At 53.5% G+C, this 922,746-nt stretch carries 816 protein-coding genes, 14 tRNA genes, 9 rRNA genes, 2 other RNA genes, 12 pseudogenes, 1 CRISPR repeat array and 1 riboswitch (1 of these 855 only partly in view); of the genes and pseudogenes, 515 read left to right on the plus strand and 338 right to left on the minus strand.

The genetic code is table 11. The features are described 5' to 3' along the window. Positions 1–100: 100 nt before the first annotated feature. The 4 genes from dnaA (at position 101) to gyrB (ending at position 6,395) form a co-directional block, all read left to right on the plus strand. Positions 101–1,567 carry a chromosomal replication initiator protein DnaA gene (gene dnaA / locus J4377_RS00005; protein ID WP_038479938.1) on the plus strand — a complete coding sequence of 489 codons (1,467 nt, stop codon included), beginning with the start codon at positions 101–103 and terminating at the stop codon, positions 1,565–1,567. A 55-nt stretch (positions 1,568–1,622) separates the two neighbouring features. Beyond that, positions 1,623–2,726 (plus strand): DNA polymerase III subunit beta, encoded by a 1,104-nt coding sequence (gene dnaN / locus J4377_RS00010; RefSeq protein ID WP_009723350.1) that lies wholly within the window; start codon positions 1,623–1,625, stop codon positions 2,724–2,726. 105 nt (positions 2,727–2,831) lie between these two features. After that, on the plus strand, positions 2,832–3,935 hold the full coding sequence (recF, locus tag J4377_RS00015) for a DNA replication/repair protein RecF (RefSeq protein ID WP_253486354.1): 1,104 nt from the start codon (positions 2,832–2,834) through the stop codon (positions 3,933–3,935). A gap of 39 nt (positions 3,936–3,974) precedes the next feature. Further along, positions 3,975–6,395, plus strand: a complete 2,421-nt coding sequence (gene gyrB, locus J4377_RS00020) for a DNA topoisomerase (ATP-hydrolyzing) subunit B (protein ID WP_038479945.1) — start codon at positions 3,975–3,977, stop codon at positions 6,393–6,395. Between the two features lie 156 nt (positions 6,396–6,551). Here the strand turns inward: gyrB and gmhB are convergent, their stop codons facing one another. The 4 genes from gmhB to glyQ form a co-directional block, all read right to left on the minus strand. Next, entirely contained in the window at positions 6,552–7,130 is a 579-nt protein-coding gene (gmhB, locus tag J4377_RS00025; RefSeq protein WP_120385993.1) for a D-glycero-beta-D-manno-heptose 1,7-bisphosphate 7-phosphatase, read from the minus strand. A 9-nt stretch (positions 7,131–7,139) separates the two neighbouring features. Then, entirely contained in the window at positions 7,140–7,937 is a 798-nt protein-coding gene (locus J4377_RS00030) for a hypothetical protein (protein ID WP_038479951.1), read from the minus strand. A 241-nt stretch (positions 7,938–8,178) separates the two neighbouring features. Next, the gene (glyS, locus tag J4377_RS00035; RefSeq protein WP_253486355.1) at positions 8,179–10,245 is read right to left on the minus strand and encodes a glycine--tRNA ligase subunit beta; all 2,067 of its coding nucleotides are present in this window, start codon (positions 10,243–10,245) and stop codon (positions 8,179–8,181) included. Beyond that, positions 10,245–11,204 carry a glycine--tRNA ligase subunit alpha gene (gene glyQ / locus J4377_RS00040; RefSeq protein ID WP_120385992.1) on the minus strand — a complete coding sequence of 320 codons (960 nt, stop codon included), beginning with the start codon at positions 11,202–11,204 and terminating at the stop codon, positions 10,245–10,247. The genes glyS and glyQ overlap by 1 nt, the downstream gene beginning before the upstream one ends. 110 nt (positions 11,205–11,314) lie before the next feature. On the opposite strand from glyQ, the gene rfaD reads away from it, so the two are divergent. Together rfaD and waaF are read left to right on the plus strand one after the other, a co-directional pair. Then, positions 11,315–12,271 (plus strand): ADP-glyceromanno-heptose 6-epimerase, encoded by a 957-nt coding sequence (gene rfaD, locus J4377_RS00045; RefSeq protein WP_038479957.1) that lies wholly within the window; start codon positions 11,315–11,317, stop codon positions 12,269–12,271. Beyond that, positions 12,264–13,310 (plus strand): lipopolysaccharide heptosyltransferase II, encoded by a 1,047-nt coding sequence (gene waaF, locus J4377_RS00050; RefSeq protein ID WP_120385991.1) that lies wholly within the window; start codon positions 12,264–12,266, stop codon positions 13,308–13,310. The genes rfaD and waaF overlap by 8 nt, the downstream gene beginning before the upstream one ends. Here the strand turns inward: waaF and J4377_RS00055 are convergent. Beyond that, positions 13,300–14,952 carry a sulfatase-like hydrolase/transferase gene (locus J4377_RS00055; protein ID WP_038479963.1) on the minus strand — a complete coding sequence of 551 codons (1,653 nt, stop codon included), beginning with the start codon at positions 14,950–14,952 and terminating at the stop codon, positions 13,300–13,302. The genes waaF and J4377_RS00055 overlap by 11 nt on opposite strands. A gap of 135 nt (positions 14,953–15,087) precedes the next feature. Beyond that, positions 15,088–15,840, minus strand: a complete 753-nt coding sequence (locus tag J4377_RS00060) for a glycosyltransferase family 2 protein (RefSeq protein WP_038479964.1) — start codon at positions 15,838–15,840, stop codon at positions 15,088–15,090. Positions 15,841–15,917: 77 nt separating this feature from the next. Between J4377_RS00060 and J4377_RS00065 the strand changes: the two genes are divergently transcribed. Continuing rightward, on the plus strand, positions 15,918–16,949 hold the full coding sequence (locus J4377_RS00065; RefSeq protein WP_120385989.1) for a glycosyltransferase family 4 protein: 1,032 nt from the start codon (positions 15,918–15,920) through the stop codon (positions 16,947–16,949). Further along, the gene (locus J4377_RS00070; RefSeq protein ID WP_120385988.1) at positions 16,946–17,860 is read left to right on the plus strand and encodes a glycosyltransferase family 9 protein; all 915 of its coding nucleotides are present in this window, start codon (positions 16,946–16,948) and stop codon (positions 17,858–17,860) included. Before J4377_RS00065 ends, J4377_RS00070 begins: the two co-directional genes overlap by 4 nt. Positions 17,861–17,863: 3 nt before the next feature. Here J4377_RS00070 and J4377_RS00075 read toward each other — a convergent pair whose 3' ends face one another. Continuing rightward, positions 17,864–18,607, minus strand: coding sequence for a 3-deoxy-D-manno-octulosonic acid kinase (locus J4377_RS00075; protein WP_120385987.1), 744 nt, complete (start codon positions 18,605–18,607; stop codon positions 17,864–17,866). Here J4377_RS00075 and J4377_RS00080 point away from each other — a divergent pair. From J4377_RS00080 to waaA, 3 genes are read left to right on the plus strand one after another with little or no spacing between them, the layout of a single operon-like run. Further along, positions 18,606–19,703 carry a glycosyltransferase family 9 protein gene (locus tag J4377_RS00080; RefSeq protein ID WP_253486356.1) on the plus strand — a complete coding sequence of 366 codons (1,098 nt, stop codon included), beginning with the start codon at positions 18,606–18,608 and terminating at the stop codon, positions 19,701–19,703. The genes J4377_RS00075 and J4377_RS00080 overlap by 2 nt on opposite strands. Then, on the plus strand, positions 19,693–21,123 hold the full coding sequence (hldE, locus tag J4377_RS00085) for a bifunctional D-glycero-beta-D-manno-heptose-7-phosphate kinase/D-glycero-beta-D-manno-heptose 1-phosphate adenylyltransferase HldE (protein WP_038479978.1): 1,431 nt from the start codon (positions 19,693–19,695) through the stop codon (positions 21,121–21,123). The genes J4377_RS00080 and hldE overlap by 11 nt, the downstream gene beginning before the upstream one ends. Further along, positions 21,123–22,412, plus strand: a complete 1,290-nt coding sequence (gene waaA / locus J4377_RS00090; RefSeq protein ID WP_253486357.1) for a lipid IV(A) 3-deoxy-D-manno-octulosonic acid transferase — start codon at positions 21,123–21,125, stop codon at positions 22,410–22,412. The genes hldE and waaA overlap by 1 nt, the downstream gene beginning before the upstream one ends. Here waaA and rpiA read toward each other — a convergent pair. Beyond that, a complete protein-coding gene (rpiA, locus tag J4377_RS00095) occupies positions 22,404–23,078 on the minus strand; it encodes a ribose-5-phosphate isomerase RpiA (RefSeq protein ID WP_038479984.1) in 675 nt (224 codons plus the stop codon). The genes waaA and rpiA overlap by 9 nt on opposite strands. A 160-nt stretch (positions 23,079–23,238) precedes the next feature. Between rpiA and ilvA the strand changes: the two genes are divergently transcribed. Then, the gene (ilvA, locus tag J4377_RS00100; protein WP_253486358.1) at positions 23,239–24,753 is read left to right on the plus strand and encodes a threonine ammonia-lyase, biosynthetic; all 1,515 of its coding nucleotides are present in this window, start codon (positions 23,239–23,241) and stop codon (positions 24,751–24,753) included. A 412-nt stretch (positions 24,754–25,165) separates the two neighbouring features. On the opposite strand, the gene J4377_RS00105 is transcribed toward ilvA, so the two are convergent. The 3 genes from J4377_RS00105 to J4377_RS00115 form a co-directional block, all read right to left on the minus strand. Continuing rightward, positions 25,166–25,801, minus strand: a complete 636-nt coding sequence (locus tag J4377_RS00105; RefSeq protein WP_253486359.1) for a 5-formyltetrahydrofolate cyclo-ligase — start codon at positions 25,799–25,801, stop codon at positions 25,166–25,168. Positions 25,802–25,835: 34 nt separating this feature from the next. Continuing rightward, a non-coding RNA gene (gene ssrS / locus J4377_RS00110) (6S RNA) lies at positions 25,836–26,018 on the minus strand. 51 nt (positions 26,019–26,069) lie between these two features. Continuing rightward, the gene (locus J4377_RS00115) at positions 26,070–26,378 is read right to left on the minus strand and encodes a cell division protein ZapA (protein WP_009723371.1); all 309 of its coding nucleotides are present in this window, start codon (positions 26,376–26,378) and stop codon (positions 26,070–26,072) included. A gap of 206 nt (positions 26,379–26,584) precedes the next feature. On the opposite strand from J4377_RS00115, the gene J4377_RS00120 reads away from it, so the two are divergent. The 4 genes from J4377_RS00120 (at position 26,585) to J4377_RS00135 (ending at position 31,125) form a co-directional block, all read left to right on the plus strand. Further along, complete coding sequence (locus J4377_RS00120; RefSeq protein WP_038479993.1) at positions 26,585–27,163, plus strand: UPF0149 family protein; 579 nt, start codon at positions 26,585–26,587, stop codon at positions 27,161–27,163. Between the two features lie 14 nt (positions 27,164–27,177). Continuing rightward, complete coding sequence (gene pepP / locus J4377_RS00125; RefSeq protein ID WP_253486360.1) at positions 27,178–28,518, plus strand: Xaa-Pro aminopeptidase; 1,341 nt, start codon at positions 27,178–27,180, stop codon at positions 28,516–28,518. Between the two features lie 86 nt (positions 28,519–28,604). Next, positions 28,605–29,843, plus strand: coding sequence for a 2-octaprenyl-6-methoxyphenyl hydroxylase (gene ubiH, locus J4377_RS00130; protein WP_095603325.1), 1,239 nt, complete (start codon positions 28,605–28,607; stop codon positions 29,841–29,843). 25 nt (positions 29,844–29,868) lie between these two features. Further along, entirely contained in the window at positions 29,869–31,125 is a 1,257-nt protein-coding gene (locus J4377_RS00135) for a UbiH/UbiF/VisC/COQ6 family ubiquinone biosynthesis hydroxylase (RefSeq protein WP_198348713.1), read from the plus strand. Here J4377_RS00135 and J4377_RS00140 read toward each other — a convergent pair. The 3 genes from J4377_RS00140 to gpmI all read right to left on the minus strand — a co-directional run bounded on the left by J4377_RS00140 (position 31,122) and on the right by gpmI (position 35,215). Then, positions 31,122–32,423, minus strand: coding sequence for a S41 family peptidase (locus tag J4377_RS00140; RefSeq protein WP_120385981.1), 1,302 nt, complete (start codon positions 32,421–32,423; stop codon positions 31,122–31,124). The genes J4377_RS00135 and J4377_RS00140 overlap by 4 nt on opposite strands. A gap of 87 nt (positions 32,424–32,510) precedes the next feature. Next, on the minus strand, positions 32,511–33,647 hold the full coding sequence (locus J4377_RS00145; protein ID WP_198348712.1) for a murein hydrolase activator EnvC: 1,137 nt from the start codon (positions 33,645–33,647) through the stop codon (positions 32,511–32,513). Between the two features lie 5 nt (positions 33,648–33,652). Then, positions 33,653–35,215, minus strand: a complete 1,563-nt coding sequence (gene gpmI / locus J4377_RS00150; RefSeq protein WP_198348711.1) for a 2,3-bisphosphoglycerate-independent phosphoglycerate mutase — start codon at positions 35,213–35,215, stop codon at positions 33,653–33,655. A gap of 251 nt (positions 35,216–35,466) precedes the next feature. On the opposite strand from gpmI, the gene J4377_RS00155 reads away from it, so the two are divergent. From J4377_RS00155 to ruvX, 7 genes and pseudogenes are all read left to right on the plus strand, one after another. After that, positions 35,467–35,889 (plus strand): rhodanese-like domain-containing protein, encoded by a 423-nt coding sequence (locus J4377_RS00155; RefSeq protein WP_089040097.1) that lies wholly within the window; start codon positions 35,467–35,469, stop codon positions 35,887–35,889. A gap of 70 nt (positions 35,890–35,959) precedes the next feature. Then, positions 35,960–36,469, plus strand: coding sequence for a protein-export chaperone SecB (secB, locus tag J4377_RS00160; RefSeq protein ID WP_083000211.1), 510 nt, complete (start codon positions 35,960–35,962; stop codon positions 36,467–36,469). A 2-nt stretch (positions 36,470–36,471) separates the two neighbouring features. Further along, positions 36,472–37,227 (plus strand): 16S rRNA (uracil(1498)-N(3))-methyltransferase, encoded by a 756-nt coding sequence (locus J4377_RS00165; protein WP_198348710.1) that lies wholly within the window; start codon positions 36,472–36,474, stop codon positions 37,225–37,227. 269 nt (positions 37,228–37,496) lie between these two features. Then, a pseudogene (locus J4377_RS00170) lies at positions 37,497–38,200 on the plus strand (S1 RNA-binding domain-containing protein). Between the two features lie 76 nt (positions 38,201–38,276). Beyond that, positions 38,277–39,233, plus strand: a complete 957-nt coding sequence (gene gshB, locus J4377_RS00175) for a glutathione synthase (protein ID WP_095603320.1) — start codon at positions 38,277–38,279, stop codon at positions 39,231–39,233. A gap of 73 nt (positions 39,234–39,306) precedes the next feature. Further along, entirely contained in the window at positions 39,307–39,864 is a 558-nt protein-coding gene (locus J4377_RS00180) for a YqgE/AlgH family protein (protein WP_120385978.1), read from the plus strand. A 12-nt stretch (positions 39,865–39,876) separates the two neighbouring features. After that, positions 39,877–40,332 (plus strand): Holliday junction resolvase RuvX, encoded by a 456-nt coding sequence (ruvX, locus tag J4377_RS00185; protein ID WP_038480028.1) that lies wholly within the window; start codon positions 39,877–39,879, stop codon positions 40,330–40,332. 15 nt (positions 40,333–40,347) lie between these two features. On the opposite strand, the gene pyrB is transcribed toward ruvX, so the two are convergent. Next, positions 40,348–41,373, minus strand: coding sequence for an aspartate carbamoyltransferase (gene pyrB, locus J4377_RS00190; protein ID WP_038480031.1), 1,026 nt, complete (start codon positions 41,371–41,373; stop codon positions 40,348–40,350). 684 nt (positions 41,374–42,057) lie between these two features. Between pyrB and J4377_RS00195 the strand changes: the two genes are divergently transcribed. From J4377_RS00195 to J4377_RS00215, 5 genes are all read left to right on the plus strand, one after another. Beyond that, positions 42,058–43,592: ribosomal RNA gene (locus tag J4377_RS00195) — 16S ribosomal RNA — on the plus strand. Between the two features lie 319 nt (positions 43,593–43,911). Continuing rightward, positions 43,912–46,804, plus strand: a 23S ribosomal RNA gene (locus J4377_RS00200). 118 nt (positions 46,805–46,922) lie between these two features. Beyond that, positions 46,923–47,038 (plus strand): 5S ribosomal RNA (gene rrf, locus J4377_RS00205). Together the 16S, 23S and 5S rRNA genes form the textbook arrangement of a ribosomal RNA operon. 791 nt (positions 47,039–47,829) lie before the next feature. Continuing rightward, a complete protein-coding gene (locus J4377_RS00210) occupies positions 47,830–49,365 on the plus strand; it encodes a class I SAM-dependent methyltransferase (protein WP_253486361.1) in 1,536 nt (511 codons plus the stop codon). Positions 49,366–49,493: 128 nt separating this feature from the next. Beyond that, positions 49,494–50,837: a deoxyguanosinetriphosphate triphosphohydrolase gene (locus tag J4377_RS00215; RefSeq protein ID WP_038480037.1), complete on the plus strand. Its 1,344-nt coding sequence runs from the start codon at positions 49,494–49,496 to the stop codon at positions 50,835–50,837. Positions 50,838–50,841: 4 nt separating this feature from the next. Here J4377_RS00215 and J4377_RS00220 read toward each other — a convergent pair whose 3' ends face one another. The 3 genes from J4377_RS00220 to J4377_RS00230 are packed head-to-tail and all read right to left on the minus strand — an operon-like array spanning position 50,842 to position 52,884. Next, positions 50,842–51,750 (minus strand): nuclease-related domain-containing protein, encoded by a 909-nt coding sequence (locus tag J4377_RS00220; RefSeq protein WP_120385977.1) that lies wholly within the window; start codon positions 51,748–51,750, stop codon positions 50,842–50,844. 58 nt (positions 51,751–51,808) lie between these two features. Continuing rightward, positions 51,809–52,183: a translation initiation factor Sui1 gene (locus J4377_RS00225; protein WP_253486362.1), complete on the minus strand. Its 375-nt coding sequence runs from the start codon at positions 52,181–52,183 to the stop codon at positions 51,809–51,811. Between the two features lie 2 nt (positions 52,184–52,185). Beyond that, the gene (locus J4377_RS00230) at positions 52,186–52,884 is read right to left on the minus strand and encodes an HAD family phosphatase (protein WP_038480045.1); all 699 of its coding nucleotides are present in this window, start codon (positions 52,882–52,884) and stop codon (positions 52,186–52,188) included. A 249-nt stretch (positions 52,885–53,133) separates the two neighbouring features. Here J4377_RS00230 and J4377_RS00235 point away from each other — a divergent pair, with 249 nt between their 5' ends. Continuing rightward, entirely contained in the window at positions 53,134–53,457 is a 324-nt protein-coding gene (locus tag J4377_RS00235) for a hypothetical protein (RefSeq protein WP_253486363.1), read from the plus strand. Between the two features lie 5 nt (positions 53,458–53,462). Here J4377_RS00235 and J4377_RS00240 read toward each other — a convergent pair whose 3' ends face one another. The 7 genes from J4377_RS00240 to tkt all read right to left on the minus strand — a co-directional run bounded on the left by J4377_RS00240 (position 53,463) and on the right by tkt (position 60,464). Beyond that, positions 53,463–53,804, minus strand: coding sequence for a hypothetical protein (locus J4377_RS00240; RefSeq protein ID WP_253486364.1), 342 nt, complete (start codon positions 53,802–53,804; stop codon positions 53,463–53,465). Positions 53,805–53,926: 122 nt separating this feature from the next. Beyond that, positions 53,927–54,991 (minus strand): class II fructose-bisphosphate aldolase, encoded by a 1,065-nt coding sequence (gene fba, locus J4377_RS00245; RefSeq protein ID WP_038480053.1) that lies wholly within the window; start codon positions 54,989–54,991, stop codon positions 53,927–53,929. A gap of 64 nt (positions 54,992–55,055) precedes the next feature. After that, positions 55,056–56,225 (minus strand): phosphoglycerate kinase, encoded by a 1,170-nt coding sequence (locus tag J4377_RS00250; protein ID WP_198350211.1) that lies wholly within the window; start codon positions 56,223–56,225, stop codon positions 55,056–55,058. A gap of 47 nt (positions 56,226–56,272) precedes the next feature. Next, the gene (locus J4377_RS00255; protein WP_253486365.1) at positions 56,273–57,316 is read right to left on the minus strand and encodes a type I glyceraldehyde-3-phosphate dehydrogenase; all 1,044 of its coding nucleotides are present in this window, start codon (positions 57,314–57,316) and stop codon (positions 56,273–56,275) included. Positions 57,317–57,376: 60 nt separating this feature from the next. Further along, positions 57,377–58,096, minus strand: a complete 720-nt coding sequence (locus J4377_RS00260; RefSeq protein ID WP_038480059.1) for an LrgB family protein — start codon at positions 58,094–58,096, stop codon at positions 57,377–57,379. Further along, entirely contained in the window at positions 58,086–58,439 is a 354-nt protein-coding gene (locus tag J4377_RS00265; protein WP_253486366.1) for a CidA/LrgA family protein, read from the minus strand. The genes J4377_RS00260 and J4377_RS00265 overlap by 11 nt, the downstream gene beginning before the upstream one ends. 33 nt (positions 58,440–58,472) lie before the next feature. Further along, positions 58,473–60,464 (minus strand): transketolase, encoded by a 1,992-nt coding sequence (gene tkt / locus J4377_RS00270; RefSeq protein WP_038480065.1) that lies wholly within the window; start codon positions 60,462–60,464, stop codon positions 58,473–58,475. A gap of 247 nt (positions 60,465–60,711) precedes the next feature. On the opposite strand from tkt, the gene metK reads away from it, so the two are divergent. Continuing rightward, on the plus strand, positions 60,712–61,932 hold the full coding sequence (metK, locus tag J4377_RS00275) for a methionine adenosyltransferase (RefSeq protein ID WP_038480068.1): 1,221 nt from the start codon (positions 60,712–60,714) through the stop codon (positions 61,930–61,932). 138 nt (positions 61,933–62,070) lie between these two features. After that, a complete protein-coding gene (gene ligB, locus J4377_RS00280) occupies positions 62,071–63,756 on the plus strand; it encodes an NAD-dependent DNA ligase LigB (RefSeq protein ID WP_253486367.1) in 1,686 nt (561 codons plus the stop codon). A 5-nt stretch (positions 63,757–63,761) separates the two neighbouring features. Here the strand turns inward: ligB and J4377_RS00285 are convergent, their stop codons facing one another. Next, the gene (locus J4377_RS00285) at positions 63,762–64,700 is read right to left on the minus strand and encodes an AEC family transporter (protein WP_253486368.1); all 939 of its coding nucleotides are present in this window, start codon (positions 64,698–64,700) and stop codon (positions 63,762–63,764) included. A 187-nt stretch (positions 64,701–64,887) separates the two neighbouring features. On the opposite strand from J4377_RS00285, the gene metF reads away from it, so the two are divergent. Further along, the gene (metF, locus tag J4377_RS00290) at positions 64,888–65,730 is read left to right on the plus strand and encodes a methylenetetrahydrofolate reductase [NAD(P)H] (RefSeq protein ID WP_038480077.1); all 843 of its coding nucleotides are present in this window, start codon (positions 64,888–64,890) and stop codon (positions 65,728–65,730) included. A 118-nt stretch (positions 65,731–65,848) separates the two neighbouring features. Here the strand turns inward: metF and J4377_RS00295 are convergent, their stop codons facing one another. The 4 genes from J4377_RS00295 to prlC form a co-directional block, all read right to left on the minus strand. Next, complete coding sequence (locus J4377_RS00295) at positions 65,849–68,047, minus strand: TRAP transporter fused permease subunit (protein WP_253486369.1); 2,199 nt, start codon at positions 68,045–68,047, stop codon at positions 65,849–65,851. A 97-nt stretch (positions 68,048–68,144) separates the two neighbouring features. After that, positions 68,145–69,125 carry a TAXI family TRAP transporter solute-binding subunit gene (locus tag J4377_RS00300; RefSeq protein WP_038480083.1) on the minus strand — a complete coding sequence of 327 codons (981 nt, stop codon included), beginning with the start codon at positions 69,123–69,125 and terminating at the stop codon, positions 68,145–68,147. 348 nt (positions 69,126–69,473) lie between these two features. Beyond that, a complete protein-coding gene (locus J4377_RS00305) occupies positions 69,474–69,725 on the minus strand; it encodes a YheV family putative zinc ribbon protein (protein ID WP_253486370.1) in 252 nt (83 codons plus the stop codon). A gap of 62 nt (positions 69,726–69,787) precedes the next feature. Further along, on the minus strand, positions 69,788–71,836 hold the full coding sequence (gene prlC / locus J4377_RS00310) for an oligopeptidase A (RefSeq protein WP_253486371.1): 2,049 nt from the start codon (positions 71,834–71,836) through the stop codon (positions 69,788–69,790). A gap of 221 nt (positions 71,837–72,057) precedes the next feature. Here prlC and J4377_RS00315 point away from each other — a divergent pair, with 221 nt between their 5' ends. The 3 genes from J4377_RS00315 to J4377_RS00325 all read left to right on the plus strand — a co-directional run bounded on the left by J4377_RS00315 (position 72,058) and on the right by J4377_RS00325 (position 74,762). After that, the gene (locus J4377_RS00315) at positions 72,058–73,398 is read left to right on the plus strand and encodes a sodium-dependent transporter (protein WP_038480092.1); all 1,341 of its coding nucleotides are present in this window, start codon (positions 72,058–72,060) and stop codon (positions 73,396–73,398) included. Between the two features lie 44 nt (positions 73,399–73,442). Then, the gene (locus J4377_RS00320; RefSeq protein ID WP_038480096.1) at positions 73,443–73,979 is read left to right on the plus strand and encodes a gamma carbonic anhydrase family protein; all 537 of its coding nucleotides are present in this window, start codon (positions 73,443–73,445) and stop codon (positions 73,977–73,979) included. 111 nt (positions 73,980–74,090) lie between these two features. Next, the gene (locus J4377_RS00325) at positions 74,091–74,762 is read left to right on the plus strand and encodes a metal-dependent hydrolase (protein ID WP_038480099.1); all 672 of its coding nucleotides are present in this window, start codon (positions 74,091–74,093) and stop codon (positions 74,760–74,762) included. Here the strand turns inward: J4377_RS00325 and J4377_RS00330 are convergent. From J4377_RS00330 to J4377_RS00340, 3 genes are read right to left on the minus strand one after another with little or no spacing between them, the layout of a single operon-like run. Next, positions 74,738–76,120, minus strand: a complete 1,383-nt coding sequence (locus tag J4377_RS00330) for a sigma-54 dependent transcriptional regulator (protein ID WP_038480102.1) — start codon at positions 76,118–76,120, stop codon at positions 74,738–74,740. The genes J4377_RS00325 and J4377_RS00330 overlap by 25 nt on opposite strands. Next, positions 76,113–78,032: an ATP-binding protein gene (locus tag J4377_RS00335; RefSeq protein ID WP_038480105.1), complete on the minus strand. Its 1,920-nt coding sequence runs from the start codon at positions 78,030–78,032 to the stop codon at positions 76,113–76,115. Before J4377_RS00335 ends, J4377_RS00330 begins: the two co-directional genes overlap by 8 nt. Then, the gene (locus J4377_RS00340; protein WP_009724995.1) at positions 78,029–78,802 is read right to left on the minus strand and encodes a GntR family transcriptional regulator; all 774 of its coding nucleotides are present in this window, start codon (positions 78,800–78,802) and stop codon (positions 78,029–78,031) included. The genes J4377_RS00335 and J4377_RS00340 overlap by 4 nt, the downstream gene beginning before the upstream one ends. A 309-nt stretch (positions 78,803–79,111) precedes the next feature. On the opposite strand from J4377_RS00340, the gene lldD reads away from it, so the two are divergent. The 4 genes from lldD (at position 79,112) to rrf (J4377_RS00360) (ending at position 85,865) form a co-directional block, all read left to right on the plus strand. Next, positions 79,112–80,266 (plus strand): FMN-dependent L-lactate dehydrogenase LldD, encoded by a 1,155-nt coding sequence (gene lldD / locus J4377_RS00345; RefSeq protein WP_253486372.1) that lies wholly within the window; start codon positions 79,112–79,114, stop codon positions 80,264–80,266. A gap of 608 nt (positions 80,267–80,874) precedes the next feature. Next, a 16S ribosomal RNA gene (locus J4377_RS00350) occupies positions 80,875–82,409 on the plus strand. A 319-nt stretch (positions 82,410–82,728) separates the two neighbouring features. Then, positions 82,729–85,621, plus strand: a 23S ribosomal RNA gene (locus J4377_RS00355). Between the two features lie 128 nt (positions 85,622–85,749). Continuing rightward, a 5S ribosomal RNA gene (gene rrf / locus J4377_RS00360) occupies positions 85,750–85,865 on the plus strand. A gap of 223 nt (positions 85,866–86,088) precedes the next feature. On the opposite strand, the gene J4377_RS00365 is transcribed toward rrf (J4377_RS00360), so the two are convergent. The 4 genes from J4377_RS00365 to flgA form a co-directional block, all read right to left on the minus strand. Beyond that, positions 86,089–86,844, minus strand: a complete 756-nt coding sequence (locus tag J4377_RS00365) for an SDR family NAD(P)-dependent oxidoreductase (protein ID WP_009724008.1) — start codon at positions 86,842–86,844, stop codon at positions 86,089–86,091. 78 nt (positions 86,845–86,922) lie between these two features. Next, positions 86,923–87,372 carry a flagella synthesis protein FlgN gene (locus tag J4377_RS00370; protein WP_038480115.1) on the minus strand — a complete coding sequence of 150 codons (450 nt, stop codon included), beginning with the start codon at positions 87,370–87,372 and terminating at the stop codon, positions 86,923–86,925. A 10-nt stretch (positions 87,373–87,382) separates the two neighbouring features. After that, a complete protein-coding gene (gene flgM / locus J4377_RS00375) occupies positions 87,383–87,649 on the minus strand; it encodes a flagellar biosynthesis anti-sigma factor FlgM (protein WP_038480118.1) in 267 nt (88 codons plus the stop codon). An 85-nt stretch (positions 87,650–87,734) separates the two neighbouring features. Continuing rightward, the gene (gene flgA, locus J4377_RS00380; protein WP_051626404.1) at positions 87,735–88,451 is read right to left on the minus strand and encodes a flagellar basal body P-ring formation chaperone FlgA; all 717 of its coding nucleotides are present in this window, start codon (positions 88,449–88,451) and stop codon (positions 87,735–87,737) included. A 194-nt stretch (positions 88,452–88,645) separates the two neighbouring features. On the opposite strand from flgA, the gene flgB reads away from it, so the two are divergent. From flgB to flgL, 11 genes are all read left to right on the plus strand, one after another. Continuing rightward, complete coding sequence (flgB, locus tag J4377_RS00385; RefSeq protein ID WP_038480121.1) at positions 88,646–89,077, plus strand: flagellar basal body rod protein FlgB; 432 nt, start codon at positions 88,646–88,648, stop codon at positions 89,075–89,077. Between the two features lie 24 nt (positions 89,078–89,101). After that, positions 89,102–89,512, plus strand: coding sequence for a flagellar basal body rod protein FlgC (gene flgC, locus J4377_RS00390; protein WP_038480124.1), 411 nt, complete (start codon positions 89,102–89,104; stop codon positions 89,510–89,512). 2 nt (positions 89,513–89,514) lie between these two features. Then, positions 89,515–90,210: a flagellar hook assembly protein FlgD gene (locus J4377_RS00395; RefSeq protein ID WP_038480127.1), complete on the plus strand. Its 696-nt coding sequence runs from the start codon at positions 89,515–89,517 to the stop codon at positions 90,208–90,210. 34 nt (positions 90,211–90,244) lie between these two features. Then, positions 90,245–91,534: a flagellar hook protein FlgE gene (gene flgE / locus J4377_RS00400; RefSeq protein WP_253486373.1), complete on the plus strand. Its 1,290-nt coding sequence runs from the start codon at positions 90,245–90,247 to the stop codon at positions 91,532–91,534. Positions 91,535–91,576: 42 nt separating this feature from the next. After that, the gene (gene flgF / locus J4377_RS00405; RefSeq protein ID WP_038480133.1) at positions 91,577–92,335 is read left to right on the plus strand and encodes a flagellar basal-body rod protein FlgF; all 759 of its coding nucleotides are present in this window, start codon (positions 91,577–91,579) and stop codon (positions 92,333–92,335) included. A gap of 30 nt (positions 92,336–92,365) precedes the next feature. Continuing rightward, positions 92,366–93,148 carry a flagellar basal-body rod protein FlgG gene (gene flgG / locus J4377_RS00410; protein WP_038480136.1) on the plus strand — a complete coding sequence of 261 codons (783 nt, stop codon included), beginning with the start codon at positions 92,366–92,368 and terminating at the stop codon, positions 93,146–93,148. A gap of 51 nt (positions 93,149–93,199) precedes the next feature. After that, the gene (locus J4377_RS00415; protein ID WP_253486374.1) at positions 93,200–93,889 is read left to right on the plus strand and encodes a flagellar basal body L-ring protein FlgH; all 690 of its coding nucleotides are present in this window, start codon (positions 93,200–93,202) and stop codon (positions 93,887–93,889) included. A 39-nt stretch (positions 93,890–93,928) separates the two neighbouring features. Continuing rightward, positions 93,929–95,071 (plus strand): flagellar basal body P-ring protein FlgI, encoded by a 1,143-nt coding sequence (locus tag J4377_RS00420; protein WP_301271694.1) that lies wholly within the window; start codon positions 93,929–93,931, stop codon positions 95,069–95,071. After that, on the plus strand, positions 95,072–96,130 hold the full coding sequence (gene flgJ, locus J4377_RS00425) for a flagellar assembly peptidoglycan hydrolase FlgJ (protein WP_253486375.1): 1,059 nt from the start codon (positions 95,072–95,074) through the stop codon (positions 96,128–96,130). Positions 96,131–96,192: 62 nt separating this feature from the next. Further along, positions 96,193–97,851 (plus strand): flagellar hook-associated protein FlgK, encoded by a 1,659-nt coding sequence (gene flgK / locus J4377_RS00430; RefSeq protein ID WP_038480144.1) that lies wholly within the window; start codon positions 96,193–96,195, stop codon positions 97,849–97,851. A 15-nt stretch (positions 97,852–97,866) separates the two neighbouring features. Continuing rightward, on the plus strand, positions 97,867–99,120 hold the full coding sequence (flgL, locus tag J4377_RS00435) for a flagellar hook-associated protein FlgL (RefSeq protein WP_083000298.1): 1,254 nt from the start codon (positions 97,867–97,869) through the stop codon (positions 99,118–99,120). 101 nt (positions 99,121–99,221) lie between these two features. Here the strand turns inward: flgL and fliR are convergent, their stop codons facing one another. From fliR to fliF, 13 genes are all read right to left on the minus strand, one after another. Then, positions 99,222–100,013 (minus strand): flagellar biosynthetic protein FliR, encoded by a 792-nt coding sequence (gene fliR, locus J4377_RS00440; protein WP_120385965.1) that lies wholly within the window; start codon positions 100,011–100,013, stop codon positions 99,222–99,224. Between the two features lie 4 nt (positions 100,014–100,017). Next, positions 100,018–100,287 carry a flagellar biosynthesis protein FliQ gene (fliQ, locus tag J4377_RS00445; RefSeq protein WP_038480153.1) on the minus strand — a complete coding sequence of 90 codons (270 nt, stop codon included), beginning with the start codon at positions 100,285–100,287 and terminating at the stop codon, positions 100,018–100,020. Positions 100,288–100,315: 28 nt separating this feature from the next. Next, positions 100,316–101,083: a flagellar type III secretion system pore protein FliP gene (gene fliP / locus J4377_RS00450; protein WP_038480156.1), complete on the minus strand. Its 768-nt coding sequence runs from the start codon at positions 101,081–101,083 to the stop codon at positions 100,316–100,318. A gap of 8 nt (positions 101,084–101,091) precedes the next feature. Further along, positions 101,092–101,544 carry a flagellar biosynthetic protein FliO gene (gene fliO / locus J4377_RS00455; RefSeq protein ID WP_120385964.1) on the minus strand — a complete coding sequence of 151 codons (453 nt, stop codon included), beginning with the start codon at positions 101,542–101,544 and terminating at the stop codon, positions 101,092–101,094. After that, the gene (fliN, locus tag J4377_RS00460; RefSeq protein WP_038480160.1) at positions 101,541–102,059 is read right to left on the minus strand and encodes a flagellar motor switch protein FliN; all 519 of its coding nucleotides are present in this window, start codon (positions 102,057–102,059) and stop codon (positions 101,541–101,543) included. Before fliN ends, fliO begins: the two co-directional genes overlap by 4 nt. Continuing rightward, positions 102,056–103,111 carry a flagellar motor switch protein FliM gene (gene fliM, locus J4377_RS00465; protein ID WP_038480163.1) on the minus strand — a complete coding sequence of 352 codons (1,056 nt, stop codon included), beginning with the start codon at positions 103,109–103,111 and terminating at the stop codon, positions 102,056–102,058. Before fliM ends, fliN begins: the two co-directional genes overlap by 4 nt. Positions 103,112–103,131: 20 nt before the next feature. Continuing rightward, complete coding sequence (gene fliL, locus J4377_RS00470; protein ID WP_038480166.1) at positions 103,132–103,608, minus strand: flagellar basal body-associated protein FliL; 477 nt, start codon at positions 103,606–103,608, stop codon at positions 103,132–103,134. A gap of 168 nt (positions 103,609–103,776) precedes the next feature. Beyond that, positions 103,777–106,341, minus strand: coding sequence for a flagellar hook-length control protein FliK (locus J4377_RS00475; RefSeq protein ID WP_253486376.1), 2,565 nt, complete (start codon positions 106,339–106,341; stop codon positions 103,777–103,779). 23 nt (positions 106,342–106,364) lie between these two features. Next, positions 106,365–106,817, minus strand: a complete 453-nt coding sequence (gene fliJ, locus J4377_RS00480) for a flagellar export protein FliJ (protein WP_038480169.1) — start codon at positions 106,815–106,817, stop codon at positions 106,365–106,367. A 2-nt stretch (positions 106,818–106,819) separates the two neighbouring features. Further along, positions 106,820–108,208, minus strand: coding sequence for a flagellar protein export ATPase FliI (fliI, locus tag J4377_RS00485; protein ID WP_038480172.1), 1,389 nt, complete (start codon positions 108,206–108,208; stop codon positions 106,820–106,822). Positions 108,209–108,248: 40 nt separating this feature from the next. Beyond that, complete coding sequence (gene fliH, locus J4377_RS00490; RefSeq protein WP_038486457.1) at positions 108,249–109,019, minus strand: flagellar assembly protein FliH; 771 nt, start codon at positions 109,017–109,019, stop codon at positions 108,249–108,251. Then, entirely contained in the window at positions 109,012–110,019 is a 1,008-nt protein-coding gene (fliG, locus tag J4377_RS00495) for a flagellar motor switch protein FliG (RefSeq protein WP_038480175.1), read from the minus strand. The genes fliH and fliG overlap by 8 nt, the downstream gene beginning before the upstream one ends. After that, a complete protein-coding gene (gene fliF / locus J4377_RS00500) occupies positions 110,012–111,775 on the minus strand; it encodes a flagellar basal-body MS-ring/collar protein FliF (protein ID WP_253486377.1) in 1,764 nt (587 codons plus the stop codon). The genes fliG and fliF overlap by 8 nt, the downstream gene beginning before the upstream one ends. A 257-nt stretch (positions 111,776–112,032) precedes the next feature. Here fliF and fliE point away from each other — a divergent pair, with 257 nt between their 5' ends. Continuing rightward, positions 112,033–112,359, plus strand: coding sequence for a flagellar hook-basal body complex protein FliE (gene fliE, locus J4377_RS00505; RefSeq protein ID WP_009723980.1), 327 nt, complete (start codon positions 112,033–112,035; stop codon positions 112,357–112,359). A gap of 131 nt (positions 112,360–112,490) precedes the next feature. Here the strand turns inward: fliE and J4377_RS00510 are convergent, their stop codons facing one another. Continuing rightward, on the minus strand, positions 112,491–112,874 hold the full coding sequence (locus tag J4377_RS00510) for a flagellar protein FlaG (protein WP_253486378.1): 384 nt from the start codon (positions 112,872–112,874) through the stop codon (positions 112,491–112,493). A gap of 230 nt (positions 112,875–113,104) precedes the next feature. Here J4377_RS00510 and J4377_RS00515 point away from each other — a divergent pair, with 230 nt between their 5' ends. The 27 genes from J4377_RS00515 (at position 113,105) to J4377_RS00645 (ending at position 142,675) form a co-directional block, all read left to right on the plus strand. After that, positions 113,105–114,796, plus strand: coding sequence for an HD domain-containing phosphohydrolase (locus J4377_RS00515; RefSeq protein WP_253486379.1), 1,692 nt, complete (start codon positions 113,105–113,107; stop codon positions 114,794–114,796). 196 nt (positions 114,797–114,992) lie between these two features. Beyond that, positions 114,993–115,409 carry a flagellar export chaperone FliS gene (gene fliS / locus J4377_RS00520; RefSeq protein WP_038480185.1) on the plus strand — a complete coding sequence of 139 codons (417 nt, stop codon included), beginning with the start codon at positions 114,993–114,995 and terminating at the stop codon, positions 115,407–115,409. 8 nt (positions 115,410–115,417) lie between these two features. After that, positions 115,418–115,825 carry a flagellar protein FliT gene (gene fliT, locus J4377_RS00525; RefSeq protein WP_253486380.1) on the plus strand — a complete coding sequence of 136 codons (408 nt, stop codon included), beginning with the start codon at positions 115,418–115,420 and terminating at the stop codon, positions 115,823–115,825. Next, positions 115,822–117,051, plus strand: a complete 1,230-nt coding sequence (locus tag J4377_RS00530; RefSeq protein WP_120385961.1) for a flagellar hook-length control protein FliK — start codon at positions 115,822–115,824, stop codon at positions 117,049–117,051. Before fliT ends, J4377_RS00530 begins: the two co-directional genes overlap by 4 nt. Then, on the plus strand, positions 117,035–117,328 hold the full coding sequence (locus J4377_RS00535) for an EscU/YscU/HrcU family type III secretion system export apparatus switch protein (protein WP_089040063.1): 294 nt from the start codon (positions 117,035–117,037) through the stop codon (positions 117,326–117,328). Before J4377_RS00530 ends, J4377_RS00535 begins: the two co-directional genes overlap by 17 nt. Before the next feature lie 103 nt (positions 117,329–117,431). Beyond that, positions 117,432–117,764 carry a flagellar transcriptional regulator FlhD gene (flhD, locus tag J4377_RS00540; RefSeq protein WP_009723972.1) on the plus strand — a complete coding sequence of 111 codons (333 nt, stop codon included), beginning with the start codon at positions 117,432–117,434 and terminating at the stop codon, positions 117,762–117,764. After that, entirely contained in the window at positions 117,761–118,285 is a 525-nt protein-coding gene (gene flhC / locus J4377_RS00545; RefSeq protein WP_038480200.1) for a flagellar transcriptional regulator FlhC, read from the plus strand. Before flhD ends, flhC begins: the two co-directional genes overlap by 4 nt. A 227-nt stretch (positions 118,286–118,512) precedes the next feature. Beyond that, entirely contained in the window at positions 118,513–119,382 is an 870-nt protein-coding gene (gene motA / locus J4377_RS00550) for a flagellar motor stator protein MotA (protein WP_038480203.1), read from the plus strand. Then, the gene (motB, locus tag J4377_RS00555; protein WP_038480205.1) at positions 119,379–120,299 is read left to right on the plus strand and encodes a flagellar motor protein MotB; all 921 of its coding nucleotides are present in this window, start codon (positions 119,379–119,381) and stop codon (positions 120,297–120,299) included. The genes motA and motB overlap by 4 nt, the downstream gene beginning before the upstream one ends. A 43-nt stretch (positions 120,300–120,342) precedes the next feature. Further along, positions 120,343–122,451 (plus strand): chemotaxis protein CheA, encoded by a 2,109-nt coding sequence (cheA, locus tag J4377_RS00560; RefSeq protein ID WP_253486381.1) that lies wholly within the window; start codon positions 120,343–120,345, stop codon positions 122,449–122,451. Then, the gene (gene cheW, locus J4377_RS00565; protein ID WP_038480211.1) at positions 122,448–122,948 is read left to right on the plus strand and encodes a chemotaxis protein CheW; all 501 of its coding nucleotides are present in this window, start codon (positions 122,448–122,450) and stop codon (positions 122,946–122,948) included. Before cheA ends, cheW begins: the two co-directional genes overlap by 4 nt. Positions 122,949–123,050: 102 nt before the next feature. Next, the gene (locus J4377_RS00570) at positions 123,051–124,376 is read left to right on the plus strand and encodes a methyl-accepting chemotaxis protein (protein WP_253486382.1); all 1,326 of its coding nucleotides are present in this window, start codon (positions 123,051–123,053) and stop codon (positions 124,374–124,376) included. Positions 124,377–124,434: 58 nt separating this feature from the next. Then, the gene (locus tag J4377_RS00575; protein WP_253486383.1) at positions 124,435–126,597 is read left to right on the plus strand and encodes a PAS domain-containing methyl-accepting chemotaxis protein; all 2,163 of its coding nucleotides are present in this window, start codon (positions 124,435–124,437) and stop codon (positions 126,595–126,597) included. Beyond that, entirely contained in the window at positions 126,594–127,466 is an 873-nt protein-coding gene (locus J4377_RS00580) for a CheR family methyltransferase (RefSeq protein WP_038480220.1), read from the plus strand. The genes J4377_RS00575 and J4377_RS00580 overlap by 4 nt, the downstream gene beginning before the upstream one ends. 88 nt (positions 127,467–127,554) lie before the next feature. Beyond that, complete coding sequence (locus tag J4377_RS00585) at positions 127,555–128,616, plus strand: chemotaxis response regulator protein-glutamate methylesterase (RefSeq protein WP_038480223.1); 1,062 nt, start codon at positions 127,555–127,557, stop codon at positions 128,614–128,616. A gap of 36 nt (positions 128,617–128,652) precedes the next feature. Continuing rightward, a complete protein-coding gene (locus tag J4377_RS00590) occupies positions 128,653–130,350 on the plus strand; it encodes a methyl-accepting chemotaxis protein (RefSeq protein ID WP_038480226.1) in 1,698 nt (565 codons plus the stop codon). Positions 130,351–130,459: 109 nt separating this feature from the next. Further along, positions 130,460–130,849, plus strand: coding sequence for a chemotaxis response regulator CheY (gene cheY / locus J4377_RS00595; RefSeq protein WP_009097747.1), 390 nt, complete (start codon positions 130,460–130,462; stop codon positions 130,847–130,849). Positions 130,850–130,891: 42 nt separating this feature from the next. After that, complete coding sequence (cheZ, locus tag J4377_RS00600; RefSeq protein WP_038480231.1) at positions 130,892–131,587, plus strand: protein phosphatase CheZ; 696 nt, start codon at positions 130,892–130,894, stop codon at positions 131,585–131,587. Positions 131,588–131,704: 117 nt separating this feature from the next. Beyond that, on the plus strand, positions 131,705–132,871 hold the full coding sequence (flhB, locus tag J4377_RS00605; protein WP_038480234.1) for a flagellar biosynthesis protein FlhB: 1,167 nt from the start codon (positions 131,705–131,707) through the stop codon (positions 132,869–132,871). Then, positions 132,868–134,952 (plus strand): flagellar biosynthesis protein FlhA, encoded by a 2,085-nt coding sequence (flhA, locus tag J4377_RS00610; protein ID WP_253486384.1) that lies wholly within the window; start codon positions 132,868–132,870, stop codon positions 134,950–134,952. The genes flhB and flhA overlap by 4 nt, the downstream gene beginning before the upstream one ends. 52 nt (positions 134,953–135,004) lie before the next feature. Beyond that, complete coding sequence (gene flhF / locus J4377_RS00615; RefSeq protein WP_253486385.1) at positions 135,005–137,215, plus strand: flagellar biosynthesis protein FlhF; 2,211 nt, start codon at positions 135,005–135,007, stop codon at positions 137,213–137,215. Further along, positions 137,212–137,790, plus strand: coding sequence for a hypothetical protein (locus tag J4377_RS00620; RefSeq protein ID WP_038480244.1), 579 nt, complete (start codon positions 137,212–137,214; stop codon positions 137,788–137,790). The genes flhF and J4377_RS00620 overlap by 4 nt, the downstream gene beginning before the upstream one ends. Positions 137,791–137,924: 134 nt before the next feature. Next, on the plus strand, positions 137,925–138,353 hold the full coding sequence (locus tag J4377_RS00625; protein ID WP_232482871.1) for a flagellar protein FlhE: 429 nt from the start codon (positions 137,925–137,927) through the stop codon (positions 138,351–138,353). A gap of 26 nt (positions 138,354–138,379) precedes the next feature. Then, positions 138,380–139,081, plus strand: coding sequence for an RNA polymerase sigma factor FliA (locus tag J4377_RS00630; RefSeq protein ID WP_038480247.1), 702 nt, complete (start codon positions 138,380–138,382; stop codon positions 139,079–139,081). A 39-nt stretch (positions 139,082–139,120) separates the two neighbouring features. After that, entirely contained in the window at positions 139,121–139,936 is an 816-nt protein-coding gene (locus J4377_RS00635) for a motility protein A (protein ID WP_038480250.1), read from the plus strand. Between the two features lie 4 nt (positions 139,937–139,940). After that, positions 139,941–140,612 carry an OmpA family protein gene (locus tag J4377_RS00640; protein WP_038480253.1) on the plus strand — a complete coding sequence of 224 codons (672 nt, stop codon included), beginning with the start codon at positions 139,941–139,943 and terminating at the stop codon, positions 140,610–140,612. A 23-nt stretch (positions 140,613–140,635) separates the two neighbouring features. Next, positions 140,636–142,675 carry a sensor domain-containing diguanylate cyclase gene (locus J4377_RS00645; RefSeq protein ID WP_198349560.1) on the plus strand — a complete coding sequence of 680 codons (2,040 nt, stop codon included), beginning with the start codon at positions 140,636–140,638 and terminating at the stop codon, positions 142,673–142,675. A 9-nt stretch (positions 142,676–142,684) separates the two neighbouring features. Here the strand turns inward: J4377_RS00645 and J4377_RS00650 are convergent, their stop codons facing one another. Continuing rightward, positions 142,685–143,242: a hypothetical protein gene (locus tag J4377_RS00650; protein ID WP_038486463.1), complete on the minus strand. Its 558-nt coding sequence runs from the start codon at positions 143,240–143,242 to the stop codon at positions 142,685–142,687. 208 nt (positions 143,243–143,450) lie between these two features. Between J4377_RS00650 and J4377_RS00655 the strand changes: the two genes are divergently transcribed. Then, the gene (locus tag J4377_RS00655; RefSeq protein ID WP_120385953.1) at positions 143,451–145,562 is read left to right on the plus strand and encodes an adenosylcobalamin-dependent ribonucleoside-diphosphate reductase; all 2,112 of its coding nucleotides are present in this window, start codon (positions 143,451–143,453) and stop codon (positions 145,560–145,562) included. 59 nt (positions 145,563–145,621) lie between these two features. Then, entirely contained in the window at positions 145,622–146,416 is a 795-nt protein-coding gene (locus J4377_RS00660) for a hypothetical protein (protein ID WP_038480263.1), read from the plus strand. A 127-nt stretch (positions 146,417–146,543) separates the two neighbouring features. Here J4377_RS00660 and J4377_RS00665 read toward each other — a convergent pair whose 3' ends face one another. Both J4377_RS00665 and uvrA (J4377_RS00670) read right to left on the minus strand, forming a co-directional pair. Then, positions 146,544–147,284 (minus strand): Crp/Fnr family transcriptional regulator, encoded by a 741-nt coding sequence (locus tag J4377_RS00665; protein ID WP_038480266.1) that lies wholly within the window; start codon positions 147,282–147,284, stop codon positions 146,544–146,546. A gap of 187 nt (positions 147,285–147,471) precedes the next feature. Next, positions 147,472–150,321, minus strand: a complete 2,850-nt coding sequence (gene uvrA, locus J4377_RS00670; protein ID WP_038480269.1) for an excinuclease ABC subunit UvrA — start codon at positions 150,319–150,321, stop codon at positions 147,472–147,474. A 171-nt stretch (positions 150,322–150,492) separates the two neighbouring features. On the opposite strand from uvrA (J4377_RS00670), the gene J4377_RS00675 reads away from it, so the two are divergent. The 4 genes and pseudogenes from J4377_RS00675 (at position 150,493) to J4377_RS00690 (ending at position 154,380) form a co-directional block, all read left to right on the plus strand. Then, the gene (locus tag J4377_RS00675) at positions 150,493–151,872 is read left to right on the plus strand and encodes an MFS transporter (protein ID WP_038486465.1); all 1,380 of its coding nucleotides are present in this window, start codon (positions 150,493–150,495) and stop codon (positions 151,870–151,872) included. 169 nt (positions 151,873–152,041) lie between these two features. Then, positions 152,042–152,701 carry a single-stranded DNA-binding protein gene (locus J4377_RS00680; RefSeq protein ID WP_120385950.1) on the plus strand — a complete coding sequence of 220 codons (660 nt, stop codon included), beginning with the start codon at positions 152,042–152,044 and terminating at the stop codon, positions 152,699–152,701. A 58-nt stretch (positions 152,702–152,759) separates the two neighbouring features. Beyond that, the gene (locus J4377_RS00685; protein ID WP_038480276.1) at positions 152,760–153,650 is read left to right on the plus strand and encodes a sugar nucleotide-binding protein; all 891 of its coding nucleotides are present in this window, start codon (positions 152,760–152,762) and stop codon (positions 153,648–153,650) included. Beyond that, a pseudogene (locus tag J4377_RS00690) lies at positions 153,647–154,380 on the plus strand (lysophospholipid acyltransferase family protein). Before J4377_RS00685 ends, J4377_RS00690 begins: the two are co-directional and overlap by 4 nt. Positions 154,381–154,466: 86 nt before the next feature. Here the strand turns inward: J4377_RS00690 and fabB (J4377_RS00695) are convergent. Beyond that, complete coding sequence (fabB, locus tag J4377_RS00695) at positions 154,467–155,684, minus strand: beta-ketoacyl-ACP synthase I (RefSeq protein ID WP_038480282.1); 1,218 nt, start codon at positions 155,682–155,684, stop codon at positions 154,467–154,469. 12 nt (positions 155,685–155,696) lie between these two features. Beyond that, positions 155,697–156,212: a 3-hydroxyacyl-[acyl-carrier-protein] dehydratase FabA gene (fabA, locus tag J4377_RS00700; RefSeq protein ID WP_038480285.1), complete on the minus strand. Its 516-nt coding sequence runs from the start codon at positions 156,210–156,212 to the stop codon at positions 155,697–155,699. Positions 156,213–156,488: 276 nt separating this feature from the next. On the opposite strand from fabA (J4377_RS00700), the gene J4377_RS00705 reads away from it, so the two are divergent. Then, complete coding sequence (locus J4377_RS00705; protein WP_253486386.1) at positions 156,489–158,330, plus strand: bifunctional diguanylate cyclase/phosphodiesterase; 1,842 nt, start codon at positions 156,489–156,491, stop codon at positions 158,328–158,330. Between the two features lie 28 nt (positions 158,331–158,358). Here J4377_RS00705 and J4377_RS00710 read toward each other — a convergent pair whose 3' ends face one another. Both J4377_RS00710 and J4377_RS00715 read right to left on the minus strand, forming a co-directional pair. Then, entirely contained in the window at positions 158,359–158,877 is a 519-nt protein-coding gene (locus J4377_RS00710) for a DUF2878 family protein (protein ID WP_253486387.1), read from the minus strand. After that, positions 158,878–160,065 (minus strand): cyclopropane-fatty-acyl-phospholipid synthase family protein, encoded by a 1,188-nt coding sequence (locus J4377_RS00715; RefSeq protein ID WP_253486388.1) that lies wholly within the window; start codon positions 160,063–160,065, stop codon positions 158,878–158,880. It abuts the gene before it with no gap. On the opposite strand from J4377_RS00715, the gene J4377_RS00720 reads away from it, so the two are divergent. Continuing rightward, complete coding sequence (locus J4377_RS00720; RefSeq protein WP_253486389.1) at positions 160,057–163,116, plus strand: efflux RND transporter permease subunit; 3,060 nt, start codon at positions 160,057–160,059, stop codon at positions 163,114–163,116. The genes J4377_RS00715 and J4377_RS00720 overlap by 9 nt on opposite strands. A 167-nt stretch (positions 163,117–163,283) precedes the next feature. On the opposite strand, the gene rsd is transcribed toward J4377_RS00720, so the two are convergent. The 6 genes and pseudogenes from rsd to J4377_RS00750 form a co-directional block, all read right to left on the minus strand. Then, positions 163,284–163,772, minus strand: coding sequence for a sigma D regulator (gene rsd, locus J4377_RS00725; RefSeq protein WP_038486042.1), 489 nt, complete (start codon positions 163,770–163,772; stop codon positions 163,284–163,286). Positions 163,773–163,953: 181 nt separating this feature from the next. Beyond that, positions 163,954–164,451 (minus strand): disulfide bond formation protein B, encoded by a 498-nt coding sequence (locus J4377_RS00730; RefSeq protein ID WP_038486044.1) that lies wholly within the window; start codon positions 164,449–164,451, stop codon positions 163,954–163,956. After that, on the minus strand, positions 164,448–166,088 hold the full coding sequence (gene gshA / locus J4377_RS00735) for a glutamate--cysteine ligase (protein WP_253485741.1): 1,641 nt from the start codon (positions 166,086–166,088) through the stop codon (positions 164,448–164,450). The genes J4377_RS00730 and gshA overlap by 4 nt, the downstream gene beginning before the upstream one ends. Positions 166,089–166,230: 142 nt before the next feature. Next, positions 166,231–168,606 (minus strand): Tex family protein, encoded by a 2,376-nt coding sequence (locus J4377_RS00740; protein ID WP_253485743.1) that lies wholly within the window; start codon positions 168,604–168,606, stop codon positions 166,231–166,233. Positions 168,607–169,290: 684 nt separating this feature from the next. Next, entirely contained in the window at positions 169,291–169,788 is a 498-nt protein-coding gene (msrB, locus tag J4377_RS00745; protein WP_038486050.1) for a peptide-methionine (R)-S-oxide reductase MsrB, read from the minus strand. 140 nt (positions 169,789–169,928) lie between these two features. Further along, a pseudogene (locus J4377_RS00750) lies at positions 169,929–170,093 on the minus strand (phosphoenolpyruvate carboxykinase (ATP)); the annotation flags it as partial. A 155-nt stretch (positions 170,094–170,248) separates the two neighbouring features. Here J4377_RS00750 and J4377_RS00755 point away from each other — a divergent pair. The 9 genes and pseudogenes from J4377_RS00755 to J4377_RS00795 all read left to right on the plus strand — a co-directional run bounded on the left by J4377_RS00755 (position 170,249) and on the right by J4377_RS00795 (position 176,176). Then, positions 170,249–170,443, plus strand: a complete 195-nt coding sequence (locus tag J4377_RS00755; RefSeq protein ID WP_253486390.1) for a hypothetical protein — start codon at positions 170,249–170,251, stop codon at positions 170,441–170,443. Continuing rightward, positions 170,431–170,718: a hypothetical protein gene (locus J4377_RS00760; RefSeq protein WP_253486391.1), complete on the plus strand. Its 288-nt coding sequence runs from the start codon at positions 170,431–170,433 to the stop codon at positions 170,716–170,718. Before J4377_RS00755 ends, J4377_RS00760 begins: the two co-directional genes overlap by 13 nt. After that, a complete protein-coding gene (locus J4377_RS00765) occupies positions 170,715–171,293 on the plus strand; it encodes a hypothetical protein (protein WP_038480244.1) in 579 nt (192 codons plus the stop codon). The genes J4377_RS00760 and J4377_RS00765 overlap by 4 nt, the downstream gene beginning before the upstream one ends. Before the next feature lie 134 nt (positions 171,294–171,427). Then, entirely contained in the window at positions 171,428–171,856 is a 429-nt protein-coding gene (locus J4377_RS00770; RefSeq protein WP_232482871.1) for a flagellar protein FlhE, read from the plus strand. A gap of 26 nt (positions 171,857–171,882) precedes the next feature. Beyond that, positions 171,883–172,584, plus strand: coding sequence for an RNA polymerase sigma factor FliA (locus J4377_RS00775; RefSeq protein WP_038480247.1), 702 nt, complete (start codon positions 171,883–171,885; stop codon positions 172,582–172,584). A gap of 39 nt (positions 172,585–172,623) precedes the next feature. Then, complete coding sequence (locus J4377_RS00780; protein ID WP_038480250.1) at positions 172,624–173,439, plus strand: motility protein A; 816 nt, start codon at positions 172,624–172,626, stop codon at positions 173,437–173,439. Positions 173,440–173,443: 4 nt separating this feature from the next. Continuing rightward, positions 173,444–174,114, plus strand: a pseudogene (locus J4377_RS00785) (flagellar motor protein MotB). A gap of 23 nt (positions 174,115–174,137) precedes the next feature. Then, positions 174,138–174,971 (plus strand): GAF domain-containing protein, encoded by an 834-nt coding sequence (locus J4377_RS00790; RefSeq protein WP_253486392.1) that lies wholly within the window; start codon positions 174,138–174,140, stop codon positions 174,969–174,971. Further along, positions 174,929–176,176: a sensor domain-containing diguanylate cyclase gene (locus J4377_RS00795; RefSeq protein WP_253486393.1), complete on the plus strand. Its 1,248-nt coding sequence runs from the start codon at positions 174,929–174,931 to the stop codon at positions 176,174–176,176. The genes J4377_RS00790 and J4377_RS00795 overlap by 43 nt, the downstream gene beginning before the upstream one ends. 9 nt (positions 176,177–176,185) lie before the next feature. Here J4377_RS00795 and J4377_RS00800 read toward each other — a convergent pair whose 3' ends face one another. Beyond that, positions 176,186–176,743, minus strand: coding sequence for a hypothetical protein (locus tag J4377_RS00800; RefSeq protein ID WP_038486463.1), 558 nt, complete (start codon positions 176,741–176,743; stop codon positions 176,186–176,188). Positions 176,744–176,951: 208 nt separating this feature from the next. Here J4377_RS00800 and J4377_RS00805 point away from each other — a divergent pair, with 208 nt between their 5' ends. Then, positions 176,952–179,063, plus strand: coding sequence for an adenosylcobalamin-dependent ribonucleoside-diphosphate reductase (locus J4377_RS00805; protein ID WP_120385953.1), 2,112 nt, complete (start codon positions 176,952–176,954; stop codon positions 179,061–179,063). A 59-nt stretch (positions 179,064–179,122) separates the two neighbouring features. Next, positions 179,123–179,917 (plus strand): hypothetical protein, encoded by a 795-nt coding sequence (locus J4377_RS00810; RefSeq protein ID WP_038480263.1) that lies wholly within the window; start codon positions 179,123–179,125, stop codon positions 179,915–179,917. Between the two features lie 127 nt (positions 179,918–180,044). Here J4377_RS00810 and J4377_RS00815 read toward each other — a convergent pair whose 3' ends face one another. Then, a complete protein-coding gene (locus J4377_RS00815) occupies positions 180,045–180,785 on the minus strand; it encodes a Crp/Fnr family transcriptional regulator (RefSeq protein WP_038480266.1) in 741 nt (246 codons plus the stop codon). Positions 180,786–180,971: 186 nt separating this feature from the next. Beyond that, positions 180,972–183,820, minus strand: a pseudogene (gene uvrA, locus J4377_RS00820) (excinuclease ABC subunit UvrA). Positions 183,821–183,991: 171 nt separating this feature from the next. On the opposite strand from uvrA (J4377_RS00820), the gene J4377_RS00825 reads away from it, so the two are divergent. The 4 genes from J4377_RS00825 to J4377_RS00840 all read left to right on the plus strand — a co-directional run bounded on the left by J4377_RS00825 (position 183,992) and on the right by J4377_RS00840 (position 187,880). Further along, complete coding sequence (locus J4377_RS00825; protein ID WP_038486465.1) at positions 183,992–185,371, plus strand: MFS transporter; 1,380 nt, start codon at positions 183,992–183,994, stop codon at positions 185,369–185,371. 169 nt (positions 185,372–185,540) lie between these two features. After that, the gene (locus J4377_RS00830) at positions 185,541–186,200 is read left to right on the plus strand and encodes a single-stranded DNA-binding protein (protein ID WP_120385950.1); all 660 of its coding nucleotides are present in this window, start codon (positions 185,541–185,543) and stop codon (positions 186,198–186,200) included. A gap of 58 nt (positions 186,201–186,258) precedes the next feature. Beyond that, on the plus strand, positions 186,259–187,149 hold the full coding sequence (locus tag J4377_RS00835) for a sugar nucleotide-binding protein (RefSeq protein WP_038480276.1): 891 nt from the start codon (positions 186,259–186,261) through the stop codon (positions 187,147–187,149). After that, positions 187,146–187,880, plus strand: a complete 735-nt coding sequence (locus tag J4377_RS00840; RefSeq protein ID WP_095604353.1) for a 1-acyl-sn-glycerol-3-phosphate acyltransferase — start codon at positions 187,146–187,148, stop codon at positions 187,878–187,880. Before J4377_RS00835 ends, J4377_RS00840 begins: the two co-directional genes overlap by 4 nt. 86 nt (positions 187,881–187,966) lie before the next feature. Here the strand turns inward: J4377_RS00840 and fabB (J4377_RS00845) are convergent, their stop codons facing one another. Further along, complete coding sequence (fabB, locus tag J4377_RS00845; RefSeq protein ID WP_038480282.1) at positions 187,967–189,184, minus strand: beta-ketoacyl-ACP synthase I; 1,218 nt, start codon at positions 189,182–189,184, stop codon at positions 187,967–187,969. 12 nt (positions 189,185–189,196) lie between these two features. Continuing rightward, complete coding sequence (fabA, locus tag J4377_RS00850) at positions 189,197–189,712, minus strand: 3-hydroxyacyl-[acyl-carrier-protein] dehydratase FabA (RefSeq protein WP_038480285.1); 516 nt, start codon at positions 189,710–189,712, stop codon at positions 189,197–189,199. A gap of 276 nt (positions 189,713–189,988) precedes the next feature. On the opposite strand from fabA (J4377_RS00850), the gene J4377_RS00855 reads away from it, so the two are divergent. Further along, a complete protein-coding gene (locus tag J4377_RS00855; RefSeq protein WP_253486386.1) occupies positions 189,989–191,830 on the plus strand; it encodes a bifunctional diguanylate cyclase/phosphodiesterase in 1,842 nt (613 codons plus the stop codon). Positions 191,831–191,858: 28 nt separating this feature from the next. Here J4377_RS00855 and J4377_RS00860 read toward each other — a convergent pair whose 3' ends face one another. The 9 genes from J4377_RS00860 to J4377_RS00900 all read right to left on the minus strand — a co-directional run bounded on the left by J4377_RS00860 (position 191,859) and on the right by J4377_RS00900 (position 200,818). Beyond that, positions 191,859–192,377: a DUF2878 family protein gene (locus J4377_RS00860; RefSeq protein ID WP_253486387.1), complete on the minus strand. Its 519-nt coding sequence runs from the start codon at positions 192,375–192,377 to the stop codon at positions 191,859–191,861. Beyond that, on the minus strand, positions 192,378–193,646 hold the full coding sequence (locus J4377_RS00865) for a cyclopropane-fatty-acyl-phospholipid synthase family protein (RefSeq protein ID WP_253486394.1): 1,269 nt from the start codon (positions 193,644–193,646) through the stop codon (positions 192,378–192,380). Continuing rightward, a complete protein-coding gene (locus J4377_RS00870; RefSeq protein ID WP_038480296.1) occupies positions 193,643–194,407 on the minus strand; it encodes a DUF1365 domain-containing protein in 765 nt (254 codons plus the stop codon). Before J4377_RS00870 ends, J4377_RS00865 begins: the two co-directional genes overlap by 4 nt. After that, complete coding sequence (locus J4377_RS00875) at positions 194,404–195,759, minus strand: NAD(P)/FAD-dependent oxidoreductase (protein WP_253486395.1); 1,356 nt, start codon at positions 195,757–195,759, stop codon at positions 194,404–194,406. Before J4377_RS00875 ends, J4377_RS00870 begins: the two co-directional genes overlap by 4 nt. Next, on the minus strand, positions 195,756–196,541 hold the full coding sequence (locus tag J4377_RS00880; RefSeq protein ID WP_253486396.1) for an SDR family oxidoreductase: 786 nt from the start codon (positions 196,539–196,541) through the stop codon (positions 195,756–195,758). Before J4377_RS00880 ends, J4377_RS00875 begins: the two co-directional genes overlap by 4 nt. A 58-nt stretch (positions 196,542–196,599) precedes the next feature. After that, the gene (locus J4377_RS00885; protein WP_253486397.1) at positions 196,600–197,031 is read right to left on the minus strand and encodes a nuclear transport factor 2 family protein; all 432 of its coding nucleotides are present in this window, start codon (positions 197,029–197,031) and stop codon (positions 196,600–196,602) included. 124 nt (positions 197,032–197,155) lie between these two features. Next, complete coding sequence (phrB, locus tag J4377_RS00890; protein WP_253486398.1) at positions 197,156–198,568, minus strand: deoxyribodipyrimidine photo-lyase; 1,413 nt, start codon at positions 198,566–198,568, stop codon at positions 197,156–197,158. Between the two features lie 43 nt (positions 198,569–198,611). Continuing rightward, the gene (locus J4377_RS00895; protein ID WP_253486399.1) at positions 198,612–199,532 is read right to left on the minus strand and encodes a MerR family transcriptional regulator; all 921 of its coding nucleotides are present in this window, start codon (positions 199,530–199,532) and stop codon (positions 198,612–198,614) included. Between the two features lie 221 nt (positions 199,533–199,753). Continuing rightward, positions 199,754–200,818 carry an NAD(P)/FAD-dependent oxidoreductase gene (locus J4377_RS00900; protein ID WP_038480313.1) on the minus strand — a complete coding sequence of 355 codons (1,065 nt, stop codon included), beginning with the start codon at positions 200,816–200,818 and terminating at the stop codon, positions 199,754–199,756. A 176-nt stretch (positions 200,819–200,994) separates the two neighbouring features. Here J4377_RS00900 and J4377_RS00905 point away from each other — a divergent pair, with 176 nt between their 5' ends. Next, positions 200,995–201,897, plus strand: a complete 903-nt coding sequence (locus J4377_RS00905; RefSeq protein WP_038480314.1) for a TIGR01777 family oxidoreductase — start codon at positions 200,995–200,997, stop codon at positions 201,895–201,897. Between the two features lie 10 nt (positions 201,898–201,907). Here J4377_RS00905 and rapA read toward each other — a convergent pair whose 3' ends face one another. Both rapA and J4377_RS00915 read right to left on the minus strand, forming a co-directional pair. Next, positions 201,908–204,853, minus strand: a complete 2,946-nt coding sequence (rapA, locus tag J4377_RS00910) for an RNA polymerase-associated protein RapA (protein WP_038480317.1) — start codon at positions 204,851–204,853, stop codon at positions 201,908–201,910. Between the two features lie 114 nt (positions 204,854–204,967). Then, positions 204,968–205,771 carry a TlpA disulfide reductase family protein gene (locus tag J4377_RS00915; protein ID WP_253486400.1) on the minus strand — a complete coding sequence of 268 codons (804 nt, stop codon included), beginning with the start codon at positions 205,769–205,771 and terminating at the stop codon, positions 204,968–204,970. A 66-nt stretch (positions 205,772–205,837) separates the two neighbouring features. Between J4377_RS00915 and J4377_RS00920 the strand changes: the two genes are divergently transcribed. Both J4377_RS00920 and J4377_RS00925 read left to right on the plus strand, forming a co-directional pair. Continuing rightward, positions 205,838–206,083: a hypothetical protein gene (locus tag J4377_RS00920; RefSeq protein WP_253486401.1), complete on the plus strand. Its 246-nt coding sequence runs from the start codon at positions 205,838–205,840 to the stop codon at positions 206,081–206,083. Between the two features lie 97 nt (positions 206,084–206,180). Beyond that, positions 206,181–207,389 (plus strand): ABC transporter substrate-binding protein, encoded by a 1,209-nt coding sequence (locus J4377_RS00925; RefSeq protein ID WP_253486402.1) that lies wholly within the window; start codon positions 206,181–206,183, stop codon positions 207,387–207,389. A 94-nt stretch (positions 207,390–207,483) separates the two neighbouring features. On the opposite strand, the gene J4377_RS00930 is transcribed toward J4377_RS00925, so the two are convergent. From J4377_RS00930 to typA, 6 genes are all read right to left on the minus strand, one after another. Then, positions 207,484–208,809 (minus strand): branched-chain amino acid ABC transporter permease, encoded by a 1,326-nt coding sequence (locus tag J4377_RS00930; RefSeq protein WP_253486403.1) that lies wholly within the window; start codon positions 208,807–208,809, stop codon positions 207,484–207,486. Beyond that, positions 208,809–209,813 (minus strand): branched-chain amino acid ABC transporter permease, encoded by a 1,005-nt coding sequence (locus J4377_RS00935; protein WP_253486404.1) that lies wholly within the window; start codon positions 209,811–209,813, stop codon positions 208,809–208,811. The genes J4377_RS00930 and J4377_RS00935 overlap by 1 nt, the downstream gene beginning before the upstream one ends. A 16-nt stretch (positions 209,814–209,829) precedes the next feature. Then, entirely contained in the window at positions 209,830–210,558 is a 729-nt protein-coding gene (locus tag J4377_RS00940) for an ABC transporter ATP-binding protein (RefSeq protein ID WP_030074224.1), read from the minus strand. 85 nt (positions 210,559–210,643) lie between these two features. Further along, positions 210,644–211,414: an ABC transporter ATP-binding protein gene (locus tag J4377_RS00945; RefSeq protein ID WP_253486405.1), complete on the minus strand. Its 771-nt coding sequence runs from the start codon at positions 211,412–211,414 to the stop codon at positions 210,644–210,646. Between the two features lie 53 nt (positions 211,415–211,467). Continuing rightward, on the minus strand, positions 211,468–212,901 hold the full coding sequence (locus tag J4377_RS00950; protein WP_095604366.1) for a sodium-dependent transporter: 1,434 nt from the start codon (positions 212,899–212,901) through the stop codon (positions 211,468–211,470). Positions 212,902–213,209: 308 nt separating this feature from the next. Then, on the minus strand, positions 213,210–215,036 hold the full coding sequence (gene typA, locus J4377_RS00955) for a translational GTPase TypA (protein WP_038480345.1): 1,827 nt from the start codon (positions 215,034–215,036) through the stop codon (positions 213,210–213,212). 163 nt (positions 215,037–215,199) lie between these two features. On the opposite strand from typA, the gene J4377_RS00960 reads away from it, so the two are divergent. The 49 genes from J4377_RS00960 (at position 215,200) to yegQ (ending at position 252,709) form a co-directional block, all read left to right on the plus strand. Further along, on the plus strand, positions 215,200–216,183 hold the full coding sequence (locus J4377_RS00960) for a biotin--[acetyl-CoA-carboxylase] ligase (RefSeq protein WP_038480348.1): 984 nt from the start codon (positions 215,200–215,202) through the stop codon (positions 216,181–216,183). Continuing rightward, positions 216,180–217,019 (plus strand): type III pantothenate kinase, encoded by an 840-nt coding sequence (locus tag J4377_RS00965; protein ID WP_038480351.1) that lies wholly within the window; start codon positions 216,180–216,182, stop codon positions 217,017–217,019. The genes J4377_RS00960 and J4377_RS00965 overlap by 4 nt, the downstream gene beginning before the upstream one ends. 138 nt (positions 217,020–217,157) lie before the next feature. After that, positions 217,158–217,241: transfer RNA gene (locus J4377_RS00970), tRNA-Tyr, on the plus strand. A gap of 105 nt (positions 217,242–217,346) precedes the next feature. Then, positions 217,347–217,420 (plus strand) — tRNA-Gly (locus J4377_RS00975). A gap of 14 nt (positions 217,421–217,434) precedes the next feature. Next, a tRNA-Thr gene (locus tag J4377_RS00980) sits at positions 217,435–217,509 on the plus strand. A gap of 141 nt (positions 217,510–217,650) precedes the next feature. Further along, positions 217,651–217,726, plus strand: a tRNA-Trp gene (locus tag J4377_RS00985). 73 nt (positions 217,727–217,799) lie between these two features. Further along, on the plus strand, positions 217,800–218,183 hold the full coding sequence (gene secE, locus J4377_RS00990; RefSeq protein WP_030074218.1) for a preprotein translocase subunit SecE: 384 nt from the start codon (positions 217,800–217,802) through the stop codon (positions 218,181–218,183). Between the two features lie 8 nt (positions 218,184–218,191). Then, a complete protein-coding gene (nusG, locus tag J4377_RS00995; protein WP_038480355.1) occupies positions 218,192–218,725 on the plus strand; it encodes a transcription termination/antitermination protein NusG in 534 nt (177 codons plus the stop codon). Positions 218,726–218,848: 123 nt separating this feature from the next. Beyond that, a complete protein-coding gene (gene rplK / locus J4377_RS01000; protein WP_009098963.1) occupies positions 218,849–219,280 on the plus strand; it encodes a 50S ribosomal protein L11 in 432 nt (143 codons plus the stop codon). A gap of 2 nt (positions 219,281–219,282) precedes the next feature. After that, positions 219,283–219,975, plus strand: a complete 693-nt coding sequence (gene rplA / locus J4377_RS01005) for a 50S ribosomal protein L1 (protein ID WP_095604369.1) — start codon at positions 219,283–219,285, stop codon at positions 219,973–219,975. Positions 219,976–220,273: 298 nt separating this feature from the next. Beyond that, complete coding sequence (gene rplJ / locus J4377_RS01010) at positions 220,274–220,777, plus strand: 50S ribosomal protein L10 (RefSeq protein WP_009723910.1); 504 nt, start codon at positions 220,274–220,276, stop codon at positions 220,775–220,777. A gap of 112 nt (positions 220,778–220,889) precedes the next feature. Further along, complete coding sequence (gene rplL / locus J4377_RS01015) at positions 220,890–221,261, plus strand: 50S ribosomal protein L7/L12 (protein ID WP_038480362.1); 372 nt, start codon at positions 220,890–220,892, stop codon at positions 221,259–221,261. A 351-nt stretch (positions 221,262–221,612) separates the two neighbouring features. Next, a complete protein-coding gene (gene rpoB, locus J4377_RS01020; protein ID WP_038480365.1) occupies positions 221,613–225,689 on the plus strand; it encodes a DNA-directed RNA polymerase subunit beta in 4,077 nt (1,358 codons plus the stop codon). Between the two features lie 10 nt (positions 225,690–225,699). Next, complete coding sequence (gene rpoC, locus J4377_RS01025) at positions 225,700–229,914, plus strand: DNA-directed RNA polymerase subunit beta' (protein ID WP_095604371.1); 4,215 nt, start codon at positions 225,700–225,702, stop codon at positions 229,912–229,914. A gap of 198 nt (positions 229,915–230,112) precedes the next feature. Next, positions 230,113–230,487 (plus strand): 30S ribosomal protein S12, encoded by a 375-nt coding sequence (gene rpsL / locus J4377_RS01030; protein WP_009098973.1) that lies wholly within the window; start codon positions 230,113–230,115, stop codon positions 230,485–230,487. Between the two features lie 141 nt (positions 230,488–230,628). Further along, positions 230,629–231,099 (plus strand): 30S ribosomal protein S7, encoded by a 471-nt coding sequence (gene rpsG, locus J4377_RS01035; RefSeq protein WP_009098975.1) that lies wholly within the window; start codon positions 230,629–230,631, stop codon positions 231,097–231,099. A 167-nt stretch (positions 231,100–231,266) separates the two neighbouring features. Then, a complete protein-coding gene (fusA, locus tag J4377_RS01040; RefSeq protein ID WP_253486406.1) occupies positions 231,267–233,390 on the plus strand; it encodes an elongation factor G in 2,124 nt (707 codons plus the stop codon). Positions 233,391–233,419: 29 nt separating this feature from the next. Then, positions 233,420–234,613, plus strand: coding sequence for an elongation factor Tu (gene tuf, locus J4377_RS01045; RefSeq protein WP_206048526.1), 1,194 nt, complete (start codon positions 233,420–233,422; stop codon positions 234,611–234,613). A gap of 161 nt (positions 234,614–234,774) precedes the next feature. Then, positions 234,775–235,086, plus strand: a complete 312-nt coding sequence (gene rpsJ, locus J4377_RS01050) for a 30S ribosomal protein S10 (RefSeq protein WP_009098983.1) — start codon at positions 234,775–234,777, stop codon at positions 235,084–235,086. 150 nt (positions 235,087–235,236) lie between these two features. Beyond that, positions 235,237–235,875 (plus strand): 50S ribosomal protein L3, encoded by a 639-nt coding sequence (gene rplC, locus J4377_RS01055; protein WP_009723904.1) that lies wholly within the window; start codon positions 235,237–235,239, stop codon positions 235,873–235,875. Positions 235,876–235,890: 15 nt separating this feature from the next. Further along, positions 235,891–236,496 (plus strand): 50S ribosomal protein L4, encoded by a 606-nt coding sequence (rplD, locus tag J4377_RS01060; protein ID WP_253486407.1) that lies wholly within the window; start codon positions 235,891–235,893, stop codon positions 236,494–236,496. Then, a complete protein-coding gene (gene rplW, locus J4377_RS01065; RefSeq protein ID WP_009723902.1) occupies positions 236,493–236,789 on the plus strand; it encodes a 50S ribosomal protein L23 in 297 nt (98 codons plus the stop codon). The genes rplD and rplW overlap by 4 nt, the downstream gene beginning before the upstream one ends. 17 nt (positions 236,790–236,806) lie before the next feature. Beyond that, positions 236,807–237,637: a 50S ribosomal protein L2 gene (rplB, locus tag J4377_RS01070; protein ID WP_009723901.1), complete on the plus strand. Its 831-nt coding sequence runs from the start codon at positions 236,807–236,809 to the stop codon at positions 237,635–237,637. A 33-nt stretch (positions 237,638–237,670) separates the two neighbouring features. Further along, positions 237,671–237,946: a 30S ribosomal protein S19 gene (gene rpsS / locus J4377_RS01075; RefSeq protein ID WP_009098993.1), complete on the plus strand. Its 276-nt coding sequence runs from the start codon at positions 237,671–237,673 to the stop codon at positions 237,944–237,946. 18 nt (positions 237,947–237,964) lie between these two features. Then, positions 237,965–238,297 carry a 50S ribosomal protein L22 gene (rplV, locus tag J4377_RS01080; RefSeq protein WP_038480386.1) on the plus strand — a complete coding sequence of 111 codons (333 nt, stop codon included), beginning with the start codon at positions 237,965–237,967 and terminating at the stop codon, positions 238,295–238,297. Positions 238,298–238,308: 11 nt separating this feature from the next. Further along, positions 238,309–239,013, plus strand: coding sequence for a 30S ribosomal protein S3 (rpsC, locus tag J4377_RS01085; RefSeq protein WP_038480389.1), 705 nt, complete (start codon positions 238,309–238,311; stop codon positions 239,011–239,013). Positions 239,014–239,028: 15 nt separating this feature from the next. After that, entirely contained in the window at positions 239,029–239,442 is a 414-nt protein-coding gene (gene rplP / locus J4377_RS01090; protein WP_007112000.1) for a 50S ribosomal protein L16, read from the plus strand. Beyond that, entirely contained in the window at positions 239,442–239,633 is a 192-nt protein-coding gene (gene rpmC, locus J4377_RS01095) for a 50S ribosomal protein L29 (RefSeq protein WP_009723898.1), read from the plus strand. Before rplP ends, rpmC begins: the two co-directional genes overlap by 1 nt. 1 nt (position 239,634) lies before the next feature. Next, positions 239,635–239,895: a 30S ribosomal protein S17 gene (gene rpsQ, locus J4377_RS01100; protein ID WP_009723897.1), complete on the plus strand. Its 261-nt coding sequence runs from the start codon at positions 239,635–239,637 to the stop codon at positions 239,893–239,895. Between the two features lie 50 nt (positions 239,896–239,945). Continuing rightward, on the plus strand, positions 239,946–240,317 hold the full coding sequence (gene rplN, locus J4377_RS01105) for a 50S ribosomal protein L14 (protein ID WP_009723896.1): 372 nt from the start codon (positions 239,946–239,948) through the stop codon (positions 240,315–240,317). 14 nt (positions 240,318–240,331) lie between these two features. Beyond that, positions 240,332–240,646: a 50S ribosomal protein L24 gene (gene rplX, locus J4377_RS01110; protein WP_009723895.1), complete on the plus strand. Its 315-nt coding sequence runs from the start codon at positions 240,332–240,334 to the stop codon at positions 240,644–240,646. Between the two features lie 18 nt (positions 240,647–240,664). Next, complete coding sequence (rplE, locus tag J4377_RS01115; protein ID WP_009723894.1) at positions 240,665–241,204, plus strand: 50S ribosomal protein L5; 540 nt, start codon at positions 240,665–240,667, stop codon at positions 241,202–241,204. Positions 241,205–241,214: 10 nt separating this feature from the next. Beyond that, entirely contained in the window at positions 241,215–241,520 is a 306-nt protein-coding gene (gene rpsN, locus J4377_RS01120; protein ID WP_009723893.1) for a 30S ribosomal protein S14, read from the plus strand. Positions 241,521–241,552: 32 nt separating this feature from the next. After that, positions 241,553–241,945: a 30S ribosomal protein S8 gene (gene rpsH, locus J4377_RS01125; protein ID WP_009723892.1), complete on the plus strand. Its 393-nt coding sequence runs from the start codon at positions 241,553–241,555 to the stop codon at positions 241,943–241,945. A 9-nt stretch (positions 241,946–241,954) separates the two neighbouring features. Further along, positions 241,955–242,485, plus strand: a complete 531-nt coding sequence (gene rplF, locus J4377_RS01130; protein ID WP_038480399.1) for a 50S ribosomal protein L6 — start codon at positions 241,955–241,957, stop codon at positions 242,483–242,485. Between the two features lie 9 nt (positions 242,486–242,494). Continuing rightward, a complete protein-coding gene (gene rplR / locus J4377_RS01135) occupies positions 242,495–242,845 on the plus strand; it encodes a 50S ribosomal protein L18 (protein ID WP_009723890.1) in 351 nt (116 codons plus the stop codon). Positions 242,846–242,856: 11 nt separating this feature from the next. Next, positions 242,857–243,357, plus strand: a complete 501-nt coding sequence (gene rpsE / locus J4377_RS01140; RefSeq protein WP_009723889.1) for a 30S ribosomal protein S5 — start codon at positions 242,857–242,859, stop codon at positions 243,355–243,357. Positions 243,358–243,363: 6 nt separating this feature from the next. Then, positions 243,364–243,546, plus strand: a complete 183-nt coding sequence (gene rpmD, locus J4377_RS01145) for a 50S ribosomal protein L30 (RefSeq protein ID WP_009723888.1) — start codon at positions 243,364–243,366, stop codon at positions 243,544–243,546. A gap of 3 nt (positions 243,547–243,549) precedes the next feature. Further along, on the plus strand, positions 243,550–243,984 hold the full coding sequence (gene rplO, locus J4377_RS01150; RefSeq protein ID WP_038480402.1) for a 50S ribosomal protein L15: 435 nt from the start codon (positions 243,550–243,552) through the stop codon (positions 243,982–243,984). Then, the gene (secY, locus tag J4377_RS01155; RefSeq protein WP_038480406.1) at positions 243,985–245,316 is read left to right on the plus strand and encodes a preprotein translocase subunit SecY; all 1,332 of its coding nucleotides are present in this window, start codon (positions 243,985–243,987) and stop codon (positions 245,314–245,316) included. It begins immediately after the preceding gene. Between the two features lie 28 nt (positions 245,317–245,344). Beyond that, the gene (rpmJ, locus tag J4377_RS01160; RefSeq protein WP_009099023.1) at positions 245,345–245,458 is read left to right on the plus strand and encodes a 50S ribosomal protein L36; all 114 of its coding nucleotides are present in this window, start codon (positions 245,345–245,347) and stop codon (positions 245,456–245,458) included. Positions 245,459–245,581: 123 nt separating this feature from the next. Beyond that, complete coding sequence (gene rpsM, locus J4377_RS01165) at positions 245,582–245,938, plus strand: 30S ribosomal protein S13 (protein ID WP_009723884.1); 357 nt, start codon at positions 245,582–245,584, stop codon at positions 245,936–245,938. Positions 245,939–245,990: 52 nt separating this feature from the next. Next, on the plus strand, positions 245,991–246,377 hold the full coding sequence (gene rpsK, locus J4377_RS01170; protein ID WP_009723883.1) for a 30S ribosomal protein S11: 387 nt from the start codon (positions 245,991–245,993) through the stop codon (positions 246,375–246,377). 12 nt (positions 246,378–246,389) lie between these two features. Then, on the plus strand, positions 246,390–247,010 hold the full coding sequence (gene rpsD, locus J4377_RS01175; protein WP_009723882.1) for a 30S ribosomal protein S4: 621 nt from the start codon (positions 246,390–246,392) through the stop codon (positions 247,008–247,010). Positions 247,011–247,135: 125 nt separating this feature from the next. Beyond that, positions 247,136–248,131, plus strand: coding sequence for a DNA-directed RNA polymerase subunit alpha (gene rpoA, locus J4377_RS01180; RefSeq protein WP_009723881.1), 996 nt, complete (start codon positions 247,136–247,138; stop codon positions 248,129–248,131). 39 nt (positions 248,132–248,170) lie between these two features. Next, entirely contained in the window at positions 248,171–248,557 is a 387-nt protein-coding gene (rplQ, locus tag J4377_RS01185; protein ID WP_009723880.1) for a 50S ribosomal protein L17, read from the plus strand. Between the two features lie 206 nt (positions 248,558–248,763). Beyond that, positions 248,764–250,188, plus strand: coding sequence for a serine hydrolase (locus J4377_RS01190; RefSeq protein ID WP_253486408.1), 1,425 nt, complete (start codon positions 248,764–248,766; stop codon positions 250,186–250,188). A gap of 103 nt (positions 250,189–250,291) precedes the next feature. Then, on the plus strand, positions 250,292–251,167 hold the full coding sequence (locus J4377_RS01195; protein WP_253486409.1) for a DMT family transporter: 876 nt from the start codon (positions 250,292–250,294) through the stop codon (positions 251,165–251,167). A gap of 171 nt (positions 251,168–251,338) precedes the next feature. Continuing rightward, on the plus strand, positions 251,339–252,709 hold the full coding sequence (yegQ, locus tag J4377_RS01200; protein WP_253486410.1) for a tRNA 5-hydroxyuridine modification protein YegQ: 1,371 nt from the start codon (positions 251,339–251,341) through the stop codon (positions 252,707–252,709). On the opposite strand, the gene J4377_RS01205 is transcribed toward yegQ, so the two are convergent. The 6 genes from J4377_RS01205 to J4377_RS01230 all read right to left on the minus strand — a co-directional run bounded on the left by J4377_RS01205 (position 252,702) and on the right by J4377_RS01230 (position 256,860). Beyond that, positions 252,702–253,439, minus strand: a complete 738-nt coding sequence (locus J4377_RS01205; RefSeq protein WP_253486411.1) for a class III extradiol ring-cleavage dioxygenase — start codon at positions 253,437–253,439, stop codon at positions 252,702–252,704. The two genes, yegQ and J4377_RS01205, sit on opposite strands and share 8 nt — an antisense overlap. Positions 253,440–253,510: 71 nt before the next feature. Then, the gene (locus J4377_RS01210) at positions 253,511–253,918 is read right to left on the minus strand and encodes a DoxX family protein (RefSeq protein ID WP_095604374.1); all 408 of its coding nucleotides are present in this window, start codon (positions 253,916–253,918) and stop codon (positions 253,511–253,513) included. 91 nt (positions 253,919–254,009) lie between these two features. After that, positions 254,010–254,930 (minus strand): LysR family transcriptional regulator, encoded by a 921-nt coding sequence (locus tag J4377_RS01215; protein ID WP_038480425.1) that lies wholly within the window; start codon positions 254,928–254,930, stop codon positions 254,010–254,012. Beyond that, positions 254,927–255,541 (minus strand): thiamine phosphate synthase, encoded by a 615-nt coding sequence (thiE, locus tag J4377_RS01220; RefSeq protein WP_038480426.1) that lies wholly within the window; start codon positions 255,539–255,541, stop codon positions 254,927–254,929. Before thiE ends, J4377_RS01215 begins: the two co-directional genes overlap by 4 nt. Then, on the minus strand, positions 255,531–256,340 hold the full coding sequence (gene thiM, locus J4377_RS01225) for a hydroxyethylthiazole kinase (RefSeq protein ID WP_038480428.1): 810 nt from the start codon (positions 256,338–256,340) through the stop codon (positions 255,531–255,533). The genes thiE and thiM overlap by 11 nt, the downstream gene beginning before the upstream one ends. 24 nt (positions 256,341–256,364) lie before the next feature. Next, a riboswitch (TPP riboswitch) is annotated at positions 256,365–256,460 on the minus strand. Positions 256,461–256,515: 55 nt separating this feature from the next. After that, positions 256,516–256,860: a hypothetical protein gene (locus tag J4377_RS01230; RefSeq protein WP_253486412.1), complete on the minus strand. Its 345-nt coding sequence runs from the start codon at positions 256,858–256,860 to the stop codon at positions 256,516–256,518. Between the two features lie 244 nt (positions 256,861–257,104). On the opposite strand from J4377_RS01230, the gene gloA (J4377_RS01235) reads away from it, so the two are divergent. Both gloA (J4377_RS01235) and J4377_RS01240 read left to right on the plus strand, forming a co-directional pair. After that, positions 257,105–257,638, plus strand: a complete 534-nt coding sequence (gene gloA / locus J4377_RS01235; protein ID WP_231658160.1) for a lactoylglutathione lyase — start codon at positions 257,105–257,107, stop codon at positions 257,636–257,638. 1 nt (position 257,639) lies between these two features. Next, positions 257,640–258,004 (plus strand): annotated as a pseudogene (locus J4377_RS01240) (DUF6164 family protein). A 21-nt stretch (positions 258,005–258,025) separates the two neighbouring features. Here the strand turns inward: J4377_RS01240 and J4377_RS01245 are convergent. The 5 genes from J4377_RS01245 to J4377_RS01265 form a co-directional block, all read right to left on the minus strand. Then, entirely contained in the window at positions 258,026–258,718 is a 693-nt protein-coding gene (locus J4377_RS01245) for a cupin domain-containing protein (RefSeq protein WP_120385929.1), read from the minus strand. A gap of 136 nt (positions 258,719–258,854) precedes the next feature. Next, a complete protein-coding gene (locus J4377_RS01250; protein WP_253486413.1) occupies positions 258,855–259,904 on the minus strand; it encodes a metal ABC transporter solute-binding protein, Zn/Mn family in 1,050 nt (349 codons plus the stop codon). Positions 259,905–259,932: 28 nt separating this feature from the next. After that, positions 259,933–260,823: a metal ABC transporter permease gene (locus J4377_RS01255; RefSeq protein WP_009723865.1), complete on the minus strand. Its 891-nt coding sequence runs from the start codon at positions 260,821–260,823 to the stop codon at positions 259,933–259,935. After that, positions 260,807–261,541, minus strand: coding sequence for a metal ABC transporter ATP-binding protein (locus tag J4377_RS01260; RefSeq protein WP_038486467.1), 735 nt, complete (start codon positions 261,539–261,541; stop codon positions 260,807–260,809). The genes J4377_RS01255 and J4377_RS01260 overlap by 17 nt, the downstream gene beginning before the upstream one ends. Positions 261,542–261,838: 297 nt before the next feature. Further along, complete coding sequence (locus tag J4377_RS01265) at positions 261,839–262,501, minus strand: hypothetical protein (protein ID WP_038480446.1); 663 nt, start codon at positions 262,499–262,501, stop codon at positions 261,839–261,841. Between the two features lie 154 nt (positions 262,502–262,655). Between J4377_RS01265 and cas1f the strand changes: the two genes are divergently transcribed. From cas1f to J4377_RS01300, 7 genes are all read left to right on the plus strand, one after another. After that, positions 262,656–263,639 (plus strand): type I-F CRISPR-associated endonuclease Cas1f, encoded by a 984-nt coding sequence (gene cas1f, locus J4377_RS01270; protein ID WP_198349554.1) that lies wholly within the window; start codon positions 262,656–262,658, stop codon positions 263,637–263,639. Next, entirely contained in the window at positions 263,639–266,983 is a 3,345-nt protein-coding gene (cas3f, locus tag J4377_RS01275; protein WP_253486414.1) for a type I-F CRISPR-associated helicase Cas3f, read from the plus strand. Before cas1f ends, cas3f begins: the two co-directional genes overlap by 1 nt. Positions 266,984–267,207: 224 nt before the next feature. After that, a complete protein-coding gene (gene csy1 / locus J4377_RS01280) occupies positions 267,208–268,584 on the plus strand; it encodes a type I-F CRISPR-associated protein Csy1 (protein WP_038480455.1) in 1,377 nt (458 codons plus the stop codon). After that, positions 268,577–269,545: a type I-F CRISPR-associated protein Csy2 gene (gene csy2, locus J4377_RS01285; RefSeq protein ID WP_253486415.1), complete on the plus strand. Its 969-nt coding sequence runs from the start codon at positions 268,577–268,579 to the stop codon at positions 269,543–269,545. The genes csy1 and csy2 overlap by 8 nt, the downstream gene beginning before the upstream one ends. Positions 269,546–269,560: 15 nt before the next feature. Beyond that, complete coding sequence (gene csy3, locus J4377_RS01290; protein ID WP_038480461.1) at positions 269,561–270,586, plus strand: type I-F CRISPR-associated protein Csy3; 1,026 nt, start codon at positions 269,561–269,563, stop codon at positions 270,584–270,586. 3 nt (positions 270,587–270,589) lie between these two features. After that, positions 270,590–271,159 carry a type I-F CRISPR-associated endoribonuclease Cas6/Csy4 gene (gene cas6f / locus J4377_RS01295; RefSeq protein WP_038480464.1) on the plus strand — a complete coding sequence of 190 codons (570 nt, stop codon included), beginning with the start codon at positions 270,590–270,592 and terminating at the stop codon, positions 271,157–271,159. A gap of 129 nt (positions 271,160–271,288) precedes the next feature. Then, positions 271,289–275,518: direct repeats of the CRISPR family, unit length 28 nt; unit sequence GTGCGCTGCCGCCCAGGCAGCTCAGAAA. Positions 275,519–276,025: 507 nt separating this feature from the next. After that, positions 276,026–276,832, plus strand: a complete 807-nt coding sequence (locus tag J4377_RS01300; protein WP_253486416.1) for a mechanosensitive ion channel family protein — start codon at positions 276,026–276,028, stop codon at positions 276,830–276,832. Between the two features lie 70 nt (positions 276,833–276,902). Here J4377_RS01300 and J4377_RS01305 read toward each other — a convergent pair whose 3' ends face one another. Continuing rightward, positions 276,903–277,211: a hypothetical protein gene (locus J4377_RS01305; RefSeq protein ID WP_038480470.1), complete on the minus strand. Its 309-nt coding sequence runs from the start codon at positions 277,209–277,211 to the stop codon at positions 276,903–276,905. A 104-nt stretch (positions 277,212–277,315) separates the two neighbouring features. Continuing rightward, entirely contained in the window at positions 277,316–278,266 is a 951-nt protein-coding gene (locus J4377_RS01310) for an esterase family protein (protein WP_253486417.1), read from the minus strand. 117 nt (positions 278,267–278,383) lie between these two features. On the opposite strand from J4377_RS01310, the gene J4377_RS01315 reads away from it, so the two are divergent. After that, on the plus strand, positions 278,384–279,409 hold the full coding sequence (locus tag J4377_RS01315; RefSeq protein WP_038480474.1) for an acyltransferase family protein: 1,026 nt from the start codon (positions 278,384–278,386) through the stop codon (positions 279,407–279,409). Positions 279,410–279,439: 30 nt separating this feature from the next. Here J4377_RS01315 and J4377_RS01320 read toward each other — a convergent pair whose 3' ends face one another. Continuing rightward, positions 279,440–280,063, minus strand: a complete 624-nt coding sequence (locus tag J4377_RS01320; RefSeq protein ID WP_253486418.1) for a hypothetical protein — start codon at positions 280,061–280,063, stop codon at positions 279,440–279,442. 471 nt (positions 280,064–280,534) lie between these two features. Between J4377_RS01320 and glnA the strand changes: the two genes are divergently transcribed. From glnA to glnG, 3 genes are all read left to right on the plus strand, one after another. Further along, entirely contained in the window at positions 280,535–281,941 is a 1,407-nt protein-coding gene (glnA, locus tag J4377_RS01325; protein ID WP_038480480.1) for a glutamate--ammonia ligase, read from the plus strand. Positions 281,942–282,300: 359 nt separating this feature from the next. Further along, positions 282,301–283,359, plus strand: a complete 1,059-nt coding sequence (glnL, locus tag J4377_RS01330; protein ID WP_038480483.1) for a nitrogen regulation protein NR(II) — start codon at positions 282,301–282,303, stop codon at positions 283,357–283,359. After that, positions 283,356–284,786, plus strand: a complete 1,431-nt coding sequence (gene glnG / locus J4377_RS01335) for a nitrogen regulation protein NR(I) (protein WP_038480486.1) — start codon at positions 283,356–283,358, stop codon at positions 284,784–284,786. Before glnL ends, glnG begins: the two co-directional genes overlap by 4 nt. A gap of 79 nt (positions 284,787–284,865) precedes the next feature. Here glnG and J4377_RS01340 read toward each other — a convergent pair whose 3' ends face one another. The 6 genes from J4377_RS01340 to J4377_RS01365 all read right to left on the minus strand — a co-directional run bounded on the left by J4377_RS01340 (position 284,866) and on the right by J4377_RS01365 (position 289,425). Then, complete coding sequence (locus J4377_RS01340) at positions 284,866–285,714, minus strand: ChaN family lipoprotein (protein WP_095604393.1); 849 nt, start codon at positions 285,712–285,714, stop codon at positions 284,866–284,868. Between the two features lie 12 nt (positions 285,715–285,726). Next, complete coding sequence (locus tag J4377_RS01345; protein ID WP_120385915.1) at positions 285,727–285,903, minus strand: DUF6435 family protein; 177 nt, start codon at positions 285,901–285,903, stop codon at positions 285,727–285,729. Positions 285,904–286,113: 210 nt separating this feature from the next. Beyond that, positions 286,114–286,626 carry a YqiA/YcfP family alpha/beta fold hydrolase gene (locus tag J4377_RS01350; protein WP_084183770.1) on the minus strand — a complete coding sequence of 171 codons (513 nt, stop codon included), beginning with the start codon at positions 286,624–286,626 and terminating at the stop codon, positions 286,114–286,116. Positions 286,627–286,631: 5 nt separating this feature from the next. After that, complete coding sequence (locus J4377_RS01355) at positions 286,632–286,766, minus strand: entericidin A/B family lipoprotein (RefSeq protein WP_253486419.1); 135 nt, start codon at positions 286,764–286,766, stop codon at positions 286,632–286,634. 945 nt (positions 286,767–287,711) lie between these two features. Then, the gene (locus tag J4377_RS01360; RefSeq protein WP_038480499.1) at positions 287,712–288,251 is read right to left on the minus strand and encodes a phosphatase PAP2 family protein; all 540 of its coding nucleotides are present in this window, start codon (positions 288,249–288,251) and stop codon (positions 287,712–287,714) included. Beyond that, positions 288,214–289,425, minus strand: a complete 1,212-nt coding sequence (locus tag J4377_RS01365) for a glycosyltransferase family 1 protein (RefSeq protein WP_198349548.1) — start codon at positions 289,423–289,425, stop codon at positions 288,214–288,216. The genes J4377_RS01360 and J4377_RS01365 overlap by 38 nt, the downstream gene beginning before the upstream one ends. Before the next feature lie 473 nt (positions 289,426–289,898). On the opposite strand from J4377_RS01365, the gene J4377_RS01370 reads away from it, so the two are divergent. Next, positions 289,899–290,900, plus strand: coding sequence for a porin (locus tag J4377_RS01370; RefSeq protein WP_038480504.1), 1,002 nt, complete (start codon positions 289,899–289,901; stop codon positions 290,898–290,900). 151 nt (positions 290,901–291,051) lie between these two features. Here the strand turns inward: J4377_RS01370 and J4377_RS01375 are convergent, their stop codons facing one another. From J4377_RS01375 to ugpB, 6 genes are all read right to left on the minus strand, one after another. Continuing rightward, entirely contained in the window at positions 291,052–291,192 is a 141-nt protein-coding gene (locus J4377_RS01375; protein ID WP_167457096.1) for a hypothetical protein, read from the minus strand. A gap of 173 nt (positions 291,193–291,365) precedes the next feature. After that, positions 291,366–291,734, minus strand: coding sequence for a DUF1428 domain-containing protein (locus tag J4377_RS01380; protein ID WP_253486420.1), 369 nt, complete (start codon positions 291,732–291,734; stop codon positions 291,366–291,368). 216 nt (positions 291,735–291,950) lie between these two features. After that, positions 291,951–293,003 (minus strand): sn-glycerol-3-phosphate import ATP-binding protein UgpC, encoded by a 1,053-nt coding sequence (locus J4377_RS01385; RefSeq protein WP_253486421.1) that lies wholly within the window; start codon positions 293,001–293,003, stop codon positions 291,951–291,953. A gap of 1 nt (position 293,004) precedes the next feature. Further along, on the minus strand, positions 293,005–293,847 hold the full coding sequence (gene ugpE, locus J4377_RS01390; RefSeq protein WP_253486422.1) for a sn-glycerol-3-phosphate ABC transporter permease UgpE: 843 nt from the start codon (positions 293,845–293,847) through the stop codon (positions 293,005–293,007). A 31-nt stretch (positions 293,848–293,878) separates the two neighbouring features. Next, on the minus strand, positions 293,879–294,763 hold the full coding sequence (gene ugpA, locus J4377_RS01395; protein WP_038480514.1) for a sn-glycerol-3-phosphate ABC transporter permease UgpA: 885 nt from the start codon (positions 294,761–294,763) through the stop codon (positions 293,879–293,881). A 90-nt stretch (positions 294,764–294,853) separates the two neighbouring features. Next, positions 294,854–296,179 carry a sn-glycerol-3-phosphate ABC transporter substrate-binding protein UgpB gene (gene ugpB, locus J4377_RS01400; RefSeq protein WP_038480516.1) on the minus strand — a complete coding sequence of 442 codons (1,326 nt, stop codon included), beginning with the start codon at positions 296,177–296,179 and terminating at the stop codon, positions 294,854–294,856. Between the two features lie 201 nt (positions 296,180–296,380). Here ugpB and argE point away from each other — a divergent pair, with 201 nt between their 5' ends. Continuing rightward, the gene (argE, locus tag J4377_RS01405) at positions 296,381–297,550 is read left to right on the plus strand and encodes an acetylornithine deacetylase (protein ID WP_253486423.1); all 1,170 of its coding nucleotides are present in this window, start codon (positions 296,381–296,383) and stop codon (positions 297,548–297,550) included. Between the two features lie 44 nt (positions 297,551–297,594). Here the strand turns inward: argE and J4377_RS01410 are convergent, their stop codons facing one another. Continuing rightward, on the minus strand, positions 297,595–298,464 hold the full coding sequence (locus tag J4377_RS01410; protein WP_198349542.1) for a LysR family transcriptional regulator: 870 nt from the start codon (positions 298,462–298,464) through the stop codon (positions 297,595–297,597). 158 nt (positions 298,465–298,622) lie between these two features. Between J4377_RS01410 and J4377_RS01415 the strand changes: the two genes are divergently transcribed. Further along, a complete protein-coding gene (locus J4377_RS01415; protein ID WP_198349541.1) occupies positions 298,623–299,795 on the plus strand; it encodes a multidrug effflux MFS transporter in 1,173 nt (390 codons plus the stop codon). 81 nt (positions 299,796–299,876) lie between these two features. On the opposite strand, the gene J4377_RS01420 is transcribed toward J4377_RS01415, so the two are convergent. Beyond that, entirely contained in the window at positions 299,877–300,188 is a 312-nt protein-coding gene (locus J4377_RS01420) for a hypothetical protein (RefSeq protein WP_030074158.1), read from the minus strand. A gap of 154 nt (positions 300,189–300,342) precedes the next feature. Between J4377_RS01420 and J4377_RS01425 the strand changes: the two genes are divergently transcribed. Both J4377_RS01425 and J4377_RS01430 read left to right on the plus strand, forming a co-directional pair. Further along, on the plus strand, positions 300,343–300,816 hold the full coding sequence (locus tag J4377_RS01425; protein WP_038480525.1) for a YchJ family protein: 474 nt from the start codon (positions 300,343–300,345) through the stop codon (positions 300,814–300,816). Further along, positions 300,809–301,108, plus strand: a complete 300-nt coding sequence (locus J4377_RS01430) for a GIY-YIG nuclease family protein (RefSeq protein ID WP_038480528.1) — start codon at positions 300,809–300,811, stop codon at positions 301,106–301,108. The genes J4377_RS01425 and J4377_RS01430 overlap by 8 nt, the downstream gene beginning before the upstream one ends. A 26-nt stretch (positions 301,109–301,134) precedes the next feature. Here the strand turns inward: J4377_RS01430 and J4377_RS01435 are convergent, their stop codons facing one another. The 7 genes from J4377_RS01435 to J4377_RS01465 form a co-directional block, all read right to left on the minus strand. Beyond that, the gene (locus J4377_RS01435) at positions 301,135–301,539 is read right to left on the minus strand and encodes a universal stress protein (protein WP_038480531.1); all 405 of its coding nucleotides are present in this window, start codon (positions 301,537–301,539) and stop codon (positions 301,135–301,137) included. Positions 301,540–301,624: 85 nt separating this feature from the next. Beyond that, positions 301,625–303,103, minus strand: a complete 1,479-nt coding sequence (nhaC, locus tag J4377_RS01440; RefSeq protein WP_253486424.1) for a Na+/H+ antiporter NhaC — start codon at positions 303,101–303,103, stop codon at positions 301,625–301,627. A 62-nt stretch (positions 303,104–303,165) separates the two neighbouring features. Continuing rightward, positions 303,166–304,353, minus strand: a complete 1,188-nt coding sequence (locus J4377_RS01445; RefSeq protein WP_253486425.1) for an acetyl-CoA C-acyltransferase — start codon at positions 304,351–304,353, stop codon at positions 303,166–303,168. Then, entirely contained in the window at positions 304,350–305,633 is a 1,284-nt protein-coding gene (locus J4377_RS01450; protein WP_253486426.1) for an ArgE/DapE family deacylase, read from the minus strand. The genes J4377_RS01445 and J4377_RS01450 overlap by 4 nt, the downstream gene beginning before the upstream one ends. Continuing rightward, a complete protein-coding gene (locus J4377_RS01455; RefSeq protein WP_231658188.1) occupies positions 305,633–306,286 on the minus strand; it encodes a 3-oxoacid CoA-transferase subunit B in 654 nt (217 codons plus the stop codon). Before J4377_RS01455 ends, J4377_RS01450 begins: the two co-directional genes overlap by 1 nt. Continuing rightward, positions 306,276–306,977 carry a CoA transferase subunit A gene (locus J4377_RS01460; protein ID WP_038480546.1) on the minus strand — a complete coding sequence of 234 codons (702 nt, stop codon included), beginning with the start codon at positions 306,975–306,977 and terminating at the stop codon, positions 306,276–306,278. Before J4377_RS01460 ends, J4377_RS01455 begins: the two co-directional genes overlap by 11 nt. Beyond that, positions 306,974–308,341: an aspartate aminotransferase family protein gene (locus J4377_RS01465; RefSeq protein ID WP_253486427.1), complete on the minus strand. Its 1,368-nt coding sequence runs from the start codon at positions 308,339–308,341 to the stop codon at positions 306,974–306,976. Before J4377_RS01465 ends, J4377_RS01460 begins: the two co-directional genes overlap by 4 nt. A 110-nt stretch (positions 308,342–308,451) precedes the next feature. Here J4377_RS01465 and J4377_RS01470 point away from each other — a divergent pair, with 110 nt between their 5' ends. The 5 genes from J4377_RS01470 to J4377_RS01490 all read left to right on the plus strand — a co-directional run bounded on the left by J4377_RS01470 (position 308,452) and on the right by J4377_RS01490 (position 314,811). Further along, a complete protein-coding gene (locus J4377_RS01470) occupies positions 308,452–309,357 on the plus strand; it encodes a LysR family transcriptional regulator (RefSeq protein WP_253486428.1) in 906 nt (301 codons plus the stop codon). 202 nt (positions 309,358–309,559) lie between these two features. Beyond that, complete coding sequence (locus tag J4377_RS01475) at positions 309,560–309,907, plus strand: hypothetical protein (RefSeq protein WP_038480555.1); 348 nt, start codon at positions 309,560–309,562, stop codon at positions 309,905–309,907. Between the two features lie 32 nt (positions 309,908–309,939). Next, positions 309,940–311,697 carry a VRR-NUC domain-containing protein gene (locus J4377_RS01480; RefSeq protein WP_253486429.1) on the plus strand — a complete coding sequence of 586 codons (1,758 nt, stop codon included), beginning with the start codon at positions 309,940–309,942 and terminating at the stop codon, positions 311,695–311,697. Further along, positions 311,694–314,012: an ATP-dependent DNA helicase gene (locus J4377_RS01485; RefSeq protein WP_253486430.1), complete on the plus strand. Its 2,319-nt coding sequence runs from the start codon at positions 311,694–311,696 to the stop codon at positions 314,010–314,012. The genes J4377_RS01480 and J4377_RS01485 overlap by 4 nt, the downstream gene beginning before the upstream one ends. Positions 314,013–314,028: 16 nt before the next feature. Continuing rightward, on the plus strand, positions 314,029–314,811 hold the full coding sequence (locus tag J4377_RS01490) for a sulfite exporter TauE/SafE family protein (RefSeq protein WP_253486431.1): 783 nt from the start codon (positions 314,029–314,031) through the stop codon (positions 314,809–314,811). 65 nt (positions 314,812–314,876) lie between these two features. Here the strand turns inward: J4377_RS01490 and J4377_RS01495 are convergent. Together J4377_RS01495 and ispB are read right to left on the minus strand one after the other, a co-directional pair. Next, a tRNA-Pro gene (locus J4377_RS01495) sits at positions 314,877–314,953 on the minus strand. Between the two features lie 122 nt (positions 314,954–315,075). Further along, positions 315,076–316,080, minus strand: coding sequence for an octaprenyl diphosphate synthase (ispB, locus tag J4377_RS01500; protein WP_253486432.1), 1,005 nt, complete (start codon positions 316,078–316,080; stop codon positions 315,076–315,078). 285 nt (positions 316,081–316,365) lie between these two features. Here ispB and rplU point away from each other — a divergent pair, with 285 nt between their 5' ends. The 4 genes from rplU (at position 316,366) to proB (ending at position 319,522) form a co-directional block, all read left to right on the plus strand. Then, positions 316,366–316,677, plus strand: coding sequence for a 50S ribosomal protein L21 (gene rplU / locus J4377_RS01505; protein WP_009723801.1), 312 nt, complete (start codon positions 316,366–316,368; stop codon positions 316,675–316,677). A 30-nt stretch (positions 316,678–316,707) separates the two neighbouring features. Further along, on the plus strand, positions 316,708–316,965 hold the full coding sequence (gene rpmA, locus J4377_RS01510) for a 50S ribosomal protein L27 (RefSeq protein ID WP_009097313.1): 258 nt from the start codon (positions 316,708–316,710) through the stop codon (positions 316,963–316,965). A gap of 141 nt (positions 316,966–317,106) precedes the next feature. Beyond that, entirely contained in the window at positions 317,107–318,300 is a 1,194-nt protein-coding gene (cgtA, locus tag J4377_RS01515) for an Obg family GTPase CgtA (RefSeq protein ID WP_038480572.1), read from the plus strand. Between the two features lie 61 nt (positions 318,301–318,361). Further along, positions 318,362–319,522 (plus strand): glutamate 5-kinase, encoded by a 1,161-nt coding sequence (gene proB, locus J4377_RS01520; RefSeq protein WP_253488091.1) that lies wholly within the window; start codon positions 318,362–318,364, stop codon positions 319,520–319,522. A 12-nt stretch (positions 319,523–319,534) separates the two neighbouring features. Here the strand turns inward: proB and J4377_RS01525 are convergent, their stop codons facing one another. Both J4377_RS01525 and J4377_RS01530 read right to left on the minus strand, forming a co-directional pair. After that, positions 319,535–320,536, minus strand: coding sequence for a DUF1853 family protein (locus tag J4377_RS01525; RefSeq protein WP_253486433.1), 1,002 nt, complete (start codon positions 320,534–320,536; stop codon positions 319,535–319,537). A 206-nt stretch (positions 320,537–320,742) separates the two neighbouring features. After that, the gene (locus J4377_RS01530; protein WP_038480578.1) at positions 320,743–321,219 is read right to left on the minus strand and encodes a PepSY domain-containing protein; all 477 of its coding nucleotides are present in this window, start codon (positions 321,217–321,219) and stop codon (positions 320,743–320,745) included. 151 nt (positions 321,220–321,370) lie between these two features. Between J4377_RS01530 and J4377_RS01535 the strand changes: the two genes are divergently transcribed. From J4377_RS01535 to J4377_RS01585, 11 genes are all read left to right on the plus strand, one after another. Further along, entirely contained in the window at positions 321,371–321,763 is a 393-nt protein-coding gene (locus J4377_RS01535) for a PepSY domain-containing protein (RefSeq protein WP_370687193.1), read from the plus strand. Between the two features lie 11 nt (positions 321,764–321,774). Further along, on the plus strand, positions 321,775–322,449 hold the full coding sequence (locus J4377_RS01540; RefSeq protein ID WP_038480583.1) for a response regulator transcription factor: 675 nt from the start codon (positions 321,775–321,777) through the stop codon (positions 322,447–322,449). Then, positions 322,446–323,810 (plus strand): sensor histidine kinase, encoded by a 1,365-nt coding sequence (locus tag J4377_RS01545; protein WP_095604412.1) that lies wholly within the window; start codon positions 322,446–322,448, stop codon positions 323,808–323,810. The genes J4377_RS01540 and J4377_RS01545 overlap by 4 nt, the downstream gene beginning before the upstream one ends. A gap of 33 nt (positions 323,811–323,843) precedes the next feature. Continuing rightward, on the plus strand, positions 323,844–325,763 hold the full coding sequence (locus J4377_RS01550; RefSeq protein ID WP_253486434.1) for an alkaline phosphatase D family protein: 1,920 nt from the start codon (positions 323,844–323,846) through the stop codon (positions 325,761–325,763). Positions 325,764–325,908: 145 nt separating this feature from the next. Further along, complete coding sequence (locus tag J4377_RS01555; protein WP_038480592.1) at positions 325,909–327,669, plus strand: bifunctional diguanylate cyclase/phosphodiesterase; 1,761 nt, start codon at positions 325,909–325,911, stop codon at positions 327,667–327,669. Between the two features lie 123 nt (positions 327,670–327,792). Beyond that, the gene (gene phnD / locus J4377_RS01560; protein WP_253486435.1) at positions 327,793–328,770 is read left to right on the plus strand and encodes a phosphate/phosphite/phosphonate ABC transporter substrate-binding protein; all 978 of its coding nucleotides are present in this window, start codon (positions 327,793–327,795) and stop codon (positions 328,768–328,770) included. 91 nt (positions 328,771–328,861) lie between these two features. Next, the gene (gene phnC / locus J4377_RS01565) at positions 328,862–329,731 is read left to right on the plus strand and encodes a phosphonate ABC transporter ATP-binding protein (protein ID WP_253486436.1); all 870 of its coding nucleotides are present in this window, start codon (positions 328,862–328,864) and stop codon (positions 329,729–329,731) included. Next, positions 329,728–330,555, plus strand: a complete 828-nt coding sequence (gene phnE, locus J4377_RS01570) for a phosphonate ABC transporter, permease protein PhnE (protein ID WP_095604415.1) — start codon at positions 329,728–329,730, stop codon at positions 330,553–330,555. Before phnC ends, phnE (J4377_RS01570) begins: the two co-directional genes overlap by 4 nt. Before the next feature lie 31 nt (positions 330,556–330,586). Continuing rightward, positions 330,587–331,402: a phosphonate ABC transporter, permease protein PhnE gene (phnE, locus tag J4377_RS01575; RefSeq protein WP_253486437.1), complete on the plus strand. Its 816-nt coding sequence runs from the start codon at positions 330,587–330,589 to the stop codon at positions 331,400–331,402. Between the two features lie 24 nt (positions 331,403–331,426). Continuing rightward, positions 331,427–332,056 carry a histidine phosphatase family protein gene (locus J4377_RS01580; RefSeq protein WP_095604417.1) on the plus strand — a complete coding sequence of 210 codons (630 nt, stop codon included), beginning with the start codon at positions 331,427–331,429 and terminating at the stop codon, positions 332,054–332,056. 99 nt (positions 332,057–332,155) lie between these two features. Further along, positions 332,156–332,635: a C40 family peptidase gene (locus J4377_RS01585; protein WP_038480610.1), complete on the plus strand. Its 480-nt coding sequence runs from the start codon at positions 332,156–332,158 to the stop codon at positions 332,633–332,635. A gap of 51 nt (positions 332,636–332,686) precedes the next feature. On the opposite strand, the gene J4377_RS01590 is transcribed toward J4377_RS01585, so the two are convergent. Further along, entirely contained in the window at positions 332,687–333,220 is a 534-nt protein-coding gene (locus tag J4377_RS01590; protein ID WP_370687194.1) for a putative metalloprotease CJM1_0395 family protein, read from the minus strand. Between the two features lie 198 nt (positions 333,221–333,418). On the opposite strand from J4377_RS01590, the gene J4377_RS01595 reads away from it, so the two are divergent. The 5 genes from J4377_RS01595 to J4377_RS01615 all read left to right on the plus strand — a co-directional run bounded on the left by J4377_RS01595 (position 333,419) and on the right by J4377_RS01615 (position 338,275). Further along, a complete protein-coding gene (locus tag J4377_RS01595; protein ID WP_084183648.1) occupies positions 333,419–333,646 on the plus strand; it encodes a DUF2835 family protein in 228 nt (75 codons plus the stop codon). An 8-nt stretch (positions 333,647–333,654) separates the two neighbouring features. Beyond that, on the plus strand, positions 333,655–334,038 hold the full coding sequence (locus J4377_RS01600; protein ID WP_038480615.1) for a hypothetical protein: 384 nt from the start codon (positions 333,655–333,657) through the stop codon (positions 334,036–334,038). Between the two features lie 142 nt (positions 334,039–334,180). Further along, complete coding sequence (locus J4377_RS01605) at positions 334,181–334,759, plus strand: antibiotic biosynthesis monooxygenase (RefSeq protein ID WP_253486438.1); 579 nt, start codon at positions 334,181–334,183, stop codon at positions 334,757–334,759. A gap of 232 nt (positions 334,760–334,991) precedes the next feature. Continuing rightward, positions 334,992–335,663, plus strand: a complete 672-nt coding sequence (locus J4377_RS01610; protein ID WP_038480620.1) for a glutathione S-transferase — start codon at positions 334,992–334,994, stop codon at positions 335,661–335,663. Between the two features lie 86 nt (positions 335,664–335,749). Continuing rightward, entirely contained in the window at positions 335,750–338,275 is a 2,526-nt protein-coding gene (locus J4377_RS01615) for an EAL domain-containing protein (RefSeq protein ID WP_253486439.1), read from the plus strand. Positions 338,276–338,334: 59 nt separating this feature from the next. On the opposite strand, the gene nhaD is transcribed toward J4377_RS01615, so the two are convergent. Beyond that, entirely contained in the window at positions 338,335–339,813 is a 1,479-nt protein-coding gene (nhaD, locus tag J4377_RS01620; RefSeq protein ID WP_120385889.1) for a sodium:proton antiporter NhaD, read from the minus strand. Positions 339,814–340,254: 441 nt separating this feature from the next. Here nhaD and J4377_RS01625 point away from each other — a divergent pair, with 441 nt between their 5' ends. Together J4377_RS01625 and J4377_RS01630 are read left to right on the plus strand one after the other, a co-directional pair. Next, positions 340,255–341,232 (plus strand): TAXI family TRAP transporter solute-binding subunit, encoded by a 978-nt coding sequence (locus J4377_RS01625; RefSeq protein ID WP_253486440.1) that lies wholly within the window; start codon positions 340,255–340,257, stop codon positions 341,230–341,232. 87 nt (positions 341,233–341,319) lie between these two features. After that, the gene (locus J4377_RS01630) at positions 341,320–343,122 is read left to right on the plus strand and encodes a TRAP transporter fused permease subunit (RefSeq protein ID WP_253486441.1); all 1,803 of its coding nucleotides are present in this window, start codon (positions 341,320–341,322) and stop codon (positions 343,120–343,122) included. Here the strand turns inward: J4377_RS01630 and J4377_RS01635 are convergent. The 3 genes from J4377_RS01635 to J4377_RS01645 all read right to left on the minus strand — a co-directional run bounded on the left by J4377_RS01635 (position 343,084) and on the right by J4377_RS01645 (position 345,713). After that, a complete protein-coding gene (locus tag J4377_RS01635; RefSeq protein ID WP_198349521.1) occupies positions 343,084–343,677 on the minus strand; it encodes a hypothetical protein in 594 nt (197 codons plus the stop codon). The two genes, J4377_RS01630 and J4377_RS01635, sit on opposite strands and share 39 nt — an antisense overlap. Before the next feature lie 10 nt (positions 343,678–343,687). Next, positions 343,688–344,644 (minus strand): calcium/sodium antiporter, encoded by a 957-nt coding sequence (locus J4377_RS01640; protein WP_038480638.1) that lies wholly within the window; start codon positions 344,642–344,644, stop codon positions 343,688–343,690. 100 nt (positions 344,645–344,744) lie between these two features. Then, entirely contained in the window at positions 344,745–345,713 is a 969-nt protein-coding gene (locus tag J4377_RS01645) for a LysR family transcriptional regulator (protein ID WP_095604427.1), read from the minus strand. A 228-nt stretch (positions 345,714–345,941) separates the two neighbouring features. On the opposite strand from J4377_RS01645, the gene ggt reads away from it, so the two are divergent. The 4 genes from ggt (at position 345,942) to J4377_RS01665 (ending at position 352,320) form a co-directional block, all read left to right on the plus strand. Continuing rightward, positions 345,942–347,681: a gamma-glutamyltransferase gene (gene ggt / locus J4377_RS01650; protein ID WP_051626409.1), complete on the plus strand. Its 1,740-nt coding sequence runs from the start codon at positions 345,942–345,944 to the stop codon at positions 347,679–347,681. A 259-nt stretch (positions 347,682–347,940) separates the two neighbouring features. Further along, positions 347,941–348,882 (plus strand): sodium-dependent bicarbonate transport family permease, encoded by a 942-nt coding sequence (locus J4377_RS01655; protein WP_038480643.1) that lies wholly within the window; start codon positions 347,941–347,943, stop codon positions 348,880–348,882. Positions 348,883–349,366: 484 nt separating this feature from the next. Then, complete coding sequence (gene nhaC / locus J4377_RS01660) at positions 349,367–350,899, plus strand: Na+/H+ antiporter NhaC (RefSeq protein WP_038480646.1); 1,533 nt, start codon at positions 349,367–349,369, stop codon at positions 350,897–350,899. A 158-nt stretch (positions 350,900–351,057) separates the two neighbouring features. Then, the gene (locus tag J4377_RS01665) at positions 351,058–352,320 is read left to right on the plus strand and encodes an FAD-binding oxidoreductase (RefSeq protein WP_038480649.1); all 1,263 of its coding nucleotides are present in this window, start codon (positions 351,058–351,060) and stop codon (positions 352,318–352,320) included. A gap of 83 nt (positions 352,321–352,403) precedes the next feature. On the opposite strand, the gene J4377_RS01670 is transcribed toward J4377_RS01665, so the two are convergent. From J4377_RS01670 to smpB, 3 genes are all read right to left on the minus strand, one after another. Further along, the gene (locus J4377_RS01670) at positions 352,404–353,735 is read right to left on the minus strand and encodes a TonB-dependent receptor (protein ID WP_198349518.1); all 1,332 of its coding nucleotides are present in this window, start codon (positions 353,733–353,735) and stop codon (positions 352,404–352,406) included. A 225-nt stretch (positions 353,736–353,960) separates the two neighbouring features. Next, positions 353,961–354,339, minus strand: a transfer-messenger RNA (tmRNA) gene (gene ssrA / locus J4377_RS01675). A gap of 45 nt (positions 354,340–354,384) precedes the next feature. Then, positions 354,385–354,876, minus strand: coding sequence for an SsrA-binding protein SmpB (gene smpB / locus J4377_RS01680; RefSeq protein WP_009723766.1), 492 nt, complete (start codon positions 354,874–354,876; stop codon positions 354,385–354,387). A gap of 126 nt (positions 354,877–355,002) precedes the next feature. On the opposite strand from smpB, the gene J4377_RS01685 reads away from it, so the two are divergent. Next, complete coding sequence (locus J4377_RS01685) at positions 355,003–355,437, plus strand: type II toxin-antitoxin system RatA family toxin (protein WP_038480655.1); 435 nt, start codon at positions 355,003–355,005, stop codon at positions 355,435–355,437. After that, positions 355,427–355,738: an RnfH family protein gene (locus J4377_RS01690; RefSeq protein WP_038480658.1), complete on the plus strand. Its 312-nt coding sequence runs from the start codon at positions 355,427–355,429 to the stop codon at positions 355,736–355,738. Before J4377_RS01685 ends, J4377_RS01690 begins: the two co-directional genes overlap by 11 nt. A 22-nt stretch (positions 355,739–355,760) precedes the next feature. Here J4377_RS01690 and J4377_RS01695 read toward each other — a convergent pair whose 3' ends face one another. Then, positions 355,761–356,210 carry an outer membrane protein assembly factor BamE gene (locus J4377_RS01695; protein ID WP_038480662.1) on the minus strand — a complete coding sequence of 150 codons (450 nt, stop codon included), beginning with the start codon at positions 356,208–356,210 and terminating at the stop codon, positions 355,761–355,763. 72 nt (positions 356,211–356,282) lie between these two features. Between J4377_RS01695 and fur the strand changes: the two genes are divergently transcribed. Then, positions 356,283–356,735 carry a ferric iron uptake transcriptional regulator gene (fur, locus tag J4377_RS01700; RefSeq protein WP_009723762.1) on the plus strand — a complete coding sequence of 151 codons (453 nt, stop codon included), beginning with the start codon at positions 356,283–356,285 and terminating at the stop codon, positions 356,733–356,735. Between the two features lie 111 nt (positions 356,736–356,846). Here the strand turns inward: fur and recN are convergent, their stop codons facing one another. After that, the gene (gene recN, locus J4377_RS01705) at positions 356,847–358,520 is read right to left on the minus strand and encodes a DNA repair protein RecN (protein WP_038480665.1); all 1,674 of its coding nucleotides are present in this window, start codon (positions 358,518–358,520) and stop codon (positions 356,847–356,849) included. Between the two features lie 201 nt (positions 358,521–358,721). On the opposite strand from recN, the gene grpE reads away from it, so the two are divergent. The 6 genes from grpE (at position 358,722) to dapB (ending at position 365,170) form a co-directional block, all read left to right on the plus strand. Next, positions 358,722–359,351, plus strand: coding sequence for a nucleotide exchange factor GrpE (gene grpE / locus J4377_RS01710; protein ID WP_038480668.1), 630 nt, complete (start codon positions 358,722–358,724; stop codon positions 359,349–359,351). 170 nt (positions 359,352–359,521) lie between these two features. Continuing rightward, positions 359,522–361,456 carry a molecular chaperone DnaK gene (gene dnaK / locus J4377_RS01715; RefSeq protein WP_038480671.1) on the plus strand — a complete coding sequence of 645 codons (1,935 nt, stop codon included), beginning with the start codon at positions 359,522–359,524 and terminating at the stop codon, positions 361,454–361,456. 110 nt (positions 361,457–361,566) lie between these two features. After that, positions 361,567–362,721, plus strand: a complete 1,155-nt coding sequence (gene dnaJ / locus J4377_RS01720) for a molecular chaperone DnaJ (protein WP_009723758.1) — start codon at positions 361,567–361,569, stop codon at positions 362,719–362,721. 201 nt (positions 362,722–362,922) lie between these two features. Further along, the gene (locus tag J4377_RS01725; RefSeq protein ID WP_198349517.1) at positions 362,923–363,825 is read left to right on the plus strand and encodes a DMT family transporter; all 903 of its coding nucleotides are present in this window, start codon (positions 362,923–362,925) and stop codon (positions 363,823–363,825) included. A 117-nt stretch (positions 363,826–363,942) separates the two neighbouring features. After that, positions 363,943–364,224: a DUF2218 domain-containing protein gene (locus tag J4377_RS01730; RefSeq protein WP_038480678.1), complete on the plus strand. Its 282-nt coding sequence runs from the start codon at positions 363,943–363,945 to the stop codon at positions 364,222–364,224. Positions 364,225–364,363: 139 nt separating this feature from the next. Further along, positions 364,364–365,170, plus strand: coding sequence for a 4-hydroxy-tetrahydrodipicolinate reductase (dapB, locus tag J4377_RS01735; protein WP_038480681.1), 807 nt, complete (start codon positions 364,364–364,366; stop codon positions 365,168–365,170). 135 nt (positions 365,171–365,305) lie between these two features. Here the strand turns inward: dapB and guaD are convergent, their stop codons facing one another. The 4 genes from guaD to J4377_RS01755 all read right to left on the minus strand — a co-directional run bounded on the left by guaD (position 365,306) and on the right by J4377_RS01755 (position 372,035). After that, the gene (gene guaD / locus J4377_RS01740) at positions 365,306–366,655 is read right to left on the minus strand and encodes a guanine deaminase (RefSeq protein ID WP_120385881.1); all 1,350 of its coding nucleotides are present in this window, start codon (positions 366,653–366,655) and stop codon (positions 365,306–365,308) included. Between the two features lie 35 nt (positions 366,656–366,690). Continuing rightward, positions 366,691–369,102 carry a xanthine dehydrogenase molybdopterin binding subunit gene (xdhB, locus tag J4377_RS01745; protein ID WP_231658224.1) on the minus strand — a complete coding sequence of 804 codons (2,412 nt, stop codon included), beginning with the start codon at positions 369,100–369,102 and terminating at the stop codon, positions 366,691–366,693. Then, on the minus strand, positions 369,086–370,570 hold the full coding sequence (xdhA, locus tag J4377_RS01750) for a xanthine dehydrogenase small subunit (protein WP_253486443.1): 1,485 nt from the start codon (positions 370,568–370,570) through the stop codon (positions 369,086–369,088). The genes xdhB and xdhA overlap by 17 nt, the downstream gene beginning before the upstream one ends. A gap of 106 nt (positions 370,571–370,676) precedes the next feature. Further along, a complete protein-coding gene (locus J4377_RS01755; RefSeq protein WP_083000706.1) occupies positions 370,677–372,035 on the minus strand; it encodes an NCS2 family permease in 1,359 nt (452 codons plus the stop codon). 578 nt (positions 372,036–372,613) lie between these two features. On the opposite strand from J4377_RS01755, the gene carA reads away from it, so the two are divergent. The 3 genes from carA to greA all read left to right on the plus strand — a co-directional run bounded on the left by carA (position 372,614) and on the right by greA (position 377,535). Beyond that, on the plus strand, positions 372,614–373,759 hold the full coding sequence (gene carA / locus J4377_RS01760) for a glutamine-hydrolyzing carbamoyl-phosphate synthase small subunit (RefSeq protein WP_253488094.1): 1,146 nt from the start codon (positions 372,614–372,616) through the stop codon (positions 373,757–373,759). 72 nt (positions 373,760–373,831) lie between these two features. Then, on the plus strand, positions 373,832–377,062 hold the full coding sequence (gene carB, locus J4377_RS01765) for a carbamoyl-phosphate synthase large subunit (protein ID WP_231658227.1): 3,231 nt from the start codon (positions 373,832–373,834) through the stop codon (positions 377,060–377,062). Then, positions 377,059–377,535 (plus strand): transcription elongation factor GreA, encoded by a 477-nt coding sequence (greA, locus tag J4377_RS01770; protein WP_009723748.1) that lies wholly within the window; start codon positions 377,059–377,061, stop codon positions 377,533–377,535. The genes carB and greA overlap by 4 nt, the downstream gene beginning before the upstream one ends. Positions 377,536–377,659: 124 nt before the next feature. On the opposite strand, the gene yhbY is transcribed toward greA, so the two are convergent. After that, complete coding sequence (gene yhbY, locus J4377_RS01775) at positions 377,660–377,986, minus strand: ribosome assembly RNA-binding protein YhbY (RefSeq protein WP_038480694.1); 327 nt, start codon at positions 377,984–377,986, stop codon at positions 377,660–377,662. A gap of 114 nt (positions 377,987–378,100) precedes the next feature. Here yhbY and rlmE point away from each other — a divergent pair, with 114 nt between their 5' ends. From rlmE to J4377_RS01855, 16 genes are all read left to right on the plus strand, one after another. Further along, positions 378,101–378,748, plus strand: a complete 648-nt coding sequence (rlmE, locus tag J4377_RS01780; RefSeq protein ID WP_038480697.1) for a 23S rRNA (uridine(2552)-2'-O)-methyltransferase RlmE — start codon at positions 378,101–378,103, stop codon at positions 378,746–378,748. A 244-nt stretch (positions 378,749–378,992) separates the two neighbouring features. Next, positions 378,993–381,002: an ATP-dependent zinc metalloprotease FtsH gene (ftsH, locus tag J4377_RS01785; protein ID WP_038480700.1), complete on the plus strand. Its 2,010-nt coding sequence runs from the start codon at positions 378,993–378,995 to the stop codon at positions 381,000–381,002. Positions 381,003–381,109: 107 nt separating this feature from the next. Continuing rightward, positions 381,110–382,027, plus strand: coding sequence for a dihydropteroate synthase (gene folP / locus J4377_RS01790; protein WP_253486445.1), 918 nt, complete (start codon positions 381,110–381,112; stop codon positions 382,025–382,027). Further along, complete coding sequence (glmM, locus tag J4377_RS01795) at positions 382,024–383,373, plus strand: phosphoglucosamine mutase (protein ID WP_038480703.1); 1,350 nt, start codon at positions 382,024–382,026, stop codon at positions 383,371–383,373. The genes folP and glmM overlap by 4 nt, the downstream gene beginning before the upstream one ends. A 125-nt stretch (positions 383,374–383,498) precedes the next feature. After that, entirely contained in the window at positions 383,499–384,248 is a 750-nt protein-coding gene (gene tpiA, locus J4377_RS01800) for a triose-phosphate isomerase (protein WP_095604440.1), read from the plus strand. Positions 384,249–384,252: 4 nt separating this feature from the next. Beyond that, on the plus strand, positions 384,253–384,612 hold the full coding sequence (gene secG, locus J4377_RS01805) for a preprotein translocase subunit SecG (protein WP_009723741.1): 360 nt from the start codon (positions 384,253–384,255) through the stop codon (positions 384,610–384,612). Positions 384,613–384,646: 34 nt separating this feature from the next. Continuing rightward, positions 384,647–384,733: transfer RNA gene (locus J4377_RS01810), tRNA-Leu, on the plus strand. A 164-nt stretch (positions 384,734–384,897) separates the two neighbouring features. Beyond that, positions 384,898–384,974 (plus strand) — tRNA-Met (locus tag J4377_RS01815). A 295-nt stretch (positions 384,975–385,269) separates the two neighbouring features. Beyond that, positions 385,270–385,731: a ribosome maturation factor RimP gene (rimP, locus tag J4377_RS01820; protein ID WP_030074116.1), complete on the plus strand. Its 462-nt coding sequence runs from the start codon at positions 385,270–385,272 to the stop codon at positions 385,729–385,731. Positions 385,732–385,801: 70 nt separating this feature from the next. Further along, complete coding sequence (nusA, locus tag J4377_RS01825; protein ID WP_009723738.1) at positions 385,802–387,316, plus strand: transcription termination factor NusA; 1,515 nt, start codon at positions 385,802–385,804, stop codon at positions 387,314–387,316. A gap of 26 nt (positions 387,317–387,342) precedes the next feature. Then, positions 387,343–389,886, plus strand: coding sequence for a translation initiation factor IF-2 (gene infB, locus J4377_RS01830; protein ID WP_038480711.1), 2,544 nt, complete (start codon positions 387,343–387,345; stop codon positions 389,884–389,886). Between the two features lie 17 nt (positions 389,887–389,903). Further along, the gene (rbfA, locus tag J4377_RS01835; RefSeq protein ID WP_038480714.1) at positions 389,904–390,320 is read left to right on the plus strand and encodes a 30S ribosome-binding factor RbfA; all 417 of its coding nucleotides are present in this window, start codon (positions 389,904–389,906) and stop codon (positions 390,318–390,320) included. Next, positions 390,320–391,240, plus strand: a complete 921-nt coding sequence (gene truB, locus J4377_RS01840; protein ID WP_253486446.1) for a tRNA pseudouridine(55) synthase TruB — start codon at positions 390,320–390,322, stop codon at positions 391,238–391,240. Before rbfA ends, truB begins: the two co-directional genes overlap by 1 nt. 119 nt (positions 391,241–391,359) lie before the next feature. Further along, positions 391,360–391,629, plus strand: a complete 270-nt coding sequence (gene rpsO, locus J4377_RS01845) for a 30S ribosomal protein S15 (protein ID WP_009723734.1) — start codon at positions 391,360–391,362, stop codon at positions 391,627–391,629. A 137-nt stretch (positions 391,630–391,766) separates the two neighbouring features. Further along, the gene (gene pnp / locus J4377_RS01850) at positions 391,767–393,929 is read left to right on the plus strand and encodes a polyribonucleotide nucleotidyltransferase (protein ID WP_038480720.1); all 2,163 of its coding nucleotides are present in this window, start codon (positions 391,767–391,769) and stop codon (positions 393,927–393,929) included. An 88-nt stretch (positions 393,930–394,017) separates the two neighbouring features. Further along, the gene (locus J4377_RS01855; RefSeq protein ID WP_038480722.1) at positions 394,018–395,187 is read left to right on the plus strand and encodes an MFS transporter; all 1,170 of its coding nucleotides are present in this window, start codon (positions 394,018–394,020) and stop codon (positions 395,185–395,187) included. An 86-nt stretch (positions 395,188–395,273) separates the two neighbouring features. Here J4377_RS01855 and J4377_RS01860 read toward each other — a convergent pair whose 3' ends face one another. The 11 genes from J4377_RS01860 to dksA form a co-directional block, all read right to left on the minus strand. Beyond that, positions 395,274–396,452, minus strand: coding sequence for an acetyl-CoA C-acetyltransferase (locus J4377_RS01860; protein WP_030074109.1), 1,179 nt, complete (start codon positions 396,450–396,452; stop codon positions 395,274–395,276). Positions 396,453–396,660: 208 nt separating this feature from the next. Next, positions 396,661–397,041, minus strand: a complete 381-nt coding sequence (gene panD / locus J4377_RS01865; protein WP_038480729.1) for an aspartate 1-decarboxylase — start codon at positions 397,039–397,041, stop codon at positions 396,661–396,663. A gap of 26 nt (positions 397,042–397,067) precedes the next feature. Next, on the minus strand, positions 397,068–397,937 hold the full coding sequence (gene panC, locus J4377_RS01870; RefSeq protein ID WP_198349513.1) for a pantoate--beta-alanine ligase: 870 nt from the start codon (positions 397,935–397,937) through the stop codon (positions 397,068–397,070). Between the two features lie 29 nt (positions 397,938–397,966). Then, complete coding sequence (gene panB, locus J4377_RS01875; protein WP_095604443.1) at positions 397,967–398,758, minus strand: 3-methyl-2-oxobutanoate hydroxymethyltransferase; 792 nt, start codon at positions 398,756–398,758, stop codon at positions 397,967–397,969. Positions 398,759–398,893: 135 nt separating this feature from the next. Next, positions 398,894–399,415 (minus strand): 2-amino-4-hydroxy-6-hydroxymethyldihydropteridine diphosphokinase, encoded by a 522-nt coding sequence (folK, locus tag J4377_RS01880; protein ID WP_038480739.1) that lies wholly within the window; start codon positions 399,413–399,415, stop codon positions 398,894–398,896. A 7-nt stretch (positions 399,416–399,422) separates the two neighbouring features. Continuing rightward, positions 399,423–400,808 (minus strand): polynucleotide adenylyltransferase PcnB, encoded by a 1,386-nt coding sequence (gene pcnB / locus J4377_RS01885; protein ID WP_038480742.1) that lies wholly within the window; start codon positions 400,806–400,808, stop codon positions 399,423–399,425. Positions 400,809–401,699: 891 nt separating this feature from the next. Further along, positions 401,700–403,085: a sigma-54 dependent transcriptional regulator gene (locus J4377_RS01890; protein WP_038480746.1), complete on the minus strand. Its 1,386-nt coding sequence runs from the start codon at positions 403,083–403,085 to the stop codon at positions 401,700–401,702. Then, the gene (locus J4377_RS01895; protein WP_038480749.1) at positions 403,063–406,008 is read right to left on the minus strand and encodes an ATP-binding protein; all 2,946 of its coding nucleotides are present in this window, start codon (positions 406,006–406,008) and stop codon (positions 403,063–403,065) included. Before J4377_RS01895 ends, J4377_RS01890 begins: the two co-directional genes overlap by 23 nt. Beyond that, the gene (locus tag J4377_RS01900; RefSeq protein WP_009723722.1) at positions 405,998–406,174 is read right to left on the minus strand and encodes a hypothetical protein; all 177 of its coding nucleotides are present in this window, start codon (positions 406,172–406,174) and stop codon (positions 405,998–406,000) included. Before J4377_RS01900 ends, J4377_RS01895 begins: the two co-directional genes overlap by 11 nt. 1 nt (position 406,175) lies before the next feature. Continuing rightward, positions 406,176–407,075 carry a tRNA glutamyl-Q(34) synthetase GluQRS gene (gluQRS, locus tag J4377_RS01905; protein ID WP_038480752.1) on the minus strand — a complete coding sequence of 300 codons (900 nt, stop codon included), beginning with the start codon at positions 407,073–407,075 and terminating at the stop codon, positions 406,176–406,178. Positions 407,076–407,236: 161 nt separating this feature from the next. Then, positions 407,237–407,674, minus strand: a complete 438-nt coding sequence (gene dksA / locus J4377_RS01910) for an RNA polymerase-binding protein DksA (RefSeq protein ID WP_009723720.1) — start codon at positions 407,672–407,674, stop codon at positions 407,237–407,239. A gap of 186 nt (positions 407,675–407,860) precedes the next feature. Here dksA and J4377_RS01915 point away from each other — a divergent pair, with 186 nt between their 5' ends. Beyond that, entirely contained in the window at positions 407,861–409,021 is a 1,161-nt protein-coding gene (locus tag J4377_RS01915; protein ID WP_253486448.1) for an aminotransferase class I/II-fold pyridoxal phosphate-dependent enzyme, read from the plus strand. Then, positions 409,018–409,746: a DNA/RNA nuclease SfsA gene (sfsA, locus tag J4377_RS01920; protein ID WP_253486450.1), complete on the plus strand. Its 729-nt coding sequence runs from the start codon at positions 409,018–409,020 to the stop codon at positions 409,744–409,746. Before J4377_RS01915 ends, sfsA begins: the two co-directional genes overlap by 4 nt. On the opposite strand, the gene J4377_RS01925 is transcribed toward sfsA, so the two are convergent. From J4377_RS01925 to J4377_RS01960, 7 genes are all read right to left on the minus strand, one after another. Further along, positions 409,743–410,204, minus strand: coding sequence for a DUF4426 domain-containing protein (locus tag J4377_RS01925; protein WP_253486452.1), 462 nt, complete (start codon positions 410,202–410,204; stop codon positions 409,743–409,745). The two genes, sfsA and J4377_RS01925, sit on opposite strands and share 4 nt — an antisense overlap. Before the next feature lie 48 nt (positions 410,205–410,252). Next, positions 410,253–410,846 (minus strand): methionine biosynthesis protein MetW, encoded by a 594-nt coding sequence (gene metW / locus J4377_RS01930; RefSeq protein WP_038480763.1) that lies wholly within the window; start codon positions 410,844–410,846, stop codon positions 410,253–410,255. Then, positions 410,846–412,042, minus strand: a complete 1,197-nt coding sequence (locus J4377_RS01935) for a homoserine O-acetyltransferase (RefSeq protein WP_253486454.1) — start codon at positions 412,040–412,042, stop codon at positions 410,846–410,848. The genes metW and J4377_RS01935 overlap by 1 nt, the downstream gene beginning before the upstream one ends. A gap of 64 nt (positions 412,043–412,106) precedes the next feature. Then, positions 412,107–412,700: a YggT family protein gene (locus J4377_RS01940; protein ID WP_038480769.1), complete on the minus strand. Its 594-nt coding sequence runs from the start codon at positions 412,698–412,700 to the stop codon at positions 412,107–412,109. 29 nt (positions 412,701–412,729) lie between these two features. After that, entirely contained in the window at positions 412,730–413,554 is an 825-nt protein-coding gene (gene proC, locus J4377_RS01945) for a pyrroline-5-carboxylate reductase (protein WP_120385867.1), read from the minus strand. An 80-nt stretch (positions 413,555–413,634) separates the two neighbouring features. Beyond that, on the minus strand, positions 413,635–414,351 hold the full coding sequence (locus J4377_RS01950) for a YggS family pyridoxal phosphate-dependent enzyme (RefSeq protein WP_120385866.1): 717 nt from the start codon (positions 414,349–414,351) through the stop codon (positions 413,635–413,637). Between the two features lie 177 nt (positions 414,352–414,528). Beyond that, positions 414,529–415,671, minus strand: coding sequence for an anhydro-N-acetylmuramic acid kinase (locus J4377_RS01960; protein ID WP_253486456.1), 1,143 nt, complete (start codon positions 415,669–415,671; stop codon positions 414,529–414,531). Positions 415,672–415,787: 116 nt separating this feature from the next. Between J4377_RS01960 and tyrS the strand changes: the two genes are divergently transcribed. The 7 genes from tyrS (at position 415,788) to J4377_RS01995 (ending at position 423,444) form a co-directional block, all read left to right on the plus strand. Further along, the gene (gene tyrS, locus J4377_RS01965; RefSeq protein WP_253486458.1) at positions 415,788–416,987 is read left to right on the plus strand and encodes a tyrosine--tRNA ligase; all 1,200 of its coding nucleotides are present in this window, start codon (positions 415,788–415,790) and stop codon (positions 416,985–416,987) included. A gap of 575 nt (positions 416,988–417,562) precedes the next feature. Further along, positions 417,563–419,097: ribosomal RNA gene (locus tag J4377_RS01970) — 16S ribosomal RNA — on the plus strand. Between the two features lie 87 nt (positions 419,098–419,184). Continuing rightward, positions 419,185–419,261, plus strand: a tRNA-Ile gene (locus J4377_RS01975). A gap of 110 nt (positions 419,262–419,371) precedes the next feature. Beyond that, positions 419,372–419,447: transfer RNA gene (locus tag J4377_RS01980), tRNA-Ala, on the plus strand. A 227-nt stretch (positions 419,448–419,674) separates the two neighbouring features. Continuing rightward, positions 419,675–422,567 (plus strand): 23S ribosomal RNA (locus tag J4377_RS01985). 128 nt (positions 422,568–422,695) lie between these two features. Further along, a 5S ribosomal RNA gene (rrf, locus tag J4377_RS01990) occupies positions 422,696–422,811 on the plus strand. A gap of 444 nt (positions 422,812–423,255) precedes the next feature. Next, positions 423,256–423,444: a hypothetical protein gene (locus tag J4377_RS01995; RefSeq protein ID WP_120385864.1), complete on the plus strand. Its 189-nt coding sequence runs from the start codon at positions 423,256–423,258 to the stop codon at positions 423,442–423,444. Positions 423,445–423,558: 114 nt separating this feature from the next. On the opposite strand, the gene J4377_RS02000 is transcribed toward J4377_RS01995, so the two are convergent. Next, on the minus strand, positions 423,559–424,404 hold the full coding sequence (locus J4377_RS02000) for a Tim44 domain-containing protein (protein ID WP_253486460.1): 846 nt from the start codon (positions 424,402–424,404) through the stop codon (positions 423,559–423,561). Between the two features lie 144 nt (positions 424,405–424,548). Here J4377_RS02000 and J4377_RS02005 point away from each other — a divergent pair, with 144 nt between their 5' ends. After that, positions 424,549–425,124, plus strand: coding sequence for an isochorismatase family protein (locus J4377_RS02005; protein WP_120385862.1), 576 nt, complete (start codon positions 424,549–424,551; stop codon positions 425,122–425,124). Between the two features lie 9 nt (positions 425,125–425,133). Here J4377_RS02005 and yaaA read toward each other — a convergent pair whose 3' ends face one another. Both yaaA and J4377_RS02015 read right to left on the minus strand, forming a co-directional pair. Beyond that, positions 425,134–425,916, minus strand: coding sequence for a peroxide stress protein YaaA (gene yaaA, locus J4377_RS02010; RefSeq protein ID WP_198350097.1), 783 nt, complete (start codon positions 425,914–425,916; stop codon positions 425,134–425,136). A 104-nt stretch (positions 425,917–426,020) separates the two neighbouring features. Continuing rightward, complete coding sequence (locus J4377_RS02015; protein WP_120385861.1) at positions 426,021–427,052, minus strand: NADP(H)-dependent aldo-keto reductase; 1,032 nt, start codon at positions 427,050–427,052, stop codon at positions 426,021–426,023. Between the two features lie 251 nt (positions 427,053–427,303). Here J4377_RS02015 and J4377_RS02020 point away from each other — a divergent pair, with 251 nt between their 5' ends. Both J4377_RS02020 and J4377_RS02025 read left to right on the plus strand, forming a co-directional pair. Further along, a complete protein-coding gene (locus tag J4377_RS02020; protein ID WP_038480797.1) occupies positions 427,304–427,798 on the plus strand; it encodes a tetratricopeptide repeat protein in 495 nt (164 codons plus the stop codon). 48 nt (positions 427,799–427,846) lie between these two features. After that, entirely contained in the window at positions 427,847–428,359 is a 513-nt protein-coding gene (locus J4377_RS02025) for a hypothetical protein (RefSeq protein WP_253486462.1), read from the plus strand. Positions 428,360–428,451: 92 nt separating this feature from the next. On the opposite strand, the gene J4377_RS02030 is transcribed toward J4377_RS02025, so the two are convergent. The 5 genes from J4377_RS02030 to J4377_RS02050 all read right to left on the minus strand — a co-directional run bounded on the left by J4377_RS02030 (position 428,452) and on the right by J4377_RS02050 (position 431,227). Further along, entirely contained in the window at positions 428,452–429,003 is a 552-nt protein-coding gene (locus tag J4377_RS02030) for a TIGR00730 family Rossman fold protein (RefSeq protein WP_038480803.1), read from the minus strand. A 69-nt stretch (positions 429,004–429,072) separates the two neighbouring features. Next, a complete protein-coding gene (locus tag J4377_RS02035) occupies positions 429,073–429,594 on the minus strand; it encodes a DUF501 domain-containing protein (RefSeq protein WP_038480806.1) in 522 nt (173 codons plus the stop codon). A gap of 15 nt (positions 429,595–429,609) precedes the next feature. Further along, positions 429,610–429,909 (minus strand): hypothetical protein, encoded by a 300-nt coding sequence (locus tag J4377_RS02040; protein WP_038480809.1) that lies wholly within the window; start codon positions 429,907–429,909, stop codon positions 429,610–429,612. A gap of 39 nt (positions 429,910–429,948) precedes the next feature. Continuing rightward, the gene (locus J4377_RS02045; protein ID WP_038480812.1) at positions 429,949–430,356 is read right to left on the minus strand and encodes a thioesterase family protein; all 408 of its coding nucleotides are present in this window, start codon (positions 430,354–430,356) and stop codon (positions 429,949–429,951) included. Positions 430,357–430,420: 64 nt separating this feature from the next. Beyond that, the gene (locus J4377_RS02050) at positions 430,421–431,227 is read right to left on the minus strand and encodes a hypothetical protein (RefSeq protein ID WP_038480815.1); all 807 of its coding nucleotides are present in this window, start codon (positions 431,225–431,227) and stop codon (positions 430,421–430,423) included. 232 nt (positions 431,228–431,459) lie between these two features. On the opposite strand from J4377_RS02050, the gene J4377_RS02055 reads away from it, so the two are divergent. After that, positions 431,460–431,702, plus strand: a complete 243-nt coding sequence (locus J4377_RS02055; RefSeq protein ID WP_231658327.1) for a hypothetical protein — start codon at positions 431,460–431,462, stop codon at positions 431,700–431,702. A gap of 32 nt (positions 431,703–431,734) precedes the next feature. Here J4377_RS02055 and J4377_RS02060 read toward each other — a convergent pair whose 3' ends face one another. Beyond that, complete coding sequence (locus J4377_RS02060) at positions 431,735–432,166, minus strand: hypothetical protein (protein WP_038480817.1); 432 nt, start codon at positions 432,164–432,166, stop codon at positions 431,735–431,737. A 39-nt stretch (positions 432,167–432,205) separates the two neighbouring features. Between J4377_RS02060 and J4377_RS02065 the strand changes: the two genes are divergently transcribed. Further along, positions 432,206–433,369: a MalY/PatB family protein gene (locus J4377_RS02065; RefSeq protein ID WP_038480820.1), complete on the plus strand. Its 1,164-nt coding sequence runs from the start codon at positions 432,206–432,208 to the stop codon at positions 433,367–433,369. An 11-nt stretch (positions 433,370–433,380) separates the two neighbouring features. Here the strand turns inward: J4377_RS02065 and J4377_RS02070 are convergent, their stop codons facing one another. Further along, complete coding sequence (locus J4377_RS02070) at positions 433,381–434,325, minus strand: tetratricopeptide repeat protein (protein ID WP_198350095.1); 945 nt, start codon at positions 434,323–434,325, stop codon at positions 433,381–433,383. Between the two features lie 363 nt (positions 434,326–434,688). Here J4377_RS02070 and J4377_RS02075 point away from each other — a divergent pair, with 363 nt between their 5' ends. The 7 genes from J4377_RS02075 (at position 434,689) to J4377_RS02105 (ending at position 444,121) form a co-directional block, all read left to right on the plus strand. Then, entirely contained in the window at positions 434,689–435,834 is a 1,146-nt protein-coding gene (locus J4377_RS02075) for a GlxA family transcriptional regulator (protein WP_038480826.1), read from the plus strand. Between the two features lie 218 nt (positions 435,835–436,052). Then, complete coding sequence (locus J4377_RS02080) at positions 436,053–437,030, plus strand: dipeptidase (RefSeq protein ID WP_038480829.1); 978 nt, start codon at positions 436,053–436,055, stop codon at positions 437,028–437,030. An 81-nt stretch (positions 437,031–437,111) separates the two neighbouring features. Then, complete coding sequence (locus J4377_RS02085) at positions 437,112–437,657, plus strand: DUF5943 domain-containing protein (protein WP_038486488.1); 546 nt, start codon at positions 437,112–437,114, stop codon at positions 437,655–437,657. A gap of 24 nt (positions 437,658–437,681) precedes the next feature. Next, a complete protein-coding gene (gene dgcA / locus J4377_RS02090) occupies positions 437,682–439,754 on the plus strand; it encodes a dimethylglycine demethylation protein DgcA (protein WP_253486464.1) in 2,073 nt (690 codons plus the stop codon). A gap of 200 nt (positions 439,755–439,954) precedes the next feature. Further along, positions 439,955–441,985, plus strand: a complete 2,031-nt coding sequence (locus J4377_RS02095; RefSeq protein WP_253486465.1) for a (Fe-S)-binding protein — start codon at positions 439,955–439,957, stop codon at positions 441,983–441,985. Next, positions 441,982–443,289 carry an electron transfer flavoprotein subunit alpha/FixB family protein gene (locus tag J4377_RS02100; protein WP_231658322.1) on the plus strand — a complete coding sequence of 436 codons (1,308 nt, stop codon included), beginning with the start codon at positions 441,982–441,984 and terminating at the stop codon, positions 443,287–443,289. Before J4377_RS02095 ends, J4377_RS02100 begins: the two co-directional genes overlap by 4 nt. Then, the gene (locus tag J4377_RS02105) at positions 443,279–444,121 is read left to right on the plus strand and encodes an electron transfer flavoprotein subunit beta (RefSeq protein ID WP_253486467.1); all 843 of its coding nucleotides are present in this window, start codon (positions 443,279–443,281) and stop codon (positions 444,119–444,121) included. Before J4377_RS02100 ends, J4377_RS02105 begins: the two co-directional genes overlap by 11 nt. A 157-nt stretch (positions 444,122–444,278) precedes the next feature. Here the strand turns inward: J4377_RS02105 and J4377_RS02110 are convergent, their stop codons facing one another. Further along, positions 444,279–445,166 (minus strand): DMT family transporter, encoded by an 888-nt coding sequence (locus J4377_RS02110; protein WP_038480844.1) that lies wholly within the window; start codon positions 445,164–445,166, stop codon positions 444,279–444,281. A 67-nt stretch (positions 445,167–445,233) separates the two neighbouring features. Continuing rightward, positions 445,234–446,814 carry a BCCT family transporter gene (locus J4377_RS02115; RefSeq protein ID WP_120385853.1) on the minus strand — a complete coding sequence of 527 codons (1,581 nt, stop codon included), beginning with the start codon at positions 446,812–446,814 and terminating at the stop codon, positions 445,234–445,236. A gap of 244 nt (positions 446,815–447,058) precedes the next feature. On the opposite strand from J4377_RS02115, the gene fdhA reads away from it, so the two are divergent. The 3 genes from fdhA (at position 447,059) to fdhF (ending at position 452,986) form a co-directional block, all read left to right on the plus strand. Beyond that, entirely contained in the window at positions 447,059–448,252 is a 1,194-nt protein-coding gene (fdhA, locus tag J4377_RS02120) for a formaldehyde dehydrogenase, glutathione-independent (protein ID WP_009724036.1), read from the plus strand. A gap of 169 nt (positions 448,253–448,421) precedes the next feature. After that, positions 448,422–450,140 (plus strand): NADH-ubiquinone oxidoreductase-F iron-sulfur binding region domain-containing protein, encoded by a 1,719-nt coding sequence (locus J4377_RS02125; protein WP_253486469.1) that lies wholly within the window; start codon positions 448,422–448,424, stop codon positions 450,138–450,140. Positions 450,141–450,151: 11 nt separating this feature from the next. Then, positions 450,152–452,986, plus strand: coding sequence for a formate dehydrogenase subunit alpha (fdhF, locus tag J4377_RS02130; protein WP_253486470.1), 2,835 nt, complete (start codon positions 450,152–450,154; stop codon positions 452,984–452,986). Positions 452,987–453,050: 64 nt separating this feature from the next. Here the strand turns inward: fdhF and J4377_RS02135 are convergent, their stop codons facing one another. Further along, entirely contained in the window at positions 453,051–454,337 is a 1,287-nt protein-coding gene (locus tag J4377_RS02135; RefSeq protein WP_253486472.1) for an aromatic ring-hydroxylating dioxygenase subunit alpha, read from the minus strand. Positions 454,338–454,700: 363 nt separating this feature from the next. Between J4377_RS02135 and J4377_RS02140 the strand changes: the two genes are divergently transcribed. The 22 genes from J4377_RS02140 to J4377_RS02245 all read left to right on the plus strand — a co-directional run bounded on the left by J4377_RS02140 (position 454,701) and on the right by J4377_RS02245 (position 478,223). Beyond that, on the plus strand, positions 454,701–455,807 hold the full coding sequence (locus J4377_RS02140; RefSeq protein ID WP_120387294.1) for a hybrid-cluster NAD(P)-dependent oxidoreductase: 1,107 nt from the start codon (positions 454,701–454,703) through the stop codon (positions 455,805–455,807). A 321-nt stretch (positions 455,808–456,128) separates the two neighbouring features. After that, positions 456,129–457,442, plus strand: coding sequence for a serine hydroxymethyltransferase (gene glyA, locus J4377_RS02145; RefSeq protein ID WP_253486474.1), 1,314 nt, complete (start codon positions 456,129–456,131; stop codon positions 457,440–457,442). Between the two features lie 12 nt (positions 457,443–457,454). After that, positions 457,455–458,705: a sarcosine oxidase subunit beta family protein gene (locus tag J4377_RS02150; protein ID WP_083000851.1), complete on the plus strand. Its 1,251-nt coding sequence runs from the start codon at positions 457,455–457,457 to the stop codon at positions 458,703–458,705. A gap of 25 nt (positions 458,706–458,730) precedes the next feature. Beyond that, a complete protein-coding gene (locus J4377_RS02155) occupies positions 458,731–459,072 on the plus strand; it encodes a sarcosine oxidase subunit delta (RefSeq protein WP_038480866.1) in 342 nt (113 codons plus the stop codon). Further along, on the plus strand, positions 459,069–462,119 hold the full coding sequence (locus J4377_RS02160) for a sarcosine oxidase subunit alpha family protein (protein WP_253486476.1): 3,051 nt from the start codon (positions 459,069–459,071) through the stop codon (positions 462,117–462,119). Before J4377_RS02155 ends, J4377_RS02160 begins: the two co-directional genes overlap by 4 nt. Next, entirely contained in the window at positions 462,112–462,747 is a 636-nt protein-coding gene (locus J4377_RS02165; protein WP_089039310.1) for a sarcosine oxidase subunit gamma, read from the plus strand. The genes J4377_RS02160 and J4377_RS02165 overlap by 8 nt, the downstream gene beginning before the upstream one ends. A gap of 62 nt (positions 462,748–462,809) precedes the next feature. Beyond that, positions 462,810–463,676 carry a formyltetrahydrofolate deformylase gene (gene purU, locus J4377_RS02170; protein ID WP_253486478.1) on the plus strand — a complete coding sequence of 289 codons (867 nt, stop codon included), beginning with the start codon at positions 462,810–462,812 and terminating at the stop codon, positions 463,674–463,676. 281 nt (positions 463,677–463,957) lie between these two features. Continuing rightward, positions 463,958–465,340, plus strand: a complete 1,383-nt coding sequence (locus tag J4377_RS02175; protein ID WP_253486480.1) for an L-serine ammonia-lyase — start codon at positions 463,958–463,960, stop codon at positions 465,338–465,340. 250 nt (positions 465,341–465,590) lie between these two features. Next, the gene (locus tag J4377_RS02180; protein ID WP_120385846.1) at positions 465,591–466,208 is read left to right on the plus strand and encodes a rhodanese-like domain-containing protein; all 618 of its coding nucleotides are present in this window, start codon (positions 465,591–465,593) and stop codon (positions 466,206–466,208) included. A gap of 52 nt (positions 466,209–466,260) precedes the next feature. Continuing rightward, entirely contained in the window at positions 466,261–466,716 is a 456-nt protein-coding gene (locus tag J4377_RS02185) for a hypothetical protein (protein ID WP_120385845.1), read from the plus strand. A 280-nt stretch (positions 466,717–466,996) separates the two neighbouring features. Continuing rightward, a complete protein-coding gene (locus J4377_RS02190) occupies positions 466,997–467,929 on the plus strand; it encodes a LysR family transcriptional regulator (RefSeq protein WP_038480881.1) in 933 nt (310 codons plus the stop codon). A gap of 221 nt (positions 467,930–468,150) precedes the next feature. Continuing rightward, positions 468,151–469,617, plus strand: coding sequence for a 2-hydroxymuconic semialdehyde dehydrogenase (locus tag J4377_RS02195; RefSeq protein ID WP_038480883.1), 1,467 nt, complete (start codon positions 468,151–468,153; stop codon positions 469,615–469,617). Positions 469,618–469,631: 14 nt separating this feature from the next. Further along, positions 469,632–470,444 carry a 2-keto-4-pentenoate hydratase gene (locus tag J4377_RS02200; protein ID WP_301271690.1) on the plus strand — a complete coding sequence of 271 codons (813 nt, stop codon included), beginning with the start codon at positions 469,632–469,634 and terminating at the stop codon, positions 470,442–470,444. 11 nt (positions 470,445–470,455) lie between these two features. Next, a complete protein-coding gene (locus J4377_RS02205) occupies positions 470,456–471,397 on the plus strand; it encodes an acetaldehyde dehydrogenase (acetylating) (RefSeq protein WP_038480889.1) in 942 nt (313 codons plus the stop codon). 11 nt (positions 471,398–471,408) lie between these two features. Next, entirely contained in the window at positions 471,409–472,431 is a 1,023-nt protein-coding gene (gene dmpG / locus J4377_RS02210; RefSeq protein ID WP_253488096.1) for a 4-hydroxy-2-oxovalerate aldolase, read from the plus strand. Further along, positions 472,428–473,195: a 2-keto-4-pentenoate hydratase gene (locus tag J4377_RS02215; protein WP_253486484.1), complete on the plus strand. Its 768-nt coding sequence runs from the start codon at positions 472,428–472,430 to the stop codon at positions 473,193–473,195. The genes dmpG and J4377_RS02215 overlap by 4 nt, the downstream gene beginning before the upstream one ends. A gap of 21 nt (positions 473,196–473,216) precedes the next feature. Then, on the plus strand, positions 473,217–473,639 hold the full coding sequence (locus tag J4377_RS02220) for a RidA family protein (RefSeq protein ID WP_253486486.1): 423 nt from the start codon (positions 473,217–473,219) through the stop codon (positions 473,637–473,639). Positions 473,640–473,649: 10 nt separating this feature from the next. Next, positions 473,650–474,222, plus strand: coding sequence for a 3-hydroxyanthranilate 3,4-dioxygenase (locus J4377_RS02225; RefSeq protein ID WP_038480902.1), 573 nt, complete (start codon positions 473,650–473,652; stop codon positions 474,220–474,222). Then, complete coding sequence (locus J4377_RS02230; protein ID WP_120385840.1) at positions 474,219–475,205, plus strand: amidohydrolase family protein; 987 nt, start codon at positions 474,219–474,221, stop codon at positions 475,203–475,205. The genes J4377_RS02225 and J4377_RS02230 overlap by 4 nt, the downstream gene beginning before the upstream one ends. 172 nt (positions 475,206–475,377) lie before the next feature. Further along, positions 475,378–476,364, plus strand: a complete 987-nt coding sequence (locus J4377_RS02235; protein ID WP_253486488.1) for a TRAP transporter substrate-binding protein — start codon at positions 475,378–475,380, stop codon at positions 476,362–476,364. Positions 476,365–476,418: 54 nt separating this feature from the next. After that, entirely contained in the window at positions 476,419–476,967 is a 549-nt protein-coding gene (locus J4377_RS02240) for a TRAP transporter small permease (RefSeq protein WP_253486490.1), read from the plus strand. Further along, complete coding sequence (locus J4377_RS02245; protein WP_253486492.1) at positions 476,964–478,223, plus strand: TRAP transporter large permease; 1,260 nt, start codon at positions 476,964–476,966, stop codon at positions 478,221–478,223. The genes J4377_RS02240 and J4377_RS02245 overlap by 4 nt, the downstream gene beginning before the upstream one ends. A gap of 300 nt (positions 478,224–478,523) precedes the next feature. Here J4377_RS02245 and J4377_RS02250 read toward each other — a convergent pair whose 3' ends face one another. From J4377_RS02250 to J4377_RS02260, 3 genes are all read right to left on the minus strand, one after another. Next, positions 478,524–479,549: a porin gene (locus J4377_RS02250; protein ID WP_038480918.1), complete on the minus strand. Its 1,026-nt coding sequence runs from the start codon at positions 479,547–479,549 to the stop codon at positions 478,524–478,526. A gap of 91 nt (positions 479,550–479,640) precedes the next feature. Further along, positions 479,641–481,332: a hypothetical protein gene (locus J4377_RS02255; RefSeq protein WP_253486494.1), complete on the minus strand. Its 1,692-nt coding sequence runs from the start codon at positions 481,330–481,332 to the stop codon at positions 479,641–479,643. A 404-nt stretch (positions 481,333–481,736) separates the two neighbouring features. Then, positions 481,737–482,204 carry an Lrp/AsnC family transcriptional regulator gene (locus J4377_RS02260; protein WP_038480924.1) on the minus strand — a complete coding sequence of 156 codons (468 nt, stop codon included), beginning with the start codon at positions 482,202–482,204 and terminating at the stop codon, positions 481,737–481,739. Positions 482,205–482,336: 132 nt separating this feature from the next. Between J4377_RS02260 and kynU the strand changes: the two genes are divergently transcribed. The 3 genes from kynU to J4377_RS02275 all read left to right on the plus strand — a co-directional run bounded on the left by kynU (position 482,337) and on the right by J4377_RS02275 (position 485,779). Beyond that, the gene (kynU, locus tag J4377_RS02265) at positions 482,337–483,569 is read left to right on the plus strand and encodes a kynureninase (protein ID WP_231658294.1); all 1,233 of its coding nucleotides are present in this window, start codon (positions 482,337–482,339) and stop codon (positions 483,567–483,569) included. Between the two features lie 157 nt (positions 483,570–483,726). After that, a complete protein-coding gene (locus J4377_RS02270) occupies positions 483,727–484,365 on the plus strand; it encodes an alpha/beta hydrolase (RefSeq protein WP_253486496.1) in 639 nt (212 codons plus the stop codon). A 31-nt stretch (positions 484,366–484,396) separates the two neighbouring features. Beyond that, the gene (locus J4377_RS02275; protein WP_038480934.1) at positions 484,397–485,779 is read left to right on the plus strand and encodes a sodium-dependent transporter; all 1,383 of its coding nucleotides are present in this window, start codon (positions 484,397–484,399) and stop codon (positions 485,777–485,779) included. Positions 485,780–485,896: 117 nt separating this feature from the next. Here the strand turns inward: J4377_RS02275 and J4377_RS02280 are convergent. Then, a pseudogene (locus J4377_RS02280) lies at positions 485,897–486,082 on the minus strand (transposase); the annotation flags it as partial. A gap of 48 nt (positions 486,083–486,130) precedes the next feature. Here J4377_RS02280 and J4377_RS02285 point away from each other — a divergent pair. Continuing rightward, a pseudogene (locus J4377_RS02285) lies at positions 486,131–486,318 on the plus strand (ISL3 family transposase); the annotation flags it as partial. A gap of 107 nt (positions 486,319–486,425) precedes the next feature. Here J4377_RS02285 and J4377_RS02290 read toward each other — a convergent pair. Further along, positions 486,426–487,256 carry an IclR family transcriptional regulator gene (locus J4377_RS02290; RefSeq protein WP_095604643.1) on the minus strand — a complete coding sequence of 277 codons (831 nt, stop codon included), beginning with the start codon at positions 487,254–487,256 and terminating at the stop codon, positions 486,426–486,428. A 182-nt stretch (positions 487,257–487,438) separates the two neighbouring features. Between J4377_RS02290 and xsc (J4377_RS02295) the strand changes: the two genes are divergently transcribed. From xsc (J4377_RS02295) to J4377_RS02305, 3 genes are all read left to right on the plus strand, one after another. Then, positions 487,439–489,256, plus strand: coding sequence for a sulfoacetaldehyde acetyltransferase (gene xsc / locus J4377_RS02295; protein WP_253486498.1), 1,818 nt, complete (start codon positions 487,439–487,441; stop codon positions 489,254–489,256). 81 nt (positions 489,257–489,337) lie between these two features. After that, complete coding sequence (gene pta, locus J4377_RS02300; RefSeq protein WP_095604716.1) at positions 489,338–490,372, plus strand: phosphate acetyltransferase; 1,035 nt, start codon at positions 489,338–489,340, stop codon at positions 490,370–490,372. A gap of 3 nt (positions 490,373–490,375) precedes the next feature. After that, complete coding sequence (locus tag J4377_RS02305; RefSeq protein ID WP_253486500.1) at positions 490,376–491,125, plus strand: TSUP family transporter; 750 nt, start codon at positions 490,376–490,378, stop codon at positions 491,123–491,125. Between the two features lie 66 nt (positions 491,126–491,191). On the opposite strand, the gene J4377_RS02310 is transcribed toward J4377_RS02305, so the two are convergent. The 5 genes from J4377_RS02310 to J4377_RS02330 all read right to left on the minus strand — a co-directional run bounded on the left by J4377_RS02310 (position 491,192) and on the right by J4377_RS02330 (position 496,453). Then, the gene (locus tag J4377_RS02310; protein WP_095604714.1) at positions 491,192–492,754 is read right to left on the minus strand and encodes a sodium:alanine symporter family protein; all 1,563 of its coding nucleotides are present in this window, start codon (positions 492,752–492,754) and stop codon (positions 491,192–491,194) included. 225 nt (positions 492,755–492,979) lie between these two features. Next, positions 492,980–493,345, minus strand: a complete 366-nt coding sequence (locus J4377_RS02315; RefSeq protein ID WP_095604713.1) for a Lin0512 family protein — start codon at positions 493,343–493,345, stop codon at positions 492,980–492,982. Further along, positions 493,338–493,691 (minus strand): Lin0512 family protein, encoded by a 354-nt coding sequence (locus tag J4377_RS02320; RefSeq protein WP_095604712.1) that lies wholly within the window; start codon positions 493,689–493,691, stop codon positions 493,338–493,340. The genes J4377_RS02315 and J4377_RS02320 overlap by 8 nt, the downstream gene beginning before the upstream one ends. A gap of 51 nt (positions 493,692–493,742) precedes the next feature. Continuing rightward, on the minus strand, positions 493,743–495,476 hold the full coding sequence (locus tag J4377_RS02325) for a cobalamin biosynthesis protein CobT (RefSeq protein ID WP_253486502.1): 1,734 nt from the start codon (positions 495,474–495,476) through the stop codon (positions 493,743–493,745). Beyond that, the gene (locus J4377_RS02330) at positions 495,473–496,453 is read right to left on the minus strand and encodes a MoxR family ATPase (protein ID WP_095604710.1); all 981 of its coding nucleotides are present in this window, start codon (positions 496,451–496,453) and stop codon (positions 495,473–495,475) included. The genes J4377_RS02325 and J4377_RS02330 overlap by 4 nt, the downstream gene beginning before the upstream one ends. Before the next feature lie 204 nt (positions 496,454–496,657). Between J4377_RS02330 and xsc (J4377_RS02335) the strand changes: the two genes are divergently transcribed. The 4 genes from xsc (J4377_RS02335) to J4377_RS02350 all read left to right on the plus strand — a co-directional run bounded on the left by xsc (J4377_RS02335) (position 496,658) and on the right by J4377_RS02350 (position 501,824). Next, a complete protein-coding gene (gene xsc / locus J4377_RS02335) occupies positions 496,658–498,475 on the plus strand; it encodes a sulfoacetaldehyde acetyltransferase (RefSeq protein ID WP_253486498.1) in 1,818 nt (605 codons plus the stop codon). A 185-nt stretch (positions 498,476–498,660) separates the two neighbouring features. After that, the gene (gene thiO, locus J4377_RS02340) at positions 498,661–499,794 is read left to right on the plus strand and encodes a glycine oxidase ThiO (protein ID WP_253486503.1); all 1,134 of its coding nucleotides are present in this window, start codon (positions 498,661–498,663) and stop codon (positions 499,792–499,794) included. A gap of 154 nt (positions 499,795–499,948) precedes the next feature. After that, positions 499,949–500,341, plus strand: coding sequence for a nuclear transport factor 2 family protein (locus J4377_RS02345; RefSeq protein ID WP_253486505.1), 393 nt, complete (start codon positions 499,949–499,951; stop codon positions 500,339–500,341). Between the two features lie 46 nt (positions 500,342–500,387). Next, positions 500,388–501,824 (plus strand): FAD-binding oxidoreductase, encoded by a 1,437-nt coding sequence (locus J4377_RS02350; RefSeq protein ID WP_253486507.1) that lies wholly within the window; start codon positions 500,388–500,390, stop codon positions 501,822–501,824. Positions 501,825–502,281: 457 nt separating this feature from the next. Here the strand turns inward: J4377_RS02350 and J4377_RS02355 are convergent, their stop codons facing one another. After that, positions 502,282–503,754, minus strand: coding sequence for a PLP-dependent aminotransferase family protein (locus tag J4377_RS02355; protein WP_253486509.1), 1,473 nt, complete (start codon positions 503,752–503,754; stop codon positions 502,282–502,284). A 370-nt stretch (positions 503,755–504,124) separates the two neighbouring features. Here J4377_RS02355 and J4377_RS02360 point away from each other — a divergent pair, with 370 nt between their 5' ends. The 7 genes from J4377_RS02360 to J4377_RS02390 all read left to right on the plus strand — a co-directional run bounded on the left by J4377_RS02360 (position 504,125) and on the right by J4377_RS02390 (position 511,108). After that, entirely contained in the window at positions 504,125–505,123 is a 999-nt protein-coding gene (locus tag J4377_RS02360) for a TRAP transporter substrate-binding protein (protein WP_253486511.1), read from the plus strand. A gap of 89 nt (positions 505,124–505,212) precedes the next feature. Further along, entirely contained in the window at positions 505,213–505,761 is a 549-nt protein-coding gene (locus tag J4377_RS02365; RefSeq protein WP_253486513.1) for a TRAP transporter small permease, read from the plus strand. Positions 505,762–505,779: 18 nt separating this feature from the next. Then, complete coding sequence (locus J4377_RS02370) at positions 505,780–507,120, plus strand: TRAP transporter large permease (protein ID WP_253486515.1); 1,341 nt, start codon at positions 505,780–505,782, stop codon at positions 507,118–507,120. Positions 507,121–507,160: 40 nt separating this feature from the next. Next, positions 507,161–507,649: a universal stress protein gene (locus tag J4377_RS02375; RefSeq protein ID WP_253486517.1), complete on the plus strand. Its 489-nt coding sequence runs from the start codon at positions 507,161–507,163 to the stop codon at positions 507,647–507,649. A gap of 1,364 nt (positions 507,650–509,013) precedes the next feature. Continuing rightward, the gene (locus tag J4377_RS02380; protein WP_253486519.1) at positions 509,014–510,081 is read left to right on the plus strand and encodes a YeiH family protein; all 1,068 of its coding nucleotides are present in this window, start codon (positions 509,014–509,016) and stop codon (positions 510,079–510,081) included. Beyond that, a complete protein-coding gene (gene thiS / locus J4377_RS02385) occupies positions 510,081–510,281 on the plus strand; it encodes a sulfur carrier protein ThiS (protein WP_095602810.1) in 201 nt (66 codons plus the stop codon). Before J4377_RS02380 ends, thiS begins: the two co-directional genes overlap by 1 nt. A 23-nt stretch (positions 510,282–510,304) precedes the next feature. Next, a complete protein-coding gene (locus J4377_RS02390; RefSeq protein WP_253486521.1) occupies positions 510,305–511,108 on the plus strand; it encodes a thiazole synthase in 804 nt (267 codons plus the stop codon). Between the two features lie 112 nt (positions 511,109–511,220). Here the strand turns inward: J4377_RS02390 and J4377_RS02395 are convergent, their stop codons facing one another. Further along, the gene (locus tag J4377_RS02395; protein ID WP_253486523.1) at positions 511,221–511,340 is read right to left on the minus strand and encodes an Arm DNA-binding domain-containing protein; all 120 of its coding nucleotides are present in this window, start codon (positions 511,338–511,340) and stop codon (positions 511,221–511,223) included. 181 nt (positions 511,341–511,521) lie between these two features. Between J4377_RS02395 and J4377_RS02400 the strand changes: the two are divergent. Then, positions 511,522–511,740: pseudogene (locus J4377_RS02400) on the plus strand (helix-turn-helix domain-containing protein). Between the two features lie 153 nt (positions 511,741–511,893). Here the strand turns inward: J4377_RS02400 and J4377_RS02405 are convergent. Continuing rightward, positions 511,894–511,970: transfer RNA gene (locus J4377_RS02405), tRNA-Met, on the minus strand. Between the two features lie 276 nt (positions 511,971–512,246). On the opposite strand from J4377_RS02405, the gene phbB reads away from it, so the two are divergent. Next, positions 512,247–512,993: an acetoacetyl-CoA reductase gene (gene phbB, locus J4377_RS02410; protein ID WP_038480937.1), complete on the plus strand. Its 747-nt coding sequence runs from the start codon at positions 512,247–512,249 to the stop codon at positions 512,991–512,993. 121 nt (positions 512,994–513,114) lie between these two features. Here the strand turns inward: phbB and J4377_RS02415 are convergent, their stop codons facing one another. After that, positions 513,115–515,922: a DUF349 domain-containing protein gene (locus J4377_RS02415; protein ID WP_253486525.1), complete on the minus strand. Its 2,808-nt coding sequence runs from the start codon at positions 515,920–515,922 to the stop codon at positions 513,115–513,117. A gap of 183 nt (positions 515,923–516,105) precedes the next feature. Between J4377_RS02415 and minC the strand changes: the two genes are divergently transcribed. The 4 genes from minC to sbcB all read left to right on the plus strand — a co-directional run bounded on the left by minC (position 516,106) and on the right by sbcB (position 519,736). Beyond that, positions 516,106–516,855 (plus strand): septum site-determining protein MinC, encoded by a 750-nt coding sequence (gene minC, locus J4377_RS02420; RefSeq protein WP_038480943.1) that lies wholly within the window; start codon positions 516,106–516,108, stop codon positions 516,853–516,855. A gap of 157 nt (positions 516,856–517,012) precedes the next feature. Continuing rightward, complete coding sequence (gene minD / locus J4377_RS02425; RefSeq protein WP_009724070.1) at positions 517,013–517,831, plus strand: septum site-determining protein MinD; 819 nt, start codon at positions 517,013–517,015, stop codon at positions 517,829–517,831. Further along, positions 517,828–518,079 carry a cell division topological specificity factor MinE gene (gene minE, locus J4377_RS02430; RefSeq protein WP_038480946.1) on the plus strand — a complete coding sequence of 84 codons (252 nt, stop codon included), beginning with the start codon at positions 517,828–517,830 and terminating at the stop codon, positions 518,077–518,079. The genes minD and minE overlap by 4 nt, the downstream gene beginning before the upstream one ends. 163 nt (positions 518,080–518,242) lie before the next feature. Continuing rightward, complete coding sequence (gene sbcB, locus J4377_RS02435) at positions 518,243–519,736, plus strand: exodeoxyribonuclease I (protein ID WP_095602807.1); 1,494 nt, start codon at positions 518,243–518,245, stop codon at positions 519,734–519,736. Positions 519,737–519,774: 38 nt separating this feature from the next. Here sbcB and J4377_RS02440 read toward each other — a convergent pair whose 3' ends face one another. Both J4377_RS02440 and J4377_RS02445 read right to left on the minus strand, forming a co-directional pair. Continuing rightward, positions 519,775–522,621 (minus strand): insulinase family protein, encoded by a 2,847-nt coding sequence (locus tag J4377_RS02440; protein WP_231658290.1) that lies wholly within the window; start codon positions 522,619–522,621, stop codon positions 519,775–519,777. Positions 522,622–522,629: 8 nt separating this feature from the next. Then, entirely contained in the window at positions 522,630–523,307 is a 678-nt protein-coding gene (locus tag J4377_RS02445) for an SOS response-associated peptidase (RefSeq protein WP_038480955.1), read from the minus strand. 188 nt (positions 523,308–523,495) lie between these two features. Between J4377_RS02445 and J4377_RS02450 the strand changes: the two genes are divergently transcribed. Together J4377_RS02450 and J4377_RS02455 are read left to right on the plus strand one after the other, a co-directional pair. Next, the gene (locus J4377_RS02450) at positions 523,496–524,110 is read left to right on the plus strand and encodes a TetR/AcrR family transcriptional regulator (protein WP_038480958.1); all 615 of its coding nucleotides are present in this window, start codon (positions 523,496–523,498) and stop codon (positions 524,108–524,110) included. 14 nt (positions 524,111–524,124) lie between these two features. Continuing rightward, complete coding sequence (locus tag J4377_RS02455) at positions 524,125–524,769, plus strand: 1-acyl-sn-glycerol-3-phosphate acyltransferase (RefSeq protein WP_232482760.1); 645 nt, start codon at positions 524,125–524,127, stop codon at positions 524,767–524,769. Between the two features lie 20 nt (positions 524,770–524,789). Here the strand turns inward: J4377_RS02455 and J4377_RS02460 are convergent, their stop codons facing one another. Next, entirely contained in the window at positions 524,790–526,067 is a 1,278-nt protein-coding gene (locus tag J4377_RS02460; RefSeq protein ID WP_038480964.1) for an HlyC/CorC family transporter, read from the minus strand. A 118-nt stretch (positions 526,068–526,185) separates the two neighbouring features. Beyond that, complete coding sequence (locus tag J4377_RS02465; RefSeq protein WP_038480965.1) at positions 526,186–526,983, minus strand: inner membrane protein YpjD; 798 nt, start codon at positions 526,981–526,983, stop codon at positions 526,186–526,188. Between the two features lie 246 nt (positions 526,984–527,229). On the opposite strand from J4377_RS02465, the gene ffh reads away from it, so the two are divergent. The 13 genes from ffh to J4377_RS02530 all read left to right on the plus strand — a co-directional run bounded on the left by ffh (position 527,230) and on the right by J4377_RS02530 (position 541,285). Continuing rightward, positions 527,230–528,648 (plus strand): signal recognition particle protein, encoded by a 1,419-nt coding sequence (gene ffh, locus J4377_RS02470; RefSeq protein ID WP_009724080.1) that lies wholly within the window; start codon positions 527,230–527,232, stop codon positions 528,646–528,648. Positions 528,649–528,938: 290 nt separating this feature from the next. After that, positions 528,939–529,187, plus strand: a complete 249-nt coding sequence (rpsP, locus tag J4377_RS02475; RefSeq protein ID WP_009724081.1) for a 30S ribosomal protein S16 — start codon at positions 528,939–528,941, stop codon at positions 529,185–529,187. A 73-nt stretch (positions 529,188–529,260) separates the two neighbouring features. After that, positions 529,261–529,806, plus strand: a complete 546-nt coding sequence (gene rimM, locus J4377_RS02480) for a ribosome maturation factor RimM (RefSeq protein ID WP_038480970.1) — start codon at positions 529,261–529,263, stop codon at positions 529,804–529,806. A 101-nt stretch (positions 529,807–529,907) separates the two neighbouring features. Further along, positions 529,908–530,669 (plus strand): tRNA (guanosine(37)-N1)-methyltransferase TrmD, encoded by a 762-nt coding sequence (gene trmD / locus J4377_RS02485; protein ID WP_253488098.1) that lies wholly within the window; start codon positions 529,908–529,910, stop codon positions 530,667–530,669. A gap of 202 nt (positions 530,670–530,871) precedes the next feature. Further along, positions 530,872–531,228, plus strand: a complete 357-nt coding sequence (gene rplS / locus J4377_RS02490) for a 50S ribosomal protein L19 (protein WP_009724084.1) — start codon at positions 530,872–530,874, stop codon at positions 531,226–531,228. A gap of 126 nt (positions 531,229–531,354) precedes the next feature. Then, the gene (gene xerD, locus J4377_RS02495; RefSeq protein ID WP_038480973.1) at positions 531,355–532,236 is read left to right on the plus strand and encodes a site-specific tyrosine recombinase XerD; all 882 of its coding nucleotides are present in this window, start codon (positions 531,355–531,357) and stop codon (positions 532,234–532,236) included. After that, the gene (locus J4377_RS02500; RefSeq protein ID WP_038480976.1) at positions 532,211–533,002 is read left to right on the plus strand and encodes a DsbC family protein; all 792 of its coding nucleotides are present in this window, start codon (positions 532,211–532,213) and stop codon (positions 533,000–533,002) included. Before xerD ends, J4377_RS02500 begins: the two co-directional genes overlap by 26 nt. 86 nt (positions 533,003–533,088) lie before the next feature. Next, entirely contained in the window at positions 533,089–534,405 is a 1,317-nt protein-coding gene (locus tag J4377_RS02505) for a homoserine dehydrogenase (RefSeq protein WP_038486493.1), read from the plus strand. Between the two features lie 3 nt (positions 534,406–534,408). Further along, complete coding sequence (gene thrC / locus J4377_RS02510; RefSeq protein WP_038480979.1) at positions 534,409–535,797, plus strand: threonine synthase; 1,389 nt, start codon at positions 534,409–534,411, stop codon at positions 535,795–535,797. A gap of 6 nt (positions 535,798–535,803) precedes the next feature. After that, complete coding sequence (locus tag J4377_RS02515; RefSeq protein ID WP_120385827.1) at positions 535,804–537,603, plus strand: DHH family phosphoesterase; 1,800 nt, start codon at positions 535,804–535,806, stop codon at positions 537,601–537,603. A 73-nt stretch (positions 537,604–537,676) separates the two neighbouring features. Further along, positions 537,677–538,909, plus strand: a complete 1,233-nt coding sequence (locus J4377_RS02520; RefSeq protein WP_253486527.1) for a glycosyltransferase — start codon at positions 537,677–537,679, stop codon at positions 538,907–538,909. A 123-nt stretch (positions 538,910–539,032) separates the two neighbouring features. Next, positions 539,033–539,647 carry a YitT family protein gene (locus J4377_RS02525; protein WP_038480987.1) on the plus strand — a complete coding sequence of 205 codons (615 nt, stop codon included), beginning with the start codon at positions 539,033–539,035 and terminating at the stop codon, positions 539,645–539,647. Positions 539,648–539,818: 171 nt separating this feature from the next. Further along, positions 539,819–541,285 carry a cytochrome P450 gene (locus tag J4377_RS02530; RefSeq protein WP_253486529.1) on the plus strand — a complete coding sequence of 489 codons (1,467 nt, stop codon included), beginning with the start codon at positions 539,819–539,821 and terminating at the stop codon, positions 541,283–541,285. 80 nt (positions 541,286–541,365) lie between these two features. Here J4377_RS02530 and J4377_RS02535 read toward each other — a convergent pair whose 3' ends face one another. Further along, entirely contained in the window at positions 541,366–543,912 is a 2,547-nt protein-coding gene (locus tag J4377_RS02535; protein ID WP_253486531.1) for a heavy metal translocating P-type ATPase, read from the minus strand. After that, positions 543,879–544,322: a MerR family DNA-binding protein gene (locus tag J4377_RS02540; RefSeq protein WP_038486497.1), complete on the minus strand. Its 444-nt coding sequence runs from the start codon at positions 544,320–544,322 to the stop codon at positions 543,879–543,881. Before J4377_RS02540 ends, J4377_RS02535 begins: the two co-directional genes overlap by 34 nt. Before the next feature lie 274 nt (positions 544,323–544,596). Here J4377_RS02540 and J4377_RS02545 point away from each other — a divergent pair, with 274 nt between their 5' ends. The 3 genes from J4377_RS02545 to lysS all read left to right on the plus strand — a co-directional run bounded on the left by J4377_RS02545 (position 544,597) and on the right by lysS (position 548,970). After that, a complete protein-coding gene (locus J4377_RS02545; protein WP_038480993.1) occupies positions 544,597–545,943 on the plus strand; it encodes an OmpP1/FadL family transporter in 1,347 nt (448 codons plus the stop codon). A gap of 234 nt (positions 545,944–546,177) precedes the next feature. Then, positions 546,178–547,276, plus strand: a protein-coding gene (prfB, locus tag J4377_RS02550; protein ID WP_174412712.1) for a peptide chain release factor 2 whose coding sequence is annotated in 2 segments (ribosomal slippage) — positions 546,178–546,252 and positions 546,254–547,276 — 1,098 coding nt in all. Because the reading frame shifts where the segments join, the coding sequence is not laid out codon by codon here. 179 nt (positions 547,277–547,455) lie between these two features. After that, entirely contained in the window at positions 547,456–548,970 is a 1,515-nt protein-coding gene (lysS, locus tag J4377_RS02555; RefSeq protein WP_038481011.1) for a lysine--tRNA ligase, read from the plus strand. Between the two features lie 12 nt (positions 548,971–548,982). Here the strand turns inward: lysS and J4377_RS02560 are convergent, their stop codons facing one another. The 7 genes from J4377_RS02560 to J4377_RS02590 form a co-directional block, all read right to left on the minus strand. Continuing rightward, complete coding sequence (locus tag J4377_RS02560) at positions 548,983–550,170, minus strand: glutathionylspermidine synthase family protein (protein ID WP_253486532.1); 1,188 nt, start codon at positions 550,168–550,170, stop codon at positions 548,983–548,985. Positions 550,171–550,232: 62 nt separating this feature from the next. After that, positions 550,233–550,838: a DUF1190 domain-containing protein gene (locus J4377_RS02565; protein ID WP_120385822.1), complete on the minus strand. Its 606-nt coding sequence runs from the start codon at positions 550,836–550,838 to the stop codon at positions 550,233–550,235. Positions 550,839–550,850: 12 nt separating this feature from the next. After that, positions 550,851–551,273: a DUF350 domain-containing protein gene (locus J4377_RS02570; RefSeq protein WP_009724104.1), complete on the minus strand. Its 423-nt coding sequence runs from the start codon at positions 551,271–551,273 to the stop codon at positions 550,851–550,853. A gap of 95 nt (positions 551,274–551,368) precedes the next feature. Further along, a complete protein-coding gene (locus J4377_RS02575) occupies positions 551,369–552,112 on the minus strand; it encodes a DUF2491 family protein (RefSeq protein ID WP_038481022.1) in 744 nt (247 codons plus the stop codon). Between the two features lie 30 nt (positions 552,113–552,142). Then, positions 552,143–553,189: an ion channel gene (locus tag J4377_RS02580; protein WP_253486534.1), complete on the minus strand. Its 1,047-nt coding sequence runs from the start codon at positions 553,187–553,189 to the stop codon at positions 552,143–552,145. 46 nt (positions 553,190–553,235) lie between these two features. Next, positions 553,236–553,931 (minus strand): PspA/IM30 family protein, encoded by a 696-nt coding sequence (locus J4377_RS02585; RefSeq protein ID WP_038481028.1) that lies wholly within the window; start codon positions 553,929–553,931, stop codon positions 553,236–553,238. A gap of 121 nt (positions 553,932–554,052) precedes the next feature. Further along, on the minus strand, positions 554,053–554,460 hold the full coding sequence (locus J4377_RS02590; protein ID WP_038481032.1) for a DUF2170 family protein: 408 nt from the start codon (positions 554,458–554,460) through the stop codon (positions 554,053–554,055). A 193-nt stretch (positions 554,461–554,653) separates the two neighbouring features. Here J4377_RS02590 and J4377_RS02595 point away from each other — a divergent pair, with 193 nt between their 5' ends. The 5 genes from J4377_RS02595 to J4377_RS02615 all read left to right on the plus strand — a co-directional run bounded on the left by J4377_RS02595 (position 554,654) and on the right by J4377_RS02615 (position 558,208). Beyond that, positions 554,654–555,040, plus strand: coding sequence for a hypothetical protein (locus J4377_RS02595; RefSeq protein WP_038481035.1), 387 nt, complete (start codon positions 554,654–554,656; stop codon positions 555,038–555,040). 88 nt (positions 555,041–555,128) lie between these two features. Further along, positions 555,129–556,532 carry an MFS transporter gene (locus J4377_RS02600; RefSeq protein WP_231658278.1) on the plus strand — a complete coding sequence of 468 codons (1,404 nt, stop codon included), beginning with the start codon at positions 555,129–555,131 and terminating at the stop codon, positions 556,530–556,532. Between the two features lie 43 nt (positions 556,533–556,575). After that, positions 556,576–556,884 (plus strand): BolA family transcriptional regulator, encoded by a 309-nt coding sequence (locus tag J4377_RS02605; RefSeq protein ID WP_038481041.1) that lies wholly within the window; start codon positions 556,576–556,578, stop codon positions 556,882–556,884. Beyond that, positions 556,881–557,738 carry a hypothetical protein gene (locus J4377_RS02610; RefSeq protein WP_038481044.1) on the plus strand — a complete coding sequence of 286 codons (858 nt, stop codon included), beginning with the start codon at positions 556,881–556,883 and terminating at the stop codon, positions 557,736–557,738. The genes J4377_RS02605 and J4377_RS02610 overlap by 4 nt, the downstream gene beginning before the upstream one ends. Beyond that, positions 557,735–558,208, plus strand: coding sequence for a GNAT family N-acetyltransferase (locus J4377_RS02615; protein WP_038481048.1), 474 nt, complete (start codon positions 557,735–557,737; stop codon positions 558,206–558,208). Before J4377_RS02610 ends, J4377_RS02615 begins: the two co-directional genes overlap by 4 nt. On the opposite strand, the gene zapB is transcribed toward J4377_RS02615, so the two are convergent. Then, entirely contained in the window at positions 558,205–558,399 is a 195-nt protein-coding gene (zapB, locus tag J4377_RS02620; RefSeq protein ID WP_038481051.1) for a cell division protein ZapB, read from the minus strand. The two genes, J4377_RS02615 and zapB, sit on opposite strands and share 4 nt — an antisense overlap. A 107-nt stretch (positions 558,400–558,506) precedes the next feature. Then, positions 558,507–559,133: a 16S rRNA (guanine(966)-N(2))-methyltransferase RsmD gene (gene rsmD / locus J4377_RS02625; RefSeq protein ID WP_038481054.1), complete on the minus strand. Its 627-nt coding sequence runs from the start codon at positions 559,131–559,133 to the stop codon at positions 558,507–558,509. Positions 559,134–559,223: 90 nt separating this feature from the next. Here rsmD and ftsY point away from each other — a divergent pair, with 90 nt between their 5' ends. From ftsY to rpoH, 4 genes are all read left to right on the plus strand, one after another. Next, complete coding sequence (gene ftsY, locus J4377_RS02630; RefSeq protein WP_253486536.1) at positions 559,224–560,579, plus strand: signal recognition particle-docking protein FtsY; 1,356 nt, start codon at positions 559,224–559,226, stop codon at positions 560,577–560,579. After that, positions 560,576–561,244: a cell division ATP-binding protein FtsE gene (gene ftsE / locus J4377_RS02635; protein ID WP_038481059.1), complete on the plus strand. Its 669-nt coding sequence runs from the start codon at positions 560,576–560,578 to the stop codon at positions 561,242–561,244. Before ftsY ends, ftsE begins: the two co-directional genes overlap by 4 nt. After that, positions 561,241–562,281, plus strand: a complete 1,041-nt coding sequence (gene ftsX / locus J4377_RS02640) for a permease-like cell division protein FtsX (protein WP_095602790.1) — start codon at positions 561,241–561,243, stop codon at positions 562,279–562,281. Before ftsE ends, ftsX begins: the two co-directional genes overlap by 4 nt. A gap of 153 nt (positions 562,282–562,434) precedes the next feature. Further along, complete coding sequence (rpoH, locus tag J4377_RS02645) at positions 562,435–563,301, plus strand: RNA polymerase sigma factor RpoH (RefSeq protein WP_038481065.1); 867 nt, start codon at positions 562,435–562,437, stop codon at positions 563,299–563,301. Between the two features lie 94 nt (positions 563,302–563,395). Here the strand turns inward: rpoH and slmA are convergent, their stop codons facing one another. The 5 genes from slmA to coaBC form a co-directional block, all read right to left on the minus strand. Further along, complete coding sequence (slmA, locus tag J4377_RS02650) at positions 563,396–564,004, minus strand: nucleoid occlusion factor SlmA (protein WP_095602789.1); 609 nt, start codon at positions 564,002–564,004, stop codon at positions 563,396–563,398. A gap of 21 nt (positions 564,005–564,025) precedes the next feature. Then, a complete protein-coding gene (gene argB, locus J4377_RS02655; protein ID WP_009724121.1) occupies positions 564,026–564,925 on the minus strand; it encodes an acetylglutamate kinase in 900 nt (299 codons plus the stop codon). 167 nt (positions 564,926–565,092) lie between these two features. Beyond that, on the minus strand, positions 565,093–566,475 hold the full coding sequence (locus J4377_RS02660) for a phosphomannomutase/phosphoglucomutase (RefSeq protein WP_253486538.1): 1,383 nt from the start codon (positions 566,473–566,475) through the stop codon (positions 565,093–565,095). Between the two features lie 36 nt (positions 566,476–566,511). Beyond that, positions 566,512–566,973, minus strand: coding sequence for a dUTP diphosphatase (dut, locus tag J4377_RS02665; protein ID WP_038481077.1), 462 nt, complete (start codon positions 566,971–566,973; stop codon positions 566,512–566,514). Beyond that, positions 566,970–568,286, minus strand: a complete 1,317-nt coding sequence (gene coaBC, locus J4377_RS02670; protein WP_253486540.1) for a bifunctional phosphopantothenoylcysteine decarboxylase/phosphopantothenate--cysteine ligase CoaBC — start codon at positions 568,284–568,286, stop codon at positions 566,970–566,972. The genes dut and coaBC overlap by 4 nt, the downstream gene beginning before the upstream one ends. 153 nt (positions 568,287–568,439) lie before the next feature. Between coaBC and radC the strand changes: the two genes are divergently transcribed. From radC to ald, 7 genes are all read left to right on the plus strand, one after another. Then, complete coding sequence (radC, locus tag J4377_RS02675) at positions 568,440–569,114, plus strand: DNA repair protein RadC (protein WP_038481081.1); 675 nt, start codon at positions 568,440–568,442, stop codon at positions 569,112–569,114. Between the two features lie 250 nt (positions 569,115–569,364). Then, complete coding sequence (gene rpmB, locus J4377_RS02680) at positions 569,365–569,601, plus strand: 50S ribosomal protein L28 (protein WP_038481085.1); 237 nt, start codon at positions 569,365–569,367, stop codon at positions 569,599–569,601. 25 nt (positions 569,602–569,626) lie between these two features. Then, complete coding sequence (rpmG, locus tag J4377_RS02685) at positions 569,627–569,782, plus strand: 50S ribosomal protein L33 (RefSeq protein ID WP_009098622.1); 156 nt, start codon at positions 569,627–569,629, stop codon at positions 569,780–569,782. A 186-nt stretch (positions 569,783–569,968) separates the two neighbouring features. After that, positions 569,969–570,796, plus strand: coding sequence for a bifunctional DNA-formamidopyrimidine glycosylase/DNA-(apurinic or apyrimidinic site) lyase (mutM, locus tag J4377_RS02690; protein WP_253486543.1), 828 nt, complete (start codon positions 569,969–569,971; stop codon positions 570,794–570,796). A gap of 81 nt (positions 570,797–570,877) precedes the next feature. Further along, entirely contained in the window at positions 570,878–572,068 is a 1,191-nt protein-coding gene (locus tag J4377_RS02695) for a class I SAM-dependent rRNA methyltransferase (protein ID WP_038481093.1), read from the plus strand. Between the two features lie 73 nt (positions 572,069–572,141). Then, on the plus strand, positions 572,142–572,576 hold the full coding sequence (locus J4377_RS02700; RefSeq protein ID WP_231658271.1) for a thioesterase family protein: 435 nt from the start codon (positions 572,142–572,144) through the stop codon (positions 572,574–572,576). A 305-nt stretch (positions 572,577–572,881) separates the two neighbouring features. Next, complete coding sequence (gene ald, locus J4377_RS02705) at positions 572,882–573,997, plus strand: alanine dehydrogenase (RefSeq protein WP_038481099.1); 1,116 nt, start codon at positions 572,882–572,884, stop codon at positions 573,995–573,997. Positions 573,998–574,063: 66 nt separating this feature from the next. Here ald and J4377_RS02710 read toward each other — a convergent pair whose 3' ends face one another. Further along, positions 574,064–574,312: a SlyX family protein gene (locus tag J4377_RS02710; protein WP_038481102.1), complete on the minus strand. Its 249-nt coding sequence runs from the start codon at positions 574,310–574,312 to the stop codon at positions 574,064–574,066. A gap of 110 nt (positions 574,313–574,422) precedes the next feature. Between J4377_RS02710 and J4377_RS18820 the strand changes: the two genes are divergently transcribed. Beyond that, a complete protein-coding gene (locus tag J4377_RS18820) occupies positions 574,423–574,965 on the plus strand; it encodes a cold-shock protein (protein ID WP_038481105.1) in 543 nt (180 codons plus the stop codon). A gap of 84 nt (positions 574,966–575,049) precedes the next feature. Here the strand turns inward: J4377_RS18820 and J4377_RS02720 are convergent, their stop codons facing one another. The 7 genes from J4377_RS02720 to map form a co-directional block, all read right to left on the minus strand. Further along, positions 575,050–575,439 carry a hypothetical protein gene (locus tag J4377_RS02720; RefSeq protein ID WP_038481108.1) on the minus strand — a complete coding sequence of 130 codons (390 nt, stop codon included), beginning with the start codon at positions 575,437–575,439 and terminating at the stop codon, positions 575,050–575,052. Next, on the minus strand, positions 575,436–576,608 hold the full coding sequence (gene dapE, locus J4377_RS02725) for a succinyl-diaminopimelate desuccinylase (protein ID WP_253486545.1): 1,173 nt from the start codon (positions 576,606–576,608) through the stop codon (positions 575,436–575,438). Before dapE ends, J4377_RS02720 begins: the two co-directional genes overlap by 4 nt. Then, entirely contained in the window at positions 576,595–577,620 is a 1,026-nt protein-coding gene (gene dapD / locus J4377_RS02730; protein ID WP_038481114.1) for a 2,3,4,5-tetrahydropyridine-2,6-dicarboxylate N-succinyltransferase, read from the minus strand. The genes dapE and dapD overlap by 14 nt, the downstream gene beginning before the upstream one ends. Positions 577,621–577,677: 57 nt before the next feature. After that, positions 577,678–578,025, minus strand: a complete 348-nt coding sequence (locus tag J4377_RS02735; RefSeq protein WP_038481117.1) for a Spx/MgsR family RNA polymerase-binding regulatory protein — start codon at positions 578,023–578,025, stop codon at positions 577,678–577,680. 28 nt (positions 578,026–578,053) lie between these two features. Beyond that, positions 578,054–579,250 carry a succinyldiaminopimelate transaminase gene (dapC, locus tag J4377_RS02740; protein ID WP_253486547.1) on the minus strand — a complete coding sequence of 399 codons (1,197 nt, stop codon included), beginning with the start codon at positions 579,248–579,250 and terminating at the stop codon, positions 578,054–578,056. A gap of 127 nt (positions 579,251–579,377) precedes the next feature. Beyond that, a complete protein-coding gene (locus tag J4377_RS02745) occupies positions 579,378–582,053 on the minus strand; it encodes a [protein-PII] uridylyltransferase (RefSeq protein WP_038481123.1) in 2,676 nt (891 codons plus the stop codon). Next, the gene (gene map, locus J4377_RS02750; protein ID WP_038481127.1) at positions 582,053–582,844 is read right to left on the minus strand and encodes a type I methionyl aminopeptidase; all 792 of its coding nucleotides are present in this window, start codon (positions 582,842–582,844) and stop codon (positions 582,053–582,055) included. The genes J4377_RS02745 and map overlap by 1 nt, the downstream gene beginning before the upstream one ends. Positions 582,845–583,178: 334 nt before the next feature. Between map and rpsB the strand changes: the two genes are divergently transcribed. The 18 genes from rpsB (at position 583,179) to tilS (ending at position 604,026) form a co-directional block, all read left to right on the plus strand. Next, entirely contained in the window at positions 583,179–583,928 is a 750-nt protein-coding gene (rpsB, locus tag J4377_RS02755; RefSeq protein ID WP_038481130.1) for a 30S ribosomal protein S2, read from the plus strand. A 218-nt stretch (positions 583,929–584,146) separates the two neighbouring features. Next, positions 584,147–585,016 carry a translation elongation factor Ts gene (tsf, locus tag J4377_RS02760; protein WP_038481144.1) on the plus strand — a complete coding sequence of 290 codons (870 nt, stop codon included), beginning with the start codon at positions 584,147–584,149 and terminating at the stop codon, positions 585,014–585,016. A gap of 122 nt (positions 585,017–585,138) precedes the next feature. Then, a complete protein-coding gene (gene pyrH, locus J4377_RS02765; protein ID WP_038481158.1) occupies positions 585,139–585,912 on the plus strand; it encodes a UMP kinase in 774 nt (257 codons plus the stop codon). A 4-nt stretch (positions 585,913–585,916) separates the two neighbouring features. Further along, positions 585,917–586,474 (plus strand): ribosome recycling factor, encoded by a 558-nt coding sequence (gene frr / locus J4377_RS02770; protein WP_038481172.1) that lies wholly within the window; start codon positions 585,917–585,919, stop codon positions 586,472–586,474. A 106-nt stretch (positions 586,475–586,580) separates the two neighbouring features. Then, positions 586,581–587,366 carry a polyprenyl diphosphate synthase gene (uppS, locus tag J4377_RS02775; RefSeq protein WP_038481184.1) on the plus strand — a complete coding sequence of 262 codons (786 nt, stop codon included), beginning with the start codon at positions 586,581–586,583 and terminating at the stop codon, positions 587,364–587,366. Further along, a complete protein-coding gene (locus tag J4377_RS02780) occupies positions 587,359–588,180 on the plus strand; it encodes a phosphatidate cytidylyltransferase (RefSeq protein WP_038481186.1) in 822 nt (273 codons plus the stop codon). The genes uppS and J4377_RS02780 overlap by 8 nt, the downstream gene beginning before the upstream one ends. Continuing rightward, the gene (gene ispC, locus J4377_RS02785; RefSeq protein ID WP_231658268.1) at positions 588,177–589,361 is read left to right on the plus strand and encodes a 1-deoxy-D-xylulose-5-phosphate reductoisomerase; all 1,185 of its coding nucleotides are present in this window, start codon (positions 588,177–588,179) and stop codon (positions 589,359–589,361) included. Before J4377_RS02780 ends, ispC begins: the two co-directional genes overlap by 4 nt. Before the next feature lie 55 nt (positions 589,362–589,416). Beyond that, complete coding sequence (rseP, locus tag J4377_RS02790) at positions 589,417–590,775, plus strand: RIP metalloprotease RseP (protein ID WP_038481192.1); 1,359 nt, start codon at positions 589,417–589,419, stop codon at positions 590,773–590,775. Between the two features lie 100 nt (positions 590,776–590,875). After that, a complete protein-coding gene (bamA, locus tag J4377_RS02795) occupies positions 590,876–593,227 on the plus strand; it encodes an outer membrane protein assembly factor BamA (RefSeq protein WP_370687195.1) in 2,352 nt (783 codons plus the stop codon). A gap of 47 nt (positions 593,228–593,274) precedes the next feature. Then, on the plus strand, positions 593,275–593,781 hold the full coding sequence (locus tag J4377_RS02800) for an OmpH family outer membrane protein (protein ID WP_038481196.1): 507 nt from the start codon (positions 593,275–593,277) through the stop codon (positions 593,779–593,781). A 52-nt stretch (positions 593,782–593,833) separates the two neighbouring features. Further along, complete coding sequence (gene lpxD / locus J4377_RS02805) at positions 593,834–594,871, plus strand: UDP-3-O-(3-hydroxymyristoyl)glucosamine N-acyltransferase (RefSeq protein WP_038486502.1); 1,038 nt, start codon at positions 593,834–593,836, stop codon at positions 594,869–594,871. Positions 594,872–595,008: 137 nt separating this feature from the next. Next, positions 595,009–595,452 carry a 3-hydroxyacyl-ACP dehydratase FabZ gene (gene fabZ / locus J4377_RS02810; RefSeq protein WP_038481200.1) on the plus strand — a complete coding sequence of 148 codons (444 nt, stop codon included), beginning with the start codon at positions 595,009–595,011 and terminating at the stop codon, positions 595,450–595,452. After that, positions 595,449–596,216, plus strand: coding sequence for an acyl-ACP--UDP-N-acetylglucosamine O-acyltransferase (gene lpxA / locus J4377_RS02815; protein ID WP_253486567.1), 768 nt, complete (start codon positions 595,449–595,451; stop codon positions 596,214–596,216). Before fabZ ends, lpxA begins: the two co-directional genes overlap by 4 nt. 61 nt (positions 596,217–596,277) lie before the next feature. Then, positions 596,278–597,477 (plus strand): lipid-A-disaccharide synthase, encoded by a 1,200-nt coding sequence (gene lpxB / locus J4377_RS02820; protein WP_198348705.1) that lies wholly within the window; start codon positions 596,278–596,280, stop codon positions 597,475–597,477. Continuing rightward, positions 597,467–598,084 carry a ribonuclease HII gene (gene rnhB / locus J4377_RS02825; RefSeq protein ID WP_120385801.1) on the plus strand — a complete coding sequence of 206 codons (618 nt, stop codon included), beginning with the start codon at positions 597,467–597,469 and terminating at the stop codon, positions 598,082–598,084. Before lpxB ends, rnhB begins: the two co-directional genes overlap by 11 nt. Positions 598,085–598,122: 38 nt before the next feature. Beyond that, entirely contained in the window at positions 598,123–601,626 is a 3,504-nt protein-coding gene (gene dnaE / locus J4377_RS02830) for a DNA polymerase III subunit alpha (protein WP_120385800.1), read from the plus strand. Positions 601,627–601,799: 173 nt separating this feature from the next. After that, complete coding sequence (locus J4377_RS02835) at positions 601,800–602,756, plus strand: acetyl-CoA carboxylase carboxyltransferase subunit alpha (protein WP_038486504.1); 957 nt, start codon at positions 601,800–601,802, stop codon at positions 602,754–602,756. Beyond that, positions 602,737–604,026, plus strand: a complete 1,290-nt coding sequence (gene tilS, locus J4377_RS02840; protein ID WP_253486569.1) for a tRNA lysidine(34) synthetase TilS — start codon at positions 602,737–602,739, stop codon at positions 604,024–604,026. The genes J4377_RS02835 and tilS overlap by 20 nt, the downstream gene beginning before the upstream one ends. On the opposite strand, the gene ppx is transcribed toward tilS, so the two are convergent. Next, positions 604,010–605,542: an exopolyphosphatase gene (ppx, locus tag J4377_RS02845; protein ID WP_253486572.1), complete on the minus strand. Its 1,533-nt coding sequence runs from the start codon at positions 605,540–605,542 to the stop codon at positions 604,010–604,012. The two genes, tilS and ppx, sit on opposite strands and share 17 nt — an antisense overlap. Before the next feature lie 466 nt (positions 605,543–606,008). Between ppx and rho the strand changes: the two genes are divergently transcribed. From rho to J4377_RS02880, 8 genes are all read left to right on the plus strand, one after another. Further along, complete coding sequence (gene rho, locus J4377_RS02850) at positions 606,009–607,268, plus strand: transcription termination factor Rho (protein ID WP_038481222.1); 1,260 nt, start codon at positions 606,009–606,011, stop codon at positions 607,266–607,268. 69 nt (positions 607,269–607,337) lie between these two features. Beyond that, complete coding sequence (gene ubiD, locus J4377_RS02855; RefSeq protein WP_253486580.1) at positions 607,338–608,831, plus strand: 4-hydroxy-3-polyprenylbenzoate decarboxylase; 1,494 nt, start codon at positions 607,338–607,340, stop codon at positions 608,829–608,831. A gap of 42 nt (positions 608,832–608,873) precedes the next feature. Continuing rightward, on the plus strand, positions 608,874–609,653 hold the full coding sequence (locus J4377_RS02860) for an NAD(P)H-flavin reductase (protein ID WP_231658262.1): 780 nt from the start codon (positions 608,874–608,876) through the stop codon (positions 609,651–609,653). 67 nt (positions 609,654–609,720) lie between these two features. Continuing rightward, positions 609,721–609,849: a hypothetical protein gene (locus J4377_RS18825; RefSeq protein ID WP_264177150.1), complete on the plus strand. Its 129-nt coding sequence runs from the start codon at positions 609,721–609,723 to the stop codon at positions 609,847–609,849. A 376-nt stretch (positions 609,850–610,225) separates the two neighbouring features. Then, entirely contained in the window at positions 610,226–610,402 is a 177-nt protein-coding gene (locus J4377_RS02865) for a hypothetical protein (RefSeq protein ID WP_167457095.1), read from the plus strand. Positions 610,403–610,405: 3 nt separating this feature from the next. After that, positions 610,406–611,485 carry a 3-deoxy-7-phosphoheptulonate synthase gene (locus J4377_RS02870; protein WP_253486588.1) on the plus strand — a complete coding sequence of 360 codons (1,080 nt, stop codon included), beginning with the start codon at positions 610,406–610,408 and terminating at the stop codon, positions 611,483–611,485. Positions 611,486–611,574: 89 nt separating this feature from the next. Continuing rightward, positions 611,575–612,087, plus strand: coding sequence for a DUF3087 family protein (locus tag J4377_RS02875; protein WP_253486590.1), 513 nt, complete (start codon positions 611,575–611,577; stop codon positions 612,085–612,087). Positions 612,088–612,212: 125 nt separating this feature from the next. Beyond that, positions 612,213–612,953: an MliC family protein gene (locus J4377_RS02880; protein ID WP_253486598.1), complete on the plus strand. Its 741-nt coding sequence runs from the start codon at positions 612,213–612,215 to the stop codon at positions 612,951–612,953. 30 nt (positions 612,954–612,983) lie between these two features. Here J4377_RS02880 and J4377_RS02885 read toward each other — a convergent pair whose 3' ends face one another. Then, entirely contained in the window at positions 612,984–614,054 is a 1,071-nt protein-coding gene (locus tag J4377_RS02885; RefSeq protein ID WP_253486607.1) for a metal-dependent hydrolase, read from the minus strand. Between the two features lie 76 nt (positions 614,055–614,130). On the opposite strand from J4377_RS02885, the gene J4377_RS02890 reads away from it, so the two are divergent. Genes J4377_RS02890 through J4377_RS02900 form a run of 3 tightly spaced genes read left to right on the plus strand, consistent with a single transcriptional unit; the run spans position 614,131 to position 615,516 of the window. Beyond that, complete coding sequence (locus J4377_RS02890) at positions 614,131–614,580, plus strand: DUF411 domain-containing protein (RefSeq protein WP_253486609.1); 450 nt, start codon at positions 614,131–614,133, stop codon at positions 614,578–614,580. Between the two features lie 18 nt (positions 614,581–614,598). After that, positions 614,599–615,039, plus strand: a complete 441-nt coding sequence (gloA, locus tag J4377_RS02895; protein WP_231658258.1) for a lactoylglutathione lyase — start codon at positions 614,599–614,601, stop codon at positions 615,037–615,039. 45 nt (positions 615,040–615,084) lie between these two features. Continuing rightward, positions 615,085–615,516 carry an META domain-containing protein gene (locus J4377_RS02900; protein ID WP_176472070.1) on the plus strand — a complete coding sequence of 144 codons (432 nt, stop codon included), beginning with the start codon at positions 615,085–615,087 and terminating at the stop codon, positions 615,514–615,516. A gap of 29 nt (positions 615,517–615,545) precedes the next feature. On the opposite strand, the gene J4377_RS02905 is transcribed toward J4377_RS02900, so the two are convergent. From J4377_RS02905 to J4377_RS02985, 17 genes are all read right to left on the minus strand, one after another. Continuing rightward, positions 615,546–616,721 carry an FAD-dependent oxidoreductase gene (locus J4377_RS02905; RefSeq protein WP_253486611.1) on the minus strand — a complete coding sequence of 392 codons (1,176 nt, stop codon included), beginning with the start codon at positions 616,719–616,721 and terminating at the stop codon, positions 615,546–615,548. Further along, a complete protein-coding gene (locus J4377_RS02910; protein ID WP_253486613.1) occupies positions 616,718–618,862 on the minus strand; it encodes an FAD-dependent oxidoreductase in 2,145 nt (714 codons plus the stop codon). The genes J4377_RS02905 and J4377_RS02910 overlap by 4 nt, the downstream gene beginning before the upstream one ends. Before the next feature lie 76 nt (positions 618,863–618,938). Next, positions 618,939–619,571, minus strand: a complete 633-nt coding sequence (locus J4377_RS02915; protein ID WP_095602759.1) for a TIGR04282 family arsenosugar biosynthesis glycosyltransferase — start codon at positions 619,569–619,571, stop codon at positions 618,939–618,941. Next, complete coding sequence (locus tag J4377_RS02920) at positions 619,561–620,289, minus strand: TIGR04283 family arsenosugar biosynthesis glycosyltransferase (protein ID WP_253488100.1); 729 nt, start codon at positions 620,287–620,289, stop codon at positions 619,561–619,563. The genes J4377_RS02915 and J4377_RS02920 overlap by 11 nt, the downstream gene beginning before the upstream one ends. Then, positions 620,255–620,890: an ATP-binding cassette domain-containing protein gene (locus J4377_RS02925; protein WP_253486620.1), complete on the minus strand. Its 636-nt coding sequence runs from the start codon at positions 620,888–620,890 to the stop codon at positions 620,255–620,257. The genes J4377_RS02920 and J4377_RS02925 overlap by 35 nt, the downstream gene beginning before the upstream one ends. Next, positions 620,887–622,569: an ABC transporter permease gene (locus J4377_RS02930; RefSeq protein WP_253486630.1), complete on the minus strand. Its 1,683-nt coding sequence runs from the start codon at positions 622,567–622,569 to the stop codon at positions 620,887–620,889. Before J4377_RS02930 ends, J4377_RS02925 begins: the two co-directional genes overlap by 4 nt. Further along, positions 622,570–623,787, minus strand: coding sequence for an ABC transporter substrate-binding protein (locus J4377_RS02935; protein WP_253486632.1), 1,218 nt, complete (start codon positions 623,785–623,787; stop codon positions 622,570–622,572). A 24-nt stretch (positions 623,788–623,811) separates the two neighbouring features. After that, positions 623,812–624,846: a phosphotransferase family protein gene (locus J4377_RS02940; protein WP_253486640.1), complete on the minus strand. Its 1,035-nt coding sequence runs from the start codon at positions 624,844–624,846 to the stop codon at positions 623,812–623,814. Positions 624,847–625,036: 190 nt separating this feature from the next. Then, positions 625,037–627,883: a valine--tRNA ligase gene (locus J4377_RS02945; RefSeq protein ID WP_253486646.1), complete on the minus strand. Its 2,847-nt coding sequence runs from the start codon at positions 627,881–627,883 to the stop codon at positions 625,037–625,039. 92 nt (positions 627,884–627,975) lie between these two features. Continuing rightward, positions 627,976–629,292 carry an HlyD family type I secretion periplasmic adaptor subunit gene (locus J4377_RS02950; protein WP_253486649.1) on the minus strand — a complete coding sequence of 439 codons (1,317 nt, stop codon included), beginning with the start codon at positions 629,290–629,292 and terminating at the stop codon, positions 627,976–627,978. Then, positions 629,289–631,427 carry a type I secretion system permease/ATPase gene (locus J4377_RS02955; protein ID WP_253486651.1) on the minus strand — a complete coding sequence of 713 codons (2,139 nt, stop codon included), beginning with the start codon at positions 631,425–631,427 and terminating at the stop codon, positions 629,289–629,291. The genes J4377_RS02950 and J4377_RS02955 overlap by 4 nt, the downstream gene beginning before the upstream one ends. Beyond that, positions 631,414–632,868 carry a TolC family protein gene (locus tag J4377_RS02960; protein WP_038481276.1) on the minus strand — a complete coding sequence of 485 codons (1,455 nt, stop codon included), beginning with the start codon at positions 632,866–632,868 and terminating at the stop codon, positions 631,414–631,416. Before J4377_RS02960 ends, J4377_RS02955 begins: the two co-directional genes overlap by 14 nt. Positions 632,869–632,904: 36 nt before the next feature. Continuing rightward, positions 632,905–633,684 carry a SapC family protein gene (locus tag J4377_RS02965; protein ID WP_038481279.1) on the minus strand — a complete coding sequence of 260 codons (780 nt, stop codon included), beginning with the start codon at positions 633,682–633,684 and terminating at the stop codon, positions 632,905–632,907. A 58-nt stretch (positions 633,685–633,742) separates the two neighbouring features. Next, positions 633,743–634,954 carry an MFS transporter gene (locus tag J4377_RS02970; RefSeq protein WP_051626415.1) on the minus strand — a complete coding sequence of 404 codons (1,212 nt, stop codon included), beginning with the start codon at positions 634,952–634,954 and terminating at the stop codon, positions 633,743–633,745. Between the two features lie 81 nt (positions 634,955–635,035). Further along, positions 635,036–635,467: a DNA polymerase III subunit chi gene (locus J4377_RS02975; protein ID WP_038481282.1), complete on the minus strand. Its 432-nt coding sequence runs from the start codon at positions 635,465–635,467 to the stop codon at positions 635,036–635,038. Between the two features lie 102 nt (positions 635,468–635,569). Next, the gene (locus J4377_RS02980; RefSeq protein WP_253486652.1) at positions 635,570–636,691 is read right to left on the minus strand and encodes a branched-chain amino acid aminotransferase; all 1,122 of its coding nucleotides are present in this window, start codon (positions 636,689–636,691) and stop codon (positions 635,570–635,572) included. Between the two features lie 152 nt (positions 636,692–636,843). Then, the gene (locus tag J4377_RS02985; RefSeq protein WP_095602748.1) at positions 636,844–638,364 is read right to left on the minus strand and encodes a leucyl aminopeptidase; all 1,521 of its coding nucleotides are present in this window, start codon (positions 638,362–638,364) and stop codon (positions 636,844–636,846) included. Between the two features lie 162 nt (positions 638,365–638,526). On the opposite strand from J4377_RS02985, the gene lptF reads away from it, so the two are divergent. The 5 genes from lptF to bfr all read left to right on the plus strand — a co-directional run bounded on the left by lptF (position 638,527) and on the right by bfr (position 642,214). Continuing rightward, positions 638,527–639,606: an LPS export ABC transporter permease LptF gene (lptF, locus tag J4377_RS02990; RefSeq protein WP_084183657.1), complete on the plus strand. Its 1,080-nt coding sequence runs from the start codon at positions 638,527–638,529 to the stop codon at positions 639,604–639,606. A gap of 15 nt (positions 639,607–639,621) precedes the next feature. Then, positions 639,622–640,686, plus strand: a complete 1,065-nt coding sequence (lptG, locus tag J4377_RS02995) for an LPS export ABC transporter permease LptG (RefSeq protein WP_038481292.1) — start codon at positions 639,622–639,624, stop codon at positions 640,684–640,686. Positions 640,687–640,804: 118 nt separating this feature from the next. Beyond that, entirely contained in the window at positions 640,805–641,209 is a 405-nt protein-coding gene (locus J4377_RS03000) for an RDD family protein (protein WP_231658335.1), read from the plus strand. A 158-nt stretch (positions 641,210–641,367) separates the two neighbouring features. Then, positions 641,368–641,574 (plus strand): (2Fe-2S)-binding protein, encoded by a 207-nt coding sequence (locus J4377_RS03005; protein WP_083001105.1) that lies wholly within the window; start codon positions 641,368–641,370, stop codon positions 641,572–641,574. Positions 641,575–641,728: 154 nt separating this feature from the next. After that, entirely contained in the window at positions 641,729–642,214 is a 486-nt protein-coding gene (gene bfr / locus J4377_RS03010; RefSeq protein ID WP_009724215.1) for a bacterioferritin, read from the plus strand. A 94-nt stretch (positions 642,215–642,308) separates the two neighbouring features. On the opposite strand, the gene J4377_RS03015 is transcribed toward bfr, so the two are convergent. From J4377_RS03015 to J4377_RS03050, 8 genes are all read right to left on the minus strand, one after another. Then, positions 642,309–644,072: an ABC transporter permease subunit gene (locus J4377_RS03015; protein ID WP_253486655.1), complete on the minus strand. Its 1,764-nt coding sequence runs from the start codon at positions 644,070–644,072 to the stop codon at positions 642,309–642,311. 13 nt (positions 644,073–644,085) lie between these two features. After that, positions 644,086–645,600, minus strand: a complete 1,515-nt coding sequence (locus J4377_RS03020; RefSeq protein WP_253486659.1) for an ABC transporter substrate-binding protein — start codon at positions 645,598–645,600, stop codon at positions 644,086–644,088. A gap of 75 nt (positions 645,601–645,675) precedes the next feature. Further along, a complete protein-coding gene (locus J4377_RS03025; RefSeq protein ID WP_253486662.1) occupies positions 645,676–646,530 on the minus strand; it encodes an ABC transporter ATP-binding protein in 855 nt (284 codons plus the stop codon). Then, positions 646,531–647,343, minus strand: coding sequence for an ABC transporter ATP-binding protein (locus J4377_RS03030; RefSeq protein WP_231658237.1), 813 nt, complete (start codon positions 647,341–647,343; stop codon positions 646,531–646,533). It lies immediately after the preceding gene. 233 nt (positions 647,344–647,576) lie between these two features. Further along, on the minus strand, positions 647,577–649,058 hold the full coding sequence (locus J4377_RS03035; RefSeq protein ID WP_038481311.1) for a carbon starvation protein A: 1,482 nt from the start codon (positions 649,056–649,058) through the stop codon (positions 647,577–647,579). A 246-nt stretch (positions 649,059–649,304) separates the two neighbouring features. After that, positions 649,305–649,838, minus strand: coding sequence for a superoxide dismutase [Cu-Zn] SodC (gene sodC / locus J4377_RS03040; protein ID WP_253486664.1), 534 nt, complete (start codon positions 649,836–649,838; stop codon positions 649,305–649,307). A gap of 168 nt (positions 649,839–650,006) precedes the next feature. Next, positions 650,007–650,855, minus strand: a complete 849-nt coding sequence (locus tag J4377_RS03045; protein WP_253486667.1) for an alpha/beta fold hydrolase — start codon at positions 650,853–650,855, stop codon at positions 650,007–650,009. A 7-nt stretch (positions 650,856–650,862) separates the two neighbouring features. Further along, positions 650,863–651,984, minus strand: coding sequence for a hypothetical protein (locus J4377_RS03050; RefSeq protein WP_253486670.1), 1,122 nt, complete (start codon positions 651,982–651,984; stop codon positions 650,863–650,865). Positions 651,985–652,339: 355 nt separating this feature from the next. On the opposite strand from J4377_RS03050, the gene J4377_RS03055 reads away from it, so the two are divergent. The 8 genes from J4377_RS03055 to J4377_RS03090 all read left to right on the plus strand — a co-directional run bounded on the left by J4377_RS03055 (position 652,340) and on the right by J4377_RS03090 (position 661,395). Continuing rightward, entirely contained in the window at positions 652,340–653,407 is a 1,068-nt protein-coding gene (locus J4377_RS03055; RefSeq protein WP_253486672.1) for a transferrin-binding protein-like solute binding protein, read from the plus strand. Between the two features lie 94 nt (positions 653,408–653,501). Beyond that, complete coding sequence (locus J4377_RS03060) at positions 653,502–654,824, plus strand: surface lipoprotein assembly modifier (protein WP_253486674.1); 1,323 nt, start codon at positions 653,502–653,504, stop codon at positions 654,822–654,824. 168 nt (positions 654,825–654,992) lie between these two features. Beyond that, a complete protein-coding gene (locus J4377_RS03065) occupies positions 654,993–655,763 on the plus strand; it encodes a pseudouridine synthase (RefSeq protein ID WP_253486676.1) in 771 nt (256 codons plus the stop codon). 56 nt (positions 655,764–655,819) lie between these two features. Continuing rightward, positions 655,820–656,629, plus strand: a complete 810-nt coding sequence (gene tcdA, locus J4377_RS03070; RefSeq protein ID WP_253486678.1) for a tRNA cyclic N6-threonylcarbamoyladenosine(37) synthase TcdA — start codon at positions 655,820–655,822, stop codon at positions 656,627–656,629. A gap of 11 nt (positions 656,630–656,640) precedes the next feature. Continuing rightward, the gene (locus tag J4377_RS03075; RefSeq protein WP_253486681.1) at positions 656,641–656,862 is read left to right on the plus strand and encodes a DUF1653 domain-containing protein; all 222 of its coding nucleotides are present in this window, start codon (positions 656,641–656,643) and stop codon (positions 656,860–656,862) included. Positions 656,863–657,081: 219 nt separating this feature from the next. Further along, positions 657,082–657,510: a TIGR01244 family sulfur transferase gene (locus tag J4377_RS03080; RefSeq protein ID WP_038481326.1), complete on the plus strand. Its 429-nt coding sequence runs from the start codon at positions 657,082–657,084 to the stop codon at positions 657,508–657,510. Positions 657,511–657,563: 53 nt separating this feature from the next. Beyond that, the gene (locus J4377_RS03085) at positions 657,564–659,306 is read left to right on the plus strand and encodes a SulP family inorganic anion transporter (protein WP_253486688.1); all 1,743 of its coding nucleotides are present in this window, start codon (positions 657,564–657,566) and stop codon (positions 659,304–659,306) included. 79 nt (positions 659,307–659,385) lie between these two features. Continuing rightward, positions 659,386–661,395, plus strand: coding sequence for an ATP-dependent DNA helicase RecQ (locus tag J4377_RS03090; RefSeq protein ID WP_253486690.1), 2,010 nt, complete (start codon positions 659,386–659,388; stop codon positions 661,393–661,395). 4 nt (positions 661,396–661,399) lie between these two features. On the opposite strand, the gene zigA is transcribed toward J4377_RS03090, so the two are convergent. The 4 genes from zigA to J4377_RS03110 form a co-directional block, all read right to left on the minus strand. Beyond that, positions 661,400–662,626: a zinc metallochaperone GTPase ZigA gene (gene zigA / locus J4377_RS03095; RefSeq protein WP_038481335.1), complete on the minus strand. Its 1,227-nt coding sequence runs from the start codon at positions 662,624–662,626 to the stop codon at positions 661,400–661,402. Between the two features lie 126 nt (positions 662,627–662,752). Further along, positions 662,753–663,028: a TIGR03643 family protein gene (locus J4377_RS03100; protein ID WP_038481338.1), complete on the minus strand. Its 276-nt coding sequence runs from the start codon at positions 663,026–663,028 to the stop codon at positions 662,753–662,755. Positions 663,029–663,149: 121 nt separating this feature from the next. Beyond that, positions 663,150–663,764, minus strand: a complete 615-nt coding sequence (locus J4377_RS03105; protein WP_198348639.1) for a class I SAM-dependent methyltransferase — start codon at positions 663,762–663,764, stop codon at positions 663,150–663,152. 72 nt (positions 663,765–663,836) lie between these two features. Further along, a complete protein-coding gene (locus J4377_RS03110; RefSeq protein WP_193085630.1) occupies positions 663,837–664,781 on the minus strand; it encodes a helix-turn-helix domain-containing protein in 945 nt (314 codons plus the stop codon). Positions 664,782–665,050: 269 nt separating this feature from the next. Between J4377_RS03110 and J4377_RS03115 the strand changes: the two genes are divergently transcribed. The 5 genes from J4377_RS03115 to J4377_RS03135 all read left to right on the plus strand — a co-directional run bounded on the left by J4377_RS03115 (position 665,051) and on the right by J4377_RS03135 (position 671,794). Next, complete coding sequence (locus tag J4377_RS03115; protein WP_038481347.1) at positions 665,051–666,466, plus strand: ethanolamine ammonia-lyase subunit EutB; 1,416 nt, start codon at positions 665,051–665,053, stop codon at positions 666,464–666,466. After that, entirely contained in the window at positions 666,459–667,301 is an 843-nt protein-coding gene (gene eutC / locus J4377_RS03120) for an ethanolamine ammonia-lyase subunit EutC (RefSeq protein ID WP_120385771.1), read from the plus strand. Before J4377_RS03115 ends, eutC begins: the two co-directional genes overlap by 8 nt. 214 nt (positions 667,302–667,515) lie before the next feature. After that, positions 667,516–668,949: an ethanolamine permease gene (gene eat / locus J4377_RS03125; RefSeq protein ID WP_038481353.1), complete on the plus strand. Its 1,434-nt coding sequence runs from the start codon at positions 667,516–667,518 to the stop codon at positions 668,947–668,949. 186 nt (positions 668,950–669,135) lie between these two features. Then, the gene (gene aceK / locus J4377_RS03130) at positions 669,136–670,902 is read left to right on the plus strand and encodes a bifunctional isocitrate dehydrogenase kinase/phosphatase (protein WP_038481356.1); all 1,767 of its coding nucleotides are present in this window, start codon (positions 669,136–669,138) and stop codon (positions 670,900–670,902) included. 178 nt (positions 670,903–671,080) lie between these two features. Then, positions 671,081–671,794, plus strand: a complete 714-nt coding sequence (locus tag J4377_RS03135; protein WP_038481359.1) for an NAD-dependent deacylase — start codon at positions 671,081–671,083, stop codon at positions 671,792–671,794. A gap of 5 nt (positions 671,795–671,799) precedes the next feature. On the opposite strand, the gene bioA is transcribed toward J4377_RS03135, so the two are convergent. From bioA to bioB, 6 genes are read right to left on the minus strand one after another with little or no spacing between them, the layout of a single operon-like run. Beyond that, the gene (gene bioA, locus J4377_RS03140) at positions 671,800–673,071 is read right to left on the minus strand and encodes an adenosylmethionine--8-amino-7-oxononanoate transaminase (RefSeq protein WP_253486692.1); all 1,272 of its coding nucleotides are present in this window, start codon (positions 673,069–673,071) and stop codon (positions 671,800–671,802) included. After that, positions 673,068–673,793 carry a dethiobiotin synthase gene (gene bioD / locus J4377_RS03145; protein WP_198348637.1) on the minus strand — a complete coding sequence of 242 codons (726 nt, stop codon included), beginning with the start codon at positions 673,791–673,793 and terminating at the stop codon, positions 673,068–673,070. The genes bioA and bioD overlap by 4 nt, the downstream gene beginning before the upstream one ends. Then, entirely contained in the window at positions 673,790–674,569 is a 780-nt protein-coding gene (bioC, locus tag J4377_RS03150) for a malonyl-ACP O-methyltransferase BioC (protein ID WP_253486697.1), read from the minus strand. Before bioC ends, bioD begins: the two co-directional genes overlap by 4 nt. Further along, positions 674,560–675,297: an alpha/beta fold hydrolase gene (locus tag J4377_RS03155; RefSeq protein ID WP_253486699.1), complete on the minus strand. Its 738-nt coding sequence runs from the start codon at positions 675,295–675,297 to the stop codon at positions 674,560–674,562. The genes bioC and J4377_RS03155 overlap by 10 nt, the downstream gene beginning before the upstream one ends. Then, complete coding sequence (gene bioF / locus J4377_RS03160) at positions 675,285–676,433, minus strand: 8-amino-7-oxononanoate synthase (protein ID WP_253486706.1); 1,149 nt, start codon at positions 676,431–676,433, stop codon at positions 675,285–675,287. The genes J4377_RS03155 and bioF overlap by 13 nt, the downstream gene beginning before the upstream one ends. Beyond that, complete coding sequence (gene bioB / locus J4377_RS03165; RefSeq protein ID WP_253486731.1) at positions 676,426–677,502, minus strand: biotin synthase BioB; 1,077 nt, start codon at positions 677,500–677,502, stop codon at positions 676,426–676,428. The genes bioF and bioB overlap by 8 nt, the downstream gene beginning before the upstream one ends. A gap of 210 nt (positions 677,503–677,712) precedes the next feature. On the opposite strand from bioB, the gene J4377_RS03170 reads away from it, so the two are divergent. Then, positions 677,713–678,486 carry a tRNA-uridine aminocarboxypropyltransferase gene (locus J4377_RS03170; RefSeq protein ID WP_038481381.1) on the plus strand — a complete coding sequence of 258 codons (774 nt, stop codon included), beginning with the start codon at positions 677,713–677,715 and terminating at the stop codon, positions 678,484–678,486. Here the strand turns inward: J4377_RS03170 and J4377_RS03175 are convergent, their stop codons facing one another. The 7 genes from J4377_RS03175 to def form a co-directional block, all read right to left on the minus strand. Then, the gene (locus J4377_RS03175) at positions 678,487–679,740 is read right to left on the minus strand and encodes a TraB/GumN family protein (protein WP_253486733.1); all 1,254 of its coding nucleotides are present in this window, start codon (positions 679,738–679,740) and stop codon (positions 678,487–678,489) included. 39 nt (positions 679,741–679,779) lie between these two features. Continuing rightward, positions 679,780–681,228, minus strand: coding sequence for a TrkH family potassium uptake protein (locus J4377_RS03180; protein WP_120385760.1), 1,449 nt, complete (start codon positions 681,226–681,228; stop codon positions 679,780–679,782). A gap of 63 nt (positions 681,229–681,291) precedes the next feature. Continuing rightward, positions 681,292–682,665, minus strand: a complete 1,374-nt coding sequence (gene trkA, locus J4377_RS03185) for a Trk system potassium transporter TrkA (RefSeq protein ID WP_038481390.1) — start codon at positions 682,663–682,665, stop codon at positions 681,292–681,294. 113 nt (positions 682,666–682,778) lie between these two features. Next, on the minus strand, positions 682,779–682,985 hold the full coding sequence (locus tag J4377_RS03190) for a dodecin (protein ID WP_038481393.1): 207 nt from the start codon (positions 682,983–682,985) through the stop codon (positions 682,779–682,781). Between the two features lie 49 nt (positions 682,986–683,034). Next, positions 683,035–684,369, minus strand: a complete 1,335-nt coding sequence (gene rsmB / locus J4377_RS03195; protein WP_038481396.1) for a 16S rRNA (cytosine(967)-C(5))-methyltransferase RsmB — start codon at positions 684,367–684,369, stop codon at positions 683,035–683,037. Then, positions 684,366–685,352, minus strand: a complete 987-nt coding sequence (gene fmt, locus J4377_RS03200; RefSeq protein ID WP_253486735.1) for a methionyl-tRNA formyltransferase — start codon at positions 685,350–685,352, stop codon at positions 684,366–684,368. The genes rsmB and fmt overlap by 4 nt, the downstream gene beginning before the upstream one ends. Positions 685,353–685,506: 154 nt before the next feature. After that, the gene (gene def, locus J4377_RS03205) at positions 685,507–686,019 is read right to left on the minus strand and encodes a peptide deformylase (RefSeq protein ID WP_038481402.1); all 513 of its coding nucleotides are present in this window, start codon (positions 686,017–686,019) and stop codon (positions 685,507–685,509) included. Positions 686,020–686,265: 246 nt separating this feature from the next. On the opposite strand from def, the gene J4377_RS03210 reads away from it, so the two are divergent. The 5 genes from J4377_RS03210 to aroE all read left to right on the plus strand — a co-directional run bounded on the left by J4377_RS03210 (position 686,266) and on the right by aroE (position 690,691). After that, positions 686,266–687,060: a peptidoglycan-binding protein gene (locus J4377_RS03210; protein ID WP_253486736.1), complete on the plus strand. Its 795-nt coding sequence runs from the start codon at positions 686,266–686,268 to the stop codon at positions 687,058–687,060. 27 nt (positions 687,061–687,087) lie between these two features. Next, the gene (gene dprA / locus J4377_RS03215; protein WP_253486738.1) at positions 687,088–688,209 is read left to right on the plus strand and encodes a DNA-processing protein DprA; all 1,122 of its coding nucleotides are present in this window, start codon (positions 687,088–687,090) and stop codon (positions 688,207–688,209) included. Positions 688,210–688,290: 81 nt separating this feature from the next. Beyond that, positions 688,291–688,848, plus strand: coding sequence for an L-threonylcarbamoyladenylate synthase (locus J4377_RS03220; protein ID WP_038481410.1), 558 nt, complete (start codon positions 688,291–688,293; stop codon positions 688,846–688,848). Between the two features lie 73 nt (positions 688,849–688,921). Beyond that, positions 688,922–689,854 carry an oxygen-dependent coproporphyrinogen oxidase gene (hemF, locus tag J4377_RS03225; protein WP_253486740.1) on the plus strand — a complete coding sequence of 311 codons (933 nt, stop codon included), beginning with the start codon at positions 688,922–688,924 and terminating at the stop codon, positions 689,852–689,854. Between the two features lie 9 nt (positions 689,855–689,863). Next, positions 689,864–690,691, plus strand: coding sequence for a shikimate dehydrogenase (aroE, locus tag J4377_RS03230; RefSeq protein ID WP_253486742.1), 828 nt, complete (start codon positions 689,864–689,866; stop codon positions 690,689–690,691). 81 nt (positions 690,692–690,772) lie between these two features. Here the strand turns inward: aroE and J4377_RS03235 are convergent, their stop codons facing one another. After that, entirely contained in the window at positions 690,773–691,030 is a 258-nt protein-coding gene (locus J4377_RS03235; RefSeq protein WP_038481419.1) for a hypothetical protein, read from the minus strand. A 22-nt stretch (positions 691,031–691,052) separates the two neighbouring features. Beyond that, entirely contained in the window at positions 691,053–691,856 is an 804-nt protein-coding gene (locus tag J4377_RS03240; RefSeq protein ID WP_198348628.1) for a M48 family metallopeptidase, read from the minus strand. Between the two features lie 97 nt (positions 691,857–691,953). Between J4377_RS03240 and J4377_RS03245 the strand changes: the two genes are divergently transcribed. Then, positions 691,954–692,832 (plus strand): ATP-binding protein, encoded by an 879-nt coding sequence (locus tag J4377_RS03245; protein ID WP_038481426.1) that lies wholly within the window; start codon positions 691,954–691,956, stop codon positions 692,830–692,832. Here J4377_RS03245 and J4377_RS03250 read toward each other — a convergent pair. From J4377_RS03250 to trmJ, 16 genes are all read right to left on the minus strand, one after another. Then, on the minus strand, positions 692,829–693,443 hold the full coding sequence (locus J4377_RS03250; protein WP_253486744.1) for a hypothetical protein: 615 nt from the start codon (positions 693,441–693,443) through the stop codon (positions 692,829–692,831). The genes J4377_RS03245 and J4377_RS03250 overlap by 4 nt on opposite strands. 282 nt (positions 693,444–693,725) lie before the next feature. Further along, a complete protein-coding gene (locus tag J4377_RS03255; protein ID WP_231658611.1) occupies positions 693,726–694,913 on the minus strand; it encodes an IS110 family transposase in 1,188 nt (395 codons plus the stop codon). A gap of 267 nt (positions 694,914–695,180) precedes the next feature. Next, positions 695,181–696,584: a ribosome biogenesis GTPase Der gene (gene der / locus J4377_RS03260; RefSeq protein WP_038481432.1), complete on the minus strand. Its 1,404-nt coding sequence runs from the start codon at positions 696,582–696,584 to the stop codon at positions 695,181–695,183. Continuing rightward, a complete protein-coding gene (gene bamB, locus J4377_RS03265; protein ID WP_038481435.1) occupies positions 696,581–697,765 on the minus strand; it encodes an outer membrane protein assembly factor BamB in 1,185 nt (394 codons plus the stop codon). Before bamB ends, der begins: the two co-directional genes overlap by 4 nt. Beyond that, a complete protein-coding gene (locus tag J4377_RS03270) occupies positions 697,762–698,421 on the minus strand; it encodes a tetratricopeptide repeat protein (RefSeq protein WP_253486746.1) in 660 nt (219 codons plus the stop codon). Before J4377_RS03270 ends, bamB begins: the two co-directional genes overlap by 4 nt. 77 nt (positions 698,422–698,498) lie before the next feature. Further along, positions 698,499–699,794 (minus strand): histidine--tRNA ligase, encoded by a 1,296-nt coding sequence (hisS, locus tag J4377_RS03275; RefSeq protein WP_038481442.1) that lies wholly within the window; start codon positions 699,792–699,794, stop codon positions 698,499–698,501. A gap of 86 nt (positions 699,795–699,880) precedes the next feature. After that, a complete protein-coding gene (gene ispG, locus J4377_RS03280; RefSeq protein ID WP_030069523.1) occupies positions 699,881–700,996 on the minus strand; it encodes a flavodoxin-dependent (E)-4-hydroxy-3-methylbut-2-enyl-diphosphate synthase in 1,116 nt (371 codons plus the stop codon). Between the two features lie 8 nt (positions 700,997–701,004). Further along, the gene (locus J4377_RS03285; protein ID WP_253486748.1) at positions 701,005–702,003 is read right to left on the minus strand and encodes a RodZ domain-containing protein; all 999 of its coding nucleotides are present in this window, start codon (positions 702,001–702,003) and stop codon (positions 701,005–701,007) included. Positions 702,004–702,042: 39 nt separating this feature from the next. Next, complete coding sequence (gene pilW, locus J4377_RS03290; RefSeq protein WP_253486756.1) at positions 702,043–702,777, minus strand: type IV pilus biogenesis/stability protein PilW; 735 nt, start codon at positions 702,775–702,777, stop codon at positions 702,043–702,045. Positions 702,778–702,907: 130 nt separating this feature from the next. Next, positions 702,908–704,092: a 23S rRNA (adenine(2503)-C(2))-methyltransferase RlmN gene (gene rlmN, locus J4377_RS03295; RefSeq protein ID WP_038481455.1), complete on the minus strand. Its 1,185-nt coding sequence runs from the start codon at positions 704,090–704,092 to the stop codon at positions 702,908–702,910. 85 nt (positions 704,093–704,177) lie between these two features. Next, the gene (gene ndk / locus J4377_RS03300) at positions 704,178–704,603 is read right to left on the minus strand and encodes a nucleoside-diphosphate kinase (protein WP_038481458.1); all 426 of its coding nucleotides are present in this window, start codon (positions 704,601–704,603) and stop codon (positions 704,178–704,180) included. A 165-nt stretch (positions 704,604–704,768) separates the two neighbouring features. Further along, entirely contained in the window at positions 704,769–705,095 is a 327-nt protein-coding gene (locus J4377_RS03305) for an iron-sulfur cluster assembly accessory protein (protein WP_038481461.1), read from the minus strand. 56 nt (positions 705,096–705,151) lie between these two features. Next, the gene (locus J4377_RS03310; RefSeq protein ID WP_370687196.1) at positions 705,152–706,324 is read right to left on the minus strand and encodes an aminotransferase class V-fold PLP-dependent enzyme; all 1,173 of its coding nucleotides are present in this window, start codon (positions 706,322–706,324) and stop codon (positions 705,152–705,154) included. A 25-nt stretch (positions 706,325–706,349) separates the two neighbouring features. Further along, a complete protein-coding gene (iscR, locus tag J4377_RS03315; protein WP_038481467.1) occupies positions 706,350–706,817 on the minus strand; it encodes a Fe-S cluster assembly transcriptional regulator IscR in 468 nt (155 codons plus the stop codon). A gap of 76 nt (positions 706,818–706,893) precedes the next feature. Continuing rightward, a complete protein-coding gene (gene cysE / locus J4377_RS03320) occupies positions 706,894–707,847 on the minus strand; it encodes a serine O-acetyltransferase (RefSeq protein WP_198348623.1) in 954 nt (317 codons plus the stop codon). 158 nt (positions 707,848–708,005) lie between these two features. After that, a complete protein-coding gene (gene trmJ / locus J4377_RS03325) occupies positions 708,006–708,749 on the minus strand; it encodes a tRNA (cytosine(32)/uridine(32)-2'-O)-methyltransferase TrmJ (RefSeq protein WP_253486758.1) in 744 nt (247 codons plus the stop codon). A 142-nt stretch (positions 708,750–708,891) separates the two neighbouring features. Here trmJ and J4377_RS03330 point away from each other — a divergent pair, with 142 nt between their 5' ends. Beyond that, positions 708,892–709,686 carry an inositol monophosphatase family protein gene (locus J4377_RS03330; protein ID WP_253486760.1) on the plus strand — a complete coding sequence of 265 codons (795 nt, stop codon included), beginning with the start codon at positions 708,892–708,894 and terminating at the stop codon, positions 709,684–709,686. Between the two features lie 126 nt (positions 709,687–709,812). On the opposite strand, the gene secF is transcribed toward J4377_RS03330, so the two are convergent. The 5 genes from secF to queA form a co-directional block, all read right to left on the minus strand. Next, a complete protein-coding gene (gene secF / locus J4377_RS03335) occupies positions 709,813–710,739 on the minus strand; it encodes a protein translocase subunit SecF (RefSeq protein ID WP_038481479.1) in 927 nt (308 codons plus the stop codon). Between the two features lie 78 nt (positions 710,740–710,817). Further along, the gene (gene secD / locus J4377_RS03340) at positions 710,818–712,671 is read right to left on the minus strand and encodes a protein translocase subunit SecD (RefSeq protein ID WP_038481482.1); all 1,854 of its coding nucleotides are present in this window, start codon (positions 712,669–712,671) and stop codon (positions 710,818–710,820) included. A gap of 135 nt (positions 712,672–712,806) precedes the next feature. Continuing rightward, positions 712,807–713,133, minus strand: a complete 327-nt coding sequence (yajC, locus tag J4377_RS03345; RefSeq protein ID WP_038481485.1) for a preprotein translocase subunit YajC — start codon at positions 713,131–713,133, stop codon at positions 712,807–712,809. 71 nt (positions 713,134–713,204) lie between these two features. Next, positions 713,205–714,341 (minus strand): tRNA guanosine(34) transglycosylase Tgt, encoded by a 1,137-nt coding sequence (gene tgt, locus J4377_RS03350; protein ID WP_167457094.1) that lies wholly within the window; start codon positions 714,339–714,341, stop codon positions 713,205–713,207. 46 nt (positions 714,342–714,387) lie between these two features. Beyond that, positions 714,388–715,419 (minus strand): tRNA preQ1(34) S-adenosylmethionine ribosyltransferase-isomerase QueA, encoded by a 1,032-nt coding sequence (gene queA / locus J4377_RS03355; protein WP_038481492.1) that lies wholly within the window; start codon positions 715,417–715,419, stop codon positions 714,388–714,390. Between the two features lie 113 nt (positions 715,420–715,532). Here queA and J4377_RS03360 point away from each other — a divergent pair. Beyond that, positions 715,533–715,619 (plus strand) — tRNA-Leu (locus tag J4377_RS03360). A 576-nt stretch (positions 715,620–716,195) separates the two neighbouring features. Further along, positions 716,196–717,236, plus strand: coding sequence for a hypothetical protein (locus J4377_RS03365; protein ID WP_253486762.1), 1,041 nt, complete (start codon positions 716,196–716,198; stop codon positions 717,234–717,236). Between the two features lie 924 nt (positions 717,237–718,160). Here the strand turns inward: J4377_RS03365 and J4377_RS03370 are convergent. After that, the gene (locus J4377_RS03370) at positions 718,161–719,144 is read right to left on the minus strand and encodes an MBL fold metallo-hydrolase (RefSeq protein WP_253486764.1); all 984 of its coding nucleotides are present in this window, start codon (positions 719,142–719,144) and stop codon (positions 718,161–718,163) included. A 109-nt stretch (positions 719,145–719,253) separates the two neighbouring features. Here J4377_RS03370 and J4377_RS03375 point away from each other — a divergent pair, with 109 nt between their 5' ends. From J4377_RS03375 to J4377_RS03425, 11 genes and pseudogenes are all read left to right on the plus strand, one after another. Continuing rightward, entirely contained in the window at positions 719,254–720,177 is a 924-nt protein-coding gene (locus tag J4377_RS03375) for a LysR family transcriptional regulator (protein WP_253486766.1), read from the plus strand. Positions 720,178–720,578: 401 nt separating this feature from the next. Further along, a complete protein-coding gene (locus J4377_RS03380) occupies positions 720,579–727,034 on the plus strand; it encodes a calcium-binding protein (RefSeq protein WP_253486768.1) in 6,456 nt (2,151 codons plus the stop codon). A 196-nt stretch (positions 727,035–727,230) separates the two neighbouring features. Beyond that, positions 727,231–727,998, plus strand: coding sequence for an AraC family transcriptional regulator (locus J4377_RS03385; RefSeq protein ID WP_038481501.1), 768 nt, complete (start codon positions 727,231–727,233; stop codon positions 727,996–727,998). A gap of 130 nt (positions 727,999–728,128) precedes the next feature. Continuing rightward, positions 728,129–728,485 carry a RidA family protein gene (locus tag J4377_RS03390; RefSeq protein ID WP_095602695.1) on the plus strand — a complete coding sequence of 119 codons (357 nt, stop codon included), beginning with the start codon at positions 728,129–728,131 and terminating at the stop codon, positions 728,483–728,485. A 1-nt stretch (position 728,486) separates the two neighbouring features. Then, complete coding sequence (locus J4377_RS03395) at positions 728,487–729,422, plus strand: ornithine cyclodeaminase family protein (protein WP_095602694.1); 936 nt, start codon at positions 728,487–728,489, stop codon at positions 729,420–729,422. Positions 729,423–729,577: 155 nt separating this feature from the next. Further along, positions 729,578–730,651, plus strand: a complete 1,074-nt coding sequence (gene dctP / locus J4377_RS03400) for a TRAP transporter substrate-binding protein DctP (RefSeq protein ID WP_038481511.1) — start codon at positions 729,578–729,580, stop codon at positions 730,649–730,651. 57 nt (positions 730,652–730,708) lie between these two features. Continuing rightward, positions 730,709–731,254, plus strand: coding sequence for a TRAP transporter small permease (locus J4377_RS03405; RefSeq protein WP_038481514.1), 546 nt, complete (start codon positions 730,709–730,711; stop codon positions 731,252–731,254). Between the two features lie 65 nt (positions 731,255–731,319). Beyond that, positions 731,320–732,523, plus strand: a pseudogene (locus J4377_RS03410) (TRAP transporter large permease). Positions 732,524–732,541: 18 nt separating this feature from the next. Beyond that, positions 732,542–733,591, plus strand: a complete 1,050-nt coding sequence (locus tag J4377_RS03415; protein ID WP_253486770.1) for a histone deacetylase family protein — start codon at positions 732,542–732,544, stop codon at positions 733,589–733,591. Positions 733,592–733,601: 10 nt separating this feature from the next. Then, positions 733,602–734,708 (plus strand): class II histone deacetylase, encoded by a 1,107-nt coding sequence (locus J4377_RS03420; protein ID WP_253486772.1) that lies wholly within the window; start codon positions 733,602–733,604, stop codon positions 734,706–734,708. Next, positions 734,705–735,661, plus strand: a complete 957-nt coding sequence (locus J4377_RS03425; protein ID WP_038481525.1) for a branched-chain amino acid transaminase — start codon at positions 734,705–734,707, stop codon at positions 735,659–735,661. Before J4377_RS03420 ends, J4377_RS03425 begins: the two co-directional genes overlap by 4 nt. Before the next feature lie 47 nt (positions 735,662–735,708). Here the strand turns inward: J4377_RS03425 and J4377_RS03430 are convergent, their stop codons facing one another. From J4377_RS03430 to J4377_RS03455, 6 genes are all read right to left on the minus strand, one after another. Beyond that, the gene (locus tag J4377_RS03430) at positions 735,709–736,818 is read right to left on the minus strand and encodes a histidinol-phosphate transaminase (protein ID WP_120385738.1); all 1,110 of its coding nucleotides are present in this window, start codon (positions 736,816–736,818) and stop codon (positions 735,709–735,711) included. Positions 736,819–736,843: 25 nt separating this feature from the next. After that, positions 736,844–738,226: an FAD-binding oxidoreductase gene (locus J4377_RS03435; RefSeq protein ID WP_253486773.1), complete on the minus strand. Its 1,383-nt coding sequence runs from the start codon at positions 738,224–738,226 to the stop codon at positions 736,844–736,846. A 35-nt stretch (positions 738,227–738,261) separates the two neighbouring features. Beyond that, positions 738,262–739,917, minus strand: coding sequence for an ABC transporter ATP-binding protein (locus J4377_RS03440; RefSeq protein WP_253486775.1), 1,656 nt, complete (start codon positions 739,915–739,917; stop codon positions 738,262–738,264). A 9-nt stretch (positions 739,918–739,926) separates the two neighbouring features. After that, the gene (locus tag J4377_RS03445) at positions 739,927–740,760 is read right to left on the minus strand and encodes an ABC transporter permease (protein ID WP_038481537.1); all 834 of its coding nucleotides are present in this window, start codon (positions 740,758–740,760) and stop codon (positions 739,927–739,929) included. Continuing rightward, positions 740,757–741,734, minus strand: coding sequence for an ABC transporter permease (locus tag J4377_RS03450; RefSeq protein WP_198348613.1), 978 nt, complete (start codon positions 741,732–741,734; stop codon positions 740,757–740,759). The genes J4377_RS03445 and J4377_RS03450 overlap by 4 nt, the downstream gene beginning before the upstream one ends. Positions 741,735–741,810: 76 nt before the next feature. Then, complete coding sequence (locus tag J4377_RS03455; protein ID WP_253486777.1) at positions 741,811–743,367, minus strand: ABC transporter substrate-binding protein; 1,557 nt, start codon at positions 743,365–743,367, stop codon at positions 741,811–741,813. A 248-nt stretch (positions 743,368–743,615) separates the two neighbouring features. Between J4377_RS03455 and J4377_RS03460 the strand changes: the two genes are divergently transcribed. The 12 genes and pseudogenes from J4377_RS03460 (at position 743,616) to J4377_RS03515 (ending at position 754,328) form a co-directional block, all read left to right on the plus strand. Beyond that, positions 743,616–744,290, plus strand: a complete 675-nt coding sequence (locus J4377_RS03460; protein ID WP_038481546.1) for a GntR family transcriptional regulator — start codon at positions 743,616–743,618, stop codon at positions 744,288–744,290. Between the two features lie 181 nt (positions 744,291–744,471). Then, a complete protein-coding gene (locus J4377_RS03465) occupies positions 744,472–748,137 on the plus strand; it encodes an ATP-binding protein (protein WP_253486779.1) in 3,666 nt (1,221 codons plus the stop codon). Next, positions 748,134–748,763, plus strand: coding sequence for a hypothetical protein (locus J4377_RS03470; RefSeq protein WP_038481552.1), 630 nt, complete (start codon positions 748,134–748,136; stop codon positions 748,761–748,763). Before J4377_RS03465 ends, J4377_RS03470 begins: the two co-directional genes overlap by 4 nt. Next, positions 748,760–749,989 (plus strand): hypothetical protein, encoded by a 1,230-nt coding sequence (locus J4377_RS03475; protein ID WP_253486787.1) that lies wholly within the window; start codon positions 748,760–748,762, stop codon positions 749,987–749,989. The genes J4377_RS03470 and J4377_RS03475 overlap by 4 nt, the downstream gene beginning before the upstream one ends. Then, positions 749,986–750,852 carry a hypothetical protein gene (locus J4377_RS03480; protein ID WP_253486789.1) on the plus strand — a complete coding sequence of 289 codons (867 nt, stop codon included), beginning with the start codon at positions 749,986–749,988 and terminating at the stop codon, positions 750,850–750,852. Before J4377_RS03475 ends, J4377_RS03480 begins: the two co-directional genes overlap by 4 nt. A gap of 289 nt (positions 750,853–751,141) precedes the next feature. Then, positions 751,142–751,603, plus strand: a complete 462-nt coding sequence (locus J4377_RS03485; RefSeq protein WP_253486791.1) for a hypothetical protein — start codon at positions 751,142–751,144, stop codon at positions 751,601–751,603. A gap of 78 nt (positions 751,604–751,681) precedes the next feature. Further along, positions 751,682–751,954: a CopG family ribbon-helix-helix protein gene (locus tag J4377_RS03490; protein ID WP_253486800.1), complete on the plus strand. Its 273-nt coding sequence runs from the start codon at positions 751,682–751,684 to the stop codon at positions 751,952–751,954. Then, positions 751,951–752,232: a type II toxin-antitoxin system RelE/ParE family toxin gene (locus J4377_RS03495; protein WP_095602676.1), complete on the plus strand. Its 282-nt coding sequence runs from the start codon at positions 751,951–751,953 to the stop codon at positions 752,230–752,232. Before J4377_RS03490 ends, J4377_RS03495 begins: the two co-directional genes overlap by 4 nt. 152 nt (positions 752,233–752,384) lie before the next feature. Continuing rightward, positions 752,385–752,568, plus strand: a pseudogene (locus J4377_RS03500) (type II toxin-antitoxin system YoeB family toxin). Positions 752,569–752,677: 109 nt separating this feature from the next. Then, positions 752,678–752,956: a type II toxin-antitoxin system RelE/ParE family toxin gene (locus J4377_RS03505; protein WP_253486802.1), complete on the plus strand. Its 279-nt coding sequence runs from the start codon at positions 752,678–752,680 to the stop codon at positions 752,954–752,956. After that, complete coding sequence (locus J4377_RS03510; protein ID WP_009722157.1) at positions 752,956–753,249, plus strand: HigA family addiction module antitoxin; 294 nt, start codon at positions 752,956–752,958, stop codon at positions 753,247–753,249. Before J4377_RS03505 ends, J4377_RS03510 begins: the two co-directional genes overlap by 1 nt. A gap of 116 nt (positions 753,250–753,365) precedes the next feature. Beyond that, positions 753,366–754,328 (plus strand): ribonuclease Z, encoded by a 963-nt coding sequence (locus J4377_RS03515; RefSeq protein WP_253486804.1) that lies wholly within the window; start codon positions 753,366–753,368, stop codon positions 754,326–754,328. Between the two features lie 16 nt (positions 754,329–754,344). On the opposite strand, the gene J4377_RS03520 is transcribed toward J4377_RS03515, so the two are convergent. The 4 genes from J4377_RS03520 to J4377_RS03535 form a co-directional block, all read right to left on the minus strand. Then, on the minus strand, positions 754,345–754,599 hold the full coding sequence (locus J4377_RS03520) for a Txe/YoeB family addiction module toxin (RefSeq protein ID WP_193061540.1): 255 nt from the start codon (positions 754,597–754,599) through the stop codon (positions 754,345–754,347). Then, on the minus strand, positions 754,596–754,847 hold the full coding sequence (locus J4377_RS03525) for a type II toxin-antitoxin system Phd/YefM family antitoxin (RefSeq protein WP_198348603.1): 252 nt from the start codon (positions 754,845–754,847) through the stop codon (positions 754,596–754,598). Before J4377_RS03525 ends, J4377_RS03520 begins: the two co-directional genes overlap by 4 nt. A 146-nt stretch (positions 754,848–754,993) precedes the next feature. After that, positions 754,994–756,190 (minus strand): homoserine O-acetyltransferase, encoded by a 1,197-nt coding sequence (locus J4377_RS03530; RefSeq protein ID WP_253486806.1) that lies wholly within the window; start codon positions 756,188–756,190, stop codon positions 754,994–754,996. Between the two features lie 77 nt (positions 756,191–756,267). Then, a complete protein-coding gene (locus J4377_RS03535) occupies positions 756,268–757,440 on the minus strand; it encodes a UbiH/UbiF/VisC/COQ6 family ubiquinone biosynthesis hydroxylase (protein ID WP_095602671.1) in 1,173 nt (390 codons plus the stop codon). Positions 757,441–757,555: 115 nt separating this feature from the next. Here J4377_RS03535 and J4377_RS03540 point away from each other — a divergent pair, with 115 nt between their 5' ends. The 5 genes from J4377_RS03540 to J4377_RS03560 all read left to right on the plus strand — a co-directional run bounded on the left by J4377_RS03540 (position 757,556) and on the right by J4377_RS03560 (position 762,305). Further along, positions 757,556–758,404, plus strand: a complete 849-nt coding sequence (locus J4377_RS03540; RefSeq protein ID WP_253486808.1) for an NAD-dependent protein deacetylase — start codon at positions 757,556–757,558, stop codon at positions 758,402–758,404. A gap of 47 nt (positions 758,405–758,451) precedes the next feature. Beyond that, entirely contained in the window at positions 758,452–759,927 is a 1,476-nt protein-coding gene (locus tag J4377_RS03545; RefSeq protein ID WP_253486810.1) for a YdiU family protein, read from the plus strand. 103 nt (positions 759,928–760,030) lie between these two features. After that, positions 760,031–761,077 carry a DNA polymerase IV gene (dinB, locus tag J4377_RS03550; protein WP_253486818.1) on the plus strand — a complete coding sequence of 349 codons (1,047 nt, stop codon included), beginning with the start codon at positions 760,031–760,033 and terminating at the stop codon, positions 761,075–761,077. 139 nt (positions 761,078–761,216) lie between these two features. After that, positions 761,217–762,038: an alpha/beta fold hydrolase gene (locus J4377_RS03555; protein ID WP_193084741.1), complete on the plus strand. Its 822-nt coding sequence runs from the start codon at positions 761,217–761,219 to the stop codon at positions 762,036–762,038. An 18-nt stretch (positions 762,039–762,056) separates the two neighbouring features. Continuing rightward, complete coding sequence (locus J4377_RS03560) at positions 762,057–762,305, plus strand: YkoF family thiamine/hydroxymethylpyrimidine-binding protein (RefSeq protein WP_038481590.1); 249 nt, start codon at positions 762,057–762,059, stop codon at positions 762,303–762,305. 182 nt (positions 762,306–762,487) lie between these two features. On the opposite strand, the gene gabT is transcribed toward J4377_RS03560, so the two are convergent. The 5 genes from gabT to csiR all read right to left on the minus strand — a co-directional run bounded on the left by gabT (position 762,488) and on the right by csiR (position 768,223). After that, entirely contained in the window at positions 762,488–763,762 is a 1,275-nt protein-coding gene (gene gabT, locus J4377_RS03565) for a 4-aminobutyrate--2-oxoglutarate transaminase (RefSeq protein ID WP_253486820.1), read from the minus strand. A gap of 227 nt (positions 763,763–763,989) precedes the next feature. Then, positions 763,990–764,793, minus strand: a complete 804-nt coding sequence (locus J4377_RS03570) for an EAL domain-containing protein (RefSeq protein WP_198348598.1) — start codon at positions 764,791–764,793, stop codon at positions 763,990–763,992. Between the two features lie 241 nt (positions 764,794–765,034). After that, complete coding sequence (locus J4377_RS03575; RefSeq protein ID WP_038481597.1) at positions 765,035–766,249, minus strand: CaiB/BaiF CoA-transferase family protein; 1,215 nt, start codon at positions 766,247–766,249, stop codon at positions 765,035–765,037. 22 nt (positions 766,250–766,271) lie between these two features. Next, complete coding sequence (locus J4377_RS03580) at positions 766,272–767,450, minus strand: acyl-CoA dehydrogenase (protein WP_038481600.1); 1,179 nt, start codon at positions 767,448–767,450, stop codon at positions 766,272–766,274. An 83-nt stretch (positions 767,451–767,533) separates the two neighbouring features. Continuing rightward, complete coding sequence (gene csiR, locus J4377_RS03585; RefSeq protein WP_038481603.1) at positions 767,534–768,223, minus strand: DNA-binding transcriptional regulator CsiR; 690 nt, start codon at positions 768,221–768,223, stop codon at positions 767,534–767,536. A gap of 262 nt (positions 768,224–768,485) precedes the next feature. Here csiR and J4377_RS03590 point away from each other — a divergent pair, with 262 nt between their 5' ends. Genes J4377_RS03590 through J4377_RS03600 form a run of 3 tightly spaced genes read left to right on the plus strand, consistent with a single transcriptional unit; the run spans position 768,486 to position 772,049 of the window. Further along, positions 768,486–769,445 (plus strand): TAXI family TRAP transporter solute-binding subunit, encoded by a 960-nt coding sequence (locus tag J4377_RS03590; RefSeq protein WP_038481605.1) that lies wholly within the window; start codon positions 768,486–768,488, stop codon positions 769,443–769,445. 45 nt (positions 769,446–769,490) lie between these two features. Then, positions 769,491–770,003, plus strand: a complete 513-nt coding sequence (locus J4377_RS03595; RefSeq protein WP_038481607.1) for a DUF1850 domain-containing protein — start codon at positions 769,491–769,493, stop codon at positions 770,001–770,003. Between the two features lie 33 nt (positions 770,004–770,036). After that, positions 770,037–772,049, plus strand: a complete 2,013-nt coding sequence (locus J4377_RS03600; protein ID WP_253486822.1) for a TRAP transporter permease — start codon at positions 770,037–770,039, stop codon at positions 772,047–772,049. Positions 772,050–772,128: 79 nt separating this feature from the next. Here the strand turns inward: J4377_RS03600 and J4377_RS03605 are convergent, their stop codons facing one another. Continuing rightward, entirely contained in the window at positions 772,129–774,657 is a 2,529-nt protein-coding gene (locus tag J4377_RS03605) for a penicillin-binding protein 1A (RefSeq protein ID WP_038481613.1), read from the minus strand. Positions 774,658–774,850: 193 nt separating this feature from the next. Between J4377_RS03605 and pilM the strand changes: the two genes are divergently transcribed. From pilM to eno, 12 genes are all read left to right on the plus strand, one after another. After that, the gene (pilM, locus tag J4377_RS03610) at positions 774,851–775,912 is read left to right on the plus strand and encodes a type IV pilus assembly protein PilM (RefSeq protein ID WP_253486831.1); all 1,062 of its coding nucleotides are present in this window, start codon (positions 774,851–774,853) and stop codon (positions 775,910–775,912) included. Next, positions 775,909–776,478 carry a PilN domain-containing protein gene (locus tag J4377_RS03615; RefSeq protein ID WP_253486833.1) on the plus strand — a complete coding sequence of 190 codons (570 nt, stop codon included), beginning with the start codon at positions 775,909–775,911 and terminating at the stop codon, positions 776,476–776,478. Before pilM ends, J4377_RS03615 begins: the two co-directional genes overlap by 4 nt. Continuing rightward, positions 776,475–777,101 carry a type 4a pilus biogenesis protein PilO gene (locus tag J4377_RS03620; RefSeq protein ID WP_253486835.1) on the plus strand — a complete coding sequence of 209 codons (627 nt, stop codon included), beginning with the start codon at positions 776,475–776,477 and terminating at the stop codon, positions 777,099–777,101. Before J4377_RS03615 ends, J4377_RS03620 begins: the two co-directional genes overlap by 4 nt. Next, on the plus strand, positions 777,098–777,619 hold the full coding sequence (locus J4377_RS03625) for a pilus assembly protein PilP (RefSeq protein WP_120385701.1): 522 nt from the start codon (positions 777,098–777,100) through the stop codon (positions 777,617–777,619). Before J4377_RS03620 ends, J4377_RS03625 begins: the two co-directional genes overlap by 4 nt. A 34-nt stretch (positions 777,620–777,653) precedes the next feature. After that, positions 777,654–779,699: a type IV pilus secretin PilQ gene (gene pilQ / locus J4377_RS03630; protein ID WP_253486837.1), complete on the plus strand. Its 2,046-nt coding sequence runs from the start codon at positions 777,654–777,656 to the stop codon at positions 779,697–779,699. Further along, positions 779,699–780,265 carry a shikimate kinase AroK gene (gene aroK, locus J4377_RS03635; RefSeq protein WP_038481630.1) on the plus strand — a complete coding sequence of 189 codons (567 nt, stop codon included), beginning with the start codon at positions 779,699–779,701 and terminating at the stop codon, positions 780,263–780,265. Before pilQ ends, aroK begins: the two co-directional genes overlap by 1 nt. Continuing rightward, complete coding sequence (gene aroB / locus J4377_RS03640; protein ID WP_095602658.1) at positions 780,262–781,368, plus strand: 3-dehydroquinate synthase; 1,107 nt, start codon at positions 780,262–780,264, stop codon at positions 781,366–781,368. Before aroK ends, aroB begins: the two co-directional genes overlap by 4 nt. Before the next feature lie 560 nt (positions 781,369–781,928). Further along, positions 781,929–786,386, plus strand: a complete 4,458-nt coding sequence (gltB, locus tag J4377_RS03645) for a glutamate synthase large subunit (RefSeq protein ID WP_253486839.1) — start codon at positions 781,929–781,931, stop codon at positions 786,384–786,386. A gap of 33 nt (positions 786,387–786,419) precedes the next feature. Then, entirely contained in the window at positions 786,420–787,838 is a 1,419-nt protein-coding gene (locus J4377_RS03650; RefSeq protein WP_253486847.1) for an FAD-dependent oxidoreductase, read from the plus strand. Between the two features lie 138 nt (positions 787,839–787,976). Then, entirely contained in the window at positions 787,977–789,632 is a 1,656-nt protein-coding gene (locus tag J4377_RS03655) for a CTP synthase (protein ID WP_038481645.1), read from the plus strand. A gap of 17 nt (positions 789,633–789,649) precedes the next feature. Beyond that, on the plus strand, positions 789,650–790,519 hold the full coding sequence (gene kdsA, locus J4377_RS03660; protein WP_038481648.1) for a 3-deoxy-8-phosphooctulonate synthase: 870 nt from the start codon (positions 789,650–789,652) through the stop codon (positions 790,517–790,519). A gap of 70 nt (positions 790,520–790,589) precedes the next feature. Continuing rightward, positions 790,590–791,879 (plus strand): phosphopyruvate hydratase, encoded by a 1,290-nt coding sequence (gene eno, locus J4377_RS03665; protein ID WP_253486849.1) that lies wholly within the window; start codon positions 790,590–790,592, stop codon positions 791,877–791,879. A 445-nt stretch (positions 791,880–792,324) separates the two neighbouring features. Here the strand turns inward: eno and fdxA are convergent, their stop codons facing one another. Both fdxA and mutS read right to left on the minus strand, forming a co-directional pair. After that, entirely contained in the window at positions 792,325–792,648 is a 324-nt protein-coding gene (fdxA, locus tag J4377_RS03670) for a ferredoxin FdxA (protein ID WP_009722190.1), read from the minus strand. A gap of 155 nt (positions 792,649–792,803) precedes the next feature. Next, positions 792,804–795,371, minus strand: coding sequence for a DNA mismatch repair protein MutS (gene mutS, locus J4377_RS03675; RefSeq protein WP_253486851.1), 2,568 nt, complete (start codon positions 795,369–795,371; stop codon positions 792,804–792,806). 187 nt (positions 795,372–795,558) lie between these two features. Between mutS and J4377_RS03680 the strand changes: the two genes are divergently transcribed. The 9 genes from J4377_RS03680 to J4377_RS03720 all read left to right on the plus strand — a co-directional run bounded on the left by J4377_RS03680 (position 795,559) and on the right by J4377_RS03720 (position 802,722). Continuing rightward, positions 795,559–796,092, plus strand: a complete 534-nt coding sequence (locus J4377_RS03680; protein WP_198348588.1) for a CinA family protein — start codon at positions 795,559–795,561, stop codon at positions 796,090–796,092. 89 nt (positions 796,093–796,181) lie between these two features. Continuing rightward, positions 796,182–797,243, plus strand: a complete 1,062-nt coding sequence (recA, locus tag J4377_RS03685) for a recombinase RecA (RefSeq protein WP_038481661.1) — start codon at positions 796,182–796,184, stop codon at positions 797,241–797,243. Between the two features lie 42 nt (positions 797,244–797,285). Further along, positions 797,286–797,747 carry a regulatory protein RecX gene (locus J4377_RS03690; RefSeq protein WP_038481672.1) on the plus strand — a complete coding sequence of 154 codons (462 nt, stop codon included), beginning with the start codon at positions 797,286–797,288 and terminating at the stop codon, positions 797,745–797,747. Between the two features lie 169 nt (positions 797,748–797,916). Continuing rightward, positions 797,917–800,526 (plus strand): alanine--tRNA ligase, encoded by a 2,610-nt coding sequence (alaS, locus tag J4377_RS03695; protein ID WP_038481675.1) that lies wholly within the window; start codon positions 797,917–797,919, stop codon positions 800,524–800,526. A gap of 97 nt (positions 800,527–800,623) precedes the next feature. After that, on the plus strand, positions 800,624–801,874 hold the full coding sequence (locus J4377_RS03700; protein WP_083001390.1) for an aspartate kinase: 1,251 nt from the start codon (positions 800,624–800,626) through the stop codon (positions 801,872–801,874). A 192-nt stretch (positions 801,875–802,066) separates the two neighbouring features. After that, complete coding sequence (gene csrA / locus J4377_RS03705) at positions 802,067–802,255, plus strand: carbon storage regulator CsrA (RefSeq protein WP_009722197.1); 189 nt, start codon at positions 802,067–802,069, stop codon at positions 802,253–802,255. A gap of 124 nt (positions 802,256–802,379) precedes the next feature. After that, positions 802,380–802,472 (plus strand) — tRNA-Ser (locus J4377_RS03710). A gap of 29 nt (positions 802,473–802,501) precedes the next feature. Beyond that, a tRNA-Arg gene (locus tag J4377_RS03715) sits at positions 802,502–802,578 on the plus strand. 67 nt (positions 802,579–802,645) lie between these two features. Then, a tRNA-Arg gene (locus J4377_RS03720) sits at positions 802,646–802,722 on the plus strand. 153 nt (positions 802,723–802,875) lie between these two features. Here J4377_RS03720 and J4377_RS03725 read toward each other — a convergent pair. Further along, positions 802,876–803,874 carry a tRNA-dihydrouridine synthase gene (locus J4377_RS03725; protein WP_231657289.1) on the minus strand — a complete coding sequence of 333 codons (999 nt, stop codon included), beginning with the start codon at positions 803,872–803,874 and terminating at the stop codon, positions 802,876–802,878. A gap of 127 nt (positions 803,875–804,001) precedes the next feature. Between J4377_RS03725 and J4377_RS03730 the strand changes: the two genes are divergently transcribed. From J4377_RS03730 to J4377_RS03740, 3 genes are all read left to right on the plus strand, one after another. Beyond that, positions 804,002–804,259 carry an OadG family protein gene (locus J4377_RS03730; RefSeq protein ID WP_089039064.1) on the plus strand — a complete coding sequence of 86 codons (258 nt, stop codon included), beginning with the start codon at positions 804,002–804,004 and terminating at the stop codon, positions 804,257–804,259. A gap of 93 nt (positions 804,260–804,352) precedes the next feature. Continuing rightward, positions 804,353–806,167 (plus strand): sodium-extruding oxaloacetate decarboxylase subunit alpha, encoded by a 1,815-nt coding sequence (oadA, locus tag J4377_RS03735; RefSeq protein WP_253486853.1) that lies wholly within the window; start codon positions 804,353–804,355, stop codon positions 806,165–806,167. A gap of 12 nt (positions 806,168–806,179) precedes the next feature. After that, positions 806,180–807,502, plus strand: coding sequence for a sodium ion-translocating decarboxylase subunit beta (locus tag J4377_RS03740; protein WP_089039062.1), 1,323 nt, complete (start codon positions 806,180–806,182; stop codon positions 807,500–807,502). A 117-nt stretch (positions 807,503–807,619) separates the two neighbouring features. Here J4377_RS03740 and J4377_RS03745 read toward each other — a convergent pair whose 3' ends face one another. Both J4377_RS03745 and J4377_RS03750 read right to left on the minus strand, forming a co-directional pair. Then, a complete protein-coding gene (locus J4377_RS03745) occupies positions 807,620–808,246 on the minus strand; it encodes a YigZ family protein (protein WP_038481693.1) in 627 nt (208 codons plus the stop codon). A gap of 27 nt (positions 808,247–808,273) precedes the next feature. Then, positions 808,274–808,672, minus strand: a complete 399-nt coding sequence (locus J4377_RS03750) for a peptidase (protein WP_038481696.1) — start codon at positions 808,670–808,672, stop codon at positions 808,274–808,276. 260 nt (positions 808,673–808,932) lie between these two features. Here J4377_RS03750 and ccmA point away from each other — a divergent pair, with 260 nt between their 5' ends. The 13 genes from ccmA to J4377_RS03815 all read left to right on the plus strand — a co-directional run bounded on the left by ccmA (position 808,933) and on the right by J4377_RS03815 (position 824,885). Then, positions 808,933–809,553: a cytochrome c biogenesis heme-transporting ATPase CcmA gene (gene ccmA, locus J4377_RS03755; protein WP_038481699.1), complete on the plus strand. Its 621-nt coding sequence runs from the start codon at positions 808,933–808,935 to the stop codon at positions 809,551–809,553. 48 nt (positions 809,554–809,601) lie between these two features. Beyond that, on the plus strand, positions 809,602–810,300 hold the full coding sequence (gene ccmB, locus J4377_RS03760) for a heme exporter protein CcmB (RefSeq protein ID WP_172422509.1): 699 nt from the start codon (positions 809,602–809,604) through the stop codon (positions 810,298–810,300). Positions 810,301–810,314: 14 nt separating this feature from the next. Continuing rightward, positions 810,315–811,055, plus strand: coding sequence for a heme ABC transporter permease (locus J4377_RS03765; RefSeq protein WP_038481706.1), 741 nt, complete (start codon positions 810,315–810,317; stop codon positions 811,053–811,055). Further along, positions 811,055–811,288, plus strand: a complete 234-nt coding sequence (ccmD, locus tag J4377_RS03770; protein ID WP_198348585.1) for a heme exporter protein CcmD — start codon at positions 811,055–811,057, stop codon at positions 811,286–811,288. The genes J4377_RS03765 and ccmD overlap by 1 nt, the downstream gene beginning before the upstream one ends. Further along, on the plus strand, positions 811,278–811,787 hold the full coding sequence (gene ccmE, locus J4377_RS03775) for a cytochrome c maturation protein CcmE (RefSeq protein ID WP_038481712.1): 510 nt from the start codon (positions 811,278–811,280) through the stop codon (positions 811,785–811,787). Before ccmD ends, ccmE begins: the two co-directional genes overlap by 11 nt. A 52-nt stretch (positions 811,788–811,839) precedes the next feature. Next, positions 811,840–813,858 (plus strand): heme lyase CcmF/NrfE family subunit, encoded by a 2,019-nt coding sequence (locus tag J4377_RS03780; RefSeq protein WP_301271691.1) that lies wholly within the window; start codon positions 811,840–811,842, stop codon positions 813,856–813,858. Continuing rightward, entirely contained in the window at positions 813,855–814,382 is a 528-nt protein-coding gene (locus J4377_RS03785; protein ID WP_038481718.1) for a DsbE family thiol:disulfide interchange protein, read from the plus strand. Before J4377_RS03780 ends, J4377_RS03785 begins: the two co-directional genes overlap by 4 nt. After that, positions 814,373–814,843, plus strand: a complete 471-nt coding sequence (locus J4377_RS03790; RefSeq protein ID WP_038481721.1) for a cytochrome c-type biogenesis protein — start codon at positions 814,373–814,375, stop codon at positions 814,841–814,843. The genes J4377_RS03785 and J4377_RS03790 overlap by 10 nt, the downstream gene beginning before the upstream one ends. Next, complete coding sequence (ccmI, locus tag J4377_RS03795; RefSeq protein WP_198348584.1) at positions 814,840–816,087, plus strand: c-type cytochrome biogenesis protein CcmI; 1,248 nt, start codon at positions 814,840–814,842, stop codon at positions 816,085–816,087. The genes J4377_RS03790 and ccmI overlap by 4 nt, the downstream gene beginning before the upstream one ends. Before the next feature lie 33 nt (positions 816,088–816,120). Next, complete coding sequence (gene smc, locus J4377_RS03800) at positions 816,121–819,612, plus strand: chromosome segregation protein SMC (protein WP_253486855.1); 3,492 nt, start codon at positions 816,121–816,123, stop codon at positions 819,610–819,612. A 931-nt stretch (positions 819,613–820,543) separates the two neighbouring features. After that, on the plus strand, positions 820,544–822,463 hold the full coding sequence (gene zipA, locus J4377_RS03805; protein WP_095602639.1) for a cell division protein ZipA: 1,920 nt from the start codon (positions 820,544–820,546) through the stop codon (positions 822,461–822,463). An 89-nt stretch (positions 822,464–822,552) separates the two neighbouring features. Further along, positions 822,553–824,616 carry an NAD-dependent DNA ligase LigA gene (gene ligA, locus J4377_RS03810; RefSeq protein ID WP_038481733.1) on the plus strand — a complete coding sequence of 688 codons (2,064 nt, stop codon included), beginning with the start codon at positions 822,553–822,555 and terminating at the stop codon, positions 824,614–824,616. Next, positions 824,613–824,885: a YheU family protein gene (locus tag J4377_RS03815; RefSeq protein WP_038481736.1), complete on the plus strand. Its 273-nt coding sequence runs from the start codon at positions 824,613–824,615 to the stop codon at positions 824,883–824,885. Before ligA ends, J4377_RS03815 begins: the two co-directional genes overlap by 4 nt. Here the strand turns inward: J4377_RS03815 and mnmC are convergent. After that, entirely contained in the window at positions 824,879–826,891 is a 2,013-nt protein-coding gene (gene mnmC, locus J4377_RS03820) for a bifunctional tRNA (5-methylaminomethyl-2-thiouridine)(34)-methyltransferase MnmD/FAD-dependent 5-carboxymethylaminomethyl-2-thiouridine(34) oxidoreductase MnmC (RefSeq protein ID WP_253486857.1), read from the minus strand. The two genes, J4377_RS03815 and mnmC, sit on opposite strands and share 7 nt — an antisense overlap. A gap of 171 nt (positions 826,892–827,062) precedes the next feature. Beyond that, positions 827,063–827,362, minus strand: a complete 300-nt coding sequence (locus J4377_RS03825; protein ID WP_038481742.1) for a YciI family protein — start codon at positions 827,360–827,362, stop codon at positions 827,063–827,065. 164 nt (positions 827,363–827,526) lie between these two features. Here J4377_RS03825 and J4377_RS03830 point away from each other — a divergent pair, with 164 nt between their 5' ends. The 4 genes from J4377_RS03830 to J4377_RS03845 all read left to right on the plus strand — a co-directional run bounded on the left by J4377_RS03830 (position 827,527) and on the right by J4377_RS03845 (position 832,001). Continuing rightward, positions 827,527–828,474, plus strand: a complete 948-nt coding sequence (locus J4377_RS03830; protein ID WP_253486865.1) for a PHP domain-containing protein — start codon at positions 827,527–827,529, stop codon at positions 828,472–828,474. A 63-nt stretch (positions 828,475–828,537) separates the two neighbouring features. Further along, positions 828,538–829,161, plus strand: a complete 624-nt coding sequence (locus J4377_RS03835) for an L-threonylcarbamoyladenylate synthase (RefSeq protein WP_038481748.1) — start codon at positions 828,538–828,540, stop codon at positions 829,159–829,161. A gap of 272 nt (positions 829,162–829,433) precedes the next feature. After that, complete coding sequence (locus J4377_RS03840) at positions 829,434–830,210, plus strand: 5'-nucleotidase, lipoprotein e(P4) family (protein WP_198348580.1); 777 nt, start codon at positions 829,434–829,436, stop codon at positions 830,208–830,210. Between the two features lie 366 nt (positions 830,211–830,576). Beyond that, positions 830,577–832,001 carry an esterase-like activity of phytase family protein gene (locus J4377_RS03845; RefSeq protein WP_253486867.1) on the plus strand — a complete coding sequence of 475 codons (1,425 nt, stop codon included), beginning with the start codon at positions 830,577–830,579 and terminating at the stop codon, positions 831,999–832,001. A 75-nt stretch (positions 832,002–832,076) separates the two neighbouring features. Here the strand turns inward: J4377_RS03845 and J4377_RS03850 are convergent, their stop codons facing one another. Beyond that, positions 832,077–832,994 (minus strand): ion transporter, encoded by a 918-nt coding sequence (locus J4377_RS03850; protein WP_231657294.1) that lies wholly within the window; start codon positions 832,992–832,994, stop codon positions 832,077–832,079. 29 nt (positions 832,995–833,023) lie between these two features. Next, entirely contained in the window at positions 833,024–833,932 is a 909-nt protein-coding gene (locus tag J4377_RS03855; RefSeq protein WP_253486869.1) for a CYTH domain-containing protein, read from the minus strand. Between the two features lie 135 nt (positions 833,933–834,067). Between J4377_RS03855 and J4377_RS03860 the strand changes: the two genes are divergently transcribed. The 9 genes from J4377_RS03860 (at position 834,068) to J4377_RS03900 (ending at position 842,211) form a co-directional block, all read left to right on the plus strand. Then, entirely contained in the window at positions 834,068–834,748 is a 681-nt protein-coding gene (locus J4377_RS03860; protein ID WP_038481762.1) for a TIGR00153 family protein, read from the plus strand. A gap of 9 nt (positions 834,749–834,757) precedes the next feature. Then, positions 834,758–836,023 (plus strand): inorganic phosphate transporter, encoded by a 1,266-nt coding sequence (locus J4377_RS03865; protein ID WP_038481765.1) that lies wholly within the window; start codon positions 834,758–834,760, stop codon positions 836,021–836,023. Between the two features lie 146 nt (positions 836,024–836,169). Then, on the plus strand, positions 836,170–837,483 hold the full coding sequence (gene argA, locus J4377_RS03870; RefSeq protein WP_038481768.1) for an amino-acid N-acetyltransferase: 1,314 nt from the start codon (positions 836,170–836,172) through the stop codon (positions 837,481–837,483). Positions 837,484–837,737: 254 nt separating this feature from the next. Next, positions 837,738–838,475 carry a glutamine ABC transporter substrate-binding protein GlnH gene (glnH, locus tag J4377_RS03875; RefSeq protein WP_038481771.1) on the plus strand — a complete coding sequence of 246 codons (738 nt, stop codon included), beginning with the start codon at positions 837,738–837,740 and terminating at the stop codon, positions 838,473–838,475. A gap of 67 nt (positions 838,476–838,542) precedes the next feature. Beyond that, positions 838,543–839,199 carry a glutamine ABC transporter permease GlnP gene (gene glnP, locus J4377_RS03880; protein WP_095602626.1) on the plus strand — a complete coding sequence of 219 codons (657 nt, stop codon included), beginning with the start codon at positions 838,543–838,545 and terminating at the stop codon, positions 839,197–839,199. Then, positions 839,196–839,924, plus strand: a complete 729-nt coding sequence (glnQ, locus tag J4377_RS03885) for a glutamine ABC transporter ATP-binding protein GlnQ (RefSeq protein ID WP_253486878.1) — start codon at positions 839,196–839,198, stop codon at positions 839,922–839,924. Before glnP ends, glnQ begins: the two co-directional genes overlap by 4 nt. After that, complete coding sequence (locus J4377_RS03890; protein WP_198348577.1) at positions 839,917–840,948, plus strand: C45 family peptidase; 1,032 nt, start codon at positions 839,917–839,919, stop codon at positions 840,946–840,948. The genes glnQ and J4377_RS03890 overlap by 8 nt, the downstream gene beginning before the upstream one ends. Continuing rightward, positions 840,920–841,873 (plus strand): MurR/RpiR family transcriptional regulator, encoded by a 954-nt coding sequence (locus J4377_RS03895; protein ID WP_253486880.1) that lies wholly within the window; start codon positions 840,920–840,922, stop codon positions 841,871–841,873. The genes J4377_RS03890 and J4377_RS03895 overlap by 29 nt, the downstream gene beginning before the upstream one ends. Before the next feature lie 179 nt (positions 841,874–842,052). Continuing rightward, complete coding sequence (locus J4377_RS03900; RefSeq protein WP_167457092.1) at positions 842,053–842,211, plus strand: hypothetical protein; 159 nt, start codon at positions 842,053–842,055, stop codon at positions 842,209–842,211. Positions 842,212–842,243: 32 nt separating this feature from the next. Here the strand turns inward: J4377_RS03900 and xseA are convergent, their stop codons facing one another. After that, a complete protein-coding gene (gene xseA / locus J4377_RS03905; protein ID WP_253486889.1) occupies positions 842,244–843,584 on the minus strand; it encodes an exodeoxyribonuclease VII large subunit in 1,341 nt (446 codons plus the stop codon). 175 nt (positions 843,585–843,759) lie between these two features. Between xseA and guaB the strand changes: the two genes are divergently transcribed. Both guaB and guaA read left to right on the plus strand, forming a co-directional pair. Then, a complete protein-coding gene (gene guaB / locus J4377_RS03910; protein WP_253486891.1) occupies positions 843,760–845,229 on the plus strand; it encodes an IMP dehydrogenase in 1,470 nt (489 codons plus the stop codon). A gap of 96 nt (positions 845,230–845,325) precedes the next feature. Further along, entirely contained in the window at positions 845,326–846,903 is a 1,578-nt protein-coding gene (gene guaA, locus J4377_RS03915; protein WP_009722237.1) for a glutamine-hydrolyzing GMP synthase, read from the plus strand. Positions 846,904–846,976: 73 nt separating this feature from the next. Here the strand turns inward: guaA and J4377_RS03920 are convergent. Further along, a pseudogene (locus J4377_RS03920) lies at positions 846,977–847,120 on the minus strand (IS3 family transposase); the annotation flags it as partial. A 325-nt stretch (positions 847,121–847,445) separates the two neighbouring features. Between J4377_RS03920 and J4377_RS03925 the strand changes: the two are divergent. The 3 genes from J4377_RS03925 to J4377_RS18880 are packed head-to-tail and all read left to right on the plus strand — an operon-like array spanning position 847,446 to position 851,190. Beyond that, complete coding sequence (locus tag J4377_RS03925) at positions 847,446–849,596, plus strand: ATP-binding protein (RefSeq protein ID WP_253486893.1); 2,151 nt, start codon at positions 847,446–847,448, stop codon at positions 849,594–849,596. Further along, the gene (locus J4377_RS03930; protein ID WP_253486895.1) at positions 849,593–850,978 is read left to right on the plus strand and encodes a hypothetical protein; all 1,386 of its coding nucleotides are present in this window, start codon (positions 849,593–849,595) and stop codon (positions 850,976–850,978) included. The genes J4377_RS03925 and J4377_RS03930 overlap by 4 nt, the downstream gene beginning before the upstream one ends. Positions 850,979–850,998: 20 nt before the next feature. Further along, complete coding sequence (locus J4377_RS18880) at positions 850,999–851,190, plus strand: very short patch repair endonuclease (RefSeq protein ID WP_228631835.1); 192 nt, start codon at positions 850,999–851,001, stop codon at positions 851,188–851,190. A gap of 223 nt (positions 851,191–851,413) precedes the next feature. On the opposite strand, the gene J4377_RS03935 is transcribed toward J4377_RS18880, so the two are convergent. Beyond that, positions 851,414–852,568 (minus strand): restriction endonuclease, encoded by a 1,155-nt coding sequence (locus J4377_RS03935; protein WP_253486897.1) that lies wholly within the window; start codon positions 852,566–852,568, stop codon positions 851,414–851,416. Next, on the minus strand, positions 852,569–853,552 hold the full coding sequence (locus tag J4377_RS03940) for a DNA cytosine methyltransferase (RefSeq protein ID WP_253486899.1): 984 nt from the start codon (positions 853,550–853,552) through the stop codon (positions 852,569–852,571). Positions 853,553–853,702: 150 nt separating this feature from the next. On the opposite strand from J4377_RS03940, the gene J4377_RS03945 reads away from it, so the two are divergent. Next, positions 853,703–854,755 carry a DUF808 domain-containing protein gene (locus J4377_RS03945; protein WP_253486902.1) on the plus strand — a complete coding sequence of 351 codons (1,053 nt, stop codon included), beginning with the start codon at positions 853,703–853,705 and terminating at the stop codon, positions 854,753–854,755. A 269-nt stretch (positions 854,756–855,024) separates the two neighbouring features. Here the strand turns inward: J4377_RS03945 and J4377_RS03950 are convergent, their stop codons facing one another. Then, positions 855,025–855,816, minus strand: a complete 792-nt coding sequence (locus J4377_RS03950; RefSeq protein ID WP_253486904.1) for a helix-turn-helix transcriptional regulator — start codon at positions 855,814–855,816, stop codon at positions 855,025–855,027. Positions 855,817–855,923: 107 nt separating this feature from the next. On the opposite strand from J4377_RS03950, the gene J4377_RS03955 reads away from it, so the two are divergent. Together J4377_RS03955 and rhuM are read left to right on the plus strand one after the other, a co-directional pair. Continuing rightward, positions 855,924–856,733, plus strand: a complete 810-nt coding sequence (locus J4377_RS03955) for a sulfite exporter TauE/SafE family protein (RefSeq protein ID WP_253486905.1) — start codon at positions 855,924–855,926, stop codon at positions 856,731–856,733. 214 nt (positions 856,734–856,947) lie between these two features. Beyond that, positions 856,948–857,931, plus strand: coding sequence for a virulence protein RhuM/Fic/DOC family protein (rhuM, locus tag J4377_RS03960; RefSeq protein WP_253486913.1), 984 nt, complete (start codon positions 856,948–856,950; stop codon positions 857,929–857,931). A gap of 37 nt (positions 857,932–857,968) precedes the next feature. Here the strand turns inward: rhuM and J4377_RS03965 are convergent, their stop codons facing one another. After that, positions 857,969–858,265: a DUF1330 domain-containing protein gene (locus J4377_RS03965; RefSeq protein WP_038481820.1), complete on the minus strand. Its 297-nt coding sequence runs from the start codon at positions 858,263–858,265 to the stop codon at positions 857,969–857,971. Positions 858,266–858,488: 223 nt separating this feature from the next. Between J4377_RS03965 and J4377_RS03970 the strand changes: the two genes are divergently transcribed. The 3 genes from J4377_RS03970 to J4377_RS03980 all read left to right on the plus strand — a co-directional run bounded on the left by J4377_RS03970 (position 858,489) and on the right by J4377_RS03980 (position 862,038). Continuing rightward, positions 858,489–859,688, plus strand: coding sequence for a multidrug effflux MFS transporter (locus J4377_RS03970; RefSeq protein WP_253486915.1), 1,200 nt, complete (start codon positions 858,489–858,491; stop codon positions 859,686–859,688). 96 nt (positions 859,689–859,784) lie between these two features. Continuing rightward, a complete protein-coding gene (locus tag J4377_RS03975; protein ID WP_253486917.1) occupies positions 859,785–860,576 on the plus strand; it encodes a PhzF family phenazine biosynthesis protein in 792 nt (263 codons plus the stop codon). Between the two features lie 310 nt (positions 860,577–860,886). Further along, positions 860,887–862,038 carry an MFS transporter gene (locus J4377_RS03980; protein ID WP_253486920.1) on the plus strand — a complete coding sequence of 384 codons (1,152 nt, stop codon included), beginning with the start codon at positions 860,887–860,889 and terminating at the stop codon, positions 862,036–862,038. Between the two features lie 71 nt (positions 862,039–862,109). On the opposite strand, the gene J4377_RS03985 is transcribed toward J4377_RS03980, so the two are convergent. Then, entirely contained in the window at positions 862,110–863,291 is a 1,182-nt protein-coding gene (locus tag J4377_RS03985; RefSeq protein WP_120385653.1) for an AAA family ATPase, read from the minus strand. 27 nt (positions 863,292–863,318) lie between these two features. Then, the gene (locus tag J4377_RS03990) at positions 863,319–863,954 is read right to left on the minus strand and encodes a TetR/AcrR family transcriptional regulator (protein WP_253486922.1); all 636 of its coding nucleotides are present in this window, start codon (positions 863,952–863,954) and stop codon (positions 863,319–863,321) included. Between the two features lie 180 nt (positions 863,955–864,134). Between J4377_RS03990 and J4377_RS03995 the strand changes: the two genes are divergently transcribed. Next, positions 864,135–865,646: an MFS transporter gene (locus J4377_RS03995; RefSeq protein WP_253486924.1), complete on the plus strand. Its 1,512-nt coding sequence runs from the start codon at positions 864,135–864,137 to the stop codon at positions 865,644–865,646. 79 nt (positions 865,647–865,725) lie between these two features. Here the strand turns inward: J4377_RS03995 and J4377_RS04000 are convergent, their stop codons facing one another. After that, complete coding sequence (locus J4377_RS04000; RefSeq protein ID WP_120385650.1) at positions 865,726–866,253, minus strand: hypothetical protein; 528 nt, start codon at positions 866,251–866,253, stop codon at positions 865,726–865,728. 51 nt (positions 866,254–866,304) lie between these two features. Next, positions 866,305–866,748, minus strand: a complete 444-nt coding sequence (locus J4377_RS04005; protein ID WP_038481832.1) for a helix-turn-helix domain-containing protein — start codon at positions 866,746–866,748, stop codon at positions 866,305–866,307. 73 nt (positions 866,749–866,821) lie between these two features. On the opposite strand from J4377_RS04005, the gene J4377_RS04010 reads away from it, so the two are divergent. Next, complete coding sequence (locus tag J4377_RS04010; RefSeq protein WP_253486926.1) at positions 866,822–867,850, plus strand: SO_0444 family Cu/Zn efflux transporter; 1,029 nt, start codon at positions 866,822–866,824, stop codon at positions 867,848–867,850. Between the two features lie 33 nt (positions 867,851–867,883). Further along, complete coding sequence (locus J4377_RS04015) at positions 867,884–868,636, plus strand: potassium channel family protein (protein ID WP_038481838.1); 753 nt, start codon at positions 867,884–867,886, stop codon at positions 868,634–868,636. An 83-nt stretch (positions 868,637–868,719) separates the two neighbouring features. Here the strand turns inward: J4377_RS04015 and J4377_RS04020 are convergent, their stop codons facing one another. The 5 genes from J4377_RS04020 to J4377_RS04040 all read right to left on the minus strand — a co-directional run bounded on the left by J4377_RS04020 (position 868,720) and on the right by J4377_RS04040 (position 873,463). Further along, positions 868,720–869,460 (minus strand): hypothetical protein, encoded by a 741-nt coding sequence (locus tag J4377_RS04020; protein ID WP_198348563.1) that lies wholly within the window; start codon positions 869,458–869,460, stop codon positions 868,720–868,722. A gap of 78 nt (positions 869,461–869,538) precedes the next feature. Beyond that, positions 869,539–870,156, minus strand: coding sequence for a protein-methionine-sulfoxide reductase heme-binding subunit MsrQ (msrQ, locus tag J4377_RS04025; RefSeq protein WP_253486930.1), 618 nt, complete (start codon positions 870,154–870,156; stop codon positions 869,539–869,541). Beyond that, positions 870,156–871,172, minus strand: a complete 1,017-nt coding sequence (gene msrP / locus J4377_RS04030; RefSeq protein ID WP_095602608.1) for a protein-methionine-sulfoxide reductase catalytic subunit MsrP — start codon at positions 871,170–871,172, stop codon at positions 870,156–870,158. The genes msrQ and msrP overlap by 1 nt, the downstream gene beginning before the upstream one ends. An 86-nt stretch (positions 871,173–871,258) precedes the next feature. Further along, positions 871,259–872,758 (minus strand): sensor histidine kinase KdpD, encoded by a 1,500-nt coding sequence (locus J4377_RS04035; protein WP_253486932.1) that lies wholly within the window; start codon positions 872,756–872,758, stop codon positions 871,259–871,261. A 3-nt stretch (positions 872,759–872,761) separates the two neighbouring features. Beyond that, complete coding sequence (locus tag J4377_RS04040) at positions 872,762–873,463, minus strand: response regulator transcription factor (protein WP_038481852.1); 702 nt, start codon at positions 873,461–873,463, stop codon at positions 872,762–872,764. 255 nt (positions 873,464–873,718) lie between these two features. Between J4377_RS04040 and J4377_RS04045 the strand changes: the two genes are divergently transcribed. Genes J4377_RS04045 through J4377_RS04055 form a run of 3 tightly spaced genes read left to right on the plus strand, consistent with a single transcriptional unit; the run spans position 873,719 to position 876,319 of the window. Beyond that, a complete protein-coding gene (locus J4377_RS04045) occupies positions 873,719–874,693 on the plus strand; it encodes a DUF2157 domain-containing protein (protein ID WP_253486933.1) in 975 nt (324 codons plus the stop codon). After that, positions 874,690–875,784, plus strand: a complete 1,095-nt coding sequence (locus J4377_RS04050; protein ID WP_253486935.1) for a DUF4401 domain-containing protein — start codon at positions 874,690–874,692, stop codon at positions 875,782–875,784. Before J4377_RS04045 ends, J4377_RS04050 begins: the two co-directional genes overlap by 4 nt. Further along, positions 875,774–876,319 carry a GDYXXLXY domain-containing protein gene (locus J4377_RS04055; RefSeq protein WP_253486937.1) on the plus strand — a complete coding sequence of 182 codons (546 nt, stop codon included), beginning with the start codon at positions 875,774–875,776 and terminating at the stop codon, positions 876,317–876,319. Before J4377_RS04050 ends, J4377_RS04055 begins: the two co-directional genes overlap by 11 nt. An 8-nt stretch (positions 876,320–876,327) precedes the next feature. On the opposite strand, the gene J4377_RS04060 is transcribed toward J4377_RS04055, so the two are convergent. Then, complete coding sequence (locus tag J4377_RS04060) at positions 876,328–877,239, minus strand: LysR substrate-binding domain-containing protein (protein ID WP_253486939.1); 912 nt, start codon at positions 877,237–877,239, stop codon at positions 876,328–876,330. Positions 877,240–877,395: 156 nt separating this feature from the next. On the opposite strand from J4377_RS04060, the gene ycaC reads away from it, so the two are divergent. Next, positions 877,396–878,025 carry an isochorismate family cysteine hydrolase YcaC gene (gene ycaC, locus J4377_RS04065; protein ID WP_253486941.1) on the plus strand — a complete coding sequence of 210 codons (630 nt, stop codon included), beginning with the start codon at positions 877,396–877,398 and terminating at the stop codon, positions 878,023–878,025. 193 nt (positions 878,026–878,218) lie between these two features. Then, entirely contained in the window at positions 878,219–879,166 is a 948-nt protein-coding gene (locus tag J4377_RS04070; protein WP_253486942.1) for a pirin family protein, read from the plus strand. 89 nt (positions 879,167–879,255) lie between these two features. Here the strand turns inward: J4377_RS04070 and J4377_RS04075 are convergent, their stop codons facing one another. Then, entirely contained in the window at positions 879,256–880,137 is an 882-nt protein-coding gene (locus J4377_RS04075) for a pirin family protein (protein ID WP_253486944.1), read from the minus strand. 248 nt (positions 880,138–880,385) lie between these two features. On the opposite strand from J4377_RS04075, the gene J4377_RS04080 reads away from it, so the two are divergent. Then, a complete protein-coding gene (locus J4377_RS04080) occupies positions 880,386–882,116 on the plus strand; it encodes a mechanosensitive ion channel family protein (protein ID WP_253486946.1) in 1,731 nt (576 codons plus the stop codon). A gap of 93 nt (positions 882,117–882,209) precedes the next feature. On the opposite strand, the gene J4377_RS04085 is transcribed toward J4377_RS04080, so the two are convergent. Then, the gene (locus J4377_RS04085; protein ID WP_253486947.1) at positions 882,210–882,995 is read right to left on the minus strand and encodes a glutamate racemase; all 786 of its coding nucleotides are present in this window, start codon (positions 882,993–882,995) and stop codon (positions 882,210–882,212) included. 430 nt (positions 882,996–883,425) lie between these two features. Beyond that, entirely contained in the window at positions 883,426–886,599 is a 3,174-nt protein-coding gene (locus tag J4377_RS04090) for an acyl-[ACP]--phospholipid O-acyltransferase (protein WP_253486949.1), read from the minus strand. Positions 886,600–886,733: 134 nt separating this feature from the next. Between J4377_RS04090 and J4377_RS04095 the strand changes: the two genes are divergently transcribed. Together J4377_RS04095 and J4377_RS04100 are read left to right on the plus strand one after the other, a co-directional pair. Next, positions 886,734–887,492 (plus strand): helix-turn-helix transcriptional regulator, encoded by a 759-nt coding sequence (locus J4377_RS04095; protein ID WP_253486950.1) that lies wholly within the window; start codon positions 886,734–886,736, stop codon positions 887,490–887,492. Between the two features lie 42 nt (positions 887,493–887,534). Further along, entirely contained in the window at positions 887,535–888,398 is an 864-nt protein-coding gene (locus J4377_RS04100; protein ID WP_253486951.1) for a putative RNA methyltransferase, read from the plus strand. A gap of 158 nt (positions 888,399–888,556) precedes the next feature. On the opposite strand, the gene J4377_RS04105 is transcribed toward J4377_RS04100, so the two are convergent. Beyond that, entirely contained in the window at positions 888,557–888,763 is a 207-nt protein-coding gene (locus tag J4377_RS04105) for a cold-shock protein (protein ID WP_009722287.1), read from the minus strand. A 362-nt stretch (positions 888,764–889,125) separates the two neighbouring features. On the opposite strand from J4377_RS04105, the gene J4377_RS04110 reads away from it, so the two are divergent. After that, on the plus strand, positions 889,126–889,599 hold the full coding sequence (locus J4377_RS04110) for a nucleoside deaminase (RefSeq protein ID WP_038481887.1): 474 nt from the start codon (positions 889,126–889,128) through the stop codon (positions 889,597–889,599). 151 nt (positions 889,600–889,750) lie between these two features. Here J4377_RS04110 and J4377_RS04115 read toward each other — a convergent pair whose 3' ends face one another. After that, positions 889,751–889,924, minus strand: coding sequence for a YqaE/Pmp3 family membrane protein (locus J4377_RS04115; RefSeq protein ID WP_038481890.1), 174 nt, complete (start codon positions 889,922–889,924; stop codon positions 889,751–889,753). Positions 889,925–890,246: 322 nt separating this feature from the next. Here J4377_RS04115 and J4377_RS04120 point away from each other — a divergent pair, with 322 nt between their 5' ends. After that, positions 890,247–892,295 (plus strand): TonB-dependent receptor, encoded by a 2,049-nt coding sequence (locus J4377_RS04120; protein ID WP_253486953.1) that lies wholly within the window; start codon positions 890,247–890,249, stop codon positions 892,293–892,295. Positions 892,296–892,369: 74 nt separating this feature from the next. On the opposite strand, the gene J4377_RS04125 is transcribed toward J4377_RS04120, so the two are convergent. The 3 genes from J4377_RS04125 to J4377_RS04135 form a co-directional block, all read right to left on the minus strand. Next, positions 892,370–894,847: a glucose/quinate/shikimate family membrane-bound PQQ-dependent dehydrogenase gene (locus tag J4377_RS04125; protein ID WP_253486955.1), complete on the minus strand. Its 2,478-nt coding sequence runs from the start codon at positions 894,845–894,847 to the stop codon at positions 892,370–892,372. 274 nt (positions 894,848–895,121) lie between these two features. Further along, positions 895,122–896,126 (minus strand): NADP-dependent oxidoreductase, encoded by a 1,005-nt coding sequence (locus tag J4377_RS04130; RefSeq protein WP_253486956.1) that lies wholly within the window; start codon positions 896,124–896,126, stop codon positions 895,122–895,124. A 194-nt stretch (positions 896,127–896,320) separates the two neighbouring features. Further along, positions 896,321–896,701 (minus strand): septal ring lytic transglycosylase RlpA family protein, encoded by a 381-nt coding sequence (locus J4377_RS04135; RefSeq protein WP_009722293.1) that lies wholly within the window; start codon positions 896,699–896,701, stop codon positions 896,321–896,323. Positions 896,702–897,016: 315 nt separating this feature from the next. Here J4377_RS04135 and J4377_RS04140 point away from each other — a divergent pair, with 315 nt between their 5' ends. Then, on the plus strand, positions 897,017–898,456 hold the full coding sequence (locus tag J4377_RS04140) for a hypothetical protein (RefSeq protein ID WP_038481901.1): 1,440 nt from the start codon (positions 897,017–897,019) through the stop codon (positions 898,454–898,456). A gap of 114 nt (positions 898,457–898,570) precedes the next feature. Beyond that, positions 898,571–899,344, plus strand: coding sequence for a DUF3298 domain-containing protein (locus tag J4377_RS04145; protein WP_038481904.1), 774 nt, complete (start codon positions 898,571–898,573; stop codon positions 899,342–899,344). 4 nt (positions 899,345–899,348) lie between these two features. Here J4377_RS04145 and J4377_RS04150 read toward each other — a convergent pair whose 3' ends face one another. After that, positions 899,349–900,227: a DMT family transporter gene (locus tag J4377_RS04150; protein ID WP_198348548.1), complete on the minus strand. Its 879-nt coding sequence runs from the start codon at positions 900,225–900,227 to the stop codon at positions 899,349–899,351. Between the two features lie 102 nt (positions 900,228–900,329). Between J4377_RS04150 and J4377_RS04155 the strand changes: the two genes are divergently transcribed. The 3 genes from J4377_RS04155 (at position 900,330) to J4377_RS04165 (ending at position 902,073) form a co-directional block, all read left to right on the plus strand. Continuing rightward, complete coding sequence (locus J4377_RS04155) at positions 900,330–901,202, plus strand: LysR substrate-binding domain-containing protein (RefSeq protein ID WP_253486958.1); 873 nt, start codon at positions 900,330–900,332, stop codon at positions 901,200–901,202. Between the two features lie 37 nt (positions 901,203–901,239). After that, positions 901,240–901,434: a 4-oxalocrotonate tautomerase family protein gene (locus J4377_RS04160; RefSeq protein WP_253486959.1), complete on the plus strand. Its 195-nt coding sequence runs from the start codon at positions 901,240–901,242 to the stop codon at positions 901,432–901,434. Between the two features lie 81 nt (positions 901,435–901,515). Then, complete coding sequence (locus J4377_RS04165) at positions 901,516–902,073, plus strand: cytochrome b (protein WP_253486961.1); 558 nt, start codon at positions 901,516–901,518, stop codon at positions 902,071–902,073. A 22-nt stretch (positions 902,074–902,095) separates the two neighbouring features. Here the strand turns inward: J4377_RS04165 and J4377_RS04170 are convergent, their stop codons facing one another. Beyond that, complete coding sequence (locus J4377_RS04170) at positions 902,096–903,889, minus strand: diguanylate cyclase (protein WP_253486963.1); 1,794 nt, start codon at positions 903,887–903,889, stop codon at positions 902,096–902,098. Between the two features lie 141 nt (positions 903,890–904,030). Then, positions 904,031–904,897, minus strand: a complete 867-nt coding sequence (locus tag J4377_RS04175) for a LysR family transcriptional regulator ArgP (protein ID WP_253486965.1) — start codon at positions 904,895–904,897, stop codon at positions 904,031–904,033. A gap of 173 nt (positions 904,898–905,070) precedes the next feature. On the opposite strand from J4377_RS04175, the gene J4377_RS04180 reads away from it, so the two are divergent. The 4 genes from J4377_RS04180 (at position 905,071) to J4377_RS04195 (ending at position 910,041) form a co-directional block, all read left to right on the plus strand. Next, positions 905,071–906,351 carry an imelysin family protein gene (locus J4377_RS04180; protein WP_253486967.1) on the plus strand — a complete coding sequence of 427 codons (1,281 nt, stop codon included), beginning with the start codon at positions 905,071–905,073 and terminating at the stop codon, positions 906,349–906,351. A gap of 77 nt (positions 906,352–906,428) precedes the next feature. Further along, entirely contained in the window at positions 906,429–907,868 is a 1,440-nt protein-coding gene (locus J4377_RS04185; protein WP_253486975.1) for a di-heme oxidoredictase family protein, read from the plus strand. A 49-nt stretch (positions 907,869–907,917) separates the two neighbouring features. After that, positions 907,918–908,949 (plus strand): imelysin family protein, encoded by a 1,032-nt coding sequence (locus J4377_RS04190; protein ID WP_253486977.1) that lies wholly within the window; start codon positions 907,918–907,920, stop codon positions 908,947–908,949. A gap of 3 nt (positions 908,950–908,952) precedes the next feature. Further along, on the plus strand, positions 908,953–910,041 hold the full coding sequence (locus J4377_RS04195; RefSeq protein ID WP_038481928.1) for a DUF1513 domain-containing protein: 1,089 nt from the start codon (positions 908,953–908,955) through the stop codon (positions 910,039–910,041). Between the two features lie 83 nt (positions 910,042–910,124). Here J4377_RS04195 and J4377_RS04200 read toward each other — a convergent pair whose 3' ends face one another. The 3 genes from J4377_RS04200 to J4377_RS04210 all read right to left on the minus strand — a co-directional run bounded on the left by J4377_RS04200 (position 910,125) and on the right by J4377_RS04210 (position 913,109). Beyond that, positions 910,125–910,892, minus strand: a complete 768-nt coding sequence (locus J4377_RS04200) for an ABC transporter ATP-binding protein (protein ID WP_038481931.1) — start codon at positions 910,890–910,892, stop codon at positions 910,125–910,127. A gap of 280 nt (positions 910,893–911,172) precedes the next feature. Next, positions 911,173–911,970 (minus strand): inositol monophosphatase family protein, encoded by a 798-nt coding sequence (locus tag J4377_RS04205; protein ID WP_253486979.1) that lies wholly within the window; start codon positions 911,968–911,970, stop codon positions 911,173–911,175. A gap of 206 nt (positions 911,971–912,176) precedes the next feature. After that, positions 912,177–913,109: a siderophore-interacting protein gene (locus J4377_RS04210; RefSeq protein WP_253486987.1), complete on the minus strand. Its 933-nt coding sequence runs from the start codon at positions 913,107–913,109 to the stop codon at positions 912,177–912,179. A 174-nt stretch (positions 913,110–913,283) separates the two neighbouring features. Between J4377_RS04210 and fhuB the strand changes: the two genes are divergently transcribed. The 4 genes from fhuB (at position 913,284) to J4377_RS04230 (ending at position 917,451) form a co-directional block, all read left to right on the plus strand. Next, positions 913,284–915,284 carry a Fe(3+)-hydroxamate ABC transporter permease FhuB gene (gene fhuB, locus J4377_RS04215; RefSeq protein ID WP_253486989.1) on the plus strand — a complete coding sequence of 667 codons (2,001 nt, stop codon included), beginning with the start codon at positions 913,284–913,286 and terminating at the stop codon, positions 915,282–915,284. Then, positions 915,281–916,060 carry a siderophore-iron reductase FhuF gene (gene fhuF, locus J4377_RS04220; RefSeq protein ID WP_038481942.1) on the plus strand — a complete coding sequence of 260 codons (780 nt, stop codon included), beginning with the start codon at positions 915,281–915,283 and terminating at the stop codon, positions 916,058–916,060. The genes fhuB and fhuF overlap by 4 nt, the downstream gene beginning before the upstream one ends. 253 nt (positions 916,061–916,313) lie before the next feature. After that, positions 916,314–916,520 (plus strand): ATP-binding cassette domain-containing protein, encoded by a 207-nt coding sequence (locus J4377_RS18885; RefSeq protein WP_370687197.1) that lies wholly within the window; start codon positions 916,314–916,316, stop codon positions 916,518–916,520. Positions 916,521–916,839: 319 nt separating this feature from the next. After that, positions 916,840–917,451: a LysE/ArgO family amino acid transporter gene (locus J4377_RS04230; RefSeq protein WP_038481947.1), complete on the plus strand. Its 612-nt coding sequence runs from the start codon at positions 916,840–916,842 to the stop codon at positions 917,449–917,451. Between the two features lie 16 nt (positions 917,452–917,467). Here J4377_RS04230 and ltaE read toward each other — a convergent pair whose 3' ends face one another. Then, complete coding sequence (ltaE, locus tag J4377_RS04235; protein WP_120385615.1) at positions 917,468–918,475, minus strand: low-specificity L-threonine aldolase; 1,008 nt, start codon at positions 918,473–918,475, stop codon at positions 917,468–917,470. 130 nt (positions 918,476–918,605) lie between these two features. Here ltaE and J4377_RS04240 point away from each other — a divergent pair, with 130 nt between their 5' ends. Both J4377_RS04240 and speG read left to right on the plus strand, forming a co-directional pair. After that, on the plus strand, positions 918,606–919,820 hold the full coding sequence (locus tag J4377_RS04240; RefSeq protein WP_253486991.1) for an FAD-binding oxidoreductase: 1,215 nt from the start codon (positions 918,606–918,608) through the stop codon (positions 919,818–919,820). An 87-nt stretch (positions 919,821–919,907) separates the two neighbouring features. Continuing rightward, entirely contained in the window at positions 919,908–920,429 is a 522-nt protein-coding gene (gene speG / locus J4377_RS04245) for a spermidine N1-acetyltransferase (RefSeq protein ID WP_253486993.1), read from the plus strand. Between the two features lie 117 nt (positions 920,430–920,546). Here speG and J4377_RS18830 read toward each other — a convergent pair whose 3' ends face one another. After that, positions 920,547–920,669: a hypothetical protein gene (locus J4377_RS18830; protein WP_267900575.1), complete on the minus strand. Its 123-nt coding sequence runs from the start codon at positions 920,667–920,669 to the stop codon at positions 920,547–920,549. Between the two features lie 605 nt (positions 920,670–921,274). On the opposite strand from J4377_RS18830, the gene J4377_RS04250 reads away from it, so the two are divergent. Together J4377_RS04250 and J4377_RS04255 are read left to right on the plus strand one after the other, a co-directional pair. Further along, the gene (locus tag J4377_RS04250; protein WP_253487001.1) at positions 921,275–922,102 is read left to right on the plus strand and encodes an alpha/beta fold hydrolase; all 828 of its coding nucleotides are present in this window, start codon (positions 921,275–921,277) and stop codon (positions 922,100–922,102) included. Between the two features lie 34 nt (positions 922,103–922,136). Beyond that, positions 922,137–922,746 carry the 5' portion of a metallophosphoesterase gene (locus J4377_RS04255; protein ID WP_253487003.1) on the plus strand. The gene runs 155 nt beyond the window's last position, so the window shows 610 of its 765 coding nt (coding positions 1–610); it begins with the start codon at positions 922,137–922,139; its stop codon lies off the right edge, out of view.

The raw sequence follows: 922,746 nt of genomic DNA on the forward strand, positions 1-922,746 counted from the left end.
GAATAGTTGTCCACAGGGCAAAAAGAGGCGTTAGTGCGTGTGGATAACCGTCTCGTTGGGCGCTACAATGGTCGGCCGTTTTCAACCGATGGTGAGATGAGTGTCACTCGCGCTTTGGCAACAGTGCCTGGACTACCTGCAGGACGAACTGAATTCACAGCAGTTCAATACCTGGATACGTCCGCTGCAGGCAGAAGAAGGAGAGACCAATGAGCTGCGCTTGTTGGCGCCGAATCGCTTTGTGCGCGACTGGGTGAGTGATAAGTATTCAAAGCGTATCAGCGAGCTGATGCGAGAACTTGCGCCATCCAAGCCTCCCAAAGTCAGTTTGACGGTAGGTAGCCGCCGTGTGGCTGCTCCTGCCCCGCAGCCAAGAGATTTGGGTAATCCGGTCTCAGCATCTCCCTCAAGGCAAGCATCGCCTGCGGTTCATACGCCGCCAAGGGGAGACCTTGCTGATGAGCGAGAAATTGATCAACTGCGTGAAGAGTCACCGAATCGGCGAGGAAATGAGCGCCAGGTACAGGTTGAAGGCAGCCTAAAACATGGTAGTGGTCTTAATCCTAATTTTACCTTCGATACCTTTGTTGAAGGTAAATCGAACCAGCTCGCTCGTGCGGCATCTCGTCAGGTATCTGAAAACCCTGGCGGTGCCTATAACCCGCTGTTTTTATACGGTGGCGTTGGTTTAGGTAAAACACACTTGATGCACGCTGTCGGTAACGCCCTGGCTGGCCGCCGTGAAAATGCCCGTGTGGTGTATCTACACTCTGAACGCTTTGTCGCGGATATGGTGAAAGCACTGCAGTTAAATGCGATTAACGACTTCAAGCGCTTTTATCGCAGCGTTGATGCGTTACTTATTGATGATATTCAGTTTTTTGCTGGAAAAGAACGTTCCCAGGAAGAGTTCTTCCATACCTTTAATGCATTATTAGAGGGTGGGCAGCAAATGATACTTACCTCTGACCGCTACCCAAAAGAGATTAGTGGTGTGGAGGAGCGTCTGAAATCGCGCTTTGGCTGGGGGCTGACAGTGGCTATTGAGCCGCCAGAGCTTGAAACCCGCGTAGCAATATTAATGAAAAAAGCAGATCAGGCGAAAGTTGATCTCCCACACGACGCTGCCTTCTTTATTGCTCAGAAGATTCGCTCAAACGTCCGCGAGCTTGAAGGTGCGCTGAAAAAGGTGATTGCAGATTCGCATTTCATGGGGAAAACCATTACCCAGGACTTTATTCGCGAATCGCTTAAAGACCTGTTAGCGCTTCAAGATAAGCAGGTAGGGGTTGATAATATTCAGCGAACGGTTGCCGAATATTACAAAATTAAAGTTGCCGATCTGCTTTCTAAACGCCGCTCTCGTTCCGTTGCGCGGCCGAGGCAAGTTGCTATGGCGCTAGCTAAAGAGCTGACAAATCACAGCTTGCCGGAAATAGGCGATGCCTTTGGTGGCCGTGATCACACGACCGTCTTGCACGCTTGTCGTAAGGTAAAAGCGCTGCAAGAGGAAAATGCGGATATTCGTGAAGATTACAAGAATCTTCTTCGCCTGCTAACTAGTTAACCGTTATCGTTTGGGCCTGCATAGCGGGCCTTTCAGGATAGAAACCGGAGTACCGATGAAATTTACTATTTCCCGAGAGGCGTTGCTTCGCCCGCTGACTCTGGTGGCGGGCGTAGTCGAACGGCGCCAAACGCTACCAGTACTTTCTAATGTACTGATCCAAGTAGAAGGGGATCAGGTAGCATTAACCGGTACCGACCTAGAAGTAGAGCTAGTAGGCCGTACCGTGGCGAGCCAAGTTGATCAAGAGGGTGCTGCCACGGTTCCTGCTCGTAAGCTAATGGATATCTGTAAATCGTTGCCTGATCAATCTGAGATTCAGTTGGCGGTAGAAGAGGGGCGTGCCGTACTGCGCAGTGGTCGTTCGCGCTTTACGCTTTCGACGCTGCCCGTTGCAGAGTTTCCAAATATTGAAGATGCTGATGGTAGTCAGGAGCTTAGTGTGCCCAGAGGGACATTGAAGCACCTGATTGAGTCAACGTCTTTTGCAATGGCCCAGCAGGATGTTCGCTATTATCTGAACGGCATGCTGCTCGAAATTCAAAGTAATTTGTTGCGCACCGTTGCCACTGATGGGCACCGCTTAGCTATGTGCTCACGGCCTATCGATATTGTGGTTGACCAAGCGCAAAAGCTAATCGTACCGCGGAAAGGTATCCTAGAGCTCTCTCGCTTGTTGGACGATAGTGATGAGCCGGTAAGTCTTACCTTGGGCTCAACCCATGTTCGCGCTCATACAGGCGACTTTACGTTTACCTCTAAGCTGATTGACGGCAAATTCCCTGACTACGAGCGTGTAGTGCCGCGCAATGGCGATAAAGTATTAATCGCTGAGCGTGCTGAATTGCGTCAGGTGCTTTCACGTACTGCTATTCTCTCGAATGAGAAATATCGTGGTGTGCGGCTGTACCTTGAGGAAAACAATCTTAAAGTAATGGCTAATAATCCTGAACAGGAAGAAGCCGAAGAGAATGTGGCCGTTGAGTATAATGGCGGAGCCATGGAAGTTGGCTTTAACGTAGGTTACTTAGTAGACGTGCTTTCGGTACTGGATGAGGATCGAGTGCAGATGACGCTGGCAGATCCCAACAGCAGTGCGCTGTTAGAAGAACCTGGCGGCGGTGATGCGCTTTATGTTGTTATGCCGATGCGGCTATAGCCCGCAATAGCTGGCTAATGAGGGCGGCGCTTCTGATGGCAGAAGCGCCGTTTTCGCGTTTTAAAGGATGGCAGGTTTTATGGTCTTATTTACTGGCAGTCGTTAATGAGTGTGTCTCGGTTAAATCTTCAGGGGCTGCGTAATTTAGCGCCAGTTGAGATGTACCCTGCATCCCGTATTAATGTGATATACGGCGTTAACGGCAGTGGTAAAACAAGCCTGCTGGAAGGTATTCATATCTTAGGAATGGGGCGCTCTTTCCGGACTCGCCAGCTTAAACATGCTATACAGTCTGAGGCGCCCTATATGACGCTCTACGGCCGTTTGGCAGGAGACCCTGAGGTTACGCTTGGTGTGAGAAGAATGCGCGCACAGCGCGAGCTAGAGTTGCGTTTGCGTGGAGAGAAAGGCGTCCGCTTGGCCGAACTGGTTGAAGCTATGCCGTTGCAGCTAATAAATCCAGATGCCTTTCGCCTTCTTGAAGGATCGCCCGCAGGTCGCAGAGAGTTTTTGGATTGGGGAGTGTTTCACGTGAAACACTCCTTTCTCGACGCATGGAAGCGAACGCGTCGCGCGGTGAAACATCGGAATGCGCTCCTTAGGCGTGGTAGAATAGTCCCAAGCGAAATAGCGGTATGGGAGCATGAGTTAGCTACCTGGGGGGAGCAGATGGATGCACTCAGGCAAGCATGGTTCAACGAGTTCTTGCCGGTATTCGATGAAACCTTAAAGGAGCTGATCTCTCTACCCGATTTAACGCTGCGTTATGTAAGAGGCTGGGATAAGCAGCGCGTACTTGCGGAGGTTTTGCAGGATAGTCGTCAAGCGGATCAGCAAATGGGCTTTACCCAGCAGGGGCCGCAACGAGCAGACTTGCGAATCAGATTAAACAAGCAGCCTGCTGTTGAAGTCCTTTCCAGAGGCCAGCAAAAGCTGGTGGTTAGTGCATTAAAGCTTGCCCAGGGGCGGCTTCTGGAAAGTACCACACAACGACACTGCATCTACTTAATCGACGATTTACCAGCGGAGCTAGATAGCACGCACCGAGGTCGGTTTTGCAATTTACTTGAAAAGATGCAATGTCAGGCATTTATTACAAGCGTCGAACCCTCCGCGCTTCGTGGTATATGGGAACCCTCAACAGATGTCGGGATGTTTCACGTGAAACAGTCCAGTCAAGGGTTAAGCCAATTACTGCCGGACGGGTAGGCGACACGGAACGAGACAGACTTCACGACGGAGTGGTCAATGAGCGAGCAGGCTTACGATTCATCAAGCATTAAGGTGCTCAAAGGGCTAGACGCAGTGCGCAAGCGCCCAGGCATGTATATCGGCGATACCGACGACGGCACCGGGCTGCACCATATGGTTTTCGAGCTGGTGGATAACTCCATCGATGAAGCTCTGGCAGGTCACTGTAGTGAAATTCGTGTGGTTATCCACCCGGATGAATCAGTAACGGTAAGTGATAATGGCCGTGGTGTTCCCACTGAGCTGCATGAAGGCGAAGGCGTCTCAGCCGCAGAAGTTATCATGACAGTGCTGCACGCTGGCGGTAAGTTTGATGATAATTCATACAAAGTGTCAGGCGGTCTACACGGTGTAGGGGTGTCGGTTGTTAACGCGCTTTCGGAAGAACTGCGGCTAACCATCTGGCGTCAAGGGGAAGTGTTTGAGCAGGTCTATCATCACGGTGTACCTCAAGCGCCACTAGGTGTTGTCGGTAAAACGGAAAAAAGTGGCACTCGTGTACATTTTCGTCCATCACCGAATACCTTTGCGAATATCGAATTTCACTACGATATTCTCGCCAAGCGCCTACGTGAACTTTCATTCTTGAACTCAGGCGTTGCTATCCGTTTAATGGATGAGCGTAGCGGCAAAGAGGAGCTATTTCATTATGAAGGTGGTTTGAAGGCATTTGTCGATCACCTGAATAAAAATAAAACAGTTCTGAATCCCGTCTTTCATTTCAATGCAGTGCGAGAAGATGGCGTTGAAGTAGAAGTGGCGATGCAGTGGAGCGAGGCCTTCACTGAAAACATTTTTTGCTACACCAATAATATTCCTCAGCGAGATGGTGGAACCCACTTAGCGGGTTTTCGTGCCGCGCTTACGCGAACGCTTAACCACTATATCGAAGCTCAGGGGCTACTGAAAAAATCCAAGGTCAATACGTCGGGCGACGATGCTCGTGAAGGCTTGACCGCTATTATCTCTGTTAAAGTTCCCGACCCTAAATTCTCGTCTCAAACCAAAGACAAGCTGGTTTCCAGCGAAGTTAAAACGGCTGTTGAGCAGGAAATGGGGCGGCTATTTGCTGATTACCTGATCGAAAAGCCTAACGAAGCTAAATCGATCGTTAACAAGATGCTAGACGCTGCACGGGCGCGAGAAGCCGCTCGTAAAGCACGGGATATGACTCGCCGTAAGGGTGCACTCGATATCGCTGGGCTACCTGGAAAGCTTGCTGACTGCCAAGAGAAAGATCCAAGCCAATCCGAACTATATCTGGTGGAGGGTGACTCGGCTGGTGGCAGCGCTAAACAGGGGCGTGACCGTCGTACCCAGGCAATTTTGCCGCTGAAAGGCAAGATACTAAACGTCGAAAAAGCGCGCTTCGATAAGATGCTGTCATCAGCAGAAGTCGGAACGCTGATTACAGCGTTAGGCTGTGGTATTGGTCGCGAAGAGTTTAATCCCGATAAGCTACGTTACCATTCAGTCATTATTATGACGGATGCCGACGTTGACGGTTCGCACATTCGCACGTTACTGCTAACGTTCTTTTTCCGTCAGATGCCTGAATTGATTGAGCGTGGTCACATCTTTATTGCTCAGCCCCCTCTTTATAAAATTAAGCGGGGTAAGCAAGAGCTCTACCTGAAAGATGAACAGGCAATGACCGACTACCTGACCACCACTGCATTAGATGGGGCTGGGTTATATGTCAATGCTGATGCGCCTGGTATCGCTGGTTCGCAGCTAGAAGCATTGGTTACTCAATACCGAAATGTGATGAAGCGGATTGACCGCCTTGCGCGGGTATATCCTATCGCAGTGCTCAAGCAAGCTGTACATGCAACGGCGCTTCAAGGCGAAGTTAGTCTTAAAGACCGTGTCACCATGGAAAATTGGATTGCTGAGCTACAGAAAGCAATGGATGACATGGTGGCCTATGAAGGCGGACCGCGTTACCAGTTCTATCTGCATGAAGATAGCGAGCGCGGTTTGCACTTGCCAGCGGTGTCTTTGATTGCCCACGGCGTTACAACTGAGTATGTGTGGGGACTGGACTTCTTTGAGAGTACTGATTATCGAGCCATTACGGGCCTCGGTGAGACGTTGAACGGGTTGCTTGAAGAAGGTGCTTACATTGCCCGTGGTGAGCGTCAGAAGCCAGTCACACACTTCTCTGAAGTGCTGGCTTGGTTGATGCAAGAGGGGCAGCGTGGGCTCTCTTTCCAGCGCTATAAAGGACTGGGGGAAATGAACCCCGATCAGCTGTGGGAAACCACCATGGATCCCGACAGCCGTCGTATGCTGCGAGTAACCATTGAAGATGCGGTTGCTGCCGATATGATGTTCAACACGTTAATGGGGGATGAAGTTGAGCCTCGCCGTGATTTTATCGAGACGAATGCGCTAGTTGCTAATCTTGATGTCTGATGTGTTTATCAGCGTGTGTTTCACGTGAAACAGTGCGATAGGCACTAATAAACTCAGTCAAATGAAAAATAAAACGCCGCGCCTAATTAAATGGGAGCGGCGTTTTTTTGCGTGTCTAGAGTAGAGAGAGGAAGGGGACGGAAGAAAGAAACCCCATTACTGCTGTTGGCATAGCCAATCTGCAAATGCAGCTAGATCTGGATAAACAAGCGTATTTTCAAGATTAGTATGACTGGCTAGCGTTTTCTCTCCTTTACCTGTTCTGACCAACACTGGACGACATCCTACTGATTCACCCGCTTTGAGATCTCGTAGGCTGTCACCGACCATCCAACTGCCGGTGAGGCTATCCATTCCTAATTGCTGCTGAATTTGCAAAAGTAATCCTGGCAAGGGTTTTCGACAAGCGCATTGATCATCGGGGCCGTGAGGGCAGTAAGCAATATGGGCAATACGTCCACCTTTCGCTTCAACCAGTGCTATTAAGCGATCATGCATTGAATGGAGCGTTGCCTCATCGTAATAGCCCCGTGCAATACCCGACTGATTGGTAGCTATTGCCACGGTATATCCTGCCTTGTTTAGTTGTGCAATAGCATCGATCGCTGAAGGGTAGGGGACCCACTCTTCTAGTGATTTAATATAAGCATCAGAATCGTGATTGATAACACCGTCACGATCAAGAATGACTAGGCAGGCTGCAAGGAGCCTTGATGAGTCTGAAGTAATGGACATAGCGTCCTTCTATTGGCTACGTAGCTGTTGGTCAAGAATGGACAGTGCATTAAGGGTGACTGCAATTTTCTTTCCATCACTACCTAAACGATGAAAGGGGATACGACCTAAGCGCTTAAAACGTGAGAGCGTGCTAATGAAGCGTTCTTGAACCTTTGGTTGCGACTGTCTCAATCCGTCAAGTAGGGCTGGCGTTAAACGCTCAATATGAGGGGCATGAGTGCTTAGTTTGCCATAGAGAGAGAAGATAAAGCAGTGCCAATCGCGGACCATGCAGTTTGTTAGCTCATGATAGGTGCCCGGATCGGTCTCAAAATCGATAAAGACAATACCCTCTTTACTGACCAATATATTTCGGGCAAAGGCTTCGCTTAAGTAACACTGTTTTGCGTGAACATCATTCAGCGCCTGAGTGCTCATCTGAAGGTAGTGATCAATTTCATTGACACTTTCGGCAGTCAGTAATTTATCTAGCAGCGTTTGAGAAGGCTCTTCTGTGTCACTTACATCAGCAAGAAGTAGTGCTTGGGGGGTTTCAGCTAATATAGTCGGGACTGCTATTCCTGCCTTTGAGAGAGATTTAATTCGAGCGGCTTCTAAGGCAACGCTTTGTTCACCCCCTAAGTTAGGGACTGGTTTAAGTGCTTCGATACTTAGCCACTTAGCTAATAGGGTAAGCGGCAGATAGGCAAGACGTGAATTTCTCTTCGTCGCCTTTTTTAGCCATACTCTTTGTGTGTTAAGCGTATAAGGCGCAATGTTAGTCTGTTGCTGAGGGAGAGTATCAAGCAAAAATAAGTCATACATAGGCCGTTTCCATGGCGATAAAAGCAAGTTATGACCATCGACCTTTTACAAGGAAATGGCGTTGTGATTACGCTTCTAATTTTACCTTGGTGTTTCACGTGAAACAATTAGTCGGCATAACTCCGAGTTTAGTCTGGAGAAAAGAGGTAATACAAATTTGAAAAGCAAAAAAGCCCGGCTTTCGAGCAGCCGGGCTTTCTGTTGCGATTTGAACTGAGTGAACCGATAGCGGCACAGTGTCTTATTGTGGCAGCTGGGAAATATCCGCCACTTCAAGGAACAGCGCTTGCAGACTGGCAAGCAGTGCCAAGCGGTTATGACGGACAGCGTCGTCATCGGCCATGACCATTACCTGATCGAAGAAAGCATCGACAGGTTCACGTAGTGTTGCCAATGCATCTAGTGCCTGCTGGTAGTCACCTGCTGAAAATAACGGAGCTACTTGCTGTTGGCTGGCCGTTACTGCATTGAATAGCGTCTTCTCAGCTTCTTCCTGCAGCAGGCTCTGATCAACCTGGGTACTACCGTTGTGTTCCTGCTTGCTCAGAATATTAGAAACCCGCTTGTTCGCGGCAGCCAAAGCAGCGGCTTCTTCCCGCTGAGCAAAGGCCTTAACGGCACGTAAGCGACGAGCAAAATCCAGCGGTTTGGTTACTGGGCGAGCGCGTACGGCCAAGTACATTTCAGCACTAATACCTTCTTCTTGGCCCCAGGCGCGGAAGCGGTCCAGCATGTAGGTCAATACGTCTTCCACCAAGCCTTCCGCCTTAGGCAGGCCTTGGTGCTGTTCTGCGGCTACGCTGAGTAGCTCGCGAAGATCTAAATTAAGCTGACCTTTGACCAGGATGTTAAGTACACCAATAGAGGCACGGCGTAGAGCAAATGGATCCTTTGCGCCGGTTGGGCGCTGGCCAATACCAAAGATGCCAACAAGGGTATCTAGACGGTCAGCCAATGCTAGCGCTTGGCCTGCAAGACTTTGTGGAATGTCGTCACTGGCAAAGCGAGGCAGGTACTGCTCTTCTAATGCCTGAGCAACCTCAGCTGGCTCACCATCCTGTTCGGCATAATAGCGGCCCATAATGCCCTGCAGTTCTGGGAACTCGAGCACCATCTCGGTGACCAAGTCGCACTTGGCCAGTGCCACTGCGCGCTGGGCGTGGCTCACATCTGCATTAATATGCTCGGCAATATACGTTGCTATCGCTGTGCTACGACGTGCTTTGTCAGCCAACGTACCTAACTGTTGTTGGAATACCACGCTTTCCAACTGAGGAATACGTGATGCGAGCGTACGCTTCCGGTCAGTTTCGTAGAAGAAGGCCGCATCGGCCAGGCGTGGGCGAATGACTTTTTCATTGCCGGAAATCACCTGTTGCGGATCAGCGCTGTCGATGTTCGAAATAGTAATGAACAGCGGTTTCAGCTTGCCTTGGTCATCCAGCAGGTGGAAGTACTTTTGGTTAGCCTTCATGGACGAGATTAAGCACTCGGCGGGCACTTCCAGAAAGCGTTCATCGAAGCTGCCGGTTAATGCGACTGGCCATTCGACCAGGCCGCTGACTTCTACCAACAACTCTTCGTCGATAACGGCATTGGCTTCTTGAACCTCAGCTTCAGCTAATACCTGTTCACGAATGCGTTCGCGGCGCCGTTGGCGATCGGCTAGGACGTAGGCATTTTCCAGTGCGGCTAGGTAGTCATCGGCATGCTCAAGCAGTATGGCATCTGGCGCATGGAAGCGGTGGCCAAAGGTGGTACGGCTAGCCTGAAGGCCAAGCGCTTCTGCGGCAATGACGTCGCTGCCATACAGGGCAACTAGCCAGTGAACTGGGCGGGAGAACTCAACGCGTGACGAACCCCAGCGCATATTCTTAGGTACCGGTAGCGATTGTAGCGTTTTGCGAACCATCTCTGGCAGCAGCGCCTGTACAGTCTCGCCTTGCTGCTGTTCGCGGAAACCAAGCCAAGTACCTTTATCGGTTTCTAGGTGAATCAGCTCATCAACGCTGACGCCGCAAGAACGCGCGAAACCTTCGGCTGCTTTGGTGGGCACGCCGTCCTTGAATGCAGCGGCTAGGGCAGGGCCTCGACGCTCAACCTCACGGTCAGGCTGTTTGTCTGCAAGCCCGGTAACCTGTACTGCTAAACGTCGCGGGGTTGCGTAAGCGGCGATGCTTTGAAAGGAAATCTTGGCTTCTTGCAGGCCTTTTTCGATGCCAGCAGCAAATGCATCGGAAAGTGTATCTAGCGCAGCGGGGGGAAGCTCTTCGGCACCTAGTTCTAATAGAAGCGTATCAACAGCCATTATGCGTCTCCCTGGTCGGCTAGTAGTTCGCGGCGTAGGGCTTCGGGCGCCATCGGGAATCCTTCTGCTTTACGAGACTCAAAATAGGCAGTGGCGACATCCCGCGCCATGGTGCGAACGCGCAGAATAAAGCGCTGACGTTCGGTCACGGAAATCGCATGACGAGCATCTAACAGGTTAAACGTATGGGATGCTTTCAGAACCTGCTCATAGGCAGGCAGCGGCAGGTTGGCTACCAGGAGCTTACTGCACTCTTTTTCCTGGTGGTCAAAGGCGGCAAATAGCTGATCAACGTCAGCATGCTCAAAGTTATACGCCGACTGCTCGCGTTCATTTTGAAGATAAACATCGCCGTAGCTGACCTTGCTACCGTCGGGGGCGATGGCCCATACCAGGTCATATACGCTATCGACGTTTTGCAGGTACATGGCGATACGCTCAAGCCCGTAGGTGAGCTCACCAGTAACGGGATAGCATTCAATGCCGCCTGCCTGCTGGAAATAAGTAAACTGAGTGACTTCCATGCCGTTGAGCCACACTTCCCAACCAAGGCCCCAGGCACCTAGGGTAGGGGATTCCCAGTTATCTTCCACGAAGCGCACGTCATGAACGAGAGGATCGAGCCCCAGGCGCTTTAAAGAACCTAAATAGAGATCCTGCAGATTGCTGGGCGATGGCTTCATTACCACCTGAAACTGGTAATAGTGTTGTAGGCGGTTAGGGTTTTCACCGTAGCGGCCGTCTGTTGGGCGGCGGGAAGGCTGCACATAGGCCGCGTTCCAGGTTTCTGGACCAATTGCCCGTAGGAAAGTGGCAGGGTGGAAGGTGCCCGCGCCGACTTCCATATCGAGAGGTTGGAGAATGACACAGCCCTGTTCTGCCCAGTATTGCTGCAGAGCAAGGATCAAGCCTTGAAATGTCGACACATCGGGTGTCGATTGGTTTGTCGAGACACTCATCGCGGAAAGCACCGTTGGCCATGAATTCATAGGCCGTCAAGTATACAATCACAGAGAGATGGGTTATAGGCACGTTAGCCAACAGAGCTGCTTTTGGTAAGGAGAACGAGATGATCGTTGTAACAGGCGGGGCTGGTTTTATAGGTGCCAATATTGTCAAAGCGCTGAACGCTCGTGGCCGCGATGATGTGATGGTGGTTGATGACCTGCGTGACGGCACTAAGTTCGTCAATTTAGCTGACTGCACGTTGGCTGATTATCTGGATAAAGATGATTTTCTAGCGCGGATTAAGGCGGCATTGCGAGGTGAGTCGGTCGATTTGCCGACCATCGATGCTATTTTCCATGAGGGTGCGTGCTCCGATACGACGGAGTGGGATGGGCACTACATGATGGAGAATAACTTCGAGTACTCAAAAGTGCTGCTTAACTACTGTGAAGCGTTAGGCATTCCATTTCTATACGCATCATCGGCGGCTACTTACGGCGGTAGTGAGGTATTTAAAGAGGCGCCTGAGCACGAAAAACCGCTCAACGTCTATGGCTACTCTAAGTTATTGTTTGATCAGCACGTGCGCTCTCGCTGGGATGAGTTGACGACACAAGTGGTTGGCTTTCGCTATTTCAATGTTTATGGCCCCCGTGAACAGCATAAGGGCAAGATGGCGAGTGTTGCCTACCATAACCATTTACAAATTCGAAATGGGGAAACGTTAAAGCTGTTTGGGGCTTACGGCGGTTATGAGGCGGGAATGCAGAGTCGCGACTTTGTTTTCGTTGGCGATGTGGTCGACGTCAATCTGTGGTTTTTAGATAACCCTCATGCGTCCGGTATTTTTAATTTGGGCACCGGACGGGCAGAACCATTCAAGGCCATTGGCGAGGCTGTAATCGACTTTTATGGTCAGGGTGAAATTGACTACATACCTTTCCCTGAAGAACTAAAAGGCCGCTATCAAAGTTACACTCGTGCAGATATCAGCAATCTGCGTGCCTCTGGTTGCGATGTTGAGTTCAAAACCGTTGCCCAGGGTGTGAAAGCCTACTTGGAGTGGCTAAATGGCTAATTCTGCCAAGCGCATATTGGTGGTCGGCCCTTCGTGGGTCGGCGACATGGTGATGGCGCAAAGCCTGTTTATGACCTTGAAAGACCGTAACCCAGGGGCAACCCTTGGGGTGGTCGCTCCGGCATGGTCACAGCCTATTTTGGAACGTATGCCTGAGGTAGACGAGGTGCTTCCATTGGCAGTGGGGCATGGTGAATTTGGCCTTGCCAGCCGCCGTGAGCTGGCTGCCCGTCTACGAGGACGCTTTGATCGTGCCATTGTTCTGCCGCGCTCATGGAAAGCGGCGCTGGTGCCTTTTATGGCGCGTATTCCCGAGCGTATCGGCTTTTTGGGTGAACACCGTTACGGCTTATTGAAAGAGCGCCGCAAGCTGGATAAGCAGGTGTTGGATCAAACGGTTAAGCGGTTTGTTTCTCTGGGTCTGCCGCTGGAAGAAGCCATACAAGGCGAGTTTGAGATTCCGACGCCGCGTTTAACGATTGACCGAAATAACTTGGTCAATTTACGCCTTACTCACGCGCTATCGTCGCGTCCAGCTATTGGTATGATGCCCGGAGCGGAGTACGGGCCCGCTAAGCAGTGGCCGTTAGGCTATTTCCATGCGTTAGCAGTGCGACTGGTTAAGGATGGGTTTGAGGTGCGTGTGTTTGGTGGGCCGAAAGATCATGCCGCCGGAGATAGCATTGTGAAAGGGTTGCCCCATGCGCATAACTTATGCGGCAAAACCCAATTGGCGGATGCGGTAGATCTATTGGCAGACTGTCGTCAGGTGGTCACCAACGATTCAGGCTTAATGCACGTTGCCGCCGCGGTAGGCGTACGCATTCACGCTCTGTACGGTTCTTCATCTCCTGCTTACACACCACCCCTAACCGACAATGCTGTCATTCACTATCTGGCGCTTTCCTGCTCACCTTGCTTTAAACGTACCTGCCCGCTGGGGCATACCAACTGTCTGAATGATTTAGGCGTGGAGCAAGTGTACCGAGCGATGAGTGTCGATAGTCAGCGCGCTAACGGCGCTAACGTTAGCGCATAATCTCGACTTCATCAGCCTGATCAGCAGGCGTTTCTATGACTTGTTGGTCGGCGCTTTCTTGAGGTTCGCGCCGTTGAGGGGTCAGTCCTTCCCAAAGACGGTGCTGTAATGCGGTCTCTTCCCGGAGCCGCTCGTTAAGCACCTCAAGCCCATGCGTTTCAACCAGCGTTGGTTGACTGCTAAGTAGAGATGCCCCAAGCCCTGCACGGTTATCGTTAAGCGGTAGGCCCATCGCGTCCAAAATAGTCGGGAATACGTCTAACATTGTCGCCCCCCGATGCACTGTCAGCGGTGAGATACCTTCGCCCAGCATGATCAGCGTATTGTCTCGATCTAGTGTTGTCAGTTGATCCCAAACCGACACTCGCATCGTTAGGTGGTCGCTGAGAACGACAACCAATGTATTTTCGAGCAAGCCTTCTTGTTCAAGACGCTCAATAAGGTCACGCGCCTGACTTGCTGAACATTTCACCGAATATAAGATATCTTGGCCATCGAATTCACCCTGACGGTCTAGGCATGTCTGGGAGGGAAAACCGTTAGGGGCGTGGCCAGCAATGCTTAGATTAACCACTGCCCATGGGCCGTCATCCTCTTCACTCAAACGACGAATCTCATCCACAGTAAAATCGTAAAGTGTGTCATCGTATAGACCCCAGCTATTTATGTATTCTGGGTCATTGAGTTGCGCTGAAAGCTCTTCCTTTCCCTTTACCGTATTAAACTGATGGCCGCGATAGAAAAGTCCTTTACCGGCAAACTGAGCACTAGCTCCACCCAAGTAGCTAAGCCGATAGCCTTGAGCCGCTAACACATCACCCAGGCAATCGACGCCGGGAACTACTTTGGAAATCGGCTCGAACTGACTGTCGTGCAAAAGTCCCGCAGGCATCAGCGGCACGCCACACTGGCTAGCAATCATGCCTGCCATGGTCCAGCCGGTGTTTTCCATTTGCTGGATACCTTCAAAGACCAGCCCGCGTTCGCCTAACGCGGTTAAGTCAGCGTAAGCATCACCAAATAGTTCATTGCTATACGTACGCTCAATGCTTTCCAGATACATCACCAGAAGGTTAGGCGCATTGGTTTGATCTTCCGTGGGCGGCGGCACGTAACGGCGATCTAGCCAAGCACCATCGTCCGTTACAATGGCTGCGCTGCGCTGCCCTAAACCGTAGAGCATTGGATTTGCTGCTAATAAGAGAAGTGCAACGAAGCGTTCAGTTAGCCGCCATCGCTGATCATGCCGCGTGATCCAGGTAACGGATGCCAGCACTGCGATTACGCTCATTGTGTAAATAACGGCAGTGATCATTTTTCCAGCACCGCCATGTTCGGCCATGCCCGCTTGAAGATGGAAAAATACCGCACCTAAATCAACATTGCCAAAGCTGTCAGCCAAGTAGATATAAATGCCTAGCAAGCTGAGCGGCACCAGCGACCAAGGCCACACCGGGCGGTAGCGGGCGTTTAGCGGTGCTCCCCAGCGTAACTTGATGCCGAAGCCTACCCACACGGCGGCTGTGAAAAATAGTGTCCACCAAGGTAGCCGAGTAAGCACGGTGAGGGCATAGCCAAGACAGATGCCGATCACGAGCAGTGGCAACCATGGAGTAAGTTTGAGTGACCTTAGTGCTGGCATGCGTCTCCCGAAACGAGTGTTGATAGAGTAAAGAAATACGGACGCATATTGATCACAGGATCAGGTGAGAGACTGCCCGGTAGTAGAGATATCTTTAGTGATATCAACACGTCGTGATAGAAAATTTACAACGTATTATAGGCGGTTATTAACATTATTTTTGGCATATTTCCAAAAAACACCGTTTGCATTAGCCACAGATATAGTGAGCCCTCGCCAGCCATCCAGTATGCCGAGGCGAAAAAAATAAGTGCGTATAAATGCAAAAAGTGCCTTGAGAAATATGAGTGAAAAAGGGTGGTGCTTGAGTTTTTTTGATGATGCGCGAAGATCTGAATAGCGATTTATTTTATCAAGGAACTGGGAGAGATCGTTAATGGCAAGGTGTTCAATTTTTCCATTAAGCGGAGAAACTTCTGTATTTTTTTCTAAGTTTACTGACTCATGAACAGCGGCATCATTAAAATTACACGTGTTACGATTAAACAGTCGAACTAACCAGTCATTTCCCCAGCCAGAGTGATGAACGGGTTTACCCAGCATCCAGTTTTCGCGCAATATTTTACCAGCCTGTTGAGGTGTTGCAGTGGCGACCCAGTCATTAATTGCAGCGTTGAGCTCTTTTGTCGGCGCTTCATCAGCATCTATTGATAAGATCCAGTCATATTTTGCTAACGACACGGCAGCACGTTTGGTAGGGCCAAAGCCTAAAAATTCACCATGGTGTAATGTTGTATTGGAGTAGGCTTGTACAATGCTACATGTTTCGTCTGTGGAGCCGTTGTCATATACCACGACATCGTCATAGCACGTCAAGGCGTCTAGTGTTCGGCTAAGTGTCGCGGCCGCATTGCGAGTAATGATAACGACGCTCACATCCATAGACATTTATTCAAACCCTGCTCTGGTGGTTGGTAGATACAGTACTATACCAGGGTGATGGCAACGATTTGTATGAGGGCAATTTGCATATTATTCACGTTAACCTTGCCAAAGGTTTTCGCGGTGGAGAACGCCAGACAGCGCTGCTAATTCAAGCCTTGCAACGGCATGTAGGTCAGCAAACGCTGGTATGCAGAAAAGATTCTCCATTGCGTAATGAGCTTCAATGCATTGAGAACTTAAGGTTCGTGGATGCTAACCAGCAGATGGCTGGGCATAGGCAAGCCGGCCGTGCATCGGTGGTGCATGCTCATGAAGCTAAAGCGGTACACTGGGCGTGGTTGCATAAGCGTATATACGGTACACCCTATGTGGTGACTCGCCGAGTGGATACACCCATTAAAGATAAATGGGTGAATCGACTGTTCTATCGTGATGCAGATCGTTGTGTCGCTATTTCATCGATTATTCGACAACAGCTATCACACTGGAATAAGAATGAAGTATTGACGATTCCGAGTGCGATGACGGGATTTACCGCGGACGCTCAAGTCGCTGCTCGCTTTCGCGCTAGCTACCCAGGTCGCTTTATTGTCGGTCATATTGGTGCGCTAGTTGATCGTCACAAAGGTCAGCGGACACTGCTTGAGGCTGCAGCACGATTACAGCATAGCTATCCTGAAGTGCTGTGCGTTTTTTTTGGCCGAGGTGAAGACGAGGATGAGCTTCGCTTGGAAAGCAGTCACTTAAAAAATGTTGTATGGGCTGGCTTTAAGCCTAATATTGGTGATTTTATTCCAGCGCTGGATCTGTTTGTTTTTCCATCTCGCAATGAGGGGCTAGGATCAGTTCTTTTAGATGTTATGGATGCAAACGTGCCTATTGTTGCTAGTAATGTTGGCGGCATTCCTGATTTAATTAAGCATGGTGAAACAGGTTTTTTAGTAACACCAGGAAATAGTGAAGAAGTCGAGGGCTGGATAATAAAGCTAGCAAAAAACAAACAGATGAGAGAGTCTGCTGTTGAGAATGCACGCCTTCTTTTAGAACTTTATAGTAAAGAAAAAATGGCTGAAAGTTATCTCGATGTCTATAAGGAAATTGTTTTTAAATGAACGACTTTTTAAAAGTTAAATGCATCGCTATATTTTTACATAATAGGCCTTTTTTTGGTGCATATGTAGTTCATATTCCTTTTTTAGTCGCTGTTAAGGAAAGGTATCCAAATGCTAAATTGGTGGGTATCTCTAAAAGTTCAGGGGCAGATTTCCTAGTTGAAGCAGGTTTTTTAAACGAGCTTGAAGTGATTGACGGCTTTAGCACCACTAGCTTAAATAAAAAATATAATTTCGATATTGGTTTTAACTTGCGTCCTTCTAGTGTTGGGACTTCTCTGCAAATGTTAAAGCTGCGAATTCCTTATAGAGTAGGATTTAAAAAATTTGGAACGTTTTATACGCACTCGGTACCTCTTGATGTAACTACCTACAGGGCAGACCTTTTCTTGTCCCTTCTAGGGATATCATCAGCATTAGATATTGCTCCCTGTTTGAAAAAGCACATTGAGTCTGATGGAGTATTAAATAATAAAATTGTACTTGCTCCTGGTGCTGGGGGCGAAGAAAAAAAATGGTCGCTTGCTAATTATATTCAGCTAGCAAGAAAGATTTCTGAGTTAAGACCAGAAAAAATTGTTTTTCTTACAGGACCAAAAGAAGAAGAGGAAAAGAAAATCCTTGAGCAAGAAGGGTTTTCTGTTATTCATAGCCCTGATGTAAATACTCTTTTTAGGTTGGTAAATGGTTGCAAACTATTTGTTAGCAACGATTGTGGTCCATCGCATGTCGCTCATATAATGGGGGTTAATCAAGCTGTTGTTTTTAAAGAATATTTACCTGAATGGTTTCTTGAGAGAGATAACAGTGGTTACGTTTCATCACAAACAGACCTTTCATCAATTACTCCTGACGAGCTAATAAACTGCGTATCGAAAATCCTCGCGTGTGATGTTGGCGCTGAAAAATAAAGGTTAACGGTTATAACCTTTTAATATGGTGGGCAGCACACTATGGCAATGGAATTTTTTTAGCGACCTTGCTAGGCGGTTTATATTGTGTTCCTGCCACTTGCCTGGTGGCCGTAGGCGGCAGCGGTCCAGATCAATCAACCAGGGTTCACCATGGGGGGCAATCAAGATATTGCGCGCATTTAGATCAACATGATCAAGGCCTGCTTGATGGAAGCGCTTGATCATTGCGCCAACGCGCTGAAGTAACGCCTCATCTGCTCCCCCTGCCGCCAATAAGCTAGCCAGCGCCTGAGCGCCTGGAATCCTAACGGTGATGAGCGCGGCTTCATACGTAGGGCCGTAACGCATAACACAGCAGGCAACGGGGCGTGGCACTGGCAGTCCCTGGTCATACAGCGCAGCGTTTAAGCGCAACTCGCGAAACGCACGGGTGCGTTCTTCACCCAGCCACAGATAGCGTTTCTCGCTTAGCTTGGCGATCAATCCACCGCGGCGATAAGGGCGCAATACCCACTGCTCTGAATCACTGGCCTTTAAGAAAAAACTGCTACCCCTTCCTGGTGCTTCCCCGACGATTAAATTACGCTCACGCCAATAGGCCTGATGGAATAGATCAGGATGAAGTGGGTGTGACTGCCCTTGAGATCCATGTTGCGACAGTTGGTGTGACGTGGCAGCGTCACTTAAACTGTCTACATCATGTAAAATCAGCCAATTTCTTTGCCGGAGTGCCGCTAAGCGCATGAAGCCCTCTCTGCCTGCTCAACCTAACCATATTGCCATTTTGCGCCTCTCCGCGTTGGGAGATGTGTGCAATCTTGTGCCCACGGTGCGTGCGTTGCAGCGCCAATGGCCGCACGCTCGCATTACCTGGATAATCGGCAAGGGGGAGCACAGTTTACTGGCGGGGCTTTCTGGGGTCGAGTTTGTTGTCTATGACAAGTCCACCGGTCTTGCGGGCATGCGCGCCCTGTGGAAAGAGCTTTCCGATACTCGCTTTGATGTACTGCTGCACATGCAGCAAGCGATACGCGCCAGCGTGCTTTCGCTTGGCCTCAAGGCCAATGTACGAGTGGGCTATGATAAGTCGCGCGCCAAAGACGCTCAGCACTGGTTTACACAGCATCAGCTTGCGCCGCATCCTAACGCCCATGTGTTGGAGTCGTTTATGGACTTCGCTCGCTTGCTCGGCGTAGAAGATGATCGATTGGAGTGGAATCTGGCCGTACCACCGCTGGCCTATGAAGAAGCCCGAGGGGTCAGTGGCGATACGCCATATCTGGTCATTAATCCTTGCAGCAACGCACGGCTGCGCAATTTCCGCAATTGGTCAGTGGAAGGCTATGCCAGCGTGATTGAACATGCCTGGGTACACCATGGTCTGAAGAGCGTGTTGACCGGTGGGGGGAGTTCATTAGAGCGAGAAATCGGCGATCAAATTGAGGCGCTATGTCAACCGGATAGCGTCATTAATGCTATCGGCGGTACATCGCTCAAAGGAGTGCTGGCGTTGATTGACAATGCCCGTGTGGTCATTGCCCCCGACACGGGGCCGGCGCATATGGGGAATGCCATGGGTACGCCCACGCTTGGCCTCTATGCGACCACCAATCCCCAGCGTGCCGCGCCTTATTGTTGGCGGGATTTTGCGGTCAATGCTTATCCCGAAGCGGTTCGCACGTATCTGAATAAATCCGTCGATGAGGTTAGCTGGGGACAGCGAGTACGCCATGCGGATGCCATGGATTTGATCAAAGCCGACGACGTGATTGCTAAGCTAGACGCGCTGCTGGCGTATACCGCAGTGCCGCCAACAACAGGACCTTTGGATGAGAGTTGATTTAACCGCCCTGGAACATGCCCGCGTATTGGTGGTGGGGGATGTGATGCTCGACCGCTACTGGCATGGTGGCACGTCGCGTATTTCACCCGAAGCGCCGGTGCCGGTGGTGCGTGTCGAAGATGCTGATGATCGTCCCGGTGGCGCGGCGAATGTGGCACTGAATGTGGCCTCTCTAGGCGGCCACGTTTCCCTGGCAGGTGTGGTGGGAGAGGATGAGAACGCCGAGCTGCTGACGTCACGTTTGGTATCTTCGAATGTGAGTACTTACTTTCAACAAAGCCCAGAGATACCAACGATTACCAAGCTGCGTGTGATGAGTCGTAATCAACAGCTACTGCGGCTGGATTTTGAGCAGCGCCTCGATGGTGTCGATACCACTGCTCTGCTGGAGCAGGTCGAAAAAGCGCTGCCTGATTGCGATGTGATGATTCTTTCTGACTACGGTAAAGGAACGCTTAACCAGGTTGAGACGCTGATTCAGATGGCGCGTGCTTTCGGCAAGCGAGTGCTGGTCGACCCGAAAGGCCAAGATTTTAGTAAGTATCGTGGGGCCAGTTTAATTACGCCTAATTTAACCGAGTTTGAAGCGGTGGTTGGTCACTGTGCCAATGACGATGTTCTGGCCCAGCGCGGAGAAGCGTTGCGCGCTGAGCTTGAGTTAGAAGCGCTGCTGATCACTCGCAGTGAAAAAGGTATGACGCTTATTCGTGAAGGCCAAGCACCGCTCCATTTGCCCACCCGAGCCCAGGAAGTGTTCGACGTAACCGGCGCAGGCGATACCGTGATTGGCCTGATGGGGCTCGCGCTGGCATCAGGCCATGCATTGCCAGAAGCGATGATGCTGGCCAACTTGGGGGCGGGCTTGGTGGTAGCCAAACCGGGAACGGCGACGCTCTCGATAGCCGAGCTCTACACCGCGCTACACGGCGACAAGCTGGCTGAGTTCGGGGTGATTGACCAAGTCCCGCTGGTCGACGCCGTGCGTGCAGCCCAGCTGCGTGGCGAACGCGTGGTGATGACCAATGGCTGCTTTGATATTCTTCATGCAGGACACGTGGCCTACTTGGAACAAGCCAAACGCTTGGGGGATCGCCTCATCGTTGCGGTAAATGATGATGCCTCTATTGGCCGTTTGAAAGGCCCTAAACGGCCAATCAATCCGCTTAATCGCCGCATGCAAGTACTGGCTGGATTAGGCGCTGTCGATTGGGTCGTGCCATTTAGTGACGATACTCCCCAAGCGCTAATTGAAGCCGTTTTGCCGGATATTTTGGTGAAAGGTGGCGATTACCGCCCTGAAGATATTGCAGGAGGGGAGGCCGTTATCGCCAACGGCGGCGATGTAAAAGTACTTGGCTTTGAAGATGGCGTATCGACCACCGCAATGATTAGCTCCATCCTGGATCGCGAGGGCTAATGGCGTCGCCGATTTGGCCTCGGCTTGTTTATTCAGCGGTGCTCTATATATTGTCGCCGCTTATTGGCTGGCGCATCTGGCGTGAGCAAGTACTTACTTACTCGCGCTTGCAGCGGCTTGGTATGCGTTTGGGTAAGCTTCCCCCTGGGCCGCGAATTTGGTTGCACTGTGCCTCGGTGGGGGAAGTGCGCGCTGCCCGCCCGCTAATAGAGGGTTTGCTGGCGCGTTACCCTCAGCACAGCCTGTTGTTGACCACAATGACCGCGACGGGTGCTCAGCAGGTTCAAGCACTCATCGGTGAGCAAACCGCGCCAGATCAAGTAAGGCTTGCTCACTGCTTTCTTCCTTTGGATTTTCCGGGCGCGGCCAAGCGTTTTATTACCCGCGTGCAGCCCACTCTTGCCATTCTGTTTGAAACCGAACTGTGGCCCAACCTACTGCACGCTTGCCACCAACAAGCAGTACCTGTCGCAGTCGTCAACGGGCGGCTATCGCCACGAGCCTTTGCACGCTATCAGCGCTTGCGTTCGTTAATGGCGAGTGCATTAGCTAACGTCACATGGCTGGCTGCTAAATCTGCCCAAGATGCCGAGCGCTTTCAGGCACTGGGTTGCCGCGCAGCAGTAACTCAGGTCGTTGGATCGTTAAAATTTGAGATGCCCTCTCAGGTAAAGGCTCTGAAAGAGAGTGAGTACTTACTTCAATCTTGGGGCGCGCGCCCAGTGTGGGTGGCAGGTTCCACCCGCGACGGGGAAGAAGCACTGCTCTTGGAGGCTCACCGTCAGCTATTGAAGCGCTTTCCAACAGCGTTATTGGTATTGGTGCCGCGACACCCGCAGCGTTTTGACGAAGTGGCCAAGCTGTGTTCCCAAGGCGGCTGGGCACTCAGCCGTCGCAGCCAGCAGCAGGCCGTGACGCCACAAACGCAGGTTTACCTGGGGGATACGCTAGGTGAGCTGGCAACGCTGTATGCAGCAGGGCATGTGGCCTATGTTGGCGGTAGTTTGGTACCGTTGGGCGGCCACAACGTACTGGAGCCTGCTGCGTTGGGTAAGCCAGTGCTCTGCGGCCCTTCACTTGACAACTTTAGCGATGTGGCTGAGCCGCTGTTAGCGGCAGGCGCGTTAAGCGTTGTGGAAACACCCGAAGCCTTAGCCGACGCGCTGGCCGAGCGGCTGGCAACGCCATCATTTGCTCTGCAAATTGGGCAGGCTGGGCGAGAGGTGATTGAAGCCCATAGAGGCGCATTGGCGCGCACGCTCGATGGGCTTGGTCAGTGGCTAACGTAACGCGGTTCGTTCTACGCCGTCCGTTTTACCTAACAGCAGTACATCGGCACCGCGCTGGGCGAATAAACCGTTCGTGACGACGCCTACAATGGCATTAATACGCGCTTCCATGGATGCTGGGTCGTCGATCATAAAGTCAAAACAGTCGATAATTTGATTGCCATTATCGGTGACTACTCCTTGCCGATAGACGGGGTCAGCACCTAGCTTGACCAGCTCTCGAGCGACGTAGGAGCGTGCCATCGGAATAACTTCTACCGGTAGCGGGAAGTTGCCAAGTTGGTTCACGTATTTCGAACCATCGGCAATGCAAATAAATCGCTTGGCGCAGGCGGCGACGATTTTTTCCCGGGTTAGCGCTGCGCCACCCCCTTTAATCATTTGTAAGTTAGCGTTTACTTCGTCTGCACCGTCGATGTAAAAAGGCACATCGCCAACATTGTTCAGCTCGAATATCTCAATACCTAGCGCCTGTAGACGCTTAGCACTGGCTTCTGAGCTGGCAACGGCACCTTTGAAACGATCTCTTAGCGGGCCTAAACGATCAATAAACAGGTTCGCTGTTGAACCTGTGCCAATACCTAGCACGGTATCTTTTTCGAGATGAGGCTCAATCTCTTTAACTGCAGCATCCGCTACGGCCGCTTTCAATTCATCTTGGGTCATCATATTTTCCTGCGTCAGGGTTAGGCAGTGTTCTCTAGTATAACGGCCTTAGCGCCCACTGCCGATGGAAACGCCGCTAGACGACGCTAGGCGTAATCTGCTACCAATAAAGGCTTTGCTCTCTCCCGTCAGGGTCACGTTATTTTTTTGGGATTCCCGCATGCTCGAAGCAACCGTCAAAAAGATCCTCCAAGCCCGCGTTTATGAAGCCGCTTGTGAGACCCCTATTTCACCCGCTCCCTTTTTGTCGCGTCGTTTCAATAACCAAATTTTGATTAAGCGCGAAGATCTTCAGCCAGTGTTTTCTTTCAAGATTCGTGGTGCTTACAACAAAATGGCCCAGCTAACGGAAGAGCAGAAGGCCAAGGGCGTGATTGCGGCATCGGCGGGCAATCATGCCCAGGGTCTGGCTATGGCAGCCAAGTTGATGGGTGTGAAAGCGGTTATTGTGATGCCGCGTATTACGCCCGATATTAAGGTTCAGGCAGTACGTGCCCGCGGTGCTAAGGTTATTTTGAAAGGTGATGCATTTGCTGCTGCTGCTGAGCATGCTCAAGAATTGATTAGAGAGCATGGCTATACCTATATTCCGCCGTTTGATGATATCGATGTGGTCGCAGGTCAGGGCACCATTGGTGTTGAAATTCTGCGCCAGCACAGCGGCCGTCTAGACGCTATTTTTATTCCTGTCGGTGGCGGCGGCTTAATTGCAGGCGTCGCAGCGTATGTGAAATATCTGCGCCCAGATATCAAAATCATTGCCGTAGAAGCCGAAGACAGTGCCTGTTTAAAAGCCGCGCTAGAAGCCGGGGAGCGGGTCGTGCTGGATCAAGTTGGCGTGTTCGCGGAAGGTGTCGCCGTCGCGCAAATCGGTGAAGTGCCTTTTTCTCTGGTACGTGACTTAATCGACGACGTTATCACGGTGAATACCGATGAGATGTGCGCAGCGGTGAAGGATATCTTTGAAGATACTCGTGCCGTCGCAGAAACGTCAGGGGCGCTTTCGCTAGCTGGCTTGAAGAAATATGTGCAGCAAACCGGTGCTGAAGGCGAGACGTTGATATGTATTAACTCTGGCGCGAATACCAATTTTGATCGTTTGCAACATATTGCGGAACGCACCGAGCTGGGTGAGCAGCGTGAAGCGATTTTGGCGGTGACCATTGCGGAAAACCCAGGCAGTTTTAAAAAGTTTTGCCGCACGCTGGGTAAGCGCATGGTCACCGAGTTCAGCTATCGCTATGCAGATAATAGCGAGGCTCATATCTTTGTGGGTGTTCAAGTTAAACCGGGTGGGGAAGACCGCCAGGCGGTGATTGATAAGCTTCGTGAAGCTGGCTATCAGGTTGAAGACTTGACCGACAATGAGCTGGCAAAACTTCATATCCGCCATCTTAGCGGTGGTCGGCCTAGCGAGCGCTTTGAAGAAGAGCTCTACCGCTTTGAGTTCCCGGAGCGCCCTGGTGCGCTCATGAACTTTTTAACCCAGCTACCCCATGATTGGAATATTTCACTGTTCCACTACCGAAATCATGGTGCTGCCTACGGTCGTGTATTGGTCGGTATGCAAGTACCGAGCAGTGATCAAACCCATGTCGCAGAGTACTTAGATGCGATTGGTTACCGTTATTGGTGGGAGAGTGATAACCCAGCATATCGGCTCTTCATGGCGTAAATAATTGTAAGTGATCACTAACCCCGAGGTGCAGAGCTGTTAAGAAAAGTGAACTTTTGAAAACGTTTAATGATGCGTTAAAAATTGCACTGAAAGCAGTTGTCAGTCCTCCCCTATAGCCCTATAGTCGTGGGCGAAATTAATGAGGTGTGTCATCTTTTTAGAAACATTGTCTAGATGACACATTAAGGACATTTGGCAACCGTGAAAGACGTTGGAGATGAGGCATGCGGCGTAAAAAGCCTGATATGGTGATGGCGCTAACAGTGGTGTTTTTACTTGGGGTACTCGCCACCGGATACGCGCAAGCGCTATCGGGGAGTTAACTTACTAAGTTGATCACAGCACTTTCAGCGTAAACGCTGCGCCAAACTAGTCGAGGTTGATATTTAAAACGGGCTGATCTTAATGATCAGCCCGTTTTAGTTGGACGAATAATCCTTATGTCACTAGCTATCACGTCCAACGGAATATCCCAAGGTTCGATGGGTAGCGCATCCACCTGTTGGCAGGCATGAGCTACGCCTATGAGTGTCGGTACTGGCCCTTGGCGGCGGCGCATAAAAGCGAGGCTACGATCATAGAAACCACCTCCCATGCCCATGCGATTTGCTTGCTTATCAAACCCTACCAGCGGAACAATAAGCGTATCTAGCGCCCAAGCCGGCAGGCGATTGCGCTTATCGGCGGCAAATCGTGAGCAGGGCTCTGCGATGCCAAAACGATTTTTAACCATGGGGGTGGATTCGCGGTAGGCAACAAACCAAAGGCTATTAGTCGATAATGGGCGCAATACCGGTAAGTAAATGCTTACTTTTCGCTGACGAAGCCAAGGTATTAATGGTGTCGGGTCTATCTCGCCGTTAACCGGTAAATAAAGGCTAATGCGTTTCGCGCGACGGATTTCAGGTAGCCCTTTAAGGCGCTGGCAAAGAGCGGCAGCGGCTTGTTTTTGCTGATCTAGTGAAAGGATACGGCGTCTGCGTCTAAGCTCACGGCGAAGCGCAATTTTATCGCCTGATGAACTGCGGTCAGCAGTATCGTTCATAACGAGCTACTCATGACGAGCTAACCAAAACTAAGTGTTCCCCAGAATGCCGCTGTCGTTCTGGCCCTGAACCTACTGGTTCAGGTGGGTGGCCGCAGCCAAACCGTCAGGCTTTCCGACGCACGGACGTGCACACGGGTTTGGCTAGCATTTGGCCCCCTGGGTACTTCGCATAGGCTCGAGGGACTATAACGACTGGCGTACACCCCAGAGAACATCTCTATCCTAACAGAGCCAGTGATAATGCCAAAGAGCCGACAGCAGGTTCTTACGGTTCTTTTTGTTGGCGTGTATCTGCTAGTGCCCGTTCAAGGCGGTCGTTTAGGCGGCTAAGGTTTGCTTCGCTCGCGCGGTGCTCATCCATAATCTCAAGCAATTCATGGGTGATATTCAGGGCTGCCATCACTGCAACCCGTTCACTGCCAAGGGCGTTGCTTTGGGCGTGAATACCATTCATCGCGCGATCTAAATAGCGAGCAGCACGTTCAAGCTTAGCTTCTTCGCCAGTGTCGCAAGCAATCATGTAGCTGCGACCCAGTAGGGTGATTTCTTTGGTTGGCCGCTTCGCGTTACTCATCAAAAACTCCAGCACAGGTCATTTTGTTGACCAATGCGTTAACATCGCTGCATAGGAAGGATAGTTGGCATTCACTATAAGAGAGCCGCTTATGTGGGGTCAACGCACAGGCGCGCGCGCCGTAAGATTCCTTCTGCGGTTTAACACCCTTTTAGACATGTTGTTACGACGACTTCATTCCCCATTTTGTATAGCGAGCAATGCCCATGTCCCTAATCAATGAACGCCAGGATTTTTCTGACGTCGCGGATGTTTTTCTTCTGCATGGAAGTATGCAGTCGCCCGCGTTTTTGGATGGCCGCCTAAGTGGTCTATTAGCGCTACGTGACGTGACGGCTGAAGCATGGCTAGAAGAAGTATGCCTAAGCTTAGGTGTCGAGCAGCCGCGAGATCCTGCTAGCGCTGAACGCTTACTAGGTTGGCGGCGTCAAACGCTGGAGGCATTGAGCGCCAGCGATTTGAATTACACACCGCTGCTACCCGATGAGCTTTTTTCACTCGCCGAGCAAGCCCAGGGGCTAAAAGAGTGGACGCTGGGTTTTATGGAAGTTGTTGAGGACGTAGCTGATGAGGCGCTACGCGAACGCTGGTCTAAGACGCTTCAAGAGGCCATCGATGATCTCGCAGGACTCGTACAGATCGAAACCGATATCGAGGATAGTCCTGAAAACGAAAATGATCTATTTGCGCTGACGGAACACGCGCGTATGGCGGCAATGCTGCTCTACACCGAGCAGCACCCAGGAATGCCCCAGGTTGAGCAGACCGACGCCCCCGTTCATTAATACAGGAGTTATCTATGTTGCCTGAGTTACTGCCTCGCCCCGCCGCTATTGCGCCGGCAGAATACCGCCAGCGCCGAGAAGCGCTCATCGCCCAGCTGCCTGCCAATGCTGCGCTAGTGGTGCCAAGCGCTGCCTTGGTAACGCGCTCTCACGATAGCGAATACGCGTTCCGCCAGCAGAGTGATTTTTACTACTTAACCGGCATTCAAGAGCCCGATGCGTTGCTTGTAGTGCTGCCTGGGCGCGAGGCAGGCCAAAGCGTGGTGTTTTGCCAAGACCGCGACGCCACTATGGAAACCTGGACAGGTAGACGACTAGGAGCCCAGGGCGTTGAGGCTCAGCATGGCATTGATCAAGCGTTTGAAAATGCTCAGCGGGAAGAGCTGTTACCAGGTCTATTGGCAGGCCGCGAACTGCTCTACCTGCCATTAGATAATCCCGAGGCGCTGAGTATTGCAGAAGAGGCGTTGGCCTTCGCTCAAGCTGGTCTACGCCGAGGTAAGCCAGCATTGAAAGGATGGTTGGATAGCCGCCCGCTTATTCATGAGATGCGCCTTATTAAAAGCCCTGCTGAAATTTCCTTAATGCGCCATGCGGCCGCTATTTCAGCAAAGGCGCATACGCGTGCGATGCGTGTCTGCCGTCCAGGGTTAAGCGAGTATCAGTTGCAGGCAGAGTTAGAGCACGAATTCGTTTGGCAAGGTGCTAGCGGGCCTGCGTATAGCACCATTGTTGGTGGTGGCGTTAACGCTTGCGTGCTGCACTATATTGAGAACAGCGATACGTTGCAGGCCGATACACTTGTGCTGATTGACGCAGGGGCCGAGTTCGACCTCTACGCTGGGGATATTACCCGTACGTTCCCGGTTAATGGTCGGTTCAATGACGCTCAGCGGGCGCTTTATCAAGTGGTGCTAGATGCGCAAGAGCGTGCAGTGCACGCCGTCAAGCCGGGAGCCACGCTGGCGGATATTCACCAAGGGGTCGTGAGGGATTTAACCACTGGACTGATCAGTCTCGGGTTGTTAGAGAGCGATGTACAGGCGTGCATTGACGATGAGAGCTATCGGCGCTTCTACCTGCACTCTACGTCCCATTGGTTGGGGCTAGACGTACACGATGTAGGAACTTATCGGTTGGATGAAGAGACACCGCGCCTGCTAACCGAAGGCATGGTCGTCACGATTGAGCCTGGTTTATATATTCCCTGCGATGATGATATTCCTGCCGCTTACCGCGGAATTGGAATTCGTATTGAAGATGACGTCGTGGTGACCCGCGATGGGCATGAAGTACTTACGTCAGCCGTGCCAAAGCGAATTGCTGATATAGAGCAATTAATGGTTAATAAATAAGCAGTAAAATTCTATTGATATTTGTTTATGTAATTTACATTACGAAATTACATTTGCTGGGTTTGGTTTATCCGTAGGAGATGGCAATGCATAAGACTCAGCAGGTAAGACAGCAGCAAGCAGCTACGCTCACCCACGATATCGTTATTGTGGGAGGCGGGTTGGTCGGTGCCAGCTTGGGCTGTGCGTTAGCGCCGTTGATTGAGCGCTACGGCTGGCGTGTGGCAATTGTTGAAGCGGCAGCCTTACCTGAAAACGCTGAGAAGTCAGCGTGGCAGCCAAGCTTTGATGCTAGGGCCAGTGCTATCGCTGAGGGCTCTGCCCAACGCTTTCGCCAACTGGGTGTTTGGGAAGCGATGCGCAGTGAAGCTACCCCGATCAAGCGCATTCATATCAGTGAGCGGGGTCGCTTAGGTGCCACGAGGCTTAGTGCTCAGGAGCTGGGAGTGTCGGCATTGGGGCATGTCATTCCTAATGCTTGGATGGGGCGCGTGCTGCATCACCATCTTCAGCAACTGCCGATTGAGTGGCACTGCCCTGCAACGGTGGCGCAACTCACGCCACAAGCTAACGGCCACCGCCTGGTGCTTTCCGATGGCAGTGAACTAACGGCAGCGCTGACAATTCTCGCTGATGGCGGGCGATCTGGGCTGAAAGAGCAGTTGGGCATCAGTAGTCGCCACCGCTCTTACGAGCAAACAGCCGTCATTGCCCATGTCGGTATTAGTCAGCCCCACGAGGGGGTTGCCTATGAGCGCTTTACAACAGAAGGGCCAATCGCACTGCTGCCACTGCCTGGCCAAGCGATGGAGCTGGTCTGGACGCATGCCAGCGGCACAGAGCAGGCGCGACTAGCGCTCTCCGATTCGGCGTTTTTACGCCAGCTACAAGCTGCCTTTGGTGATCGAGTCGGGCGTTTTACTCGGGTGGGGCAGCGTTTCAGCTACCCACTTTCGCTGATTACCGCGGAAGAGCCAGTTCGACCTGGGTTGGCGGTGTTGGGAAATGCTGCCCATGCGCTTCACCCGGTAGCGGGTCAGGGGTTCAACTTGGCACTGCGCTCAGTGATGGATCTGGTCGAAGCGCTAGCGCAGGGCGCTCAGAACCAACGTACTCTTGGTGATATGGACATGCTACTCGCCTTTGAGCAGCGTCGTGCGCAAGACCGTGCCAATGTCATCCGGTTTAGCGATGGGTTAGTGCGTCTATTTGGCTATTCGCTGCCCCTACTGCCGCATGCCCGAGCAGCTGGCCTGGTGGGGCTTAATTTAGTGGGCCCGCTTCGCCGCAGCTTGGCACGCAGAGCAATGGGTCTGGAGCGCTGATGCAACAAGCAGCTAAGGGAACGTTATGAAAACGCAAACAGCGGCAATAGATGTGCCGGTTGAACGTTTTGACGCGGTGATCGTAGGCGCCGGAATGGTCGGCACGGCGCTAGCAGGGCTGCTGGCTAACGCTGGGATGCAAGTGGCGTTGGTAGAAACCAAAGCAGCACCACTGCGCTTAGATGCCTTTGGTGACCATCCGCCTGCCCCCAGGGTGAGTGCACTGACGCCGGTTTCTCAGCGGCTGCTCTCACATTTGAAGGCGTGGCCCGCGATGGCTGCTACTAGGATAACGCCTTACCGTTATATGCAGGTGTGGGATGCAGAAGGCAGCGGTAGCATCCATTTTTCCGCCGATGAAGCAGGTGCGCCCGTACTTGGACATATTGTTGAAAACGATGTGACATTGGCCGCGTTAAATGAGCAGGTGCTAGCGCTGCCTTCAGTTAGCACTTTCTTTGGAGTGGGCGTGGAGGCTTTGCAAACCTCGGATAACGGGCGCTGGTTAGTGCTGGATGACGGCCGACAACTGAATACGCCATTATTAATTGCTGCAGATGGTGCACGCTCCACCATGCGTGAATTGGCAGGGATATCGGTGGCTGAAGAGTCTATGCAGCAAGAGGCCGTTGTCACCACCGTAAGGTGTGAAAAGTCCCATGGCGACACGGCTCGCCAGGCTTTTATCGCTGGCCATCCACTGGCTTTTTTGCCGTTAACAGTGAGCGGTGATGATCGCTACTGTTCGATTGTCTGGTCGACCACCCCTGAGCATGCACATCAACTTACATCGCTCTCTAGTGATGCGTTGGGGCAGGCGCTAAGTGAAGCCTTTGACTACCGTTTAGGCCAGGTGAGTGCCGTCGATACAGCCTATCGGTTTCCGCTGATTCAGCGCCACGCAGCTCACTACGTACAGCCTAATTTTGCCTTGGTGGGCGATGCGGCCCATAGCATTCACCCGCTAGCGGGGCAGGGCGTTAACCTAGGATTTATGGATGCGGCAGTGCTGGCTGAGGAAGTGATTAATGCATGGCAGCGAGGAGCCCCCTGGGGGGCGCTGACCACGCTGAGTCGCTACGAGCGGCGTAGGCGCTTCGATAACAGCGCCATGCTAGGGCTGATGAAAGGGTTTAAAGTGCTTTTCGGTAGCCAGGTGCCTGCATTGACGCTGGCGCGCAATATGGGAATGAGTGGTATGAACCAGTTGGTGCCGATAAAACGACTGGTGATGCGGCAGGCAATCGGAGAGCGAGGACGCCTGCCGCAGTCGTGTCGTTAACGGCGCCGACGATCCACCACGTTCAATGCTTTGAGTAAGTTCAGTGCTTCACTGAGCTGATAGTCCTCGCGTAGGCGCTGAGACATTTCAGCCCGCTCCCGGGGCATTGCGTCTTGGCCGCTTAGATGACCATCAAGATCAGCTTCGCGGATTCGACGTTGCCCCTCAGCTATTTCCAGCCGGCCGCGCACCACTTCCACATCAGGCTCGATACCTTGTGCTTGGATTGAGCGCCCATTGGGGGTGTAGTAAAGCGCGGTTGTCAGCTTAAGACCTTCACCATTGCCAAGCGGCATGATCTGCTGCACGGAGCCTTTTCCAAAGCTTTCGGTACCCATTATCACCCCGCGGCGCTGGTCTTGAAGCGCCCCTGCGACAATTTCAGCAGCCGAGGCGCTACCACTGTTGATCAGTACAACGAGCGGCACATCACCAGCGGGTGTCTCTGGCGATGCCGAAAACGACATTTCGGTGTCAGAAAGTCGTCCTTCGGTGTACACAATCAGTCCTTCATCCAGGAACAGGTCGGCAACGCCAACGGCGGCCTGCAAAACGCCACCTGGGTTATTGCGTAAATCGAGAATGAGTCCCTCAAGTGGCTGCTCTCGGGCCATACGTTCTAACGATCTGCGTGCCTGCTCTGGGGTGCGCGACTGAAACTGGCTAATTCGCAAGTAGCCATAGCCTGGCTCCAGCACTTCATGCTTAACGCTTTCATTGCGAATCACTTCGCGCGTTAGTGTGAACTCACGCGGAGACTCTTCACCCGCCCGCAAGACGGAAATACGCAGTTGGCTACCCGGTTCGCCACGCATCAGGTTAACCGCCTCTTGAAGCGATAAGCTGTCGGTTGGCGTTCCATCGATAGCCACAATCACATCACGGGATAACAGGCCCGCTCGTGAAGCCGGTGTGTCATCGATGGGGGTAATAACTATTAGCTGCCCGTTTTCTGTGCCTACTTCAATACCAATACCGCCAAACTCACCTTGGGTGGATTCGCGCAGGCTTCGGTACTCTTCTTCATCTAAATAGGCTGAATGGGGATCTAGTTCGCTGAGCATGCCTCGCATGGCATTACGCAATAACGTGCGGTCGTCAACCTCTTCGACATAGCCACGTTTAATGCGCTCAAACACCTCAGCAAAGGTCTGGATCTCTTCAAGCGGTAGGTCATCAGCAACGCTATTTGCAGACTGAGCCACTAAGGGGAGAGGAGCAGTCAGCAGTACAAGCGGGAGCAGGGTAGCCAAAAAGCGCTTGGCAGGGGCCGATACCTTGGTAACAGATAGCGTCATGCGGACTCCGCTAGGCGAAAGGCAGCGCCAGAAGGCGCTGCATAAGTTGAGACATGATTGTTAATTCATAGGGGGCAGCTTATCCCGTCAGCGGCGTGCAATCCAACGTTGTGGATTAATTGGTTCACCGCTACGCCGCACTTCGAAGTAAAGCGCGGGGTTGGTCTGCCCGCCGCTGTTGCCGACACGTCCAATTTCAGTGTCACGGCTTACTTGTTGGCCGGGCCGCGCACTAAATTGTTGCAAGTGAGCATAGAGCGTCATGATCTGGTCACCGTGATCAATAATCAGCAGGTTGCCAAAGCCACGCATCCAGTCGGCGAATACCACGCGGCCTGTATGAACGGCTGTAACTGCACTGCCCGAATCTGCTCGGATCACAATACCGTTATAGTGCACGCCGTCTCTACGCTGGAAGGTTGCCGTAATGGCTCCTTGAACGGGCCAGGGTAAATCGCCCTGCGTGCGGGTGATATGTGTGGTCGGTGTTGGCTCGGCTAAACGAGCTAGCTCCGCTTGTATCGCCCTTAGCTGCTGCTCGGCCTGCTCACGGCTTTGATTTAGATCGGCTAAGCGGTCCTCTTCGCTGCCATAGCGATCATCCAGGGTCGCTACGACGCCACGCCGTTCCTCGGTTCGCTGAGCGAGTATCGCGCTTTGCTCTTCTAGCTCGTCGGCTAATGCATCAAGGCGCGTTTGACGCTCGCTGAGCGCTTGCTCGGTATCTGCCAGTGCGTTGTCGAGGCGGCTTATATCCGTAAGGCGTTGCTGACGCGCCTGAGTCAGGCGATTTAGATACGCCTGCATTCGATCCAGCTCGGCAGGATCGCTTTGGTTAAGGAGCAGTTTTAACTGGGGTGTTGGCCCCAGTCGATAAAGGGCTGCCAGCTGTTGGCTCAGCGCAGCGTATTGTGCTTCACGCTCCCCTTCCAAGCGCTCTCGGTGCTGGCGAAGTTGGGTCGTTTCGTCGGCCAGTTGACGGCGCTCGGCCTGAAGTTGATCCAGGCGCTGGTGAGTCTCGGCAAGCTCCGTTTCCACATGGCGCAGCTCACGCTCGGCGCTATCCCGCGCTTGCCCGGTCGCACTGAGGCGCTGGGCAGCCGCTTCGATCTCCTGGCCAATCGCATCCAACTGTTGGCGCGCGGCATTTTCATTTGGCTGGGCTAAACTTGCTGGCGCATAACCTAACGCCAGCATGAGCGCGACAGCTAACGTCCATCGCATCAGCATCAATCAAAATGAATCAGTGGGTTACCTGTCATTGCTTCGGGCTGAGCCTGGTTCATCATGGTTAACAGCGTCGGCGCTAAATCGCACAGTCGTCCATCTTCCAGCCGTCCATTCTGCTCTCCCACGTAAATCAACGGTACCGTAAAGGTAGTGTGGGCTGTTTGCGGCGCGCCTGTTTCTGGATGCACCATCTGTTCGGCATTGCCATGGTCAGCTGTGATCAGGCAAGCACCACCAGCACGCTCAATGGCCTCTACTACCCGGCCAACGCAAGTATCAACGGTTTCAATCGCTTTTACTGCGGCGTTGAAGTCACCGGTATGGCCAACCATGTCGCCATTGGCATAATTGCACACTATTAAGTCAAAGCGACCACTGTCGATAGCGTTCACCAGCTTATCGGTGATCTCAAAGGCGCTCATCTCGGGTTTTTCGTCGTAGGTTTTAACGTCACGAGGGGAGGGCACTAAAATGCGCTCTTCGCCTGCGTACTCGGCTTCATTACCGCCGGAGAAGAAAAAGGTGACGTGGGGATACTTTTCTGTTTCTGCAATACGTAGCTGAGTTAGGCCTCGTTTAGCAACCACTTCACCCAGGGTGTCGGTGAGATCAGATGGGGGAAAGGCCGCTGGTGCTGGAATGTTGGCGGCGTACTGGGTCATCGTGACTAAACCGTCGCCAGCCAGCGTAGGGCGTACACGCCGCTCAAAGCCGTTAAACTCAGCTTCAGTGATTGCACGCGTTAATTCGCGGGCGCGGTCGGAGCGAAAATTAAGGAAAATAGCTGCATCGCCGTCTTGGAGCGTAATGGCGGTGCCATTCAGCGGAATACTGCTAGAAGCGACAAATTCGTCGGTTTCGCCGCGCTGGTAAGCGTCGCGCAGGGCGGTTTCAGCGCTGGAAGTAATAAAGTCAGCGTGACCATCGGTCAGCAAGCGGTAGGCTTGCTCAACCCGCTCCCAGCGGTTATCACGGTCCATTGCATAAAAGCGGCCAATGACTGATGCAACAAAGCCATTGTCGGCACCTACCAGCTCTGCCAAACGTGCATTAGCACGCTCGATCGAGCGGAGCGCACTTTGCGGCGGCATATCGCGTCCGTCTAAAAACGCATGGATAAAAATGCGCTGAGCGCCGCGTCGGGCAGCAAGCTCGGCCATGGCAATAAAGTGGTCTTCGTGGCTGTGCACGCCGCCGGGAGAAAGCAGCCCAAGCAAGTGGACAGCACGGCCATTGGCAACGGCCTCGTCGATGGGCTTGGTCAGCACCTCGTTGGTGTCTAGGTCGCCGTCTTCAATTGCTTTGGTGATGCGGGTGAAGTCCTGGTAGACAATGCGTCCGGCACCAATATTCATATGGCCTACTTCAGAATTACCCATCTGCCCGTCAGGCAGACCCACATGGCGACCATCAGTGTGCACAAAGGCATGCGGGCGGTTGGCCCACAGTTTGTCCATGTTGGGCGTATTAGCTGCGGCCACTGCGTTGTGGGCGCTATCGGGATTGTGGCCGTAGCCATCTAAAATGATTAGCGCCACGGGGCGCGGTGCAGTTGTAGCCATGAAAACCTCGTTATGTTGGTCAGCCAAGCGACATGAGGTGCTGTTTGAAACGTTGGTGAAGGTTGCTCAAACAGTTTTCAGACAACACCTTATAATCAGGGTCGCGACAGGCGCGCGCATGGGGCATCATAACGCAGGCAGCCGTTGGGCGTCATGGCCTGCGCGGTATGCCGTGTGACGTGTATACTTGTTGCGTTTCTGGAGGCGGCTAGGCCGCTTTTTTCTGCATAGACCAAGAGATTGTGTTCACGATGATCGATCAGCTGTTCGAATTCGTAATGAACCACCCCCTACTTGTCGGGGCGTTTTTGCTGGTATTAATAGCATGGGTGGCGTACGAAGCGCGCAGCGCCGCCACGCATGCTGTGACCTCTACCCAGGCGACTCAGCTTATTAACCGTGAAGACGCGGTGGTGCTGGATATCCGTGAAAGCAAAGACTTTAAAGCAGGACATATTGCAGGTGCACGCAATATTCCTCAAAGCAACCTCGACAGCCGCATGAATGAACTGGAGAAAGTGAAAAGCCAGCCGATCATCGTGGTATGTAAGCATGGCCAGAGCTCTGGTGCTGCCCAGGCAAAACTTGCTAAGGCAGGTTTTGAACGTGTCAATAAGTTAAGAGGTGGCATGGTGCAGTGGCAGGCCGATGGTCTTCCGGTGGTAAAAAAGTAATTAAGTAGAAAGTATTTAACCGTGCGCTGTCGCGCAATTTTTTAGCAGATGAACAATTAGGAGTATCCCAATGGCGGAAGATAACAACACCCCGCAGGCAGGCGCCGCAGAAGGCGAAAAGCCTCAGCTGAAGTTCTCTTTACAGCGTATCTATGTGAAAGATATTTCCTTTGAAGCGCCGAACTCACCTTCAGTATTCAAGCAGGCATTTAAGCCTAAGGTGAATCTGGATCTGAACACCACTAGCCAGAAAATAGCCGACGACCAGTACGAAGTGGTTGTAAAGGTGACTGCCCAGGTTAACGATAGCGAAACCGGCACTACGTCGTTCCTTGCAGAAGTAGAGCAAGCCGGCCTGTTCCGTATTGCTGGAATTGAAGGGGCTCAGCTGGAACAAACTCTGGGTGCATTCTGCCCCAACTTGCTGTTCCCTTATGCCCGTGAGTGCGTTGACAACCTAGTCAACCGTGGTGGTTTCCCGCCGCTAATGCTGGCGCCGGTGAATTTTGAAGCCATGTATGCTCAGCGCAAGCAGCGTGAAGCGCAGCAGGCTCAGCAAGCAGCCGAGAATACTCACTAAGTATGCATGCTGCTGACTGGGTTGCCTTACACGGCAAAATGCCCCGCCTTTATGTGCCCGCTGAGTTTGCAGTGGGCGCAACCATCACTCTGCCTGACGGCCCAGCGCGGCATGTGACGCGGGTGCTACGGTTGGGCGAAAGTGCACCGCTGATGCTGTTTGATGGCAACGGCCAAGAGGCTGGCGTGCGCTTAGCCGATGTTGGTCGCAAGCAAACGACAGTGATCATCGAGGCTGTCTGGCCGGGTAGTGGCGAATCGCCGTTAGCGGTGCACCTTGGCCAAGCGATCTCGAAAGGCGACCGGATGGATTATGCCATTCAAAAAGCCGTTGAGCTGGGCGTTGCAGCGATTACCCCGCTCTACACAGAGCGGGGTGATGTGCGTCTCAAGGGCGATCGTGAAGAGAAAAAACTGGCTCACTGGCAGGCGGTTGCGGCTAGCGCTTGTGAACAGAGTGGGCGAGCGGTTGTCCCCCCCGTCTATCCACCAAAAGCGCTGGATGATTGGCTGGCCGAGCGGCAAGAGCCGTTACGCTTGATGCTTCACCTAGCGACGGGCAATGTATTTTCGCAACAGCCATGCCCCGCTTCAGTAGCGCTCTTAATCGGCCCAGAGGGTGGCTTAAGTGCTGCGGATATTAATGCGGCCACTGTCGGTGGTTTTACACCGCTGACGCTCGGCCCAAGAGTATTGCGTACTGAAACGGCACCTGTTGTTGCGTTAACGTTGCTACAGCACCACTTCGGTGATGTGTAAGTACTCACTTTTTAGTGCTCACTTCTCTGTACCCACTTGTAAGAGCTCATTTTTAAATATTTATTCTTAAGAGCCTATTCTTAAGGAATATTTTAGGGGCTTATTTTTTAACGGTGCGCGTAAGTAAGTGCTTACTAGCTGGGCTGATGCCCTGTTGAGTGGTGTCAGTCGCTGCTTATGCGCTGTCGAATTTACGTATACCGGCTGCACTTTGCCTTGCGTGCGCAAGGCACCATAATGAAGGTCTACTTTCTGTAAGGACGGTACCCATGGTCCGTGAGTCTCACTCTTCTCCCCGTTCCGCAAGCGACGCCGCTGCTCAGCTGGGTGACGTAGCCTATTTGACCGTGACGGCGGTCAATAGCACAGGGGCGTTTCTGCAATGGGGGCAGCCCAAAGATGTACTGCTGCCTTATAGCGAGCAGCGCTTTCGTCCCGATCCCGGTAAGCGGGTACTGGTAATGCTGTATAGCGATGACCAAGGGCGACCTGTGGCTACCATGCGCCTGGATCGTTTTTTGACAGACGATGCTTGGGCGCTGGAAAAAGGTGATGAAGTGGCTGTGGTAGTGGCCGATCGCACCGACCTTGGAATGAAGGTAGTGGTTAATCACCGCTATTGGGGGTTGATCTATCAAGATGATATTACCCAGCCGCTGCGCCGCGGGCAGTCGCTGAAAGGCTATGTAAAGCAGCGCCGCGAAGATGGTCGTGTCGACATTTGCCTGCTCCCCCCGGTGTGGCTCGCTTAGATGTAGTGGGTGATAAAGTATTGCAGGCGCTACGTGAAAGTGGTGGTTATCTAGCGTTGGGTGATAAAAGCTCCGCGCATGATATTAAGACGCGATTAGGTGTTAGCAAGAGTGCTTATAAGCAGGCCATCGGGCGACTTTATAAGCAGCAGTTAATTACCCTAGAGCCAGGTGCTATCCGGCTTGTACCGGGCGCGTTAACGGACGGGCAAGACGAGTAGTCCCTAGCGACGGTTGGAGCTGTGCAGGCAGTGCGGCATACTGCTTACCTTTTGTTCATGTATGGATGTTACCCCGATGAGCCAATCAACGTTGCATCTCGGTGTGGTGATGGATCCCATCAGCGACATCGCTTACAAGAAAGATACCACCATGGCCATGCTGTGGGCGGCGCAAGAGCGCGGCTACACACTGCATTATATGGAGCAAGAAGATCTTTTCTTGAACGCAGGACAGGCTTATGCACGTATGCGCCCATTAACGGTGCATCGCGATCCTAACCATTGGTACGACCTCGGCGAAGCGGCTCAGCGCCCACTGGTGGAGTTGGATATTGTGCTAATGCGCAAAGACCCGCCTGTCGATGCCGACTTTACCAATGCGGTCCATCTGCTGGGGTTTGCCGAGCGGGAAGGCGTTCTGGTAGTTAATCCAACCGCTGCGTTGTTGCAGTGTAATGAAAAATTATTTGCCCAGCAGTTTCCCCAGTGCTGTGCGCCCACTATTGTCGCCAGTCGTGATGACGTCCTGCGTGCTTTCCACGCGGAACATGGTGATGTGATTTTCAAACCCCTTGATGGCATGGGCGGTACTGGGATTTTTCATATTGGCCCTGATGGCCGCAACATTGGTGCGGTCATTGAGCAATTAACCCTGCACGGCCAGCGGCAAATTATGGCGCAACGCTACCTAGCCGAAATCAAAGATGGCGACACGCGTATCTTATTGGTTGACGGTGAACCCGTGCCCTACGGGCTGGCGCGTATTCCCTCGGCGGGTGAAACTCGGGGTAACCTCGCCGCTGGCGGGCGCGGTGTCAGCCGTGAATTGACTGAGCGTGACCACTGGTTGATTCAGCAGGTGCAACCCATGATTCGTGAAAAAGGGCTGATGTTTGTTGGTTTAGATGTGATTGGTGACTACATCACTGAAATTAACGTCACCAGTCCTACCTGTGTACGTGAAATTGATGATCAGCGCGGCACGGACATTGCCGGAATGCTGCTGGATGCTATTGAACGTCGCCTTAACTAACCGATGCCGTTGAACGTTCTATTCGCCTAATAACGCGAGGCTCGTTGAGTATTCAGCGAGCCGTAGGAGACGCATGCAAAGCTTTAAGCATCATTTTTTGATGGCTATGCCTCACTTGGATGACCCTAATTTTGCCGGTAGCCTGGTCTACCTTTGCGACCATGATCACAATGGTTGCATGGGGGTCATCGCCAATCGTCCACTTGAAATTACCCTCGATGCCCTCTTTGAGCAGCTGTCGCTGGGAGGCGATGATAGCCCGCACCGTAATGCACCGGTCTATTATGGCGGCCCTATGCATAAGGATCGTGGCTTTATTCTGCATATCGGTGATAGCCAAGAGTGGGACTCCAGTGTTCAGGTAGAAGACGGTATCGCGCTTACCACCTCGATGGATATTCTTCAGGCGCTTGCCGACGATACCGGCCCCGAAGATTTTCTGGTGTGCCTAGGCTGCGCTGGTTGGGACGTTGGGCAATTAGAAGACGAGCTAAAAGAGAATGCGTGGCTGACGGTCGAAGGCCAAGGCAGCGTACTGTTTAACACCCCTCCCGCCGAGCGTCTAACCGCTGCCGCTGGCATACTGGGCGTTGATCTAAACCTGATGACCCGCGACGCGGGCCATGCATGATGGTTAAGTTTTATGGCTGATCGTGGGCAACGGCTAATACTCGCATTTGATTTTGGTACTCGGCGTATTGGCGTCGCGGTAGGCAATGAGTTGCTTAATAGCGCACGCGAGCTAACGCCTCTAACCGCTCGAGACGGCATTCCTGACTGGAACGTTGTTACACGGTTAGTAGAGGAGTGGCAGCCTGACTTGTTTGTGGTTGGCCTGCCGCTGAATATGGATGGTACTGAGTCTGCGATGAGCGCGCGGTCACGCAAGTTCGGTAATCGCCTGCACGGGCGCTATGGCAAGCCCTGTGAAATGGTTGATGAGCGTGGCTCTACTCGCGAAGCGAAGCAGATCGCTCATGCGGCAGGTCATCGTGGTAACTATCGAGAAGAAAGTGTCGATGGCATCGCTGCTGTGCTTATTCTAGAAGGTTGGTTTGCCCACCAAGAAGGACTTCCTGGTGGGCGGATCGCTCATTAAACCTGATGTAATGACTTAACGGTCTAGAGTGCCGGTTTGAGATGGCACAAACCAGCGCACGGGTCTCAGGTCTTTCTCAATCAGCTCATCTACCTTTAATAGCGTGGCAAAAATGGCCATCCGCATGGGTATCCCGTTGTCAGTTTGGCGGAAAATCGCCAAACGCGGATCACCGTTAAGGTTCACGTTTAGGTCATTGGCGCCAGGGCGGCTATCTCGGGGTAGTGGGTGCATGACAATCGTACTTTGGCTGCAGCGCTGATCCAGAAAGTCGCGATTAACCATAAAGTCGTCGGAAAGCCCCTGAAAGCTCTCGTTCATTTCATCAGTAAAACGCTCTTTCTGGATGCGTGTGGTGTAAACCACGTCCAGATCTGAGAAGTCGCTGGCCAGTGAGTCACGTTGTTCGACGCGGTGCCCACGAGACGTCACAAGGTCAATCAGCGCGGTCGGCATTTCCAGGCCCGGTGGAGATACCAAGGTAATGCGTAGCGGATCATAGAGAGACAGCAGCTTGATCAGCGAATGCACGGTGCGACCATATTTCAAATCACCGGTCAGCAGAATATGTGCGCCGCTGAGTGATTTACCTAATCGCTGAAACTCTTTATCAATCGTATAAAGATCAAGCAGTGCTTGGCTTGGGTGTTCACCAGGGCCATCCCCACCGTTAATTACCGGCACATTGGTGGCAGCGGCGAACTCTGCTACCGATCCTTGATCTGGATGGCGCATAACAATCGCATCGCAATAGCCACTCATTACTCGACTAGTATCGTAAAGCGATTCACCCTTGGCCATAGAAGAGAAAGTAAAGCCGGTGGTGTCACACACACTTCCCCCCAGACGGCAAAACGCAGCATTAAAGCTCACGCGTGTGCGTGTACTCGCTTCAAAGAACAAATTACCAAGCACAGCACCTTCCAGCACCCGAGTAACTTGGCGGCGACTGGCGATGGGTTCCATACGCGCCGCAACGCGTAGCAGGTGGTCAACGCTTTCGCGCTGTAATGAATCGACAGTTAATAGGTGCTGGCTCATCACGGACCTCAAAGTGAAGTGGGCGTTGGGTGCTATAAAGCTTGAGTAAGTGTAACCGTCAATGGAGTGCCGTCGAAGCGCTTTCAAACACAAAACGGTTTGCCTTAAAACTTTTTTGCATTTATCTATAAATAGCTCTTGCCAAGACGGCAGCGAATCCGTAAAGTACGCATCCGCTGCCGGGGACGCACAGCGTTACCAGCGGTGAATGAAGGTGAAAACCTTCGGTTTGTCAGAGAGTTAGAAGAACTCATCAGCAATATACTGCGATGTCTTCCAACGCTTTTTGAAACGAGCCGCGCCAGAAAGCAACGTTATCTCGCTTTCTTCGCTCACTCGCTTCACTCACTCAAAACAGTGATTGACAAACACTAGGAAATGCGTAGAATACGCCTTCCTCGCTGAGGCAAGCCAGTTCATCGGCTAGCCAGTTACTTCTTCGGAAGTTCAGCAGTGAAAACAGCTCTTTAACAATTTGATCAGGTAATTCATGTGGGCGCTTGCCGATGAGGGTGATAAATCACCAAATATCAAGGCAAGCGGTCATGAGAACGACAGTTTTTAAACGTAAGTTTTTAAACAATAGTTGAATGAATTCGTTTGAACCTTGAGCCAAGTTTGATGCGCTTTTGTTGTTCGTAAACATCACGTTTTCGAGTGACGAGTAAGCATCACAATGATTTTAAACTGAAGAGTTTGATCATGGCTCAGATTGAACGCTGGCGGCAGGCCTAACACATGCAAGTCGAGCGGTAACAGGGGTAGCTTGCTACCCGCTGACGAGCGGCGGACGGGTGAGTAATGCATAGGAATCTGCCCGATAGTGGGGGATAACCTGGGGAAACCCAGGCTAATACCGCATACGTCCTACGGGAGAAAGGGGGCTCCGGCTCCCGCTATTGGATGAGCCTATGTCGGATTAGCTAGTTGGTGAGGTAATGGCTCACCAAGGCAACGATCCGTAGCTGGTCTGAGAGGATGATCAGCCACATCGGGACTGAGACACGGCCCGAACTCCTACGGGAGGCAGCAGTGGGGAATATTGGACAATGGGCGAAAGCCTGATCCAGCCATGCCGCGTGTGTGAAGAAGGCCCTCGGGTTGTAAAGCACTTTCAGCGAGGAAGAACGCCTAGTGGTTAATACCCATTAGGAAAGACATCACTCGCAGAAGAAGCACCGGCTAACTCCGTGCCAGCAGCCGCGGTAATACGGAGGGTGCAAGCGTTAATCGGAATTACTGGGCGTAAAGCGCGCGTAGGTGGCTTGATAAGCCGGTTGTGAAAGCCCCGGGCTCAACCTGGGAACGGCATCCGGAACTGTCAAGCTAGAGTGCAGGAGAGGAAGGTAGAATTCCCGGTGTAGCGGTGAAATGCGTAGAGATCGGGAGGAATACCAGTGGCGAAGGCGGCCTTCTGGACTGACACTGACACTGAGGTGCGAAAGCGTGGGTAGCAAACAGGATTAGATACCCTGGTAGTCCACGCCGTAAACGATGTCGACCAGCCGTTGGGTGCCTAGCGCACTTTGTGGCGAAGTTAACGCGATAAGTCGACCGCCTGGGGAGTACGGCCGCAAGGTTAAAACTCAAATGAATTGACGGGGGCCCGCACAAGCGGTGGAGCATGTGGTTTAATTCGATGCAACGCGAAGAACCTTACCTACTCTTGACATCCTGCGAACTTGTGAGAGATCACTTGGTGCCTTCGGGAACGCAGAGACAGGTGCTGCATGGCTGTCGTCAGCTCGTGTTGTGAAATGTTGGGTTAAGTCCCGTAACGAGCGCAACCCTTGTCCTTATTTGCCAGCGGGTAATGCCGGGAACTCTAAGGAGACTGCCGGTGACAAACCGGAGGAAGGTGGGGACGACGTCAAGTCATCATGGCCCTTACGAGTAGGGCTACACACGTGCTACAATGGCCGGTACAAAGGGTTGCGAGCTCGCGAGAGTCAGCTAATCCCGAAAAGCCGGTCTCAGTCCGGATCGGAGTCTGCAACTCGACTCCGTGAAGTCGGAATCGCTAGTAATCGTGAATCAGAATGTCACGGTGAATACGTTCCCGGGCCTTGTACACACCGCCCGTCACACCATGGGAGTGGACTGCACCAGAAGTGGTTAGCTTAACCTTCGGGAAAGCGATCACCACGGTGTGGTTCATGACTGGGGTGAAGTCGTAACAAGGTAGCCGTAGGGGAACCTGCGGCTGGATCACCTCCTTAAACGATGCATCATCCCTCGCGGTAAGCGCTCACAATGAATTACCTGATCAGAATGCTGTTGATACGCAGTGATAAGCGTTTTCTTTATGTTGAAGAAAGAGAAAAGACCTTTTTGAAGATCTTCTTTAAAGACCTTTCTTTTTCTTTTAACGTGAAAAAAGCACTCGCTTATCACTGCGCATAGCAGTCGCTCTTTAACAATGTATATCATGCTGACATAAACGTTTTAAAACGTTTATACGTAATTGTTTTGTGATACGTCTCAAGCGTATCCGGCAATCGTTATCATTGCGAGATACCAGACTCCTTCGGGTTATAGGGTCAAGCAATGAAGCGCACACGGTGGATGCCTAGGCAGCCAGAGGCGATGAAAGACGTGGAAGCCTGCGATAAGGCTCGGCGAGGTGGCAAACAACCTGTGACCCGGGCATTTCTGAATGGGGAAACCCACTCATCATAAGATGAGTATCTTGCGCTGAATATATAGGCGTAAGAGGCGAACCAGGGGAACTGAAACATCTAAGTACCCTGAGGAAAAGAAATCAACCGAGATTCCCCTAGTAGCGGCGAGCGAACGGGGACCAGCCCTTAAGCATGTGACTGATTAGGCGAATGCGCTGGGAAGCGCGGCCATAGTGGGTGATAGCCCCGTAGTCGAAAATCTGATCATGTGAAATCGAGTAGGTCGGGGCACGAGAAACCTTGACTGAAGACGGGGGGACCATCCTCCAAGGCTAAATACTCCTGGCTGACCGATAGTGAACCAGTACCGTGAGGGAAAGGCGAAAAGAACCCCGGAGAGGGGAGTGAAATAGATCCTGAAACCGTGTGCGTACAAGCAGTAGGAGCAGACTTGTTCTGTGACTGCGTACCTTTTGTATAATGGGTCAGCGACTTATATTCAGTGGCGAGGTTAACCGTTTAGGGGAGCCGTAGGGAAACCGAGTCTTAACTGGGCGACACAGTCGCTGGATATAGACCCGAAACCGAGCGATCTATCCATGAGCAGGGTGAAGGTTGAGTAACATCAACTGGAGGCCCGAACCAGGATCTGTTGAAAAAGATTTGGATGACTTGTGGATCGGAGTGAAAGGCTAATCAAGCTCGGAGATAGCTGGTTCTCCTCGAAAGCTATTTAGGTAGCGCCTCACGTATCACCGCCGGGGGTAGAGCACTGTTTCGGCTAGGGGGTCATCCCGACTTACCAACCCGAGGCAAACTCCGAATACCGGTGAGTGCAAGCGTGGGAGACACACGGCGGGTGCTAACGTCCGTCGTGAAAAGGGAAACAACCCAGACCGTCAGCTAAGGTCCCGAAATCCTGGTTAAGTGGGAAACGATGTGGGAAGGCTCAGACAGCTAGGAGGTTGGCTTAGAAGCAGCCATCCTTTAAAGAAAGCGTAATAGCTCACTAGTCGAGTCGGCCTGCGCGGAAGATGTAACGGGGCTAAACCAGGTACCGAAGCTACGGGTTCACACTATGTGTGAGCGGTAGAGGAGCGTCGTGTAAGCCGATGAAGGTGAATTGAGAAGTTCGCTGGAGGTATCACGAGTGCGAATGCTGACATGAGTAACGATAAAGGGAGTGAAAAACTCCCTCGCCGGAAGACCAAGGGTTTCTGTTCGACGCTAATCGGAGCAGAGTGAGTCGGCCCCTAAGGCGAGGCCGAAAGGCGTAGTCGATGGGAAACAGGTCAATATTCCTGTACCGGACATGATTGCGATGGGGGGACGGAGAAGGCTAGGTGAGCCAGGCGTTGGTTGTCCTGGTGAAAGTGAGTAGGCTGGTATCTTAGGTAAATCCGGGATGCCTTAAGGCCGAGACACGAAACGAACTGACTACGGTCAGGAAGTCATTGATGCCACGCTCCCAGGAAAAGCCTCTAAGCTTCAGATCATGTGCGACCGTACCCCAAACCGACACAGGTGGTCAGGGTGAGAATCCCAAGGCGCTTGAGAGAACTCGGGTGAAGGAACTAGGCAAAATGGTGCCGTAACTTCGGGAGAAGGCACGCCGGCGTAGGGTGACGAGACTTGCTCTCTAAGCCCGAACCGGTCGAAGATACCAGGTGGCTGCAACTGTTTAGTAAAAACACAGCACTCTGCTAACGCGCAAGCGGACGTATAGGGTGTGACGCCTGCCCGGTGCCGGAAGGTTAAATGATGGTGTTAGGATTCGTCCGAAGCTCTTGATTGAAGCCCCGGTAAACGGCGGCCGTAACTATAACGGTCCTAAGGTAGCGAAATTCCTTGTCGGGTAAGTTCCGACCTGCACGAATGGCGTAATGATGGCCACGCTGTCTCCACCCGAGACTCAGTGAAATTGAAATCGCCGTGAAGATGCGGTGTACCCGCGGCTAGACGGAAAGACCCCGTGAACCTTTACTATAGCTTCACACTGGACGCTGATGTTGCCTGTGTAGGATAGCTGGGAGGCTTTGAATCTCGGACGCCAGTTCGAGGGGAGCCAACCTTGAAATACCAGCCTGGCATCATTGGCGTTCTCACTCAGGTCCGTTATCCGGATCGAGGACAGTGTGTGGTGGGTAGTTTGACTGGGGCGGTCTCCTCCCAAAGAGTAACGGAGGAGCACGAAGGTACCCTCAGCACGGTCGGACATCGTGCAGTGAGTGCAAGAGCATAAGGGTGCTTGACTGCGAGACAGACACGTCGAGCAGGTGCGAAAGCAGGTTCTAGTGATCCGGTGGTTCTGTATGGAAGGGCCATCGCTCAACGGATAAAAGGTACTCCGGGGATAACAGGCTGATACCGCCCAAGAGTTCACATCGACGGCGGTGTTTGGCACCTCGATGTCGGCTCATCACATCCTGGGGCTGAAGTCGGTCCCAAGGGTATGGCTGTTCGCCATTTAAAGTGGTACGCGAGCTGGGTTTAGAACGTCGTGAGACAGTTCGGTCCCTATCTGCCGTGGGCGTTGGATGTTTGAGAAGGGCTGCTCCTAGTACGAGAGGACCGGAGTGGACGCACCTCTGGTGTTCCGGTTGTCACGCCAGTGGCATTGCCGGGTAGCTATGTGCGGACGGGATAACCGCTGAAAGCATCTAAGCGGGAAGCCCCCTTCAAGATGAGACATCCCTGAGGCCTAGAGCCTCCTGAAGGGCCCAGCGAGACCAGCTGGTTGATAGGCACGGTGTGGAAGCGCTGCAAGGTGTTGAGCTAACGTGTACTAATGGCCCGTGAGGCTTGACCCTATAACACCCAAGGGGTCTGGTCGTAATGATAATGAAAACCGGATACGCGCTTCCTGTCAGCGACAGGAAACGAGAGACGCCACAAAACACGCCAGCATGATATGCATTAAAAGTTACGCCTGACGACCATAGCACGCGTGAACCACCTGATCCCATGCCGAACTCAGAAGTGAAACCGCTTAGCGCCGATGGTAGTGTGGGGTCTCCCCATGCGAGAGTAGGTCATCGTCAGGCACTTATTGAGAAACCCCGGCCATTTGGTCGGGGTTTTGCTTTTTAGGGGTCTCCCCTGGAGAGTAGCGGAGCGCCGCCCGGATCATCGTCAGGCACTTATTGAGAAACCCCGGCCATTTGGTCGGGGTTTTGCTTTTTAGGGGTCTCCCCTGGAGAGTAGCGGAACGCCGCCCGGATCATCGTCAGGCACTTATTTAACAAGAAACCCAGCCCATCGGCTGGGTTTTTTGTTTGCGTGGAAGAAAAAAGCACTCCCTAGCCCCTATCACAAAGCGGCTACCTCCCGAAGCGTGCGCCGCACGTCATTCCCGAGCCACCGCACCGTCATTCCCGAGTGGGGTTATCGGGAATCCACCTTGACCTTGGACTGCAGCAGCCCGAAACTTCAGCCAACATGGATTCCCGCCAAGGGCCTGCGGGAATGACGAGGCGGTACGGAGGGCTGAGTGGCGTCATCGTCAGGTACTTATTAAACAAAGAATCCAGCCCATTGGCTGGATTTTGTGTGTGTGAAAGAAAGCTACTTAGCAGGCAGCAAAAAACGTTTGCGAACTTATTCAATTATATAGCTAGTGATTGCGTAACAATCCTTCAAACTTCCCGCTACCTCTTCAGTAGACCCAATGGAGCAAATACTTCACTATCAAGACTCTAACAACAGCGTTTGTCTCCAGAGTATAGGTTATGGGTAGAAGAGCGATATTCGTATTTTCTATCTGTTACTCAAGCTCTGGTGGTAGGTGACTTCGCTTAAAAACTGAATAATACGCCATCGCTTAGGAGCAGGTGTTATGTCGGATTGGACGTCTGGATACGTAGCGGATATTAGTTATACTTATGGATATTACGCTGAACTCAATCCTTTGCGAATTGCGCTAGGATTTATCAACGCCGGTATTCGGCCGCCAAACGTTACCAATGCCTGTGAACTGGGATTTGGCCAGGGCATTAGCACTAACATTCATGCGGCTGCCTCACAAATAAATTGGTACGGAACTGATTTTAACCCCCATCAAGCGGCATTCGCTCAGGAGTTATCATCTATAAGTGGTGCTAACGCAAAGCTATATGACGATGCGTTTGATGAATTTTGCCAGCGTGACGACTTGCCTGAGTTCGACTATATCGGCCTTCACGGCATATGGAGTTGGATTTCGGATGAAAACCGCGCTGTGATCGTTGATTTTATCCGGAGAAAATTGAAAGTGGGAGGTGTGTTATATATCAGCTATAACACTCAGCCTGGTTGGGCAGCGATGGTACCAATGCGTGACTTGCTAGCAGAGTATGCTGATACCATGAGCGCGCAAGGAGTAGGCACCATTTCACGTATCGATGATGCCATTGCGTTTGCTGAGAAGCTGGTGGCTGTGAATCCAGAATACTGTAATGCTAACCCCCAGATTAAGAATCGCTTAGCGAAAATTAAACAAGATAATAAAAATTACGTAGCCCATGAATACTTTAACCGCGATTGGGAGCCGATGGCATTTGCTAAAATGGCACGCTGGCTAGAGCCTGCAAAGATGGATTGGGCTTGCAGTGCGCGATATGCAGATGCCATTGAAAGTATTCAGTTAACCAATGAGCAACAGGCATTAATTAATAACATTCCTAACCCGCTATTTCGCCAGTCGGTGCGTGATTTTTGTGAGAACCGTCAGTTTCGTACCGATTACTGGGTAAAAGGGGCGCGTCGTTTAAGTGGGCTTGATAAAGATGAAATGCTAGATGGTCTTCGCGTGATTATGGGAGTGCCACGTAAAGATGTGCAGCTAAAAATCGCAGGGCGACTGGGTAGCTTTGACTTGCCTAGCAATATTTATACGCCGCTGCTAGATGCGCTTTCATCCTATCAACCGGTATTTGTATCCGAACTTTGGCAGGTTGCAAAAGAGCATGGAGTGGGGCGTCCTGCATTGAACAGTGCAATTGCCATACTGGCATCAAAGGGTATTATTTTGCCTGCCCAGTCCGACGATGATATTTCTAAAGTAACGCCCAAGACTGGTCGACTAAATCGTTTTTTAATGAGCCAGTCAAGAAGCACGACTGAGTTGAGTTATCTCGCAAGCCCGGTGACAGGTGGTGGCTTTGCCGTCTCGCTCTTCCATCAGTTTTTCCTGCTTGCCACGTTAGAGGGCGGTGATGACGCTAAAACGTTAGCTACTTTTGCATGGCGTATTTTGGCGTCTCAAAACAAATGCCTGCTTAAAGAGGGCAAGCCAATTTCGGATGAGAATGAGAATTTGGCTGAGCTTGAGCGTCAGGCTGGTGATTTTCTAGACGAGCGGTTGCCCCTCTACCGAGCGTTAAAAATTATCTGATCAGTGGGGCGTGTCACTGCCATATAACATGTGTGTAGCGACGGTTGCTGCTGCACGCATGTCTTGAGGTTGAAGGCGGTTATCTTGCTTGGATTTATGTCAAAATGTTGCTCTCACGGAGGAACGCTATGACACAGATGCAATGGGACCAGTTATTATCCCCTCAACGCCTTCACGATAAACGCCCTGGTGGTGTGCGTGAAGCAACCCATGAAATCGGGCGAAGTCCTTTTCATAAAGATCATGATCGTATCGTTTTTTCGGGCTCCTTCCGGCGTTTGGGTCGGAAAACGCAAGTGCATCCACTGACTGAAAATGATCATATCCATACACGCTTGACCCATTCACTGGAAGTCGGCTGCGTTGGTCGCTCGCTAGGTATGATTGTGGGCGAGTTACTAAAAGATCGCCTGCCTAGTTGGATCACACCCGCTGACTTAGGGGTGATCGTCCAGACAGCGTGCTTAGGGCATGATATTGGCAACCCCCCTTTTGGTCATGCCGGTGAATATGCAATTCGTGATTGGTTTCGGCGTGCTCAAGATAGTGGCTTGCTAGATGGCTTGTCTGATGCAGAGCGTGATGACTTACTGACCTACGAAGGCAACGCCCAGGGCTTCCGTGTTATTACCCAAATTGAGTACAACCAGTTTAATGGTGGTATGCGGTTATCTGCCGCTACGTTAGGTACTCTGCTTAAATACCCCTGGACGGTACGCTACAGCGGGCGTGCTGGTAAATTCGGTTGTTACCAGTCTGAACAGGCGCTGTTAAAAGAAGTGGCTGATGCTGTCGGTCTTCTTCCCAAAGGAGATCAGCGTTGGTGTCGTCATCCGCTTGCCTGGCTTGTCGAAGCGGCTGATGATATCTGCTATGCCCTGCTTGATTTAGAAGATGGTTTAGAGATGGGGATTCTTCGCTATGAGGAAGTAGTCGAGATACTGCGCCAGATCGCGGGTGAATTCCCTCCAGAATACGCTGAGATGGAGAGGCGGAAAGTATCTCAGCGGCGTCGAATTGCCTTACTGCGCGGTGCCGCTATGGAACGCGCGGTGAATGATGTGGGGGCGGTTTTTGTGCAGCATGAGCAAGCGTTGCTCAGCGGAACGTTAGGCCAGGATTTATTAGAGCTGTGTCATCCTGATCTGGGGTGGGGCGTTCAAGCGGCAAAGCAGTTAGCTCGTGAGCGTATTTTTCAAAATGAGCGCAAAGCCAAACTTGAAATTGGTGCCTATACAACGCTGGGGATTTTATTAGAAGCATTTATTGGTGCTGCTAATGAACTACATCACACTGGGCATAGCTCATTCAAGCACCAGCGGGTGCTGGCGTTGATTGGTGAAAATACGCCATTGCCGTCCTGGACGCTCTACGATAGCTATCGGCGCATGCTGGATTTTATTGGTGGAATGACCGATCACTATGCTGTCGATCTTGCACAAGAAATGGGAGGGCGCTTGCGAGGTAATTAACCTTCTATACGGAGGGTTGACGCAGGTGTTTGAGCTCCATAAGGCGTGCACGCTCAATGAGTATATGAATCACTTTATCGTGAATGGCATCGCTCATCTGGCCGGGGGTGAGCTCGGTTAGTTGACGTGATAGCTGCTCACCGCTAACGACTAATATATCGGGGGCAGCTTCGCTAGTATCAACGTCCCAACCCGGCAAAACCAATACACCTTTTACCGGCACAGGAACACCGCAACGGCGCTCAAGCCATTGAGTCAGCCAACTAACGCCCTGACGTGTTTTATGCAGAGGGCGGCGTTCTTGCCAGTGAGGAAAACGTAGCCGCTCACGCTCAACAGCTACGCTATTAAGCTCTTTACCATCGCTACCAATCGCTAATGCTCGTGCACGTGTTTCTACCACGAAGACGCCATGTGGTGTGACAACGACATGGTCAATAGTAAAGCTATCGGTGGGTACGTCGTGAAACACATAATAGGGGTGGGCTTCTGGCCTCACCATGCGTTCCAGCTCTTGGCCTACGGCTAATTCGCAAGCTAAACCGAGTTTAAGACGGTGAATACGCTGATAATCGCGAACAAGTAACAGTGAAAAAGCCAGCACTAACAGGGTGCTAAGTAAGCCATATAATGCCCACTCCACCCAGTCTTGCTTTTCCACAAACAGCATACGGCCCATGCCATACACAAGCGGGGCAAGACTAATAATGGGACCGAGCGCACCGTTTAAAAACAAGCTAGAAAAAGCTTGGTCAAGGCGATGCCGCAGAGCTTGACCGGGTTCACGCAAGGGAGCATTAAAGGGAGACTGAACGCGTGCATCGTGAAGGCTACGCAGCGCCAAGACAATGCCGCCCATGGCCGCCATGGGAAACAGGAAAATGAGTGGTAGCAGGTATTCTAACCAATTCATTGCAGTGCCTTGCCCTTTAGTGCTTTGCCTCAAGACAGAGCGCTATCACAGAGGTGTGTCAGCCACCTGCTAATTTAACTTGGTAGCCTAATGATGTTAATGCTTGCTGTAGCGTTTCCCGATGATCGCCTTGAATTTCGATAATGCCATCCTTTACAGCACCACCGGTGCCACAGCGTTTCTTCAATGTCTTAGCAAGCGTTTTCAACTCCGCATTGGAAAGCGGTATACCGCTAATGGTGGTGACCCCTTTTCCCTTGCGACCACTGGTTTCGCGTCGGATTCGCACAATTCCGTCTAAATCAGCAATGCGCGCTTGCTCGCTGGTATCTGCGCAGCGGCAGTGGTCGATAGGCTCGCGGCAGCTTGGGCAAGTTTTGCCTTGCTCTGTTGAATACACAAGGCCACCAAGCTGATCACGTAATGAAACCATACTTATTTCTCTATTGAATGTTGAGGCATTGGCATCTGCCACTTTTCATGAGTAAGGCGCTCAACGACTGCAGGTAGCTGATACATGTTGCTGATCATAATAGCGCCTTCAGGCGTAGTTTCAGCGTCCGGGTAACGATTCAAGTGGATGACGGTCATGCCAGCTTGTAGAGCTGCCCTTATGCCAACGAGTGCATCATCGATGGCGATACAATCACTTGCTGAAAAACCCATGATACTAGCTGCATGAAGGTGAAGACAGGGCTCTGGTTTCCAACAGTTAGCGGTATAACCGCTGAACAAACGCTTACCAAAGTAGGTGGCTAGGCCGGTTGCTTGTAAAGCAGTATGAATTTTGCTTTCTGGGCCATTAGATACAACCGCACTCGGGTAATTATTCAGTACCTCAAGGGATTCATGGACGCCAGGAATTGCCTTTAGCTCGCTTGTTAAACGATTAGCTAAGCTGGTTCGCATGGTGTGCTCCATGCTAGCTAATTGATCTTCATCGACATTCCCGTAACGCTGCTGTAACTCTGCCACAATCCGTCGAAAACGGGCACCTCGAAACTCGCCGAGATAATCGGTGGATTTAAAGGGTAAGCCTACCGAATTTAGACCGATAGCCATTTCTTCAGCCAGAAGTGGCTCGCTATCGACGAGGGTGCCATCACAGTCAAACAGCAAAAGTGGAAGCGGCATTGTCATTCCTTGCAGCGTCTTTTGCGCTGCCCGTATTAGTTTAAGCCGACCATGCTGCTATTGAACGAGATTTTTAGCTCTTTGTGAACACTGTTTGATAATTTTTTATAGTTTTATATCAAGCTGCCCAAGGAAAAGACTAAGTGATAGCCTCATTGCTGGGGGCAGGAAGGGCCTTTTAGAGCAACAGCACTGATGCGTGGCCATGTTTAGACTAAGCTTTGATAACCACAAAAAAGGAGAGCTTCGATGCGATTTACACCTTGGGTGTTTTCAATTGTTTTCTGTACATCCCTACTGATGGCAGAGCAAGCGCAAGCCGAAACGTCAGATTCAGATAATACGCGGCATGACACATTAGACGATGCGGCATTAGAGGAGAAATATGGTATCAAGGCAGGAGCACTTCAGCGAGATGAGTCTACTTCCAACGACGCTGAGGAAACCAGCGGCGATGAAAGTAATCATGCTGATAGTGAAGAAGATACAGAGGGAGGCACGGGAGGTACTGGTAGTGCCGAGGATGCAATCGAAAGCGGTGAGGGTGAACAGAGCAACAACGATAATGAGTAGTGCTTTTAGCGTGTTAGGCGTCGCGAATTAGCGCTACTACGGCGATGGTAGGGTTTCATGGTCTTTTGGCTGGTGACCCACCAAGGAGCGTAGTGACCGTTCATAGCGCTCAATAACGTTTTTTGTATAACAAGGCCAGCCTCAATGCTGGCCTCCATTTTTTCGGTCACCATACGCTGGTTTTCGCGCATCATGGAAGGACTGAAAAATGGCTGTGTTTGCCACATCTGTTGACGCATAGCGATGGTGGACAGTGATGAGCTCCACAGTTCAAACGCCATAAACCCCGCTTTCCACATATCAAACATGGCCAACGGCGTCGTCGATGTTGTAGAAGAGTGCTTCATAGGGGAGCTACCTGCTGAGAGGATAATTAGTTACGACTCCTCTAGTATTAGCCTATATATGCTGCATTGCAATAAAATAAGGCGACCAATCGGCCGCCTTAAGGGAGCATGTGAAGAGAACGTTACTTCACTTTAGGAGCTAGCTCGCCGCGCTCGTAGCGCTGGAACATTACTTCTAAGTTGACGGGTTTAATTTTGCTCGCATTACCAGCAGTGCCGAAAGCTTCATAGCGTGCAATACACAGGTCGCGCATGGCGGTCACGGTTTCTTTAAGGAATTTACGCGGGTCGAACTCGGAAGGATTCTGGGCCATAAAGCGGCGGACTGCACCCGTAGAGGCAAGACGTAAATCGGTGTCGATGTTTACTTTACGAACACCGTGTTTAATGCCTTCGATGATCTCTTCGACCGGTACACCATACGTTTCCGGAATTTGACCGCCATACTGGTTAATCACTTCCAGCCACTCTTGTGGCACGGATGATGAGCCATGCATTACCAAATGCGTGTCGGGAATGCGCGCATGGATCTCTTTAATGCGTTGGATCGACAGGGTGTCGCCAGTGGGTGGCTTGGTAAATTTATAAGCCCCGTGGCTGGTACCAATGGCGATAGCCAGCGCATCTACGTGGGTTGCTTTGACAAACTCAGCGGCTTCTTCAGGGTCGGTGAGCATCTGTTCCATGTCCAGCTTGCCCTCGGCACCAATGCCGTCTTCCTCGCCAGCCATACCCGTCTCTAAGCTGCCTAGGCAGCCTAGCTCGCCTTCAACGGAGACACCGCAAGCATGCGCCATTTCTACTGCACGACGAGTGACATCGACGTTGTAGTCATAGTCCATCGGTGTTTTGCCGTCTTCACCTAAAGAGCCGTCCATCATTACCGAGGAGAAGCCGAGTTGAATAGAACGCTGGCAAACAGCAGGGCTAGTACCGTGGTCCTGATGCATCACGACTGGAATGTGCGGGAATTCTTCAACTGCTGCCAAGATCAGGTGGCGCAGGAAGGGGGCACCGGCATATTTCCGCGCGCCAGCAGAAGCTTGCACGATAACCGGAGAGTCAGTGGCGTCAGCAGCTTCCATGATGGCGCGCATCTGCTCAAGGTTATTAACGTTGAATGCTGGAATGCCGTAGCCATATTCGGCTGCGTGGTCGAGCATTTGGCGCATGCTGATCAAAGCCATGGGATCACCTTAGTTGGGTTGTATGTATGTACAAAGGCAGTGAGCGTGCCATTTGTTTAAAGATTTAACCGCGCTGAGCGGCAGCCTCGAGTGCGGCGACGGCAGGCAACTGCTTGCCTTCAACGTACTCAAGAAATGCGCCACCGCCAGTAGAGATATAGGAAACGCGGTCAGCAATGGCATATTTATCAATCGCTGCTAACGTATCACCGCCCCCAGCAATTGAGAAAGCACTGCTGTCGGCAATCGCCTGAGAAAGCACTTCGGTTCCTTTACCAAACTGATCAATTTCAAATACACCAACAGGGCCGTTCCACAAAATAGTGCCTGCATTTTTCAGTAAGCTGGCTAAGTGGCTAGCGGTGTCGGGACCGATATCCAGAATCATTTCGTTATCAGCGACCTGATCAACTGGCTTGACGACAGCTTCTGCGGAATCAGAAAACTCAGTGGCAACGACGACATCCGTCGGTAATGGTATGGCTACTTTCTCCATGAGTGCTTTTGCTTGGCCAATTAAATCTGCCTCAAAGAGCGATTTGCCAACATTATAGCCTGCTGCAGCGATAAACGTGTTGGCGATACCACCGCCAACAATCAGTTGGTCGCATTTGTCTGAAAGGGCGGTTAGCACGTCTAACTTGGTGGATACTTTAGAGCCGCCTACAATCGCTGTCATAGGCCGCGCCGGGTTTGCCAATGCTTTTTCAAGCGCATCAAGCTCTTGCGCAAGCAGCGGTCCTGCACACGCCTGTGGAGCAAAGCGAGCCACGCCGTGAGTAGAAGCCTGCGCGCGATGAGCCGTACCGAAGGCATCCATTACAAAAACGTCGCATAACGCTGCGTATTGTTTGGAAAGCTGTTCGTCGTCTTTCTTCTCACCGTTGTTAAAGCGCACGTTTTCTAGCAGCACAACATCGCCGTTAGCCAATGTTGGCGCTGTATCGAGATAATCGCTAATTAGCGTTACGGGGCGGCTAAGCAACTCGCCTAAGCGCTCTGCGACGGGAGCGAGTGAAAATTCTTCAGCAGGCTCTCCTTCAGTCGGGCGGCCTAAGTGACTCATTAGCATCACTTTCGCACCTGCTTGAGCTGCTGCCTGAATAGTCGGCAGCGCTGCGCGAAGACGGGCGTCACTGGAAACACGGCCATGTTTGATCGGTACGTTAAGGTCTTCACGAATCAGCACGCGCTGCCCTTCCAGGGGCAGATCGGTCATTTTTTGCACGTTCATGTGAGCGGTTTCCTCGTGTTCAAGCAGATGAAAAGACATGATGCAGCCTAGCGAGCGTTGCTTTTGGAAAGCGATGCCAGCCGTTGGGTGATATCCAGCATACGATTGGCAAAGCCCCATTCATTATCAAACCAACACAGCAGCTTAATTAAGCGTGTCCCTGCGACCCGTGTTTGCGTGGCGTCTAGGATGCCAGAGCGTGGATCATGATTAAAATCTATCGATGCCATGGGGGCTTCGGTATAGCCTAATACGCCAGCTAAGCGCTGCTGACTGGCGGATCGTAGTAAGTCGTTAACGTGTTCGGCGCTCGTATCACGACGCACAGTCAATGCGGCATCCATGGCAGAGACATTAATGGTTGGTACGCGTACGTGCAGGCATTCAAAACGACCGGACAGACTTGGCATCAAGCGGCTGATCCCGACGGCTAACCCAGTGTCCACGGGGACAATTGACTGCATAGCCGAGCGTGTCAGGCGCAGATCCGTTTGATGATAAGCATCAATGACGGGCTGGTCGTTCATGGCCGAGTGGATGGTGGTGGTAACGCCGTGTTCAAGCCCTAGTGCTTCGTCCAGTACGGTGAGTAACGGGACAAGGCAGTTGGTGGTGCATGAGGCTGCTGAGAGAACGCGGTGGGAGAGTGTGAGTTCATGTTCGTTAATGCCCCACACAATCGTCTTATCCACATCGCTTTCGGCGGGTTGAGAAAACAGCAGTCTCTTGGCGCCAGCGGCTAAATGCTGCTCCGCTGTCGCACGATCCTTGAAACTACCAGAGCATTCCAGCACTAAATCAATGTCTAGTGCTGCCCAGGGCAGAGCCTGCGGATCACGCTCGCAAAGAACGTGTATGCGCTGGCCATTGATAAGCAGGCATTCACCGTCATTGTCTACTTCGCCAGGGAAACGACCATGGGTCGTATCATAGCGAGTAAGGTAGGTAATCGTCGCAAGATCAGATAGCTCATTGATGGCAACCACTTCAATTTCTGGGTGGTTGCGCTCAACCAACGCTCTTAACACGCATTGGCCAATGCGTCCGTAACCATTAATGGCAATTCGATATGTCGAGTTTGCATTAGCCATGTCGCGAAGCGGCTCTCAAAAAAATTGCTCAATGATAGCGTATTTCAACTGAGTTTGTTTTCAGCTGACCGTGCCGATCAGCCGCCAAGCGAGTGGCAGCAACAGGGCGGTAAAAATACCGGTTAAACTCATGCCTAACGAGGCAAACGCGCCAGCCGTTGGACTCAGTTCAAATGCTCGCACAGTGCCAATGGCATGGCCATTGAGACCCAGTGCGAAACCAATAATGCGTTCATCGTTAATTTTTAGCAGCCGGGCAACGACACTCACGAAGGGAATAGTAACTACTCCTGTCACTAGCAGCGCCCCCATTAGTAACGCTACGTTGCCGCCGAGCTGTTCAGTAATACCGATGGCGATTGGCGCGGTGACTGATTTGGCGGCGAGTGACGCCAAAATAGTGGGGCTAGCCCCCATTAGCCAAGCAATGCCGATTGCGTAGCAGGCCGCTAGTGCGGCGGCGATCGGTAAACAAAGTGTCAGCGGTTGCCAAAGTTCACGAATGCGCGGCAGCTGTTGATAGAGTGGCATGCCTAAGGCAACGGTCGCCGGCCCTAACAAAATGGTGAGCCATGAGGCCCCTTGTTGGTAAATCGAATAAGGCAGCCCTATCGCGACGAGTGCCGCTGCTAATAGCAACGCAGCGATTAAAATAGCGGGTAGCCAAGAAGGGTTACGCAAGCGCTTAAAGAGCAAGTTACCGAGCAAATAGGCTGCAAGCGTAAGTCCTACAGCAAACAGCGGTGTGGCTGTTAGAGTGGACAGCATATCAGTGGGCATCTGATCGCCCAATTAGCCGTTGTAATAACCATAACGTGGTAATCACGCTTAATAACGTCCCTAGCAATAGCGCAATGATTATGGCGAACCACTGACCCGCGAGTTCATCCAGAATAAAGAACACGCCAACGACGCCTGGCATAATCAACATGGCCAGAAGCGCGATTAACGGTTGTGCTGCGGCCGCTAAACTTGAAGGCACGCGCCCTAAGACACCAAGGGTGGCACATAGCAACAGCATGCCCACAACCCCTGAAGAAAAAGGCAAACCGGAGAAGTGGATGACCACTTCCCCAATTAACCAATAGTTAATTAGCCATAGCAGACCATTTAGCGCGGGCATGGCAGAACCCGCGCTAGATCAGCCTGCATGGCGTTAGCCCAGTAGCTCATTGGCCTGTTTAACAATATTTTCAACCGTAAAGCCGAAATGTTTGAACAGTTCGCCCGCAGGTGCAGATTCACCGTAGGTGGTCATACCGATAACAAGACCATCCAGGCCAACATACTTGTACCAGTAGTCGGCATGGCCCGCTTCGATCGCAATCCGTTTGGTGACTGCTTTGGGCAGTACACTTTCACGGTATTCCGCGTCCTGGCCATTAAAACGGTAGGTTGACGGCATGGAGACCACGCGCACCGCTTTACCTTGCTGCTCTAGTTCTGCTGCGGCGTCCATGGCAAGCGATACTTCAGAGCCGGTAGCAATCAAAATCAGCTCGGGCGTACCGTCGCTGTCTTTCAAAATGTAACCACCACGCTGAATGGCCGCTAGTTGCGCCTTGGTGCGCTGCTGATGAGGCAGATTCTGGCGCGAGAGTACCAACGCGGTGGGGCCGGAGTGGCGTTTCACCGCTGCATCCCAGGAAGCCGCTGTTTCAACCGCGTCACAGGGGCGCCATGTGTTCAGGTTAGGCGTTGTGCGCAGGCTGGTCAGCTGCTCAATCGGCTGGTGGGTGGGACCATCTTCGCCCAGACCAATAGAGTCATGGGTAAATACATAAATGGCCTGTTGGCCCATCAGCGCGGCCATCCGCACGGCGTTACGCATGTATTCCATGAAAATCAGGAAGGTCGCGCCATACGGAACGAAACCACCGTGGAGGGCGATACCATTCATCACCGCGCCCATGCCGAACTCACGTACCCCGTAGTGCAGGTAATTGCCGCTAGCGTCTTCCGGAGTGATGGCTTTGGCGCCCTTCCAGAAGGTCAAGTTAGATGGCGCAAGATCAGCGCTACCACCGAGCAGCTCAGGCATTTGCGGGCCGATAACATTCAACGCTTCAAAAGAGGCCTTGCGAGAGGCAATGCTTTCACCTTTCTCTTGAGCCTGCTCAATGAGCGCGGCGGTTGAAAGCTCTGCCGGTAGCTGCGCCTTCATGCGGCGCTCAAACTCTTTGGCTTCGGCTGGGAATGCTTCGGCATAACGGGCGAAGCGGGCATCCCACTCCTGCTGGCGGGTTTTGCCAGCGTTACGGGCATCCCAAGCAGAATAAACGGGCTCGGGGATATGGAACGGTGCGTGTTCCCAGCCGAGTTGCTTACGGGCGAGAGCCACTTCGTCGTCACCTAAGGGTGCGCCGTGTGCCTCTTCTTTACCCTGTTTGTTAGGTGCGCCAAAGCCAATGATTGTTTTGCAGATAATCAGGCTAGGCTTATCGTCGTGGCTCTTGGCTAATTCAATAGCCGCTTTGATCTCTTCCGGCTTATGACCGTCGACGTTCGGCACCACGTGCCAGCCGTACGCTTCAAAGCGCTTAGCGGTGTCGTCGGTAAACCAGCCTTCAACCTCGCCATCAATAGAGATGCCGTTGTCGTCATACAGGGCAATCAGCTTGCCAAGCTGCTGAGTACCTGCCAGCGATGCGGCTTCATGGGAGATGCCTTCCATTAAGCAGCCGTCACCTAGGAAGCACCAAGTATGGTGATCAACAATGTTGTGGCCAGGGCGATTAAACTGCGCGGCCAGCGTTTTTTCAGCAATCGCAAAACCAACGGCGTTGGCGAACCCTTGGCCCAGCGGGCCGGTGGTGGTCTCGATGCCTGGGGCGTAGCCAAATTCCGGGTGGCCAGCCGTGGGCGAATGCAGCTGGCGGAAGTTCTGCAGCTGTTCCAGGCTTAATTCATAGCCGCTGAGGTGCAGCAGCGAATAAAGCAGCATTGAGCCGTGGCCATTAGACAACACGAACCGGTCGCGATCAGCCCACTTGGGATCTTCGGGGTTGTGCTTGAGGTAGTCATTCCACAGCACCTCGGCGATATCAGCCATGCCCATAGGCGCGCCAGGGTGGCCAGATTTGGCCTTCTGAACAGCATCCATGGAAAGGGCGCGAATGGCATTGGCCAGCTCAAAACGGGACGGCATGGGGGTGCTCCTCGCCTGAAAACGGAAATAATAAAGGCGCTATTGTCGCTGACTTCCCCGGCGGCGGCAAATTCTGGAGCCACGTTCTGGGAAGAACCCCCAACAGCGTGTAGACTCTGCCTCCCGAAGTGGTAGCGAAAATTGTCGTGCCGCTTCTATATATGGGCAGGGAACTGAACTTCCTGCCATGATTTCCTGCTGATGCTGCGGTCACTCTGCAGCCGTCATACAGAGGGTCGAGAGCGCGATGAGCGAATATTCCCTGTTTACCTCCGAGTCTGTCTCCGAAGGGCATCCTGATAAGATTGCCGACCAGATTTCCGACGCGGTACTAGATGCCATTATCGCCCGAGATAAACAGGCCCGCGTTGCCTGTGAAACCATGGTGAAGACAGGCGTTGCCATTATTGCTGGTGAGATCACCACGTCTGCGTGGGTTGATCTGGAAGCGCTGGTACGTGATGTGATTACCGATATTGGCTACACCTCATCTCGCGTGGGCTTTGATGGCGCAACCTGTGGGGTGATCAACCTGATCGGCAAACAAAGCGTTGATATCGCTCAAGGCGTCGACCGCACGAAACCTGAAGATCAGGGTGCTGGCGATCAGGGGTTGATGTTTGGCTACGCGACTAACGAAACCGACTCGTTTATGCCGGCGCCAATTCACTACTCGCACCGTTTGGTTGAGCGTCAGGCGGAGCTGCGTAAAAACGGCCTGCTGCCGTGGCTACGCCCGGATGCCAAAAGTCAGGTAACGTTCCGTTATAACGCGGAAGGCAAGCCCTGTGGTGTCGATGCTATCGTATTGTCTACTCAGCACGACCCGGAAATCGGCCAAGACGACCTGCGCAAAATGGTTAAGCGCGAAATCGTCGAACAGGTGATTCCCGCTGAGTGGCTGGATGAGCATACCCAGTACCACATTAATCCGACCGGCCAGTTTGTTATTGGTGGCCCGGTGGGCGATTGTGGCTTAACAGGGCGTAAAATTATCGTCGATACGTACGGCGGTATGGCGCGGCATGGTGGTGGAGCCTTCTCTGGCAAAGACCCGTCTAAAGTTGACCGCAGCGCCGCTTATGCTGGCCGTTACGTGGCTAAAAACGTCGTTGCCGCAGGCTTGGCTGATAAGTGCGAAATCCAGGTTTCCTACGCTATCGGCGTTGCCGAGCCGACGTCGGTTTCCATCGATACCTTCGGCACCGGTAAAATCGACGATGTTAAAATTGTCGAGCTAGTGCGTGAGCACTTTGATCTGCGCCCTTACGCGATTACCAAAATGCTCGACCTGCTACACCCGATGTACCGCCTCACGTCTGCTTATGGTCACTTTGGACGTGAGCCGTTTGAGCATAGCTACAGCTGGGTAGACGACAAAGGCCAAGTGCATACAGAAACCTTTACCGCCTTCCCGTGGGAAAAAACCGATAAAGCCGACACTCTGCGCCAGGCTGCCGGTTTGTAAACCAAGCAACGCCTGTCGTAAGAGAGAACGCCCCTATGGCCTACGCCAAGGGGCGTTTTTGTTGTGCGTTGAACGGGATGATAAGCCTTACGCTAAGATTACTTTATGGATAAGGGAGGTAAGAGGGAGAGGTGAAGCATGAGAAAGTGGCGTGCAGCAGGCTGGAAGTGGTTACTGGTTGCTTGGTTGATGAGTGTCACCTTATCCGCACAGGCCAACGTGTGCCCTGATTGGCCCCGTGAACGGCTGGCGCAAGAGAGCCAAACACTGGCAGAGCATATTGCTCGATGGGACAGTGCCTATCACGATCAGGGCGAGTCACTGATTGATGATGAGCTTTACGATCAAGCGGTCGCTCGGCTAGCAAACTGGCAAGCCTGCCTGGGGGAAGTGGCTCGGCAACGGCCGCTAACCAGAGTCACCCGTAGCGCTGGCACGCTAGATCATCCCGTGGCGCAAACGGGCTTGAATAAGGCCGATGATGACGGTGTGCGACGCTTTATGAGCCGCCGAGATGATCTTTGGATCCAGCCTAAGGTCGATGGTGTTGCGATAACGCTACGCTACGAAGAGGGCGTGTTGGTCGAAGCGGTTAGCCGCGGTGACGGTGAACGCGGGCAGAACTGGACGGTTCGTGTACAGCAACTCCCCGCCGTGCCAAATAGGCTACCAACGCCGCTCTCAGCCGTATTCCAGGGCGAACTCTACTGGATATTAAATGATCATATTCAGTCGCAGAGTCCCGCCTCTGGCGCGCGAGGTGCTGTTGCCGGGGCCATGGCTCAGGCATCACCTTCGCGGCAAACCCGTGAGCGTATCGGGCTGTTTATCTGGGATTGGCCAGAAGGGCCGAGAGAGATGAATGAAAGGCTTGGCCAACTGACCGCGTTAGGCTTTGATACCGCCGATTACACCCACCCTATCAATGCCCAGCATGACGCCGCCAACTGGCGCGATACGTGGTTTAACGGCCCATTGCCGTTCGCCACCGATGGAGTGGTACTGAAACAGTCCGAGCGCCCTGGGGGGCAACGCTGGTCATCATCGCCGCCGGAATGGGCCGTTGCGTGGAAGTACCCCGCTCAGCAGGCGTTAGCTCAGGTGCGTGGTGTCGAGTTTCGCGTTGGTCGAACAGGGCGCGTGACGCCGCTGTTGTGGCTTTACCCAGTCACGCTAGAAGGACGGCGTATTAGTCGTGTGTCGCTGGGATCCCTGGAGCGCTGGGAAGCATGGGACGTGCGCCCGGGTGATCATATCGCGATAACATTGGCGGGTCTCACTATTCCCCAGGCAACAGAAGTCGTTTGGCAAACCCAGGAGCGAGCGGCCCTTGGCGTGCCCTCGCCAGAGCGCTATCACCTGTTAAGTTGCTTTACGCTTACCACGGACTGCGACGCGCAGTTGCTGGCGCGGCTTAGCTTCTTAAGCGATCAGTTAAACATGCAGGGCGTGGGAGAGGGCACCTGGAAAGCGCTTATGGAGGCAGGTGTTGTGACCGAACTGCTAGGCTGGCTGGCAGCAACGCCGGCACAGCTTCAGCGGGCACATGGCGTGGGAAGCGTTCGTTCAGCAGCGCTTGTCGCTCAGTTCCAGGCCGCACAGGCGGCCTCCTATGTTCAGTGGTTAGCGGCGTTAGGGATACCACCAAGTGGCAGCGCCCAGCTAGGGGATTGGGATACGTTAGCAGGTTACACACACTCAGATTGGCAAGCCGAACCCGGCGTTGGACCCGTGCGTGCTGACGCGCTGGTGGCATTTTTCAGCCATCCAGACGTGCAGCGGATGGCCGCTCAGCTAAAGCTGGCGGGGGTTGAAGGCTTTTAACCCAATCAGAGGCCTAGCCCGGTAAGTTGCAGCATGAGGTGGAGATAGAGAGGAATTAGTAATGGCGCTAATAGCGTGGTGGTAAGCACCGCTAATGCTCCTTTTTGCGGTTGAATCCCTAGCTCCATCGCGACTACCACCACATTAGAGGCCATGGGTACGACGCCTAACAGTAACAACGCCATACCGAGTTCTGGTGCAAGCGGGCCCAAGGCTTGAAGTAATAAAACGGCGACTAGCATCACCAGCGGCCAAAGTAGGTAACGTAAGCCCACGCAGGTGGCAACAAAGCGGGAGTCCCAAGCATCAAGCGTCACCTGGCTAAGGGTCATGCCAATAATCATCATACCTAGCAGGGTGTAGGTGGCGGGGAAAACGTCAAGCGAGTTCATCAGTGCGCTGGGAAGTGTCACGTTAAGTGCATTCAGCAGCAGCGCAGACAAAAACGCGTAGACCAGCGGCAGTCGAGCAATTTTGATCAGACTTTGGCGCATGGAAAAGTGGCCGCGGGCACTTAAGTAAAAGCCCACCGTAAACTCGTATAGATTAATCCCTAACATGCAGAAGAGATAAAGCGTGACACCTTCTGGCGGCAGTAAAATTAGCGCCATGGGCAGGCCAAAGTAACCGGTATTGCCAGTGCCAGAAGAGAACGCTAACAGCGCCCCTTCCTGTGCTCCAAAGCGGTGCTGGGTAAACCAGCGTACGGCCAGCGCCATGGTACTTACCAAGATGAATAGCGCCAGTGTTAATAGCAGATACTCCGCCGTAGGGCCGCCGTTCATCAGTGCACGGAAAATGGTCAGTGGTGCGATCAGATAAACCAGTAATGTGGCAATGGGGCGCGGGTCGATTTTTAAGCGCTGTGCGGCAATCCATCCCAAGCCTACAAACCCCAATAACATCAACAGTGGCCCCATTAGGGCACTTGGCGCTAAATCCATTTCTGCATCCTAGTCGTTAGATGATGACGCTGTTGGTTAAATAGCTCTATGTAACTCAGTAGTTGTGTAAATAGCTAACATGAGCCGAATTAAAGGCCGACTGTGGAATCTTTCATTAGCTCCAGTGCGGCGGAAAGAGGAGAATAACCTAAATTATCACGATGTTAACGCTTTGCGAGGAAGTCCCATGAGTAGTCAAGAGCACCCGTTAGGTATTAGCTTTGAATTCTTTCCGCCCAATACCGATGCGGGAAGAGAGAAGTTAATGCACGTGCGCGATGAACTGGCCGCTCGACATCCGCGCTTTTTCTCGGTCACTTATGGTGCCGGTGGTTCCACTCAAGCGCGCACACGCGATATTGTGCGCACCGTTAGCCAGAGCGGCATTACGACCGCGCCACACCTTTCCTGCATTGGCAGTGAAAAAGCGCAATTGCGCGACCTGCTAGCGCAGTATCGTGAAGAGGGTGTCGACAGCTTAGTGGCGCTACGTGGCGACATGCCATCGGGCATGGGAAGCATTGGTGAGTTGCGCTACGCCAATGAACTGGTCGAGTTTATCCGAGCGGAAACCGGTGACCATTTTGATATTGCGGTGGCCGCCTATCCTGAATCTCATCCACAGGCACCCAATCTCGATAAGGATGTGGAAAACTTTGCCCGTAAAATGAAGGCTGGCGCCAACATGGCCATCACCCAGTACTTTTTTACCGCGGATGCCTACTTCCATTTTGTTGAAAAAGCTCGGGCATTAGGTGTCGAGCAGCCGATTATTCCTGGCATTATGCCGATTACTAACTACACCAAATTGGCGCGTTTTTCAGACGCCTGTGGCGCAGAAATTCCCCGCTGGATTCGCAAGCAGTTGGAAGCTTATGGTGATGATAGTGACGCTATTGCCGCTTTTGGCACCGATGTTGTTAGCCGTTTGTGTGAGCGCTTACTCGATGGCGGTGCACCTGGTCTACACTTCTACACGCTTAATCAGGCAGCACCCGTACTGAAAATTGTTGATAACCTGAGAGGCTAGTGCGCTCTTAAAGAACCTAGCTTAGTGATCAATAAGAACGCCCGCTCGATAGCATTCGAGCGGGCGTTTTCGTTGGGCGGTTAACGGCTAGTGGTTAAGTGAATAGTCGATTGCGCCGTCATGTGGTGCTGGGTGTCGCCTTATTGCCATGCTGCTTACGCTGCATAACGAACAGCGCTGCGCCAATGGCCAGGCCAGCAATATCGCTGTAAATGCCGCCGTAAATCATAAACAGCGCACCGACCAGCATAACCACACGCTGTAAGGTGTTTACCGGCCCAAAGAACCATGCTTGCACCATGCCTGAAAGCAAGATGATCCCCAGTGTGGCGGTCACCCCGACACGAAGTATCTGCATCGCGGAGCCTTCCATCAGCATGGCTGGGCTGTAGAAGAACATAAACGGCACGATAAACGCAGCAAGACCAATTTTGAACGAAGCGACCGATGTGCCCATGGGGTTATCCCCAGAAATACCGGCGGCGGCGTAAGATGCTAACGCCACTGGCGGCGTAATGGCCGACACGACCGCGAAGTAGAACACAAAGAAGTGTGCTACGAGCGGCTCGATACCGATATTGATCAAGCCAGGTGCCACCACCGATGCTGCTACCGCGTAGGCTGCCGTCGTAGGCATGCCCATGCCGAGCAGGATACTGATCAGCATGGCAAAAACTAATGCCAATAGCTGGCTAACCCCGGCAAGGCCTAACAGCAGTGAAGAGAAGCGCGCGCCGACGCCCGTCAGTGATATAACGCCAACAATAAGGCCCGCGCAAGCACACACCGCGATGATCTGAATCGACATTATGCCCGCTAGTTGGAGGGCTCTCAAAATAGCCCGAATACCCATTTTATTGGGTGAGATCCAACTAACAACTGCCGCTGACGCGGTGGCTAGCGTGCCAGCACGAATGACGGAGTAGCCCATAAAGAGAGCGACAATAAGAATAATAATTGGCGCGAATAGATAGACTTGTTTAGCCAGCTTGGAGAATAGCGGGATTTCATCTTTACGCATGCCACGCATGCCTTTACGCGCCGCTTCAAAATCCACCATAAAGTAGATAGATGCGAAGTAAAGAATGGCTGGAATGACCGCCGCAATCGCAATTTCTGTATAAGGAATGCCGGTGACTTCCGCCATGATAAAGGCGCCCGCCCCCATGATGGGCGGCATGATCTGACCACCAGTAGACGCCGCTGCTTCAATGGCACCAGCACTGCGCGCCGGATAGCCGACTTTTTTCATCAGCGGGATGGTAAGCGAGCCAGTCGATACCACATTACCCGCTGATGTGCCGTTGATCATGCCCATTAAGCCGGAAGCAAAAATAGATACTTTCGCCGGGCCGCCACGGGCACGGCCAGCGGCTGCGAACGCAAAGTTGACGAAGTAATCGCCTACTTTGGAGGCCTGTAAAAACGCCGCGAAAATAATAAACAAAATGATATAAGTCGATGACACCGCGGTCGTTGGGCCAAGGATGCCCGCATCGGTATAGACCTGACTGAAGAAGCGCTGTACGGACAAGCCTGGGTAGCCTAGGAAGCCTGGTAGATGCTGGCCAGCAAAGACATAGACCAAGAAAACCGCTGAAATAACCACCAGTGCTAAACCAGCCACGCGACGAGTAAGCTCAAGAATCAGCAGTGAGCCCGCAATGGCCGCCCAAGAAATGCCGGGAGGAGCAAACGAGGTGCCTGTCGACATGCGCATATTGGTATTAAAGGCCATTAGCAAGTAAGCAGCGCTGGCGATGGCGCACACCATCAGAACGAGATCGGCGGGATTAAAGCGGTGGCGTGCCTGACGATAGAACCACGAGAGAGCAATAGCTGCAGCTGTGGTGGCTATCAGTGGGTAGCCGTAATGCAGTGTCTCAATACTGGGATCGATGCGCATGGCACCGCCATTGAGTGTTTGCTGCATCAGAACGACCTGTACAAGTGCATAGATCGCAGGCGCTAGGAGCGCATAGCTGGCCCATTTGAGCCATGCAGGGGAGGCTTGCTGATCATCTTCTGCAAAGCGAGCACCGGCAAACAGCCCGTACCCTAAAATTAGCGCACCGGCAATGTGTACAATGCGAAACGACCAGGTTTCCATCGGATACACATTGAGCGAAAACAGGTGGAAGCTTGAATAGCCAATGGCCAGTGCGGCAAACAAAAAGAACTGCCAGCCAACAAACACACGGCGGTTGGACTCGACAACCTCTTCATCGACACCCTCGGCAATTGACTCGGGTATCGATGAAGCAGTTTGGGCGTCATCCTTGAGGCCGTTGTGGTCTTGATCGGTATTGTGACTCATCAGAGGTCACCCTCACAGCAAAAGCAAAAAAGAGGCGGTAGCGAACGCTGCCCCGCCCGGCCAGCGGAAAACAGGGCAGCGTGAAGAGGGGCTTGGCTTAGTTGATCATGTCATCATCGATGTCGTAGCCATTCTCTTCGTACCAGCGTGCGGCGCCCGGATGGAAGGGCAGCACATTGTTGTGGACGATGTTTTCTGGAATGGTGGTTTCAGCGCTGCGGTGCACTGAGCGCATACGGTCATTGTTTTCCATCGTGGCTTTGGTGACTTCATAGATAAAGTCTTCCGGCAGGTCACAGCCCGCAATGGCGAAGTTCCACATAGACACAGCGCGTGCGTCTTCTTCCAGTGTGGTGTAAGTGCTTGCTGGGATAGTGAATTCAGCAACCGGGAAGGCGTCCAGGACGGTGGCCATCTCTTCTTCGGTAAACTCAATGATGTTCACATCGGTCTGTACTTCGAGTTGGCTAACGGCCGGAATCGGAATACCCGCTGCAAACGCGATCACATCCAGCAGGCCATCCTGCAGTTGACCACCTAAGTCAGACCAGCCGCCATTACGACGATCAAACTCAACGCCCAGCGTTTCGAGGATAGCGGGGAAGTAAGTGTCTGATGTAGAAGCTGCTGGGCCGAAGCCAATGCGCGCGCCATCAGGAATGTCTGAGATGGATTCAATGCCTGAGCTTGAAAGAGCGGCAATAGAGAAGGGTGTTTCATACATCGGGAACAGCGCGCATACATTGTCCATTGCCAAGCCAGGCGCTAGTGGACTTTCACCGTTAACAGCGTCTGACGCTGGGCCCATCGTCGTCAGACCAAAGGCCATATCGCCGCTATGTACGAGCGCTAGATTTTGAGTCGGGCCGCCGGTGACTTCACCGCCACCTGAAACATCCAGCTCATCAGCAATAAAGTTAGCCCAGCCTGAGCCATAAACGAAGTAGGTGCCGCCCTGACTTGCGGTACCGACAGTGAAGTTATCGGGCCATTCTGAGCGGTCTGCTTGGGCAGTGCCTGCTGCTAGAAGGGCACTACTGGCAAGAAAGGCGACGGTTTTAGGCATCATATTGCGCATGGCGAGATTTCCTAAGCTGTTATTGGGATTATCGTCTGGCGTGCTGGCACAGCCAGTGGCTTGAACGTTAAGCAATTTGTATACAGCGATAGTCATGCCAATAGGCGGGCTGATTATTAAAATCAGCTACTTAAAGTTTTCTTATTCAACTTTGGTTGAGACTAAAAAAGCGTTAAGTGTCTGGGGTTTCGCACACCATAGGTTAGTTGGTGTGTGGTTTTTCGCACACTTTTGTGAGTGAGGAGTGAGGAGTGAGGAGTGAGGAGTGAGGAGTTGGTGGTATGGTATGCCCCCAACGTAGTGGAGGCTTAAATTGAAAGCGGTAGCATAAATGCTGGGAATAGGCGGTTAACGTTTAGGTTTACTGGGGTCGAGAATGCGTACTGGCTGTACATCCTGCGTTTTTTGCTCTTCGCGTACTTGGTTAACGCGGGTAGTCAGCTCTGGTGCTATCTCATCTTCAATCGGCAACTGCTCGAAAAAATCGCAGTTAACGCATTCCCGGTAGCGAATGTTGTTTTGCTCCCAGGCGCGAATCCGGTCCATGGCCGCGCAGCGTGGGCAGGTTACCCCAGCAATAAAGCGTTTCACACTCGACATAACAAGCTCCAAGGGTGCGGTAACAAGACAGATACCGCACCCGGTGATAGTGAAAATAAACCTCAGGCTGCGCGGATACCGCTATGGCGTAATAGTGGCTCTACGCTTGGTTCGCGGCCTCGGAAAGCGCGAAATAGCTCGGCGGCATCCCTCGCGCCGCCTGGTTCCAGGATTTCCTGGCGGAAGCGTTGGCCAGTGTTAGAGTCAAAAATCCCGGCTTCTTCGAACGCGCTCCAAGCATCGGCAGAGAGTACTTCCGCCCACTTATAACTGTAATAGCCTGCTGCATAGCCGCCCGCAAAAATATGGCTAAAGCTATTCTGGAAGCGGTTAAAGTCAACCGTCGGCACGACGGATGTGTGGCTACGTACGTCGTTCAATAGCGTTTGAACGTCGCTGGCGCTAGGCGCTTCCAATTCATGGTGCAGGCGTAAGTCGAATAATGAAAACTCTATTTGGCGCACCATCCCCATTGCTGACTGAAAGTTCTTGGCAGCCTGTAAACGCCCTAGCAGGTCAGCGGGCAGAGGCTCGCCAGTATCGACGTGCTTGGCAATCAAGTCTAACCCTTCGCGTTCCCAGCAGTAGTTCTCCATGAATTGGCTGGGCAGTTCAACCGCATCCCAAGCAACACCGTTAATGCCAGAGATATCGGCGATGTCTTGTTTGGTCAGCATGTGATGCAAGCCGTGGCCGAACTCATGAAATAGCGTGGTGACTTCATCATGGGTTAGCAGAGCGGGTTTATCGCCCACTGGGGCGGTGAAGTTGCAGGTCAGAAACGCCACTGGCAGTTGTAGGCCATTTTCAGTTTGACGACGTACTCGGCAATCGGCCATCCACGCTCCGCCACGCTTGTTTTCGCGAGCGTACAAATCCAAATAGAAACCGGCGATCGGCTTACCTTGTTCGGTAATGCGGAAATATTGAACATCGTTGTGATAGCTAGGCGCATCAGGCGCTGCTTCCACGCGAACACCGTAAAGACGTTCTACTACCTGGAACAGCCCATCTACCACCTGTGGCGCAGGGAAGTAAGGACGAAGCTGCTCTTGTGAGATGGAGTGACGTGCCTCGCGCAGCTTTTCGCTGGCATAGGACACATCCCACGGCTCAAGCGTTTCAAGCCCTAGTTCCTCACGGGCATAGTCGCTGAGCTCCGCGACTTCTTCCTTGGCCTGGGGAACGGCGCGGCGAGCTAGGTCATTCAAAAACTCAAGCACCTGTTCGGGAGAGTCGGCCATCTTAGTGGTGAGCGAGTAATCGGCGTAGGTATTAAAGCCAAGCAGGTGGGCGAGCTCTTGGCGGAGCGCCAAAATCTCTTCAAGAACGGGAGCGTTATCGAACTTACCTGTGTCTGGGCCTTGATCGGAAGCACGCGTGACAAACGCGGTGTATACCTCTCGCCGCAACTCTCGGTTGTCGGCATAACTGATAATGGGGAAAAAGCTCGGGAAATCGAGGGTGATGCGGTACCCATCGACGCCTTTTGCCTGGGCGGTTGCTTTTAGCGTATCAAGCGCGCTTTCCGGCACGCCGGTGAGTTCATCAAGATGACCAATATCCTTATGCCAAGCTTGGGTAGCATCGAGCACGTTGTTTGAAAACTGATTGGATAGGCTGGAGAGACGCGCTTGAATCTCGCCGTAGCGAGCCTTTTTGTCAGCAGGTAAATCAACCCCAGCTAAGCGGAAATCACGTAAAGCGTTTTCTACTGTGCGCTGCTGAGCAGGCGTTAGCGTTGCCCATTCATCACCCTGCTTAAGCGCTTGCCAGCCATTAAAGAGACCTTCGTGTTGTCCCATCCAGGTGCTAAACGCCGAGAGTTTTTCCAAACATGCTTGATAAGCTTCCCGCAGCTCGGCTGTGTTCATCGTGCCGTTGAGATGAGAGATGGGCGACCACGCTTGGGTAAGCCGGTCATTAACAGCCTCTAGCGGCGCAGCAAAGTTATCCCAACGGGGTGGCGCTGTAGCGGCCTGTTGAGCGAGTCGGTCGATGACTTCTCGGCTTTCATTCAGCAGCGTTTCTACCGCAGGCACGACGTGTTCGGCGCGAATGTCAGCGAAAGGGGGAAGCTCGTGCGGCTCTAGCAACGGATTGCGGGACATAGGCACCTCGTAGGCATTAATTTTTAACTCGCAACGTTTTTAATACGTTAGGGGCGCATAAAAACGCAATAATAATGACACAGTGCGGGCGGTGAGGCCGTGTTTCAATGTTTGGGCTGAATACTGTGGCTTGAACCAGGGTTTGGCCTGGGCGTAAGCGCCTGCTAGGCTTGCCGCCTTTTAGTGTTGCCAACTAGTGCCACCAATGGCAGGAGCAAGTGATGAGTGAAACGCTGGAGCGCTGGGGGTCAAAGCGGGCCTTTATCTTAGCGGTAACGGGAGCTGCAGTTGGGCTGGGTAATATTTGGCGTTTCCCGTACGTTGCAGGCGAGAACGGTGGTGCGGCATTTTTATTGATCTATGTGGCGTTTGTACTGCTGTTAGGTATCCCCGTAATGATGGCCGAGATTTTAATTGGTCGGGCAGGGCGTCGTGGGCCAATGCAAGCGCTAAGTAAGCTGGCCGTTGAAGCAGGTGCTTCTCGACACTGGCGCTGGTTAGGGTTATTTGGTGCATTCACCGTCTTCTGTATTTTATCGTTTTACTCGGTGGTGTCAGGTTGGTCGATTGAGTTTTTAGTCGCTTCAATTAACGGCAATTTCGATGGTGCAAGCGCAGCAGAAATAGGTGCGGGTTTCGATGCATTTCTGGCAAACCCAGGCCTGTTGATTTTTAACCACTCGTTGTTCCTATTTATGACCATGACGGTGGTGGCAGCGGGCGTTGCCAAAGGCCTAGAGAGGTTGAACAACCTATTAATGCCGCTGCTGTACGGTTTATTGTTGCTACTGGCTGGTTATGCCACAACCACTGACGGATTTGGTACAGCCCTTTCATGGCTGTTTTTACCGTCGTTTGGCGATGTAACGGCCTCAGTGGTGTTGCACGCCATGGGGCATGCGTTTTTTACCCTGGCAGTAGGGGCCTGCGCGCTAATGGCTTACGGGGCTTACATGCCTGATGAGCAGAGCCTACCGAAAGCTGCGTTTGCAGTTGCAATGCTCGACATCAGCGTTGCCTTGTTAGCAGGGATTGCGATCTTTTCGGTGGTATTTGCCCAAGGTATGGACCCCGCTGACGGCCCAGGGTTGATGTTTGTGACGCTGCCTATTGCTTTTTCTGAGCTGCCTTGGGGAGCGTTTTGGTTAAGTGTGTTCTTTCTGTTGCTCTTATTGGCTACCTGGACCTCAGCGATTAACCTCGCTGAACCCATGGTGGCGACGTTGCAAGGGCTTGGATGGCGGCGCAGTGTGTCAACGGCCGTCGTAGCGCTGAGTGTATGGCTGTTGGGGCTGCTTTCGGCGTTTTCGTTTTCTACTCTCGCCGACTTCAGGCCGTTGTTCGGACGCAATGTGTTTGAGCTAGTCAGTAGTATTCCGCCTGATATTTTCCTGCCTTTGGGCGGGCTGTTAATTGCTATCTTTGCGGCCTGGGTGATGCCCCGTATGCAGGTTGTACAAGCATTGGGTGTTGGGGAGAGTGGCTATGTACTCTGGCGTAATATTGTACGCTGGGTGTCGATTCCGCTGACGTTTATTGTATTGCTAGGCGGGTTGCTATAGTCCTTGAATATTTGAATCCAATAGCGTTTAAGCAGGAGTGTGCAATGAGCAATGCCCTACGACCCTTTCAAGGTATTTCGCCTCGCCTTGGCGAGCGGGTTTATATCGACCCTGCTAGCGTGGTGATTGGTGATGTGGAGCTGGGCGATGACTGTTCGGTGTGGCCGATGACGGTGATTCGGGGTGATATGCATCGGATTCGCATTGGCGCTCGCACTAGCGTGCAGGATGGCAGCGTGCTGCATATTACCCATGCCAGCGATTTCAATCCTGACGGCTTTCCACTGACGATTGGTGATGATGTCACCATTGGCCATAAAGCGATTTTGCATGGCTGTACGCTGGGTAGTCGCATTTTGGTGGGTATGGGGGCGATTGTGATGGATGGGGCGATTGTCGAGGATGAGGTAATTATTGCTGCTGGCGCGGTAGTCACGCCAGGCAAACGTTTGGAAAGTGGCCATGTATACGCTGGAAACCCGGCGAAAGCATTGCGTCCACTTAAAGATAAAGAGCGCGCTTTCTTTCCTTACACGGCAGGTAACTACGTTAAGTTAAAAGATCAGTTCCTCGCTCAGTAAATTTTCTAATACAGGTGCTAAGCAGTTGGCCTAACACTCTTTTTTCTTAAATAGTCATGTTGCGGCAGCCAAAAGTCTGGTAATTTATCCAGTTTTCCAGGATGCCGCGCTATGGCGAATTTTCGCACGCACATTACGGTAGCAGCAGCAGGCGGCGTGCTAATGGCTTATGTCGGCTGGCAGGCTGAGTGGTGGCCAGCGACTCAGGCGCTATTAATTATTGCCCTGGTAGCCTTTGGCGGTATTTTGCCTGACATTGATGCAGACCGTTCCCGCTCTATCCGTCTGATTTTTAATCTTTTATCGGTTCCTTCGCTGGTGCTTGGTGTGTTGTTGTTGCAGCCCTGGTTAACACCAGGTTTGTTGCTAGTGGCGTGTGGTGGCATTTACGTTAGCGTGCGTTATTTTGCGGCGGTGGTGTTCTCACGGCTAACGGTTCATCGAGGTATTTGGCACTCATTGATGGCGGCTGTGCTGTGCGCGCTGATGACTGCCGCGTTTAGTTTTCACTTGCTGGCACAGCCAGCTTGGCTGGCCTGGTGCCATAGTGCAGCGGTACTGCTAGGATTTATCATTCACTTGAGCCTGGACGAGCTTTTCAGCGTGGACCTAGAAGGTGCGCGGTTAAAACGCTCTTTTGGAACCGCGCTAAAGCTGGGCGATGGTCGTCGCCCACTCTCGAACGTCTTTATGCTGATTGCGCTATTTACCTTGGTGCCTTGGGTGCCGCCGTGGGACGTGTTGATTGAGTTGTTTCATCAAGGGTCGCTGCTATGGCGATAATCGTCAGCGCTTAAACTGTGTTTTTTGAGTTTGTCGTAGAAGGTTTTGCGGGGTATTCCCAGATGACGGCATACGTCGGTTACGCGCCCATGATGTCGGGACAGGGATTGGCTAATCAGGCTCTTTTCAAATAGCTCTACTTGGCGCGGCAACGTTGGCTCTTCGGTGTCGGCGTTGGCCCCTTCCAGTAGCGCATCCAGGCGGTAGTCAAAGGCTGCTCCCAGTAACACATAACGCTCTGCAAGGTTACGCAGCTCGCGAACATTACCAGGCCAGTCGTGGGCCAGCAGGGCGGCTATCGAATGGCTATCCAGGGTAGGGGCTTCTAAGCCACTGCGGTTGGCAGCGACCACGGCGAAATGCTGGAACAGCAACGGAATGTCCTCACGCCGTTCGCGTAGCGCGGGCAGTGGCAGGGTAACCACGTTGAGTCGATAGTAGAGGTCTTCGCGAAAGCTCCCCTCTTCGGCAGCGACTTTGAGATCCACTTTGGTGGCCGCAATCACTCGTATATTGAGTGGCACCGTCTCGTTGGCCCCTAGGCGCTCGACGCTACGCTCTTGCAATACGCGCAACAGCTTCACCTGAAGTGCCAATGGCATTGATTCGATCTCATCCAGGAACACGGTGCCACCATTGGCATGCTCAAACTTACCAATTCGCCGTTCTACAGCGCCGGTAAAGGCGCCTTTCTCATGGCCAAACAGTTCTGACTCTATGGTGTTTTCTGGTACTGCGCCGCAGTTGATCGCCATAAACGGGCTATTGCGCCGGGCGCTACGTTCATGAATGGCGCGGGCGACAAGGTCTTTTCCGGTGCCGGTTTCGCCAAATAGCAGCACATCAGCCTCTACTTGGCTGATGCGCTGAATCATTGCCGCCAGACGAGAAATCACGGGTGTGCGGCCCACAAGGCGTGGCCCAAGAGCTGCCTGCTGAACCTCAAGCTCGGCTTTTAAGCGTAAATTTTCCAGGCTCAGCTGGCGCTTTTCGATTCCTCGCCTCACGACATCAAGTAGCTGATCCCCAGCAAAAGGCTTTTCCAGAAAGTCCCAGGCACCTGCACGCATCGCCTCCACCGCGGTTGAGATGTCACCGTGGCCAGTGATTAAGATAATTGGCAGTGTGGCATCGCGGCTGTGTAATTCATGTAATAGCGCCATACCGTCCATTCCAGGCATGCGAATATCACTCACGATTACGCCGGGAAAGTTTGCTGGTAGTGCCTCAAGCGCTTGTTCTGCAGACTCAAAACAGTGAGGCGTGTAGCCAGCGAGTTCGAGTGTTTGGCTGGCGGTGATACGCAGGTGTGGTTCGTCGTCGATCACCATGACCGGCAGCGTCGACGGCTCATGCATGGTTGTTACTCTCCTTGACTGAGTATGGCGGCAGTACGTTAGGTGTTGCTGAACAGGGTAGCGTAATGATGAAGCGCGCCCCGCCAGTGGGCTGATTTGCTACCTGCAGCTTGCCGCCCAGATCCTCCATAATACGTGAGGAAATCGAAAGTCCTAGCCCTAATCCGCTACCGGGTGCTTTGGTGGTGAAGAAGGGTTCGAAAATTTGGCCCAAGTGGTTTTCCGCAACACCTGGGCCATTATCGGCAACGCTGATCATCACTTGCTGTTGTGCGATTTCGACACTTAGCGTCAGCATGGGTGATGCTACCTCTTTCATGGCCTGTAATGCGTTACTGATCAGATTCACCAGTACTTGCTCCAGGCGGACTAAATCACCCTCAACCCAAAGCGTTTCCTCGGGCCATTGTTGGACTACCTCGATGCCATCATCTCGTAAGCGGCTGTGAAATAAACGCAGGGCGTACTCAATACAGGCTTGCACAGAGATTGTTTCCTGGCGCTCGCTACTCTTACGAGAGAACTGGCGCAACTGAGCACTAATATCGGCCATGCGCTGGGTAAGCTCGACAATTTGCGCTAGGTTGGCATCCGCTTTATCTACCCGCGCCAGTTCAATAAACCGCCGGCCATTTTCAGCGTAGGCACGAATAGCTGCTAATGGCTGATTTAACTCGTGATTAATACCGGCAGCCAATTGACCCAATACCGCAAGCTTTGCTGCCTGGATCAGCTCATCTTGGGTTTGGCGTAGATTAGCTTCTGCTCGCCGCCGCTCTTCTATTTCACCAGAAAGCCGCTGATTACTGGCGACTAAATCACGTGTTCTTCGTTCTACGCTAACCTCTAGTTCATCGCGTACCCTGGCTAAGGTTTGTCGTTCGCGCTCTGCAAATGCTTCGCGCTCTCGGCGTAAACGCATGCGTTGCCAACCAATGCCGCCGCCCAGGGCTATCACGCCATATAAGCCTCCCGCCATCAGCGCCGCAATCCACTGGGCGTTCACCACGGGAGTGAGTGGTTTTAAAATATGCATTTGCCAGCCAAACTCTGGGATGGGGCGCGTAAGGCTTAAATAGTGCCCACCGCTTAGTGGGCCGCTAGCAAAGCTAACGAGATAGCTATCGGACCCGTAAGGGGCTTCAAGCTCAATGCCGGAGGGCGTTAAAGGCTCCATTGCATAGCGTCGGGTTGCCCGTAGGGTGTCAAGTTGGTCGTCGGTGAGAGGATGGAGGGCATTCATGCGCAGCTCAGGGTGGCTGGCCATGAAAATAATATTGTCGCTGTCGGTGACAAACAGCTCAGCGTCCTGTTCCGCCCAGCCCTCTTCAACATCGTCGAGCAGCACTTTGACGACGATAACGCCGTCGGGTTTTGCATCGGGCGAGGTGTCATCAAGCCACACTGGTGCAGAAAAGTAGTAACCACGCTCAAGCGACTGTACGCCTAAACCAAAGAAACGCCCCTGCCCTCCGGTAATGGCGTCGGTGTAATAGCTGCGAAACGCATAGTTTTGACCAATGAATGTATTGGGGCGGTGCCAGTTGCTGGCAGCGATGGTATCGGCGTTACGGTTAAGCAAATAGACATCAGAGACCCCAGAGGTAAAGCGAAAACGGTCAAGCAGCAAGTTGAGCGGCATGGGGTCTTGGCTGTCTGGAGAGTCTAAAAAACGTTGTACGCCTTCCCTGGTCGCCAGCATTTGTGGCAAATAATCATAGCGCAGCAGGTAACCGTTTAAGTTGGCGGCAGAAAGCCGCAGCTCGTTTTCGGCATCGTCTTGTAAGTTTGATAGCGCCTGCTCGCGGGCTAGTTGAGCGGCTTGCCACATGCATAGCATGAGCCCTAGCGGAATCGCGATCAGCCAGAGTAGTCGCCAGCGATGGTCTGAAAGGCGAGGTAAGCGACTCATGCGGGTGTGCTACTGGTACCTTGGGCACGACGCAGTGCTCGCTGGGCGCGGGTTTCCGCTCTGGCCATCTCGAGAAGACCTTCCTCAACGTACACTAGGTGCTCGTGCGCTCGGCTACGTGCATCTTCAGCACGGCCTTCTAAAATCGCATCTAGTAGGGCGCGGTGCTGCTTCATTAACTGCGAGCGCGAGTCGGGCTTTGCAAAAAGATGGGCGAGGTTATCAACGATGCTCTGCTCTAATAAATGGAAAATGCCTCGAATAGTGTGAAGTAACAGTACGTTATGAGCGGCTTCTGCAATAGCGAGGTGGAAGGCGGCATCCAGCTTTGCTTCTTGGGCGGGGTTGGCGCCCACAAACCCACCGTCAAGTTCTTCAAAGCGCTGGATTAATACGGCTTTGTCCGCTGGCGTTGAACGTAGCGCGGCGTAATAAGCTGAAATACCTTCCATCGCATCGCGGAATTCAAGCAAATCCAAATGAAATTCGTTGTGCCGGGAAAGCATCTCCAACAAAGGGTCGGTGTAGCCGCTGTTTAGCGTTTCATTCACGAAGGTACCACCCCCTTGGCGGCTGGTAAGCAGGCCTCGTGCAGCAAGTTTTTGAATGGCTTCACGTAGAGAGGGACGCGACACGCCAAAACGTTCAGCAAGCTCTCTTTCTGGGGGCAAGCGCTGGCCAGGCTTGAGGCTACCTTCAAGAATCATTGCCTCAAGGCGCTCGGTAATCACATCAGCCAAGCGCTGCTGGCGGAGCGGTGGATAAGTCATTAGTGCAGGTCCTCATAATTGGTAAGACCAATAGTAGGGGCTTTAATGGTTTGTCTCAACAGTAAAAGGCTAGCAAATTGGTGACTATTAGCACCGCTTGTTTGGTTTATAACTAAAGTATATGACCAAAATACGCCATGGTGAGCGATGCGCGTTTGACACGACTGCGACGTCTCATTACTGTTAGTGCTAATTTTTTTGTAAATTGGTAAAACCAATTTTATCTAGGGCGTTTAACACTGACGCTTCGATGACCGTTTATAGATAGTACTTATCGATAGTGCATCTATTTGTTGCATAGGGCCTGCCATGATCATTTCATCACCGACGGACTACCGCCTAGCTGCCAAGCGTCGTATCCCACCGTTTCTGTTTCACTATGCTGATGGCGGGTCATACGCAGAGCATACGTTGCGGCACAATGTTGAAGATCTAGCGGGTATCGCGTTGCGGCAACGGGTGTTGAAGGATATGTCGTCGCTATCGCTGGAAACCGAGCTGTTTGGTGAAAAGATGGCAATGCCTCTTGCCTTGGCGCCGGTGGGGCTAACAGGCATGTACGCTAGGCGTGGTGAAGTCCAGGCAGCACGGGCAGCGACCAAGAAAGGCATACCGTTTACGTTATCGACGGTCTCCGTATGCCCAATTGCAGAAGTGGCAGCGGCAGTGGAGCGGCCCATCTGGTTTCAGCTTTATGTATTGAAGGATCGGGGCTTTATGAAGCACGTGCTTGAGCGTGCTAAGGCGGCAGGGGTTAAAACATTAGTCTTCACCGTTGATATGCCTGTGCCTGGAGCGCGTTATCGCGATGCTCATTCAGGCATGAGCGGCAAAAGCGGGCCTATGAAACGTATGCTTCAGGCTGCGTTGCATCCTCTTTGGGCTTGGGATGTCGGTGTGCATGGTCGCCCGCATGATCTAGGCAATGTGTCTGATTATCGTGGTCAGCCGACGGAGCTTGAAGATTATATTGCCTGGCTTGGCGATAACTTTGATCCCTCTATTTCCTGGAAAGATCTGGATTGGATTCGTGAGCAGTGGGATGGCCCAATGGTTATTAAGGGCATACTGGATGCTGAAGATGCCCGTGATGCAGTCCGCTTCGGGGCTGATGGCATTGTGGTTTCAAACCACGGTGGCCGTCAGTTGGATGGCGTGCCTTCTACCGCGCGTGCCCTGCCTGCTATTGCCGATGCAGTTAAGGGCGATCTGGCCATCCTGGCTGATTCTGGTGTGCGTAATGGGTTGGATGTAGTAAGGATGATTGCCATGGGCGCAGATACAGCATTGATTGGTCGCGCCTTTATCTATGCGCTTGCAGCAGCAGGTGAGGCGGGAGTTGCTAACCTGCTTGAGCTTTTCGAAAAAGAGATGAAGGTGGCGATGACGCTCACCGGTGCGCGAACGATTGCTGATCTCAGCACCGAGTCATTAGTGCCTGGCGCGATTCCTGCGCTTAAATAGAGAGGACGCTGCTGCTGGCATTGGGGTAATAGACGAATGTTGAAGTTTTTTTACAAAAGCCCTTGCCAAGACGGCAGCGAATCCGTAAAGTACGCATCCGCTGCCGGGGACGCACAGCGTTACCAGCGGTGAATGAAGGTGAAAACCTTCGGTTTGTCAGAGAGTTAGAAGAACTCATCAGCAATATACTGCGATGTCTTCCAACGCTTTTTGAAACGAGCCGCGCCAGAAAGCAACGTTATCTCGCTTTCTTCGCTCACTCGCTTCACTCACTCAAAACAGTGATTGACAAACACTAGGAAATGCGTAGAATACGCCTTCCTCGCTGAGGCAAGCCAGTTCATCGGCTAGCCAGTTACTCCTTCGGAAGTTCAGCAGTGAAAACAGCTCTTTAACAATTTGATCAGGTAATTCATGTGGGCGCTTGCCGATGAGGGTGATAAATCACCAAATATCAAGGCAAGCGGTCATGAGAACGACAGTTTTTAAACGTAAGTTTTTAAACAATAGTTGAATGAATTCGTTTGAACCTTGAGCCAAGTTTGATGCGCTTTTGTTGTTCGTAAACATCACGTTTTCGAGTGACGAGTAAGCATCACAATGATTTTAAACTGAAGAGTTTGATCATGGCTCAGATTGAACGCTGGCGGCAGGCCTAACACATGCAAGTCGAGCGGTAACAGGGGTAGCTTGCTACCCGCTGACGAGCGGCGGACGGGTGAGTAATGCATAGGAATCTGCCCGATAGTGGGGGATAACCTGGGGAAACCCAGGCTAATACCGCATACGTCCTACGGGAGAAAGGGGGCTCCGGCTCCCGCTATTGGATGAGCCTATGTCGGATTAGCTAGTTGGTGAGGTAATGGCTCACCAAGGCAACGATCCGTAGCTGGTCTGAGAGGATGATCAGCCACATCGGGACTGAGACACGGCCCGAACTCCTACGGGAGGCAGCAGTGGGGAATATTGGACAATGGGCGAAAGCCTGATCCAGCCATGCCGCGTGTGTGAAGAAGGCCCTCGGGTTGTAAAGCACTTTCAGCGAGGAAGAACGCCTAGTGGTTAATACCCATTAGGAAAGACATCACTCGCAGAAGAAGCACCGGCTAACTCCGTGCCAGCAGCCGCGGTAATACGGAGGGTGCAAGCGTTAATCGGAATTACTGGGCGTAAAGCGCGCGTAGGTGGCTTGATAAGCCGGTTGTGAAAGCCCCGGGCTCAACCTGGGAACGGCATCCGGAACTGTCAAGCTAGAGTGCAGGAGAGGAAGGTAGAATTCCCGGTGTAGCGGTGAAATGCGTAGAGATCGGGAGGAATACCAGTGGCGAAGGCGGCCTTCTGGACTGACACTGACACTGAGGTGCGAAAGCGTGGGTAGCAAACAGGATTAGATACCCTGGTAGTCCACGCCGTAAACGATGTCGACCAGCCGTTGGGTGCCTAGCGCACTTTGTGGCGAAGTTAACGCGATAAGTCGACCGCCTGGGGAGTACGGCCGCAAGGTTAAAACTCAAATGAATTGACGGGGGCCCGCACAAGCGGTGGAGCATGTGGTTTAATTCGATGCAACGCGAAGAACCTTACCTACTCTTGACATCCTGCGAACTTGTGAGAGATCACTTGGTGCCTTCGGGAACGCAGAGACAGGTGCTGCATGGCTGTCGTCAGCTCGTGTTGTGAAATGTTGGGTTAAGTCCCGTAACGAGCGCAACCCTTGTCCTTATTTGCCAGCGGGTAATGCCGGGAACTCTAAGGAGACTGCCGGTGACAAACCGGAGGAAGGTGGGGACGACGTCAAGTCATCATGGCCCTTACGAGTAGGGCTACACACGTGCTACAATGGCCGGTACAAAGGGTTGCGAGCTCGCGAGAGTCAGCTAATCCCGAAAAGCCGGTCTCAGTCCGGATCGGAGTCTGCAACTCGACTCCGTGAAGTCGGAATCGCTAGTAATCGTGAATCAGAATGTCACGGTGAATACGTTCCCGGGCCTTGTACACACCGCCCGTCACACCATGGGAGTGGACTGCACCAGAAGTGGTTAGCTTAACCTTCGGGAAAGCGATCACCACGGTGTGGTTCATGACTGGGGTGAAGTCGTAACAAGGTAGCCGTAGGGGAACCTGCGGCTGGATCACCTCCTTAAACGATGCATCATCCCTCGCGGTAAGCGCTCACAATGAATTACCTGATCAGAATGCTGTTGATACGCAGTGATAAGCGTTTTCTTTATGTTGAAGAAAGAGAAAAGACCTTTTTGAAGATCTTCTTTAAAGACCTTTCTTTTTCTTTTAACGTGAAAAAAGCACTCGCTTATCACTGCGCATAGCAGTCGCTCTTTAACAATGTATATCATGCTGACATAAACGTTTTAAAACGTTTATACGTAATTGTTTTGTGATACGTCTCAAGCGTATCCGGCAATCGTTATCATTGCGAGATACCAGACTCCTTCGGGTTATAGGGTCAAGCAATGAAGCGCACACGGTGGATGCCTAGGCAGCCAGAGGCGATGAAAGACGTGGAAGCCTGCGATAAGGCTCGGCGAGGTGGCAAACAACCTGTGACCCGGGCATTTCTGAATGGGGAAACCCACTCATCATAAGATGAGTATCTTGCGCTGAATATATAGGCGTAAGAGGCGAACCAGGGGAACTGAAACATCTAAGTACCCTGAGGAAAAGAAATCAACCGAGATTCCCCTAGTAGCGGCGAGCGAACGGGGACCAGCCCTTAAGCATGTGACTGATTAGGCGAATGCGCTGGGAAGCGCGGCCATAGTGGGTGATAGCCCCGTAGTCGAAAATCTGATCATGTGAAATCGAGTAGGTCGGGGCACGAGAAACCTTGACTGAAGACGGGGGGACCATCCTCCAAGGCTAAATACTCCTGGCTGACCGATAGTGAACCAGTACCGTGAGGGAAAGGCGAAAAGAACCCCGGAGAGGGGAGTGAAATAGATCCTGAAACCGTGTGCGTACAAGCAGTAGGAGCAGACTTGTTCTGTGACTGCGTACCTTTTGTATAATGGGTCAGCGACTTATATTCAGTGGCGAGGTTAACCGTTTAGGGGAGCCGTAGGGAAACCGAGTCTTAACTGGGCGACACAGTCGCTGGATATAGACCCGAAACCGAGCGATCTATCCATGAGCAGGGTGAAGGTTGAGTAACATCAACTGGAGGCCCGAACCAGGATCTGTTGAAAAAGATTTGGATGACTTGTGGATCGGAGTGAAAGGCTAATCAAGCTCGGAGATAGCTGGTTCTCCTCGAAAGCTATTTAGGTAGCGCCTCACGTATCACCGCCGGGGGTAGAGCACTGTTTCGGCTAGGGGGTCATCCCGACTTACCAACCCGAGGCAAACTCCGAATACCGGTGAGTGCAAGCGTGGGAGACACACGGCGGGTGCTAACGTCCGTCGTGAAAAGGGAAACAACCCAGACCGTCAGCTAAGGTCCCGAAATCCTGGTTAAGTGGGAAACGATGTGGGAAGGCTCAGACAGCTAGGAGGTTGGCTTAGAAGCAGCCATCCTTTAAAGAAAGCGTAATAGCTCACTAGTCGAGTCGGCCTGCGCGGAAGATGTAACGGGGCTAAACCAGGTACCGAAGCTACGGGTTCACACTATGTGTGAGCGGTAGAGGAGCGTCGTGTAAGCCAATGAAGGTGGATTGAGAAGTCTGCTGGAGGTATCACGAGTGCGAATGCTGACATGAGTAACGATAAAGGGAGTGAAAAACTCCCTCGCCGGAAGACCAAGGGTTTCTGTTCGACGCTAATCGGAGCAGAGTGAGTCGGCCCCTAAGGCGAGGCCGAAAGGCGTAGTCGATGGGAAACAGGTCAATATTCCTGTACCGGACATGATTGCGATGGGGGGACGGAGAAGGCTAGGTGAGCCAGGCGTTGGTTGTCCTGGTGAAAGTGAGTAGGCTGGTATCTTAGGTAAATCCGGGATGCCTTAAGGCCGAGACACGAAACGAACTGACTACGGTCAGGAAGTCATTGATGCCACGCTTCCAGGAAAAGCCTCTAAGCTTCAGATCATGTGCGACCGTACCCCAAACCGACACAGGTGGTCAGGGTGAGAATCCCAAGGCGCTTGAGAGAACTCGGGTGAAGGAACTAGGCAAAATGGTGCCGTAACTTCGGGAGAAGGCACGCCGGCGTAGGGTGACGAGACTTGCTCTCTAAGCCCGAACCGGTCGAAGATACCAGGTGGCTGCAACTGTTTAGTAAAAACACAGCACTCTGCTAACGCGCAAGCGGACGTATAGGGTGTGACGCCTGCCCGGTGCCGGAAGGTTAAATGATGGTGTTAGGATTCGTCCGAAGCTCTTGATTGAAGCCCCGGTAAACGGCGGCCGTAACTATAACGGTCCTAAGGTAGCGAAATTCCTTGTCGGGTAAGTTCCGACCTGCACGAATGGCGTAATGATGGCCACGCTGTCTCCACCCGAGACTCAGTGAAATTGAAATCGCCGTGAAGATGCGGTGTACCCGCGGCTAGACGGAAAGACCCCGTGAACCTTTACTATAGCTTCACACTGGACGCTGATGTTGCCTGTGTAGGATAGCTGGGAGGCTTTGAATCTCGGACGCCAGTTCGAGGGGAGCCAACCTTGAAATACCAGCCTGGCATCATTGGCGTTCTCACTCAGGTCCGTTATCCGGATCGAGGACAGTGTGTGGTGGGTAGTTTGACTGGGGCGGTCTCCTCCCAAAGAGTAACGGAGGAGCACGAAGGTACCCTCAGCACGGTCGGACATCGTGCAGTGAGTGCAAGAGCATAAGGGTGCTTGACTGCGAGACAGACACGTCGAGCAGGTGCGAAAGCAGGTTCTAGTGATCCGGTGGTTCTGTATGGAAGGGCCATCGCTCAACGGATAAAAGGTACTCCGGGGATAACAGGCTGATACCGCCCAAGAGTTCACATCGACGGCGGTGTTTGGCACCTCGATGTCGGCTCATCACATCCTGGGGCTGAAGTCGGTCCCAAGGGTATGGCTGTTCGCCATTTAAAGTGGTACGCGAGCTGGGTTTAGAACGTCGTGAGACAGTTCGGTCCCTATCTGCCGTGGGCGTTGGATGTTTGAGAAGGGCTGCTCCTAGTACGAGAGGACCGGAGTGGACGCACCTCTGGTGTTCCGGTTGTCACGCCAGTGGCATTGCCGGGTAGCTATGTGCGGACGGGATAACCGCTGAAAGCATCTAAGCGGGAAGCCCCCTTCAAGATGAGACATCCCTGAGGCCTAGAGCCTCCTGAAGGGCCCAGCGAGACCAGCTGGTTGATAGGCACGGTGTGGAAGCGCTGCAAGGCGTTGAGCTAACGTGTACTAATGGCCCGTGAGGCTTGACCCTATAACACCCAAGGGGTCTGGTCGTAGTGATAATGAAAACCGGATACGCGCTTCCTGTCAGTAACAGGAGACGAGAGACGACACAAAACATCAGTGACATGTTCAGCATGATATGCATTAAAAGTTACGCCTGACGACCATAGCACGCGTGAACCACCTGATCCCATGCCGAACTCAGAAGTGAAACCGCTTAGCGCCGATGGTAGTGTGGGGTCTCCCCATGCGAGAGTAGGTCATCGTCAGGCACTTATTGAGAAACCCCGGCCATTTGGTCGGGGTTTTGCTTTTTAGGGGTCTCCCCTGGACCCCGTTTGTCGGGAACAAACGGGAACCGCTTTAGCGGGCCCGAAGGGCGAGTCTCAGGATGAGACGAGTAGAGTAGCGGAGCGCCGCCCGGATCATCGTCAGGCACTTATACTAAAAATCCCCCAGGGCTTGCGCCCTGGGGGATTTTTTTTTGCCTAACATTTACCATTCGATAGGCTTGCCAGCCCAATCCCAGAAGCTGCCGGTATCTTCGGGGGTGCGTTGAGACATTACTTTCAATAATTGTTCAGCGACGAAATCAGGTGTAAATAGCTTTTCGCTGGGCACACGAGCCTGGAAAGGTTTCGACAGCGATGTATCTGTGGTGCCTGGGTGCAGGCACAACACAATAGACTGCTTGTTCAGTCGTTTGAGTTCGATGGAGATGGTCTTCATTAACATGTTGTGCGCTGCTTTACTGGCACGGTAGCTGTACCAGCCGCCATGCCCATTATCGCCAATAGATCCAACGCGTGCCGATAAGCTGGCGATGGTAACCGGGTGCTTGCCCTGCAACGATGATTTAAGTGCGCTAATCAATAGGGCAGGTGTGGCTGCATTAACATGCATAACATGAGCGAATGATGCTTCATCTAACTGCTCTAAGCGTTTCTCAGGCTGCACATTACGCGCATCATCATGTAGCGTACCAATAGCATTGAATAGCAGGTGTACCGGGCGACCGTTTAACTGTTGGCAAAGAGTCTCACGGCCTGATTGTGTGGTGATATCGACGTTCACCACCTCAACGGGTGCGCCTTGAAAAGATGGGTCTTGAGAAGCAATAGGTGAACGGCTTACGGCAACGACATTACCCACATGGGTATCGGCAAGCAGCCTCTTAATAATAGCGTTACCTATGCCGCCATTGGCACCGATGACAACAGCGGTAAAGTTTTCTGGAAGGTGGGAAAGCATTCTTCGGCTCCAATTGTGAATATCATTGTTCACATTGAAGCTTCTTGTACAGGTTTTGTCTATGAATGTGCGGAAATACTAGGCAGATGCGTTAAAGCGACCTGGTTGGGCATTGTTGCGCCCATTTGGCTTATAGAGGGTTTTTTCAGCAATTTGGCGAATGTAATCCAGCATTTCCTGGTTATGCTTCATTCTAAGCGATAGCATTTGCCCAGTTAATTCGTTCATGCGTGATACGCGCTCGCTTTTTTCGAGCAAGTTTTCCCAGGTAAGCAAACAGTCTGCATCGTTAGCTGCTTGTTTGGCGCCAAGAGCACCTTCTGCATAGCCAAGCTTTGTTTGCACGCTTCGGCGCAGTGTTTCGATGCGTTCTAGCTCAACTAACAGCGCCTGTTTTTTCAGGGCTAAGGCAGAGAGGGCGTCACCGTCAATGCTGCCTTTAGTGAGCTGTGCTTGTTCATCTGAGAGCAGCAGTACTAATTCATCAAGGCGTTGCAATTGATCTGAGAGCAGTCGTGAAAGACCCATAATAGTTCGCTTATAAATCTTTTAAATTAGCAATTAAGCCATCAGCAATGCGATCCGCGCGAATCTCTAGCTTCCCTTCACGAATAGCTTCGCGAATTTCCTCAACTTTTGCCGTATCGATATCGTGTGAGCTATCCGTATGCGTTTGGCTAAGTTGCGTTGCTGAGCGTGTCGCGCTGTCTGCTTCGGCTGGCTTATTGCCGCCTATTTTCTGTGCTTCATCACGCTGCTGCGCCTGATTAGAACGTAGCAACGGATTAATGTTATCGATTTTCACGTTGTTTGCCTCATCGTCAACGTTGGTGCGGCATGCGCTGTATTACCTATTATCGGCCTGGGTAGTAAGGACTTTAGGCATTAGATTAAAAATCTATCATCAATGTTCCTTGGCCAATGACGCGTGCGGTAACTAGCTCCCGCGTATCAAAGCGCACACGAATACGCTCGCCTTGTGCACCATCAGACAAGGCCTCTCCTTCGCGTGACACTCGGAAACCAGTGCCCTCTGCTATGACAGTGACGCGCTGCCCTCGTTTCACCACTTGAGGCGCTTGAAGATAGTGGGACTGGAAAGTACTGCCGCTTCGAATAGGACGCTGCGCGATCATACCGATAATATCGTCTTGGTCGGTAAGTGCTTGGGCGGCTAGATCCCCAAGATTGCCTTCTCGTGATGTCAGCATATCACTCGTGATGAGCGTGCCCCTATCAATATCCTGCCCAGCCACGGCGTAACTACCAATGATATCAATTTGCGCTTGGATATACCGAACTTGACGACGATTTTCGCCACAGCGCACGCCGACTGAAATTCGCCCAATAGGGGATTGATTAGCATTCGGGAAAAAGGGTTCGGGTGCAATGCACTCAGGTAAATGTGCAGAAGGAGGTGAGATATCAATCATCACCTCCTGCCCAAGCGATTGAGATTCTTGATAAAGGAACTGCTGAACGGTATCCATCAGCAGTTGGTTATTCGCATGCGCGTGAAATGAAAAGCCAAGGCTGAGCAGTGATAGGCAGAGTATTTGCTTAAGAGTTGCCAGATAGGGTCGCGTTGGGCGCAGCGGGTGTGGCATGGGAAAGTCGCTCAATCGAAGGGAAGCAGATGGTAATCATCAACCGTGCAGTGTAGTGCAAAAGTACCCTGTGCATCATATGAAATGCTGGTGTAAACGGCAGCTGTTCCATGCTTTAGGCTGACGATGCGAAGCATATTATTCATCATCAATAATATCCGCTTTAATTTGCCTCTCAGCGAACGAGGATTGGCATGATTGATCAGCTTGAATCTGCCTTTAACTATCACCAGCAGGCACTGGGCTTGCGTCAAGCGCGTCATGACGTGCTGGCAGCCAATATTGCCAATGCCGATACGCCTAACTATAAAGCGCGCGATCTCGATTTTGCCAGTGAGTTAAAGAAGGCCGTTGCGGGCAGCCAGCCACAGCAGCAGCAAAATGGCGCATTGCCGCTCGCACGAACCTCAGAACGTCATCTGCAAGGTGAAGGCCCTGCATGGCGGGGTGTAGGCAGTGCAGAGCTGCTTTATCGCATCCCCGATCAGCCCAGCTTGGATGGCAACACGGTCGATATGGATCGTGAGCGGACACAGTTTGCAGACAATGCTGTTCGTTACCAAGCCGCACTAACCATCATGAATCGCCGAATTCAGGGCCTGAAAAACGCGATGCAGCCGGAATAACCGAGCGGTAGGAGAAAGTAATCTATGTCGATGTTTTCAGCCTTTGATATTGCTAGTTCTGCCATGAGCGCCCAGGCGCAGCGTATGAATGTTACCGCTAGCAATATGGCCAATGCCGACAGCATTGCAGGCCCTGATGGAGAGACCTATCGGGCCAAACAAGTGATGTTTGAAACCCAAGCGCACAATAATCGATATGGCGTCGGTGGTGTACGTGTCACTGAGGTAGTTGAAGACGACGCTCCGCTACGTCTGCAATACATGCCAAACCATCCTGCTGCGGATGAAGAAGGCTATGTCGCCAAGCCCAATGTTGAACCCGTGCATGAAATGGTCAACATGATCTCGGCGTCGCGTTCCTATCAAGCCAACGTAGAAGTGTTCAACACAACGAAGCAGATGATGGTGCAGACGCTATCACTGGGTGAGGGTTAATTATGAGTACAATCGACCCGGCAACACTTTCGGCAATTAATGGCGGCGGCAGTGCTTCCCAGTTAAAGCAGAGCGCGTCAGATGAGTTGCGTAGCAGTTTTCTAACGCTACTGATTACTCAGCTACAGAATCAAGATCCGCTGAATCCGATGGAAAATGCGGAAATGACCTCCCAGATTGCACAAATTAATACGGTAAGTGGGATTGAAGAGCTGAACACCACTTTGCAAAGCATTACTAGCCAAATGGATGCCAACCAAGCACTGCAAGCAAGTGGCTTGATTGGCCAAGGTGTGATGGTGCCTGGCAACAAGGTCATGCTAGAGCAGGATAGTGAAGGAAAACCCTACACGACACCGTTTGGTATTGAGCTTGCTAAACCCGCCGACCAGCTTACCGCGGTGATTGTTGGCCAAGGTGGCGAAGTGATTAGACGCTATAACTTAGGTGCGGTAGAAGCTGGTGTGCAGTCTTTCCAGTGGGACGGTAAAAACGAACAGGGCGAAGCCGCTGCCAGTGGCCGTTATACGGTTCAGCTAGAGGCTCAAGATGCTGAGGGTGAAACACTAGACTCAACCGCATTGAATTATGCGGTTGTTAATAGTGTGACCCCTAACGATGGTAGTGGAAATATTCAGCTGGATTTAGGGGCTGTTTACGGACAGGTTCAGTTGAATCAGATCAAACAAATTCTTTGATTTAGACGCCTAAATCACTCTCTAGGAGAATGTAATGAGCTTTTCTCAAGCTTTAAGTGGTTTAAATGCACAGTCTGAAAACTTAAAAATTCTAGGCAACAATATTGCCAACTCACAAACTGTGGGGTTTAAAAGTTCGGGTGCTATTTTTGCTGATGTTTTTGCTGGAGCAAACAGCCAAGTAGGCCTTGGTGTTAAAGTAGCTAATGTTCGTCAAGATTTTACTGCTGGTGATTTAGAGTCTACTGGACGTACGTTGGACCTTGCTGTGGCGGGCGAAGGCTTCTACCGCGTTGAGCAGTCAAGTGGAGAAGCCGCCTACACACGTAACGGCCAGTTTAGTCAAGATAATGAAGGTTTCCTGGTTAACTCTTCAGGCCAACGTCTCACAGGCTATGGGCTTTCTGATATCAATGATCCGTTTTCGGAAGTCATTGCTGGCGGCGCGCCTCAGGCATTGCGTATTCCCGCAGATGATATTCCTGCCCAAGAAACTGGGCGTACCACGGCTACTTATAATTTAGACGCTAGTGTTGTTGCCACCGAAAATAAACAAACGGCAGTGCTTTATGATCAGTTTGGTACTACTGATCCGGCCAATGAAGTAGAAGTGGAATATCACTTCTCTAATAGTTTTACGGTTTACGACTCTCTGGGTAATGCTCGAAATGTCTCCACGTATTATACCAAAACCGGGGATAATACATGGAATGTTCAAGTCGCTAGGGATGGTGTTAAGTTAGATGATAGCAATAATGACTTTACATTAACGTTTGACGCTAATGGCAATCTTGAAAGAGATGCCAATAACAATATTATTGGTGTTGGTGGCGGTGAGGAAGTCAACTTTACTTTCCCTGCCGACGATCTGGGCGGAGCTGAAGAATTAGATTTTACTTTCAATTTAGTGGGTACTACTCAGTTTAACAACACATCGATCCAGAACACATTGACGCAAGATGGTTACTCTTCAGGTAGCTTGGCGGGCTTAGAAATTACTCGCGATGGCAGAGTTATCCGTATCTTTACGAACGAACAGCGTCGCGATGCTGGCCAAGTAGTGTTGGCCAACTTTGCAAACGAAGAAGGTCTTCAGCCGATTGGTGATAATGCTTGGCGTGAAACCAATGCCTCTGGCGTTGGCATCATTGGAACAGCGGGCACTGGCGTTTTCGGCACCATTGAGTCGGGCGTGCTTGAAAACTCTAACGTTGATCTGGCGAAGCAACTGGTTGACACGATTGTTTCCCAGAGAGCCTACCAAGCGAACTCAACGTCTATCAGCACCCAGGACGAGCTCCTGCAGACCATTATTAACCTGTAGTCACTCGTGATAATGGCGTGATGCTGCGCTAAGGAGTCAGTTGTGGATCGTATGCTATACACCGCCATGAGCGGCGCCAAACACACAATGGACCAGCAGGCAGTGGTTAGCAATAACCTGTCGAATGTGTCTACCGCAGGCTTTCGCGCTCAGTTGCAAGCTGCGCGTTCAGTCCCGGTAGAGGGCGCTGGGCTACTCGACACGCGGGTATCGGCGGTGACGACCACCCCAGGCACCGATTTTTCGCAGGGCCCTATTGAACGTACGGGTCGAACCCTCGATATCGCGATGCAGGATGATGCCTGGATGGCGGTGCTTGGCGAGGACGGCAATGAGGCGTACACCCGCCGGGGTGACCTGCAGTTGGATAGTGATGGCGTACTGCTTAGTGTTGGGCGCCCGGTAATGGGGGAAGGTGGCCCCATTGCCTTGCCCCAAGGCGCGCAAGTATCCATTGGTGCGGACGGCACCATCAGTGCTATTCCCCAGGGTGAGGGGCCTGCGGCACTGGTTGATGTCGGCCGCATCAAGCTAGTCACGCCCGATGAACAGGCGTTGACGCGCGGTGAAGATGGCCTGTTTCGCGGGCCTGTGAATGAGGAAGGCGTCGCCGCCGTGCTTCCCGGTGATGAAGATGCCCGAATTGTCAGTGGTGCACTAGAGGGCAGTAACGTCAGTGCCGTAGATGCCATGGTGTCTATGATTGATGTTGCCCGCCGTTACGACATGCAAATGAAAATGCTCAGCACGGCGGACGAGAATGCTCAGCGCGCTAACAGCATTTTATCTATTCAGGGCTGATAGCAGCCACTCAGCCAAGGGAACACGCTTATGATTAAGTCCTTGTGGACGGCCAAGACGGGACTGGAGTCTCAGCAAACCAAACTAGATGTTATTTCCAATAACCTAGCGAACGTGAGCACAAACGGGTTTAAACGTTCCCGTCCTGTGTTTGAAGATCTGCTCTATCAAAATATGCGCCAGCCCGGAGCGCAAAATAATATTCAGGATCGCCTGCCTTCTGGCATGCAAATAGGTACCGGTGTGCGTGCGGTGGCGACTGAACGCCTGCATACCCAAGGCGGTCTTGAAGAAACCAGTAACTCCCGCGATCTGGCGATCAGTGGAGAAGGCTTTTTCCAAGTGTTATTGCCTGATGGCACCGTTGGCTACACCCGCGACGGCAGCTTTCAGCTCAATGAAAACGGCCAAATGGTGACCGCCAATGGTTACCCATTAGAGCCTGCCATTTTTGTTCCTGCTAACGCGCTGTCGGTCACGATTGGTGAAGATGGTACGGTCAGCGTACGCCAACCTGGTATCGCTCAAGATGCCGATATTGGCCAGATCAATGTGGCATCGTTTATTAATCCAGCAGGCCTGGAGAGCGTTGGCGGTAACTTGTACTTGGAAACCGGTGCCTCGGGCGCGCCCAACCAAAATGTCCCCGGTAATAACGGTGCTGGCAGGTTATTCCAAGGCTATGTAGAAACCTCAAACGTGAATGTGGTTGAGGAGATGGTCAATATGATTCAAACCCAACGCGCCTACGAAATTAATAGTAAGGCGGTATCGACCAGCGACGAAATGTTAGCGCGCTTGAGTCAGCTCTAACGTTATTGATGAATAGGGCTTACTAAATCGGGCTTACTAACAGGTCGCATTATGTTGGATTTACACGCTGCTTCACGTCGTTTTTTGTTAGTTGGCCTTGCGCTGTTTATTTTATTTGCGGCTGGTTGCGCGCAAATTCCGCGAGCCTCGGTGGTGGGTGAGCAAGAGCAAATTACGATTGTGGATCGACCGCCGCCGATCGCTAATGGCTCCATTTATCAAGCGCGCCGCGGTTATCAGCCGCTATTTGAAGATCGTCGCCCACGATCCATTGGCGATATTTTGACCATTGTGCTTGATGAAGAGGTGAGTGCTAGCAAGAACGCCCGTTCTAATGCGGATCGTTCGGGTAATGCCAACCTAGAGCTTGCGCAACTGCCCGATGCGTTGGATACATTGGCCGAGTATGGTTTCGATGTGTCGGGAGCGAGTGACTTTGCGGGTGGAGGCGGATCTCAGGCCAATAATACCTTCACGGGCACCATCACCGTATCGGTATTAGAAGTGATGAATAACGGCAACTTGCGGGTACGCGGCGAAAAGCAGATCGCGATTAACCAGGGAACAGAATTCATTCGTTTCTCTGGGGTGGTTAACCCACGCACAATTACCGCGCAAAACACCGTGCCTTCAACCCAAGTGGCAGACGCAAGAATTGAGTATGTGGGTGATGGCTATATCAATGAGGCTCAGCACATGGGCTGGTTACAGCGTTTTTTCTTAAATGTATCGCCGTTTTAAGTTAGTCACTCGGCCCGCTAACAGAGACCTATCATGGCTATGCAGTTAAACCGTTATCGTGGTGTTAAGCACTGGCTACGTTGTGTCGCTATGTTCACGGCACTCTTTGCCGTTAGTTGTGTACTGGCAATGCCTGCCGCAGCGGAACGGGTGCGTGAACTATCAAGCTTTGCCGGGGTGCGCGATAACCAGTTGGTTGGCTACGGCTTGGTCGTGGGGCTGGATAGCACCGGCGACCAAACCACCCAGGCGCCGTTTACCAGCCAAAGCTTGACGAACATGCTCTCTCAGTTAGGCGTTACGGTGCCGGCAGGTACTAACTTACAGCTGCGCAACGTTGCTGCGGTCATGGTCACCGCTGACTTACCGCCGTTCTCACGCCCAGGTCAGCGCTTGGATATCGTGGTGTCTTCGATTGCCAACGCTCGCAGCTTACGTGGCGGAACGCTATTAATGACCCCACTGAAAGGTGCCGATGGTGATACCTATGCCATCGCACAGGGCAATATGCTAGTGGGTGGCGCAGGTGCTCAATCAGGCGGCAGCAGTGTCCAGATCAATCAGCAAGCATCCGGCCGCATTCCTAATGGGGCGTTGGTTGAGCGGGAAGTGCCGCTAAATCTTGGCGGTAACGGCGGACGATTAGAGTTACAGCTTAATGAGTCAGATTTTGGCACGGTACAACGCATGGTAACGGCCATTAATAACGAATTTGGCCAGTCGGTAGCGTATGCGCGCAATGGGCGGGTGATCGCACTTGATGGCCCGATGGATGAAAACGCCCGGGTTAACTTTATGGCACGTGTAGAAAATGTGCAGGTGACACCCATGGAGGCGCCCGCGCGGGTCGTACTCAATGCGCGGACGGGGTCCGTCGTCATGAATAGCGCTGTCACCCTACGCCAAGCAGCCGTTGCCCACGGCAACCTCTCTATCATGATTGATACCCAGTTTGGGGTTAGTCAGCCAGCTCCCTTTGGTGAAGGTGAAACGGTGGTTGTGCCCAATACGGATATTGAAATTGAGCAGCAGGAAGCATTTCTACAAATCGTAGAAGGTGCCCAATTGAATGAAGTGGTCAATGCACTCAATGCCTTGGGAGCCACACCGCAAGATTTAATGTCGATTCTTGAAGCGTTGAAGGCCTCCGGATCGCTTCGCGCAGAGCTTGAGGTTATTTAAATGAGCATTGGCGATATGACCAGCCAATTCGCGCTGGACATGAACGGCTTTCAGCGCTTACAGCACAACGCTCGAGTGGATCCTGATGCCGGTGTGCACGGCGCTGCGCAGCAGTTTGAAGCCCTGTTTGTGCAGATGATGATGAAAAGCATGCGCGATGCTACTCCTTCTTCAGGTCTGTTGAGCAGTTCGACAACCGATACTTACCAGCAGATGCTGGATCAGCAGTGGTCGCAAGTGATCTCGTCTAAAGGTATGGGATTGGCGGATATGCTGGTGGAACAGCTGCAGCGCCAAGGGGCGGTCAATCATAAGTCAGATAGCGCTGACCAAGAGCTGCAAGCGCTGATTGCGGGCATACCACGTGGTACCCCAAGGGTGTTGGATGAGCCACTGCAGCCGAATCGCGGTGGTTATGCGCCAGCATCGGGTAATGGGCGGTTCTTAGCTGAACTAGACGCGATTAGCCAACAGCCAGCCGCTGAAAGCAATGCCAGCATGGCATCGACAGCTGCCTCCTCCGTTACGCCCACTTCCGCCGCGACACCTGCCAGTTTTAGCCAGGCACCAGATCACGTTCAGCGCTTCTTAACGACGTTAGCGGCTCCAGCCCAGGCTGCTAGTGATGCCACCGGTGTGCCAGCTGAGCTTATTTTGGCACAAGCAGCGTTGGAAACAGGCTGGGGACGCCATGAAATTGCCACGCAACACGGCGGCAATAGCCACAACTTGTTTGGTATTAAGGCGGGCAGTCACTGGCAGGGCAAGACGACCGATATCGTCACCCATGAGTATATTGATGGCCGTCGTACCCAGGTCGTGGACTCTTTCCGCGTCTATGACTCGTTTGAGCATGCGTTCACCGACTATGCCAATTTGATCGGCAACAATCCGCGCTACGCGGGCGTCGTGCAGGCCGCTGATGCGCAACAAGCCGCCCATGAACTACAGCGGGGCGGTTATGCGACGGACCCACACTATGCCAATAAACTAGTTGCCGTCATGAATACCATGGGGCCGATCGCAACGGGGCGCGATTTTCTCGCAGATTCCCGTTAACGTGTGATTCAAGTTTTTCTGCGCACTGCCGATAGACATCTTATCGGCCTAAGGAATTGACCATGAGCATGTTTTCAATCGGCTTAAGCGGCCTTAATGCGGCGCAGAATGCCCTCAGCACCACCAGTAACAATATCAGTAACGTTTATACGCCTGGGTATAATCGTGAGCTGGCTCAGCTTGGCCAAGGGTCTGTGGGAGGCGGCGTTAAGATCAACAGTATCGAGCGCCAGTTTAATACGTATGTCTCGAGCCAGCTTAACAGCGCCAAGACCCAATCAAGCGCACTGGCGACTTACCACAACCAAGTCACCCAAATTGATAACTTGCTTGCGGATCGAGAAGCGGGCTTGTCGCCGTTAATGCAGTCGTTTTTCTCCTCTTTGGAAGATTTGGCCAGTGCGCCAGCGGATCCTGCTGCTCGCCAAGGCGTTGTTGGCTCGGCCAATACACTCAGCGCCCAATTCCGTTCTTTTGACGGTTATCTGCAAGATATGCAGAGCAATATTAATAGCCAAGTCAAAGATGAAGTTATTCAGATAAATAACACGACTGAACAAATTGCCGGCCTGAATCGCGAAATTGCGCTTGCCCGTGCACGTAGCGGCGAAGCGCCCAATAGCCTGTTGAACCAGCGCGATCATTTGATTTCTGAGCTCAATGAACGCATGGATATACGCCTAAATATACAGGATGGGAAAAGCTACAACCTCAGTTTGCCGAATGGTCAGCCGTTAGTAACGGGGACCAGCGCGTTTAAGCTTGAAGCTGTGCAATCAGACGCTGATCCACAGCGTACCGTGGTGGCTTATCGTGATGGTGGAGGTGGCGTAACTCAGTTGGGAGAGTCAGCGATTAAAGGTGGCGCCCTGGGTGGTCTGATGACATTCCGTTCAGAAACGCTGGATAAAACTCAGAACCAAATTGGCCAGCTGGCGGTTTCTCTTTCAGTGGCGTTTAACGAGCAGCACAAGCAGGGTGTCGATCTGGATGGCGAGCAAGGTGGCGATTTTTTTGCCGTGCGTGCTCCCCAAACGTTTAGCCATGAGAAGAACAGTGGCACAGCCGTCATTGAGTCTGCCGAGTTTGATATCGACACGATTGACCAGCTGCGCGCGACGGATTACACCGTTCGCTTTGAAGATGGTGCTCCAACCGTTACGCGTAACGATAACGGAGCAACAGTAGATGATGTTGACTGGGACGCGGGAACGGGTGCGCTAACGTTTGGTGGCGTAGCACTTACGATTAGCGGCACGCCTAACAATGGTGACCGTTTTGAAGTGCAGCCGGTGCGCCGGGGCGCAAGTGACATGGATGTCACCATCAAAGAGCTAGACCGTATCGCTGCTGGTACACCAGTGAATCCTGAAGACGACCCTGCCGACTGGGTAGCGACGGGTGCAGGTGATAACCGCAATGCTTTGGCATTACAGGACTTACAGCAAAAAGCCATCGTGGGAGGTAGTGCATCGGTGAGCGGCGCATATGGCGTCATTGTCAGCGATGTGGGTAACCGTACCAATATTACCCAGGTGAATTTAGATGCTCGACAAGGGTTAACTGATCAATTGAAAGCAGTGCAGCAATCTGAGTCAGGCGTCAATCTTGATGAAGAAGCGGCTAACTTGATTCGCTATCAGCAGTATTACCAAGCGAATGCGCGCGTGATTGATACCGCGGGTGCCATTATGGACACCATCTTGAATCTACGGAACTAATAAGGAGCTTAGGCGATGCGTATTAGTACGGTCACCATGTTTGAGCAGAGCACGGCTTCTATTAACCGTCAGCAAAGTGACTTTTTGAAAGTTAGTCAGCAAATTGCCAGTGGCCGTCGCGTGGTTAATCCTTCCGATGATCCGCAGGCAGCATCACGCGCTGTCGGCGTTGATCAATCCAGAGCGATGAACCAGCAGTTTTCAGACTCTCGGGTTTCGGCACGAAATTCACTGTCGCAAACTGAGAGCATTCTTAACAGTGTCAGTGATGCCGTTACTAGTGCTAAAACGCTGTTGATTCAAGCCTCTAGCGATACGCTAAGCGATGTGGATCGTGAGTCCATTGCCAGTGATCTAAAAGGCATTTACGAAACGATGCTGGGGCAGGCGAATGCCACTGATGGCAATGGCCGCTACTTATTCGGCGGCTATAAAGATAACGCCCCGCCGTTTGTTAAATCGGCAGACGGCAATGTGGAATATAACGGTGATAACAGTTCACGCCTGCAACGTGTCGATGCCTCGCGTTTGATGCCCGTTGCTGAAAATGGCGCCACGATTTTTCAGGGCGTCCCCAGCGGTGCTGGCTATATCGCTGAAGCCAATGCAGGAAACCAGGGGGGCGTTACCTTCAACGGTCCTCAGCTTACGGATGTTAACGATCCAGGCTATGGCGACAGCTACCGTGTCGTGTTCAGTGAAGATGCAGCGCTGGATAGCGGCATCAGCTATCAAGTGCAACGTTTTAGCGACGGCGCCTGGCAGGAAGACGCTGCTGATTTGGTGGCTAGTGGTGAATATGTCGGCGACGGTCAGCAACTTAGTTTTGGTGGGATTAATGTCACACTTACCGGCAGCGCCGAGCCTGATGATGAAATCCTGATTGCCCAGGCGGGCAGTGAGCAGCGTGGTGCGGATCTGTTTCGCACCATGGAAGCAGCAATTAGCGTACTAGAAACGCCTGCCCAAAGCACCGCGGAAAAAGCGGCGTTGCGCAATACGCTGAATACGTCGATGCGTGATCTTGATAATGCGCTCGATAACGTGCTGACCGTTCGTGCTTCTGCGGGTGCTCGGCTGAATGAGCTGGATGTGATTGATGCGGTAGGCAGCAACCGAAAGCTTAACTATGAGCAAACCCTGTCTGACTTGGTCGATTTGGATTACGCCGAAGCGATTTCTGAATATAGTCTGCGGCAAGTAGGCCTTCAGGCGGCTCAGAAAGCATTCGTCGATATTAGAGGCATGTCGTTGTTCGACTATATGTAAAACGGCCACTCTTTAGTAACTCATGAGGTCGCATTAAAAAAGGCCCCAACCTCTAGCGGTAAGCTTAGGGTTGGGGCCTTTTTGCTGGTGCGCTTTGAACATTAGCCTAACGGCGCCATGGTCTCGATCAAGCTCTGCATAAATGCCAGGCCCTGGCTAAAGAGCTGTTGTAAAAAGCGGCCGATATCTGTCATTAACACCATCAACAGGATAAGCCCAACGGTTAATGAGGCGGGGAAGCCGATATTGAATACCGTCAGCTGTGGCGCTGAGCGGTTGAGAATGCCGAGCGCTAAGTTAATGATCAACAGTGAACCGACCAGCGGTAGCGCAAGCAGCATACCTGAAGCAAAAATAGTTCCCGCATAGCGCGCCAGCAGCTCAAATGCATTCGGGTTTAAGGCGCCAATGCCGATGGGTAGCGTTTCAAAACTCATTATCAATGTTTCTAACACCATCAGGTGGCCATTCATGGCAAGAAACATCAACAGCGTAATCATATAAAGGATACGCGATAGCACCATGATATTGGTGCCGCTCGACATATCGAAAAAGCTGGCAAACGCCAAGCCCATCTGCAAGCCGATAAACTCCCCGGCAGCCTGAACCACGGCGAAAATAATATGCATGACTAAGCCAATAGCAACGCCTATCAGCAACTGCTCAATCATGATACCTACGCTTGCCCACGACACGATGGGAACATCAGGCATGGCAGGCAATATAGGGGCAATGACAATAGCAATGATAGCTGCCAGCGCCACCTTGGCCTGATTCGGAACGCTGGAATGGCCCCATAGAGGCGAGGCCGCCATAAAGGCAGTAATACGTGCAAATGGCCAAAAGAAAGCCACTAACCACGCCTGTAGCTGGGCGAACGTCACCTCCACCATAGCGTTACATCACCATGCTGGGAATATTGGAGAAGAGGCGATGCGTGAAATCGGTGATCAAACCAATTAGCCAGGGCCCGGCAAGTACCAGGACGGCAAAGACGGCTAATATTTTGGGAATGAAGGTCAGTGTCATTTCATTTATTTGGGTCGCTGCCTGGAACAAGCTAATGATAAGGCCGGTGAAAAGGGCAGCCAGCAGCATAGGGCCAGCAAGAAAAAGCGTTACCCGCATGCCTTGGTAAGCAATGCTCATCACCATTTCTGGGGTCATGGATACTCCTGGTCGCTGAACGCGACGCTCAAATCATGTAAAAGCTTTCTGCTAGCGAGCCAATAATCAACTGCCAGCCATCAACCAATACAAACAGCATGAGCTTAAAGGGCAGTGAAATCGTGATCGGTGGCACCATCATCATGCCGAGTGCCATCAGTGTGCTTGCAACCACTAAGTCGATAATCAGAAAGGGAATAAAAATAGTAAAACCAATCTGAAATGCAGTTTTGAGCTCACTGGTGACAAAGGCAGGCAGTAAGACCCGCATAGGCAGCTCTTCGGGGCCTTGCATCGGACCTACATCTGCTAAACGAACAAACAGGGCTAAATCAGGCTCGCGGGTTTGGGCGAGCATGAATTCACGAAACGGTTGCTGAGCGCGCAGTAAGAACTCTTCAAAATTGATCGTTTCATTAGTGAGCGGCATCCAAGCGGTGTCGTACACTTGGTTTAAAACAGGCGACATAATAAAAAACGTCAAGAAAAGCGCGATACCCAATAAAACCTGGTTTGGTGGTGTTGCCTGGGTACCCATGGCTGTTCTAAGCAAGCTAAGTACAATAATGATGCGCGTAAAACTGGTCATCATGAGTAGCATGGCTGGCAAAAAAGCCAGAGAGCTTAAAAATAGCAGCGTTTGTAACGACAGCGACCACTGCTGACCACCATTATCCAAAGGCTGAGAAACCAGCCCAGGAAGCTGCTGTGCATGAGCAGGTAGAACAAATAAGCAGCAGACGATCGTGGCAAGTATTAGCCACCAACGCCGCCCATAAGGCCAAGCGAAGTGCATCTCGAATCTCATGGTGTGTGGTTTGAATCAGAGGCGGTAGGGGGCTGGTGATCGTGCTTGCTCCGGCTGGTGGCAATTGCCTGGGCTAAACGCTGAGAAAAACGCGAAGGAGCCTCGGCGGGCGACGCAGTGGAGCGATCCGTCGGCGCAGGGCGTTCATGCAGTTTCGTTATTCGCCCATTGCTAACGCCGACGACCAGCCAAGTGTCCTCAATCTCAACCACGACAATACGCTCGCGATTGCCTACCGCGGTGTTGCCCACAATTTTTAAGTGGGCACCATGATGATGACGGGCGGTTTGCCAGCGTTTCAGCACCGCTGTGCACAGCAGAATAATGGCTATGACCAGAGCGAGTGCCGCTGCTGTTTTGCCGAGTGCTGCCATGCCTATTAAGGCATCACCGCTGCCGCTTATGGCATCAAGTGAGGAGCTTGATGAAGAAGAGGAAGCGACGCTCATCGGTTGAGTTTATGAATGCGCTCAGAGGGGGTAATAATCTCTGTGATGCGAATGCCGTATTTATCATCCACCACAACCACTTCCCCTTGGGCGATTAAATAGCCATTGATCAAAATATCCATGGGCTCGCCAGCGAGACCTTCCAACTCAATCACCGACCCCTGGGCAAGTTCAAGCAGTTGCTTGATGGTCAGCTTGGTACGGCCTAACTCCACCGTCAGCTTGACCGGGATATCCATGATCATTTCCAAGTCGCGAGACTCGGCATGGCCACTTTCAGCGCTTAACGGACGAAATACTTCATCGCTTGCTGGTTTAGCAACAGGCGCTTCTGGCTCAGCTTCGCTGCTTGAGGCATCTGCTTCCTCAGCGGCTTCTTGCTCGGCCATGGCCGCTGCCCATGGGTCTTCTTCACCTGCGGCATCGGCACTTGAACTGGGTTCTTCTTGCTCAGACATGGCGTCCGCCCAATCATCATCAGAGACCTTTTGATCGGGTTTATTTGGATCAGTCATGCTTTGGGTTCCTTGGCTTTCTGTCGCGTTGAACCTTTAATAAAGTCCTTGGACGATAGGTTATTCATAGCGGCATGGTCGATCATACGTAGCACGCGTAATGCACGTTGCTGCTGTTGGCTCCCGTACTCGCACTCCATCACCGGGACACCGTCGACACGAGCGGTGATCGTATTGGGAATATCCATGGGCAATACATCGCCCTTTTTAAGCCCCATTACGTGGGCAATGCGGCTGGGTATTTGGGCAAATTCAGCGACTAACTCAACTTCTGATTGGCGAAGTTCGTTCGCCATGCGCCGTGACCATGTGCCATCGTGGTCATGGTTGCTGTCATTAATCGGGTTGGCGAGCAAATCCCTAAGCGGTTCAATCATGGCGTAGGGCATGCAAATCTGGAAGTTGCTCGACAGGTTGCCCACTTCAATATTGAACTTGGTGTTCACCACAATCTCGTTGGGCGAGTTGGTGATGTTGGCAAATTTGGATTGCACTTCGGAGCGTAAAAAAAACACTTCTAGCGGATAAACAACCTTCCACGCCTCTTGGTAGGCATCAATGGCCAAGTTGAGCAGGCGTTGGATAATACGCTGCTCGGTATTGGTGAATTCACGGCCATCCGATTTCGTCACGAAACGACCATCGCCACCAAACAGGTTATCCACCACCATAAACACCAGGTTAGGTGGAAAGACCACCAGGGCCGATCCGCGCAGCGGCTTCATTGATACAAGGTTCAAGTTAGTGGGTACTGGAACATTGCGCGAAAAGTCGCTAAAGCTCTGGTAACGCACCGACTCAACGGTGATATCGGCACTGCGCCGTATCAAGTTGAATAGACCATTGCGGAAGTAGCGTGCAAAACGCTCATTAATAAAGTCTAACGCGTGCAAGCGCTCACGAATCACTCGATGCTGTGTCGCGGGATCGTAGGGGCGAACGCGAACTTCCTCTTGTGTGGACGATGACGGAGCAGCAGGCTCATCATCTCCACTGACGCCCTTTAGTAAGGCATCAATTTCTTCCTGGGACAGTAGATCGTCCTGTGACATGAACGGCTCCAGTTCCCGGGTTATTGCACAATGAATTCGGTAAACAGCACTTCCCGTAAGTCGAGGGGAGGCTGGTTTTCAGTAAGCGGGACACTCAAGCGGTTGATGATTGCTTGGGCCAGCGCTTCTTTCCCTTCGGTGGACGTTAATTCATTAGCCTGTTTGCCTGATAATAAAATCAGCAAGCGGCTACGCACCTGGGGCATGTGTTCTTCAATAATCGCCTTACTTTGCTCGTTGCCAACCCGAAGCGTAATGCCGGTATAAAGCAAGCGAGAGCCATAACGATCATCTGCCAGATTGACAGTAAACGGGTCAATACGTGTGAAAACAGGTGGTACATGCTCAACTTCTTGCTGTACTTCGTCGTTTCCAGCATTGCCGCCGCGCTGATCCAGTACTAAATAAATAGCTGCCGCGGCACCTGCCGACGAAAGCAGTACCAATACAATCATTATCCAAAGCAGTTTTTTAGATCCGCCGCTTGCTTCTGCCATTTGCTGTTCCCATAAATTTCACCCGTAACACTAGCCAAGCATTATGCCTAACGCTGTTACAGGTGATGAAATGAACAAGCTCATTGGATGAGCCTATCTTTTGGTTTAGTTAAGTGATGCTGTGAGTCTCAGTGTCGTCACACTCAACGCTAACTCCTGAATTAAGCATTAAGCATAGAGATCTACACGGCCATCTTGGCTGCCTTGGACATCCACCTCAGTAGGTGAAGGGCCACTATCGTTACCTAACTCACCGCCTCGATTGCCAGCTGCTTTTCCTGGCGTTTGCTGGGCAAAAGCCTGCTCGTTCGGGTTCTGCTGTTCGCCCACAGAGGTTTCGCCTAATGAAATACCCTGTTCAGCAAGTGCTTCACGCAGTTGAGGAATGGCTTGCTCAATAGCCTGACGAACAGGTGCGTGTGACGATAAAAAGTGTGCTTGTGTGCCCTGTTCGGTCACCTTGAGCGTGATCGATAATGGCCCTAGCTCAGCAGGGTGAAGCTGCATTTTAACCTGGTGCTCACCGCCACGCTGAGCAAACTGAATTAACTGCTGCCCTAACTGGGAAGGCCAAGCGGGACTGTTAAGCGGCGTGTTTAAGGTCGCTGTCGCTGGGCTGTTGGGCATTGCTTGGCTTTGTGATGTCAGCGATGCAGGTAACACCTGCTCACTGCCTTTGCTCGCGCCACTGGTGACACTCGCCGTCTCTGCCTCAGCGAATAGGCTGGCCACCGCGTCAGCATTCACCGCTGGCGCTAGTGCAGTATTGAGCGGAGACAGCGCATGCATGCCTGGCTGCATGCTCGTAAACGGTTGGGCAGGAATGGTTTCCAGCGATGCCGCAAGTGTCGGGGTGTTAACAGGCGTGGTAGCCGCTTCTGCTGGCAACGCCTTAACGCTTGATGGGGTTGGGCGCGGGGCGTTGGTGACGCCAACTGCTTGCTGTGCTGTGGCTGCTAGGGCACTGGGTAGTGAGGAGCCAACCGCTGACTGAGCCAGCTCACCCGTATTGTTGGGTAGCGTTGTGGCTGAACTAGTGGCCGAACTATTGGCAGGCAACGGCGGCATGACTAATGCAGCAGCGTTGGTTGACGCTTGTGTCATTGCTTGTGATGTTTCTGCAACGACGCGCTCGCCTGCTTGGGCTACCTGCCCATCTCGCGGAACAACGCTAGCGGGAGTGCCTTGCAGCGTGGCGGCGGTGCCATTAGCAGTTACAGGCGGCAATAAGGTTGCTGAGCCAGCGCTGGGTGCCGATGAAAGACCCTGTGGCGATCCACTGGTTGGCGTGGAAAGCGCTGGCTGTGCCGTTGTTTGCGTTGCCGTTGCTTGTATCGTCGGCTGCGGTGTTAAGGCCACTCTTTCGCCGGTTAACGCTACCTGCCCATCTTGCGGAGCAGCGCTAGCGGGAGTGCCTTGCAATGTAGCAGCGGTGCTATTAGCAGTTACAGGCGGCAATAAGGTTGCTGAGACAGCGTTGGGTGTCGGTGAAAGACCCTGTGGCGATCCACTGGTTGGCGTGGAAAGCGCTGGCTGTGCAGTTGCTGGTGTCGTTGTCCTTGGTGCTTCAACTGCGGCTCTTTCGCCCGTTTGGGCTACCTGCCCGCCACGTGGAGCAGCGCCAGTGGGGGCATCTTGTAGCGTGACGGTGGTGCTATTGGCAATTAACGGCGGCAACACGGATGCTGAGCCAGCGCTGGGTGCCGATGAAAGACCCTGTGGCGATCCATTGGTTGGCGTGGAAAGCGCTGACTGTGCCGTTGCTTGCGGCGCCATTGGTTGTGATGCTGTTGCTTGTGTCGTTGTCCGTGATGTTTCTGCAACGACTCTTTCGCCTGTTTGGGCTACCTGAACGTCACGTGGAGCAGCGCTAGCGGGAGTAACTTGCAATGTAGCGGCTTGGTCGTTAGCAGGCGGCACTGCAGATGAAACGGCGCTATTGGTGTCCATTGCAGTAGTTGCTTGTGCTGTCGCAGGCTGATTGGCGGTCAGTGCTTGAGTGTGTTCTTGGCCTTGTGACCGTGCTAGTGGAGTAGGCTCCGTGGCTAACACGTGATCAGACAGCGCCGCAGGCATCGCGAGGGTTGTGCGATCAAGGAAAGAAGTGGCGGCAGTTAATGTGTTGGCAGACGCAAGCTGGTCGGGTGACGTCTGGGTCGTCGCCTTGCTTAAGCCTGTTGCTGCTGAGGGCGTCGCAGGGTTAGTAGGCTGTGCATTGGAACCCGCAGCGTTGGTTGCGGTTGGCGGCGTAGAATATGACGCGATGAGGGCTAAGCGCGACGCGACTTCTTCGATAGTAACCCGCGTGGTTGTCTGGGTCGTCTCAGTGCCTTCGCTAGCAGGCGACGAAGAAGCCTGTTCTGGTGTCCGGACTTGTTCTTGCGCTGCTGATGCCATTTCTAGCGTTTGAGCCGGCGCAACGCTATCGGCACCAGAAGAGAAGATGTCGGCAGTTTGCCCCTGAGCGCTTACGGTGGCGACTATGTTCGACAGTGTTTCCTCATCCAGCTCACTATCAAATGATGCTAGTTGTTTAACGATATCGCTCAGTGGAACTGTGGGTGTGTTTTCTGCCGGGGTGTCAGTGAGGGTGCGGGCCTGATAGCTTGCAGCCTGCGTAAACGCCTGGAGAAACATGCCTTGCGTCGCACGAGGAGAGCCTGGGGCTGCAGAAGAGCTTGATGACGAGTTAGCTCCCTGGCCCTGCATTGATAGCAATAGCTCAATAGTCATAAATACAGCTCCTCGGCGCGACGCTAATGCGCCTTATCATTCGGCTGGCGGGCTAAACGGTTAGTCACAAAGTCATCGCTCGATTTTTGCTCATGACGTTCTTGGCGGCGATGCTCTTCAGATAAGCGTCGTGATGTCAGCGTATCGTAGGAGGAAAGCTTACGCTGTTCCTGTTGCCAATGCTGTTGACTTTGCTGCACACGTTTTTGCTGGGCCACAAGCGCTTGCCGTGCCCGGCTGAGGGCGGCATCCAGCGACGCCAGGAATTGCTGATAGTTGTACATGGTGGCAGGATCGATGCCGTCGCGCATTGCCTTCTGTAAACGCTCGGCATACTCCGCCCGATAGCGGTTAAGCGACTGAAGCTGCGCTTCTGTTTGTTGCTGTGTTTGTCGTTCTTCTGCCAATAATTTCCCGGCTTTATCCCGCGCATCACGGGCTAAGCCTGTCAGCATGTCGAGCTGTGAATGACTCATCGCTAACCTCCCACTACCGCGTGCAGAGCTTGGCGTGATGCTTCAAGCGTTGCACACTCATCAATGTTTTGCTGAAGAAACCGTTCCAATGACGGAAAGCGGTTCACCGCCTCGTCCAGCCTTGGATCGTGCCCTGGGCTATAAGCCCCTACGCTGATCAAGTCACGATTGCGCTGATAGCGTGAAAAGAGTTGTTTAAAGGTGCGGGCTTCTTGAAGCTGTTCAGGAGAGCTAATGGCGGTCATCGCACGACTGATCGAGGCTTCAATATCAATCGCTGGATAGTGGCCTGCTTCGGCTAGCGTGCGAGAGAGCACGATATGACCATCAAGAATTGCCCTGGCTGAGTCGGCAATAGGATCCTGCTGGTCATCGCCTTCGGTCAGCACCGTATAAAAAGCGGTGATTGAACCGCCGCCGCGCTCAGCGTTTCCAGCACGCTCGACAAGCCCGGGTAGCTTAGCGAACACCGAGGGTGGATAACCCTTGGTGGCGGGCGGCTCGCCAATCGCGAGCGCAATTTCACGCTGTGCCATGGCGTAGCGGGTCAGCGAATCCATAATCAGCAGAACGTTGCGCCCCGCATCGCGAAACCCTTCGGCCAGCCGCGTCGCGTAAGCGGCCCCTTGTAAGCGCTGGAGTGGTGAAGTATCCGCGGGCGCCGCTACGACCACAGCACGCCTGCGGCCCTCAGGCCCCAGGATATTGTCGATGAAGTCCTGTACTTCACGGCCACGCTCGCCGATAAGTCCCACCACGATGACATCCGCCTGGGTATAGCGCGCCATCATGCCTAGCAGCACGGATTTACCTACCCCTGAGCCCGCAAAGAGCCCCATACGCTGCCCACGGCCAACGCTCAGTAATGCGTTGATGGCGCGGATGCCAACGTCAATCTGGGCATCAATAGGCGCTCGGGAAAGAGGGTTAAGCGGCGTCGCATTAAGGGTTGCGCGAGGCGTATCCTCAAAGCTTTCACGGTCATCTAGCGGGTTGCCATTGCCATCGAGCACTCTCCCCAGCAGGTCATCGCCAATCGGAAAACGTCGGGCGCTGTGGCCGCTGCCATCACTAAGTGGAGAGACTCTGGCCCCCGGCATAAGGCCAGAAATTTCTTCTAGCGGCATAAGAAACAGCTTGTCGCCAGAAAAACCAACCACTTCTGCTTCCGCATGTTTGTCGCTATCGTTCAACCGCCCATCTGCACCCGGTAATTCAATGCGGCAAGCACTCCCCACCGCTACGCGTAACCCAACTACCTCAATGACCATGCCCGTGGCTCGTATCACGCGGCCACTGGTACGGTAGTGAGGCAACTGGCTGACGCGCTGCGTTGTACGGCGCAGTGCTTTGCGCCAGCGGTAAAGGTGGGGGCAAGTTGCCTCGCTCATTGCATTACCTGTTTCATCAACGTGTGCATTTACCTTTGTATTAACGAGTAGAAGAGGGGGAATCACTGTTGTGATGGCGTTTGCGTAACTGAGCAACAACTGACTGCCAGCGGCTTTCAAACGTGGCGTCCAGCTCTCCTTGGGCACTGGTGATCCGGCACCCGCCACGTGCGAGCTGATCATCTGGCTGAAGCGACCAACTGGCTGCTTGTAGCTCGCTACCGAGATGCTCTTTAACTAGTGCATGGTCCTGCGGATTAAGCCAAAGACGTTGCTGGCCTACGAGCGGTGGCTCGGTATGGAGCAATTCACGAACGATCTCAAGAATTTGCTCAGGGCTCTCTTGCAGTGCGTCTGCAGCTAATTGCTTGCCGGTTGCCAGGGCAAGCTCGGCGAGGTCGTGTGCCACCGTCTCATCAATACGTTCTAGCGCATCAGAAAACTGTTTTGCCAGCGACCGTAGGGGCGCCACAGTTTTACGTATGTGTTGCTCTAGCTCTGTCTCTGCCTGGGCGCGCCCTTCACTAAGGCCTTGTTCAAGACCTTCTTGATGGCCTCGGGCTAAGCCATCCTGATAACCCGTTTTCTCGGCTTCCTGGCGAATGCGTTCGTAAAGTGCCTGGCGTTCCTGCTCTTCACGTTGGCGCGCCTGCTCGGCTGCTTTCTTGGCTGCCTCTACTTTGCGTTGTTGGGCGGAAGGCGTTGGTATGCCGCCCGGTTGTGAGCCTGTTGTCTGTTCAGCCAACTCGTCCATCTGCCAGCGCCGCCAACTGCCGTGACGGTCAAATTCAGGCGTTTTGGCGTTAGACATACTCATCGTCCCCGCCTGCTAAGACGATCTCACCGGAATCAGCCAAGCGGCGCACCACCTGCAAAATAGCTTTCTGTTCGGTTTCTACCTGTGAAACGCGAATAGGACCTCGGGCTTCCATATCTTCGCGAACAAGATCCGCTGCCCGCTGCGACATATTGCGTAGGAACTTGTCGACCAATGCTTCCTGGGCACCCTTGAGGGCCACCACCAAGGAGTTGGTTTCGACTTCTTGAAGCACCATCTGAATGGCACGGTTGTCCAGGTCGAGTAGGTTCTCGAACAGGAACATTTCGTCGATAATTTTTTGCGCCAAGTCTTCGCTGTGGGAGCGAACCGTTTCGATGGCTACTTCTTCCTGAGAGGAGTTCATCAGGTTGAGAATCTCGGCCGCCGTTCTGACGCCACCCATCTTGCTGCGCTTGAGATTTTGGCCATCCAGCATGCTGGTCAGCACTTCTGTTAGCTCTTGCAGTGCGGCTGGCTGAACGCCGCTGAAGGTTGCGATACGTAATACCACATCGTTACGCAGCTTCTCTTCAAACAGCTCAAGAATATCGGCCGCTTGGTGCCGGTCCAGATGAACCAGAATAGTGGCAATAATCTGCGGATGTTCGTCACGAATCAGCTCAGACACCATGGAGGCCTCCATGAGATTCAGCGCATCAATGCCTGAGTTGCCTCCCGTGGTCTCAAGAATATCTTCAATAAGGCTAGTGGCTCGTTCGCTCCCCAGCGCTTTGGTGAGTACCGAGCGAATATGCTCACTAGAGTTGAGGTTCAACGCCACAAACTCTTCGGTTTCTTTATGGAAGGCTTCCAGCACTGCTTTCATGTCTTCGTGTGAGACTTGATGCAAGCGGGCCATTTCCAGACTGATGTCTTGTACTTCGCTGGCGCTAAGGTACTTGAAAACCTCCGCCGCGCTATCCTCGTCCAGCGCAAGCAAGAGAATGGCGCTTTTGCGTGCACCGGTCATCTCGGCAATCGGGCTACTCATGAGTGTTCATCCAGCTGCGGATAATCATTGCGACCATACGGGGGTCTTCCTGGGCCATTTCACGCAGGTCGTTAAGATTGTGTTCGTACAGCGAGGTTTTGCGCCGCCGTTTGGGCTTGCTGCTGTAGGTATCCTCGTTCTCACCAGACGCAGATGCCTCGTTCTCTTGCTCATCTTCTTCGCTTTCGCCTCCAACGCTGGCGCTAAACGTACTGCCAGGTATGGCGGCAGCCATCACAGGTGGCTGGGTATAGCGCTTGATCAGTGGCCGTAGGATCAGCAAATAGAGCAATAGCGTTGCCAGGGCGACAAGCAGATAGCGGCCCAAGGTTGAGGCAATCGACAGGGTCTCCGGCTGTTGCCACCAAACGACGTCAGACGCGCTGTCATCGACACTGGCGAACGGCGTATTGACGACTTCTATCTGATCGCCACGCGCTTGCGAAAAGCCCATGGCCTGTTGAACCAAACGCTCCAACTGAGCAACCTCTTCTGGGCTTAGCGCAACTTGCTCTGCTTCGCCCTCGTCATTAATAACCTGACGGAAGTTCACGACAACCGCTGCCGATAGGCGCTCTACCTGGCCAAGGCGGTGCTGAATGTGCTCAATGCTGCGGTCAACTTCATAGTTCACCACATCATCTTGACGCAGGTTCTGTAAGGCATTTTCAGGTACTTCTGCATCCTCTTCATCAGCGTCGGGCTGATTGATAGGTGATGGTGCTACACCGGGAGGGGTGTTACTTAATGCCCCTGGAATACCTGTCGCCAGAGGATCTTCACCATCGTACGACAGGCTAAGCTGACGGCTGCGAACCGCGGACTCATTGGGGGCCTGGTTGGGGGCATAGCGCTCTGAGGTCTGCTCACGGCGAGAAAAGTCGATCTGCGCCGCTACCTGTGCACGTACGTTGTCATTGCCAAGAATGGGAGACAGGATATTTTCGATACGACGCTGATAGGAGCGTTCGACTTCTGCAATGTAAGCCAGCTGAGAGCCATCCAGGTCGTTTCCTTGTGACGCTGTAGACGAAAGCAGGCGACCATTCTGATCCACAATGGTGACGTCTTCCGGTGCCAGTTCAGGGACACTGCTGGATACCATATGGACGATGGCGCTGACTTGCCCCTCGCCCAGAACACGCCCAGGCAGCATCGTCAGTACCACCGATGCTTTGGCGGGCTCACGATCACGAATAAAGACCGACGGCTTGGCCATCGAAAGATGAACGCGAACCTTATCGACGGGGCCCAGTGATTCAATGGAGCGAGACAGCTCACCTTCAAGGCCACGTTGAAAGTTAACTTGTTCAGCAAACTGGCTGATACCAAAGGCTTGATTCTCCATCAGCTCAAAGCCCAGGTTACCGCCACGGGGGAGCCCTTGCTCAGCAAGTTGTAACCTTAGCGTGTGTACCTGATCGCTTGGGATTAACAGCGCTTGACCGCCCTCGCTGAACTGATAGGGAACGCCGCGGCTGTCAAGCTCCGCAATGATACGTCCACCATCGGCTTCATTCAGGTTGCTATACAGAACCCGATACTCAGGGCTGCTGGCCCACATGAAAAGCGCAGCAATAATCGCAATAGAAGCTGCAGCAGCGACTAACAGCACAACCAACGGGTTGCTACGCAGCTGTTTTAACGTGCGCTGAGCCGTCGTGGGGCTTTTGGTGTCATTGTCTGCCGTTCCGCTGCGGGGTGCATGTTGTGTCGTACTATTCTGACGGCCTGCCGTAGCACCAGTTTCGCTCATGCGTGCCCCCACGAGGACAGGCAAAACTGATGACGGCTCAGGCGCATCACCAAAGAAGGCATAGGCTAATATCCGTCAATCGCGGTTATCCGCTAAAAAGATGAAGCGGTATTGTGATGGACGCCATTATCCTGTGGCAGGTCGAGCATAAATGAACGAACAGGTTGGCTTTTAAGGCGTATTTGTACGTATGAGTGTTCTGCTACCAGTGATAGGCTTTTGGTATTACTTCACCTTCCTTCGGATGAGGCGTGCTTATGAGTTCACCTGCCATACAATCAGCGCTGCAACAAATGCAAGGTTTAGCGACCCAGGCAGCCCAGCCTATCAAGGGTGAGCATATTGCCACGGCGGTGGGTCAGGGCAGTTTTGGTAGTGAGTTGCAGGCGTCTATTCAGCGTATCAATCGCTTACAGCAGGCTGCTAACACAAAGGCGACGGCTTTTCAGGCAGGCGAACCGAACGTTGAACTGAGTGATGTGATGGTCGACATGCAGAAGGCGAGCGTTGCTTTTCAGATGGGGCTTCAAGTGCGTAATCGCTTGGTAACGGCTTATCGCGACGTAATGAATATGCAGGTGTAGAGAGCGTTTGTGCGTTGGCGTCGAAAAAAGCTAGTAACAAGCGCTAATGACAACGGTGGGTAATTGATTAGCGGGTGGCGTAAGCAAGAGAGATCACTGGCTATAGCGAAGTAACCTCTCCTATCGCTCAATCAGGCTTCTAGAGAAATAATTCGCCCTTGTAATTCTTCCAGCCGCTCTGCGACGAGCAACACCTCTTCGGCGGGTATTTGGCGAATAACATCACCGGTTTCGCGGTCGATGACTTTCGTGATGACGCGCCCCGATTGCTCACTCAGTGCAAATTCCAATCCACGCGGTCGAAGTGTTTCGTTGATCCGCTGTATAGGCGCCGCAAGTGACTCTTTGCTTACGCTGCGGAGTTCAGGCTGCTCTCCGACAACGCCTGTGATGCCAGGTGCTGGCTGTGACGATGTTTTTGGATTGGTTGATTGGTAGTCGCTTAGTTGGTAGTTGGTTGATTGATAGGGAGTTGTTGCTATCGAGATTAGCTCATCAATTAACAAGGGGCCCATAGACGGAATCCTTTAGAAAAAAGCCACGCGGCGTGGTGGCAACAAGGTGGTAAGGCCGTCGAATCGTAGCTATAGGCCTCTTCACTACTATCGGCCGGGGAGCTACAAACTTTATTTTTGCATAGCGTAGGACTGTGATCGTTATAACGACAGCCCAAAAGCTTCTGATATGCTCTGTCGCCTTTTTGTGGGTGTGACGTAATAACAACGTGGTAGCGAGCGAGACGAGAATGTCAGTCCAACAAGATGAATATGAAAGAGTTACCAGTCCAACGGCCGTAAGCTCTCTTTTAAATACCATGATCGAGGGTGGAGGGGTGTCGCTTTGCCTGGCCTCCGCTGATGCACACCCAGAACCTATCGTGTTAATGGAGCAGTACGCTGGCAAGACGCTAGTGATGGACTTATCCTCGGTCGATCATTTGTTAAACCGCTTACAGCAAGGTGAGTCATTTTTTCTGCGCGGCCACTCCCAGGGCAAAGTGGTGCGCACGCCGTTTCTGTCGTTAACCGAAACCCGCCATGCAGGGGGGCGCTTTTTATGTTGTAGCGACTACCCCGCGACCCTGGAAGTGCTCCAGCGCCGCGAATCGTTTCGCGCTGAGCTGCGTTTAGGCATGGTCGTGCCCGCTTCAATATGTGGCGAAAGTGGTGACGGGGTTTACGGGGAGCTACGCGACCTTTCCCAAGATGGTTGCCAGATAGAGTTGCCGCTGACCGCCAGTGGCGTGTTGGCCGACGCTGACCTGCCATTAACGCTTGCCTTTACATTCCCAGATGGCACTTATTTTGAAGTGCAGGGTGTTCCGCGCCATCAAAAAACCGATCCTGAACGGCACCTATTGCGCGTAGGCTTCCGTTTTACGAATTGCGCTGCCGAGCAAGAGCGACAAATTTGGTATTTTGTCTGTGAAATCGAGCGTGAAGCCGCCCGTTATAAAAAAGAAGTGCAGGATGATCGTCAGCCATCGCCGCTATTCGAGCATTCTGGCAAACGTACGGCAGGGAGTGAACATGTCGGGCGGCGTGATATTCGCCGCTATGCAACACCAATGGCGCGGCGCTTAGTGAAAATTGCGGCTTATCTGGATGCCCAACTGCTGCTTTTACAGCAAGGCAGCGACATAGATTCTCGCCAGCTATCACGTAATGCAGACCGTCTTTTGTTGCTCCATGAAGAAGACCGTGAAGCGCTGCTGTTTGCGACGCGCTGCTTGTCGCCAGAGCCGCTGCTTGTTCGCCATGGCATTGCAGTAGCCGTGCATTTGCTCGATTTGGTGGGGGCAAATATGCCCCGTGATGTGCGCAAAGCAATTGTAGCGAGTGGTTTGGTGCATGATCTTGGTAAGGCGCTTGTTCCGCAAATACTGTTTAAGGCGCCACAATTCGAGGCCACTCATCGCCAAGCCATGAGTGAGCATGTGGCGTTGCTATTAGATCGTCTTCAGCACTGCCAGTGGCTTTCTGCTGCCGTTGCCCAAGCGGTGATTGGCGGTATTAATGAACGGCTGGATGGTAGTGGCTATCCTGATGGTTTAACTGGCAATGATATTAACGAGCTAGCGAAAGCGAGCGCTGTGGTCGATGTGGTAGAAGCGATGCGACGTGATCGCGCTGACCGACCCGCTAAAACGGCGCAGCAAATATATCGTCATTTGCTGAGCCGCCCTCACCAATTTGATCCCCGCTGGACCAAGCGCTATATCGAACATTTCAAACCGCTGCCGGTGGGGTCACTTGCGTATTTTTCCAGTGAACAGATGGCTTGGATTGTTCGCCTTGACGAGCTGGGTGCGCCGGCTGAAGTGGCGTTGACTCGTCAGGCAGAGGCGCCCATGCGCGAGACGTGGGGCAATACGCTGCGTGGCGACGTTCTAGAAAGGTTGGGTAAGCCAACACGTGAAGTGGCGGTGTCTACGTAGCTGTTTGCTGCTTGGCAAAGAGAACGAAATTTTCTGAGCGAAAAGTAAGGTAAACATTAAAGTCTATTAGTCAGGCGCCGATAATAGTTGTAACCGAGTCAATAAGCTCGATTTTGGACGCGAAACAGCTAACGAGAAACAGCGCTAGTCGTTGATTGTGTGGCTGTTGTTCACATTAATAAAGGAGAGCCCGCTTATGACATACTCCCGCGGTGGCGCCGCTTATGGCCGAGGTGCCAATGCCTACGCCCGCGTTGGCGTGGAAAGCGGCGTTATGTCAGCTGATCCTCATCAGCTTATTGTAATGCTGTTTGATGGTGCTCAGGCGGCCATCCGTGCGGCGCGTATTCATATGCAGGCAGGTCACACGGCTGAAAAGGGGAAGTCGATTTCCAAAGCCTTGGATATTATTAACAATGGCTTAGCGGCTGCGCTGGATCAAGAGAAGGGCGGCGATATTGCTGAGCGTCTTGCTTCTCTTTATGACTACATTTCCCGCTTATTGTTAGCCGCAAATCTTCGAAATGATGAAGACAGCCTTAACCAAGCAGAACGTTTGCTTGAAGACATCGCCTCTGCATGGCGTGAAATCGGTCAACAGCAAAGTGCGTGAGGCAAAGCATGTCGGCTTCTGAAACTGCTCGTGAAAATGCCCAGCAAGCGCTCATTGATGCGTACGCCAAGCTACTCACCTGTGTGACAAAAATGCACGAGCTCGCGCATGCGGAGCAGTGGGCAGAGCTTATCGAGCAGCGAACTCACTATGTGATGTCAGTTGAAGCGTTGCGTCAGCGCGATGAACAGACCGTGCTTGATGATGATGGCCGGAAGCGAAAAACAGAGTTGCTGGAGAGCATTCTTGAGCATGATGTTGAAATTCGTCGTCGTTTGTTGGCTCGGCGAGATGAGCTAGGCAAACTGATAGGTGTTTCTCAACGTCAGCGAAGTCTGCATCGTGCTTATGCGCCTCAGCAAGGTGATGCGGCGCTTTTCGATATCGGTAGCGATCAGGAGAAGGGGGCTTCGTGAGTGGCATTACGCCACTTATCGATACGCTCATGCACCAAGTGCTTGGGCGTAAGGGCGAGCTGTCCCAACGTCCTCTTAACGCGCCTGTGCAACCAGTGCCGCCGGGTGAGGGGCCGCGCGCACTGCAAGGCGATTCAAGCTTGGATGGGCGCCCGCTATCATCGCCACTCGATGATCTTAGGCGTCTTTCCTCCTCGCTTGATGGGCAACGGCTGCCCGCTGCGAAGGGAGAGGCAGCCAGCACACCGCTAGGCTCGACGCAAACACACTTTAGCCCAGCGGCACGCACCATCGCCGATGTATTGCTGCGCTTTCCCGCACCACCCGCGATGATACGCCCGCAGGCGCCATTGATGGGATTGGAGGAAACGCCCTCTGCTGCGGCACTAGCGAGTCGGTTAGAAAGCAGCGTTCGGGATAGCGGACTGTTTTACGAATCTCATTTAAAGCGATGGTTTCAAGGAGAGTCTTCCCGACAACAATTGCTGCGAGAGCCGCAGATGCAGCCAGGCCCACGACCTCTACTGCCTGTCAGTCTGGCCACGTTTGTAATGCCTCCTTTTGCGGCAAATGCCACATTGGGTGCGAGTAATACAAACGTTGCCATATTGCCGAATTCGCTGCTGATACCTGTGGCAAGTGACCAAGCTGGTTTGATCCGCCCAGCCGCGCTTATGCCAATGGATAATACGCTGCCAGCAGGCGCGCAGCGTGAAAGTGTGCCTGCCAATGTCTCTGCGAGCGCTTCCGCCAGTATTGATATGGCAAGCGCGCGAGCCATGGAAGAGAGTTCGCTAGTGCGTGGTGGCCGTGAGATTGTGCATGAAAGTTTGCAGAGCCTGGTGCGTCAACAGCTCGATATGCTCGTGATGCCTGTTATTCGCTGGGAAGGTGATGTGTGGGCCGGTATTTTTATGGCATTAGTCATCCATATGCCCACCCGGGAAGGTGAGCGCGAAAGTGCCCAGCAAGAAGCAGAGGGTGATGGTGTCTGGCAGTCAGATATGCAGCTCGACGTGCCTAATCTGGGAGCGTTCAGTGTAGCACTCAGACTTTACCAATCAGTGTTAAGCATTGATCTGACCACGGATACGGCGTCGACTTACCAGTCTCTAGAGCTGGGGAGCGAGCGTTTGGAAAAACGTCTGCGGGCGTTAGATTTTCGCAGTGTTCAGGTGAAAGCCCACTATGCCACCTTGGAGAGTCATGATGGCGACATCGGGTGAGCATCGTCGTCAAGCCGTCGCGCTAGCCTATCAAGATAAAGATCAGGCACCGAGAGTGATCGCAAAAGGTTACGGCGAGTTGGCGGAGCGGATTATGGCGGAGGCTCAGCGCCAAGGCATTTATGTGCATGATGCACCTGAGCTTGTGGCACTGCTGATGCAGTTAGATCTCGATGCCGAGGTTCCTGCAAGTTTATATCAGGTGATTGCAGAGCTTCTCGTGTGGGTATTTGAGTTATCCGAAGAAGGGTTAATTCCTCGTCAAGAGCGTTGGTAGCCAATACAAACGTTGTATGTAACCATGACAGAGGAATGTTAAAAACCTTTAAGGCGTCGGTATAAAGTCATAATGAAACGCCCATGTCGTTCGATGGAACACTATGAGTCAAACAAGCTTTCTCGATGAAATTCAAGAAATTAATTTAGCGTATTTACTTCTCGCGCAGCGCCTATTGGTCGAAGACCGTGAGGCAGCGATGTTTCGCTTAAAAGTAGACAGCGAGCTTGCCGACCTGCTGGTGTCTCTAAATGCTCGGCAGTTGACGAAACTGGCACGCAATAATCAGCTGATATGCAGGCTAAGCCAAACGAGCGTCCATCAACTGCGCAAAATTACCCAGAATCCTCGGGATCAAGGGCTTTCAGGGTTGCATGCCTCATTGTTGTCGGCCTGCGAAGAATTTGAGGTGTTACCAGTAGGAGAATCAGAGTGAGCCAGAAGAGCTTGGTTGATGAAATGCACCAAGTACAACTGGCCATAGAGCTGATTGAGTTAGGTGCACGTTTACAAGTATTAGAGACCGAAACAGACCTAAGTCGCACGCGCTTGATTAAGTTGTACAAAGAAGTGCGGGGGATGTCGCCGCCTAAGGGAATGTTGCCTTTTTCAGCGGACTGGTTCGTAACCTGGCTGCCAAATGTGCATTCGTCGCTGTTTTATAACATTTACAACAGCATACAGAAAAATACCTGCTGTGAGCGTATCGATGCCTTTGTCAAAGCTTACCGCCTGTATGAAGAGCAGATAAACCTTGAAAACGTTGAACCGGTGCTGGGGCTTACCCGGGCGTGGACACTGGTACGGTTTTTTGAAAGTGACTTGCTGCAGCTCAACATGTGTACGCGTTGTGAAGGGCACTTTGTCGCGCATGCGCATAGCCCCGCTCATGATTATGTTTGCGGTATTTGCCAGCCTCCCTCGCGAGCTGGCAAAACGCGCAAGGCGCGGCTTTAAAAGATAAAAAACGGCCACGCCCACAGCGGGTAAGCATATAACCAATAACGTGCGTCTTTAACGCATAGATAGCACCAAAAGGGGTGGGTACTTTTTCATTAGAACTGCCTACGCCTGCGTATGCTATGGCTAAGAAACGCGTGGAGCGGGACTTTTCTGTGTCTTCTTTTTGAGACGCGGAAATAGCGTTCCCTTGAAATAAAACTGATACCGCAAGGACACTGCTTGTGCTGATTCCTCTGGGTTATTTGGTCGTACTGCTATCTGTCTTTGGCGGTTATGTGATGGCAGGTGGTAGCTTGGGACCCCTGTATCAACCCCTGGAGCTGCTGATTATTGGCGGTGCAGGCGTTGGTGCTTTTATTGCTGCAAATAACGGCAAAGCGATTAAAGCCACGTTTAAAATACTTCCCAGGCTCAAACGAACCAAAAAATATAATAAAGCACTGTATATGGAGTTAATGGCGCTGCAATACAAGATCCTCTCTAAAGTGCGCCGCGAGGGGATGTTGGGCATTGAGCGTGACATTGACAACCCCCAGGAAAGCCCCCTGTTTCAAGAGCATCCCACGGTGCTTGCAGACCCTCATATTATGGATTTCTTAACCGATTATCTGCGGTTAATGGTGAGCGGTGGCATGGAACCGATGGAAATCGATGAGTTAATGCTTCACGAAATCGAAGTATTTGAGCAGGAAGCCCATATTCCCATCGATGCGATTGCCAAAGTAGGTGATGCAATGCCTGCGTTCGGTATCGTAGCGGCGGTAATGGGGGTTATTAAAGCACTGACCTACGCAGATGCCAGTCCTGAACAAATGGGACAAATGATTGCCATGGCATTGGTGGGTACCTTCTTGGGGATTTTAATGGGCTATGGATTTATTAGTCCTATCGCTAGCTATGCCGAACGGCAAGCCAAAGAAGCAGAGAAAATGCTCCAGTGTATCCGTGTCACGCTGTTGGCCAGCCTGCATGGTTATGCTCCCCAGTTAGCCGTTGAATTTGGTCGGAAGGCATTACACAGCACCGAGCGCCCCAGCTTCGCAGAGCTTGAAGAGTATGTTCGCGACGCTAAAAAGGGCGGTAATGCATGAGTAAGGGGGGCGATAAGCGTCCGATTGTTATTCGGCGCAAAAAAGTGGTGCATGCCCACCATGGCGGTGCGTGGAAGATTGCCCTTGCCGACTTCATGACAGCTTTGATGGCGCTGTTTCTGGTCATGTGGATTTTAAGTGTTTCCGACGATGAAACCCGCCGCAGTGTTGCGGAGTACTTCAGTACGCCATTAATAACGGCAATGACCAGTGGTGACCGATCAGGAAGCACTCAGGTGATTCCAGGTGGTGGCCCAGATCCTACCCACAGCGATGGCGAACGTGCCCGAATCGATGTGCTTCAACATAGCCGCCCTAGTGCTCAGGAGAGGCGTTTCTTCAACGACTTGCAAGAGCGCATTGAGCGAGCCATTGAACAAGACCCCGAGCTGCGCCACCTACGCAGCCAAATGCGCTTTGATTTAACCCGCGAAGGGTTACGTATTCAGTTGCTCGATACGGAGCAGCGGCCCATGTTTGAGTTAGGCCGCGATCAAGTAGCTCCTTACATGCGCAGCCTGTTACGTACGATGGCACCGCTACTCAACGAATTGCCCAATGATTTAAGTATCAGCGGCCACACTGACAGCGTGCCCTATGCAGGCGGTTATCGAGGTTACAGTAACTGGGAGCTGTCCAATGATCGAGCAAATGCCTCTCGGCGTGAATTAGTTGCCGGCGGGCTTGATCCAGATCAACTGCTGCGCGTATCGGGCTTTGCCGATCGTGTCAGGTTGCCTGACACTGCGCCGACAGACCCGATTAATCGTCGCATTGAGCTCGTTGTCTTATTGCCAGAAATCGCAGAAGCGATTCGTAATCCAGGCGTTATGGGGCTTGATAGCCCATTACCTGATGAAGATGCGCTTTTAGAGGCGCTGCCACAAAGCGTGCCTCAGAGCGATGAAAGCGAATGAGCAGGGCTTATCACAACACAAAGACGTTTATGTGGAGCGGTGCATGGATATAGCGGATTTTTTTGACACCTTTTTTGAAGAGGCCGAAGAGCTGCTGGCCGATATGGAGCAGCATCTGCTGGAACTGGATGTCGATGATCCGGATAGCGAACAGCTAAACGCTATCTTCCGCGCCGCCCACTCCATAAAAGGCGGCGCCGGTACCTTCGGCTTCAGCGTGCTGCAGAAAACCACGCACATCTTTGAAAACTTGTTAGATCACGCACGCAAAGGTGAGCTGACATTGCGAGCTGACCTCGTTGATACTTTTTTAGAGGCAAAAGACATCATGCATGAGCAACTCGATGCCTATCGCAACGAGGAAGAGCCCAACCAAGAAGCCTACGAGCGAATTTGCCAGACACTGCAGCAGATCGCACTAGAAGAAATTGGCCAGACGTTGGATGCACCTGCGGTCCCCGCGCCAACGATTGAAAAGAAAACATCAGCCAGCGCCGAGGCTGCTGAACCCTCCTCGCTAAGCGAGCGCCATCTGTTGGTTGCGCTACTGAATGTTAGCGAAAAAGATCGCACGTTGCTGGTAGAAGAGCTGGAGCAACTGGGTGATGTCCAGTCCCACTCGGGTGATGAAAAACGTTACGAAGTAACGCTAACAGGTGACGTTAGTGCTGACGATATTGAAGCAGTGATGTGCTTCATTATTGAGCCTGAGCAGATTGAAATTAGCGTGGTAGCGGTTGAAAAAAACGAAGAGGCTAGTGTTAGCCCTGAGTTAGACGCGCCAGTAGCCGTGCCTACTGATGTTGTTGAGCCTACTAATAGTGCTAAGCCTGCGACGCCAGCGGTGGCTAAACCTGCTGATAGAGCACCTTCGCCAGAGAAGCCAGCGAAATCCGCCCCTAAAAAAGCGGCCGCAGAGTCAGCCTCAATCCGTGTGTCGGTAGATAAAGTCGACCAAATCATCAATTTGGTTGGCGAGCTGATTATTACCCAGTCGATGCTAGACCAAACGGTCAGCGACCTTGGCGATCAATCCGTTGGCAATAGCTCGCTACAAAATGGCATGAGTCTGCTACAGCGTAACGCGCGGGATCTTCAAGAAGCGGTGATGTCGATCCGCATGATTCCGATGGAGTTTGTGTTTAGCCGATTCCCACGTGTAGTGCGTGATACCGCCGGTAAGTTGGGCAAAGAAATTGAGCTTATCACCGAAGGCAAGTCCACCGAGCTGGATAAAAGTCTGGTTGAGCGCATTACCGATCCGTTAACGCACCTAGTACGTAATAGCTTGGATCACGGCATCGAAATGCCGGATGAGCGCGAAGCGGTAGGTAAGCCCCGAGTTGGCAAGTTGGTGTTATCGGCACGCCACCAGGGCGGCAATATTCTGATTGAAGTGCGTGATGATGGCGCGGGCATGGATCGTGATCGGTTGTTGGCTAAGGCGCGTGAAAATGGTTTGAACGTTTCCGACAACATGTCTGATGAGGAGGTTTTTCAGCTGATTTTTGCGCCGGGTTTCTCCACGGCAAAAGAAGTCACAGATGTTTCTGGCCGCGGTGTCGGAATGGATGTGGTAAAGCGGAATATTCAAGGCATGGGTGGCCGGGTTGAAATCCAATCCAAGAAGGGTGAAGGCACCAACACGCGCATCGTGTTGCCGCTGACACTTGCCATCCTTGACGGCATGTCGATCAAAGTGGGCGGCGAAACCTTTATTTTGCCGCTTTCCACGGTACTTGAGTCGTTGCAGCCTGCCAAAGGCGATATGTATGCCATGGCGGGTGATGATGTGGTGCTTAAAGTGCGCGATGAGTACCTGCCGGTCATCGCGATCCATGAAGTGTTGGATGTGGAAAATGCCATTACCGACCCGACCAAAAGTATTGCCGTAATCGTGCAGGGGGAGGGGCGTCGTTATGCCATGTTGGTCGATGAGCTGATTGGCCAGCAACAGGTGGTTGTAAAGAACTTAGAAGATAATTACCGCAAAGTGCCGGGCGTTTCGGCGGCGACCATCCTTGGTGACGGTAGCGTCGCGCTAATTCTAGATATTACAGGTTTACACCGGTTAAGCCGTGCCAAGAAAGAAGCCGGAAAACAGGTGAATTATCCCCATCTCTCTTATTACCAGGAGGCCGAGCCGTCATGAGCCAGGCAAACAATGGAGCGGTGTTGTCCGCCGCAGAAGCCGATAATCGCGAATTTTTGGTGTTCTCTTTGGGAGAAGAAGAGTATGCCATTGATATCCTGAAGGTTCAGGAAATACGCGGCTATGAAAACGTCACGCGTATTGCCAATGCCCCTGATTTTATTAAAGGGGTGACCAATCTACGCGGCGTCATTGTGCCTATTGTCGATCTGCGCATTAAATTTCACCTAGACAGTGTGGAGTACGGTGGCCAAACCGTTGTCATCGTGGTCAATGTCGCCGACCGCGTCGTTGGTATTGTCGTGGACGGCGTTTCCGATGTCATGACACTAACACCCGAGCAAATAAAACCAGCGCCTGAGTTTGGTGTAACGCTCTCCTCCGATTTCTTAAGCGGATTAGGCAGTCTTGAAGACCGCATGCTGGTGTTAGTTGATATCGATAAGCTGCTGACCAGCGAAGAAATGGCTTTAGTCGATAGCACCAGCAGCCGCTAATCCCTTTGTGACTGGGCACAGGGAGAGTGCCTTCTTAAGCCAAAAAAACAGCCCTCTCTGGTGCTACGGATAGCATCGGCCACTACGGTTGTATTTGGAGTAATGCGTGTGACACCGCTACTGCGTCAAATGATGAGCAATATGACCGTGCGCCTTAGTTGGGGGCTGGTATTAGCCACTTTTTCAATGTTGGTGGTGGTGGCCTGCGGTATAGGTCTTTATGCACTCCACCACGGTGCCGCTATTGTGCAGGCATCGAGTGATTTGCAGGCGCAGCAAGCGGCGTTCAGTGAGTTTGCGACACGCATTCGCTGGATGCTGATTGGCGTGGTCATTATGACCGGCGTAACGGTCGCGGTGGTGGTGTGGGGAGTGACTGTTAATGTGTTGCGTCCCCTGGATCGTCTGGTCGGTTACTTTGAGAAAATGGCTCAGGGCGATCTAAGCCAGCAAATTACCTCGCCTGGTAATAATGAAATTGGCAGGTTGTACACAGCGATGGCGCACATGCAGTCTTCACTGTCTGAAACCGTTGGTGTGGTACGCCAAAGCGGCGCGTCAATTTTTGAGCGCTCTCAGCATATTGCCAGTGGCAATAACGACCTCTCCTCACGTACTGAACAGCAGGCCTCTTCGCTAGAAGAGACGGCCTCGAGCATGGAGCAGTTAGCCTCTACCGTTGGGCACAACGCAGACAATGCACTACAAGCCAGTCAGCTCGCCAATGAGGTAACGCTAACCGCCAGACGCAGCGGCGAAGAAGTTGCCAATATTGTTGAAACCATGCAGGACATTAGCGCGAGTTCCCACCAAGTTGCCGACATTATTACGGTGATCGATAACATTGCTTTTCAAACCAATATTCTCGCCTTAAACGCGTCGGTAGAAGCCGCCCGTGCTGGCGAGCATGGCAAAGGGTTTGCCGTTGTTGCGCAGGAAGTTCGCAGTCTCGCTAGCCGCAGTGCTAATGCTGCTAAAGAAATTCGTACGCTGATCGATGCATCGCTTGGCAAAGTGGATGCGGGTACCCAGCGGGTGAATCACGCGGGAAAAACCATGCAGGATCTTGTCGCCGCGGTGCAGCGTGTTAACGATATTATGGATGAGATTGCGGCTGCCTCTGAAGAGCAAAGCAATGGTATTGGGCAAGTTAATCAAGCGGTTGCCCAAATGGATCAGGTTGTTCAGCAAAATGCCCAGCTGGTTCAACAGGCAGCACGTAGCGCCAACGAATTAGAAAGCGAAGCGGCACGCCTTAGAGAAGCGGTTGAGCGCTTCCATGTGACGCCTGCCCTGGCTGAGGGGAAACAGGAATCTGGTTATGCCATGCGGCCCCGCGCTCTTCAGCAAGTACCTGCCGCCCAAACTCCAGCGGCCAAAAAAATACCCGCTCGCAACATGGCAGTCGATGAGTGGGAAGCATTTTAAGCCTTGCGGTTTAGGCTCATTACTTCCTCGGCTTCAATACTAAAAATAAGGTATGCGGATGCGTAATAACCAGCCAGTCACTCAGCGTGAAGTTGAACTTCAGAGTGATGATTTCCTTGTTTCGCGCACGGATCTTAAAGGGCGTATTACCTATGTAAACCCAGCGTTTATCCAGATAAGTGGTTTCCAGCAAGAAGAGCTGGTAGGTGCGCCCCATAACTTGATACGGCACCCGGATATGCCGCCAGCGGCGTTTGAAAACCTGTGGCAGACCGTGAAAAGCGGTGAAACATGGCGAGGGCTGGTTAAAAACCGTTGTAAGAATGGCGACCACTACTGGGTTAGTGCCAGCGTAACGCCGATTATTGAAGACGACCACGTCGTTGGCTATGCCTCTGTCAGGGTGCAGGCAACCCGAGAGGCGATTGCCCAAGCGGAACAGGCCTACGCTGAAATACGTGAAGGCCGTAACAAACAGCTCTATTTAGACAAGGGGCGGTTGCGTAAGAAAGGCCTAACTCAACGCTTAAAACGGATACGACTAGATACTCTGCGCGCTAAATTGATTGGCATGATTGTCGTTGCTGGCGCGCTGCTGCTGGTGAGTGGTGGCCTTGGGCTGTATGGCCTTAACGTCGCAGGAGAGCGGCTAGCGACGCTTAATAATGATGGCCTGCAAGACGTTATTCGCTTACAGCAAATAGACCAGACCATCGCGCAAACGCGCCAGGCCATGATTGAACCAGAGCGTATGGAGCTGATTCAGCAGCGCTTTGAGATGGGGGACATGATTGCCAATAGCGCGGCGACGATTGAGTCCGCTTGGCAGCAATACTACTCCCGTGATGTCAACACGACAGCGCTTGCCACTTCCTTCAACGCTCAGCTGCAAACCTTTTTAGACAATGGCATGTTCCAGGCGGAAACCGTCTTGCAAGCAGAAGACACGTATCAAGTGTTCACCGGCTTGGACGCGGTCATCAGTGTAATGAATAACGAAGGGCGCGAACTCTCGTCGATGGTGAACCAGCTCATCGCCGAAAAACAGGCTGACGCCGAGGTGATGGCTGCCGATGCTGAGCAAGGTCAAGCCAGCATGCTAAGCGCTCAAGCCGCTGTGCTAGGTGTTGGCGTACTGGCGCTTATCCTGCTTGGGGTGATGACGTTACGTTCCATTGTTCGGCCGCTAAAAAGCGCGTCTCGCTTTACCTTGCAAATCGCGGGTGGAAACCTAGCGGCTAAAGTGCCTCCCCATCAGCGTGATGAAGTTGGGATGCTGATGGAATCGCTGAACACTATGCGGAAAAGTTTGAGCAGCATTATTAGCGATGTAAAAGGCGGTATTAATGTGGTTACACCTGCTGCTCGGGATATTGCCAACGGTAATGAGGCTTTATCGTCTCGTACCGAGCAACAGGCAGCATCGCTACAGCAAACCGCATCCAGCATGGAAGAAATGACCACGACCGTGCGTCAAAACAGCGATAACGCTCAAGAAGCGCGTCGTCTTGCCGATAACAATGCTAAGCAAGTGACCCAAACCGGAGAGCTCATGTCGCAGTTGGTCGAGAATATGCAGCGAATTACCCAAAGCTCGCAAAAAATGACTGACATTATCAATGTGATTGACTCGATTGCTTTCCAAACCAATATCTTGGCGCTCAACGCATCGGTAGAAGCTGCCAGGGCCGGGGAGCATGGTCGTGGGTTTGCGGTGGTTGCTGAAGAAGTGCGTAAGCTGGCAGGAAGAAGCGCAAGCGCCTCTCAAGAGATTCGTGTGCTGATTGATGGTTCTAATCAAGAAGTCAATGTGGGGGCTGGGCTGGTCAAAAAAGCCGAAGTAGCGATTAGTGAGGTTGCCGATGCGGCGCGCAATGTTACCCAGATCATGCATGATATTTCGTCAGCGTCAGCAGAACAGAGTCATGGTATCGCGGAGGTGAACCAAGCCGTTGCCGAAATGGATCAAGCGACACAGCAGAATGCCGTTCGTGTCCAGGAAACAGCACGTGCCGCCGTGGCATTAGAGCAGCAAGCGGGCTTATTAGCCCTGTCTGTTGAGGCGTTTCGTTTGAACCATCAGAACTCGCCAACAACAGCGCTTAGTACAGCCCCTACTGCCTATCGATCGCGAGCTCAGCTCCCAGATAGCCCAACTAAACCGCCTTCGTCGCCAACCACACGGCAGCTGGCCGCAGTAGAGGAGTGGGAAGAATTTTGATCGACCAACGCGAGCGGGGAGTTGATGTCGGCCAGTGGGCATCGGGAGGGCAGATCGAACGTGATCTTGTGCTAACCGATGCCGACTTTGCGCGTATACGGGAATTGATTTACCAGCGCGCCGGAATAGTGCTGGCTGAGCATAAGCGTGAAATGGTCTACAGCCGCTTAGCCAAGCGATTGCGTCACCATGGTATTACACGTTTTACCGACTATCTGTCTCGGTTGGAGCGTCAGCCGGACGCTAAAGAGTGGGAGGCGTTTACCAATGCCTTAACCACCAATCTCACCGCTTTTTTTCGTGAGGCGCATCACTTTCCGCTATTAGCTGAGCACATTAAGAAACAGCAAAGTCCCGTGACTATCTGGTGCTCAGCGGCGTCCACCGGGGAAGAGCCCTACTCGATAGCAATGACGCTGTTAGAAACACTGGGGCCAAAAGCTACCCAGGCCAAAGTCATTGCCACTGATATTGACACCGACGCACTAAGCAAAGCGCGTGCCGGTATTTACCCGCTTGAACAGGTGCGTAAGTTAGAGGAAGGGCGGGTTAAGCGGTTTTTCCAGAAAGGCACCGGTAGTCATGCAGGTTTGGCACGCGTAAGGCCAGAAGTATCATCGTTGGTGGAGTTTTTGCCGCTTAATTTGCTGGCGCCCCAGTGGTCGGTAAAAGGCCCTTTCGATGCCGTTTTTTGTCGCAATATAATGATTTATTTCGATAAAGATACCCAGGCTAAGATTCTAAAACGGTTTGCTCCGCTAATGAAGCCAGACGCGTTACTGTTTGCGGGACACTCGGAAAATTTTTCGTATATCAGCGATGCATTCAAGCTGCGTGGGCAAACGGTTTATACCCTCGCAAAAAAATAAATCGGTTACGTGCGTTAACTCCTTTGGGCAATCGCCTTAGCGGAGTGGGTTGGCACACAGGTGGCTACCGTAATAAAGGAGGCGTGCTTTGAGCGCAGCCAAAATCAAAGTGTTGTGCGTTGATGACTCGGCGCTGATTCGTGATTTGTTAACGGAAATAATCAACTCTCAGCCGGATATGGAAGTCGTCGCCGTCGCGCCAGACCCCATTGCTGCGAGGGATCTGATCAAACAACACAATCCTGATGTGCTGACACTGGACGTAGAAATGCCGCGGATGGATGGTCTTGATTTTCTTGAACGGTTAATGCGGCTTCGCCCTATGCCGGTACTCATGGTGTCATCACTGACCCAGAGCGGCTCAGAGATTACTCTGCGTGCGTTAGAGTTAGGCGCATTGGATTTTGTGGCTAAGCCCAGCTTGGGTATTCGCAGCGGCATGATGGAGTATGCAACTGAAATTACCGATAAGCTTCGCGCCGCGGCCCGCTCGCGTCCTCGCCAAGCTCGCCATAAAAATGCGCCGCCACCGACACAGCTAAAAGCACCCATGGTGTCGAGTGAAAAGCTGATTATCATTGGTGCTTCTACAGGCGGCACAGAAGCGATCCGGTCAGTGCTCGAACCACTGCCGGCGAATGCGCCAGCCATCTTGATTACCCAGCACATGCCCGGTGGTTTCACCCGCTCTTTCGCCGAGCGGCTAGATCGGCTGTGCCGAATTAGCGTAAAAGAAGCCACCGATGGCGAGCGTGTCTTGCCAGGCCATGCCTACATTGCCCCAGGCGACCAGCACCTAGAGCTTGTCCGCAGTGGTGCTAACTATGTCGTGCGCTTAAATGATGGCCCGCCGGTCAACCGTCATCGTCCCTCTGTTGATGTGCTGTTTCACTCTGCTTCCAAGCATGCGGGTAAAAACGCCATTGGGGTGATTTTGACCGGCATGGGTAAGGATGGCGCTGTAGGCCTTCTTGAGATGCGGGAAGCTGGGGCGGCCACCATTGCGCAAAATGAAGAAAGCTGTGTGGTGTTTGGTATGCCAAGAGAAGCCATCGCCGTCGGGGGAGCAGTAGAAGTGGTTGCTTTAGATGATATTCCATCGCGGTTGATGGCCTTAATTGCCGCTTCAGGGCGTGCTCAGCGGGTATAACACCCCATTGCGCATAAATAAAAAAAGGGGACAAAAATGACACGCTCACTGCGTCATATCAGTATTCACTCTGCCGTTATTGCCGCGTTGGCTAGCTTTGTCATGCTGATAGTGGTGTTAGCTGGTATCAGTTTTATGGCAGATCGTAATGCTCAGGCCAACCTGTCAACCTATAGCCTCATCAGTAATAGTCAGCTCAACGAGATTAATCGCGCTGACTCATTGCTCAACCAGGCAATGCTGGCCATGGAAACGGCATCCAACTTTTTAATGGTCGGTCAAACACGCCAATCCAATGCCCAGGTCGACATTGCTCTGGATCGAATTGCGCGTGCCGAAGAGCGTTTTGAAAGCTTCGCTGCGTCGCCACGCGCGGGGCAAGGTGAGGCATTGGGCGAGGCATTGATAGAAGACTTCCGCACAGTACTGGCCTTGGTCAAACAGCAGCATGCGACGTTCGAAACCATGGACATCAGTACCTTCAATCAGCTTCGGGGTGAACTGGTTGAGCCATTGAACAGCTTAGCCAATAGTGCGACGGCTTTCGTGCAGTATGGTTTTCAGCGGGTAGATAGCATTCGTGGCGATGCTGATGCGCAAGGCGATATGTTTATGTTAGTCAATGCGCTTGCCGTGGCAATTGCGCTATTGGTGACAGTGTTCATCTATATAGCATTACGCCGTACGGTCATCGCGCCGTTGAATGATGCCGTAAGACGGTTGGACAAAATATCTCAGGCTGACCTAACGGAATCCGTTCCCGCATCAGGCAAAAATGAAGTGGGGCGTCTTTTTTCAGCGATGGGCACGATGCAGCAAAACCTGACGGCGATCGTGACACGTGTTCGAGAAGGCAGTAGTGAAATCCATCACGGCACTCGAGAGATAGCGAGTGGCAATGCGGATCTGTCATCACGCACTGAGCAGCAGGCTGCTTCGATCGAAGAAACGGCCGCCAGCATGGAACAAATGACGGCAACGGTTAAGCAAAATGCCGACAATGCGCGTCAGGCAAGCACGCTGGCCGCAGATGCCTCTACCACTGCCGAGCAAGGTGGCCAAGTGGTTGAGCAGGTAGTGCAGACCATGCACGGTATTTCTACCAGTTCCCAAAAAGTGGCAGATATCACCAGTGTGATCGACTCTATCGCCTTTCAAACCAATATTTTGGCACTCAATGCCTCGGTAGAGGCGGCTCGCGCTGGCGAGCAAGGGCGTGGTTTTGCCGTTGTGGCAGGCGAGGTTCGCAACTTAGCTAGCCGCAGTGCCGATGCGGCAAAAGAGATCAAAACACTGATAGATGCCTCTGTTGCACAAATCAAGCAAGGCTCTACGCTGGTAGAACAAGCGGGCACCACTATGTCCGACGTGGTGACGGCTGTCCGTCGGGTGACCGATATTATGGATGAGATTTCTGCAGCGTCTCAGGAACAGAGCGATGGCATTGAGCAGGTAAGCCAAGCGGTAGGGCAGATGGATGAAGTGACCCAGCAGAATGCGGCACTGGTTCAGGAAGCCTCCGCGGCGGCTATGTCGCTTGAAGAGCAAGCAAATAAGTTAGAAGAGGCGGTGGCTGTCTTTGCTTTGTTAACCAGCCAAGCGGGAGTGCAGCGTCAAGCACTGCCAGCGAGTAGCCAAGTAAACGTGCCTGCTGCCAGGCCGCAGGCAGCCACTGCGCCCCGCACTCGCCGAACCCCAGAGCCCAGCCACCACGACGAGTGGGAAGCGTTCTAGGTTTTAATAGCCGTTTTAAGAACGGTTTTAAGGACGGTTTTAAGAACTGCTTTAAGGACTGTTTTTAAGCATCGTTATTTTAGAAATAATTTGATTGAGAGGATGACCAATGGCCGATAAGAACATGAGTTTCCTGGTAGTGGACGACTTTCCCACCATGCGTCGGATCGTTCGCAGCTTGTTGAAAGAGCTAGGTTTTACCAATGTTGATGAAGCAGAAGATGGTCAGGACGCGCTGAATAAGCTGCGTGCGGGTAACTTCGAATTCGTTGTATCTGATTGGAATATGCCTAATCTGGACGGCTTAGAAATGCTTAAAGAGATCCGCCAGGATGAAGCACTGAAAGGGCTACCCGTATTGATGGTGACCGCGGAAGCCAAAAAAGAGAACATCATCGCGGCCGCCCAAGCGGGCGCTAACGGCTACGTCGTCAAGCCGTTTACAGCAGCCACACTCGAAGAAAAGCTAAACAAAATCTTCGATAAGATGGGTAAATGAAGCGGCTGTGCCTGAGTGCTCGGTTAACGAGGAGACAACACGATGAGTCAGCATGAGCAGGATAGCGCTACCCAGCTATCTGAGGAAGCCGCTGAAGACCTGATCTTTCGCATCGGCAAACTTACCCGTATGTTACGCGACAACATGCGAGAGCTGGGTCTGGACAAAGAGATCGAGAAAGCAGCGGAAGCAATTCCTGACGCGCGTGACCGGTTGCATTACGTCGCTACCATGACTGAGCAGGCAGCTGAGCGTGCATTAAACGCTATTGATCGCGCCCAGCCATTGCAAGACCAACTCTCTGACCGTGCTGAAGCGCTCGATAAGCGCTGGGCCGAGTGGTTTGAAGCGCCCCAAGAGTTGGATGATGCCAAAGCCTTGGTAAAAGAGACACGCACCTATCTAAGTGATGTGCCAACCATTGCTGCAGCGACAAATAAAGAACTGCTCGATATTATGATGGCCCAGGATTTTCAAGATCTTACCGGCCAGGTCATCAAGAAGATGATGGATGTCATCCGAGAAATTGAGCATCAGTTGGTGCAAGTGCTGATCGATAACGTGCCGGGTGCCCATGTCCGTGAGTCGATGCAGCGTAAGGCAGAAGACCAATGGAAAAATGACAACGCACGTCGTAATGAAGAGCTGTTGAATGGTCCTCAGGTGAAGGACAATGCGCCTGACATCGTTACTGGTCAGGATCAGGTCGACGACTTATTGGACGAATTAGGCTTTTAATGCGTTGTTATTAAGACATTGTGAAAGGCAGTATCTGGCACTATAGGCATTTGTTCAGCCGTCCCTCGGGGCGGCTGAATTTATGATAAGCCACGCAATATACCGCCGGATGGCCGCATGGCAGATAACGACAGCGATCAGGAAAAGACGGAAGAGGCCACACCCCGACGCTTAGACAAAGCCCGGGAAGAAGGCCAAGTACCCCGGTCTCGAGAACTGGCGACCTTTTTGCTGCTACTAGGCGGTGTGATCGGGCTGTGGAGCATGGGGCAAATGCTCTATGACCAGTTGGGCATGGTGATGGAGCAGGCCTTCTTATTCGAGCGCCGTCATGCCATGGAAAGTACCCCGATGCTGGTCAATGCGCTGGATCTGGGGCAGCGCACACTATTTGCAATGCTGCCGCTGTTCTTACTGTTGACGGTGATCGCCCTGGTCGCACCCGCATTACTAGGGGGATGGCTAGTCTCAGCAAAATCAATGCAGCCCAAACTGTCAAAGCTAAACCCAATAAAAGGGTTGCAGCGTATTTTTTCGTCGCAGGCATTGATTGAATTAACCAAAGCGATTGCCAAATCAATCCTGGTCGGTGGCATTGCAGCGGCGTTTCTGTACGCCAACCTTGGTAAGTTTATGGGGCTAATGAATCAGCCCATTCAGCAAGCATTGGCAAGCGCATTGAATATGTCAGCGCTAGCCGCTGGTCTGATCGTTTTATCGCTAGTGGTGGTTATCTTAATTGATGTGCCTTTTCAGCTTTGGAGTAATGCGAAAAAGCTGCGTATGAGCAAGGAAGAGGTTAAGCGAGAGCATAAAGAGTCGGAAGGCGACCCCCACGTCAAGGGGCGTATTCGCCAGCAGCAGCAAGCAATGGCCAGAGGGCGGATGATGAGTAAAGTGCCTGACGCCGACGTCATTATCACCAACCCAACCCACTATGCGGTAGCCCTGGCGTACAAGGAAGGTAGCATGGGCGCCCCGCGGCTAGTAGCCAAAGGGGCCGATGCAGTGGCCGCACGTATCCGCGAAATAGGCCTGGAAGCCGGTGTGCCGCGATTGGAGGCCGCTCCCTTGGCGCGCGCCCTGTATCATCACGTGGATTTAGACGCTGAAGTACCTGCGGAACTGTATACCGCAGTGGCTGAAGTGATGGCCTGGGCTTACCGCTTGAAGCAGGTCGCACAACAAGGAGGCGAGGTGCCCCCAACCCCAGACAATTTATCGGTCCCTCCCGAAATGGAACGTTCCAATCGAGATGCCGGTGGCAGTGAGGCGCAATCATGAAAGGCTTAACCCAATTGATCAATCAGCGCGATTGGATGGGCGATGTGCGCATGAAGCTGCTCGCAGGGCCGCTGCTGATTTTGATGATCTTGGGCATGATGATTCTGCCCTTGCCGCCCTTCGCGCTCGATTTGCTGTTCACGTTCAATATCGCACTGGCCATCATGGTGCTGCTGGTCAGCATGTTTGCGGAAAAGCCACTCGATTTTGCCGCTTTCCCCGCGGTGCTGTTGTTTACCACGCTATTACGGCTATCGCTTAATGTGGCCTCGACCCGTGTTGTACTGATGGAAGGCCACCAAGGCGGGGATGCGGCCGGTAAAGTCATCGAAGCGTTTGGTACCTTCCTGGTCGGCGGTAATTTTGCCGTTGGTCTGGTGGTCTTTTTGATCCTGGTGATCATCAACTTCATGGTTATTACCAAGGGGGCTGGGCGTATTGCCGAAGTGGGCGCTCGCTTTATGCTAGATGCCATGCCTGGCAAACAGATGGCGATTGATGCGGACCTGAACGCAGGCCTGATTGGTGAAGAGGACGCTAAAAAGCGGCGTGCTGAAGTCGCCCAGGAAGCAGATTTTTATGGCTCTATGGATGGTGCGAGCAAGTTTGTGCGTGGTGATGCCATGGCTGGCTTGGTCATCATGGTGGTCAATATCATCGGTGGGTTATTGATCGGTATGATGCAGCACGATATGGGTTTTGCTGATGCCGCTCGTACGTATACCTTGCTAACTATTGGCGATGGTCTTGTGGCCCAGATCCCTGCGCTGGTGATTTCAACCGCCGCCGGTGTCACTGTATCGCGCGTCAACACTGACCAGGATGTTGGTCAGCAAATGATCAGCCAGCTATTTATTAACCCTCAGGTCATGATCCTCTCTGCGATGGTGATGGGGCTGCTGGGCATGGTGCCTGGGATGCCAAACCTGGTATTTCTTATTTTTACAGCCCTACTGGCGGGCTTGGCGTGGTATTTGATTCGCCAAAAAGAGCAGGCGTTGGTAAAAGAGGAAATCTCAGCAGCGCCACTGCCCCAGCAAGAGTCACCGGAAGCCAGTTGGGAAGATGTGCAACTGGTTGATACGCTGGGGCTTGAGGTGGGGCATCGGCTTATTCCCCTAGTGGACTCCCGCCAGAAAGGGGAGCTGCTGGCTAGGATCAAAAGTGTGCGCAAGAAGTTTGCCCAAGAGGTGGGGTTCTTACCGCCCGTGGTGCATATACGCGATAACCTGGAACTGCCGCCGAATACCTACGTACTCTCTATGAAGGGGGCTGAAATTGGTCGTGCGGATGCACAGCCGGGCAAATGGCTGGCAATCGACCCAGGTCAGGTATCAGGCGAATTGCAGGGAACGCCCACCCAAGATCCGGCCTTTGGTTTGCCCGCCATCTGGATCGATGCCAATCAGCGTGAACACGCCCAGGTATACGGCTATACCGTGGTGGATGCCAGTACGGTCATTGCTACTCACTTAAACCACCTGCTGCATCGCCACTCGCCAGAAATGCTGGGGCGGCAAGAAGTGCAAAAGCTGCTCGATAAGCTGGGCGAGGATCAAAAGTCGCTAGTCGAAGAGGTGGTGCCGAAAGCCATTTCACTCACCGTACTGCAGCGTATTTTGCAGAATCTGCTCGATGAAGATGTCTCGATACGCGATATGCGCACGGTGCTGGATACTCTGGCAGAACATGCTGGGCAGCAAAAAGATGCTAATGAACTGACCGCACTGGTGCGCATTGCCTTGGGTCGAGCGATTACCCAGCAGTGGTTTGCCGGCCAGGAAACGCTCAACGTGATGGGACTCGATACCCAGTTAGAGCAAGTGCTTATGCAGGCCATGAATGGTAACGGTGCGATGGAGCCCGGGCTTGCTGATACGCTCATGACGCAGGCACAAGAGGCCCTGGAGCGCCATGAAGGTAGCGGTGAAGCACCGGTGCTGGTCGTACAACATTCGCTGCGTGCTGTTCTATCACGTTTCTTACGTCGGCGCGTGCGTCATTTGGTGGTGATGTCTCAAGCAGAAATACCGGATGACCGTACGTTACGAGTCACTACGGTAGTCGGAGGGCGAGGATGAGACTGACGCAGGACATCCGTTCCAAGCCATCAAGAAGAGGCGCAGGTAAAGCATGAGCGTGAGACGATTTGTTGGAGCAAACAGCCGCGATGTGATGCGCCAAGTGCGCGAAACATTAGGTGATGACGCTTTAATTGTCGCCAATCGCCGTACCGAGGGTGGGGTTGAAATATTGGCGATGGCGGATGAAGCGGTCGATCATTTTGAACCTTCCCCTACGTCGCCACCTCCACCTACCCCAGCTCCCCAAATCGCCTTTTCAGCGCAAGATTCAGATCCGCTGCAGGCAATGAGTGAACGCTTGCTGCGCGAGATGCAAGAGATGCGGGAGCTGCTGTCCCAGCGGCAGCCAACTGCCGATGCGCCCGTCTCTGCCACCACTGACGACCCTATCTTTCGTTTGCGCCAGCACCTGCTTAGCGTTGGTTTCAGCGAGGAGCTAAGCAACGAGGTGCTGGCGGCGCTGCCGACGTCATTGGCTCAGCCGGATGCCGATAGCGCGCTTGCGATGGAGTGGCTTCGTGGGCAGCTAATGGCGCGGTTACCCGTACTGAAAGAAGAAACCGGCTTTTTCGATCAAGCAGGAATTGTCGCGCTGGTGGGGCCAACAGGGGTGGGGAAAACCACCACCACTGCGAAACTAGCAGCACGTTTCGTGATGCGCCACGGTACGCGCCCTGTGGCCCTTGTCACCACTGATAGCTTTCGTATTGGTGCCCACGAACAGCTACGAATTTATGCCCGCCTGCTTGATACCCCCATGTATGCCTTAGACGCCGAGCAACCGATTGATGAGCTGGTCGGACGATTGCAGGGTAAACAGTGGGTGATTATCGACACCGTCGGTATGAGTCAGCGTGACCAGCGTGTGATTGAGCAAATTGCCCATTTGCAGGGTGGGCAAGCGTCCGTCCGCTTAGTGCTGCTGTTGAATGCAGCTAGCCAGCCTGAAACATTGGAAGAGGTCGTGTTGCGCTATCGCCAAGCCGCACGGGCGGCTGGCGCTGAGTTAGATGATTGCATTATTACCAAGCAGGACGAAGCTGGCCGGTTAGCCCCCGTGCTAGATATTGTCATACGCCATGGCTTGCGGGTGTTATTTGGTTCGTACGGGCAACGTGTTCCAGAAGATATGGCGGTTGCGGACCCTGCTGCGCTGATCGATCAAGCGCTTAATACCCCATTGGGAAGAGTGCGTGAAGGGCGATCTTCGCCCTCCGCTTCGCAGCCTCACTCGGTGAGTCTGCCGCGCTGGTCGCGAGACGTGCTGGGGCAAGGGCGCCGCCTCAGCTCTGTGCTGACGCGGCTGCGTGAAAGGATTATTGGGTTTTCAGCGTTAGAGTCGGTATGGGATATCGCCTCTTTACCGGGCGTGGTGCAAGACAGACGCTTGGATGCACTACTGGCTAGCGAGCCCTGCGCGGATAAGGGGCTGGGCATGGCATGGTCTCCCCGCCGTAATGAGCGAGGCTGTGACTGGTCGATGCCCGATCTTGGGCTAGACGCCGATGGCGGTTGGCTAGCGCTAACCAGCCTACAGCACCGTCAGCCCGCAGGCTGGCAATCACGGCTGCTGCGCCAGGGCGAAACGCTGGGGGCCGCCGTACATCTGCTCCCCGTATTTCCCGACCCCGCCACGTTAGCGTGGCTAGAAGCCCAACACTTGACCTGGATCACGCTAGTAGCTGCCACTCAGCGGGTATACTGTCAGGGCGAGCGTTATGTCCTGCGCCAGCTGTTCACAGATAGCCCGCTCACAGATCACACTGATCTGCGTTTTCGTGGGCAAACAGTGCAGCTGTGGCATACCCATATTGCTGTAGAGGACGCCGCTGGTACACCGCTGTTGGCATGGGTTGGTGAAGTTCGCGATCCAGAAAATGGCAAACGCATCGCGCGCCGCTACTGGTTAACGCCTGCCCGATTAGGTGCAGATGTGCGTTCGCTTCTGGTTATCCAACTGCAAAGCGAAGGGGTGTCTAGCCTAACCAAACGCGCTTGGCAGCAGTTGAAAGATGCGGATGATGGCGAAGTAAGCACGGAGGTTCGCTTATTGATGGCCAGCGGTATCGCCGCAGCAGCGGGACACTTAGATATCGCCAATGATGACGCTGCGATAGCACTGCGTTCCGATTTGCTAAGGTTATTGGGCACCACGCGTAAGCGGCGCGACACGGCGATGCTAGATGCGCTTGTTCACGCGTTTATGGCCCGTGACGCCATTCGTCAACTCAGCAGCGTTAGCCGTGAGGGGCTGGTATGAGTGCCCAGGATCAGGCAGCGGGCCTGCGCAAGTGGGCAGATTTACAGCGCCAGCAGCGCCAAGCAGAGTCAGTTGAAAGTGACCCCACGGGAGACGAACTTACGGCTGAGTCACTGACCGCTATGACCGACTCTTTGACGGTGCCGCCAACTGCTGCCCAAACGCAAACCACTGCACCGCCCTCGGTGCCGCAAAAGCCGCTTATCGTGATCGGTATGCCTAACGGTGGCGATCAGCAGGTGGCAAGAGTAAAAGGGCGCCTAGCCCAATGGTCTGTGCTGGGGCGACGTTGGGCTGGCGACCCGGATGATTGGGATATTCACATCGTCAATGCGGATGCCGCTAATCTTGGCCAACTGAAAGAGCGCTTTCCGCGTTGGGCGCTATGGATTAATAGCGATGCCGATGCTTTCGCACAGATGTATCGCTCGCTTCGGCAAGTGCAGGAGAACGGTGGCCCTAGGCAGCTGTTAGCACTGCACGAGCCAAACTTGCCGCGCAGAGGTCTGCTCGATAACCTGCGCGAAGCAGCCAGCTATTACTTGGATATAGAGCTTTTACTGCTGGCGCGATGACGCTAGCCTGACGCCATGTGGCCGTGCTTTAACAGTGGCTATCAAGCGCCCCTATAAGGAATAACAATGTCTATTCTCGCTGGTTTCAAGAAGCGTTATTACAACACGATAGTTACGCACATAGTTTTAACATAATGGACTATTTTGAGATCGCTAGCTTCAAGGTTGATAACTTCAAAACCGTGTTGATGGTGGCGCTAAGCGCCATCACCATGAGTGTTTATGCCGCTACGGGCAGTTGGAGTAGTGAGGTGCCTAGCGTACTGGTCGCGATGAGTGACCGAGCTGTCAGCAGCCAGCCCATTCAACCACCGGCAGGGGCGCAGGTAGAGCATGCTGCGATAGAGCGTATTCATTGGCGTTTTCAAATGCCGGTTAATGCGCCGGTTAATGCGTGGCTATGCCACCCTGAGCAGTGTGTTCCTTTGACTGCTATGCGAGGTTCAACCACTGCGTTAGCCGGTAAACAGGTCAGTGGGCCGCTGTACTTTCGTTTTGCGTTGACGCCGGGCCAGCGCCCGGTACGGGTGCAGGAACTACAAGTGATTGTGAATTACCAGTGAACAGAGTTCAGCCGTGAGGCACGAGGATGTATACAGCACAAGGCAGGATTAAACAGAGCGAGCTGTTAACCCAATACATGCCACTGGTAAGACGTCAGGCCTTAACGCTGCAGGTAAGACTACCCGCAAGTATTGAGTTGGATGATCTTATTCAAGCCGGCATGGTGGGCTTATTAGAGGCACTAGGGCGTTTTGATGCGACCCAGGGGGCAACGTTCGCCACGTTTGCAAGTCAGCGTATTCGCGGTGCCATGATGGATGAGCTGCGAACACGTGACTGGTTGCCGCGTAGTGTACGCCGCTCTGCCAGAGCTGTGGATGATGCGGTGCGTCGTCTTGAGCAGCAGTTAGGGCGCCCGCCGGAAGAGGGTGAAATCGCGCGTGACCTGGATATGCCGCTTAGTGAGTATCAGCAATTGCTCAACGATACGAACAGTGGCCAGTTGTTGCCCTTTGAAGAGCTGGTGGCCGAAGGGGCCGAGTCTGCGAAAGAGGAAGCCACTAACCTGCCCTTCGAACAGTTGTTAGATAAACAGCAGCGTCAGTCGTTAATTGATGCGATCGATGCCTTACCTGAACGTGAAAAACTACTGATGGCGTTGTATTACCAAGAAGAGCTGAACCTTAAAGAAGTCGGGGCGGTGCTGGGTGTGACTGAATCCCGTGTCTCCCAGCTTCACAGCCAAGCGATTAGCAGGCTTCGCGCTCGCTTATATGACACCACCTAACGCTACTATCAATCACGAATAACCGGCGAGGAGCCGTTGATGAACCCATCTACGCTGATCGGTATTTTTGCCAGCATGCTTTTGCTGGTAAGCGTGCTGTTTTTTACTGCAGAGTCGCCAGAAAGCTTTATCAACTTGCCGGGGCTAGCCATTGTGGTGACGGGCACCTTGGCGGCTACCTTTATTAGTTATCCGCTGAAAGAAGTGCTACGCGTGGTGCGCCTGGTGGGGTTGGTGTTTCGGCGTGAAAACACCTATGTGCGAGATGATATCAACGAACTGGTTTCCATGGCACGGCTGTGGTTCAAAGGCGATGTCAGGGCGGTTGAGAAGGAGCTAGAGCATACCCGTAACCCCTTTTTGCGCACCGGGATTCAACTGGTGATTGCTAACACGAAAGAGGACGAAATTTTCGATATGCTGCGCTGGCGAATCGCACGATTAAAGGCGCGGGAGCATGCTGAGGCGCAGATATTTCGTACCATGGCCACCTATGCGCCCGCGTTTGGCATGATTGGCACCTTGGTGGGGCTGGTCAATATGCTGGAAGTGATGGATGCAGGTGACCTTGACGTTATTGGCCCGCGCATGGCGGTGGCTCTGCTGACAACGTTCTACGGTATTCTGCTCGCCAACCTGGTGTTCAAACCGATTGCCGTCAAGCTAGAGCGGCGCACGGAAGAGCGACTTATCACCATGAACATGGTGCTGGAGGGCATTTCGCTAATTACTAAACGGCGGCTGCCTTCTTTTATTGAAGAAACGCTCAACTCCTTTGTGGCTAATTATCATGACGAGATCCGTGATGCCTCTGTAAAACCGCGGCCAACAGTTAGTTCTGCGGCAAAAGGATAGCGCTATGCTAGATCGTGATTCACGGCACGCACTGGAATTGCCCACTGTGTCAGGGGAGGGCGATGAAGGTTGGCTAACGAGCTATTTAGACGTATTAACGCTGTTAATCACGCTGTTTGTCTTACTGCTTGCATTGACCCCGCCGGGGGGAGGGGAAGCCTTTGATCGCGATAGAATGCGTTCTGCAAGTGCTATCACCTCGCTTCCGTTGGCCAGCTTAGCAACCGGTATTCATCCACGTCACAGCGGGCTAAAGCCGCGAATGACGGAGCTTAATATCCCAGGGGTTAGTGTCTCTCAAGGTGAAGAAGGTGTTACGCTGCGTATCGACGACAGCTTGCTTTTCCCTAGCGGTGACGCCGTACTAACGCCCCAGGGGCAAGATGTGTTAGAAAGCCTTCTGGCAGTGTTAGCATCCTTTGAGGGTCAAATTTCAGTAGAAGGGCATACGGATAATGTTCCCATTGCTACCTCTCGCTTCCCCTCAAATTGGGATCTCTCGGTAGGGCGCGCCATTGCGGTGGTCCGGCATCTTGAGCGCCAGGGAGTTGCTATTTCACGTATGCGGGCAGTCGGTTACGCCGATACCCAACCCATGGAAAGTAACGCAACACCGGAAGGTAGATCTGCCAACCGGCGCGTTGAACTGTTGCTAAGGCAGCAGACTGAGGGGTAAAGAGATTTCTTGAGGCCATCTCTGTGTTGAAGCATCACTCGCTACTACAGTCGTTCGGTGCATTACTGGTGCTCGATGCTGACTGCCGGCGCATACAGGCGTTTAGTAGCAACTTTGTTGAATTGCTGAGAATAAGCCTTCGTGAGGGGTGTCTCCCAACGCTCTCCAGCGTTCTAGGCAAGCGCTTAAGCCAGCGCGTACGCTACGAGCTACAAGGTCAGCAGCGTTTGCCGGGGCCGCTCACCTTTAAGTGTCCCGCTCGATCAAACCGTTTCCAGTTACATGCTTACCGTGCCGGTGCGCATGTGTTAGTTGAGATAGAGCCCCTTCATACCCTCGGTAAGCAGCGTCTACTTGGCACGGTGAACGAACGCCTGATGCGTTTAGCGGAAGCGACACATCAAGAAGAACTGCTTGATTATCTGGTGATAGCCGTTCAAGAATTAACTGGGCATGACCGGGTATCTGTATGCCATTTCGATAGTGATTGGCATGGGTTAATCGTGGCCGAGTCGTTAGCTAAGGGGCGCGTTCAGCCCGATACCGAGTTGCCGGTAGTTCGTTTACCTGCCTTGTTAGGGCAACGCTTTCCCGCCAAGGACTTCCCTATCGCACTACGGCGCGCCTATGAGCGCCATCCGGTGCGGCTGATCCAGGATGTCGCAGCACCCTGTGAGCACTTACTGCCGACGAGTGTGGCGGTAGATGTAAGTGATTGCTTCTTGCGCGCTCCGGCCCCTGAGCGGCAACAGTACTTACAACGACTTGGCGTACGCGGTGCACTAAGCGTGGCGATGCAGGGAGATACCGGCCTTTGGGGGCTGCTATTCTGCCACTCGGCAGCGGCTTACCCTGTAGCGCCGCCCGTACGAGATGCGGTACGTACCTTGGTGCAAATGGCTACGCAGCGGCTGTTACTGCTGAGAGCTCGCCAAGAAGCGCGCTATTTGCAGCGTGTACAAGATAGCCTGGTGCTTTCAAGCAATAATCGCTTAAAGCCTCAGGGGCCTTATCAGCTGTTTACGGAGCATGCCGAGACATGGAAGTCGCTCTTCCGTGCCAATGGCGTTGTGTTATGGGTGAAAGGCAGTATCTATCAATCAGGCAATACGCCCAAGCCAGAAACGATCAGCCAGTTGGTCACACGAATTGAAAAAGCCCATATCCATAGTGGGCCATGGTGTACCCAAGAGACAGCCAAAGAGCCGCTAACGTCCTCTTTAGACATGTTAGAGCAGAGTGGTGTGCTCGCCGTGCCGCTGCCTACTAACCCTGTTCAGCGCGGCTGGCTGATGTTTTTTCGCCCTGAACAAGTGGAGACGCTCTATTGGGCGATGCAGCCCTCTTCTGCATCACTACCGCCTATGATGATGTCGCCTTCTGACGCGTGGTGCGAGGAGGTCACAGGAAAAAGCGAAGCCTGGCAACGGGTTGAGCGGCTAGCCGCGATTGATCTGGGGGAAGATTTGACGCTGGCCATTTCGGCTTATGAGATCAGCACGCTCAATATGCACCTGGAGCGCGAGCGTAAAGCGCTGGCAGAAGCGAATCAACGGTTAGAACAGTTGGCACATTTTGACCCACTTACCCAGGTGTGGAACCGCTACCGCATCGAGCAGGCTATTGATGCAGAGCTGGTAGCAGCAAAACGCTATGGGGCGGCTTTCGCGCTGTTGTTATTTGACGTCGACTATTTTAAACAGATCAATGACACCCTCGGCCATAGCGTGGGCGATGATGTGCTGATTTCGCTAGCACGCATGGTGGAAAGCTCACTGCGGGGCTGTGATCATTTGGGGCGCTGGGGAGGGGAAGAGTTTGTGGTATTGGCGACCCACTCCAGTATGGAGGCCGCAGAAGGGCTTGCTGAACGCTTGCGTGGTTTAGTGGCAACGCTACAGGTGAAGGGCTTGGGCCAAGCGATAACGGTCAGCATTGGTGTCGCAGTATGGCAGCCCGATGATAGCTGCAAAACCATTATCGCCCGGGCCGATGCTGCGATGTACCGAGCTAAACGTAATGGGCGTAACCGCGTTGAAATCGCCGAAAAAAGCGTGCAGTGATACGCGGCATCATTGGTCGTCGGCGCGGCCGCATAAGCGCTGTATTCTCGCTATGGCGTCATCAGCACCATCAAGACTAAAGGTCATATACCAAGGCTCACTATCTTGTTGATCGAAACCGATAAACAGCTGTTCTCCTTGGCTCATTTGCGCCATTAATGTTTGCAGGTCGCTCAGGTAGAAGTGCGCATAAAACCCATCATCGCCTCGCTCGGTAATAAACTCGGCCATGGTATCGATGATCGGTGTGTCATCCACTCGGATCCTGGTAGGCACTAAGTTAACCGCGCGACTTTCGCCTTGTTGCTCAGCCAACGTGACCCGCATTTCCAGCCACGGTAAGTCGCAAACACCCTGAGTCGCGTTCAAACTCAAGGTGGCATCCGAATAGCTATGGGTTTCCACAGCACGAAAGTGTTGCTCACTGCCTAATGTTAGCGCCATTGACTGCCAATGATTGTGTGATTGCGCGGCATCAATATTGAACGTTGCTGCCATGCTAGGCAGCGCAGTGCTGGAAAGTATGGCGCTGAAGGTCGCTAACGCAAAAGGCTTTAAAGTAGGCATAAGGGTGGCATCGCACAAGAAAAACATTAGCCTATCGTTTGTTGACGATAAGCAAAAGGTAACGCGCTGATTTTTCTATATGTAGTAGTCTTTAACAAGAAAAATGCCGCATATAGTGTAAAGTCAAGTCTATACTTCATAACCGCAGAACGTATAATCGCACCGTTTTGAGCGCTAATTTCACCCCGTTGTGAAGGAGTTTCGCGACATGAGCACCGCAGCAAAGGCTATGAAGACTTCGAATGACGTCCCACTACAGGTTCCCTCAAAAGATATCTGGGATGCTAAATATCGATTAAAAGATCGCCATAGCCAACCTGTTGACCAGGATGTGGGTGCTACCTTCGAGCGTGTCGCACGAGCGTTAGCGGCGGTTGAAGGTGACAATGCTAACGAATGGCTGCCAAAATTCCGCTGGGCGTTAGAAAACGGCGCTATTCCTGCCGGACGAATCCTTTCCAATGCGGGCGCTGAAGCCTACAAACCTGCGGTCAGCCTGATTAACTGCACAGTTTCGCGCACTATTCGTGATTCTATGCGCGATATTCTCGACTCCGTCGTTGATGCTGGCATGACGTTGAAGTCTGGCGCCGGTATTGGCTACGACTTTTCGACGCTGCGCCATAAGGGAGCGTTTGTGTTTGGCGCTGGTGCTGGCACTAACGGGCCGCTGGCGTTTATGGATATCTACGACAAGATGTGTTTCACCGTGGCATCCGCAGGTGGTCGCCGAGGTGCTCAGATGGGCACCTTCGACGTTGGTCATCCTGATGTTCGTGAGTTTATTCAAGCTAAGCGAGAAGCCGGTCGTCTGCGCCAGTTCAACCTTAGCCTGTTGATTACCGACGAATTTATGGAAGCCGTGAAGCACAACGCCGACTGGCCGCTGGCGTTTCCATTGCACCCTGGTGAAAAAGACGATGTAAAAGCGGGCGATTTGATTTATCGCGACTGGCCCGTCATTGAAGAGGGCTATACGGTCGATGATGAAGGCCGCGTGGCTTGCCGTGTTGTTGAAGTCATTAAAGCGCGCGAGCTGTGGGACACCATTATGTCCTCGACCTATGACTACGCTGAACCTGGGTTTATTCTGATTGATCAAGTCAATCGCATGAACAACAACTGGTTCTGCGAAGATATCCGGGCGACCAACCCGTGTGGTGAGCAGCCGCTGCCGCCAGAAGGTGCTTGTCTGCTGGGATCGGTCAACTTGACCAAGTTTGTGATTGAGCCGTTTAGCGACAAGCCACGCTTTGATTGGGAACGCTATCGCAAGGTGGTAGCGATCTTCACTCGCATGCTCGATAACGTAGTGGAAATTGCTGGCTTGCCACTGCCGCAGCAACAGCGTGAGATTGAAGCCAAGCGCCGCCACGGCATGGGCTTTTTGGGGCTTGGTTCAACGATGACCATGCTTAAAATTCCCTATGGCTCTCAAGCGTCGCTGGCCTTTACCGAAGAAGTTAGCCGCCACCTCGCGCTGGAAGGCTGGAAGCAAGCGCTAGAGCTGTCTAAAGAGAAAGGCATGGCGCCTGTGCTTGAGCAAGAGCATACGATTACACCGAAAATGATGCGTGAGCGCCCCCAACTCGCTGCCGATGGTTATGAAGTGGGTGATAAAGTACCAGGACGTATTCTACATGCCCGCTATAGCCAGTATATGGCGAAAGTGGCTGAGCTCGATCCTGAGTTGGTCACACAGTTGGCGGAACATGGTGCACGGTTCACCCACCATAGCTCTATTGCGCCCACTGGCACGATTTCGCTGTCGATGGGTAATAACGCCTCCAACGGCATTGAACCCTCATTCTCGCACCGTTATTTCCGCAATATCATTCAATCGGGTAAGAAAACCAAAGAACAGGTTGAAGTTGTCTCGTTCGAGTTAGCCGCTTATCGTCACTTTATTGCCGCCGATGCGGTGGAAAGCGATTTACCCGACTACTTTATTACCGCAGACTCCGTGTCGCCTGAGCAGCATGTGGCCGTGCAGGCGGCCGCTCAGCAGTGGATCGACTCGGCAATCTCTAAAACGGTTAACGTGCCGACAGAGTTCCCGTTTGAGAAATTCCAGGATCTCTACCTACAGGCGTATGAGAGCCGCCTTAAAGGCTGCACTACATTCCGCTTCAACCCAGAAGCGTTTCAGGGCGTTCTGGTACGTGAAGATGATTTAAAAAACACCACCTACGTGTTTGAGCTGGAAAATGGCGAGACCTTAGAACTGGCCGGCGATGAAACGGTGGTCTACGACGGTGAAGAGCATAACGCCGCCAACCTGTTTGATGCCTTAAAAGAGGGCACCTACGGCAAATGGTAAGGGCGGGCTACGCCTTGCTACGAACATCGCCCGACACCCTTTGCTAAGTGGAGAACACCATGGCTGTAGAAATTACCTCAAAAATCGTTGGTTACCGTATCAAGCAGCAGGAGCAGGCAGCGCCTGCCCCTGAACTTCCGGAAGAAGACCCGCTGACGGTCAGGATTCCCTCGCGCCCAGAAGGAACGCTAGAAGCGGTATCCGAAAAGATCTCTTATGTGGGGGCGGAAGGTCGCAAAAAAGTCTATCTGCTGGTCTCTTTTATGCCCGTGGAAGGCGTGGTGGGTGGCCGACGTGTGGTCATTGAGCGCCCGGTTGAGTTCTTTTTCCCATCAGGACAGCTTTCCAGCGAGCACCAATGGATTACGGCGACGATGCGTAGCCTTTCCCTTGCTGCGCGCGGGGGATATGTCACCCAGGCAGTGGCTGACCTGCGTAAAGTGGCGTGGGATAAAGGGTTAGTGCGCTGTGGTATGAACCGTTGGAACAAGCCAATGTTCCACGATTCCGAAGTGGCGGCGATTGCCTGGTCGATCCAGCAGATTCTTTATCGGCGCGGGTTCTTGGACCAGGATGGTAACCAAGTACCGGTAGAAATGTTGGTAGAGCGTTATGCGCACCGCATGCAGCATGGCCATGCTTGGCAACCACCGGTCGACGAGCCAGAGACCAGCTCAGCGGTTAGCGCTGTGGAGCCGATTGGCGGTGCCGCTGAGCAAGAAAACGTCGTAAAAAAGCCTGAAGGCAGTGGCCCGGCAACCGTGGGTAACTGTCCTGAGTGTCGCGGTGAGCTTATTATGATGGATGGCTGCCCAACCTGCTATGCAGGCTGCGGCTGGTCTAAGTGCGGCTAAGCCAGACAAACCCACTAGAACGCTAACCAACAACGCCGCGTGGTCTAGAGAGCCACGCGGCGTTGCTTATTTTAAGGATAGAAAAGCTTAAGAACGAATAATCTGCCGTTGATTCAGGCGTTAGGGCTCAGGCGCTAACAAGTAGCGGCCTGACGTTATCGGTTAAATAGCAGTCGTCGAATTCCCCTTCGGTAGCCAACGCCTTTAAATCGGGAATAGTGACGTTATGGCGGTCACGGAACACCAAGCCATCTTCACTCAATGCGCTAAAGGTTCGGCTCACATGAACCGGGCTCAAACCTAGAATATCGGCTAGCTGTTCTTGAGAAAGTGGCAAACGGAACTGTTCGCTGATGTCATGATTAGTCTGGCGTAAGCGTAGGTACATTTCATGGAGGAAGTGGGCCATTTTTTGCCTAGCACTACGCCGCGCTAAGTTGACCAGCCGTTCCGTTAGTAGCGCCTGATGGCGACTGCCAATGGCAAACATCACCGAGGTCAGCGTTAGTGACTGACGAAATAGCTCTAGCATGCGCTTATGGGGAAAATGGCAGACCACGCCGTCAGTAATCATGCGCACGTTTTCCAGCCGCCTGGAAAACGCAAACTCTCGCAAACCGATAATATCGCCAGGCAAAAATACTTCCAGAATTTGCCGATCGCCGTTTTCTAAATGTCGATAGGAGTAAGCCCAGCCACTGCGCAAGGTGCAAAACTCATTCGCGGGGGCGTCAATTTCCCACAGCAGTGACCCTGCTTTGATATCGGTAGGACTCTCTTCCAACTCGATTAATAGCGCTTTTTCTGCTTCAGTTAGTGAGCAGTAGTGACTGAAGTGGCTAATAATGCAGCTTTTATCCTGATCCACAGCTTCCTTCTCCTAAAAAGGTTAGCAACGATTAACAGGCCGCGTTGTTGATCAATATAAACGTTAATCAATATAAACAGGGCCGTCCTATGTTGCTTGGTCTTTTCTGCTCTCTTGTCGTCCTTGGGGAGGGGCAGGCATATCGCTGTCATTTTCCAGGGGGGAGTTACCCACCCTGGAAGTGGCGCTAGGCGGTTTTTTTGGCACGATTACCACGTTTTAACAACGGTGCCAGGAAATGCCCTGTATGGGAAACGCTCTGCTTGGCAATCTGTTCTGGTGTTCCTTCGGCAATAATTTGTCCACCGCCAGAGCCACCTTCTGGGCCAAGATCAATAATCCAGTCAGCCGTTTTGATCACATCCAGGTTGTGCTCGATCACCACAATGGTATTGCCGTGATCACGTAAGCGGTGGAGTACCGTGAGTAGCTGGCGGATATCCTCAAAATGCAGGCCAGTGGTGGGCTCATCCAATATATAAAGCGTTTTCCCCGTGTCACGCTTGGCTAGCTCGCGGGCCAGTTTGACACGCTGCGCTTCACCGCCAGAAAGGGTTGTGGCACTTTGCCCTAGGCGGATATAGGAGAGGCCTACATCCAACAGGGTTTGCAAACGACGAGCGATAGCAGGCACTGGGCTGAAGAACTCCAGGGCGTCCTCTACCGTCATGGCCAGCACTTCGTGAATCGTTTTGCCTTTATAGTGGATATCCAACGTTTCGCGGTTGTAGCGTTTGCCTTTACACACATCGCAGGGCACATAAATATCTGGCAGGAAGTGCATCTCTACCTTGATCATGCCTTCGCCCTGGCACGCTTCGCAGCGGCCGCCTTTAACGTTAAAGCTGAACCGGCCTGGCTTGTAGCCTCGCGAACGCGCTTCCTGAGTGCCCGCAAACAGCTCACGAATCGGGGTGAAAATACCGGTATAGGTAGCTGGGTTTGAGCGCGGCGTACGACCGATAGGACTCTGGTCAATATCGATCACTTTATCGAGCTGATCAAGCCCCTCTACCTTCTCATAGGGAGCCGGGGTCAAGGTAGTGGCGCGGTTAAGCTCGCGGGCCGCGATCGGCATCAGGGTGCCGTTGATCAGCGTCGACTTGCCCGAGCCGGAAACCCCCGTGACGGCAATAAACAGCCCCAGTGGCAGGCTGAGCGTGACGTTTTGCAGGTTATTGCCCGTAGCGCCGCGCACCACCAACTGCTTTTCCGGATTGCCGGGAATGCGGTAGGGGGGCACAGCGATTTCCCGCGTTCCCGACAAGTACTGGCCGGTCAGCGAATTGGGGTTGTCCATCACGTCTTGAGGCGTGCCCTGAGCGACAATTTCGCCACCATGGACACCTGCACCAGGACCGATGTCGAGTACATGGTCCGCAGCGCGAATGGCGTCTTCGTCGTGCTCAACCACGATCACGGTGTTGCCCAGGTCGCGTAGGCGCTCTAGGGTTTTCAACAGACGGTCGTTATCCCGCTGGTGCAGGCCGATGGAGGGCTCGTCCAGAATGTACATCACGCCCACCAGCCCCGCGCCAATTTGGCTGGCGAGACGGATACGCTGGGCTTCGCCCCCCGAGAGCGTGTCAGCACTGCGCTCCAGGTTCAGGTAGTCGAGCCCTACGTTAACCAAAAACTCTAGCCGGGCATGAATTTCGTTAACGATCTTATCGGCAATCTCGCCTTTGCGGCCCGGTAGGGAAAGCTCGGCAAAGTAGCGCCATGCCTCACCGATAGGTAAGTGCACAATATCGGCAATGTTATGGTCATCGACAAACACATGGCGTGACTCTTTGCGCAGCCGCGAGCCGCCACAAGTGGCGCAGGGCTGCACGGCGATATACTTGGCCAGATCGTCACGCACCATATTGGATTCGGTTTCCCGATAGCGGCGCTGCATGTTGGGTAGTACGCCTTCAAAGGCATGCTCGCGCGTTACCTTGCGGCCACGGTCTCCCACATACACAAAAGGAATCTGTTCGCTGCCACTGCCATTTAAAATAATCTCACGCTCATGGCTTGCCAGCTCAATCCATGGCGTTTCAAGCTCAAACTGATAATGTTTAGCCAGCGCCTGCAGTTGGGTAAAGTAATAAATGTTGCGCCGATCCCAACCTTTAATCACGCCTTCCGCTAGCGATAGTTCTGGGTGGCTAATCAACTTGTCGGGGTCAAAATATTGCTGAACGCCTAAGCCATCACAGGTGGGGCAAGCTCCCGCCGGGTTGTTGAACGAAAACATTCGCGGCTCAAGCTCAGAAAGCGAATAGCCACACACCGGGCAGGCAAAGCGTGCTGAAAAGGCAAGGTCTTCCTGATCACCATCCATAAAGTGGATCATCGCCGTGCCGTCGGCGAGATTAATTGCGGTTTCAAACGATTCTGCTAGACGTTGGGCAATATCATCGCGCACCTTAAAACGGTCAACCACCACGCTGATATCGTGTTTCTTGCGCTTGTCGAGCGGGGCAATATCGTCAAGTTCTAGCACTTGACCATCAATCTGTACCCGAACGAAGCCTTGAGCCCGCAGTTCTGCCAGCAGTTGCAGGTGCTCCCCTTTACGACCTTTCACCACCGGTGCAAGCAGCATCAATTTGGTGCCTTCGGCCAGGTTCATGACTTGGTCGACCATTTGGGAAATGGTTTGTGCTTCCAGTTCCTCGCCGTGCTCTGGACAACGTGGTGTGCCTGCCCGGGCGAACAGTAGACGCAGGTAATCGTAAATCTCGGTAATCGTGCCGACGGTAGAGCGGGGGTTGTGGGACGTGGATTTCTGCTCAATAGAGATCGCAGGCGAAAGCCCTTCGATGTGATCCACATCGGGCTTTTCCATCATCGAAAGGAACTGACGCGCATAGGTGGAAAGCGACTCCACATAGCGGCGTTGCCCCTCAGCGTAGAGCGTATCGAACGCCAGCGATGACTTACCTGAGCCGGAAAGACCGGTAATGACGATAAGTTTGTCGCGGGGCAGCTCCACATCGATCTGCTTGAGGTTGTGGGTGCGTGCACCCCTGACCAGAATGCTGTCCATCAACACCTCGAATCGCGTGGCAAAAGTGTAATTATACGTTTGCTGTACCCCTCCCGGCAAAGCTCCATATTGATATGGGGTCAGCGCTTGGCGTTTCCAGCGTGGATACAAAGCGCTAGAATGGACGGTTATCTCGGGCTGTTCAGCCCCTTTATTGACCACAAGGGTATTATGCGCAAGGTTTCCGCACTGCTGCTGGCCACTGAACGCCGTGCAATCAGCGGCTTAGCCGGGCTTTATGCGTCTCGTATGCTGGGGTTGTTTATGGTGCTGCCGGTGTTGGCGCTTTACGCTGACACCTTAAGTGGCGCTACCCCATTGTTAATTGGTGTCGCATTAGGTGTCTATGGACTAACTCAGGCAACGCTACAGATCCCCTTTGGGCTGCTGTCAGACCGTATTGGTCGTAAGCGCGTTATTGCCATGGGCTTACTGATTTTTGCCGTAGGAAGCGTGGTCGCTGCTATGGCAGACTCCATTGGCGGGGTTATTTTGGGTCGCGCGCTGCAAGGCTGTGGTGCCGTTGCTGCAGCGATTATGGCGCTACTGGCCGACCAAACCCGTGAGCAGGTGCGGACGGCGGCGATGGCCACGATTGGGCTCTCCATTGGCGTGTCGTTTGCGATTGCCATGGTTCTTGGCCCCTGGCTGGCGGCTTGGGCGGGCCTAGCGGGCGTTTTTTGGTTTACGGCGCTGTTAACGCTCGTCGGTTTAGTGGTGCTTTGGCGATGGGTGCCGCCCGCACCACGCCGTTTGCGCCACCGCGATGTGGGGATGGATCGCCAGCAGTTTAAAAGTGTTATTACGCGCCCCGATTTATGGCGGCTAGATCTGTCGATTTTTTCGCTGCATCTGGTGTTAATGGCGATTTTTGTTGCTGTTCCTTTCCGTCTATTAAATGCAGGCGTCGCGATTGAGTATCACGGGCTGGCTTATCTAGCGATTATGGCGCTGTCGTTTATTGCTATGGTGCCGCTGGTGATCGTGGCCGAGAAATACCAGCGCATGAAATTAATATGCTTGCTGGCAATCGGCGCCATTGTCATTAGCTTGGGCAGCCTGGGGCTGCCATTCTCCCAAGAGAGCTGGCTGTTCGCATGGCTATTTGTTTTTTTTACAGGATTTAACTTGCTCGAAGCCACGCTGCCATCAATGCTCAGTAAGTTGGCGCCCGCGGGTGCTAAAGGCACCGCGATGGGGGTGTACTCTACCAGCCAGTTTTTGGGTGCTTTTTTAGGAGGCACGCTGGGTGGCTTGTTGTCGAATCTATGGGGGCTTGATGCGGTGTTCTTCGGCTGTGCAGGGCTAGCGCTGCTGTGGTGGCTGGCGATGTGGCGTATGCCGTCACCACCGCCTCTCTCCAGTGAAGTCGTGGCACTACACGATACGCAGCCTGATGCATTAAATCTGTTGATGGAACATCTTGCTGATGTCGTGGGCGTGGAAGATGTAATGGTGGTGCCGGAGGAGCGCTTGATGTACCTGAAAGTGAATCGCAAAGAACTCGATCAAGCAGCGCTGACGAGATTGTTATCACCACCTAAGACGTAACGACCATCTCTGATCATTTGTACAGCAAGCGTTTACACCTCCAGGTTTAAACACATAGCGAAGCTTTTACACACATTTGCTGCATGGCATTCAGGCCTGTCAGCCGTATCAGTGATACCCTTGAGGGCACTGGTATTGATATATGACCGATTATTGAAAGGAGCGACCTATGGCGCGCGGTATTAACAAAGTCATCTTGATTGGTAACCTGGGCCAAGACCCTGAAGTACGCTTTACGCCCTCAGGAACGGCGGTAGCAAACCTGAATTTGGCGACGTCTGACACCTGGATGGACCGCCAAAGCGGACAGCGCCAAGAGCGTACCGAGTGGCACCGCATTGTGTTGTTCAATAAAACCGCTGAGATTGCCCAGCAGTACCTGAAAAAGGGCTCTAAGGTATACATTGAAGGTCGCCTACAAACCCGTAAGTGGCAAGACCAAAACGGTCAAGATCGCTACAGCACGGAAATTGTGGCCAACGATATGCAGATGCTAGATAGCCGTGGCGGCGATTTCCAGGGTGGCGGAGCCCCTCAAGGTGGTTACGCACAAAATAACCCTGCGCAAGGTGCGCCGGCTCAGCAGCAACCCGCACCGCAGCACTCAGCTCCTCAGCATGCGGCCCCTCAGGGTCATCAGGGTGGCGGTATGCCACAGCAGGGTGGTTACCCTCCCCAGGGCGGTGCTCCTCAAGGTAACTATGGCGGCGCGCCCCAGCCTGCTCGCGGGCCACAGCAAAACCAGCCAGCCCCGGCTAATCAAAACAGCAATTATGGGGCCCCCGATCCAGGCAACTTCGATGATTTTGACGACGAAATTCCGTTCTGACCGCCTGAACTGAATAGTTCGCCACATTCCTGGGGTTAGGTGAGAGGGAGGTTCTGTCTTGAAGCTGCTGATACTAGATGCGGGGCACTGCTTAAGTTTGGCATTAGCCCGAGAAGCCAGTCGTCGAACGGATACTGAGCTTGTTATTGAGCAGGGTACTACGATTACCTCCGCTCAACTCCAGGCGATAACACCTGATGCGGTGATTATTCCCCCATTAGCGCACCCGCTCAGTATGGCACCTGCCGATGTAATGGCACACGCTGATGCCGTTGATGTCTGCGTCGATGCATGCCAAGCACAAGGCATTGCGTTGGTGTGGTGTGTTTCAGACCAGCTTTACGAAGACGGTTTTGAAATCCCCATCGATGAACATGTGGTGCCTGCTCCCAGGGATGAGAGCCTGCGCCGCTTAGTGCAAGCGGGCGATCGTATTCGTGCTGAGTATCACCGACATCTCATTGTTCGCTTAGGCCCCTTGTTTGCGCTGGAAGGCAGCCATGCGTGGCTAAACGAAATAATCGACAGCTTGATGATTGGACAGTCTGCTCGCGCCGCTGAGGATGTCATTTTTTGCCCTACGTCTGCCGATGCTGTCGCCATGGCGTTGATAGGCATGCTGCAGCAGCAAGTCTGTGGGGCCGATGCTTGGGGGGCTTACCACTTAGCGGGCACCGAGCCTGTCAGTGCGTTTACATTTACCTCAATGGTTCGCACCCAACTGGCAACCCATCTGGAAGGTCGCGGCGAAAGTGTCGCCCTTGGCGAAGTACAAGCACTTAATCATCACCATGATGCCAAGCTGCGGCGAGTCCTTAATTGCCGCCGTGTTCTTGATGTGTTTGGTGTTCACCAGAAGCCATGGCGGCTGGAGGTAGGACGAATGCTGGATGCGTGGTGTTTGAGGCGGGAACAACAGCAGGGCGAAGGGACAGGAGAGTTGGCTTGATCAATCTGGTTCGCAGCTTGGTTTTTTATGTGGGATATTTTTCTGCCATGCTGTTGATTGGCGTTCTTTTTTGCCGATTGCACCGTTTTTGCCGTTGGCTGCCCGTTATCGTTTGCTAAACCTCTATAACCATTTTTTGATGGCGTGGTTCAAAGTTGCGTGTGGCGTGCGATACGACATTCAGGGGCGAGAAAATATTCCGGCGGGCCCCTGTGTGATCCAGGCCAACCACCAATGTGAGTGGGAAACGGTATTTCTGCAGGTGATGAAGCCGCCCGTTTGCACGGTATTAAAGCAGGAGTTATTGCGACTGCCTATTTTTGGTTGGGGATTACGTCTGTTGCGGCCGATTAGTCTGGATCGCTCGAAGCCTGCCCGCGCTATGAAGCAGGTGTTGACGCAGGGTGTCGCGCGACTGGGAACGGGGCTTTCAGTGCTTATTTTTCCAGAGGGAACGCGTGTCGACCCAGGGGTTCGAAAGCGCTACAACAAGAGTGGTAGCGTGGTGGCCTGCCGAGCAGGTGTGCCGGTGCTACCAGTGGCACATAATGCTGGTGAGCGCTGGCCTGGTCGCCATTGGGTAAAGCGCCCCGGCGTGCTTCGGGTTCGTATTGGTGCGCCTATAGAAACTGCAGGCCGTACACCCGATGAGGTACTGGTGGATGTTGAAGCCTGGATTGAAGGGCAGTTGCAAGAGATTTCAGAGGTGCCTCGGCCAACTTCTCGTTAAGTTAAGCAACCTTTAGATGAACATAAAAACGGCGCCTTAAGGCGCCGTTTTTATAGCGTATTGCACATGCACTGCATGACTAGGAATTAGCCATTAAAGCGCTGAAAAACCAAGCAAGCGTTAGTGCCGCCAAACCCAAAGCTGTTGGAGAGCACTCGGTCGATGGTAACGCCATCACGTCGCTCTCTAACGATGTCAAACCCATCTGCCTGCTCATCAAGATTCTCGATATTAGCTGAGGCAGCGACGAAGTCATTTTGCATCATTAGCAGCGAATAAATTGCTTCTTGAACGCCGGTTGCGCCTAACGAGTGGCCGGTAAGCGACTTGGTTGAGCTCATAGCAGGTGTGGTATTGCCAAATACCTCACGGATCGCCTTCAGCTCAGCCACATCGCCCACCGGTGTAGACGTGCCGTGGGTGTTAATATAATCAATATCACCCTTAACCGTCGCCATGGCCTGACGCATGCAACGCGTCGCACCTTCCCCGGAAGGGGCAACCATATCGTGGCCGTCGGAGGTGGCGCCGTAGCCAACCAATTCGCCGTATATCTTGGCGCCACGGGCTTTAGCATGCTCCAGCTCTTCAAGCACTAACATGCCACCGCCACCAGCAATGACAAACCCATCGCGAGCTTGATCATAAGGGCGAGAGGCTTTCTCTGGCGTATCGTTGTAATGAGTTGAAAGGGCACCCATCGCATCAAATAAGCAAGAAAGGGTCCAGTGCTCTTCTTCGCCACCACCGGCAAACACGATATCCTGCTTACCAAGCTGGATTTGTTCCATCGCACTACCAATGCAGTGAGCAGACGTCGCGCAGGCGGAGGAGATAGAAAAATTAACGCCTTTTATCTTAAATGGCGTTGCCAAGCATGCTGACACGGTGCTGCCCATCGTGCGGGTAACACGGTATGGCCCTACACGGCGTAGGCCTTTTTCGCGCATGACATCGGCTGCTTCTACCTGATTTGCACTGGATGCCCCGCCAGACCCGGCTATAAGCCCAGTCCGTTCGTTGGACACCTGCTCTTCAGAGAGCCCCGAATCCTCAATGGCTTGTGCCATAGATACATAGGCATACGCTGCCGCGTCGCCCATAAATCGGCGAAGTTTGCGGTCAATGAGAGAATCAAGGTCGATGTCGACGCTACCCGCGACATGGCTACGGAAGCCGCGTTCGGCGTACTCTTCCTTAAAACGAATACCGCTGCGCCCGTTTTTGAGCGCGTCTAAGACCTGTTGCTGGTCGTTGCCTAAGCACGATACGATGCCAAGGCCGGTGACTACCACTCGTCGCATGGGAGCCTCCTGTCAGAAATTCGCAGTGGAGGTGAATAGGCCAACGCGCAAATCATTAGCCTGGTATATATCGCGTCCGTCGACGGACACAGTGCCGTCGGCGATGCCTAGAATAAGTCGGCGGGTAATAATGCGCTTCACATTAATGTGATACGTTACTTTTTTCGCGTCGGGTAGAATCTGGCCGCTGAATTTAACGTCGCCACAGCCCAGTGCACGTCCACGACCTGGGTGGCCAAGCCAACCCAGGTAGAAACCCACAAGCTGCCACATGGCATCTAGCCCCAAACAGCCTGGCATGACTGGGTCACCGGGGAAGTGACAATCAAAAAACCACAGGTCCGGAGTGATGTCCAGTTCGGCAATTAGCTCGCCTTTACCATGCACACCACCTTCTTCGTGAATGTGCATGATGCGATCGAGCATCAGCATGTTGGGTGCCGGAAGCTGTGCGTTTCCTGGGCCAAATAGCTCGCCGCGCGAGCAGGCCAGTAGTTCTTCGCGATCAAAGGAATGTTGCTTGGTCACTGAATCGTTCCGAGTATCAAGATGGTAGTTGGGTCTAGTCTACTTCCCGAAACCTCTGAATGCACGTTGTTGGGCACTTATCGTGTTTTCTCTACAGCTTTTTACCTGTCAGCCGATAGAGGTTGTTAGTATTTCGTTATTTCAAATACGCGATTCTGCACAATAAACGCCCTATTGACGTAATATGGTGTATCCATGTTTTTTTGTTAAGCGGCATGATGCCAGATCTGTAACCCATGCCCTATTTGGCTCATTTATAGGACACACTAAACCGCCATGTGGCTGTCTGTTTCTCTTAATCGTCCGCTGGTGTGGGTGGCGCTAATAGCGCTGCCCGCTTGTGTGTGGGTGCCTGACTCGGCGTTACGTATGGTGGCGGCCAGCTTGGTTGCATTTGGCATGTGGGATGCTTGGAACCAAATACGCCAACAACATTTACGGCTACGTCTTTCGCAAGATGCAATAGGGTTGGCGAGTGACGCCATTGTCATCAGCGATGTGCATAATCGCGTCTTGACGGTCAATCCCGCCTTTACTCAAATTACCGGCTTCGAAAGCCAGGAAATGATTGGCCGTAAGCTAGAGACGTTGGCGGCTCAGCGTCACGATAAAGCGTTTTATCAGACGTTTTGGAGCACGTTAAAGGCGACTGGCCGTTGGGAGGGCGAGATGTGGAATCGCCGCAAGCACGGTGATGAGTACCCTGAGTGGCTAAAGGTCCGTGCGGTTACCGACAAGCGTGGCAAAATTACTCACTTTATCAGCCTCTTTACCGATATTTCCTCCCAAAAAGCACGCGAGCGTGATCTGCGCCGAATTGGTTATGAAGACCCGCTAACGGGATTGCCAAACCGGCGGCGCTTACACGATCTGATGTCCTCTCGGCTGCGCCATCTGCGAGCAGGTGAAAGTTTGGATATGGCGTTGATTGATATTGATGGGCTCAAATCGGTGAATGACAGCTTAGGGGTCGAGCAGGGGGATCGTTTGTTAGCGCGCTTTGCCCAACGATTAACGGGTTATATGGCTGGCAGCGCAGTGGGTAGGCTGGGAGGTGATGAATTTATGGTGATTCGCACGACCACCTTTGATGACCATGATCAGTGGGTAGCGACCCTGCGTGAGCACATGAGCCGACCATTCGAAATAAAAGATCAATCGCTACGTCTGGGGTTAACGATTGGTAGCTGTCGTGCCCCTGAAGATGGCAGTGATTCCGGCGTGCTTTTTCAGCGGCTAGAGTCTGCCTTATATAGTGCCAAACGCTTAGGGCGTAATCTCAGCCAGCGGTTTCGCCCCGCGCTGGATAAACAAGATAATCCCCAGCTTGCTCTGGTGAGCGATTTGCGGGCCGCGTTGATATCCGGTGATCAGCTGGAGCTGCATTACCAAACGCAGCATCATCCAGGAACTGGCGATTTAGTGGGTATGGAAGCGCTGCTGCGCTGGCGTCACCCTGAGGATGGCATGATCTCTCCGGGCGATTTTATACCGCTTGCTGAACGTCATGGATTGATGGCCGAACTCGGTAGTTGGGTGATCGAAAAAGCCTGTGCCCAGCAGGCGCACTGGCAATACAGCGGTATGCCGAAAGTGACGGTATGGGTCAATATTTCTGCGCTGCAGCTTTTTCAGGGAGACCTAGAAACTCAGCTGTCTAGTTGTTTAGAACGCTACCAACTAAAAACGTCGCAAATTGGCTTGGAATTGACAGAATCTGTTTTGCTGGACGAGCGTGCCGGGGATATGGGGCCTCGCCTGCAGGCGCTGCGTAACCAAGGCTATGCGATTGCAATCGATGATTTTGGTACTGGCTATTCATCGCTTGGTTATTTGAAGCGATTGCCGGTAGATAAAATTAAGCTAGATCGTGCGTTTATTCGTGAACTGCCTCATGATCAAGCAGATGCCGCTATTGTCACGGCTGTGTTGGCGATGGCAGAGGGGATGGGACTGGAAGTGGTCGCCGAAGGCGTAGAAACTCAAGCGCAATGTCAGTTTCTGATTAACGCCGGTTGTACGTTAGTGCAAGGGTTCTATTTTGCTAGGCCCTTACCTGCTGCGGAGCTTGAGCAACGTTGGGTGCCGCGCATACTGGCTGAATCAATGCCTTCGTAAATGCTAAACGCCATGCTAGAAGCAAGTATTAATGAACGCCAGAAGCAGCGACTTTGTAGTTAGCGTAACGACTGATACACAAACACAGCACTGCCCAAATAATGGCCTGTGCCGGCAGTAACCAGGGGGCTAAGCTAACGCCGGTGAGCGTTGCGCCGCCAACATAGGACAGTGGCCCGCTGACCGCACCGCAAACCGCCGCAATCATTGGGTATTGCCACAGCCAAGCAAGCGAGTGAAATACTAGTGTTGCAAACAGCGGCCACAACATCCAAAGCCACAGTGGCAGTAAACCAGCCACCAAGGTGTGTTCACCGAAGTCGAAACCTCCTGCCAAATGAAGGCCTCCATCCAACGCTAACCCCAATAGCGCAAACGCACCAATGAAACGCCATTCGCCGGGCTTGGCGCAGCGCCAGAAATGCCAGCCTAGCAGCGCACTTCCCATAATGGCAGCTACCCATGACCCCCCTAGAACGCACAGCAGCCAGCCCACTTCGAAGCGTAGTGCGTTGAACAGCAAGCTTTGCCAGCGTGGGCTAGCCATTTATAGTGCGCCCGTTAACGGCTCGGGTTTGGCGGCTGGTTTCGCCAGCAACAAGTGGCACGTACCAATAGAGCGCTCAATAAAGCCCCCCTCGCAGTAGCACAAATAGTAACGCCACATGCGAATAAACCGTTCGTCGTACCCTTGTTGCCTTATCTGCTCTAGGCTGGTTTCAAAGCGATGGCGCCACTCGCGTAGAGTGCGGGCATAGTGCTGGCCAATTTCATCAAGCGCGACTACGTTCAGTGAGGTTTTGCGCATCACACTGGTTAGCATGGCGTGATGAGACGGCAAAAAACCACCGGGGAAAATATAGCGCTTAATAAAGTCCATATCCCGCTTGGCTTCTTCAAACCGTTGGTCTCGGATAGTGATGGCTTGCAGCATAGCCTGGCCATCGTCGGTCAGCAGGCTGTCGACCTTTTCAAGGTAGGTGTTCAAATACTGGTGGCCGACGGCTTCAATCATCTCAACAGAAATAAGTCGATCGTAGTGACCTGTCAGCTCACGATAATCCTGCTTTAACAGAGTGATTTTATCGTCGAGCCCCTCTTCTTTAATGCGACGGGCGGTATGGGCGTACTGCTCTTCAGAAATGGTGGTGGTAGTGACATGGCAGCCACGAGTTTTGGCGGCGTGTATTGCAAGACCACCCCAGCCAGTACCAATTTCTAGCAAGTGATGTTCTGGGCGTACATCTAGCTTTTCGAGCATGATATCGAGTTTGTAGGTAGACGCTTCTTCCAGGCTGGCTTCTGGATAAGGGAAAACAGCGCTCGAGTACATCCAGTGGCGTTGATCAAGAAACGTGGCAAAAAGGTCATTGCCAATATCGTAGTGTGCCGAGATATTACGCTTTGAACCGGAAAGGCTATTACGTTGGAAGCGATAGGCAGCGCCAAGCAGCCAGCGGGCGAAACGAGCGCTTCCGTTTTCCATTTTACCGTTTACGTGATCCAAATTGGCCGCAAACAAACGCACCAAGGCCACTAAGTCATCAGCATCCCAGTCGCCATCCATATAGGATTCAGCTGCGCCCACTGTGCCACCAAACGCGAGCCTTTTCCAGGCGCGGGAGTGACGAATCACGACGGTCACTTGAAGTGGCCCTTCTTGACCCAGGTGGTGACACTGGTTGCCTTCAATTAAGGTAATACGGCCACCCTGGAAGGCATCTAATTGAGTCATCAGGCGAGGCTTCAACCAGCGAGTGAAACCCTGGTTGGCCTGCTGCTGGCGGGTACAACTGCCTGGCAGATGATTCCCAAGGAAGCCAATCCAGACGTCACTATCCCGATTATTTACGTCTCGCTTTCGCTGGAAGGCGTTAGCCCGGAAGATGGTGAGCGCCTGCTAGTTCGCCCAATGGAGCAGGAGCTGCGTGGAATCGAAGGGCTGCGCAAATTTACCGCCCAGTCTAGCGAAGGTCATGGGTCGGTAACGCTGGAGTTTGATCCTGGCTTTGATCCGGATACAGCGCTTTCTGATGTACGCGAACGCGTGGATATCGCCCGCAGTAGCTTACCGGATGAAGCGGACGAGCCTCGGGTCATGGAGGTTAACGTCTCTGAGTTTCCAGTGTTGAGCATCGGCCTTTCCGGCGAGTTGGATACTCGAGAACGGGTAACCATTGCGCGTCGCTTAAAAGAGGAAATAGAGGGCATTGCCGACGTTCTAGAGGTCGATATTGCTGGCGACCGCGAGGACTTACTCGAAATTGTCGTTGATCCACTGGTACTGGAAAGTTACGGCGTTGATTTTGATACGCTGTTTAATCAAATCTCACGCAATAATCGCCTAGTTGCTGCGGGCAGCTTGGATACCGGCGCCGGACGGCTAGCACTAAAAGTACCGGGCATTATCGAATCGTTAAACGATGTCATGGACATGCCGGTGAAAGTTGACGGCGACCAGGTGGTTACGTTTGGCGATGTTGCGTGGATTTTACCGACCTACAAAGATCCCGAAGGATTTGCCCGCATCGACGGCCAACCTGCGGTAGTGCTGGAAATTTCCAAGCGCGCTGGGGCAAATATCATCGCCACCATTGACGCCGTCAAAGAGCGCTTTGCCCAGGCAGGCGACCTGCTGCCGGAACAGCTGCGTATTACCACGATTTTGGACGAGTCGGTTACCGTTCAAAACATGCTCTCTGAGCTGTTAAATAACGTGCTCACCGCAGTGGTGCTGGTATTAATTGTTGTCGTAGCCGTGATGGGTTGGCGCATGGCGCTGCTGGTGGGCCTGACCATACCCGGCGCGTTTTTAACCGGCATTCTACTGGTTTGGGCATTTGGTTTTACGCTCAACATTGTGGTGTTATTTGCGCTGATCTTAGTGGCTGGCATGCTAGTGGATGGTGCGATTGTAGTCAGCGAGCTCGCTGACCGAAACCTGCACGAGGGGCAGTCTCCCCACCAGGCTTGGCTGAATGCCGCAACACGCATGAGCTGGCCGGTTATTGCCTCTACCGCGACAACGCTTGCGGTATTTATACCGCTGCTGTTTTGGCCAGGCGTGGTAGGCCAGTTTATGAAGTACCTGCCTGCCACCGTCATCTTGTGCCTTCTTGCGTCGCTAGCCATGGCTCTGGTGTTTTTGCCTACCCTGGGGCGATTGTTTACCCGCACATCCCATACAGCAACTGCGGGTGCTGGCCCGGTCGACGAAAGCACGTCGCTTGGGCGCGCCTATCGCCGCGTACTCGGACGTTTACTGCAGCATCCCACCTGGGTGCTCGTGTTTGCGGTGCTGTTAATTGGGTTGATTTATACCGGCTATGCTCGTTTTAATCATGGCGTTGATTTCTTCCCCAGCGTAGAGCCGGACAGCGCGCAAGTGCTGGTACGTGCCCGAGGCGATTTTTCCGCTGAAGAAACCGACACCATCCTGAAGCGGGTGGAAAGCCGGCTGGGCAGCATGGGAGAAGTCGAAGCCCTTTATGCACGCTCTTTTGCGGTGCCTAACCAGCAAATGGGCAATGATGTGATCGGGATGTTGCAGTTTCAGTTTGTCGACTGGTACCAGCGCCGCCCTGCCCGCACGATTTTGGCTGACATGGCCAAGCGCACTCAAGATCTACCGGGGATAACGCTAGAGTTTCGCGAGCAGGAGATGGGGCCTGGCGGCGGCAAACCTATTGTGCTCGAAATCAGCGCCACAGATCCAGACATCGCAAACGCCGGCGTTGACCAGATTACGGCACTAATGCACGAGCTAGGCGGCTTTACCGACATCCAGGATAATCGCAGCCTGCCCGGGGTCGAATGGCAGGTAAAAGTTAACCGTGAAGCCGCTGCCCGCATGAGCACCGATATCACCACCATTGGTAGTGCTGTACAGCTACTGACCACTGGCCTTCAAGTGGCCAACTACCGTCCCCCCACCGTTACTGATGAGGTGGATATTCGCGTGCGCTTACCGGAACACTGGCGCACGCTCAACCAGCTTGAACGACTGACGATCAACACCCCACGAGGCCAAGTGCCTATTGCTCACTTTGTAGACATTACGCCCGCCCCCAAAGTAGGCACCCTGAATCGTATTGATGGACGCCGTGCGATTACCGTTGAGGCAGATTTAGCACCAGGCTATTTAGCGGACGAGCGATTGCGAGCGCTACTAGATGCAGGCCAAAGCCAACTTGACGATAGTTTGATGGTTAATGTGGCGGGTGAACAAGAAGATCAGCAGGAATCCATGCAGTTCTTGATCAGCGCTTTCTTGATCGCGATTGGGCTAATGGCACTGATTCTGGTGACACAGTTCAATAGCTACTATCAAGCAGCGCTAGTGCTATCGGCCATTGTGTTCTCCACTGCGGGCGTTTTGATGGGGCTGCTCATTACTGGCCAAGCGTTTGGTATTGTCATGGTGGGCATGGGCATTATCGCCCTGGCAGGTATTGTCGTTAACAATAATATCGTTTTGATCGACACTTACAACGAGTTGCGCGGCCAAGGCATGCCCCCAACCGAAGCGGCACTAGAAGCAGGCACCCTGCGCTTACGCCCAGTGCTTCTCACCGCCATTACCACCGTGCTGGGGTTAATGCCGATGGTGCTGGGAATCAACGTTAATCTTTTTGCACCCGCGCTAGGGTTTGACGCCCCTTCCGCCCAATGGTGGACACAAATGTCCAGCGCGATTGCAGGTGGCTTAACCTTTGCCACTGCCCTAACGCTCTTGCTAACGCCTTGCATGTTAGTAATAGGCGGCAAGGTGAGGCGTGAGAAGTAATAGGTGAGGTGTGAGACTGCATAGCAGGGGCGGCTGGGGCACCGTTCGCGGGTGCCTCATTTGCTCGTGCCTCGCAAGATTCGTTACGCCGCGCTACAAAACATACTGAACTCACAGGGGTTGTAGCGCGTGGTAAGCGAAGCGCACCCGCGGGGCAGCGAAAAGCGCTACGCTGGTGACTTCATCTGCTGTGGGCTGTGGGCGGCGTGCAGGCGGGCGATTAGCTGGTCTTCAAGGGCAAAGCGCTCTGCCAACCCTTTCGCTAAGCGGTCAATCCAGGCGGGCAAACGCACTAGATTCTGCTGACAGCGTACCGGTGAGGCGAAGTCTTCATCGAATTCCAGCACCATGGCCGTTGACAATTCTAAGCGCTCAAGAAGCTTTGCCGCGATTTGTAATGCACTCTCATCGTCGAATGCCTTCGCTTCCTCAGCAAGCTGGGGGTAAATCTCGAAGTGCCCAGCGCTGATGTAGTCCATCAACAACTCACTAAAGGTGTCAATGCGCGCTTTACTAATCGCCTCTAATTCGGCGTCACAAGCTTCTTTCAGCTCAATGAAGCTGACTAACAGCGAGCGGCGCTGATCAAGCCAGCGATCAATCAAACTGTGCACGCCCCCCCAGCGCTCCAGGGCATTTTTGCAATCTTCGAGCATGGGGCTTTCTCCTTACAGATAGCCGTCTTCAACTGAGCTAGACTCGCGCGTCCGTGGACACCTGTCAATCCTAGCGGGTACGGTTTACTTAATTAAATGAGGCCAATCAATTAACGTAAACCATACCACTTATTTAACTCTTTTTTACAGACCATGTTTTTACAGACCATGTTTTTAAAGACTATGTTTTTAAAGACCACAGAATACGCAGAGGCGCAATCGCGAGCAATAAAAAGCCGATCAAGGTCCATGCAGGCAGCGACAGGCCTAAGAACATGAAATCGATGTCAGCACACTCACCAGAGCCGGTAAGCACCATGGCAACCACTTCTTGCATCGGCAAGATATCCATCATGTACTCAAGGCCTGGGCCACAGGTTGGCACTTCGTCAGCGGGCAAGCCTTGAAGCCATACATGCCTTCCGGCAACAAAAGCACCGGTACCTACTGCGGCTAAGCTCAGCAAACCGTAGATAGCTTTGCCTACTTTGCCACTTGGGTTATGAAGTGCAGCGATACCTAGCACCAGCCCTGCGGCAATCACCGCGACCCGCTGAAAAATACACAACGGGCAGGGTTCCAACCCCATAATATGCTCAAGCCCCAAGGCTACCGCCATCATCAAAACACAAAAGGCGAAGCCCGCTAACGCGATAGGGCGAACTGCTAATGATGTCATTGACCATCCTCTGGTGAAATAGCAGACAGCGCTCTGGACTCACGCGCTTTGGCAAAGTAAGTGCTTAGGAACTCACTAAAGCTCTCTTGATCGGCTTCTTCAATATCGTGCTGTTGTTGGTGCGAGGTCTCGATCAACTGAGCAAGCAGTGCTTCACGAGAACGTAGCATGGGCGTGGACTTAAGCTTGTCGGCTTGCTCTTGAGCCAATTGCAACAGCGTATCGCTGAGCGAGCCATTACCAGCTTCCAGGCGCGCCAGTAGTTGCGCTGAGGGAGTTAGAGAAGGATCTTTCAGCCGCGGCGATAGCTCAGCGAGTGCCGACGCATGAGGAGTACTCTCTTCTACAGCATCCAATAGGCGTGCCACTTCAGCCATTTCCGCAAAAATCTGCTCGCCCCACTCCTTCACAGTCGTCGTTTTGCCGTTATGGATCAGCTTCAGCGCTGGGTCACGCCCACGCTCAACGACGAAACGGCGATTGTCGTCTAAGCGGTCGCACTCTTCGTCTGAAATCCACGGGCTATCGCTTAATAGACACCACATTAAGAAGGTATCAACAAAACGCATCTGAGCCTCGGTGACACCTAGCGGGTCGAATGGATTAAGATCCAAACAGCGTACTTCGATGTACTCCACCCCACGCGCTTCCAGGGCTTGACTGGGCGTTTCGTTGTGCTTGGCGACTCGTTTAGGGCGAATATCGCTGTAGTATTCGTTTTCAATCTGCAAAATATTGGCGTTTAACTGCTGCCACTCGTCGCCGTTCTTCACGCCCAGCTTTTCGTAGTCTGGCCACGGAGTGGAAATAGCGTGCCGTAGCGTGTTGACGTAGTTGGACAACGAGTTAAAGCAGATTTTAAGCTGCGACTGCACTTTATTCTGATAGCCCAAATCCGACATACGTAGCGTGGTCGCATAGGGGGCGTAATAGGTGTCGTCGCTCAGCGACTGCAGTTTTTCAGGCACTGTACCAGTTGGCAGGAAGCTTTTGTCGATGGCGGGTGATGCGCCAAATAGGTAGAGCAGCAGCCAGCTATGACGACGAAAATGCCGAATCATGCCGAAATAACGCGTAGAGCGATAATCGTTAAAAGGAATATTGGTGGCTTTTTCAAGCTCACGCAGGGCATGCCACATATCATCGGGTAGCGATACGTTGTAATGCACCCCGGCGATAGCCTGCATAATACGCCCGTAGCGCACATCCAACCCTTTACGATAGACATGCTTCATGGTGCCCACATTGGAGCTGCCGTAGTCGGCAATCGGTACGCTATCGTTACCGGAAAGCCGGGACGGCATGCTGCCTGGCCAAATCCACTCATTTTCCAAGTGGTGATAGGTAAACGTGTGCAGGTCTGATAAAAATGCCAACGCCTCTTTTGGCTCTGAATACACCGGTGTGATGTACTCCAATAGCGCTTCGGAGTAGTCAGTGGTGATATGCGGGTGGGTTAGTTTTGAACCCAACGCGTAAGGGTGCGGCGTTTGAGCAATATGGCCATTGGCGTCAACGCGCAGGCCCTCTTTTTCCACCCCGCGACGCAGGCGACCTAGACGCCCTAAACGCGCGCTAGGGAGCAAACGCTCAACCTGGGCGGTCAGTGTGGATGGCACAGTGAGAGGTTCAGACAAGGTGAACACTCCTTGTTAGTAAGGCCTGCTTAAAGCAGGCCTTGTTGAAATCAGCTGGCATCGCCATGCGGTTTATCACGTTTTTTTACCGAGAATAGACAGCAGGATATGGCGGCAACCATTAAATATTCAAGACGCGCGACTATTTGCCCTGCTTTGCTTTAAGCAGTGCTGCGCCGAGCGCGCCCATTGGTGCCGCTGCTTCGCTGGACTTTCCTCCCTGGCGTTGACCACGACCATTCTGTCCAGAACTAGCCGACCGCTGGCTACGTGCAGGCTTACGAGACTCGTCGTTAGTGGAGTTTGCAGCGGCTTGCGCCTGTTCTGGCTCATCATCCAAACGCATTGAAAGCCCTACCCGCTTGCGGGGGATATCCACGCTCATCACCTTAACGGTAACGATATCGCCTGCTTTGACTACACTGCGGGGGTCATCGATAAAGCGGTCAGAGAGCGCTGAAATATGCACGAGCCCGTCTTGATGAACGCCAATATCTACAAAGGCACCGAAGTGGGTCACGTTGGTGACGGTACCTTCCAGCACCATGCCCAGCTTCAGGTCTTTGAGTGTTTCGACGCCTTCACGGAATTCAGCCGCCTTAAACTCAGGGCGCGGGTCGCGTCCTGGCTTATCCAGCTCTTTGAGAATATCGCTGACGGTAGGAACACCAAAACGCTCATCAGCGAAGTCAGCGGGCTTCAGTGCTTTTAGCGTTGCACTATCACCAATCAGGCCTTTTATATCTCGACTATTCTGCTTGGCAATACGCTCTACCAGCGTATAAGCCTCTGGGTGAACAGCACTGGCATCCAGCGGATTTTCGGCGTTGCTAATGCGTAAAAAACCAGCACACTGCTCAAACGTCTTTGGTCCAAGGCGGCTAACTTCTAACAGCTCTTTACGGCTCTTGAAGGCACCTTGAACGTTGCGTTGGGCAACAATATTTTCAGCAATGGCAGCACTTAGCCCAGCAACACGTGAAAGCAATGCGCTAGATGCCGTATTGAGATCCACACCGACGGCGTTAACGCAGTCTTCTATCACGACTTCTAGACTACGTGACAGCTGCACCTGGGAGACATCGTGCTGATACTGACCAACACCGATAGATTTCGGCTCGATTTTCACCAGCTCTGCAAGCGGGTCTTGCAGGCGGCGAGCAATAGAGACAGCACCGCGCACAGTGACATCAAGATCCGGCAGCTCGCGGGAAGCGTATTCCGACGCGGAGTAAACCGACGCACCAGCCTCAGACACCATGACTTTACTTAAACGATGCTCGGGTGCTAACGCCTTCAGCAGATCACCTGCCAGCTTGTCGGTTTCACGACTGGCGGTGCCATTGCCAACGGCAACGAGTTGAACGCCGTGCTGTTTAACCAGCTTAGCGAGCACATTGAGCGATTCGTCCCAGCGATTCTGCGGCGCATGGGGGTAAATCGTCGCTTGGTCGATAAATTGACCGGTAGCATCCACCACCGCAACCTTGCAGCCGGTTCTTAGACCCGGGTCAATCGCGAGAGTCACTTTTTGCCCTGCAGGCGCTGCCAGCAAAAGGTCTTTCAGGTTGGCGGCAAACACCTCGATAGCAGTCAACTCTGCCTGCTCGCGCAGGCGACCCAACAACTCGGTTTCAAGCGCGGTATAGAGCTTCACACGCCACGTCCAACGCACTACTTCGCTCAACCATTTGTCGGCGGGGCGGCCTTCATCGCTAATACCCACTTGTTTGGCAATAGCGACCTGGGCCGGATGAATTGGCGCGTCCTCTTCGCCAGGCAGACGAATCGCCAGACTTAGAATGCCTTCGTTGCGACCACGGAACATAGCCAGCGCACGGTGAGATGGCACCTTGGCAAGTTTCTCGTCATGTTCGAAGTAGTCAGAGAACTTTGCGCCCTCCTGCTGCTTGCCATCTAGCACGCGGGCACTTAGTTCGCCCTCTTGCCATAACCGTTCACGCAATCGGCCAATAAGTTCAGGGTCTTCGGCGAAGCGTTCCATGAGAATTTGCTTAGCACCATCAAGGGCGGCTTTGGCATCTTCAATGGCTGGAATATCGCCTTCTGCAGGGCGCAGGTACTGCGCTGCTTCGCTTTCGGGATTAAGCTGCGGATTGGCCAACAGGGCATCAGCCAGTGGCTCTAGGCCCGCTTCACGGGCAATTTGAGCTTTCGTGCGGCGCTTTTTCTTAAACGGTAGGTATAAGTCTTCTAGGCGCTGCTTCGTCTCAGCTGCCTGAATCGTTGCTTTTAGCGTGGCATCCAGCTTGCCTTGCTCATCGATAGCCGCTAGTACGGCTTCACGGCGCTCTTCCAGCTCGCGCAAATAGCGCAGGCGCTCATCCAGTTGGCGCAGCTGAATATCATCGAGGGCACCCGTTACCTCTTTACGATAACGAGCAATAAACGGCACGGTAGCGCCACCATCCAGAAGCTCTACCGTTGCGGAGACCTGTTCAGGCCGTACGTTTAGCTCAGTGGCTAAGCGTGAAATAATGCGTTGTTTGACATCCATAACGTGCAACTAACTCATGCAGCATTCGAGGTGCCGACAAGGTACCACAATCGCACGATGCTGGCATGAATTGGCCACGATGGGGAAGCTGCCCTCGCGGGTGCGCTTCGCTTACCACGCGCTACAACACCACTGAGTTCAATGGCTGCATCCCTGTAGCGCGGTGTAACGAGTCTTGCGAGGGACGAGCAAACGAGGCACCCGCGACACTCCATGGGCACATGATCAACTCCAGCACCGCTTCGCACTACCCTCGCGGGTGCGCTTCGCTTACCACGCGCTACAATCCCACTGAGCTCAATGTTTGCGTCCCTGTAGCGCGGTGTAACGAGTCTTGCGAGGGACGAGCAAGCGAGGCACCCGCGACACTCCATGGGCACATGATCAACTCCAGCCTTCGCACTACCCTCGCGGGTGCGCTTCGCTTACCACGCGCTACAATCCCACTGAGCTCAATGTTTGCGTCCCTGTAGCGCGGTGTAACGAGTCTTGCGAGGGACGAGCAAGCGAGGCACCCGCGACACTCCATGGGCACATGATCAACTCCAGCCTTCGCACTACCCTCGCGGGTGCGCTTCGCTTACCACGCGCTACAATCCCACTGAGCTCAATGGTTGCATCCCTGTAGCGCGGTGTAACGAGTCTTGCGAGGGACGAGCAAACGAGGCACCCGCGGATAGTGTTTTATGCAGGCACAAACCGCAGTGCTACACCGTTGTTGCACCAGCGCAAGCCGGTAGGCTCTGGACCATCACCAAAGACATGACCTTGATGACCGCCGCAGCGCGCGCAGTGATATTCTGTGCGTGGCCACACCAGTTTGAAATCCAACTTGCTTAACAAATGGCCCTCAACATGCTCGAAAAAACTGGGCCAACCGGTGCCAGAGTCATACTTCATCGCGCTGGTGAAAAGTACAAGATCGCACCCAGCACAGCGGTACTCACCTTCCCCAACCTCTCCGTCCAGTGGGCTTGAAAAGGCGCGCTCAGTTCCCTCTTCGCGGAGCACGTAAAAGGCTTCATCAGTCAGGCGTTCACGCCATTCGTCTTCGCTTAATTCAAGCTTTTCAAGGCCAGGAGCTGCTTTAAGGTCTAATCGCGGAAAGCCAAACGAGACGCCAGGAAGAACACCTGCCAATCCCGTTAGCCCCGCAAGACCCAAAAAGTGACGACGCTTCATTTGCGCACCCCTTTAACACGTCAAGGACATAGACACAAAAACGGGACGGCGCCTTAGCACCGTCCCGTTTTGACTACTTGACTGCCTAAACGTTCGATTAGTTATTCAAACGTTTGACAACCTTTACCCTATCGTACATATCAGGTTAACTGCGGACCTGCCTTGATAATTGCCTCGTTAACACCTTCAAACTTCTTAAAGTTATCAACGAATTTGGTGGCAAGATCTTGCAGGTGACGATCGTAGGCATCTTGGTCAGCCCACGTTTCGCGAGGATTGAGCAGGCTAGAGTCGACACCCGGCACTACGTTAGCGTGGCTAGAAGCCCAACACTTGACCTGGATCACGCTAGTAGCTGCCACTCAGCGGGATACTGTCAGGGCGAGCGTTATGTCCTGCGCCAGCTGTCACAGATAGCCCGCTCACAGATCACACTGATCTGCGTTTTCGTGGGCAAACAGTGCAGCTGTGGCATACCCATATTGCTGTAGAGGACGCCGCTGGTACACCGCTGTTGGCATGGGTTGGTGAAGTTCGCGATCCAGAAAATGGCAAACGCATCGCGCGCCGCTACTGGTTAACGCCTGCCCGATTAGGTGCAGATGTGCGTTCGCTTCTGGTTATCCAACTGCAAAGCGAAGGGTGTCTAGCCTAACCAAACGCGCTTGGCAGCAGTTGAAAGATGCGGATGATGGCGAAGTAAGCACGGAGGTTCGCTTATTGATGGCCAGCGGTATCGCCGCAGCAGCGGGACACTTAGATATCGCCAATGATGACGCTGCGATAGCACTGCGTTCCGATTTGCTAAGGTTATTGGGCACCACGCGTAAGCGGCGCGACACGGCGATGCTAGATGCGCTTGTTCACGCGTTTATGGCCCGTGACGCCATTCGTCAACTCAGCAGCGTTAGCCGTGAGGGGCTGGTATGAGTGCCCAGGATCAGGCAGCGGGCCTGCGCAAGTGGGCAGATTTACAGCGCCAGCAGCGCCAAGCAGAGTCAGTTGAAAGTGACCCCACGGGAGACGAACTTACGGCTGAGTCACTGACCGCTATGACCGACTCTTTGACGGTGCCGCCAACTGCTGCCCAAACGCAAACCACTGCACCGCCCTCGGTGCCGCAAAAGCCGCTTATCGTGATCGGTATGCCTAACGGTGGCGATCAGCAGGTGGCAAGAGTAAAAGGGCGCCTAGCCCAATGGTCTGTGCTGGGGCGACGTTGGGCTGGCGACCCGGATGATTGGGATATTCACATCGTCAATGCGGATGCCGCTAATCTTGGCCAACTGAAAGAGCGCTTTCCGCGTTGGGCGCTATGGATTAATAGCGATGCCGATGCTTTCGCACAGATGTATCGCTCGCTTCGGCAAGTGCAGGAGAACGGTGGCCCTAGGCAGCTGTTAGCACTGCACGAGCCAAACTTGCCGCGCAGAGGTCTGCTCGATAACCTGCGCGAAGCAGCCAGCTATTACTTGGATATAGAGCTTTTACTGCTGGCGCGATGACGCTAGCCTGACGCCATGTGGCCGTGCTTTAACAGTGGCTATCAAGCGCCCCTATAAGGAATAACAATGTCTATTCTCGCTGGTTTCAAGAAGCGTTATTACAACACGATAGTTACGCACATAGTTTTAACATAATGGACTATTTTGAGATCGCTAGCTTCAAGGTTGATAACTTCAAAACCGTGTTGATGGTGGCGCTAAGCGCCATCACCATGAGTGTTTATGCCGCTACGGGCAGTTGGAGTAGTGAGGTGCCTAGCGTACTGGTCGCGATGAGTGACCGAGCTGTCAGCAGCCAGCCCATTCAACCACCGGCAGGGGCGCAGGTAGAGCATGCTGCGATAGAGCGTATTCATTGGCGTTTTCAAATGCCGGTTAATGCGCCGGTTAATGCGTGGCTATGCCACCCTGAGCAGTGTGTTCCTTTGACTGCTATGCGAGGTTCAACCACTGCGTTAGCCGGTAAACAGGTCAGTGGGCCGCTGTACTTTCGTTTTGCGTTGACGCCGGGCCAGCGCCCGGTACGGGTGCAGGAACTACAAGTGATTGTGAATTACCAGTGAACAGAGTTCAGCCGTGAGGCACGAGGATGTATACAGCACAAGGCAGGATTAAACAGAGCGAGCTGTTAACCCAATACATGCCACTGGTAAGACGTCAGGCCTTAACGCTGCAGGTAAGACTACCCGCAAGTATTGAGTTGGATGATCTTATTCAAGCCGGCATGGTGGGCTTATTAGAGGCACTAGGGCGTTTTGATGCGACCCAGGGGGCAACGTTCGCCACGTTTGCAAGTCAGCGTATTCGCGGTGCCATGATGGATGAGCTGCGAACACGTGACTGGTTGCCGCGTAGTGTACGCCGCTCTGCCAGAGCTGTGGATGATGCGGTGCGTCGTCTTGAGCAGCAGTTAGGGCGCCCGCCGGAAGAGGGTGAAATCGCGCGTGACCTGGATATGCCGCTTAGTGAGTATCAGCAATTGCTCAACGATACGAACAGTGGCCAGTTGTTGCCCTTTGAAGAGCTGGTGGCCGAAGGGGCCGAGTCTGCGAAAGAGGAAGCCACTAACCTGCCCTTCGAACAGTTGTTAGATAAACAGCAGCGTCAGTCGTTAATTGATGCGATCGATGCCTTACCTGAACGTGAAAAACTACTGATGGCGTTGTATTACCAAGAAGAGCTGAACCTTAAAGAAGTCGGGGCGGTGCTGGGTGTGACTGAATCCCGTGTCTCCCAGCTTCACAGCCAAGCGATTAGCAGGCTTCGCGCTCGCTTATATGACACCACCTAACGCTACTATCAATCACGAATAACCGGCGAGGAGCCGTTGATGAACCCATCTACGCTGATCGGTATTTTTGCCAGCATGCTTTTGCTGGTAAGCGTGCTGTTTTTTACTGCAGAGTCGCCAGAAAGCTTTATCAACTTGCCGGGGCTAGCCATTGTGGTGACGGGCACCTTGGCGGCTACCTTTATTAGTTATCCGCTGAAAGAAGTGCTACGCGTGGTGCGCCTGGTGGGGTTGGTGTTTCGGCGTGAAAACACCTATGTGCGAGATGATATCAACGAACTGGTTTCCATGGCACGGCTGTGGTTCAAAGGCGATGTCAGGGCGGTTGAGAAGGAGCTAGAGCATACCCGTAACCCCTTTTTGCGCACCGGGATTCAACTGGTGATTGCTAACACGAAAGAGGACGAAATTTTCGATATGCTGCGCTGGCGAATCGCACGATTAAAGGCGCGGGAGCATGCTGAGGCGCAGATATTTCGTACCATGGCCACCTATGCGCCCGCGTTTGGCATGATTGGCACCTTGGTGGGGCTGGTCAATATGCTGGAAGTGATGGATGCAGGTGACCTTGACGTTATTGGCCCGCGCATGGCGGTGGCTCTGCTGACAACGTTCTACGGTATTCTGCTCGCCAACCTGGTGTTCAAACCGATTGCCGTCAAGCTAGAGCGGCGCACGGAAGAGCGACTTATCACCATGAACATGGTGCTGGAGGGCATTTCGCTAATTACTAAACGGCGGCTGCCTTCTTTTATTGAAGAAACGCTCAACTCCTTTGTGGCTAATTATCATGACGAGATCCGTGATGCCTCTGTAAAACCGCGGCCAACAGTTAGTTCTGCGGCAAAAGGATAGCGCTATGCTAGATCGTGATTCACGGCACGCACTGGAATTGCCCACTGTGTCAGGGGAGGGCGATGAAGGTTGGCTAACGAGCTATTTAGACGTATTAACGCTGTTAATCACGCTGTTTGTCTTACTGCTTGCATTGACCCCGCCGGGGGAGGGGAAGCCTTTGATCGCGATAGAATGCGTTCTGCAAGTGCTATCACCTCGCTTCCGTTGGCCAGCTTAGCAACCGGTATTCATCCACGTCACAGCGGGCTAAAGCCGCGAATGACGGAGCTTAATATCCCAGGGGTTAGTGTCTCTCAAGGTGAAGAAGGTGTTACGCTGCGTATCGACGACAGCTTGCTTTTCCCTAGCGGTGACGCCGTACTAACGCCCCAGGGGCAAGATGTGTTAGAAAGCCTTCTGGCAGTGTTAGCATCCTTTGAGGGTCAAATTTCAGTAGAAGGGCATACGGATAATGTTCCCATTGCTACCTCTCGCTTCCCCTCAAATTGGGATCTCTCGGTAGGGCGCGCCATTGCGGTGGTCCGGCATCTTGAGCGCCAGGGAGTTGCTATTTCACGTATGCGGGCAGTCGGTTACGCCGATACCCAACCCATGGAAAGTAACGCAACACCGGAAGGTAGATCTGCCAACCGGCGCGTTGAACTGTTGCTAAGGCAGCAGACTGAGGGGTAAAGAGATTTCTTGAGGCCATCTCTGTGTTGAAGCATCACTCGCTACTACAGTCGTTCGGTGCATTACTGGTGCTCGATGCTGACTGCCGGCGCATACAGGCGTTTAGTAGCAACTTTGTTGAATTGCTGAGAATAAGCCTTCGTGAGGGGTGTCTCCCAACGCTCTCCAGCGTTCTAGGCAAGCGCTTAAGCCAGCGCGTACGCTACGAGCTACAAGGTCAGCAGCGTTTGCCGGGGCCGCTCACCTTTAAGTGTCCCGCTCGATCAAACCGTTTCCAGTTACATGCTTACCGTGCCGGTGCGCATGTGTTAGTTGAGATAGAGCCCCTTCATACCCTCGGTAAGCAGCGTCTACTTGGCACGGTGAACGAACGCCTGATGCGTTTAGCGGAAGCGACACATCAAGAAGAACTGCTTGATTATCTGGTGATAGCCGTTCAAGAATTAACTGGGCATGACCGGGTATCTGTATGCCATTTCGATAGTGATTGGCATGGGTTAATCGTGGCCGAGTCGTTAGCTAAGGGGCGCGTTCAGCCCGATACCGAGTTGCCGGTAGTTCGTTTACCTGCCTTGTTAGGGCAACGCTTTCCCGCCAAGGACTTCCCTATCGCACTACGGCGCGCCTATGAGCGCCATCCGGTGCGGCTGATCCAGGATGTCGCAGCACCCTGTGAGCACTTACTGCCGACGAGTGTGGCGGTAGATGTAAGTGATTGCTTCTTGCGCGCTCCGGCCCCTGAGCGGCAACAGTACTTACAACGACTTGGCGTACGCGGTGCACTAAGCGTGGCGATGCAGGGAGATACCGGCCTTTGGGGCTGCTATTCTGCCACTCGGCAGCGGCTTACCCTGTAGCGCCGCCCGTACGAGATGCGGTACGTACCTTGGTGCAAATGGCTACGCAGCGGCTGTTACTGCTGAGAGCTCGCCAAGAAGCGCGCTATTTGCAGCGTGTACAAGATAGCCTGGTGCTTTCAAGCAATAATCGCTTAAAGCCTCAGGGGCCTTATCAGCTGTTTACGGAGCATGCCGAGACATGGAAGTCGCTCTTCCGTGCCAATGGCGTTGTGTTATGGGTGAAAGGCAGTATCTATCAATCAGGCAATACGCCCAAGCCAGAAACGATCAGCCAGTTGGTCACACGAATTGAAAAAGCCCATATCCATAGTGGGCCATGGTGTACCCAAGAGACAGCCAAAGAGCCGCTAACGTCCTCTTTAGACATGTTAGAGCAGAGTGGTGTGCTCGCCGTGCCGCTGCCTACTAACCCTGTTCAGCGCGGCTGGCTGATGTTTTTTCGCCCTGAACAAGTGGAGACGCTCTATTGGGCGATGCAGCCCTCTTCTGCATCACTACCGCCTATGATGATGTCGCCTTCTGACGCGTGGTGCGAGGAGGTCACAGGAAAAAGCGAAGCCTGGCAACGGGTTGAGCGGCTAGCCGCGATTGATCTGGGGGAAGATTTGACGCTGGCCATTTCGGCTTATGAGATCAGCACGCTCAATATGCACCTGGAGCGCGAGCGTAAAGCGCTGGCAGAAGCGAATCAACGGTTAGAACAGTTGGCACATTTTGACCCACTTACCCAGGTGTGGAACCGCTACCGCATCGAGCAGGCTATTGATGCAGAGCTGGTAGCAGCAAAACGCTATGGGGCGGCTTTCGCGCTGTTGTTATTTGACGTCGACTATTTTAAACAGATCAATGACACCCTCGGCCATAGCGTGGGCGATGATGTGCTGATTTCGCTAGCACGCATGGTGGAAAGCTCACTGCGGGGCTGTGATCATTTGGGGCGCTGGGGAGGGGAAGAGTTTGTGGTATTGGCGACCCACTCCAGTATGGAGGCCGCAGAAGGGCTTGCTGAACGCTTGCGTGGTTTAGTGGCAACGCTACAGGTGAAGGGCTTGGGCCAAGCGATAACGGTCAGCATTGGTGTCGCAGTATGGCAGCCCGATGATAGCTGCAAAACCATTATCGCCCGGGCCGATGCTGCGATGTACCGAGCTAAACGTAATGGGCGTAACCGCGTTGAAATCGCCGAAAAAAGCGTGCAGTGATACGCGGCATCATTGGTCGTCGGCGCGGCCGCATAAGCGCTGTATTCTCGCTATGGCGTCATCAGCACCATCAAGACTAAAGGTCATATACCAAGGCTCACTATCTTGTTGATCGAAACCGATAAACAGCTGTTCTCCTTGGCTCATTTGCGCCATTAATGTTTGCAGGTCGCTCAGGTAGAAGTGCGCATAAAACCCATCATCGCCTCGCTCGGTAATAAACTCGGCCATGGTATCGATGATCGGTGTGTCATCCACTCGGATCCTGGTAGGCACTAAGTTAACCGCGCGACTTTCGCCTTGTTGCTCAGCCAACGTGACCCGCATTTCCAGCCACGGTAAGTCGCAAACACCCTGAGTCGCGTTCAAACTCAAGGTGGCATCCGAATAGCTATGGGTTTCCACAGCACGAAAGTGTTGCTCACTGCCTAATGTTAGCGCCATTGACTGCCAATGATTGTGTGATTGCGCGGCATCAATATTGAACGTTGCTGCCATGCTAGGCAGCGCAGTGCTGGAAAGTATGGCGCTGAAGGTCGCTAACGCAAAAGGCTTTAAAGTAGGCATAAGGGTGGCATCGCACAAGAAAAACATTAGCCTATCGTTTGTTGACGATAAGCAAAAGGTAACGCGCTGATTTTTCTATATGTAGTAGTCTTTAACAAGAAAAATGCCGCATATAGTGTAAAGTCAAGTCTATACTTCATAACCGCAGAACGTATAATCGCACCGTTTTGAGCGCTAATTTCACCCCGTTGTGAAGGAGTTTCGCGACATGAGCACCGCAGCAAAGGCTATGAAGACTTCGAATGACGTCCCACTACAGGTTCCCTCAAAAGATATCTGGGATGCTAAATATCGATTAAAAGATCGCCATAGCCAACCTGTTGACCAGGATGTGGGTGCTACCTTCGAGCGTGTCGCACGAGCGTTAGCGGCGGTTGAAGGTGACAATGCTAACGAATGGCTGCCAAAATTCCGCTGGGCGTTAGAAAACGGCGCTATTCCTGCCGGACGAATCCTTTCCAATGCGGGCGCTGAAGCCTACAAACCTGCGGTCAGCCTGATTAACTGCACAGTTTCGCGCACTATTCGTGATTCTATGCGCGATATTCTCGACTCCGTCGTTGATGCTGGCATGACGTTGAAGTCTGGCGCCGGTATTGGCTACGACTTTTCGACGCTGCGCCATAAGGGAGCGTTTGTGTTTGGCGCTGGTGCTGGCACTAACGGGCCGCTGGCGTTTATGGATATCTACGACAAGATGTGTTTCACCGTGGCATCCGCAGGTGGTCGCCGAGGTGCTCAGATGGGCACCTTCGACGTTGGTCATCCTGATGTTCGTGAGTTTATTCAAGCTAAGCGAGAAGCCGGTCGTCTGCGCCAGTTCAACCTTAGCCTGTTGATTACCGACGAATTTATGGAAGCCGTGAAGCACAACGCCGACTGGCCGCTGGCGTTTCCATTGCACCCTGGTGAAAAAGACGATGTAAAAGCGGGCGATTTGATTTATCGCGACTGGCCCGTCATTGAAGAGGGCTATACGGTCGATGATGAAGGCCGCGTGGCTTGCCGTGTTGTTGAAGTCATTAAAGCGCGCGAGCTGTGGGACACCATTATGTCCTCGACCTATGACTACGCTGAACCTGGGTTTATTCTGATTGATCAAGTCAATCGCATGAACAACAACTGGTTCTGCGAAGATATCCGGGCGACCAACCCGTGTGGTGAGCAGCCGCTGCCGCCAGAAGGTGCTTGTCTGCTGGGATCGGTCAACTTGACCAAGTTTGTGATTGAGCCGTTTAGCGACAAGCCACGCTTTGATTGGGAACGCTATCGCAAGGTGGTAGCGATCTTCACTCGCATGCTCGATAACGTAGTGGAAATTGCTGGCTTGCCACTGCCGCAGCAACAGCGTGAGATTGAAGCCAAGCGCCGCCACGGCATGGGCTTTTTGGGGCTTGGTTCAACGATGACCATGCTTAAAATTCCCTATGGCTCTCAAGCGTCGCTGGCCTTTACCGAAGAAGTTAGCCGCCACCTCGCGCTGGAAGGCTGGAAGCAAGCGCTAGAGCTGTCTAAAGAGAAAGGCATGGCGCCTGTGCTTGAGCAAGAGCATACGATTACACCGAAAATGATGCGTGAGCGCCCCCAACTCGCTGCCGATGGTTATGAAGTGGGTGATAAAGTACCAGGACGTATTCTACATGCCCGCTATAGCCAGTATATGGCGAAAGTGGCTGAGCTCGATCCTGAGTTGGTCACACAGTTGGCGGAACATGGTGCACGGTTCACCCACCATAGCTCTATTGCGCCCACTGGCACGATTTCGCTGTCGATGGGTAATAACGCCTCCAACGGCATTGAACCCTCATTCTCGCACCGTTATTTCCGCAATATCATTCAATCGGGTAAGAAAACCAAAGAACAGGTTGAAGTTGTCTCGTTCGAGTTAGCCGCTTATCGTCACTTTATTGCCGCCGATGCGGTGGAAAGCGATTTACCCGACTACTTTATTACCGCAGACTCCGTGTCGCCTGAGCAGCATGTGGCCGTGCAGGCGGCCGCTCAGCAGTGGATCGACTCGGCAATCTCTAAAACGGTTAACGTGCCGACAGAGTTCCCGTTTGAGAAATTCCAGGATCTCTACCTACAGGCGTATGAGAGCCGCCTTAAAGGCTGCACTACATTCCGCTTCAACCCAGAAGCGTTTCAGGGCGTTCTGGTACGTGAAGATGATTTAAAAAACACCACCTACGTGTTTGAGCTGGAAAATGGCGAGACCTTAGAACTGGCCGGCGATGAAACGGTGGTCTACGACGGTGAAGAGCATAACGCCGCCAACCTGTTTGATGCCTTAAAAGAGGGCACCTACGGCAAATGGTAAGGGCGGGCTACGCCTTGCTACGAACATCGCCCGACACCCTTTGCTAAGTGGAGAACACCATGGCTGTAGAAATTACCTCAAAAATCGTTGGTTACCGTATCAAGCAGCAGGAGCAGGCAGCGCCTGCCCCTGAACTTCCGGAAGAAGACCCGCTGACGGTCAGGATTCCCTCGCGCCCAGAAGGAACGCTAGAAGCGGTATCCGAAAAGATCTCTTATGTGGGGGCGGAAGGTCGCAAAAAAGTCTATCTGCTGGTCTCTTTTATGCCCGTGGAAGGCGTGGTGGGTGGCCGACGTGTGGTCATTGAGCGCCCGGTTGAGTTCTTTTTCCCATCAGGACAGCTTTCCAGCGAGCACCAATGGATTACGGCGACGATGCGTAGCCTTTCCCTTGCTGCGCGCGGGGGATATGTCACCCAGGCAGTGGCTGACCTGCGTAAAGTGGCGTGGGATAAAGGGTTAGTGCGCTGTGGTATGAACCGTTGGAACAAGCCAATGTTCCACGATTCCGAAGTGGCGGCGATTGCCTGGTCGATCCAGCAGATTCTTTATCGGCGCGGGTTCTTGGACCAGGATGGTAACCAAGTACCGGTAGAAATGTTGGTAGAGCGTTATGCGCACCGCATGCAGCATGGCCATGCTTGGCAACCACCGGTCGACGAGCCAGAGACCAGCTCAGCGGTTAGCGCTGTGGAGCCGATTGGCGGTGCCGCTGAGCAAGAAAACGTCGTAAAAAAGCCTGAAGGCAGTGGCCCGGCAACCGTGGGTAACTGTCCTGAGTGTCGCGGTGAGCTTATTATGATGGATGGCTGCCCAACCTGCTATGCAGGCTGCGGCTGGTCTAAGTGCGGCTAAGCCAGACAAACCCACTAGAACGCTAACCAACAACGCCGCGTGGTCTAGAGAGCCACGCGGCGTTGCTTATTTTAAGGATAGAAAAGCTTAAGAACGAATAATCTGCCGTTGATTCAGGCGTTAGGGCTCAGGCGCTAACAAGTAGCGGCCTGACGTTATCGGTTAAATAGCAGTCGTCGAATTCCCCTTCGGTAGCCAACGCCTTTAAATCGGGAATAGTGACGTTATGGCGGTCACGGAACACCAAGCCATCTTCACTCAATGCGCTAAAGGTTCGGCTCACATGAACCGGGCTCAAACCTAGAATATCGGCTAGCTGTTCTTGAGAAAGTGGCAAACGGAACTGTTCGCTGATGTCATGATTAGTCTGGCGTAAGCGTAGGTACATTTCATGGAGGAAGTGGGCCATTTTTTGCCTAGCACTACGCCGCGCTAAGTTGACCAGCCGTTCCGTTAGTAGCGCCTGATGGCGACTGCCAATGGCAAACATCACCGAGGTCAGCGTTAGTGACTGACGAAATAGCTCTAGCATGCGCTTATGGGGAAAATGGCAGACCACGCCGTCAGTAATCATGCGCACGTTTTCCAGCCGCCTGGAAAACGCAAACTCTCGCAAACCGATAATATCGCCAGGCAAAAATACTTCCAGAATTTGCCGATCGCCGTTTTCTAAATGTCGATAGGAGTAAGCCCAGCCACTGCGCAAGGTGCAAAACTCATTCGCGGGGGCGTCAATTTCCCACAGCAGTGACCCTGCTTTGATATCGGTAGGACTCTCTTCCAACTCGATTAATAGCGCTTTTTCTGCTTCAGTTAGTGAGCAGTAGTGACTGAAGTGGCTAATAATGCAGCTTTTATCCTGATCCACAGCTTCCTTCTCCTAAAAAGGTTAGCAACGATTAACAGGCCGCGTTGTTGATCAATATAAACGTTAATCAATATAAACAGGGCCGTCCTATGTTGCTTGGTCTTTTCTGCTCTCTTGTCGTCCTTGGGGAGGGGCAGGCATATCGCTGTCATTTTCCAGGGGGAGTTACCCACCCTGGAAGTGGCGCTAGGCGGTTTTTTTGGCACGATTACCACGTTTTAACAACGGTGCCAGGAAATGCCCTGTATGGGAAACGCTCTGCTTGGCAATCTGTTCTGGTGTTCCTTCGGCAATAATTTGTCCACCGCCAGAGCCACCTTCTGGGCCAAGATCAATAATCCAGTCAGCCGTTTTGATCACATCCAGGTTGTGCTCGATCACCACAATGGTATTGCCGTGATCACGTAAGCGGTGGAGTACCGTGAGTAGCTGGCGGATATCCTCAAAATGCAGGCCAGTGGTGGGCTCATCCAATATATAAAGCGTTTTCCCCGTGTCACGCTTGGCTAGCTCGCGGGCCAGTTTGACACGCTGCGCTTCACCGCCAGAAAGGGTTGTGGCACTTTGCCCTAGGCGGATATAGGAGAGGCCTACATCCAACAGGGTTTGCAAACGACGAGCGATAGCAGGCACTGGGCTGAAGAACTCCAGGGCGTCCTCTACCGTCATGGCCAGCACTTCGTGAATCGTTTTGCCTTTATAGTGGATATCCAACGTTTCGCGGTTGTAGCGTTTGCCTTTACACACATCGCAGGGCACATAAATATCTGGCAGGAAGTGCATCTCTACCTTGATCATGCCTTCGCCCTGGCACGCTTCGCAGCGGCCGCCTTTAACGTTAAAGCTGAACCGGCCTGGCTTGTAGCCTCGCGAACGCGCTTCCTGAGTGCCCGCAAACAGCTCACGAATCGGGGTGAAAATACCGGTATAGGTAGCTGGGTTTGAGCGCGGCGTACGACCGATAGGACTCTGGTCAATATCGATCACTTTATCGAGCTGATCAAGCCCCTCTACCTTCTCATAGGGAGCCGGGGTCAAGGTAGTGGCGCGGTTAAGCTCGCGGGCCGCGATCGGCATCAGGGTGCCGTTGATCAGCGTCGACTTGCCCGAGCCGGAAACCCCCGTGACGGCAATAAACAGCCCCAGTGGCAGGCTGAGCGTGACGTTTTGCAGGTTATTGCCCGTAGCGCCGCGCACCACCAACTGCTTTTCCGGATTGCCGGGAATGCGGTAGGGGGGCACAGCGATTTCCCGCGTTCCCGACAAGTACTGGCCGGTCAGCGAATTGGGGTTGTCCATCACGTCTTGAGGCGTGCCCTGAGCGACAATTTCGCCACCATGGACACCTGCACCAGGACCGATGTCGAGTACATGGTCCGCAGCGCGAATGGCGTCTTCGTCGTGCTCAACCACGATCACGGTGTTGCCCAGGTCGCGTAGGCGCTCTAGGGTTTTCAACAGACGGTCGTTATCCCGCTGGTGCAGGCCGATGGAGGGCTCGTCCAGAATGTACATCACGCCCACCAGCCCCGCGCCAATTTGGCTGGCGAGACGGATACGCTGGGCTTCGCCCCCCGAGAGCGTGTCAGCACTGCGCTCCAGGTTCAGGTAGTCGAGCCCTACGTTAACCAAAAACTCTAGCCGGGCATGAATTTCGTTAACGATCTTATCGGCAATCTCGCCTTTGCGGCCCGGTAGGGAAAGCTCGGCAAAGTAGCGCCATGCCTCACCGATAGGTAAGTGCACAATATCGGCAATGTTATGGTCATCGACAAACACATGGCGTGACTCTTTGCGCAGCCGCGAGCCGCCACAAGTGGCGCAGGGCTGCACGGCGATATACTTGGCCAGATCGTCACGCACCATATTGGATTCGGTTTCCCGATAGCGGCGCTGCATGTTGGGTAGTACGCCTTCAAAGGCATGCTCGCGCGTTACCTTGCGGCCACGGTCTCCCACATACACAAAAGGAATCTGTTCGCTGCCACTGCCATTTAAAATAATCTCACGCTCATGGCTTGCCAGCTCAATCCATGGCGTTTCAAGCTCAAACTGATAATGTTTAGCCAGCGCCTGCAGTTGGGTAAAGTAATAAATGTTGCGCCGATCCCAACCTTTAATCACGCCTTCCGCTAGCGATAGTTCTGGGTGGCTAATCAACTTGTCGGGGTCAAAATATTGCTGAACGCCTAAGCCATCACAGGTGGGGCAAGCTCCCGCCGGGTTGTTGAACGAAAACATTCGCGGCTCAAGCTCAGAAAGCGAATAGCCACACACCGGGCAGGCAAAGCGTGCTGAAAAGGCAAGGTCTTCCTGATCACCATCCATAAAGTGGATCATCGCCGTGCCGTCGGCGAGATTAATTGCGGTTTCAAACGATTCTGCTAGACGTTGGGCAATATCATCGCGCACCTTAAAACGGTCAACCACCACGCTGATATCGTGTTTCTTGCGCTTGTCGAGCGGGGCAATATCGTCAAGTTCTAGCACTTGACCATCAATCTGTACCCGAACGAAGCCTTGAGCCCGCAGTTCTGCCAGCAGTTGCAGGTGCTCCCCTTTACGACCTTTCACCACCGGTGCAAGCAGCATCAATTTGGTGCCTTCGGCCAGGTTCATGACTTGGTCGACCATTTGGGAAATGGTTTGTGCTTCCAGTTCCTCGCCGTGCTCTGGACAACGTGGTGTGCCTGCCCGGGCGAACAGTAGACGCAGGTAATCGTAAATCTCGGTAATCGTGCCGACGGTAGGAGGGGGTTGTGGGACGTGGATTTCTGCTCAATAGAGATCGCAGGCGAAAGCCCTTCGATGTGATCCACATCGGGCTTTTCCATCATCGAAAGGAACTGACGCGCATAGGTGGAAAGCGACTCCACATAGCGGCGTTGCCCCTCAGCGTAGAGCGTATCGAACGCCAGCGATGACTTACCTGAGCCGGAAAGACCGGTAATGACGATAAGTTTGTCGCGGGGCAGCTCCACATCGATCTGCTTGAGGTTGTGGGTGCGTGCACCCCTGACCAGAATGCTGTCCATCAACACCTCGAATCGCGTGGCAAAAGTGTAATTATACGTTTGCTGTACCCCTCCCGGCAAAGCTCCATATTGATATGGGGTCAGCGCTTGGCGTTTCCAGCGTGGATACAAAGCGCTAGAATGGACGGTTATCTCGGGCTGTTCAGCCCCTTTATTGACCACAAGGGTATTATGCGCAAGGTTTCCGCACTGCTGCTGGCCACTGAACGCCGTGCAATCAGCGGCTTAGCCGGGCTTTATGCGTCTCGTATGCTGGGGTTGTTTATGGTGCTGCCGGTGTTGGCGCTTTACGCTGACACCTTAAGTGGCGCTACCCCATTGTTAATTGGTGTCGCATTAGGTGTCTATGGACTAACTCAGGCAACGCTACAGATCCCCTTTGGGCTGCTGTCAGACCGTATTGGTCGTAAGCGCGTTATTGCCATGGGCTTACTGATTTTTGCCGTAGGAAGCGTGGTCGCTGCTATGGCAGACTCCATTGGCGGGGTTATTTTGGGTCGCGCGCTGCAAGGCTGTGGTGCCGTTGCTGCAGCGATTATGGCGCTACTGGCCGACCAAACCCGTGAGCAGGTGCGGACGGCGGCGATGGCCACGATTGGGCTCTCCATTGGCGTGTCGTTTGCGATTGCCATGGTTCTTGGCCCCTGGCTGGCGGCTTGGGCGGGCCTAGCGGGCGTTTTTTGGTTTACGGCGCTGTTAACGCTCGTCGGTTTAGTGGTGCTTTGGCGATGGGTGCCGCCCGCACCACGCCGTTTGCGCCACCGCGATGTGGGGATGGATCGCCAGCAGTTTAAAAGTGTTATTACGCGCCCCGATTTATGGCGGCTAGATCTGTCGATTTTTTCGCTGCATCTGGTGTTAATGGCGATTTTTGTTGCTGTTCCTTTCCGTCTATTAAATGCAGGCGTCGCGATTGAGTATCACGGGCTGGCTTATCTAGCGATTATGGCGCTGTCGTTTATTGCTATGGTGCCGCTGGTGATCGTGGCCGAGAAATACCAGCGCATGAAATTAATATGCTTGCTGGCAATCGGCGCCATTGTCATTAGCTTGGGCAGCCTGGGGCTGCCATTCTCCCAAGAGAGCTGGCTGTTCGCATGGCTATTTGTTTTTTTTACAGGATTTAACTTGCTCGAAGCCACGCTGCCATCAATGCTCAGTAAGTTGGCGCCCGCGGGTGCTAAAGGCACCGCGATGGGGGTGTACTCTACCAGCCAGTTTTTGGGTGCTTTTTTAGGAGGCACGCTGGGTGGCTTGTTGTCGAATCTATGGGGGCTTGATGCGGTGTTCTTCGGCTGTGCAGGGCTAGCGCTGCTGTGGTGGCTGGCGATGTGGCGTATGCCGTCACCACCGCCTCTCTCCAGTGAAGTCGTGGCACTACACGATACGCAGCCTGATGCATTAAATCTGTTGATGGAACATCTTGCTGATGTCGTGGGCGTGGAAGATGTAATGGTGGTGCCGGAGGAGCGCTTGATGTACCTGAAAGTGAATCGCAAAGAACTCGATCAAGCAGCGCTGACGAGATTGTTATCACCACCTAAGACGTAACGACCATCTCTGATCATTTGTACAGCAAGCGTTTACACCTCCAGGTTTAAACACATAGCGAAGCTTTTACACACATTTGCTGCATGGCATTCAGGCCTGTCAGCCGTATCAGTGATACCCTTGAGGGCACTGGTATTGATATATGACCGATTATTGAAAGGAGCGACCTATGGCGCGCGGTATTAACAAAGTCATCTTGATTGGTAACCTGGGCCAAGACCCTGAAGTACGCTTTACGCCCTCAGGAACGGCGGTAGCAAACCTGAATTTGGCGACGTCTGACACCTGGATGGACCGCCAAAGCGGACAGCGCCAAGAGCGTACCGAGTGGCACCGCATTGTGTTGTTCAATAAAACCGCTGAGATTGCCCAGCAGTACCTGAAAAAGGGCTCTAAGGTATACATTGAAGGTCGCCTACAAACCCGTAAGTGGCAAGACCAAAACGGTCAAGATCGCTACAGCACGGAAATTGTGGCCAACGATATGCAGATGCTAGATAGCCGTGGCGGCGATTTCCAGGGTGGCGGAGCCCCTCAAGGTGGTTACGCACAAAATAACCCTGCGCAAGGTGCGCCGGCTCAGCAGCAACCCGCACCGCAGCACTCAGCTCCTCAGCATGCGGCCCCTCAGGGTCATCAGGGTGGCGGTATGCCACAGCAGGGTGGTTACCCTCCCCAGGGCGGTGCTCCTCAAGGTAACTATGGCGGCGCGCCCCAGCCTGCTCGCGGGCCACAGCAAAACCAGCCAGCCCCGGCTAATCAAAACAGCAATTATGGGGCCCCCGATCCAGGCAACTTCGATGATTTTGACGACGAAATTCCGTTCTGACCGCCTGAACTGAATAGTTCGCCACATTCCTGGGGTTAGGTGAGAGGGAGGTTCTGTCTTGAAGCTGCTGATACTAGATGCGGGGCACTGCTTAAGTTTGGCATTAGCCCGAGAAGCCAGTCGTCGAACGGATACTGAGCTTGTTATTGAGCAGGGTACTACGATTACCTCCGCTCAACTCCAGGCGATAACACCTGATGCGGTGATTATTCCCCCATTAGCGCACCCGCTCAGTATGGCACCTGCCGATGTAATGGCACACGCTGATGCCGTTGATGTCTGCGTCGATGCATGCCAAGCACAAGGCATTGCGTTGGTGTGGTGTGTTTCAGACCAGCTTTACGAAGACGGTTTTGAAATCCCCATCGATGAACATGTGGTGCCTGCTCCCAGGGATGAGAGCCTGCGCCGCTTAGTGCAAGCGGGCGATCGTATTCGTGCTGAGTATCACCGACATCTCATTGTTCGCTTAGGCCCCTTGTTTGCGCTGGAAGGCAGCCATGCGTGGCTAAACGAAATAATCGACAGCTTGATGATTGGACAGTCTGCTCGCGCCGCTGAGGATGTCATTTTTTGCCCTACGTCTGCCGATGCTGTCGCCATGGCGTTGATAGGCATGCTGCAGCAGCAAGTCTGTGGGGCCGATGCTTGGGGGGCTTACCACTTAGCGGGCACCGAGCCTGTCAGTGCGTTTACATTTACCTCAATGGTTCGCACCCAACTGGCAACCCATCTGGAAGGTCGCGGCGAAAGTGTCGCCCTTGGCGAAGTACAAGCACTTAATCATCACCATGATGCCAAGCTGCGGCGAGTCCTTAATTGCCGCCGTGTTCTTGATGTGTTTGGTGTTCACCAGAAGCCATGGCGGCTGGAGGTAGGACGAATGCTGGATGCGTGGTGTTTGAGGCGGGAACAACAGCAGGGCGAAGGGACAGGAGAGTTGGCTTGATCAATCTGGTTCGCAGCTTGGTTTTTTATGTGGGATATTTTTCTGCCATGCTGTTGATTGGCGTTCTTTTTTTGCCGATTGCACCGTTTTTGCCGTTGGCTGCCCGTTATCGTTTGCTAAACCTCTATAACCATTTTTTGATGGCGTGGTTCAAAGTTGCGTGTGGCGTGCGATACGACATTCAGGGGCGAGAAAATATTCCGGCGGGCCCCTGTGTGATCCAGGCCAACCACCAATGTGAGTGGGAAACGGTATTTCTGCAGGTGATGAAGCCGCCCGTTTGCACGGTATTAAAGCAGGAGTTATTGCGACTGCCTATTTTTGGTTGGGGATTACGTCTGTTGCGGCCGATTAGTCTGGATCGCTCGAAGCCTGCCCGCGCTATGAAGCAGGTGTTGACGCAGGGTGTCGCGCGACTGGGAACGGGGCTTTCAGTGCTTATTTTTCCAGAGGGAACGCGTGTCGACCCAGGGGTTCGAAAGCGCTACAACAAGAGTGGTAGCGTGGTGGCCTGCCGAGCAGGTGTGCCGGTGCTACCAGTGGCACATAATGCTGGTGAGCGCTGGCCTGGTCGCCATTGGGTAAAGCGCCCCGGCGTGCTTCGGGTTCGTATTGGTGCGCCTATAGAAACTGCAGGCCGTACACCCGATGAGGTACTGGTGGATGTTGAAGCCTGGATTGAAGGGCAGTTGCAAGAGATTTCAGAGGTGCCTCGGCCAACTTCTCGTTAAGTTAAGCAACCTTTAGATGAACATAAAAACGGCGCCTTAAGGCGCCGTTTTTATAGCGTATTGCACATGCACTGCATGACTAGGAATTAGCCATTAAAGCGCTGAAAAACCAAGCAAGCGTTAGTGCCGCCAAACCCAAAGCTGTTGGAGAGCACTCGGTCGATGGTAACGCCATCACGTCGCTCTCTAACGATGTCAAACCCATCTGCCTGCTCATCAAGATTCTCGATATTAGCTGAGGCAGCGACGAAGTCATTTTGCATCATTAGCAGCGAATAAATTGCTTCTTGAACGCCGGTTGCGCCTAACGAGTGGCCGGTAAGCGACTTGGTTGAGCTCATAGCAGGTGTGGTATTGCCAAATACCTCACGGATCGCCTTCAGCTCAGCCACATCGCCCACCGGTGTAGACGTGCCGTGGGTGTTAATATAATCAATATCACCCTTAACCGTCGCCATGGCCTGACGCATGCAACGCGTCGCACCTTCCCCGGAAGGGGCAACCATATCGTGGCCGTCGGAGGTGGCGCCGTAGCCAACCAATTCGCCGTATATCTTGGCGCCACGGGCTTTAGCATGCTCCAGCTCTTCAAGCACTAACATGCCACCGCCACCAGCAATGACAAACCCATCGCGAGCTTGATCATAAGGGCGAGAGGCTTTCTCTGGCGTATCGTTGTAATGAGTTGAAAGGGCACCCATCGCATCAAATAAGCAAGAAAGGGTCCAGTGCTCTTCTTCGCCACCACCGGCAAACACGATATCCTGCTTACCAAGCTGGATTTGTTCCATCGCACTACCAATGCAGTGAGCAGACGTCGCGCAGGCGGAGGAGATAGAAAAATTAACGCCTTTTATCTTAAATGGCGTTGCCAAGCATGCTGACACGGTGCTGCCCATCGTGCGGGTAACACGGTATGGCCCTACACGGCGTAGGCCTTTTTCGCGCATGACATCGGCTGCTTCTACCTGATTTGCACTGGATGCCCCGCCAGACCCGGCTATAAGCCCAGTCCGTTCGTTGGACACCTGCTCTTCAGAGAGCCCCGAATCCTCAATGGCTTGTGCCATAGATACATAGGCATACGCTGCCGCGTCGCCCATAAATCGGCGAAGTTTGCGGTCAATGAGAGAATCAAGGTCGATGTCGACGCTACCCGCGACATGGCTACGGAAGCCGCGTTCGGCGTACTCTTCCTTAAAACGAATACCGCTGCGCCCGTTTTTGAGCGCGTCTAAGACCTGTTGCTGGTCGTTGCCTAAGCACGATACGATGCCAAGGCCGGTGACTACCACTCGTCGCATGGGAGCCTCCTGTCAGAAATTCGCAGTGGAGGTGAATAGGCCAACGCGCAAATCATTAGCCTGGTATATATCGCGTCCGTCGACGGACACAGTGCCGTCGGCGATGCCTAGAATAAGTCGGCGGGTAATAATGCGCTTCACATTAATGTGATACGTTACTTTTTTCGCGTCGGGTAGAATCTGGCCGCTGAATTTAACGTCGCCACAGCCCAGTGCACGTCCACGACCTGGGTGGCCAAGCCAACCCAGGTAGAAACCCACAAGCTGCCACATGGCATCTAGCCCCAAACAGCCTGGCATGACTGGGTCACCGGGGAAGTGACAATCAAAAAACCACAGGTCCGGAGTGATGTCCAGTTCGGCAATTAGCTCGCCTTTACCATGCACACCACCTTCTTCGTGAATGTGCATGATGCGATCGAGCATCAGCATGTTGGGTGCCGGAAGCTGTGCGTTTCCTGGGCCAAATAGCTCGCCGCGCGAGCAGGCCAGTAGTTCTTCGCGATCAAAGGAATGTTGCTTGGTCACTGAATCGTTCCGAGTATCAAGATGGTAGTTGGGTCTAGTCTACTTCCCGAAACCTCTGAATGCACGTTGTTGGGCACTTATCGTGTTTTCTCTACAGCTTTTTACCTGTCAGCCGATAGAGGTTGTTAGTATTTCGTTATTTCAAATACGCGATTCTGCACAATAAACGCCCTATTGACGTAATATGGTGTATCCATGTTTTTTTGTTAAGCGGCATGATGCCAGATCTGTAACCCATGCCCTATTTGGCTCATTTATAGGACACACTAAACCGCCATGTGGCTGTCTGTTTCTCTTAATCGTCCGCTGGTGTGGGTGGCGCTAATAGCGCTGCCCGCTTGTGTGTGGGTGCCTGACTCGGCGTTACGTATGGTGGCGGCCAGCTTGGTTGCATTTGGCATGTGGGATGCTTGGAACCAAATACGCCAACAACATTTACGGCTACGTCTTTCGCAAGATGCAATAGGGTTGGCGAGTGACGCCATTGTCATCAGCGATGTGCATAATCGCGTCTTGACGGTCAATCCCGCCTTTACTCAAATTACCGGCTTCGAAAGCCAGGAAATGATTGGCCGTAAGCTAGAGACGTTGGCGGCTCAGCGTCACGATAAAGCGTTTTATCAGACGTTTTGGAGCACGTTAAAGGCGACTGGCCGTTGGGAGGGCGAGATGTGGAATCGCCGCAAGCACGGTGATGAGTACCCTGAGTGGCTAAAGGTCCGTGCGGTTACCGACAAGCGTGGCAAAATTACTCACTTTATCAGCCTCTTTACCGATATTTCCTCCCAAAAAGCACGCGAGCGTGATCTGCGCCGAATTGGTTATGAAGACCCGCTAACGGGATTGCCAAACCGGCGGCGCTTACACGATCTGATGTCCTCTCGGCTGCGCCATCTGCGAGCAGGTGAAAGTTTGGATATGGCGTTGATTGATATTGATGGGCTCAAATCGGTGAATGACAGCTTAGGGGTCGAGCAGGGGGATCGTTTGTTAGCGCGCTTTGCCCAACGATTAACGGGTTATATGGCTGGCAGCGCAGTGGGTAGGCTGGGAGGTGATGAATTTATGGTGATTCGCACGACCACCTTTGATGACCATGATCAGTGGGTAGCGACCCTGCGTGAGCACATGAGCCGACCATTCGAAATAAAAGATCAATCGCTACGTCTGGGGTTAACGATTGGTAGCTGTCGTGCCCCTGAAGATGGCAGTGATTCCGGCGTGCTTTTTCAGCGGCTAGAGTCTGCCTTATATAGTGCCAAACGCTTAGGGCGTAATCTCAGCCAGCGGTTTCGCCCCGCGCTGGATAAACAAGATAATCCCCAGCTTGCTCTGGTGAGCGATTTGCGGGCCGCGTTGATATCCGGTGATCAGCTGGAGCTGCATTACCAAACGCAGCATCATCCAGGAACTGGCGATTTAGTGGGTATGGAAGCGCTGCTGCGCTGGCGTCACCCTGAGGATGGCATGATCTCTCCGGGCGATTTTATACCGCTTGCTGAACGTCATGGATTGATGGCCGAACTCGGTAGTTGGGTGATCGAAAAAGCCTGTGCCCAGCAGGCGCACTGGCAATACAGCGGTATGCCGAAAGTGACGGTATGGGTCAATATTTCTGCGCTGCAGCTTTTTCAGGGAGACCTAGAAACTCAGCTGTCTAGTTGTTTAGAACGCTACCAACTAAAAACGTCGCAAATTGGCTTGGAATTGACAGAATCTGTTTTGCTGGACGAGCGTGCCGGGGATATGGGGCCTCGCCTGCAGGCGCTGCGTAACCAAGGCTATGCGATTGCAATCGATGATTTTGGTACTGGCTATTCATCGCTTGGTTATTTGAAGCGATTGCCGGTAGATAAAATTAAGCTAGATCGTGCGTTTATTCGTGAACTGCCTCATGATCAAGCAGATGCCGCTATTGTCACGGCTGTGTTGGCGATGGCAGAGGGGATGGGACTGGAAGTGGTCGCCGAAGGCGTAGAAACTCAAGCGCAATGTCAGTTTCTGATTAACGCCGGTTGTACGTTAGTGCAAGGGTTCTATTTTGCTAGGCCCTTACCTGCTGCGGAGCTTGAGCAACGTTGGGTGCCGCGCATACTGGCTGAATCAATGCCTTCGTAAATGCTAAACGCCATGCTAGAAGCAAGTATTAATGAACGCCAGAAGCAGCGACTTTGTAGTTAGCGTAACGACTGATACACAAACACAGCACTGCCCAAATAATGGCCTGTGCCGGCAGTAACCAGGGGGCTAAGCTAACGCCGGTGAGCGTTGCGCCGCCAACATAGGACAGTGGCCCGCTGACCGCACCGCAAACCGCCGCAATCATTGGGTATTGCCACAGCCAAGCAAGCGAGTGAAATACTAGTGTTGCAAACAGCGGCCACAACATCCAAAGCCACAGTGGCAGTAAACCAGCCACCAAGGTGTGTTCACCGAAGTCGAAACCTCCTGCCAAATGAAGGCCTCCATCCAACGCTAACCCCAATAGCGCAAACGCACCAATGAAACGCCATTCGCCGGGCTTGGCGCAGCGCCAGAAATGCCAGCCTAGCAGCGCACTTCCCATAATGGCAGCTACCCATGACCCCCCTAGAACGCACAGCAGCCAGCCCACTTCGAAGCGTAGTGCGTTGAACAGCAAGCTTTGCCAGCGTGGGCTAGCCATTTATAGTGCGCCCGTTAACGGCTCGGGTTTGGCGGCTGGTTTCGCCAGCAACAAGTGGCACGTACCAATAGAGCGCTCAATAAAGCCCCCCTCGCAGTAGCACAAATAGTAACGCCACATGCGAATAAACCGTTCGTCGTACCCTTGTTGCCTTATCTGCTCTAGGCTGGTTTCAAAGCGATGGCGCCACTCGCGTAGAGTGCGGGCATAGTGCTGGCCAATTTCATCAAGCGCGACTACGTTCAGTGAGGTTTTGCGCATCACACTGGTTAGCATGGCGTGATGAGACGGCAAAAAACCACCGGGGAAAATATAGCGCTTAATAAAGTCCATATCCCGCTTGGCTTCTTCAAACCGTTGGTCTCGGATAGTGATGGCTTGCAGCATAGCCTGGCCATCGTCGGTCAGCAGGCTGTCGACCTTTTCAAGGTAGGTGTTCAAATACTGGTGGCCGACGGCTTCAATCATCTCAACAGAAATAAGTCGATCGTAGTGACCTGTCAGCTCACGATAATCCTGCTTTAACAGAGTGATTTTATCGTCGAGCCCCTCTTCTTTAATGCGACGGGCGGTATGGGCGTACTGCTCTTCAGAAATGGTGGTGGTAGTGACATGGCAGCCACGAGTTTTGGCGGCGTGTATTGCAAGACCACCCCAGCCAGTACCAATTTCTAGCAAGTGATGTTCTGGGCGTACATCTAGCTTTTCGAGCATGATATCGAGTTTGTAGGTAGACGCTTCTTCCAGGCTGGCTTCTGGATAAGGGAAAACAGCGCTCGAGTACATCCAGTGGCGTTGATCAAGAAACGTGGCAAAAAGGTCATTGCCAATATCGTAGTGTGCCGAGATATTACGCTTTGAACCGGAAAGGCTATTACGTTGGAAGCGATAGGCAGCGCCAAGCAGCCAGCGGGCGAAACGAGCGCTTCCGTTTTCCATTTTACCGTTTACGTGATCCAAATTGGCCGCAAACAAACGCACCAAGGCCACTAAGTCATCAGCATCCCAGTCGCCATCCATATAGGATTCAGCTGCGCCCACTGTGCCACCAAACGCGAGCCTTTTCCAGGCGCGGGAGTGACGAATCACGACGGTCACTTGAAGTGGCCCTTCTTGACCCAGGTGGTGACACTGGTTGCCTTCAATTAAGGTAATACGGCCACCCTGGAAGGCATCTAATTGAGTCATCAGGCGAGGCTTCAACCAGCGAGTGAAACGATCCTGGTTAACTGGTTGTATGTCAGGGGGCGTAGAACGCAGGGTTGTCATTTTGAAGTTTCCTTGCGCTTAGGGTGGTTATAAACGGGGATGCGCTTCAGCCAGAGGCGAAACGCTTCAAAATGAATTCCCGCCACTGTTTTCAGGCTCATCCAGGGCTGACGTGCAAGCGTTGCTAATAGAACGCCGCGTGTCGCTGGCGCAGCCTCTAACGTAAGCGTGGCGTCGAAATGACGCTGCCCGCTTTGCCAGTTTTCCATGTGCAGATAGAGCTGATCGCCGGGTGCATTGAGCTTCCAACGGTAGGTCATTTCCATGGGGTTAAACGGCGATACATGCATGGCTTTGTCAAAGCTTGCATGATGGCTATGACGAGCAGGGTCGATCCGACAGGCATAGCAGGTACGCTCTTTCCAGGGCATATTAGTGACTTCACCAACGACAGCCGCCAGCCTGCCAAGATGGTCATAGGCGTAGTACATCGAAACAGGATTGAAGACAGTGCCAAAGGTGCGTAATTGGGTCAGTACGTAAATCTTGCCACTGGGGGCACTACCCAACTGACGAACTAGCTCCTCGCGTACCGCTGTACGCAATGGCTTATCAATAGGACCGAGATAATCTTCGCGACGAAAGCGTGCTAGTGCTGGCCTTCGGGCGCTAAAGCAAGGCACATTGTCAAACAGGGTCGGCAACTCATCCAAGTCGAGCCACGCCATCCAAACGCGGTAACTGAAAGCGTGCTCCTTAGGAGTGAAGCGACGATGGCGCAAGGTGCCGCGGTAAATACGCGAGCGAGGCGCGGTAATCATCCGAGACCCTCCCCAACGCTGTTAGTGGGCATAAGGTCATGAGCCGGGAGTGCTGTGGGCGTTGTTGGCGGCGCAGCGGCTTCATCACAACCTAGTGCTTGGGCAACCCGCAGCGCGCTCCATACCCCATCTTCGTGAAAACCATTGCGCCAGTAAGCGCCGCAGAAGTGAGTACGCCGAGCAACCGAGGATATCTCGTCATGACGAATTTGCGCTGCCTGTCCTGCCAGTGTGAATTGGGGGTGGGCATAGGTATAACGTCCGAGCACTTTCGCAGGGTCAATGCTGTTTGAGTCGTTAAGCGTGACGCAAAAAGTAGTCTCGGCCTCTTTCAATCGCTGCAAAATATTCATGTTGTAGGTAACAGACACCCGCTCGTCTGCTCCTCTGCCATCTAAGCGGTAGTTCCAGCTAGCCCAGGCGCGCTGCCGCCGGGGCAGCAGCGAGGTATCGGTATGCAGCACTACCTCGTTATCTTGATAAGGCATGGCGGCAAGAATGTCTTGCTCAGCGGGTGTCGGGTCGCCGAGCATCGCTAGTGCCTGATCGGCGTGGCAAGCCAGCACGACATGATCAAAGCGTTGTGTGCCTTGTGCCGTGGTGATCATTACGCCGGTGGCGTTTCGCTCAATGCGCGTTACAGGCGTATTCAGATGAATGCGCGCTGCGTATGGCGCTGTCATGCTGGGAATATAGCGTTTCGAGCCGCCAACTAAGGTGTGCCATTGAGGGCGGTGGTTAACTGACAGCAAGCCGTGATTGCGGAAAAAACGGACGAAGAACGTCAGTGGAAAGGCGCGTAGATCGCCAATGCTCGCTGACCAAATAGCGGCTCCCATGGGCAGCAGATAACGTCGCTGAAAAGCTTCACCGTAGCCATGCTGGTCAAGGTATTGGCCTAGCGTTGTGTTGCTAGGAAGGCGCTTGGCCTCTAAGTCAGCCGTCGCTTGTTTGTTAAAGCGCAAGATGTCGCGTAACAGACGATAAAAAGCGGGGCTAAGCAAGTTGCGCCGCTGGGCAAACAGCGAGCCTAGCGTATGGCCGTTATATTCAAAATCAACATCGGTTTCATGCACCGAAAAACTCATTTCGGTGGCTTGGCTAGGCACTTCGAGCGTTTCTAGTAAGCGTTGGAAATGGGGATAGGTCCAGTCATTGAAAACAATAAAGCCCGTGTCGATAGCGTAGGACTTCCCCCCGACCTCCACGTCCATCGTGGCCGTGTGCCCGCCAAGACGCCCGTCTGCTTCAAACAGAGTGACTTCATGCTGGGAGGATAAGTACCAACCCGCTGCCATGCCGCTAATACCGCTGCCGATAATTGCGATACGCTGTGAAGCTATGTCACTCATCGTTGCTCCTCTTGACGTCTTGTCATGCGTAGGCCGATATGACGACGCAGCGCAGGCGGTAAAATTCCTAAACATTTCACGAGATAGGTGAAGCGACGTGGAAAGTGAATATCCAACTTTCCTTTGACAAGACCGGCAATGATGGCATCGGCCGCTTGTTCCGCGGTGACTTGCATGGGCATTGGAAAATCATTGCGATCGGTCAAGGGGGTTTTAACAAAGCCTGGGTGAATGACGCTGACATCAATGCCTTCTTGATCGAGGTCGAGACGTAATGACTCCAAAAAGTAACTGATAGCCGCTTTTGAGGCGCCATAGGCTTCGGCTCTGGGCAGCGGTAAATAGGCAGATGCGCTAGAGGTGGCGGCTAGGCGAGCAGGTTTACCCTCTTTGCGAGCAGCTCTTAGTAATGGCAGGGCTGCTTCCACGCCATACAGGGTACCAAACAGGTTTGGGGTGAAAACCCGCTCAATCAGCGCCATATCAAAATGCTGCGCGTCTAGATATTCGCAGGTGCCTGCATTGAATAAGGCAATATCCAGTGCGCCCAGCCATGTGCTGATCTGTTCACCCGCTGCAATCACTGCTTGGTGGTCGCTGATATCAACGGGGAGCGAATAAGCATTGGGATGACCGTCACATAAATCATCGAGCGCCTCTTGGTTTCGAGCACTAAGCACAACATGGTGACCTTGGGCGATGAGCTTTGTGGCAAGCGCTTCACCAATGCCTGACGTAGCACCTGTGAGCCAAATGCGTTGGGGCGTTTTCCATGTGCTCATCATGCTCTCCTGTAATGGCCTGTTAGCATGCAACCTGTATGCAAATAAACGGCATATATCAGCGAATGCGCCGTTTTAACCAACGTATAACACGTCCCATGACTGGTAAGTGTTCATACAACATGGCGCCTGCATCGAAATAGTCGCGGTGCTTTGAAACCCGACCATCCTCTGCAAATGTTAGGGCACTGCATCCCGCGACACTGATCAGTTTTCCCTGGGCTAGTCGGGGATGAACGAACTCCAATGTCCACGTTACAAATGCTTGATTAACCACCTGTTGTTGCGTGTGATAAGTAAATTGGCAACGTTCAACATTTTCGTACATGGTGGCGAAATAGCGCTCTAGCGCCGACCGTCCTTCAATGTGATGTAGCGGATCGTTGAAGACAACTTCCTCAGTATATACCTCGTATAGTTTTTCTGTACAGGTATTGTCTAGTTTATTAAAAAAGGCGCAGAAGTTCGCCAAAGCTTGATCGTTAGGCATCACGCAGTCCTGTGGTGGTTAAGAAAAATAAGCAAGCGATGAAGCGAGGAGCCGTCAGTGGGTCGATTTGCATCGCCTTAACTTTGCATCGCCTTAACATAGGCGATGCAAAAGAGGGGGGCTGTTATTTAGAAAGCGCTTTAAAAGCATCCAGGGCACGCTGGCGCGCTGCTTTATGGTCAACGATAGGGGCTGGGTAATCCGTCGGGTTCAGCATGTCCTGGGGCGGCGCATGACGAGCTTTTTTAGGCAGCGGTTTTAACTCGGGTAGCCAATGGGCAATAAATTCACCCTCTGGATCAAAGCGCGTTGACTGGGTAGTGGGGTTAAAAATACGAAAATAGGGCGCTGCATCCGTGCCTGTTGATGCCGCCCACTGCCAACCGCCATTATTGGCGCAAAACTCACCGTCGATTAAATGGCGCATAAAAAATGCCTCACCGCGCCGCCAGTCAATCAGCAAGTGCTTACTTAAAAACATCGCGGTGATCATGCGCAGGCGGTTGTGCATCCAGCCCGTAGTCACTAGCTGGCGCATGGCCGCATCGACAATCGGATAGCCGGTACGGCCCTCACACCACGCTTGAAAGCCTTTGTCATCGTCACGCCAGCGGAGCTGCTTGGTGTGCTCTTGAAAAGGTTGGTGACGGCAAACTTGGGGAAAGCCTACCGCTACGTGCTGATAAAATTCACGCCAAATAAGCTCATTTACCCAGGTGGTCAGCCCCGCATCACCATCGGCCAGGTGGCCATCATTTTCGCTCATCACGGCTTGAAGGCATTGGCGGTAGGAGATCATGCCCAGCGCCAGATAGGGCGAAAGTTCGCTGGTGCCGCGAACGTTTGGAAAGTCTCGCTGCTGGTTATAGTGCCGTCCACGAAAGCGTAAAAAACGTTCGAGATTGTCACTAGCCGCCTCTTCTCCAGCAGGCCATAGGCGTTTATCAACGGGGTCGTTATCCAGCGATGGAAGTGCGGGCAGTGGATCGCTATCGATCTCTAGCGGAGATTGCACGCCTGGTGTGTCACGTAAGGCAAGTTGCTGTGCAGTCACCTGCTTGTGCCAAGCTTTCGAAAACGGTGTAAATACGCCGTAATAATCGCCTTTTCCGGTCAACAAACTGCCAGGGGCGAAGGCTACGGCATCATGGTGACCCTGCGCGGCGATCCCTGCTTGTTTAAAAGCATCAAGCACCGACTGATCGCGGTGTTGCTCGTTCAGCGCATATTCATAGTTAAAGTGGAGTTGAGTAATTTGGTGCTCGTGGGCGATATCGAGCAATACCTGAGCCGCTTCGTTATAGTGATCAATATCACGATGCAAAAGTGGAATATTAAGCCCGTTAAGCGACGCTTTGATCGCCGCAACACTGCGTGTCCAGAAATCGAGTTTAGTCGCCCCGTGGCCATGTGTTTGCCATTGAGCCACGCTGCGTAAGAAAACGGCCACCACAGGGCCGTTGGCAGCTGCAGCGGCAAGCGCGGAGTTATCGTGAATGCGTAAGTCGCTACGCAGCCAAACGAGCTGCAGATTCATGCGATATCCTTATCATCGGTAACGTTAAATAGCATCCGATATCTCAGAGAATTCCCGATTCGCGCAACAAGGGGCGAAGTCGTGAAATGGCTTGCGGCAGGTCGTCGCCTAACATCTGCACCGGACCGTCACGCAGCTCATTTTCTCTTAATCGTGCCACTTCCCCACACACCCCAATAGGAACATTTAACGCTTCTGCGGCCTGGGGAAGTGCGCGACCAATGTAGTCGTCGCTTTCTCGCTGGCCGCTGGAAAGCAGTACCATCGATGAGTGCAATCGGGATACGGCTTGAGGAAGATCCTCTAGCGCTAATGAACGGTCAAACAGTTGTACGCGGTAGCCTTGTTCGCTGGCCATTAGCGCACACATTAAAACCCATAGCGGGCCAGGGTCATCAGGCATCGCACTTAGCAGGATTAACGGGCCGCGCGTTGCCTGATTGGCATAGTGCAGGCGAATGCCTACCTGGCTACGCAGAAAGGCTTCAAGGGTGCGGCGCACAAGGTCATCGGGCTGGCTGGCCCATTTGGCTTCCAGCGTAAGAATAACGGGCTGCCAGAGCTCATTAATCGCGACGCTTAATGGATATAGCGCCAGACTCTGGTGGTACAGCGCTTCCAGCTTGGGAAGGTCGACCGCTTCTATGGTGGACTGCAACAACTGCCGTTGACTTGCCCAGTCGCCAGTATTCGGCGATGGTGTTTCTACCGTCTCAGGTTGATCAAGTAAGTCAATCACTTGGCTCACTGGAACGCCGCGGTTTAGCCATTGTAAAATGCGTTCAATGCGAGTGATATCGTCTTGCGCGTATAGACGATGGCCCTTGGGGGTGCGTTGTGGACGAATTAAACCGTAGCGACGCTCCCAGGCACGAAGAGTGACCGAGTTCACACCCGTCAAGCGGGAAACTTCCCTAATCGGATAAAGCGGGGTATCGGGTGGGTGGGTCGCCTTGATGCTCATGGGCGCCATTGCCTCTTGGTTGCCTGCAAATAAGCGTGCAGGGATCTGTCAATAATTGTCGTGGCGATGCTTCAGCGCCTGACCGGCGGTTTGGCCACATAATCGGGTCGTTATTAATCGTATAGATAGCTAAACGCTATTATAGCCACCTTTGTACAACTTGTGGCTTCTGGGTACAACCTTTCCTGTAGGTGTGGAAAAGTTAAGTTTAGTTTCTAATTTCAGACCGACCGGCCTAATAGGGCCTGGCCCAGCTCATCACCTGATAACCAGGCATCCTCGACACGACTACCTTTAAAGCTATCACCACAGAGTGCTAGGCCACTTGTACTGTATAAGTATGTCTGATGACCTGCCTGTGCTGGCTGAGCATAGCGCCAGCGGTGCGCACCGAGTTCAATGACATTCGGTAGCTCTACATCATCGGGCAGCAGCGATACAAATGCTGCGAGCAATTGTTGGGCGACACTTTCACTGCCACTCTCAATATGTACATCGCTCCAATCCAACTGAGCAAGCAAGCTTATACTTTCCGGCTGATGTTCACGGCCAGGCTTGGTGTGATTGCGTGACGCTAGACGAAGCACCGGATGCTGTGTGTGAACGGTGTGCCACGCTGATGCTACCTTCGCCATGGGGGGTAATGGCTCCTCGAAAATAACCCAACCTGCCCAGCATCCACGCTGGGGCTTTGCCTCACAGGCAGCCGCCAGTGTCGGTTCCCACTCTGCTAATAATGCCTTGGCCTGGGGCGGCGGGGCAGTGATAACCACCACGTCAAAAGGCCCGTGTATTGAGCCGCGGGTATCGTGGAGCTGCCAGCCCGCAGCCGTCTTATCAAACGTTGTAATGTGGGTTTCAAGCGTAATGGAGGCATTAGGTAATGCGTTAAGTGTATCGGCTAGATGACGGGTGACGGCACTCATACGGGGCGCGCCGGTATAACGTAGCTGATCGTCATTGTGTGTTTGCCAGCCGGATGCACTAGCCTGATAACGAGCTGTGGGCCAACTGGCGACACAACCAGCGGCTTGCCACTCGGCTACTTTATTGGCGAATCGTTGATTGCGTACAGTGAACGCTTGAGCACCTAGGTCCAGCGTCGCTGAGGGACGTCGCTTGCTGGACATACGGCCGCCAGGGCCGCGCGCTTTATCAAACAACGCCACCTTAACTCCCTGAGTGGCAAGTTGCTGCCCACAGGCAAGGCCAGACAGACCTGCACCGATAATTGCCACTGAGTGAGCGTCGGAAAGTGTTAAAGACTCAGGCAATGATTCAAGCATAGGAACTCGCAACGGCTAATGAAATGTGCAATGGTCAGCATGTAGCATTTGTGTATAGATATCGTACAATAAAATATTATGCAATGATCATTTAGCTGACGGCTATTCCCAGCTTTGCAGTTCAGCGTCGACGCGGGCATACGCTAGCCATCTTAACCAACCATAGGAGTGACACCATGCGGGTATTAATCACCGGAGGTAGCGGCTTTGTTGGTCAGCGGCTCTGCCAACAACTTCTCACCCAAGGGCATGATGTGCAGGTGGTTTCCCGGGCCCCGTATCAGGTGCGTGGTAGGTTGCCAAAAGCCTGCGATATTCGTGATAGCGCTCAGGCATTTATGGACACCCCTCCGGAGGTGTTGGTGAACCTTGCCGGTGAATCGATTGCTGCAAAGCGCTGGAGTAATAGCCAAAAAGAGACACTAATTCGCTCTCGTATCGACAGTACGCAGCAACTGATTACGCTTTGTGAACAGCTCGAAGCCAACGGGCAAGCGTTACCCAGCGTGATGATTAGCGGCTCTGCGATGGGCTATTACGGCGATCAAGGCGACAAGGTGGTGGATGAAACAACGCCGCCAAACGATGAGTTTGCTCATCAGCTTTGTGCGCAGTGGGAAGCAGCGGCAAAACCGATTGAGGCGATGGGCGTTCGCTTAGCGATACTGCGTATTGGTTTAGTGCTTGAGGCAGGGGGCGGTACGCTGCAGAAGATGCTGCCACCCTTTAAGCTCGGACTTGGGGGGCGTTTTGGAAGCGGCGCACAGTTTATGCCCTGGATTCATCGTGATGATCTTGTGGCAGCGATTATGTTTCTGATGAACGAATCAACGCTTTCAGGCGCGTTTAATGGCAGTGCGCCGCACCCAGTGACGAATGCTGAGTTCACGAAAACGCTGGCTAAGCAGCTTCACCGGCCGGCGATTTTCCCCGTGCCCGCTTTTGTACTGAAAGCGGGCTTCGGAGAAATGTCGCAGCTGTTGCTGACCGGGGCCGATATGCGCCCTGCACGCCTTACCGAGGCTGGATTTACCTTTCAGTACCCGACCCTTGATAAGGCGTTAGAGGCGATTCTTTAGTCTTTCCGCGTTAGGCGTTGGGGTCGACGGTGATTATCACTCGCACGGAATCAAGCCGTAAGCGAGTGTTTTCTATCGCGTCGCTGAGCGCTTGGCGCTCTTGCTTCAGCGCCTCAAGCTCTTCACTACGAACAGCTGGGTTGTGCTCTGCCAGGGCGGTCAAGCGGGCTAGTTCTGCATCTAACTGAGCTCGCATGCGTGTTTCAGCGCTTTCCACGATGCTGGGCAGTTCACGTTCGGCTTCACCTTCCCCCTGAATGAGGAGCGTACGCAGCTGGTCATGGCGGCTTTTGATCAAATCTCGTGCCAGTGATTTGTTCACTTTCTGTAGATTCTTGCCAAGACCAGTGAAGGAGATCTTACTGGTTAGGTTTGCGCCTGATTCATCAAGCAGGACGCGCACTGCCGTAGGCGGTAGGAAGCGGTTGAGGTGCAGCGATTTAGGTGCAGGGCATTGGGTGCGGAACACCAGTTCAGCCATTAAACGGCCGCTGGGAATGGCTGGGTGGCGTAATAGCGCCAACGCAGTGTTCCCCATCGTGCCATCTAGAATGCGCTCCATCATTTCGCGCAGCAGCGGGTGTTCCCAAGAGAGTCGCTGAATATCGTCTCGTGCAAGCGCTAGCGAACGGCTGTAAGTGGCCGAAAAGCCCTCTTCACCTTTCACTAGCCCGGGGAGCCCATCCAACATGTGCTGGCTAGGCTGCAAATAAAGCAAGCCATTGCCAATCTCTTGACTGTCTACACCAAAAATATCCAGGGCGCGCTCTACAAAGCGCGGCAGCGCTGGGTCTTCATCCAGCTCACGCACTGCATCAATTACCTGCTGAGCACGGGCAGGGCGGCAGGCGTTTAGTTCTAGCAGTCGGTTACGACCTGCGTCCCGCTCAGCCAATTTGGCGGTGAACATTTCACGGGTTTCATCGATGATCTCATTGAGCATTTCATCATCGAGTAACGCATCGGCCAGAGCATCGCCAAACGCATCAAAGAGGTCGCTGCCAATGCCGTGAGGCGCGCTAAAAGCATCCATGCCTTCGTGGTACCAGCGCAGCAGGCGCTCGCCTGGGCTGCCAGTGAAGGTGGGGGCATGGAGTTCAATTGCGTGGCGCTGCCCTATCCGATCGAGGCGGCCGATACGCTGCTCCAACTGGTCGGGATGCTGTGGCATATCAAACATCACCAAGTGGCGGCAGAACTGAAAGTTGCGGCCTTCTGAGCCAATTTCAGAGCACACCAGCACTTGGCAGCCGTCTTCTTCATCGGCAAATGCCGCTGCGGCCCGGTCACGCTCCACCAGCGATAGCCCTTCGTGGAACACCGGTGCGTGATAGCCGCCTAGGACGCGCAGCCCTTCGGCAAGTCCTTCAGCGGTTTCTCTGTGGTGAGCAATAATCAGCACTTTGTCGTTGGCAAAGCCGCTATCGCTATCGTCGCTAAGTTTTTCCAGCAGCCAGTTTACTCGTGGGTCGATATGCCACCAGGATTCGGTGTTAAGTGGGTCGTTGCTGAGCTCACGGTACATCGTGTCTGGATAGATCAATACGTCCGGGTGATCCATGCCCGTTTCAATCAGCAACTCATCCAGGTAGTCCTCATCGCGTTCCAAGCGACGTAGCACGCGACGATAGGCCGATGGGAGTTCCAACTGAGCTAGGTGCAGGCGACGTTCCGGGAACCCGCCCACATGACGGCGGCTGTTGCGGAACATGACGCGCCCGGTACCGTGACGATCAAGTAGAGCATCGCGTAACTGGGCGCGAGCAGCATTCTGCTGTTCGGTGCTTGCTTCAGGGTTGCATAACGTTGCTAGCAGCGCCTGACTATCGCGGTCGTCCGCGACATTATCGACCCGTTCACGTGCCTCGGAGGTATTGGGTAGCTCATCCAAGGCATCAATGGCTTGAGCGACAGCAATGTAATGATGCTCTTCGTCTTTAAAGCGTTCGATATCGTGGTAACGCTCGGCATCTAGCAAGCGCAGGCGAGCAAAATGGCTCTCCACCCCCATCTGCTCTGGCGTAGCCGTCAGCAGCAATAAGCCAGGAATATCAGCAGCAAGCTGTTCGACGCACTGATAGCCTGGACCGCTGCCATCAGGGCTCCAGTCGAGGTGATGGGCTTCATCGACGATCAGCAGGTCAAAGTGGCTCGCTAGGGCCTGTTCTTGACGATGTGTGTTGGCGAATAGCCAACCTTGGCTGGCCAGTACTATTTGGGCGCTTTCAAATGGGTTAGCGCTACCGTGGGCGAGACTTTGCTGCTCATCTAGCAAGCTGACCTTGAGTGAGAAACGGCGTAAAAGCTCTACTAGCCATTGGTGGGTAAGGCTGTCAGGCACCAAAATTAATGCGCGTTCTACTCGGCCAGCCAGGAGGAGGCGGTGCAGAACCAACCCAGCCTCGATCGTTTTACCCAGCCCAACCTCGTCCGCAAGCAAGACACGTGGCGCATGGCGGCCTGCCACTTCATCAGCGATATAAAGCTGGTGGGGAATCAGGTCGATACGAGGCCCAGCAAAGCCCAGGGCGCTGTGCTGCTCGATGCGCTGATAGTGGTGTAGCGTGCGAAAGCGCAGATCAAACCAATCATTGCGATCAACCTGGCCAGTCAGCAGCCGGTCGCGCGCCTGATCAAACTGCATGGTATCGGCAAGCTTTGCCTCGGATAGCTCACGAGGATTACCGTCGCTATCTTCGCCAATATAAGTGATTAAGCCGCTGGTCTCTTTGCTATCGTCTACGATCATCTGCCAGCCATCAGCAGAAATCACGCGGTCGCCACCGCCGAACATGACGCGAGTTAAGGGGGCTTGGCGAGTGTTGTACGTACGGGTTTCCTGGCTGGCACTGAACAAAATGGTAACGCTACGGGCGTCGCAGTTAAGCACGGTGCCGAGTCCAAGCTCAGCCTCGCCGTCGCTAATCCAACGCTGGCCGGGAGAAAAATCGCTCATGATGCCTCGAGGAAGTCTACAGAAACAGGTTGTACGCCACCGGGGCAGGTTTCCGGTGGCAACAGGGCGGGGGATTCTAACGCAAAGCGGCGGGGGGATTAAGGTCTATCGTGGTCAATCTTTTAACCAGCGTTCCAGCTGGGCTCGGGTTAACTCGCCAACGTGGACATCCAACGTGTTGCCCTGGCGATCAAAAAGTACCGTGGTGGGCAGGCCTGGCGCTTGAAATTGCGCCATTAGCGTTTGGCTTGGGTCACGCAGTGCGTAGCGAAAATCCAGTGCTTGCTCGTCTAGATAGCGCACTATCGGCAGTAAGTCTTCGCCTTGGTTCGCGACTACCACACTGACACCTTCACGCTTGGCTGCTTCTTCAAGCAGCGGCATCTCCCGCAGGCAGGGTGGGCACCAGGTCGCCCATAGATTAACGATAATGAGATCACCGCTTTCGGCCAGAGAAGGTAGATGCACTGCGTTGCCGTCCACATCGTCTAAAGTCACCTCCGGCAACGCGTCAATAGCAAATTCATTGCCTAAGGGGGCAAGCGTTACCAAGACTAGCCACAAGCTTGCCGTGCCAACCAACATGGCAAGGCCGCCGATGAGCGACAGCAGCCGCTCGCGCAGTGCCCAGGCTGTCCAAACTAACCCCGCGATTAGGCCACCCAGCGCATTGTAACCGGGCTGCCATAGCTTGAACGCCTCAAGCGGTTCTGAGCTGTAGCTTTCCCAGTTGAGCACGACAAAAACAATCCGGGCCGCCAGTAGCCATACCACCAATAGCCCGTTGAACCAGCGTCCATGCTGAGAAGACGTTAATCCCAACAGATAGCGGCTAGCCAATAACAGTAGTAGCGCGCAACCTAGGGCGTAGAGCCTAGGGGTGGAGATCAGCAGTGGTCCAATGGCAATCGCATTCATGATTTTTCCGTTAAGCAGGTACACTGGTGAACCATACCACGCACGTTAAACATTACGGAGATGTCTATGCCACAACCCGCTTTCGACATACTGCGGGCGCTGGCCATTGGGTCGCAGGCGCTGGGTTTAATGCTGATTATTACGTTGGAAACCGTAATGGGCGATGCTGCGCGCCCCTGGCAAGGGGGTGTGCTGGTTGTCATGGTCGCGTCGGCGCTTACGATTGCGCTGGTGCGACTGTACCAAAATAAGCGTTACCAAAAACAGATGGCTGAGCGTCGCCAAAATGCTGATGAAGAGGAGGAACGTTAGAAAGCGTTGCTTGTGTTTTTGGCGTTACGGTTCCAGATTAAGAGAAGTCCCGCGCTGGACAGTCGGGGCACTTAATATACTGGGAGCGACCAATAATATGATTAATAAGCGCACATTAGCCACCGCCGTTGCGGCCTCATCACTCGCTTTAGCGGGCATGGCCCAGGCGGAGGTCAAAGTTGGCTTCTTGGGCGGCTTTACCGGGGGAATTGAAAGCCTGACGCCACCCATTTTTGCAGGTGCTCAGCTTGCCGTTGCGCAGATAAATGAGCAGGGCGGTATCTTGGGTGGGCAAACATTGGAAATGCCTTCAGGGGATACCACCTGCTCGGATGCATCGGCTGCGTCTAACGCCGCAGATCGTATGGTGAACTCTGAGCAAGTCACCGCGATTGTCGGCGCTTTATGTACTGGGGCGACGATTGCTGCTGCTAATAACGCAGCAATTCCAGGCGGTGTGTTGATGGTCTCACCCGCGTCAACGGCGCCCGCCGTTTCTGAGTTGGATGATAACGACTTGGTTTTCCGTACCGTGCCATCGGATGCCTTCCAGGGCGAAATGCTTGCTAAGCTACTGCTTGATAAAGGTATCGACTTTGTCGCGGTGACCTACGTTAACAACGACTATGGCCGTGGCTTATCGGATGCCTTCAGTGGCGCCTTTGAAGCGGGCGGTGGCGAAATAGCCGAAAACCTCGCACATGAAGATAACCGTGCCGACTACCGCTCTGAGCTTGGTTCGCTGTCTTCGAGTGGCGCAGACACGCTGGTCGTGCTGGCCTATGCCGATACCTCCGGCCAGACGGTACTGCGCCAAGCCTACGAAAGCGGCATGTTCACCCAATATGTGGGCGCCGATGGCATGGTGGGAGATAGCTTAATAGAAGCGATTGGCGCAGACGTGCTAGACGGCATGATCGCCACACGGCCTGGTAGCCCTGATCTCCCCGGCACGGACATCTTTAATGAAGCGGCTACTGCGGCAGATATTGATCCTAGTGCCGTGTTTGCTGCCCAGGCTTATGACGCGGCTTTCCTAGTAGCGTTGGCTATTGAGCAAAATGGCAGTGCCGAGCGTGAAGGGCTTTCTGAAGCGCTACGCAGTGTTTCCAGTGCGCCAGGCGAAGTGATACTGCCGGGTGAGTGGGAAAAAGCGCTTGAGCTGATCGCAGCGGGTACCGAGATCAACTACGAAGGCGCCTCTGGTTCTCATGAATTTGATGAAAATGGCGACGTGCCCGGCGTTGTTGTGGAAATGGTGGTAGAAGATGGCTCGTTCACTGGCAAAGGCTTGGTTGAACTCTAGTCAAAATGACGGTACTTGAGAAATAACCAAAACGCCCCGGGCAGCGAGCCTGGGGCGTTTTTTAGCACGGTGAGTTTTTAGCACTGTGAGGACGTTAACCGTGGGTTTTTATTTTCTCTGGCAGCAGACCTTTTGGAGCAAAGCGTAGTACCAGGGTAATCAACATACCGATTACCAGAACCCTTGCTTGCAGTGCTCGGCTATCCATATTGCTAGGCGCTTCCCAGCCGAAGGCATTTTCCCCCAGTGTGACCGCTAGTTGCATTAAGAATAGCGCCAGCGGTTCTGACATAATCCAAATGATATAAACCGCGACCGCCCCAAAAATGGTGCCAAGGTTATTACCTGGGCCGCCTAAAATCACCATGACCAGCACCAGGAAGGTGTGATTGAGAGGCAAGTAGCCTTGAGGGTCAAACAGGCTGTTAAAGGTGCCCAACATGCCGCCGCCAAGGCCCATCAAAATGCAGCCTAATACGAAAATCTCCAAGCGCCGCTTGTTGATATCTTTACCCATGGCCGCTGACGAGACTTCGTTATCGCGAATCGCACGAATCATTCTTCCCCAGGGGGCGTGGTAAGCCCGATGGAGTAAAAAGAAAATCACTGCTATCACGACAGCCGTCACTGAAAGATAAATCGCTCGGGAAAGCGTAAAGCCGAGTTCAGCTGGGCCGGGGGTAGGCCAAGGGAGAGGCGATACCGTGGCAGTGCCGCGTGTCAGCCAGTCGGAATTTTTCAAAAAAGCTTTGATGATTTCCGCGATACCTAGTGTGGCAATGGCGAGGTAGTCACTGCGTAGGCCAAGGCAAACGTGGCCAATAAAGTAGCCAACGCCGCCCGCCAACGCGCCACCCACAATCCAGCCTACCCAGGCAGGTAAGCCAAATCCGCCAATAAAGCCCGCTTGAGACTGTATTTGACTGGTCACTTCGCGCAGCAGGCTGATGACAATCAAGTAGAGTACGATCCCGATCACGATGGCGAGCACGGTGCGTAGCCTTTTCGGCACACCGAATCGGTCAAGCTTCGTCACTCCGACGACGATCAGGGTTGCCGCAATGCCATACAGCAGAACTTGGCCAAGTTCTCCCGGTAGTTCGGTACCCCAGAATGCGTCATTCACCGGAACGCTAAATAGCATGGCGCAGAAACCGCCGAGCGCGACAAAGCCCATGACGCCAGCATTAAACTGCCCGGCATAGCCCCATTGAATCGTTAGGCCAAGGGCAAGAATGGCGTAACAAGCAGCCTCTACCAGCATACGCGTGCTGTAGGCTGCTCCCATTACCGCGTAGACCGCTAGCACGGCAGCTAATAGAGCGCCAAACAGCACCAGTTCGCGCAACGGAAAACGCCGTTCAGGAGTGGCATCCTTGGGCGTGTAAGCAGGATTACGGTTTTTTGTGGAATGGCTCATTAGATCACCTTGCCTTTAAACAGGCCGGTAGGACGCCACACTAAGATGGCTACCAAAATAAAGAACGGCACCACAATTTTGTACTCAGTGCCTACAAAGGCGAGATTGGAGGGGAGCTCTAGCCAAGTAGGTAGACTGTCGCGGAACGGGCGCAGGAGAACATTCCAATTAAATACTGCCAGGGTTTCTGCAAAGCCGACGACAAATCCTCCTGCAATGGCCCCGTACGGGTGGCCTACGCCTCCGACAATGGCCGCCGCGAAAATAGGCAGTAGCAGGAAGAAGCTTAGGTCGGGTTTAAACGTGACGTCTAGTGACAGCAGGGTGCCCGCAATCGCCGCCAGTGCGCCTGCAATCACCCAAGTGACGGCCACGATGGTGTTGGTATTAATGCCAGATGCCTGGGCAAGTTCAGGGTTGTCTGACATGGCGCGCATGGCTTTGCCAAGTCGCGAGCGATTGAGGAATAGGTGTAGGGCGACCACTGCCACTAACGTAATCACAAACAGATAAATCTGTGGTTCAGTAATCACGATGGGGGCTCGAACTCCCTCGAAAGGCAGCGCGAGGCGGAAAATTTCCTTGCGGTCATCGACGTATAAGCTTTGACCACCGGTACCGGAAAATAGCCGGATAAGCCCTTGGAGCATAAGTGTCACGCCCAGCGAGCCAATCACCATCACGATAGGCTTGACGCCATGGGCGCGTAGCGGCTTATAGAACGCCTTATCAATGCCTACTGCCAGTGCTGCAGTAAGCAGCATCGCTAGCGGCAGCATGATAAGCGCCGTTGGTACGCCGGTACTGGCACCTGCCGCTGGGAAGGCAGTTGTCAGTAGTAGCACCATAAAGGCACCAAAGGTCATTATGTCGGCATGGGCAAAGTGGGCAAAGCGCATAATGCTAAAAATTAGCGTGACGCCAATGGCGCCAATGGCATAAATAGAGCCAGTGACGCTACCTGCAATCACTACGTTATTGATAAAAAAGACCAGTTCGTTCACGCGTTTCTCCCCCGGGCTAGCCGCCCAAAAAGCTTTTGGCGACGTCAGGGTCAGCCAGTAACGCAGCCCCCGTGTCTGTAAAGCGGTTTTGTCCGGCCGCCAGCACAAAGCCTTTATCGGCAATGGCTAAGGCCTGTTTAGCATTCTGTTCCACCATCAAAATGCCCACGCCGGCAGCGTTAATTTTTTTAACCCGGTCAAAAATTTCATTCATGTAAAGAGGCGACAAGCCAGCGGTTGGCTCATCCAGTAGCAGCAGACTAGGTTCAGCCATTAGCGCACGGCCCATGGCGACCATTTGGCGCTGGCCACCGGAAAGCTCTCCTGCGGGCTGGTGGCGCTTCTCAACGAGAGGGGGGAAGAAGTCGTAAACTTGCTCCAGCATGCGCTTTACGTTTTGAGGTTTTAGATAGGCGCCCATTTCCAGGTTTTCTTTCACCGTCAGGCTGGGGAAAACGTTTTTCTCCTGGGGGACAAACCCCATGCCACGCTCAACCAACTGATTCGGCGGCAGGTTATGGATCGGCTGACCGTTAAGCAAAATCTCGCCTTGATTAACGTTCAGCAGCCCAAATACTGCTTTTAGCATAGTGGATTTGCCAGCCCCGTTAGGGCCAACAATGACACCGACTTCATCGGCATACAGGGTCATATTGACCCCGTTAAGGATATTCATACTGCCATAGCCGCCGTGCACATCGCGTGCCTCGAGCAGTGGCTGTGGGGATGACGGTGTGGATGACATAAACGCGTCTCAGCTGGGTCGCACTGCGGTGAACAATGGCGACCATGTTGTTGTGGCTATTGTTTCGGTGACAAACTCAGCGCTATCAAGCGGCATCAGTACCGAAATAGGCTTCTATAACGGCCGGATTGTTTTGTATTTCTTCAATTGAACCCTCAACCATAACGCTGCCTTGTGCCAGTACAATCACTGGATCGCAGAGCCGCGAAATCATATCCATATCGTGCTCAATCACCAGAAAGGTATAGCCCATTTCGCGATTTAAACGCTCGATGTTGCCCATTAAGTCGCCGAGTAGCGTGCGGTTTACACCGGCGGCGATTTCGTCTAACAGCACGACTTTGGCATCGGTCATCATCGTGCGGCCAAGCTCTAGCAATTTTTTCTGACCACCCGATAAGTTGCCCGCAAGCTCGTTGCGTACATGACGCAAACCAACAAAATCAATGACTTCCAGTGCGCGGCGGCGCACCTCAGCCTCCTGGCTGCGAACCAGAGCAGGCTTGAACCAGGTGTTAAATAGACGCTCCCCTGCTTGGTTGGGTGGCACCATCATCAAGTTTTCCAACGCGCTCATTTGGCTGAACTCATGGGCGATTTGGAAGGTACGCAGTAATCCTTTGTGGAAACGTTGATCAGCGCTCAGCGACGTAATGTCTTCACCGTCCAACAGAATGCGGCCACTATCTGACGTAAGTGCGCCCGCAATTAAATTGAAAAGCGTCGACTTACCTGCCCCATTGGGGCCGATCATGCCGGTAATCGAACCCTTTTCAACCCGGATTGAGCAGTCATTGATAACGTGCAGTCCGCCGAAGGCTTTGTTGACGTGTTGTACCTCAATAAGGGGAGTCATCGTGTCCTCGCGTCGCAGGCGACCTTATGTCTGCCTGCGTTATTAGAATTATATTAAGCAGACTTACGCAGCCGCTGAGTCAAGGCAAATGCACCCACAATGAGCAGTGCACCGAGGGTTGGGATAACGTAGCCTTCCACCTGTGGAATAGTGCGTAAAAATACAAACGACACCGCAGCAGGGCCAACAAAGCGCACCAGGAACCGCCAGGTTTTAAACCAAGTGATGTTGGTGCCAAGCTCTTTCATTACTTCGCTTTGAGTCAGTGCCCAGCCCGCGAATAGAGCGATCATTAGCCCGCCCAGCGGCATAAAGATATTGGTCAACAGCTCAATGAACTCAAAAGCGCTGCGTCCAAATAGAGCGTGGAAAATCGTACCTTCGGCCCATATATTGAAGCTTACCACTGTCAGTAAGCCCATCGCCCAAGCCGCGACGACCATGATGGTGACTGCCTGAGGGCGCGTCATATCAAAACGCTCAACCAGGAAGGCAGCGACCGGCTCTATCAATGAAATAGACGAGCTAATCGCGGCCCCTAGCACCAGAATAAAAAAGACCCCGCCCACCAGAGCACCAAACGGCATGTCAGCAAATGCTAGCGGCAGAGTAACAAACATCAATCCCGGGCCTTGGCCGGTTTCGAGCCCCGCACCAAATACCAACGAGAAAATTGCTAGCCCTGCCACCATGGCAACCGCAGTATCTACAAATGCTACGGCGATAGCGGTACGGGTTAGAGAGGCTTCGCTGGACATATAAGCGCCGTAGGCCATGATGGCACCCATCCCAAGGCTCAGGGTGAAGAAGGATTGCCCCATCGCCTGTAACCAGCCTTCTAAGCTGAGATCAGCAATATTGAACGTGAACAGAAAGCTGGCTGCCGCTCTTACGTCGCCATTGATGACGCCGTAGATAAGCACCACGATGAGAATAACAAACAGCGCTGGCATCATGATGCGTAGCCCTGACTCGATCCCTTTATGAATCCCCATGCCGACAATTAATGCCGAGAAGGCGATAAACAGCGTGTGATAAAGCGTCATCAGGCCTGGAGACGCCAGCAACGCATCAAAGCCAGCACTAATCGTTGCTGCATCGGCACCGACTAATGAGCCGGTTAGCATCAGCCACGTGTAATGCAGTGCCCAGCCTGCAATGACAGAATAAAAACTCAAAATTAAAAAGGCGGAAGCCGCGCCCAGCCAGCCAATGGATTCCCAGGCACGGGAGGTCTTGTGTGTTTTAGTTAAATGGCGCATCCCCATAATAGGGCTTTGACGACTGGTACGCCCAAGCATTGTTTCGGCAATTAAAATGGGGATGCCGACAGCAAAGATGGTCAGTGCATAAATTAAAATAAACGCGCCACCACCATTTTCCCCGGTGAGATAGGGGAAGCGCCAGAGATTGCCTAAGCCGACGGCTGAACCTACCGCTGCCAGCAAAAACGTGCCTTTGTGAGTCCAGACGTTATGACCGCTCATGTGGAGGAGTGTCCGTGTGGTAGTGGAAGGATGAGGGTAACTATCCAAACACTTGTATGAATTGTAGATTGCCAGCGGCCTAGGGGCGCACTGTTAATAGCGTTACTTTGCGATAGAACGCCTACGCTTACCAGCCTGCTAGCGTTAAGGCTGCGTTTATGAAGCCACTTGGCGCAGGGGGCGGGGCGTGTGGGGTAATGCGAAGGCAGGAAATGAGTGAGGGGTGATCGTTAACCGAAGCCAAAAAAAGAAGCCCGCACATGGCGGGCTTTAGGGGTACTTACTATCGAGCATTGACTGGCAAGAGCTTACTTCTTGCTAGCACGCTTGCGCTCGTTTTCGGTCAGGTGCTTCTTGCGTAGACGAATATGGCTGGGAGTAACTTCAACCAGTTCATCGGAATCCAAGAATTCGATAGCCTGCTCAAGAGTAAACTTGATCGGCGGCGTCAACACGATGTTTTCATCGTTACCCGTTGAGCGCATGTTATCGAGTTTTTTGCCTTTGGTCGGGTTAACGACCATGTCATTGGCACGATTATTAATACCAATCAGCATACCTTCGTATACTTCAGTGGCGTGATCAATAATCAGCTTGCCGCGTTCTTGCAGGGCGTAGAGTGCATAAGCAAGGGCTTTGCCGCCAACCATTGAGACCAGTACGCCATTGCGACGCTCGATGGAAGCATCAGGCTTTAGCGGACCGTAGTGATCAAAGCGGCTGGTCAGGATGCCGGTGCCAGAGGTCAAGGTTAAGAATTGACCACGGAAACCAATCAAGCCGCGCGCCGGAATGATAAAGTCGAGACGCACACGACCCTTACCATCGGGGTTCATATTGGTCATTTCACCCTTGCGGTAGCCAAGCTCTTCCATGATCGAGCCTTGATGCTGCTCTTCACAGTCGATGATGACTTCTTCGTAGGGCTCTTGCTTAACGCCGTCGATCTCTTTAATGATGACTTCTGGGCGGCCAACCGCCAGCTCGAAGCCTTCGCGACGCATGGTTTCAATCAACACTGATAAGTGAAGCTCACCACGGCCAGAAACTTTGAACTTCTCAGGGGTTTCGCCCTGTTCAACGCGTAGCGCCACGTTGTGGATAAGCTCTTGTTCCAGGCGATCTTTAATATTACGGCTGGTGACGAACTTACCTTCTTTTCCGGCGAACGGTGAGTCATTGACCTGGAACGTCATCGAAACGGTCGGCTCGTCAACAGACAACGGCGGTAGCGCTTCAATGGCACTCGGGTCACACAGCGTGTCAGAAATTGATAGATCTTCAATGCCAGTAACGCAGACGATATCGCCTGCTGTCGCTTCCGTTGTCTGGACGCGCTCAAGACCCATATGGGTCATGACCTGGCCGATCTTACCCTTGCGGGTAGAGCCATCAACGCTGATGACCGAGATTTGCTGGTTAGGCTTCACCGAGCCACGTTTGATGCGGCCAAGGCCGATAACGCCAACGTAGCTGTTGTAATCCAGTGCGGAGATTTGCATCTGGAATGGGCCATCGATCTCAACCGCGGGCGGCTCAACGATATCGACAATTGCCTGGAACATGGGGTCCATGTTGTCGGACAGCTCTTCAGGGTCCATGCCGGCAATGCCGTTTAGCGCCGAGCAGTAGATGATCGGGAAGTCGAGTTGGTCATCAGAAGCCCCTAGGTTGTCAAACAGATCAAAGATCTGGTCGATAACCCAGTCCGGGCGTGCGCCGGGGCGGTCAATTTTATTGACGACGACGATCGGCTTCAGGCCCTGGGCAAATGCTTTCTGGGTAACGAAGCGAGTCTGCGGCATAGGGCCGTCAACGGCGTCTACCAGAAGCAGTACCGAGTCCACCATGGACATAACCCGCTCGACTTCGCCACCAAAGTCGGCGTGTCCAGGGGTGTCCACGATGTTGATGTGGTAATCCTTACCATTGCCATCTTGCCACTGAATAGCAGTGTTTTTGGCCAGGATGGTAATACCGCGCTCTTTTTCCTGGTCATTGGAGTCCATGATGCGCTCTTGGCCTTCGGCCTTGCGGTCGAGCGTTCCAGACTGGCTTAACAGCTTGTCTACCAAGGTAGTTTTACCGTGGTCAACGTGGGCGATGATGGCAATGTTGCGAAGATTCTCGATCACGACGCGATCCTGCTAGAAAAATAGGGCGGCATTATAGGGTCTGGGCGCGGTCCACTACCAGTGCTGTCTTAAATAAAGGTGCAAGTCAATAACCTAAACATGGCAGTTTTCGCTCCAGCGGTGCTTCCGTTAAGATAGGCGTTTTCCCAGTTGGGGCAAGCACATGACCATCGGTAACCTGATGCGTTTGTTGAGCGATGGCGAGGTTCATTCCGGTGAACAATTAGGTGAAGCGCTGGGCGTTTCCCGAGCCGCCGTATGGAAACAACTAAAAAAATTAGACGCACTGGGCGTTGAACTGGTGGCTGTGAAAGGTCGAGGGTATCGACTTGCCTATCCGCTAGAGCCGCTTGATGGGGCAAAAATTGTAGAGCGTTTGCCCGCTAGTGCTCGCCATCTCTTAACCAGGCTATTCATTGAAGACCAGCTGCCATCGAGCAATGAATATGTGCGCGAACGCTTTGCGCAGGGAGCCGGGCACGGTGAAGTATGCTTTGCTGAGCTACAAACCGCAGGTCGTGGCCGTCGCGGGCGCGTATGGTCTACGCCTTGGGGGCAAAGCTTGATGCTCTCGCTTGGCTGGCGTTTTGAATCAGGGGTTAACGCGCTGGAGGGGTTGAGTCTTGCGGTTGGCGTGGTGGTTGCTCAAGTGCTGGAGCAGTATGGGGTTTCACCAAAATTAAAATGGCCTAACGATATACTACTGGCAGAGAAAGGTAGTGAGCTTGGCAAGCTGGCCGGTATTTTGATTGAAGTCACTGGGGATGCGGCGGGCCCCTGTGAAGTGGTCATTGGCATTGGTATGAATCTATCGCTACCCGATAGCCTGCGTGCCGCTATTGATCAGCCTGTAGCAGCGCTGTTTGATGCAAAAGCGGGTATTTCGCGCAATCAGTTAGCCGCGGATATGGTGTCTGAGTTATTGGATATGCTGGCAGGCTTCGAAAACGAAGGGTTTGCCCCTTGGCGAGATGAATGGAATAGTCGCCATGCCTATGCAGGGTTGCCGATCCGTATTATTCAGGGTGAACGCTCAAGCGATGCAGTGGCTAGAGAGGTAGATGAGAGTGGTAATCTTTGGGTTACCGAAAATGATCACTCGCGACGCCTGTCGGGCGGTGAGATCAGTGTACGCAGGCGCCTATGATTTTGGATTTGGATATCGGCAATACGCTATCGAAATGGCGTTTAAAAGATGCCGAAAGTAGTGAAATACGTTCACGAGGTGCTGTGTGGACACGGGAAGAGTGGCGGCCTGGGTCAGATATTCCGAATCTTGATGTCGTCGAGGCGGTGCGCATTTCCAGTGTCGCTAGAGCTGCCGTGCTGGAGGAGACCGTTGCCTTGCTGCGTCGCCAGGTGCGCCAAGTGTATGTTGCGCGCTCAACTCCTGAGGCTCTGGGTGTTGTCAACGGGTATGAAGAGCCTGGGCGACTGGGCGTCGATCGTTGGATGGGGGCGCTGGCAGGCTATCAATTGGCTGGCGGTTGCTGTGCAGTCGATTGTGGTAGTGCGATCACCATTGATTTTGTATTACCGGGTGGTGTCCATCTCGGCGGATTTATCGTCCCCGGGTTACGATTAATGAAAGAGAGTCTCAAATTAGGCACCCGCAACGTAGCCATTGATCCAGAAAGTGAAGCTGATGCGTTATTGGAGCCGGGGAGGCGTACGGTAGATGCTGTTAATCACGGTATCTATATGGCGGCGGTCAGTGCGATTAACAGAATTTACAGTGAAGTATGCGATCAACAGGGGATTGCACTGCCAGTGCTATTGACGGGTGGTGATGCCAGGGTGGTTTCGCGTGGTGTTCAAGTGCCCCATGCGGTATGGCCGGATATGGTCTACGGGGGGTTGGAAGCCAGCTTTCCGCTGACCTTTGCGGAACGTGCTGGAAAAATGTCAGGCGCGCCAGGGGTGCCTGAACCTGTTTCGTTAGAAAAAATTCGCGCAGGTCTTGCATTCTCAATGCTGCTTTGACAGAATGCAGCGCGTTCCAAGGCATAAGCCACTTCAAATATTAGTGCGCAAGTGTTGGTAAGTTCACAAGCTTTGATAAATAAAGAGTTTGTAAGCTTGACATGGCTTTGGAGGCTGGCATAATGTGCCGCCACAGCTGGAGAGGTTCCCGAGTGGCCAAAGGGAGCAGACTGTAAATCTGCCGCGAAAGCTTCGAAGGTTCGAATCCTTCCCTCTCCACCAGTTTTATCGAGCAGTGACTGAGTCATTGCTTGGGAATGGAAGGCCGGTAAGCGGGCTTAGCTACTGTATCTCGTGCAACGGGTTGTCATTCCATAGGCAAGTTCGGCGGGCGTAGTTCAATGGTAGAACCTCAGCCTTCCAAGCTGATGGTGCGGGTTCGATTCCCGCCGCCCGCTCCAGTTTGATGTATTTAGCTCATGTAGCTCAGGGGTAGAGCACACCCTTGGTAAGGGTGAGGTCGACGGTTCAATTCCGTCCATGAGCTCCATATTGCATGAAAGCGAGCTAAGCTCGCTTTTTTTGTTTTCACTTGTCAGTTTGATGAGTGTTGAGGGTTGTCAGGCGGAAAGTTATCCGCTATTATGGCGCCCGCTGTTGCGTAGGCATTTGTTTGCGCACATGACGATACAGGCCAGTAGCTCAATTGGCAGAGCAGCGGTCTCCAAAACCGCAGGTTGGGGGTTCGATTCCCTCCTGGCCTGCCAGCCTTCCCCAGGTTGGTATGTCTTTTTCTAGTATTCCTTTGTCGCTCGCTGCACCCTTGGGAGTCTCGTTTTTATGAAGCCTAGTTCCGTAAAACATGGCGAAGAGGTGCAACAGTCGCGCCATGACGGGCTCAAGTGGGCGGCGGTTGTGGCGCTGCTTGTTGTTGCAGTTGTTGGTAATACCTATTTCGCTGATATTGGCCTGCTCTACCGCGTATTAGGTGTGGTGGTGTTGTGTGCGATTGCGGGTTTGATCGCGCTGACCACCGCTAAAGGTCGCGATTTAGTAGAGCTTGCCGTCAGCGCCAAGAAAGAGATACAGCGCGTTGTATGGCCGACTCGCCCCGAAACCATTCAGACTACAGCCATTGTGCTGGCGGCTGTTGTGGTGGTGGGTTTGATGCTGTGGTTGATTGATACTCTTCTTGGCTGGGCGATGTCCGGCGTCATTGGTTAGGAGCTTTCATGTCCAAACGTTGGTATGTCGTCCACGCTTATTCCGGCTTTGAAAAGCATGTCATGCGTTCGCTTGTCGAACGCGTGAAAATGTATGGCATGGAAGATCGCTTTGGCGAAATTCTCGTGCCGACGGAAGAAGTCGTTGAAGTACGTGACGGAAAGCGCCGTAAGAGTGAGCGCAAATTCTATCCAGGCTACGTGCTGGTCGAGATGGAAATGGCCGACGAAACCTGGCATCTCGTCAATGAAACTCCGCGTGTAATGGGGTTTATTGGTGGCACGAAAGAGAAGCCTGCACCTATTACTTCGCGTGAAGCTGATGCTATTTTGCGTCGCGTGAAAGACGGTACTGATAAGCCGCGGCCCAAAACCATGTTTGAGCCGGGTCAGTCGGTTCGCGTTATTGATGGTCCGTTTGCTGACTTTAACGGTGTCGTTGAAGAAGTGAACTATGACAAGAGCCGTTTGCAGGTCAGCGTGCTGATCTTCGGGCGGGCAACGCCTGTGGAGCTTGAGTTCTCTCAGGTGGAGAAAGAGTAAGTTTAATTAAGTGGCGGGGTGGTGTGCATTGCACGCCATCCTTGCATTATGTGAAGCAGCTAAGCGCTGCTTTATGTGTACCGGGGAGCCGTAAGGCGCTATCACCCAACTGGAGTATTTAACATGGCCAAGAAAGTACAGGCTTATATCAAACTGCAGGTTGCTGCAGGTAAAGCCAATCCTAGTCCGCCCGTCGGCCCCGCGCTGGGTCAGCACGGCGTGAACATCATGGAATTCTGTAAGGCGTTCAATGCGGCTACTCAAGAAATTGAGCCTGGTCTGCCGACGCCTGTCGTGATCACCGTTTACTCTGACCGTAGCTTCACGTTCGTCACCAAGACACCGCCTGCTGCCGTACTGCTGAAAAAAGCAGCGGGCATCAAGTCTGGTTCTGGTGAGCCGAACAAGAAGAAAGTTGGTACCGTTACGCGTGAACAGCTCGAAGAGATCGCTAAGACCAAAGAGCCCGATATGACGGCTTCTGATCTCGATGCCGCGGTGCGCACCATCGCTGGCAGCGCTCGTAGCATGGGCCTAAACGTGGAGGGTCTCTGATCATGGCTAAACTAACTAAGCGCGCGAAAGTTATTCGCGAGAAAGTAGACCCGAACAAAGCTTACTCTCTTGAAGAAGCGGTTGCGCTGCTCGCTGAGCTGTCCACCGTTAAATTCAAAGAGTCCTTGGATGTGGCGATCAATCTTGGTGTTGATCCGCGTAAATCTGACCAGGTTGTACGTGGCGCTACTGTCATGCCTAACGGTACTGGCAAAGACGTACGCGTAGCGGTCTTCACCCAGGGTGCTAACGCCGATGCTGCTAAAGAAGCAGGCGCTGACATCGTAGGTATGGAAGATTTGGCTGAGCAAGTCAAAAAAGGCGTGATGGATTTTGACGTCGTGATTGCTTCTCCAGATGCTATGCGTGTTGTTGGTCAGCTGGGTCAGATTCTTGGTCCGCGCGGCCTGATGCCTAACCCGAAAGTTGGTACCGTTACACCTGACGTTGCCACCGCGGTTAAAAATGCTAAGGCAGGCCAGGTGCGTTTCCGTACCGACAAAAATGGCATTATCCACACAACGTTGGGTAAAGCTGATTTTGAAGCATCTGCTGTTCTGGGTAACCTGGAAGCACTGGTTGCTGACCTTAAGAGGCTCAAGCCGAGCTCTTCTAAAGGTGTCTACTTTAAGAAAGTCACCCTGTCCACTACTATGGGCCCAGGCTTGACTATCGACCACTCTGCGCTGGTATAAGCAGGTAGTCGTACGATTTTTGTAAGAACCGAGCAAGAACTTTGCGGTCCCCTGTTAATGCGCAAGCCAAGCAGGGCATCGTCAAAGACCGCAGGTGCCGCATCTTTTAGAGGTGCGGCTTAATCGCCCTTAAAGCGCCTGCGCAGATGGTGTGGCCGCCAGTTGGTTGAGGTTTTTAGCCAAACCGCTTTCTGGTGAGCACCATCCCCCAAGGCTTCCAGCGTTATTTATTTATCGTCTGGAAGAGATGGTAACCACCGGAGCCTGTTGTGGGTTCCGGCACGAAGGAGTGATCACTGTGCCACTAGCACTTGAAGGCAAGAAAGCGATTGTTGCCGAGGTCAGTGAAGCGGCCAAGGGCGCACTCTCCGTCGTAGTTGCCGATTCTCGCGGCGTTACAGTCGGTAAAATGACCGACCTGCGTAAGCAAGCGCGTGAGAATGGCGTCCAGCTGCGTGTTGTTCGCAACACTCTGGCACGCCGCGCCCTCGAAGGTACTCAGTGGGAGTGCCTGAACGAGAGCTTTGTTGGTCCTACTCTGCTGGCTTTCTCTACCGAGCACCCGGGCGCTGCCGCTCGTTTGTTCAAAGAGTTTGCGAAGCAAGATCAGAACTTCGAAGTGAAGGCGCTGGCCTACGAAGGTGAGCTGATTCCGGCTGCTGACATCGATCGTCTGGCAACCCTACCGACTTACGACGAAGCAATTGCCAAGTTGATGTCGGTAATGAAAGAAGCCTCCGCTGGCAAGCTGGTTCGTACTCTGGCCGCCCTGCGCGACCAGAAGCAAGAAGAAGCTGCATAAGCAGGCCTTTTTGCAAGCAGTCTGCGCTGCATAAGCAGGGCGCTGCTTGAACCATGCAATGAATCCTGAGCACTCGGTAGACCGAGGCTCCCGCAAAGTTAGGAATGAGACAATGGCACTGACCAAAGACGATATCATCAATGCTGTAGCCGACATGTCCGTAATGGAAGTTGTCGAGCTGATCGAAGCAATGGAAGAGAAATTCGGCGTTTCTGCTGCAGCAGCTGTAATGGCTGGTCCGGCTGGCGGCGGCGAAGCAGCTGCTGAAGAACAGACTGAATTTGATCTGGTACTGACCTCTGCTGGCGACAAGAAAGTTAACGTCATCAAAGCAGTTCGTGAAATCACTGGTCTTGGCCTGAAAGAAGCCAAAGGTGCAGTTGATGGCGCGCCGGCTACCATCAAAGAAGCAATGTCTAAAGAAGACGCTGAAGCAGCTAAAACCAAGCTGGAAGAAGCGGGCGCAAGCGTCGAGCTCAAGTAATTCTTGTGCTGACGGCTTTACGCGCTGCGTAAGCTTCCACGGCTGGCGGCGGGCTTATCCCGCTGCCGGCCTTTTTCTGTTGTATCATGTTGCTCGGCAGCATTACAGCAGGAAGGCTGCGGTAAGAAGCAGCAAAACAGTAAGACCGTTGTTGTGAAGCGTAAGTTGTGAAGCGTAAGTTGTGAAGCGCGAGTGATAACGAAGCGCTAGCAGCACTACTGTAACACTGTTATCTATCAAGATTTTTGACGGCGAGCTACCGATTTAGGAGCTTGCTGTCTGCGTCTGAAACGCCCGCGGGGCAGATGACCACGCATCGGTCACCCATGGTGAACAAGCTGGGGAATACAGATGGCTTACTCATATACTGAGAAAAAACGCATCCGCAAGGATTTCGGCAAACTGCCCCAAGTGATGGATGTGCCTTACTTGCTGGCCATCCAGCTTGATTCCTACTACGACTTTCTCCAGCAGGATCGTTCGCCCGACGAGCGCCACGAGATTGGTCTGCACGCGGCGTTTAAGTCCGTGTTTCCGATCGAAAGCTTCTCTGGGAATGCGGCGCTGGAGTATGTCAGCTACCGTTTCGGCACGCCGGCGTTCGATGTAAAGGAGTGTCAGCTGCGTGGCGTGACCTATTCCGCCCCGCTGCGTGTCAAGGTTCGCTTGATCATCTATGATCGCGACTCCTCGAACAAGGCAATCAAGGATATTAAAGAGCAGGAAGTCTACATGGGGGAAATCCCCCTGATGACCGAGAATGGTACCTTTGTCATCAATGGTACTGAGCGGGTTATCGTTTCTCAGCTCCACCGTTCGCCCGGTGTGTTCTTCGATCACGATAAAGGCAAGAGTCACTCCTCTGGTAAGCTGCTCTATTCTGCCCGAGTGATTCCTTATCGTGGTTCCTGGCTGGACTTCGAGTTCGATCCTAAAGACAACGTCTTCGTACGTATTGACCGTCGCCGGAAACTGCCAGCGTCGGTGTTGATGCGTGCCCTGGGAATGAGCACCGAAGAGATCCTTGAAGAGTTTTTCGAGACTAGCAAGTTTAGCATTGAAAAAACTGGCTTCTTCGTAGAGCTGGTACCGTCACGCCTGCGCGGTGAAACCGCGACTTTCGACATTAAAGATGGCGAAGGTAATGTCATTGTTGAAGAAGGGCGTCGTATTACCCAGAAGCACATCCGCCAGCTTGAAAAAGCCGGCCTGGAGCGTCTGGAAATACCGATGGAGTACCTGTTTGGTAAAACGTTGGCCAAGGATCAGATCGATACTAAAACTGGCGAGCTGATCTGCCCGTGTAATACCGAAATTACGCCAGAAGTACTTGAGCGTATGGCGCAGGGTGGCATCACCCACATCGAAACGCTCTACACGAACGATCTCGACTGTGGTTCGTTTATTTCCGATACGCTTAAGCTGGATGCCACCGGCTCCGCGCTTGAAGCGTTGGTCGAAATTTATCGCATGATGCGCCCTGGTGAGCCGCCCACCAAAGAAGCTGCTGAGACGCTGTTTAATAACTTGTTCTTCAGCGAAGATCGCTACGACCTGTCAGGCGTCGGTCGTATGAAGTTTAACCGCCGTCTGCGTCGTGATACCGACACGGGCTCTGGCGTGCTAGATCGCAAAGACATCCTTGATGTTCTGCGCGAGCTGATCAATATCCGTAACGGCTTTGGTGACGTTGACGATATCGATCACCTGGGTAACCGCCGTATTCGCTGTGTTGGCGAAATGGCTGAAAACCAGTTCCGCGTTGGCTTGGTTCGCGTAGAGCGTGCAGTGAAAGAGCGTCTTTCCATGGCGGAAAGCGAAGGTCTGATGCCGCAAGATCTGATCAACGCTAAGCCGGTAGCGGCAGCGGTGAAAGAGTTCTTCGGTTCTAGCCAGCTTTCCCAGTTTATGGATCAGAACAACCCGCTTTCTGAGGTTACTCACAAGCGTCGTGTGTCTGCACTCGGCCCAGGTGGTTTGACCCGTGAGCGTGCCGGTTTCGAAGTGCGCGACGTACACGCTACGCACTACGGTCGCTTGTGCCCGATCGAAACGCCGGAAGGTCCGAACATCGGTCTGATCAACTCGTTGGCGACGTACAGTCACACCAACAGCTACGGCTTCCTCGAAACGCCGTACCGTAAGGTCAACTCCTGTCAAGTGACGGACGATATCGTTCACCTGTCGGCAATCGAAGAGGGTGATTTCGTTATTGCCCAGGCGTCAGCTACTGTGGATGAGTCCAACAGGCTGAGTGACGACTTGGTTCAGGTGCGTCACCGTGGTGAAACCACGTTTATGCGTCCTGAGCAGGTCACACTAATGGACGTGTCTCCGCGCCAGGTTGTTTCAGTCGCGGCCGCACTGATTCCGTTCCTGGAGCACGATGATGCTAACCGCGCCTTGATGGGGGCGAACATGCAGCGTCAGGCGGTACCCACCTTGCGCGCTGACAAGCCGCTAGTGGGTACTGGCATGGAGCGCTTCGTAGCGCGTGACTCCGGTGTTTGTGCCGTGGCACGTCGTGGTGGTGTGATCGACTCCGTTGACGCGCGTCGTGTCGTGGTGCGGGTACATGAAGATGAGATCATCGGCGGTGAAGCCGGTGTTGATATCTACAACCTGACCAAGTACACCCGTTCAAACCAGAACACCTGTATGAACCAGCGCCCCATTGTGCGGCCTGGCGACAGTGTGGCCCGTGGCGATATCCTTGCCGACGGCCCGTCTGTTGATATGGGTGATTTGGCGCTCGGCCAGAACATGCGCATCGCGTTCATGCCCTGGAATGGTTACAACTTCGAGGACTCTATCCTGCTGTCTGAGCGGGTGGTTCAAGAAGACCGCTTCACCACGATTCATATTCAGGAACTGACCTGTGTATCCCGCGATACCAAGTTAGGGCCGGAAGAGATCACCGCCGATATTCCCAACGTTGGTGAGTCCGCGCTGGGTAAATTGGACGAAGCGGGTGTTGTTTACATCGGTGCTGAAGTTGGCCCCGGCGATATCCTGGTCGGTAAGGTAACACCGAAAGGTGAAACCCAGCTGACGCCGGAAGAGAAGCTGCTACGCGCTATCTTCGGTGAGAAAGCATCTGACGTTAAAGATACTTCGCTGCGTGCGCCGACCGGCATGAAGGGTACTGTCATCGATGTCCAGGTATTTACCCGTGACGGCGTTGAAAAAGACTCTCGTGCACTTGCTATCGAACAGATGCAGCTGGACGAAGTGCGTAAAGATCTTCAGGAAACCTATCGTATCGCTGAAGACGCTACTTTTGAGCGTTTGCAGCGTACGTTGGAAGGCCAGGCTGTTAATGGCGGCCCGAACCTGAAGAAAGGCGATGTGCTTGACGAGGCTTACCTCGACGAGCTACCGCGTCAGCAGTGGTTCAAGCTGCGCATGCAGGATGAGGCTTACAACGAGCTCTTGGCCCAGGCCGATGAGCAGCTCGAAAACCGTCGTAAAGAGATGGACGAGCGCTTTGAAGATAAGAAGCGCAAGCTGACCCAGGGCGATGATCTCGCACCGGGCGTGCTTAAAATCGTCAAGGTTTACATGGCGGTTAAGCGTCGTATTCAGCCTGGCGACAAGATGGCAGGCCGTCACGGTAACAAAGGTGTTATCTCGGCGATCATGCCCATCGAAGATATGCCATTCGATGAGAAGGGCGAGCCGGTTGATGTGGTGTTGAACCCGCTGGGTGTACCGTCGCGGATGAACGTTGGTCAGATCCTGGAAACACACTTGGGTATGGCTGCCCGTGGTTTGGGTGTCAAGATTGACGCGATGTTACGTGATGCCCGTGGTCAGCAAGTTGCTGAAATTCGTGACTTCCTGGGCCAGATATATAACACGCCGGGAACCCGTGTTGAGGATATCGACTCGTTAAGCGATGAAGAAATCATTGCGCTAGCGAAAAACCTCAAAGGCGGTGTGCCCATGGCAACGCCGGTGTTCGATGGTGCTAAAGAGCACGAGATCAAACACTTGCTGAAGCTTGCTGACATTCCTGAGTCTGGCCAGATGACGCTGTACGATGGCCGTACTGGCGATGCGTTTGACCGCTCGGTGACCGTTGGCTACATGTATATGCTCAAGCTGAACCACTTGGTAGACGACAAGATGCACGCGCGCTCTACCGGTTCTTACTCGCTAGTGACTCAGCAGCCGCTGGGTGGTAAGGCGCAGTTCGGTGGTCAGCGCTTTGGTGAGATGGAAGTGTGGGCGCTGGAAGCTTACGGTGCCGCGTATACGCTGCAAGAGATGCTCACCGTCAAGTCGGACGACGTCGAAGGCCGCACCAAGATGTATAAAAACATCGTGGATGGCGACCACACCATGCAGGCAGGCATGCCGGAATCCTTCAACGTACTCGTGAAGGAAATCCGCTCGCTGGGCATCGATATCGAGTTAGAGAGCTAGGAGCCGTCCCATGAAAGATTTGGTGAAAGTACTCAAATCGCAATCTCAGTCCGAAGAGTTTGACGCGATCAAGATTACCCTGGCGTCGCCGGACATGATTCGCTCCTGGTCGTTTGGCGAGGTGAAGAAGCCCGAGACCATCAACTACCGTACCTTTAAACCGGAACGGGATGGTCTGTTCTGCGCCAAGATTTTCGGCCCAGTCAAAGACTACGAGTGTTTGTGCGGTAAGTATAAGCGCATGAAGCACCGCGGCATCATTTGTGAGAAGTGTGGCGTTGAAGTCACCAAGGCTGCCGTGCGCCGTGAGCGCATGGGCCACATCGAATTGGCATCGCCAGTGGCTCACATTTGGTTCTTGAAGTCACTGCCGTCGCGTATCGGCATGTTCCTCGATATGACCCTGCGTGATATCGAGCGCGTGCTGTACTTCGAAAGCTTTGTCGTCATCGATCCCGGTATGACCACGCTGGAGCGTGGTCAGTTACTCAACGATGAGCAGTACTTTGAAGCGCTAGAAGAGTTCGGTGATGACTTCGACGCCCGCATGGGTGCTGAAGCTGTCCAAGAACTGCTGAAAGATATTGATCTGGAAGAAGAGATTAATCACCTGCGTGAAGAGATTCCGCAGACTAACTCTGAAACTAAGATTAAGAAGCTTTCAAAGCGCTTGAAGCTACTTGAAGCGTTCTACCACTCCGGCAATGCGCCGGCGTGGATGGTCATGGAAGTGCTGCCCGTGCTGCCGCCGGATCTTCGTCCGTTGGTGCCCCTGGACGGCGGCCGCTTCGCGACCTCAGACCTGAACGACCTTTATCGTCGCGTCATCAACCGTAACAACCGTCTGAAGCGTCTGCTTGACCTCAATGCGCCGGATATTATCGTGCGTAACGAGAAGCGCATGCTGCAAGAAGCGGTTGATGCGTTGTTGGATAACGGCCGTCGTGGTCGTGCCATTACGGGTTCTAACAAGCGTCCGCTGAAATCCCTTGCCGATATGATCAAAGGTAAGCAGGGTCGTTTCCGTCAGAACTTGCTAGGTAAGCGCGTCGATTACTCCGGCCGTTCGGTAATCACTGTTGGTCCGACTCTGCGTCTGCACCAGTGTGGTCTGCCTAAGAAAATGGCGCTTGAGCTGTTCAAGCCGTTTATCTACTCCAAGCTGCAGTCGCTGGGCTATGCCTCAACGATCAAAGCAGCGAAGAAAATGGTTGAGCGCGAACTGCCCGAGGTGTGGGACATCCTTGCCGATGTTATCCGCGAGCACCCGGTACTGCTTAACCGCGCACCGACGCTCCACCGTCTTGGTATCCAAGCGTTTGAGCCGCTGTTGATCGAAGGTAAAGCGATCCAGCTGCACCCGCTGGTATGTGCCGCCTACAACGCCGACTTTGACGGTGACCAGATGGCGGTACACGTACCGCTGACCCTGGAAGCCCAGCTTGAAGCGCGTGCGCTGATGATGGCCACCAATAACGTGCTGTCGCCTGCCAACGGTGAGCCGATTATCGTGCCGTCGCAAGACGTTGTTCTGGGTCTGTATTACATGACCCGCGAAAAGATCAACGCCAAAGGCGAAGGCATGGTGTTCTCTGACCTCAATGAGGTAGAGCGCGCGTTCGGTACGCAGTCGGTATCGCTGCACGCTCGCGTGAAAGTGCGTCTGGACGAAGTCGATGTCGAAGAAGAGACCGGCGAGCGTAGTTTCCATCGCCGCATCTACGATACGACGGTTGGCCGTGCGCTACTGTTCCGCATTCTGCCGGAAGGTGTGCCGTTCTCGCTAATTGATCAGCCGATGAAGAAAAAGGCGATCTCTAGCTTGATCAACGAGGTATACCGTCGTGCAGGTTTGAAACCGACGGTTATCTTCGCTGACCAACTGATGTACACCGGTTTCCGTTTGGCAACGTGGTCGGGCGCCTCTATCGGTGTTAACGACTTCGTTATTCCTGATGCGAAAACCGAGATTGTCGACGCTGCAGAAGCGGAAGTTAAAGAGATCGAAGATCAGTTCTCTTCTGGCCTGGTAACCGCCGGTGAGAAGTACAACAAGGTTATCGATATCTGGTCGAAGGCCAACGATAAAGTTGCCAAGGCGATGATGGTAGGTATCTCCAAAGAGACCGTCATCGATCGTGAAGGCAACGAAGTTGAGCAAGACTCGTTCAACAGCGTCTTTATCATGGCTGACTCCGGTGCGCGTGGTTCTGCCGCCCAGATCCGTCAGTTGGCGGGTATGCGTGGTTTGATGGCTAAGCCGGATGGCTCGATCATCGAAACGCCGATCGTCGCCAACTTCCGTGAAGGTCTGAACGTACTCCAGTACTTCATCTCGACCCACGGTGCACGTAAAGGTCTTGCGGATACGGCTCTGAAAACGGCTAACTCCGGTTACCTAACCCGTCGTCTGGTTGACGTTGCCCAGGACTTGGTCATCACTGAGACCGACTGTGGCACCGAAAACGGTTTGACCTTGCACCCGATCATCGAAGGTGGCGACATCATTGTACCGCTGTCTCAGCGTGTACTTGGTCGTGTCGTTGCGATTGATGTTATTGATCCAAGTAATGATGAAGTGCTTATTCCGCGCGGCACATTGCTGGACGAAAAGTGGTGTGCATCGCTAGACACCATGGGCGTAGACGAGATCATTGTTCGTTCTACCATTACCTGTGACACCGCCCACGGCGTGTGTGCCTCCTGTTATGGCCGCGACTTGGCGCGTGGCCATCAGGTCAACATTGGTGAGTCTGTCGGTGTTATCGCCGCACAGTCCATCGGTGAGCCGGGTACCCAGCTGACCATGCGTACGTTCCACATCGGTGGTGCGGCGTCGCGTTCATCGGCAGTAGACAGCGTTCAGGTCAAGCATGGCGGTAAAGTACGTCTCCACAACATCAAGCATGTAGAGCGGGCCGACGGCAAATTGGTCGTTGTCTCTCGCTCCAGCGCACTTGCTGTTGCTGATGACCATGGCCGCGAGCGTGAGTACTACAAGCTGCCTTACGGTGCCGAGCTGTCTGTTCGTGACGGTGATGTCGTCGATGGCGGTGCGATTGTCGCGAAGTGGGATCCGCACACTCACCCGATCATTGCCGAGGTAGAAGGTAAGGCGCAGTTTATCGACCTTGACGAAGGTGTCACCATGCACCGTAGCGTCGATGAAATGACTGGTCTGTCGTCTATTGAGGTTATCGAGTCAGCAGCCCGCCCGATGGCAGGCCGCGATAAGCGCCCGATGGTGATGCTGAAAGACGCTGCTGGCGAGTACGTGTCGGTGTCTGGATCGAATACGCCGGTACAGTACCTGTTGCCGGGCAACTCGATTATCTCTGTCGATGATGGCGCTACCATTGGTGTAGGTGAGGTTGTTGCACGTATTCCGGTAGAGGCGTCTGGTAACAAAGATATTACCGGTGGTCTGCCGCGTGTTGCCGACTTGTTTGAGGCGCGCAAGCCGAAAGAGTCGTCAATCTTGGCTGAAATCAGTGGTGTGGTCAGTTTCGGTAAAGAGACAAAGGGTAAGCGTCGCTTGACGATTACCCCAGAGTCTGGCGACCCGTTTGAAGCGTTGATCCCGAAATGGCGTCAAATCGCTGTCTTCGAGGGTGAAACCGTTGAGAAGGGTGAAGTAATCTCGGATGGTCCGAGCAACCCCCACGATATCCTGCGGTTATTGGGCGTGGCGGAACTGGCCAAATACATCACCGCCGAAGTGCAAGATGTTTACCGCCTCCAGGGTGTAGGCATCAACGATAAGCATATCGAAGTTATTGTTCGCCAGATGCTGCGTAAGGTAGAGATCTCTGATTCAGGCGACTCTGACTTTATTACTGGCGATCAAGCTGAACTCGTCCGCGTGCTAGAACAGAATGCGCGTCTCGAGAAAGAAGGTAAATTCCCGGCCAAGTATCAACGCTTGCTGCTGGGTATCACTAAGGCCAGCTTGGCCACTGAGTCGTTCATTTCAGCGGCGTCGTTCCAGGAAACGACACGTGTATTGACCGAGGCAGCGGTAACCGGCAAGCGCGATTATCTACGCGGCCTGAAAGAAAACGTGGTGGTTGGACGTCTGATTCCGGCAGGTACCGGTCTGACTCACCACGCAGAGCGTCGTCGCAAGCGCGAAGACGTTGAGCGTCTGTTCAATCCCTCGGCTACCGAAGTTGAACAGGAGCTTGGTGCTCAGTTAACCGCCCTTGATTCAGACGATGAGCTGTAATCGACGGTAAGGAAAACGAGTAACAACGAGTCGCTGGCCCTTATGGTGCAGTCTTGCTGGTTAAACCGCCAGCAAGACTTGACGCCACCTAGGGTCAGCCTTTAGAATGCGCAGCCTTTAACAGTGGGGTGGGTGCGCCCGCACCTGCTGCTAGTATTTGTTGAAAGGCCAGGCAACCATTGGAGTCAGCTAAACACCATGGCAACGATTAATCAGCTAGTGCGCAAGCCGCGTAAGCGCCCCGTCACTAAGAGTGACGTACCTGCGCTACAGGCATGCCCGCAGAAACGTGGCGTTTGTACGCGCGTTTATACTACTACCCCTAAGAAGCCGAACTCGGCCCTTCGTAAGGTCTGCCGTGTGCGCCTTACCAACGGTTTCGAAGTGTCTTCTTACATCGGTGGTGAAGGTCACAACCTGCAAGAGCACTCTGTTGTTCTGATTCGCGGTGGTCGTGTAAAGGATTTGCCAGGTGTGCGTTATCACACCGTTCGTGGCGCCCTTGACACCTCTGGCGTACAGAACCGTAAGCAGGGTCGTTCTAAGTACGGTACCAAGCGTCCGAAGTCCTAAGGCGTCTTGTTGCGGCGTCTTATGACGCTGGCGTTGTTACCTTAATATGAATATGACGGTCTGATAAGAGTAAGGTCGGGCGGCGCAAATAGCGCAATTGGTCCCGGGTTTACCTGAAGGATCCTTAATTGAGGGCTTATCATGCCTAGAAGAAGAGTTGTAGCTAAACGCGAAATCCTGCCGGATCCTAAGTTCGGAAGTGAGCGTCTGGCGAAGTTCATGAACCACCTGATGGTCAGCGGCAAGAAGTCCATAGCTGAGCGCATCGTATACGGTGCGTTGGACAAGGTTGCCGAGCGTAGTAATGAAGAGCCGCTGGAAATCTTCGACAAAGCGCTGGAAACCATCCAGCCGATGGTCGAAGTAAAGTCGCGCCGTGTTGGTGGTGCGACCTATCAGGTGCCGGTCGAAGTTCGTCCTTCGCGTCGCCAAGCCCTAGCAATGCGCTGGTTGGTAGACGCAGCGCGTCGCCGCGGTGAGAAAACGATGGTTCAGCGCCTGGCAGGTGAAATGCTGGATGCCGCTGAAGGCAAAGGCTCGGCTGTTAAGAAGCGTGAAGATGTGCACCGTATGGCAGAAGCCAACAAGGCCTTCTCTCACTATCGTTTCTAAACTCGGCGTTTCTGAGTTTGTGTTTGATTTTGCTGGTTGTGCTGCGCTAAAGAGTTTTTTCGCCATGCTGCAACACACTGCCGCTACCTTTATGGGTGGCGGCGGTGGGACACGCAAAATGAACACTGCTGAATTAACGAGCATTGCCAACTAACGGGAGCTTCACCGTGGCACGCAAAACACCGCTTAATCGCTATCGCAACTTGGGTATTGTTGCCCACGTTGATGCAGGTAAGACAACCACGACAGAACGTGTTTTGTTTTACACTGGCGTAAACCACAAGCTGGGCGAAACCCATGAAGGTGCTTCGACTACTGACTGGATGGAGCAAGAGCAGGAGCGTGGTATTACTATCACCTCGGCTGCTGTTACTACCTTCTGGAAAGGTATGAATCACCAGTTTGATGAGCACCGCATTAATATCATCGACACCCCTGGGCACGTTGACTTCACTATCGAAGTTGAGCGTTCTTTGCGTGTTCTTGATGGTGCTGTTGTTGTACTGTGCGGTTCTTCCGGCGTTCAGCCGCAGACCGAAACCGTATGGCGCCAGGCCAATAAGTATGAAGTTCCGCGTATGGTCTTCGTTAATAAGATGGACCGTACCGGTGCAGACTTCTTCATGGTTGTTGACCAGTTGAAGGAACGCTTAGGTGCTAACGCTGTGCCAATCCAGATTAACTGGGGTACAGAGGAAGACTTTAAAGGCGTTATCGACCTGATCGAGATGAAGGCTATCCTCTGGAATGAGGCAGACTTAGGCACTTCGTATGAGCTTGTCGATATTCCTGCTGAGCTACAAGAGACTGCCGAAAAATATCGCGAGCAAATGGTCGAAGCCGCAGCTGAAGGCTCTGATGAATTGATGGATAAGTACCTCGAAGGTGGGGAACTGACCATTGAAGAAATCAAAGCAGGTCTTCGTGCGCGTACGCTGGCTAGCGAAATCGTTCTAGTGACCTGTGGTTCTGCCTTTAAGAATAAGGGTGTTCAAGCAGTCCTGGATGCGGTTGTTGAGTACCTGCCCTCACCGACAGAAGTTAAAGCAATCGAAGGTGAGCTGGACGACAAAGATGGTACCGTAGCGACCCGCGAAGCGGACGACAGTGCTCCGTTTGCGGCGTTGGCGTTTAAGATCGCTACCGACCCCTTCGTTGGTACCTTGACCTTTATTCGCGTTTACTCAGGCGTTCTTAAGTCTGGTGACGGTGTTTATAACTCCGTTAAGCAGAAGAAAGAGCGTGTTGGTCGTATCGTTCAGATGCACGCCAATACTCGTGAAGAGATTAAAGAAGTACTAGCGGGCGATATTGCAGCGTGTATTGGTCTGAAAGATGTGACTACAGGTGACACCCTGTGTGATATCGATCACAAGATCGTACTCGAGCGCATGGAGTTCCCGGATCCGGTTATCTCTGTTGCCGTAGAGCCTAAGTCGAAAGCTGACCAGGAAAAAATGGGTGTTGCACTGGGTAAATTGGCCCAGGAAGATCCTTCCTTCCAGGTGAAAACTGACGAAGAAACCGGCCAGACTATTATTTCTGGTATGGGTGAGCTGCACCTGGATATTCTGGTCGACCGTATGCGTCGCGAGTTTAAGGTTGAGGCCAATATCGGTAAGCCGCAGGTTGCTTACCGCGAAACCATCCGTGGCAGTATTGAGCAAGAAGGCAAGTTTGTGCGCCAGTCAGGTGGTCGTGGACAATACGGTCACGTGCATCTGCGCATTGAGCCGCTTGCTGCTGAAGAGAAGGGCGAAGGCGATGAAGAAATCTTCTTCAAGTTCGTCAACGAAATTGTTGGTGGTGTGGTTCCCAAGGAATACATCCCGGCAGTAGAAAAAGGTGCCTACGAACAGCTGAAGAACGGTGTCATCGCGGGTTACCCGATGATCGACGTTAAAGTCACGCTGTACGATGGCTCTTACCATGACGTGGACTCTAATGAGACTGCGTTTAAGATTGCTTCTTCCATGGCGGTTAAAGAAGGTGCCAGGAAGGCCAAGGCCGTGCTGCTGGAACCGGTGATGAAGGTCGAGGTCGTGACCCCCGAAGATTTCATGGGTGACGTCATGGGTGACCTGAACCGTCGTCGCGGTCTGGTGCAGGGCATGGATGACTCCAGCTCCGGCAAAGTCATCCGCGCAACGGTGCCGCTGGGTGAGATGTTCGGTTACGCAACCGATCTGCGCTCTCAGACCCAGGGCCGTGCGAGCTACTCTATGGAGTTCGCGAAGTACGACGAGGCGCCCTCCAGCGTCGTAGAAGCCGTCATCAACCAAAACGGTTAACCGTTAGCTAACGTAAAGAGGTTATAGCAGTGGCTAAGGAAAAATTTGAACGTTCCAAACCGCACGTCAACGTCGGCACCATCGGTCACGTCGACCACGGTAAAACGACCCTGACAGCGGCCCTAACCCGTGTGTCTGCTGAGGTTTTCGGCGGCGACTGGCGTGAGTTTGATACCATCGATAACGCTCCTGAAGAGCGCGAGCGCGGTATCACCATCGCTACGTCTCACGTTGAATATCAGTCTGAAGAGCGCCACTACGCGCACGTTGACTGCCCAGGACACGCTGACTACGTCAAGAACATGATCACCGGTGCTGCGCAGATGGATGGCGCAATCCTGGTATGTTCTGCTGCTGACGGCCCGATGCCGCAGACGCGTGAGCACATCCTGCTGTCTCGTCAGGTTGGCGTTCCGTTCATCGTTGTGTTCCTGAACAAAGCGGACATGGTTGATGACGAAGAGCTGCTTGAGCTGGTTGAGATGGAAGTTCGTGAACTCCTCGACGAGTACGACTTCCCGGGTGACGACACGCCGATCATCACTGGTTCTGCGCTGATGGCTCTGAACGGTGAAGATGAGAACGGCATGGGTACTACTGCTGTTGCGAATCTGATCAAAGCTCTGGATGAGTACATTCCTGAGCCGGAGCGTGCTATCGACCAGCCGTTCCTGATGCCGATCGAAGACGTGTTCTCTATCTCTGGCCGCGGTACTGTTGTTACCGGTCGTGTAGAGCGCGGTATCGTTAAAGCAGGCGAAGAAGTGGAAATCGTGGGTATCCGCGACACCACTAAAACCATCGTTACCGGTGTTGAAATGTTCCGTAAGCTGCTCGACGAAGGTCGTGCAGGTGAGAACGTTGGCGCCCTGCTGCGTGGTACTAAGCGTGATGACGTCGAGCGCGGCCAAGTTCTGGCTAAGCCGGGCACCATCAACCCGCACACTACCTTCGAAGCAGAAGTTTACGTACTGTCCAAAGAAGAAGGTGGTCGTCACACGCCTTTCTTCAAAGGCTACCGTCCCCAGTTCTACTTCCGTACCACTGACGTAACAGGTACCTGTGAACTGCCGGAAGGTGTTGAAATGGTAATGCCGGGCGACAACGTTAAGATGGTTGTTACCCTGATTGCTCCAATCGCTATGGACGAAGGTCTGCGCTTCGCAATTCGTGAAGGCGGTCGTACCGTTGGTGCTGGCGTTGTTGCAAAAATCGTCAAGTAAGCTTGCTTGATTGATTGATCAAGGGGGGCTCTTGCGAGCCCCCTTTTCTGCGCACCAATAGCAAATGTTTGACATGGGCTTTTGGCGTGCCTATAATGCGCATCCTTTGAATGCGTGGGTAGACGGCTCGCGCCGTCGACATCCATTGGAGTTTAGGGCAAATGCAGAACCAAAAGATTCGCATTCGGTTGAAAGCGTTCGACCATCGCCTGATTGATCAGTCCACAGCGGAAATCGTTGAAACCGCTAAGCGTACTGGTGCTCAGGTTCGTGGTCCGATCCCGCTGCCGACCAACCGCGAGCGTTACACCATCCTGATTTCACCGCACGTTAACAAAGATGCGCGTGACCAGTATGAGATTCGTACGCACAAGCGTGTGCTCGATATTGTTGAGCCAACCGAGAAAACTGTTGATGCGCTGATGAAGCTCGATCTCGCCGCTGGCGTAGACGTGCAAATCAAGCTCGACTAATTACACTAGACACTTGCGGCCCAGCGCTCATTAATTTTTAGAATGAGCAGCAGCCGCCGCGCCGTGAGGCGCCACACAATGTGCTAGTGGAATGCTCTGGAAAGGGCAGCCATAGCGGGTGATAGCCCCGTACACTATAGGAGACTGAGTATGACTATCGGTTTAGTCGGTAAAAAGGCCGGGATGACCCGTGTCTTTACCGAAGATGGCGCTTCCGTGCCCGTGACCGTTATTGAAGTTGATCCTAACCGTGTAACGCGCGTTAAGACTCTTGAGTCTGACGGTTACGCAGCGGTTCAGGTCACCACAGGTTCTCGTAAAGCCAAGCACCTCACCAAAGCGCAAGCTGGTCAGTTTGCCAAGGCGGGTGTTGAGGCTGGTCGTTCACTGATGGAATTCCGTCTTGCAGAAGGCGAAGAATCTCCGGAAGTGGGTGGCGAACTCACCGTATCCCTCTTCGAAGCTGGTCAAATGATTGATGTGACCGGCACCTCTAAGGGTAAAGGCTTCCAGGGTGCTGTTAAGCGCTGGAATTTCCGTACCCAAGACAACACGCATGGTAACTCCCTGTCGCACCGCGCGCCGGGTTCTATCGGCATGTGTCAGACTCCGGGTCGCGTATTTAAAGGCAAGAAAATGGCCGGTCAAATGGGTAATGCCCGTTGCACCGTGCAGAGCCTTGAGATCGTCCGTGTCGACGCCGAGCGTAACCTGCTGCTGATCAAAGGTGCTGTTCCGGGCGCGACCGGTAGCGATGTTATCGTTCGCAGCGCCGTGAAAGCTCGCTGAAGGGGATAATTACCAATGAATCTGAATCTTGCTGCAGGCACGGGTACCGTTGAAGTAGCCGATGCCACTTTTGGCAAAGAATTCAACGAAGCGCTGGTTCACCAGGTGGTAACCGCCTATTTGGCTGGTGGCCGTCAAGGTACCCGCGCTCAAAAGAACCGTTCCGACGTACGTGGTGGTGGTAAGAAGCCGTGGCGTCAGAAGGGTACCGGTCGTGCACGTGCCGGTACTATCCGCTCTCCGCTATGGCGCAGCGGCGGTGTGACTTTCGCGGCGCGTTCTCAGGACCATAGCCAGAAAGTAAACCGCAAAATGTACCGTGCGGCGATGCGTTCCATCCTGTCTGAGCTAGTACGTCAAGAGCGTCTTGTCGCTGTTGAAGAGTTCAGCGTTGAAGCGCCGAAGACCAAGCAGGTAGCTGCCAAGCTGAAAGAGCTCAACCTTGAGAAAGTGTTGATCGTCACCGAAGAAATTGACGAGAAGCTCTATCTGGCCGCACGCAACCTTCCCCACGTTGACGTGGTGGATGTCGCTGCAGCTGATCCGGTGAGCCTAGTAGCCTTTGATAAGGTTCTGGTCACCGTCTCCGCCCTGCGTAAATTCGAGGAGAAGCTGGCATGAACCAGGAGCGCGTATTTAAGGTTCTGCTTGGACCGCACGTGACCGAAAAGGCCGCGATGGCAGCCGAGCGCAACCAGTACGTTTTCAAGGTGGCATCTGATGCTACCAAACCCGAGATCAAGAAAGCCGTTGAAGCACTATTCGGCAAGAAGGTCGGCAGCGTTCAAGTATTGAACGTGAAGGGGAAAACTAAGCGTACTGCTCACGGCGTTGGCCTGCGTAAGGGTTACCGCAAAGCGTATGTGACCCTGGCTGCGGGTGAAACGCTCGAAGACTTCTCTGGCGCCGAATAAGGGCAGGAGTACGGATAATGGCAATCGTCAAGACCAAACCCACATCCGCCGGTCGTCGCCACGTCGTTAAGATCGTTGGTGAGGAACTGTACAAAGGCCGTGCTTATGCACCGCTTTTGGAGAAACAGTCCAAGTCCGGTGGCCGTAACAACTACGGTCGCATCACCACCCGCCACGTGGGCGGTGGTCACCGTCAGCACTACCGGTTGATTGACTTCAAACGCACCAAGGATGGCATTCCAGCCACCGTTGAGCGTCTTGAGCACGATCCGAACCGTAGTGCGCATATTGCACTACTGAAATATGCAGATGGTGAGCGTCGTTACATCATTGCACCGAAAGGTGTCAGCGCGGGTGACGTGCTGGAATCTGGTGTAAACGCGCCCATCAAAAAAGGCAATGCTTTGCCGCTGCGCAATATTCCGCTTGGTTCTACCGTTCACGGTATCGAACTGAAGCCGGGTAAAGGCGCGCAGATTGCTCGCAGTGCCGGTACTAGCGCTCAGCTGGTTGCTCGTGAAGGTAACTACGCCACCTTACGTCTTCGCTCTGGCGAAATGCGTAAAGTGTTGGCTGAGTGCCGCGCAACTCTGGGCGAAGTGAGCAACTCCGAGCACAGCCTGCGTCAACTTGGCAAGGCCGGTGCGAAGCGCTGGAGAGGCGTGCGTCCGACTGTTCGCGGTGTCGCGATGAACCCGGTGGATCACCCGCACGGTGGTGGTGAAGGCCGCACCAGTGGTGGTCGTCACCCGGTATCCCCATGGGGTGTGCCGACTAAGGGTCACAAGACGCGTAAGAACAAGCGCACCGACAAGCTGATTATCCGTCGTCGTAACAAGACGCGTTAATCGAAATTGCCAAGAACTTAAGAGGTAACGGCTGTGCCACGTTCACTAAAGAAAGGTCCCTTCATTGACCTTCATCTTTTGAAGAAGGTAGAGGCTGCAGTGGAGAAGAACGATCGCAAACCAATCAAGACTTGGTCGCGTCGTTCGATGATCCTGCCCAACATGGTAGGTCTGACTATTGCGGTCCATAACGGACGCCAGCATGTCCCGGTGCACGTCTCCGAGGAAATGGTGGGTCATAAACTTGGCGAATTCGCTGCTACTCGCACATATCGCGGGCATGCTGCGGACAAGAAAGCCAAACGGTAAGCCAGAGAGGATTAAGAGATGGAAGTCACAGCTAAGCTGAGTGGCGCTGCTTTATCCGCACAGAAGGCCCGTTTGGTGGCTGACCAGGTGCGCGGTAAACCGGTCGCCGAAGCTATTGACCTGCTGACCTTCTCACCGAAGAAGGCTGCCAAACTGGTCAAGAAAGTGCTTCAGTCCGCCATCGCGAATGCGGAAGAAAATAACGGCATGGACATCGACGAGCTGCGTGTCTCGACCATCTGTGTCGATGAGGGCGTGACGCTCAAGCGTATCAAGCCGCGCGCCAAAGGCCGTGCGGATCGTATCTTGAAGCGCACCTGCCACATCACCGTCAAGGTAGCCGAGAAGTAGGAGTCGACCAGATGGGTCAGAAAGTCAATCCAACAGGCATTCGACTGGGCATCGTCAAAGACCATGCTTCTGTCTGGTATGCCGAGCGCGGCGCTTATGCCGATAAGCTCAATAACGATCTCGAAGTGCGCAGCTTCCTGGATCAGCGTTTAAAGAACGCTTCCGTAAGCCGCATTCACATCGAGCGTCCGGCTAACAATGCCCGCATCACCATTCATACTGCCCGTCCGGGTATCGTGATTGGCAAAAAAGGTGAAGATGTCGACCGTTTGCGTCGCGATCTAACCGAGATGATGGGTGTTCCGGTTCATGTGAACATCGAAGAAGTTCGCAAGCCGGAGCTGGATGCCAAGCTAGTCGCTGCTAACGTAGCGGGTCAGCTTGAGCGTCGCGTAATGTTCCGTCGTGCTATGAAGCGCGCGGTACAGAACGCAATGCGTCTTGGCGCTGGCGGCATTAAGATTCAGCTGTCAGGTCGTCTGGGTGGTGCCGAAATCGCACGTACCGAATGGTACCGCGAAGGTCGCGTTCCGTTGCACACGTTGCGTGCGGATATCGACTACGCCACTTACGAAGCTCACACCACCTACGGCGTCATCGGCGTCAAAGTGTGGATCTTCAAGGGTGAAATCCTCGGTGGTATTGAGGAAGTACGTGCCAAGGCTAAGCAACAGCAGCCTGCCGGCAACGCGCCCAAGAAGAAAGGTTCCAGGTAAGGGGAGAGCGAGTCGATGTTACAGCCCAAGCGTATGAAATTCCGTAAGATGATGAAAGGCCGCAACCGTGGCCTGGCGCATCGCGGAAGCAAAATCAGCTTCGGGGAGTACGGTCTCAAAGCAACGGGTCGTGGCCGCATCACTGCGCGCCAGATCGAAGCAGGCCGTCGTGCGATCACACGTCACGTTAAACGTGGCGGTAAAATTTGGATCCGCGTCTTCCCTGATAAGCCGATCTCTAAGAAGCCGCTCGAAGTTCGTATGGGTAAAGGTAAAGGTTCCGTTGAGTACTGGGTAGCCCAGATCCAACCGGGTCGGGTCCTGTACGAAATTGAAGGTGTATCCGAAGAGTTGGCCCGTGAAGCATTTGAATTGGCCGCACAGAAGATGCCCTTGTCCACCACCTTTGCTAAACGGACGGTGATGTGATGAAAGCCCAGGAAATTCGTGAAAAGTCCGTAGGAGAGCTGCAAGAGCAACTCCTCGAGCTACTCCGCGAGCAGTTTAACCTGCGCATGCAGAAGGCCACTGGCCAACTGAGCCAGACTCATCTGCTCAAGCAGGTCCGCCGGGATATCGCCCGTGTGAAGACTATGCTCAACGAGAAGGCAGGTGAATAAGATGGCCGAAGAGAAAAAAACACGTACGCTCACCGGCAAGGTGGTGAGCGATAAGATGGATAAATCCATCGTCGTTATGATCGAGCGTCGTGAGCGTCACCCGATCTACGGAAAATACGTCAAGCGCTCCACCAAGCTGCACGCCCATGATGAGGCGAACCAGGCTAAGGCAGGCGATACGGTTTCCATTCAGGAGTGCCGTCCGCTTTCCAAGAAGAAAGCTTGGACGCTGGTCGAGGTGGTTGAGCAGGCTAAGGGTTAATACCTAAAGTCTGCCGATCAGTGCAGTCAGATTAGGTTTGGAGAAAACCGATGATTCAGACTCAGACAATGCTGGATGTCGCTGACAACAGCGGAGCGCGCCGGGTGCAATGCATCAAGGTGTTAGGCGGTTCACACCGTCGCTACGCTCGCGTTGGTGACGTCATTAAGGTAACGGTGAAGGAAGCGATTCCGCGCGGTAAGGTCAAAAAAGGCCAAGTGCTGAAAGCGGTAGTCGTTCGCACCCGTAGTGGCGTCCGTCGTAGTGACGGTTCGCTGATCCGTTTCGATGGAAATGCGGCGGTTTTGTTGAATAATACCAACGAACAGCCGATCGGCACGCGTATCTTCGGGCCGGTAACTCGTGAACTTCGTAATGAGAAGTTCATGAAGATCATTTCCCTAGCGCCTGAAGTGCTGTAAGGAGCGAGGCGGATATGCAAAAGATCAAACGTGACGATGAAGTCATCGTCATCGCCGGGAAGGATAAAGGCAAACGTGGCACTGTTAAGCGGGTACTAGAAAACCGCTTCGTGGTGTCCGGTGTGAATATGATTAAACGTCACACCAAGCCTAATCCCATGGCGGGAAATCAGGGCGGTATCGTCGAGCGTGAGGCTCCGATTCACGCGTCCAACGTAGCCATCTTCAATTCGGAGACCGGTAAGGCGGATCGCGTCGGCTTCCAAGTTAAGGAAGACGGTACCAAGGTACGTATCTACAAGTCGACGCAGACGCAGATCGACGCCTAACGCGAGTCGGGTAGCAAAATGGCGAACTTGAAAGAACGTTATCAAAACGAGGTCGTGGCTCAGCTCAAAGAGCAGTTCAGCTACGCCAACGTAATGCAGGTACCCCGGATCACGAAAGTGACTCTGAACATGGGTATCGGCGAAGCGGTCAGCGATAAAAAGTTGATCGACAATGCCATCGGCGACCTGGAGAAACTCTCCGGTCAAAAACCGTTGGTGACCAAGGCACGCAAGTCCATCGCGGGCTTCAAGGTGCGCGAAGGTTGGCCGATCGGTGTCAAAGTAACACTGCGCTCAGCGCGTATGTGGGACTTCCTGGACCGTTTGGTGAACATTGCGATTCCCCGCGTGCGTGACTTCCGTGGTCTCAATCCGAAGTCTTTTGACGGTCGCGGCAATTACTCAATGGGTGTGCGTGAGCAGATCATCTTCCCGGAGATCGAGTATGATAAGATCGATCGCATCCGGGGGCTGGACGTCACTATCACTACTACCGCCAACACCGACGAGGAAGGTCGTGCGCTACTAGCGGCACTGAACTTCCCGTTTAAGAAATAAGGGTTGGATCATGGCTAAGAAAAGTATGATAGAGCGCGAGCTCAAGCGTACTCAGCTAGTCGAGAAGTATGCGGCTAAGCGCGCAGAGCTCAAGAAAATCATCTCGGACGTGAACGCTTCTGAAGAAGAACGTTTCGAGGCGACGCTGAAGCTGCAGCAACTGCCGCGCGACTCAAGCCCGGTGCGTCAGCGTAACCGCTGCCGCGTGACTGGCCGTCCGCACGGTTTTTACAACAAGTTCGGCCTTGGCCGTAACAAGCTGCGTGAAGCCGCCATGCGTGGCGACGTCCCTGGCCTGAAAAAGTCCAGCTGGTAACGTCACGTCGAATCATCAGGAGCGCACATTAAATGAGCATGCAAGACACTCTAGCGGATATGTTTACCCGTATCCGCAATGCGCAGATGGCCACCAAGGAGACGGCTACCATGCCGTCCTCCAAGCTGAAAGTGGAAGTGGCCCGCGTGTTAAAGGAAGAAGGCTACATTACCGACTTTACGGTGGCTGAAGGCGTTAAACCCGAGCTGACCGTTACTCTCAAATATTTTGAGGGTAAGCCGGTTATTGAGCACATTCAACGGGTTTCCAAGCCGTCTCTGCGCCAGTACAAGGGCAAAGACAACCTGCCTAAGGTCGCCGATGGTCTGGGTATCGCGATTGTCACCACCTCTAATGGTGTCATGACCGATCGTGCCGCGCGCCAAGCAGGCGTCGGTGGCGAAGTCATCTGCACCGTATTCTAGGAGGCTGGAATGTCCCGCATAGCGAAATATCCGGTTAAAGTGCCTGCTGGTGTCGAGATTAAAATCGACGCTGGCCAGCTGACCGCCAAAGGCGGCCAGGGCACGCTATCTATGCCCATTCACCAGGACGTGGTGATTGGTCAAGAAGATGGCCAGCTGACCTTCGCCCCGAGTGAGTCTGCCAAGAGCTGGGCAATGGCCGGTACTACCCGCGCCTTGGTTCAGAACCTGGTAACGGGCGTATCCGAGGGTTTCACAAAAACTCTCGAAATTGTAGGCGTCGGTTATCGTGCCCAAGCTAAGGGCCAGACGCTCAATCTTTCACTGGGCTTCTCGCACCCGGTCGACTATGAACTGCCTAAGGGTGTCTCAGCGGAAACGCCGAAGAACACCGTGATCGTGCTGAAAAGCGCGGACAAGCAGATGCTCGGCCAGTGCGCCGCGGAAATCCGCGCCTTCCGTCCCCCTGAGCCGTATAAAGGCAAGGGTGTTCGGTACGCCGACGAGCAGGTGCGTCGCAAAGAAGCCAAGAAGAAGTAAGGCAGGGTTATGAACGCGAAGAAAGAATCTCGTCTCCGTCGTGCCCGCCGCGCTCGCGCAAAGATCCGCGAGCTGGGCGTGTATCGCCTGTGCGTCAACCGTACCCCGCGTCACATCTATGCGCAGATTATCTCGCCGGATGGTGGCAAAGTGCTAGCCAGTGCTTCTACGCTGGACAAAGCACTGCGCGAGGGTGCGACTGGCAACGCAGAAGCCGCCTCTAAGGTTGGCGCTCTGATTGCTGAACGCGCTAAAGAAGCAGGCATCACCCAGGTGGCCTTCGATCGTGCTGGCTTTAAGTATCACGGTCGCGTTAAGGCTCTGGCCGACGCCGCACGTGAAGGCGGCCTGGAATTCTAAAGGGTTTTACGATGGCGAAGAACGAACAGCAAAGCGGTGATCTGCAAGAGAAGTTAGTGCAGGTCAACCGCGTCGCCAAGGTGGTCAAAGGTGGTCGTATTTTCGGCTTCACCGCGCTGACCGTCGTTGGTGATGGTAAAGGTCGTGTCGGTTTTGGTCGTGGCAAGGCGCGTGAAGTGCCTGTTGCGATCCAGAAAGCGATGGATCAAGCTCGTCGCAACATGGTCAAGGTTAACCTTGCAGGCCATACGCTTCAGTACCCGATAAAAGCCCGTCACGGTGCTTCTAAGGTGTACATGCAGCCGGCTTCTGAAGGTACCGGTATCATCGCTGGCGGCGCCATGCGCTCTGTACTAGAGCTCGCTGGTGTCCATGATGTACTGGCCAAGTGCTACGGTTCCACCAACCCGGTTAACGTGGTGCGAGCGACTGTTAAAGGTCTCTCCTCCATGCAAGCACCGGAAGACATTGCCGCTAAGCGCGGTCTGTCTGTCGAAGCGATCACGGGGTAAGGCACCATGGCAGCAACGATCAAGGTTACCCAGATCCGCAGCACCATCGGCGTTTTGCCCAAGCACAAGGCTACTATGAAGGGCCTGGGTCTGCGTCGCATCGGTCATACGGTTGAGCTGGAAGACACCCCTGCCGTACGCGGCATGATCCACAAGGTTAACTACCTTGTGCGCGTTGAGGGAGAGTAATCCATGAAACTCAATACCCTGAGCCCGGCACCGGGCTCCAAACACGCTGAAAAGCGCGTTGGTCGTGGTATCGGCTCCGGTCTTGGTAAGACCGGTGGCCGTGGCCACAAAGGTCAGAAATCTCGCAGTGGCGGCAGCGTCAAGCCTGGTTTCGAAGGCGGTCAGATGCCATTGCAGCGTCGTTTGCCGAAGTTCGGCTTTACGTCTGCTAAGTCATTGGTATCTGAAGAAGTACGTCTGGCTGAACTTGCTAAGGTTGCCGGTGACGAAGTCACTATGGAAACTCTGAAGCAAGCCAACGTGCTAAAGGATGCGACGCTTCATGCGAAGATCATCCTTTCTGGCGAACTGAAAAAGGCGGTTACCGTTCGTGGTATCAAGGTCACCAAAGGTGCCCGTGAAGCGATCGAAGCCGCCGGCGGCAAGGTAGAGGACTAAATGGCCAAGTCAGGAAATATGCCGGCGATGGGCAGCGGTCTGAGTGAACTGTGGGCGCGTTTGCGCTTCGTGCTCCTCGCCATCGTGGTGTACCGTATTGGTGCCCACATTCCCGTTCCCGGTATCAATCCTGACCAGCTTGCTGCCTTGTTTAGGGAGCAACAGGGCACCATTCTAGGCATGTTTAACATGTTCTCGGGTGGCGCCCTGGAGCGCATGAGCGTCCTCGCCCTGGGCATAATGCCCTACATTTCGGCGTCGATTATCATGCAGCTCATGACTGCGGTCTCCCCTCATCTTGAACAGCTCAAGAAAGAGGGTGAGGCTGGCCGCCGCAAGATTAGCCAGTACACGCGCTACGGCACGGTGATACTGGCTTTCGTCCAGGCTACCGGTATGTCCGTCGGTCTGGCTAGCCAAGGCATCGCATACAGCGCTGACTTCAGCTTCTTTTTCACCGCCGTGATTACATTTGTATCAGGCGCGGTGTTTATGATGTGGCTAGGTGAGCAGATCACCGAGAAGGGCATCGGCAACGGTATTTCGCTGTTGATCTTCGCGGGGATCGTCGCTGGGCTGCCCAGTGCCGTTGGGCAAGCGTTCGAGCTTGCTCGTAATGAAGGTGCCTGGAATGTTCTTCCGCTGTTAGCGCTGTCAGTGCTAGGTATTGCTACCGTTGCGTTTGTGGTGTTCATTGAGCGCGGTCAACGCCGCTTGAAAGTGAACTACCCCAGGCGCCAGGTCGGCAATAAGATGTATGCAGGCCAAAGCAGCTACCTGCCTTTGAAAGTGAATATGGCTGGTGTTATTCCAGCAATCTTCGCTTCCAGTATTTTACTCTTCCCGGCCTCTATTGGTCAGTGGGTGGGTGCTGGCGAAGGAATGGAGTGGTTACAGCGTGCATCACAAGCGTTAGGCCCCGGCCAACCGCTTTACATCTTGCTTTTCGCGGCGGCAGTGGTATTCTTCTGCTTCTTTTACACAGCGCTGGTCTTCAACCCCAAGGATGTGGCTGACAATCTTAAAAAGTCAGGCGCCTTCCTGCCGGGCATTCGCCCCGGCGAGCAGACCGCTCGCTATATCGATAAAGTAATGACTCGTCTTACTTTGTTCGGTGCCTTGTATATCACTGCGGTTTCCTTGATGCCCCAGTTCTTGATCGTTGCGTGGAACGTGCCGTTTTTCTTCGGCGGAACTTCGCTTCTGATCGTGGTTGTGGTCATCATGGACTTCATGGCCCAGGTGCAGTCGCATCTCATGTCGCATCAATATGACTCGGTGATGAAGAAGTCCAACCTGAAAGGCTACGGTAGCGGCGGCATTATGCGCTGAGGCGCGCCGTTGCGATTTGGAGAGAACGATGAAAGTTCGAGCTTCCGTAAAGAAGATGTGCCGTAATTGTAAGATCATTCGACGCAATGGCGCTGTCCGCGTCATTTGTATCGAACCGCGGCACAAACAGCGCCAGGGTTAATACCTGGGTTGTTTTTAAGCGGGTGCCGGCATACCCCTTGCCATAAGGCTTATAAAGGGGTATGCTGTTGCGCCTTTTGTAGATGAATAAACGAGCAAGCCGCTCAAATTTCGGAGTAAGCTGATGGCCCGTATTGCAGGCGTCAATATCCCGGACAACAAGCATGCGGCGATCTCGCTGACCTATATCTTCGGGATTGGCCGTACCCGCGCTCAGCACGTTTGTGCTGCTGCCGGTATCGCGCCTACTACCAAGATCCAGGATCTATCTAGCGATGAGCTGGATACCCTGCGTTCTGAAGTTGGTAAGTACACCGTAGAAGGCGACCTTCGTCGTGATGTTACGCTTAACATTAAGCGTCTCATGGACTTAGGCTGCTACCGTGGTCTGCGTCATCGTCGTAGTCTTCCGCTGCGTGGTCAGCGGACTAAGACTAACGCGCGTACCCGTAAGGGCCCGCGTAAGCCGATCCGCAAATAACACGCAGGCTCTTTAATAGAGAGCTGACGTTAAGACAGGAATAGACATCAACATGGCTAACCCGCGTAGTAACCGTAAAAAGGTTAAAAAGCAGGTAGTGGACGCCGTAGCGCATATCCACGCCTCTTTTAACAACACGATCGTGACGATCACAGACCGCCAGGGCAACGCTCTTTCTTGGGCGACAGCCGGTGGTTCGGGTTTTCGTGGTTCTCGCAAGAGCACCCCGTTCGCTGCTCAAGTGGCAAGTGAGCGTGCAGCAACTGCTGCAGCCGAGTATGGTGTGAAAAACGTAGACGTGCTGGTCAAGGGCCCCGGTCCAGGCCGTGAATCCGCCGTGCGCGCTCTCAATGCCGCCGGCTTCCGCGTGCAAAGCATCACTGACGCGACGCCCATTCCTCATAATGGCTGCCGTCCGCCTAAGAAACGCCGCGTTTAAGGAGACAGATTCATGGCTCGTTATATTGGACCGAAGTGCAAACTGTCTCGTCGTGAAGGCACCGACCTCTTTTTAAAGAGCGGTGTTACTCCCTTCGAGAAAAAGTGTAAATCCGAGCAGATCCCGGGTGTACACGGCCAGCGTCGTCAGCGTCTTTCCGACTACGGCTTGCAGCTTCGTGAGAAGCAGAAAGTACGCCGTATGTATGGCGTACTCGAAAAGCAGTTCCGCAACTACTACAAAGAAGCCGCTCGCCTGAAAGGTGCGACTGGTGAAGTATTGTTGCAGTTGCTTGAATCCCGACTGGATAACGTCGTCTACCGCATGGGCTTTGGCTCGACTCGCTCTGAAGCGCGTCAGCTGGTCAGCCACAAGGCGATTTCCGTGAACGGCCGCACCGTTAACGTTGCTTCCTACCAAGTGAAGCCCGGTGACGTTGTTTCTGTTCGCGAAAAGGCGAAGAACCAAGCACGTATTCAACACTCGTTGACCATTGCGGCCAACCGTGGCGATATCGCTTGGATCGAAATCGACGCCAAGAAGATGGAAGGCACTTTCAAGGCTCTGCCTGAACGCGGTGACCTGACTGCCGACATCAACGAAAACCTGATCGTCGAGCTGTACTCCAAGTAAGCAGTTTGATTTACATTTCTGCTTCTTGAGACCTGGGCGGGGTAGCAAAGCTAACCGCCCAGACGCTCTTGAGTAGTGTGCTCTAGAGTACTCAGTATCCGTTTGGCAGCCTGAAAGGTGTTCATATGCAGCGTTCAGTGACAGAGTTTCTTCGTCCTCGTGACATCAAGGTCGAAGAAATCAGCGCACATCATGCCAAAATCGTTCTCGAACCGTTCGAGCGCGGCTTTGGTCACACCCTGGGGAATGCACTTCGTCGCATTCTGCTTTCGTCCATGCCCGGCGCTGCCGTGGTAGAGGCTGAAATTGCCGGTGTAGAGCACGAATACAGTGCGCTCGAAGGGGTGCAGGAAGATGTCATCGAAATCCTCCTGAACTTGAAAGATGTTGCGATCAAGATGCACAGCCGCGATGAGGCGGTGCTCTCGCTGAACAAGCAGGGCCCAGCTGTCGTCACCGCTGGCGACATTGCGCTTGATCATAGCGTCGAAATCGTCAACCCGGATCACGTCATTGCTCATGTCAATGAAGGTGCCGAGCTGAAAATTCAGCTTAAGGTAGCGCTGGGTCGTGGTTACGAACCGGCTGACGCTCGTGGCTCTGATGAAGAGACACGTGCAATTGGCCGCCTGCAGCTGGATGCCACCTTCAGCCCTGTTCGCCGTGTTTCCTATTCGGTTGAAGCCGCTCGTGTTGAGCAGCGCACCGACCTCGATAAGTTAATTATCGATCTGGAAACCGACGGTACACTGGATCCGGAAGAGGCTATCCGTCGCAGTGCGACCATTCTGCAAGAGCAGCTGGCCGCCTTCGTCGACCTGGAAGCTGATAAAGAGCAGGAAGTCGAAGAGGAAGAGGATCTTGTTGATCCTATCCTATTGCGCCCCGTAGACGATCTTGAGTTGACAGTTCGCAGCGCTAACTGCCTAAAAGCCGAGAATATTTACTACATTGGTGATCTTATCCAGCGCACTGAAGTTGAGCTGCTGAAGACACCGAATCTTGGTAAAAAGTCTTTGAATGAAATCAAAGACGTATTGGCAGCGCGCGGCTTGTCCCTCGGCATGCGGCTGGAAAATTGGCCACCCGCTAGCCTGAAGGACGACAAGGCCTCCGCGTGAGTGTCGACTCGAGTCCCAGTTTGGTAAGGAATTACAACCATGCGTCATCGTAAGAGTGGTCGTCATCTGAATCGTACCAGCTCGCATCGTCAGGCCATGTTCAAGAACATGTCTGTCTCGCTGGTCGAACATGAAGTCATCAAGACAACCCTGCCTAAGGCCAAGGAATTGCGTCGCGTTATCGAGCCGCTAATTACCCTAGCCAAGCAGGATAGCGTTGCAAACCGCCGTTTGGCATTTGCCCGCACGCGCTCCAAAGAAGCCGTCGGCAAACTGTTCAACGAGCTAGGTCCGCGTTATGCCGAGCGTCCGGGTGGTTACATCCGCATCCTCAAGTGCGGTTACCGCACAGGCGACAACGCGCCCATGGCGTTCGTTGAGCTGGTTGACCGTCCGGTTGTTGAAGAAGCAGCTGCAGAAGAGTAAGTCTCTGCGTTGTTGCTCAACAAAATGAAAGCCGACCCCTTAGGGTCGGTTTTTTTTTGGTCTATTCATTTCATTGCGTTTTCAACTTTTATACTGCTTTCTTAATTCACTTGAAGAGTTACCGTGCTAGTCTTAGATTTCTTAGTGTGGCAAGTAGATTAATGGTTGGTAGTGTTACATCACAGCAAAACAAGAAAGGGGCATGTATGGCAACAAGGGGAATATGCGCAACGATCGTCGCGCGCTGGTGGCTTCTGCTGTCGTTAATGGTATTGCTGTTAAGCACGATATCGAGTGCTCATGCAAATCCGCGTTATGCTGGGATTGTTGTGGATTTGGAAAACGGAGAGGTGCTGTACGCCGAGAATGCCGATGAGCGTCGCTACCCCGCATCGTTAACCAAAATGATGACGCTTTATCTTACATTTGAAGCATTGGAGAGTGGCCAGCTCAGTCTTAATCAGCCGCTTCCTGTGTCTGCTCAAGCTGCCGCCATGCCTGCTGTAAAACTGTGGCTTTCTGCAGGTAGTACCATTCCTGTTGATTCTGCTATTCGTGCGTTGGCAGTGCGCTCTGCTAATGATGTTGCCGTCGTGGTGGCTGAAGCATTAGGTGGTAGCGAGCAGCGTTTCGCTCAGCTGATGACCGCAAAAGCGCGCGAGCTAGGCATGAATGCCACCACGTTCCGTAATGCCTCGGGTCTACCTGATGATCAGCAGGTCACCACGGCACGGGATATGGTGACACTCTCTGTGCGCGTGATGCAGGACTTCCCACAGTACTACCACTACTTTGGGCTCCAGGAGTTCACCTATCGTGGTACCCGGCACACCAGCCATAACCGCTTAGTGAAAAACTACCCCGGTGCAGATGGCCTTAAAACCGGCTTCATTCGTGCATCTGGTTTCAATGTAGCGACAACGGCCGTCCACGGGGATCGCCGTATGGTGGGCGTTGTCATGGGTGGCTTTAGTGGGTCATCTCGTGATTCTCATATGGCCAACCTGTTAGACCGTAGCTTTGCTCGTGCAGCGCTGCGTGACCAGCAAACGTGGCTGGCCAATACCACTTTTTCTAGAGAGTTTATGGCTTTCTCTGGCTCTAACGCGCCTAGCCAACGCCCCATGTCGACACCGCCAGCCTCTAATCGCCCTGTCATGGCCAGTAATGTAACGATTTCGAATAATACAGCGGCTTCGAATAATTTGGCAGCGACAACCCTTTCTCCTTCACCAGCGTCTGCACCGGCTGTTGAAATTGAAGATCGTCTCGCGCGCTCAATGGAGGCACCGACAGAAGTTCCTGTCACCCGTAGACCAGACCCGGTGAACGCTTTTATTGAACGTGAGCGCGAATTGGCAGCTACGCCTCAACGGTCTGTTACTGCTGGTGATTGGGGTATCCAGGTAGGTGCTTTTAGCCAGGCAGCACGAGCAGAGCAGTTGGCACGTCAGGCAGCGCAGCGCCTGCCTCATGAAGTGGGGGGGCGGGTTGCTATCGATACTTTAGCTGGTCAAACGCCGGTATTCCGCGCCAGGGTTGTCGCCTTGGACGAAGCACGCGCCAGACGCGCTTGTAGAACGCTCCAGGCGCAGGGGATGGAGTGCATGGTGGTCAACGCAAGTTTGTAAAGCCACGTTAGATCCGCAGCCCCGTCAGTGACACATTGGCGGGGTTTTTTATTAGTTGTTAATCCCGGCTGATAAAATGTCCAAAGGGCAAAAGGAGAGCGTCGTGACAACGTCGTTAAAAGGTATCCTGTGCATGTGCTTAGGAGTTCTGTTCTTAGCGCTTGGTGATGCGGTATCGAAGTGGCTAGGCGAGGTCCATTCGCCGCTACAGATTATTTTCTTTCGTACGCTCGTGTCATTACCGCTCATTGCCCTGTTGGCGCATTTTGCAGGTGGATTGCGCAAGTTGCATACCAAGCGCCCCCGTGTACACCTTCTCAGAGGATTGATTTATACCGCCACGATGGTGTTCTTTGTCTGGGGGCTAACCCTGCTGCCACTCGCAGAGGCCACGGCAATCGCTTTTGTGGCACCCTTGTTTGTAACGCTGCTTTCAGTGCCGTTGCTTGGCGAGCGAATCGATCCACCCGTATTAATAGCGTCGTTAGTTGGCTTTGCTGGCGTGCTGATTGTGGTTCGCCCCGGCGGTGATGCGTTCCAGCTCGGCACGCTAACCCTCTTGGGAGCGGCTTTCTTTTATGCACTGATGATGATTACTGCGCGGCGCTACGGTGCTAGGGAGCACCTGTGGGCAATGGTGTTCTACATGACGTTAGTGCCCTTTATCGTCACTGCTCTGAGTTTGCCCTGGGTTTGGCAAACCCCAGAGCCCTGGCACTGGCTTGGCTTTTTGGTCTCGGGTGTTTTGGGTATTGGCGCGACCGCGTTTATTACCCTGGCATTCCGCTTTGCCCCTGCCGCGATTGCTGCTCCATTTGATTACACCGCAATGCTGTGGGCGGTGCTGCTTGGCTGGTGGTTCTGGGGAGAGCTGCCAGATCTGTGGGTATGGGTGGGCAGTGTGCTGATTATGGGCAGCGGATTAGCAATTGCTTACCATGACCGCCGTACGACGCTGAAACCCCGCCCAACGGCGTAAAACGCGGCTGTTATTCATCGTCATATGTGTCAAAAGAGGCTTGTGGTCGTTACTTTTTGATCTGGGTCAGCAAAGTAGATAGCTGAGCAAGACAGGCTGTTTGAGCTGGTTATAATCCGGCACTTTCATCACTGCGCACGTGCGCCATCGTCCTGATAACGGTGACTGTCTATGCAAGCTCCCGAATTACTCTCGCCTGCCGGTACCTTTAAAAATATGCGTTACGCGTTTGCTTATGGGGCAGATGCCGTTTATGCAGGTCAGCCGCGCTACTCTCTCCGGGTGCGTAACAACGATTTTAAAATCGATAATTTGCATCGTGGTATTGAGTACGCACATGCGCGAGGTAAGAAATTCTATGTTGCTTCCAACATTGCTCCGCACAACAGCAAGCTGACAACGTACCTACGGGATATGGAGCCTGTCATTGAGGCCGGACCCGATGCGTTGATCATGTCAGACCCGGGTCTGATTATGATGGTTCGCGATCGCTGGCCAGATCAAGAGATTCATCTGTCGGTGCAGTCCAATGTCGTCAATTGGGCCGCCGCTCAATTCTGGCAGCGCCAAGGTATTCGCCGCATTATTTTGTCGCGGGAACTATCCCTTGAAGAGATTGGCGAAATACGCGCAGAGTGCCCAGGCTTAGAGATCGAAACCTTCGTTCATGGTGCGCTATGTATTGCCTACTCAGGACGCTGTCTGCTGTCTGGCTATTTTAATCACCGCGACCCCAACCAAGGCACCTGCACGAATGCCTGTCGTTGGAAATATAACACCATAGCAGCCACTCAAGATGATACGGGTGACCTGTTGCCAGCTCAGCACGTCGCTGATACGGCGGTGGCCGACCAGGACGAGCTCTCAGCGCTGATCGAGGATGTCACTCGCCCTGGCAAGCTGATGCCCGTGTATGAAGATGAGCATGGCACCTACATTATGAATTCCAAGGATTTGCGTGCAGTACAGCACGTGGCGCGACTGACAGAAATGGGAGTAGCATCGCTTAAGATCGAAGGGCGGACAAAGTCTCATTACTACGTCGCACGGACCGCACAGGTTTACCGCCGCGCCATCGATGACGCCGTTGCTGGCCGCCCCTTTAATATGGGATTAATGGATGAGCTGGAGAACTTAGCGAACAGAGGGTATACCGAAGGCTTCTATCGTCGCCATGTTCACGATGAATTTCAAAGTTATCAGCAGGGTAGCTCCATCGGTGTGCACCAACAGTTTGTCGGTGAAGTGCTGGGCTACGATCCTGTTCGTGGCTGGTTAGACATCGAGGTCAAAAACCGCTTTGAAGTGGGGGACAGCATGGAGCTCATGTTGCCAAGTGGCAATCACCGCTTCGTGCTTGAACACATGGAGAACGTTCGCGGCGAAGCCCAGCGCGCTGCACCTGGCTCAGGGCACCGAGTTCGCCTCCCCGTGCCAGGTGTTAGCATTAGCCCGGAACAGAGTGAATTTGCGCTTTTAATGCGCGATCTTGATCCACCCCGAAAAGCTCAATTTGTATCGTTAGGCACTGCTATTAGCTAAACGCGTAGACATCCATCGCCAGTACGCCATGTTCCACGCTGTGGTGTAACTGAGTTCCATCTCCGCCTGCCCCCATGGCCACCAGTAAGGGCTGGAAGTGTTCTGGGGTCGGGTGGTTTTCCAGCGCTTTTGGAGCACGCTCCCAGTGAAGTAATGCCTGGCGATCATTGTCTTCAATGTGTTCGCTAACCCACTGGGCAAACTCATCTACCCAGGCGGGGGTGGGGCTGTCCTGGGGCAGGGTTTCATATAAGTTATGGGTTAGGCTGCCCGAGCCAATAATCAGAACCCCTTCTTTTCGCAATGCCGATAGGCGCTCGCCGAGCGTGACTAGCGCGTCATTTTCCCAACGCACAGGTAGCGACAGGGAAACGACCGGTACATTGGCCTCTGGAAACATCAGCGAAAGTGGTACCCAGGCGCCGTGATCAAGGCCGCGCTCAACGCGCTCAGCATCCAATAATACTGCAATTTGTTCCGCCAATTCAGGGTTGCCAGGGGCTGGATACTGGCACTCAAAAAGGGCTTGTGGAAACCCGCCAAAATCATGAATCGTTTCTGGTTGTGCGCTAGTACTGACCTTGAGCGTGAGGCTCTCCCAGTGGGCTGATACGACGACCACCGCGCGAGGGGAGAGGCGTTTTCCCAGCTCGCGTAGGAAAGCGTGGGCCGGCGTTTTATTCAGCGCCAACATGGGGGAACCATGGGAAATAAACAGGCTGGGTAGCATTTTAGTACCTCCGTTAGCCTATAGCGGGCTAATGATGCCCGCACAAGCCGAAGCCAATGCGGGCAGAGCGGTTAAGCGAATTTGCGGCTGACAACAGCGCTACCGCCACCTAGGCCTGCCTGTACCACCAGAGCAATCGTCCAGAAAATAGGGAATTCCCAGCCACCACCCGGGTTTGAGAACAGCCAGCCGTTACCCAGGTGTACCGAGGCTGCACCTAGCAGCACGGGTACTAGAGCAAGGCTTACCCAACGAGTATAGATGCCCAGTAAAAGTGCTAGGCCACCACCTACTTCGGCAGCAATGGTTAAGTAAGCAAGAACACCCGGTAAGCCCAGGGATTCAAAATAGCTGACAGTGCCTGGCAGGGTGAAGACAAACACCTTAAGCAAGCCGTGAGCTAAGGCCATTACGCCTAAACTGATACGTAGCAAGGCGGTGGCATGGAGGGTGAGTGGTGAAGTATTAGCAGTGGTCATAGCCGTCTCTCTTAGTCGCGAGCATCACGTTGGATGCGATAGTGCCACTTTACAGATGAAAGCCACTGAGATAATCCACTGTTAATGCACTTCACTGTTGCGATAAAGGCGACAATCCGAGCTCAATTTCCCATACTGGTGGGTCACCCCACGCCGCCGCTAATAACTCAATAAAGCGCTCTACTTTGGCAGGTAAATAGCGTCGGGCTGGATAAAGCGCATGGATGTCTAGCAACGCAGGCGGCAGATTCTGCAAAATCGGCACTAGGCGCCCGTTCGCAATGCTATCAGTCACTAAAAAGCTGGGCTGTTGCGCTATCCCTAAGCCTGCTTCAGCTGCATGCGTCAGCATATCGCCATTATTACTCTCTAGGGGGCCAGAAATACTAAGTAGTTGATGACCAATCCGCCAATCGCCACTGTTTTGGCCGCTTCGGTAGCGAAGGCAGCGGTGAGATGCCAAGTCTTCACTAGTCAGCGGCGTGCCATACTGGGCGAGGTAATCAGGTGATGCGCAAAACAGCATCCGGCACTGGGTGAGCCGTCGCGCCACTAAGCTAGAGTCGGGCAGGTTGCCAATACGAATGGCGACATCGTAGCCCTCTTCCAGCAAATCAACGCGGCGGTCGTTTAGATCCAAACGCACCTCAAGCCCAGGGTGCGTTTGCATAAACTGTGCAACCAGCGGTGAAAGATAGCGTGTGCCGAAGCTCATCGGGCCATTGATGCGCAACTGCCCGCTCACCGTACTGGTGCCACTGCCGATTTCTGCCGCTGCCTCGTCCAAAGCGATCAGAATGCTTTGCGCACGAACGAGATAGCGTTCTCCCGCTTCAGTGAGGTGCAGCCGCCGGGTGGTGCGCTGAATAAGCCGAGCACCCAATGCCTCTTCAAGCGCCATCACTTGGCGAGATACCCGCGTGCGAGAAAGGTCTAGCGCCTCGGCCGCGCGGGTATAGCTACCCAGCTCAGCGACCTTTACAAACGCCGCGATATGGTCGAGCTGGGTCATTGCGCGTGGAATGCCTGTGCAGCCAGGCGGGGGTCTGGCTGACCACAAATAGCAGAAATAACCGCAACACCGTTTGCCCCAGCGGCTTTCACTTGAGCCATGTGTTCAGCTTTTAGTCCGCCAATCGCGACACTGGGAAGTTGGCAAGCATTGGCAAGCCGTGCCAGCCCATCAAAGCCAATTGGCTGGGCGTGGTCTTGTTTACTGCCAGTTGCAAACACGGGCCCTAAACCGACGTAATTGAGCAATTCGACAGGTGCCTCCTGAAGTTGGGCTAGGGTGTTAATCGAAAGCCCGATAATGGCGTGTTGGCCAAGAGTGGCTCGCGCTGCTTGAACAGCTGTGTCGCTTTGCCCGACATGTAAGCCATCCGCTTGGCTGGCGAACGCCACGTTCAGGCGATCATTAATGATCAGAGGGACACCACTGCCAGCCAACATCGCTTTGAGACGTTTGGCCTGGGCGATCATGTGCTCGTCACTAGCGTGTTTATCGCGTAGCTGCACCATGGTAATGCCGCCCTGCACAGCAGCTTCAACGGTTTTTTCCAGACCCATGCCAGCGCACAGACCAGCATCGGTGACTAAATAGAGTGAAAGATCAAACGGCATGCACCGCCTCCCATTGAGCAAGAGTCGAAAGGTCGTCAGGGGATAATTGATACAGCGCATCCAATAGCGCCACCTGGAAACTGCCAGGGCCTTGAGCCTGCTCGCCTGCACGGCTTCCAGCGATGCTGAAACACGCCAAGGCGGCCAAGCTGGCCTCCAGCGGCTGCTCGCGGCTTGCGGCCACAAAGCTTGCCACCAGCGCACTCAATCCGCAGCCCAAGGTAGTCACGCGAGGCATGAGTGCGTGCCCACCTTTAAGCCGATAATGATCCGTGCCATCGGTGATGAAATCGCTCTCGCCAGTGACCGCCACCACGCAGCGATGTTGCTGTGCTAACGCAATGGCTGCGGTTGTAGCTTCTTGGGTGCTAGCAGTCGCATCGACTCCACGCCCTTGGCTGGCGAGTCCGTTAAGTGCCTGAATTTCTGAGGCGTTGCCACGAATAACGCTAGGCTGATAAGCCAGCAGCGTCTCGCAAACACGCAGGCGAAATGTGGTAGCACCAACAGCCACAGGGTCAAGCACCCACGGAATATGGTTTTCATGAGCAGTGCGCGCGGCGACTGCCATGGCGTCAGCCCAAGGGGAAGAGAGGGTGCCAATATTAATGGACAGCGCGCCAGAAATAGCCGTGAACTCCGCCACTTCTTCTTGAGCATGCAGCATGGCGGGGGAAGCACCTGTCGCCAATAGCAAGTTAGCGGTGCTATTCATCGCCACATAGTTGGTAATGCAATGTACCAGCGGTGTGGCAGCGCGCAGATCGCGGAGATAATCGCCGAGTGGGCGTGAAGGCATAATATCCTCCCGGCTGGGAGGTGATGCAGTTGCACCACGACTCCCTACGCCGGTGTTATCCGGTTCAGGTTCAAAGGGTGCTTCTCAGCCCGTTAAGCAAGGGCGCCCCTGTCGTGATGGTACTATCCTTGGCTTAGATCAATCTGTAAAGCCTGGGCAGCGCTATGAGCAAATATCAACGAAACGAGATGCGTGTTCCGTAGGTGAGCATCTCATCAGGCGTTATCGCCTTACCCTCAACACCAATCATTTCATCGCCACACTGGTCGGCAAACGTAAGCACGCCATGAGTGAGGCCCAGCTGTCCAAGGGTGTCGCGAATCTCACCGGTGCCCAAAAACGTGCTGACATGCCCCTCAGCACTGGTTAAATCAGAAACACCGTTCGCGTGATGGAAGCGAACCTTATAGATACCATCCATTGATTCAACTTCCACAATCGGTGAAAAGCCATTGTGTATGGCATGGGCTAACTGCTTTAACGTTATGTGGTCACCGAGGGGCATATCAATCGCGGTCATGGAAAACTCCTGTGGGCGCCTCAAAGGTGGGGCATCGCTCATGTTGCGGGAACTGCTTTTTGTAAAGTTTATGAATAATAAGTGTAGGGGTTTTGTTTAGTATTGCCAGTGTGCTTAATGTGACACTGCGTTAGTGAATCCTACATGCTTGTAAGGGCTGGTATTATGGCTCTAAAGCCCCCATGGTAAGCGGTAAGTGAGGCTCAATGGATTCAATGATCAGCATTAGCGACAGGAGAGCAAAATGAGTTTTCAAGGCGAACAACATTCCGGAGTCGCGCCCGTAGCGCCGCAAACCCAAGGGTTTCGCTTAAATCACACCATGCTGCGGGTGAAGGATCCCGAACGTGCGCTAGCGTTCTACTCTAAGGTTTTTGGAATGCAGGTGCTACGCCGATTGGATTTCGAAGAGATGCAGTTTTCGCTCTACTTCCTAGCCAATCTCGAAAGCAGCGATAACGTGCCAGAAGATACTCAAGCACGCACTGCCTGGACCTTCAGTCAGAAAGGCTTGCTGGAGTTGACGCATAATTGGGGCACAGAAGATCAGCAGGACTTTGCCTATCATGACGGTAACGCTGAGCCTCAAGGGTTTGGTCATATCTGCTTTAGTGTGCCTGACTTAGAAGCTGCTCAAGCATGGTTTGATGAGCATGAGGTGACGTTCATCAAGCGCGCGGACCAGGGCAAGATGAAAGACGTTATCTTTGTCAAAGATGCAGATGGCTACTGGATCGAAGTGATTCAGGCAGACCGCATGGCAGCCATGGGCGACTAATATGGCCCACTTGCTGTTTCGGCTACGCCACGTGACCGATGAAGAGGCGTTGGAAGTACGCCAATTGCTAGATGAGCAGGGCTTTGATGTCTATGAAACCAGGCGGGCTTTTTTCGCCTGGGTGTCGATGCAATTTGGCTGCGTAACACTGCTCAGCGCGAGGCCGCTGAAGCGGCATTGGCGGCGTATCAGGAAAAGCGTCAAGCTAAAGCACGGCGAGAGCACGAAGAAGCGGTTGCCAGTGGCAATGCACCAACATTATGGCGGCGCTTCCTCGCCCACCCCGTGCAAGTCGTACTGGTAATCGTTGCCGTGGTGCTGATCGCCCTATTAACGCTGCTGCCGTTTATTGGCTTGGTAGGCTAGATTTGTAAACAGTTTTGTAGATTAGCTGGGTAGCTTAACAGTGGCTAAGTGCCCGCGTTTTAGATAAAGCTGCACGCCTTCATTACCCGCGCGTAACTGAGGTGCCGCACCTACTGGGTAGCGGCACCAGCTGCCGGTAGCATATTCCTGCTCATCACTGAGCAGAGAGCCTTCCAGTACAAACAGCTCTAAACCACCGGCAAGCGGTGGATAAGACACTAGTGTATTGGCTTCCCAGCGCTCTAGGCTGACTCGTTCTGGGCCATACTGTTTTGAACTATAGGTGTGCAGCATTTTGTAAGTAATACCTGGCCGTCGGTCGGGCTGCCAGGGCAGCCTATGGGCAGGCACGGCCAGTTGCAGAATATCGTTTTCATCAAACTGGTGTAGCTTCACCAGAATAAGTGCGCCTTCTTCCCCTATTTGCGGGGTATGACCAGTGCCAATCGGGTTGCGTAAGTAGCTGCCTGCCGGGTAACGGCCATGCTCATCGGCAAAGACACCTTCCAGCACTAAAATTTCTTCACCACCACCATGAGTATGGCGGTTGAACTGGCTGTTGGGCGCGTAGCGTACCAAGCTAGTGGCTCTGGCGACTTCGTCGCCAATGCGGTCTAGCATCATGCGCTCTACACCCGCGCTGGGGGAGTCCACCCAATGGTACTGATCCGGCGTGACACTGGCAAAGTGGCTAAAATCGGCGTTCAGGCGCATGGTGTTGGCTCTTTGCAGGGGGGAATTTACAGAGATGAAAATTTACAGCAGTAGTGCAAGTCTCCCCATCCCTGGGACAAAATGCAACGCAAAAAAATACCGCCCTGCGGCGGTATTCAATAGTTAACTTTTTGGCTTAATGCTCATGACCATGATGATCGTGTTCATGAGCATGATCGTCATGACCCGGTTCAGCTAATGCTGAGTGCAGCACGTTCGCATTATGACGCATCATGCCTAGGTAAGTGCTGGCATCGCCTTCGCTGGCCAGTGCATCGGCATACAGCGTGCCAGCAATCGGTAGGCCGGTTTCTTCGGCGAGCTGATTGATGATCGCCTGGTTGGTCATGTTCTCGTGGAACAGCGCCTGCACGTTTTCCTGTTCGATGACATCCACCAGCGCGGCCATGCTGGCGCCGCTGGGGTCAGCCTCGGTAGAAAGGCCGACAGGGGAAAGAAAGTTCACCCCATAAGCGTTTGAGAAATAGCCAAACGAATCATGGCCGGTAATCACGCTGGCAGAAGCGGGAATATCGCTCAGCAAATCACGAATTTCATGATCAGCCTCGTCTATTGTCGCTAAATAGCGCTCAGCATTCGCTTGATAACTTTCAGCATTAGCACTGTCTGCTTCGATTAAGCCATCGCGAATATTGGTAACGTAGACCTTTGCCTGCTGTAGATCCTGCCATGCGTGAGGGTCGTCATCACCATGGTCATGTTCACTGTGATCGTGCTCGTCGTGCCCGTGGCCATGATCGTCGTGGCCATGGTCGTCGTGTCCATGGTCGTCGTGTCCATGATCGTCATGGCCGTGTTCTTCATGATCGTGTTTGGCAAAGGCGCGGGGTTGAATGCCGTTGGTTGCGGTGACCAATGCACCCGTATAGTCGCTAGACTCAATCAAACGCTCCATCCAGCCCTCAAACAGCAGTCCGTTAAAGACCACCACATCTGCGCTGGCCAGCGCGCGGGCGTCGCCTGGGCTTGGCGAATAAACATGCGCATCGCCGTCAGGGCCGACAAGCGACGTTACGTCAACGTGCTCGCCGCCCACGTTTTCGACCATATCAGCCAAGATAGAGAAGCTGGTCACTACCTGAACACGGTCGTTAGCCATTGCCGCAGGCAATGCCAGCATGGCCGAAACACCCACCCACCAGCGCGATGAAGAGAAAAGCGACATATAACGCTCCTTCAAAAATAACAAAGAGTTATGACGACTGTTCAAGCGCCAGCGGCGTTGTCTTACGCCGCAGCTTAGCGGCTAAGCTGTGATAGCGGCCGAACAGTGCCGACAGTAGATAACCCACCCCAGCCAGCAGAATAATGCTCGGCCCTGACGGGGTATCAAGATGAAACGAAATCAATAGCCCGCCGGTACTGGCGATCATGGCCAATACCACGGCAATACCTATCAAGCCTTCCAGCCGCTTACTCCAAAACCGTGCCGCAGTGGCAGGCAGCATCATTAAGCCCACCGCCATTAACGTGCCCAAGGTTTGGAAACCCGCGGTTAAATTAAGCACCAAGAGCCCTAAAAAAACGCTATGTACCCAGCTGCTACGGCGGCTTTGCCCGCGTAAAAACAGCGGGTCTAAACACTCCACGACCAACGCGCGGAAAATGATCGCCAAAATAATCACAATCAGTGTGCTGATAGAGGCAATGAGCAGTAGCGCTGTGGAGTTAATCGCCAAAATTGAGCCGAACAGCACATGGGTTAAATCCACGCTGCTGCCACCCATAGAAATGAGTAATACTCCGGCTGCCAGCGAGATAATAAAAAAACTCGCCATAGCCGCATCTTCCCGCTGGCCGCCCATTTTCGACACTGCACCGGCAAGTAAGGCCACCATCACGCCGAACAGAACGCCCCCGGCGCTCATCACCGGCAGAGAGAACCCTGCGAGTAAAAAGCCCAGCGCCACCCCAGGCAAAATAGCGTGGGCCATCGCATCGCCAATCAGGCTCATGCCCCGTAGCACCAAAAACACGCCCAGCGGCGGGGCAGCCAGCGAAAGTGCCAAGCCACCCACGACCGCACGTCGCATAAAGCCATAATCAAAAGGTGCAACAAACCATGCATCAAGCAGTGCCAGCATGACGACCTCCCAAAGCAAACGGCACTACCTTGGCCGATGCATGTTGGTGGCTAAGCGCACTAGGCGCGACCCAGCGACCATGGCCACCACTTAGCATCAAAACTTCATCGGCTAGGCGGCTCAGATGATCCATGTCGTGCAGCACAATAATGATGGTCACGCCTTCATCAGCCATTTGGCGCAAAATACGAATCAAGATATCCACCGTATCGCTATCTACGTTGGCAAACGGCTCATCCAGTAACAAAAGCTCCGCTTCCTGCATCAACGTACGGCCAATCAGCGCCCGCTGGCGCTGGCCACCGGAAAGCTCACCCAAAGGGCGGTGGGCTAAATGAGAAATGCCTAAGCGCGCCATGATGTCGCGACCCTTGCGATAATGCGCCGCACAGTAGCCTTTCAGCGCCCCATGGCTTGGCCAACTGCCGGTCATCACCAACTCTTCCACGCTCATCGGAAAGGTAAGGTCCAGAGCCAGTTGCTGCGGTAACCATGCGCGGCGTGCTTTATCAACGGTGCAAATCACTTTGCCGCTAATAGGCCGCAGTTCACCCATAATCGCCTGGATCAACGTGCTTTTGCCCGCCCCGTTGGCGCCGATAAGCGCCGTAATAGCACCAGGTTTTATGTCACCATCGACATGCTCAAGCACCGTGCGCCCGCCTTGGGCAAGGTGCAAATCATGCAGTTGCAGGCGTGAAAGTGAACGTTCACTCATAGCGGCCACCCACTTGCCCACAAAACTAAACCCCATAAACCCAGCAGCGGCAGTGCCACTAGACCCAACCGCCTCGCGGCAGATAATGACATCAGCGAAAAATGACAAGGACCTTCCTTGTTATGGCGATGCATATGCTCACTCATTGAGTGTCCTCGCTAACCAATAAATAAGTATAACATAACAATTGGTAAAACCAAAAAAGCCCGATATTTTACGCGCTCCTGGTGTGCTGACAATCCTGTTGCACTGACAATGTTTTTAACATGACCATGGTGTGCGGCGATTACTACGCGGCTAATAGCGCCAAGCAGCGCCAATTTGCTGGGGTGAGACAAGCAGTGCGTATTCACCGTTCAACGTGACAGGCCCAACTGAGAGGCGAGCAGGTTGAAAACGGTTAATTGCGCTAGAAGCCTGGTTGGGCTGCGTCCAAATTTGTAGCTCACTTACCAACATGCCGGTGGCAAAGTTCACGGCACCATCCCGTTCACGACCATCGGCGGCAATCACGGCCCCAGCCAGGCTATTGACCACCAGTGAACTAATGCGTGCATCAAACCCACGGCGCTCACGCTCCGCCTGAGCAAGCTCTAAGCCGAGTGCCTGTACGCCGCTTAACTCACCACGTGCCTTCAAGCGCTCGTACTCAACCAGTGCCGCCTGATGCGGCTGCCGATCGATCAACATGCCCCCGAGAGCCAGCGCCGACTTCACCACCCCCACCCGCGCATCAAAACGATCATCGCGGCTACTAGCCTCGCTTGACTGGTAAGCATTCAGCGCAAAACTCGCCGCATAAATGCCCGTCCAGCCTGCCTCCCACCACGCTGCGTGGTTCGCCCCACGCTCAAACACCTCATCGTAAGCCGACCAGTCAGCAGACGTTTGGGCCTGGGTTTGCGTAGACAGCGTGAGCAGCACCAGCGCGGAAGCCGCCAACACACGAAACATCGGCATAGCGAATCACCCAAATAAGAAAAGTAACGCGCAGCGTAGCACGTTGAGCCAAAGGCGCTAGCGTGGAATCGGTGTGGGCTAAGTATGACTAAGGTCAATAGCGAGGTTGGGTAAAGAATGGTTAGATGGGAGGAAACTAAAAAGGAGCGCTGTCATGGATGATTTCTCACCGTCAGATCTTAAAACCATCCTTCACTCCAAACGTGCCAATCTCTACTACCTCCAACACTGTCGGGTATTGGTGAACGGTGGCCGCGTAGAATACGTCACCGACGAAGGCAGCAAATCCCGCTACTGGAATATCCCCATTGCCAATACCACCTCACTACTATTGGGAACGGGCACTTCGATAACACAAGCGGCCATGCGTGAACTTGCCAAGGCAGGTGTGCTGGTTGGGTTTTGCGGTGGTGGCGGCACGCCACTATTTGCTGCCAATGAAGTCGATGTGGATGTTGCTTGGCTGACCCCGCAAAGCGAGTACCGGCCCACGGAGTATCTCCAATATTGGGTGCGCTTCTGGTTTGACGATGCCAAGCGTCTGGATGCCGCCAGGGCATTTCAGCAGGCACGCCTTACTCGCATTGAAGCGCTCTGGACAAATCGCGTGATGAAAGACGCTGGCTTTAGTATTGCCACTGATCACCTGCACAGCGCACTTGCCCACCACCGTGAAGCGATCAGCAAAGCACCGAGCACCGTCGATTTACTTACCCTTGAGGCCCGGCTCACCAAAACGCTTTTCAAGCTGGCCGTGAATGCTGTCGACTACGGTGATTTCACCCGCGCCAAGCGTGGCGCAGGCACTGATCCTGCCAACCGCTTTCTTGATCACGGCAACTACCTCGCCTATGGCCTAGCGGCGACCGCCACCTGGGTATTGGGCATTCCCCACGGGCTTGCGGTACTGCACGGTAAAACCCGCCGGGGTGGGTTGGTGTTTGATGTAGCGGATTTGGTGAAAGACGCGGTGATCCTGCCCCAAGCGTTTATTTCCGCCATGCGCGGGGACGAAGAGCAGGAGTTTCGCCAAGCATGTATTGAGCGCTTAACGCGCACCGAATCTCTCGACTTTATGATTGATACGCTAAAGGAAGTCGCCCAGGAGCTGGGGCAAGAGTTGAGGAGCGGCGAGTAATGAACGTGCTGCTGATTTCCCAGTGCAATAAAAATGCACTCAAGCAAACTCGCCGTGTTCTCGATCAATTTGCCGAACGCCGCGGTGACCGCACCTGGCAAACACCGATTACTCAGGCAGGGCTGGATACGCTGCGCAAACTGCTGCGTAAAACTGCCCGTAAAAATACCGCTGTTGCCTGCCACTGGATTCGTGGCCACGATCAAAGCGAACTGATGTGGGTAGTGGGGGATGCGTCGCGGTTTAACATCAATGGCGCAGTACCAACTAATACCACTGCAAGAGATATCCTTCGCCGCCGCGATGAAAACGACTGGCATAACGGTGAAGACATTTTATTGCTCACAGCAATGGCTGCGTTACTCCACGATCTGGGAAAAGCCTGCGATGCCTTTCAGCAGCGGCTGAAAGGCAAGCTGGAAGGGCGTAATTTATACCGCCATGAGTGGATATCACTACGCCTATTCCAAGCGTTTGTAGGGGGTGACGACGACGCCACGTGGCTTGCACGCTTAGCCGAAGGCCAATACCAAGAACAGCAGTGGCTAGAAAATTTAGAACGCGACGGGATAGATAAATCCACGTCTACAGTGTTTAGTTGTTTACCTCCGCTGGCTGCTGTGCTGGGTTGGCTGGTGCTTAGCCACCACCGGCTACCTTTAAAACCGCCGGAAAAAGATGGTGAAAAAGAAATGCGCTGGGGCAGAGGAAACTCACCACTTCAGGCAGAACAGCTGGGCGGCTTATTTGCTTCTATTCATGCCGAGTGGAACGAGATTCCTGAGACGCAAGACCCTAAACGCATCGCGCCTTACTGGCGATTCAGCAGCGGATTGCCTGTCACAACATCGCGCTGGCAAAAGCGGACAGCGGTAATCGCGAAGCGACTGCTGGCGCGTTTGCCACAAAGCGGGAACTTGCTGGAAAGCCGCTACGTTATGCACTTAGCCCGGCTTAGCTTAATGCTGGCCGACCACCACTACTCAAGCCTTGAAGACTTACAGCATCGTGTGCGCGGCGAACCCAACTATCCGTTAATTGCCAATACCGTGCGCAAGACAGGGCAGCCCAATCAGCCGTTAGACGAGCATATTTTAGGAGTTGAGAAACACGCGGCAGCGGTTGCCCGTGCACTACCCAGCGTAGACAGCCACTTACCCCGTTTAGCGCGCCATAAAGGCTTCCGTAAGCGCAGTAGCCACCCACGCTTTCGCTGGCAGGATAAAGCTTTCGACCTTGCTCAATCGCTAAGGGAGCGCAGCCAGCGCCAAGGCTTTTTTGGCATTAACATGGCGTCCACCGGCTGCGGTAAAACCCTCGCCAATGGCCGTATTATGTATGCTCTGGCCGACCCCCAGCAGGGCGCGCGCTTTAGCATCGCGCTGGGGCTGCGCACGCTAACCCTTCAAACTGGCCAGGCTCTACGTGATCGTTTGCATTTGGGTGAAGACGAACTTGCCGTGCGCGTGGGTGGCAGCGCTAATAAAGCCCTGTTTGAACACTACGAGCAAGAAGCCGAAGCTAGTGGCTCGGCGTCTAAGCAAGCGCTGATCGAAGAAGATGCTCACGTGGTGTTTGACGGCAATTTTGATAGCCACCCGGTACTGCGTCGTTTGAGCGATGAGCCGGGCACTCGCGCGCTGATCGCCGCGCCCATTTTGGTATGTACCGTTGACCATCTAGTGCCTGCCACGGAAAGCACACGCGGCGGGCGGCAGATCGTGCCCATGCTGCGCCTGATGAGCAGCGATTTAGTGCTCGACGAAATCGACGATTTCGATATCAACGACCTGCCGGCGCTTACCCGGCTAGTCAATTGGGCGGGGCTGCTAGGTTCACGGGTATTGCTGTCATCGGCCACCTTGCCGCCTGCGCTGGTGGAAGGTTTGTATGAAGCCTATCGCAGCGGTCGGGAAGCCTTTCAGCGTCACCGGGGCGAACCGGGTTTGACGGTGGATATTTGCTGCGCCTGGTTCGACGAGCACGACCGCCAGCATGAAAACTGTGCCAGTAGCGAGACCTTCAAGGCCGCGCATCAGGCCTTTGCCAAGCATCGGTTAGAGCGCCTCGCCAAAAGCCCAGTACGCCGCCGCGCGGATATTTTAGCGTTGCCGCCGCTGGGCAAACGCCCTGAAGAGATAAGGCCAGCCATTGCGACCCTACTGCGTGAGAATGCGCTAGCACTCCACCAGCAGCATCACTCCGTTGACCTACATTCGGGTAAACGGGTCAGCTTTGGCTTGGTTCGCATGGCTAATATTGATCCCTTAGTGGATGTCGCCAGGGCGCTGTTTCAGCAGGGCGCGCCGGAAGGTGTACGCATCCACCTCTGCGTTTACCACTCCCGACACCCGTTGGTGATGCGCTCTAGCATTGAGCGCCGATTAGACAAAACACTGCAACGGGCGGAGCCTGATCGCGTTTTCCAGCAACCGGATATTCGTCGCCTGCTAGATAGCAGCAAGGAGCAGGATCATCTGTTTATCGTTCTAGGCTCGCCGGTGACGGAGGTGGGCCGCGACCACGACTATGATTGGGCCATAGTGGAGCCTTCTTCTATGCGCTCGATTATCCAGCTGGCGGGCCGAGTACGCCGACACCGCGAGCAGGTGTGTGAATCGCCCAATATTTTGCTGCTCGATACTAACCTCAAACATTTAGAGCAATCTGGAAAGCCTGCCTTCCACAAACCTGGCTTTGAAACAGATCTTCAATGGCGTCTGAGTAGCCACTCGCTTAGTGAGCTGTTAACGGAAGATGAGTACAAGGTGATTGATGCCCGCCCCCGTGTGCTGGCAAGGGAAACGTTGCACGCCAAAGATAGCCTGGTAGACCTGGAGCACGAACGGCTACACCAACTAATGATCGAACAGCCCGCCGAGCCGTTAACCAAAAAAGAGCTACGAATCGGCAAAACGCCTAAGCCGCCACCCTTAGGAGCCTATAGCTGGCATGTGATGCCGCAACTGCATTTAACTGGTGTATTGATACAGCGCGACCCATTTCGCAAGCAGCTCGAATCTGAAATAACGCTAGCGTTGCTGCCTGATGAGAGCGGTGAAACCTGGACGCTACACCGCGTAGACGATGGCGCAAGGCGTGGTGAAAAACTCTACGTTCCGGTGGAAGAGAGTCTTCTGGTGCGGGTAGACCTGGCAAAAGAGCAGGGCGAGCGGATACAACCCTGGGGCGCAAGCGACTACTTAACAGCTCTGGCCGACTTGGCTGAAGACCTGGATATCTCCCTGGATCGCGCCGCCCGTACCTTCGGCACGGTAACGGCCTCGGCTAGAAGCCAGCGGTGGGGGTATCACCCGGTGTTGGGGTTTTGGCGGAGCAAATGAAATTAAGCATGCTCGTTAGTATCCGCGAGCGTTTCGTGTACAAGCGTTTTGATGCCAGCAAGCGCATCCGAGCTGTCATTAGCAAGCCAGGAAAGACTTGGGAAATGAGAGCATAAACCTACAAACTGTTGATCTTCTTCAGACCAAAGAATACTAAAGATGTGGTCGCTGTGATTTATCATTATTTCTATGCCAGCAGGGTGGGATAACGACAAGGAGAATGTATGGCAGATAATAGTAGAGCGCCAGAAATACGCTCTGGGATTGAAGCCTTCTTAAAAGAGCGTTTCGATACCAGAGCGGACAAACTAGCCTCTGATGATCCTAAGTATCAAGCGCTAGTTGAGCAGTTTCAATTCGATAACTGGATAGAGAGTGCCGCAAAGCGGGTCGGTCAACTACAAGTCGTCACCCACTCCCTCAAGCCTATCCATCCCGATGCCAAAGGCTCCAATCTTTACGCCCCACCTGAATCGCTAAATAACCACTCTCTTGTCGGCAGCCACACGCTACCCGCTGATTTTGCGGGCGATGTCGTAGGGAACGCTGCCGCCTTAGATGTTTATAAGTTCTTGAAGCTGCAATTTGAGGGAAAGTCGCTACTTGAGCGGGCGCTGGAAAACGACACTGAGCTGGCAAAAGCGTTAAGCGATAATCCTGAGCAAGCTCAGGCGTGGATCAGCGCCTTTGCGGCGATTACCGAACCGCGTGGTGAGCACGCCTCGCATACCCGAGGCAAACAGCTCTACTGGCTGGTGGGGGATGACGCTGCAGACGTAGAAAATGACGCTGAGAACTTCCATCTGCTAGCACCGCTCTACGCCACTTCTCTGGCGCACCTTGTCTTTCAAACCATTAACCATGACCGTTTTAGCGAAGAGGCCAAAGAGGCACGTAAAGCCAAACGGGAAGGCAAATACGCTGAGCACTCGGTGCACAGTTATCCCAACTTGGCCGCCCAGAAAATGGGTGGTACCAAGCCACAAAATATCTCGCAGCTGAATAGCGAGCGGGGCGGCAATAACTATTTACTAGCTTCCATGCCACCCAGTTGGAATGTGCGCGATATTCGCCCACCACTGAAAGTCGCATCGGTTTTCTCTCACCCTGGCGTCTTTGACAGTCGTTCAGACGTGCGCTCGCTGGTGAAAGACCTCAAACAGTTTCTTGAAACGAACCCTACGTCAGACATGCATACCCGCGACCTGCGCGATGACTACACCGCCATGTTGATGGACGAGCTGGCGCTGTTTGCCATGCAGATGCATAGCCTGCCTGCGGGCTGGAGCGACGATGAAAAGTGCGAATTATCAGTAGAAGAAATTTATTGGCTAGACCCTGGTCGCGCCGAAGAGGATATCGCTTTTCGTGAAGCCCGAAACAGCGTGGAGTGGGCAGACGATATTCGCCACCGCTTTGCTAGCTGGCTCAATACCGCGTTAGACGGAAAACTGCCGTTGGGTGATGTGGAGTTCCGCCACTGGAAGAAAGCGCTCGCGAACGATGCGACCCATCAACGCCTGCAGGATCGTGATCGCCGCTGGATGGAAAGCCTAACGGAAGACTTAACCAACCTGCCAGGAGGTGATGACGATGAGTGAAGTAAAAAACCTCCTAGTTCTGCCGCGCCTGCGTGTACAAAACGCCAACGCGATTTCCAGCCCAATGACCTGGGGCTTTCCTGCCATGAGTGCATTTGTAGGTTTGATGCATGCTCTGGAGCGGAAGTTAGCAGGGGCGAGTCTTCCCGTTTTGTTAGACCGCGTTGGGGTTATTTGCCATGACTTTGAAGCCCAGGCCACTGAGGGTGGTTACATCCGTGGCTTTCACTTGACGCGTAATCCGGTGGATAAGACAGGCGGTACGGCAGCGATTGTAGAAGAAGGGCGTATCCATCTGGATATTACGCTGATCTTCTCGATTGATACCGGCTCTGTAGAAAGCGAGCATCAGAATATCGCTAAACAAATCGGAGAGATTGTAGCGGGCATGCGCATTGCCGGAGGCAGTGTCATCCCTAACCGTGCGGTGCCAACCCATAAACAACGCCCGCAATGGGTCACGCTTGATGACGATGAAGAGCGGCGTCAAACGCAGTTCGCGCGCTTAAAGCGGCGCTGGCTGCCGGGCTTTGCCCTCACCCTTCGGGATGATTACCTCACCGAGCACCTTCAAACGCTGCAACAGCACAACCCCGATGCCAGCTTGCTGGATGCGTGGCTAGACCTTTCTCGTCTTAACCATTACTGCACGTTAGAAAATGCAGGCGAGCCGAACGAGAAGCCTGTTTGGCAGGCCCAGCGGCCCTATCGCGGCTGGCTGGTGCCTATCCCCGTGGGTTATGGCGCTATTTCTGATCTTTTTAAGCCTGGAGAAGTGGCCAACGCCCGCGATACCAAGACCCCGTTCCGCTTTGTCGAAAGCCTCTACTCCATGGGGGAATGGGTTAGCCCGCACCGCATGAAGAAACCTGAAGACCTGCTTTGGTACGTTGATAACGACGAAGAAGCGGGCCTCTACCGTCTCAATAACGACTATCACCTTCGCGCCTCAGCACAGTAAACAAGGAGCTTTATCATGGCTAAAAACGATACCCTCAAAACCGCTTCTGTCCTCGCGTTTGAGCGCAAGCTCGACCCTTCCGATGCGCTGCTGTACGCCAGCCATTGGGATAAGCGCCAAGATGAACAGCAGTGGCAGCCGGTGGTGGTGCGTGAAAAGTCGGTGCGCGGCACGATTTCCAACCGCTTGAAGGCGAAAGACCAAGATCCTGCCAAGTTGGATGCACAGATTGAAAATCCCAACCTGCAAACGGTGGATGTAGCCACGTTGCCCCATGATGCGGATACGTTAGTTGCACGTTTCACCCTACGTGTTTTGGCCGGTGCTGGAACGCCCTCAGCTTGTAATAACGCTGAGTACCAAGCCAAGCTTGAACAGGCAGTTGCCGAATATAAACAGGCGCAAGGCTTCGATGAGCTGGCGCATCGTTATGCCAATAACCTCGCTAATGGTCGCTTTCTGTGGCGTAACCGCATGGGCGCAGAGCAAGTCGAGGTCAGCATTCGCCAGTTGGCTCAAGGCAAAGCCACCAAAGAGTGGACGTTTGATGCACTGTCGCTCTCGTTGCGGGCTTTTGAGTACACCGCTGAGCTTAAAGAACTTGCGGGTGTAATCGCCTCCGCGTTGGCGGGCGAGCAGCACTTACTGCTAGAGGTGGTGGCTTATGTCCGCATGGGTAGCGGACAAGAGGTGTTTCCTTCTCAAGAGCTGATTCTTGATCGAGGCCGTGGCGACAAGAGCAAAACGCTTTATCACGTCAGCGAGATTGCCGGTATTCATTCGCAGAAGCTGGGTAACGCTATCCGTACCATCGACACTTGGTACCCCAATGAAAACGATGAAGATCTGGGGCCTATTGCTGTCGAGCCTTATGGCTCGGTGACCACCCAGGGCAAAGCGTATCGCCAGCCCAAGCAGAAAGCTGACTTCTACTCACTGCTAGATAACTGGATGATCAAAGACCAAGTGCCTTCTGAGGAGAACCAGCACTTTGTGATGGCAACCCTGATCCGTGGCGGCGTGTTCGGCGAAGCGGGGTAAGCCATGGATCACTATATCGATATCCGTTTAAGGCCCGACCCGGATTTTCCAGAGCCGATGTTAATGGGCGCGCTTTACAACAAGTTGCACCGGGCGCTTTTCGACCTGGAGGCCAATGATATTGGCGTCAGCTTCCCAGGTCATAAGCATGGTATCCGAGCGCGAACGTTAGGCGACCACCTGCGTTTGCATGGCCCTCATGCGCGGTTGAAGCAACTGATGGGCGCTGACTGGCTAACTGGTATGCGCGACCATACACAAGTCAGCGAGCTGCTTGCCGTGCCTGAAGGAGCGAAGCATATCAACGTGGCGCGCAAGCAGTTCAATACGGGCAGTCCAAGCCGCGCAAAACGCTACGCTAAACGGCATAACATCTCAGAAGATGAGGCACGGCAGATCTATGCCAAGTTGGCTGAACGGCGTATAGAGCTACCCTTTGTACAGATCAATAGCCGTTCTACTCAACAGCGATTCAGCCTGTTTATAGAACATAGCAAAGCTCATGAAAACGCAGTGGCGGGTGCGTTTAACCACTATGGTTTAAGCAGTAACGCTACCGTGCCGTGGTTTTGACCCTTTTTTTCAGTATGAAAATAGGCAACCAATAATCAACCACTTAGCGGTGTCGCTCAAAAAAGGGTGATACCGCTTTTTTCCATCGAAGCTCTTTAACAATCAGCACATTAATTTTGATATGCTCTAGTGCGCTGCCGCCCAGGCAGCTCAGAAAGTTATCAGCCGGTATTCATATTTTATCGGCTCGTGCGCTGCCGCCCAGGCAGCTCAGAAAAGGTAAAGACCAAGGTTCAAGCCGCGCTAATCGTGCGCTGCCGCCCAGGCAGCTCAGAAATACTAAAATGGCGAACAGGTCGCGCACGCTGGGTGCGCTGCCGCCCAGGCAGCTCAGAAAATATCTGCATTAGTTCGCCCCATCGTCGTACAGTGCGCTGCCGCCCAGGCAGCTCAGAAAGTACTTCTCCTCCTGTAAGCGCTTCTTGCCTGGTGCGCTGCCGCCCAGGCAGCTCAGAAAATCCACTCAAATAGCTCTGGTGAATAGTGAGAGTGCGCTGCCGCCCAGGCAGCTCAGAAAATCGGGATCGACAAGGCCATCAGCAGAAGCACGTGCGCTGCCGCCCAGGCAGCTCAGAAAACAATCATCGGAGGCGCTACAGCTATTTGTCAGTGCGCTGCCGCCCAGGCAGCTCAGAAATATACTCAAAACAACCCTTCCCGCGCCAGTGTGTGCGCTGCCGCCCAGGCAGCTCAGAAATCGCTCGATGACGTTACTACAGAAATTGATATGTGCGCTGCCGCCCAGGCAGCTCAGAAAAAAGATAAAGGAACAGAAGAGCCAGAATAAGCGTGCGCTGCCGCCCAGGCAGCTCAGAAATGCTGATATTGAGAGATGTTCGGCTTATTCTGGTGCGCTGCCGCCCAGGCAGCTCAGAAAATTATTCAAACCGGTTAACCGGTTTTTGGGTTGTGCGCTGCCGCCCAGGCAGCTCAGAAAAGGGGGCGCAGCATCCATGGGAGAATTAAGAGGTGCGCTGCCGCCCAGGCAGCTCAGAAAAAAACAGATTTGATAGAAGACCGGTAGCGATAGTGCGCTGCCGCCCAGGCAGCTCAGAAAATCACCAGTGCGCCGACTACTTTGCTCCATAAGTGCGCTGCCGCCCAGGCAGCTCAGAAAGTACTGTGCTTAATCGCGCTGCCACTGCTGACGTGCGCTGCCGCCCAGGCAGCTCAGAAAGAAACATATCACAGCAAATCTTGTGTGCTAGAGTGCGCTGCCGCCCAGGCAGCTCAGAAAACTTGGTGCATCATCGTTACGCGGAAATCTGCGTGCGCTGCCGCCCAGGCAGCTCAGAAAAAGGAACGAAAGCACTTGCTTACCGTCTTGTAGTGCGCTGCCGCCCAGGCAGCTCAGAAATGGTGCTGCTCCTGATGATGATATTAAGGCTTGTGCGCTGCCGCCCAGGCAGCTCAGAAAAACTAACTTTCTAACATGATGATGTACTAAAGGTGCGCTGCCGCCCAGGCAGCTCAGAAAATTAGAAAGAATACTAGCTTTTACATCAGTATGTGCGCTGCCGCCCAGGCAGCTCAGAAATATGTCGATCACAATGGCAATACCATCACTAAGTGCGCTGCCGCCCAGGCAGCTCAGAAATGATCCTATAACTCAAGCTGAAGCCGAAGCGCGTGCGCTGCCGCCCAGGCAGCTCAGAAAAAGTACCGACAGATACGTGATAACAGGAGAAAGTGCGCTGCCGCCCAGGCAGCTCAGAAAATCAAAAATACCAAAGGTACCGCCAGCAGAACGTGCGCTGCCGCCCAGGCAGCTCAGAAATCTTGGCGTTCACGCTCAATGCGGGCCACTTCGTGCGCTGCCGCCCAGGCAGCTCAGAAACATTCAAGCTCGCTAGTCGCGTAGACGGCGGGCGTGCGCTGCCGCCCAGGCAGCTCAGAAAAAAATTTAAAAGAAACTTCTTTAGCAGAAGTAGTGCGCTGCCGCCCAGGCAGCTCAGAAATGCCCCATTGCCGCGTTCATCGCCATTTGCACGTGCGCTGCCGCCCAGGCAGCTCAGAAATTTTCCAGATTTAAGCATTGTTGAAGATGATCGTGCGCTGCCGCCCAGGCAGCTCAGAAATACCCCGGCTTCGGTGAATGCGTATCCTAGGCGTGCGCTGCCGCCCAGGCAGCTCAGAAAGGCCACGATATAATCGTTATTACTCAACATCCGTGCGCTGCCGCCCAGGCAGCTCAGAAAAATGAAACGCACGCCGCTAGCCAGGAAGTCGCGTGCGCTGCCGCCCAGGCAGCTCAGAAAAATGAAACGCACGCCGCTAGCCAGGAAGTCGCGTGCGCTGCCGCCCAGGCAGCTCAGAAAATTGACTGCACGGCGCGTACATTGGAAGACACGTGCGCTGCCGCCCAGGCAGCTCAGAAATCACAGCCCTTGTAATAAACGCTTGAAACATCGTGCGCTGCCGCCCAGGCAGCTCAGAAAAGCATCCAACCTTTACCGTAGATCATGGGGTTGTGCGCTGCCGCCCAGGCAGCTCAGAAAGGCAGAATGGCAACGATGCGGGCGTTCTTTGCGTGCGCTGCCGCCCAGGCAGCTCAGAAAGACATGGGTGCGCATGAGCTAGCTAAGCGGGTGTGCGCTGCCGCCCAGGCAGCTCAGAAAACTACTTCACCACGCTCAGGAGAAAACGGGTTGTGCGCTGCCGCCCAGGCAGCTCAGAAAATCACAAAGAGGCGAAACACCGGTACCAACAAGTGCGCTGCCGCCCAGGCAGCTCAGAAATAACAGCGGCATATTCCACGTTTGCACCCATTGTGCGCTGCCGCCCAGGCAGCTCAGAAAAAAGAGGCCGCCAAAGGCTCATAAAGAAACCTGTGCGCTGCCGCCCAGGCAGCTCAGAAAGGGGGCGGCAACTGGGGCGGGTAAACGGGTAGGTGCGCTGCCGCCCAGGCAGCTCAGAAAACCGCCAATGACGTGTTAGCGCTGCTATCACCGTGCGCTGCCGCCCAGGCAGCTCAGAAATGAACGGAAATGGCCATCTTGAAGTGCATCCTGTGCGCTGCCGCCCAGGCAGCTCAGAAATTATCGGCATCGCCGTGTATCTCGACGCTAACGTGCGCTGCCGCCCAGGCAGCTCAGAAACATCCTAATGAGCCTTCCAACATTGTTGCATTGTGCGCTGCCGCCCAGGCAGCTCAGAAAGTATCGGAACCCGCGTACTACGCGACCCCTACGTGCGCTGCCGCCCAGGCAGCTCAGAAAAAAGAAGCACAGAAAGCCGCCGCCGCTATTGATGTGCGCTGCCGCCCAGGCAGCTCAGAAAAGCCCAGCAGGGTGAATAAACGCGCTCACGCCGTGCGCTGCCGCCCAGGCAGCTCAGAAAAGCAAATAGCGGGCATAGCCAATCAAGCCATAGTGCGCTGCCGCCCAGGCAGCTCAGAAAATTCGCTTGCGTGCGGCCAATGCGACCGCTCAGTGCGCTGCCGCCCAGGCAGCTCAGAAATGATCAACCACTGACGAGATGTCGCCGTCAATGTGCGCTGCCGCCCAGGCAGCTCAGAAAGTTTGCAAAAATGAGTTAGCGTGCATGCCGATGTGCGCTGCCGCCCAGGCAGCTCAGAAATGACGCCTGAGTCGCCTGATGGTCAAGCAATTGTGCGCTGCCGCCCAGGCAGCTCAGAAATGGGATAGCGAGGCTAGTGTGTTTGTACGCCAGTGCGCTGCCGCCCAGGCAGCTCAGAAAGCCTCGGTGTGCCCGTTGCCCGTTGCGCCAGGGTGCGCTGCCGCCCAGGCAGCTCAGAAATCAAGAACATCAAGGATTGCGTAATCATTGCCGTGCGCTGCCGCCCAGGCAGCTCAGAAATTCCCGCTAATGATGAGCTGTGCGATGAAGACGTGCGCTGCCGCCCAGGCAGCTCAGAAACAAGCCGCGACCGATACGTGATAACAGGAGAAGTGCGCTGCCGCCCAGGCAGCTCAGAAATTGACGGACGCTAGATGTCGTCGGTGGAACACGTGCGCTGCCGCCCAGGCAGCTCAGAAATCGCGCCGTGACGTACTACCAGCAGCGCTTAGGTGCGCTGCCGCCCAGGCAGCTCAGAAACACCCGTATCCCCCCCAGTACTACCGCCACCCGTGCGCTGCCGCCCAGGCAGCTCAGAAAAGGTCGGCAGGTAAATTATTCACAGAAGAAGCGTGCGCTGCCGCCCAGGCAGCTCAGAAAATCATGACTTTATAGAGCATATAAATAACAACGTGCGCTGCCGCCCAGGCAGCTCAGAAATTATCGCGATTCAAGCGCGTCAATAGACTTTTGTGCGCTGCCGCCCAGGCAGCTCAGAAAGATTGGCGGCTGTTGGCGGCGCTGCCGGGGCTGTGCGCTGCCGCCCAGGCAGCTCAGAAACAACACCTCCCCCGAGCTGGGCCTTCGCGCAGGCAGCTCAGAAAATTCGCTGCGTATGCGATGCGGGAAGTGGTAGGTGCGCTGCCGCCCAGGCAGCTCAGAAAATTAATAATACGTGGATTTAACAGCACCATAAGTGCGCTGCCGCCCAGGCAGCTCAGAAAATGGAAGAAAAACGGCTTACATTGTAGCAGACGTGCGCTGCCGCCAAGGCCGCTTTGGTGCTACCTGAAACTGGTATCGCTGTGCAGTGCTTTCGCGGGTGCGCTAACGCTTACGCCGCGCTACTCGAAATGTGCATTACCTTCATTAATTAGTAAGTTAGATGTTGCCATCCAGGTAATTCAGCGCTCAACAGTTGTGAATACTCTCTCAGTTTCGGCGTTATTAGCACGATAGTGCTTGAATTGTTAAATATGATGAGGACGAGAATGTTCCAAAATAAAACTGCTTTAAGATAATAATTGCTGTGTGTTTCGGTAACTGCCATCTAGAGGATATTACGTCGTGGAAAACTTTCTTGAGCAATTTGGGGCTTATGTTCCTTTGATCATCAATGCCGTGAAAGCATTGTTGGTGTTGATTGTGGGCTGGATTGTCGCAGGGGTAGTCAGCAGCTTAGTGCGTAAGCGGGTGAATGCGATACCTCGTATAGACCCAACTCTGGGCAACTTCCTTGCAGCCTTGGTGAAGTGGGTCATTCTACTGGTTGTATTGATTACGGTACTCGGCCTGTTTGGTATTCAGGCTACCTCACTGGTTGCTGTGTTGGGGGCTGCCACGTTGGCTATTGGCCTGGCGTTACAGGGCACGCTCAGTGATTTAGCGGCGGGGTTTATGCTGATTATGTTTCGTCCTTACAAGCTGGGTCAGTTTGTGGATATTGGGGGCACATCCGGTACGGTTAAGGATCTCAATCTGTTCGTGACCGAGTTAGTGACGCCTGACAACGTGCAAATTATTGTGCCTAATGGGCAGGCTTGGGGGGCTATTATCACTAATTTCTCTCATCACTCGACACGCCGTGTTGATCTTGAGTTCGGGATTGGTTATGACGATGATGCAGATCAGGCCATGGCGATCATCAGGGGGCTGGCCGAGGCTGACAACCGTATCCATGGTGATCCCGCGCCTTGGATAAAAGTCACTAACCTGGGGGCCAGTAGTGTGGACCTTACCGTGCGGCTTTGGGTCGATGCTGCGGATTATTGGGATGTGAAATTTGATATGACGAAAGCTGTCAAAGAGGCTTTTGATAAGCAAGGTGTTTCAATACCTTACCCGCATTCGGTAGAAATTCAGAAAGCAGGGTGAATTTTTCATACGGTTTGGCAAGGCGCGCCCTTTAAAGGGCGCGCCTTGCTTTCGTAGTTTGTGATGGTGGTTACTCTGTATCGTCCTCTTCCCAGCGTTCCATAGCGCGTTTGTCATCGGGAAGTCGGACAATATCGCCTACGTTAAGCTTGTGGTGGGATTCGTGATGCTGCCCGTGACGGTCAAGAATGGCGGCAACGCTGCCGATGCTGACGGCATCTTCTTCACGATAGGCTTCTACTTTTACCCGCACAATGCGGCCTAGATAACGGGCGGAGAGCATGGCGCCTGGGTAGGGCGGAGTGTGGTCGGGGTCATTCTTAAAAAACTCTACAACGCTTGCGCTGCCAGGTTCGTCCCATTCGATATGCTGATGCATTGTCAGTGTCCTTTTGTTGAGCGGTATCATATAGCGTGATGTTTAAGTGTAGTGTGCGTTGGCGTGATCGAGCCAAATTCTGCGGACGTAGCGATAGTGATGCTTTATTCAGCAGTGCTTGTCTCAACAGAGCCAGCGGCAGGTTGATCGATATGCTGAAACATGAAGTTTAGGGCGGCAGGCAGGCTGGCTCGCCATACGCGCCAGGTGTGGCCACCCGGGTAAAGGTCAAGTCGCACGTCGCCTGGCTGAATGCGCTCCATCGTTTGGCGCAACAGACGGGCGTGAAACTCTGCATCGTAAACATCGCTGCGCCCTGCACTGATATAAAGCGGCACTGGCGACATATCACGCTCTCCGGTTGTTCGTGGAGTGACGTGTAGCCGGTAATCCTCTAGGTGAGCCGTGTAATTAAGAGCTTCCCAGCGTTCGCGGTCAAATAGACCTTGTTCATTTAAAAACGCTGGGTGGCGGCGTGCCGATGAATTAGCAGGCGGCGTTGGTGCGTAACTGGCCGGGCTCAGGGCGGCAACGGCTGCGAACAGCTCAGGGCGCTCTAGGGCAAAATTAAGCGCGCCGTAACCGCCGGCAGACAATCCTGCAACGCCTCGCAAGTGGCGTTCACTGCCGACATGATAGGTGCTTTCAATATGCGGCAGTAAGTCTTTAAAGAAAGCACTACGCGCTGCCTCGTTGTATCCATCTACCCACCAACTACGGCTGCCTGGCATGATAAATACCATCGGTGGCAGGTGGCCTGCTGCGATTAAGCGGTCAGCTGTTTGGGGGAGTTTGCCCCGTGTCACCCAGTCTTTCTCGTTTCCAAACGATCCATGAAGTAAATAAACCACTGGGTAAGGCGTAGACGCATCCGTGTCATAGTTATCGGGTAAATACACGGTATAAGGGTAGTCATGGCCTAAGGTGGGCGAGAAAAACTGTTGGTAGGAAACATCGCCAGCTAAGGCGTGAGTGCTTAAGAAAAGCCAACTCACTAGGCCCGTAATATGTCGTATTAGCAGGGTAACGGGTCTTGCTGTTGATGTTCCAAACACGAAGCCTCCCGGAATTTAATGGCGTTGCAGTAGTCGGACAACGCAGAGTGAGTCCCTGTTCAATTTACTGAAGGTAGCAGCCAACGGACTGATGCCAAGGAAGCAGAGAGGGAGCGGATGCAAAAAATCGAGGAGATTTATTGGCTGCGTGCTTACGGGTGTATCGCGGTATTCCTGTTTCATTGGTTGGATCACTTGAATCAGCGCGTTGATAATGTAGTCACCGATCTAATGCGACTTCCTCTGGTGCTGGGTACGCCCATATTTTTGTTTATCTCGGTGTTTGTTTTTGCCGTTCGATACGATAAACAAGTACCTCCTGGTTTTCTTCTTCAGCGTGTTAAATACGTCATGCTGCCTTATTTGGTGTACGGCTTTATTTACTCGACGGCAGAGTGGGTGCGGTTAGCGAATAGCGATAACCCTGTCGGTTTTATAAACAATGCTAAAGAGTATTTTATTTATGCGGGATGGCATGGCTATTTTTTGATTATTGCCATGCAGTTTTACGCGGCTTATTGGTGCTATACCCACTTCCGGTTGTGGCGCTTTAATCCTGTGCCGTGGCTCTGGGGTGGGTGCTTAGTTAGCATGGCATACTGGGGGTTGGCGTATTGGTTGGACGTTGAGCCGCCTGGATATCTGTTATGGATTGCGCCGTTGGGGTGGATATATCTGTTTTTTCTGGCGCTGGTGTTAGTTCGCTATTACCCGCTGGCCCCTCAGGCCGATCCGTTTGAGCAACCTAAATGGCTGCAAAGGCTAGCGCAGCCCTATTGGCTAATTGGGTTTGTGGTGTTGATCGTTGCACTCACATTCGCTGGTTGGATAGTTTTTTCTTCAAAAGAAGTGTGGGTAATACCTTTCTTTGTGCTGTTTACACTTTGGTTAATGCATTACTTAAAAGGTCGTAAAGCGCCACGCTGGGTGCGTTATATCAATGCGTACTCGTTTGGTATTTATTTGGCCCACCCTATGTTTTTCGCGTTAACCGATGCTGTCGTGGGGCCTTCCAGGTTGCCGCTTATGATCTATGCCGTGCTGTTAATTCTCGTCGGTGGTATTTGCTCGATTGTGCTGAATAATATGGTTAACACTACGACGACGGGAGCAATGCTATTTGGCAAGCGTTTGAACATTTAGCCAGCAAGATATCCTAAGCCATAAGAGACGTTAAGTATCCGTATGCGAGTTGGGGGGAGGTCGGTAGGGTTTGTTACTCCTTGATGGCGAGTCACGGGTAAGCCCTGATGCTTCCAGGCTGAACGTTTGTAAACGGGTAGGGCATGCGTAAAGGCGCTGTAGTAAATCAGCAAGCGCTGCTTCATCTAGCTCTGGGTCTAAGCCGCCTAAGCGTTCTAACCACGTGCGCCTGATTGCTATGTAGGGAGGAACAGCGACGCCTGCGCCTAAAAAGCACTGGAGTAGTCGTTCGGATAAGCGGGGTGGTTCGCTGCCAATCAAAAAAGCATCCAGCGTGTACGTGTCTAGCTGGGGATAAAGTAGACACCATAGTTTGGCTGCTAGCGGCCGTTGCTGCATTGCAATCAGCAACCAATCAGCTTGGCTGAGATATGCTGCTTGATTGATTCTTGCGCCCAGTGGCTGAGAAGGGGTAACGAGAAAGTGTACGCGGTAGCGTTGCTCAATGTCCGGAATGCGTGGATCGGTGGTGGCGCTGGTCACGATAATGGGAAGTGTGTGGTCTGCAAAGGCTGTTTGGCGAATAGCGCGCAGGTGACGTGGTAAAAGGGCACCTGTGACTGACGCATCAACAATAAAGCAGACCGTGCCCATGTGAGTGGCTTCCTGTGTTGTGAAACCTGTTTGTTATTAAATCTATCTGTTTGTAATCAATTGTAGGTGTGAGTTTCTTTTGGTATCAAGCTAAAGTTTACAGTGATGAGGAAAATAATAGATGCTTTATATGCACCATGTTGGTGCTTGTGGGCCTCTGGTTGGTCTTTATTGGTGCGTTTTTCTGAGCTAAGTGCCTTTTTAGGGCTAAGTTCGTTCTTTCGTAGAGCATTATGCTACATGAAGAAGCACAGTATTTTATTTTTTATCTTTTATAAAACAACTGCTTGTTGTTTTTTTATGCCATATTGGTGCAAGGTTGGCATGTTCCGTGCTTAGTATTAGGCAGCGGCTAGCGGGTCGTAGGCAGATGCCTCTCGGCGTGCTACAACGATAGCCGGTTTGTTTAATAACTCTTTTATCGGTAGCTTACTGTCACAAGCTTAAGCCACGTTCATACCGGAGGACACTATGTCAGCCAAGACTCTCGCGCTAATCGAAGAACATGATGTTAAATGGGTAGATCTGCGTTTCACCGACACGCGCGGTAAAGAGCAGCACGTCACCGTACCGGCACGGGACGTGGATGAAGAGTTTTTCGAAAATGGTCAGATGTTCGATGGTTCCTCTATCGAGGGCTGGAAAGGCATCAACGAATCCGACATGATTCTTCGCCCTGAAGATGGTACTGGTTTCCTCGACCCCTTCACCGAAGACGCTACCCTGATCCTGCGTTGCGATATCATCGAGCCTGCCACTATGCAGGGCTATGACCGTGACCCGCGTTCTATTGCCAAGCGCGCAGAAGCTTACCTGCAGTCCACCGGCCTGGGCGACACCGCCTTCTTTGGCCCTGAGCCTGAGTTCTTCATTTTCGACGAAGTCCATTGGAAATCTGACATTCAGGGTTCCATGTACAAAATTACCTCTGATGAAGGCGCTTGGGCGACCAGTAATCAGGTAGAAGGCGGTAACTTGGGGCACCGCCCGCGCGTTAAAGGCGGCTACTTCCCGGTTCCCCCGGTTGATAGTTTCCATGACATTCGTGGTGCAATGTGTAACACCCTGGAAGCGATTGGCCAGACCGTTGAGGTTCACCACCACGAGGTTGCTAACGCGGGTCAGAACGAAATCGGCGTTAAATTCAACACGTTGGTGAAGAAAGCTGACGAAGTTCAGGAAATGAAATACGTGATCCACAACGTGGCTCACGCTTACGGCAAAACCGCTACGTTCATGCCGAAGCCGCTTGTTGGTGACAACGGGTCTGGTATGCACGTACACCAGTCGTTCTGGAAAGATGGTCAGAACCAGTTCGCGGGTGACGAGTACGCTGGGCTTTCTGAAATGGCGCTTTACTACATTGGCGGTGTGATCAAGCACGCTCGTGCTCTGAACGCCTTCACTAACGCGTCTACCAACTCATATAAGCGTTTGGTGCCAGGCTTTGAAGCGCCGGTTATGTTGGCCTACAGCGCTCGCAACCGTTCTGCCTCTATCCGTATTCCGTACACCGCGAGCCCGAAAGGTAAGCGTGTTGAAACACGTTTCCCTGACCCAACTGCTAACCCCTACCTGGCGTTCGCAGCTCTGCTGATGGCGGGTATCGACGGTATTAAGAATAAGATACATCCTGGCGATGCCATGGATAAAAATTTGTACGACCTGCCGCCTGAAGAAGGTAAGTCAGTACCGACCGTTGCCAACAGCCTGGACCAAGCGTTGGAAGCACTCGATGCAGACCGCGCGTTCTTGACCGAAGGTGGCGTGTTTACTGATGATATGATCGATGCATACATCGACCTCAAGATGGAAGAAGTGGAGCGCATTCGCATGACCACTCACCCGATTGAGTTCGATATGTACTACAGCTGTTAAGAGCGATTGCTAAGCACAGCAGCTAGTACCACCTCCTCGGGTGTGACTGGCCTAAAACCCCGCTTCGGCGGGGTTTTTTTATACCATTGGATAGTGAGTTGAAGAGGTCTGTTTGCAAGGGGAGAGCGCTGTCTGCGGCACCGCACTGATGCGGTGAGTATTTTTATTGACGATGAGTCATGTGCACTATAATGGTGCAATAAGTGACAAGCTGACTGCTAGGACTGCGCTATAACGGCTCGCTACATCCTCGCCTCCTGCTCATTAGCCGTGCAAGTTGTCAATTGGCGCGCTTTTTGCAGTTTCTCTTTCATACGCTCGATAACGCTATTTTTTACAGCGACGCTTCAGGATACGCCATGTACCAGCGCTTACTTGAACACCTCACCACCGCAGTCTTACTGCTAGACGGTGAACTCCGCGTTCGCTGGATGAATCCGGCAGCGGAAGCGTTGCTAGCGGTGAGTTTTAGCCGTGTGCAGGGCATTAGTTTAGACACGCTGTTAGGGGGCGATGAGAGTATTGATGATGTCCTCGCTAAAGCGCGAGATGCCTTTCATCCCTATACCCAACGCGAAGCACGTATTACGCCGCTGAACAGCGAGCCATTAACGGTGGACTACACCGTGACCCCGCTTTCAGCCGATGAACTATTACTCGAAGTAGAGCCCCGTGATCGGCTAATGCAGATTTCCCGGGAAGAAGCGCTGACCACACGGCAAGAGACAATCAAAGTGTTGGCGCGGGGCTTGGCTCATGAAGTTAAAAACCCTTTGGGCGGGATTCGCGGTGCTGCCCAATTATTGGAGCGCGATCTGGACGATCCTGCACTACGTGAATTCACCCATATTATTGTGGAAGAGGTGGATCGGCTGCGAGATTTGGTCGACTCCATGTTGGGCCCCAATCGCATCGTCAAACATGAGCCGGTCAATATCCATAAGGTGTTAGAGCGGGTGCGAGCGCTGCTGATTGCCGAGCATCCGCATGTTGAGGTCCGTCGTGATTATGACCCGAGTTTGCCGGATCTTTCTGGCGATGAATCTCAAATGATCCAAGCGGTGTTGAATGTGGCACGTAACGCGGTACAGGCCATGAGTGATGCAGCAACGCCTTCGCCGGAGCTTATGTTGCGCACCCGCGCACGCCGCCAATTTACGCTGGGGGCTGAACGCCATCGTTTAGTCAGTGAAGTGGGGGTTATTGATAATGGCCCTGGCATACCTGAAACGTTACGTGAAACGCTTTTCTATCCCATGGTGTCTGGGCGCGCTGAAGGTAGCGGCCTGGGGCTATCAATTGCTCAATCGATTTTGCACCAACATCAAGGATTGATCGAATGCGACTCACGCCCAGGACATACCGAATTTCGTTTACTGATTCCATTGGTTGTTAATTTCACCGGAGAAGCGTCATGACTGAGGCGACACAAACCGATGTAGCACGAGTGGTTATTGTCGATGATGACCGCGCCATCCGTTGGGTATTAGAGCGGGCCTTAGCGCAGCCAGACCTGGATATAGAGTGTATTGAACGCGCCGATACCGCGCTGGAGCGACTGTTAGAAAATCCACCGGATGTCCTGGTGACTGACATTCGTATGCCCGGCATTGATGGGCTGGATTTAATGTCCCGGGTGCGTGATGCACACCCTGACCTGCCTGTGATTGTGATGACCGCGCATTCGGATCTCGACAGTGCCGTGGCGTCTTACCAAGGGGGTGCCTTTGAATACCTGCCGAAACCCTTTGATGTGGACGAAGCGCTGGCGCTGGTGCGTCGTGCGGTCGCTCATGCAAGAGAGCGTCAGCGCCCGGTCAGCGTGCCGGAAGGGTTGAGTGCTGAGATTATTGGTGAAGCACCTGCTATGCAGGAAGTGTTTCGCGCCATCGGGCGGCTTTCCCACTCCCACATCACGGTGTTAATTAACGGTGAGTCTGGCACCGGTAAAGAGCGTGTTGCTCAGGCGCTCCATCAACATAGCCCACGAGCGGGCAAGCCGTTTATTGCGCTGAACATGGCAGCGATTCCCCGGGACTTGATTGAGTCCGAACTATTCGGCCATGAGAAGGGCGCGTTTACAGGGGCAGCACAACAGCGCCAAGGTCGCTTTGAACAGGCTAACGGCGGAACGCTGTTTCTCGATGAAATTGGTGATATGCCCGCTGAAACGCAAACGCGCTTGCTACGTGTGTTAGCGGATGGTGAATTCTATCGCGTGGGCGGCCATACGCCTGTAAAAGTCGATGTACGTATTATTGCTGCTACCCATCAGAACCTAGAATCGTTAGTTGACGATGGGCGGTTCCGGGAGGACTTGTTCCACCGCTTAAACGTGATTCGCGTTCATCTGCCGCGCCTTTCCGAACGTCGGGAGGATATTCCGCGTTTAACGCGTCATTTCTTAGCGGAAGCTGCCAAAGAGCTGACCACAGATATCAAGGTGTTAACGCCCGAAGCAGAAGCGCACCTTACTCGTTTGCCGTGGCCGGGTAATGTTCGTCAATTAGAAAATATTTGCCGTTGGCTAACGGTAATGGCTTCTGGTCGCGAAATTCTCATTGAGGACTTGCCCCCAGAGCTGCGCTCGGTCAACGCTTCCGAAGGTAGTGTTTATGGCGATTGGCGTTCCGCGTTCAGGGATTGGGCTGACCACGCCCTGGCGGAAGGCCATACCCACCTGTTGGAGGAAGCCGTGCCGGATTTTGAGCGCATTCTGATTGAAACGGCACTGAAACATACCGGTGGACGCAAAGGAGAAGCCGCCGAATTACTCGGCTGGGGGCGCAATACTCTTACCCGTAAATTGAAAACGCTGCTGCCTGCGCTGGCAGATGATGCCTAACTGACCATTCTTTTAACGAATAACCTGTTAGTGACCAATCTATTCGCGATCAATCTATTCGCAACCCATCTGTTAGCGGTTACTCCGCCGCTGGCAGTACAAAAACAGCATCTGCTAATGCAGGGTCGGGTGGCTCACAGGTTTCTGTTGACCAGGGCAGTAAGCTGAAGGTGTGATCCACCCCTAGCCCATCAAGTTGGTGGGGCACACCATCATGATAAATCACATGGCCTAAACCCATTAAGCCAACGGCCAATTTACCCTCTACGGCGGCGTTAGCCAGCCCTTCGGCCATCGCGACGTCCCAGCTAAGTTGGGCCTGTAAAAAGCGTTTCAGCATAGCGGGGTCGTCGTCATCCATTGCATGCTGGTCAAATACGTCTTTTAAGCGCATTTCATAGCCAGCGCTTGGCGGTAGCGGTGCAGGTATATGATGCCGCTGGTCGGCAGGCACGCTGCTGAAGCCGTCACGAGCTAAGCGCTGACGCAGTTCGGGCGTAATGTTTAGGGCGATCAGAGGAATCTGTTGAACACGCGCGAAATGGAGAATGGGTAAGTAAAGGTCAGCATCAAACCCCCAGTTCTCCTCCCAGCCGGACTGTTCCAACAGCGCTTCTTCGGATAACAAGCCCGCAACCCAATCATCGAGCACGGGTTGCGCTTCCCGGGGCAGCATTTCTAACCCGATAACCATATCGTCACGCAGCGCGTAAAGCCCCGCTAGGGTGTGCAACTGCCAACGGTGGTGGTCAATGGCATCATGTTGCTCGCCCAATAGGACAACCTGATGCTGTATTGCTTGGGCTAAAACAGCGCTGTTAGCAACAGCATGTTGCGATTGCCACCACTGGCCGGGAATAGGGCAGCTAGCATGAGCCGCTAAAGGTAGCCAGCCTAGAGCCATGGCAGCGATGAAATGATGGCGCATGGGCGTTGTGTCCTAGCGTTCTTCTGCTTTAAGGCGATTGATCTCAGTCAGAATAGCTTCTGCTTCTTCCGTCAATGTCGCGTTCGCTCTCATGTCACCATTGCGTGAAGCTTCCATTGCTGCCTGTAATTTACGCTCGTAATCTTGCTGGAGCTTTTTCTTGGGATCGCGCTTAAATAGACCAAACATGAGCATTCTCCTATGGTTTGTACACTACTTGTATAGCTTTGTTTGGCGTATGTCGACTATTTGTTGTAACACTTCGTTATCAGAAGTACGTTTGCGATCCATGTTGAGCTAAATAGCGCGGCTTTAAGAGCGCTATTTTCAAAGGTATGTTTTTTAAGGACACAGTTTTTAAGGACATAGTTTTTAAGGACATAGTTTTTAAAGACATCACTATTGAAGACACAGCTCTAAAAACCGCTCGAAATCGGAAAGTATTGTATCGAGACTGTTCTGCAGGCGATGGTCATCGTCAATCATGCGTAGTGAAAGTCGCTGACAGCGGGCATGTTCAATGACAGGGCCAGGCGGTACGACATCATCTCGCCATCCATGAATGATATGCGTGTGTTGTGCTTGCAGTGTGATTGAGGTTTGCGGGTAATCTGGCAAGCCAAGAGCAGGGGCTAATAAAAAACAACCTAACACAGGTTCCTGAGCACTCACCGCTGCACTTAACCATCCACCGAGACTGGAACCCGCTAAAACACAGTTAGCCAGTGTGTCGTTGCGTTCATCAATCACGGCAAGTAAATGCTCTAAACGCTCCTGCGGCTCTTTTAAACCACGGTAGTCCATGACGACCGGTTCGCAGTTCTCAAACTGCTCAGCAACCCCTTTTAGCGCTTGCACCTTCAGGGCACCAGGCCCGCTTTCCAGGCCGTGTGAAAGATAAACAGTTATCATTGCCATTAGCTACCTGCGGAGCGCTGAATAGCTTCGCCGCCTCGTTCAATATCTTCGCCTGCGCCGCGAATAGTGTTGCAGCCACTTATGACCAGAAGTGTCGCTATCATCAATAAACCGATCGCCATTGCACGCTTCATCGAAAGAATCCTCATCAGCTGAGCGCTTGTAGAGAGACTTTAGCTACGCTGTCATTAAAAATAATCGTTGCAGGCAGTTGGTGCCATCAATTTCCCATCGTTTGAGTGCTAGCTGGCCGTGTGATTTTGTCGCATGTGTCAGTTTTAGCCATTAAATAGCGGCGTTTGTCTCTTAGCCTGGTATTGCTTTTTGTTTTTAAGGTGTTGTTTATAGTATATTTTTGCGTTAAAAGTGGCGCTTGGCCTGTTGTCTGCAATAACCTGACTACCTACAGCAGTAATGCTGTGATTCTAATTTTTAAGTGAAATTAATCGCCAAAAACGCTTCGCAGCAATTTTAGCCACAATGAGTAAACAAGCGTGAGCAGGCTAATAGGTAATCAGGGAAGGCATGGAGCCATATTAGCAAAAGGATGTGAAAGGACTAGCCTGCTCACCCTTATCAGTGTAAGGAAACGCTGATCATCACCGCCAGGGAGCAGCATTGATGCAAAATCACCATCTCGTGAAAGCGGGGTGGTTTTTTTGCGTCAATTAATTGTTTTTAACACTTTGATTTTTATGAATATTTATCTTTTCCAGATTTTCTGGACAGCTTTTGTATCAATGGGCGTGACATTTTGGTCTATCCTCTGGTGTAAACCAAAATTCAGCGGTTAGAAGACGTCAACGTAGCAGCCGCACACTTCCAGGGACAAGCGCTATGGCGATGGTGTTGATGTTATGCATGTTTGTGCTGTTTCTAGGGTTTTCGGGAGTCGGTCTTTATATGATGTTCAAGACATCATTTATGACCACCATAGAGGATCGTGACGATATGCCTCCCGATATGTAGATAATTAAAACTATAGAGATAGTTAATCGACAATACCAAGAGCCACCTGCGTCCACGTTGGTGGCTTTTTGCTTTTATTGATACGGCATTGAGCGGCCAACCACAAAGGGTTATCCCATCCAATAAAGACTCAGTAGCGCAAAGCCATAGCCCATGGCTGCGCCAGCAATGACATCACTGACATAGTGTAGCCCAAGCCCCACCCGTGAAACGGCAATCAGTAAACTAAGGGGAATCACAATAGGTAGCAACCAGGGGGTATGAGCGGCGACCAACACGCTAAACATCACCGCATGCATGGTGTGACCACTGGGGAAGCTGTATTTGTCTCGGGCAGGCTCACCACAATGGACGCCACCGAGGTAGGTGATGAACGGACGTTCGCGACACAGCCGCGTTTTTACCAACTTATAAATAGCGACTGCGAACAGTGCGATGGCGCTGTACTGCATGATTCGCCAAGCACCATTGGGCTGTAACCAGGGTTGTGCAGCGATTAACAATACCCAGACAGGCCAGTCTCCTAGCTTACTTGCCGTTTGCAGCGTTAGCCGCCAGGGGCGATAAAGCGATAGGTGTGTTACCCGTTGGCAAAGCTGCCATTCAAAGACATCAAGACGATCGAATACGACAAGCGGACGCGGACGCATGGTGAGTCTCCTGGGCATTTTGTAAATAGCGTAAGAACTGCTCTGCGATTCCCGGCCAGCTTTGCTCTAGCGCGCGTAGGCGGGCGGTTCTACCTAGGCGGGCGTAGTCAGCAGGGTGCTGGCATAACGCGACGGCAGCCTGTTGAAAGGCAAGCGTATCGCCAGGGGGAACGGTGATACCGTTGTGCCTGCTTTGGATCAGCTCAGCGCTGGCGGCGTGGTGATAGGCCACGACTGCCAGCCCGCTGGCCATGGCTTCAGTCACCACATTTCCCCATGTTTCTGACTGAGAAGGGAAAATAAACATATCGGCACTGGCATAGTGGCGTGCTAGTGCCTGTTTATTCACAAAACCGGTGAAATGAGCGTCTGGTAGCGCTTTTTGTAACTGAGCGCGGCCTGGGCCATCGCCAACAATGACGTGTGCCATATCGGGGCGCACATCACTCATGGCCTGCAGCGTTTCTTGCAGTAACGCTAGGTTTTTTTCTGGGGCTAAGCGGCCCACATACAGCGCAACAGGTTGATGTTCGCTAACCCCCCACTGTTCGCGTAGGGTGTCGTCGCGGTGGGCTGGGGAAAAAATATCGCCATCAATGCCGCGTGAGAGCACCTTTACATCGCGGATATCCTGGGCGCGTAGTGCTTCAGCCTGTTGTTGAGTGGGCACAAGGGTAAGATCGCAGCCGTTATGGAAATAGCGTAAATATCGCCGCGTGGCAGCAGCTAGCCAGGAAACTCCGTAGTCATGGCAGTAGTGATCGAAATTAGTATGCCAGCCAGCCACTAAAGGTATGTTCAGTTGGCGTGCTGCATGCCGAGCTGCCCAGCCCAGTGGGCCCTGGGTTGCCAGATAAATAGAATCGGGACGCTGCTTCTGCCAGAAACGGCGAAGTTGTGAGGGGCTGGCAAGACCAATCTGCACAGCGTTATAACCCGGTAGCGCTAACCGCCGAACCTGAAGCTCTTGGGACAGTTCTTGATAGGTTTCCTGATACGGTTCTTGAGAACGCTCTTGAGCAACATTGGTGGCGTCGGCAGCCATGCTTGGTTTAGGGCGAATAACATCCACTGTTACCCCCAACCGAGTGAGTTCACGACATAGCCTATTTAAGGTATGCGCAACACCATTTATTTCTGGTGACCATGTTTCGCTAACGATACAGAGTCGCATGGGCGATCCATCCCTTTATCACGTTTTTACTCACTATTTCATTCACTGTTGCATTGACTATGCGCAGCGATAGTGACACTGCCAATACAGCCTGGTGAACATGGGATGACAGGCCACCATTTTTAATGGGGAAGCCCCTAGTGAATGGTGATGCTTTAGCAGATCAAGATATCGATCAGGTTGCATTTTTATGATTATCAAAAAAAACGCTAAAAAATAAAACTTTAAGAAGAATGACATATATCGGCTTTAAGGTAGCTGACGACGAGGTGAACATATCCTCGATTGTGCCTTCGCAATGCGCAATTAAAAGCTCAGTAAGCAGCTTAAATATAATTTTTTGGTTTTTATGACGACCCTTTTTTGTCGAATATTGGGTTAAAAAGAAATTGAATTAGAAGACTTCGGTATCTGAATTCTCTTGTAACTAAAAGTGCTGATAACAAGCGCTAACTACTTTAATGGGATCAATCATGTTTAAAAAGGCGACACTTGCTCTAGCTATTAGTGGTTTGTTGGGTGCCTCTGCGGCTCAGGCGGCGGTGGTGTATGACCAAGACGGCACGACGCTAGATATCTACGGCCGCATCGCCATGGGGTTTGAAGGCGGTGGTGAAAAAAATGGCGTTGATAATGGCGAGGAGTTCCGTAATTTTGGTTCTCGTTTGCGCTTTACGGCAGGTCATCAAATCAACGCTGACCTGCGCGCGTTTGCACGGGTAGAGTGGCGTTTTACTGGGGATGAGCGCAGCCGCCCGGGCTTTGACGAAGTGCGTAATAGCTACCTTGGTCTCGAAAGTAAGCAGTACGGTACGTTCATGGCGGGTAACTATAACAGTTACTACGATAACTACGTGATGACACCGTTCGATGTTTATGTAGAGCGTGGCTATGAATTTGCCGGCGGTGGTCTTCAGGCGCGTGGCGACTCACTTGGCTATAAAACGCCTGAGATCAACGGTTTTCAGGCTGTTTTCTCAGCAAAACACTTTTCTGAGCGTGGCCTCACTGAAGCGCAGCAGTCTAGCGAAGGTAGCGTTATCGCCACACAAGGTGGCGTCGTTTACGCTACTGGCCCCTTACGTTTAGCACTTGGCTATGTAGAAGATACCGTTCGTGGCGGTGGCAACGGTGAAACACGTTTTGGTACTACGGCCACGTACGACATCAATGACGCTTTCTCTGCGCGTTTAGGTTATGAAACCCGTGGTGATAACGATAAGCGGGGAGGCGGTTTTGATACGGTAGGCCTAGGTGGTAGCTTTGCCACCGGCGCTTGGACCTTCTATCTCGATTATTACAACATTGATCCCGATAATGCGGATAATGATCGTGACGCTTGGGCCGCTGCGGCGCATTACGATGTTTCTAACAATCTTGATGTATTTGTCGAGCTAAATGATGCCAATAAAGATGCCAATGATAACTTCGAAGATGATCTGTATTATGCAATAGGTGCCCGCTATCACTTTTAAATAATAAATAGCTTCCTTAGCGCTTAAGTCACTTATTAAGATCGTTTTGCCGATGTGCTAAAAGTACATCGGCTTTTTGCATTATGCTGTCTATGATAATAGTTAAATGGTTTTAAGAAGCGTACATGACATCAGTCTTGGTAAGGCGTGGTTAGTCTAAGGGTTTCTTTGTCGCTGGCGTTTGGCGCTTTTTCTCGCGGCGACGCTGCTTGGCTAATGCGTTGCCGTTAGCCAGTTCCTCTAAGTAGGCGATTTCTTCGTCGCTGAGTGGTTTGCGCGGTTGGTTTGTCATTGATGTCACCACATTGTTAGGCCTTTCTGGCACGCTAACGATGAACGATGACATCAATATGAAAGGAGCCATTAAGATGCGTTTTAGCCGCTATGGGATTGCGCTTGGAGAGGTAAACTAGCAAGTGGAAGGGTTTTCGGGCCGTTCCTACTGAGTGAAACGGCCCAGCGTACTCACATAGTCATGATGCTTTCAAAGCCTCCATAAATAAGACGCTTACCATCAAAGGGCATGGAGTTAACGTCCATTTGTAAGCGTGGATCTTCCATGACTTTTTGCATAGCGACATCGCGTATCGCTTTGGAAAGCCACTCTATCCATGAAAAAACAACGCTTTCGTCATCTTTTCGCTTAACCGCCATGGAGAACGAGGTGACCTCTCCTTCGGGAACATCGTCTTCCCAGCTTTCTACCACTCGCTGTGCGCCGAACTCTTTGAACACTTCTGCGGCGGCGCGGGCGTGCTCAATAAATTCAGATTTATTAGCGGTCGGCACGGCAGCGATGAAGCCATCGACATAAGGTGTGGTGGTAGTATTCATGCCGCTTCTCCTGGGTTTACTTTGGGTGAGAATGATCGCGGTATAAGGTGTCGAGGCCATAACATGCTGTCTTCATAGACCAGTATTCATCACAGAGATCCATACGCTACCGGCAAAAAATAGCGGAGCAGCGAGTTATTGTTATTAGCTCAAACGTAGCGCATGAAGTCTCCGATGACGTACTTTTCTTATGCGTATTTTTCTTAAGCAGCGGTGTTAACCATCGGTGCGCTTTCGAGTGGTGCTATTAAAAGGATGAAGAGCATCGCGGGTCACGTAGAAGCGCAATGTTTCACCTTCACGAACGGCTGGCTGGCCAGCGGTGCGAATCACCGTGGGTTGCTCGCTGTCGGCGAGATTAACGTACAGATGGCTTTCCGCGCCTGCCGCCTCAAAGAGCATGAGTGTCGCGTCGATGGCTAGATGTGGCGTATCGGGTGCGGTGAGGTGCATGTCGTCTGGGCGAATGCCGAGGGTGTCGGTGCCTTTGGGAAGGTGTTCCAGCACGCTGCTGTTTTGAGTACGCAGATACTCCAGCGGCAACATGTTCATTGCCGGAGAGCCAATAAATTCCGCAACGAACATTGTGGCCGGACGGGCGTAGATCTCCATCGGTGTGCCTACTTGCTCAATTTGCCCGGCATTTAGCACGACCAAACGGTCGCCCAGGGTCATGGCTTCCAGCTGGTCGTGGGTGACATACAGGCTGGTGGTTTTTAGGCGACGCTGTAGTTGTTTAATCTCCACCCGCATCTGTACGCGCAGCTTGGCGTCCAGGTTGGAAAGCGGTTCATCGAACAAGAAGGCTGAAGGCTCGCGCACCAGTGCTCGGCCCATTGCTACCCGCTGGCGCTGGCCGCCGGAAAGCTTGCGGGGTTTACGCTCCAGGAAGTCTTCAATCTCCAGCATCTTGGCCGCTAAGCGCACGCGTTTATCGATGTCATCTTTTTTGAAACCCCGGTTCTTTAAGCCATAAGCGAGGTTGTTGTAGACGGTCATGTGCGGATAAAGCGCGTAGTTCTGGAACACCATGGCGATATCGCGCTCAGCGGGCTCTAGCTTATTTACTACCCGGTCGCCGATTTTGAGCGTGCCTTCGGTAATGGTTTCCAGCCCAGCGACCATGCGCAGCAGGGTCGATTTGCCACAACCGGATGGCCCGACGAGTACCACAAACTCGCCATCTTCAATCTGTAAGTCGATGCCTTTGACGGCGTGAACATCGCCGGTATAGGTTTTCTTCAGCCCTTCCAAGGTAATGCTAGCCATCTTATTTCTCCGTCTCGGTCAGGCCTTTCACAAATAGGCGTTGCATAAACAGAATCACTAATACCGGCGGTAGCGCTGCCATCACCACTGCCGCCATGACGAGTTGCCACTGGGGATTCTCTTCCGAAGTCATGCGCTGGATACCCATCACGATGGTGTAATAATCAGGGTCGGTGGTGATTAGTAGCGGCCAGAGATACTGGTTCCAGCCGTAGATAAACATGATCACAAACAGCGCGGCGATATTGGTCACTGACAGCGGCATCAAGATGTCTTTAAAAAACTTCAGTGGCCCGGCACCGTCGACGCGGGCGGCTTCGAGCATTTCTTCGGGAATGGTCATAAAGAACTGGCGGAACAGAAACGTCGCGGTGGCCGAGGCAATCAGCGGAATCGACAGCCCGGCAAAGCTATTGAGCATGTTGAGATCCGCAACGACCTGAAACGTCGGAATAATGCGTACTTCCACCGGCAGCATCAAGGTGACGAAGATCACCCAGAAAAAGAACATCCGAAAGCGGAAACGGAAGTAGACGATGGCAAAGGCGGAAAGCAGCGAAATAGACAGCTTACCTACTGTGATCGCCATGGCCATAACAAAACTGTTCCATAGCATCATGCCTGCTGGTGGGGCTCCTGCGTTGGAAACGCCGGACTGCCACATACGGGTAAAGTTTTCGATACCATGGGCGCCGGGCAGCATCGGCAGTGTACCGCGTAGCAAGTCGCCTGGCGCCTGGGTAGACGCCACGAGCGCAACGTACACGGGGAACACCACCACCGCGACGCCAATCATCAACGTCAGATGAGCAAAAAAATTCGCCCAGGGTCGGTTTTCAACCATTGAAAGTCTCCCAAACAATTAGCCAGTGGTGTTAGTAGTTCACGCGGCGCTCGATAAAGCGGAACTGCACCACCGTGAGTGCGACCACAATGGCCATTAAAATCACTGACTGAGCGGCCGAAGAGCCTAAATTCAAGCCGACGAAGCCATCGGCGTAGACCTTATAGACCAGCGTGTTGGTTGCCTGGGCGGGGCCGCCTTGGGTAGTTGCGTGAATAATGCCAAATGTATCGAACATGGCGTAAACCACGTTAACCACCATCAAGAAGAAGGTCGTTGGCGTCAGCAGCGGGAAAATAATCGTCCAGAAGCGCTTAGTCGGGCCGGCGCCGTCAATGGAGGCGGCTTCAATCAGCGATTGTGGGATTGACTGTAAGCCCGCTAGGAAAAACAAGAAGTTATAAGAAATTTGCTTCCAGGCGGCGGCAAAAATCACCAGCAGCATGGCGTCACTTCCCGAATTTCGGTGATTCCACTGATAACCCACCATTTCTAGCATATAGGGAACAATGCCGATTGAGGGGTTGAAGATAAACCACCACAAAACGCCCGCAAGGGCGGGGGCTATGGCGTAGGGCCACACCAGCAGCGTGGTGTAGGTACTACGTGAGCGAATCATCCGGTTGACGGTGCTGGCCAATAATAGAGCCACCGTCATTGACAGGAGTGTGGTACCGATGGCAAACACCGCTGTCACGGAGAGCGAGTTAAGATAAGCGCCATCGCGAAACAGGCGAGCGAAGTTTTCCAAGCCCACAAACGTCGAGCGCAGCCCAAAGGCGTCTTCGCGCAATAGCGACTGATACAACGCTTGGCCAGCAGGCCAGATAAAGAAAATCAGCGTCACAATCACCTGGGGCGCCAGCAGCGCGTAGGGCAAAAAGCGACCAGGGTAGGTCATGCGTTTAGTTTGCATGGGCAGCTCTGCAAATGGTTAGTAAATATAAGCATCGACAAACGAAATCGCCGCCTACCCAGTGGGGTAAGCGGCGAAGTGAGTACTTATTTACTGGTTGGCAGCTTCAAAGTCACGGAGTAAATCATTGCCACGTGCCACTGCGTCGTCAGCTGCTTCCTGGCCCGATTTGCCACCGGTCATCACGGCTTCCATCTCTTCGGAGATAATGTCGCGGATCTGTACAAAGTTACCAAACCGCAGGCCTTTCGAGTTCTCGGTCGGTTCGTTTAGCGTCATCTGCTTCAGCGAAATATCGGCACCTGGGTTCTCATCGTAGTAGCCCTGCTCTTTGCTTAAGTCCCACGCCGCTTGAGTGATGGGCAGATAACCGGTTTGCTGGTGCCACTCGGCTTGTACCTCAGGCTGTGAGAGGTACTCAAAGAAGGCGGCAACGGCTTCATACTCGTCATCGGTGTGGCCTTGTAGTGCCCACAGGGTGGCACCGCCAATGATGGAGTTCTGTGGCGCACCATCTACGTCGTCATAGTAGGGCTGCATACCGAAACCGACTTCAAAGTCAGAGTTAGCAGCGACATCCGCACGGGAAGCAGAAGAACCGAAGAAAATCGCACAGTCCTGTGAGTAGAACAGCGGCTCTGAGTCAGGGCCAGAACCGGGGCCGCCCCACTTAAAGACCCCCTCTTCCTGCCAGTTATGGAGGTTGTCCCAATGGCGGGCGACCAGCTCATTGTTGAAATTGAACTCTGTTTCCATGCCGCCAAAGCCGTTTTCCAGCGTACCAAGCGGCACATTATGCCAAGCGGAGAAGTTTTCCAGCATTACCCAGCTAGGCCAGGAGGTGGTAAAGCCACAGCTGGCTGCCCCAGAATCGACGATTTGGCGCGAAAAATCGGCCACTTCAGACCAGGTTTGCGGCGCCTGCTCAGGGTCTAGACCCGCTTCCTCAAACATGTCGCGGTTGTAGTACATAATCGGCGTAGAAGAGTTGAACGGGAACGACAGCATGTTGCCGTTGGTGTCGGTGTAGTAACCGACTACCGCTGGCAGGAAGGCTTCGCGATCAAACGCGCGGCCATGCTCTTCCATCAACTCGTACACGGGGTAGATGGCACCTTTGGCGTTCATCATAGTGCCAGTGCCGACTTCAAAAACCTGGAGAATATGCGGCTGCTCGCCCGCACGGAACGCCGCAATGGCGCCGGTCATCGTTTCGGTATAATTGCCGCGGTAGCTGGGTGTGACGTGGTAGTCGTCCTGAGAAGCGTTAAACTCCTCCGTCATTTCTTCAAGAATCTCACCAAGCTGGCCTCCCATAGCGTGCCACCAAGTCACTTCAGTCGCTGAATGGGCAGAAAGGCTAAACGTGGCAGTAGCCACCCCTAGGGCAAGCGCGTGCAATGTGAAACGAGACATAACGGCTCCTTGTGGGTCGTTCGCAGTACGTTTATTAAGTTTTTGGGTGCACTGAACAGTAGAAAGTGTAGATGACGTTTTCATGAATGCACGATGAACTCGACGTGACAGTCAACGTTTCGCTGTCCGTCGGCCTGCTTAGTAGGAAAAGGAAAGAGGCGGTGATAGGGTGATATGAAGAGCCTAACTGACGAGAGCAGTATGACTGACGCGACCACCTTACTGGCGAAGCTAGTATCGTTCGATACCACTTCCAGTGAATCTAATTTGGCCCTAATTGAATTCGTTGAGCGCTATCTAGCTGATTATGGTGTGGCTTCAGAGCGGGTGATGAGCCCGTGTGGCACCAAAGCCAACCTGATTGCCCGCGTAGGCCCTGACGCCCCTGGCGGGGTGATGCTTTCTGGGCATACCGACGTAGTGCCGGTGGCCGGTCAGCCATGGTCGAGTGATCCGTTTACCCTTCGCGATGGCGGCGATGGGCGCCTGTACGGGCGTGGTACTTGTGATATGAAAGGCTTTATTGCCTGTGCGTTAGCCATGGTGCCTACCTGGGTCAATGCGCCGCTGAAGCAGCCTATCTATTTCGGATTTTCTTACGACGAAGAAATTGGCTGTGTGGGCGCGCCGAGTCTTATTAAACGCTTTTACGAGCACTACTCCACCACCGCCCACGTCATTGTTGGCGAACCTACCAGCATGCAGCCGGTGGTCGCGCAAAAAGGCGCAACGAATCTGCGCACTACCGTGATTGGCCAGGAGGCCCACAGTAGCCAAGTGAATCAAGGCACGTCAGCTATCCATGTTGCGGCAAGGCTCGTCACGTTCATTGAAGACACCATGGCGGCATTGGTGGAAGAGGGCCGCGTCGATGAAGCCTTTAATGTGCCTCATACCAGCCTGCACGTTGGCAAAATAAAAGGCGGTACGGCGATCAATATTATGGCGCGGGAGTGTCAGTTTGAGTGGGAAATTCGCCATCTGCCCACGGACACCTTCGACGAAATATACGCGCGCTTTGATGCCTATTGCGCCCAACTAAGCGCTGAGCTGCAGGCTAAAGGCAGGCACGTTGAAATCACCACCGAGCCGCTAAACGTGACAGTGCCTGGCTTGGCCGATCGCGAAAACGACCAGGTGCTTCGCTTAGCCAAAGACCATCTGCCACACGCCTGCTGTAATCATGCGGTAGCTTATGCCACCGAGGCCGGGCAGTTCCAAGGCCAGGGCTTGCAGACAATAATTCTTGGCCCTGGCAGCATCGCCCAGGCGCATCAACCCGATGAGTATATTGAGACGGCGCAGTTGCATGAGTGTACGGCGTTTATGCAGCGATTAGGGCAGGCGCTAGAAACACCTCATTTGGGATGATGGTCGTTACTTATAATGGCGGCTTCGTAAGCTAGTTGTACACGTCAATGGGCGAACATTTCCGCGATCGCCTCCACAACGACTCGGACCCGCGCCGTGCGTGCTAAATCCTGGTGCAAGACAAGCCATGCCTCATAAGGCTTGGCCCGGCGGCGCTCAGGCCATACGCGTATCAGCTTGGGGTCACGCTGGGCCAAGTAGTCCGGTAATTCTCCCAAGGCCAGGCCTGCACGTACAAAGGTTGCCAACATCAGGCTGGAGTCCAGCTCGGCGACTACACGCCCCAGTCGCCTTGATTCGCCAGCCAACGTGTCATCCTGCCGCCCGGTTACTCCTCTTTGGTAGAGCGCAATATCGTGACCTGCGAAGCCTTCACCGGGTTGTGGCTCGCCATGCTGTTCCAGATAGCGCTGGGTCGCGTATAAACCGACCTCCCAGCGGCCAAGTTGTCGCACGATCAACTCGGGTTGTTCCGGGCGTAGCGTACGCACGGCGACATCGGCTTCACGCCGCGCCAAGTCGAATAATCGCGTCGTGGTGCTCAAGATCACACGCACCTCGGGATGGCTGGTACGCAGGCGTTCAATTGCTGGCACCACGAAGTCCACAGCGAGTGCGTCAGTCGTGGTCACGCGCACTTCACCAGCGACTCGTTCGTCAGCTCCCTCGCCGCGTCGCTTGAAGGAGACGGCTAGCCGCTCCATCTCCTCGGCCGTGGTTAGCACTTGTTGACCGCTATCGGTCAGTACCAACCCGCCCGTGGCACGCAGGAATAGCCGACTACCCAGTGCTCGCTCCAGGCTAGTCAAGCGCCGACCTACGGTGGTTTGGTCAATGGATAGCTGCTGCGCTGCCCCTCGTAGCGTACCTGCGCGATACACCGCTAGGAAAATTTGCACATCATCCCAGTTCATGAATTTCTCCATGCTGCAAATATGCAGCCACTCACTGCATATTCATGCATTTTCACATGCAAAGCTGCCTCGTACCATGGCGCTTATTCCTTCTGAATTTAGATTCTTCTTAACCCATATCGCGCGCAGCAGGTTGGCTACTGCTGCAGGGAGTGGCCATGCCTCGTGTATCTTTCATCCTGACCGTCGCCATGCTCAGTGCCTTTGGCCTGATTGCCTCGGACGTGTATCTACCCGCGATGCCGAGCATGACCATTGAGTTCGGCGTTGCCGACTGGCAAATGCCGCAAACGGTCTCTATTTATCTGCTGGCGCTGGCGAGTGCGCAGTTGGTCTATGGGCCACTGTCGGACCGTTATGGTCGCAAGCCGTTGCTGCTTGCTGGCATTACGCTGTACATGGCTGGTTCGCTGGGCTGTGCGGCCTCTGATAGCTATGTCGGATTTCTGGCCTGGCGCATACTCGAAGCGGTTGGTGCGGCGTCGGGCTTAGTGATTGGTCGCGCTTTGATCGCCGACACTTGTGATAAGCGCACATCGGCCAAGGTTTACGCGATGGTCTACCCGCTAGTGTCGCTATCACCAGCGTTAGCGCCAGCCATCGGAGGGCACTTGGCCGCTACCTTCGGATGGCGAGCCGACTTCCTATGCGTGGCTGCTTTCGGAGCTATGGCGCTACTGATGGTGCTAACGCTGCTGCCAGAAACGCTCCCTGTCCAGGATCGTACTCGGACCTCGCCCTTTACCGGATTTGGCCACGTTTTGCGTGACCGGACCTTCTGCCGCTATACGCTGGTCGTCTGTGCGATCTACAGTGCTTGGTTTGTCTACCTAACCCAGTCGCCCTTTCTATTCGCGCGCCAAGGGTTGAGCGAGGAGCAGAGTGGCTGGCTGTACTTGCCTCTGACGGCTGGCATCATCGGTGCCAATCTACTGGCTAAACGACTGCTCGATCGCTGGCCCTATGATCGCATCATCACCGCAGGCATCGTGTTTTTCGTACTTGGCGGTGTGGCATTTTTGGCCGTGGGCGCGTTGCAACTACAGGGCACAGCCAGTGTGATACTCCCGATGTGTTTAGTCAGCCTTGCTAATGGTTCCTCGCTATCGCTAGCGGTATCCGGAGCGGTTGCCAGTGAACACGGGCATGTGGCGACGGCATCGGGGCTGGTGGGGTTCTGCCAGATTGGTAGTGCTGCAGTGGTAGCGATGGGGGTGAGTGCTGTGTTCGGTACGGGAGTTGGTGTGCTTGGCGATGCGGTACTAGCGCTTGGGCTACTCGCGCTACTCACATGCTTGCCATGGTCTGGGTACCGGAAGAAAGTAGTGTAATAGCAGCTAAGGGGAGAAATAAAAAACACCCGCCAATATTAAATAGGCGGGTGTTTTCTTGAGACGCTTACGGACTGGCTATTAGTGCTGATGCTGCTCTTCGTAAAGCTCTGCTTTCGCATGGCGCATCACATCTTCGCAGGCCTGTTGGCGGGCAAGTTGGGTCAGCAGCCGCTGAGTCACCTCAAACCCTTTTCCCAAACAGGTATCAACTTCGTCTCGGCTAACGTGCGGAGAGACGTTGTAGTCGATTTTTACCGTACGGCCACCGCCTTCTAGTCGATCGGCGATTTGTCTAAGCCGCCAGGCGATTCGCTCTTTCCAGGTTGCTGATTCTACCGCGCCTTCGTTTACGCTAAACGTGCACTGCCACTCGGGTTTGTAAACCTTCATAGGAGAACCTCCACTGGGTTTGGAAAGAATGCTTGGTCGTGTGTCGTACTCCGTCTGTCTGATGATGTAGCTCTGGTACTATATCTAACTCTGTGCCAATACCGAAACAAAACGTATACCAAATCTATAAACCAAAGAATACAGAGCTTTCAATATGACGCTTTCAACGCCAGTCTCAACGTCAGCCAACTGCCCGTGCGGCAGTGGTGCTGCATTTACGGCGTGTTGCCAGCCTTATCACCAAGGTGCAACGGCATCTACGCCAGAAGCGCTAATGCGCTCACGTTACACGGCATTTGCGTTGAATAGCCGTGATTACCTACTCGCCACTTGGCACGCATCAACGCGGCCAGCACAGCTAGCGCCCGACCCAGACACCCAATGGAAAGCGCTCACGATTGTGGCGGCACCGCCAGCAAACGAGAGGCAGGGCACAGTCCATTTTTTAGCCTATTTCCGTGAACAAAACCGCTGGCATGTGCTGGAAGAAAACTCACGGTTTGTGTTTGAAGACGGGCGCTGGTGGTATGTGGATGGCGTGCCGACCATTGAGCGCCTCAAACCGCGGCGAAACGAGCGCTGTCTATGTGGTAGCGGTCGAAAAATAAAGAGTTGTTGCGGTGAGTAGTATCAATACCGATACCCAATGGTTCCTCTACTTACTTGAGTGCAAACGCGGCACCTATGTGGGGATTACCAATAACCTAGCGAAACGTTACCAAGCGCACTGCGACGGCAAAGGCGCTCGCTATACCCGAGCGAATCCACCGATAGCGCTGCTCGGCGCGCAACCGTTCGCAGATCGCGCCGAAGCCAGCCGCGCTGAATATGCGCTGAAGCGCCAAACGCCAAGCCGAAAACGTCAATGGGCCACTCAGTGGCCGATTAGCGATTTTTCCGGCTCGGCGTTGGATAGGTAACTTTCGCAGATGATCGAATGGCCGGTCTACCGAACCACCGTCACGGTACACGCTGCCTGGCGTACAACATTGAGGGCGGTGGAGCCCATAAAGTGGTCGGGAAAGCCGGGGCGGTTCGAGGAAATAATGATGCAGTCGACGCCGTTGCGTTTGGCAAACTTGACCACCTGATGGGCAGCATTGCCTTCCACAACATGAATCTCGTAGTGCTCGCCGCCAATTTTCTGGCGAATACCGTCCTTGATGCGCTGAGCGGTGGTTTCGCGGTAATCACTCGGCAGTGATGGTGCGATATAAGGGGGAATACGCTCCATTACCGAAATGATCTGTATGGTGCTGTCTTTGTCTGCCAGCTTACGTGCCACTTCGATTTTTTGCAGGATATTGGAGTTATTGTCTGCCGCCGTTGTGATTAGAATATTCTTATACATGAGAGATGCCCTCAGGTTGATAGGCAGTGGTGCGAGGCGACAACTCGGTCGCCTCTAGCCACGTGTTGGTCTGGTAGGTGGCGATCTACTTCGCTAGCTCGGCTTGCGGCAGACTTTCGGTGTATGGCTGGTTATAGGTGTTGACGTCGTTACGCTCGCCTTCACGCCAAATGCAGATATTGAACAGGCCGTACACAATGGCAATCACGGGAGTGATAATGGCGAGGAAGGTCCAACCCATGTAATCCCACGCGGACACGCCGAGCACGCCCATGTAGTAAGCACCGCCTAGCCCCCAAGGAACCAGCGGTGAGGTCACCGTGGCCGAGTCCTCACAGGTGCGCGAACATACCGATGGCAGAATTTTGAGTTTGCGGTAGGCGGGTACGAACATGCGCCCCGGAATAATGATGGCAATATACTGGCTGGCCGAGAACAGGTTGGTGGCTAATGATGAGACAACGTGAGTAACGATTAGTCCGCGTGAATTACTGACCAGTTTGCCCATCTTTTCCAATAACACTTCGAGCATGCGGGTTTTCTCTAGTAGGCCACCCAGGCTAAGCCCGATAAAGCCCAGCGAGATCGTCCACATCATGCCTTGCAAACCACCACGACTTAATAGGCTATCAACGGCTTCAACACCGGTTTCCGATACATAGCCGTAGTTCATGTAATTCATCATGCTGCCCAGTCCGACGCCTTGAGTGGCGACAGCAAGTCCCGCCCCCAATAGGCTGCCAATGACCATGATTGCCAGGGCGTTGATGCGCCGATAGGCCAAAACGACCACTATTAATGGGGGCAGGAAGGCGAGCAGACCCACTGAGAAATTATCGCTAATGCCCGCTAGTAGTTCAGCGGTGCGGGAAATATCAGCCCCTTCGCCGTCAAACTGCATGCCGATAAAGAAGAACAGAATAATAGTAATGATCAGTGCAGGACCGGTGGTGTAGAACATCGAGCGGATGTGGTCGAACAGGTTGGCCTCGGCAACCCCAGCAGCGAGGTTGGTGGAGTCTGATACTGGTGAAATCTTGTCACCGAAGATAGCACCGGAAATAACTGCGCCCGCGGTCATCGCCGGAGAAATATCCAGACCGCTGCCGATGCCGATAAAGGCTACGCCGAAGGTGGCGGCGGTGGTCCATGAGCTGCCGGTGACCAGTGATGCAACGGCACACACGATGACGGCCGTGACCAGGAAATAGGAGGGGTTGATCAGTTGAAGGCCATAATAGATCAGCGAGGGAATCGTGCCGGAGGCAATCCAACTGGCGACTAACACACCGACCATCATTAAGATCAGCATCGGCAGCATGGCGATTTCGCAGCCGTACAATATGCCTTTCTGCACATCCTGCCAGCTGAAGCCGGAATACAGCGCGATGATGGCGCAGACCACAATGGCAAAGATTAGCGAGATATGGGTGACCCAGTCTTCACCAAGTAAAAAGATCTGCGCAAACATCATGAAGCATAAGAAGCCGATGCCAATGATGGCGCCCCAAAACGAGGGTCGTTTGTTTTCGTCGTTCGTTGTTGTTGACGTTGTCGTCGACATTATTATTCTCCTTATAAGGAGTTAGTGTTGTTTGCCGCTTGGTTAAACGGCATCTAGTGGCTTTAGCGTTCTAAAATGATGGCGATGCCTTGCCCACCGCCGATGCAGGCCGCCGCGCAGCCATAGCGTTGCTGGCGGGAGTGAAGAAGTCGGCTAAGCGTGCCAGCGAGACGGATGCCGGTCGCGCCTAACGGGTGCCCCAGCGCCATGGCGCCACCCCAGATATTGACGCTCTCAGGGTCAATCGAAAGCTCACCCATGGCATGCAACGGCACTGCGGCGAAGGCTTCATTGATTTCCCATACGCCGATATCCTGTGGTGTCAGCTGGGCCTGTTTCAGCGCGCGACGAATGGCGGCGGCGGCACCGGCACCCATCTCCTCTGGCTTGACGCCGCAGTCGGCGATGGCCACAACGCGTGCCAAGGGGCTAATGCCGTGTTGGCGCAGGGCAGATTCCGACATCAGTAGCGTGGCAGCAGCACCAGAGGTTAGCGGCGAGCTGTTGCCTGCAGTCACTACGCCGCCTTGCATAAATACCGGGTCCAGCCCCGCCAGGCGCTCAGCGCTGGTATCCGCTCGGATATTGCTGTCCGCGCTGACCGTTTCGCCTGCCGCGTTGTTCAGGGTCAAACGCTCAGCGTCGAAGTGACCTGCTGCGTTGGCCTTGGCGGCACGCTGGTGGGAACTGAGGGCGAGTGCGTCCATCGCCTCACGCGAAATACCGGCAGACTTGGCCAGTCGTTCGGCGGTCAGCCCCATATTGAGCACCACGTCGAGCGTCAGCCAGTCGGCTTTTTGCAGCGCTTGAGGGCTGGTCAGCACGCCTTCCTTAAACAGTGCCGGGCCCATGGGCACGCGGGTCATGTTTTCCACGCCTCCGGCCATGCCAACCTCGATAGCACCGGCCTGAATTTCCCGTGCGGTGTTGCGCAGCGCGGCAAGTCCCGAGCCGCATTGCTGATCAATTTGGCGGGTAGCACATGCCTCTCCCAGGGGGCCGAAACGCTTGGCCAGCCACAGCGGGTAACGCCCTCCAAAACTCCACTGCTCTTTTACTGGCAAGGCGCAGCCAATGCTCAGGTCTTCCACCGCCGCGCCGTCAACGCCGCTACGTGCTAATAAGCCATCGAGCACGCTGGCTAGCAGGGCATCGCTGCGGGTATCGGCCCAGGCATCGACCTCGGGTTTGCGGGGGTGCGCGCGGCTGAAGGCGCTGCGCGCATAGTCGGCGAGATACACGTCTCTCATGAGTGGGTCTCCTGGTTGTCTGCCATGCGCGCCCAACGATGGATGAACAGGGCATAGGTGGTTAGCACGTGGCGGATCGAGTCGATGTTGACGCACTCGTCTACACCGTGAATGCGCTGAGCAATCGGGCCGTAGCAGGTGCCGTTGATCTCGCCGGAAACGTGGAAGGCCCTCAGGTCAGTGGTGCAGGTGGACAGATAGTGGGCAGGTGGTTCGCCCAATAAGGCTTCGTGGCACTCCGAGAGGAGCCGGATACCTGGGGTATCGAGATCGACCACATGCCCTTCGGAGCGAAAGCCATGGAAGCTGATCTTGGGTGGAGGTGTCGCGTCGTCAAGCTCGGCGTGGCGGGTCATCAGAGTGTCGCTGACCCGCTGCATGGCCTCCTCTGGTGACATGCCGGGCGGGAAGCCAACACGCCCTTCCAGAATGGCATGGGCAGGTACGCTGGAGGCCCAGTTGCCCGCATCTACACGGCCAACGCTAAGGTTGAACGGGTGAGGATGGTCAACGTAAAGCGCAGGCCGGGGTAAATCATTTATTTCGGCTTCTAGCGCTTTCAGAGCAGGTAGATAGTCCTGTAGGGCTTCAATCGCATTGCGCCCGGCGCTGGGGTCGAGCACATGGGCAGGCACGCCATCCAGGCGCATTCGAAACCAAAGCACTCCCACTTGGCCAGCGTAGATCTGAGCGCCGAAAGGTTCCGGGATCAGTACGAAATCGCCGCTAAAACCTTGATGCAGGCAGGCCAGCGCGCCGTTGCCGGTGCACTCTTCTTCAATTACGGTTTGTAGGGTAAGCGGAAAGTTGATCTCTACCCCCGCCCGACGCACGGCCTCAACCGCCATCACCATGGCGGCAATCCCTGCCTTCATATCACCCGCGCCACGGCCATACAGCCAGCCATCTTTTTGCCACGGCTCCCAGGGGGGGCGGGTCCACATATCGACAGGCTCGGCAGGTACCACATCAAGATGGCCGTTGAACACTAAATGTGGTCCTGGCGCGCCAGGGTTAAGGTCTGAAATGACGTTATAGCGGCCAGTGCTGGGCCATTCGGTGGGAGCACGATGGGGGTGCTCCTCAAAGCCGGGGGCGTCCAAGGGTACACGGGTCACTGGCAGGCCCAGGCGCTCAAGGTGACGCTCCATGGTGTCCAGCGCACTCTGTTCCTGGCCGAGTACGCTATAGCCCCGCACCAAGTCACTGGTCAGTTCCAGGGTGTCGTCCATCAAGGCATTGCAGCAGGCAATGATGCGTTGTTCGGTGGCGTCGAGCATCAGAATCTCCCTAAACGTGATTCATCAATCAGCAGGGGGGCGTCGGTAGCTTCGCGCAGCGCTTCAACGCTCAGCCCTTCGGCGATTTCCACTACCTCAAGCCCTTCCGGGGTCACATCCATCACGGCTTTCTCGGTGATAATGCGGGAAATACAGCGGCTCGCGGTCAGCGGTAACTGGCAGCGGGTGAGGATCTTGGGGTTGCCGTGCTTATCGTTGTGGGAGCACAGCACTACCAGTCGAGCGACTTTCTGGGCCAGCTCCATGGCACCGCCAATGCCAGGCGAGAATTTGCCAGGGATCTTCCAGTTGGCCAGGTTGCCTTCCTGATCCACCTCGAAGGCGCCCATAAAGGTAACGTCCACGCGACTACGGCGGATCATTGCAAAGGACGTGGCGCTATCGAACACGCTAGCCCCCGCGCGGGTGGTGATATACGCGCCGCCGGAGTCAATCATGTCGATATCGAGCGCTTCGCCTTCTTGGCGGGGGCGGCAGCCCAGCACGCCGTTTTCGGAATGCACCAGGACATTCATATCATCGGGCAGGTAGTGGAACAGCCGTGTTGGCAGCCCGATCCCCAGATTGACGATCTGACCGTCGATGACTTCACGGGCGGCGCGGGTCAACATACGCTGCTGATCAGAAAGCATGGGGGCGAACTCCTTGCTGGCTGGACGCGCGGTCGACCTGCACCACATGACTGACAAAGGCACAAGGCGTATGAATGGTGTCGATAGGCAGGTCGCCGGGTTGGTCGATACGGTAGGTTTGAGCAATCACCCGCTCGGCAGCCATGGCCATTAAGGGGTTGAAATTGCTGGCCGTGGCGCGATAGATCAGGTTGCCGTAACGGTCGGCTCGCTCAGCGTGAATTAGAGCAACATCAGCCTGTAAGGCAGGCTCAATGGCCCAGGTGCAACCTTCCACACTGATTTCTCGACGGCCTTCGGCAATTTCCGTACCGATGCCGATATCGGTAAGAAAGCCGCCATGACCAACGCCTGCACAGCGGATTTTTTCAGCCAACAGCCCCTGAGGATGAAAAATGACCTCCATCTCGCCAGCATTCATGGCGTCAATGGCCGTTCGGTTGAGGCCTAAGTGAGAGGTGATCAAGCGCTTTACACGGCCTGCCTCAATTAGCTTGCCGATACCGATACCAGGTTCATTGGCATCGTTTTTAATCAGTGTCAGGTTGCGTTGACCGCTGGCGAGCAGGGCGTCAAGCAACGCAAAGGGTGTGCCCGGCGAGCCAAAGCCGCCTACCATAATGGTCGCGCCATCAGGAATCTCGGCGATGGCCGCGTCAATATCACAGGCTTTGTGGTTCAGCAGCGTCATGGTGTTAAGCGCTCCCTGGAAGGTTGTGGGGGCAAATCAGGGGCGGTAAGCGCTTGATCAAAACGCGCCATGGCACGCGCTAAGCGTTCCAGCAGAGTGTCGACTTCCTCGGGCTGAATAGTCAGCGGCGGGCAGACCAGGAAATGATCACCGGCCACGCCATCCAGAGTGCGGCGAGGGTAGATCAATAGGCCTTCCTGTTTGGCCAATGCGGTGATTTGGGCGAAGCGGTTTTGCTCGGCAGGGAAAGGCTGGCGCGATTCGCCATCAGCGACCAGTTCGACGCCCCATAACAAGCCAGCACCGCGCACATGGCCGACCCAGTCGTAGCGCTCGGCAAGCTTGCGCAGCCCTGCTTCCAGCTGCGCGCCACGCTGGCGGGTATTTTCCAGCAAATCTTCGCGCACAATGGCCTCAAGCACGGCCAGGCCAGTAGCGCAGGCCAAAGGGTTGCCAGCATAGGTGTGGCCGTGTTGGAAGCCACCGCTGGCCATGACCGTTTCGACGATAGCGCTGCGGGCGAGCATCGCGCCAATGGGGTAGTAGCCCGCGCCCAGTCCCTTTGCGGTGACCAGGATGTCCGGCACCACATCGTAGTGCTGGCAGGCAAACCAAGTGCCAGTTCGGCCCACGCCGGTGAGTACTTCATCGGCAATCAGCAAGCAGCCGAATTCATCGCATAAGGCACGAATGCCTTGCAGGTAGCGTTTGCCTAATAGCCGTGCACCGGTGCTGGCACCGCCGATTGGCTCGATGACAAAACCAATCAGTGATTCAGGACCAGCGGCTTCCATGGCGGCGCGGGTCTCTGCCAGGATGCGGTCAACGTGAGTGTCATCATCACACTCCTGATGACGATAGAAATCCGGCCCCGGCACTTTGATGGACGCATGGGTCATGCTGGTGAAGGGCGCTTCCAGCGGCTGATAGCCGGTCATGCCCAGTGCCCCCATGGTGCTGCCATGATAAGACGGGCGCAGCGATACAAAGCGCTGGCGCTGAGGCTGACCAAGGGCGAAAAAGTATTGCCTTGCCAGCTTTAGGGCCGACTCCACTGCCTCGGAACCGCTGGAAATGAAAAACACCTTGCCGAGTTCACCCTCAAATAGCTCGACTAGCCGATGGCCAAGCGCAACGGCGGGAGCGCTTTCAAACTGAGTGCGATAGGTGAAGGCCACCTTATCCATCTGGGCGAGCATGGCGTCACGAATATCCTGTCGGCCATGACCAAGGTTGCAGGAAATAGCCCCGGAGCAGCCATCCAGATAATCCTTGCCCTGGGTATCCCAGAGCATAACGCCATCAGCGTGGCTGACTTCCGGCAGGGCAGGACCTGCCTGGTAGAACAGCGGAGAGTCGGTCATCACGTTTTCCGTTTTTTATGGTGTGGTGAAAAATCTCACTTGCAGTCTAGGTAGGCTTGTTACTATATTTCAATATATGATCGTTTTTCGAATATCAATGAGTAAAAGTCATGCCTGAGGTCACCATTAACTCGTTGAAAGCATTAGCAACTTTCAAGACGCTGTATGAAGTAGGTAGCGCTTCAGGGACGGCACGCCTGCTTGGCATGACGCAATCGGGAGTGAGCCGTTCGCTGGCGCAGCTTGAAGAGAACCTGGGGATTCAGCTCTTTCTACGTGAAAAAAACCGCTTGCTAGCAACGCCTGAGGCACGCGAGCTGTACGATGAGATTCTCAGGCTGATGGGCAATATTGAAGAGCTACGCCATAGTGTGTTGGCGCTTAAGGAGTTCGGCACATCACGCTTGAGAATTGCCGCTATTCCCGGGCTATGTTTTGGCTTTGTGCCCCAGGTAGTCGCTGCGTTACTGGCTGAAAACAGCCGGATAAGTATTAGTCTGGATATGATGTCGAGCCACGATGTACAAACGGCGGTGGAATCAAGCCATGCGGATATCGGCTTTATCACATTGCCAGCGACGTCTCCTCAGCTCTTAACAGAAACACTGCTGGTGACAGAAGCCGTGGCGCTGGTGCCTGACAAGCTTGAACTAGCCTCGCATGATGTTGTTGAAGTCAGTGATTTGCGTGGTCAACATTTAGTGATCAGCAACCAGCCAAGTGTCAGCACGAACCCGCTACTGGAACTTGTCGCCGAGCACGGGGTTAAAATTTCAGGTAAAACGGAAGCTAATATCGGCACGATTAGCGCGCTGGTAGCTAATGAGGTCGGTGTTACGGTAATGAACCCGATTACTGCGAAAGATCAGCTGTCGCGCCACGACCATGTCAAGGTGCTGCCTTTTATGCCTGCGTTGTCGTTTGGTTTTGGCATTGTTTATCGCCCAGAATGGCATGAGTCTAAAGTGTTGGCGTCGCTTAAACACAAAGCGAAAGAGACGCTAATGAATTACTAACGTTTACAAATCATTTCGTTCGATTAGCAGGTATAGTACAGACATAGGACGTTACGTCTTGGTTTAGGCTATGTCTGGGTGTGGCCAGGAATAACCCGAAGATGACAGTTGCACCACAATCGGGCAATCTAACGCCCTTTTTCGCCAGTGCTAATGGGCGGAGCTCATTAAATTTCAATCATCATTCAGCATGGAGTGCAGTGTGGCAGTTTACGGCGGTATTCAGGCGCATGAATTGGAACGTTGGTTAAATGCATTAACCAACGCAGCCTATGATCGACGCTGCCCACTTTCCAAAGTGCACGGCGGCAACGCCCGTGCTCGCACTGCTCGCCAGGACTTGTTACATCTCGCCCAGGCTTTCCGAAGCGGCGAACGAATTCGCGATGATGTGGCCGCGGGCTTAAGCCGCTGGTGTCAGCACTACCTAACAGAAGCGGAATGGTATGTGCTGGTGGGCGGCCGCAAACCCGTTGCCCAATCAAAGGCGTCATCCTCTGCTGCTGATGACGATGCGCTGGACGTACTTTATCAGCACCGGGTGGGTTAACCTGCTTCATCAAGCACTGTTACAATGGATAGATGAACAGTGTTCCTGTCGCATCAGCGACCGCCTCCTTAGATGACCCCTTCTACTATCTGACGAACTTTCGTTACGTGTTGGCCTGGGTGGAAGCCCGCCACTACGACCTATTAAGTGCTGCTGAGCGCGACGCTATTAGTCATTTTGAGACGTTACCCCAAGCCTCCCAGGCGCTATTGGTGCGCATGGTGATGCGTAAAGGGGAATTATTTCGTCTGGATAAACTGAGCTATGCGGAAATCGGTGACGCCGAGCAGGCCTTGGCTCCGTTGGTGGTGCTTGGATGGGTAGACAATGCCCCGCAATTAAGCAGCCGCGAGCTATTTCGCCTGTTGCGACTGAGTGAACTGCGCCAGGCATTGGCAGGCGAGATCAACAATGCAGGTCTAGCCCGCAACAGCACGAAAGCTGCGCTTCAAGCAGCTTTGGAAGCATCGCTAGAAGTGTCCGCCCCCCTTCAGCAGTGGTGGCCAACGGCGACGACGCAGATTGTGCAGCTAACGGTGATGGCGCTGTGTGATCGACTTCGGCTGATGTTTTTCGGCAATCTGCGCCAGGACTGGGCAGAGTTCGTGCTAACGGAGTTGGGCCTGCAGCGCTTTGAGCAGGTACCGCTTACCGCGGAGTCGCGCGCGTTCCAAAGCCGCAATGAAGTGACTACTTACTTAACGCTTCACCGCTTGCGTGAACGCTTGGACGACGGCGAGTTGCCGCAAGCGCTTTCCATAGAGGTGCCACCAGCTTCCAGCAACCGTTGGTTAGCTTCTCGGCGGGCGCGGTTGCTGCTTGCCATTGGCCGCGAGGCCGAGCGCGGCGGCGACGCAGAGTTAGCGTTAACACTTTACGCTGACGCCAATAACAGCGATGCGCGTATTCGCAGACTGCGCGTGTTAGAGCGTTTAGGCCGTTATTCAGATGCTTATGAACTCACGATCAGCGCGCTTGGCGCGCAGCCAAATGAAGGCGAAAGCCAAGCCCTTATGCGGCTGCTGCCGCGTTTAGCACGCAAATTGCCCCAACAGGTTGATCATTCTGCTTGGGCTGATCAACAAGCGGCCCAGGCGCCTACCTATGTGCTTCATTTACCTGGCCCTCAGCCAGTCGAGCGTGCCGTTGCTGACTACATGGCGACCCCTAACGCGCCGGTGTATTACGTTGAAAATAGCCTGCTGACGGGGCTATTTGGCTTACTGCTCTGGCCGGCCATTTTTAAACCGCTGCCAGGCGCGTTTTTTCACCCGTTTCACAGCGGGCCAGCGGATTTATACCGCGAGGATTTTGTCTCTCAGCGTCAAGTCGATATCACTGCCTGCCTGGCCCTGCTGGACGATGGCCGCTATCAGGACACGATACTGCGCACCTGGCACGCCAAACAGGGCATCGCCTCGCCCTTTGTTCACTGGGGAATCGTCAGTGAAGAGCTGTTAACGCTTGCGCTTAAGTGCTTGCCGCCTGCCCATTTGCGTGCCTGTTTTATGCGGCTATTAGATGACCTTAAACATAACCGTGCAGGCCTACCTGACCTGATTCAGTTGATGCCGGATGCACCGCCCGGCGAACCACGCTACAAAATGATAGAAGTGAAAGGGCCTGGGGATCGTCTACAAGATAACCAACGCCGCTGGATTAGCTTCTTTTGCCGCCACGGCATGCCTGTTGAAGTATGTCATGTGCGCTGGCAGCCAGCATCTGAAGCACAAGGGTCTCAACCAGAAAGGTTTGAACGAGAAGAGTCTGAGCGAGAAGATGCCGAATGAGCCGTTACCGGGTAGCGGTGCGCACGCTATGTGATTTCACTGCACGGGAGGGCGATCTTGATCACCGCTTTACGCCAGCACCCAGCGCTCAGGAAGGTATCGAAGGGCATGGGTTAGTGGCTAGCCGCCGGGGCAAGGATTACCTGGCCGAACTGCCGCTTTCCGGTGAGTATCAGGGGCTTCGCGTGGCGGGCCGCGCTGACGGCTTTGACCCCAGCGCTAACCGTTTGGAAGAGGTCAAAACCTATCGTGGCAATCTAGATCGCATGGCGGCTAATCAGCGTGCGTTGCACTGGGCGCAGGTGAAAGTATACGGCGCGCTGCTGTGTGCCGAGCGTGGCCTTGAGCGGGTCACGCTGGCGTTAGTGTATCTGGAGATTACCAGCGGCCAGGAAACGCTGCTTACCCAAGAAGCTAGCGCCACCGAGCTGCAGGCGTTTTTTACCGATCAATGCCAACGCTTTTTGGCCTGGGCAGAGCAGGAGTCTGCCCATCGCCAACGCCGCGATGAGTGGCTGGCGACGCTGACGTTTCCCTATCCTGATTTTCGCCCTGGGCAGCGCCCGTTGGCGGAAGATGTCTATAAAGCCGCCAGCACCGGGCGCTGCCTAATGGCCCAAGCCCCTACCGGCATTGGCAAAACCCTTGGCACGCTGTTTCCAATGCTGACTGCAATGCCCCGTCAGCAGCTGGATAGGGTGGCCTTTCTGACCATGAAAACCCCAGGCCGCCGTGTGGCGCTGGATGCGCTGGCGCGTCTTGTTACCTCCAGTTCATCACCGCCTATTTCATCTTCCCTCTCATCGCCTGCACTCACATCGCCGCTGCGCGTGTTGGAACTGGTGGCCAGACAAAAAGCCTGCGAGTACCCAGGCACCGCTTGCCAAGGCGATGCTTGCCCGTTAGCAGCAGGTTTTTATGACCGCTTGCCTGCCGCTCGCCAAGCCGCGGTGGCACGTCGCTGGCTAGATCGTGCCGGACTGCGTGAGGTGGCGCTTGCCCACAGTGTGTGCCCGTATTATCTAGGCCAGGAACTAGCCCGCTGGGCCGACGTAGTCGTGGGCGATGTGAATCACTGGTTTGATAGCCATGCGCTGCTGCATGGTTTGGCCCAAGCCAACGACTGGCGGGTAGGCCTGCTGATAGATGAAGCGCACAACTTAGTTGAACGAGCGCGGGGCATGTACAGTGCCGAGCTTTCCCAGCAGCGCTTGAGCCGTCTGCGTCGCCGCTCACCTCCTGCGCTTGCTAAACCGCTAGCCCGTGTCGGTAGGCAGTGGCAGACGCTAACGAAGGCAGTGACCACCAATGCGGCGGCGTCACAGCGTTACCATTTACTTGATGCGCTGCCCAACAAGCTAGTGGCCGCGATGCAAACCTTGGCTGGCGCGATCACCGATTATTTGGTTGAACACCCCGACGCCGCAAGCGTTGAGCTTCAAGAGCTGCTGTTTGACACATTGGCCTTCTGTCGTTTGGCGGAGCGGTTTGGTGACCACTCTCTGTGCGACCTTGCCAGTGATGGCCGAGGCGACGCAGTGCTAGGGTTGCGCAATGTTATTCCTGCGGATTTTCTGGCGGCACGCTTCAAGGCTGCCAGCAGCGCAGTGTTGTTTTCGGCCACGCTGACCCCGTTTCATTACTACCGCGATTTACTAGGGTTACCGGAAAACAGTGTGTGGCGGGAAGTGGCCTCGCCGTTTGCCGCCCGCCAGTTGGAAGTGCGTATTCGCGCCGATATTTCCACTCGCTATCATCACCGTGAGGCCTCTGTGGCGCCTATTGTGGAAGTCCTGGCCGACCAGTATCAGCGTCAACCTGGCCATTATTTGGCGTTTTTTAGTAGCTTTGCTTATCTGGAGCAGGTGATGGCGCAGTTTCAGCACGTACATCCTAGCGTGCCGGTGTTTGCCCAAACCCGTGGAATGCAGGAAGCCGAGCGCGACGCCTTTCTGGCGCGCTTTACCCCGGGTGGTAAGGGCATCGGCTTTGCAGTGCTAGGCGGTGCTTTCGCCGAAGGGGTCGACCTTCCTGGCAAGCGCCTAATCGGCGCGTTTATTGCCACCTTAGGCCTGCCACCGTTTAACGACTTTAACGAAGCGCTGAAAGCGCGCATGAACACCCGTTTCGGCCAGGGCGACGACTACACCTACCGCATACCCGGTATGATCAAAGTGGTGCAGGCCGCCGGAAGGGTGATTCGCAGCCCCGAGGATGAAGGGGTTGTGATATTAATGGACGACCGTTTTGCCCAGACCAAGGTGCGCGCATTGCTGCCACGCTGGTGGGGGCTAGGCAACCACTCATCTTCTTAGAGGCCATGCACGCGCAATGACGGATTTGCTCTGGTACCAGTACCTTCTCATCGGGCTTATTTTTGCTTGGAGCGGCTTTGTTCGCACCAGCCTTGGTTTTGGTGGAGCCGTGCTGGCGCTGCCTTTTCTGCTGCTGGTGGTAAACGAACCGCTGGTCTTTCTGCCAATTGTGGCCATTCATCTGCTGATTTTTTCCAGTTGGATTGCCTGGAACGGCCATCGTCAAGTGCAGAAAGCGGGCGTGGGAGGTACGTCGCCGGAAAGTAATATCGATTGGGGCTATTTAACCAAAGCCCTGAAAATCATGATCGTGCCTAAGTTGATCGGGGTGGTGGGGTTGTTAACGCTGCCCTCTCAGATCATGACCAACATTATTTTCGGCATTGTGATCATTTATGCCATTGGCTATGTGCTGAATAAGCCGTTTAGAAGTAACAACAAATACGTCGATATCGTGCTGCTTGCTCTCGGTGGCTATGTCAGTGGCACCTCGTTGATTGGCGCGCCGCTGATTGTCGCGGTATTCGCCACTCACGTCGCTAAAGAGCAGCTGCGCGATACCATGTTTGTGCTGTGGTTTATCCTGGTGATGATCAAGATGGCGTCGTTTATCATCGCCGGCGTCGACCTCCAACTGATTCATCAACTATGGCTACTGCCCTGCGCATTTATCGGCCATTTGTTAGGCGAAAAAGCCCACCGCTACATGCTAAAAGCAGACACCGGGCTGTTCTTCCGCGTACTGGGAGTCGTACTGATCTTGGTCAGTGTGGTGGGGCTGATCCACCCGCCAGGGTAGGGTGAGAAGCAAACAAAAACGGCCACTTAGCTCTTAGAGCAAGTGGCCGTTTTCATTGAATTCTTTGGTCGGAATAGCAGGATTCGAACCTACGACCTCTGCCTCCCGAAGGCAGCGCTCTACCAAGCTGAGCTATATTCCGAATATTGTTGCAACAGTGCCAAGCAGTGCTTAGCACTGCTCAACAACGGAGCGAATCATACGCAGGCGAAGGGTTTTTTTCAAGTCCCTTTTTTCGCGCTGGGTTGCTTTGTTGCGCAGACTTTATGCTTTGCGATCAACCGCTAACCGAGCGATGTTAGCCATGCTATCGCGATAGGGGCTGGGTGGCAGGGCATCAAGTTCGGCCAGGGCTTTATCGGCCATCTCAACCGCCCGCGCGCGGGTATATTCCAGCGCGCCGGTGGCGTTGATGATCTCAAGCACCTCGTCGAGCTGTTCCAGCCCGCCCTTGCGAATCACTTGGCGGATTAGCTTGGCTTGTTCAGGCGTGCCGCGCTCCATAGCATGAATCAGTGGCAGGGTAGGTTTGCCTTCTGCCAGGTCGTCGCCGACATTTTTGCCCATGGCCTCGGCGTCGCCTTGGTAATCCAGCAGGTCGTCGATGAGCTGGAAGGCGAGACCTAAATAGCGGCCGTAGTACTGCAGGGCGCGCTCTTGCTCAGGTGTGGCGTCGGCAAGCACGGCACCGCTGTGGGAGGCCGCTTCAAACAGCATCGCTGTTTTACCTTGAATGGTTTCAAAGTAATCCGCTTCAGAAATGCTGGGGTTACCGATATTGGTTAGCTGCAGTACTTCGCCTTCGGCAATCACGCAGGTCGCGCCGGATAGAATCGACATAATGCGCATCGATCCTACGTCCACCATCATTTGAAACGAGCGCGAATAGAGGAAGTCTCCCACCAGGACTGACGGCGCGTTACCCCAGGCATCGTTGGCGGTTTTTTTGCCACGCCGCATGTGCGATTCATCGACCACATCGTCGTGCAGCAGCGTGGAGGTGTGCATAAATTCGATCAGCGTGGCCAGGGTGATGTGTTTGTCGCCCTCATAGCCCAGTGACCGGGCAGCCAGCAGCACGAGTAAAGGACGCAGACGCTTGCCGCCGCTTTCAATAATATATTGGCCGATGGTTTCTACCAGCGGCACTTTGGAATTCAATTGCGCGACAATGGTCCGGTTTACGGCGTCAAAGTCATCGGCCACCACGGCGTGCAGCGGTGAAGGCGTTGGGCTGGCAGGCGGGGTTTGAGAGACGTTGGCTGTCATGGGTTCCGTTCATCGCGGGGGTAGGATAGTTGGGGCCATGCTATGGGGCTGTCTGTGAGGCGTCAAGGTAGTGATAGACGTTCGTGGTGTGATGTGTGATTGACAATGCCCCGTAGTCTTGTGGTAAACCGCGATAGTCGCTATAATTCGCGACCCACTCATCATGCTCCCTGTCAGATGGCTGCCAAAAGGGGCGCCACTCGCAGCAGGTCGATAAGAGCGGAAGGCGATGAGCGTTGATTACGCGGGGCGTAATCGGCATTAACGACAAGTCCGGAGAGCGACATGTACGCAGTTATTAAAAGCGGTGGCAAACAGTACCGCGTTCAAGAAGGTCAAACCCTCAAGCTCGAAAAAATCGAAGTCGCTACCGGCGAAACGATTGAGTTTGATGAAGTGCTGTTGGTTGCAGACGGCGATGACGTCAACGTTGGCGCACCTTTAGTAAGCGGTGCCAAAGTTTCCGCTGAAATCGTTTCCCACGGCCGTGGCGATAAAGTAACGATCATCAAGTTCCGTCGCCGGAAGCACAGCATGAAGCGTCAGGGCCACCGTCAGTGGTTCACTGAAGTCAAAATTACCGGAATTTCTGCGTAAGCAGTCGATTCCCTTAAGGAGGATTTTGCAATGGCACATAAAAAGGCAGCCGGCTCCACGCGTAACGGTCGCGATTCCGAGTCCAAACGCTTAGGTGTGAAACTCTTCGGTGGCCAAGCAGCCAGCGCGGGTAGCATCATCGTTCGTCAGCGTGGCACTCGTTTCCACGCAGGCACTGGCGTTGGCCTGGGCCGTGATCACACGCTGTTCGCTTTGAACGACGGCTTCGTGAAGTTCGAGACCAAAGGTCCGAACAACCGTAAATTCGTTAGCATCGTTTCTGCCTAAGCAACAGCTGTTGCGCAGAGCGAAGATGACGAAATAAAAGCCCCGCCATGGCGGGGCTTTTTTGTCTTTTCGATCCCTTTTGCCTGTTATTAATGGGCGGGATATTGCAGTTAGGGCGGCGGAAGCGGCCGGGAGAATCCAATGCAGTTCGTCGATGAAGCCTCGATTATTGTTGAGGCAGGTAAAGGCGGCAATGGCTGTCTGAGCTTTCGCCGCGAAAAATATGTGCCCAAAGGTGGCCCTGATGGTGGCGATGGTGGCCATGGTGGCAGCGTCTACCTGATTGGTGACGATTCACTGAATACCTTGATTGATTTCAAGTTTCAGCGTTTTTACAAAGCTGAAAACGGCCAGGGCGGCATGGGCCGCCAAATGAGCGGTAAAGCTGGTGAAGACCTGCATGTGAAAGTGCCGGTGGGCACCACGGTGATCGATGAGGACACCCTTGAGGTGATCGCCGATGTCACCGATATCGGTCAGGTGGTACTGGTGGCCGAAGGTGGTCGCCGTGGGTTGGGCAATATTCACTTTAAATCTTCGACCAACCGTGCGCCTCGCCGCACCACGCCGGGCACCGAAGGCGACCGCCGCAACCTGCGTCTGGAAATGAAGGTAATGGCCGACGTCGGCCTGCTGGGTATGCCGAATGCGGGCAAGTCTACGCTGATCCGTTCGGTATCCGCGGCTAAACCCAAAGTGGCGAACTATCCGTTCACTACCCTGGTGCCCAACCTGGGTGTTGTGAAGCTGGGGATGCACGAGCACTTTGTGATGGCCGATGTGCCAGGTCTGATTGAGGGTGCCTCTGATGGCGCGGGCTTGGGGCTGCGTTTCTTGAAGCACCTGACCCGTACACGTTTGCTGTTCCACGTGGTGGATGTGGCGCCGTTTGACGAGTCTGACCCCGTGGAAGCGGCGCAGGCGATTATTCATGAGCTAGGCCAGTTCTCGCCGGCGCTTTCTGAGCGGCCGCGTTGGTTAGTGTTGAATAAGTTTGATCTGCTGCCGGAAGATGAGCGTGAAGCCCGCGCCGAGGCGATTATCCAAGCGCTGAACTGGGATGGCCCGGTATTCCGCATCTCGGCAATCAGCAGCGACGGCACTGACAAGCTTGTGCAGGCAGCGTATCGCTGGCTGACTGAGCAGCAGCGCCTAGAAAATGAAGATGAAGAAGCCCATGCCCGCGAGCAGGAAATGCGCCGCCGCATGGAAGAAGAATCAGTGGCCCGTACGGAAGCGCGTCTTGGCCGTCGCCGTAAGCGTGACGACGACGATGAAGATGACGACGACTTTGACGATGATGATTATGATGTCGAGGTAGAGTACGCCCCATAACCGATCCGTCGGCCGAATGGGTGGCGTCAGCAGGGTTAACGGAATCAAACGCGTGAGCGGAATGGCTTGGGAGAGTCGCGACGTGGAAAGCAATGAGCAGTTGCCCGGCCGTGAGGCGTTAAGCAGCGCCCGCCGGGTGGTGGTTAAAATTGGTAGCGCGCTGCTCACCAACGATGGCCGAGGCTTGGATGAGCCGGCCATTGGTGGCTGGGTCGACCAGATTGCCACGCTGCATCAGCAGGGCAAAGAAGTTGTGCTGGTATCCTCGGGTGCCGTAGCGGCGGGCATGGTGCGCCTGGGGTGGCAGGCTCGCCCCAGTGCCGTTCATGAGCTTCAGGCTGCTGCGGCGGTAGGCCAAAACGGTCTCACCCAGTGCTACGAGCAGCATTTTGCTCGCCACGGTATGTTAACGGCCCAGATTCTGCTCACCCACGATGACCTTTCCAACCGCAAGCGCTATCTCAACGCGTTGTCAGCGCTGCGTACCTTAGTTGAGATGCGTGTGGTGCCGGTAATCAACGAAAACGATACCGTGGTCACTGATGAGATTCGCTTTGGCGATAACGATACGCTTGGCGCGCTGGTAGCTAATCTGTTAGAAGCCGATGCACTGCTACTGCTCACCGATCAGGAGGGGCTGTTTGACGCCGACCCTCGCCACGACCCCAATGCCAAAATGATTGCTGAAGGCCGTGCCGACGACCCGCGCTTAGCCGCTGTTGCTGGTATTGGAGGCGCCTTGGGCCGCGGCGGCATGAGCACCAAAATACGTGCTGCGCAATTGGCTGCCCGTTCCGGTGCGGTCACGGTGATTGCCAGTGGCCGCCAGCCGGACGTTATTTCCCGCATCATGGCAGGCGAGGCGCTGGGTACTCTGTTGCGCCCAGCTCAAGCGCCAATCGCTGCTCGCAAGCGCTGGCTGGCAGGTCAGTTGCAGGTGCGTGGCACCTTGGTGCTGGATGCCGGGGCTGTCAATGTACTGCGTGGCAAAGGCTCTAGCCTGTTGGCGGTGGGCGTACGTGAAGTGCAGGGCAGCTTTAAGCGTGGTGATATGGTGCTGTGCGTGGATGAGCAGGGCGCACGCGTGGCCAAAGGATTGGTGAACTACGGCGCGGATGAAGCCCGTCAGTTAGCGGGCCAGCCGAGCCACCAGATTGAAGCAATTCTGGGTTACGTGGAGGCTCACGAGCTGATCCATCGCGATAACTTGGTGGTTGTTTAACGAGCTGGTTGTTTAATCGCGAGTACGGGGCGGTAGCGGTACTTGGCGTGGCCAGTCATCAGGCACGATGACTAGCCGCTCAAACGGCTTTTCCTCAGTTAATGCTTTTGCCTGAGGGTCGTATAGCACTACTTGCTGCGGCCCGTAGCGATGGATGAGGGGTGTCACGTCTGCCATATGTTTCTTGGCAGAGTAGAACCTAGCCAATGGCGGCGGTGCTAGCCAGTGAGGCTTCTCTAGCCATGCCATTTTTAGTGTCTCGCTTCGCTGGGCTGCGAATTGCGGCCAATCCCTTAGATAACACCACTTACCGCGTCGATGATCGACCGTTGCACCGCTGGGCGGCGGTAACGTTGCGTGCCAGGGATAAAACAGTACGCCGGGCATCGCTAGGCGCTGCGTCAGTGGGTGATGGAGTGGTGGAGCGGGGCCTATATCTCTAGGCGCTAGCCAGTGGGCGATGATCGCTTGTGCGGTGGCAGTGCGCGAAATTGGCAACTGATGATGGCGCAGATGGCTACATTTCAGCGCTAGGCTATCCAGCCCGCCAGGGCCAATCCAGCGGCTTTGGCAGGTAGCATCGCCAGGCCCTTCGGGTAGGCCAAGATAGAACTTTATCGCCACTTCCAAATGGATGGGGTTGGGGTTGTCCCGTGTTCGATAGAGCATATCCAGTTCTCCCAGGGTATTGCGCCGCTGGGTAATACGCAGGTTCTTGGCGAGCAGTCGTGTGTTGGGCGCGTTATCTAACATCAGGTGCCACAGCCGCTCATGGTAGTGCCCCATGCGCGTCGCCAGTTGGCCATCTAGCGTTCTCACTAGTGACGAAAGACTCGCCAACCAGTCATCAATTGAATCTACTAAGCCAAGCTCCTGGCGTGTTGGCCTGCCTGGATAGGTAGTCGGCCCCGTTAGCTCAATCAAATCAGGCGTGGCGAGCAACCACGAAAGATCACGCAATACCGAATGTTCTAGGCGGTCGCTTACGCCTTCTGCGGTGGTGGGTAGCGTCAAAGGCATCTCCCAGAAGTACACAGTCAATGACTATTGATGATGCGTACCACATTACAGCGCGTTGCTGGTAATGTCCCACGGGCTAATTAAAAAAGTAACTTACGCCGCTTATTTGTTGTATCAAACATTATGAACTGCCAACAAAAGCGGGCCTAAGTGGCCCGCATAATGGTTTGCTTTAGTTAATGCTGGATTGTGCTATTCAGTTAATCGCGGTCAATTTCGCTTACTTGAAAGGAGCCTTGGCGTAGACTGATTTCTATTTCACGGCCATTTTCATCGCGGCCTTCAACATCAATCATGCCGCTTTTATCAATGTCGATATCTTCAAATTCGCTCATACCCTCTTGGCTTGCTACCTCGAGTGCTTGGCGAATATCATCTTCACTCATGCCCCAGGCACCGGTAATTAAACGCTCACGCTCTTCTTGCAGTGTTTCGCCACTATCGATGGAAAATTCAATGTCAGCGTACCATTCGTCATCAAGCCAGCCTTCAACCTCGGCACGGCCACGGCTCTTAATACTGATCTCTTCGTAATGGGTGAACCCATAGTCAGTGGCATGGGTTAGCACACTATCAATCTGATCAACCGGCAATGTATCCGCTTGCACGCTACCTGCAGCCGCAGTGAACAGCAGCGCGGAGGTCGGGATCAGCAACATTTTTTTCATAGCGTTCATATCAAATTCCTTCTTGGTTTGTTGAATGACGTCGTCTGTTGAATGAGACAGCATTCGTCATAAGGCAAAACAGTTATAACACCGCGGTTCTTTCCGTAAGCTGACAAAGCCATTCATCTAACGTTCATGTTGCTTTTGGCATTCTAGTACGATGAAAAAGATGCCCCTCACGCTCACCCTTTCACGTTATTGGCAGCGCCTGCCACGCATGCGCTTGCGCAAAGCGCTGCCTGTGAACGTCGTTGTCGCGATGTTTGCTATTGCACCGGCCGGTAGTGCCATTGGTGATCAGCCCTGGGAAGCGTTGCACAGTGAAGTGCAGCGAGGCGATGTCGTGCCCTTAGAGTCCATTTTGGACTGGCTTGAGGCTAATTATATCGGCGAGGTAATAGAAGTAGAGGTCGAGCGTGAGGATGGTCATGTAGAGTATGAGATCAAACTGCTGGGCGCTCAGAATCAAGTGGTTGAGTTTGAGTTTGATGGCCATAGTGGACAGTTAATGAAAATAGAAGGTGTGCGTATTAACGAGATGCGCCGCCAATAAGGTAGCTATTCATGAAGTGTTTACTGGTAGAGGACGACCAGGCGCTCGCCCGTGAGCTTATTCAAGCGCTACGGGAGGGTGATTGGCTGGTAGAGCATGCGGAAAATGGCCAGGAAGCCGATTTTCTAGTGCGCACGGAAGCCTATGACACGGTCATCCTTGATGTGGGGCTACCCGATGGTGAAGGCACGCGCTGGCTCTCTGCGTGGCGTGAAGACGGCATTGATCTGCCAGTACTGATTTTGACGGCGCGCGAGCGCTGGGCTGATAAAGCGGCAGGTTTTACCGCAGGGGCCGATGACTATGTGACGAAACCCTTCGAACCTGCCGAGGTCATGTTTCGGCTGCGTGCCCTGGTGCGTCGTAGTCATGGCCATGCCCATCCCGTGCTAAAAGTGGGTGAGCTACGCCTGGATACCCATACCCAGCATGTCACGCTGGCGGGCAGGCCGGTTAGCATAACCGCCCAGGAAACGCGTCTGCTGAGCTACTTAATGCATGCTGCCCCGCGCGTGGTTAGCCGCAGTGAGCTCTCTGAACATGTCTATGACCGTGATCATGAGCCCGACTCCAACGTGATTGATGTTCAAGTGAGCCGGTTGCGGCGTAAATTAGGCGCATGGCGGATTGCCACGCTGCGTGGTCAGGGGTATCGCTTACTCGCTGAAGAGCCTTCCGGCGCATGAAGCCAGCTATTACCCGTTGGGCTCAGCGTTGGTCGACCCGTTCGATTACGTTGCGTCTTCTACTGGCGGCACTGTTAATGGTGTTGCTAGCGTTGCCTATGGCGGGTTGGCTGCTCACTCACCATTATCGTACGTCAGCAATTCATGCCTTTGATGAACGCTTGGAGACAACGCTGAACGTGATCATTGCGGGGGTTACCTTTGACCCGATTGCCCAGCAGATAAGTTACGATCGATCACTGGGCGACCCGCGTTTTGAACAGGTTTATTCCGGCTGGTATTGGCAAATTACCGACCATGACCAGCTTTCGGCAACGTCGCGCTCGCTGTGGGATCAGCGCCTACCGGTTGTCGATAATACAAACCTATCGGCTCGCACGTGGAACGGCCCGCGAGGCCAGCAGTTGCGAATTGTCGAGCGAGATATTTACCTTGCCCCGTTGGAAACCCCGCTGCATGTTAGCATTGCCGCCCGTGATGATGCGTTGCGAGAAGATATTCGACAATTTCAACAAGCTTTATGGCTGGGGCTGGTGGGCCTGGGTGCGCTGCTGTTAGGTGTACTAGCGCTGCAGGTACGCTGGGGGTTGGCACCACTGCGACGCATGAATGCTAATCTCCGGGACGTCGAGCAAGGGCAGGCTGAGCAGCTCGACACCCACCTGCCGGATGAGCTGGCGATGCTAGCGGAGTCAATGAATGCCGTACTTATTCGTGACCAGCGTTTGATTGAGCGAAGCCGCCATACCGCAGGTAACCTTGCCCATGCGTTAAAAACCCCGCTAAGCGTTATGCGATTGCTGGTTAAGCAATTGCCCAGTGAAAGCCGCGCTCATTGGGAGGTTGAGCTTTCGCGCATCGACAATGCGGTGCGTCACCACTTAGCGCGGGCATCGGCTGCTGGCGAGGGGGCGCGTTTCGCCCCAATTGCCGTTCAGGATACGTTGGCGGCGCTGATTACTGGGCTTACACGTCTTGCGCAGCGCCGTCATATTCGCCTGCAGCAACACATAGACAGCAGTGCGCGCGTCCATATGGATGGGCAGGATCTTCAGGAAATCGTCGGTAACCTGTTGGACAACGCACTTCGCTGGGCGGCAAGCGATGTGAGCATTCGTTTGCAAACCGATGGCCAACGGCTGTCGCTACGAGTGAGCGATGATGGCCCCGGTATGTCCGCACAGGAGTGCCAAGCCGCTGTGCAGCGCGGCAAACGTCTCGATGAGCAACGTTCTGGTAGTGGACTTGGGCTGGCCATCGTGACGGATCTTGTCGCGCTGTATCAAGGGCAAATGCATCTGCAACGTGCCCAGGCGGGTGGATTAGAGGTGGTTGTTGAATTACCTGTGGTTGCTCGGTAGCTACTATGCATGACCTAACCAAGAGACAATGACATGACGCAAATCGCCAAGACATTGCCGGACGTACTGGTGGGGCCACTGCTGCGTCGCCTTTCGCCTTCGCGGCTAGTGCTGTGGCTAGTCGCGACCCGGCCGCTAACCATGCAACTGGTGCTTTACCCTGAGCAAGTGGGTGTCCAGACGCACCCATTGGATAAGTCGCATCAATGCGTGGCGATTGGCCAGCACGCCTATATTCATTTTATTGACCTGAGCTTGCCGACCGCACTGCCCACCGATGAGCGAATTGCCTACGATCTGCAGGTACAGGGTACCCAAGGCGAATGGCAACGCCTGCCGGATTGGGCGCCCTGGTTATGTCATGAGGGCGAAGCGTATCCAGGCTTTGTGCTGGCCTCTCGGCATCACCGGTTGATGCACGGTTCGTGCCGTAAACCCCATCACAACAGCGCCGATGGTTTGGTACGGGCAGATACCTGGTTAGCCGAACGCCAATCAACCCCTAAAGAGTGGCCAGCCTGGCTGCTGATGACCGGTGACCAAGTCTATGTTGATGATGTTGCTGGCCCGATGCTGCGTGCGGTACACGCACTGATTGAGCGTTTGGGATTGGTAGATGAGCAGTTGGAAGGAGCCACGGTAGATGACAGTCAAGCGCTTTACGCCGCCCCCGAAAGCTATTATCACCGTGAAGCGCTGTTGCCGGATGTGACCAGTAACGCTGCGCTGCGTGAGCGTTTCTTTGGCGGCGTTAAAAAGCCTGTGTTTACCTCCGCAAATGCGCAAAACCACTTAGTGACACTGGCAGAAATGCTCGCCATGTACTGCCTGGTATGGTCTCCAACGCCCTGGCAACTCATTGCTGTTGGACCGCCAGCGTTGGGTGACAAAGAAACGGACGCCTATCAGCAAGAGCAGATGGTGATTGACGACTTTGTTGCCGGGCTGCCCCAGTGCGCACGGCTAATGGCCCACGTTCCCAGCCTGATGATCTTTGATGATCACGATGTCACCGATGACTGGAACTTGACCGCTGACTGGGAGCGCTGTGCCTACGGCCATCCGTTTTCCAAGCGTATTATCGGCAATGCGTTAGTGGCTTATTTATTGTGTCAGGGATGGGGCAATGCACCGGATAAGCTTAATCCGCTGTTGCTTCAATCCTCGACACTATTTGAAGAGGATAGCTCGCTTAACGCGAGCGCCCAGGATAATTTCATCGAGCGGTTACTGCGCTTTCAGGGCTGGGAGTACCAGGTGCCTGGCACACCTGCCCTAATCGTGCTGGATACGCGCACCCGCCGTTGGCGTAGTGAGCGTAACCCTAGCCGTCCTTCGGGTTTAATGGACTGGGAGGCGCTGATGGAAATGCAGCAAGCGTTACTGGGTACTAAAAGCGCCGTTATCGTTTCCCCAGCCCCGATGTTTGGGGTCAAGCTGATAGAGATCATTCAAAAGCTGTTTACCTTGGCGGGCAAGCCGTTGGTGGTGGACGCTGAAAACTGGATGGCGCATCGCGGGGCTGCCAATGTACTACTGCATATTTGGCGGCACTCAAAAACGCCGGGTAACTACGTGATTTTATCTGGCGACGTCCACTATTCATTTGCCTACGATATTGTTGTACGTCGTCAAAAGCAGGCACCGCATCTTTGGCAAATTACCTCCAGTGGGATCAAAAATACGTTTCCCCAACAGCTGTTGAACACGTTTGACCGATTGAACCGTTGGCTCTATGCGCCGTTATCGCCGCTCAACTGGTTCACCAAGCGCCGCAAGCTAAGTATTCACCCCCGCGACCCAGACCGGGCTAGCGCCGGAGAGCGGCTATGGAATGCCAGTGGGATTGGGTTGGTAAGCCTGGATGAACAGGGCCACCCAACGGATATTCGCCAGCTAGACGTCGATGGCGGTGATGTGGTGTTTCCACCGTCAGAACTCCCGCGCTCTTAGTCCGCTGCTGTTGGTCGTAGTGTCATACAAACGACATGGAAATGTCGCACGATTGCTGTCCGAATGCTTTCCTGATGGCGCTTTAAAATCAGCTGGAGCTATAACAATCAAAGGAACAGGCGACGTTTGATAGGGCAGCAGGTATATGACCGCACAAGAAGCACAGTGGTTGAACCAGATTATTGCAGCAGAAGAGCTGCATGTGTTGTTTCAGCCCATTGTGAATGCCAATCAACAGGCTATTTATGGCTATGAAGCCCTTATTCGTGGCCCGAAAACATCGCCGCTACACTCGCCGTTACGCCTGTTTGAGGTGGCGACTCAGGCAGGATTGTTAGTCGAACTGGATTTACTGTGTCGACGACTAGCGATTCAGCGTTTTGCAGAACTTGAACTGCCGGGATTGCTGTTTCTGAACGTGATGCCGCTGACGATTGTTGAGCGTGACTTCCGTGAAGGCTTAACGTTGAGTTTCATTCAAGAGAGCGGCTTGCCCCCAGAGCGGGTAGTGATCGAGCTGACTGAACATGTGCCTATTCATGATTACGAGCTGATGCGTCAAGCAGTAGCCCACTATCGCGACATGGGCTTTCAAGTGGCGCTAGATGACTTAGGGGCTGGCCATTCCAGTTTGCGCCATTGGTCTGAACTACGTCCTGATTTCGTCAAACTAGACCGCCACTTTATTTCTGGCATTGATCAAGAGCCTGCTAAGCGTGAGTTCTTACGCTCAATTCTCGATGTAGCGCGCAGCTTAGACTGCCAACTAATTGCTGAGGGAGTTGAGACTGCCGCTGAGCACCTTTGTCTATGGGAATTAGACCGAGGGTTGGCGTTGCTTCAGGGGTTTTACTTTGCACGACCCAGTCTTCAGCCGCCCTTGCAGCTGCACATGCTGCTGCCTGCCACGACACAGCTAAAAGGCCCGGCGGGGCGCACCGCCCACTCTATTTTACGTTCGATAAGTGCTGTGTCGCCGGCGTGCTCCGTACCAGAGCTTGCCGAGCGATTTCGTGATGTTACAACCCTACGCTGTGTGGCGGTGGTAGAAGATGGCGTGCCAATAGCCGTGGTGCGTCGCAATGCGTTTTTAACGCTATTTACCAACCCCTATAGCCACGCGTTGTATGCAAAGCGTCAGGTGTTAGAGATTGCGGACCCTAAAATGCTAGTGGCCGACGCAGATTTGTCTCTTGAGGCGCTTAGCCAGCAGCTAACCGATAGCCGCGATATCGAGCAGGAAGATTTCGTTATTGTGGATAGTCGCGGTTGCTATCTGGGAATGGGGACTATTGTGGACCTATTGCGCGAAATTACCGCCATTCAGGTGCGTCAGGCCCGTCATGCCAATCCGCTTACCGGATTGCCGGGTAATATTCTGATAAACGAAACGTTGGTCACTTATCTCGATCAGCGCGAAGGGTTTGCGGCCGCCTACGTTGATTTAGATAATTTCAAAGCATTTAACGATGCTTATGGCTATGCCCGTGGCGATCACGTGATTATTTCCTTGTCACGTCTGCTTCAGGCGCAGGTAGAGAGCGCTGGCGGGTTTATCGGTCATATTGGTGGTGATGACTTTATGATGCTGCTTCCCTTAGAGCAGTGGGAGGGCGTTTGCCAGCAAATATTGCACTCTTTTGAAGTGATGGCGCCCGGGTTTTATGAAGAGGCAGACCGTCAGCAAGGGGGAATCCATATAGAAAACCGCCAGGGTGCGGTGATGTTTATTCCTTTTGTAAGTGTTTCTATTGCTGTTAAGCCGGTCACTGATACCACTAGCTGCAAGGCGCTAGACATTGCCGCGCAACTTTCCGAGTTAAAGCACCAAGCAAAAAAAATAGTGGGTAACAGTTTATTCGTAGAGCGCCGAGGATGCTGTGTGGTGCCAACGTGGAGTAGGTAGCACAGAGTTTTTACTCACTTAACTGTCACTGAGGGGTCATGACCTTGTCATTTTAATGTCCCTTCGCTGTCATGATTGGGCACCACCATAGCGGCATTGTTAAATAACCCGCTCAGGTGATGTATGCAACCTCTCTGTCTGTCTCAATCGTTTTCTCGTACGTTGATTAGCGCTGCTGTGGTTAGTGCGTTTTCGCTAGCAGCCGTTAGTGCCTACGCTGACCTCTCTTCGCGCTATGTTGATAATGACGGTGACATGGTTGCTGACGTACCCAGCGATGAGTCTCAGTGGGTCGACCCGGATACCTTGGTCTTTGCCTACACGCCGGTCGAAGACCCCGCCGTATACGCCGATGTTTGGGCGGATTTTCTCGAACACCTAAGCGATGCCACCGGCAAGCGGGTGCAGTTCTTCCCGGTTCAGTCCAACGCGGCTCAGCAGGAAGCACTGCGCGCAGGTCGCCTGCATGTGGCTGGTTTTAATACGGGCGGCGTACCGGTTGCAGTTAACTGCGGCGGCTTCCGTCCCTTTGCCATGATGGCTGCTGAAGACGGTAGCTTTGGCTATGAGATGGAGATCATCACTTATCCCGGCAGCGGCATTGAGTCGGTTGAAGACTTGGCAGGCAGCCAGCTGGCATTTACCTCTGAAACGTCTAACTCTGGCTTCCGCGCGCCTTCTGCGCTGCTGCGTTCCGAGTACGGTCTAGAGGCTGGTGAGGATTTCGAAACTGCGTTCTCCGGCTCTCATGACAACTCCATTTTAGGGGTGGTAAACAAAGACTACGAAGCTGCTGCCATTGCTAACTCTGTTGGCGCGCGGATGATTTCTCGTGGCGTTGTCAACGAAGGTGATTACGAGATTATCTACACCTCTGAAACGTTCCCCACCACCGCCTATGGGCTGGCCAATAACTTGAACCCTGAGCTGGCCGAGAAAATTCAGGATGCTTTCTTCAGCTACGACTGGGAAGGCACGGCTCTTGAGACTGAGTTTGCCAATTCCGGTGAAGCGCAGTTTATCCCGATTACTTATCAGGAAAACTGGTCGGTCATTCGCACCATTGCCGATGCTAATGGCGTGACCTACGACTGCGATTAACATACTAGTCGTTCTGAAACCCTATCGGCCAGGAAGGCAACTTTCTGGCCGAATTGCTATGTACCTGACTACTCGTAAATGGGGCACTCTCATGTTGACTCTTACCGGCGTTGGCAAACGTTACCCTACTGGGGATCGTGCGTTAACCGATATACAACTGACGCTACCTAAGGGCCAAGTGATGGCGCTGATCGGGCCTTCCGGTGCAGGGAAAAGCACGCTTATTCGTTGCGTGAACCGCTTGGTAGAACCCACCCAAGGCAGTATTCGCCTGGAAGATGTAGAGCTGACCAAACTTTCGGGCAATCGTCTGCGCCACGCGCGCCGCTCCATGGGGATGATTTTTCAGGAGTATGCACTGGTCGACCGTTTAACCGTGATGGAGAACGTACTGTCTGGTCAGCTAGGTTATGTGGGATTTTGGCGTAGTTTCTTGCGCCGTTACCCACAGGAAGCCGTGGCCGAAGCCTTTCGCTTGCTGGAACGGGTTGGCTTACCCCACGCTATTGATAAGCGCGCCGATGCGCTTTCCGGTGGCCAGCGCCAGCGGGTCGGTATTGCCCGCGCGCTGTTACAAAGCCCAAAGCTACTGCTGGTTGATGAACCCACCGCCAGTCTCGACCCGAAAACATCGCGCCAGATCATGCGCCTGATCCGTGAACTATGCGCCGAGCGAGAGTTGGCCGCGATTATCAACATTCACGACGTCGCGCTGGCTAAGCAGTTTGCTGACCGTATTGTCGGGTTGCGGGCTGGGGAAATCGTCTTTGACGGGCAGCCTAGCGAGCTTACCAGTGAGATTCTCACGACTATCTATGGTGAAGAGGATTGGGATACCACCCCAGAACACTCCGACGATGATGAAACTGAACAGAATACGAAAGAGAGCGAAGCACATCGGCTTCATCCTGGTTGCGAGCTGTCCCGGTTAGAAAGACTAGCGAGTGGGGGCGCGCGATGAGCAGCACCAATTCACTGGCGCGCCAACAGGCTGCGCGTGAGGGGCACTGGCGGCGCTTACCACTGATTGATAACCCGCGTGTGCGTTGGGGGCTGGTGCTAGGCGCGATGGTTTATCTGGTACTCGCACTTGCCTCTGTGGAAGTTAACTGGGCACGTGTGGCGGAAGGGGCCGGACGCGCACTCAATTTTCTTGGTGCGTTTTTGCAGCCGGACTTCGTGAGCCGCCAGAGCGACATTATCGCTGGCCTGCTGGAAAGTCTGACCATGACGTTAACCTCTACAGTGATTGGCGTGTTATTGGCCATTCCCGTGGGGCTGGGGGCGGCGCGTAATATCTCGCCATTACCTATTTATGCCGTATGCCGCGCGATTATTGCCGTTTCGCGCACCTTTCAGGAAATTATTATCGCCATTCTGTTTGTGGTGATGTTCGGCTTCGGGCCGTTTGCGGGCATGTTGACCCTGGCGTTTGCCACGATTGGTTTTATGGCCAAGCTGCTGGCAGAGGATATTGAAGACCTCGACTGGCGACAGGTAGAGGCCGTACGCGCCACCGGGGCGAGCTGGTGGCAAACCATGAATCATGCCATTCAACCTCAGGTGATGCCGCGCTTAATTGGTCTCTCGATGTATCGATTGGATATCAACTTCCGCGAGTCGTCAGTGATTGGCATTGTCGGCGCTGGCGGTATCGGTGCCACCCTGAATACCTCGTTGAGCCGCTACGAGTACGGCACATCTGCTGCCATCCTGCTGATTATCATCGCTATTGTACTGATGAGTGAGTATGCCTCCAGCTATGTTCGCCGCTGGACACAGTAACGGCGCGCCACTTGTCATAAGAGGAAACGATATGCCTGTTTCAACATCTCCCCAAGGGGCACCGCTTTGGCAGCGGCGCACTACCCGTGCCCAGTGGCTGCAATTCGCTGCCTGGCTTCTAGGCATCAGCCTGTTTCTACTATGTTGGAAAGTGATTTCTGATAACACCATGTGGGTGTTTGTTGAAGATGCTGGCCGCCAGGGCAGCGACTTAATCAGCCGTATGATGCCGCCGCGTTGGGAGTATGCCAATGTGCTGTGGAAGCCCATGTGGGATACCTTGAACATTGCCACGTTAGGGACGGCGCTAGGCATTGTCATGGCCTTTCCCGTGGCGTTTTTAGCGGCACGCAATACCACGCCGCACCCACTGATACGCAGCTTGGCGCTCACTATTATTGTTTCGTCGCGCTCTATCAACTCGCTGATTTGGGCCATGCTGTTGGTCACCATTCTTGGCCCTGGCGTCTTGGCGGGCATTATCGCCATTGCGCTGCGCTCCATTGGCTTTGTGGGCAAGCTGCTTTATGAAGCCATTGAAGAGATCCATCCAACCCCCGTTGAAGCGATTAGTGCCACCGGCGCCAGCCGCCTACAGGTGATGAACTACGCTGTGTTGCCTCAGGTAATGCCTGCCTTTGCAGGTATTAGCGTGTATCGCTGGGATATTAATATTCGTGAGTCTACCGTGCTGGGTTTGGTGGGGGCTGGTGGTATTGGCTTGCAGCTCAATGCCTCAATTAACAGCCTTGCCTGGAACCAAGTTAGCGTCATCTTTGTGATGATTTTTGCCACGGTGCTGGTATCCGAGTGGGTCTCCGCCCGTGTGCGCCACGCGATCATTTAGTTAGCCTGTTGAGGAACAGAAACCATGCGTTTTCCTAATGCAGACATCACCACCATCGATATTATGCGCCATGGAGAGCCAGTCGGCGGGCGCATGCTACGTGGCAGCACCGACCACCCACTGAGTGAAACGGGCTGGAAGCAAGTGAGTGATGCCGTCATGCGCCACACGGTAGAGGGCAAGCCACCTTACGATGCGATTGTCAGTTCGCCATTGCTACGTTGCCGCGAATTTGCGCTGTGGCTAGGCGAGGAGTTTGATGTGCCTGTACAAGTTGATGACGACTTGGCGGAACTTCACCTGGGACGCTGGGAAGGCAAAACGCATGCCCAGGTATTTGCCGATGAGGGCAGCGAGCCGATGAGCGCATTTTGGTTTAATCCCTGCCAAGCCGCTCCCCCAGAAGGAGAAACGTTGGCAGCGCTGGATGCTCGGGTTAGTGAGTCCTGGCAGCGGCTGTTGGCTAATCCGCCCGGTAAGCACGTGTTGGTGGTTGCACATCTGTTTGTTTGCAATGCGCTGCTGCGCCAAGTGCTGGGGCAGCCGCTTGGTAACGGCTTAGTGATGGACTTACCCTATGCTGCGATGAGCCGCCTGCGCCATGAGCGCCATGCGTTAGGCGAAACCACCTTTGTAGAGTGGATAGGGCGTTAGTCATAGTGCGTTAGTAATAGCCACCTACGAATCAGTAGCGGGTAAGCTGCGCATAGGCCATGATATAAGCATTGCTAACGTGCTGAGCCGGAGCGATGTATGCCATTTATCCGTCTGTCCCCACTGTTAACGCTATTCACGCTGCTGCTATTAGCTGGGTGTGCCAGCAAAGAGATAACTACCGTTCCCGCCTCAAGTGTTCAAGCGGGCATTTCAATGGAACGCGCGTTGATTCTCTCTCATGCCCAGCAAGCGATTGGCACACCGTATCGCTTTGGTGGCAATACTCCGGAGGGGCTGGATTGTTCGGGGCTTGTGGAAATGACTTATCGCGCTGCGGGCATCCGCGTGCCCCGCACTGCTGATGATCAGTTCCGCGCGCTGCCTTCGGTTGATGCGCCACGTCCAGGTGATTTACTGTTTTTTGGAGATGGCGCCAAAGCCACACACGTAGGCATTTATGGTGGGAACCGGCAAATGATCCACGCACCTGGTAGCGGTCGAGCCGTGGTCAGCGTGCCACTGGATGTCGATTACTGGAATCAGCGTTTTTTAGGGGCTGCTTCACCAGCACCCTAAGCGACATTAATAGGATGAGTAATTGCAATCTAATGTGGGAAAGCCAACGGCTCAGGCTGCCTGCTCATCAGGCATTGTTGTCACTTCTTCTGTAGTAGCTTCCCCAGCGCTGCGTGCAGCATTCATTTCGCTCTGCTCGCGAGCGGCTTCCAGTTTGGCTTCCAATAAATATTGTCTTGCCTGAGCCGCCACCTGTATATCTTTAGAAGAGGGTTCTGCCGGCGCCAACGCTGCCGCGATGACCGTTTGCATCTTTTCAATCGTCGCCGTGGGGTTGCCTGGCACGGGGCCGTAATCAATCGGTACTTCACCCGCAACTGCATAGCGTTTACCGTCTGGCCCAACTTCGTACTCATAGCTGGCACCGCCGGTGTAGGGGCCGCCCACCGTCTGGTGGGCCATTTCATGCTGGCGGACTTCTCGATCAGTTTGCTTAAGCTGCTCTAAGTACTGAATCTCTTCAGGTGCTAGCGGCGTACCGTCAGGGCGCGTAGGACCGGTCGTTTCGCGACTGGCGGATGAGTCCGTCTCTTCACTTGCTTGTGCAGTCTCAGAGGCGTGAGCTTTCTGTTCCTCCGACGGCATCCGATTAGCCTGTGTACTGCTTACCTTAGGCTGCGGTAACGCATATGAAGAAACAAAGGGGGTTAGGGTAGAAAGATCCATAAGCAATTACCGAAGGATAAGCTGTTTGCGTTAGCATAGAGCATCTATGAAGGAATCGCAGCACGTAATCGTCGTGCCTAAAACGACCGCTTAGCTATTGTTTGGTTAATCATTCGCATGCCCATAATTGATGTTGTTATTCATCTGTCAAAAAGTGAGTGCCTAGCGCATTACGAAGGGCGCTACTCGAACGTGCGAACGCGCAGCGTCGATGGCCGCTGGGTCATTTTTCCTGCTGAAGCGCTGCGCCGAGTAGTTGGACAAGAGGGAGTTCATGGCGTTTATCGATTGGAATTTTCTGACCAGGGGCGTTTTATCAACATTCAACCTCTCTCAAAGAGTTGACTCGGCATATGCACCATAGCGATGCAAATCTAACGCTCCATGAGCTCATTTATGCCGTTATACCCAATCTAAATAGGGCTGAAAAATTAGTGCTCAATACGCTGGAGAGCCTAATCGAAGCGGCAGAAAATCCATTGGATGTCGTTAAGCGTAACGAACAAAGACATGCTTTCTCGCTAGAAGTGCATCGTGTGCGTATCAACATAGAACACCTTTTAGAACGCTATCGTGCTGATGTGGATAGGGTTTTGCGCTCAGGAGGCGAAGTGGAAGGGCCTATCGTGGTACCAGATGCCCTAGAGGCCGATGCAATTCGCAGCGCCATTGATATTTACTTGCACGTTAGGTCTTTTCAGCGGGGCGAACGTCGTCAGCCTCTACCAGGCCACTAGTTATCACCTCATCACCACTTCTTGTCACCACATGGCATCATCATTGCTTGTATAATGCGAGTGCCGCTTTTGGGGTTACCCACCTGAAGGCCAACAGCTTGCCTACCCGGCAATTCGCTGTGACTACATTAGGAGATATATCATGTCTGCCTCACCTGTTACGTTAATGGTAGCCCGTCGAGTGGCGAGCGGCCGTTATCACGATTTTAACCGTTGGTTAAACGAAGGCTGCGACTTGGCGGCTGACTTTCCTGGTTATTTGGGGTCCGGTGTTTTGGCACCCCCCAATAGCGATGACGAATATCAGATCATTTTCCGCTTTAGTAGCAGTGATACGTTAACAGCCTGGGAGCATTCGGCTTCACGGAATGCATGGCTACAGCGAGGTAAGGGGCTATATGATGCGCCTCATGAGCACCGTGCCACCGGTCTAGATGCTTGGTTTCAGTCTAGCTCGGGCACGACGCCTCCGCGCTGGAAGCAAGCCATCGCCGTATGGTTGGCTTTTTTCCCCATTTCACTGTTGTTTAACTGGGTATTTGGCAGTGCCTTGGCGGACTGGCCCATGGTGCCCCGTGTTCTGGTCAGTACGATGATGTTGACGCCTGTCATGGTGTTTTTATTTATTCCACTTTCAACGCGCCTACTTGCCCCTTGGCTGGAAGGGAAATGGTCGCCATTAGATATATTGTCACGTTGGCGTCATGAACATAGAACGTAGTACAGAATGGATGAGGGCATGTTAATATTATTAAAAATGATTTAAAACATAGGCTTAATTTTGATCTGGTAATGCCTTAAGCCATGCTCTTGGCGTTTCTTTAATAAGATAAATAATTGCTAAGCTTCATGGGGTTCAACGCTGCAATAGTGCTAAGCTAAATACGCTTGCAGTAAAAGGATAACTGACGTTGGTGCAATGCTAGCGTACCAAGTCGCCCCATGGAGTAGTTATGATCCGCGTTCACCATCTCGAAAAATCCCGCTCGCACCGTATTTTATGGCTTCTGGAAACACTTGGCCTTGATTATGATATTGAGGTTTATCAGCGCGATCCTAAAACTCAGCTAGCCCCGGCATCACTTAAAAAAATCCATCCGCTGGGTAAGTCGCCAGTTATTACCGACGGTGAGCTGACCGTGGCAGAATCAGGGGCAATTATTGATTATCTCGTCAACTGCTATGGTAATGCCAAAGATCAGCTCCTTGAAGAAAACCGTAATGAGTGGGTGAATTATCGCTACTGGCTCCACTATGCAGAAGGTTCGTTAATGCCGCTGTTAGTGATGGGGCTGGTCTTTAGCCAATTGCCTAAGCAGTCTCCGTGGCTGATTAAGCCGTTAGCAAAAGGAATTAGCTCAACGGTGCAGCAGCGGTTTATCCAGCCCCAACTAAAACAACATCTAACCATTATTGAATCGCACCTAGACAAACGAAGTAATTTTGCGGGTGACTGGCCGAGTGGGGCCGATATACAAATGAGTTTTCCACTACAGGCCGTTGCCGCGACACAATCGTTGGCAACGTATCCGGCTATCGCAGCATTTGTGGCGCGTATTGAAAGTGATCCTGCCTGGCAACGGGTTGTTGAGCGCGCAGGCCCCCTTACCATGCCCGGTGCGTAGGTTTATCTATGCTCCAGACGTTGAGCTGTTTCGGACTTCGCTCATCTTCTACTCAAAAGGGGGCGTTGTGCGCTCTAGCTCACTTTATGTCGAGAACATTACTGCTAGCTGGATGTTTGGCAACAACCCCCTTATCGGCTGAGACACTGACCGTTGGTGTGTACCACAATCCGCCAAAACTCTTCGCTGACGATGAAGGTCGCCCTCGAGGCGTGCTAGGCGACCTTTTGCAGGCGATTGCCAAAGAAGAGCAGTGGCAGCTTGAAAGTCTTCAATGTGACTTTCAACACTGTCTTACCTTGTTAGAGCAAGGAGACATTGACTTATTACCTGACGTTGCCTGGAGTGTAGAGCGTGCTCAGCGTATCTCGTTTCATGAAGAGCCGGTGATGCATAGTTGGTCACAGCTTTACCAGCGTGAAGGGGCTAAGATCGGCGCTATTTTTGATCTTGAGGGGCAGCGTGTAGCCGTGGTGTCAGGGTCCGTTCAGCAAAGCTATTTGGCGGCGGTAACCGAGCGTTTTGATATCAACGTCACTTGGCTGCCCGTGAGTAGTTTCGCCAGAGGGTTTCAGACAGTTGCGGATGGTGAGGCAGACCTTGTGGCCGCTAATCACCTATTTGGCGACTGGCGGGCTCACGATTATGGGTTGCGTGATACGCCTGTTATTTTTCAGCCAGCAAGGCTTTTTTATGCCGCCTCACCTCAACTCTCTGATGAGATACTTAATCATATCGATGATGTTTTACGTCGCTGGAAGCAGGATAATGGCTCTGTTTATTATGAAACGTTAAGTGCATGGCGAGCTAAGTCAACCCCATCACAATTAACTCCTACATGGATGTGGTGGGGGGGTGGTTTACTTATTTTACTGCTTGTTTTAGCGCTGTTAGGCAACATACTGCTTAAGCGCCGAATGAAAATTAACCGAGATCAGTTAACTACTCATGAGGCGCTATTGGCGACTATTTTAGATAGTGTAGATGCCTTTATCTATATTAAATCTCCCTCGCTAAAGTATCGTTACGTCAATCGTCGAATAAGTGAGCTTTTTAATCAGTCCACAGAAAATATTATTGGAAAGCGTGACGCTGATTTTTTTGATGCCGAAAGCGCCGAAGCAACAAGAAAAATCGATCAAAATGTTTTAGATTCAGGCAAAAAAGTAACGGTTGAAGAGCATAGTATGCTGCAGGGTGAGGAGCATGTACGTACTTTTCTTTCTATTAAGATGCCGTTAACCATGGCACCAGGTGAAGCGCCTAGCTTATGCGGTATCTCTACAGAGCTTACTGAGTATCTGGAAATGCAATCTAAAACCCATCGCCTAGCGTTTTATGATGCATTAACAGGTCTCCCCAATCGTCGGCGTCTCATGGAATTATTAGCCGATGTCACGGATCAAAATAATTGCACAATAAACTTCAGCGCAATCTTTATCGTTGATTTAGATAATTTTAGATTGGTGAATGACATTCAAGGCCACGAGAGTGGTGATCAATTACTGATTAATGTTGCCGAAAGATTGCAAATACACCTGCCTCAGGAGGCAACCGTTGCCCGCTTTAGTAGCGATGAGTTTGTCGTACTGTTAAATGCATTAGGTGAGCAACAAGGTAAAGCAACACACAAGGCTGAACGCCTTGCAAGGCAGCTCTTAGAAGCGGTTGCTAAGCTGCGTAACGACCGGGCACTGCCGATTACCGCCAGTATTGGCATTTCACTGTTTAAGTGTTCAGGGTTAAGCGTAAACAATGTTTTACAACAAGCAGATATGGCGCTACAACAAGCCAAAGCGGCTGGCGGTAACTCGTTGCGCTTTTTTAATATGGATATGCAAACTAGTGTGCTAGAGAGGGCCAAGCTTGAGGGGGATCTGCATCAAGCCTTAGAGCGCAATGAGCTGTCGCTACATTACCAAGTTCAGGTCAATCATCAAGGCGTCACTACTGGCGTTGAGGCTTTATTACGCTGGTACCACCCTCAGCGTGGCTGGGTATCACCAGCCACCTTTATCCCTCTGGCGGAAGAAAACGGGTTGATTCTGCCTATTGGGCACTGGGTATTGAAATTAGCCTGTGAACAGTTAGCAAAATGGGCGCAGCAACCTGCGTATGCAGCACTCACTATCTCCGTTAACGTGAGTTCGGTGCAGTTCCAGCAACCTGGGTTCATACGCGATGTAGAAAGCTTGTTAGCACAAACCCAGGCCCCACCAAGCCGTTTGGTATTGGAGGTAACAGAAAGTCTGTTGATGAGTGAGCCCACGCGAGTCCGCAGCACTATGCTAAAGCTTCGTTCCCAAGGCATTCGCTTCGCGCTGGATGATTTTGGCACAGGCTATTCGTCGCTGAGCTATCTAAAGCGCTTACCGTTGGATGAGTTGAAGATTGATCAGTCGTTTATTCGTGAATTGCTAACAGACAAGACCGATGCGGCGATTGTGGATACTACTATCCTTTTAGCGGTTAGTCTTGGCCTGACTGTGGTGGCTGAAGGCGTCGAGAAAAAAGAGCAGTTTGACTGGCTTAAAGGTCATGGCTGCTACCGCTACCAGGGCTATTTATTTGGCCGCCCGACGCCAATTGAGTATTTATTTGAGACGTACTAAAAAGCCCGCGCAGCACTTGTTAGCGCTTGACGCGGACTTGAGCTGATTACAGCTGTTTGTTAACCAAAGACGGCAAAGCTGTCGGCGTTAAGCCACAGATGAACAAGGATACTGGCGACGTAGCCGAGAAAAATAACGGGTGCCCAGCGTAGGTGGCCCATAAAGGTATAAGCGCCACGCGCTTGACCCATCACCGCAACCCCCGCTGCCGAGCCGATTGAGAGTAAGCTTCCCCCCACACCGGCCGTCAACGTAATCAGTAGCCAATGCCCGTGGGACATGTCCGGTTCCATGGTCAGTACCGCGAACATTACCGGAATGTTATCGACTACCGCTGACACAACCCCCAAGACAATATTGGCCCAGGTGGCGTTCCAACCGGTGTAAAGCGCTTCGGAAAGCAGTCCAAGGTAGCCCATAAAGCCAAGGCCGCCTACGCACATAACAACCCCGTAGAAGAACAGCAGTGTGTCCCACTCGGCGCGGGCGACACGGTTGAAAACATCAAACGGCACTACACCACCTAACTGCTCGAGCTTTTTATTATCGCCTCGGCGGCTATAGCGTTCACGCTTGCGTTCCAGTGAGCGAGGCAGGCTGCGGCGTAGGTAATAGCCGAAAAACTGTAGGTAGCCAAGGCCAGTCATCATGCCGAGTACAGGTGGCAAGTGCAGCAGCGTATGACACATTACAGCAGTGGCGATAGTGATCAAAAACAGTGCAATGATTCGCCGTGCACCGCGTTTGAGCCATACATCTTCATAAACGCTGCTGGGCTTCTGATCCTTAATAAACATGCTCATGATGACGGCAGGAATCAGGAAGTTTACCAAGGAAGGCAGGAATAGGATGAAAAACTCCTGGAACTGAATAATACCTGCTTGCCAGACCATCAGCGTGGTGATGTCGCCAAAGGGGCTAAAGGCACCGCCGGCATTGGCGGCTACCACAACGTTGATGCAGGCGAGATTAATGAAGCGTTTATCCCCTTCAGCAACTTTGGTGATAACGGCACACATTAGCAGCGCTGTGGTTAAGTTATCGGCAATTGGCGATAGCACAAAGGCAAGGCCGCCCGTTAACCAGAACAGCTGGCGGTAGCTAAAGCCTTTGCGGAGCATCCACGAGCGCAGGGCATCAAATACACGGCGCTCCTCCATGGCGTTGATATACGTCATGGCAACCAGTAGGAACAGCATTAGCTCGGTGAACTCCAAAAGTGTCACACGAAACGCATGCTCTGACGTATCAGACATGCCGTTTTGGACGTACACCCAGCCAATGAGTCCCCAAATAATACCGGCAGCAACCAGTACCGGTTTAGACTTACGCATGTGGATTTTTTCTTCTGCCATTACTAAGGCATAGGCAAGCACGAAGATTGCTACGGCAAAAAATCCGACGGTTGAGGAGGTTAAGTCGATATCTCCAGTCACTGCAAAAGCGGAAGGACTAATGCATAATAATAAGGCTGCTAACAAAAAAGGCCAGCAACGAGAAACTCGGAGCTGGCCTGGGTCATTATGTAGCGTCGGCATGGCGTGTTTATCCTTATATTGGTTAAAAGGTAGGGGGAATAAGCGGCGTTAGTTTAACAAGTTATATTGCATTGCAATACGGAATTAAACCGAATGAAATGCTTTGATAAGCAAGTTATTACGTCTTTTTTTTGGAAATTATCCGTTTAGCTAATAGCAATATGGTCAAATAAATGTAAAGAGTTTAATCATAAGTCAGATAAACATAATAGATTTACGATATTTGTTGGTCTCCGTTGCTTTGTAGGTATATTTGCTGCTTGTGGGTCGATCTTCAGGCTGTAATAAAACTGAGCAACCTGCGCGACCATATTGATGGCTGCGTTGGTATGGTTGATCATTATGTCGCGTCTAAAGGCTTGGAATTTAGCTTTTGTCATCGCTTTTAGTCAATAAAAACGAGGCCACACAGCTGGCCGTTGGACACGTTAAGGAACTCATATGCATCATTCAATTCGCTCCCTTTATCGCACGTTAGGCATCTCGGCCGCCACGCTTGCCCTTGCCGCTGCTGCAATGACAGTACAAGCAGAAACACGGGTTACCTATAAATCAGCATCGGCGGGAACCGCCTATTACCAGATGGGTGTTGAGCTCTCTGAGGCAGTGCGCCAAGGCACTGACGATGCCATTATCCTGACACTAGAAGAGAGTCAGGGCTCGGTGCAGAACGTGATGGAGGTGATGGCCCGGCAAGGTAACTATGTATTCACTACGCCGCCAGCCTTAGTTGAACAGGCTATGGCTGGGGAAGGGGCTTTTGCCGAGCGTCAGCATCCTCGTTTCCAAGAGATCCGCGGCCTATTTCCTATTCCCTCTATCACTATGCATTTTGTGATTGCAGGCGATGGCGGTGTGGCCGATATGGCTGCGCTTGAAGATAAGCATATCTTAATCGGCCGAGGTACTTTTGGCGCTCGGGAAGCTACTCGGTATCTAGAGCTGTTTGGGCTGGAAGAGAAAGTGCGTATTGCTGATGCTTCTATTGGAAGTGGGCCAGATGCGTTAAAAAATGGTCAGATTGATGCCTTTGTGACGGCCAGCTCCTTCCCAACCCCGAATGTTATTGAAACGGCTGCCAGCATGCCAATCACCCTGGTTAGCTTTAGCGATGAGCAGATAGCGCAAACAGGTGCTGCTCGTCAGACGATTCCTGGTGGCACGTACCCAGGCGTGGATGAGGATGTTCAAACTACGTCGCTGCCGGTCATCGCCTATACAACTTCACAAATGGATGACGATACCGCGTATGCGCTGACAAAAACCTTCTGGGAGCGTCGCGATGCCATGGCTGAAGAAACGGCTTGGTGGAGCAGTATCTCGCCTGACATGCTGAGTAATATGACCGGTACGCTGCACCCCGGTGCACTGCGTTATTATGAAGAAGCGGGAGTCGATGTGCCTGACGCTCTTCGATAAAGGCTGCCTTAGCAGCGTTTTTTGGCACTGATAATACGCAACGGTCTGTAGGCCGTTGCGTTGTTTTATAGGGATAGGCAACTCGGCATGCATGCTCTTTTTTCGTCTCAGACGGTTGATAACGCCACACCTAATGCGGTGGCGCCCCCTGGTTGGATCGCGTTAGGTGTCATTAGCGTTGGGTTTCATTTAGGACTTATTTTTTACGGTTTAACGCCCGCCCTGGTGAGCAGGCCGTTGCATATGGCGCTACTGCTGCCTTGGGTGTTGATTTATATGGCTAAAACCCCCTTTCAGCGCATTAGTGGCTGGGGGCTGACGCTATTGGGGATAGCAGCTTGCGCCTACATCGCGCTTAACGAAGCCACGCTTGCGAATCAGTATGGCTTTATTGATACCCATCTGCAGATGGCGATTGGCCTTTTCTTAATTGTGCTGGCCCTGGAGGCCGCAAGACGTGCGATTGGTTGGCCGCTGCCGTTGGTTGCGCTAGTGGCACTGCTTTATGGGGCTTTCGGGCAGTATGTGCCGGGGGCGTTTGGTCACCCTGGTTTGCCGCTGCAAAGCATGGTGGGCTCATTGACGATTGCAGAAGGAGGGCTTTGGGGCTCGCTGACGGGAGTTAGCGTGGGTGTCGTGGCTATCTTTGTGATCTTTGGTGCGGTGCTTAATGCTGGCGAAGCTGGCCAAGGTTTCATGAATTTAGCGAGTGCCGTTGCTGGGCGCTTAACCGGTGGTGCGGCTAAAGTGTCGGTGATTTCGTCGGCGCTGATGGGTTCCATTTCAGGTTCAGCCTCAGCGAACGTTGCCTCTACTGGGGCGATTACGATTCCCTCTATGGTACGTTTGCGCTACCCGCGTTCGTTTGCGGGCGCGGTAGAAGCGGTGGCGTCTTCAGGCGGGCAAATAATGCCACCGCTGATGGGGGCGGGAGCCTTTGTCATGGTAGAGCTAACCGGCACGCCCTACACACAAATCATGGCAGCAGCAACGCTACCGGCCGTGCTCTATTTTCTGACGGTATGGATGGGAATTAATGCCTACGCAACGCGTCATGACTTGCAGCCGATTGATGCCAGCGAGCAGCCAGCCGCCAAAGAAGTGCTCATCACATCACTCTTTTTTGCGGTGCCGTTTGTACTGCTGTTAGAGCGTATTTTTAACGGCGGGTACACGCCTCAATATGCCGCTAGTATTGCGATATTTGCCGGCGTAGCGCTGCTGCTGGTCGATGTTACGCTGCGTTTCTCAATCACTGGGTTTGCAAATCGCTTAGCGGATGCGGTGGTTACCGCAGGGCGGCAAATTGCCACCATTGGCGCGATTATTTTGTGTGCCTCACTGGTGATTGGTGTGCTCTCGTTAACAGGCCTTGGCGTAAAGATCACGTCGGGTATCTTATCGCTCTCAAATGACCTGCTATGGCCTGCGCTGTTGTTAACCGCACTGGCCTGCCTGATTTTGGGCATGGAGGTGCCGACAACAGCAGCCTATGTGATTTGTGTGTCGGTGGCGGGGCCAGCGCTTATATCACTCGGATTAGAGCCGTTGTTGGCGCACCTGTTTGTGTTTTGGTACGCGCTGCTCTCGACGATTACGCCGCCTGTCTGTGGAGGAGTGTTTATCGCGGCTGGAATGGTAGGTGAAAACTGGCTCAAAGTAGCGCTTAAGGCTATGGCTCTTGGGATAGGGCTGTACATCATTCCCTTGGCGATGGTCGCGAACCCTGACGTTATTCAGCTTGCTTTTAATCCAGCGGGCGCTTTGCTCGATGGTTTAAAAATAGCCGCTGGTTTAACGGCTATTTCGTTTGGTGTCATTGCCCGTAAAGCCATTTGGCTTCGCGTAATACTAGTGGTGGCGGGCGCGGCTGTTATCTTTCTCGTTTAATGGCGCATGGTTTAAAAACAACGGCGACGTGGCCGGTAATTGGGTGGTGGCATACACCACCCAGGTATCTAGTGCAGGCCCCAGCGACTGCACCAGCTTAAGTTGCTCAGGCGCTTGTTTTACGACCTCTTCAGCGCAAATCCCGGCCTCAAAGGTACCCGCTAGCAAGCCTTCTGCCACGGCAACCGTCGTGGGTGCTTCGATAATATCGCCAAAGCTGCTTAAATCCGTGTAGTGGCGGGTAGCTGGCTGAATAGCTACATGATGAGGGGAGGCAATACTACGCTGGGCAACTAACGCTAAAGGCTTGCTGCCGGCAATAAAGACATCAACCGGATAGGCGCGGTGCATATAGCGGCCCACGCAATCGCTGTGGGAAAAGTGAGCGGTGCACTGGAGTAGGTGGCTTACTCGCCCCTCAACCAGCGCTTCAAACGCCTCTTCAAACTGTTCGAAAAGATGAAGATTCGTGGATGGCTGACCATGCTTCGCTAAATAGCGCAGAGCAATTAATTCATGATTGTTGCCGCTAGGGCCGAGGGTGGCAATTTGCACAGCTAGTTCCTCAGACGATTGTAAAACTTAGCGTAAGGTAGGCTACATAGCCGCCCAGTAGCGCGGCGCCTTCCCAGCGAGATAACCGCATGCCTGTGTAAAGAAACAGTAGCAATACGCCTGCTGCTCCGAGCATCACCCATTGGTCAAACTGACTTACTCGCTCGGCAATAGGCAGGGGCTGTAGAAAAGCTGATATACCTAAGATGCCTAGAAGGTTGAAAATGTTGCTGCCCAAAATATTTCCGACAGCCACATCAGCGTGGCGGCGAAGAGCCGCAATCACCGATACCGCCATTTCGGGTAACGAGGTACCTACCGCAACAATCGTTAAGCCAATAACTGCTTCGGAAATACCCATGGCTTGAGCTAAGCCAATGGCACCATAAAGTAACAGCTGCGAGCCACCTATCAACATCGCGAGCCCCACAATAAGCGCCATAACTATCATGGTTGTTGAGCTTGGAATTGCAGTGAGTTCGTCTGCTTCTGCGCTATGCATTTCGGCTGCGGGAAGTGGTTGAGCGCGTTCAGTGCGATATGCCCAAATGAGATAAGCCGTCAACGCGGCTAATAATATGACCGCATCCCAACGGCCGAGCGCGCCACTCCAGGCCAGAGCAATAAATAGCAGACTAGCGCCGACCACCACCACACCGTCTCGTCTTAGCGCCAGCGGCTGTACTGACATGGGGCAAATGGCTGCGCAAAGACCAAGAATCAGCAGTATGTTGCCTATGTTACTGCCCACGATATTGCCGACGGCAATATCTGGTTGCTGGCGAATGGCGGCATCAATGGAAACAACCAGTTCGGGGGAAGATGTGCCAAAACCAACGACAACGAGGCCCGTTAACAGTGGAGAGACTCCCATTCGTTTGGCCCCGGCGACAGCGCCACGGATGAGAGCTTCGCCCCCCAGTGTTAATAGTACGATACCGACGGCTAAACTTATCCCATACAGCATGCTATCTAATCTCTTAGTGTGCTCACTTAGGCGTTATTCCAAGCGTAGGCTTCACACATTAGCGGGAATCGCTGCGTCTGCAAGTCAATGAATCGAAGCTCTATCCACGCAAGGGAAACGTCGGGTAGGCGTTCAGTAGGGTGTCTAGTTCATTGCATACAAAGCGCGGTTCAATCCACTGTGTCAGGTGTTCGTGAACGTAGTGAAGAAAGCGCTGGGCTGACTGTGGAAGGCGCTGATCATTACGCACTATAAATTGCCAGTGACTTTCAATAGGTAACCCCTGAACGGGTAATACTACTAGGTCAGGATGCTCATTAGGCAAAACGTGTTCAGATAACACTGCAACGCCCATATTGGCTGCCACGCTTACTCGTATGGCCTCGTTACTGGCCATCTGTAATGTTTTTTGCATGGTCAGTCCGTGCTCTTGCAGCCAGCTGTCTAATAGCATGCGTGTGGCAGAGCCAGGCTCGCGTAGCAGTAAGCGCTCACTTAGTAGCTGCTCCATCGTCACGGCTTTCTGTTGAGCCAGAGAGTGGTCGGCGGCGGCAATGGCAACTAAGGGGTTGCGCATAAAGCGTGACGCGACCGCGTGAGCAAGCGCGGGCGGATGGCTAAAGACATAAAGATCGTCTTCCTGGCGCTCAAAGCGCGCCAATACCTGTCGACGATTACCGATATGAACGGTGACATCGACATCAGGGAACGCCTGACTAAAAGGCCCTAAGAGGCGTGGTAAGACGTACTGAGCAGTGTTCACGAGGGCAATGCTAAATCGCCCCTTACTGCCATACTGTAAATCACTGAGCTGGTCCGCAAAGTCGTCAAAGCGCCCCAAAACATCCCGACTTGCCTGATAAAGCGCTTGCCCTGTGGCGGTCATCGTCAGTCGCTGGGCATGCTGTTCTAACAACGGGCTGCCTACCGCTTCTCTGAGGCGTTTCAACTGCTGTGACACGGTTGGCTGGGTAAGGTGAAGCTGTCTTGCGGCTTCGCTGATGGAGCCACATCTAACGACGGTTACGTATACCTGGAGCAACCTAAAGGTCAGATGGCGAATGTTCATGGCAACCGCAACTCCTGGGGCGTCTCTGAATACCTGGCAAGCCATCATCGAGAAGCTAGACTTATCTCTTGCCGTTGACGGGTAGGTGTGGGCATGTGAGTTTAAACTACGTTTCACTAAAGTGATGCATGTTGGGCTGCTCCTCAAGATCCAGAACACCGCTTGACAGCAAAGTGTTCCTTGATAATCTCGGTGTTTGTAAGCTAATAACTATAAGGAATTTCACCTATGTTGATCCCCTTTTTAACTTCGCGTCCGCTTAAAACGCTGACGGCCAGTTTATGTATCGGCGGGTTGTTAGTCTCTCCACAGGCATTCTCTCAGCAAGCGATCTTGGAAGGTGAGCGCTTTCATCCTCAAGAGAGTAGCCATGGCATGGTCGCTACCAGCCACTTTCTTGCCTCAGAGGTTGCCCGTGATGTTCTTGCTGAAGGAGGCAACGCCGTTGATGCAGCCGTAGTAGCTGGATTTGCGCTAGCGGTGACCCAGCCACGTTCCGGCAATATCGGTGGTGGCGGTTTTATGCTGATCTCGGATGAAACAAGCGACGAAGTCATTGCCATCGACTATCGCGAGATGGCCCCTTCGGCTGCTTTTGAAGCTATGTTCCAAGATGAAAATGGCGATGCAGTGACCGAGCGTTCCCGCTTTACTCACTTGGCCGCGGGTGTTCCTGGCACCGTTGCGGGGCTAGCTCTGGCCCTGGAAGAGTATGGCACGCTAAGTCTTGCTGAAGCGTTGGAGCCCGCCATTCGTCTTGCTGAAGATGGCTTCGCGGTGCCTCCACGCTTTGTTCAAGGGCTACAAGAGACCAGAGAACGCTTTGAGCCCTGGGATGCGAGCATGGCCAAGTTCTTCAAGGAGGACGGTAGCGCCTACGAGGTCGGCGATATTTTCAAGCAACCTGATCTAGCTGCGACACTCAGGCGCATTGCTGAACAAGGGGCTCGCGAGTTTTATGAAGGAGAAACGGCAGAGCTGATCGTTGCCGAGATGGAGCGTCACGATGGGCTGATCACCATGGAAGACATGGCTAGTTACACCCCCATCATCCGTGAGCCCAGCCATGGTACTTATCGCGGCTACGATATTTACGCCATGAGCCCTCCTTCTTCCGGTGGTGCTCATATTGTGCAAATGCTGAACATTCTCGAAGAATACCCCATCGGTGAACTCGGTTTTGGCTCTGCTGAAAGCATGCACCTAATGGCCGAAGCCATGAAACGTGCTTACGCTGACCGCTCGGAGTTCCTGGGCGATACTGACTTTGTCGATGTGCCTCTAGCCGGCATCACCTCAAAGGAGTATGCAGCCGAACTGCGTAGCCAGATTGGCGATCAAGCTACCCCTAGTGCAGACATTGCGCCTGGCAATCCGAACGACTACGAATCTAATGAAACCACTCACTTTTCCATTGTAGATGATGGTGGTCTGGCAGTTTCAAACACGTACACCATCAACTTCAGCTATGGTTCTGGAATCGTGGTGGATGGCGCGGGCTTCTTGCTCAACAACGAAATGGATGATTTCTCAGCCAAGCCCGGCGTGCCCAACGCCTATGGATTGATTGGCGGCGAAGCCAATAAGGTCGAGCCAGGCAAACGAATGCTTTCGTCTATGACGCCCACTATCGTCAAACAAGACGGCAAAAACTTTCTGGTTACTGGCAGTCCCGGCGGTTCACGTATTATCACCACAACGCTACAGGTGTTAATGAACGTTATTGATCATGATATGAATATACAATCAGCGGTTAGCGCACCGCGCATGCACCACCAGTGGGTGCCTGATGAGATTCGCGTTGAGGCAGGCTTTAGTCCAGATACACTTAACTTGCTTGAAGAGCGTGGCCACACGGTCAGTCAGCAGTCAGCCATGGGCGCTGCTCAGTCAATCATGATCAAAGATGGGATGTTCTTTGGTGGTGCCGATCCTCGCCGATCCACCTCATCTGCTATTGGCCTTTAACGTTACGTTAGGCTCTTACCATCCCGCCCTGATTGCTCAGGGCGGGGTCTTTCCGGCATCGCGCCTAGCTACTCTTTCAAGTCCTTAGTTTAACTATCATCACTGCCTATTAACTATCACCACTGCTTATTAATGAGTCGTGATAGGGTGATGATAGCTCCATAGATAATTATCTATGACTTTCTTTCAATATATTATTAGTTATCTAGTGTCATCGCTCGCAAAATGCAGTCTCTTTTGACCCTAGGGAGCAGTGGTGATGCCAGATATTGTGGTGATGTTTTTTTTATTGGGGCTAGTCGCCGGAGCGGTGAAGTCGGATCTTCAGGTACCTAAAGCTACTTACGACACCCTAAGCCTGTTATTAATGCTCACCATTGGCTTAAAGGGAGGAATGGCACTGCATGGCAATATTCATTGGGGGTTGGTGCCAGAACTTACCGGCGTAGCGCTGCTTTCAGCGTTTATACCGCTGATGCTGATGCCAGTGTTGCGCCGCTGGGTGCGCCTTTCCGCCGCCGACAGCGCTAGCATTGCTGCTCATTATGGCTCGGTCAGTGCGGGTACGTTTGCGGTCGCTCTGGCGTATGTAGAAGCACGTCAGTTAGCGGTGGGGAGTGAAGTAACGCTCTATTTGGTCGCTATGGAGCTACCCGCGATTATGGTGGCGATTGCCCTGTTTAGACGCTATCAAGGAGCCGCTGTTAAAGAGAGCACCAGCAAGTTATGGCATGAAACTTTAACCAATCGAGGCGTTATCCTGTTAGCGGGTGGGGTCGTGATCGGCACGCTATACGGGCCATTTCAAGGAGAGGAAGTCACCGCACTGTTTACTGGAGCTTTCAAAGGCGTGCTGGCGTTGTTCCTGCTAGAAATGGGGTTAACCGCCGCGCAAACACTGCGCCCAATGCCGTGGCATCATTGGCGCTTAGTGACCTTTGCACTGGTCACACCATTGCTGCTGTCATTGCTGGGGATTCTGGTAGGTACGCTAGTTGGTTTGCCAGTGGGCTCTGTGGTGATTCTTGCCGCATTGGCTGCTAGTGCCTCCTATATAGCGGCGCCGGCTGCAATGCGCGCAGCTATCCCTCAAGCGAACATTGGGCTTGCTATGCTAGCGTCACTCGGCATTACTTTTCCTCTCAACGTGATGCTTGGGATCCCTCTTTACCATAGGCTGCTGGAGTACTTGTTTAACTAACAAATGGGTCGCGCTATCGCTTCAATTTGATTCGCCTTTTGTTGGAGTTATTTGTTGTTTGATTGAAATTTAACGCCAGCTTCTTGCTTATAAAGCTGGCGTTTTTTAGTTTATTTTTCTGTTTTAGAAGATTTTATAGATAAATTTGAATAGTTTCTTAACGTACTTAGTTCAGCAGTATTATTTGCTGGATCATGCGTATTTCCCCTGGAAGCAGCACGAAAAGCCGAGGAATGGACACGTTAAGTCATCGTTACCCTCGTATTCTTTTGTAACAGTGATGTGATCGCAATGTCGTTGAAGTGTTGAAAGTGCGATGACGCATTGTGATTAATTAGCTGGTATAGATGAAAAGGCAGTATACCTCTAGAAAACATGTCTATTGCTAACGCCTTAGATGATAAATCTAAAAATTATCCTGCTGAACAAAAAACATCGTTGCTGATAAACCTGTTAAAAACTCAATAATAACGAGGTCTATAAGATGGAAGATAAACCAAAAAGGGTTCGTCAAAAACCCAGTCTCGGGCTTGCCCTTGTGCCCGTTGTGCTGACACTAATCGCCATCGGGGTACAAATTTTCTATTTTGGTGATTTCACACCGCATATCCCGCTGGCTATCGGCTTGGCAATAACCTCGCTAGTGGGAATCAAGCTTGGCTTCCGCTGGAAGCGGATTGAAGATGGGGCGTTTCACGTTATCAACGTGTCTTTGCCTTCGGTTTCGGTGTTGATCTTAGTGGGCATGATTATTGGCGTCTGGATTGCCAGCGGTACCGTGCCCAGTCTGATCTATTACGGCCTTCTTCTGTTGTCTCCGGCTTTCTTCCTTGCCGCGGCGATGCTGATCTGTGCGGTGGTGTCCGTTTCTTTGGGGACCTCCTGGGGAACCGTTGGTACGGTAGGTTTAGCGCTTGTTGGTATCGGCGCTGGGTTTGAAATTCCGATTTACTGGACCGCTGGTGCGGTTGTTTCCGGCGCCTTTTTTGGCGACAAAGTCTCACCGCTGTCCGACACCACCAACCTGGCGGCGGCGGTTACTGGCAACGATGTGTTCTCGCATATCAAAAACATGATGCCAACGACGATTCCGGCCATGCTGATCGCGTTAGCCATCTATCTGGTGGTGGGCTTCACCATGATTGATGATCAAGCGGCATCTTTTGAGCGCATTAATGCCATCACTGCGTCACTAGACGAGCACTTTACTATTTCTATCTGGCTGCTGTTGCCAGCGGTGCTGGTTATTGGTCTAGCCGTCAAGAAAATGCCGCCGATTCCCTCCCTGTTTGCTGGTGTAATGGCGGGTGCAGTAACTGCCATGGCGGTTCAGGGGGTAGGTCTGCACGATATCGTTACTTACGCTAACTATGGTTACTCCATTGAAACGGGCGTGGAAGCCATGGACAGCCTGTTAAACCGTGGCGGTATTCAGTCGATGATGTGGACCATCTCGTTGATACTGATTGCCCTGGCCTTTGGTGGTGCGTTGGAGAAAACGGGCTGCCTGGAGACCATCATCAAGTCCATTATGTCCAAGGTGCGCTCGTTCAAAGGCGTTCAAACCTCGGCAATTGCTACCTCCTTTGCAACTAACCTAGTGGCAGGCGATCCCTACCTATCCGTTGCGCTACCGGGGCGTATGTACGCGCCTACCTATCGTGGACTGGGTTACTCAACCCTGAACCTATCGCGTGGTGTTGAGGAAGGTGGAACATTGATGTCGCCGCTCATTCCATGGAACGCAGGTGGTGCCTTTGTCATTAGCGTATTAGGACTTGGTATTGGCGAAGGTAACGTTGAGAACCTGCTGTATATACCACTGGCCTTTGCCTGCTGGTTATCGCCCTTAATCGGTATTCTTTACGCGCAGATGGGCTTGTTCTCGCCCAAAGCGACCGATGAAGAGCGCGCACTGTGGGACAAGCAGGGGGAAGCGATTGCCTCTACCGAAGCATTGGGAGCTGCTGCTGACGCAGCCGTTACTAGCCCGAATCCGGCTCCTAGCTCGAGTTGATCGTCACTAGTCGTTACGTGTTTTACCGATAAGACAGCACCCCGGCTTGCGAAAGGCGGGGTGTTTGTCTTTTGAGCTAGGCGTTTTTTGCCGACAACCGAATCGCTGCGACTTGGGTTTGCTTGCAAGCACGCCCGAATAAAACCAGGAGGATAATAATGACTACAACGCATCCAACCGTGGTCATTGGTGGTGGAATCGTTGGTATTTGCTGTGCGTTATCTCTGCAAAAAGAGGGGCTCGACGTAACGCTCGTAGAGCCCGCTATGTCCGGCGATAGTACCGCTAAGTGGAGCTGCGGGCAGATTGCGGTTAGCGAAATTATTCCCCAGTCCAAGCCTGGTATTATCAAAAAAGTGCCTGGATGGCTGCTGGATCAAAAAGGGCCGCTGGCACTGCGGCCATCAGCATTACCAGGACTGCTGCCTTGGATGCTGCGCTTTATGACCCATGCGCGGCGTTCGCGCATCGACACTATTGCCCATGAGTTAGCGTCCTTAACGCGCTGCGCCTTTCAGGATTATGAACCCTTATTAGCGAAGTGCCGCCGTGACGATCTGATTGGCCACCACCCAACCCTTGAACTGTTTGACGATGCGGCTGGGCTGGCCCATGAGCAAACTTATGTAGAGCTACGCCGCGCGCTAGGGTTTGTTTCCGAAACGCTAAATGCCGAACAGATTGCCGCTATGGAGCCGGCGTTAGCGGGACGCTTTTCTCACGGCTTGTTGTTGTCAGATTGGCGTACGGTGTGCGATACCGAAACCTTCCTAACCGAGCTTGCTCACAGTTTTGTAGAGCAGGGCGGCAAACTTGTACAGGATAGTGTGTCGCGTATTGAGAGCCAGGGAGGGCGTGCCGTTGGTGTGACCCTGGCTAGCGGTGAGAGGCTGCCGGTCGAGCAGGTGGTGGTCGCCGCAGGCAACGGCAGTTCGGCGTTTTTTGAAGCATTAGGCATTAAGGTGCCGTTGATTAAGGTCGGCGGCTATCAGGTATTGCTACCCAACCCTGGTGTCGACTTAACCCACGCCACTTTTTATGCTGATGGCGGCTTTGGCCTGATTCCTATGGAGCGAGGGCTACAGATCGGCGGCACGATTGAGTTTGCTGGCAACCATGCTGAACCGAACTTCAAGCGTGCGGAGATCATTCTTGAAAAAGCCAAGACGATACTGCCATCTTTGAATACAGCTGGTATGGAGTTTGGCGCTGGCTGGCGCCCTTTCTTGCCAGACACCAAGCCTGTGATTGATAAATCGCCATTGCTTGAAAACGTGGCGATGGCTTTTGGTCATGGCCAATTAGGGCTAACGCTCGGTGCCACGACGGGGCGTCTGGTAGCTGACATGCTACAAGGGCGTGATAGCCAGTTGGATATTAGCCCTTTCAGTGCATCACGCTTTACATTGGCTGGTGGTTGATTGCCGGCTGCGCGGTGTGCAGGCTAAGGGTAGGGCCCGTCTCTTGAATATGAGACGGGCTTTTTATCTATGATTTAGCGCACTTAGTGGTTATGTCCTGCATGACTGCCAAACGCTGCGTTGAACTGCACCATTCCCACCCACTGCTCATCATGCCCTGCAAAGTCTTCGCGGGTCAGTTGGGTGCGCACGAACATGTTATCGCGTACATGCCAAGTGAGCTGCGCGCTGTGCCGCCAGGACGTGTCTTCTGAGACGATCGCGGTAGGGTGGGTTCCCATCACTTTGTTGGTTAACCCTAATGCTTCTGCCCGTAGGCCGACTTCCCAGCGAGGCGCAATACCGTAAATAGCGTCGATGTAAGCACCATCTTGTTGCTCAGTGTAGTGGTCGTGTGCATGAAAGTGATCATGGTGTTGCACATGCTCTTGCAGGTCGCGTTCGCTATAGAAGTATTCCGCACCTAATTGCCAGTTGCCCTGGTAACCGGGCTGCTCCGCATCGTAGTTAAACCGCGCATCTAAGCCTGCGAACCAGTTGTCGCCTTCAGCAGTATGGGCATGGTGACCATGGTCATCGACACGCACATACTGACGGTTCATGCCCGCAGACGTTCCCAGCGTTAGCTGCTTATTCGCACCGAGATCTGGGCGGTATTTAGCGAAAATTGTGCCCACGCGAGGGCCACTAGCGCGATCCTCATAGCCCCCTTCATCAAAGCGGCTGAAGCCTTCTCCCTCGCCTTGAAACAGCTCGCTACCCAGCGTCAAGGTGCTGTTGGGGGACCAGGTTAGCTGTAGGCCTGTATCGAGCAGACCGTGCTCTCCAAACAAATACTCATTGACCAGTGGGCGCTCAACAAAATCCCAAGCGTGAGGGTGTCGGCCGTTAATGTAGCCTATATCAGAAAGAAACTTACCGGCTTGTAAGCGCAGCCCGTTAGGCAGCGTACGCGTCGCAATAAAAGCCTCTTCCAGCGTGATATCGTCTTCCGTTAGCGAAACAACGGCCTTGCCCTCAAGGTGGGCGGTTTGCCCTTCGATGGCAACTTCAGAGTGTCCCAGGTTAAATCCATTGTCGAGATCATGGCTATGGCCGCTGTGGTCGTGTCCTCCCTCATGATCGTGACTGCCTTCGTGCTCATGGCTAAAGCCTGCAGGTGAGTTTGCATCTCCTGAAAAACGATTGTGGTAGATGCCTTCCACAACTAAGGAAACGTTAATGCTGTTTTCAGCCTCGCTATGCTCATCGTTACTATGTCCATCGTCGTTATGTTCATAAGTGTCGTACTCATGAGCATGACCAGAATGATCATGGCCGTGGTCGTGCCCATGATGGTGATCATCTGCATAGGCAGAGGAGCTAATAAGCAGAGCAGTGGCAAGCGGTGTAAGCAGAAATAAAGAGCGTGGCACAGGTGTCTTCCCTTAAACGTTAGAATTAAACACATAAAATGATATGTTATATTGTATCAATAATGCAATTGTGCTGAATTCTGTCGCTACACGTGGTTAGCTTCGAGGGGATGAGGCGTTTAAGAAAAACTGACCAAAATGTTGACCACACTATGCCTAAACAGGCCCTTTTCAGACCACAGGCACAAAAAAAGCACCCGTAGGTGCTTGATTTGTATAGTCAGGTGGTGGAGGCGGCGGGAATTGAACCCGCGTCCGCCAGCACGCGCCTATTGGCTCTACATGCTTAGATTTCGTCATTTGCTTTAACGCAACTGACTCCGACGATCAGGATTCAGCCACGCGAGCCTTCTAAGTTTAACGATTGATGAGAAGACACCACCAACCGCGGTCCTATCAGCTTTAGCTCGTATCCCATCAGTGATGAATAGGCACATCACCTTTGGGCCAGACAAGAAGCTAACAGTGTTTAAGCTGCTAGCGCGCCTTGAGCGTAGTTTTCGTCATTTGCGACTATTTTTCGTGATGTGGGATTTACGAGATACATCACGCTCTCGGCATGCACCGCAAGGGTTGTCACCAGCGTCGAAACCATGTCGCCCCCTGATTACAGATGAGCATTCTAACGTGCTCACAGCGAATTGACCAGTTATGCCTTGTTATGTTCCCGCATTATCCGACCTTTCTGACGGCTCCAGTCGCGATCTTTCTCGGTGGCGCGCTTGTCATGCAGCTGTTTGCCGGTCACCAATGCCAGCTCACACTTCACCTTGTTGCGTTTCCAATAGAGCTTGAGCGGCACGCAAGTGTGGCCTTTGTCCTGAGTTACCGAGAAAATTTTGGCAATTTCCTTACGGTGCAGAAGCAACTTACGCGTGCGCGTCGGGTCAGCAATTTCGTGGGTGCTTGCTGTGTTAAGCGGCATGATATGGCTGCCTAGTAAAAAAGCCTCGCCGTTACGAACCAAAATATAGGTGTCGGTAAGCTGTGCTTTACCAGCGCGAAGGCTTTTAACTTCCCAGCCCGCGAGTACCAAACCTGCTTCTAAGGTTTCGTTGATATGGTACTCAAACCGAGCCTTCTTGTTTTGGGCAATAACGCTGCTGCTAGGGCCCTTACTGTTACCTTTCTTAGTGGCCATGGAACCTCATCGTTGATCTGTCAGTAGCACCCCCTTCGTTATGTGGGGAGGCGTGATACCATTCAAGGTCTACAAAAATGTTTCCCATGATACGCTTTGGGCACTGTGAAGTCAGCGGAGAGGTCAATGCCAACCGTTAATCGTACCGCCTTGGTGCGGCACACCCCCCAACAAATGTTCGATCTGGTTAATGACTTCGAACGCTATCCCGAGTTCCTGCCGGGGTGTCGCCGTGCGCGCCTGCTAGAGCATGACGAGGCGCATTTAATTGGCGAGATGACCCTTGGACGTGCGGGTGTGGAGCAAACAATCACTACTCGAAATGATTTATATGCCCCCGAGCGGATTGAGCTGTCGTTAGTAAAAGGGCCGTTCAAGCAGCTTAAAGGGCGTTGGTTATTTATCCCGATGGGGGAAAACGCCTGCAAAGTCAGCTTGGAAATGGAATTTGTATTTGCCAATCGCTTGCTTAGCATGGCGTTTGGAAAATTATTTCAGCAAATTGCGGGGCAGCTTGTCGATGCCTTCACGAAGCGTGCTGACGAGCGCTATGGCCGTTGATACGTTCTCGGTAGAGGTTGCCTTTGCCTTGCCGCACAAACAGCGTCTAGTGGCCTTAAAGGTGCGCCAAGGCACAACCGCACGCCAAGCGGTAGTGATGGCAGATCTACCCAGCCTGTTTCCCGAGATTCCCAGCGACACCTTTGAACAGGCACCGCTGGGAATTTTTGGCAAAGCGCTGCGCCAGCCTGAAAAAGAAGCGCTGCGCCCAGGAGATCGTGTTGAGGTCTACCGCCCATTGGAGATAGACCCCAAAGCTGCTCGCCTAGAGCGGGCAAAGCGTCAAGCCAGAGGCGAGTAACTTATTCGGAAGACATCACTGGCTATGGCGCTGTGGCATTTTCTGACGTAGGTACTCGTTGGCTAGGTGCGTTGATGCCGGTGATTGGATCTGCTGTTTCTGTTGCAGGGCCTGCGCCGGTATCCGTGCTGACCGGCAGATCGCTAGAGAAATCACCTTGCTGTTCAACGTTCACCAGACGCCCCATGTTATCGAACGTAAGGGTTACACGCCGCTGCTCAACACCCGCGTACGCTTTATCAAGACGGTAAACGTAATCCCATTCTCGCGTGTCAAATGGGGCTTCCAGCAACGGGCGACCCATCACATAAGTGACTTGCTCTCGGGTCATTCCTGGCTGTAATTGGCTGACCATTTCTTCGGTCACCAAGTTGCCCTGAGGGATGTCGCGCTTGTAAACGCCAACGTAGCTGCAGCCGCTAACAACGGTTAGGGCAACGGAAAGAGTAATGATACGAGTCAATTTTTGCATTTGAGCCTATTCTTCACTATCGTGGTTTCGGTCGATCATACCCGACCTAACCTGTTACTGCGAAGAGCAACCATGGCCGATCAGAACCATGAACTGCGCAAAGCCGGGCTGAAAGTGACCCTGCCGCGCGTCAAGATCCTGCAGATTCTCGAAAATGCTTCGGGTCAACACCACCTTAGCGCAGAAGAAGTGTACAAAACACTGATTGATGCGGGCGAGGATGTTGGCTTGGCTACCGTGTACCGCGTGCTGACTCAGTTTGAATCAGCAGGCTTGGTGATCCGTCATAATTTTGATGGTGGCCACGCGGTGTTCGAGATGACTCAAGAAGACCACCACGACCATATGGTGTGTTTAGAAAGTGGTGAAATCATTGAGTTTGTCGATGAAATCATCGAGCGACGTCAGCAAGAGATCGCCGAAGAGCACGGCTATGAACTTGTGGACCATGCCCTGGTGCTTTACGTACGCCCCCGTGGGTCGGACGTAACCCGACAGGACAGCGGCCCCACAAATAAAAAATAGTCGCGCTAAATAAAATGCCTCTAGGGTGCGAGTGATGACTCATTCGCGCCCTAGGGGCGTTTTTTTATAGTGTGTGGCGTTTGCTAGCGCGTTATCGATTGAAAAAAGCGTTTAGTGCGGTGGCCGTTGGCTAGCGTGCAGCATTTCGCGGGCGTGGGCGAGTGTTTGGTCAGATAGCGTTACACCGCCCAGCATGCGGGCGAGCTCGCTAATCCGACCACGCTCGTCTAGCAGGGCCATATGGGTCAGCGTGCTATCTCGTTTGGCACGTTTTTCAATATGCAGATGCTGATGCGCCTGAGCGGCGACCTGAGGCAGGTGGGTGACGGTCATTACTTGACCGTTTTCGCCGAGCTTGCGTAGCAGTTGACCGACAATTTCGGCCGTCGCTCCCGAGATACCCACGTCCACTTCATCGAAGACCAGGCTGGGAATAGTGGAGTGGGAGGCGGCCACCACTTGAATAGCAAGGCTGATGCGCGATAATTCACCGCCCGAAGCCACTTTGGTTAGCGGCCTAGCAGGCTGGCCTGGGTTCGCGCTAATCAGGAATTGGACGTGGTCCAGGCCTTCTGGCGTAGGCGTTTCACGCGGGGTAACGTCCACGTCAAAACGTGCTTTACCCATGGCCAAGAACCCTAGCTGTTGTTGTACTTCTTTGCCCAAGCGAACGGCGGCTTTTTGTCGCGCCTCGCTTAGTTGTTTGGCATCGCTGCGATAGCGCTCGCGGTATTCAGACACTTGGTTGCTTAACGACTCCAGGTCGTCGTCGCTGGCTTCTAGCAGTTCGACTTCCTGGCTGAGCCGGGCATGCAGCGCGCAAATCTCTTCCGGGGCAACGTGATGCTTGCGGGCAATACGGTGGACATCGCCAAGCCGTTCTTCTACCCAGGCTAGGCGTTCCGGGTCTAGTTCGGTAGTACTGGCAAGACGATTTAGCTCGCTTGAAGCCTCCTCTACTTGAATGCGCGCATCGCTAAGCATGGCCAAGGTATTGGCCAGTGTGCCTTTGTCACTGCCGGGTAGCGCGCTTAAATGGGCATAGGCTTGATTTAACAGCGACAGAGCGCCACCTTCATCGCTCGCGCAGCAATCGGCGGCAAACTGGGTTTCACGCAGCGTCTCTTCCGCATGGGCGAGAGTATGCTGCTCTTCTTCTAACGTTTGCAGCTCACCCTCTGCCAGTCCCAGTTGATCTAACTCTTCTACTTGGTAGCGCAGCAACTGCCGCTTTGCCTCAACTTCACTGCCTTCTTCGCTGAGTTTTTTTAATCGCCGCCGGGCGCTGCGCCACTCGCGGAAGGTTTCAGCCAACTGCTGGCTACGCTCACGTAGCCCGGCATAATCATCTAGCAGGGCGAGATGGGTTTCTTCACGCATAAGTGCCTGATGAGCATGCTGTCCATGGATTTGAATCAGCTGCTCGCCCAGCGATTTTAGGTCGGCGATGGTGGCAGGGTGGCCATTGATCCACGCTTTGGAGCGACCGCTGGCTGTAACCACACGGCGCAGCAAGCACTCTTCAGCAGGCAGCTCGCGAGCAGTCAACCACTCTGTGGCAGCGGGTAGATGTTGAATATCAAAACGAGCGGAAAGGTCGGTGCGCTCACGCCCATGGCGCACGCTGCCAGCGTCGGCACGCTCACCCAAACATAGGCCAAGTGCCCCGAGTAAAATCGATTTGCCTGCCCCAGTTTCCCCGGTAATCGCCGTCATACCACGGGTTAGGTCGAGTTCAAGGCGGTCAACAATAGCGTAATCTTGGATTGCTAGCTGCGTGAGCATAAGGCCTCCTGAGGCGGTGCGGCACAGAAGCTGGATACTTATCCAATAATTGTTGTTTTATACAGTAGTCTATAACTCACTTCAATGCCCCTCTTGAGATGGCTTTTATGGCCCCCATATAGCGTCCATACGTGGTTAATACTCGTTACTTAACCGAGGTGGCCGTTAATGCCACCGCTGCATACTTTTCAGGAGCTAGGCATGGCAAAAGAACCGCAAACCCCATTAGAAGATGAGTTGGCCCGCCAAGAGCAAGAAGCGGAAGTCACCGAGCAAGCGGCTGAAGAGCGCCTGGTCGAGGGTGAGCTGGAAGGCTTGATCGAGGAAGACGCTGCGTTAGAGGGCGGCGTGGGAAACCCAGAAGCCGATATGCTAGCCGCTCAGGTGGAAGAGCTTGAGCAGAGCTTGGCGGAAGCTAAAGACCAAGCGCTACGTGCCGCTGCTGAAGCTCAAAACGTGCGTCGCCGAGCTGAGCAAGAAGCTGAAAAAGCGCGCAAGTTTGCTTTAGAAAAATTTGTTAAGGAGCTATTGCCCGTTGTTGATAGTCTGGAAAAAGCCCTAGAGAGCATGGAAGACGGAGCCTCTGACGTACATCGTGAGGGCGTTTCCATGACCCTCAAAATGCAGTTAGGCGTATTGAATAAATTTGGCGTGGAAAGCGTTGAACCCCAGGGTGAGCCCTTCGACCCGCAGGTTCACGAAGCGATGGCGATGGTGCCGAATCCCGAGCTTGAACCCAATACCGTCATGGACGTGATGCAGAAGGGTTATTTGCTTAACGGCCGCCTAGTTCGCCCCGCGATGGTGGTAGTTAGCCAAAAAGCCAATTAAGCATTGGCTGACGCAAAGCAAAAAAAAGCCCCTTGAAATGCTGCAAGCGGCCCCCAAATAAAGGGCAACCCGCGGGAAAACCCGCAAACGCTTTAAATTTCAAAAAGCAGATTTTTTGACATCAGCTTTCAAACATCAGTTTTGTAACAACCGAATTCGAGGTTTTTGCTATGGGACGCATTATTGGTATCGATCTGGGCACCACCAACTCTTGTGTGGCAGTGCTCGATGGTGACAGCGCTAAAGTCATTGAAAATGCCGAAGGCGGCCGCACTACGCCTTCCATTATTGCTTACACCGACGATGGTGAGACGCTGGTAGGCCAGGCGGCAAAACGTCAGGCCGTCACCAACCCTGAGAACACTCTTTACGCGATTAAGCGCCTTATTGGCCGTCGCTTCAAAGATGATGTCGTACAAAAAGACATCAAAATGGTGCCTTACAAAATCGCCGAAGCCGATAACGGTGATGCCTGGGTTGAAGTAAAAGGCAAAAAAATGGCGCCGCCGCAGGTAAGTGCGGAAGTGCTGAAGAAAATGAAGAAAACCGCCGAAGACTACCTCGGTGAAGCGGTAACTGAAGCGGTCATTACCGTACCGGCGTACTTTAACGACAGCCAGCGTCAGGCCACGAAAGATGCGGGCCGTATCGCCGGTCTTGATGTTAAACGCATCATTAACGAGCCGACCGCTGCTGCATTGGCCTACGGTATGGACAAATCCCGTGGTGATAAAACCATCGCGGTATATGACCTGGGTGGCGGTACTTTCGATATCTCTATTATCGAAGTGGCCGATGTTGACGGCGAAACCCAGTTTGAAGTGTTGGCCACCAATGGCGACACCTTCCTGGGCGGCGAAGACTTCGACTTGGCGTTGATCAACTACTTAGTTGACCAGTTCAAAGCGGACAGCGGTATGGATCTGTCTGGCGACAACCTCGCTATGCAGCGTCTGAAAGAAGCGGCTGAGAAGGCTAAAATTGAGCTTTCCAGTGCCCAGCAGACAGACGTTAACCTGCCGTACATCACCGCTGACAACACTGGCCCGAAACACCTTAACGTGAAGGTGACGCGTGCCAAGCTGGAGTCGCTGGTTGAAGATCTGGTACAGCGCTCGCTCGACCCGTGCAAAATGGCGCTGAAAGATGCTGGTTTGTCTGCATCTGAAATCGACGAAGTGATTCTGGTCGGTGGCCAGACGCGTATGCCGATGGTGCAGAAGAAAGCCGCTGATTTCTTCGGTAAAGAAGCGCGTAAAGACGTCAACCCAGATGAAGCGGTTGCTGTTGGTGCGGCGATTCAGGGCGGTGTTCTTGGCGGCGACGTAAAAGATGTACTGCTGCTGGACGTGACGCCGTTGACCCTGGGTATTGAAACCCTGGGTGGCGTAATGACGCCGCTGATCGACAAAAACACCACCATCCCCACGAAGAAGACACAAACCTTCTCCACGGCGGATGACAACCAAACGGCAGTGACGATTCACGTCGTTCAGGGTGAGCGTAAGCAAGTCTCGCAGAATAAGTCGCTGGGTCGTTTTGATCTTGCCGATATTCCGCCAGCGCCGCGTGGTGTGCCGCAGATTGAAGTGGCCTTCGACCTGGATGCCAACGGCATTCTAAACGTGTCGGCCAAAGATAAGGCGACCAATAAAGAGCAGTCTATCGTCATTAAAGCGTCCAGCGGTCTCACGGATGAAGAGATCGAGCAAATGGTACGCGATGCAGAAGCTCACGCGGACGAAGACAAAAAGTTCGAAGCGCTAGTGCAACTGCGTAACCAAGCAGATGGCATGATTCACGCCACTCGCAAAACCGTGCAGGAAGCCGGCGATAAAGCGACCGATGACGAGAAACAAGCCATCGAGACCGCGATCAGCGAGCTGGAAGAAGCAGTGAAGACTGACGATCAGGACAACATCCAGCAGAAGCTGGACGCGCTGACCGAAGTGTCTGGCCAATTGGCGCAGAAAATGTACGCCGAGCAGGCAGAAGCTGCTCAGCAGGCGGACGGTGAAAGTGCTGAAAATGCCAGCACCAAGCCAGAGGATGACGTGGTTGACGCTGAGTACGAAGAAGTCAACGACGACAAAAAGAAACAGTAAATCACCTCTATCTGCTAAGGAATGCGGTGGCGCGGGAGACAACTCCCGCGTTGCTGTTTCCGAAGTAGACGCCTAATTAAGTGCGTAGCTAACCAGGAGGCGTAGGACCCATGTCCAAACGCGATTATTACGAAGTCCTGGGTGTCGAAAAAGGGGCTGATCAGAAAGAGATCAAAAAGGCCTATCGCCGCTTGGCGCAAAAATTCCACCCTGATCGAAACCCGGACGATAACACTGCAGCGGAAAAATTCCGTGAGGTGTCAGAAGCGTACGAAGTCTTAAGCGATGGCGAGAAGCGCGCGGCGTATGACCAATTTGGTCACGCTGGTGTTGACGGCCAGGGCGGCGGCTTTGGCGGTGGCGGGTTCGGTGGTGGTGGCGCTGGCGACTTCAGCGACATCTTCGGCGATGTGTTTGGCGATATCTTTGGTGGCGGTGGTGGCCGTCGTCGTGGCCCTAACGCCCCCGCACGTGGCAGTGATCTACGCTACAACTTAGAGCTGGATCTGGAAAACGCCGTTTCCGGCACAACCGTTGATATCCGCGTGCCACGCCATATCGAATGTGACCGCTGCGATGGTGAAGGTGCTGAGCCTGGTTCTAGCAAAGAAACCTGCCCCACGTGCCATGGCCACGGCCAAGTGCGTATGCAGCAAGGTTTCTTCGCGGTTCAGCAAACCTGCCCGACCTGTCATGGCAGTGGCCAGCACATCAAAGTGCCGTGCCACAAATGTAACGGTGAAGGCCGCGTGCGGGAAACGCGCACGCTATCGGTGAAGATTCCGCCGGGAGTGGATACTGGTGATCGCATTCGTCTGAATGGCGAAGGTGAAAGTGGTATTAACGGTGGCCCGCCCGGAGACCTGTATGTTCAGGTGTCGATCAAGCCACACCACATCTTCCAGCGCGATGGCAAACACCTGCAGTGTGACGTGCCGATCAACTTTGTTGACGCTGCATTAGGTGGGGAGCTAGAAGTACCCACGCTGGATGGCCGTGTGAAGCTGAAGATTCCACCGGAAACTCAAACCGGTAAACTCTTCAGGTTGCGCGGTAAAGGCGTGAAGCCGGTACGCGGCGGCGCCCCTGGCGACTTGCTTTGCAAAGTGGTGCTGGAAACGCCGGTCAATCTCAATGACGAGCAGAAAGACCTGCTTCGTCAGTTGCAAGAGAGTTTTGACGGCAGCAATAGCCACAGCCACTCGCCGAAGAAAACAGGTTTCTTCGACAGCGTGAAGAAGTTTTTTGAAGAGATGAAGCCGTAACGGCGATTCACTTCACAGCACATCAGCGCCCCGATACTTTCAAGTTTCGGGGCGTTTTTGTTGATTGCTTATCGCTAACTCATTGTGTTGCATAGTGTAAAATAGCGGGTCTGATGGGCTTATCGTTTAATCGCTAACCGATACCCTTTTAAAGCGTGGGTTATTTGCACATAACTTATTTGCACATAAGGACGAGGGCAAATGCTAGCGGATGAAGAGTCTCGCTCTGGGTTGGGCATTGGGCTGCGGGTGCTTTCCGGCGTGCTGTTTACCGGTATGTTGGTGTGTATTAAAGCGGTGAGTGACGAGGTGCCGGTAGGGCAGTCGGTGTTTTTCCGCTCGTTATTTGCGCTGTTGCCGATTGTTGTTTTTTTGATGCTTCGTCGCGAGTTTCCTCAGGGATTGGCGACGCGTCGTCCACTGGGGCATGCGTTGCGCTCGGGGCTTGGGGCGGCGGCAATGTTCGCGTCGTTCGCGGCGGTGGCCTTGTTACCTGTCGCGGAAACTACGTTGTTAGCCCAGCTGACGCCCGTGTTTATGGCGTTGGGTGGTGTCTTGCTGCTGGGGGAGCGTTTCTCGCTTTATCGGGCGGGCGCTATTGCGTTGGCGTTGGCTGGGGTGGCGGTGCTGGTGCTGCCAGGGCTTGAGGCCAGTCGCGAGCAAGGGCAACTGGCTGGCTATGCGCTAGGGGCGCTGAGCGCGCTGTTAACTGCTGGAGCGCTGCTAACTGTACGGCGCATTTCACGTACCGAAACAGCCGGTTCCATTGCCTTTTACTTTATTCTGGTCTCTGCGCTAGCGGGGTTGGCAACGCTGCCCTTGGGCTGGGCACCACTAAACGGTGATGTGGTGTGGTTGTTAGTGCTTTCTGGCTTGTTTGGCGGCACGGCCCATATTGCGATGACGCTGGCGCTGCGTTACGCCGAAGCGTCACGCCTAGCGCCTTTTGAATACATTGCGTTGGTGTGGCCTGTGTTAGCAGATTGGCTGCTGTTTGGCCTGCCGGTTTCTAGCGGCTTTTTGCTGGCACTGCCGTTGCTACTTAGCGGGGTCGGGCTGGCCACACTGGAAGGCCGCCGGATTAAACGGCTTCTTCGACGATAAGCGTTTCCCTGAACAGAAACATGCTGTTGCAAGGGATTCTCATTTCTTACTTTGCGATTTCTACTGTGAGGATTACGCTAGTAAGATCTAACTCACTATCTTTGTGGAGAAAATACGATGCCTTTATCCCGTGCCGAAATCGTAACGCCTTCTGGTGAGCGCTTGATAAACCGCTTGTGCAAGCACTGGGCACATAAGCTTGAGATTGAGCATAATGAGCAGGAAGCCAAAATCACATTTGCCAATGGCACCTGCCTGATGCATGCCGAGGCGGATCGCTTGATTGTGTCCCTTGAAACCTTGGAAGAAGAGCATCTGGATCAGTTGGAAGGGGTGGTGGAAAGTCATCTCATGCGCATGGCAAAAGACGAGCCGCTGGAAATTGTTTGGGAGAATTAATTCGTTCGAGGCAGCGTGCGCGCTGCCCTAAGCAAGCACCGCATCATTGGCAGGGGTCTGTTATAATTTCGGCCACTTTTTTATCCTTGTTTTTCTTATACCAAGCTGGGTGCCGAACGGCGCACGCGCAGGAGTTCTCATGACCCGAATTGCCATTGTAGGCGTCGCTGGCCGTATGGGCCGCACGTTAGTAAATGCGGTAGAACAGCAGGCAGATGCCTCACTTGCAGGCGGTATCGTTGAGCCAGGTAGTTCTTTAGCGGGTGCGGACATTGGTGAGCTGGCAGGCGTTGGCAAACGCGGTGTGGTGGCCGTCGATTCTCTCGATGCGATTGTGGACGACTTCGATGTTCTAATCGATTTCACTGCGCCGCAAGTAACCTTGGCAAATTTGGCATTCTGCGCCGAGCATGACAAACGCATTGTGATTGGCACCACCGGCATGAGCGATGACGAACTGGCCGAGCTGGATAGCTACCGCGATAAAGTGGCCATGGTGTTCGCGCCTAATATGAGTGTCGGCGTTAACTTGACTCTCAAGTTGCTTGAGACTGCTGCAAAAGCTCTCGGTGATGAAGGCTACGATATTGAAGTCATTGAAGCGCACCATCGTCATAAAGTGGATGCGCCTTCTGGCACGGCGATTAAGATGGGAGAAGTGGTCGCGGAGAGCATCGGCCGCACGTTAAAAGAGCACGGGGTCTATGAACGGGTAGGCCAGTGTGGTCCGCGCACCGACAAAGAGATCGGTTTTGCCACCGTGCGCGCTGGCGACATTGTTGGCGAGCACACAGTGATGTTTGCCACTGAAGGCGAGCGTATCGAAATTACCCATAAAGCCTCCAGTCGTATGACCTTTGCTAAAGGCGCGGTTCGCGCTGCTCGCTGGGTCGCTGATAAAGCGCATGGCCGTTACGATATGCAGGATGTATTAGGTTTAGAGTAGTGTTTTAGTACAACAGGGGGCGTTTCGATATGCACTCTGTTGGCTGCTGAACATGACTGTTTGGATGGCCTCCGAACCTGCTAGCAGGGTGAGGGGGCTTCGCTGTTTTTGGCCCCCTCCTGATTGATTTTCTGCTTAATTTTGACGTCGGTGCTGTAGGCGTCCTCCAGCCCAGGTTTCGAAGATAGCGCGGTCGTCGCCTAGCATCATTAGAGTGAATAACTCCTCTGCCAAACTTTCGCATCGTGCCATACGTCGTGCCATCAGCGGTGAGGCGGACAGGTCGATAACTACAAAATCGGCATCCATGCCTGGTGCGAAACGGCCGATACGGTCATCTAGCGATAGGGATACTGCATTGCCTCTGGTCAGGGCATGGAAGCCTGACCAGGCCGTCAGTGGCTGGCCGAGCAGTTGCCCTACTTGATAGCCCGCCTTGAGAGTCGCTAATCCGGAAAGATCGGTGCCAGCACCAATATCGCTGGCCAGGGTTAGATTTAACCCGCTTTCATGAGCTGCATGGCGGTCGAATAAGCCGCTACCAAGAAAGAGGTTAGAGCTGGGGCAAAAAGCGATATTGGCACTGCGTTCAGCCAGCCGCTTGCGCATGCCATTGTCCAGATGAATGCCATGGGCAAAGGTGCTGCGTGGCCCAACCAGGCCGGACTGCTCGTAAACCTCAAGGTAGTCACGGCTTTCTGGAAACAGCTCGGCTACCCAGTCCAGTTCGCCGAGGTTTTCCGATAAGTGAGTTTGCAGCCATAGGCTTTCATCGTTGCGCAGCAGGCCGCCAGCGGCATCAAGCTGGGTGCGTGTGGATGTGGGAGCAAAGCGCGGCGTAACACTGTAGCCAAGGCGGTCGGTGCCATGCCAGTCGCTGATCAAGCGCTCGGTATCACGAATGCCGCCGAGGGTCTTGTCGGTAAGTGCTTCGGGGGCGTGGCGATCCATCAGTACCTTGCCAGCGAGCATACATAGGCCGCGGCGTTGGGCGGCGCTGAAGAAGGCATCTACCGAATTGGGATGGCTTGAGCAGAACACTTGGGCGGTGGTGGTCCCGACTCGCATCAACTCTTTGAGAAAAGCGTCGGCCATGTTGTCGGCATGTGCGCGCTGGGCGAAACGGCACTCTTCAGGAAAGGTGTAGTCATTCAACCAGTCCAGCAGTTGGCGGCCATAAGAGGCCATGATATCGAGCTGAACGTAGTGAACATGGCTGTCAATAAAGCCTGGCATGACCAGCTTGTCACGCTGGTCGATGACGCTGATATCGGCGGGCAGCTGAGGGGCCAGGGTGCGATAGTCGCCAACGCCCTGAATGCGGCCATCGGCCCACCACAGGGCACCGTCTTGGTGGTAGACAACGCTACCCTCTCGGGGCGTGTCACCATCGCCGGGGTCGGCATCGAAACTCAAGACCCGTGCACGTATTAACCAGGCTTGCCCCTGCTCTTGTTTCAGGCTTTGTCCTTGCTCTTCATTCATGATGTTGCTCCTGAAGATAGTTAGAGGGGGAAGGCTTAACGGACATTGCTGTGTCGTTTGTCAGCGGCAGGGTCAAGTTTGGCGCGTGCGGCTTCGGCGGCAGCCATGACTCGCTCCGGTGTGGCTGGCGTGTCCAGAGGTATCGCCTGGGTGTATCCATTTAGGCTGGCCAAGCCGTCACGCAGGGCCGCCCATACCGACATACCAAGCATAAAAGGGGGTTCACCTACTGCCTTGGAGCGATAGATGCTGGCCATGGAGTTGGGGTGGCCTTCCATTAAGGAGGTATTGAAAGTGGCGGGTAGATCGCCGTAAGTGGGGATCTTGTAGGTCGCGGGGCCATTCGAAATCAGTTGGCCTTTACCATTCCATTTCAGCTCTTCACTGGTTAACCAGCCCATCCCCTGAATGAAACCACCTTCGACTTGGCCGATATCGATAGCCGGATTCAGGGAGTCACCCACGTCGTGGAGGATGTCGACACGATCTACCAAGTATTCGCCGCTCAAGGTATCGATTGAAACTTCGGCCACCGCCGCACCAAAGGCATAGTAGTAGAAGGGGCGTCCATTGCCGCTGGCACGGTCATAATGGATCAATGGTGTGGCGTAGAAGCCTTTTTCCGATAGCGAGATGCGCGATAGATAGGCGGCTTGAACCAGCTCTCCCCAAGCGATGCGGCGTTCACTTTCGCCAAAGCCGGCTATTAGATAACCCTCTTTGATGTGGATGGTTTCTCGATCGAGATGGTAGTGCTCGGCAGCAAAGTCATAAAGCCGTGTTTTTAGTTTGAGCGCGGCATCGCGAGCTGCCTGGCCATTGAGGTCGGCGCCGCTGGAGGCGGCGGTGGGAGAGGTATTGGGCACCTTGTCGGTACGTGTGGCGGTGATGCGCACGCTATCAAGATCCAGGCCCAGCTCACGCGCCACCACTTGGCAAATCTTCGTGTGCAGCCCCTGGCCCATCTCGGTGCCACCGTGGTTGATCATTACGCTGCCGTCGGTATAGACGTGCAGTAGCGCGCCCGCTTGGTTGAGGTGCTGGGCGGTGAAGGAAATGCCGAATTTTACTGGGGTCAACGCTAAGCCTTTGCGAATGACGGGGCTCTTGGCGTTGAACTCCCGGATTTCTCGGCGTCGCTGCCAGTAGTCGCTAGAGGTTTCGAGTTGCTCAACCAGCTCATGCAGAAGAACGGTCTGATCCACCGTCTGGCCGTAATGCGTCGTGTTGCGTCCGTCGCGATAAAAATTGCGCTTGCGTATCGTCAGCGGATCTTCGCCTAGGCGGCGAGCGATATCCTCCATTGCCGCTTCGATAACCATCATACCTTGGGGGCCGCCGAAGCCGCGGAAGGCGGTGTTAGAGGCCGTATGGGTGCGCGCTCGATATCCTGTAACGCGGACGTCACCCAGCGAATAGGCGTTATCCGAGTGAAACATAGCGCGATCAACAATGGCGTCGGAAAGGTCGGGTGAATAGCCACAGTCGCCGATTACATTGATATCGCCACCCAGAATCACGCCATGGGCATCGACGCCAAGGCGGTAGTCGTTATGAAAAGGGTGGCGCTTACCGGTTACGCGCATGTCATCGACTCGCGGTAAGCGGAAGCGGCAGCTGCGCCCGGTTCGCCGGGCGATTAATGCGGCTATGCAAGCCCAAGGTGAAGCCTGTGTTTCCTTGCCTCCGAATCCGCCCCCCATGCGGCGTGTCTCGACGGTAACGGCATGGAAGGGAATACCGAGTACCTCGGCAACCAGTTTCTGCGTCTCGCTGGGATGCTGGTTAGAGGTGTGAATCATGACGCCTTCGTCTTCGCTGGGATGGGCGACGCAGGCCTGCCCTTCCAAGTAGAAGTGTTCCTGGCCGCCGACAAACTGTTTGCCAGCAACGACAATGGCGGCGTCGGCAAAGGCTTTTTCCCAATCTCCACTGATCTGTTGATGAGTGGGGCGAACCAGGTCACCCGCGTTGGCGGCAGCAACGGGGTCGAGGCTTGCTGGGCGCTCTTCGATCTCGATAATTGCCTTTTCGACTGCTTGACGAGCCGCACGATGGCTGTCGGCCGCCACGGCGAATAGCACCTGGCCCGCGTAGAGCACTTCGCCGTCAGCCATGATGGGATCCCCTGGGAAAACGGGGCCAATATCGGTATGGCCTGGCACGTCTGCCACGCTAATAACATCGACCACACCAGGAGCAGACCTTACCGCTTCCAGATCCATGCGGGTAATGCGCCCGTGGGCAACAGATGACAGGCCTGCGGCTAGGTGGAGGGCATTGGCCGGAAGGGCTAGGTCATCAATATAAGCCGCGCGCCCGGTGACATGCTTGATGGCACTCTCGTGATTGGCCGAGGTGCCAGAAAAAAAACGGCCGGTATGTTGTGCTGGATGAAATGCTTTCTGCTCAGGCTGTGGTGCTGGCAGATCAGTGAGCGTACGCATGGAGCATCACCTCCTGAGTGTGTGGTTGGGTGTGGGTAGACGATTCGATGACCAGACGTAGGCGTTCAAGTAGCGCACTCGCTGACCGCGTGCGGTAGTCGGCACTGCCACGAACATCGCTCATCGGTGAAAAGTCATTCGCGAGCGCTTGGCGTGCAGCCTCGAAGACGGTTGGTGAGGGCGGATTCCCTTCGAGAGCCGCTTCGGCCTCACGGGCTCGGGCAGGTATGCCGGCCATGCCACCGAAGGCCAGGCGTACATCGCGTAGGCATCCATCCTCCAGGTGCCAGGCAAAAGCACTCAGCACGGCAGAAATATCATCTTCGCGCCGCTTCGAGAGTTTCCATACTTTTAGCTGGCGGCCTGCTTGCGGGGCCGGGATGAAAACCGCGCTTAATACTTCATTGTTAGCTAAGTCGGTCTTTTTGTAGTCGATGAAGAAGTTGTTGGCGGCAATCTCGCGGGAGCCGTTAGGGCCTGCGAGGCGAAGCTGTGCATCAAGGGCCAGCAGCACCGGCGGGGTGTCGCCGATGGGGGATGCATTGGCGACATTACCGCCTAAGGTGCCGCGGTTGCGTACCTGAGCCGAGCCGAGGCGGTGTAGAAGATGGGCAAAGGTTGGGTATTCACTCTCGAGTAAAGGCTCCAAGCGTGCATAGGTGACGGCTGCTCCGATCCACCAACCGGGGCGCCCGCTCGCATCCTGACCTTGTTCAATTTGCTGAAGCTCACTTACGCGCGTGGTATCGATAAGCCGTGGTAAGTCCTTCAGTTGTTGGGTGACTTCAAGCCAAAGGTCAGTGGCACCCGCAACCAAACGTGCTTCTGGATGGGCTGCGCGTAGGCGTACTAGGTCATTCAACTGACGAGGCTGATGGAAACGGCTGCTGGTTTCGTCCAGGTTGGCCACGTGCTGATTATCTTGCGCATCATTCAGTGTTGCATCTAACCATTCAGGGCGATGACCATCGATACTGTTCATTGCTAATGCCGCATCACGAATGGGGCGATAGCCAGTGCAGCGACACAGGTTGCCGCCAAGTGCGGCTTCAAGGCGCTCAGGGCTAAAGGGAGTGGCGAGCGGGTTAGTGTGCTGTTCTTCGTGCAGTGTGAACAATGACATCACAATGCCCGGCGTGCAGAAGCCGCATTGGCTACCATGGCATTCGACCATGGCTGCCTGGGCGGGATGCAGGTATTGCTGGTCGTCAGCGAGACCTTCAACAGTGACTAAGTGGCGGCCTTGGAGCTGATGAGCGGGCATGATGCAGGCGTTGGCGCTGTGGTAGCGTAGCTCGCCATTGGCATCGGGTGCCCCGATGGCTACTGTGCAAGCGCCGCAATCACCAGACGCGCAACCTTCCTTGGTGCCGGTCAGGTGTAGTTGTTCTCTTAGCAGCTCCAGAACGCTAAGGTGAACATCCGCTGTAACGCGATGCGGTTGCCCATTGAGGTGAAATGTAATCATAGTCCTACCCGTTATGTTGTTATTGGTTGCTTAAGTGCTGTCCGATCGGTCAGGTGGTGCGTGAAAAACGGGGTATTTTTTGATGACTCAGCATGAGAAGAGTCGTCTATTGTGCTGTCAGCAGCATAACCACCGCTAACAGGGCGGAGACCCACATTGCAGGCTTAATCTCGTCCAACTTGCCGGTGGCCAGCCGGATGAGCACAAAGCTGATAAAACCAAAGGCGATACCCAGGGTGATGGAGTACGTCAGCGGCATTAAAATGATGGCCAGAAATGCGGGAAAGGCTTCCTCGAGACGGCTCCAGTCAATCTTTCCAATCGGTGCCATCATGAACAGCCCCACCAGGACAAGAGCTGGGGCGGTCGCGATGCTGGGAACTAGGGACAGCAACGGTGAGAGAAACAAGAAAGGCAGGAACAATACGCCAATAACGACTGCCGTGAGTCCTGTGCGGCCGCCTTGGGCAACGCCAGCACCGGATTCGATAAAGGTTTGTGCCGCGCTGGTGCCGAGGGGGGCCGCGATCATCGATGCGAAAGCATCCACCGTCATGGAACGCTTAAGGTTGCGTGGATTACCGTTGGCATCCTTGAGATCAGCTGACTCGGATAGCGCCATAAAGCAAGACAGTGAGTCGAAGAAGTTAGTAAACAGCATCACGAAAATGAATGGCAGGTAAGCCACCTTGAGGGCGCCTAGAATATCGACCTTCATTACCGCCGAGAAATCCGGCCATGCAGCTAGGCCTTGCCAAGCCACCAATACGTCGTCACTCCACAGCCGCCCCATAGGGATTGCCAACAGAGTGGTTAGGGCGATGCCCAAGATCAGAGCGCCATTGAAGCCGCGAATGACCAGTATCGCGGTAGCCATTAGGCCAATAAAGAAGGTTATTAGACTTGCGTTTAAATCACCGAGGCTAATCAGGGTCGCTGGGTTGGCTACGATGAACCCGGCATTCTTGAGCCCAATAAAAGTGATGAATAGGCCTATCCCACAGGTGATGGCATAGCGCAATGAGGCTGGAATGGCCTCGATGATGGCTTCGCGAACGTTAAACAGCGCCAAGATAGCGAACAGTACCCCTGACCAGAATACGCATCCCAGCGCAACTTCCCACGACAACCCTGCGCCAAGCACCAGGGTGTAGGTGAAAAGCGCATTCATGCCCATTCCAGGAGCAACTAAAATTGGATTGCGGGCATACAAGCCCATGGCCAAGCTACTAAAAAAGCTGATGACCACGGTGGCGGAGAGTGCTGCAGAAAAGGGAATACCCGCATCAGATAAGATGGCTGGGTTGACCACGATGATATACATCCCGGCTAGAAACGTCGCGATGCCTGCAAGCACTTCGGTCTTCACCGAGGAGCCGCGGCGGCTGACATTGAAGTAATTATCCAGGGTGCTCGTTGCTTGTACGGGAGGAGAGCCAGAATACGGCGTAGGGCTTTGTGGCATGACGATATTCTCTTTGTATTTGTTGGGTGAGCTATCGAAAAAAACGCGTTTGACCATTTGGTCAACTCGGGCAAGCGTAGACAAAAAAACATCAAGAAGGCAACCAAATATATTAATTACGTACACAAAAAAATTTTGGGGCGACTTCCACCCTCCTCATTTATCAATGACCTGAAGGTCGTGGCATATTGATTGCAGGGGCAAAATGGAGCATATAAAGTTGCTGGTAGTTTTAGGGCTAGCCTAAGGTCGATAAATCCTGTAACATTCCAAAAATTTTGGCCCAGTGGCTGCAAAAAGCAGCAAAATATCTGCAGCGAACGAATCTCTGTAGGGTAAGCACCGCGCTTGTTGCACTGGCCTTAGGTTAGAGAAAACAGTCAGCTAAATGCTGCGCCATGGCCATTCGCCACGGAAGAGAACAACAAGCGGGATGAAACCGATTTTTTTACTATCGGCTTCGTCCCGCTTTTTTACGACCCGACGTTTGCACGCACAAACGCCGACAAACCGGATCGCCGAGCCTGCGCCCACAGGCTCCCACCAGCATGGGAGAACTTGTCTTGAATAACCCCGCATTGAGCAAACCCGCGATATTGGCCCTGGAAGATGGCAGTGTGTTTCATGGCATTGCCATTGGCGCGGATGGCGTCACAAGCGGTGAGGTGGTGTTCAATACAGCCATGACCGGCTACCAGGAAATCCTCACTGACCCTTCTTACACCCGCCAAATCGTCACGCTGACCTACCCTCATATCGGCAATACCGGCATTAATTCGGAAGATGTGGAATCTGCATCAATTGCCGCAGCGGGCCTGGTGATTCGTGATTTACCCCTGCTAGCCAGCAGTTTCCGTTCAGAGCAAAGCCTTTCTGACTATCTAAAAAGCCAAAATGTGCTGGGCATTGCGGATATCGATACTCGCCGTTTAACGCGCATTCTGCGTGATAAAGGCGCGCAAAACGGTGCGATTCTGGCGGGTGCAGAAGCAGAGGGCGATGATGCGGTAGAGCGGGCGCTGGCGGCAGCGAAGGCATTTCCCGGGTTGAAGGGCATGGATCTGGCCAAGGAAGTCTCATGCAAAGAGGCTTACGAATGGACCCAAGGCGAGTGGACGCTGGGCGAGGGCTACGCTGATACTACCCAAGGTGAGCGTCCTTACCATGTGGTGGCGTATGACTTCGGGGTGAAATTTAACATCCTGCGTATGCTGGCCGCGCGCGGCTGCCGGTTGACGGTCGTACCGGCACAAACGCCTGCGGCTGACGTGTTGGCGATGAATCCGGATGGTATCTTTTTGGCTAACGGCCCCGGTGACCCCGAGCCCTGTGATTACGCCATCAAGGCGATCCAGGACGTATTGGAAACCAATACGCCGGTATTTGGCATTTGCCTTGGCCACCAGTTGCTGGCGCTGGCCTCGGGTGCCAAAACCATCAAGATGGGTCACGGCCATCACGGTGCAAACCATCCGGTGCAAGATTTAGACACCGGCACGGTAATGATTACCAGCCAAAACCACGGCTTTGCTGCCGATGAAGCGACCCTTCCAGCCAACGTGCGTGCCACGCACCGTTCGTTGTTCGATGGCACGCTGCAAGGAATCGAGCGCACTGACCGCCCAGCGTTTAGCTTCCAAGGTCACCCGGAAGCCAGCCCTGGCCCGCGTGATGTGGCGCCGCTGTTTGATCGCTTTATTGCCATGATGCAGGCGCGTCGCTAACGCTGCCCTTGATCGCCGCCATGTAACGCCGTTTTTTTGTCGCTCATCGTCACCTATTTTGCGGGAACCGTTATGCCTAAGCGTACCGATATCAACAGCATTCTTATCATTGGCGCTGGCCCGATTGTCATCGGCCAGGCCTGCGAATTTGACTACTCTGGCGCCCAGGCGTGTAAAGCGCTGCGTGAAGAGGGGTTCCGGGTTATTTTGGTTAACTCCAACCCGGCCACCATCATGACCGACCCGGCCATGGCCGATGCCACCTACATCGAGCCGATTACCTGGCAAGCGGTTGAAAAAATTATTGAGGCCGAGCGCCCGGACGCAATTCTACCCACGATGGGTGGCCAGACAGCGCTCAACTGTGCGCTTGACCTGGAAAAGCATGGCGTACTGGAAAAATACAGCGTCGAGATGATTGGTGCCAACGCCGATGCGATTAACATGGCTGAAGATCGCGATCTGTTCGATCAAGCCATGAAGCGTATTGGTTTGGAGTGCCCGAAAGCCAAAGTGGCGCACACCATGGATGAGGCCTGGGAAATTCAGGCTGAATTGGGCTTCCCGACCATTATTCGTCCTTCTTACACCATGGGCGGCTCCGGCGGCGGCGTGGCGTATAACAAAGAAGAGTTCGAAGAGATCTGTACCCGCGGTTTCGAGCTTTCCAATAACCACGAGCTGCTGATCGACGAATCGCTGCTGGGTTGGAAAGAGTACGAGATGGAAGTGGTGCGGGATAAGAATGACAACTGCATCATTGTCTGTGCGATTGAAAACTTCGATCCTATGGGCGTTCACACCGGTGACTCGATTACCGTCGCGCCAGCGCAAACGCTGACCGACAAAGAGTACCAGATCATGCGTGACGCCAGCCTCGCGGTGCTGCGCGAGATTGGTGTGGAAACCGGCGGCTCCAACGTACAGTTTGGTATGGACCCGAAAACCGGTCGCCTGGTGGTTATCGAGATGAACCCGCGGGTATCGCGCTCGTCGGCGCTGGCATCTAAGGCTACTGGTTTCCCGATTGCTAAAATCGCCGCGAAACTAGCGGTGGGTTACACCTTGGATGAGCTGCAAAACGATATTACCGGTGGCCGCACGCCCGCGTCGTTTGAGCCATCAATCGACTATGTCGTCACTAAAATTCCGCGCTTTACCTTCGAGAAATTCCCTCAGGCAAACGACCGTCTGACCACTCAGATGAAGTCGGTGGGCGAAGTGATGGCGATTGGCCGCACGTTCCAAGAGTCGCTGCAGAAAGCGCTGCGCGGTCTGGAAACCGGTAACGATGGTCTTGATCCGATCATCACCGATTTCACGCCAGACAACATGGCGATCATTCAGGGCGAGCTGCAGGCCGCTGGTGCCGAGCGTATTTTCTATGTGGCTGACGCAATGCGCTCTGGAATGAGTGTCGATGAGGTATTTGCGCTCACCAATATCGATCCTTGGTTCCTGGTGCAGTTGGAAGATTTGGTGTTGACTGAAAATGCCGTCGCCAAGCGCGCCCTGGCCGATTTCTCTGCCCGTGAGCTTTACCAGCTTAAGCGCAAAGGCTTTGGTGACGCGCGTTTGGCCAAGCTACTGGGCGTGTCTGAAAAAGAGTTCCGCAAAACGCGCCAGGCAGCGGGCATTCGTCCGGTTTATAAACGTGTCGACACCTGTGCGGCGGAATTTGCCTCTGACACCGCTTACATGTACTCCACCTATGAAGAGGAGTGCGAAGCGGACGTCTCTGATCGTCAAAAAATTATGGTATTGGGTGGTGGCCCGAACCGTATCGGTCAAGGTATCGAGTTCGATTACTGCTGTGTTCATGCCGCCTTCGCCATGCGCGATGATGGCTATGAAACCATCATGGTCAACTGCAACCCGGAAACCGTTTCTACCGACTACGACACCTCTGATCGTCTCTACTTCGAGCCGGTGACGCTGGAAGATGTGTTGGAAATTGCCGACAAAGAGAAGCCGGTTGGCGTGATTGTGCAGTTCGGTGGTCAAACGCCGCTGAAGCTTGCCCGTGAGCTAGAGGCAGCAGGCGTGCCGATTATTGGTACCACGCCGGATGCCATTGACCGCGCTGAAGATCGCGAGCGCTTCCAGGTGATGATCGACAAGCTAGGCTTGAAGCAGCCGCCCAACGCCACTGCCCGCAGCTTTGAAGAGGCGTTTTCCAAGGCAGAGGCCATCGGCTACCCGCTAGTGGTGCGTCCTAGCTACGTGCTGGGTGGTCGGGCAATGGAGATCGTTTATGACGCCTCCGAGCTTGAAAACTACATGACCAATGCGGTGAAGGTGTCTAACGACTCTCCCGTTTTGCTTGACCACTTCTTGAGTGCCGCGATCGAAATCGATATCGACGCTGTGTCGGACGGTCAACAGGTGGTGATCGGCGGTATTATGCAGCACGTTGAGCAAGCCGGCGTTCACTCTGGTGATTCCGCCTGTGCGCTGCCGCCTTACTCGCTGCCTGCCGATGTGCAGGATGAAATGCGCGAGCAGGTCAAGAAAATGGCCGTTGAGCTGGGCGTTAAAGGTCTGATGAACGTACAGCTGGCGTGGCAGGATGGCGAAATTTATGTCATCGAGGTTAATCCTCGTGCGTCGCGTACCGTACCGTTTGTGTCTAAGTGCATCGGCACTTCGTTGGCACAGATCGCGGCGCGCTGCATGGCGGGTAAGACACTGGCCGAGCAGGGCTTTGAGCGCGAAATTATTCCGCACTTCTATAGCGTGAAAGAGGCGGTCTTCCCGTTCAACAAGTTCCAAGGTGTTGACCCGATTCTGTCGCCCGAGATGAAGTCGACGGGTGAAGTAATGGGCTCTGGCGAGACCTTTGCAGAAGCGTTCTTTAAAGCGCAGCTGGGCGCTGGCGAAGCCATTCCAGCATTGGATGGCGAGCGTAAAGCGTTCCTTTCGGTACGCGAGCCCGACAAGCAAGGGATTATCGAAGTGGCGCGTTCTCTGCTAACATTGGGCTTCACACTATGTGCAACGCGCGGTACAGCAGCGGCACTTGAGGCTGCTGGACTGGAAGTGGAGCACGTCAATAAAGTCTACGAAGGCCGTCCCCATATCGTCGATCTGCTGAAGAACGACGAAATCGCCTACATCGTGAACACGACTGAAGGTCGTCAGGCTATTAACGACTCTTCAATTATTCGCCGTACTGCTCTCGCGCGCAAGGTGCCCTATGCGACCACCTTGGCGGGCGCTAATGCTGTTTGCATGGCGCTTGAGTACGGTAGGGAGATTACGGTGCGGCGCCTTCAGGATCTGCATGCAGGAGCAAGTCAATGAACAAGGTCCCGATGACGGTAGCGGGAGAAAAAAGTCTTCGCGAAGAGCTTAATCACTTGAAGGGCGAAGCCCGCCCTCAAGTTATTGCTGCTATTGCTGAAGCGCGTGAACATGGCGATCTCAAAGAGAACGCTGAGTACCACGCCGCTCGTGAGCAGCAAGGATTTATTGAAGGCCGTATCCAGGAAATTGAAAGCAAGCTTTCAGGTGCGCAGGTAATCGACGTTACTAAGCTGCCAAAAACCGGCAAGGTGATCTTTGGGGTTACCGTGTCGTTGCTGAACCTGGATAGCGACGCCAGCGTTACCTACCGCATTGTTGGTGAAGACGAGGCCAATATTAAAGAGGGGCGCATTTCTGTGACCTCACCTATCGCCCGAGCGATGATTGGCAAAGAAGAAGGCGATGTGGTGGTGGTAAAAACACCTGGTGGCGATGTTGAGTACGAAATTGAGAGTGTTGAACATCTCTGATTTACCGCGGTGACGCGGGGCAGGCGTCTTGAAGGCGCCTGCAATCCAGGCACACTAAAAGGCCCGTGACGGTGACGTCGCGGGCCTTTTAGTATCATGCGTTGGTTAACGAGCCACGTGTGGGTTAATGCCGTCCGTGGTGGTTTTCAAAACGCGTGATGTTGGAAAGCTTGGGGTTTACCTTTGGGTTACGGCGATAGAGCAGCGCCATTTTGCCAATGGTTTGTACTAGCTCGGCGTTACTGTCGGCGACTAGCTCATTGAGCATTGCGACACGGTCGTCCCGCTCTGTAATAGCGAGCTTCACTTTGATGAGCTCGTGATCGTTGAGCGCGCGGCTGAGTTCTGCGAGCAAATTTTCGGAGACGCCGTTCTCAGAAACGGTGACCACTGGATTGAGGTGGTGGCCAATGCTACGAAATGCTTTCTTTTGTGCCTGTGACAAGCTCATGGTATCTTGCGGTATCCCGGTTAGCGCTTAACGCTCCATCTTACGGTGAAATGCCGTTAAGTGAAAGCAATCGCGTGAATGCGCCCATCTCTTATTCCAGTGTTAGATTCCCACATGCAGCAAAAGCCCCCAAGCCGTAAACATTCAGTGAGCAAGACCAGCAACAACTGGAAGAAAGAACATTTCGACGATCAGTATGTGAAACAACGCTGGCAAGATGGCTATCGCTCCCGTGCAAGCTATAAGCTGCTTGAGCTTGATGAAAAGGATAAACTGTTTCGCCCCGGTATGACGGTAATTGATCTAGGCGCTGCCCCTGGGGGGTGGAGTCAAATTGCCGCAGAAAAGGTGGGACCTGAGGGTGTCGTGATAGCGTCAGACATATTAGAGATGGATGCCCTAGCCGGCGTTGACTTTATCCAGGGCGATTTTACTGAAGAGAGCGTGCTTAACGCGATTCTTGAACGTCTAGGAAATCGTCAGGTAGACCTTGTGATGTCTGATATGGCCCCCAATATGAGTGGTATGGCGGCTATTGATCAGCCACAGGCAATGTACCTGGTTGAACTCGCTTTGGAACTTGCGCGAGAAACGCTACCGCCTGGCGGGCGTTTTCTGGCTAAGGTATTTCAAGGCGAAGGATTTGATACCTATTTGAAAGAGCTCCGAAGTAGCTTTGATCGTGTTGTGACTCGCAAGCCGGATGCTTCGAGGGCGCGCTCGCGGGAAGTCTATTTTTTAGCGGAAGGATTTCGAGGCTAACGAGACGTGGCCCTGTACTCGTCAGTAAGTGCGAGCGTGTAGATACTGGCGGGTAATAGCAAAGATTTATCACCACGATTGCCAGACAGGCAGGCGTAAATTGTGTCACATTATGCACATTGGACGAGCGTGACACAGATGGCCCAAAGCAAAATGTGCTTTGGCAATGGTTGAACGTTAAGCTCTAGTGTAAGGTCTGAGTATTAACGGTTAACTGACGGATTCTTGTAATGAGGGTAGCCCCTTGAACGATATGGCGAAGAACCTGATTCTGTGGTTGGTCATCGCGGCCGTTCTACTGACAGTGTTCAACAATTTCAGTACGGAAAGCGCACCGCAAACCACCAACTACTCTCAGTTTGTGCAGCAGGTGCAAAATCAGCAGGTACGTAGTGTCACGATTGATGGCTATACCATCATTGGTGAGCGTACGGATGGTTCTCAGTTCCAGACCATTCGCCCGTCGGCGGAAGATCCTAAGCTGATGGATGATCTGCTAAGCAACAACGTGACCGTTGTCGGTAAAGAGCCGGAACAACAAAGCATCTGGACGCGCTTGCTGATTGCGAGCTTCCCGATTCTGCTTATTCTGGCCATCTTTATGTTCTTTATGCGCCAAATGCAGGGTGGAGCCGGTGGCGGTAAAGGCGGTCCAATGAGTTTTGGTAAGTCGAAAGCCAAACTGCTTTCCCAGGATCAGATCAAGACAACTTTTGCCGATGTTGCAGGCTGCGACGAGGCGAAAGAAGAAGTTGAAGAGCTTGTAGACTTCTTGCGTGATCCTACTAAATTCCAGCGTTTGGGTGGCACAATCCCGCGCGGTGTATTGATGGTAGGTCCGCCAGGAACGGGTAAAACGCTGCTGGCCAAGTCCATTGCGGGCGAAGCCAAAGTACCGTTTTTCTCTATCTCTGGTTCAGACTTTGTTGAGATGTTTGTGGGCGTTGGTGCTTCACGCGTTCGTGACATGTTTGAGCAAGCCAAGAAACAAGCGCCTTGCATCATCTTTATTGATGAAATCGATGCGGTTGGCCGCTCACGTGGTGCTGGCATGGGTGGCGGCAATGATGAGCGTGAGCAGACACTCAACCAGTTGCTGGTAGAGATGGATGGCTTCGAAGCTAATGAAGGTGTCATCGTCATTGCGGCCACTAACCGCCCTGACGTGCTTGATCCTGCGCTGCTACGTCCGGGTCGTTTCGACCGTCAAGTAACGGTTGGGCTGCCGGATATTCGTGGTCGTGAACATATTCTGGGCGTTCACCTGCGTAAAGTGCCGCTGGCGGATGATGTTAAGCCGCAGCTAATTGCGCGCGGTACGCCAGGCTTCTCTGGTGCGGACCTTGCGAACTTGGTCAACGAGGCAGCGCTGTTTGCCGCTCGTCGTAACAAGCGCTTGGTTGCCATGGAAGAGCTGGAGCTTGCTAAAGACAAGATCATGATGGGCGCTGAGCGCAAATCGATGGTTATGACCGATAAAGAGAAGCTCAACACGGCGTATCACGAATCAGGTCATGCCATTATTGGCTTGGTTGCGCCCGAGCATGATCCTGTTTACAAAGTGACGATCATCCCGCGTGGCCGTGCGCTAGGTGTTACGATGTTCTTGCCGGAAGAAGATCGTTACAGCCTGTCTCGCCAACAAATTCTCAGTCAGATTTGCTCGCTGTTTGGTGGACGTATTGCCGAAGAGATGACGTTGGGCGCTAACGGTGTTACAACGGGCGCTTCAAACGATATCAAGCGTGCTACCGAGCTCGCTCATAACATGGTCGCTAAGTGGGGGCTGTCGAATGAGATGGGCCCGATCATGTACGACGAGGATGAGTCCCACCAGTTCCTTGGTGGCCCCGGTCAGGGTGGCGGTAAGCTAAAATCTGGCGAAACAACGTCTCGTCTCGATAAAGAAGTGCGCAAGATTATCGACGAGTGTTACGAGCAGGCTCGTCAGATTTTGGAAGATAATCGCGACAAGCTAGACGCGATGGCCGAAGCACTGATGAAGTACGAAACCATCGATGCTGATCAGCTGAAAGATATTATGGAGGGGCGCGATCCGCGTCCGCCAGAAGGCTGGAACGACGGTGATTCATCTGGCGGCGGCACGCGTGTTAGCGACGATAAGCCTGAAGAGAAGGCTGGGGAAAAGGCTGACGATACGCCTTCTGATGCGTCTGGCGACGATGGCGAAGAAGATGATGACGAGCCACGCCGTCGTCCTTCTGACCCGTTAGGCGGTCCCGCAGGCCCTTAACGTGTGTGAGTGTCAGAGATGTTAGCAAAGGCGCCCCATAACGGGGCGCCTTTTTGTTATGCTGTGAAGCAATTGCAAACACGTTTTTTCTTTTAGTAGGCCGCAGCATGAAACCGATAGTTGACTCTTCATCGCCTTCACGGGCAGCGGATAGCGCATATCACCTGCGCTGTGGGCGCCATTCATTAGATCTTTCGTTTCCACGGGTAATGGGGATTCTGAATGTTACTCCGGACTCCTTCTCTGATGGCGGGCAACACGTTGGTCTAGATAGCGCGCTGCACCACGCTGAACAAATGTTGGCGGAAGGTGCTGCGATGATTGACGTGGGCGGGGAGTCGACAAGGCCAGGGGCTAGTCCTGTATCAGAGCAAGAAGAGTTAGATCGTGTGGCGCCTGTGGTTGAAGCGTTAGTGCACGAGCTAGATGCGCTGGTGTCAGTGGATACCAGTAGCCCTGTCGTTATGCGACAAGTAAGCGCGCTTGGCGCTGGTATGATTAACGATGTGCGAGCGCTAGAGCGCGAGGGTGCGCTCGGCGCTGCAGCAAGCACCGGCCTGCCTGTGTGTTTAATGCATCGCCAAGGTGAGCCCCAGGATATGCAGCAGTCGCCCTATTATGGTCAGCCAGTTGAGCGAGTGGTTGCCGACTATCTTGCTGAGCGGGTAGCGGCATGTGAAGCCGTTGGAATTCGTCGTAGCCGTCTATTGATAGATCCTGGTTTTGGTTTTGGCAAAACCATTGAACATAACCTGCGCTTGCTGAAGTATATGGATGAGCTTCGGGCGCTGGAGTTGCCGCTGTTAGTGGGGATGTCGCGGAAAAGCATGATTGGTAAAGTGTTGGGTCGCCCGGTGGAAGAGCGCTTGGCCGGAGGTCTTGCGCTAGCAGCCATGGCGGTTGAGCGGGGCGCCAATATTTTGCGCGTGCATGATGTAGGGCCCACGGTAGATGCCGTAAATATGGCATGGGCGGTGCTTCAGGAAGGCTGCGAGACGCAGCTAAATAAGGAGATGATGCCATGACGCGACGTTATTTTGGTACCGATGGGATTCGCGGTACGGTTGGGCAAGCGCCTATTACTGCCGATTTTATGCTCAAACTGGGGTGGGCGGTGGGTCAGGTGCTGCGCCGTGAAAAAGGCCGCACACGTGTGTTAATTGGTAAAGATACGCGCATCTCTGGCTATATGTTTGAGTCAGCCTTGGAAGCGGGGCTGTCTGCCGCAGGCGTCGATGTTTCGTTGTTGGGGCCAATGCCTACACCGGGGATCGCCTATCTAACGCGTACCTTTCGCGCCGACGCTGGGATTGTGATTTCCGCGTCGCATAACCCCTTTGATGATAACGGCATTAAGTTTTTCTCTGCCGAGGGTAAAAAGCTACCCGACGAGATTGAAGATCGCATTGAGACGATGCTTGATGCACCTCTGACAACGGCGAGCGCGGCTCAGTTGGGTAAAGCGACGCGTATTGACGATGCTGCCGGGCGCTATATCGAGTTCTGCAAATCGACGTTACCTGATCGTCTCAGCCTGCATGGTCTAAAAGTGGTATTGGATTGTGCTCATGGGGCTACCTACCACATTGCGCCAAACGTATTTCGTGAGCTCGGCGCTGATGTTAGCGTGATTGGTTCTTCCCCTGATGGGTTGAATATTAACCATCAAGTGGGGTCTACCCATCCCGCAGCGCTGCGTGCAGCGGTGATTCAGCAAGGCGCTGATTTAGGCATTGCCTTTGATGGTGATGGAGATCGAGTGCTGTTGGTAGATGCCGATGGCCGTGAGGTGGATGGCGACGATATTCTTTACCTGATTGCCCGAGATCGTCACGAACGGGGGCTGCTTGAAGGCGGCGTGGTAGGCACTCTGATGAGCAACTTCGGGCTTGCCATGGCGCTGGAGCGGCTGGGGATTCCCTTTCAGCGCGCGAAAGTGGGTGATCGCTTTGTCATGGAGATGATGGCTGCCAACGGTTGGGAGCTGGGAGGCGAGTCATCAGGTCATATTGTATGTGGTCATGCTCAAACGACGGGCGATGGGATTGTTTCAGCGTTGCAAGTGTTGGCGTTGATGGTGCGAGAGCAAAAGCCGCTACTGTCTCTCTTGACGGGCTTGGAAAAGGTGCCCCAGTCGCTGGTTAATGTCAGGCTGCCTGGGGGCACCAACGCAAAAGATGTCATGACGGCAAAGCCGCTACTCGAAGCGGTGGCTGCCCTTGAAGCTGAGCTGGGTGACCAGGGTAGAGTGTTGCTACGGCCGTCGGGCACTGAGCCGCTAATCCGAGTGATGGTGGAAGGGCGGGCTCACCTGGATGTTGACCGTCTAGCGCATAAACTTGCCGATCAGGTCCAGGCGTTGCTCAGCTAGCTTGGTAAATGTGTTTGATAGGCGAGTATGCTTGCCACGCCCCAACTAACTAACCTGTATAACAGCGGTTGTCTTGACAAGGCCGCTCCTATACCATTTCGCTCCACCTTGAGTGAGGATAATCGATGCGTACGCCATTAATTGCCGGTAACTGGAAAATGAACGGCTCCACGGCGTTGATTCAAGCGTTCGGAGACGCCTTCACCGCGTCCAAGCTGCCTAATGATATCGACGTTGTAGTTATTCCGCCGTTTCCTTATTTGGAAGCTGCACGAAGTGCTTTCCAAAATACGCCGTTACAGTTAGGGGCGCAGACGCTCAATCCTCAGCACTCAGGTGCGCATACGGGTGAGATCAGCGGGCGTATGCTTAAAGAGTTTGATGTGGCCTATGTGCTGGTTGGTCACTCTGAGCGTCGCCAGCTATACAAAGAAGGTGATGAGCAGGTGTTTGACCGCTTGGTCGCTGCGCTTGATGTCGGCATCACGCCGATTCTTTGTGTGGGTGAAACCCTAGAAGAGCGCGATGCCGGTAGCACGATGGATGTTGTATTGCGGCAAGTTGGCTATGCAATGGCGCGTTTAGAGCCGGCACAGCGGCTTAAGGTTGTTATTGCCTATGAGCCTGTATGGGCAATTGGGACAGGCCGTACCGCAACCCCAGAGCAGGCTCAGGAAGTAATGGCCGGTATTCGTACCTATCAGGCCGGGTTTGATAAAATGCTAGCCGAGCAGCTTAAGTTGCTTTACGGCGGCAGCATGAATGCAAATAATGCGGCTGAGTTGCTTGCTCAGCCGGATATCGACGGCGGTTTAGTGGGCGGTGCTTCACTTAAAACCGACGATTTCTACGCCATTTGTCAGTCAGCAGGATAATCCCATGCAAGTTGCAATTCTTATGGTTCACGTGGTGATTGCGATCGCCTTGGTTGTGCTAATCCTGCTTCAGCAGGGTAAAGGTGCCGAAGCGGGTGCCGCCTTTGGTGGAGGGGCATCGCAAACTGTGTTTGGTTCGCGGGGTAGTGGTAACTTTTTGTCTCGCGCAACGGGGCTTTTAGCCGCCGGCTTTTTTGTTACCTCAATGGCATTGGCTTATTTTGCGACCCAGGCAGGACAAGCGCCCGAAGCGGGTATTCCCGACTCTCGCCTGATTGAACAGCAGCGCAATATTCCAACGCTTGACGATGGCCCTGCAAGTATGGATAATACCGCGCCAGTGCTAGAGGAAAGCAGCGAGTAACATATTGATACTGCTTTTTTTAGCCTCCCCTGTTGCCGAAGTGGTGGAATTGGTAGACACGCTATCTTGAGGGGGTAGTGACCGTATGGTCGTGCGGGTTCAAGTCCCGCCTTCGGCACCATCTGTTTTGCTGGTTTACCAGCTTCCCAGAGTTGTTTTGTCAAATAAGCTTCATTAAAGGGCTATTGTCAAAAAGTAGGGATTGGCACCTAAGACGAAAAATGCACTTGAAAAGAAAGGTTGACGAAAGTGGTTCAAGTGTCTATTATCGTCGACCTAGATTGATGCGGGGTGGAGCAGTCTGGTAGCTCGTCGGGCTCATAACCCGAAGGTCATCGGTTCAAATCCGGTCCCCGCTACCATTTACTAGTAACATGTTAATCGCCTAAAAAGTCTTGATGTTAGTTAATCTTGATGTTGGTTGGGCAAGGGCGAAAGCCAAATCATGTTATTAGGTGGTATTACAGGTTTCTTTCGAAAAGCCCCTTCCTGTGAAGGGGCTTTTTGTTAGTAGCTTTTCGAGAGCCAAGAGTGTCTCCAGAGCGGAAGTCTTCCGAATTGCCAGAGACACATTTCCGGGTAACGCCAATCAGCCACCTAGCTTCTCATTCAACTCCTGGCCAGGTGCCTGATGCAACGGCTATAGGAGCTTTGTCTGTGGCCACAAAACACGCTGCGCTTCACGCGCTGATCGAACCTGTCGTAGCCGCCATGGGTTTTGAGCTATGGGGTATCGACCATCTTTCCCAGGGCAAGCATTCGCGGCTGGTAATTTATATCGAACGCGAAAGTGGCGTCAGCGTGGAAGACTGCGCTGATATTAGTCGCCAAGTCAGTGCCGTTATGGATGTGGAAGATCCCATTCCTGGCGAATACCGCTTGGAAGTCTCGTCGCCTGGTATGGCACGTCCCTTATATACCCTGGATCAATTTATTCGTTATCAAGGCCACCACGTTGCGCTCAAATTGCGCGTGGCTTTTGATGGACGGCGTAAATACCAAGGCCTTCTCGCTGGTGTCGAAGGCGATGAAGTACTGCTACAGCTGGATGGCGAAGAGTACTGTTTTCCAATCGAAAGCATCGATTCTGCGCACGTCGTCCCGCAATTCGACGAATAAACGGGTGGCGGCTTCCGGCAGGCTGCCGGGATGATGCACAAAAGGACAGGTTTTCTGGCGAGGCAAACGCATGAGTAAAGAAATTTTAATGGTCGTGGACGCGATCTCTAACGAAAAAGGCGTCCCCCGCGATGTTATTTTTGAGGCGGTTGAGGCCGCGCTAGCTAGCGCGTCACGCAAGCGTTTTGATCAAGAAGAAGCCAATGTGCGCGTTCATATCGACCGCCGCACGGGCGACTACGATACGTTCCGCTACTGGACCGTTGTCGAAGATGACGAATTTGAAACACCTGATTATGAAATTAAAGAAACCATCGCCGAGCAGCGTGATCCGCCGCTGAAACTAGGCGATGTGGTTGAGAAAAAGATTGAAAATGCCGTGTTTGGCCGTATCGCTGCACAAACTGCAAAGCAGGTTATCGTGCAAAAGGTACGTGAAGCCGAACGCGCTGAAGTGGTTCGTCAGTACGCTGACCGCGAAGGCGAGTTGGTGGCAGGTATCGTCAAGAAAACCACCCGTGACGGGTTGATTATCGACCTGGGTGAAAACGCTGAAGCGTTCTTGCCGCGTAACGAAATGATCCACGGTGAGCGCTACCGCATGAATGAGCGGGTACGCGCCTTGCTAGTAAAAGTTGATCCAGAGGCGCGTGGTGCGCAGCTACAGCTGTCACGTACCTGTCCTGAGTTCATCATTGAGCTGTTTAAAATTGAAGTGCCGGAAATTGCTGAACAGCTGATTGAAATCAAGGGTGCAGCGCGCGACCCTGGCTCGCGGGCCAAAATCGCCGTTAAAACTAACGACCGCCGCATCGATCCTGTTGGGGCGTGTGTTGGTATGCGCGGTTCCCGCGTACAGGCAGTGTCGTCAGAGCTGCAAAATGAGCGTGTCGATATTGTGCTGTGGGACGATAACCCAGCGCAGTTGGTGATAAATGCCATGGCACCTGCCGATGTGGCGTCTATCCTGGTTGACGAAGATGCTCACGCCATGGACGTTGCCGTTGCTCAAGACAATCTGGCGCAAGCCATTGGTCGTAGCGGCCAGAACGTGCGCTTAGCTTCTGAGCTAACCGGCTGGCGTATTAACGTGATGACCGAAGATGAAGCTGAGTCAAAACGTGAGCAGGAAATTGATAGCCTGGTGGACTCCTTTGTTCAGCATCTGGAAGTGGACGAAGACGTTGCCCGCCTATTAGTAGAAGAAGGGTTTACCACCCTGGAAGAAGTTGCCTACGTGCCGCTTGAAGAGATGCTCGAAATCGAAGAGTTCGATGAAGATTTGGTGGAAGAGCTGCGCGCACGAGCGAAAGACGAGCTGCTGACGATGGCCATTGCCTCGGAGGAAGCGCTAGACGGTGCCCAACCAGCAGACGATCTGCTGGACATGGACGGCATGGAGCGCCACCTGGCCTTCATTCTGGCTAGCCGAGGCATCGTCACCATGGAAGATCTCGCCGAGCAGTCTGTCGACGATCTGGTCGATATCGAGGAGTTGGACGAAGCGCGCGCAGCGGCACTGATCATGACTGCCCGTGCGCCCTGGTTTGAAGACGATGGCGTATCGGATTCGAACACACAGTAAAAGGTCACGGGCTGAGGAGGGTCACTATGTCGGATATGACAGTTAAAGATTTTGCAGTAAAGGTGGGCCGTGATGTGCCCCGCCTATTGGAACAGATGAAAGAAGCTGGTTTAAAACATGCGTCAGAAAGTGACGCCGTGTCTGAAGACGATAAGCAAACGCTGCTAAGCTTTTTGAAAAAAAGCCATGGCGGCGGTGACAGCGATGCTAGCAAAAACCGCATTACGTTGACGCGTAAAACCCGTAGCCGTATTAAAACGGGCGAACGTGGCAAAACGATCGAAGTGCAGGTGCGTAAGAAGAAAACGTACGTTAAGAGCGCCGAAGACGATAAGCCGAAAGCGCCTGAGCCTAAGCATTCTGGTCCGCGTCAGCTGGTAGGCGATATGGCAGAAGCGGAAGCCGAGCGTAAAGCTCGCGATATCCGCGAAGCTGAAGAGAAGGCGGCAGCGGCTAAAGCGAAAGCAGCGGAAGATGCTGCACGTAAAGCCGAGGAAGAGAAAGCCAAGGCAAAAGCGGCTGAAGTGCCCGATATCGCTGTGCCTGAGCTGCAAATCGACGATACCCCGGCACCTGATGATTTGCCGCCTGCGCCGCCGAAAGAAGGCCGCACGGATCGTCGTACAGCGCCGCCTAAAAAGGCAGCGGCTAAGAAAAAAGGCCGTAGTGACGATGAGGACCGTGGCGACCGCGAAGAACGTAAGCGCGGTGGTGGCGGTAAGAAAGTCAAACGTGCCGAGCGTCGCGGCGGTCGTCGTGGTGGTGCCAGCCAGAGTGGCAACGGCAAGCATGCTTTCCAAAAGCCGACTCAGCCGATCGTCCGTGAAGTCTCGATTCCTGAGTCCATCAGCGTTGCTGAGCTGGCCGACAAAATGTCGATCAAGGCCAATGAAGTGATCAAGGCCATGTTCAACATGGGCGCGGCCGTGACCATCAACCAAACGATTGACCAGGATACTGCGGCTATCGTTGTGGAAGAGATGGGCCACAAGGTCAAGCTAGTGAAGGACGATGCGCTGGAAACGGAAATGCTGGAAGGCATCTCCTACGAAGGCGAAGAGATTACTCGTTCACCGGTGGTCACTGTTATGGGCCACGTTGACCACGGTAAAACATCGCTGTTGGATTATATCCGTCGCGCGAAAGTCGCCACTGGCGAAGCGGGCGGTATTACCCAGCACATCGGTGCTTACCACGTGGAAGACAACCACGGCGGCGTTACCTTCCTGGATACCCCTGGCCACGCGGCGTTTACCGCAATGCGTGCCCGTGGTGCTAAAGCGACTGACGTCGTTATCCTGGTTGTTGCTGCTGACGACGGCGTAATGCCCCAGACGATTGAAGCGATCGAACACTCCAAAGCTGCTGAAGTACCCATGGTGGTGGCGGTGAACAAGATCGACAAGCAGGGCATCGATCTGGACCGCATTCGTAATGAGCTCTCGCAGCATGGCGTGATTTCAGAGGAATGGGGTGGTGACACCCAGTTTGTGCACGTTTCTGCGAAGACTGGCGATGGCATCGAAGAGCTGTTGGAAGCCATTCAGCTTGTGTCAGAAGTGCTTGAATTGACGGCTGTACCTTCCGCACCTGGTAAAGGCGTTGTTGTTGAATCGCGCCTTGATAAAGGTCGCGGTCCGGTAGCCACTGTTCTGGTACAAAACGGCACGCTGAAGAAAGGCGATATCGTTCTTGCTGGTCTGCATTATGGCCGCGTTCGTGCGCTTACCAATGAGCTGGGCAAGCAAGTGGATACCGCTGGTCCTGCTATGCCGGTCGAAATCCAAGGTTTGGATGGCACGCCGGACGCAGGTGATGACTTCATGGTCGTTGCCGATGAGAAGAAAGCCCGTGAAGTGGCTAACTTCCGTCAAGGCAAATACCGCGAAGTGCGCCTGGCACGTCAGCAGAAGGCCAAGCTGGAGAACATGTTCAGCCAGATGGGTCAAGACGAAGTGGCCAAGGTCAACATCGTTCTGAAAGCTGACGTTCAAGGTTCGCTGGAAGCTATCAAAGGCGCCTTGGAAGAACTCTCCACCGGTGAAGTTGAAGTCGCCGTGGTCTCTTCGGGTGTTGGCGGTATCACCGGTACTGATGCCAACTTGGCGCTTGCTTCTGAGGCCATCGTCGTTGGCTTCAACGTCCGTGCTGATGCGGCTGCTCGTGAAATCATCGAACGTGAAGGTCTGGATCTGCGCTACTACAGCGTTATTTACCAGCTGATCGATGAGGTTAAGCAGGCGATGAGCGGTATGCTTGCTCCCGAGTGGAAAGAAGAGATCGTGGGCGTGGCCGAAGTACGCGATGTGTTCCGCGCACCGAAAATTGGTGCAGTGGCTGGCTGTATGGTTGTCGAAGGCACCGTATCGCGCAGCAAACGTATCCGTGTACTGCGTGACAACGTTGTGATTTACGAAGGCGAGCTCGAGTCGCTGCGCCGCTTCAAAGATGACGTTCAAGAAGTGCGTAACGGCATGGAATGCGGCATCGGCGTGAAGAACTACAACGATGTTCAGGTCAACGATAAGATCGAAGTCTTTGACCAAGTGAAGGTCGAGCGCAGCCTGTAAGGCCGCGAGGAGCAATCATGCGCGAATTTAAGCGTACCGACCGAGTTGCTGACCAGCTCCAAAAGGAGCTGGCAGTACTGATCCAGCGCGAAGTAAAAGACCCGCGTTTGGGCATGATAACGGTGAGCGGCGCGACCGTTAGCCGTGATCTTGGCTACGCCGATATCTATGTCACCTTATTGGGTGAGCAAGATCCCGCGCGTATCAAAGAAAACCTGCAGGTGCTAAAGCGCGCTGGAGGCTTTCTAAGAAGCCAAATTGCCAAGCGTATTAAGCTGCGTCACGTACCTGAACTGCGCTTTCATTACGATGAAAGCGTGGTACGTGGCCAGCACCTCTCGTCACTGATCGACGAAGCGGTTTCAACTGACCGCGCACGCCAGCAGGATGATGAAGAGGGAAGCGACAATGACAATGGTGAGGAGACGCGCTAATGGCACGTCGCCGTCGCGGATTGCCGGTTAATGGCGTATTGCTGCTGGATAAGCCTAAGGGTATTTCCAGCAACCATGCGCTGCAGCGTGTGCGTCGTCTGTTTGAGGCGCAAAAAGCCGGTCATACCGGCACGCTGGACCCTATGGCAACAGGCTTGTTACCTATTTGCCTTGGGGAAGCTACTAAGTTTTCCGCGCACCTGTTAGAAGCCGACAAGATGTATCGCACCCGTGTAGAACTGGGTGTGATTACAGACACCGGTGATGCCGAAGGCACGGTCATTGAACGGCGAGAGGTCCCCCGCTTAACGGCTGGGGATGTCGAGTCAGTCCTAGCTCGCTTTCACGGCGAGATTGACCAAGTGCCGCCGATGTATTCGGCATTGAAGCATCAAGGCAAAAAGCTGTATGAGCTTGCCCGTGAGGGTAAGCACGTTGAGCGTGCAGCGCGGCGAGTAAGCGTGTATGATGCGCGGCTGCTTGCTTTCGAGGGCACTGCCTTTGAGATTGAAGTCAGCTGCAGCAAAGGCACGTATATTCGCACCTTGGCTGAAGATATTGGTCATGCGCTGGGCTGTGGCGCCCACATTAGCCAGTTGAGAAGGCTCAAAACGGGGCCCTTTACCGGCGATGCAATGTGGACACTGGAGGGCCTTGAGGCGCTGGCAGATCAAGCCACCCGCGAGGCTGAACTAATGCCTGCGGATGTGCTGGTCGATCATTTGCCGTCGCTGACGGTGGATGAAACGGCTTACGGGCGTCTTGCACACGGCCAATCGGCTAGTTTAGCCATTGGTGTGCTTGAGCCTGATATGCTGGCAAGACTTTATTACGCTGAGACGTTTATCGGCCTTGGCGTTGTAAAAGGGGCGCAGGAAGTAGCTCCCAAGCGGCTGTTAAGTACCGTCGCTATCTCGTAAAGCGTTGCAAGGACGTAGCGATTTGCGCGAAAATTGTACGTGAAGATAGTTGCATGAGACTGCAAATATGCGTGGTCTCACCCATTCAATTTTAGGCATATTGCTTACTGGAGAGACAGATGGCATTAACCGCTGAGAAGAAGGCCGAGATCGTCAACGAATACGGCCGCGGCGATAACGATACCGGTTCCCCTGAAGTTCAGGTTGCACTGCTGAGCGCCAACATCAATGGCCTGCAGGACCACTTCAAAACCAACAAGCAGGATCACCACTCTCGTCGTGGTCTGATCCGCATGGTAAACCAGCGTCGTAAGCTGTTGGATTACCTGAAGCGTAAAGATTTTGAACGCTATCAGTCTCTGATTCAGCGTTTAGGTCTGCGTCGTTAAGCGTTAACGGCAACGATCAAAAACGGGCAGCCCCTTGTGGGCTGCCCGTTTTTTTGTTTCTGGTAGCCGTATGGCGCCACAGCGCCTAGAATGGTGGCGAGTCAAAACGACCCAAGCGAAAAGACAAGTAGATATTAATGTTAAAGGAAGTCGCCGTGAATCCGGTAAAAAAAACGTTTCAATACGGTCGTAGCACCGTCACCCTAGAAACTGGGCGTATTGCTCGCCAAGCCACTGGCGCCGTTATGGTGACCATGGATGAAACCGTCGTACTGTGTACGGTTGTGGCTAAAAAAGAAGCAAACCCCAATCAGCCTTTCTTCCCACTCTCGGTACACTACCAAGAGAAAACCTACGCAGTGGGCAAGATCCCCGGCGGCTTCTTTAAGCGCGAAGGGCGTCCTACTGAGAAAGAAACCCTTACCTCACGTCTGATTGATCGTCCGATCCGTCCGCTATTTCCTAAAGGGTTTATGAACGAAGTGCAGGTTATCTGTACTGTTCTGTCGACTGATCGTAATCATGACCCTGATATCGCAGCCCTACTGGGCACCTCGGCAGCGCTGGGTATTGCTGGTGTGCCGTTCAACGGCCCGATTGGCGCGGCACGCGTGGGCTTTAATGAAGAGCAGGGCTACTTCCTAAACCCAACCGTTGAAGAGCTGACTACCTCAGAGCTGGACATGGTTGTTGCCGGTACCGAAAACGCCGTATTGATGGTGGAGTCGGAAGCTCAGGAACTGCTTGAAGACGAAATGCTTGGTGCCGTGCTGTTTGGTCACCAAGAAATGCAGGTAGCCGTTAGCGCGATTAAAGAGCTGGTCGCTGAAGCTGGCAAACCGCGTTGGGATTGGCAGCCTGCTCAAGAAAATGTAGCACTGAAAACGGCCATGGCCGATGCCTTTGAAGCCAAGGTAGGTGATGCTTATCGCATTACTGACAAAATGGCTCGTCAAGATGCGCTGTCAGCGCTGAAAGATGAAGCGGTTGCACAGTTGGCCACTGCTGAAGGCGAAGAAGTAGAAGGTAAGTTCAGCAAAGATGACGTGAAAGGTGCGTTTGCTGGCCTTGAAAAGCGCGTTGTACGCTCTCGTGTCGTAAAAGGCGAGCCCCGTATCGATGGACGCGACAATGCCACTGTACGTCCTCTAGCGATTGAGGTGGGTGTACTGCCTAAGACACACGGTTCGGCAGTATTTACCCGTGGTGAAACTCAGGCCATCGCCATTGCTACCTTGGGCACCCTGCGCGATTCGCAGCTGATCGAGTCCCTGGAAGGTGAGCGTAAAGACCGCTTTATGCTGCACTACAACTTCCCTCCTTACTGTGTTGGGGAAGCCGGCTTTATGGGCGGCCCGAAGCGTCGCGAAATTGGCCATGGCCGTTTAGCACGCCGTGGCGTTCAAGCGATGCTGCCGTCAGAAGACGTTTTCCCCTATACCATCCGTGTGGTATCGGAAATCACCGAATCTAACGGTTCTAGCTCCATGGCGTCAGTGTGCGGCTCCTCGCTCGCGCTGATGGATGCTGGTGTACCATTAAAAGCACCGGTAGCAGGTATTGCCATGGGCTTGGTGAAAGATGAAGACGGCTATGCGGTATTGACCGATATCCTGGGTGACGAAGATCATCTGGGCGATATGGACTTCAAAGTTGCCGGTTCTGAAGAGGGCGTTACTGCTCTGCAGATGGACATTAAGATTGAAGGCATCAATGAAGAGATCATGGAGAAAGCGCTGCAGCAGGCTCATGATGCTCGCCTCAGTATCCTTGCTCAGATGAACGACGTGATCAGTCAAAGTCGTACCGATGTGTCGGAGAATGCTCCGTCTATGGCGACAATCAAAATTGATCCGGACAAGATTCGTGATGTGATCGGTAAAGGCGGCGCGACGATTCGTAAAATTTGCGAAGATACCGGCGCTTCTATTGATCTAGATGATGATGGCACCGTGCGCATCTACGCCGAAGATAAAGCCGCAGCCAAAAAAGCGATCGATACCGTGCTGGCAATTACCGCAGAGGCGGAAATTGGTAAGCTTTATAACGGTAAAGTAGTTCGCATTGCGGACTTTGGCGCTTTCGTTAATATCATGCCGGGTACTGACGGCTTGGTTCACATATCGCAAATTGTTGCCGAGCGCGTTAACAACGTGCGCGACTTCTTAAATGAAGGCGATGATGTGATTGTGAAAGTATTGGATATCGACAACCGCAATCGTGTGAAACTCTCAATCAAAGAGATCACCGAGGAAGAGAAAGCAGCTTTTGCCGCTGCCGAGGCGGACGTCGCTAACTAAAGCGATGTAGACGTAACGGCCGCCCCCGCAGCTTTCAGTTGCGGGGGCGGTGTCGTTTTATAGGCAGTATAGGAAAAGAGAAGAGAACATGGAGAAGGAGCAAGCGCCGCGTTGGTGGGCGGTAGTGGCCGTGATGATCGGCATTTTTTTATTGGTGACAGCTGAGCAACTGCCTATAGGGTTATTGTCCCAGGTGGCGTCGTCAATGGGTGTCACGCCAGGTATGGCGGGCCTTATGGTGACCGTGCCGGGAGTTGTTGCCGCTTTCTCAGCGCCTCTGTTGCCGGTCGCGGTAGGCCGTCTAGATAGACGCATTATGCTCACGGTGATGATGATTGTGATGGTGATTGGCAGCGCGCTTTCAGCAGTGGCCAGCAATTTTGGGTTACTACTGGCAGCCCGTGTGTTGGTGGGCATTAGTATCGGTGGGTTTTGGGCCATTGCGGGCAGTATTGCCCCAAGGCTGGTGCCCAGCGATCAAGTTGCCAAGGCCATGACGATTATTTTCGGTGGTGTGGCCGCTGCGTCAGTATTGGGGGTGCCGTTAGGCACGCTGCTTGGGGACCTGAGCAACTGGCGGGTGGCGTTTGGTGCGCTAGGAGGGCTGAGTCTTTTAACCTCCATTGCACTATGGTGTTGGCTACCGCCACTGCCGCCAAGAGAGCCGGTACGGTTGCGTATGTTAGCGCAGCAGTTTAGCAATCGCGGCGTGCGTGTCGCGGTGTTAACCACTGGCTTTGTCGTAATTGGGCACTTTGCTGCTTATACCTTTATTAGCCCCATTCTGCAGGAGATTAGTGGCGTGGCTCAGCGTCATGTTGGCAGTTTGTTGTTGCTATATGGGGCGGCCGGGATTTTAGGTAATATCGCGGCAGGTATCTTTGCTGGGCGTCACCCTTATCGGGCGGTGCTGGCCATTCCTAGCTTGTTACTGTTAGTTGTGGCTATTTTCCCGCTACTGGGAGTTCAACCTACCAGCGGCGTACTGCTGCTAATGGTATGGGGGGCTGTTTTTGGCAGCGTATCAGTAAGTATTCAAACCTGGATTATACGTACGGCACCTAATACCGAGGCTGCTACCGCGCTGATGGCCTTTACCTTTAATATGTCAATTGGTTTAGGAGCCATGTTTGGTGGACGTATCGTTGATGGCACTAGCCTGCCGATTGCTATGTGGGCGGCATCAGTGCTGTTTTTGCTCGGGGCTTTACTAGTATGGCGAACGCCTTCGAGCATTGTAGGGGAGAAGCGTCGCTAGTCCTTAAAAAAGCCGTAAAAATAAGCTAACAAAAATGCCCCCGCTAAGTAGCGGGGGCATGACGTTTAACCGTATTGAAAAAGTGGTTAAGGGCGCTCAATCGCCAGTGCGACGCCTTGGCCGCCGCCGATACACAGGGTGGCTAGGCCTTTCTTAGCATCACGCGCAATCATTTCATGCAGTAAGCTAACCAAAATACGACAGCCAGAAGCACCGATCGGGTGGCCTAGTGCAATAGCACCGCCATTCACGTTCACTTTGCTGACATCCCAGCCCAACTCTTTGTTGACTGAAAGCGCTTGAGCAGCGAATGCTTCGTTAGCTTCTACTAGGTCAAGGTCGTCCAGGCTCCAGCCCGCTTTTTCGAGGCAGCGGCGGGTGGCCGGAGCTGGGCCAATGCCCATAATTGCTGGGTCAACGCCAGCGTTAGAGTAAGCGGCAATACGCGCCAGTGGCTCTAAGCCAAGTTCTTTGGCTTTTTCTGCTGAGCAAAGCATCACCACTGCAGCGCCATCGTTTAAGGAGGAGGCGTTACCGGCGGTAACGGTGCCGTCTTTCTTGAACGCGGGGCGCATACCACCTAGCTTCTCAGCGGTAACTTCCCGTGGGTTCTCATCCGTATCAAACACCACTGGATCGCCTTTGCGCTGCGGAATTTCCACAGGAACGATCTGGCCTTTGAATTTACCATCTCTGATAGCTTGCGCTGCTTTTTGCTGAGAGGCCGCCGCGAACTCGTCCATCGCTTCGCGAGTGATACTGTATTTTTCCGCTAGGTTTTCCGCGGTAATACCCATGTGATAGTTGTTGAATGCATCCCACAGGCCATCGTGAACCATGGAATCAATCGCTTTCCAGTCGCCCATGCGCTGACCGTTACGCGAGTTAGGCAGGATGTGGGGGGACGCAGACATGTTTTCCTGTCCACCTGCCAGAATAACGCTGGCGTCACCGCAACGGATGGCCTGGGTAGCCAAGTGCAGGGCCTTGAGGCCTGAGCCGCATACCTTGTTGATCGTCATGGCTGGAACGGCATCAGGCAGACCAGCTTTGATAGCCGCCTGGCGCGCAGGGTTTTGGCCTACGCCAGCTGTCAGCACTTGGCCTAGCAACACTTCATCAATTTGCTCTGGGGCAACGCCGGTAGAGGCGAGAATGTCTTTAATAACCAATGCACCTAAATCGCTAGCAGGAATGCCAGCGAGTGATCCACCAAAGCTTCCTACGGCGGTGCGGCGAGCGGCGACAATAACCACGTCTTGCATATGATGACTCCTTGGGTAAGTAACGCAACGTTCCGAGTGAGGACAGAGGCTTCAGGGGAAGCGGACTCTCCATTGTTGTTAGCATGTTGTGTCGAACTTATCTATCAGCATAGGGGAAGGTTGTGCATTGCGGCAATACGCTTTTTTAGGCAAATAAAAACGGGCCGTAAAACGGCCCGTTAAATAGCTGCTTACTCAACTGCTTGGCTTACGCTAATTGGACAGGAATCGCATTGCTGGTGTGGCTAACGTGATTGCCTTCTTGCAGATAGACAAGCGCAGGCTGATGCTTTTCAAGCTCTGCTTCGGAGTAGTGAGCGTAACTACAAATAATAATCCGATGCCCCGGTGAGGCTAAATGCGCGGCTGCACCATTGATGGAGATTAGCCGAGAGCCTTCTTCTCCACGAATCGCGTAGGTAGTGAAGCGCTCGCCGTTTTCCACGTTATAGATCTGGATTTGCTCGTTTTCGCGAATACCGGCCATATCCAGCAATTCCCCGTCGATAGCACAGGAACCTTCGTAATTGAGTACCGCGTGGGTAACGCGAGCCATATGCAGCTTGGCTTTAAGCATAATCGTGTGCATAGAAACTCCTAAATAGCGAAACTAGCTTACGCGCTAGTGTCAGTGGCAGCGTCTGGGAGCTGCACGCTGATGTTGTCAATAAGTCGAGCGGGGCCTAGCTTAGCCGCTGCTAGTAGCACGGCACTGCGTGTCGAGCTGCTCACAGGAGCAAGCGTTGCGTCACGTAGCTCAAGGTAGTCAGGCGTAAAGCCAGCATCATACAGTGCCGTTTTACCCTGTTGTAGTACCTCTTCGATGGAGGTGCCGCGCTCTAACGCATCGCGTAGCTCGCATAAGGTGCGATATAGCATGGGGGCTTTTGCGCGCTCAGACGCACTTAAATAACCATTACGAGAGGAGAGCGCTAGGCCGTCATCAGCGCGCACAATCGGTACGCCGATAATCTCGATAGGCATGTGTAGATCACTCACCAGCTTACGAATGACCGCAAGTTGCTGGTAATCTTTTTCACCGAAGCAAGCTACATCCGGCTGCACCAGATTAAATAGCATGCTGACCACGGTAGAAACGCCATCAAAGTGCCCAGGGCGCGAGCCTCCGCACAACCCTTCACCTACGTCGGGGACATGCACGAGAGTCTGGGCAGCCAGGCCATTGGGGTAAAGCGCGCTGACGGTGGGGGCGAAGAGAATATCGCAGCCAGCATCGGTCAACTGCGCTTGGTCTGCCTCGAGCGTCCGTGGGTAGGCGTCCAGGTCTTCCCCGGGACCGAACTGCATTGGGTTCACGAACAGGCTTGAAATGACGACGTCAGCGTGCTGACGAGCATTGGCCACAAGCGCCAAGTGGCCTTGATGCAGGTTGCCCATGGTGGGCACTAAGGCAATGCGTTGGCCACGCTGGCGGTATTCGCGGAGCGTGCTACGTAATTCGTTGATATCTCGTAAAGTGCGCATAAAGGGGCCGTGGTCGTTCCAGTTGGCGCTTAAAAACAGTGCTCAGCGGCTGGGAAAATACGGGTTTTAACCGCTTCATGGTAGTGTGCAAATGCGCTTTGAATGCTTTCAGCATCAGCCATGAAATTCTTGACGAAGCGCGGCGTGCGGCCATGAGTAACGCCTAGCACGTCGTGCATGACTAGAATTTGGCCATCGGTATCAGGGCCTGCGCCGATACCAATCACTGGGACGTCTAAGGCTTCAGTTACCGCTTTGCCAAGACTGGCTGGTACACACTCCAGCAAAATCACGGAAGCACCTGCCTCAACGAGCACTTTGGCATCATTGATAATTTGTTCGGCCTGGGCGGCTTCGCGGCCTTGCACTTTATAACCACCTAGCTGGTAGACCGTTTGCGGTGTTAACCCAAGGTGGGCGCATACCGGAACGCCGCGGCGGGTCATCTCACGGATACCGTCGGCCATCCATGCTTCGCCTTCGACTTTTACCAGTTCAGCGCCAGCACGCATCAATGCGGCAGAATCTTCTAGCATGCGCTCTGTAGTGGCGTTGCTCATAAACGGCAAGTCCACCATCAACAGGCTATGGCCTTTACCACGCGCCGTGCAGCGTGTGTGGTAGCAAATATCTTCCATAGTCACGGGAAGCGTACTAGTGTGCCCTTGTAAGACCATGCCTAGGGAATCGCCGACTAGCAGAACATCAACGCCTGCAGCGCTGGCGGCATGGGCAAAAGAGGCATCGTAAGCGGTCAGGCAACTGAACGTTTCGCCGGCGCGCTTATACGCCTGCAGAGTGCTCAGGGTGACGGTTTTCATGGCGTGCTCTCGTAGTTTCTAAGTGGGCCGATGCAACGTGGGCAGCCGACCATTATTAACGTTGCATCCTTGCAAGCGTGAAGTGGCGTAACTGGCAATTGTTACCTGAATGGGGGCTTGGTGTCGAGATTTGTGTCAGACGGTAGCAGTCACGGTAGCATTTGGATTGTCTAACCGTTGTATCCCACTTTGCTCAAGCTGCTTCAGCCACTCAGCAAGCGGCTGTTGATAAAGCACTATTGGCTCTAATTGAGTAGCAGACACCAGTTCTTCAAGAGGCGCTAATACAAAGGCGCGTTCATGCATATGGGGATGAGGAACCTGAAGCCTAGGGCGCGCGATCGTGTCTTGATTGTAAAGCAGCAGATCTAAATCCAGCGTGCGCGGCCCCCAGTGGCGCAATCGCCGACGGCGGTGGCGTTGCTCTAGCCCTTGAAGCTGGTCCAGTAGTGCCAGCGGAGAAAGCGTAGTTTCAAGGGCGGCCACGGCGTTAATGAAGTCAGGCTGGTCCTGTGGCCCTATTGGCCGTGTAGCGTATAGGGACGACTGGGCCACCAACTGGCAAAGAGGCAGTGTGTCCAGTTCTCGTAGGGCTTGGCGAATGTGGCTGACGGGGTCATCCAGATTGCTACCTAGACCAATATAAGCAAGTGACATTGTGTTCTTACTGCTCTGTTTTACGTGGTTTGCGTCGTTTTTTACGTCGACGGTCCCCCTGGCTTGCCGGATCACTTCCCACTTTTTGCAGCAGCCGAAGTTGCTCGTGCTCATCACCTTGCTGGAAGGCATTCCACCAATCGCCTAAGCCACGCGGTATTTCACCTGCTTGTTCACGCAACAGCAGCAAATCGTAGGCGGCTCGGAAGCGTGGGTGTTCGCGGGTTTGAAATGCCCGTTTGCCACGGCGCAGAGGAAGGCGTGCCTGTAGTTCCCAAATATCGCGCATCGGCATGCCAAAGCGTTTGGGAATCGAAATATGCTGTAACTGGCGAGTGACTACCTGCTGGGCGGCAGTTTGCAGCGCTGGAATTGCGGGCATGCCTTCGCGCTCAAGCTCGGCTTGACGGTGTGCCACTGGCGCCCACAAAAAGGCGGCTAGCAGAAAGGCTGGCGTAACTGGCCGGCCTTCCGCAATGCGCTTATCGGTGTTAGTGAGCGCTTGCTCAATCAGATCTTCGGCCCAAGCAGCATCCGCCATGGCTTCTTCCGCTTCGGGGAACAGCATGCCAAACAAGTTGTAATGGCTCAGTAAGCGGAAAGTAATTAAGCCGTGTCCCGACATGAATAGCTTGAGTACTTCATCAAACAAACGGGCGGGAGGAATTTGCAGTAACAGCGGCGCTAGATCATACATCGGCTCTTCAGTGGCTGGCTCGATGGTGAAATCGAGCTTGGCCGCAAAGCGCACCGCACGCAGCATACGTACTGGGTCTTCCCGATAGCGGGTAACGGGGTCGCCAATCAGTCGCAGCGTACGTGACTCAATATCACGCGCGCCGTTGGCAAAGTCATGAATCGTGAAGTCAGCGATATTGTAGTAAAGCGCATTCACGGTGAAGTCGCGGCGTAGAGCGTCTTCTTCGATGTTGCCCCACACATTGTCTCGCAATAGCAGGCCATCGTCAGACTGCTGGGCTATATGATCGCCGTGCTCGTCCTGAGGCTTGCCGCGGAAAGTGGTAACTTCAATGACTTCGCGACCAAAGCGCACATGCACAATGCGAAAACGCCGACCAATCAGCCGCGAATTGCGAAACAGATCGCGCACCTGTTCCGGCGTTGCATTCGTGGCAACGTCGAAATCTTTCGGCATTTTGCCCAGCAATGCATCACGAATGCAGCCGCCAACTAGGAAGGCATCAAATCCAGCGCCATTAAGGCGATACAGCACCTTTAACGCGGCCTCGCTGATTTGCTGACGAGAAACAGGGTGCTCGGAGCGCGGAATAATACGGGGACTGAGCGCATCAGCGGCGCTCTCTGGGGAATCGAGCAGGGATTTCAAGTGCTCTCCCGGGCTATGTAATAAACGGGTAAATCCTTTAAACATGCGGCGATATCGACTCGCAGGGTATCGAAAACAGTATTATCGAAAACAGTATCGAGAAACGTAGCGAAAAAATGACCGCAAGGTTAGCGGTAAGTTGCTGAGTGTAGCCGACCCCTTGAGGCTTGCAAAGCACTGGAGCAGGGTTTGTAAAAGACGACTGCTTTAAACGCGGAAAGGGGAGGCTACAAGAGCCTCCCCTATAAAGCAGACAATCAGCGTCCATGCTGTTGTTTTTCTTCATGATGGCACATCGCTCTGAATACGCACCGCAGTCGGTAGGCGTGAGAACCAGTCTGATTCCGACCGCCTCGTATTCAAAACAATAATCCAACCGCGAACTTTTTCTCCCGGCGTGTTGTTATTGGTTCCGGGGTGTACACACATGCTGCTGTTGTTTTTGTTTGGAAGCAGATTCTTTGTGTACGTCGCGTCCTTTTTTGGGCACTTGCTGACTGTTGTTATTGTTCGCTGCGCCTATTCTGCTTAGCGCTAGCAAGTCGTGAGACTCAAGCCTGTTGTTCTTGTTAGTACTATGATCTCTGCCTGGCCCTGTTGTTTTTGTTTTGGCTCAGGTTGGGGCGGTGTCATGTTGTTTTTGTTAGCGACGTCCGCGCTGCCCATTTTGTTCTTCTTGCCCAGTAGTATTGCACTTGCTGTGCCACCCATATTTTATTCTTTTATTTTCATGGGCTTGTAATTTATTGGCTATGCCAGGGAACTAATCGCAACGCATAGTGTTACCCGTTTTTAAGGGATTTTTGGGGCGTGTTGTGTGGGAAGGTAACAGTGGCTGATGGGAAAGTTTTGGATATTTCTTATGCAAATCAATCTATTGGACGTTAGTCGTAGAGGGCGAGGTGGTGAATGGCTAATCATAGGTATTGCCGCCACCTAATTGGGGCGGCGTGCGGTTTTTTTACGTGGAATGCCTAGGCGCTGGCGCCTCTCCCATAAATTTTTACGGCTAATTCCCAGTTTTTGGGCCAACTCGGTTTCACTCATTTGATCCTGATGTTCCAGCACAAAATGCTGAAAATAGTCCTCGAGCGAGAGGTCGTCGTCATCGCCACTCGGCGCTGACGATTCATTGGCTAGTGCGGAGCTGTTACCTGCAGAAGAGTGAGGTCGGTTGGTAACAGGGCCAAGGCCTAGGTCGTCAGGGTGAATCAAATGCCCCTCGGCTAGAATTACACCCCTCTCCAGTGCATTCTCAAGCTCGCGTACGTTACCAGGCCAAGGGTAGTCGCGTAGGTCCTGTCGGGAAGCCCGTGACAAACGAAGCCCTTGGCGATCATGACGTTTGCAGGCTTTATCTAACAGGATATCGGCTATCTTCAATACGTCTTCTTCACGGTCGCGCAGCGGTGGCAATTCAATCTGCATAACGTTGAGGCGATAGTAGAGATCTAGTCGGAATTCCCCGCTTTTTGACAGAGCGCGCAAGTCCCTATGGGTGGCGGCGATCAGGCGAACGTCCACATGGCGTGTTTCGACGGAGCCAATTTTGCGGATTTCACCTTCCTGGAGTACGCGTAACAGCCGTGCTTGGGCATCCAGTGGTAACTCGCCGATTTCATCTAAAAACAGGGTGCCACCGTCGGCGGCTTCCACTAACCCAGTTCGGGCAGCGCTAGCGCCGGTAAACGCTCCTTTCTCATGTCCAAAAAGCTCTGACTCAATCAGCGTCTCAGGTATTGCCGCGCAATTCACACAAATCAGCGGTGCTTTGGCGCGTTTGCTTTGCTGATGAATGGCCCGAGCTACGAGCTCTTTACCTGTGCCGGATTCTCCTTGAATCAGCACGGTAACGTCTGCCGGGGCTGTTTTGCGAATGCGCGTGTAAACCTGCTGCATAGCCGTGCAATTGCCGATCATCGTTTGACGCCCACCTCCTTCATCGGTGATATCCGGAGGCGTGCCTTGCTGCATCGACTGCTTATGCAGAATGCGTTCGACGGTTTCTAAAAGCTCGGTGTGATCAAATGGTTTAGCAACATAGTCCACAGCCCCTTGCTTAAGCGCGTCGACTGCCGAACGCATGCTGGCATAGCTGGTCATTATAAGTACCGGCGCGGGTGCTGCGGCCTCAATTAGGGCGGTGCCAGGATCACCTGGCAGTCGCAGGTCGCTAATGACTAGATCAAACTCGCTAGGCGTCAGCTCACGTGCTTCTTCTGCGCTGCCCGCTTCGCTGACGGTATAGCTGTGACGTTCGAGTAAACGCTTTAAAGCGCTGCGAATAATCGCTTCATCTTCAACAATCAGTATCCTGGGCATGAGGTAGGTGATCATCCTGTTGGTAAAGCGGTAGCCAAAGCGTGATGGCAGTGCCGCGAGGCTTTCCTGGAGGTGGTGACGCAACCTCTATTTTGCCTTGGTGCTCATTGATAATTTGGTAGGCCAACGAGAGCCCAAGCCCCGTTCCTTGACCCGCAGGCTTGGTCGTGGTGAACGGCTCGAAAAGGCGATGCTTCACGCTTGGGTCAATGCCGTGGCCATCATCAGTGACTCGCCACCAAGCATGGCTTGCCTGTTTGCCTGCTTCAATATGAACCGTGCCCTGAGCGTCGCAAGCGTCTTTGGCATTGCTCAGTAAGTTGACCATGACCTGGGTTAATCGCTGAGCATCGCCACGCACCACGATGTCATCCGGACAGTCATTGGTAAAGCTTACATCCTCCCCCGAGCGCGCTAAATGGATCAAGTGCAGCGCATCTTCGCTAACGGTAGAGAGCGAGGCGGGGGATGCCGGCAGTGGCAGGGTCTGGCGGCCACCGTGGGCAAAACCGACCAGCGAGTTAACAATCTTGGTGACTCGTTGGGTTAACTGTTGAATTTGGTCAGCCGTTTCCAGCAGCGCTGGGTCATCGGTATCGTAGCGCAAGTTTTGGGCCAGTGACGAAATACCCGTGATAGGGTTGCCTATTTCATGTGCCACGCCTGCCGCAAGTTGCCCTATGGATGCCAAACGCGCTGCGTGGACAAGTTCCTCTTCTAGCCACTTCATTTCAGTATGGTCTTCTACCAAAATCACGCTGCCGCCACGGCTGTCGTGTCCGCTTAACACCGCTTTGTGAAGGGTGAGGAAGTAATCCTTGCCATGTAGTGACACTGCTTGTTTATACAGCGGCGTATGGCTGGCGTTGAGTACGCTACCGAGCAAATTTGGCCAGGGCGGGGGCAGGCTATCTCGGCGTGAGCCAATCACACTATCGCCGCTAATCCCAGAGAGTGATGAAAGCGCCTCATTCCACATTAACAGCTCATCATCGTCGCCTAGCACGCACAAGCCTACGGGCAAGTAGGCTAGCGTTTGCCGGTGATGGCGGCGCAAGCCATCCAGTTCCCGAGCCAACCCAGTGAGCCTAGAGCGGTAAGCTTCAAGGCGGCTTTCAACAAAATGAATATCGTCAGTGACCGGTGCGTCGTCGTGGCGGTAGGGCAAGTAACGATCAACAATATCTCGCGCAACGGAAGGCCCCATTAAACCGGATAGATTCGCCTGGATTCGGTCGCGCAAGCGGCGCAATGCATAGGGGCGACGCTCCTGAGGTGTCAGGTTTAGCGCTGCTAGTGCGCGGTCAACTTCACGGCTGGCAGCTTCATCGCCCAACGCTTGGGCAAGATAAGTAGGGAAGTCTCCCGCCGTAGCTGCTTCCAGTGGTAGGCGTTTTGAACGAATGACCGCATCTACGGAGCATGCCTCAGCCGCAGAGCGTTCTCCTTCTGAGATGCGGGTAAATAACGACACAATGAGAAGCAGTAAAATATTCACTGCTAAAGAAACAAGCGTAACGTTATACCAAATGGGCGCATCCGCAGACATCAGGGGAGTGAGGGGCAGCGAGAGTGTGGGGAGATCAAGCAAAAGCGGCAACCATAAGCCCCACAGCCAAATGATGATGCCGCTCATTAGCCCGGCGATCATGCCCTTGCGGTTCGCACCGGGCCAGTATAACAACGCCAGCATGCCAGGCAGGCACTGTGCCATGCCTACAAATGCAGCGAGCCCCAAGTTTGTTAGCGAATGGTAGCGACCGACGCTTTCAGCAAATAGCCACCCGCCCGCAATTACAGCGACGACTAAACCGCGACGTAGCCAGAGCAGCCAGCCGTATAAATCGCTACGCGCCTCCGGGGGGCGAGCCACTAGCACCACGTGGTTTAGCACCATGCCTGAAAGAGCCAGCGCGATCATCATCATGGTGCCACTGGCGGCGGCAAGGCCGCCAATGAAGGCTAGCGCTCCCACCCACCAATGCTCTGACATCAAGAAGGCGGCGTAGGCTGCAACGGGAACCGTCTCGTTTATCGATTGTGCAGCCCACCAAATCAACGGTACTGGCAGTGCCATCAGTAGCAAAAATAGCGGTAATGTCCAACTGGCTTGGAGCAGGGTGTGACGAGAAAGGCTTTCTGCAAAGGTAATCTGAAACAGGTGCGGCATCATGAAAGCGGCCGCAAAGAACAGCAGTAGTAGCGTACGCCATTGGGGAGCCTCAAATTGCGGCGTTGCGGCTTGGGCTGCGGCTCCAGGCCCTTCTAACCACTGCTGTAATCCGTGAGGCCCATCAAATACCCACCACAGTGCAATGGCACCTAGCCCAAGCATCGCAAGTAGTTTAATGATCGATTCAAAAGCAATCACGCTGAGTAGCGTATCGTGACGATGTCGATGGCTGTGGCGTGCGCCAAACAACACTGCACAGCCTGCGATCACACCGCAAAACAGCAGGGTGGCCGCCGCGCTATAGCGGCTGCCGGTGAGCAAGTAGACCGCATCGCTTAAGGTTTGCACCTGGATGCCCAGCAGCGGCATCACGGCTAGCAGGCTGATCAGCGTTACCAGAGTGCCTGCCCAGCGGGATCGGTAGCGAAACGCAAATAGATCCGCGAGTGAAGAGAGCTGGTAGGTACGAGTAATGCGTTGTATGGGCACAAGCAGTACGGGCGCCAGCAGAAAAGCCCCGGCTGCACCGAGGTAATATGCCAGGTAGCCAAAGCCTGCTTTCGCCGCAAGCTCCACACTGCCATAGATTGCCCACGCGCTGGCGTATACGCCCAGCGCCAGGGTGTACACAATAGGGTGGCGCGTAATGCGCACGGGCACCCAGCCACGCTCAACGGCCATGCCGCAGGCAAACAGTAAGGCAAGATAGCCTAGGCCCAGCAGTACTACTCCTAAAAGCTCAACGCTCATCTAACTTCCTTTTTTGCTCAAGCCATAGCGTTAGCGCGATCAGACCGCCCCAAATAGCAAATGGGCGATACCAGGCAACGCTTGGATCTCCCCAGCCGTCCATCAGTAACGGCGAAAGCAAATAGCCGCCAAACACCAAGAACAGCAGTATGCGATAAACGTACATATTAAAACTCTGATTGATAGCGGCGGTGGGTGGTAGCGACAAGCTTTTCAACAGACCAGTGTGCTATTGCCCAGTTTAGTTGTGTTTCGGGTGGCTCTTGAACCAGCGTGTCAGGTGGGGCCTGATCGAGTAGTCGCAGTGCTTGAAACAGCTGTTGGCGAATGCCGTCGGCGTCTGCGGCTAATGCAGGGGCCAGGTTTTGCTTAGAAAGCTTTTGACCCTCTTGAGTAACCACGAGCGGTAAATGTAGGTAGCTGGGGGTTGATAAGCCAAGCGCTTGCTGCAACTGGCCTTGCCAAGGCGTGTTATCCAGCAGGTCATAACCGCGCACAATATCGGTAATGCCTTGATCAGCATCATCCACTACGACGGCAAGCTGATAGGCCCAAAGCTGATCTTTGCGTTTCAGCACAACATCGCCCAAAACGGCAGGGTCGAACTGTTGGAAACCAAAAAGCCGATCCTGCCAAGTAATAGGGCGCTTTGCCAGGTCGCTGCGCAGCCGCCAGGCAACCGGCTTTGTGGCATCACGAACGCTCTCGCGGCACCAGCCGGGATAGATTGAAAACGCTTGCCACTGCTTTCTCGAACAGCTACACGGGTAAGCCAAACCTTGGGCAGCCAGTTGATCGAGCGCCTGCTGATAAGCCTCATCACGGTGATGCTGCCAGCGGACTTCTTCATCCCAATGAAGCCCAAAGGCGTCAAGCTGACGCAGAATTGTATCAGCAGCGCCTTCGGGGCAGCGGGGCGGGTCGATATCCTCAATGCGTACCAGCCACTGCCCGCCAGCAGCGCGGGCGTCTAAATAGCTGCTTAGGGCGGCCACTAACGAGCCAAGATGCAGTGGCCCTGACGGTGTGGGAGCGAAACGTCCCCGGTAGTGCGTGGTATGGGTCATGACAGCCCGAATCAATTGTTCAAATAGCGCCAGCGATTAACTACGATGATAAGTACAGCTATAAATACAAGATGACAAACAAAAACGGGCACCTCAAGGGTGCCCGTTGGACGCTTTAGCTTGTAACAAACTAGCAGCTTGTAGCGTATTCGCGCCGTTGGTTAGCCACCGAGCTGTTTTTCTTTAAGCTCTGCCAGCGTTTTACAGTCCACGCATAGCGTTGCCGTGGGGCGGGCTTCAAGGCGGCGAATGCCGATTTCAACGCCGCAGGCTTCACAAAAGCCGTAGTCGTCTTCATCGATTTTTTCGATGGTTTCGTTAATCTTTTTCAGCAACTTGCGTTCGCGATCCCGAGTACGCAGCTCCAGGCTGAAGCCCTCTTCTTGAGTGGCGCGGTCAGCGGGGTCAGCGTAGTTATTAGCGTCTTCCTGTAGGTGGCGTACGGTACGATCCACCTCTTCCATGAGATCTTGTTTCCAGTCTAGAAGGAGCTGGCGGAAGTGCGCGAGCTGCTTCTCGTTCATATACTCTTCGCCCGGTGCTGGCTCATACGGGGTGAAGGACTTGGACGCTTCCGGTTTCTTTTCCGCTACTGGCATGGGAGTGCCCCTTACGTATGTGACTGCTGATCGACCATGAGCGTGTGTCACGATCTCACGCCAAAGGGATGCTTGTTTAGCTGAAAAATGCGCGCTATGCAAGCATAATAGCGCATTTTCGACCATGGTCTTGCCCCTTCAACGACCTGCGTCATGATTTCTCTACCATTTAGTGAAGGAACCGTTATGGCCTGGAATTCACGTGTAAATCACGTTGCACCTTTTCGCGTGATGCATTTATTGGAAATGGCCCAAGCTCGAGAGGCCGACGGCCACGATGTGATTCACCTAGAGGTCGGCGAACCTGATTTCGCGACGCCGGCACCGATTGTAGCAGCAGGCCAGCAAGCGTTGGCAACAGGCAAAACGCGCTATACACCTGCGGCAGGCCTAGCGTCGCTGCGTGAGGCGATTTCAAGACATTACGCCGAGCATTTTAATGCCACCGTTGACCCTTCACGTATTTTGGTAACTCCTGGGGCCTCTGGAGCGCTGCTGCTGGCTAGCCAATTACTGGTCGAAACAGGCAATCGTGTTTTGATGGCCGATCCCAACTATCCGTGTAATCGTCACTTTATGGCCCTAGCTGGCGCAGACATTGATGCCATTCCCGTGGGTCGCCAAAGCGGTTGGCAGTTAACGGCGCCGTTGATTGAACAGCACTGGCAAGCTAAAACGAGTTTAGCCATGCTGGCCTCCCCGTCTAACCCTACGGGACATACGTTAGGCGCTGAGGCGCTAACCGCAGTTATCAACACGGTAGCTGCGAAAGGCGGTGACGTGATTGTCGATGAGATTTACCAAGGCTTGAATTATGACGATGCACCGCTATCGGCGACATCGCTTTCCGACCAGGCCTTCGTGGTTAATAGCTTCTCTAAATATTTCGGCATGACAGGCTGGCGCTTGGGCTGGTTGGTGGCGCCTGAACATGCCGTCGAACCGCTTACTAGGCTGGCGCAAAACGTCTTCCTTGCCGCGCCAACACCTTCCCAGCATGCGGCGTTGGCCGCCTTCACTCCAGAGTGTCGAGATATTTTGGAAGCGCGTAGATCGACGCTTAAGCAGCGACGCCAAGTGTTGTTGGATGGGTTAGCGCAGTTGGGGCTTGCCCCGGACCTGCCACCTCAAGGGGCTTTTTATCTGTGGTTGGATATTTCTCATTACAGCCGAGATAGCCAGGCATTCTGTGAGCGGTTGCTGGTTGAGGAGAACGTGGCAATCACCCCGGGCATTGATTTTGCGCTGGAGGGCGGCGAACACCATGTGCGCATTGCCTTTACTAACAGCGTTGAACGGTTGCAGGAGGCCGTAGAGCGCATTGGCCGTTTTGTGAGCCGACTATGACGACCTATCCTGAGTTGGTGCCTGGGGTGTTAATGCGTCGTTATAAGCGCTTTTTAGCCGATGTAAGGCTGGAGAGTGGCGAGGAAGTCGTTGCCCATTGCCCCAACACGGGCTCAATGAAGGCGGTGAATGTGCCCGGTTGTCGAGTGTGGCTGTCACGGAGTGATAATCCCAAGCGCAAGCTGGCCTGGACCTGGGAATGGATTGAGTTGCCACAGTCAGAGGGCGCCTTGGCACTGGCTTCTGTCCACACTGGTCGCGCCAACCGCATCGTGGAGGAGGCCATTTTAGCCGGTGATATTGTGCCATTGGCAGGCTATCAAACGCTCAAGCGGGAAGTGAAAATCAGTGACGCAAGGCTCGATTTCCGGCTGAGTGATCCTGATAAGGGCGAGGTTTTTATTGAAGTTAAGCAGGTCACCCTTAAAGAAGCCGATGGATATGGTTATTTTCCTGATTCGGTCAGCGTGAGGGGCACCAAGCATTTGCATGCATTAACCGCGCTGGCCGAGCAGGGCGAAAGGGCCGTGCTGCTGTTTTGTGTTGCCCATGAAGGTATTCACGATGTAGCCCCAGCGGCCCACATCGATCCCATCTATGCGGCGGCGCTAGCCGCAGCGGTAGATGCTGGAGTTGAGGTGTTGGCTTACGGTATTACGCTAGATTGGCAGGCAGGAGCTCCGGTAGCGGTGCGATTAGTAAGACCGCTACCGGTGCGAATTTAACGCTCGATATAAAAACGTTGAATAAAGCTGACCCGCTCAGGGCTGGCATTACGGTCGTAGCGAACGTCAAGGTTAAAACGCGTGGGCTCGTCGTGGCGCAGGGCAAAGGTGGCCAAGTGATAAGTGGCATCACCATCGTGCACAGTACGAAAGCTTAGCGATTCTTGGACGTCGGTGAGGCCTGTCACGTGGCCTTGTACGCTAGCGTTAACGGCGCGGGTGCTGCCGTCCTCTTGGCGTTCGCGTACGCTTACATTAACCAATCCGTGACCTGCGCTGCGCTGAATGCCGTGCGCTTGGGCAACTTCTGGGGTGAGGAAGCTGGTGGCCACAGCACTGTAATGGATCTCATAGTCGCCTATCCGTACCAACTGCTCAGCTACCGCTTGTGTGGCGAGGAGCAGTGAGCAAAGCAGCGTAGTAAGCAGGGTTTTTCTGCGTAACGCTCGATAAACCATGGCAGGTCTCCTCTTATGGGTCAATATGGCTAGTCAACGTAAAATAAATTAGCGACGGCGCACTCTAAAAATAGCAATTTCACCGAACAAGTTGGGCCACCACTTGGATGTCCAGTGCCCTTTGTGATCGCCAACCCCTACCGCGCGATCAACAATCACCAATCCTTTTTCACGGCACAGATGCTCGAAGTCGTTAAAGGTAGAAAGGTGGATGTTGGGTGTGTCATACCAGGCATGGGGTAGAGATTTAGAGACCGGCATATAGCCACGTAGGCCAAGATGAATTCGGTGTCGCCAATAAGCAAAATTAGGAAAGGTGATAATGCCTTCCTCGGCGACGCGTAACATTTCATCAAGCATTTTATCTGGGCGGCGTAGCGCCTGAAGCGCTTGGGTCATAATGACTTGATCATAGCTGTTGTCGCAGAAACTACCCAAGCCATCATCCAGGTTATGCTCAATAACGTTCACGCCCCTGGCGACACACTGGGTAATACCGTCGGGGTCGATCTCTAAACCGTAGCCGGTAACATTTTTCTCCTGCGCTAAGCGCTCAAGCAGAGCACCATCACCGCAGGCTAAATCCAGCACGTGAGCCCCTTGGGGCACCCAGTCGTAAATCAGTTCAAGATCCGCACGCATTACAGGGTCTCCTCCCTGGCTGTTTCTTCGATATTCAGCTCTCGGGCTATGCGAGTCATAAATGCGCTGAACAGAGCGTGGTAACGTGGCTCGGGCAGTAAGAAGGCATCATGCCCGTGAGGAGAGTCGATATTGGCATAGCTAACCGATTTGCCAGCGCGGGTGAGCGCGTCGACGAGTTCTCGAGAGCGAGAAGGTGGGAAGCGCCAGTCAGTCGTAAAACTAACAACCAGAAAAGGGCACTTTGCTGGTGCTAGTGCGCTGGCTAGGTCGCCTGCTTGAGTGGCTGCGGGATCGAAGTAGTCAAGGGCCTTGGTCATTAACAGGTAGGTGTTAGCGTCAAAGGCGGTGGAGAATGTATCGCCCTGATAGCGCAAATAAGACTCAACCTGGAACTCGACATCAAACCCAAAGTTCAAATCGTTGCTGCGCAAGTCGCGGCCAAATTTACTGCCCATTGCATCTTCGGAGAGGTAGGTGATGTGGCCCACCATGCGTGCCAGTTTCAAACCACGCTTGGGGACCGTGTCGTGCTCTGCATACCAACCGCCGAAGAATTCAGGGTCAGAGCGAATCGCCTGACGAGCCACTTCGTTAAAGGCAATGTTCTGGGCGGAGAGCCGGGGGGTGGCGGCAATCACTACCGCATTGGCGACACGCTCAGGGTAAGTCATTGTCCACTGAAACACCTGCATACCACCCAGGCTACCGCCCACTGCTGCGGCCCAACGCTCAATGCCCAGTTGATCGGCCAGACGCGCTTGGCTGGCTACCCAGTCACTGACAGTGACCATGGGGAAATCAGGCCCCCACTGGCGGCCGGTTTCAGGGTTGTGACTAACAGGGCCTGTGCTGCCATGGCAGCCGCCCAGATTGTTTAGCGATACCACAAAAAAACGATTGGTATCGATAGATTTTCCGGGGCCGATATGAGCATCCCACCAGCCAGGTTTGCGGTCTTCGTCACCGTGATAGCCCGCTGCATGGTGGTGTCCCGATAACGCATGGCAGATCAACACAGCGTTACTACGCTCAGCGTTTAACGTGCCGTAGGTTTCGTAGATAAGCTCGTACTCAGGCAGCACCTTGCCACAAGCAAGCGGCAGCGGCGTATCAAATTTCGCTACATGGGGGGTGACGAGGCCAACGGAGTCCGCCGGCCGGTCAACGAAAGTGAGAGTGTCTGAATCAGGCATCGAAAGCGCTAGTCCTGCAAAAAATAAATCCTGCTAAAAAGAGGCCCTGGGGAATGTTGCGCAGTTACAGCCCAACCAGTGCGCCAGAGATACCCGCAGCGCGGATCAAGGACCCCACTACTAAGCCATCCACCAAATTAATCGCAATAAACACCACGATGGGTGATAAATCGATCATGCCCAGCGGCGGAATGACTTTCCGAACAGGAGCCATAATGGGCTCGACTAGCTGCATCACCAACAGCGCGCCTGGGTGGCTAGCATTTGGGGCGACCCAGCTCAGAATAATCATCACAATCATGGCAAAGAAATAGATCTTTAATATGGCGTTAGCCAGTGCCGCAATGCCCGCAATCAGTAGTCCTGGTATAGGTGGCATGCCAACGCCAATCACCATGAAAATGGCCAACATGCTAACCACTTTCAGCACAAAGCCCGCGGCCAGCGTGGCAAGGTCAAAGCGCCCAGCGACGGGACCTAAGAAACCCTGAAATAGCCCTACAACAGGCTGGGTAATTTTAACCACTGATTGGCTAAGCGGGTTGTAATAATCCGCCCGCGATGCCTGCAGCAAAAAGCGCAGCATCAGTAAGAATAAATAAATATTGATTAACGAGTTAACAAGCATTAACCCGGCACTGCCCACTTGACTACCCATTGCTGCCTCTCCATTGCAAAGTTGCGTATTTAGTTGGCGCTAAGTTCCTTGGACATTGCTTCTGCGCGCTGGGCACAGGCCTGCATGGCGTCGGCGATGGTGGCGCGTAGTTGCGCATCTTCCATGTGCTGAATAGCACGTTCTGTCGTGCCGCCTGGCGACATAACATTTTGTTTGAGTGTGGCCGGGTCTTTGTCACTGCGCTGGGCCATAGTGGCGGCGCCCAGTGCCGTTTGAATAGCCAAGCGTCGCGCTGTGGCGGCAGGCAAGCCAAGTTTGACAGCGGCTTCTTCCATCGCTTCAAACATCAGAAAGAAATAAGCTGGCGCACTGCCGGATACCGCGGTTACCGCATCAAGCAGGCTCTCTTCTGCAACCCACTCCACAATGCCAACCGCTTCCATAAGCTGTGTTGCTAGCGTGCGTTGCTCCTCACTCACCGCGCTATTGGCATATAAGCCGCTGGCGCCGATGCCGACCAATGAAGGAGTGTTGGGCATGCAACGAACCAGCGCATTATTACCGCCTAGCCATTGATCAATTGTGGCTGCATCGAGGCCTGCCGCGATAGAAATAATCAGCGGTGATTGCTGTTGTACGTTATCCCGCATCGCTTCACATACGCTGCGCATAATCTGGGGTTTTACCGCGAGTACGACCACGTCGGCGTCTTCGACGGCGGCGTTATTATCGGTGTTTGTGTTAATTCCTAAGCGTGCTGCTAAAGGCGTTAGCTCGCTTTCATTAGGTGCGGTGGCAGTGATGTCGCTAGGAGACACACCACTATCGATGAGGCCGCCGATAATGGCGCTGGCCATATTGCCTGCGCCAATGAAGGTAATCTTGCTCGCCATGTGGGTATCCTTATTGGGTAAAAAAGCTGCATCGGGCAGCATGGGCTGTCAGTCGTCTTTACGCTCTTCAATTAGCAGTGTTATTGAGTAGCGTGTTGAGTGGTGCGTGCGCCAAAAATCGCTGTTCCTAAACGTACCAGCGTTGCGCCCTCTAAAACAGCGGCTTCTAAATCGTCGCTCATCCCCATCGATAACGTATCCAGTGGGGCATCCGGTAGCGCTGCCTGAAGGGTTTCCAGTAGTTGTCGCAAGGCCGCAAGCGGCGCCCGCTGTTCTGCAAGGCTGTTAGCTGGGGCCGGAATCGCCATGAGTCCACGTAGACACAGCCGTGGCAGGGCGGCCACTTCTTTCGCAAGTGCCATTACCTCATCGGGCATGACGCCCGACTTAGAAGCCTCGTGGCTAATATTGACCTGCAAACAAATGTTGAGTGGTGGTAAGTGTTCCGGACGTTGTTCGCTAAGCCGTTTGGCTATTTTTAAGCGGTCAACGCTATGTACCCAAGCGAAGCTTTCTGCCACTGCGCGGGTTTTGTTGGACTGTAGTGGACCAATAAAATGCCACACAATATCGTCTAAGTCGGCCAGTTCGGCTTGTTTTTCCAGTGCTTCTTGCAGATAGTTTTCGCCGAATTCACGCTGCCCATACTGCCAGGCTTGGCGAATCATGGAAGCGGGCTTTGTTTTACTAACGGCTAGCAGCGTTGCGCTATCGAGTGGGCGTTCAGCCTTTTTTAATGCGTTACTCAGGCGTTCGCGGGCCTGGGCGAGTGACTCGGGAAGCGCGATGTCTGTCATACTCAAGCACCTTACCACTGCTGGGAAAAGAGAGATGGATATTACCGAACTGCTGGTGTTCTCGGCAAAGCAGAATGCATCTGATCGGCACCTTTCTGCTGGGCTTCTACCTATGATACGTGCTGATGGTGTTAGCCGTTGACTTAATCTACCTACTATGGGGAGCGTTGGCGTAAATCAGCAGGCGTAAATGCCACCCAGAACTCTTGGGCCACTGGCACCAGTGACGGAAGGTAAGTTGCCGGGCAGATCGTGTAAACGTTGATGGGCAAGCCAAGCAAAAGCGCCTGCTTCAATCCAGTCTTCGGGCCAGCCTAAGTCGGCGGGAGACTTAAATGTTGCATGGGGCAAGTGTGACGCGAGTCTCGCCATTAAATAGGCGTTATGTGCTCCGCCGCCGCAGGCAATTAATGTCATGCTGTCGTGGGTCGCGGGCAATTGCTGAATACCCTGGGCAACGCTTATCGCGGTCAGTTCCGCTAACGTAGTTTGCACATCGCAAGCCGTTTCGTTACCCGTTAGCTTGTTTTCTAACCAGGCCAAGTGGAATAGTTCGCGCCCGGTGCTGCGCGGCGGCGGTTGATGAAAAAAAGGCTCGTTTAGCAAGCGTTTTAGTAGCGCTTGGTCGATCTGTCCGCGAGAGGCCCAAGTGCCATTTTGGTCAAAGCGCCCGTCGTGATGCTTTGAGAACCAAGCATCTAACAGCACATTGGCGGGTCCTGTATCAAAGCCAATGGCGGGAGTGCTGGTGTCGCTGGGTAGCCACGTCAGGTTCGCAAAGCCTCCTAGGTTTAAAACAAGCTGCTCGCTTGTCTGGCGACCAAAAAGGGCTTGATGAAACGCTGGTGCAAGCGGCGCTGCCTGACCACCAGCGGCTAAGTCTCGTCGGCGAAAATCAGCCACCACCGTGCAGCCGGTTAATTCGGCCAAGAGGCTGGGGTTATCAAGCTGTAGTGTATAGGCAGGGCCGCCTTGGTGGCCGCCGGGAGCATGCTCAATTGTCTGTCCATGGCTACCAATAGCGTTAATTTGCGCTGCGGAGACCTGTTGCTGAGCCAGTAGTGTTTTCACGGCACTTGCTTGTAGCTGGCAAAATTCGTTTTCGGCCGCTGCCAGCTCTGCGAAGCTCACTTGCTCGGCATGACACAGGTTGAGCAGTAGGTTATGAAGCGACTGGGGCATTGGCGACGCATGCGTAGCAATGAGCTCAGGTGGCGAGTGCGGCGTTATAGCGACCAACGCCGCATCGATGCCGTCCAGGCTGGTGCCCGACATTAAGCCAATATAATACGACGGTAAGGTAGGGTGGGGCGTTTTCATAAAGCGGCTCATCCAAAACGTAGTGAAGGCTCAACCAAGGCGATAGGGCATGGTAACATCGCCGGTTATTCGATATCTGACGCCTATATGGCACATATTACATGGAGAGAGAGGCAATGAGTGAGGTGGATCAGGCGTTAGCGCTACTGTCGCGAGGCACGCATGAAATCCTGGTAGAGGATGAGCTGAAGAAGAAGCTGGCGTCTGGCCGTAAGCTGCGTATTAAAGCAGGGTTTGACCCGACAGCACCTGATTTGCACCTTGGGCATAGTGTGCTGCTGACGAAAATGCGCCAGTTCCAGGATCTCGGGCACACCGTTATTTTCCTGATCGGGGACTTCACAGGTCGTATCGGTGATCCCACTGGCAAAAACATTACTCGTAAACCGCTCACCGAGGCCGATGTAAAAGCCAATGCCGAAACCTATAAAGAGCAGGTATTTAAAATCCTCGATCCCGAAAAGACTGAGGTGCGCTTTAATGCCGAATGGTTTGGTGAGTTAAGCGCCGCTAAAATGATTGAGTTGGCAGCGCAAAGCACGGTCGCACGGATGCTTGAGCGTGATGATTTTGAAAAGCGTTATAAAGCTAACCAATCTATCGCGATCCACGAGTTTCTCTACCCGCTCGTCCAAGGCTACGACTCAGTAGCGCTCGAGGCAGATGTTGAGTTAGGAGGGACCGATCAGAAATTTAACCTGCTAATGGGCCGCGAAATTCAAAAGCACTTCGGCCAAGAGCCTCAGGTCGTGATCACCATGCCACTGCTCGAAGGTCTGGACGGCGTGCAGAAAATGTCCAAGTCGTTGGGTAACTATGTTGGTGTCGATGAAGCGCCGGGCTCTATGTTCAATAAGCTAGTGTCTATGCCCGATAGCTTAATGTGGCGTTACTTTGAGCTGCTCTCTTTGAAATCCAACGAAGAGATTGATGCGCTCAAGCAGAACGTTGAGGCGGGGGCTAATCCGCGTGACGTGAAAATGGAGCTAGCCCGTGAGCTTATTGCCCGTTACCACGGAGATGAAGCTGCCGCTAATGCACACAAGTCGGCGGGGAATCAGCTAGCGGAAGGTGAGTTGCCGGAAGACCTACCTGAAGTAGAAGTAGATTTCGAAGGTAATGAGCAGGCACCTATCGCGGCAGTACTCAATCGCTCTGGTCTCACCAAGAACAGTGCGCAAGCCAAAGACATGTTGAAAAACGGTAGTGTGAAAGTCGATGGGGATGTTGTTGCCCAAGACACGATGCTGGCTACGGGTAGCACCTACGTTATCCAGGCAGGTAAGAAACGTTATGCTCGTGTGACGCTTACCTAACTTTTTCGATAACTTTCTCAAAAAACCACTTGCCAAGACGGCAGCGAATCCGTAAAGTACGCATCCGCTGCCGGGGACGCACAGCGTTGTCAGCGGTGAATGAAGGTGAAAACCTTCGGTTTGTCAGAGAGTTAGAAGAACTCAGCAGTAATACGCTGCGATGTCTTCCAACGCTTTTTGAAACGAGCCACGCCAGAAAGCATCGTTATTTCGCTTTCTTCGCTCACTCGCTTCACTCACTCAAAACAGTGATTGACAAACACCAGGAAATGCGTAGAATACGCCTTCCTCGCTGAGGCGAGCCAGTTCATCGGCTAGCCAGTTACTTCTTCGGAAGTTCAGCAGCGAAAACAGCTCTTTAACAATTTGATCAGGTAATTCATGTGGGCGCTTGCCGATGAGGGTGATAAATCACCAAATATCAAGGCAAGCGGTCATGAGAACGACAGTTTTTAAACGTAAGTTTTTAAACAATAGTTGAATGAATTCGTTTGAACCTTGAGCCAAGTTTGATGCGCTTTTGTTGTTCGTAAACATCACGTTTTCGAGTGACGAGTAAGCATCACAATGATTTTAAACTGAAGAGTTTGATCATGGCTCAGATTGAACGCTGGCGGCAGGCCTAACACATGCAAGTCGAGCGGTAACAGGGGTAGCTTGCTACCCGCTGACGAGCGGCGGACGGGTGAGTAATGCATAGGAATCTGCCCGATAGTGGGGGATAACCTGGGGAAACCCAGGCTAATACCGCATACGTCCTACGGGAGAAAGGGGGCTCCGGCTCCCGCTATTGGATGAGCCTATGTCGGATTAGCTAGTTGGTGAGGTAATGGCTCACCAAGGCAACGATCCGTAGCTGGTCTGAGAGGATGATCAGCCACATCGGGACTGAGACACGGCCCGAACTCCTACGGGAGGCAGCAGTGGGGAATATTGGACAATGGGCGAAAGCCTGATCCAGCCATGCCGCGTGTGTGAAGAAGGCCCTCGGGTTGTAAAGCACTTTCAGCGAGGAAGAACGCCTAGTGGTTAATACCCATTAGGAAAGACATCACTCGCAGAAGAAGCACCGGCTAACTCCGTGCCAGCAGCCGCGGTAATACGGAGGGTGCAAGCGTTAATCGGAATTACTGGGCGTAAAGCGCGCGTAGGTGGCTTGATAAGCCGGTTGTGAAAGCCCCGGGCTCAACCTGGGAACGGCATCCGGAACTGTCAAGCTAGAGTGCAGGAGAGGAAGGTAGAATTCCCGGTGTAGCGGTGAAATGCGTAGAGATCGGGAGGAATACCAGTGGCGAAGGCGGCCTTCTGGACTGACACTGACACTGAGGTGCGAAAGCGTGGGTAGCAAACAGGATTAGATACCCTGGTAGTCCACGCCGTAAACGATGTCGACCAGCCGTTGGGTGCCTAGCGCACTTTGTGGCGAAGTTAACGCGATAAGTCGACCGCCTGGGGAGTACGGCCGCAAGGTTAAAACTCAAATGAATTGACGGGGGCCCGCACAAGCGGTGGAGCATGTGGTTTAATTCGATGCAACGCGAAGAACCTTACCTACTCTTGACATCCTGCGAACTTGTGAGAGATCACTTGGTGCCTTCGGGAACGCAGAGACAGGTGCTGCATGGCTGTCGTCAGCTCGTGTTGTGAAATGTTGGGTTAAGTCCCGTAACGAGCGCAACCCTTGTCCTTATTTGCCAGCGGGTAATGCCGGGAACTCTAAGGAGACTGCCGGTGACAAACCGGAGGAAGGTGGGGACGACGTCAAGTCATCATGGCCCTTACGAGTAGGGCTACACACGTGCTACAATGGCCGGTACAAAGGGTTGCGAGCTCGCGAGAGTCAGCTAATCCCGAAAAGCCGGTCTCAGTCCGGATCGGAGTCTGCAACTCGACTCCGTGAAGTCGGAATCGCTAGTAATCGTGAATCAGAATGTCACGGTGAATACGTTCCCGGGCCTTGTACACACCGCCCGTCACACCATGGGAGTGGACTGCACCAGAAGTGGTTAGCTTAACCTTCGGGAAAGCGATCACCACGGTGTGGTTCATGACTGGGGTGAAGTCGTAACAAGGTAGCCGTAGGGGAACCTGCGGCTGGATCACCTCCTTAAACGATGCATCATCCCTCGCGGTAAGCGCTCACAATGAATTACCTGATCAGATAATAGAGCAAACGGTTTAAGCACGATCCCCTCTTGGGTCTGTAGCTCAGTTGGTTAGAGCGCACCCCTGATAAGGGTGAGGTCGGCAGTTCAAGTCTGCCCAGACCCACCAAATTCCTGTGATACTGCGTTAAAATACTCCTCGTATAGCAGGCTATACGTCGTTGCATTTTGCCTTGTCTCACAGAAATTAATGGCAAGAGGTTAGGTCGGCAAAAAAATGGGGCCATAGCTCAGCTGGGAGAGCGCCTGCCTTGCACGCAGGAGGTCAGCGGTTCGATCCCGCTTGGCTCCACCATTATGTTGTATTTTACTAACCGTTTGTTGATATTTTGTGACCATTGATAAGACAAACGCCGAAATTGCGTTGCCTTATCACTGTTCATCGAACAGTCGCTCTTTAACAATGTATATCATGCTGACATAAACGTTTTAAAACGTTTATACGTAATTGTTTTGTGATACGTCTCAAGCGTATCCGGCAATCGTTATCATTGCGAGATACCAGACTCCTTCGGGTTATAGGGTCAAGCAATGAAGCGCACACGGTGGATGCCTAGGCAGCCAGAGGCGATGAAAGACGTGGAAGCCTGCGATAAGGCTCGGCGAGGTGGCAAACAACCTGTGACCCGGGCATCTCTGAATGGGGAAACCCACTCATCATAAGATGAGTATCTTGCGCTGAATATATAGGCGTAAGAGGCGAACCAGGGGAACTGAAACATCTAAGTACCCTGAGGAAAAGAAATCAACCGAGATTCCCCTAGTAGCGGCGAGCGAACGGGGACCAGCCCTTAAGCATGTGACTGATTAGGCGAATGCGCTGGGAAGCGCGGCCATAGTGGGTGATAGCCCCGTAGTCGAAAATCTGATCATGTGAAATCGAGTAGGTCGGGGCACGAGAAACCTTGACTGAAGACGGGGGGACCATCCTCCAAGGCTAAATACTCCTGGCTGACCGATAGTGAACCAGTACCGTGAGGGAAAGGCGAAAAGAACCCCGGAGAGGGGAGTGAAATAGATCCTGAAACCGTGTGCGTACAAGCAGTAGGAGCAGACTTGTTCTGTGACTGCGTACCTTTTGTATAATGGGTCAGCGACTTATATTCAGTGGCGAGGTTAACCGTTTAGGGGAGCCGTAGGGAAACCGAGTCTTAACTGGGCGACACAGTCGCTGGATATAGACCCGAAACCGAGCGATCTATCCATGAGCAGGGTGAAGGTTGAGTAACATCAACTGGAGGCCCGAACCAGGATCTGTTGAAAAAGATTTGGATGACTTGTGGATCGGAGTGAAAGGCTAATCAAGCTCGGAGATAGCTGGTTCTCCTCGAAAGCTATTTAGGTAGCGCCTCACGTATCACCGCCGGGGGTAGAGCACTGTTTCGGCTAGGGGGTCATCCCGACTTACCAACCCGAGGCAAACTCCGAATACCGGTGAGTGCAAGCGTGGGAGACACACGGCGGGTGCTAACGTCCGTCGTGAAAAGGGAAACAACCCAGACCGTCAGCTAAGGTCCCGAAATCCTGGTTAAGTGGGAAACGATGTGGGAAGGCTCAGACAGCTAGGAGGTTGGCTTAGAAGCAGCCATCCTTTAAAGAAAGCGTAATAGCTCACTAGTCGAGTCGGCCTGCGCGGAAGATGTAACGGGGCTAAACCAGGTACCGAAGCTACGGGTTCACACTATGTGTGAGCGGTAGAGGAGCGTCGTGTAAGCTGATGAAGGTGAATTGAGAAGTTCGCTGGAGGTATCACGAGTGCGAATGCTGACATGAGTAACGATAAAGGGAGTGAAAAACTCCCTCGCCGGAAGACCAAGGGTTTCTGTTCGACGCTAATCGGAGCAGAGTGAGTCGGCCCCTAAGGCGAGGCCGAAAGGCGTAGTCGATGGGAAACAGGTCAATATTCCTGTACCGGACATGATTGCGATGGGGGGACGGAGAAGGCTAGGTGAGCCAGGCGTTGGTTGTCCTGGTGAAAGTGAGTAGGCTGGTATCTTAGGTAAATCCGGGATGCCTTAAGGCCGAGACACGAAACGAACTGACTACGGTCAGGAAGTCATTGATGCCACGCTTCCAGGAAAAGCCTCTAAGCTTCAGATCATGTGCGACCGTACCCCAAACCGACACAGGTGGTCAGGGTGAGAATCCCAAGGCGCTTGAGAGAACTCGGGTGAAGGAACTAGGCAAAATGGTGCCGTAACTTCGGGAGAAGGCACGCCGGCATAGGGTGACGAGACTTGCTCTCTAAGCCCGAACCGGTCGAAGATACCAGGTGGCTGCAACTGTTTAGTAAAAACACAGCACTCTGCTAACGCGCAAGCGGACGTATAGGGTGTGACGCCTGCCCGGTGCCGGAAGGTTAAATGATGGTGTTAGGATTCGTCCGAAGCTCTTGATTGAAGCCCCGGTAAACGGCGGCCGTAACTATAACGGTCCTAAGGTAGCGAAATTCCTTGTCGGGTAAGTTCCGACCTGCACGAATGGCGTAATGATGGCCACGCTGTCTCCACCCGAGACTCAGTGAAATTGAAATCGCCGTGAAGATGCGGTGTACCCGCGGCTAGACGGAAAGACCCCGTGAACCTTTACTATAGCTTCACACTGGACGCTGATGTTGCCTGTGTAGGATAGCTGGGAGGCTTTGAATCTCGGACGCCAGTTCGAGGGGAGCCAACCTTGAAATACCAGCCTGGCATCATTGGCGTTCTCACTCAGGTCCGTTATCCGGATCGAGGACAGTGTGTGGTGGGTAGTTTGACTGGGGCGGTCTCCTCCCAAAGAGTAACGGAGGAGCACGAAGGTACCCTCAGCACGGTCGGACATCGTGCAGTGAGTGCAAGAGCATAAGGGTGCTTGACTGCGAGACAGACACGTCGAGCAGGTGCGAAAGCAGGTTCTAGTGATCCGGTGGTTCTGTATGGAAGGGCCATCGCTCAACGGATAAAAGGTACTCCGGGGATAACAGGCTGATACCGCCCAAGAGTTCACATCGACGGCGGTGTTTGGCACCTCGATGTCGGCTCATCACATCCTGGGGCTGAAGTCGGTCCCAAGGGTATGGCTGTTCGCCATTTAAAGTGGTACGCGAGCTGGGTTTAGAACGTCGTGAGACAGTTCGGTCCCTATCTGCCGTGGGCGTTGGATGTTTGAGAAGGGCTGCTCCTAGTACGAGAGGACCGGAGTGGACGCACCTCTGGTGTTCCGGTTGTCACGCCAGTGGCATTGCCGGGTAGCTATGTGCGGACGGGATAACCGCTGAAAGCATCTAAGCGGGAAGCCCCCTTCAAGATGAGACATCCCTGAGGCCTAGAGCCTCCTGAAGGGCCCAGCGAGACCAGCTGGTTGATAGGCACGGTGTGGAAGCGCTGCAAGGCGTTGAGCTAACGTGTACTAATGGCCCGTGAGGCTTGACCCTATAACACCCAAGGGGTCTGGTCGTAGTGATAATGAAAACCGGATACGCGCTTCCTGTCAGTAACAGGAGACGAGAGACGACACAAAACATCAGTGACATGTTCAGCATGATATGCATTAAAAGTTACGCCTGACGACCATAGCACGCGTGAACCACCTGATCCCATGCCGAACTCAGAAGTGAAACCGCTTAGCGCCGATGGTAGTGTGGGGTCTCCCCATGCGAGAGTAGGTCATCGTCAGGCACTTATTGAGAAACCCCGGCCATTTGGTCGGGGTTTTGCTTTTTAGGGGTCTCCCCTGGAGAGTAGCGGAGCGCCGCCCGGATCATCGTCAGGCACTTATTCAACAAGAAACCCAGCCAACCGGCTGGGTTTTTTGTTTGCGCGGAAGAAAATCAATTAGGGACGTTCCCAAGTCACTGCACCGTCATTCCCGAGTGAGGTTATCGGGAATCCACCTTGACCTTGGCCTGCAGCGGACCGAAACTTCAGCCAACATGGATTTCCGCTAAGGGCCTGCGGGAATGACGAGGGCTGCGCGGAGAAGTGCATAGAACTTCCTTAAAGCAACCGTTTTAATAAATTAAATAACAGGGAGTTACTGGTCCGTGGTGGCGGAAGTACTGCCCAGCAACTAGTATGAGCGGGTACCTATCATTCAAGTAGCATCTCAGGAGGAGAAGCGATATGAGTACCCCGTTGATGAAGAAGCTTGCGGTTGCGCTACTGATGGCCATGATGATGGGCGGTCTGGCTGCCTGTGATAATCAGGGCCCTGCTGAAGAAGCAGGTGAAAATATTGATGAGAGTATGGAAGATGCGGGCGAAAGCCTAGAAGAGATGGGCGAGAATATTGAAGAGTCTGCTGAGGAGTAAGCGAGCGCCTCTTCGCCGTGTACCGATACGCTACCGATACAAAAACAGCCGCTTCTTAGCGGCTGTTTTGCGTTCTAAGGCAGTTATGCGTACTGCGCTTGTTGTCTTTAATGGCTATGAGCCTGGGTTTTGCTCAATACCCTGTAGGTACCAGGGCGCTTGATCGCGCAGACTGCGAGTCAGGTGCCATGTTTCGTTGAACTCGGTTTGCTCGCCGTTCTCTTCCAAAATACCGTGGAAAATAACGCTGGCTTCGGCATAGCCATCGTACTCATTGATATCGCCTAGTTCAGCAAACAGGCGTACCACCTCGGTACGATTATTGGCAGGCTGCTCGGCACGCTCTTTACGTAGCAAGTTGTAAAATTCTGGCGTTACATACTCTTGAATCTGGGGCAGGTCATTATTGTCCCAGGCTCGTTGTAACGTCATAAAGTGCTCTTTAGCACCGCCCAAAAAGCGCTCTTTATCGAACCAAGCCGGCGTGCTCTGTAAGCTGCTCGCCAAACTGCCAGGTGCTGCGGTGAAGCTGCTCGGTGTGTGCTGAGTCTCCTGGCGTTCACGCTGATAGCCTGCCACCGTGGCCGATGCTGGGCGTCGTTGTCGCATAAAGGCACGGAAAGCGAAGGTTGCTAAGGCAACAATTCCAGCCATTAGCAATATGTCCATAAGGCGCAGCTCATCAAAGGCGCCGCCAAAGAAAAGCGCTGCTAGTAAACCTCCGGCCAGCAGGCCTCCCACCATGCCGCCCATACCACCACGACGAGCGGCAGTAGCTTGGCCTTGTTGCTGAGTGCTTTGAGCTTGTTGTTGTGCCGGAGTGCTGGCGGGCTTATCCGCCGAGCGAGAAACACTACCCATACTGCTACCACCGCCTAAGCGTCGTGCTTCGGCATAGTCAACAGCGGCACTTATGCCCATGACGCTGACCAGGAACATGGCAAAAAACTGTCGTAACATTCTGATTCTCCATGAGAGATGCAGGAATTAAGGTTATCCACCTCGAGAGAGGCGTGTAGGAAATAATCAGTGACAAGTTTACCGTGTAAGTGGGGAAACGGGTTAAGGTGTTGTTGTGTATAACGACAAAAAGAGGGTGAAAACGTGCGCTTACATCAAGCTCAAAGTTTGTTACTAATTGTCGACTTTCAAGCGGGACTTTTGCCCGTGATTGATGGAGGCGAATCAGCGATTGAAGAAGCTACCTGGCTGGCTGGTGTTGCTAATGCAGTAAAAGTACCTGTTTGGCTAACTGAACAGTATCCAGAGAGGCTCGGTGGTACTGCCCCTGCGTTATTAAATGCACTAGGCGATCATCGCATTTGGCAAAAGCATCATTTCAGCGCAATGGAAGAGACAGCGTTTGCTGAAGCGCTTGCAGAACAGGGGCCCAAGCAAGTGATCATTTGCGGCACAGAAGCTCATATCTGCGTTTTGCAAAGTGCGCTTGGTTTGTTGGAAGCGGGGTATCAAGTGTTTTGGCTGAGCGAAGCGACGGCGAGCCGTCGCAGTGATGAGGCCCGCCTTGCTCGGGAGCGCGCTTGTGCTAACGGAGCGGTGGCGGTGACAGCAGACATGGTTGCCTATGAATGGCTATATCGCTGTGATACGCCACTGTTCAAAGATGTCCACCAACGCTTTTTAAAGCCGCGCTCGCCGCGCGCTGTGACTTTTTTCTAATGAGCGCGTTCATGGACGAGCACTTTCGTTACGGGTGAACACTAATGTGTCTCCTTGAGAGGCCGCAGGATCAAACCGATACCCAGCCACGTCAAAAGCAGTGAGTTGCTCGGGATCGTTGATTTGTTGTTGGATAATCCATGCGCTCATCAAGCCGCGGGCTTTTTTTGCATAAAAACTAATGATTTTGAAAGAGCCGTTTTTCTCGTCTTTGAAAACGGGGGTGATGACCCGAGCGTCTAGCTTCTTCGTATCGATCGCCTTGAAGTATTCGTTAGATGCAAGGTTGACCAGCACGTTTGAGCCACTTTCTTCAATGGCGCTATTAAGTGCTTGCGTTAACGTTGGTTTCCAATAGGCGTAAAGGTCCTTGCCAGCGTCATTGGGCAGTTTGGTGCCCATCTCCAGCCGGTAGGCCTGGATCAGGTCCAGCGGACGCAGCAAGCCGTATAGCCCGGATAGAATACGCAGATGGTGCTGGGCAAACAGGTTGTCGTCATCGCTAAAGGTGCTGGCTTCCAACCCTGTATAGACATCTCCTTGAAAGGCCTGAACTGCTGGCTTGGCATTATCCAAGGTGAACGGCGGTTGCCAGTCAGCGAAGCGGGCAGCGTTAAGGCCCGCCAATTTATCGCTGATGCCCATTAGATCGCTGAGTTGTTGTGGTGAATAATCGCGCAGAATCTCAATTAACGGTTTGCTATGGTCGAGAAAGTCGGGCTGAGTGACTTTATCGGTTGTTGAGGGTGTTTCAAAGTCTAGCGTTTTGGCGGGGGAAATAACGCTCAGCATGGCGTGCTCCTTATGCCGTGACAGAAAAGAGGAAGAAGTAACTGATGCGATTATACCAAGCCTCGGCGATGGCCGAGGCTATCGGTTTGATAGTGAAAACGTGATTAGGGGCAGGGGTTAGGCATCCGACGATGGATGTCGTCGATCGCAGTGAGTACTTCTTCATCCAGCTTAAGGCTCTCGCTGTCGAGGTTGCTTTCAAGCTGATCCATCGTGGTGGCGCCAATAATATTGCTGGTCAGGAAACGACGAGAGTTCACAAATGCCAGTGCCATTTGGGCGGGATCCAAGTCATGCTCTCTGGCCAGTTGAACGTACGCCTGTGTTGCAGCTTCTGCTTCTGGCGAGGTATAGCGTTTAAACCGCTCATAGAGCGTCAAGCGCCCTTTCGGTGGCTGCGCACCATCAAGATACTTACCTGACAGCACACCAAAGCCCAGTGGCGAGTAAGCGAGCAAGCCCACATCTTCACGGTGGGCGATCTCGGCGAGACCGACTTCAAACGTACGGTTAAGCAAGTTATAGGGATTTTGAATAGACGCGACCCTAGGCAGCCCCAACTGCTCTGATAACTGCAGCATACGCATGACTCCCCACGGCGTTTCATTAGAAAGGCCTATGGCGCGTATTTTTCCGGCATCAACAAGTTCTTTTAGTGCTGAGAGTGTTTCTTCTAGCGGCGTTGCGTCTTCTTGCTCTTCATGGGCATAACCCAGTTGGCCAAAAAAGTTGGTTTTGCGGTCTGGCCAGTGCAATTGATAGAGATCGATATAGTCAGTGTTGAGCCGTGCAAGGCTGGTTTCAACAGCCTGATGTAGATGGTCGCGAGTCATTCTTGGACCACCACGAATATGGTCTAAGCCAGGGCCTGCGGCTTTGGTGGCAATAATGACATCGTCTCTGGCACTACGGGCTTTTAGCCAACTGCCAATATAAGACTCTGTAAGCCCTTGCGTTTCAGCCTTTGGTGGAACCGGATACATTTCAGCGGTGTCAATAAAGTTGATGCCAAAAGCGACTGCGCGATCAAGCTGCTCGTGGGCTTCTGCTTCACTATTTTGTTCGCCGAAGGTCATGGTGCCTAAACAAAGTCGGCTGACCTCCATCCCGGTTCTACCCAGTGGGCGCGTTTGCATTATCGTCTCCTCAATGAAGCGAAATTGCCTCAGGATATTCGGTGATGAACGCCGCTAATAACGGCGCGTGAGAGGCATGTTAGCGAGGCGCTACAAAAGCAGCAAATCAATAGGGTTGAGTAAGCGCAAAGGCAGGCGTATGCTTGCCAGCCCATCGACCAGCCTAGCGCTGGTTAATCGTATGGTTAGCGGTCAAATCGCAGGAACGATGGCTAGCCGAAGATCTCAACAGATAGGCAGGGTGGTTTGCCATGCCGCAGGCATCAACTTTGTTTACCCGGTTAGAGTTTCGCCTAGCCGAACAGCTGTTTCATACTCGCTGGTTATTGCCGCGTTCGCCGCGCACCCAACGTTTGACGATGCGCTTGTTTAAACGCTGTGCAGAAGCGGGGCATCCGGACGCGCAGTCGATCTACGGTCACATGCTGTTTCATCGCAGCCTGTCACCGCAGGATAAGGCGCGTGGCGCGCGTTATGTGTTAGAAGCGGCTCAGGCTGGCGATATAAGATCACAGTATCAAGCAGCGCAAATTCATGAGCATGGCTGTGTTCAGTATCCGCGGCGCGAGGATTACGCGGTGACATGGTATGCCCGAGCTGCCCAATCAGGCCATTATTTGGCTGCAGAGCGACTAGCGCGCGCCTATCGGTTAGGTGAGCTAGGCTTGGCTGTAGACGGCGAGCAAGCGGCCTACTGGCAACGCTTGGCTGATCGTCAGTCAACGACGGAAATGGCGGCAGCCTAGAAGATAAGTCAGTGGTTTGGCCGCTGAGATCAGTGAATGAGGAAATCAGTGTCCGAGACGCTACCGACAGTGCTAGATATTGAAGCGTCAGGATTTGGGCGCGGCAGCTATCCTATTGAAGTTGGCATTGCTCGTGCCGACGGTAGCTGCTGCGCGTTTCTCATTCAACCGTTGGAAGAGTGGACGCATTGGGACTCTAAAGCTGAACTTTTGCACGGAATTTCCCGAGATCGCTTACAGCGAGAAGGCTACCCTGTGCGCCAAGTGGCACAGTGGTTAAACGACGAACTGCGTGAGATAGGCAAAGCCTATAGTGATAGTTGGGGATACGATAACACCTGGTTGTCGCTGCTGTTTCACCATGCGGGAATGCTGCCGCGCTTTCGTTTAGAAGCATTACGGATTTTGCTCAGCGAAGAGCAGCAAGCACTGTGGAGTAACACAAAGGAAGCTGTCATCGCTGAACGTGGTATACACCGTCATCGCGCGGGTGAAGATGCTCGTCTGTTACAACTCACTTATCAGCGTACCTTTATGCTAACTGAAGGCACTAAGCGCTGATGCTGGGAGTGTTCTTAGACGGGTCTTAAGTATTGGTTTTAAACGCTGCCCTTAAGTTCTTGCCTTTACTATATCTCTTTAATACAGCCGGTTTACGCTGAATCAAGCTGTGTTTCTAATGCAGCCAGTAGTTGGTTGGGCGTGGGCGCATCCATCAACATATCGCGTGTTGTTTGGGCCAAAAAGCCGTGGCTGACGGTACTATCCAAAAAGGTAAGCAGTGGAGCATAAAAGCCATCGGTGTCGAGTAGACCCATGGGTTTTTCGTGAAGCCCTAAATATCCCCAGGTCCAGATTTCAAACAGCTCTTCAAAGGTGCCTATGCCGCCAGGTAGGGCAATAAAAGCGTCAGCATTGGCGGCCATGGTCGCTTTGCGTTCGTGCATGTTTGGCACGCGTATAAGCTCAGTCAAGCCAAAGTGTGCTTGCTCGCGCTCAACAAGGTGATCTGGCATCACGCCAATCACTTTGCCGCCTGCATCCAGCGTCGCATTGGCGAGTGCCCCCATTAAACCAATACGTGCACCGCCATAAACAAGCGTGTGCCCGCGGTCGGCAATGGCGGTGCCAAGCGTGTTGGCGGCTTGGCGAAAAGCGGGTGTGTTCCCTTCACGCGAGCCGAGATATACACAAATTCGTGCCATGGTAAGCGTCCTTATGACAGATCAGCTGCTTATAAATGAGCGGTGAGTTATCAAGCCATGAATGTGCTGTTAGCTTAGGCAGCTCTGAACGTTATAGTGTTCATCCATCCATTGCCCGATCACGTTATTGCCACATAAATGGTGGGCATATTGAGTGTGCAGGCAGCGTACCTGTTGCCAGTTGCTAATGCCGCCCACACCACGCTCGGTGAGAACATCGCTATAGCCAAGCTTAGCGACTTCATCGCGTTGGGCATTACTCATATACGCCCAGCGTGCTTTAACGTAATCGTGATGGCTTTGTTGGTAAGCATCTAGAAATTCAGGTTCTTCCTGAAGGCGTTGTTCCAGCGACTTAATGACACCCACGGCTTCAATCCGTGAGATCTCAATTTTGAGCAGATCGGAGCATAGCCAGTAAAGGGTGGGAAATGGTTTGCCATCGACAATCGGCGCCATACGTAGCACAAGCGGAGTGCCGTGGGCATCGGTAGCCGCAACGGCTTCAATACCGCGGGGAGCGCGCCCGAGCTGTTGGGTGATAATAGCTAGCTGGCGCTCATCGGGCGCTTGGTCGGTACGAATTACCATTACGTTGGTATCTCACTATCGGTCATCTTGAATAAACTTATTTGAGCGGCCAACAGCACGGAAGAAGCAGCGGTTCAGCTGTTCGGGAGACGCCACATAGCACCATGTCCGCTCGCAGTACTCTGCGGCTCGCGCCATTAACACATCGTAAAGCCGATTGAACGGGGCATCATAATCGTAAGGGTCTGCGCCGAACAAGCGGATATGCGGGTAGTCAGCAAAGCGCTCCATAAAATAGCGCTCAAGGTCGGCTTCAACGGCGCGATGCTGCGCCGTATTATCCGGATCGATCCAAAGATTATAACGGATTGCCATGGGGATCTCCCAGCGCCCCGCCAAACGGAGGGGAGTGAATTAAGCCGGCGTTGGCGCGCTGTGTAAGTGTGCGGATAGCGCATCACGCAAATCACCTTCAATAGGTACCGCACGTTTCTCTTGATGGTCGTATTGCACCAGTATGGTATGCCCCACATTGGTCAGCGTGCCATGTTGGCGCGCCTCCTGAGTCACTGTAAACGAGCTGGTACCTAAACGTGTCAAATAGGTACGTAATTCGATGTCGTGGCCGTAGAACAGTTCAGCACGATAATCGACTTCCATCCGCGCCATAATCAAACGCCACTGTTTAGGGTTTAGGTCTGGCGTAAATAGTTTGAATAAGTCGTTACGTGCCAACTCAAACCAAGCTGGCAGACGGGTATTGTTAATATGGCCTAGCGCATCGGTGTCGTAGAAAGCTGGCTCAATCATACGGGTGAACATCAGGATATCCTTATTGTTTATTAGCAATTTAGGCTAACCAGAATTACCCCTAGCGAGCGCTTGGTCAAGTGGCGCGACGTTGATACCATGCGGAGAACTGCATCCAGCCAAGTAGCCACAGTGTGGCAGTTGCGAACCCCGCCAATGTTCCCCAGAAAAGGCCTAACGTGCTGTAAGTCAAAGAAACGCATAGCGTATAACTCAGCAACGAGCCAAGCCCCATGGGGTAGTGTTTGATCACGGTTGCCGCTGGCGCGAACCCATAGTTTAGATGCAGGATGAGCAGAAATGGCAGCATGGTGACTGGAAAAGCCGCTAGCGTGCCCGCCCAAGCGGGTGGCAGCCAATGAGCGAGCCAGGTAATCACAAAAACGATGGCGGTGGCTAAGCATGCTCGCGCGGCAAGTGCAGGAAGCGAAAAGGCACGACTGGCGGGACTTTTTACATCAGGAATACTGCGGAATAACAGGCTGAATACAGCGATAGCACAGAGTGTCAGTAGCGTGCCGCTAAGCCGCGTAAAATTGAATTGGGCAAGTACGGTGCTAACCGCGAACCACGCAATAAAGCCGCCTGCTAAGCCGCCAGCGATGCCTTTGAATCCTGGCTGGCGACCTGCCACTAAATAGCCTGCAACTAACGCCATCGTTGCGGTAAAGCCCGCCAGTGTATGTACCGCGCTTTGGGTTGCAAAAAGCGGGGAAATTTCTAAACCAATAAAAAACAGCGCTAACGCCGTTCCTAATGGGTAACCCGCCAGTAGCCCCGCCATACGCGGACTGGCACGCACCGCGATGGCACCAAGCCCGAGCACCATCCCAATTGAGAGACCTAGTTTTGCCAGTTGCCAAGTGAGAGGAACCTCTATCATGCGGTGTTTTCCTTGCTGTTATTAAGTCGTTACTAGTGTTGCACGGCTATTTTATTGAGCAGCTTTAGTGTTTAAATCGTCTCAAGTGTTGCCAGCGTACGAGGCTTTCTAAACCGTGACGCGTTCAATTGACTCAAGCACCCATGCGCTTTCCCCGCCCCCAAAGCCTGAAGGTTGCGAACTGTGCCAGCGGTCAGCTTCGTTGACAAAACATCACTTGATACCGCGCTCCTTGCATAATAAGCCGCGCTATCAAAAACGTTACAGCCGTGAAGAGCGCCTAACCGCGATTGTTTGGCTTTGTCATCCTTGCCATAAGCATATTCATCGGCTGTACAGCGAGCGCGAGTTAGCAGATCGTTTTGCCAGCCTAGAAGCACTAATGAGTGATGATGACATTCGCGCGTTTGTCGATTGGCTAGCCACCAAGCCCGCTGGCTTTAAGCCAAAGTCGCCAGTGCGCAAACGCCGTTAGTGACACACATCGCCAGTGGAGATTTTCGCTAGCTACACCAGACGTAGGCCTTGTTGGTCGCGCCAAGCAGCCTCTAAGGCATTTTCGAGCGGCACTTTTAAGTGGGGCGGCAATGCATCATGGGCGGCTTGCAGCGAATCAAATGCTCGGTTGCGCAGCCAGCAGTAAGCCCAGGCACAGGCCTCCGCATCACTTTGTGGGGTGGGGCGGGCAGGCATTTGGTTGAGCAAAAATACCGCGGTGCGAGGTGCCCAGAGCGGTATCTCGCCATGCTCTTCGCGGCTCCACTGCTCAAGTATGGCACCGCTTGGCGTCTCATCGGGGGTGCCTAGTTTGGCGACCCGTGCCGTTTCAGCCAAAATGAGTGCCAGTTGGTCAGTATCGGCTTGGCCAAGAGAACGCCATTGCCGCAACAACGCCGATAGTCCCGCGCGCATCTTGGTATAAAAGTCATCTTGCGGCATGCTCAATAGTTACTCCCAAGAACATAAGTGAGATTAATTATGGCGTTTGATTTTGCCACGCCCGTCGAGCGACGCTCTCCAAAAGGGGATTATGCTTCGCAAAAATGGCACCGTTATGATGCCAACGTACTGCCGTTGTGGGTGGCAGATATGGATTTTTGCTCACCGCCCGCCGTGATTGAGGCGCTACGTGCCCGAGTGGAGCACGGTGTCTATGGCTATGGTGAAGTGCCCGATACGTTAACCGAAACCCTCTGCCAGTGGAGCGCCCACCACTACGGTTGGTCTATTCAGCCCGATTGGCAACAGTGGTTGCCTGGCGTTGTGCCCGCGTTGCACTTTGCGGCGATGGCGCTAACCAAGCCCGGAGAAGGGGTTCTCACGATTGCCCCGATTTATCCACCTTTCCTGGCCGTTGCAGAACGTACAGGACGGCTGGCCCAGCAAGCGATGTTAGCTGAGCCGGCGTCCCCTGGCGAGCCTTGGCAGTTGGATATTGACGCGTTAGAAGCCGCTATAACACCGCAAACCCGTCTACTGCTGTGGTGCCACCCGCATAACCCAACAGGGCGTGTATGGAGTGACCAGGAGCTTACCCAGTTGGCCGCGGTCGTTGAGCGGCATGATTTATGGGTGGTCTCTGATGAGTTGCACTGCGATCTGCTGTTAAACGAGGGAGCCCAACATCGCCCCTTGGCTGCCATGTTCCCGGAACTGGCTAAACGAACGATAACGCTGTGGGCGCCGTCAAAAACGTTCAACCTTGCGGGGCTGACCAGTGCCTGTGCCGTTATTCCTGATGCTGCGCTGCGTAAGCGCTTTGCTGAGGCCACAAAAGGCTTTTTGCCGGATGGCAATGTACTGGGGCTGGTTGCTGCTGAAGCGGCTTATCGCGAAGGTGAACCTTGGCGTCAAGCGCTGTTAGCGGTACTGCGTGATCACCGCGCTACGCTGCAGGCACGGGTAGCGTTATGGCCGGGAGTGACCATGAGCGAGCCAGCGTCTACCTACTTGGCGTGGCTAGATATGCGCGGGGCAGGACTAGGCGCTTCGCCCGCCAAAGCATTACTGGAACGGGCGGGCGTGGCACTTTCTGATGGGGCTGCGTTTGGCTGCCCTGGGTTCGTGCGGCTTAATTTTGGTACTACCGCTTCGCAACTGGAAGCGGCATTAGCGAGAATGGATAAGCTGCTGAAAGCCTGATCAGTACTGAATCAGTACAGCAGAGCAAATAGCTTGCGCCGATAGGTAACGGTTAGCGGATGGTCGGCACCCAGGGCGTCGAATACTTGCAATAAGGTTTTACGGGCCGCGTCGTCGTTATAGGCGCGGTCATCCTTCATCAAACCAAGCAGTCCCTCAAGGCCTGTTTCGTATTGGCCATCGGCAACATGGCGCAGTGCACGCTGGTACCTCGCTTCACTGTCGTTGCGATCACCCAGCGCGGCGACTTCTTCAACAGAAAGAGCCTGCTCGCTAAATTCGATACTGGCTCGCACGCCGCGGGCAGGTGCCGCATCGCGCTCTTCGGGGGGTAAGTTGTCGAGCACGCTGCGGGCATCATCTCCGCGTTTTTCAGCCACGAGTGCCCTTGCAAGGCCGATCTGGTAGGCGTAATGCTCTGGATACTGGCTAATCAAGGTTTGATAGATTTCGCGCGCGCCTGCAGCATTGCCCGCTGCTAATGCCTCTTCGGCTTGATCTTCTGGGCTAGGCGGAGCATCACCTGGGGCTGGGAAGTAACGGTTTAGCCACTCGCGCACTTCCTTTTCAGGTAATACGCCTTGGAAGCTATCGACCAAGCCGCCTTGGCTAACGAGCTTAACATCGGGAGCCGAGCGCACGCCTAACTGGCTGGCGATTTCCGGATTGGCTTCAATATCCAGCTTGCCAAGCAGGAAAGCCCCCGCGTATTCGACAACTAACTTTTCCAACACCGCTAGCAGAGCGTTACCACTGGCGTTTGAAGGCGAATAACAGCCCAGTAGCACTGGCACTTGCATCGATGCTTCGAGCACTTGCTGAATATTGCCAGCGTTAAGCTCAATAATAACTTCTTCAGGTGTCACGGAAGGGCGAACTGTGCCCGCTTCTTCATTGCTGGTATTAGCGGGTTCCGTGGTCAACGGATTGCCGGTACGGGGGTCAATAATGGACATGGCTAAGCTCTGCATCGCTTGAAGTGGATTACGTCATGATATGCAGGCAATCAGGTAAGGATTCAAGGAAATAGTAGTAAATAAAGTACCCACCACAAAAAGTGCTCCCCATGAATCGAAATCTGGGTCACTTATCCGGCGTTTTAATAGCGACCTCTACTGTTGCGTTTACGACGTATCGCTTAGTTTGCAAGATGGTTTTGTCGCTATTCGGCGTATTCGTGCCAGAATGCGACTCAAGAGTAATGCCACCCCGGCACGAGTGAGTGTTCACTGCAGTAATGGGAAACTAAAGAAGCGCCAGCGCCACCTATACTAATAAAAAGAAAAACTGATGATCTAAAGGTGACGGAGGGTAAATCGATGACATCAGACAAAGCAAAAGACCTGACAGCAAATCTCCATCGTGCGGGCGAACCGCAAACCCTTGGTTTTCTCCTGTTAGATAATTTCACGCTAATTTCCCTGGCTTCAGCCATTGATCCTTTGCGGATGGCCAATCAATTGGCCGGCCGTGAACTATACCGCTGGTATACCCTGACCCAAGACGGCTTGCCGGTACGTGCCAGTGATGGGTTGCAGGTAACGCCTGACGCCTCTATGCACACCCCCTTGTCGCTAGAGTGGGTCGTTGTGTGCGGAGGAGTGGGGCCTCAGCATAGTGTTACTCGTGAGCATGTGCGTTGGCTTCAGTCGCAGTCGCGTCAACTAAGACGTTTAGGCTCGGTGTGTACCGGCAGCTGGGCGCTAGGCCAGGCGGGGCTGCTTGATCACTATGAAACCAGCATCCACTGGGAGTGTTTGGCTTCCATGCAGGAAGCTTTCCCGAATGTCATTCTGACGACCTTTCTGTTTTCGATTGACCGGGATCGCTTCACGGCGTCTGGCGGCACAGCGCCGCTCGATATGATGCTGAACCTGATTGCTCATGATCATGGACGCGAGCTGTCGGCAGGTATCTCCGAGATGTTTATCTATGAGCGTGTGCGTAACGAGCAGGATCAGCAGCGCGTTCCTCTTAAACACGTACTCGGCACTACCCAGCCTAAACTGTTGGAAATTGTCGCACTGATGGAATCCAACCTTGAGGAACCGATCGAACTCGATGAACTCGCTCGTTATGTTAATGTTTCGCGTCGTCAGTTAGAGCGTCTGTTCCAGCGCTACCTGCTCTGCTCGCCATCGCGTTATTATCTCAAACTGCGCTTAGTGCGCGCTAGACAGCTGCTCAAGCAGACGCCTTTATCGATCATCGAGATTGCTTCCGTTTGTGGTTTCGTTTCTACGCCCCATTTTTCTAAGTGTTACCGTGAATACTTTGGCGTACCGCCGAGAAATGAGCGCCTCGGGGTGCACGATCGGCAAGGAAATAATCACGCCAAGTCGCTACCGCTGATCAAGCGGTGGGGGGGCGAACCCAATACCAATGAGCCTTTCTCAAGCGCTCAGCAGGCACTGGCGTGTGCTCAGGGAGAGCCTACCTTTGCCAGCGTGACGCTGTTGAACTGATATCTCCTACGCAGCCGACAATGAGAACGTGCTATCCCGCGGCGGGTAGCACGTTTTTTTATATCGATGCCTCGCTGCTGCAAATATCAAAAAATCCCAAGTAGCTGTCGTGTTCACGACACAATGACGTTTTTGGAATTTCCGTCGTCGTTTCCAAGAGCAGCCCAACCCAACGTCAGCGCTATGCTCGCTACATAAATCAATGTTGGAGCTTAGCTATGACACCCTCAGAACTGCACGATGACGCTATCGTCATCGATGGCTTGATTATCGCCAAATGGAATCGTGAGCTGCTTGAGGATATGCGTCGCGGTGGTTTGACAGCTGCTAACTGCACTGTTTCGGTGTGGGAAGGGTTTCAGGCCACGGTCGATAATATCGTCAAGTCGAACCAACTGATGGCTGAGTGTAGCGACCTGGTACGCCCGGTACGCACCACCTCTGATATCACGCGTGCGAAAGAAGAGGGCAAGACAGGGATCATCTTTGGTTTCCAGAATGCGCATGCCTTTGAGGATCAAATCGGCTACGTAGAGATCTTCAAGCAACTGGGCGTAGGCATCGTGCAGATGTGCTACAACACCCAGAATCTAGTGGGAACCGGCTGTTACGAACGTGACGGCGGCCTGTCTGGCTTTGGCCGTGAGATCGTCGCCGAGATGAACCGTGTCGGCATTATGTGTGACCTCTCTCATGTTGGTGCGAAAACCTCTGAAGAGGTGATTCTCGAATCCAAAAAGCCGGTCTGTTATTCCCACTGCCTGCCCTCCGGCCTCAAAGAGCATCCGCGCAACAAGTCCGATCAAGAGCTTAAGTTCATTGCTGATCACGGCGGTTTCGTCGGTGTCACCATGTTCGCGCCTTTTCTCAAAAAGGGCATCGACTCCACCATCGAAGACTACTGCGAAGCGATCGAGTACGTCATGAATATCGTTGGCGAAGATGCTATCGGCATTGGCACTGATTTCACCCAAGGGCACGGTCAAGAGTTCTTCGAGTGGCTGACTCACGACAAGGGCTACGCCCGTCGTTTGACAGACTTTGGCAAGATCATTAATCCCAAAGGCATTCGCACCATCGGAGAGTTCCCCAATCTCACCGAGGCGCTCCTTAAGCGCGGCTTTAGTGAAACTCAGGTAAGGAAGGTCATGGGTGAGAACTGGGTGCGCGTCCTCAAGGATGTCTGGGGCGCCTAAACGCTTGCTCCATAAGATTGATAGGAGCGATGGGATAAGCCTGCTCCTTAGCCAAGAATAATGATGTAGAGGATGATATCCGTGACCAAACTGGCCCCCGCACTGCCTATCGAAGTCGATAGTGAAACCGGCGTCTGGACGACTGATGCGCTGCCGATGCTCTATGTACCACGGCACTTTTTTATCAACAACCATGTGGCCGTCGAAGAGGCGCTAGGTGCTGAAAAGTACGCTGAAATCCTCTATCACGCTGGCTATAAGAGCGCCTGGCACTGGTGTGAGAAAGAAGCCGAGTGCCATGGCCTCGAAGGTGAAGCCGTTTTTGAGCATTACATGCTGCGTCTCTCTCAGCGTGGCTGGGGCCACTTCATCACCGAACAGATTGATCTTGACGCTGGCACGGCTCAGGTGCGGCTAGAACATAGCGCCTTCGTTTACCAACTGGGTAAGGTTGGGCGCAAGGTCGAGTACATGTTCACTGGCTGGTTTGCTGGGGCCATGAATCAAATTCTCGCTGCACGGGGTAGTTCGCTGCGCACCGTTGCTGAGCAGAAGCAGAGCGCTGCCGAACCCGGCTGTGATGTCGGCGTCTTTGCTGTCAAACCGCTGCCCGATGCTGCCCACTAACCCTGGGTGTGAGGAGAGATAACCATGGCATTTGACGCAATCTTTGAGCCAATCGAGATCGGCAAGCTGACTATCCGTAACCGTGTGGTCAGTACCGCTCATGCCGAGGTGCATGCCACTGACGGTGGTATGACGACTGAGCGCTACGTCAGGTATTACGAAGAAAAATCCAAGGGTGGCTGTGGCCTATGTATCTGCGGTGGCTCATCAGTGGTGTCCATTGATAGCCCTCAGGGTTGGTGGAGCTCGGTGAACCTTTCCACTGACCGCATCATTCCACACTTTCAGAATCTGGCGGACGCCGTGCACAAGCATGGTGGCAAGATCATGATCCAGATTACCCACATGGGACGCCGCTCACGCTGGGACGGCTTCGATTGGTCGACCCTGGTATCCCCCTCTGGTATCCGCGAGCCGGTGCACCGCTCCACCTGCAAGACCATCGAGGAGGAGGAGATCTGGCGCATCATCGGCGACTTCGCCCAGGCCGCGCGCCGGGCCAAGGAAGGCGGCCTCGACGGCGTCGAGCTATCCGCCGTTCACCAGCACCTGATCGACCAGTTCTGGAGCCCGCGGGTCAACAAGCGCGAGGACCAGTGGGGCGGTAGTTTCGAAAATCGTATGCGCTTCGGCATAGAAGTACTCAAAGCGGTACGTGCCGAAGTGGGCGATGACTTCGTGGTGGGTATGCGCATTTGCGGTGACGAGTTCCACCCGGACGGTCTTTCTCACGACGATATGAAGCAGATCGCCGCCTACTACGATGCCACTAAAATGGTCGATTTCTTCGGCGTTATCGGTTCTGGCTGCGACACTCACAACACCCTCGCCAACGTCATTCCTAATATGTCCTACCCGCCAGAGCCTTTTCTACATCTGGCGGCGGGGATCAAGGAAGTGGTGAATGTGCCGGTGATCCACGCCCAGAATATTAAAGATCCCAATCAGGCCCAGCGTATTCTCGAAGGGGGCTACGTGGATTTGGTGGGCATGACCCGGGCGCATATTGCTGACCCTCATCTGATCGCCAAGATCAAGATGGGGCAGATAGACCAGATTAAGCAGTGCGTGGGGGCTAACTACTGCATCGACCGCCAATACCAGGGCCTGGACGTACTGTGTATTCAAAACGCGGCCACCTCGCGGGAATACATGGGCCTGCCGCATATCATTGAAAAGACCGAGGGCGTTAAGCGTAAAGTTGTGGTGGTTGGCGGTGGCCCCGGCGGCATGGAGGCAGCTCGCGTTGCTGCTGAGCGCGGCCATGATGTCACTCTGTTTGAGGCGGCTGACGCCCTGGGCGGGCAGATCACTATCGCTGCTCAGGCGCCGCAGCGCGACCAAATCGCCGGTATCACTCGTTGGTACCAGCTGGAGTTGGCGCGGCTGAAAGTCGACCTGCGCCTAGGGGCTCGCGCCGATGAGGCAACCTTGCTTGATCTACGCCCCGATATCGTGGTGCTAGCCACCGGTGGCCAACCCTTCCTTAGCCAGCACCCGGAGTGGGGCTATTCAGAGAATGCTGAGGAGAGCCTGGTGGTCAGCACCTGGGATATTCTCTCAGGTAAGGTGGCGCCAGGTAAAAACGTGCTGATTTATGACGCCATCTGCGAATTCTCCGGCGTCTCAGCGGCAGATTTTCTAGCTGATAAGGGCGCCAAGGTCGAGATCGTCACCGACGATATCAAGCCCGGCGCGGCGGTGGGCGGCACCACCTTCCCCACTTATTACCGCAGCCTATACGAGAAAGAAGTGATCATGTCCTCTGACTTGATGCTGCATAAGGTCTACCGCGAGGGCGACAGTCTCGTGGCAGTGCTCGAAAATGAGTACACCGGTGCCTTGGAAGAGCGCGTGGTTGATCAGGTGGTCGTCGAAAACGGCGTGCGTCCTGACGAGGCGCTTTATTACGCCCTCAAAGAGCAGTCTCGCAACAAAGGGCAGGTGGATCTGGAGGCGCTCTATGCCATCCAGCCTCAGCCTAGCCTGAGCGAAGAAGGGGACGACTTTTTACTCTTCCGCCTGGGCGACTGCACGGCTCCGCGTAATACCCATGCGGCTATCTACGACGCCCTGCGAATCTGCAAGGACTTTTGACCTGAGCGAGAGCCGGGGCGCCGGTGGTAGACCGTAGCGAGGGTCATTTGCCATGGCCGTAAAACAGTTCCATACGTTTACGGCATTTCCGCCATCCATGGCGGTCAGATGGCAAATGTAGCGCCCAGGGATGGGTTTACAGCGCCCTCGCAGAGGTCTGCCGCCGGAGCAGCCCCGCCGCGAAAGATGAGGTGAGTACCATGCTCGAAACGCTCTTGCCGATACTGATTTTTACTGCCCTGGCCCTGGCAGTAATCGGCGCTGTACGCCGTATACGCCTGTGGCGTCAGGGGCGCCCCTCGCGGGTGAACCTGCTCCAGGGGTTGATGGCCCTGCCGCGCCGCTATTTGGTGGATCTGCACCATGTCGTGGGGCGCGACAAAATGATCTCCAATACCCACGTAGCCACCGCCGGAGGCTTCGTGGCTGCCGCCGTGCTGATGATCCTGGTGCATGGTCTTGGTATCGCCAACCCATTGCTAGGCGGGTTGCTGTTACTGGCCAGCACCTCCATGTTCGTCGGTAGCCTCTTTGTAGCGCGTCGGCGGCTTAACCCTCCTGCACGGCTCTCCAAAGGCCCCTGGATGCGGCTGCCAAAGAGCCTGATGGCGTTTTCGATAGGCGTCTTCCTAATCACACTGCCCACAGTAGGTTTGTTGCCTGACGGGTTAGTAGAAGGCAGCGGTAGCTGGCTTCTGGCGCTGGTGTTGGCGGGCGTTGTGGTTTGGGGTCTGGGCGAAATGTTCTTTGGCATGACCTGGGGCGGCCCAATGAAGCACGCCTTCGCTGGCGCCTTACATCTCGCCTTTCACCGTCGGGCTGAGCGCTTTGGTGGCGGCCGGTCAACGGGGCTCAAAGCACTGAACCTGGAAGATGAAGCGGCGCCTCTGGGCGTGGAAAAGCCAACTGACTTTACCTGGAATCAACTGCTGGGCTTCGATGCCTGCGTGCAGTGCGGTCGCTGCGAGGCAGTGTGCCCTGCGTTTGCTGCTGGTCAACCGCTCAATCCTAAAAAGCTGATTCAAGACATGGTGGTGGGTTTTGCCGGTGGTAGCGATGCTGGCTATGCCGGTTCTCCTTATCCTGGTAAGCCAGTGGGAGAGCACCAAGGCGCTCCCCATGCGCCTATCGTGGCGCCTGTTGTTATGAAAGAGGGAAAGGCGTTGGTTGACGCCGAGACTCTCTGGTCGTGCACGACCTGCCGTGCCTGTGTCGAGGAGTGCCCAATGATGATTGAGCACGTGGATGCGATTGTCGATATGCGCCGCCACCTGACCTTGGAGCGGGGTAAGACACCCAATAAAGGTGCTGAGGTGCTCGACAACCTGATTGCTACCGACAACCCCGGCGGTTTCGACCCAGGCTCACGGCTCAACTGGGCGGCGGATCTTAACCTACCGCTAATGGCTGACCTAAAGCAGGTTGATGTGCTGTTGTGGTTGGGGGATGGCGCCTTTGATATGCGTAACCAGCGAACCCTACGTGCCCTGATTAAAGTACTGCGTGCTGCCGAAGTAGACTTCGCCGTATTAGGTGCTGAAGAGCGCGACAGCGGTGATGTGGCAAGACGATTGGGCGATGAAGCGACGTTCCAATCCCTGGCTAAGCGCAATATTGCCACCCTGGCCAAGTATCGCTTCCAGCAGATTGTCACCTGTGATCCGCATAGTTTTCATGTGCTGGGCAATGAGTACGGCGACTTTCTTCAAGAAGGGCAGGGTGGCAGCGATTTCAATGCCAGCTACGAGGTGCGCCACCACAGTACCTTTATTGCTGAATTGTATGATGCAGGACGGCTGACCTTTGCTCCCTGGAAAGGTGGCAGCGTTACTTATCACGACCCATGTTATTTGGGACGCTATAACGGTGAATACGAAGCCCCGCGGCGAGTGCTTAAAGCGCTGGGCATTCAGGTGGCCGAGATGGAGCGCTCTGGGTTCCGTTCGCGCTGCTGTGGCGGCGGCGGTGGGGCGCCAATCACGGATATCCCTGGTGAGCGCCGAATCCCCGATATGCGTATGAATGATGTTAAAGAGAGCGGCGCCGAGCTAGTGGCGGTGGGCTGTCCACAGTGCACTGCCATGCTGGAAGGTGTGGTGGATGCCAGTGCTGAAGTGCGCGATATCGCCGAACTGGTAGCTGATGCCCTGGTTGAGCGTCCTGCTGGCGATGTGTCTGGGGTATCCCGCCGAACCACTGCAGTGACGACTGCTGAAGAGGTGACCTTATGAGTGAGATTATTCGCCGCGATCCGCGTCGCGAGTGGATCGCCCGGAACCGTCTTCATCCAGACCACGCCAGTGTGCTCGCCGCTCTTGGTGTAAACAGTGAGGGCGGCGGAGCAGCCAGTGAGTGGCTGGGGCCCAACGGTGTGGTGCGTAAGAATCCTCGCGCCATTGGTTTTATCGGCCCGAATGGCGTCAAACGGATTGATCGTAGCGGCCTCCAGCAAGGTAGACAGGCCGCCGCGACCACCACGGCGGCCCGCGATAGTCGCCGTAGGGTGACTATTGATCAGCCCGCTTTTCTGGTAGCAGTAGTACCTGACCTGACCGGTGGCCGCCTTTCAAGCCATGATAAGGATCTGTTAGGACTAGCCAGACGCGTGGCGGATGCCGACGCCGAACAGCCTGGTGCCGTGGTGGCGATCCTGTTTGGTGAGCATAAGGGCGAGGGGGACGGCGAGCATAAGGAAGAAGCGCTTGGCGACGCCGGGATCGATCGCGTCGTGCATCTTGATGATGAACTTTACGCTGGGTTTGCTCCCGAGGCACGGCTGGCGGTGTTAAGTGCCGTCGAACGTGAGATGACGCCGCGCTTCTGGCTGTTGCCGGACTCCCCCCTAGGCGGAGCTGATCTGGGGCGGCGGCTTGCCTTACGCCTGGGTGAGCGCGCTGCCACGGGGGTGTGGCAGGTGGAAGTTGATAATGAGGCCTCCTTGGGTTGGCGCTGCACTACCCGTGGCGCCGCTGGAAGCCTGGATATCCAGCGCCCTCTGCCGCGGGTTGCCCTGGCACTGGCCGAGTGCGCTGAGCCGATGGATGAGACGCGGCATGCGGCCGAGTGCCAGACCTTGGCGGCGCCAATTCCCATCACTCTATCGCGCATTGAAGATCTGGGGCAGGTGGCGGTGGATCCCGCTGGCGTGGCGTTGGCCGAGGCTGAATTCATCCTCTCTGGTGGCAATGGTGTTAAACAGTGGGACGCCTTCCACCATGCTGCGAAAGTACTAGGCGCTACCGAAGGGGCCTCGCGTGTCGCGGTGGATGACGGCTTTATGGCTCGTGATCGGCAGGTAGGTGCAACCGGCACCTGGGTAACCGCCCGAGTCTATATGGCGGTGGGTATTTCAGGCGCGATCCAGCACCTACAGGGCATTCAGCGCTGCGACAAGGTGGTGGCAATTAATCTCGATCCGGGGTGCGACATGATCAAACGCGCAGACCTGGCGGTGATAGGCGACAGCACGCAAATTCTTGCTGCGTTAGTGGCGATGGTGGAACAGCAGCGAGGAGGGCAGCGCGATGCGGCCTGAACAACAGCAAAAACAACAAAAGCCGGGTATCGACGTGGCGGTGCTGGTCTCCATAGGCCGTCACCCCACAACCGGTCGTGCGAGGCGCGCCGAGCAGGATGCACGGGGTCTGGAACTTGCTCTAGCCATGGAAGCAGAACTGCCGGGTAGTCGGATTGACGTACTGCACGCTGGTTCTCAGGATGTCGACAGCGAGGCAGCTCTGCGCAGTTACTTGGGTATGGCCACAGGCGTTGGTATGGGGCTTGAGTCCATGACTTTGCTGGAGCAGCCTGAAGGCTGCGATGCTATTCTGCCGCTGGTGGAACATTTAGCCGCTACCTCGCCCCAACTAGTGATCACCGGTGCCCGGGCCGAGCGCGGAGAAGGTTCTGGGCTTTTGCCCTATGCGTTGGCGGAGCATCTCGGTTGGCCGTTAGTGAATAGCTTGGCGTCGATAGAGACAGTGGAGAATGGTGTGATAACGCTGCTTCAGGCGTTGCCACGGGGCCAGCGTCGCCGTCTCAAGGTGCGCTTGCCCGCCATCATCAGCGTGGATGAAGCAGCGCCGGCGGCGCGTCAGAGCGCCTTCGGCCCGGCTCGTCGAGCCACCTTCTTGGTGGCGCCCACTACCTCTGAAGCCGACAGTGAGTTGGCCCAGTGGCACTTGAGCCCCGCACGTAAACGGCCTAAGCGTCTGAAAATCATCAAAGCCGCCTCTGCAAGAGACCGCTTCAAGGCGGCGGCTTCCAAAGCCGAGGGCAAGGGCGGGCAAGTGCTTACCGACGTTACCCCTGAGCAGGGCGCCGAGGCGATCTACAAGCTGCTCAAGGAAGAGGGCGTGCTGCGCTGAAGCTTTTTGATCACGGCATGTTAGCAATCTTAAAGCCCGCCCTCTGTTGGCGGGCTTCTTGTTATCTATTGTTTAATCTCTGAGTCTTTATTTTCGAAGCCTTTACGTTTTAAGTCTTTACGTTCTCTGTCGTTATCTTCTTCTATGTTGTTATGACCTACTTGCCAGTAAAGCCTGGATAAAGCCGCAGGCGCTGTCTTTCCAGGTGTAAACCCATCCAGGCGTGTAGTACTAGTACCGTGATGACGATGGCCCCGCCCAGTAGCGTTGATGCCGTCGGCGTCTCGCCTAGTAGCCACCAAACCCATAGTGTGCCCAATGCGGTTTCCACCAGGTAAAACAGTGCCACCTCGGTAGACGGCAGGTAGCGGGTGGCGCTATTGATCAGCACCGTGGCCAGGGGCATCTGCACTAGCCCCATCAGTGCCAGCACGCCATAACGCTCGGCATCAAGCGCCAGCGGTGAGGCCATGGGCAGAGCAATTGCTGCTGAGAGCAGTCCGCCACCAGCAATCACCGTCATGGGGTCAATGGCTGGATAGCGGCGTAGCAAGGTCAGGTTACCGCCGATGGCCGCCGCAGCCGTTAAGGCATACAGGTTACCCGCCAGCATTCCCATGGCTCCTTCGCCCAAGAACACCAAACCCATACCCAGCATGCAGACGGCAATGGCTACCAACGTTCTTAGCGGCACCTTTTCATGTAGGAAAACCCGTGAAAAAAGTGCGGCAAACAGTGGCGCTGTGCTCAGTATTACTACCACGTTGGCCACATTGGCGTTCATCACTGCGAGTACGAAGAGGCTCGACATTAGACCCAGCAGCAACGCTGAGGCGAGTGACGAAAACGGATGGCTTCTCAGTGCCCCTAATCGATTACCCACACAGCACAGGACTCCTAGTACGCAGAACATCAAAAAACCGCGCCAAAATACGATGGTCCAGCCATCGGTATTGGCTAGACGGATCAGCAGACCGTCGAAACTGAGGAACACCACGCCCAGTATCACCATGGCCAGACCGCGCTGGTAAGAATTTGACTGCATTGTCTTGGTTCCTGGTCGGTAAAAGAGAGCAACCGCCCGCTAGTTGAGCGGGCGGTTGCGGGGGAGGTTACTTGGCGGTTTTGGGTATCGCGTTAAGCTGTTGCCACTCCTTATTAAGGCCTACGTAAAGGCTGACGCACATCATTAATAGTACCAGTGTGAAGGGCAGCCCCGTGGCTACCGCGCCCGCCTGAAGCGCACTGAGTGCGGTGCTACCGCCGCCATACAACAGCACTCCTGCAATGACACCTTCAAGTGCGGCCCAGAAAACACGCTGGCCCTTAGGGGCATCGGTTTTGCCACCGGCGGTGATGTTATCGATTACCAACGAGCCGGAGTCTGATGAAGTGATGAAGAAAACCAGCACCAGGATAATGGCTAGTGTTGACGTTATGCTGGTGAGAGGCAACTGTTCCAGCATATGGAACATGGCAAGCGAGACATCACCGATGCCGTTGGCCAGTTCGCCTACGCCGTTAGTCGCCTGAAAAAGCGCTGTGCCGCCGAAGGCGCTCATCCAAACCAAGGTGACTAGCGTTGGTACCAGCAGTACGGCAATTAGAAACTCCCGAACGGTACGTCCACGCGATACGCGAGCGATAAACATGCCGACAAACGGAGACCAGGAGATCCACCACGCCCAGTAAAAGATGGTCCAGCCGTGGTACCAGGTGTCGTCCTCGCGTCCAATCCAGTTCGATAGCGGCAAAAGGTGGCTTACATAGTCTAGCGTTGTGGTGCCAATCCCTGTCAATATCATCAGGGTCGGGCCTGCTATCACAACGAATAGAAGCAGTATCGCCGCGATGATCATATTAATGTTTGAGAATAGCTTTACGCCCCCGTCGATACCCCGCCATACCGAGAATAGTGCAATCACCGTGACCACTAGGATAATCGCCAGCTGAGTACCAATAGTGTTGGGGATGCCGAACAGATAGGCGAGCCCACCTGCCGCTTGGGTAGCGCCAAAGCCAAGCGAGGTGGCTAGGCCGAAAATGGTGGCGAGTACGGCAAGAATATCGATGATATGACCTGCCCAGCCGCGGGTATGCTCACCTAGAAGTGGATAAAAGGCGGAGCGAAGCGTGAGTGGCAAGCCCTTATTATAGGCAAAGAACGCCAGCGAGAGTGCGACGACTGCGTAGATTGCCCAGGGGTGCAGCCCCCAATGAAACATGGTCGCGCCCATGGCAGCACTAGCGCCTTCCGGCGTTCCTGCGGGGGCGTTGAGGGGCGTACCGTACCAGTCGGTGTAATAGGCCACTGGCTCAGCAACGCTCCAGAACATCAGACCGATACCCATACCCGCCGCAAAAAGCATGGCGAACCAGGACGTGCGCGAGTACTCCGGCTTGGCATCGCTGCCGCCCAAACGAATTCGCCCGAGCGGCAAGCAGATCAGTACGAGGCAGAACACCACAAAGGTATTGCCTGCAATCATAAACAGCCAGTCAAAGTGTTCAATTGACCAGTTCTTGGCAAGCCCTAGGTGCGTATTAGCGGCATCCGGGTAAACCAGTGCGTAAAGAATGAATAGCAGAATGGCGAGAGCAGAGAGTGGGAATACGGGGTTATGAAAATCTAACCCCATTATCTGAGTATTGTCCTGTCCGGGCGACAGGACAGGGTCGTCATTGTTCTTCATTAGATGTCCTTGGTGGCTATTGTTAGATATCGGCTATGCGCCCGCATCGCCGACACAACGAATTGTTGGGCCTGTTTCAGGGTAAGAGTGTCGTGAAAGCGACCTCTAGCTATTCGTCTTGGCTAGGATGTCTTGAATAGATATGTGAGTGCCTTTGTGGGGTAAGTCCTTAGGCACGGAGGGGATAGGGTGGGAAAGCGCAATCCACCATCAAGCGCACAACAATAAACAACAGGAGCTAGCCATGAATGCAGCCAACCGCGGAGTGGTCTATAAAGGGCCGGGTGAAGTCGCCGTTGAATCTATTGCCTATCCTGAGCTCGCCATCGGTAATCGAAAGTGTGAGCACGGCGTAATTCTTAAAGTCGTCACCACCAATATCTGTGGCAGCGACCAGCATATGGTGCGCGGCCGTACCACTGCGCCATCCGGTTTGGTGCTGGGTCACGAAATCACTGGTTTGGTGGTGGAGTGTGGTCGCGACGTCGAGTTTATCCAGCCCGGCGATCTAGTCTCTGTGCCGTTTAATATTGCTTGCGGTCGCTGCCGCAACTGTAAAGAAGGCCGTACCGGCATTTGCCTGAATGTGAACCCCTCTCGTCCAGGGGCTGCTTATGGCTATGTTGATATGGGTGGCTGGGTGGGTGGCCAGACCGAATATGTCATGGTTCCCTACGCAGACTTTAATCTGCTGAAGTTCCCGGACACCGATCAAGCGATGGAGAAAATCAAAGATTTAACCCTGCTTTCCGATATTTTCCCCACCGGCTTCCACGGTTGCGTTACTGCTGGTGTTGGCCCCGGCAGCACTGTCTATATTGCGGGTGCTGGCCCTGTGGGTCTGGCGGCGGCAGTTTCTGCGCAGTTGCTTGGCGCGGCTTGTGTGATTGTCGGCGATATGGTCGAAGACCGTTTAGCCCAAGCGCGAAGCTTTGGCTGCGAGACCATTGACCTGACCCAGGACGGCGACATGGCCGACAAGATTGAGGTGATTCTCGGCGAGCGCGAAGTCGATGCCTTTGTCGACTGTGTTGGTTTCGAGGCCCACGCCTGCGGCTGCAACCATGGTAAAGAAGCACCTGCGACCGTGCTTAACTCGGCGATGTCGCTAACTCGCGCGGGTGGCCAAATCGGTATTCCTGGCCTGTATGTGACCGAAGACCCAGGTGCCGCTGACGATGCCGCTAAGCAGGGTGCTTTGAGTATGCGCTTTGGCCTCGGCTGGGCCAAATCCCACAGTTTTCATACCGGACAGTGCCCAGTAATGAAGTACCACCGCCCGCTGATGCAGGCTATTCTATTCGGAAAAGTTAAGATCGCCGATGCGGTAAATGTACAGATGATCACCCTGGATCAGGCGCCCCAAGGATATGCCGACTTCGATGGTGGAGCCGCCAAGAAATTTGTCATTGATCCCCACGGCAGTGTGCCTGCATAAGGCGGAAGCACCTGCCCGCCCGCAGGGAGGGGATACGAGATAGATAGTTAGAAATAGATAGTTCGGTATAGATAGTTCAGGATAGATAGTAAGACCCTAGACGGCACCCCGCGGGGTGCCGTCTTCGTTCATTCGGTATACCGCCGATCAAGATAATAATGAGTGACCCATGACCGTCCAGACCGTGACCCCCAAGCGCCGCTTTCGCGGCAAGCCCCGCGGCCGTGAACTCGATCCCATCCGTCTTGAGGGATTGCGTGAGCTGCTGGGCGATGAACGCAACGATGCCACCTTGCGTCGACGCGATTTATTAATCGAACACCTGCATGCTCTTCAGGATGCCCGAGGGCATTTGTTGTTGGCAGACCTGCGTGCCCTGGCAACTTATATGAACCTGCCGATGGCAGCGATCTATGAGACAGCTACCTTTTATGCTCACTTCGACGTCATCCATGACGATCAGGACGTGCCCCCAGCGTTGACAATCCGCGTTTGTGACTCTCTGGCTTGCCAGTTAGCTGGCGCTGAGACGCTTAAAGCGCAGTTGGAAGCAAACGTCGATATCGAGCAAGTGCGGGTGTTGCGCGCGCCATGCATGGGGCGCTGCGACACAGCGCCCGTAGTGGAGGTCGGCCATCACCACTTAGGTCGAGCCGATGCGGCTCAAGTTCAGGCAGCTATCGATGCCGACGACACTCACCCCGAACCTATCGATTGGCAACGACTTGATAGCTATCGCAGCGAGGGTGGTTTTGCATTGCTCCAGGCCTGCCGCAACGGGGAAGTAACGGTCGAAGCATTGATGGAAGCGGTGCAGCAGGCCAACCTTCGCGGTTTAGGGGGCGCGGGTTTTCCTACTTTTAAGAAATGGCACTTTGTGCGTCAGGAGGCTGGCCCTCGCTACTGTGCCATTAATGCTGACGAAGGCGAACCCGGTACCTTTAAGGATCGTTATTATCTGGAACGCTCACCGCACCAGTTTCTTGAAGGTGCCTTGGTCAGTGCTTGGGCGGTAGACGCCGAGGCGCTGTATATCTACCTACGCGACGAGTATCCAGCGTTACATGTCGTGCTGCGCGAGGCGATTGGCGAGCTTGAGGCCGCTGGCCTAGTGGCGCCGGGATATATCGTGCTGCGCCGCGGGGCGGGTGCTTACATCTGCGGCGAAGAGTCGGCGATGATTGAGTCCCTGGAAGGCAAACCGGGCAAGCCCCGCCATCGTCCTCCGTTTGTGGCTCAGAAAGGGCTCTTTGACCGCCCAACGCTGGTCAATAACGTCGAGACCGTCTACTGGATCCCGATGATCTGGCAGCGCGGCGCTGAGGCTTTCTCCAGTCAGGGCCGCCATGGCCGCGTGGGGCTGCGCAGTTTCTCGGTTTCGGGGCGCGTTAAGCAGCCTGGCGTTTATCTGGCGCCTGCTGGCATCACGTTAAGCGAGTTAATTGACGAGTATTGTGGCGGTATGGCGGAAGGCCAACGCTTGGCGGCTTATCTGCCTGGTGGCGCCTCTGGCGGCATTCTGCCCGCCACTAAAGCCAATATTCCTCTCGACTTCGATACCCTCCAGGAGCACGGCTGTTTTATTGGCTCCGCTGCGGTGATCGTGCTTTCTGATCAGGACAATCTGCGCGGGGTTGCTACCAACCTACTGGCTTTCTTTGCCGATGAGTCCTGTGGCCAATGTACTCCCTGTCGAGTGGGTACTGAAAAAATGCTCACCCTGCTCGAGCGTAATGAATGGGACGCTGGGCTTATGACGCAGCTTTCCCAAGTGATGATAGATGCCTCTATTTGCGGGCTGGGTCAGGCGGCACCGAACCCAGTATTGGGCTTGCTCAAGGATTTTCGCAGTGAACTGGCTGCCCAGAACGTTATCGTCAAGGGATAAGGGAGATCAGCATGAGTGAACAGAGCTTAAACCAAAGCTTTACCCTGACCCTGGATGGCGTTGACGTCAGCGCTTACCCCGGTGAAACCCTCTGGCAAGTCGCCAAGCGCGCCGGCGAGACCATTCCGCATCTGTGTTTCAAGGATGCCAGCGGCTATCGCGCCGACGGCAACTGCCGTGCTTGTATGGTGGAGATCGAGGGCGAGCGCACCTTGGCCGCAAGCTGTCTGCGCGAAGCGGCACCCGGTATGGTGGTTAATAGTGCCAGCTCTGAACGCGCGCACACGGCCCGCAAGATGGTCATGGAAATGCTGCTAGTCGACCAGCCTGAGCGCGAAGAGAGCCCCGACAGCTCAAGCCATTTCTGGGCCATGGCTGACCAGCTGGCCATTGATGCCACGGCGGTGCGCCGCAAGCTGCCCAAGCGCGAAGAGCGTGAGACGGCTACCGTGCATCATGTGGCACCTAGGGCGGGTAGCCTGGAGCAAGACAGCAGTCACTCTGCCATGCGCGTTAACCTTGATGCCTGTATTGAGTGCAATCTGTGTGTGCGTGCCTGTCGCGAAGTGCAGGTTAACGATGTTATCGGTATGGCTCACCGTGGGGCGGCGTCTAAGATCGTATTTGATTTCGACGACCCTATGGGAGACAGCACCTGTGTTGCTTGCGGCGAGTGTGTTCAAGCTTGCCCCACGGGTGCTTTAATGCCTGCCACCCTAGTGGATGAGCAAGGGCACGGAGACTCTGCCGTGGCTGACCGTAAGGTTGACTCAGTATGTCCCTACTGCGGGGTTGGCTGTCAGCTTACCTACCATATCAAAGACGATAAGATCCTTTATGTGGAGGGCCGCGACGGTCCTTCAAACGAGAACCGACTATGTGTTAAAGGTCGCTTCGGCTATGACTATCCGCGCCATCCATCTCGGCTTGTTACCCCGCTGATTCGTCGTGAGGGCGTCGCAAAGGGAATCGACCCAGACTTCGATCCCGCCAAGCCCCTGACGCATTTCCGCGAGGCGAGCTGGGACGAAGCCCTTGAGGTGGCCGCCAGCGGGCTTGTAAACCTTAAAGTGAATCATGGCCCTGATGCCTTGGCGGGGTTCGGCAGTGCCAAGTGCTCCAACGAAGAGGCGTGGCTGTTCCAGAAGCTGGTGCGTACCGGCTTTGGCTCCAACCATGTAGATCACTGTACCCGTTTGTGCCACGCCAGTTCGGTGGCAGCGCTCATGGAGTGTATCGGCTCAGGCTCAGTAACCGCTTCCTTTATGCAGGCCAGTCAGGCCGATGTAGTGATTCTTACCGGCTGTAACCCCGCAGTAAATCATCCGGTGGCGGCCACCTTCTTTAAACAGGCCGCCAAGCGCGGTACCAAAATAGTGATACTCGACCCCCGTGGTCAGGCGTTGGATGCCTACGCCCATCGCAGCGTTCGCTTTTCACTGGGTACGGATGTGGCGCTGTTTAATGCCATGCTCAATGTGATCATCAGCGAAGAGCTCTATGACACGGCCTATATCGCCGAGCATACCGAGGGCTTTGAGGCACTGAAGACACATACGGTGGACATGACCCCCGAAGCGATGAGCGGTTTGTGCGGTGTTGAGCCAGAGACCATTCGCGAAGTGGCCAGGCTCTATGCCAACGCCGAGCGGGCAATGATTTTCTGGGGCATGGGCATTTCCCAGCACACCCATGGGACCGACAACGCCCGTTGTTTGATCTCGCTGGCGCTGGCCTGCGGCCAGACCGGTCGCCCTGGGACTGGCTTGCACCCTCTGCGGGGGCAGAACAACGTTCAAGGGGCGTCTGATGCCGGCCTTATTCCCATGGTAATGCCGGACTACCAGCCGGTTAGCGATGCTCAGGTACGCAGTGCTTTCGAAGAGCTGTGGAATACCAAACTGGATCCCACACCGGGTCTCACCGTGGTGGAAATTATGGATGCTATCGCTGCGGGCACCATTCGCGGCATGTATATCCAGGGTGAAAACCCGGCGATGTCCGACCCGGATCTGGCCCATGCGCGGGCCGCGTTGGCCAAGCTGGAACATCTGGTGGTACAGGATCTTTTTGTCACTGAAACCGCTCAATTCGCCGATGTCATTCTGCCTGCCTCCGCTTGGCCTGAGAAGGATGGCACCGTCACCAACACCAATCGGCAAGTGCAGATGGGGCGTGCGGCCTTGCCGCTACCGGGCCAGGCCAAGCCGGACTGGTGGATTATCCAGGAAATGGCCAAACGCTTCGGTCTCGACTGGAATTATCAGCATCCGCAGGACGTTTTCGCCGAGATGAAACAAGGTATGGCCTCTCTCGACCATATTTCCTGGGAGCGTTTGGAGCGCGAGCAGTCGGTAACCTACCCTTGTCCAGCGGAGGATGTACCGGGACAAGACGTAGTCTTCAGTGAGGCCTTCCCAACCGTCAGTGGTCGGGCGAAGTTCGCGCCTACGCGCCCGCTGCCACCGGATGAGCCAGTCGATAACGACTACCCGACGGTGCTAACTACTGGACGTCAGTTAGAGCACTGGCATACCGGATCCATGACCCGCCGTGCCAAAGTGCTCGATGACCTGGAGCCGGAAGCCGTGGCGAGCTTGGCGCCCGCTGAGCTTATCCGGCTGGGATTGGCGCCAGGCGATGACCTGACAATCACCACTCGGCGAGGGGCCATCACCCTCAAGGTCAGGACGGATCCGGGCATGCCCGAGGGGATGGTTTTCGTGCCTTTCTGTTATGAAGAAGCGGCGGCGAACCTACTCACTAACCCAGCGCTGGATCCGTATGGAAAGATTCCAGAGTTCAAGTACGCTGCCTGCCGGTTGAGCCGCTCTGAAGCATCTTAGGAGCCGATAAGCTGGCCCGCATAAGCGGGCCAGTTAATTGTGTGTCTTGTGTTAAGCGACGTCGCTAGCCTTGGGCTAGCTGCAATGCGGGAGCCTCGTGGCCTAGATTCTCAAGCATGCGGGCGGCGTACCAATTGACAAAGTCGATAACACCGAACTCATAGGTTTCAGAATAAGGCCCAGGCTGATAAGCCTTTGAGTTGATGCCGCGCTGGTTCTCTTCGGCGAGCTGGCGATCCTGGTCGTTGGTGGCATCCCATACTCGGCGAAGCTGTTCGGGGTCGTAGTCGACGCCTTCCACGGCATCCTTGTGAACCAGCCACTTGGTAGTTACCACGGTTTTCTGCGGACCAATTGGCAACACGCGAAATACCACTGCGTGATCGCCCATGAAATGGTTCCATGAGTTGGGCAGGTGAAGGATACGCAGTGAGCCCATGTCGGGGCTTGATAAACGCCCCATCAGTTTCTTGCTGCCGGGCTTGCCATCCATTGTCATGGAGACAATGCCATCCAGCAGTGGCGTACGCGTCAGGCGGTTGCGTTTACCAAACCGCTTTAACTGGTAGGGCACCTGTTCGGCATCCCAATCTGCTTGTTTACGCGCCACCAGCGCTTTATAAGCGGGTGTTGCGCGGGGGTCGTCGGTATCATCAAACTCCTGCAACGAATTAAGCAGTTCAGGGTGCGCGCCGTTACAGTGGTAGCACTCGCGGTTGTTTTCGATCACGAGTTTCCAGTTGGCTTGCTCGACGATGCTGGATTCCGTGGCAACCTTGACGTTGTCCATCTGGTACGGCTCGAGATAATGCTCAAGCGTTGTCAGAAAATCGTCAATTGCAGGTGGTTCATCGCTCAGGTTGATAAAGATGAAGCCGCCAGCTGTTTGGACGTTGACCGGCTTGAGGCCAAACTGGTTGAGGTCGAAGTCAGTGCCCATGTCGCTACCGGCAAACAGCAATCGGCCATCAAGCTCGTAAGTCCACTGATGATACGGGCAGACGAGTTTTGCCACCTTGCCCTTATCTTTTACGCACAGACGCGAACCGCGATGGCGGCACACATTGTGAAACGCATGAATAACGCCTTCACTACCGCGCACAATAACGATGGGATTGTCACCAATATCCAAGGTGATGAAGTTACCCTTGGAGGGGATCTCGCATGTCATGCCTGCGAATAACCACTCTTTTTCGAAAATCTCTTGCATATCAAGAGCAAACAGGCAGGCATCGTTATAAAACGGTTGCGGAAGAGAAAAGGTACGCGCCCTTTCCTGCAGCATATGGGCCGTTGACTCACGAGCCGCAGCCAGTGGGTCGTCCATCATATTAGAAACACTTTTTTCCATACCAGTATCCTCGTAAACCTCCGCTTTCCCCTCAAGGGCTGCGTGGCGGCCGTTAGTCAAGATTGTTTATCTTGTTGTTCTGTTGCGTAACCTGGCGTTTTATTCGAATGGGGCCTGATGTCAGTGTCTGATTGTGTTGCAGGCACATCCTTGCCAATTATCTGCCCGCGACATCAGGTGGCGTAGCGGCGACTAAAGAAGAGCTTTCTAAGCAATAAAGAGTGGCACGAGGTAAGTGCGCGTCGTTGTCAGGTAAGTCGGCTAAGAGGAGCGTCCCCAAAATGCACATCAACGGTGCTGGGCTGTATAGCGAATACGGTTCGGTAATGCATAGCGATGAAGGCTGGTCAGGCAGAGGCGATAATGACAACTAATTTCTTTAACCCGGTCACGACCCAAACCTGGACTAACGGCCGCCACCAGGTACGTTGCGTTAAGGTGATCCAAGAAACCCAAGATGTACGCACGTTCTGTTTTATGGCGGAGCAACCCGTACTGTTCTTCTTCAAGCCTGGCCAGTTTGTGACCCTTGAGCTTGAGATCGATAATCAGCCGATCATGCGCTCCTATACAATCTCAAGCTCACCCTCTATTCCTTACAGCTTTTCGATCACTGTTAAGCAGGTGCCGGGAGGCAAGGTTTCCAATTGGCTGCATGCCAATTTAAAAATAGGCGACGAGCTGGTGGTGCATGGGCCAGTCGGTAACTTTAACTCGATCGACTTTCCCGCCGAGAAAGTGTTGTTCCTCTCCGGCGGTGTTGGCATTACCCCTTTAATGTCCATGACACGTTGGCTTTTTGATACTAATGCCGCTGTGGATGTTGAATTTATACATAGTGCTCGAGCTCCCCGCGATGTCATTTATCACCGTGAATTGGTGCATATGTTTTCGCGTATCCCTGAGTTCAAACTGCATATTATCTGTGAGAGTAAAGAGGATATTGGAGAGGCGTGGGCTGGCTACCGGGGTTATCTCACCGAGCCGTTATTCGAATTAATGGTGCCGGACTTTATGGAGAGGGAGATCTTTTGTTGCGGCCCAACTCCCTATATGAACGCCATCAAGCGTATTTTGCAGCACCATAACTTTGATATGAGCCATTATCACGAAGAGTCGTTTGGCGCCACGCCTGTCGACGTTCGTGATGATGTGCGTGAGCTGGCTGAGCAAGCAGAAGTCGATGCTGAAAATGTTGATAGCAATGACTTGCACAGCATTGAGTTCGCATCGACCGGCAAAAGTGTGCGCATTCAGCCTAGCGAAACGGTGCATGCTGCAGCGGCGAAGTTGGGTCTGCATATCCCCAAAGCATGTGGTATGGGGATATGCGGTACTTGCCGCGTAGAGCTCAAGTCGGGGGAGGTGGATATGGAGCATAACGGGGGCATTACGGATGAGGATGTCGCAGAAGGATACATTCTATCTTGCTGCAGTCGTCCTAAAGGGGACCTCGTCGTCGATTTTTAACGCAGTCATTTTTTAATACTTCAGTAAAGCGCCCTTTATGGCTTTTGCCGTTTAGGGCGCTTTTTTATGGGTAATCAATGACGGTCTATCTGCGCAGCCTGGCTAATTGATGTCGATGTCGCAAATGCATCGAGTGGTGACGTCAACAAGTATCTTGGGCTAGGAAACCAACGATAGTATCGCGGTAAGAAAACGTTGATAGGAACCTTGGTTGATAGAAACTCTGGTTAATAAAGACCCCGGTTGATAGGAACCTTGGTTTGTCAGCGTTAAAGAGAACGTCCAGCACTTAATAAAAAAGTCACTCATCAGGAGGCGATAATGCTTCAAAGTAATTTTTCCCCCAAAGCACGTTTGGCCAGTTACGACAGTTTGCTTGCAGAAGCAATTGCTGAAGAAACGGTGCGCCAAGAAGCGCATATTGAGCTGATCGCCTCCGAAAATTACACCAGTCAACTTGTCATGGAAGCGCAGGGTACCCAACTGACTAACAAGTATGCGGAAGGCTATCCAGGCCGTCGCTACTACGGCGGTTGTGAATTCGTTGACAAGGTTGAGGCCTTAGCCATTGAGCGTGCCTGCAACTTATTTAGTGCCAATTATGCCAATGTGCAGCCGCATTCCGGTGCCCAGGCAAATGCCGCTGTGTTCATGGCACTCGTCAAACCTGGCGATACTATTCTAGGTATGAGCCTTGCCCACGGCGGCCATTTAACCCACGGCGCCGCCCCTAACTTCTCGGGCAAACACTACAACGCTATTCAGTACGGCCTCAAGCCGGAAACCGGTGAGATCGATTACGAAGAAGTTGAGCGTTTGGCACGTGAGCATCAGCCGAAAATGATCATTGCCGGTTTCTCTGCCTACTCTCGCGTGGTGGATTGGCGTCGTTTCCGCACTATCGCTGATGAAGTGGGTGCTTACTTAATGGTCGACATGGCCCACGTTGCAGGTTTAGTGGCAGCTAACCTTTATCCGAGCCCGCTGCCTCATGCCCACGTCGTCACCACGACTACCCACAAAACGCTGCGTGGCCCCCGTGGCGGCCTGATTCTGTCTGCGGATGGCGACGAGGCGCTCTATAAAAAGCTTAATGGTGCGGTCTTCCCAGGCCAGCAAGGTGGCCCATTGATGCATGTTATCGCGGCGAAAGCGGTGGCGTTCAAGGAAGCCATGAGCCAGGAGTTTGTGCGTTACCAGCAGCAGGTGATTGACAACGCCCAAGCCATGGCCAACGTATTCATGGAGCGCGGCTATGATGTTGTGTCGGGTGGTACCGAAGATCATCTGTTCTTAGTCTCGCTTATCCAGCAGGGCGTCACGGGTAAGGATGCGGATGCAGCATTGGGCCGCGCGCATATCACCGTTAATAAGAACACGGTGCCTAACGACCCGCAGAGCCCCTTCGTGACATCGGGTCTACGTATTGGTACCCCCGCGGTCACCACGCGTGGCTTCAATGCCCAAGAGTGTGGCGAACTAGCTGGCTGGATTTGCGACATCCTAGACGTATTAGCTGCTGGGAGTGATACCGCTGCCATCGAGGCCGAGGTGCTGGCTAAAGTGAGTGACGTGTGTGCCCGGCACCCTGTCTATGCTGAAGCTGTCGCTGAAGCCGTCGAATCCATTGCTTGAGAGGAGGCTCCTATGCAACGCTATTCCGGCTTCGGCCTAGTCAAGCACGCGCTGAGCCACCATGAAAACTGGGAGCGCCAATGGCGCAATCCCACGCCTAAGAAGCAGTACGATGTGATCATCGTCGGTGGTGGTGGCCACGGTTTGGCCACGGCTTACTACTTGGCCAAAGAGTTCGGTGTCAAGAATGTCGCGGTGATCGAGAAGGGCTGGTTGGGCGGTGGTAATACCGCCCGTAATACGACCATCGTGCGTTCGAACTACTTATGGGACGAATCGGCAGCCCTTTACGAACATGCCATGAAGCTGTGGGAAGGGCTTTCTCAAGACCTTAACTACAACGTCATGTTTTCCCAGCGAGGGGTGCTCAACCTGGGGCATACCTTGCAGGATATGCGCGATATCCAGCGCCGGGTTAACGCGAATCGCCTAAACGGCATTGATGGCGAAGTGCTGGACACCAAAGGTGTGCAGGCGCTGGTGCCAATCATGGATTGTTCCAAGAATGCTCGCTACCCAGTGATGGGCGCTTCCTGGCAGCCGCGTGCTGGGGTAGCGCGGCATGATGCTGTGGCCTGGGGCTATGCGCGCGGTGCTGATGCTCACGGGGTAGACATTCTCCAGCAGACCGAAGTTACCGGCTTCAAAATCCGTGACGGTAGGATCTACGGTGTGCACACCAACCGTGGCGATATCGAAGCCAAGACAGTGGGCTGTGTGACCGCCGGTAATTCTGGCGTGTTGGCCAATATGGGCGGCTTTCAGTTGCCTTTGGAATCCCACCCGCTACAAGCCTTGGTCTCCGAGCCGATCAAACCGATTCTCGATACCGTGGTGATGTCTAATCACGTGCATGGCTATATCAGTCAGTCTGATAAAGGCGACCTAGTCATCGGCGCTGGCATTGACGGCTATAACGGCTATGGTCAGCGCGGTAGCTATCCTACGGTGGAACACACCCTTCAGGCGATCGTCGAGATGTTCCCGATCTTCTCTCGGGTGCGTATGAATCGTCAGTGGGGCGGTATTGTCGATACCTGTCCGGATGCCTGTCCGATTATCTCTAAAACACCGGTGAAGGGGCTGTTCTTCAACTGTGGTTGGGGCACGGGTGGCTTCAAAGCTACTCCAGGATCGGGTCACGTGTTCGCTGCCAGCTTGGCTAAGGGTGAGATGCACCCCATTGCTGAGCCGTTCTCCATGTTCCGCTTCCATAGCGGTGCGCTGATTGATGAGCACGGCGCTGCCGGCGTGGCCCACTAGGGTAAATACGAGAGGAGTATCCGTCATGTTTTATATCTACTGCCCCTACTGCGGCGAGCACCGTGAGGAAGAGGAGTTTCACCCCAAAGGCCAAGCGCATATTGAGCGACCCAAAGAGCCCGAGGCGTGTAGCGATGAAGAGTGGGGGAACTACCTTTTCTTCCGCAACAATCCCAGAGGGGTGCATCACGAAATGTGGGTGCATGCAGTGGGTTGCCGCAAGTTCTTCAACGTGACGCGCCACACGGTGAGCTACGAGATTCTTGAGACCTACAAAATGGGCGAGCAGCCGACGATTACCGCCGACAGCCAAAAGCAGCCTCGCGAGGCGGCAGCGGTAAGCCATCAAGAAGGAGTGCGGGCATGAGTCAGTCTAAGCAACAAGTGTTCCGCCTAAAGGCAGGTGGCCGAATCGATCGCTCTCGCACGTTGAGCTTTACCTTTAACGGTCAGCGTTACCAAGGGCACCCTGGAGATACCCTGGCCTCGGCGCTGCTGGCTAACGGTGTGGATATCGTTAACCGCAGCTTTAAGTACTCGCGCCCCCGAGGCGTCGTTGCCGCAGGCGCCGAAGAACCCAATGCCATTGTTCAATTAGGCAGTACTGAAGCGGCACAGGTACCCAATGTTCGCGCTACCCAACAAGCACTGTTTGATGGATTAGCCGCCTGTAGCACCAACGGTTGGCCTAATGTACAGCGCGACTTGATGGGCTTGATAGGCAAGTTAGGTGGGCAATTTATGCCGCCGGGCTTCTACTACAAGACGTTTATGGCACCGGCGTCGATGTGGCTGACCTACGAAAAGTACATTCGTAAGGCGGCAGGCCTGGGCCGCAGCCCTATGGAAGCCGATCCAGACAGCTATGACCACCTTCATCAACATTGCGATGTGCTGGTCGTTGGCGCTGGCGCTGCTGGTTTGTCTGCAGCATTGGCTGCTGCCCGTGGCGGTGCGCGGGTGATCGTTGCCGATGAGCAAGAAGAGATGGGCGGATCACTGTTGGGTAGCCGCGAAACTCTGGATGGCAAGTCGGCAGACCAGTGGGTTGCTCGGGTGCTTGAAGAGCTAGCCGGATGTGAGAACGTCACACTGCTGGCACGCACCACGGCTAACGGTTATCACGATCACAATTTTGTGACACTGCACGAACGGCGTACTGAGCATCTGGGCGAAACGGCGCCTGTCGTCAATGGCCGCCGCCCGGTACGCTCCCGCATGCATCGAGTTCGCGCTGGCCAGGTGATCCTAGCCACAGGCGCTCACGAGCGGCCATTGGTGTATGCGGGAAATGACGTTCCAGGCAATCTATTGGCAAGCGCTGTTTCTACCTACATTCGACGCTATGGTGTCGTGCCAGGTCGCCAACTGGTGCTCTCCACCAGCAACGATGATGGCTATCGCGCCGCCTTAGACTGGAAGGAAGCAGGCTGCGAGGTGGTAGCAGTTGTTGATGCCCGCGAAGCACCTGCAGGGTATTGGGTCGATGCCGCCCGCGCACAAGGTATCAAGATCATCACCGGCAGTGCCGTTATCGAGGCGAAAGGCAGCAACCGAGTCACTGCCGCTCGGGTGGCCAAGATCGATATTGGCGCTTACCGAGTCAGCGGCCCAGTCCAGGAGTTGGCCTGCGACACTATTGCTAGCTCAGGTGGTTATAGTCCGGTCATCCACTTGGCTTCCCATACTGGCGCGCGGCCTACTTGGCGTGACGATATCCTCGGCTTTGTGCCAAGGCTAGTGAAGGGCGTTCATGCCTGCGGTGGCGCTAATGGCACCTATGCGTTGGGAGACGTACTTGCTGAGGGTGTTGAGGCTGGTGTTAAAGCAGCAGCAGCCACAGGCCACGCGGCTCAGCCGGTTAACCTGCCTAGCGTTGAACGCCTCCAGCAGGGGCCTGCGGTGGCACTTTTTCAGATTCCCCATGAGAAATCCACGCTGCGCGGGCCGAAGCAATTCGTCGACCTGCAGAACGACGTCACTGCGGCGGGCATCGAACTGGCTACCCGGGAAGGCTTTGAGTCTATCGAACATATTAAGCGCTATACCGCGATGGGTTTCGGTACCGATCAAGGCAAGTTGGGCAATATTAACGGTATGGCCATTGCAGCTCGCTGCCTGAATCGTTCCATCCCCGAGGTGGGCACCACGGTATTTCGGCCAAATTATACGCCGGTGACCTTTGGCGCTATCGTGGGTCGTCACTGCCGTGATCTGTTCGATCCCGAGCGCTATACCGCTCTTCATCAGTGGCACGTTGAGCGCGGCGCCGAGTTTGAGGACGTCGGCCAGTGGAAGCGTCCCTGGTACTACCCACAGAAGGTGAATGGCAAGACCGAGACTATGCACGAAGCGGTAGCTCGCGAATGTTTAGCGGTGCGCGAGAAAGTGGGTATTCTCGATGCTTCGACGCTTGGCAAGATCGACATTCAAGGGCCGGATGCGCGTGAATTTCTGGCGCGTGTCTATACCAACAAGTGGGAGAAGCTGGCGGTTGGTAAGTGCCGTTATGGCTTGATGTGCAAAGATGATGGCATGGTCACTGATGATGGTGTGACCAGCTGTCTTGCTGAAAATCACTTTTTGATGACCACCACCACCGGTGGTGCAGCAGCGATATTGGAATGGTTGGAGTTATGGCATCAGACCGAGTGGCCAGAACTGGATGTCTACTTCTCTTCAGTGACTGACCACTGGGCCACTATGACGATCACCGGCCCCGAAGCACGCAAGCTGCTGGCTGAGATGACGGATATCGATCTCGACCGCGATAGCTTTAAGTTTATGGAGTGGCGTGCGGGGAAAGTGGCCGGGGTGCCTGCGCGTGTTTATCGAATCTCCTTTACCGGTGAGTTGACCTTTGAGATTAACGTTCAAGCCAACTACGCCATGCACGTGTGGCAGACCCTGTTCAAGCATGGCGAGAAGTATGGCTTGACGCCCTATGGCACAGAGACCATGCATGTCCTGCGCGCTGAAAAAGGCTTTATTATCGTTGGCCAGGAAACCGACGGCTCGGTGACGCCGGAAGACCTGGGTATGCAGTGGTGTGTAGGTTACGACAAGCCTTTCTCTTGGATTGGCAAGCGAGCCTTGACGCGAACGGATACCAAGCGCGAAAACCGCAAGCAGCTGGTGGGTCTCAAACCGAAGGATCCAACGGTGGTGCTGGAGGAGGGGGCCCAGATTGTGTTTGATCCCAAGCATGCGATCCCAATGCCCATGGTGGGGCATGTGACCTCAAGCTACTACAGCCCAACTCTGGACTCTGGATTTGCCTTAGCGGTGGTTAAGGGCGGCCTCAAGAAAATGGGCGAAACCGTCTATCTGCCTATGGCAGACGGCCAAGTTCACGAAGCTGAAATCGTCAGCACCGTTTTTTATGATCCCAAGGGAGAGCGCCAAAATGTCTAATGCGGCCACTTTCGATACCCGTACTGATACCGCTATCCCGGTAGAGTCCCCGTTAGCCTTTAGCTACCGCCATAGTGGCGCTCCTCGTACTGGTAGTTCAAGTCGGGTTCAGCTACGCGAGCGGGCAATGCTAGGGCATCTGATCTTACGAGGCGGTGCTATCGTTCTCGATGAGGCGGTGCGCGACGTGCTGGGGATTAGCTTACCTGGTAAGCCCCAGGCGCTGGTGCAGGATGCCAGCGGCGAGCGGTCCATTCAGTGGCTTTCCCCTGACGAGTGGCTGGTGATTGTGCCTGGCGGTGAGGAGTTTCCGCTAGAGACGCAGTTGCGGGAGCGTTTAGGGGATTCCCATTACGCCATCAGCGATGTCAGCGGTGGGCAGACGGTGTTAGAGATTACCGGAGAGGCGGCCCGCGAGCTGTTGATGAAAGCGGTGATCTACGACGTTCATCCCCGCCATTTTCCCGTGGGCAAAGGCGTTACTACCGTTTTCGCCAAGGCCACGACCATCCTTCGTCGGCCCAGTGAGGAGCGTTGGGAGTTAGTCGTGCGGCGCAGTTTTGCCGACTACTGCTACCGCTGGCTACTGGATGCAGCAGCAGAGTATGGCGTGAACGTAGAACAATAAGCAGGCAGGCCGAAACGCTGTTTCGGCCGCTATCTTCTGCCGCTAACAGAGATACATGCACTATGAGCCGAATGAGTGATACCTGGATACTTGCCGCCCAATGCCCAAGCCGTTTGGGAACGGTGGACGTCGTCACGCGCTTTTTAAAAGAGCAGCAGTGCTATATCACTGAACTTAACTCTTTCGATGACCGGCTGGGCGGGCGCTTTTTTATTCGCGCCGAGTTTCGACCAGAGCGAGACGACTTCCATGAAGAGCGCTTCCACGCCGATTTTGCAGCGCGGGCAGGCGAATTCGATATGCAGTTTGAGCTGACGGCGCCGGGCAAACGCACAGGCACCGTGATTATGGTCTCCAAGGCCGATCACTGCTTGAATGATCTGCTCTACCGTTATCGGACGGGCCAGCTTCCGCTGGATATCAAAGCGGTGATTTCCAACCATCCTGATCTGGAGCCGTTGGCAGCATGGCACGATTTGCCCTATCACTACCTGCCGATCACGCCCGAGACGAAATTGCAGCAGGAAGCGCAGATACGCGAAATCATCGCGGATACTGACGCTGAGCTGGTGGTGCTGGCAAGGTATATGCAGGTACTCTCCCCCTCAATGTGTGAACTATTAGCTGGCCGAGCTATTAATATTCATCACTCTCTACTGCCCGGTTTTAAAGGCGCTAAGCCTTATCATCAGGCGTATGAGAAAGGGGTTAAGCTAGTGGGTGCAACGGCGCATTATATTAATAATGACCTTGATGAAGGGCCAATTATTGCTCAAGGGGTCGAACCCGTTGACCACACTCATTACCCTGAGGACCTGGTTGCTAAAGGGCGTGATATTGAGTGTCTCACCCTGGCTAGGGCGATTAGCTATCATTTAGAACGTCGTGTGTTCTTTTATTCAGGCCGCACGGTGGTTTTTGGTAACTAATGCTTTTTACCTAATTCTACTGTTAGTAAACGCAAGCGGTTCGAACACGCTTTTATAGTTGGGTTGCTGTCGCTGCTAAGCTTTTTCCAGAGCGATATGTAACCCCTTGTTATGTGTGAGAGGTTATGTGTAATAAGTCGTGCTTAAAAGTATTATTTTATAAATATAAAGATATCTTCAATAAAAGTTAGATTGATTTTATTTGTTAACACATAAATAACTTATTGAAATTTTCAGGCATCGCCTGATTTTTCCCTGTTTATACGTCAAGAGGTGCTCCAATGCCTATCAGTGTTTTCGACCTTTTTAAGATTGGAGTAGGCCCCTCCAGTTCCCATACCGTCGGGCCCATGCAGGCCGCTTTTAAGTATGTTACATCACTACGCGACGCCGACCTTCTTGATGAAGTGGCCCATCTAGACGTTCATCTTTATGGCTCACTGTCAGCGACGGGGGTAGGGCACGCAACGGATCACGCGATTATTATGGGGCTGATGGGTGAGCGCCCCGACACGATTGACCCTTTGATTATTGGGCCATCTATTGCGTCGCTTAAAGAGAGTCAGTTATTAGAACTTGGACGCCAAAAAACAATCGCTTTTGATTGGAATCGCGATATTTATTTCCATGAAGAGAGTTTGCCTCATCATCCTAATGCCATGCGGCTTGCTGCCTTTACACATCAAGGTGAATTGCTGCATGAAAATATCTACTACTCGGTAGGGGGCGGTTTTGTTGTTGAACAAGCCCAGGTGGATATGCCGTTAGAGGACTTTGATGGGGCAACAATTCCCTACAACTTCGATACAGCTGAAGAGTTGCTAGCAATATGTAAAAAAGAGCAGCTGAGTATCAGCCGCCTGATGCTAGAGAATGAGAAAGTATGGCGGACGGAAGATGAGGTTAGAAATGAGCTATGGCGAATCTGGCAAGTCATGTGTGAATGCATCGACAATGGATTAACCCATGAAGGGATATTGCCGGGTGGGTTAAACGTAAAACGCAGAGCTAAGCTGCTTCACCAGCGGCTTTTAGCGGCTGAACAGAATGATTGCCTAATCGCATCGACGTTTTCAGCAATGGAGTGGGTGAATATTTTTGCCCTTGCGGTTAATGAAGAGAATGCCGCAGGAGGGCGCATGGTCACGGCGCCCACCAACGGTGCTGCGGGCATTATTCCTGCCGTCTTGCACTACTATATGAAATTTCAGCCCAACGCCTGCGAGAAAAACGTCGTGGATTTTCTGCTAGCGGCAGGTGCGATTGGCATTCTCTGTAAGAAGAACGCGTCGATATCCGGGGCGGAAGTGGGCTGCCAAGGGGAAGTTGGCTCGGCGTGCGCCATGGCGGCAGCTGGCTTAGCGGATGTGATGGGAGGAACGCCCGAGCAAGTAGAGCATGCGGCCGAAATCGGCCTGGAACACAATTTAGGATTAACCTGCGACCCGGTGGGAGGGCTGGTTCAAGTGCCGTGTATCGAGCGCAACGCTATTGCCACCGTAAAAGCCATTAATGCAGCGCAAATGGCGTTGCATGGTGATGGTACTCACTTTATATCGTTGGATAAGGTCATTCGTACTATGCGCGATACGGGGAGAGATATGCTTGATAAATATAAGGAAACATCTAAAGGTGGATTGGCCGTTAATGCTATTGAATGTTAATCGCTATTGTATCCGGCAGGGTAGTTAAACCATTAGTCGTTTGGGGGCGTTGTTTTAACGCCACTGAATGCTTAAAAGCGAACTGCTTCGTTTAGGCACAACGAAGGCTGTTAGCGATGGTGTCTTGCATTGTTACGTCAAGGCTAGCTAACAGTCTCCTACTTCTGGCTAGTGACAAAACGCCGCAGGTAGTTCTGCACCTTTCCAGCTATATTAAGTCCATAGAGTTATTTCTTTAGAGGATTTTGTTATGTCTGGAGTTGCAAGCTATTTTGCTGAGCTTCCGTACCGTAATTCTGCCCTTGCCGCCTTGATGGCACTGAGCATGAGTGTAATCACCGTCGCTCAGGCTGAAGATACGCCCTCTTATCGAGAAACGCAGTTGGGCTTGTATGTGACCGCTCGCGAAGCCTATGACCTGCTACAGCAAGAAGACGATGCATTGTTGATTGATGTGCGTGATCCCGTCGAAATTAAATTCACCGGTTTTGCAGAACCCACTGATATTCATGTGCCATGGGTACTAACGGACACGACTCAGTTCGATGCTGATAGCAAAACATGGCCAACGGTTCGTAACGCCAATTTTGCCGAACAAATCCGTGCCGCGCTCGAGGCGCATCAAGCAAATGACGATACTCCGATCATCGTAATGTGCCGCTCTGGAGCAACCCGCAGCGCACCCGCTGCAGATCTGATCGCAGAGATGGGATTTTCGCAGGTGTATTCGGTTAGCGATGGCTTTGAAGGGGGTACGCTTGCTGAAGGTGACTCAAAAGGTGTGAGGGCGCGTGATGGGTGGCGTAATTCGGGATTGCCCTGGAGTTATGACGTTAATCCTGACACCGCTTGGTATGAGTCGAAGTAGCGCAGAAAAGCATTTAAAGCAACGAATCGCACAGATTGATAAGGAGATAACGATGCATAAAACATTAGTAATGGCCGGTATGTTGGCTTTAGTACCGATGGTGGCTAGCGCAGATAACCACGATGCCGAAAGCGATAAAGCGTTAATGATTCTGACCAGCGACGCAGTACAGACGCAATCAATGGCTATGATATTAGGCAATGCGATGCGTCAGCAGGGCACGGATCTACATATCTTGCTGTGTGACGCCGCGGGTGATCTTGCGGTAGATGACTATGAAAGTGAAGCAGCGGTCAATACCCCGCCTAGTAACCCTGCAGGGCAGGTTAAACCTGAAGGTATGTTGAAAATGTTGATGGGTGAAGGCGTCAGTGTCGATGTATGTGCCATCTACTTACCTAACACCGATTACACCCAAGAAGATCTACTTGAAGGCGTTGGTGTTGCGGCGCCAGGACCAATGGCAGAGATGATGCGCGACCCGGCCATTCCTGTATTCAGCTTCTAAAACGTTAGTGCCATGCTGGCAGTATGAAGCCGCTACTTTTTAGTAGCGGCTTTTCTATGTGTTGGAGTGTTGCACCATGAGCTTTTCCAACAATACTTGAGAAATGATTGATACTTATACCATTAGTAGGGTGTACTTACGGTTACCCACTTTTTGAGTGGTTGCTCCATGGAAACGTGACTGGTTCTAACGCTGGCAGCGCTGTTCTGCACGGCATGACCATGTTCCATGGAGGTTTGCTTGTCTCAAGATTGCCAACCACTCGGTATGCCATAAAGCTATGAAATACACAGATTCCTCTATTACACGTAAGTTGAAATTTCATCAGCTAATGGTTTTTGAGCAGGTGGTTTTAAGCGGCTCAATGCTACGAGCTTCCCAGATGCTCAATTTGACACAGCCAGCCGTTAGCAAAGTGATACATGATTTAGAAGTGTATTTTGACAGCCCGCTTCTCGTTAGGGGAAACCGAGGTGTAGTTCCCACTGAGCTAGGTGAGCTTGTTTTGAAACGTGCAAAACTGCTGATGGCAGAGCTGCGTAGTCTGACAGACGAAGTGAATGCTTTTCAGGAGGGAACCAGTGGTCATGTCGTTGTCGGCACGTTGATTTCGGCTTCAGTTTCTTTACTTCCAAAAGCAATCCGATTGCTTAAGCAAAGAGCACCCAACGTCATGGTGTCTTTGCGTGTCGGTCAGATGGATCAACTGTTTCCTGCAGTGGAAGTGGGCGACGTTGACTTGGTGGTTGGGCGTGTTCCTGATGACTGGCGTTGGCGAGATGAGGCTAATAGCCTTACGGTGGACACCCTCTACAGTGAAGAGTTATGCATTGTCGCTGGTGCGAAACATCCCCTACACGAAAGCCAATTGTTAACCCTTGAGAAGTTACATCCCTTTCCATGGGTCCTGCCTACTCGAGAGTCATTATTAAGACGTACTGCCGATAAGCTTTTTGCTGAAGAGGGTTTGTCTGTTCCCTCCAATGTTGTCGAGTCTTTATCCATTCTGACGAATTTAACCTTGATGCAAGATCAAGAAACCGTTGCTTTGATGCCTTACGAGGCGGCTTCGCCTTTCGCAGAGGCGGGGCTACTCAAGGTTTTTAAGCTCGGAAAGTCGCTGGCTTTTGGCGATATCGGTTGCTTTTCCGCTTCTGGTCGAGAGCTAGGCCCTGCCGCAAAGCTGTTTCGTGAATGCCTTAAGGAGGCGTGACTTCAGTGATTTTTTGCGAACAGCATTCTACGGCTATGAATTTACAACGCTTATATAATCAGGTGCCTTTTTTGGATTAGCGGTTTGATGGGGAGTAGGGCGCTGATAGTGCCAGGTATTCCTTTTTTAAATATCTGATGGGTTTTTATTGATTATGAAATGATATCTGGCCTGCCTACACTCTTTCCGAAATGAATTAAAACAACGTTTCGGAGATAACCGTGTCGACCACAGCTCCCCAGCTTCTCAATTATGTCGGCGGTGAATTTCTTGCCACCGAACAGACTTTCCCCAATATCTCGCCTATTGATGGCCGTTTGCTGAGTCAGGTCTGCGAAGCCGACGAAGCTTTGGTGGGGCGCGCCGTTAGTGCCGCCAAAGCCGCCCAATCTGGCCCTTGGGCCCGCACCAGTGCCAGTGAACGAGCCGATGTACTGATGCGTATCGCCGCGGATATCGAGCGCCGTTTTGAAGAATTTGTGGCCGCAGAGGTGGCCGACACCGGTCGCCCGGTGGAGCAGGCTCGCCGTCTGGATATCGCGCGTGGTGTGCACAACTTCCGCACCTTTGCCGAGCTTATCCGCCAGTCTGGCGGCGACTACTTCGAGATGCGTGCTCCCGACGGCAGCGATGTTTTCAGCTACTCAGTGCGTAAACCCCACGGTGTGGTTGCGATTATCTCCCCCTGGAACCTACCGATGCTGTTGCTTACCTGGAAGGTGGCACCCGCCTTGGCTTGCGGTAACTCGGTAGTGGTTAAGCCCTCTGAAGAATCTCCCTCCACAGCTACTCTGTTGGCCGAAGTGATTCATGACGCAGGGCTGCCCGAAGGCGTATTCAACCTGATCCATGGCTTTGGCCCAGGCTCCGCCGGTGAGTTTTTGACCACACACCCCGACGTAGACGCTATCACCTTTACCGGTGAGTCTCGCACTGGCAGTGAAATCATGAAGGTGGCCGCCGAGGGTGTTCGTGACGTTTCCTTCGAATTGGGCGGCAAGAATGCCGCCGTGATCTTTGCTGACTGTGATTTTGAGGCGGCGGTGGCTGGCGTGGCCCGCTCCAGTTTCACCAATGCCGGTCAGGTGTGCCTCTGCTCCGAACGAGTCTATGTAGAGCGTCCTATTTTTGAGCGTTTCGTGGCCGCCCTTAAGGAGAAAGCCGAAGGGCTCAAAATCGGCTATCCGGATGAGCCCGGTGTTGATATGGGGTCAATGATCTCTCGCCAGCATCGCGAGAAGGTACTCAGCTACTTTGAATTAGCTCGGGAAGAGGGCGCCACTGTGGTGACTGGCGGCGAAGTGCCAACGTTTGGCGATGCTCGCGATCAGGGGGCTTATGTACGGCCAACTATCTGGACCGGCTTGTCCGACGATGCTCGCTGTGTCCAGGAGGAGGTCTTTGGGCCTGTCTGCCATATCGCCCCCTTCGACCGTGAGGATGAGGTGATCGAGCGGGTTAACAATACCGTTTATGGCCTGGCAACAGCGCTTTGGACCCAGGATCTGGGCCGTGCCCACCGAGTTTCTCGTCAGTTCCATGTGGGCATGGTATGGGTCAATACCTGGTTTCTGCGCGACTTGCGCACGCCCTTCGGAGGAGCGCGGCTTTCAGGCCTTGGCCGCGAGGGCGGCCGCCACTCCCTCGATTTTTATTCCGAACTGACCACCATCTGCGTTAACCCGTGAGCGAGGAGATTGCTATGCATACTGCCCTGATCGAGGCCGCAGAGCGCCTCAGCCAAGCCCAGGCGATAGGACAGCCCTGTAAGCCGGTGCGTGAGCTGATTGCCCGTGCCCAGGTGGAGGAGAACGCCGCTGACCCGGTGGCCTTAGCCTACGCCGTCCAACAGCACAACACTCGCCTAGCCCGGGAGCAGGGGCGCCGCCAAGTGGGCTTTAAGGTAGGGCTTACTTCTCGCTCCGTACAGCAGCAGTTAGGGGTTAATCAGCCTGATTTCGGAGTGCTTTTCGCCGATATGGCGGTGGGTGACGGTCTGCCTATCGCAGTGGATGCCGTGCTTCAGCCCAAAGTGGAAGCGGAGATCGCTCTGGTGCTGGCACATGACCTGGATCACGAGCGCCATACCTTAGCGGATCTGATTCGGGCTACCGCCTTCGCTTTACCTGCCATTGAGGTGGTGGGGAGTCGCATCGCTAACTGGGATATCCGCCTTGAGGACACCATAGCCGACAACGCCTCATCGGGCTGCTTTGTACTCGGCAGTCGTCCAGTAACGTTGGAAGCCCTCGACTTAGTGCGTTGCGGTATGAAGATGACCTTGCGCGGTGAGCCAGTGTCAGTGGGTGCGGGTGCCGCCTGTCTCGACAATCCCTTGAATGCCGCCGTATGGCTGGCCGATACCATGGCCAGCTTCGGGGAGCCGTTGCGCGCTGGTGACATTCTGCTCTCCGGTGCTCTTGGCCCCATGGTGCCCGCAGCAGCAGGCGATATCTTTCACGCCGAAATACAAGGCCTGGGTGGTGTGACCGCTGCTTTCGCCAAGCCACAATGAGAGAAAAGATCATGAGCAAAAAAGTCAAAGTGGCCATCATTGGCTCCGGCAATATCGGCACCGATCTGATGATTAAAATTCTGCGGCACGGCCAGTACCTTGAAATGGGAGCCATGGTGGGAATTGATCCGGCCTCAGACGGTTTGGCGCGCGCCCAGCGCTTCGGCGTCCCTACGACTGCCGAGGGAATTGATGGTCTGCTGGCTATGGAGAATGTTGACGACATCAAAATTGTCTTTGACGCCACTTCTGCTGGCGCCCATAAGCGTCACAACGAGATGCTACAAGATCGCGGTATCAACGTCATCGACCTGACCCCGGCAGCCATTGGTCCCTATGTGATTCCGTCGATCAATATGGATGAGCATCTGGATGCCCCGAATATCAATATGGTTACGTGTGGCGGTCAGGCCACCATCCCTATGGTAGCGGCAGTTGCCCAGGTTGCCAGAGTGCACTACGGCGAGATTGTCGCCTCTATTTCCAGCAAGTCTGCTGGCCCGGGTACCCGCGCCAATATTGATGAATTTACCGAGACCACCTCCCAGGCCATCGAATCCTGTGGCGGTGCTGCCAAGGGTAAGGCAATCATCGTTCTCAATCCTGCCGAGCCTCCATTGATCATGCGCGATAGCGTTTTCGTACTCTCTGAGGAGGCAGACCGAAACGCCATTGAAGCCTCTATCAATGCAATGGTGGCTGCGGTGCAAGCCTATGTGCCGGGCTATCGCCTTAAACAGCAGGTGCAGTTCGAGTCAGTGCCCGTGGAGTGTCCGGTTAACTTACCCGGCCTAGGCCTAACTCACGGTCTCAAGACCTCGATCTTCCTGGAGGTTGAAGGGGCTGCTCACTATTTACCAGCCTATGCCGGCAATCTAGACATTATGACCTCTGCTGCGAAAAGCTGTGCTGAGCGCCTCGCTGAAACCCGCTTGCTGGCCGCCATTGCCTGAGGAGCTTCATGATGAACAAGAAACTTTATATCTCTGATGTGACCTTGCGTGATGGCAGTCATGCAGTGCGTCATCAGTACAGCATTGAGGATGTCCAGCGAATTGCCCGCGCGCTCGACGCAGCTAAAGTGGACTCTATTGAAGTCGCCCATGGTGACGGTTTGCAAGGATCCAGCTTCAACTACGGCTTTGGAGCCCACAGTGACCTGGAGTGGATTGCCGCAGTGGCCGAGGTGGTCGAGCATGCCATGATCACCACCCTGTTGTTGCCTGGAATTGGCACCGTACATGACCTGGACGCAGCCTATGCTGCTGGTGCCCGGGGGGCTCGGATTGCTACCCACTGCACCGAAGCGGATGTCTCTCGTCAGCATATCGAGCATGCTCGCAAGCTGGGTATGGATACCGTGGGCTTTTTAATGATGAGCCACATGCAGACGCCCGAGGGGCTGGCCGAGCAGGGGAGGCTGATGGAGTCCTTCGGTGCCCAGACCATTTACGTGGTGGATTCTGGCGGCGCCCTGACTATGGATGGTGTGCGCGATCGCGTAAGCGCCATGAAAGCAGTGCTTAATCCAGCGACTCAACTAGGAATCCATGCCCATCATAACCTGAGTCTCGGCGTGGCTAACTCTATGGCTGCAGTGGAAGCAGGCTGTGACCGGGTCGACGCCAGCCTTGCAGGCATGGGGGCCGGCGCTGGCAATGCTCCCTTGGAAGTCTTCATTGCCGCTGCCGAACGCATGGGCTGGAATCACGGCACTGACCTCTACACCTTGATAGACGCCGCCGACGATATAGTGCGACCGCTGCAGGACCGTCCAGTGCGGGTAGATCGCGAGACCCTGGCGTTAGGTTATGCGGGCGTTTATTCCAGTTTTCTGCGCCACGCAGAGGCTGCCGCCGAGCGTTATGGTTTGAAAACGATTGATATTTTAGTGGAGCTGGGCCGCCGCAAGATGGTGGGTGGCCAGGAAGATATGATCGTCGACGTGGCGCTGGATCTTCTGGCTAAACAGGGAGAGCCCGCATGAGCATCAATATTTCCACCATCGCCACGGCACTGGATCAGGCTGCTCGACATGCCGAACCACTGGCTCAGTTCAGCACCCATACGCCTTTTTCTTTGGCGCAGGCCTATGAGATCCAGCGCGTCTCCATGCAGCGCCGCTACGCAGACGGCGAGCGCAGCATTGGTATCAAGTTGGGCTTCACTAGCCGCGCCAAAATGCAGCAAATGGGTGTGGACAGCCTGATCTGGGGCTGGCTTACCGATGCCATGCTGGAAGAGGACGGTGGCGAAGTGGCGCTGTCGCGTTATATCCACCCTCGTGCCGAGCCGGAAGTGTGCTTCCTGGTTGGTCGCGCTATCGACCGCCCACTGACCCTATTGGAGGCTGCCGAGCATATTGAGGCATTCGCGCCGGCCATCGAGATTATCGACTCCCGCTATGAGGCGTTCAAATTTAGTCTTGAAGACGTGGTGGCAGACAACTGCTCCTCCTCTGGCTTGGTGGTGGGGCCCTGGTCCCGGAACCTCTCGGGCCTGGACAACGCCGGAGTGCTGATGCGCCTGGATGGTCAACTGGCGCAGGTCGGCTCCACCGCCGCGATTCTCGGTAATCCGCTGCGCAGCGTGGCTGAGGCCTCCAAGTTGGTTAGCGAGGCGGGGCTCAGCCTGCCCGCTGGCAGCCTGATCATGGCCGGAGCCGCCACCGCTGCTGAAGCGTTGCGCCCAGGCGTCCACGTCAGTGTAGAAGTTGCCGGTTTCGGTGAATCCGCGTTCACCTGCCGCTAATCCAATAGCAAGGAGCATGTCATGCATACCAGCCGTGCCACCCTGGTTCAGGGCAAGGCCAAACCCCGGGGCGCTTTTCCTCATATCAAACGCGCCGGAGACTTTTTGTTTGTCTCTGGTACCAGCTCGCGTCGCCCAGATAACAGTTTCGAAGGCGTTGACGTCGATGAGATGGGGACCACTCAGCTTGATATTCGCTCTCAGACGCGGGCAGTGATTGAGAATATTCGCGACATCCTTGCTAGCGAAGGAGCGAGCCTGGCTAACGTGGTGGAGATCAGCACCTTCCTGGTCGATATGAACGATTTTGGCAGCTACAACGCCGTTTATGCCGAATATTTTGACGAGCAGGGCCCGACCCGGACGACGGTGGCAGTGCATCAGCTCCCCCACCCCCACCTGCGTATCGAGATCAAAGCGATCGCTTACGCACCAACTCAGTGAGGTGACTTCCATGGATAAGCATCACTACAGCGCACCGCTCAATTTCAATCGCTGGATTGAGGAACATGCCCATCTGCTCAAACCGCCTGTAGGCAACCAGCAGGTCTGGAAAGACAGCGATTACATGATCACCGTGGTGGGCGGCCCCAACCAGCGAACCGACTTCCACGATGACCCGGTGGAAGAGTTCTTCTACCAGTTCAAGGGCAATGCCTACCTGAACATTTGGAACGATGGTCGCTATGAGCGAATTGATCTCAAGGAAGGAGATATCTATCTGATGGCCCCTCATGTGATTCATTCCCCTCAGCGTCCAGAGCCCGGCAGTCTCTGCATGGTTATCGAAAAGACTCGGCCCCAGGGGCTGCATGACGCGCTGCAATGGTCCTGCGCGCGCTGTGGCAACCTCATCAAGCGCTACGAAATGCAGCTGGAGAGCATCGTCACGGACTTGCCGCCGGTTTACGAGCGCTTCTATGCCACGAGTGAGGAGGAGCGTCGTTGCAGCAACTGTGGCGAAATTCATCCCGGACGTGACTGGGAAACCTGGCATCGCATGCTCAGCGAGGTGCACGGTCAATGAAAATTGATATTCACTCTCATTTCATGCCGCGGATCAGTCAGGCCGAAGCGGCACAGCTTGATCCCGAGCGAGCGCCTTGGCTGAAAACCGAGGGGCGTAGTGGCCAGATCATGGTCGGTGATAAGCCTTTCCGGCCGGTCAACGATCTCCTCTGGGATGCTGAGCAGCGTCTGGGTTATCTGGACGAACAGGGCCTCGACGTGCAGATCATGTGTGCCACGCCGGTGATGTTCGGCTACGACCAACCGGTGAGTCGAGCGATGCCCTGGGCTCGGCTAATGAATGATAAAGCCCTTGAGATGACAGTCACGGCACCTGATCGCCTAAAGGTTCTCGCCCAGGTTCCGTTGCAGGACATTGATGCTGCCTGCCGGGAAGCGAGCCGCGCCAAGGAGGATGGCCACTTAGGTGTGCAGATTGGCAACCATGTCGGCCCTAAAGATCTGGACGAGGAGGGCTTGGTTACCTTTCTGCAGCACTGTGCCGCGGAGGGCATACCGCTGCTTGTGCACCCTTGGGACATGATGACCGATGGGCGCATGAAAAAGTGGATGCTGCCCTGGCTGGTGGCAATGCCAGCGGAGACCCAGCTGGGGATTCTGTCACTGATCCTGTCCGGCGCCTTTGAGCGTATCCCTACGTCGCTAAAACTCTGCTTTGCCCATGGGGGTGGTGGCTTTGCTTATTTGCTGGGGCGGGCCGACAACGCTTGGCGCCATCGCGACATCGTGCGCGAAGACTGTCCCAGCCTGCCCTCCAGCTATGTAAAACGCTTCTATGTGGACTCGGCGGTTTTCGATGATGGCGCGCTGAGTTTGCTAGTCGACGTGATGGGCAGTGATCGGGTGATGCTCGGTTCGGATGCTCCTTTCCCCCTGGGAGAGCAGTCTATTGGCGCAGGCGTTAGTGAACACCCAACACTGGCGGCAGAGGATAAGTCGCGAATCCTGGCCGGTAATGCTCGCGACTTTTTTGGAATTTAGCGCCCGTACAGAAAGCGCATACGCCTCAGGTATTCCATAAATCAATATCTGAGGAGGAATGGTTGATTTATAAATAATAGCTGCCCTGGCTAGACTTCTTAAGCATCCACCTGCCGCGTTTGGGATAGATCCAGGCGTGATTCTAACAACATAAAAAAGCTGAGATATCCTCATGAATAACGTCAACAAACTGGTATCTGCTACCTTTGCCATTGGCCTGACCATGGTTTCCTGGAGCGCTCAGGCGCGGGATTTTCGCTTGGGCATGATTACGCCGCCTTCCCATCTTTGGACGCAAGCAGCCGAAGCCTTTGGCGATGATCTGGCCGCTGCTAGTGGCGGCGAGCATAGCGTTAGCGTCTTTCCTTCTCAGCAGTTGGGAAACGAGGCACAAATGGTGCAGCAGCTGCAAGCGGGATCGCTGGATATGGCCTTTCTAACCATTGCCGAAATGTCTAACCGAGCGCCTGACTTTGGCGCTCTCTATGCACCCTACCTGGTAGAGGATGTGGCACATGCCGCGCGTCTGCTTCGCTCCGATACCGCAACCGACCTGCTTGAACTACTGCCAGCCCAAACGGGATTAGTCGGCATTGGCTATGGCATGTCCGGCATGCGTCAAATCCTCAGCCGTAATAGCATCGACTCGCCTGAGAATCTCGAGGGACTGCGGCTGCGCATCACCCCCTTCGAGCCGATTCGTGACTTCTACTTAGCGGCTGGAACAGCGCCAACACCGCTGCCCTTACCGGATGTTTACGACGCTCTGGCAAACGGTCAAGTAGATGCCATCGATATGGATTTCGAGGCTATCGAGGCACTTAAATTCTATGATCAGGCAGAGCATCTGCTGATCTCCAACCACATGATGTTTCCGATGGTAGGGGTAGTGTCTGGGCGCGTCTGGCGTGAGCTTGAAGAAACCGATCGGGAACTGATCAGAACCACTATGCAAGAGCACCTGAGCGGCGTCATTGACAGCGTGTTAGAGCGTGAGCCAGCACAGGAAGCCTCGCTACGCGAGCAAGACATCCGCGTGGTCGAGGTTGACCAAAGCTTCTTCCAGGAGGCTGTTGAGCGCTGGGAGGGTATCTGGGCTGATAAGGCTCCGATCCTATTGGAGCTGCGTGAAACGGCTGCTCAGCTGAAGGCTGAGTAATTCTTCTTGACGTGTTAATAAGTGCCCCAGGGTAGCCTGGGGTTGGAGCCATCTATGCTCAAGCAAATTTCCCATGGACTGGCTCGGCTCGAGGTCGCTGTCGCGGCGCTGCTGGCGGCAGCTGTCACCGGGCTGATTCTGCTCAATATCGTGACCCGGACGCTAGGCAGCCCGCTCTATTGGGTCGAAGAACTGGCCATTCATGCCATGGTATGGATGACTTTTTTGACTACCTCGGTAGTGCTCAAGCGCCGCGAAGGCATCGCGGTGACACTACTCACTGATTCGCTTCCACTCCGGTTTCAGGTGCTTTCCCGACTCACAGTAGATGCCATTGTGCTGTTGTTTGCCGCACTGATGCTGTGGTTGTGCTGGCGCTGGTATGACCCACTAACGTTATGGAGGGTGGGCTTCGATACCAGCGCCTTCCAGGCGGAAAGCTTTAATTTCATTTACTCCGAGCGAACTAGAACCCTAGGGCTGTCCAAATACTTGTCTTGGCTCTGTATACCGGTCTTCTCGATCTCGCTGGGACTGCACGGGCTGGTTAACTTGATCGATAGCCTGAAGGGGCTGTTGTCTGGAAAAAGGAGTCTGGCATGACGCTCGCTGTATTTACCTTATTGCTACTGGGAGCGGTACCGATTGCTCTGGTGCTGGCGTTAACCGCTGCTTGGTATATCGTCGCTTCCGGCAACACCCTGCTGTTCGTTTCTTATCCCCAACAGTTATTCGGTGCCATCGAGCACTATGGTTTGCTAGCGATTCCACTCTTTATGCTGGCAGGTGAGCTGATGAATGAAGGAGGTTTAACTCGGCGGCTAATAGATCTGGCGCGAATCCTTGTCGGTGGCTTCCGCGGGGGGCTGGTGTATATCAACCTGGTGGCCAATATGATGATGGCGGCCATTGTTGGCTCGGCGGCTTCGCAGATCGCCATCATGTCACGGGCCATGGTGCCTGCCATGGAGCAGGAGGGTTACGACAAACCTTTTAGCGCCGCGATTACCGCTGCAGGTGGGCTGATGTCACCGATTATCCCTCCATCAATGCTCTTCGTGCTATATGGAGTGATCGCCCAGGTGCCCATCGCCGATATGTTCGTCGCTGGCATTTTGCCTGGTTTGTTGATGGGGCTACTGTTCTTTATTGCCATCACTGTCATCGGCTTAGTGGAACAGTATCCCAAAGGTGACTGGCCAAGTCGTGACCAAGCGCGCGCCTACCTGCTGATGGGAGTGCCGGCGATGTCGATTCCGCTGATCATCATCGGTGGCATCCTAAGCGGTTTGGCCACACCTACCGAGTCGGCAGCCCTTGCTTCCCTGGCGGCCCTACTGATTGGCCGCTATGTCTACCGCGACCTAACTTTCGCGCGCTTACCCGATATTCTGCGGCGTACGGCCTTTAATGCTGGCCTGGTGATTATGTTGATCGCTGCTGCCGGTGTCTTCGGCTGGGTGATCATCTATGAGCAACTGCCGCAGATGGCTGCCGCTTGGATCGCCTCACTGACCACGGATCCCTTTATTTTTCTGCTGCTAGTAATCGGTGTGCTATTGCTAGTGGGAATGATCATCGACGGTATCGCTGCGCTCATCCTGGTAGTGCCGATTCTGTTACCTATCGCCACCCAGCAGTTTGATATCACCCCCTACCAGTTCGGCGTGGTGGTTTCCTTGACCCTGGTGCTGGGGCTTCTGACGCCGCCGGTAGGGGCGGGGCTGTTTATTAGTTCCTCCATGACCGGCGTGCCACCGATGAAGATCTTTCGTGCGCTGTTACCGTTCTTGGCGATGAGCTTAATCGCGCTGGTACTCCTGGCCTGGCAGCCCTGGCTGACCCTGGCGCTGCTCTAGTCTTTCCCGCCTTGCTCTCGAAACGACAACGCGCTTTGCTTTATTGTGCGTTGTTCGCTAACGATTCTCCTGTCTACACTCCTTAGAGCCGTATTGGCTTTACCTAATGATGGCGGCTATCGGTGTGCTACTGGGGCCTTACTCTTGGCCAATGCCTCCCACAGAGTGAGTGTACTCTGGGAATATCGTGCTCGATTCACTTCTAGATATGACTGCAAAGATGCAAAGTCGGCATGAGTATTACCTCATGCCGCTCGTTATTGGAATTTAATAAGATGTTTTATACCCGAGGCAGGAGACTTAGAACTTCAGGCGAAATCCAAGTTGAACTCCTTGTGGATTCTCGTCCGCTAGAGGAGAGTCAAGGTTCCAGCTGATCGGGTATCTGATATCTGTATTGCTCTGGTGATGGATGTAACCATATACACCATATAGGTCAATATTCTGTCTGTAATTGTAAATGTAGCCAAGGTTTATTCCGGCAGCATCACTAAGTACATCATTGTTGTCATCGTTTTTGTAAATCAGGCTCGCGGCTATATTGTGCTTGTTTCCAAAATTGTGCCTTATGCCCAACTGAAGGTCATTACCACTTGATTCGAAGTCTACCCAAGGTGCATAGGCATAATACCCAGAGTAACGATGAAGAATGGCCGTGAAATCGGTGTTTTCTATAGAGTATACCGACGTCAGGTAGATATCTGTGGACTGCTCTATAGTGTCCCGATCCCATAGGTTTCTCTGATACTTTCTATCCATAGCAATAGAGAAATACCAGGGGCTATCATTCCAGTAATCCAGAGATATGCTATAGACACGACCGTTTCGGCTCCCGTCTCGCTCTCCCTGGGTTGCCATCCCTCTAAACTGAAACCCTTCAATGCGAGGGCTGATATACATCAAGGAGCGGTCTTCACGCCATGGGGCATAGAAGACAGCGACATTATTGACCAAGCTATATTCGTTACCGAACATGGGGTCTGCATAGCCATAAGCATTGGCTGAAGGAGTATCTTGACGACCGATGCTCAGTGTTCCAAAACGTTGGGAAATTATCTGAGCGAATGCCTCGCGCTGACCTATGTCATCGTCTGAGTGCGGTCGGTACATGGCCTCGTAAATGCCCAAAATGGAAATATCATCGCTCAGATTTTTCTGAATTTTTAATTGAACTCTATTGGCGCTTAGCCCTGCGCCGGTGAATCGCTCAACGGTTTTCCCTCCCGATGTTGCTACCTCGTAGGCGATATCCAGTATTCCGGAAACTTTAATGTCGGCGCAGGCATATCCGCTCACGAAGGGAAGCGCGAGTAGGAGTTTTCGCATGATTTTCTCCGATAGGAAGAGGTACGCGGCAGCGGAGTGGTATTCGCTGCCGCGATCCATTCTCAATATTTTTGTGATTATTTAATTTTTGTTAATCGCGAGAAGGCCAGGAGGTCTCGGGAGGGGAAAAGCTTGGCTCCCCAAGAAGTGGGGTGGAAAGGGCATAGAACCCATGGTTGGTAAAGAGCCAGATAAGATTTCTGTCGTATTCGACATATACGCCATGCGCCAAGTTGCCCATGGCGTAATCGACGACACTGTCAGGGGCGAAAGGGGGTACAAAATAGGCTTCGATAGATGGCTCATCGGGGTTGCTAACATCGAAAACCTGAACGCCGGCATTGTAAAAGGCATAGGGAAGGATGCCTTCACGAGATGAACCCGGTTGGGTGTAATAGCCAGTTCTCTTCGGGCCAAAGCTACCTTTCCGCTGACAGAAATCGGTAAATTCGGCTTCGGCTGGTGGTGTCGGGCGAGGAAGTAGATGTCGAATATGTGGGTTGGTAGGGTCGCTGACATCTACCGCATAGATATCCTTGTAGGCTTCATAGCAATCCTCTGCCAATGGATAGCCGCTGTAATAGATTAATCCTGTCGCCTCTACCTGTGAGACATCAATGTTGTCTCCCTCGGTACCCGCTAAGCTGACTGGGAAATCAAGGTGGCCAACGACACGCATATTCTCCGAGTCGGTAATGTCCACAACATATAGCCCCATTCCCCCCATGGCGGCATAGCCATATTGGCCGCCTTCCTCGACGGGGGTGGGAACAAATAGTGACATGCGCGCTCCCATCCATGAACTACGGTTGCCGGCTCTGGGGTTGGCCAGAAAAGCCGCTTCGTGCTCCGGATCACCAACGATCTGCCCAGGTACGGTGAGTACATCGAGTAGCCTTGGGTTGCTGGGGTCAGACATATCCCAGGACTGGTAGCCGGCATTGTAAAGATCGTTGGGGTATTCGGTGAGTGCATGGCTATCACTTGGCGCGGCAGCGACATACATCACATCACCACCGAAGTAGGTGGGAATATCACGTACCCCGGATCCTTCCTGTTGACCATTAGGAGCATCGGGGTTGTTGATATCTGTCGTGCGAGTGGCGATCAGCTCCCAGTTTTCGGGAAGTGGGCCATTCATCTCGTATACCTTGAAACCTTTGAGGTGATCAGAGTTTCTTATCTCCTCGACTTCCTCCGGTTGTCGGTATTTGTCTTCGAGAACTCCGAAGCGCCTGACTTCGAAGGCCTGGATCATGATGTACTTACCGAGGCTGCTGCTCCACTGAATAGAAGCGGCACCGAACATGTCATTTTCGGGGTAGGGGTTGATCTCTTCACTTGGACCATTTTCATCCCAGGTTGCCCCCTTGGTATAGATAAGTTGAACGTCTCTTGGGTTAGTGATATCAAATATCTTTAGATCACGCCTAACATACTGATAAAGAAAGCGCTTTCCGTCGAAGTCGACTATGTTCTGCCAAGTGTGAAAGGGCTCCACCGTAATCGGATAGTAAGCCTCAATTGCCATGTTATGAATATAGCTACGGGTATCCCACTCATCTAGTTGTCCCTCGAAAGGATGGTTATCGTGTGAGAAGGGAGTAGCCACTGGGTGGGTAAAGCGACCTGTTTGTGGGTCTATGCCATAGCTGTCTGAAGTGGGATGGGGAGTTTCCTTCCCTAGAGCCAGCGATGCTTGGCTCTTTACATGAGGGTCAATAATATTGACCGGGCCATGGTCGGCTGCCTGGAGCACCGGGCTCGATAGGAGTGCGATCATTATGGCTAGCTTATATCGATATGCGCTGTTGGAAATAATTGAATCAACTCTAGAAGGTTTATTGTTCATTGTTAGCCTTTTTTATTGTGAGTGTTGTGACGAAGTAGGCGCCCTAACTTTTAGATGTATTGTTTTTTACTGGAGATAAAAGTGTTTTTAATACTCCTCTGGTGGGTGGTCTGATTTTTCTAAAGCGATGCTAGCCTCAATTCGTCATGACTATTGAATAAAAAAATATGGCTCTGGTATTCCTTCAGGTAATACTGGGCGGCTGACTAGCGTGACAAGGGGGATTGGCTCAGGGCTTATTTAAAGGAATTCGAATGATGTGTTAGCGAGGGGTTTGAAAAAGTGGAAAGAGGAGCCTGGAGACACTCCTACTGCTCCAGGCGTCTGGCTGCCGGCTAGATCATAATCTTGAGTGGGCCACCCACCTTGAGGGTATTCATGGCCACCTGAGTGGCAATGTCACGTATCCCGGGCAGGCTGGTTACTGCGGTGGAAAGAAAGCGCGATAGCTCGCTCAAATCTTCCACCATGACTTTGAGAATAAAGTCGTGGTTGCCGGTAATTGCGTGGCAGTCGATAACTTCATCCCTTGTTAATAACTCTGCCACAGCGTCGCTGGGTGAAGCCATGCGGGCTTTATCCATCGAGAGAAAAATAAAGGCGGTGACTTTAAGCCCTAGCGCTTCCGGGTCGAGGCGCAGGGCGTGCCCCTGGGTAACTCCATTTTCCTCCAGTCGGACGATACGTCGTGAGCACTGGCTGGGAGAGAGATTTACCGTCTCGGCCAGAGCGGTCAGGGTCAGGCGCGCATCACGCTGTAGAGCGTGAAGAATTCGTCGATCAAAGCGATCTAGGTTTTCCAATGTATTTATCCTTGGTTTAGTGCAAAAATATTGCACATATTGGCCCTATATCGCTGAATTACGCAAACCTTTCCCCACGTATTCCTTTTAGAATTTTGCACAGGTATCCAACTCAATTACCTGGAGCACACGATGACACCAACCCTTGATAACGTGCATGAAATGGATCGCCGTGACCCTTTGGCCGGTTTTAAGGCTCGCTTTGCCCTTCCGGAGGGCATGATCTACCTGGACGGTAATTCTCTAGGTGCCCAGCCAGCAGTTGCCAGAGATGCGTTGGCAGCCACCTTGGACCAGTGGCGTGATGAGCTGATTAAAGGCTGGAACCAAGGTTGGTTTGATGCGCCTGAACGCTTAGGGGATCTACTGGCACCGCTGATCGGTGCTCAGGCAGGAGAGGTCATTATCAATGACAACATTTCGATTAATATATTTAAGTTATTAGGCTACATCGCTGATTCTCAAGAACGTTCACGGCCAGTGATTTTAAGCGAGGGTGGCAACTTCCCGACCGATGGCTATATCGCACAGGGGTTATGCCGCCTTGCCGGTTTCGAGCATCGGGTTCTTCCTGAGGGGGCAGCGCTGTCGGACTATGTGGATGAGCAAGTAGCCGCCGTGGTGCTGAGCCAAATCAATTATCGCACCGGGCGCCAGCGCGATATGGCTGCTATTACCGCTGAAGTGCATAAGCAGGGCGCCGAAGTCATCTGGGATTTGGCTCACTCCGCTGGAGCGATACCGGTTGATCTGAACGGTTGTGGCGTCCGCTACGCAGTTGGTTGCACCTACAAATACCTCAATGGAGGGCCTGGAGCGCCTGCCTTTATCTATGTGCATCAAGATCATCAGGATGGCGGCTGGCAGCCACTCTCCGGCTGGCACGGCCACGCTGCTCCGTTTGCCTTCGATGGTGACTATGTGCCGGCTCAGGGCATCACTCGATTTCGCAGTGGCACCCACTCGGCACTTATTTACTCTCCCCTAGAAGCCTCACTTCGGCTTTGGCAGGAGGTCGATATGAATGCCCTGCGGCAAAAAAGCTTAGCCATGGGGGATTTGTTCCGCGATTGCCTAGCCGATCTCATTAAAGCCGAGGGTATTGAAGACATCACCCCGCCTCATGCTGAACGCGGTAGTCAGGTGGCATTAATTCACCCTGAGCATGGTTATGCCATCGTCCAGGCGTTAATTGCTCGGGGTGTAATCGGTGACTACCGGGAGCCTGGGTTAATGCGCTTTGGCTTTACTCCTCTCTATCTTAGCTATGAAGACGTTTGGCAGGCCGCACGCCATTTCCGTGAGGTGGTGGAGCACCGTGAATATCTAGAGCCTCGTTTCCAAGTGCGCTCAGAGGTCACCTAAGGTGAGTTTCTGCGAGGAACGTGACGCCCGAGGACGGGCCTATTCGCCGAGCCTTTGGGCACGGGACTTCGAAGCGACTCTGGATCGCCAAGCTGAACGAGGGGCTTGTTTACGGGCGCGTCATCAGCCGAGGCGTTTGGTCTACGGAGCCCACGCATTGGAGGGACTCAATCTCTTTCTTCCCGAAAACCAGGGTCCCTGGCCGTTGATGGTTTTTTTGCATGGCGGCTATTGGCAGCAGCTGGACGCGATGGCGACTGATTTCATGGCTGAGTCATGGCTGTCGCGAGGATGGGCTTTTGCCTCACTGGACTATCCACTGGCCCCAGAGGTCAATATCGAGACCATGGTGGCGGCTTGCCAGCAGGGCGTGAGGTATTTGCAACGCGAAGCCAGCACCCTTGGGCTAAATGGTCGTATCTACCTGGGAGGCCATAGTGCCGGTGCTCAACTGGCTATCATGAGCTGCCTGGGGAATGGACGTCTGGAGGGGATTGAAGCTCTATGGTTGATCAGCGGTATTTATGATCTGCGCCCACTGGCAGGAACCTATATCGATGAACCTCTTCAGTTGGATGGCGCACAGGCTGAACGGCTTAGTCCTTTATGCTATGACTTGCAGGGCCTGGCGCCACTGATGCTTGTGCATGGTGAATTTGATCCACCGAGCTTTCGTAGCCAGGGAGAGGCGCTATATGAGCGCGCTTTAGCAGCGGGTGTGGCGGCAGAGCTATGTCCGCTGCCCAATTGTGATCATTTCGACATTCTCGAACGGCTCGAGGCACTACCTTTTTGAGCTGATTTCTTAACGTGATGAGATAATTCCAATGACAAAATCTCAAACTGAAAATGCAGATAATAAAGCTGCTCCTAGTGGTCGTGCCCAGTTCAAAAGCCGTTTCGGCTTTTTAATGGCTGCTGCGGGCGCGGCGGTGGGCCTTGGCAATGTATGGAGCTTTCCCTCAATGGCCGCCAATAACGGTGGTGGCGCTTTTCTGTTGATCTATGTCGGGATGGCCTTTGTCCTCGCTTACCCCGCATTGATGGCGGAGTTGACTTTAGGACGTTATGCCCAAAGTGGCGTTATAAATGCCATGGGGCAGCTGGGAGGAAAGGGAGTGCCGCGACGAGCGGGGCAACTGATTGGCCTGGGAGCCATCTGTGTGGCTACGTTAGGCTTGACCTTCTATGCCATTGTTACAGGATGGCTAATTAGCCAAGCATTAGGGCCTGTAGCACATGTGCTTGGAATGAGCACGGTGGAGAGCTGGTTGGCGGAGAGTAGCATCGGACGCGATTGGTGGTTGGCATTGGTGGCTATGGCCATGACGATTTGCGTGGTGCTACTGGGGGTTAATCGCGGCATTGAGCGCTGGACCAAACGTCTGATGCCTCTATTGATCGTTACCATGCTGGTATTGATTTTAACTATTCTCACCTTCGACGGGGCGATAGAAGGGTTAACTGTTTATCTATTGCCTGACTTTTCACAAATTAATGCCGAGCTGATGCTAGATGCCATGGGGCAGGCTTTCTTCTCACTGTCCATCGGCATTGGTGCCATGGTGGTCTATGGTTCTTATCTGAGTCGCAATGCGAACTTACCCCGAGTGGGGGCCCAGGTGATGTTTATTGATATGGGTGTGGCGTTTATCGCGGGCCTTTTGATTATTCCGTCGCTCTATGTGGCCAAGGCTGTTGGAGTTGAGGTTTTGAATGAGCAGGGGGAGCTGACCAGCTCTGCGACGTTGCTGTTCGATGTGATGCCGGCGATGTTTGCTCGGTTGGGTGTCATAGGTGGCGTGATGGAAGTGCTGTTTTTTGGGTTATTAGCGGTTGCGGCACTGACATCAATGTTTCCTGCGCTGGAGGTGCCAGTATCGACCCTGGAGGAAACAGGCAGTTTGTCACGTCGTTTTTCAACATTTCTGATTGGCGGCATTGCGTTTGCAGGATCGACGCTCATCCTGCTTAATTTTGATCTGTTGTTTGGTTTAGTGATCGGCCTCACCATTAATAGCATGCCGGTGATTGGCGCTTTAGTTTGCCTCTATGTAGGCTGGCTAATGTCTCGAAATGCTAAGCTTAAAGAGTTGTGTCAAGGCGCTCCGGAGATCGAGAACACTCTATTTTGGCGGCTGTGGCCATGGTATATCCGTGTGGTCTGCCCATTAATGATTTTAGTGGTTATGGTGCGAAGTCTCTCCTAATAATCCTTCTTTGTAGCTTTGTACTACTAACAGTTCGAACGCTTCATTGTAAAAAACACCCCAATCGTTGGATGAGTGTCCAACTTTTGGGGTGTAGCCCACCTCTCGGTAACGGCTTTTTCTATGTTTGGTAGCGGGGACGCTCATGCCGCCAAACTTGCTGCGCCAAAGGTAATAACTTGCTTCCGAGAAACCGTGCCGACGACATAGCTCCTTGATGGGGAGTCCCGCCTCCGCTTCGCCCAAGAAGCCAATGATCTGTTCTTCGCTGAAACGCTTCTTAATGTCCAATCTCCTTAGCATAGGATCGGACTCTAAAGTGTAGCGCTACTCAATCTGGGGGTGACGTCGAGGTGGTGGATCTCAGGGCTGACGAGCGCACGACTGTAGGTATGAACGGTCTGTTTCAGGCGGCTCGCTCACGCGCACGTATCTACCGGAACGAAGCTAACTTCATCGCCATGATTTACCTAATTGGTAGCCCGGTTGGGCGCCTGTTCGATCAGGCCAAATCCACATTAAGCGGCGAAGAACCTTGAATCCCTCACCCCAGTGAACCTGGCTGCGGTGAGAGCTTTTTTAGTTGTAGGTAAAGGTAATTTATTTAATGGTTTCAAAGAAATCAATCCATATACAAATAGTTTGTTTAGCGCTTTTTTATCTTTTTGTTATGTGATGGACGTTGAGGCATAGATCCACAGTCGATGGCAGCGATGGCGTTAGCTGCACGTTGTAAAGCTGGAAGATACTCCAAGGCTTTCTCTCGAGACATGCGCATGATTGGTGCTTGAATTGCAATACCGAGGTTGGATCTTCTCCCATCAGCATGTGTGGCCAGTACAGCAATGCAAATTAGGCCTGAGAGAAACTCTTCATCATCAAAAGCATATCCAGACTGATGCACGCCTTCTATTTCGGCTTCTAGAGCTTCGAGATTAGTAAGTGTATTGCGAGTAAATGCTTTCAGAGGAGCTTCGTTCAATAAGCGCTTGCGCTGAGCGGGAGGCATCTGAGCAAGAAAGAGCTTACCGCTGGCTGAGCAGTGCACAGGAACCCGAGAACCTGGGTGCAAGTAGAACCGCAAAGCCTCAGAGGTTTCGACGCGATCTAGGTAGAGCACTTCTCCACCTGACAGGGCTGTTATGTTGCAGCTTTCACCTATCTCTTCTACAAGCTGGCTGAGCACTGCGTGACGGGCGCCGTGCACAGTGTCGTTGAGGAGCAGGTTTTCTGCGAGCCGCCTAAGTCGGCTGCCTCTGCTGTAGTAGCGGCTATCGGCTTCTCGCTGCAACATGCCAGAGCTTTCCAGCTGCTGCAGCATACGGTGCAAAGTAGGCTTAGGTAACTTGGTCTCAGTAACAAGACTTTGCAAACTAAAAAATTGATCTTTTTCGGCAATTACTTCCAGCAGCGCCAGTAGGCGTTGAGCGGGGGTGTCGCCGTCTAACGTTGTCATATCGGATTTTTGACGGGTCATGGCATTGTCTCCCTTTGTTGTCCAAGGTATTCGATTCTTTAAAAGAAATCAATTTGTTCCGTTTTTTGATATTTATCGTTGACGCTTGAGCATTTATTGAGCTAGATTCCGTAAATATTCTGTAAATCGGAATATTTTGTACCGAAAAATAAATTTAACGCCACGTGATGCGGAGAGTCCCAATGAGCAACCCGATTCCTGATACCCGCCCAGTCGTCCAGGGCAAGCAGACCATGACCCCGTCAGAGGCCTTCGTCGAAACCCTTGTGGCTAATGGCGTGACAGAGATGTTTGGCATCATGGGCTCGGCATTCATGGATGCCATGGATATCTTCGCCCCGGCCGGCATTCGCCTGGTCCCGGTGGTGCACGAGCAGGGCGCCGCCCACATGGCTGACGGCTATGCGCGGGTCTCTGGTCGTCACGGGGTGGTCATTGGTCAGAACGGCCCTGGCATCTCCAATTGCGTGACCGGCATCGCCGCAGCTTACTGGGCGCATAGCCCGGTGGTGATTGTCACCCCCGAAGCGGGTACCAACGGTATCGGCCTGGGCGGGTTTCAGGAATGCCACCAGCTGCCGATGTTCCAAGAGTTCACCAAGTATCAGGGGCACGTCACTCATCCGGCCCGAATGGCCGAGTACACCGGTCGCTGCTTCGATCGCGCCATGTCCGAGATGGGTCCGACCCAGCTGAACATCCCGCGCGATTACTTCTATGGCGAGATCGAATGTGAAGTTCCCGAGCCTTCACGTCTGGATCGTGGTCCCGGCGGTACCCGAACCCTCGACGAGGCTGCCGAACTATTGGCCAATGCCAAGTTCCCGGTGATCGTCTCTGGTGGTGGAGTGGTCATGGCCGACGGCGTCGACGCCTGCAAGGCACTGGCCGAGCGCTTGGGAGCGCCGGTAGTTAATAGCTACCAGCACAACGACTCCTTCCCTGCAAGCCATCCGCTATGGTGCGGTCCGCTCGGCTATCAGGGCTCGAAGGCTGGTATGAAACTGATTGCCCAGGCAGATGTGGTGGTGGCGTTGGGCACCCGCCTAGGGCCCTTCGGCACTCTGCCGCAGCATGGCCTGGACTACTGGCCAAAGGACGCCAAGATCATTCAGATTGATGCCGATCATAAGATGCTTGGTTTGGTGAAGAAGATTGCAGTAGGTATTTGTGGCGACGCCAAAGAAGCTGCTCAGGCGCTTACCGAACGTCTGGCTGGTCGCGAACTGGTTTGTGATGCTACCAAGACAACACGTGCCGATAAGATTGCCAGTGAGAAGTCAGCCTGGGAGCAGGAACTTGATGCCTGGACCCATGAGAAAGATCCGTTCAGCCTCGATGCCATCGACGAAGCGCAAGGCGAGACGCCGTTCTCTGGCGGCGAGTATCTGCACCCGCGTCAGGTGCTGCGTGAGCTTGAAAAAGCCATGCCTAAGGATGTAATGGTTTCCACTGATATCGGCAATATCAACGCTGTAGCGCACAGTTACCTGCGCTTCGAAAAGCCGCGCAGCTTCTTCGCGCCCATGAGCTTCGGCAACTGCGGCTATGCACTACCGACCATCATCGGAGCCAAAGCGGCAGCACCGCATCGTCCAGCGATTGCTTATGCTGGCGACGGCGCTTGGGGGATGAGCTTGATGGAAACCATGACGGCCGTGCGTGAAAACATCCCGGTGACCGCGGTGGTGTTCCACAACCGTCAGTGGGGCGCGGAGAAGAAGAACCAAGTGGAATTCTACAACCGCCGTTTTGTCGCTGGCGAGTTAGACAATCAGAGCTTCGCCGAGATCGGTCGAGCGATGGGTGCCGAAGGCATTACCGTGGACCGGCTGGAAGACGTGGGGCCAGCACTGAAGAAGGCGGTGGACATGCAGATGAATGAGGGTAAAACCTGCATCATCGAAGTGATGTGTACGCGCGAACTGGGTGACCCCTTCCGCCGGGATGCACTGAAAAAGCCAGTGCGTTTGCTAGAAAAGTATCAGGACTACGTGTAAGCGAACACTTATGTGGCATTTCCCCCAGCAATGCTGGGGGTTTTTTGTATACGCTAACCCGCTTACATGAGGAAAAAGTGTATGAAAGCCTTGAATGCTATTCTCGACAAAGCGCGCCGAAGCCCTCGCCGCATCGTGCTATGCGAGGGAGAGGACGAGCGCGTATTGCGTGCTGCGGCAAAAGCCGCTGAAGATGGTATTGCTGTACCTACTGTGGTTGGTAGACGACATAATATTGAGGCGTTGGCAACAAGGCTTGATATCGACGTGTCGGGCATCAAACTGTTGGATCCATCCGATTCATCAGTGACCAATAGCTTGGCCGATGAGCTATTTGCATTACGCAGCCGAAAGGGGATGACGCGCGAGCAAGCCCAAAAAGTGGTGATTGAGCCGCTATGCTTTGCCAATCTTCTGGTTCGTCAAGGCTATGTGGATGGTTCTGTCGCCGGTGCCGCTTATACTACGGCCGATGTAGTTAGGAGCGCGATTCAGCTGATCGGCCTGGCGCCAGATAGCACCTTGGTTTCGAGTTTCTTTCTGATGATGCTGTGCAAGCCGTTTCATAGCCTTAAGGGTGGAATGATTTTTTCGGATTGCGGGCTAGTCATCGATCCGGACGCCGAGCAGCTGTCTCAGATCGCCATGGCGGCGGCAGATAGTGCCGAGTCTTTGCTGGGTGAGGAACCCCGAGTCGCCATGCTGTCGTTTTCGACCAGTGGCAGTGCTCAGCACCGCAACGTCGAAAAAATTGTGCAGGCGGCAAGGCGGGTCAAGGCTGACCGTCCATCGCTTGCCATTGATGAAGATGTGCAGCTAGATGCTGCTATCGTCGCCGATATTGCGGAGCGAAAGCTTCCTGGCTCGCAGGTAAAGGGGAGAGCCAATGTGTTAGTTTTCCCCAACCTTGAGGCTGGTAATATCGGCTACAAACTGGCTGAGCGCATCGGCGGAGCCGAAGCAGTCGGGCCGCTGCTTCAGGGGTTAGCGAAGCCGGCCAACGATCTTTCGCGAGGCTGTAGCGTTGAGGATATCTATCACGTTATCGCCGTGACGACGGTACAGGCTCAGGCAGCTGACGCACGCCAGGGCAAATACCAGGGTGCGAGTGCCTGACCCATGGCCTTCGAGACATTACTGGCGTTTCTTGTGATCGCTGCTCTGGCCGGTTATTTTCAGACGGTGACCGGCTTTGGTCTGGGTTTGATCGTCATGGGGGTAACCAGTGGACTTGGTATCGCTCCAGTGGCGTCGGTTGCCGCGGTGGTCAGTCTGATGACGTTAATGAACTGCCTAATAGCGCTGCCCGGACGGTTGCAGCACATTGACTGGCCGTCGGCTCGGGCTGCCGCCATGGGCATAATACCTATGATTTTGCTTGGGGTGCTGCTGCTTGACTATCTTAGTGGCAGAGCCACAACCTTGCTCAGCCTGGTGCTGGGCTTGGTGATTCTCTACGGCGGTGCAAGCCTAGTGTTTCAGCCTAGTCGCCAGCAGCAGCTCTCCTCTCGAAGCAGTTTTGCACTGTTCGGCGGCCTTTCGGGTTTACTGGGCGGACTCTTTGGCATCGCCGGCCCGCCATTGATTTATCACTGCTACCGTCAACCCATCGAGCCGGTGCGAATCCGCAATCTTCTGATCCTGCTGTTTGCGGTGACTTCAGGAATGCGTACGCTGTTTGTCACCTCGCAGGGGCAAATGAATGCCGAGATTCTTTGGCTGACGGCCTGGTCTATGCCTGTCATTGCCATAGCCACCTACGCGGGACGCCGGTTCCCGCTGCCCTTTTCCTCCCTAGTCATGCGCCGTATCGCTTTTGTGGTGCTGGTAATGATCGGTATCAGCCTGATTGCCTCGGCGCTTGCTTGACTCCCTTCTTCTAACGTTCATTTGCTGAAGCGCTTCGTTTAAGCAAGGTTGTGCTCAAAGGTGTTCTTACAATGCCGCAGGAGTGGCACTCCTGTGGTCAATAATCTCGCCGCTTACCAATCGCAGGCGATAGCGTTTGAGCTCGCGTTTGACTAAAGGGGCAAGCAGATAGATGCCGAGAATATTGGGCACGCAGATTACGAATACCAGCGCGTCGGAGAGCGTGAGCATCGACTGCAACTGGATCATCGACCCAACCACGATAAAGATGCAGAACAGAAGCTTAAAGAGGCTGCGCCCCCAAAGGCCTTCGCCGAACAGGTAGCACCAGCCCTTGAGGCCGTAGTACGACCATGAGACGGCGGTAGAGAAGGCGAACAGCAGGGCGGCTACCGACAGCGGCAGCGGAAACCAGGCCACATTTCGTTCGAAGGCCTGGGATGTCATCTGGATGCCGCTGGCGGTTTCGGTGAGCGCCGGATCGTAGTAGAGGGTGGTAACGATCACCAGGCCAGTGAGGCTGCAGATTATGATGGTATCTACAAGCGGCTCGAGCAGTGAGACATAACCCTCGGTCATCGGGTCGTGGGTGCGCGCCGCGGCATGAGCGATGGCTGAGGAGCCGATGCCGGCTTCGTTGGAGAACACCGCTCGCTGAAAGCCGATGATCATGGCGCCCAGGGTGCCACCCGCGATGCCCTCGGCGGTGAAGGCGCCGTGGAAGATCGCCTGGATGGCGAAGGGAATCGCTTCGGCATTCATGACGAGGATGAGCAGCGCCATGCTGCAGTAGAGAGCAGCCATGACGGGCACCACCTTCTCAGTGACCCGGGCAATGGACTTGATTCCGCCGAGGATTACCAGCCCGATCAGTGTCGCCAGCACAACGCCGAATAGCCACCCCTTGTCGGCAAACCAGCTGGTTTCGGCACCGCCGGTGACATTGACAAACTGCATGAAGGCCTGGTTGGACTGAAACATGTTACCAATGCCCAGACATCCAATCACAATACCGATTGCATAGAACTTGCCCATTGCCTTGCCGAGGCGGGGTAGGCCACGTTCGGCAAGGCCCTGGGATAGGTAGAACATAGGGCCGCCGGAAACACTGCCATCGGCGTTCTGTCGGCGATAGTGGGTGGCCAGAGAGCACTCAACGAACTTGGTGGACATGCCCAGGAAACCGGCCAGTATCATCCACAGCAGCACACCTGGCCCGCCCAGGGAAATAGCGATAGCGACACCGCCGATATTGCCGATACCCACGGTGCCGGAGACTGCGGTGGCCAGCGCCTGGAAATGTGATACCTCGCCGTGTGCCCAGGACTGTGCATAGTCGCCTCGCACCAGCTTGAAGGCATGGGGGAGGCCGTGCAGGTTGATAAAATTAAAGTAGAAAGTGCTGAATATCGCGCCGGCGATTAGCCACAACACCACCAACGGCAGCTCGGCGCCAAACAGTGGAATGCTAAAGAAGATCAGTGATGAGATCGCCGATGCCACAGGAGCGGTCAGGGTCTCGACCGCCTGGTCGATGCCACCCGCGTGAGCGCTGTTGCCTGCGCCTAGTAGCAATGTCGCTAGGCCACCGACCCAGCTGCGCGATAAGCGCTGGATAGTGAAGTACATAAGCTGAATGCCTCAGAAATTATTGTCATTGTTATAGTGACCAGCCACGACCAACTCTGCGGTTAACTTCTGTGTGGCTGACCAAGCCACTGCTTTACCAGCGTAGCAGGGCAGGGATAGCACGAATGGAACCAGTTTTTCCACGGCGATGGAGCCAGTAAGTATCGGTGCGGCTTGCCTGTCAGTGATGAAGTAAGAGGTGGGCAAGCCTACCTAGCCAATTGCCTAGTTGTTCAGCAGCCACAGCTCACCATCGATAGGCAGCATGGCGGCGACGGCGGCTGTGGCAATCACATGAGTAGTCGCGTTTTCGGGATCATGCACGTCGAGTCCGCCGTGAACTACGCGGACCTCGGCCCGGCCGCGGGGCAGCTCGGCTGACACCACTTTCTCGTCGACTCGTTCGGGATGTTGTACCCCGATGGTCACTTCCACACGCATCTCGCGGTGATCGATGCCCAGCGACTTGAAAAGCACAATGGATGAGTGGTGCAGGGCGTCCTGCACGGCGCGGCAGGCGGCTTTGGTATAGTCCTCGCCGTAGAGGTCGTTGCCGGTTCCCATCTCAAGTATGATGCGTTGCTCATTCATGACTGCGCTCCATGTCAAAGGAGACGATAACGGCGGCGTTGGCGATCACCGTGGTACCGCTTCCGTCGGGCTTGTTCACGTCGAGCCCCCCTTTGGCCACTGAGATACGAGGCTGGCCATAGGGGAAGATGCCGAGCAGGGCGTCGCTGTCCACGGCTTCTGGCTGTTGTACGCCAATTTCGACGTCGATCAGCATGGCCATCTTGGGAAAGCCGAAGGCGTCGGCCAGGTTCAGCGAGTTGTGCCAAAGGGCATCACGGATAGCCCGGGCTGAAGCCTCTGTATAGTTGCGGCTGCGTATAGAGGTGCCCATGCCGAACTGATGCACCATGCGGGTTTTGGCCATCTAAGGTCTCCATTGTGGGTTTATCTCTATTCGAGATTCACCAGTTGGCCGTCAGCGACGGCGGTGTCCGCCGATCAAATCGACGATTTCATCGAACAGGTGAGTATCTAACACCTGAGACATATCGGTAGCTAGGCTGCGACGGTAGAAGGGACTGAGATCCAGTCCCACGCCGAGCCCTAGTACCTCTACCTGACCCTCTCTAGTGCGACGAGAGACTACCTCCTTAAGATGGTTGTCCAGGTAGTAGGAGTCGTTGACCAAGTTGGTAGCGCTGTCGGCGGGGCAGCCATCGGAGATCACTATCAGAATGCGTCGGCTCTCGGGGCGAGCGAGGAGTCGCTCACAGGCCCAGTCCACCGCTTCACCGTCGATGCCCTCACGAAACAGATCGGGCTTGAGAAGAGCCGCAATGTCGGTACGGGCGCGCCGCCAGCTTCGCTCGGCGTCCTTGAACACCATGTGGCAGACTTCATTGAGACGTCCTGGCCCAGGGGGGCGTCCGCCGCGCATCCACGCTTGATAGGCGCGCCCACCATTCCAGGCCCCGGTAGTGAAGCCAAGCAGCTCGGTATGTGCTCCGATCATCTCGAGAGCACGCATCAGGCTCTCGGCCATCATCGTCACCGGCAGGATGTGATGCTTCATGGAGCCCGAGCAGTCGATCAGCAGGCAGACCATACAGTCGGTGTCTAGCTTGACCTGGTCGCGGTAGAACAGGCGGCGTTCGGTGGGGGAGCTGACCAGCTGGGCGAGTCGACGTCCATCGATACGGCCCTCTTCCTCGCCAAACATCCAGCCGCTGGGGCGTGGTTCCCAGAGTACGCTGCCAAGCTGGCGAGCCAGGCGAGGTAAGTTGATGGCCTGCTCGGCGGTAGCCTGATCCAGCCGATCACGGTACTCGCGCAGCAGGGCATGTCGGACCAAGCTGCCGGCCGCGACCTCACGATCGAAGTGGGTCGTAAATACACGGTAGGAGAGAGCGGCCTCCTCGAAGACCTTGCTACGCCCGGACGCTGCAGCCGCGATGCCGTTGTCATCGCCTTCGCCCTCATCGAAATCAAGGAGTAGGGCGAAGGCGTTGGTAGCTTCCTCTTCCTGATCGGCGTCTCCGCTATCTTTTTCGGCCGCCGCCCGTTCAGCGCGTACTCGCTCACCGACGAGGGTTGCGATCATCAACGCATGTTCGGCGTAGGTATTCTGGTCGTGACGATAGCGGCGCATGCCGGCCAGCGCGGTACCCATCTGGCCTACCAGGGAGGCTCGGGTACCCTCGATATAGTCCTCGGTCTCCTCTAGTACCGGCCGTGCATTCAGCCGTGACCAGCACATCTGTGCCACGGTGTAGAGCAGCAGGCCGATGCTGCCTTCTGTTACTCCGGATCGGTGGAAAGAGCGGGACCAGCGCTCGAAACGGTGATGAAGATTAGCGGCCATGCCTGGCATATTGTCTGGGGCTTTAGTCTCCACCCGCAGCTGCTCAAGCAGCTCGAAGACCAGCCTCTCGACCTGGTCTTCCGGGCAGAATAGGCGGTGAACGGCGGTATCGGAGTGTAGTAGGCGCAGGGCAATGCCATCGGCAGTTGCCCGACAATCGGTGAACGTATTGTACGCAGGGTCGATGCGCAGGTGCGGCGAATGGATCGGCAGGCGCGTTTCGCCTTGATACAGGCGCCTTCCGCGATAGTGCAGGTCGGCTTCACCAGTCATCGCGCGCAGGCTTGCCGCGCAAAGCTCCTCAATGCGCTGCTGGCGGCGAGCCTGCTGCTGGGCGCTCGCACTCATGACGGATCGGCCTCTCGCATCCAGGATTCGTCTAGTTCCTCGCCGAAGCAACGCTGATAGTACTCAGCGATAATCGGGCGCTCTGCCTCATCGCACTTGTTGAGGAAAGAGAGACGGAAGGCCAGAGCCGGATTGCGGAATATCTCGCAGTTCTCCGCCCAAGTGATCACCGTTCGCGGCGACATCAGCGTCGACAAGTCGCCGGTGGCAAAACCCCGGCGGGTGAGGTTGGCTACCGCCACCATTGAAGAGATGAGCTTGCGCCCTTTCTCGCTGTCTTTAGAGGGTACCCGGGCCAGCACGATGGCGACTTCCTCTTCGCGAGGCAAGTAATCGAGCTTGGCGACGATGTTCCAGCGGTCAATCTGGGCGTGGTTGAGCACCTGGGTACCCTGATAGAGCCCTGTGAGATTGCCTAGCCCAACGGTGTTGGCGGTTGCGAACAGCCGGAAGCTGGGGTGCGGGTGAATCACTCGGTTCTGATCGAGCAGGGTGAAGTGGCCATCTCGCTCAAGAATGCGCTGGATGACGAACATCACGTCTGGCCGACCGGCGTCATATTCATCGAAGATCAGCGCCACCGGCCGCTGAAGCGACCAGGGCACGATGCCTTCCTGGAATTCGGTTACCTGTACGCCATCGCGTATCACGATGGCATCCTTGCCGACAAGATCCATGCGGCTGATGTGTCCGTCCAGGTTGACTCTCAGGCAGGGCCAGTTAAGCCGAGCCGCGACCTGCTCGATATGGGTCGATTTCCCTGTTCCATGTAGCCCCTGAAGCATAACCCGTCGATTACAGGTGAAGCCAGCCAGTATGGCAAGGGTCACATCGGGGTTGAAGCGATAGGCTTCGTCTATTTCGGGCACATACTCATCTCGCTCACTGAAAGTGGGTATCTGCAGATCACTGTCAATGCCGAACAACTCGCGCGCGGACCTTAAGACATTGGGCTGGGCGTTCATCCGGTCTGTCATCACTGTCTCCTCGACCATCAAGAGCTTTTTTAGAATGTATAATCATCATAGTTGTGTTTCATAAAAAGAATCAAATAGTATCGTTTTTTGATATTTATCGTTGACGCTTGAGCATTTATTGAGCTAGATTCCGTAAATATTCTGTAAATCGGAATATTTTGTACCGAAAAATAAATTTAACGCCACGTGATGCGGAGAGTCCCAATGAGCAACCCGATTCCTGATACCCGCCCAGTCGTCCAGGGCAAGCAGACCATGACCCCGTCAGAGGCCTTCGTCGAAACCCTTGTGGCTAATGGCGTGACAGAGATGTTTGGCATCATGGGCTCGGCATTCATGGATGCCATGGATATCTTCGCCCCGGCCGGCATTCGCCTGGTCCCGGTGGTGCACGAGCAGGGCGCCGCCCACATGGCTGACGGCTATGCGCGGGTCTCTGGTCGTCACGGGGTGGTCATTGGTCAGAACGGCCCTGGCATCTCCAATTGCGTGACCGGCATCGCCGCAGCTTACTGGGCGCATAGCCCGGTGGTGATTGTCACCCCCGAAGCGGGTACCAACGGTATCGGCCTGGGCGGGTTTCAGGAATGCCATCAGCTGCCGATGTTCCAAGAGTTCACCAAGTATCAGGGGCACGTCACTCATCCGGCCCGAATGGCCGAGTACACCGGTCGCTGCTTCGATCGCGCCATGTCCGAGATGGGTCCGACCCAGCTGAACATCCCGCGCGATTACTTCTATGGCGAGATCGAATGTGAAGTTCCCGAGCCTTCACGTCTGGATCGTGGTCCCGGCGGTACCCGAACCCTCGACGAGGCTGCCGAACTATTGGCCAATGCCAAGTTCCCGGTGATCGTCTCTGGTGGTGGAGTGGTCATGGCCGACGGCGTCGACGCCTGCAAGGCACTGGCCGAGCGCTTGGGAGCGCCGGTAGTTAATAGCTACCAGCACAACGACTCCTTCCCTGCAAGCCATCCGCTATGGTGCGGTCCGCTCGGCTATCAGGGCTCGAAGGCTGGTATGAAACTGATTGCCCAGGCAGATGTGGTAGTGGCGTTGGGCACTCGCCTAGGACCCTTCGGCACTCTGCCGCAGCATGGCCTGGACTATTGGCCAAAGGACGCCAAGATCATTCAGATTGACGCCGATCATAAGATGCTTGGTTTGGTGAAGAAGATTGCAGTAGGTATTTGTGGCGACGCCAAAGAAGCTGCTCAGGCGCTTACCGAACGTCTGGCTGGTCGCGAACTGGTTTGTGATGCTACCAAGACAACACGTGCCGATAAGATTGCCAGTGAGAAGTCAGCCTGGGAGCAGGAACTTGATGCCTGGACCCATGAGAAAGATCCGTTCAGCCTCGATGCCATCGACGAAGCGCAAGGCGAGACGCCGTTCTCTGGCGGCGAGTATCTGCACCCGCGTCAGGTGCTGCGTGAGCTTGAAAAAGCCATGCCTAAGGATGTAATGGTTTCCACGGATATTGGTAATATCAACGCTGTAGCGCACAGCTACCTGCGCTTCGAAAAGCCGCGCAGCTTCTTCGCGCCCATGAGCTTCGGCAACTGCGGCTATGCACTACCGACCATCATCGGAGCCAAAGCGGCAGCACCGCATCGTCCAGCGATTGCTTATGCTGGCGACGGCGCTTGGGGGATGAGCTTGATGGAAACCATGACGGCCGTGCGTGAAAACATCCCGGTGACCGCGGTGGTGTTCCACAACCGTCAGTGGGGCGCGGAGAAGAAGAACCAAGTGGAATTCTACAACCGCCGTTTTGTCGCTGGCGAGCTAGACAACCAGAGCTTCGCCGAGATCGGTCGAGCGATGGGTGCCGAAGGCATTACCGTGGACCGGCTGGAAGACGTGGGGCCGGCGCTTAAGAAGGCGGTGGACATGCAGATGAACGAGGGTAAAACCTGCATCATCGAAGTGATGTGTACGCGCGAACTGGGTGACCCCTTCCGCCGGGATGCACTGAAAAAGCCGGTGCGTCTGCTAGAAAAGTATCAGGACTACGTGTGACGTCCTGCGTCGGACTCAAGCTGCCTATCCGGCGTCTCGAAGTCTGGTGCTTAAGCTGACATAGCGTTCTATCGAATGATCCCCGGTCGCCGGGTAGCGTATCTCGCTGCCGGACCGGGGATCTTGTTTGTGGGTTGAGACGGTGGCGACGGCACAGCCATCTCGGGCCGATAGTGGAGTTTGATATGCAAGATGTGTTGATTATTGGCGGTGGTGTCATCGGCATGATGACTGCCTTGCAACTTGCTGAGGCAGGTTGCTCTGTCACGCTGGTGGAGCGACGACGGTGCGGCGAAGAGGCCTCCTGGGCCGGGGGAGGTATCGTCTCCCCGCTGTATCCCTGGCGCTACAGCGAACCGGTTTCTAACCTGTCGCGCTATGCCGAACAAGAATATCCACAGTTGGCCACCCGCTTGTTTGAAGAGACCGGCATCGATCCAGAATACCGCCAGAAGGGGCTGCTCTATCTGGGCGTCAACGATGGCGATATGGCATTCAACTGGGCTCGTCGACTCGGCAAGCCGCTTGAAGCCGTTAGTGGGAGTTTTATCTACACCAAGGAGCCTTGGCTAGCCGAGGGCATCGAGTCGGGTCTGTGGATGCCGACTTTGGGTAGTATTCGTAATCCACGCCTTTGTCAGGCGCTTCGGGCCCGTTTGATGACGCTGCCACGTGTCACCCTTGAGGAGGGGCTAACGGTTGAAGGGCTGTGCGTCCAGCAGGGGCGGGTAACCGGTATCGAGACATCTTGCGGGCGTATTGCCGCTGGCCAAGTAGTGCTATGCGGTGGAGCTTGGAGTGGCGTGCTGCTAGATCGACTTGGTATTGCGCTGCCGGTTCGTCCAGTGAAGGGCCAGATGATGCTGTTTCGCACACAGCCGATGGCCGAGGGCAGACAGCTTCTAGAGCGGGTGGTGCTGGCTGATGGCCGTTATCTGATCCCCCGTGGGGACGGACGGGTGCTGATCGGTTCGACTCTGGAAGAGGCCGACTTCGATAAGACGCCAACCGTTGATGCCTATGAATCGCTGCGCCAAAGCGCGCTGGCCATGCTGCCTGCCCTGGCTGGCTGCCCAATCGAGCACCACTGGGCAGGGCTGAGACCCGCAGCGCCCAACGGTGTCCCCTTCATCGGTGAATTGCCGGAGATCAAAGGATTGTTCGTCAATGCCGGTCACTACCGCAATGGTTTGGTGCTAGCTCCAGCATCGGCACGTTTGCTAGCAGATCAGTTGCTGATGCGAACTCCGTTAATTGATCCTGCTCCCTATCGCCCAGCTTATCAATATCGCTCAGGCTGGGAGCAGTCTACTGCATAAACAACGGAAAGCGCTGGCCCAAAAGGGCATCTGTAACTGGTGCTACGCGAAGGCAATGGTCGGCAGTAATCTTACTTATGTGCTTTGTCCAGGTTGTATTAAGCGGCCAGAGTCTAGTTCATTGAGATCATTAGTGAGTTTACGGGAGAAATAAATGCACCAGCCAGATGTGGAATTTCTTAAAGCCTTTAGCGACGCCCTCAATAATCATGATATCGACGCTGTCATGTCCATGATGACCGACGATTGCATTTTTCACGCCGTGGCCGGCCCGGATCTGCAGGGCAAGAGTTTTGTTGGCCAAGCCGAGGTGCGGCAAGGTTTAGAAAATGCCTGGAAAACTGCCCCTGATGCTTGCTGGGTCGATGGCGAGCACTTCGTTATCGGCAATCGCGGCTTTTCGGAAACTACCTATAAAGGTACGACCAACGACGGTGTCCGCTCTGAGGCGCGCATGATAGATGCTTTCACTTTTCGCGACGGCAAGATCGCCGTGAAGAATGCCTTCCGTAAGAATCGCCCACCGGTTGCAGGCAGCGACCGCTAAAACCATCACATCGTCACGGCCAACCAACGACAACAAGGAGTCGACCATGCAGACAGCTAGCAAGGTAGAAGATGCATTAGGCCGCGCAACGGCCCCATCTCAGCCTTATGATCCTGCTTATGATCCGCTCGAGAGCGCGACGCCGGGGCATGGCCGTGACTATGCGCCGACTTACTGGATCGGTACCGCAGGCGAGCCGCCCGCAGATGATGGGCCTGTCACTGCAGATATGGATGTTGATGTGGTGATTGTCGGGGCCGGCTTCACCGGCCTGACCGCGGCCATTTTCTTGGCTCAGGAGTACGGCATTCACGCTACGGTGCTCGAGGCCAATCGTTCCAGTTGGGGCTGCAGCACCCGCAATGGTGGCCAAGCTCAGTGCGCCTCGGGACGGTTAAAACGCTCCCAGTGGATTGAGCGCTATGGGCTAGACACTGCCCTTAAGCTACATCGCGAGTGTCTGGATGGTATGGAAACTTTCAAGACCTTGATCAAGGATATTGACTGCGAGCCGCAACATGGTGGTCACCTTTATGTCGCACACCGCGACAAGGTCATGCCAATCCTCGAAAAAGAAGCTAAGTTACTGCGGGACACCTTTGAATACGATGCACAGATACTTGATGCCGAGACGGTTAAACGTGAATGGGTTGGCGACCAGGATGCCGCTGGTGCTATGCACGAGCCTGAGGGTATAGGTATTCATGCTGGAAAACTGGCTTTTGGTTATCTCAAAAAAGCTAGGGCGTTGGGTGCAAAGGTGCATCCCTCCAGCCCTGTGCAGAGTTGGGAAACCCGTGATGGTGTCCACTATCTTAAGACCCCAGGGGGCACAGTAAGGGCTCGCGCGGTGGGAATTGCAACTGGTGGATACACATCTCAGAGCTTGCACCCCCAGCTCAAAAATAGACTATTACCAATCTTGTCGAACTCAATTGTTACTAGGCCACTTACTACTAGTGAAATTGATGCTTGTAGCCTGCGTACTCATCAAGTGATCACCGATACCCGAGTGCTGAGACATTACTACCGCTTGCTGCCAGATAACCGGCTGCAGATTGGAAGCCGAAGTGCAATTACCGGGCGTGATGCGCCTCAACAAAAATACGAAGATGTGTTGGTGAGTAACATGATTCGTAAGTTTCCTGCTCTAAAGGGGGTTGCACTAGATTACTCCTGGTGGGGCTGGGTTGACGTCAGTCACGACATGATGCCTCGTATTTATCAGCCGAACCCTAAGGAAACTATCTTCTATGCACTAGGCTATGGAGGTAATGGGGTTATGTATTCAGCACAGGCGGGTCGTCGATTAGCCCAGTGGATTGCTGGTGATGGAAAACAACTCGACCTGCCGATTTTTACATCCAAGCTACCGTTCCCAAATATTCGGGAAATAGTGGAGTCTCAGTCCTTTGCTCCTTTCCGTCGTGTCGGACAAAGATTTCTTTATCGCTGGTACTACCTCAAGGACGAGGTGCTCTAGGCGTCTAATGAAAGCTCATTATTAAGGGAGCCAAAGCCAGATTTTAATTGTCAAGATGCCAGGAGAGCTTAATGCTTAGCCTGGCGTTACTCTTATCAAAGGCCGGACGATTGTCAGGCGCCGGTGAAAGTATGGATTCTGGATTTTTTCATCAGTTATTAGGCAATAATGGTGATCTTCAATACGTTGATGGAATATCCCGATATGAAATCCTGAAAGTAATGCGGCCGCCGAGAGCACTCCCTGAAAGGAAGCGACCACTTTATCTGTAAAACTAACCGACTATAGTGAGCGCCGAGGTGATGTCACGGTTGGTAGCGGAGAACCACTTTTGATCGCCTAGTGAGCGTTAACGCCTTACACCCTTAAAGGTTATGAGTGACTCTCGATCCAGAAGGTGCTTTATATAACCGAAATGCTCCAACTGCTTGGGACTTTAGAGGTGGAAAATACATTGCTATGGCTTGACTATTGCATCAGAAACTAGTCGAGCTAGGCGTTTAATGCCTGGCTCAATGCGCTCTTCAGGAATAGCCGAAAATCCCAATCTTAAATACTCTTTGGCTGGACGATCAAAGTAGTGCAGATCGCCACGCTCCAGCAATATGCCCTCCTCGCGAGCCAGTGCCTGTAAGTGCTGGCAGTCCAGTCCTTCGGGGCCTCTAAGCCAGAAGCAGGATCCTCCATAGTTAGAAGAGATATGGAAGCCAACCATATGGCGCTTTAGGGCTTCATTCATCCGTTGCCAGCGGTTGTGGAAAGTTTGGTGAATTTGCCTGATCAGTGCATCGTTATAGCCACGTTCGAGAAACAACGCTAAGGCGCGCTGGTTGTTAGTCGGAGGGTGACGCAGCATTAGGCGTCGCAAAGCGCGGGCTTCACGAATAAGCGCCGGGTGGGCGACCATGTAACCGAGTCGCAGCCCTGGTGCCAAGGTTTTGGAAAGGCTACCAACATAGATCACCCGACTGTGCCGGTCGAGGCTCTTTAGGGCTGGCGTGGGGTTGCTAAGGTAGTTTGTCTCGCTGTCGTAGTCGTCTTCGATAATCAAGAAGTTGTTGATTTCAGCCATGTCTAGCAACTGCCTACGACGCTCGAGCGGCATTGTCACAGTGGTAGGACTCTGGTGGCTGGGTGTGGTGTAAACCAGATGACACTGTCTCAGCTCCTCTATAAGTTGTACGCCTTGCTCGTCAACCGGTAACAGGCGAATCTCATCGGTGAATATCTGAGCGATGTTGTACATGTCCACATAGCCAGGATTTTCAATGCCGAACTTTCTACCCGGCTTGAGTAGCAACATCGCGGTGATCCATAGCGCTTGCTGAGTGCCGACTGTGATAAGGATCTCTTCAGGTTGAGCCCAAACACCCCGTCTCGGTAGAAGTCGCTGGTGAATCTGTTCGACCAGTAACGGATCGTCATCGTTGAGGTGATCAACAGACCAACTGCGGATTGCCGGCACACTCATAGAGTCACGGCTGCACTCTCGCCAGTGCTGGGTTGGAAAGAGAGTCGGATCGATTTGACCATAGAGAAATGGATATTCGTAGCGGTGCCAGTCGCTGGGCTTACAAATGGTCTCCTGTTTAGAAGGATGTACCGATAGTAGGTTTTCCCAGGGCATGCGCTCAGCATCAATATCATTGAGCCGAACCGGCTTCTCTGCTCGTCCTTCGAGGATCTCTGGATTGACAAAGTAGCCGCTGCGACTCTTGGCTATTAGATAACCATCATCCAGTAGTTGCTCATAAGCCAGCATTACAGTGTTGCGAGCCACCTGAAGCTCTCGCGCTAGTTTACGGCTAGAAGGTAGGGCTTCGTTAAGTGGTATATGGCCTTCCAGAATTGCATGCACGATCTGTTCGCGAAGCTGCTGCTGCAGGCTCGTCGGCTGTCTGGGATCGAGATGGAATAGCAGCATCTTCATATCTCACTCGATAAAGGCACCATCCTGCGCGGTGAGTAACGACAATACAGTCGAAACAACAAAGCGGCAGAGGGGGGCTCAGGGATTAATAAATATGTTATCGAGCATGGCAATAAAGCTTTCTTTTGTACAGCTTTATAGTTGATAAATCAGCAGTTTGTATGCTTTTTGCGCGGGGGGTTAAACCTTAGTTTATATGCTAAGCATTTGCCGATCCGCTGGACCAATAGATGGATAGTGTCTGGCCCTAGTCTCGATTGGTAGGGGGGTAAAGTGATAAGTATGAAGCAGCGCAAACTTACTATGACAATCTGGATAGCTGCTTCTGTCTAATCCAAGCTCAATAACAATACCTTGCTGGGAGAATAATATGAAAAAGATGATGCTTCCTTTAGCCGTGGCAGCTGTCAGCGCAGTTATTAGCCAGAACGCCCTAGCCGAAACCTGGCGCATGGCGCTAGGTGATGCTCAAGGTGGAACGCAATATGCTATGGGAGAGAAGTTTGCCCAGTTGATACATGAAAAAACCGATGGCCAAATTAACGTTGATATGTTCCCGAATGGCCAATTGGGAAGCGAGCAAGATACGGTCACTGGTGCAGGTATGGGATTAGTAGACTTGTCAGTGCTTGCGATTAACAACATCACTCCTTTTTCTCCCAGTGTAGGAGTTCTAACTCTACCATACGTTATTACTGATTCAGAGGACGCTAAGATACTGACTCAGGGAGAGATTGGTGATCAACTAATAGAAAACACTATTCGCGACGCCGGCGTTCGAATTCTTTCTTGGGCCTATTCGGGATGTCGTGTGCTGAGTAATTCTAGTAAGCCTGTGGCTAGTCCGGACGACTTGAGCGGGCTCACCATTCGAGTGCCGCGCAACGAAATCATGATTGCTTCTTATCAAGAGTGGGGTGTCAACCCGCTTCCCATGGCTTGGTCCGAAACTTTCACGGCCCTGCAACAAGGCGTTGTGGATGGACAGGACAACCCCTACATCACCATCAATGCAATGAAGTTCTACGAGGTCCAGGATTACATCACTGATATCTGTTACATATTCTCCCTTGAGCCACTGATCATGAGTGAGTCAAAGTTCCAGAGCCTGAGCCCAGAAATGCAGGAAACCGTATTGGAGGCGGGGCATGAAGCTACCGCCTACAGCTACGACTACCTGCTAGAGTCGGAAGAGTCTATTAGGCAGGCGTTGGTGGAAGAGCATGGAATGCAAATCATTGAACCTGACAACGATGAAAGCGAGTGGATTGAGCTAGCTACTAGTATTTGGCCACGTTTCTACGACAGCATCGGAGGCGAAGAGAGGCTGGAGGCAGCGCTTCAGGCGCTCGGTAGAGACCTTGATTAAATGAATTCCCTCTGAATGTTCTGTATCGGCCCTTGGGTCGATGCAGCTTCCGTATATTTTGGATAGAGCATCAGTAAGGTGTCAGCCAAATGAAAAAGACTGTTTTTAGAGTGCTGGATAACCTGGAAAGCTATCTTTGTCAGTTTCTCTTGGTGTTCTTTGTAGTGCTTCTGTTTATTCAGATTGTGCTGCGCAATTTGTTTAGCGGTTCGCTGGCCTGGGGAGATGAGCTGGCAACCTATGCATTTGTGTGGTTTGCGTATATGGGGGCGGTCTATGCGGCCAAAATGTCGGCACATAACCGCGTTACCTTTCAATTTCGCTTTTTTCCACGAGTAGTGGAGAAAGTATGCAATATCTTCACTGACTTGGTGTGGGTAGGTTTCAATCTCTACTTTGTCTACCTGAGCTATGACTTTGCATTTAATCGCATGAATGTGTTCTGGAAGTCCCAAACAATGGGGATTCCGATGAAGTACTTCTACACGATTCTTCCGCTTGCCTTCTTACTTATGTCGATTCGCATACTTCAAAATATGTATGTAAAGCACGTCATGCACAAGCAGGTTATTGATCCGGAAGATGCGCAGATAGAAGAGATGAAGCGCAAACAAAACAACACTGACAATAAAACCTGAGTGAGCGGAGACAACGCTATGGATCCCACTATCATCTATGTGCTATTTGGCGCTTTTTTCTTGCTGCTGCTGCTGGGTTCTCCGATTACGGCTTCTCTTGGTGTAGCAGCCCTAACAGCATTTCTCTATATTGGGCAGAACCCCGCCTCTTTCGTGCAAATTGCTTTTACCTCAGTTGGCTCTTTCCCCTTGATGGCGCTGCCAGCCTTCATCCTTGCAGGAGCTTTGATGGAGGCCTCGGGGGTTTCGCGTCGTCTAGTAGATATTGCTGAGGCATTCGCTGGGCCGGCAACCGGCGGTTTGGCAGCGGCCACAGTATTTGCGTGTATGTTTTTTGGTGCTATCTCGGGGTCGGGGCCTGCGACGACAGCCGCCGTAGGGATGTTGATGATTCCCGCTATGGTTCAGCGTCATTATGATCGTGGCTATGCTTCTGCGATTACAGCCTCTTCTGGTGGCTTGGGTGTGGTAATCCCGCCGTCGATTCCAATGGTTATCTTCGGAATCACCGGAATGGGCATGATGCCGCCACCTGAAGCGATTGCGGAGCATGGAAGTTTTCAAACGCTGTCAATACCCAAGCTATTTATTGCCGGCATCTTCCCAGGAATGGTGATTGCCGGAAGTTTATTGACAATAAATTATATTTTGTCGAAAAAGCATGGCTATCGCGGTCTTACAGACCGTTGGTCAACGGATTCGATTAAGACGGCATTGCGTCGCGGCATCTGGTCTATGTTGGCGCCGATAATCATTCTTGGTGGTATTTACTCAGGTATCTTTACACCTACGGAGTCGGCGATTGTAGCTATTTTCTATACCTTGTTAGTGGGTATTTTTATCCATAAAGAACTCAAGTTCCGGCCAGCCATGAAAACTCTAGAAACTACCACCTGGATTAGTGGGCGGGTGCTGCTGATTCTTTTCACTGCCACAGTGTTTGGACGCTTGTTGGTTGAGCAGCGTGTCCCAGCTTATATTGCCTCAGCAATGTTGGACTTCACCCAGAACATGTATCTCATCTGGGCCATTATCATTATGTTCCTGCTTTTTGTCGGTATGTTTATGGAAACACTGGCGGCTATTATGATTCTGACACCGGTATTGCTGCCCATTATGTACATGTTAGGTGCCGATCCAGTTCATGTGGGAATTGTCGTGGTTTGTGCACTAGCAATCGGTTTCCAGACGCCGCCCTTGGGAGAAAACTTGTTCGTTGCCTCGGGGATAGGTGGGGCCTCCATAGAAGAAATTTCTTACCGTGCGCTGCCCTTTGCAGGTGCGTCGATTCTTGCGCTTTTCATCATCGCCTATGTCCCAGAGATCGCTTTATGGTTGCCTAGAGTGATGGGTTACTAAACAGGGCTCAAGGTTCATTTTCTGGTTTTGGGAGTGGGTTATGCACAATTCAATCGAAAATATCCTATGCTGCGTCGGGCTTAAAAGTGACAGCCATGCGGTGTTGGAGCAGGCGGTAAAGCTAGCCTCGGCCACTGGGGCACACCTGCATATCTTGCATGCTGTAAAGTCGCTCGAAGATGATGTAATGAATACCCTACGTGTCAATATCCGTGACAAGCAGGCTCTTAAAGCGATGGTTCGTAAGCGCCTAGACGATGCTCAGCAACAGTTAGATGCCAAGCTAGAAAACTACTTCAGTGCCTGCGGCGAAGGCAGCGAAGTCCTGGAGTCTTATGTTGCTAGTCGAGATGTAGTTGAAGGTTATCCTGCTCAGGTTATCGTACAGCGGGCATCCAAGTTAAGCTGTGACTTGATTGTAATGGCTTCTAATAAGCGTGGCATTACTGCTTCCTACGCTGGCAAGGTAACGCGTGGAGTCCTCAAGCGTAGCCATATACCGGTTGTAGTCGTACCACCACCAGAATGATTTTCTTCAGGATAGTTTATTAGAGCTGTTGACCCAGAATTCATAAGGGGCGTGTTTTGTTCAGCAGCAACTCAGCATAGCAACAATGGCAATTTGATGCAGTGTCGAGTCCATGGGTGAGGCCACTAGGTTAGTTCACACTCAGCGAACTTAGTTATCAATTGAAAACCCCATGGCGGCTATGCTCTGAAGGAGTTTGTTGTGGTTGCTTTTTAAATTTAAGGATAAGTTTTCAGTATGAGGCTCGACAGTAGAGCCTCATGCTTATGTAAGGGGAGGGAGCTATATGCACCTATGCATGGTGATCTACCGGCCACATCGAAATGCGGCGGGTGGAGATTGCTGGGCTACCCCGAGACCTTCTTGCTTCCAGAAGCACTAGTTGCTGTCCGGCCCATTTTAACGGACAAACAGAAGAAAGCTTGCTAAAGCGATTCGATGAGCCATTGTACTTCCACTTTTTGTGTCAATTGTTTGGGGCGTACTTGCTGCTCGATATGATTTGCACCTTAGTTGGTAGGTTTACCTTGTATTCAAAATGCGCCTTTCGGACGCTTAACGATGACGTCGAAAATCGTTTGAAAAAGATAACAGCCCTGTAACGATTATATGTTATCTCGGATCATGCCAAGCGAGCTATGAACAGTTTTGTATAAAGCCACATAAAAAATAAAAAGTATCGACAGCTTTTAATATTTTTAAATTATTCGGAATTTATGCACAGCTTTGGCTTTCCAGCTGCTATTACATCCAAGAATAGCCAGCCATCTCTTAATGAAGAGTTTCTTGACTCTGCATCAATTCCTGACTGCGAGAAAGAATTGCCATAGAGGTTTTTGCTGTTAAAGTTGCTCGCATTATGGTTGCGGATGATCCGCTTTAAGTAAGAGTGTGTTGCGAAGCGAAAAGATCACTAATATTGGAGTTTTATTAAGTTATTAAGTAATGTGATCGTTTGTTTTTTAAGATGATAATGTAGTTGCCGATATGATTGGATAAAAAACGGAAGATATTGCTAAAAAGACTATTTTACTATAAAGAGCGTCTTGAAGCTGGATGCTCGATAAGCACGTAATTGCCTACTTACTGTTCAAGTGACATACCATCTAGAAGCTACAAGCTGGCCTCACGATGAGGGAATATCTGGCTCTAACTTAGACACGCGATTTTAGGCACGATTGATTAAACAGCGCATATGACGCTGCCCTAATGGCGAAAAACTGATTAGGATTCCGCTTAAGTTTGCGTTAGTCATTATCGAGGAGTGGTGAGTGTTTCTTTCACTTCTTATTTATGACGGCCTGTCTTTTGTATCTGGTCAGTACTTGGTCTATGGCAACAACTAAGTGAAATAAGGTGTTCAAATGGCTCACAAATCCGCGAATAGGCAGACTGAAAAGGCTAACGCAGCCGTGCTCCAAAAAAGGCTTACTCCGGATATAGCTCGATTTCGTCAGGCTCTTCCGGGTGTGTTGATCTGCATCATTATTGCTTTGGCAACAACCTTCATCGCTGATCATTACGGTGGTCCCACGTTACTTTATGCTTTGCTTTTTGGAATGGCATTGCATTTTCTTTCTGAGGAGGGACGTTGTGTAGCTGGTATCGAGTTTTCTGCCCGTACGATCCTACGCTTCGGTGTCGCTTTGCTCGGTGTGAGAATCACTGTTGATCAAGTCACTTCACTGGGCATAGGTCCGATTGTAACGGTGATATCCGGCGTGATCCTGACCATCCTTTTTGGTGTGATGTTAGCCCGGTTTATGGGGCTACACCGGGATATGGGGCTATTGACCGGCGGTGCAGTTGCAATTTGTGGTGCATCTGCGGCCTTGGCTCTTTCGGCTGTGATGCCCCGTAGCGCCAACAGCGAGCGAAATACTATTTTGACGGTTGTGGGCGTCACTACTCTGTCGACAGCGGCTATGGTGTTATATCCGTTGATCTCTAGTGTTTTAAGCCTCACTCAACAGCAAGCAGGGGTCTTTTTGGGTGGCACCATACATGATGTGGCCCAGGTTGTTGGCGCAGGTTACATGATTTCTGAGGAGACGGGAGATGTTGCCACTTTTGTCAAGCTAATGCGGGTGACGATGCTGGTGCCCGTAGTTATGTGCTTTACCCTACTCTTTCGCAACGCTGAAGGGAGCCAGAACAATAGCAAGATACCCCGGCTCCCAGGTTTTCTGGTTGCCTTCGTATTGCTAGTGATCATCAACAGCCTCGGTGTGATTCCAACAAGCGTTGCTGATGGTATGACTGATTTGTCGCGCTGGTGCTTGGTAACAGCCATTGCTGGGCTTGGAATTAAAACGTCATTTCAGAAACTTGCCGTAGTGGGGTGGAAGCCGATTATTTTGATGGTCTCTGAGACTCTTTTCCTGCTTGTACTAGTTTTGGCCTTTATCTTATTCGACGTTGTGAGTTCGTGATGAAAGTGTGGATTAACGGTGAGGTCTATGTGATCGAATCTGGTATGACGATTAAGCAATTGCTGGTTGTCAACTGTCTAGATAACAAGCGTGTAGCGGTCGAGTTAAATAAGGAAATCGTCCCACGTAGCCAGCATGAAACACATTATCTACGCGCTGGCGACCTTGTTGAAATCGTTCATGCCATCGGTGGTGGATAAACTTGAACTATGAGGAATTCGCAATGCATGATCAACCTTTGGCAGAAAACTCGTTGGTGATAGCAGGAAGACACTTTAAGTCACGTTTGATGGTGGGGACTGGTAAATATCGTGACTTCGACGAAACCTCCAGAGCCCTAGAAGCAAGCGGTACCGAGGTGGTAACTTTTGCGGTACGGCGCACTAACTTAATCCATAGTGCTCATGAGCCAAGCCTGTTGGAGGTGGTGTCGCCGGATTGCTATACACTTTTACCCAACACAGCGGGTTGCTACGATGCTCACGCCGCTGTGCGCACCTGCAAGCTGGCCCGCGAGCTTCTAGACGGACACAATCTAGTTAAGCTCGAAGTGCTAGGGGATGAAACAACTCTTTACCCCAATGTTATTGAGACCCTTAAAGCAGCCGAGGAATTAGTAAAGGATGGCTTTGATGTAATGGTCTATACCAGCGATGACCCCATCGTTGCACTTGAGCTAGAACGGCTGGGTTGCTGCGCAGTCATGCCGCTTGGTTCTCTTATTGGTTCCGGCTGCGGCATTCAGAACCCGCACAATATCCGTCTGATAATCGAGCGTGCTAACGTTCCTGTGCTTATTGATGCTGGTATTGGTTCTCCGTCCGAGGCGGCGTTAGCCATGGAACTAGGCTGCGATGCAGTTCTGATGAACTCAGCAATCGCACATTCTCCACGTCCAGTTCAAATGGCTAGAGCCATGAAACTTGCTGTTGAGGCAGGAAGAGAGGCATATCTGGCAGGACGTATGCCGCGCAGAGACCATGCGGAAGCTTCATCCCCAAGAGCCGGTTGTATTACGGCCATTTAACACTCAATTTTTATTTCTGATTATCGACATATTGTGGGTGGCAACGACGTCACCCTATCTTCAGTAGCGCCCGAGTTTAGAGTTTACTTATCGTATTTTATCACCAGTTGCTCTACTTTTTTCGATTGGCCGGCGTGTCTTTAAGCGCAGTTTGTTCGCGCAGCCGCAAGCCTCGTTCGAAAAAGTCCAGATAGAGCTTGCCTGTCTCTTTACGTTGACGGGCCTTACCCATGGCTGAATCCTCCGTTTGCCATAGGAATAGACAGACTGCCATGAGTAGTCTTCAGGATTTCGTTTTCGACCGCTTCTCGGAGAAGCAGAATTTTCCGCCGCCCAAGTAGCTTTATGTAGCGGGTACCTCCGATAGGAACGCCTCTTTTCTGAATGACAACAAGCTATCCAGAGTGTTTTTGATGGCTCGTGGTCATCTCGCACGCTTGGGTGGGTGAGCACAAAATGAAGATCGTTGATGTGGCGCGTGAAACGGGTTTGACCCGCAGTGCCATCACGCTGCTTTACAAATCAACAGCTCAGCTCAGCGCATTGAGTTGGATGCGCTGGATAAGTTGTGCAAATTATTCAACTGCGGGGTAGGGGATTTGTTCGAATTTGATGACGACAGGGAGAGATAAGAAGCGCAAAGAGATGAGGGTTGCCTGAAGATCGTAGGAAAAAATTGCTGAGGAAGAGAAAAAAGCCAATGTGTCACATATACGTCACAGGAAGCTAGCCAACAAACACAAAAAAGTCAGATCAGTAAGTAACTGATCTGACTTTCGAAATATTGGTAGCGGGGACCGGATTTGAACCGATGACCTTCGGGTTATGAGCCCGACGAGCTACCAGACTGCTCCACCCCGCATCAACGTGTGGCGTATTCTACGCATTTTTTGCGCGAAGTCAACCCCCTGCATAAAACGCTTATATTGCTAGTCGCGACCTTCATCGTGCTGCAACATTGGAAGAGTAAAGCTATGCTTCCAATAGGGATAATAAAAAGCTTACTGTCAGTATGTCGTCCAACTATTAATACGACATGCTGTAAATGCTGAGGCGCTTCGGCGCTTATTTAGGATGGCTTGCGACATCATGATAATGCTTAGCGTCCAAGCCATTTGTCATATCAGGGAGGTAGTCAATGGCCAATCAAGCCCCCGTCGCCTGGGTAACTGGTGGAACTGGTGGAATCGGAACGTCAATTTGTCACTCATTGGCGGATGCGGGTTATTTGGTAGTCGCGGGATATCATAATCCTGAGAAAGCCAAAACCTGGCTGGAAACTCAGCAAGCCGCTGGTTATGACAACATCGCGTTATCGGGTGTCGATCTTTCCGACCACAATGCCTGCCTAGAAGGTGCTCGCGAAATCCAAGAAAAATATGGGCCTATCAGCGTGTTAGTTAACTGCGCTGGCATTACTCGCGATGGCACCATGAAGAAGATGTCCTATGAGCAGTGGTATCAAGTGATCGATACCAACCTTAATAGCGTCTTCAACACGTGCCGCAGCGTTATTGAAATGATGCTGGAGCAGGGCTACGGTCGCATCATCAATATTTCTTCTATCAATGGCCGTAAAGGTCAATTCGGGCAAGTGAACTATGCGGCTGCCAAAGCAGGTATGCATGGGTTGACCATGTCGCTGGCACAAGAAACGGCAACCAAAGGCATTACGGTGAATACCGTGTCGCCTGGCTACATTGCCACCGATATGATCATGAAAATTCCCGAGCAGGTGCGTGAAGCCATTCGTGAAACCATTCCAGTGAAGCGTTACGGTACACCGGAGGAGATCGGTCGCTTGGTAACGTTCTTAGCAGATAAAGAGTCAGGCTTTATTACTGGCGCCAATATTGATATTAACGGCGGTCAGTTTATGGGCTAATCGCCCAACGCGATAAGCAGATTTATTCAATCACGGAAAAGCGTAAACGGGAGGCTATTCGCCTCCCGTTGCTAGTGTTGGGGGGGGAGAAGTACTTGTGTAACGTACTTATATAAAGGGCTTAAGGGTGAGGCACTCGCGCTAGGCGACTAAAAAGATTGTCAAACTCTTCTGCTTCCTTGCGCCACAATTGGTTAGGCATGGGGCCAAGCGCCATAAGTGCTGCTAATATGCCGATAATCTCATCTGGTCGGCTACGTTCGTTACTGATCCCTTCATTTAGCCGTTCTACTTGAATCGCCAGGCGGAGAGGTTCATCACGCTGCTTGACGCTACCTAACGCTAGCAAAGACAAATGCACTCTCAGGCGAGCCAGTCCATCTTCTAGCTCAGCAAGTTTTTCGGCTGAGAGGGGAGTGGAAGTGGTGAGCCGCGCATGATTGCGCTGCTGGTGAGCCTTCATAAAAATAGCAGGCAGCCCGTCACTCAATACCTCTTTCGCATCAACTGCTTGTGGCTCTTCGCCGGCTAGTGCTTGTTGGTCTGCGGCGATATGCGCATTTACCAGCGGTAAGGCGCTGTGCCATTGCTGCACTGTATGAGCAATTTCCAGGCGGCTTAAGCGCTCACGTTTAGCCCTTACAATGCCGCTAAGGCGTTTCTGCATGCCGTCACTTCGTCGATTACGTGGCAACGGCTCAAGCTGGCTAATGCTTTCTAGATAAGACGCAAGGGTGGCAGATTCTTTGGCTTGCGTCGGCTGCCAGCTATCCATTTCGTCAATTAATGTTTGCAACTGATCGAGCTTCTGTTGTTGGCGAGCTGCCTGTTCATGCTTGTGGGCGTCACGCTGAGCAAAGAGCTGATCGCAGGTATGACGAAAGGCTTTCCATAGGGCTTGCTCTTCGCCTTTTGGAGCACGACCCAGCGCGCGCCACTGCTGCTGTAGCTGCTTTGTGCTCGCTATGCGGGCGGCTAAGGGTGATTCGTGGTCATCCTGTAAGCTTTTCGCTTGTTCGATAAGCATGCGCTTTTGACTAGCGATCTGCTCTGCTCGCTGGTCAATAAGCGCCTGGAGGCGATGACGGATAGCTCCAAAACGACGGCCAACGGTTTCTGATTGGTCTCGAGGAACCGGAGAGTAGTGACGCCACTGGTGGCGGGCTTTGTCACGGATCTCGCGCAATACATCGGGGTCGGCATCCTCTGCTGGCTGATCAAGCAACGTTTCAAGTTGTTCGCAGAGTGCTTCACGGCCTTTTAGGTTGGCATCACGCTCTTGATTAAGCTGTTCTCGCCAGGGAGTCAAACGCTCGTGAATGCGATCAGAGGCCGCGCGAAAGCGTGCCGACTGTTCGCGATTAGCAGCGGCATCGCCGAGCGATTTCCACTCTTTTACCAACTGGCGATGATGGCGATCAAGAGCAACGTCTGCCATGTGTTGATCGTCAGCCAGCGCTTCGATGCTAGCGCAGAGTTGCTCGCGTTTAGGGCCGGCCACAAAACCGCGCCAATCACGTAGTTCTGCTAACCGTGCGCCTAGCTGTTTCACGCGTGCTTTTAGCGGCTTGGCGTCTTCCCCTGTCAGTTCGTCGATGGAGGGCTTGAGGCGTTGATAGAGGCGGCTGGCACTTTTAAAGGCACCACGCTCTAACAAGTGTTCAAAGTTATCCACGTCGGCACTAAGCGCGTTAAGTGACGCGGTAGGAGTGGGTTTGGTAGAAACGTCAGCATCTTTTAACGCTTGTGCATGCTTGAGTAGCTCTGGAGGCGTTATGTGTTTAGGCCAAGCGCACTGCTTAACGTACTTGGCAATGGCCACGTTATCTTGGTTGGCAATGGCTGTTTCTATATCTGTGCTGATGGCTTGCCAGCGCTGCCATGCTTCCATGCATACTTCATAGCGTTTCAGTGCTTGGCTATAGCGTTGTTGAACGCTCTCGCCAGGCGGGTGTTGATCTGACAGGGATTGCCAACGCTGGCCGAGTAGTTGGCGTTGAGCCCGTAGGCTATCGATATCCTGAACTGTTAGCTGCTCTGCATGTGCCAGGCCCTCTAACGTTTCTTCAATGCCTTCAAGCAGTTGATCGCGAGTTCGTTCAATCTCTTCGCGATGAGCAATGCTCTGCTGACGCGCTTGTTCTTGCGTTTCATGATGATGCAGTGTTTTTCGGCAGCTAAGCGCTGCCTGATGAAAACGCTGCTCTTGCGTCACGCTGGGCGGGTGGGAAAGGCTTTGCCACTCACGCTCCAAATGACGGAAGCGACCACCATACAGCGGCTCCCAGGGAGCCCTGGCGTGCTGTTCTAACTGTTTAAGCAGATGCTCACGCTGGGCTTGTTGATCCGCTAGCCACTCAGCATCATTGCGCAGTTGGGTGAGCTTTTCTCGCGCCAGACGAATGACCTGGCGGTCACGACGCGCTTCTTTTAATAGCTTTTTGAGGCTCTCTTCACTTTCAATTCGTTGAGCCGCTTGATGGCGCACCGCTGCCACGCCGTTATGGCAGGCTTGGTGGACGAAGTCGCTTTCAACGGTTAATTGCTCTAACGCAGCGAGCCGCAGATTAAGGTTGTCTCCCTGAAGTGCAATGGCGTTGAGCAACCGAGGCTCCGATAGCTCTGCCACAATAGCCTGCCGTTTTTGCAGGTCGGTGTGGCCCTGTGAGCCACATAAGCGCTGGCAAGCCGCGTTAAACCAAGCTTCGTCTTGACGATGCTCTGGAAGCGCATTGACAAGCTCCGCTAAGTCATCAAGGGCCAGTAGAGCAGCAAGCTGGATGTTACTCTCTTTATCCTGTGCTAATTGCTTTAGCGCTTGTTGCTGTTCTGGTTGTTGAGGGTCAAGCTGGTCGAGTGCCTTGAGACGCACCTCGGGATCAGGGTGCTGCCACCGAGGAGCGAACAGGCGTCTTAACAGTCCGTGCATGGATCATCCTGCAGAGAGGTGCGTAGCGTGAAAAAAAATCAACTACCGATGACAGATAGTTGCAGTCATCGGCGCTGTCGCTTAGCTTTGCTGTAGGCGCTGTGATGATTAATACTTCTTCACAACACCCAGCGCGAGATTGCGCTACCTTTATCTTACCTGAACATGACATGGAGTTCGGCCATGAGCCTCAACGCCAATAGTGCCGACATTGCCTTCACCTTTAAAGGTGGCATGCTGCCAATGACCGTCATGGAATTGAGCAGTGCTGACCCGGAACATATACGAAGTCAGCTAGCTGGCAAGTTGTCGCAATCCCCCGCGTTCTTTCAGCATACACCGGTTGTGCTGAGCGTGGAAAAACTCGATGAACCTCACTTGGCGCTTGAGCGCATTTGCGCGGTATGTCGCGATCATAAATTACTGCCGGTCGCCGTACGTGGCGGAGCTGAGCCAGTACGTCAATCTGCCTGGGCATTAGGGCTAGGCTGGTTTGCCCCTGTTGAAGAAGGGCGGTCTAGGCTATTAGAGAGCGTTGATACTACTGCTACCCCTGATGACGCCATAGATGAGGTGGAAGCTGCCGACCAGGAAGTGGTTGCGGTAGCAACACGCTTATTTCGCGGTACGGTGCGCTCTGGCCAGCAGGTAAGCGCATCAGAAGGCGATCTAGTGGTGATTGGGGCAGTAAATGCGGGCGCTGAAGTCCTGGCGGCTGGTAGTATCCACGTCTACGGAGCGCTTCGCGGACGTGCCTTGGCGGGTATTCATGGCAATACCCAGGCGGGTATTTACTGTCGAGAATTGGAAGCAGAGCTTCTTTCTGTGGCAGGCAATTACAAACGGTTAGAAGATATTGATTCACAGTTGCTTGGCCGTGCTGCAGAGGTGCATTTCGCTAAAGAGCAGCTGGAAATTAAGCCGCTGGGTTAATTCAAACGCATGAGCGTGTGTTGGTGCTTAATGCCTAGCGACGTCGCAAGCGCTATACGTTACAGTATGTCATGTTGTTGACATTGATGTTCCCGTTATGCGCAGTGCGATCCTTTAAACGCGCTCGCGATGAACGACTTCAAGAAGGAAGTAACTCTTGGCCAAAATTATTGTAGTGACCTCCGGTAAAGGGGGGGTTGGTAAGACCACCAGCGCTGCCGCTATTTCAACAGGACTTGCCCTGCGCGGTAAAAAAACAGTCGTCATTGATTTCGATGTTGGTCTACGTAACCTCGACCTAATCATGGGCTGTGAGCGCCGCGTTGTTTATGACTTGGTAAACGTTATCCAAGGGGAAGCAGGGCTTAACCAAGCGCTGATTCGCGATAAACGCGTTGAAAACTTGTTTATTCTTCCAGCCTCTCAAACGCGTGATAAAGATGCACTGACGCAGGAAGGCGTAGAGCGAATCCTTGAGCAGCTCAAACAAGATTTTGATTTTATCTTGTGTGACTCCCCCGCAGGTATTGAGAGGGGGGCTCAACTCGCTATGTACTTCGCTGACGAGGCGATTGTTGTCACGAATCCTGAAGTTTCCTCAGTGCGTGACTCTGATCGCATTTTGGGATTGCTTGGTTCCAAGACGCGGCGCGCTGAACAAAGCTTAGACCCTGTTAAAGAGCATCTGCTGATTACGCGCTATAACCCTTCTCGCGTAACGTCTGGGGACATGCTGACCCTTGATGATATTCGTGAAATCTTGTCTATCGATCTGCTTGGCTTAATCCCTGAATCCGAAGCGGTATTACGTGCATCGAACCAGGGTGTTCCCGTTACTCACGATGCGGCGAGCGATGCAGGTCAGGCGTATTCAGATACTGTATCGCGCCTATTAGGTGAAGATATGCCTCTGCGCTTTCATGAAGTACAGCGTAAGGGATTGTTGAACCGTATGTTCGGGGGTGGTCGGCGATGAAATTGCTGGAGTTCTTGAAGCGTGAGCGCAAGAAATCCGCCTCGGTGGCTAAGGAGCGTTTGCAAATTATCGTGGCGCATCAGCGCGGCCAGCGCGGTCAGCCAGATTATATGCCGCTGCTCGAGCGCGAGCTGTTGGAAGTCATTCGTCGTTATGTACAGGTCGATGATGATGCCATTCAAATTTCACTTGATAGCGAAGACAATTGCTCAGTGTTGGAGCTCAACGTTACGCTACCGAAAGGTTGACGTTTGCATATGGAAGCAGCATAGCCAGTCGTTAAGCATGGCTATTCGCTAAGAGGGGCGGCGAGAGGCGTTGCGGTTATGCTAGGCTTGGGCTTTTGTACCCGCTTCGGCAAGTGGTTCGTTGGCTTGTAGGCGGGAAGCTATGCTCAAGGAGATTTCATCAATGGCGCCACCTAATGCTGCCCCTGCCAGTTTTCTCTGGCATGACTATGAGACATTTGGTGCTGATCCGCGTCGCGATCGGCCCGCTCAGTTTGCCGCATTACGCACTGACGCCGAGCTTAATGAAATCGGTGAGCCGATAGAGCTCTACTGCAAACCTGCTGATGACTACCTGCCTCACCCTGCTGCTTGCCTCATTACCGGTATTACACCGCAAAAAGCGCAGCGGAAAGGCTTGCCTGAGGGGGAGTTTGCCCGCCAGGTCCAAGGCTTTATGAGTGAGCCAGGCACTTGCGTGGTGGGCTATAACAGCCTTCGCTTTGATGATGAAATCTCCCGCCACTTGTTTTATCGCAACCTGCTTGACCCTTATTCCCGCGAATGGCAAAACGGCAATTCCCGTTGGGACTTGATTGATGTGGTGCGCGCGTTTTACGCCTTGCGCCCCGACGGCATTGAGTGGCCGCAGCGGGAAGATGGTGCGCCTAGCTTCAAACTTGAGCACTTAACGGCGGCCAATGGCATTGCCCATGAAGGTGCTCATGATGCGGTGGCTGATGTACGTGCCACCATTGCGCTGGCGCGTCTGCTAAAAGCCCGAAACCCAAAATTATTCGACTATTTACTGGGCATGCGTGGCAAGCGTGCAGTGGCCAAGCAGTTAGACTTGCCTAGCGCTAAACCGCTTTTGCATATTTCCCGTCGTTACCCTGCCAGCCGTGGCTGTAGTGCATTAGTCATGCCACTGGCCGAGCATCCGACGAATCCTAATGGCGTTATTGTTTACGATTTAAGCGTTGATCCTAGTGATTTGCTGACCATGAGTGCCGAGCAAATCAGAGAACGTGTGTTCGTAAGCCAGCAGGACCTTTCCGAGGGGGAAGTGCGTATACCGCTGAAAGTGATCCACATTAATCGCTGCCCAGTCATCTTTCCAGCGACGGTGTTAAAAGATGTGGATGGCCCCCATAAAGGTGAATACGGCACGATCATTGAACGGTTAACGATTGATATTGATGCCTGTCGCGGCCATTGGAAAACGTTGCGAGAGGCTAGCGGTGTGGCGCAAAAAGTAGCTGAGGTATTTAACGCAGCCTACGAAGATGTGCCTCAAGACCCTGACTTAATGCTCTATTCCGGCAGCTTTTTCTCTGCGGCTGATCGCCAGCAAATGGAGCGAGCATTGGCAATGGATCCCTGGGATTTAGTCGGCCAGCGCTTTGCCTTTCAAGATCCTCGCCTGGAGGAAATGTTGTTTCGCTACCGTGCGCGTAGTTATCCAGACACGCTGGAGGGCGAAGAGCGCGAGCAGTGGGATGCGTTTCGCTGGATGCGTATCAATGATCCGGCCTTGTCGGGTTTTACGCTGAAAGCCTTTGCGCGAGAGATAGAGCGTTATAACCAGCAGATCCTATCGGATCGCGAGCGCCAAGTGCTGGAAGAGTTGGTGATGTACGTTGAGTCGATGATGCCAGCTCAGGCGTTTGATGCCTGAGCTGGTGAGTCTAGCTAATTCGTTTCGCAAATTAGCACTTAGCGTGCGTCGGTAAACGGCACGCGTGCTTCTCGGTAGGGGGCGATATCACTTGGTGAGTCGCCAGGGTTGTAGCGAATGTCTAACTGGTGCGATTGAAGCGTCGGCCACAGTGCCTGCAGTTCTTGTACGCTAACATCCAACGCTAGTGTGGCGAGTTGTTCACGGCGATCAAAGTGCACGTCCTCCAGTGCTGTGGCTTGCCAGTAGCGGTTTGCCATGCCCTGTAGGCTCGTGTCTCGCTGGGTCAAGCGAGAATGAACGGCTTGACGATGCGGCGCTAGCTCCTCCTCGGTTAACGTATTCAGGCGCTCGCCCGCTGCCGCCATAAAGGCGTCCATGCGCTCGGCGATCATGCTGCTCTCAACATCCGGCGACTGAACCACCAAGGCAATCCCCGGCGCTTCTAGCAGCGGGGAGTAACCTGCATTAACGATGTAGCCAAGCTGCTCCTCGGTACGTAGTTGCTGATAAAAGGGCGTATCCAACCATTGCGCCAATACGCTGAGGCGCGCCTGCTCTTCAGTGGATTTGTCGCGACCCTGTAAATAACGCAACACAAGCGACTCTTCGCGGGTACTGTGCGGGTGAAGCACCTCAGGCTGATTGCTCACCTGTAGCGCTTCAAGCTCGGGGATATCCTCACGAGTGAGACGCGGTGATAACGCTCCGCGTATTACACTGGCCTGCTCACGAGCCAGCTCTTTATCCAAATTGCCAACGGCCATTGCATCGATGTAAAGCGCGTCTAAAAACCGTTTGCGGAAGTTTTCTAAGTGGTGACGCTCTAACCGCTGGCTGGCGTCAAATAACTCAGCCGTTGACCATTGGGGTGTCAGAAGCGCTTCGCCCAGTGCACGGCTTGCCTGGCCATAAAGCGATGCTTGGGGGGCGTTGCGCCACTCGCGCTGGAGTTGATAGCGCACACGTTCAAAGGCGCTGGGGGAAATGTCGGCGCGCTTAAGCTGTTCAATCGCCTGCTCTATCAGAGGCGTTTGTCCATCGCGCCAGCCTGAAAACGACAGCGTCATACCACGTCCGTGAGCATAAGCGCTGAACGACTGACCAGCCAGCCAGGCTGGATATAACGACTCGTTTAGGCTGTCATTTAGCCAACTCGCTAAGAGGCGTGTGAGTACCGCTTCTTCCGGCGAATAGCTGGCGCTGGGGTGCTGGAGGCTTACCCGCCACTCAACGCTTGGCGTGCTAAAGCGGCTGTCTTGCATGTGCCATGCGGTAAATGAAGGCGCATCAATTAACACCTCTGGGCGCTCATCTTGCCCCGCTTTGAGAGTAAGGTCGCTGGCGATAAAGGGGTTGGGCTCAGGTAGCGCTAGGCCGCCTAGTGCTTGACCTGGCTGAGCGGGTGGTTGCTCTTTCCACTGGGTGTTGAACCAGGGTGAGACGGTGTCGCTTTCTACGTCCGGTGCAGAGTAGAAGCGCAGCATGTTATCTGGGGTTAGTGCGTCGAGATACAGCTGCTGCCGCTCACTATCCATGCCATCCATCCGGTAAGGCGCATACTGCACATCATCTACCGGATAACGAGAAAGGCTCATGGCTAAGCGGGTAGCTTCCTGCTGCGGTGCGCCATGTTGCTGAAAACGGAACGCCTGTTCATTCAGGTTTTTTTGTTCCTCGTAGCGCCACTCAGCTAACCCTTCCTCGCGCATCTGCTCAATGGCAGCAAATAGAGTGGCCTCAATATCGTCCAGCCGCTCTGCTCCGGCTGGCGTTAAGCTAATCGAGATGGTAAACAGCGCCTCATTGCCGTCTCCTCGGCCTACGCCGGCTGAAAGTGCATCCGCAAGACCCGCTTTGCGTAGCGCTGCCAGCAAGCTGCCGTCGCCTTCATCGCCAATTAGGTGAGAGATCAGTTGGGTCGGCTTCGTACGGTATTCATCGGTGGGATCGGGAATCGGAAAGTAGAAACGTAGTTGACGGCGATCCTGTAATGACTGGCGCTCAATGTAGCGGGGCAGCGTGTCTGGATCGATCAGTGGCGCGCCTATGGTCGGAACGCTTAGGCCATTATCTGGAAGGGGGGCAAAGCGTTCTACTACCAGTGCTTCAAGGGTATCAAGCGGCTGGGGGGCAACAATGGCCAAGTTCATGACGTTGGCATCATAGTAGCGATGATAAAAATCAATCACCCGCTCGCGAAGAGTAGCTTCACCCTCGGGTGGGTTAGCGAGGGTGTCACGGCTACCTACTGCAAAGCCCGTCGTGGGGTTGCCTGGATTTAGTAGCTGATTCAATACATCGTTTTCACGGCGGGATTCATCACGAATGCGTGCCATGTACTCAGAGTGAACAATATTCCGTTCGCTTTCTAAATGATCGGCGTTAAATAGCGGTGAAAGGAAGAATTCGCTAAAGCGGTCCAGCGCGCCTGGCAAGGCCGAAGGCTCAATATCAAAAAAATAGTTGGTGTCTTGTTGGGCGGTAAAGGCGTTGTGGGAGCCCGCATTATCAGAAATGTAGCGCTGATAGGCATCAGACTGAGGGTACGGTTCGGTACCTAAAAACAGCATATGCTCTAAAAAGTGGGCTAGCCCCTGCAGGTCGTCAGGGTCTTGAGCACTGCCTACACGAACATTCATTGAGGCGGCGGCTTTATCGGCCTCTGGGTCGCTAACAAGCAGCGCCTGAAGACCGTTTTCCAGCGTCAGTACGCGGTAATCGCGCTCGTCAAATGGGCTGACGATAGGCGTGATGGCGTCCTTTACAGGGGTGTCTTGAGCGAAGGCGAAAAAAGGAGTGCACCAAGCGACGCCAATCACGACGCCGATGACGGCCTGCCGTGCAGCGTAACGGTTAGGCAGAGGTTCATTAGATCGTAACATTACGGTTCCTATGGCACAGCCCAGCGCAGCATCGGCCCCACCGGGTGGGCGCAGGACGATGACTGATAGGCAGGATTGTTAACATGTTTTGATACCGGAAAAGCGCCCAACAGTTCCAATGGCGCAGGTATTAATAGCGCATTGAGTGCTTCAAGGTCGGTCGTCGGGTCCAGCCAGCGCGTTAACGCTTCTGGAGGGATGACAACAGGTAATCGGTCAGTCAGTGAAGAAAGGCAGGCGTTGGCAGGTACGCTGATCAGCGCCGTCGAGTCAGTAAATGCGGTGAGCGTTGTGTGGTAACGGCACCATAAAGCACCCAGTAACAGTGGCCCTCGGTTAACGTGGGTAACGAGATAGGGTTGCTTGCTGTGTGCTTGTATCTTCCAGATGTAAAACCCACTGACTGGAATGACACAGCGGCGAGCACTAAACGCCTCGTTAAACATGGCGCGCTGATTAAGCGTTTCTGCTCTAGCGCAATGGGGCGCGTGATCGAGTACCTTCAGCCAAGGAGGCGTTAGTCCCCAAAATAATGGCTGAAGCCGCAAGCGTCCCTGTTCAAGGCGTATTGCCGATACAGGCTGTCTGGGCGCTAAGTTAGGCGATTCGATAAGTGGTTCAGAATCAGTCAGCGAGGGCACAAGGCGTGATAGCGTGAGGCGCTGCACGTGAAGGCGTCCCGTCATGCCTGTCTCCTTATGCGAAATGGGGGGTAGTGAGCGTGCAAAATGGCGGGGTAGCGCAACAATAGGTTAAATGTCGTGTTTTAGTGTCGAAAACAGTGTTCGATGTAAGGTATCCTAGCGTATCCCTTGCTCACGCTAAAGCGCGATGAGGCATTCTTCCTGTTTGCCGTTGACCTTAAGAGATCGCCATGGCCCGTCCTAGACAGCATGCGCCCGATGCCCTCCACGCGCAGGTCATGCACGCTTGTGATGAGTGGTTGGCTAAGCAGCCAGTCCATGGTTTGTCACTGCGTGCCCTGGCCAGAGAAGTGGGCTGCGCGCCAAGTACGCTGCTTAAATTATATGGCAGCTTTAATAACTTATTGCAGCACGTCAACGTTGAAACGTTGGCACGCTTACAGCATACCATTACTAGCCTGGCAGAAGATGATCCTGAGCCATGGCTGCGCTCGCTAGCGCTCGCTTATTGGCGCTTCGCTGAGCAAGGCTGCTACCGCTGGCAGCTGCTATTTGATTATCCACTGGCCCAAGAAGGCGAGCTGGATCAGCGCCAGAGTGACCTTATTGAAGCGCTGTTCACTCAGGTGGAAACGTCGTTGAAACGGTATCAGCCAGCATTGGATGATCTTGAAGCGCGACGCCTTGGGCGCACTCTCTGGGGGAGCGTACACGGCTTGGTGCAGCTTGGATTAAACGAGCGCTTAGGCTATTGGCAAGGTCAGCAGTTGAAGGTGGATGAGCTGCTGGATCAGCTAATGAGCACGGTGCTGGCTGGCCTGCGCCACCGGGAGGCGGCGACGTGACGTGGTGGTTGAAAATGGTGCGTTGCGCGTTGCGTCGCGTCATTTATGTCGTTATGCGAGTGTGTTATCGGTTCTCTGTGCATGGCCAAGAGAACGTACCTAAGCGCGGCGCTGCCCTGGTAGTCTGTAACCACGTCAGCTTTATGGATGCGTTGGTGTTAGGCGGCGGTAGCCCCAGGCCGCTGCGGTTTGTGATGGATCAGCCCATCTTTGAATCTCGCTGGCTAAAGTGGTGGTTCCAGCTTGTGGGCGCGATTCCGATTGAATCAGAGCGGCATAGCCCTGGTGCATTGCGTCGAACGCTGGATGAGGTGAGCCACGCGCTTCGCGAAGGTGATGTCGTAATGGTGTTTCCTGAAGGGCGTATCACCCCAGATGGCGATATCCACGCCTTTAGGCGCGGGCTCGAAACCATTCTTGCCCGCGATAATGTGCCCGTCATTCCGGCTGGCTTGGCAGGGCTGTGGGGGTCTTGGACATCACACTACGGTGGCAAGGCACTTAAAAAATGGCCGTCACGTTTTCGTGCGCCGGTCAGTTTACACTTCGGGCCGCCGGTATTGGTTCATGAGGTAGAGGATATTGCCTTGCGTCGCTATTTGGAGGCCCGCGTGAGGGCGCTGAAGGCGGCGGGTGATAGCGAAATCACCCGCCGTTAGGTTGGTTAGACGGTCAGTCGCTACGTTCGGCGTGCAAGGCGCAACTTTTGCCAGCAGCGTGCTGAAGTGATCAGGTTGTCACGGATTTCTAAAATTTCCATCCGCGTATTACCAATCTGCAAGCAGGCAGGCCCTTCCGGAAACGCCTCAAGGTGCTCAAGGATTAAGCCATTCAGGGTTTTAGGGCCGTCAGTGGGCAATTGCCAGCCAAGCATTTTGTTAATTTCACGAATATTGGCAGTGCCCTCAATGACATGGCTGCCATCATCTTGCTGATGAATTTCATCATCTTCTGAGACGTCGGTGGTGAATTCCCCGACAATCTCCTCAAGAATATCTTCTAAGGTTACCAAGCCTTCCACATCGCCGTACTCATCCACCACAATACCAATACGCCGCTTCTGCTTTTGGAAGTTCAGCAGTTGTGTATGTAACGGTGTGGATTCGGGAATGAAATACGGCTCCCGTGCTTCTTGAACAATCGCTGCTTTGGTGACTTCGCTACGCGATAAAAAGCGCGCTGCATTGCGTAGATGCAGCATACCAATAATATTGTTGATATCGCCTTTATAGACCGGTAGACGGGTATGTTGGCTGGTGCGGATCTGGGTCAGAATATCTTCCAGCGTGTCGTCAAGGTCGATGCCAAGAACTTCGTGTCGCGGCACCATGATGTCGTTAACCGTGACATTCTCAAGATCAAGAATCGACAGCAGCATAGCGCGGTGTCGGTAGGGAATTAGCGTGCCTGCTTCGTGAACTACAGTGCGCAGTTCATCGCGGGTTAAACTGTCGCCGCCGTTCTCAACACTTTTAACGCCCATTAGGCGTAATAGGCCATTTGAGATGACGTTGACTAGCCATACCAGTGGGTAAAGTAGTTTGAGCAGTGGCTCCAGGCCCAGGGAAGTAGGGTAAGCGATCCGCTCAGGCTTGATGGCTGCGTAGGTTTTCGGTGTTACTTCGGCAAAAATAAGGATTGTAATCGTCAGTAGCGCCGTTGAAATAGCTGGGCCAGAGACGTCACCAAAGAAGTGAATGGCAATGATGGTAGCAATCGAGGCGGCTAAGTTATTGACGAAGTTATTGCCAATTAAAATAACGCCAATCAGTCGATCGGGGCGCGTTAATAAACGCATGACACGCTTTGCGCGGCGATCACCGCTGTTAGCTTGATGGCTTAGTCGATAGCGGTTTATCGACATCATGCCTGTTTCAGAGCTGGAGAAAAAGGCAGACAGCAATATCAAAATGGCTAGCAGGCCGAACAGTAACCCCAGGGGGAAGTCGTCGCTCAAGTCGAAAGTTCCTTTATGGCGTATTAGGCTCGATTTTTAGAAGTATGGAAGTGGCCTGTCAAGGCCACTGTTATCAACGCCAAATTAAATCAGTGCTGATAATGCGGTGAGTATAGGTTTAGCGATTGAGCAAGATTTCCAGGACAAACTTGCTGCCAAAGTAAGCCAGCAGTAGCAGTATGCACCCGCCAAGCGTCCAGCGCACAGCGCGCATGCCACGCCAGCCAAAACGATATCGACCCACTAAAAGTGTGGTGAAAATAATCCACGCCCCCAGCGAAAGTACCGTTTTATGCACCAAATGCTGCGCGAACATATTGTCGAGAAAGATCAGCCCGCTGATGATCGAAAGTGTCAGCAATATAATGCCCGACCATACCAGTTCAAACAGCACTCTTTCCATGGTGGTGAGTGGTGGTAGTGATTGCACAATGCCACGAATATGGTGATGGCGCAGTGCTTGGTTCTGCAGGCCGACCAGCACCGCTTGAATCGCGGCAATTGCCAAGACGGCAAACGCCAGCGCAGAGCTGACGGCATGCAGTAAAATGCCGAGCGTTAAGCCGCTTTGGCTCCCCTGGCTCGGTAACCAAGTGGCAAAAATAAGCGCGATACCCGCGAGAGGGAATAGCACGATGCCAGCGTTGAGCACCGGCTTAAACAGGCTGGCGACGAGCACAACGTTGACGGCCACGGCCATCAGAAGCGTTGCGCTGGTTGTGAACCCGGGCAGTAGACCTGGGGCTGAGCTAACAAGCTCCACGACCACTGGGATATGCAGTAAAAGCCCAAGCGCACCAAGTAGACGCACCATGCCCTGGCGTGGTGGCACGCGACGAAATAAAGTCATGCCCTGCCAGATGGCAGCGGCGACATAAAGTATAAAAGCGATCGTGGCGAAAGGGAGCGCCTGCATGATGCTATCCGTGCGCCTTGCAGCGCGTTGTTGAATCCAGTGTCATTTAATCAACGCTGTGAAAGTCAGCGGTGCTAAATCGTTCAAGCTAGAACAGTCTGCCTACTATAACCAATCATAGCGGCGTCGCACAGCCATCGATAACCAATGTTGACGACCATGGAGACTCGCGCGGCGAGCGCGTATAATCGATCCTACATTCGTCCGGTGTGACCGCCCGGCGACAACGACGGAGGCAGAGGCCCCATGTTTCAGAATCTGAGTGAGCGTCTTTCCCAGACGTTGAAGTCGATCAAAGGCCAAGCGCGGCTAACTGACGACAATATCAAAGACACCCTGCGCGAAGTGCGTAAAGCACTGTTAGAGGCAGATGTCGCCTTGCCGGTGGTGAAGGCATTTATTGAGCGTGTTCGTGAGCGTGCTGTTGGCCAAGAAGTCTCAAAGAGCCTCTCGCCAGGCCAGCAATTCGTTAAAATCGTCCAGCAAGAGCTGGAAGCGATTATGGGCGAAGCCAATGAAGGCTTATCCCTAAAAGGCTCACCTGCGGTCGTGTTGATGGCAGGCCTGCAAGGGGCGGGTAAAACCACCTCTGTTGCTAAACTGGCGCGTTATCTGCGTGAACGCGAAAAGAAAAAAGTGCTGGTGGTCTCCGCCGACGTTTATCGTCCAGCGGCGATTGATCAGCTAGAGACGCTGGCAAAAGAAGTTCAGGTGGATTTCTTTCCGTCTCGTTCAGATCAGAAGCCAGTGGATATTGCCACAGCGGCAATCAAACACGCCAAAATTCAATTCCATGATGTCGTATTAGTCGATACCGCCGGGCGGCTGGCCATCGATGAAGCGATGATGGCCGAAATCCAGGCGCTGCATAAAGCAATTTCACCGGAAGAAACGCTGTTTGTGGTCGATGCCATGACCGGCCAGGATGCGGTGAATACGGCGAAAGCATTTCACGATGCACTGCCGCTTACAGGGGTGATTCTCACCAAGGCTGACGGTGATGCCCGTGGTGGTGCAGCTCTTTCGGTACGCCATATCACTGGTAAGCCCATTAAGTTTATGGGGGTTGGTGAGAAAGTAGATGCCCTAGAGCCTTTCCATCCGGACCGTGTGGCATCACGGATTCTGGGTATGGGCGATATGCTGTCGCTGATCGAAGAAGCCGAGCGCACGGTGGATAAAGACAAAGCCGCTAAGCTGGCCAGTAAGGTCAAGAAGGGTGACGGTTTTGACCTGGAAGATTTCCGCGATCAGTTACAGCAGCTCAAGAAAATGGGCGGCATGGGTGGCCTACTTGGCAAGCTGCCCGGCATGGGGCAAATGGCTGAAATGGCACAAGGCCCTGGTCCGGAGAAAGAGCTTGGCAAGCTGGAGGCATTGATTAACTCAATGACCCCTAAAGAGCGCCGCAAGCCCGATATCATCAATGGTTCGCGCAAACGCCGTATTGCAGCGGGTGCTGGCCTGCAAGTACCTGACCTGAATCGCCTGCTAAAACAGCATAAGCAGATGCAGAAAATGATGAAAAAAGCAGGCAAAAAAGGCGGGATGCAGAAAATGATGCGCGGCATGTCAGGCATGATGGGCGGCGGCGGGCCGGGTGGTCCTGGCGGCGCCGGTGGCATGGGCGGTATGGGTGGCCCCGGCGGTCTTCCCTGGCGTTAAGCCATTGTTAGCAACCTTGTAACGTGCTTGGCAAGGTTGACGGCTTAAGAGTTTTCTGGCTGTCAGGCTTTCCAAGCAGAGCGCATTTGCGTAGAATGCGGCCTCTTCATGCGTGGGTGTTGGCAAAAATGCGCGAGCATCGCCTTACCATCTGCCAGTGAAGAACCTGATGGTACGCAGCAAATCACTGATTTTAGTCTGCAGTGCCGAGAAAATAGTATGACGAGTGTTCTGTTAGCGATCTGCGCTATTGCACACTCTCGTAACCTCAACCGAAGGATAGTTATCGTATGGTTACCATTCGTTTGGCACGTGGTGGCGCCAAAAAGCGTCCCTTTTATCACCTGACTGTTACTGATTCACGCAACGCCCGTGACGGCCGTTTCATCGAGCGTATCGGCTTCTTCAACCCGGTTGCCCGTGGTCAAGAAGAGCGTCTGCGCGTTGATCTTGAGCGTGTTACTCACTGGCAGAGCCAAGGCGCCCAGTTGTCTGGTCGTGTTGCTGAGCTGGTTAAAGAAGCGCGTAAACAGGCTTAAGCCGGTTAATACGTGACTGTCAGTAAGTGATAGTAGGTGATGTTGTCGTTGTAATTTGTTGGAGCGGTCGTCGATGACGCGTTTTGAAACTAGCCATACAGACGACGCACATGTGGTGCTTGGTAAGCTAACTAGCCCTCACGGGATTAAAGGTTGGCTTAAGGTCTACTCCTATACCAATCCCATAGACAGCATCATGGAATACCCAGAATGGTGGGTGCGCCAAGGGGAATCCCTTACGCGCATGACCGTGATTCAGGGACGTCGGCAAGGCAAGGGTCTTGTGGTGCAGCTAAAAGGTGTTGATGACCGAACGGCAGCCGAAGCGCTGGCGCAAACGGACATTCTGATGCCGAAAGAGGCACTGCCTACGCTTTCCGATGATGAGTATTACTGGCATGAGCTTGAAGGCTTAACTGTCTTCACTCAGTCAGGCGAGCGGTTAGGGCAGGTCAGTTACCTGTTTGAAACCGGCGCAAACGATGTCATGGTGGTGCGCGGTGATAACGACGCAATTGATAAGCGTGAGCGGCTGCTACCTTTCTTACCCGATGATGTAATTGTTGAAATCAGCCTCGAAGATGGCCGTATGGTCGTGAATTGGGATCCTGAGTTTTGAAAACAGGTTTGAGTAAGCAGTTGTCGAGCAAGCTCACAGTAACTGATTCAACTGTTACTGCAGCAAACGGTGAAGAAAGCAGCTTAATGGATGCTCCCGCGATGTGGATTGGCGTGGTATCGCTGTTTCCAGAAATGTTCGATGCGATTACCCAACAAGGTGTGGTTGGTCGAGCGGTAGAGAAACAGCGTATTGCCCTGGAGTTTTGGAATCCGCGCGATTACGCCACCGACCGCCACCGCAGCGTGGACGATCGCCCTTACGGCGGCGGCCCCGGTATGCTGATGAAGGTAGACACCCTGCGTGCTGCTATCTTTGATGCTCGGCAACGAGCAGAGCAAGCCACGGGACAATCGCCCACCGTGATCTATCTCTCGCCCCAAGGGCGTAAGTTGGATCAGCAGGGTGTTCAAGCGCTCGCCTCAGCAGGCCCTCTCGTAGTGGTCGCTGGGCGCTATGAAGGCATTGATGAGCGCGTGGTGGAAAGTGACATTGATGAAGAATGGTCAATTGGTGACTATGTGCTGAGCGGTGGTGAGTTGCCAGCAATGGTGCTAATTGACGCGGCGGCACGGCTGGTACCCGGTGTGTTGGGTCACCAGGATTCCGCTATCGAAGACTCGTTCAATGATGGCTTGTTAGACTGTCCGCACTATACCCGTCCTGAGGCGGTTGACGGGCGACAAGTGCCTGATGTGCTGTTAAGCGGTAATCATGCGGCCATCAAGCGCTGGCGGTTAAAACAGTCGTTAGGCCGTACATGGCAGCGCCGTCCTGATTTATTAGCAGGGCGTACGCTTGATGCCGAGCAACAGCGGCTTCTAGACGAGTTTATCGAGGAACACGCTCTGTCAACTAAGTGATTGTTCTTCAATTGCATAGAACCGAGCGGCGGTGCAGGGCAAATTAGGCAGATAGTCTGTGAGACAGTTAGTCTACGAGACTTAGCCTACGCACCTGCGTCACCCATAACGACTCCCGCGTAGCTCGCTTCGAGCGCCGGGATCACGGTTTGCCCCTTCCACAACTGCGTGGCAAGCCATTACGTTATTTAGGAGTATGAAAATGAGCAGCAAGAACAAGGTGATCCAGGCGATCGAATCCGAGCAAATGGGCAAAGAGATTCCGGCCTTTGCACCGGGCGACACCATCGTCGTTCAGGTTAAAGTAAAGGAAGGTACTCGTGAGCGTCTGCAGGCGTTTGAAGGTGTGGTCATCGGTAAGCGTAACCGTGGCCTGAACTCCGCTTTCACCGTACGTAAAATTTCTCACGGTGTTGGTGTTGAGCGTACTTTCCAGACCTACAGCCCGTTGGTTGACTCTATTGAAGTCAAGCGTCGCGGTGACGTTCGTCAAGCCAAGCTGTATTACCTGCGCGAGCGCAGCGGCAAGTCGGCGCGTATCAAGGAAAAGCTGGCTTAACTGCCACTTTTTCACGGGCGCACGCTGTTTTTGACATGCGTCGCGCTCGGATACCAAGACCCCGTCACCGCTTTGCGGGGCGGGGTTTTTGTTTGTGTGGTACCACCGTCAAGAGGCCGTTAGCCTATGAGCGTGATAGATGCCTATCTAGATGCCTTATGGTTAGAGCAAGGGGCAAGCGACCATACGTTAGCGGCCTATCGGCATGACTTAACTGCTTGGCAACAGCAGCTCGAAAGTGCGGGAGAAACACTGTTAACTCCTTCATCAGAGCGTTTTAGCGAGTGGTTGGAAGTACGTCGAGAACAGGGCTATCAACTACGCAGTAATGCACGGCTACTCTCGTCGCTGCGCAGTTTTTACCGTTGGGCACGGCTTTATGGGCATATCGCCAGCGACCCATTGGCCAATGTGTCGCTGCCGCGGGTACGCCCTAGCTTGCCGAATACCCTGGAAGAGGAAGAGGTTGAGCGTCTGTTGCTCGCCCCTGATATCAGCACCTCGCTTGGAGTTCGCGACCGCACCATGCTTGAGCTGTTGTATGCCTGCGGGCTACGCGTGTCGGAGCTGGTTGGATTGACTGGCGATGCGGTCAATCTTCGCCAAGGGGTTGTTCGCGTAAGAGGCAAGGGCGATAAAGATCGGCTGGTGCCAATGGGTGAAGAGGCTGCCGAGTGGATAGGGCATTATGTGAAGACGGCTCGGCCTGCGCTGATGCAAGATCCTACACGGCCCGCGCTGTTTCCTGGGCGAGCAGATAAAGCCATGACGCGGCAAACGTTTTGGCACCGCATTAAAGCCCACGCTATCACTGCGGGTATTACTCGGCCCTTGTCGCCTCACACGTTACGCCACGCATTTGCGACTCATTTATTGAATCATGGTGCTAATTTGCGGGTCGTACAGCTGTTGTTAGGTCATAGCGACCTATCTACAACGCAAATTTATACGCATGTTGCCCAGGCGCGCCTGGAGCAATTGCATGCCGAACACCATCCGCGAGGTTGAAGATACAATGCATCAACGTATGTCTTTAGTTGCTAAATCCTGTGTTCCCTGGCTGGCGCTTGCGGGGTGTTTACTGCCTGCTGTTGCCAGTGCTGACTCCGTTTCCGAGTATCTGACGGAGAACTTGCAAGTTAACGGCCAGTCAATGCCGGTGGAGCAGGTAAACGCAACGCCAATGGACGGGGTGTACCACGTTGTTCTGGAAAGTGGTGAATCTTTTTACTCCAATGCCGATGGTAGCCACTTTTTGGTAGGGGACCTCTATCAAAACGCGGATAATGGTTTGGTTAACTTAACCGAGCAGGCGCGTAACCAAGAAAGGGCTACAGTGCTTGCTGCCATTCCAGCGAGCGAGCGAGTCGTTTTTCAAGGTGTGGGTGAGCCGAAAGCTACGGTAATTGTGTTTACGGATCCTACCTGCCCATACTGCGAGCGGCTACATGAAACGGTGCCTGAGCTTAACGAGCGCGGCATTGCAGTGCACTATATGGCCTTTCCACGCGCAGGCATGGGCAGTGGTGCTGCGACGACGCTTGAGCAAGTGTGGTGTTCGGATAACCGTAGCGAGGCCATGACTCAAGCTAAACAAGGCCAAACGCTTGCTGCATCGGCAAACTGCGATAACCCCGTTGCCGATCAGTACGAATTAGGTAAGGCTGTGGGCGTGCAGGGTACTCCTGCGATTGTGTTGCCCGACGGGAAAATGGTGCCAGGGTTTGTACCCCCCGACCGGCTCGTTAGCATGTTAGGCTTGGAAGACGAATAACGTCACGTGCAGTGACGAACGATAGCGCTGAGACACTGATTTAAGAGGCGGCACCTATGGGTGCCCATCACGAAAGGGGAAGTATTTTGAAACCGGTAAGAGTAGGCATTTGTGGGTTAGGTACAGTCGGTGGCGGTACATTTAACGTCTTAACACGTAACGCTGATGACATTAGCCGTCGTGCTGGCCGCCCGATTGTGATTGAGCAGGTTGCCCACCGCAGTATTCACCCTGACTGTGATATTACCGGCATTAATGCGACTTCTGACGTGTTTGAGGTGGCTAATAACCCTAACGTGGATGTGCTGGTAGAGCTGATTGGTGGCTACGATATCGCCCGCGAGCTGGTGCTAACGGCGATTGAAAACGGCAAACACGTTGTGACTGCCAACAAGGCATTGATTGCTGTTCACGGTAATGAAATTTTCCGCGCCGCGCATAAGAAAGGCGTCATTGTTGCCTTTGAGGCGGCTGTGGCGGGCGGTATTCCGGTCATCAAATCGCTACGCGAAGGCCTTGGTGCTAACCGTATCGAGTGGGTAGCGGGCATCATAAACGGCACCGGTAACTACATTCTCACCCATATGCGTGATGAAGGTCGCGCGTTTGAAGACGTGTTGGCCGAAGCCCAAGCGCTAGGTTACGCGGAGTCTGACCCCACTTTCGACGTGGAAGGTATCGACGCTGCCCATAAATTGACCATCCTGGCGTCAATTGCCTATGGCGTGCCGCTGCAGTTTGATAAAGCCTTCACCGAAGGTATTTCTCGCATTACTGCAGAAGACGTCGAGCAGGCCGATAACCTGGGTTACGTGATTAAGCATCTGGGCATCTCTAAACGGACTGATCAAGGGCTAGAGCTCCGAGTTCACCCGACGTTGATTCCTAAAGAGCGCCTGCTGGCGAATGTGCACGGCGTTAAAAATGCGATTGCTGTGATGGGCGATGCGGTTGGTCCAACACTTTACTACGGCGCTGGCGCCGGTGCTGAGCCGACAGCGTCTGCCGTCGTAGCCGACCTGCTGGATGTTGCCCGTGATATCGCCACGGATCACCACTACCGGGTGCCTTACCTAGCGTTTAGCGGCATCGACGATGATGCCAGTCAACTGCCTATTATGCCGATGGAAGATATTACCACAGCGTATTATCTGCGTCTGTTGGCGGTGGATCGCCCGGGTGTGTTGGCGCGTGTTGCCACCATTCTGGCCGAGCAGGGCATCTCTATTGAAGCGCTGATCCAGAAAGAGGCTACTGAAGGTGAGTTGGTGCCAATCATTTTGCTGACGCATCGCACAAAAGAGAAACAGATGAACGATGCTATCCGTGAAATCGAGTCCATGGCGGATATTGCTGGGCCGGTTACCCGTATTCGCGTTGAAAGTCTGAGCGAAGGGGAGTAACTCATGCGTTATATCAGCACGCGTGGCCAAGCGCCCGCGCTCTCCTTTGAAGAGGTTGTGCTAACCGGAATGGCCAGCGACGGTGGACTTTATGTGCCGGAAACGCTGCCCGAGTTTTCTAAGGAAGAGCTGGCCAGCATGGCTGGCCTTTCCTACGCCGAGATTGCTTTTCGGGTCATGAAGCCGTTTGTAAATGGTGAAATTGACGACGATACCTTCCGTCGCTTGGTGACAGAAGCTTACGCCACGTTCAATCATGACGCCGTTGTGCCGTTAAAGCAGTTGAATGCCAATCACTTTCTGCTAGAGCAGTTCCATGGCCCAACGCTGGCGTTTAAAGATGTCGCGCTGCAGCTGCTAGGGCGGCTACTGGATCATTTCCTGAAAAAGCGTGGTGAACGTGCCGTCATTATGGGCGCGACCTCTGGGGATACCGGTTCCGCGGCTATTGAAGGCTGTCGCCACTGCGATAACCTCGATATTTTTATTCTCCACCCGCATAACCGCGTGTCTGAAGTGCAGCGCCGCCAGATGACGTCGGTGCTCGCCAACAACGTCTTCAATATTGCTATCGAAGGCAATTTTGATGATGCCCAGGCAATGGTTAAGGCGAGCTTTGCTAATCAGGATTTCCTGAATGGCACGCGCTTAGTGGCGGTGAACTCGATCAACTGGGCGCGCATTATGGCGCAGATCGTGTACTACATCGCCGCTGGTGTTGCATTGGGCGCGCCTCAGCGAGAAGTGAGCTTCTGCGTTCCGTCGGCTAACTTCGGTAACGTCTTCGCAGGCTACATGGCGTTTAAGATGGGGCTGCCGGTGAAGCAGTTCATTATTGCCACTAATGCCAACGACATTCTGCATCGCACGCTTGCCGCCAATGATTTCTCCAAGAAAGAGTTGGCAGCGACCCTCGCGCCGTCAATGGACATCGTTGTTTCGTCAAACTTTGAGCGTTTGCTGTTTGATGCATACGACCGCGATGGTGCCGCTGTGGCAGCGCTACTAGAACGCTTCCAGCAAGAGCCTACGGCGCTTGCCGATGCACCGCTGGCCAAGCTGCGCGAAAAATTCGCCAGCCATAGCGTTGATGATGCGACCATTCTGGAAGTCATTCGTGAAGCCCATCACCGTACTGGGGAGATCCTTGACCCCCATACGGCCACTGGCTATCGCGCTGCAGAGCGCGCACGAGTGGATACCACGACGCCGGTGATTACGCTTGCTACCGCGCATCCGGCGAAATTCGCTGAAGCCGTGGTCAAGGCAGGTTTCCAGGGTGTGCCGTTGCCCACTCATATGGATGATTTGCTTGAGCGCGAAGAGCGTTACACGGTGCTGCCCGCTGAGCTGAGCGCCGTGCAGCAGTTTGTCGCTGACAATCGGCGCTGAGGCGTCATGGCCGACGAACCCGCACTTACGCAGCAGAACGCCAATCAGCCACGCTTAGAGCCTCGTCCACTGGACGAGGCTATCTATGTGCGTGCCCAAGCGGAAGGCTTAAGCGAGCTACAAGCACGGCTATTGGCCTCACGATTGCCGGGCTATAAGGGCGAGCTCGCACCCCTGGTGGCGCCGAGCTTGCGCTACTTGGCGCATCCAGAAAAGCTAGCCGATGGCCGCCGTGCCGCTGAACGTATTGCCCAGGCAGTGGCAGAAGGGGAGTCCATCGGCATTCTCACCGACTACGATGTGGACGGCATCACCTCCCATGTGGTGATTCGGCGTACGTTGGTGGAGCTGTTTGGCGTATCTGAACACAAGTTACATAGTTTGATTGGCCACCGTATCCACGATGGCTATGGCATTAGCCTGCCGCTGGTGGAGCGCACACTTGGTTTAAAACCGCTGCCCTCGCTGGTGATTACCGCTGACTGCGGTAGCTCAGATGAGCCGCGAATTGCACGCTTGAAAGCCGCTGGTATTGATGTGGTGGTCAGCGACCACCACGCGCTGCCGTTGGAAGGCCCACCGCCTTCTGCCTATGCCTGCGTTAACCCGACACGCAGTGATTGTGACTATCCCGATAAAACGATCGCTGGGTGTATGGTGGCATGGCTTTTGATGTCGCTTGCCCGCGGCGTATTGATTGAATGGGGGGCATTGCCTGATGCGACACCTAAGCTATCACCGTGGCTTTCTTACGTCGCGCTGGGCACCGTAGCGGACTGTGTTTCGCTGGGCGGTAGTCCGGCCAACCGCGCAGTGGTTAACTACGGATTAACGCTGATCAACCGTATGGACGCTGCCTGTTGGCGCGCCATGGCGGCGCGGCTTGGGGCAGATAGTGTGCCATTTAACGCCGAAACGCTGGCGTTCCAAATGGGGCCACGAATTAATGCTCGCTCACGGCTGGATGACCCCTATGCGGCGTTACACTTTATGCTCGCAGAAAGCGACAGTGTCGCCAATCGTCAGCTAGAGGTGCTTGATCAAGACAACCAGTCTCGCAAGGCGATTGAAGCGGATATGGCGGAGGAGGCTCGTGCGCTTGCCGTTTCGTCGCTGGAGGCTAATGAGCCTGCGGTGGTGGTACTGCTGGAAGATGGCCACCCTGGCGTGCAAGGTATTGTCGCTTCGCGGTTAGTGCAGGCCTATGGCCGCCCCGCGTTGGTGCTGACCCGCGCGGCGGCGCCCAATATGTTGACTGGTTCTGGTCGCTCGATTGATGGCCTGCACCTACGGGATGCGCTGCAACGCACCTTTGAGCTAGCCCCTGAGTCGCTACCGCGCTTTGGCGGCCATAGTGGGGCGGCGGGTGTCGGCGTACCAAGAGAACAGTTAGCGGCCTTTAAAGCTGCTTTTTTACAGGCCGTTGGTGAGCAACTAGGCGATACACCGCTTTATCCGCGGCTATGGACAGATGGCGAGCTCTCTACGTCGCAGCTATCTCTGTTAACGCTAAGCGAAGTTGAAGCGCTTGGCCCTTACGGGCGTGAGTTTGACCCGCCACTATTTGAAGGGCGCTTTATTGTTGAAGCACTACGCCCAGTAGGTGCTGAAGGTTCTCACCTGATGATGGAACTTTCCATGGGCGCGGTGACTAGCAAAGCGATTTGGTTCCGGGCGTTAACGCCAGGGGAGCTCCCCTCATTTAGCGTGGGCGACACGCTGCACTGCGCCTATAAGCTCAATCGCAACCGCTGGCGAGGACGAGAGTCATTGCAGTTGATGGTAGAACACGCCAGCCCTGTCTAATCCTCTTTGCTATTCGCGGATTTTAGTCAGTGGACAACATCGTTTGATGGTTGAATAAGACAGGAAACTTGGTATGTCAGACTCGCTTAGTGGTAGCCATGTGGCTGCCAGACCGTCACGTATCCTGTTTTTCCCTCTAGGGTGGGTGCTTGCGCATACAGTGCGTTGTATCGAGATAGCCAACGTACTGCGCCAACGTGGGCACGAAGTGATTTTCGCGGGTGATGATCCTAACCATCCCAGCTCTCGCTTGAGCCTTGTTCAGGAAGCAGGGTTCCCTCTTATCTATGCTCGAGAGCCGAATCTTCCCGATATATGGATACGCTTCCAACGTCTTGGCTGGAAAGCCTCCTTTTGGGATATGGTGCACCTACGCTATTGGGCGCCTCTAACCAAGATTATTGAGTCCCAGTTGCAGGCTATCGAACAGGTCAAACCTGATTTAGTGGTGGGTGATGCCACGGTAAGTGCCAGTACTGCCGCGTACATTGCCGGCGTCCCGTGTGCTGGCATCATGAATGGCTATGCCGCAAGACTGTTAACGCCGCCAACACCTACTTACTACGCTGCTAAAGGCTTAGACCGCTATTTACTGTCTGGTATCCGACGGCGACTTTATCAGAAGTATCAGCGGCCAGACCGAAATGCCTTTGACATGCTCTATCACATGCCAATGATTTCGCCTGATTTACCAGGGCTCTACAGCTTGCCTAAACGGTTTCGCGATTATCATATGGTAGGGCCGATCTCCCCAGATCTAACGGCCCCGTTACCTGAATGGTTTGATGAGCTCCAAGATGGCACGCCCAATATTTATATCACCATGGGGTCAACAGGGTTGTTAGAGCATTTCCTGCGCAGCACGTATCCCACGTTGGGAGCGCTGCCTTACCGTTTTATGGTGACCACCGGTGGTCAGGTAAGCGAAGAGGTGATGAACGCTGCCCCGAATAATTTTCGTTTTACGCGCTATGCGCCTGGCTCACAGCTCTTGGCGCATGCCCGAGCAATGCTATATCACGGTGGCAATGGCAGTATGTATCAGTCATTAGCGGCGGGTGTGCCAATGCTGGCGCTGCCTGCCCACTATGAGCAGCGTCTCAATGCTCAAATTGGCGTGCGCCAAAAATTCGGCTTGCAGATGTCAGTGCGTAGAATTAACCCCAATAAATTGGTGCGACAGCTAGAGCGACTAATGCATGAGCCCGTATTTCGTCAATCTGCCCAGCGTTTTTCAAGCGCCGTGCAGAAAGCAAATGGGGCAGCCAATGCAGCCAATATACTAGAGAGTGCGCTGGGGCGCTGATGAAATAAGAGCCATTGAGCGTCGGAAATACGTTCTCCCTCCCCGGTGATTCTCTGTAAAGACACTGACGTTGCAGAGTCTCTTGGAAGAAGTGCTCGAATAATTCTACAAAAGGACATCCTCATGCGGGACGATCTGCCTAAAGATCCGCATAAATACTATGAAGATATGATGGCCATGGTACTTGGCACGCTGTTTGTTGCTTTAGGTGTGGCATTTTATACCCATTCGGTATTGATCACTGGCAGCACCGCTGGGCTGGCATTACTGCTGAATTACGTGACTGGGTGGGGATTTGGCTTCTGGTTTTTTGCCATCAATGTACCATTTTACTATTTGGCCATTAAGCGCATGGGGTGGAGTTTTACGCTGCGCACGTTTGCCGCTATCGGTCTCGTGTCGTTGTTTTCTGAACTCACCCAAGGTTGGGTACAGTTCGCCAATGTTCCGTCGCTGTACGCTGCGTTGATGGGAGGCGCTTTAATGGGCATAGGCATGTTGATGTTGTTCCGGCATCGAACCAGCCTTGGGGGAATTAATATTCTCGCGCTCTATCTGCAAGAAAAGCATGGCCTGCGGGCAGGCTATGTGCAACTGGGGATCGACGGGCTAATTTTGCTGGTGGCACTGACCCAGCTACCGCTAGACCGCGTGGGTTACTCCGTGTTGGGGGCACTGACGCTGAATTTGATTATTGCCTTGAATCACAAACCAGGGCGGTATATCGGTGTTAGTTAAATAGAACTAACGAGACAGGTCGCTAGAGATTTCTTATCAAGCAGGGTAATTAACCGTCGATGCGCCAAGCCGGCTGTTCCTGTTAAGGTAGACGTCGTTAAATTTAGTTAAAAAGTATGTCCCGTGAATAAGAGTCGGCTTCCAAACATATAAATAGTAGGGCAGGGGACAATGCACCAAGATAGTGTTTTATGCAAAGCAGTAACAACAAAAAGTGCGAATGACCATCAGGGGCTTTCTGCGGCATTGAACCGGGCTAAGGGCTTGGAACCTCCGGTCAAGGTAACGCCTGTTTCAGCCAGTAAAGGCATCGTGCATCGCTTGCGTCTAGCGCAGCACAATCTGCTTTCTGTCTGGCGGGAGGAAGACTACTCAATACGTACCTCGCGCATGGCGCTGATGAAGCAAGACTATGTTCTGTGTAATAGCCCCGATACGGTTCGTCGCGTTTTCCTTGAGCAGCACGACAACTATGATCGTAAAAGTCCGCAAATGCGCCGTGCTCTGGAACCGCTTCTTGATGATGGGTTGTTTGTCAGCGATGGCGATTTGTGGCGTCAGCGCCGCCGCCAGTGCGCGCCATCGCTAACCAACGCTCTGTTACCCGGTTTCTGTACCACCATGACCGCCTCGGCGGAGGAAACTGCCAAGCGATGGGCCCAGCATCCATCAGATACGCCCATTGATATGCTGACTGAGATGGCTCATTTAACAGCGCGTATCATTGGCCGAACGATTTTTGGGGATGATACCACCGACGAAGAAGCTGAGCAGGTGGTGGCTGGTTTTACCGAATATCAGCGTCATTCTGAGCATTTAGATATGGCCAATATGCTGGGATTGCCATTTTTAAGTTTGCTAGGTAATCCACTGCGAAGAGCACGTACGCGCTATTCAGCAAAACAAGTGCATGAAATTATTGACCGTATTATTGATCGTCATACGCACAGATCAGGGCAAGGACAGCATAGCCTGATTGAGAGCTTTATGACGTCTATGAAAGATGGCGGAGATAATGGCTGTCCGATGGGCCGAAAAGCGGTGCGTAATGAAGCGATTGTCATGTTTATGGCAGGCCATGAAACGACTGCTAACGCATTGGCGTGGTGTTGGTACCTGCTTGATTATGACCCTCAGGCTATGGCGCGCCTGCAGCATGAACTTGATGACGTGCTCGGTGGTAGAACGCCGTGCTACGAAGATGTCGCTAAACTGCCTTATACAATGGCGGTATTTGAGGAAGCCATGCGGCTATATCCACCGGTACCCATGCTAAGCCGACAAGCGCGTGGGGAGGATAAGGTGCGCAATCGCGATGTGCGCGAGGGGACCGTTTTGCTCGTATCCCCTTGGTTGCTGCACCGGCACCGTAAATTGTGGGAGGCGCCCGATCATTTTGTTCCTGAGCGCTTTCTTCCCGAGGCTCCACGTCCAGACAAATTTGCTTATCTACCCTTTAGCGTGGGGCCACGTGTTTGTCTCGGCAAACGCTTTGGGCTTTACGAAGGCGTTCTCTGCTTGGCAACATTGGCGCAGCATTTCACGCCTAAACTGGTTTCAGGCCACCAAGTGAGCATTGAATGTCGACTGACATTACGCCCACAAGGCGGCCTACCCATGATGCTACAGCCACGTTGAAATTACTTATCAGGCGCTAAGCCAAAACCACCATACGATAGCGGCGATAAGACCGATTCCTGCCAGGTTGATCAATAGGCTCATGAGGCCTCCTGTTGGGCGGGTTTCCAAAGCCGTAAGCGGTTGGCGTTGCTCACCACGGTGATTGACGATAGCGACATGGCCGCACCGGCAATGATGGGTGACAGCAGCATGCCGGTGAACGGGTAAAGCACGCCGGCAGCAATCGGGATGCACAGTACGTTATAGCCAAAGGCTCCGACTAGGTTCTGTTTGATGTTGGTGAGCGTCGCCCGGCTTAACTCGATAGCAGTAGCCACACCATGTAGCGAACCGCGCATCAAGGTAATTCCGGCGCTCTCCATAGCGATGTCGGTGCCCTGGCCGATGGCAAAGCCAACGTTAGCACGAGCCAGTGCTGGGGCATCGTTGATGCCATCACCCACCATGCCTACAACCTCTCCTGCCTGCTGACGACGCTCAATTTCCGCGTGCTTATCATCTGGCGTCATGCCTGCTCTAAACTCGCTAATGCCCACTTCCCGTGCCACAGCGGCCGCAGTATGTTCATTATCGCCGGTGAGCATGACGACGGTTAAGCCATCTTCTTGTAAGCGTTTCACTGCGGCAGCCGCGTCAGCACGCAGCGGGTCACTGATACCGAATAGAGCAGCTAGCTTGCCATTGGCTGCCAGGTATACCAATGAACGTGCTTTCGCTTCTAGCTGGCGTACGCTCTCTTCTGCGGGGGTTAGATCCACACCAGCCTCTTCGAGTAGGCGGGCATTGCCCAGCAGCAGTGAGTCGCCTGCTTGGGTGCTACCTTTCACGCCGCCACCGGTGACGCTATCAAACGTATCCAGTGTTTCAGCAGGGGCATTATGCGCTTCCGCATAAGCTGTTAATGCATTGGCTAACGGATGTTCCGAACGACTTTCCAGTGCGGCTACCCAGGCGAGCACTTGCGAAGAATCATTATGTAGTACAGTCGCATCGGTCACTTGAGGCTTGCCCTCAGTCAGCGTACCGGTTTTGTCCACCACTAAGGTGGTGATTTGGCTGGCGGTTTGTAACGCTTCACCGCTTCTTACCAGCACGCCGTGCTCGGCGGCTTTACCCACCCCAATCATGGTGGAAATGGGTGTTGCCAGCCCTAATGCGCAGGGACAGGCGATAATCAGTACCGTGGTGGCGGTCACCAGCATATGGATCACCACGGGAGCGGGGCCGACGTTAAACCAGATCAGTGCGGTTAGTACGGCGATGATCATCACGCTGGGAACAAAAATTCCCGATACCTTATCGGCCAGTTCACCAATTGGCGGACGAGAGTTTTGAGCGCTGGCGACCTGTTCGGTTATGCGTCCCAGGCGAGTGTCGCTGCCCACACGAGTGGCGCGATAGACCAAGCTGCCATTGCCGTTAACAGTACCAGCGCTGACATCGTCATCCGCGTTTTTATGAACGGGCAGCGGTTCACCGGTCAGCATGGATTCATCAATATAGCTTTGGCCATCGAGTACGATGCCATCCACTGGCAGTCGTTCGCCGGGGCGTACGCGGATATGATCGTCTATCGCTACGTCGTCAACAGGCAACTCCTGCTCTTGGCCATTACGGATCACGCGTGCAGTTTTCTCCTGCAGGTCTAGCAAGCGTTTTAATGCACTGCTGGTGCGTCCACGGGCACGTAACTCCATGGCATTGCCGAGCAGGATGAGCCCCACCACCATGGCCGATGCTTCAAAGTAGATGCCTTGAGCGACCTCTGGTAGCCAAGGAGCAAACGCCACGACCATCATCGAATAGAGCCAGGCGGTACCCGTACCCATGGCCACGAGCGTGTCCATATTGGCCTGATGGAGCTTGAACTGTTTCCAAGCGTTGGTAAAAAAGTGCCGCCCTGGAAATGCCAAAATAGCCAGGGTAAGCAGGCCAATGACCAGCCAATAAAGACGGCCCATTCCCATGGGGTGCGGGTGATAAACGAACATGCTCAGCATGAGCGGAATAGCCAGCGCTAATGACAGCATGCTGCCGCGCAGGCGCTGGCGATAGGTTGCGGCCTCTTGGGACTCACGAATGCGTTCGGCCTCGCGCATGTCGACAATAGGCTCGGCGCGGTAGCCTGCTGCCGCCACAGCGTTAATCAGAGCCGCGCGCTCAACCCTGCCGGTTACTTGGGCGGTGTGGGTGCCAAAGTTCACCGAGGCGTCGGTAACGCCCGGGGTGTTGACCAACGCTTTTTCGACGCTATTCACACAGCCTGCGCAGGTCATGCCACTAATCAATAGCCTCTGTTGAGGCGCGCTGGTGGGCGTCTCATTTTCAGCCGTCAGTTTGTCGTTACCGTTATCGACCGTTGGCGCAGTATCACTTTCCGTCGGTGGTTGAGTCTCGCTGTTGGAGTCACCCGGTGGATAGCCCGCTTCACTTAATGTGCTGTCCAGTGAATCGTTTTCTAACGTACTGGTAACTTCCAAGCGTTTTTCTGCGGGAAAGCCTTCAACGAGGGCGTTGGGGTCTGCGGCTTGAATCGCCTCGCGCATACGCTTTACGCAGCCCTGGCAATTCATGCCCGGCACGGTGCGACTCAGTGTTTGTGGCTGCATGGTGCGTGATTGCATGGTGTCTCCTCGGGAAAACTCTCAATTAAACGGCATAGGCTATGACCATCGGGCATGCCATTTGGCATGTGCTGCCAGCTCTCTAATGCCTGTTCCATGCGTTGGGCGAGCGCTTCAAGCTCGGCAATGCGTGCCCGTATTTGTGGTAGTCGGTGGGTAAGTAGATCGCGCACCAATGGACATGGGGAGTCGCCTTGATCGGCGTGAGCCAGGATGTCGCGAATCTCAGCCACACTAAAGCCGAGCTTGCGTGCTCGTTGAATAAAGTGCAGTCGCTCTAAGTCAGTAGTTGAAAATAACTGGTAACCGTTCTCAGGGTGGCGTGTTGGTGCCAGCAACCCTTCACGGGTGTAATGGCGAACCGTTTCTGCGGTAACGCTACCGCGTTTGGCAAGTTCGCCGACCTTCATCTCTCCAGGCTGCATAACGTCCTCTGCGTGGAAGTTTTGATGTTTTTAAGTGTAAAACCTATGGGTAACACATAGGTCAAGCGATATTGTGACCTTCAGTCGAAATGACTAAAACACTGATTTAAAACACTCGTTCGACTAATGTATAAGTCAAAACCGAAATAAAACGCTCGTTTGCCCTTGATCCCAAGCGGTCATTAGGCGAAAACTGAGGTGTTAGAACAAAGAGGGTGGATGGAAGTATCCATCGGATCATTGGGAAGAGAGGCCCACTATGCATAATAAATTTAAAAAGCTCACCTTGGCGGCCGCAGTAGCATCAGTTGCTTTTGTTAGTCAGGCGCAAGCAGGCGGTTATCAAATCAATGAGCAGAGCGTCAGCGGACAGGGATATGGTCATGCCGGGCGCAGCTCAAATGTGCATGATGCAACCATTGTGTACGGTAACCCGGCAGGTATGTCGTTTCTTGATCGTGCCCAAATTACGGTAGGTGGCACGTTCCTCAACGTAAATAGCGACATTTCTAATGTACGTGCCTCACAGAGTAGCCCTGCTTTCCTACAAGCGACAGGGGGGGCGACAGATACGTTGCCAGTGGCGGGCACCAACGATGGTGACATGGTGCCAGGTACGCTAATTCCCTTTGCCTTCTATGCGCACCCTGTTAATGAAAAGCTGGCATTCGGTTTTGGGGTCTACGCGCCATTCGGTTCTAAAACCGAATACGAAAATGGTTTTCAGGGGCGTAACCAGGGCAACTACACCGAAGTAAAAGTGATGACGGCTCAGCCAACGGTCTCGTATCGTTTTAACGAGCAGTGGTCTGTCGGCGCAGGCCTCACCTATAACCGAGTAGAGGGTGAACTGCGTCGTCAGGTGCCTGTGGCAACTCCGCTAGGCCTTTCTGAAGTGGATTCGCGTGTGGAAGGCGATGATGAGGCCTGGGGCTATAACTTGGGTGTCATTTATCAGCCAGCACCTGAAACTACGTTCGGCTTAACGTACCGCTCAAAAGTAGATTTTAATCTGGAAGGTAGCTTTGCGGCTAACTCACCTGTGTTGGATCAGCTAGGGATCGGCACAGTAACAGATACGGCAGCGCTGGATTTAACAACGCCTGAAACAGTCAACTTCTCGTTGACTCAGGAAATGAGCGACAAGCTGAAGCTGATGTTCGGTGTTTCCTGGGCACGCTGGAGTCGCTTTGACCAGATTTTGGTCACCGGCACCGAGCGTGGTGAAATTACCAACGAACAGCAGAATTACTCCAATGCGTGGGCATTCTCTACCGGTGGCGAGTACCAGTTAACACCAACAGTGGCACTACGCGCTGGGGTAGCGCTGGACTTTACGCCCACCCAGGATGAAACTCGCAGCGTGCGTATTCCCTCTGACGACCGTCGGATTTTCTCGATTGGTGCAGGCTGGAGCCCCACGCCTGATTTAACCTTGGACGTTGCCTACTCGTACCTTACCGAGCGTAGCACCCAGGTTGATCAGAGCAAAACCGACAGCTTTACTGTTGCCGGTCAGCAAACACCGCCGATTACCTCTAACTACTCCGCAGACTATAAAAACGAAGCCCATGGTTTCGGTGCTCAGCTTACCTATCGTTTCTGATGATAAGCTGTCTGCTTTAATCGTTTTACCTATAAACCCGGCTTACGCCGGGTTTTTTTGCGTGGCGATCGTTTTTCAGGGTGGGTGCGGTAAGCGTTGGCTTTCGTTACAATGCGTCTCAGAATTTCGCCGCTGGGGCGGCTAGCGTTGGCATTTGTAAGCCTAGGCGCTTAGCTGCCCCAGCGGCGCCTGTCTCTTTTGAACCGTGCGATACTGACCAAGGCTAGGCGATCCATGTTGGAAACAAATCCGATACATAACCAGATCAAGGACCTGTCTGAGCGGACAGACGTTCTTAGGGGGTATCTTTGACTATGCCGAACGCAAAGATCGGCTAGAAGAAGTCTCCCGCGAACTTGAAGACCCTAATGTCTGGAACGATCCAGACTATGCTCAAAAGCTGGGTAAAGAGCGGGCATCGCTTGAAGCCATCGTGGCCACCATCGATGAGCTCGACCAAGGCTTGGCTGATAGCCGCGACTTGCTTGAGCTTGCGGAAATGGAAGATGACGAAGGCACCGTCGATGAAGTGCGCAAAGAGCTCGATGGTCTGCAAGCGGCACTGGAAAAGCTTGAGTTTCGCCGCATGTTTTCCGGTGAAATGGACGAGAATAATGCCTATCTGGATATTCAGTCTGGGTCGGGCGGTACCGAAGCTCAAGACTGGGCGAATATCCTGCTGCGTATGTACTTACGCTGGGCGGAGAGCCACGGTTTCAAAGCAGAGATTATCGAAATTTCTGCTGGTGAAGTAGCAGGCATTAAATCGGCGTCGCTGCATATTCAAGGTGACTATGCTTTTGGCTGGTTGCGCACTGAAACTGGTGTGCACCGTCTAGTGCGTAAAAGCCCGTTTGATTCCGGCGGCCGCCGTCATACGTCGTTTGCATCGGTATTTTTGTCGCCGGAAATTGACGACAGCTTTGAGGTTGAAATTAATCCCTCTGACCTGCGGGTAGACACCTATCGCTCTAGCGGTGCGGGTGGCCAGCACGTTAACACCACCGACTCAGCAGTACGGATCACCCACGAGCCGACCGGCATTGTGGTGGCGTGTCAGAATCAACGCAGCCAGCATGCCAACCGCGACTTCGCCATGAAGCAGTTGAAGGCCAAGTTGTGGGAACACGAAATGCAAAAGCGCAATGCGGCCAAGCAGGAAGCGGAAGACTCTAAAGCCGATATCGGCTGGGGCAGCCAAATTCGCTCGTATGTACTGGACGATCAACGCATCAAAGACCTGCGCACCGGCGTTCAGTCTAGCAACTGCGACAAAGTGCTCGACGGCGATTTAGATCAGTTTATCGTCGCCAGCCTGAAGCAGGGTTTGTAAGAAGCCTCTGATTAATGTGATGAGCGCAGACCAGACAAGGCAAAAATCAACGAAAAAGCGCAGTTTACGGGTTGTAAATGAGCATTTTGAGGCGATTTTTAACGCAGTATGGCCAAGCGCAATAGTTAATCAGGGGGTTCGTCATCTTTTTAGCGTTTGAACATTGAACAGGGTGCCCGATGGCTAACCAAGACGCGTCTTCTCTCGATAACGAAAACCACCTAATCGCCGAGCGCCGTGCCAAGCTCGCGGCTCGCCGTGAGCGCGCCGCTGAGCAAGGTAAGAGCGCTTTCCCGAACGATTTTCGCCGTGACAGCCTCACGGTTGAGCTACACAACCTGCTGGGCGAAAAGGATAAAGCGGAGCTTGAAACGCTTGATCATCAAGCATCGGTGGCTGGTCGCGTCATGCGTAAGCGTGGCCCGTTTATCGTGATCCAAGATGTGGCCGGCCAAATCCAGCTCTACGTAGATAAAAAGGGCTTGCCTGCTGACGTGCTTGAGGACATCAAAGGGTGGGATATCGGTGATATCGTCGCTGCCCGTGGCCCAGTACACAAGTCGGGTAAGGGCGACCTGTACGTGATGATGGTAGAAGCGCAGCTGTTGACCAAGAGCCTGCGTCCACTGCCGGATAAGTTCCACGGCCTGACCGATCAGGAAGCGCGTTATCGCCAGCGCTACGTAGACCTGATCATGAACCCGCAGTCGCGTAAGGTATTTGAAACTCGCGCGGCGGTAATCAGCTCCATGCGCCGCTTCTTTGAAGCTCGCGGCTTTATGGAAGTTGAAACGCCGATGCTGCAGCCGATCCCCGGCGGTGCGGCAGCGCGGCCATTTATTACTCACCATAATGCGCTGGATATTGATATGTATCTGCGTATTGCACCAGAGCTTTACCTCAAGCGTCTGGTGGTGGGTGGTTTCGAGAAGGTTTTTGAAATCAACCGTAATTTCCGTAACGAAGGGTTATCTACGCGACATAACCCTGAGTTCACCATGGTCGAATTCTATTGGGCCTACGCGGATTATCGTGATCTGCTCGATATGACCGAAGCCATGCTGCGCACGGCGGCCCAAGAAGTGCTGGGCACCACGACGATCGAGTACCAAGGCGCTAGCTATGACTTCGGGAAGCCGTTCCAACGCCTAACACTACGCCAAGCGATTCTTGATCATGGCGACGGCATCACCGATGCGGATTTGGATACGCTGGAAGCCGCACAAGCGGTTGCAGAAAAGCTGGGCATTAAAGTGAAGGAGAGCTGGGGGCTGGGTAAAGTTCAGACCGAGATCTTCGAAGAAGTGGCCGAGCACAAGCTGGACCAGCCGACGTTCATTACTGAATACCCCGCAGAAGTTAGCCCGCTGGCGCGTCGTAACGATGCTAACCCGTTTGTTACCGACCGTTTTGAGTTCTTTGTCGGTGGCCGAGAAATTGCCAACGGCTTCTCGGAGCTTAATGACGCCGAAGATCAGGCTGAACGCTTCCGCGAACAGGCCGCCGAAAAAGATGCCGGTGATCTGGAAGCGATGTATTTTGACGCCGACTACGTGCGCGCGTTGGAGTATGGCTTACCGCCAACGGCGGGTGAAGGAATTGGTATTGACCGTTTAGTAATGCTGTTTACCGACAGCCCCTCTATTCGGGACGTACTGCTGTTCCCAGCGATGCGCCCCGAAGCCAGCGAGTAACGCTGACAAGCTCTAGACAATAGCGTGCGGTACGAAGCAACTGGAGTCTTTGGTGATTTTGCCAACGTCTTCACGAATACCAATGCCGCACGCCTTGTCACCGACTACCCAACTGCCGATCAGGGCATGCCGCTCGCCAAAGCGCGGCAGCGGGTGGTAGGCCTGCAAAATACGCGGGTTGTCGGTATAGGGGCCATCAACGGTTTCGTACTGGCCACTCGTGGTTATCAGCTCAATATTGCTACCTTCCCGAGAGAAAAATGGTTTGCGCACCCAGCCGGGTGTCAGCGACGTGCCATCACTGGTGTCAAAATACGCCGGTAACAGGTTGGGATGGCCTTCATGCCACTGCCATAGCAACGGCAGGATGCCCTTATTGCTGAGGATGGCTTTCCACGGAGGCTCGAACCAGTGGGTTTGCATCATGGGCAGCAGCTCACCGAAAGCGTCATCGCTCATTTCTTCCCAGGGGTAGAGCTTAAACAGTGCGCGGATGGGCCGGTTTTCCAGGTCAACAAAACAGCAGTGGTCGGTGTTGGGTTGATAGCCGATGTCTTCGATATGGATAAAGGGGGCATTCAGTCCCGCCTGTAGGGCACAGTCCTGCAGGTAAGCAACAGTGGCGCGATCTTCCTCATGGGCTTTGATGGAGGCGAAGTGCAGTGCCGGAGAGGCTGGTGGATCGCGTTCAAGGCGCTGCCCGATGTGGGCGAGAGCAGCAATCATGCGTTCTTGAATCGAATTGAATTGATCGGCGTGGGCAGGCAGCAGGCGCTGTTCGATCACCTGTTCAAGCCACAGCCACTGAAAGAAGCCCGCCTCGTAAATACTGGTGGGCGTATCGTAGTTAAGCTCTAGCAGTTTGGCAGGCCCATTACCGCTATAGGCAAAATCCATCCGCCCATAGAGGTGGGGCTGGCCATTACGCCAGGAGGCACGAATAACACCCCACATCTGTTCAGGGATATTTAACTGGTGAAGCAGGGCATCAGACTGGCAGACCCGGTCAACGGCATCCATACACATCTCGTGTAGCGCCTCGGTGGGATCTTCAATGTCTTGTTCGATCTGGGCCAGCGTAAACTGGTAATAGGCATCCTCGGTCCAGTAGGGCTCCCCTTCTATGGTATGGAAGTGAAACCCTAGCTGGTGCGCCAGTTCGCGCCATTGAGGGCGTTCAGTAATGGCAACGCGCAACATAAAACGGCTCCTTGCTGGCGCAGGTGAGTGCGTCGAAAGATAGTAAGCGAACGGAGGTTAGCTTAGGAGCCAAATCCACCCCGTGCGCTGGAGCGCGAACCGAACCCAGAGCGTTGAGTTGCCCGTTGGTTGGACTGCATAACCGATGAGCGGAAGGCCTGGTTACGTTGGTCCACCCGTGTAGAAGCAGAGGACGACGCAGCATTCCAGTCGCCGCGATTCTGGCGGGTACGGTAGACCGGTTCCTGATACAGGCTTTGTACCCGTGCGCCATTGCGGTTGGCCATCATGTTGCCAACCATATAGCCCATCAGCGCGGGACCAAACCAACTGCCACCTTGCCCCTGTTGAGCTGATTGGGGAGGGGGCTCACAGGCACCTTCGCCATGTACCTGTTCGCAAGCTTCTAAGGAGTCAAAGCGCGGAACCGCTTCAACGGCTGCCGTAAACGCCGCTTCACAGGCGGTACGCGTGTAAAGCTCGTCTGCTACGCACTCTTCTATGTTCTGGTAGGCCTTGGGCTCGGAGAAGTTGATGTCCGATAGAGTGTCCTGCGGCGGAGATGACTGCCCACAGCCGGCTAACGCGGCTGTACCGGCCGCGCCCATCAAGGCCAGGGTTAGCCGAGAACTGCGCTTGCGGCGCGGTGGCTGGTTAGATGATTGCATGAGAGTCTCCCCTTACCAGATCATGGACGCGGCGTTGAGCAGGCCAACCGCGATAGCGATAGTTGCCGCGAAAATGCCGTATGCGACGTGGCCATCGGTAATATGTCCGGAAAGGCTCTGTCCTTTGCTTTTCAACACCAGTTTGATGGCAAAGAAGGTAACGATCTGCACGATAAAGGCGATGATGCCCCAGGCGATAAAATCAATGAAACTCACGCTGTTCGCCATAGCGCTATAGAGCGGTATGGTAAAGCCTAAGGTAGCGCCGCCAAAAGCGGTTGCCGCTGCGGCGTTGCCTTCCTGGATCAGCTTCCATTCATGATGCGGGGTAATCTTGCTGTACGCGACCATGAACGCTACCAGTAGGATGGCGGCGGTGATCAGGTAGGCGAAAAACGCTGGCAGGCCTGCCAAGTACATACCGATATTGCCCATTATCGTTTCCTTTTTTAGTCGTTAGTCGTGAGTGGTAAATCGTACGTGGTGAGCAGAAGCTGGGAATAGTGATCAGTGAGTCTTTCAGGTGACCATCAATGCGCTTCGATAATCACTGCGCTGATATCGATTCCCAGGCTGGTGACTAATTGATAACTGCCTTCCAGCTCATCGGCTTCAGCACTGAGTAGGATATATTCAAAGCGCTCTGAGGCCTGATCTTGGCGCTCATAGAGCATGCAGTGGTGCGTGACTTGGGAAATTCCGCTGCCATTAGCGCGAGTCACCGTTTCCTCAAGCACTACCGGGGCTGACCATGCGCTGCTTTCAGCGCCCCATACGCGTTGATAGCGTTTAAGGTCGTCTGGAATGTCGTCGTCTGCTTCCAGCGTAAAGCTGCTCTGGCCGAGTGGATGAGCGGGTGCCTGGCTATCCGGCTGATTGATCAGACCATCAAATTCAAGATTAGAAACATGTTGTGACGACAGGAAATCGAACAGTTTGTATTCAAACACCTTGCCGTTAGCAATGGAGGCTTGAATCCAGGTGTCGTTTTCCAGATAAAAGCGCGCGAGCTGTTCGCCCTGGCCAAGTTCGACGACGCCAATCGCGGCTATTTCCTGCGCTGCGCCACTCCAACTGGCATCAAAATTCAGGCTGTCGAACGCCTTCAGCGATAGCATATTGAGTGACACCATACCGCCAAGTCGAAGACCGTTGAAGTCGTCTGGGGTCATTCCGACGGGTAGGCCGCTAGAGCGTTGGGCGGTTTCGCTGGCATGTTTTTGCTGCACGCCTTTACTGTTGGCACGAAACAGTGATTTAAGTGAACCAAGCATGGTGATGAACCTCCATGAAACGGTAGGATGTCATGCCAGCAGCGATGAAAAATGTGCCGGCGTCAGACGATCATAGGCCATGTAATACAGCACATCGCCGTCGCTTAGCTCACGGGTGGAGGGCGGGTTGAGCATATTCGCCTCGCCACTAACGGAAGTGACGCCGAGCAAGGTGGCATTATGCGCTTCCTTGGCTAGGGCGAATAATTGGCCAAATGTGCTGCCTTTAGGAATATCTTGCAGCCGCGTTTGATATTGAGTGGCACCATGATTTACGGCGAGCAGCTCATTCACGACGCGACTAATGCCTGCATCGGTGGCTGAACGCACTAGCATTTCCAGTGCCAGGGCCTCGGTGCATTCGATGCCCGGCAATGTTCGGCGCAACATCGCTGCGGTATTAGGGTTTTCGCAGTGGGCAACGATATGGCAGCCAGGAGACTTTAGGCTATAAGCGGAAAGCGCCACAGTCGCCACGCGTTCATCGCTGCCGTCATAGATAATAATACGGCTGGCGTTTTCAACGCCGGCGCGCTTGAGAAGCTCCATGTTGGCGAAGCTATCACCCTTGACGAATTTTAAGTCGCCCGGACGTGGGTTGTTGATGTCTTTGGTGACACACAGCACGATTTCATCAGGGAGCTGCCGGTCAGCTTTGAGAATATCAATGATCTTTTCAGTGGTTTCTCCATGCCAGCCTAGCACCACCGTGTGGCCAGTAAGGTCGCTGTAATCGCCTTTTCCTTGCATTTGCTGCCTCCAAAAGTTGCCCACCGTGACGGTTGCCTTGCCAATCAGGGCAGCAAATAGCGAAATACCGCCTGGGATCAGGTAAAACACAGCGATCAGTTGCCCAGCAGTTGAACTCGGCGAGAAGTCCCCATAGCCCACGGTGGAAGCCGTAACAACGTAAAAATACAGCCACAACGGCAGTGAGTTGGCAACCTCTTCGCCAGAGAGCCCTATGAGTAGCCAAGAGGTTGCCATATGTGCCAGTGCCAGCAGTAACAGAAACGTCCAACTGACGTTAATCGTAGAGGCTTTTAAAACTTTTAGTAGCCGTTGTAGCACTGGCATGGCGTCAGTCTTCCTTGCGTTCAGGCGGTAGTAATAACGCTAGCACTCAATTGCCAGCATTTTGCTTGGCTTTTAGGCGAGCCAGAACATCGCTTCCTGACGTCTGCTGTTTGCCGATACCTGCCTGGGAAAGGCGCGCTTCCAAGTCAGCGCCGGAGTCTTGCGCTTGCATTGATTCACCGATCTTAAGCTTTTCAGCCTGGAGGGCCTGGCGCTCTTTAATACGCTCAAGGGAGGCAACGGCGCTGTTCATGCTGGCATTTTGGCCAGCATGTTGAGATGCCACGGCAGCCTGTGCTTTTTGCGCGGCTTCAGTGGCCTTGACGTGGGACATCTGCTGCTCAACGCGGCGAATTTCACTTTTCGATTTAGCGATGGTCGATTTCAGTGCTTCGATAGTGCCATCGTATTGGGTTACATTGGCCTGAGCGATTTCGCGCTCGCTTTCCAGGCGGGCAATTTCCCCAGCGACTTCTTCCGCTAAGCTCTGCTCGCCTTTTTCAAGCGCGGCCATGGCGCTTTTTTCATACTCTGCCATTTTATCCGACAGCGTATCCACTTCCTTGGCGGCAAGGTTGCGCCTGGCCATGATGGTTGTGAGTTCTTCATTGGCCCGGTTCATTGCTGTTTTAGCGTCACGCAGTTCCTGCTCCATGATACGAATCCCCTGACTATCGACAATCGCTTCGCCGGTTTCAGTGGCTTTGCCGCGCAGGGCGGTAAACATTTTGCGTAGTAACATCGGGTAACTCCTTAAATCGAACCAATCCGACGCTTGCGCGTGGGGCTTACAACAGGGTGATACTTAACAACAGGCGATATCTGGCTGGTGCCTGGATCACGTTAACTCGTGAGTATTTGAATCAACCGATTAAATCGGCAATTTCCAATGCAGCCTGAGCGCAAGCTTCGACTTCAGCACTGATGGCCTCAAGTTTGCAATCTGCAAACAGTTGGCCATAGACCACATAGTAATCTTCGTCACCCAGGGTGTGGATGCCAACGCTGACTAGCGGTAGGGTCATGCCTAAGCGCAACAAAGCATCGTTGAAGGTATGGATATTCTCAACCGCGCTGGTGGGAGCCACTTCGGTCATCACCAACCACTCTTGCTCGCAATGCGTCAGGGTAACAGGTAAGTCGCCGTAGTCCTTTAGCGTAAACACCAGCGAATCGTTGTCTTGGTCGAGAGTGATGTCAGCGTTAGGCCAGTTTAGCTCGTTCTGTTCTACGCTGTGTTTAATCGCTTCAAGTCGTGTCTGTGTATTCATTGAGCGTATCCTAATGGTCTATCCTGCATAGGGCTGTACATAGGACTGTAACAGCCGTGCCGGTGAGTAACGGAGTTGCTAGCTAAAAATTCTTCAGCATTTTACCGAATCAATCGATATTGCGTCTGCACCGATGGCAAACTAATCCGTTAGCACCCATAATGGTCAACGTTTCGACGGCGAGGAGAATCCCATGAAACTGCTAAATCGCTCTGCCCTGAGCGTCAGGCCGACCCAGACCTTCGTGGACTGGATCAATGCGCTCGAACCCACCATGGGAGACGACGACCTGACCCTGGACGACGTCGAACGTGAAAGTACGGTGTACCTTATCCCAGAGATGGATACCCCTGAAGCGCTTGAGACTTTTGTTCGTGAGCGCTATGCAGAAATCCTAGAGACTGAGCTGCGTGCCTGGGAAGAGGATGAGCGCCAATGGCCAGAAAAGCTTGATTGGTCACTGTTCCAAGACTTTTTACGCATTGAACATAGCTACCTTGCGATTGATCTTGACGACGAAACCGCACTTGAAATTTCTGAGGTTGATGACGCACTCCTGCTCGACAATGAGCAAGACTAGCGCATTGCCATCTTGATGTATGCGTATTGTGGAACCGGCCCAGGCCGGTTTTATTGTTTTTAATGGTGCAGTTTAGGAACGAACCACCATGCGATTGTTTGAAACTCGGGCGGGTGACGATGGTTTGCCAGGACCCGCGCGCGCGCTTGCCGTACTGGCACTCGTCACCGGCACGCTAATGGCGGTAGTCGACACCACCATGATTAATTTGGCCCTCCCGACGATTGCCGCAGATCTTAATGTGCCTGCCTCCAGAGCGGTATGGATCACCAATTTATTCCAAGTGGTCTGCGCGGCGTTCTTATTAGTGTTCGCAGGCATAAGTGAGCTGATCACCCGCAGGCGGCTCTATTTATTTGGTTTGGCCACCTTCGTTTTCGCGGCGTTAGGGGCGGCGCTTTCGCGTAATCTAGAAACGCTACTGATATTTCGCGCCTTGCAGGGGTTGGGGGCAGCGGCCACGCTGTCCATCGGTCCGTCGCTGTATCGGGCAATTTTTCCGTCACGTCTATTGGGTAGCGCTTTAGGCCTTAGCGCGTTAGTGGTGGCCGGTGGCTATGCAGCTGGCCCAACGTTGAGCGGCGTCATCCTCTCGTTTGCCGACTGGCCCTGGTTGTTTGCGCTTAATGTTCCGCTTGGTGTGTGTTCGCTATGGTTGGCTAGTCGTGCGTTGCCCCGAGATAAACCACGCCGGGGCAGCTTTGATGTGCTGGGTGCACTGCTGTCTATGTTGATGCTAGCCAGTTTCTTTCTCGCAATGGATGCAGTCGGCCATGCCGCACCGCTATGGCAAAGCGGTGGCTGGTCGGTGATAGCGGTGCTGGCTTGCGCGCTGTTTATTAGACGCCAGCGTCACGCGCCTTATCCGCTGCTGCCGCTGAGTATATTTGCTGAAAAACGCTTTACGCTGGCTGTTTCAGCGTCAGGGTTGGCCTTTATCGGTCAGGGGTTAACGTTTGTTGCGCTGTCGTTTTTTTATCAGGAGCAGATGGGATTCTCGCCACTGGAGACAGCTTGGCTGTTCACCCCTTGGCCGTTAGCGATTATGGTGGTTGGCCCCCTAGCGGGTCGTTTAGCTGACAGAATCAACCCGAGTCTTCTTTCAAGCGCAGGCTTAATACTGCTGATTATGGGATTAGTAGCGCTAGCACTCGTTGATGAATCTACCGGCGTGGCAGGCAGTCTGTGGCGCACCGCCTTGTGTGGCATCGGCTTTGGTCTGTTTCAGCCACCTAACAACCGCGAAATGATGGGCAGTCTTCCGCCTGAGCGAAGCGCTAATGTATCCGGCGTGATGAGCACTACCCGTACTGTTGGACAATCAGTTGGGGTGGCATTGGTAGGGGCGGCCTTGGCGTTGGGTTCACCTGTACAGATAACCCTATGGCTGGGGGCTGGCACCACGCTGCTAGCGCTGGTGGCTAGTCTTTCCCGGGTGGCGTTAGCCCAGCGTGCTCTCATTGAGCGGCGGGCATCGTCTGTTAGCAAGTAAGGGCGTACAATAAATTGGTTGCTGATTGAAGGAGAAAGTACTCATGGCGATGCAGACACAGATTGAGCAGAAGTTAGCGGCGTTAACGCCCGACGTGCTGCACGTAGAAAATGAAAGCCACATGCACAACGTGCCGGCTAACGCTGAGACGCACTTTAAAGTCACCCTGGTAAGCGATAGCTTCGATGGCATCATGCCGGTGAAGCGCCATCAGCAGATTTATGCGCTGCTCGCCGATGAGCTGTCTGGGCCCGTGCATGCATTGGCGTTGCATCTGTACACCCCAAAAGAGTGGCAGACACGTGGCGGCGAGCGCCCGAATTCGCCTAACTGTCGGGGCGGCGGCCAGTGACGCCAGACGTTATTCGCCGGCAGTATTTGGATGCAATGGGCATAACAGCCTGGGCAGCCAAATATCAACTGCCTAACGCACGACCTACGGAGGCGTGCGAATGGGAAGATGCGCCTGCTGTTACTCCGCCGCGAGAGCGCCTTCACGCGCTATTGGACGATGCACCTGCACCTCGCCCGCGTAATCAGTCACCGAAAGGTGATAGTGCTCCCGTTGCCACTCACACGGCATCGGCATCCTCTTCGGCCCCGGCGGCAGTGCGCGCGCTGCTGGGCCAACCTCCTGTTCCTGCCAGTAAGCCAGCCGACGCCCCCGTTGCTTCTACACTGGAAAATTCTACGCAGGAAAAAAAGCCGGTTAGCAAAGTTGAGCCGCTTACGTTCAGTCTTTCCTGTATGTGTGTTGGTGGGCGCTGGTTAAGCCTTCATGAGGGAGAAATAACGCCTATTGAACAGCAACTGCTGGCTAATATGCTGCGGGCAGCAGGCGTGTTGAGCGGTGAAATGCCCGCGGTGACGTATTTTAAATGGCCGCCAATGGCCAATACGTTCACGCCGGAGGAGCCGCTGGAAGAAGCGCAAGACGGAGTGGCTGCCTTTATTGCTGGCGCGGCGGGTAGGCAGGGCTGGCAGTTGGAACGCCTGTTGTGGTGGGGAACTGATGAACTAGCCGATGATTCCCCCTTAGCGCGGGTCATGGATGTTAGCCAGCAACGCAGCCAAACGTTGTCGCTGCCCGTGTGGCAGGGCCCTGCATTGAGGACACTTGCCGAGCACGGGAGTGCCAAGCGTAAGCTTTGGCCCGCGCTGGTGTCGCTTGGTCAGCAGTGGCGTGCTGAGGTTGCCACCCGGTGATAAGCCCATTAAGCGTTGCTGACAGTGCTGCGTTACAGGCGTTAGAAGCGCAAGCTAACAGTGGCATAAGTTCGCAGCATCTCCATGACGCGCTAAACGACCCTAATTCACAGGTGATTGGTTACTGGCAACCATCAGCTTCGGTTGGCCATGTGTCCGTTGGCGGTGTGCTGCTTGGTTATGCCATCGTGGTGCGTTTGCCATTTGAGGCAGAGCTTCAAGCGATTGGAGTGCTTCCACAGCAGCAAGGCCAGGGAATCGGTGGCAAGCTACTTGGCGCAGTGGTCGCCTGTGCTAGGCAGTGGCAAAGCGAACGCTTACTGCTTGAAGTGCGGGCAAGTAACCGACGTGCGATAACGCTTTATCAGCACTACGAGTTTAATGAAGATGGTCGGCGCCGAGGTTACTACCCGGCTGCACAGGGTGCCGCCGGGCGAGAAGATGCGTTACTGATGTCGCGCTTACTTTAAGACACGCTATCGCTTTCGATGTCTTCAAATTTGCTGAGTACACCCTGTAAACGGCGCTCCCACTCCTCACGTTCTTGCTTTAGCAGCGCGTTTTCGCCACGCAGCTCTTCGTTTTCAAGCTTCATCAATTCCAACGCCTCAACGGTGTCGGTAATTTTTTGTTCCAGCTGGTTAAATAACTCAAGGCTCATGCCTACCTCCAATAACGTCGACAGGCACACTACCTGTCATAACGGGGACAAAAACGTAATTCAGTTGGGCGAGCGTAACGCCGCTGCAGGATTGCGGCAAGCGCAGTTTACACGGGTTTACGAAGATAGAGGCGAGCCGCACTTTCGCCCGCCTGGGTTTCCCGATAAAGCTGCCAGTTAGTGGGCACGCTTGGAGATAGGGACTTTTCAGTTTCCAGGTAGATCATGGCATCGTCTGCAAGCCAGCCGCCGGTTTCTAATGCGGAACAGCAGGAAGCGGCTAAGCCTTGATGAAACGGTGGATCAAGAAAGACGACATCCGCAGGCTGTTGGCAGGGTTGGTTGAGAAAAGCGAGTGCATCGGTAGATACCACTCGGCCATTACTGGTGCTAAGGGTGATAATATTTTCACTAATTAGCGCGGCTACCCGGGAATCGCGCTCGACAAACGTAACGTTGCTGGCGCCGCGGGAAAGGGCTTCAAAGCCTAGTGCTCCTGTGCCTGCAAAGAGGTCCAGCACTTGTTTGCCAAACAGGTGTTGGCCTAGCCAGTTGAATAGGGTCTCACGCACGCGATCAGGGGTGGGCCGTAGCCCTGGGTGGTCGAGTACAGGCAACTGACGGCGGCGAAAGTCGCCGCCGATGATGCGTAGCTTACCCGGCGGTTTGGCAGGCCCGCGCCGCGCTGTCGATGAGCGAGAAGTAGAAGGGCGAGAAGAGCGTTGTCGTTTCATAACGCGGATTGTAGCGGGCTACTTATCCAAAGTCTTGGTCTGCGATGGTAGGATAATCGCAATGTTCACCTATTTAGTCGGATGACACCTATGTTCGGTTTTTTCAAACGTAAGAAAAAGCACGACTCCCAACAGGAGCAGCAAGATCAGCAGGCGCTGTCTCAGGAGGAGCATGGCGAAGTAGAGGCTACCAAAGAGTCAGCGCTAGAGCATAAAACAGAGCAGGCCTTGCCAACGGCGGAAGCTGTTGTGCAAGAAACGTCAGTGCCTGGAACCGAGCCAGCGGAACACAGTACATCCGTTGAAGAAACCGCTGAAAAGTCACAAACAAGTGAATCAGAACTAGCGCCTGAGCTAGCCTCTTCACCAGAACCAGAACCAGAACCAGAACCAGAACCAGAACCAGAACCAGAACCAGAACCAGAACCAGAACCAGAACCGGCCACAATATCTGCCCCTAAACCGGCCCTTCAAGAGAAGCCCGTGGCCGAAAAAGGCGAAAAGAGAGGCTGGTTCGCTCGTATTAAGTCAGGGTTAGGCAAAACCCGCGCCAATCTAACTGACGGTATTGCCGATCTGTTTCTGGGCAAAAAGCAGATTGATGATGAGCTGTTGGAAGATCTTGAGACCCAGCTGCTGATGGCGGATGTAGGCATTGAAGCCACTAGCGAGATTATTGAGCGCCTTGAAGCGCGCGTTTCGCGCAAAGAACTGAATAACCCAGAAGCGCTTTATCGCGGGTTGCAAGAAGAGTTGGCGTTGATGCTGGCGCCGGTAGCGACGCCGCTAAGTTTTGAAAAAGAGAGTGAAGGGCCTTTTGTCATTCTTGTGGTAGGGGTTAACGGCGTAGGTAAAACAACGACTATCGGCAAGCTGACCCAGCGTTTTCAACGTGAGGGTAAAAGCGTCATGCTCGCTGCAGGCGACACCTTCCGCGCAGCGGCGGTTGAACAGCTTAAGGTGTGGGGTGAGCGTAACAACGCGCCGGTAATTGCGCAGCATACTGGTGCTGATAGCGCTTCAGTGATTTACGACGCGGTGGCGGCTGCTAAATCACGTGGCGTGGATGTGCTGATTGCCGACACAGCAGGACGGCTGCACAACAAGAGTCATCTGATGGAAGAACTGAAAAAAGTTCATCGGGTCATGCAGAAGCTGGATAGCACCGCTCCTCATGAGGTGATGTTGGTGCTGGATGCGGGGACAGGGCAGAACGCCATTTCCCAGGCCAGCACATTTAATGACGCCGTGCCGATCAGTGGCATTACGCTGACCAAGCTGGACGGTACCGCCAAGGGCGGGATTATTTTCGCATTGGCGAAGCAGCTAAAAACACCGATTCGCTTTATTGGTGTAGGCGAAGGTCTGGATGATCTCCGCCCCTTTGAGGCAGATGACTTTGTTAACGCGCTGTTTGATCGGCAAGGGGATGATGGCCGCGCATGATCGCTTTTGAACATGTGGGTAAGCGCTATGGAGGGCGCTTTGATGCGCTGGCACACCTCAACTTTCGCGTTGCAAGAGGCGAAATGGTGTTCCTGACGGGGCATTCTGGTGCTGGTAAAAGTTCGTTGCTGCGACTAATTATGCGCCTCGAAAAGCCTAGCCGTGGCCGGGTAGTGGTGGCTGGGCACGACATTGCCGAGCTCCACGCCAGCCAAGTGCCGTTTTATCGTCGGCAAATTGGCGTGGTGTTTCAAGATCACCAATTGCTGTTTGATCGCAGTGTGTTCCGCAATGTATCTCTGCCGCTAGAAATCCAGGGGGTAGAGCCGCGTGAAACGGCGCGGCGCGTTCGTGCAGCACTGGATAAGGTCGGGCTTTTACACCGCGAAAAAGCGCTGCCAGTAGAGCTTTCCGGTGGCGAGCAGCAGCGAGTGGGCATTGCGCGCGCAGTGGTTAATAAGCCAGCTCTGCTGCTTGCTGATGAACCTACCGGTAACTTAGACCCACAGCTTTCTGCCGATATTATGGCGCTGTTTGAAGACTTCAACCGTATTGGCACCACCGTGATGATTGCCAGTCACGACTTAGCGCTGATTGCGCGACTACGTCACCGCATTTTGCGTTTGCAAGATGGTCGTCTGGTGGCAGATGAGGGGGCCGTATGAAACGTGCCGCCACACCCCGTCCTATAGGCGCAGCGCCCAAAGGTAAGCGACAATCGGCCAGAACTCCCAGTGAGCCACACGCCGAGCGGCGTGGCGCACGTTCACAGCAAACACGTTTTAGCAGCCGCTTACGCGCCTGGGGACGCCATCATCGTGCAATGGCACTGGATAGCCTTTATCGCCTGGTACGTCATCCTGTGGGTAATTTGCTAACCATGCTGGCCATCGCCATTGCGTTAGTCTTGCCTGCGGCGCTTTGGTTAACCTTGGACAGCGCTAAGCTGCTAGACGCAGAACTGGATGAGAGTGCAACCCTCACCGTTTATTTGGAAACGACCGTAGACGCTGCACAGTCCGTTCGCATTGAGGAGGCTGTCATCGCGGACGAAGGTGTCGAAACGACCCGCATTATCAGTGCCGAGCAAGGTATGGTTGAGTTTCAGCAGTCCCTTGGTATTGAAGATACCCTGGCAGGGCTGGAAGATAATCCACTGCCGGCCAGTATTGTGATTTATCCACAGAGCGTTGAACCTGCAGCTATGGCACAACTGGCACAGCGCTTGGAGGAGTTCTCTGGGGTAGACGAGGTGCGCGTGGATTTGGCGTGGGTAGAGCGTTTACGTCATTTGGCGGATCTTGGGCGACGGGTGGCGCTCGCGCTTGGGGTGTTGTTCGGCTGTGGTGTGCTGCTAGTGGTGGGCAACACTATCCGTCTTTCGGTTGAGAGCCGACGACGAGAAATCGAAGTAGTGATGCTCATTGGCGCGACCCATGCCTTTGTCCGTCGACCCTTCCTCTATAGTGGGGCTTGGTACGGCGTGGGGGGCGGTCTGCTGGCGCTGGGATTGCTGGCATTTGGCAACCACTGGCTGTCGATGCCTGTTGCCGCCTTGGCGGCAAGCTACGGAGCGAACTTTGTGTTGCCGCAGTTAGATGTGACAGGCTCTACAATTCTGCTATCTTGCAGTACACTACTGGGCTGGCTGGGAGCTTGGTTGGCTGTTACACGCCATCTCTCTAGCATACGCCCGCGTTGATTATGTTTGTTATGCGGTCAGTAGCGGGAATTTCCACCCCGTTTTGTGTCTTATGCAGTGAATGCATCGGTCATTTGAACCTTATGCTTAGGCTAAGGTCTTAGAGTTAACGGAACACCAACCACGATAGGTTTTAAGGGAGACCACCTGCACATGAGCACTAGTCTTCTACCGGTGGGTCAGCTTTCTCCAGGTCACGATCTGGGCGGCTATATTCAAGCGGTTAACGGCATCCCCGTACTAAGCGTTGATGAAGAGCGTGAGCTTGCATTCCGCCTCCACGATGAAGGTGACTTGGAAGCAGCACGCCGTTTGGTGCTATCGCACCTGCGTTTTGTTGTGCATATTGCTCGTAGTTACTCGGGTTATGGTCTGCCACAGGCTGACCTGATTCAAGAAGGTAACGTCGGTCTGATGAAAGCCGTTAAGCGTTTCGACCCTAATCAGGGCGTTCGCTTGGTATCATTTGCCGTGCATTGGATCAAAGCGGAAATTCACGAGTTTGTGCTGCGCAATTGGCGTATTGTCAAAATTGCAACCACCAAAGCTCAGCGCAAGCTGTTTTTTAACCTGCGTAGCGCCAAAAAACGCTTAGCTTGGCTAAACAACGATGAAGTTAACGCGATTGCGGAAGACCTCAACGTAAAGCCAGAAGTAGTGCGCGATATGGAAGGACGTCTGTCGGCTTACGATGCGGGTTTTGATGCGTCTCCTAGCGACGACGAAGAGAGCACCTATCAAGCGCCGGCGTATTTTTTAGATGACGCTTCCGCTGATCCGGCAACGCTGCTGGAAGACAGCAACTTTGAGGAAGATTCAACGCGTCGCTTACAGCTAGCCTTGAAAGGCCTTGATGAGCGTTCGCGGGATATCTTGCAGCGTCGCTGGCTCACTGACAACAAAGCGACACTGCACGATCTGGCCGATGTTTATGGCGTCAGCGCTGAGCGCATTCGCCAGCTCGAAAAGAATGCGATGAAAAAACTGCGCCAAAAAATGGGCGAAGCTATCGCTGCTTAATCACGTACACATATTGGTTAAGCATAAGATAAACGCCCCGAAGGCTCTGCCTTCGGGGCGTTTTTATTGGGCGTGCATGTTGTGTCACCGCTACCTAAGCTGGTTGTACGGCTGCTCGTAACAGCTGGCTAGACAGCAGCGCCCATTGGTCTTCCCAGTACTCGGTCGGCAAGCGCTTGAAATCACTGCGCACATACTGAGAAATACGCCCTTCAGCCTGAGCGATCAGCAGGTTGGCTGCTGCTGAAGCGGATATGCTGGTGCGTAGCCCTTCGCGCAGCTCAGCTTCCCGCAGTATCTGTTTTAACTGGGTTTCCAAGCGCTCAAACAGTTGGTGAACGCGCTGGCGCAGCCGGGCCGTTTCGCCAGTAAGTACATCGCCTCCCAGTACCCTGGCAAGCCCTGGGTTCTTTTCGGCAAAGCCGAGAAGCAAAGCCAGAATAGTGCCGCATCGAGACGCCGCATCGGGGATATCTTCTAGGATGCGGGTAATGCGCGCAAAGATGCTTTCTTCAATGAAGTCGATCAGCCCCTCAAACATGCGCGCTTTGCTGGGGAAATGCCGGTACAGCGCTGCTTCTGAGACGCCAACCTGGCGGGCAAGCGCAGCGGTTGTAATGCGCTTGCCGCTATCCTCTTCCAGCATAACGGCTAACGCTTGCAGGATTTGCTCGCGGCGGCGAGGTTTTTGTTCGTCACTCATGACGTTAGCCCTCCGTCGCGGTTAACCTGCGTCAGTAATCAGGGTGCCTACCCCAGCATTGGTAAAGATTTCCAGCAAGACCGCATGGGGAACGCGGCCGTCGATAATGTGGGCGCTGTTAACGCCGCCTTTTACTGCATCTAGTGCACAACGTATTTTTGGCAACATGCCACCATAAATCGTGCCGTCGGCGATTAAGGCGTCAACTTGAGCAGTGCTTAGTCCAGTTAATACCTCTCCCTCACTGTTCATCAGGCCCGCGACGTTGGTCAATAGCATCAGTTTTTCAGCGTTGAGTGCCTCGGCCAGTTTGCCTGCCACCAAGTCGGCGTTGATGTTATAGCTGTGGCCTTCACCGTCAACGCCGATAGGTGCTATTACCGGAATGAAGTCTCTGGCGGCGAGCATCTCAATGAGGTCGGTGGAGATAGACTCCACTTCACCTACGTGGCCAATGTCGATAATTTCCGGTGCGGTCATCTCAGGACTTTGGTGCTCTACTTTTAGTTGGCGGGCACGAATTTGCGCGCCATCTTTGCCGGTTAAACCAATGGCTTTGCCGCCGCTTTGATTGATTAGATTAACAATGCTTTTATTGACTAAGCCCCCTAGAACCATCTCCACGACGTCCATGGTTTGAGAGTCGGTCACTCGCATGCCGTTCACAAAGCGAGATTCGATATTCAGTTTTTCTAGCAGGCTGCCAATTTGTGGCCCGCCCCCATGGACGACAACCGGGTTAATACCGACCTCTTTCATTAGCACGATGTTACGCGCGAATGAATCGATCAAGGTGTCTTCAGTCATGGCGTTGCCGCCATATTTAACGACGACCGTTTTGCCCGAAAACTGCTGGATGTAGGGGAGGGCTTCTGACAATACCTCCACAACGACCTGAGGGTCGCGGCTAGTTGAACTCATGACGTTGTCCCTTTTGATTTTTTCCGTCGCTACTTTTTTATCGCGACCGTTATTACAGCGCGAGCATTGGCTTTTCCATGCGGCGTGTTGTCTAGCATTCTTATTGTGTCGCGCATTCGATTGGCACAATCACTTTTCTTCTGTTCACCCTGTCGTATCTATCCACGTTATTGAGGTTCAGGAATCATCAGCGTTGGTGAAATTTTCTCCAGCGCATTGGCAAAGCGCTGTTTTATTCGGCTAAGTGCCGCGGCATCGCTACCCTCAAAGCGCAGTACTAGCGCAGGAGTGGTGTTAGAGGCTCGGCACAGTCCCCAGCCATCGGCATAGTCCACGCGAATGCCATCAATCGTGGTTTTGATACCTTCGCCGAAGTCGCCCTCTCTAGCAAGCTTCTTGATAAGCGGAAATTTTTCTTCATCAGCGACCGCGATATTAATTTCAGGCGTGCTGATATCTTGTGGAAATTGATCAAACAGTTCATCGGCACTGCCGGGGTGGCGGGCTAGAATTTCAAGCAAGCGGGCCGCGGCGTAGAGGCCGTCGTCAAAGCCATACCAGCGCTCCTTGAAGAAAATATGCCCGCTCATTTCACCGCCCAGTTCAGCGCCGGTTTCCCGCATGCGTGCCTTGATTAGTGAATGCCCGGTGCGCCACATTTCAGGCTCGCCGCCAGCGTCGCTAATAACTCGCGCCAGGTTACCCGTGCATTTGATGTCGAAGATCACCTTGGCACCGGGGGTGCGTGACAGCATATCAGCTGCAAATACCATCAGTAGGTGGTCAGGGTAGATCATACGGCCACTTGGCGTGACAACGCCTAAACGGTCGCCGTCGCCGTCAAAAGCCAAGCCAATATCGGCACCTGTTTCCTTAACGCTGTGGATCAAGTCGCGTAGGTTTTCAGGTTTGCCTGGGTCGGGGTGGTGGTTCGGGAAGTGCCCATCAATGTCGGCGAATAATGGGGTGGTTTTTACCCCCAGGCGCTCAATAAGCTGCGGGCCCAACTCTCCGGCGACCCCGTTGCCACAATCCACAACTGCGCTCAGTGGGCGCTCGATATGGATGTCGTTAATAATTCTTTCAAGATACGCCGTGCGTAGGTCGTGCTGGCGAACACTGCCTTGGCCGCTGGTTAGGTCGTTTGCTTGGATGCGCTCATAGAGGGCGGTGATAGCATCACCGGAGAGCGTTTCACCCGCTAAGACGATTTTGAAGCCGTTGTAGTCAGGTGGATTGTGACTGCCGGTTAGCATTACCCCAGAGCAGCTTTCAGGCAGTGTGTGGGTGGCGAAATAAAGCACGGGGGTAGGCACCATGCCGATGTCTATAACGTCTCGTCCTGAGGCTGTTAGGCCGCGAATCAGCGCTGCTTGCAGGTGGGGCCCGGAAAGTCGTCCATCACGGGCAACAATGACCGTTTGCTCGCCTCGAGCGGCGGCTTCAGAACCAATAGCTCGGCCAATGAGTTCGGTGGTGGCCTCGCTCAGCGTATCGCCCACAATGCCGCGAATGTCGTAAGCACGAAATATCGACGCAGGTACGTTCATTGTCGCTCCTAGATATGCGCTAAAACAGCGCTTGGCTTATTGGCTGCCTGTGCTGCCAAAACCACCGCTGCCGCGAGTGGAGTCTTCAAAGGCATCAACAATGGTAAGTTCTGCTTGCACGACAGGAACAACGACATATTGAGCGAGACGCTCAAAGGGCGATAACGTAAAGCTGCTTTGGCCACGGTTCCAAACCGATACCATCAGTTCGCCCTGGTAATCAGAGTCGATGAGCCCGACGAGGTTGCCCAGCACGATACCGTGCTTATGACCTAGCCCGGAGCGAGGCAAAATCATACCCGCCAAGCTAGGGTCTTCTATGTAAATGGCAAGGCCTGTTCGCACTAACTGGCAGTCACCAGGTGCAAGCACCAGTGGCTCATCTAGCAGTGCTCGCAAATCCATCCCCGCTGAGCCTGTTGTTGCATAAGAGGGGAGGTAGTCGTGCAGGCGTTCATCCAATACTTTGCACTGCAGGCGTGGGCGAGAACCGCTCATGATAATTCTCCGGAGGATTGAGAGGATAATTGAGAAGGTGGTTGAGATGGCCGTTGAGAAGGCAGTAGTGATAGTGCGTGACGAATAATTAGCGCGGCTAGCTGGGTTTTAGGCTGAGGTGGGGCTTCCCGTTGATTGGTTCCCGTCGCAGAGCGCCACAGCAGCAGAGCGGCATTGTTATCGCTGCCAAAACCGAGCCCCTGCTGGGAAACGTCGTTGGCTACGATCATATCTAGCCCTTTGCGGGTCAATTTATCTTCTGCATAGCGAGCGACATCCTGAGTCTCGGCGGCGAAGCCCACCACAAAAGGGCGTTGGTTAGTAGGCAGTGCGGAAACATCGGCAATAATGTCAGGATTCTTGACCAGCGTAAGCGTTAGCGTATCGCTGTCGTCGGTTTTTTTGATTTTGTGCTCGGCAGCGCTGGCAGCGCGGTAGTCAGCGACCGCAGCGCAGCCAATAAATAGGCCAGCATGGGGGGCGAGTATTAACGCTTCGTGATGCATTTGTGCAGCGGTTTCCACATCGATGCGTTCAACGCCGAGAGGAGTGGGGAGATTAACTGGGCCGCTTATCAGCGTCACCCGTGCTCCTTGGGCGGCAGCTTCAGCGGCCAGTGCATAACCCATTTTCCCTGAGCTGTGATTGGATAGATAGCGCACGGGATCTAGCGCCTCGCGGGTGGGACCTGCAGTAATCACTACGTGCGGCGCAGAGGCTGATGCTGGTGATTTGGCAGCAGAAGCAAAATGCTGTGCTAAGAAATCAACAATAACCTCTGGTTCGCTCATTCGCCCAGGACCGATGTCGCCACACGCTTGGTCACCAGCCGCTGGCCCGATCAACTGCCAGCCATCGCTGTCTAGCTGAGAGACGTTGCGTTGGGTTGCAGGGTGTCGCCACATGGCCTGATTCATGGCCGGTGCAATCAACTTGGGTGCTTCACAGGCTAGGCACAGAGTGGTTAGCAAGTCGTCAGCCATGCCATGCACTAATCGGGCGATCAAGTCAGCCGTTGCTGGGGCAATCAATACGGCATCTGCCCAGCGGGCCAGCTCAATATGCCCCATGCCAGCCTCTGCTTCAGGATCAAGCAACGAGGTGCGTACCGGCTCCCCTGAAAGCGCCTGAAGCGTTAACGGCGTAATAAACGCTTGAGCACCCTCGGTCATTACCACGCGAACCTCACAGCCGGCTTGCTTGAGTAACCGAACAATCAGCGCGCTTTTATAAGCCGCAATGCCGGCGCTAATGCCAAGCAGCAGGCGCTTGCCAGCAAGCGACGTTAACGGGGATGGCGATAATAAGGCCATGATGGGGAGTCCCATGTAGCGTTTGTTAAAGGTGAGTACCATACCATTTGACGGGTTATTTTGGCATGCTCAAGCAGCAGTTGGAAAAGCCAGTTTGGGTGGGCGCAGTAGCAAACGCGGACGGTGCTATCAGAGTTGGGCAAGGAGGCGGCGATGGGGATTAATCACTGGCCGGAAGGTGAGCGGCCACGCGAGAAGTTATTGAACATGGGGGTGCAGGCGCTTTCAGACGCTGAGCTACTGGCCATTTTTTTGCGAGTAGGCGTGCAGGGGCGCTCTGCGGTGGATCTGGCACGGGATCTGTTGGCCAGTTTTGGTGGTTTGAGGCAGCTTTTGGAGGCGGATCAGGATCAGTTTTGTGCGGCTCGAGGGCTTGGTAGTGCGAAATTTGCCCAGCTTCAGGCGACCCTGGAGCTTTCTAGGCGTCATTTGGCGAGCCAGCTTGCCCGTGGCAATGCGCTTACATCGCCGGCGCTTGTGCGTCATTACTTAAGCTCTCAGCTTCGTCATCTGGGGCATGAAGAGTTTGCCGTACTTTTTTTAGATACACAGCATCGAATTATTCGCTATGAATCCCTGTTTCGCGGTACCCTAGATAGCGCATCCGTTTACCCCCGCGAAGTAGCCAAGCGTGCACTTGAATTACACGCTGGTGCTGTCATCCTAGCTCACAACCACCCATCGGGTGTTGCTGAACCAAGCGATGCTGATCGACGTATTACTGAACGTCTAAAAGATGCCCTTGCACTCTTCGATGTGCGAGTGCTTGATCATTTCGTGGTGGGGGACGGTAACGTGGTTTCGTTTGCCGAGCGCGGTTGGCTATAGCAATTAATCAAAATGGTGCGACGACAAAATCTCGTCGTTTACCTAAGTAAATTGTCCAAAAAATGCCTTTTTTGGTATTTTGGGGCGTTTTTGCTTGCTGGTAGCCGGGTGCTCTGGTATAAAGTGCCACCTTTAAACTTGGGTTGAATAACGGATTTGGGTACAGCTAGGCGGTTAACTGCGTCGACTCCCTCCCTGCTCCGGTTTGCCCGACAGTTTTGAACAACTCGCCAAGCGGTTGGAGGCTCTCATGTCCAAAGTATGTCAGGTTACCGGCAAGCGTCCGGTAACTGGTAATAACGTTTCTCACTCCCAGCGTAAGACACGTCGTCGTTTCTTGCCGAACCTGCACACCCATCGTTTTTGGGTTGAATCTGAAAACCGCTTCGTCAAGCTGCGCGTTTCCTCTAAAGGAATGCGTATCATCGACAAGAAAGGTATCGAAACGGTTCTGGCTGATATCCGCAAACGCGGCGACGCCATCTAAGCTAGCATTTTGGGAGAGTTAAACCATGCGCGATAAGATCAAGCTGGTGTCTAGTGCCGGTACAGGCCACTTCTACACCACTGATAAGAACAAGCGGAATACACCGGATAAGTTCGAATTCAAGAAATACGACCCGGTCGTCCGTAAGCACGTTATCTACAAGGAAGCTAAGATCAAGTAATCGCGATTACAATGATCGGCTTTCACCGCAGGCGAGCGCCTGTTGAAAAACCCGGCCCTAAGCCGGGTTTTTGCATGCCCGGTATTTAGCCGCTTACTTTGTAGGTTGGCGGTATCTGTCCCTACGCTTCGGCACCGCTTAGGCGACAGAATGGTTGTCACGGTGCTGTCATCATAGACTTTCATCATGCCCGAATTGCCTGAAGTTGAAACGACGCGACGCGGCATTGCCCCCTATTTAGAAGGGCAAGAGATTACCGAGGTGCTAGTGCGCCAGACTCGGTTACGCGTGCCGGTGCCCGAAGATCTAGCCGAGCGGCTAGTAGGAGCTCGGGTTGGCGTATTAAAGCGCCGCGCTAAGTACCTACAAATTCCCGTGGCGACTCTCGAAGGTGAGGCCACGCTGTTGTGGCATCTAGGCATGTCGGGCAGCCTAAGGATTGCAAACGTCGGCGATTTGCCTAAAAAGCATGATCATGTTGACGTGGTGACGGCCAAGGGGCATGTGCTGCGCTACCATGACCCGCGCCGCTTTGGTTTTGTTGACTGGCAGCAGGGCGATGGCAGTTTGGATGCGCGCCTTGCGCACCTTGGTCCTGAGCCGTTGGATGACGCGTTTAACGGTCGCTGGCTCTATAACGCATCGCGTAATAAACGCGTTGCGGTAAAGCCTTTTTTAATGGATAACCGCGTGGTGGTCGGTGCGGGTAATATTTACGCTGCCGAAGCGCTATTTATGGCGGGCATTGATCCCCGACGTGCCGCTGGGAAAATTTCCCTGGCCCGTTACCAGCAGCTAGCCGAGGCGGTTAAAGAGGTGCTGGCGGCAGCGATTACCCAAGGTGGCACCACGCTGCGGGATTTTGTCAGTGGGCAGGGCGAGCCAGGTTACTTTGCCCAGCAACTGAATGTATATGGGCGCCATGGGCAGCCTTGCCTGCGCTGTGGCGTTGAGCTGCGTCGTATCACTCTAGGCCAGCGGGCCAGCGTGTTTTGCCCTGGTTGTCAGCGTTAGCGGCCGCTCTTTGATATTAACTGTTTTGCCTATGCTTTCAGAGTCTATGTGCTTTGTAAGATTGCTCTTTTGGAGATTGTTGTGACTCAACGCCTGCGCCTGAATAAAAATGCCGATCGCCGCCTGAAGGCGGGCCATCTATGGATCTACTCCAACGAGGTAGATATCAAAGAGACGCCACTAAAAAACTTTGCGGCTGGTGAGCCTGCGTTAGTTGAAGCTTCCAATGGCAAAACCCTTGGCGTCGCTTACATTAATCCGCACTCGCTGATTTGTGGTCGGGTGATGTCGCGTGACCCAGAAATGCGCCTAGATCGCTCGTTATTCGTACACCGCTTCAACCAAGCGTTGGCGCTGCGTGAGCGTCTGTTCGATAAACCTTTTTACCGTTTGATCCACGGTGAAGGTGACCTGTTGCCGGGCTTGGTGATTGACCGTTTCGGTGATGTGCTGGTGGTGCAGTTGAATACCGCAGGTATGCAAGCGTTGGCGGAAGATATTGTCGATGCGCTGGAAAAAGTTGTTAAGCCTAATGCCATCGTGTTCCGTAATGATACGGGCGGTCGTCGCCAGGAAGGCCTAGAAGCCCACGTTGAAGTGGTCAAAGGCACACTTCCTGACGAGGTTCTGCTGGAAGAGAATGGGGTTACCTTTGCAGTGCCTGTTCTGAATGGCCAAAAGACAGGATGGTTCTACGACCATCGCGTCAACCGCGCATGGCTGAACAGCCAAGTGGCGGGCAAGCGCGTGCTGGATGTGTTCAGTTACGTGGGCGGCTGGGGTGTTCAGGCGGCTGCGAGCGGTGCCTCGGAAGTGCTGTGTGTCGATGCTTCTGCCTCAGCGCTAGATCAGGTGGCACGCAATGCTGAGTTAAATGGTGTGCAGGAGCAGGTCGCAGTAGCCGAAGGCGATGCCTTTGAAGCGTTAGCGGCACTGAAAGCCGACGGCGAACAGTTTGATGTGGTCATTCTTGATCCGCCTGCGTTTATCAAAAAGCGCAAGGATATCCCTAATGGTGAGCGTGCTTACGCACGACTAAACCGTGAAGCGATGCGGCTATTGGGTCGCGATGGCTTGCTGTTGTCAGCCTCGTGTTCCATGCACCTCGCTCCTGAGCGTTTGGTGGATGTGGTTCGTGGTGCCGTTCGCCACCAAGACCGTCATGGCCAGGTGATTTTTCAAGGACATCAGGGCCCCGATCACCCCGTTCATCCGGCTATCCCGGAAACTTCGTATCTGAAGGCGCTGGGCGTGCGGGTATTCCGCGACTAGGCCAAAGACGCTGCTTGGCAAACATTTGCAAGGCAAGAAGTAGCATCAAGGAGTCACCGCAAGGAGTAGCGTTATGGAGTGGGCACTGCCAAACCCTTTTGTGATCGATCTTCAGGTGACGCCGGAGGCCATTGACGCTTACCGGCATGTCAATAACAGCGAGTATTTACGCTGGGTTGAGCAGATCAGTTGGGCCCACTCCGAAGCCTTGGGGCTATCCCTTGAGCGCTATCAGTCCCTAGACCGTGCCATGGTCGTCCATCGTCATGAGTTGGACTATCTGGCACCCGCCTTTGTCGACGATAAGTTGCAACTGGCGACGTGGATTGTTGCCTGCGATGGCCGTTTTAGTTTGACCCGCCGGTTCCAGCTTAAGCGCGTGGGGAGTGGCAAGACGTTGCTAAATGCTCGCACCAGGTTTGCCTGTGTGGCGCTTAGCAGCGGGCGGCCCACGCGGCTGCCTGATGAGTACCAGCGCATTTACGGTGGTGCGGTGGTGGCGGAGTAGCTAATGCTAAAATGCCGTCGATTTTTTCGCTGATTTTCGTTAAACGCTAGATTCTTCTCTCAAAAAACGCCCTAGCCGGCGTTTTTTTTGTTTTTCTTGCTTGAGGTGGTGGTTAGTGCCAGCTGTGCTGTAATTTGCTTAATAGCGCTTATTGATGGCCTGGCTCTAACGGCTAGGTGGTAAAGATAGGTAGTAAAGATGAGGCTCTGACTATCTAGCAGTTGAGACTTAGCCGTTGAGACTTAGCAGTTGAGATTTAGCAGTTGAGATTTAGCACTAACAATCAATAGAGAAGGAAAACGCTAATGAAAATCGCCGTCCCAAAAGAGATCAAAAACCACGAGTATCGGGTGGCACTCACTCCGACAGGTGCACGGGAGCTAGTAGGGCGTGGCCACTCGGTAAGCGTGCAGGCAGCTGCAGGAGAAGGAGCCGGATTTAGCGACAGCGACTATGAAGCCGCAGGCGCCCAGGTGGAAGCTAATGTAGATGCGTTGTGGCAAAGCGCCGAGCTGATTCTCAAGGTAAAAGAGCCTCAGGCCGAAGAAGTGGCGCGTCTAACCGCCAACCAAACGCTGTTTACCTATCTGCACTTGGCCGCTGAGGAAAAATTAACCCAAGGGCTGATGGCCAGCGGTGCTACCTGCATTGCCTATGAAACCATCACCGATGCAAAAGGTGGGCTACCGCTGCTCGCGCCGATGAGCACGGTTGCTGGGCGCATGGCCGTCCAGGCAGGTGCGCATAGCCTGGAAAAAGCCCAAGGTGGCTCCGGCGTGCTATTGCCTGGTGTGCCAGGCGTTGCGCCGGGTAAAGTTACCGTGATTGGCGGTGGTGTGGTTGGTGAAAACGCCGCCCGTATGGCGTTAGGGTTGGGGGCCGAGGTGACCATTCTGGACAAGTCGATTGCTCGCTTAGAGGTGCTGGACGACCGTTACCAGGGGCGCATCAAAACTGTCTACTCAACGGCGGACGCCCTTGATCAGGCAGCTAAAGAGTCCGATATGATCATTGGCGCCGTACTTATCCCCGGAGCCGCTGCTCCCAAGTTGATTACCCGTGCCATGCTGGCCGATATGAAGCCGGGCAGTGTATTGGTAGACGTAGCCATCGATCAGGGCGGCTGTTTTGAAACCAGCAAGCCTACGACGCATGCCGAGCCGACCTATATTGTGGATGGCATCGTTCATTACTGTGTGGCCAATATGCCTGGCGCGGTGGCGCGGACATCTACTTTGGGTCTTACCAATGCCACCTTGCCGTTTGTACTGGCGCTGGCTGATAAAGGCTGGCAACAGGCGCTTAAAGACGACCCACACTTCCTGCCCGGGCTCAACGTCCATAATGGTCAAGTGACTTATCAGGCTGTTGCCGATGCTTTTGGACTCAAGAGCATCGACCCAGCTAGTGCAGTGGCATGATAATCGGTACGTCAATTAGTAGTAGGTGATACTGCTGATACCCAGATGGTGCTGCTAGTGGTGGTGCTAATAGTGAGGGGGGACTTCGTCTTCTGGGCGGGTATCACCCTGCGAGTCACCCGCCTGGAGCGCCTGATACTGCTCGCGCAAGCGGTCACGCATCAGCGTGCTCAGTTGCTCCAGCTTTTCTAGCCGACGCTCTTGCTGAGCAACCGCTTGGTCAAGGGTGTCTAGCCAATGCTCTTGGTAAGCCAGTCGACTCTCTAAAGATTCAAGAAGTTGAGTTAGCTCTGCAGGCGATAATTCGTTTGTCATGATAACATCGTGACCTTGTGTAGTATGCTCGGTACTGTTAGGAATGGGCCTAGTTGGCCGAGTATTGTCCTTCGTCTGTTACCCATACAACAAGAGAGCTTTTATCATCTATGAATCCAAAAGTTGTTTTTCGCTGTTTCTTCATCAGTGTTTTACTTGCCGCCCCCACGCCACTTCTTTTGGCGGGGATTGTTCATTTAACGAATGCACCGCTTGCTGAGCAGTGGCTGGCTGAGCTTGCCATCAGCGGGGTAAGTGGTGTGTATATTGCCGCTGCTCTGGGATGTTTTATTGCGTTATTTATAGGTACTTTAGCCGCTGCTGCTCTGGCGCCGCCTATGGTAGTGAAAGCTGATGTTTCTCGAACTAAATCTGCGCCGCGTCAGCCTCAAGCGGTACCTGAAGTGGAAGATGATGAAGAGGAAGATATCATCGACCCCAATGATGGTCGCGAAGAGGGCGAAGTAAAGTGGTTTAACACCAATAAAGGTTACGGCTTTATTACCCGGGATAATGGCGAGGATGTGTTTGTTCACTTTCGTGCTATTCGTGGCCGTGGCCCGCGTATGCTTGCTGAAGGGCAGATTGTTCGCTATCACGTGATTAAGAATGACCGTGGCCTTCAGGCAGACGACGTTAGTATTATTGAGTAGCTTTGATTGAATCGCTTTGATTGAATCGCGCTAGCATCGTCAACTGCTGAAAAACAAGACCCCGCTAAGCGGGGTCTTGTGCGTTTAACGGCCTGAATCAGGCCATTCAATGGCTCTTTCCTGGCCCCCTGGCAATACTTGCCAGAAGCGGTCAGGGTCATCGCCGGGGTGCCAACCACCTAACGAGCAGCGAACCTCGGTCTGTAAAGCTTCGGCGGCGTGCTGAGCGCACTCTTGGTCGGTGTGCCACGGGGTGTGGTGGCTATCAAACCACAAGCTGGCAAAACCATCGGCTGCTTTGTCCACCAATAGTACGGGCACAGCTTCACCTTGATGGTGGCCGCGAGTCTTCCATTTACCCTTGCCGGCTGGGCTGAGGGGCGGTGCATCGAGAGCTTCGCTTAGCCACGCATTGAGCTTATCTATCGCTACGCTGGCAAGGTATACCTCGATATCCGGAAACCGCTCCATCATACGCTCACCTCGTCGTCCGTTAACAAGGCTTGAAGCGTTGCCTCATAAATGCGGCTTAGTTCATCCAAGTCACTGGCGCGCACGCGCTCATTCACTTTATGAATAGTGTCATTAAGCGGGCCAAGCTCGACCACTTGGGCGCCAAGTGTCGCGATGAAGCGACCATCCGAGGTACCGCCGCTGGTCGAAAGTGCAGGGCGCTCGCCGGTAACGGCTTCTACACCGCGAATGGCAGCATCGACTAATTCGCCTTCTGCGGTCAGGAATGGTTCGCCATTGAGCGTCCAATCGATGTGGTACTCAAGGCCATGCTGATCCAAAATCGACTCGGTGCGGCTTCTTAGCATCTCATGGGTAACTTCCGTGGAATAGCGGAAGTTAAACACGACTTCTACTTCACCTGGAATGACGTTAGTGGCCCCGGTGCCCGCGCGAAAATTAGATATCTGAAAGCTGGTGGCTGGAAAAAAGTCATTGCCTGCGTCCCAGTGCTCGTTAACCAACGCATCCAGTGCGGGCATCGCTTGGTGAATAGGGTTGCGCGCAAGGTGTGGGTAGGCCACATGACCCTGAATCCCTTTGAGATGTAGCACGCCGCCCAGTGACCCGCGGCGTCCGTTTTTAATCATATCGCCCAGTCGTGAGGTCGACGAGGGCTCACCGACAATGCAGTAGTCCAAGCGCTCGTTGCGTTCGCGTAAATGCTCAACCACTGCGCTGGTGCCATCGATGGCAGGGCCTTCCTCATCGGATGTGATTAAAAACGCAATGCGGCCATCGTGCTCTGGATGGGTGGTCACAAAGCGCTCAACGGCAGTGAGCATCGCCGCTAGGCTGCCCTTCATGTCTGCTGCGCCTCGCCCACAGAGCATGCCGTGCTCATCAATACACGGCTCAAACGGTGGGAATTCCCAGTTCGTGTGGGGGCCGCTGGGCACAACGTCGGTGTGGCCAGCAAAGGCCAATACGGGGCCATGATGGCCTCTTATTGCCCAGAAGTTTTTGACATCGCCAAACGGCAGTTGCTCGATATGAAAACCGAGCGCTGTTAAGCGCTCGATCATGAGTTCCTGGCAGCCTTCGTCATCCGGCGTTACTGACGCCCGGCTAAGTAGCTCAAACGCGAGCTGCAACGTGGGCGACAGCGTTTCAGGCTCAGTTATGGGCATGCAGTGCCTCGTTCAGCGCAATGGCACTTTTATTCGTCAGGCACTCAATACGGCCATTTTGTGAATTGCGACGCAGTAATAAGTCATCTTGGCCTGCTAACTCGCGTGCTGCCACGGTGTTAACTTCTTGTTTCTGATCGTCGAGCAGAGTAACTTTCGAGCCCGCGGTAATATACAAGCCCGCTTCTACGGTGCAGCGGTCACCTAGCGGAATACCGATGCCGGCATTAGCGCCAATCAGGCAGCCTTCGCCAACCTTGATAATGATATTACCGCCGCCAGAAAGCGTTCCCATGGTGGAGCAGCCGCCACCCAGGTCGGAACCTTTGCCGACCATGACGCCAGCAGAAATGCGCCCTTCAATCATGCCGGGGCCTTCAGTTCCTGCGTTGAAGTTGACGAAGCCTTCATGCATTACCGTGGTGCCTTCACCCAGGTAAGCGCCCAGGCGCACGCGAGCAGTGTCGCCAATGCGGATGCCGGTGGGTACCACGTAATCGGTCATTTTGGGGAATTTATCGACGCAGTCGACTGACAGCGCGCGACCCGCTAAACGCGCTTTTAGGCGGCGGGCGGGCAGCTCTTCGATATCAATCGCGCCTTCGTTGGTCCAGGCGATGTTGCGCAGCAGGCCAAACATTCCCGTCAGATCCAAGCCGTGAGGCTTCACTAAGCGGTGAGAGAGTAAGTGCAGCTTTAAGTAAACTTCAGGAACGGTCTGCGGTGCCTGATCGCTTTCTAAAAACATCGCGACCAGGGGGCGATGGCTGGCGGCGAATGATTCGGCGAGTGCTGCCTGCTCAGAGTGACCAGCAGCTTCCAATGCTTTGGCCAAGCGCGTGCAATCTTCGGGCAGGAAACTGATTGCCGTATTGCCAGCGGGGGCGTCTAACGCCTCTTTGGCTGCGGCTACCAAGCTGTCTGCAGGATTAAACAGTGGTGCTGGGTAGTAGATTTCTAACCAGTCGCCCTGTGTGTTTTGGGTGCCGATTCCAAGCGCGAAGCTCAGCATAACGCGTCTTCCTTTAAAGTTTTGAATAACAATCAGTTGTTAGGGTTCAGTGGTATGTTAGCCGCTGAGAGAGTCGTAATCGCCGTCGCGGTAGCCCACTAAAATAGTGTCGTCATCAACTTCTAGCAGTGGTCTTTTGAGCAGCGTGGGCTGTTCAAGCACTAGCCTGCGGGCAGAGGTAGCATCCAGGCTGTCTTTTTCTTCCTGGGGTAAATCACGCCATGTTTTGCTGCGCTTATTAAGCGCTTCTAATAGCGGTACGCGCTCAAGAATGTGCTCAAGTAAGCCGGCTGAAAGACCATCTTTACGCAGGTCATGGGTCTTGAAAGGGATACCTTTCTCTTCAAGTACGTTGCGTGCTTTGCGGCAGGTGTCGCATGTGTTGATGATATAGAGTGTCAGCATATAACCTCCTTAAACAAGTCTACGGTGTCTAGCCGCGCTCAAGCAGTTGACGAAGTCGCTCAGCTGCTTCGAGGGTGGGCGCAAGCTCCGCCACTAATGCTAAACGTAGTCGACCCGACCCGGGGTTATGGCCATTTTTCCCTGGGCGGCCCATGAGGCTGCCAGGTAACACGCTGACGTGTTGCTCACTAAATAGCCGCTGAGTAAAGGCGATGTCATCGCCGTCGGGCACTGCTGGCCACAGGTAAAAGCTAGCTTCCGGCGTAGGGAAGTCCATTACGGGTGCCAGCACGTTGGTGACAGCGCTAAATTTTTCGCGGTAAGCGTCCCGGTTGGCACGTACGTGGGTTTCATCCTGCCAGGCGGCGATAGAGGCGTGCTGAAGTGGCAACGACATTGCACAGCCATGATAGGTGCGGTAGCGCTTAAACGGCGCGAGAAGGTTCGCGTCACCCGCTATAAAGCCGGAGCGTAGCCCTGGTAGGTTAGAGCGCTTAGATAGCGAATGAAACACTACGCAGCGTTGATAGTCGTCGCGTCCAAGCTCTGCGCAGGCTTGTAGCAGGCCGGGAGGGGGCGTGCTTTCATCCAGATATAGCTCTGAGTAGCACTCATCGGAGGCGATGATAAAGTCGTGCTCATCAGCCAGTGCGATGAGCTCCTTGAATTCAGAAAGTGGCGTGACGGCCCCTGTGGGGTTGCCAGGTGAGCAAATGAATACCATTTGTACATCGCGCCAGGTTGCCGCGCTCACGGCCGAAAAATCAGGGCGAAAACCGTTGTCAGCCGTGCAATCCAAATAGAGCGGCTCGCCACCTGCCAGTAGTGTGGCCCCTTCATAAATTTGGTAGAAGGGATTAGGGACAGCCACCTTAGCGGGGCGCTGGCGATCCAAGGCGGCTTGCACAAAGGCAAAAATTGCTTCGCGGGTGCCGTTAACGGGGAGTACTTGCTGTTCGGCATCTAGCCCGGCAAGCGAAAAGCGTTGGATTGCCCAGTGGGCAATGGTTTCGCGTAGGGCGGGTAGGCCGTTGGTTGCCGGGTAGCGAGCCATCTCTAATTGATGGGCAACCAGCGCCTCTAACGCCCCTGCGTAAGGGGCGTGTTGAGGCTCCCCAATAGTGAGGGGAATATGTGCAAGCCCCACCGGTGGCACAAGCGCTGCCTTTAGGGCGGCTAGCTTTTCAAACGGATAGGGGTGCAGAAGGTTTAGATCAGGATTCATGGCATGTCCGTTGATAGCCTAAAGGCGGTGCTGGATGTCTGTAAAAACGGCCAACTAAACCGCCGATTATAGGCAACCCCTGGTGCCACCTCAAACTTAACCACCAAGGCGTCGCTCATTTAAGCGCTTACACGCCTAATACTTCGATAAGCCGTTCGCGAAGCTGCTGTTGCCGTTCTGGATCGGTGAGCGGCTCGCCCGCTTTCGTGGTGATAAAGAAAACGTCTTCAACCCGTTCCCCCAACGTGGCAATTTTCGCAGCCGATAAGGCAATATCCTGTTCCATAAAAATACGCCCGACACGAGCCAGCAGGCCGGGGCGGTCTGGGGCAGTTAGCTCTAGCAGCGTACGTTCGTTGGCTGGGTCCTGCTCAATGACCACCTCGGTGGGTACCTTGAAGTGCTTAAGCTGGCGCGGTGTGTGGCGCGTGACGATCTCTGGATAGTCATCCGGATCGTCCAGCTCTTCGACGAGATGCCGACGCATCTCCTCAATATGCTCAGGATCACGGATAGGTTGGCCGTAATGATCTAGCACAATAAACGTATTTAGCGTCCAGTCGTTGTGCGAGGTGGCGATGCGGGCATCATGGATAGATAGACCTAGCTGCTCCATGGCGGCGGCGGTCGCGGCAAATAGGTCGTCTACCGAGCGGGTATGGATAAAAACCTTGGTGCCGCCTTCGGCCATATCGGCGGTGGGTGCGCTAATTAAGACCAGCGGCAAAGCAGACGGCTGGTGGGCAAGAATGCCTTGGGTCTGCCAGACAATTTCGCTGGGTGCGTACTGAAGGAAATAGTCTTCGCCGAGGGATTCCCACAGTTGATCAATCTGAGCGCTGTCTACGCCGACTGTTTGCAGTAACGAACGGGCTTCGGTACGAGTTTCGCGCACCCAGTCATCTCGGTCAGGCGGGTTTTTTAGCCCTCGTCTCAGTGCTCGCTTGGTTTCAGCATGAAGCTGGCGCAACAGCGACGCACGCCAGCCGTTCCACAGGGTGGGGTTGGTTGCATTGATATCGGCAACGGTGAGCACGTAGAGATAGTCTAAGCGGGTCTCGTCGCGCACCGTTAGAGCGAAGTCGCGAATTACGTCGGGATCACTAATGTCGCGCTTCTGGGCGGTCATAGACATCAATAGGTGATGCTCCACCAGCCAGCGCAGTAAGTTGGTGTCGTGTTGAGAGACATGGTGACGATGACAGAATTGCTCAACATCACGCGCACCAATCTCAGAATGATCGCCGCCGCGGCCCTTGCCAACATCGTGAAACAGCCCGGCAATCCACAGCAGATCCATTTTAGGCAGTTGATGAATCAGTGTGGCTGCGACGGGGAAGTCGTCTTTGGCATCCGGTTTGCGAAAACCGTGTAAAAACTTCAGTAAGCGAAGGGTGTGGGCGTCTACCGTGTAAATGTGGAACAAGTCGTGCTGCATCAACCCGACCGCGCGACCAAATTCTGGCAGATACTTGCCCAAGATGCCGTAACGGTTCATGCGCCTTAATTGGCGAGGGACATTGCCGGGAGCCCGCAAAATGGACATGAATAGTCGCTGATGGCGAGGGTCTTCGCGGTAGTGGTCATCAATTTGATGGCGATGATCGCGGATCAGGCGAATGGTGTCGGCGCGTACCCCTTCTATTTCCGGGTGCTTTGCCATCAGCAGAAACAGTTCCAGCATGGCCGCCGGTCGCTCACGAAACAGATTGCGTGAGCGCGCTTGGATGTAGCCGCCTTTGGTTTCGAAGCGCTCGTTCAGCTTAACGGTTTCCAAGGCTTCTTTGCCGCGTAGGATAACCTCATCAAAGTGCTGTAACAGCATGTCGTTAAGCCCGGCCAAGGCGGTCACATGCCGATAGTAGCGCTTCATGAACTGTTCAACTGCTAAGCGCTCAGGGGTATCCCTAAAGCCAAACATTTCGGCAATGGTACGTTGGTGATCAAAAAGTAATCGATCTTCGGCGCGGTCTGTTAGCATGTGCAGGGCATAACGCACCTGCCATAAAAAGGCTTGGCCCTGGCTTAGAATGCGCAGTTCGGCATCATTCATAAAGCCATTCGCGACGATGTCAGCATAGTGCTCAGTGTCGAAATGGCGTTTAGCTACCCAGCCAATCATTTGAATATCACGTAGGCCGCCTGGGGAGCTTTTCAGGTTTGGCTCTAGGTGGTATTCCGAGTTGTTGTAGCGATAGTGGCGGGCAATTTGTTCTTGCCACTTTGCTTCAAAAAAGCGGTCAGCAGGCCAAATATGCTCGGCGCTAAGGCGTTCACGCATCTTTTGGCGAAGATGTTCGGGGCCAGCAATGAGTCGCGATTCCAACAGGTTGGTCATCACGGTGACATCAGCTTCAGCTTCCCGCTCACAGTCATTAAGCGAGCGCACGCTATGGCCGATCTCGAGACCGATATCCCATAAGAAGGTAATGAAAGCGCTTAGCGACTCGCGATAAGGGGTGTCATCATCATGCTCCAGTAGCAGTAGGAGGTCGATGTCTGAGTGCGGGTGTAGCTCGCCTCGGCCGTAACCACCCACTGCCACCAGGGCAACGCCATCGTCAGGCCAGTCGTGCTGGGCCCAGGCAATGGCTAGCAGCTGATCCAGATACCACGCTCGCCCGCGGACTAGGTCGCGTATATCAGCCCCAGAGCGAAACTGCTCATCCAGCTTGGCTTGTAGCTCCCGAAGCGCCGCCTTAAACGGCGCAATGGGGGAGCGTGATCCGGCGAGTTCGGTGCGAAACATAGCGAGATCGTACAGCGTGGTGTCCGGCTCGAACCGGTAGTGATGAAGAAGCATCAGCGATTTAGAAAACTGAAGTCTTCGTCGCTGCGTGCAGTCAGCACGTCAACACCGGTTTCTGTGACCAGCAGCGTGTGCTCCCACTGGGCAGATAAGCTTCGATCCTTAGTGACCGCTGTCCAACCATCGCGTAGCACCTTGGTTTTATAGCCGCCTACGTTAATCATTGGTTCGATAGTAAAACACATGCCAGCTTCCAGCGAGATGTCGGCATCGGGTGCATAGCCATCATAGTGAAGAAACTGCGGATCTTCGTGGAAATCGGCGCCGATGCCGTGACCGCAGAAGTCGCGCACCACGGAGTAGCCGTGTGCTTCAGCATGTTGCTGAATGACGCGGGCAAGTTCCGAAAGGTGTATGCCTGGCTTTACTAGCTCAATGCTTTTGTACAGGCACTCTTGGGTGATACGACATAAGCGCTCGCCCTGGATCGTATCGCCGATGACGAACATCACGCTGGAATCACCGTGGTAGCCGTCGGTTGTTTTGACGGTGATATCCAAATTCATGATATCGCCGTTCTTCAATTTTTTGGCATCATCAGGAATGCCATGACAGACCACGTGATTGATTGATGTACAGGTTGCTTTCGGAAAACCGTGGTAGTTCAGCGGGGCAGGTGTAGAGCCCAAATTGTTAACAATAAAATCGTGGCACAGGCGATCAATTTCACCCGTAGAGATCCCCGCCTTGATGTGGGGGGTGATCATTTCAATGACGCTGGCGGCTTGGCGCCCGGCTTCACGCATTTTCTCGATTTCAGAAGGCGTCTTGATAGGAACGTTCATGAATTCTCGATGTGGGTTCTAAAGTAAGTGGTGAACGGCAATGGTGAGCGGTAAATTAAGACCGTTACATGCGCTGTGACTTCATCTTGGTAATGATCTATGGTATAAAGCCGCGCGCTTTCCTGCAATCGCCATCCGATGCTTCTTTTTCAGTTGGTCATCTGCAGAAAGGCTATTTAAACGTAATGCAGAAATCTGTGTTACTAAACAGCAAGCCTTGAAAACACACATGCACCGGCACATGGTCCCGGGTGCCGCTGGCAGCGTTTGACGATGCCACTGGTCGGATCCATGGGGTGCGTGGAGGCCTAACCCGAGTTTCAGGAGTTTTATCATGTCTCACGTTAATATGCGTGACCTGCTGAAAGCAGGCGCTCACTTCGGTCACCAAACCAAGTACTGGAATCCGAAGATGGGCAAGTTCATCTTCGGCGCGCGCAACAAGATTCATATCATCAACCTCGAGCACACTTTGCCGGCGCTGAACGAAGCGATCGACGTGGTTGAGAAGATGGCGGCATCCAACAACAAAATTTTGTTTGTTGGCACCAAGCGCAGCGCTAGCAAGATCATCAAAGAAGAAGCAAACCGCGTTAACCAGCCGTTCGTCAACCATCGCTGGTTGGGTGGTATGCTGACTAACTTCAAGACCATTCGTCAGTCCATCAAGCGTCTGCGTGATCTTGAAACCATGCGCGAAGACGGCACGTTCGAGAAGCTGACCAAGAAAGAAGTCTTGATGGCAACTCGCGAGCAAGAGAAGCTTGAGCGTTCTATCGGCGGTATCAAGAACATGGGCGGCCTTCCTGACGCGCTGTTCGTTATCGATGTTGACCACGAACGCATCGCGATCAACGAAGCCAACAAACTGGGTATCCCGGTTATTGGTGTGGTAGATACCAACTCAAACCCAGATGGCGTTGATTACGTTATCCCGGGTAACGACGACTCCATCCGCGCTATTCAGATCTACGTGAAAGCAATTGCTGACGCGTGTGGTCGTGCAAAAGAAGGTCGTCCGGAAGAGTTTGTTGAAGTGACTGAAGAAGCCGCTTCTGCCGACACTGACGCTGCTGCCGAGTAACGGTTGCAGTGGTGCGGCGGCCAGATAAGCCGCATCATGTTTAAGAGGGGGCCTTATGCCCCCTTTTTCCCGCTTTGAGTTCGCTCAAGTGGGCCGATTATGCCGGACGCTTAATGCCGGCGAATGCTCTACAAAGTGATACGCAACGGTCATCTACCGAGCCTATACTCTGTAGCGCGTTTAACTTTCAGCTAGAACCATTTCCGAGGTGAAAACTCATGGCTGCTATCAGCGCCTCTCAGGTTAAGGAACTGCGCGAACGTACCGGTCTTGGCATGATGGAGTGTAAAAAAGCACTTACTGAAGCCGACGGTGATATCGAAGTTGCAATTGAGAACCTGCGTAAAAGCTCTGGCCTTAAAGCCGCGAAAAAAGCGGGTCGTACCGCTGCAGAAGGTGCCGTTGTTACTCGCGTAGCAGAAGACGGCAGCTACGGCGTAATGGTCGAGATCAACTCCGAAACTGATTTCGTTGCCCGTGACGACAACTTCATCGCTTTCACCAACAAGATCGCGGATGCGTTCTTTGCGGCGAAAAATGAAGACGTTGCAGCGGTAATGGCTGGCGACCTCGAGTCTACTCGTGAGCAGCTGGTGCAGAAAATCGGCGAGAATATCGGTGTGCGTCGTGCCGTTGTTGTGAACGCCGTTGAAGGTGGCCTTGTAGGTGAATACGTTCACGGCGGCCGTATCGGCGTCTTGACCGTTCTGAAAGGTGGTAACACGGAAGCTGCTAAAGACGTTGCTATGCACGTAGCAGCGATCAATCCGTCGGTTGCGCACCCAGAAGATATGCCGCAGGAAGAGCTGGATAAAGAAAAAGCGATTATTCTGGCCCAGCCGGACATGGCCGGTAAGCCTGAGCAGATCGCTGAGAAAATGGTTCAAGGCCGTCTGAAAAAGTACCTGGCCGAGAACAGCCTGACCGAGCAGCCGTTCGTTAAAGACCCGAACCAATCCGTTGCCGAGTTCGTGAAAGCGGCGGGTGGCGAAGTGGTTAGCTTCACTCGCTTTGAAGTGGGCGAAGGCATCGAGAAAGAAGAAGTCGACTTTGCTAAAGAAGTTATGGAACAGGCTGGCCGTCGCTAAGGTCAGAGGTTTCAGAAAGAAGATGGCGTGCGCGCGAGCGCACGCTTTTGTGTATCCGGCCCCTGTGAAAAACTGGGGTCGTCTCGCCCGCCTGTGTTCAGGTCTGCCTCAGGAGAGATGCCATGTCACGTGAAGTTCAAGAGTCCGCCCCCGCAGTTGCTGCCAGCAAGGCTGAAAAGTCGAAATCAAAATACAAACGTATTTTGCTGAAGTTGTCTGGCGAAGCGCTAATGGGTGAGCACGATTTTGGTATTGATCCGAAAGTGCTGGATCGTATGGCGCTAGAGATTGGCCAATTGGTTGGTATTGGCGTTCAGGTGGGTATCGTGATTGGTGGTGGAAACCTATTTCGTGGCGCGGCGCTTAATGAAGCCGGCATGGATCGGGTGACGGGTGACCACATGGGAATGCTGGCAACAGTGATGAATGCGCTAGCAATGCGGGATGCACTTGAGCGCTCCAATATTCGCTCGCGGGTAATGTCAGCGATTCCCATGAGTGGTGTGGTGGAGCATTACGACCGCCGCACCGCCATCCGCTACTTAACGTCCGGAGACGTGGTGCTGTTTTCAGCTGGTACGGGTAACCCTTTCTTTACGACCGACTCTGCAGCCTGCTTGCGTGGTATTGAAGTAGATGTTGACGTGGTGATCAAAGCCACCAAAGTGGACGGCGTGTACAATAAAGATCCGGTTAAGCATCCCGATGCCGTGAAGTACGACCAGCTCTCCTACGACGATGCCCTAGACCAAAAATTGGGCGTTATGGATTTGACCGCAATCTGCCTGGTACGTGACCATAATATGCCGGTGCGGGTATTTGATATGAATAAGCCTGGTGCCCTGCTGAATTTGGTAGTAGGGGGCAAGGAAGGCACGCTGATAGACAGAGGGTAATATCGTGATCAATGACATCAAGAAAGATGCAGAATCTCGCATGAAGAAAAGCGTTGAAGCGCTGCACAGTAACTTCAACAAGATCCGTACGGGGCGTGCTCATCCCAGTATTCTCGACGCTGTTACCGTTGATTATTACGGTGGCCAGGTGCCGCTAAATCAAGTGGCTTCTGTTAACGTGGAAGATGCTCGTACACTGACAGTGACGCCTTGGGAGCAGGGCATGGTGCCTAAGATTGAAAAGGCAATTATGACCTCTGATCTGGGGCTCAATCCTGCCAGCGCCGGTAATGTCATTCGTGTGCCGATGCCGATGCTGACCGAAGAAACGCGCAAAGGTTACATCAAGCAGGCGCGTAGCGAAGCTGAACATGCGCGCGTGGCGGTGCGTAACGTACGTCGTGATGCCAACGGTGATTTTAAGTCTTTGCTGAAGGATAAAGAAATTACTGAAGACGATCAGCGCCAGGGCGAAGACGAAATCCAGAAGTTGACGGATAAGTATATTGCTGAGGTTGATAAAGCGCTTGCCGCAAAAGAACAAGATCTCATGCAGGTATAGTTATTAGTGTAAAAATAGCTACCTGCTTTCAATCAACCACGGGGAGCTTGGCTGCCCGTGGGCCATCGCTTGGCTTTACTATGACTGATCTTTGGTGCGAGAACCCATGACGTCTCCGCAGCTTCCCCAAGCGCAGCAGGATGGCACACCGCCTTCTCGATCCGAGGAGGCACCGCCATCCCATGTTGCTATTATTATGGATGGTAATAACCGCTGGGCGCGTGCACGTGGGCTTTCCGGAGTACGCGGTCACCGAGCCGGTGTTGAAGCCGTGCGGGCGGTTATTGAACGCGCTGCGCAGCGAGGCGTTCAGACACTGAGTCTTTTTGCTTTTTCTAGTGAAAATTGGAAGCGTCCAGCAGCTGAGGTGAATGCCTTGATGGAGCTTTTTTTGATGGCGCTTAAGCGTGAAGTCAAAAAGCTCAATGAGCGTAATATTCGCCTGTCAATTATTGGCGAACAGCGTGGTTTCTCCTATGCGATCCAAAAGCATATTCAGCGTGCCGAGTCGTTAACCGCAGAGAATACTGGCATGCATCTGGTGATTGCGGCCAACTACGGTGGCCAATGGGACCTTGCGCGAGCGGCTAGGCAGTTGGCGGAGCAAGTAGCCGCAGGTGAGTTAGTGGCTTCCGATATTGATGAGGCGCGTCTTGATGCGGCAATGAATACGCACAATGTACCGCCGGTAGATTTATGCATCCGCACCAGCGGGGAGCAGCGGCTATCTAACTTTATGTTATGGCAGTTGGCTTATGCAGAACTGCATTTTTCGCCACTGCTCTGGCCAGATTTCAACGGGGCGGCGCTTGATGAAGCGCTGGACGACTTTTGCCTACGTCGCCGTCGTTTTGGTATGACCGACGCACAAATAGAGGCGCAAGGTGCTTAAACAGCGGATGATTACAGCAGCTTGGTTAGCGCCCCTGACGCTGATCGGCTTGTTCGGACTACAAGGTGGAGCCTTTGCACTGTTTACAGCACTAATTGTGCTGCTAGGTGCTTGGGAGTGGACCAACTTAGCCGGTGTAGCCCGCCAGGGAGCGCGATTTTTCCTGGTGGCTGTTATGGGAGTATTAATGCTGGCGATGTGGCTGGCAGAGGCAGCGCTAGCCGCTTGGCCGCTTTGGCTGGCAGCTGTGGGGTGGGTGATTAATCTTTATTGGGTGACTCACTACCCTGATACTGCCAACCAATGGCAAGCCACTTCTCGTCGGTTGCTCATGGGTGTGTGGGTGCTGCTGCCGTGCTGGGTAGGATTCAATGTGCTCCGCGATAGTGGTGCTGTATGGCTGCTGTTTGTGCTATTGCTGGTCTGGACCGCTGATATTGGCGCCTACTTTGCTGGCAGGCGTTGGGGGAAAAATAAGCTTGCTCCAAAAGTGAGCCCAGGTAAGTCCTGGGAAGGTGTTTATGGCGGCCTTGCGGCCACACTATTGCTAGCGATTGTGTTCGCTGTGTGGCAGCCCATTAATCTTATGGGCGGTGTTGCACTGGTAGTGATTACCGGATTGGTTACGCTAGTTTCAGTGCTTGGTGATCTTCTCGAAAGTATGCTTAAGCGCTATCGGGATATCAAAGATTCAAGCCAGCTCTTGCCAGGCCACGGTGGCGTATTGGATCGTATTGATAGCTTGACGGCAGCAGTGCCTATTTTTGCGCTGTTCTATCTGCAGGTGATCCATCTCCAGGTGAGCGTCCTATGAGCCCACCAGCTGTTCAACGTATTACAGTGCTTGGTTCAACAGGCTCAATTGGTAAAAGTACTCTTGATGTCATTGCTCAATATCCAGATCGTTATAGCGTTTATGCCTTAACGGCTCATACCTCAAAAGAAGCGCTCTTAGCGCAATGTCGTGTTCATCGTCCAGTTGTTGCTGTGTTAGATGATCCTGAGGATGCGGCCTGGTTGCAGCAAGCAATTTTAACATCAGGCCTCACTACCAATGTTCTTTCAGGGGCTATGGCGCTTTGCCAGGTGGCACGAGACAGGCAGGTGGATACCGTTATGGCCGCTATTGTTGGCGCAGCGGGCCTGCTACCTGCGCTAGCAGCTGCCGAGTCAGGTAAGCGCGTACTGTTGGCCAATAAAGAAGCTTTAGTGATGAGTGGCGCGCTGTTTATGGACGCTGTTGCTCGCTCAGGTGCAACTTTATTGCCGATTGATTCCGAACATAATGCTATTTACCAATGTCTACCTACCGAGCATAGAGGTGGATTGCGTCAGCACGGTGTTCGCCAGCTGCTGCTCACCGCCTCTGGCGGCCCTTTTCGTGGCTGGCAGGCAGAAGATATCGCTAATGTGACCCCCGAGCAGGCTTGTCATCATCCTAACTGGTCAATGGGGCGCAAAATCTCCGTCGACAGCGCGACGTTGATGAATAAAGGCTTAGAGCTTATCGAAGCGTGCTGGCTATTTGATGCAACGCCTGATCAGATACAGGTTGTAGTTCATCCGCAAAGCGTTATTCACTCTATGGTTGCCTATGATGATGGTTCGGTGATTGCGCAGCTGGGTAATCCTGATATGCGTACGCCTATCGCTTATGGATTGGCATGGCCGGAACGGATTGATGCGGGTGTTGAGACGTTGGATCTTTTTCAGGTGGCGCGTCTGGATTTCGAAGCCCCTGATGAAGCGCTTTTCCCCTGCTTGTCGCTCGCCCGCGATGCTATGCACAAGGGCGGCGCTGCACCGGCGATTTTGAATGCGGCGAATGAGGTCGCCGTGGAAGCTTTTCTGGAAGGACAGCTTGGCTTCAGCGCGATTGCTGATGTAGTGGCAAAAGTGATGGCTCTACCGTTTGAAGGACGTGCGGACACGCTTGAGCAGATATTATCTGCAGATCAGTGGGCACGGGAGCAGGCGGCGCTAATAGTATGCTAGTAATTCGCTTGGCATCAGCCATCGTTGATCAGCGAGTTATGTAAAGGAGCGAAGAGTGGGCCTGATTCAGAACATATTAGCGGTGATCGTGGTACTGGGGTTGTTGGTAACCTTTCACGAGTTTGGCCATTTTTGGGTGGCGCGGCGCTGCGGTGTAAAAGTGCTGCGCTTCTCGGTTGGCTTTGGTAAGCCGCTGTGGTCGACCGTTGATCGTCACGGCACAGAGTTTGCGGTGGCGGCCATACCGCTAGGCGGCTATGTGAAAATGCTTGACGAGCGTGAAGCGCCTGTACCTGAAGAGCAATTAGATCAAGCATTTAATCGTAAAAATGTGTGGCAGCGTATCGCTATTGTTGCTGCTGGCCCGATTGCAAATTTTTTACTCGCGATTGTGGCCTATTGGGCACTGTTTGTTGCTGGCACCACAACCGTTGCCCCAGTAGTGGGCGATGTTGCTCCTAACTCTCCTGCGGCAGAGGCAGGGCTTTCTCACGGTGCAGAGATTACCTCTATCCAGGGGGATGCTATGCGCTCCTGGGAAGAGATTAACTTAAAGCTTGTCTCCATGATCGGGTTTAATGGTGACTTGATGCTTGAGGCGCAGCCTGAAGGGGCGAATGCCTCACGGGTTTATCAGCTTCCTGTTGTTGACTACATGGTTCGCCAGGACCCGCCCCAGCCAATGCAGAGTTTGGGTATTACTCCTTGGCGCCCCAACGTACCCGCGGTGCTAGGCCAAGTGATTGATGGCCAGGCGGCTTCACAGTCTGGCCTGCGGGCAGGTGATCGTATTTTGTCACTGGATGGCGAGCCAATTGATGATTGGATGCAGTTTGTCTCGGTTATTCGTGAGAGTGCAGGCCAAACCCTAGTGGTGAGTTACCAGCGTGGTGATGAGCAGGGCAGCCTCTCTTTAACGCCTGGTCGTAATACGCTGGAGAGTGGCGGTGAGGTTGGGTACATTGGTGCCGGAGCGCAGCAGGTAACATGGCCTGAAGAGTTTCAACGTGAAATTCGTTACGGGCCTGTAGCAGCGGTAGGTCAGGCGTTATCACGTACAGGTGAGATGACGCTACTGACGGTAGATGCTATCCGTAAGATGCTGGTGGGGCTTATTTCACCGTCGAACCTTTCGGGGCCGATTACCATCGCGCAGATATCAGGTGACTCTGCTCGTGCGGGGATGGAAGCGTTCGTAGGCTTTCTAGCGTATCTTTCCATCAGCCTTGGCGTGCTTAATCTACTGCCAATACCTGTGCTCGATGGTGGGCATTTACTTTATTATTTTATAGAGGTCGTGCGTGGGCGGCCGGTCTCTGAGCAAACGCAAGCAGTAGGGTTGCGTATTGGGCTTGCCATGGTAGGCACCCTAATGTTAATGGCTCTCTATTTTGATCTGATGCGCCTGTGGTAATGACGCGTGTAGGGCGCTGGATGCCTTGTCATCTGCCTGCACAAATGTATATGGTGCCTATCTGGAATGATGGGCAGACCAACGCGAGCGAACTGACTGCATGAAAATCAAGACCCTTGGAATGGCGGCATTGTTGCTGGTAGGTACCAGCAGTGCCCAAGCACAATCCTTTGATGTTTCCGACATTCGTGTGGAAGGACTGCAGCGGGTATCTGCCGCCTCGGTCTTTAATGCGTTTCCCGTCAATGCCAATGATCGCGTTAGCGAACAGCAGCTTGCTGCTGCTGCGCGAGATTTGTTTGCCACAGGCTTGTTTGAAGATGTTTCCCTCGCGCGAGAGGGGGATGTGTTGGTTATTCAGGTGGTTGAGCGGCCGACCATCGCGCGCTTGAACATCGAAGGGAATCAGCAGATTTCTGATGAGGATCTACGCAACGGCCTACGCGAATCAGGCCTTTCCGAGGGGCAGGTGCTCCAGCTTTCCACATTGGAAGAGATTCAGCGTGAGCTTGAAGGGGTTTATCAAGCTCAGGGACGCTACAGCGCTGGCATCGATGTTGAAGTTGACGAAATTGATGAAGGCCGTGTTCAGGTTAATATCAATGTTAACGAAGGCGAAGTCGCTAAAATCCGACAGATCAATATTGTTGGTAATGAGGCATTCGACGACGAGACGCTGCGCGACGTATTCGAGCTAAATGATCGGCCAGGGCGTGTTTTTGGTTGGTTCTCTAAGGATGATTACTCTCGTGAAGCGCTTGCAGGTGACATTGAGCGACTACGCTCTTTTTACCTGGATCGTGGTTACGTTAATTTTGATGTCACCTCAACGCAGGTATCGATTGGTCCCGAAAAGTCAGAAATTTTCATCACATTAAATATTGATGAAGGCAATCAGTTCCAAGTTGGTGACATTCGTTTTGCAGGTGATCTGCAAATCAGCGAAAACGAAGCGAACGAACTACTGACCATTAGCCGTGGTGATACGTTCTCTCGTGGCGATCTTAATGCGTCTACTGAAGCGCTTCGCCAGCGACTTGGTGCGGAAGGCTTTGCGTTTGCTGAAGTTCAAGGTATCCCTGAAATGGCCGGTGATGGTGAAACGGTTGATTTAGTGATCGCGGTCAACCCTGGTCAGCGAACTTATGTACGTCGCATTGAGTTTTTCGGCAATACCACAACGCAAGACGAAGTATTGCGTCGCGAAATGATCCAGTTAGAAGGTGCACCTGCCTCGACTGAGTCGATTACTCAGTCGCGTCAACGCTTAGAGCGTCTTGGCTTCTTTAGCCAAGTAGAGGTTGATACGCAACCGGTCCCGGGACAGCCTGACTTACTAGACGTAACGTATAACGTTGAAGAGCAGCCGTCTGGCTCAGTTTCTGCCAGTGTCGGCTTTTCACAAAGCGCAGGTGTGATTTACGGCGTTGGTCTGGCGCAAAATAACTTCCTGGGCACCGGGAACCGTGTCAACGTAGGTGCACAACGTAGTGATACGTTTACCAGTGTTAACTTTGCTTTCACGGATCCCTATTGGACACTGGATGGTATTTCGCGCGGTTATAATCTCTTTTATCGGGAAACTGATTACGGCGACTCCGATATTTCGACGTTCTCCACCGATGCTTACGGCGCTGGTATTAACTTCGGTTATCCCATCAGCGAGCTTTCCCGTCTGAACTTCGGCGCCAGTCTTGAAGAAATCACGGTTAAAACCTACAACGACTCTGCCTCAGAAATTATTCGTTACGTCGAAGATCAAGGCGATAATGCACAAAGCCTGAAGCTGACTGCGAGCTGGACACGTAATAACTTGAACCGTGGCATTATGCCAACAGCGGGTAACTATCAGCGTGTATCGCTAGAAACAGGTGTCCCTGGTAGTGATGCGGAGTACTACAAGCTGCGTGCTCGTGCCCAGCAGCTATTCCCGATCAATGATGACCAGACCTGGGCGTTGAAGTTTACCGGTAATCTAGGCTATGCCGACACGCTGGGTAGCAATGATCCTTATCCGTTCTATGAGAACTTCTATGCGGGTGGCTTAGGTTCAGTACGTGGTTTTACTTCAAACACCCTGGGACAGCGTACAACGCCGACTCGAGATGGTGGTCGTGACCGTACGTTGGGTGGCAATATATTGGTAGAAGGGTCGGCAGAAGTGCTCTTCCCAATGCCCTTTGTGGAAGATCAGCGTGCGATTCAACCGTCGCTCTTCCTCGACGCGGGTAATACCTTCTTGAGTTCTTGCTATGATGTGCAGGAAGCAGATGTTGGGCGCCAGCAATGCAGTTCTGGAGTCGACTTGGGTGACTTGCGTTACAGCGTTGGTATCGGCCTTTCGTGGCTAACGCCGGTAGGCCCGTTGACCTTCAGCGTGGCAGAGCCGTTAAGCGATAAAAGCGGTGACGATACTCAGTTCTTCCAGTTCTCGCTGGGCCAAACGTTCTAACATGGTGGGATACGTTGGTACCTACCTAATAAAAAGGAGTTAACACGATGCGTAAACTGACAGCAGCTGTGTGCCTACTTGGTGCAATGACGCTACCCGCCTACGCCGTTGCCGCTGAAGTGGCAGTGCTTGATTGGCGCGCCGCGTTGATGAATACACAGTCGGCTCAGTCATCGTTGAGCCAACTGGAAGGCCAAATCGGTAACCAGCAGCGTGAGGCTCAAGCGTTGGGCGAAGAGCTTCAACGCCTACAAGAGCGTTTACAGCGTGAAGGTGAGACGATGTCTCAGTCTCAGCGAGATCCGCTCATTGCTGAGCTTCAGCAAAAGGGTAGCCGCTTTGAGCAGCTGCGCCGTGAAGTGATCCAAGCGCAGCAAGCATCTGAGCAGCGGTTTCTTGAAGGCGCTGAGCCCAAGCTGGAACAAGCGGTAGAGCAGGTGCTAGAGCGCCACAACATTGATGTTCTGGTAGAACCTCAAGGGGTGTTGCACTCATCAACTGACCTGCCTAATGTGACTAATGAAGTCACACAGATTTTTGATTCGCTAAACTAATTTTAGGACTGTTGGTGCGGGCTAGCCCGCACCCATGTTTCTCTGGGCTTCTATGACGCACGCTCCTCATCACCTTACCCTTGCGGATATTGCACGTCACTTGGACGTCGATTTTGAAGGCGACGCCGAACAGCCGATTCGGGGTCTTGCAACGCTTAAAGAGGCAGCGCCTGATCAAGTCGCATTTCTCGCTAATCGTGCGTATTTAAAAGATCTAGCAACCACAAAAGCAGCGGCGGTGCTGCTTCATCCCGAGCATGGCAAGAATTGCCCTGTTCCGCGCTTAGAGATGGCTAATCCTTACTTAGGTTACGCAAAGCTTTCCCAGCTATTTGATCCGTTACCTGCTCGGGATGTTACAGGTATTCACCCTACAGCTGTTGTAGCGGATGACGCTATGTTGGGCAAAGGTGTTTCTGTTCAAGCACATGCAGTGATTGAGGCAGGCGTTGTGTTAGGTGAGCGTGTAGTTGTTGGTGCTGGCAGTGTGATTGGTGCCGATAGTGTGATTGGCGATGATACTCGGCTACACGCCAACGTTACTGTTTGCCACGGTGTTGTTGTGGGCAAGCGAGTGATTTTGCAAAGCGGCTGTGTGATCGGTGGTGATGGTTTCGGCTTTGCCCATGACGGGGCAGGATGGCACAAAATCGCTCAATTAGGCGGGGTTGTGCTAGGCGATGATGTTGAAGTCGGCAGCTGCTCAAGCATTGACCGTGGCGCGTTGGGAGACACCGTCATTGGCAACGATGTAAAAATCGATAGCCAGGTACAGATTGCGCATAACGTAATCATTGGTGATCACAGTGCACTAGCGGGATGTGTTGGCATTGCTGGCTCCACGACAGTGGGTAAACACTGCATGCTCGGAGGGGGCGTTGGACTGTCCGGACACCTTACTATTTGTGACGGTGTGCAGGTAACGGGGATGAGTCTAGTGACCAATTCGATTCATGAGCCAGGTGTCTACTCTTCGGGTACTGGTGCCATGAGTAATACCCAATGGCGCAAGAATGCGGTGCGATTTAAACAGCTAGATGAAATAGCCAAGCGTTTATCTCGTTTAGAGAAAAGCCATCGCAGCAAGTAGAATTATGCCAGCAATATAGATACAGCTAGCTTGAGGCTGCATAGCAGCAGGTTATAATTCACTGTTTTTTAACCAGCAACTTTGCTGGCGCGTGCCTGATATGATTCAGGCCTTTTGTCATTTTAGAGGTCGTTACGATGGTTATGGATATTAACGAAATTCGCGAATACTTGCCTCATCGCTACCCGTTTTTGCTGGTGGATCGAGTAACGCAATTAACCGTGGGTGAATCCATCGTTGCGTACAAAAATGTCAGTATTAATGAGCCGTTTTTTAATGGCCATTTCCCGCACCATCCCATTATGCCAGGTGTTTTAGTCTTAGAGGCGCTGGCTCAGGTGTGCGGTATTTTAGGGTTTAAAACAGTCAATAAGCTGCCCGCTGACGGCTATGTGTACTATTTAGTAGGAAGCGATAATGTGCGCTTCAAACGCCCTGTTATGCCGGGAGACCAGTTAGTCCTGGAAGCCAATGTCATCCGTGGGAAACGTGGTATTTGGAAGTTCGCCTGCCGTGCCTCGGTTAATGGTGAATTAGCCTGTGAGGCGGAAATTATTTGTGCTGAGAGGAAGGTCGCTTGATACACCCTACTGCACTGGTTGATCCCAAAGCGCAGCTTGCTGACGACGTTGAGGTTGGCCCGTTTAGTGTTATTGGGCCAGGCGTCACGATTGGCGCTGGCTCTGTGATAGGCCCCCACGTGGTTATTAAAGGGCCTACCGTTCTAGGTGAACGTACGCGAATTTTTCAGTTTGCTTCGGTAGGAGAAGACTGCCAAGACAAGAAATACGCGGGCGAGCCAACACGGTTGGTAATGGGGGATGATAACGTTGTCCGTGAAGGCGTTACCCTCCATCGTGGTACCGTGCAGGATCGCGGCGAAACCACTATTGGCTCGCGTAACCTATTTATGGCGTATGTTCATGTCGGTCATGACTGTGTGATTGGCAACGACTGTATCCTAGCTAACCAAGTTACTTTGGCAGGTCATGTGGTTCTCGGCGATCACGCCATTTTGGGTGGCCTAGCGGCTGTTCACCAGTTTTGTCATTTTGGTGAACATGCGATGGCCGGAGGCGGGTCGATTATTACCAAAGACACGCCCGCCTATGTGATGATCAATGGCAACCCTGCTGAAGCGCGAGGCCTTAATCTTGTTGGCTTGAAGCGCCGCGGCTTTAGTCGAGCCGCGATCAATGCATTAAGCAGTGCCTATAAACTGGTATACCGCCAGGGCTTAACTGTCGAGCAGGCGGTTAGCGAAATGCGCAGCCGATTCGACCTGCCCGAAGTCACCACGTTTGCCGACTCTATTGAGCGGTCAACGCGCGGTATCGTCCGCTAACGATATTGATGTCTAGCTGACATCAACGATGGATTCAAATGCCACTACTTCTCCCGTCATCATGACACTTCAGCGCGTCTATATTGTTGCAGGTGAACTCTCCGGCGATATCCTCGGGGCAGGATTGATGCACGAGCTGAAGCTGCGTCACCCCAACATTGAGTTTCGTGGGCTGGGTGGGCCTCGCATGGAAGCGCATGGTCTGACGAGCCGCTTTCCCCTTGAAACATTATCGGTGATGGGTCTTGTTGAAGTCATCAAGCACTTGCCAGAGCTCATTCGCGTGCGCCGCACTCTGCGTGAAGAAGCGCTCGCCTGGCAGCCGGATATTATGATTGGCATTGACGCGCCTGACTTTAATATCGGCCTTGAAAAACAGCTGCGTGCCGCCGGATTAAAGACAGCTCACTATGTCAGCCCTTCGGTATGGGCATGGCGGCAAGGGCGGGTGAAAAAGATCGCCAAGGCGGTTGATGGCATGTTGACGCTACTGCCGTTTGAGGCTGACTTTTACCATCAGCACCAGGTACCGGTCGCCTTTGTTGGTCATCCATTAGCGGATGAATTACCGCTTGAGAATGATCGCCAAGCGGCTCGCCAAACACTCGCATTGCCTGCTCAAGCCCCTGTTCTGGCAATATTGCCTGGTTCCCGGGGTAATGAAATACGCTTTCTTGGTGATACGTTTTTACGCGCTGCTGAGCTGCTCTGCCAGCGTAATGAAGCGCTACATGTGGTCATTCCCGCAGCGACCCACCAGCGTTATCAAGAAATCACCCAGCTCCTGGCAAGCTACCCCACGTTAAGCGAGCGTGTCATGCTCTTGGAAGGGCAGGCTCGCGAGGCGATGGTAGCCAGCGATGCTGTGTTGCTGGCTTCGGGCACCGCCGCGCTAGAAGCCATGCTATGTCATCGGTCAATGCTAGTGGCTTATAAAATGGCACCGACGACCCACTGGCTGGCAAAGCGGTTGGTGAAAACCGAGTGGATTTCACTACCCAATTTGATTGCTCAAGAGGGCGTTGTGCCCGAGCTGATTCAGGACGCTGCCTCACCAGAAACGATCGCTGATCGGCTCGGCGAAATGCTTAATAATGCCCAAGAACGTAACGCCCTGGAGGCACGCTTTGCCGATATGCATCGTGCATTACAGCGCAATGCCAGCCAACGGGCGGCACAAGCAATTTCCGCGATGGTGGCGGGCCAGCCATTGGATAGCAACGAAATAGCTTCCCAAGAAGGGAATCATCATGGCCGTTAAGCCGACTGACTATTCCCCCTTAGTGATCGACTATCGTGGTGACTTCTTAGCGGGCGTTGACGAAGTTGGGCGTGGGCCTCTGATTGGCAGTGTTGTGGCATCGGCGGTGATTCTTGATCCTAGTCGCCCTATTGAGGGGCTGACGGATTCAAAAAAGCTCACCGCTAAGAAGCGCGAAGCGCTGGATGTGCAGATTCGCGAACGTGCGCTAGCGTTTGCTGTGGCCGAGGCCAGTGCTGCTGAGGTTGATCAGCTAAATATCTACCATGCCACTCATCTTGCTATGCGGCGTGCCATTGATGCTTTAATACCCGCGGCTGAATATTTATTGGTAGATGGTAATCGGTTGCCCGGCCACGAGCTTCCTGGGCAAGCGGTGGTAAAAGGTGATGCCCGCCATCCTGCGATCGCCGCTGCGTCAATTTTGGCCAAGGTGGCCAGAGATGCTCAGATGGCTGAGCTTGATCTGCGCTATCCTGATTATGGCTTTGCCCGCCATAAAGGTTATCCAACGAAAGAACATTTAGCGGCATTGTCTGCACACGGGCCGCTTGCCGAACACCGCCGGAGCTTTGCGCCGGTTCAGCGTCAGTTAGCGCTGCTGTAAGCATTTTCTATTTATCTAGCTTTGTTGCTGAGAGTCCCATGACGGTTCCGTTTGTTCATCTACGTTTGCACAGTGAATACTCCCTGGTTGATGGCTTGGTAAAACTCAAGTCACTGGTCAGTACCACCGCTGAGCGCGGGATGCCGGCTCTGGCCTTAACCGATGAAGCTAACTTGTTTGGTTTGGTTAAGTTCTACAAAGCGGCGCAGGGCGCTGGTCTCAAGCCCATCATCGGTAGCGACTTATGGCTGTACAACCCCCATGATGAGGCCCATCCGTATCGCATTACGCTGCTGGCGATGAACGATGTTGGTTACCGCAATCTCACCGAATTGATTTCTAAGGGGTGGACCGATGGCCAGCGCCAAGGGCGAGCCATTCTGGACAAACAGTGGGTGCTAGCGCAAAGCGAAGGACTAATTGCGCTATCAGGCGGACGTGAAGGCGAGATAGGTCGTCACTTGCTGTCTGATCATGAACGCGAAGCTCGGGAGCTGTTGGAAGAGTGGCAGCGCGCCTTTCCAGACCGTTTTTATTTGGAGTTAATCCGTACCGGGCGGCCGCTTGAAGAAGATTGCGTTCACGCGAGTGTGAAGCTGGCGATTGAGTCGAATACCCCAGTGGTAGCGACCAATGACGTGCGCTTTTTAGAGCGGGAGGACTTTTGGGCACACGAAACCCGCGTTGCCATCGGCGAAGGCAAGGCCTTGGATGACCCGCGCCGTGAAAGACGCTACACCGAAGAGCAGTACCTAAAAAGCCCTGAGGAGATGGCAGCACTGTTTGCTGATATTCCTGAGGCGCTTGAGAACAGCGTTATGATCGCCGAGCGGTGTAGCGTTGATGTACGGTTGGGCGAAATTTTCCTACCTGAGTTCGAAATTCCCGAAGGGATGACTCAGGATGAGTTTTTCCGCAAAGTCTCCCATGACGGCCTCACTGAACGGTTAGATTTTCTGTTCCCTGTTGAACAGTACCCCCGCGATAGCGACGCATATCGCGAGATTGATCAACGTTACCGTGACAGGCTTGAGTTTGAGCTGAACGTTATTATCCAAATGGGCTTTCCTGGTTACTTCCTGATCGTGATGGACTTTATCCAGTGGGCCAAGGATAACAACGTGCCAGTCGGCCCAGGGCGTGGTTCCGGTGCGGGCTCATTAGTGGCTTACGCGCAAAAAATTACCGATCTTGACCCCATTGGCTACGATCTGCTGTTCGAACGCTTTCTTAATCCTGAGCGTGTCTCCATGCCCGACTTTGACGTCGATTTTTGCATGGAAAAACGCGACAAAGTGATTGAGTATGTAGCTAACCGCTATGGCCGCAATGCGGTATCTCAGATTGTCACCTTTGGCACCATGGCTGCAAAAGCGGTGGTGCGCGATGTGGCGCGCGCTCAGGGGCGGCCTTACTCCTTAGGCGATAAGCTTTCTAAGCTGATCCCCTTTGAAGTGGGTATGACGCTTGCCAAAGCGATAGAGCAAGAACCGGCACTGAAAGAGTTTATCGGCAATGACGACGAAGCCGAAGAGATCTGGGAAATGGCCCTCAAGCTAGAGGGCACCACCCGGGGTACCGGTAAGCACGCGGGGGGCGTCGTCATTGCGCCCACCAAACTGACCGATTTCTCGCCGCTGCTGTGCGATGAAGATGGCTCTGGCCTGGTGGTGCAGTTCGATAAAAACGACATCGAAGACGCTGGGCTAGTAAAGTTCGACTTTTTGGGCTTGCGGACGCTGACGATTATCGACTGGGCACTGGAAATGGTCGATAAAGTGCGGGGGGTAAACGGTCAAGCGCCACTTAACATCGACGCTATCCCGCTGGACGACAGCAAAACGTTTGAGATGCTTAAACGCGCGGAAACCACCGCCGTTTTCCAGTTGGAATCTCGTGGTATGAAGGAGCTGATTAAGCGCCTGCTGCCAGACTCCCTCGACGATATGATCGCCCTGGTGGCGCTATTCCGCCCAGGCCCGCTGCAGTCCGGCATGGTTGATGACTTTATCAATCGTAAGCACGGCCGTGCCGAAGTCTCTTATCCCCACCCAGATTATCAGCATGACCTGTTAAAGCCGGTACTTAGCCCGACATACGGCATTATTTTGTACCAAGAGCAGGTTATGCAGATTGCTCAGGTAATGGCCGGCTATTCTTTGGGGCAGGCGGACATGCTGCGCCGCGCCATGGGTAAGAAAAAGCCCGAAGAGATGGCCAAGCAGCGTTCAGGCTTTATGGAAGGCTGTGCCGCCAACGGTATCGATAAAGACCTTGCTGGCAATATCTTTGATCTTGTTGAGAAATTCGCCGGTTATGGTTTTAACAAATCGCACTCTGCCGCTTACGCCTTGGTGTCTTATCAAACCGCCTGGTTGAAAGCGCACTATCCTGGCCCGTTTATGGCCGCCGTTATGTCAACGGAAATGGATAACCTGGACAAGGTGGTGCCGCTAATTGAGGAGTGCCGCCACCTCAAGCTTACCGTCACACCGCCGGATGTTAATGTCGGTGGCTACAAGTTCACCGTTGATACGGAAGGGCGCGTGGTTTACGGCCTGGGTGCCATTCGCGGTGTGGGTGAAGGTCCGATTGGTGCGATTGTTGAAGCCCGTAGCACCGATGGTCCATTTAAAGATCTTTTCGATTTTTGTCGCCGCCTTGATCCAAAACGGATGAACAAGCGAACGCTAGAAGCGCTGATTCGCTCTGGCGCACTGGATAATCTTGGCCCTAACCGGGCGGTGCTTTCCGCCGCGATGGAAGACGCCTTGAAAGCGGCTGCTCAAAACCATGCCAACCAAAATCTGGGTATGCTGGATATGTTTGGCGATGCGTTTACAGCGGAAGAGGAAGAAACGGATCCTTATGCTGAGTATCAGAGCGCCCGTGAATGGACAGATCGTGAGCGTCTTTCTGGTGAAAAAGATACGCTGGGTCTCTATCTGACCGGCCATCCCATTGATGAATATGAGCGTGAGCTAAAGCGCTTTGTCTCTACTCGCATTAGTGATTTGAAGGCCTCTCGTGAGCCGCAGCGGGTGGCTGGCTTAGTGGTAGCCATGCGCACCATGAAGTCCAAACGTGGCGATACCATGGCGTTTATCACGCTGGATGATCGCACCGGGCGTATCGAGGCCTCTCTATTTGGCGAGCTATTTGATCAACTGCGAGGCCAAATCGAATCTGACCAAGTGATTATCGTTGAAGGTGAAGTATCCAACGATGACTTCTCCGGCGGTTTGCGCTTGCGGGGTAAAGACGTTACGCCGATGGTGACCGCGCGGATTCGCTATGGCGAAGCAGTGGAATTAGCATTAGATGCTGAACAGATCAACGGGCGTTTAGTCGATAGCCTGCGTGAGAGTCTTACGCCATACCGCGATACCGGCGGGTTGCCGGTACGGCTACAGTATCGCCACTCAGCAGCGGTTGGCTGGCTGGCGCTGGCTGATGAATGGAAAGTAGCTCCCAGCGACGACCTGCTGTTGGCCCTTCGTGATGTGCAGGGGCAGGTTGGCGTTCAGCTACGTTACCGCTAACAAACGCTACAAACGTGCGCGTGCTACCGTCAAATTGAGTGCTAAATGGCGGTGCGGCACGCTAATTGAAAGGGTACTGCCTTGCGTGGCAGGTTCAGGGTGCGATAATGCCCCTCATACATGCCCGTTTCGACAAGGCTTCTTTTTTTATAGGCAGCTTACAGGCAGAGCCGATGAATCCTAACTATCTCGATTTTGAACAGCCCATTGCCGAGCTTCAGGCAAAAATTGAGGAGCTGCGTTTGGTCAGCTCCGATAGCCAGGTTAATCTCTCCGATGAGATATCTCGGCTGGAAGAGAAAAGCCGTAAGTTAACCGAATCGATCTTCAAGGATTTAACGCCCTGGCAGGTTTCCCAGATATCTCGCCATCCGCAGCGCCCTTATACGCTGGATTATCTTGAGCATATTTTTACTGACTTTGATGAGCTTCACGGCGACCGCAACTTTGCCGATGATGCAGCCCTTGTCGGAGGCGTCGCGCGTCTGAATGATCAGCCGGTGATGGTCATTGGGCATCAAAAAGGACGCGATGTTAAAGAGAAAGTACGTCGCAACTTTGGCATGCCGCGCCCAGAAGGCTACCGTAAAGCCTGTCGCCTAATGGAAATGGCCGAACGCTTTAAAATGCCCATCCTAACGTTTATCGATACGCCTGGGGCTTACCCAGGGATCGATGCGGAAGAGCGCGGTCAGTCGGAAGCCATTGCGTATAATTTGGCGGTGATGTCACGCCTGAAAACACCGATTATCTCCACCGTAGTGGGGGAAGGTGGTTCTGGTGGCGCGCTGGCGATTGGTGTGTGCGACGAGCTGCATATGCTGCAGTACTCCACCTATTCGGTTATTTCTCCGGAAGGCTGTGCGTCTATTCTTTGGAAGAGCGCTGAAAAAGCATCTGACGCCGCCCAAGCCATGGGGATCACTGCTGAGCGCCTCAAAGAGCTTGGCTTTGTTGATGAGCTGATTAAAGAGCCGCTAGGTGGTGCTCATCGCCATCCGCTGACAACGGCTGAACGCGTTAAAGAGGCTTTGGCTAATAGTCTGGAGCGTCTGCAAAGCTTTGATAGCGATGCGTTACTGGAGCGCCGCTATAAGCGGTTAATGAGCTATGGCGCCCCAGCCGCCTAAGCCGCTGTTACGTTTACTGAATGACGCCCTGGCGGAGACCCCGCCGGGGCGTACTATTTGGATAGCGCTTTCCGGTGGGCTAGACTCTTCGCTGCTGCTGACGCTGTCCGCTCAGGTTTGCCGGGACGCACGTCGTCCGCTGCGGGCGATTCATATTAACCATGGTCTACAGGCGGCAGCCAGCGCCTTTGAAGCGCATTGTCAAACGCTGTGCGATACGCTTGGTGTATCACTAGTGACGGCAAACGTTGCTGTGGACGCTCAGGGCGAAGGTATAGAGGGGGCGGCGCGGCGAGCGCGTTACCAGGCGTTCATGGCGCATATTCCCGCTGGCGATACGCTATGGCTAGCCCAGCACCAAGATGACCAAGCCGAGACGCTACTGCTGGCCGCGTTGCGCGGCAGTGGTGTGCGTGGCTTGGCGGGCATGCCTTTTCGCCGCGAGTGGCAGGGGCTCACTCTGCTGCGGCCCTGGTTGAGTGTCAGCCGACAGACGTTGGCTGATGCCGCGCATGGATTATCAATCAGTTGGTGCGAAGACCCGACAAACCGAGACATCGCGTTTGATCGTAATCGCTTACGCCATCAAGTGATGCCAGCATTACAGCTACGTTGGCCTGGTGCTGCACGAGCCCTTGCCAATAGCGCCCAGCATGCCGGTGAGGCAGACCAGCTATTGGCGGCCTATGCCGCGGAAGAGCTGGCAACGCTGATGCGCGGAGAGCACTGCATGGATGCTACGCTGCTTAGTCAACGCTCCTTACCTCGCCAGCGGCTGCTGGTGCGTACGCTTTGTAAGCAGCTAGCGCTCCCAACCCCTCCGCAAAAACGCCTCGAAAGCCTGCTAGCGCAGTTAGGCGCAGTGAACGACGCCCAGGTGAAGGTTGTATGGCCAGGGGTAGACGCGCGGATTTGGCAACGCCATCTCTATCTCATGAGGCCGCTTAATCCACTGCCTGAATGGGAAGTCGAGTGGGAGGGTACGCCAGGGCAGCTAACCCCTTTGGGGAGGCTGGAAGTATCGCTGGCGCCGCCGCGCCGCGTAACCTTGCGTTGGCGACGTGGTGGTGAAATAGTTGCGTTAAAAGAGCGCGGACGGCGTGACGTTAAACGCTTGCTCCAAGAGCGGGGAGTGCCGCCCTGGGAGCGTGAGCGTTTGATTGTAGTAATGGAAGGTGAGTTATGCTTGGGCGTTATCCAGCCGCCTGCCGACGTATTGTGGCAGGCTGAAGGCGTTGTTCTTGCCTCTACCTCTACACCGAAAACGTAAAACCAGCCGCTGTCATATAGGCCTGTTCCTGCTCCATATCGGTACTTAACAGTGTCGGTTCGTCGCTGGGTGGTAGCGTCATCAGCAGTGCTTCACCCTCTGCGTTAATCTCTGGTAGCGGCGGGGGATTTTCAGACCGAGAGTGATTAATAAGCACGGCAAGGCGCAGCAGGCGAGCAAGTTTGGCACAGCCTTCCTGGTGAGAGGCGGGCAGCGCCTGCCACTCTTTAGTCGGAAACTTGCGTCGATGGGCGCGCACTAAAAACGCCAGTAGACGCTGCTCAGGGCGTGAAAAGCCAGCCAGGTCGGAATGTTCTAGCAAATAGGCGCCGTGGCGATGGAATTGACTATGAGAAATAGCCAAACCAATTTCATGTACATGGCTTGCCCAGACAAGATAGTGGCCTTGCTCTTTTGTTAATCCCCAGGATTTTTTTACTTTATTGAATAGGCGAAGGGCAGTGTCGGCGACATTCTCTGCCTGCCGAGAATCAACATCATAAATCCGCTTCAATGCATCTAGGCTTTTAGAACGGGTATCTTCCGCGCTATTCCGTCCCGCCATGTCATAAAGCACTCCTTCGCGCAGGGCGCCGTCTGCAAAGCGCATTTGGGAAAGATTAAAGGCTTCAAAAATAGCGTTTAAAATGGCGATACCTGCCGGAAAGACTTTTGCTCGGTCAGGTTTTAGACCATCTAGCTCAACTTTCTCCAGCTGTTTGCATTTTAGTAGGCGTTCACGCAGCTTTTTCAATCCACTACGGGTGATAACACCTTCTTGGGGCGAATCGCCGTAAGCATATAACACGCTCGCGGCAGCCTTTATCGTTCCGCTGGAGCCCACCGGGTCATCCCAGCCAAGGCGTAGGTAGGGACGCTGAATGTTGGCCAGTTCTGACAGGGCAGACAGCTCAGCACGACGCATACGCTTTTCACTAAGTTCGCCATCAGGAAAAAAGCGGCTGCTGAAGGTGACGCAGCCCATGCGTAAGCTCTCAAGTGCTTTGGGCTCGAAGGCTTCGCCAATGATAAATTCCGTCGATCCGCCGCCGATATCAACAATTAAGCGGCGACCAGTTTCGGCTAGCGCGTGGGCGGCACCTAAATAAATAAGCCGGGCCTCTTCGCGGCCAGCAATAATTTCGATGGCGTGGCCAAGCTGCGCTTCGGCACGCTCGATAAACGCTTGGCTGTTATAGGCATCGCGCAACGCATTCGTACCGACAATGCGCAGATTGGCATCCTCAATGTCGTTGAGAAAGGGTGCAAAACGGCCTAGACAGTCCAACGCGCGCTGCATGGCTGCCTCGTTTAAATAGCCGTTCTCGTCTAGCCCAGCGGCTAACTGAACCTTTTCACCCATCCTGGCAACGACTTGAAGGCGCTCGTTTTGATAGTTAGCGACCAGCAGGTGGAAGCTGTTAGAACCCAGGTCGATGGCGGCTAAGCGCTGCGGTTCAGTGTGATCCAGTTCAGCCGACGGCGCGGTGAGAGGGAGTGAAATTTCCTTGGGCATGGGCGTTCCTTCCTAGTGGCTATGCCAAGGTTGCGGTGCCTTATTAGTATTGTCAATTGTCAAACACTTGCGTTTATCGCGGGCCTTGACTACCATCGAACTACTGGCTTGATCCGAGTTAACTTGTTTGCCTATTAAACAGGCGTATTACTCGGGTATTCCGAGCAGTACGTATCCAATGGCATCAGCCAGATGTCCAAGTCGTCAGATAACCCGCTGAAACAGCATTTTCTGTGCCGATCAGATTAACTAGTTTATTAGCACCCTCACGCTAAGCAGTCATTGATGCCGCTACTCCTTTATTGGCATTTGCTTCAAGACTGCCCAGCTTTCAGTATCTGAGTGTGTGCCTAGATGGGGTTCTGAACGCATCACTCGGCGCTTAGCCCTACTATTTAGGCCACGCCTCCTGTCTTATTCCCGGCGCTTGTCGCCCAGCTTTCATGAGCAACTTTCTAACACACCGATGAATCTCACTGAACTCAAGCAAAAAACCGTTCCCGAGCTGCTCGATATCGCCCGCGAGATGGGTATCGACAACTTAGCCCGTTCGCGCAAGCAGGACATCATTTTCGCCATCCTCAAAAAGCATGCTAAAAGTGGAGAGGATATTTATGGCGATGGTGTGCTGGAAATCCTTCAGGATGGCTTCGGCTTCCTGCGTAGCGCTGACAGCTCGTACCTCGCTGGACCGGATGATATCTACGTATCGCCGTCTCAGATCCGTCGTTTCAATCTGCGTAAAGGCGACTCCATTTCCGGCAAAATCCGCCCGCCTAAAGAAGGTGAGCGCTACTTTGCCCTGCTCAAAGTTAGCCAGATCAACTTTGATCGTCCGGAAAATGCCAAGCATAAGATTCTCTTTGAGAACTTAACGCCGCTGTTCCCAGACGACCGGCTGCGCATGGAGATTGGTAATGGCTCTACCGAAGATCTTACCGCGCGCATCATTGACCTGACTGCGCCGATTGGTAAAGGTCAGCGCGGTCTGTTGGTGTCACCGCCTAAAGCGGGTAAGACACTGATGCTACAGAACATCGCGACGTCCATTACGCGCAACAATCCTGAGTGCCATCTGATTGTATTGCTGATCGATGAGCGTCCTGAGGAAGTGACCGAAATGTCACGCACCGTGCGTGGCGAAGTGGTTGCCTCTACCTTCGATGAACCACCCGCCCGCCACGTGCAGGTTGCAGAAATGGTTATCGAAAAAGCCAAGCGTCTAGTAGAGCACAAGAAGGACGTGGTGATTCTGCTTGACTCCATCACTCGTCTAGCACGTGCCTACAACACCGTAGTGCCCAGCTCCGGCAAAGTGCTAACCGGTGGTGTGGACGCTCACGCTCTTGAGAAGCCAAAACGTTTCTTCGGTGCCGCGCGTAATATCGAAGAGGGCGGTAGCCTGACGATTATTGCCACTGCGCTGGTCGATACTGGTTCGAAAATGGACGAAGTTATTTTCGAAGAGTTCAAGGGCACCGGCAACATGGAAGCGCACCTTGACCGCAAGCTGGCTGAGAAACGCGTGTTCCCCGCGATCAATATCCGTCGCAGCGGTACTCGGCGTGAAGACCTATTGGCGTCTGAAGATGAAATGCAGCGCATGTGGATTCTTCGCAAGCTGCTCAACCCGATGGAAGACACGGCTGCTACAGAGTTCCTGATTGATCGTCTGAAGGATACCAAGACGAATCTGGAGTTCTTTGAAGCAATGAAGCGCCGCTAGGCGCTGCATTACGGCCAAGCACTAGCGATAAACGTCTGACAGCCGGAGAAGTGCCTTGAGGAGAGTGCCTTGAAGTACCACGACTTGCGCGATTTTATTGCGGCACTTGAAGCGCAGGGTGAACTTAAGCGAATTAAAGCCGAAGTTGATCCTTATCTGGAAATTACCGAAATTTGCGACCGAACATTGCGTGCTGGCGGCCCCGCGCTGTTGTTCGAGAATGTGAAGGGTCATGACATGCCGCTGCTGGGCAACCTTTTTGGTACGCCTAAACGGGTTGCGCTGGGCATGGGGCAGGATTCGGTAGAGGCGCTGCGCGAAGTGGGTAAACTACTGGCGTTTCTAAAAGAGCCCGATCCGCCCAAAGGGCTAAAAGACGCCTGGGACAAGCTGCCGATTTTCAAGCAAGTGCTAAGTATGGGGCCAAAAATCGTTAAGCGGGCCCCGGTACAAGAGCTATCGTTTGAAGGCGATGAGGTTGACTTAGATCGTTTGCCGATCCAGCACTGCTGGCCTGGCGATGCGGCGCCGCTAGTGACTTGGCCATTAGTGATTACCAAAGGCCCGCATAAAAAGCGTCAAAACCTCGGTATTTACCGCCAACAGAAAATTGCTAAAAACCGCCTGATTATGCGTTGGCTCTCCCATCGAGGCGGTGCGCTGGATTTCCTTGAGTTTCAAAAAGCGCATCCCGGTGAGCCATTTCCTGTGGCGGTGGCGCTGGGGGCAGACCCTGCAACGATTTTAGGCGCCGTCACACCGGTACCCGACTCTCTCTCCGAGTATGCATTCGCTGGGCTTCTTCGCGGTTCACGCACAGAGCTTGTTAGGTGCGGCCATGCTGATCTGGAAGTGCCTGCATCTGCAGAAATCATGCTTGAAGGGTTTATTTATCCCGACGATATGGCAGCGGAAGGGCCATTTGGCGATCACACCGGTTATTACAACGAAGTCGATCACTTCCCCGTTTTTACCGTCACGCGGATGACGATGCGGCGGGACGCGATATACCACTCCACGTATACCGGCCGCCCCCCCGATGAGCCAGCTATTCTAGGCGTCGCGCTTAACGAGGTATTTGTCCCGATCCTGTGTAAGCAGTTCCCGGAGATTGTTGACTTCTACCTGCCGCCGGAAGGGTGCTCCTATCGGATGGCCGTCGTGACCATGAAGAAGCAGTACCCAGGTCACGCCAAGCGCGTCATGATGGGGGTTTGGAGCTTTCTGCGTCAGTTTATGTACACCAAGTTTGTCATTGTACTGGATGACGACGTCGACGCGCGTAACTGGGAAGACGTGATGTGGGCAATTACCACGCGTATGGACCCAGCACGGGATACCGTGATGGTGGAAAATACTCCCATTGATTACCTCGACTTTGCGTCTCCGGTGTCCGGGTTGGGGTCTAAAATGGGGCTCGACGCCACCAATAAATGGCCAGGAGAAACGGATCGAGAGTGGGGGATACCCATCGTGATGGACGATTCGATAAAGACCCGCGTTGACGAGCGTTGGGACGAGCTGGGCATTGATATCCCGTTACCCACACCTCGCCACGGCTAACCCAGTGGCGCAGGTCGGACGATTCTTCATAAAGAGGCTTTCATGAGCGCAAGCACGTCAACTTGCAAGACGTTAACCTGCCAGGTAACCGCCGTTGAGGATTTAAATCCCGACGTCTTTGGGGTGACTCTGGAAGGGCGGCCAGAAGCCATGCAGCATGCGCCTGGTCAGTATTTAGAGCTGAAACTAGACGATAACACCTGGGTGCCGTTTTCAATTGCCAGCGCTGAACGTGGCGATGGCATTATCGAATTGCATATTCAACACTGGCCTGAACGGGACAACTCAGCTCGTCTGAGAGAGTTGTTGCAGGTGGCCAACCAGTTGACCGTACGATTACCCAGTGGTGACTGTGTGCTGGACGCCGAAAGCGAGCGCCCGCTACTGCTGATCGCGGCAGGCACCGGTTTTGCACAGATGAAAGCCATTGTAGAAGCAGCGTTACGGCAGCAGCCCGCTAGGCCTATTTCGCTATGGTGGGCAAACCGCGAGCACCGCGATCTGTATGCCGAAGACTTGGCCTGCGAATGGGCACAAGAGTATGCCAATGTTGCTTTTCAAGCCGTAACAGAGTTTCCGCTTACCGAGCCGCTGGCGGTTGGTGAACGCATATCACACCATCAAGGACGCGTTGACCTAGTGCTGGAAAGTGCCCTTGAGAGCGAACTTGCAAGGGCTCAGTTGACGCCCAGCGATTGTGATATCTTCCTATCAGGCTCGCCGGGGATGGTTTACGCCTGTGTTGATGTGTTCGAGCGAAAAAACATCAGTAGTGAGAGAATGTTCTCGGATGTATTTGCCTACGCTCCTCGCCCTCACTAAAATGATCGGCCGATAACTGACGCACGGCATGTGCCGATAACCGATACCGATAAAAAAGGAGGCTTTCATGGCCCACCATGACGACAACTTCAAAGATGAATCAGGTTTACTTTCTATTGTGCTCGGCGTTGTGGTTCTGGTCAGCATGAGTGCACTGCCCGCAACGATTGGTTGGATACAAGCATTTGGCGGCTGATGGTTGCCATTTTGTTTCTATGCAGGCAGGATTAAACACTCAGATGTCATCGTTTTCGATGAGCAACGTGAATTAGAATCCTAAATTAGGATGTAGCCATGCACACAGCACAATGCATTTGCCACACACAAGCAAGGCCGGTATCGGCGGCGAGTGCTTGGGCGTGCGTTGCTGCATTCTTTTATGCTGCCTATTGGTTTAGCCACGGTGTGCCCCTGGCCGACCAGTAGCGTCGCGCCATCAGGCACACCGACTAGGTTGCCTGCCGCATGCAAAGAAGCCTCGGTTGGTAGCCCAACCGAGGCTTCTTTTGTTTTAACTGTTTATTTAGCTTAACTAGTCAGGTTTCACAGACATTTCATCAAGGAGCTGCATCATGATGTACCGCGCAAACTCTCTCGCTAATCTGCTCGCCAATATTGCCAACTATATCGGTTATGGCTATGGCTGGCGATTTAGCGACGCGCGGTCGGTGCAAGCTGCCACCTCCGACCGTGCAAGCCAGGGTGGCAAGTTGTTGTTATCACGATGTCACACGCTTCCGGAGAGTTAAGTTATGAATGCCCATGTCAGCCCTGCTTGCACAACCTTGTCAAACCTAGCGTCATTAACGAATGGCCCCTCAAGCTCATCGCAGCCATTGCCTTTGCCGGCAGAGCTACGCCGCAGTGTCGCTATCAATAGCCAACTAGGTGAGCAAATTGCCCATCAGCGCCAAGCGGTTCAGCGCATCCTGAATGGTCTAGATAAGCGCTTATTAGTGGTTGTCGGCCCCTGTTCCGTCCACGATCCAGAGGCAGCGTTAGAGTATGCCGATCGGTTGGCTGCGCTAAGCGAAGAAGTTAGCGAGCAACTATTACCGGTAATGCGTGTTTACGTAGAAAAGCCGCGTACCACCGTTGGTTGGAAAGGTTTGGCATACGACCCTGGGCTAGATGGCAGTGGTGATATGTCAAAAGGCATCACCCTCTCTCGTGAGCTTATGCACGCGGTTGCCTCGCGTGGCTTACCGGTGGCCACAGAGCTTTTACAGCCAATGCTAGCCCCCTACTTAGATGATCTGCTGAGCTGGGTCGCCATTGGTGCTCGTACCACTGAGTCGCAGTTACACCGAGAGCTGGCAAGTGATCTTGCGGCAGCAGTGGGGTTCAAAAATGCGACGAGCGGCGACGTTCAGGTTGCCATTGATGCTATGCAGGCAGCGGCTCATTCCCACCAGCGTTTCGCCATGGATAATGAAGGGCGCCCGATCATGCAGGAAACGGCTGGTAACCCCAATACGCATGTGGTGTTACGAGGTGGTCATGGCGAGCCAAACTATCAGGCGCATCATGTGCGAGCAGCGGTGAATACCCTACGAGAGGCTGGGCAGAACCCTCGCTTAATGGTGGACTGCAGTCACGCCAATGCGCGCAAAGATCACCGACGCCAAAGCGAAGTGCTGCTCGACGTGTTGGCACAGCGCAAGGCAGGCGATGCAAACTTGGTGGCGCTAATGCTCGAAAGCCACCTGTTCGAAGGTAAGCAAGCGCTGTCGCCTAACGCGATGCGCTACGGCGTATCGGTGACTGATGCCTGCGTGAGTTGGGAAACCACGGAACGATTGCTAAAAACCGCTGCTGAGCGAATGAGTTAACCCAGTCATCTTCCAGCAGTTGGATAATCTCTTGTTTGCCCTGGCCAGCCCCGTATCATAAGAGACTACTTTTTATGATGAGGTTGGCCATGGTTTTCACCCTTGAGCAGCATAATCCCAGTAGTTACCAGCGCAAGGCACGAATGATCAGTATTGCCATGGCAGGGCAATTAATTGTCTTCGGGTTACTGTTCTCAATGCTTTTAACTTCCGCTTTTGGCAGCACCTTATGGCTCAATGGGCTGGGGGTCTTCCTTGGTTTGTTGGCCACCAGCGTATTGTTTGCGGTGCTCAAAGATCGCCCATGGATGGCTGAAATGCGCTACGTATGGCAGCTCAAAAACCACCTTTCTCAGATTAGTGGCTACCTGCAACCACTGCGCCGCGGCGTGGAGGAAGATAATCGTATAGCGTTGGATATTGTGACGTTTTACCATCAAGGCATGACGCAGCTCGCGGAACTTAACGGTCGTACTACCGATGATGATTCTGAACGCCTAGCTGAAAAAATGCAGATAAAGTTAAAGCGTGAAGAGCTGGGGCTGCCAGCCCAGGTTGACAGTTTTGACCCGCAGGACCTGAAAGCATTTAAGCGTCGCTAGCAGAGCGACGCCGAACGTTAACTAGACGCCATTGACGGTGCCTATGATGATAAAAGGCATAACATCGATAGCGGTAATGATAGCGGTAACGGTAACAACAGTGATGACAACAGGGAGCAGAATGCATGATTTACTCATCTAATCGGTTAACCGGTTTGATTGCGCTAACGGCCACGGTGGCATTGGCAGGCTGTGCAAATACTGGGACAACGCCTGCTAATTCTGCTGCTGGAGTGTCCAAAACAACCGTACACAGCAGTGCACCGCTACTGCCTGCTACGCTATTTCCAGGCAGCGCGGCCCATTTTGACGCTTGGGAGTGCCAGCCCGCAAACCAGAACTTGGTCACCGCGGTGAACGACGATAACCTGCGCCTTTGGTCACTACATGGTGCCTGGCGTTTACCGGAAGCGATTGTGGCAAGCGGTGCGCGCTATCAAGATGGTGAGATCAGCTTCTGGAATCGTGGCGATCAAGCGCAGGTTGAAACACCGCGTGGTCAGTTGCAATGCCAACAGGGACAGCGTCGAGTCGCAGCAACCCGCGCGGATCATCCTGGCGTGATGTTTCTAGGGCGTGGCAATGAGCCGGGCTGGTCGATTGAGCTTGCTCATGACGCGCCGGTGATGACCTGGACAACGAACTACGGCAGCGAGACGCAAACGATGCCCTATATGGTAAGCGTCATGGACAATGAGGCGGGCAGAGTGGTGATTGAAAATGCCAACGCAGAGGAGTTTTTCCGCGTACGCATTGAGTCGGGAGCCTGTTTTGATGACATGAAAGGCCAGCCGTATCCCGCTCGAGTCACATTGACCATCGGCGGGGAACAGTACAAAGGCTGTGGTCAGGGCATCGCTCCCTAGTTGGCACGGTCTTTTGAATCCATTGGTGTGTCAGCAACGGTAAAGGAAAGGCTCGGCACGCCATTGTGCTTCAATAAAGTCGCTGGCACACAGTGCGGTGTTATCACCGATAGCCCTGGCAGCGAGCCTTGAAAGTATTTCCAGTCTGGGCTCTTGGGAGGTTTCTAGTTGCTCGCTTATGTCGGCAGGGTGCCAAGAACCATCTCTCCACGTTGCCAGGGTAAAACTGAACGGATGAAAGCCTGGAAAGCCAAGGCGAATATCGGTGGCGATTAGCGTTTCCTGACCATCGATCAACAGCGTGTCATAGCGTAGAAAGGGGCCAGTAAACCATGTCAACCGTTGGCCATGTGGGCTGGCTAGCACGCTCTCCTCAAGTGCGACGTTGCGCTTTATAGGTTCAAGCGCTGGTGCGTCCTGATTATCAAATACGCTGATCAAACTCTCAAAATAGCGATCTCCATCAATAACCGTCGCGCGCCACAGTGCAATATTAAACGGCGTCGGTTGAATTAATATCGGCGCTGCCTGTAAACCAGCGTCCGCTAGTGCTGGGGTTAAGCGTTGTTCAACGCTCCATTTCGCGCCTGCCGCCAGCAGCAAATATATACTGGAGATCGCTAAGCCAACTGTACAAGCTCTGCGCACTTTTTTGGCGGCAATGGCGATGGTTAACGCAACCAGCAGTGGTAGAGTGTAAAAAGGATCGATAATAAACACGATAGGCCACGCTATGGGTGGCATATCCAATGGCCAGAACAGCTGAGTGCCGTAAGTAGTAAATGAATCAAGTACCGGGTGGGTTGTCAGACAGAGAACGAAAAAACACCACCATCTCCCCAGGCTGATATCACGAGCAGGTATGAAACGCTGGCACAGCAGCGCCAATATCGTGGCTAAGCCAGTCAGCACAAATAGGGAGTGACTAAAACCGCGGTGCTCAGTCACATTAGCCACTGCATCGCCATAATCAAGCATCACGTCTAGATCGGGCAGCGTGCCGAGCAGCGCACCCATCAATATGGCTTTGCGACCCAGTCGTTTACCTAATATTGCACCACCTATGGCGGCCCCAAGGGCTGCTTGTGTGACTGAATCCACGTAGGTCTCCTTGGGGTGGCCCCGTATTCCAAGTAAGCTAGGTATTATTGTACATGTCGGTGAAGAGGGTTTTTAAATGTCACGAAATCGTCTAGTTAAAGGTCTGGTGGGCAGTCTTCTTGCTGCCTATTCGCTAAGCGCTCTGGCAGCGCCTACGATTGATGTGCACAGCGATCCTAACTGTGGCTGCTGTAGTGCATGGGTAAGCCATCTTGAAGAAGCCGGGTTTGCTGTAAACCATCACCGTGACGGCGACCTTCGGTCAGTCAAAGTAGCTAATAACGTTCCTTCAGAACTAGCATCTTGCCACACAGCCATCGTTGATGGTTACGTGATAGAAGGCCATGTACCCGCCGCAGATATTAAGCGACTGCTAGAAGAACAGCCAAACGTTATCGGGTTGACTGTGCCAGGTATGCCGCATGGTTCTCCGGGCATGGAAACCGGCCGAGTTGATGATTACGCTGTTCTCAGCTGGACCCGCAACGACAGCACCCCTGCTATCTTTAGCGAATATACCCAGTAATGATGGAGGGAGAGTGACATGCAGTTTTTGCACACTATGGTAAGGGTAAGCGACTTAGATGCATCGTTGAATTTTTACTGCGATCTTTTAGGGTTGAAAGAAGTGCGTCGCAAAGAAAATGAAAAGGGCCGTTTTACGCTGGTCTTTCTCGCCGCGCCGGAAGATGAAGCGCGCTCAGAACGCTTAGCGGCACCAGAGCTTGAGCTAACCTATAACTGGGATCCAGAAGAGCTCACCGGCGGGCGCAACTTCGGGCATTTGGCCTATCGCGTTGACGATATTTACGCGCTATGCAAAAAGCTTCAAGATAACGGCGTTACCATTAACCGCCCACCGCGGGATGGGCATATGGCGTTCGTGAAGTCGCCCGACGGTATTTCTGTCGAGCTACTGCAAAAAGGCGATGCGTTGCCCTCTCAGGAGCCATGGGCGTCAATGGAAAACAGCGGAAGCTGGTAATTTGTCAATAAGGAGCATGAGACAGTGACGGTCAAATTTGGAGCAATGCTAGCCGGTGTGGCTACCGCGCTATTAATCAGTGCGTGTAGCAGCACACCAGAGCAAGAGAGCACGGCAGCGCCGGAAAACGTGTCGCTGTCAGGCCCGATAGTCGATCAGCGTTGGAATTTACTGCTCGTAGGTACCGATGAGCGGGTATCGTTACCCAATACGCCATTCTTTCAAATTGGACGCGACGGCAGCGTGAGCGGTTCGGATGGTTGTAACCGATTTACCGGCAGTGTGGAGTTGGGTGAAAATCAACGTATCGAGTTTAGCCAGCTCGCCTCGACACGCATGGCTTGCCCCAATATGGAAGACGCCAAGCGGGTAACCGATATGCTCGATACGGCCTACCGCTACCTCATCGATCATGATCGACTGGTGTTTTTTGGACCAGATAGCCGCGTACTAGGCGGCTGGCGTGAAGCTAACTAAGCCTTCAGTTAGCATCTGATCGCAGTTATCTAGTGCTTAAAAGGCGGGTTGAAGCGGGCAATAAAGCGCGCATCAATCCGCTTTTTCCATTCCCATACCCAGCGGCCTGAGAAACCGATGGCGCCTCTGCTGGCAATCGCATGGCTGTCGCCAGTACCAATTAGGGCCAGGACACGTTTTGGTGGCTTCCAGTTGACCAGCGATTCATTGTGACAGGCGGCGCGCAGGTTCTCCGCCAGCACTGGCCCCTGGCGCACGGCGTAAACTCCGGCCTTGGGTAGTGGAGAAGAGGACGGTGGAGAAGAGTGCCGTGGTTGATTGAACGCTGCACAGTCACCCGCGGCAAAAAGCCCCGGCTGGCCCACTACCTCAAGTGTCTTATTCACCTGGATGAATCCCCGCTGATTCAGCGGCAGAGCGGTGTCTTGCAGCCAAGGCTGGCCTATGGCGCCGGTAGCCCACAGTACGATATCCGCGTCAATCAATTCGCCTTTAGAGGTTTGGACGCCACCTGCTATTAGCGCCTGGCCGCGGACACTGGGCAGCACCGTAATGCCTGCCCGGCGCAGGGCACGTTGGGTTAACCAGCGAGGTAGCCGACCTGCGTCGGATAGCAGTGTTGTTGATGCGCTGACTAGCGTGCCCTGCCAAGTAATGTCGGGCCGCTGTTGACGAAGCTGCGCCAGCACACTCATTAAGGTTTCGCAGCCTGCTGCGCCGCCGCCTACGCTCACTAGCTGCTGTGTAGAACCAGGCGGGAACTGGTCGACTTTCTCTCTTAGCACTTGCCAGCGGTAGTGCAGTGAACTAAGCGGTCGCATCGCCAACAAGTAGGGGGGCTGTTCGCCATGCTTTTCGGGCAACTGCAGCGTAGAGCCCACGTTAAAAGAAGCCACATCAAAATGGATCACCTCGCCGTTAGCTAGTGTTACCCGACGCTTGGTGGGATCGATAGCCACTGCGGGCGAGGTGATTAAACGAGAGCCTGCCCTTTTCGATAGCGCCGCTACATCAATCTGTGTTTCGCGTAGCGAGCATTCCCCTGCCAGCCACGCTGGCACGCTGCCAGAATAGGCTGACAGGGCACTGTCGCTAACCACGGTGATAGCGATTGACGGATCTGGATGCTGAGCAAAGGCTTCCAGCACGAAGGCATGGGCATGGCCCGCGCCAATCAGCACGAGATCTTTCATGGAGGGCGTCATTTTGCCGCACCACGCCGCCAGCGGAAATACCGCTCCAACAAGGTGAGAATACGCTCGGGTTTGTGGGCATTTTTCCACACGCCAGCGGTGGCTTTGGCAGCTTCACCAAGGGTGGGATAGGGGTGGATAGTGCCCAGTAGCTTGTTAAGCCCCAGGCCATGCTTCATGGCGATGGTGAATTCTCCTAGCCATTCTCCGGCGTTTTCAGCCACGATGGTAGCGCCAAGGATTTTGTCTTTACCGGGCACGGTAAGCACCTTGATAAATCCTTCGGTCGCGCCTTCGGCAATGGCGCGGTCGCTTTCACTCATGGCATAGCGGGTGACTTCAAACGCCACGCCCTTAGCGACGGCCTCTTTTTCGTTGAGCCCGACCCGCGCTACTTCCGGTTGGATATAGGTGACAGCAGGCATAAAACGATAATCTACAGCGAAGCTTTTTAACTCACCAAACAGAGCATTGACGGCTGCGTGCCACGCCTGATGGGCAGCGGCATGCGTGAGTTGGTAGGGGCCTGCTAGGTCGCCGCAGGCCCAAATGTTAGGCAGCCGAGTCTGCAGACGCTCGTTGAGTTCCAGTGTGCCAGTGTTGGTGGTGGTGATTCCCAGCGCTTCCAAACCCAGCCCTTCAACATTGGCTTGGCGGCCAACGCTGACGAGCAAATAATCAAATTCGATGGTGGTACGCTGGCCATTGTGCTCTACCACCAGTTGATGGCCGGAGCCATCTTGGCTTACTTCCAAGGCGTTGGCGCCGGTCATTACGTTAACGCCTTCCTGGGTGAGCGTGCGCTCCACGTGTTCGCCTACGTCTTGGTCTTCTCGGCCTAGCAACTGCGGAATACCCTCCACCAACGTGACCTGACTGCCCAGGCGGGCAAAACTCTGGCTGAGCTCGCAGCCAATTGCTCCGCCGCCGAGTACGACTAAGCGTTTAGGCAGTTCCGTGAGTGACCACAGGTTTTCTGAGGTGAGCAGTGGTGCATGCTCGATACCTGGAAGCGATGGCACGCGGGGGCGTGCGCCAGTGGCTAGCACAATATGGCGGGCGGTCAGGGTTTTATCACCGACCTTAACTTCCCAAGGAGACGTCAGAGTGGCGTGCTCCTGATACACCTCAGCGCCCAGTTTAGTGTAACGCTCGACACTATCGTGGGGTTCAATATCAGTAATGGCTTGGTGTACGTGCTTCATCACCTTGGCAAAATCAATCTCCGGCTCGCCAGCGTTAACGCCAAAGCGGTGTGCTGTACGCACGTCGTGAGCAGCACGGGCGGCGCGAATTAGCGCCTTTGAAGGTACACAACCGGTATTCAGGCAGTCGCCGCCCATTTTGTGCTTTTCTACCAACGCTACTTTAGCTTTTACGGCGCTGCCGATGTAGCTAGTGACCAGACCCGCCGAACCGCCGCCGATGACCACAATGTCGTAATCAAAGCGGGATGGACGCTTAAAACCACGATAGGCATTGCGTTTTTGCACCTGTAGCGCAATACGGCGAGCTATCCAAGGGAATACGGCCAGCAGCGCAAACGAGGCCAAAAGCCCAGGAGAAATAATCCCGCCCAGGCTTTCAAGTTCACCCAATTGGCCGCCCGCATTCACGTAAACCACGGTGCCGGGCAGCATGCCTAGCTGGCTTACCCAATAGAAGGTGACTGTTTTAAGCCGCGTTAGGCCCATCACCAGATTGATCATAAAGAAAGGGAATATCGGTACTAAGCGAAGGGTGAAAAGATAAAAAGCTCCGTCTTTATCAACGCCACGATTCACCGTATCGAACTGGCGAGGAAAACGCTTTTCAATCGGCTGTCGAAACAGGAATCGAGAAAGTAAAAAGGCTAGCGTTGCGCCGATGGTGCTGGCAAAGGAGATAATTAACAGCCCCCAACCGAGGCCAAACAGTGCGCCACCTAGCAGTGTGAGGAGTGTCGCGCCGGGTAGCGATAGTGTCGTCATAACCACATATACAGCAAAGAAAATGCCCGCAACCTGCCAAGGGGATTGCTGGAATGCAGCCTGGAAATCGCTGCGATAGGTTTGCAGGGTTTCCAAGGTGAAGAACGTATGGGCACCGCTCACGTAAAAGCCAAGCACGGCCAGTAGCAGCAGGGTGATAATCAGCAGGCGCTGACGGTTCATGGCAGGCTCCGTTGGGGCAAGGTGGTGGTAGAAACAGAACATTCGTTCAGTAACAGTGACGTAAAGAGCGGAATCCTTACAGGCTGTTTGCGTGCTTCAGTGTTTGTTGCCAGCGCTGCCAGTCTTCTGGGCGGTCAATATCCCACATGGTGTCGGGAAAGATGGCTTCCAAGGACAGCGCTTCAAGCCGCTGTCGAGTGACTTGGAGCACTTGCTCGGTTCCCCAAGGAATGTTCTTAAAGAGGCTAGGATGATCGTCATGAGTGCCGATCAACCCATAGCCGCCGTCTTCGGCAGGTAAAATCACCACTGGCACGTCTTTAAGCGCTGAACTGCACTGCCTAAGCATGGCAACGGTGATACTAGGGCAATCAGTGCCCATCACCATCGACGGACCTTGAGTGCTATTCAGTGCATGACGTACGCGCATTCCCACATCGCCCTGAAGTTGAGCGGCGAGCGAAATGCCGTAGTGAGACTGCAGCTCCACAAACAAAGGATGCTGATGCTCTAAGGAAGTCCATAGTGTGACGTGTTGCGATCCCAGTGCTTGGCAGGCGGTGGCAACGCAGTGGCGAACCATGGTGGCATGGGCTTGCGCCGCACCTTCTGGCCCTAGGCAAGGAATTAAGCGCGTTTTCGCCTGCCCAGGCAGTGGCGCTTTGGCCAGTAGATGTAAATGGGGCAGCACCGGTGACTTAACGGGCATTGCGATACTCCTTGGCCAGTTGGGTGGCGCTGACACCGCGCCAGTAGCGATAACGCAGCCGCCACATCAGGCAAATAGTTTTCCAGGCGCCGAACTGATCCCAGCGCCTGCCTGAGCTTATCACTTTGGTGCGTAGGCAGGCGGGGGGAGAAAGTGCCTTCAGCCGCTTGCTTAACTCAATATCTTCCATTAACGGTTGTTCGGGAAAGCCGCCGACCGATTCAAAAGACGCTCGGCGTAAGAACATGCCCTGATCGCCAGTGGCGATACCGCTTAGCCGTGAGCGTAGGTTCATAAGAATGCTAACGAGCGGCAGCCAGCGGCTTTTTCCCTCAAGGTGAATGTCAAACCGCCCCCAGCAATTTGTGCTCAGCGATTGGGAGATCAGCTTGCAGGCCCCTTCAGGAAGCCGGGTGTCAGCATGTAAAAATAGCAGCGCCGCTGAGCGAGCGCGTTCTGCGCCCAGGTTCATCTGCTGTGCCCGACCAGGGGCACTCGTCAGTAGTGTATCCGCTAGCGGGGTGGCTAGCGCCACGCTTTCATCGGTACTACCCCCATCGACTACAATGATTTCCACGCCACTCTCCCGCAGTGGCTGCAGTGCAGCTAGCGCCGTCTCAATCCCTGCGGCCTCATTCAGCATGGGGATCACAACGCTAAGCTTAGGCAATTCAGCATCTGGGCTAGCCAAGGGCAATGATCGATCCTCCTGCGGCATTGGCATCGGCTTCATCGTGGGTGACCAGCAGGGTGGGCAGGCCTGCTTCCTGAAGCTGGCCGAACACTAGCGTACGCATCTCCTGGCGCAGTGCGGTGTCCAGTTTGGAAAACGGCTCATCCAGCAGCACGGCACGGGGCTGTGAAAGCAGCAGGCGCATCAACGCCACCCTAGCTTGCTGGCCGCCGGAAAGAGTCGCCGGGTCGCGGTTTTCAAAGCCCGCCAGCCCCACTTGATTCAACGCTTGGGCAACCTGCTGGCGTTTGTTATTGGCACGGTGTGGCAGGCCAAAGCGCACATTTCCAGCCACGCTTAAATGGGGAAATAGCATCGGATCCTGAAACAGCAGGCCAATGCCACGCTGTTCGGCGGGCAGCGTATCTAGACGTTTATCACCCAGATAGAGTTCACCTTGAGCCTGAAAGGCAGGCGACAAAAAGCCCGCTAGATAGGCCAGTAGCGTTGACTTTCCCGAGCCGGAAGGGCCCATCACGGTTAATACTTCGCCAGGCGCAATGTCATGGTGCATTGCCAGCAGCGTTTCGCCTGCCAGCGTGATCGTCATCTGTTTGATGTGCAACGATTGAAGGTTTGGGGTCATGCAACTCCTCGCATTTGGCGGCGTTTTGCCCATACAAGGCGGGGAATCATGAGTGCCAGACTAAAGCCAATAAACGGCAGTAGCGCCTGCAACAGCGCTAATACCGCCACTAGCCTGCGATTGCCGCCAGATGCCATGGCAACGGCTTCGGTAGTGATGGTGGGGACGCGACCACCACCCAGCAGCAGTGTTGGCAAATACTGGCCAATACTGACGGCTAAGCTGACTGCGCAGGCGGTGAGTAGCGGGGCCAATAACAGTGGCAGACGCACTTGCCAGAAAGTTCGCCAGGGTGGAACACCCAGCGACAGTGCCACCTGAACCCAGCGTGGGTCCAGCCGCCGGTAGGACTCTGACAGCGATAAATAGAGATACGGCACCACAAACAACAAATGAACGGCCACTACCAAGGCGTGCTGAGGGCGGATGGCAATGCTTTCAGCGGCGACCACTAAGCCAAACAGAAAGGCTACTTGAGGCACAATGAGCGGTAAGTAAAGCAGCCATTGAGCACGCAGTGCAGGCAAGTGGTGGCGCGCTGCATGCTCCAATGTTGCCACGACCAGTACCGCGGCGATAAGTGTCGCGGCCAGCCCCACACTCAGCGTATTCATCAGCGGTGTTGCCACGCCGGGCAGAATGCGCCGCCAATGATCCAGTGTGAACGTGCCCGGCAGCGCATCCGGAAAACGCCAAAAGCCCGCCACCGAAAACAGGGCCAACCCGGCCAGCGCACTGATCGCTAGCAGCGTGACAGCTAGCAGCAGCGCACGGCCACTAAAGGCAATTGCCGTTGACCCTGATGTCCGCGAGCCGTTGGCCAACCAACGCTGACAGAGGCACTTGACCCCTTGTTCGCCAAGCCACCAGGTAAGCAGTGCCGCCAGGGTAACGCCGAGCTGTAGCACGGCACCGGCAGATGCCATAAAGCGGCGGCTTAAATCGGGATCATTAAACCAGGTGAGCACCGAAACGCTCAACGTTGGTGGCAAGGTAGGGCCAAGAATCAACGCCATATCCACCACCGACGTGGCGTAGGCAATAACGGCATAAACTGGCAAGCGAATGAGAGGGTAAAGCGCTGGGAAAACGCATTTCAGCCAAGCAATGCCGGGCGCGTAGCCCAGCGAACGCGCAAGAGTGACACGCTGTTCAGGACGCAACTGAGGTAGCGCAGCTAAACTCATCAATAGCAAAAAGGGCACTTCTTTGAGTATCAGGCCCGCCATTAGCGCAAGCCCTAACGGGTCGTTGACGATCAGCAGATCAGGTGGGCGCTCCCAACCAGTGAGCCCAGGGGAGGCCCAGCGCACCAGCAACCCAGAGGGCGCAATCAGAAAGGCTAAGCCAAAGGCCACGGCTGCGTGGGGAATGGCCAGTAGGGGGGAGACCATTCGCCGAATGGCACGGTCAATCCAGGTGCCTTGACTAGCCGCCAGGAACAGCACCACGATAAACAGTGCCACCAAGGTGGTGATCAGACCGCTAAAATAGCTCAGCAGTACGGAACGGTGGAGGCCCGCGTGCGCCCATAGGGCTTGCCATGCTTCCAGATGAAACGTGTTCTCTCCGAGTACCGGTAAATAGCCAAAGGCAGGCAACAACACCATACCAAGCCCCACACTTACTGGAATAACCAAAAGTGCAATAAGCAGTATAGGGGCTAGCCGCAGGATCAATTAATTAACGCCATAACGCTTAAGCCACGCATCCTGTAGCGCCGTCATCCAACTGGGGTGAGGTTCGGCCAGGGTATTGGAAAGTGCATCGGCGGGCAGCGCAGATGGATGGCTTTCGCCTTGTTCGAAGAGTGCCTTGTCGTTTTCATCTAACCGACTGACTGCCAATACGGTGCGATCGCCCCACATACTAAGCGACTGCTTTTGGGCTTGGGCTTCAGGTGAGAGTAGGAAGTTGGCTAGTGCCATCGCGCCTGCTTTATGGGGAGAATTATAGGGAATAGCGACAAAGTGAACGTTTCCTAGGGTGCCGCCTTCCAGCACGTAGCTGCGCACACTCTCTGGGAGTTCATACTCCATCACCGCGACGGCGGCATCTGTCGGGTAGAAGGAGAAGGCTAAACTGAGTTCACCATCGCTCATTAAGGTGCGAAGGTTGGGGCCTGATTCCGGGAAACTGCGGCCGCTGCGCCATAGGTATGGGTGTAACTCATCCAGATAATCCCACAATGGCGCAGTGATCTCCGCAAACTCCGCTTCAACCACTGGCGCATAAAGGGCGTCATCTTGATTAGATAATTCAATTAACGCCTGTTTTAAAAAGGTGCTACCGGTGAAATCGGGAATACGTGGATAGCTGAATTGGCCAGGATTGTCTTTGGCCCACTCCAGTAAATCCGCAATACTTTGCGGCGGCGTTTCAGTTTGAGCGCTGTCGTAGTAGAAAGTGATTTGTGCTTTTCCCCATGGAGACTCATAGCCTTCAGTAGGCAACGTAAAGTCGGTAACCACTTCTGGGTTTTCGTCTGGGTGAGTCAAGGCGAAGTTAGGCAGAGATTCGGCAAAGGGGCCAAATAAGAGGTCTTGTTCGCGCATGGCAGCGAAGTTTTCGCCATTAATCCAGATCAGGTCGATACGGCCATCATCCATGTTACCAGCCTGCTTTTCACCCAGTACACGAGCAACGGCGCTACCTGTGTCATCTAACTTTACGTGCTCTACATCGACGCCATACGTGGACTGCATTTGCTCGGACACCCAAGCGATATAGCGGTTGGTGCGACTGTCACCGCCCCAGGCGTTCCAGTAAACGGTTTGACCCTCGGCGGCTTGCAGTACGGCATCCCAATCATTGGGATCTGGAGCCGCTATGGCGGGCAGCGCCAGTGACAACATGGCAGTGGCGACAGCGGTTGTTAGAATGGTGCGTGGTTTCATCGTACACCTTGTAAAATCAGTTGGTTATAGAGATGCTTTTAGGTAGAGAAGTTCATTATGAACGTGCTCAATTATCGGCAGTGACAAATAGTGCTCGACCCGGTCGCGGACATGGGCAATGACGTCAGCATCGGTGAGTTCTGCTGACCAGTCCTGGCCACGGTGCTCGGCATCTTTACTTTGCAAATGCTGGGCATGCCACTTGGCGCACCATGTTAATGACCACAGCCAAGTGGCACGTCGGCAGGCAACCAGGGTTTCCGCGCTGGGTGATTTACCCGCATGCGCTTGCCAACGCTGATAAAAAGCGACGACCTCTTCCAGAGTAAGCACTGCCTGGCTGTTAACGTCCCAGGTGGTCGAGGTGTAAAGCGTGGTGTGGGCTAAATCGATCCCCGGCAGACCGTAGCGGCACTTCTCTAAGTCCACCAGGATCGCGCTACCTTCTGCAGTGATCAGGAAATTTCCAGGGTGGGTATCAAAGCTGATCAAGCAGCGCTCTGTATCGGGCAGCGTGGTGGGCAGTGCCTCTAGCTCATCGCGAACACGGGCAATGACATTGGGCGCCAAGTCGGCTTTTTCCAGCCACTCAGCCTGGCGGCTAACTTCCTCATACATGGCCTGCCATGAGTCGGCAGGCGCTAGTAGTGGTTCGGGATGCTCAGGTAGCGGTAAGCGATGTAGGCTTGCTAGGGTCTCTGCGATACGTGGTAAATCGTCCGGCAGCTGCGCCAAACGTCCCTCAATGGCATCGACCAGCAGCCCGCCACGGGGTAAGGCGTCGCTCACAGGTAAGATGCCATGCAAACGGGGCACGTGGCCACTCTCGCTGGCGCGTTCGTAGCACGCAGCTTCATATGCCAAGTTATCGGCCGGGGCCAAGTTCATTTGGCTCTGCTTGGGCAGCCGTGCGACCCAATCATCGCCATCGCGATGCACCCACACATGATCGTGGGCAAGCCCAGTGTCCGCCATCGGTGAAAGCGATTGGTAAGCGATCTCCGCCTGTTGCAGAGTGTTGTCTAATGCCTGCAGTCGAGCCTCAGAGAGTGTGGGCATAGAGCATTCCGTAGTGTGAGAAACGGGGGCTGAGCGTTCAGTGTTGGTACTCAGTGGCAGAATCATGACCAACCTTACACGGTTCGTCATAAAAAACGATGACGATGGGGGCCGCGGCGGTCAGTAGAGAGGTGTATGAACGACAACGGCACCCAATAGGTGCCGTTGAGATACTGCCGTCAGCGCTGACTTACATCGCCGCGATCTTCACTTGTTGCTCTTCCAGCAGCTTTTTGGCAGCTTGGAATTCAGCGAGTTTGCCACGCTCTTTTTCCACCACGGCTTCGGGGGCTTTGGCGATAAAGCCTTCGTTGCCGAGTTTCTTCTCGATACCGCCGATCAACTTATCCTGCTTGTCAATTTCTTTGGCCAGGCGTTTGAGTTCGGCGTCTTTGTCGATTAGATCCGCCATCGGTACCAGCACTTCCATATCGCCCACTAGCTGTGTTGCGCAGAGCGGTGCGTCGTCTGGGTTGGATAGCCAGGTGGCGCTTTCCAACTTGGCCAGCTTGGCGAGGAAGTGGCGATTGCTTTCCAGACGCTGGGCATCTTCCGGCTTGCCTTTGGTGAGCAGTACGTCCAGCGGTTTGCCAGGGGCGATGTTCATCTCAGCGCGGATGTTACGCACCGCGATAATCACGCCTTTTAGCCATTCGATATCGCGAGTGGCCTGTTCGTCGATTTTGCTTTCGTCGGCTTCCGGCCAAGCTTGGAGCATGATCGACGCGCCATCACCGACGAAGGTGCCTGCCAGCGGCGCAACGCGCTGCCAGATCTCTTCTGAGATGTAGGGCATCATCGGGTGGGCGAGGCGCAGAATCACTTCCAGTACGCGCACCAGGGTTCGCCGCGTACCACGTTTGGCTTCCGTACTGGCGCTTTCGTCCCATAAAACAGGCTTGGAAAGCTCCAGGTACCAGTCACAGTACTCGTTCCAGACAAACTCATACAACGCTTGGGAGGCGTGGTCGAAGCGGTACTCGTCCATCGCTTTGGTGACCTGGGCTTCGGTTTTCTGCAGCTGGGAAATAATCCAGCGGTCGGCCAGTGAAAGCTCAACGTCGCCACCCTCTGTGCCGCAGTCTTCACCTTCGGCATTCATTAGCACGTAGCGTGAAGCGTTCCACAGCTTGTTGCAGAAGTTGCGGTAGCCATCCAGACGGTTCATATCAAACTTGATATCGCGCCCAGTGGTTGCCTGGGAAAGGAACGTAAAGCGCAGGGCATCGGTGCCGTGGGCTTCAATGCCGTCTTTAAACTCGTCCTTGGTCGCTTTGGCAATGGCTTTGGCTTGTTTCGGCTGCATCATATTGCCTGTGCGCTTTTCCAGCAGCGCATCCAGGCTGATGCCGTCAATCAGGTCGATGGGATCCAGCACATTGCCCTTAGATTTGGACATTTTCTGACCCTGACCGTCGCGTACCAAACCGTGCACATAGACGGTTTTGAACGGTACTTCGCCAGTGAACTTGAGGGTCATCATGATCATCCGAGCGACCCAGAAGAAGATGATGTCAAAACCGGTCACCAACACGCTGGAGGGGTGAAAGGTTTCCAGTTCTGGGGTTTTTTCCGGCCAGCCTAGCGTGCCGAACGTCCATAGGCCCGAGCTGAACCAGGTGTCGAGGACGTCTTCGTCCTGGGTCAGGGTGACGTCTGCTGCAAGGCCGTGCTTTTCGCGGGCTTCCTCTTCGCTGCGGGCAACGTACACATTGCCTTCGGCGTCGTACCAAGCGGGAATGCGGTGGCCCCACCACAGCTGGCGAGAAATACACCAGTCTTGCAGGTCGCGCATCCAGGCGAAGTACATATTTTCGTAGTTCTTCGGCACGAACTGGATATCGCCGTTTTCCACCGCTTCAATGGCGGGTTTGGCTAGCGTTTCTACCGCAACGAACCATTGATCAGTGAGCAGCGGTTCGATCACATCGCCAGAGCGGTCGCCATAGGGCAGGGTGTTGTTGACGGCTTCTACCTGTTCCAAAAGGCCCAGGGCGTCCATGTCGGCAACAATTTGCTTACGCGCTTCAAAACGGTCCAACCCTGCGTACTTGGCGGGTAGGCTGGCGTCTTCGTCGGGCTGGGGAGTGCCTTTTAGGTCGAAGATTTCAGCGCGCTCAAGGATGGTGGCATCCTTGGTGAACACATTGATCAACAAGTGGTTCTGGCGCTTGCCGACTTCGTAGTCATTGAAGTCGTGGGCCGGGGTGATCTTCACGCAGCCGGAGCCTTTTTCCATATCGGCGTGTTCATCGGCAACGATAGGAATGCGGCGGCCGACTAGCGGCAATTCGATAAATTTGCCGACCAACGAGGCATAGCGAGCATCGTCTGGGTTAACCGCGACACCCGTATCGCCTAGTAAGGTTTCGGGGCGAGTGGTTGCCACGACCAGATAATCTTTACCATCGGTGGTTTTGACGCCATCGGCTAGTGGGTAGCGGAAGTGCCAGAAGCTGCCCTGCTGATCTTTGTTTTCCACTTCTAGGTCGGAAATGGCGGTGTGCAGGGTAGGGTCCCAGTTCACCAAGCGTTTGCCACGGTAGATCAACTTTTCTTCGTGCAAGCGCACGAACACTTCTTGCACGGCTTTATAGAAGCCGTCATCCATCGTGAAGCGCTCGCGGGACCAATCAACGCTGGCGCCCATGCGGCGCAACTGGCGGGTGATGTGGCCGCCGGACTCCTCTTTCCACTCCCATACCTTGTCGATAAACGCATCGCGGCCCAGGTCGTGGCGGGTTTTGCCTTCTTCCGCGGCAATTTTACGCTCAACCAGCATTTGCGTGGCGATTCCGGCGTGGTCGGTGCCTACCTGCCACAGGGTGTTGTTGCCCTGCATCCGCTTCCAGCGCGTCAGGGTATCCATAATGGTGTCCTGGAACGCGTGGCCCATGTGCAGGCTGCCGGTCACGTTAGGCGGCGGAATCATGATCGAAAATGGCTTACCACGGCCTGTTGGGACGAAGCGGTTGTCGGCTTCCCAGCGTTCGTACCAGCGGGTTTCGATCTGTTCGGGTTGGTAGGTCTTTTCCATGGGGAGTCGGCTCACGGCTTGCAAAAAAATGGTAGCAAGTATACCGCGAACGACCCCCTGGCGTCAGGGGCGTTGATGAAACCGCACAGCGGTTAATCGCGTAGGGCGCGGTCGCGTACTTTCACCACGGGCTCCATGAGGTAGTCCAATACGCTGCGCTTACCGCTGAGAATATCGATTTCCGCCACCATACCGGGAATTATGGTCAGCGGTTCATTGTCAGCGTCGAAGAGATAGCCGTCGGTGCGCACCTCAACGGGGTACATCAACTCACCGCTTTCGGGCATTTGGACAGCGTCGGCGGCAATAGTGACCAGTTCGCCATCCAGGCCGCCGTAACGGGCAAAGTCGTAGGCTGTTAGTTTTACCTTCACCGGCTGGCCGGGGTAGAGGAAGGCGATATCCGAGGGGCGAATATGCGCCTCTACGACCAAGGCGTCATCGGCAGGAACGACTTCTACCAGCGGCTCACCGGAGCCTGCTACGCCACCTACGGTGCTAATATGCACTTGATTCACGACCCCCGCGACTGGCGAGCGGATGGTGGTGCGTGCCACCTGGTCTGCTCGGCCGGGAAGCGTCTTTTGTAGCTCTGCGACCTGTGAGGTCGCTTCGGCCAACTGAGTGAGTGCATCGGCTTCAAAGGCATTGCGAGCGGCTGCTTTGCGGTCTTCAATTTCAGCGATGGAAGATTCAGCGCGGGCAACGGCACTTTGTTGACGGGCTACCTCGCCGCGCAGCTCGTTGAGTGATTGACGCACTCGCAGCAGCGAGGTTTCTGGTTCAATACCGCGCTGAGCCAGTGGCTGAATGATGGCCAGCTCTCGTTCGGCCAGCTGTACGCCGGAACGGGCGGTGCTTAACGCGGCTTCGAGCTCAGCTTTCTCCTGACTGCGCTGATAGCCCTGCTGTTCTAATACTTGAAGTTCGGCGCTTAGCTCTAACTGCCGCCCATGAAACAGACGGGTTTCGCTCGCAGCCACACTAGGTGCGCCTTGGCTGAGTGCATCATCGAGTGCCAGCGGCGTTTGGTTGATTTCGGCTTCCAGGCGTTGCAAGCGCAGTTGTAACGAACGCAGGCGCTGTAAACTCTCTTCGTAGTCACCTTCCAGCGTGCCGCCACTAAGCACCATCAGCGTGTCGCCTTGTTCGACCGTATCCCCACGGCGTACGTTAATCTCGGTCACCACGCCGCCTTCCAGGCTTTCTACTACTTGCAGGCTGCGCGAGGGCACGACTTTGCCTTGCCCTCGGGTCACTTCGTCCACCTCCGTGAGATAAGCCCACAAGAAGCCAATCAGTAAAAAGCCAATAATGGTGAGCAGGAGTAAGCTGCTGCCAATCGGGCGCTTGGCGCGGCCGTGGCGAACAAAGTGTTCAAAATCAAGCTGGGACGTCGGGCTGCTCACAATGCTGCTCCTTCACGCGCGCGGTGAGGTGCTGCTTCAACGGGGCGCATCACCTGGGTCTTGGGGCCATCGGCAATAATCTTCCCTTGATCAACAATAATCACCCGATCAACCAGTGCTAGTAGGCTGGTACGGTGCGTTACGACGACCAGAGTTTGCGACTGGCTAGCGGCTTTGAGCCGTGAGATCACCTCTTTTTCGGTTTGAATATCCATTGCGCTGGTCGGCTCATCCATCAGTAGCATCGGCGGGGCACCCAGCAGCGCGCGGGCAAGGCAGATAAGTTGTCGCTGGCCACCGGAAAGCCCTTCGCCGCGCTCACCAATAGGCATGTCGTAGCCCTGGGGGTGGCGGGCGATAAAGTCGTGGGCACCGGCCAGTTTGGCGGCCTGGAGAATTTGGTCATCGGTAGGGTGGTGGGCACCAATCGCAATATTCTGGCGAACGGTGCCAGAAAACAGCCACGCTTCCTGCAACACGCTACCAATATTGTGACGTAAATCCGCAGGGTCAATTTGGCGAATATCGGTGTCGTCTACCAGTACCGCGCCTTTTTCGGGCGGGTAAATGCCGAGCAGTAGCCGCGCTAGGGTGCTTTTCCCAGAGCCCACACGGCCCAACAGCGCAACTTTTTCTCCAGGCTCGATGGTCAGGTTGATATTGGCCAGTGCCGCAGTGGTTTGCTCTGGGTAGCGGACGCTCACATCTTGCAGGCTGATTTTGCCTTCCAGAGAAGAGCGGCTTAAGTAGTGACGGCCAGCGGGGCGCTCGGAAGGCATATTCATTAGTTGGTCGAGCGCACGGTAAGAGGTGCGGGCTTGGTTAATGCGGGTCATGGTTTGAGCCAGCTGCGCCAGCGGCGCGAGTGCCCGTCCGGTGAGAATCACACAGGCAATCATTGCGCCCATGGAAATCACTCCGTCGCCGACTAAAAACACCCCATACACCACAATACTCACCTGAGCGGCCTGCTGGGCGAACGCGGTGGCATTAAGAGCAAACTGTTGAATAGCACGGCCTTTACGACCCACGTTAGATTGCTGCTGAACGCTCTCTTCCCAGCGCTGACGAATCATTGGCGCAGCGCCACTGGCTTTAATGGTTTCCAGCCCGGCTACCGCTTCAATCAGCACGCCCTGCTTGGAACGGCTCTCTTCAAAGGCTTGGCCAGAAAGGCGTTTAAGAAATGGCTGCACCGCCAGGCCAATCAGCAGTACCAACGGCACGGCAATCAGCGGCACCATAAAGAGTGGGCCCCCAATCAGATAAATCACGCCGATAAACAGGAAAATAAACGGCAAATCGACGAGGGCTACCAGCGATGCTGAGGCGAAGAAATCGCGCAGCGACTCAAATTCTCGCAGGGTATTGGCAAACCCACCGGTAGAGCCCCGCTTGGCACTCATTTGTAGGTTGAGCACATGGTCAAAAATGCGCCTGCCCATGCGCAGGTCAGCTTCTTGTCCCGCCCGTTCAATAAACAGTTGGCGCAACGTTTTTACCGCAAAATCAAACAGCAATGCGATGCTCACACCCACGGTTAGCGCGACGAGCGATTCAATGGCCTCGTTGGGCAATACGCGGTCGTAAACCACCATAATAAACAGTGAGGTGGCTAGCCCAAGGAAGTTGGTTAGCGCAGCGGCAATCACCACTTGGGTGTACACCCAACGATTAGACGAGAGTGCGCTCCAAAACCAGTGGCCGCCTTGTATGGCTGGCTCGCTATTCAGCGTTACCGGCCGGTAGCGGGCACGCACTGCAATCAGATGGCCGATGTACTCTGCTTGAAGGGCACTTAACGCGGTTTCGACCGGCTGTTTGCCTAATGCCGGATCGAACAGCGCAAAACGCTCATCATCAATGCGCTCAATGATCACCACGGCGCGCCCGTTTTTTAGCAGCGCGACCGCTGGCAGCAGCGAGTTACCTAGCGTTGCCAGCGCATGTTCACCCAGCGCCGCGACCATGCCGTGACGCTCGGCAGCATCAATAAAGCCGTCGGGGGTGAGCGGGGTGTTTGCGCCTACCCGTTGGGCGCGTATAGCAGCTTCTGAGACCGGCAGCTCAAGCCGAGCCGCCACAAAGGTCAGGCATTGCTCAAGGGCATCCGTGTGGGGATTAGCGGCGTTCAAGGTAAATCTCCATCACATCGAGTAGCTGCCCGGTTACCGCGAGCTGTTGAAAGCTAGCTTGCTCCCAGCGCACACGGCGATTAATCAGCTCTAGCGCGGTTTGGAACAGATCCCGCTGGGCGTCCAACAAATCGTTAATGCTGCTTCTTCCTACGGCGAACTGATCGCGGTAGGCCAGTAGCGCTTCTTCTTCAGCGGCAAGCGTGGCGGTTTGCGCTTCAAGCTCCGCTAGGCGGGTGCGCGTGTCGGTATAGGCAGAGCGCACTTCCCGCTCCAGCTCGCGATGCAAGGCTTGGCGTTCAAATTGGCTCTGCTGCTGACGTTCAACCGCTTGGGCAATGCGCGATGAGGTCGCGCCGCCGCTATAGGGCGTGTAATCAAGATTAAATAGCAGCGCCACGTCATTATCCGATTCGTTGAACTCATTCACATCGAATTGACGACCTTCCACGGCTACGCTCAGGCTAGGCAAGCGGGCGTTACGGGTAGCTTGAGCGTCGGCTTCGCTGGCCTCGCTGGCCAGGGTTTGGCTACGCAGCGAGGCGTTACGTGCAAGGGCGTTATCCAGCAGTTGGTCGGCGCTGGTCTCGCTTAGTAGCGCCCCGCCTTGGGGCAAGGCCAGCTCGTCGGGCTGGGTAAAGAACGCTTCTTGGTAGACGTTAATCGCCCTGGCTAACTCACCTTCTAAAGAGATTAGCCGCGAGTTGGCGTCGCTTAAGCGGCTCTGGGCACGCAGTACATCGGCTCGCGAACCGGCGCCTGCCTCGCGGCGAAGTTGAACGTCTTCAAAAATGCGCTGATGCTGCTGCAGATTGTGCTCAGCTAGCTGGCGCTGAGCGCTAACACGGGCAACATCCAAGTAGGCATTCAAGGCGTAGAGGACTTCTTCTTCGACACTGGCGTGGGACTGCCAGTAAGCCGCTTCAGCGCTAAGGTCGGCCGCGCGGATGCGTTCGCCGCTGGCGCCAAAATCTACCAACAGCTGGCTGAGCGTAATGACCGCGTCAACACGTGAGCCGCGGTCGGGCAGTGATTCAGTGCGCTGCAAGTCGTTACGGTACTCAAGCCCAGCGTTTACCTGAGGGCGGCGTACGGCGCGCACTTCGTCAATTTGCAGCACCGACTCACGCTCACGCGAGCGTTGTGCCAGAATTCGAGGCTGTTGCTCTAGCGCCTGTTGGATTTTTTGGCGTAGCGCACCTAGCGCAGGGGTGGCTTCCATTGGCTGACCCGTTTGCCAGCGAAAGCGCGTTAATAGTTGCGTTAGTTCCGGCGAAAATGCCGGGCCTTCCAGCGATGAGGCGGGCAGTGGCGCAGCCTCAGGAAGCGGTTCATCAAGCGCCGTTTGAGCGGCCAGTAATGGACTTGCCAGCAAAAACGCAGCGGCCACGCTGCTTAGTAATAGCCGTTTGCGTGGCCGCGTATCAACATTAAAAGACATTCACGTTCCTGAATAACGTCGGTGCTTGGCACCCAATTAAGAGGGATCCGGCCATTGATAGCGTTCTTCGCTGCTAAACGCTTCTTGCCACTCGGAAAGGGGGCGGGAAGCGTTTGCTTCTGGCGGCGATGTTGTCGGCCGCTGAAGGAGGCTGCGAAGTACGCCAAGCTGCCGTTGGGATATGAGCTGAGCGTACACTAAAGGAACGGCACCCAATTGCCAGAAAAGCCCCATTTGTTCAGCGGATAGCGCCTTCCAAGCGGGCTCATCAATTTGATATAGCGGCGCGCTGCCTTGATAGCCTTCTGGCTGCCAAGGCGTGAGCAGCTTGGCATTGGCCAATGCATCAAGCTGCTGTGCAACTCGCTGGCAACCTGCTTCCCGCTGCTGGAGAAAAGCCAGTACTTGTTGGGGGAAGCTGGCTAGCTCGCCGTGTTGGTTAAAGAAAGGCTCGGCATCCAGGCGCGCCACCACAAAGGGTGAATGTTGGTCGATGCATAGCTTTTCAGGATATTCAGCATGCAGCCCGAAGGGGTGGCTTCGCAGGGCGGCGGGCACATACGCCGCGCGCCAGCGCCCTTGGCTATCGACGATGAGATTTTGCTCATCGCGCAGCCCCAGTAGTGCGACGGCCTGCCAGCCTGATGCTGTTTGGGTAAACCCAATAGGAAAGCTGGCGGCCGCATGACGTAATTCACCCTCTGCTAGGCTTGCCTGGGTAATGTGCTGAGCAAAGTGGTAGGCAGTAAAACGTTGCCACATCAAACCGCCGTGGTGCTTAACGTTAAGCGGCACCCAGTGGGCAGTGTGGGCCATAGGAAAACCTTTGTGGTGTCGGTGTTAGGGCGGCCACCTTACCAAGAACACGCGTTAATCATTTACTTGAAGAGAGCCCACGCATGGCGATTAATCCAAGCACTGGGCCAGGCAGGAGCCACCAGATCACCCAGGGACCTTGGCTGGCCCATAGGGCAGTGACTAGAGCGATAGAAGGAATCGTTAGGCCAAAGCCAATAGCATTCATCATGGCAAGTGCTGCACCGAGGCGCTCAGGTGGGGCGGCGGCTGACGCCAGCGCGGAAAACTGCGCGGAATCGGCAATTACGCTAATACCCCAAATCCCTAACAGGGTTAGCAGTAGCCAGGGTGAAGTGCCACCTAAGAGTGGATAGAGCAAACAAAGCGTGCCGGAGGTCGCTAGCGCCACAACGGCCACTCGCGCACTGCCCACTCGGCGGCTCCAGCGGCCAGCCCAAACGCAGCCAGGTAAGCCCAACGCAATCACCGCAAAGCTGAGCCATGGCTGAAGGCCCGGCGCTGCGCTTAGGCGTTCCAGCTCTCTAGCAACTAAAAAAGGCACCAGCGCCCATAGGGCGTATAGCTCCCAGCAGTGACCAAAGTAGCCCAGCGCCGCGGCGCGAAAGTTCTTTTGCCTGAAGGCAGCCAGTCCTGCCCAGGGGCGTCCGCCGCTGGCTGTGGCAGGCAGGTGTGAACCCACGCCTAGTTTAAAAATCATCAGTGCGGCGAGCAGTGCCAGGGCAGAGGACAGCAACAGTGGCCATTGCCATGGCAAGTGCAGCGTTAGCCCGCGCAATAAGTGGGGCGAGGCAATGCCCAGTGTCAGCATGCCGACCAACCAGCCCAGCGCCGAGCCTGCGTTGTTGGGTGTCCAGCTCACCACCAATTTCATACCGAGCGGATAAATACCGGCAAGACACAGCCCGACCAAAAAGCGTGCTGCTACCGCTAAGCTGACGCTCTCGGCGACACCAATAAACGCGGCGTTAATCAGCGCGCCTGCTACCGCAGAGATAGCGAACAAGTGGCTGGCGCGTACGCGGTCGGCAAGGCCGGTGGTGGCAATTAACAGCGTGCCGGTAATAAAACCTGCTTGCACTGCAATGGTGAGCAGCCCCAGGTCGCTTTCACTCAAGCCAACAGCCTGTTGAAGCGCCAGCCCAACGCCGTTAACACTGAACCAGAGCGATGTTCCAAACAGCTGGGCAATGACAATCACCGCCAACGGAGCGCGCGCTAAAAAAGCATGGGAAGATTGGGTGGATGCAAGCCGAGTGGGAAAGCGCATTGGGTGACTCTTCCGCTGAGTTGTTGTTATGTATGGCGCTAGTGTAAGTGGCTATGCATCAGTGGCCAGATGGTAGAAAGATTACCCCAACTTATGCGGCACCACTTCATGACCCATTTCTTTATAGCGTTGCCAGCAGGCACGTTTGGCGACCAGTACTTGTTGGTGCTGATTGATGATTTCGGCAATGCGGGCGTAGCGCTCCACGCCGTCGGGAATGTCGGGGTGCAAGTTCAGTAGAGCGGTTTCTTGCGTTGGCACCGGGAGTTGCTGCCAGCCTAGCGTTATCGGCACGCTGGCGGCCATATCGCTGTCTTCCAATGCGTGGGGGAGGTAGGCATCTTCACGGAACTGCCAAAGGGCCTCGTCGGCCTGTTCGGCCAGGGCTTTATCTTCGCAGTGCAGGTGCAACCGATAGCCTTTGCGGTAGATGGTTTCTGCTAGCTTGCAAGCAAACTGTAGGCGCGCTTCCAGGGTAGTGTCAGGAAGAATATAAAAATCGATACGTGCCATCAAAGGCTCCAGCGGTTCCCGCTTTTTTCAAAACCCGTCCCTACCACCGCGGCTAGTGGCGGTAGGGTGCCGGTTTATATCCGTTGATTTATACCAACTGATTTATACCAATCGGGTAAGCCAACCGTATTTGTCTTCACTGCGGCCATATTGCAGATCAAGCAGCGATTTACGGATGCGTTTGGCAATTTCATTGTTGCCATCGCCTTGTAAACGAATACGCTCGTTTTCGGTGACCAGTTCGCCGACCGGGGTAATTACCGCTGCTGTGCCGCAGGCGAACACTTCGGTAATCTCGCCAGACGCAGCGCCTTCGCGCCATTCATCGATGCTGATGGCGCGCTCTTCCGGTGTTAGGCCCGCATCTTTTGCCAGGGTAAGCACGGAGTTGCGGGTAACGCCTTCAAGGATGGTGTCGGTGAGGCGGGGCGTCACTAAGCGACCATCTTTATAAACGAAGAACAGGTTCATACCGCCCAGCTCTTCAATCCACTTGTTTTCAGCGGCGTCTAAGAACGCTACCTGGCTGCAGCCATTCGCGGCGGCTTCTTTCTGGGCTGCCAGGGAGGCTGCGTAGTTACCGCCGCACTTGGCAAAACCGGTGCCGCCAGGGGCTGCGCGCTTGTAGTGGGAAGAGAGCCAGATAGACACCGGCTCAATGCCGCCCTTGAAGTAAGCCGCCGCCGGTGAGGCGATCACGTAGTAGTCCACTTCATGGGCCGGACGTACGCCTAGGAAGGCTTCGGAAGCGATCATGAATGGGCGCAAATAGAGGCTGCACTCGTCGGCATCGCTAGAGGGCGTGGGCACCCAGGTGTGGTCTTGGGCTAGCAGCGCTTTCAGTGAACCGATGAAATCTTCATCGGAAAGCTCCGGCAACGCTAATCGGCGGGCGCTGCGGCGGAAACGCTCGGCGTTTTTCTCTGGGCGGAACGTCCAGATAGAGCCATCGGCATGGCGATACGCTTTAATGCCTTCAAAAATTTCCTGACCGTAGTGCAGCACAGAGGCCGCTGGGTCGAGGGTTAGTGGCCCATAGGGGCGCACTTGATGGCCGTGCCAGTCGGCGTCGACTGTCCAACGGACGTGGGCCATGTGGTCAGTGAAGTGCTTGCCAAAACCTGGGTTTTGCAGAATGTTGTCACGAATCTCATCGGCCATCGGTTGGTTGGACGGCAGTATTTCAAAATGTGATTCATGTTGGGTATCTGAAGCTGTGGGCACGGCGTATTCTCTCCGCTATAGCCTGGCCCCGAAGGGCAAGTGTTAGTGTTTATATGGTGTAGCGTGCGCCCTGAAAGCAGCACGCACGCTAATGCCCTTAGATGTAACGTTTACGTCAACGAAAGGCAACCGTTGATCGTCTGATTGTGATGTTAACCATCGCTATTTTCTACTTGTGCATCGGCCTCACGATCAAGCAAGTACTGGGTTAGCAGCCCAACCGGGCGGCCGGTAGCGCCTTTTTGTTTGCCGGAGTGCCAGGCGGTACCGGCAATATCCAGGTGCGCCCAGGGGAAGTGATCGGCAAAGCGCGATAGGAAACAGGCTGCCGTAATGGTGCCTGCCGGGCGGCCACCAATATTGGCCAAGTCGGCAAAATTGGAATCTAGCTGTTCCTGATATTCATCCCATAGCGGCAGATGCCAAGCACGATCCCAAGCCGCTTCGCCAGCGTCCAGCAGGTCAAGTGCCAGGTCATCATCGTTGGAAAGCAGGCCCGTTGCGTGGTGGCCAAGGCCAATAATGACAGCACCGGTCAGGGTGGCAATATCAACCACGCTGGCCGGGGTGAAACGCTCTGCGTAGGTAAGCGCATCGCACAGCACCAAGCGGCCTTCGGCATCGGTGTTGAGCACTTCAACCGTCAATCCTTTCAGAGTTTTGATAATGTCGCCGGGTTTGGTGGCCGCACCGTCAGGCATGTTTTCAGCAGCGGCAACAATAAACACCACATTTAGCTTGGGCTTAATGGCGAGCACTGCTTTTACGGTGCCGAATACGCTCGCCGCACCGCCCATGTCGAACTTCATTTCATCCATGCCTTCGCCGGGCTTCAACGAAATACCGCCGGTATCGAAGGTAATGCCTTTGCCCACTAGCACATGGGGCGCTTCTTCAGAATTTTCCGCCCCCTGGTATTTCATCACGATCAGGCGTGTTGGTTCTTGACTACCGCGCCCAACAGAAAGCAGTGAACCAGCACCCAGCGCTTCCAGCGCCTCTTCATCTAAAATTTCAACCTCGAGGGCGCCTTGGGAATCGCGGCCTAACTGCTCGGCTTGTTCGGCTAAATAGCGCGGTGTACAGACGTTGCCCGGCAAGTTACCCAAGGTGCGGGTGAGGTTGATACCCTGGCCAATGGCAGTGCCCAGTGTTGCCCCTTGTTTGGCCATTGGTGCTTCGTCGGCATCGCTGACAATCAGGTTCAGCTTGGCCAGGCTGGGGGCTTTTGCGGGAGATGATTTGAACTGGTCAAAGCGATAAATAGCGCGTTGAGCTGCTTCGAGTGTTTTACGAGCTTTCCAAGCAGTGTCGCGATCTTCTAGAGGAACGTCTGTAAACGTAGCACTAGCTTCATCAATGGGCAGTTTGGTCAACGCTGCCATGGCGGCGTCTAAGGCTTTAATAAACGCCGCTTCCTGGCATTTGGCACGTTCGCCCAGGCCAACGAGCAATAAACGTTCGGCGCCTAAGCCCGGCGCAAAGGGGACAAGCTGCACATTGCCCAGCGAGGCATCAAAGTCGCCACGGTCAAGCAACTGGCCAATTAGCCTCTCGCTCGCGTCATCTAATTTGGCGACGGCGGGCAATAAGTCGCTACCTTTAAAGACAGGCAAAACGAGGCAAGCCGTTTCGGCTTTGGCTGGGTTCGCGGTCTGAACGGAAAATTCCATGACGTCTCCAACAAGACAAGCATCGAGTGATTCGGGATAATGCCCCGTTACTTAGGTTTTGATAATCGGTTTTTGATAACAAATTTTTGATAGCAGTTTGATTAGTGTACCCAAGCCATGGGCGCATTGCATTGCAACCTGCGCTACTAGCCGGAGAGTGCGTTGATTTTATTTCGGTACTTAACTCGCGAAGTATTACTGACGATGTCAGCGGTGGCTGGAATTTTGCTGCTGGTCATCATGGGCAGCCGTTTTATTCGCTATTTCTCTGATGCGGCAGAGGGCGACATTCCGGTCACTATCTTAGGCAGCCTAATGGTTTTTCACCTGCCTGGATTTATGGAACTGATTCTACCGCTATCTTTTTTCCTGGGGATATTGCTGGCCTATGGTCAGCTTTATATGAACAGTGAAATTACCGTGATGGTGGCTTGTGGTATGAGCCCTATGCGGCTGTTGCGAGTAACGCTGTTGCCTGCTTCGGTTGTGGCGGTGCTGGTGGGGCTTTGTAGTTTGTGGCTAACACCTGCGGGCGCGTTACAAACTGAGGCCGCGCTTGAAGAGCAGCGCAGTCGACTGGATGTGTCAGTACTGGCACCTGGGCGTTTCCAAGATTTCGGTGGAGGACGTACCGCTTACATCAGCGATTTCAGCAGCGATGGCACTGAAATGCAGGAGGTGCTGGTTCATGAGCAGCCCGTAGCTGGGGCGGAAAAGACTCATAGCTACGTGACCCGGGCAGGTTCTGGTTATCAAGAAACCAGTATGGAAACCGGCAGCCGTTTTCTAGTACTGGAGGATGGCGAGCGCTATGGTGTAACGCCAGGTAAACAAGCTGCCGAACGGTTAACGTTTGAGCGCTACACATTGCGCCTGGGCTTGAGCCGGAATCGACAAGAGCTGGATTCATTAGAGTACGCGACCACGACTGAGCTTTGGAACGACCCCAGTCCTCGTGCCCAAGCGCAATTTCAGTGGCGAGCGGGGTTGCCGCTAATGGTGTTTGTCTTGGCATTACTAGCCCAGCCGCTTTCCAGAGTAAACCCTCGTCAGGGGCGGTTTGCCAAACTACTGCCTGCCGTTTTTCTTTACGTCGCTTATTTAAGCCTGCTATTGGCCGCGGTGGATGCGGTCGGTAAGGGCGTGCTGGAAGTTGCGCTGGGGGTTTGGCCGGTACACGGGCTGTTCTTGGCGCTTGGCTGCCTGCTGCTATGGCACTCGCAACGTAAAGGAATGCGCTAATGAAGGGGCTAATTCATGCTTGCTGATCGTCTTGATCGTTATATTGCCCGCAATGTGTTGGCGGCCATCATTGTCGTCCAGTTCGTCCTGCTTGGCTTGGACATCACCATCGCCTATATCGGTGATTTAGGCGACACCCAAGGTAACTATACCGCGTTAGATGTGTTGATTTATCTGGGCATGCGTCTGCCTTGGCGATTTTATCAATACGCTCCGGTGGCGGTGTTGATTGGCGCGCTGATTGGCATGGGGAGCATGGCATCCAGCAACGAGTTAACCGTCATGCGTGCCGCTGGCCGATCGCTTGCGCGGATTGTCTGGGGTGTCATGAAGCCGGTGCTATTAGTGGTCGTGGTGGTACTACTGGTCGCCGAATTTGTATCTCCCCGTACGGAGCAATTTGCCGAGGCATGGCGTTTAGAGCAGCGCCAGGGGGAAGGGGCACTGCTAACTAGCCGAAGTGGTTGGCAGTTTGAAGGAGAAAGCGTGTATCGCTTTGGCGCTATTCGTGCGGATAACGTGGTGCTGGATTTAACACGCTATCGTTTTGATGAGCGTCGGCTAATTGAGGCTACCCATGCGAATCGTGCGCATTGGGAAGAGGGGGCATGGCAGCTGGAAGATGTTACCACTACGCGTATTTTTGATGACCATACAGAGTCGGAGTATCAGCAACACGCGGGTTGGGATACAGCGTTAACGCCCACCCAATTGGAACGTTTGCTGCGTGATATCGAGAGCCAAGCGCCTAGTGAGCTGTGGGCGTACGCCAACTTTTTGCAAAGCCAAAACCTCCAAGCTGACCAACCGCTCCTCTATTTCTGGCAAAAGGTGCTGATGCCGCTAACGATGGGGTCACTGGTATTAATCGCCGCTTCCTTTGTGTTTGGCCCATTGCGCACGGTGGCCGCAGGTACGCGAGTGTTTTATGGCGTGGTGACCGGCCTTGTATTTAAGTATGTACAAGACCTGCTGGCACCTGCATCAACCATTTTTGGTTTTTCGCCTGTGTGGGCGGTGTTGGTGCCAACTCTTGCCTGTGCGGCGGTAGGTATTTATTTCTTACACCGCAACGGCTAGTTGCGGCGGCGACACGTGAATGAGGATGAGCATAGTGACGAGCAAGGTGACGAGCCCCCGGCGCTTTACCCAATTAGATAGCGTCTGGCCTGCTGGGTTAAGCCGCCGTTTAGGCGCGATGCTGTACGACGGATTTTTGGTCACAGCCATTTGGATCATGGTGACAGTGGCTCATCTGGCTTTTTTTCGCTTTGTGTTGGGGCAGCAGGCTGACGAGATAGGCACAACTCCGTTTGATATCTGGAGCCTTAGGCTGATGTTGCTGTTCTTTGTCACGCTATTCTTTATCTACTCGTGGCGGCGTGGTGGCATGACGTTAGGGATGCAGGCGTGGCGGCTGCGGGTGCAAACCACCGATGGTCATGCGATTACTCTTAAGCAAAGCCTAATTCGCTGTGTGACTGCCTGGCTGTCCCTGGCCGCGTTTGGCATTGGTTACTGGTGGGTTTTGTTTGATCGGCAGCGCAGAAGTTGGCCAGATATCGCCTCGAATACGCAAACCGTGGTGCTACCGAAAAAATAATTTTACCGCCTGTTTTGCTAAAAATATTGCTATGACAAGGCGTTATCATATGGCTCATTTTTATTAAGACGAATGGATACCAAAAAGCATCCATTTCTACTTGAAAAGATGTATGCGAATCATTTACATTCATCTCATGATCTTTATGAGGTGTTGCCATGTACGTTTGCGTGTGCAAGGGAGTAACCGACCATCAGATTCGCCAGCACGTTAGCGATGGAGCGCGCAGCTGGCGAGAAGTACGCGAGGCCACAGGTTGCGGAACCCAGTGCGGAAAATGCGCTTGTTTTGCTAAATCGCTAACCCGCGAAGCGGTTCAGGAGGCTCGTTGCGAAGCGGATATGAGTCTCGCTTACGCTGTGTGACGCGAATCACTATTGTTAAATTTATCGTTAGCAAATATATGATTTTTTTGAGTTTTTAGTCATTTTCTATATACTCCCAGCATCGTTGGGAGTAAGCCTATTTATGGCCTATACTCTCTAGTTAGCGTAATCGCACACTAAGAAAGGTGACGTCATGAAAGGTGATCCCAAGGTTATTCAGCATCTCAATATCGCCCTCGGCAATGAACTGGTAGCCATCAACCAGTATTTTTTGCATGCCAAAATGTACAAAGACTGGGGCTTTAAAGAGCTTGCCAAGTGGGAATACGATGAGTCCATTGAGGAGATGCAGCACGCCGATAAGCTAATTGAGCGTATTTTGTTCCTTGAAGGCATTCCTAATCTTCAAGATCTAGGTAAGCTGCATATCGGCGAAAATGTAAAAGAAATGCTCGAAAGTGATTTGAAAATCGAGCATGACGGCCGCAACGACTACATCGAAGCGATTACCTATTGTGAAAGCGTTAAAGATTACGTGACTCGTGATCTACTGCGCGACCTGCTTGCCGATGAAGAAAGCCATATCGACCATATCGAAACGCAGCTTGGTCTGATCGATAAAGTGGGTATCCAGAACTACCTGCAAAAACATATGCAGTTGGCGACTGACGAAGAGTAACACCGCTTAACTGGATTAAAGCAAAACGGGCAGCCAAATGGCTGCCCGTTTTGTTTGGGGCTGTTTACGTCTTCTATTTTTGCGCTTGATGATCTTAGCGAGGTAGCTTGCGCAAGCCCACAATACTTGAAAGTGACACCGCCAGTACCGATAGCAAAATCAGTGCTAGCGCCGGAATCAGCACTGCCCAGGGGGCTCGCTCAATATAGGGCATGCCTTCGGCAAGGATCAGCCCCCACTCCGGCGAAGGCGGGCGGGGGCCCAGGCCGAGAAAGCCAAGTGCCGCCAAGGCCAGCGCCACGCCGGGTAGGCGCAGCATGGCGTGGCGAAACACGGGGCCAAGCACCGCCGGCAAGATGTAGCGGCTCATTAAGCGGAAATGCCCCACGCCTAGCATCGGCGTAATGCGAACGTGGGGCTGGGCTTTCACTTCCGCCACCAGTGCCGCTGTGTGCGCTGCAAGCGGAGCCCAAGCGACGGCTGTTACCGCAATGATCGCGCCGCTAGCACTTGGCCCTATTAGCCCCGCGACAATCAACCCCGCAATGGTGGGTGGCGTTGCCTTGGTGATTTCAATAGGGCCAGTGGCTAGCTTGGGGGCTAGTCCAATCAGTAGCCCTATGACTAGCGAAAAGAATACTACGACCGTTGCCATGCCCATGGTGGACAGCGCTCCGTGAGCTACTCGCGCCAAAATATCGCGCCCAGTGCCGTCGGCGCCTAATGGTAACGCAAAGCTTGGTGACTCTAAGCGCATAAACGCGGAGCTAAACGGGTCACGCCCCATCCCCGCTACGATTAGCACAAAGAGCAGCAGCATCGCGATGGCGGGCACGACCCATGCCCTGCGTTGGATATTTTGTTCGCTATGCGCCACGGGCAGAGCCCCAAGCTGAAAAGCACGGCCCAGTAACAGCACACGACCAATATTGGCCAAGCTGCCTAATATAATGGCGATAATCAGCAGAATCAGAATGCCGGTTTGTAGCTCGGGAAGGTCCTGGGCCGATGCTGCGCCAAGCGTTGCTCGACCCAGGCCTGGAATAGAGAATACCTGTTCGACGGCAATGGCTCCTCCCGTCAGCCCCACCATCACCATGCCGGCCTGAGGCATCAGGCTGGGCAAGGTGCGTCGTAGTGCGGCCATGACAATTCGGCAGCGTGAAAAGCCTGCTACGTTCCAGGTAGCGACCCAGCGCTCGCTGAAGGTGGCCGCAAGGCCATCGCTAAACAAGCGGCCCAACAGACCGCCTGCCGGAAGGCCAAGCGCAAAGGCGGGCAATAGGGCATAACTAAAACCTCGCCAACCGTAAGGCGGTAGCCAGTTTAGCCATGCCGCAAACACGACTAGCAGTAGTGAGGCGAGTAGAAACTCAGGCAGGGCCGTCAATGCTGCGCCAATCGCGCCGGAAGAGCGGCTGACCTGACCTCGCAAACCACGCCGTACCACGGGTAGGCAGATAAGCGTAGCGGTAATTATCGCTACCAGCATGCCAAAGGTCATTAGTGTAAGTGATACCTGGGCGCTTTTTAACATACCCGGTAGCACGGGTGCGCCGGAGATCCAGGAATTGCCTGCATCGCCATGCAGCAGGCCCATCAGCCAGCTCTGTAGCTTTTCGAAGGGACCAAGATCAAGGCCTAACTGAGCACGAATGGCTGCTAAGGCTTCGGGCGTGGCTTCCTGCTCAACAGAGCGCGCTCGCAAAATGCTCAGCGCTGGATCTCTGCCGGATAACCATGGCAGTAGCCCGACCAGCACCACCACACCGGCTAACGTTAGCAAACGTGAGAGCAGCGGAATAAAGGCCGTGATGCGCAAGCTGCGCCATAGGCGCAGCGGTATTGCGGTTGTCATACGGGGCGCACCCTTAGGAGTCACTGTCGACGTCGATGGTTGTCTTCTCAGTGATCAGAGCACGCTCGCGAGGGTCGCGCTCGGCGTTAGAGACCCGCGCCGACTCGCCCTGGATAACGCGCTCGTGGAGCATCGGAATAGCCGCATCGGTGCGTAAAATAGCCGCTTCCGCCTCGATAATTGCCTGACGACGCTCATCTCCGGTGGGTAGTATGGCGGCATTGGCCAGCGCTTCATCGACGGTGGAGTCACACAGCTGGGCGATGTTGAAAGAGCCCGCACAAGCGAAGTCGCTGAACATATAGGCCACCGGGTCGCCTGAATCGAGGACGGTGGCACGCGAAAGAATAAAGGCGTCAAACTCACCGGCTAAGGCATCTGCTTCTATATGCGCGTACTCACGCACTTCTTGGTTCACGTTAAAGCCCGCACGGGTCAGCTGCTGTTCAAGCAGTACAGCCACTTCGGGCAGCTCGGCGCGGTCAGTAAAAGTCGCCAGGGTGATGTCAGTGCCGTTTGGCTCGGTGGGTGCAGTGCGATCTTCAAGCGGGGTGCGGTAGTCGCTTGCCCACGCTAGCGCCGGGCCGAGCAACCCTTCGGCGATATCTGCGCGCCCTTCGTAAACGGTATTCACAATAGCGGAGCGGTCTACCGCTTCGCGGACGGCTGCGCGCAGCCCGGGGTCGGTCATTGGGCCTGATTCGGTATTCAGGTAAAGCGTATTGGTGCGTGGCATGGGCACTTCGTGGACTAACTCAGGGTCAAGCAGCGCCACCTGGGAGACTGGAATTGCTTCAACCACATCGGCCACACCGGTTCTCAAGGCTGCCGCTCGAGCGGTGCCGTCGGGGACATAATCAGCATCAATACCGGCCACTTTGGTGGGCTCGCCCCAGTAGTCATCAAAGCGGTCTAGATGTGCGCTGGTAGTGCCGTTGATCTCTGTTAATACGAACGGGCCGGTACCCGTTTTGATGGGGTTAACCCGGCCATCTTCGCCATAGGCGCTGGCGGCCAGAATCGCTAGTTGCGGGCTTGAAAGGCGGTTGGGAATCAGCGGGTCATCGGTTTCTGTGCGCACAAGCACCGCGTTATCACCATCGGCTTCGATGGTCATGTTCACGCCGTCTAAAATGCGCGGCTTCGGGGCGGCCTGGGTGGCCGCAGTGAGAGCGTTCACTACGCCGTTAGCTGTCAGGGTTGTGCCATCATGAAAGGTGACTCCATCGCGAATCACAAACCGCCATGTGTTGGCATCGAGCTGCTCCCACTCGGTGGCCAGAAATGGCTGTGGGTCGCTGCTGTCATCCAGTCGAATCAGGGTTTCTGCTGCGCTCCAGCGCGACAGTTTGAAAGCATCATCGGAAAGTGGCGTTAATCCCGAGCGAGGTGGCTGCAGCATCGCTAGGCTGATTCGTTCACCGGCCTCTGAAGGTGTGGTGTCACGCTGTTCATCAAAACAACCGGCCAGCAGTAACGGGGCGGCAAGGGCAATAGGCAGGGAAAGGCGCAGCGGACGGGATAACATCGTAAAAACTCCAGTCGAAGTAACGGGTAGCAAAAACGTGTAGAAAAGATGAATAAAAACGTCACGGATACGTTATTAAAGTGCTGCTAACTCAGCTGCATTGCAGTTTGGATGCGCACGAGTAGGTAGTTGCGCAACGGCATTGATTAGCGAGCGCGTAGTCGGGTGATGGGGGGCGCGCCAAAGCGCTGCTGTTGAACGGTCTTCAACTATTTTGCCGTCATCCATGACCAGCGTGCGTTGGCACAACTGGGTGACCACCGATAAATCATGGGACACCATCAGCAGTCCGGTGCCACTTTCATCACAAAGCTGCTTGAGCACGCTAATCACCTGCGCGCGAACCGGTAGATCCAGGCCGCTAAGTGGCTCATCGGCCAATAAAAAGCGCGGGCGTGTGGCTATCGCGCGAGCAATGGCGACCCGTTGGGCTTGGCCGCCGGAAAGCTCATGAGGCAATCGGTTCAAAAAACGTGCATCCAAGCCAACTAGCTCCAGCGCTTCTCTGGCACGTTCTCCCGGGGCGCAATCAACGTTCAGCCTTATTAATGGCTCGGCCACTAGCGCTCGAACACTCATGCGAGGATCAAGGGAGGCGCCGGGGTCTTGGGGAATATACTGAACAGCCCGACGGTACCATCTAAGCTTGGCCGTGGAGGCGGGACGTACCGTTTTATGCAGACAAGTAATCGAACCAGTATCGGGCGCTTCAATCGCTAACAGCGAGCGCAGTAATGTCGTTTTCCCCGATCCTGACAAACCTACTAGCCCCACCCGTTCACCCGGATAAAGCCTCAGGTTGATGTTATTCATGACTTGTTTGCGTTCACCCGCCCGCCAAAAAACAGTGCGGGGTAACGAGACGCTTTTATAGAGCCCGTTTGCTGAGAGGAAGGCTTCCTGGCACTTGAAAAGTGGATGGCTCTGCATTTAGGCACTCTTCAAATAGTCAGTTGGGACTACTTCAGGCGGTTGCACATTATGCGCCGCCGCTACGAGCGCTTGAGTGAATGGGTGCTGCGGGGAGGTGATTAGGGTGTCTAACTCACCGCTTTCGATCATCATGCCCCGTTCAATAATGACTGCCCGCTGGCATAGCTGTGCTGCCGCGTGTAGATCATGAGTAATGAATAGCAGCGCAGATGCTGAGCTGTCGGTATGTTGATGTAAGGCGCGCAGTACCTGGGCTTGAGTGACGACGTCCAACGCAGTCGTAGGTTCATCGGCAACCATTAGCGACGTTTTACAAGCCATAGCCAAGGCAATACAGACCCGTTGGCGTTGCCCACCAGAAAGCTCTGCTGGCGTGCGCTTGATTAACCGTTGAGGGTCTGGAAGGTCCAGTGACGCGAGTAGTGCCACTGTGGCGTCATTCGCGGCAGAGCGCGATAGGCCATGGTGGCGCAAAAAGGGTTCTCGCAGCTGGGAACCGATAGAAACTAAGGGATTAAGTGCCGAGAGCGAATCCTGAAACACCATCGACACCCGTGAGTTTTTCGGCCGCTGTGTGGCAGGTGTTGCAATCGCCTCTTGGCCTTGAATACGTATGCTTCCCTGAGTTCTAGCATTGGGTGGCAGCAAGCCGAGCACTGCTTTAGCTGTGAACGATTTGCCTGAGCCAGAAGCGCCCAAGAGGCAAACACGCTCGCCGGGCATGACATCAAACGAGAGTCCATCAACAACCTGTAGCTGGCCGATTTTGATGCGCAGATCACGCACGGATAACACTGGGTCGCTGCACATTGACACCATCGTTTGCTATGCCGCTCAATAAGATATTTTAGTTATGATATAACATTGGTTGGTTGGGCATCAATCTATGCGCTAATGCTGCGTCTAAAAAGCGTGTTTCAGTGGTTAAAACAACTAGTCAAAACAGCTAGTCTAAAAGTGGTCGAAATTAAGTTAAGAGACGCCCATAAAAAAGCGCTGAGCTAATCAGCGCTTTTTCTCTTAATGGGCAGTAAAACAGTAACTTACTTGGTAGCAGTAGATAGTGTTTGGGTCTGTCCCTCTTGGCCTGCATCAAAGGCATCAGCATGCTCATCAACAGCAAAGGTCGCGCGGCTTAAGCGGCGTACACGCTTCATAAACAGTGCGATACATACCAGCGTTCCCAGCGCCGCGACGATACAGCTTGTTTGGAGTGGCAAACCAAAGCCAATCGGTGCGTAGGCTAAATAGGTAAAGGTAGCCATGGTCATAAAGACAGCTGGGATTGAGGTGATCAGATAAGGTTTACGTGATAGCACTAGGTACATGGTGCCGACCCACAGTGCAATGACTGCCGTGGTTTGGTTGGCCCAGGAGAAGTAGCGCCATAGCAGGGTAAAGTCCATGTGGGTAAGCGCGTAAGAAGCAACAAACAGTGGCAGGGCGATCAAAATACGCTTAATAATCGGCTTCTGCTCAACCTTGAGATAGTCAGCAATAATCATTCGTGCACTGCGGAAGGCGGTATCGCCCGAGGTAATCGGCAGCACAATAACCCCCAGCACTGCCAGCGTGCCGCCAACAGCGCCAAGCATACTAATAGATACTTCGCTGACCACTGCTGCGGGGCCACCGGCGGCCAACACAGCGGACAGCGACTGTTCACCCTGGAATAAACTCATGGCGGCGGCGGCCCAGATCATCGCAATCACGCCTTCGGCAATCATCATGCCGTAAAAGATTTTACGGCCATTGGTTTCGTTTTGCGTCGTACGCGAAATGATGGGGGTTTGTGTGGCATGGAAGCCTGAAAGAGCACCGCAGGAGATTGTTAAGAACAGCAGTGGGAAAATGGGCGCTCCTTCCGGATGCATATTCTGGAAAGAGAGTTCTGGAATCGGTGCGCCGGTAACAACCAAACCAATACCGATGCCTGCGGCACTGAATAGCAGCAAAGCGCCGAAGTAGGGGTAGATACGCCCAATGACTTTATCAATCGGTAGCAGAGTAGCAACCAGATAGTAGGCAAAAATCGCCAGAATAATGAGCGTTAAAGAGAGTGATGTCATATTAGAAAGCAGCGCTGCGGGCGAGGTTACAAAGACCGTGCCCACCAGTAATAACAGCAAAATAGCAAAGCCGTTAACCACATGCTTCATGGTTTTACCGAGAAATTTACCCGCCAACTGAGGCAAATGAGCCCCGTGATTGCGAATCGAGATCATACCGGTGAGGTAGTCGTGTACGGCACCTGCAAAGATGCAGCCAACCACAATCCATATAAAAGCCACAGGACCGTAAAGCGCCCCTAAAATGGGGCCGAAAATCGGGCCGACACCGGCAATGTTAAGCAATTGAATAAGCGAGTTGCGCGTGGTGTTCATCGGCACATAGTCAATATTGTCACGCATACTAAACGCCGGTGTTTGACGCTTGCGGTCAGTAACAAACACGCGCTCAACGAACTTGCCGTAGGTGAAGTAGCCCACGACTAGAAGCAGTATCGATACAATGAAGGTGATCATTTAGGGCACTCAGTCTCAGGGGAATTAAGATGGTCGTGCATGCTAGTGAATTACTTGTTAGCACGCTTATTTGGCCGGGCTGAATGTACCGACTCATCAGGATAATCGCTTTAAGACTTTAGTGGCCTATGGTGCTAGCGAGAGCAACCAACAACATAAGGCTTCATTAACACAAGAAATCATCATCACAAAAAAGGGCAGCGCTGTGCTGCCCGGTATGTCGTTATAGTGATGGGGTTTTAACCGTTACGATTCAACGACGCCGCAGGCCATGCGCGCACCGCCGCCGCCTAAGTAGGGATCATCTGAATACGTATCGCCGCCGGCATGGATCATCAGGCTGCGCCCCGGCATATCTTCCATACTCAAGCGCGGTGCCAGCACGGGAAGGTTAGCTTCGCCATCTTCATTCACCGTGAGAACCGGTAGGTCACCCAGATGGCCATCGCCGTAGGGACCTTGGTGGGTGCCAGCCTCTTCGGGATCGTAATGACCACCTGCAGACAGCGCTGCTGTCATTTCGCCGCTATCGTTTTCAGCAGGCTCACAGCTGGCATTTTGGTGGACATGAAAACCGTATACGCCGGGCTCTAGGTCAGTTAACGACGGCGTAAGCAACACGCCGTGCTCAGTATGCTCAATAGCGACAGTCCCAATAGACTGTTCAATTCCTTCAGCGCTGACCTTGTGCATTTCAACGTCGAGCGCCTCATTGGCCTGAGCGGTGGTTGCCAGCAATAGCCCCGCGGCAATACCTGTTAGCGGTAGTGAATAACGCATAGTGCAATTCTCCTTTCCTTATCCATGGAAGCTCGTAAGACGAGTTGCCATTTCAAGGTAGTTGGCTATTGAAGAAGATGCTAAATGCTCATTAACAAGTTTTTCATGGTGAGTCGTGTGAAAGCGCTGAGGGCAGAGGTGGTAGACACTCTTGCAAAAAAATCAGCTCTAAATGCTTCTTTGATAGGCTTTAATTAATGTGTCGTAATGGCCTGAATAAGGTAAAGCGGTTAGGACAGACCCAGAAATAAACGATGTGAGTGCTTGTCCATGCTCAAGATGAACTAATGCATCGTGCTCACCATGAAAAATCTCTATAGGAACCCCTAAGTCTCCAACGCTGAAAGGCCACTCTCGTGCCATTAGTTGAATATCTCTAACAATGCTATCAGCTGCTATCAAGGCACCTTGCTGTGTTGCTGCCACTAGATTTTGTTGAAAGGCTTTACGTAATTGTGAAGCTTGTAGGAATTGACGTTCTTGGTCACTGAGAGAGTCTATTAACGCGGTGGCCAGTAATGCGCTGTCGCCCGTTAAATATGCTAACTGGGTTATTAAATCCTGAGGAGCAGTCAATGCTGCGTGCCACGTCTCGGCAGTCAGCTTTCCTGCGTGCTTGTAGGGCGAGTTCTGTATCGGAACAGCAGGCGTCCCAACCAGCATTACTCTGTTAACTCTCTCTTTGAGAGCCGTTGCGGTCGCCATGGCAAACACGCCACCTCCCGAAAAACCTAGTAGAGAGAATTTGTTAATTTGAAGCTGCTCTGCCACTGCCTGCACGTCGTCTGTGTGGTCAGCAAAACGGTAGCTTTTCATCTGAGTGGAGCCACCATACCCTGGGCGATCTATGGCAACGAGCCGAACGCTCTCAGTTTTATTTCTTGCAGTTGCCATCAATACTTCTTTTTTAGAACCAGGAATGCCGTGACAGTAGAACCAGGCTGGTGCATCTGCTGGGCCTGTATCCATGACACTCAAAAAACGTCCACCTTGCCTTGGAGTACGATAAATTTGCATCTCGTAACTACTCAAATCGGTTAACTATTCCAACACTAAGCAGTAATGTGCGTATCAAGTCAGCCTGCCTTGTGACGTCTGTTTTTCGCATGACGGATTTTAATTGAGAGCGAGTGGTGTGTACCGTCACGTTCAAATAAGCGCTAGCCTCATTAATATCCAGGCCGCGTATTAGTAAATCTACTAGACGCAATTCCGCTACGCTCAATGAGTAAAGGTTTTTTAGACGTTCATGGTCCAGTGGGATGGCCATTTGTGGGTCAAGCAAGAAGGCGATAACAGTAGCAGAAGAAGCTACTTTCCAGTAAAGGGATGGATTTCCTTCCCGATTACAGAAAAGTACCAATGAAGCTCCTGCCCTATTTAGCTGAATGCTCTCACAGCGACTTTCTCCTTTGTTTAGCTTACGTGATGCCTGAACAAGGGCTGAACCGAGCTTTTCTTCATCGAAAATTAAGCGGCCGTTACGCTGCTGTATACCGAAGCAATGGGTGCTAAGCACATCTTCGGCAACTCGGTTTGACCAGTGGCAGCGTAGGTTTGCGTCCAGCATCCACACCCCAAAAGGAAGGTGGTTAAAGGCATTCTGAGCTTGTGCTAGTGCTTCCTGTACTTGGCTAGTCAGTTTGGTCAACTGAGCTACACGGCGTAAATGTCCGCTCAAATCTTCTAGTTGTTCTTGCTCCTGCCGAGTAAACATGCCCTTTTCACGTGGTCGATGTATGCCAATATGCATCGCAGATGAGCCATCGCGTTCAAACTGGGTTCCCATGGCATAAAAATTCCCGTTCGGGCGGAAAAATAATTGGTAGTGCTCAGAGTGCTCAAATGCCCGGTCAGAAATAATGTCGGTACTTATATGGACTTTGCCCAGAGGGCCGCTAGCCAGTGATGTACGAAAGGGATCAAATACGACTGCCTCATGTTCATAATTGAGCCCTTGTTCTAAGCCAATAGTATAGGATCGGTAAACGACTGGGTTTTCACGGTCAGTGATACGTAGCGCTGCCGAAGGGGAATCAAAAAGGTGGCCAAGCTGTTGCAGAAAAATATCCCAGCCTTCGGGATAGATGACGCTGTCATAGAGTGTATGTAGTAGCGTGGATATGGTTTTTTCTTTGTTATACACGATCTCAGCCCTTATTTGATGAGTATCGGTTATCGCTACAGATACAAAATATACCTGACTTTAGAAGCAAGTCCTAGGCGTCAAGTTAGCTCCCCAATAGTAGTTCCTTCATTATTTTTATATAGAAAGTAGGGGTGGGGGCATCTCAATATTTTTAAATGTTTCACCCATTTGAGTGATTCTTGCATGACTGTCGCGTGCTTAACTTCAATCGAGTTAGGCTCGATATGAAGCAGCACGTTAAGCAAATAATTGCTTAGCAAGCGTATTTCAAATCAACAGAATTAAAAAGCCAGAAGCTTCTTAATAAGTAGAGCCTAAAGTAAAAGCCGTATAAATTAAGGGGGAAATCAATATGGAAACTATTGATAACAAAGGCTCAGTACTGAAACTCTCGCTCCTGGCCTTAGCTATCGTTGCAGTGGCGGGCTGTTCCAGTGGCGGCAGCTCCAGCCAGCCAATAGATCAAGATGACCCAGGGCAGACGGATGGCGGTGGTGGCTCAAGTGATAGCGGCGGTAGCTCAGGTGATAGCGGTGGTGGCTCCGGTGATGGTGGAGGTTCGAGTGATCCCGGCCAGGACTTCACCTACAAGACTATTAACCCTATCGAGGAGATACCTGTTGGGGAAGAGTTTCGTCTCGACAGCGTAACAGCCAATGCAACTCCCTCTAGCAGTGGTGTCACCATGAACCAGCAGCCTGTGCTAGATCACGCAGCAATGATCGAAGTCCTACCTAATGGGCCAAATGGCGAGTCAAGAATCCGTTTGAATGCGCCAATCGCTGGCGTCGAAAATAGGGATTTCACGGAAGGTCGTGCTCCTTACATCTTCGATAATGGAGAAGATAATGATATTAGGATACGTTCCGTAGAGCATGAGTCGGAACAATTCCTTAACGGTTCTTTGAACTACGCGGCTTTTGGCGAATGGGTAATCCGCAACAGCGGTGGCGACTCTGATGCTAGTTACTTTGCCACCGGCTACGACACTCATCTCAATGACATGCCCTCTACAGGATCTGCAAGTTACAGTGGGGCAGCTAGAGGTATAGTCATTATAGACAATGGGCAGCCTGGTAACTTATTTGGTCAAGCAAATATGAGTGTTAACTTCGCGGATAGAACGTTAAACGGTAGTTTGACCAATATGACTGCCATGGATACGGAAAATGGTGCCATACAGCAACCCTGGAATAATATCAATCTTGCTGGTGGTCTTGATGATAGCGGCAACCGCTTTGCTGGCATAACCGAAGTTATATCGTCACCCGGCAATGATGCCAGTTTGAGCACTGACGCAGAGGGTGAGTTCCGTGGTCGTTTCTATGGCCCGGGGGCGGCAGAGGCTGCTGCTGTTTGGTCAGTTAAAGACCCTAATGGAAGCGCAGCTTTTGGTGCTTTCGGTGTCAAAAAAGACTAGCCCGTTCAGCCTCATCCATTCGGATGGGGCTATTTTAGCCAGTAGCGTGCTGACAATGCGTTCAACTGCACGTCATCCATACAAGGATTGATGTATGCCTATTTGCCGATTTATCGCCATTTTACTGGCTTGTGGGTACTTTTCAGGTTCAGCCTTTGCCGATTCACCCGCGCAAACTAACAACACTAATCGTGAAATCCCCTTAGCCGCTGTGGCCGCCACACGCCTGATGGAACAGGGCGACAGTAAGCAAGCCAAAGCGGTGCTGTTGGAAGCGCGTGAGCACTTTGCCGATAACGACGATATCGCCTTTTTACTCGGCATGTTGGCGATGGATGAGCAGGAGTTCGAGAGTGCTAGCGCTTACTTCCGTGAGATTCTAATCCGAGACCCACAGGCGGTGCGTGTTCGTCTTGAACTTGGGCGGGCGCTGTTCGAGAGCGGTGACTACCGCGACGCAGGGCGTCAGTTCCGCTTCGCGCGTAGTGGTAATCTGCCCACCGAGGTCAATGCCAATATTGATCGCTACCTCGCTGCTATCCACCACCTCCAGACATTCAACTGGGATGTTTCGGTAGCGCTTGCCCCGGATACTAATATCAATGCCGCACCGAGTATCGAGGAAATTAGTATCTTCGGATTACCCTTCCAATTATCAGAGGACGCAAAGCGTCAGACGGGCATAGGGATATTGCTCAATACAAGTGCGGAATGGACACCTCATATTGCCGAGAATACTCGCCTGCGGCTGGGGGGGAGCCTGTATCGTACCGACTATCGGGGTGGAGGCTTTGACGATACCTTTGTCAATGTACATGTCGGTCCTAAATTTCAGTTTGGTGACCTTGAGCTCAGCACGTTGTTAACCGGTTTTCATCGCTGGTATGGCAATGAGCCCTATAATCATGGCGCTGGTCTTCGGCAGGAAGTGACCTACTATCCATCTTCTCGAACACGCCTGCATACTTCGTTAGAGCATCAGTGGGTTCGCCATGATGACGTTAGCAACTTGGATGGCACCCGTACCAGTTGGCTGGGCAGTTGGCAGTATGCTCTGACGCCTTCTAGCGGCGTGATGGGAGTACTGGGCCTGTCCAAAGAGTCTACGGAGCTGGATATGCTCAGCAATACCGTTTATCGAGGTGGTGTAGGATACTACCGGGAGTTATTCGGAGGCCTAACGGCTCTGATCCAACCTGAGTATCTTCGCGCTCGGTATGATGACGTGACACCGGCCTTTGGTGTGGAGCGGCGCGACAATTTATGGCGTACAAGATTGCGATTGACCAACCGCCGCTGGGTATTCAAAGGATTTACACCAGAGCTTACTTTGATCCGCTCATCTCGGCGTAGCAACATTGATCTGTATAGCTATGACCGTAATCAGGTGCAGTTAGGTGTATCGAAGTTATATTGATCGTTAACATACGCATTGTTAATGAGGGCTATCGTTAGGGATTTTAAAACAAGCACTTCCCCAGCGTATCTACTCTGCAGATGACATTGAGCCGTTAAGCCGCGACAATAGCGCGCTGCTTCAAATCACCGCGATTTGTTATCTCAATTGCCGTTACCGGGGAGTGCCATGTTGCCATTGAACATCCTTTATCAGGATGAGCATCTTATTGCAGTGCATAAGCCGTCTGGGTTACTAGTGCACCGCTCGGCGCTGGCGCGTGGAGAAACAGAGTTTTTGCTTCAACGCCTGCGTGACCAAATTGGCAAACGAGTGTATCCGGTGCATCGGTTAGATAGACCCACCTCTGGCGTGATGGTGTTTGGTTTATCATCTGAAGCGGCAGCCGTGTTGAGTGAAGGCTTTAGCGAGCGGCAGGTAGAAAAGCGCTATCTGGCGGTAGTGAGGGGAAAAGCTCCGGAGCAAGAGCGCCTTGATTACCCTCTACGGGAAGAAGATGGCACGCGCCCCAAAGCCGAGATGCCTGCTATGCCCGCGATGACCGATATTCGTCGCCTGGATAGCGTTGAACTGCCTGTGCAGGTAGACCGCTATCCAGTGGCGCGCTATTCGCTAGTGGAAGCGCGGCCTATGACCGGGCGTCGACATCAGATCCGTCGCCATCTTTCTCGACGTGGTTATCCAATTATTGGAGATGCCAAGCACGGCAAAAGTGTCCACAACCGCTTTTTTGCGGATCAGCTGAATGCTCCCCGTTTGCTGTTGGCTGCCACCTATTTAGCGTTTGATCACCCCTTAACCGATAAGCGTATCCAACTAAGCTGCGCACTCGATGCGACCATGAGAAGCCTATTTGAGCAATTCGGCTGGGCTGGGCATCTGCCGCTAGATAGCGTGCGCACCCCAGCCATTTCAACGCCTGCAGCACTTCAACGGTAGTCGTGACGAATCGACCCGTGCTGTCAAATAGCATGTTGTAAAATAGAGAGCCTACCATGTCTTCGGATTATGACTTTCGCTTTGGCGGCATTCGCCGCTTGTATGGCCAACGTGCTGCCACAGCGTTTCGCCATGCCCATGTTGTGGTAGTGGGTGTAGGTGGCGTGGGGAGCTGGACGGTAGAAGCGTTGGCGCGTTCTGGCATTGGCAAGCTGACGCTGATTGATTTGGATGACGTATGCGTGTCCAACGTCAATCGTCAGCTCCATGCTTTAGACGGCACTATTGGCCAGCCAAAGGTGGAAGTGTTGGCCGAGCGTTGTCGCTTGATTGCCCCTGAGATAAACGTCGTAGCTGACAGTGCTTTTGTGACACCCACTAACCTTGCCGAGCGTATCCCCGAGGATGCCGATCATGTGGTGGACGCCATTGATAGTGTGATCGCCAAGGCAGCGCTAATCGCTTGGTGCAAACGACGTAAACTGCCGATTACCGTGACGGGAGCTGCAGGCGGTCAGACGGATCCTACCCGCATTCAGGTGGCAGACTTAACGCGTACTGAACACGACCCACTGCTTTCTAAAGTGCGCTCGCGGCTGCGCCGTGATTACGGTTTTTCGCGTAATCCCAAGCGGCGCTTTTCCGTCGAGTGTGTCTATTCTGATGAGCAGCTGGCGTACCCTGGCGCTGACGGCGAAGTCTGTCTGCAAAAGCCCGGCAACGGTGATGCTACCCGCTTAGACTGCGCCTCAGGCTTTGGCGCCGCCACCTTTGTCACTGGTACGTTTGGTTTTGTCGCTGCCTCAAAAGTGCTCGAACGGCTGGCTAAAAAAGCCGCTAAGCCCATGCCTTCAATGACCCATTAAGAGGAAAGTGAATGACTGCGCTTGTTCCCGGTATATATCGCCACTATAAAGGCAGCCTTTACGAAGTGCTTGGCACCGCTCAGCACAGTGAAAATGAAGAGGTGCTAGTAGTCTACCGTGCGCTTTACGGCGACTACGGCCTGTGGGTGCGCCCACTTACAATGTTCACTGAGAGCGTTAACAAAGACGGCCAGCCACAGCAGCGCTTTGCGTTAGAGAAAGCGTTTAATTAATCCGGCGTTCCCTAACAGCAACAACACTCAATAGCGTTACGTTTCTCCCTTCGATATTTATGCGCCACCCGGATCTTTTCTCAAAAAAAGTCCCGGGTGTTTTTGTAGTGCGCTATTGCTTATATTCCAAAATAAGCTATGTTTATAACATTGTTGTAATGGTATGTTATGCCATGCGCTGCTGCTTAAAACGGCAGTGAGAAACGCTAGGAGAGATGCATGCAAACACAACCGTTAGAGAAGGGCGTTGCTATTACTTCACAGCTCACGGTCGAGGAGCTTGAGCACGTAAAAGCTCAGGGCTTTAAAACGGTGATCTGTAACTGCAAGCCGGGTGAAAGCGCTGAATTTTCTGGAGAGGATGCTTACCGCTTTAAAGCAGAAGAACTTGGGCTTCATTGGGTGCACATTCCTGTGACCCCCGGCGAGTATAGCCAAGCGGATGTCGCCGCTTTTGCTAAGGCGCTGCAGCAGCTACCTCGGCCTATTTTGGCGTTTTGTCGGTCAGGTAAGCGTGCTACCCATCTTTGGGCTTACGCAAAGCGCCATACCGAAAAATGCGATCTGGCGGAACTATTTTCCGCTGCCAAAGCAGCCGGTTTTGATTTGGAAGAGCACCGCCAAGGGCTTGAAAATCAGACAGCGTAGGCGTGCGGTGTGATTTGCCTTAGTCAGTGCTATTACCTGAGCGAGTACTCCCCATGAACATAGAGCGTTGGGTGCCTGTGGTTGGCTGGCTGCGGCGCTATAACCGGGCTTTGTTATTTAAAGATTCGCTGGCAGCCGTTATCGTCACGCTAATGCTGGTGCCCCAGGCGTTGGCCTATGCCTTACTGGCTGGGTTGCCGCCAGAGATGGGCCTGTATGCCAGTATGCTACCGCTGGTGCTTTACGCCATCTTTGGTACCAGTGCCAGCTTGGCGGTAGGGCCGGTAGCCGTGGCAGCGTTAATGACGGCGTCGGCTTTAAGCAGCTTTGCTACTCCAGGCAGTCCTGAATATATTGGCGCTGCACTGGTGTTGGCGGCGCTTTCAGGATTGATATTGATTGCCATGGGCGTATTGCGGCTGGGCTTTTTGGTCAACTTTTTAAGCCATCCGGTTATTTCTGGGTTTATCACTGCGTCGGGTATTTTGATCGCCATTAGTCAGCTCAAGCATATTCTAGGTGTTGAGGCTGCGGGGCATAACGTCATTGAGCTGCTGGGCGCACTGTTCAGCCAGTGGCAACAGATCAATCTCATCACGCTACTGATTGGTTTAGGGGTGTGGGGCTATCTGCTGGTTTGCCGCAAGCGCTTGAATACCTGGCTGATGGCTATAGGTATCTCGGCTAGCGCTTCTGGTTTTATGGTCAAAGCCGCACCGATTTCAGCGGTGATGGTGACTACACTGCTGGCCTGGCACTTTAACTTGGGGCAGTACGGTGTGAATCTAGTGGGCTTTGTGCCTAGCGGCTTGCCTGCCATTACGCTGCCTAGCCTAGATCAGTCGCTATGGCTTGGCCTGTTGCCTGCCGCTTTATTGATCAGTTTAGTGGGCTTTGTAGAATCGGTATCAGTGGCGCAAACCCTGGCGGCTAAGCGTCGCCAGCGTATCGACCCTAATCAAGAACTCATCGCTCTTGGGATGGCCAATTTGGGCGCTGGCGTCAGCGGTGGTTCGCCGGTTTCAGGTGGGTTTTCACGCTCGGTAGTGAACTTTGAAGCGGGCGCGGCAACACCGTTGGCCGGGGCATTTACCGCCTTAGGTATTGTGCTTTCTACGCTGTTGCTCACTGGTCTGCTGGCATTTCTGCCGACGGCGACATTGGCCGCTACCATTATCGTCGCCGTGGGTACATTGATTGATCTTCCCGCAGTAAAGCGCACTTGGCAATACTCCCGCAGCGACGGCGTGGCAATGGTGGCGACCTTGCTTCTGACCCTGTTGCACAGTGTCGAGGTCGGCATTATCAGCGGTGTGGTGCTGTCACTAGGGTTGCACCTGTACCGCACCAGCCAGCCCCATAGTGCCGTGGTAGGGCGGGTGCCGGGCACCGAGCATTTTCGCAATGTGAAGCGCCATGAGGTCGAAACCGATCAACATGTGGCCATGCTGCGCATTGACGAAAGCCTTTACTTTGCTAACGCTCGCTACTTAGAAGATACCGTGATGGCGCTGGCTGCTCGTTCCCCTACGTTAAAACATATTGTATTGACCTGCCAGGCGGTGAATGTGATTGATGCGTCCGCGCTTGAAAGCTTAGAAGCGATTAACGGACGGTTAAAAGATGCTGGCGCAACGCTGCACTTGGCGGAAGTGAAAGGCCCGGTGATGGATCGCTTAACAAACACAGCGCTTTACCGCGAGCTAACAGGACAAGTGTTTTTTACCACCTATGAGGCTTGGCAGACACTGGCTCTCCCCACACAGAATGAAGAGCCTCAACCCTATACTTATTAATGGTCACCGTTGATTGGAGAAAACGACGTGAACGCGTTAGCTTAGCCCTAACGTATTGACGACACTCCAGGGAACGGCCATGACCTCGCTATCACCGCAGCAGACGCTGAAGGCAGTATTCGGATTTGATGATTTTCGTGGTGGCCAGCAGGCGGTGGTGTCCAGAGTTTTGGATGGACACTCTACCGCAGCGATTTTTGCCACCGGGGCGGGGAAGTCACTCTGTTATCAGTTGCCTGCGCTTCATCTTCCGCATCTGACCCTTGTGGTATCGCCGCTGCTGGCACTGATGCAGGATCAGCTCGCTTTCTTGGCACGCCATGGTGTTGCAGCTGCCAGTATTGATTCTACCCAAGATCGCGCTACGACCCGTGATGTGATGGAGCGCGCCAAAAACGGTGAGCTAAAAATCCTCATGGTGTCGGTGGAGCGGCTTAAGAACGAGCGCTTTCGGCACTTTCTACGCCAGGTTCAAATATCGTTGCTAGTGGTTGATGAAGCACACTGTCTCTCTGAGTGGGGACATAACTTCCGTCCCGATTACCTTAAACTGCCCGATTATCAGCGTAATTTTGCTATTCCCCAGGTGTTGCTACTGACTGCCACGGCCACGCCAGCGGTTATCGCTGATATGCGTGAGAAGTTTTCCATCGTACCGGAAAATGTCATTACCACTGGCTTTTATCGCGCTAACTTAGAGCTTCTGGTGGTGCCCTCCATGGAAAATCGTCAGCAACAGCTGATTGATTGGCTTATGCCGCAAATGCCGCCTGGCAACGAAGCGCCTACGATTATTTACGTCACCCTGCAGCAAACCGCCGAGCAGGTGGCAAGTGCGCTGGCCGCCCAGGGGATTTCTTCCCAGGCGTACCATGCGGGGCTGGATTCAGCCCGCCGCGACGACATTCAGCGCCAGTTTATGAACGGCGAATCGCCCTGTATTGTCGCTACCATTGCCTTTGGCATGGGGATTGATAAAGGCAATATCCGCAACGTTGTGCACTTTGATCTGCCTAAATCGATTGAGAATTACAGTCAGGAAATTGGTCGGGCAGGGCGCGATGGACTGCCTTCCACTTGTTTAACCATTGCCGGACGCGATGGTCTGCGGGTGCTGGAGAACTTCGTTTACGGCGACACGCCTGAGTACGCGGGTATTTTGCGCTTACTGGAAGAAATTTCATCAGCTGGTCAAGCGCCAGATCGCCAGTGGGAAGTACTGCTCAATACGCTTTCCCGAGATACCAATATCCGCCTGATGCCACTTAAAACGCTACTGGTGCGGCTGGAAATGCACGGCATTATTGCGCCGCGCTTTGCGTTCTTAGCCGAGTATCGGTTGCGCTACCATATTGAGCCTACCGCCTTGGTGGGGCGTTTTGCAGGAGAGCGGGCGGCCTTTGTACGTTTGTTGATCGACAATATCGCTATCGCTCGCACCTGGGGAACAGTGGATTTTGAGCGGCTGCATCAGGCTGGGCAGGCACAGCAAATCGATGCTTCCCGTGCCCGCGTCATTACCGCGCTTGAATACTTCCAGGATAAAGGCTGGCTGACCCTGGAAGGTAAGCGTATGACCGATGTGTATGAAATTTGTCAGCCGGAATTTTCGGTCGAGGCGATGGCAAGCCAGTTATTTAATGAGTGTCTAGATCGGGAGCGAATCGAAATTGAACGGTTGCACTCCATGCTGGCACTGTTTGAGTCGGAAAGCTGCCTGACTCGGCGGTTAGCTGAGCATTTTGGGGACACCACCTTCGATGGGCCACTTGGTACCGAGCAGGGCCGCTGTGGCCACTGTTCGGTATGCTACGGCAACCCGGTTCGGCTGCCGGATGCGACGCCATTACCCGCGCTGTCTGAGAATGATTTTATCCGCTATGCCTCACCGCTGATTGAACGCCACACCGAGCAGTTCGGCCAGCCGCCCAATGTCCAGCGGCTGGCACACTTCTTATGCGGTTTAACTATGCCGATTTTTACCCCACTCAAAGCCCGCGGCCTTAACGGCTTCGCGGTCTTTGAGCAGCGTGCCTACCCTGAAGTGCGGCAGTGGGCAGAGCGCTGTTTAGCTAGCTCCTGCAGTTAAAGCATTACTCCCAAGCGGGGAACGGATCGGGTAGCTGCTTCCACGCTTCCATACCTTGTAATAGCTCAGCTTCGCTTAGCAGGCAGGTGTCTAGTGCGTCACGCATCTTGGCTTGGTCCAAGTTCTGGCCGATAAACACCAGCTCTTGGCGCATATCACCAAACGGCTCCTGCCACTTTTCCATAATGAATTGGCGAGTTTCAGGATCTTCCGGCCAGTTAGCTTCGGGGATAGCTTTCCAGAACACGCCCGCTGGGCCGTGATGAGCAATACCACCTGCTTGGCTCCATTGGCCTGCGAAGCGTGGCCGAGTAGCAAGCCAGAAAAAGCCTTTCGAGCGTAGCAGTCCTTTACCAAACCACTCTTCATTGAGTAAAGCGTGGAATTTCTGCGGGTGGAAAGGGCGGCGAGCGTGGTAGGCAAAGCTGCCAATACCGTACTCTTCGGTTTCTGGCACATGCTCGCCACGCATCTCTTTTAGCCAACCAGGCGCTTGCTGGGCGCGCTCAAAATTGAACTTGCCAGTATCAAGCACCTTCTCTAGCGGCACGCCACCTTGAGTGATGGGCACCAGCTCTGCATCAGGGTTGAGTGAGCGCAGAATCGCCGTTAGTGCATCAAGCTCTTTTTTATTGATCAGATCCGTTTTACTGATCAGTAATACATCACAAAACTCGATCTGGTCGACCAGCAGGTCCGCGACGTTGCGCTCGTCATCGTCACCCAAGCTTTCGCCCGCTTCAGCGAGGCTCTGCGCTTCGCGGTACTGCTCAAGAAAGTTGGCACCATCGACGACAGTGACCAGCGTATCAAGGCGTGCAACGTGGGAAAGGCTCTGGCCGCTTTCATCTTCAAAGGTGAAGGTTTCCGCCACTGGTAGCGGTTCGGAAATCCCAGTGGACTCAATCACCAAGTAATCAAATTTACCTTCTCTGGCCAGTTGGCTAACTTCTTCTAGCAAATCTTCACGCAGCGTGCAGCAAATGCAGCCGTTGCTCATTTCTACCAAACGCTCTTCAGAACGGTTCAGCGCTACCTCGCCATCTAACGTGGACTCGCCAGGGCCGCCACGCACTAATGCACCGTCGATATTGACCTCGCTCATATCGTTGACAATCACCGCGACGCGACGACCTTCGCGGTTAGCCAAAATATGATTGAGTACGGTGGTTTTACCTGCACCTAGAAATCCTGAAAGCACGGTGACGGGCAGGGGAGAAAACACGGTCATTGTGAATGCACCTCTAAGCGGGTTTTTATAAACGGCGTTGTGTTATGTGATAATATAACACTTATTCGGCGATTAAAAAGGCCTACTAGAAAATGGCATCCTCTGATTTTTCGTTGCAAATGGTGATTAGCGCTTATATTGCGTTGGGCAGTAGCCCCGTAAAATATCCGGCGATCGCAAAGCCGTATGCTTCGTCGCGCGACCAGTAACACGCTTGCGCCACAGTCGAAACGAGGCCGGCTTAAGCTGGTGGCGCATTACTTCTATGACGTCCGGCTCGCCTAGGCCAAACAGAGTGTCGATCGCTTCAAACGGAGTGCGATCTTCCCAAGCCATTTCAATAACGCGGGACTGCTCTTCTTCGGGTAAACGACGGAAGCGTTTCACAGCTGCTTTAGGCATTGGTCACCTTACATATTGATGAAGCGTGCAAGTAACGGGTTGCTATTAATTGTACCAGTATTGGACGTTGTTGTTTCGGATGTACTGGTATTTTTAGGGAATGTGCAGTTGTGAGGACAGTTTACTTTATTGCTAGAAGTGCGCGAAAAAGGCCATTCATCAATACGGGTTCGTCGCGGCGGATGTTGAAGCCTGCTTGTTGAAGCAGTGGTGTCGCCTGGCGGGTGATGTCGGTCGCGATCAATGAAGTAATGACGTTCAGTGCTCGCCGACTTGGACCAGCAATGTGGGTGTCGGGTTGAAATTTATCCATAACACAGAGCTGCCCGTCGTTTTTCAGTACCCGGTGCGCTTCGGCTAGTCCCTGTTCAGGATTGGGCATCACCGCCAAAATAAGATGCATCACAACGACGTCAAAATGCTCATCTGGGTAGTCCAGTGCAGCGGCATCCATTACACGACATACCACGTCACGTTGCGCATGTTCCGCTCGCTCACGGGCTCGCGTCACCATCGCGGGGGTTAGGTCGGTTAAATGGATTTCTAATTCACGCGGTAAATAAGGCAGGTCTAAGCCGGTGCCTGCACCCACCAGCAGCACTCGCATGCCGGGTTCCCAGTCAACTTGGTTAAGTGCATTCCTTCGGGGTTTACGAAACGCTTTAGTTGCCACCAGATCATAGATTGGTGCGTAAATGCTATAGCGCAAGCGATTCCAGGCGGTGGTATTTACCATAGGGTCTCTACCTCGATATAGGATCGTTGCCTCGACATAAGATCTTTACCTCGAAAGGGATGCCGCGCACGCTCAGTGAATCGCGTTTAACGTCTGCGAAGGGCTTTCGCCAAACTGTTGCTTATAGTCATGAGCAAATTGCCCCAAATGCCAAAAGCCCCAGTAGGTGGCAATTTCAGTCACTGTTTGGTGGGGCTCTGCGCTGCGCAGAGCACGACGCACTCTATTCAGCCGCGTTAAACGTAAAAATTGCAGCGGACTAATACCAAGGATAGACGTAAAACTGTATTGCAGCGTACGCCTACTGACATGAGTTAGCTCGCATAACGTTTCCATGGTGACTGGACCTTCCAGGTGCTCATCAACATAGCGCTTCACCCGGTCAACCACTGCTTTTCGATGAGGATAGCTGGGAGGCAATTCATGGCTTGTTTGGTTGGCTTTTAATACTTCCATTAGGCCTGTTAGCAAAATATCTTGATGAACGTTTTCAGCGATGGGGCCTTGTTGATTTGAGAGTAAGCGTTCAAGTAAAAAAGACACCGCATGCAGAGTTTCAGGCGCTACCCGGCGGCGGGGTGAATCTTGCCACTCATGATCAAGTATCACCCCCTGTCGCTGGGCGGCAGCCTGTAATAACGGCATACGTATCACTAGTCCATAGATATCAAACGCCTCGGGGGTTACCAGCTCAAAATCACGACCGCCGGGGTGACACATCACCTCATGTTCTTCCAGCGCCTGCCCATTAATTCGTGACCCTGGTGCCTGAGTGGGGATGCCCAGCCAGAGAGAGTCAGCCCACACTCGGCAGTCTTGTCGCAGCGCTTGCCCGGTATGTTCTTTAAACACCTGCATGGCGGGTAACTCAATTTCATCTAGTCGCCCATAAAAGCGGCCAGGACTTAGTTGGTCGTATTGCTGCTGCCAGCGGGTCAGATTTTGGGCATGTTCGTCGGCATCAAACGCCTCTTGAATGCATTTTTTTGGTGCAATGTCTTGGCTTGTCAGCGTCATGAAAAACTCCTGTGAACGTGATTAAAGCGCCATCACGTTGCATGCTTGCCTCTAATTTATTGTATTTAATAATGTTTTTATAAGTATGACAGGTTTGCCAAAACTCGATACTCCCCATTAAGTGATAGCGCTATTGTGGAAACAAGTAAATTCTGTTCCTCAACGCGCATTCGGCGCCATGGTTTTGGAGAGCGTAGTTTTAGAAACCGTAGTTTTAGAAACCTTAGCTATAGAAATCGTCGCTTTTAAATATAAAAAAGGAAGGTCCCATGGCGCAGACCTATCACACAACTGTTGGAAGCCGCCGCTATCGCTTTAATGGCTTGGCGGAATTAATGGCCAAGGCCACGCCGCCACGCTCTGGCGACCGCTTGGCAGGTGTCATTGCAGAATCAGCAGAAGAGCGGGTAGTGGCGCAAATGGTGCTGGCAGAGCTCCCGCTTACCACGTTTTTGAATGATGTGCTGGTCCCCTATGAGCAAGACGAAATTACTCGTTTAATCATCGATGAGCACGATGCTGCTGCGTTTGCGTCGCTGAAGCATTTAACCGTGGGTGACTTTCGTAACTGGCTACTATCCGACTATGCCACCAGCGATGTATTAGCCGCGGCTCGCCCTGGCATTACTCCTGAAATGGCCGCCGCTGTTAGCAAGTTGATGCGCAACCAAGATTTGATGCTAGTCGCCAAGAAGTGCCATGTGACGACCGCATTTCGCAATACTATTGGTTTGCCGGGGCGGTTATCTACGCGTTTGCAGCCCAACCATCCTACCGATGACGTGACCGGGATTGCCGCCAGTATTCTGGATGGCTTGCTGTATGGCAGTGGCGACGCGGTCATTGGAATCAATCCTGCTACTGATAATGTCGCCCAAAGCATCAAGCTAATGCGCCTGATGGACGATGTCATTCAGAAATACGAAATACCCACCCAATCCTGCGTGCTCACTCATGTGACCAACACGCTCGAAGCGATCGAGCAGGGCGCGCCTGTAGATCTGGTTTTTCAATCCATTGGCGGTACCGAAGCCACCAACCGCAGCTTTGGCTTTGATTTAAGTACGTTGGCAGAGGCTGAGGCGGCTGCTCAAACGCTGAATCGCGGTACGGTTGGGCGCAACGTGATGTATTTCGAAACTGGGCAAGGCAGTTCGCTTTCCGCTGATGCTCATCATGGTTTGGACCAGCAAACCTGTGAAGCCCGCGCCTATGCGGTGGCGCGCAAGTTTAATCCGCTGCTGGTGAATACGGTGGTGGGATTTATCGGCCCTGAGTATTTGTACGATGGCAAAGAGATCACCCGAGCGGGGCTGGAAGACCACTTTTGCGGCAAGTTGCTAGGCGTGCCCATGGGCTGTGATGTTTGCTACACCAATCACGCTGAAGCCGATCAAAATGATATGGACAACCTGCTGACGCTATTAGGCGTGGCGGGCTGTAGCTTTGTGATGGGCATCCCAGGCTCTGACGACATCATGCTCAACTATCAAACCACGTCCTTTCACGATGCCCTTTACGCACGGCGCGTACTTGGGTTGAAGGCCGCCCCGGAGTTCGAGCAGTGGCTGGCGAAGATGCAAATCTTCCAAGATGTTTCCTCCTATCGGTTAAATGATCAACTACCTGCCGCTTTCGCTAATAGCCTGCGCCACCTGCCAACGGAGGCTGCTCGCGATGTCTGATAATGAATCGAAAAAAGCCCCACCGATTGTGATCGCTAACCCATGGGAGCGGCTGAGGGCATTTACCGATGCTCGCATTGGGCTGGGACGAGCGGGCATTAGTCTGCCCACGCATCAGCTATTGGCGTTTCAACTGGCTCATGCCCAAGCCCAGGATGCCGTTCACTGCCCTCTTGAGTGTCACGCGCTGGCCGATGAGTTAACGACAGCGCTGAGCTTGCACCAGACACCTATTCATGTGCATAGCCACGCAGTAGACCGCGCCATGTACCTGCAGCGTCCGGATTATGGCCGTCGTCTTGACGACGCTTCGCGAGAGCAACTGCAACAAGCGGCGCAAAGTGGCCAGCGCTTCGATTTAGCGGTGGTGATTGTCGATGGGCTTTCCGCACTGGCAGTACAGCAGAACAGTGCGCCGTTTCTTACTGCGCTGTATCGCGCCTTAGAGAGTGATCAGCGGGAGTGGCAGCTCGCGCCATTAACCATCGTAGAGCAGGGCCGCGTGGCGATTGGTGATGAGGTTGGCGCGCTGCTTAATGCCGATGCCGTGCTGGTGATGATTGGTGAGCGCCCAGGCTTAAGCTCTCCAGATAGCCTCGGGCTGTATATGACCTGGGAACCAGAAGTAGGTCTAAAGGATGACCGCCGCAACTGCATTTCAAACGTGCGCCCAGCAGGGCTCAAACCGGAAGAGGCCGCACGGCGGTTGTTGTTGCTATTAACCGAAGCCCGTCAGCGGAAACTGTCTGGCGTGCAACTGAAAGATCGTAGCGAGGACAGCGTATTAGACGGTGCAACAGGGGGGACAACTCAAAACTTCCTGGTGGCCGATTAATAAGCGGCACAGGAAGCGAAGCGTTATGTATAAGCAGCGCCATATAGATAACAGAGTAATTAAAATAGTAATTAAAAAGAGTAATAACAATACATAAATAACAAACACTTATAGAAACGCTCCTAACAACACTCCTAACAACAATATGGAACCAACACCCCGACTCAGCACGCCGCTGACAACGATTGCGTTCCACACTGAAAAGGGCATGACAATGACACAACCTTCTGTCGATCAAGCGTATTTGGCCAAGCGCCAGCTGCGCAAAGGTACCGCGGGCTGGCTATTACTAGCAGGGCTTGGGGTTTCTTATGTTATTTCCGGTGATTTTGCCGGCTGGAACTTCGGTATTGCTGAAGCGGGTTGGGGTGGTTTTGCCATTGCCGCCTGCTTAATGGCGATGATGTACCTGGCACTCGTATTAGCATTGGCGGAAATGTCCGCAGCGATTCCAGCCGCGGGGGGAGGCTATAGCTTTGCCCGCCAAGCGATGGGGCCAGCCGGTGGCTATTTAACCGGGCTTGCGGTGTTGATTGAGTACGCGCTTGCGCCTGCTGCGATCGTGATTTTCATTGGCTCGGCAGTCGAATCGCTGCTGGGCATTAATGGGCCGTTGGTTTACCTGCTGTTTTACGCAGTGTTTATCGGCATTCACTTAGCCGGCGTAGGTGAAGCGCTAAAAGTGATGATGGTGATTAGCGGCCTAGCGGTGTTTGCGATTTTGGCAACGGCAGTGGCGCTGATTGGCAATTTCGATTCAGCGAATCTGTTTGATATTGCGCCCACCGATGCAGCCGGTGCGAGCACCTTTATGCCCTATGGTTGGTACGGTATTTGGGCAGCGCTGCCGTTTGGGATGTGGCTGTTTTTGGCGGTTGAAGGCGTGCCGCTAGCGGCAGAGGAAGCCAAAGATCCCGCGCGGGATATGCCTAAAGGGATTATTGCTGCGATGCTGTTCCTGCTATTTACCGCCTTATTAGTCGTGGTGTTACTGGCAGGCGCAGCGGGTGCTGAAATGATTGGTCAAAGTGGTGTGCCGCTGGTCGATGCGCTTAACGTTGCGGGCAACCCAACGCTTGCCACGCTGGTTAATGTGTTGGGCCTTGCGGGGTTGGTGGCGTCATTTTTCTCGATTATCTATGGCTACAGCCGTTTGGTGTTTGCGCTTTCTCGTGCGGGCTACTTACCAAAACCGCTGTCACTGACCAGCGAGCGTAAAGTGCCTTATCTGGCGCTGATTGTGCCTGGTGTATTTGGCTTTTTGGTCTCGCTTAGCGGCGAGGGTGATCTGATTCTAGGGATGGCCGTTGTCGGCGCGACGCTCTCTTATGCATTGATGGCGCTCAGCCACATTCTATTACGAGTGAAACAGCCTGACTTGCCGCGCCCTTATAAAACACCCGGTGGTGTGGTGACCTCTGGCGTTGCGTTAGTTTTGTCCCTCGTCGCGCTTACCGGTGTCTATGCTTTTGACCCCCGCGCGTTTAATTACACCATTGTTCTATTCATTGCTGGTGCGGCGTACTACTTCCTTTACAGCAAGAATAAGCTGGTGGCGAAAACCGCTGAAGAGGAGTTTGCGCTAGTGACTGCTGCCCCAGAAGAGCTAGACATTGACGAGCCGGTGCCAGCCGCTGCCAAGCTGTAATGTTTGATCCCAATCGCCTAACCTGATTAGGCAGTTTAAGCCTCTGTGCCCAACGGCCCAGAGGCTTTTTATGATGAGTGCTAAAATAGACAGCTGCGTTCTTAAACATGCGAATTACCCACCAAGGTCTTCTCGCATGTAGTGCTCCGTTACGCGAAGCTGGGGGAAATAGTCAGGAGCACCGCCATGAAGCACTCTCCCGCGTATCGTTTAGCGGCCACTATTCTGCATGGATTTGATGGCTACCGAGCACGCTTCAAGCAGATTACCTTTGACGCCAGTCGGCGTTTTCGTGATGCGGCGTGGCGTGATGCCCAGCAAGCCTCAGCGGCGCGGATTAACCTTTATGAAGAGAGAGTGGGCGATACGCTGACACGTTTGCAGCGTACCTTTGATCATGAGGCGCTTACGTACTGTGAGACCTGGCGGGAGGCGCGTGAGCACTATGCGCAGCTGATTAGCCAGCGGTTGGATTACGAGTTGGCCGAGACGTTTTTTAACTCACTATTCTGCTCGATTTTCCACCACCGCCATATTCGCAATGACTGGATGTTTGTGTACAGCTCCCGAGAAGATGCTGCGCACCATTCTGGAATTGAGCTTTGTCGACAGTATTCCGTCAATGGTGATTGGTCTCAAGCGCTTGCCTGGGCGCTTGAAGAGGCACCGTTTGATAACGCCTTTGCTGATCTGGAGCGCGATATTGAACTAGCTGCAGGCCTATTAGAAACCCTGCTTCCCGCCGCTATTTTGCAGTCAGAAGACGCGCAATTAGAGCTGTTGAAAAGTGTCTTTTACCGTAATAAAGGGGCCTACTTAGTCGGCCGCATTTTGGGTGGCGGTGAGCAGGTGCCACTAGTGTTACCTATTCTACATGGTGAAGGGTTTGGCGAGCAGCAGGGCGGCGACCCCTGCCTGCACTTGGATACCGTGCTAACCGAGACCGATGAAGTCTCGATTATTTTCTCGTTTACCCGTGCCTACTTCCAAGTCGATGTGCCGGTGCCTGGGGAGTTTGTCCACTACTTAAAACAGCTCATGCCCCATAAGCCTGAAGGCGAACTGTATGCCGCGATTGGCTTTTTTAAGCATGGCAAAACCGAATTTTTCCGTGCCCTAAACCTGCAAGTGGCCAAGCGTGAGGATCAGTTTGTCATTGCACCTGGTGTGCGCGGCATGGTGATGGCGGTGTTCGTGCTGCCTAGTTTTCGCACCGTGTTTAAGATCATTAAAGATAAATTCGACCCGGCAAAAGAGGTCACCCACGCAATAGTGCGCGAGAAATACCGCCTGGTGAAACGCCATGACCGTGTTGGGCGTATGGCTGATACCCAGGAGTTCTCGAATTTTATCGTGCGCCAGGATCACTTTGCGCCAGAGTGTCTAGAGCACTTGCTAGAAGTAGCACCGTCTACTGTGTCATTGAAAGATGACAAGGTAATAATCAAGCACTGCTATACCGAGCGCATGATGACACCGCTGAATATCTATCTGGAGCAGTGCAGCGCGGACGAGCGCGTAATGGTGCTCAAAGACTATGGTAACGCCATTAAACAGATGGCAGCGGCGAACATCTTCCCGGGCGATATGCTGTTAAAAAACTTTGGTGTTACCCGCCATGGCCGAGTGATTTTTTACGATTATGACGAGGTATGTTATCTCACGGAGTGTCGCTTTCGGCACATGCCTAAATCGTATGGCAATGACTTTCAAGGAGGTGGTGGGGAGAGTTTTTACGTTGGCCCCAATGATATCTTCCCCGAGGAGTTCGGCCCCTTTATGTTTGCCAACCCGGAGCTGCGCGCGATTTTTATGCAACAGCATCCGGAGTTATTTGATCCCGATTACTGGTTGGAGCTACAGCAGGCCATTGTCGATGGTCGGGTGATTGATGTTTACCCATATCGTAATAAGCAGCGCTTCGCGGGGACTATAGGGCAACTGGTATATTAAGTAACCTCTGATTAACTATTGCGCTTGGCCATACTGCGTTAAAAATCGCCTTAAAATGCTCATTTACAACCCGTAAACTCCGCTTTTTTCTTTGATTTTTGCCTTGTCTGGCCTGCGCTCATTACATTAATAAGAGGCTCCTTGTGAAACAGTAAGCAGTTATTTAGTCGAGGAAAACATGACAGCACCACCGCACTTAGTGGTTTTTACCGGTTCAGGGATTAGCGCCGAAAGCGGTATTAAAACGTTCCGTGCCAGTGATGGTCTCTGGGAAGACCACCCAGTCGAGGAGGTGGCCACGCCCGCGGGCTGGCGCCGAGACCCACAGCGCGTACTGGAGTTTTATAACCTGCGCCGAGAGCAAATTCGTAAGGCCAAGCCCAATGCTGCCCATAAAGCCCTGGCGGCGCTTGAAAAAGATGGCTTTCGAGTCAGTGTTGTCACGCAAAATATTGATGATTTGCATGAGCGTGCAGGGTCGCGAGATGTGCTGCATCTTCATGGCGAGATTTTGAAGGCGCGCTCTACAGTGGATGTGCGGCTGCGCTATCCGCTGCCGAAAGGTGGCATTGCGCTGGGCGATATTTGTGACAAAGGCAGCCAGCTGCGCCCGGACGTGGTGTGGTTCGGTGAGTCGGTGCCGCTATTTGAAGACGCCTGTGAACTTGTTAGCCAGGCGGATTTCTTGCTGGTGGTAGGCACGTCCCTAGCGGTAATGCCCGCGGCGTCGCTGCTGTCGTATATTGACTTGGATACCCCGTGTGCGCTGGTCGACCCCGACGCGGATGCCTTAACACCGCCTGGCGTTCTAGCGATTAATACCACCGCAGGAGAGGGCGTTCCAGCGTTGGTAAACCAGTGGCGCAAACAGGGCAATTTGATGCTGCCTTGAACTGTCTATCGCTTCAAAAACCATGCTTTCATTACGTCGGTAATCTGAGTGATGTCGGCGTCGGTAGCGATATAAGCGGGCATGGTGTAAAGCCAGCGGCCGATTGGGCGCAGCCACACACCTCGCTCGCGGGCGAACTGCCCGACACCTTTCAGCGTCTCGGCGGAGTGCGCTTCAATCACTGCGGTGGCACCCAGCACTCGCACATCGGCCACGTCTGGGTGGGCGTTCAGCGCGGAGTCGTCAATTAACGCTCGGCTAAGCTGTTGGCTGAGTGCCGCAATCTTGTCCAGGTAGTGCTCCTCTTCAAACACGCGCAGGCTTTCCAGCGCGACACGGCAGGCCAGCGGGTTGCCCATAAATGTCGGGCCGTGCATAAAGGCATGGTGGGCGCTGTCGCCAACAAACGCATCGTGAACACGGTCGCTGGCCAGGGTCGCTGCATGGCCTAGATAGCCGCCGGTTAATCCTTTTGAGAGCACCATAATATCCGGTGTTACGTCAGCGTGATTGGCGGCAAACAGCTTGCCAGTGCGGCCAAAGCCGGTGGCCACTTCATCAAAAATCAGCAGTACGCCAAACTCATCGCATAGCGCCCGTGCACCGCGCAGGTAGTCAGGCGAAGTCATATTCAGCCCGCCTGCCGCCTGGAGTAACGGCTCCATCAGCAGGGCCGCAATCTCATGATGGTGGCTCGCCAATACGTCGCGAAGTGCCGCTAAGTCATCGGCTACCTGTTCCTGTGTGGCGTTAAACGGTGCGGTGGGCGCGGGAGCGAAGTGGTGTTGGGGCAGCAGGCTGGCGAACAGGCTATGCATGCCTTCTTCAGGGTCGCATACCGCCATACAGCCGGTGGTGTCGCCATGGTAGGCCTTCATTAACGAAAGCATCTTGCACTTTTCGGGGTGGCCGATGAGCACCTGGTACTGCAGGGCCATTTTCATCGCCACTTCCATCCCGACTGAACCGCTGTCGGAGTAAAACACGTGATTAAGGCCGTCAGGGGTGATGCGCACGAGCTCCCGAGCAAGCTGGTCGGCGGGATCATGGGTGAGGCCACCTAGCATTACATGGCATAGCTCGCCTGCCTGTTCACGAATGGCCGCGACTAAACGTGGATGGCCATAGCCATGAATCATGCACCACCAGGAGCAGGTCGCGTCGAGCAGTTGCTCGCCGCTTTCCAGGGTGAAATGGCTACCGCTGCCGCCGACCACTTTAGGGGCGGGTGCTTGTGTTTTGAGGTGGGCGTAAGGGTGCCAAACGGGAGAACTCATAAAGCGGCTTCCTGATTCAAAACTGAAGTGTTGAGCAGTGCAGATAGTGAAAGCGCGTGGCGCGCATGGGTGGCATCGGCGGTGGCTAAATGAGGAATAATGCCTAGACATGGCACGTTAAGGGCGTTTTTAAGAAGCGCGATATTGGACTCAAAGCGCGCTGTATCAGCGGCGAACTCAGGGTCCACCACACTGCCGACCCAACCCGCAAGGGTTAGGCCATCGGCAGCGATGACCTCCGCGGTAAGCCGCGCATGATTAAGACAGCCAAGCTTTAGTCCCACGACCAGAATAACGGGCAGCTGCATCATCCGCGGTATATCGGAAAAGTCGTTGTGCTCATTGAGTGGCACACGCCAGCCGCCAGCGCCTTCGATGAGCGTTAAATCGCGCGGCATGTCGTTTAGGGTGGCGGTAAGCGAGGCCACTACACTATTGACGTTAAGAGCGCACCCCGCCTCGCTGGCGGCCAGGTGCGGCGCAATAGCGGGCGCAAACGCCCACGGGTTAACGGTGGTGTAATCGACGGGGGGAGCGCTCTGTTGTTGTAGCGCCAAGGCGTCGCTATTGCGCAGCCCATCCGCCGTGATGTGGCTGCCAGAGGCAATCGGCTTAAGCCCCAGCGTGCTGAGCTGCTGCTGTTTGGCAGCGCATAGCAGTGCGCTGGTGGCCAGGGTCTTACCTGCATCGGTATCGGTGCCGGTCACGAAATAGACGGTCATGGTGATTTTTCCAGGTGCAGGGTGATGCAGTGGTAGCTAACGGGGAGCCCTTGGGGTTCACGTAGCGTTTCAAAACGCTGGCGGGCGGCGACCAGGTCTCGGCGAGTAAGACGTGCCTTGGGCCGCGCCACCTGGGCGCCTATTCCCTTAATTGAGTCCATGACGGCAGTGAGATCGGGGTAGTAAAACCGCCGCCACTCGGTAATGCGATCAACCAGCGTTAAGCCGCTTAAGGCAACGGCGCGTTCAAGCGCTTGGGCATTCGGCGTTTGCAGTAATGCCTCCGGGCGCTGCCAAGCAGAGGCGACTTCTGCCAACGTGCCGGGTAAGAGAGTCGTGAGATGCACTTGGCCGCCAGGGGACAGCACTCGTTGAAGCTCGCGCATAACCGCATCGATATCGCGGCACCACTGGATGGCGAGGTTGGAAAATATCAGATCAAAGGTGCCGCGCTCAAAAGGCAGTGCAGCGGCATCGCCTTGCTGCCAACGAATATGATGGCCATAGCGCGCTTGGGCGTGAGCGAGCATGCCAGGGGCAATATCCAGCCCAGTGATGTTGGCATGGGGAAATTGAGTGGCTAGTCGTTGCGTCCCGACTCCGGTACCACAGCCAAGGTCGAGTATGTTGTCGGCACTAGGCGGAAGCGATGACCAGAGCGTTTCCCCTATCTGGCGCTGAGCGCTGGCCAGCGCGTCGTAGCGGGGGGCCGCGCGAGAGAAAGCGTGGGCGACTTTTGCCTGCCAGTTTGGCGCTGGCGTTGCCGTTAGGTACATACGTGCTCCTTGGCGACCAGTGCGGCTTGGGAAGCGATGGTCGCGACTAGTTGAGCAGGTTGGGAAAGCATCGGGCAGTGCCCCGCGTGGGCAAGGTTGATTGCCTGAGCGCGGGTGCTGGAAGCTACTAACGGATCGTGCTCGCCCACTAGCTGAATGACCGGACAGGGCGCCTCTTGCAAACGCTGGGTGTTATCCAGGGTGGCAAGCCAGTGAAGCCCTTGGGATAGGGTGCTGTTAGTAGCGCTGGGGGTGTCACCCAACATAGCACGTAGCTGTTGGTGGACGTGGCGAGCGTTAGGTTCGCCTTGGGTTTGCCAGCGTAAGAAATGCCGCCAGGTGGCGTCGGGGTCGCGGCTAAAGGCGCGCTGAAAGCTGGCAAGCTCGGCTTTGCTCACGCCGTCATCGCTACAAAATTGCCCGCCTGTGCCAATCAGTACCAAGCCGCGTGGCGCAGGCAGCTTATCGAGCAGCGCGCTGGCTAACAGCCCACCCAGCGACCAGCCAACCCACACTGCGTTACTGGGTAGTTGGTCGGCCATGGCGCTGGCAAGAGTATCAAGGGTGGCCGGTTCAGCCTGGGCAGGGGTATCGCCATAGCCCGGCCAGTCCACCGTGTGTACCTCAGTATGGGCAGGCCAGTAGGTGTCCAGCGGCTGCCAGATGCGCTGATCGATCCCCCAGCCCGACAGCAGCACCAGACGTTGAGGGGCGTCTAGGCGGGACATGCTGTTTCCTCACGCTGACAGGCGCTCAGCCCTTCAATAAGCCGATCAATATCCTCTGGTTTGTGGCGGGCACTCAGCGTAATGCGCAGCCGTGCGGCACCATTAGGTACCGTGGGCGGGCGAATCGCCCCGACGTGAATACCCCGTTGGGCGAGCTTAGCCGCCCAAGCCATGGTGCGTGGCTCGTTGCCGAGTAACAGCGGTTGAATAGGTGTATGGGAGTCGGCAAGGGGCAGCCCGAGCGCTTGGGCCTGCTGGCGAAAATAGTTGATATGGCGCTGGAGCCGCTGGCGGTGTTCAGGTTCGCGCTGCACGATAGTCAGCGCTTCCAGGGTCGCTGCGGCAATGCTGGGGGGCTGGGCCGTGGTATAGATATAGCTGCGAGCAAACTGGGTGAGGTGCTCAATTAGCGCCGCGTCACCGGCCACAAACGCGCCAGCGGTGCCCAGTGCTTTGCCCAGTGTACCCACCAAAATAGGCACCGCTTGGCTATCAAAACCTTCCACACAGCCGCTGCCGTTAGCGCCTAACACGCCCAGACCGTGAGCGTCGTCAACCATTAGCCAGGCGTCGTGTTGCTGGCTGACGTGGGCAAGGGTGGCAATATCGGCAACGTCGCCATCCATGCTGAACACGCCGTCGCTGACCACCAGTTTATGAGTGGCGGAGCTGCGCGCTAACAGGCGTTCAAGATCAGCGCTATTGCGGTGATGAAATCGTCGCGAGCGGGCACCGCTTAGCGTTGCGCCATCGAGTAGCGAGGCATGATTTAAACGGTCTTGAAAAATGGCGGTATTTGAGTCGGCGAGCGCCTGCAACACGCCAAGGTTAGCCATATAGCCGGTGGAAAACAGCAGTGCACGCTGCCGTCCGGTCCACTCGGCCAGTGCGTCTTCCAGTGCGTCGTGGACTTCCAAGTGGCCGCTGACCAAGTGCGACGCGCCCGCGCCTGCGCCAAAGCGGCGCGCACCCTCTGCCTGGGCAGCTTGTACACGTGGATTATGAGCCAGCCCGAGATAGTCATTGCCGGCAAAGTCCAGCGTGCCAAGGGTATTCACCCGCCGATGCCGCCAGCGCTGTTGATCAACACGCTGCTGGCGGGCGCTGGCTAGCCGCTGTTGCCACGCTTCAGACACTGGCGTCTACCGCCAGTGCTGCTGCCCGCTCCGCCTGGGCGTGCTGCTGAGCTTGTTGGGTGAGTCGCTCGGTGTGAGTGGCTTCATCTTCGCAGGTATCACGACGTTCTGGGTGCAGGCCTAATTTTGCAAATAGCGCGCGGTCGCGGTCTGCCTGAGGATTGCCGGTGGTGAGTAGTTTGTCGCCGTAGAAGATCGAGTTGGCTCCCGCCAAAAATGCCAGTGCTTGAGTCGACTCGCTCATCTGCTCGCGGCCAGCGGAAAGCCGCACATGGCTTTGCGGCATCATAATACGCGCCACCGCAATGGCGCGGATAAACTCAAGCGGGTCTAGGTCTTCGACATTCTCTAGCGGTGTACCCGGTACTTTAACCAGCATATTGATGGGGACGGATTCTGGGTGCGGTGACAGCTTCGCCAGCTGCTGTAACAGCGCACTGCGGTCTTGTGCGCCTTCACCCATGCCTAAAATGCCGCCGGAGCATACTTTCATGCCCGCTTCACGCACGGTGGCCAGGGTGTCCAGGCGGTCGCTGTAGGTGCGGGTGGTGATAATTTCACCATAAAAGTCGGGGGAGGTGTCCAGGTTATGGTTGTAGTAATCCAGCCCAGCAGCCGCCAAACGGTTGGCTTGATCACCGTCGACCATACCTAGTGTCATGCAGGTTTCCAGCCCCAGGGCTTTTACTTGGCGAACCATCTCTTCGACCAGCAATAAATCTTTATCCCGCGGGCTGCGCCATGCCGCGCCCATACAAAAACGGCTAGCGCCGGCCTCCTTGGCAGCCTTGGCTTGGGCAACGACTTTTTCGATTTCCAGCAGTTTCTCTTTTTCGAGCTGGGTATTGTAGTGACCGGACTGCGGGCAATATTTGCAGTCTTCTGGGCAAGCCCCCGTTTTAATCGATAGCAGGGTAGAAACCTGCACCGCGTTAGCATCAAAGTGGGCGCGATGCACTTGCTGAGCTTTAAATAACAGGTCGTTGAAGGGCAGCGCGAACAGCGCATTAATTTCGTCCAGCGTCCAGTCGTGGCGCGGGGCGGCGGCATTGAAAGCGGTGGCGGTCACGGGTAAACCTTTTTTCTTTTGAAAGTTGACGAGACTCTAGCGGCGTTACGCTTTTGGTGTCAACTGTTCAGAGTGTTCTGGTTTACTACGAGCGGTTTTAGAGAGCAGGGGTTCGTCATGGTGGCCGGGCTGCTTTATACTCGGCGCCCTTTGTTAACCGTCTTTTGTTAACCGTCTTTTGTTAATCGCCCTTTATAAATTGGAGCGCGGATGTCTGACGCTACGTCACAGCCCCCTGAGTCTTCTTCATTGACTGACTTCGACCCTGCTACGGGGCATCCGCGCCCACCTCGGCGTGAATTTAAAGCACGGGGCAGTTTTGTCACTCGCTGCGAAGGGTGCAATCTTCCTGAGCTCAACTGTCTGTGCCCTTATCAGGTGAAAGCAGATAGCACCGCCCAGGTATGGCTGTTGACCCACTCTATAGAACACTACAAGCCGACCAATACCGGGCGGTTAATTGGTGATGTGCTGACGCAAACCAAAGTGTTTACCTGGTATCGCACCGCGCCGGACGAAGAGTTAGCCGCGCTGCTTGAAGATCCGCGCTACGCGCCTTTTGTGATCTTCCCAGATGACCAGCCCGACTACGCAGACCGTGTGGTGGATATTAATGCCGTGCACGCTATGAAGCAGCAGGCGCGTATTCCGGTATTTGTGATTTTAGATGGCACTTGGCGCCAAGCGCGACGAATGTTCCGCAAGAGCCCTTATCTGGATACGCTGCCGGTACTGCCGCTGCGCACTGAGCGGGAAACACGCTACCGGCTACGCAAACCCGCCTCAAAAGCGCACCTGTGTACGGCAGAGGTTGCCATTGAACTGCTGCGCCAAAGTGGTGATGAAAATGCCGCTGATGTGCTAGACGATTACTTTGATGTATTTAACGATAGCTATGCCGAGAGCCGTTACTATCGCAAAATTGCTGAACCAACCGCTGCCATGCAGCGGCTGTTAGATCGACAAACTGAGGCAAATGCTTAACTAACTAGTGCCACTACCAAACAGTGCACCGGCAATTCTAAAGCCTGCTACCCAGGTACCCACCGCAGACCCTAATGTTGCCAAAATAAACACCAGCAACGTACGGGAGACACGGTTTTTCCACCAACCTTTGAGCTCGGTGACATCATGGCGCAGTGTCGAAAAGTCGCGCACCTTCGGTTTGCGCATATAGAGTTCGACCCCCGCGGCGACAAAGCCTGCACCAATGGTGGGGTTAAGCGAGGTCAGTGGGGCGGCAAAGAAAGTGGCAATCACCGTCACTGGGTGTGCAAGGGCCGCTATTGTCGCGCCGCCGGATAAAATTCCATTGATTAAAAACCACTCAATGACCAACTGCCAGCCAAGCTCAGTATTGCGCGAAAAGCCGATCACAAAACCGGTGATAACCAGCGCGGTAATCAGCCAAGGGGCAGCTTTCCAGAGTTTAGACGGTGGCGGCGTTGCCTCCAGCGATTCACGCTCAGTGGTAGGGTTTTCAGGAAGCGCTGCTTCCAGGTGTTCTCCGGTGCCTTTTAAATGCCCGGCACCCAGCACCACTAACACGTTTTGGTAGCGCCCAGGTGGTGCTTCTTCAGCTAAGCGCAGTGCCATATAGCGGTCGCGTTCGCGAATAAGCGGGGTATAGAGTGCTTCTGATTCGGCAGCAAATTCGCTGAAAGTGGCTTCCAGCATATCGCCTTCTTTGAGCTTTTCGATATCCTCTTTGGAAACATCTTGGCGCGACATGACACTGCCAATTAGCCCCGAAAATAGCGAGAAGCGTTGCCACCAAGGGACATTGCGGTAAATGCGTTTTAATGTAATGCCAACGTCACGATCGACCAACATTAAAGGCAGCTTGTGGGTACGGCACTCTTCTACTGCTGCACGCATTTCAGCGCCAGGCTGAATACCTGACTGCTCAGCAATCCGTTGCTGAAACGCACCAAGCGCCAGACTTGCCGCTACCATGCCCGCTTTGCCCTGTTTAAATACCTGAAAAAGATCCTGCTCCCCCATGGCATCGGGGTTGTCCATGCTGTGATGACGTGCGTCGCATAGCTCAATGGCAACGGCATCGAAAGTGCCACTGTTGATTAATTGGCGAACGTCATCGGCACTTTCGGCAGAGACGTGAGCGGTGCCGAGCAGGGTGTAACGGGTGCCGCCAACGGTGACGGTTTTTAACGGGCCGCTGGTCTTAGGCTGCGCGTTGGGTTCTTGCGCCAGCGGTGTTGTATCGTCATGGATCATTAATGTGTCTCAATTTGAATAGAAAGCATTGATACGTGTTTAACGACGCCAGAAGGCGGGTGTAAATAGCACGAGTACCGTGAAAATTTCCAAGCGGCCCAGCAGCATCGCTAGCACCAAAATCCACTTGGCTAGGCTGGGCAAGTCGCCGTAATGGCTGCTAGCTTCGCCCAATGCTGGGCCTAAATTGTTCAGTGCAGAACCAACCGTGGACCAAGCGGTAACTTGGTCAACACCTGTTGCCATAACGCCTACTAGCATCAAGAAAAATAGCATGACGTAGGCTGAGAAAAAGCCCCATACCGCCTGGGCGATGCTGTCGGGAACACTAACTTTGCCCACTTTAACGGCAATGACTGCGTTGGGGTGAATAAGGCGCATGACTTCACGCATGCCCTGCTTCAAGATCAGAATGATGCGGATTACTTTCATGCCGCCCGCCGTCGATCCGGAACAACCACCTACAAACGCGGCGACAAATAACAGAAATGGTAACGCACCCGGCCAGCCTGAAAAGTCGGCAACTGCAAAGCCCGCAGTGGTGGCGACAGAGACGACTTCAAACAGCGCGTGTCTCAGACCTTCAACATCGTCGTAGGTGTCCGTGAGCCACAAAGTAATCACGGTGATCGTGGTTAACCCAGCAAGAAATATCATTAAAAAGCGCGCTTCGGGGTCCTGAAAGTAGTGCAGCAAGCGCTTTTCACGCCAAGCAATAAAATGCAGGCTAAAGCTGAATGCTGAGATCAGCATAAAGCCAACGCAAATCAGCTCAATGGCGGCACTGTCAAAGTAGCCGATGCTGGCGTCATAGGTCGAAAATCCGCCAATCGCGACGGTCGAAAAGCTGTGTCCCAAGGCATCGAACCAGCTCATCCCCGCCAACATGTAAGCGACCATACAGGCCAGCGTTAGCGTTGCGTAGATGTACCAAAGCGCTTTGGCGGTTTCGGTAATTCGCGGTGTTAGCTTTGAATCCTTGAGTGGGCCAGGAATTTCTGTGCGGTACAGGGCCATTCCCCCAACACCCAAGGTGGGCAAAATGGCCACCGCTAACACTACAATCCCCATGCCGCCTAACCACTGCAACTGCTGGCGATAGTAAAGGATGGATTCTGGCAGAAAATCGATGCCAGTAATGACGGTTGCACCGGTCGTGGTTAGCCCGGAAAACGATTCAAATACCGCATCGGTGATACCGAGCGAGCCTTCACCAAACAGCATCAGTGGTAGCGAGCCGAAGAGTGCCAGTACGGTCCAAAACATCGCCGCAATAATGAAGCCGTCGCGAATTCGTAGCTCTTTGTGGGCGCGGCGATTGGGTAGGAAAAGCAGTAAGCCAGTTATCACTGAAATGGCGATGCCGCTCATGAAAGCATGCCAAACACCGTCGCGAAACCAAAGTGATATCAGCATGGGTGGCAACATGGTGAGGCTAAATAGCATCAACAGTAGCCCTAAAATGCGTAGTATGACCCGCAAACTCATAGCAGTGGTTGCCTCATAGCGGTGGCCTGTTTTCTTGAAGAGCGTTGCCTAGAAGGCCATTGCCTAGAAGAACGTTAATCCCACTTGGAATAGCCGCTCCACGTCACGAATGCGTCGCTTATCAATCACGAATAGAATGACGTGGTCGCCGCTCTCTACCATTACATCCCCATGGCCAATGATGACCTCTTTGCCTCGCACAATGGCACCAATGGTGGTGCCTTCAGGCAGATTGATCTCAGCTATGGTCCGGCCCACCACTTTGGACGACTGCTTGTCACCGTGGGCGATCGCCTCGATGGCTTCCGCAGCGCCACGGCGCAGTGAGTGCACGTTGACAATATCGCCGCGGCGGACGTGGGTGAGCAGGCTGCCGATGGTCGCTTGCTGGGGGGAAATGGCGATATCGATTTCGCCCCCCTGAACCAAGTCCACGTAGGCAGCGTTGTTAATCAGCGTCAGTACCTTCTTGGCGCCCAAGCGTTTGGCCAGCAGCGACGACATAATATTGACCTCGTCGTCGTTGGTCAGGGCACAAAAGATATCGCAGTCTTCGATGTTCTCTTCTTCCAACAGCCGTTTGCTGGTGGCGCTGCCGTGGAGCACCACCGTTCGGTCAAGCCGCTCGGAAAGCGCAGTACAGCGCTCTAAACTGTGCTCGATAATCTTAACTTGGTGGCTGTGCTCCAGGTGTTCGGCTAAGCGTTCACCTATATTGCCCCCACCGGCAATCACCACCCGCCGGAAATCCCGTTCAACGCGGCGTAGTTCGCTCATTACCGCGCGAATATCACGCCGTGCAGCCAGGAAAAACACTTCGTCGTCGGCTTCAATCACCGTATCACCACGGGGAATAATCGGCCGATTGCGGCGGTAAATGGCCGCCACGCGTGTTTCCACATTGGGCATGTGCTTGGCTAAAAAGGCTAAATCCTGTCCCACCAACGGGCCACCGTAGAACGCCTTGACCGCCACCAGCTGCACTAAACCACCGGCAAACTCCAACACCTGCAACGCACCGGGATGCTCAATCAGGCGGCGAACATGATCCGTGACCACTTGTTCAGGGCTGATCAGTACATCAATAGGAATCGCTTCGTGGGCGAACAACCCCTTACGGGTGAGGTAGGCGGTTGAGCGTACGCGGGCAATTTTGGTAGGCGTGCGAAACAGCGTATGGGCGACTTGGCAGGCGATCATGTTGATTTCATCGGTGTTGGTCACCGCAATCAACATATCGGCGTCTTCACAGCCCGCCTGACGCAGCACAATAGGATACGAAGCCGCGCCCGTCACGGTGCGAATATCCAGTTTGGTGTGCAGTTCGCGCAGTTTCGCGGCGTCGGTATCGACGACGGTAATATCGTTTTCTTCGCGGGCAAGGTGCTCCGCTAGGGTGCCGCCGACCTGGCCGGCGCCGAGAATGATGATTTTCATTGCTAAGCATCGGTTCCGTTGTAAGCGCCAGCGCGTTCTCGGCAAGAGATATGTGCGCTGCAATAAAGACGGCGGCCAGTGTAAACCAGCCGCCGTCGAAAAGCAGGTCGGGATTACTCGAGTGTGAAGCCAACTTTTATCGTGACCTGCCAGTGAGCGACACGGCCGTCCTCGATATGGCCACGAGTGTCGGTGACTTCGAACCAGCGCAAGTTATGAATGGTTTCTGATGCTTTGGCGAGGGCACTTTGCACAGCTTCTTCAATTCCCTTTTCAGAAGAACCGGTTAGCTCGATATGCTTATAAGTGTGGGTACTCATAGTGTCTCCATCCTTGTCATCGGTTTACCGCCCCGGTAGGGGCGGTATGTTAAGCAGTACGCTTCTCTAGTCTGGCATAAAAAAAGCCATCATGACTGCTTTGCGCGGGAAACAGTTGGCGTCCTTGGCCACTCGGTTCGCCCCAGGCTACGTCATTTGGCGTGGTGACTTCTGCATCGGGCGTGCGGTCAAGAAATGCCTTGATTTGCTCAGCGTTTTCCTCGGGCAGCACTGAACAGGTGGCGTATAGCAAGGTGCCGCCTGGGCGGAGTAGTGGCCAAAGGTTATCCAGCAGTTGGCGCTGTAGCTTAGCGAGCTGGCGAATATCCTCTTTACGGCGCAGTTTTTTAATGTCGGGGTGACGACGAATAACGCCCGTGCCAGAACAGGGCGCATCAAGCAAAATCGCGTCGAAAGGCGCGCCGTCCCACCAGTCTTGCTGGGTAGCATCAGCGTGCTGCAGTTCTGCCGTTAAGCCTAGGCGGTTCAGTGTATCGTCTACACGGCCTAGGCGCTGGTTGTCGCTATCAATGGCCGTCAGAGCAATATCAAACTGCTCTAATAGGTGGGCAGTTTTACCGCCAGGCGCACAGCAAGCATCGAGAACGTGGGCGCCTGGGCGGGGGGCTAATGCAGGCCCTAACAGCGCGGCAGAAAGCTGAGCCGCTTCGTCTTGGACGCTGACATGACCTTCTTCAAAGCCGGGAAGTATGGAGACATCACAGGGTGCATCCAAGGTAATGCCATCCGGCGCATGTAGGCATAGGTGCCCACTTAGTCCCTGCTCAGTCAGCTGTTGTAAATAGGCTTCACGGTCGTTGTGGTGCTGATTGACTCTCAGCGTCATGGGGCCTGGTTCATTGTTCGCTGCGGCAATGGCGCGCCACTGTTCAGGCCAAGCGCTGCGCAACGCATTAAGCAGCCAGGGCGGGTGCTCCAGGGCAACGCTCTCATCTAGGTCAACGGCGGCTTGAAGCGCTTCGGATTCACGCTGTAGGCGGCGCAGGCAGCCGTTAAGCACTCGGGTAGCCCACTCTTTGCCTAGCAGGCGAGCGGCGCCAGCGGTTTCGCCAACCGCTGCGTGTGCTGGAATACGCATATAAAGCAGCTGGTAGATTCCCACCAGTAACAAGGCGTGAACATCACTATCGCGCTTTTTAAAAGGCTGCTTGAGCAGTGCGCCAGCCAACGCTTCCAGGCGCGGCAAGCGTCGGCAAGTACCGTAACACAGCTCTTTTAACAGGCTGCGGTCGCGGGCAATCACACTGTGCTCATCTAGCCCGGCTAGTGAGCCTTGGTCAGTCAAAACAGGTACTAGCGCGCGGGCGGCCGCGGCGCGAACTTCCTGGCCGCTGCCGCCTTTGGGTGGGCGATTCTGGCTCATTCACTAACTCCTTGATGAGCGGCGGCGTGCCCAAGGCGTGCGCCGACGATAAGCGGGGTTTGTCGGGCGTTAAGCAGGTCGCGCACGGCCATCGCTTTCCCACCAGGTAACTGGGCATGGCTAATGCACAGTACTTCTTGGCCTTGCTCGCCACAGGCAATGCGTAGGTGATCCTCGCCATGTTCGAGTAGTGTGCCGGGCGTAGTGGAAGGCTGTTCACCTAGTTCAACACTGGCCATCAACAAACGTAAGCGATCATTGCCTAACGTGCACCAAGCCACTGGCCACGGGTTGAACGCACGTATTTTGCGCGCTAGCGGCTCGGCAGGTTGATGGAAGTCCAGCTCGGCTTCCGCTTTGCTGAGCTTGGCGGCGTAGGTGACGCCCTCGTCAGGCTGCGGTGTTGCTTTTAAATTATTGCTGTCCAGCGCATCCAGCACGTTAATCAGTGCATTCGCCCCTTGAATGGCCAGCCGATCATGCAAGTCCCCGCCCGTGGTGCGCGAGGTGATCGGCGTACGCACTTCATACAGCATCTCACCGGTATCCAGACCCGCATCCATTTGCATAATGGTGACGCCTGATGCGCTATCACCGGCTTCAATAGCGCGTTGGATGGGGGCGGCACCTCGCCAGCGTGGTAGCAGCGATGCGTGCACGTTGATGCAGCCTAAGCGGGGAATATCGAGCACGGCCTGTGGCAGTAGTAGCCCATAAGCAACGACAACCATTACGTCGGCGTTCAATGCAGCCAGTTCCGCTTGGGCATCAGTGCTTTTTAAGCTGACGGGCTGGTAGACAGGTAGCCCATGCTCAACAGCAAGCTGCTTGACGGGGCTTGGGGTGAGCTTGCGCCCGCGGCCAGCTGGGCGGTCAGGTTGAGTATATACCGCTACCACCTGATGCTGACTTTCGAGCACGGCAGCAAGGCTTGAAGCGGCGAAATCCGGCGTGCCAGCAAAAACAACGCGCAACTGTGACATGGTGATGACTACCTAGCATTGAAGGGGGAAAGTAATCGTGTGCCGTGGGGGAAACAAATAAAGGCCGAGAAGCAACGCTACAACGCACCAGGAATAACATTCTGTGCGTTTGCAGCGTGTCAGCTCGGCCAGCAATAACACGGCGTAGGTCGGTTTATGCGTCGTGTAATAGTTTGTGGCGTTTCTGCATCTTTTTCATCACTCGGTCACGCTTTAGGGGTGATAAGTAGTCAACAAAAAGCACGCCTTCCAAATGGTCATACTCATGCTGAATGCAGTGGGCTAATAAACCATCGGCTTCTAACTCGTAGGGCTCACCACTACGATCTAGCGCGTTCAGCTTTACTTTTAAATAGCGCGGGACTTCAGCGTAGTATTCCGGAATCGATAGACAGCCTTCAGAAAGCGGCTCTTTTTCGTCACCAATCGGCTCGTAGCGCGGATTAATAAGTACTAGCGGCTGTGAGTTATCGTCGCTGACATCCATTACTACGACACGCCGATGAACATCGATTTGCGTCGCTGCAAGGCCGATGCCGCGCGCGTCGTACATGGTCTCCAACATATCGTCGACGAGCTGGCGGACCTCATCGTCAACGGTTTCCACCGGTGCAGCCTTGGTGCGCAGGCGCTCGTCGGGGAATTCGAGAATAGGAAGTTTGGCCATGGCGTTACAATCACCGTTATGCTGAGTCTTTAATATGAGCAGGCCTTGCCACCTGTGTTGGCAGGCCTAAGTGCTTTACTATCGGCCACTATATCATGCTGTAAGCGTTCCTGGGCACGTACAACGCCATGCAGCTCCCCTCAACGGCTTCACCCATAACTGACAAGAGAGCACAGGATGGTGGTGAAAAGGGCAGTGGCGAAAAGGTTTCTTTATTATAGCGTGTCGTTGGCATGTTTGACGCTTATGACGACCGCCGCATTGGCGTGGGAATCTCCGCAGCGGGTGGTAAAGCTTTCTCCCCAAATGCGCGCCGTTCCTCAGCAAGAGGCAATAGCGCCGCTGCCGATGGAAACGATCCGGGCATTTTTGCGAGAGCATCGCGTCGTAGAACCAGGCGCGCCTATACGGGAGCTGGCCTACGTCGTGGGCGGCGAGAATCAACGCTTGATGAGTGGCGCGGGCGATACGCTGTATGCGCGCGGCGTACTACCGTCCAGAGCACGTTTAGGTATTTATCGTCCGGGCGAGCGTTATGTTTCCGCTGAGGGTACTCCGTTAGGTACGGAGTTAATCAATATTGGCGAAGCGCGCCAGCTCAGCAGAGAGGGAGAGATTGCCCGCCTAGAAGTACTCAGTGCTTACCAGGAGGTGCGTAATAACGATATTTTGCTGCCGCTTGACGCCCCGCTGTTTGAATCTCTGTCGTCAGAAAATAGCTTTCAGCCTCGTTTACCGTTGAACGATGTCGCTGGCCAGATTATTGCGGTACCTGGCGGAGTGCGCTTTATTGGACGCTTACAAATAGTGGCACTGGATATTGGTACTCAGGATGGCTTGCAGCCCGGTCATGTATTACATGTTGGCCAACAGGGAGAGCTTGTTAATGACCCGCGTAGTCAGGAGCTTCTGCAACTACCCGCCACTGAGGCGGGAAGAGTCATGGTGGTAAAGCCGTATAGCCTGATGAGCTATGCGTTGGTGATGCAGGCATCGAACGTTTTAGCGGTTGGAGACCGGGTACACACGCCGATACGCTAAACACCACGGAACTAACAGGGGATAGGTATGGATGCCAAGGAGTGGCTAGTGGTGAATGAGCTACCGGGCATGGGGGCGCTTCGCACCGCAGCGCTGGCCGCCAAACAGCCGCAGTGGCCCCATGGCTGGCTTGCTGGGCTGCCCAGTAATGCCGCGAGTGCGCTGCGACTTTGGCTAGCGCAGCCAGAGCGCAGCCCGTTGCAGCAGGCAGTCGACCATACCTTCGCATGGCTAGCGGCTGCGCCTAATCGCCATTTGCTCCATCGCAATCATCCTGCATGGCCTGAGTTGCTCGATCAATTGCCGGACCCACCTGTGGTGCTGTGGGCACAAGGTGATCTTAGCGCACTAGATGGCCCAAAACTGGCCATGGTGGGTACTCGGCGTCCTACCTCTGAAGGAAATGGTAATGCTCAGGCGTTTGCCAGAGAGCTTGCTAATCGCGGCTGGTGCATTGTCAGCGGCATGGCTCTCGGGGTTGATGGGGTTGCACAGCGCGCAGCGTTAGCGGCAGGAGGGCAGTCGATTGCGGTGCTTGGCTGTGGCGTTGATGTCATTTATCCGCCCCGTCACCGTGATTTACATGAGCAGCTAAGTAGCGTGCCAGGAGGCTTGTTATTATCCGAGCATCCGCCAGGAACCGTTGCTCGGCCAGCCTTCTTTCCTCGGCGGAACCGAATTGTGACCGGCCTTTCATTAGGTACGTTAGTGGTCGAAGCGACTGAGAAGAGCGGCTCATTGGTAAGCGCACGATTAGCCCTTGAGCAAGACCGTGAGCTGTTTGCACTGCCCGGGTCGCTACATAACGTGCAGGCTCGTGGTTGCCTGCAGTTATTACGTAGCGGTGCGACGCTGGTGCGTCATGTGGACGATATTTTAGAAGAGTTGCAGCACTGGGCTGAACGCTATATGCCAACCGGTCCACGTGCTATCGCTGACAACACAAGCCTTGATTTGCCTATCGAGGACGATGAGCCTAAGGACAATGTACTAAGCGCACTGGGCGCAACGCCAACGCCAATTGATATATTAGTTCAGAGCGCGGGCCTTACGGTCAGTGAATGCCAACAACGGTTATTGATGCTGGAACTTGATGGCAAAGTAGCGCAGCAAGCGGGCGGCTGGGTGCGTTTGACGCGGCCATGGTAGGATGTAAGTAACCGTTTTTCATCTACTGAAGATGTATCAATCTCAGGTGATGAGGGGCCGCGTTTGTAACGAGGAGCATCTATGAAATCGGCTGTTGAGGTTAAAGAGGCGGTACGAGCATTAAAAGAGGGGGGCGTTATCGCCTGCCCCACCGAAGCAGTCTGGGGGCTGAGCTGTGACCCAGATAACGATGAAGCGCTGGCGCATTTGATGCGTATGAAAGAGCGTGATCCCGCCAAAGGGGTGATTCTTGTTGCTGCGAATATTCAGCAATTTCAGCCTTGGCTAAACCAACTGCCAGTTGCACTGCATGCGCCCTTAGCGGCCAGCTGGCCTGGCCCTAATACCTGGCTAGTGCCTGACAATGGCCGTAGTCATGGGTTAGTGCGCGGTGCCCATCAGAGTGTGGCTCTACGGGTGACCGACCATCCGCTGATGAAGGCGCTCTGTGAGGCCTTTGGTGGCCCGCTAGTCTCTACCTCCGCTAATCGCGCGGGTGACCCACCCGCCATGAGTGCTGACGAAGTCGCGTCCATTTTCGGTGAGGAGGTCGCCGCGATTGTAGCGGGTGAGCTTGGGGGTAACGCAAAACCCAGCACCATCAAAGACTTGGTGACGGGCAAAGTCATGCGTTCATAGCGAGGCGCCTTGAGCTGTCTCTGTCATTGACTACTTACCAATCACACTTATCCTCGACCTCTTTGGAGTTACTGTGGCTCACGAGCACCTAGACGACGTTAAACATTACCTTCTGGACCTGCAGGAGCGGTTGTGCGCCGGGCTTGCCGCTGCTGATGGAAAAGCGACATTTAAAGAAGATAGCTGGCAGCGTGAAGAAGGCGGCGGCGGACGTTCAAGGGTCATCGAAGAAGGCGCTGTTTTCGAGAAAGGTGGTGTTAATTTCTCGCATGTTTACGGGGCTCAGTTGCCCCCCTCGGCGACGGCGGCACGACCGGAACTAGCCGGACGCAGCTTTCATGCGGTGGGTGTTTCCTGGGTGCTCCATCCTGAAAATCCTAATGTGCCGACAAGCCACGGAAATGTCCGTTTCTTTATTGCTGAAAAAAAGGGTGAAGCGCCGGTATGGTGGTTTGGTGGCGGCTTTGATCTAACGCCTTACTACCCGGTGTTTGAAGATGTTGTGCACTGGCATCGGGTAGCCCAGGCTGCCTGCGTGCCATTTGGCGAAGAGGTCTACCCGCGCTACAAAGCTTGGTGCGATGAGTACTTCTATCTTAAACATCGTGAAGAAACCCGAGGTGTTGGTGGGCTATTTTTCGATGATTTAAATGAAGGCGGTTTCGACGACTGTTTTGCTTTCCAACGTGCGGTGGGCGACAGCTTTCTGGATGCCTACGTACCGATTGTGCAGCGCCGTAAAGATGATGCATGGGGTGAAAAAGAGCGTGATTTTCAGCTCTATCGTCGCGGCCGCTATGTTGAATTTAATCTAGTCTGGGATAGGGGCACTCTGTTTGGCCTGCAAAGCGGCGGGCGCACCGAATCCATCTTAATGTCTATGCCGCCGCTGGCCCGTTGGGAGTACGCATTTACACCGCCCGCAGGTAGCCGAGAGGCTAAATTGCACGAGTACTTGGTGCCACGCGATTGGCTAGCCGAAGCCACCCAGTTGGGTAAAGTGTAAGGAGCCTGTATGACCGACCGTTACTGTGTGTTTGGAAACCCGATTAAGCACTCTAAGTCGCCATTAATTCACGAAGAGTTTGCTAACCAAACTCAGCAACCTATGACCTATACCGCCGAACTTGCACCGGTGGAAGGTTTTGCCAGTGCTTGGCGAGAATTTGTGGCAACAGGAGGCCGTGGAGCGAACGTGACTGTACCGTTCAAAGGCGATGCCTTTGCGCTGTGCGATACCCTGAGCCACCGTGCCAAGCGTGCTCAGGCGGTGAATACGCTGATTGTCGGCGGCAATGGCCGTACCTACGGTGATACCACTGACGGTATTGGGCTAGTGCGTGACCTTGGTTACCATCATGTGCCCATTAAGGGTAAACGCGTGTTGGTGATCGGTGCCGGTGGTGCAGTGCGTGGCGTGCTAGAACCGCTGCTTGCCGAGCAACCTCGTGACGTTGTTATCGTCAATCGAACGGCGGAAAAAGCCGTCCAATTAGCAGACGCATTTGCCGACTTAGGTACCCTTCAGGGCGGCGGATTTGACTTGTTAGAAGGCCAGTTTGATCTAGTGATCAATGGCACCAGCGCCAGTCTTTCTGGGGATTTGCCGCCGTTACCGGATAACCTATTTAACCAAGGCGCTTGGGCCTACGACATGATGTATGGCTCGGAACCCACGGTGTTTTTACAGTGGGCAGGGCCACACGGCGCCAAGTTGCTCGATGGCCTGGGTATGCTGGTCGAGCAAGCCGCCGAATCTTTCTTTTTATGGCGTAACGTGCGGCCCGAAACAGCCCCGGTGCGTACACTGTTAAGGCAATCGTTGAACGTTGCCAGTGACTAGCTAGCTTGTGAGTGCTCCACAAAGAAAAGGCAGCCCTTGCTGCTGCCTTTACTGGTTAATGCTGGTTGTGTTCTCTCGTGTTTAGCGAGATTTGGTGTAAAAGCCAATCATGCACATAACGAGACCAACCACAGAGACCAGCATGCCACCGTTGACTAGCAGCGGTGAGCGCTCAAGCCACGATACAAAGGGCTGCGGCGTGTCACGGCACGCATTTGTCAGGTAGTCCCAATGCCCCCCGTCGAGCTGGCAAGCGCGTACGTCACCAAGCTCCCAGAAATAGACGCCGAGCAACACTAAAATCGGCAAGACAAGCAGCAATAAACCAAGTCGAATCATTCAAACCTCAATATTAAGGTGCCTAGGGGCGTGGGCAGTTGGGAGTGCGGCCGCTATTACGCGCCTGTTCGTAGCTTGCTATGGCGTTATTCATGCTGGCTTGAAGCCCTTCGATACGCTGGCCTTCACTTGGGTGCGTCGACATCCAGGCGGGTGGGGCGCCACCGCCGGAGGCCGCCTGCATATTTTCCCAAACGGTAACGCTTTCCCGTGGGTCAAAACCTGCCTGGGCCATTAACTGAAGGCCGATAACATCGGCTTCACTTTCATGACTACGGGAGAACGGCAACGCAATACCGTATTCCGCTCCCATCCCCAGTACCCCCATCAGTTGTTGGCCACCCGGGGTTTGCATGCCGGAGGTGCTGGCAAGTACCGATAAACCAAGTGACGTTGCGCTTTTTGTTGAGGCGCGTTCGTTGGCATGATTCGCAATGACGTGGCCAATTTCGTGGCCGACAACCGAGGCAAGCTGGTTTTGATTGGTGGCGATATCAAGCATGCCCGTATTTACACCCATGTAGCCACCGGGCAGAGCAAAGGCGTTGGGCTGTTCAGATTCAAAGACACGGATTTGCCAATCAAGATTACGCTGTTCGGCTGGCAATACTTCTACAATGGCATCCGCGATGCACTGTACATAGCGGTGGCTTGCCTGACCTGCGGTGGGAATATCTTGTTGATACTGCGCAAAGGCTTGCTGGCCCATTTGATTAAGCTGATCATCTGAAAGCAGCAGCAACTGAGAGCGACCGGTAGGTGACGTGGAGCATGCTGCGACAGAAGCACACAGTGCAGCAACAGCCAGGGGGCGAAGCCAGCGCATAAGCGGTTTCCTTATAGACGAGTAGGGATCTTTGCACACAAGATAACCACTGTCAGTGGTAAATCAACTCATATCATAACGCACTCTGAGGACAATCATGGATGCTGAATTGAGCCAACGCTTAACGCGGTTGCTGGACCACGTAGAACATTGGTTGCCGCCTGCACCGATCCAGGTGGATTGGGACAAGCATGTGGCGGCTATTTGGCAGCGCCACCCGTTAGGTGGTCGCTTAGTTCCCGTGCCACCGCGCGACACGATGACACTGGATGACCTGTTAGGTATCGAGCGCCAAAAATTAGCCTTAGTTGATAACACCCGTGCATTTTTGCAGGGGCTACCCGCCAACCATGGTTTGCTATGGGGATCACGTGGCAGCGGGAAGTCATCGGTGATTCGTGCGCTGCTTAACTCGTTGGCGAATGATGGGCTGCGATTGATCCAAGTGGATCGCCACGATTTGGGTAGTCTGCCGATATTGGTAGAACAGCTGCGCGATACGCCGCATCGTTTCGTGGTGTATTGCGACGATCTTTCATTTGAAGGTAATGATGATGCTTACAAGGCACTCAAAAGCGTCTTAGACGGCGCATTAACAGGGCCGCCGGAAAACGTCTTGTTGTATGCCACTTCTAACCGCCGCCATTTATTGCCGGAATCCATGGACGACAATAGCGGTACGCGTCTTGTGGGTGAAGAGCTACATCACGGTGACGCTGTTGAGGAAAAGATCTCATTGTCAGATCGCTTCGGCTTATGGTTAGGTTTTCATCCTTTCAGCCAAGCGACTTACTTAGAGGTCTGTGAGCATTGGGTAGCTCGTATTGGTGATAAGCAGGATTGGAGTGATGCCGCACGAGCAGAAGCGGTTCGCTTTGCAACGCTAAGAGGAGGGCGCAGTGGCCGAACGGCTTGGCAGTTTGCAGCCCAGTGGGTGGGCCGCAAACGGCTTCATGAAGGAAGTCGTCAGGCTTAACGCACAGGCGTTAACTGGCCGTCGGCGCCTACGTTCAGGCGAATGGTCGGCGTTAAAAGCCCTGCAGGTAATGTCATACCCAGTCCACGCAGGTCTCCTGGCGTGATAGCAAGCTCACTGCCAGGCGGTAGTGAGCCCTGGGTGGCTAACTGACTGGCGAGTTCTAGCATTGGCATCATACGCTGAGTGTCGGTAGTCAGGATGTCAAACGCTACCGGTAGACGTAACGTTGAGTCTTCCCCTGATGTTAGCGTTACATCCTCTTGATATTGGCCTTGCACTGGATCGACCCCCGGCATATCGAGCATCCAACGGAAACCTGACATCTCAACAGCGGGCATACCGGTAGGTAAACCAAGGCCCATTGCTAAGGTGGCCTGAACGGGCAAGCTTCCAGCGCCAAGGCTAGACGCAAGCAAACTTGTCAGGTCGCTAGTATCAAGCCCTGCTTGCACGTTATAAGAGCCAATACGCACCTCTTCAATGCCCAGCGATGTTACCGCCAAGCGAAAGGCAAATAAGCCTGTTTGGGGCAGGGCAAGGCAACCTGCTAGCAAGCTTGTCATCAGCAGCAAGAGCAAACCGCGCCCGCGTTTAATTGCGTAGTGCATTAATATCCCTCCTGGTATGGATTGACCTGTCAAGGGCACGGTTATCTTTCGTTCATTCGGTTGTCCTCAATGCCTAGGGGTCAGGAAGCGAAGGGCTATCTGCGACGGTGGATCTCTCTGGTATTCGTGGGTTGGTTACCGACCTGTCATCACTTCGTCGCGGAGCTACCCTGCTCTACAAGCGAGGGTCACCCAGCCCCAGAGGGCGGGGCCTCATAGGAGGGCCAGGGGTTCTCCCACCGGCCCGACGCTCCCTGACACCTAGACACTGGAACGTGATAGTCATGCGGTTGCCCGGCTTCCGTGCGGTTTGCCCATAGCCTCACAGGCAATCGCCCACATAAACCCCGTCAATTCGCGCGCGACGGCGGTGATAACCTGCTGCTTCATCTTGCCCGTGGCCGCCAATCGACGGTAACGTCCGCAGAGTCGTTTCTGTGCTTCCCAGGCGATTGCCTGCACCGTCGGCGTGGTCTGCTCGGCTCGCTTCTCAATAATGCGCGTCTTGCGCGCGGGGAAGCGATAGCTCCAGGCGGCCTCCACCAACACACGACGCACATGACCATTACCCGTTTTAGTGATGCCTCCCTGTCGGCGACTACCGCCACTGGAGTGCTCGCTGGGCACTAGTCCCAGGTAGGCCATCAGTTGCCGCGGTGAGTCGAACCGGCTGATATCACCCAGCTCGGCCAGCACTGTCATGGCGGTAATCAGGCTGATCCCACGCATCGCCATTAGCGACCGAACCACCGAGGCCAGTGACCACTCCATTAACGCCGCTTCCATTTGCTTCTCTAACCCTGCAACGCGTCGTTGAGCCTCTCTCACGGCCTCAATGTACTCCTGTAGCACGATCTGCTGAATCCGATTATCGAAGCGGACGGTCTCGAGCCAGCGAAAATGAACCGGTATCCACTTACTTTTGCCAGTGTAGACCTTGCCGTGGCGTAGCAAGAATGCGCTCAGACGTTGACGTGCTTTAAGCTCAATGGCCTTCATATCCTCACGGGCACGTGTCAGATCACGAATGGCTTCCTGCTCGGGCGTGGGCACCCAGACCGGCGTGAGTTCGCCAGCACGTGAGAGACGGGCCAGCATGACGGCGTCTCGTCGGTCGGTCTTGACGCGATCTCCCGCACGACGAGGAATCAGTGATGGGGCAACCACTTCGCCATCATGGCCGCTGGCCTGAATCTGGTGATAGAGGCCGTAACCACAAGGGCCAGCCTCATAACTGAACAACAGAGGCTGCCCGTTGAACCGCTGGCTGAGCTGGCGAATCATCTTGTCAATGGCCTTGGATTCGTTAGGAATCTCGCCACGAAACTCGGGCTCGAGCCGCCCCGCCTCGGCGATAGAGACGGCAATGGTGGCCTTGTGCACATCCAGGCCGATATAAGCGGCATGGACGTTGCCAGCGCCGCTACGGCGTTCACCAAAGGACGGTTGATTTACGCTAGACTGTTTCATGACCTGCCTCCCTTAATAGTGGCTCTGCGTTGTTGCCTCAACCTCAACATAACCCACGAAGTTGAGGAGGGGCAGGTCAATCCATCATGTCTAAGAAGGGCAAAGGTTCAGAGGTGCAAAATGTCAGAGTGGCGATTGCCGAAAAACGCGGCTATTTGAGGGCTCGTGCGGGTAGCTGTCAAGCAGATTTACTCGATAATGGGGGCCATCAACCAAAACGCCTGCTGATGAGGGTCAGCAGGCGTTTGGTAGATTAATGAGCTAGCATTAGCGGCGGCTTTTACGTGCTTCTTTAGTACGGTTGAGCTCGCGTTTTTTGGCTTTCTCTTTATCGCTTGCCCCTGCCATGTGGTCAAACGGATTGCTACCCGAACGGAACTCAAAGCGCATTGGCGTACCGCGAACCTTCAACACTTTGCGGAAGGTGTTGGTTAGATAGCGGCGATAGGCTTCCGGCAGTGATTCAGTCTGATTGCCATGCACTACGATGATAGGTGGGTTGCTACCACCTTGGTGTGCCATGCGCAGTTTGATACGCCGGCCGTTAACCATGGGCGGCGGGTGCTGGCTGACCGCATCTTGAAGCAGCGTGGTCAATCGGTTGGTCGACCAGTGAGCGTTCGCGGCATTGAAAGCTCGTTCGATCGAAGGATAAAGATCACCCACAGCGGTGCCGTGTAGGGCGGAGATAAAATGCATCTCGGCATACTCAGCAAAGCCCAGGCGGCGCTTAATTTCTGCGCGCATTTTCTCTTTCGCTTCGCTTTCCAGTCCGTCCCACTTATTGATGGCCAGTACTAACGCGCGGCCAGTGGTTAGCACGTAATCTAGCAGGTGGAGATCTTGCTCAACTAAACCGCTGCGTGCATCGAGTACCATCACGGCGACGTGACACTCTTTGATAGCATCCAGGGTTTTGATAATAGAAAACTTTTCAGCAATCTCGCGAACGTTCTTACGCCGCCGAATACCCGCAGTATCAACCAATACGTAGGGCTTACCACGACGCTCGAACGGAATTTCAATCGCATCGCGGGTAGTGCCCGCCTCATCGAATACAACAACGCGCTCTTCGCCCAACAGCCGATTAACCAATGTGGATTTGCCCACGTTGGGACGGCCAATAACACCGATACGAATGCCTTTGGTGCCGGTATCCCCAGGAATGCTGGGATCGCGCTCGGGAAACGGCTCCAGCACTGTGTCAATGAGCAGTGAGACATTGCGGCCATGGGCGGCAGCAATCGGCCATGGGTCGCCAAGACCTAAGGTCCAGAAGTCGGCCATGGCCGAATGCTCTTCCAAACCATCGGTTTTGTTGACCACTAGCCAGGTTTTTTTCTGATTAACGCGCAGATGGTTCGCAATGGCTTCATCAGCCACGTTAAGCCCTGCGCGCGCGTCTACTAGAAACAGTACAATATCGGCTTCATCAATGGCGGCCAGGGACTGCTCGGCCATTGCCGCATCAATCCCTTCTTCGTCACCGCTGATGCCGCCGGTATCAATCACCGTATACGCTTTGCCGCCTAGCATTCCGTTCCCGTATTTACGGTCTCGGGTAAGGCCAGGAAAGTCCGCTACGAGCGCATCGCGTGAGCGGGTTAGGCGGTTAAACAACGTCGATTTGCCTACATTGGGCCGACCGACTAAAGCAATGACGGGTGTCATGGAGTTACTTCCAAGGTTTCCAGGCGACCATTATTGGCCTGGACATGAATGGTGCTGCCTTCAGTGGCAGGACGCACGCTGATGCCAGATTTGTGCACGCGCGTACGGCCTACTAACGTGCCTTCGCGGGCATCAAGTAGATGAACGTAGCCTTCGAAGTCACCGACGACCACGCGGCCATCTGCAAACGCAGGTGCTGTTAACCGGCGGTCTTCCAAGTCATCGTTACGCCACAATTCCTGTCCGTTGTCGGCATTCAGGCCAACGACGTGGCTATCATCAGTGACCACTAGCAGAATGTTACCTACCAAAATAGGGGTATGGCGGCTAGATAAGTTGCTTTCCCATAGAACGCCACCGCGGGTTGCTTCCAACGCTACGACGCTACCGTTATAGCTAGTAACGAAAAGTCGGCCATCAGGAGTTACTACCGGCTGACCGGCAAGATCAACCAACCTGTCGACGTCGCTACGTCCGCGGGGAGTAGCAATTTGTAACTCCCACAGTGGTTGACCATTGCGGTTGTCTAATGTTGCTAGTCGTCCGTTAGCAAAGCCAACAAAGCTTACAGGATCAATGACCATTGGCGTGCCGGTACCACGAAGGGTGAGCGAAGGTTGTGAACTGGCATATACCCAACGCTCCTCGCCAGTGACGCGGTCGAGTGCGGTGATTTGGCCGTCAACGCTCTGCACAAGTAGTAGCTGTTGATTCGCTTGAGGTGCTGCCAGCACTTCACTGGAAACCCGTGAGCGCCAATTGACACTACCGTCGCGCTGATCCAGGGAAATAACTTCTCCGTTACGAGTGCCTAAATAAACCTGACCTGCAATAGCGTTAAGCGCGCTTGAAATAGGCGTATCCAGCTCGATTTCCCACTCGCGATTGCCGTTATTGGCGTTAAAGGCGGCGACCAATCCATTGGCATCCGCAGCAAATACGGTGTCACCTTCGCGAGCCGGAGCAATGGGGTAGCGGGCACGACCAAGGCCGTCGCCTACGTTCCTGCTCCATACGCCATCAAGCGTAGAGGTTTCTGTAAAACTACGCAGCTCTTTAGGCGTGTAAGCCGGTTCGCCTTTACTGGCACAGCCTGCTAGCAAGGCGAGTGCCACGGCTCCGACGGTAATGCGCACAGACGGCTTTGAAAATAGCGATTTGGGAAGACTGGTCATGATCATTGTGTCACCTCTTCGACGCCGAGATCGTCAAGCTTGAACTGTACGCCGTAAAGCGGCTGATTCTGGGTTTGAGCCAGTTCTAGCGCAGTTTGCCAAGCGTCTCGCGCTTGTTCTGTTTGGTCTAGCGCAGCGTAAGCGTCGCCTCGCACGTTGGCCTGTTGAGCTGCCAGAGCATCGCTAATCGACTCATCTAACAAACTCAGGGCTGCTTGTGGATTGTCGTTTGCAATCTCAATGCGCGCTAATCTCAGCCATGCAAGACTTTGCACATAGCGGCGAGAGGAGTTGCTAGCCACGTTCTCAAGCGCACTTTTTGCTGCATCAAGGTCACCCTGTTGAACGGCTAAACGTGCTTCCAGCAACTGTGCTAACTCTGCGTAGAGGGTCTTGCCATGGTCACTGGTGATTTCATCAATGAGCTCACGGGCATTGGCTAACTGATCATCTGCCAAGGTGTTACCAGCGGTCATGTTGACGAGTTGCTGATATCGCACGGAGGCGGCTTCTGCTTGGCCTTCTTGATAGTTTTGCCATGCATTCCAGCCAAACACACCCGCCGCAGCAAGAACAGCCCCTGCTATGAGAGAGGTTCCGTTCTCTTTCCACCAGCGTTTAATTACCTCTAGCTGTTCTTCTTCGCTTCTCAGCTCCGCCACGGGCGGCCTCCTGTTCTTTAGCTCAGCCGCAAGGGCGGCTGGCGAGTGTTCGTCTGCCAATAGAGTAGGCAGTAAGGTTAGTGGGGCACTAGGTTTTGCAGTGTCGCGGTGAGCTCAGCCTGAGACACACGCAACTGCTCGCGATCATCACGCAGGAACTTAAGCGTTACGGCTTGCTCTGCTAGCTCATCTTCGCCCAATAAGACTGCAACAGGTGCGTTGCTTTTGTCCGCTTTTTTCATACGGCTTTTAAAACTACCGCCACCACAGTGCAACTGCAGCCTAAGGGTTGGCAGCTCACTACGTAGTTTTTCAGCCAGGGTGAGGGCGACAATAGTAGCGTTGTCATCCATGGGGAGCAGATACACATCGCAGCCACCTAGCGCTTCTTCTGGAATCAGGTCTAATGTTTCCAGCAGCAATATTAAGCGCTCGATACCCATGGCAAAACCAACGGCTGGCGTGGGCTTTCCGCCTAGTTGTTCGACCAGGCCATCGTAGCGGCCGCCTGCACATACCGTGCCTTGGCTGCCTAGGGCCGTGGTCGTCCACTCAAATACCGTACGGCAGTAGTAATCAAGACCGCGTACCAAGCGCGGGTTAACAACGTAGTCGATGCCTGCTGCATCCAGCATTGCTTTGAGTTGTTCAAAATGTGTCCGCGACTCATCGTCCAAATGATCCATCAACTGCGGCGCACCGTTCAGCATTTCCGCCATCGCTGGATTCTTGGAATCCAAAATGCGCAGTGGGTTGCTGGTGAGGCGACGCTTAGAGTCATCATCAAGGACGTCGTGATGCTGATCAAAATAAGCGACGAGTTTATCGCGATAGGCCGCGCGCGCCTCTGTGGAGCCTAGGGAGTTAAGCTCTAGCGTCACATGCTCCAGTAAGCCCAGCTCTTGCCATAGACGCGCTGAAAGCAGAATGACTTCCGCATCGATATCCGGTCCATCAAAGCCGTACGTTTCTACGCCTACCTGATGAAATTGACGATAGCGGCCTTTTTGCGGACGCTCGTGGCGGAACATCGGGCCCTGATACCACAACCGTTGCGTTTGGTTATGCAGCAAGCCATGTTCCATCGCTGCCCGTACACAGCTAGCTGTACCTTCGGGCCGCAGCGTCAGGCTGTCGCCGTTGCGGTCGTCGAACGTGTACATCTCTTTTTCGACAATATCGGTGACTTCACCAATAGAGCGAGCAAATAGCGCCGTTTGTTCAACAATGGGCGTACGGATTTCATCAAAGCCATAGCGATGCATCAACTGACGCACCTTGGCTTCAAAAAATTGCCAGCGGGGGCTTTCGCTGGGCAATAAATCATTCATACCACGGATAGCTTGAATTTTTTTTGCGGCGGACTTGCTCAATGAAAACTCCTTGTATGGGAGACAACGCTGGGGACGGGGAAAAGGTTATGCCCGCCTCCAGGTTGGGTATCACTTGCTCGGCTTTTTTAAACGCTGCGCGCAATCATGTCGTCTTCTTGCTGCTGTTTTTGGCGTACTTTCTCACGGATCAGCTTTTCAAGGTCATCCACCAAGTGGTCATTACGCAGCTTGCTAGCAGGTTTGCCATCGATGTACACCAAGTTGGCAGGAGAGCCGCCGGTTAGGCCAATATCGGTTTCTTTCGCTTCACCTGGGCCATTAACGACGCAACCAATCACCGATACGTCCAGCGGGGTCATGACGTCTTCAAGCCGCTCTTCTAGCTGGTTCATGGTGCTGATGACATCAAAATTCTGCCGTGAGCAGCTGGGGCAGGCAATAAAATTAATGCCTTTGGCCCGCAGTCGCAGGCTTTTAAGCATGTCAAAGCCGACTTTAATTTCTTCTACCGGGTCGGCGGCGAGCGATACGCGAATCGTGTCGCCAATGCCATCCATTAGCAGCATGCCAAGGCCAATCGATGACTTCACCGTACCAGAGCGCAGGCCGCCGGCTTCGGTAATGCCTAGATGGAGTGGCTGCTCGATACGGGTAGCCAGGTCGCGGTACGCTGCTACCGCCATAAACACATCTGAGGCTTTGACGCTGACTTTAAATTCCTGGAAATCAAGACGATCCAGGTAATCAATATGGCGCATGGCCGACTCCACTAACGCTGCGGGAGTAGGCTCGCCATACTTTTTCTGTAGGTCTTTTTCCAGCGACCCGGCATTGACGCCAATACGAATCGGTATGCCGTTATCGCGGGCAGCATTAACAACCGCGCGTACGCGATCTTCGCGGCCAATGTTACCTGGGTTAATACGCAAGCAGTCGACACCTAGTTCGGCGACACGCAGGGCAATTTTGTAGTCAAAATGAATGTCTGCCACCAGTGGGACATCGACACGCTGCTTAATTTTGCCAAAACTTTCAGCGGCGTCCATATCGGGTACTGAAACGCGGACAATATCGGCTCCCGCTTTTTCCAACTGCTGAATTTGTGCCACGGTGGCATCGACATCCAGCGTATTTGTGTTGGTCATGCTCTGAACAGCAATAGGTGCATCACCACCTACGGCCACATTGCCAACGTGAATTTGACGCGAGAAGCGGCGTTTAATCGGAGAAGGTGCGTGCATAAGACGGGTCACTCTCCCAGGGTAAAGCGGGCAACATTATTGGCACCGGCGCGTTGGACAAGGTTAACGGCCTCGCCTTCATAGCGCAGCTCTACGCCGGTGGCATTGCCGATAGTTAAACGAAAAGGCGGTTCGCCCTCAACACTTGCTGTGGTGCCAGGCGTTTGCAGACCAACGAACACCCGTTGGTTATTGGCATCAAAAATTTCAGTCCACGACTGCTCGTTAAACGTAAGTTCAAGCAGGTTCGGGTTTGTTGCGGGCGCTGTTTCAGCTGTGTTGTCTTCACTGTCAGTGGCGGCGTCCGCTTGTTCAGCTGTATCTGCAGAGGTGAGCTCAGCAGCTTCTGCCCCTTCGGAAGACGTAGACGGCTCAGATGCCGACTCAATGGCAGCCGTTGCGGCGTTAGCCGCTCCCTCATCGACTCCCTCGGCTGTGCCGGTTTGTTGTGCCGTTGCGGTGCTAGGAAGCTGAGGTGTGGCAACCAGCGTTTGTTCAGTCGGTGTTGCATTGTCGGCTGGCGTACCCATGGAACCACCCTCATCTTCTACAGAAGGGTTACTTCCCATGCTGGGGGGTTCGCTGCCGCCACGGCTTTGCCACCACATGACCGTGACGGCAATCAAGGCAACAATCACTAGCAGGGTGACTAGCTTAAATAACCAAGCGCCAATACGGGATGGTGGCCGGGTGACTGACACTGGAGCCACCCGACGATCTGTCTCTGTACCCCCATGGTTAGCTTGGTAGGCCTCAAGTACTAGACGATCATCCATGCCCAGGTATTTTGCATAAGCACGTAAATAGCCTCGGCGATAAGCGGCAACAGGGATTTCTTCGTAGTTATCTTGTTCTAAACCATCAACGACCGCTGGGCGTAAATTAAGCGCCCGTGCGGCATCGGTAAGCGGTACGCCGAGTGCTTCGCGTTGGCGTGAGAGAAGCTCGCCAGGTGTTGCAGTTGGGCTAGAGGTCGTAACATTATCGTGTGATTGTGTATCGCTCATAGCTGAGCATCCTTCAATAATTAGGTGGTCAGGGCACCGTTAGTCAATATTCAATAAGCGCTGGTAGTTCGCAGCCGCAGCGTGATCACCACGGGCGTGGGCGATATCGATCGCCATTTCCAACGCGACTGGATTTTGCCCGGCCAGCTGCAAGTAGCGCTGCAGCGGCTCCCAGGCTTGACCATAATTGCCCTGTGAAACTTCAAGTTCGGCTAATAATAAATATCCACGCAGGCTACGTGGATCAATGCTCACTGCGCGCAATAAGCGTTTGCGCGCTTCATCAATGTCATCGGCTGCCAAATAGCACTGCCCTAGGTTAGTAAATAGCTGGGCACGATTGGCATATTGGGCATCGTGAGATGCTATTTCTAACTGTTCGCAAGCGGCGTTGAACTGCCCCTGCTGATATAAAAACGCCGCGTAATTATTACGCGCACGTGTCAAAGAAGGTGCTGTGTTAATCGCTTGCTGAAAATAGTGATTTGCAAGCTCATTTTCACTCTGCTGTTGATAGACCAGCGCAAGCGCCTGAAGTGCCTCGGCATTGCGTGGATTAATTTCAAGCGCACGATCAAGCGCGCTGAGCGCACGGGTTAGGTTGTCGCGTTCTAGGTAAGCAACTCCTAGTTGGGTGTAAGCGTCTGCAGCGTCATCGTCAGCCTGAGAAGACGTGCTGCCTGACGTGGCACAGCCAGCTAACAACATGCTGCTTACTAGCACGCACAGCATGTGAACCCGGGGTGGGTAAAAGCGCCAGCGGTGACTGATCATGTACACCCTCTTATAACAACCATTTTGCAGTGATTTGACGCGTTGTTATGTGACAACATTTGCGTGTGTGGCGGTTTGAAAATGTGTCCATCAAAGCGCCGCGCTCGATGGAAGTCAAGATAACAACGGTTTAGTCTGCGTCAAGCTGTACGGACTGAATATAGCGTGCACTTCGCTTAGTGCGGTCTTTCACCTTTCCTACCAGTTGGCCACAAGCAGCGTCGATATCATCGCCCCGCGTGATGCGTACGGTGGCGTTATAACCCAGGTCGTATAGCCATTGCTGAAAGCGCATCACTTGGTTACGTGAGGGCTTTTCGTAGCCTGAATTAGGGAACGGGTTGAACGGTATCAGGTTGATTTTACAGGGTAGCTCTTTTAACAGCGCCGCCAGTTGCTCAGCATGCTCCTGCTGATCATTCACATCTCTAATGAGCGTATATTCGATAGTCACCTGACGGTTATCCGGGCATTTGGATAGATAACGGTGGCAGGCATCCAGAAGCGCGCGGATATTATATTTACGGTTAATCGGTACCAGCTCGTTGCGTAGCTCATCAGTAGAAGCGTGCAACGAAATGGCTAAGCTTACGTCGATCTCATCGCCAAGCTTATCTATCATCGGCACAACGCCGGATGTGGAAAGCGTGACGCGGCGTTTGGAAAGTCCATAGCCATTGTCGTCGAGCATCAGCTTCATTGCTGGCACGACGTTATCAAAGTTGAGCAGCGGCTCACCCATGCCCATCATGACTACGTTAGTCACCGGACGATTAGCGGTATCGCGGCGCGGGCCTACGCTACGCTGGGCGACCCAAACCTGGCCGATGATTTCGGCAGCGGTCAGGTTGCGCTGGAAGCCTTGTTTGCCCGTTGAGCAAAAACTGCAGTCTAACGAGCAGCCTACCTGTGAAGAGACGCATAGCGTTCGGCGTTTGCCGTTTTCCGCAGGAATCAGCACCGTTTCTACATAGCTGCCATCTTCTACTTCCAGGACCCACTTGCGTGTGCCGTCGCTGGAAGTGCCTTCATAGACGACGCCAGGGCCACGAATCTCAGCCAGCCGAGCCAGTTTTTCTCGCAGCGGTTTGGATAGATTCGTCATGGCAGCAAAATCATCGCTACCTTCCTGGTGAATCCACTTCATTAGCTGGGCAGCGCGAAACTTCTTTTCGCCAATCGACAAAAAGAAGTCCTCCATCTGCTCGCGAGACATGCCCAGCAGGTTCTGGCGCTCTGGCGCGTTAGTGGCGGCAGGTTCGCTTTCGGTCGAGGAGATAGAGGTAGGCGTATGTTGAGCTACGGTAGTGGTCATGGCGGTCAGCGTTCAGAGAAAAGGCGGGGGCATAGCCCCCGCGAAAATGGCCGGCAACGGATGTTGAATCGGCGGCACGCTTGGTTTAGCGCGGGCAAATTTCGTCGTTACCGAAGAAGTAGCTAATTTCGCGCTCAGCGCTTTCCGGAGAATCAGAACCATGGACAGCGTTTGCGTCGATTGTTTCCGCAAAGTCAGCGCGGATAGTGCCGGGTGCCGCTTCTTTCGGGTTAGTAGCACCCATCAGGTCACGGTTTTTAGCGATAGCGCCTTCGCCTTCCAGTACCTGCACAACAACCGGACCAGAGGTCATGAAGCCAACCAGGTCTTTAAAGAAAGGACGCTCTTTATGTTCGGCGTAGAAACCGCCTGCTTTTTCTTCAGAAAGATGAACCATCTTCGCAGCAACAACTTTCAAGCCTGCTTTTTCAAAGCGAGAAATGATGTCGCCAATCGCGTTTTTAGCAACGGCATCAGGCTTGATAATAGAAAGAGTACGTTCAATTGCCATGGTGGAATCTCCTTAAGAGGCATAAAGCAGAAGTGCCGCCCCGGAAAGCCGAGGCGGCGCAGGAAAAAAGAGTCGGCAGGGCTGCTGTGCATTACCGATTGCCGAGTGGCCGCGATTATAGCGCCTCAAGGGGGTGATGAATACCGGTGATGCAGCGCTAAACGTTTAGACCGTGAAGCTTTCGCCACAGCCACACTCATCTTTAACGTTGGGATTGTTGAAGCGGAAAAAGCGATTCAGCCCTTCGCTTACATAGTCCACTTCACTGCCGTTGAGTATTTCTAGCGCGTCTGGCGCGATATACACGCTGGCGCCGTGCTCTTCAAAGCGAATTTCGTCATCGCTTACGTCATCGGCAAAGTCGAGTACGTAACTATAGCCTGAGCAGCCGCTAGGTTTTACAGAAACGCGCAGCCCAAGCCCCTGGCCACGCTCATCGAGAACGTGACGGATTTGCTGAGCAGCAGCGGGGGTAATGTTGAGAGTTGCCATCGGGCGTCCTCCTTCAAGAAGTCGGTAGGCTGATTGCCAACAGTGGCATCAGCCGTTTAACGCGTTGAGCGTAGTCCGCTCAACGCGTGGCGCAGTAGTGTCAGCGCATGATCAATGTCGGCGTCAGTGGTGAAACGCCCAAAACTAAAACGTAGCGATGAGAGTGCAAGGGCGCGCGGTGTGCCGATTCCCAATAAAACGTAGGAAGGATCAACGCTAGCAGAGTTACAAGCAGACCCAGTTGACACAGCAACATCGCGCAGCGCCATCAATAGAGATTCACCGTCTACCCCTTTAAATGCTAGGTTTAAAATATTGGGAACGGCATTTTCCAGCGGAGAGTTGGCGAAGAAGTCATCAACATCTTCTAGCCCTTTTAGGAAGCGCGCGTGTAGCTGGGCGATATGGGCTTGATCTTCCTGGTGATGGTGTTGCATTAGCGCAAACGCTTCACCCATGCCGGCAATTTGATGGGTCGGAAGTGTGCCAGAGCGCATGCCCCGCTCGTGGCCGCCACCATGGATAAGTGCTTCTATGCGTATATCTGGATGGCGTTTGACGTAAAGCGCACCAACGCCTTTGGGGCCATAAACTTTATGCCCAGACAGCGACATTAGATCAATTTGTTGCGCCACCACATCTAACGGAATGCGTCCTACAGCTTGGGCTGCATCGGTGTGAAAAACAGCCCCGAATTCATGGGCAATCTCTGCCAGCGCGGCAATATCATTAATGCTACCCAATTCGTTATTGACCGCCATTAATGACACGAGTGCCGTGTCGTCTCGCATGGCAGCGCGCAGCTGTTCTGGCGTGGTACGCCCGTCTCGCCCAGGCGTGAGCCACGTCACTTCAAAACCTTCGCTTTCCAGGGCGTTGGCAGTATCCACTATCGCTTTGTGCTCAATGGTGGACGTTACCAGATGCATGCCGCGCTCACGATTGGCGCGCATGTAGCCGATCAGCGCTAGATTGTTGGCCTCAGTGGCACCGCTGGTCCAAACCACCTCACGTGGGTCTGCGTTAATCGTATTGGCGACTTGACGGCGAGCCTGCTCTACCACCTGTTCCGCCTGCCAGCCTAACATGTGGCTGCGCGAGGCTGGGTTGGCGAACAGCTGATCAACGGTTAAATAGCGCTGCATGACGTCGGCCACACGGGTGTCTACCGGCGTGGTCGCGGCATAGTCCAAATAAATCGGCAGCGAAGGGGAGGAGGTCATCGTCATAGAGTCCAACGTGCAGTGAAAGCCGTTAAGGGGATGAGGCGAGAATGCCAGCTTCTACGCGCTGCTTTTGCCGAGAGGCAATGCGTATAACATCGGGGCGCTGCATCAGTTGTGCAAGGCTAGTGTCATCAAGGAAATTGCGAATCTGCCCTGATAGATCACACCACAGGTGATGGGTTAGGCAGGTGTCGCCTTGTTGGCAGTCTGAAAGCCCTTGGCAGCGTGTTGCATCCACGGTCTCATTAACAGCATCAATCACTTGGGAAACGCTGATGTCTTCGGCTGGTTTAGCCAGCAAATAGCCTCCACCAGGACCACGCACGCTGCTAACTAGACCCGCTCGGCGCAGGCGTGCAAATAGCTGCTCGAGATAAGAGAGCGAAATTTCCTGACGCTGAGAAATATCCCCCAAGCTGGTCGGGCCTTGGGGAGTATTTATCGCCAAATCGAGCATGGCGGTAACGGCGTAACGGCCTTTAGTGGTCAAGCGCATGACAGGCACCTCGACGCTGAACCTCAGCGCACTTACGGCAAATGTAACGCCATTATGGAAATCCTGAGTGCTTTGGTCAACTATTGCGCGATGTCGTTGAGTCAGAGGTTGAATCAGCCGCTGCATCAGATGGCGAGTTAGCCGTTGAATCAGGAGCGGTTTGCTGCGTACTGGCGGCTGCTGTCTCGGTCGCCTCGGCGTTGGCTTTTGGCTCGGAACTGTGTTTGCCAACCCCTGGGCAGCCTGTGTCATTTTCATCAAGAATGTCGGCGAAATCTTCATCGCGCAGAGCCGGGAGTTGGCCGTCGCGATAGCTGGCATCCAATTGACGCAGTGTCGAACACATACGCTCAATGCGCTCATCCACGGCGTGCATGTGATCAAGCATCGCCTGCATCGAACGTGCCACAGGGTCGGGCATGTCCTGGCTAACACCGTAAGCATCGAAGCCAAATTTTTGGCAAATCGCTTCGCGACGAGCCGGGTCGACATCTAATGCTTCCTCGACATCGGGGTCGGCGCGTTTAACGATTTTGCCAGGAATGCCCACCACCGTAGCGCCGGATGGCACTTCTTTGGTGACCACGGCATTAGAGCCAATTTTAGCCCCCGCGCCAACGGTGAACGGGCCAAGAATCTTAGCGCCAGCGCCAACAATAACGCCATCTTCTAACGTAGGGTGACGCTTACCCTTATTCCAACTGGTGCCGCCTAAGGTAACGCCTTGATAAAGGGTCACATTATCGCCGACTAGCGCTGTTTCACCAATCACCACGCCCATGCCGTGATCAATAAAGAAACGGCGGCCAATAGTGGCGCCTGGGTGAATCTCAATGCCGGTCAGCCAGCGGGAAAACGTCGATAGCGTTCGCGCCAACCATTTAAAATTTTTCTTCCATAGCCAGTGGCTGCAGCGGTGAAGCAGCAGGGCGTGCAGGCCGGGATAGTTGGTCAGCACCTCAAGAGAGTTACGTGCCGCTGGGTCGCGGTCGAATACGCTATTAATGTCTTCACGCAGGCGTTGAAACATGGGTGATCCTTGGGCGTTAAAGGGCGGCAGTCATGGATGCTCTGGGTATCGAATGCTATGGAATATCGTTAGTGCGAAGCGGTTGTTAAGAAGGCGATGTTGGGGCGCATGAGCGTGACTTCAAGTTTAGGCCATTGCCGCTCAACCGGCATGCCAAGCTATGGCTGCCGTTGGTCCGCTGCTTTTTCCGTTGCCGAAAGAATGCCACGCAGAATATTCATCTCCATTTTTTCAGGACGAGCACGTAGGTATAGGCGACGCAATCTCGCCATCAGTTGGCGCGGCTGTGCGGGGTCATGAAACTCAATGGCTATCAGCGTGCGCTCCAAGTGCTCAAAGTAGCGCTCTAGTTCGGCATGGGTAGCCAGCGCATCATCCGTCTCTTCAGCGGTGGCGCTATCCTGTTGGGTTAGCCATGCCATACGGCACTCATAGGCAATCACCTGAACGGCAGCGGCCAGATTTAGCGAGCTGAAATCTGCATTGGTGGGAATATGCACGTGGGCATGGCAACGCTGCAGCTCGGCATTGGTTAAGCCGCTGTCCTCGCGGCCAAACACCAGCGCGACACGTGCATTGTCGGGCTGGCATTCGCTGGGCAAGCGCTCTGCTAGCTCGCGTGGGGAAATCATTGGCCAGGGCAGCGTGCGCGAACGAGCGCTAGCGCCCACGGCAAGCGTGCAGTCAGCAACGGCGTCTTCAAGAGAGGCTTGGACTTTTGCCTGATGAAGCAGGTGGTCGGCTCCCGAGGCGCGGGAAATGCTGTCTTGGGTAATCACTTCACAGCGCGGCGCCACCAGGGCTAAATCTGCTAAGCCCATGTTGTGCATGGCGCGGGCGACGCCGCCAATATTACCAGGATGGCTAGTGCCAATAAGAACAATACGGATGCGCTCAAGCATAATGGGCTCGGTAATCAAGTACGGAAAACGCGCAGTTTAGCATGAGTCGATAGCATGCCCGAGGGGGCTCTGTTAGAATTGCGCGCCAAAGCAGTCCTGCCACTGCCTCCGTTCTTTAACATCACTGTGACAAGGCCCGATCATGAATCCTATGGTCCAATTTACGCTGCGCGCTGCGCGTGGCGCTGTTGAACACTTTTTACGTGTTCGTGAACGCATTGAAAATGCTCACGATGAATTTAACCTCGACCGCTTGCTAGAAGACACCGCTCGCAAAGCAGAGGCCACCATTGTTCAGCAGCTGCAGCGTGGGTATCCCCTGCACGGCTTCAGTGGCCGCTATACGCCTCATAAAGCGGGTGAAGGCGAAGGCGCTGATATCGTCTGGAAAATTGAACCAATGCACGGCTATTCCAATTTAGCGGTGGCAGGTAAGGGCTTTGCTCTCTCAGTGGTGTGTCTCGTCAAAGATCGCCCCGAACACGCGGTAATTATCTGTCCGTTTTCTGACGATGAGTATATCGCCAGCCGCGGCCGCGGTGCTCAGCACAACGATAAGCGCATGCGTGTAAGCAAACCTACCACCATTAGCGGTACGCGGATAGCGATGAGCCTGCCAGAAACCTGGTTGCGCCCAAGTCATTTGCCCGCTTACCTGACCATTACTCAGCAATTAGCCCCCCAAGTGGAAGCCATGTTGGCATCTGGCAGCGGCCTGCTGGATATTTGCGAGCTTGCCTGTGGGCGTGTGGACAGTGTTTTTGTACTGGGCCTTGAAGAGCAGGATATGCAGGTGGGAACGCTATTGCTGAAAGAGGCCGGTGCGTTGATGGGCACGCCTGACGGCAAGCCGACAGTGAACGCTGAAGGTCAACTGATGGCCGCTGGCCCGCGTCTGTACAAAGCCTTGATTAAACAATTGGCACCGCATTTTTAAGTTCGTAAAAGTGGTAAGTGGTAAGTGGTAAAAGCGATTGATACAGTCTGCTCGATGACCACGCATTAAAAAGGCTCTGTCGATTTTATCGGCAGAGCCTTTTTGTTGCGGATTACTTTTGCTGGTTTACGGCAGCTCTTCTTCCTCTTCATCCGTCTCTTTCTTGGTGGGGATAAGGTCTTCCCGTGAAAGCTTGAGCGGAATCAGTAACGCACCTGAGATATAAATTGATGAGAACGTACCCACCACGATGCCAATTAACAGCGCAATAGCGAAGTTCTCGATCATGTCGCCGCCTAATAGCAGCAGCGCCAGCAATACCAGCACCGTAGTACCAGAGGTGGCGAGCGTGCGGGACAGGGTGGCATTGATCGCTTCGTTGAAGATTTGCGGCATATCATCAATACGCGATGTTCGAATAGTCTCGCGGATACGGTCATAGACAACAATCGTATCGTTTAGCGAGTAGCCGATAACGGCCAAAATCGCTGCCAGAACCGTTAGATCGAACTCCAACTTGAACAGCGCGAAGACGCCAACAACAATGATGACATCGTGCAGCAAGGCTAGCAGGGCACCAAGAGCAAACTTGTATTGAAAGCGGAAGGCAACGTAAAGCATCACCACGCCCAATGCCACTAGAAGGCCTAAGCCGCTTTGGTCGCGAAGTTGGTCGCCTACCTGTGCACCGACAAACTCGGCCCGCACAAGATTAACGCTATCGCCATTGGCACGTAGCAGACTGACAACGTCGTTACCGACATCCGCATCGAACGCCTGTTGAATGCGGATAAGTATTTCTGTTGATGCGCCAAACGTTTGCACCGACACGTCTTGGAAACCACTGTCTTCGAGCAATTGGCGAATCGCGTCTAAGGAAGGGACTGCGCCGTAGCGCACTTCCACCAGGGTGCCGCCGGTGAAGTCCAGTCCGAGATTTAGCTGCTGAAAAATAATCGCGCCAATCGAGATGATTAGCATCAAGGCAGAGACGATAAACGCAAGGTTGCGCCGCCCCATAAAGTCGATTCGCAGTTGTGATAGGGGTTTCATTACCACCTCTTAAATTCTGGGCTAAGCACGTGGTTCAGATCCATGCTTTTCAAATCTATGCCATTTAGATCCATGTGTTTAAATCCACAGCTTTTTGACGGGCTTGCTGCCATAGGTCAGGTTGACCATGGCGCGCGTTACCAGTAGTGCCGTGAACATGGATGTCAAAATGCCAATGGAGAGCGTAACGGCAAACCCTTTCACTGGGCCGGTACCGATCGAGAACAGAATCACCGCTACCAGCAGCGTGGTGATGTTGGCATCCACGATAGAAGTGAAAGCGCGCTCGTAGCCCGCATGGATTGCTTGCTGAATCGACATGCCGTTGCGCAATTCTTCACGTATACGCTCGAATATCAGCACGTTGGCATCAACTGCCATGCCTAGCGTCAGCACAATCCCGGCAATGCCTGGTAGTGTTAACGTAGCGCCCAGCATCGACATAACCGCGACGAGCAGCGTTAGGTTTAGCGCTAGGGCGATGTTGGCAAATACCCCAAACACTTTGTAGCGTACCAGCATAAACAGCACGACCAGTAACAAGCCGATTTGTACCGATAGCAGGCCACGCTCAATGTTTTCGGCACCCAGGCTTGGTCCAATAGTACGTTCCTGGACAAAGTAGATAGGGGCGGCCAGTGAACCAGAGCGGAGCAGAAGGGCAAGCTCAGCAGCTTCAGTCGGTGAGTCTAAGCCGGTAATGCGGAAGCTATTGCCCAGTGCGCTTTGGATGGTGGCAAGGCTGATCAAGCCGCGTTCGACGTAGGGCTCGCGAATAATCGTTTCTTCGCCCGTTTCGGGGTCGATTTCTACGCGATCTTCGCTTTTATGTTCAATGAACAATACCGCCATATTGCGACCGATGTTGGTTCGCGTGGCGCGGTTCATTAACGTGCCGCCGGTGCCGTCCAAGTTAATGTTGACCTGTGGGCGACCATTTTCATCAAAGCTATTGCTGGCACTGGATACGCTATCACCGGTAATAATGACATCGCGCATCAGCTCTGCCGAGCGTGCTGGGTCGTTACGGAATTCTAGACGTTCGGTTTCCGTGTCAGGCGTGTCGTTGCGAGCTTCCAGGCGAAACTCTAGGTTTGCCGTTGCACCCACAATGCGCTTTGCAGCCACGGTATCTTGAACGCCGGGCAGTTCAACAACGATTTGACTAGGCCCTTGGCGTTGAACCATCGGCTCAGCGACGCCCAGCTCGTTTACGCGGTTGCGTAGCGTGGTTAAGTTTTGATTGATCGCATAGTCCTGAATCTCGTTGACCGTTTGGTCGCTGAGCGTCATGACTAGGTTGGAAGCACGACCATCGCCTTCATTGCTGTATTCAAAATTAGGGAAGTCGCGGCTAATCAAGCGCCGGGCAGTATCGCGGTCTTCTGCACTGCCAAAGCCGATTGAAAGTGAACGCTCGTCGATGGTGGTATTGCGATAGCGAATGCGCTCCCCACGTAGCAGTTCACGCATGGCGCTGGCATTCACTTCCAAGCGCTGGGTAAGGGCGGCATCCATATCTACTTCGAGTAAGAAGTGCACGCCTCCACGTAAATCTAGGCCCAGTGTCATGGGAGATGCGGAAAAGGCTTGCAGCCAACCAGGGGTGGCGTCAGCGAGGTTGAGTGCGACAGTCGCGTCACTACCCAATACATCTGCGGCAATATCGCGGGCGTCTAGCTGATCATCATCACTCTGAAGGCGAATCAGCCATTGGCCATTCGTTTCTTCAATGGCTTTAATGCCGATATCGCTATCAATGAGCGCTTCTTCAACGCGGGATATTTGCCGTTCATCCAGCGAATCGCCCTGGGCATCGCTAACCTGGATGGCGGGATCTGCGGGGAATAAATTGGGAAGCGAATAGATAAGGCCAACCACCAGGACGACCAGTATCAGCAGATACTTCCACAGGGGGTAACGGTTGAGCATGCAAGCCCTGCCTTCAATTACAAACGGAATTGCTGTGCACGGACAGACCGCGCACAGCAAAGTTCACCATCGTGGCTACCATGTCACCCCTGCCGGGGTGGCTGGCACTGGATCGGCAGGGGGGAGATGCAGGCGTTAGATGGACTTAATAGTGCCTTTAGGAAGTACGGCAGCAACGGCATTTTTCTGCACGTTAACTTCGGTGCCTTCAGAAACTTCCAGCGTTAGGAACTCATCACTAACTTTGGTAACACGACCAACAAGACCGCCACCGATGACGACTTCATCGCCTTTGGCCAAGCCAGTAACCAGCTGTTTGTGCTGCTTAGCGCGCTTTGCCTGGGGGCGCCACAGCAGGAAGTAAAAAATCAGCACAAAACCAACCAGCATGACAATTTGCGCGATGCCACCGCCGGCAGCGGCTTCTTGGGCATGGGCTGGTGAGATGAAGAAATCCAGCATTGCAGAGAACTCCTGGGTTAGAAAACTCAATGGGTGAACCGATTAAACCACCCGCCAATGGCGGATGGCGATTAATTCGCTAGGGGAGGCACTGGCAGGCCGCGCTGGGCATAAAAGCCTTCCACAAAGGTCGTCAATGTACCCGCTTCGATTGCCGCGCGCAAATCAGCCATTACCCGCTGGTAGTAGCGTAAGTTATGGATGGTATTGAGCATGGAACCCAGCATTTCGTTACAACGATCCAGGTGGTGCAAGTAGCCCCGTGAGAAATTCTTACAGGTATAGCAGTCACACTCGGCATCAAGCGGTTGGGTATCGAAGCGGTGCTTGGCGTTACGGATCTTGACCGTACCCTCTGAGGTAAACAGGTGGCCGTTGCGCGCATTACGGGTAGGCATCACGCAATCGAACATGTCGACACCGCGACGTACGCCCTCTACCAAGTCTTCTGGTTTGCCAACGCCCATCAGGTAGCGAGGGGTGTCGTCCGGCATCCACGTCGGTAGATAATCAAGCACCTTGATCATCTCTTCTTTGGGTTCGCCTACCGACAGACCGCCAATGGCCAAGCCATCAAAGCCAATCTCGAGCAGCCCTTTTAGTGAGCGTTCGCGAAGTTCAGGGTGCATGCCGCCTTGAATAATGCCGAACAGCGCTGAAGGTGAGTTACCATGAGCATCGCGTGAGCGTTTCGCCCAACGTAGCGAAAGCTCCATGGATTTTTCGGCTTCTTCAAAGGTGGCTGGGTACGGTGTGCACTCGTCGAAGATCATCACCACGTCAGAGCCCAGTGAGCGCTGCACGGCCATGGATTCTTCCGGCCCCATGAACACCTTGCTGCCATCAACCGGTGAACGGAAGTGAACGCCTTGCTCGGTAATTTTGCGCATTTCGCCTAAGGAAAAAACCTGAAAACCGCCGGAATCGGTCAGGATAGGTTTGTCCCATTGGGCAAAATCATGCAAGTCGCCATGGGCTTCAATTACGTCGGTGCCTGGGCGCAGCCATAGGTGAAAGGTGTTGCCGAGAATGATTTCTGCGCCAATCTCTTTCACGGAGTCTGGTGTCATGCCCTTCACCGTGCCGTAGGTACCCACCGGCATAAAGGCCGGGGTTTCGACAGTGCCGCGGGGGAAGTGCAGGCGCCCCCGGCGCGCACGGCCATCGTCGGCTAGGCGCTCAAAGCGCATAAAACATTCGTTTCGCATCTAAATAACTCGTCAATAATCGGTTAAGGCGCTGGACGTATCGTGTTTAGCGGGTCAGCAGCATGGCATCGCCATAACTAAAGAACGCGTAGCGCTCGTCAACTGCCGTGCGGTATGCCCGCATCATGTGGTCATAGCCGGCAAATGCAGAGACCAGCATCAACAGGGTCGACTCGGGCAGGTGGAAATTAGTTATCAGAGCATCCACACAGCGCCATTCGTAGCCAGGGTAGATAAAGATATCGGTGTCGCCGCTGTAGGGGGCGATCTGGCCGTCGCTACTTTTCAGGCAAGCGCTTTCTAAGCAGCGCACGCTGGTAGTGCCGACGGCAATGACCCGTTTCCCCGCAGCCTGAGTGTCACGCACTTGTTGACAGGCGGTCTCAGACACCTCAATCCACTCGCTATGCATATGGTGTTCAAGGATGTTGTCGACGCGTACTGGCTGAAAGGTGCCAGCGCCGACGTGCAAGGTCACAAAGGCACTGTTAACGCCTTTCTCGGCCAGGGCATCCAGCAACGGTTGGTCAAAGTGAAGCCCCGCGGTAGGCGCTGCTACTGCACCGTCGCGGCGGGCATACACGGTTTGATAGCGTTCCCGATCACTCAGCTCATCGTCACGGGTGATATAGGGCGGCAGTGGCATATGGCCGTGCTTTTCAAGCAGCGCAATCATTGGTGTGTCGCCTAAAAAGCGCAGCTCAAACAGTGCATCGCGGCGGCCTTCAACCACCGCATGAATGTCGCCTTCAAAGATCAGCTCGGTGCCTGGCTTGGGCGATTTGCTCGAACGAATATGCGCCAAACCACGGTGGCTATCCAACGGGCGCTCCAGCAGCATTTCTACTTTACCGCCGCTAGCTTTGTGGCCGTGCAGGCGTGCTGGAATGACGCGCGTGTCATTGAATACCAGCAAGTCGCCGGGTTCGAGTAGTTCAAGTAAATCAGGAAACCGGCGATGCTCAAGCGCGCCGCTCTGGCCATCCACGCATAGCAAACGGCAGTCGCTGCGCTGCTCAGAAGGGTAGCGAGCAATTAGCTCGTCGGGTAGCTCGAAATGAAAATCCGCGCGCTGCATGGAAATGGCTCTTATCAGTGGTCAAACAGGCGGCATAGGATAGCGCTTTAGATAGATAAAGTCAGTCAATGTGATTGACCTGTGAAGTTATCTCCGTATAATGCGCAGCCATTGCCGGTGTGGCGGAATTGGTAGACGCAGCGGATTCAAAATCCGCCGCCTTTACGGGTGTGCCAGTTCGAGTCTGGCCACCGGCACCAAATTCAAGGGCTTAGCGATTTATCGCTAAGCCCTTTTTTGTGCCTGCTTGCCTAGTTTTTCCCTTCTCAGTTTTTTATGTATCCACTTTTTGTCCGCCGATATTTTTGGCACACTCCATGAAACAGTATGGCAAGTTGGCGTTGAGAAACGCTCTATCGTCATGAGGTGCTGGGACGTGGGGCGTATTACTCATTTCCATGCTGTATCTGCTCGCTGTGGTATGTTGTGATATTTTAAGAATCATTAAAGCTTTATCTAGTAGATGATTGCATCGATGTGTCAATTAACTGGTAGATGCAGACATGGGTATTTGCCCGCTGACATAGCTCAACATGAGAGAAATTCGTTAGGCTGGGGTATTAGATAGTGGGGGGAGTAGCAACTATTTGACTTTAATTAAAAATTTTGAAGGGTGAGCAATGGCCGAAATTTGGCTACTAACTGGAATGACAGACGAGGCGTGCGGACAAGTAAGCCCCGAAATAGAGAGGGCTCGCCGCGAGTTGAAGCAAACAGGGACGGATACCGACTAGCACAACGGGTTGTGGATAGATGGTTCCAGGGAGGTAGGGGTTGTGGATAGTAATTTAAATGCTTATGTAACAGGTAACGCATTAAAAAGAATAAGTTTTATATTGGATAAATATTTAAGTAATGAATTAGAGGATAATAATAAAGATAACGAGTGTTTTAGAGAAGCCATTAGGCTTATGCTAAAGTCTTGCGATTATTTAATGAATAGTGACGGTGATTTTTATGAGAATGTACCTACTTGGAATAACGTTTTAGAGAGCGTTAGCTTAGGTAACCGGTTTGATCAAGATGCAGTGGTTGAGTATTTTTGCTTTCTTTATATTTATAGCAATGAAGCGATTACTGCGTATGGTGAAGGAAGCCCTGTTGAAGAAGCATTATGGCTAACGAAGAAATCATTTGAACTTTTAGTGAAAATTCCAAGCGGTAAAGAATATGAAGAAAAAATAAATAAAAAAATTTATATTTATGATAATAAAATAAGATATAGATTGATTGAAGAAAGAGCTGTGGCAAAATTTGAAGATAAGCTGGCGACGCAAGTTAAAGAGGCTATAAAAGAAGAGCATGAACTAATAAAAGACATGGATAAAAGGTTAAAGGTTAATGCAGAAGTTCTGGAAAGCATAGAAGATGAGACTGGTTTAACCTCCATTTTTTCAGGTATGAAAGACTTTTCTAAGCAAATAAAAAGTAATCTTAGGCGAGTTAGAGGTGTTCTAAATAAAATTATTTTTAGTATGTACATTACTCCCATTTTTGCATTTCTTTTTTATATTGCTTTTGATCCTGGATATGGTCTTTTTTTAAGTGGTGTTTCTATGATGTTTGTTTTGGGTTATTTCCTTAGAATTAACCTGAGAAAAGAAGATCAGTATGAACAAATGCTAGCTAAGATAGAAAATAGAATTGCTATATCCATTTTTCATAAATATAGAATAGGAGAAATGGATTCCAATGAAGCCTTATCGGCTACTGAGAAATTCCATGGCCTAATGTATAAAGACTTGGAAACAAGTGAATGGAATGCTCCAGATGTAAGCGACAACTTAATAGAAATAATTAAAGCCATAAAAAAATAACTAATTACCAGAATAACTAGAAACCTCTCCATTAAAGATAATCACTGCATGACGGCCGTTCTGGAAAGGACGGCTACCATCCCAATTCAGCCGACGAAACAGCCGCACCACCATAGGTGTAACTAGATATACGCGTTGGTGGCCTACCGAGCCTGCTTATCAACTGCCTATCTCAAAGGATATCGAGCGCGTGCCTTTACTCTAGCATTGCGGCGCTCTATGTCGGTTTGATGTCGGTTTGATGTCGGTTTAGATACGGCAAGTAAAGGCGCGGACGGGGTGGAGTCGTCACGGATCGGGAAGGCTGAGGATGTGCGGTACCCTTCGGTGGAGCAATGATTGTTAAGTTGTTGGTATCGACAGTTTCAGAGTTGCCGTTGACACAAGGGAAATCTTGAAAGGTGGTATGGTCATTCTCGACACACTTGAAAATCTCAGCGTGAGCGGTAACCGGAAGAACAAATAGGAACGCGAGCAGCGCTGTTTTTTTCATCGTCCATGATGCCTAAGTGAATATCGGTTACGAAAGATTGCCAAGAAAATTTTGGTTTTGGGGCGTAGGAGGATAAGTTTTTTTTGAAAATGCTCGTTTTGGCATGGCTTAAGGGAAGTGGAAAAAAACTGTCCATCGCTGTATGCCAAAGCAGGTCAAAGCAGGCTGTTGATAAAGCAGAGAAGCCAGATACGGGCAGTGTGCTGTAACGTGCTAATAAGCAAAGGCTTCAAAATCCGCCGCCTTTACGGGTGTGCCAGTTCGAGTCTAGCCACCGGCACCAAATTCAAGGGCTTAGCGATTTATCGCTAAGCTCTTTTTTGTGTCTGTTTACCGTTGTGGTTAGGGCATGATCGCAATTATTTAGCAGTGACCGCATTGCCCAGCGCCGTCCAATCGTTTGTCGTGCATGGGCAAATAATGGCTATAGATCAGACGTCTGCGCGATAATTGACGGGCACCCAGTCAAACATCGTGCTGTCTTCGACCACGTATCCGATGCCTGGGAATGCGATATGGCAACCAGCTACCATGTACCTCTCCGCTACCGCTTCGGCAAAGGCCGCTTCGCGAGTGATGACAGCCAGGTCCGGGTCAACATCAAAGGCAATCGCCACGCCTGGTTCGTCGAATTGAATGACATCGCCATGCGTGATATCGCCCCAGTAGACGAATTTTTCGCCTTTGCTTTCAAACCATAAGGCACTGTGACCAGGGGTATGGCCTGGGCGATGGGTTGAATTAATCACGCCTGGAATGGCTGGCATATCCGTGTCGTAGGTTCTAAGCGTGTCGCTGTCGATATAGGGCTTGGTTGACGAGACCGCCTGATCAAAGAACTGCTTGGCGTCGTCTGGGGCCTTGTCACGATTTTCGGCACTAAGCCAATACTCCGCATCCAGTTTTGGTACATGGACCATCGCGTTGGCAAACACTTTGTTGCCATTCAGGACAAGTCCACCGACATGGTCGGGGTGAATGTGGGTAATTACCACATCATCGATCTGATCGGGATGATAGCCCGATGCGATGATATTGCTTGTCAGTTTGCCCAAGGCTGGGCCCATCAGATCACCGGTTCCTGCATCCAGAAGAATCAGCCGATCACCGAAATTCAGCAGATAGGCATTAACTGACAGATGGGTTGGCGTGCCTTGAAACGCATTGGCAAGTGCTGTGCGAGCCTGTTCGGGGGTGATATTCAGGTAAAGGTCGGCGATCGGAAACAGGCCCGTACCATCCGAGAGTGCGGTGACTTCGACATCACCGACCATCAAGCGGTAATAGCCCGGCGCCTGCGTGCCAATTAGCGGCGCACTGGCTGCAGCGTGTAATGGGATGAAAACGGTGCTGGCGGCTGCACCAACGGCCATAGCAGCAAGCGAACCTTTAAGCATATCTCTGCGTGACAGCATAAAAACACCCTCTCTCAATCAATCAACAGGCCAGAATTCAACCGGCGGTTTGTAACGCCATGAGGAAAAGGTATATTCCCATTGGTCAGCAATCAAATCGATGCCAATCATGGATAATATTGATCATTTCAATTTAGGCTCCTTCGACCTCAATCTTATGGTCGCGTTTGACGCAATGATGCAAGAGCTGAGTGTCACCAAATCTGCCGAGAAACTCCGTATTGGTCAGTCGGCAATGAGTCATAATTTATCGACACTGCGGATGTTATTGCAGGACGATCTTTTCGTTCGTGTCGGGCAGAAAATGCAGCCAACGGCCAAAGCCCGAGCGCTGGCTGGGCCGGTGCGAGTAGCGTTGACACAGGCGCAAAATGCGCTTCAGTCATCGGATAGTTTTGAGCCGCAAACAGCAGACCGGATTTTTCGGGTGGGTATTGCCGGTGAAATGGAGATGGTTCTGCTACCTGCCTTGATGGATCGGTTGCAATCAACGGCACCGGGGGTTCGGCTGCTAAGCCGTGCGATTACGGTCGAAACAGTGGATATGATGATGGATTCGGGCGAAATTGATTTGGCTATTGGCTGTAAACAGTCTCGTCATCTAGGAGAGGTCCTGTTCGAATCTAACATAGCATGCTGCTTTAATGCCGATCTCTGTCGATTGGTACCGCCATTATCGCGTGACGATTATCTTGGCGCACGGCATGCTGTTCTGTCCCAGACGGCAAATGTCGCGGGCTGTGTTGGTGATGCTTTGGAAGCATTGGGAATAGAGCTCAATGTCATCTTAGCGGCGCCTGATTTTATGCCGCTGCTTGCTGCAGCACGCAATGCACCTGTCGTGGCAACAGTGCCTAGAAGGATTGCCGTGCAGTATGCACCGTTATTCGGGCTTGCATTTTGTGAAATGCCGATTTCACTTAATTTCCCACCGGTAACTATGAATTGGGCGATATGGACGGACAAGGATGTCGGACTGAGTTGGTTGCGAGATCAAATCAGGTTAGTGATTGACGATATCTCTCGGAGTTAATTGGCCATTACTGCATAGTAATTCATGAAAGCTTGCTGAATACAGCTCCCATTGAAAAGCCGACATTCGCTTCCCCAAAAGCATATCGCAGCGGGCTGAGAGCTAATGAGGGGGGGAAGTCTGCTTTTTACGATCTCTTTTCATCTGGCCGTTCTTTTCGGCTGATTCCATTGCGTGCTACCGCATTTCAGTGGTGGCGATGCGTCTAATGCTCTGTTACCGCTATATAACCAGCCTTTTTCAGGGTTTGGCTAATACTTCTTTGTGGAATACTTAGGCCTATTTTTCTAATGCGTCTGATAAGCACAGTGTACGTGCAGGCGTGTGGGCGATATACGCCAACCAGATATAAAAACGATTAGGCGCCAAGCGCCTGCGAACTTTCAGTGGAGAAGTGCTCAATGGCGATATCATCAGCCGATATTCTTAAGTCGACCCAGCCTGGCGTGATGAACGGCCACCTGCTCAATGGCGTCAGGGTGAGTTCAGTGGACTCACAGGGCGACTGGCAAGCGTTCGCTGACACCCAAGAGGGTGTGGCGCGCATAGAAATACCGACTGATCCGCAGGCACGCCTTGCTTTCGTTCGCCGTTGGATGGCGAAAAACCAAAAAGTGTTGAAGCGTGGTGGAATGGCGGCAACGCTAGTACTGCCGCTGATGGCTCAGCAGGCGATGGCTGATGACATGGTCGCTGTTAATGACCTGCAAGGGGTTGATGAGGTTATTCGCCAGCCTAATGGCAGCCTGACATTGGTAATGGATAACGGCCAACGTATTTATCTAGCGGCTGCCGATGTTGAACTTGAGGGCGGCCGTGTGGTGGTCGATATCACAGCGCTCATGGAAAAGTTGGATGCCGACAGCGGCCTTCTTGTGCCGTTAAGCCAGTTGCCCAATGTGCAGACCTGGGAGCTGTTGCCTGATGGTAATGTAATGATTACCCGCGCAGATGGCTCGCTGTTGCTCGTGGAGCGTGGCGCCGTGGTTCAACAGGGTGATCTTTTGTTAATCAGCCCGAGCAGTGCGTTGCAGCAAGGTGTGGCAGAAAGCACTGACTTTGGCACGCTGCTCTTTGTGCCTAGTGCGTCTTTTTCACCTAGCGTTAGCGGCAGCGAAACCACGCCAAGTAATGCAAATGCCACAAGCGGTAGCAGCACCCCAGTTAGCTCTTTTGGCGATATTCCTCCCTGGCTTTACCTCGGTGGTGGGGCGTTGGCGTTAGGTGCGGCCGCAGCAGGTGGCGGCGGCGGCGGGGGAGGTGGTGATTCCTCAACACCGCCTGCACCAGAACCAACTACGACCAGCGGCTATGTGATTGATGGCTATATTGCTGGTGCCACCGTTACTCGTGCCGTCAATGCTAATCAAGTGGAAACCGACAATAGCGGTTTCTTCAGTGGCCTGCAGGGCAGCGGTATCTTGACGGCCACAGGTGGCGTTGATATTGCCACTGGGCTGCCGTTCAACGGGGTGTTGCGAGCGCCAGAAGATGCCACGGTGATCACGCCGTTGACCACCATGATGGTTCAGTTATCGGCGCAGTTCGATATTAACGACGCCACATCACAAAGTGTCATTAAAACTGCATTGGGATTAGATGAACGCGTTGATTTGCTGACTACCGATCCACTGGGCGATCAATCCGCTAGCGTTGAGTTGCTTGTCGCGGGTGTTAAAGTTGCTGGCTTGCTAGCGATGGCCGACAGTGCGGGCATTAGCAGTAGCGACGCGCTTTCACTACTTGCCAACGCACTCAATCAAGCCAATGAAGCGGGGCGTGAGCTGACCAATCAGCAAATGGCTGATGCATTAGGGCTGCCTTCTATTGCCGGTCAGGTAAAACAAGCGCTAGACGCTATTGATAACGCCGGGGCAGACGTTAATCTTGATGCTTATCGGGACGGCGACAGCAACCCACTTCGCGATGCTCAACAAGCGGTTCAAAACCCCAACAGCGATCTTTCTAATACGATTGATGTTCGCGCTGATCTTCCTTATCTCACGCTTCAAACCGCGGTTAATCTTGCGCAAAAAGGAGACTTGCCCTCTCAGTACTTGATCAACCCTGATCAGGCGTTCTCTGCGGGTACGTTGGGATTGACCGTTGCCGCCGACCGCTTGGCGCTGGTGGAGAAGATCTTAGCAGGTGATTACGATGTTGGAACGGCGCCTATCGAGCTTTCCGACATTTACACTTGGTCAATTCGCGCTAGCGTCGAAGATGTGTTGGTGACTGGCGGTTTGGAGCGCCCCGCCGTTTTAGGTGCTGAGCGCGTTACGCTAACGGATGAAACGATCCGGCCGGACCAGTTCGCAGACTTGAATACGCTGGATAACTTTGTGCTTGGCAGCACCGTGGTGCCTTACACGCTTGAAGAGGCGCTGAAAACGGCAGAAATGCCCGCAAACTACACGTTAGATCCAGAAACGCCGTTTGTTAATAATGAATTAAGCCTGCGTGAAGCGGCAGAGCTTATTGATGAAACACGGCTGTTAACGGATCGCGCGCTGAACACTGGGGATGATGGTTTAACACGTGAGATGTTGTTGAACTGGACCATCCTCGATAGTTTTGACAACGTGATAAACGCTTCCAGTGCTGACCCGCAGCTTAATGAGGCCCGCCGTGTCAGTGTCACAGAAGCCGTCATTACGCCAGAGCAATTTAAGCAGCTCTATGCGCTGAGCAATTTCGAGCTAGGTGCCACAGAAGTAGGCTATACGCTTGCACAAGCTCTTGATGCAGCACCGCTGGCCAGCAACTACATCATTGATCTCGATGCTCCTCTTAATGTCGGTACCGTGACCGTCGCACAAGCCGCTTCAGCCTTTGCCGATGTTTCGCGTGTTTTGGAAGGTGCCAACAATCAACCGCCACTGACGCTATTTCAATGGGCCGTCAGTGATAGTGCTAGTGCCATTATTGCGGATATCAACGATGGCCACGTCGCTGGCGCTAACCCCGTCACGATTAGTGACCGTGCGATAACCGTTGATGAGTTTGACCAGCTTAATACGCTGGATAACTTCCAGCTAGGCGACACCGTTGTAGGCTACACCCTGGCACAAGCAATCGCTGCTGACGTGCTTGCCGATAACTACGAAATCGCCCAACAGCCGCCCTTTAATGCGGGCAGTGTTAGTGTGTTGGAAGCAGAAGATACGCTCGCGACCGTAGAAAACATTCTGGCGAATGCGCTGAACCCAGAAACGCCCAATGTCGATCAACTCTTCAACTGGACAGTGCTTGATACGGTTGACGCTATTTTGGATGCGGGTGATGTTGCCCATTTACTGCGTGCCAATGCCGTCAACGTTAGCGATGGTGTGATTACCTTGGCACAGTATGAAGCCCTAACAGGACTTCAGAGCAATTACGTACGCAGCGGAGAAACCGTTGAGTACACCCTTTCAAGCGCCATTGCTGCTGACAATAGTGATTCGCTGCTCAATAATTATGCGATCAATCTAGAGGCGATTCGTGAGGCTGGCGAAGTCACCGTGGAAGACGCACGTGACGCGTATACCCAGGTCGTCGAGTTGGCGAAAAACGCTGAAAATAGTGCTGAACTGAGCGAAAACCTGCCATTTAGCTGGGTAGTGGTCGATAACGCCAATACTATCATTGGTGATATTGCTGAAGATCACGTGATGTTGGCGGATCAGGTGCGTGTCGCTAATGTAGGAATTAATCAATCCCAGTACGAACGCTTGGCCATGTTAGAAAACTTTGAACTGGCCGCCACGGTTGTTCGCTATACCCTAGAAGGTGCTATCAGTACCGACATTGAACTAGCGGACAACTATCAAATTGCACCCGATGTTTACAGCCCAGGAGAGCTCAGCGTTGCTGGTGCTAGTTCTGAGCTTGCTCGTGTTGAAGACATAATAAGCGGCGCCAATAACGCCGATGGGCTAGACGCTGACGAGCTATTCAACTGGGTGATTAATGATACTGCTGAGGCGATTTTAGCCGTTGAGCAGGGTGCATTGCATATCGCCCTTGCTGACGAACTTCGTGTCACCGACCCAACGATTAGCATCGGCGAATACAATGCGCTGTTAGCGATTGAAAGCGATAATGTCGGCTACCTGCGTGGCGACGAGCAGGTGGAGTACACGCTAGCACAGGCGTTTAGCGTCGGTATCGACGATGTCGTGGCTAATTACATCATCAGTACTGGCGCGTTATTTGCCCCGCAGCCATTGACTGCACAGTCTGCTATTAATGATCTGGCCGCTGTGCGCCAACTGCTAGATAGCGCCGAAAACGCGCCGAACCTCGGCAGCGTTTATACCTGGAGCGTGCTTGATAGCTACACTAATATCCAGGCGCAGTTAAGGGCTAATCTCCCTGAAGGGTTGCAGCTTGCGGATACCATTCAAGTCACTAACCTCACCTTAACCGCAGCACAATATGAGCGTTTGGATACGACGCTGAACAACTTTAGCTTAGGTGATACGACCGCAGTAACCTATGCCGATATTAGCGATGCGCTGCGTGCCGAAGAGGCCGATCTGCTCGCACCAGCAGGGCGTTTTAGTCTGCTAGATGACACGACAGCCAGGGTGGAAACCTTAACTGTCGTAGACTCCGCCGACACCTTGGCAAATATCCGCACGGTATTGGAAGCGGCTAACGGTCTTGAAAATAACAATGAAACCGTTCAAACCCTGTTTGACTGGACGGTAAGCGACACAGCTGACAACGTTATTCGTGCGATCAATCAGAGCCACGTAACGCTGGCTGGCAATGTCACGATTACGGATGATCAAATCACCTACGCGCAATATCAGTCGTTGACGACCCTAGGTAACTATCAGTATGCCGATGACCCCATTGAGGTGCTGTATACCCTAGAAGAAGCATTAGAGATCATTGACGAAGAGGGTGTTGAAAGTCTCAATAAAGATCCAAGCGATAACAGTGTGGGTTATCGCATTGCTGATGAAGAGCTGTCCGTGGGTACCTTCACCGCTGCTGACGTTAAACCGTTGGTGGATAAAGCACTATCTGCACTGGCAAATGCCAATGGGCCCACGCCAGCAGTAAATGCACTACTGAAATGGACGGTTGTTGATACGGCAGCTGCCTTGCTAGAGGCTCAGGCTGGCACTGAATTCCCGTTGCATATCACTGGCGCAGAGCAGGTATCAGTTAATAACGACATTCTAGCGATTGCTGATTTACAGCGTTTACAACGGTTAGATAATTTTGAGCTTGGCGATACGCCCGTGCGATTTATCTTAACCAGTAACTTAACGCTGAATCAGATTGAAAGCATTGCCAATAGCTATGAAATCTCCCCAAACAGTGGTGAGCTACCCAATTTCTCACTTGCTACGGTTGCTGATGCACAAGCCCGATATCAGTCGGTTCAGGCAATTGTCGATGGTGCGCTAAACAGCCGTGATGTCAGTGTGGAAGTGCTGCAAACGTGGAGTATTACCAGGGCTCAGGCGGATGATTTATTAGCGGCGAGTGATGAAGCGTGGGTAACGGGCGCTACTACTATCAGCTTGGAGTTGGGAACTGATGAGCTCCTGAGCGCCGAGCAGTACGAGGCGTTTGTCGCGCTAGGCAATGTGACGCTCGATAGCGTGGAAGTGGGTTACTCCTTACAAGAAGCGGTTGCCGTAATAAATGCCGGAGAGGTATTGCCTGCCAGCACCGATGAGCGCCCGGGTAGCTACCAAGTGCTGGCTGACCAGCTTTTTGATGCCTCCTCGTTAACCGTCGCGGAAGGTGAGCAACTGCTAGCCACCGTCGCCTCCATTGTGGCAGGTGCCAACAATGCCGCTGAGCTGGACCGCGAAACGTTGCTGAACTGGGTGGTGGAAGATAGTGTCCAGCAGCTCATGGACGCTATCGATAGTGACGTACTATTAGCGGCGAGCAGTGTACGCGTCAATACTGATGAGATCGGTTATCAAGATTTTGAAGTGCTCAGCGAGCTAAAGAACTTTGACCAAACAGGGCTAACAGTGTCTTACCCCCTAGCGGATCTGGTACAGCGCTCTATCAGCGGGGGAAGCATCCCTGAAAATTACGCGTTAGAGACCGATCAAAGCGCATTTTTTGATGCTGGATTGTTGGATGTTCGCGCGGCGAAGGAGCTATTTGATACCGCCAGTACACTGCTGGACGGCGCGGTAAATAACGACGTGCCTCTCTCCTCGCTAACCTCATGGGTAGTGCAGGATACCTACAGCAATATCTACACCCTTAATGTCGCAGGCAATGGTGGGGTTCCTGCTGATTTTCTAGTCGATGATGCCGCAAGCATTGTCGTCATTGATGACCCGCTTAACAGTGACGATGAGCAGGATCTGAATATTGCCTTTACGGTCAATGGCTACGAGCATCAGCCGGGTGCTGAAGTCGGAGGAAGCATTGATCAACTTGCCCAAACCTTTACGGTGGATGGTCAGCCTGGTGGCGAGGTGATGAGCATCACCGACTTCCGCGTCGGTGATGTGCCAGGTGCTGACGAGTTACGCGTTGACCTGACCGCCGATGAGTTCGCAGCACTGCGCGGCGAGGGGACTGGGCTTGTGATCAGCGAAGAGGTGCAAGCGCTAGACGTTAATGACGCCTTCTCCGTGTTCACGACCGCTGAATTTGAAAGCAGTGTTGATTGGCTTGATCAACTTGGCCTGGAAACCGGTGACGTGGTGTATCTCTTAGCCGGAGATGGCAATACGCCAGACATCGCCGATGATGCGCTGCTGCAGCGTGTGGAAGCACTCTCAAACAGTGCGTTTGATACAGACACGCTAGCGTCGTTCGAGGCTATTAATCTTGGCGACTTTGACAACGTTAACTGGAATACCAATTACAACACGATGACCTAATGACATTGCCAAAGCGGTACTGGACTAGCTTAGCAGCTACCGCTTTTTACAGATCAGCGTAGTTATCTGTAACTAGCCATTAGTTAAATTGCTTTACGCAAAAAGAGAGCGTTAGCCAAGCGTTAGCGTTCTCTCGCTTTTCTATGGTCAGCCGTTTTATAGTGCAATCGTCAACGTAGAACCAAACGGTACGTCCATGGTCCAGTTTGAGCTGCATAACCGTAATTTAGCCCCCGAACAGGTATCCCACTCACACGATTTTCACCAGTTAATTCTGGCAACGTGTGGCGTGACTGAGCTTGCTATGGAAGGGCAGAGCGAGCGTGTCACGGCACGCCGTGGCTGCTTGATCCCGTCTTCTCGACACCATGAGTACCAAGGCGATGGCAGTAACCGCACGCTGGTGTTGGACATTCCTGTTAAGCACTTGGCGGTGTTGGAAAAAGGCAGTGAAATCGAGCGGCTATTCGACAAACCACGTTTTTTTACCGTACCTCCGGCGCTTAATCAGCTGACCCATGCCTTAACGAATCAGTTGGAGCAGTGCCCCGCGCTGCAAAATGAAATTGCCGTGCTGCTGCTTCGAGCGCTGTATATGTACCTTCAAGATGAGCCGAAGCAAGTTGCTGACCAGATCGGTGTTCGCTGTATCAGCGAACGGCTTGACCTGGAAAGGCTGGATGCGTGGCTGGATCAGCACTTGGCGGACGATATTCGGGTTGAGCAATTAGCCGCATTATGTGCGCTAAGCCCTGGGCATTTTCATGCCTGTTTTCGTGACCTAACCGGTGTGACGCCATTAGCATATGTTCAGCGCAGACGGCTTGAACACGCCCGTACGTTGGTTCGGCACAGCGCACTAAGCCTGGGCCATATTGCCATGCTGGTTGGCTTCCGTGACCAAGGAAGCTTTTCTCGCGCCTATCGGCGTTACTTTGAAATTGCCCCCTCCTCAGACCGTTAGCTTGGCAAACAGAAATCATAGCTCGATGAGTTACAACACTTACGGGCAAATTTGCCAGAGTTTCGGGCAAGCACGTCGCTCATCATCATCGTAGTCTCAAGAGGAACCTCATTTTCCTTGGAGAGACACCATGAGCGTTACCTATCAAGACAGCAATGCCCGCATGAGCCAAGTCGCGATTCACAACGGCACCGTTTATCTCGCTGGCCAAGTGCCCAGTGATGCAACGGCTGATATGCGTGGCCAGACCGAGCAAGTGCTCGCGCGCATTGACCAACTGTTAGCCCAGGCAGGCACCTCGAAAGAGCAGCTTATCTCGGCGCAAATTTGGGTCACCAGCATGGCCGAGTTTGACCAAATGAATGCTGCTTGGGATGCCTGGGTAGTGCCTGGACGCCCGCCTGTACGTGCAGCGATTGAAGCCAAGCTTGCCAAGCCGGAGTGGAAAGTAGAAATCATGGTTGTTGCTGCGCTGCCGGAGGCTTGATATGCGGGTTGTGTCTGCGGCGGAAGTGGAACGCTATCTAACCTGGGAAGGTTTGATTAAGCGGCTACATACCACCTTTGTGAACGGCGTTGAATCTCCGCCACGCCATCATCACGCGATGCATCGCCCCGACGGTGAAGCCACCATGCTGCTGATGCCTGCCTGGGAGCCAGCAGGCTATATCGGCGTCAAAATGGTCAACGTCTTTCCCCAGAATGCCCAGCACAATATTCCTGCTATTTCAGGGCTGTATTTGCTTAGTGAAGGTAAACACGGCCAACCACTAGCGTGCATTGATGGTAGCGAACTAACGCGCCGCCGCACAGCTGCTGCCTCTGCCTTGGCGGCACAAGCACTAGCCAACGAGGCGGCGGAAACGCTATTGGTGGTGGGAACTGGCAAGTTGGCCCCTATGGTCATTGAAGCCCATGCCAGCATTCGACCAATCAAACGTGTGTTGGTGTGGGGCAGGAACCCTGAAAAGGCTTCTGCTATCGCCGAGGCCTATGCCGACCGATTTGACACCCAGGTCGTTAGTGATCTGCAAGACGCGGTTGTACAGGCTGATATTGTCAGCTGCGTCACGCTCTCCACAGAGCCGCTAATTAAAGGTGAGTGGTTAACACCGGGCACGCATGTTGACCTTATCGGCGCCTTCCGCCCCCAAATGCGCGAAACCGATGCTGAGTGCCTACGTCGATCTGTCGTATTTGTGGACACCTATGCTGGGGCTAAGGGCGAAGCCGGCGATATTCTTCAGGCAATCGACGAAGGCGCGTTCCGTTTCGAGGATATCAAGGCAGAGCTTGCTGAGGTGCTTGCGGGAACTAAGCCAGGTCGGCGCTCTGCAGAGGCCATCACGCTGTTTAAGTCAGTTGGCGCATCGCTTGAAGACTTAGCCGCGGCCATTGAAGTGTGGGAGGCCATTAACCAGTAGCTAACAGCCAGTAACTAACAGAGAGCCGAGTAGCTAACAGGGAGTCGTCACGTTCGCCTTCTACGGCTTTAACAATAACGATAATAAAACGATCGCTTACGAGTGGAAACGCCAGTCATAACGCAAACCAGCTAATAACCAAAACGAGGTAAGTTATGAAACCTACACAGTCTTTTTTATTCGCTGCCATGGCGGCTCTGCCACTGGCTATTGCCAGTGCCACCGCCCAGGCGCAGTCCTATGAAATGGTCATCGCCACACAGCTTCCAGAGGATATGAAGAATAACGAAATCTATCCTGCCCTGGTGCATTTCAAAAACCTTGTGGAAGCGCGTACCGATGGAGACCTTGAGGTCTCTATTTTTGGTGGTGGTCAGTTAGGTTCTGAAGTAGAAAACGGCTCAGAAGTGCAGGGTGGTCGTACCCTGCAATCGACCATTATGTCAGCGGGTGCAATGTCGTCGTTTTATGGCGACTACCAAGCGGTAACGGCACCCTTCTTGTTTACCAGCTGGCGCCAAGCGTGGAGCTTCTTTGACAGCGAATGGTTTGCTGACTTCATGTCCGGCACCGTTGAAGATGCCAATATGCGCTACTTAGGTACGTTCGATGATGGCGGTGGTTTTGTGGCCTTCACTAACAACGTGCGCTTGATTGAGACCATGGAGGATCTCGAAGGGCTCAATATCCGTACCGAAGAGAACCCCGCTCACGTGGCTATCATGCGCTCACTTGGTGCTTCTGCCACGCCCCTCCCTTGGGGTGAGCTGATTACTGCCCTTGAAACGGGGCTAGCGGATGGCCAGTTCAACGCTCCTGTGCTGAATACCACGTTCAACTTTGATGCGGTAACGGACTACACCACCCTGACAGGGCATGTGTACAACAGTGCTCCTTGGGTCGTCAGTGAATCCTGGTATCAGTCGCTACCGGAAACGCATCAACAGGCGTTAATCAGCTCTGCCCGCGAAGCGATTCAACTGAGCCACGGTATGTCTGGTGCGCTTGCCACCGCCAGTTGGGTAGAGTCCTGCGAACGTTTTGAAGCTTGCTACCTGATGCCTGATGCCGAGCGGGAACGCATGGCAGAGGTTGCTCGACCCGCTTGGAAAGAGTGGATTGTCGATGACTTCGGTATGGATGAAGCCCGAGTGCAGGGGCTACTTGACGAAGTCGAGCGGGTTGGTCAGCAGCTTGCAGATGATGATCTGCGCATATACGGCCAGTAAGACTTAGCGACGGACAAACGCTGGGGTAGAAAGGCTGCCTCAGCGTGAGGAATCACCATGAGCGTTTTACCCCCGTTACGCCGCCTAAGCGATCACATCAATCAGGCGGCGATTGTATTGTGCGTTGGCTGTATTTTATCGATGTTGGGTATTTCTTTTACCGCCTTTCTCTACAAGCTGTTTACCGGCAGCACGCTGAGCTGGACCTATTCACTGGCTCGGCTTTTTTTGCCATGGATAGGCTTTCTCTCCATGACCATTTCACTTCGCTATGGCGAGCATGTAGCGATGACGCTGCTAGTGCGTAGCCTGCCCAAAATCATGGTGAAAATAGCAGCGGTGATGTGTCTGGCAGTCCTCGGCTTATTTGCACTCATGCTTACTTGGTATGGCTGGGGCTACTTCACCAACGCGACTCAGGTCTACATGGTGTCGGATCAAATCCGCATTCCTAGCAAAGTGACGGCCATTGTTGTTCCTATCAGCGGCCTGATTATGTTGCTGCATCTCGTTCATGGCTTTGCACTGCTTGAGCACTTTACAAGCGAGCATGAGGTGATCGATGAGCTTCTTGAGAGTTCTGAAGGGGAGACCCGACCATGACGCCTACGATTATTGTATTTGTGCTGTTGCTGTTTATTGGGGCTCCCGTGGCGGTTGTTATGGCCATGTCCGGGCTGGCTGGTGGTTTCTCCCTGGGTGGAGAACGCATGCTCGGCATCATTGCTGACCGAATGTTTTCAGGGGTCTCTGGGTTTCTGTTAATTGCGGTGCCTTATTTTATTTTTACCGCCGAACTAATGAATCAGGGCGGACTAACCCATAAGCTGATTGCGTTTAATAATTCGTTATTTGGCCGTGTTCGTGGTGCACTTTCCCACGTCAATATTTCGGTATCGGTGTTTTTTGCCGGGTTAACCGGTGCCGCTGTTACTGACACCGTGGCAATCGGCAAAATCATGATTCCCGAAATGAAAAGGCAGGGCTACGACGCTGAGTATGCGGCCGCCGTTACGGCGTGTTCATCGATTATTGGGCCGATTATTCCACCCAGTGTGGTGATGGTGGTGTATGCAACGTTGCTGCGTGATATTTCGGTGATCGACCTTTTCGCGGGTGGCATTGTACCTGGGCTGTTGATGGCTTTAGCGCTGCTCGGCGTGAGCTTTTTCCTAGCCTGGAAACGGGGTTATCCCAAACAGGCGCCCACGCCGTTTAAAGTAGCGCTGATGTCGTTTGTGGTTGCGCTGCCTGCCATGGTGGTGCCGCTGATTATTCTGGGTGGCATTCTGTCGGGCTTAACCACCATCACTGAAGCCTCTGGGTTTGCGGCGGTGTATGCCATCGTGATTGGCGTCGTATTTTATCGGAATCTCACTTGGCGAAAAATTTGGGATGCGCTGGTCGTGACCGTACGCTTCTCTGGGGGTGTTTTTCTTGCTTGCCACCTCGGCGGTACTGGGCTGGTTTGTAACACGCTCAGGGATTGCCAGAGACGCTGCCGGGCTTATTACCACCTTCAGTGATGCCGCCTTCCTACAGTTAATGCTGGTGTGCTTACTACTGTTGGTGATTGGTACGGTAATGGACGTGTTACCTGCGCTCGTAGTGGTTGCGCCCGTACTTGTGCCAGCCATGATTCAGCTGGGTTTTGACCCGCTGCATTTCGCCATATTGATGATTGTGGTGCTTAACGTTTCCAATGTGACTCCCCCAGTGGGGATGACGCTGATGACGGCGGCCCGAATAGCCGAAGTGCCTTATGAGCGGGCCATTGTGGCATCACTACCATTTTATGTGGCTTTTATTGGCGTTATTGTGCTGTTAGCGGCATTTCCAGCGCTTTCAACCTGGATTCCCTCACTACTTTAAAAGGCGGATGTGCAACACATGAAGTGCTTCTACCACCCTGACCAGGACTACCATGCGCCGCCGACCTTTCTGCTGCGTGGACAGCCAGCACCATCACCGGAAGGGCCGGTGCGCGCTGAGCTGCTAAGCAAAGGGTTGGCCGCGGCTGGTTTGAGCCTGACGGCACCTAGTGAAACTGACTCGCCGATGCTGCGTAAACGTCTTGAGCAGATTCATACGCCGCGCTATTTACGCTTTTTGGAAACGATTTATGAGCGTTGGCAAGCACTGCCTAATGCAGCGGCGCTGGTGGCACCGAACGTTCACCCCTGTGGTGGTGCGAGCCACTACCCGAGTCACCCCGTTGGCCAGGCGGGCTGGCATTTGCACGATATGGCCTGCCCTTTAAGCGAAACAAGCTTCCAAGGAGCATTAGCCTCGGCTACGACAGCCGTGGCTGCAGCGGAGGAAGTGATGAGTGGTGCATCGCTCACCTATCCCCCTCGCGCTTATGCCTTATGCCGCCCACCGGGTCATCACGCGGGGCCGGATAACGCGGGGGGCTTCTGTTTGTTGAATAACGCTGCTCTGGCTGCCAGCGTGCTGCGTGAGAAATTTGCCAAAGTAGCGATCATTGACGTGGATTTGCATCACGGTAATGGTACTCAGGATATTTTCTACTCCCGCGGGGATGTCTGGACTGGCTCTGTACACGTCGACCCAAGCGTTTTTTATCCCTTCTTCTGGGGGGGCGTGGACGAGATAGGGTGCGAAGAGGGTGAAGGTGCCAACGTCAACTTGCCTTTGCCCTTGGGCAGTAATGGCGAGACCTATCTTAACGCGGTGGCCACGCTGATTGAGCAACTCAACCGTTACCAGCCAGAGGCGGTCGTGGTGTCTTTGGGGCTGGATGTCCACAAGGATGATCCGCTTGCCGGGTTAAGCGTGGAAACCGAAGCCTTTGTGGCATTGGGTGAGCTGTTGAGCGGTTTGTCGCAGCCCACCGTGGTGATTCAAGAGGGCGGCTATCCGACTGAGCAGCTAAGCGCTAACCTTGCCGCCTTTATGCGCGGTTATCAGAGAAGTTGAGAGACGCTCAATGAGTAAGACAGGGTTTTACTGGCACGAACGCTGCTTTTGGCACGACCAGGGGGCAATTGGTGTTTTTTCTGCTCCCGGTGAATTTCTGCAGCCGCAGCCTGCTTCGGAAAGCCCCGAAAGCAAGCGGCGACTGAAGAATATTCTTGAAGTCAGCGGTCTGATAGATGAACTGAGGGTGGTCAAACCACCCGTTGTCGCGCAGCAAGACCTGCTGCGCTTTCACACCCCACGTTATCTGCAAATGCTTGCGGAAGCCGATGCGAGTGGCGGTGGCAATGGCGGTGACTGCGCGCCCTTTACACCTGGTAGCTGGGCCGCCGCAAGGCACTCCGCGGGGCTTGCCGTCGCAGCGGTAGAGGACGTGGCGCTTGGGCATGTTAATAACGCTTATGCACTTTGCCGCCCTCCGGGGCATCACGCCGAGGCAGATCAGGGGCGTGGTTTCTGTTTGCTGGGTAATATCCCGGTAGCGGTGATGCGTGCCCGAGCCTTGGGGCAAGTGAAGCGGGTAGCGATTCTTGATTGGGACGTGCACCACGGTAATAGCCAGCAGTCGGCGTTTTACGCCGAGCCTGAGGTGTTCACCGTTTCCGTTCACCAAGCCGCGAACTATCCCCTTGATACAGGCAGTTTTGAAGAGCAGGGAGAAGGCGAAGGGCTAGGGGCGAATCTTAACCTACCGCTGCCGCCGGGCTGTGGTTTGGGCGCTTATCGCTATGCGATGGAGTCGCTGGTGTTGCCAGCACTGGAAGCGTTTAACCCAGACTTAATCGTAGTGGCCTGTGGCTATGATGCCTGTGCCAAAGACCCGCTAGGTAAGATGCTGCTCAACAGTGCGGCGTTTGCCGAAATGACCGCACAACTAAAGGCGCTTGCCGCCCGTTGCTGTCAGGGGAAGCTAGTCTTCGTCCATGAAGGCGGCTACTCAGAAGGCTATGTACCGCTATGTGGGCATGGCGTTATTCAAACCTTGGCTGGTAGCAGTATTCGTGTCCCCGACCCGCAAAACGATGAAATTGCTGCCTGGGGGTATCAGGCCTTACAACCGCACCAGCAAGCGCTAATCGATGGCTGGCGCCAACAGTGGGAGCAATGCACGCAATGACACCGCTTTATGATCGTGATGGCTGGATTTGGCAGGATGGTGAATGGCTGGCGTGGCGAGAGGCCAAGGTTCATGTGTTTACCCATACGCTGCACTATGGAATGGGCTGCTTTGAGGGCGTGCGCGCCTATGAAGGGGAGCAAGGAGCGGCACTGTTTCGCGTGGCTGAGCATACCCGCCGCTTAGCAGAGAGCGCCCACTCCTTAGATATTCCGATCGCTTTTAGCGAAGAGGCGCTGATCGAAGCTCAGCAGGAGTGCTTGCGTAAAAATCAGCTGACGAACGCTTATCTTAAGCCAACGGTTTTTCTTGGCGCGGAAGGCCTTGGTCTACGGGCCAAAGGATTAAGCACCCATGTGATGATTGCTGCCTGGGACCTTGGGCCGTATCTGTCGCCGCAGGCAACCCGCTGTGGGTTACGTGCGCTGACGTCTTCCTGGGCGCGCCACCACGTCAATATCAGCCTGTGCCGTGCCAAGACCAGCGGTCATTATGTGAATTCGATGCTGGCGCTGAATACCGCCGTGAAAGCAGGGTTTGATGAAACCATCATGCTCGACCCGGAAGGCTATGTAGCCGAAGCGTCCGCCGCTAATGTTTTCTTATTGCGCGATGGCGTGCTACACACGCCTGAAGTGACGTCCTGCTTGCAGGGCATCACCCGCGACAGCGTGATCCAGTTAGCCCGCGAGGCGCTGGGCATTGAAGTGCGCGAACGGCGCATCACTCGCGATGAGCTGTATACCGCTGATGAAGCGTTCTTAACCGGTACCGCTGCGGAAATTCTTCCTCTGCGTGAACTGGATGGCCGCCGCATCGGGGTAAGGGCGGGTGCGCCGGCAGTCGACGCGCCGATACCGGACGACAGTGTGACCGCGCGCTTGCAGCGCCTGTATCGCCAAGCAGTGCGTGGCGAGCTGGCCGCGTTCAAGCACTGGTTAACGCCCGCTTAGGTTTATTGCCCGCTATTCGCTAACGTTTGAAGAATGCCTGACAGCCGTCAGGCATTCTCTTTAATGGCCTGCTCAAGAATCGCCAGCTGCCCTGGTTCCAAAGCATCCGCGACGGCGGTGATGCGTAAGACATGACCAAGCGCTGGGTGAGTGGGGCGGGCGATTAAACGGCCTGCTTCCAGTAGCTCACGGTTTACCCGCTCGGCCAGTTCGGCAGTTGGTAAGCGAATGCCGATAAAGTTGGTGGCGCTAGGCAGTACGTCGGCACCCAGTGCTTGGAAATGAGCCGCTAACTGTTCCCTGCGTGCTTTTACTTCCGCAATATGTTGGTGGACTTCAGCTGGGTGATCGAGCACGATTTCTGCGGCTGCCTGGGTAAAGGTGGATACCGCGTAGTGAATGCGCACCTTCATCATCAATGCGAGCACATCAGGGTCAGCAATCGCATAGCCAATGCGTAAGCCTGCTAAACCGTGGGCTTTTGACAGCGTGCGTAGGCGAATGACTCCCGGAAGTGCCTTGGCAGCGAAGTCACTGTTGGCGTCATCACGAAAATCGCCATACGCCTCATCCAGCAGCAGCCAGCAGGTGTCCGGCAGTGCGTCGCGCAGCTTGAGAATGGCACTGTCGCTATGCAGATGGCCGCTAGGGTTGTCGGGGTTGGCTAAATAGACCAGCTGGGCGTTTTCCTGGTGTGCTGCCGCCGCTAGCGCCTCTAAGTCAGGGGCCAGTAGGCCTGGGGCTTCAACATAGCTAGGTTCTACTAAGTGGCAACCCTGGCCTTTCGCAAAGTAACCAAAGGTTGGGTAAGTGCCCGCCGTGCTAACCACGGTGTCGCCCGGTGTGCAGGTAGTGCGTAGCGCTAACGCGATTAGGCTATCGGCGCCGGCATCCACCAGCAAGTGATCGAGTGGTATACCCTGCTGGGCGCTTAGTCGCTGACGAACGCCGAGAGCTTCCGCATCGCCGTAACAATACACATGCTCGGCGACAGCATCGCCAAAATGTTCACGTAGCGCACGATGGGGCATGTCCAGCCCTTCATTAGAGCCCAATCGATGAGGGATTTCGCGGCCAATGCGGCGCTCCAAAACTTTAATCCCAGGAAACGGATTAAGGGGACCTTCACCAGTAAGATGATGGGGGTAGGAGGGCATATCGATATCCTAATAGTGAAAATTTTCAGCTCAAAATTTTACCGCGATTAAGCAACTGGTGTGGGTCAAACGCCTGCTTCAATGTGTGCATTAATTCAATTTCCGCCTGAGAGCGGCAGGTGCTAAGCCAGGGGCGTTTTTCCAAACCAATGCCATGCTCTGCTGAAACAGAACCTCCCAGTGCTTTAAGTGGCTCGTAAACCAGCGTTTCTACCGCGTGGCGCTCTTCTGGTGCATCGCTGCCAACGCTAACAGAAATATGCAGGTTGCCGTCGCCAAGATGGCCAAATACCACCAGGCGGCCATCTGGCCAGCGTTGTACCAGTTGCTTCTCTAATGCATCGGTATAGCGCTGCATATCGGCAATGGGGAGGCTGACATCAAAGGTCAATACGGGTGCCAGCCCCTTGATGAGCCCTTCAATATCTTCTCGTATCGCCCAGAGACCATCGCGTTGAGTGCTTGATTGAGCAATCACAGCATCAACGATTAAGTCGTGTTCAAATGCCTGTTCAAGCGCTTCGCGGAACTGCTCTGCATGGTGAGTTTCATCGTTGCCGAGTGACTCGATAATCACATAAAAGGGGTGTTCTGGTGGAATCGGGGGCGTGTGCCTCGCCAGCGTTTCAGTGAGCAGGCGATAGTGGTTTTGCCACATTACCTCAAACGCCCCCAGGCCACCCCCAAGCGCTTTGCCCATATGGCTTAATAGCCCGGTTAGCGCGTCAAACGAGTGGCAAGCCACCAGTGCCGTTTGCTCGCTAGGGGTAGGCGGCTGAAGCCGCAGCACGGCGCGAGTAATAATCCCCAGGGTGCCTTCACTTCCAATAAACAGCTGCTTTAAATCAAACCCTGCATTATTTTTCAGCATGCGATTCATGGAGCTGACAACACGCCCGTCGGCCATCACTGCTTCCAGCCCCAGTACTTGCTGGCGCATCATGCCGTAGCGAATCACCCTGACACCGCCAGCATTAGTCGCGATATTGCCGCCAATCGTACAGCTTCCCCGTGCGCCTAAATCCAACGGGAACTGCAGACCTACCTCATTAGCGGCTTCTTGAACCCGCTGAAGGGGGGCGCCTGCTTGTACCGTTATCGTGCCGCCGACCTGATCAATCTCTTCGATAGCGGTCATGCGCTCCAGGGAAATGACCAATTCTTCTGGGCTCGCCTCCGCGCCATGGACCAAACCGGTTAAGCCGCCGTGGGTCACGACGGGCTGTTTAAGCGCATGGCATGCCTGCATGACAGCCGCTAACTGTTCGGTGTCTGCCGGACGCACGATGGCGCCTGCTTGGCAGGGCGCGCCGGTCATCCAGTCAACACGGCGACTAGTGACATCATCGCCCGTGAGCACATGGGCAGAACCAACAAGTGTGCGCAGCGCCTCCAGGGTTATCTGCATGGGTGTTCCTTGGTAAATAGGTTGAAATTCAGCGATTAGGCGGTAGCCGCCACTGGCGCTTGACGACCAGGAATCGCATCAAGCAGTGACTGGGTATAGGCCTCTTTCGGCTGAAGGAATATTTGTTCAGCGCTGCCTTGTTCAACAATACGGCCATGCTGCATCACCACGATGCGGTCGCAAATTTGCGCGGCGACGCGTAAATCGTGGGTAATAAACAGCAGTGAAAGCGAAAGCCGTTGCTTCAACTCTTCAAGCAGTTCCAGTACCTGGGCTTGAATAGACACATCCAACGCTGAAACAGCTTCATCAGCGACAATCAGTTCAGGGTTTAGCGCTAACGCACGGGCAATGCCAATGCGCTGACGCTGCCCGCCGGAAAACTCATGTGGGTAGCGCTCCACGGCGCTTGCGCCAAGGCCGACTAGATCAAGTAGTTCTCCTGCCTGTTTGAGCGCCATATCTTTGGGTGTGCCATTGGCCATCGGCCCTTGCGCAATCGCCATGCCGACCCGAGTGCGTGGGTTAAGTGAGGCGTAGGGGTCCTGAAAAATCATCTGCACGCGGTGGCGTTCACGACGCAACGCGTCGCCTTTTAGCTGTGAAAGATTAACGCCATCCAGCAACAGTTCACCGCTGTCTGGGTGTTCAAGGCGCACCACACAGCGGCCAAGGGTGGATTTCCCCGATCCCGATTCACCAACAATACCCATGGTCTCGCCACGGGCCAGAGTTAGCGAGATATCATCCAGTGCGCGGACTTCTCGGGCTGGCTTAAACCAGCCCCCGCGTGAACGAAAGACTTTATTAAGCTGTTTGATCTCGAGTAGCGGAGCCACCTGGCTTGTTTCACGGTGGGGCGGCACTGCATTGCTGGGAATGGCGGCAATCAGTGCTTTTGTGTAAGCGTTTTGCGGATTTTCCAGCACCTCTTTGGCTTCGCCGATTTCGACAATCTTACCATGGCGCATGACACAGACGCGGTTGGCAATTTCAGCCACGACCCCAAAATCATGAGTGATAAACATCACCGCCATACCACGGCGGCGCTGTAGGTCACGAATAAGCTCGAGAATCTGCGCCTGGGTAGTCACATCCAGCGCCGTAGTGGGTTCGTCGGCGATCAATAGTACGGGCTCTAGGGCTAATGCCATGGCGATCATGACGCGTTGCCGCTGACCACCGGATAGCTCAAAAGGGTAGGCGCTGATGGCTTTTTCTGGCTGTGGTATACCCACTTCAATCAACAGCTCCAAGGCACGTTCTTGACGCTGTTTTGGGGTCAGTTGACCGTGCGCTTCAAACACCTCGGCGATTTGGGCACCCACTCGCATTAACGGATTAAGCGCGGTCATCGGTTCCTGAAAAATCATGCCGATTTTAAGGCCGCGCAGGGCGCGATGCTGCTTCTCGGTTAGGGTGATGACGTCTTGGCCGAGAAAGTTAACCTCACCTTGAACGGGGCGTACGCCTTTAGGGAGCAGGCCCATCACGGTGTTAGCGGCCATTGATTTACCCGAGCCGGATTCCCCGACTACGCACATGATTTCGCCGCGATTAACGTCGTAGCTAACGTTTTCCACCGCCAAGGCACGGTCGGCACCTTTGGGCAGTGCCACGCTTAAGTCACGAATGCTAAGCACTGTTTCAACTGATGGATTCTCTTTTTTAGAATCAATAGTGACCGTCATGAAGGGCTCCTAGCGCTCGCGGGAAAGTTTGGGGTTAAGTGCATCGTCTAGCCCTTCACCGACTAAGTTCAACGCCAGAACGGTGAGTAGAATCGCCACACCAGGGAAAAAGCTTAGCCACCAGGCTTGGCGAATAACCGTACGTGCCGCGCCAATCATGTAGCCCCAAGACATCACGTTAGGATCGCCCAAGCCTAAAAACGACAGCGCCGATTCCAGCAAGATAGCGGTAGCGACCATTAATGAGGCCAGCACAATAATCGGCGACAGCGTGTTAGGCAGAATCTGACGCAAGATAATGGTGCTGTTGGTTTGGCCGACTAAGCGAGCCGCTTCAACGTATTCACGGTGCCGCAACGACATAAACTCTGCCCTTACCAAACGGGCAACTGGGGGCCAACTGACCAGTGCAATCGCCAGCACAATGGAGGTGATGCTGGGTTGCATAATCGCTACCAGCACTATTGCCAGGGCAAAGTTGGGGATGGTTTGAAAGAACTCAGTAAAGCGCATAAGTACGTCGTCAATCAGGCCCCCGTAGTACCCCGCAATCGCCCCCAGTGGCACGCCAATCAGCAGGGCAACGCTAGTGGATACCAAACCAATCAGCAGCGATACCCAGGCACCATGCATTAACCCAGCGGCCACGTTGCGTCCCATGGTATCGGTGCCGAGCAGAAAGCCATCCTGGGAAAGCGGCGGTAAAAAGGGCCGCTGAACCATGCGCCAGGGAGATTCAGGAAATAGCAGCGGCGCCAGAATCGCCATGACGATAATGAGCAGCAGAATAATCAGCCCTATCAGGGCGCCACGGTTTTGCGCAAAGCGTGCGAAAAAGCTCATGAGGCCCCCTTGATGCGCGGATCAGCCAAGCGGTAAACCAAGTCGGTAAGAATATTGAAGACAATTACTAAAGCCGCCGAGAAGAAGAAAATACCCAGCAGCAGGTTGTAGTCACGCTGTTGTAGCGCTTCAAACATCAGCCGTCCGATACCCGGCCAAGCAAACACGGTTTCTGTCAAAATAGCGCCGCCAACCATCTGCCCTGCCTGTAAGCCTGCCAGAGTGATAATCGGCAGTAAGGCATTGCGAAGAATGTGTCGGCGCTGAATGACGCTAGGCTTTAACCCTTTCGCACGGGCGGTTTTAACGAAGTCCTGCTGGGCTGCATCGAGCATCGAAGTACGCGTCATGCGGGTATAAATCGCCATAAAAAATAGCGCCAGCGTAGTGGCAGGCAGTATTAAATGCGTAGCGACATCGAGCACAAGCGCAAAGCCAGTGTGCCCCGCGCCAACGGTGTAAAGACCGTAAGCGGGCAGCCAGCCGAGGTAGACGGAAAACACCACTACCGACATCAGCGCTACCCAAAACAGCGGCGTGGCATAAAACACCAGGGCTAGCGCCATAATCAGTGAACCAGAGGGCTTTTTAACCCGCGCCGCCGCCATGGAGCCAGCCACAATGCCGAGTACCAGCGAGAGCACAAACGCCGTGCCGGTTAGCAGCAGCGTGGCGGGCAAACGATCCATAATCAGATCAAAGACGGGCACACCAAGCCGATAGGAGTAGCCAAAGTCGAGCATGGCGATACCCGACACGTAGCGCCACAGCTGCACGTACATCGGCTGATCGAGTCCAAACCGCTCGCGCAGCTGGTTAAGAAACTCCTGATCCGCGGCACCCGCTTCGCCAGCCAGAATCGCGGCCGGGTCACCGGGGGCTAACTGAATCAGCAGGAAGTTAAAAATAACGATTAAAAACAGCACAATCACGGCTTTAAACAGCCGCATCAGAATGAGGCGCGCGTAAACCATAAGTCGTTTCCTGGCTAATACCTTCAAGACATAGCTAAAAAACCCAGGTAGCTCTCGCTACCTGGGTGGCTTGGGTTTAGCGATCTAGCCAAGCATCTTTAAAGCCGTCGTTGACACCCACACCGGAAGTGACGAGGTTCTGCACATCACAGCGGAACAGGGTCGGGAAGCCCAGTTCCATCAGCCAGCCAACGGGCACATCTTCGTGCAGGATTTCCTGAACTTCACTGTAAAGCGCTTCGCGCTCTTCGTCGGGGAAAGCCGTAGCGGCCTCGTTGAATAGCTCGTCGACACGCTCGTTTTCGTAGCCTTCGACGTTATTCCAGGGCGAGCCTTTGGCAATATTGTCGGAAAGGTAGGTGCGTGAAATACCCAGCGCCGGGTCGCCGTACTGGTATAGGTAGGTAAAGGCGAGATCGTAATCCCAGTCGCCGAGACGCTGGTTCCAGCCGCCCACGTCGGTGGCTTGGGTGCTTACGTTAATACCCACTTCACGCAGATTCTGTTGTACGGCTTCAGCCCAACGGGTCCACGTTTCGCCGTAAGGAAGCGGCAGGATAGTAATCTCTTCGCCGTTGTAATCCATTTCTGCCAACAGCTCACGAGCGCGCTCTGGGTTGTGATCGTAGGGTTCTAAACCGTCATGTTGGAAGCGCGCGTTGGAGCCAAAGGCGGAGAGCGGCACATTGCCTAAGCCATTCCACAGCACATCTTTGGCAAACTCACGATCCATGGCATACATCACCGCTTGGCGGAATCGTTTGTCGGCGGTGGGGCCTTCACGGTTGTTCATCCACAGCATGGCGAAGGGACTGAAATATTCGTGGCCTTCTTCTGTCATACAGACGTTATCCATAGCGGATAAACGCGGGATATCGAAGTTCTCAACGGTGCCGCTTGGCAGTACATCGATGGTGCCATTCTCAAAGGCAACTGCACGGGAGCCACCGTCTGGGATGATGTGCCAGTTGACGCCATCCAGATAGGGGAGCCCGTCTTCGTAGTAGTCATCGTTTTTAACCAGCTCGATAACGGTGCCGCGTTCCCAGTTAGCAAACTTGAAAGGGCCTGTGCCAATCGGGTGATCGTTGTGTTCGTTGTTGCGGAAGTCGGTGTCCGCATACAGGTGTTCAGGCACCATGGTGAAGGTGCCTGCCTCAAAGGAGATCAGGAACGGGCCGAAGGGGTCGGTTAAGGTAAATACCACCGTGTAGTCATCCGTTGCCTCGATGCTTTCCACATGCTGTAAAACGGCCCGCGCACTGGGGTTCAGTTCGCGGTGGAAAACATCGGCAGAAAATACCACGTCGTCAGCGTTGAAGGGCTCGCCGTCGTGCCAGGTAACATCTTCCCTTAGGTGAAAAGTATAGGTGCGGCCATCGTCGCTGACGTCCCATGATTCAGCCAACTGCGGCATGGGTTCCAGATCCGTGGTGTAGCGCAGCAACCCTTCATAGATATTGCCTGCCACGGTGCGTGTAGGCGCGTTTTGCACCATTCCCAGCACTAAGCCTGGCGGTTCTGGTTGAATAATAGTGTTAACCGTACCACCTTGTTTCGGGTCGTCTGCCAGGGCGGCCGACGAAAAAGCGAGTGCTGCAGCGGAAATTGCCAAAGCCAAAGGTGTTCTCATTTTGTTTCTGCTCCTCGGTTACTAGGCCAAAGCCTGTCACGTAATGGATTTACGTTATTGTTAGGCGAGCGAGGCGTGATACAAAACAGCCCAGTTGTTGTTATGGATTGTGGTTATAGATCGTTATATGAGGCCTTTTTGAACATAGCATTGGTTTGTAAAACTGTCGACAGTCGTCAATCGGCCGTCGACAGAATGTTTTTTTGCGTCATACTAAAAGTACGTAATACCTAATAAGAGTAAACTCTATGGCCTCTTCCCCAGTGGCTCCTGGCGGCTTTATTCAACAGCAAAACCTTGTTGAACAGGTGGCCGACTATTTGACGCAAGCGATTATCCAGCAACACTTTTTGCCCGGTGAGCGGCTTTCAGAAGTGCAGCTTTCTCGAGATTTAGGCGTCAGCCGCGCGCCGGTTCGCGAAGCTGCTCGCTTACTGGAAAGTCGTGGGCTTTTAATCTCAAAACCAAGACGCGGCTTTTTTGTTAGGGCGTTGAATGCCGTTGAATTAGAGGATGTCTTCGATTTGCGACTATGTCTTGAACGCCATGCTATCCAGCGCTTATCGGAGCGCTACAGCAGCGACGCTGAGCGCGCGCTAAAACAGCAGGTAGAGGTTTTATGCGAAGCGACCGCCAGCAATGATGGAACACGCCGAATTGAAGAAGACCTGCAGTTTCACCGCTTGATGATTCATTACGCGGGCAATGAGCGGTTGCTGCGGGCATTTGATGGCTTAACTCACGAACTTCGTCTGTGCATTACGCTGATTACCAAAACCCACGAAGCCCCCGATACCATTGCCACCAGCCACTTTAAGCTGCTAGATGCATTGGGTAGCGGCAGTTCCGAGGCTTGCCGTGAGGCCATTGATTACCATATAGGCGTTGCTAGGGATTTTGTGGTGAGCAGCGTGGGAGAGTGACTAAGAGAAGAGAGGGACTAAGAGGGGGCATGAAAGAGTGAGAGGTAAAAAATAGAGTTAGCAGTCGATCTAAATGTGCATTGTCATTAGATAAATCAATAGTTCACACCTGAACAGATGTCGCCTTGCTCTAGGTCTGGCAAGATAGCGTTTTCGGACGTTTGACGATCAAGGACACGGCATGGCGCATTTGCTACGCATCGTTATGATTCACGGCCACTTGTCAGGGGTGGTTGAGCTCAATGTGGATGGCCACACCAATATTTGCGGCACCAACGCGTCAGGCAAAACCACGCTTCAGCGGTTAGTGCCGGTGTTTTACGGCGAGCTGCCCAATAAGGTGGTGCCGAAAACCCGCATGAAGTTTGATGCCTTCTATTTGCCCACTCGTCAAAGCTATCTCGTTTACGAATATCGCCGCGAAGCAGGCAATGTTTGCCAAGTAGTGCTGACGCGCAAGCAAGAAGGCGGCGTGGAGTACCGTTTTGTCGGTGCCCCTTATCGGCCAGAAGACTATCTGATCGAAACTGAAAAAGGCCCCTTGGCACTGGAGTACCCACAGTGGTCTAGCGGATTGCGCCGCAGCGGGATTCCTGTCTCTTCTAAGTTGGGAGCTACCTCCGAGTTCCGCTCGGTGATCCAAAACGACTTTACCCAGCTGCACGGTAATAGTCGCGATGGCCTAAAGCTGCGCCAAATCGCGGCGCAGTTTAGCCTGGTTAACCCTGAACGGCGTATCCGTCATATCGAAAAACTGGTCTCTGCTGTGCATGCGAAAGAGGGCAAGATGGATACCCTCAAAACCATGCTGGCGGCAATTTTCGAAGAGGATGGAGTCGAGCTGCCGGTCACCCGTATTCGCAGTGCCAAAGCGCGGGAGTGGATTGCCCAGATGCGTCAGTCCATGCGCCTGGAGCCGCTGCAAGCCTCGCTGACTAAGCTTGGTGGCATCGATCGCGAATTGGCCCAGTTAGAGACCACGCTTTGGCAGTTGAAACCCCAGCTAAGCGCCGATCATCAACAGGCAGAACAGCGCATTGCGGACCTAGATGGTGAGTTAAACCGCCACCAGCGCGAATTCCAACAGCGTGAAAATGCCTACACTCAGCAGCGTGATGAGCTGAACGACCGCCACAGTGAAGTCGCGAGCGACTTGCAGCACACTCAACGCCGCCTGAATGATCTGCAAACCCAGTTTGAGCACTACGCTGATGCCGACATGACCGGTCTTGAGCGAGACATCAACGCCTTACCCCAGTGGCGTGAACAGCGTGATCAGCTTCAGCTGCACCTGCAAGTTATGCAAGATGCGGTAAAAGAGAGTCAGGCGCGCTTAGATGGTCGGTTGCGCGAGCTTTCTGAAGCACTTGCCCGGCAAACCCAAGAAAACCAGGAATTGATAGATGCCCTGGTCGAGGAAAAAGCGCAACGCCGAGAGCAGCAGTGGCAAGCCGAACAGCAGCATAACGAGCGCTATCAGCAAGAGCGCCAGCGGCTAGAGGGGGAGTATCAAGCGCAGTTAGAGCTGGGTGTTGAGCAGCTTGCCGAACTAAAAGCGCAGCTGGCGATGCCCACCCAAACTGCTGAAGAAGCCCAGGAAGCCGAGCTTGCCCAAGCGCGTTTAGACCAAACACAGCAGGAACGCAGCGCCGCCGCTGCAACCTTGGAAGCACTGCGCCGCGAGCTTGAAAGCCACAAACGTGAACGCGATGCCGCCGAGCAGCAGCTGGTGCAGTGTCGCCAGCAGCGTGAGCGGGCCGAACAACACTGCTATGCGCTCTATCAACAGCGTGACCCCGAACAGGGCAGCCTGCGTCACTTCTTGCGCTACCATCGCCCCGGCTGGGAGCAGCAACTCGGCAAGGTTATTGCGCCAGAGCTGCTTGAGCGCCGAGACCTCGCCCCGCAGCTTGCTGAAGGCGCTAGCGACGACCTGTTCGGGTTAGCGCTGGACCTAAGCGCCATTGCACTGCCGGGTTACGCCCAAGACGAAGCCAGTTTGCTGGCGGCGATTGAAGAGGCGGATGGCGCTAAACAGCGCGCCCAAGCCGAGTGTGCCGCTGCCGAAAAAGCCCTAAAGCAGCACAACGAACGGGTGCAACAGGCCGACGAGGCCCAAGATCAGGCGCGTATGGGGTATCAGCGTGCCGAACAGGAAGTGGAGTATGCCCTTGAGGCTCGCCGCCAGCAGCAAGAGCGCCATACCAAGCGCCAGCAGGCACGTCGAGCGGAGCACCAAGCGGCGTTGGCTCGCCAGGAGCAGGCCCAGGCCGAACTGCGTGAAGAGAAACGCCAGTCGCTTGCCGAACTAGCCGAGACCCATCAGGGCCAACTGCTGGAGTTAAAAGCCGATGCGCAAAACCAGCTGGATAGCCTGGATGCGCAGCTACGCCAGTACAAGCAGCAGCTCAACGATGCCAACGCGGAACATCAGCGCCAGCGCAATGAGCTGGAAGCCGCCTTCAGCCAGGAGCTTGCCGAGCAGGGCGTGGACCCCGCGCAACTTCAGGAAACGAAAAAACGCATAGAGCAACAGAGTGACCGCATTCGTAAGATCGCCGCTCGCCAGGAAGAACTCACCGAGTACCAACGCTTTATGCGCGTGGAGTGGAGCCAGCACAAGCCCCAGCTGGTGGCCCAGGAAGCGGAGTTTGTTCAGCTTGACCAGCAGTTGAAACGTGAAAAAGCGCACCTCAAAAATGACTTCCATGCCGCACGTGAAGCGCATCAAGCAGCGGTTAATGAACTAAAAATTCAGCGCGCAAATGCCCACGGCAGCGTAGAAGCCCTTAAGCCGCTGCTGACCCAGTTAGAAAGTTTGGACATCGTTGCAGAGGGGGCGCCCTTAGCGGATGCCGTAGGTGACATGGAGGAGCGCATTGAGCGTGCTCGCCAAGCGTTAACCAGCCGCCATCAGCAGCTTGAGCAGTTGCGCCGGGGCTGCCTGGAGGTAGAAAGCCAACTGATTAAAGATGCCAGCAGCGGCTTTGCCGATGCACTGCAAAGTGAACGCGAGAAGTTGCCAAACGACAGCCCTCGACTGGTGTTGCCGCTGCTGCGCGACATGCTAAAACTATTGGAAGATCAACAGCAGCAACTGATTCAGGAAGGGCGCAATTTAAGCGATGACCTGGATAAATTCTTTATTGTCTTCCGTGATCTAAACCGCCGTATCAGTGCGCAAAGTCGTCGGCTTTCCGACGAAGTCGCGGATGACCTGCGCTTAGAAGGCATCAGCAAAGCGGAAGTGCGCATTCAATCGACGATTGATGAACTGGGCTTCTGGGAGCCTTTAAAGCTGTTTGCCCAGCGCTACAAAGCGTGGCGGGAATCTGGCCAGATGCTGCCCAGTGACGATTACCTTAATGCGCTGGCCGATGTGGTCGATTTGCTGCGCAGTGACCAGCAGTACAGCTTTGAAAGCCTGCTGCGCCTTGAGCTGCACCTAAACGAAGGCGGCACTGACCTGGTGATCAAAAATGACCGCCAGTTGTTAGAGTCTTCCAGCCATGGCATGGCCTACCTTATTTTGTGTAAGTTTCTGCTGGCGTTTACGCGGCTGCTACGGGGGGATGCGCAAATTGCTATCCATTGGCCGATTGATGAAATTGGCACGCTGGCCTATCACAATGTCGAAAAGTTGTTCGACGCTTGTGACAGCAACCGTATCCACATTGTCGGTGCCTTCCCCAACCCGGAATCGGATGTGCTGCTGCTGTTTGCTAATCGCTACCTGATTGAGCGGGACCCTAACCAGCCCAACCAGCGCCTGCTAAAACGTATTGAGCCGCGCCTTAGCCCGCTTGCACAGCGGATTAAGGAGCGTCAGCAAGAGGTGACCGCATGATCGAACACGGCCCGCTACTGGAACGCTTGCTGGCTGGCGAGTTTGTCTGCGCCGTCAGTGATGACAACGCCTTCCGCCACCTGGCAAATGAAGAGACCCGCGACGCGATTGATGACTACCTGCGCCCGCTCAACCGCAGGCTGGCGAGCAATGATGAAGGTAGTGTCTACTTTTTAGCTTGGCGACAGCTTAATGAAGCTGCTCGGGAGCAGCTATCGCGCCAGCTGAGTGACACGGTCAACAGTCTGTTACCACTGCTGGAATGGCTGCAGCTGGTTCAAGAGGCGCTAGGCCGCGACACCTTGGCGGCCCCAGGCGATGTGCTCAAGCCCGCTGAGTTCAGCGCTAAGTGCGAAGACAACCAAAGTCTGCGTGAGCGTTTGGAACGGCTAGCCACAGACAGCTTCTTTGGTTCCCAGAGCGACCAGTTGGATGCCCAAGTAAAGCAGTTATTTAAACGCTTGAAAGAGCATGGTTACTTGCTTCAGCCCCACACTGAGCGTCAGGTGTTTGTGGTCACCGGTAAAATTGATTACCTAATCGAGGTGGTGCGCTTTATCCGCGATGAGGAAAACTTGCCCATCGATGCGGAGCGGGAAGAGGGTGCCCAGGAGGCGCTGCTGTGAGCGAACTGGAAAGTCGCCTGCTCAAAACCGGCGCTGAACGGCTGGCGCTGTTGGGCAAGCATGCCGAACGGCTGATGCAGGGCTACACTCGTGATGACGTGCCGCTAGACGGACTCAACGACAGTGCGCTGCGCAAGCTGTTGGCCGCTCGGGTGTTATGGCGGCCAGATGAACAGAGCGGCGTAAAGCTCTCTCCTAAAGTGCGCGAACTGATCGCTGAAATGCTGGCCGATGAAACCCGCCGCCATGTAAATGCCGATGTTGCGGAAACCCTTGAGCTGGTGCGTTCGTTGGTGCACAGCTACCGTGAAGCCCGCAGCCGAGGTGAGCATTGGCGACAGGAGCAGCAACTGCTGCGCCTGCGTCAGGAAGTTGACGATCTAAACGGCCGCTTTGCCGATGCTATTGATAGCCTTTGGCAACGGCTCAATAGCGATTTCGGCTTTGTGAGCCAGTTGAGCGATAAGATCCGCGAGAACGACCGCGCCCAGAAGCAGATTGTTAGGTTGTTGGATGGCCTGGCACTGATCGACTTCGACGAGCTAATTGTGTTAGTAGGCAGCGATGGCAGCCTGCGCAAGCTACTCATCAGCCAGCTGCAGCAGCGCTTAAGCCACCATTACACCAGTCTGCGGGAAGTGCAGCGGCGGTTAATTGAGCTAATGGCACGCTTTCGCAAACAGCAGGCACGCAGCCGCCTGATCAGCGGCATGGTCGCGTTTATGCGCGAACACCCAGGCTTTGTGCCGAGTAATTACGCCAAACGCAGCGATGTACCAGCGTTGTTCAACCATGCTGCGCCGTTAAATGCCGCCGCTGCGCCAGCGTTAGATCGCGCGCTGGAAAGCCGCGTGCTGGCAGAACTGTTGCATGAATTGCCAACCCCACGCCATGCCACGCAAACCGTTGAGTCGGCAGTGCCTGCGCTCACGCCGGAAGATAACCTTGCCGCTGCACGCCAGCAGGCGCTTAAACAAGATGTGGAACGCTTTTATCTTGCGGTGTTAGATCAGCCCCCCGCCGAGCCGGTTAGCGCGCTTGCTTATCTGTATGACAGCCAGCTCGATTGGCCCGATGAAATTTGGCTGTTTCAGGTTATCTCCGAATACCAGGGCTTGCCGCGTAGCGAGCAGCAGGCGTTTCGCCTACACCAAGACGAATCACCGGCCAGCCCATTTAACGATCTGCGCCTGATTCATGACGTTGCACTGGCGGTGGCAGTATGACGTTATCAGGCCGCGCCCGTGCCGGGCTTAACAGTGTTGTTCGAGAGCTTAACCGCCAGCCCGTGGTAGAAAAATCCCGTGGCAAGTGGGTCGAAGATGTAGTGGCATGGTGCCATCAGCAAGATATTGATCTAACCATGCGGATTTCCAACCAAGCGCTGCGCTTTGACGCCACTCTCATGGCGCAAATCAACAGCATGTTGGAGAGTGACCGTTTGGCACCGCTAGGACGCTCGTTAAGTGGTTTAAGTAGTGCCGCTCAAGCAGCAGAAGGCGTTGAGGAGGATAAAAGCCGCCGCGAAGGCCCACGTGCAAAACGCGTGCTGATCAACTTGCCGCCACAACCCTCTGCATGGCTTGCGCCAGAGCCGCGCAGCATACGCGATGTTGATGTAAGCGGCTTGAAGCTGGCGGTGTTTGGCGCGCTCGTTCAGGTGGAAAACCTGGATAGCTTCTACGCGTTTTCACCCGAGATAACAGCGCTTAGCGGCTACGCCAACCCGCTGGTCGTTTACCGTGGCGACAGCCACTACGGTGGCGGCTTTGCCGAACTGACAAAAGCATGGCGCAAAACCAATCGACCACACCTCTACGCCGGTGACTTCGACGCCAAAGGCGTGACCTTAGCCCTAGACAGCGGCGCCACGCATTTACTGCTACCTGACATCGAATGGCTCACCCAGCACGTCACGCCCCTACACCAACCCGCTGAACAGCTGCCTTTCCAACGCCGCCTACGCCAACGGAACGTTACGCTGCCCAGCCACCACCCCCTACGCCCGTACTTAGCCCTGCTGGAAAAGCAGCGCGGGCTAAAACAGCAATGGTTCGGAGGGGAGCTGGTGTGTATATCACTCAGTTAAAAACTGCCTTAGGGCTGCCACTCAACCCCGCTATTTTACGCTTTCCCTTACTTGGCCGTTAACGAGTTCGCAAATACGCGACGTTTGGATAGTTTGCCAACATTGGCTTTTCCCTAAAGGGAATTAATGGGGTAGATTCAGGTGAGGGCGACAACAACCATTTTTAAGCAAAGCGTATCGCGTAGGCGAGCTTTTTTATAAATTTCAATGTATGGCAGGTAGATGGTTTGGCTGCTGGTTGTTAGGAAAATACGCATGCGCATTAATAAACTGTTAGACGAGTAGGTATATGTCACTCATCATTTCCGCTTTTGCACTCCTAATATCGTTGGGAAGCTTCTGGGTCAGCTTTGACTCAGCCCGACTGGCCAGGAGAACTGCTGCTGCAGAGAAAAGGACGCATGTCAGGACTATTCTTTCCGGCGTTCTTTTTGAGGTGCGTGAGCTTCACCAAGTTGTAGCAATAGCCATCAATTACGAAGGTGAAGAGTACCGATTCCCTGATGGTTTAGACAAAATAGAGCAGGAGTTGGCGCGGTATGCGGCAGTTATCCCTGGCAGGCTAAAGTGGCTGAGCGATGATAGCCCCGATGACCCGGTAAAGCTTGAGGAGTATCGGTCTCATGCCCTAGAGCTAGAATCTCGAATGACGAAGGTCCGGCCTATGATTCAGGAATTAAAAGTTGAAGTCATACCGGGCAAGTCGTCTAACAAATCGCTCAATTCGTCGCCGCAAAACGGTGCGAATTAGCGCAGCGTTAAGTTTTTTGCTCCATCCTCGCAGACTATGATGTAATACGTTGTAGTCGCCAAATTTGAGGGTATCGTCATGAGCGTCACCACAGTCCGCCTTCAAGCAGACGTTGAACAACACCTGGAAGCAATCGCTAGCAGGTTACACCGGAGCAAAGGCTGGGTGATCAACCAGGCATTGTCGGAATACATAGCAAAGCAGCACCTTGAGCAAGAGCGGTGGAAACAAACGTTAGAGGCAATGGAGTCTGCTGCCCAAGGCAAGGTTGTTGATGCCAGCGAGGTTCACAGCTGGCTTAATAGCTGGGGAACCGAAAACGAGCAGGATGCGCCAGGGTCAGGTAAGTGAAACTGGTTTACACGGCCGAAGCCATTGACGATTTGAAACGCCTCCGAGAGTTCATTGCGGATCACAACCCGTCTGCGGCGGCCAGGATTGCCGCCGAGCTTGTTGGCAAAATCGAATTACTTCCAGGCTTCCCCAATATGGGCGCACCGGTTGAAATGGCACCGGTGCCTGACTCTGTTCGAGATATGGTTTTCGGAAAATACGTCGTTCGATATTCAGTCCATGCCACTGCCATCATTGTTCTCCGGGTATGGCATGGTCTTGAAGGTGAACGGTAGTCATTAAACCAGGCGTGGCACTCGGATGCCTTTGTATCTGCTTTGTTGCGTAAAAACTATCGGCGCTCTGCGCTCATCGGCGAATTCTGAGCATTTGAATCGCTCAATTGAACAATTCAAAGCAGGTAAGGTAACCCGCAGAGACTTGATGGATGAGTCGCCGATTACTGTCATGGACTGACGAATCCTGGAGCGATTCCCTTCACTGGCAAACCAGCGCCGTTAAAGGAAAACTTAGCTGGTTTTTGGTCGCGACGTATAGATGATACGAATCGATTCGTCTACGCAGTTGATGATAATGCGATTACGATTATTTTGTGTCGTTATCACTATTAGATTAGCGCTACTCCAAATCCCGAAAGGGTAAGTTGTTGGCTCAGGCTCGGGTAACTCAAATAATATAAATCTGCTTGTTGCGTGGTGCGCAACAAGCTATGATGTGTTTATGATTAAATCATTCCGCCACAAGGGGCTCAAGCGCTTCTACGCTAGTGGTAGCACCGCTGGTATACAGACGGATCATGCCAAGAAATTGCGTATGCAGCTTGCCGCTCTGGACACGGCCGTGACAGTAGAAGATATGGATATCCCTGGTTTTAGGCTCCAGCCGTTGAAGGGGAGAGACAAAACGCGGTGGTCAATTTGGATCAACGGAAATTGGCGCATGACGTTCGAATTTCGAGATGGCAATGCGTACATTCTTGATTATGAGGATTATCACTAATGACGATGCATAATCCGCCGCATCCTGGCGAATTTATTCGGGAAGTGTACCTAGAACCTTTTGGTATCAGCTCCCGCCAGCTTGCTTCCAACTTGGGCGTTTCACCATCCACCTTGTCACGGTTGCTCAAAGGGGATAGTGGCATTAGCCCCGAAATGTCTTTGCGCTTGTCGAAGGTTCTCGGACGTACCCCGGAGAGCTGGCTATCAATGCAGGACATGTATGACCTATGGATGGCTCGCAGCACAATTAATTTGGACGACCTGCAGCCATTGGACTTTGAGGCCGCTTAACGATTGCTACTGTTGTCGTTGGCATCCTGTCGTAAAAAGCTGAGCAACCAAACTTATTGGAAATCTGTATGCCGCCAGACTAGGTCAGGTTTCTAAAGAGAAAGCACGGACGCGATATGAACCTACTCTTCCTCGGCACCTCCGCCGGTGTACCCACCAAAACAAGAAATGTCACCGGGATCGCTTTGCGTGAAAGCAAAGGGAAGGGCTGGTATCTGGTTGATTGTGGTGAGGGCACTCAGCATCAGGTCTTGCATACCAAGCTATCGTTCCATTCATTGAAAGCCATCTTGATCACCCATGTGCACGGTGACCACTGCTACGGGCTGCCGGGCATTCTGGCGAGTGCGGCTATGGGGGGCCGGAAAACGCCGCTGACCATTGTGGCGCCCGCAAGTATCAAAAGTTGGTTGGAGGCAACCTGCGAGGTTACGCAGCTATGCTTACCTTTTGCCTTGGAGTTTATCGCCTCAGACGACCTGCCAAGCGTTGAGTTTGAGAACATCGCGGTTGAGACATTCAGCCTTTCACATCGGGTGGCGTCTTATGCCTATGCGTTTACGGAGCGAAAGGTTGATGCTGCCCTGGACGTGGATAAGCTAGCGCAAAAGGGGATTCCAAGAGGGCCGTTGTGGGGGCAGTTGAAGCAAGGGATTGATATTGAGTTTGCAGGTGAGCCGTTAAGAAGCCAGGACTACCTAATCTTCAAGAACACGCCTAGGAAAGTAGTGATCGCTGGGGATAATGATCAGCCTGACTTATTGAGCGAGGCGTGTGCAGAGGCGCAGGTGCTGGTACATGAGGCCACCTATACCGAAGAGATGGCTGAGAAGGCTGGCGATGTGGGGCATAGCTACGCCAAGCTTGTTGCTGCTTTTGCCGAATCGATAAAGCTACCTAATTTGGTGCTGACGCACTTCAGCCCTCGTTATCAGTTTAGCCCCAATGCGTCGCCGTCCATTGAGGATATCCGCAAAGAAGCTGAGGGTGCCTATTCAGGCTCGCTTTTCTTGGCGCGGGATTTTGGCGAATACACCTTGGAAAAAACGGGTTACTTTTCTGAGGTGGTGGGCGAGTAGTTTTTCCGCGCGTGTATCAGTAGTGATACCGAAGCTGGGCGATCAGCAACGCATCGTCAGTCACCTTGTAAATCATTCGGTGCTCTTCGTTGATGCGTCGAGACCAGTAACCGGCCAAGCCGTGTTTAAGAGGCTCTGGTTTACCAACGCCGCCAAAGGGTTCTCGTTGGGTTTCTTTGATTAGCTTATTGATACGGCTGAGCACTTTTTTGTCCGTTTTCTGCCAGTATAAGTAATCTTCCCAGGCATGCTCAGCGAAGATGAGTTTCATTCCAAAAGCTCCTGCTCTTGGCCGCCACCTTGCTCTAGCTCGGCAATCGACTCAAGCAAGCGTTGAGCATTCTTGGGGACGCGCAGCAGATAGGCGGTCTCTTGCAACGCTTCATAATCCTCTAAAGAGATCATGACCACAGACTGTGCCTTGTTACGGGTAATAATCATGGGCGCGTGATCTTCGCAGACCTGTTGCATTGTTTTCGCTAGATTGGTTCTAGCCGCGGTGTAGCTAATGGCATCCATAGGTAATTCCTGCTCATGATGTTGTTCATGTACAGGATAGTGTACGCCTTTGGTTTTGACAATCGGCTGCGTTTTGAAGATGCCACTTGTTTGACGTTGAAGCCGCTTAGTAGCACTGGCTTCCAGGGAAGCCAGTGCTTACTTCGTTATTTTAAAAACGCTCGCAGCGTTTCGCTGGTTTGGTCGATAGCGACAACGCCATCTAAATGGCCGCGGTTGCCTTCCAGGGTTTCAAGCGTCACCTCGGTACCGTCCGCTTCAATCAGCTCGGCAGTGCGACGCACGCCTTCGGGGGCAAAGACGAGGTCGTTTTCGCTATACAGCATTAGTGTCGGGGCATCGATGGCGGCCAATCCTTCTTCTAACGAGTCACCGTGGCCCGCCATAAAGAGTTGATTGGCACGAACCAAATACAACAGATGGTTGGCATCGGAAAGCTCGGCGCGGGCGGCGGCGATGTCATCCAGCGTTTGCTCAATGGCGTAGCGGGCGTTGATATCTTGAGCGGGGTCGCGCTCGTCATCGGCCCAGTCGCGGTTGAATGTTTTGTTGGCCCACTGCCAGTGATTGGCATTGAGGGTGACGAGCTTGAGCGCTTCTTTTAGGCCATCGGTGGGTGGCTCGCCATCATAGTAGTCGCCTTCATTCCAGTTGGCGTCTAAGCGAATGGGCGCTGCCCAGGCGCTAAGCGTTGCCAGTAACCAGGGGTCGGCAACGCCGCCGCCAATAACAGGAATCAACCTATCCACTTTTTCAGGGTAAGCACTGGCCCATTCAAACGCTTGAAGCGCCCCCATCGAGGCACCCATGACCGCGTGTAGCGATTCAATGCCCTGGCTCTCTAACAACGCCCGCTGTACCTCGACAAAGTCACGAATCGTTACCACAGGAAAATCCATTCCCCAAGGTTCGCCGGTGTCTGGATTGATAGAGGCGGGGCCAGTGGTGGTGACATTGGGGTCGTGGGCGTTGAGGTTCACCAGCGTATCGGACGCAATAATGTAGTACTCGTCGGTATCCAGTGGTTTGCCGGGCCCAATGATGGCATCCCAGTAGCCGGTTGGCTCGCCATCTGGATCATAACGGCCTGCTGCGTTGCTGGTACCAGAGAAGAAATGGGTGATTAAGATGGCATTGTCACGGGCGTCGTTTAATTCACCGTAGGCTTCCCAACCCACCGCAAGTTCGGGAATTGTTTCGCCGCCTTGGGTAGTGAAGTCTTGCATCTCGAAGGTTTGTTTTTCGACGACACCATCCCAGGCTAGTAGTGGTGATGCTGCAAGTAATCCGAGGCTGGTAACTGTCACCACGGTCAATAAAGAGTGTCGTTGCTTGAGAACCATATGCCTTCCTTAAATGAGGGATTGTTATGATTATTGTGGGCAACGGCTGCGTTGCCACCCTCATAGCGTAGTCGGCTTTAGCGCATTTTAAATGGGTTTAGCCCGTTAGCTTGTTGCATCATCATGCGCTTGGCGAGCGGTACGCGTTCGGCAAGATGCAGGCTGAGATCACCCAACTGGCGTAGCGGTTTTGCACCGGTAAACAAGTGATGGAAGCTATCGGTGGCGGCAATCATGGCTTGGTTGGCCAAGCGGCGCTGGCATTCGAAGCGGTGCAGGCTGATAGAGTCACCTGGGTCGCGGCCTTTGATGATCAGCTCTGCCAGGGTATCGGCATCGTGCAGGCCAATATTCAGCCCTTGTCCTGCCAGCGGGTGCACCACGTGGGCGGCATCGCCAATCAGGGCTAAGCGCTTGCCGATATAGCGTTTGGCGTGCTGGCGTCTAATTGGAAAGCTCGCCTTTGCTACCACACGGGTTAGCTTGCCTAGCCGCTTGGGAAAGGCTGTTTCAATGGCCGTTTTTAGGGCGTCGTTGGAGAGCTGTTCACGGGCTTTGGTGGCTTCGTCGCTGTCATACCACACCAGCGATGCACGATGGCCTGGTAAGGGAAGCATGGCAATCGGGCCAGTGGGGGTGAAGCACTGCCAGCTAATATCCTGTTGGGGGAGCTCGGTTTCCACGTTAATAATCATCGCCCGCTGATGGTAGTCGTAGCTACTAACGGTAATGCCAGCAAGTTCTCGTAGCGTCGAATGCGCGCCATCTGCGCCAACAATCAAACGGGCGCTTAAGGTTTTGCCATTATCTAACTCCAGCATGCGGCCGGTGCTGGCCGCCATGGTACTGAGCGGTGCGCACTGGGTATAGCAGGTCACGCTGGGAAGATTCTCTAAGCGCTGCCACAACGCATATTGCAGGGTGCGGTTTTCGATAAAAATGCCGAAGTCGTCCATGCCGCTGTCCTGGGCAGAAAACAGCGAATGGCCGGAGCCATCCTGATTGGCGACATCAATATGGCGAAACGGGCAGCAGCGCTCTTCGGGCAGCACGGTGCCGCTCGCTTTTACAAACGCCAGCGAACGGGCATTAAGTGAGGAGATACGCAGGTCATAATCGCCGCTAAGCGGGGTGGGGGCGCTGCCGCGTTCTACCAGCCCAACCGACATGCCGGTATGGCCTAATCGGGCCGCTAGCGCGGCACCCACCATGCCACCGCCGACAATGATAATCTCGTGATCCCACTGCATGAGACACTCCTTACGTTGAATAACGAGGGCATATTGCATGACCCTTTATTGTCATACAGTATCGGTTACTTGTCGCAGTGTTGCATAGGGTGATCCATTGACGCAGGCCGTGGAAATGACAAATAGCATCGCACAGGCGGGGGAAGCGCTGGCGGAGTTTATTGAGCGCCACCCTAAACTGTGGGTGATTACTGGCGCGGGAGTAAGCACCGACAGCGGCATTCCTGATTACCGCGATGCCGACGGGCAGTGGAAGCGACCGCCGCCGGTACAGCATGGCGATTTTATGGCCTCACTTGCCGTGCGCCAGCGCTATTGGGCGCGGGCGTTGATCGGCTTCAAAGCTATGCGTGAAGCTCAAGTGAGCGGTGCGCATCGGGCGTTAGCGGCGCTTGAAAACATGGGCCGCGTGGAGCTGCTGGTGACACAGAACGTAGACCGTCTGCATCAGCGGGCAGGTTCCAGCAAGGTGATTGATTTGCACGGGCGAGCAGACATGGTGGCGTGCATGACATGCGGTTATCAACTCATGCGTCACGCCATGCACAGCGAAATGGCCAGGATGAACCCGCGCTTTGCAGCGCTAGGTGCCCACCATGCGCCCGACGGCGATGCGGATTTAGAAACCGATTTTTCGACGTTTAAGGTGCTGGATTGCCCGCGCTGCCAAGGCATCTTAAAGCCCCAGGTTGTTTATTACGGCGATGTGGTGCCGCCAGCGCGGCGCTTGGCTGCCCAAGCAGGGCTGCAAAACGCCGATGCCGTGTTGGCTGTGGGCACCTCGTTGATGGTGTATTCCGGCTACCGCTTCTGCCGTGATGCCCACGCCATGGGTTTGCCGGTGGCCTCGCTGTCGTTGGGCGTCACCCGCGCCGATGCACTATTAACCCATCAGTGGCGTGCGCCGTTAACACCGGTGCTAGAGCACGCTGTTGGCTGTTTGCAGCAGCGTTTACTTGACTAAAGTGCTAGGGTATTAGGCAACGATTGTTACCAACAGCGGAGTCGCCCGTGCTGTCATTTGAACACCAGTTTGCAACGCTTCCCGAGCCACTGTGGATGGCCTGTCAGCCCACGCCAGTGAGCCAGCCCGCGCTGATTGTATTTAATGAGCGCCTGGCAGAAACGCTGGGAGTTAAGACAGGGCTGAAGAGTAAGTCTGATGATGCCACCCTTGCCCAGTGGTTTAGTGGCAACCAGTTGCCACCCGGCGCAGAGCCACGGGCGCTGGGCTACGCTGGGCATCAGTTTGGTAACTTTGTACCGCAGTTGGGCGATGGCCGCGCATTGTTACTGGGGGAGGTCGTCGACCAGAACGGGATACGGCGCGATGTTCAGCTCAAGGGCAGCGGCCGCACGCCATTTTCCCGTGGTGGTGATGGGCGTTCGCCGCTGGGTCCGGTGCTACGGGAGTATCTGGTCAGTGAGTTTATGGCCGCAATGGGCGTACCTACCACCCGTGCGTTAGCCGCCGTTTCTACCGGCGAGCGAGTCGTGCGCCAATTACCTGAGCCCGGCGCAGTCTTTACCCGAGTGGCAAGCAGTCATATTCGTGTGGGTACCTTTCAATTTGCTGCGGTACGCAGAGATGAAGCTGCCCTGAAAGCGCTGGCCGACCATGTGATTGAGCGCCACTATCCCGAAGCCGCTAGTGCAGATGATCCTTATTTAGCCTTGTTAGAGGCGGTGGTTGCTCGCCAAGCGGCGCTAGTGGCGCGGTGGATGAGCCTTGGGTTTATTCATGGCGTGATGAATACCGACAACTGCAGCATTGCCGGAGAAACCATTGATTACGGCCCCTGTGCCTTTATGGAGCAGTTTGACCCGCAAAAAGTCTACAGCTCGATTGATCAAGGCAAGCGCTATGCCTTTGATAACCAGCCCGCCATTGCTCAATGGAACCTAGCCCGCTTTGCCGAAACGCTGCTGCCGCTGATGCGCGAAGAGGGCGATACCGTCGTCGAGCAGGCCACCGATATCATTCGCCGCTTTGAGCCGCTGTTTGATGCCGAGCAGCGCCGCCTGCATGCGGATAAGCTCGGCCTTGCAGCAGACAGCGATCAAGCGGTAACGCTAATGGAAGCGCTGGAAAGTCAGATGCACCAGGGGCGGATGGATATGACCGCTACCTTTGATGCGCTGACACACTTCGCCAGCACCTCAAGTGAAACGCATAAGGAAGCACTGCTGGCGCTGACGACCCAACCCAATGAGTTGGCGGCATGGTTAGATAAGTGGCAAGCAGTACAGGTTGCCAGCCAAGACAGCGAGCGCTTAGCCGCCATGCGGCGTGCTAATCCAGTTGTTATTCCCCGTAACCACCGAATTCAGGAAGTTATCAATGCGGCTTACGAGGGCGACTTTGCGCCGTTTCACAGCTTACTTGCTGTGGTCACCCAGCCCTTTGATGAATCCGCAGAAGCACGCCGCCTTGCAGCTCCCGCAACGGAAAACGAGCAGGTATTAAGAACGTTTTGCGGTACTTGATTTGCCCAAGCTGAAAAGTAAGCCATCACGGCGGTAATAGCTCACATCGCGCTTGTGGTAAACTGTGATTATTTACAGGTAAGGGCGGAGGCAAGGGCAACCTGTGCGCAAAATTATTCATTGCGACTGTGACTGCTTCTACGCAGCGGTTGAAATGCGCGACAACCCAGCGCTTAACGATGTGCCGATTGCGATAGGCGGCAGCGTTGAGCAGCGCGGGGTTGTCGCTACCTGTAATTACCCCGCCCGCGAATTTGGCATCCACTCGGCCATGCCCATGGCGCAAGCACTCAAACGCTGCCCACATTTGACCGTTATCCGCGGTGATATGGCCAAATACAAAGCGGTGGCGCGTCAAGTATTTGCGATTTATCGCGATGTGACTGAACTGATTGAACCGCTCTCGCTAGATGAAGCCTTTTTAGACGTTACTGATATTTCCCTGTGCAACGGCAGCGCTACCCGCATGGCCGAAGCGATTCGCCAACGGGTTAAACAAGAAGTAGGCATTACCGTCTCGGCAGGTGTCGCACCCAATAAGTTTCTTGCCAAAATTGCCAGTGACTGGCGTAAGCCCGATGGTCTGTTTGTGATCACGCCGAACGATATCGATGGCTTTGTACAGCAACTGCCGGTCAAGAAAATCCACGGCGTAGGGCCACGCACGGCTGAAAAATTGGCGGGGTTGGGTATCCAAACCTGTGCGGATTTGCGGGCTCGTCCGCTCACTGAGCTGGTCGAACAGTTTGGCCGCTTCGGTCATCGACTGTTTGAGCTTAGCTTTGGGCGCGACGAGCGGCCAGTGAAAACCCACCGTGAGCGGAAATCGATCAGCACCGAGCAAACCTACTCCCAGGACTTACCCACCCTGGAAGCCTGTCGCCAACAATTACCGGATCTACTCAACGACTTAGAGCAGCGCTATGCCAGACTAGACCCAGCGCCCGCCGTGCGCGGGTTAATGGTGAAGGTAAAATTTAACGACTTTACCCAAACCACGGTTGAACACGCCGACCCCGCACCTAACCTGGATCAATTCGAATCCCTGTTAACTATTGGTTGGGCGCGAGGGGAGAGGCCAGTTCGGCTATTAGGCGTGGGCTACCGCTTGGCAGAAGAAGCTACCGCTCAGCAGCTCTCGCTGTTTTAATTAGCCTGTTAATACTTATGTCGATTGACGCTCATACAAAGGCGCGTTAAAACAGACGTATGATAGTTTGTCTACTTGCTAGCTAGCGTGGGTGCTGCTGCCACGCTGCTTTCCTGTCTTCTTACCCTGCGAGCTAACCATGTCTGCCCATGCCACCCAACGCCCTCGTTTAGTGTTTGCCCATGCGAATGGCTTTCCTGGCTTAAGCTATCGCACGCTGCTGGAACCACTGGCAGAGTCGTTTGACCTCCATCCGCTTGATCGATTGGGGCATCACCCGGATTACCCGGTGAACCATAACTGGGGCAATTTAGTCGATGAACTGTTGAGCTACTTGCCGGTTACAGACGCACCGTTACTGGGCGTTGGTCACTCGCTAGGCGGTACGCTGATGGCTATGGCGGCGGATAAACAGCCAGAACGCTTCTGCGGCGTCATTATGCTTGACCCGCCGTTGATGCTGGGGCCGGATGCCTGGGTGATGAAAGCGGCGAAGCGATTTGGTTTTATGGATCGCATCACCCCTGCTGGTAAAACCCAGGGGCGGCGCAGTGTGTGGCCTAGCCGAGAAGCCATGGCTGACTCGCTGCGCCGCCGTGGGTTATTTCGACGCTTTACCCCAGAGGCATTGAACGACTACATTGAAGCAGGCACGCGCTTGCTGGATGACGGTAGCGCTGAGCTAACCTTCGACCCAGGTATTGAGGTAGAGATATTTCGCCACCTGCCGGATCATCTGTCGGGATTGCCACGTCGAGTCGGTGTGCCGATCCACTTGGTGGCAGGGCAGGAGTCGCATTTACTCACTCCCACACGGGTCAAGCGGCTTCAGCGTCGTGGGTTAGCTATCAGCGAGGTTCCCGGTACTCACATGTTCCCTATGGAGCATCCTGATGAAACGCGGGCGGCCATATTGGCGGCATGGCAGCGCTTTTCACAGGGAGCCAGTAAGCGCGCATAAAGCGCATAAGGAGGCAGGATGTATCTTTCCGTACAGCTAAGCTATTACCCGCTGGCCGATGATTTTAAGCCAGTGGTGAAAGAGGTGGTAAAACGTTTGGAAGCCACAGGGTTAGAAGTTCACCCTAATCGAATGAGTACCCAGGTGTTCGGGGAATTCGATGCGGTGATGGCCGCTTTAAGCGATGTGATGAAGTGGTCGTTTGAGACTCATGGAAAAGCGGTTTTTACAGCTAATTTCCTCGAAGGCGATCGACGCCCTCGGTAAGTAGAGAGCTGGCATGGCCGAAACAGCCCTAGGCGGGGGCGCTGTAACCCCATCCCTGGGCGCTACTTTTGCCATCTGACCACCAAGGATGGTGGGAATGCCGGAAAAGTCGGGAACTGTTTTCCGGCCATGGCAAAAGACCCCCGCTACGAGCTGTTATAGGCCTTTTGAATCAGAGCCCCTTAAACCAGCGATTCCAGGCAGGATTCAATAATATCCAGCCCTTCGTTGAGGACGCTGTCTTCAATCGTGACGGGCATCAAGAAGCGAATCGTATTGCCGTACATGCCGCAGGAGAGCAGGATCAACCCTTCCTCACGGGCTTTCTTACACAGCGCTGCGGCAAGTTCTGGATTGGGCGTGCGATCCGTTTTATTCGAGACCAGTTCAAATGCCGCCATAGCGCCCATGTTGCGCACATTATCAATGCAGTCGAACTTGGTTTGCCACTCGCCAAAACGAGCCGCTAGCTTTTCACCCAGCGTTCGGCTTTTCTCAAGAATGTTTTCCTCTTCGAATACTTCCAACACGGCCAGTGCTGCGGCGCAGGCGGTGGGGCTGCCGGTATAGGTGCCGCCCAAAGAGTTGGGGCCAGAGGCATCCATAACCTTGTCGGTGCCAACAATCGCAGAGATTGGCATACCGTCAGCCATACTTTTCGCCATGGTCATGATGTCCGGCTCAACGCCGCTGTGCTCAATGGCGAACATTTTGCCGGTTCGGCCAAAGCCAGACTGCACTTCGTCGATGATCATCAGCATGCCATGCTCATCGCAAATTTCGCGGATCTTCTCCAGGAAGCTTTTCGATGCAGGATAGAAACCGCCTTCGCCAAGCACCGGCTCCAAGACAATCGCGGCAGTGTCTTTTGGGTTGGCGTCGGTTTTCAGGGTCATTTTCAGACCACGAAGGGCTTCGTCTTCGCTGACACCGTGGTAGGACACCGGATAAGGCGCGCGGAATACCGTGCCAGGCATCGGGCCAAAATCGCTTTGATACGGGGCTACTTTGCCGTTCATGGCCATGGTGTAGAACGTTCGGCCGTGATAACCGCCGTCAAAACAAATGACGTTAGAGCGGCCGGTGGCAGCGCGGGCAATTTTAACGGCATTTTCCAACGCTTCTGCACCGGAGTTAGCCAGCATTACTTTGGCGTGGCCGCGAACCGGTACGAGGTGGCTAAGTTTTTCAGCAACTTTTACATAGCCTTCATAAGGCATCACTGTTTGGCAGGTGTGCATGACCTTATCCAACTGGGCTTTCACCGCAGCAACCACTTTAGGATGACGGTGGCCTACGTTCAAAACGCCTATACCGCCCGCGAAGTCGATAAAGCGGTTGCCGTCGGCGTCCCAGATCTCAGCATTCTCAGCGCGATCCGCAAAAGCAGTGGCGGGGCTAGCGGCGCCCGCCGCGACATACTTCTGCTTCAGTTCGTTTAGCTCGGCGTTGCTCATGGCTCAACTCCTTTGGATGTTGGATGTTGCCTGTGAGAAATGTGCAGTGTCACTGCTTATGTGACAGGTTCGGTCGTCATTGTTTCAAATTCGTTATATAGACGATAAAACGGGGGTAATGGACAGTAGGCGACAGACAGTAGTTAAAAGACGGTGGTTAAAAGATAGTAGTTAATGGAGAGTAGTTAAAAGACAATCGGCAATAGGCAGCAGGTAATAGGTTTGCATCAGTAGCTTAATGCTTCTAAGCCTACATATACCTCTTCTCTTAAGTCTAATAATCGAGAGGTTAGATCTGGGCCTAAGGAATTAATAGCTGGCTTGGCGTAGAAAAAGCCCTGTTGGCGAGCAATGCCCGCCCGCGCTAGCCATAATGCTTCTTTGCGTGTTTCTACCCCTTCAGCAATGAGCGTCATGTTCAACTCTTTAGCTAGCAAAATGATGGAGCTGAGCAGCGCTTGGCGACGCATATCATGGTCACAGTTCATCACCAGCTCGCGGTCGATTTTGAGCTTATCCGGTGTTAGACCAGTCAACAGATCCAGGTTGGCATAGCCATTGCCAAAGTCATCAATGGCCGTTTTAAAGCCCATCTCGCGATAGGCTTCGATGATATTGCGCAGGTGCTGGCGGTCTCGTACGCGTTCGGTTTCAGTGATTTCAAAAATTAGCCGCTCCATTGGCCATCCAACGCGTCGAGAAATATCAAGCGTTGCTTGAATGCACGCTTCCGGTTCGTAGACAGCATTGGGTAAAAAATTGATTGATAATGCCGTTGGCATATTCAGAGCGCTTGCCATCTCAATCGCTTTAACACGACAAGCTTGATCAAACCGATACAGTAGGTCGTCAGTCACCTGAGAAATAACACTCCAGGCAGATTCGCCATTAATCCCTCGGACAAGCGCCTCATGTGTCACCACGCGAGCAAGTGACACGTCCACAATAGGTTGAAAGGCCATCGTGAAATCAAAAGGAAGGTCCCCCTCGCATCGTTTACAGCTACCGTCTACCCGTGCGCAGTGACCCATGAAATCCCCCTATAGCAGTGCGCCAAGTTACCCGCTGGCCGATTTACGTTAGCCATTGCCGGTTAATTTAAATTTTTTTTAACTATCTAATCATAGACGAAAACAGTTTAGTCGCTTGTTAACTTTTCGTATAGGTTTTGTATAGAAATTATTGGGTGCGCTGAGCCGACAAAAAAAGCGCCCAACTGGGCGCTAAGATGAATCGTTAGTAGAGATATGAAAAGAGGGAGGATAACGAGCGTTAAATAATGCCTGCTTGTTGCAGAGCGTGGCGCTGTTCGCTGGTAATGCCAAGCTCATCAAGCACCTGTTGCGTGTGCTCACCCAATGAGGGAGGGGGAGTCTGGGCGCTGATTGACTCGCCGTTGATACGGATAGGGTTCGCGACTAAGTCGACGTGACCGGCTTGGCTGTGGGGAAGCGTTTGCTTCAAGCCACGTGCTTTGACATGGGGGTCGTCGAAGACGCGATCCAAGGTGTTGATGGGTCCACTAGGCACACCGGCGGCTTCAAAGGCAGCCAGCCATCCATCAGTTTTCTGCGTTAGTAATACGGCTTCCAGTAGAGGAGCCAATACAGTGCGGTGCTGCACCCGTGCGCCGTTGGTGGCGAACCTTGGGTCCAGCGGCAACGTTGGCTGGTCGATCACTTGGCAGAAACGCTTAAACTGCTCGTCATTACCGACGGCAACAATCATATGGCCATCAGCAGTGGCAAACGCTTGGTATGGAACGATATTGGGATGTGCATTCCCCAGCCGCTGAGGTACTTGACCGGAGGTTAAGTAGTTGAGCGCCTGGTTCGCCAGTACGCCCACCTGAACGTCCATCAATGCCATATCAATATGACATCCAACGTTGCTATCGCGGCGCTGGTAAAGCGCTGCCAGCACGGCATTGGCGGCATACAGGCCGGTGAAAATATCGGTAAAGGCAACGCCGATTTTGACGGGGCCACCGCCGGGCTCATGATCAGGCTTGCCGGTTAGGCTCATAATGCCGCCCATTGCCTGAATCATGAAGTCGTAACCGGCGCGGTGTGCGTAAGGGCTTTCTTGGCCAAAGCCGGTGATTGAACAGTAGATAAGCCGAGGATTCAGTGTCTTCAGGCTCTCATAGTCCAGACCGTACTTTTTCAAACCGCCCACTTTGAAGTTTTCAAGTAATACATCGGAGGTGGCGACGAGCTGCTTAATCAATGCCTGGCCTTCAGGCTTGGCCATATCGACGGTGACCGAGCGCTTGCCTCGGTTGGCGCATAGGTAGTAGGCCGACTCTGAACTGCCAGAGAGCCATGGAGGGCCCCAGTGGCGAGTATCATCGCCGCTGACGGGGCGCTCTACCTTGATCACATCAGCCCCCATGTCTGCGAGCATTTGCCCGCACCACGGGCCAGCCAGTACACGTGAAATATCGAGTACTTTGATGCCTGCTAGTGGCTTGGCTGCTGTGCTCATTAGGTGCCTCACTTGTCGCTATTTAGAAAAATGCCTGAATACCGGTCTGGGCACGACCCAAGATTAAGGCGTGTACATCGTGAGTGCCTTCGTAGGTGTTTACCGATTCCAAGTTCACCATATGGCGAATAACACCGTACTCATCGGAAACACCGTTGCCGCCGTGCATGTCGCGAGACTGGCGAGCGATATCCAGCGCTTTACCGCAGTTATTGCGTTTGATTAGTGAGACCATTTCCGGTGCCCAGTTGCCGCTATCCATTAGGCGACCTACCTGTAGCGCTGCCTGTAAGCCCAGGGTGATCTCGGTTTGCATATCTGCGAGTTTCTTCTGGATCAACTGATTTGCAGCCAGTGGGCGGCCAAACTGTTTGCGGTCTAAGGTGTATTGGCGTGCGGCATGCCAACAGAACTCAGCGGTGCCCATAACGCCCCAGGCAATGCCATAACGAGCTTTATTCAAGCAACCGAAGGGACCTTTTAAACCGCTAACGTTAGGCAATAGGTTTTCTTCAGGGACAAAGGCATTGTCCAGTACGATTTCACCGGTGATGGAAGCGCGAAGCGACACCTTGCCTTCAATTTTGGGTGTGCTGAAGCCTTCGGTACCGCGCTCAACAATAAAGCCTTTGATTTGATTGTCGTGGGCGGCGGACTTTGCCCAAACCACCGCAATATCGGCAATCGGGCTGTTGGTAATCCACATTTTGGCACCGGTTAAGCGGTAGCCACCGTCAACTTTTTCTGCCCGAGTGATCATTGAACCAGGGTCTGAGCCATGGTCAGGTTCGGTTAAACCAAAACAGCCGACCATTTCTCCGCTGGCGAGCTTAGGTAAATATTTATGCTTCTGCTCTTCAGAGCCATAGGCTTCAATCGGATACATCACCAGTGATGACTGCACGCTCATGGCTGAGCGGTAGCCTGAATCAACGCGCTCTACTTCGCGGGCAATGAGTCCGTAGGCCACATGGTTCACGCCTGAGCCGCCATATTCAGGGGCGACAGTTGCACCCAGCAGGCCAAGCTCACCCATCTCGTTCATGATCTCACGATCGAAGCGCTCTTCACGAAAAGCACTCAGCACACGTGGCTGCAGGTTTTCCTGGCAGTAGTCGTGAGCGGCATCACGAATTTGGCGCTCTTCATCGGTGAGTTGGTGTTCGAGCAGCAGCGGGTCGTCCCAGTTGAAACGGGTCATGGCGTGAACTCCTACATAGTCATTTTGATATGATTCAATGTATCGTCGTTTTATTAAAATATCTACATTTTAAAATAAAGAATTTAATTGATCCCACGTTCCTTGAGAACACGGGTAATAATCGGGACAGGGGTCATTAAGTGATCACGCATGAGGTTGGCCGCTTGCTCTGTATCACGAGCCAGGATGACGTCTACCAAGGCGGCATGCTCTTGTCTTTTGATTTCAAGTGCCTGGGGGGACATCACCGTTTCCTGCAGCCACAGGTGGCGGTAGCGTTCAACCTGATCAAACAGCGTGTCGCGCATCTGCAACAGGTGTGGCGAGTTGCAGCCGCTAGCAATGGCGGTATGAAATGCCTTATGGCGCAAATCCCAGCCATCAAGCAGCTCATCGGGGGAGCTTACCTCGGTCACTTTAGCTAGCCGATGAGCGGTGGCGAGGACGTTGGCTTCCCAGTCGTCGTCGCCGCGCTCAATGGCCAGGCGCAAAATCAAGCCTTCTAACTGAGCGCGTGCGTCGTAAATATCGTTCAGCTCGGCCAGCGACATGGGGGCAACGCGATAGCCACGTTGGCTAATCGCAATCACCAAGCGGTCGGCAACTAATTGGGAAAGCGCTTCGCGTAGAGGGCCGGTACTGGCGCCGTAATACTCCTTGAGGCGGCTCATTAAAAGCTTCTCTTCAGGCGCATAACGGCCGCGAATGATGTCGTGCTTCAGGGCGCGATAGGCACTGATGGCTAGGTTCGGGCGCGGCGCATCGTGCTCCATGATATCTCCTTAGGCCAACGTTGGACGTGGCGATCTGCATTAACTAATCGCTATTATCAATAAATTCTAGACATTTAGCACAGGTAACGACATTTATACGGGGGTTATCGGCGAATAGCGTTGCATTAGCATCTCACGCTAAAGCCGTGCTAACGTCATTGCACCGCGTTTGCTTGCCGTTTACGGTAACCAGAGGCTGGGACTTCACACCTCCTTATCGTCAACCATACTTATAAGTCCAAACAGGACGGAGGAACCGCTTATGCGAACTCTAAAATATACAGTGGCAGCATCCATGTTGGCTGTTGCACTTCCAGCCAGTGCGCAACAGCTTTCAATCGCGACCGGCGGTACCGGCGGGGTTTATTATCCGATCGGCGGTGGCTTCGCTGAAATGATTAATAACCATATTGAAGGCGCTCAGGCGACTGCTGAGGTTACTGGTGCCTCAGTCGAAAATATGGGGCTGATTATGCGTGGCGACGCCGATTTGGCGTTAGCGCTGGCCGACACGGTTTATCAGGCTTATAACGGCAGCGGCGACTTTGACGGTCGTCAGATTGAAAATACCCGTGCTCTGGCCTCTGTTTACCCGAATGCGGTGCAGTTGGTAACGCTGGCTGAGTCGGATATCGAGACCATCGCTGACCTGGCTGGGAAGCGTGTTTCCGTGGGTGCACCAGGTAGTGGCACCGAGCTAAATGCACGCGCCGTTTTGGAAGCCAACGGCATTAGTTATGAAGATTTTACCCCCCAGCGACTCAATTTTAACGAAACCGCAGATGCCATTCGTGATGGTGATATCGACGCCGGTTTCTGGAGCGTTGGGCCCCCCACCAGTTCTATTCTTAACCTTGCCGCTACCCGTGATATCCGCTTAATTGGCCTCTCCGATGAAGAAGTTGCCAATGCACAGGAAGCGGAGGCAGTGTTTGCGCCCTACGAGCTGGCAGCGGGTATGTATGACGGTATGGACGAGTCCGTTCAGACTATCGGTGTTCCTAACGTCTTGGTGGTGAATTCTGATATGGACGAAGAGCTCGCTTACCAGCTGACTCAGCTACTGTTTGAAAACACCGATGAGTTAATTGCTGTTCACCCTGCCGCCAACGACACCACCATTGAATTCACCATGAACTCTACGCCTGTGCCGTTGCACCCGGGGGCGATTCGCTACTTTGAAGAAGTAGGAGCGGATATTCCTGATCGCCTGCGCCCTTAACGGTTAAAGGGTTTTGCCATAAGACATTGCCATAAGGATATTGCCATGCAGTGGCAACAACGACTGATGGCGCTACTTTTTGCATGTCTACCGCTCGCCGAAGTGGGGGCTTCCCCCGCTTCGGCGAATGCGTCTATGCGTTTAGCTGTGGTGACTGAACAAGGCGATGTTTTAGTGGATGCGCTGGTGCCTTCAGAAGGGCGCTGGTGTATCCAGTGGCAACACTCAGTTGAGCACTTTACGGTACTGGATTGCTATCGCAATGCGGCAGGCGTTATGCAACTTGAGCGTAGTCATCAACCAGACTTTGCCGCAGGGCTTGGTCATATCTTTGGCCGTGGAGAACAAGTCTCAGATGGTGAGGGCGGTTATTGGATTAATGCTATTGATGAGCCCGTAGCAAATAACCGTTATGCATTAAGAGTCGGTTCTTCTGCCGTCAATCACCAAGTGGTGTGGCCGAATGGTGAGCATTCACCGGTGAGTTTAAGTAAGTACGCAGCCGGGCAACGTGTGATTATCCAATTATTATCACCTAGCACCGCTCCGCGTGAATAAAAACGATAGTAGTTAACGCTTCCGAGGACGTTCATGAACAAATCCACTCCACCGCCGGTTGTGATGCCCGGCGCGAATGCGATGCAGCCCCGCATGGTTCTGTGGTGTATCACCGTGGTTGCGGTGGGGCTTTCACTCTTCCAGCTCTATTCTGCTGGTATCCAGCCCCTTGGGCTTTTCTATCAGCGTAGTATTCACTTAGCGTTGATTATGTTGCTGGCATTTTTGATGTTTCCTGTGTTTGGGCCAACGCGCAAACGTGGAGTGCTGGGGTGGGGCATTGATCTAATTTTCTTTGCTGGGGCTCTGACTACCGGTGGCTATCTGGTGCTCTTTTTAGATGAGATTATCAATCGAGCCGGCTTCTGGAGTGACACCGATATTTTAGTGGCCTGTATTGCGACGGTTACCGTGTTGGAAGCAAGTCGTCGAGCCGTTGGGTTTGGCATGACGGTGATCGGCCTGCTTGCCATTATCTACGCATTTGCAGGGCCTCGGGGTGAACTGCCATGGCTAGGCGAATGGATGCCCGGCATTTTAGAGCATCGTGGCTATACCTTGGAGCGCGTCGCAGGGCAGCTTTATTTAGGACAAGAAGGCATCTTTGGTTTGCCTTTGGGAGTTGCGGCGACCTACATCTTTATATTCGTACTCTTTGGTGCCTTTTTGGAAAGCACTGGCGCTGGCAAGTTTTTTATTGATATGGCCTATGCGGCCACTGGCCGCCAGCGGGGCGGCCCTGCGAAAGCTGCCGTGCTGGCTTCAGCCGGTATGGGCTCTATTTCGGGTAGTGCGATTGCCAACGTGGTGACCACCGGGGCATTTACCATTCCGCTGATGAAAAAGCTGGGCTATCAGCCGAAGCAGGCGGGAGGAATAGAAGCAGCCGCCTCTACCGGTGGACAAATTATGCCGCCTTTAATGGGGGCGGGGGCATTTTTAATTGCGGAATATACCAATACGCCCTATTTGGAAATCGTTAAAATCAGCATTCTGCCGGCGATTATGTACTTTGCAACGGTGTATCTATTTGTCCATATCATTGCATTGAAGCAGGGAATGCAGGGGTTGGCGAAAAGCGAGTTGCCGCAAATGCGCCAAGTCATGAAAGATGGCTGGCACTTCCTGCTTCCTCTAGCGGTGCTAGTGTGGCTGCTAGCGATGAGTATGTCGCCAATGCGCGTGGGGTATTACGCCGTGGTCACCATCATCGCTGTGGCGGTTCTTCGCTATGCGCTTTGGTACTTCTTTATTGCTCCTAAGCAAGGTCAGCCGGTAACCATGAGCCGCACCAAAGGTGTGGTGTGGGCGGGGCTCGTTAAGTTGGTTCAGGGGTTGGAGCTGGGTGCGCGGAATGCCGTTGCAGTTTCTATGGCTTGTGCCGTGGCTGGGATTATTGTCGGCGTTGTGGGCCTGACAGGGCTAGGATTGAAGTTTTCCTCAATGATGCTGGCTTTTTCTGGTGGCAACCTAGTGTTGGCGTTGGTGATGGTGCTGCTGGCAAGCTTGATTTTGGGGATGGGGCTGCCGGTTACCGCGAGCTATATTGTCTTGATCGTACTGGTGGGCCCAGCGTTGACCGCTGAATTTGGAGTGCCGCTACTGATTGCTCACTTAGTGGTGTTCTGGTATTCCCAGGATTCCAATGTGACACCGCCTATCGCCCTGGCCGGTTTTGCGGGGGCAGCAATTGCAGGCAGTAAACCCATGGAGACTGGCTTCCAAGCTTGGAAATTTGCCAAAGGTCTCTATTTAATTCCGCTATTTATGGTGTTTAATCCAGAAATCATTGTCGGTGGCCCTGTGCCCGTGGTGGTTTGGAATGCGCTGATTGCTATTTTGGCGCTGTGTGCATTTGCTGCCGCGCTTGAAGGTTATCTGTTTACCAAGATGTCTTGGTTACCGCGTTTGGCGATTGGCGCTGCCATTTTCGGGATTTTCTACCCAAATCTACTAACGGAAATTGCTGGCGTGGTGGTGATGATTGCCGCGATTGGTGCCAACTGGTTTGCCAGTAAGCGAGAACGTCTGCCGATGGACGGCTAATCGTAGGGCGTTAATGTGCGCCATAAAAAAAGCCCGGAGACCATTAGGTCTCCGGGCTTTTGCTTTGTGCAGGTACGGCTTAGAAAATGGACTCTGCGGTACCAGACCCCTGTGAGCCACTAGCTTCTTCCAGTTCACGACTGATGCGACGTTGCTGGTAGCCGGGAAGATGGTCACGGTGGAAGAGCTCAGAAATGCCCCCTGACTGGCCATCCGCCAAGCGGTATCCGGTTGTGGGGTCTACCCGTGCGCTAACAACAGTATCCGGGCGTTCGGGGAGCGCTGAGGGAGTGCCTTCTAGTGCATCGCCCATAAAGTCAACCCAGATAGGTAGTGCTGCGTTAGAGCCATATTCAGCGATGGAGTCGTTGCTATCTTTGCCTACCCATACTGTGGTCACTAAGTCGCTGTTAAAGCCTGCAAACCAGGCATCACGCTGGCTATTGGTGGTGCCCGTTTTGCCGACGATATCGTCGCGGTTCAGGCTAAGAGCACCACGGCCGGTGCCAGACGTGATGACGTCACGAAGCATGTCGCGCAGAATATAGACTGCAGCAGGGTCAGCTACCCGAGTAGCCACCGGGTACTCTTTGCCGTCGATTTCAACTGTTTCCTGCCCTTCAGCGCAGCTAGGGCAAGCAACCTGAGGCGTTGCCTCATCCACAAGCTCCTCATCATCGTTACGCGTGACGCGTTCGATAAACCATGGTGCGACCTGAAAGCCACCGTTGGCAAGAACGGAATACGCGTTGGTCATTTCCATGGGCGTTAAACTGGCGCTGCCCAAGGCGAGAGATAGCCCGCGTGGTAGGCGATCGGGAGAGAAGCCAAATCCTTCTAGATAGCGAATAGTATGGTCTAACCCCGTGGTTTGAAGTACACGAATGGTGACCAAGTTACGCGAACGAGCAAGCGCTGGGCGCAAGCGCATCGGGCCTAGGAAGTCACGGCTTGAATTGACTGGGCGCCATAATGAATTACTACCGTCATCTAGTACGACGGGGGAATCATTGACCACGCTTGCTGCGTTCATGCCGCCGTCTTCTAGGGCTGCAAGATAGATGAACGGTTTAAAGATGGAGCCGGATTGACGTTGAGCCTGGATGGCACGGTTGAACTTACTGGCATTAAAATCAAACCCGCCTTGTAAGGCCAAAATAGCGCCAGTGCGTGGATCTTGGGCAACCAAAGAGCCTTCGGCGTCGGGGCGCTGCGACAAGCGTAGAGATCCATCTTCGTTTTCAATCACGCGGACTAAGTCGCCGCGAACAGCAATTTGATCCGCGCTACTTGGTTCGGCACCACGACTGCGTGGGCTCAAATAGGGGCGTGCCCAGTTCAGCCCGCTCCAGGCAATCGTTTGCAGTTCGCCACCGCGAGTAAGTACCTGCATTTCACGGCCACTGCTCTCAACCACAATCGCTGGCTGAAGCAGGCCATAGTTGGGCGTGCGCTCTAATACTTGCAACCAGTTGCTGACGTCACCATCGACACCCTCAACTTGTGTTTGGCTACGCTCAGCTGCTTGGCGAGCGGTTTGACGAATTTCCGGTGATTCTGAAAGTTCCTCTTCAAGCCCTTGAGTAGCGGTTTGCTCTTGAGCTTCTACCAAGCTGGCTGCGATATCTTGCTGTTCTGAACCGCGCCAGCCATGGCGAAGGTCGTAAGCCAGCAGGCCATTTGCTAATGCTTGGTGGGCATAGGGCTGCATTTCGCTATCAATCGTGGTGTAAATTCGGTAGCCACCGGTATACGCCTTATCTCCAAATCGTTCGATGGCATATTGGCGAGCCATTTCTGAAACATAAGCCGCGTCTACTTCGGTTTGGGTGTAGTGCCGGCGGGCTGTCACCGGCTCCTGCACAGCCGCTAGATAAGCATCATTATCAATATGTCCTAGCTCGCGCATGCGGAACAGAATCCAGTTGCGACGAATAAGCGAGCGTTCTGAATTAGCCAGTGGGTTAAAGGCTGAGGGTGCTTTAGGCAGTCCCGCAATCATTGCTGTTTGAGCCAGCGTTAATTCAGCCAATGGCTTGTCATAATAAGTTTCTGATGCGGCTGCGATGCCATAGGCGCGATGGCCGAGAAATATCTTGTTGACGTAGAGCTCGAAGATTTCATCTTTATCAAGAATCTGCTCCATTTGCAGGGCAAGCAGAATCTCGCGAATTTTCCGCGTGAATGTCTGGTCGAGCGTCAACATATAGTTACGCGCAACCTGCATGGTAATGGTCGAGCCGCCAGACTGAATGGAGCCGCCACTCTGGACCAGTTCAACCGCCGCCCTGGCGATACCACGAGGATCAACGCCTGCATGATCAAAGTAACTGGCATCTTCCGCTGCGATCAGCGCGTTGATCATGTCCTCTGGAATATCAGCGAAGTCGACGGGCATACGGCGCTCTTCGCCAAATTCACCAATGAGTTTGCCATCATTGGTGAAGATGCGAAGTGGTGTATGTAGCTCGAAATCTTGCAACTGGCGTACATCAGGCAGGCCAGGTGAAAAATAGATAGCGGCGCCCACCACTGCCAACACGGTGGCGCCAATGAGCGCAACGATTAGCGAAAAAAGTGACAGGATGAGGGTTCGAAAAAACGTCATGAACAGAGTGCACCCGTGAAAAGGAGAATAGACACGGTAACTAAACGACCGTATCACGCAATTGGCTGCCATTATAGGAAGGCGAGGCAGCAGTCACCAGTGTTGATATGCCGTAATGCCATTCGCGTGTGACTTAACTAAAAATCATGTAACCTCAAAATTCGCACGATAGGCAGGCGGAGCCGAACCCAGGATGCGTTTACTCAAGCCCGGTAAAGGGTTGATTGGTGTCGATATTACATCGGCGACCGTCAAGCTGTTAGAGCTCAAACAGTATAGCGATAGCTACCAAGTAGACAGCTACGCTGTTCAACCGCTGCGCGAAGGTGCAGTTGTTGAGCGCCGCATCCGCGACATTAATGAAGTGGCGAGTGTGCTTCGGCGTACTGTCGAGCATGCAAAGCCCTTTACTCGTAAAGCGGCAGTGGCCGTCCCAGCGAGCGCTGCCATTACTAAAACGCTTACTTTTCCTGCTTCGTTAAGCGAAGAGGAGATCGAAGAGCGAATAACCGCCGAGTCTGACCGCTATATTCCCTTTCCGTTCAGTGAGGTGGCGTTTGATTTTCAGTGCCTAGGTCCTGCTCCTTTCGATGAGAGCCAGCAAGAAGTTGTTTTAGTAGCGTGTCGTCAGCAAGACGTGACTCTGCTTACCGAAACGTTAGAGCGTGCGGGGCTGGAGCCTGCCGCTGTCGATGTAGAGACGTTCGCTTTAGAGCGCGTATTGGCCGAGCTACGTAGGCAATCCAGCATGGCAAACGACTCAACTGCTTGTGTGGGGCTATTCGACATCGGGACCAATATGAGCGCCTTCCATGTCGTGCGGGGTGGGCATATTGTTTATAGCCGTGATACGGCGTTTGGCGGACGCCAGCTAACAGATGCCATCCGCCAGTATTACCACATGAGCATAGAAGAGGCTGACGTTGCTAAAAAGCGTGGTGGTCTACCTAGCGACTACCAAGAGAAAGTGCTCACGCCTTTTCTAGAAACGGTGGTACAGCAGGGGAGACGCTCGCTGCAGCTTTATTATACCGCGGGTCGTCAGCATGAGGTGCAACATACTGTACTCGCGGGTGGTTCTAGTGTCATTCCAGGCCTCGCTGAGCGTATTGCTGATGATAGTGGTATGTCGGTGAGTATCGCCAACCCATTGCAACGTTTGCGCATTAACAAACGGCTAAGTGAAGAAGCGTTAAGAAACGCTGCCCCAGCGATGCTAACGGCGGGTGGGTTGGCGATGCGAGTTAGCCAATGAGCATTAATATTAATCTTTTACCCTGGCGTGAGGCGTGGCGAGAGAGACGGACGCGGCAATTTTACGGTGTTATGTTGTTTATGTTGCTTCTGGGCGTGGCGTGTGGCGTTGTGGTATTGCACGTATATCAACAGCAGTTAGCTGCCCAGCAGCAGCGCAATGCCCATATCTCTACTCGTATTGAGCAGTTAGACAATGAAATCGCTGATGTACAACGCTATCAGGGCGACATCGGGCGGCTGGAAGAGCAATTGGCGCTGTTCCACACGCTTAATAACGAACGCATGAGTACAGTGAGGCTGTTTAACGATATTGCCGCTAGCGTCGCAGATGGGGTTGTCTATCAGCGTCTGTCACGTAGCGGACAGCAAATCAGTCTTTCAGCGGTTGCCAGTAATGAACGTCAGGTCTCTGAGCAACTTCGCCAAATTGCAGATATACCAGGGTTAGGCGTACCGCTGTTTTCCAAGGTTGCTAGTGGCCAAGATGACAGTCGGCGTGTTTTCCAGTTTGAAGTAAGGCAACTGTCTCCTGAAGAAGCCGTTTCCATGGAGGCGGCACCATGACGCCTATCCGTGAACGCGTTAAAAGTGACTGGCAGCGCCTGCGAAACGTTGAATGGCAATCGTTGGATATCAAAGAAGCAGGTGAATGGCCCTGGCTGCTTAAAGCCGTGATAGCGGTACTTGTTTTTTTAGTTGCTCTATTAGGTATCAACGGGTGGCTGGTGGGGGAGGCTCGCGATTCGCTTGCAGCAGAGCAGCGTCAAGAGGAGCGTCTGCTGGTCGAGTATCGACGCAAGGCGTCTGAAGCCGCTTTTCTGCCGGATATTCGCAGTCAGTTGACTGCTCTTGAAGATCAAATGGTGCAGATGCAGGCGATGCTGCCTACCAGTGCAGAAATTCCTTCTTTATTAGATAGTATCAGTGATGCCGCTATCGAAAATCGACTAACCATTGAAACTATCCGTTTGCGACCTACGGTGAGTAACACGCACTATATAGAGCACCCCTTAGATATACAGGTGCGCGGTGATTACCATGCATTGGCACAGTTTGTTTCGGATATTAGCGATTTGGCGCGAATTATTACTCAGCACGATTTAACACTAGCGCCTGTTGATCAGAATGGCGACACGCTACGCATGTCGCTGCTTGCACGCACTTACAGCGAAAAGGCTGAACCATGAAGCGTTTGGTAGGCCTGCTGTGTATTGCTGGTTTAGCTGGCTGCAGTGACCCTCAACTGGGGCAGCTAGATCAAACCCTTGCAGAAATACGCCGTACTGCTGATGGGAAAGCGCCCGAGGTAGTGGAGGAATTGTCAACGTATCAGTCGCTTGATTATCGCTTTAGCGATGCGCGCAGTCCTTTCTTAGCACCGGAGGATGTGCGCGAAAACGTATTGCAAGTGGAGCAGGCAGTGAGCGAGTTTGCCCCCGAACAGCAGCGCGCTCAAGAGCCTTTAGAGCGTTTTCAACTCCAGACGTTGCGCTTGGTTGGTACGCTACGTATGGGGGAGCAGCAAGTTGCATTGATTGAGCCTCCCGAGGGGGAGGTTGTTAGCGTTCGAGAAGGTGATTATTTAGGCACCAATCATGGCCTTATTAACCAGATTGAACCACAAGGAATCACTATTATTGAACGTGTTTTTAGCCCTCAGCAAGGGTGGCAACAACGCCAGGTAACGCTCACCCTTGAGGAATAGCTTCTTCACTCGCTATCAGATATGGATATCGCTTATGGCTGCTAAATGTTATCGAACGTTGCTGTTATTAATCGCGGTAGTGCCATCGGTCTGCATGGCATCAGTGCTTACTAATGTCGATGTGCGCCAAACTCATAGTGGTGACGTTGAGTTAGTGTTGCAGTTCAGTGGCGGCGTTGCCCAGCTAAGTGGCTATCGATTAGATGCACCTCCTCGTCTAGCGCTGGATTTGGCAGATACACAAAGTGCGCTTGCCGAACGCCGTATTGGTGTCAGTAGTAGTGTTGTTGAACAAGTGACGGTGTTAGAGGGCAGTGGACGGACGCGTCTCGTGGTTGATTCGAATGAATCCCTTGATTATACCGCTCGAGTCGTCGGTGAGCAGTTAAGAGTCACCTTAGCATCAGGTGGTTCTGTGTCTATGCCGGCACCTCAAGCGACTAACGCTATTCAGACTTCCCCGTTCATCCAGGGGCCGCGTGTTGAAAATATTGATTTTCGGCGCGGAGGTGATGGTGCAGGACGTGTCGTGGTGACATTTGATCGTGCTGGTGTGGTCGCTAATGTGCGTGAAGGTAGTGAAGGCGGCATTATAGCGGATCTGCGTAATGTGGCGCTGCCTGATGCGCTTAACCAGGTTTACGATGTCACTGATTTTGCGACGCCGGTTACCCGTATTACCCCTCATCTTGGACAGCGTGATGTGCGGCTGCAGCTACAAACGAACGGCCCCATCGCGATGGCTTCATCGCAAAGCGGGCGTACGTTGACGATTGAAGTGCAGCCGGTGAGTCAAGCTACACAACAGCAGCGAGAACAGCAGGGAATATCTTTCACCGGAGAGCGGTTAAGCCTGAACTTTCAAGATATTGAAGTGCGTGCAGTGCTGGCTACTCTGGCAGAGTTTACTGGCCTAAACCTGGTGGCCAGTGATAGCGTTGCTGGACGCATTACACTTAACTTGAACGATGTTCCCTGGGATCAAGCGCTAGCGCTGATCTTACAAAGCCAGGGGCTGGCAAGTCGGGAGCAGGGGAATGTGATCGTAGTGGCGCCTGCCAGCGAGCTAGCGGCTCTTGAACGGCAAGAGATAGAAACACGCAATCAACGCCAAACGCTTGCGCCATTAGTCACTGAGTTCATTGAGATAAAGTACGCCCGCGCCGAAGACCTTGCCCAGCTGTTACGTGGTGGCGATGGCTTTGGGCTGTTAACTGACCGAGGGCGAGTCAGTATTGATCAGCGTACTAATATGTTACTGGTACAAGATACTGCAGAGCAGGTGCGCGCTATTATCGGCACTTTAGATCGCTTGGATGTCGCCGTCCGTCAGGTGCAAATTGAGGCAAGAATTGTCATTGCCCGAGATACTGCATCTCGGGAGTTAGGGATTAACTGGGGCGCGTCGAGTACTCGCGGCTTTTTAGAAAACGATGATGGCACGTTTTCTCGGCGTAATATTAACCCTAACAACATTAACCGTGCTCAGGGTGGCCTCGCAGTAGATCTAGGTTCAGTGGCTGCTGCCAACACGGGGTTTAGTTTTGGTTATCTATCAGGGGACGTGCTGCTAGATCTTGAGCTGCGAGCGCTGGAAAGTGAGGGCAAAAGCCAGACGATTTCTCAGCCCCGAGTGATCACAGCTAACCAACGAACAGCTATTATTCGTCAAGGCGAAGAGCGGGCTTTTCAGAGCGTAGATACAGAAGGGAATCCAGATACAGAGTTCAAGGAGGCTGAACTCTCCTTGGAGGTAACGCCACAAATTACTCCGGATAACCGCATCATTATGGATTTGGTGATTAAAAACGATAGCTTCCGGGAAAGTGAGTTTGGTGGTGAGCCGCCGATTGATACCAACCAGATAGAGACTCAAGTGTTGGTCGATAATGGGCAAACGGTAGTGTTAGGCGGTATTTTGACAACAGAGCAGTTGAGCCAAATAGCGAAAACACCGCTGCTAGGAGATATTCCTTGGCTTGGGCGGCTATTCCGCTATACCGAAGAGAGCAATGAAAAGGTAGAGTTATTGGTCTTTATTACTCCACGACTACTTGATGATGGTTTGGCGGTTCGCTGATGCAAGAGTTACCCAATATTTTTTTAATTGGCCCCATGGGGGCTGGCAAGAGCACGATAGGCCGCTTACTCGCGGCTGAGTTGTCGCGCTCGTTCTTTGACAGTGATCACGCCATACAAGACCGCTGTGGTGCGGATATCCCCTGGATTTTTGACGTTGAAGGTGAACCCGGCTTTCGTCAGCGCGAAAGCCAGATGATTGACGAGCTCACTCAGTTATCTGGTGTGGTAGTGGCTACCGGCGGTGGCGCAGTGCTGCGCGAAGAGAATCGACGTGCTCTGCGTGAGCGAGGCGCCGTGGTTTATTTGCTGACCACCGTTGACCAGCAACTAAAGCGCACTGCCAAAGATCGAAATCGACCGCTATTACAGTGTGATAATCGTGAACAAGTGCTGAACGACATGTTCGCCACACGAGATCCGCTGTATCGAGCAACATCTGATATTACGGTGCGCACGGATCGGCGCAGCCCACGTGCGGTGGTCAACGAAATTCTGCGTCGTGTCCATCGCATGGTGGACCCTTTAGAAATTGCGCGGGCTCAAAGTAAAAAGGTATCACAATGACTGAAATGACAAGTGCCCAGCGTACGCTAACTGTCGCATTGGGTGAGCGTAGCTACCCGATTCATATTGGTGTTGGGCTTCTAAAACGCGCCAATGTGCTGGAGCCGTATCTCGCGGGTCAGCAGGTGATGGTAGTCACCAATGAGACTATCGCACCGCTTTATTTAGAAACGCTTTGCGCCGGTCTGCCTGGTCATTTAGACATTCGCACGGTAGTGCTGCCTGACGGGGAGCAGTATAAAACCATCGAGCAGGTAAGCCGGATTTGGGACGCGCTGTTAGAGGCCGGCTTCAATCGTCGCTGTACGCTGATTGCCTTAGGGGGAGGTGTGATTGGCGATATGGTCGGTTATGCGGCGGCAGCTTATCAACGTGGCGTTGCCTTTATTCAGGTGCCTACTACGTTATTATCCCAGGTAGACTCTTCGGTGGGTGGGAAGACCGGTGTTAACCACCCGCTGGGTAAAAATATGATTGGTGCTTTTTGGCAACCAAAAGCCGTCATCGTGGATATCGACACTTTGACCACTCTGCCTAGCCGGGAGCTTTCCGCAGGCTTGGCAGAAGTGATCAAGTACGGGTTAATCCGTGATGAGCGCTTCCTAAGCTGGTTAGAAGAGCATATGCAGGCGCTACGTCGTGTTGAGCCTGCAGTGATTGCTGAAGCGATTGCTCAGAGTTGTCAAATTAAAGCCGACATTGTGGCGGATGACGAAACTGAGCAGGGAGTTCGCGCGTTGCTGAACCTGGGGCACACGTTCGGTCATGCTATTGAAGCTCATCAAGGTTATGGCAACTGGTTGCACGGTGAGGCCGTGGGTGCAGGCATGGCGATGGCAGCAACGCTCTCGCATCAGCTTGGCTGGATAGATAGCAATGCACTCGCGCGTGCTAAGGCGGTTGTTGAAAGCGCTGGACTACCGCTAGCCGCACCTGCCGGAATGTCTGTAGATGACTTTTTAGCCCGCATGAAGCTAGATAAGAAGAATATTGATACTCGTCTACGTTTGGTGCTGCTCAATGCCCTGGGTGACGCCTGCGTAAGTGACGCCACGCCGCCTGATATGCTCCGTGAGCTACTTCATCACTATCCGCGCGACTAAATGCCTAGGCGTATTGGCTATAAACAACCAAAAGCCAGTATGGGGAATCAGTACTGATAAGCGGTACTGATAAACAGTGCTTATAAACAGTACTGATAGACCGTATTGCTAAACAGTTTTACAAACAAAGCTGCACAGAAAACCCACCATCGCGTGGGTTTTTTGTTGTTTGGCCGTTAAGTGATGATCGTTCTGTATGTAATCCGTATGCCTTATGCGCTATCGGCATGGGTTTTTTGAGCCAATTGATACTAAAGTCTAGTTATGTATTCAAATCGTTTAAAAATCGTTTAGTTGCTTTGCAAGTGGTTGAAGTTAATATGTTTTTTTATTAAGCGCGAATGCAAATGTAAGATTTGACAAGGTTTTTTAAGGATTGGCTGGTTCTGGGTGATTGCGCTACATGCAGGCAAATCGCTATGCTGAGCGACCTTTTCTTGAAGCGGTGGAAGCGGGAAATGCCCTGTTTTTAATGGGTAGTAAGAAGTCAAAAATAAGAAAAACCCGTTACGATAACATGAAAACACTGCTAAATAAATACGCTGACTAGAGGCACGCCCATGAATAGAGGTCTTCACCAGCCTGGCGAGTTTCGCGATAACTGTGGCTTTGGCCTTATTGCCCATATGGAAGGGCAGGCCAGCCACGACTTGCTGAAAACTGCTATTGAATCACTTACCTGCATGACCCATCGCGGCGGTATTGCGGCAGACGGCAAAACCGGTGACGGTTGCGGCTTACTGCTGAAAATGCCGGTGCAATTCATGCGCGCTGCCGCGAAGCAAGCGCTTGATGCGGAGCTTGGCGAGCGCTTTGCTGTAGGCGTCATCTTTTTGCCAGATGACGATACGCGTGCCGCTCATGCTAAAGAAACCCTTGAGCGCGAACTAAGCAGCCGTGGTTTAGATGTATTGGGCTGGCGCGAAGTGCCCACCGACTCTAGTGTATGTGGCCCAATGGCGCTGGACTGTCTGCCGCGCATTGAGCAGCTGTTTGTTCAGCCAGCTAGTAGTGGAAATTCAGGCAGTGATCGCTTCGATGTTGATCTGTTTATGGCGCGCCGTTATGCAGAGCAAGCGCTACGTAGCGATGAAGACTTTTATGTTGCTTCACTCTCATCAGAAGTTGTTTCCTATAAAGGCTTAGTCATGCCGGAAGATTTGCCGGCATTCTACAAAGACCTGAATGATCCAAGTCTGGAAACCGCCATTTGCGTGTTCCACCAGCGTTTCTCTACTAACACTGCACCGCGCTGGCCGCTAGCCCAGCCATTCCGCCTGCTGGCTCATAATGGCGAGATCAATACGATTGAAGCCAACCGCGGCTGGGCGAACTCTCGTAAAGCCAATTTTGTTAACGAGCGCTTGCCTGATATTGCTGAGCTTGACGAAATCGTCAATACCACTGGGTCAGACTCCTCAAGCATGGATAACATGCTGGAAGTGCTGCTGACTGGCGGTATGGAGCTACATCGTGCGGTGCGCATGATGGTGCCGCCTGCTTGGCAAAACGTTGAGACCATGGACGCCGAGTTACGCGCGTTCTATGAATACAACTCCATGCACATGGAGCCTTGGGATGGCCCGGCCGGTGTGGTAATGACCGACGGTCGTCAAGCTGTTTGTATGCTGGATCGCAACGGCCTTCGCCCCGCGCGCTGGGTGATTACCAAGAATGGCTACATCACGCTAGCGTCTGAAATTGGCACTTATGGTTATCGCCCTGAGGATGTCGTCGCTAAGGGGCGTGTTGGCCCAGGCCAGATGCTGGCGGTAGACACTCAGACTGGCGAAGTACTGCACACCCAGGATATCGATAACCGCCTGAAGTCAGCTTATCCCTATAAGCGCTGGCTCAAGCAGGAAGCCCATTACCTAGAGTCAGCGCTGACTGAGCTTGCGCGTTTCCAGACAATGGACACTGACGCGCTTAATGTTCAGCAGAAAATGTTTCAGGTGAGCTTTGAAGAGCGTGATCAGGTGCTGCGCCCGTTGGCAGAAAGTGGCCAGGAGGCGGTTGGCTCGATGGGTGATGATACTCCCATGGCCGTGCTGTCTAGCCGTCCGCGTCTGCTGACCGACTTCTTTCGCCAAAAGTTTGCCCAGGTGACCAATCCCCCGATCGACCCTCTTCGTGAAGCGATTGTTATGTCGTTGGAGACTTGCTGTGGTGCGGAGCTGAACGTCTTTAAGGCAACGCCTGAGCATGCTCACCGCTTGATTTTGACAACGCCGGTGCTGTCACCACGTAAATTTACTGCGCTGGTCAGCCAGGATGATCCTGCTTTTGCTAGCCACACGCTGTCACTCGGGTACGACCCGGAGCACACCAGTTTGCAGCGGGCAGTCACCTTACTTTGCCAAGAAGCTGAAGCGCAGGTAAAAGCGGGCAAAGTGATTCTGGTGTTGACCGATGCTGACCTTCCCAAAGGACAGTTGCCCATCCAGGCGGCTTTAGCAGTGGGAGCCGTTCACTCTCATCTTGGTCGTTTGGCGCTGCGGCCGAACGCCAACATTGTGGTGGAAACCGGCTATGCAAGGGATGCCCACCAAATGGCAGTGCTGTTTGGCGTGGGCGCAACGGCTGTGTACCCGTGGCTTGCTTACCAAGTGATGGCGGATATGCATCGCACCGGTGAGCTAACAGGCAACCCTGCTGATGCTCGTGAGAATTACCGCAAAGGTCTGCAGAAAGGGTTGTTCAAAATTCTTTCGAAGATGGGTATTTCAACGTTAGCTTCCTACCGCGGCTCTATGCTGTTCGAAGCGGTGGGGCTATCCGATGAGATCATGGATACCTGCTTTGTCGGCATGGCATCACGCATTCAGGGCGCTGGCTTTGCTGAGCTGCAAATGCAGCAAGAGCTGCTGGCGAAGGATGCCTGGATTGCCCGCAAAGGCATCTCCCAAGGCGGTATGCTGAAGTATGTTCATGGCTACGAATATCACGCCTACAACCCCGATGTCGTGAAGTCGCTCCAGGCGGCGGTGCAAGAAGGCAGCTACGCAAAGTGGAAAAAGTTTGCTCAGTTGGTCAACGAGCGTCCGGTTGCCACTATTCGTGACTTGCTTAAGCTCAAACCTGCTGCAACGCCCATTCCGTTAGAGGATGTTGAGCCGATTGAGGCACTGATTCCGCGCTTTGATAGCGCCGGTATGTCGCTAGGTGCGCTTTCTCCGGAAGCCCATGAGGCGTTGGCCCAAGCAATGAATGAGTCGGGCGGGCGCTCCAACTCCGGCGAGGGTGGGGAAGACCCTGCTCGCTACGGCACCATCCGTAGTTCGAAAATCAAGCAGATTGCTTCTGGCCGCTTTGGCGTTACCCCGGCCTATTTGGTCAATGCGGAAGTACTGCAGATCAAAGTTGCCCAGGGTGCCAAACCCGGTGAAGGTGGTCAGCTGCCGGGCGGCAAAGTGAACCAGTTGATTGCCCGGTTGCGCTACGCGGTGCCTGGTGTGACGCTGATTTCACCGCCGCCACACCACGATATCTACTCGATTGAAGACTTGGCGCAGCTGATTTTCGACCTTAAGCAAGTCAATCCAGATGCCCAGGTTTCCGTAAAATTGGTCTCTGAGCCAGGTATTGGCACTATTGCCACTGGTGTGGCGAAGGCCTATGCGGATCTGATCACTGTTTCTGGTTACGACGGTGGTACCGCGGCAAGCCCATTGACCTCTATCAAGCACGCGGGCTCTCCTTGGGAGCTTGGGTTACCCGAAGTGCACCAAGCGCTGCGTATTAACGGCCTGCGCGACAAGATTCGCCTTCAGACCGATGGTGGTCTCAAAACGGGTCTGGATGTCGTTAAGGCGGCGATTCTGGGGGCTGAAAGCTTTGGCTTTGGTACGGCGCCGATGGTGGCGCTGGGCTGTAAGTACCTGCGTATTTGCCACCTGAATAACTGCGCCACCGGCGTAGCAACGCAAGATGACTTCCTGCGTGGCGAGCACTTCCGCGGCACTGTCGACATGGTGAAAAACTACTTCCGCTTTATTGCTGAAGAAGTGCGTGAACTGATGGCGATGCTAGGGGTGTGTCAGTTGACGGACCTGATTGGCCGCACCGATCTGCTTGAAGTGTTGGAAGGCAATACGGCCGCTCAGCGTAAATTGGATCTAACCCCGCTGCTTTCGAATGATTTTGTGCCTGCAGATGCACCGCAGTTCTGTAAAGTGAGTCGTAATGTGCCCCACGATCCCGGCGCTAAGAACCAGGAAGTGCTGGCAGCACTAAAAGAGGCCATTGAAAGTCAGTCTGGCGGAGAGTTTGATTTCACCATCACTAACTGTGACCGCAGCGTAGGTGCATTGAGTTCTGGCGCGATTGCCAAACTCTACGGTGAAGATGGCTTGGAATCAGCCCCGGTCACTGCGCGCTTTACCGGGGTAGCTGGCCAAAGCTTCGGAGTGTGGAACGCCCGTGGCTTAAACCTCTATCTCGAAGGCGATGCCAACGACTACGTGGGCAAAGGCATGAACGGTGGCAGCATTGTGATTGTGCCGCCCAAGGTTAGCCAGTTTGAAAGTCACAAAACCGCCATTATCGGTAACACCTGTCTGTATGGTGCGACGGGCGGCACGCTGTTTGCCGCAGGTACTGCGGGTGAGCGTTTTGCCGTGCGTAACTCTGGGGCTACTGCTGTTATTGAAGGCGCAGGTGACCACTGTTGTGAATACATGACCGGGGGCTTGGTCTGCGTATTGGGTGAAACGGGCGTTAACTTTGGCGCGGGCATGACCGGAGGTTTTGCTTACGTCCTGGATGAAGACCGTACCTTTGTGGACAAGTACAACCACGAGCTGGTCGAAATCCACCGGGTCAATACCGAAGCGATGGAAGCGTATCGCCGTCATTTGCGTGAAATGATCGAAGCCTACGTTGCGGCGACAGGCTCCGCTCGGGGCGCGGCGATTCTGGAAGACTTCGGCGACTACGCGCGCCACTTCTGGCTAGTGAAGCCAAAAGCGGCGAGCTTGGGTAGTTTGCTGAATCAATCTCGGCGTCAGCCGGAATAACCCGCCAGAGCCTACGCTTCGAGGAGAGAGATCATGGCTAACCGTTTAAATAACGATTTCCAGTTTGTAGATGTGGGTCGTCAAGACCCACAGAAAAAAGCCGCACACACACGGTCAAAAGAGTTCGCTGAAATTTACGAGCCCTTTAAGCCCACCGATGCAGCGAGTCAGGCGCACCGTTGCCTGCACTGCGGCAATCCGTACTGCGAGTGGAAGTGCCCGGTACATAACTACATTCCCAACTGGCTTCAGCTAGTGGTGGAAGGCAATATTATTGAAGCAGCCGAGCTTTCACACAAAACCAATTCGCTGCCGGAAGTGTGTGGCCGCGTGTGCCCGCAAGATCGTTTGTGTGAGGGCGACTGTACGCTGAACGACGGCTTTGGTGCGGTTACCATTGGGTCGGTAGAGAAGTACATTACCGACACCGCGTTTGCGATGGGTTGGCGTCCGGATATGTCTAAGGTGGAGTGGACCGATAAGAAGGTCGCCATCGTAGGTGCCGGGCCTGCGGGTCTTGGTTGCGCTGATATCCTGGCACGTAATGGCGTCAAACCCGTCGTATTTGATAAGTATCCCGAGATTGGCGGTCTGCTTACCTTCGGTATTCCAGAATTTAAACTGGAAAAGAACGTGATGGAGCGTCGCCGCGCCGTCTTTGAAGAGATGGGCGTCGAGTTTCGTCTGAATACCGAAATTGGTACCGACATCGAATTCGATACGCTGCTGCAGGGGTACGATGCTGTTTTCCTGGGTATGGGGACTTACAAGTACATGGAAGGTGGCTTCCCCGGCGAAGATTTACCTGGCGTGTATAAAGCGCTCGATTTCCTGATCGCCAACGTTAATCGTCGCTTAGGCTTTGAAAAAGATCCTAACGACTTTATCTCGATGGAAGGTAAACGTGTGGTGGTGCTTGGCGGTGGTGATACGGCGATGGATTGTAATCGGACCTCGATTCGCCAGCACGCCGACAGCGTGATCTGCGCTTATCGCCGTGATGAAGAAAACATGCCCGGTTCCCGCCGTGAAGTTGCTAATGCGCGAGAAGAGGGCGTTGAGTTTCTGTTCAACCGCCAGCCGGTTGCGGTGGTAGGTGAAGAGCAGGTCGAAGGGGTTAAGGTCGTGCGTACCCGTTTGGGTGAGCCCGATGAAAACGGCCGTCGACGTCCTGAAGTGGTGCCTGGGTCTGAAGAAATTATTGCCGCCGACGCAGTAGTGGTAGCTTTCGGTTTTCAGGCAAGCCCGGCACCGTGGTTCGATAGCGCCAATATCCAGGTCGATGAGCGTGATCGCGTAAAAGCGCCAGAGCATGGCCAGTACGCCTACCAAACCAGCAATGCGAAAATTTTTGCTGGTGGCGATATGGTGCGCGGCTCTGATCTGGTGGTCACCGCGATTTACGAAGGCCGCCAAGCTGCTGAGGGGATTTTGGATTACCTAGGCGTTTAGTTTTGATAGTGAGGGGCGTCTTCGCCCCTCTGCCACCTGCAGTTCAAATTGAGCCTTTAGGCGTACTCTGCTATTCTGTCATCCCATCCTGGTGTGGCTTTCTGTTACGCCTTTTGATCACGTTTCGACAGGTTTTCCATGACACGATATATCTTCGTGACCGGCGGCGTTGTGTCCTCTCTTGGCAAGGGCATCGCGTCGGCCTCGCTGGCGGCGATTCTAGAGGCCCGCGGCCTTAAGGTCACCATGCTCAAGCTCGACCCCTACATCAACGTGGACCCGGGCACCATGAGTCCTTTCCAGCACGGCGAGGTGTTCGTCACCGAAGATGGCGCCGAGACGGACTTGGACTTAGGGCACTATGAGCGTTTTATTCGCACCAAAATGACCCAAGGGAACAACTTCACGACGGGGCGCGTGTACGAAAATGTACTGCGCAAAGAGCGCCGTGGTGATTACTTGGGCGGTACCGTTCAGGTCATCCCTCATATTACCGATGAAATTAAACAGCGCGTCTATGCTGGCGGTGAAGGCTTTGATGTGGCGCTGGTAGAAATCGGTGGCACGGTGGGGGATATCGAATCACTGCCGTTCTTAGAGTCTATTCGTCAGATTCGTAGTGAGCTTGGCGCTAGTCGAGCGATTTACATGCACCTTACGCTGGTGCCGTATATCAAGACGGCAGGCGAGACCAAGACCAAGCCGACTCAGCACAGCGTCAAAGAGCTACGCTCGATTGGTATCCAGCCGGATATTTTGATTTGCCGTAGCGAAGTAGAGCTTGAAGAGAGCGAGCGCCGTAAAATCGCCCTGTTCACTAACGTGGAAGAGCGTGCCGTTGTACCGTTACAGGATGCCGATACTATTTATCGGATTCCGTTGATGCTGCATGAGCACGGTCTGGACGACATTGTTTGCGATAAGCTGCGCCTGGAAGCAGAGCCTGCCGATCTTTCCGAATGGGTCAAAGTGCTGGATTCCAAATTGAATCCGCTGAAGTCGGTAAGTATTGCCATGGTCGGTAAATACATGGAGCTGCTGGACGCCTATAAGTCGCTCAACGAAGCGCTTATTCACGCAGGCATTCAAGGGCGTATTAAGGTCAATGTTGACTATATCGACTCCGAAGATATCGAGCATCACGGCACCGAGCGGCTAGCTGGCAAAGATGCCATCTTAGTACCTGGTGGCTTTGGCGAGCGCGGTGTGGAAGGCAAAATTCTTACCGCTCAGTTCGCGCGTGAAAACAACATTCCCTACCTGGGTATTTGTTTGGGCATGCAGGTAGCGGTCATCGAATTTGCCCGCAATGTGGCTGGCTGGGAAGATGCTAACTCTACCGAGTTTACCCACGACACCAAGCACCCTGTGGTGGGCCTGATTACCGAGTGGATTAACGCTGAAGGTAAGATCGAGCTGCGTGACGCTGCATCTGACTTAGGTGGCACCATGCGTCTAGGCGGTCAGGTCTGTCACTTGAAATCCGGTAGCAAAGCTCGCGAAGCCTACGGTGCTGATGAGATTGTCGAGCGTCATCGCCACCGCTTTGAAGTCAATAACCAGTTTATTGATGAGTTAGAGCAGGCAGGTCTGGTCATTTCTGGCAAGAGCGTCGATCAGTCCTTGGTAGAAGTCGTCGAGCTGGCTGACCACCCTTGGTACGTGGCGTGTCAATTCCATCCGGAATTTACCTCGACACCACGTGACGGACACCCGTTGTTCTCTGGGTTTGTTAATGCTGCCTTAGAGCACAAAACGGCACGTACGCGCGCTCATACAACGACTCAGGAATAAGAGGGAGAGCGAATAATATGTCTTCGACTTCTCAATCATCCTTTCCAGAGCGTCATATTAACGTTGCCGGCCTAACCGCCGGCAATTCTTTGCCGCTAATGTTATTGGGCGGCATGAATGTGCTGGAGTCAGCGACGCTTGCTGATGAAGTGGCGCAGGCCTACGTTAATGTGACGCAAAAGCTCGGAATGCCTTATGTCTTTAAGGCAAGCTTTGATAAAGCGAACCGTAGTTCTATCCACTCTTATCGTGGACCTGGGCTAGAAAAAGGTTTGCAGATTCTAGCGGATATTAAAGCGCGCTATGGCGTGCCCATCATTACCGACGTTCATGAGCCTTGGCAGGCAGAGCCTGCGGCTGAAGTCGCTGACATAATTCAGCTGCCAGCGTTTCTTGCCCGCCAGACCGATCTAGTGGTGGCGATGGCTAACACCGGTGCGGCGATTAATATCAAAAAACCGCAGTTTCTAGCACCTCACGAAATGCGCCATATCCTCACTAAGTTTCAGGAAGCCGGTAACGACCGTCTGATGCTATGCGAGCGTGGTACTAGCTTCGGCTACAACAACCTGGTGGTGGATATGCTAGGCGTTGGCGATATGAAACAGACCGGTTACCCGGTGTTTTTCGATGTCACCCATGCCTTACAGCGCCCGGGTGGCCGTGCGGACAGTGCCGATGGCCGTCGTGCCCAAGTGGCAGAGTTGGCCCGTGCGGGTGTGGCCGTTGGTTTGGCGGGTATCTTCCTAGAAGCTCACCCTGACCCAGATAATGCTAAGTGCGATGGACCCTGCGCACTGCCATTAGATCAATTAGAGCCATTTTTGACTCAGCTTTCGCAGCTAGATGCCTTGGTGAAGGGGTTTACGCCTTTGACCATCCGTTAACCGCGACGGCAAATATGGTATACATTGGACCCACAATCATCCATTAGACTGACAACCAAAGGACACTGTTATGACCAAAATTGTTGAAATCAGCGCACTAGAAGTGCTCGATTCCCGCGGCAACCCTACCGTTCAGGCCATGGTTCGCCTGGAGAGTGGCGCCGTAGGTGAAGCATGTGCGCCAAGCGGCGCTTCTACAGGCTCCCGCGAAGCGCTCGAGCTGCGCGATGGCGACAAGACACGCTACCTTGGCAAAGGCGTTTTAAAAGCCGTTGAGGCCGTGAATGGCAACATCAGTGCTGCGTTGTTAGGAATGGATGCGCGTGATCAGCGTGGGCTGGACGACGCAATGTTAGCCCTGGATGGCACTGAAAATAAGGCGAATCTGGGTGCGAATGCCATTCTGGCGGTGTCGCTGGCTGCGGCTAAAGCCGCTGCCAATGCTAAAGGTGTGCCGTTATATGCGCACATTGCCGAGCTTTATGGCCAGCCGGGGCAGTACAGCATGCCGGTACCGATGATGAACATTCTTAACGGTGGTGAGCACGCCGATAATAACGTTGATATCCAGGAATTCATGGTACAGCCAGTAGGCGCGGCAAACTTCCGTGAAGGCCTACGCATGGGTGCGGAAATTTTCCACGCGCTAAAAAAAGTACTGTCTGCTAAAGGCCTTTCTACGTCCGTGGGTGACGAAGGCGGCTTTGCCCCTAACTTGGCATCTAACGCAGATGCCCTGGCGGTCATTAAGCAAGCTGTTGCTGATGCCGGTTACGCACTGGGTAAAGACGTTACCTTGGCGCTAGACTGTGCCTCTTCCGAGTTCTACAAAGATGGCCAGTACAATCTTTCCGGTGAAGGTAAAAGCTACGATGCCGAAGGGTTTGCCGATTACCTGGCAGGCCTTTGTGCGGACTATCCGATCGTTTCCATCGAAGATGGTATGGATGAATCAGACTGGGCGGGCTGGAAAGCACTGACTGACAAGCTGGGCGACAAAGTACAGCTGGTTGGCGACGATTTGTTTGTTACCAATACCAAGATTCTTAAGCGTGGTATAGACGAGCAAATTGGTAATTCAATTCTGATCAAATTCAACCAGATTGGCTCGCTGTCTGAAACGCTGGATGCGATCAAAATGGCCCAGGACGCTGGTTTTACCGCGGTTATTTCACACCGTAGTGGTGAAACTGAAGATACGACGATTGCCGATTTGGCCGTGGGCACCTGTGCAGGCCAAATTAAAACGGGCTCTCTGTGTCGTTCTGACCGCGTCGCGAAATATAACCGCCTGCTCGTCATCGAAGCGGAATTGGGTGATGTGGCTTACCCTGGCTTGAAAGCCATTAAAGGGCAGTAAGCGAAAATGAGCGTCGGCGTGTAAGAGATGTCTCAAGATTTTGTAAGAGATATCTTACAAATGCCGGCGCTAATCGCTCAAATGCTTTTTTATTTTATCTTATGTTTTTGATTTTTATGGTTTTTTTGTAACGGGCGAGCCGCAGTGGCTCGCCCGTTGCCGTTTTGGTCTGCTTGAGTTGTGATGGCTTTGTGCCACAATGCATTCAGGACAGGGGAGGCAAGGATGCTTCAGGCAGGATGCAACGGGATGCAGGTCAGATACGCTAGGTGACACAGTGATGTGGGCTCTGGCAAGGATGGTATCTGAGGAGTTTGACACAGGGAGAGGTCAGAGGAAGTGCTTGGAGCGGGCGGCCTACGGGCCGCCTTTTTTTGTGTGCACAGCCCGTGGCACACAAAAAAACCAGCGCGAACGCTGGTCTGAAAATGCGTGGCTTCTAAGATTAGCGTTCGAGCTTTTCCAGCTTACCTGTTTTGCCGTCCCACTCTTCTGCATCAGGCAGCGGATCTTTTTTCTCGGCAATATTCGGCCATACATCGGCTAATTCAGCATTAATTTCTATAAACTGCTCTTGGCCATCCGGTAGCTCATCTTCTGAGAAGATAGCTTCTGCGGGGCACTCCGGTTCACACAGGGCGCAGTCAATACACTCGTCTGGGTGAATGACCAGGAAGTTGGGGCCTTCGTAGAAGCAGTCGACCGGGCAGACTTCAACACAGTCGGTGTATTTACACTGGATGCAGTTCTCGGTAACGACAAACGTCATCTTGCTATCCCTCTTGCGGGACCGGGAGCTTCCCGGTCGTGGTCAATAGTTAATGGTTATAAATCGGCCGTTTCTTATAAGATAAAACAGTATGGGCGACATTCTAGTGGTGCCCTTACGCGGCGGCAAGCGCTCATGGCTTTCCTTTCATACCATTACAGTAGCTCTCGCCACTGATATAGCAGCGCTAGCGCTTCGCGGGGTGTTAAATCGTCTACATCGGCTTTGCCTAACGCTTCCACCACGGGGTGCGGTGCGCTGGCGAACAAGTCGTTTTGTTGCGGTGCTGTAGAAATGCCGCTTGGGCGCTGCAACTCATCCACATCGCGCTGCTCGAGGGCCATTAACTTTTCACGGGCTCTGCGTATCACATGGTTGGGAACACCTGCTAACTGGGCTACCTGTAAGCCATAGCTCTGGCTCGCAGGACCAGCTTCGATGCGGTGCATAAACACGATGCTGTCGCCGTGCTCAGTGGCGGTTAGGTGAATGTTTGCCACACCCTCTGCTTGTTCCGGCAGCGCGGTCATTTCAAAATAGTGCGTGGCAAATAGGGTGAGTGCCTTTGCTTCGGCTAGGTACTCAGCACTTGCCCAGGCCAGTGAAAGGCCGTCAAAAGTACTGGTACCACGACCAATCTCGTCCATTAATACCAAGCTATGCTCAGTAGCATTGTGCAAAATATTAGCGGTTTCGGTCATTTCCACCATAAATGTAGAGCGACCACCCGCTAGATCATCTGACGAGCCTATGCGGGTAAAGATACGATCTACAGGGCCTATTTCAGCGCTATCAGCAGGTACGAAGCTGCCACTATGAGCCAACAGTGCGATGAGCGCGGTTTGGCGCATATAGGTTGATTTACCGCCCATGTTGGGGCCGGTGATAATCAACATGTGCTGATCAGGTGTTAGCGTGACATCGTTGGGTACAAAGGGTGTGTCGCTGACATGTTCGACAACAGGGTGCCGTCCAGCGGTAATTCTAAGGCCAGTGGCATCTCGTAGCTGAGGCCTTACCCAATTGAGTGCCTCTGCACGCTCGGCAAAGGCGCAGAGCACGTCAAGTTCAGCCAATGCCCGCGAGGTGTTTTGCAGTGCGTGAAGCGCCGCGTTGAGCTCGCCCATCAGGCGCTCGTAGAGCCATTTCTCACGCGTGAGGGCCCTGGACTTGGCCGAGAGTGCTTTGTCTTCGAACTCTTTAAGTTCTGGAATAATAAAGCGTTCAGCATTTTTTAGCGTTTGACGACGGATGTAGTCGGCGGGTGCCTGCTGAGCCTGAGAGCGAGGCAGTTCAATAAAGTAGCCATGAACCCGGTTATAGCCGACTTTCAAATTGGCCAGGCCAGTGCGTTCGCGCTCGCGCAGCTCCAACTGCACTAAGTACTCACCGGCGTTTTCAGCCATGCCACGGTGTTCATCTAGCTCGGCGTCAAAGCCGTTCGCAATCACGCCGCCATCGCGAATCACCACGGGCGGATTCTCAACCAATGCGCGAGTTAAGGTATCGGCTATTTCTGGGTAGGGGCGAATGTGAGGTTTAAGACTATCGATAGCGCTACCGCTATCAATTTCGCTTAGCAATTGCTCAAGTGCGGGTAGCGTTACCAGGGCGTCGCGCAGGCGCGCCAAATCCCGGGGACGTGCGCTATACAGTGCGACGCGAGCCAGGATGCGCTCGACGTCGCCTACATCACTCAACGTATCGCGTAGCGACAGGTAGGCTGCTTCAATAGAGAGCAACGCCACGCCCGCGTGACGATCTTCCACGACGTTACGCTGGCGCAGCGGGCGGTTAAGCCAGCGCTTTAGTAATCGCGAACCCATCGCGGTGGTGCAGGTGTCTAACACGCTGGCCAGGGTGTTATCGCTGTTGCCGCCGAGATTAATATCAATTTCCAGATTACGCCGACTGGCCGCGTCAATCACTACGGCATCATCACGGTTTTCGACGCTAATGGCCGTTACGTGGGGCAGTCGTGAACGTTGGGTGTCTCGGGCGTAATCGATTAGTACACCCGCCGCGATGAGTGCGGTGGTTAAGTGCGCGCAACCAAAGCCGCGTAAATCCTGGACTTCAAATTGATCGCATAGGCTGCGCGTGGCGCTGTCTAAGTCAAACAGCCACTCCCCTTGGCGTCGCAGGCTGCGCTTTTGTGACCATGCGTCGGGCAGTGTTAAGCTTTCGGGCACTAACAGTTCGGCGGGCGACAGGCGGGTTAGCTCTGCCTGCATCTCGGCTTCACTTTCTACTTCCAAAACATTGAAGCGCCCACTGGAAAGCTCCAGCCATGCAAGGCCCCAGCCGTCTTTGCCGGGTGCAACGGCGACCAGCACGTTATCTCGGCGAGCATCCAGTAAGGCTTCATCGTGAAGCGTGCCAGGGGTGACAATGCGTACTACTTGTCGATCAACGGGGCCTTTACTGGTGGCAGGGTCGCCGATTTGCTCGCAGATAGCGACGGATTCACCGGCTGACACCAAGCGGGCTAAATAGCCTTCAGCGCTATGGTAGGGCACGCCTGCCATAGGAATAGGTTTGCCACCTGACTGGCCGCGCTGGGTAAGGGTGATATCCAGCAGCATTGCGGCGCGCTTGGCGTCATCGAAAAATAGCTCGTAAAAATCCCCCATCCGGTAAAACAGAAGTACCTCGGGGTGATCGCGTTTGATCTTCAGATATTGCGCCATCATTGGCGTATGAGCGGGGCTGGCCTGTGACATGGGCGTCCTGGTTGAGCGTTGCGCAAGCAGTCTCAGCTTGCGGCATGTTCTTTGGCAGTTACTTTAAACAACTTCTTTGGGCAATTTCTTTGAGCAATTTCTTTGAGCAATTTCTTTGAGCAATTTCTTTGAGAAAGTTAAACACGGTATTCTACGCTGAACTGAGGTCTCACATGAAGGAGTCACCATGGCACCTAGCGTTTCAAGCCTGAAGAATCTTGACCTATCACTGCTCGCTCAACGCTTGGGAAGGCTGTGTCAGCAGCTTGGGGTTGAAGTTTCCACAGCAGAGTCCTGTACAGGCGGCGGTATCGCCAGCGCAATTACCTCTGTGGCAGGTAGCTCTGCGTATTTTACAGCAGGCTATGTGACCTACTCCAATGCTGCTAAAACGCGTATGTTGGATGTGCCCGAGGCGCTTATCGAAGCCCATGGCGCGGTCAGCGAGCAAGTAGTTAATGCAATGGTTAAAGGTGCCTGCTTAGCAAGTGGTGCTGATTTAGCGGTTGCCGTCAGTGGAGTGGCTGGTCCTGATGGTGGCAGTCAAGAGAAGCCTGTTGGTACCGTATGGCTTTCCTGGGGCAGTGCAGAAAGCCAACAGGCAGCGCGTTTCCACTTTCACGGCGACCGACAGGCGGTACGCGAACAAGCCGTACGTGAAGCATTGGCAGGCCTAGTTGCGCGCTTGATGGCCCAGGCCCAAGGCAGTGAAAAGAAATAAACATTAAATATGGTGCTGAGGATTTGTTTAGCCGCTAATCTTTGGCATACTACTGGCTAATTATACAGTTTGTAATGAGGAATTTCTGCATGGCTCAGGATGACAACCGCACCAAAGCGCTAAATGCTGCACTTAGCCAGATTGATCGCCAGTTTGGTAAAGGGACTGTTATGCGCCTTGGCGATGCACCGCGCGTGATAATGCCGTCTGTCTCCACCGGTTCACTGGGGCTTGATATCGCGCTTGGTATCGGCGGGTTGCCGTTTGGGCGCGTATGTGAAATTTATGGCCCAGAGTCATCGGGTAAAACGACTCTGACTCTATCAGTCATTGCGCAGGCGCAAAAACAGGGCAAAGTATGTGCGTTCGTCGATGCAGAGCACGCTCTGGACCCAAGCTATGCAGAAAAACTAGGGGTTAATCTAGACGACTTGCTGGTTTCCCAGCCTGATACCGGTGAGCAAGCGCTGGAAATTACCGACATGTTGGTACGGTCTGGCGGGGTAGATGTGATCGTGATCGACTCCGTGGCTGCATTAACACCGCGTGCTGAAATCGAAGGCGAAATGGGCGACTCCCACGTTGGTCTTCAAGCACGCTTAATGTCTCAGGCATTGCGTAAAATTACCGGTAATATCAAAAACGCCAATTGTTTAGTGGTGTTTATCAACCAGATCCGCATGAAGATCGGCGTAATGTTCGGTTCGCCCGAAACCACGACCGGCGGTAACGCGCTTAAATTCTACGCCAGCGTGCGCCTGGATATCCGGCGTACAGGCTCAGTAAAATCGGGTGATGAAGTTACTGGTAACGAAACCCGTGTGAAGGTAGTTAAAAACAAAGTGGCGCCGCCATTCCGTCAGGCAGAGTTCCAAATTCTCTACGGCAAGGGTATCTACCATGCGGGCGAGGTGATCGACCTGGGCGTGCAGTGCAGCTTGGTAGACAAGGCGGGCGCGTGGTACAGCTACAAAGGCAAAAAGATTGGTCAGGGCAAAGCCAATGCAGCTCAGTATTTAGAAGAGCATCCTGAGACCATGGAAGAGATTGAAGCGCAAATCCGAGCTCAGCTGCTTGCTCCGCCGGATGCAAAAAAAGAAGAAGCCCCAGAGGCAGATGTTGCAGCTGAGAGCGATGATGATTTGCTGTAAGCTGCTTTGTGATACTGTTCTTTAAACCGTTGAGAGAACAGTATGTTCCCCCCCAGTAGTGAGTTAACGCCGCGTGAAGTGGCGATTCAAATGCTGTCTCGGCGCGAGTACTCTCGCGCTGAGCTAGCGCGCAAGTTGCAGCAAAAATCATTTCAGCCTGATGAGATTGATGTCTGTCTGAATAGCTTAGAAGAGCAGAATTTACAGTCCGATGAACGTTTTGCTGAAAGCTTTATACGTTCGCGGATTCTTCGTGGGCAAGGGGTTATTCGCATTAAGGGTGAACTGCGCCAGCGGGGCGTAGATCAAGAAACGTCAACGATGGCTTTTGCCGCAGTAGAAGAGCGCGAAGCCGTAGATTGGTTTGAGCTAGCCCGTGATACCTTGGCTCGGCGCTTTTCCTCGCCAGGTGATACTCCCAAAGAGCGTGCTAAACGCGAACGTTTTCTCGCCACACGCGGCTTTAATTTTGAGCAAATCCGCTACGCGTTGTCTTGCTTGTAGCTCCCCTTATATAAGCCTTCTCCTGGTGTTTTTTCACCCACTGTTTTAGTTCTGCCACTAACTGCGGCTTTAGTCGTTTGACAACTGCGTTATAATGTCCCTTTTGCGACCCCAGCGGGTGGCGGCGATAGCGCCCTGGGGCATCATGCTTTCTTGTCACGGATACCCTATGAAAAGCGCAGAGATCAGACAGGCCTTTTTATCTTTTTTTGAAAAGCAGGGGCATACTATTGTGCCCACCAGCTCTCTAGTGCCGGGCAATGACCCGACGCTGCTCTTTACCAATGCAGGCATGGTGCCCTTCAAAGATGTTTTTCTTGGCCGTGACCCGCGACCCTATGTGCGCGCCACGTCAGCCCAGCGCTGCGTGCGTGCTGGCGGTAAGCACAACGATCTAGATAACGTTGGCTACACGGCGCGTCACCACACGTTTTTTGAAATGTTGGGTAACTTCAGCTTTGGTGACTACTTTAAGCGTGATGCCATTCGCTTTGCCTGGACATTTCTGACGGAAACGCTGGGCCTGCCCAAAGAGAAGCTCTGGGTAACGGTGCATATCAGTGACGACGAAGCAGAGCGTATCTGGAAAGATGATATCGGCATTGACCCTGAGCGTTTCTCAAAGCTTGATGAAGATAATTTCTGGCAAATGGGCGACACCGGTCCTTGTGGCCCCAGCTCTGAAATCTTTTTTGATCATGGTCCGGAAGTATGGGGCGGCCCGCCTGGCAGCCCTGAAGAAGATGGCGATCGCTACATCGAAATCTGGAACCTAGTGTTCATGCAGTTCGATCGTGATGCTGCTGGAACATTGAATCCGCTGCCTAAGCCTTCCATCGATACGGGAATGGGCTTGGAGCGGGTGGCTGCTGTAATGCAGGGCGTTCACTCCAACTACGAGATCGACCTGTTCCAAAACCTGCTGAAAGCTGCTGCTGAAGCGACAGGCCATGGTGACACCACGACGCCTTCGTTACGCGTGATTGCCGACCATATTCGCTCTTGTGCCTTCTTGATTACAGACGGCGTTCTGCCTTCCAACGAAGGGCGCGGCTATGTGCTACGTCGGATTATTCGCCGGGCGATTCGCCATGGGCATAAACTGGGTGCTTCCGAGCCGTTTTTCCACAAGCTGGTAACCGCACTAGATGCTGAGATGGGCGACGCCTATCCTGAATTGCGTGAAGCGAGTGAACAAATTACCCGCGTGCTGCTTAAAGAAGAAGAGCAGTTTGCTCGCACGCTGGACCACGGCATGGGGCTATTGAATGCGGCGCTTGAAGAGCTACAGGGTGACGTGCTACCTGGCGAAACCGTCTTCAAGCTTTACGATACCTACGGTTTCCCCTTCGACCTGACGGCGGATGTATGCCGTGAGCGTGAAGTCACACTGGATGAAGCCGGTTTTCAGCGCGAGTTAGAAGCGCAACGTGAACGTGCGCGGGCGGCCAGCCAGTTTGGCGCTGACTACAGCGCTGCTATTGACCTGGAGGGGGAAACCCAGTTTACCGGTTACGAACACCTGGCCGACCAAGCGACAGTTACTGCCATCGTGGATAGCGAAGGTAATGCGTTAGCGGCTCTGGAAGCTGGCCAGAAAGGCACCGTTGTACTGGACCGTACGCCATTCTATGGTGAATCGGGCGGCCAGGTGGGCGACACCGGTTACTTATATGTTGATGGCGGTCGCTTCCAGGTAACCGACACGCAGAAACAGAGTGGCCACCACCTTCACCAGGGGATTATGGTCGATGGCGCGCTGAGCGTCGGCGCTAACGTGCGAGGCGAGGTGGATGCCAGCTTGCGTAGCGCGACCATCCGTAATCACTCGGCGACTCACTTGCTGCATAAAGCACTGCGTATGGTGCTGGGTGACCATGTTCAGCAAAAAGGCTCACTGGTAAACGCAGAGCGCCTGCGCTTTGACTTTAGCCACTTCGAGCCGATGACCGTAGAGCAATTAGCGGAAGTTGAGCGTCTGGTAAATGAGCAGATCTTAGCGAATGCACCGACCAAGACAGAGCAGATGAGCCTCGCAGAAGCAAAAGCCAAAGGGGCTGCCGCGCTGTTTGAAGCAAAGTATGCTGATAACGTGCGGGTATTGACCATTGGTGCTGACGACTTCTCTATCGAGCTGTGCGGTGGTACTCACGTGAACCGCAGTGGCGATATTGGTTGTTGCCATGTGGTGAGCGAAGTAGGTATCGCTTCTGGCGTGCGTCGTATTGAGGCGATTACCGGTGAAAATGCGCTGGCTTATTTCCGTGAGCAGGAGGCGCGTGTTCAGCGGTTAGGTGAGCGACTGAAAACCAAACCCGAGCAAGTGGAAGCTCGGGTTGAATCACTGGTTGAGCGTAACCGTGCGCTGGAAAAAGAACTTGAGCAACTGAAAGCGAAGCTGGCAAGCGCTGCGGGCAGTGACATGCTTAGCCAGGTGCAAGAAATTAACGGTATTAATTTACTAGTCACCCAACTTGAGGGTGTTTCCGGTAAAGAGTTGCGTGGCGTACTTGATCAGCTGAAAAACAAGCTTGGCTCTGGCGTCATCTTGCTTGGGGTTGCGGATACTGCGGCAGGTAAAGTGAGCTTGATTGCCGGGGTTACCCAAGACTTAGTGGGTCGCGTTAAGGCAGGTGAGCTAGTTAATCATGTCGCTTCGCAAGTAGGCGGTAAAGGTGGTGGCCGCCCAGATATGGCTCAAGCGGGTGGAAGTTTACCTGATGCCTTGCCTGCGGCATTAAGCAGCGTACCGGCTTGGTTGGAAAATACGCTTAGCTAATTACAAAGGCCGGTGGCACTATTTGCTACCGGCTTTTTGTTAAATAGTAATAACAATACTCACTCTCCATTCCCGAACCTATAGGAAAAAACGGCATATGGCATTATACGTACAGAAGTTCGGCGGCACCTCGGTGGGCTCTGTCGACCGTATCAAGGCCGTGGCGGAAAAGGTTAAAGGCTTTCGCGACCAAGGCCACCAAGTTGTAGTGGTGGTGTCCGCGATGAGCGGAGAGACCAATCGCCTGACCGATATGGCAAACGCAATCAATGAAGACCCAGCACCACGCGAAATGGATATGCTGCTCTCTACCGGTGAGCAGGTAACTATTTCGCTGTTGGCAATGGCGCTTCAGCAAATTGGAGTTTCTGCCACTTCCCATACGGGTGCCCAAGTCGGCATTCATACCGATAGCGCCTACACCAAAGCGCGTATTCAGCGCATTGAAACTGATGACCTGAAATCTGATCTTGATGACGGGAAAGTAGTTGTGGTGGCTGGTTTCCAAGGTGTTGATGAAGACGGCAACATTACGACGCTTGGGCGTGGTGGTTCAGATACCACGGGTGTTGCGCTTGCTGCAGCGCTTGGTGCTGATGAGTGCCAGATATACACCGATGTTGATGGTGTTTACACCACTGACCCTCGCGTGTGTTCCAAGGCTCAGCGCCTTGAGAGCATTACCGTCGAAGAAATGCTTGAGCTCGCAAGCCTAGGCTCCAAAGTTCTACAGATTCGCGCCGTCGAATTTGCTGGTAAGTACAACGTACCACTTCGCGTGCTGTCGAGCTTTGAAGATGGCCCCGGCACCCTAATTGTTGCAGACGCAGACCAAGACGAGGACGCTATGGAAGAACCGCTAATCTCCGGTATCGCTTTTACTAAAAATGAAGCTAAATTAACCCTGTTGAATACGCCTGATGTGCCAGGTGTAGCGTCGCGTATTCTTGGTCCTATCGCCGATGCCAATATCGAAGTCGATATGATTGTGCAAAACGTAGCACCTGCTGGTGATTACACTGACTTCACCTTTACGGTAGCCAAAGGCGATTACAAAGCAACGAAGAAATTGCTTGAAGAGACAGTAATTCCTGACTTGGGCGGCGGCGAACTACGTGGCGATGACAACATTGCAAAAGTATCGCTTGTAGGGGTTGGTATGCGCTCTCATGCCGGTGTTGCTTCTAAAATGTTCCGTGTTTTGGCAGACGAAAACGTCAATATCCGTATGGTTTCAACCTCGGAGATTAAAATTTCCGTTGTCATTGATGAAAAGCATATGGAGCTTGCGGTTAACGCCTTGCACAAAGCATTCGGTTTAGATAAGTCTGATATCGAATCTGAATAACAATTATGCGCTAAACCTTCTACGCTGAAGAGGACTTGCTGCCGTGTGGTGGTGAGCTTTCTTTCAACGGGAGGTTAAGGTGTCATAGGGGCTTGAGCCATTGGTGGTGGCGGCACCATGCCGCATAATAGCGTGGTGCCGCTTTGAGCGGACACATCCCGTTGTATAAAACGTCTGAGAAGGAGATCAGCCATGCTCATCCTAACCCGCCGTGTCGGCGAAACACTGATGATAGGTGATGAAATCACCGTTACAGTGCTAGGTGTGAAAGGTAATCAAGTGCGCATTGGTGTTAACGCACCAAAAGACGTGGCGGTTCACCGCGAAGAGATTTACCAGCGCATTCAGCGTGAACGCAACAGCGAAAGCGAATCTGAGTAAATGGCCGTTTGTGCTGCGCTCATTAGAGGGCGCTTAAGCGGTAACTGCGGGGCGGTGCGAAAAAAATCGGCATAAGACTGGACAGCAGTCATCAAAATCGGTAATATTCGCGCCGTGCCGTTGAGGAGAGGTGGCCGAGTGGCTGAAGGCGCTCCCCTGCTAAGGGAGTATAGGGTTTATAGCCCTATCGAGGGTTCGAATCCCTCTCTCTCCGCCAACTGCATAAAGCAACATCAATTTGGATAAGCGCCCGTAGCTCAGCTGGATAGAGTACCTGACTACGAATCAGGGGGTCGGAGGTTCGAATCCTCCCGGGCGCGCCAGCTTGAATTCAGAAGTTATTGATGTTACTATGTTTTTGCTCACGTAAGTGATGTTAAAAACTGTTAAGCGCCCGTAGCTCAGCTGGATAGAGTACCTGACTACGAATCAGGGGGTCGGAGGTTCGAATCCTCCCGGGCGCGCCAAATTCGAAAAACCCGCTTTCAACAGAAAGCGGGTTTTCTTATTTCTAGCCTGACCATAGTAGCTCGTGCTTTGGTCTTGAGATCGTTTAAAGCGTCCCCGCACAGCGGCCGGGCGCTTTTTTTTTGTGCTACTAACCTAATGCCGAAAACGAATTATGCGGGCTCGCAGCAAAGTGATGTGCTGGGAATCAGGTTGTTAAGCAGCGTGTCGAGATCCGTAAGGCGTTTCAGGCGATGAAAGTGTTGGTTCGCTTCGCTATTGCCTTGGCGCATTTGTGCTAGCCACTGCTTGACGAGTGACACGACTACTCGATCTGGCAGTTGTCGCCGCTGTAAGTCGGCGTATCGCTTTAGAACGTTGGCGCGCATTGTCCAGGTAGTGTCAGGGAGGCGCTCTCCTGTGCGCTGCCAGTGGCGTATGCGAGCTGCAAGCCATGGGTCCGAGAGGGCGCTACGGCCAAGCATAACATCCTCGCAACCTGATAGAGTGCGAGCCTTCCAGTAGTCCTCTAATGTCCAAATATCGCCGTTCGCAACGACAGGGATCGATACTTGATGGCGAACTTTGCCAATCCACTCCCAGTGCGCAGGCGGGCGATAGCCTTCATCTCGTGTGCGGCCGTGGACAACAAGCTGTGCAGCGCCGCCAGCTTCTGTGGCCTGGGCACAAGCGACTGCTAAGCGACGATCAGAAAAGCCAAGGCGGATTTTAGCCGTCACTGGAATTTCGCCGTCTAATGCTTCAGCGACCGCTTTTACGGCGCGATAAACGCGATCTGGCTGGCGAAGTAGTGATGCACCACCATCATGACGATTGACCAGTTTGGCGGGGCAGCCAAAGTTAAGGTCAATGCTGATAGCGCCCAGCGAGAGTGCCTGTTGCGCATTGCTGGCTAGTGCCACAGGGTCTGATCCCAAAAGCTGTAAATGCACAGGAACGCCGCTAGGGGTGGCGACGCTGCCTGCTGACAGTTCGGGGCAATGTTTATAGAACACGCGAGGTGGGAGTCGTGCGTCGACCACCCTGACAAACTCAGTCACTGCCCAGTCAAAACCTGCCTGCTGAGTCAGTAAATCACGCGTTAAGGCGTCGATGACACCTTCCATAGGCGCTAGGCCTATCCTGCCTTTATGTAGTAAATTAACAACCATGACTTCCACTATGGCGCGATTGCAATCTATCCTGGATGTGGCAGGTTAGTGTATTAGCCTCACTGCGCCAAGCGCCTTTAGAGGCTATTGGTGTGCCGAAAAGCATTTGAAAGAGGGGGAATGCGGTATGCAAGAGTCAGAGTTGCTCCAGGAAGGGCTTGCCCTTATGGGGTTGGGTATGGGTTTTGTATTTGTTTTTCTTACGGTTTTGGTAATTAGCGTTACGCTAATGTCGAAGTTGATTAGCCGTTTTCAGCCTGCTCCTATAGCAGCGCCAAGCGGCCGAAATAATGCAAAACCATCTGCACCGAAAGGCCAGGATGATGAAGTCAGGGCAGTGATTAGTGCTGCAGTGCACCGTTATCGTTCTTCGCGCCGTAAGTAAGGCCCTAGTTTTGTAGCTATCCTACCGCTCAATTACTATTTATTTTGTTAAATTTACTACAAATCCATAACGTGAAAATTGTGAGCCACGACCATGAATGAAACAAAACGTCCTCTGGGGATCACTGATGTTGTTCTTCGCGATGCCCATCAATCGCTGTTTGCCACCCGTTTGCGTCTTGATGACATGCTGCCGATTGCCGAAAAACTCGACAATGTTGGCTATTGGTCATTAGAGACTTGGGGTGGAGCAACGTTTGATTCATGCATTCGCTATTTGGGTGAAGACCCTTGGGAGCGTATTCGGGCACTGAAAGAGGCGATGCCGAATACACCTCAAGCGATGTTGTTGCGTGGCCAAAACTTATTAGGCTATCGCCACTACGCCGATGACGTGGTTGATAAGTTTGTCGAGCGCGCCAAGACCAACGGGGTTGATGTGTTCCGCGTATTTGACGCGATGAATGACCCGCGCAATCTTGAGCGTGCCATCAAAGCGGTTCGCCAAGTAGGTGGACATGCGCAAGGCACTATCTCTTATACGGTTAGCCCGGTACATACCCTGGATAGCTGGGTAGAGCTTGCTAAAACCATTGCCGCAATGGGTGCTGACTCGCTGGCTATCAAGGATATGGCGGGGCTTCTGACGCCTTATATTGCCTATGACCTTGTCACGCGGTTGAAAAAAGAGCTGTCTATTCCCGTTCACTTGCATTGTCATGCTACTACTGGGTTGTCGACCTCGACAATTTTGAAAGCCGTCGAGGCGGGGATCGATAATGTCGATACTGCGATCTCTTCCATGTCCATGACGTATGGCCATAGTCCGACTGAATCTGTCGTGGCCATGCTCAAAGATACCGATCGCGATACCGGTCTTGACCTGGAGTTGTTGGAAGATATCGCCAGCTATTTCCGTGAAGTGCGCAAAAAGTATGCGGCGTTTGAAGGTTCGTTGCGCGGTATTGACTCACGCATTTTGATTGCCCAGGTGCCTGGCGGCATGCTCACCAACATGGAAGGCCAGCTTAAAGAGCAGGGCGCCGGCGATAAGCTTGACGATGTGTTGAATGAAATCCCCCGCGTACGCGAAGACCTTGGCTTTATTCCGCTGGTGACGCCAACTTCCCAGATTGTGGGTACCCAAGCAGTGATGAACGTGATGATGGGTGAGCGTTACAAGTCCATCTCCAAAGAAGTTCAGGCGCTGCTAAAAGGTGAGTACGGCTCCGCGCCCGCGCCGTTTAATGCAGAGCTGCAAAAACGCGTGCTCGAAGGTGGTGAACCGATCACCTGTCGCCCAGCAGATAACCTGTCGCCAGAAATGGACCGACTAGCGACCGAGCTTAAAGAGAAGGCGAGCGCAGACAGCATTCGTATTGCCAGCGGCGAGCAGACAGTAGACGACGTGCTGACCTACGCACTGTTCCCGCAAATTGGTCTGAAATTCCTTAAAAACCGTGACAACCCGGATGCCTTCGAACCTGCCCCCCAAGTGGCTGAAGCGAAAAGCACTAACGTACCAGCAAAAGCCGAAAGCAAAGCGCCAGTGGTCTCGAGTGGCCCGGAAACGTACACCGTTAAGCTCAATGGCAAAGCGTTTGTAGTGGAAGTGTCTGAAGGTGGCGAGATAGGCGCGGTGCAGGAACAGGCGGCAGTGAGTACTAACGCACCCAAAGAGGAAGCGCCTGCACCTAGTGGAGAAAGCATTGATGCACCGCTTGCTGGCAATATCTTCAAGGTCAATGTACGCCCGGGTGACCAAGTTGCGGATGGCGATGTGGTGATTATTTTGGAAGCCATGAAAATGGAAACCGAAGTGCGCGCCAGTGGTGCCGGTACCGTATCGAAAGTTAACGTCAGCGAGGGTGACAGCGTCACCGTCGGCGATTCGCTGATCGAGCTTTAAGGGCATTTGGCAATGGAAAAACTAATTACCTTATGGGAGGGCTCGGGGCTTTATAACCTTGAGCTTGGTCAGGCGGCCATGATTTTGGTAGGGCTTGGGCTGCTCTATCTTGCCATTCACAAGAAGTTTGAGCCGTTGCTGCTGGTGCCAATTGGGTTTGGCGGCATTCTTGCCAATATCCCTGAGGCGGGCTTGGCAATCTCCGCGCTCGACCAAGCGATTGAGGTGGCAAAACCTGCTGTGCTGCAGCAGATAGCTTCCGTACTGGGTGCTACCCTTGATCCATTAAGTGGTGTGGAAGCTTGGCGAGAGTCGCTTAAAGCGATTGCCCACGATACTGCAGCTCCCGATCAATTACGTGCGGCAAAGGATATTGCGGTTGGCGTAGGTTATAGCGATGGAATGCTCTATAACTTCTATAAAGTAGCGATTGCCTCTGGTATTGCGCCACTGATTATCTTTATGGGCGTGGGGGCCATGACCGACTTCGGCCCGTTATTGGCTAACCCGCGGACGCTCTTTTTAGGCGCGGCTGCTCAGTTTGGCATTTTTGCCACACTGTTTGGTGCTGTGATGCTGACCTCGCTGGGGGTGATGGACTTTTCGCTTAATCAAGCGGCTGCCATTGGTATTATCGGCGGTGCTGATGGTCCAACGTCTATTTATGTATCAAGCGTATTGGCTCCTGAGTTGCTGGGTGCTATCGCAGTGGCGGCGTACGCCTACATGGCGTTGGTGCCGCTGATTCAACCGCCGATTATGCGTCTGCTGACCACCCAGAAAGAGCGTCAAATTAAGATGACGCAACTGCGTCCGGTATCCAAGCTGGAAAAGATCGTTTTCCCGCTGATGTTATTGATTGCCGTCGCGCTTTTCCTGCCTGATGCAGCGCCGCTATTAGGGATGTTCTGCTTTGGTAATTTGATGCGAGAGTGCGGTGTGGTTGAGCGCTTATCGGATACAGCGCAAAACGCTCTGATCAATATCGTGACGATTATCTTAGGACTATCGGTTGGTTCCAAGCTGATGGCAGATAGCTTTCTGGCATTCGAAACGCTGGGTATCTTGGGCTTGGGTATTGTGGCGTTTGGTATTGGCACGGCCGCAGGCGTGTTGATGGCGAAGTTGATGAACCTGGTCAGCAAAATGCCGATTAATCCGCTGATTGGTGCCGCAGGTGTTTCGGCAGTGCCGATGGCCGCGCGAGTGGCTAATAAGGTTGGCTTGGAGTCGAACCCGCATAACTTCCTGCTGATGCATGCCATGGGCCCTAATGTGGCAGGTGTTATCGGTTCTGCCGTTGCGGCGGGTGTGATGATTAAATATTTAGGTTAGAACCCGCTAGCAGTGCCATTGCGCAGTTATTGTTACGTGATGGTTAGCGACTAAAACGCGGCTTACCGAGCAATTGCTCGCGTAAGTCGCGTTTTTTTGTCAGAGATACCAATGATCTTATTGTGGCGGCACTTTTTGAATATCGAGTGCTGTCTTTAGGCGATTTTCAAGCGTAGCGAAATTTAAGGCCTCATCTCTTGGCCAGCCAATCGTGAGGCATACGCCGCTGCCATCGTACTCTGCCTGTTGGATGGGGATTTTCTGCTCGTCACACCAAGCGCGCGCGACTGCTTCATGGGCAAAGTTGACACGCAGTTGGTAGTTATCCCGTTCGACGACTTCGCGTGTAGGTAATGTTTCAATCCCAGCGTTAACCGACTGTGCGTAAGCCCGGGCAAGACCACCAGTGCCCAACTTAGTGCCGCCAAAGTAACGAATCACCACGCAGCCTATTTCACCCATCTGGCTACCGAGCAAGGCTTGATACATGGGTCTGCCTGCTGTGCCGCCGGGTTCACCATCATCAGAGAACCCTATGTGCGTTTGCTCTCCTGGCGGGCCCGCAATAAAGGCCGTGCAGTGATGACTTGCGTTGGGGTGAGCGGTTTTTGCTGCCTGCAGCATTGCATAATAGTCAGCTGTGCTGGGTGCATGGCATATCCACGTGAGGAAACGACTTTTTTCAACCTCAATTTCAGCGGTATGCCATGTGGCGGGTGCTAGGTCTGGAACTCGGTAACGCAATCGATGCTCCCTAAAGCGGGTGGCGAATTAGTGGTGCCGAGTGTTGTTAGCGCCATGCTCGACGCCCATCACCATTCCCAGCACTTGAATATCACAATTATGCAGGAAGACGGCAGGCATGGCTGCATCTTCGGGCCATAAGTGAACGCCAAGTCGACTAATTGAAAGTTGCTTTAGGGCAACTTCTCGCTGGTTAATCGTCGCGATAGCGGTTTCTTGATGGCTACCGTGCTGATAACGGCGAATAATGATGACATCGCCGTCGAATAGATTGCATTCACGCATTCTGTTGCCACGCACGCGAAGCGCATACGTGTTGCGCCGCGTTACACGAGGTGCCGAATAAATAGGGCGACCTGTATTCGACGCTGTTTGAGATAGCGCATGTTGAGTTATGTTCAAGGGTGTTGGCATTGTCATCGTCATGCAGTTTTCTCCAATGCAGCGCCCGCTCCCTAGGCGTGTAATTGAGCAGATTGCTGTGTTTATAATCGGTAGTGTTTTTTCATACAGTGTTTGTAGTATAGACCTGTTTTTGCATACAGTGCTAGTGCTCTGCATTGTCTATTGTTCTTAAGCGAAGATTGGTTGAAATGTGATGCGACCCCAGACCGCAGAGAGCGACTGGCGAGAAAGGGGCTTTCCGTGTAGAGTTCGACGCAAAATCTACGTGCCTGGAGATATCCTTGAGCCTCTGCCTACAAGCCCGACAGCTAGCCTGTGAACGCGATGATCGTTGGCTGTTTGAGGGGCTAGATCTTGATATTCAACGTGGCGAAATAGTGCGCATCGAAGGCCCTAACGGGAGCGGAAAAACGACACTGTTGAAAATTCTCTCAGGCCAGTTGAGCGACTACCATGGCGACATTTATTGGAATGGCGACTCAATGCGCAAGGTGCGTGAACATTTTCTCGCCAATCTACTCTATTTAGGACATGCCCCTGGCATAAAAGCGGGTCTTTCTCCGCTGGAAAACTTAGCGTGGTACCAAGCGCTTAGCGGCGAAAAAGGCGACGATTGTCAGCGTGAAAAAGCGCTGGAACAGGTTGGGCTGAGTGGCTTTGAGGATGTACCCGCAGGGCAGCTTTCTGCTGGACAGCAGCGGCGAATTGCCCTTGCGAGACTGACGCTTACTAAGCGGGCATTGTGGGTCCTGGATGAACCTTTTACAGCAATTGATCGCCACGGAGTGGCAGCACTAGAAGCGCAGCTTGTTGCGCATGCCAACGCGGGAGGCTGTGTGTTAGTGACGACACATCATGAGTTAACCGCATCATCCGTGCTTAGGCGCGTTCAACTGGGGTAGAAGGAGACAGTGTTGCCAAGCTCACACGCCACGACAGGCATCCCAGAAATGTCGATGCATGCGCCCTCCGGTGGGCTCATGGTTGCCATTAGTGCCACCTTTAAGCGAGATCTAACGCTGTTGCTACGTCGTCGTGGTGAAGTGCTTAACCCATTGGTGTTTTTTGCCTTAGTGATTACGCTCTTTCCGATCGGCATTTCACCTGATCCCCAGTTACTGGCAGAAATAGCGCCTGGGTTGCTGTGGGTGGCGGCATTGCTAGCGGCATTGCTTTCTCTGGATAGTCTGTTCCGGAGCGACTACGACGACGGCAGTTTGGAGCAGCTACTGTTAGCCCCTCAGCCGCTGGCGGCGCTTAGCCTTGCCAAAGTTGCTGTTCACTGGCTGCTGACAGGACTGCCTTTGGCACTTATGGCGCCGATTTTAGGTATCATGTTGGCACTTCCTGCCGGTAGTTACATGGTTTTAGCGCTATCGCTGGCATTAGGAACCGCAAGCCTCAGCTTGATTGGTGCGATTGGCGCCGCGCTGACCGTCGGATTAGCTCGCGGCGGTGTATTGCTGTCACTGCTGGTGCTGCCGCTCTATATTCCAGTGCTTATTTTTGGTGCTGGCGCCGTGCAGGCCGCTATTTTAGGCGATGGTATCGCGGCGCATCTGGCTATTTTGGGCGCACTTTTAGCGATTTCGTTAATGCTAGCACCTTGGGCTATTGCCGCCTCGCTACGCATCAGCATCAACGGTTAAAGGACGAAAACACCATGTGGGCCTTTATAAATAAACTGAGATCACCCAAGTGGTTCTACGCGATTAGCGCCAAGCTTCAGCCCTGGTTCTGGGCAGCGGCGGTGCTCCTGTTACTGCTGGGAAGCGTTTGGGGGCTGGTATTTGCTCCCGCGGATTATCAGCAGGGCAATAGCTTTCGGATTATCTATGTCCACGTTCCTGCCGCTTTCCTAGCACAATCCATTTTTGTCTCAATGGCAATTTCAGGCTTGGTATTTATGGTCTGGAAAATCAAAGTAGCCGATATGGCTGCCACCGTGATGGCGCCATTAGGTGCGGCGATGACCTTTGTAGCACTTTTTTCAGGCGCAGTATGGGGCGTGCCTACCTGGGGAACCTGGTGGATGTGGGACGCGCGTTTAACGTCCATGCTGATTTTGCTGTTTTTGTATTTAGGTGTCATTGCACTGCGCGGCGCTTTCAGTAGTCGCGATAGCGGATCTCGTGCAGCCTCAGTGCTGGCGATGGTGGGCGTGATTAATATTCCGATCATCAAATATTCGGTGGACTGGTGGTACACCCTGCACCAGCCTGCCTCGTTTACGATTACCGGACGTTCGGCAATGCCCATGGAAATGTGGGCACCGCTGCTCATTATGGTACTCGGTTTCTACTGCTTTTTTATAGCGTTAACCCTGATGCGTACGCGCAGTGAAATACTGCGCCGTGAAACCAATAAGCGCTGGGTGCAAGAGCTAGTAGAGGAGGTGAGATAATGGCTTTTTCCTCACTTAATGAATTTTTTGCCATGGGTGGCCACGGGCTTTATGTGTGGGCTGCTTGGGGCATTACTGCGTTGTTGATGCTGGTGATAGTTTGGCATGCGCGCCTCGAGCGCAGCCAACTGCTGAAAGGCGTGAAGCGCCGTGTGCGCCGCCAAAATGCCCATCCCCAGGCCGCGCAAGCACCGGTTAACTCTGCTCAAAGGGACGTTCGTAATGACGCCTAAACGTAAACAGAAGCTGTTCGTTATTTTAGGGTTGGTTTCATTAACCGCGATAGCGGTGGGGCTGACACTTTATGCGCTGCGCTCCAACATCAATTTATTTTTTAGCCCGGTGCAAATTGCTCAGGGCGACGCACCCATGGAACGCCAGATTCGCGCGGGCGGAATGGTTAAAGAGGGGTCAGTGTCGCGTGATCCTGAAAGCCTTGATGTTGAGTTTACCGTGACGGATTACGTCGATGATTTGGAGGTCTACTACAGCGGGATTCTGCCGGATCTTTTCCGTGAAGGGCAGGGGGTGGTCGTGGTAGGAGAACTTCAGACAGATGGGCGCTTATATGCCGATAAAGTCCTAGCCCGCCACGATGAAAATTATATGCCGCCCGAAGTGGCGCAAGCATTAGAAGAGGCAGGTTACTCCCCGGCAGATTATCAGGCAAAAGCGGCTGAGGTGGGTAAGCGTTTGGAGCAGGAAGGCACCCCCCAAGCAAGCGATTATTAATGTCTTATCGTGTCAAGCAGGCGGTTATGCCCACTGCTAATTCGGAGCGCGCATGTTCATCAAAATGATTCCTGAAATCGGCCACTTTGCTCTGGTCATTGCCCTTTTAATGGCCGTGATACAAGCTGTGATGCCGCTGGCGGGGGCAGCTACTCGGCGTCCACTATGGATGGCTTATGGCAAGCCCATGGCAACAGGGCAGTTCTTCTTTATTGCCATTGCCTATTTGTGCCTAACGGCCAGTTACCTGCTGGATGACTTCAGCGTTGCTAACGTCGCCAACAATTCTAACTCGCTACTGCCCTGGTACTACAAGTTTAGTGCCGTGTGGGGAAATCATGAAGGCTCGGTCTTATTGTGGAGCTTAATGCTGGCTGGTTGGGGGTATGCCGCTTCGGTATTTTCCGGTGATTTGCCTCGCGATATGGTAGCGCGAGTGCAAGGCGTCATGGGGATGGTCTGCGTTGGCTTCCTACTATTTATCTTGATGACCTCCAATCCATTTGAGCGGCTACTGCCGAATATGCCTCAAGACGGGGCTGATCTTAATCCACTGCTGCAGGACTTCGGGTTGGTTGTGCATCCCCCGATGCTGTATATGGGGTATGTCGGTTTCTCGGTGGTATTTGCATTTGCCATTGCTGCGTTGCTAGGTGGGCGTTTAGACGCTGCCTGGACCCGTTGGGCACGTCCCTGGACTAATGTGGCCTGGGCATTTCTAACCGTAGGCATCGCGCTAGGTAGTTGGTGGGCTTATTACGAGCTGGGCTGGGGCGGCTGGTGGTTCTGGGATCCGGTTGAAAACGCCTCACTGCTGCCCTGGCTAACAGGAACGGCGCTGGTACACTCGTTGGCGGTCACTGAAAAGCGCGGTTCGTTTAAAAGCTGGACAGTACTGCTGGCTATTTCAACCTTCTCGCTGTCGTTAATGGGCACGTTTCTGGTGCGCTCAGGCGTCCTGACCTCAGTGCACGCGTTTGCTAACGACCCTTCCCGCGGCTTCTTTATCTTAATGCTGTTGGCGATTACCGTAACGCTTTCGCTGCTGGTATTTGCGCTGCGCGCGCCCCGTGTGAGCCACAAAGTCGGCTTTAATTGGTTATCCCGTGATTCGTTGTTGCTGGTCAATAATATTCTACTGGTCATTATGACGGTCACCGTACTGTTAGGGACGGTCTACCCGCTAATTTTGGACTCCCTTGGGTTAGGTAAAATCAGCGTAGGGCCTCCGTACTTTAATGCACTTTTTGTACCGCTAACGGTGGTGATGTGCATGTTTATGGGACTTGGTCCGATCGCTCGCTGGAAAAGCATGAATGCCAGTGAACTGTGGCGTAAGCTTTGGCTGTCAGGCGCTGCTGCGCTGGTCCTGGGAAGTGCTATGCCGTTGCTATATGGCGGCGAATGGAATCTGTGGGTCTCTTTAGGCATTATTTCGGCGCTCTGGATCGTACTGCCTATCGTGCGTGACATGCTCGATAAAGTCCGCCATGCCAGCTCCTTTTTGGCTGGGCTGCGCAAGCTGTCGTTAGCGTATTGGGGCATGGTGCTTGGTCATGTGGGCATTGCGGTTACCATTGTTGGCGTGGCGGTTGTTTCCAATTACAACATCGAACGCAACGTGCGGATGTCACCGGGCACGACTGTTGAAGTGGCGGGGTATCAATTCACCATGACGGAACTGACCAATCGCCGCGGCCCGAACTTCCTGGCGGACACGTCCATCATTCAAGTGCAGCGCGGCGACTCCGGACGCAGTTTTGTGATGCGCCCAGAAAAGCGCCTCTATCTCGCTACCAGAATGCCCATGACCCAGGTGGCGCTTCGTCCCGGGCTTTTCCGCGACCTCTATGTCGCCATGGGGGAAGACCTTGGCGATGGTAGCTACGCGATGCGTGTTCAATACAAACCGTTTGTACGCTGGTTATGGCTCGGTGGGTTGTTGATGGCTTTCGGTGGCATTCTGGCGATAGTTGATAAGCGGTACCGTCGTGTCGTATCGCGCAAAGCGCCTGCTAGCCCGGCTTCTGCAACGTCTGAGCCTGCAACGTCGAAGGAAGCTATGGTATGACACGTCGTCTATTGCTTTTACTACTACCGATTGGCTTTCTGGGGATTGCCTTATTCCTTTATCAAGGGCTAGGGCGCGACCCTTCGCACCGCGACTCGGCGCTAATGGCCAGGCAGTTTCCTACGTTTGAAGCCACGACACTGCGCGATGAAAATCGCCAAGTTGATCAAACCCTGTTAACTGGCGATGTCACCCTGGTAAATGTATGGGGCGAATGGTGCCCCGCTTGTAAGCAGGAAATGCCGCAGTTGCTGGAGTTGGCTGATCAGGGCATTCGCATGGTCGGCATTAACTATCGAGATACTCGCGAAAAAGGGCTGGAGTTCTTGAGCGAGTTTGGTGATCCCTTCGAAGTTAATGTGTTTGATCCAGACGGTAGCCTTGGCTTTGATCTGGGGGTTTACGGTGCACCGGAAACCTTCTTGGTTGATGCTGACGGTGTCATTCGCTACCACCACAAAGGTTACGTGTCGCCGGAAGACGTTCGTGAACGCATTCTGCCGGAGGTGGAAAAATGGCGCTAATACGCTTAATGCTTACCGTCGCGCTGCTGACACTGACTAGCGGCGCGTTGGCCGGCGGTATTGAGATACGTGAGTTCGACGATCCTGTTATGGAGCAGCGTTACCATGATCTCACTGCCTCGATGCGCTGCCCTTTATGTGAGAACCAAGCAATCGATGATTCTGATGCGCCAATTTCCGCTGATATGCGTGAGCGTGTCTATCAATTGCTCCAGGATGGTCAATCGGATATCGAGATTGTTAACCATATGGTGCAGCGGTTTGGAGAGTACATTCTCTATAACCCGCGTTTAGAAAACCGTACTTACCTGTTGTGGGGATTACCGATAGGGTTAGTGCTGCTCGGTGTAGTGGTCGTCGTGATGATGGTTCGCGCTCGTCGTAATGCCTCAGCGAAAGCGCTTAGCGCCGAAGAACGTGCCCGCCTGGATGCCCTGATTAACCGCGAGAGGTCTTCATGACACCGCTGTGGATTGCGATTGCTTTACTATTACTCCCCGCGCTTTGGTTATTGATAGCGCCGATGCGCGATGCCCGCACGCTACGCGACAAGCTAGATCACTTCGAAGCTAACGATACCGCTGATGAGCAAAACGTGGCGATTTTTAAGCGTCGTTTGGCCTCGTTGGAAGCTGCTCACGAACGTGGCGATATGGATGAGGAGCGGTTTAAAGAAGACCGTCTGGAGCTAGAGCGTAGCCTGTTGGAAGACACTGCCAGCCGTACTAAGCGTCCCTTAAAAACGGCGACGGCGGGCAGGCTTGCTATTCCCTTGGTTATGGTAGCCGTGGTGGGGGCGAGTACGTTTTGGTATCAGCAAAACGGCGCGGAAGGCGATTTAACGCTTTACGCTATTCAGCAAGAAGTGCAAAACGATCCCGATGGCTCACTGGCCATGTATTTAGAACGCATGGAAGCAGAAGCCGAGCGTCAGCCGAATAACCCCAATGTGTGGAGTTCACTGTTTCCGCTTTACCGTGAAACTGGTCAGTCCGACAAGGCTGTCGATGCGTTAGAGCGGTTGATTGCTATTGAAGGGCGGATTCCTCCGCTGTTAGCGCAACTTGCTCAACTGCGCTTTTTTATGGCGGAACGCGAACTGACTCCCGAAGTACAGTCGCTAGTGGATGAGACGCTAGCGCAAGACCCACGCCAGCCCACAGTGCTCGGTTTGCTTGGTATCCATGCGTTTGATAATGGGGACTATGAAACAGCGATTGACCGCTGGCGTCGTGCTGTCGCAAACATAGAAGATCCCGAAACGGCATCTTCCTTGCGCGAAGGTATTCGCGTTGCTCAAGAGCGTTTAGGGGTAGAGCCTGAAGCAGCGGCGGTTGAGGCCGCCCAAAGCCAGGGCGTGCGTGTGACTGTCTCATTAGACGAAGCACTGATGGATAACGTCAGTGACGATGCTAGCGTGTTTATCACTGCTCGAGACATGAAAGGCGAGCTGCCGCCGTTGGCTGTTATTCGTGCCCAAGTGTCAGAGCTTCCCATGACTGTTGTGCTGGATGACAACGCGGCTATGTCACCCCAAGCGCAAATCTCCCAGGTGCGCGAAGCACGCTTAGTTGTTCGCGTTTCGCAATCTGGTCAGGCAACCCCTCAGCCTGGTGATCTGTTTGGTGATCTGGAGAGCGTAAGCGTTGGACCTATTAGTGAGGATGATGCGGCAAATGTTGTTATTGACCGCGTTTTTGAATAACGTCCACGCAAACAACCGCAGCTAAGGGTCGTAATGCGCTTAACCTCTATTCGTCTTGTTGGGTTCAAGTCTTTTGTCGATCCAGTAACGGTGCCCTTCGATGGCAATATGACCGCCATCGTTGGGCCAAACGGTTGTGGCAAATCTAATATCATCGATGCGGTGCGCTGGGTAATGGGGGAATCCTCAGCTAAAACCCTGCGCGGTGAATCGATGGCCGATGTTATCTTCAACGGCTCCACCGGTCGTAAGCCGATCAGCCAAGCCTCTATCGAGCTCAAGTTCGATAACCGCGATGGAGGCATGGGGGGCGTTTACGCGCAGTACTCAGAAATTGCGGTAAAGCGCTTAGTCACCCGCGACGGCCAATCCAATTACTTCTTTAATGGTCAAAAGTGTCGTCGGCGAGATATCGCTGATCTGTTTATGGGCACTGGTTTAGGCCCGCGTTCTTACGCCATTATCGGCCAGGGGATGATTTCACGGCTAATCGAAGCACGCCCCGATGACCTGCGTGCCACGCTGGAAGAGGCCGCGGGTATTTCAAAATATAAAGAGCGCCGCCGAGAAACCGAAAACCGTATGCGCCGCACCCAGGAGAATTTGGAACGCCTGGATGATATCCGTGAAGAGTTGGACAAACAGCTCGAACGCCTTAAGCGTCAGGCAGAAGCAGCCAAGCGCTACCAAGAGTTAAAGCAGCAGGAGTACCGGCTAAAAGGTGAGCTGGCGTTAGTACGCGGACGCGCATTGCGTGCTGAGCAATCTCACCAAGAAAGCCGAGTGCGCGAGCTGGAAATTGCGGTTGAGAAAGACGTATTTGGCGTACGTCAGTGTGAAACGCGCCTGGAACAAGCGCGTGAACAGCACGATGAACTTGCCGATGTGCTAGAACGCCACCAGCAACAGTTCTTTGAAACCACCACCCGTATTGCCCGCCTGGAGCAGGATCAAGCGCACCGCCGCAGTCGTGAAGCTCAATTGGCGAGCGATATAGCAACGGCGCGCCGCGACCTTGATGAGCAGCGCCGAGTCAGCGAAGGCGATCAAGAGCGACTTGTCGCGATAGAGGCTCGTTTAGAGGATTTGCTTCCAGAGCATGAAGCCCTTGAAGAGCAGCTAGAGACGCTTGAGCAAACCTTAGCGGATGCGACCCCCGCTCTTGAAGCTGCCGAACAGCAGTGGGCCGATGCAGAAAATCACTGGCGCGATGCTAGTCGGGAAGCGGACCGTAGCCAAGACCAATTACGCGATTTAGAGCAGCGTATTGCGCGCATGCAGGCGGAGAACCAGCGCCGCCGTCAGCAGCGTGGCGAACTTGCCGATGTCACTGAACTGCGCAATGAACACGCCGAATGCCAAGCCCAGCGGGAAGAGGCTGAGCAGCGTGCTGAAGCCTTTCAAACCGAACGTGACCATTGGCAGCAGCGCTATAGCGATGCCAAAGCCGCTTATCAGCAGGCCACCCAGGCGCGAGATCAGCAGCGTGCTGAACTAAGTCAACATCAAGGCGAACTCGCGTCATTGAAGGCGTTAATTGATGCCGCCTTAGCTGATCACGACCCAGATCTGAGCGATGCATTAGTGGCTCACGGCTTAGCCGATGCGCCACGTCTTGGTGAAGCGATTAGTGTTGCATCTGGCTGGGAGCGAGTGATTTCCTGGCTGCTTGCGCCGTGGTTAAACGCCCGTTTAGTGTCAGCGAACCAGCTAAACGCGCTGCCTAATGCCCTAGCCACTGATTGGTGCTTAATCGACCAGGCTGAGCGGCCAGCGACATCCGCGCAGCGCTTGGATTCTCTGGTGTCTGGGGCAGGTGCGTTAGGCGAATGGTTAGCGAGTATTCACTTCGCAGAAACGAACGAAGATGCTGAGACGCTACTAGGTAATTTGGCGCCTGGAGAGAGTGTTGTCAGCCGCGAAGGCGTATGGCGTGGACGCGGCTGGTTGCATCAACAGGCCAATGGTGAAGGTGTTGATGCACTGTTGGTGACACGCCGTCGGTTTGACGAATTAGACGCCCGTCTTACACAGGATGAAGACGCGTTAGCGTTGCTGGATGAGCAGTGCGAAGCCGCTAGCGAAGCCATTGAAGTGCTAGAGCAAACCCGTGAGCAGCAGGCTGAGCAAGAGCGTGCCCACGCCGCTTCGCTCCAACAGCTTGCGGTGAAAGAGCAGCGACTAGCTCAGCGCCTAGAACATTTAGAGAGCCGCGCCACTGAGTTGGATGATGAGCTCGCCCAACTACAAGAGGATGAGGCGGAGTTAACGCTCACTTTAGAAGAGCAGCGCGCGCGCTGGCATGCAGCGATGGAGCAGTTAGAAGCTGCTGCCGAAGCCCGTGAAACCAGTGCTGAACAGCGTAGTCGCCAACGTGAGCAGCGTGACCAGTTAAATCAACAACATGCTCCCATGAAGGCGCGTCAGCAGGCATTGGCGCTAGAGCGAGAGCGATTAAATGCTGAGCGGGATAGCCTGCGAGCCCAACAAAGTCGTAGTAGCGATAGTGAAGAGCGCCTTTCGCTGCGTATTGCTGAGTTAGAAGAGTCACGGGAAATGCTGGTAGAGCCAAACGAACTGGCTGCTGAAGAATTAGAGGAGTTGCTACACCAGCGCGAGCAGCAGGAGCGGCGTCTTAATGATACCCGCCAGCAAGCTCAGGCATTGGCAGAGCAACTGCGCAACGACGAGCTGGCTCGCCAGCAGCACGAGCGCAACTTGGAACAGAGTCGTGAACAGTTACAACAGCGGCGTATGGATGTACAAGCGCTGGCGCTGAAAGCGGCAACCCAAGATGAACAATTAGCTGAGCTAGGCCATGATCCCGATGCTTTAGTAGAGCACTTGCCTAGCGACGCCAGTGAAACTGCTTGGCAGGAGCGGTTGGAAAACACCACAGATAAGATTCGCCGTTTAGGCGCCATTAACCTTGCCGCGATCGAAGAGTACGATCAGCAAGCTGAACGGCGTAACTACTTGGAAGCTCAGCATGCTGAGCTTACGGAAGCATTGGAAACGTTAGAGCGGGCGATTAAACGCATCGATCAGGAAACTCGCGTTCGCTTTCGAGAAACATTTGACCAGGTTAATACGGGTCTACAAACGCTATTTCCACGGGTTTTCGGTGGGGGAGCTGCTTGGCTAACCCTCACCGGGGATGATTTGCTGGAAACCGGTGTGGCAATTATGGCGCGGCCGCCTGGTAAGAAAAACAGCACTATTCACCTACTCTCAGGGGGAGAAAAGGCGCTAACAGCACTGTCGCTGGTTTTCGCAATTTTCCAGTTGAACCCTGCGCCTTTCTGCATGTTGGACGAAGTCGATGCGCCGCTGGATGATGCCAACGTAGGGCGCTACGCCAAACTTGTTAAAGAAATGTCTGAAAGCGTTCAGTTTATCTATATCACCCATAACAAAATTGCTATGGAGGCTGCTGAGCGCTTGATGGGTGTCACCATGCAGGAGCCTGGTGTGTCTAGGCTTGTTTCGGTAGGGATTGATGAGGCTGCAGCACTGGTTGACTAAGTGCTTTCTCAGCAAATTTGACGCCTTCAATGGTGGTGAACTAAACGAGTTTTCACCCATTAAAAGCCTCGGGAAATATGCAAAAATCGCGGTAGAGCAAGCCTATGACGGGTTGTGTGCTGAACCGATAGTGAGTCTTTCTGCTTTTGCTTAGCTATCCCAGATTAGGTTCATTAGTGGCTATTGATAGCGTTTATTTCTTCATTTTTTTATTATAAAATTCCTTTTTTATCAATGATTTATATTTATTCTAGGTTTCTGATTAACTGCTTTGATCATGGGCGCTGAGGGCTGCTCCTGCTAAAGCGTATCGTGCAGTTAAGCATGTTCATCTATCTAAAATTGACAAATCTGAAATGTGAACTTTCATTACCTTTGTATAGCGTTAGTTAAGGGTTTAAAACATATATGCTATGATTTCATTAGCTATTAAATACTATTCGCTACGACGGAATTTTTGGTGACGTAGGTTTGTAATAGATAGGTTTGTAATAGATATGTTTGTAATAGATATGTTTGTAATAGATAGGTTTGTAACAGAATAGCTTTTGATCGAACAGCAGTTGGCTGGGCAATTTGGCAGAAGAGCAGTGGCGTTTCGTTACGTAAGTTTGAATGTGGGCTTGTCATGTTACGGTGTGAGAAGGCGAGCCAAGGGAGCGAAATTTCTCCCTATAGAAAGCAGACGATGATGTGACGATGTGTCCTGTCGGGATAAATTAGCGCTAAAATGGCACTTTTCTTGGTTGATATAGTCAAAGATTTGGCCTAAAACCACCTTGTAGGAGTGTTAAAGCTTGAAAATCTGCAAAAAGTGGCCCTTTTCGTAGCAACCGCGCTATGCTTGATGATAATTAGCTAATTTCGGATATGTTACGTCATTAGGCATTGCGCCTTTGCAACCGGTATATTGACCCATGGAATGCTCGACATGGAATTAAGAGAGTGGTTAATCATTCTAGGACTGGCACTGGTTTCGCTCATCGTAGTTGACGGTGTGCGAAGGCTTCAGCGCCAACGCCGTGTGCCCCGTCTGGATCAAGCAGTTAAAGACTTGCCAGCCGCTAAATTCGAAGAATTTAATGATGAAGTCAAAGAAGCGGAAATAAACTGGGAACTGCCTAACGGTGGTGCCCGGGTCGTCAAGCCTGCTGACTACAGCAACCTTGGTCAAAAACCTAAGTTGGAACGCCAAGAGCACCCAGGGCCTTCCAAAGTACTGTCTGATTTTCGCCGTTCTTTTTCCAACTCTGCCAGTTCGGCCAAGTCAAAAGCCAATGCACATTTTTCGTGGTCTCGTAAAAATGAGCCTCGAAAACATGAACAGTCTTCTGCTGTCGGGCATCCCACGTCGACGAGCTATACATCCGTTCAGCCAGATACTGCTTCAGCCGAGCACACGTTAGGCATGTCTGCAATTCCTGAACCCGAGCGCCGGGAGCCTAGCATATTTATGGCTGATGAGAATCCCAGCAATACAGTTAGCAATGAAACTCAGCACACAGACGCTACTCACCAAATGACGAGTAGCAAGCCTGCCTCTACAACTGAAGCCCGTCGCCCTGGCAGCCACGATTCACAGTCAGTACCTGAACCCACCGAGCATTACGAGTCAGGCGTTAGCGGTCAGCAAGTTGATGTTGAGAAAGAACAGCCAACGGCTCAACACGAAGAAGCTGCTAATCTTGAAGCTAACAGCCGCCTAGAGGCGGTATCAGTTGGAACTGATGAACAAATTGCATCAACCGTAAAGGCTTCAATCGAAAAAGCGTCAGAAGAACCCAGTGCTGCAGCTGAGCCGACTGCAGAAGCAGAGCCGACGCTAAGAGTTGAACCTGAAGATGCAGTACAACATGCAGCTGACACGCCCAGGCGGCGTCAATTGCGTTCTGATACCGCCGGTGGAGACAGAGAGCTAGATGACGATGAGGTTGATGAATACCGCTTGGTCGACTTCGAAGGCATTGGGCGTTCCTTTAAACGTCGCTTGATTGAGCGTCGTAAAGAGAAAGAGCGTAAGAAAGCAGAGAAGGCGAAACGTGCGGAAGCACTAGCCAAGCAAAAAGCAGAACGTAAAGCACTTGAAGCCGAGCGTAAAGCGCTTGAGGCGCAGCAGCGCCGTGAAGCAAAAGAGGCAGCCGACGCTGAAAAAGCGCGTATTGCTCAAGAGCAAGCCGAAGCGCGTGAGGCCGCTGCAATGACCGCTGCCGCGGAGCGAGAGGCTGCGCAATATAATGAGCCGACGATTTCTGCGCACGATGAGAGTTATCACGATGTTGATGACTACGATGATTATGTGCCTGAAACGGGACATAGGGATAACGTTGTACGTACACACCCCACGTTAGAAAAAGCGTTACGCCACGATGTTAATAGTGAGCGGGCTAGAGATGCGCTCACCGACGCTTCTGAAATGGTCGTGATCAGTGTGCTTTCGCGGGAGCCTGAAGGTTTTGATGGCGGTAAATTGCTTGAGCTAATCATGGCCTGCGGTCTTCGATATAGCCGTGAAATGGGTGTCTTTCACCGTTTTGAAACAGAAAGCTTCGATAGCGAACTGCAATTTTCAATGGTGAATGTACTTAAGCCTGGTACGTTCCCCATTGAAGAAATGGATGAGTTTGTGACCCCTGGTATTACGTTCCTGATGCCGCTGCCCGGCGCTGAAGATAGTTCAGCAGCGTTTGAAGCGATGGTCGAAACGGCGATGGTTGTCGTACGCCATATGGGCGGTGAGCTTAAAGATGAAAACCGTAGCGTAATGACGGCGCAAACCATTGAGTTTGCAAGGCAGCGCGTTCATGACTTTGAACGTCGCCATCGCTTGCATCGCCAACTGCAAGCGCGTTAAGCGTCGCGTTTCGTTAACACCCGCCTTCCCAAAGAAGGCGGGTGTTTTTGTTACTAAACACCTGTTTTTTTGTATGCCGGAACATCTGAATGAGTCAGCCTGAGAAAAAACTTCTGGAAGAGATTAGCCAACTGCGCGCCGATCTTGATGATGCAAACTACCGCTACTATATATTAGATGAGCCTAAGCTGACCGACGCAGATTACGACCGCAAACTGCAGCGGTTGAAGCAATTGGAGTCCGAATACCCCGATTTAGTCTCACCGGATTCCCCTACCCAGCGGGTAGGGGCCGCGCCAGCGGAAGGGTTCCCTGAAGTTGCTCATGCGATTCCCATGCTCTCCTTGGATAACGCATTTAGCCGTGATGATATTACCGCCTTTGCTGAGCGTGTCGCTGAACGTTTGGAGTGTCAGGCGAGTAGCGTTGAGTTTAGCTGTGAGCCAAAGCTCGACGGTGCTGCAGTCTCTTTAGTGTACGAGCAGGGCGTATTGGTTAGTGGCGCAACCCGTGGCGATGGCCGTACCGGAGAAGGCATTACATCGAATTTGCGCACCTTGCGGTCTGTTCCGTTAAAGCTAATGGGCGACAACATTCCAGCGTTATTAGAAGTACGCGGCGAAGTCATTATGCGCCACGCGGGCTTTGAAGCGCTCAATGATCGAGCTAGAGAAGAAGGCAGCAAGGTATTTGCTAACCCGCGTAATGCGGCGGCTGGCAGCCTACGACAGCTCGATCCGCGGGTTACCGCAACGCGCCCATTAGAGTTTCATGCTTATCAAGTTGCCCGGCTCGATATGACGAACCTTGGCGACGGCGCACTTAGCAGTAGCCCAATGACAACTCATAGTCAGCAAATGGCAAGGCTCAAAGCATGGGGCTTTCGCTCAAGCACGGAGCTTCGAACTGTCAATGGCCCTGAGCTGGTGGCTGATTACTGCGAGCAATTGGGTGAAAAGCGAGACCAATTGGGTTACGACATCGATGGCGTCGTGATTAAAGTAAACGATCTGCGCCACCAGCGAGAGCTTGGCTTTGTGGCACGGGCGCCACGCTGGGCGGTAGCATTTAAATTTCCTGCTCAGGAAGAAGTCACGACCCTTAACGATGTAGAGTTTCAGGTAGGCCGTACTGGCGCGATTACCCCAGTTGCTAGGCTAGAGCCTGTCACCGTTGCTGGTGTGACGGTATCAAACGCTACGCTGCATAACGCAGATGAGATCACCCGCTTAGGTGTGATGATTGGTGATACGGTGGCCATTCGTCGGGCAGGCGACGTGATTCCCCAAGTGGTACGAGTGGATATCGACAAGCGTCCTGCCCAGGCGCGCGTGATTACCTTTCCCGAGCACTGCCCGGTGTGTGGTTCGGATATTGAACGGCTGGAAGGCGAGGCGGTCGCTCGTTGCTCAGGCGGGCTTTATTGTGCCGCGCAGCGTAAAGAGGCGCTGAAGCATTTCGCCAGCCGTAAAGCGCTAGATGTCGATGGGCTGGGTGAGAAGCTGATTGAGCAGTTGGTGGACCTGGACTGGGTGAAAACGCCAGCAGACTTATTTCATCTCACAGCTGAGCAGCTTCAGACGCTGCCACGCATGGGGGAAAAGTCCTCGACCAACTTGGTAAATGCCCTGGATAAGGCTAAGCACACCACGTTGGCTCGTTTTATTTACGCCTTGGGTATTCGCGAAGTAGGCGAAGCCACAGCGGCAAATTTAGCCAGCTACTTCGGTACACTTCAGGCCTTGCAAGAAGCTGATCAAGCGGCGCTGGAAGCGGTGAATGATGTTGGTCCGATTGTCGCCGCCCATGTTCACACTTTTTTCCGTCAACCCCATAATCTGGCAACGCTGAAAGCACTGCTTGATGCTGGCATCACGTGGCAAGAGAGTGAAGTGACGCAAGGCCCGACGCCCTTAGAGGGACAGACCTGGGTGCTTACCGGCACGATGGACACCATGACCCGCGATGAAGGTAAGGCGCGGCTGCAAGCGCTAGGCGCTAAAGTGGCGGGTAGTGTTTCCAAGAAAACCACCTGCTTGGTAGCGGGCGAGGCCGCAGGCAGTAAATTAACCAAAGCAGAGCAACTGGGCGTTGAAGTGATCGATGAAGCCACCTTTATTGAGCGTCTAGCTGCCTGGGAGCAGAGTGAATGAGCCGTTTTATTGAAGTGCCAGCACGCATGCTGCCGCCGGAAACGCTGGATGCTTTGCTTGAAGCATTTGTGACACGCCAAGGATACGATACAACCGATACCGGCGCAGGTATGAGCGGCTGGGTAGTCGAGCTTAAACAGCAGCTTGAGCGTCACGAGCTGATTATTGCTCACGATCTTGAGTTAGAAATGACCGAGGTGATGACTCTCGCCCAATGGCGCTCCTTTGGGCGAGATCTTGCCGATGATGAGGAAGAGGGCGATTACTGAGCGCGTACTAGCGCACTGATAATCCGTCGCCCAGGGTGCAAGTGATCCACTAACGATAGCTCTAGCGGCATCGGCTCATCACACATTCGCGAGGCAATGATTTCGGCGCAGAGCGGAGCGCTGGAAAGGCCCCTAGAGCCGTGCGCGCTAGATATCCACAGCCCTGAATGGTGCTCTCCTAGGGTATCTGGCACGTTCGAAGCATCTTTTTGCAGCACCGCGTAATCCTGCTGCCATGCGTCGGCATTGGGCACAGGCCCCGCGTAGGGGCTTTTGTCAGGGCTGGCTGCCCTTACCGCAGCACGACCTGCTAGCGTGTCGGGGCTTAGCGTTACGCCCGCCGTTTCAAGGGTGGCGACCCATTCAGGCAGTGTTTGGCGTAGTTCATCAATATTGCGCTGATGGTCTGCTGTCGTAACGTCGTTCGTGGCGTTATTAGGCACAAAGCTGGCTCCAAACGTCAGTACGCCCTCCACTGGCGGCGACACATAGCCACCAGCGCATACCACACGTTGCGGGCCTTGAACTCCCTCGGGCAGCTTCACTTCACTCACCTGGCCGCGAACCTGCTGTAGCGGTAGCGCTGCAGTTTGTTCAAAGCGGTTAGCCAGAGACGCATTGGCTACCACAGCGTGATCAGCGGTCAGCGTTTCTCCGTTGGCCAACACGATCTGCCAAGCTTTACCGTCGGGCTGAAGGGTTGTTACTTCCCCCTGGTGCAAGGTGATATTCGCGTGCTGTAGTAGCTGTTCGCAGAGTAATTTGGGGCGCACCCAGCCTGCCTGGGGATAAAACAGTCCGTGACTCGCTGTGATCGGAACACCCACCAGCTCGCCAAGCGTCTCGGTTTGAGCGGACACCACCGCTTCTGGCAGCGGGTGGCGTGCCATAAAGCGCTGTTGGCGAACGGCCTCCTTGTCGCTTAACGCCAGTTGTACCACGCCACATGGTTGCCACAGCGGCGCTTCCCGTGGTGTTGCTGAAGCCCGCTGGCTAAGCCAGCGCTGGCTGTAGAGAAGGCCTGATAAATAGAACCGGCTCTGGTTGTTCGTTTCCGCAGCTAATTTTACATACAGCGCTCCCTGACGATTACCGGAGCCACCGGCACCAGGGGTATCGCGTTCAATGACCGTTACCTGAACCCCACGCTTGGCTAACGCTGCGGCCACGCTGCAACCGGCCATGCCTGCTCCAATGACGGCCACATGGTTAGCTGGCCTTGCCGCAGGCGGCGTGAACCATGGTGTTGACTGGCGGCGATTGTCTTTGGGCGGTGCGTCGATATAGCCTGCTAACATTTCCCGCTTGCGCCCAAACCCAGGCACCTTCTGCCAGTTAAACCCTGCTGCTTTTAACCCTCGTTTAACGACGCCGGCACAGGTAAACGTGGCAAATGTTGCCCCAGGGCGAGAGCGTGCTGCCATGGCTTCGAACAGCTCAGGCTGCCACATTTCGGGGTTTTTAGCAGGAGCAAAGCCATCTAGGAACCATGCATCGACTTGACCGTCGAGTAGGTTCAGTCGTTCGGTGGTGTCGCCAAAGTGCAGATCGAGAGTCACTCGCTCGTTGAGATGAAGGCGGTGAATGCCGCTGACGGCTTCAGGCCATTGGGCGCATAGCACTTGTGCATAGTGTGCTAATGAAGGCCAGGCGCTTAGCGCGCGCTCAAGAGATACTCGGTCAAGCGGAAATTTCTCGGTGGATAACAGATGAAGACGTGCAGTACTCGGTGCGTGTTGTTCAAAACAGTCCCACGCGCACAGCATATTAAGCCCGGTGCCAAAGCCTGTTTCGCCAATCACAAAAGCGCGGCTGTGTCGCCAGTCCGCAAAGCGCTTAGGAAGGTGATTCGTCCCCAGAAAAACGTGCTCGGTTTCAGCCCGGCCATCTTCCCTGGAAAAATACACATCGTCGAAGGCCTCTGAATGGGGGGATGCCTCGTTCCAAGTGAGTAAAGGAGCCGTTAACGCCGCGAGCGGGGGCAGGGCAGTAGAGCGTTGAGTCACGCGGGTATCCCCGTACTGATGAAGTTTGTGTTAAAGATAGGTTAAAAATTGATCAACTTGTTGATAAGGGCATCAGCTCTAGCTTTGGGGAAAGCGTCCGCCGAGTTTTCACAGAGTTTTCCACAGGCTCTGTGAAAAAGAAGGCGGACTCTTCACACTCGCCTCTATCGGTCAAGGCATTACTTTTTTAAATGGCTTAACAATTACCTTGGCATAGACACCAGCAATGATGTACGGGTCGGCGTCAGCCCAGGCTTGCGCGTCCTCAAGGCTGTCAAATTCGGCAACGACTAAGCTGCCGCTAAAGCCTGCATCGCCTGGGTTATCGGTATCAATAGCGGGGTGGGGGCCAGCCAGAACCAAACGGCCTTCATCACGCAGCTTTTCCAGGCGACCAAGGTGATCCGGGCGTGCCGCTAGACGGCGCTCCAAGCTGTTGGATACATCTTCACTGATAATAGCGTAAAGCATGGGGATAACTCCTTGAATGCTAGGGCGGTTGTTCCGTACTGAATTGACCGCGCCCCTGTAAGCGCGCACCATGGTGAGCGCCTGTATACCGTTAAGGGAAAACAGGGTGCCTGTTTTATTCACACCACCCTATTCTGACAAACTCGCCACACGGCGTCATGCTTATGCCCCTACTTCCTGCGAACTATCTTCCTGTAAACCATCTGCCCAGCGTGTTTGATGCCGACCAGCGTTATACGGTGGATTTACACATGCACTCTACCGCGTCAGATGGCGCGCTGACCCCTACCGAGTTGGTAAAACTGTGCGCTGCACGTGGTCTTACCCACATGTCGCTGACAGACCACGACACCATGGAAGGTATTGAAGAAGCGGGCATCGCGGCTCAGCAAGCTGGGCTTTGCCTGGTGCCTGGCTGTGAGTTATCCACGCGCTGGCAGGGAATTAATATCCATGTAGTGGCGCTTATGCCCGGCGGCTTGCAAGGGCCTCTGGTCGAAGGGCTTGCACTGCAGCGCGAAGCACGGATCAAACGTGCTGAAGTGATCGCCGAGCGGTTGGAAAAAATGGGCTTACCTGATGCGCTCGAAAAGGCACGCGCCCAGGCAGGCAGCGACCGCCCCTTAGGCAGGCCTGACTTTGCCCGCGCGCTGGTCGCTGAAGGAGTGGTTGATGACTGGGCAGGCGCGTTTAAGCGCTATTTAGGCAGTGGTAAAAAAGGCGATGTAAAAGCTCATTGGCCGGAAATCAGTGATGCAGTAGCCTGGGTGGTGGCCTCAGGTGGTGTGGCAGTGCTGGCGCACCCGCTGCGCTATGGGCTTACCCGGCGCAAGCGAGGTTTGCTGATGGATACCTTTCAAGCCGCCGGTGGGCAGAGCGTTGAGCTGGTGAGTGGTCAGCAGAATCCAGACAGCACTCGCGACCTCGCTCGGCAATTAGTGGAACGTGATTTATATGCCTCCATGGGCAGCGATTTTCATTTTCCTGGCAGCCACGCTGCCCCCGGTAGTATGAGCTTAATACCGCGCACTGCTGCGCCGCCGATTTGGCAGCATCCGCGCTTAGTTCATTTGCGCGATGCGCCCAGTGGTATGTTAGGTCCTGGGTCTTAAACCGCATATCGGCTAACCTAGAAACTAAATGGACAACGATATGCCCAAGGGCAGGAGCAAGCGATGAGTCAATATTTTCAGATTCACCCCGAAAACCCGCAGAAACGCTTGATTGATCAAGCGATAGATATTATCCGCAAAGGTGGTGTGGTCGCGTATCCGACGGACTCGGGCTATGCACTGGGTTGTCACTTAGGTGAAAAGAAAGCCATTGAGAAGATCAAATGGCTGCGCTCGTTAGACGATAAACACAATTTCACGCTGATGTGTTCGGATCTTTCCGAGATTGGCACTTACGCGAAAGTGGATAACGCAGTGTTTCGGCTGCTGAAGGCTCATACCCCTGGCCCATACACCTTTATTTTGGATGCTACCACAGAGGTGCCGCGCCTGTTGCTGCATCCGAAGCGCCGCTCCATTGGCGTGCGTGTGCCTGATCACCACATTACCCACGCGCTGCTTGATGCGTTAGGTGAGCCGTTGATGAGCGTCACGTTAATTCCGGTAGGAGAGACCCTGCCAATGAGCGATCCTGAGGAGATTCGCGACCGCTTCGGGGCACACCTTGATGCCATTATCGACGGCGGTGCCTGCCATCTTGACCCCACGAGTGTGATTGACCTACGCGAGCTGCCGCCCAAAATTGTGCGGGAAGGCCGCGGCGATATTACGCCGTTTACGAGTTAACACCATTCTCTAGTTGGTATTGGTAACCCCCTTGGTGAAAAGTCTCGAGGGGGTTGCTGTCGTCCCGCCTGTCTCTCCATCACCCAAAATCCACAAAAATCATTAAACATGATATGCGTATCAACTTATTCATTTAGCGCGCTATCTTTCTTATTTGAATGATCAATAAAAATAAATTATGATGATTATGCTTACTATTGATAATTAATAATGATGGATGGTGTGGGATTCCCCTCTTAACCTAATAACCATCACTGACAGGAGATTGCTTAATGATGATATCTCGATACCGCAACGCTGCTACTGCAACCGCATTTGCAAGCTTGGCGCTACTTCCTTTATCAGGGAACGCAGTAGCCGACGACGCTAGCGCTTGTGATCAAGTTGAGTACGCCATGGGGCTTCGTTACCAACAGCAATCCGCAGAAATAACTGCTTTACAGCGCCAAGGCTTTGAACTGGCGACCTATCGCTTGGAAAAACAGATTGAGGCGCATGGTGAGGGTGCCGATTTGGCCATCATTACCGATGTGGATGAGACGCTCATCGATAACAGCGCTTTGCTAGTGCGCGATATGCAGGCCTGCCACGACTTCACTACTTGGGATACTTGGTTGCATTGGGAGCGCGAGGGCGAGCCACGTTTGATCCCAGGGGCAAAAGACTTTCTCGAATTTGCCGATGAGCAAGGTGTGTCGATCTACTATGTGTCGGATCGCTACCAAGAAAATAAAGCGGACACGCTGGCCACTATGGAAGCATTAGAGCTTCCCCAGGTATCTGACGAACGCGTCATGCTACTTGGCCCACCGAAGACCGAGCGCCGCGCTATCGTCGAAGACAGTCATACATTAGTGATGCAGTTGGGCGATACGCTGCATGACTTCTCGGGTGATTTTGTCGGCGCAAGCCTTGAAGAGCAGCGCGACCTGGTTAACGACCACGCTGAGCGTTTTGGTCAAGACTGGATTGTTTTCCCCAATGCCAGTTACGGAAGCTGGAGCGACGCGGAGCTTAACGCGTGGGAAGCTCCGTTTGAAAGCGAATAAAATGTAACCACTTCCATCGTGCCGTTACTATATAGGAGACGCCCTGGTTAATAGCCAGGGCGTTTTCCTTATTAGCCCCGCAAGTTGTCCCCGTGCCGCTAGTCACTAACATGTCATTCACCTGTCATTGGTTGTCACTAAATTATCTTGGTGGCCGTGAACATAGCGATATGCCATAACAAATCGAACCTTGTCGGAGTGAGCGCGTTTCATTAAGACAACCGTGACGGCTCCACCCCCATTGGATATTCCTGCCACTAGACTTTTCTTAACTTGCCTTGCCCTGGGTCACGGTGGAAATTGTGCCTGTGGAGGCGGCTGAGACGCCAACGGGCGTCAACCTGTATTCAATAAGGAAACCAACCAATGAACCGTCATAAGCTTTTTATGGCATCCTTACTGACGTCCTCTCTGCTGGTGGGCTGCGGTGATAACGCTAACGCTGATGATACCAATGCCTCCGTGTTCGACAACTTCCCCGCCGCTGGTGTGTTTCTTCCCCACAGCGTATTACGGGATGATCTACTAGATGGCAAATCTCAGCAGGCTTTTGAGATCCGTAATGGTGGCTTTGGGTCGGCAATGACGGCTCATCCCACGGATTCAACGCGCTTCTATGCATTGACTGACCGCGGCCCCAATGCCAATTTTGTTGGTGACTATGGCAAGGGAAAAATATTTCCGACACCGGACTATACGCCCCGTATCGGCTTGTTTGAGGTTCAAGCGAACGGTGTGATCGAACAGGTTACTACCATTCTGCTCAAGCGCCCCGATGGAACCGAGATCAGTGGCCTGCCTAACAGTTTGGCACTCGGCGGAACGGGTGAAACTCCTTACCATGCCAATGGTCAACCGATCTTGGTGGACGATAGCCAGCCCTATAATGAAGTTACTAATCCGATCCGCTTGGATGATTATGGTCTGGATGGCGAGGGGCTGGTGGCACTCTCGGACGGCACCTTCTGGGTTAGCGATGAGTATGGCCCGCACATGGTCCACTTCGATGCTGAAGGTCGTGAAATCGGCCGTATCAACCCCTTTGCCTACGACGACCGGGTCGAGATGAACCTGCCGGCAGAGTTTGCCAACCGGCGTGCCAACCGAGGTATGGAAGGGCTGGCTATCACGCCGGATGAGGAAACGCTGGTAGGTATTATGCAGTCCACTCTGTACAACCCGGGCAGCACGGTGAAAGACCTGGATATCACCCGCATCGTCACAGTGGACCTGGGCTCGGGCGAGACTGGACAGTATCTCTACCGCCAAGAGCAAAACCAGAATTCCAACTCAGAGCTTGTTGCCCTGAGCGCCACTGAGTTTTTGGTGCTTGAACGAGATGGCCGTTTTCTGAACGGTGGTCCTGATGGCACTGAGGCAGCGACACCCGATGCTCAGAAGCAGGTTTATCGCATTGACCTTGCCTCAGGCACCAATCTTGAAACGGTCTCAGCCAACGGCGACCTGAAACAGGATGCCGAACTGGGTCTAACCTTGGCAGGCAAAACCTTGGAAGAAGTGGTTCTAGAGCAGGGCTGGAGCGCTCTGGCCAGCGCTGGAATTGAGCCAGTGAGCAAGTCTCTGGTGGTGGATATGGTGGCGGAAGTCAACTATCCCCACGATAAAATGGAAGGTCTATGGGTGATTGATGACCAACGCTTGGGGGTACTAAACGACGATGACTTCGCCACCTGGTCCACTGAGGGTCAACTCGAGCAGAAAATGCTGGACGCCAACACTGTGGATGGCGGCCGCCTGTTTATTATCGAGGCCGACCTGAGCACCGATTGATCAACGTAGCGGCCTAGCTAACCACGCAACTCCCTTCTAAATGAATGCTGCGCGCCCTAGGTTTGGCTATTTTGTTTAGCTGTCCTGGGGCGTGTTTGTGTCTTCGTCTCCCTCGTGGCTATCTTTTTTGTTTGCTTCTTTCTTACGCGGGTCTTCGCTGTCTTCATCCAGCCAGGTGCCACAGCGCAGGCAGTAACGAGCGCGCTTTTCGTGGCGGTCATGGCCACAGCCGGGGCAGGCTTCTTCTGAATAACGGTCTTCGCGAATAGAGCGGATAACCTGGGCGGAAAATACCCCGGTAGGCACAGCGATAATCGAATACCCCAACAGCATCAGGATCATCGTGATCGCTTTGCCTAACGACGTGGCTGGGACAATATCGCCGTAGCCCACCGTGGTCATACTCACGATCGCCCAATACATCGACATAGGAATACTGGTAAAGCCGGCTTCTGGCGACTCGATGGTGTACATCAGCGCAGCAAACAGTATGACGACCATCATGATGCTGCTAAAAAACAGCAGGATTTGACGAAGGCTGCGTTTAAGCGCATCGAGCAGTAAACGCCCCTCGCCGATAAACTCCATCAACCTCAGAATTCGGAAGATGCGTAGCACCCGCAGTATCCTTACGATGACGAGTCCGTGCGCACCAGGCATCAACAGTACTAACCAAGCTGGGATAATCGCGATCACATCGACAATGCCGTAGAAGCTTTTGAGGTAAATCGTTGGGCGCTCTAAACAGTAAATCCGCACCGCCAGTTCAATGCTGAAAAGTAGCGTAAATAGCCATTCTGCATAGTAGAAAATGTGCCCGTAGCGTTCGGAATAACTATCTACGCTGTCCAGCAAAATGACCGCCACGCTGATTAGAATGGCGATAATCAGCGCAATATCAAACCCTTTGGCTCCCGGCGTATCAGACTCGAAGATAATATGGAAAAGCCGTGTGCGCAGTCCTTCCGCACCGGGAGTTAATTGAAAACTCATCGCGACATCCTGAAGTGGGCTGAATGTTTCTAGCGTAGCGTGGTTTGATAGGCGAAGCGATGCGCCAGGGTTAACGCAGCAGCGCCATAAGCGGACGTTGGATGGCCATTTTTATTCAGTGCTGTGGTCAGTGTTTGAGCATCGCGGCGGGAGCTTTCATCTAACTGGGGGTGGGTCGCCAGTGTGGCTAACGCTTGCTGTGCGATAGTTAAGTGTTCCGCAAGACCACTGTCGTGGTAGGCGTCCAGCGCCACTGTGGCTCTGTGTAGCCACTCAGCCGGTGCGTCAGCTTCAGGTAGTGCCCACTGCTGCACGCCTAATGCATTGCCGCGAGCGGCTTTGCTGGTATCAGAAGGGCGCAGCGGTACGCTTTCCGCGAGCGTTAATGCTAGCGCCCAAAGCGCCTCTGGTTCACCCGCTTTGAGTTCCAGCTCGACCTCGCAAATTGCCGCTTGAGCACCACCGCTGACAATCTCTCCTTCGTCCAACACTAGCTCTATACGGCTGCCCTGCCAGTTGATTTGCCAGCTGCGCCGGGTAAAGTCGGTGCGCAGCGCAGGGCGTAGCGCGGAAATGACGGTGCCTAGTGAACCTTTGAATGGCGGTAGGGTAGCTAAGCCATGCTGGTCAAGCTGTGGGCTAGGAACTTGCCACTCCCACTCTTGTCGGGTAGAGAGGCCGCCACCACCATGGCCGGCAGTTTTCACCGTTTGTAGCACGCGATCATCAACTTGGCGTAAGCGCACGGCAATCCGTGCATTCGCCATATCGCCCGCAGGGGTATCGAAATAGGTGTTCGACAAATGTTGCCGTTGGGGTGTTTCGGCTAGTGCCGCGTGGCACAGCAGCGTGTTTAGTTGAGCTGGCGCAAGGGCGAGTTTAAGCTCTATTTCGGTAGGCGCTGAAACAGAATCAGCAGTAGATGTTGAATTTTTCATGACATTAGCCACCTTTGTATTGTGACATTTCAATTAATTTTACATGACATTGTGAACTTTTCATGACGGCGGCGAGCGCACTCTTTATACTGGCGCCGCCATTTCCAGGCTCCCCGAAAACAGGCTAAAGGCTATATGGTTACCTCCAACCCTTTTTCCGCGATGTTTGGCCGCTCGCCATTCCAGCCGCTGCTGGCCCACATCGTCAAGGCCAATGAATGTGCCGACCAACTGTTGCCGTTCTTCGAGGCATCGCTTGCCGGTGATTGGGATACCGCAGCTGTACTGCGTGAAAACGTTACCCGCTTAGAGCATGACGCCGACACGTTGAAAACAGAGCTTCGGCTTAACCTGCCCAATACGATGTTTCTTCCCGTCTCGCGGTCCGACTTGCTCGACCTTATCAGCGTGCAGGATAAGATCGCCAACAAGGTGCGCGACATTACCGGCATTATGCTGGGGCGTAAAATGCGCGTACCCGATGAGCTGGCCGATCCCATGCGCGATTATATGCGTACCAGCGTGGCGTGTGTGGCCCAGGCTCGCCAAGCGCTTGAAGAGCTGAAAGAGCTGCTTGAGTCCGGTTTTGGACGCAATGTTTCCGATGTTATGCAGAATATGATCCGTGAGCTGCACACACTTGAGCACCAAGCTGACAGCCAGCAGATCGCGATACGTCGCCAGCTGTTTGAGCTTGAAAGCCAACTTCCTCCTGTTGATGTGATTTTCCTTTACAAAATCATTGAGTGGGTCGGTGAAGTTTCTGATCGCGCTGAACGCGTGGGCAGCCGCCTACAGATTTTGACCGCACGCTAAGGGATACCTATGCAGATTATTGCCCAGCACGGTGAAATTTTTATCATTCTGGCCTGTTTGTTTGGCTTTTTTATGGCTTGGGGCGTTGGTGCGAATGATGTTGCCAATGCGATGGGAACCTCGGTGGGGTCAAAAGCGATCACCATCAAACAAGCCATTATAATTGCGGTTGTCTTTGAGTTTTTAGGTGCTTGGCTGGCGGGTGGTGAAGTGACCAACACCATTCGTAAAGGCATTATCGACCCAGAGTTGCTCCAGGAAGACCCGCAGTTACTGGTGTACGGTATGCTGGCAGCGTTGCTGGCAGCGGGTACTTGGCTACTGGCAGCATCGATGAAAGGTTGGCCGGTTTCCACGACGCATTCCATTGTAGGTGCCATTGTGGGCTTTGCCGTAGCGGGATTGGGTGCTTCTACGGTGGATTGGGGCGCTGTTGGCACCATTGCGGCAAGCTGGGTCGTTTCTCCTCTGTTGGCAGGTACTATCGGTTTTGTGCTGTTTAAATCAGTGCATCACCTGATTTTTGAAAATGATAATCCATTTGCTGCTGCCAAACGCTATGTACCGGGCTACGTATTTTTGGTTGGTTTTATTGTGGCGATGGTCACGCTAACCAAAGGCCTATCTCACGTTGGGCTGGACCTGACCTTTAGTCAAAGCCTGCTGCTATCGATTTTGTTAGGGCTTGTGATCATGGGTATTGGCCTGTTGATGCAGCGTCGTATCAAGTTCGAGAAAAATGCCAACGACCACTTTGGATACGCCAACGTTGAGCGCGTCTTCGGCGTATTAATGATCTTTACTGCATGTGCCATGGCGTTTGCTCACGGCTCTAACGACGTTGCGAACGCGGTTGGTCCGCTTGCGGCGGTCATTAGCGTGGTACAAACTGGCGGCCAAATTGAAGGCTCTGCGCTAGTGCCCTGGTGGGTATTGGTGCTGGGCGGTGGTGGCATCGTGGTGGGCTTAGTAACTTACGGCCACAAAGTCATTGCCACTGTGGGAACCGGTATTACTGAACTCACTCCCAGTCGTGGTTTTGCCGCCACGCTGGCAGCAGCGACCACGGTGGTATTAGCTTCCGGTACGGGTCTGCCGATTTCAACCACCCATACACTGGTAGGGGCGGTATTAGGTGTAGGGCTTGCTCGGGGTATGGCGGCACTTAACCTGCGTGTCATTGGCACCATCGCCATGTCATGGCTGATTACGCTACCTGCCGGGGCTGGTTTGGCTATTCTGTTCTTCTTTATGTTCAAAGGCATGTTTGGTTAACAGCAAGGGGTAACCCCGCCCAATACGTTACTGCTTGGCCAAACGCATAGCGGCATCTTCTTTTTCACAAGAAGGTGCCGCTGTTTTTTATGCTCTGTTAAAGTAAACGCTGATACTTTCATTCACCTGCTGCCGGAGAGCGGCCCTTGGACACACGCTTCCCTTTTGTTGATTGGTTTCGTAATGCTTCCCCTTACATTAACGCGCACCGGGGACGAACCTTTGTCATCTTAATTGAGGGCGAAGCCATGGCGTCTGGCCGAGGAGAGCAGCTGATTCAAGATTTAGCGCTGCTACACACTCTGGGGGTGCGGCTAGTTGTGGTGTTTGGTATTCGCCCACAAGTGCATGACGCATTGACGGCTGCCGGTGTCGAGCCAACACGGGTGGATGGCCGTTGGGTAGCTGACCGAGCGGTGATGACCCACGTGGAACAGGTGGCCGCGCACCAGCGCTTATGGCTAGAAGCTCGTCTTTCCTTGGGGCTGCCTAGCACGCCACTACACGGTGTAGAGCTTAGCGTGATTTCCGGCAACTTGGTGACCGCTAAGCCATTAGGAGTGCGCGAAGGCGTCGATTTTGATCACAGTGGTGAAGTACGCCGAGTGCGCTCGAGCGCCATTGAAGGGCTGTTGGAAAAAGGCTCGCTAGTGCTGCTGCCGCCGCTGGGTTTCTCCAGCACAGGTGAAGTGTTTGATTTAGATGCCTCGGAAGTCGCACAACATGCTGCCGTCGCGCTGAAAGCGGATAAGCTGATTCTATTAGGCGAATCGGAAGGGCTTGAAGACGAGCAGGGCGCGCTATTGCGCCAGCTTTCCCCGGCAGAGGCCGAGCCGCGCCTGCAACAGGCGTTACCGGGCAGTGAGTTGGCACGCCACTTGAACGCCGCCTGCACCGCCGCCAGGGAAGGGGTAGCGCGCACCCACCTGCTTTCCTGGCGTAACCATGATGCACTGCTAGGGGAGTTATTCACCCGTGACGGCGTTGGCACCATGATCACCCAGCACCGCTACGAGCAACTGCGCCCAGCCACGTTGAATGACGTCGCTGGCCTACTAGAGCTGCTGGAGCCGCTGGAGCGACGTGGCATGTTGGTGGCTCGTTCGCGGGAACGACTAGAGCACGAAATCGACGACTACATGGTCATCGAACGTGACGGCATGGTGATTGGCTGTGCAGCATTGCATGTTTTTCCAGACACCACGGTGGGGGAAATGGCCTGTGTCGCGGTGCACGGTAACTATCGCGGCGGTGAGCGCGGCGAGCGCTTAGTGGAAGCATTAGAACGCCGCGCCCGGCAGCGTGGGCTTTCCGAAATGTTTGTGTTAACTACCCACACGGCCCATTGGTTTGTCGAACACGGCTTCCGTCCCGCTAGCCTAGATGACCTGCCGCCGTTAAAACGCGAAGCCTACAACCACGCCCGAAAATCCAAGGTGTTGGTGAAAAATCTAGCCTAAAAACGCTTACTTAAAGAGAAATATCTAGATGAGCCGGGTGTCTTTGCGACACCCGGTTTCGCATGCGTGTAAAAAATAAATGCAAATATTTGGTCATTTTATTAATTTGTGCAATTATATTTGCAGATGCGCTTGTAGATAAACTCGGCAAAGCCAATCCAAGCCCATCTAAACCAAACCAATAACAACACCGTTATCTACACGCTACGTCACTCACACATAACCAATAACATCGACGTCACGAGGATTTCTCCATGAAAACACTAACCACGTTAATGGCTGCTACTGCATTTTCTCTCACTGCAGCGACTGCCGCCGCAGACAAGCTAGTGGTTGCCACTGATACTGCCTTTGTGCCCTTTGAGTTTGCTCAAGACGGTGAATATGTCGGTTTTGATATCGATATGTGGACAATGATTGCCGAAGAGCTTGAGCTGGATTTCGAACTAAGGCCAATGGATTTCAATGGCATTATTCCCGGCCTGCAGACTGGCCAGTTAGATGTTGCCCTGGCGGGGATTACTATCCGTGAAGACCGTGCTGAGGTGATTGATTTTTCGGATGGCTACTACGAAAGCGGCTTCCGCATCATGGTGCCAATTGATAGTGATATCGAAAGTGCAGAAGACTTAGCAGGTAAAATGCTGGCCGTTCGCACCGGCACCTCTGCTGCTGACTATGCACGGGAAAACTTCACCGACACCGAGCTACGCCAGTTCCCCAATATCGACAATGCCTACCTGGAGTTACGCACCGGCCGCGTTGATGCCGCGATGCATGATACGCCCAATGTTCTCTACTACATTGCCACCGCTGGTGACGGCCAGGTAAAAGCCGTGGGTGAACAGATGATGGCGCACGAGTATGGCATTGCGTTTCCCAAGGGGAGCGAGCTGGTCGAGCCAGTTAACCAGGCATTGGCTGCTATGCGGGAAGATGGCCGCTACGACGAAATTTACGCGAAGTGGTTCGGCGAAGCGCCCAGCGAATAATCTCCTGAAATTTTATTTACTAGCGGAGGGCTTCCTCCGCTGACGTTGCATTGTCAGGAGAGTCTAGATGAATATCGATTGGTCGATTGTTATAGGATTTTTGCCCGCGTTACTCAATGGCGCAAAAATCACGCTGTATATCACCGTAACGGGGTTGATCGGTGGTATTGCACTGGGGGCTGTTATTGGCCTGATGCGCGCCTACGGCGGCTATATCCTCAATACACTGGCGTTTATCTACGTCGAAATCATTCGAGGAACGCCGATTGTTGTACAGGTGATGTTTCTGTACTTCGCCTTGCCGGTGCTGGTGGATATCCGCATTGACCCGATGACGACAGCAATCCTTGCGATTGTCATTAATGCTGGGGCGTACGTTGCTGAGATTGTGCGTGGCGCAGTGCTATCAATTTCAAAAGGATTAACCGAGGCAGGACGCGCCATTGGTTTGCCACGCTGGAAAGTAGTGGTCTATATCGTTGGCCCACTCGCCTTTCGTCGCTTAATTCCACCGCTGGGTAACCAGTGCATTGTCAGCCTGAAAGATACCTCCTTATTTATTGTGATCGGTGTTGGCGAACTGACGCGCACCGGCCAGGAAATCATGGCGGCTAACTTCCGCGCAGTCGAAATATGGACGGCAGTTGCCGTGTTCTACCTGATTATGACCGGCACGTTGTCGCTGCTGCTGCGTATCATTGAGAAGCGGATGAGGATCTTATGAGCGCCATCATAGAGTTCAAGAATGTGTCCAAGCACTTTGGCCCGCTTAAGGTACTTGATAAGGTTGATTTGGATATTAATCGTGGCGAAGTGGTCGTGCTAATAGGACCATCCGGTTCTGGAAAATCCACCTTGCTGCGCTGTATTAACGGGCTGGAAATGATCACCTCGGGTGACCTTCTCGTTGACGGTATGAGCGTTAAGGGAGGCAACAAAACGCTGCGTGAAATTCGCCAGGAAGCGGGCATGGTCTTCCAGCAGTTCAACCTATTTCCACAAATGACAGCGCTGGAAAATGTGGCCTTTGGCCAACGCCATGTGCGCAAAATGGGGCGTAAGGCGGCTGATAATAGTGCCCAGGAGCTATTGGAAAAAGTCGGCCTGGGGGATAAATCGAAACACTATCCTCATGAGCTTTCTGGTGGGCAGCAGCAACGGGTCGCTATTGCTCGGGCGTTGGCGATCAAACCCAAAGTAATGCTGTTTGATGAGCCTACCTCAGCGCTTGACCCTGAGCTTAAGCAGGAAGTACTGAATGTTATGCAGAAACTGGCAGAAGAGCAGATGACCATGGTGGTGGTGACCCATGAGATGTCCTTCGCCAAGCAGGTTGGCACGCGCTTGATTTTTATGGAGCACGGTAAAATTGCGGTTGATGCCAACCCTGTTGATGTCATTGATAACCCGCCTAATGACCGGATGAAGGATTTTCTGCGCCATGTCTAAACAAACGAGCTCTATTGGCTGGCAGATTATCAATGGGCAGCCACGCGACATCGGCGTTGCCCTTGGGCGTGCAGGCCGCGATGCGGTGCATCGCTTTTTGCTGCCAAGCGCTATCTGGGCTGAAATTAACGACCCAATTCACCAGAACGCTGTTGCTACCATGGCCGCCAATACGCAGCGTGATTTCCCTCAAGTGTGGGAAGAGCTAGAGGGACTTGCGGAAGGACTTAACCTGCCCATTGAAGCGGTATTTGCCTGGAACTGCCGGGGTGACCTGTTGGCCCATGCACCGGACGGCTGCACGACCTTGGTTCTCCCCGGAGAAACACCGCTGGTGGCGCATAATGAGGATGGCCTGCCATTCTTCCGTGGCCACTGTTTTATGGCTGAAGTGACATCAGCAATGGGAGAGGGGTTTACCGCTTTCTGCTACCCCGGCTCGATACCGGGCCACACGCTGGCGTTTACCCGCCAGGGCTGGGTGCAGGCGGTCAATAATTTGCGTTTGCTTAATGTTACGCCCAGGGTGCCAAGAATGGTGTTAGGACGGGCGGCATTAAGCCAACCCAATGTGGCCGGCGTCGTGGCACTGTTGCAGCGTTACAATGAGTGCGGTGGCTTTCATTTTTCGCTGGCCGAATGCGGGCAGCGAGAGGTGATGAGTATTGAGTTTGGTGGTGGGGAAGCTGCCCAGCTAGTACTCAATGCCCCCAGCGTGCATGCTAATCATGCGCTGTATCACCCCAGTGGTCTGGCATCTCAATGGATTACTGACTCCTCACGAGACCGACAGCAGCGTGGAGATCAGCTGCTAGCGGAAGGAGAGACTGCGCCGTTGGCCATCTTGCATGATCAACAAGCCAGCGGTCTGCCCATTCTGCGACTGAGCGCTGACGACCCTGATCACGAGAATACTCTGGTCACGGCGGTCATGCGTCTTGAAGTGGATGGTGTAGCATGGCAACTTTATGATCGCCCTGGAGCGCCACCGGCTTATGACGGAAAACTCTTCTTCGCAAGTTGACTCTTCGCCCTCTAAACACTCGATAGCTGAGTGCCAGCCCCCGGAAACCGTTGATGGCCTACGTGAACTGGCGCTTAGCATTGCCCGGGGCGAGAGCGAGCTACGTCTTGGCCCCAAGTCGCGGGAAGTGCTGGCACGCCTGATCGACCTTCAGGGGGATCAGGTGCTGCTGTCTATTTCTTCGGCAGCTCGTCGGCTAGAGGTCAACCCATCGAGTATTTCTCGTTTGGCACGCTCTCTCGGTTATGCCCGTTTCAGCGATCTACAAAGAGTTCTGTTGAGCGCGAACTTTACCTCTTCTGCCTCTTTTTACCGCGACCATGCTGCCAGCGCGTTGGCAGCAGACAAGCACAGTTTGCATGTCCAGGCGGAGCAGTTATGCGCTGAAAATAAGCACAATATCGACCGCTTTCTGCAAGGGGTGAAGCATGATGATATTGAAACTTTCGCCCAAACAGTGATCAGTGCGCCCAGGGTTCGGTTGTACGGAGTACGTCAGTTTCATGCGCTATGCAGTTTCTCAGCCTACGGGTTAGGCATGCTGCGCCCTGATGTAGCGCTGCTTAGCGACGCCACCAATGGGGTTGCGGAAGGGCTGGCGTCGTTATCGGAAGGTGACGTGCTGATTGCCGCCAGTTGCCAGCCCTATACGCGCCAAGTGGTGGATGTGTGCCGGATGGCGCAGGCTCATGGCATTCAAACCTTGGCCGTAACCGACTACGCCAGCTCCGCATTGGTCGAGTATGCCCAGGTATCTATCCTGGTGCCCCATGAAAGCAGCTTTATTTCCAACAGCATGGTGGCTTATTTTGCCGCCATGGAGTGCCTGATTAATGCCTGTGCCACGCTGTCAGGAGATGAAGCAGGCAAGGCAATTTCGCGACGGGACCGCTTTATCACCGAGCTAGATATTGAAATGCGTTAAGAGCTAAAGCCTCCAAGTGATTGTTTTGTTTTTTATCTGCATCAAAGTGGTGAGATAGCGCTGGTGTTAGCAGTTTTACACCATGGTAAGTCATCGGCTAGCGACTATAGTGAGTGAGGCCTGTTCACGTTAGCAGCTGACGTGATTCCTACGGCGACCACCAAGGATTAGGAGGCACTATGCAGCAGCCCGATAAAGACGACGCAAAGAAAGAGCAGAAGAAAGATCAACGCGACGACGACCAAGACGACGCCAATCCGATGCCCGACACGCATCACGTCAACCCCGATAGCGACGGCGACTCGTCTTCCAAAAGCTCGCCTTCTAAGAAAGAGTAACCGCCCTTCAACAATACATTATTCCTGCGGCGCTACTGTTTGTAGCGCCGTTTTACTTCCACGTTTAGCCTGCCTTCACCCAGCCGTAGCGAGAGCTTCTGGCCTGGCGCGGTGTCCTCTGCCCGGCGAATGACATGGCCCTTTTCATCCTGGGCAATGGCATAGCCGCGCCCCAATACCGCCAGTGGGCTGATGGCATTTAGTTCACGGGCGGTGCTACTCAAGCGTGCCTGACGCACTTCCAGCGCCCGCTGCATAGCGCTGGCTAAACGGTGCTGCAACTGACTAACACGCTCTTGCTCTGCGCGGTGCAGGCGCACCATGTCTTGGCTGGCTAAGCGTTTGCTTAACTGGGTGACCCGCACTTGCTGCTGCTGAACGGTTTGCTGCATGGCGCGCTGCAGCCGTTGGCAAAGGGCGGTAACGTGCTGGCGTTGACGCTCAAGCTGCTCGCCTGGGTGGCGAAGGCGGGCGCGCAAAGTATCCAACCGTTGGCTATCCCGCTCTAAGCGTGCCTGCATGGCACGCTGTAAGCGGTTTTCTAGCTGTGTTAATTGCTGCTTAAGTGCATGTTGGTCAGGCACTAAACGCTCGGCCGCTGCTGATGGGGTAGGGGCGCGTATATCGGCGGCGAAATCCGCCAGGGTGACATCCACTTCATGACCCACCGCCGACATCACTGGCAAGCGGGAGTGAAAAATCGCCCGTGCCAGATGCTCGTTATTAAACGCCCAAAGGTCTTCTAAGCTACCGCCGCCGCGGGTGATCAGTACCACATCCTGGTCAGGGTCTAAGCGCGCCTGTCGGTTCAGTAACCCCAGCGCCGAAATCATCGCAGGGGCGGCCTCGGCGCCTTGTACAGGCACTGGGATCAGCGTGACATCTGCCAGTGGCCAGCGCGCCGCCAGTACCGCCAGCACATCGCGAATGGCTGCGCCGCTGGCGGAGCTTAAAATCAGAATTTTGCGGGGAGGAAAGGGCAGGGGGCGCGTATTGGCAAACACGCCTTCGCCTTCCAACTGCGCTTTGAGGCGCTCAAATGCCGCCAGCAGTTCCCCCAAGCCCGCCGCCTGTACGGCGTCGGCAATCAACTGATAATCGCCGCGCGGTTCGAACAGCGAGACCCTACCGCGCAGTTTTACCTGATCGCCATCACGCATCGGTGCCGATACAAAACGCGCCCGTTGGCGAAACAGCGCACAGCGAATCTGCGCGCGGTCATCCTTCAAGGTGAAGTAAATATGCCCAGACGCCGGGCGGGAAACATTGGAAAGCTCGCCTTCTACCCACACTTCGCCCACATCGCGCTCAAGGGTCTGTTTGGCGCGCTGATTCAATTGACTAACAGAAAGCGCTTGTGGTGTATCGGGCATAGAGCAACCTTACAAAGAGAATGAGCGAGTGGGTAGTTTTCGCAAGAATCCTAGCTTATTAGCCATTGGTCTGGATTGAAAACCTTCTTCACATTGCTGGAAAGGCCCTCAAAACGCTATAATAGGGGATTAACTTTCCACGCCCCACTTCCTCTTCTATCAGGGTGTTGCCGCTATGCTACGTATGGCCCAAGAAGCACTTACGTTCGATGACGTACTCCTCGTTCCCGGCTTCTCCGATATTCTGCCCAAGGATGTCAGCCTCAAAACCCGCCTGACCCGCAATATTTCACTCAATATCCCGCTGCTTTCCGCTGCAATGGATACCGTTACCGAAGCGCGTCTAGCAATTGCGATGGCTCAGGAAGGCGGCATCGGCATTATCCATAAGAGCATGACCATGAGTCAGCAAGCTGCTGAAGTGCGTAAGGTTAAAAAGCACGAAAGCGTGATTGTAAAAGATCCAGTCACCGTTAGCCCTAAGGCGAAGCTGGATGACCTGCTGGCGATGGCGCGTGAGAACGGTTTTTCAGGCTTCCCCGTCGTAGAAGGCGAAACCCTGGTCGGTATTGTGACTGAGCGTGATATGCGCTTTCAGCCCAACCACGGCGACAGCGTAGCGGACATCATGACCCCCCGCGAGCGGTTGGTTACCGTCAAGGAAGGCACCGACCTTGAAACCAGCAAAGCCAAAATGCGCGAACACCGCATCGAGAAAATGCTGATTGTGGATGACGAGTTTCATCTGCGCGGTTTGGTAACTTTCCAAGACATCGAAAAAGCCCGCACTTACCCGATGGCTGCCAAAGACAGCGACGGCCGCTTGTTGGTAGGTGCAGCCGTTGGCACTGGCCCCGAAACGCCGGATCGCGTTGCTGCGCTGGCCGAAGCCGGTGTCGATGTGATCATTGTTGATACTGCACATGGTCACTCCAAAGGCGTTATCGACCGCGTGCGCTGGATCAAAGAGAACTTCCCCAACATTCAAGTGATTGGCGGCAACATTGCCACCGGCGCTGCCGCCAAAGCGCTGGCTGAAGCGGGCGCAGACGCTGTTAAAGTGGGCATTGGCCCCGGTTCTATCTGCACCACACGTATTGTGGCAGGTGTTGGCGTTCCGCAAATCACCGCGGTGTCTAACGTGGCAGAAGCGCTGAAAGAGTTCGATATTCCGCTGATCGCCGACGGCGGCATTCGCTTCTCGGGTGACTTAGCCAAAGCCATCGCCGCTGGCGCAAGCGCCGTGATGGTCGGTGGCCTGCTGGCCGGTACCGAAGAAGCGCCGGGCGAAGTTGAGCTTTACCAAGGCCGTACCTATAAAGCCTACCGCGGCATGGGCTCCATGGGTGCCATGTCTCAGAACCAGGGCAGCGCCGACCGCTACTTCCAAGACAAGAGCGAAGGTGCCGAGAAGCTGGTGCCGGAAGGCATTGAAGGCCGCGTACCCTATAAAGGCATGATGGGCGCTATCGTTCACCAGCTGATGGGCGGCCTGCGCGCCTCCATGGGTTACACCGGCTGCCGCAGTATTGAAGAAATGCGTACCAAGCCGGAATTTGTACAAATTACCAGCGCTGGCTTTAACGAATCCCACGTTCACAACGTGCAGATCACCAAAGAAGCTCCCAACTACCGGGTGAGCTAACCAGCACGTTTAGTTAAATGGCGCGGCGGGCATTGCCCCGCCGCTTGCTTTTTGGCCTTAACAGCGGCACCCACACCGCTTAACCGAGACCCCGCCATGAGTGACATCCACGCCCATAAGATTCTGATTCTCGACTTCGGCTCCCAGTACACCCAGCTGATCGCCCGCCGTGTACGTGAGATCGGTGTATTCTCCGAAATCCGCGCCTTCGACATCACCGAAGAAGAAATTCGCGAATACAACCCGAACGGCATCATCCTGGCTGGCGGCCCGGAATCCGTCACCGAGTTGGATTCCCCGCGAGCACCGGCGTGCGTGTTCGAAATGGGCCTGCCGGTGTTTGGTATCTGCTACGGCATGCAGACCATGGCCGAGCAGCTTGGCGGCAAAGTAGAAGGCTCTAACCAGCGCGAATTTGGCTACGCCCAGATTCAAATCGACGGCGACACCCCGCTGTTCAAAGACATCAAAGACCACATCGATACCGACAGCGGCAAAGGCCTGTTAGACGTATGGATGAGCCACGGCGACAAAGTCTCCCAGGTGCCTGACACCTTCACCGTGACCGCTTCTACGCCGAGCTGCCCGATTGCCGCCATGGCCTGGGAAGAGAAGCAGTTCTACGGCGTACAGTTCCACCCGGAAGTGACCCACACCCTGCAAGGCCAGCGCATTCTTGAGCACTTCGTACTGGATATTTGCGGTGCCGAAAAACTCTGGACGCCTGCACAAATCATCGAAGACCAAGTACAGCGCGTACGCGAGCAAGTGGGCGACCGCCATGTACTGCTTGGTCTTTCCGGTGGTGTCGACTCCTCAGTTGTAGCAGCGCTGCTGCACAAAGCCATTGGCGATCAACTGACCTGCGTATTCGTCGATAACGGCCTGCTGCGCAAAAACGAAGGCGACCAAGTCATGGAAACCTTCGCCAAGCACATGGGCGTGAAGGTAATCCGTGTCGACGCCGAAGAGCTGTTCCTCGGCAAGCTGAAGGGAGAAAACGACCCGGAAGCCAAGCGCAAGATTATCGGCAACACCTTTATCGACGTGTTCGATGAAGAAGCCAGCAAAATTGAAGGCGTCGACTTCCTGGCCCAGGGCACTATTTACCCGGACGTGATCGAATCCGCCGCCTCTAAAACCGGCAAAGCCCACGTGATCAAATCCCACCACAACGTTGGTGGCCTGCCGGAAACCATGAAGCTCAAGCTGGTTGAGCCGCTGCGCGAACTGTTTAAAGACGAAGTGCGCAAACTCGGCCTCGAACTCGGCCTGCCTTACGATATGGTCTACCGCCACCCGTTCCCTGGCCCCGGCCTGGGCGTGCGCATCCTCGGTGAAGTGAAGAAAGAGTACGCCGACATTCTGCGTGATGCCGACGCCATCTACATCGAAGAACTGCGCGCCGCCGGTTGGTACGAAAAAACCAGCCAAGCCTTTGCCGTGTTCCTACCGGTGAAATCGGTAGGCGTCGTCGGCGACGGCCGCCGCTACGAATGGGTCATCGCGCTACGCGCGGTCGAAACCATCGACTTCATGACCGCCCGCTGGGCGCACCTGCCCTACGAGCTGCTGGAGAAAGTTTCCAACCGCATCATCAATGAGTTGGAAGGCGTTTCCCGGGTGACTTATGACGTGAGCAGTAAGCCGCCTGCTACTATTGAGTGGGAGTGAGGTTTACTCGCAAGCTCTATTTGTAAAAAAAACGTCTATATGAGCTGACCCCATACACGTGGACAGTAAAAAACTAAGTGATCAAGGCCTGATTTCGGTACTGCACCGGACTCAGGCCTTTTAGCTTGGTCTTGATGCGCTCCTGGTTGTAGTAATGGGTACAGTGTCGGATGCTCGCCTGTAGCTGTCCTATATTGTCGAACCAATTCAGGTAGTAATATTTATATGCCAAAAAGTTCATTGGCTGATACCGGAAAATGGCAAGGGCTTAGCGGAAAAGTGTTCGAGCCGTACAATTCCCTGGAGCAGGCAGCAAAATTTCTATATTTTAGTTCAGCAAGCTGTGCTGGGGGGAATAAAGATAAATTGTCTAAACCTGCTAGCGTTTAGCTTGGGCGATGGGGAGGGCATTGACGTATATCAGTTTCTGAATTTGGTTACAGCAAGAGAGCTAATCGTCCTAAGGAGGCTAGGAAAAATTAGGTATAACCCTTAGTATGCCCAATAATCGGCTGAACCAAGAAGAGTGGTGTTGATGAAATATGTCTAACTCAGTTTCCTTCAAAGCGAAAGCACATCTCCTAAAGTTGTTGGGCGATGAGCTTATTGGTGATGACCGGCTGGCTATATTTGAGCTGGTAAAAAACGCATATGATGCGGATGCAACACGAGTTGATGTAACGCTTGATGTGGAATCCAGTAGCCCGAAAATAATTGTAAGAGATTTTAATGGATGCGGGATGAGCCGGGCCACCATCATTGAAAAGTGGATGGAGATCGGAACAGATAGCAAGAGAAAAAATAATAGGAAGAGAAGCCCAAAATATTACCGCATGCCGTTGGGCGAAAAGGGGATCGGCCGGCTAGCCGTCCACAAGTTGGGCACTGAACTAACAATAAATACTCGGGCGGATGGCTACCCTGAGTGTAAAATACATATCGACTGGCCCTCTCTCATCAATGAGTCGAATTATATTGAAGAAACAAAAGTGGATATCCAAGAGTTAAAGAAACCGGAGGTATTCCAAGACGGTGAAACAGGAACCCGTATTGAAATTAATAGCCTTAACAACGAAACCTGGACAAGAGGGGATGTACGCCGGTTAAAACGACTGCTAACCAGTCTGGTGTCACCATTTAGTGAAGTGTCCGATTTCGCCGTAAATCTTTCTGTTCCAGGCAGAGAGAAAGATATCGAGGATGTTCTGGACGCCGAAGATATATTGAGCAGAGCGATTTGGCGTTATGATTTCTTTATAGATGAAAGTTCTAATTTTTCATATTCTTACGCATTCAATCCGCCTTCACTATTCAAAGAGCTTTCGTCCGACTTAGTAAGCATTGAGAATGAGAGGCTAGAGCTGATTCCTCCCGATAAATCGGAGAAAGCTTCGAGAGTTGGTGAAGTTAAGGAAAATCTTCTGCTCGCAAAACCCGATATGGAAGGGATAGGCCCAATATCCGGCACATTCTACTTCTACCTAAGGGACAGAAAAATCCTTAATGCCCAGGGCGCATATCAGGATGTAAAAAAGTACCTGGACGAACAGACCGGGGTGCGTGTTTATCGAGACGGGATTCGTGTTTTTAATTATGGTGAGGTTGGAGACGACTGGCTCGACCTGAATACGACACGTATAAATACCCCCGGCAAAAAGATAGCTAATAATATGGTTATAGCCAGTCTCGATATGGATTTGGAGAAGAGCTTTGGCCTGAAAGAAAAAACCAACAGGGAAGGCTTTGATGAGAATTCAGCATACAAAAGATTCCGTTGGATTATCCTGAGTGCTCTTGACAAATTTTACCAGCTTCATTTCGATCATAGGGAATCAGTAAGAAAATATATCGATGGTGAGACTAAAACAGCCAAACAAGACCCGGATGTAAGATTTACGGAAAATATTGAATCCATCCGGGGTAGTCTCAAAAAGCACGGCCTTGAGAAAGAAATTGGTGGAAAGATCAATCAGATTGAGTCTGACTACAAACAAATGAGGGATGTGACGCTTTCCTCGGGAATTGCTGGTATAAATTTAGCTGTTATTTTTCATGAAGTTGAAAGGGGAGTTGATGAGCTGAATGCTGCAATAAAAAGAAACGACTCCCATGAACTACTGCTTGGCAGGTCGGATCATTTGTCAAAACTTCTCGAAGGTTTCACCCCTCTTCTTCGCAGGAACGAACAGAAAACCTTTAGTATAAAGGCCTTGGCGAAGAGAGTTCTCGATTTGTCGGAGCATCGTTTTCAGCATCATAAAATTACCGCATCCTGCCCCCTGCTAATCGACGAGTCACCTGACTTCAAAGTCAAAGGCCCCTTTGGACTTTTGCAGGCGGCTCTGACTAACCTTGTAGATAACGCGATCCATTGGACTACGTTGAAGGCGGAGAAGGATGGGGGCGGATACACCCCCGCAATTCGACTACTTACACTAACAGACTGGTTCAAGGAGGGGCCTGCATTAGTTGTTGCAGACAATGGGCCAGGGTTTGAAATTTCACCCGATCAAGCAGTACTGCCCTTCAAGTCGACACGCTCAGCTGGTATGGGACTCGGTCTATATTATGCCGATAAAGTCATGGAAACCATTGGCGGAAGACTGATTGTTACAACTTGTGAAGAGCTGGATTTGCCGAAAGCATATTCTGGTGCTGCGATTGTTATGTTGTTTAAAGGGGAAGAGAGATGATTTCTGGTTTGCCCGGTGTAGTCGTTGTTGATGATAGGCAAGACGAGTTGGATAGTATTAAAGAAGCTTTTTTTAGTGCTGGAATACCATGTTTACCGATTCGGTATCATAATGGTGAACCTGATAATGAATCAGGCATAGATCACGTTAATATTTCAGAATGGATTTCTCCAAGGATAGTAGTAACAGATTTAAATCTAACTGAAGTGCAAGGTGCAAAAGCACCTATTTTGGTTGGTCCTTTAGCCAAGATGCTAAAAAAATTATCTATGAGAGGACCTTATCTCTTATGCATTTGGTCAAAGCTAGAGAGTGAAGTTGCTGACGTTGTGAGGCTTTTGGAAGAGCGGCACGGCGATGAAATTAATTTGCCTCTGCATGTATCTGTTATTCAAAAAAGTAAGTTTTTGACTGATCCTGAAAAACTCAAAGAGAAAATTTCGAATTTGATTTCAGAAAGCTCGTTATTTGATATTTTGCTAAATTGGGAGTCTCGAGTATCTGAAGCTGGAAGAAATGCTGTCGCAACTTTGTATACAATAGCTCAACACAATAGTGCTGGAAATTCAGCTGAGGAAAGAGCGAATGAATTAAGAAAAATCCTTGGGGCAATTGGAAATGAAGCTGTTGGTATAAAAAATGCTAACGATAATCCCGCAATAGCAATGGAAACGGGGCTTATTCCTGTCCTTGAAGATCAGATAAGGTCCATGCCCGATGTTGAACTCTTTGGAAAGTGGAAGGAGGCTGTTCCTGAAATAGGAAAAAGACAGGATATTGATGATGCAATAAAGTCAAAGCTGAACACTTTTTTTCATGTTGAAGAGGTGGAGGAGGGATACCCTAAAGATTGCAGAGGGGTTTTTGTTGGTATTAATATTGATTATCTTCAAGTGAAGGAGAATCTACTAAAATTCGAAAGTAGAATTGGACGAAAAATGAAAGTCTTACTTCATGAGGAGTTTTTGCCAAAAACAGATGATAATGCTGAAAAGAGGTTAAGGGAAGAAGCGAGAGACGAGACAATTCTTGGTTTTTTAGAGATTTCCCCAGCATGCGATTATGCGCAGAAGAAGATAAAGTTTCCGAGGTATATCTTAGGTGCATTAGTACCGGAAAAGTATGAAGTATTAACCTCGTTGCCCAATGCCCAAGGAGTGGGCAACAAGGCACATGAAGGAATCCATAGATTACCAAAAATTGAAGTAAAGGGTAAAATTTACATTGTGAAGTTTAGCTTTAAATATCAATTTGGTGCTCAGCCTCATGACAATCAGTGGTTCGGGGCTAGCTTATTTCGAGTGAGGGATCAGATCTTGTCAGCTATAACCTTTAGCTGTTCACAGTATGGCTCAAGGCCGGGGATAATAAGTTTTTTATAAGAAGAATAATTATATCTGATGTGCTAACTCGGGAACAACGCTCATGCTGTATGTCACAAATAAAGTTTAAGAATAATAAGCCTGAGTTAGCCCTCAGAAAAGCGCTATGGAGCTTGGGCTATAGTTATAGAATTAAGAATCGGCTGCCTGAAAAAACAGACTTGTTTTTCTTATCATTGAGAACAGTGGTTTTCGTCGATGGCTGCTTTTGATATAAATGTCCTGAACATTTTGTGCCGCCGAAAACCTGAGTAAAATTCTGGTTGGATAAAATCGATGGTAACGTTGCTCGGGGAAAGCGGAACAATGAGTCTTTAAGATCCAGAGGGTGGCAAGTAATTAGAATTTGGGAGCATGAGGTTAAAGAATCTTTGGAGGGTGCTGCTACTCATATAGTAGGCACCTTGGAAAAAGAAAAAGTGAAGTCTTATTACCCTAGAGGCTGTTAAGCCAACTTATAATTTGTTCCAGAGACCCAATGCGCTTTTTTAGTATTTTAACTATATCTAAACCGGAAATAATCACCACCGGGTGTTTGTCTTCCTTTAGTTCAGTATAAGCCTGAGATGCGAGATATGAGGTGGTGACGAGGATCCCGAATTGTCTGTGCCTCAATCGCGATAGAAGCCTAGAAAGCTCTTTAACTCCAACGCCTTTCCCTTTGGGATCATAGCATTTGGCTTCTAAAGCAAACTCTACCTCTATAGCGCTTTTGCCAGTGCCTATTCCGTATCCACCAACAGCATCTCGTCCACCGTCACGCCATGGGCGAGTAATATCACATTGCTTAATATCCGGCATGAAAAGTCGGGCAATTTCTACTGCAGCCGCTTCGAATGCAAATGGATTTTTGCCGTATTTGTCGTGTATTAAAGATAAAATTTTATAGTCTTCAACTGATTGGGGTAATTGCTGTTCTTTGTTGCGTATGTCGATACTGTGCGGTGCATAAAGAGGAGAGTATTTTCGTCCAGAGAGCCATTCAAGCCAAGCTCTGGGGACATGGACAGAAGACACTGCTTTTCCAATTTTTATGTCGTTTAACCATTTACGGGAGACTACCGGAACATCGAGTATAGTGAAAATCGATTTGTAGTTCTGGAATCTGGTGTTGTTAGAACCTTTTGCTCGCCAAATAGCAACCAAGTCATCGTCTGAACTTAGGCTCTGCGCACCAGGGACGGCCAAGCCGAGAAACCTTACATCACGATATTGCCCGGTTCCTCCAAAGAGAAGAATAACAGGGAAGTGATCGAATGAAGTGGGAGAGTGGCGTGCATCAAACAGGTTGCGAAGAATCAGATTTCCTTGCCTTGGTGTGTCATGAATTCCGCGTGCAGTCTTGTTATCACCGTAATATATAAATTGGCCGCTTTCAGTATCTAAGTTATCCGGCCAATCAGGATCATTGAAATTTGACTTTAATGCCAGCAATTTCAATGTATCTATGCCTGGGCGTCTTCCTAGATGCCGAAAGCCCGCACCGTTATCCACACCAAGTAATTGAGGCAGAGGATCATCTGATGAATTTCCGTTTCTTGAGCCACCGTATATGTGATCCACGATCAAGTCGGCATCAGTTAAGCTCATTTAAGAAGCCAGCCCAACTTCACTATCCTCAATTAAAGTTATTTTCTTGAAGATCATTTCCATGACTGGAGAACAAACACCGTTGCCACAAAGTTTAACCTTGTCCCGTCGGCTGCCGTGTGAGAGGAGATGTTTAGAGCCTGCACCCATAGCTTTCAGTAACTCTGGTGGTTGTAGCATACGAAGGTATGGAGTGTCATTTTCCCACGTAACCAAGCCAAACCGGTCTATGGTAGTTACTGTGCGAAGTGGTGCATCAAGTGATTGCCAGCCTCCAGCGTAATCTGACCCGTAGTAAACGATAATAAAGTCTTTTCCTCTCCCTAGCGCTTTAATGGCTCTCTCTGCCCTATCAAGCGTGGCTTGCGCTCTCTTTTCTGTATAGAGGGGGCGGCTTTTATAAATACCTGACCAGTCGATAATTGACCGAGCGGACTTAACGCCTTTGGGGCGTAATGCAACTAGATCTTCCTGAGTAATAACAGCCCCTTGCAGATCGCAAACTAAAAACATACGTTTGCGCGCCTGAGGAACTCCAAAATCAGCCGAATTAAGAATTAAATCATTTACGGTATAGCCATATGACTCAATGGCACTAACCAACTCGTTATGCCGCCCCCACTTTTTCATCCGGTTCACGTTTTCCACAATTAGCCAGCGCGGCTTCATTGTTTCGATCCAGGGAATTATGCCAATAGCTGTTTCTTTGCTTAGCTCACAACCAGGCTTGGCTCCTCGAGCGATCGAGTGAGAAGTGCACTCGGGTGAAGTTAATAGCACATCAGGCTTGTACTTCTTTGCCAGCTCAATTGGATCTAAGTCTTCGATAGGTGAGCAGATGACTTCTGCAGAAGGAAAATTGCTCTTATATGTGGATGCGGCAAGCTGCCAAGCATCAATGGCAAGAATTGGAGTAGCTCCTGCCTTGACAGCTCCCCTGGCACCAAAGCCACCACCACAAAATAGGTCCACGAATTTGAGCATACAGCCTTCTTCAATTGAGACGTTTTTGAACGATGAGGCATGTTACCAGGTTTAAATTTGTCCTGCCTATTTTGACGTGGATATATTTCGGATGAAATACATATTTAAGCCCGTAGCCCTTGCCTTCTGAGGCAGAGTGATTTCGACTGAATGCAGGCTAAAACAATACTACCCTCGGCGCAAAAAGATGCCATTCGCCCGATCCGCTATGTGCTTTACTATCTGCACCTGTTATTCACGGAGGAAGCATTCATGGCCATAGGCGGCTTGATAGGATTACTGGATGACATTGCCGCATTGGCGAAGTTGACCGCAGCATCACTGGACGATGTGAGTGCCGCTGCTGGGCGTGCGACGGCGAAGGCGGCCGGGGTGGTGGTGGATGATACGGCGGTGACGCCGCAATATTTGCAGGGGGTAACCGCGGAGCGGGAACTGGCGATTGTGAAGCAGATCGCGCTGGGGTCGATCCGCAATAAGCTGATTTTTATCCTGCCGGTGGCATTGTTGCTAAATTACTTTTTGCCCGCGCTCTTGCCGATCATCCTGATGGTGGGTGGCACCTATCTAGCCTTTGAGGGCGCGGAAAAGGTCTGGCATAAGCTATCCGGTCAGCATGACGACGAAAAACCAGCGGGAGAGAAGGGGCCGGAAGCCGAGAAAAAGATCGTGAGTGGTGCCGTTCGCACCGATCTGATTCTATCTGCTGAAATCATGGTAATCGCGCTTGCTACTGTCTCCCATCAGGGATTCTGGTCACAGATGGCGAGCCTAGTAGTGGTTGCGTTTTTCATCACGCTGCTGGTGTATGGCGTGGTGGCGCTGTTGGTCAAGATGGATGATATCGGCCTGAAACTTGCCCAGCGGAGTAATTCGGCAATTCAGGCCCTGGGCCGTAGCCTGGTGACTGCGATGCCCAAGGTGCTAGCGACCATCTCGGTGGTGGGTACCGTCGCCATGCTCTGGGTAGGTGGGCATATTCTGATGGCCAACCTGGGTGCCGATGGAACGGGTTGGTTCAACGCGCCCTATGCGTGGGTACACCATGTCGAGCATGGCATTGCCGAGGCAACCGGTGCCTTGGGTGGCTTGCTAGGCTGGAGTTTCAATACGCTGTGTTCTGCGGTGATTGGCTTGTTGGTGGGCTCGGTGGTGGTGGGGGCGTTGCACCTACTTCCCAGTAAGAAGATGCAAAATGCCTGAAATCCTTAAGGATTAGATATTTTGTTAACTCAAAGTACACCCTATTTAAATTTTTCAAAGAGCGCAGGGCTGACTCTTTAGTAAAGTGCTAATTTTTAAACTACAAGTGCACATAACAAAGCTCTACTCAAGAAAGTGCTTGTCGCCAAGAAGGGTATCTTCGCGCTCAAAGGCGGCACGGCGATAAACCTGTTAAATCATATCCCCTTCCAAAATGATCCTTGAGCCGAATAAAAAGCCTATTCGGCTCAATTTTTGATCCGAATATATCATTTTAAGGCGCCATCCTCTTTTAACGCCGCCCGGACGAAAGCGCTGGGCGATTGGCCGAGTACCTTGCGAAACATGCTGGAGAAAGCGGCCGGGCTGTCGTAGCCGAGCTCTAGCGCGGTTTGGGTAACGGAACTGCCGGAGAGCAGCCTGGGAATAGCCGCCATCAAGCAGGCCTGTTGGCGCCATACGCCAAAGGAGAGCCCAGTCTGCTGACGGAACAAGCGGCTGAAGGTGCGCTGACTGCAATGCAACTGTCGGGCCCATTCGTCAGGCAGCGTGTGAATGTTTGGCTGGCTGAGAAACGCTCTGCACAGGTTGGCGAGTGGAAGGTCGTGGGGCAGGGGCGCAAACAGTGGCAGGGCCTGAGCCTGCTCCAGTTCGTATAGAAGTAGTTGAGCCAGGGCACCGTCGCGGCCGTTTTCGTCATAGCGCGCGGGGATGTGGGCGGAAGCCAGCAGTAGGTGGTGCAGGAGAGGCGTTACGACCAGCACCTCGCAGTTGGGCGAAGCGCGTGGCGCGACGTGGGGCTCGATATACAGGCTTCGGGTGCTCACCCCATTCATGCGCACCTGATGGCGCTTGCCCGCAGGCAGCCAGACTCCGCTGTAGGGTGGCACCATCCAGGTGCCGTCATCCGTATTGACTTCCATCACGCCGCTCATGCCATAGAGAAACTGGGCACGCCGATGGGTATGAAAATCAAGGAGGGTGCCGGGGCGGTAGTCAGTACCGATGGCCACGATGGGCCGTGCCACATGATCCACATCTGAAAGAGGCGTATTGAGCATTAGCGTTAACCTGGCTGAAATGCGTTGATGGTTGTCCGAATGACGAATGTCGGCCAATCCGTGCCAGCATATAGTGCCTGCTGTTTCGTTTCATCAGGAGAGTGCCGGTGTATAGCGTATTGCTGCTTTGTGGTGGTTTGGCCGGAGTGACCACCGTACTGTTCGGTTTCGGCGGTGGGTTTGTGGTGGTTCCTTTGCTGTATACCCTGCTGATGGCCGTCCATGGGCTGAATAGTGGCATCGGTCAGGCGGCCATGCATATCGCGGTGGCTACCTCGACGGCGTTGATGGTATTTGCTGCTTCGCTGTCCACATGGCGTCACCATCAACGGCAGACCGTGCAGTGGCAGCTGATGCGTCCGCTGGTGGGCTATATCGCCATGGGGGCTGTGCTGGGCGCGGCGGCGGCCGTGTCGTTAAGTGGCGAGTGGGTGCGCTGGGCGTTTATCGGCTATTTGGGTCTCACGATTGCGGATGCCGTTCTGCGGCCCGGTTTTCTGCATCAGGCGGAGAGCGACGTGCATCCTATGGGGCGTGGGGTAACAGCGATGACAGGGACATTGATTGGTGCGGTGGCCGCCTTGTTGGGTGTTGGTGGCAGTGTGATGACCGTTCCGCTTATGCGCCGGAGAGGCGCGAGCATGACGGCAGCCACCGCCATGGCCAATCCGCTATCGTTGCCCATGGCGGTAAGTGGTACCGCGACGTATGTGTTGCTGTCGTCAAATCACCCCGCGCTGGGGGGCTGGTATGCCGGTTATGTGGACCTGCGCGCCTTGCTGGTACTCGCCGTGGGCTCATGGCTCGGTATCCGCCTGGCATCGACTTGGATCGGGCGCATCCCTGACCGTATTCATGCCAGGGTATACTTGCTACTGCTGACCATGGTGCTGGTGGTGATGGTTTTTGTGCGTTGAAGCGTCTAATTTTGCTTGGCAGAATCATGGCGATATTTTGCTGTATAAATGAACAGTTTTTGTGATAAGGTTTACTTAATCTCTGATTGCGGGCGCGCTTGAATCTCTCTTTTAGTATGGAAAGGTGACTACTGCCGTATTGAGTGCTGCTTGCTTGGGAGGTGCTTGTTTTAAAGCCATAAAGCGTTTGATGTAAACCTGGGAGGCAGCACTCATGAATGATCAGCAAATACAGATATTCACCAGCGAAGATGGGCAATCACACCTCGAGGTAACGCTGGAACAAGAGACCGTTTGGTTAAGCCAGGCACAGATGGCAGAACTGTTTAACACCAAGCGCCCTGCAATCACCAAACATTTAAGTAATATTTATAAGAGTGGAGAGCTGAGTGAAGACAGCACATGTTCCATTTTGGAACATGTGGCTGAGCATGGGCAGCGATACCGCACCAAACACTACAACCTTGATGCCATTATTTCTGTTGGTTATCGGGTTAGTTCGAAGCGTGCCACTCATTTCCGAAAGTGGGCAACTCAAGTATTAAAAGAACATTTGGTACAAGGCTATACCTTAAATCAACGCCGCCTAACTGAGCGTGGCATAGAGTTTGAGCAGGCGGTGAGTTTGCTCAGCCGAACCCTGACCAATCAAGGCTTGGTTTCAACCGAAGGCGAAGCGGTTGCCCGTGTGATTAGCGATTACGCCCGCTCCTGGAGTTTGCTACAGGGCTACGATGAGCAGCAGTTGGCGGAAGTGGGCATCAAACAGCCAGGTATGCAGCCTTTAGGGGTGGAAGAGGCACTTCAGGCCATCGGTGAGTTGAAACAGACCCTGATTGGCAAGGGGGAGGCCACCGAGCTATTCGGTCAGTTGCGGGGTGACGGTCTGACGTCCGCCCTGGCCACCATTGAGCAAGGCTTTGGGGATGAGCTTTTTTACCCTAACGTCGCCACTCGCGCCGCGCACCTGCTTTACTTTGTGATCAAGAATCATCCTCTAGCCGATGGCAACAAACGCTGCGGCTCGTTTTTATTCTTGTGGTACCTGCGCCGCAACGCCGCGTTGCTGGCAAAGCCAGTAGAGCAACTGATTAATGACAATACCCTAGTGGCCCTGGCTCTATTGGTGGCGGAAAGCCTACCGGATCAGAAAACGTTGATGATTCGGCTGATCGAACATTTCATCTTGTTGCGATAGCTGTACCCCTCGCTGGCGACCGCAGGGGCTTTGCCCATTAAGCCTCTTCTATTCCATCCACTAGAAAAACGCGATAGTCGGCACCCTGGAAACGGTGTTTGCGGGCTTCCTGATAGGCGGGGCTTTCGTACCAGGCGCGGGCGGCGGTCATGTCGGGGAAGCGTAGAATCACCGCACCTTCCATGGCGCTTCCTTCTAGTACCTCAAAATCACCATAAAAGGCCAGCGGCTGTGGGTCGTGGCCTTCGCGGGCAGCTTTGGCCTTTTCGCTGTAGCGCTTCATTTCTTCGTTGTCGTGAGTGTGTTCACGGGTTAGTACGATGTAGGCGGGCATTCGGCTCTCCTCGTTGGTATTAAATGCGCTATGCAATCATACCTGTTGTTGGTTGGGCGCTGTCCACTTACTCTCAAACCCCTGCTCTCATAACCTTACTCTCGAACCCCAGCTCCTAAAGCCCCATTAGCAAGCCACCAACCTATTCGATTGCCTTGATAGCAACTGTCGGTATCATATTGTGGGTGTTGTCCATCATTACGCCCCTTTACCGCGAGCTTCTATGACCCAATCTAAAACGCCGTTCATTGTGGTGCTGAGCTTGGCATTGACCATGATGCTGGGCCCGTTTTCCATGGATACGTACCTGCCAGCTTTTCCGGTTATTGGCGAATCGCTGGGAGTTTCTCAGCAGGCGGTGTCGCTGAGCGTTTCAGTGTATGTCTTCGCGATGGCGTTTGGTCAGTTAATCGGCGGTGCGCTTTCAGACCGCTTCGGGCGCCAGCGGGTGTTGATGAGCGGCCTGGCGATTTTTGCGCTTTCAAGCATTGTCATTGGTATGGCGGATTCTCTGAACACGCTGCTCGTCGGGCGGGCAGTTCAGGCTCTTGGCGCCGGTTTTACTCTGGTATCTGTGCCGGCGCTGGTGCGCGACCGGGTGGCGGGCCGCGACGCCGCGAAACTGTTTTCGATGATGGGCTTTATCATGGTGCTGGCGCCTGGCATTGCGCCGAGCGTGGGTAGCGCGATTCTGGCGCTGGGTTCCTGGCACTATATCTTTTTCGCTTTGGCGGTATACGCGGTGCTTCTAGTGCCGTTGTTGGTGCGGGTGCTTTTTACCGGTACGGGCAAGGTGTCTCGAGCGAAAAGCCCTAAGATGAGCCTGCTGGCGCGTTACAAAATGGTACTGTCGACAAAGCCGGCCCTTCCGTTCATCGTTTGGCAGGCTGCCTCATTTTCTACTCTGATGATGTTTATCACCTATGCATCATTTATCTATCAGGGGCATTTCGGTAAATCTCCATCAGCCTTTTCAATGCTGTTTGCGGCGAATATCGTCGCGATGCTTATCTTCAATATTCTCAATCGAGTGTTGCTTTCCAGGCTATCGTCACTGCGTATCCTGCAGCTGGCAACGGGCTGTCAGGGTGTTGGAATACTGTTATTGGTGGTGGCTGCCTTTATGGAGTGGCCGCTGTACGCCTTCCTGCCCGCCATGATGCTGACCATCGGTGCGGTAGGGGCGATCTCGCCGAATATTCAGGCCTGCTTTTTGGAGTACTTTCCCACCAGTGGCGGAACGGCCGCAGCGCTTTTGGGCGCCGCTCAGTTCGGTGTTGCCGGGCTGCTGAGCGCATTGTCTGCCATGTTGCCGCATACGCTTGAAGCGGTCATCCTGGCCATGGCCGCCTGTGGCTCGGTGGCGTACCTGATGCTTGCCCGTTCTATCATCAAAGGGCGGGCCGCTGTTGAGGCGGACTAGGCCAGGCCCTACTCACTTGTTGCTAAAATACCCTTGCCAAAAGCCACGTGTTATCCAAAACATAATGATCCATGACGATAGAAAAGGCTGGCTGTAATGAATATTGATCTTTACCAGGTAGATGCGTTTGCCTCTAAGCCGTTTGAAGGTAACCCTGCGGCGGTTTGCCCGCTGGAAACGTGGTTGGATGATGCGTTGTTGCAGGCAATCGCCACGGAGAACAACCTCTCTGAAACCGCCTTTTTTGTGCCGACTGAGTCTGGCTATCACCTGCGCTGGTTTACCCCTTCAGTGGAAGTGGATTTGTGTGGTCATGCCACGCTGGCGGCGGCGTGGGTGATCTTTAATGTGCTGGGCGATAGCGCTGAAACACTGCAGTTCGAGACCCGCAGTGGGCAGCTTTTAGTGCAGCGTGACGGCAACGAACTGGCGATGGACTTTCCCGCAAAGATAGTCGAACCCTTGGCGATGGAAACTGAGGTAAAGGCAGGGTTAGGGATTAACGAGATCGAAGCGCTGCTGATATCGGACGATATCGTGGTGGTAGTTAACGATGTGCAGTTGATTGAATCTCTAGCACCGGACATGCAGCAATTGAAGCGCCTTCCTGGGCGCGGCATTGTCGTTACTGCGAAAGGCAGCGATGTAGACTTTGTCTCCCGTTGGTTCGGCCCCAAAGTCGGTGTGGAAGAAGATCCCGTTACTGGCTCGGCGCATACCTCGCTTGCGCCTTACTGGGCGAAAAAACTGGGTAAACAGCAGCTTACTGCACGCCAGGGTGGTGCCCGCAAAGGTGCGCTGAGCTGCGAGATAGAAGGCGACCGCGTGATTATCAAAGGCCGCGTTGCGCCTTACTTGAAAGGGGTAATTACGCAGCCATCGCAGTGACGTTGCAAGGCTGTCGGTAACCAATAAAGTCATCTGTGTACTGATTCTATTGGCAGCGCTGACAGCAATTCTGGAGACGGAACCAACGCTGCGGATGTTTCTATTTTAGCGGCGGCGTTTAGCAGCGCCGTAGACATGAATCGTTAATACTTTAAGTCCGCTCCTTTTCGCCACCTCGCCCACACTTAATGCTCTTTCCCTAGAGTCTATGCGCTGATCCACTATTTCTCTTGACCTCAAGTTAACCTGAGGTTTTACAGTAAGCGCCGATTCTTATTTAGCAATGGCCGATAAAGGGTGGGCAGTGGGTATGCGCAATAGCAATTCGAGATCAATACCGTTGGTAAGAACGATCCTGCTGATCATTCTGGTTGAGGCAATCCGTCACGATGTAAGCCTTTCATTTACACAGTTGTCGCTTTTAACCACGTTGCCGGTACTAGCGATGGGGCTGGGGTGTTTTGCTAGCGCATTGCTCGCAAAGCGGATCGGCTTTAACAGCGTGATTACTCTGGCGCTTGTGTCGATTGCTTTATCGGACGCGTTGCATTGGTTTGGCTTCGGGTATACAGGCTTATGGGTAGCCGCGCTGGGTGCCGGCATTGGCATAGCGTTTATCCAGGCCGCACTTCCTGCGGTGATAAAACAGGCGGCAGGCGAGAAAACCCCAATGGTGATGGGGTTCTACATTGCCTCCATTATGGGGGGCGCGGCTCTCGCCTCTGCCATTACCCCTGTAGTGAGTGATTATATTGGCTGGCAGAACGCCTTGGCGTTATGGGGGCTTTTAGCACTTGCAGGGCTCGTTGGCTGGGTGATGCGCAGGCAAGTACTGCCAGCCCCTAGTCAAAACAACAGCGTTAGCATCGCTTTTTCAGCGATGGCGTGGCAGCCTCGGTTTTGGTCGTTGGCGATTTTCTTTGGTTTAGGCACGGCGGGTTACACCTGCCTTCTTGCTTGGATTCCGCCCACCTTTATCCATTTAGGTTGGTCTGAAACGCAAGCGGGGCTGGCGCTTAGTTGGCTAACGGCCATCGAGGTGATGGCTGGCCTAACGTTTCCGATACTGGCTCAACAAATGAAAGACCGTCGCCCGGTGTTATTGCTGGTACTTCTGTTGTCGGTGGCGGGCTTTTTGCTTCTTGGGCTAATGCCTAAAACAATGGCTTGGTTAGCAACCGCACTTCTGGGGTTAGGAATCGGTGGCCTTTTTCCCTTAAGCTTGATCATCACTATGGATCACTCAGACGATCCCGTGCTGGCTGGTCAGCTTACTGCTTGGGTACAGGGCATCGGCTATCTGATTGCCTCTTTAGCACCTATCGCGGCGGGGTTGATAAAAGACTTGCTGGGAGGGTTTGAGCAGGCATGGCTGATGCTTGGGGTGATTTTTATTGGACTGATAGTGATGAGCCTACGTTTTGATCAATCTAAAGCGCCCCAGCAGCTACGCTTTAGTTAGCGAAAAGGGCTTCTAGGCAATCTAGGTTGAAAAGACAAAACGCTAGTGCCCACGGTTCGTTAGCGTTCTATTTAATCCATCCAATGCCAGGGCGGTTCGTCCAACCATCCCTGGCCGAGGATAACGGTCTCGCCAAACTCTTTATTCAGAGCAATCGCGTTACAGGCAGCCTCTTTTTCCAAAGTGGCCACCAAGCGTGGCGCGTGGGAAACCACCCACACTTGGGTTGCCTGCGATGCGCGGATAATCAGACGCCCTAAAGCAGGCAGCAGATCCGGATGCAAGCTGGTTTCTGGTTCGTTTAACACTAATAGGGAGGGCGGACGAGGGGTGAGCAGCGCCGCCACCAGCAGTAGATAGCGAAGCGTTCCGTCGGATAATTCCGACTGGTTTAACGGGCGCAGTAGCCCATCCTGAAGAAATTGTAATAGGAAGCGGTTACTGGCGTCGGCTGCAAAATTGATGGTTGCGCCGGGAAAGGCATCTTCAATCGCCTCGTACAACGCTTCTCTGTCGCCAATCTCGTGGATGGTTCGTAACGCGGCCACTAGGCTGTGGCCATCGTGATCCAGCACCGGGGTGCGGGTACCAATCTGGGGTGTGCGGATAATAGATTGCGAATCGGTTCGGAACTGATCATAGAAGCGCCAACTACGAATGGCTTGCCGGACCGCATGAACCTCAGGCACGGCGATCGGGTCACTGATTTCATTCAAAATACTTTCGTAGCTATTGAGATGGGCGTCGTAAACCTGCCATTTGCGGCCAACACGCACTTTCACCACTGGTCCGACTCGGTCGATCAGGCAGCTACTGGGGCGGCAGACGTCGCCAGCCCAGATACACTCGCGCTTTATCTCGGGGTCGAACTGGAACATGGAAGGGTCCCCGTAGCCAGCAAACCCCTGCGGCGCGGGCATTCCCAGTGAAATGGCGTAACCAAAGTCTTCACCTACAAAACCCAGCCTAAGGCGGGAATTGTTTCTCTTGGCGGAGCCTTCAATGGGCGCAGTGCCATCCTTCATGCTTTTGGTGAGTTTTTCCGGGCCAGCCCAAAAGGTGTAATCAAGCCCGCCTTCCTGGGCAATCGATGAGATCAGATTGCCTTTAGCCGTCTCTGCCAGTAGCCGCAGCGATTTATACAGGTTGGATTTTCCACACCCATTGGGCCCGGTAACCACATTAAGGCCTGTTAGGGGGGAGACAACGTTTTTCAGACTGCGATAGTTGGATACGGCAAAGGCGTTAATCATAGGCGCTGAGATCCGAGATAAAAAAGTTTATCTGGCTGTCTTTTCCGGAGGGGGCAGCATATGCAGACAAGCATCTGCCACTTGGTGTGCAAAGCGTGCACGGTCGTTAGCCTTGGCTGCAATGATATCGTCTGTGGCGCCATGCACCCCTGAATAAATAAGCAGGGCCACTACCCTTGGTTGCTCCACTCGCCAGGTGCCCGCCAATTGTCCACCTTCAATGATGTCTAGCAGTTGATCAAGAAGGGCGTTCCTGGCTTGGTTGGAACGATCATGATGGTGATGATTGGTGTAGACGATGTCGTGCGTTCGGTATGTTTGTGCATACACTTCGACGCTGACTTCAATCCATGTTCTCAATCGCTGCAGCCAATCGTGGTCTGGGCAGGCATCCAGGGCTTTCTGGAGGCGCGCTAGAAAGTCAGCCGTGTACCGTTCACCCAACGCAACCAGCATGTCGTTCTTGGATGAGAAGTAGTGATAGAACGTGCCTTTGGCAACTTGGGCTTCCTTAACAATTTCGTTGATTGTTGTGGCTTCAACGCCTTTGGCCAGGAAGAGCTTTTCGGCGGCAGTCATCAACTCATTTAGGCGAATTTCAGCCGGTTTGGTTCTTGGCGCTTTAGCTGCCTGCGGCGTTGGCTTCGTTGTCTTATGATCCATTATGTCGATTTTTAACTCTTGGTTGGCTTCAACATCCCTTAGAAAATACGGCCTAGTTTAGGCGAGCTAAGGCTCAGAGCATAGGCGATCGATACAGTATAATATATTGACCGACGGTCGGTCGATTTGTATGCTTAAGCAAAGAGCACGTACTTTTCTATCTCACCGTAAGGAACTGTCATGCAGCCTTCTCGCCGCTACGGCGCATTGTGCGCTGTTTGTCTTGGAAGCTTTATTGCCACACTTGATATCAGCATCGTCAACGTGGCACTCCCTACCATGCAGACGGCATTACGCACCGATATCGTAGGGCTGCAGTGGGTAGTCAACGCTTATGCGATCTGCCTATCTGGGTTCATGCTGTCTGCGGGTCCAATAGCGGATAGGTATGGTCAAAAGCGCGCTTGGCTCAGTGGTGTCATCCTGTTCACACTGGGCTCGGTACTGTGCGGTTGGGCGCCGTCATTGCCCGTGTTGCTGGTGGGTAGGGCCATCCAGGGAACTGCAGGCGCTTTCCTGATCTGTGGTGCTATGCCTATTCTTACCTCTGCCTTTCCCGGTCCAAAGGAGTGTTCGCACGTAATCGGTGCTTGGTCAGCCTCCAACGCCTTGGCGCTAATCCTGGGGCCGTTATGCGGGGGGCTATTGCTGCATCATTTTGGCTGGCAGAGCATTTTTTTGATTAATCTTCCTCTGGGTATATTGGTCGTGGTGCTAGGCATGTACGGCATTACAGAGCGTAAGTATCCCGAACACGCTGCACGTGATCCGTTGGGCCAAGTTCTCAGTGTGGTAGCCCTGGGCGCATTGGCTTTTGGCATGATTGAGGCAGGGGAAAATATCAAAATGGGGGGCATTGCCTTGATGGTCGCCGCGATCAGCTTTGTACTGTTCGCGGTGGTAGAAAGTCGAGTAGAGCGGCCTTTACTGCCGATAGCACTACTGCAGGGGCGCGCTTTTTTAGTGGCGAATTTTGCCTCGTTCATATTGGGATTCTCTTACTACAGCAGCCTGTTCTTTTTCTCGATTTTTCTCCAGCAGATTCAGCATTGGTCGCCTGTTGAGGCTGGCTGGCGCATGATGCCGCAATTTGTCATGACGCTGTGTGTTTCTCTGCTATTCGGAAGATTAAATAAGCTGATTCCTCTACGGCGGTTAACGGCAGTAGGATACGGCTTCGCTGGGCTTGCTTTGCTATTAATGGCAACGGCCACGGCACAAACACCTTACTGGATTGTAGGTGTATGGTTTGCGTTACTCGGTATCGGGGTGGGGCTGGCAGTTCCTGCCACGAGCATTGCCGTGATGAGCCTAGCACCTGCCGAACTATCGGGAGCCGCCTCTGCAACAATGAATGCACTCCGCCAAGCTGGCATGACAATTGGTATTGCGCTGCTTGGTACATTAATGAGTGAGCGGGCAATTCATGTTTTTGCCTCTGCTTCTGCTGTAGTTGAGCAAGGAGTAGGGCAAGGAGTGGGTAGGGTGGAACAGATTGCGCGCGAGGCTATTACTCAGCACGTATTCCCCAATACCTCAATCGCTCTTCAAGACCTTTTTACCCGCGCGATGGAAAGTGGTTTTCATTTGGCAATGTTGTTGGCAGGGCTAGCCTGTTTTGGAGTACTAAGCTTGCTGCTCATGGGTAATACTCATGCAGGCCAACGATATAGCCCTAGTTCCAGTCCATAGATGACACTGTAAATTCTTCTAGGCGTGTTAATCGCTGTCTCAAGGTGAAAACTACTCTGTCAGGGCGTATCGCTACCCGCTAATGGGAATTAGCAGGATTGTCGGCAGGGATAAAGGTCGCAGGCTCTGCCACTGGAGGTAGCTGCTTGTTTTCCAGAGTTGCCAAGGCAATCTTGTAACAATCCTCAATATGGCTGTTGCCCATGTACTTCATGGCGGTAAAGCTAATAGTGCCTGCTACGGCGCTGCCAATAAAGGGAACAAACTTAGTAACCCCTTTGGCGGCGACTTTAACGCCCATCTTATTCAGCAGTGTTATGATTAACTTCTTGGTGATGTATTTTCCGGCTAACTTGCTTCCCGTATTGGAAATGGCGGTCATCACAAAGAGTTTGGTTTCGGTATCTAGGCTTTCGATTTGTTCAGGCGATAACCCAAACTGAGCGTTAATTTTGGGAATTATGCGCATTAAGATAGCCACGTCAGAGCCGATATCCAGCCCAGGTATGGGAATGATAGCGGTGCCCGCCGAAATCCCTGCGCTTTTGGTCACCATCGAATAGCATGACTTTTTAATGGCATCGAGTTGTTCCCTTGTCTCAATCATGCGGTGTTCCTTTTTTACGATACTGAACTGCGATATTGCTGGGGGCAGCCTTTACGCCGTTACTTCTCCGCATCCCCGCTCGGTGCAGGTGGGTTGGTGGTCATACAGCGTTTGAATGATCTGACAGTTAGCCGCCTTGCCGCCTCGGCATTGGTGAACCACTTGGCGCAGTTCGCCTGCCAGTGCTTGTAAGGCAGCGATGCGTTCTTCTAAGTGCTCTAGATGACGGCTGGCAATATTATCGGCGGCGGTGCAGTCGGTGTCGGGGTTGTCGGAAAGTGCTAACAACTCCTGGATACTGTGCAGATCTAACCCCAGGCTACGACCATGGCGAATAAAGCCAATGCGTTCTAATGCCGCTTGATCATAAGACCGGTAGCCTTGCTCTCCTCGCTGTGGCGGTGCCAGTAATCCCAGCTTTTCATAATGGCGAATGCTTTCCGGCGAGCATCCGGTTTGGCTGGCAACTTCCCCGATACGATAGTAGCGTTTCATAGGCTTGACCCTGTAACGATTACAGGGTTTAGGCTAGTCGTTATTCTCTTGACTAACAAGCAGGTAACCGACGATGAGTTTGATCAATGAGCTGTTGAGTATTGCGTTAAGCGCCGCACCTTGGCTGCTGCTGGGGCTGGTGATTGCAGGATTAATTAAGGCGTTAATGCCAGAACATCTATTACAGCGTTGGATGGGGGGGCGTGGACTGGGCAGCATTTTACGCGCAGCGGTGATTGGTATGCCGTTGCCACTGTGTTCCTGCGGAGCGATTCCCACCGCGCTGGCGTTGCATCGGGGTGGGGCGGGCCGTGGGCCAACCACGTCCTTCCTGATTAGTACACCCGGCGTTGGGGTGGATTCAATGCTCATCACCAGTGTGCTCTTGGGCCCTTTAATGGCCCTGGCGCGGGTGTTGGGAGCCTTGGTAACTGCCATAGTGACGGGCATTTTAGTGGGCTTTACCGGCCAAGCAGCGCTGCCGAAAAGCACCCCTGTTAGCAGTTGCTGTGCATCAAAAGGCTGTGACGCTGACAGCGCTAACGCACATGCCACTGAGTTGACGGGGGTAATTGCAGGATTGAAGTATGCCTTCAGTGATTTATTGGATGACATCAGTAGCTGGATGTTTGCCGGTTTATTGTTGGCGGGGGTGCTGGTTACCTTTGTGCCGCCAGAAACTCTGGTAGGTTTTTCGGGTGGTTTGTTGGCGCTAATCCTTATGGCGGTCATCGGCATTCCCTTGTATATCTGTGCTACTGCAGCCACCCCCGTTGCTGCTGGTTTACTATTGGCGGGCATTTCACCGGGAATGGCGTTAGTCTTTCTGCTTGCTGGTCCTGTAACGAGCCTAGCCACCCTGGCTATTCTGCGGCGTGAGTTTGGAAACCAAGCGTTAGCGGTTTATCTCGTCAGCATTCTGCTGGTGACGGTGTTGATCGGCTGGGTGTTTGATAAAGGGCTAGCAATGACGGGATGGGATCCGGTTCAGCAGGCCAGCCAAGTTCAGGAGCTGCTACCTGCATCTGTCGAGTGGTTGGCTTTAGGCGCATTAGTCCTGTTCTCTATTCGTCCTATACGTAAGCGGTTGTTGGGGTTTTAGATCGCTGCATTCACTAATAAGTTTTTTGAAGAAATGATCATAAATAGAGCTGAGCTTTACCGGCAGTTAGCCTTAGAAACGCACCTGCGGCAGGGGTTGTCGACCATTAATAGAGTCATCTGCGTGCTGATTTTGCTGGCATCGCTGGTGGCTATTTTGGAAACGGAGCCAATGCTGCGGGCGCTTTCACCACGCCTTTTTCCTACCTTAGAAACTGTGTTTGTGGTGATCTTTATCGGTGAGTATTTATTGCGTCTGTATGTTGTCGGTGAAGATCCTCGTTACCGCGGGATAAAAGGCCGGTTGCGCTATGTGTTTTCGTTTTGGGCCATGGTGGATTTACTGGCGATTTTGCCTTACTTCCTGGGATTTATGGTTCAAAACAACGGCTTCTTACTACGCATGTTGCGTTTGGGGTTAATGCTGCGGCTAACCCGTTTAGGTAGATTCAGCCAGGCTTGGGCTGCACTGGCAGAGGCGCTGAAGTCTCGTTCTCATGAGCTGTGGCTGAGTGCGGGTTTGGCGATGCTATTGCTGCTACTTTCCTCTTTCTGCCTTTATTTGGCGGAAGCCTCAGCTCAACCGGATGCTTTTGGCAGCGTGCCCCGTGTGCTGTGGTGGAGTGTTACTACGCTGACGACGGTAGGGTATGGCGATATGGTTCCTATCACTGGGTTAGGTAAGTTTTTTGCGGGATTGACGGCGGTGGCGGGCATCGGGATTATCGCGATGCCCACGGGGATTTTAGCGGCGGCATTAAGTGATGCGTTTCAGAAAAATCGCTAGTCTCAGGTGGGAAGTCAACCGCTGAGGCCTGTTGGGTGTTATTCCCACGACGAGTGGGGCGTTATGTCGTGGGAGACGTGTTACTAAAACATCCAGGTCGCGCCTAGTAATGGGCCACTCATCGATACATCAACGCGGGTGCCGTTTTCATCGCGGTCTACTGCCAAGTGCCGAAAGCCTGCTGAAAGGTGAAAAGCATCATTTACCTGGTAATTCGCGGTGGCGACCGCTTGCCATGTGCTACTGGCACCTATGCCGAAGCCGCCCCCATCAACATGTACTAACGTTGACCACTTAGGTGTCCACGTTGAACGCAGTCGGGCAGCTAAAAGCGGATCGACCCAGCGTTCAGTGTGACTGGCACTAACGCCTAAGGCGGGCACGCTCACGTCAGCTTCTATTCGCCAAGCCCGTGCACCCGCTAATAGATCTAGGTATTGGGTCGGGGTGTTGAGCACTTGATAGCCTGCTGCTGCAGTTATCGAACGCTGACGTAGGTTGCCTTCTATCGCAACGCCGGGTAGCAGCGTGCTCTCATGGCTCAGTGATGCCCAGGTAACATCTCCAAACAATACCCAGCGGTCTTTACGGGCGCTGCCGGCCATAAAAAAAGCACCTTCTAGGTCACTCAATACATCACTAAAAGAGCGTGAGGTGCTGATAGTCGGGGCGTTGGAGAGTGGCCGCACGTCGCCAGCCAGCCCTACCATCCACACATAGGGGGTTAGCTGGAAACGCCAAGAGTCATCTTGTGCGTGGGTATTGGCAGCGAAGCCAGCAGCCAAAAAGCCAACTGAGGCAATAAGTAAGCGGGCGTTGGGCATCATCATTGTCCTTATGAGAGTGTCCTAATGAGGGTGTCTTTATGTTAGCCGTGCCGTTTAACTTTTACCGACATATGTTCACCGACTCAAGCGGTAGCGCAACTTTGGCAGTGTGCGAGCGACGGGCGGCAAACGGGTTGCCATGACTAACGTGGCAATGGCGGCATACATGGCCCAATCTTGCATGTCGGCGCGCACCACCCAAAAGAAGTGCAGCAGTACTAGCCCTAAAATAACGTAGGCAAATTTGTGTAACGGCTTCCAGCGTTTGCCTAAACGGCGCATTGACCAGCGGTTAGAGGTAGCACCCAATACGGCAAGGCCGATCAGTGCGATCATGCCGACAATGATGTAGGGCCGTTTGACCAGCTCGCTACCCAACAGTGCCCAGTTAAGCCCTAGAATAAACAGCGCGTAGCTGAGCATGTGCAGGGTGGCGTAGGCGAGTGTCCATAGACCAAGCTGACGACGGATCAATGCAAAGCCTTTCCAGCGGGTGAGCTTGGTGAGCGGCGTAAGGCTTAGCGTGAGGAGTAGCATCCATAGCCCGCCAATGCCGATGTTCAGCAGCAGGTAATTGCCTGGTTCGGGGCCTGCGGCGTTAATCGCTACCTGCCAGCCCCAGAACACCAGCGGCGCGAGCGCCGCCAGGAAAACGCCTATCCGCCACAGTAACCATACCCGTGGCGCAGCCATTAGTAGTGCTTCCTTAAATCCATACCAGCATATAGCTCGGCAACCTCGTCGGCATAGCCGTTGAACATCTGGGTATCAATGGTATTAGCGTTGAACAGGCTGTTGGGAAGCCGCCGCTCGGTGGCTTGGCTCCAGCGTGGGTGGTCAACTTGTGGGTTAACGTTGGCGTAGAAACCATACTCATCGGCGGCGATTCGTTGCCAGGAGTTGACCGGCTGCTCTTCCACCAGTGAGATACGCACAATCGATTTAATGCTTTTGAAGCCATACTTCCAGGGCACCACCAGCCGCAAGGGTGCGCCGTTTTGGTTGGGCAGTTCACGGCCATACATGCCCATGGCGAGCAGTGTTAGCGGGTTCATAGCCTCGTCTAGGCGTAAACCTTCCACGTAAGGCCAGTCGATTATTGAGAACGAAGAGCGCTGGCCACGCATTTGTTCTGGGTCCACCAGGGTTTCAAAGCGCACGTACTTGGCTTTGCTAGTGGGGTCGGCACGTCGAATCACCTCCGCAAGGGGGATGCCAAGCCAGGGAATGACCATCGACCACGCCTCTACGCAGCGCAGTCGGTAAATGCGCTCTTCAAACTGCGAAGGCTTAGCGAAGTCTTCTAGGGCAAAGCGCCCGCCGTTATTTACTTCACCATCGACCACCACGCTCCAGGGCTGGGTTTCCAGGCTGCCTGCATGGCGGGCGGGGTCGCGTTTATCGGTGCCAAACTCAAAAAAGTTGTTGTAGCCGCTGGCATCGTCAAAGGGGGCGATTTTATCTTTATCAGGGTCGCTGGGGGTGATGGCTCGCCATTGGGTGTCGCTGATTTTTTCCTTCAGCCAGGCTGGGGCATCGCCTTCCGGCACATCAGAATAATCTTCGTTGGCGCGGACGTGGCCGGAGAGGGCAAGCCCCGCGCCTAGGCCCGCCATGCCACCCATAAAGCGCCGTCGGGAGAGGTAAATAGATTCCGGTGTTACATCGGATTCGTGTAAATCACTCGGTTTGGCAATCTTTATAAGCATGTGGTATCTCCACTCGCTACGGGGAAAGGGTGATAAATACTGTGACCAGTTTGCATGAGAGTTATCACAACCAACTCCCTAGGTTATTACGTATTTATAACGTTGGAGGGCGAGGGGGCGGTGGGTAACCGTATGCAGAACGATGCTCCGCCACTGGTTAGGTTTTCGACACCGATATCACCGCCCTGAAGCGTCATGATTCTGCGCGCAATAGCCAGCCCTAGCCCAGCATGGCCAGCGCCACTAGAGGTTTCGCCACGATAAAACGGGTCAAATATATGCGGCAGGTCCTGTTCCGCAATACCTGGGCCGCTGTCTTGTATGCAAACCTGTGGTTCTCCATTCGTTTGACTAAGCACAACGTTGATGTGGCCGCCAGCGGGACTGTAGGCAATGGCGTTGCTGATTAGGTTGTCCAGCACGCGTTCGGTCATCGCTAGGTCGGCATACGCGGTTGGTAATGCTGGGTTGCCACTTAACGTTAGCGCCAAGTGGCTGTCGCGTGCAGCTTGGTCGTGTTTCTGCACCACGTCATGGACCAGCTCCGCTAGCGGGAAGGGTTCTGGCACGGGCTGTTTCTCTCTTGCCTCAAGTGCAGCAAGCTCGAAGAGCTCATCCACTAAGCGGCTTAACCGACGGCCCTCTTTGAGTGCAATGTCGAGAAAGCGATCCTGTTCTTGGGGGCTGAGACGATCACGCCTTAATTTCAGGCTTTCGATATAGCCTTGCATGGAGGCTAGTGGAGTACGCAGATCGTGGGATACCTGGGCGATCAAACGACGGCGCTGGGCATCTTTTTCTGTCAGTTGTTCGATCTGGGTGGCAATTCGATGGGCCATGTCGTCAAAGGTAGCGTCCAGATAATCGATCTCATCGCGCACCACAGACTGTTTGTCGTGCCATCTGTTGTCGAGTTGGGGCTGGCTCATGTCGCTGTTCTCGAACGCTTCTACTCGGCGTGTTAATGATCTCAGGCGGCGGGTAAGCAGGCGAAAAATGGTTAGCCCTGCGAGCATCGCCACGGTTAGGCTGACCAGCAACGCCCAGGCGCTCATTTCCAGTAGTTTGCCACCACGGGCCATGGTTTCCGCTGCGTCGTACTCTTCACCCCGCAATACCACATAAAGATACCCTTCGGGGTTGTCTGCTGTTGGCACCGGGGTAACGGAAAAGACTTTCTGCCGATCGTGACTGCGGGGGTCATCGCCAAGTATCGGATAAAGGCTCATGTCCTCCATCAGCCTGCGTATAGGAGCCATCGAGACTTGCTTGCGTTTAATCTTCGCTGGGTCTGCTGAATAAGACAGAATGGTGCCATCCAGTCCTAGCAGGTAGATCTCGATGCTGGGATTAATGGCCATGTAGAGTGCGAACAGTTCTTCTAGAGCGCTACTATCCAGTTGTCCGTTGCTGACCAGATTTCTGTCTGATACTAGATTTTTGGCCAGATTCTGGTGTAACGCCTGATTGACCGAAGCGTTGTATTCACGCAGCGAATAGAGGCTGATGAAGGTATATAGCAGGCCGACGGCGAGCAATAACAGAAACAAGCCAAAGGCTAGCCGAGTATAGAGTGTTTTCAGCATAACTTATTCGCGGAAGCGATAGCCCACCCCCCAAACGGTTTGGATAAAGGCCGGGTCAGCGGGATCTGCTTCGATCTTGCCCCGTAAGCGGTTGATATGGGTATTGACGGTATGCTCATAACCTTCGTGGCTGTAGCCCCACACGGTATCAAGCAGTTGGGCACGGCTAAATACTCGCCCGGGATGCGTGGCAAAATGCCAAAGCAGGTCAAATTCCCTAGCGGTGAGTTCGACTGGTTGATCCTTTATAAACACCCGCCGACGCAGCGGATCAATGCGCAGCCCGTCCGTGATTAATTCTTGCTGGCTGGGTTGCGTGACGGTGGCAGATGCCATGGCATCTACGCGTCGGAATAAGGCTTTCACCCTTGCCGATAGTTCAGCCACACTGAAGGGCTTAGTGAGGTAATCATCCGCCCCCATTTCCAGGCCCAGCACTCGATCCAGCTCAGTGCTTTTAGCGGTAAGCATCAGTACTGGAACGTAACCTGGGCCGGAGCGGATTTCGCGGCAAATTGACAGCCCGTCTAAGCCGGGCAGCATCAGGTCGAGAATCACTAGATCGATACCCCCTTCACGAAAACGTTCAAGCCCGGTATCACCCCGCTCACAAAGAATAGGGTTCATGCCAAGCTCGGCCACATGCATGCGGACGAGCTCACCGATACCCGGGTTATCCTCAATAATCAGTACGTTTCGTGTCATAGGTCGTCGCATTATCTTCTTTTGTGCTTTTGCCTTATGGCTCTAGGCGCTTGGATGCTCGTGATATTTTCCTACTCATTGGTCGGAAGATTCGAGACTATCTTCGATGTACACCATTACGGGGGTGTCACGGGGTGATATAGAGTGTATCGCGCAAAGTTCACAAATGTGTCACGGGGACTCTAACGATAGGGCGATGTCTGCATTAACGCCTCCCCTTATTTCAATAAGTGTGTTTCAGCAAGGAGAGCGCCCATGGCTACTACACGCCGTAAACTCATGTCGTTAATCGAGCAGGGAGTGATACCTCCTGAACAAGTGCCGTTAGCGTTTAAAGTGGCGGGACTACACCCGTCGCCCCACGCCTGGGCGCTGTTGATTGACCGGCTGCTGCTGTGGCTGGGTGGCCTGGCACTGGCCTGCGCGGTGCTGTTCTTCGTGGCTTTCAATTGGTCGGACATGGGCCGCCTGCCGCGCTTTGCGTTAGTGCAGGCCGCGCTGGTGTTGTCGGCAGGCATTGCGGTATGGGGTAGCGCGAGCGTGATGCTTTTTCGCGTAGCGTTAACTGCGGCGTTTCTGTTGATAGGCGTACTACTGGCGCTGGTGGGACAGGTTTACCAAACTGGCGCAGACCCATGGCAGCTGTTTTTCCTCTGGTCTCTGCTCACTTTGCCGTTGGTATGGGTAGCACGCTTTGATGCACTTTGGGTAGCGTGGATAGGGCTTTTGAACCTATCCGTGTGGCTGTATAGCAGCACCTGGGGCGGTATTTTAGGCAGCGTGTTCTTTACTGATAACGCCGGTTTATGGTGGCTGGTGCTTATCAACTTAGCGGCTCAAGTCGTCTGGGAGTGGGGCGCGCAGGGCCGAGGTTGGCCGGGGCGTTGGGCAATTTGTTTGTTGGCGCTGGGTAGCGGCGTGCCGCTAACACTACTAATGATGGCGTGGGTGAGTGGGGAAACGCATGCGTTGACACCGATTGTGGCGGTTTACCCCGTGTGGTTGGCAGTGCTGTATGGCGTTTATCGTCAGTGGCGGCTTGAGCTATTTATGTTGGCAGGGGGCTGCGTCTCGCTGATTGCGGTAGTCACATTGCTGCTTGCACGCTATGTACTATGGGAAGGTCAGTGGAATGAAGGCAGCTTGCTGTTGCTGGCAGGCGCTGTCTTTGCCATGGGGGCGGCAGCGGTGACGTGGTTGAAACGCTTAAACGCTGAGGGCGCACCATGAACCAGCCGATGAATACGTTAAAGCAGCGATTAACTCAGGCGGGCATTGCGCTAAATGAGCCTTCATCAACAGCGCCGCTGGAATCACCTTGGTTCGTGCGGGTTCTGCAGGCGTTTTCCGGCTGGTTAGCTGCGCTGTTTTTGTTGGGCTTTATTGCCACGGCAGTGGTATTTGTACTGGAAAGCTCAGTGGCTTCTCTTGTTGTAGGCAGCCTGTTGATTGGCGGGGCATTTGCACTACTACGCGCAGCGCGAAGCGATGTGTTGGAGCACATGGCGCTGGCGTTTAGTTTAGCTGGGCAATTATTAGTGGCCTGGCCAGCGGTCGAAATGTGGGGTATTTCCGCAAGCCTATGGTGGGTACTGCTGGCGCTACAGTGCGCGCTGGCGCTGATCATGCCGAGCCAGGTTCACCGTAGTATGTCGGCGTTTTTAGCAAGCCTAGCGTTAACGATGGCGCTGGCAGTCAATGGACTGGCACCGGTGGCGATTGGTTTGGTGGTGCTGGTGCTTACACTGCTCTGGTTGAATGAATGTCGTTGGCCAGGGCGCATAGGGGCGGTTCAGGCATGGGGAGCTGGCCTGTTAGTAGGGTTATTGGTGCTTCAAGGGCAGGCATACTCTAACCAGCTTGCTTGGCTTTACGATTCAGGGGCTCAGTGGTTTGGCCCATGGCTCGCCAGTTGGCTGAGCACTGCTTTGGTGGCGTTGGCCTTAGTGTGCGTTATCCTTCAGGCATTTCGTCAGCATTCTCAGCCTGCCATTGCGCAACGCTTGGCGATTTACGGCGCAGTCGCGCTAGTGGCGGTGGTATCAGTTTATATGCCGGGGCTTGGCGCCGGGGTTACCTTACTACTGCTCGGATTTACGATTGGCCATCGGGTGCTGATGGGAAGCGGTATTTTGTTACTACTGATGGCGGCTAGCAGTTACTACTACTGGCTGGACGTGACGCTGTTGATGAAATCACTCATGTTGCTGGCAATGGGGGCGTTACTGTTATCCATTCGCTGGTTATTGAAGCGTTGGTGGCTAAACCAGTGGCTAACAGTGCATAAGCCCGCGCCGCTAGGAGATGCCAATGAGCAGTAACGTGAAGCGACACCGCTGGATAGTGATTGCCGCCACTGTCGTTGTGCTAGCGGTGGTTAACTGGACTATTTGGCAGAAAGAGCATCATCTGGCCGAAGGTGAGATTGTTTATTTGGAGCTTGCCCCGGTTGATCCGCGCTCGTTAATGCAGGGCGACTACATGGCGCTAAACTTTGCGTTGGCTAACCGTATTCGCATGCAGCGCGCAATGGATCGCCACGAAGAGGCGGGTGGAAATGCCATGCAAACGGCAGCCAATGACAGCGTGGTGGTTCGTTTGGATGACGCATCAATCGCACACTTCCAGCGCTTGGATGATGGCACGCCGCTAGGTGACGACGAAAGGCGTTTACGTTATCGGCTGCGCAATGGGGACGTGCGCTTTGCTACGGATGCGTTTTTCTTTCAGGAAGGACACGCCGAGCGTTTTGAGCCCGCCCGCTACGGCCAGTTCCGAGTCAATGAGCACGGCGAGCTGCTGCTAGTCGCGCTATATGACGAAGAACTCGAGGCGCTGGGTGAAATGGAGCGTTGATACGTGTATTAGCGTTCAATCCCAATGGCTGTGTATCGCTCGGCAAGAAAGTCTAACAGTGCTCTGACAGAGGGCAGCAAGCCTCGGCGGGAAGGATAAACCGCATGAATAACTTCTCGTCGAGGCTCCCATTCGGGCAATACCGATATAAGTGCTTTTGATGTTAGTGAATCCTCCAGCATTAGTCTTGGTAATTGAACGATGCCAACACCCGCCAATGCGGCTCTATAAAGTGCGGTCATATCCGTGGTAATAAACCGTGGCGAATGTTCAATTTGGCGCTCTTCACCGTCGCGCTGAAGGTGCCAAACGTGAGCTTCCTCTGGCCTTGCTCTGCTTAAACTGGGCAGTTTGCAAAGGTCGTCAGGTGTTGATGGCATGCCATGCTGCTCAATCAGTGCTGGGCTTGCTACCAAACATTGCCCGCGATCCGATAGTACCTTCAGAATAAGCTCGCTACCTTCCAATGGAAGGGGGCGGGCTCGGAGCGCAATATCAAAGCCTTCAACAAAAGGGTCAATACGGCGGTTAGTTCCTTCCAGGTGTACCTGAACATCTGGGTAGAGCACCATGAAATCCGCCAGTATTGCACTCACGTGAAAGCTCAATAGCCCCGTAGGGCAACTGATACGGATAGTACCGCAGGGCACTTGTTTGGTTTCTTCTATGAACTGTTGAGCTGCTTCGGCCTCTACTAGCATGGCTTTGCAGTGCTGGTAGTAGCGTTGGCCAATATCAGTGAGCGTTAAGTGACGGGGCGAACGATGCATCAAGCGCACGTTAAGCTGATTTTCTAATTCTCCCACGCGTCTGCTTAATTTTGATTTAGCAATACCCAAGGCACGGCCCGCCGGAGAAAAACCTCCATGGTCGACTACCTTCACAAAATAATAAAGATCATTCAGATTAGGGGGCGTCATGTGTTCTCCCTCTGTTCTCCCTATGCAACGCTGTGTCTTAATTTCCCATCTAATCATCAAGTAAGCGAACTACTAAACTCTTTATGGCATGCGCAACAGCTGTTGGATCTTTGTTTTCCAAAAGCCCACTCAAGCTAATAGATAAAGGAGTATGTCATGGCTAACCCCTATGTTCGTCTCGATAAAGATAACGCCGCCGTTCTTTTAGTAGATCATCAAACTGGGCTGTTGTCCTTAGTTCGTGATATTGACCCTGATCGATTCAAAAATAACGTACTGGCGCTTGCGGATTTGGCGAAATACTTTGGTCTGCCAACGATTCTTACCACAAGCTTCGAAGATGGGCCTAATGGGCCGCTGGTGCCTGAATTAAAAGAGATGTTTCCAGAGGCGCCTTACATAGCACGCCCTGGACAAATTAATGCCTGGGATAACGAAGATTTTGTAAAAGCGGTTAAGGCGACTGGTAAGAAACAGCTGATTATTGCGGGCGTGGTGACAGAAGTGTGTGTGGCTTTCCCGGCACTTTCCGCACTTGAAGAAGAGTTTGATGTGTTCGTGATCACCGATGCATCGGGTACCTTTAACGAACTTACCCGCGATGCTGCTTGGGACCGTATGTCCGGCGCTGGTGCCCAGTTAATGACCTGGTTTGGTGCTGCCTGCGAACTTCATCGTGATTGGAGAAATGATATTGAAGGCCTAGGGGCGCTCTTCTCTAATCATATCCCCGACTATCGCAACTTAATGAATAGCTACAGTACTTTGACAAAGGGCTCTGAATAAGGACTCTGACAAGAAGTAAACCGTGTTTTGACCGGAAGTGAGTGAGCTTCCGGTTTTTTTAATACTTTTGAGCTATTTATTAAAGGTAAGTGATTGGCTAGACGGTAGCTTTGTAAAAATAAATAGCTTTGTGAAATAGAAACTATCGATGATGCCATTGCTCCGCTGTCCATTGTATATGGAGGAAATTCCTATGAGCTGGATGCCCGATATTGAGCCTAAATGTCCTTCCGCAGGCAACCTACACGATATTGAAACACTGATCGTACCTCGTGCACACGACCTAGGGGGCTTTGAGGTACGACGTGCGCTTCCTGCGCCCAAGCGCCAGATGGTGGGGCCGTTTATTTTTTTCGATCAGATGGGACCCGCTGAATTTCTTAGAAAGGATGGTATCGATGTTCGTCCTCATCCCCATATTGGACTTGCTACGGTCACTTACTTGTACCAGGGAGAGTTCCAGCATCGTGACAGTCTGGGGACTAATCAGATGATTCATCCTGGGGCGGTTAATTGGATGGTTGCTGGTAATGGCGTGACCCATTCCGAGCGTACTAGCCCCGCTACACGTCAGAATAAGCACTCCCTGTTTGGTATTCAGACGTGGGTGGCACTGCCTGAAGCATACGAAGATAAACCCGCCAGCTTTGCGCATCATGGGCAGGAGACATTGCCGCTGCTTAAAGGTGAGGGTAAAGAGATTCGCTTGATTCTTGGTACGGCATGGGGTGAACAGGCGCCTGTACAGACCTTTTCGGAGATGTTCTATGCGGATGCGGTACTCCAACCCGGCGCTAAGCTTCCTTTGCCCGATGGTCACGAAGATCGTGGCCTCTATGTAACGTCGGGTAGCGTTAGTATTGCAGGGGATACATTCGATGCGGGACAAATGATGGTTTTCCGTCCGGGTGATCCCATCACCGTAACCGCGGGCGAAAGCGGAGCTCGGCTAATGCTGCTCGGCGGCGAAACGCTCAATGGGCCACGCTATATCTCTTGGAACTTCGTGGCATCTTCCCGGGAAAAATTAGCGGCTGCTAAGCAGGCGTGGATGGAAGGTGACTTCGAGCATGGGCGATTTAAATTGCCGCCGGGGGACGATGAAGAATTCATTCCCTTTCCAGGCCAGCAGCGTAATTAATTCGTAGTGGAAGGGCTGGCTATTAAGCCAGCCCAATTGTTACTTCAACAGTAGTTGCTTGAAAAGTTGTTACTTAAATAGCGATGTCATTAGCTTGGCATGTGGCCAAAGCGGCCGTTGTTAAAGTCTTCTATCGCTTCAATGATGTCACGTTCGCTATTCATCACAAACGGCCCATGACCTACCACTGGCTCATTGAGCGGCTCGCCACTTAGCAGCAACAGGGTTGCGTCATTATTGGCTTCAAGCGTCAGTGCGTCACCTGCTCTAGAAAGCTCGGCTACTTGCGCGTCACGCAGTACCTCTTCGCCATTGACTTGAACCGTACCTTTTAGCACGACCAGCAGGGTTGTCCATCCATCCGGCTGCGTCAGCGTGGTTGTCTTACCACCGTTTAGCCGCACATCCCATACGTTCATCGTTGAGAACGTCTGTGCTGGGCCCGCGTGGGCCTTGCGGTTGTCATCTATATAGCTGCCGGCGATCACGCGGACGCTCCCAGCTTGATCAGGTAGCGCTGCCACAGGAATCTGGGCATTAAAAATTGCCTGATAGCCTGGCGCGGCCATTTTGTCTTTGGCGGGCAAGTTTACCCACAGCTGCACCATCTCAAGTGTGCCGCCTTGCTCTGTAAACGCGGGCGAATGAAACTCATCGTGCAGGATACCCGCACCCGCCGTCATCCACTGCACGTCGCCTGGGCCAATTACGCCGCCTTTGCCCGTTGAGTCGCGGTGCGCCACTTCTCCTTGGTAGACAATCGTGACGGTTTCAAACCCTCGGTGCGGGTGTTGCCCGACACCGCGTGGCCGCGTGGTGGGAGTAAAGTCGGCGGGCCCAGCATAGTCCAGTAACAAAAAGGGACTCAACTGCTCGGAGCGTGGGCCATAGGAGAACAGCGAGCGCGCCGGAAAACCGTCACCCACCCAGTGAGGGCGTGGAGCGCTGGTAACACCTACTAACTTTTTCATCGTTTCTCCTTAAAGAGTACGTTGCTGGTTAAGAAGGGTACGTGTTAAGTGGTGCATGTAATAGATAGTGCAGCTGAGACTTAGTGTTGCAGTGCTGGAACGCTAGGTGCTTGCTTGATTGAAGAAGGTAGACTGTACTTTGGTCAATCACTGACATGGAAGCTCAGTGTTCAGCGCTGGGCTGGCGGCTTTTTTCGCCAGTTGGTGACTGGTTGTTTGGCTCACTTACTTTAAATGACAAGGTTGGTATGAAAAAGAACAGCTCGTGGCTTGTGCGGGTTGCGCTGGTTGTCACTCTGGTGTTTTCCAGCGTATGCATAGCGCAAACTCAAGGAGATGAGAGCGAAAATGAGCGGTGGTTCGCTATAGACTCGCTTAACACAGGGCTAGGCGATGTGCCTGACGAGGTTGGGCGGATGTCGCCACGGGAAATGGTTCGCAGTTTTTTAGCGTTCACCGAAAACGAAGATTACGCCACAGCGGCGCATATGCTGAACCTCAACGATATTGACCCAGGCGAGCAGCAGTCTCAGGGCGCCGAGCTCGCTAGGCAGTTAGCGGAGGTACTAAAACGTGGTGAATGGTTGAATGCGTCTAATATGTCTGGCCGTCAAGATGCTGTGATAGAAGATCCTTCCGGACAGAACCCCCTGGCAGGAGAGCCACAGCGCAATATTGAGCTGGCTGCCCTAAAGGTAGATGGCCAAGCCTACGATGTTCGACTGGGGCGCTACCGCGTAGGTGAAGAAGACCCTGTGTGGTTAGTGATGCCAGAAAGCGTGTCGTTTATTCCGGCTCTCTACGAAGAGTACGGGCCTTCAATGCTGGAACGCTATATCCCTGAGCGGTTAAAGGCGTCGTTTGGCATGCTAAAAATCTGGGAATGGTTAGCGATTCCGATTTTTTTAATCGCCATTGGCACGGTGGGGGTGGTTACTTACTACGTTGTTGGGCTAGTGGCACGCATCCTGCCCTCTGGCGTGTCTACTATTTTTGCCGATCAAATTGGCGTGCCCATGGCGATGATTGTTATGTCGCTGGTAACACAGATGCTGCTGGACTACGTTGTATCGTTTTCCGCTATTGCGACGACGACGTTCCGCGTGCTGTTGATCTCTATCATGGCCTGGGGCGCAGGTACTATTGCGCTGCGTTTTGTCGACACGATTATGCTGCGTTTAACGCGACGCTTGGTGGGGGAAATTGATGACACCAAGCCTAAAGATCAGCGACGGCTGCTAACCTCGCTATATGCATTGCGCCGCGCCATTATTCTGATCACCGTAACCGGTGTATCTATCTACATCCTAGGCCAAGTCCAGCTTTTCGAAACCCTTGGCTTGTCCATTTTGGCGTCTGCCAGCGTATTGGCAGTATTAGTGGGTGTGGCGGGGCAAACGGTTCTTGGCAATATTCTCTCCTCGTTTCAGTTATCGCTTGCCAAGCCTATCCGTATCGGCGACTTGGTGATCTTTGAAGGGGAGTGGTGTTATGTCGAAGGGATCTTTTATACCTATATTCGACTGAGATCATGGGACGAACGACGCTTGATAGTGCCTGTCACCTACTTCACCTCCAAGCCTTTCGATAATTTGTCGGTGAAGAGTACCAAGCTGTACCGATCCTTGGTGCTGACGCTTCACCTAAGTGCCGATATAGGGCTGCTAAGAGATAAATTCCTCGAATTTGCCAAAGAGGAGGAGAACGTTGTTGAGCACCATAAGCTGCTCTGTTACGTGACGGCACAAACGGGAACGGCCCAAACTATCACCTGCTATCTAATGACATCTGACCCCATGGCTGGCTGGACCGCCGAGATGAACTTGCGTGAGAAGCTGCTGGCCTTTATCCGCGATAACCATCCAGAGTGGTGGCCAAGGGAAATCATGGTTATCAGCCATGAGGATATTGCACGCGGAGAAGGGCAAGGCAAGCGTTCGCAGGACGCGGATAGTTCTGCGGATAAACCGTCTGAATAGAAGGCAACTAAGCAGCGGCAAGCGCCGCTGCCTGACGTATCAGCTTGTGGGTATTTCATCGTGGTTTACGCTGAAATACCAGCAGGCCATACGTTATGGTAGCGAGACTACCTCTAACGGAATATCTACGCCGAACTGCTGCAACATACGTTGAAAGGTTTCTACGTTATAGGCATCACTTTCTGTCACTAGGCCACGAATTTGTCCCGTGCCCTGTGTGCCGTTGCCTAGCCCGGCGACAATCGCTTCGGCGGGATCGAGGAAGCGGCAGTTTGGTCTCGCCGATTCGAAGAAAGTACGCAACCAAGGTAGATGGGTACTTGAAAGCGTCAGAGTATCGATATCAGGATGCCGTTGGAAAACGTCGTCTATAAAAGCAGAGACCGCTTGCTGAGTTGTCTCTGGGTCGAATATGAAGGCACCATTTTCGACAAGCTCCACCATAGGGGAGGCATTGATCAGGCTGACGTTACCCGGATTAGGCGCATGGTGAGCGATAAACTGCTTCAGTGGTGAACTTTCGATGAGAGAATGCACCCCCATAATGCCAATCTTGCCTGTAACCGATGCGGCAAGCGCTTCTTCGATAGGCGGGTAGACGCCGAACAAGGGGACCAATGTGCTTTGACGAATATCGTCCAGCACCATGATAGAGGGTGCGTTCGAGGCGATAACGATGGCGGAGGGTGTGTAGCTCTCTAGAAAGCGCAGCGTGCGATGCATGACAGTGAGTAGTTCATCACGCCCTTTGCTTCCATAAGGAAAGCTCGCCCGGTCAGCGAAATATAAAATATCCTGTTTGGGAAGGCGTTTGTGTATCTCCGCAACAATGGCATAGCTACCAATACCCGCGTCGAAAACAGCGATAGGTTGGTGCATAGCAAGATCCTTGGCGTCGGCTGGTAAATCCTAATGATCCATAATGTTTAAACGCTATGGAAGCGTTATTTCCAGCGACTGCTAAAGAAGGAAAAAATCATGTTTAAGGCAAGAGAGAAGGGTAGGAATAACTATAGAGGCACCCGTTGATCAAACGGCTGAATGCTGGCTCTAGATTACTGCTCGTTTTAACGATCCCGCTAGCGAAAAGAAATACCAGGACGTTAGGAAATGGTCATGATGTAATTACAATTACAGGTAGTGCAGCGTTTTCTTCCCGATTGGGGCGTTACCTACGGCTCGGCAGGCGATGGCCGTTTTAGGCAATCCGCTAATACGTAACTTAGCTAGCCAAGCCTGAATACTAAGCTTGGCTAGCTAAACGTTTTATCCTGTCGGCAACAATTGCTTCTATCGAGTTGGCGAAAGTCTAAGCATGGCGGCCAATCAGGGTTAAAAAGCCGTCTTCATCGATAAACCCTTTATCGCCGGTGATAAACCAGCGTTGGCCATCGAGTTCTTTAATGGCGGCGGCTGTGCGTTTCGAGTCGTTTAGGTAGCCCTGCATCACCTGAGGACCGCTGATTAAAATCATGCCTGCTTCTCCGCTAGGCTGTTCCGCAAAGCTTTCCGGCTCAACGATTTTAAAGCTGGTGCCGGGGAGCGGCATGCCGACGGTACCCGCTTTACTGCCTTGCTGTATTGTTTGGTAATGAGCGCCCAACGAATCCGGTAGATTGACCGATGCCACAGGAGCGGTTTCGGTTGCCCCGTAACCTTTATAAATAGGCTTATGGAATTTTAGGACGAAGTCGCTGCATACCTGCTCATCCAATGTTTCGGCACTGACAACGACTGCCCGTAGGCTTTCTAGCATGAGTGGGTGCACTTTGGGGCTGTGGTTTAGGTGCTGTAGAAAGTCTGATGTGCCGAACATCAGGGTGGCTTTGTGCTTGGCGACAGAGCTGGCAATACCAGCAGTGTCGTTGGGGTCCGCGTGGCAGACCAACGGCAGGCCTTCGATAAGTGGCAGCAGTTGGGTAACGGTGAGACCAAAGGCATGAAACAGAGGCAGCGAGCCGATCACCACATCGTCATATTGGGTATTAAGCACATCGGAGGTCTGCTTAATATTGGCCATCAGGTTGCGGTGGCTAAGCATGACGCCTTTAGGCTGTCCTTCGCTTGTGCTTGGAAACACAATGGCGGCGGTGGCATTGGCATCTCTACTGCGGCAGTAAAGGCGTTGAAGCAGCCACGTAGGCAGCAGGCGAACGGCAAGCCAAGTGCTTACGCGTTCATGACGGCGGATGCTGGCTTGCAGATCTTCCAGGTAAATCGTCCGAGTATTTGCTAGCCGCTGGCTGATGTTTAACCCTTGTTGCTGGAGTTTTTCGACGAAGTGGCGCGAGGTAAACACCGTGTCGATGTTGGCTTGGGCGAGTGCCGCAGAAAACGTGTCTTCTTTCGCGGTGCCATTGGGACTGTCGTCAAAATGATAGTTGAGGTTAACCAGTGTTTTTCCAGCCAGAAGTGTTGCCATATTGGCTAGTGCACCCACGCTGCTATTAGGCAGCAGTAGGCCCACGTTTTGCCCAGGGGTTAGCGTGTGGATGCGCTTTGCAATAAGCAGACTGGCGGTAACTGCTTGGCCTGCCGTCAGCGGGTGGCTAAGGGTATCAGTGAGTGCTTGTGCGCCAAGGTTACGCTTCACGCTACGAATCCAGGCGTCCGGCAGCGAGGGCAGTTCATCGATAGCATGTTGCCACGAGTTAGTTGCTTGTTCGAAGATGCGCCGTTTGAGCACGTCGGCAGGGGTGTCCTTAGAAAGCGGCTTACCAAACGCCACGACGACTGAGCGATGGAGCGGCGCGTTACGCAGCTCTTTGAGTTTGCTGGATGAGCGAGAAAACTGGCTACCCCACAGGCCGCGCAAGTAAAACGGCACAATACGTACCTCTGGGTTGGCCAGCTTGCAGGCGCGTTCATAGCCTCGGCGCAGCTCGCCTAGCTGGCCGTTGCGGCTGATCGCGCCTTCGGGGAACAGGCATACCACTTCACCGTTATTCAGCTGTTCGGCAACGGCGGCTAGGGCGTTATCGGCCCCTGCGCCCCGTTCGATAGGAATACAGCCCAGCGCCTTAAAAAACCAGCGCAAATACCAACGCTGATAAATATCCTTCAACATGACAAAACGCACGGGGCGAGGGCAGGCGATTTGCACCATTGCCCAGTCTACCCAGCTAATATGGTTGCCAAGCAGCAGCACGCCGCCTTGGGCAGGCAGGTGCTCTAATCCATGAACATCAACACGATAACGGCGAGTGAGCAGAAAACTGAGTAGAAAGCGCACCAAGCTTTGGGGCAATTTGAAGATAGTGTAGCCACCGCCCACCATGGCAACGGTCGCCACGAGCAACAACAGGTAGTGGCTATCTACACCTGCCAGGGCAAACAGTGCGGTAAGCGCCAGAAAGCCCAGCATAGACAGGTTCTGAATCCAGTTGTTGGCAGCCAGCACAGTGCCTAGTTCATGGTCTGCCGCATGAAATTGAATCAGTGCATTGAGCGGTACAATGAATAACCCGCCCATCATGCCAATAAATACAAAGTTCAGCGCTTGGCTGATGGGGGTGGTGAGCAGTGGCAGGCACCACAGACCCACCGCAACGCCGACAGCGCCTAATGGAATCAAGCCGGTTTCAATACGGTTACGAGACAGTTTGCTGGCAAGCAATGACCCTAATGCAATCCCAATACCGCTAGCGGCAAGAATTCCTTGCAGCACTAAGGTGTTATCAATGCTGAGTGCATCTTTGGCATAGGCGGGAAAAGCGGCGAGCAGCACCTGGCCCACCGACCAGAAAGTCGCAAGACCGATAATTGACAGCCGCAGCACCGGTTGACGGCCCAGAATGCTCAGGTTGTCTTTAAGTGCGCTGCCTTTGATATAGCGCTGCCAGGTGAGCGGGGTCGTCGAGGGCTGTGCGTTATCCGGTTTCAAGCGATACAGTGCCATCACTTGTATAACGCTGTTCAACACCAGCAGCCAACCCAGCGGCGCAATGCTGCGCAATAGCTCGCCGGGTGTTTGGGCGCTGGGTAAGATCCAGCTTTCAAACAGCGCGGTAAAGGCCACGGTGCCGGCCAAAATGGCACCAATGGTGACGGCCTGGATAAGTCCGTTAGCTTCTGCCAAGCGGGGTTTGCCAAATAGCCCTTTCACCAAGCCATACTTTGCGGGGGAGTAAAAGGCTGACTGAATTGCCAGCACTAGCGTCATGGCAAACGCCAGCCAAAACCAGCCTTGGTAATAAGCGGCGGTGATGCCCAGTGAAACAGCGACAGCAGCCCAGGCGGAACCCCGGAGAATGCGAACTTTGGGGTAGCTATCCGCCACATGACCTGCGGGGCTAAACAGCAAAATAAACGGCAAAAGGATAAGCCCATTGACCAACGCCGTCAGTACCACCTGGGTTTCACCGTCGTAGCTTTTAAAAATCGTATTTTGAATGACGATTTTATGTCCTAAATCCACAAAGGCATTCAAGAAAATGGCAATCAGGTAGGGCCAAACACCCGTGATGCGTAGTAAAGGTTGCATGAAATGACGCCTTATAAACCAGAAGTTAGGGCACTTTCGGTAAATGGGGTTAATGTTGCAACTCTGGTGGTTCAAGTTGTGTTATTTGGGCTTTACGGTATCGTTATACGCTACTTTATATGTCTGGAGGTTGTGTGTCTCAGACAAGCGCGCTTATTGATACTTTAAAACGCCAGCTGCGCTCTCAGGGGAAAACCTACGCTGATGTGGCGTTATGGCTTGGGTTGAGCGAGGCCTCGGTCAAGCGGCTATTCGCTGAGCAGCACATCACCCTAGAGCGGCTAGAGCGTATTTGCGACCAGCTTAACCTGGAATTCGCTGAGTTGGTGCAATCCATGCAAGAGGAAGAGCACCGTTTGCAGGAGCTGAGCCAGGCGCAGGAGCAGAGTATTGTCGATGATCGTGAGCTATTTTTGGTCGCTGTGTGTGTGATTAACGGCTATCGGTTTGATGAAATTCATCACCAGTACCAGCTCAGCGAGGCGCAGTGCACTCGGCAACTGCTGGCGCTAGAACGGCTAAAGTTGATTGACCTACTGCCGGGTAATCGAATCCGGCGGCGTGTGGCTGCGAATTTTCGTTGGCGGCCTGGCGGCCCCATTCAGCGTTTTTTCCAGCAATATATTGCCACAGAGTTTTTTCAGTCCCGTTTCGATAGCGACAGCGAAAAGCTGATGGTACTGAATGGCCTGCTTTCTCATGCAGGTAATGCTGAATGGCAACAAACAATGCAGCGGCTGGCAAAAGAGTTTCACGCCCTGTGTGAACGAGAAAGTGGGCTGCCCATTCATCAGCGCTTTGGCACCACCTCGGTACTGGCTGTGCGTCAGTGGCAGTCAACGCTGTTTAAAGATGTCGCCCGCGGGTCGTATAGGCAAAAGAAAATTTTATAAACCAACGTTTTATGGGCATATATTTTATGAGTTCACATTGTTATGAATAGCACTCCTTTTCAATTACTAGCCTGTCCGTTAGATGGCGAGCCGCTTAATCTTGCAGGCAGTACTTGGCGCTGCTCTGCTGGGCATAGCTTCGATGTTGCTAAGCAAGGTTACGTCAACTTGCTTCCGGTACAGCAAAAGCGTTCCACTGACCCTGGTGACAGTAAGCTGATGGTGGCGGCAAGACAGCGTTTTCTTGGGGCTGGTTACTATCAGCCCATTGCTCAGGCGGTAAGCAAACATCTGTTAAGCCATGCTGAGGCTCAACCTGCTAGTTCGCTATTTAGCTGCCTGGATGCTGGCTGCGGTGAAGGCTATTACTTGCGTGAGCTATCTCGTGCTGTATCGAATTCGCGGCCACTTTCACTGCTGGGATTAGATATTTCCAAATGGGCAGTGCTGTCGGCGGCCAGGCAAGATGATAAAAAATCTCCGCTTTGTCGTTGGGTCGTCGGGAGCAATGCGCACTTGCCAGTTCAAACGAAGACGCTCGACAGCGTGCTGTGTATGTTTGGCTTTCCGGTGCATCACGAATTTGCGCGGGTATTAAAACCGGGTGGCCTGTTGGTGCAGGTTGAGGCAGGAGTGGGGCACTTGCGTGAGCTGAGGGAGGTGATTTATCCCACGCTTAAGCCAGACACGACAAGTGAACGGGAAGTGCCTGAGGGCTTTGCCCAGTTGCACACCGAGTCACTTAACTATCAAATAACGCTGGAAGGGCAGGCATTAATTGGTGATCTATTAACGATGACGCCCCATCTTTACCGTGCCAGTCAGGAGGGGCGGGCACGTGCAGCGGCACTTGATGAGCTTACCCTGACGGTGGATGCCAAACTAATGGTGTATGAGCGTAAATAGGGGGTAAAAATCCGACCATACTCTCTTTCTTCATCTTTATTACAACTGCCTTTCACTTTGTCTTTCATTTTCAACATGCAAACGCAACAAGGCCCGCATAAGCGGGCCTTGTTATCCGAACCCGTTAAGGTTCGAGCAAACTCTTAAACCGTTAAGGCTTAGGACATTTGCTTGATGTTAGAAGCCTGAAGGCCTTTCTTACCCTGGGTAACGTCAAAAGAAACGTTAGCACCTTCTTGAAGGGTTTTGAAACCGTCAGACTGAATTTCAGAGAAATGAGCAAAAAGGTCGTCGCCGCCGTCAGAAGGAGCGATGAAACCAAAACCTTTAGTGTCGTTAAACCATTTAACTGTGCCAGTTGCCATGATGTAGATCCTTTCGCGCTAATGCGCCGTAATAAAGTTCCTGGTATTACCCAGATGAATAGTAGCGGGTGAAACAAGGAATACAATATCAGGCTGCCGAAATAGATCGTACACTTCTGAAACCATGCTGCTTGCTAACCAACTGACGCTACAGTGACATGATTTTTTCTTCGGGTCAAAGCTTTTTTATGAATATTTTCTGGGGGTGGTGTCAGGACCGCGGTTACTTCCACCCCACTTTTCAGGTGCTTGGGGCTTTACGGTGAGTCAGATCTTCAATGTTAAAAATGGTATCTTTGGCGCAGCACTTTTGAAACGACAACCCGGTCGGTAAGGCACGTTATCAAAACGAGGAGAGTCCAATGATTGCCGAACATGAATTGGCATATCTAAAGCGCGCTGTGGCTTTAGCAGAGGAGGCTTTAAATGCAGGGGATGAGCCATTTGGTAGTGTGCTGGTAAATGCTGAAGGTAAGGTATTAGCCGAGGATCGAAATCGCATTGCCGGTGGGGATTCTACTCAGCATCCAGAGTTTTCGCTGGCCCGCTGGGCAGCGAATCATATGACGCCTGAAGAGCGCTCGAAAGCGACCGTCTATACCTCTGGAGAGCACTGCCCAATGTGTGCAGCGGCTCATGGGTGGGTAGGGCTAGGTCGTATCGTTTACGTCAGTTCTTCTGAACAGTTGGGAGTATGGTTGGCTGCACTTGGCGTAGCGCCACCGCCTGTCGCTCCGCTATCGATTAATGAGGTGGTACCTGGTTTGACTGTTGATGGCCCAGTGCCTGGGCTGGACGAGCAAGTCCATGCCTTGCATCGCCGCTTGCACGCATAACGTCAGGGCCGGGTTTTGAAGGGGTGGGTATTAATTGTCCGGCAAGACTGGGTGAGCAATGCATGGCCCATAAAGACAAACGCCGCCTTGTGCTCGTCAAGGCGGCGTTTGTTAAATCGGTGCAAAAAAGAGCATCGGTGCTTCACTATGCCTAGTGTTTCAATATGACATAGAAGGCGTGAATGATGCCTGGAATAAAGCCAAACAGCGTGAGAATGATATTTAGCCAGAAATGCCCTTTGAAACCGACCTCAAAAAACACCCCTAGTGGGGGTAGAAGAATGGCAAAGATCATCTTGATCGGGTCAGTTGCGGTAAACGCCATGCAGCCTCCTTTGCTTATACAGTCTGTCGGTTAATAACGAACAGATTAATAACGTGGGTTTCTAGAATGTAGATATCAATAACGGTTTTAGCGCTGATTGCTAATGCTGGCCTTTTAGCAACAGTGCGGTTCAGCGATTGAGCGTAACGTAGTCGCAATGATTAAGTTTGGCGAATCAGTGCGACTTAGGTACGACCTCGTGTTTGGGCTATCGTTCACTTGCTTAGGTAGGCGTATTCAAGAACTTAGGTTTTCAAAAAATTAGATCTTCAAGAAATTAGGGCTGCGAAAGCCCATCGACTACAGATGAATAAGGAACGCCATGAGTCACTATCTACCGCCATCACTGCTGCTCGCGAGCGTTGTTCTAGCCAGCCCTGCGTGGGCGCAGGCACCCAGCAGTGAGGACGCGGTACTGCCTACAGTAGAGGTGAGCGCTCCGCGCTTAGCCCGCGAGCTGTATGCCACGCCAGCGGCCGTTTCTACCTTGGAGCGTGAAGAAATTGCCCAAGGTCAGCAGCGGGTAAGGTTGGATGAAGCGCTTAACCGAGTGCCGGGTGTGTTTTTACAAAACCGCGATAATTTCGCTCAAGGACAGCGAATCGCTATTCGCGGCTTTGGCGCGCGTGCTCCATTTGGTGTGCGTGGAATTACCGTTATGGTAGATGGCATTCCGTACACGCTTCCAGATGGTCAAGCCCAGCTGGATGCTATTGATTTAGATAGCGCCGAGCGCATTGAGGTGATCCGCGGGCCGTCTTCAGTGCTTTATGGCAATGCGGCTGGCGGGGTGATTGATGTGACCACTGCCGATGGGCGTGATAATCCTGGTACACGGCTGCGGATGGGTGCAGGTAGCGATGGCTATCAAAAAGTGGCACTGCAAAATGGTGGTGTACAGGGCGATTGGTCGCACCATATCAGTCTGACGGCGCTTAATGTTGATGGTTATCGTGAACAAAGCTCAACCGAGAAGTATTTGCTGAATGCCAAAATACGTCGAGAACTCGGTAGTGAGCGGGCGGTTACCGCGATTATTAATCTGTTGGATAACCCCCGTTCGGAAGATCCCGGTGCACTTAATGCCCGTGAAGTTGCCGCTGGGCGCGATCAGGCCGCGCCCAATTCGCTAGCGCTAGATGCTGGGCAAAACGTCGATCAGCAGCTGTTGGGTCTGCAGTACGAGGACTTAGCGGCGGGTGATGGCGAGCTGTATCTCAAGGGCTTTATTGCTCAGCGTGATTTTGAACAGCAACTGCCTTTTGTGGGTAGTAGTCGTTTGGGCTATCAGCGTGACTATATGGGCGCAAACGCTGAATATCACCACGAGGTGGCGTTAGGGAGCCTGCCGCTGAGTTATATCGTTGGGGTGGATGTGGCGCGCCAAGAGGATGAGCGTTTTCGTAACGATGTCGATGCCCAAGGGACTGTCGGTGAGCAGTTAGCGGATGAAACCCAAACGGCGACTGCCGCTGGCGTATTTGCCCAAGGAGATTTAGCGCTCTCGGAACAGGTCACGCTCTCGTTGGGCGCGCGATTTGACCGGGTGGCGCTAGACGTCGACGATACGTTTCTTGGTGATGGAGATCAAAGCGGGAAGCGTACCTTTAACGAGTGGAGTGGCTCGGCGGGGCTAAGTTATCGCTATCGTCCGCAGCACCAAGCGTATATTAATACCGGCACCGCGTTTGAGACGCCTACGTTTTCTGAGTTTGCCAACCCGACCGGCGGTGGTTTCAACCCCGCTGTTGAGCCGCAAAAAGCATGGAATCGCGAAATAGGGTTGCGTGGCTACATTGAGCCGTTGGCGATGGATTACGATCTCGCACTATTTTCGGTCCGCGTTCGCGATGAGCTGGTGCCGTATGATGAGGGTGGCCGTACCTTCTATCAGAATGCAGGCGACACAAATCGCGATGGCCTAGAACTGGCGCTGGGCTGGCAGCTTGCCGACCAGTGGCGTCTGGATAGCGCTTTAACCCTCGCGCGTTATGAATTCGATAAGTTTGCAACACCTAGTGAACGCTTTGATGGCAACCGGATTCCTGGGTTGCCAGAGCAGACGTGGGTCAATCAATTAACCTGGGAAAACCTTGATCAGCGTTTCGCCACGTTGGAAACCGAATACATCGGTGATTTAGTAGCGGATAACGCTAATGCGACGGAGGTAGATAGCTATTGGCTGCTCAACCTCCGAGTGGGTGATGGTTGGCAGTTAAGTGAAGGTACGCGACTAAGCGCTTATCTTGGTCTGCGCAACCTGCTTGATGAAGAGCACTATGCCAATGTGCGCTTAAACGGCACCTTTGGCCGCTTTTATGAGCCAGCCCCAGGGCGAAGTGTTTATGGCGGCGTGGAGCTGAGTTTTTAATCAGAGGCTCCTTAGCAAAAAACGGGCGACCCATCGGGGCGCCCGTTCTCATTTATTACTACGCTGAGTGATGGCTATTCCGGTAACGCGTAACCAATCACGTAGTCACCCATTTTGGTGCCGAAGGTGCCGTGACCACCGGCGGTAACGACTACATACTGACGGCCATCTGCACCGGTGTAGGTCATCGGCGTTGCTTGGCCACCTGCAGGCAAGCGAGCTTTATACAGCTCTTCGCCAGTGGTGATGTCGTAGCCGCGCAGGTATTGATCCAGAGTGCCGCTTAGGAATGAAACGCCACCCGCAGTCGTTAGCGGGCCACCTAGCGCAGGAACGCCGACGTTCAGACCAATCGGCAGATCAAAGGGCATGCTGTCGCGGGTGGTGCCATTGCGGTGCTTCCACACAATCTCGTTACTTTGTAGGTCGATTCCTGCCACATCCCCCCAAGAGGGTGCTTGGCAGGGAAGGCCGAGTACTGATAGCAGCGGGCCGAGTTTGACTGCGTAAGGGGCACCTGTGTTGGGCTGCAAACCTTGCTCGCTAGCGGATCCTTGGCCATCCTCAACTTCATCACGTGGAATCAGCTTGGAAACAAACGCTAAGTACTTCGCGCCGGTAAACAGTGCTTGGCGTTCGGGGTCTACCGCAACACCCCCCCAGTTCATCACTCCAACGTTGCCGGGGTAGATAATGCTGCCTTCCAGCGAAGGCGGTGTGTACTGGCCTTCATAACGCAGCGAGCGGAACTGGATGCGGCACATCATCTGATCAAAGGGTGATGCGCCCCACATGTCGCGCTCAGTCAGCGGCGGTGGCAGCAAATTCAGCGCTGAGCGAGGTTGAGTTTCTGCCGTCCAGTCGCCTTCAATAGCACCTTGAGGAGCGGGCACTTCTTCAATGGGCACAATCGGCTCGCCAGTCTCACGGTTTAATACATACAAGCTGCCTTGTTTAGTGGGCTGAATGACAGCTGGCTGGCTGCCATCTGTCGTCGCCAAGTCAATTAATACGGGTTGTGCGGGTGTGTCCATGTCCCATAAGTCGTGGTGCACAAACTGGTACACCCAGGCCACTTGGCCGTCGTCCAAATTAAGCGCTACTAGCCCTGCGCTATAGGTCTCATCATTTTCAGAGCGGTTAGCGCCGTACTGGTCCGGCGTAGCGTTACCCATGGGCAGGTAAACGAGGCCAAGCTCTTCATCGACGCTAATCGGCGCCCACACATTGGGTGAGTTACGTGTGTAAGTCTCGCCCTCTTCTAATGGTGTGGTGTCTTCGGGATTACCGCTGTCCCAGTTCCACACCAGCTCGCCAGTGTGCACATCAAAAGCGCGTATTACGCCAGAAGGTTCGTCGGTTGAGCTGTTGTCGGTAACGTGGCCACCCAAAATCACCAAGTCTTCAGTAACAGTAGCGGGCGATGTTGAGTAATAGCCCCCTGGTCTGAACTCGCCAATATTGTTCGTCAGATCGATCTCACCGTTTTCACCGAAACTTTCACAGCGCTCTCCGGTATCGGCGTTGAGTGCAATCAGGCGGGCATCGGCGGTGGGTAGGTAAAGTCTGCGTGGGCACATGACATCGGTGGCGCTTAACAACTCAGAAGTGGAGTCTTCTTCAGAGGTGAGCGAGAAGGATAGGTCGAGTTCAAACTGGCTGCCATCGGCATACAGTGTTGGTTTATCGATGGTGGAATCTTCAGAACTGCTGAAATAGTTAGCTGCATCGTAATACGCCAAGCCACGGCAGGTCATATGCGCCCAGCCGGAAAAGTCCTCTGCGCCCATGGTGCTAATGTTGGGATCAAACGCCCACAGAGTCTCGCCGGTTTCGGGCGACAGTGCCATCGCACGGCTGTGCGATGTGCAAATATAAAGGCTATCGTTGACCTTTAACGGCGTGTTTTGGTTGGTGATTTCAGGCGGTGCATTGGGGCCGGGTTCATCACCGGTTTGAATACGCCACACCTCTTCCAGTTCGCCTATATTTTCAGGAGTAATCTGACTAAGCGAGGAGTAGTGCGTCCCTGCATTAGTGCCGCCGTAGGCAGGCCAGTCATCGCCTGCAGCCTGGGCTGGGTTAACCTCTTTATTATTGGCAGACTCCATCGTGCCTGCCACAGTACCTGGATAGGTGAATTGACTAGCAATTGCCACAATAATCGCTGCGACAATGCTTGCCACTAGCGCTAGGCTGCCGCCGCGTGAGTGTAGCGGTTTTCGCCACCAGGGAAGCAGTAAAATGATGCCAATTAAACAGACAATGGCAACCCTGGGGACCAGCTGCCACCAGTCTAAGCTAACTTCCCAGAGTGCCCATAGCAGCGTTGCAAAAAGTACCGCTGCATAAAGCCATAAGGCTATGCCTTTGCGCATTGCCAGCAGTACACCGACAACAAAAATACTGACCCCAGCGATTAAGTAGTAGGCGCTACCACCTAAACTAAGCAGCTTAGCGCCGCCAATGGTCAGTGCAACACCAGCTACCGCGAGTAGCAGGCCAAGCAGTAGCGCTGGCCATTTGCCGTGGGCACGCGTGTGTCCATCCATGAGAAAACCCCTATTAACAACGAATTGAAGCCGCTTGGTAAAATTAGAAAAGCGACAGATCTGCAACGTGCCCTAACCCATTGGCAGTGATGATGGGTTAAAACACACATTGATTATGGGTAATTTTAATAATCAATTCACTTTTGGTCTAATCATTTGCTTGCTAAGTAGTGCTATAAACCAAAAAGCCGCGCCTGTTACCGTAGCGCGGCTTGTTATTGGGGTAGGAAATAGTGAGGTAGGCAATGTGGGGTTAACTTGACGTAAGCATGGCTTAGTCAGTGAGCTTCACCAGCATTTTGCCGGTGTTGCCCCCTTCAAAAAGCGCTAAAAAGGCATCCGGTGTGCTTTCAAGACCCTCTTTGACGGTTTCTTTATAGGCTATATTGCCTTTCGCTACCTGAGGAGAGACTTCGTTGAGGAAGTAGCGATAGCTAGACCAGTGATCGGCGACAATAAATCCCTGCATCTTAGCTTTGCGTACCACCAGCTGGGAAAGGTTGCTCGGCCCTGGTGTTGGTGCTTCGGCGTTATAGCTGTCAATCATGCCACATACGGCAATGCGTGCACCGTCATTGAGTTGACTTAGCGCTGCTTCTAAGCAGGTACCACCAACGTTCTCAAAATACACGTCAATGCCATTAGGGCTAGCAAGCTTAATAGCGTCGCTGAGCTCCTGTGCACTACGGCCTTGGTAGCTAACCGGCTCAACGCCCAATGACTCAAGCCACGCAAGCTTGTGGGCAGCCCCAGCAATGCCAACCACGTGGCAACCTTTGGCTTTCGCCAGCTGTACAGCAAGCGAACCAACAGCACCACTGGCAGCGCTTACCAGTACATTGTCGCTAGGCTTACACTCAGCAATAAGGTTCAAGCCTGTCCATGCCGTCATGCCTGGCATGCCCAATACACCTAGATAAGCTTGTTCTGGTATGTCGCTGTCTGGTAGTGCAGTAACACTGTCGCCTGGCACTTGAGCGATATCTCGCCAACCGCCCATGTGGCTGACTTTATCGCCTTCCTTAATGGTAGGGTGGTTAGACGCAATGACCTCGCCAATTGCGCCACCTTCCATCGGCTTGCCCAGCTCAAAAGGGGCGACATAGGTGCGCACTCCTGTCATTCGTCCACGCATATATGGGTCAACGGACAGCCAATGGTTGCGAACCCTGACTTCACCTTCGTCAAGGTCGGGGAGTTCCTGGCTTTCCAGTGAAAATAATTCGCGGTTTGGTAAGCCTGTGGGGTAATTAGTTAAGGTAAAAAAGCGAGATTGCATGGGTGCCTCCTGCATGTGTGATTTAAACAAATCTCCTTGCAGCATAGAGACCATTAGCGTGCTTTCAAGTTCGTCAAAGAATTAATTTGTAGTGCAATAAAAAAGCGGCCCTGGTGAGCCGCTTTCAATTAAGCTGAATCTTCTTCAACGCTGTTTTTTTAAGGGGTATCACACGCTTGCGGGTGTGCTATCCGTTAATCGACCAGGGTGATCATGACGGGTGCGACGCCACGTCGAATCATGCCGAGTTGGCGAGCTGCCCGTTTTGATAGATCAATAATACGTCCCTTAACAAAGGGACCGCGATCATTGATCAGTACTTCAACCTCCTGTCCGGTATCTGGGCGGGTAACTAGCACCTTGGTACCAAAAGGAAGCGTTGGATGAGCTGCCGTCAGTGCTTGTTGGTCAAATGGTTCACCACTGGCAGTGGGTGATCCTTGAAAACGGTCGCTGTAGAAGGATGCAACCCCTTCACGAATTTCAATATCGATGGCAAACGCATGACTAGCTGTAAAAAAAATGAGTAATGCCGCTGCACAACTCGTTCGGATAAAACGTTTAGATGCTCCCATTGGAGTGCCTCAGTTTGCATAGTGCTGATTCTATACGTATCGGTATGTTACCGACATATCTGCCGATAGTAACGTGGCTATTTTGATACGGCAAGCTTTAAGAAGATCGATGCAATTGGCTTCTAAATTAAGATTTTTTGCAACTTTCTTCAGTGCCTTTGTAATTCAGCAAGTTAAAGAAGTGTGGTCGATGTAACTAAGCAATGTATCGTGTCTATTATAAATTTTAGATAAAGGCTCACTTTAATCAGGTAAGCATCATATAATTAACGCTCGCTAGGTTTTAAATGTTTGCCAATAAACAAGGATGCACCTATGGCTAAGTCTTCTTCTCTAACGCTGATTTTGGTTGCTGTCGGCGGGGTTGCTGTTGGTTTTTTAGCTGCTCAGGCCGTGCCGAGCTTTACGACACCGGCCCCCGTTGAAGAGTCTGCCAGCTCAGAACAGGGGCAGGCTTCCTCGGCATTAGCAGGGCTTGATAGCGTCACGCTTGGCGAGCGTGCTAGAGGCGAAATTACCTCGGCAGGTGAGTTAAACGGTAATGACGGTAGTCGCTATTTGCGTTATGCGATCAGCCTTGAAGAAGGTTCGTTAGTAGAACTTTCTCTTAGCGGCGCCTTGCAGGGGTTGGTAGCGCTCTATGACGATCAGCTACAGCTGTTAGAGAGTGCTGAGACAGTTCGTCACCATGTCGAAGAAACTGGAGACTATCTGGTGATTGTCAGTGGGGCGGATGCAAGTGGCTATGGCCCATTCACCCTTAATAGCCGCACGGTTGAGCTGAGCGACTCTGACACGCTGGCCATTGGCGAGCCGATGGATAGCTGGTTAGATGGAACCTCTCGGGAGGTATCGTTAACCGTCGAAGAAGCAGGCATGTATCAAATCGAGATGCGCGCTGATGAGTTTGATGCGTATCTAGAGCTATCTGGCCCGAACGGCTACTACCGTGAAGATGATGATGGTGCGGGCAACTTAAATGCACGTATTTCAGATTTCCTTGCTCCTGGTGATTATACCGTCACCGCACGGTCTGCCTTCGGCGAAGGGAGTGGCCTTTTCACGTTGAGTGCTGAACCGCGTGAGTTGCCGGGCGATGGTGAGCTACGCAACGATGGTAGCGTTATGCCTAGTGATACGCTTAGTGGTTGGTTGAGTGGTCAGGAGCTGAGTTATCAGCTAGAGATCGAAGAAGCGGGTATGTATCAAATCGATATGCGTTCAAGCGATATCGATTCATATCTTGTGCTGGAGGGGCCTAATGGATATTTCCGCGAAGATGACGACAGTGCTGGCAATCTGGACGCCAGTATTGCCGATTTCTTGGCGCCGGGTAGTTATCAGTTAACAGCACGCACGGCGTATGGCTCCGACAGTGGTTTGTTTACGCTGTCAGTAGAGCCGCGTGAATTACCGGATGGTGTAGAGCTGCGTAATGAAGGTGAGTTAACACCCAATGAAACGCTCAATGGCTGGTATAGCGGTGAGCCGTTGACCTATGAACTCACCTTAGAAGAAAGCTCTTTGGTCAGGCTTAATATGCGTTCAAGTGACTTTGATACGTATTTAGAGATTCATGGAGAAAGCGACTCTTACAGTGATGATGACGGCGGTAGTGGCACTAACTCGCGTTTAGAGCAGGCGCTTTTGCCGGGCACCTACACCGTTATTGCACGTGGTTTCGCTGTTAGCGGCAGTGGTATGTTTGAGCTGCAAGTCAATGCAGAGCCAACAGAAATGCAGCCTGACGCGTAATTTAGCGCACGTTGTATGATTAACTACGCCCTTGCTGGTGACAGCAGGGGCGTTTGCTTTTGTATTACTATTTACGTGGCTTGAAGGTGGCTACGTTATTCACAAGGAGGTTTTATGCTGCGCTATTCATTCGGCTTAACGGTGATTGGTTTATTGTTATTAAGTGGTTGTCAGTCGTCGGATAATGCTTCTGAAGAGTCACTTGCGCTTGTTTCAAAAACGGTTGAAAAAGAGTACATAGCACCTGAGTGTCAAGCTGAACAGTGCTCTACCGTTACCGTGTCTGCGCTTGCGTTTCCGCAGTCTGCAGAGCTAACGGAGCAGCTACGAAAGCGGCTGTTAACGCTTGCAATGGGCATTACTGAGGAGGATGCATTGCCAGCTGATAGCTGGGATGCCTTTGCACAAAACTTTTTTGAGCTAGCTGAGGAAGATAATCGCACCTCACCTGGAGCAATGACTAGCGAGGCGATGTTAGAAGCTAAGGTTTATGGGCAGCACAACGACTTATTGATACTTGAACTAAGTAGCTACGTTTATCACGCGGGGCAAGCGCATGGTTTGCCAATGACTGAGTTTATGGTGATAGACGAGCGTCAGCAGCGTGTGGTTGATCCAGACGATATGCTGTTGGAAGACCAGCAGGGCGCTTTTCAAGCACTGCTCGATCAGGCCCACCAGCGCTGGATAGAGGAGATGGGCCATGATGAGCAGTTTGCCCTAAGTTGGCCGCTCAGCGAGAGCCGCAACATAGCCCCGTTAGCAACTGCCTGGGAAGTTAAATATAACGTCTATGAAATTGCCCCTTATGCAGCCGGCCAACCTGTCTTGACGTTATCCCTTGATGCGCTGGAAGGTATCGCAAAGCCTCGCTATTTAGGTAAGTAGTGCTTCAGCGGCTCGCTTTTAAGCAGCCTATAACGACCAACAAGGCGGCCGTTGGTAGCCGCCAGTCGAACACGCTGACGCCTGCCAGTACCAGTAGCAGTGCCGCTAGGATCGGTACACCATAGGCAAGGCTGCCGACTAGGCTGGCTTGGCCAAATCGTAGTGCTTTATCCCAGGCCACCATGGCGATGCCGTACGGCCCAAGCCCCAGCGCGATGCCCGCCAACAGAGCTTCGCCCTGCGGCATGATGAAGGTTCCTTCCACTATCAAGCTGGCGCAGGTTGCAACAGCGCAGGCGACCATTAATAACCGCGGGAGCAATGGCGTCAGCGATACAGGAGCTACTTGCCCGAGCCAGGAGTAGAGCGCCCAGCAACAAGCCGCCAGTAGCGCTAACCCATATCCTGAAGCAGCCCCACCAAAGCCGCCACTTAAGGCTTGCGGCAGTAACAAAATAGTGGCACCCGAAAAAGCAATTAGCGCGCCTGTTACGCTTGCGATATGCAGACGACCAAACCGGCTCCATTGGCTTAATAGCACAAACAGCACTGGCCAGGTGTAAGTGATCAACGCGGCTTCTGCGGCAGGTGCTAGACGCATGCCAATGTAGTAACTGCTAACAGCACCGACGATCAACAGTGGTAGACCAAGCCATACGCTAATTTGCCAGCGCAGACGGCAAGCCGCGACGTTAACGCGACGGCTGAGTGGCAGTGTCGCTAGTGCACCTGCCAGCAGCGTAAGTGCGGTGAGCTGAAGCGGAGAGGTATCCCGCGCCAACTCTGCTAATAGTGGCGCTATGCTCCATAACATCACCGCCACAAGTGCTGCGCATACACTGTACCTGGGTGATATGACAACCGGGGAATGAACGGGATGCATGGCATCTCTCCTTGCGTTAAACCTGAGACGCGCAGCATACTCAGTAAACACCTCATCACAATATCGATCTTTTATGATCATTATTATCAATAATGGTGATGTATGCGCGCGCCGACGTTTGACTTAACTCTGTTGCGTACGCTGGTCGCGATTGCCGATACCGGGAGCGTCACGGCAGCGGCAAAGCGGCTAGCGTATACCCAGTCAACAGTGAGCATGCAGTTACAGCGTTTAGAGACGCAGCTTGATGTGAGTTTGCATGAGCGAGCTGGGCGACGGCTGCGTTTCACCCCAGAAGGAGATCGCTTACTGGCTCACGCGCGCCGCCTATTGGCACTTAATGACGACGCGTGGAGCGATATGCAGGCGCGCCAGATAACGGGCGATTTAACGTTGGGTATTCCTGAAGACTATGCGTCGCTATTGCCGTCAGTATTTGCGTACTTTCACCAGCTGTATCCTGCGGTGGGGCTAACCGTAAAGTGTGGCACCAGTGCTCACTTGGTCGAACAGGTCAAAGCAGTGGAGTTGGACTTAGCGCTGGTGACTCGCCAACGAAACTCGCCAGGAGGCGATGTGATTCGTCGTGAGCCGCTGATATGGGCGGTAGGGGTAAATCAGCAGCCTTCGCTAAGTGACCCTATTCCGCTAGCGCTTTATTCACCCGGCGCTGATGTTTTTCGCGAGGTTGCCGAGCAGGCGTTACAAGGGGCTGGGCGTGATTGGCGCGTTGCGTATACCAGCCAGTCAATGGCGGGTCTTGCTCCTATCGTAACAGCGGGGTTAGCCGTTGTTGTGGTAACGCGTAGTATGTTAACCCCATCGCTGCGCCCGCTGGATGACAGCAGTGGTCTTCCGGCCTTGCCAATGATTGAGCTAGCGCTCCATCGTGCTCCACACCGTCCTTCTGAACCTGCGCGGCGTTTAGGGGAATTGATTCGCGAACAGCTAGCGGCACCTAGTGAAGCGTTATAAGGTGTTGCTTTAACGTGTTCTTTGATAGGAAGTTAAGATGCCTATAGTCAGTATCCAGCAATTCCCCCGTGATCTTGCGCAAAAGCGAGAATTGGCAAAGCGTATTACTGACGCGTTCTGCGATGTGTATGGTACCGACCCGGTGAGCGTGCAGGTGTTTTTTCAAGAAGTAACGCGGGAAAATTGGTCCAAAGGTGGCCAAATGGGGGTTGATCGTGATACTGCTCAGTGAGGAACTCGATAATTAGTTTTTCTAACGTAACCTGACTGAACTAAGCTAATTACCATGACGCGAATGAGCCAGGAGTTCTGAATGCACGAGCTAGATCACTATATTTATCCTCACCGAGTGTTGCATTGGCTAGTGGCAGTCGCCGTGTTGCTGTCATTGTTAAGTGGCCTGACGCTTGGCTTCCTGGGGTATGAACGCGCCGTTGATTTGCTGGGGAATGCGCTTACCAACGTGCTCTACACTAGCCATAAAACCTTAGGCGTGACGATACTGTTGCTAATGACGCTGAGGATTATTACGCGGCTAGCTTTTGTTGTGCCCGACCACGAGCCGCCGCTCAATGCCTTCGAGCGAATTATCAGTACTAGCGTGCATCACTTGCTTTATGCGGGACTAGTGGTTATGCCACTGATTGGTTGGACAGCCACTGCTACCGGCGGCTTTCCTGTTGAGTTTTTTCAATGGCATTTGCCGGGGTTGTTGGGCAAAAACGAAGCGCTTTCGCAAACGCTGTTTGTTTGGCATGAGCGTTTAGGGTGGGCGTTAGTTGTGCTTATTACGCTGCATATTGCGGGTGCTCTATTTCACTGGCGAATCAAGCGCGATAACGTTATGAAACGTATGAGCTTGTTTGACTGATATAGTTTTCTATCCATCATGATCACGCTGAACCATAGCCATAGTAACGGGTGGTTTGGCGTGACTTGACGGCATACATCTGGCTATCCGCTTCACGAAGCAGGCTGGCTAACGTATCGTTACCGTCATGGCTAATACAAATACCGATGCTGACGCCTACGCTAACTAACGTGCCATCAGGTAGCTTGATAGGTGAGCGAACGGTCTGTTCGATACGGTTACGCATCTCCTCTAACGCAGTCTGATCAGTTATCCCCTCTAGTAAGAGAATAAACTCGTCGCCGCCAAAGCGCGCGCAATGATCACTCCCACGTGCGACGTGCACGAGACGTTTGGCAACTTGCTGAAGCACGAAGTCGCCTATCTCATGGCCATACTGGTCGTTAATTGGTTTGAAGCAGTCAAGGTCACACATGACTAGCGCTAAAGATGTATGCGTTTGTTTGCAATGTTCAAGAGCCGCTTCTGCACAGCGCGTCAGCCCATTGCGGTTAAGCAAGCCGGTGAGCATATCGTGGTTGGCTAGTTTCTCTAGTGCCTGAGTACGAGCAGCTACTTTTGCTTCTAGAACAGCTTCCTGCTTTTTGAGCATTGCGACGGTTTCTGCCTGGGCGCGCTCCTTCTGCCATTTTAATTTATTAAAACGTGCGGCCAGTGCGAAAGATAGCAGCAACATCTCAATGGCTGAGCCGATTTGTATCCCATGAAGGGTTAGGAAGTTGGCGGGTAGAATACTAAGATTTCGAAGTGCGAATACGCTAGCCCCTAGTAGAAATATTGACCAGGCGAGCACAAAAATACGGGCGCTAGGCACGCGGCGCAAACTGCAATAAATACCGCACACGAGCATTAATAGTGAGGCAGCAAACCCTGTTATATCCATTAAGCGTAGGGCGGGTTGAATTGGCAAAAATATCATTGCTACCAGCGCTATATAGCAGTAGCCGCGAAATAGCGTAATGATTTGATGCCAGCGTGGGCAGTAGATGGCTGTATTAAGAAAACTTTGAGTGAATAGGGCTCCCATCGCAGAAGCAAACGTAAAGCCAATCGCTACCAGGCGCGCGGTGTTATCGCCTAGGAAGCTCCAAAACATCAGCGTGCCAAGACCATTGAACGTCAAACTTGCCAGTGTAAACCCGAAGGCAAATAGAGCGTAGTAGAGAAATACGTGCTCTTTAAGCACAAAAAATAGCAGCAGGTTGTAAACGCTTAATGTTAGCAGCATGCCGAAGTAAGTCGCCAGCCAGAAATTATGCTGGTCATTCTGAGTATAAAAAGCCTCTGGCGTCATTAAGCTATAGCTCAGAAATTTACTGCCCGTGGCTTTTACCTGGGTATAAAGCGTCACGGTTTCCCCGCCGAGCAGCATCACCGGAAAAACAGCCTGTCGGTGGGCGATTGATCGCTCGTCAATTGGCACGGCGATCCCGCTGTGCTGAACGTCACTAGCGTGTTCTCTCAGCGTATACAGAGTGACATGGTCTAAAAATGGGTATTCGAATTTAACCATCCAGGTAGCTGGGAGGGACGATGCATTACGAATTTGTGTTTTTAGCCAGACATCGCTTTGTGTATAGCCGAAATGCAAATCAGAGGCGTGACGGACCGGTTTAAATGAAGGAGATAATGCTAAAACATCGCGTAGGTTTAGCGATTCTAAGGTATTCCAGTAACCGCTTGCTTCATTTAAGTCGTAACGCGCCTGCTCGGGAGAGACGACGATGGTAGCTGCAGCACTTGCTTGTGAATGCCAGCTAATAATAAGCACTAACAAGCCAGCCGGAAGGCGCTTTAACCAACAGTAAGCATCCATAAATATCGCTATTTTGGTTATTTTTGCGTTGGGCTTTGTCGCTTCTAGGTCTTAGTGCCTAGGTTCCCTTGCCTGCCTTGGGCGCGTTTTGCTCCTAGGCAAAGTGTAGACCTTTTTCAAAGCGAGTGGCCGACAATGGGTCTAAAGCATGAGACAGTTCAGACTTTTAGTTAGCTGCTGGACTAGTTGTCCACTATGGCGCCAAAAATGCCAATAGAGTGGCACTGTCAGTGAGTGGCCAGGGGCGATGCTGACTAGTTGGCCTTTTTGCAATTGGTCTAGTGCCTGCAGTTGTGGAACCATTCCGTAGCCAATGCCTGCGGCGGCGAGACGCACAAACCCTTCAGATGAAGGACATAGGTGGTAGGGGAAATGGCCGTGATAACCGCACTGAGCAAGAAACTGATGCTGAAGCTGGTCATGAGGGCCGAACACAATTACCGGGGCTTGCTGAAAAGCTTCTGGAGAAAGGCCTTCAGGAAAGTAGCGTTGCACGTAGGCAGGTGATGCTAGTGGGAGATAACGCATCTCGCCTACTTTAATACAGCGAGCGCCCGCGATGGGTGTTGGCGTAGAACAAAGACAGGCTGCGACATCGCCATCTCGCAGACGGTTAAGCCCAACGTCCTGATCCTCAATAACTAAATCGAGCAATACGCCCTCGGTTTGACAGATATCTGCCACTGCGTTTGCCCACCACGTCACCACGCTGTCAGCGTTGATGGCGATTCTTAGTCGGGTCGTTGCGTTATCTAGCGTAGGTAGCGTCTGCTGTAGGTCGTGTTCTAACAGCTGTACTTGCTGGTAATGGGTGAGTAGCCGCTGACCAGCAGGTGTGGGTGAAAGCTTAGGGTGGCGCATTAGCACTGGCTGGCCTAGGCGTACTTCCAGTGCTTTTATACGTTGGGAAATGGCTGATTGAGAAAGCCCTAATATATCGCCTGCTCGTTCAAAACCGCCGCTCTCCACCACTGTGGCCAGGGCATGGAGAAGTTTGTAATCCAACATGGCCGTCTTCCCAGGATAAGAAAGTAATGACGTTATGCAAAAGACGCGTATTTAACAAATAAAAGCGCCATATCTTTATGTAAGTGAGATTGAATATCATAAGTAAATGACTTACATTAATCTGCAGGGAAACGACACTAAACTCTCAATGCCATCGCTTAAAGGACACTGTAATGCCTGTCATCATGCTCCGTCGCCCTCTTGCAGGTATCGTTGCGCTTAGCGCGCTGATGCCTTTAGCCGTTTCCGCTGACGATGCTGTTAGCGCCGACGCTGTGGTCCATCACTATGCCGACTTGGCACATGCTAATTACGCCGATGCGCTCAATGCCGCCGAGGTGTTGAACGAGCGTATCGACGAATTGCTGGCCAACCCCACAGCAGAGGCTCTTAACGCAGCGAAGCAAGCCTGGCTGCAAGCACGGGTATCGTATCAGCAAAGCGAAGTATTTCGTTTTGGCAATGTTGTGGTGGATGACTGGGAAGGGCAGCTGAACGCCTGGCCTCTGGATGAGGGCATGATTGATTATGTCGAAAGCGATGGCTATCAACATGAGCTGGGTAATGAAGGGGCCACTGCTAATATCATTGCCAACGAACGTATCACGATAGGGGGAGAAGTCCTGGATGTCAGTGATATTACGTCAGAGCTCTTAGCTGACCTTAACGAAGTGGGTGGCTCAGAAGCCAACGTCGCCAGCGGCTACCACGCCATCGAATTTCTGCTCTGGGGGCAGGATCTTAATGGCTTCGAAGCAGGCAGTGGTGAGCGTCCGGTGAGTGACTTCCAAACTGGCGATGACTGCACCCATGGTAACTGCGATCGTCGCCGGACGTACTTGGATGCAGTGTCGGACCTGCTGGTCAGTGATCTTGAGTGGATGGTTGCCCAGTGGTCGCCGGAAGTTGAAGGCAACTATCGTCAGGAACTGCTAGCTGAAAGTGATCAGGAAGGCCTGCGCCGTATGCTATTTGGTATGGGGTCGCTATCGTTGGGTGAGCTAGCGGGGGAGCGCTTAAAAGTCGCGCTTGAAGCTAACTCTTTTGAAGATGAGCATGACTGCTTCAGCGATAATACCCACAACTCTCACTACTACAACGGCCAGGGGATTCAGAATATTTACACGGGCACCTATCAGCGATTGGATGGCAGTATCCTAGAAGGCCCATCATTGGAAAACTTGCTGTCGCAGCAAAATGAAGCACTTGCTGATAGCCTGAGTGACCAACTTGAAGCAACCATGGCCAAGCTCGATGCTATCAAGCAAGCGGCTGAAGCGGAAAGCTCGCCGATGGCGTTTGATATGATGATTGCACCCGGCAACGAGCAAGGGAGTAAGTTGATCAACGACGCCATTTTCGCCCTGGTGGCGCAAACGGCATCCCTTGAAGAAGCCGCCGGTGAGCTGGGAGTTACCTCTTTACAGCCGGATGATGCAGGCCATCGCTTCTAAATCATTCATGTGATTTTATGAGCCGTCCGGCAGCTTGGCTGTCGGACGGCTTTTGTCGTTTGTCTCAAGGTATATTTATGTGCCACCTATCTCGCTTTTTTGCCTTCAGGCGACTCGCTCAATGCTGCCTTTTCTTAGCACTGTTGGCGGCCTCTGTGTTTGTGGTCTCTTTACAGGCGGCTGAATCTCCCGCCATTCAATCGTCGCCGATGAGCGGTGGCGATGGGGCAGTGGAGCAATTTGATCACAACGCTTATTCATTACCGCTACGTAATATGTCGATGACCAAGCGGCTTGATTTCAGCGTCGGCAATAGCTTTTTCCGCAACCCCTGGGTGGTCGCACCTGCCAGCACTGAGGCCCGTGATGGCCTGGGCCCGTTGTTTAATACCAATAGTTGTCAAGGCTGCCATCTCAAGGATGGGCGGGGCCACCCACCAATGGGAGATGAAACCCCCATCGCATTGTTTCTGCGTCTTTCGCTGCCTTCCAATCAGGCAGAGCCGGAAATTCTGGAGCAACGGGGCGCGCTTCCGGTACCCAACTACGGCTTGCAGCTACAAACCTCTGCGATTCCTGGCGTGCAACCGGAGGGCCAACTGATCATTGAGTACCGTCCGCGGGAAGTGGGCTTTGCCGACGGCCATAGCGTTACCTTGCAGGAGCCGCTTTACTCAATTGCCGAACCTGCCTACGGTGAGTTACCAAATACGCTGCTGACGTCGCCGAGGTTGGCGCCACCAATGATTGGTCTGGGCCTACTGGAGGCGATTCCTGAAGCAGACCTTATGGCTGCAGCCGACCCCAACGATGCTGATGGCGATGGCATTTCCGGGCGCTATAACCAAGTCTGGGATGTGCGCAGTGGCACCACGGTGATGGGGCGCTTTGGTTGGAAAGCGGGTGAACCCAGCATTGAGCAGCAGAGCATGCACGCCTTCGCCGGCGATATGGGGCTAACTTCTCGCTTAGTGCCACAAACTGATTGTATGGATAGTCAGGGGTGCGATGCCTTTCCTGAGGGTGGAACGCCTGAAGTCAGCGATGAAATTGCAGACTTCATCACCTTCTATGCCTCTAGCCTGGCGGTGCCGATGCGCCGCAACATGGATGATCCTGAGGTAATACAGGGTGCCGAGACATTTAACGCACTGGGCTGCGCAAGCTGCCATACCCCTCGCCATCGTACCGCCTCGGATGCCCCCCGAGCGGCGTTGGCGAATCAAGAAATATGGCCTTATAGCGATCTACTGCTCCACGATATGGGCGAAGCCTTGGCCGATCATCGTAGTGAATTCCAAGCGGATGGGCGCGAATGGCGCACCCCACCGTTGTGGGGTATTGGCCTGACACACACAGTGAATCCTCGAGCTGGCTTTCTCCACGATGGCCGTGCCCGCACGCTCGAAGAGGCGATTCTCTGGCATGGTGGCGAAGCAGAGGCGGCCACCAAAGCCTATCGACATCTACCGACTGACCAGCGCGCGGAACTTATTCGCTTTCTTGAGTCTCTGTGAGCTTTGCGACGCCTCTGTTACTGCTATCGACTATTGGTAAGGAGTTTATGTGATTGCTTCTCTTCGTCGTTTGGGGGTGGCGGTTGCGTTTTTAGCGGCCCCCCTTTCTGCATTGGTTTCTGCTGATGCGGACACCAATACACCGCGTGATATCTGGCATAGCGCGATAGCGCAGCAGTATGCCGAACTCAGTAATGCCTCTGAGCGCCTGGAGGCTAGCGCAACGCGTTTTTGCCAAGCTCCCGATGAATCGCTTAAACAGCGGCTTGAAAGCGACTGGCTGGGTGCTTATCAAGCTTGGCAGGCGGTGCGCTTTGTCCAGTTTGGACCCATTGAGCAGAACAGCCGTGGCTGGCAACTTCAGTTTTGGCCAGACCGCAAGAACCTAGTAGGTAGCAAGGTAGAAGGGTGGTTGCAAGCTGGCACCACGCCAACGGTTGAAGACATCGCTAGCGATAGCGTCGCGATTCAGGGATTTCCGGCTATTGAGTACTTGCTTTATGACGACGCCATGAGTGACCGGCCACTTGGTGAGCCGGCGATGTGTGGTTTGTTGCAGGCTATCTCTACCCATCTCGCAGACACTAGTAACGCGCTGGAACGCGACTGGCAGGCCTTTGGCGTGCACTATCGTGATACCCCGCGTTACACCGAAACCACGTTGGCTAACGCTATTCAAGCGCTCGAAACCCTCGAACAGAAACGTCTTGGTGAGCCAATGGGCCTGCAAGGATCGCCCGCTAACCGCTATTTAGCGGAAGCCTGGCGTAGCGGTAACTCCATTCGTTTGGTGGAAAGTACGCTTGAAGGGCTGCGGACGGGGTTTCTTCCAGGGCTCTCGGCGTTGCTGCGTGAAGCCGATGCACTGCCACTCGCCGAGGCATTTCGTGATCAACTGGATAAGACGTTAGCCAAGACGGGTGATCTGCCACCGGGGCTGACAACGTCACTTGACGGCGAGGCATTTCGTGGCCAGCAATCGCTTTACCTCAATATTGGTCAGTTGAACTATCTGCTGGGGACCGAAATTGCGGCCGAGCTTGGCCTGGTGCGTGGCTTTAATTCTAGCGATGGAGATTGAGCTATGCAGCGACGGCAGGTGCTGAAAGCTGGCCTGGGAAGTGTCGTAATGGCACTAACACCGCTGAGCTGGGCGATGCCAGGGCGCGAAAATGCTGACTGGCTGTTTAGCGCGGTTGATGGTCTTGATGGGAAGCATTACATCGCTGGGGTAGCACTGGATGGTAAAAACCGCTTTATGATCGAAGTGCCCGAGCGCTGTCACGGCGGCTGTTTACGGCCTGATTCCCGCCAGGCAGTATTGTTCGCTCGCCGTCCCGGTACACGGATGCATGTGATCGATGGGGACAGCCGCCAATTAGCCCACACCATTGCGGCCGGGGAGGGCTATCACTTCTACGGGCATGGCGTTTTCGACTTGAACGGGCGCTACCTGTATGTCACCGCTAATCGTTTGGAGGACAGCGCCGGGCTAGTGCGCGTTTACGATGCTGCCAACGACTACACCCATGTCCGTGATATGCCGCTGGGTGGTATCGGGCCCCATGAGCTTCGGCTGATGCCGGATGGCGACACTCTAGTTATTGGTTTGGGCGGCATCCAGACTCATCCAGACTACGGCCGGGTAAAGCTCAATCTGGACACCATGGCCCCAGCACTGATGCTTATGAACCGCCACAGCGGCGAAGTAGTAGCCCGCCACGCTCCTTCGCACCACCAGCTTAGCTGCCGCCATCTGGACGTGGCAGCGGACGGCACGGTGATCGCCGGATACCAATTTGAAGGCCCTGAGTGGGAATCCTATCCGCTGATTTGTCGTCTGGATGCTGCCGGAGACTTCTCTGAGCTGGCGCTGCCCGATGAGGTCACCGCCAGCCTGCGGCACTACACCGCTAGTGTCGCGTTTAGCCGTGTTTCGGCAACTGTTCTGGTGACCGCACCTCGCGGCAATCGGGTGCTGCTGCTGGATGCTGAACAAGGCCGCTTGAACGCTAACTTGGAGTTACCTGACGCTGCGGGGGCCCGCTGTGATGGTAACGGCGGCTTTCTGGTCTCCTCCGGCCAGGGCGGGCTCTACCGTGTAACGCCTGACACGGCAGTGCCCGAGTTGCTCGTCACCCAGGAATTCCGCTGGGATAACCATCTGACCTGATAGGTACTTAACGTTGACTTAAATAGCGAAAAGCATTCATTCCGACAGTCGAAAGCGCGAAAAAGCCAGCGGCCAAGGTAATCTCATTGGGCCACGGCAATATTGTGCTCCCCATTGGGGTGTTTCATCACCTGCATGGGCAGGCCATAAATCGCTTCTAAGGTGCTGCAACTCATCAAATCATCCGGACTGCCATGGGCCAGCAAGCGACCGCTATGCAGTGCCATCAGTTCATCACAGTAGCGTGACGCCATATTGATATCATGCAATACAATAATGACGCCAAGGTTCAGCTCATCGCATAGCTGGCGAACCAGCGCTAGCACCTCAATTTGGTGAGCGATATCCAGTGCCGCTAGCGGCTCATCGAGCAGCAAGAAACGACTGCCCTGGGCGAGTAGCATGGCTAGCCACACCCGCTGACGCTCTCCGCCGGAGAGTGTATCAACTAAGCGGTCGGCAAAGGCCTCTGTGTGGGTAAGGGCGATGGCGCGATCAATGGCGTCTTTGTCTTTCTGGTTGTGGCGACCCAGCAGGCCGTGCCAAGGGTAGCGGCCAAAAGCCACCAGCTCGCGCCCAGTCAGGCTTTCAGCGCTGGGCAAATGCTGGGGCAGGTAAGCCACCTGACGAGCGAACTCGCGGTTTCCCCAGTCGCTCAGTGGGCGTTGGTCGAAGTGAATCTCTCCCTGGCTAGTAGGTTGCTGCTGGGCCATGAGTTTAATCAGCGTCGACTTTCCCGAGCCGTTATGGCCAATCAGGCCGTAAACCTTGCCCTCATGAAAGCTGTGGTCAATGGGATTTAAAATCTGCTTACCATTGATTTCAAAGGTGGCGCCTTTGACCTCGAACATGAATCACTCCTGGCGATAGGATAAATAGTGGCTCCATTCTAGTGCTAATGGTTCTCATTTTTAATAAAAAATAAAAAGATTTTCGCCGGTGTGTGAATCTTTCTAAGTACTCAGCCACGAACCGCCATCCCGATTGCCTCGTGGTCAAAATGTCGCGGGCGGCTCTTTAAAACGCGACAGGGCAGAAAGCACAAAAAATAAGCGGGTTGTTTACAGCGGCTGCTTGTATGCCTCAACAAATAGGAAAATGTTGAAGCTCAGCAGTGACATTGGCCGTTTTTCAGTAAGAGGTTAAATATGCTAGCAGTTGGCTATGCCGCTCAGGGTGCGCTGCCATTAGGCTATTCCATTGAGCTGGATTGGGCTCTCCAGTGAGGTCTGTGACGGTGTAGCCAGCTTCTCGGGCAATTACAATGCTCGCGGCGATATCCCAGAAGTCGAGCTCAGCACCCTGAGACCAAAATGCATCGAAGCGGCCGAGGCTAAGGTAGGCGATCTCGAGCGCCGCTGAGCCCGGGCTGCGGATGCCCGCCACATGGGGTATTAATGCCGCGAGTTGATTTAGCGCTGTCGTGCAGTCGCCTTTGGCATGGTAAGGCAGGCAAGTGCTCACCAGCATCTCGGTTAGCGGGCGAGGGGCTGGTGTTGTTAACGGGCGATCATTGAGAAAGGCACCCGCGCCTTGGCCTGCCCAAAGCATTTCATCAAGGAGTGGTTGATAGACAACACCGATGATCAGCGCATCACCTTTGGTGACCGCAATAGACACCGAGAAGTGAGGCACGCCATGCAGAAAATTACTGGTGCCATCAAGGGGGTCAATAATCACGGTATAGTCGCTATCGGTGGGCGTCAGGCCACTTTCTTCACCAAGGAAAGCGATATCGGGAAAAGCGCTGCTGATGCAGTCGATAATGATACTCTCGGCTGCCGTATCGTAGTAGCTAACGAAGTCAGATGTCCCCTTTTGCTCAAATGCAATCCGTCCCTTTTGCGAATACCCCTCGCGCAACAGCGCGCCAGCCTCATAGGCTGCTTGCTTAACTGTTTCCAGCAAGCTGTTTTCGCTCTCAAGCATGTGGTTTCTCCTGGGGGCTTGTATGGCTGTTATCAAATCGTTTGATAAAGGTAACTAACCATTCGTGACGTGGCGATGACAGTGGGCAGTCTTGGTTTGGTGGCTTGCTCTTGGTGTATGAGTGTCGTCCCTATCAAACTGGGGCAGTCACGAGAGCTGGCTTGCTTATGGAGTCACTGTTTAACACCTTGTTATTTGCCGTTCCTTTAACCATTGGCCTTGCCCAGTCGCCAGTAGCCCATGCTGGTGACGTACTGTTTGGGGAGGCCGCACTCGTTGACCAGATAGCGGCGCAGCTTCATAGCGACTTTGGTTTCAGCGGCAATCCAAGCGTAGAAGGGCGCGCTGTCATCCAGAGTGGCGGATTCCCAGAGCGGGCCGTCCTCATCGTCGCTTTCGACGTTGCTAGTGGCTGCCGTCGGCGTGCCGCCTAGCGCTTGAATTTCCTTGTGCAGATCAATATCACGCAGCGCCCTCATCAGCAGTTCGCCGTGTTGGCAGTCGTGCTCTGCATCACGGGCCAGCCAGTGCAGCTTAGCGGCTTGGGGCAGCGGTTGAACATCGTCGCGGCGAGGCACTTCGAGTAGTGCTTCGACCTTGGGTTTGAGAGGCAGGTCATCAAGGGTTTCTAGAATACCGGCCGCAGCGGGGAGAGCGGTTTCATCGGCGATAATCAGAATACGGCGCACGCCTTGGGGCGGCTTCCATTCGTAGCCCTGCTTGGGGCCTTCCGCTTTAGCGTCGGGGGCTGTCATGGCTAGCCGATCACCTGGGCGGGCGCGCATTGCCCAGCGTGAGGCAGGGCCATTGTCTCCGTGGAGCACAAACTCTACATCCACCTCAGCCTGCTCTGGGCGCAGGTCACGAATGGTGTAGGTGCGCCCAGAGGGACGCTGGGCATCTGGCAGTGCGCGATAGGCGCTGTACCAATCGTGTTCTGCCAGCTTGGCAATCTCAAACAGTGGATCGAGGCTACCACCGCCTTCAGGGAAGAACAGTTTGACGCGCTGATCCGGAGCGTAGGTCGCCATTTGGCTGACGGCAGGGCCAGTAAAGGTGAACCTGACTAATGAGGCGCTGACTTGGGTCCGCCGAGCGAGAGTGATATCGAAAAGCTGGTAGGTCTGTTTAGCCGCCATCGTAGCTGTCTCCATTAATAAATGGTGTTAATTGTAGTGCTAATTATTATCATTTAGAATCGTTACGGATAATTCAACCACCAACTCCAGAAAAGAGTAAGGCTAAGAAATGACTCTGCTGCCTATCAGGCCCTGTGTAGCGATCTGCCCGGCTATGACAAGAGGTTGTTCGCTATGCTAAGCGCTGCGCAATTGACCCAGCGAATGGGGGGGATGTCGCCTGCAAAAGCTTGCCTGCTGCTTAGCTTGCCGATGGTGGTGCTGTTTTGGGTAGGTCTGCAGGGACAGGGCGGTTTTATGCTGGGGGTGCAGGCGTTAGTGGCGCCCTCCTTTGAGAACGTCGACGAGTTGTTGCTTCACTATGCGTGGTGGCCGCGTCTCTCGATCGCGCTGCTAGCTGGGGGCGGCTTGGGGTTGGCGGGTGTACTGATGCAGCAAGTGCTGCGCAACCCGTTGGCCTCGCCCACCACCCTAGGGGTGGCATCGGGCGCTAACCTGGCGTTGATGACCGCCACTCTTATGGCCCCAGGGCTATTGGTAGTGGGCCGTGAATGGGTTGCCTTAGCGGGTGGAGCGCTGGCGGTTGGGTTAGTTTTCCTGCTCTCGTGGCGGCGCGGGCTGGCGCCGATCGTGGTGGTGCTGGCGGGCTTGGTGGTTAATCTGTACTTAGGGGCGCTTTCTACAGCGCTGCTGCTGTTTAACCACGAGGCGCTTTCAGGACTGCTGATTTGGGGTGCGGGTTCGCTGGCGCAAAACGGTTGGGATGGCGTGGCGGTTCTCTGGCCACGGCTGGCGATTAGCTGCGTGGCAGCCTGGTTTCTACTACGCCCTTTGGCAGTGCTGGAACTGGACGATGCCAGCGCCAAAAGTCTGGGGGTCTCGCTGACCTATCTGCGTTTTGCGGGGATGGGGCTGGCGGTATTTATTACCGGTAGCATTGTCAGCGTGGTGGGGATCATCGGTTTTATCGGTTTGGCAGCGCCCAATATTGTGCGTATGGCCGGTGCGCGGCGCTTAGGGCCACGGCTGCTTTGGTCGACGTTACTAGGGGCTGTGTTGTTGGCCACCACAGACCTGCTGCTACAGCATTTCGGTGGCATGGTGGCAGCCTTTATTCCTACTGGGGCGATTACCGGTGCCCTGGGGGCACCGCTGTTAATGTGGCTGATTCCGCGCCTGAAACTACAGGGCGATCAGCCGCCGAAAGGGGCGGGTGTTTTTGCTCATCGCCATCCTTCGCCTGCCCGTTTGGCGACTGGTTTACTCCTCGCACTACTGGGCGCCACATTGCTTGGCTTGCTGGTGGGGCAGGGTGTCGATGGCTGGTACTTACTGTCGCCGGATAACTGGAACGTGATGCAGTGGCGCATACCGCGGGTAATGGCGGCAGCGGCGAGTGGGCTAATGCTGGCAATTGCCGGGACGATTCTTCAGCGCCTTTCCGCCAACTCTATGGCTAGCCCCGAGGTATTGGGTATCAGCGGTGGCTGTGCCATTGCGCTAATTTTGGGGATCTTCTTACTGCCCGCGCCCACCAATATGATGCTGATTGGTGTGGGTACCCTGGGGGCTTTTGCAACGCTGCTGGTGCTGGTGGGCATCAACCGCAAGAGCGGTTATCTCCCCGAGCGTTTGCTGCTCACTGGGGTGGCTGTCAGTGCCCTGTTTGATGCGGTGCGCAGCGTCATGCTGGCGGGTGGTGACCCTCGGGGCCAGCAGGTGATCGCTTGGCTGGCGGGCTCTACCTATTACGTGGATGTCACCAATGCCATTGTTGTCGGCGGCATTGCCGCGGTATTGGCACTGGTCACGCTGCCCTTTACTCGCTGGTTGGATATTTTGCCCTTAGGCGCACCGACGGCCAAGGCGCTTGGGGTAACCCTCAACCGTGCCCGTTTGGCATTGCTGTTACTGGTGGCACTGCTAACCGCCTGCGCCACCCTGGTGGTGGGGCCGCTGTCGTTTATTGGTCTGCTGGCGCCACATATGGCGCGCTTGGTCGGCTTCTCTCGGGCAGGGCAGCACCTGCTGGGTGCTGCGTTGATCGGCATGTTATTAATGGTGTTGGCGGATTGGGTAGGTCGTCAGATTATCTTCCCTTATGAGATGCCCGCGGGCTTGGTCGCCTCTTTGATTGGCGGTGCCTACTTTATGTGGGGGCTGCGGCGGCTATGAGCGAAGCGGCGAGCGTGCTACCGGTAGCGACGAATCCAGCAGATGCTTTGTTGGCGCTCTACCGCCAGCCGCCGTTGGATAACTTAAAGGCACCTGCGTTTGGTCGGCCTAATATACCGACGCTGGCAGCTTCTGAACTGCTGGATCATAAGGTGCTAGGCGCTCAGCTTTCGCGTTACCGCCGATACCACGGTGACGACGCCGACTTTCTGGCGGCCGCTTCAATCTGGTCGAAATTTCATTTCAGCAGTGTCGCGATTCCGACGCTGGTGGCCAACCTGCTGTTGGGCTATGAGCTGCCGGTCGGCGGGGGTGAGCTGCGGCTGGCGTTAGGTGATCACGGTCAGACGGCGCGCATCTGGCTGCCGCATGGTGGCGTGCCGTTGGCCTCAAAAGCGTTCCAGTCACGCTTTAGCGGCCTATTCGATGACCACTGCGCGTCGCTTATCGAAGCGCTGGCCGAGGTCTCCGGGCTTTCTGCCAAAGTGTTCTGGAGCAACCTTGGTCACTACGTGGAGTTCGTGGGCAAGACCTGCTCGCGGCATCCAGACTTCACTGGCGCGGGTGAGCCGCTGCTGGATTATCTCGCCACCAAGACGCTCCCCGATGGGCGTCGTAACCCGCTTTATCAACCGGTGCGTTATCTGGAGCTGGGCGGTGAAACGCCTGCTCGAGTGCGGCGGTTATGCTGTATCAAATATCGGCTACCCGGCGAGCCGCTGTGTGGCGGTTGCCCGCTGAAACCCGAGAATAAGCCGGCCAAACGCCAACGCTAGCTTTTTTAATTTGCATGCGTTTGGTGGCCTGGGTCTATCGGCATATGGCCAAACTGCGCGACATACAGGGTCGTCTCTACGCGGATTACCAGTCGGTGATCGAGTGGCGTTCGAGAAAGTCAGCGCGCTCGATCTAGCAGAACACCGCGATACCTTTGATAGTGACACACAGCGCCAAGACTGGCAGGTGCTAGCACTGGAATAGGTCTGCTATCGTTACCCCGCTGAAGAGGCACGGCCAAGCTTTGCCATTGTGACCTTAAAGCGCGGCGAGGTGGTGTTTCTAATTGGCGGTAACGGCAGCGGGAAACCCACCCTGGCGATGTTGTTGGCGGTCGCTGAACAGCGCGACCTATTGCTGCTGGACGAGTGGGCCGCCGATCAAGACCCTCAGTTCCGCCGAGTGTTTTGCCGCGAGCTACTGCCGCGAGCTACTGCCGCAGCTACGAGCGCTGGGTAAGACGCTGGTAGTGCTTAGCCATGATGACCACTACTTTGACAAGCTGATCATCTGCTGGAAATGCGCGGTGGGCAACTAGTTGAATTCACCGGCGAACAGCGAGAAGCGGCCAGCCGCGATGCGGTGGCGAGGGTGACTGGGTAGCTAACTAATACACCGTACGATCACTCTGCGTCATTTTCCAAACCATCAATACGGTTTCTATATAAGCAAAACTAATGCCCCATTAGCAGGATGATTTTTAGTTATTAAGGTTGCCCGCTATCTTAGTGCCACGATTCTTTAAAGCGATGCTAATTCTGGTACTGGGGGCAGGGCAATGTGGGAAAGTTACTTAACGGGCTTGGTAGTATCTGGCGGTATCATCATGGCTATCGGGGCGCAAAATGCTTACGTGCTGGGGTTGGCCGTACGTCGTGAGCATCACTGGTGGTCGGCGGGGCTGTGTATGAGCGCGGATATCATCTTGCTAACCGCTGGTATGTTTGGTGCCAGCGCGTTTTTACTGACAATGCCGAACGCGATGGAAGCCATGCGCTGGGTAGGCGTAGCGTTTTTAAGCTGGTTGGCTGCTCAGGCATTACTGCGGGCTGTTAGTGGGCGCGCAGGATTGGAGGCCGGTAGCGTAAAAGCGCGCAGCTTGCGTGGAGTACTGTTGGCGACCTTGGCCGTTACGGTATTGAACCCTCAAGTGTATCTGGACACTCTATTGTTAATTCCTGCCATTGGTGCTCAGCAGGAGAGTGCTGGTGTGTTCGTTGCAGGTGCATCGACTGCCTCTGTTCTTTGGTTCAGCCTGCTGGCGTGGGGCGGTGCCGCGCTTTCGCCTTGGCTTTCCCGCCCGGTAGCGTGGCGTACCATTGATGGGCTAATTGGCCTGATGATGGCGGTCATCGCCATACACTTAGCGCTGGGGTCTACGTTGCTCTGACAGGTCTCAAGGCTGACTAGAGACGGCTGAAGTAGCTCTGCATAACGGCGATTACTTTATCTATATCGGCATCATCAATATCACGGTGGACAACAAAACGCGTGGCATAAAGTAGCTCAATCAAAATGTCATGCTCTTTCAGCCAAGCAGAGAGCGGCTTTACGTGTTCGTCGGGAAAGTGCGCGAACACCATATTGGTTGCCTGAGCGGTAATCTCAACGCCAGGCAGTTTCGCTAAGCCTTCCGCCAAGCGTGCTGCACGACGGTGGTCGTCGGCTAAGTCAGCGACATGATGCTCCAGAGCATACTGGCAGGCGGCGGCGATAATGCCTGATTGGCGCATGCCACCACCAACCATTTTACGCCAGCGCCGTGCGCGGTCGATCAAGGCTTGCGAGCCCACTAAGGCAGAGCCGATGGGAGCGCCCAGGCCTTTCGAAAAGCACAGCGACACGCTATCAAACGGCAAGCAGAGTTGCTTCAGTGAGGTGTCCGTAGCTACCGCGGCATTAAACAGCCGCGCACCGTCTAAGTGCGTTGCCAATCCCCGTTCGCGGGCCAGGTTGGTGGCTTTGATTACGTAGTCTGCGCTTAGCACTTTGCCGCCAATAGTGTTTTCTAGCGCTAGCAGCTTAGTGCGCGCAAAGTGGAAGTCGTCGGCTTTGATAGCTGCGCTTATTTTCTCTAACGGCAGGCTGCCATCGGCGGCATTTTCAATTGGCTGCGGTTGAATGCTGCCTAACACCGCTGCGCCACCGCCTTCATAGCGATAAGTATGGGCTGACTGCCCCACAATGTATTCATCGCCGCGTTCGCAGTGGGCCATTAGTGCCACTAGGTTGCTTTGTGTGCCGCTTGGAAATAGCAGCGCCGCTTCCTTGCCTGCCTGCTCAGCTAGCTTTTCCTGAAACGTATTGACCGTTGGGTCATCACCCCATACATCATCGCCCACTGGAGCAGCCATCATGGCCTCTTTCATGGCGGGGGAAGGCCGAGTCACCGTGTCACTGCGTAGGTCAATCATGCGGAACTCCTTTTTTGGGTTAGCCACGTTGAGACGCTTTACCGAGCAAGTTGTCAGGAACCATCTATGGTTAACAGCATACTTCTATCATCCATAGAATACTCTAGGGCAACCTAGCATAGGCAAGCAGATGGATCTGAAAAGCGGTTATCCCTTTTGGGCAGTCAAAAATGGCCTATTGAAAACTTTCCCGCAGCTTACCCGCGACCACCAATGCGAGATTGCTATAATCGGTGGTGGCATTACTGGCGCACTAATCGCCGATGAGCTTAGCCGCAATGGCCATTATGTGGTGGTGCTTGAACGTCGTGACGTGGGGTGGGGGAGTTCGGCTGCTAGCACGGCGTTACTGCAGTACGAAATTGATACCCATATGAACGAGTTAGCCAAGCGCTATGGGGAAGCCGATGCGTTGCTTGCTTATCGTGCCTGTGCCGAGGCCATTGGTGAGCTTGAAACCTTGGCAGCTGGGTTGGGGGATGTAGATTTTGAGCGCCAGAAAAGCCTTTATTACGCCAGTAATGAAGAAGACGTAGCACTATTAAAAGAAGAGTTAACGTTGCGTCAAAAGCACGGCTTTGACGCTGACTGGCTTGAAAGCAAGGCAGTGTTGGCCGAGTATGGCTTTGTGGCACCTGGGGCTATTCTTACCCAGTTAGCTGCCGCTATTGACCCATACCGCATGGCGTACCAGCTGTTTTCCAGGGTTGTTGAGCGCGGTGGAGAAGTATACGACCGCACACAAATGAAGACGATGACACCTGATGAACAGGGCGTCACGCTGACGCTAGTTAATGGTGCCAAGCTGCGTTGCCAGTACGTGGTGATGGCTGCAGGGTATGAATCGCAAGCTTGGTTGCCCGAACCGGTGGCCGTCAACCGCAGCAGCTATGCACTTATCACCGACCCTCTACCGCCTGAGGCGTTAGGTAAGTTACGCCACACCATGGTGTGGGAATCTGCACGACCTTACCTCTACATGCGTACTACCCGGGACGGACGGCTTCTTGTGGGCGGCGATGATGACGATGAAGATATTCCCAAGCGTCGTGACGCACGGGTAGAGAAGAAAGCCGAAGGGTTGGCACGCAAGATAGAGGCGCTATGGCCTAAGCTTGATATTAACCCGACGTTCTCCTGGGGCGGCACCTTTGCTGAAACCGACGACGGCCTGCCGTTTTTTGGTCCCCATGAGGCACACGGTCCAAGGGTGCATTTTGCAATGGCTTATGGTGGCAATGGAATCAGCTATAGCATGGTTGGGGCCAAACTGCTGCTGTCGCTTATTGAAGGCAAACAGCATCCCTTAGCCGCGCTTTTTTCGTTCCAGCGACTGACGAGATAGACCTTAAAATGCGATAGACCGTGAAATGTGATGACACCTCAATGATTAACGATTAATTTGAATGACGACGCATATGAGTAGCAAGTGATGGAGAATCAACTTTATTTACGTGCGTTAGAGCGCAACGATCTGCGCTTTGTTCACGAGCTCAATAATAACCAGAGCATCATGTCGTATTGGTTTGAAGAGCCTTACGAATCATTTGATGAGCTGGAGGAGCTTTATAACAAACATATTCATGACAACGCCGAGCGGCGCTTTGTGGCAGAGGACAGCGATGGGCATGCCATTGGTTTAGTCGAGCTGATTGAAATCGACTACATTCACCGCAGCGGTGAATTTCAAATCATTATCACGCCAGATCACCAGGGCAAAGGATTTGCCCGGTCATTGATCCGTCAAGCGCTGCACTACTCGTTCACGATTTTAAACCTACACAAAATATATCTGATTGTGGCGGTGGAAAACGTCAAAGCGATTCATCTCTACGAGGAGAGCGGCTTCATAGAGGAGGGGCATTTGGTTGAAGAGTTTTTCATCAACGGCAAATACCGCGATGTGAAGCGAATGTATATCTTGCAGGACACTTACTTAGCGCAGTTGGCTTAATAAATAAGCCGTGAATGGTCGCCAAATCCAATGCTGCATAAAGGTGTTGTGATGAAATATTGATCAGAACGACAACGCCTCAGGCTGAAAACTATCCAAGGGCTGAGGCGTTGTTACTTACTGCTGGCTCATATAAGCAGCGATGGCGTCAAAGGCTGCGCGTTGCTGTTGGGCACGGTTAGCCCAAACCTGCATCACATCCACTTCTACTGTCTGACCTTGAGCAGCGAAAGATGACATGGCGAGTACTCCTAATTCAGAGGTTGAGGGACGGTTCAGCCATCCTGGGCTCTAGTGACCCTAGTTTAGTTATACATAGTTTGCTTTGTGCGACGCAGCAAGTTAGCTGCGGGTTAAAGTCTATGCGCATTTCAGCCCTTAAAGCTAGTCCTAAAGATGTAGGAAAATTGCCATGACGTGTAAGAAATGGCTTACAAAATCAATAGCTGATCACCTACATCATTGAATGGAAAAGATTTTCATAATATAAAAAAGCCGACTAAAAAAGTCGGCTTGTGTCGTTATCTTTTCGTCTATAGGGGAGAGATGGCGATAAAAAATACTTCTTTTAGCCGAAATAGGCCGCTAATGCTTCATTAGCAGCATGCTGCCAATGGGCTTGACGGTGCCAAAAAGTAAGTACCTCGTCATCTTGTGTCGATAATCCGAATGTAGAGATCATAAGGTGGTCCTCCTATTGGGACACACCTAGAGTATAGGTTATTTTTGTTGCGGTGCAGCATTTTAACCATTGTTAACAAAATAAGCGGTGCACAATCTTATGTACCTAGAATGGTATGCTGATGACATACCTATAACTAATCAATAAAACAACGAGTTATATCATGGCGCCAACAACTCCCGATTCTGACACCCTCAATCCTGAACCTATCTTCCAAGACCGCTGGGTAGCAACTCCACGTGGTCGCCTGTTTACTCGTGCTTGGGAAACATCTCATTTGTGCTCGGACGTGCCTATTGTCCTGCTCCATGACTCGTTAGGTTGTGTGGATTTATGGCGTAGCTTTCCCGCAGTGCTATGTGCGGCGACCCAACGACGAGTGATTGCTTATGACCGTCTCGGGTTTGGGCGCTCCGATGCGTGCCTGGCGCCGCCACTGCTGAGCTTTATCGACGATGAACCCTCTACTAGCTTTGCGGCACTTCAGAACGCGTTTCAGTTGACGCATTTTATTGTGCTGGGACATAGCGTCGGCGGTTGTATGGCGGTGCACTGTGCAGGGCAGTATGTAGAGCAGTGCCAAGGAGTAATTACCATTGCAGCGCAGGCGTTAAATGAGCCGCGTACGCGACAAGGTATTGAAGAGGCACGGGCCGCCTTTCAAATGCCGGAACAATTTGCCAAATTAGAAAAGTATCACGGTGATAAAGCTCGTTGGGTACTGAATGGCTGGATAGACACGTGGTTACATCCAGCATTTGAACACTGGTCGCTTATTCCCGCCCTTAACCGCGTTCACTGCCCCGCGCTAGTGCTTCATGGTGAAAACGATGAATATGGTTCGCACCGCCAACCTGAATGCATCGCTCGCTATACCCGAGGTTCTGCACACAGTGAAATACTGCCGGGCGTTGGGCATGTGCCACACCGTGAAGTTGAAGCCGTGGTTGTTCACTATGTTAGAGAATTTATTGAGCGGCTTACGCCATAAAACGACCGTTACACAGGGAAAAGTGAGGAATACTATGCGCTTGCGAATTTTATCCGACCTTCATTTGGAGTTTTTTGATGGAGACCGCGAATTGCCAGAGGTAGAGGCCGATCTCATCATTTTGGCGGGCGATATTCATCAGAAAACGGAAGGGCTTGCCTGGGCCAGACAGCGGTTTCCAGAAATGCCTATTTTATATGTGCCGGGCAACCATGAGTTTTATGGTACCTGTATGCCGCTACTCCGTGAAGAGCTCGCCATCGAAGCCAAGCGCTACAATATTGAGTTGCTGGATAATCGAGCGGTGACTATCGGGGGAGTGCGTTTTTATGGCACCACGTTATGGACTGATTTTGCGCTCTATGCCGATGACCCAACGCACAACCCAGCAGAGACCGACGCTAAAGCGTTGCGCTATATGCCCGATTTTAGCATCGTGACAACAGCTCCAGGTCAGGTCTTTACCCCTCAAGCTAGCCAAGCATTACACGTTGAAGCACTTGCTTGGCTTAGCAATGAGCTTGAGCAACCCTTTGACGGGTCACGCGTTGTTATTAGCCATCACGCACCTTTACACAGCTGCATTCCTGAACAGTATCTTGGCGATGCATTGTCCCCAGCCTTTGCCTCCCACCTACCTCAAT

It is taken from the genome of Halomonas sp. XH26 (assembly GCF_024138895.1).
Taxonomy (GTDB): Bacteria; Pseudomonadota; Gammaproteobacteria; order Pseudomonadales; family Halomonadaceae; genus Vreelandella; species Vreelandella alkaliphila.

Bases quoted from the DNA above. Each gene is read 5' to 3' on its own strand.
- J4377_RS00285 (WP_253486368.1), bottom strand. From the start codon at position 64,700: ATGGATTTAGCGCCAAGTGCCCTAATGGGGCCACTGTTGATGTTATTG.
- guaA (WP_009722237.1), top strand. From the start codon at position 845,326: ATGAGTGACATCCACGCCCATAAGATTCTGATTCTCGACTTCGGCTCC.
- recA (WP_038481661.1), top strand. From the start codon at position 796,182: ATGGCTCAGGATGACAACCGCACCAAAGCGCTAAATGCTGCACTTAGC.
- J4377_RS01210 (WP_095604374.1), bottom strand. From the start codon at position 253,918: ATGACCACTGCTAATACTTCACCACTCACCCTCCATGCCACCGCCTTG.
- smc (WP_253486855.1), top strand. From the start codon at position 816,121: ATGCGCTTAACCTCTATTCGTCTTGTTGGGTTCAAGTCTTTTGTCGAT.
- cgtA (WP_038480572.1), top strand. From the start codon at position 317,107: ATGCAGTTCGTCGATGAAGCCTCGATTATTGTTGAGGCAGGTAAAGGC.
- J4377_RS01995 (WP_120385864.1), top strand. From the start codon at position 423,256: ATGAGTACCCCGTTGATGAAGAAGCTTGCGGTTGCGCTACTGATGGCC.
- J4377_RS02465 (WP_038480965.1), bottom strand. From the start codon at position 526,983: ATGCAGGCGCTCCCTTTCGCCACGATCGCTTTTATACTTTATGTCGCC.
- slmA (WP_095602789.1), bottom strand. From the start codon at position 564,004: ATGAGTGACGAACAAAAACCTCGCCGCCGCGAGCAAATCCTGCAAGCG.
- ftsY (WP_253486536.1), top strand. From the start codon at position 559,224: ATGTTCGGTTTTTTCAAACGTAAGAAAAAGCACGACTCCCAACAGGAG.
- der (WP_038481432.1), bottom strand. From the start codon at position 696,584: ATGACACCCGTCATTGCTTTAGTCGGTCGGCCCAATGTAGGCAAATCG.
- rplA (WP_095604369.1), top strand. From the start codon at position 219,283: ATGGCTAAACTAACTAAGCGCGCGAAAGTTATTCGCGAGAAAGTAGAC.
- rpsC (WP_038480389.1), top strand. From the start codon at position 238,309: ATGGGTCAGAAAGTCAATCCAACAGGCATTCGACTGGGCATCGTCAAA.
- iscR (WP_038481467.1), bottom strand. From the start codon at position 706,817: ATGCGCTTGACCACTAAAGGCCGTTACGCCGTTACCGCCATGCTCGAT.
- phnC (WP_253486436.1), top strand. From the start codon at position 328,862: ATGTTGACTCTTACCGGCGTTGGCAAACGTTACCCTACTGGGGATCGT.
- J4377_RS00070 (WP_120385988.1), top strand. From the start codon at position 16,946: ATGAACGACTTTTTAAAAGTTAAATGCATCGCTATATTTTTACATAAT.
- J4377_RS03250 (WP_253486744.1), bottom strand. From the start codon at position 693,443: ATGCACTACGCAATTAAACGCGGGCGCGGTTTGCTCTTGCTGCTGATG.
- J4377_RS04200 (WP_038481931.1), bottom strand. From the start codon at position 910,892: ATGTTCGAGGTCAAAGGCGCCACCTTTGAAATCAATGGTAAGCAGATT.
- queA (WP_038481492.1), bottom strand. From the start codon at position 715,419: ATGCAGCGCGCGGATTTTCATTTCGAGCTACCCGACGAGCTAATTGCT.
- rplF (WP_038480399.1), top strand. From the start codon at position 241,955: ATGTCCCGCATAGCGAAATATCCGGTTAAAGTGCCTGCTGGTGTCGAG.
- J4377_RS04010 (WP_253486926.1), top strand. From the start codon at position 866,822: ATGAGTTTGATCAATGAGCTGTTGAGTATTGCGTTAAGCGCCGCACCT.
- J4377_RS01350 (WP_084183770.1), bottom strand. From the start codon at position 286,626: ATGATAACTGTTTATCTTTCACACGGCCTGGAAAGCGGGCCTGGTGCC.
- J4377_RS01535 (WP_370687193.1), top strand. From the start codon at position 321,371: ATGAAAAAGATGCCCCTCACGCTCACCCTTTCACGTTATTGGCAGCGC.
- fdhA (WP_009724036.1), top strand. From the start codon at position 447,059: ATGAATGCAGCCAACCGCGGAGTGGTCTATAAAGGGCCGGGTGAAGTC.
- J4377_RS02660 (WP_253486538.1), bottom strand. From the start codon at position 566,475: ATGAACGTACCTGCGTCGATATTTCGTGCTTACGACATTCGCGGCATT.
- J4377_RS03625 (WP_120385701.1), top strand. From the start codon at position 777,098: ATGAAGCGTTTGGTAGGCCTGCTGTGTATTGCTGGTTTAGCTGGCTGC.
- J4377_RS03615 (WP_253486833.1), top strand. From the start codon at position 775,909: ATGAGCATTAATATTAATCTTTTACCCTGGCGTGAGGCGTGGCGAGAG.
- J4377_RS03850 (WP_231657294.1), bottom strand. From the start codon at position 832,994: ATGAGTTTTCAATTAACTCCCGGTGCGGAAGGACTGCGCACACGGCTT.
- proC (WP_120385867.1), bottom strand. From the start codon at position 413,554: ATGGCGAGCAAGATTACCTTCATTGGCGCAGGCAATATGGCCAGCGCC.
- flgJ (WP_253486375.1), top strand. From the start codon at position 95,072: ATGAGCATTGGCGATATGACCAGCCAATTCGCGCTGGACATGAACGGC.
- J4377_RS00570 (WP_253486382.1), top strand. From the start codon at position 123,051: ATGCGTGTGACACCGCTACTGCGTCAAATGATGAGCAATATGACCGTG.
- J4377_RS01755 (WP_083000706.1), bottom strand. From the start codon at position 372,035: ATGCCACAAAGCCCTACGCCGTATTCTGGCTCTCCTCCCGTACAAGCA.
- rpsN (WP_009723893.1), top strand. From the start codon at position 241,215: ATGGCTAAGAAAAGTATGATAGAGCGCGAGCTCAAGCGTACTCAGCTA.
- fliO (WP_120385964.1), bottom strand. From the start codon at position 101,544: ATGAGCGTCGCTTCCTCTTCTTCATCAAGCTCCTCACTTGATGCCATA.
- J4377_RS00875 (WP_253486395.1), bottom strand. From the start codon at position 195,759: ATGAGTGACATAGCTTCACAGCGTATCGCAATTATCGGCAGCGGTATT.
- J4377_RS02355 (WP_253486509.1), bottom strand. From the start codon at position 503,754: ATGAAGATGCTGCTATTCCATCTCGATCCCAGACAGCCGACGAGCCTG.
- lpxB (WP_198348705.1), top strand. From the start codon at position 596,278: ATGACACTTCAGCGCGTCTATATTGTTGCAGGTGAACTCTCCGGCGAT.
- J4377_RS00775 (WP_038480247.1), top strand. From the start codon at position 171,883: ATGTATACAGCACAAGGCAGGATTAAACAGAGCGAGCTGTTAACCCAA.
- J4377_RS01370 (WP_038480504.1), top strand. From the start codon at position 289,899: ATGTTTAAAAAGGCGACACTTGCTCTAGCTATTAGTGGTTTGTTGGGT.
- motB (WP_038480205.1), top strand. From the start codon at position 119,379: ATGAGTAAGGGGGGCGATAAGCGTCCGATTGTTATTCGGCGCAAAAAA.
- minC (WP_038480943.1), top strand. From the start codon at position 516,106: ATGAGCCTCAACGCCAATAGTGCCGACATTGCCTTCACCTTTAAAGGT.
- ugpB (WP_038480516.1), bottom strand. From the start codon at position 296,179: ATGTCTCGTTTCACATTGCACGCGCTTGCCCTAGGGGTGGCTACTGCC.
- cysE (WP_198348623.1), bottom strand. From the start codon at position 707,847: ATGTTTCAACGCCTGCGTGAAGACATTAATAGCGTATTCGACCGCGAC.
- eno (WP_253486849.1), top strand. From the start codon at position 790,590: ATGACCAAAATTGTTGAAATCAGCGCACTAGAAGTGCTCGATTCCCGC.
- J4377_RS02350 (WP_253486507.1), top strand. From the start codon at position 500,388: ATGCAGACAGCTAGCAAGGTAGAAGATGCATTAGGCCGCGCAACGGCC.
- J4377_RS02535 (WP_253486531.1), bottom strand. From the start codon at position 543,912: ATGCAATCACGCACCATGCAGCCACAAACACTGAGTCGCACCGTGCCG.
- J4377_RS00230 (WP_038480045.1), bottom strand. From the start codon at position 52,884: ATGCCGCTTCCACTTTTGCTGTTTGACTGTGATGGCACCCTCGTCGAT.
- J4377_RS03470 (WP_038481552.1), top strand. From the start codon at position 748,134: ATGATCGAACACGGCCCGCTACTGGAACGCTTGCTGGCTGGCGAGTTT.
- J4377_RS04185 (WP_253486975.1), top strand. From the start codon at position 906,429: ATGTGCCACCTATCTCGCTTTTTTGCCTTCAGGCGACTCGCTCAATGC.
- J4377_RS03445 (WP_038481537.1), bottom strand. From the start codon at position 740,760: ATGAGCTTTTTCGCACGCTTTGCGCAAAACCGTGGCGCCCTGATAGGG.
- fliQ (WP_038480153.1), bottom strand. From the start codon at position 100,287: ATGACCCCAGAAATGGTGATGAGCATTGCTTACCAAGGCATGCGGGTA.
- J4377_RS01385 (WP_253486421.1), bottom strand. From the start codon at position 293,003: ATGGCTAGCATTACCTTGGAAGGGCTGAAGAAAACCTATACCGGCGAT.
- J4377_RS01530 (WP_038480578.1), bottom strand. From the start codon at position 321,219: ATGAACGCTATGAAAAAAATGTTGCTGATCCCGACCTCCGCGCTGCTG.
- J4377_RS00960 (WP_038480348.1), top strand. From the start codon at position 215,200: ATGACCATCGGTAACCTGATGCGTTTGTTGAGCGATGGCGAGGTTCAT.
- J4377_RS02600 (WP_231658278.1), top strand. From the start codon at position 555,129: ATGCGATTGTTTGAAACTCGGGCGGGTGACGATGGTTTGCCAGGACCC.
- J4377_RS01545 (WP_095604412.1), top strand. From the start codon at position 322,446: ATGAAGCCAGCTATTACCCGTTGGGCTCAGCGTTGGTCGACCCGTTCG.
- secF (WP_038481479.1), bottom strand. From the start codon at position 710,739: ATGAAACCCCTATCACAACTGCGAATCGACTTTATGGGGCGGCGCAAC.
- J4377_RS02030 (WP_038480803.1), bottom strand. From the start codon at position 429,003: ATGGCACGAATTTGTGTATATCTCGGCTCGCGTGAAGGGAACACACCC.
- fliL (WP_038480166.1), bottom strand. From the start codon at position 103,608: ATGGCAGAAGCAAGCGGCGGATCTAAAAAACTGCTTTGGATAATGATT.
- J4377_RS00210 (WP_253486361.1), top strand. From the start codon at position 47,830: ATGTCGGATTGGACGTCTGGATACGTAGCGGATATTAGTTATACTTAT.
- fur (WP_009723762.1), top strand. From the start codon at position 356,283: ATGGCCGATCAGAACCATGAACTGCGCAAAGCCGGGCTGAAAGTGACC.
- ispB (WP_253486432.1), bottom strand. From the start codon at position 316,080: ATGACAGCCAACGTCTCTCAAACCCCGCCTGCCAGCCCAACGCCTTCA.
- J4377_RS00885 (WP_253486397.1), bottom strand. From the start codon at position 197,031: ATGCCTAACGATCAAGCTTTGGCGAACTTCTGCGCCTTTTTTAATAAA.
- J4377_RS03990 (WP_253486922.1), bottom strand. From the start codon at position 863,954: ATGGATCATAAGACAACGAAGCCAACGCCGCAGGCAGCTAAAGCGCCA.
- J4377_RS00630 (WP_038480247.1), top strand. From the start codon at position 138,380: ATGTATACAGCACAAGGCAGGATTAAACAGAGCGAGCTGTTAACCCAA.
- J4377_RS03840 (WP_198348580.1), top strand. From the start codon at position 829,434: ATGATGATATCTCGATACCGCAACGCTGCTACTGCAACCGCATTTGCA.
- J4377_RS03690 (WP_038481672.1), top strand. From the start codon at position 797,286: ATGTTCCCCCCCAGTAGTGAGTTAACGCCGCGTGAAGTGGCGATTCAA.
- rpoB (WP_038480365.1), top strand. From the start codon at position 221,613: ATGGCTTACTCATATACTGAGAAAAAACGCATCCGCAAGGATTTCGGC.
- aroB (WP_095602658.1), top strand. From the start codon at position 780,262: ATGACTGAAATGACAAGTGCCCAGCGTACGCTAACTGTCGCATTGGGT.
- rbfA (WP_038480714.1), top strand. From the start codon at position 389,904: ATGCGCGAATTTAAGCGTACCGACCGAGTTGCTGACCAGCTCCAAAAG.
- J4377_RS00075 (WP_120385987.1), bottom strand. From the start codon at position 18,607: ATGCGCTTAGCGGCACTCCGGCAAAGAAATTGGCTGATTTTACATGAT.
- nhaC (WP_253486424.1), bottom strand. From the start codon at position 303,103: ATGTCGACGACAACGTCAACAACAACGAACGACGAAAACAAACGACCC.
- bamB (WP_038481435.1), bottom strand. From the start codon at position 697,765: ATGATCATGACCAGTCTTCCCAAATCGCTATTTTCAAAGCCGTCTGTG.
- J4377_RS00705 (WP_253486386.1), top strand. From the start codon at position 156,489: ATGTGGCTGTCTGTTTCTCTTAATCGTCCGCTGGTGTGGGTGGCGCTA.
- J4377_RS01730 (WP_038480678.1), top strand. From the start codon at position 363,943: ATGCCTTTATCCCGTGCCGAAATCGTAACGCCTTCTGGTGAGCGCTTG.
- J4377_RS03825 (WP_038481742.1), bottom strand. From the start codon at position 827,362: ATGCTTTACGCTATTATCAGTGAAGATGTATCCAACAGCTTGGAGCGC.
- J4377_RS02220 (WP_253486486.1), top strand. From the start codon at position 473,217: ATGCATACCAGCCGTGCCACCCTGGTTCAGGGCAAGGCCAAACCCCGG.
- J4377_RS03595 (WP_038481607.1), top strand. From the start codon at position 769,491: ATGCAGTGGCAACAACGACTGATGGCGCTACTTTTTGCATGTCTACCG.
- kdsA (WP_038481648.1), top strand. From the start codon at position 789,650: ATGTCTTCGACTTCTCAATCATCCTTTCCAGAGCGTCATATTAACGTT.
- J4377_RS01925 (WP_253486452.1), bottom strand. From the start codon at position 410,204: ATGGTTTATCGAGCGTTACGCAGAAAAACCCTGCTTACTACGCTGCTT.
- J4377_RS03900 (WP_167457092.1), top strand. From the start codon at position 842,053: ATGCAGCAGCCCGATAAAGACGACGCAAAGAAAGAGCAGAAGAAAGAT.
- fliP (WP_038480156.1), bottom strand. From the start codon at position 101,083: ATGCACTTCGCTTGGCCTTATGGGCGGCGTTGGTGGCTAATACTTGCC.
- rpmB (WP_038481085.1), top strand. From the start codon at position 569,365: ATGTCCAAAGTATGTCAGGTTACCGGCAAGCGTCCGGTAACTGGTAAT.
- J4377_RS04020 (WP_198348563.1), bottom strand. From the start codon at position 869,460: ATGCCCAACGCCCGCTTACTTATTGCCTCAGTTGGCTTTTTGGCTGCT.
- rho (WP_038481222.1), top strand. From the start codon at position 606,009: ATGAATCTCACTGAACTCAAGCAAAAAACCGTTCCCGAGCTGCTCGAT.
- rpoH (WP_038481065.1), top strand. From the start codon at position 562,435: ATGAGCACTAGTCTTCTACCGGTGGGTCAGCTTTCTCCAGGTCACGAT.
- J4377_RS02735 (WP_038481117.1), bottom strand. From the start codon at position 578,025: ATGCTGACACTCTATATCATCAACACATGCGACACCTGCCGCAAAGCA.
- tgt (WP_167457094.1), bottom strand. From the start codon at position 714,341: ATGCGAAACGAATGTTTTATGCGCTTTGAGCGCCTAGCCGACGATGGC.
- J4377_RS02870 (WP_253486588.1), top strand. From the start codon at position 610,406: ATGAATGCCCATGTCAGCCCTGCTTGCACAACCTTGTCAAACCTAGCG.
- rplE (WP_009723894.1), top strand. From the start codon at position 240,665: ATGGCGAACTTGAAAGAACGTTATCAAAACGAGGTCGTGGCTCAGCTC.
- J4377_RS03245 (WP_038481426.1), top strand. From the start codon at position 691,954: ATGGATGCTGAATTGAGCCAACGCTTAACGCGGTTGCTGGACCACGTA.
- J4377_RS01940 (WP_038480769.1), bottom strand. From the start codon at position 412,700: ATGGGTAGTCAAGTGGGCAGTGCCGGGTTAATGCTTGTTAACTCGTTA.
- J4377_RS02835 (WP_038486504.1), top strand. From the start codon at position 601,800: ATGAATCCTAACTATCTCGATTTTGAACAGCCCATTGCCGAGCTTCAG.
- J4377_RS02225 (WP_038480902.1), top strand. From the start codon at position 473,650: ATGGATAAGCATCACTACAGCGCACCGCTCAATTTCAATCGCTGGATT.
- J4377_RS03480 (WP_253486789.1), top strand. From the start codon at position 749,986: ATGACGTTATCAGGCCGCGCCCGTGCCGGGCTTAACAGTGTTGTTCGA.
- J4377_RS04135 (WP_009722293.1), bottom strand. From the start codon at position 896,701: ATGGGAGCATCTAAACGTTTTATCCGAACGAGTTGTGCAGCGGCATTA.
- J4377_RS01490 (WP_253486431.1), top strand. From the start codon at position 314,029: ATGACGGATTTGCTCTGGTACCAGTACCTTCTCATCGGGCTTATTTTT.
- flhF (WP_253486385.1), top strand. From the start codon at position 135,005: ATGAGCGTGAGACGATTTGTTGGAGCAAACAGCCGCGATGTGATGCGC.
- pepP (WP_253486360.1), top strand. From the start codon at position 27,178: ATGTTGCCTGAGTTACTGCCTCGCCCCGCCGCTATTGCGCCGGCAGAA.
- J4377_RS02890 (WP_253486609.1), top strand. From the start codon at position 614,131: ATGTCACGAAATCGTCTAGTTAAAGGTCTGGTGGGCAGTCTTCTTGCT.
- J4377_RS03255 (WP_231658611.1), bottom strand. From the start codon at position 694,913: ATGAAACAGTCTAGCGTAAATCAACCGTCCTTTGGTGAACGCCGTAGC.
- J4377_RS00140 (WP_120385981.1), bottom strand. From the start codon at position 32,423: ATGACGCTATCTGTTACCAAGGTATCGGCCCCTGCCAAGCGCTTTTTG.
- J4377_RS00105 (WP_253486359.1), bottom strand. From the start codon at position 25,801: ATGAACGATACTGCTGACCGCAGTTCATCAGGCGATAAAATTGCGCTT.
- rpiA (WP_038479984.1), bottom strand. From the start codon at position 23,078: ATGACCCAAGATGAATTGAAAGCGGCCGTAGCGGATGCTGCAGTTAAA.
- J4377_RS03425 (WP_038481525.1), top strand. From the start codon at position 734,705: ATGACACCGCTTTATGATCGTGATGGCTGGATTTGGCAGGATGGTGAA.
- J4377_RS00265 (WP_253486366.1), bottom strand. From the start codon at position 58,439: ATGCCCGCGCTAAATGGTCTGCTATGGCTAATTAACTATTGGTTAATT.
- J4377_RS01860 (WP_030074109.1), bottom strand. From the start codon at position 396,452: ATGCAAGACGTGGTTATTGTCGCCGCTCGCCGCACCGCCGTAGGAAGC.
- dctP (WP_038481511.1), top strand. From the start codon at position 729,578: ATGAAACCTACACAGTCTTTTTTATTCGCTGCCATGGCGGCTCTGCCA.
- J4377_RS03285 (WP_253486748.1), bottom strand. From the start codon at position 702,003: ATGAGCGATACACAATCACACGATAATGTTACGACCTCTAGCCCAACT.
- tcdA (WP_253486678.1), top strand. From the start codon at position 655,820: ATGTCTTCGGATTATGACTTTCGCTTTGGCGGCATTCGCCGCTTGTAT.
- J4377_RS02015 (WP_120385861.1), bottom strand. From the start codon at position 427,052: ATGCAAACGCGCCCACTGGGTAGAACCGGGATGGAGGTCAGCCGACTT.
- aroK (WP_038481630.1), top strand. From the start codon at position 779,699: ATGCAAGAGTTACCCAATATTTTTTTAATTGGCCCCATGGGGGCTGGC.
- ndk (WP_038481458.1), bottom strand. From the start codon at position 704,603: ATGGCAATTGAACGTACTCTTTCTATTATCAAGCCTGATGCCGTTGCT.
- lptG (WP_038481292.1), top strand. From the start codon at position 639,622: ATGCTTGCTGATCGTCTTGATCGTTATATTGCCCGCAATGTGTTGGCG.
- J4377_RS01355 (WP_253486419.1), bottom strand. From the start codon at position 286,766: ATGAAGCGTGCAATGGCGATCGGTTTATTGATGATAGCGACACTTCTG.
- J4377_RS04005 (WP_038481832.1), bottom strand. From the start codon at position 866,748: ATGAAACGCTACTATCGTATCGGGGAAGTTGCCAGCCAAACCGGATGC.
- bioD (WP_198348637.1), bottom strand. From the start codon at position 673,793: ATGACCGTCTATTTCGTGACCGGCACCGATACCGATGCAGGTAAGACC.
- J4377_RS03485 (WP_253486791.1), top strand. From the start codon at position 751,142: ATGTCACTCATCATTTCCGCTTTTGCACTCCTAATATCGTTGGGAAGC.
- J4377_RS03115 (WP_038481347.1), top strand. From the start codon at position 665,051: ATGGCGCAGACCTATCACACAACTGTTGGAAGCCGCCGCTATCGCTTT.
- thiO (WP_253486503.1), top strand. From the start codon at position 498,661: ATGCAAGATGTGTTGATTATTGGCGGTGGTGTCATCGGCATGATGACT.
- J4377_RS03740 (WP_089039062.1), top strand. From the start codon at position 806,180: ATGGAAAAACTAATTACCTTATGGGAGGGCTCGGGGCTTTATAACCTT.
- pilM (WP_253486831.1), top strand. From the start codon at position 774,851: ATGCGTTTACTCAAGCCCGGTAAAGGGTTGATTGGTGTCGATATTACA.
- J4377_RS02925 (WP_253486620.1), bottom strand. From the start codon at position 620,890: ATGACCCCAAACCTTCAATCGTTGCACATCAAACAGATGACGATCACG.
- yhbY (WP_038480694.1), bottom strand. From the start codon at position 377,986: ATGAGCTTGTCACAGGCACAAAAGAAAGCATTTCGTAGCATTGGCCAC.
- J4377_RS02415 (WP_253486525.1), bottom strand. From the start codon at position 515,922: ATGCACGGACTGTTAAGACGCCTGTTCGCTCCTCGGTGGCAGCACCCT.
- J4377_RS03170 (WP_038481381.1), top strand. From the start codon at position 677,713: ATGTCTGACGCTACGTCACAGCCCCCTGAGTCTTCTTCATTGACTGAC.
- J4377_RS03540 (WP_253486808.1), top strand. From the start codon at position 757,556: ATGACAAATAGCATCGCACAGGCGGGGGAAGCGCTGGCGGAGTTTATT.
- msrP (WP_095602608.1), bottom strand. From the start codon at position 871,172: ATGCTTATAAAGATTGCCAAACCGAGTGATTTACACGAATCCGATGTA.
- flgE (WP_253486373.1), top strand. From the start codon at position 90,245: ATGAGCTTTTCTCAAGCTTTAAGTGGTTTAAATGCACAGTCTGAAAAC.
- J4377_RS01915 (WP_253486448.1), top strand. From the start codon at position 407,861: ATGGCCTGGAATTCACGTGTAAATCACGTTGCACCTTTTCGCGTGATG.
- rplS (WP_009724084.1), top strand. From the start codon at position 530,872: ATGAGCAGCAAGAACAAGGTGATCCAGGCGATCGAATCCGAGCAAATG.
- J4377_RS01315 (WP_038480474.1), top strand. From the start codon at position 278,384: ATGCAAAAAATCGAGGAGATTTATTGGCTGCGTGCTTACGGGTGTATC.
- J4377_RS00180 (WP_120385978.1), top strand. From the start codon at position 39,307: ATGCAAAGCTTTAAGCATCATTTTTTGATGGCTATGCCTCACTTGGAT.
- J4377_RS03510 (WP_009722157.1), top strand. From the start codon at position 752,956: ATGACGATGCATAATCCGCCGCATCCTGGCGAATTTATTCGGGAAGTG.
- J4377_RS00895 (WP_253486399.1), bottom strand. From the start codon at position 199,532: ATGAGCATCAAGGCGACCCACCCACCCGATACCCCGCTTTATCCGATT.
- csy3 (WP_038480461.1), top strand. From the start codon at position 269,561: ATGGCTAAAAACGATACCCTCAAAACCGCTTCTGTCCTCGCGTTTGAG.
- recF (WP_253486354.1), top strand. From the start codon at position 2,832: ATGAGTGTGTCTCGGTTAAATCTTCAGGGGCTGCGTAATTTAGCGCCA.
- J4377_RS03090 (WP_253486690.1), top strand. From the start codon at position 659,386: ATGACCTCGCTATCACCGCAGCAGACGCTGAAGGCAGTATTCGGATTT.
- J4377_RS03830 (WP_253486865.1), top strand. From the start codon at position 827,527: ATGCCCCTACTTCCTGCGAACTATCTTCCTGTAAACCATCTGCCCAGC.
- J4377_RS01900 (WP_009723722.1), bottom strand. From the start codon at position 406,174: ATGTACGTTTATCGCATACTGCTGTTCTTGGTGTTTGGCGGCTATTTG.
- ftsE (WP_038481059.1), top strand. From the start codon at position 560,576: ATGATCGCTTTTGAACATGTGGGTAAGCGCTATGGAGGGCGCTTTGAT.
- J4377_RS03235 (WP_038481419.1), bottom strand. From the start codon at position 691,030: ATGATTCGACTTGGTTTATTGCTGCTTGTCTTGCCGATTTTAGTGTTG.
- J4377_RS04015 (WP_038481838.1), top strand. From the start codon at position 867,884: ATGATCATAAATAGAGCTGAGCTTTACCGGCAGTTAGCCTTAGAAACG.
- J4377_RS02540 (WP_038486497.1), bottom strand. From the start codon at position 544,322: ATGAAGGTCGGCGAACTTGCCAAACGCGGTAGCGTTACCGCAGAAACG.
- J4377_RS03110 (WP_193085630.1), bottom strand. From the start codon at position 664,781: ATGACGCTGACAAGCCAAGACATTGCACCAAAAAAATGCATTCAAGAG.
- flgK (WP_038480144.1), top strand. From the start codon at position 96,193: ATGAGCATGTTTTCAATCGGCTTAAGCGGCCTTAATGCGGCGCAGAAT.
- ald (WP_038481099.1), top strand. From the start codon at position 572,882: ATGAAAATCGCCGTCCCAAAAGAGATCAAAAACCACGAGTATCGGGTG.
- J4377_RS00660 (WP_038480263.1), top strand. From the start codon at position 145,622: ATGGCTGTAGAAATTACCTCAAAAATCGTTGGTTACCGTATCAAGCAG.
- thrC (WP_038480979.1), top strand. From the start codon at position 534,409: ATGCGTTATATCAGCACGCGTGGCCAAGCGCCCGCGCTCTCCTTTGAA.
- J4377_RS03525 (WP_198348603.1), bottom strand. From the start codon at position 754,847: ATGGATGCCATTAGCTACACCGCGGCTAGAACCAATCTAGCGAAAACA.
- J4377_RS03765 (WP_038481706.1), top strand. From the start codon at position 810,315: ATGTGGGCCTTTATAAATAAACTGAGATCACCCAAGTGGTTCTACGCG.
- alaS (WP_038481675.1), top strand. From the start codon at position 797,917: ATGAAAAGCGCAGAGATCAGACAGGCCTTTTTATCTTTTTTTGAAAAG.
- zigA (WP_038481335.1), bottom strand. From the start codon at position 662,626: ATGACCGTGTTTTCTCCCCTGCCCGTCACCGTGCTTTCAGGATTTCTA.
- J4377_RS00420 (WP_301271694.1), top strand. From the start codon at position 93,929: ATGCAGTTAAACCGTTATCGTGGTGTTAAGCACTGGCTACGTTGTGTC.
- J4377_RS01265 (WP_038480446.1), bottom strand. From the start codon at position 262,501: ATGCCGATGTTTCGTGTGTTGGCGGCTTCCGCGCTGGTGCTGCTCACG.
- oadA (WP_253486853.1), top strand. From the start codon at position 804,353: ATGAATGAAACAAAACGTCCTCTGGGGATCACTGATGTTGTTCTTCGC.
- aroE (WP_253486742.1), top strand. From the start codon at position 689,864: ATGACCGACCGTTACTGTGTGTTTGGAAACCCGATTAAGCACTCTAAG.
- fliN (WP_038480160.1), bottom strand. From the start codon at position 102,059: ATGACTGATCCAAATAAACCCGATCAAAAGGTCTCTGATGATGATTGG.
- J4377_RS00145 (WP_198348712.1), bottom strand. From the start codon at position 33,647: ATGCGATGGACGTTAGCTGTCGCGCTCATGCTGGCGTTAGGTTATGCG.
- J4377_RS00325 (WP_038480099.1), top strand. From the start codon at position 74,091: ATGGCGAATTTTCGCACGCACATTACGGTAGCAGCAGCAGGCGGCGTG.
- J4377_RS02245 (WP_253486492.1), top strand. From the start codon at position 476,964: ATGACGCTCGCTGTATTTACCTTATTGCTACTGGGAGCGGTACCGATT.
- J4377_RS02455 (WP_232482760.1), top strand. From the start codon at position 524,125: ATGGTGCGTTGCGCGTTGCGTCGCGTCATTTATGTCGTTATGCGAGTG.
- J4377_RS01625 (WP_253486440.1), top strand. From the start codon at position 340,255: ATGCATCATTCAATTCGCTCCCTTTATCGCACGTTAGGCATCTCGGCC.
- dksA (WP_009723720.1), bottom strand. From the start codon at position 407,674: ATGCCAGTAGCGGAAAAGAAACCGGAAGCGTCCAAGTCCTTCACCCCG.
- J4377_RS18830 (WP_267900575.1), bottom strand. From the start codon at position 920,669: ATGTCATCTTTCGCTGCTCAAGGTCAGACAGTAGAAGTGGATGTGATG.
- J4377_RS03780 (WP_301271691.1), top strand. From the start codon at position 811,840: ATGTTCATCAAAATGATTCCTGAAATCGGCCACTTTGCTCTGGTCATT.
- trmJ (WP_253486758.1), bottom strand. From the start codon at position 708,749: ATGCTTGAGCGCATCCGTATTGTTCTTATTGGCACTAGCCATCCTGGT.
- J4377_RS01540 (WP_038480583.1), top strand. From the start codon at position 321,775: ATGAAGTGTTTACTGGTAGAGGACGACCAGGCGCTCGCCCGTGAGCTT.
- J4377_RS03845 (WP_253486867.1), top strand. From the start codon at position 830,577: ATGAACCGTCATAAGCTTTTTATGGCATCCTTACTGACGTCCTCTCTG.
- J4377_RS00805 (WP_120385953.1), top strand. From the start codon at position 176,952: ATGAGCACCGCAGCAAAGGCTATGAAGACTTCGAATGACGTCCCACTA.
- rsmB (WP_038481396.1), bottom strand. From the start codon at position 684,369: ATGAGCCAGAATCGCCCACCCAAAGGCGGCAGCGGCCAGGAAGTTCGC.
- J4377_RS03435 (WP_253486773.1), bottom strand. From the start codon at position 738,226: ATGCAGATAACCCTGGAGGCGCTGCGCACACTTGTTGGTTCTGCCCAT.
- J4377_RS00765 (WP_038480244.1), top strand. From the start codon at position 170,715: ATGAGTGCCCAGGATCAGGCAGCGGGCCTGCGCAAGTGGGCAGATTTA.
- rpsG (WP_009098975.1), top strand. From the start codon at position 230,629: ATGCCTAGAAGAAGAGTTGTAGCTAAACGCGAAATCCTGCCGGATCCT.
- J4377_RS03925 (WP_253486893.1), top strand. From the start codon at position 847,446: ATGTCTAACTCAGTTTCCTTCAAAGCGAAAGCACATCTCCTAAAGTTG.
- J4377_RS01950 (WP_120385866.1), bottom strand. From the start codon at position 414,351: ATGACAGACATCGCGCTTCCCGAGTCACTCGCCCAGGCCCGCGAACGC.
- J4377_RS04195 (WP_038481928.1), top strand. From the start codon at position 908,953: ATGCAGCGACGGCAGGTGCTGAAAGCTGGCCTGGGAAGTGTCGTAATG.
- J4377_RS04205 (WP_253486979.1), bottom strand. From the start codon at position 911,970: ATGCTTGAGAGCGAAAACAGCTTGCTGGAAACAGTTAAGCAAGCAGCC.
- J4377_RS04115 (WP_038481890.1), bottom strand. From the start codon at position 889,924: ATGGCGTTTACCGCAACTGACCCGATCAAGATGATCTTTGCCATTCTT.
- J4377_RS02745 (WP_038481123.1), bottom strand. From the start codon at position 582,053: ATGCTTCTTCATCACTACCGGTTCGAGCCGGACACCACGCTGTACGAT.
- J4377_RS00300 (WP_038480083.1), bottom strand. From the start codon at position 69,125: ATGCGCAATATGATGCCTAAAACCGTCGCCTTTCTTGCCAGTAGTGCC.
- J4377_RS00640 (WP_038480253.1), top strand. From the start codon at position 139,941: ATGCTAGATCGTGATTCACGGCACGCACTGGAATTGCCCACTGTGTCA.
- J4377_RS00255 (WP_253486365.1), bottom strand. From the start codon at position 57,316: ATGGCTAATGCAAACTCGACATATCGAATTGCCATTAATGGTTACGGA.
- ggt (WP_051626409.1), top strand. From the start codon at position 345,942: ATGTTGATCCCCTTTTTAACTTCGCGTCCGCTTAAAACGCTGACGGCC.
- J4377_RS04085 (WP_253486947.1), bottom strand. From the start codon at position 882,995: ATGCACCAACCTATCGCTGTTTTCGACGCGGGTATTGGTAGCTATGCC.
- guaB (WP_253486891.1), top strand. From the start codon at position 843,760: ATGCTACGTATGGCCCAAGAAGCACTTACGTTCGATGACGTACTCCTC.
- J4377_RS02560 (WP_253486532.1), bottom strand. From the start codon at position 550,170: ATGTTGCGCGTTGCCATTACTGAACGCCCTCAATGGCGCGAACTGGCG.
- J4377_RS03135 (WP_038481359.1), top strand. From the start codon at position 671,081: ATGACAGCACCACCGCACTTAGTGGTTTTTACCGGTTCAGGGATTAGC.
- J4377_RS02710 (WP_038481102.1), bottom strand. From the start codon at position 574,312: ATGACAAACGAATTATCGCCTGCAGAGCTAACTCAACTTCTTGAATCT.
- J4377_RS01360 (WP_038480499.1), bottom strand. From the start codon at position 288,251: ATGCGTCCGCGTCCGCTTGTCGTATTCGATCGTCTTGATGTCTTTGAA.
- J4377_RS01555 (WP_038480592.1), top strand. From the start codon at position 325,909: ATGACCGCACAAGAAGCACAGTGGTTGAACCAGATTATTGCAGCAGAA.
- J4377_RS00395 (WP_038480127.1), top strand. From the start codon at position 89,515: ATGAGTACAATCGACCCGGCAACACTTTCGGCAATTAATGGCGGCGGC.
- J4377_RS03065 (WP_253486676.1), top strand. From the start codon at position 654,993: ATGTTGCCATTGAACATCCTTTATCAGGATGAGCATCTTATTGCAGTG.
- fabB (WP_038480282.1), bottom strand. From the start codon at position 155,684: ATGCGACGAGTGGTAGTCACCGGCCTTGGCATCGTATCGTGCTTAGGC.
- J4377_RS03855 (WP_253486869.1), bottom strand. From the start codon at position 833,932: ATGAAAAATTCAACATCTACTGCTGATTCTGTTTCAGCGCCTACCGAA.
- sfsA (WP_253486450.1), top strand. From the start codon at position 409,018: ATGACGACCTATCCTGAGTTGGTGCCTGGGGTGTTAATGCGTCGTTAT.
- J4377_RS02880 (WP_253486598.1), top strand. From the start codon at position 612,213: ATGATTTACTCATCTAATCGGTTAACCGGTTTGATTGCGCTAACGGCC.
- J4377_RS04100 (WP_253486951.1), top strand. From the start codon at position 887,535: ATGAATAGCACTCCTTTTCAATTACTAGCCTGTCCGTTAGATGGCGAG.
- J4377_RS03655 (WP_038481645.1), top strand. From the start codon at position 787,977: ATGACACGATATATCTTCGTGACCGGCGGCGTTGTGTCCTCTCTTGGC.
- fliJ (WP_038480169.1), bottom strand. From the start codon at position 106,817: ATGAGTCATTCACAGCTCGACATGCTGACAGGCTTAGCCCGTGATGCG.
- metK (WP_038480068.1), top strand. From the start codon at position 60,712: ATGAGCGAATATTCCCTGTTTACCTCCGAGTCTGTCTCCGAAGGGCAT.
- J4377_RS00135 (WP_198348713.1), top strand. From the start codon at position 29,869: ATGAAAACGCAAACAGCGGCAATAGATGTGCCGGTTGAACGTTTTGAC.
- prlC (WP_253486371.1), bottom strand. From the start codon at position 71,836: ATGTCCCGCAATCCGTTGCTAGAGCCGCACGAGCTTCCCCCTTTCGCT.
- proB (WP_253488091.1), top strand. From the start codon at position 318,362: ATGGCTTGGGAGAGTCGCGACGTGGAAAGCAATGAGCAGTTGCCCGGC.
- J4377_RS01340 (WP_095604393.1), bottom strand. From the start codon at position 285,714: ATGCGCCATCATTTCATCGCTGCCATGGCTCTAGGCTGGCTACCTTTA.
- yegQ (WP_253486410.1), top strand. From the start codon at position 251,339: ATGCAAGCTCCCGAATTACTCTCGCCTGCCGGTACCTTTAAAAATATG.
- gmhB (WP_120385993.1), bottom strand. From the start codon at position 7,130: ATGTCCATTACTTCAGACTCATCAAGGCTCCTTGCAGCCTGCCTAGTC.
- J4377_RS03210 (WP_253486736.1), top strand. From the start codon at position 686,266: ATGACGACCGCCGCATTGGCGTGGGAATCTCCGCAGCGGGTGGTAAAG.
- xsc (WP_253486498.1), top strand. From the start codon at position 496,658: ATGAGCAACCCGATTCCTGATACCCGCCCAGTCGTCCAGGGCAAGCAG.
- J4377_RS01190 (WP_253486408.1), top strand. From the start codon at position 248,764: ATGGCAACAAGGGGAATATGCGCAACGATCGTCGCGCGCTGGTGGCTT.
- J4377_RS00855 (WP_253486386.1), top strand. From the start codon at position 189,989: ATGTGGCTGTCTGTTTCTCTTAATCGTCCGCTGGTGTGGGTGGCGCTA.
- ltaE (WP_120385615.1), bottom strand. From the start codon at position 918,475: ATGATTGACCTACGCAGTGACACGGTGACTCGGCCTTCCCCCGCCATG.
- fliF (WP_253486377.1), bottom strand. From the start codon at position 111,775: ATGAGCGAAACTGGTGCTACGGCAGGCCGTCAGAATAGTACGACACAA.
- J4377_RS03015 (WP_253486655.1), bottom strand. From the start codon at position 644,072: ATGACAACCGCAATACCGCTGCGCCTATGGCGCAGCTTGCGCATCACG.
- J4377_RS03060 (WP_253486674.1), top strand. From the start codon at position 653,502: ATGCCTATTTGCCGATTTATCGCCATTTTACTGGCTTGTGGGTACTTT.
- J4377_RS00680 (WP_120385950.1), top strand. From the start codon at position 152,042: ATGGCGCGCGGTATTAACAAAGTCATCTTGATTGGTAACCTGGGCCAA.
- rpmJ (WP_009099023.1), top strand. From the start codon at position 245,345: ATGAAAGTTCGAGCTTCCGTAAAGAAGATGTGCCGTAATTGTAAGATC.
- fabZ (WP_038481200.1), top strand. From the start codon at position 595,009: ATGGTTATGGATATTAACGAAATTCGCGAATACTTGCCTCATCGCTAC.
- rplK (WP_009098963.1), top strand. From the start codon at position 218,849: ATGGCCAAGAAAGTACAGGCTTATATCAAACTGCAGGTTGCTGCAGGT.
- J4377_RS04120 (WP_253486953.1), top strand. From the start codon at position 890,247: ATGAGTCACTATCTACCGCCATCACTGCTGCTCGCGAGCGTTGTTCTA.
- J4377_RS01595 (WP_084183648.1), top strand. From the start codon at position 333,419: ATGCCCATAATTGATGTTGTTATTCATCTGTCAAAAAGTGAGTGCCTA.
- J4377_RS04060 (WP_253486939.1), bottom strand. From the start codon at position 877,239: ATGACGCCCCCTAATCTGAATGATCTTTATTATTTTGTGAAGGTAGTC.
- J4377_RS01245 (WP_120385929.1), bottom strand. From the start codon at position 258,718: ATGCGCCTGAACGCCGATTTTAGCCACTTTGCCAGTGTCACGCCGGAT.
- J4377_RS04240 (WP_253486991.1), top strand. From the start codon at position 918,606: ATGGATCTGAAAAGCGGTTATCCCTTTTGGGCAGTCAAAAATGGCCTA.
- waaA (WP_253486357.1), top strand. From the start codon at position 21,123: ATGGCGTCGCCGATTTGGCCTCGGCTTGTTTATTCAGCGGTGCTCTAT.
- J4377_RS02700 (WP_231658271.1), top strand. From the start codon at position 572,142: ATGGAGTGGGCACTGCCAAACCCTTTTGTGATCGATCTTCAGGTGACG.
- xsc (WP_253486498.1), top strand. From the start codon at position 487,439: ATGAGCAACCCGATTCCTGATACCCGCCCAGTCGTCCAGGGCAAGCAG.
- glnA (WP_038480480.1), top strand. From the start codon at position 280,535: ATGTCAGCCAAGACTCTCGCGCTAATCGAAGAACATGATGTTAAATGG.
- ubiH (WP_095603325.1), top strand. From the start codon at position 28,605: ATGCATAAGACTCAGCAGGTAAGACAGCAGCAAGCAGCTACGCTCACC.
- csiR (WP_038481603.1), bottom strand. From the start codon at position 768,223: ATGGAGCACGATGCGCCGCGCCCGAACCTAGCCATCAGTGCCTATCGC.
- J4377_RS02080 (WP_038480829.1), top strand. From the start codon at position 436,053: ATGACACCCTCAGAACTGCACGATGACGCTATCGTCATCGATGGCTTG.
- ruvX (WP_038480028.1), top strand. From the start codon at position 39,877: ATGGCTGATCGTGGGCAACGGCTAATACTCGCATTTGATTTTGGTACT.
- J4377_RS03985 (WP_120385653.1), bottom strand. From the start codon at position 863,291: ATGATTAACGCCTTTGCCGTATCCAACTATCGCAGTCTGAAAAACGTT.
- J4377_RS00810 (WP_038480263.1), top strand. From the start codon at position 179,123: ATGGCTGTAGAAATTACCTCAAAAATCGTTGGTTACCGTATCAAGCAG.
- J4377_RS03075 (WP_253486681.1), top strand. From the start codon at position 656,641: ATGACTGCGCTTGTTCCCGGTATATATCGCCACTATAAAGGCAGCCTT.
- rpsQ (WP_009723897.1), top strand. From the start codon at position 239,635: ATGGCCGAAGAGAAAAAAACACGTACGCTCACCGGCAAGGTGGTGAGC.
- rpsB (WP_038481130.1), top strand. From the start codon at position 583,179: ATGTCTCACGTTAATATGCGTGACCTGCTGAAAGCAGGCGCTCACTTC.
- J4377_RS01630 (WP_253486441.1), top strand. From the start codon at position 341,320: ATGCATGCTCTTTTTTCGTCTCAGACGGTTGATAACGCCACACCTAAT.
- rplX (WP_009723895.1), top strand. From the start codon at position 240,332: ATGCAAAAGATCAAACGTGACGATGAAGTCATCGTCATCGCCGGGAAG.
- gloA (WP_231658160.1), top strand. From the start codon at position 257,105: ATGAGTTTTCAAGGCGAACAACATTCCGGAGTCGCGCCCGTAGCGCCG.
- grpE (WP_038480668.1), top strand. From the start codon at position 358,722: ATGGCAAAAGAACCGCAAACCCCATTAGAAGATGAGTTGGCCCGCCAA.
- J4377_RS03970 (WP_253486915.1), top strand. From the start codon at position 858,489: ATGACCCAATCTAAAACGCCGTTCATTGTGGTGCTGAGCTTGGCATTG.
- J4377_RS00165 (WP_198348710.1), top strand. From the start codon at position 36,472: ATGCATGCTGCTGACTGGGTTGCCTTACACGGCAAAATGCCCCGCCTT.
- J4377_RS02605 (WP_038481041.1), top strand. From the start codon at position 556,576: ATGGCGATGCAGACACAGATTGAGCAGAAGTTAGCGGCGTTAACGCCC.
- fliG (WP_038480175.1), bottom strand. From the start codon at position 110,019: ATGAGTAGCCCGATTGCCGAGATGACCGGTGCACGCAAAAGCGCCATT.
- rplV (WP_038480386.1), top strand. From the start codon at position 237,965: ATGGAAGTCACAGCTAAGCTGAGTGGCGCTGCTTTATCCGCACAGAAG.
- J4377_RS00825 (WP_038486465.1), top strand. From the start codon at position 183,992: ATGCGCAAGGTTTCCGCACTGCTGCTGGCCACTGAACGCCGTGCAATC.
- J4377_RS03105 (WP_198348639.1), bottom strand. From the start codon at position 663,764: ATGGTAAATACCACCGCCTGGAATCGCTTGCGCTATAGCATTTACGCA.
- J4377_RS04130 (WP_253486956.1), bottom strand. From the start codon at position 896,126: ATGCAATCTCGCTTTTTTACCTTAACTAATTACCCCACAGGCTTACCA.
- ugpE (WP_253486422.1), bottom strand. From the start codon at position 293,847: ATGGTTGAAAACCGACCCTGGGCGAATTTTTTTGCTCATCTGACGTTG.
- fdxA (WP_009722190.1), bottom strand. From the start codon at position 792,648: ATGACGTTTGTCGTTACCGAGAACTGCATCCAGTGTAAATACACCGAC.
- rpsO (WP_009723734.1), top strand. From the start codon at position 391,360: ATGGCATTAACCGCTGAGAAGAAGGCCGAGATCGTCAACGAATACGGC.
- J4377_RS18825 (WP_264177150.1), top strand. From the start codon at position 609,721: ATGGCCCACCATGACGACAACTTCAAAGATGAATCAGGTTTACTTTCT.
- J4377_RS02530 (WP_253486529.1), top strand. From the start codon at position 539,819: ATGCACCAAGATAGTGTTTTATGCAAAGCAGTAACAACAAAAAGTGCG.
- J4377_RS03940 (WP_253486899.1), bottom strand. From the start codon at position 853,552: ATGCTCAAATTCGTGGACCTATTTTGTGGTGGTGGCTTTGGTGCCAGG.
- ppx (WP_253486572.1), bottom strand. From the start codon at position 605,542: ATGCCCAAGGAAATTTCACTCCCTCTCACCGCGCCGTCGGCTGAACTG.
- dnaK (WP_038480671.1), top strand. From the start codon at position 359,522: ATGGGACGCATTATTGGTATCGATCTGGGCACCACCAACTCTTGTGTG.
- J4377_RS00925 (WP_253486402.1), top strand. From the start codon at position 206,181: ATGATTAATAAGCGCACATTAGCCACCGCCGTTGCGGCCTCATCACTC.
- rpmG (WP_009098622.1), top strand. From the start codon at position 569,627: ATGCGCGATAAGATCAAGCTGGTGTCTAGTGCCGGTACAGGCCACTTC.
- minE (WP_038480946.1), top strand. From the start codon at position 517,828: ATGAAATTGCTGGAGTTCTTGAAGCGTGAGCGCAAGAAATCCGCCTCG.
- msrQ (WP_253486930.1), bottom strand. From the start codon at position 870,156: ATGGCTGCGCCACGGGTATGGTTACTGTGGCGGATAGGCGTTTTCCTG.
- truB (WP_253486446.1), top strand. From the start codon at position 390,320: ATGGCACGTCGCCGTCGCGGATTGCCGGTTAATGGCGTATTGCTGCTG.
- J4377_RS03930 (WP_253486895.1), top strand. From the start codon at position 849,593: ATGATTTCTGGTTTGCCCGGTGTAGTCGTTGTTGATGATAGGCAAGAC.
- csy1 (WP_038480455.1), top strand. From the start codon at position 267,208: ATGGCAGATAATAGTAGAGCGCCAGAAATACGCTCTGGGATTGAAGCC.
- fliI (WP_038480172.1), bottom strand. From the start codon at position 108,208: ATGAGCGAGGCAACTTGCCCCCACCTTTACCGCTGGCGCAAAGCACTG.
- J4377_RS00370 (WP_038480115.1), bottom strand. From the start codon at position 87,372: ATGGGTCTTTCACGACTGCTCTCAGATCAATTGCAACGCCTTGATGAA.
- J4377_RS00115 (WP_009723371.1), bottom strand. From the start codon at position 26,378: ATGAGTAACGCGAAGCGGCCAACCAAAGAAATCACCCTACTGGGTCGC.
- rpsM (WP_009723884.1), top strand. From the start codon at position 245,582: ATGGCCCGTATTGCAGGCGTCAATATCCCGGACAACAAGCATGCGGCG.
- J4377_RS00620 (WP_038480244.1), top strand. From the start codon at position 137,212: ATGAGTGCCCAGGATCAGGCAGCGGGCCTGCGCAAGTGGGCAGATTTA.
- J4377_RS02325 (WP_253486502.1), bottom strand. From the start codon at position 495,476: ATGAGTGCGAGCGCCCAGCAGCAGGCTCGCCGCCAGCAGCGCATTGAG.
- J4377_RS00515 (WP_253486379.1), top strand. From the start codon at position 113,105: ATGTCAGTCCAACAAGATGAATATGAAAGAGTTACCAGTCCAACGGCC.
- glnG (WP_038480486.1), top strand. From the start codon at position 283,356: ATGACTGAGGCGACACAAACCGATGTAGCACGAGTGGTTATTGTCGAT.
- J4377_RS02520 (WP_253486527.1), top strand. From the start codon at position 537,677: ATGTCAGACTCGCTTAGTGGTAGCCATGTGGCTGCCAGACCGTCACGT.
- J4377_RS00590 (WP_038480226.1), top strand. From the start codon at position 128,653: ATGACACGCTCACTGCGTCATATCAGTATTCACTCTGCCGTTATTGCC.
- fliM (WP_038480163.1), bottom strand. From the start codon at position 103,111: ATGTCACAGGACGATCTACTGTCCCAGGAAGAAATTGATGCCTTACTA.
- zipA (WP_095602639.1), top strand. From the start codon at position 820,544: ATGGAATTAAGAGAGTGGTTAATCATTCTAGGACTGGCACTGGTTTCG.
- lpxD (WP_038486502.1), top strand. From the start codon at position 593,834: ATGACGCACGCTCCTCATCACCTTACCCTTGCGGATATTGCACGTCAC.
- J4377_RS04210 (WP_253486987.1), bottom strand. From the start codon at position 913,109: ATGGCGGCTAAACAGACCTACCAGCTTTTCGATATCACTCTCGCTCGG.
- fliT (WP_253486380.1), top strand. From the start codon at position 115,418: ATGTCGGCTTCTGAAACTGCTCGTGAAAATGCCCAGCAAGCGCTCATT.
- J4377_RS00655 (WP_120385953.1), top strand. From the start codon at position 143,451: ATGAGCACCGCAGCAAAGGCTATGAAGACTTCGAATGACGTCCCACTA.
- J4377_RS02035 (WP_038480806.1), bottom strand. From the start codon at position 429,594: ATGGTAATTCGTACCGACCAAGCGCCCGATGAGCGCCAGCTAGCTATT.
- J4377_RS02075 (WP_038480826.1), top strand. From the start codon at position 434,689: ATGACATCAGACAAAGCAAAAGACCTGACAGCAAATCTCCATCGTGCG.
- J4377_RS02185 (WP_120385845.1), top strand. From the start codon at position 466,261: ATGCATAAAACATTAGTAATGGCCGGTATGTTGGCTTTAGTACCGATG.
- J4377_RS03835 (WP_038481748.1), top strand. From the start codon at position 828,538: ATGAGTCAATATTTTCAGATTCACCCCGAAAACCCGCAGAAACGCTTG.
- J4377_RS03620 (WP_253486835.1), top strand. From the start codon at position 776,475: ATGACGCCTATCCGTGAACGCGTTAAAAGTGACTGGCAGCGCCTGCGA.
- pcnB (WP_038480742.1), bottom strand. From the start codon at position 400,808: ATGTTTAAAGGATTTACCCGTTTATTACATAGCCCGGGAGAGCACTTG.
- J4377_RS03240 (WP_198348628.1), bottom strand. From the start codon at position 691,856: ATGCGCTGGCTTCGCCCCCTGGCTGTTGCTGCACTGTGTGCTTCTGTC.
- J4377_RS00330 (WP_038480102.1), bottom strand. From the start codon at position 76,120: ATGCATGAGCCGTCGACGCTGCCGGTCATGGTGATCGACGACGAACCA.
- J4377_RS00730 (WP_038486044.1), bottom strand. From the start codon at position 164,451: ATGACATCATTAGCAGTTCGCCCTATCGCGTTAGCGGGCTTCGCCTTT.
- J4377_RS02200 (WP_301271690.1), top strand. From the start codon at position 469,632: ATGCATACTGCCCTGATCGAGGCCGCAGAGCGCCTCAGCCAAGCCCAG.
- J4377_RS02290 (WP_095604643.1), bottom strand. From the start codon at position 487,256: ATGACCCGTCAAAAATCCGATATGACAACGTTAGACGGCGACACCCCC.
- J4377_RS03155 (WP_253486699.1), bottom strand. From the start codon at position 675,297: ATGTCCCGCCTAGACGCCCCTCAACGTCTGGTGCTGCTGTCGGGCTGG.
- J4377_RS02905 (WP_253486611.1), bottom strand. From the start codon at position 616,721: ATGACGCCCTCCATGAAAGATCTCGTGCTGATTGGCGCGGGCCATGCC.
- ugpA (WP_038480514.1), bottom strand. From the start codon at position 294,763: ATGCAAACTAAACGCATGACCTACCCTGGTCGCTTTTTGCCCTACGCG.
- J4377_RS02960 (WP_038481276.1), bottom strand. From the start codon at position 632,868: ATGTCTTTTAATGTTGATACGCGGCCACGCAAACGGCTATTACTAAGC.
- J4377_RS04075 (WP_253486944.1), bottom strand. From the start codon at position 880,137: ATGAAAAAGTTAGTAGGTGTTACCAGCGCTCCACGCCCTCACTGGGTG.
- J4377_RS00320 (WP_038480096.1), top strand. From the start codon at position 73,443: ATGAGCAATGCCCTACGACCCTTTCAAGGTATTTCGCCTCGCCTTGGC.
- J4377_RS00945 (WP_253486405.1), bottom strand. From the start codon at position 211,414: ATGACTCCCCTTATTGAGGTACAACACGTCAACAAAGCCTTCGGCGGA.
- xerD (WP_038480973.1), top strand. From the start codon at position 531,355: ATGAGCGTGATAGATGCCTATCTAGATGCCTTATGGTTAGAGCAAGGG.
- dnaE (WP_120385800.1), top strand. From the start codon at position 598,123: ATGACGGTTCCGTTTGTTCATCTACGTTTGCACAGTGAATACTCCCTG.
- recN (WP_038480665.1), bottom strand. From the start codon at position 358,520: ATGCTCACGCAGCTAGCAATCCAAGATTACGCTATTGTTGACCGCCTT.
- J4377_RS00120 (WP_038479993.1), top strand. From the start codon at position 26,585: ATGTCCCTAATCAATGAACGCCAGGATTTTTCTGACGTCGCGGATGTT.
- secY (WP_038480406.1), top strand. From the start codon at position 243,985: ATGGCCAAGTCAGGAAATATGCCGGCGATGGGCAGCGGTCTGAGTGAA.
- J4377_RS02585 (WP_038481028.1), bottom strand. From the start codon at position 553,931: ATGTTACTACGCAAAATGTTTACCGCCCTGCGCGGCAAAGCCACTGAA.
- J4377_RS03455 (WP_253486777.1), bottom strand. From the start codon at position 743,367: ATGAGAACACCTTTGGCTTTGGCAATTTCCGCTGCAGCACTCGCTTTT.
- J4377_RS01255 (WP_009723865.1), bottom strand. From the start codon at position 260,823: ATGCTGGCACTGCTTGATGCATGGTTTGTTGCACCTTTTGATTATGGC.
- J4377_RS00235 (WP_253486363.1), top strand. From the start codon at position 53,134: ATGCGATTTACACCTTGGGTGTTTTCAATTGTTTTCTGTACATCCCTA.
- phbB (WP_038480937.1), top strand. From the start codon at position 512,247: ATGGCCAATCAAGCCCCCGTCGCCTGGGTAACTGGTGGAACTGGTGGA.
- J4377_RS03965 (WP_038481820.1), bottom strand. From the start codon at position 858,265: ATGCCCGCCTACATCGTACTAACCCGTGAACACACTCACGACAACGAA.
- J4377_RS02315 (WP_095604713.1), bottom strand. From the start codon at position 493,345: ATGAATGAGCAACGCATCATACTTGAGATGGGAACCGGCAACGACCTC.
- J4377_RS00710 (WP_253486387.1), bottom strand. From the start codon at position 158,877: ATGGCTAGCCCACGCTGGCAAAGCTTGCTGTTCAACGCACTACGCTTC.
- J4377_RS02070 (WP_198350095.1), bottom strand. From the start codon at position 434,325: ATGTCCATTATTGACCCCCGTACCGGCAATCCGTTGACCACGGAACCC.
- J4377_RS01640 (WP_038480638.1), bottom strand. From the start codon at position 344,644: ATGCTGTATGGGATAAGTTTAGCCGTCGGTATCGTACTATTAACACTG.
- J4377_RS03815 (WP_038481736.1), top strand. From the start codon at position 824,613: ATGAGCCGTTTTATTGAAGTGCCAGCACGCATGCTGCCGCCGGAAACG.
- J4377_RS02275 (WP_038480934.1), top strand. From the start codon at position 484,397: ATGACAAAATCTCAAACTGAAAATGCAGATAATAAAGCTGCTCCTAGT.
- J4377_RS00155 (WP_089040097.1), top strand. From the start codon at position 35,467: ATGATCGATCAGCTGTTCGAATTCGTAATGAACCACCCCCTACTTGTC.
- thiS (WP_095602810.1), top strand. From the start codon at position 510,081: ATGAAAGTGTGGATTAACGGTGAGGTCTATGTGATCGAATCTGGTATG.
- xdhB (WP_231658224.1), bottom strand. From the start codon at position 369,102: ATGCGTACGCTCACTGATCTGCCAGCACCACAGCCTGAGCAGAAAGCA.
- J4377_RS00225 (WP_253486362.1), bottom strand. From the start codon at position 52,183: ATGGTTTCATTACGTGATCAGCTTGGTGGCCTTGTGTATTCAACAGAG.
- J4377_RS00950 (WP_095604366.1), bottom strand. From the start codon at position 212,901: ATGAGCGGTCATAACGTCTGGACTCACAAAGGCACGTTTTTGCTGGCA.
- J4377_RS00830 (WP_120385950.1), top strand. From the start codon at position 185,541: ATGGCGCGCGGTATTAACAAAGTCATCTTGATTGGTAACCTGGGCCAA.
- J4377_RS03085 (WP_253486688.1), top strand. From the start codon at position 657,564: ATGAACATAGAGCGTTGGGTGCCTGTGGTTGGCTGGCTGCGGCGCTAT.
- bfr (WP_009724215.1), top strand. From the start codon at position 641,729: ATGAAAGGTGATCCCAAGGTTATTCAGCATCTCAATATCGCCCTCGGC.
- kynU (WP_231658294.1), top strand. From the start codon at position 482,337: ATGACACCAACCCTTGATAACGTGCATGAAATGGATCGCCGTGACCCT.
- gluQRS (WP_038480752.1), bottom strand. From the start codon at position 407,075: ATGACCCATACCACGCACTACCGGGGACGTTTCGCTCCCACACCGTCA.
- J4377_RS03055 (WP_253486672.1), top strand. From the start codon at position 652,340: ATGGAAACTATTGATAACAAAGGCTCAGTACTGAAACTCTCGCTCCTG.
- rpmA (WP_009097313.1), top strand. From the start codon at position 316,708: ATGGCACATAAAAAGGCAGCCGGCTCCACGCGTAACGGTCGCGATTCC.
- glnQ (WP_253486878.1), top strand. From the start codon at position 839,196: ATGAGCGCCATCATAGAGTTCAAGAATGTGTCCAAGCACTTTGGCCCG.
- J4377_RS01215 (WP_038480425.1), bottom strand. From the start codon at position 254,930: ATGACCCAGCTCGACCATATCGCGGCGTTTGTAAAGGTCGCTGAGCTG.
- J4377_RS04055 (WP_253486937.1), top strand. From the start codon at position 875,774: ATGAGCAGTAACGTGAAGCGACACCGCTGGATAGTGATTGCCGCCACT.
- J4377_RS03505 (WP_253486802.1), top strand. From the start codon at position 752,678: ATGATTAAATCATTCCGCCACAAGGGGCTCAAGCGCTTCTACGCTAGT.
- J4377_RS03700 (WP_083001390.1), top strand. From the start codon at position 800,624: ATGGCATTATACGTACAGAAGTTCGGCGGCACCTCGGTGGGCTCTGTC.
- argE (WP_253486423.1), top strand. From the start codon at position 296,381: ATGACTGACGCGACCACCTTACTGGCGAAGCTAGTATCGTTCGATACC.
- cheW (WP_038480211.1), top strand. From the start codon at position 122,448: ATGAGCCAGGCAAACAATGGAGCGGTGTTGTCCGCCGCAGAAGCCGAT.
- J4377_RS00740 (WP_253485743.1), bottom strand. From the start codon at position 168,606: ATGGATGTCAAACAACGCATTATTTCACGCTTAGCCACTGAGCTAAAC.
- J4377_RS00030 (WP_038479951.1), bottom strand. From the start codon at position 7,937: ATGTATGACTTATTTTTGCTTGATACTCTCCCTCAGCAACAGACTAAC.
- J4377_RS04155 (WP_253486958.1), top strand. From the start codon at position 900,330: ATGCGCGCGCCGACGTTTGACTTAACTCTGTTGCGTACGCTGGTCGCG.
- J4377_RS02800 (WP_038481196.1), top strand. From the start codon at position 593,275: ATGCGTAAACTGACAGCAGCTGTGTGCCTACTTGGTGCAATGACGCTA.
- cheY (WP_009097747.1), top strand. From the start codon at position 130,460: ATGGCCGATAAGAACATGAGTTTCCTGGTAGTGGACGACTTTCCCACC.
- J4377_RS00870 (WP_038480296.1), bottom strand. From the start codon at position 194,407: ATGATTACCGCGCCTCGCTCGCGTATTTACCGCGGCACCTTGCGCCAT.
- J4377_RS01665 (WP_038480649.1), top strand. From the start codon at position 351,058: ATGACTACAACGCATCCAACCGTGGTCATTGGTGGTGGAATCGTTGGT.
- dapE (WP_253486545.1), bottom strand. From the start codon at position 576,608: ATGCCCATAACTGAGCCTGAAACGCTGTCGCCCACGTTGCAGCTCGCG.
- J4377_RS03025 (WP_253486662.1), bottom strand. From the start codon at position 646,530: ATGCAGAGCCATCCACTTTTCAAGTGCCAGGAAGCCTTCCTCTCAGCA.
- J4377_RS04110 (WP_038481887.1), top strand. From the start codon at position 889,126: ATGATTGCCGAACATGAATTGGCATATCTAAAGCGCGCTGTGGCTTTA.
- rplC (WP_009723904.1), top strand. From the start codon at position 235,237: ATGACTATCGGTTTAGTCGGTAAAAAGGCCGGGATGACCCGTGTCTTT.
- J4377_RS03310 (WP_370687196.1), bottom strand. From the start codon at position 706,324: ATGACGATGACCTCCTCCCCTTCGCTGCCGATTTATTTGGACTATGCC.
- J4377_RS01685 (WP_038480655.1), top strand. From the start codon at position 355,003: ATGCCAACCGTTAATCGTACCGCCTTGGTGCGGCACACCCCCCAACAA.
- rhuM (WP_253486913.1), top strand. From the start codon at position 856,948: ATGAATGATCAGCAAATACAGATATTCACCAGCGAAGATGGGCAATCA.
- J4377_RS01615 (WP_253486439.1), top strand. From the start codon at position 335,750: ATGTCGAGAACATTACTGCTAGCTGGATGTTTGGCAACAACCCCCTTA.
- dnaN (WP_009723350.1), top strand. From the start codon at position 1,623: ATGAAATTTACTATTTCCCGAGAGGCGTTGCTTCGCCCGCTGACTCTG.
- rapA (WP_038480317.1), bottom strand. From the start codon at position 204,853: ATGAGCGATTTTTCTCCCGGCCAGCGTTGGATTAGCGACGGCGAGGCT.
- phnE (WP_253486437.1), top strand. From the start codon at position 330,587: ATGCCTGTTTCAACATCTCCCCAAGGGGCACCGCTTTGGCAGCGGCGC.
- J4377_RS00880 (WP_253486396.1), bottom strand. From the start codon at position 196,541: ATGAGCACATGGAAAACGCCCCAACGCATTTGGCTCACAGGTGCTACG.
- J4377_RS00080 (WP_253486356.1), top strand. From the start codon at position 18,606: ATGAAGCCCTCTCTGCCTGCTCAACCTAACCATATTGCCATTTTGCGC.
- J4377_RS02095 (WP_253486465.1), top strand. From the start codon at position 439,955: ATGCTCGAAACGCTCTTGCCGATACTGATTTTTACTGCCCTGGCCCTG.
- nusA (WP_009723738.1), top strand. From the start codon at position 385,802: ATGAGTAAAGAAATTTTAATGGTCGTGGACGCGATCTCTAACGAAAAA.
- J4377_RS00220 (WP_120385977.1), bottom strand. From the start codon at position 51,750: ATGAATTGGTTAGAATACCTGCTACCACTCATTTTCCTGTTTCCCATG.
- ycaC (WP_253486941.1), top strand. From the start codon at position 877,396: ATGGCTAACCCCTATGTTCGTCTCGATAAAGATAACGCCGCCGTTCTT.
- rpmC (WP_009723898.1), top strand. From the start codon at position 239,442: ATGAAAGCCCAGGAAATTCGTGAAAAGTCCGTAGGAGAGCTGCAAGAG.
- J4377_RS01645 (WP_095604427.1), bottom strand. From the start codon at position 345,713: ATGAACATTCGCCATCTGACCTTTAGGTTGCTCCAGGTATACGTAACC.
- J4377_RS02375 (WP_253486517.1), top strand. From the start codon at position 507,161: ATGCACAATTCAATCGAAAATATCCTATGCTGCGTCGGGCTTAAAAGT.
- fhuF (WP_038481942.1), top strand. From the start codon at position 915,281: ATGAGCGAAGCGGCGAGCGTGCTACCGGTAGCGACGAATCCAGCAGAT.
- J4377_RS00650 (WP_038486463.1), bottom strand. From the start codon at position 143,242: ATGCCTACTTTAAAGCCTTTTGCGTTAGCGACCTTCAGCGCCATACTT.
- phrB (WP_253486398.1), bottom strand. From the start codon at position 198,568: ATGAATCTGCAGCTCGTTTGGCTGCGTAGCGACTTACGCATTCACGAT.
- J4377_RS00055 (WP_038479963.1), bottom strand. From the start codon at position 14,952: ATGCCAGCACTAAGGTCACTCAAACTTACTCCATGGTTGCCACTGCTC.
- J4377_RS02440 (WP_231658290.1), bottom strand. From the start codon at position 522,621: ATGTTACGATCTAATGAACCTCTGCCTAACCGTTACGCTGCACGGCAG.
- J4377_RS01260 (WP_038486467.1), bottom strand. From the start codon at position 261,541: ATGAGTGAACGTTCACTTTCACGCCTGCAACTGCATGATTTGCACCTT.
- J4377_RS03490 (WP_253486800.1), top strand. From the start codon at position 751,682: ATGAGCGTCACCACAGTCCGCCTTCAAGCAGACGTTGAACAACACCTG.
- J4377_RS01600 (WP_038480615.1), top strand. From the start codon at position 333,655: ATGCACCATAGCGATGCAAATCTAACGCTCCATGAGCTCATTTATGCC.
- cheZ (WP_038480231.1), top strand. From the start codon at position 130,892: ATGAGTCAGCATGAGCAGGATAGCGCTACCCAGCTATCTGAGGAAGCC.
- secD (WP_038481482.1), bottom strand. From the start codon at position 712,671: ATGCTCAACCGTTACCCCCTGTGGAAGTATCTGCTGATACTGGTCGTC.
- rplB (WP_009723901.1), top strand. From the start codon at position 236,807: ATGGCAATCGTCAAGACCAAACCCACATCCGCCGGTCGTCGCCACGTC.
- fliH (WP_038486457.1), bottom strand. From the start codon at position 109,019: ATGTCTAACGCCAAAACGCCTGAATTTGACCGTCACGGCAGTTGGCGG.
- smpB (WP_009723766.1), bottom strand. From the start codon at position 354,876: ATGGCCACTAAGAAAGGTAACAGTAAGGGCCCTAGCAGCAGCGTTATT.
- J4377_RS01465 (WP_253486427.1), bottom strand. From the start codon at position 308,341: ATGACCGACTCTCCGCTGTTCTACCAGGCAGGTCCTGCCCTGCCGGAA.
- J4377_RS03515 (WP_253486804.1), top strand. From the start codon at position 753,366: ATGAACCTACTCTTCCTCGGCACCTCCGCCGGTGTACCCACCAAAACA.
- mutS (WP_253486851.1), bottom strand. From the start codon at position 795,371: ATGTCACAGGCCAGCCCCGCTCATACGCCAATGATGGCGCAATATCTG.
- ccmB (WP_172422509.1), top strand. From the start codon at position 809,602: ATGTCGATGCATGCGCCCTCCGGTGGGCTCATGGTTGCCATTAGTGCC.
- J4377_RS02305 (WP_253486500.1), top strand. From the start codon at position 490,376: ATGGCCTTCGAGACATTACTGGCGTTTCTTGTGATCGCTGCTCTGGCC.
- J4377_RS03890 (WP_198348577.1), top strand. From the start codon at position 839,917: ATGTCTAAACAAACGAGCTCTATTGGCTGGCAGATTATCAATGGGCAG.
- tkt (WP_038480065.1), bottom strand. From the start codon at position 60,464: ATGCCGTCCCGTTTTGAGCTGGCCAATGCCATTCGCGCCCTTTCCATG.
- J4377_RS03995 (WP_253486924.1), top strand. From the start codon at position 864,135: ATGCAGCCTTCTCGCCGCTACGGCGCATTGTGCGCTGTTTGTCTTGGA.
- J4377_RS02040 (WP_038480809.1), bottom strand. From the start codon at position 429,909: ATGGCAATCCGTTATAATCTTTGGATCGATCCGGATAATACGGCGCAG.
- J4377_RS03935 (WP_253486897.1), bottom strand. From the start codon at position 852,568: ATGAGCTTAACTGATGCCGACTTGATCGTGGATCACATATACGGTGGC.
- xseA (WP_253486889.1), bottom strand. From the start codon at position 843,584: ATGCCCGATACACCACAAGCGCTTTCTGTTAGTCAATTGAATCAGCGC.
- gshB (WP_095603320.1), top strand. From the start codon at position 38,277: ATGAGCCAATCAACGTTGCATCTCGGTGTGGTGATGGATCCCATCAGC.
- J4377_RS02875 (WP_253486590.1), top strand. From the start codon at position 611,575: ATGGTTTTCACCCTTGAGCAGCATAATCCCAGTAGTTACCAGCGCAAG.
- J4377_RS02920 (WP_253488100.1), bottom strand. From the start codon at position 620,289: ATGCCGCAGGAGGATCGATCATTGCCCTTGGCTAGCCCAGATGCTGAA.
- J4377_RS02570 (WP_009724104.1), bottom strand. From the start codon at position 551,273: ATGGGCAATATCGGTATGTACTTGGCAGGCCTGCCAGCGTTTTTCGCC.
- J4377_RS01425 (WP_038480525.1), top strand. From the start codon at position 300,343: ATGACGCTTTCAACGCCAGTCTCAACGTCAGCCAACTGCCCGTGCGGC.
- eutC (WP_120385771.1), top strand. From the start codon at position 666,459: ATGTCTGATAATGAATCGAAAAAAGCCCCACCGATTGTGATCGCTAAC.
- J4377_RS03605 (WP_038481613.1), bottom strand. From the start codon at position 774,657: ATGACGTTTTTTCGAACCCTCATCCTGTCACTTTTTTCGCTAATCGTT.
- J4377_RS03570 (WP_198348598.1), bottom strand. From the start codon at position 764,793: ATGGGTCACTGCGCACGGGTAGACGGTAGCTGTAAACGATGCGAGGGG.
- ligB (WP_253486367.1), top strand. From the start codon at position 62,071: ATGAGAAAGTGGCGTGCAGCAGGCTGGAAGTGGTTACTGGTTGCTTGG.
- J4377_RS00930 (WP_253486403.1), bottom strand. From the start codon at position 208,809: ATGAGCCATTCCACAAAAAACCGTAATCCTGCTTACACGCCCAAGGAT.
- mutM (WP_253486543.1), top strand. From the start codon at position 569,969: ATGCCCGAATTGCCTGAAGTTGAAACGACGCGACGCGGCATTGCCCCC.
- J4377_RS02970 (WP_051626415.1), bottom strand. From the start codon at position 634,954: ATGCGCTTTCCCACTCGGCTTGCATCCACCCAATCTTCCCATGCTTTT.
- bamA (WP_370687195.1), top strand. From the start codon at position 590,876: ATGAAAATCAAGACCCTTGGAATGGCGGCATTGTTGCTGGTAGGTACC.
- flhD (WP_009723972.1), top strand. From the start codon at position 117,432: ATGAGTCAAACAAGCTTTCTCGATGAAATTCAAGAAATTAATTTAGCG.
- J4377_RS02915 (WP_095602759.1), bottom strand. From the start codon at position 619,571: ATGCCCGTTAAGTCACCGGTGCTGCCCCATTTACATCTACTGGCCAAA.
- J4377_RS02065 (WP_038480820.1), top strand. From the start codon at position 432,206: ATGGCGTTTGATTTTGCCACGCCCGTCGAGCGACGCTCTCCAAAAGGG.
- J4377_RS03600 (WP_253486822.1), top strand. From the start codon at position 770,037: ATGAACAAATCCACTCCACCGCCGGTTGTGATGCCCGGCGCGAATGCG.
- J4377_RS04000 (WP_120385650.1), bottom strand. From the start codon at position 866,253: ATGATTGAGACAAGGGAACAACTCGATGCCATTAAAAAGTCATGCTAT.
- J4377_RS03460 (WP_038481546.1), top strand. From the start codon at position 743,616: ATGGCCTCTTCCCCAGTGGCTCCTGGCGGCTTTATTCAACAGCAAAAC.
- J4377_RS01410 (WP_198349542.1), bottom strand. From the start codon at position 298,464: ATGAACTGGGATGATGTGCAAATTTTCCTAGCGGTGTATCGCGCAGGT.
- rpoC (WP_095604371.1), top strand. From the start codon at position 225,700: ATGAAAGATTTGGTGAAAGTACTCAAATCGCAATCTCAGTCCGAAGAG.
- J4377_RS02215 (WP_253486484.1), top strand. From the start codon at position 472,428: ATGAGCATCAATATTTCCACCATCGCCACGGCACTGGATCAGGCTGCT.
- panC (WP_198349513.1), bottom strand. From the start codon at position 397,937: ATGCGCACTTTACGAGATATCAACGAATTACGTAGCACGCTCCGCGAA.
- flgA (WP_051626404.1), bottom strand. From the start codon at position 88,451: ATGCCACACCCGCTGCGCCCAACGCGACCCTATCTGGCAACTCTTAAG.
- J4377_RS00905 (WP_038480314.1), top strand. From the start codon at position 200,995: ATGCGGGTATTAATCACCGGAGGTAGCGGCTTTGTTGGTCAGCGGCTC.
- dapD (WP_038481114.1), bottom strand. From the start codon at position 577,620: ATGCTGAGCTTCGCGCTTGGAATCGGCACCCAAAACACACAGGGCGAC.
- J4377_RS03555 (WP_193084741.1), top strand. From the start codon at position 761,217: ATGTCTGCCCATGCCACCCAACGCCCTCGTTTAGTGTTTGCCCATGCG.
- J4377_RS02320 (WP_095604712.1), bottom strand. From the start codon at position 493,691: ATGGCCAAAACCCGCATGGTGCATCAGTTCGGCATGGGCACCTCTATA.
- J4377_RS02100 (WP_231658322.1), top strand. From the start codon at position 441,982: ATGAGTGAGATTATTCGCCGCGATCCGCGTCGCGAGTGGATCGCCCGG.
- J4377_RS01590 (WP_370687194.1), bottom strand. From the start codon at position 333,220: ATGCCGTCGGAGGAACAGAAAGCTCACGCCTCTGAGACTGCACAAGCA.
- J4377_RS03560 (WP_038481590.1), top strand. From the start codon at position 762,057: ATGTATCTTTCCGTACAGCTAAGCTATTACCCGCTGGCCGATGATTTT.
- ccmD (WP_198348585.1), top strand. From the start codon at position 811,055: ATGGCTTTTTCCTCACTTAATGAATTTTTTGCCATGGGTGGCCACGGG.
- J4377_RS03650 (WP_253486847.1), top strand. From the start codon at position 786,420: ATGGCTAACCGTTTAAATAACGATTTCCAGTTTGTAGATGTGGGTCGT.
- J4377_RS02155 (WP_038480866.1), top strand. From the start codon at position 458,731: ATGTTTTATATCTACTGCCCCTACTGCGGCGAGCACCGTGAGGAAGAG.
- J4377_RS02975 (WP_038481282.1), bottom strand. From the start codon at position 635,467: ATGGCACGTATCGATTTTTATATTCTTCCTGACACTACCCTGGAAGCG.
- J4377_RS03390 (WP_095602695.1), top strand. From the start codon at position 728,129: ATGAGCGTTACCTATCAAGACAGCAATGCCCGCATGAGCCAAGTCGCG.
- fdhF (WP_253486470.1), top strand. From the start codon at position 450,152: ATGAGTGAACAGAGCTTAAACCAAAGCTTTACCCTGACCCTGGATGGC.
- phnD (WP_253486435.1), top strand. From the start codon at position 327,793: ATGCAACCTCTCTGTCTGTCTCAATCGTTTTCTCGTACGTTGATTAGC.
- glyS (WP_253486355.1), bottom strand. From the start codon at position 10,245: ATGGCTGTTGATACGCTTCTATTAGAACTAGGTGCCGAAGAGCTTCCC.
- bioA (WP_253486692.1), bottom strand. From the start codon at position 673,071: ATGAGTTCTCCCGTTTGGCACCCTTACGCCCACCTCAAAACACAAGCA.
- thiE (WP_038480426.1), bottom strand. From the start codon at position 255,541: ATGCCGTTTGATCTTTCACTCTATTTAGTCACCGATGCTGGTCTGTGC.
- J4377_RS03895 (WP_253486880.1), top strand. From the start codon at position 840,920: ATGACGGAAAACTCTTCTTCGCAAGTTGACTCTTCGCCCTCTAAACAC.
- J4377_RS01655 (WP_038480643.1), top strand. From the start codon at position 347,941: ATGCCAGATATTGTGGTGATGTTTTTTTTATTGGGGCTAGTCGCCGGA.
- J4377_RS03860 (WP_038481762.1), top strand. From the start codon at position 834,068: ATGGTTACCTCCAACCCTTTTTCCGCGATGTTTGGCCGCTCGCCATTC.
- J4377_RS02050 (WP_038480815.1), bottom strand. From the start codon at position 431,227: ATGATAGAGGTTCCTCTCACTTGGCAACTGGCAAAACTAGGTCTCTCA.
- J4377_RS03950 (WP_253486904.1), bottom strand. From the start codon at position 855,816: ATGCTCAATACGCCTCTTTCAGATGTGGATCATGTGGCACGGCCCATC.
- J4377_RS02230 (WP_120385840.1), top strand. From the start codon at position 474,219: ATGAAAATTGATATTCACTCTCATTTCATGCCGCGGATCAGTCAGGCC.
- panB (WP_095604443.1), bottom strand. From the start codon at position 398,758: ATGAAAACCGTCACCCTGAGCACTCTGCAGGCGTATAAGCGCGCCGGC.
- J4377_RS02965 (WP_038481279.1), bottom strand. From the start codon at position 633,684: ATGGCCCACACTGCCCACTGGGTGCCGCTTAACGTTAAGCACCACGGC.
- J4377_RS04165 (WP_253486961.1), top strand. From the start codon at position 901,516: ATGCACGAGCTAGATCACTATATTTATCCTCACCGAGTGTTGCATTGG.
- J4377_RS01585 (WP_038480610.1), top strand. From the start codon at position 332,156: ATGCCATTTATCCGTCTGTCCCCACTGTTAACGCTATTCACGCTGCTG.
- rpoA (WP_009723881.1), top strand. From the start codon at position 247,136: ATGCAGCGTTCAGTGACAGAGTTTCTTCGTCCTCGTGACATCAAGGTC.
- J4377_RS02115 (WP_120385853.1), bottom strand. From the start codon at position 446,814: ATGAAGAACAATGACGACCCTGTCCTGTCGCCCGGACAGGACAATACT.
- J4377_RS02935 (WP_253486632.1), bottom strand. From the start codon at position 623,787: ATGAAACCACGCACCATTCTAACAACCGCTGTCGCCACTGCCATGTTG.
- J4377_RS01550 (WP_253486434.1), top strand. From the start codon at position 323,844: ATGACGCAAATCGCCAAGACATTGCCGGACGTACTGGTGGGGCCACTG.
- msrB (WP_038486050.1), bottom strand. From the start codon at position 169,788: ATGAAGCGTCGTCACTTTTTGGGTCTTGCGGGGCTAACGGGATTGGCA.
- J4377_RS02940 (WP_253486640.1), bottom strand. From the start codon at position 624,846: ATGCCCACACTCTCTGAGGCTCGACTGCAGGCATTAGACAACACTCTG.
- pyrH (WP_038481158.1), top strand. From the start codon at position 585,139: ATGTCACGTGAAGTTCAAGAGTCCGCCCCCGCAGTTGCTGCCAGCAAG.
- J4377_RS00315 (WP_038480092.1), top strand. From the start codon at position 72,058: ATGAGTGAAACGCTGGAGCGCTGGGGGTCAAAGCGGGCCTTTATCTTA.
- J4377_RS03005 (WP_083001105.1), top strand. From the start codon at position 641,368: ATGTACGTTTGCGTGTGCAAGGGAGTAACCGACCATCAGATTCGCCAG.
- flhB (WP_038480234.1), top strand. From the start codon at position 131,705: ATGGCAGATAACGACAGCGATCAGGAAAAGACGGAAGAGGCCACACCC.
- rpsP (WP_009724081.1), top strand. From the start codon at position 528,939: ATGGTTACCATTCGTTTGGCACGTGGTGGCGCCAAAAAGCGTCCCTTT.
- J4377_RS03440 (WP_253486775.1), bottom strand. From the start codon at position 739,917: ATGACGGTCACTATTGATTCTAAAAAAGAGAATCCATCAGTTGAAACA.
- J4377_RS01485 (WP_253486430.1), top strand. From the start codon at position 311,694: ATGAGCCGTTACCGGGTAGCGGTGCGCACGCTATGTGATTTCACTGCA.
- J4377_RS01855 (WP_038480722.1), top strand. From the start codon at position 394,018: ATGGAGAAGGAGCAAGCGCCGCGTTGGTGGGCGGTAGTGGCCGTGATG.
- ftsX (WP_095602790.1), top strand. From the start codon at position 561,241: ATGAAACGTGCCGCCACACCCCGTCCTATAGGCGCAGCGCCCAAAGGT.
- pnp (WP_038480720.1), top strand. From the start codon at position 391,767: ATGTTAAAGGAAGTCGCCGTGAATCCGGTAAAAAAAACGTTTCAATAC.
- J4377_RS02205 (WP_038480889.1), top strand. From the start codon at position 470,456: ATGAGCAAAAAAGTCAAAGTGGCCATCATTGGCTCCGGCAATATCGGC.
- J4377_RS03725 (WP_231657289.1), bottom strand. From the start codon at position 803,874: ATGGTTGTTAATTTACTACATAAAGGCAGGATAGGCCTAGCGCCTATG.
- metF (WP_038480077.1), top strand. From the start codon at position 64,888: ATGAGTAGTCAAGAGCACCCGTTAGGTATTAGCTTTGAATTCTTTCCG.
- J4377_RS01895 (WP_038480749.1), bottom strand. From the start codon at position 406,008: ATGAGCGTTGAGCTTTTAGGAGTAGTACTGCTGGGCCTAGGCTATCTT.
- J4377_RS03530 (WP_253486806.1), bottom strand. From the start codon at position 756,190: ATGGTTCTCAAGCAACGACACTCTTTATTGACCGTGGTGACAGTTACC.
- J4377_RS00965 (WP_038480351.1), top strand. From the start codon at position 216,180: ATGATTTTGGATTTGGATATCGGCAATACGCTATCGAAATGGCGTTTA.
- bioC (WP_253486697.1), bottom strand. From the start codon at position 674,569: ATGTACCTAACGGCAACGCCAGCGCCAAACTGGCAGGCAAAAGTCGCC.
- J4377_RS00635 (WP_038480250.1), top strand. From the start codon at position 139,121: ATGAACCCATCTACGCTGATCGGTATTTTTGCCAGCATGCTTTTGCTG.
- J4377_RS04080 (WP_253486946.1), top strand. From the start codon at position 880,386: ATGAAAAAGAACAGCTCGTGGCTTGTGCGGGTTGCGCTGGTTGTCACT.
- uppS (WP_038481184.1), top strand. From the start codon at position 586,581: ATGACGTCTCCGCAGCTTCCCCAAGCGCAGCAGGATGGCACACCGCCT.
- J4377_RS01460 (WP_038480546.1), bottom strand. From the start codon at position 306,977: ATGACGCTGCTGAACCACAAAGCCTGTGATATTGACGCGGCCATCGCC.
- waaF (WP_120385991.1), top strand. From the start codon at position 12,264: ATGGCTAATTCTGCCAAGCGCATATTGGTGGTCGGCCCTTCGTGGGTC.
- ilvA (WP_253486358.1), top strand. From the start codon at position 23,239: ATGCTCGAAGCAACCGTCAAAAAGATCCTCCAAGCCCGCGTTTATGAA.
- J4377_RS04250 (WP_253487001.1), top strand. From the start codon at position 921,275: ATGGCGCCAACAACTCCCGATTCTGACACCCTCAATCCTGAACCTATC.
- J4377_RS02500 (WP_038480976.1), top strand. From the start codon at position 532,211: ATGCCGAACACCATCCGCGAGGTTGAAGATACAATGCATCAACGTATG.
- J4377_RS01320 (WP_253486418.1), bottom strand. From the start codon at position 280,063: ATGGGCACGGTCTGCTTTATTGTTGATGCGTCAGTCACAGGTGCCCTT.
- J4377_RS00780 (WP_038480250.1), top strand. From the start codon at position 172,624: ATGAACCCATCTACGCTGATCGGTATTTTTGCCAGCATGCTTTTGCTG.
- fliE (WP_009723980.1), top strand. From the start codon at position 112,033: ATGAGTTCACCTGCCATACAATCAGCGCTGCAACAAATGCAAGGTTTA.
- gyrB (WP_038479945.1), top strand. From the start codon at position 3,975: ATGAGCGAGCAGGCTTACGATTCATCAAGCATTAAGGTGCTCAAAGGG.
- rplO (WP_038480402.1), top strand. From the start codon at position 243,550: ATGAAACTCAATACCCTGAGCCCGGCACCGGGCTCCAAACACGCTGAA.
- J4377_RS00575 (WP_253486383.1), top strand. From the start codon at position 124,435: ATGCGTAATAACCAGCCAGTCACTCAGCGTGAAGTTGAACTTCAGAGT.
- J4377_RS00920 (WP_253486401.1), top strand. From the start codon at position 205,838: ATGCCACAACCCGCTTTCGACATACTGCGGGCGCTGGCCATTGGGTCG.
- J4377_RS02060 (WP_038480817.1), bottom strand. From the start codon at position 432,166: ATGCCGCAAGATGACTTTTATACCAAGATGCGCGCGGGACTATCGGCG.
- yajC (WP_038481485.1), bottom strand. From the start codon at position 713,133: ATGCTGGATTTCTTCATCTCACCAGCCCATGCCCAAGAAGCCGCTGCC.
- pyrB (WP_038480031.1), bottom strand. From the start codon at position 41,373: ATGAGCCAGCACCTATTAACTGTCGATTCATTACAGCGCGAAAGCGTT.
- rlmE (WP_038480697.1), top strand. From the start codon at position 378,101: ATGCAGCAAAAGCCCCCAAGCCGTAAACATTCAGTGAGCAAGACCAGC.
- glnH (WP_038481771.1), top strand. From the start codon at position 837,738: ATGAAAACACTAACCACGTTAATGGCTGCTACTGCATTTTCTCTCACT.
- J4377_RS03035 (WP_038481311.1), bottom strand. From the start codon at position 649,058: ATGATCACCTTCATTGTATCGATACTGCTTCTAGTCGTGGGCTACTTC.
- J4377_RS02020 (WP_038480797.1), top strand. From the start codon at position 427,304: ATGCCGCAGGCATCAACTTTGTTTACCCGGTTAGAGTTTCGCCTAGCC.
- J4377_RS02565 (WP_120385822.1), bottom strand. From the start codon at position 550,838: ATGCAATCATCTAACCAGCCACCGCGCCGCAAGCGCAGTTCTCGGCTA.
- J4377_RS02945 (WP_253486646.1), bottom strand. From the start codon at position 627,883: ATGGAAAAGACCTACCAACCCGAACAGATCGAAACCCGCTGGTACGAA.
- J4377_RS03465 (WP_253486779.1), top strand. From the start codon at position 744,472: ATGGCGCATTTGCTACGCATCGTTATGATTCACGGCCACTTGTCAGGG.
- J4377_RS02190 (WP_038480881.1), top strand. From the start codon at position 466,997: ATGAAATACACAGATTCCTCTATTACACGTAAGTTGAAATTTCATCAG.
- J4377_RS02235 (WP_253486488.1), top strand. From the start codon at position 475,378: ATGAATAACGTCAACAAACTGGTATCTGCTACCTTTGCCATTGGCCTG.
- rpsH (WP_009723892.1), top strand. From the start codon at position 241,553: ATGAGCATGCAAGACACTCTAGCGGATATGTTTACCCGTATCCGCAAT.
- J4377_RS02140 (WP_120387294.1), top strand. From the start codon at position 454,701: ATGACAACTAATTTCTTTAACCCGGTCACGACCCAAACCTGGACTAAC.
- J4377_RS03000 (WP_231658335.1), top strand. From the start codon at position 640,805: ATGCTGTACGACGGATTTTTGGTCACAGCCATTTGGATCATGGTGACA.
- J4377_RS02860 (WP_231658262.1), top strand. From the start codon at position 608,874: ATGAGCGCAAGCACGTCAACTTGCAAGACGTTAACCTGCCAGGTAACC.
- gabT (WP_253486820.1), bottom strand. From the start codon at position 763,762: ATGAGCAACGCCGAGCTAAACGAACTGAAGCAGAAGTATGTCGCGGCG.
- J4377_RS00240 (WP_253486364.1), bottom strand. From the start codon at position 53,804: ATGAAGCACTCTTCTACAACATCGACGACGCCGTTGGCCATGTTTGAT.
- J4377_RS04090 (WP_253486949.1), bottom strand. From the start codon at position 886,599: ATGCAACCTTTACTACGCATCACGGGTGTTTGGCCCTACCTGATTGCC.
- trkA (WP_038481390.1), bottom strand. From the start codon at position 682,665: ATGAAAATCATCATTCTCGGCGCCGGCCAGGTCGGCGGCACCCTAGCG.
- metW (WP_038480763.1), bottom strand. From the start codon at position 410,846: ATGCGTGCGGATCTTGAACTGATTTACGACTGGGTGCCCCAAGGGGCT.
- rpsK (WP_009723883.1), top strand. From the start codon at position 245,991: ATGGCTAACCCGCGTAGTAACCGTAAAAAGGTTAAAAAGCAGGTAGTG.
- rplQ (WP_009723880.1), top strand. From the start codon at position 248,171: ATGCGTCATCGTAAGAGTGGTCGTCATCTGAATCGTACCAGCTCGCAT.
- rnhB (WP_120385801.1), top strand. From the start codon at position 597,467: ATGGCCGTTAAGCCGACTGACTATTCCCCCTTAGTGATCGACTATCGT.
- rsd (WP_038486042.1), bottom strand. From the start codon at position 163,772: ATGCTCGAAGATTGCAAAAATGCCCTGGAGCGCTGGGGGGGCGTGCAC.
- speG (WP_253486993.1), top strand. From the start codon at position 919,908: ATGGAGAATCAACTTTATTTACGTGCGTTAGAGCGCAACGATCTGCGC.
- tsf (WP_038481144.1), top strand. From the start codon at position 584,147: ATGGCTGCTATCAGCGCCTCTCAGGTTAAGGAACTGCGCGAACGTACC.
- rpsJ (WP_009098983.1), top strand. From the start codon at position 234,775: ATGCAGAACCAAAAGATTCGCATTCGGTTGAAAGCGTTCGACCATCGC.
- J4377_RS00260 (WP_038480059.1), bottom strand. From the start codon at position 58,096: ATGCCCACTGATATGCTGTCCACTCTAACAGCCACACCGCTGTTTGCT.
- argB (WP_009724121.1), bottom strand. From the start codon at position 564,925: ATGAGTTCAACTAGCCGCGACCCTCAGGTCGTTGTGGAGGTATTGTCA.
- J4377_RS02865 (WP_167457095.1), top strand. From the start codon at position 610,226: ATGATGTACCGCGCAAACTCTCTCGCTAATCTGCTCGCCAATATTGCC.
- J4377_RS01205 (WP_253486411.1), bottom strand. From the start codon at position 253,439: ATGCTACCCAGCCTGTTTATTTCCCATGGTTCCCCCATGTTGGCGCTG.
- pilQ (WP_253486837.1), top strand. From the start codon at position 777,654: ATGGCTGCTAAATGTTATCGAACGTTGCTGTTATTAATCGCGGTAGTG.
- dmpG (WP_253488096.1), top strand. From the start codon at position 471,409: ATGAACAAGAAACTTTATATCTCTGATGTGACCTTGCGTGATGGCAGT.
- J4377_RS00800 (WP_038486463.1), bottom strand. From the start codon at position 176,743: ATGCCTACTTTAAAGCCTTTTGCGTTAGCGACCTTCAGCGCCATACTT.
- folP (WP_253486445.1), top strand. From the start codon at position 381,110: ATGAAACCGATAGTTGACTCTTCATCGCCTTCACGGGCAGCGGATAGC.
- ispC (WP_231658268.1), top strand. From the start codon at position 588,177: ATGAGCCCACCAGCTGTTCAACGTATTACAGTGCTTGGTTCAACAGGC.
- J4377_RS02110 (WP_038480844.1), bottom strand. From the start codon at position 445,166: ATGCAGTCAAATTCTTACCAGCGCGGTCTGGCCATGGTGATACTGGGC.
- J4377_RS01450 (WP_253486426.1), bottom strand. From the start codon at position 305,633: ATGCTCGACGCCACCGAACAACGCATCATTGCCTGCTGCAATGCCTTG.
- J4377_RS03975 (WP_253486917.1), top strand. From the start codon at position 859,785: ATGAATATTGATCTTTACCAGGTAGATGCGTTTGCCTCTAAGCCGTTT.
- zapB (WP_038481051.1), bottom strand. From the start codon at position 558,399: ATGAGCCTTGAGTTATTTAACCAGCTGGAACAAAAAATTACCGACACC.
- J4377_RS04160 (WP_253486959.1), top strand. From the start codon at position 901,240: ATGCCTATAGTCAGTATCCAGCAATTCCCCCGTGATCTTGCGCAAAAG.
- flgG (WP_038480136.1), top strand. From the start codon at position 92,366: ATGATTAAGTCCTTGTGGACGGCCAAGACGGGACTGGAGTCTCAGCAA.
- csy2 (WP_253486415.1), top strand. From the start codon at position 268,577: ATGAGTGAAGTAAAAAACCTCCTAGTTCTGCCGCGCCTGCGTGTACAA.
- J4377_RS02150 (WP_083000851.1), top strand. From the start codon at position 457,455: ATGCAACGCTATTCCGGCTTCGGCCTAGTCAAGCACGCGCTGAGCCAC.
- fmt (WP_253486735.1), bottom strand. From the start codon at position 685,352: ATGTCACAGTTGCGCGTTGTTTTTGCTGGCACGCCGGATTTCGCCGCT.
- J4377_RS00770 (WP_232482871.1), top strand. From the start codon at position 171,428: ATGGACTATTTTGAGATCGCTAGCTTCAAGGTTGATAACTTCAAAACC.
- flgC (WP_038480124.1), top strand. From the start codon at position 89,102: ATGTCGATGTTTTCAGCCTTTGATATTGCTAGTTCTGCCATGAGCGCC.
- rpsE (WP_009723889.1), top strand. From the start codon at position 242,857: ATGGCGAAGAACGAACAGCAAAGCGGTGATCTGCAAGAGAAGTTAGTG.
- J4377_RS01695 (WP_038480662.1), bottom strand. From the start codon at position 356,210: ATGCAAAAATTGACTCGTATCATTACTCTTTCCGTTGCCCTAACCGTT.
- J4377_RS01960 (WP_253486456.1), bottom strand. From the start codon at position 415,671: ATGAAAACGCCCCACCCTACCTTACCGTCGTATTATATTGGCTTAATG.
- J4377_RS02445 (WP_038480955.1), bottom strand. From the start codon at position 523,307: ATGACGGGACGCCTTCACGTGCAGCGCCTCACGCTATCACGCCTTGTG.
- J4377_RS02105 (WP_253486467.1), top strand. From the start codon at position 443,279: ATGCGGCCTGAACAACAGCAAAAACAACAAAAGCCGGGTATCGACGTG.
- J4377_RS02720 (WP_038481108.1), bottom strand. From the start codon at position 575,439: ATGATGGAGCGGTTTCCGGATATCGAGGTATACCTTGCCAGCGTAGCG.
- flgL (WP_083000298.1), top strand. From the start codon at position 97,867: ATGCGTATTAGTACGGTCACCATGTTTGAGCAGAGCACGGCTTCTATT.
- infB (WP_038480711.1), top strand. From the start codon at position 387,343: ATGTCGGATATGACAGTTAAAGATTTTGCAGTAAAGGTGGGCCGTGAT.
- J4377_RS03045 (WP_253486667.1), bottom strand. From the start codon at position 650,855: ATGCAAATTTATCGTACTCCAAGGCAAGGTGGACGTTTTTTGAGTGTC.
- aceK (WP_038481356.1), top strand. From the start codon at position 669,136: ATGAAGCACTCTCCCGCGTATCGTTTAGCGGCCACTATTCTGCATGGA.
- J4377_RS02910 (WP_253486613.1), bottom strand. From the start codon at position 618,862: ATGAACCGTCAGCGCCTGCTGATTATCACCCTGCTGCTACTGGCCGTG.
- J4377_RS02545 (WP_038480993.1), top strand. From the start codon at position 544,597: ATGCATAATAAATTTAAAAAGCTCACCTTGGCGGCCGCAGTAGCATCA.
- J4377_RS00340 (WP_009724995.1), bottom strand. From the start codon at position 78,802: ATGACTTATCCACCGCTCCGCCAGCAGCGCTTGGCTGATGTGATTACC.
- J4377_RS04230 (WP_038481947.1), top strand. From the start codon at position 916,840: ATGTGGGAAAGTTACTTAACGGGCTTGGTAGTATCTGGCGGTATCATC.
- J4377_RS01890 (WP_038480746.1), bottom strand. From the start codon at position 403,085: ATGCCCAGGATACTGATTGTTGAAGATGAAGCGATTATTCGCAGCGCT.
- nhaC (WP_038480646.1), top strand. From the start codon at position 349,367: ATGGAAGATAAACCAAAAAGGGTTCGTCAAAAACCCAGTCTCGGGCTT.
- yaaA (WP_198350097.1), bottom strand. From the start codon at position 425,916: ATGCTGAGCGTTATTTCCCCCGCCAAAACGCTAGACTTTGAAACACCC.
- J4377_RS04125 (WP_253486955.1), bottom strand. From the start codon at position 894,847: ATGGATGGACACACGCGTGCCCACGGCAAATGGCCAGCGCTACTGCTT.
- fabB (WP_038480282.1), bottom strand. From the start codon at position 189,184: ATGCGACGAGTGGTAGTCACCGGCCTTGGCATCGTATCGTGCTTAGGC.
- J4377_RS03100 (WP_038481338.1), bottom strand. From the start codon at position 663,028: ATGCCTAAAGCAGCTGTGAAACGCTTCCGTCGTTTACCCGAAGAAGAG.
- ccmE (WP_038481712.1), top strand. From the start codon at position 811,278: ATGACGCCTAAACGTAAACAGAAGCTGTTCGTTATTTTAGGGTTGGTT.
- J4377_RS00900 (WP_038480313.1), bottom strand. From the start codon at position 200,818: ATGCTTGAATCATTGCCTGAGTCTTTAACACTTTCCGACGCTCACTCA.
- cas1f (WP_198349554.1), top strand. From the start codon at position 262,656: ATGGATGATTTCTCACCGTCAGATCTTAAAACCATCCTTCACTCCAAA.
- J4377_RS00365 (WP_009724008.1), bottom strand. From the start codon at position 86,844: ATGCTTTCCCACCTTCCAGAAAACTTTACCGCTGTTGTCATCGGTGCC.
- radC (WP_038481081.1), top strand. From the start codon at position 568,440: ATGGGGATTAATCACTGGCCGGAAGGTGAGCGGCCACGCGAGAAGTTA.
- J4377_RS01690 (WP_038480658.1), top strand. From the start codon at position 355,427: ATGGCCGTTGATACGTTCTCGGTAGAGGTTGCCTTTGCCTTGCCGCAC.
- fliR (WP_120385965.1), bottom strand. From the start codon at position 100,013: ATGGTGGAGGTGACGTTCGCCCAGCTACAGGCGTGGTTAGTGGCTTTC.
- ligA (WP_038481733.1), top strand. From the start codon at position 822,553: ATGAGTCAGCCTGAGAAAAAACTTCTGGAAGAGATTAGCCAACTGCGC.
- J4377_RS02180 (WP_120385846.1), top strand. From the start codon at position 465,591: ATGTCTGGAGTTGCAAGCTATTTTGCTGAGCTTCCGTACCGTAATTCT.
- dprA (WP_253486738.1), top strand. From the start codon at position 687,088: ATGGATGCCAAGGAGTGGCTAGTGGTGAATGAGCTACCGGGCATGGGG.
- J4377_RS03420 (WP_253486772.1), top strand. From the start codon at position 733,602: ATGAGTAAGACAGGGTTTTACTGGCACGAACGCTGCTTTTGGCACGAC.
- rplR (WP_009723890.1), top strand. From the start codon at position 242,495: ATGAACGCGAAGAAAGAATCTCGTCTCCGTCGTGCCCGCCGCGCTCGC.
- folK (WP_038480739.1), bottom strand. From the start codon at position 399,415: ATGTCACTTGCTTATATTGGTCTAGGTAGCAATCTGGATGACCCCGTC.
- nhaD (WP_120385889.1), bottom strand. From the start codon at position 339,813: ATGCCGACGCTACATAATGACCCAGGCCAGCTCCGAGTTTCTCGTTGC.
- J4377_RS01935 (WP_253486454.1), bottom strand. From the start codon at position 412,042: ATGCCTGATTCAGACACTCTCACTTTCGTTGACCGGCCGGCGGACTCC.
- ccmI (WP_198348584.1), top strand. From the start codon at position 814,840: ATGACACCGCTGTGGATTGCGATTGCTTTACTATTACTCCCCGCGCTT.
- J4377_RS04140 (WP_038481901.1), top strand. From the start codon at position 897,017: ATGGCTAAGTCTTCTTCTCTAACGCTGATTTTGGTTGCTGTCGGCGGG.
- tpiA (WP_095604440.1), top strand. From the start codon at position 383,499: ATGCGTACGCCATTAATTGCCGGTAACTGGAAAATGAACGGCTCCACG.
- J4377_RS03945 (WP_253486902.1), top strand. From the start codon at position 853,703: ATGCAGGCTAAAACAATACTACCCTCGGCGCAAAAAGATGCCATTCGC.
- J4377_RS02240 (WP_253486490.1), top strand. From the start codon at position 476,419: ATGCTCAAGCAAATTTCCCATGGACTGGCTCGGCTCGAGGTCGCTGTC.
- J4377_RS04105 (WP_009722287.1), bottom strand. From the start codon at position 888,763: ATGGCAACTGGCACAGTTAAATGGTTTAACGACACTAAAGGTTTTGGT.
- J4377_RS03450 (WP_198348613.1), bottom strand. From the start codon at position 741,734: ATGGTTTACGCGCGCCTCATTCTGATGCGGCTGTTTAAAGCCGTGATT.
- eat (WP_038481353.1), top strand. From the start codon at position 667,516: ATGACACAACCTTCTGTCGATCAAGCGTATTTGGCCAAGCGCCAGCTG.
- J4377_RS00940 (WP_030074224.1), bottom strand. From the start codon at position 210,558: ATGTCATCCACACCGTCATCCCCACAGCCACTGCTCGAGGCACGCGAT.
- J4377_RS00675 (WP_038486465.1), top strand. From the start codon at position 150,493: ATGCGCAAGGTTTCCGCACTGCTGCTGGCCACTGAACGCCGTGCAATC.
- rplN (WP_009723896.1), top strand. From the start codon at position 239,946: ATGATTCAGACTCAGACAATGCTGGATGTCGCTGACAACAGCGGAGCG.
- J4377_RS02175 (WP_253486480.1), top strand. From the start codon at position 463,958: ATGCCTATCAGTGTTTTCGACCTTTTTAAGATTGGAGTAGGCCCCTCC.
- uvrA (WP_038480269.1), bottom strand. From the start codon at position 150,321: ATGGACAGCATTCTGGTCAGGGGTGCACGCACCCACAACCTCAAGCAG.
- rsmD (WP_038481054.1), bottom strand. From the start codon at position 559,133: ATGAAACGACAACGCTCTTCTCGCCCTTCTACTTCTCGCTCATCGACA.
- lysS (WP_038481011.1), top strand. From the start codon at position 547,456: ATGGCTAACCAAGACGCGTCTTCTCTCGATAACGAAAACCACCTAATC.
- J4377_RS03785 (WP_038481718.1), top strand. From the start codon at position 813,855: ATGACACGTCGTCTATTGCTTTTACTACTACCGATTGGCTTTCTGGGG.
- cheA (WP_253486381.1), top strand. From the start codon at position 120,343: ATGGATATAGCGGATTTTTTTGACACCTTTTTTGAAGAGGCCGAAGAG.
- J4377_RS02575 (WP_038481022.1), bottom strand. From the start codon at position 552,112: ATGCTTGGTTCACTTAAATCACTGTTTCGTGCCAACAGTAAAGGCGTG.
- J4377_RS00865 (WP_253486394.1), bottom strand. From the start codon at position 193,646: ATGACAACCCTGCGTTCTACGCCCCCTGACATACAACCAGTTAACCAG.
- J4377_RS02525 (WP_038480987.1), top strand. From the start codon at position 539,033: ATGCGGGACGATCTGCCTAAAGATCCGCATAAATACTATGAAGATATG.
- J4377_RS01250 (WP_253486413.1), bottom strand. From the start codon at position 259,904: ATGTCGCTTTTCTCTTCATCGCGCTGGTGGGTGGGTGTTTCGGCCATG.
- J4377_RS01445 (WP_253486425.1), bottom strand. From the start codon at position 304,353: ATGAGAGACGTGTATCTCGCCGACTATGCGCGCAGCGCCTTCAGCCGC.
- J4377_RS01375 (WP_167457096.1), bottom strand. From the start codon at position 291,192: ATGACAAACCAACCGCGCAAACCACTCAGCGACGAAGAAATCGCCTAC.
- pta (WP_095604716.1), top strand. From the start codon at position 489,338: ATGAAAGCCTTGAATGCTATTCTCGACAAAGCGCGCCGAAGCCCTCGC.
- nusG (WP_038480355.1), top strand. From the start codon at position 218,192: ATGTCCAAACGTTGGTATGTCGTCCACGCTTATTCCGGCTTTGAAAAG.
- J4377_RS01420 (WP_030074158.1), bottom strand. From the start codon at position 300,188: ATGAAGGTTTACAAACCCGAGTGGCAGTGCACGTTTAGCGTAAACGAA.
- phnE (WP_095604415.1), top strand. From the start codon at position 329,728: ATGAGCAGCACCAATTCACTGGCGCGCCAACAGGCTGCGCGTGAGGGG.
- J4377_RS03375 (WP_253486766.1), top strand. From the start codon at position 719,254: ATGGATAATATTGATCATTTCAATTTAGGCTCCTTCGACCTCAATCTT.
- J4377_RS03520 (WP_193061540.1), bottom strand. From the start codon at position 754,599: ATGAAACTCATCTTCGCTGAGCATGCCTGGGAAGATTACTTATACTGG.
- J4377_RS01345 (WP_120385915.1), bottom strand. From the start codon at position 285,903: ATGTTTGGTCTATTTAAGCGCGATCCCAAGAAAAAGCTCCAGCAAGAT.
- dapB (WP_038480681.1), top strand. From the start codon at position 364,364: ATGACCCGAATTGCCATTGTAGGCGTCGCTGGCCGTATGGGCCGCACG.
- J4377_RS03080 (WP_038481326.1), top strand. From the start codon at position 657,082: ATGCAAACACAACCGTTAGAGAAGGGCGTTGCTATTACTTCACAGCTC.
- fliS (WP_038480185.1), top strand. From the start codon at position 114,993: ATGACATACTCCCGCGGTGGCGCCGCTTATGGCCGAGGTGCCAATGCC.
- J4377_RS04150 (WP_198348548.1), bottom strand. From the start codon at position 900,227: ATGCATCCCGTTCATTCCCCGGTTGTCATATCACCCAGGTACAGTGTA.
- dgcA (WP_253486464.1), top strand. From the start codon at position 437,682: ATGGCATTTGACGCAATCTTTGAGCCAATCGAGATCGGCAAGCTGACT.
- J4377_RS02380 (WP_253486519.1), top strand. From the start codon at position 509,014: ATGGCTCACAAATCCGCGAATAGGCAGACTGAAAAGGCTAACGCAGCC.
- J4377_RS04045 (WP_253486933.1), top strand. From the start codon at position 873,719: ATGGCTACTACACGCCGTAAACTCATGTCGTTAATCGAGCAGGGAGTG.
- J4377_RS01610 (WP_038480620.1), top strand. From the start codon at position 334,992: ATGATCCGCGTTCACCATCTCGAAAAATCCCGCTCGCACCGTATTTTA.
- J4377_RS03020 (WP_253486659.1), bottom strand. From the start codon at position 645,600: ATGTTATCCCGTCCGCTGCGCCTTTCCCTGCCTATTGCCCTTGCCGCC.
- J4377_RS01380 (WP_253486420.1), bottom strand. From the start codon at position 291,734: ATGAATACTACCACCACACCTTATGTCGATGGCTTCATCGCTGCCGTG.
- J4377_RS04170 (WP_253486963.1), bottom strand. From the start codon at position 903,889: ATGGATGCTTACTGTTGGTTAAAGCGCCTTCCGGCTGGCTTGTTAGTG.
- J4377_RS04035 (WP_253486932.1), bottom strand. From the start codon at position 872,758: ATGCTGAAAACACTCTATACTCGGCTAGCCTTTGGCTTGTTTCTGTTA.
- J4377_RS02045 (WP_038480812.1), bottom strand. From the start codon at position 430,356: ATGTTCACCCGTATGATTGAGCCAGCTTTCTACGACACCGATGCGCTA.
- J4377_RS03175 (WP_253486733.1), bottom strand. From the start codon at position 679,740: ATGATCCATGACGATACAACACCGCTGGCGCAAGAACCCAACGCGCAG.
- J4377_RS03220 (WP_038481410.1), top strand. From the start codon at position 688,291: ATGAAATCGGCTGTTGAGGTTAAAGAGGCGGTACGAGCATTAAAAGAG.
- J4377_RS02160 (WP_253486476.1), top strand. From the start codon at position 459,069: ATGAGTCAGTCTAAGCAACAAGTGTTCCGCCTAAAGGCAGGTGGCCGA.
- J4377_RS03750 (WP_038481696.1), bottom strand. From the start codon at position 808,672: ATGACGATGACAATGCCAACACCCTTGAACATAACTCAACATGCGCTA.
- cas3f (WP_253486414.1), top strand. From the start codon at position 263,639: ATGAACGTGCTGCTGATTTCCCAGTGCAATAAAAATGCACTCAAGCAA.
- def (WP_038481402.1), bottom strand. From the start codon at position 686,019: ATGGCCAAACTTCCTATTCTCGAATTCCCCGACGAGCGCCTGCGCACC.
- J4377_RS03730 (WP_089039064.1), top strand. From the start codon at position 804,002: ATGCAAGAGTCAGAGTTGCTCCAGGAAGGGCTTGCCCTTATGGGGTTG.
- rpsL (WP_009098973.1), top strand. From the start codon at position 230,113: ATGGCAACGATTAATCAGCTAGTGCGCAAGCCGCGTAAGCGCCCCGTC.
- secB (WP_083000211.1), top strand. From the start codon at position 35,960: ATGGCGGAAGATAACAACACCCCGCAGGCAGGCGCCGCAGAAGGCGAA.
- rplP (WP_007112000.1), top strand. From the start codon at position 239,029: ATGTTACAGCCCAAGCGTATGAAATTCCGTAAGATGATGAAAGGCCGC.
- tyrS (WP_253486458.1), top strand. From the start codon at position 415,788: ATGAGTGAGGTGGATCAGGCGTTAGCGCTACTGTCGCGAGGCACGCAT.
- rimM (WP_038480970.1), top strand. From the start codon at position 529,261: ATGACGCGTTTTGAAACTAGCCATACAGACGACGCACATGTGGTGCTT.
- J4377_RS03790 (WP_038481721.1), top strand. From the start codon at position 814,373: ATGGCGCTAATACGCTTAATGCTTACCGTCGCGCTGCTGACACTGACT.
- J4377_RS01415 (WP_198349541.1), top strand. From the start codon at position 298,623: ATGCCTCGTGTATCTTTCATCCTGACCGTCGCCATGCTCAGTGCCTTT.
- J4377_RS00250 (WP_198350211.1), bottom strand. From the start codon at position 56,225: ATGAACGTGCAAAAAATGACCGATCTGCCCCTGGAAGGGCAGCGCGTG.
- J4377_RS04050 (WP_253486935.1), top strand. From the start codon at position 874,690: ATGAACCAGCCGATGAATACGTTAAAGCAGCGATTAACTCAGGCGGGC.
- J4377_RS00510 (WP_253486378.1), bottom strand. From the start codon at position 112,874: ATGGGCCCCTTGTTAATTGATGAGCTAATCTCGATAGCAACAACTCCC.
- J4377_RS03385 (WP_038481501.1), top strand. From the start codon at position 727,231: ATGGTCCAGTTTGAGCTGCATAACCGTAATTTAGCCCCCGAACAGGTA.
- J4377_RS03980 (WP_253486920.1), top strand. From the start codon at position 860,887: ATGCGCAATAGCAATTCGAGATCAATACCGTTGGTAAGAACGATCCTG.
- rplW (WP_009723902.1), top strand. From the start codon at position 236,493: ATGAACCAGGAGCGCGTATTTAAGGTTCTGCTTGGACCGCACGTGACC.
- J4377_RS00305 (WP_253486370.1), bottom strand. From the start codon at position 69,725: ATGTCGAGTGTGAAACGCTTTATTGCTGGGGTAACCTGCCCACGCTGC.
- J4377_RS04175 (WP_253486965.1), bottom strand. From the start codon at position 904,897: ATGTTGGATTACAAACTTCTCCATGCCCTGGCCACAGTGGTGGAGAGC.
- pilW (WP_253486756.1), bottom strand. From the start codon at position 702,777: ATGATCAGTCACCGCTGGCGCTTTTACCCACCCCGGGTTCACATGCTG.
- J4377_RS02360 (WP_253486511.1), top strand. From the start codon at position 504,125: ATGAAAAAGATGATGCTTCCTTTAGCCGTGGCAGCTGTCAGCGCAGTT.
- tilS (WP_253486569.1), top strand. From the start codon at position 602,737: ATGGCGCCCCAGCCGCCTAAGCCGCTGTTACGTTTACTGAATGACGCC.
- J4377_RS03680 (WP_198348588.1), top strand. From the start codon at position 795,559: ATGGCACCTAGCGTTTCAAGCCTGAAGAATCTTGACCTATCACTGCTC.
- J4377_RS02000 (WP_253486460.1), bottom strand. From the start codon at position 424,404: ATGTTACGACAGTTTTTTGCCATGTTCCTGGTCAGCGTCATGGGCATA.
- J4377_RS18820 (WP_038481105.1), top strand. From the start codon at position 574,423: ATGAATCCAAAAGTTGTTTTTCGCTGTTTCTTCATCAGTGTTTTACTT.
- map (WP_038481127.1), bottom strand. From the start codon at position 582,844: ATGAACGTTCCTATCAAGACGCCTTCTGAAATCGAGAAAATGCGTGAA.
- rplL (WP_038480362.1), top strand. From the start codon at position 220,890: ATGGCACTGACCAAAGACGATATCATCAATGCTGTAGCCGACATGTCC.
- J4377_RS04070 (WP_253486942.1), top strand. From the start codon at position 878,219: ATGAGCTGGATGCCCGATATTGAGCCTAAATGTCCTTCCGCAGGCAAC.
- sbcB (WP_095602807.1), top strand. From the start codon at position 518,243: ATGGCGCCACCTAATGCTGCCCCTGCCAGTTTTCTCTGGCATGACTAT.
- trmD (WP_253488098.1), top strand. From the start codon at position 529,908: ATGTGGATTGGCGTGGTATCGCTGTTTCCAGAAATGTTCGATGCGATT.
- gloA (WP_231658258.1), top strand. From the start codon at position 614,599: ATGCAGTTTTTGCACACTATGGTAAGGGTAAGCGACTTAGATGCATCG.
- J4377_RS00295 (WP_253486369.1), bottom strand. From the start codon at position 68,047: ATGAGTCACAATACCGATCAAGACCACAACGGCCTCAAGGATGACGCC.
- J4377_RS03865 (WP_038481765.1), top strand. From the start codon at position 834,758: ATGCAGATTATTGCCCAGCACGGTGAAATTTTTATCATTCTGGCCTGT.
- lldD (WP_253486372.1), top strand. From the start codon at position 79,112: ATGATCATTTCATCACCGACGGACTACCGCCTAGCTGCCAAGCGTCGT.
- J4377_RS03330 (WP_253486760.1), top strand. From the start codon at position 708,892: ATGAATCCTATGGTCCAATTTACGCTGCGCGCTGCGCGTGGCGCTGTT.
- secE (WP_030074218.1), top strand. From the start codon at position 217,800: ATGAAGCCTAGTTCCGTAAAACATGGCGAAGAGGTGCAACAGTCGCGC.
- sodC (WP_253486664.1), bottom strand. From the start codon at position 649,838: ATGCGTTATTCACTACCGCTAACAGGTATTGCCGCGGGGCTATTGCTG.
- hldE (WP_038479978.1), top strand. From the start codon at position 19,693: ATGAGAGTTGATTTAACCGCCCTGGAACATGCCCGCGTATTGGTGGTG.
- J4377_RS02330 (WP_095604710.1), bottom strand. From the start codon at position 496,453: ATGACAGACCGGATGAACGCCCAGCCCAATGTCTTAAGGTCCGCGCGC.
- gltB (WP_253486839.1), top strand. From the start codon at position 781,929: ATGAATAGAGGTCTTCACCAGCCTGGCGAGTTTCGCGATAACTGTGGC.
- J4377_RS00335 (WP_038480105.1), bottom strand. From the start codon at position 78,032: ATGAGTCGCTTACCTCGCCTTTCAGACCATCGCTGGCGACTACTCTGG.
- ispG (WP_030069523.1), bottom strand. From the start codon at position 700,996: ATGCACGCACCTTCTCCGATTAAACGCCGCTTCTCGCGTCAAATTCAC.
- purU (WP_253486478.1), top strand. From the start codon at position 462,810: ATGAGCCGAATGAGTGATACCTGGATACTTGCCGCCCAATGCCCAAGC.
- J4377_RS00915 (WP_253486400.1), bottom strand. From the start codon at position 205,771: ATGAATGCGATTGCCATTGGACCACTGCTGATCTCCACCCCTAGGCTC.
- panD (WP_038480729.1), bottom strand. From the start codon at position 397,041: ATGCACACGATTATGCTTAAAGCCAAGCTGCATATGGCTCGCGTTACC.
- J4377_RS02135 (WP_253486472.1), bottom strand. From the start codon at position 454,337: ATGGAAAAAAGTGTTTCTAATATGATGGACGACCCACTGGCTGCGGCT.
- J4377_RS01725 (WP_198349517.1), top strand. From the start codon at position 362,923: ATGCTAGCGGATGAAGAGTCTCGCTCTGGGTTGGGCATTGGGCTGCGG.
- J4377_RS04180 (WP_253486967.1), top strand. From the start codon at position 905,071: ATGCCTGTCATCATGCTCCGTCGCCCTCTTGCAGGTATCGTTGCGCTT.
- J4377_RS01470 (WP_253486428.1), top strand. From the start codon at position 308,452: ATGCCTGAGGTCACCATTAACTCGTTGAAAGCATTAGCAACTTTCAAG.
- J4377_RS00215 (WP_038480037.1), top strand. From the start codon at position 49,494: ATGACACAGATGCAATGGGACCAGTTATTATCCCCTCAACGCCTTCAC.
- J4377_RS03395 (WP_095602694.1), top strand. From the start codon at position 728,487: ATGCGGGTTGTGTCTGCGGCGGAAGTGGAACGCTATCTAACCTGGGAA.
- J4377_RS02165 (WP_089039310.1), top strand. From the start codon at position 462,112: ATGTCTAATGCGGCCACTTTCGATACCCGTACTGATACCGCTATCCCG.
- dut (WP_038481077.1), bottom strand. From the start codon at position 566,973: ATGAGCGGTTCTCGCCCACGCCTGCAGTGCAAAGTATTGGATGAACGC.
- coaBC (WP_253486540.1), bottom strand. From the start codon at position 568,286: ATGGCCTTATTATCGCCATCCCCGTTAACGTCGCTTGCTGGCAAGCGC.
- J4377_RS00715 (WP_253486388.1), bottom strand. From the start codon at position 160,065: ATGACTCAATTAGATGCCTTCCAGGGTGGCCGTATTACCTTAATTGAA.
- fba (WP_038480053.1), bottom strand. From the start codon at position 54,991: ATGGCTTTGATCAGCATGCGCCAAATGCTCGACCACGCAGCCGAATAT.
- J4377_RS02395 (WP_253486523.1), bottom strand. From the start codon at position 511,340: ATGGGTAAGGCCCGTCAACGTAAAGAGACAGGCAAGCTCTATCTGGAC.
- J4377_RS02255 (WP_253486494.1), bottom strand. From the start codon at position 481,332: ATGATCGCACTCCTATCGAGCCCGGTGCTCCAGGCAGCCGACCATGGC.
- J4377_RS03430 (WP_120385738.1), bottom strand. From the start codon at position 736,818: ATGCCCTCCTACCCCCATCATCTTACTGGTGAAGGTCCCCTTAATCCG.
- rplD (WP_253486407.1), top strand. From the start codon at position 235,891: ATGAATCTGAATCTTGCTGCAGGCACGGGTACCGTTGAAGTAGCCGAT.
- J4377_RS00060 (WP_038479964.1), bottom strand. From the start codon at position 15,840: ATGTCTATGGATGTGAGCGTCGTTATCATTACTCGCAATGCGGCCGCG.
- J4377_RS00475 (WP_253486376.1), bottom strand. From the start codon at position 106,341: ATGACTATTGAGCTATTGCTATCAATGCAGGGCCAGGGAGCTAACTCG.
- J4377_RS01605 (WP_253486438.1), top strand. From the start codon at position 334,181: ATGTCTGCCTCACCTGTTACGTTAATGGTAGCCCGTCGAGTGGCGAGC.
- glmM (WP_038480703.1), top strand. From the start codon at position 382,024: ATGACGCGACGTTATTTTGGTACCGATGGGATTCGCGGTACGGTTGGG.
- glnP (WP_095602626.1), top strand. From the start codon at position 838,543: ATGAATATCGATTGGTCGATTGTTATAGGATTTTTGCCCGCGTTACTC.
- rpmD (WP_009723888.1), top strand. From the start codon at position 243,364: ATGGCAGCAACGATCAAGGTTACCCAGATCCGCAGCACCATCGGCGTT.
- J4377_RS04040 (WP_038481852.1), bottom strand. From the start codon at position 873,463: ATGACACGAAACGTACTGATTATTGAGGATAACCCGGGTATCGGTGAG.
- J4377_RS02390 (WP_253486521.1), top strand. From the start codon at position 510,305: ATGCATGATCAACCTTTGGCAGAAAACTCGTTGGTGATAGCAGGAAGA.
- guaD (WP_120385881.1), bottom strand. From the start codon at position 366,655: ATGAATGAAGAGCAAGGACAAAGCCTGAAACAAGAGCAGGGGCAAGCC.
- J4377_RS03405 (WP_038481514.1), top strand. From the start codon at position 730,709: ATGAGCGTTTTACCCCCGTTACGCCGCCTAAGCGATCACATCAATCAG.
- J4377_RS01455 (WP_231658188.1), bottom strand. From the start codon at position 306,286: ATGCTTTCTGATCAGCAGCGTATGTTGACCCGCGCCGCCCGTGAAGTC.
- fhuB (WP_253486989.1), top strand. From the start codon at position 913,284: ATGCTAAGCGCTGCGCAATTGACCCAGCGAATGGGGGGGATGTCGCCT.
- J4377_RS02125 (WP_253486469.1), top strand. From the start codon at position 448,422: ATGACCGTCCAGACCGTGACCCCCAAGCGCCGCTTTCGCGGCAAGCCC.
- J4377_RS03535 (WP_095602671.1), bottom strand. From the start codon at position 757,440: ATGCAGTGGGATCACGAGATTATCATTGTCGGCGGTGGCATGGTGGGT.
- J4377_RS03370 (WP_253486764.1), bottom strand. From the start codon at position 719,144: ATGCTGTCACGCAGAGATATGCTTAAAGGTTCGCTTGCTGCTATGGCC.
- J4377_RS00535 (WP_089040063.1), top strand. From the start codon at position 117,035: ATGGCGACATCGGGTGAGCATCGTCGTCAAGCCGTCGCGCTAGCCTAT.
- J4377_RS02365 (WP_253486513.1), top strand. From the start codon at position 505,213: ATGAAAAAGACTGTTTTTAGAGTGCTGGATAACCTGGAAAGCTATCTT.
- gpmI (WP_198348711.1), bottom strand. From the start codon at position 35,215: ATGGCTACAACTGCACCGCGCCCCGTGGCGCTAATCATTTTAGATGGC.
- thiM (WP_038480428.1), bottom strand. From the start codon at position 256,340: ATGCCTTCACGCCCACTCGGCGATTATCTCCGCGATCTGCGCGCTGCC.
- J4377_RS02900 (WP_176472070.1), top strand. From the start codon at position 615,085: ATGCTAGCCGGTGTGGCTACCGCGCTATTAATCAGTGCGTGTAGCAGC.
- J4377_RS01480 (WP_253486429.1), top strand. From the start codon at position 309,940: ATGAACAGTGTTCCTGTCGCATCAGCGACCGCCTCCTTAGATGACCCC.
- glyA (WP_253486474.1), top strand. From the start codon at position 456,129: ATGCTTCAAAGTAATTTTTCCCCCAAAGCACGTTTGGCCAGTTACGAC.
- J4377_RS02590 (WP_038481032.1), bottom strand. From the start codon at position 554,460: ATGAATACACAGACACGACTTGAAGCGATTAAACACAGCGTAGAACAG.
- J4377_RS00625 (WP_232482871.1), top strand. From the start codon at position 137,925: ATGGACTATTTTGAGATCGCTAGCTTCAAGGTTGATAACTTCAAAACC.
- J4377_RS03030 (WP_231658237.1), bottom strand. From the start codon at position 647,343: ATGTGCAGCGACCCAGTGTTATCCGTGCGTGATCTGCGCATCAAAATC.
- J4377_RS02345 (WP_253486505.1), top strand. From the start codon at position 499,949: ATGCACCAGCCAGATGTGGAATTTCTTAAAGCCTTTAGCGACGCCCTC.
- J4377_RS01365 (WP_198349548.1), bottom strand. From the start codon at position 289,425: ATGCGACTCTGTATCGTTAGCGAAACATGGTCACCAGAAATAAATGGT.
- J4377_RS00860 (WP_253486387.1), bottom strand. From the start codon at position 192,377: ATGGCTAGCCCACGCTGGCAAAGCTTGCTGTTCAACGCACTACGCTTC.
- cas6f (WP_038480464.1), top strand. From the start codon at position 270,590: ATGGATCACTATATCGATATCCGTTTAAGGCCCGACCCGGATTTTCCA.
- greA (WP_009723748.1), top strand. From the start codon at position 377,059: ATGAACAAGGTCCCGATGACGGTAGCGGGAGAAAAAAGTCTTCGCGAA.
- J4377_RS01305 (WP_038480470.1), bottom strand. From the start codon at position 277,211: ATGCATCAGCATATCGAATGGGACGAACCTGGCAGCGCAAGCGTTGTA.
- J4377_RS02595 (WP_038481035.1), top strand. From the start codon at position 554,654: ATGAAACTGCTAAATCGCTCTGCCCTGAGCGTCAGGCCGACCCAGACC.
- J4377_RS02985 (WP_095602748.1), bottom strand. From the start codon at position 638,364: ATGGAATTTTCCGTTCAGACCGCGAACCCAGCCAAAGCCGAAACGGCT.
- xdhA (WP_253486443.1), bottom strand. From the start codon at position 370,570: ATGATTACATTTCACCTCAATGGGCAACCGCATCGCGTTACAGCGGAT.
- J4377_RS04145 (WP_038481904.1), top strand. From the start codon at position 898,571: ATGCTGCGCTATTCATTCGGCTTAACGGTGATTGGTTTATTGTTATTA.
- J4377_RS03590 (WP_038481605.1), top strand. From the start codon at position 768,486: ATGCGAACTCTAAAATATACAGTGGCAGCATCCATGTTGGCTGTTGCA.
- J4377_RS03575 (WP_038481597.1), bottom strand. From the start codon at position 766,249: ATGAGCACAGCAGCCAAGCCACTAGCAGGCATCAAAGTACTCGATATT.
- J4377_RS02370 (WP_253486515.1), top strand. From the start codon at position 505,780: ATGGATCCCACTATCATCTATGTGCTATTTGGCGCTTTTTTCTTGCTG.
- J4377_RS03190 (WP_038481393.1), bottom strand. From the start codon at position 682,985: ATGAGTACCCACACTTATAAGCATATCGAGCTAACCGGTTCTTCTGAA.
- J4377_RS03380 (WP_253486768.1), top strand. From the start codon at position 720,579: ATGGCGATATCATCAGCCGATATTCTTAAGTCGACCCAGCCTGGCGTG.
- glnL (WP_038480483.1), top strand. From the start codon at position 282,301: ATGTACCAGCGCTTACTTGAACACCTCACCACCGCAGTCTTACTGCTA.
- J4377_RS01435 (WP_038480531.1), bottom strand. From the start codon at position 301,539: ATGTATAAGAATATTCTAATCACAACGGCGGCAGACAATAACTCCAAT.
- rfaD (WP_038479957.1), top strand. From the start codon at position 11,315: ATGATCGTTGTAACAGGCGGGGCTGGTTTTATAGGTGCCAATATTGTC.
- J4377_RS01230 (WP_253486412.1), bottom strand. From the start codon at position 256,860: ATGACCGCGATTGATATGCCCCTCGGTGACCACATAACGTTAAAGCAG.
- dnaJ (WP_009723758.1), top strand. From the start codon at position 361,567: ATGTCCAAACGCGATTATTACGAAGTCCTGGGTGTCGAAAAAGGGGCT.
- J4377_RS02250 (WP_038480918.1), bottom strand. From the start codon at position 479,549: ATGCGAAAACTCCTACTCGCGCTTCCCTTCGTGAGCGGATATGCCTGC.
- ffh (WP_009724080.1), top strand. From the start codon at position 527,230: ATGTTTCAGAATCTGAGTGAGCGTCTTTCCCAGACGTTGAAGTCGATC.
- J4377_RS02450 (WP_038480958.1), top strand. From the start codon at position 523,496: ATGGCCCGTCCTAGACAGCATGCGCCCGATGCCCTCCACGCGCAGGTC.
- flhA (WP_253486384.1), top strand. From the start codon at position 132,868: ATGAAAGGCTTAACCCAATTGATCAATCAGCGCGATTGGATGGGCGAT.
- rlmN (WP_038481455.1), bottom strand. From the start codon at position 704,092: ATGACCACTACCGTAGCTCAACATACGCCTACCTCTATCTCCTCGACC.
- glyQ (WP_120385992.1), bottom strand. From the start codon at position 11,204: ATGAGTGTCTCGACAAACCAATCGACACCCGATGTGTCGACATTTCAA.
- rplU (WP_009723801.1), top strand. From the start codon at position 316,366: ATGTACGCAGTTATTAAAAGCGGTGGCAAACAGTACCGCGTTCAAGAA.
- csrA (WP_009722197.1), top strand. From the start codon at position 802,067: ATGCTCATCCTAACCCGCCGTGTCGGCGAAACACTGATGATAGGTGAT.
- J4377_RS02310 (WP_095604714.1), bottom strand. From the start codon at position 492,754: ATGTACTTCACTATCCAGCGCTTATCGCGCAGCTGGGTCGGTGGCCTA.
- flgB (WP_038480121.1), top strand. From the start codon at position 88,646: ATGATTGATCAGCTTGAATCTGCCTTTAACTATCACCAGCAGGCACTG.
- carB (WP_231658227.1), top strand. From the start codon at position 373,832: ATGCCTAAGCGTACCGATATCAACAGCATTCTTATCATTGGCGCTGGC.
- secG (WP_009723741.1), top strand. From the start codon at position 384,253: ATGCAAGTTGCAATTCTTATGGTTCACGTGGTGATTGCGATCGCCTTG.
- J4377_RS03180 (WP_120385760.1), bottom strand. From the start codon at position 681,228: ATGAGTTTGCGGGTCATACTACGCATTTTAGGGCTACTGTTGATGCTA.
- rpsD (WP_009723882.1), top strand. From the start codon at position 246,390: ATGGCTCGTTATATTGGACCGAAGTGCAAACTGTCTCGTCGTGAAGGC.
- J4377_RS01580 (WP_095604417.1), top strand. From the start codon at position 331,427: ATGCGTTTTCCTAATGCAGACATCACCACCATCGATATTATGCGCCAT.
- J4377_RS03415 (WP_253486770.1), top strand. From the start codon at position 732,542: ATGAAGTGCTTCTACCACCCTGACCAGGACTACCATGCGCCGCCGACC.
- J4377_RS02515 (WP_120385827.1), top strand. From the start codon at position 535,804: ATGGCCGACGAACCCGCACTTACGCAGCAGAACGCCAATCAGCCACGC.
- J4377_RS03580 (WP_038481600.1), bottom strand. From the start codon at position 767,450: ATGACCCGTTTCAACTGGGACGACCCGCTGCTGCTCGAACACCAACTC.
- J4377_RS00415 (WP_253486374.1), top strand. From the start codon at position 93,200: ATGTTGGATTTACACGCTGCTTCACGTCGTTTTTTGTTAGTTGGCCTT.
- J4377_RS02580 (WP_253486534.1), bottom strand. From the start codon at position 553,189: ATGCCAGTGCTACAACGGCTACTAAAAGTTTTAAAAGCCTCTACGATT.
- J4377_RS03305 (WP_038481461.1), bottom strand. From the start codon at position 705,095: ATGGCAACTCTCAACATTACCCCCGCTGCTGCTCAGCAAATCCGTCAC.
- dapC (WP_253486547.1), bottom strand. From the start codon at position 579,250: ATGAATCCTGATCTAAACCTTCTGCACCCCTATCCGTTTGAAAAGCTA.